This window comes from Pseudomonas sp. GW823-FHT01D03 (assembly GCF_058798255.1).
Window position 1 is genome coordinate 455804 of sequence record NZ_JBXAKK010000001.1, and the last position, 916373, is coordinate 1372176.

At 60.6% G+C, this 916373-nt stretch carries 784 protein-coding genes, 7 tRNA genes, 3 rRNA genes, 1 other RNA gene, 7 pseudogenes and 1 riboswitch (2 of these 803 running past the window's edge); of the genes and pseudogenes, 450 read left to right on the top strand and 352 right to left on the bottom strand.

The features are described 5' to 3' along the window. From hutI to AC1RBR_RS02025, 9 genes are all read left to right on the top strand, one after another. Positions 1 to 1145, top strand: the 3' portion of a protein-coding gene (gene hutI / locus AC1RBR_RS01985; RefSeq protein WP_492562736.1) for an imidazolonepropionase. The gene continues 61 nt to the left of window position 1, outside the view; the window shows 1145 of its 1206 coding nt (coding positions 62-1206); its start codon lies off the left edge, out of view; it ends in the stop codon at positions 1143 to 1145. Between the two features lie 10 nt (positions 1146 to 1155). Next, positions 1156 to 1959, top strand: a complete 804-nt coding sequence (gene hutG, locus AC1RBR_RS01990; protein WP_492562738.1) for an N-formylglutamate deformylase — start codon at positions 1156 to 1158, stop codon at positions 1957 to 1959. Between the two features lie 228 nt (positions 1960 to 2187). Then, positions 2188 to 3159, top strand: coding sequence for a prolyl aminopeptidase (gene pip / locus AC1RBR_RS01995; RefSeq protein WP_003220824.1), 972 nt, complete (start codon positions 2188 to 2190; stop codon positions 3157 to 3159). After that, complete coding sequence (gene dtd / locus AC1RBR_RS02000) at positions 3156 to 3593, top strand: D-aminoacyl-tRNA deacylase (RefSeq protein WP_003220826.1); 438 nt, start codon at positions 3156 to 3158, stop codon at positions 3591 to 3593. The genes pip and dtd overlap by 4 nt, the downstream gene beginning before the upstream one ends. A 307-nt stretch (positions 3594 to 3900) precedes the next feature. Further along, positions 3901 to 5685 carry a glucan biosynthesis protein G gene (locus tag AC1RBR_RS02005; protein ID WP_166496377.1) on the top strand — a complete coding sequence of 595 codons (1785 nt, stop codon included), beginning with the start codon at positions 3901 to 3903 and terminating at the stop codon, positions 5683 to 5685. After that, a complete protein-coding gene (gene mdoH / locus AC1RBR_RS02010) occupies positions 5678 to 8248 on the top strand; it encodes a glucans biosynthesis glucosyltransferase MdoH (protein WP_492562741.1) in 2571 nt (856 codons plus the stop codon). The genes AC1RBR_RS02005 and mdoH overlap by 8 nt, the downstream gene beginning before the upstream one ends. A gap of 357 nt (positions 8249 to 8605) precedes the next feature. Next, the gene (locus AC1RBR_RS02015) at positions 8606 to 9403 is read left to right on the top strand and encodes a transporter substrate-binding domain-containing protein (protein ID WP_085648005.1); all 798 of its coding nucleotides are present in this window, start codon (positions 8606 to 8608) and stop codon (positions 9401 to 9403) included. Between the two features lie 149 nt (positions 9404 to 9552). Next, the gene (locus AC1RBR_RS02020; RefSeq protein ID WP_007952431.1) at positions 9553 to 10512 is read left to right on the top strand and encodes an amino acid ABC transporter permease; all 960 of its coding nucleotides are present in this window, start codon (positions 9553 to 9555) and stop codon (positions 10510 to 10512) included. Next, complete coding sequence (locus tag AC1RBR_RS02025) at positions 10505 to 11239, top strand: amino acid ABC transporter ATP-binding protein (protein WP_095137988.1); 735 nt, start codon at positions 10505 to 10507, stop codon at positions 11237 to 11239. The genes AC1RBR_RS02020 and AC1RBR_RS02025 overlap by 8 nt, the downstream gene beginning before the upstream one ends. A 146-nt stretch (positions 11240 to 11385) precedes the next feature. Here the strand turns inward: AC1RBR_RS02025 and AC1RBR_RS02030 are convergent, their stop codons facing one another. The 11 genes and pseudogenes from AC1RBR_RS02030 to ubiE all read right to left on the bottom strand — a co-directional run bounded on the left by AC1RBR_RS02030 (position 11386) and on the right by ubiE (position 19607). Beyond that, positions 11386 to 12258, bottom strand: coding sequence for a methyl-accepting chemotaxis protein (locus AC1RBR_RS02030; RefSeq protein WP_371917875.1), 873 nt, complete (start codon positions 12256 to 12258; stop codon positions 11386 to 11388). Then, positions 12241 to 13302: pseudogene (locus tag AC1RBR_RS02035) on the bottom strand (methyl-accepting chemotaxis protein); the annotation flags it as partial. The gene AC1RBR_RS02030 and the pseudogene AC1RBR_RS02035, both read right to left, overlap by 18 nt. 229 nt (positions 13303 to 13531) lie before the next feature. Then, positions 13532 to 14239: a 16S rRNA (uracil(1498)-N(3))-methyltransferase gene (locus tag AC1RBR_RS02040; protein WP_492562744.1), complete on the bottom strand. Its 708-nt coding sequence runs from the start codon at positions 14237 to 14239 to the stop codon at positions 13532 to 13534. After that, positions 14236 to 15027 (bottom strand): twin-arginine translocase subunit TatC, encoded by a 792-nt coding sequence (tatC, locus tag AC1RBR_RS02045; protein WP_492562746.1) that lies wholly within the window; start codon positions 15025 to 15027, stop codon positions 14236 to 14238. The genes AC1RBR_RS02040 and tatC overlap by 4 nt, the downstream gene beginning before the upstream one ends. After that, the gene (tatB, locus tag AC1RBR_RS02050; RefSeq protein ID WP_492562748.1) at positions 15024 to 15488 is read right to left on the bottom strand and encodes a Sec-independent protein translocase protein TatB; all 465 of its coding nucleotides are present in this window, start codon (positions 15486 to 15488) and stop codon (positions 15024 to 15026) included. Before tatB ends, tatC begins: the two co-directional genes overlap by 4 nt. Before the next feature lie 10 nt (positions 15489 to 15498). Beyond that, entirely contained in the window at positions 15499 to 15780 is a 282-nt protein-coding gene (locus AC1RBR_RS02055; RefSeq protein WP_003220847.1) for a twin-arginine translocase TatA/TatE family subunit, read from the bottom strand. Between the two features lie 25 nt (positions 15781 to 15805). Further along, positions 15806 to 16138 (bottom strand): phosphoribosyl-ATP diphosphatase, encoded by a 333-nt coding sequence (locus AC1RBR_RS02060; protein WP_003220849.1) that lies wholly within the window; start codon positions 16136 to 16138, stop codon positions 15806 to 15808. Then, complete coding sequence (hisI, locus tag AC1RBR_RS02065; RefSeq protein ID WP_003220851.1) at positions 16131 to 16532, bottom strand: phosphoribosyl-AMP cyclohydrolase; 402 nt, start codon at positions 16530 to 16532, stop codon at positions 16131 to 16133. Before hisI ends, AC1RBR_RS02060 begins: the two co-directional genes overlap by 8 nt. Positions 16533 to 16612: 80 nt before the next feature. Continuing rightward, positions 16613 to 18217: a ubiquinone biosynthesis regulatory protein kinase UbiB gene (gene ubiB / locus AC1RBR_RS02070; RefSeq protein ID WP_095137993.1), complete on the bottom strand. Its 1605-nt coding sequence runs from the start codon at positions 18215 to 18217 to the stop codon at positions 16613 to 16615. After that, the gene (locus AC1RBR_RS02075; RefSeq protein ID WP_492562752.1) at positions 18214 to 18837 is read right to left on the bottom strand and encodes a ubiquinone biosynthesis accessory factor UbiJ; all 624 of its coding nucleotides are present in this window, start codon (positions 18835 to 18837) and stop codon (positions 18214 to 18216) included. The genes ubiB and AC1RBR_RS02075 overlap by 4 nt, the downstream gene beginning before the upstream one ends. Then, positions 18837 to 19607 carry a bifunctional demethylmenaquinone methyltransferase/2-methoxy-6-polyprenyl-1,4-benzoquinol methylase UbiE gene (gene ubiE / locus AC1RBR_RS02080; RefSeq protein WP_007961779.1) on the bottom strand — a complete coding sequence of 257 codons (771 nt, stop codon included), beginning with the start codon at positions 19605 to 19607 and terminating at the stop codon, positions 18837 to 18839. The genes AC1RBR_RS02075 and ubiE overlap by 1 nt, the downstream gene beginning before the upstream one ends. Before the next feature lie 154 nt (positions 19608 to 19761). Between ubiE and AC1RBR_RS02085 the strand changes: the two genes are divergently transcribed. From AC1RBR_RS02085 to AC1RBR_RS02095, 3 genes are all read left to right on the top strand, one after another. After that, positions 19762 to 20037, top strand: a complete 276-nt coding sequence (locus AC1RBR_RS02085; protein ID WP_003220859.1) for a polyhydroxyalkanoic acid system family protein — start codon at positions 19762 to 19764, stop codon at positions 20035 to 20037. Between the two features lie 231 nt (positions 20038 to 20268). Beyond that, complete coding sequence (locus AC1RBR_RS02090) at positions 20269 to 20691, top strand: phasin family protein (RefSeq protein WP_492562753.1); 423 nt, start codon at positions 20269 to 20271, stop codon at positions 20689 to 20691. Positions 20692 to 20701: 10 nt separating this feature from the next. Continuing rightward, the gene (locus AC1RBR_RS02095) at positions 20702 to 21622 is read left to right on the top strand and encodes a phasin family protein (protein ID WP_492562755.1); all 921 of its coding nucleotides are present in this window, start codon (positions 20702 to 20704) and stop codon (positions 21620 to 21622) included. Between the two features lie 199 nt (positions 21623 to 21821). On the opposite strand, the gene AC1RBR_RS02100 is transcribed toward AC1RBR_RS02095, so the two are convergent. From AC1RBR_RS02100 to AC1RBR_RS02145, 10 genes are all read right to left on the bottom strand, one after another. Further along, positions 21822 to 22442 carry a TetR/AcrR family transcriptional regulator gene (locus AC1RBR_RS02100; protein WP_095137997.1) on the bottom strand — a complete coding sequence of 207 codons (621 nt, stop codon included), beginning with the start codon at positions 22440 to 22442 and terminating at the stop codon, positions 21822 to 21824. 30 nt (positions 22443 to 22472) lie between these two features. Continuing rightward, positions 22473 to 24155, bottom strand: coding sequence for a class II poly(R)-hydroxyalkanoic acid synthase (gene phaC, locus AC1RBR_RS02105; RefSeq protein WP_095137998.1), 1683 nt, complete (start codon positions 24153 to 24155; stop codon positions 22473 to 22475). Between the two features lie 139 nt (positions 24156 to 24294). Then, complete coding sequence (phaZ, locus tag AC1RBR_RS02110) at positions 24295 to 25149, bottom strand: poly(3-hydroxyalkanoate) depolymerase (protein WP_027611303.1); 855 nt, start codon at positions 25147 to 25149, stop codon at positions 24295 to 24297. 224 nt (positions 25150 to 25373) lie between these two features. Continuing rightward, the gene (gene phaC / locus AC1RBR_RS02115; protein ID WP_253148774.1) at positions 25374 to 27053 is read right to left on the bottom strand and encodes a class II poly(R)-hydroxyalkanoic acid synthase; all 1680 of its coding nucleotides are present in this window, start codon (positions 27051 to 27053) and stop codon (positions 25374 to 25376) included. A gap of 257 nt (positions 27054 to 27310) precedes the next feature. Next, positions 27311 to 27688, bottom strand: coding sequence for a gamma-butyrobetaine hydroxylase family protein (locus AC1RBR_RS02120; RefSeq protein WP_115985314.1), 378 nt, complete (start codon positions 27686 to 27688; stop codon positions 27311 to 27313). A 153-nt stretch (positions 27689 to 27841) separates the two neighbouring features. Further along, on the bottom strand, positions 27842 to 29179 hold the full coding sequence (hslU, locus tag AC1RBR_RS02125) for an ATP-dependent protease ATPase subunit HslU (RefSeq protein ID WP_007968354.1): 1338 nt from the start codon (positions 29177 to 29179) through the stop codon (positions 27842 to 27844). A 55-nt stretch (positions 29180 to 29234) separates the two neighbouring features. After that, positions 29235 to 29765: an ATP-dependent protease subunit HslV gene (hslV, locus tag AC1RBR_RS02130; protein ID WP_007968352.1), complete on the bottom strand. Its 531-nt coding sequence runs from the start codon at positions 29763 to 29765 to the stop codon at positions 29235 to 29237. Positions 29766 to 30055: 290 nt separating this feature from the next. Continuing rightward, the gene (locus AC1RBR_RS02135) at positions 30056 to 30763 is read right to left on the bottom strand and encodes an SPOR domain-containing protein (RefSeq protein WP_095138001.1); all 708 of its coding nucleotides are present in this window, start codon (positions 30761 to 30763) and stop codon (positions 30056 to 30058) included. Between the two features lies 1 nt (position 30764). Beyond that, positions 30765 to 32501 carry an arginine--tRNA ligase gene (gene argS, locus AC1RBR_RS02140; protein WP_440973837.1) on the bottom strand — a complete coding sequence of 579 codons (1737 nt, stop codon included), beginning with the start codon at positions 32499 to 32501 and terminating at the stop codon, positions 30765 to 30767. A 261-nt stretch (positions 32502 to 32762) separates the two neighbouring features. Beyond that, complete coding sequence (locus AC1RBR_RS02145) at positions 32763 to 34982, bottom strand: primosomal protein N' (protein ID WP_492562758.1); 2220 nt, start codon at positions 34980 to 34982, stop codon at positions 32763 to 32765. A 285-nt stretch (positions 34983 to 35267) separates the two neighbouring features. Here AC1RBR_RS02145 and rpmE point away from each other — a divergent pair, with 285 nt between their 5' ends. The 3 genes from rpmE (at position 35268) to AC1RBR_RS02160 (ending at position 37759) form a co-directional block, all read left to right on the top strand. After that, positions 35268 to 35483: a 50S ribosomal protein L31 gene (gene rpmE, locus AC1RBR_RS02150; RefSeq protein ID WP_007968345.1), complete on the top strand. Its 216-nt coding sequence runs from the start codon at positions 35268 to 35270 to the stop codon at positions 35481 to 35483. A gap of 41 nt (positions 35484 to 35524) precedes the next feature. Next, positions 35525 to 36307 carry a thermonuclease family protein gene (locus AC1RBR_RS02155; RefSeq protein ID WP_480405300.1) on the top strand — a complete coding sequence of 261 codons (783 nt, stop codon included), beginning with the start codon at positions 35525 to 35527 and terminating at the stop codon, positions 36305 to 36307. A gap of 183 nt (positions 36308 to 36490) precedes the next feature. Next, positions 36491 to 37759 carry a malic enzyme-like NAD(P)-binding protein gene (locus tag AC1RBR_RS02160; RefSeq protein ID WP_003220889.1) on the top strand — a complete coding sequence of 423 codons (1269 nt, stop codon included), beginning with the start codon at positions 36491 to 36493 and terminating at the stop codon, positions 37757 to 37759. Between the two features lie 264 nt (positions 37760 to 38023). On the opposite strand, the gene AC1RBR_RS02165 is transcribed toward AC1RBR_RS02160, so the two are convergent. After that, positions 38024 to 40468, bottom strand: a complete 2445-nt coding sequence (locus tag AC1RBR_RS02165; RefSeq protein WP_371917876.1) for a penicillin-binding protein 1A — start codon at positions 40466 to 40468, stop codon at positions 38024 to 38026. Between the two features lie 219 nt (positions 40469 to 40687). On the opposite strand from AC1RBR_RS02165, the gene AC1RBR_RS02170 reads away from it, so the two are divergent. The 24 genes from AC1RBR_RS02170 (at position 40688) to AC1RBR_RS02285 (ending at position 68134) form a co-directional block, all read left to right on the top strand. Continuing rightward, positions 40688 to 41752: a pilus assembly protein PilM gene (locus AC1RBR_RS02170; protein WP_253149117.1), complete on the top strand. Its 1065-nt coding sequence runs from the start codon at positions 40688 to 40690 to the stop codon at positions 41750 to 41752. Continuing rightward, positions 41752 to 42318: a PilN domain-containing protein gene (locus AC1RBR_RS02175; RefSeq protein WP_095138006.1), complete on the top strand. Its 567-nt coding sequence runs from the start codon at positions 41752 to 41754 to the stop codon at positions 42316 to 42318. The genes AC1RBR_RS02170 and AC1RBR_RS02175 overlap by 1 nt, the downstream gene beginning before the upstream one ends. Then, positions 42315 to 42938, top strand: a complete 624-nt coding sequence (gene pilO, locus AC1RBR_RS02180; RefSeq protein WP_095138007.1) for a type 4a pilus biogenesis protein PilO — start codon at positions 42315 to 42317, stop codon at positions 42936 to 42938. Before AC1RBR_RS02175 ends, pilO begins: the two co-directional genes overlap by 4 nt. Next, positions 42935 to 43462, top strand: a complete 528-nt coding sequence (locus tag AC1RBR_RS02185) for a pilus assembly protein PilP (RefSeq protein ID WP_253149120.1) — start codon at positions 42935 to 42937, stop codon at positions 43460 to 43462. The genes pilO and AC1RBR_RS02185 overlap by 4 nt, the downstream gene beginning before the upstream one ends. Positions 43463 to 43475: 13 nt before the next feature. Next, positions 43476 to 45548, top strand: coding sequence for a type IV pilus secretin PilQ (locus AC1RBR_RS02190; RefSeq protein WP_115985321.1), 2073 nt, complete (start codon positions 43476 to 43478; stop codon positions 45546 to 45548). 4 nt (positions 45549 to 45552) lie between these two features. Continuing rightward, positions 45553 to 46071 (top strand): shikimate kinase AroK, encoded by a 519-nt coding sequence (gene aroK / locus AC1RBR_RS02195; protein WP_027611316.1) that lies wholly within the window; start codon positions 45553 to 45555, stop codon positions 46069 to 46071. Between the two features lie 151 nt (positions 46072 to 46222). Next, positions 46223 to 47323: a 3-dehydroquinate synthase gene (gene aroB / locus AC1RBR_RS02200; protein WP_492562761.1), complete on the top strand. Its 1101-nt coding sequence runs from the start codon at positions 46223 to 46225 to the stop codon at positions 47321 to 47323. 10 nt (positions 47324 to 47333) lie between these two features. Continuing rightward, entirely contained in the window at positions 47334 to 48923 is a 1590-nt protein-coding gene (locus AC1RBR_RS02205) for an AAA family ATPase (protein ID WP_492562763.1), read from the top strand. A gap of 349 nt (positions 48924 to 49272) precedes the next feature. Next, positions 49273 to 53718 carry a glutamate synthase large subunit gene (gltB, locus tag AC1RBR_RS02210; RefSeq protein ID WP_492562765.1) on the top strand — a complete coding sequence of 1482 codons (4446 nt, stop codon included), beginning with the start codon at positions 49273 to 49275 and terminating at the stop codon, positions 53716 to 53718. A 33-nt stretch (positions 53719 to 53751) separates the two neighbouring features. Further along, positions 53752 to 55170: an FAD-dependent oxidoreductase gene (locus tag AC1RBR_RS02215; protein ID WP_095138014.1), complete on the top strand. Its 1419-nt coding sequence runs from the start codon at positions 53752 to 53754 to the stop codon at positions 55168 to 55170. Between the two features lie 242 nt (positions 55171 to 55412). Beyond that, positions 55413 to 56480: a uroporphyrinogen decarboxylase gene (gene hemE, locus AC1RBR_RS02220; protein ID WP_007968321.1), complete on the top strand. Its 1068-nt coding sequence runs from the start codon at positions 55413 to 55415 to the stop codon at positions 56478 to 56480. A gap of 284 nt (positions 56481 to 56764) precedes the next feature. Next, on the top strand, positions 56765 to 58231 hold the full coding sequence (gene gbpA / locus AC1RBR_RS02225; RefSeq protein WP_492562766.1) for an N-acetylglucosamine-binding protein GbpA: 1467 nt from the start codon (positions 56765 to 56767) through the stop codon (positions 58229 to 58231). 75 nt (positions 58232 to 58306) lie between these two features. Beyond that, entirely contained in the window at positions 58307 to 58855 is a 549-nt protein-coding gene (locus AC1RBR_RS02230) for a cytochrome b (protein WP_492562767.1), read from the top strand. 25 nt (positions 58856 to 58880) lie between these two features. After that, complete coding sequence (locus AC1RBR_RS02235) at positions 58881 to 59369, top strand: type II secretion system protein N (protein ID WP_492562768.1); 489 nt, start codon at positions 58881 to 58883, stop codon at positions 59367 to 59369. An 8-nt stretch (positions 59370 to 59377) separates the two neighbouring features. Then, on the top strand, positions 59378 to 61270 hold the full coding sequence (gspD, locus tag AC1RBR_RS02240) for a type II secretion system secretin GspD (RefSeq protein WP_492562770.1): 1893 nt from the start codon (positions 59378 to 59380) through the stop codon (positions 61268 to 61270). After that, entirely contained in the window at positions 61267 to 62739 is a 1473-nt protein-coding gene (gene gspE / locus AC1RBR_RS02245; protein WP_492562772.1) for a type II secretion system ATPase GspE, read from the top strand. Before gspD ends, gspE begins: the two co-directional genes overlap by 4 nt. Before the next feature lie 3 nt (positions 62740 to 62742). Next, complete coding sequence (gene gspF / locus AC1RBR_RS02250; protein WP_166495949.1) at positions 62743 to 63951, top strand: type II secretion system inner membrane protein GspF; 1209 nt, start codon at positions 62743 to 62745, stop codon at positions 63949 to 63951. Positions 63952 to 63954: 3 nt separating this feature from the next. After that, positions 63955 to 64413 (top strand): type II secretion system major pseudopilin GspG, encoded by a 459-nt coding sequence (gene gspG, locus AC1RBR_RS02255; RefSeq protein WP_492562774.1) that lies wholly within the window; start codon positions 63955 to 63957, stop codon positions 64411 to 64413. After that, positions 64413 to 64880: a type II secretion system minor pseudopilin GspH gene (gene gspH / locus AC1RBR_RS02260; RefSeq protein ID WP_492562776.1), complete on the top strand. Its 468-nt coding sequence runs from the start codon at positions 64413 to 64415 to the stop codon at positions 64878 to 64880. Before gspG ends, gspH begins: the two co-directional genes overlap by 1 nt. Then, positions 64873 to 65256, top strand: a complete 384-nt coding sequence (gene gspI, locus AC1RBR_RS02265; protein ID WP_492562777.1) for a type II secretion system minor pseudopilin GspI — start codon at positions 64873 to 64875, stop codon at positions 65254 to 65256. The genes gspH and gspI overlap by 8 nt, the downstream gene beginning before the upstream one ends. Then, entirely contained in the window at positions 65249 to 65755 is a 507-nt protein-coding gene (gspJ, locus tag AC1RBR_RS02270; RefSeq protein WP_492562779.1) for a type II secretion system minor pseudopilin GspJ, read from the top strand. Before gspI ends, gspJ begins: the two co-directional genes overlap by 8 nt. Continuing rightward, positions 65752 to 66600, top strand: coding sequence for a type II secretion system minor pseudopilin (locus tag AC1RBR_RS02275; protein WP_492562780.1), 849 nt, complete (start codon positions 65752 to 65754; stop codon positions 66598 to 66600). The genes gspJ and AC1RBR_RS02275 overlap by 4 nt, the downstream gene beginning before the upstream one ends. After that, a complete protein-coding gene (gene gspL, locus AC1RBR_RS02280; RefSeq protein ID WP_492562782.1) occupies positions 66597 to 67691 on the top strand; it encodes a type II secretion system protein GspL in 1095 nt (364 codons plus the stop codon). The genes AC1RBR_RS02275 and gspL overlap by 4 nt, the downstream gene beginning before the upstream one ends. Beyond that, entirely contained in the window at positions 67688 to 68134 is a 447-nt protein-coding gene (locus AC1RBR_RS02285) for a type II secretion system protein M (RefSeq protein WP_492562783.1), read from the top strand. The genes gspL and AC1RBR_RS02285 overlap by 4 nt, the downstream gene beginning before the upstream one ends. On the opposite strand, the gene AC1RBR_RS02290 is transcribed toward AC1RBR_RS02285, so the two are convergent. Then, positions 68127 to 69341, bottom strand: a complete 1215-nt coding sequence (locus AC1RBR_RS02290) for an MFS transporter (protein WP_492567212.1) — start codon at positions 69339 to 69341, stop codon at positions 68127 to 68129. The two genes, AC1RBR_RS02285 and AC1RBR_RS02290, sit on opposite strands and share 8 nt — an antisense overlap. A 178-nt stretch (positions 69342 to 69519) precedes the next feature. Here AC1RBR_RS02290 and AC1RBR_RS02295 point away from each other — a divergent pair, with 178 nt between their 5' ends. Continuing rightward, the gene (locus AC1RBR_RS02295; RefSeq protein ID WP_095138029.1) at positions 69520 to 70422 is read left to right on the top strand and encodes a LysR family transcriptional regulator; all 903 of its coding nucleotides are present in this window, start codon (positions 69520 to 69522) and stop codon (positions 70420 to 70422) included. Between the two features lie 103 nt (positions 70423 to 70525). Here AC1RBR_RS02295 and AC1RBR_RS02300 read toward each other — a convergent pair whose 3' ends face one another. After that, entirely contained in the window at positions 70526 to 70963 is a 438-nt protein-coding gene (locus AC1RBR_RS02300; protein ID WP_414904296.1) for an excinuclease, read from the bottom strand. 208 nt (positions 70964 to 71171) lie between these two features. On the opposite strand from AC1RBR_RS02300, the gene AC1RBR_RS02305 reads away from it, so the two are divergent. Continuing rightward, a complete protein-coding gene (locus tag AC1RBR_RS02305) occupies positions 71172 to 71555 on the top strand; it encodes a type II toxin-antitoxin system PemK/MazF family toxin (protein WP_115985328.1) in 384 nt (127 codons plus the stop codon). A 213-nt stretch (positions 71556 to 71768) separates the two neighbouring features. Here the strand turns inward: AC1RBR_RS02305 and AC1RBR_RS02310 are convergent, their stop codons facing one another. From AC1RBR_RS02310 to AC1RBR_RS02410, 21 genes are all read right to left on the bottom strand, one after another. Continuing rightward, positions 71769 to 72572: a hypothetical protein gene (locus AC1RBR_RS02310; RefSeq protein ID WP_166495959.1), complete on the bottom strand. Its 804-nt coding sequence runs from the start codon at positions 72570 to 72572 to the stop codon at positions 71769 to 71771. Between the two features lie 25 nt (positions 72573 to 72597). Then, a complete protein-coding gene (locus tag AC1RBR_RS02315; protein WP_492562785.1) occupies positions 72598 to 73824 on the bottom strand; it encodes a beta-ketoacyl-ACP synthase in 1227 nt (408 codons plus the stop codon). Next, positions 73824 to 74552, bottom strand: coding sequence for a 3-oxoacyl-ACP reductase FabG (fabG, locus tag AC1RBR_RS02320; RefSeq protein ID WP_492562787.1), 729 nt, complete (start codon positions 74550 to 74552; stop codon positions 73824 to 73826). Before fabG ends, AC1RBR_RS02315 begins: the two co-directional genes overlap by 1 nt. Then, the gene (locus AC1RBR_RS02325) at positions 74545 to 75009 is read right to left on the bottom strand and encodes a hotdog family protein (RefSeq protein ID WP_492562789.1); all 465 of its coding nucleotides are present in this window, start codon (positions 75007 to 75009) and stop codon (positions 74545 to 74547) included. Before AC1RBR_RS02325 ends, fabG begins: the two co-directional genes overlap by 8 nt. After that, positions 75006 to 76202, bottom strand: coding sequence for a beta-ketoacyl-[acyl-carrier-protein] synthase family protein (locus AC1RBR_RS02330; protein ID WP_492562790.1), 1197 nt, complete (start codon positions 76200 to 76202; stop codon positions 75006 to 75008). The genes AC1RBR_RS02325 and AC1RBR_RS02330 overlap by 4 nt, the downstream gene beginning before the upstream one ends. Then, positions 76199 to 76789, bottom strand: coding sequence for a hypothetical protein (locus AC1RBR_RS02335; protein WP_492562791.1), 591 nt, complete (start codon positions 76787 to 76789; stop codon positions 76199 to 76201). Before AC1RBR_RS02335 ends, AC1RBR_RS02330 begins: the two co-directional genes overlap by 4 nt. Continuing rightward, on the bottom strand, positions 76789 to 77514 hold the full coding sequence (locus AC1RBR_RS02340) for a class I SAM-dependent methyltransferase (protein WP_492562792.1): 726 nt from the start codon (positions 77512 to 77514) through the stop codon (positions 76789 to 76791). The genes AC1RBR_RS02335 and AC1RBR_RS02340 overlap by 1 nt, the downstream gene beginning before the upstream one ends. Then, positions 77511 to 78758 (bottom strand): NAD(P)/FAD-dependent oxidoreductase, encoded by a 1248-nt coding sequence (locus tag AC1RBR_RS02345; RefSeq protein WP_492562793.1) that lies wholly within the window; start codon positions 78756 to 78758, stop codon positions 77511 to 77513. The genes AC1RBR_RS02340 and AC1RBR_RS02345 overlap by 4 nt, the downstream gene beginning before the upstream one ends. Then, positions 78745 to 79908 (bottom strand): cation:proton antiporter, encoded by a 1164-nt coding sequence (locus AC1RBR_RS02350; protein WP_492562794.1) that lies wholly within the window; start codon positions 79906 to 79908, stop codon positions 78745 to 78747. Before AC1RBR_RS02350 ends, AC1RBR_RS02345 begins: the two co-directional genes overlap by 14 nt. Continuing rightward, on the bottom strand, positions 79905 to 82244 hold the full coding sequence (locus AC1RBR_RS02355; RefSeq protein WP_492562795.1) for an MMPL family transporter: 2340 nt from the start codon (positions 82242 to 82244) through the stop codon (positions 79905 to 79907). The genes AC1RBR_RS02350 and AC1RBR_RS02355 overlap by 4 nt, the downstream gene beginning before the upstream one ends. Next, positions 82228 to 82830, bottom strand: a complete 603-nt coding sequence (locus tag AC1RBR_RS02360; protein ID WP_492562797.1) for an outer membrane lipoprotein carrier protein LolA — start codon at positions 82828 to 82830, stop codon at positions 82228 to 82230. The genes AC1RBR_RS02355 and AC1RBR_RS02360 overlap by 17 nt, the downstream gene beginning before the upstream one ends. Further along, positions 82827 to 83252 (bottom strand): acyl-CoA thioesterase, encoded by a 426-nt coding sequence (locus AC1RBR_RS02365; RefSeq protein WP_041074875.1) that lies wholly within the window; start codon positions 83250 to 83252, stop codon positions 82827 to 82829. Before AC1RBR_RS02365 ends, AC1RBR_RS02360 begins: the two co-directional genes overlap by 4 nt. Then, positions 83245 to 84789 carry an HAL/PAL/TAL family ammonia-lyase gene (locus AC1RBR_RS02370; protein ID WP_461675273.1) on the bottom strand — a complete coding sequence of 515 codons (1545 nt, stop codon included), beginning with the start codon at positions 84787 to 84789 and terminating at the stop codon, positions 83245 to 83247. The genes AC1RBR_RS02365 and AC1RBR_RS02370 overlap by 8 nt, the downstream gene beginning before the upstream one ends. Continuing rightward, a complete protein-coding gene (locus tag AC1RBR_RS02375; protein ID WP_115985341.1) occupies positions 84770 to 85717 on the bottom strand; it encodes an LpxL/LpxP family acyltransferase in 948 nt (315 codons plus the stop codon). The genes AC1RBR_RS02370 and AC1RBR_RS02375 overlap by 20 nt, the downstream gene beginning before the upstream one ends. Next, the gene (locus tag AC1RBR_RS02380; protein ID WP_492562801.1) at positions 85714 to 86448 is read right to left on the bottom strand and encodes a glycosyltransferase family 2 protein; all 735 of its coding nucleotides are present in this window, start codon (positions 86446 to 86448) and stop codon (positions 85714 to 85716) included. The genes AC1RBR_RS02375 and AC1RBR_RS02380 overlap by 4 nt, the downstream gene beginning before the upstream one ends. 128 nt (positions 86449 to 86576) lie before the next feature. Next, on the bottom strand, positions 86577 to 88256 hold the full coding sequence (locus AC1RBR_RS02385) for an ApeI family dehydratase (protein WP_492562803.1): 1680 nt from the start codon (positions 88254 to 88256) through the stop codon (positions 86577 to 86579). Next, positions 88253 to 88798: a COG4648 family protein gene (locus tag AC1RBR_RS02390; protein ID WP_492562804.1), complete on the bottom strand. Its 546-nt coding sequence runs from the start codon at positions 88796 to 88798 to the stop codon at positions 88253 to 88255. The genes AC1RBR_RS02385 and AC1RBR_RS02390 overlap by 4 nt, the downstream gene beginning before the upstream one ends. After that, positions 88795 to 89049 carry an acyl carrier protein gene (locus AC1RBR_RS02395; protein WP_003220947.1) on the bottom strand — a complete coding sequence of 85 codons (255 nt, stop codon included), beginning with the start codon at positions 89047 to 89049 and terminating at the stop codon, positions 88795 to 88797. The genes AC1RBR_RS02390 and AC1RBR_RS02395 overlap by 4 nt, the downstream gene beginning before the upstream one ends. A gap of 9 nt (positions 89050 to 89058) precedes the next feature. Continuing rightward, entirely contained in the window at positions 89059 to 89319 is a 261-nt protein-coding gene (locus AC1RBR_RS02400; protein ID WP_095138047.1) for a phosphopantetheine-binding protein, read from the bottom strand. Further along, the gene (locus AC1RBR_RS02405) at positions 89300 to 90109 is read right to left on the bottom strand and encodes a lysophospholipid acyltransferase family protein (protein WP_492562806.1); all 810 of its coding nucleotides are present in this window, start codon (positions 90107 to 90109) and stop codon (positions 89300 to 89302) included. The genes AC1RBR_RS02400 and AC1RBR_RS02405 overlap by 20 nt, the downstream gene beginning before the upstream one ends. Next, positions 90085 to 90804: a beta-ketoacyl synthase chain length factor gene (locus AC1RBR_RS02410; protein ID WP_166495974.1), complete on the bottom strand. Its 720-nt coding sequence runs from the start codon at positions 90802 to 90804 to the stop codon at positions 90085 to 90087. The genes AC1RBR_RS02405 and AC1RBR_RS02410 overlap by 25 nt, the downstream gene beginning before the upstream one ends. Before the next feature lie 360 nt (positions 90805 to 91164). Between AC1RBR_RS02410 and AC1RBR_RS02415 the strand changes: the two genes are divergently transcribed. Then, a complete protein-coding gene (locus AC1RBR_RS02415) occupies positions 91165 to 91935 on the top strand; it encodes a ParA family protein (protein ID WP_166495975.1) in 771 nt (256 codons plus the stop codon). 129 nt (positions 91936 to 92064) lie between these two features. Here AC1RBR_RS02415 and trxC read toward each other — a convergent pair whose 3' ends face one another. Next, on the bottom strand, positions 92065 to 92499 hold the full coding sequence (trxC, locus tag AC1RBR_RS02420; protein WP_492562809.1) for a thioredoxin TrxC: 435 nt from the start codon (positions 92497 to 92499) through the stop codon (positions 92065 to 92067). A 374-nt stretch (positions 92500 to 92873) separates the two neighbouring features. Here trxC and AC1RBR_RS02425 point away from each other — a divergent pair, with 374 nt between their 5' ends. Continuing rightward, positions 92874 to 93221 carry a helix-turn-helix domain-containing protein gene (locus AC1RBR_RS02425; protein ID WP_492567213.1) on the top strand — a complete coding sequence of 116 codons (348 nt, stop codon included), beginning with the start codon at positions 92874 to 92876 and terminating at the stop codon, positions 93219 to 93221. A 6-nt stretch (positions 93222 to 93227) separates the two neighbouring features. Here AC1RBR_RS02425 and selO read toward each other — a convergent pair whose 3' ends face one another. From selO to AC1RBR_RS02445, 4 genes are all read right to left on the bottom strand, one after another. After that, a complete protein-coding gene (gene selO, locus AC1RBR_RS02430; RefSeq protein WP_492562811.1) occupies positions 93228 to 94691 on the bottom strand; it encodes a protein adenylyltransferase SelO in 1464 nt (487 codons plus the stop codon). A gap of 48 nt (positions 94692 to 94739) precedes the next feature. Then, positions 94740 to 98093: a mechanosensitive channel MscK gene (mscK, locus tag AC1RBR_RS02435; protein ID WP_095138053.1), complete on the bottom strand. Its 3354-nt coding sequence runs from the start codon at positions 98091 to 98093 to the stop codon at positions 94740 to 94742. Between the two features lie 34 nt (positions 98094 to 98127). After that, the gene (locus AC1RBR_RS02440) at positions 98128 to 99870 is read right to left on the bottom strand and encodes a potassium/proton antiporter (RefSeq protein WP_095138054.1); all 1743 of its coding nucleotides are present in this window, start codon (positions 99868 to 99870) and stop codon (positions 98128 to 98130) included. 303 nt (positions 99871 to 100173) lie between these two features. Next, the gene (locus AC1RBR_RS02445) at positions 100174 to 101799 is read right to left on the bottom strand and encodes a methyl-accepting chemotaxis protein (protein ID WP_095138055.1); all 1626 of its coding nucleotides are present in this window, start codon (positions 101797 to 101799) and stop codon (positions 100174 to 100176) included. 278 nt (positions 101800 to 102077) lie between these two features. On the opposite strand from AC1RBR_RS02445, the gene AC1RBR_RS02450 reads away from it, so the two are divergent. The 4 genes and pseudogenes from AC1RBR_RS02450 to AC1RBR_RS02465 all read left to right on the top strand — a co-directional run bounded on the left by AC1RBR_RS02450 (position 102078) and on the right by AC1RBR_RS02465 (position 104644). Next, complete coding sequence (locus AC1RBR_RS02450) at positions 102078 to 102308, top strand: hypothetical protein (RefSeq protein WP_007967306.1); 231 nt, start codon at positions 102078 to 102080, stop codon at positions 102306 to 102308. Beyond that, positions 102305 to 102607 carry a cell division protein ZapA gene (locus AC1RBR_RS02455; RefSeq protein ID WP_095138056.1) on the top strand — a complete coding sequence of 101 codons (303 nt, stop codon included), beginning with the start codon at positions 102305 to 102307 and terminating at the stop codon, positions 102605 to 102607. Before AC1RBR_RS02450 ends, AC1RBR_RS02455 begins: the two co-directional genes overlap by 4 nt. 144 nt (positions 102608 to 102751) lie before the next feature. Then, positions 102752 to 103777 (top strand): annotated as a pseudogene (locus AC1RBR_RS02460) (cache domain-containing protein); the annotation flags it as partial. 135 nt (positions 103778 to 103912) lie between these two features. Beyond that, positions 103913 to 104644, top strand: coding sequence for a methyl-accepting chemotaxis protein (locus tag AC1RBR_RS02465; RefSeq protein WP_414891789.1), 732 nt, complete (start codon positions 103913 to 103915; stop codon positions 104642 to 104644). A 119-nt stretch (positions 104645 to 104763) separates the two neighbouring features. On the opposite strand, the gene AC1RBR_RS02470 is transcribed toward AC1RBR_RS02465, so the two are convergent. Both AC1RBR_RS02470 and putA read right to left on the bottom strand, forming a co-directional pair. Next, a complete protein-coding gene (locus AC1RBR_RS02470; RefSeq protein WP_492562814.1) occupies positions 104764 to 106566 on the bottom strand; it encodes an acyl-CoA dehydrogenase in 1803 nt (600 codons plus the stop codon). Positions 106567 to 106827: 261 nt separating this feature from the next. Beyond that, positions 106828 to 110781, bottom strand: coding sequence for a trifunctional transcriptional regulator/proline dehydrogenase/L-glutamate gamma-semialdehyde dehydrogenase (gene putA, locus AC1RBR_RS02475; protein WP_492562816.1), 3954 nt, complete (start codon positions 110779 to 110781; stop codon positions 106828 to 106830). 456 nt (positions 110782 to 111237) lie between these two features. On the opposite strand from putA, the gene putP reads away from it, so the two are divergent. The 4 genes from putP (at position 111238) to AC1RBR_RS02495 (ending at position 116432) form a co-directional block, all read left to right on the top strand. Further along, positions 111238 to 112722: a sodium/proline symporter PutP gene (gene putP / locus AC1RBR_RS02480; protein WP_095138060.1), complete on the top strand. Its 1485-nt coding sequence runs from the start codon at positions 111238 to 111240 to the stop codon at positions 112720 to 112722. 351 nt (positions 112723 to 113073) lie between these two features. Beyond that, positions 113074 to 115089, top strand: a complete 2016-nt coding sequence (locus AC1RBR_RS02485; protein WP_492562818.1) for a type VI secretion system Vgr family protein — start codon at positions 113074 to 113076, stop codon at positions 115087 to 115089. After that, positions 115079 to 115783: a DUF4123 domain-containing protein gene (locus tag AC1RBR_RS02490; RefSeq protein ID WP_492562819.1), complete on the top strand. Its 705-nt coding sequence runs from the start codon at positions 115079 to 115081 to the stop codon at positions 115781 to 115783. The genes AC1RBR_RS02485 and AC1RBR_RS02490 overlap by 11 nt, the downstream gene beginning before the upstream one ends. A 331-nt stretch (positions 115784 to 116114) precedes the next feature. Further along, positions 116115 to 116432: a hypothetical protein gene (locus tag AC1RBR_RS02495; RefSeq protein ID WP_492562821.1), complete on the top strand. Its 318-nt coding sequence runs from the start codon at positions 116115 to 116117 to the stop codon at positions 116430 to 116432. Between the two features lie 67 nt (positions 116433 to 116499). Here AC1RBR_RS02495 and AC1RBR_RS02500 read toward each other — a convergent pair whose 3' ends face one another. Genes AC1RBR_RS02500 through AC1RBR_RS02510 form a run of 3 tightly spaced genes read right to left on the bottom strand, consistent with a single transcriptional unit; the run spans position 116500 to position 118069 of the window. Then, entirely contained in the window at positions 116500 to 116916 is a 417-nt protein-coding gene (locus tag AC1RBR_RS02500) for a T6SS amidase immunity protein Tai4 family protein (protein ID WP_007967323.1), read from the bottom strand. Beyond that, the gene (locus AC1RBR_RS02505; RefSeq protein ID WP_007967325.1) at positions 116913 to 117485 is read right to left on the bottom strand and encodes a type VI secretion system amidase effector protein Tae4; all 573 of its coding nucleotides are present in this window, start codon (positions 117483 to 117485) and stop codon (positions 116913 to 116915) included. Before AC1RBR_RS02505 ends, AC1RBR_RS02500 begins: the two co-directional genes overlap by 4 nt. Continuing rightward, positions 117485 to 118069 (bottom strand): PAAR domain-containing protein, encoded by a 585-nt coding sequence (locus AC1RBR_RS02510; RefSeq protein WP_007967327.1) that lies wholly within the window; start codon positions 118067 to 118069, stop codon positions 117485 to 117487. The genes AC1RBR_RS02505 and AC1RBR_RS02510 overlap by 1 nt, the downstream gene beginning before the upstream one ends. Before the next feature lie 83 nt (positions 118070 to 118152). On the opposite strand from AC1RBR_RS02510, the gene AC1RBR_RS02515 reads away from it, so the two are divergent. Both AC1RBR_RS02515 and AC1RBR_RS02520 read left to right on the top strand, forming a co-directional pair. Continuing rightward, complete coding sequence (locus tag AC1RBR_RS02515) at positions 118153 to 118353, top strand: hypothetical protein (RefSeq protein WP_152546145.1); 201 nt, start codon at positions 118153 to 118155, stop codon at positions 118351 to 118353. Positions 118354 to 118666: 313 nt separating this feature from the next. Next, positions 118667 to 119506, top strand: a complete 840-nt coding sequence (locus tag AC1RBR_RS02520; protein ID WP_492562825.1) for a 23S rRNA (adenine(2030)-N(6))-methyltransferase RlmJ — start codon at positions 118667 to 118669, stop codon at positions 119504 to 119506. Between the two features lie 125 nt (positions 119507 to 119631). Here the strand turns inward: AC1RBR_RS02520 and msrA are convergent, their stop codons facing one another. The 5 genes from msrA to aceE form a co-directional block, all read right to left on the bottom strand. Then, entirely contained in the window at positions 119632 to 120297 is a 666-nt protein-coding gene (gene msrA / locus AC1RBR_RS02525; RefSeq protein WP_204894363.1) for a peptide-methionine (S)-S-oxide reductase MsrA, read from the bottom strand. Positions 120298 to 120502: 205 nt separating this feature from the next. Further along, positions 120503 to 123199 carry a putative bifunctional diguanylate cyclase/phosphodiesterase gene (locus AC1RBR_RS02530; protein ID WP_492562827.1) on the bottom strand — a complete coding sequence of 899 codons (2697 nt, stop codon included), beginning with the start codon at positions 123197 to 123199 and terminating at the stop codon, positions 120503 to 120505. 253 nt (positions 123200 to 123452) lie between these two features. After that, a complete protein-coding gene (locus AC1RBR_RS02535; RefSeq protein WP_492562828.1) occupies positions 123453 to 124850 on the bottom strand; it encodes an alkaline phosphatase D family protein in 1398 nt (465 codons plus the stop codon). 280 nt (positions 124851 to 125130) lie between these two features. Continuing rightward, positions 125131 to 127092, bottom strand: a complete 1962-nt coding sequence (aceF, locus tag AC1RBR_RS02540; protein ID WP_492562830.1) for a dihydrolipoyllysine-residue acetyltransferase — start codon at positions 127090 to 127092, stop codon at positions 125131 to 125133. 11 nt (positions 127093 to 127103) lie between these two features. Continuing rightward, a complete protein-coding gene (gene aceE / locus AC1RBR_RS02545) occupies positions 127104 to 129749 on the bottom strand; it encodes a pyruvate dehydrogenase (acetyl-transferring), homodimeric type (RefSeq protein ID WP_003220999.1) in 2646 nt (881 codons plus the stop codon). Positions 129750 to 130011: 262 nt separating this feature from the next. On the opposite strand from aceE, the gene AC1RBR_RS02550 reads away from it, so the two are divergent. The 16 genes from AC1RBR_RS02550 (at position 130012) to AC1RBR_RS02625 (ending at position 148342) form a co-directional block, all read left to right on the top strand. Beyond that, the gene (locus tag AC1RBR_RS02550) at positions 130012 to 130137 is read left to right on the top strand and encodes a hypothetical protein (protein ID WP_256198919.1); all 126 of its coding nucleotides are present in this window, start codon (positions 130012 to 130014) and stop codon (positions 130135 to 130137) included. Then, positions 130134 to 133073, top strand: coding sequence for a bifunctional [glutamate--ammonia ligase]-adenylyl-L-tyrosine phosphorylase/[glutamate--ammonia-ligase] adenylyltransferase (gene glnE / locus AC1RBR_RS02555; RefSeq protein ID WP_492562832.1), 2940 nt, complete (start codon positions 130134 to 130136; stop codon positions 133071 to 133073). Before AC1RBR_RS02550 ends, glnE begins: the two co-directional genes overlap by 4 nt. A gap of 327 nt (positions 133074 to 133400) precedes the next feature. After that, the gene (gene waaF, locus AC1RBR_RS02560) at positions 133401 to 134435 is read left to right on the top strand and encodes a lipopolysaccharide heptosyltransferase II (protein ID WP_047290935.1); all 1035 of its coding nucleotides are present in this window, start codon (positions 133401 to 133403) and stop codon (positions 134433 to 134435) included. A 1-nt stretch (position 134436) separates the two neighbouring features. After that, positions 134437 to 135498 (top strand): lipopolysaccharide heptosyltransferase I, encoded by a 1062-nt coding sequence (waaC, locus tag AC1RBR_RS02565; protein WP_492562833.1) that lies wholly within the window; start codon positions 134437 to 134439, stop codon positions 135496 to 135498. Next, positions 135498 to 136619, top strand: a complete 1122-nt coding sequence (locus AC1RBR_RS02570; RefSeq protein WP_135294812.1) for a glycosyltransferase family 4 protein — start codon at positions 135498 to 135500, stop codon at positions 136617 to 136619. The genes waaC and AC1RBR_RS02570 overlap by 1 nt, the downstream gene beginning before the upstream one ends. Then, the gene (gene rfaP, locus AC1RBR_RS02575; RefSeq protein WP_492562836.1) at positions 136620 to 137426 is read left to right on the top strand and encodes a lipopolysaccharide core heptose(I) kinase RfaP; all 807 of its coding nucleotides are present in this window, start codon (positions 136620 to 136622) and stop codon (positions 137424 to 137426) included. Next, entirely contained in the window at positions 137426 to 138160 is a 735-nt protein-coding gene (locus AC1RBR_RS02580; RefSeq protein WP_492562838.1) for a lipopolysaccharide kinase InaA family protein, read from the top strand. Before rfaP ends, AC1RBR_RS02580 begins: the two co-directional genes overlap by 1 nt. Beyond that, positions 138157 to 138909, top strand: a complete 753-nt coding sequence (locus tag AC1RBR_RS02585; protein WP_492562840.1) for a lipopolysaccharide kinase InaA family protein — start codon at positions 138157 to 138159, stop codon at positions 138907 to 138909. The genes AC1RBR_RS02580 and AC1RBR_RS02585 overlap by 4 nt, the downstream gene beginning before the upstream one ends. Then, complete coding sequence (locus AC1RBR_RS02590; protein WP_492562842.1) at positions 138909 to 140360, top strand: lipopolysaccharide kinase InaA family protein; 1452 nt, start codon at positions 138909 to 138911, stop codon at positions 140358 to 140360. Before AC1RBR_RS02585 ends, AC1RBR_RS02590 begins: the two co-directional genes overlap by 1 nt. Positions 140361 to 140572: 212 nt before the next feature. After that, on the top strand, positions 140573 to 140908 hold the full coding sequence (locus tag AC1RBR_RS02595; protein WP_492562844.1) for a YceK/YidQ family lipoprotein: 336 nt from the start codon (positions 140573 to 140575) through the stop codon (positions 140906 to 140908). A gap of 171 nt (positions 140909 to 141079) precedes the next feature. Then, a complete protein-coding gene (locus AC1RBR_RS02600) occupies positions 141080 to 142837 on the top strand; it encodes a carbamoyltransferase family protein (RefSeq protein WP_492562846.1) in 1758 nt (585 codons plus the stop codon). Next, positions 142821 to 143951: a glycosyltransferase gene (locus tag AC1RBR_RS02605; protein ID WP_492562848.1), complete on the top strand. Its 1131-nt coding sequence runs from the start codon at positions 142821 to 142823 to the stop codon at positions 143949 to 143951. The genes AC1RBR_RS02600 and AC1RBR_RS02605 overlap by 17 nt, the downstream gene beginning before the upstream one ends. After that, positions 143951 to 144847, top strand: a complete 897-nt coding sequence (locus AC1RBR_RS02610) for an antimicrobial resistance protein Mig-14 (RefSeq protein ID WP_492562849.1) — start codon at positions 143951 to 143953, stop codon at positions 144845 to 144847. Before AC1RBR_RS02605 ends, AC1RBR_RS02610 begins: the two co-directional genes overlap by 1 nt. Positions 144848 to 144855: 8 nt before the next feature. Continuing rightward, positions 144856 to 146292, top strand: coding sequence for a PIG-L family deacetylase (locus AC1RBR_RS02615; protein WP_492562851.1), 1437 nt, complete (start codon positions 144856 to 144858; stop codon positions 146290 to 146292). Further along, entirely contained in the window at positions 146289 to 147443 is a 1155-nt protein-coding gene (locus tag AC1RBR_RS02620; protein ID WP_492562853.1) for a glycosyltransferase family 4 protein, read from the top strand. The genes AC1RBR_RS02615 and AC1RBR_RS02620 overlap by 4 nt, the downstream gene beginning before the upstream one ends. Positions 147444 to 147457: 14 nt before the next feature. Further along, positions 147458 to 148342: a glycosyltransferase gene (locus tag AC1RBR_RS02625; RefSeq protein WP_492567214.1), complete on the top strand. Its 885-nt coding sequence runs from the start codon at positions 147458 to 147460 to the stop codon at positions 148340 to 148342. Between the two features lie 69 nt (positions 148343 to 148411). Here the strand turns inward: AC1RBR_RS02625 and AC1RBR_RS02630 are convergent, their stop codons facing one another. After that, a complete protein-coding gene (locus tag AC1RBR_RS02630; protein WP_492562854.1) occupies positions 148412 to 150277 on the bottom strand; it encodes an O-antigen ligase family protein in 1866 nt (621 codons plus the stop codon). 154 nt (positions 150278 to 150431) lie between these two features. Between AC1RBR_RS02630 and msbA the strand changes: the two genes are divergently transcribed. The 5 genes from msbA (at position 150432) to AC1RBR_RS02655 (ending at position 156613) form a co-directional block, all read left to right on the top strand. Then, positions 150432 to 152234 carry a lipid A export permease/ATP-binding protein MsbA gene (gene msbA / locus AC1RBR_RS02635; RefSeq protein WP_492562856.1) on the top strand — a complete coding sequence of 601 codons (1803 nt, stop codon included), beginning with the start codon at positions 150432 to 150434 and terminating at the stop codon, positions 152232 to 152234. 289 nt (positions 152235 to 152523) lie between these two features. Continuing rightward, positions 152524 to 153945 (top strand): bifunctional D-glycero-beta-D-manno-heptose-7-phosphate kinase/D-glycero-beta-D-manno-heptose 1-phosphate adenylyltransferase HldE, encoded by a 1422-nt coding sequence (hldE, locus tag AC1RBR_RS02640; protein WP_492562858.1) that lies wholly within the window; start codon positions 152524 to 152526, stop codon positions 153943 to 153945. Between the two features lie 127 nt (positions 153946 to 154072). Continuing rightward, complete coding sequence (locus tag AC1RBR_RS02645) at positions 154073 to 155047, top strand: glycosyltransferase (RefSeq protein WP_492562859.1); 975 nt, start codon at positions 154073 to 154075, stop codon at positions 155045 to 155047. Between the two features lie 3 nt (positions 155048 to 155050). Beyond that, a complete protein-coding gene (locus AC1RBR_RS02650; RefSeq protein WP_492567215.1) occupies positions 155051 to 155752 on the top strand; it encodes a hypothetical protein in 702 nt (233 codons plus the stop codon). Between the two features lie 60 nt (positions 155753 to 155812). Next, positions 155813 to 156613 carry a hypothetical protein gene (locus tag AC1RBR_RS02655; RefSeq protein ID WP_492562860.1) on the top strand — a complete coding sequence of 267 codons (801 nt, stop codon included), beginning with the start codon at positions 155813 to 155815 and terminating at the stop codon, positions 156611 to 156613. Between the two features lie 3 nt (positions 156614 to 156616). Here the strand turns inward: AC1RBR_RS02655 and AC1RBR_RS02660 are convergent, their stop codons facing one another. The 4 genes from AC1RBR_RS02660 to AC1RBR_RS02675 all read right to left on the bottom strand — a co-directional run bounded on the left by AC1RBR_RS02660 (position 156617) and on the right by AC1RBR_RS02675 (position 160136). Then, positions 156617 to 157582 (bottom strand): metal ABC transporter ATPase, encoded by a 966-nt coding sequence (locus AC1RBR_RS02660; RefSeq protein WP_492562862.1) that lies wholly within the window; start codon positions 157580 to 157582, stop codon positions 156617 to 156619. A 31-nt stretch (positions 157583 to 157613) separates the two neighbouring features. Continuing rightward, on the bottom strand, positions 157614 to 158426 hold the full coding sequence (locus AC1RBR_RS02665; protein ID WP_492562864.1) for an aldo/keto reductase: 813 nt from the start codon (positions 158424 to 158426) through the stop codon (positions 157614 to 157616). Then, positions 158423 to 159598, bottom strand: coding sequence for an NAD(P)/FAD-dependent oxidoreductase (locus tag AC1RBR_RS02670; protein WP_492562866.1), 1176 nt, complete (start codon positions 159596 to 159598; stop codon positions 158423 to 158425). Before AC1RBR_RS02670 ends, AC1RBR_RS02665 begins: the two co-directional genes overlap by 4 nt. Before the next feature lie 205 nt (positions 159599 to 159803). Next, complete coding sequence (locus AC1RBR_RS02675) at positions 159804 to 160136, bottom strand: DMT family transporter (protein WP_003221050.1); 333 nt, start codon at positions 160134 to 160136, stop codon at positions 159804 to 159806. Between the two features lie 102 nt (positions 160137 to 160238). Between AC1RBR_RS02675 and AC1RBR_RS02680 the strand changes: the two genes are divergently transcribed. Next, the gene (locus tag AC1RBR_RS02680; protein WP_096794744.1) at positions 160239 to 161141 is read left to right on the top strand and encodes a LysR family transcriptional regulator; all 903 of its coding nucleotides are present in this window, start codon (positions 160239 to 160241) and stop codon (positions 161139 to 161141) included. 11 nt (positions 161142 to 161152) lie between these two features. Then, positions 161153 to 162427, top strand: coding sequence for a lipid IV(A) 3-deoxy-D-manno-octulosonic acid transferase (gene waaA / locus AC1RBR_RS02685; RefSeq protein WP_492562868.1), 1275 nt, complete (start codon positions 161153 to 161155; stop codon positions 162425 to 162427). A 169-nt stretch (positions 162428 to 162596) separates the two neighbouring features. On the opposite strand, the gene AC1RBR_RS02690 is transcribed toward waaA, so the two are convergent. Continuing rightward, positions 162597 to 164030, bottom strand: a complete 1434-nt coding sequence (locus AC1RBR_RS02690; RefSeq protein ID WP_047600737.1) for a TolC family outer membrane protein — start codon at positions 164028 to 164030, stop codon at positions 162597 to 162599. Between the two features lie 205 nt (positions 164031 to 164235). After that, positions 164236 to 164341, top strand: a riboswitch (TPP riboswitch). Between the two features lie 146 nt (positions 164342 to 164487). Here AC1RBR_RS02690 and thiC point away from each other — a divergent pair. Next, entirely contained in the window at positions 164488 to 166377 is a 1890-nt protein-coding gene (gene thiC, locus AC1RBR_RS02695) for a phosphomethylpyrimidine synthase ThiC (RefSeq protein ID WP_096794747.1), read from the top strand. Positions 166378 to 166564: 187 nt separating this feature from the next. After that, positions 166565 to 167857 (top strand): putative hydroxymethylpyrimidine transporter CytX, encoded by a 1293-nt coding sequence (gene cytX, locus AC1RBR_RS02700; protein WP_492562871.1) that lies wholly within the window; start codon positions 166565 to 166567, stop codon positions 167855 to 167857. Here the strand turns inward: cytX and AC1RBR_RS02705 are convergent. Further along, positions 167826 to 168572, bottom strand: coding sequence for an RsiV family protein (locus tag AC1RBR_RS02705; RefSeq protein WP_492562872.1), 747 nt, complete (start codon positions 168570 to 168572; stop codon positions 167826 to 167828). The two genes, cytX and AC1RBR_RS02705, sit on opposite strands and share 32 nt — an antisense overlap. A gap of 228 nt (positions 168573 to 168800) precedes the next feature. Here AC1RBR_RS02705 and AC1RBR_RS02710 point away from each other — a divergent pair, with 228 nt between their 5' ends. From AC1RBR_RS02710 to AC1RBR_RS02750, 9 genes are all read left to right on the top strand, one after another. After that, positions 168801 to 169418 carry an NUDIX domain-containing protein gene (locus tag AC1RBR_RS02710; protein ID WP_492562873.1) on the top strand — a complete coding sequence of 206 codons (618 nt, stop codon included), beginning with the start codon at positions 168801 to 168803 and terminating at the stop codon, positions 169416 to 169418. Then, positions 169409 to 169861, top strand: coding sequence for a DUF1249 domain-containing protein (locus tag AC1RBR_RS02715; RefSeq protein WP_007967395.1), 453 nt, complete (start codon positions 169409 to 169411; stop codon positions 169859 to 169861). Before AC1RBR_RS02710 ends, AC1RBR_RS02715 begins: the two co-directional genes overlap by 10 nt. 99 nt (positions 169862 to 169960) lie before the next feature. Beyond that, a complete protein-coding gene (gene cpdA / locus AC1RBR_RS02720) occupies positions 169961 to 170776 on the top strand; it encodes a 3',5'-cyclic-AMP phosphodiesterase (RefSeq protein WP_492562874.1) in 816 nt (271 codons plus the stop codon). 169 nt (positions 170777 to 170945) lie between these two features. Beyond that, the gene (locus tag AC1RBR_RS02725; protein WP_095138099.1) at positions 170946 to 171554 is read left to right on the top strand and encodes a YqiA/YcfP family alpha/beta fold hydrolase; all 609 of its coding nucleotides are present in this window, start codon (positions 170946 to 170948) and stop codon (positions 171552 to 171554) included. Between the two features lie 42 nt (positions 171555 to 171596). Then, positions 171597 to 173504: a DNA topoisomerase IV subunit B gene (gene parE, locus AC1RBR_RS02730; protein ID WP_095138100.1), complete on the top strand. Its 1908-nt coding sequence runs from the start codon at positions 171597 to 171599 to the stop codon at positions 173502 to 173504. Beyond that, positions 173504 to 174493 carry an esterase-like activity of phytase family protein gene (locus tag AC1RBR_RS02735; protein WP_115985388.1) on the top strand — a complete coding sequence of 330 codons (990 nt, stop codon included), beginning with the start codon at positions 173504 to 173506 and terminating at the stop codon, positions 174491 to 174493. Before parE ends, AC1RBR_RS02735 begins: the two co-directional genes overlap by 1 nt. After that, a complete protein-coding gene (locus AC1RBR_RS02740) occupies positions 174490 to 175014 on the top strand; it encodes a TIGR02281 family clan AA aspartic protease (protein ID WP_166496009.1) in 525 nt (174 codons plus the stop codon). The genes AC1RBR_RS02735 and AC1RBR_RS02740 overlap by 4 nt, the downstream gene beginning before the upstream one ends. A 7-nt stretch (positions 175015 to 175021) precedes the next feature. Then, entirely contained in the window at positions 175022 to 177295 is a 2274-nt protein-coding gene (parC, locus tag AC1RBR_RS02745) for a DNA topoisomerase IV subunit A (protein WP_095138103.1), read from the top strand. A gap of 168 nt (positions 177296 to 177463) precedes the next feature. Further along, positions 177464 to 178174: a PqiC family protein gene (locus AC1RBR_RS02750; RefSeq protein ID WP_115985390.1), complete on the top strand. Its 711-nt coding sequence runs from the start codon at positions 177464 to 177466 to the stop codon at positions 178172 to 178174. A gap of 253 nt (positions 178175 to 178427) precedes the next feature. Here AC1RBR_RS02750 and AC1RBR_RS02755 read toward each other — a convergent pair whose 3' ends face one another. Then, positions 178428 to 179942 (bottom strand): AhpA/YtjB family protein, encoded by a 1515-nt coding sequence (locus AC1RBR_RS02755; RefSeq protein WP_492562875.1) that lies wholly within the window; start codon positions 179940 to 179942, stop codon positions 178428 to 178430. A gap of 134 nt (positions 179943 to 180076) precedes the next feature. On the opposite strand from AC1RBR_RS02755, the gene serB reads away from it, so the two are divergent. Next, positions 180077 to 181291 carry a phosphoserine phosphatase SerB gene (serB, locus tag AC1RBR_RS02760; RefSeq protein ID WP_007967407.1) on the top strand — a complete coding sequence of 405 codons (1215 nt, stop codon included), beginning with the start codon at positions 180077 to 180079 and terminating at the stop codon, positions 181289 to 181291. A gap of 135 nt (positions 181292 to 181426) precedes the next feature. Here serB and AC1RBR_RS02765 read toward each other — a convergent pair whose 3' ends face one another. After that, positions 181427 to 183181 carry a cyclic-di-GMP receptor FimW-related protein gene (locus AC1RBR_RS02765; protein WP_492562876.1) on the bottom strand — a complete coding sequence of 585 codons (1755 nt, stop codon included), beginning with the start codon at positions 183179 to 183181 and terminating at the stop codon, positions 181427 to 181429. Between the two features lie 220 nt (positions 183182 to 183401). On the opposite strand from AC1RBR_RS02765, the gene AC1RBR_RS02770 reads away from it, so the two are divergent. Next, positions 183402 to 183803 (top strand): lectin OAA family protein, encoded by a 402-nt coding sequence (locus tag AC1RBR_RS02770; RefSeq protein WP_492562878.1) that lies wholly within the window; start codon positions 183402 to 183404, stop codon positions 183801 to 183803. A 60-nt stretch (positions 183804 to 183863) separates the two neighbouring features. On the opposite strand, the gene asd is transcribed toward AC1RBR_RS02770, so the two are convergent. From asd to AC1RBR_RS02785, 3 genes are read right to left on the bottom strand one after another with little or no spacing between them, the layout of a single operon-like run. Next, positions 183864 to 184724: an archaetidylserine decarboxylase gene (gene asd, locus AC1RBR_RS02775; protein WP_492562880.1), complete on the bottom strand. Its 861-nt coding sequence runs from the start codon at positions 184722 to 184724 to the stop codon at positions 183864 to 183866. A 19-nt stretch (positions 184725 to 184743) separates the two neighbouring features. After that, positions 184744 to 185559: a thiosulfate sulfurtransferase gene (gene rhdA / locus AC1RBR_RS02780; protein WP_492562882.1), complete on the bottom strand. Its 816-nt coding sequence runs from the start codon at positions 185557 to 185559 to the stop codon at positions 184744 to 184746. 42 nt (positions 185560 to 185601) lie between these two features. Then, positions 185602 to 187140 carry an HDOD domain-containing protein gene (locus tag AC1RBR_RS02785; protein WP_492562884.1) on the bottom strand — a complete coding sequence of 513 codons (1539 nt, stop codon included), beginning with the start codon at positions 187138 to 187140 and terminating at the stop codon, positions 185602 to 185604. Between the two features lie 166 nt (positions 187141 to 187306). Here AC1RBR_RS02785 and motA point away from each other — a divergent pair, with 166 nt between their 5' ends. Next, positions 187307 to 188158, top strand: coding sequence for a flagellar motor stator protein MotA (motA, locus tag AC1RBR_RS02790; RefSeq protein WP_007952169.1), 852 nt, complete (start codon positions 187307 to 187309; stop codon positions 188156 to 188158). A gap of 3 nt (positions 188159 to 188161) precedes the next feature. Beyond that, the gene (gene motB / locus AC1RBR_RS02795) at positions 188162 to 189238 is read left to right on the top strand and encodes a flagellar motor protein MotB (RefSeq protein ID WP_492562886.1); all 1077 of its coding nucleotides are present in this window, start codon (positions 188162 to 188164) and stop codon (positions 189236 to 189238) included. Positions 189239 to 189290: 52 nt separating this feature from the next. On the opposite strand, the gene AC1RBR_RS02800 is transcribed toward motB, so the two are convergent. The 4 genes from AC1RBR_RS02800 to rsgA form a co-directional block, all read right to left on the bottom strand. Next, on the bottom strand, positions 189291 to 189776 hold the full coding sequence (locus AC1RBR_RS02800) for a toll/interleukin-1 receptor domain-containing protein (protein WP_095138111.1): 486 nt from the start codon (positions 189774 to 189776) through the stop codon (positions 189291 to 189293). Then, on the bottom strand, positions 189776 to 190735 hold the full coding sequence (locus AC1RBR_RS02805; RefSeq protein WP_492562887.1) for a caspase family protein: 960 nt from the start codon (positions 190733 to 190735) through the stop codon (positions 189776 to 189778). The genes AC1RBR_RS02800 and AC1RBR_RS02805 overlap by 1 nt, the downstream gene beginning before the upstream one ends. Positions 190736 to 190737: 2 nt before the next feature. After that, positions 190738 to 191145, bottom strand: coding sequence for a TIR domain-containing protein (locus AC1RBR_RS02810; protein WP_115985397.1), 408 nt, complete (start codon positions 191143 to 191145; stop codon positions 190738 to 190740). Positions 191146 to 191357: 212 nt separating this feature from the next. Then, complete coding sequence (gene rsgA / locus AC1RBR_RS02815) at positions 191358 to 192389, bottom strand: small ribosomal subunit biogenesis GTPase RsgA (protein WP_095138114.1); 1032 nt, start codon at positions 192387 to 192389, stop codon at positions 191358 to 191360. A 107-nt stretch (positions 192390 to 192496) separates the two neighbouring features. Here rsgA and orn point away from each other — a divergent pair, with 107 nt between their 5' ends. After that, the gene (gene orn, locus AC1RBR_RS02820) at positions 192497 to 193039 is read left to right on the top strand and encodes an oligoribonuclease (protein ID WP_003221098.1); all 543 of its coding nucleotides are present in this window, start codon (positions 192497 to 192499) and stop codon (positions 193037 to 193039) included. A gap of 204 nt (positions 193040 to 193243) precedes the next feature. Further along, positions 193244 to 193855, top strand: a complete 612-nt coding sequence (locus AC1RBR_RS02825; protein WP_492562889.1) for a trimeric intracellular cation channel family protein — start codon at positions 193244 to 193246, stop codon at positions 193853 to 193855. 94 nt (positions 193856 to 193949) lie between these two features. Here the strand turns inward: AC1RBR_RS02825 and queG are convergent, their stop codons facing one another. Further along, positions 193950 to 195011, bottom strand: a complete 1062-nt coding sequence (queG, locus tag AC1RBR_RS02830) for a tRNA epoxyqueuosine(34) reductase QueG (RefSeq protein WP_492562890.1) — start codon at positions 195009 to 195011, stop codon at positions 193950 to 193952. A 63-nt stretch (positions 195012 to 195074) separates the two neighbouring features. On the opposite strand from queG, the gene AC1RBR_RS02835 reads away from it, so the two are divergent. The 12 genes from AC1RBR_RS02835 (at position 195075) to AC1RBR_RS02890 (ending at position 210067) form a co-directional block, all read left to right on the top strand. Continuing rightward, positions 195075 to 196574, top strand: coding sequence for an NAD(P)H-hydrate dehydratase (locus AC1RBR_RS02835; protein WP_492562892.1), 1500 nt, complete (start codon positions 195075 to 195077; stop codon positions 196572 to 196574). Then, positions 196562 to 197032, top strand: a complete 471-nt coding sequence (gene tsaE / locus AC1RBR_RS02840) for a tRNA (adenosine(37)-N6)-threonylcarbamoyltransferase complex ATPase subunit type 1 TsaE (protein ID WP_007967425.1) — start codon at positions 196562 to 196564, stop codon at positions 197030 to 197032. Before AC1RBR_RS02835 ends, tsaE begins: the two co-directional genes overlap by 13 nt. A 51-nt stretch (positions 197033 to 197083) precedes the next feature. After that, positions 197084 to 198463 (top strand): N-acetylmuramoyl-L-alanine amidase, encoded by a 1380-nt coding sequence (locus AC1RBR_RS02845; RefSeq protein ID WP_371917878.1) that lies wholly within the window; start codon positions 197084 to 197086, stop codon positions 198461 to 198463. 5 nt (positions 198464 to 198468) lie between these two features. Next, the gene (gene mutL, locus AC1RBR_RS02850) at positions 198469 to 200367 is read left to right on the top strand and encodes a DNA mismatch repair endonuclease MutL (RefSeq protein ID WP_204894474.1); all 1899 of its coding nucleotides are present in this window, start codon (positions 198469 to 198471) and stop codon (positions 200365 to 200367) included. Beyond that, positions 200367 to 201338 carry a tRNA (adenosine(37)-N6)-dimethylallyltransferase MiaA gene (gene miaA / locus AC1RBR_RS02855; protein WP_492562894.1) on the top strand — a complete coding sequence of 324 codons (972 nt, stop codon included), beginning with the start codon at positions 200367 to 200369 and terminating at the stop codon, positions 201336 to 201338. Before mutL ends, miaA begins: the two co-directional genes overlap by 1 nt. Positions 201339 to 201432: 94 nt before the next feature. Continuing rightward, positions 201433 to 201693 carry an RNA chaperone Hfq gene (hfq, locus tag AC1RBR_RS02860; protein WP_003221112.1) on the top strand — a complete coding sequence of 87 codons (261 nt, stop codon included), beginning with the start codon at positions 201433 to 201435 and terminating at the stop codon, positions 201691 to 201693. A 12-nt stretch (positions 201694 to 201705) separates the two neighbouring features. Then, positions 201706 to 203007, top strand: coding sequence for a ribosome rescue GTPase HflX (gene hflX / locus AC1RBR_RS02865; protein WP_003221114.1), 1302 nt, complete (start codon positions 201706 to 201708; stop codon positions 203005 to 203007). A 96-nt stretch (positions 203008 to 203103) separates the two neighbouring features. Next, positions 203104 to 204279 carry an FtsH protease activity modulator HflK gene (hflK, locus tag AC1RBR_RS02870; RefSeq protein ID WP_103368237.1) on the top strand — a complete coding sequence of 392 codons (1176 nt, stop codon included), beginning with the start codon at positions 203104 to 203106 and terminating at the stop codon, positions 204277 to 204279. Next, complete coding sequence (gene hflC / locus AC1RBR_RS02875) at positions 204279 to 205148, top strand: protease modulator HflC (protein ID WP_047600702.1); 870 nt, start codon at positions 204279 to 204281, stop codon at positions 205146 to 205148. Before hflK ends, hflC begins: the two co-directional genes overlap by 1 nt. Positions 205149 to 205461: 313 nt before the next feature. Then, entirely contained in the window at positions 205462 to 206649 is a 1188-nt protein-coding gene (locus AC1RBR_RS02880) for an ATP phosphoribosyltransferase regulatory subunit (protein ID WP_492562895.1), read from the top strand. A gap of 54 nt (positions 206650 to 206703) precedes the next feature. After that, positions 206704 to 207993: an adenylosuccinate synthase gene (locus AC1RBR_RS02885; RefSeq protein ID WP_492562897.1), complete on the top strand. Its 1290-nt coding sequence runs from the start codon at positions 206704 to 206706 to the stop codon at positions 207991 to 207993. 139 nt (positions 207994 to 208132) lie between these two features. After that, positions 208133 to 210067 (top strand): methyl-accepting chemotaxis protein, encoded by a 1935-nt coding sequence (locus AC1RBR_RS02890; RefSeq protein WP_492562899.1) that lies wholly within the window; start codon positions 208133 to 208135, stop codon positions 210065 to 210067. 108 nt (positions 210068 to 210175) lie between these two features. Here AC1RBR_RS02890 and AC1RBR_RS02895 read toward each other — a convergent pair whose 3' ends face one another. The 4 genes from AC1RBR_RS02895 to AC1RBR_RS02910 all read right to left on the bottom strand — a co-directional run bounded on the left by AC1RBR_RS02895 (position 210176) and on the right by AC1RBR_RS02910 (position 213432). Continuing rightward, positions 210176 to 211741, bottom strand: a complete 1566-nt coding sequence (locus tag AC1RBR_RS02895; protein WP_492562901.1) for an ABC transporter permease — start codon at positions 211739 to 211741, stop codon at positions 210176 to 210178. Continuing rightward, positions 211741 to 212751, bottom strand: a complete 1011-nt coding sequence (locus AC1RBR_RS02900) for an extracellular solute-binding protein (RefSeq protein ID WP_492562903.1) — start codon at positions 212749 to 212751, stop codon at positions 211741 to 211743. The genes AC1RBR_RS02895 and AC1RBR_RS02900 overlap by 1 nt, the downstream gene beginning before the upstream one ends. Before the next feature lie 327 nt (positions 212752 to 213078). After that, positions 213079 to 213165: transfer RNA gene (locus AC1RBR_RS02905), tRNA-Leu, on the bottom strand. Between the two features lie 180 nt (positions 213166 to 213345). Continuing rightward, positions 213346 to 213432 (bottom strand) — tRNA-Leu (locus AC1RBR_RS02910). Positions 213433 to 213657: 225 nt separating this feature from the next. On the opposite strand from AC1RBR_RS02910, the gene rnr reads away from it, so the two are divergent. The 11 genes from rnr to AC1RBR_RS02965 all read left to right on the top strand — a co-directional run bounded on the left by rnr (position 213658) and on the right by AC1RBR_RS02965 (position 230529). Then, positions 213658 to 216288, top strand: a complete 2631-nt coding sequence (gene rnr / locus AC1RBR_RS02915; RefSeq protein WP_027611420.1) for a ribonuclease R — start codon at positions 213658 to 213660, stop codon at positions 216286 to 216288. Continuing rightward, positions 216285 to 217052, top strand: coding sequence for a 23S rRNA (guanosine(2251)-2'-O)-methyltransferase RlmB (rlmB, locus tag AC1RBR_RS02920; protein WP_007967448.1), 768 nt, complete (start codon positions 216285 to 216287; stop codon positions 217050 to 217052). The genes rnr and rlmB overlap by 4 nt, the downstream gene beginning before the upstream one ends. A 307-nt stretch (positions 217053 to 217359) precedes the next feature. After that, positions 217360 to 217782 (top strand): 30S ribosomal protein S6, encoded by a 423-nt coding sequence (rpsF, locus tag AC1RBR_RS02925; RefSeq protein ID WP_003221133.1) that lies wholly within the window; start codon positions 217360 to 217362, stop codon positions 217780 to 217782. Between the two features lie 28 nt (positions 217783 to 217810). Further along, positions 217811 to 218041 (top strand): 30S ribosomal protein S18, encoded by a 231-nt coding sequence (rpsR, locus tag AC1RBR_RS02930; protein ID WP_002551829.1) that lies wholly within the window; start codon positions 217811 to 217813, stop codon positions 218039 to 218041. Positions 218042 to 218077: 36 nt separating this feature from the next. After that, positions 218078 to 218971, top strand: coding sequence for a hypothetical protein (locus tag AC1RBR_RS02935; RefSeq protein WP_115985406.1), 894 nt, complete (start codon positions 218078 to 218080; stop codon positions 218969 to 218971). Between the two features lie 19 nt (positions 218972 to 218990). After that, positions 218991 to 219437 carry a 50S ribosomal protein L9 gene (rplI, locus tag AC1RBR_RS02940; RefSeq protein WP_003221136.1) on the top strand — a complete coding sequence of 149 codons (447 nt, stop codon included), beginning with the start codon at positions 218991 to 218993 and terminating at the stop codon, positions 219435 to 219437. Positions 219438 to 219557: 120 nt separating this feature from the next. Further along, positions 219558 to 220955, top strand: coding sequence for a replicative DNA helicase (dnaB, locus tag AC1RBR_RS02945; protein ID WP_003221138.1), 1398 nt, complete (start codon positions 219558 to 219560; stop codon positions 220953 to 220955). Between the two features lie 192 nt (positions 220956 to 221147). Then, a complete protein-coding gene (locus AC1RBR_RS02950; RefSeq protein WP_166496022.1) occupies positions 221148 to 223451 on the top strand; it encodes a YgiQ family radical SAM protein in 2304 nt (767 codons plus the stop codon). 337 nt (positions 223452 to 223788) lie between these two features. After that, positions 223789 to 227064 (top strand): transglutaminase family protein, encoded by a 3276-nt coding sequence (locus AC1RBR_RS02955; protein ID WP_492562906.1) that lies wholly within the window; start codon positions 223789 to 223791, stop codon positions 227062 to 227064. Between the two features lie 88 nt (positions 227065 to 227152). Continuing rightward, complete coding sequence (locus AC1RBR_RS02960; RefSeq protein ID WP_492562907.1) at positions 227153 to 229639, top strand: circularly permuted type 2 ATP-grasp protein; 2487 nt, start codon at positions 227153 to 227155, stop codon at positions 229637 to 229639. Beyond that, positions 229639 to 230529: a transglutaminase family protein gene (locus tag AC1RBR_RS02965; protein ID WP_492562909.1), complete on the top strand. Its 891-nt coding sequence runs from the start codon at positions 229639 to 229641 to the stop codon at positions 230527 to 230529. Before AC1RBR_RS02960 ends, AC1RBR_RS02965 begins: the two co-directional genes overlap by 1 nt. Positions 230530 to 230741: 212 nt before the next feature. Here the strand turns inward: AC1RBR_RS02965 and AC1RBR_RS02970 are convergent, their stop codons facing one another. After that, the gene (locus tag AC1RBR_RS02970; protein WP_095138129.1) at positions 230742 to 230927 is read right to left on the bottom strand and encodes a hypothetical protein; all 186 of its coding nucleotides are present in this window, start codon (positions 230925 to 230927) and stop codon (positions 230742 to 230744) included. A 68-nt stretch (positions 230928 to 230995) separates the two neighbouring features. Next, positions 230996 to 231583 (bottom strand): cytokinin riboside 5'-monophosphate phosphoribohydrolase, encoded by a 588-nt coding sequence (locus tag AC1RBR_RS02975; protein WP_095138130.1) that lies wholly within the window; start codon positions 231581 to 231583, stop codon positions 230996 to 230998. Positions 231584 to 231923: 340 nt separating this feature from the next. Between AC1RBR_RS02975 and azu the strand changes: the two genes are divergently transcribed. After that, complete coding sequence (azu, locus tag AC1RBR_RS02980) at positions 231924 to 232367, top strand: azurin (RefSeq protein WP_064388650.1); 444 nt, start codon at positions 231924 to 231926, stop codon at positions 232365 to 232367. A gap of 201 nt (positions 232368 to 232568) precedes the next feature. On the opposite strand, the gene nadE is transcribed toward azu, so the two are convergent. The 3 genes from nadE to AC1RBR_RS02995 form a co-directional block, all read right to left on the bottom strand. Beyond that, a complete protein-coding gene (gene nadE, locus AC1RBR_RS02985) occupies positions 232569 to 233396 on the bottom strand; it encodes an NAD(+) synthase (protein ID WP_095138132.1) in 828 nt (275 codons plus the stop codon). 4 nt (positions 233397 to 233400) lie between these two features. Then, positions 233401 to 234624 carry a nicotinate phosphoribosyltransferase gene (gene pncB / locus AC1RBR_RS02990; RefSeq protein ID WP_041065644.1) on the bottom strand — a complete coding sequence of 408 codons (1224 nt, stop codon included), beginning with the start codon at positions 234622 to 234624 and terminating at the stop codon, positions 233401 to 233403. A 214-nt stretch (positions 234625 to 234838) separates the two neighbouring features. Then, the gene (locus tag AC1RBR_RS02995) at positions 234839 to 235750 is read right to left on the bottom strand and encodes a LysR family transcriptional regulator (protein ID WP_492562914.1); all 912 of its coding nucleotides are present in this window, start codon (positions 235748 to 235750) and stop codon (positions 234839 to 234841) included. A gap of 165 nt (positions 235751 to 235915) precedes the next feature. Between AC1RBR_RS02995 and amaB the strand changes: the two genes are divergently transcribed. From amaB to AC1RBR_RS03040, 9 genes are all read left to right on the top strand, one after another. Continuing rightward, positions 235916 to 237406 (top strand): L-piperidine-6-carboxylate dehydrogenase, encoded by a 1491-nt coding sequence (amaB, locus tag AC1RBR_RS03000; protein WP_492562916.1) that lies wholly within the window; start codon positions 235916 to 235918, stop codon positions 237404 to 237406. A 154-nt stretch (positions 237407 to 237560) separates the two neighbouring features. Continuing rightward, positions 237561 to 238844 (top strand): L-pipecolate oxidase, encoded by a 1284-nt coding sequence (amaA, locus tag AC1RBR_RS03005; protein ID WP_492562918.1) that lies wholly within the window; start codon positions 237561 to 237563, stop codon positions 238842 to 238844. A gap of 368 nt (positions 238845 to 239212) precedes the next feature. After that, entirely contained in the window at positions 239213 to 240346 is a 1134-nt protein-coding gene (locus AC1RBR_RS03010) for an ABC transporter substrate-binding protein (protein ID WP_007915892.1), read from the top strand. A 238-nt stretch (positions 240347 to 240584) separates the two neighbouring features. Then, positions 240585 to 241499 (top strand): ABC transporter permease subunit, encoded by a 915-nt coding sequence (locus tag AC1RBR_RS03015; protein ID WP_007915894.1) that lies wholly within the window; start codon positions 240585 to 240587, stop codon positions 241497 to 241499. A 3-nt stretch (positions 241500 to 241502) separates the two neighbouring features. Further along, positions 241503 to 242804: a high-affinity branched-chain amino acid ABC transporter permease LivM gene (livM, locus tag AC1RBR_RS03020; RefSeq protein WP_095138138.1), complete on the top strand. Its 1302-nt coding sequence runs from the start codon at positions 241503 to 241505 to the stop codon at positions 242802 to 242804. After that, positions 242801 to 243673 (top strand): ABC transporter ATP-binding protein, encoded by an 873-nt coding sequence (locus AC1RBR_RS03025; protein WP_095138139.1) that lies wholly within the window; start codon positions 242801 to 242803, stop codon positions 243671 to 243673. Before livM ends, AC1RBR_RS03025 begins: the two co-directional genes overlap by 4 nt. Then, positions 243670 to 244386, top strand: coding sequence for an ABC transporter ATP-binding protein (locus tag AC1RBR_RS03030; protein ID WP_095138140.1), 717 nt, complete (start codon positions 243670 to 243672; stop codon positions 244384 to 244386). The genes AC1RBR_RS03025 and AC1RBR_RS03030 overlap by 4 nt, the downstream gene beginning before the upstream one ends. Before the next feature lie 850 nt (positions 244387 to 245236). Next, entirely contained in the window at positions 245237 to 246001 is a 765-nt protein-coding gene (locus AC1RBR_RS03035; RefSeq protein ID WP_115985420.1) for an SDR family oxidoreductase, read from the top strand. 199 nt (positions 246002 to 246200) lie between these two features. Next, on the top strand, positions 246201 to 247106 hold the full coding sequence (locus tag AC1RBR_RS03040; protein WP_027613537.1) for a cation diffusion facilitator family transporter: 906 nt from the start codon (positions 246201 to 246203) through the stop codon (positions 247104 to 247106). A gap of 130 nt (positions 247107 to 247236) precedes the next feature. On the opposite strand, the gene AC1RBR_RS03045 is transcribed toward AC1RBR_RS03040, so the two are convergent. From AC1RBR_RS03045 to AC1RBR_RS03075, 7 genes are all read right to left on the bottom strand, one after another. After that, positions 247237 to 248370, bottom strand: a complete 1134-nt coding sequence (locus tag AC1RBR_RS03045; RefSeq protein WP_492562924.1) for an AGE family epimerase/isomerase — start codon at positions 248368 to 248370, stop codon at positions 247237 to 247239. A gap of 181 nt (positions 248371 to 248551) precedes the next feature. Beyond that, positions 248552 to 249124 carry a HupE/UreJ family protein gene (locus AC1RBR_RS03050; RefSeq protein ID WP_492562925.1) on the bottom strand — a complete coding sequence of 191 codons (573 nt, stop codon included), beginning with the start codon at positions 249122 to 249124 and terminating at the stop codon, positions 248552 to 248554. Between the two features lie 27 nt (positions 249125 to 249151). Further along, entirely contained in the window at positions 249152 to 249766 is a 615-nt protein-coding gene (ureG, locus tag AC1RBR_RS03055; RefSeq protein ID WP_492562927.1) for an urease accessory protein UreG, read from the bottom strand. A gap of 11 nt (positions 249767 to 249777) precedes the next feature. Beyond that, positions 249778 to 250452 carry an urease accessory protein UreF gene (locus AC1RBR_RS03060; RefSeq protein ID WP_492562929.1) on the bottom strand — a complete coding sequence of 225 codons (675 nt, stop codon included), beginning with the start codon at positions 250450 to 250452 and terminating at the stop codon, positions 249778 to 249780. Next, on the bottom strand, positions 250449 to 250949 hold the full coding sequence (ureE, locus tag AC1RBR_RS03065; protein WP_003221180.1) for an urease accessory protein UreE: 501 nt from the start codon (positions 250947 to 250949) through the stop codon (positions 250449 to 250451). The genes AC1RBR_RS03060 and ureE overlap by 4 nt, the downstream gene beginning before the upstream one ends. A gap of 319 nt (positions 250950 to 251268) precedes the next feature. Beyond that, entirely contained in the window at positions 251269 to 251901 is a 633-nt protein-coding gene (locus tag AC1RBR_RS03070; protein WP_027613541.1) for a TetR family transcriptional regulator, read from the bottom strand. A gap of 174 nt (positions 251902 to 252075) precedes the next feature. Next, on the bottom strand, positions 252076 to 252624 hold the full coding sequence (locus AC1RBR_RS03075; RefSeq protein ID WP_204894405.1) for a hypothetical protein: 549 nt from the start codon (positions 252622 to 252624) through the stop codon (positions 252076 to 252078). Between the two features lie 385 nt (positions 252625 to 253009). On the opposite strand from AC1RBR_RS03075, the gene AC1RBR_RS03080 reads away from it, so the two are divergent. Continuing rightward, the gene (locus AC1RBR_RS03080) at positions 253010 to 255085 is read left to right on the top strand and encodes an AsmA family protein (protein WP_492562932.1); all 2076 of its coding nucleotides are present in this window, start codon (positions 253010 to 253012) and stop codon (positions 255083 to 255085) included. Positions 255086 to 255185: 100 nt separating this feature from the next. On the opposite strand, the gene AC1RBR_RS03085 is transcribed toward AC1RBR_RS03080, so the two are convergent. Further along, positions 255186 to 255716: a ferritin-like domain-containing protein gene (locus tag AC1RBR_RS03085; RefSeq protein WP_047600645.1), complete on the bottom strand. Its 531-nt coding sequence runs from the start codon at positions 255714 to 255716 to the stop codon at positions 255186 to 255188. Between the two features lie 100 nt (positions 255717 to 255816). Beyond that, on the bottom strand, positions 255817 to 256767 hold the full coding sequence (locus AC1RBR_RS03090; RefSeq protein ID WP_492562934.1) for a LysR substrate-binding domain-containing protein: 951 nt from the start codon (positions 256765 to 256767) through the stop codon (positions 255817 to 255819). Between the two features lie 108 nt (positions 256768 to 256875). Between AC1RBR_RS03090 and AC1RBR_RS03095 the strand changes: the two genes are divergently transcribed. The 3 genes from AC1RBR_RS03095 (at position 256876) to AC1RBR_RS03105 (ending at position 258802) form a co-directional block, all read left to right on the top strand. Further along, the gene (locus tag AC1RBR_RS03095; protein WP_027613546.1) at positions 256876 to 257514 is read left to right on the top strand and encodes an FMN-dependent NADH-azoreductase; all 639 of its coding nucleotides are present in this window, start codon (positions 256876 to 256878) and stop codon (positions 257512 to 257514) included. After that, the gene (locus tag AC1RBR_RS03100) at positions 257515 to 257820 is read left to right on the top strand and encodes a DMT family transporter (RefSeq protein ID WP_047600640.1); all 306 of its coding nucleotides are present in this window, start codon (positions 257515 to 257517) and stop codon (positions 257818 to 257820) included. It begins immediately after the preceding gene. Between the two features lie 91 nt (positions 257821 to 257911). Beyond that, on the top strand, positions 257912 to 258802 hold the full coding sequence (locus AC1RBR_RS03105) for an esterase/lipase family protein (protein WP_166496037.1): 891 nt from the start codon (positions 257912 to 257914) through the stop codon (positions 258800 to 258802). 114 nt (positions 258803 to 258916) lie between these two features. On the opposite strand, the gene AC1RBR_RS03110 is transcribed toward AC1RBR_RS03105, so the two are convergent. Next, on the bottom strand, positions 258917 to 259804 hold the full coding sequence (locus tag AC1RBR_RS03110) for a DMT family transporter (RefSeq protein WP_492562936.1): 888 nt from the start codon (positions 259802 to 259804) through the stop codon (positions 258917 to 258919). A gap of 97 nt (positions 259805 to 259901) precedes the next feature. Here AC1RBR_RS03110 and AC1RBR_RS03115 point away from each other — a divergent pair, with 97 nt between their 5' ends. The 3 genes from AC1RBR_RS03115 to AC1RBR_RS03125 all read left to right on the top strand — a co-directional run bounded on the left by AC1RBR_RS03115 (position 259902) and on the right by AC1RBR_RS03125 (position 262248). After that, entirely contained in the window at positions 259902 to 260696 is a 795-nt protein-coding gene (locus AC1RBR_RS03115) for an AraC family transcriptional regulator (RefSeq protein ID WP_492562938.1), read from the top strand. Between the two features lie 63 nt (positions 260697 to 260759). Continuing rightward, positions 260760 to 261065, top strand: coding sequence for a PsiF family protein (locus AC1RBR_RS03120; RefSeq protein ID WP_007966973.1), 306 nt, complete (start codon positions 260760 to 260762; stop codon positions 261063 to 261065). Positions 261066 to 261234: 169 nt separating this feature from the next. Continuing rightward, on the top strand, positions 261235 to 262248 hold the full coding sequence (locus AC1RBR_RS03125) for an AI-2E family transporter (RefSeq protein WP_115985434.1): 1014 nt from the start codon (positions 261235 to 261237) through the stop codon (positions 262246 to 262248). A gap of 126 nt (positions 262249 to 262374) precedes the next feature. Here AC1RBR_RS03125 and AC1RBR_RS03130 read toward each other — a convergent pair whose 3' ends face one another. Further along, on the bottom strand, positions 262375 to 263649 hold the full coding sequence (locus AC1RBR_RS03130; RefSeq protein ID WP_095138153.1) for an Hsp70 family protein: 1275 nt from the start codon (positions 263647 to 263649) through the stop codon (positions 262375 to 262377). Positions 263650 to 263940: 291 nt separating this feature from the next. Here AC1RBR_RS03130 and AC1RBR_RS03135 point away from each other — a divergent pair, with 291 nt between their 5' ends. Both AC1RBR_RS03135 and AC1RBR_RS03140 read left to right on the top strand, forming a co-directional pair. Further along, positions 263941 to 264888 (top strand): DnaJ C-terminal domain-containing protein, encoded by a 948-nt coding sequence (locus AC1RBR_RS03135; RefSeq protein WP_027613553.1) that lies wholly within the window; start codon positions 263941 to 263943, stop codon positions 264886 to 264888. A 23-nt stretch (positions 264889 to 264911) separates the two neighbouring features. Next, a complete protein-coding gene (locus AC1RBR_RS03140) occupies positions 264912 to 265217 on the top strand; it encodes a chaperone modulator CbpM (protein ID WP_027613554.1) in 306 nt (101 codons plus the stop codon). A 124-nt stretch (positions 265218 to 265341) separates the two neighbouring features. On the opposite strand, the gene AC1RBR_RS03145 is transcribed toward AC1RBR_RS03140, so the two are convergent. The 25 genes from AC1RBR_RS03145 to cbiE form a co-directional block, all read right to left on the bottom strand. Then, on the bottom strand, positions 265342 to 266469 hold the full coding sequence (locus AC1RBR_RS03145; RefSeq protein WP_492562942.1) for an ATP-binding protein: 1128 nt from the start codon (positions 266467 to 266469) through the stop codon (positions 265342 to 265344). 147 nt (positions 266470 to 266616) lie between these two features. Next, entirely contained in the window at positions 266617 to 268317 is a 1701-nt protein-coding gene (ureC, locus tag AC1RBR_RS03150) for an urease subunit alpha (RefSeq protein WP_166496042.1), read from the bottom strand. Between the two features lie 160 nt (positions 268318 to 268477). Further along, positions 268478 to 268783: an urease subunit beta gene (locus AC1RBR_RS03155; RefSeq protein ID WP_098966985.1), complete on the bottom strand. Its 306-nt coding sequence runs from the start codon at positions 268781 to 268783 to the stop codon at positions 268478 to 268480. Continuing rightward, entirely contained in the window at positions 268780 to 269316 is a 537-nt protein-coding gene (locus AC1RBR_RS03160; RefSeq protein WP_027613558.1) for a GNAT family N-acetyltransferase, read from the bottom strand. Before AC1RBR_RS03160 ends, AC1RBR_RS03155 begins: the two co-directional genes overlap by 4 nt. Before the next feature lie 6 nt (positions 269317 to 269322). After that, the gene (locus tag AC1RBR_RS03165; RefSeq protein WP_027613559.1) at positions 269323 to 269856 is read right to left on the bottom strand and encodes a GNAT family N-acetyltransferase; all 534 of its coding nucleotides are present in this window, start codon (positions 269854 to 269856) and stop codon (positions 269323 to 269325) included. A 9-nt stretch (positions 269857 to 269865) separates the two neighbouring features. Beyond that, positions 269866 to 270168 (bottom strand): urease subunit gamma, encoded by a 303-nt coding sequence (gene ureA / locus AC1RBR_RS03170; protein ID WP_007915951.1) that lies wholly within the window; start codon positions 270166 to 270168, stop codon positions 269866 to 269868. A gap of 147 nt (positions 270169 to 270315) precedes the next feature. Continuing rightward, positions 270316 to 271155, bottom strand: coding sequence for an urease accessory protein UreD (locus AC1RBR_RS03175; protein WP_492562944.1), 840 nt, complete (start codon positions 271153 to 271155; stop codon positions 270316 to 270318). A 30-nt stretch (positions 271156 to 271185) separates the two neighbouring features. Continuing rightward, positions 271186 to 271884: an urea ABC transporter ATP-binding subunit UrtE gene (gene urtE, locus AC1RBR_RS03180; protein WP_492562945.1), complete on the bottom strand. Its 699-nt coding sequence runs from the start codon at positions 271882 to 271884 to the stop codon at positions 271186 to 271188. Positions 271885 to 272017: 133 nt separating this feature from the next. Then, positions 272018 to 272887, bottom strand: coding sequence for an urea ABC transporter ATP-binding protein UrtD (gene urtD / locus AC1RBR_RS03185; RefSeq protein ID WP_095138158.1), 870 nt, complete (start codon positions 272885 to 272887; stop codon positions 272018 to 272020). After that, the gene (urtC, locus tag AC1RBR_RS03190; protein WP_492562946.1) at positions 272884 to 273963 is read right to left on the bottom strand and encodes an urea ABC transporter permease subunit UrtC; all 1080 of its coding nucleotides are present in this window, start codon (positions 273961 to 273963) and stop codon (positions 272884 to 272886) included. Before urtC ends, urtD begins: the two co-directional genes overlap by 4 nt. Further along, positions 273963 to 275465, bottom strand: coding sequence for an urea ABC transporter permease subunit UrtB (gene urtB / locus AC1RBR_RS03195; RefSeq protein WP_492562948.1), 1503 nt, complete (start codon positions 275463 to 275465; stop codon positions 273963 to 273965). The genes urtC and urtB overlap by 1 nt, the downstream gene beginning before the upstream one ends. Before the next feature lie 163 nt (positions 275466 to 275628). Then, positions 275629 to 276894 (bottom strand): urea ABC transporter substrate-binding protein, encoded by a 1266-nt coding sequence (gene urtA, locus AC1RBR_RS03200; protein WP_456018574.1) that lies wholly within the window; start codon positions 276892 to 276894, stop codon positions 275629 to 275631. 232 nt (positions 276895 to 277126) lie between these two features. Continuing rightward, complete coding sequence (locus tag AC1RBR_RS03205) at positions 277127 to 277549, bottom strand: hypothetical protein (RefSeq protein ID WP_492562949.1); 423 nt, start codon at positions 277547 to 277549, stop codon at positions 277127 to 277129. A gap of 215 nt (positions 277550 to 277764) precedes the next feature. Next, positions 277765 to 278775, bottom strand: coding sequence for a FecCD family ABC transporter permease (locus AC1RBR_RS03210; protein ID WP_492562951.1), 1011 nt, complete (start codon positions 278773 to 278775; stop codon positions 277765 to 277767). Next, positions 278772 to 279719: an ABC transporter substrate-binding protein gene (locus AC1RBR_RS03215; RefSeq protein ID WP_492562952.1), complete on the bottom strand. Its 948-nt coding sequence runs from the start codon at positions 279717 to 279719 to the stop codon at positions 278772 to 278774. The genes AC1RBR_RS03210 and AC1RBR_RS03215 overlap by 4 nt, the downstream gene beginning before the upstream one ends. Then, positions 279716 to 280504, bottom strand: coding sequence for an ABC transporter ATP-binding protein (locus AC1RBR_RS03220; RefSeq protein WP_492562954.1), 789 nt, complete (start codon positions 280502 to 280504; stop codon positions 279716 to 279718). The genes AC1RBR_RS03215 and AC1RBR_RS03220 overlap by 4 nt, the downstream gene beginning before the upstream one ends. Before the next feature lie 113 nt (positions 280505 to 280617). After that, positions 280618 to 282741, bottom strand: coding sequence for a TonB-dependent receptor (locus AC1RBR_RS03225; protein WP_492562955.1), 2124 nt, complete (start codon positions 282739 to 282741; stop codon positions 280618 to 280620). Positions 282742 to 282897: 156 nt separating this feature from the next. Continuing rightward, positions 282898 to 284271: a PepSY-associated TM helix domain-containing protein gene (locus tag AC1RBR_RS03230; protein ID WP_492562957.1), complete on the bottom strand. Its 1374-nt coding sequence runs from the start codon at positions 284269 to 284271 to the stop codon at positions 282898 to 282900. Positions 284272 to 284448: 177 nt separating this feature from the next. Further along, a complete protein-coding gene (locus tag AC1RBR_RS03235) occupies positions 284449 to 286569 on the bottom strand; it encodes a TonB-dependent copper receptor (protein WP_492562959.1) in 2121 nt (706 codons plus the stop codon). 85 nt (positions 286570 to 286654) lie between these two features. Beyond that, positions 286655 to 287101, bottom strand: a complete 447-nt coding sequence (locus AC1RBR_RS03240; protein WP_443531684.1) for a DUF2946 domain-containing protein — start codon at positions 287099 to 287101, stop codon at positions 286655 to 286657. A 21-nt stretch (positions 287102 to 287122) separates the two neighbouring features. Beyond that, on the bottom strand, positions 287123 to 287602 hold the full coding sequence (locus AC1RBR_RS03245) for a copper chaperone PCu(A)C (RefSeq protein ID WP_492562962.1): 480 nt from the start codon (positions 287600 to 287602) through the stop codon (positions 287123 to 287125). Positions 287603 to 287649: 47 nt separating this feature from the next. Then, complete coding sequence (locus AC1RBR_RS03250) at positions 287650 to 288048, bottom strand: DUF2946 domain-containing protein (RefSeq protein ID WP_492562964.1); 399 nt, start codon at positions 288046 to 288048, stop codon at positions 287650 to 287652. Positions 288049 to 288398: 350 nt separating this feature from the next. After that, positions 288399 to 289127, bottom strand: a complete 729-nt coding sequence (locus AC1RBR_RS03255; RefSeq protein WP_492562965.1) for a cobalt-precorrin-6A reductase — start codon at positions 289125 to 289127, stop codon at positions 288399 to 288401. Continuing rightward, positions 289124 to 290221, bottom strand: coding sequence for a cobalt-precorrin-5B (C(1))-methyltransferase (locus AC1RBR_RS03260; RefSeq protein WP_492562967.1), 1098 nt, complete (start codon positions 290219 to 290221; stop codon positions 289124 to 289126). Before AC1RBR_RS03260 ends, AC1RBR_RS03255 begins: the two co-directional genes overlap by 4 nt. Beyond that, positions 290214 to 291425 carry a precorrin-6y C5,15-methyltransferase (decarboxylating) subunit CbiE gene (cbiE, locus tag AC1RBR_RS03265; RefSeq protein WP_492562968.1) on the bottom strand — a complete coding sequence of 404 codons (1212 nt, stop codon included), beginning with the start codon at positions 291423 to 291425 and terminating at the stop codon, positions 290214 to 290216. Before cbiE ends, AC1RBR_RS03260 begins: the two co-directional genes overlap by 8 nt. Positions 291426 to 291658: 233 nt before the next feature. On the opposite strand from cbiE, the gene AC1RBR_RS03270 reads away from it, so the two are divergent. The 7 genes from AC1RBR_RS03270 (at position 291659) to AC1RBR_RS03300 (ending at position 311316) form a co-directional block, all read left to right on the top strand. Then, complete coding sequence (locus AC1RBR_RS03270; RefSeq protein ID WP_492562970.1) at positions 291659 to 292315, top strand: hypothetical protein; 657 nt, start codon at positions 291659 to 291661, stop codon at positions 292313 to 292315. Between the two features lie 119 nt (positions 292316 to 292434). Further along, on the top strand, positions 292435 to 293733 hold the full coding sequence (gene cobG, locus AC1RBR_RS03275; RefSeq protein WP_492562972.1) for a precorrin-3B synthase: 1299 nt from the start codon (positions 292435 to 292437) through the stop codon (positions 293731 to 293733). Beyond that, positions 293726 to 294352, top strand: coding sequence for a precorrin-8X methylmutase (locus tag AC1RBR_RS03280; RefSeq protein WP_492562974.1), 627 nt, complete (start codon positions 293726 to 293728; stop codon positions 294350 to 294352). The genes cobG and AC1RBR_RS03280 overlap by 8 nt, the downstream gene beginning before the upstream one ends. After that, the gene (locus AC1RBR_RS03285; protein ID WP_095138175.1) at positions 294349 to 295083 is read left to right on the top strand and encodes a precorrin-2 C(20)-methyltransferase; all 735 of its coding nucleotides are present in this window, start codon (positions 294349 to 294351) and stop codon (positions 295081 to 295083) included. Before AC1RBR_RS03280 ends, AC1RBR_RS03285 begins: the two co-directional genes overlap by 4 nt. Next, positions 295083 to 296783, top strand: a complete 1701-nt coding sequence (cobJ, locus tag AC1RBR_RS03290) for a precorrin-3B C(17)-methyltransferase (protein ID WP_492562975.1) — start codon at positions 295083 to 295085, stop codon at positions 296781 to 296783. The genes AC1RBR_RS03285 and cobJ overlap by 1 nt, the downstream gene beginning before the upstream one ends. Before the next feature lie 409 nt (positions 296784 to 297192). After that, the gene (locus AC1RBR_RS03295; protein ID WP_492562977.1) at positions 297193 to 304248 is read left to right on the top strand and encodes a TcdA/TcdB pore-forming domain-containing protein; all 7056 of its coding nucleotides are present in this window, start codon (positions 297193 to 297195) and stop codon (positions 304246 to 304248) included. Between the two features lie 111 nt (positions 304249 to 304359). After that, entirely contained in the window at positions 304360 to 311316 is a 6957-nt protein-coding gene (locus AC1RBR_RS03300) for a TcdA/TcdB pore-forming domain-containing protein (protein WP_492567216.1), read from the top strand. Between the two features lie 62 nt (positions 311317 to 311378). Here the strand turns inward: AC1RBR_RS03300 and AC1RBR_RS03305 are convergent, their stop codons facing one another. Then, positions 311379 to 311975 (bottom strand): MarC family protein, encoded by a 597-nt coding sequence (locus AC1RBR_RS03305; protein WP_027613585.1) that lies wholly within the window; start codon positions 311973 to 311975, stop codon positions 311379 to 311381. 258 nt (positions 311976 to 312233) lie between these two features. On the opposite strand from AC1RBR_RS03305, the gene AC1RBR_RS03310 reads away from it, so the two are divergent. Both AC1RBR_RS03310 and AC1RBR_RS03315 read left to right on the top strand, forming a co-directional pair. Next, on the top strand, positions 312234 to 313022 hold the full coding sequence (locus tag AC1RBR_RS03310) for a hypothetical protein (RefSeq protein WP_095138179.1): 789 nt from the start codon (positions 312234 to 312236) through the stop codon (positions 313020 to 313022). A 53-nt stretch (positions 313023 to 313075) separates the two neighbouring features. After that, positions 313076 to 313798, top strand: a complete 723-nt coding sequence (locus AC1RBR_RS03315) for a hypothetical protein (RefSeq protein WP_492562980.1) — start codon at positions 313076 to 313078, stop codon at positions 313796 to 313798. 30 nt (positions 313799 to 313828) lie between these two features. Here AC1RBR_RS03315 and AC1RBR_RS03320 read toward each other — a convergent pair whose 3' ends face one another. The 12 genes from AC1RBR_RS03320 to gcbA all read right to left on the bottom strand — a co-directional run bounded on the left by AC1RBR_RS03320 (position 313829) and on the right by gcbA (position 330082). Then, complete coding sequence (locus AC1RBR_RS03320; RefSeq protein WP_456018592.1) at positions 313829 to 316603, bottom strand: hybrid sensor histidine kinase/response regulator; 2775 nt, start codon at positions 316601 to 316603, stop codon at positions 313829 to 313831. 99 nt (positions 316604 to 316702) lie between these two features. Beyond that, the gene (gene purD / locus AC1RBR_RS03325) at positions 316703 to 317998 is read right to left on the bottom strand and encodes a phosphoribosylamine--glycine ligase (RefSeq protein WP_492562982.1); all 1296 of its coding nucleotides are present in this window, start codon (positions 317996 to 317998) and stop codon (positions 316703 to 316705) included. A 149-nt stretch (positions 317999 to 318147) separates the two neighbouring features. Further along, positions 318148 to 319755, bottom strand: a complete 1608-nt coding sequence (purH, locus tag AC1RBR_RS03330) for a bifunctional phosphoribosylaminoimidazolecarboxamide formyltransferase/IMP cyclohydrolase (protein WP_492562984.1) — start codon at positions 319753 to 319755, stop codon at positions 318148 to 318150. Positions 319756 to 319837: 82 nt separating this feature from the next. After that, complete coding sequence (gene fis, locus AC1RBR_RS03335) at positions 319838 to 320158, bottom strand: DNA-binding transcriptional regulator Fis (protein WP_003221275.1); 321 nt, start codon at positions 320156 to 320158, stop codon at positions 319838 to 319840. Continuing rightward, positions 320155 to 321165 (bottom strand): tRNA dihydrouridine synthase DusB, encoded by a 1011-nt coding sequence (gene dusB, locus AC1RBR_RS03340; RefSeq protein WP_007961945.1) that lies wholly within the window; start codon positions 321163 to 321165, stop codon positions 320155 to 320157. The genes fis and dusB overlap by 4 nt, the downstream gene beginning before the upstream one ends. Before the next feature lie 185 nt (positions 321166 to 321350). Then, on the bottom strand, positions 321351 to 322643 hold the full coding sequence (locus AC1RBR_RS03345) for a DUF3426 domain-containing protein (protein WP_095138184.1): 1293 nt from the start codon (positions 322641 to 322643) through the stop codon (positions 321351 to 321353). A 30-nt stretch (positions 322644 to 322673) separates the two neighbouring features. Continuing rightward, the gene (gene prmA / locus AC1RBR_RS03350) at positions 322674 to 323552 is read right to left on the bottom strand and encodes a 50S ribosomal protein L11 methyltransferase (protein ID WP_492562986.1); all 879 of its coding nucleotides are present in this window, start codon (positions 323550 to 323552) and stop codon (positions 322674 to 322676) included. 267 nt (positions 323553 to 323819) lie between these two features. Continuing rightward, positions 323820 to 325178: an acetyl-CoA carboxylase biotin carboxylase subunit gene (gene accC, locus AC1RBR_RS03355; protein WP_095138185.1), complete on the bottom strand. Its 1359-nt coding sequence runs from the start codon at positions 325176 to 325178 to the stop codon at positions 323820 to 323822. A 17-nt stretch (positions 325179 to 325195) separates the two neighbouring features. Beyond that, entirely contained in the window at positions 325196 to 325660 is a 465-nt protein-coding gene (gene accB / locus AC1RBR_RS03360; protein ID WP_024164417.1) for an acetyl-CoA carboxylase biotin carboxyl carrier protein, read from the bottom strand. A 48-nt stretch (positions 325661 to 325708) separates the two neighbouring features. Then, complete coding sequence (gene aroQ, locus AC1RBR_RS03365) at positions 325709 to 326161, bottom strand: type II 3-dehydroquinate dehydratase (protein WP_007914604.1); 453 nt, start codon at positions 326159 to 326161, stop codon at positions 325709 to 325711. A 252-nt stretch (positions 326162 to 326413) separates the two neighbouring features. After that, positions 326414 to 328360, bottom strand: a complete 1947-nt coding sequence (locus AC1RBR_RS03370; protein WP_492562990.1) for a methyl-accepting chemotaxis protein — start codon at positions 328358 to 328360, stop codon at positions 326414 to 326416. 51 nt (positions 328361 to 328411) lie between these two features. Beyond that, a complete protein-coding gene (gene gcbA / locus AC1RBR_RS03375) occupies positions 328412 to 330082 on the bottom strand; it encodes a diguanylate cyclase GcbA (protein WP_095138187.1) in 1671 nt (556 codons plus the stop codon). Positions 330083 to 330508: 426 nt separating this feature from the next. On the opposite strand from gcbA, the gene AC1RBR_RS03380 reads away from it, so the two are divergent. From AC1RBR_RS03380 to AC1RBR_RS03410, 7 genes are all read left to right on the top strand, one after another. After that, positions 330509 to 331576 carry a DUF2333 family protein gene (locus tag AC1RBR_RS03380; protein WP_204894436.1) on the top strand — a complete coding sequence of 356 codons (1068 nt, stop codon included), beginning with the start codon at positions 330509 to 330511 and terminating at the stop codon, positions 331574 to 331576. Between the two features lie 3 nt (positions 331577 to 331579). Continuing rightward, a complete protein-coding gene (locus tag AC1RBR_RS03385) occupies positions 331580 to 332137 on the top strand; it encodes an NUDIX hydrolase (protein ID WP_135294876.1) in 558 nt (185 codons plus the stop codon). Positions 332138 to 332325: 188 nt separating this feature from the next. Then, a complete protein-coding gene (locus tag AC1RBR_RS03390; protein WP_492562994.1) occupies positions 332326 to 332697 on the top strand; it encodes a translation initiation factor Sui1 in 372 nt (123 codons plus the stop codon). A gap of 216 nt (positions 332698 to 332913) precedes the next feature. Beyond that, positions 332914 to 334827 (top strand): arginine decarboxylase, encoded by a 1914-nt coding sequence (gene speA / locus AC1RBR_RS03395; RefSeq protein ID WP_095138189.1) that lies wholly within the window; start codon positions 332914 to 332916, stop codon positions 334825 to 334827. 230 nt (positions 334828 to 335057) lie between these two features. Next, on the top strand, positions 335058 to 336395 hold the full coding sequence (locus tag AC1RBR_RS03400; RefSeq protein ID WP_492562997.1) for a contractile injection system protein, VgrG/Pvc8 family: 1338 nt from the start codon (positions 335058 to 335060) through the stop codon (positions 336393 to 336395). After that, complete coding sequence (locus AC1RBR_RS03405; protein ID WP_115985472.1) at positions 336392 to 337186, top strand: DUF4123 domain-containing protein; 795 nt, start codon at positions 336392 to 336394, stop codon at positions 337184 to 337186. The genes AC1RBR_RS03400 and AC1RBR_RS03405 overlap by 4 nt, the downstream gene beginning before the upstream one ends. A 12-nt stretch (positions 337187 to 337198) precedes the next feature. After that, positions 337199 to 338074 (top strand): alpha/beta hydrolase, encoded by an 876-nt coding sequence (locus AC1RBR_RS03410; protein WP_492562999.1) that lies wholly within the window; start codon positions 337199 to 337201, stop codon positions 338072 to 338074. On the opposite strand, the gene AC1RBR_RS03415 is transcribed toward AC1RBR_RS03410, so the two are convergent. After that, on the bottom strand, positions 338068 to 339417 hold the full coding sequence (locus AC1RBR_RS03415; protein ID WP_492563000.1) for an MATE family efflux transporter: 1350 nt from the start codon (positions 339415 to 339417) through the stop codon (positions 338068 to 338070). The two genes, AC1RBR_RS03410 and AC1RBR_RS03415, sit on opposite strands and share 7 nt — an antisense overlap. A 151-nt stretch (positions 339418 to 339568) precedes the next feature. Beyond that, positions 339569 to 339862, bottom strand: a complete 294-nt coding sequence (locus tag AC1RBR_RS03420; RefSeq protein WP_007963021.1) for a hypothetical protein — start codon at positions 339860 to 339862, stop codon at positions 339569 to 339571. A gap of 160 nt (positions 339863 to 340022) precedes the next feature. On the opposite strand from AC1RBR_RS03420, the gene AC1RBR_RS03425 reads away from it, so the two are divergent. The 5 genes from AC1RBR_RS03425 to AC1RBR_RS03445 all read left to right on the top strand — a co-directional run bounded on the left by AC1RBR_RS03425 (position 340023) and on the right by AC1RBR_RS03445 (position 344581). After that, positions 340023 to 340325 (top strand): MazG-like family protein, encoded by a 303-nt coding sequence (locus AC1RBR_RS03425; RefSeq protein WP_007951009.1) that lies wholly within the window; start codon positions 340023 to 340025, stop codon positions 340323 to 340325. Continuing rightward, positions 340325 to 341074, top strand: coding sequence for a methyltransferase (locus tag AC1RBR_RS03430; RefSeq protein WP_492563002.1), 750 nt, complete (start codon positions 340325 to 340327; stop codon positions 341072 to 341074). Before AC1RBR_RS03425 ends, AC1RBR_RS03430 begins: the two co-directional genes overlap by 1 nt. A 12-nt stretch (positions 341075 to 341086) precedes the next feature. Beyond that, positions 341087 to 341719, top strand: coding sequence for a DUF4136 domain-containing protein (locus tag AC1RBR_RS03435; protein WP_492563003.1), 633 nt, complete (start codon positions 341087 to 341089; stop codon positions 341717 to 341719). A 51-nt stretch (positions 341720 to 341770) separates the two neighbouring features. After that, positions 341771 to 342328 carry a DUF4136 domain-containing protein gene (locus AC1RBR_RS03440; protein WP_204894444.1) on the top strand — a complete coding sequence of 186 codons (558 nt, stop codon included), beginning with the start codon at positions 341771 to 341773 and terminating at the stop codon, positions 342326 to 342328. Positions 342329 to 342583: 255 nt separating this feature from the next. Beyond that, positions 342584 to 344581, top strand: coding sequence for a pilus assembly protein TadG-related protein (locus AC1RBR_RS03445; RefSeq protein WP_492563005.1), 1998 nt, complete (start codon positions 342584 to 342586; stop codon positions 344579 to 344581). Here AC1RBR_RS03445 and AC1RBR_RS03450 read toward each other — a convergent pair. Then, positions 344578 to 347325, bottom strand: a complete 2748-nt coding sequence (locus tag AC1RBR_RS03450; RefSeq protein WP_492563007.1) for an ATP-binding protein — start codon at positions 347323 to 347325, stop codon at positions 344578 to 344580. The two genes, AC1RBR_RS03445 and AC1RBR_RS03450, sit on opposite strands and share 4 nt — an antisense overlap. Beyond that, complete coding sequence (locus AC1RBR_RS03455) at positions 347322 to 347765, bottom strand: TadE/TadG family type IV pilus assembly protein (protein ID WP_047600510.1); 444 nt, start codon at positions 347763 to 347765, stop codon at positions 347322 to 347324. The genes AC1RBR_RS03450 and AC1RBR_RS03455 overlap by 4 nt, the downstream gene beginning before the upstream one ends. 75 nt (positions 347766 to 347840) lie before the next feature. Between AC1RBR_RS03455 and AC1RBR_RS03460 the strand changes: the two genes are divergently transcribed. Both AC1RBR_RS03460 and AC1RBR_RS03465 read left to right on the top strand, forming a co-directional pair. Further along, positions 347841 to 348311, top strand: a complete 471-nt coding sequence (locus AC1RBR_RS03460) for an A24 family peptidase (protein WP_166496081.1) — start codon at positions 347841 to 347843, stop codon at positions 348309 to 348311. Positions 348312 to 348430: 119 nt separating this feature from the next. After that, on the top strand, positions 348431 to 349216 hold the full coding sequence (locus AC1RBR_RS03465) for a response regulator (RefSeq protein WP_492563010.1): 786 nt from the start codon (positions 348431 to 348433) through the stop codon (positions 349214 to 349216). A 60-nt stretch (positions 349217 to 349276) separates the two neighbouring features. On the opposite strand, the gene AC1RBR_RS03470 is transcribed toward AC1RBR_RS03465, so the two are convergent. The 3 genes from AC1RBR_RS03470 to AC1RBR_RS03480 all read right to left on the bottom strand — a co-directional run bounded on the left by AC1RBR_RS03470 (position 349277) and on the right by AC1RBR_RS03480 (position 350289). Next, positions 349277 to 349684 (bottom strand): response regulator, encoded by a 408-nt coding sequence (locus AC1RBR_RS03470; protein ID WP_492563011.1) that lies wholly within the window; start codon positions 349682 to 349684, stop codon positions 349277 to 349279. A 66-nt stretch (positions 349685 to 349750) separates the two neighbouring features. Continuing rightward, entirely contained in the window at positions 349751 to 349963 is a 213-nt protein-coding gene (locus tag AC1RBR_RS03475) for a Flp family type IVb pilin (protein ID WP_492563013.1), read from the bottom strand. A gap of 119 nt (positions 349964 to 350082) precedes the next feature. Further along, entirely contained in the window at positions 350083 to 350289 is a 207-nt protein-coding gene (locus AC1RBR_RS03480) for a Flp family type IVb pilin (RefSeq protein WP_492563014.1), read from the bottom strand. 336 nt (positions 350290 to 350625) lie between these two features. On the opposite strand from AC1RBR_RS03480, the gene cpaB reads away from it, so the two are divergent. The 9 genes from cpaB to AC1RBR_RS03525 all read left to right on the top strand — a co-directional run bounded on the left by cpaB (position 350626) and on the right by AC1RBR_RS03525 (position 360710). Next, positions 350626 to 351561 carry a Flp pilus assembly protein CpaB gene (cpaB, locus tag AC1RBR_RS03485; protein ID WP_492563015.1) on the top strand — a complete coding sequence of 312 codons (936 nt, stop codon included), beginning with the start codon at positions 350626 to 350628 and terminating at the stop codon, positions 351559 to 351561. Positions 351562 to 351581: 20 nt separating this feature from the next. Then, a complete protein-coding gene (locus AC1RBR_RS03490) occupies positions 351582 to 352805 on the top strand; it encodes a type II and III secretion system protein family protein (RefSeq protein ID WP_115985484.1) in 1224 nt (407 codons plus the stop codon). Continuing rightward, entirely contained in the window at positions 352802 to 353992 is a 1191-nt protein-coding gene (locus AC1RBR_RS03495) for a CpaE/TadZ family protein (RefSeq protein ID WP_095138206.1), read from the top strand. The genes AC1RBR_RS03490 and AC1RBR_RS03495 overlap by 4 nt, the downstream gene beginning before the upstream one ends. Beyond that, on the top strand, positions 353989 to 355257 hold the full coding sequence (locus tag AC1RBR_RS03500) for a TadA family conjugal transfer-associated ATPase (RefSeq protein ID WP_095138207.1): 1269 nt from the start codon (positions 353989 to 353991) through the stop codon (positions 355255 to 355257). The genes AC1RBR_RS03495 and AC1RBR_RS03500 overlap by 4 nt, the downstream gene beginning before the upstream one ends. An 18-nt stretch (positions 355258 to 355275) precedes the next feature. Continuing rightward, positions 355276 to 356160, top strand: coding sequence for a type II secretion system F family protein (locus AC1RBR_RS03505; protein WP_492563017.1), 885 nt, complete (start codon positions 355276 to 355278; stop codon positions 356158 to 356160). 1 nt (position 356161) lies between these two features. Continuing rightward, positions 356162 to 357046 carry a type II secretion system F family protein gene (locus AC1RBR_RS03510; RefSeq protein WP_492563018.1) on the top strand — a complete coding sequence of 295 codons (885 nt, stop codon included), beginning with the start codon at positions 356162 to 356164 and terminating at the stop codon, positions 357044 to 357046. Positions 357047 to 357068: 22 nt separating this feature from the next. Further along, positions 357069 to 357791, top strand: coding sequence for a tetratricopeptide repeat protein (locus AC1RBR_RS03515; RefSeq protein WP_095138210.1), 723 nt, complete (start codon positions 357069 to 357071; stop codon positions 357789 to 357791). Positions 357792 to 357808: 17 nt separating this feature from the next. Beyond that, complete coding sequence (locus AC1RBR_RS03520) at positions 357809 to 358081, top strand: DUF3613 domain-containing protein (protein ID WP_095138211.1); 273 nt, start codon at positions 357809 to 357811, stop codon at positions 358079 to 358081. A gap of 226 nt (positions 358082 to 358307) precedes the next feature. Beyond that, complete coding sequence (locus AC1RBR_RS03525; protein WP_492563019.1) at positions 358308 to 360710, top strand: autotransporter family protein; 2403 nt, start codon at positions 358308 to 358310, stop codon at positions 360708 to 360710. A gap of 223 nt (positions 360711 to 360933) precedes the next feature. Here the strand turns inward: AC1RBR_RS03525 and AC1RBR_RS03530 are convergent, their stop codons facing one another. The 4 genes from AC1RBR_RS03530 to AC1RBR_RS03545 all read right to left on the bottom strand — a co-directional run bounded on the left by AC1RBR_RS03530 (position 360934) and on the right by AC1RBR_RS03545 (position 366813). Continuing rightward, positions 360934 to 362604 carry a ShlB/FhaC/HecB family hemolysin secretion/activation protein gene (locus tag AC1RBR_RS03530; RefSeq protein WP_456018610.1) on the bottom strand — a complete coding sequence of 557 codons (1671 nt, stop codon included), beginning with the start codon at positions 362602 to 362604 and terminating at the stop codon, positions 360934 to 360936. Between the two features lie 134 nt (positions 362605 to 362738). Further along, positions 362739 to 364298: a collagen-like triple helix repeat-containing protein gene (locus tag AC1RBR_RS03535; protein ID WP_492563021.1), complete on the bottom strand. Its 1560-nt coding sequence runs from the start codon at positions 364296 to 364298 to the stop codon at positions 362739 to 362741. Positions 364299 to 364603: 305 nt separating this feature from the next. Next, positions 364604 to 365458 carry a MaoC family dehydratase gene (locus AC1RBR_RS03540; protein ID WP_481396407.1) on the bottom strand — a complete coding sequence of 285 codons (855 nt, stop codon included), beginning with the start codon at positions 365456 to 365458 and terminating at the stop codon, positions 364604 to 364606. A 2-nt stretch (positions 365459 to 365460) separates the two neighbouring features. Continuing rightward, positions 365461 to 366813, bottom strand: coding sequence for a 3-oxoacyl-ACP reductase (locus AC1RBR_RS03545; RefSeq protein ID WP_492563023.1), 1353 nt, complete (start codon positions 366811 to 366813; stop codon positions 365461 to 365463). A 284-nt stretch (positions 366814 to 367097) separates the two neighbouring features. Between AC1RBR_RS03545 and AC1RBR_RS03550 the strand changes: the two genes are divergently transcribed. From AC1RBR_RS03550 to AC1RBR_RS03560, 3 genes are all read left to right on the top strand, one after another. Next, on the top strand, positions 367098 to 368375 hold the full coding sequence (locus AC1RBR_RS03550) for an acetyl-CoA C-acetyltransferase (RefSeq protein WP_095138217.1): 1278 nt from the start codon (positions 367098 to 367100) through the stop codon (positions 368373 to 368375). A 324-nt stretch (positions 368376 to 368699) separates the two neighbouring features. Beyond that, on the top strand, positions 368700 to 369596 hold the full coding sequence (locus AC1RBR_RS03555; RefSeq protein ID WP_003221347.1) for a PA4780 family RIO1-like protein kinase: 897 nt from the start codon (positions 368700 to 368702) through the stop codon (positions 369594 to 369596). Between the two features lie 230 nt (positions 369597 to 369826). Further along, complete coding sequence (locus AC1RBR_RS03560) at positions 369827 to 371029, top strand: MFS transporter (protein WP_492563025.1); 1203 nt, start codon at positions 369827 to 369829, stop codon at positions 371027 to 371029. Here AC1RBR_RS03560 and cueR read toward each other — a convergent pair. From cueR to AC1RBR_RS03575, 3 genes are all read right to left on the bottom strand, one after another. After that, positions 370983 to 371396, bottom strand: coding sequence for a Cu(I)-responsive transcriptional regulator (cueR, locus tag AC1RBR_RS03565; RefSeq protein WP_047600471.1), 414 nt, complete (start codon positions 371394 to 371396; stop codon positions 370983 to 370985). The genes AC1RBR_RS03560 and cueR overlap by 47 nt on opposite strands. Beyond that, positions 371393 to 373786 (bottom strand): heavy metal translocating P-type ATPase, encoded by a 2394-nt coding sequence (locus tag AC1RBR_RS03570; RefSeq protein WP_492563026.1) that lies wholly within the window; start codon positions 373784 to 373786, stop codon positions 371393 to 371395. Before AC1RBR_RS03570 ends, cueR begins: the two co-directional genes overlap by 4 nt. Positions 373787 to 373981: 195 nt before the next feature. Next, positions 373982 to 374365: a hypothetical protein gene (locus AC1RBR_RS03575; protein WP_492563028.1), complete on the bottom strand. Its 384-nt coding sequence runs from the start codon at positions 374363 to 374365 to the stop codon at positions 373982 to 373984. 149 nt (positions 374366 to 374514) lie between these two features. Here AC1RBR_RS03575 and AC1RBR_RS03580 point away from each other — a divergent pair, with 149 nt between their 5' ends. Together AC1RBR_RS03580 and AC1RBR_RS03585 are read left to right on the top strand one after the other, a co-directional pair. Further along, entirely contained in the window at positions 374515 to 374715 is a 201-nt protein-coding gene (locus AC1RBR_RS03580) for a heavy-metal-associated domain-containing protein (RefSeq protein WP_115985501.1), read from the top strand. Between the two features lie 203 nt (positions 374716 to 374918). Next, positions 374919 to 376121: a multidrug effflux MFS transporter gene (locus AC1RBR_RS03585; RefSeq protein ID WP_095138222.1), complete on the top strand. Its 1203-nt coding sequence runs from the start codon at positions 374919 to 374921 to the stop codon at positions 376119 to 376121. 5 nt (positions 376122 to 376126) lie between these two features. Here the strand turns inward: AC1RBR_RS03585 and AC1RBR_RS03590 are convergent, their stop codons facing one another. The 3 genes from AC1RBR_RS03590 to AC1RBR_RS03600 form a co-directional block, all read right to left on the bottom strand. Further along, a complete protein-coding gene (locus tag AC1RBR_RS03590; protein ID WP_166496092.1) occupies positions 376127 to 376300 on the bottom strand; it encodes a hypothetical protein in 174 nt (57 codons plus the stop codon). Between the two features lie 153 nt (positions 376301 to 376453). Continuing rightward, a complete protein-coding gene (locus AC1RBR_RS03595; protein WP_492563030.1) occupies positions 376454 to 377467 on the bottom strand; it encodes a zinc-binding alcohol dehydrogenase family protein in 1014 nt (337 codons plus the stop codon). 32 nt (positions 377468 to 377499) lie between these two features. Further along, the gene (locus tag AC1RBR_RS03600; protein ID WP_492563031.1) at positions 377500 to 377793 is read right to left on the bottom strand and encodes a putative quinol monooxygenase; all 294 of its coding nucleotides are present in this window, start codon (positions 377791 to 377793) and stop codon (positions 377500 to 377502) included. A 118-nt stretch (positions 377794 to 377911) separates the two neighbouring features. On the opposite strand from AC1RBR_RS03600, the gene vimR reads away from it, so the two are divergent. The 3 genes from vimR (at position 377912) to AC1RBR_RS03615 (ending at position 381397) form a co-directional block, all read left to right on the top strand. Further along, positions 377912 to 378841: a transcription regulator VimR gene (vimR, locus tag AC1RBR_RS03605; RefSeq protein ID WP_115985503.1), complete on the top strand. Its 930-nt coding sequence runs from the start codon at positions 377912 to 377914 to the stop codon at positions 378839 to 378841. A 315-nt stretch (positions 378842 to 379156) separates the two neighbouring features. Further along, positions 379157 to 379888: an ArsR/SmtB family transcription factor gene (locus AC1RBR_RS03610; protein WP_166496094.1), complete on the top strand. Its 732-nt coding sequence runs from the start codon at positions 379157 to 379159 to the stop codon at positions 379886 to 379888. 126 nt (positions 379889 to 380014) lie between these two features. Then, on the top strand, positions 380015 to 381397 hold the full coding sequence (locus tag AC1RBR_RS03615; protein ID WP_456018622.1) for an MFS transporter: 1383 nt from the start codon (positions 380015 to 380017) through the stop codon (positions 381395 to 381397). A 120-nt stretch (positions 381398 to 381517) separates the two neighbouring features. Here AC1RBR_RS03615 and AC1RBR_RS03620 read toward each other — a convergent pair whose 3' ends face one another. The 3 genes from AC1RBR_RS03620 to AC1RBR_RS03630 all read right to left on the bottom strand — a co-directional run bounded on the left by AC1RBR_RS03620 (position 381518) and on the right by AC1RBR_RS03630 (position 384737). Further along, positions 381518 to 382471: an adenosine deaminase gene (locus tag AC1RBR_RS03620; RefSeq protein ID WP_003221371.1), complete on the bottom strand. Its 954-nt coding sequence runs from the start codon at positions 382469 to 382471 to the stop codon at positions 381518 to 381520. A gap of 82 nt (positions 382472 to 382553) precedes the next feature. Then, positions 382554 to 383519 carry an isopenicillin N synthase family dioxygenase gene (locus AC1RBR_RS03625; RefSeq protein ID WP_492563034.1) on the bottom strand — a complete coding sequence of 322 codons (966 nt, stop codon included), beginning with the start codon at positions 383517 to 383519 and terminating at the stop codon, positions 382554 to 382556. A gap of 144 nt (positions 383520 to 383663) precedes the next feature. After that, a complete protein-coding gene (locus tag AC1RBR_RS03630; RefSeq protein ID WP_166496097.1) occupies positions 383664 to 384737 on the bottom strand; it encodes a BMP family ABC transporter substrate-binding protein in 1074 nt (357 codons plus the stop codon). A gap of 287 nt (positions 384738 to 385024) precedes the next feature. Between AC1RBR_RS03630 and AC1RBR_RS03635 the strand changes: the two genes are divergently transcribed. Further along, complete coding sequence (locus AC1RBR_RS03635; RefSeq protein ID WP_492563036.1) at positions 385025 to 386116, top strand: calcium:cation antiporter; 1092 nt, start codon at positions 385025 to 385027, stop codon at positions 386114 to 386116. A 124-nt stretch (positions 386117 to 386240) separates the two neighbouring features. On the opposite strand, the gene AC1RBR_RS03640 is transcribed toward AC1RBR_RS03635, so the two are convergent. The 9 genes from AC1RBR_RS03640 to AC1RBR_RS03680 form a co-directional block, all read right to left on the bottom strand. After that, a complete protein-coding gene (locus AC1RBR_RS03640; RefSeq protein WP_492563038.1) occupies positions 386241 to 387599 on the bottom strand; it encodes an 8-oxoguanine deaminase in 1359 nt (452 codons plus the stop codon). Positions 387600 to 387858: 259 nt separating this feature from the next. After that, positions 387859 to 388545, bottom strand: coding sequence for an SDR family oxidoreductase (locus AC1RBR_RS03645; protein WP_095138233.1), 687 nt, complete (start codon positions 388543 to 388545; stop codon positions 387859 to 387861). A gap of 248 nt (positions 388546 to 388793) precedes the next feature. After that, positions 388794 to 389720 carry an ABC transporter permease gene (locus tag AC1RBR_RS03650; RefSeq protein WP_492563039.1) on the bottom strand — a complete coding sequence of 309 codons (927 nt, stop codon included), beginning with the start codon at positions 389718 to 389720 and terminating at the stop codon, positions 388794 to 388796. Continuing rightward, on the bottom strand, positions 389720 to 390826 hold the full coding sequence (locus tag AC1RBR_RS03655; protein WP_492563041.1) for an ABC transporter permease: 1107 nt from the start codon (positions 390824 to 390826) through the stop codon (positions 389720 to 389722). The genes AC1RBR_RS03650 and AC1RBR_RS03655 overlap by 1 nt, the downstream gene beginning before the upstream one ends. Positions 390827 to 390841: 15 nt before the next feature. Continuing rightward, on the bottom strand, positions 390842 to 392389 hold the full coding sequence (locus AC1RBR_RS03660; RefSeq protein ID WP_492563043.1) for an ABC transporter ATP-binding protein: 1548 nt from the start codon (positions 392387 to 392389) through the stop codon (positions 390842 to 390844). 605 nt (positions 392390 to 392994) lie between these two features. Then, positions 392995 to 393576, bottom strand: a complete 582-nt coding sequence (locus AC1RBR_RS03665; protein ID WP_096794857.1) for an IMPACT family protein — start codon at positions 393574 to 393576, stop codon at positions 392995 to 392997. Positions 393577 to 393583: 7 nt separating this feature from the next. Further along, entirely contained in the window at positions 393584 to 394234 is a 651-nt protein-coding gene (locus AC1RBR_RS03670) for a TetR/AcrR family transcriptional regulator (protein ID WP_492563046.1), read from the bottom strand. An 87-nt stretch (positions 394235 to 394321) separates the two neighbouring features. Continuing rightward, on the bottom strand, positions 394322 to 395710 hold the full coding sequence (locus AC1RBR_RS03675; RefSeq protein WP_492563048.1) for a uracil-xanthine permease family protein: 1389 nt from the start codon (positions 395708 to 395710) through the stop codon (positions 394322 to 394324). Positions 395711 to 395832: 122 nt separating this feature from the next. Continuing rightward, positions 395833 to 396753, bottom strand: a complete 921-nt coding sequence (locus tag AC1RBR_RS03680) for a LysR family transcriptional regulator (RefSeq protein WP_007968115.1) — start codon at positions 396751 to 396753, stop codon at positions 395833 to 395835. A gap of 138 nt (positions 396754 to 396891) precedes the next feature. Between AC1RBR_RS03680 and aptA the strand changes: the two genes are divergently transcribed. The 13 genes from aptA to yfiB all read left to right on the top strand — a co-directional run bounded on the left by aptA (position 396892) and on the right by yfiB (position 417444). Beyond that, on the top strand, positions 396892 to 398241 hold the full coding sequence (aptA, locus tag AC1RBR_RS03685; protein WP_456018628.1) for an omega-aminotransferase AptA: 1350 nt from the start codon (positions 396892 to 396894) through the stop codon (positions 398239 to 398241). A 76-nt stretch (positions 398242 to 398317) separates the two neighbouring features. Further along, complete coding sequence (locus AC1RBR_RS03690; protein WP_047600432.1) at positions 398318 to 399811, top strand: CoA-acylating methylmalonate-semialdehyde dehydrogenase; 1494 nt, start codon at positions 398318 to 398320, stop codon at positions 399809 to 399811. Positions 399812 to 400387: 576 nt separating this feature from the next. Next, positions 400388 to 401924: ribosomal RNA gene (locus AC1RBR_RS03695) — 16S ribosomal RNA — on the top strand. Positions 401925 to 402005: 81 nt separating this feature from the next. After that, positions 402006 to 402082, top strand: a tRNA-Ile gene (locus tag AC1RBR_RS03700). A gap of 29 nt (positions 402083 to 402111) precedes the next feature. Next, positions 402112 to 402187, top strand: a tRNA-Ala gene (locus AC1RBR_RS03705). Between the two features lie 247 nt (positions 402188 to 402434). Next, positions 402435 to 405326: ribosomal RNA gene (locus AC1RBR_RS03710) — 23S ribosomal RNA — on the top strand. Positions 405327 to 405479: 153 nt separating this feature from the next. After that, positions 405480 to 405595: ribosomal RNA gene (gene rrf / locus AC1RBR_RS03715) — 5S ribosomal RNA — on the top strand. Together the 16S, 23S and 5S rRNA genes with 2 tRNA genes alongside form the textbook arrangement of a ribosomal RNA operon. A gap of 154 nt (positions 405596 to 405749) precedes the next feature. Further along, entirely contained in the window at positions 405750 to 409202 is a 3453-nt protein-coding gene (recC, locus tag AC1RBR_RS03720) for an exodeoxyribonuclease V subunit gamma (RefSeq protein WP_492563049.1), read from the top strand. Further along, entirely contained in the window at positions 409199 to 412888 is a 3690-nt protein-coding gene (gene recB / locus AC1RBR_RS03725) for an exodeoxyribonuclease V subunit beta (protein WP_492563051.1), read from the top strand. Before recC ends, recB begins: the two co-directional genes overlap by 4 nt. Further along, positions 412885 to 414984: an exodeoxyribonuclease V subunit alpha gene (recD, locus tag AC1RBR_RS03730; protein ID WP_492563052.1), complete on the top strand. Its 2100-nt coding sequence runs from the start codon at positions 412885 to 412887 to the stop codon at positions 414982 to 414984. The genes recB and recD overlap by 4 nt, the downstream gene beginning before the upstream one ends. Positions 414985 to 415104: 120 nt before the next feature. Next, the gene (yfiR, locus tag AC1RBR_RS03735; protein WP_492563054.1) at positions 415105 to 415680 is read left to right on the top strand and encodes a regulatory sequestration protein YfiR; all 576 of its coding nucleotides are present in this window, start codon (positions 415105 to 415107) and stop codon (positions 415678 to 415680) included. Further along, positions 415677 to 416945, top strand: coding sequence for a diguanylate cyclase DgcN/YfiN (gene dgcN / locus AC1RBR_RS03740; RefSeq protein ID WP_492563055.1), 1269 nt, complete (start codon positions 415677 to 415679; stop codon positions 416943 to 416945). Before yfiR ends, dgcN begins: the two co-directional genes overlap by 4 nt. 4 nt (positions 416946 to 416949) lie before the next feature. After that, entirely contained in the window at positions 416950 to 417444 is a 495-nt protein-coding gene (gene yfiB, locus AC1RBR_RS03745; RefSeq protein WP_115987657.1) for an outer membrane lipoprotein YfiB, read from the top strand. Here the strand turns inward: yfiB and AC1RBR_RS03750 are convergent. Beyond that, positions 417441 to 418388 carry a LysR family transcriptional regulator gene (locus tag AC1RBR_RS03750; RefSeq protein ID WP_007962101.1) on the bottom strand — a complete coding sequence of 316 codons (948 nt, stop codon included), beginning with the start codon at positions 418386 to 418388 and terminating at the stop codon, positions 417441 to 417443. The two genes, yfiB and AC1RBR_RS03750, sit on opposite strands and share 4 nt — an antisense overlap. Before the next feature lie 150 nt (positions 418389 to 418538). Between AC1RBR_RS03750 and AC1RBR_RS03755 the strand changes: the two genes are divergently transcribed. Together AC1RBR_RS03755 and mmsB are read left to right on the top strand one after the other, a co-directional pair. Beyond that, complete coding sequence (locus AC1RBR_RS03755) at positions 418539 to 420065, top strand: CoA-acylating methylmalonate-semialdehyde dehydrogenase (RefSeq protein ID WP_027614149.1); 1527 nt, start codon at positions 418539 to 418541, stop codon at positions 420063 to 420065. 9 nt (positions 420066 to 420074) lie between these two features. After that, entirely contained in the window at positions 420075 to 420962 is an 888-nt protein-coding gene (gene mmsB / locus AC1RBR_RS03760; RefSeq protein WP_007962098.1) for a 3-hydroxyisobutyrate dehydrogenase, read from the top strand. Between the two features lie 260 nt (positions 420963 to 421222). On the opposite strand, the gene AC1RBR_RS03765 is transcribed toward mmsB, so the two are convergent. Together AC1RBR_RS03765 and AC1RBR_RS03770 are read right to left on the bottom strand one after the other, a co-directional pair. Next, positions 421223 to 421573 carry a cupin domain-containing protein gene (locus AC1RBR_RS03765; RefSeq protein WP_003221437.1) on the bottom strand — a complete coding sequence of 117 codons (351 nt, stop codon included), beginning with the start codon at positions 421571 to 421573 and terminating at the stop codon, positions 421223 to 421225. Positions 421574 to 421607: 34 nt separating this feature from the next. After that, positions 421608 to 422546 carry a LysR substrate-binding domain-containing protein gene (locus AC1RBR_RS03770; RefSeq protein ID WP_492563060.1) on the bottom strand — a complete coding sequence of 313 codons (939 nt, stop codon included), beginning with the start codon at positions 422544 to 422546 and terminating at the stop codon, positions 421608 to 421610. A 214-nt stretch (positions 422547 to 422760) separates the two neighbouring features. Between AC1RBR_RS03770 and AC1RBR_RS03775 the strand changes: the two genes are divergently transcribed. Then, entirely contained in the window at positions 422761 to 423525 is a 765-nt protein-coding gene (locus AC1RBR_RS03775) for a sulfite exporter TauE/SafE family protein (protein WP_492563062.1), read from the top strand. On the opposite strand, the gene AC1RBR_RS03780 is transcribed toward AC1RBR_RS03775, so the two are convergent. Further along, entirely contained in the window at positions 423515 to 423829 is a 315-nt protein-coding gene (locus AC1RBR_RS03780) for a putative quinol monooxygenase (protein ID WP_027614144.1), read from the bottom strand. The genes AC1RBR_RS03775 and AC1RBR_RS03780 overlap by 11 nt on opposite strands. Before the next feature lie 182 nt (positions 423830 to 424011). On the opposite strand from AC1RBR_RS03780, the gene mdaB reads away from it, so the two are divergent. The 7 genes from mdaB to AC1RBR_RS03815 all read left to right on the top strand — a co-directional run bounded on the left by mdaB (position 424012) and on the right by AC1RBR_RS03815 (position 431300). Next, on the top strand, positions 424012 to 424602 hold the full coding sequence (gene mdaB, locus AC1RBR_RS03785; RefSeq protein ID WP_166496110.1) for an NADPH:quinone oxidoreductase MdaB: 591 nt from the start codon (positions 424012 to 424014) through the stop codon (positions 424600 to 424602). A 173-nt stretch (positions 424603 to 424775) separates the two neighbouring features. Further along, positions 424776 to 425687, top strand: a complete 912-nt coding sequence (locus AC1RBR_RS03790; RefSeq protein ID WP_095139857.1) for a LysR family transcriptional regulator — start codon at positions 424776 to 424778, stop codon at positions 425685 to 425687. A gap of 103 nt (positions 425688 to 425790) precedes the next feature. Beyond that, positions 425791 to 426684, top strand: a complete 894-nt coding sequence (locus tag AC1RBR_RS03795) for an NAD-dependent epimerase/dehydratase family protein (protein ID WP_492563065.1) — start codon at positions 425791 to 425793, stop codon at positions 426682 to 426684. 366 nt (positions 426685 to 427050) lie between these two features. After that, on the top strand, positions 427051 to 428400 hold the full coding sequence (locus AC1RBR_RS03800; RefSeq protein WP_492563067.1) for a GntP family permease: 1350 nt from the start codon (positions 427051 to 427053) through the stop codon (positions 428398 to 428400). 13 nt (positions 428401 to 428413) lie between these two features. Next, on the top strand, positions 428414 to 429274 hold the full coding sequence (locus tag AC1RBR_RS03805; RefSeq protein ID WP_115987650.1) for a MurR/RpiR family transcriptional regulator: 861 nt from the start codon (positions 428414 to 428416) through the stop codon (positions 429272 to 429274). Position 429275: 1 nt separating this feature from the next. Beyond that, complete coding sequence (locus AC1RBR_RS03810; protein WP_492563069.1) at positions 429276 to 430733, top strand: N-acyl-D-amino-acid deacylase family protein; 1458 nt, start codon at positions 429276 to 429278, stop codon at positions 430731 to 430733. A gap of 198 nt (positions 430734 to 430931) precedes the next feature. After that, on the top strand, positions 430932 to 431300 hold the full coding sequence (locus AC1RBR_RS03815; RefSeq protein ID WP_095139854.1) for a glyoxalase superfamily protein: 369 nt from the start codon (positions 430932 to 430934) through the stop codon (positions 431298 to 431300). 61 nt (positions 431301 to 431361) lie between these two features. Here the strand turns inward: AC1RBR_RS03815 and AC1RBR_RS03820 are convergent, their stop codons facing one another. Beyond that, positions 431362 to 431727: a DUF6124 family protein gene (locus AC1RBR_RS03820; protein ID WP_027614134.1), complete on the bottom strand. Its 366-nt coding sequence runs from the start codon at positions 431725 to 431727 to the stop codon at positions 431362 to 431364. 515 nt (positions 431728 to 432242) lie between these two features. Beyond that, positions 432243 to 433259, bottom strand: a complete 1017-nt coding sequence (gene gliR, locus AC1RBR_RS03825; RefSeq protein ID WP_166496115.1) for an AraC family transcriptional regulator GliR — start codon at positions 433257 to 433259, stop codon at positions 432243 to 432245. A gap of 211 nt (positions 433260 to 433470) precedes the next feature. Here gliR and AC1RBR_RS03830 point away from each other — a divergent pair, with 211 nt between their 5' ends. The 8 genes from AC1RBR_RS03830 to AC1RBR_RS03865 all read left to right on the top strand — a co-directional run bounded on the left by AC1RBR_RS03830 (position 433471) and on the right by AC1RBR_RS03865 (position 444364). Next, the gene (locus AC1RBR_RS03830; protein WP_492563070.1) at positions 433471 to 435066 is read left to right on the top strand and encodes an FAD-binding oxidoreductase; all 1596 of its coding nucleotides are present in this window, start codon (positions 433471 to 433473) and stop codon (positions 435064 to 435066) included. A 5-nt stretch (positions 435067 to 435071) separates the two neighbouring features. Next, positions 435072 to 436667, top strand: a complete 1596-nt coding sequence (locus tag AC1RBR_RS03835; protein WP_492563071.1) for a glycerol-3-phosphate dehydrogenase/oxidase — start codon at positions 435072 to 435074, stop codon at positions 436665 to 436667. Positions 436668 to 436687: 20 nt separating this feature from the next. Then, positions 436688 to 438256, top strand: coding sequence for an FGGY-family carbohydrate kinase (locus AC1RBR_RS03840; RefSeq protein ID WP_481396436.1), 1569 nt, complete (start codon positions 436688 to 436690; stop codon positions 438254 to 438256). Positions 438257 to 438499: 243 nt separating this feature from the next. Continuing rightward, the gene (locus AC1RBR_RS03845) at positions 438500 to 439789 is read left to right on the top strand and encodes a phospholipase (protein WP_492563072.1); all 1290 of its coding nucleotides are present in this window, start codon (positions 438500 to 438502) and stop codon (positions 439787 to 439789) included. Between the two features lie 47 nt (positions 439790 to 439836). After that, positions 439837 to 441795 (top strand): DUF1302 domain-containing protein, encoded by a 1959-nt coding sequence (locus AC1RBR_RS03850; RefSeq protein ID WP_492563074.1) that lies wholly within the window; start codon positions 439837 to 439839, stop codon positions 441793 to 441795. A 149-nt stretch (positions 441796 to 441944) separates the two neighbouring features. Beyond that, positions 441945 to 443318 (top strand): DUF1329 domain-containing protein, encoded by a 1374-nt coding sequence (locus AC1RBR_RS03855; protein ID WP_492563076.1) that lies wholly within the window; start codon positions 441945 to 441947, stop codon positions 443316 to 443318. Positions 443319 to 443702: 384 nt separating this feature from the next. Then, on the top strand, positions 443703 to 443948 hold the full coding sequence (locus AC1RBR_RS03860) for a FitA-like ribbon-helix-helix domain-containing protein (RefSeq protein ID WP_253148891.1): 246 nt from the start codon (positions 443703 to 443705) through the stop codon (positions 443946 to 443948). After that, positions 443945 to 444364, top strand: coding sequence for a type II toxin-antitoxin system VapC family toxin (locus AC1RBR_RS03865; RefSeq protein WP_492563078.1), 420 nt, complete (start codon positions 443945 to 443947; stop codon positions 444362 to 444364). The genes AC1RBR_RS03860 and AC1RBR_RS03865 overlap by 4 nt, the downstream gene beginning before the upstream one ends. A gap of 166 nt (positions 444365 to 444530) precedes the next feature. Here AC1RBR_RS03865 and AC1RBR_RS03870 read toward each other — a convergent pair whose 3' ends face one another. Both AC1RBR_RS03870 and AC1RBR_RS03875 read right to left on the bottom strand, forming a co-directional pair. Further along, the gene (locus AC1RBR_RS03870) at positions 444531 to 445394 is read right to left on the bottom strand and encodes a methyl-accepting chemotaxis protein (protein WP_371260362.1); all 864 of its coding nucleotides are present in this window, start codon (positions 445392 to 445394) and stop codon (positions 444531 to 444533) included. A gap of 42 nt (positions 445395 to 445436) precedes the next feature. Then, a pseudogene (locus AC1RBR_RS03875) lies at positions 445437 to 446450 on the bottom strand (methyl-accepting chemotaxis protein); the annotation flags it as partial. 255 nt (positions 446451 to 446705) lie between these two features. Here AC1RBR_RS03875 and pmrG point away from each other — a divergent pair. Continuing rightward, positions 446706 to 447374 carry a lipopolysaccharide core heptose(II)-phosphate phosphatase PmrG gene (pmrG, locus tag AC1RBR_RS03880; protein ID WP_492563079.1) on the top strand — a complete coding sequence of 223 codons (669 nt, stop codon included), beginning with the start codon at positions 446706 to 446708 and terminating at the stop codon, positions 447372 to 447374. Positions 447375 to 447453: 79 nt separating this feature from the next. Here the strand turns inward: pmrG and AC1RBR_RS03885 are convergent, their stop codons facing one another. Both AC1RBR_RS03885 and rimJ read right to left on the bottom strand, forming a co-directional pair. Further along, positions 447454 to 448893, bottom strand: coding sequence for an ArnT family glycosyltransferase (locus AC1RBR_RS03885; RefSeq protein ID WP_492563081.1), 1440 nt, complete (start codon positions 448891 to 448893; stop codon positions 447454 to 447456). A gap of 69 nt (positions 448894 to 448962) precedes the next feature. After that, positions 448963 to 449550 carry a ribosomal protein S5-alanine N-acetyltransferase gene (rimJ, locus tag AC1RBR_RS03890; RefSeq protein WP_492563082.1) on the bottom strand — a complete coding sequence of 196 codons (588 nt, stop codon included), beginning with the start codon at positions 449548 to 449550 and terminating at the stop codon, positions 448963 to 448965. A gap of 144 nt (positions 449551 to 449694) precedes the next feature. On the opposite strand from rimJ, the gene AC1RBR_RS03895 reads away from it, so the two are divergent. Then, a complete protein-coding gene (locus tag AC1RBR_RS03895) occupies positions 449695 to 450267 on the top strand; it encodes a GNAT family N-acetyltransferase (RefSeq protein ID WP_492563084.1) in 573 nt (190 codons plus the stop codon). A 150-nt stretch (positions 450268 to 450417) separates the two neighbouring features. On the opposite strand, the gene AC1RBR_RS03900 is transcribed toward AC1RBR_RS03895, so the two are convergent. After that, positions 450418 to 451341, bottom strand: coding sequence for a hypothetical protein (locus AC1RBR_RS03900; protein ID WP_492563085.1), 924 nt, complete (start codon positions 451339 to 451341; stop codon positions 450418 to 450420). A gap of 217 nt (positions 451342 to 451558) precedes the next feature. Between AC1RBR_RS03900 and AC1RBR_RS03905 the strand changes: the two genes are divergently transcribed. From AC1RBR_RS03905 to AC1RBR_RS03930, 6 genes and pseudogenes are all read left to right on the top strand, one after another. Then, on the top strand, positions 451559 to 452623 hold the full coding sequence (locus tag AC1RBR_RS03905) for a DMT family transporter (RefSeq protein ID WP_492563086.1): 1065 nt from the start codon (positions 451559 to 451561) through the stop codon (positions 452621 to 452623). A 370-nt stretch (positions 452624 to 452993) separates the two neighbouring features. Further along, the gene (locus AC1RBR_RS03910; RefSeq protein ID WP_492563088.1) at positions 452994 to 454727 is read left to right on the top strand and encodes a class I SAM-dependent DNA methyltransferase; all 1734 of its coding nucleotides are present in this window, start codon (positions 452994 to 452996) and stop codon (positions 454725 to 454727) included. After that, on the top strand, positions 454717 to 456150 hold the full coding sequence (locus tag AC1RBR_RS03915; RefSeq protein WP_492563089.1) for a restriction endonuclease subunit S: 1434 nt from the start codon (positions 454717 to 454719) through the stop codon (positions 456148 to 456150). Before AC1RBR_RS03910 ends, AC1RBR_RS03915 begins: the two co-directional genes overlap by 11 nt. A 1-nt stretch (position 456151) precedes the next feature. Further along, complete coding sequence (locus tag AC1RBR_RS03920) at positions 456152 to 457090, top strand: COG2958 family protein (RefSeq protein WP_492563091.1); 939 nt, start codon at positions 456152 to 456154, stop codon at positions 457088 to 457090. After that, complete coding sequence (locus AC1RBR_RS03925; protein WP_492563093.1) at positions 457087 to 458139, top strand: PDDEXK nuclease domain-containing protein; 1053 nt, start codon at positions 457087 to 457089, stop codon at positions 458137 to 458139. The genes AC1RBR_RS03920 and AC1RBR_RS03925 overlap by 4 nt, the downstream gene beginning before the upstream one ends. Next, positions 458136 to 461258 (top strand): annotated as a pseudogene (locus tag AC1RBR_RS03930) (type I restriction endonuclease subunit R). Before AC1RBR_RS03925 ends, AC1RBR_RS03930 begins: the two are co-directional and overlap by 4 nt. 309 nt (positions 461259 to 461567) lie before the next feature. On the opposite strand, the gene ssrA reads toward AC1RBR_RS03930, so the two are convergent. The 7 genes from ssrA to AC1RBR_RS03965 form a co-directional block, all read right to left on the bottom strand. Continuing rightward, positions 461568 to 461957, bottom strand: a transfer-messenger RNA (tmRNA) gene (ssrA, locus tag AC1RBR_RS03935). A gap of 98 nt (positions 461958 to 462055) precedes the next feature. Next, the gene (locus tag AC1RBR_RS03940; protein ID WP_095139837.1) at positions 462056 to 462334 is read right to left on the bottom strand and encodes a PA2433 domain-containing protein; all 279 of its coding nucleotides are present in this window, start codon (positions 462332 to 462334) and stop codon (positions 462056 to 462058) included. 129 nt (positions 462335 to 462463) lie between these two features. After that, a complete protein-coding gene (locus tag AC1RBR_RS03945) occupies positions 462464 to 465274 on the bottom strand; it encodes an FAD-binding and (Fe-S)-binding domain-containing protein (RefSeq protein WP_492563095.1) in 2811 nt (936 codons plus the stop codon). Next, positions 465271 to 465942 carry a LutC/YkgG family protein gene (locus AC1RBR_RS03950; protein ID WP_456018657.1) on the bottom strand — a complete coding sequence of 224 codons (672 nt, stop codon included), beginning with the start codon at positions 465940 to 465942 and terminating at the stop codon, positions 465271 to 465273. Before AC1RBR_RS03950 ends, AC1RBR_RS03945 begins: the two co-directional genes overlap by 4 nt. Beyond that, on the bottom strand, positions 465942 to 467396 hold the full coding sequence (locus AC1RBR_RS03955) for a LutB/LldF family L-lactate oxidation iron-sulfur protein (protein ID WP_492563097.1): 1455 nt from the start codon (positions 467394 to 467396) through the stop codon (positions 465942 to 465944). Before AC1RBR_RS03955 ends, AC1RBR_RS03950 begins: the two co-directional genes overlap by 1 nt. Continuing rightward, positions 467393 to 468217, bottom strand: coding sequence for a (Fe-S)-binding protein (locus AC1RBR_RS03960; RefSeq protein WP_115987625.1), 825 nt, complete (start codon positions 468215 to 468217; stop codon positions 467393 to 467395). The genes AC1RBR_RS03955 and AC1RBR_RS03960 overlap by 4 nt, the downstream gene beginning before the upstream one ends. A 150-nt stretch (positions 468218 to 468367) precedes the next feature. Next, positions 468368 to 470062, bottom strand: a complete 1695-nt coding sequence (locus tag AC1RBR_RS03965) for a lactate permease LctP family transporter (RefSeq protein ID WP_492563099.1) — start codon at positions 470060 to 470062, stop codon at positions 468368 to 468370. Positions 470063 to 470323: 261 nt separating this feature from the next. On the opposite strand from AC1RBR_RS03965, the gene AC1RBR_RS03970 reads away from it, so the two are divergent. Beyond that, positions 470324 to 471091: a GntR family transcriptional regulator gene (locus AC1RBR_RS03970; RefSeq protein ID WP_095139831.1), complete on the top strand. Its 768-nt coding sequence runs from the start codon at positions 470324 to 470326 to the stop codon at positions 471089 to 471091. Positions 471092 to 471235: 144 nt separating this feature from the next. Here the strand turns inward: AC1RBR_RS03970 and smpB are convergent, their stop codons facing one another. Further along, positions 471236 to 471718, bottom strand: coding sequence for an SsrA-binding protein SmpB (smpB, locus tag AC1RBR_RS03975; RefSeq protein ID WP_003221505.1), 483 nt, complete (start codon positions 471716 to 471718; stop codon positions 471236 to 471238). A gap of 119 nt (positions 471719 to 471837) precedes the next feature. Here smpB and AC1RBR_RS03980 point away from each other — a divergent pair, with 119 nt between their 5' ends. Genes AC1RBR_RS03980 through AC1RBR_RS03990 form a run of 3 tightly spaced genes read left to right on the top strand, consistent with a single transcriptional unit; the run spans position 471838 to position 473990 of the window. Further along, positions 471838 to 473241: a sodium-dependent transporter gene (locus tag AC1RBR_RS03980; RefSeq protein WP_007961408.1), complete on the top strand. Its 1404-nt coding sequence runs from the start codon at positions 471838 to 471840 to the stop codon at positions 473239 to 473241. Between the two features lie 7 nt (positions 473242 to 473248). After that, on the top strand, positions 473249 to 473683 hold the full coding sequence (locus AC1RBR_RS03985; protein ID WP_003221509.1) for a type II toxin-antitoxin system RatA family toxin: 435 nt from the start codon (positions 473249 to 473251) through the stop codon (positions 473681 to 473683). Continuing rightward, the gene (locus AC1RBR_RS03990) at positions 473676 to 473990 is read left to right on the top strand and encodes an RnfH family protein (RefSeq protein WP_492563100.1); all 315 of its coding nucleotides are present in this window, start codon (positions 473676 to 473678) and stop codon (positions 473988 to 473990) included. Before AC1RBR_RS03985 ends, AC1RBR_RS03990 begins: the two co-directional genes overlap by 8 nt. Before the next feature lie 61 nt (positions 473991 to 474051). On the opposite strand, the gene AC1RBR_RS03995 is transcribed toward AC1RBR_RS03990, so the two are convergent. Next, positions 474052 to 474579, bottom strand: a complete 528-nt coding sequence (locus tag AC1RBR_RS03995; protein WP_095139828.1) for an outer membrane protein assembly factor BamE — start codon at positions 474577 to 474579, stop codon at positions 474052 to 474054. Positions 474580 to 474676: 97 nt separating this feature from the next. Here AC1RBR_RS03995 and fur point away from each other — a divergent pair, with 97 nt between their 5' ends. Beyond that, a complete protein-coding gene (fur, locus tag AC1RBR_RS04000) occupies positions 474677 to 475081 on the top strand; it encodes a ferric iron uptake transcriptional regulator (RefSeq protein WP_003221515.1) in 405 nt (134 codons plus the stop codon). 75 nt (positions 475082 to 475156) lie between these two features. Here the strand turns inward: fur and recN are convergent, their stop codons facing one another. Continuing rightward, a complete protein-coding gene (gene recN / locus AC1RBR_RS04005) occupies positions 475157 to 476830 on the bottom strand; it encodes a DNA repair protein RecN (RefSeq protein WP_492563101.1) in 1674 nt (557 codons plus the stop codon). A 240-nt stretch (positions 476831 to 477070) separates the two neighbouring features. Between recN and grpE the strand changes: the two genes are divergently transcribed. The 8 genes from grpE (at position 477071) to AC1RBR_RS04045 (ending at position 487543) form a co-directional block, all read left to right on the top strand. Then, entirely contained in the window at positions 477071 to 477637 is a 567-nt protein-coding gene (grpE, locus tag AC1RBR_RS04010; protein ID WP_007961425.1) for a nucleotide exchange factor GrpE, read from the top strand. Between the two features lie 102 nt (positions 477638 to 477739). Continuing rightward, a complete protein-coding gene (gene dnaK / locus AC1RBR_RS04015) occupies positions 477740 to 479656 on the top strand; it encodes a molecular chaperone DnaK (RefSeq protein ID WP_003221521.1) in 1917 nt (638 codons plus the stop codon). Positions 479657 to 479953: 297 nt separating this feature from the next. Then, a complete protein-coding gene (dnaJ, locus tag AC1RBR_RS04020; protein WP_003221522.1) occupies positions 479954 to 481078 on the top strand; it encodes a molecular chaperone DnaJ in 1125 nt (374 codons plus the stop codon). Between the two features lie 9 nt (positions 481079 to 481087). Next, entirely contained in the window at positions 481088 to 481894 is an 807-nt protein-coding gene (dapB, locus tag AC1RBR_RS04025; protein ID WP_095139826.1) for a 4-hydroxy-tetrahydrodipicolinate reductase, read from the top strand. Positions 481895 to 482152: 258 nt separating this feature from the next. Next, on the top strand, positions 482153 to 483289 hold the full coding sequence (carA, locus tag AC1RBR_RS04030) for a glutamine-hydrolyzing carbamoyl-phosphate synthase small subunit (RefSeq protein WP_492563103.1): 1137 nt from the start codon (positions 482153 to 482155) through the stop codon (positions 483287 to 483289). A gap of 126 nt (positions 483290 to 483415) precedes the next feature. Next, positions 483416 to 486637, top strand: coding sequence for a carbamoyl-phosphate synthase large subunit (gene carB, locus AC1RBR_RS04035; protein ID WP_086793704.1), 3222 nt, complete (start codon positions 483416 to 483418; stop codon positions 486635 to 486637). Next, positions 486634 to 487110, top strand: a complete 477-nt coding sequence (greA, locus tag AC1RBR_RS04040; RefSeq protein ID WP_003221530.1) for a transcription elongation factor GreA — start codon at positions 486634 to 486636, stop codon at positions 487108 to 487110. Before carB ends, greA begins: the two co-directional genes overlap by 4 nt. Positions 487111 to 487138: 28 nt before the next feature. Then, positions 487139 to 487543 carry an MFS transporter gene (locus tag AC1RBR_RS04045; RefSeq protein ID WP_095139824.1) on the top strand — a complete coding sequence of 135 codons (405 nt, stop codon included), beginning with the start codon at positions 487139 to 487141 and terminating at the stop codon, positions 487541 to 487543. 9 nt (positions 487544 to 487552) lie between these two features. Here AC1RBR_RS04045 and AC1RBR_RS04050 read toward each other — a convergent pair whose 3' ends face one another. Further along, complete coding sequence (locus tag AC1RBR_RS04050) at positions 487553 to 487861, bottom strand: YhbY family RNA-binding protein (protein ID WP_003221534.1); 309 nt, start codon at positions 487859 to 487861, stop codon at positions 487553 to 487555. A gap of 101 nt (positions 487862 to 487962) precedes the next feature. On the opposite strand from AC1RBR_RS04050, the gene rlmE reads away from it, so the two are divergent. The 17 genes from rlmE to AC1RBR_RS04135 all read left to right on the top strand — a co-directional run bounded on the left by rlmE (position 487963) and on the right by AC1RBR_RS04135 (position 504137). Beyond that, on the top strand, positions 487963 to 488592 hold the full coding sequence (gene rlmE, locus AC1RBR_RS04055) for a 23S rRNA (uridine(2552)-2'-O)-methyltransferase RlmE (RefSeq protein WP_492563106.1): 630 nt from the start codon (positions 487963 to 487965) through the stop codon (positions 488590 to 488592). A gap of 202 nt (positions 488593 to 488794) precedes the next feature. Beyond that, positions 488795 to 490702, top strand: coding sequence for an ATP-dependent zinc metalloprotease FtsH (gene ftsH / locus AC1RBR_RS04060; protein WP_045122149.1), 1908 nt, complete (start codon positions 488795 to 488797; stop codon positions 490700 to 490702). An 8-nt stretch (positions 490703 to 490710) separates the two neighbouring features. Beyond that, a complete protein-coding gene (gene folP, locus AC1RBR_RS04065) occupies positions 490711 to 491562 on the top strand; it encodes a dihydropteroate synthase (RefSeq protein WP_253148928.1) in 852 nt (283 codons plus the stop codon). Between the two features lie 16 nt (positions 491563 to 491578). After that, complete coding sequence (gene glmM / locus AC1RBR_RS04070; protein ID WP_115987614.1) at positions 491579 to 492916, top strand: phosphoglucosamine mutase; 1338 nt, start codon at positions 491579 to 491581, stop codon at positions 492914 to 492916. A gap of 65 nt (positions 492917 to 492981) precedes the next feature. Then, positions 492982 to 493737, top strand: a complete 756-nt coding sequence (tpiA, locus tag AC1RBR_RS04075; RefSeq protein WP_095139821.1) for a triose-phosphate isomerase — start codon at positions 492982 to 492984, stop codon at positions 493735 to 493737. Between the two features lie 4 nt (positions 493738 to 493741). After that, positions 493742 to 494128, top strand: coding sequence for a preprotein translocase subunit SecG (gene secG, locus AC1RBR_RS04080; RefSeq protein ID WP_027610782.1), 387 nt, complete (start codon positions 493742 to 493744; stop codon positions 494126 to 494128). A 22-nt stretch (positions 494129 to 494150) separates the two neighbouring features. Continuing rightward, positions 494151 to 494236, top strand: a tRNA-Leu gene (locus AC1RBR_RS04085). A 97-nt stretch (positions 494237 to 494333) separates the two neighbouring features. After that, a tRNA-Met gene (locus tag AC1RBR_RS04090) sits at positions 494334 to 494410 on the top strand. A gap of 138 nt (positions 494411 to 494548) precedes the next feature. Continuing rightward, complete coding sequence (gene rimP / locus AC1RBR_RS04095; RefSeq protein ID WP_007973115.1) at positions 494549 to 495007, top strand: ribosome maturation factor RimP; 459 nt, start codon at positions 494549 to 494551, stop codon at positions 495005 to 495007. 47 nt (positions 495008 to 495054) lie between these two features. Beyond that, complete coding sequence (gene nusA / locus AC1RBR_RS04100; RefSeq protein ID WP_003221546.1) at positions 495055 to 496536, top strand: transcription termination factor NusA; 1482 nt, start codon at positions 495055 to 495057, stop codon at positions 496534 to 496536. A gap of 27 nt (positions 496537 to 496563) precedes the next feature. After that, entirely contained in the window at positions 496564 to 499083 is a 2520-nt protein-coding gene (infB, locus tag AC1RBR_RS04105; RefSeq protein ID WP_492563109.1) for a translation initiation factor IF-2, read from the top strand. 160 nt (positions 499084 to 499243) lie between these two features. After that, positions 499244 to 499642 (top strand): 30S ribosome-binding factor RbfA, encoded by a 399-nt coding sequence (rbfA, locus tag AC1RBR_RS04110; protein ID WP_003221549.1) that lies wholly within the window; start codon positions 499244 to 499246, stop codon positions 499640 to 499642. 4 nt (positions 499643 to 499646) lie between these two features. Then, positions 499647 to 500564: a tRNA pseudouridine(55) synthase TruB gene (gene truB, locus AC1RBR_RS04115; protein WP_024011571.1), complete on the top strand. Its 918-nt coding sequence runs from the start codon at positions 499647 to 499649 to the stop codon at positions 500562 to 500564. A gap of 141 nt (positions 500565 to 500705) precedes the next feature. Further along, positions 500706 to 500975 (top strand): 30S ribosomal protein S15, encoded by a 270-nt coding sequence (rpsO, locus tag AC1RBR_RS04120; protein WP_003221553.1) that lies wholly within the window; start codon positions 500706 to 500708, stop codon positions 500973 to 500975. Between the two features lie 193 nt (positions 500976 to 501168). Beyond that, on the top strand, positions 501169 to 503274 hold the full coding sequence (gene pnp / locus AC1RBR_RS04125) for a polyribonucleotide nucleotidyltransferase (protein ID WP_492563112.1): 2106 nt from the start codon (positions 501169 to 501171) through the stop codon (positions 503272 to 503274). A gap of 258 nt (positions 503275 to 503532) precedes the next feature. Then, positions 503533 to 503608: transfer RNA gene (locus tag AC1RBR_RS04130), tRNA-Thr, on the top strand. A 229-nt stretch (positions 503609 to 503837) separates the two neighbouring features. Next, positions 503838 to 504137 carry a DUF6388 family protein gene (locus AC1RBR_RS04135; RefSeq protein WP_095139819.1) on the top strand — a complete coding sequence of 100 codons (300 nt, stop codon included), beginning with the start codon at positions 503838 to 503840 and terminating at the stop codon, positions 504135 to 504137. A gap of 51 nt (positions 504138 to 504188) precedes the next feature. Here the strand turns inward: AC1RBR_RS04135 and nadC are convergent, their stop codons facing one another. Then, positions 504189 to 505037 (bottom strand): carboxylating nicotinate-nucleotide diphosphorylase, encoded by an 849-nt coding sequence (nadC, locus tag AC1RBR_RS04140; RefSeq protein ID WP_095139818.1) that lies wholly within the window; start codon positions 505035 to 505037, stop codon positions 504189 to 504191. 370 nt (positions 505038 to 505407) lie between these two features. On the opposite strand from nadC, the gene AC1RBR_RS04145 reads away from it, so the two are divergent. The 4 genes from AC1RBR_RS04145 to AC1RBR_RS04160 all read left to right on the top strand — a co-directional run bounded on the left by AC1RBR_RS04145 (position 505408) and on the right by AC1RBR_RS04160 (position 511374). After that, positions 505408 to 507594 carry a DUF1631 domain-containing protein gene (locus AC1RBR_RS04145; RefSeq protein WP_492563114.1) on the top strand — a complete coding sequence of 729 codons (2187 nt, stop codon included), beginning with the start codon at positions 505408 to 505410 and terminating at the stop codon, positions 507592 to 507594. Between the two features lie 64 nt (positions 507595 to 507658). After that, positions 507659 to 508219 (top strand): 1,6-anhydro-N-acetylmuramyl-L-alanine amidase AmpD, encoded by a 561-nt coding sequence (gene ampD / locus AC1RBR_RS04150; RefSeq protein ID WP_330207673.1) that lies wholly within the window; start codon positions 507659 to 507661, stop codon positions 508217 to 508219. After that, the gene (gene ampE / locus AC1RBR_RS04155) at positions 508216 to 509055 is read left to right on the top strand and encodes a regulatory signaling modulator protein AmpE (protein WP_456018667.1); all 840 of its coding nucleotides are present in this window, start codon (positions 508216 to 508218) and stop codon (positions 509053 to 509055) included. Before ampD ends, ampE begins: the two co-directional genes overlap by 4 nt. A gap of 1614 nt (positions 509056 to 510669) precedes the next feature. Continuing rightward, a complete protein-coding gene (locus AC1RBR_RS04160) occupies positions 510670 to 511374 on the top strand; it encodes a methyl-accepting chemotaxis protein (protein ID WP_371917844.1) in 705 nt (234 codons plus the stop codon). Between the two features lie 117 nt (positions 511375 to 511491). Here AC1RBR_RS04160 and AC1RBR_RS04165 read toward each other — a convergent pair whose 3' ends face one another. After that, the gene (locus tag AC1RBR_RS04165) at positions 511492 to 512268 is read right to left on the bottom strand and encodes a TatD family hydrolase (protein ID WP_492563116.1); all 777 of its coding nucleotides are present in this window, start codon (positions 512266 to 512268) and stop codon (positions 511492 to 511494) included. Between the two features lie 3 nt (positions 512269 to 512271). Next, positions 512272 to 513267, bottom strand: a complete 996-nt coding sequence (gene cra, locus AC1RBR_RS04170) for a catabolite repressor/activator (protein WP_492563118.1) — start codon at positions 513265 to 513267, stop codon at positions 512272 to 512274. A gap of 306 nt (positions 513268 to 513573) precedes the next feature. Here cra and ptsP (AC1RBR_RS04175) point away from each other — a divergent pair, with 306 nt between their 5' ends. From ptsP (AC1RBR_RS04175) to AC1RBR_RS04190, 4 genes are all read left to right on the top strand, one after another. Then, a complete protein-coding gene (ptsP, locus tag AC1RBR_RS04175) occupies positions 513574 to 516435 on the top strand; it encodes a phosphoenolpyruvate--protein phosphotransferase (RefSeq protein WP_492563120.1) in 2862 nt (953 codons plus the stop codon). After that, positions 516435 to 517376, top strand: a complete 942-nt coding sequence (gene pfkB / locus AC1RBR_RS04180) for a 1-phosphofructokinase (protein ID WP_492563121.1) — start codon at positions 516435 to 516437, stop codon at positions 517374 to 517376. The genes ptsP (AC1RBR_RS04175) and pfkB overlap by 1 nt, the downstream gene beginning before the upstream one ends. Before the next feature lie 11 nt (positions 517377 to 517387). Next, the gene (locus tag AC1RBR_RS04185) at positions 517388 to 519121 is read left to right on the top strand and encodes a PTS fructose-like transporter subunit IIB (RefSeq protein ID WP_492563122.1); all 1734 of its coding nucleotides are present in this window, start codon (positions 517388 to 517390) and stop codon (positions 519119 to 519121) included. 173 nt (positions 519122 to 519294) lie between these two features. After that, positions 519295 to 520836, top strand: a complete 1542-nt coding sequence (locus AC1RBR_RS04190; protein WP_492563124.1) for an alkaline phosphatase D family protein — start codon at positions 519295 to 519297, stop codon at positions 520834 to 520836. A gap of 16 nt (positions 520837 to 520852) precedes the next feature. On the opposite strand, the gene AC1RBR_RS04195 is transcribed toward AC1RBR_RS04190, so the two are convergent. The 3 genes from AC1RBR_RS04195 to AC1RBR_RS04205 all read right to left on the bottom strand — a co-directional run bounded on the left by AC1RBR_RS04195 (position 520853) and on the right by AC1RBR_RS04205 (position 526585). After that, a complete protein-coding gene (locus tag AC1RBR_RS04195) occupies positions 520853 to 521254 on the bottom strand; it encodes an endonuclease domain-containing protein (RefSeq protein ID WP_492563126.1) in 402 nt (133 codons plus the stop codon). 238 nt (positions 521255 to 521492) lie between these two features. Continuing rightward, positions 521493 to 524021 carry a PepSY domain-containing protein gene (locus tag AC1RBR_RS04200; protein WP_492563128.1) on the bottom strand — a complete coding sequence of 843 codons (2529 nt, stop codon included), beginning with the start codon at positions 524019 to 524021 and terminating at the stop codon, positions 521493 to 521495. A gap of 236 nt (positions 524022 to 524257) precedes the next feature. Next, the gene (locus AC1RBR_RS04205) at positions 524258 to 526585 is read right to left on the bottom strand and encodes a TonB-dependent receptor (protein WP_492563129.1); all 2328 of its coding nucleotides are present in this window, start codon (positions 526583 to 526585) and stop codon (positions 524258 to 524260) included. A 207-nt stretch (positions 526586 to 526792) separates the two neighbouring features. Between AC1RBR_RS04205 and AC1RBR_RS04210 the strand changes: the two genes are divergently transcribed. Further along, positions 526793 to 527473 (top strand): Fe2+-dependent dioxygenase, encoded by a 681-nt coding sequence (locus AC1RBR_RS04210; RefSeq protein WP_095139806.1) that lies wholly within the window; start codon positions 526793 to 526795, stop codon positions 527471 to 527473. Then, complete coding sequence (locus AC1RBR_RS04215) at positions 527470 to 528228, top strand: tetratricopeptide repeat protein (protein ID WP_492563131.1); 759 nt, start codon at positions 527470 to 527472, stop codon at positions 528226 to 528228. The genes AC1RBR_RS04210 and AC1RBR_RS04215 overlap by 4 nt, the downstream gene beginning before the upstream one ends. Positions 528229 to 528389: 161 nt before the next feature. Here AC1RBR_RS04215 and AC1RBR_RS04220 read toward each other — a convergent pair whose 3' ends face one another. From AC1RBR_RS04220 to AC1RBR_RS04240, 5 genes are all read right to left on the bottom strand, one after another. Next, entirely contained in the window at positions 528390 to 529553 is a 1164-nt protein-coding gene (locus tag AC1RBR_RS04220) for a type III PLP-dependent enzyme (RefSeq protein ID WP_064585938.1), read from the bottom strand. 791 nt (positions 529554 to 530344) lie between these two features. Further along, positions 530345 to 531502, bottom strand: coding sequence for an osmoprotectant ABC transporter ATP-binding protein OsmV (locus AC1RBR_RS04225; protein ID WP_492563133.1), 1158 nt, complete (start codon positions 531500 to 531502; stop codon positions 530345 to 530347). Next, on the bottom strand, positions 531499 to 532152 hold the full coding sequence (locus AC1RBR_RS04230) for an ABC transporter permease (RefSeq protein ID WP_003221593.1): 654 nt from the start codon (positions 532150 to 532152) through the stop codon (positions 531499 to 531501). The genes AC1RBR_RS04225 and AC1RBR_RS04230 overlap by 4 nt, the downstream gene beginning before the upstream one ends. A 12-nt stretch (positions 532153 to 532164) precedes the next feature. Continuing rightward, positions 532165 to 533058 (bottom strand): glycine betaine ABC transporter substrate-binding protein, encoded by an 894-nt coding sequence (locus AC1RBR_RS04235; RefSeq protein WP_492563135.1) that lies wholly within the window; start codon positions 533056 to 533058, stop codon positions 532165 to 532167. Between the two features lie 21 nt (positions 533059 to 533079). Beyond that, positions 533080 to 533769, bottom strand: coding sequence for an ABC transporter permease (locus tag AC1RBR_RS04240; protein WP_177327464.1), 690 nt, complete (start codon positions 533767 to 533769; stop codon positions 533080 to 533082). Positions 533770 to 534129: 360 nt separating this feature from the next. Between AC1RBR_RS04240 and AC1RBR_RS04245 the strand changes: the two genes are divergently transcribed. From AC1RBR_RS04245 to AC1RBR_RS04255, 3 genes are all read left to right on the top strand, one after another. Beyond that, the gene (locus tag AC1RBR_RS04245; RefSeq protein ID WP_027610807.1) at positions 534130 to 535713 is read left to right on the top strand and encodes a peptide chain release factor 3; all 1584 of its coding nucleotides are present in this window, start codon (positions 534130 to 534132) and stop codon (positions 535711 to 535713) included. A 752-nt stretch (positions 535714 to 536465) separates the two neighbouring features. Then, a complete protein-coding gene (locus AC1RBR_RS04250; protein ID WP_225595758.1) occupies positions 536466 to 536768 on the top strand; it encodes a transposase in 303 nt (100 codons plus the stop codon). Beyond that, entirely contained in the window at positions 536765 to 537601 is an 837-nt protein-coding gene (locus AC1RBR_RS04255; protein WP_492563137.1) for an IS3 family transposase, read from the top strand. The genes AC1RBR_RS04250 and AC1RBR_RS04255 overlap by 4 nt, the downstream gene beginning before the upstream one ends. 913 nt (positions 537602 to 538514) lie before the next feature. Here AC1RBR_RS04255 and AC1RBR_RS04260 read toward each other — a convergent pair. Beyond that, positions 538515 to 538880, bottom strand: coding sequence for a nuclear transport factor 2 family protein (locus tag AC1RBR_RS04260; protein ID WP_492563139.1), 366 nt, complete (start codon positions 538878 to 538880; stop codon positions 538515 to 538517). A gap of 219 nt (positions 538881 to 539099) precedes the next feature. Here AC1RBR_RS04260 and AC1RBR_RS04265 point away from each other — a divergent pair, with 219 nt between their 5' ends. Beyond that, positions 539100 to 540284 (top strand): MFS transporter, encoded by a 1185-nt coding sequence (locus AC1RBR_RS04265; protein WP_492563141.1) that lies wholly within the window; start codon positions 539100 to 539102, stop codon positions 540282 to 540284. Between the two features lie 156 nt (positions 540285 to 540440). Further along, positions 540441 to 540689, top strand: a complete 249-nt coding sequence (locus AC1RBR_RS04270; protein ID WP_115986729.1) for a hypothetical protein — start codon at positions 540441 to 540443, stop codon at positions 540687 to 540689. Between the two features lie 198 nt (positions 540690 to 540887). Here the strand turns inward: AC1RBR_RS04270 and AC1RBR_RS04275 are convergent, their stop codons facing one another. From AC1RBR_RS04275 to AC1RBR_RS04315, 9 genes are all read right to left on the bottom strand, one after another. Beyond that, positions 540888 to 541868, bottom strand: a complete 981-nt coding sequence (locus AC1RBR_RS04275; protein WP_027610810.1) for a peptide ABC transporter ATP-binding protein — start codon at positions 541866 to 541868, stop codon at positions 540888 to 540890. Next, on the bottom strand, positions 541868 to 542836 hold the full coding sequence (locus AC1RBR_RS04280) for an ABC transporter ATP-binding protein (protein WP_095139462.1): 969 nt from the start codon (positions 542834 to 542836) through the stop codon (positions 541868 to 541870). The genes AC1RBR_RS04275 and AC1RBR_RS04280 overlap by 1 nt, the downstream gene beginning before the upstream one ends. A gap of 10 nt (positions 542837 to 542846) precedes the next feature. Next, entirely contained in the window at positions 542847 to 543773 is a 927-nt protein-coding gene (locus AC1RBR_RS04285) for an ABC transporter permease subunit (protein WP_027610812.1), read from the bottom strand. Positions 543774 to 543783: 10 nt separating this feature from the next. Then, positions 543784 to 544794 carry an ABC transporter permease subunit gene (locus tag AC1RBR_RS04290; RefSeq protein WP_007953665.1) on the bottom strand — a complete coding sequence of 337 codons (1011 nt, stop codon included), beginning with the start codon at positions 544792 to 544794 and terminating at the stop codon, positions 543784 to 543786. 73 nt (positions 544795 to 544867) lie between these two features. Then, positions 544868 to 546463: an ABC transporter substrate-binding protein gene (locus AC1RBR_RS04295; RefSeq protein WP_492563144.1), complete on the bottom strand. Its 1596-nt coding sequence runs from the start codon at positions 546461 to 546463 to the stop codon at positions 544868 to 544870. Positions 546464 to 546541: 78 nt separating this feature from the next. Beyond that, positions 546542 to 547960 (bottom strand): OprD family porin, encoded by a 1419-nt coding sequence (locus AC1RBR_RS04300; protein WP_492563145.1) that lies wholly within the window; start codon positions 547958 to 547960, stop codon positions 546542 to 546544. A 175-nt stretch (positions 547961 to 548135) separates the two neighbouring features. Further along, positions 548136 to 549734, bottom strand: coding sequence for an ABC transporter substrate-binding protein (locus AC1RBR_RS04305; protein ID WP_443532103.1), 1599 nt, complete (start codon positions 549732 to 549734; stop codon positions 548136 to 548138). 301 nt (positions 549735 to 550035) lie between these two features. Then, entirely contained in the window at positions 550036 to 551661 is a 1626-nt protein-coding gene (locus tag AC1RBR_RS04310; protein ID WP_095139467.1) for an ABC transporter substrate-binding protein, read from the bottom strand. Between the two features lie 260 nt (positions 551662 to 551921). Beyond that, a complete protein-coding gene (locus AC1RBR_RS04315; RefSeq protein ID WP_492563148.1) occupies positions 551922 to 553523 on the bottom strand; it encodes an ABC transporter substrate-binding protein in 1602 nt (533 codons plus the stop codon). Between the two features lie 878 nt (positions 553524 to 554401). Here AC1RBR_RS04315 and AC1RBR_RS04320 point away from each other — a divergent pair. Continuing rightward, positions 554402 to 554764 (top strand): DUF6124 family protein, encoded by a 363-nt coding sequence (locus AC1RBR_RS04320; RefSeq protein ID WP_346651058.1) that lies wholly within the window; start codon positions 554402 to 554404, stop codon positions 554762 to 554764. Positions 554765 to 554934: 170 nt separating this feature from the next. On the opposite strand, the gene AC1RBR_RS04325 is transcribed toward AC1RBR_RS04320, so the two are convergent. Then, positions 554935 to 555654, bottom strand: a complete 720-nt coding sequence (locus AC1RBR_RS04325) for an SIMPL domain-containing protein (protein WP_064585955.1) — start codon at positions 555652 to 555654, stop codon at positions 554935 to 554937. A 412-nt stretch (positions 555655 to 556066) separates the two neighbouring features. On the opposite strand from AC1RBR_RS04325, the gene AC1RBR_RS04330 reads away from it, so the two are divergent. Both AC1RBR_RS04330 and AC1RBR_RS04335 read left to right on the top strand, forming a co-directional pair. Continuing rightward, on the top strand, positions 556067 to 557329 hold the full coding sequence (locus tag AC1RBR_RS04330; RefSeq protein ID WP_027610820.1) for an ATP-binding protein: 1263 nt from the start codon (positions 556067 to 556069) through the stop codon (positions 557327 to 557329). Continuing rightward, entirely contained in the window at positions 557322 to 557882 is a 561-nt protein-coding gene (locus AC1RBR_RS04335; RefSeq protein WP_003221630.1) for a response regulator transcription factor, read from the top strand. The genes AC1RBR_RS04330 and AC1RBR_RS04335 overlap by 8 nt, the downstream gene beginning before the upstream one ends. Positions 557883 to 557952: 70 nt before the next feature. Here the strand turns inward: AC1RBR_RS04335 and AC1RBR_RS04340 are convergent, their stop codons facing one another. Further along, positions 557953 to 558279, bottom strand: a complete 327-nt coding sequence (locus AC1RBR_RS04340) for a hypothetical protein (protein WP_492563150.1) — start codon at positions 558277 to 558279, stop codon at positions 557953 to 557955. Between the two features lie 270 nt (positions 558280 to 558549). Between AC1RBR_RS04340 and AC1RBR_RS04345 the strand changes: the two genes are divergently transcribed. Both AC1RBR_RS04345 and AC1RBR_RS04350 read left to right on the top strand, forming a co-directional pair. After that, positions 558550 to 560277: an ABC transporter ATP-binding protein/permease gene (locus AC1RBR_RS04345; RefSeq protein WP_095139473.1), complete on the top strand. Its 1728-nt coding sequence runs from the start codon at positions 558550 to 558552 to the stop codon at positions 560275 to 560277. A 191-nt stretch (positions 560278 to 560468) separates the two neighbouring features. After that, positions 560469 to 561215 carry a FadR/GntR family transcriptional regulator gene (locus tag AC1RBR_RS04350; protein ID WP_177325602.1) on the top strand — a complete coding sequence of 249 codons (747 nt, stop codon included), beginning with the start codon at positions 560469 to 560471 and terminating at the stop codon, positions 561213 to 561215. A gap of 7 nt (positions 561216 to 561222) precedes the next feature. Here AC1RBR_RS04350 and AC1RBR_RS04355 read toward each other — a convergent pair whose 3' ends face one another. From AC1RBR_RS04355 to AC1RBR_RS04365, 3 genes are all read right to left on the bottom strand, one after another. Further along, entirely contained in the window at positions 561223 to 561585 is a 363-nt protein-coding gene (locus tag AC1RBR_RS04355; RefSeq protein ID WP_492563152.1) for a hypothetical protein, read from the bottom strand. Positions 561586 to 561799: 214 nt separating this feature from the next. Continuing rightward, complete coding sequence (locus AC1RBR_RS04360) at positions 561800 to 561988, bottom strand: hypothetical protein (protein ID WP_480404583.1); 189 nt, start codon at positions 561986 to 561988, stop codon at positions 561800 to 561802. A gap of 2 nt (positions 561989 to 561990) precedes the next feature. Beyond that, the gene (locus AC1RBR_RS04365) at positions 561991 to 563304 is read right to left on the bottom strand and encodes a phospholipase (protein WP_492563153.1); all 1314 of its coding nucleotides are present in this window, start codon (positions 563302 to 563304) and stop codon (positions 561991 to 561993) included. A 236-nt stretch (positions 563305 to 563540) separates the two neighbouring features. Between AC1RBR_RS04365 and kdgD the strand changes: the two genes are divergently transcribed. From kdgD to AC1RBR_RS04390, 5 genes are all read left to right on the top strand, one after another. After that, positions 563541 to 564452, top strand: a complete 912-nt coding sequence (gene kdgD / locus AC1RBR_RS04370; RefSeq protein ID WP_007981458.1) for a 5-dehydro-4-deoxyglucarate dehydratase — start codon at positions 563541 to 563543, stop codon at positions 564450 to 564452. Between the two features lie 60 nt (positions 564453 to 564512). Then, a complete protein-coding gene (locus AC1RBR_RS04375; RefSeq protein ID WP_095139477.1) occupies positions 564513 to 565958 on the top strand; it encodes an aldehyde dehydrogenase family protein in 1446 nt (481 codons plus the stop codon). A 172-nt stretch (positions 565959 to 566130) separates the two neighbouring features. After that, positions 566131 to 567492 carry an MFS transporter gene (locus tag AC1RBR_RS04380; RefSeq protein WP_492563155.1) on the top strand — a complete coding sequence of 454 codons (1362 nt, stop codon included), beginning with the start codon at positions 566131 to 566133 and terminating at the stop codon, positions 567490 to 567492. An 11-nt stretch (positions 567493 to 567503) separates the two neighbouring features. Further along, entirely contained in the window at positions 567504 to 569057 is a 1554-nt protein-coding gene (gene garD / locus AC1RBR_RS04385; protein WP_492563157.1) for a galactarate dehydratase, read from the top strand. A 259-nt stretch (positions 569058 to 569316) separates the two neighbouring features. After that, a complete protein-coding gene (locus tag AC1RBR_RS04390) occupies positions 569317 to 570258 on the top strand; it encodes an AEC family transporter (protein ID WP_095139480.1) in 942 nt (313 codons plus the stop codon). A gap of 136 nt (positions 570259 to 570394) precedes the next feature. Here AC1RBR_RS04390 and AC1RBR_RS04395 read toward each other — a convergent pair whose 3' ends face one another. From AC1RBR_RS04395 to gatC, 6 genes are all read right to left on the bottom strand, one after another. Beyond that, on the bottom strand, positions 570395 to 570775 hold the full coding sequence (locus AC1RBR_RS04395; RefSeq protein ID WP_016984177.1) for a carboxymuconolactone decarboxylase family protein: 381 nt from the start codon (positions 570773 to 570775) through the stop codon (positions 570395 to 570397). Next, complete coding sequence (locus AC1RBR_RS04400; RefSeq protein ID WP_492563160.1) at positions 570772 to 571833, bottom strand: calcium/sodium antiporter; 1062 nt, start codon at positions 571831 to 571833, stop codon at positions 570772 to 570774. The genes AC1RBR_RS04395 and AC1RBR_RS04400 overlap by 4 nt, the downstream gene beginning before the upstream one ends. 46 nt (positions 571834 to 571879) lie before the next feature. Then, the gene (locus AC1RBR_RS04405) at positions 571880 to 572251 is read right to left on the bottom strand and encodes a septal ring lytic transglycosylase RlpA family protein (protein WP_115986714.1); all 372 of its coding nucleotides are present in this window, start codon (positions 572249 to 572251) and stop codon (positions 571880 to 571882) included. Positions 572252 to 572442: 191 nt separating this feature from the next. Further along, the gene (gatB, locus tag AC1RBR_RS04410) at positions 572443 to 573888 is read right to left on the bottom strand and encodes an Asp-tRNA(Asn)/Glu-tRNA(Gln) amidotransferase subunit GatB (protein WP_007961565.1); all 1446 of its coding nucleotides are present in this window, start codon (positions 573886 to 573888) and stop codon (positions 572443 to 572445) included. Positions 573889 to 574034: 146 nt separating this feature from the next. Then, the gene (gatA, locus tag AC1RBR_RS04415) at positions 574035 to 575486 is read right to left on the bottom strand and encodes an Asp-tRNA(Asn)/Glu-tRNA(Gln) amidotransferase subunit GatA (protein ID WP_492563161.1); all 1452 of its coding nucleotides are present in this window, start codon (positions 575484 to 575486) and stop codon (positions 574035 to 574037) included. A 16-nt stretch (positions 575487 to 575502) separates the two neighbouring features. Beyond that, the gene (gene gatC / locus AC1RBR_RS04420) at positions 575503 to 575790 is read right to left on the bottom strand and encodes an Asp-tRNA(Asn)/Glu-tRNA(Gln) amidotransferase subunit GatC (RefSeq protein WP_003221657.1); all 288 of its coding nucleotides are present in this window, start codon (positions 575788 to 575790) and stop codon (positions 575503 to 575505) included. A gap of 211 nt (positions 575791 to 576001) precedes the next feature. Here gatC and mreB point away from each other — a divergent pair, with 211 nt between their 5' ends. From mreB to tldD, 8 genes are all read left to right on the top strand, one after another. Next, positions 576002 to 577039 carry a rod shape-determining protein MreB gene (gene mreB, locus AC1RBR_RS04425; protein WP_002555108.1) on the top strand — a complete coding sequence of 346 codons (1038 nt, stop codon included), beginning with the start codon at positions 576002 to 576004 and terminating at the stop codon, positions 577037 to 577039. Positions 577040 to 577180: 141 nt separating this feature from the next. Next, complete coding sequence (gene mreC / locus AC1RBR_RS04430) at positions 577181 to 578293, top strand: rod shape-determining protein MreC (protein ID WP_492567217.1); 1113 nt, start codon at positions 577181 to 577183, stop codon at positions 578291 to 578293. Next, positions 578293 to 578784 (top strand): rod shape-determining protein MreD, encoded by a 492-nt coding sequence (gene mreD, locus AC1RBR_RS04435; RefSeq protein WP_007961576.1) that lies wholly within the window; start codon positions 578293 to 578295, stop codon positions 578782 to 578784. Before mreC ends, mreD begins: the two co-directional genes overlap by 1 nt. 44 nt (positions 578785 to 578828) lie before the next feature. Beyond that, a complete protein-coding gene (locus AC1RBR_RS04440; RefSeq protein ID WP_492563162.1) occupies positions 578829 to 579425 on the top strand; it encodes a Maf family protein in 597 nt (198 codons plus the stop codon). A gap of 58 nt (positions 579426 to 579483) precedes the next feature. Continuing rightward, positions 579484 to 580941: a ribonuclease G gene (gene rng, locus AC1RBR_RS04445; RefSeq protein ID WP_007961585.1), complete on the top strand. Its 1458-nt coding sequence runs from the start codon at positions 579484 to 579486 to the stop codon at positions 580939 to 580941. A 75-nt stretch (positions 580942 to 581016) separates the two neighbouring features. Continuing rightward, entirely contained in the window at positions 581017 to 584820 is a 3804-nt protein-coding gene (locus tag AC1RBR_RS04450; protein WP_492563163.1) for a YhdP family protein, read from the top strand. A gap of 136 nt (positions 584821 to 584956) precedes the next feature. Then, positions 584957 to 585817 (top strand): carbon-nitrogen hydrolase family protein, encoded by an 861-nt coding sequence (locus AC1RBR_RS04455; protein WP_492563164.1) that lies wholly within the window; start codon positions 584957 to 584959, stop codon positions 585815 to 585817. Between the two features lie 4 nt (positions 585818 to 585821). Then, positions 585822 to 587264, top strand: a complete 1443-nt coding sequence (gene tldD, locus AC1RBR_RS04460) for a metalloprotease TldD (protein ID WP_007961588.1) — start codon at positions 585822 to 585824, stop codon at positions 587262 to 587264. Between the two features lie 51 nt (positions 587265 to 587315). Here the strand turns inward: tldD and yjgA are convergent, their stop codons facing one another. Further along, the gene (yjgA, locus tag AC1RBR_RS04465; RefSeq protein ID WP_492563165.1) at positions 587316 to 587840 is read right to left on the bottom strand and encodes a ribosome biogenesis factor YjgA; all 525 of its coding nucleotides are present in this window, start codon (positions 587838 to 587840) and stop codon (positions 587316 to 587318) included. Positions 587841 to 587948: 108 nt separating this feature from the next. Between yjgA and pmbA the strand changes: the two genes are divergently transcribed. The 6 genes from pmbA (at position 587949) to AC1RBR_RS04495 (ending at position 593280) form a co-directional block, all read left to right on the top strand. After that, positions 587949 to 589295, top strand: coding sequence for a metalloprotease PmbA (gene pmbA, locus AC1RBR_RS04470; RefSeq protein WP_027610838.1), 1347 nt, complete (start codon positions 587949 to 587951; stop codon positions 589293 to 589295). A gap of 215 nt (positions 589296 to 589510) precedes the next feature. Continuing rightward, the gene (locus AC1RBR_RS04475; protein WP_492563166.1) at positions 589511 to 589918 is read left to right on the top strand and encodes a FagA protein; all 408 of its coding nucleotides are present in this window, start codon (positions 589511 to 589513) and stop codon (positions 589916 to 589918) included. Further along, the gene (locus tag AC1RBR_RS04480; RefSeq protein ID WP_095139489.1) at positions 589899 to 591275 is read left to right on the top strand and encodes a class II fumarate hydratase; all 1377 of its coding nucleotides are present in this window, start codon (positions 589899 to 589901) and stop codon (positions 591273 to 591275) included. The genes AC1RBR_RS04475 and AC1RBR_RS04480 overlap by 20 nt, the downstream gene beginning before the upstream one ends. Positions 591276 to 591302: 27 nt before the next feature. Beyond that, positions 591303 to 591743 carry a DUF2753 family protein gene (locus AC1RBR_RS04485; RefSeq protein WP_492563167.1) on the top strand — a complete coding sequence of 147 codons (441 nt, stop codon included), beginning with the start codon at positions 591303 to 591305 and terminating at the stop codon, positions 591741 to 591743. A gap of 1 nt (position 591744) precedes the next feature. Continuing rightward, positions 591745 to 592356 carry a superoxide dismutase gene (locus tag AC1RBR_RS04490; RefSeq protein ID WP_367083116.1) on the top strand — a complete coding sequence of 204 codons (612 nt, stop codon included), beginning with the start codon at positions 591745 to 591747 and terminating at the stop codon, positions 592354 to 592356. A 30-nt stretch (positions 592357 to 592386) separates the two neighbouring features. Continuing rightward, positions 592387 to 593280, top strand: a complete 894-nt coding sequence (locus AC1RBR_RS04495) for a ZIP family metal transporter (RefSeq protein WP_492563168.1) — start codon at positions 592387 to 592389, stop codon at positions 593278 to 593280. 90 nt (positions 593281 to 593370) lie between these two features. Here AC1RBR_RS04495 and AC1RBR_RS04500 read toward each other — a convergent pair whose 3' ends face one another. From AC1RBR_RS04500 to AC1RBR_RS04545, 10 genes are all read right to left on the bottom strand, one after another. Further along, a complete protein-coding gene (locus AC1RBR_RS04500) occupies positions 593371 to 593646 on the bottom strand; it encodes an HPr family phosphocarrier protein (RefSeq protein WP_095139492.1) in 276 nt (91 codons plus the stop codon). A 15-nt stretch (positions 593647 to 593661) separates the two neighbouring features. Continuing rightward, on the bottom strand, positions 593662 to 594519 hold the full coding sequence (gene rapZ / locus AC1RBR_RS04505) for an RNase adapter RapZ (protein WP_095139493.1): 858 nt from the start codon (positions 594517 to 594519) through the stop codon (positions 593662 to 593664). Between the two features lie 2 nt (positions 594520 to 594521). Further along, positions 594522 to 594986, bottom strand: coding sequence for a PTS IIA-like nitrogen regulatory protein PtsN (gene ptsN / locus AC1RBR_RS04510; RefSeq protein WP_481396494.1), 465 nt, complete (start codon positions 594984 to 594986; stop codon positions 594522 to 594524). A 12-nt stretch (positions 594987 to 594998) separates the two neighbouring features. Next, positions 594999 to 595307, bottom strand: a complete 309-nt coding sequence (hpf, locus tag AC1RBR_RS04515; RefSeq protein ID WP_025109458.1) for a ribosome hibernation-promoting factor, HPF/YfiA family — start codon at positions 595305 to 595307, stop codon at positions 594999 to 595001. Between the two features lie 73 nt (positions 595308 to 595380). Beyond that, positions 595381 to 596874, bottom strand: coding sequence for an RNA polymerase factor sigma-54 (locus AC1RBR_RS04520; protein ID WP_027610846.1), 1494 nt, complete (start codon positions 596872 to 596874; stop codon positions 595381 to 595383). A gap of 187 nt (positions 596875 to 597061) precedes the next feature. Then, the gene (lptB, locus tag AC1RBR_RS04525; protein WP_003221693.1) at positions 597062 to 597787 is read right to left on the bottom strand and encodes an LPS export ABC transporter ATP-binding protein; all 726 of its coding nucleotides are present in this window, start codon (positions 597785 to 597787) and stop codon (positions 597062 to 597064) included. Beyond that, positions 597787 to 598332, bottom strand: coding sequence for a lipopolysaccharide transport periplasmic protein LptA (gene lptA, locus AC1RBR_RS04530; protein WP_095139496.1), 546 nt, complete (start codon positions 598330 to 598332; stop codon positions 597787 to 597789). The genes lptB and lptA overlap by 1 nt, the downstream gene beginning before the upstream one ends. Then, positions 598319 to 598891, bottom strand: coding sequence for an LPS export ABC transporter periplasmic protein LptC (lptC, locus tag AC1RBR_RS04535; protein ID WP_095139497.1), 573 nt, complete (start codon positions 598889 to 598891; stop codon positions 598319 to 598321). Before lptC ends, lptA begins: the two co-directional genes overlap by 14 nt. Before the next feature lie 8 nt (positions 598892 to 598899). Next, positions 598900 to 599424, bottom strand: a complete 525-nt coding sequence (locus tag AC1RBR_RS04540) for a KdsC family phosphatase (protein ID WP_007967216.1) — start codon at positions 599422 to 599424, stop codon at positions 598900 to 598902. Continuing rightward, positions 599424 to 600398 (bottom strand): KpsF/GutQ family sugar-phosphate isomerase, encoded by a 975-nt coding sequence (locus AC1RBR_RS04545; protein WP_492563169.1) that lies wholly within the window; start codon positions 600396 to 600398, stop codon positions 599424 to 599426. Before AC1RBR_RS04545 ends, AC1RBR_RS04540 begins: the two co-directional genes overlap by 1 nt. 275 nt (positions 600399 to 600673) lie before the next feature. Between AC1RBR_RS04545 and AC1RBR_RS04550 the strand changes: the two genes are divergently transcribed. The 10 genes from AC1RBR_RS04550 (at position 600674) to hisC (ending at position 608626) form a co-directional block, all read left to right on the top strand. Next, positions 600674 to 601483 carry an ATP-binding cassette domain-containing protein gene (locus tag AC1RBR_RS04550; RefSeq protein WP_095139498.1) on the top strand — a complete coding sequence of 270 codons (810 nt, stop codon included), beginning with the start codon at positions 600674 to 600676 and terminating at the stop codon, positions 601481 to 601483. Then, positions 601483 to 602280, top strand: a complete 798-nt coding sequence (mlaE, locus tag AC1RBR_RS04555; RefSeq protein WP_003221704.1) for a lipid asymmetry maintenance ABC transporter permease subunit MlaE — start codon at positions 601483 to 601485, stop codon at positions 602278 to 602280. Before AC1RBR_RS04550 ends, mlaE begins: the two co-directional genes overlap by 1 nt. Next, on the top strand, positions 602280 to 602747 hold the full coding sequence (gene mlaD / locus AC1RBR_RS04560) for an outer membrane lipid asymmetry maintenance protein MlaD (protein WP_007967220.1): 468 nt from the start codon (positions 602280 to 602282) through the stop codon (positions 602745 to 602747). Before mlaE ends, mlaD begins: the two co-directional genes overlap by 1 nt. 11 nt (positions 602748 to 602758) lie before the next feature. Next, the gene (locus AC1RBR_RS04565) at positions 602759 to 603412 is read left to right on the top strand and encodes an MlaC/ttg2D family ABC transporter substrate-binding protein (RefSeq protein WP_095139499.1); all 654 of its coding nucleotides are present in this window, start codon (positions 602759 to 602761) and stop codon (positions 603410 to 603412) included. Continuing rightward, a complete protein-coding gene (locus AC1RBR_RS04570) occupies positions 603409 to 603714 on the top strand; it encodes an STAS domain-containing protein (RefSeq protein ID WP_095139500.1) in 306 nt (101 codons plus the stop codon). The genes AC1RBR_RS04565 and AC1RBR_RS04570 overlap by 4 nt, the downstream gene beginning before the upstream one ends. Positions 603715 to 603830: 116 nt before the next feature. Beyond that, on the top strand, positions 603831 to 604070 hold the full coding sequence (locus AC1RBR_RS04575; protein ID WP_007953556.1) for a BolA family protein: 240 nt from the start codon (positions 603831 to 603833) through the stop codon (positions 604068 to 604070). A 22-nt stretch (positions 604071 to 604092) separates the two neighbouring features. Beyond that, positions 604093 to 605358, top strand: coding sequence for a UDP-N-acetylglucosamine 1-carboxyvinyltransferase (gene murA, locus AC1RBR_RS04580; protein ID WP_047291321.1), 1266 nt, complete (start codon positions 604093 to 604095; stop codon positions 605356 to 605358). 127 nt (positions 605359 to 605485) lie between these two features. Beyond that, positions 605486 to 606121 (top strand): ATP phosphoribosyltransferase, encoded by a 636-nt coding sequence (gene hisG / locus AC1RBR_RS04585; RefSeq protein WP_103369136.1) that lies wholly within the window; start codon positions 605486 to 605488, stop codon positions 606119 to 606121. A 124-nt stretch (positions 606122 to 606245) separates the two neighbouring features. Continuing rightward, positions 606246 to 607571, top strand: coding sequence for a histidinol dehydrogenase (gene hisD / locus AC1RBR_RS04590; RefSeq protein WP_115986700.1), 1326 nt, complete (start codon positions 606246 to 606248; stop codon positions 607569 to 607571). Positions 607572 to 607573: 2 nt separating this feature from the next. Further along, positions 607574 to 608626 carry a histidinol-phosphate transaminase gene (hisC, locus tag AC1RBR_RS04595; protein ID WP_492563173.1) on the top strand — a complete coding sequence of 351 codons (1053 nt, stop codon included), beginning with the start codon at positions 607574 to 607576 and terminating at the stop codon, positions 608624 to 608626. A gap of 113 nt (positions 608627 to 608739) precedes the next feature. On the opposite strand, the gene AC1RBR_RS04600 is transcribed toward hisC, so the two are convergent. The 3 genes from AC1RBR_RS04600 to algW all read right to left on the bottom strand — a co-directional run bounded on the left by AC1RBR_RS04600 (position 608740) and on the right by algW (position 612820). Then, complete coding sequence (locus AC1RBR_RS04600) at positions 608740 to 609459, bottom strand: DUF4198 domain-containing protein (RefSeq protein WP_492563174.1); 720 nt, start codon at positions 609457 to 609459, stop codon at positions 608740 to 608742. Between the two features lie 12 nt (positions 609460 to 609471). Beyond that, positions 609472 to 611577 (bottom strand): TonB-dependent siderophore receptor, encoded by a 2106-nt coding sequence (locus AC1RBR_RS04605; protein WP_492563176.1) that lies wholly within the window; start codon positions 611575 to 611577, stop codon positions 609472 to 609474. An 88-nt stretch (positions 611578 to 611665) separates the two neighbouring features. Beyond that, entirely contained in the window at positions 611666 to 612820 is a 1155-nt protein-coding gene (gene algW, locus AC1RBR_RS04610) for a Do family serine endopeptidase AlgW (protein ID WP_115986696.1), read from the bottom strand. A 103-nt stretch (positions 612821 to 612923) separates the two neighbouring features. On the opposite strand from algW, the gene AC1RBR_RS04615 reads away from it, so the two are divergent. The 3 genes from AC1RBR_RS04615 to cysN all read left to right on the top strand — a co-directional run bounded on the left by AC1RBR_RS04615 (position 612924) and on the right by cysN (position 616770). Continuing rightward, complete coding sequence (locus AC1RBR_RS04615) at positions 612924 to 613688, top strand: Nif3-like dinuclear metal center hexameric protein (protein ID WP_492563178.1); 765 nt, start codon at positions 612924 to 612926, stop codon at positions 613686 to 613688. Positions 613689 to 613944: 256 nt separating this feature from the next. Continuing rightward, on the top strand, positions 613945 to 614862 hold the full coding sequence (gene cysD / locus AC1RBR_RS04620; RefSeq protein ID WP_007912374.1) for a sulfate adenylyltransferase subunit CysD: 918 nt from the start codon (positions 613945 to 613947) through the stop codon (positions 614860 to 614862). A gap of 9 nt (positions 614863 to 614871) precedes the next feature. Continuing rightward, on the top strand, positions 614872 to 616770 hold the full coding sequence (gene cysN, locus AC1RBR_RS04625) for a sulfate adenylyltransferase subunit CysN (protein WP_098967229.1): 1899 nt from the start codon (positions 614872 to 614874) through the stop codon (positions 616768 to 616770). Positions 616771 to 617489: 719 nt separating this feature from the next. Here the strand turns inward: cysN and yihG are convergent. Genes yihG through AC1RBR_RS04640 form a run of 3 tightly spaced genes read right to left on the bottom strand, consistent with a single transcriptional unit; the run spans position 617490 to position 620882 of the window. Next, a complete protein-coding gene (gene yihG, locus AC1RBR_RS04630; protein ID WP_047597834.1) occupies positions 617490 to 618395 on the bottom strand; it encodes a 1-acylglycerol-3-phosphate O-acyltransferase, YihG family in 906 nt (301 codons plus the stop codon). Beyond that, positions 618396 to 620495, bottom strand: coding sequence for a phosphate acetyltransferase (pta, locus tag AC1RBR_RS04635; RefSeq protein ID WP_095139509.1), 2100 nt, complete (start codon positions 620493 to 620495; stop codon positions 618396 to 618398). A 60-nt stretch (positions 620496 to 620555) separates the two neighbouring features. Further along, complete coding sequence (locus tag AC1RBR_RS04640) at positions 620556 to 620882, bottom strand: DUF3565 domain-containing protein (protein ID WP_115986735.1); 327 nt, start codon at positions 620880 to 620882, stop codon at positions 620556 to 620558. On the opposite strand from AC1RBR_RS04640, the gene AC1RBR_RS04645 reads away from it, so the two are divergent. After that, positions 620851 to 621336, top strand: coding sequence for an FKBP-type peptidyl-prolyl cis-trans isomerase (locus tag AC1RBR_RS04645; RefSeq protein ID WP_064586001.1), 486 nt, complete (start codon positions 620851 to 620853; stop codon positions 621334 to 621336). The two genes, AC1RBR_RS04640 and AC1RBR_RS04645, sit on opposite strands and share 32 nt — an antisense overlap. 122 nt (positions 621337 to 621458) lie before the next feature. Beyond that, on the top strand, positions 621459 to 621941 hold the full coding sequence (locus tag AC1RBR_RS04650) for a glutathione peroxidase (protein WP_095139510.1): 483 nt from the start codon (positions 621459 to 621461) through the stop codon (positions 621939 to 621941). Here AC1RBR_RS04650 and AC1RBR_RS04655 read toward each other — a convergent pair. Next, positions 621914 to 622051: a hypothetical protein gene (locus AC1RBR_RS04655; RefSeq protein WP_492563184.1), complete on the bottom strand. Its 138-nt coding sequence runs from the start codon at positions 622049 to 622051 to the stop codon at positions 621914 to 621916. The genes AC1RBR_RS04650 and AC1RBR_RS04655 overlap by 28 nt on opposite strands. Positions 622052 to 622108: 57 nt before the next feature. Here AC1RBR_RS04655 and AC1RBR_RS04660 point away from each other — a divergent pair, with 57 nt between their 5' ends. Further along, positions 622109 to 623212, top strand: coding sequence for an NADH:flavin oxidoreductase (locus AC1RBR_RS04660; protein WP_492563185.1), 1104 nt, complete (start codon positions 622109 to 622111; stop codon positions 623210 to 623212). Positions 623213 to 623323: 111 nt separating this feature from the next. Here the strand turns inward: AC1RBR_RS04660 and AC1RBR_RS04665 are convergent, their stop codons facing one another. Next, positions 623324 to 624523 carry a glycosyltransferase family 4 protein gene (locus tag AC1RBR_RS04665; protein ID WP_492563186.1) on the bottom strand — a complete coding sequence of 400 codons (1200 nt, stop codon included), beginning with the start codon at positions 624521 to 624523 and terminating at the stop codon, positions 623324 to 623326. 40 nt (positions 624524 to 624563) lie between these two features. Then, positions 624564 to 625316, bottom strand: a complete 753-nt coding sequence (gene cysZ, locus AC1RBR_RS04670; protein ID WP_456018712.1) for a sulfate transporter CysZ — start codon at positions 625314 to 625316, stop codon at positions 624564 to 624566. 311 nt (positions 625317 to 625627) lie between these two features. Here cysZ and trxB point away from each other — a divergent pair, with 311 nt between their 5' ends. After that, positions 625628 to 626590: a thioredoxin-disulfide reductase gene (trxB, locus tag AC1RBR_RS04675; protein WP_003221727.1), complete on the top strand. Its 963-nt coding sequence runs from the start codon at positions 625628 to 625630 to the stop codon at positions 626588 to 626590. Positions 626591 to 626771: 181 nt separating this feature from the next. On the opposite strand, the gene AC1RBR_RS04680 is transcribed toward trxB, so the two are convergent. The 6 genes from AC1RBR_RS04680 to AC1RBR_RS04705 all read right to left on the bottom strand — a co-directional run bounded on the left by AC1RBR_RS04680 (position 626772) and on the right by AC1RBR_RS04705 (position 629880). Continuing rightward, entirely contained in the window at positions 626772 to 627110 is a 339-nt protein-coding gene (locus AC1RBR_RS04680; RefSeq protein ID WP_492563189.1) for a HopJ type III effector protein, read from the bottom strand. After that, positions 627103 to 627399, bottom strand: coding sequence for a DUF1244 domain-containing protein (locus AC1RBR_RS04685; protein ID WP_492563191.1), 297 nt, complete (start codon positions 627397 to 627399; stop codon positions 627103 to 627105). The genes AC1RBR_RS04680 and AC1RBR_RS04685 overlap by 8 nt, the downstream gene beginning before the upstream one ends. A gap of 68 nt (positions 627400 to 627467) precedes the next feature. Beyond that, complete coding sequence (gene folX / locus AC1RBR_RS04690; RefSeq protein ID WP_041073935.1) at positions 627468 to 627839, bottom strand: dihydroneopterin triphosphate 2'-epimerase; 372 nt, start codon at positions 627837 to 627839, stop codon at positions 627468 to 627470. Next, a complete protein-coding gene (folE, locus tag AC1RBR_RS04695) occupies positions 627840 to 628400 on the bottom strand; it encodes a GTP cyclohydrolase I FolE (RefSeq protein ID WP_492563193.1) in 561 nt (186 codons plus the stop codon). 21 nt (positions 628401 to 628421) lie between these two features. Beyond that, positions 628422 to 629132 carry a dihydromonapterin reductase gene (folM, locus tag AC1RBR_RS04700; RefSeq protein WP_492563195.1) on the bottom strand — a complete coding sequence of 237 codons (711 nt, stop codon included), beginning with the start codon at positions 629130 to 629132 and terminating at the stop codon, positions 628422 to 628424. A 178-nt stretch (positions 629133 to 629310) separates the two neighbouring features. Next, positions 629311 to 629880, bottom strand: coding sequence for an antibiotic biosynthesis monooxygenase (locus AC1RBR_RS04705; RefSeq protein ID WP_095139531.1), 570 nt, complete (start codon positions 629878 to 629880; stop codon positions 629311 to 629313). 212 nt (positions 629881 to 630092) lie between these two features. On the opposite strand from AC1RBR_RS04705, the gene AC1RBR_RS04710 reads away from it, so the two are divergent. Further along, positions 630093 to 631052: a MerR family transcriptional regulator gene (locus tag AC1RBR_RS04710; protein WP_492563196.1), complete on the top strand. Its 960-nt coding sequence runs from the start codon at positions 630093 to 630095 to the stop codon at positions 631050 to 631052. Positions 631053 to 631055: 3 nt separating this feature from the next. On the opposite strand, the gene AC1RBR_RS04715 is transcribed toward AC1RBR_RS04710, so the two are convergent. Continuing rightward, on the bottom strand, positions 631056 to 631661 hold the full coding sequence (locus AC1RBR_RS04715) for a hypothetical protein (RefSeq protein ID WP_027610872.1): 606 nt from the start codon (positions 631659 to 631661) through the stop codon (positions 631056 to 631058). Positions 631662 to 631716: 55 nt separating this feature from the next. Next, on the bottom strand, positions 631717 to 632193 hold the full coding sequence (locus tag AC1RBR_RS04720) for a PAS domain-containing protein (protein ID WP_095139534.1): 477 nt from the start codon (positions 632191 to 632193) through the stop codon (positions 631717 to 631719). A 153-nt stretch (positions 632194 to 632346) separates the two neighbouring features. Here AC1RBR_RS04720 and AC1RBR_RS04725 point away from each other — a divergent pair, with 153 nt between their 5' ends. Further along, positions 632347 to 632802 (top strand): flavodoxin, encoded by a 456-nt coding sequence (locus AC1RBR_RS04725; RefSeq protein ID WP_492563197.1) that lies wholly within the window; start codon positions 632347 to 632349, stop codon positions 632800 to 632802. Here AC1RBR_RS04725 and AC1RBR_RS04730 read toward each other — a convergent pair. Then, complete coding sequence (locus tag AC1RBR_RS04730; RefSeq protein ID WP_492563198.1) at positions 632792 to 633679, bottom strand: LysR family transcriptional regulator; 888 nt, start codon at positions 633677 to 633679, stop codon at positions 632792 to 632794. The two genes, AC1RBR_RS04725 and AC1RBR_RS04730, sit on opposite strands and share 11 nt — an antisense overlap. 94 nt (positions 633680 to 633773) lie before the next feature. Here AC1RBR_RS04730 and AC1RBR_RS04735 point away from each other — a divergent pair, with 94 nt between their 5' ends. The 6 genes from AC1RBR_RS04735 (at position 633774) to AC1RBR_RS04760 (ending at position 641852) form a co-directional block, all read left to right on the top strand. Further along, a complete protein-coding gene (locus AC1RBR_RS04735; RefSeq protein WP_115986674.1) occupies positions 633774 to 634160 on the top strand; it encodes a CidA/LrgA family protein in 387 nt (128 codons plus the stop codon). Beyond that, complete coding sequence (locus AC1RBR_RS04740) at positions 634150 to 634836, top strand: LrgB family protein (protein WP_095139538.1); 687 nt, start codon at positions 634150 to 634152, stop codon at positions 634834 to 634836. Before AC1RBR_RS04735 ends, AC1RBR_RS04740 begins: the two co-directional genes overlap by 11 nt. 131 nt (positions 634837 to 634967) lie before the next feature. Beyond that, positions 634968 to 635750, top strand: coding sequence for a class II aldolase/adducin family protein (locus AC1RBR_RS04745; protein WP_492563201.1), 783 nt, complete (start codon positions 634968 to 634970; stop codon positions 635748 to 635750). Beyond that, entirely contained in the window at positions 635750 to 636652 is a 903-nt protein-coding gene (locus tag AC1RBR_RS04750) for an alpha/beta fold hydrolase (RefSeq protein WP_492563203.1), read from the top strand. Before AC1RBR_RS04745 ends, AC1RBR_RS04750 begins: the two co-directional genes overlap by 1 nt. Before the next feature lie 201 nt (positions 636653 to 636853). Further along, positions 636854 to 637765 (top strand): SDR family oxidoreductase, encoded by a 912-nt coding sequence (locus AC1RBR_RS04755; protein ID WP_095139541.1) that lies wholly within the window; start codon positions 636854 to 636856, stop codon positions 637763 to 637765. Between the two features lie 604 nt (positions 637766 to 638369). After that, positions 638370 to 641852: a dermonecrotic toxin domain-containing protein gene (locus AC1RBR_RS04760; protein WP_492563205.1), complete on the top strand. Its 3483-nt coding sequence runs from the start codon at positions 638370 to 638372 to the stop codon at positions 641850 to 641852. Positions 641853 to 641883: 31 nt separating this feature from the next. On the opposite strand, the gene AC1RBR_RS04765 is transcribed toward AC1RBR_RS04760, so the two are convergent. After that, positions 641884 to 642669 (bottom strand): IclR family transcriptional regulator, encoded by a 786-nt coding sequence (locus AC1RBR_RS04765; protein WP_097090409.1) that lies wholly within the window; start codon positions 642667 to 642669, stop codon positions 641884 to 641886. Positions 642670 to 642834: 165 nt separating this feature from the next. On the opposite strand from AC1RBR_RS04765, the gene hmgA reads away from it, so the two are divergent. The 4 genes from hmgA to AC1RBR_RS04785 all read left to right on the top strand — a co-directional run bounded on the left by hmgA (position 642835) and on the right by AC1RBR_RS04785 (position 647625). After that, entirely contained in the window at positions 642835 to 644139 is a 1305-nt protein-coding gene (gene hmgA, locus AC1RBR_RS04770) for a homogentisate 1,2-dioxygenase (RefSeq protein ID WP_492563206.1), read from the top strand. A 3-nt stretch (positions 644140 to 644142) separates the two neighbouring features. Then, positions 644143 to 645447 carry a fumarylacetoacetase gene (fahA, locus tag AC1RBR_RS04775; RefSeq protein ID WP_492563208.1) on the top strand — a complete coding sequence of 435 codons (1305 nt, stop codon included), beginning with the start codon at positions 644143 to 644145 and terminating at the stop codon, positions 645445 to 645447. A gap of 12 nt (positions 645448 to 645459) precedes the next feature. Further along, positions 645460 to 646095 (top strand): maleylacetoacetate isomerase, encoded by a 636-nt coding sequence (maiA, locus tag AC1RBR_RS04780; protein WP_492563210.1) that lies wholly within the window; start codon positions 645460 to 645462, stop codon positions 646093 to 646095. A 159-nt stretch (positions 646096 to 646254) separates the two neighbouring features. Further along, a complete protein-coding gene (locus tag AC1RBR_RS04785; RefSeq protein WP_492563211.1) occupies positions 646255 to 647625 on the top strand; it encodes an MFS transporter in 1371 nt (456 codons plus the stop codon). Between the two features lie 185 nt (positions 647626 to 647810). On the opposite strand, the gene AC1RBR_RS04790 is transcribed toward AC1RBR_RS04785, so the two are convergent. Then, the gene (locus AC1RBR_RS04790) at positions 647811 to 648614 is read right to left on the bottom strand and encodes a SirB1 family protein (protein WP_492563213.1); all 804 of its coding nucleotides are present in this window, start codon (positions 648612 to 648614) and stop codon (positions 647811 to 647813) included. Between the two features lie 172 nt (positions 648615 to 648786). Between AC1RBR_RS04790 and AC1RBR_RS04795 the strand changes: the two genes are divergently transcribed. After that, on the top strand, positions 648787 to 649806 hold the full coding sequence (locus AC1RBR_RS04795) for a Glu/Leu/Phe/Val dehydrogenase family protein (protein ID WP_047597781.1): 1020 nt from the start codon (positions 648787 to 648789) through the stop codon (positions 649804 to 649806). 73 nt (positions 649807 to 649879) lie between these two features. Here the strand turns inward: AC1RBR_RS04795 and AC1RBR_RS04800 are convergent, their stop codons facing one another. The 6 genes and pseudogenes from AC1RBR_RS04800 to AC1RBR_RS04825 form a co-directional block, all read right to left on the bottom strand. After that, positions 649880 to 650851, bottom strand: a complete 972-nt coding sequence (locus tag AC1RBR_RS04800) for an IS110 family RNA-guided transposase (RefSeq protein ID WP_492563214.1) — start codon at positions 650849 to 650851, stop codon at positions 649880 to 649882. Positions 650852 to 651213: 362 nt separating this feature from the next. Next, positions 651214 to 651468 (bottom strand): annotated as a pseudogene (locus AC1RBR_RS04805) (YebG family protein); the annotation flags it as partial. Positions 651469 to 651656: 188 nt separating this feature from the next. After that, positions 651657 to 652427, bottom strand: coding sequence for an SDR family NAD(P)-dependent oxidoreductase (locus tag AC1RBR_RS04810; protein WP_492563216.1), 771 nt, complete (start codon positions 652425 to 652427; stop codon positions 651657 to 651659). A gap of 13 nt (positions 652428 to 652440) precedes the next feature. Next, positions 652441 to 653589 carry an oxidoreductase gene (locus AC1RBR_RS04815; protein WP_492563218.1) on the bottom strand — a complete coding sequence of 383 codons (1149 nt, stop codon included), beginning with the start codon at positions 653587 to 653589 and terminating at the stop codon, positions 652441 to 652443. Next, a complete protein-coding gene (locus tag AC1RBR_RS04820) occupies positions 653586 to 654830 on the bottom strand; it encodes an AfsA-related hotdog domain-containing protein (protein WP_492563220.1) in 1245 nt (414 codons plus the stop codon). The genes AC1RBR_RS04815 and AC1RBR_RS04820 overlap by 4 nt, the downstream gene beginning before the upstream one ends. A 147-nt stretch (positions 654831 to 654977) precedes the next feature. Beyond that, the gene (locus AC1RBR_RS04825; protein ID WP_095139554.1) at positions 654978 to 655532 is read right to left on the bottom strand and encodes an acyl-homoserine-lactone synthase; all 555 of its coding nucleotides are present in this window, start codon (positions 655530 to 655532) and stop codon (positions 654978 to 654980) included. A gap of 155 nt (positions 655533 to 655687) precedes the next feature. Here AC1RBR_RS04825 and AC1RBR_RS04830 point away from each other — a divergent pair, with 155 nt between their 5' ends. Next, positions 655688 to 656407 (top strand): autoinducer binding domain-containing protein, encoded by a 720-nt coding sequence (locus AC1RBR_RS04830; RefSeq protein WP_443532146.1) that lies wholly within the window; start codon positions 655688 to 655690, stop codon positions 656405 to 656407. Positions 656408 to 656732: 325 nt separating this feature from the next. After that, positions 656733 to 657233: a phosphate-starvation-inducible protein PsiE gene (locus AC1RBR_RS04835; RefSeq protein ID WP_095139556.1), complete on the top strand. Its 501-nt coding sequence runs from the start codon at positions 656733 to 656735 to the stop codon at positions 657231 to 657233. Here the strand turns inward: AC1RBR_RS04835 and AC1RBR_RS04840 are convergent. From AC1RBR_RS04840 to AC1RBR_RS04850, 3 genes are all read right to left on the bottom strand, one after another. Beyond that, entirely contained in the window at positions 657230 to 657547 is a 318-nt protein-coding gene (locus AC1RBR_RS04840; RefSeq protein WP_492563223.1) for a DUF3509 domain-containing protein, read from the bottom strand. The two genes, AC1RBR_RS04835 and AC1RBR_RS04840, sit on opposite strands and share 4 nt — an antisense overlap. A 304-nt stretch (positions 657548 to 657851) precedes the next feature. After that, complete coding sequence (locus AC1RBR_RS04845) at positions 657852 to 659153, bottom strand: HAAAP family serine/threonine permease (RefSeq protein WP_492563225.1); 1302 nt, start codon at positions 659151 to 659153, stop codon at positions 657852 to 657854. A gap of 86 nt (positions 659154 to 659239) precedes the next feature. Next, positions 659240 to 660616, bottom strand: a complete 1377-nt coding sequence (locus tag AC1RBR_RS04850; protein WP_492563226.1) for an L-serine ammonia-lyase — start codon at positions 660614 to 660616, stop codon at positions 659240 to 659242. 135 nt (positions 660617 to 660751) lie between these two features. On the opposite strand from AC1RBR_RS04850, the gene AC1RBR_RS04855 reads away from it, so the two are divergent. Both AC1RBR_RS04855 and AC1RBR_RS04860 read left to right on the top strand, forming a co-directional pair. Beyond that, a complete protein-coding gene (locus AC1RBR_RS04855) occupies positions 660752 to 661699 on the top strand; it encodes a LysR substrate-binding domain-containing protein (protein ID WP_007914183.1) in 948 nt (315 codons plus the stop codon). Positions 661700 to 661899: 200 nt separating this feature from the next. Next, positions 661900 to 662304: an HPF/RaiA family ribosome-associated protein gene (locus tag AC1RBR_RS04860; protein ID WP_027610895.1), complete on the top strand. Its 405-nt coding sequence runs from the start codon at positions 661900 to 661902 to the stop codon at positions 662302 to 662304. Positions 662305 to 662586: 282 nt separating this feature from the next. Here the strand turns inward: AC1RBR_RS04860 and fecA are convergent, their stop codons facing one another. The 3 genes from fecA to AC1RBR_RS04875 all read right to left on the bottom strand — a co-directional run bounded on the left by fecA (position 662587) and on the right by AC1RBR_RS04875 (position 666543). Continuing rightward, positions 662587 to 664917 (bottom strand): TonB-dependent Fe(3+) dicitrate receptor FecA, encoded by a 2331-nt coding sequence (fecA, locus tag AC1RBR_RS04865; RefSeq protein ID WP_492563229.1) that lies wholly within the window; start codon positions 664915 to 664917, stop codon positions 662587 to 662589. A gap of 208 nt (positions 664918 to 665125) precedes the next feature. After that, the gene (locus AC1RBR_RS04870) at positions 665126 to 666058 is read right to left on the bottom strand and encodes a DUF4880 domain-containing protein (RefSeq protein WP_492563230.1); all 933 of its coding nucleotides are present in this window, start codon (positions 666056 to 666058) and stop codon (positions 665126 to 665128) included. Continuing rightward, positions 666055 to 666543 (bottom strand): sigma-70 family RNA polymerase sigma factor, encoded by a 489-nt coding sequence (locus AC1RBR_RS04875; RefSeq protein WP_492563232.1) that lies wholly within the window; start codon positions 666541 to 666543, stop codon positions 666055 to 666057. Before AC1RBR_RS04875 ends, AC1RBR_RS04870 begins: the two co-directional genes overlap by 4 nt. A 178-nt stretch (positions 666544 to 666721) precedes the next feature. On the opposite strand from AC1RBR_RS04875, the gene AC1RBR_RS04880 reads away from it, so the two are divergent. The 6 genes from AC1RBR_RS04880 (at position 666722) to AC1RBR_RS04905 (ending at position 673131) form a co-directional block, all read left to right on the top strand. After that, positions 666722 to 667027 carry a DUF3649 domain-containing protein gene (locus AC1RBR_RS04880; protein ID WP_492563234.1) on the top strand — a complete coding sequence of 102 codons (306 nt, stop codon included), beginning with the start codon at positions 666722 to 666724 and terminating at the stop codon, positions 667025 to 667027. Beyond that, positions 667024 to 668607, top strand: a complete 1584-nt coding sequence (locus AC1RBR_RS04885; RefSeq protein WP_492563235.1) for a PepSY-associated TM helix domain-containing protein — start codon at positions 667024 to 667026, stop codon at positions 668605 to 668607. The genes AC1RBR_RS04880 and AC1RBR_RS04885 overlap by 4 nt, the downstream gene beginning before the upstream one ends. After that, the gene (locus AC1RBR_RS04890; protein ID WP_115986635.1) at positions 668607 to 668933 is read left to right on the top strand and encodes a DUF3325 domain-containing protein; all 327 of its coding nucleotides are present in this window, start codon (positions 668607 to 668609) and stop codon (positions 668931 to 668933) included. Before AC1RBR_RS04885 ends, AC1RBR_RS04890 begins: the two co-directional genes overlap by 1 nt. 1 nt (position 668934) lies before the next feature. Continuing rightward, positions 668935 to 669501, top strand: a complete 567-nt coding sequence (locus tag AC1RBR_RS04895; protein WP_003221797.1) for an RNA polymerase sigma factor — start codon at positions 668935 to 668937, stop codon at positions 669499 to 669501. Continuing rightward, positions 669498 to 670487, top strand: coding sequence for a FecR family protein (locus AC1RBR_RS04900; RefSeq protein ID WP_492563237.1), 990 nt, complete (start codon positions 669498 to 669500; stop codon positions 670485 to 670487). Before AC1RBR_RS04895 ends, AC1RBR_RS04900 begins: the two co-directional genes overlap by 4 nt. A gap of 214 nt (positions 670488 to 670701) precedes the next feature. Further along, on the top strand, positions 670702 to 673131 hold the full coding sequence (locus tag AC1RBR_RS04905) for a TonB-dependent siderophore receptor (protein WP_492563239.1): 2430 nt from the start codon (positions 670702 to 670704) through the stop codon (positions 673129 to 673131). 142 nt (positions 673132 to 673273) lie between these two features. Here AC1RBR_RS04905 and AC1RBR_RS04910 read toward each other — a convergent pair whose 3' ends face one another. Beyond that, entirely contained in the window at positions 673274 to 674149 is an 876-nt protein-coding gene (locus AC1RBR_RS04910) for a helix-turn-helix domain-containing protein (protein WP_492563241.1), read from the bottom strand. Positions 674150 to 674401: 252 nt separating this feature from the next. Here AC1RBR_RS04910 and AC1RBR_RS04915 point away from each other — a divergent pair, with 252 nt between their 5' ends. Then, positions 674402 to 675304 (top strand): DMT family transporter, encoded by a 903-nt coding sequence (locus tag AC1RBR_RS04915; RefSeq protein ID WP_492563243.1) that lies wholly within the window; start codon positions 674402 to 674404, stop codon positions 675302 to 675304. 19 nt (positions 675305 to 675323) lie between these two features. Here AC1RBR_RS04915 and AC1RBR_RS04920 read toward each other — a convergent pair whose 3' ends face one another. The 4 genes from AC1RBR_RS04920 to AC1RBR_RS04935 form a co-directional block, all read right to left on the bottom strand. Further along, complete coding sequence (locus AC1RBR_RS04920) at positions 675324 to 675833, bottom strand: DUF2165 family protein (protein ID WP_492563244.1); 510 nt, start codon at positions 675831 to 675833, stop codon at positions 675324 to 675326. A gap of 148 nt (positions 675834 to 675981) precedes the next feature. Beyond that, a complete protein-coding gene (locus AC1RBR_RS04925; RefSeq protein WP_492563246.1) occupies positions 675982 to 676956 on the bottom strand; it encodes a 2-hydroxyacid dehydrogenase in 975 nt (324 codons plus the stop codon). Positions 676957 to 677650: 694 nt separating this feature from the next. Continuing rightward, complete coding sequence (locus tag AC1RBR_RS04930; protein ID WP_492563248.1) at positions 677651 to 678025, bottom strand: DUF6124 family protein; 375 nt, start codon at positions 678023 to 678025, stop codon at positions 677651 to 677653. 382 nt (positions 678026 to 678407) lie between these two features. Then, a complete protein-coding gene (locus AC1RBR_RS04935; RefSeq protein WP_027610909.1) occupies positions 678408 to 679376 on the bottom strand; it encodes a LysR family transcriptional regulator in 969 nt (322 codons plus the stop codon). A 283-nt stretch (positions 679377 to 679659) separates the two neighbouring features. Here AC1RBR_RS04935 and AC1RBR_RS04940 point away from each other — a divergent pair, with 283 nt between their 5' ends. The 4 genes from AC1RBR_RS04940 to AC1RBR_RS04955 all read left to right on the top strand — a co-directional run bounded on the left by AC1RBR_RS04940 (position 679660) and on the right by AC1RBR_RS04955 (position 684587). Beyond that, positions 679660 to 681159, top strand: coding sequence for an efflux transporter outer membrane subunit (locus tag AC1RBR_RS04940; RefSeq protein ID WP_492563250.1), 1500 nt, complete (start codon positions 679660 to 679662; stop codon positions 681157 to 681159). A gap of 171 nt (positions 681160 to 681330) precedes the next feature. Beyond that, a complete protein-coding gene (locus AC1RBR_RS04945; protein ID WP_492563251.1) occupies positions 681331 to 683523 on the top strand; it encodes an FUSC family protein in 2193 nt (730 codons plus the stop codon). Then, the gene (locus tag AC1RBR_RS04950) at positions 683513 to 683713 is read left to right on the top strand and encodes a DUF1656 domain-containing protein (RefSeq protein WP_003221811.1); all 201 of its coding nucleotides are present in this window, start codon (positions 683513 to 683515) and stop codon (positions 683711 to 683713) included. Before AC1RBR_RS04945 ends, AC1RBR_RS04950 begins: the two co-directional genes overlap by 11 nt. 10 nt (positions 683714 to 683723) lie before the next feature. Continuing rightward, positions 683724 to 684587, top strand: coding sequence for an efflux RND transporter periplasmic adaptor subunit (locus tag AC1RBR_RS04955; RefSeq protein WP_041064862.1), 864 nt, complete (start codon positions 683724 to 683726; stop codon positions 684585 to 684587). Positions 684588 to 684734: 147 nt separating this feature from the next. On the opposite strand, the gene AC1RBR_RS04960 is transcribed toward AC1RBR_RS04955, so the two are convergent. Both AC1RBR_RS04960 and AC1RBR_RS04965 read right to left on the bottom strand, forming a co-directional pair. Further along, positions 684735 to 685133, bottom strand: coding sequence for a DUF4440 domain-containing protein (locus tag AC1RBR_RS04960; RefSeq protein WP_492563252.1), 399 nt, complete (start codon positions 685131 to 685133; stop codon positions 684735 to 684737). After that, positions 685130 to 686500, bottom strand: coding sequence for an MFS transporter (locus AC1RBR_RS04965; RefSeq protein ID WP_492563254.1), 1371 nt, complete (start codon positions 686498 to 686500; stop codon positions 685130 to 685132). Before AC1RBR_RS04965 ends, AC1RBR_RS04960 begins: the two co-directional genes overlap by 4 nt. Positions 686501 to 686609: 109 nt before the next feature. Between AC1RBR_RS04965 and AC1RBR_RS04970 the strand changes: the two genes are divergently transcribed. Further along, positions 686610 to 687491: a LysR family transcriptional regulator gene (locus tag AC1RBR_RS04970; RefSeq protein ID WP_492563255.1), complete on the top strand. Its 882-nt coding sequence runs from the start codon at positions 686610 to 686612 to the stop codon at positions 687489 to 687491. 100 nt (positions 687492 to 687591) lie between these two features. Here the strand turns inward: AC1RBR_RS04970 and AC1RBR_RS04975 are convergent. The 17 genes and pseudogenes from AC1RBR_RS04975 to yaaA form a co-directional block, all read right to left on the bottom strand. Continuing rightward, a pseudogene (locus AC1RBR_RS04975) lies at positions 687592 to 687779 on the bottom strand (SDR family oxidoreductase); the annotation flags it as partial. A gap of 61 nt (positions 687780 to 687840) precedes the next feature. Further along, positions 687841 to 688029 (bottom strand): annotated as a pseudogene (locus AC1RBR_RS04980) (SDR family oxidoreductase); the annotation flags it as partial. Between the two features lie 61 nt (positions 688030 to 688090). Then, entirely contained in the window at positions 688091 to 688915 is an 825-nt protein-coding gene (locus tag AC1RBR_RS04985; RefSeq protein ID WP_492563257.1) for an SDR family oxidoreductase, read from the bottom strand. 35 nt (positions 688916 to 688950) lie between these two features. Beyond that, positions 688951 to 689415 (bottom strand): multidrug transporter, encoded by a 465-nt coding sequence (locus AC1RBR_RS04990; protein WP_115986612.1) that lies wholly within the window; start codon positions 689413 to 689415, stop codon positions 688951 to 688953. A gap of 263 nt (positions 689416 to 689678) precedes the next feature. Next, complete coding sequence (locus AC1RBR_RS04995) at positions 689679 to 691130, bottom strand: mannose-1-phosphate guanylyltransferase/mannose-6-phosphate isomerase (RefSeq protein WP_095139581.1); 1452 nt, start codon at positions 691128 to 691130, stop codon at positions 689679 to 689681. Positions 691131 to 691346: 216 nt separating this feature from the next. After that, positions 691347 to 692003: an alginate O-acetyltransferase AlgF gene (locus AC1RBR_RS05000; protein WP_007914291.1), complete on the bottom strand. Its 657-nt coding sequence runs from the start codon at positions 692001 to 692003 to the stop codon at positions 691347 to 691349. A 15-nt stretch (positions 692004 to 692018) separates the two neighbouring features. Continuing rightward, positions 692019 to 693191: an alginate O-acetyltransferase gene (locus tag AC1RBR_RS05005; RefSeq protein ID WP_492563261.1), complete on the bottom strand. Its 1173-nt coding sequence runs from the start codon at positions 693189 to 693191 to the stop codon at positions 692019 to 692021. Between the two features lie 10 nt (positions 693192 to 693201). Beyond that, positions 693202 to 694767, bottom strand: a complete 1566-nt coding sequence (locus AC1RBR_RS05010; RefSeq protein WP_166496238.1) for an MBOAT family O-acyltransferase — start codon at positions 694765 to 694767, stop codon at positions 693202 to 693204. A gap of 194 nt (positions 694768 to 694961) precedes the next feature. Continuing rightward, the gene (locus tag AC1RBR_RS05015) at positions 694962 to 696086 is read right to left on the bottom strand and encodes a mannuronate-specific alginate lyase (protein WP_204894935.1); all 1125 of its coding nucleotides are present in this window, start codon (positions 696084 to 696086) and stop codon (positions 694962 to 694964) included. Between the two features lie 8 nt (positions 696087 to 696094). Next, positions 696095 to 697555: an alginate O-acetyltransferase gene (locus AC1RBR_RS05020; protein WP_492563264.1), complete on the bottom strand. Its 1461-nt coding sequence runs from the start codon at positions 697553 to 697555 to the stop codon at positions 696095 to 696097. A gap of 10 nt (positions 697556 to 697565) precedes the next feature. Continuing rightward, the gene (algG, locus tag AC1RBR_RS05025) at positions 697566 to 699137 is read right to left on the bottom strand and encodes a mannuronan 5-epimerase AlgG (protein WP_095139598.1); all 1572 of its coding nucleotides are present in this window, start codon (positions 699135 to 699137) and stop codon (positions 697566 to 697568) included. Between the two features lie 26 nt (positions 699138 to 699163). Then, positions 699164 to 700645, bottom strand: coding sequence for an alginate export family protein (locus tag AC1RBR_RS05030; RefSeq protein ID WP_115986605.1), 1482 nt, complete (start codon positions 700643 to 700645; stop codon positions 699164 to 699166). Further along, the gene (gene algK / locus AC1RBR_RS05035) at positions 700642 to 702147 is read right to left on the bottom strand and encodes an alginate biosynthesis TPR repeat lipoprotein AlgK (RefSeq protein WP_177440033.1); all 1506 of its coding nucleotides are present in this window, start codon (positions 702145 to 702147) and stop codon (positions 700642 to 700644) included. The genes AC1RBR_RS05030 and algK overlap by 4 nt, the downstream gene beginning before the upstream one ends. 15 nt (positions 702148 to 702162) lie before the next feature. Beyond that, positions 702163 to 703332, bottom strand: a complete 1170-nt coding sequence (locus AC1RBR_RS05040) for a PilZ domain-containing protein (RefSeq protein ID WP_492563266.1) — start codon at positions 703330 to 703332, stop codon at positions 702163 to 702165. Between the two features lie 35 nt (positions 703333 to 703367). Next, positions 703368 to 704849, bottom strand: coding sequence for a mannuronan synthase (alg8, locus tag AC1RBR_RS05045; protein ID WP_492563268.1), 1482 nt, complete (start codon positions 704847 to 704849; stop codon positions 703368 to 703370). A 97-nt stretch (positions 704850 to 704946) separates the two neighbouring features. Continuing rightward, a complete protein-coding gene (locus AC1RBR_RS05050; protein ID WP_095139591.1) occupies positions 704947 to 706263 on the bottom strand; it encodes a nucleotide sugar dehydrogenase in 1317 nt (438 codons plus the stop codon). An 810-nt stretch (positions 706264 to 707073) separates the two neighbouring features. Next, entirely contained in the window at positions 707074 to 707853 is a 780-nt protein-coding gene (yaaA, locus tag AC1RBR_RS05055) for a peroxide stress protein YaaA (RefSeq protein ID WP_115986598.1), read from the bottom strand. Between the two features lie 311 nt (positions 707854 to 708164). On the opposite strand from yaaA, the gene AC1RBR_RS05060 reads away from it, so the two are divergent. The 6 genes from AC1RBR_RS05060 (at position 708165) to AC1RBR_RS05085 (ending at position 713397) form a co-directional block, all read left to right on the top strand. Beyond that, complete coding sequence (locus AC1RBR_RS05060) at positions 708165 to 709241, top strand: polysaccharide deacetylase family protein (RefSeq protein ID WP_492567218.1); 1077 nt, start codon at positions 708165 to 708167, stop codon at positions 709239 to 709241. Positions 709242 to 709578: 337 nt separating this feature from the next. Next, positions 709579 to 710973, top strand: a complete 1395-nt coding sequence (locus tag AC1RBR_RS05065) for a PhoH family protein (RefSeq protein WP_095139594.1) — start codon at positions 709579 to 709581, stop codon at positions 710971 to 710973. A gap of 238 nt (positions 710974 to 711211) precedes the next feature. Beyond that, positions 711212 to 711685 (top strand): cyclic pyranopterin monophosphate synthase MoaC, encoded by a 474-nt coding sequence (gene moaC, locus AC1RBR_RS05070; RefSeq protein WP_492563270.1) that lies wholly within the window; start codon positions 711212 to 711214, stop codon positions 711683 to 711685. Next, a complete protein-coding gene (gene moaD, locus AC1RBR_RS05075) occupies positions 711682 to 711924 on the top strand; it encodes a molybdopterin converting factor subunit 1 (protein ID WP_166496244.1) in 243 nt (80 codons plus the stop codon). The genes moaC and moaD overlap by 4 nt, the downstream gene beginning before the upstream one ends. Positions 711925 to 711927: 3 nt before the next feature. Beyond that, positions 711928 to 712380 (top strand): molybdopterin synthase catalytic subunit MoaE, encoded by a 453-nt coding sequence (gene moaE, locus AC1RBR_RS05080; protein ID WP_054049707.1) that lies wholly within the window; start codon positions 711928 to 711930, stop codon positions 712378 to 712380. A gap of 240 nt (positions 712381 to 712620) precedes the next feature. After that, positions 712621 to 713397, top strand: coding sequence for an ABC transporter substrate-binding protein (locus AC1RBR_RS05085; protein ID WP_204894939.1), 777 nt, complete (start codon positions 712621 to 712623; stop codon positions 713395 to 713397). Between the two features lie 105 nt (positions 713398 to 713502). On the opposite strand, the gene AC1RBR_RS05090 is transcribed toward AC1RBR_RS05085, so the two are convergent. The 5 genes from AC1RBR_RS05090 to AC1RBR_RS05110 form a co-directional block, all read right to left on the bottom strand. Beyond that, on the bottom strand, positions 713503 to 714129 hold the full coding sequence (locus tag AC1RBR_RS05090) for a helix-turn-helix transcriptional regulator (RefSeq protein WP_095138253.1): 627 nt from the start codon (positions 714127 to 714129) through the stop codon (positions 713503 to 713505). A 92-nt stretch (positions 714130 to 714221) separates the two neighbouring features. Further along, positions 714222 to 715349, bottom strand: a complete 1128-nt coding sequence (locus tag AC1RBR_RS05095) for an NAD(P)/FAD-dependent oxidoreductase (RefSeq protein WP_492563274.1) — start codon at positions 715347 to 715349, stop codon at positions 714222 to 714224. Between the two features lie 151 nt (positions 715350 to 715500). After that, positions 715501 to 716445, bottom strand: a complete 945-nt coding sequence (locus tag AC1RBR_RS05100; protein WP_492563275.1) for an ornithine cyclodeaminase family protein — start codon at positions 716443 to 716445, stop codon at positions 715501 to 715503. Positions 716446 to 716581: 136 nt separating this feature from the next. Beyond that, entirely contained in the window at positions 716582 to 718054 is a 1473-nt protein-coding gene (gene rhlB, locus AC1RBR_RS05105; RefSeq protein WP_095138256.1) for an ATP-dependent RNA helicase RhlB, read from the bottom strand. A gap of 96 nt (positions 718055 to 718150) precedes the next feature. Then, positions 718151 to 718807 (bottom strand): alpha/beta hydrolase, encoded by a 657-nt coding sequence (locus AC1RBR_RS05110; protein ID WP_492563277.1) that lies wholly within the window; start codon positions 718805 to 718807, stop codon positions 718151 to 718153. Between the two features lie 468 nt (positions 718808 to 719275). Here AC1RBR_RS05110 and AC1RBR_RS05115 point away from each other — a divergent pair, with 468 nt between their 5' ends. The 4 genes from AC1RBR_RS05115 to AC1RBR_RS05130 all read left to right on the top strand — a co-directional run bounded on the left by AC1RBR_RS05115 (position 719276) and on the right by AC1RBR_RS05130 (position 723441). Further along, positions 719276 to 720307, top strand: a complete 1032-nt coding sequence (locus AC1RBR_RS05115; RefSeq protein WP_095050968.1) for an amino acid ABC transporter substrate-binding protein — start codon at positions 719276 to 719278, stop codon at positions 720305 to 720307. A 66-nt stretch (positions 720308 to 720373) separates the two neighbouring features. Next, positions 720374 to 721555, top strand: a complete 1182-nt coding sequence (locus AC1RBR_RS05120) for an amino acid ABC transporter permease (protein ID WP_492563278.1) — start codon at positions 720374 to 720376, stop codon at positions 721553 to 721555. 10 nt (positions 721556 to 721565) lie between these two features. Beyond that, a complete protein-coding gene (locus tag AC1RBR_RS05125) occupies positions 721566 to 722663 on the top strand; it encodes an amino acid ABC transporter permease (protein WP_007965184.1) in 1098 nt (365 codons plus the stop codon). Positions 722664 to 722676: 13 nt separating this feature from the next. Continuing rightward, on the top strand, positions 722677 to 723441 hold the full coding sequence (locus AC1RBR_RS05130; protein ID WP_003221897.1) for an amino acid ABC transporter ATP-binding protein: 765 nt from the start codon (positions 722677 to 722679) through the stop codon (positions 723439 to 723441). Between the two features lie 69 nt (positions 723442 to 723510). Here the strand turns inward: AC1RBR_RS05130 and AC1RBR_RS05135 are convergent, their stop codons facing one another. Beyond that, positions 723511 to 725136 carry a S8 family peptidase gene (locus tag AC1RBR_RS05135; RefSeq protein WP_492563280.1) on the bottom strand — a complete coding sequence of 542 codons (1626 nt, stop codon included), beginning with the start codon at positions 725134 to 725136 and terminating at the stop codon, positions 723511 to 723513. Between the two features lie 262 nt (positions 725137 to 725398). On the opposite strand from AC1RBR_RS05135, the gene AC1RBR_RS05140 reads away from it, so the two are divergent. The 5 genes from AC1RBR_RS05140 to AC1RBR_RS05160 all read left to right on the top strand — a co-directional run bounded on the left by AC1RBR_RS05140 (position 725399) and on the right by AC1RBR_RS05160 (position 729371). Next, positions 725399 to 726058 (top strand): FadR/GntR family transcriptional regulator, encoded by a 660-nt coding sequence (locus tag AC1RBR_RS05140; protein ID WP_492563281.1) that lies wholly within the window; start codon positions 725399 to 725401, stop codon positions 726056 to 726058. After that, positions 726048 to 727334, top strand: a complete 1287-nt coding sequence (locus AC1RBR_RS05145; RefSeq protein WP_492563283.1) for a CynX/NimT family MFS transporter — start codon at positions 726048 to 726050, stop codon at positions 727332 to 727334. Before AC1RBR_RS05140 ends, AC1RBR_RS05145 begins: the two co-directional genes overlap by 11 nt. A gap of 204 nt (positions 727335 to 727538) precedes the next feature. Beyond that, complete coding sequence (locus AC1RBR_RS05150) at positions 727539 to 728009, top strand: nuclear transport factor 2 family protein (protein WP_003221901.1); 471 nt, start codon at positions 727539 to 727541, stop codon at positions 728007 to 728009. Between the two features lie 39 nt (positions 728010 to 728048). Then, entirely contained in the window at positions 728049 to 728351 is a 303-nt protein-coding gene (locus AC1RBR_RS05155; RefSeq protein WP_492563285.1) for a GIY-YIG nuclease family protein, read from the top strand. A gap of 84 nt (positions 728352 to 728435) precedes the next feature. After that, positions 728436 to 729371 (top strand): glutathione S-transferase family protein, encoded by a 936-nt coding sequence (locus tag AC1RBR_RS05160; protein WP_492563287.1) that lies wholly within the window; start codon positions 728436 to 728438, stop codon positions 729369 to 729371. A 156-nt stretch (positions 729372 to 729527) separates the two neighbouring features. Here the strand turns inward: AC1RBR_RS05160 and AC1RBR_RS05165 are convergent, their stop codons facing one another. Beyond that, positions 729528 to 729878 carry a glutaredoxin family protein gene (locus AC1RBR_RS05165; RefSeq protein WP_492563289.1) on the bottom strand — a complete coding sequence of 117 codons (351 nt, stop codon included), beginning with the start codon at positions 729876 to 729878 and terminating at the stop codon, positions 729528 to 729530. Beyond that, the gene (yejK, locus tag AC1RBR_RS05170; RefSeq protein WP_095138266.1) at positions 729878 to 730882 is read right to left on the bottom strand and encodes a nucleoid-associated protein YejK; all 1005 of its coding nucleotides are present in this window, start codon (positions 730880 to 730882) and stop codon (positions 729878 to 729880) included. Before yejK ends, AC1RBR_RS05165 begins: the two co-directional genes overlap by 1 nt. 395 nt (positions 730883 to 731277) lie before the next feature. Here yejK and AC1RBR_RS05175 point away from each other — a divergent pair, with 395 nt between their 5' ends. After that, complete coding sequence (locus AC1RBR_RS05175) at positions 731278 to 731559, top strand: HU family DNA-binding protein (protein ID WP_003221909.1); 282 nt, start codon at positions 731278 to 731280, stop codon at positions 731557 to 731559. A gap of 186 nt (positions 731560 to 731745) precedes the next feature. On the opposite strand, the gene rlmF is transcribed toward AC1RBR_RS05175, so the two are convergent. From rlmF to AC1RBR_RS05200, 5 genes are all read right to left on the bottom strand, one after another. Next, positions 731746 to 732765 (bottom strand): 23S rRNA (adenine(1618)-N(6))-methyltransferase RlmF, encoded by a 1020-nt coding sequence (rlmF, locus tag AC1RBR_RS05180; protein ID WP_041064757.1) that lies wholly within the window; start codon positions 732763 to 732765, stop codon positions 731746 to 731748. Between the two features lie 233 nt (positions 732766 to 732998). After that, positions 732999 to 735845, bottom strand: a complete 2847-nt coding sequence (locus AC1RBR_RS05185; RefSeq protein ID WP_492563291.1) for a valine--tRNA ligase — start codon at positions 735843 to 735845, stop codon at positions 732999 to 733001. A 200-nt stretch (positions 735846 to 736045) separates the two neighbouring features. Next, positions 736046 to 736438: a DNA polymerase III subunit chi gene (locus tag AC1RBR_RS05190; protein WP_492563293.1), complete on the bottom strand. Its 393-nt coding sequence runs from the start codon at positions 736436 to 736438 to the stop codon at positions 736046 to 736048. An 8-nt stretch (positions 736439 to 736446) separates the two neighbouring features. Further along, entirely contained in the window at positions 736447 to 736875 is a 429-nt protein-coding gene (locus tag AC1RBR_RS05195; RefSeq protein WP_492563295.1) for a DNA polymerase III subunit chi, read from the bottom strand. Positions 736876 to 736935: 60 nt separating this feature from the next. Next, positions 736936 to 738426: a leucyl aminopeptidase gene (locus AC1RBR_RS05200; RefSeq protein ID WP_492563296.1), complete on the bottom strand. Its 1491-nt coding sequence runs from the start codon at positions 738424 to 738426 to the stop codon at positions 736936 to 736938. 308 nt (positions 738427 to 738734) lie between these two features. Between AC1RBR_RS05200 and lptF (AC1RBR_RS05205) the strand changes: the two genes are divergently transcribed. The 8 genes from lptF (AC1RBR_RS05205) to pdxJ all read left to right on the top strand — a co-directional run bounded on the left by lptF (AC1RBR_RS05205) (position 738735) and on the right by pdxJ (position 747174). Beyond that, positions 738735 to 739856 (top strand): LPS export ABC transporter permease LptF, encoded by a 1122-nt coding sequence (lptF, locus tag AC1RBR_RS05205; protein WP_115986568.1) that lies wholly within the window; start codon positions 738735 to 738737, stop codon positions 739854 to 739856. Continuing rightward, positions 739849 to 740910 carry an LPS export ABC transporter permease LptG gene (lptG, locus tag AC1RBR_RS05210; protein ID WP_166497861.1) on the top strand — a complete coding sequence of 354 codons (1062 nt, stop codon included), beginning with the start codon at positions 739849 to 739851 and terminating at the stop codon, positions 740908 to 740910. The genes lptF (AC1RBR_RS05205) and lptG overlap by 8 nt, the downstream gene beginning before the upstream one ends. Positions 740911 to 741082: 172 nt before the next feature. Further along, a complete protein-coding gene (lepA, locus tag AC1RBR_RS05215; RefSeq protein WP_003221926.1) occupies positions 741083 to 742879 on the top strand; it encodes a translation elongation factor 4 in 1797 nt (598 codons plus the stop codon). A gap of 9 nt (positions 742880 to 742888) precedes the next feature. After that, positions 742889 to 743743, top strand: coding sequence for a signal peptidase I (lepB, locus tag AC1RBR_RS05220; protein WP_095138273.1), 855 nt, complete (start codon positions 742889 to 742891; stop codon positions 743741 to 743743). Positions 743744 to 743926: 183 nt separating this feature from the next. Continuing rightward, positions 743927 to 744616, top strand: coding sequence for a ribonuclease III (gene rnc, locus AC1RBR_RS05225; protein WP_024011703.1), 690 nt, complete (start codon positions 743927 to 743929; stop codon positions 744614 to 744616). After that, complete coding sequence (gene era / locus AC1RBR_RS05230; RefSeq protein ID WP_003221935.1) at positions 744609 to 745511, top strand: GTPase Era; 903 nt, start codon at positions 744609 to 744611, stop codon at positions 745509 to 745511. The genes rnc and era overlap by 8 nt, the downstream gene beginning before the upstream one ends. A gap of 190 nt (positions 745512 to 745701) precedes the next feature. Continuing rightward, positions 745702 to 746391 (top strand): DNA repair protein RecO, encoded by a 690-nt coding sequence (gene recO, locus AC1RBR_RS05235; protein WP_492563299.1) that lies wholly within the window; start codon positions 745702 to 745704, stop codon positions 746389 to 746391. Between the two features lie 39 nt (positions 746392 to 746430). Continuing rightward, the gene (pdxJ, locus tag AC1RBR_RS05240) at positions 746431 to 747174 is read left to right on the top strand and encodes a pyridoxine 5'-phosphate synthase (RefSeq protein ID WP_492563300.1); all 744 of its coding nucleotides are present in this window, start codon (positions 746431 to 746433) and stop codon (positions 747172 to 747174) included. Between the two features lie 127 nt (positions 747175 to 747301). Here the strand turns inward: pdxJ and mltF are convergent, their stop codons facing one another. Further along, a complete protein-coding gene (gene mltF, locus AC1RBR_RS05245) occupies positions 747302 to 748762 on the bottom strand; it encodes a membrane-bound lytic murein transglycosylase MltF (RefSeq protein WP_095138274.1) in 1461 nt (486 codons plus the stop codon). 285 nt (positions 748763 to 749047) lie between these two features. On the opposite strand from mltF, the gene purL reads away from it, so the two are divergent. The 4 genes from purL (at position 749048) to AC1RBR_RS05265 (ending at position 755300) form a co-directional block, all read left to right on the top strand. Then, positions 749048 to 752944, top strand: a complete 3897-nt coding sequence (gene purL / locus AC1RBR_RS05250) for a phosphoribosylformylglycinamidine synthase (RefSeq protein ID WP_095138275.1) — start codon at positions 749048 to 749050, stop codon at positions 752942 to 752944. 5 nt (positions 752945 to 752949) lie between these two features. Next, positions 752950 to 753261 (top strand): YqfO family protein, encoded by a 312-nt coding sequence (locus AC1RBR_RS05255; protein ID WP_150370326.1) that lies wholly within the window; start codon positions 752950 to 752952, stop codon positions 753259 to 753261. A 1138-nt stretch (positions 753262 to 754399) separates the two neighbouring features. Next, complete coding sequence (locus AC1RBR_RS05260) at positions 754400 to 754762, top strand: DUF6124 family protein (protein WP_492563303.1); 363 nt, start codon at positions 754400 to 754402, stop codon at positions 754760 to 754762. A gap of 244 nt (positions 754763 to 755006) precedes the next feature. Continuing rightward, on the top strand, positions 755007 to 755300 hold the full coding sequence (locus tag AC1RBR_RS05265) for a hypothetical protein (RefSeq protein WP_460356170.1): 294 nt from the start codon (positions 755007 to 755009) through the stop codon (positions 755298 to 755300). 82 nt (positions 755301 to 755382) lie between these two features. Here AC1RBR_RS05265 and nagE read toward each other — a convergent pair whose 3' ends face one another. The 7 genes from nagE to AC1RBR_RS05300 all read right to left on the bottom strand — a co-directional run bounded on the left by nagE (position 755383) and on the right by AC1RBR_RS05300 (position 764127). Beyond that, the gene (gene nagE, locus AC1RBR_RS05270) at positions 755383 to 757098 is read right to left on the bottom strand and encodes an N-acetylglucosamine-specific PTS transporter subunit IIBC (RefSeq protein ID WP_492563306.1); all 1716 of its coding nucleotides are present in this window, start codon (positions 757096 to 757098) and stop codon (positions 755383 to 755385) included. A gap of 35 nt (positions 757099 to 757133) precedes the next feature. Beyond that, positions 757134 to 759647: a phosphoenolpyruvate--protein phosphotransferase gene (gene ptsP, locus AC1RBR_RS05275; protein ID WP_492563308.1), complete on the bottom strand. Its 2514-nt coding sequence runs from the start codon at positions 759645 to 759647 to the stop codon at positions 757134 to 757136. A 179-nt stretch (positions 759648 to 759826) separates the two neighbouring features. Further along, entirely contained in the window at positions 759827 to 760849 is a 1023-nt protein-coding gene (locus AC1RBR_RS05280; protein WP_166496651.1) for an SIS domain-containing protein, read from the bottom strand. Continuing rightward, positions 760830 to 761936, bottom strand: a complete 1107-nt coding sequence (gene nagA, locus AC1RBR_RS05285) for an N-acetylglucosamine-6-phosphate deacetylase (RefSeq protein ID WP_492563311.1) — start codon at positions 761934 to 761936, stop codon at positions 760830 to 760832. The genes AC1RBR_RS05280 and nagA overlap by 20 nt, the downstream gene beginning before the upstream one ends. A gap of 24 nt (positions 761937 to 761960) precedes the next feature. After that, positions 761961 to 762692, bottom strand: coding sequence for a GntR family transcriptional regulator (locus AC1RBR_RS05290; RefSeq protein WP_492563313.1), 732 nt, complete (start codon positions 762690 to 762692; stop codon positions 761961 to 761963). 283 nt (positions 762693 to 762975) lie between these two features. Then, the gene (locus tag AC1RBR_RS05295; protein ID WP_095138283.1) at positions 762976 to 763491 is read right to left on the bottom strand and encodes a L,D-transpeptidase family protein; all 516 of its coding nucleotides are present in this window, start codon (positions 763489 to 763491) and stop codon (positions 762976 to 762978) included. Positions 763492 to 763575: 84 nt separating this feature from the next. Continuing rightward, complete coding sequence (locus tag AC1RBR_RS05300; protein ID WP_492563314.1) at positions 763576 to 764127, bottom strand: NUDIX hydrolase; 552 nt, start codon at positions 764125 to 764127, stop codon at positions 763576 to 763578. Positions 764128 to 764273: 146 nt separating this feature from the next. On the opposite strand from AC1RBR_RS05300, the gene AC1RBR_RS05305 reads away from it, so the two are divergent. From AC1RBR_RS05305 to purT, 5 genes are all read left to right on the top strand, one after another. Next, positions 764274 to 764873 (top strand): CoA pyrophosphatase, encoded by a 600-nt coding sequence (locus tag AC1RBR_RS05305; protein ID WP_007967803.1) that lies wholly within the window; start codon positions 764274 to 764276, stop codon positions 764871 to 764873. Between the two features lie 44 nt (positions 764874 to 764917). Further along, a complete protein-coding gene (locus tag AC1RBR_RS05310) occupies positions 764918 to 765442 on the top strand; it encodes a gamma carbonic anhydrase family protein (protein WP_007954617.1) in 525 nt (174 codons plus the stop codon). After that, on the top strand, positions 765439 to 765654 hold the full coding sequence (locus AC1RBR_RS05315; RefSeq protein ID WP_095138285.1) for a DUF1289 domain-containing protein: 216 nt from the start codon (positions 765439 to 765441) through the stop codon (positions 765652 to 765654). The genes AC1RBR_RS05310 and AC1RBR_RS05315 overlap by 4 nt, the downstream gene beginning before the upstream one ends. A 156-nt stretch (positions 765655 to 765810) precedes the next feature. Further along, positions 765811 to 766278, top strand: coding sequence for a VUT family protein (locus tag AC1RBR_RS05320; RefSeq protein ID WP_095138286.1), 468 nt, complete (start codon positions 765811 to 765813; stop codon positions 766276 to 766278). Between the two features lie 99 nt (positions 766279 to 766377). Then, entirely contained in the window at positions 766378 to 767559 is a 1182-nt protein-coding gene (gene purT / locus AC1RBR_RS05325; RefSeq protein WP_492563319.1) for a formate-dependent phosphoribosylglycinamide formyltransferase, read from the top strand. A 93-nt stretch (positions 767560 to 767652) separates the two neighbouring features. Here the strand turns inward: purT and AC1RBR_RS05330 are convergent, their stop codons facing one another. The 3 genes from AC1RBR_RS05330 to AC1RBR_RS05340 all read right to left on the bottom strand — a co-directional run bounded on the left by AC1RBR_RS05330 (position 767653) and on the right by AC1RBR_RS05340 (position 771389). Continuing rightward, entirely contained in the window at positions 767653 to 768969 is a 1317-nt protein-coding gene (locus AC1RBR_RS05330) for an MFS transporter (protein ID WP_108591030.1), read from the bottom strand. Between the two features lie 362 nt (positions 768970 to 769331). Then, positions 769332 to 770564: a transporter associated domain-containing protein gene (locus AC1RBR_RS05335; RefSeq protein ID WP_492563322.1), complete on the bottom strand. Its 1233-nt coding sequence runs from the start codon at positions 770562 to 770564 to the stop codon at positions 769332 to 769334. A 12-nt stretch (positions 770565 to 770576) separates the two neighbouring features. Beyond that, entirely contained in the window at positions 770577 to 771389 is an 813-nt protein-coding gene (locus tag AC1RBR_RS05340) for a cytochrome C assembly family protein (protein WP_027610969.1), read from the bottom strand. A gap of 195 nt (positions 771390 to 771584) precedes the next feature. Between AC1RBR_RS05340 and ffh the strand changes: the two genes are divergently transcribed. The 6 genes from ffh (at position 771585) to AC1RBR_RS05370 (ending at position 775717) form a co-directional block, all read left to right on the top strand. Then, positions 771585 to 772961 carry a signal recognition particle protein gene (gene ffh / locus AC1RBR_RS05345; RefSeq protein WP_007967791.1) on the top strand — a complete coding sequence of 459 codons (1377 nt, stop codon included), beginning with the start codon at positions 771585 to 771587 and terminating at the stop codon, positions 772959 to 772961. A gap of 249 nt (positions 772962 to 773210) precedes the next feature. Continuing rightward, positions 773211 to 773462 carry a 30S ribosomal protein S16 gene (rpsP, locus tag AC1RBR_RS05350; RefSeq protein ID WP_003185073.1) on the top strand — a complete coding sequence of 84 codons (252 nt, stop codon included), beginning with the start codon at positions 773211 to 773213 and terminating at the stop codon, positions 773460 to 773462. A gap of 5 nt (positions 773463 to 773467) precedes the next feature. Beyond that, on the top strand, positions 773468 to 774004 hold the full coding sequence (rimM, locus tag AC1RBR_RS05355) for a ribosome maturation factor RimM (protein ID WP_336837461.1): 537 nt from the start codon (positions 773468 to 773470) through the stop codon (positions 774002 to 774004). A 3-nt stretch (positions 774005 to 774007) separates the two neighbouring features. Continuing rightward, the gene (trmD, locus tag AC1RBR_RS05360) at positions 774008 to 774760 is read left to right on the top strand and encodes a tRNA (guanosine(37)-N1)-methyltransferase TrmD (RefSeq protein WP_003221981.1); all 753 of its coding nucleotides are present in this window, start codon (positions 774008 to 774010) and stop codon (positions 774758 to 774760) included. Positions 774761 to 774805: 45 nt separating this feature from the next. Further along, entirely contained in the window at positions 774806 to 775156 is a 351-nt protein-coding gene (gene rplS, locus AC1RBR_RS05365) for a 50S ribosomal protein L19 (RefSeq protein WP_003175895.1), read from the top strand. Positions 775157 to 775303: 147 nt separating this feature from the next. After that, positions 775304 to 775717 carry an acyl-CoA thioesterase gene (locus AC1RBR_RS05370; RefSeq protein ID WP_007908981.1) on the top strand — a complete coding sequence of 138 codons (414 nt, stop codon included), beginning with the start codon at positions 775304 to 775306 and terminating at the stop codon, positions 775715 to 775717. A gap of 100 nt (positions 775718 to 775817) precedes the next feature. Here AC1RBR_RS05370 and AC1RBR_RS05375 read toward each other — a convergent pair whose 3' ends face one another. After that, a complete protein-coding gene (locus AC1RBR_RS05375; protein ID WP_492563325.1) occupies positions 775818 to 777626 on the bottom strand; it encodes a cation:proton antiporter in 1809 nt (602 codons plus the stop codon). Positions 777627 to 777734: 108 nt separating this feature from the next. On the opposite strand from AC1RBR_RS05375, the gene xerD reads away from it, so the two are divergent. The 7 genes from xerD (at position 777735) to AC1RBR_RS05410 (ending at position 785068) form a co-directional block, all read left to right on the top strand. Continuing rightward, entirely contained in the window at positions 777735 to 778631 is an 897-nt protein-coding gene (gene xerD / locus AC1RBR_RS05380; RefSeq protein ID WP_007967784.1) for a site-specific tyrosine recombinase XerD, read from the top strand. 298 nt (positions 778632 to 778929) lie between these two features. Beyond that, positions 778930 to 779661 (top strand): bifunctional protein-disulfide isomerase/oxidoreductase DsbC, encoded by a 732-nt coding sequence (dsbC, locus tag AC1RBR_RS05385; protein WP_095138292.1) that lies wholly within the window; start codon positions 778930 to 778932, stop codon positions 779659 to 779661. A gap of 131 nt (positions 779662 to 779792) precedes the next feature. After that, positions 779793 to 781097 (top strand): homoserine dehydrogenase, encoded by a 1305-nt coding sequence (locus AC1RBR_RS05390; protein ID WP_007908972.1) that lies wholly within the window; start codon positions 779793 to 779795, stop codon positions 781095 to 781097. Positions 781098 to 781206: 109 nt separating this feature from the next. Next, positions 781207 to 782616 carry a threonine synthase gene (thrC, locus tag AC1RBR_RS05395; protein ID WP_492563327.1) on the top strand — a complete coding sequence of 470 codons (1410 nt, stop codon included), beginning with the start codon at positions 781207 to 781209 and terminating at the stop codon, positions 782614 to 782616. Positions 782617 to 782735: 119 nt separating this feature from the next. Further along, on the top strand, positions 782736 to 784100 hold the full coding sequence (locus tag AC1RBR_RS05400) for a transporter substrate-binding domain-containing protein (RefSeq protein WP_492563329.1): 1365 nt from the start codon (positions 782736 to 782738) through the stop codon (positions 784098 to 784100). Between the two features lie 116 nt (positions 784101 to 784216). Beyond that, positions 784217 to 784624, top strand: a complete 408-nt coding sequence (locus tag AC1RBR_RS05405; RefSeq protein ID WP_492563331.1) for a response regulator — start codon at positions 784217 to 784219, stop codon at positions 784622 to 784624. 162 nt (positions 784625 to 784786) lie between these two features. Beyond that, positions 784787 to 785068 carry a DUF3509 domain-containing protein gene (locus AC1RBR_RS05410; protein WP_492563333.1) on the top strand — a complete coding sequence of 94 codons (282 nt, stop codon included), beginning with the start codon at positions 784787 to 784789 and terminating at the stop codon, positions 785066 to 785068. Between the two features lie 175 nt (positions 785069 to 785243). Here AC1RBR_RS05410 and AC1RBR_RS05415 read toward each other — a convergent pair whose 3' ends face one another. Both AC1RBR_RS05415 and AC1RBR_RS05420 read right to left on the bottom strand, forming a co-directional pair. Beyond that, positions 785244 to 786224: a TIGR02285 family protein gene (locus tag AC1RBR_RS05415; protein WP_492563335.1), complete on the bottom strand. Its 981-nt coding sequence runs from the start codon at positions 786222 to 786224 to the stop codon at positions 785244 to 785246. Then, positions 786151 to 787350 (bottom strand): CaiB/BaiF CoA transferase family protein, encoded by a 1200-nt coding sequence (locus tag AC1RBR_RS05420; RefSeq protein ID WP_492563337.1) that lies wholly within the window; start codon positions 787348 to 787350, stop codon positions 786151 to 786153. The genes AC1RBR_RS05415 and AC1RBR_RS05420 overlap by 74 nt, the downstream gene beginning before the upstream one ends. Before the next feature lie 146 nt (positions 787351 to 787496). Here AC1RBR_RS05420 and AC1RBR_RS05425 point away from each other — a divergent pair, with 146 nt between their 5' ends. From AC1RBR_RS05425 to AC1RBR_RS05440, 4 genes are all read left to right on the top strand, one after another. Further along, the gene (locus tag AC1RBR_RS05425; RefSeq protein ID WP_492563339.1) at positions 787497 to 788039 is read left to right on the top strand and encodes a YaeQ family protein; all 543 of its coding nucleotides are present in this window, start codon (positions 787497 to 787499) and stop codon (positions 788037 to 788039) included. 55 nt (positions 788040 to 788094) lie between these two features. Beyond that, a complete protein-coding gene (gene recJ / locus AC1RBR_RS05430; RefSeq protein ID WP_097086375.1) occupies positions 788095 to 789804 on the top strand; it encodes a single-stranded-DNA-specific exonuclease RecJ in 1710 nt (569 codons plus the stop codon). Positions 789805 to 790073: 269 nt separating this feature from the next. Then, positions 790074 to 791180: an NADH:flavin oxidoreductase/NADH oxidase gene (locus tag AC1RBR_RS05435; protein ID WP_492563340.1), complete on the top strand. Its 1107-nt coding sequence runs from the start codon at positions 790074 to 790076 to the stop codon at positions 791178 to 791180. Positions 791181 to 791263: 83 nt separating this feature from the next. Further along, positions 791264 to 791797 carry a GNAT family N-acetyltransferase gene (locus AC1RBR_RS05440; protein ID WP_492563342.1) on the top strand — a complete coding sequence of 178 codons (534 nt, stop codon included), beginning with the start codon at positions 791264 to 791266 and terminating at the stop codon, positions 791795 to 791797. A gap of 159 nt (positions 791798 to 791956) precedes the next feature. Here AC1RBR_RS05440 and AC1RBR_RS05445 read toward each other — a convergent pair whose 3' ends face one another. After that, positions 791957 to 793585, bottom strand: a complete 1629-nt coding sequence (locus AC1RBR_RS05445; RefSeq protein WP_492563344.1) for a glucan biosynthesis protein D — start codon at positions 793583 to 793585, stop codon at positions 791957 to 791959. A gap of 392 nt (positions 793586 to 793977) precedes the next feature. On the opposite strand from AC1RBR_RS05445, the gene AC1RBR_RS05450 reads away from it, so the two are divergent. Continuing rightward, on the top strand, positions 793978 to 794163 hold the full coding sequence (locus AC1RBR_RS05450) for a hypothetical protein (protein ID WP_003222012.1): 186 nt from the start codon (positions 793978 to 793980) through the stop codon (positions 794161 to 794163). A 376-nt stretch (positions 794164 to 794539) separates the two neighbouring features. Here AC1RBR_RS05450 and AC1RBR_RS05455 read toward each other — a convergent pair whose 3' ends face one another. Continuing rightward, positions 794540 to 795052, bottom strand: coding sequence for a BRO-N domain-containing protein (locus tag AC1RBR_RS05455; RefSeq protein ID WP_492563345.1), 513 nt, complete (start codon positions 795050 to 795052; stop codon positions 794540 to 794542). A gap of 346 nt (positions 795053 to 795398) precedes the next feature. On the opposite strand from AC1RBR_RS05455, the gene AC1RBR_RS05460 reads away from it, so the two are divergent. Both AC1RBR_RS05460 and AC1RBR_RS05465 read left to right on the top strand, forming a co-directional pair. Further along, on the top strand, positions 795399 to 795980 hold the full coding sequence (locus tag AC1RBR_RS05460; RefSeq protein WP_007967761.1) for a ComF family protein: 582 nt from the start codon (positions 795399 to 795401) through the stop codon (positions 795978 to 795980). Positions 795981 to 795985: 5 nt separating this feature from the next. Continuing rightward, complete coding sequence (locus AC1RBR_RS05465; protein WP_492563346.1) at positions 795986 to 796543, top strand: hypothetical protein; 558 nt, start codon at positions 795986 to 795988, stop codon at positions 796541 to 796543. Positions 796544 to 796601: 58 nt separating this feature from the next. Here the strand turns inward: AC1RBR_RS05465 and AC1RBR_RS05470 are convergent, their stop codons facing one another. The 8 genes from AC1RBR_RS05470 to AC1RBR_RS05505 all read right to left on the bottom strand — a co-directional run bounded on the left by AC1RBR_RS05470 (position 796602) and on the right by AC1RBR_RS05505 (position 806641). After that, positions 796602 to 798086 carry an APC family permease gene (locus tag AC1RBR_RS05470; RefSeq protein WP_492563347.1) on the bottom strand — a complete coding sequence of 495 codons (1485 nt, stop codon included), beginning with the start codon at positions 798084 to 798086 and terminating at the stop codon, positions 796602 to 796604. Positions 798087 to 798306: 220 nt separating this feature from the next. Further along, on the bottom strand, positions 798307 to 799731 hold the full coding sequence (locus AC1RBR_RS05475; RefSeq protein ID WP_492563349.1) for a gamma-aminobutyraldehyde dehydrogenase: 1425 nt from the start codon (positions 799729 to 799731) through the stop codon (positions 798307 to 798309). Positions 799732 to 799902: 171 nt separating this feature from the next. Further along, positions 799903 to 800712 (bottom strand): ABC transporter permease, encoded by an 810-nt coding sequence (locus AC1RBR_RS05480; RefSeq protein ID WP_492563351.1) that lies wholly within the window; start codon positions 800710 to 800712, stop codon positions 799903 to 799905. Beyond that, positions 800702 to 801637, bottom strand: a complete 936-nt coding sequence (locus tag AC1RBR_RS05485) for an ABC transporter permease (RefSeq protein ID WP_492563353.1) — start codon at positions 801635 to 801637, stop codon at positions 800702 to 800704. Before AC1RBR_RS05485 ends, AC1RBR_RS05480 begins: the two co-directional genes overlap by 11 nt. Before the next feature lies 1 nt (position 801638). Continuing rightward, a complete protein-coding gene (locus AC1RBR_RS05490; protein WP_492563354.1) occupies positions 801639 to 802676 on the bottom strand; it encodes an ABC transporter ATP-binding protein in 1038 nt (345 codons plus the stop codon). A gap of 225 nt (positions 802677 to 802901) precedes the next feature. After that, a complete protein-coding gene (ydcS, locus tag AC1RBR_RS05495; protein WP_481396571.1) occupies positions 802902 to 804053 on the bottom strand; it encodes a putative ABC transporter substrate-binding protein YdcS in 1152 nt (383 codons plus the stop codon). Positions 804054 to 804138: 85 nt separating this feature from the next. Then, complete coding sequence (locus tag AC1RBR_RS05500) at positions 804139 to 805596, bottom strand: gamma-aminobutyraldehyde dehydrogenase (protein WP_166496657.1); 1458 nt, start codon at positions 805594 to 805596, stop codon at positions 804139 to 804141. 130 nt (positions 805597 to 805726) lie between these two features. Further along, complete coding sequence (locus tag AC1RBR_RS05505; RefSeq protein ID WP_492563356.1) at positions 805727 to 806641, bottom strand: LysR family transcriptional regulator; 915 nt, start codon at positions 806639 to 806641, stop codon at positions 805727 to 805729. A gap of 177 nt (positions 806642 to 806818) precedes the next feature. Here AC1RBR_RS05505 and AC1RBR_RS05510 point away from each other — a divergent pair, with 177 nt between their 5' ends. Further along, entirely contained in the window at positions 806819 to 807541 is a 723-nt protein-coding gene (locus tag AC1RBR_RS05510; RefSeq protein ID WP_492563358.1) for a tellurite resistance TerB family protein, read from the top strand. A gap of 39 nt (positions 807542 to 807580) precedes the next feature. On the opposite strand, the gene AC1RBR_RS05515 is transcribed toward AC1RBR_RS05510, so the two are convergent. The 5 genes from AC1RBR_RS05515 to AC1RBR_RS05535 form a co-directional block, all read right to left on the bottom strand. Continuing rightward, complete coding sequence (locus tag AC1RBR_RS05515; RefSeq protein ID WP_492563360.1) at positions 807581 to 808771, bottom strand: DUF6708 domain-containing protein; 1191 nt, start codon at positions 808769 to 808771, stop codon at positions 807581 to 807583. Further along, on the bottom strand, positions 808764 to 812216 hold the full coding sequence (locus tag AC1RBR_RS05520; RefSeq protein WP_492563362.1) for a toxin VasX: 3453 nt from the start codon (positions 812214 to 812216) through the stop codon (positions 808764 to 808766). The genes AC1RBR_RS05515 and AC1RBR_RS05520 overlap by 8 nt, the downstream gene beginning before the upstream one ends. Then, a complete protein-coding gene (locus AC1RBR_RS05525) occupies positions 812213 to 813085 on the bottom strand; it encodes a DUF4123 domain-containing protein (RefSeq protein ID WP_492563363.1) in 873 nt (290 codons plus the stop codon). The genes AC1RBR_RS05520 and AC1RBR_RS05525 overlap by 4 nt, the downstream gene beginning before the upstream one ends. Beyond that, positions 813086 to 815134, bottom strand: coding sequence for a type VI secretion system Vgr family protein (locus AC1RBR_RS05530; RefSeq protein ID WP_492563364.1), 2049 nt, complete (start codon positions 815132 to 815134; stop codon positions 813086 to 813088). A 133-nt stretch (positions 815135 to 815267) separates the two neighbouring features. Then, positions 815268 to 815783 carry an Hcp family type VI secretion system effector gene (locus AC1RBR_RS05535; RefSeq protein WP_003226246.1) on the bottom strand — a complete coding sequence of 172 codons (516 nt, stop codon included), beginning with the start codon at positions 815781 to 815783 and terminating at the stop codon, positions 815268 to 815270. A 526-nt stretch (positions 815784 to 816309) separates the two neighbouring features. On the opposite strand from AC1RBR_RS05535, the gene AC1RBR_RS05540 reads away from it, so the two are divergent. From AC1RBR_RS05540 to AC1RBR_RS05605, 14 genes are all read left to right on the top strand, one after another. Then, the gene (locus AC1RBR_RS05540) at positions 816310 to 817932 is read left to right on the top strand and encodes a methyl-accepting chemotaxis protein (protein ID WP_095138313.1); all 1623 of its coding nucleotides are present in this window, start codon (positions 816310 to 816312) and stop codon (positions 817930 to 817932) included. Then, positions 817932 to 818450 (top strand): chemotaxis protein CheW, encoded by a 519-nt coding sequence (locus AC1RBR_RS05545; RefSeq protein ID WP_166496633.1) that lies wholly within the window; start codon positions 817932 to 817934, stop codon positions 818448 to 818450. Before AC1RBR_RS05540 ends, AC1RBR_RS05545 begins: the two co-directional genes overlap by 1 nt. After that, entirely contained in the window at positions 818447 to 819721 is a 1275-nt protein-coding gene (locus AC1RBR_RS05550) for a CheR family methyltransferase (protein WP_492563367.1), read from the top strand. The genes AC1RBR_RS05545 and AC1RBR_RS05550 overlap by 4 nt, the downstream gene beginning before the upstream one ends. Beyond that, positions 819718 to 820413 carry a chemotaxis protein CheW gene (locus AC1RBR_RS05555; RefSeq protein WP_456018788.1) on the top strand — a complete coding sequence of 232 codons (696 nt, stop codon included), beginning with the start codon at positions 819718 to 819720 and terminating at the stop codon, positions 820411 to 820413. The genes AC1RBR_RS05550 and AC1RBR_RS05555 overlap by 4 nt, the downstream gene beginning before the upstream one ends. Then, positions 820410 to 822704 (top strand): hybrid sensor histidine kinase/response regulator, encoded by a 2295-nt coding sequence (locus tag AC1RBR_RS05560; RefSeq protein WP_492563369.1) that lies wholly within the window; start codon positions 820410 to 820412, stop codon positions 822702 to 822704. Before AC1RBR_RS05555 ends, AC1RBR_RS05560 begins: the two co-directional genes overlap by 4 nt. Beyond that, positions 822701 to 823711, top strand: coding sequence for a chemotaxis response regulator protein-glutamate methylesterase (locus AC1RBR_RS05565; protein ID WP_095138318.1), 1011 nt, complete (start codon positions 822701 to 822703; stop codon positions 823709 to 823711). The genes AC1RBR_RS05560 and AC1RBR_RS05565 overlap by 4 nt, the downstream gene beginning before the upstream one ends. 48 nt (positions 823712 to 823759) lie before the next feature. Continuing rightward, a complete protein-coding gene (locus AC1RBR_RS05570) occupies positions 823760 to 824761 on the top strand; it encodes a diguanylate cyclase domain-containing protein (RefSeq protein WP_095138319.1) in 1002 nt (333 codons plus the stop codon). A 236-nt stretch (positions 824762 to 824997) separates the two neighbouring features. Then, positions 824998 to 826093 (top strand): peptide chain release factor 2 gene (gene prfB / locus AC1RBR_RS05575; protein ID WP_098967418.1). Its coding sequence is split into 2 segments (ribosomal slippage): positions 824998 to 825069 and positions 825071 to 826093, totalling 1095 coding nucleotides; the frame shifts between segments, so codons are not numbered across the junction. 112 nt (positions 826094 to 826205) lie between these two features. After that, on the top strand, positions 826206 to 827708 hold the full coding sequence (lysS, locus tag AC1RBR_RS05580) for a lysine--tRNA ligase (protein WP_095138320.1): 1503 nt from the start codon (positions 826206 to 826208) through the stop codon (positions 827706 to 827708). Positions 827709 to 827813: 105 nt separating this feature from the next. Beyond that, positions 827814 to 828527, top strand: a complete 714-nt coding sequence (locus AC1RBR_RS05585) for a TetR/AcrR family transcriptional regulator (RefSeq protein ID WP_096795806.1) — start codon at positions 827814 to 827816, stop codon at positions 828525 to 828527. A gap of 149 nt (positions 828528 to 828676) precedes the next feature. Further along, positions 828677 to 829234 carry a hypothetical protein gene (locus AC1RBR_RS05590; RefSeq protein WP_492563373.1) on the top strand — a complete coding sequence of 186 codons (558 nt, stop codon included), beginning with the start codon at positions 828677 to 828679 and terminating at the stop codon, positions 829232 to 829234. A gap of 24 nt (positions 829235 to 829258) precedes the next feature. Continuing rightward, positions 829259 to 830536 (top strand): flavohemoglobin expression-modulating QEGLA motif protein, encoded by a 1278-nt coding sequence (locus tag AC1RBR_RS05595; RefSeq protein ID WP_003222055.1) that lies wholly within the window; start codon positions 829259 to 829261, stop codon positions 830534 to 830536. A 151-nt stretch (positions 830537 to 830687) separates the two neighbouring features. Next, positions 830688 to 831593, top strand: a complete 906-nt coding sequence (locus tag AC1RBR_RS05600) for an alpha/beta hydrolase (protein WP_492563374.1) — start codon at positions 830688 to 830690, stop codon at positions 831591 to 831593. After that, the gene (locus AC1RBR_RS05605) at positions 831590 to 831919 is read left to right on the top strand and encodes a PA3694 family proteiin (protein WP_007964217.1); all 330 of its coding nucleotides are present in this window, start codon (positions 831590 to 831592) and stop codon (positions 831917 to 831919) included. The genes AC1RBR_RS05600 and AC1RBR_RS05605 overlap by 4 nt, the downstream gene beginning before the upstream one ends. Positions 831920 to 832057: 138 nt before the next feature. On the opposite strand, the gene lptF (AC1RBR_RS05610) is transcribed toward AC1RBR_RS05605, so the two are convergent. From lptF (AC1RBR_RS05610) to AC1RBR_RS05620, 3 genes are all read right to left on the bottom strand, one after another. Beyond that, a complete protein-coding gene (gene lptF / locus AC1RBR_RS05610) occupies positions 832058 to 832846 on the bottom strand; it encodes a lipotoxin F family OmpA-related lipoprotein LptF (protein ID WP_007964218.1) in 789 nt (262 codons plus the stop codon). Between the two features lie 56 nt (positions 832847 to 832902). Then, on the bottom strand, positions 832903 to 833307 hold the full coding sequence (locus AC1RBR_RS05615) for a DUF4398 domain-containing protein (RefSeq protein WP_481396578.1): 405 nt from the start codon (positions 833305 to 833307) through the stop codon (positions 832903 to 832905). A 366-nt stretch (positions 833308 to 833673) separates the two neighbouring features. Then, positions 833674 to 834018, bottom strand: a complete 345-nt coding sequence (locus AC1RBR_RS05620) for a hypothetical protein (RefSeq protein WP_003222064.1) — start codon at positions 834016 to 834018, stop codon at positions 833674 to 833676. 213 nt (positions 834019 to 834231) lie between these two features. Here AC1RBR_RS05620 and ppc point away from each other — a divergent pair, with 213 nt between their 5' ends. The 7 genes from ppc (at position 834232) to AC1RBR_RS05655 (ending at position 841560) form a co-directional block, all read left to right on the top strand. After that, on the top strand, positions 834232 to 836862 hold the full coding sequence (gene ppc / locus AC1RBR_RS05625; RefSeq protein WP_166496626.1) for a phosphoenolpyruvate carboxylase: 2631 nt from the start codon (positions 834232 to 834234) through the stop codon (positions 836860 to 836862). A 289-nt stretch (positions 836863 to 837151) separates the two neighbouring features. After that, complete coding sequence (adk, locus tag AC1RBR_RS05630) at positions 837152 to 837802, top strand: adenylate kinase (RefSeq protein ID WP_102900560.1); 651 nt, start codon at positions 837152 to 837154, stop codon at positions 837800 to 837802. Positions 837803 to 837895: 93 nt separating this feature from the next. Continuing rightward, positions 837896 to 838570, top strand: coding sequence for a tRNA (adenosine(37)-N6)-threonylcarbamoyltransferase complex dimerization subunit type 1 TsaB (gene tsaB, locus AC1RBR_RS05635; RefSeq protein WP_492563376.1), 675 nt, complete (start codon positions 837896 to 837898; stop codon positions 838568 to 838570). 256 nt (positions 838571 to 838826) lie between these two features. After that, positions 838827 to 839135: a hypothetical protein gene (locus tag AC1RBR_RS05640; protein ID WP_003222071.1), complete on the top strand. Its 309-nt coding sequence runs from the start codon at positions 838827 to 838829 to the stop codon at positions 839133 to 839135. Further along, positions 839135 to 839995 carry a DUF72 domain-containing protein gene (locus tag AC1RBR_RS05645; RefSeq protein WP_115986522.1) on the top strand — a complete coding sequence of 287 codons (861 nt, stop codon included), beginning with the start codon at positions 839135 to 839137 and terminating at the stop codon, positions 839993 to 839995. The genes AC1RBR_RS05640 and AC1RBR_RS05645 overlap by 1 nt, the downstream gene beginning before the upstream one ends. 33 nt (positions 839996 to 840028) lie before the next feature. Further along, positions 840029 to 840865: an isocitrate lyase/PEP mutase family protein gene (locus AC1RBR_RS05650; RefSeq protein ID WP_492563378.1), complete on the top strand. Its 837-nt coding sequence runs from the start codon at positions 840029 to 840031 to the stop codon at positions 840863 to 840865. 2 nt (positions 840866 to 840867) lie between these two features. Further along, complete coding sequence (locus tag AC1RBR_RS05655) at positions 840868 to 841560, top strand: extensin-like domain-containing protein (protein ID WP_492563379.1); 693 nt, start codon at positions 840868 to 840870, stop codon at positions 841558 to 841560. A gap of 4 nt (positions 841561 to 841564) precedes the next feature. Here AC1RBR_RS05655 and AC1RBR_RS05660 read toward each other — a convergent pair whose 3' ends face one another. Continuing rightward, positions 841565 to 842185 (bottom strand): hypothetical protein, encoded by a 621-nt coding sequence (locus AC1RBR_RS05660; protein WP_045122152.1) that lies wholly within the window; start codon positions 842183 to 842185, stop codon positions 841565 to 841567. Between the two features lie 93 nt (positions 842186 to 842278). Between AC1RBR_RS05660 and AC1RBR_RS05665 the strand changes: the two genes are divergently transcribed. After that, entirely contained in the window at positions 842279 to 843061 is a 783-nt protein-coding gene (locus AC1RBR_RS05665; protein WP_492563381.1) for a class I SAM-dependent methyltransferase, read from the top strand. Between the two features lie 104 nt (positions 843062 to 843165). Here the strand turns inward: AC1RBR_RS05665 and AC1RBR_RS05670 are convergent, their stop codons facing one another. Next, positions 843166 to 843801 carry a TetR/AcrR family transcriptional regulator gene (locus tag AC1RBR_RS05670; protein WP_223008220.1) on the bottom strand — a complete coding sequence of 212 codons (636 nt, stop codon included), beginning with the start codon at positions 843799 to 843801 and terminating at the stop codon, positions 843166 to 843168. Positions 843802 to 843895: 94 nt separating this feature from the next. Here AC1RBR_RS05670 and AC1RBR_RS05675 point away from each other — a divergent pair, with 94 nt between their 5' ends. The 3 genes from AC1RBR_RS05675 to AC1RBR_RS05685 all read left to right on the top strand — a co-directional run bounded on the left by AC1RBR_RS05675 (position 843896) and on the right by AC1RBR_RS05685 (position 849520). After that, on the top strand, positions 843896 to 844996 hold the full coding sequence (locus AC1RBR_RS05675) for an efflux RND transporter periplasmic adaptor subunit (RefSeq protein ID WP_027611010.1): 1101 nt from the start codon (positions 843896 to 843898) through the stop codon (positions 844994 to 844996). A 6-nt stretch (positions 844997 to 845002) separates the two neighbouring features. Continuing rightward, positions 845003 to 848071, top strand: a complete 3069-nt coding sequence (locus tag AC1RBR_RS05680; RefSeq protein WP_492563383.1) for an efflux RND transporter permease subunit — start codon at positions 845003 to 845005, stop codon at positions 848069 to 848071. A 1053-nt stretch (positions 848072 to 849124) separates the two neighbouring features. Beyond that, positions 849125 to 849520, top strand: coding sequence for a DUF6124 family protein (locus AC1RBR_RS05685; protein ID WP_027611012.1), 396 nt, complete (start codon positions 849125 to 849127; stop codon positions 849518 to 849520). Between the two features lie 63 nt (positions 849521 to 849583). On the opposite strand, the gene AC1RBR_RS05690 is transcribed toward AC1RBR_RS05685, so the two are convergent. The 4 genes from AC1RBR_RS05690 to plsB all read right to left on the bottom strand — a co-directional run bounded on the left by AC1RBR_RS05690 (position 849584) and on the right by plsB (position 854026). After that, on the bottom strand, positions 849584 to 850273 hold the full coding sequence (locus tag AC1RBR_RS05690; protein ID WP_492563385.1) for a DUF4197 domain-containing protein: 690 nt from the start codon (positions 850271 to 850273) through the stop codon (positions 849584 to 849586). Between the two features lie 21 nt (positions 850274 to 850294). Then, positions 850295 to 850693: a YbaY family lipoprotein gene (locus AC1RBR_RS05695; RefSeq protein WP_095138337.1), complete on the bottom strand. Its 399-nt coding sequence runs from the start codon at positions 850691 to 850693 to the stop codon at positions 850295 to 850297. Positions 850694 to 850743: 50 nt separating this feature from the next. Further along, a complete protein-coding gene (locus AC1RBR_RS05700; protein ID WP_492563387.1) occupies positions 850744 to 851430 on the bottom strand; it encodes a hypothetical protein in 687 nt (228 codons plus the stop codon). A 97-nt stretch (positions 851431 to 851527) separates the two neighbouring features. After that, a complete protein-coding gene (gene plsB, locus AC1RBR_RS05705) occupies positions 851528 to 854026 on the bottom strand; it encodes a glycerol-3-phosphate 1-O-acyltransferase PlsB (protein WP_095138339.1) in 2499 nt (832 codons plus the stop codon). A gap of 237 nt (positions 854027 to 854263) precedes the next feature. On the opposite strand from plsB, the gene AC1RBR_RS05710 reads away from it, so the two are divergent. Further along, on the top strand, positions 854264 to 854473 hold the full coding sequence (locus tag AC1RBR_RS05710; protein ID WP_003222087.1) for a cold-shock protein: 210 nt from the start codon (positions 854264 to 854266) through the stop codon (positions 854471 to 854473). A 154-nt stretch (positions 854474 to 854627) separates the two neighbouring features. Here the strand turns inward: AC1RBR_RS05710 and AC1RBR_RS05715 are convergent, their stop codons facing one another. From AC1RBR_RS05715 to AC1RBR_RS05730, 4 genes are all read right to left on the bottom strand, one after another. Further along, positions 854628 to 855005 carry a hypothetical protein gene (locus AC1RBR_RS05715; RefSeq protein ID WP_336837369.1) on the bottom strand — a complete coding sequence of 126 codons (378 nt, stop codon included), beginning with the start codon at positions 855003 to 855005 and terminating at the stop codon, positions 854628 to 854630. A 75-nt stretch (positions 855006 to 855080) separates the two neighbouring features. Next, positions 855081 to 855890 carry a putative RNA methyltransferase gene (locus tag AC1RBR_RS05720; protein ID WP_492563389.1) on the bottom strand — a complete coding sequence of 270 codons (810 nt, stop codon included), beginning with the start codon at positions 855888 to 855890 and terminating at the stop codon, positions 855081 to 855083. Next, positions 855890 to 857041, bottom strand: coding sequence for a succinyl-diaminopimelate desuccinylase (gene dapE / locus AC1RBR_RS05725; RefSeq protein WP_027611017.1), 1152 nt, complete (start codon positions 857039 to 857041; stop codon positions 855890 to 855892). The genes AC1RBR_RS05720 and dapE overlap by 1 nt, the downstream gene beginning before the upstream one ends. A 239-nt stretch (positions 857042 to 857280) precedes the next feature. Then, positions 857281 to 859872 carry a glycosyltransferase gene (locus AC1RBR_RS05730; RefSeq protein ID WP_095138343.1) on the bottom strand — a complete coding sequence of 864 codons (2592 nt, stop codon included), beginning with the start codon at positions 859870 to 859872 and terminating at the stop codon, positions 857281 to 857283. A gap of 381 nt (positions 859873 to 860253) precedes the next feature. On the opposite strand from AC1RBR_RS05730, the gene tcdA reads away from it, so the two are divergent. Next, positions 860254 to 861072, top strand: a complete 819-nt coding sequence (tcdA, locus tag AC1RBR_RS05735) for a tRNA cyclic N6-threonylcarbamoyladenosine(37) synthase TcdA (RefSeq protein WP_330206332.1) — start codon at positions 860254 to 860256, stop codon at positions 861070 to 861072. A 99-nt stretch (positions 861073 to 861171) separates the two neighbouring features. Here the strand turns inward: tcdA and AC1RBR_RS05740 are convergent, their stop codons facing one another. From AC1RBR_RS05740 to AC1RBR_RS05755, 4 genes are all read right to left on the bottom strand, one after another. After that, the gene (locus AC1RBR_RS05740; protein WP_492563394.1) at positions 861172 to 861576 is read right to left on the bottom strand and encodes a SufE family protein; all 405 of its coding nucleotides are present in this window, start codon (positions 861574 to 861576) and stop codon (positions 861172 to 861174) included. After that, positions 861573 to 862778: an aminotransferase class V-fold PLP-dependent enzyme gene (locus AC1RBR_RS05745; protein WP_492563395.1), complete on the bottom strand. Its 1206-nt coding sequence runs from the start codon at positions 862776 to 862778 to the stop codon at positions 861573 to 861575. The genes AC1RBR_RS05740 and AC1RBR_RS05745 overlap by 4 nt, the downstream gene beginning before the upstream one ends. 153 nt (positions 862779 to 862931) lie before the next feature. Beyond that, a complete protein-coding gene (gene dapD, locus AC1RBR_RS05750) occupies positions 862932 to 863966 on the bottom strand; it encodes a 2,3,4,5-tetrahydropyridine-2,6-dicarboxylate N-succinyltransferase (RefSeq protein WP_007954762.1) in 1035 nt (344 codons plus the stop codon). A gap of 32 nt (positions 863967 to 863998) precedes the next feature. Then, entirely contained in the window at positions 863999 to 864361 is a 363-nt protein-coding gene (locus tag AC1RBR_RS05755; protein ID WP_492563397.1) for an ArsC family reductase, read from the bottom strand. Positions 864362 to 864655: 294 nt separating this feature from the next. On the opposite strand from AC1RBR_RS05755, the gene AC1RBR_RS05760 reads away from it, so the two are divergent. After that, a complete protein-coding gene (locus AC1RBR_RS05760) occupies positions 864656 to 866287 on the top strand; it encodes a Na+/H+ antiporter (RefSeq protein WP_492563398.1) in 1632 nt (543 codons plus the stop codon). 21 nt (positions 866288 to 866308) lie between these two features. On the opposite strand, the gene AC1RBR_RS05765 is transcribed toward AC1RBR_RS05760, so the two are convergent. From AC1RBR_RS05765 to map, 5 genes are all read right to left on the bottom strand, one after another. Continuing rightward, on the bottom strand, positions 866309 to 866956 hold the full coding sequence (locus tag AC1RBR_RS05765) for a zinc metalloprotease (RefSeq protein ID WP_492563400.1): 648 nt from the start codon (positions 866954 to 866956) through the stop codon (positions 866309 to 866311). Between the two features lie 264 nt (positions 866957 to 867220). After that, a complete protein-coding gene (locus AC1RBR_RS05770) occupies positions 867221 to 867913 on the bottom strand; it encodes a M12 family metallopeptidase (protein ID WP_492563402.1) in 693 nt (230 codons plus the stop codon). Between the two features lie 164 nt (positions 867914 to 868077). Continuing rightward, positions 868078 to 869277, bottom strand: coding sequence for a succinyldiaminopimelate transaminase (dapC, locus tag AC1RBR_RS05775; RefSeq protein WP_492563404.1), 1200 nt, complete (start codon positions 869275 to 869277; stop codon positions 868078 to 868080). A gap of 121 nt (positions 869278 to 869398) precedes the next feature. Continuing rightward, a complete protein-coding gene (locus tag AC1RBR_RS05780; RefSeq protein ID WP_115986319.1) occupies positions 869399 to 872101 on the bottom strand; it encodes a [protein-PII] uridylyltransferase in 2703 nt (900 codons plus the stop codon). A gap of 41 nt (positions 872102 to 872142) precedes the next feature. Beyond that, complete coding sequence (map, locus tag AC1RBR_RS05785) at positions 872143 to 872925, bottom strand: type I methionyl aminopeptidase (RefSeq protein WP_007964271.1); 783 nt, start codon at positions 872923 to 872925, stop codon at positions 872143 to 872145. A 373-nt stretch (positions 872926 to 873298) separates the two neighbouring features. Here map and rpsB point away from each other — a divergent pair, with 373 nt between their 5' ends. From rpsB to ispD, 23 genes are all read left to right on the top strand, one after another. Next, positions 873299 to 874036 (top strand): 30S ribosomal protein S2, encoded by a 738-nt coding sequence (gene rpsB, locus AC1RBR_RS05790; protein WP_003222119.1) that lies wholly within the window; start codon positions 873299 to 873301, stop codon positions 874034 to 874036. Positions 874037 to 874239: 203 nt separating this feature from the next. Then, on the top strand, positions 874240 to 875103 hold the full coding sequence (gene tsf / locus AC1RBR_RS05795) for a translation elongation factor Ts (protein WP_095138352.1): 864 nt from the start codon (positions 874240 to 874242) through the stop codon (positions 875101 to 875103). 212 nt (positions 875104 to 875315) lie between these two features. Beyond that, positions 875316 to 876059, top strand: coding sequence for a UMP kinase (pyrH, locus tag AC1RBR_RS05800; RefSeq protein ID WP_003222124.1), 744 nt, complete (start codon positions 875316 to 875318; stop codon positions 876057 to 876059). Further along, positions 876056 to 876613, top strand: coding sequence for a ribosome recycling factor (gene frr / locus AC1RBR_RS05805; protein ID WP_047291868.1), 558 nt, complete (start codon positions 876056 to 876058; stop codon positions 876611 to 876613). The genes pyrH and frr overlap by 4 nt, the downstream gene beginning before the upstream one ends. Positions 876614 to 876627: 14 nt before the next feature. Beyond that, complete coding sequence (gene uppS, locus AC1RBR_RS05810) at positions 876628 to 877383, top strand: polyprenyl diphosphate synthase (RefSeq protein ID WP_003222128.1); 756 nt, start codon at positions 876628 to 876630, stop codon at positions 877381 to 877383. Beyond that, entirely contained in the window at positions 877383 to 878189 is an 807-nt protein-coding gene (locus AC1RBR_RS05815; protein ID WP_095138353.1) for a phosphatidate cytidylyltransferase, read from the top strand. The genes uppS and AC1RBR_RS05815 overlap by 1 nt, the downstream gene beginning before the upstream one ends. Continuing rightward, positions 878186 to 879376, top strand: a complete 1191-nt coding sequence (gene ispC, locus AC1RBR_RS05820; RefSeq protein ID WP_095138354.1) for a 1-deoxy-D-xylulose-5-phosphate reductoisomerase — start codon at positions 878186 to 878188, stop codon at positions 879374 to 879376. The genes AC1RBR_RS05815 and ispC overlap by 4 nt, the downstream gene beginning before the upstream one ends. Positions 879377 to 879430: 54 nt before the next feature. Next, entirely contained in the window at positions 879431 to 880783 is a 1353-nt protein-coding gene (rseP, locus tag AC1RBR_RS05825; protein WP_492563407.1) for a sigma E protease regulator RseP, read from the top strand. 74 nt (positions 880784 to 880857) lie between these two features. After that, the gene (bamA, locus tag AC1RBR_RS05830; protein WP_115986317.1) at positions 880858 to 883233 is read left to right on the top strand and encodes an outer membrane protein assembly factor BamA; all 2376 of its coding nucleotides are present in this window, start codon (positions 880858 to 880860) and stop codon (positions 883231 to 883233) included. Positions 883234 to 883278: 45 nt separating this feature from the next. Then, the gene (locus AC1RBR_RS05835) at positions 883279 to 883782 is read left to right on the top strand and encodes an OmpH/Skp family outer membrane protein (protein WP_003222140.1); all 504 of its coding nucleotides are present in this window, start codon (positions 883279 to 883281) and stop codon (positions 883780 to 883782) included. 3 nt (positions 883783 to 883785) lie between these two features. After that, the gene (gene lpxD / locus AC1RBR_RS05840; RefSeq protein WP_166496604.1) at positions 883786 to 884841 is read left to right on the top strand and encodes a UDP-3-O-(3-hydroxymyristoyl)glucosamine N-acyltransferase; all 1056 of its coding nucleotides are present in this window, start codon (positions 883786 to 883788) and stop codon (positions 884839 to 884841) included. Positions 884842 to 884947: 106 nt separating this feature from the next. Continuing rightward, positions 884948 to 885388, top strand: coding sequence for a 3-hydroxyacyl-ACP dehydratase FabZ (gene fabZ, locus AC1RBR_RS05845; protein ID WP_003222142.1), 441 nt, complete (start codon positions 884948 to 884950; stop codon positions 885386 to 885388). Next, complete coding sequence (gene lpxA / locus AC1RBR_RS05850) at positions 885385 to 886161, top strand: acyl-ACP--UDP-N-acetylglucosamine O-acyltransferase (protein ID WP_007964278.1); 777 nt, start codon at positions 885385 to 885387, stop codon at positions 886159 to 886161. Before fabZ ends, lpxA begins: the two co-directional genes overlap by 4 nt. Positions 886162 to 886163: 2 nt before the next feature. Further along, the gene (lpxB, locus tag AC1RBR_RS05855) at positions 886164 to 887294 is read left to right on the top strand and encodes a lipid-A-disaccharide synthase (RefSeq protein WP_443534707.1); all 1131 of its coding nucleotides are present in this window, start codon (positions 886164 to 886166) and stop codon (positions 887292 to 887294) included. Positions 887295 to 887302: 8 nt separating this feature from the next. Further along, the gene (rnhB, locus tag AC1RBR_RS05860; RefSeq protein WP_095138360.1) at positions 887303 to 887929 is read left to right on the top strand and encodes a ribonuclease HII; all 627 of its coding nucleotides are present in this window, start codon (positions 887303 to 887305) and stop codon (positions 887927 to 887929) included. A 76-nt stretch (positions 887930 to 888005) separates the two neighbouring features. Then, positions 888006 to 891527: a DNA polymerase III subunit alpha gene (gene dnaE, locus AC1RBR_RS05865; RefSeq protein ID WP_253149097.1), complete on the top strand. Its 3522-nt coding sequence runs from the start codon at positions 888006 to 888008 to the stop codon at positions 891525 to 891527. 139 nt (positions 891528 to 891666) lie between these two features. Beyond that, positions 891667 to 892614, top strand: a complete 948-nt coding sequence (locus AC1RBR_RS05870) for an acetyl-CoA carboxylase carboxyltransferase subunit alpha (RefSeq protein ID WP_064586192.1) — start codon at positions 891667 to 891669, stop codon at positions 892612 to 892614. A 145-nt stretch (positions 892615 to 892759) separates the two neighbouring features. Then, complete coding sequence (gene tilS, locus AC1RBR_RS05875) at positions 892760 to 894076, top strand: tRNA lysidine(34) synthetase TilS (protein ID WP_492563409.1); 1317 nt, start codon at positions 892760 to 892762, stop codon at positions 894074 to 894076. Between the two features lie 274 nt (positions 894077 to 894350). After that, on the top strand, positions 894351 to 895982 hold the full coding sequence (gene pyrG, locus AC1RBR_RS05880) for a CTP synthase (RefSeq protein WP_095138363.1): 1632 nt from the start codon (positions 894351 to 894353) through the stop codon (positions 895980 to 895982). Positions 895983 to 895986: 4 nt separating this feature from the next. Continuing rightward, entirely contained in the window at positions 895987 to 896832 is an 846-nt protein-coding gene (gene kdsA, locus AC1RBR_RS05885) for a 3-deoxy-8-phosphooctulonate synthase (RefSeq protein WP_098967470.1), read from the top strand. A 156-nt stretch (positions 896833 to 896988) separates the two neighbouring features. Then, positions 896989 to 898278, top strand: coding sequence for a phosphopyruvate hydratase (gene eno / locus AC1RBR_RS05890; protein ID WP_095138364.1), 1290 nt, complete (start codon positions 896989 to 896991; stop codon positions 898276 to 898278). A 171-nt stretch (positions 898279 to 898449) separates the two neighbouring features. Next, on the top strand, positions 898450 to 898728 hold the full coding sequence (ftsB, locus tag AC1RBR_RS05895) for a cell division protein FtsB (RefSeq protein WP_007964293.1): 279 nt from the start codon (positions 898450 to 898452) through the stop codon (positions 898726 to 898728). Continuing rightward, a complete protein-coding gene (gene ispD / locus AC1RBR_RS05900) occupies positions 898725 to 899432 on the top strand; it encodes a 2-C-methyl-D-erythritol 4-phosphate cytidylyltransferase (protein ID WP_095138365.1) in 708 nt (235 codons plus the stop codon). Before ftsB ends, ispD begins: the two co-directional genes overlap by 4 nt. A 143-nt stretch (positions 899433 to 899575) precedes the next feature. On the opposite strand, the gene AC1RBR_RS05905 is transcribed toward ispD, so the two are convergent. Further along, positions 899576 to 900472 (bottom strand): LysR family transcriptional regulator, encoded by an 897-nt coding sequence (locus AC1RBR_RS05905; RefSeq protein WP_095138366.1) that lies wholly within the window; start codon positions 900470 to 900472, stop codon positions 899576 to 899578. Positions 900473 to 900587: 115 nt separating this feature from the next. On the opposite strand from AC1RBR_RS05905, the gene AC1RBR_RS05910 reads away from it, so the two are divergent. The 8 genes from AC1RBR_RS05910 (at position 900588) to rpoS (ending at position 907804) form a co-directional block, all read left to right on the top strand. Continuing rightward, complete coding sequence (locus AC1RBR_RS05910; protein WP_492563412.1) at positions 900588 to 901700, top strand: S-(hydroxymethyl)glutathione dehydrogenase/class III alcohol dehydrogenase; 1113 nt, start codon at positions 900588 to 900590, stop codon at positions 901698 to 901700. 65 nt (positions 901701 to 901765) lie between these two features. After that, complete coding sequence (gene fghA, locus AC1RBR_RS05915) at positions 901766 to 902611, top strand: S-formylglutathione hydrolase (RefSeq protein WP_492563414.1); 846 nt, start codon at positions 901766 to 901768, stop codon at positions 902609 to 902611. A gap of 43 nt (positions 902612 to 902654) precedes the next feature. After that, entirely contained in the window at positions 902655 to 903128 is a 474-nt protein-coding gene (gene ispF, locus AC1RBR_RS05920) for a 2-C-methyl-D-erythritol 2,4-cyclodiphosphate synthase (RefSeq protein WP_492563416.1), read from the top strand. Then, positions 903125 to 904183, top strand: coding sequence for a tRNA pseudouridine(13) synthase TruD (truD, locus tag AC1RBR_RS05925; RefSeq protein ID WP_095138370.1), 1059 nt, complete (start codon positions 903125 to 903127; stop codon positions 904181 to 904183). The genes ispF and truD overlap by 4 nt, the downstream gene beginning before the upstream one ends. After that, the gene (gene surE, locus AC1RBR_RS05930) at positions 904171 to 904920 is read left to right on the top strand and encodes a 5'/3'-nucleotidase SurE (RefSeq protein ID WP_095138371.1); all 750 of its coding nucleotides are present in this window, start codon (positions 904171 to 904173) and stop codon (positions 904918 to 904920) included. The genes truD and surE overlap by 13 nt, the downstream gene beginning before the upstream one ends. A gap of 41 nt (positions 904921 to 904961) precedes the next feature. After that, positions 904962 to 905597: a protein-L-isoaspartate(D-aspartate) O-methyltransferase gene (locus AC1RBR_RS05935; protein WP_169841266.1), complete on the top strand. Its 636-nt coding sequence runs from the start codon at positions 904962 to 904964 to the stop codon at positions 905595 to 905597. 212 nt (positions 905598 to 905809) lie between these two features. Further along, the gene (locus AC1RBR_RS05940; RefSeq protein ID WP_115986308.1) at positions 905810 to 906691 is read left to right on the top strand and encodes a peptidoglycan DD-metalloendopeptidase family protein; all 882 of its coding nucleotides are present in this window, start codon (positions 905810 to 905812) and stop codon (positions 906689 to 906691) included. Between the two features lie 105 nt (positions 906692 to 906796). Beyond that, positions 906797 to 907804 carry an RNA polymerase sigma factor RpoS gene (gene rpoS, locus AC1RBR_RS05945; protein WP_095138373.1) on the top strand — a complete coding sequence of 336 codons (1008 nt, stop codon included), beginning with the start codon at positions 906797 to 906799 and terminating at the stop codon, positions 907802 to 907804. Between the two features lie 613 nt (positions 907805 to 908417). Here rpoS and fdxA read toward each other — a convergent pair. Together fdxA and mutS are read right to left on the bottom strand one after the other, a co-directional pair. Beyond that, complete coding sequence (fdxA, locus tag AC1RBR_RS05950; protein WP_003222178.1) at positions 908418 to 908741, bottom strand: ferredoxin FdxA; 324 nt, start codon at positions 908739 to 908741, stop codon at positions 908418 to 908420. A 163-nt stretch (positions 908742 to 908904) separates the two neighbouring features. Then, positions 908905 to 911487: a DNA mismatch repair protein MutS gene (mutS, locus tag AC1RBR_RS05955; RefSeq protein WP_027611048.1), complete on the bottom strand. Its 2583-nt coding sequence runs from the start codon at positions 911485 to 911487 to the stop codon at positions 908905 to 908907. A 200-nt stretch (positions 911488 to 911687) separates the two neighbouring features. Between mutS and AC1RBR_RS05960 the strand changes: the two genes are divergently transcribed. The 7 genes from AC1RBR_RS05960 to AC1RBR_RS05990 all read left to right on the top strand — a co-directional run. Continuing rightward, positions 911688 to 912431: a LexA family transcriptional regulator gene (locus tag AC1RBR_RS05960; RefSeq protein ID WP_202369560.1), complete on the top strand. Its 744-nt coding sequence runs from the start codon at positions 911688 to 911690 to the stop codon at positions 912429 to 912431. 525 nt (positions 912432 to 912956) lie between these two features. Continuing rightward, positions 912957 to 913298 (top strand): phage holin family protein, encoded by a 342-nt coding sequence (locus AC1RBR_RS05965; protein ID WP_095138376.1) that lies wholly within the window; start codon positions 912957 to 912959, stop codon positions 913296 to 913298. Positions 913299 to 913370: 72 nt separating this feature from the next. Continuing rightward, a complete protein-coding gene (locus tag AC1RBR_RS05970; RefSeq protein WP_285374796.1) occupies positions 913371 to 913892 on the top strand; it encodes a hypothetical protein in 522 nt (173 codons plus the stop codon). Between the two features lie 3 nt (positions 913893 to 913895). Then, a complete protein-coding gene (locus tag AC1RBR_RS05975) occupies positions 913896 to 914504 on the top strand; it encodes a phage baseplate assembly protein V (protein ID WP_492563421.1) in 609 nt (202 codons plus the stop codon). A 14-nt stretch (positions 914505 to 914518) separates the two neighbouring features. Further along, complete coding sequence (locus tag AC1RBR_RS05980) at positions 914519 to 914851, top strand: phage baseplate protein (RefSeq protein WP_492563423.1); 333 nt, start codon at positions 914519 to 914521, stop codon at positions 914849 to 914851. After that, positions 914848 to 915843, top strand: coding sequence for a baseplate J/gp47 family protein (locus AC1RBR_RS05985; protein ID WP_492563425.1), 996 nt, complete (start codon positions 914848 to 914850; stop codon positions 915841 to 915843). The genes AC1RBR_RS05980 and AC1RBR_RS05985 overlap by 4 nt, the downstream gene beginning before the upstream one ends. After that, positions 915840 to 916373, top strand: the 5' portion of a protein-coding gene (locus AC1RBR_RS05990) for a phage tail protein I (RefSeq protein WP_492563427.1). 102 nt of this gene lie beyond the right edge of the window; the window shows 534 of its 636 coding nt (coding positions 1-534); its start codon is at positions 915840 to 915842; its stop codon lies off the right edge, out of view. Before AC1RBR_RS05985 ends, AC1RBR_RS05990 begins: the two co-directional genes overlap by 4 nt.

Here is a 916373-nt window from a genome sequence, read left to right on the forward strand (position 1 = left end):
TCGAGGATGCGGCCATTGTGACGTCCGGTGCGCACATCGAGTGGATCGGTCCGCGCAATCTGCTGCCGTCCGGTGAATACCCGGCGGTCAATGATCTGCAAGGCGCGTGGGTGACCCCGGGCCTGATCGACTGCCACACCCACACGGTGTTCGGCGGCAACCGCAGCGGCGAATTCGAGAAGCGTCTGCAAGGTGTCAGCTACGCCGAGATCGCGGCGCAGGGCGGCGGCATTGCCAGCACTGTGCGCGCCACCCGTGAAGCGAGCGAAGATGAGCTGTTCGCCAGCGCCGCCAAGCGTCTGAAAAGCCTGATGCGCGACGGCGTGACCACGGTCGAGATGAAGTCCGGCTACGGTCTGGACCTGGCCAGCGAACGCAAGATCCTGCGGGTCATCCGTCGCCTGGCCAAGGCGCTGCCGATCAGCGTGCGCAGCACCTGCCTCGCCGCCCACGCGCTGCCGCCGGAGTACAAGGATCGCGCTGACGACTACATCGAGCACATCTGCGCCGAGATGCTCCCGGCATTGGCGGCCGAAGGGCTGGTGGATGCGGTGGATGCGTTCTGCGAGTACCTGGCGTTCTCGCCGGAGCAGGTCGAGCGGGTGTTCATCACCGCACAGAAACTCGGTCTGCCGGTGAAGCTGCACGCCGAGCAATTGTCGTCGCTGCACGGCTCCAGTCTGGCCGCGCGGTATCACGCGTTGTCCGCCGATCATCTGGAGTTCATGGACGAAGACGACGCCATCGCCATGGCCAAATCCGACACCGTCGCCGTGCTGCTGCCGGGGGCATTCTACTTCCTGCGCGAAACCCAGCTGCCGCCGATGGACGCCCTGCGCAAACACAAGGTCAAGATCGCCATCGCCAGCGACCTCAACCCCGGCACCTCGCCGGCGCTGTCGCTGCGCCTGATGCTGAACATGGCCTGCACCTGTTTCCGCATGACCCCGGAAGAAGCCCTGGCCGGCGCGACCATTCATGCCGCGCAAGCGTTGGGGATGGCTGACACCCACGGTTCGCTGGAAATCGGCAAGGTCGCGGATTTCGTCGCCTGGCACATCGATCGTCCGGCGGATCTGGCCTATTGGCTCGGTGGTGATCTGGACAAACGCGTCGTGCGTCACGGCGTCGAATCAAGTCTGTAGGAGAGCGGTTGTGGATAAGGTTCTGAGTTTCAAACAAGGTCGCGTACCGCTGCTGATCAGCATGCCGCATGCCGGCGTGCGCCTGACGCCTGCGGTCGAAGCCGGGCTGATCGCCGACGCGCAAAGCCTGCCGGACACCGACTGGCACATTCCGCAGCTCTATGATTTCGCCGAGGAGTTGGGCGCCAGCACGTTGGCCGCCGAATACTCGCGGTTCGTCATCGACCTCAACCGTCCGTCCGATGACAAGCCGTTGTATGCCGGCGCCACAACCGGGCTGTACCCGGCGACGCTGTTCGATGGCATTCCGTTGTTCCGCGAAGGGCTGGAGCCCTCCAAAGCGGAGCGCGCGACCTATCTGGAACAGATCTGGACGCCGTACCACCGCACCCTCCAACAAGAACTGGCGCGGCTGAAGGCCGAGTTCGGCTATGCGCTGCTGTTCGACGCGCACTCGATCCGCTCGATCATCCCGCACCTGTTCGACGGCAAACTGCCGGATTTCAACCTCGGCACCTTCAACGGCGCCAGTTGCGATCCACAACTGGCGACGCAACTGGATGCCATTTGCGCCCGTCACGGCAACTTCAGCCACGTGCTCAACGGACGCTTCAAGGGCGGCCATATCACCCGCCATTACGGCAACCCGGCCGAGAACATCCACGCCGTGCAACTGGAGCTGTGCCAGAGCACCTACATGGAAGAGTTCGTACCGTTCCGCTACCGCGCCGACCTGGCGGAGCCGACGCGGGTGGTGCTCAAGGAGCTGCTGCAGGGCTATCTGGCCTGGGCAGAGTCTCACTACTCCGCATAACCCACTGTGGGAGCGGGCTTGCTCGCGAAGGCGGCGCGTCAGGCAACATATGCGTTGAATGACATAGCGCTTTCGCGAGCAAGCCCGCTCCCACAGGTTTTGTATGCAGCAGAAAAATTGTGACTGCGTACGGGCATGCTCATTGACGTAAATCGGGTTTATGATGCCGGACGGCAGAATAATAGAAAGTCCCCCCAGGGATGACCTCGACCCCTTACGGAGCACGCAATGCAGACATTGTTTCCGCAGATCAAACCCCATGCCCGGCACGATCTGGCTGTCGATGACACCCACACGCTGTACGTCGACGAAAGCGGTTCGCCGGAAGGCTTGCCAGTGGTGTTCATCCACGGCGGCCCGGGTGCCGGTTGTGACGCGCAGAGCCGTCGCTATTTCGACCCGAACCTGTATCGCATTGTCACCTTCGACCAGCGCGGCTGCGGACGCTCCACCCCGCACGCCAGCCTGGAAAACAACACCACCTGGGATCTGGTCGCCGACCTCGAGCGTATCCGCAAGCACTTGGGCATCGACAAATGGGTGCTGTTTGGCGGTTCGTGGGGCTCGACCCTGGCGCTGGCCTACGCGCAAACCCACCCGGAGCGCGTACATGGTCTGATCCTGCGTGGGATCTTTCTCTGCCGTCCGCAGGAAATCGAGTGGTTCTATCAGGCTGGTGCCAGCCGTCTGTTTCCTGATTACTGGCAGGACTACATCGCGCCGATTCCGCTGGACGAGCGCGACGATCTGCTCAGCGCCTTCCACAAGCGTCTGGTCGGTAACGATCAGATCGCGCAGATGCACGCGGCCAAAGCCTGGTCGACGTGGGAAGGGCGCACCGCGACCCTGCGGCCGAACCCGCTGGTGGTCGACCGTTTCTCCGAGCCGCAGCGTGCCCTGTCGATCGCGCGGATCGAGTGTCACTACTTCACCAACAACGCGTTCCTTGAGCCGAATCAGTTGATACGCGACATGGGCAAGATTGCCCATCTGCCAGGGGTGATCATTCACGGTCGCTACGACGTGATCTGCCCGCTGGACAACGCCTGGGAACTGCATCAGGCCTGGCCGAACAGCGAGCTGCAGGTGATTCGCGACGCCGGTCACGCGGCCTCCGAGCCGGGCATCACCGATGCGCTGGTGCGGGCCGCAAGCAATATGGCCCGTCGCCTGCTCGACCTGCCGCCCGAAGAAGCATGAAGGGGCTGTTACAGCGCGTGCGCGGTGCACGGGTCGAAGTCGCGGGAGAGATAGTCGGCGCGGTGGATCAGGGTTTGCTGGTGCTGGTGGCGGTCGAACCCGACGACACCCGTACCAGCGCCGACAAACTTCTGCATAAGCTGCTTAACTATCGGGTATTCAGTGACGCTGAGGGCAAGATGAATCTGTCCTTGGCGGATGTGGGCGGCGGGTTGCTGCTGGTCTCTCAGTTCACCCTCGCTGCCGACACCAAGAGCGGGCTGCGCCCGAGTTTCTCGACCGCGGCCCCTCCGGCATTGGGCGAGGAATTGTTCGACTATCTATTAAGCAAAGCGAAACAGATGCATGGCACTGTGGCATCAGGTAGATTCGGCGCGGATATGCAGGTGCACCTGGTCAACGATGGCCCGGTAACCTTCCTGTTACAGACATGAAAGCGCTTGAAACATCTTTTCAAGGGCTTTTCGACTGAAAACAGGCGTTTTTCGCGATAAATACTTTGTTACCCCTGATGCGTTGTCACGCGGGCTACTAGATAATCGCGCGCTATGGGGATCAGCGTTCGCTGTTCCATTTTTGACTTAGGTAGAGACTTGTCTGGATCCGATTGGGGAATCATTTTGCCCCAGCGGAGTCGGAACAATGCTCGCCAACCTGGCATATAGATAGCTGGCCGTTGGTTTTTTGATCTGTTTTCGGCGAGGGTTGCTCGTGATTGTTAGTCCCTGTAATGCAGCAAAAATGTCTGCCAAACGCATGCGAAGTGCCCTGGTAGCGGGTTCGGCGCTCCTGTGCCTGCTCAGCGCCGGCCAGCTTTGGGCGTTCAATCTTGACGATGTATCAGCCAAGGCTAAAGAGCTGGCCGGGCAGAAGTTCGAAGCCCCGCGCAGCAACCTGCCGAACGAATTCCGCGACATGAAGTTCGCGGATTATCAGAAAATCCGCTTCCTCACCGAAAAGGCTGAGTGGGCTGATCAGAAGACGCCGTTCAAGCTGTCCTTCTATCACCAGGGCATGCACTTCGACACGCCGGTGAAAATCAACGAAATCACGGCGAACACCGTCGAAGAGATCAAATACGATCCGACCCGCTTCGATTTCGGCGACCTCAAGTTCGATCCGAAGGCCACTGAACAACTGGGCTACGCCGGTTTCCGTGTGCTGTACCCGATCAACAAGGCCGACAAGCAAGACGAAATCATGACCATGCTCGGCGCGAGCTACTTCCGCGTCGTCGGCAAGGGGCACACTTACGGTCTGTCGGCCCGTGGTCTGGCGATCGACACCGCACTGCCGTCGGGCGAAGAATTCCCGCGTTTCCGCGAGTTCTGGATTCAGCAGCCGAAGCCGGGCGACAAGCATCTGGTGATCTTCGCCCTGCTTGATTCGCCGCGCGCCACTGGTGCCTACCGCCTGATCCTGCGTCCGGGCAGCGACACCATTGTCGACGTCAAGGCGCAGATGTTCCTGCGTGACAAAGTCGGCAAACTGGGCATCGCGCCGTTGACCAGCATGTTCCTGTTCGGCGCCAACCAGCCGTCGAAAGTCCTCAACTACCGTCGTGAACTGCACGACTCCAGCGGTCTGTCGATCCATGCCGGCAACGGCGAGTGGATCTGGCGTCCGCTGAACAATCCGAAACACCTGGCCGTGAGCAACTTCAGCGTCGAGAACCCGCGTGGTTTCGGTCTGCTGCAGCGTGGTCGCGACTTCAGCCACTACGAAGACCTCGACGACCGTTACGACAAGCGCCCAAGCGCCTGGATCGAGCCGAAGGGCGAGTGGGGCAAGGGTACCGTTGATCTGGTAGAGATTCCGACCGCTGACGAAACCAACGACAACATCGTTGCGTTCTGGAGCCCGGAAACCATGCCGGAGCCAGGCAAGCCGCTGGACTTCGCCTACCGCCTGCACTGGACCATGGACGAAGCAGCGCTTCACGCCCCCGACAGCGCCTGGGTCAAGCAGACCCTGCGTTCGACCGGTGACGTCAAGCAGTCGAACCTGATCCGTCAGCCGGATGGCAGCGTCGCCTACCTGGTCGACTTCGAAGGCCCGTCGTTGGCGGCTCTGGCCCCGGATGCCGACGTGCGCAGTCAGGTCAGCGTTGGCGACAACGCCGAACTGGTCGAGAACAGCGTGCGTTACAACCCGGAAACCAAGGGCTGGCGCCTGACCCTGCGGATGAAGATCAAGGACGCGAGCAAGTCCACCGAGATGCGTGCCGCCCTGGTTCAGCCAGTGGTCACCGCTGATCTGGCCAAGTCTTCGGTACCGGCGTCGAATTCGTCGGTGGCCAAGGCGGACAAGGTCGCGGCCAAGCAGCAAGAGAAGATCGAGAAGGAAGCCAAGGCAGCCGAGGCCAAACAGGCCGACGCCAAGCCAGCCGCAGATGCCAAGGACAAGGCCAACAAAGACGCCAAGCAGCCAACCGCTGCCAACGCGGCCCCAGCCACACCGGAATCGGCACCGACTGAAGAAGTCCTGACCGAGACCTGGAGCTATCAGTTGCCTGCCGATGAGTAACTCTCAAGTACAGCCAGAGACTCTGTCCGAGTATCTGGCGCATCTGCCGATGACCGACGAGCAGCGCGCGGAACTCGCGGGCTGCCAGTCCTTCAGCGAACTGCACCAGCGCCTGTCGTCGCCGACGTTCGACGCGCCTGCCGAAGCCGCCCAGGCTTCGGTGGGCAAGCGCCTGACCCTGAGCACCGCCGAGGAGCTGGAAGAGGCGGAAATGCTGGTGCTCGACGCCAGCGGTCGGGTCAGCATGAAGGCGACGCCGCCCATCCGTCGGACCAAAGTCGTGCCGGAGCCATGGCGCACCAATATTCTGGTGCGTGGCTGGCGCCGCCTGACCGGGCGCACCAACCCGCCACAGCCGCCGAAAGATGCGAACGTGTTGCCGGCCGCGCGCTGGCGCACTGTCGGTTCGATCCGCCGCTACATTCTGTTGCTGCTGATGCTCGGCCAGACCATCGTCGCCGGCTGGTACATGAAAGGCATCATGCCGTACCAGGGCTGGTCGTTCGTCGATCTGGAAGAAGTCCTGCATCAACCGCTGCTGCAAACCGCCACGCAAGTGCTGCCGTATGCGCTGCAAACCAGCATTCTGATCATGTTCGGGATTCTGTTCTGCTGGGTGTCGGCCGGTTTCTGGACCGCGCTGATGGGCTTCCTCGAATTGCTCACCGGCCACGATAAATACCGGATCTCCGGTAAAAGTGCCGGCAACGAGCCGATTCCGAAAGACGCCCGCACCGCACTGGTGATGCCGATCTGCAACGAAGACGTGTCTCGGGTGTTCGCCGGTCTGCGCGCGACCTTCGAGTCGGTCGCCGCTACCGGTGACCTGGACCGTTTCGACTTCTTCGTCCTCAGCGACAGTAACGACACCGACATCTGCGTTGCCGAGCAGCAGGCCTGGCTGGACGTCTGCCGCGAAGCCAAGGGTTTCGGCAAGATCTTCTATCGCCGCCGTCGCCGTCGCGTCAAACGCAAGAGCGGCAACCTCGACGACTTCTGCCGTCGCTGGGGCGGTGACTACAAGTACATGGTCGTGCTCGACGCCGACTCGGTGATGAGCGGCGAGTGCCTGACCAGTCTGGTGCGCCTGATGGAGGCCACGCCGGACGCCGGTATCATCCAGACTGCGCCGCGCGCTTCGGGCATGGACACGCTGTATGCACGCATGCAGCAGTTCGCCACTCGCGTGTACGGTCCGCTGTTCACCGCCGGCCTGCACTTCTGGCAGCTGGGTGAATCCCACTACTGGGGTCACAACGCGATCATCCGCATGAAGCCGTTCATCGACCACTGCGCCCTGGCGCCGTTGCCGGGCAAGGGTGCGTTCTCCGGTGCGATTCTCTCTCACGACTTCGTTGAAGCTGCGCTGATGCGCCGTGCCGGCTGGGGCGTGTGGATTGCCTACGATCTGCCGGGCAGCTACGAAGAACTGCCGCCGAACCTGCTCGACGAGCTCAAGCGTGACCGTCGCTGGTGCCACGGCAACCTGATGAACTTCCGTCTGTTTCTGGTCAAAGGTATGCACCCGGTGCACCGCGCGGTGTTCCTCACCGGCGTGATGTCGTATCTGTCGGCGCCGTTGTGGTTCTTCTTCCTGGTGCTGTCGACCGCGCTGCTGGCGGTGAACACACTGATGGAGCCGCAGTACTTCCTGGAACCGCGTCAGCTCTATCCGCTGTGGCCACAATGGCACCCGGACAAGGCGATCGCGCTGTTCTCGACCACCATCGTGCTGCTGTTCCTGCCGAAGCTTTTGAGCATCATCCTGATCTGGGCCAAGGGCGCGAAAGAGTTCGGCGGCAAGTTCAAGGTGACCCTGTCGATGCTGCTGGAGATGCTGTTCTCCATGCTGCTGGCGCCGGTGCGGATGATTTTCCACACCCGTTTCGTCCTCGCCGCGTTCCTCGGCTGGGCCGCGACCTGGAACTCGCCGCAGCGTGACGACGACTCCACGCCATGGAGCGAGGCGGTCAAGCGCCACGGTCCGCAGACCCTGCTGGGCTTCTGCTGGGCACTGCTGGTGATCTGGCTGAACCCGAGCTTCCTGTGGTGGTTGGTGCCGATCGTCGGTTCGCTGATGCTGTCGATTCCGGTATCGGTGATTTCCAGCCGTGTCGGTCTGGGCCTCAAATCCCGTGACGAGAGCCTGTTCCTCATCCCCGAGGAATACAATCCGCCACAGGCGCTGCTGGCGACCGACCAGTACACCCACGAAAACCGCTGGCATGCACTGAACGACGGCTTCATCCGCGCCGTGGTCGATCCGCAGCAAAACGCCCTGGCGTGCTCGCTGGCGACCTCGCGTCACGGTCAGGCCGAGCCGATCGAATGGCTGCGCCAGGAACGTGTGCGTCACGCGATCAAGGTCGGCCCGGCCGGGCTGAACAACCATGATCGCCTGCAACTGCTGAGCGATCCGGTGGCTCTTGCCCGTCTGCACGAGCAGGTGTGGGCTGAAGGCCACGCCGAGTGGCTGGACGCATGGCGGGCTTCGGTGAAAGCCGATCCCCACGCGCCGCTGCTGCCGCTCAAGCCGGTGAGCTTGCAGGCGCAACCGGCCTGATGAAGAAACCCCGCGAAAGCGGGGTTTTTTTTGCCTGCCGAAAAGCCCCTCACCCTAGCCCTCTCCCGGAGGGAGAGGGGACTGAATGAGTTGTTCTCTCGAAATACATCGACCTGACAGATCTCGGTCGAACTCAGATTTGAAATTTACAGAGATCGGCTCCCTTTCCCCCTCGCCCCCCTTGGGGGAGAGGGTTGGGGTGAGGGGGTAAATCTTGAATGTTAAACAAATCGCCTATTAAACCTTGTGCAAAAAATCGAGTGCGTTAGCATCCGTCCCCGAATTGGCGCACCCGGACAATCTTGTCCATTTCTGTCGGTTTTCGCGCCGCAAACGCAATGTTTTGGGGACTTGAAGATGAAGAAGTATCTGTCGATGCTGCTGGTCGGCGTCACGGCACTGGTTGCAGTCAATGCGGCGCAGGCCGGCGCAATCGACGACGCGGTCAAGCGTGGCTCGTTGAAGGTCGGCATGGATCCGACCTACATGCCGTTCGAAATGACCAACAAGCGCGGCGAAATCATCGGTTTCGAAGTCGACATCCTCAAAGCCATGACCAAGGCCATGGGCGTCAAACTGGAGCTGGTCTCCACCGGCTATGACGGGATCATCCCGGCGCTGATGACCGACAAGTTCGACATGATCGGCAGCGGCATGACCCTGACCCAGGAACGCAACCTGCGCCTGAACTTCAGCGAACCGTTCATCGTGGTCGGCCAGACCCTGCTGATCCGCAAGGAGCTGGAAGGCACCGTCAAGTCCTACAAAGACCTGAATACCGCTGACTACCGCATCACCTCCAAGCTCGGCACCACCGGCGAGATGGTCGCCAAGAAGCTGATCTCCAAAGCCAAGTACCACGGCTACGACAACGAGCAGGAAGCCGTGCTCGATGTGGTCAACGGCAAGGCTGACGCTTTCATCTACGACGCGCCGTACAACGTCGTTGCAGTGAACAAGGTCGGCGCCGGCAAACTGGTGTTTCTCGACAAGCCGTTTACCTACGAGCCACTGGCCTTCGGTCTGAAGAAGGGTGACTACGACAGCATCAACTTCATCAACAACTTCCTGCACCAAATCCACGAAGACGGCACCTACGATCGCATCCATGACAAGTGGTTCAAGAGCACCGAGTGGCTCAAGGACATGGAATAAGCCCGGTCAGATAGACCGAGTCGCCCCATTCGCGAGCAAGCCCGCTCCCACATTGGAATGCGTTCCCTGTGGGAGCGGCGGTGCGACGATTCGACTTGCCCGCGAAGGCGGCCTCCCCGGCGACATAACTTTCGGATTTCGCTAAACCCATGAAACAGAAAAAAGCCCAATGGCCCTGGCACGTCCTGACCGTGCTGGTGCTGGTCGGCCTGGCCGGCGCGTTGTATTACGCCACGTCGCTGATGTCTTACGAATGGCGCTGGAACCGCGTGCCGCAGTACTTCGCCTATCAGGCTGAGGAAACCCAGCGCGCGACCGACATTTCCACCGTCAGCGAACTGGTGCGCAAGGGCGGCAGCGCGCAGGTCACCCTGCGCAACGATGCCGGTGACGAGCAGCACCTGACCGTCGACGAAAACAGCCTGCAATTCGCTCAGGGCGACGATGTGGCCGAAGGCGACGTCGTGGGCGTGACGCGGCATTGGGCGGCGGGTCCGCTGCTGTGGGGCCTGTGGACCACGCTTTGGCTGTCGGTGGTGTCCGGCGTGCTGGGTCTGCTGATCGGTCTGGCCACCGGGCTGTGCCGGCTGTCGAGCAACCCGACCCTGCGCGACCTGTCGACGATCTATGTCGAACTGGTGCGCGGTACGCCGCTGCTGGTGCAGATCTTCATTTTCTATTTCTTCATCGGCACGGTGATGAATCTGTCCCGGGAGTTCGCCGGGATCGCCGCGCTGTCGCTGTTCACCGGCGCCTACGTGGCGGAAATCATCCGTTCCGGCGTGCAGTCGATTGCCCGCGGCCAGAACGAAGCGGCGCGTTCGCTGGGTCTGAGTGCCGGCCAGTCGATGCGTCATGTGGTGCTGCCGCAGGCATTCAAGCGCGTGCTGCCGCCGCTGGCCGGGCAGTTCATCAGTCTGGTCAAAGACACTTCGCTGGTGTCGGTGATCGCCATCACCGAGCTGCTGAAAAGCGGCCGTGAAGTCATCACCACCTCGTTCTCGCCGTTCGAGATTCTATTCTGCGTTGCCGGCCTGTATCTGTTGATTAACCTGCCGCTGTCGAAAATCGCCAGCCGTCTTGAGCGGAGGCTCGCGCAAAGTGATTGAAGTCCGCGATCTGGTAAAAGTCTTCGACACCCGTGGTCAGGTAGTCCGGGCTGTGGATAACGTCACTACTACGGTGGCCAAGGGCGAAGTGCTGGTGGTGATCGGCCCGTCCGGCTCGGGTAAATCGACCTTTCTGCGTTGCCTCAATGGCCTGGAAGAATTCGACTCGGGCTCGGTGAGCATCGACGGCCTGCAACTGGCCGACCCGAAAACCGACGTCAACGCCTACCGCCGCGAAGTCGGCATGGTCTTCCAGCATTTCAACCTGTTCCCGCACATGACCGTGCTGGAAAACCTCTGTCTGGCGCAGAAAGTCGTGCGCAAGCGTGGGCAGAAGGAAAGTGAGGCCAAGGCCTTGGCGTTGCTGGAGAAGGTCGGTATTGCGCAGAAGGCTCGGGAATATCCATCACGCCTGTCCGGCGGCCAGCAACAGCGCGTGGCGATTGCCCGGGCGCTGGCGATGGACCCGAAAGTGATGCTGTTCGACGAACCGACTTCGGCCCTCGACCCGGAAATGGTCGGTGAAGTGCTGGATGTGATGAAGAACCTGGCCGTGGAAGGCATGACCATGGTCTGCGTCACCCACGAAATGGGCTTCGCCCGGGAAGTGGCGGATCGGGTGCTGTTCTTCGATCACGGCAAACTGCTGGAAGATGCCTCCCCGGCGGAGTTTTTTGATGCGCCGAAGGATCCGCGGGCGCAGGCCTTTCTGCGTCAGGTCCTTTAATTTCAGCGTCTGACCTACCGCTTTCGCGAGCAAGCCCGCTCCCACATTTGACCGCGTCCGCATGGACAACCAGGTCAACTGTGGGAGCGGGCTTGCTCGCGAATGCACCACCTCGGTTCAGAGCGAACCGAGGTTTTCGGATCACCTCAAACCTTGAACCGCCCCACCAGTGTCTGCAGATGCGTCCCCAACCGCGCCAGCTCAACACTCGACGCCGCCGTCTCTTCACTCGCTGCCGAGGTCTGATCCGACACATCCCGCACATTCAGCACGCTACGGTTGATCTCTTCAGCCACGGCGCTCTGCTGCTCGGCCGCTGCGGCAATCTGCTGGTTCATCGCCTGAATCGCCGACACGGTGCGGGTGATGCTTTCCAGCGAGCCACCGGCACGGCGGGTCAGTTCGACGCTGCTGTCGGTCAGGCTGCGGCTGTTGTCCATGATCGTTGCCACTTGCTGGGTGCCGGTTTGCAGGCCGACGATCAGCTCTTCGATCTCCTCGGTGGACTTCTGCGTGCGCTGGGCGAGGCTGCGCACTTCATCGGCAACCACCGCGAAACCACGCCCGGCTTCACCGGCACGCGCCGCTTCGATCGCGGCGTTGAGCGCCAGCAGGTTGGTTTGCTGGGCCACCGACTTGATCACGTCGAGCACGCTGCCGATCTTGTCGCTTTCGCGCTTGAGTTCGCCCATGGCTTCGGTCGAATGACCGACCTCAACTGCCAGACGCTCAATCTGCGCGATGGCTTCACCAACCACCTTGTCACCTTCGCGGGCCTGCTGGTCGGCGGCCACGGCGGCTTCGGAAGCCTCCTCGGCGTTGCGCGCGACTTCCTGCACGGTGGCGGCCATTTCGTTCATGGCGGTGGCGACCTGATCGGTCTCGATTTTCTGATTGTTGACCCCGGCGCTGGTCTGCTCGGTGACCGCCGACAGCTCTTCGGCGGCGCTGGCGATCTGCGTGACGCCGTCGCTGATGCCGCCGATCAACTCGCGCAAGCCTTGGGTCATGCTCTGCATCGAACGTTGCAACTGACCGAGTTCGTCGCGGCGCAGCGAGACCAGATTGTGGGTCAGGTCGCCAGCGGCCACTTGTTCGGCGACTTTCAGGGTCTGGTTCAGCGGAATGATGATCTGCCGGGTAATCGCCCAGGCGGCGAGCAAGCCGAACGCCAAGGCCAGCGCGGTGGCGATCAGTAGCAGGTTCTTGGCGCGTGCCGCGTCAGTGTCCCGAACCACTGTCTGCGATTCGGTGAGCTTCTTGCTGACCGCGATCAGAATGTCGCCCTGCGCCGCCATACTGGCGAGCGCTGCGGCGTTCTTCACCTGTGAATCACGGAATTGGCTGACTGCGGCGCGGTAGGCCTTGAGCGAGTCAGTGGCTTGTTGCAGGTTGGCAATGTGCTGTTCCGGCACTCGAGTCGGCAGGCTTTCGAGGTTTTTCAGGGCATTATCGATAGCCGTCAGCGCCGGTTGTTCGGCCTCGGCCTTACCGCTGTAGGTGTAACCGCGTACCTGATAGCGCGCTTGCTGCAGCAGTTTGCTCAGCTCAATCACGGCATTGAACTGCGCGACGCTGTCCCCTTGCAGCAGTGCATTTTCGACTTCGCTGACCTTGGCCACGGCATTGTCTGCGTTTGCACCCAGCTTGTTGCGCGCGTCCTCACGTTGCACGGTGGCCTGGGTCATTTCCCCAAACGCGCGCTTGTACGCGGCTACGGCCGCCAGTTGCTGGTCGACCATCGCTGCATCGGCGGGTTGTTCGATCATGCTGCGCGCCGATTGCAGGCCGCTTTCGAGTTTGGCCAGCAATTCATTGACGGCGCCCGGTCCCTGCTCGCCGCGACGCATGTCGTAGTCCATGCGCGCCAGGCGCAAGTCCTTGGTCAGCTCATTGAGACTGGAGATGAAGCCCAGTTTATCGCCACGGCTGATGATGCCGCTCATGCCGGTCCAGCCGGTAAAGGTAATCAGCAGGGTGAGCAACAGCACCAGGCCGAAACCGATGCCCAGCTTGCGTTTGACGCTGACGTTTCCAAGATTCTCGGCTAACCAACGGTACATGCGACGACTCCCCTCGGACCACTTGCTAATTGGACTTATGGGGACTGTATCGGCTGGATGATGGCAATCTGTAACCTGATTTGCCCGGGGCGCAGCGACATTGTGGCGAGGGAGCTTGCTCCCGCCCGGCGGCGCAGCCGTCGCAAAACTGGCAAACACATTTAATCTGAAGAAAGAGCAATGGCGACTTCGCGCCCAAGCGGGAGCAAGCTCCCTCGCCACAGTAGTTTTAGAACAGGCGGGCGAGCAGGGCGGTGACGGCGGTTTCGACGCGCAGGATGCGTTCGCCCAGTTGCACCGGTTGCAGACCGGACTTGCCCAGCAGCTCGATTTCGTAGGGAATCCAGCCACCTTCGGGGCCGATCGCCAGCGTCACCGGTTCGCTCAACGCGCGCGGGCACGGCGGGTAGTTGCCGGGATGGCCGACCAGACCGAGGGTGCCTTCGCTGATCGCTGGCAGACGATCTTCGACGAACGGTTTGAAGCGCTTCTCGATGATGACTTCCGGCAGCACGGTATCGCGGGCCTGTTCGAGGCCGAGAATCAGGTTCTCGCGAATCGCTTCCGGCTCGAGAAACGGCGTCTGCCAGAAACTCTTCTCGACCCGGTAGCTGTTGACCAGAATCACCTTCGACACGCCCATGGTCGCCACGGTCTGGAATACCCGTCGCAGCATCTTCGGACGCGGCAGGGCTAATACCAGCGTCAAGGGCAGCTTGGCCGGCGGTGACTGATCGAGGGTGACACGCAACTCGGCTTCACCGGCCTCAAGGCGCAGCAGCTCAGCCGAGCCCATCAAGCCATTGATCCGCCCCACGCGCAGGCTGTCACCGACTTCGGAACGATGAACTTCCTGCATGTGGGTCAGGCGCCGGTCACGCAGCACGACGCGGTCGGCCGCGATGAAGTCGGCCTCTTCGAGCAACAGCAGGTTCATGCCTGGGTCGCTGGTGGCTGGTCGTTGTGATCGTCGGCCGGCGTTTCGTCCGGACTTTCGCGTTTGCTGATCAGGCCGCCGAACAGAATGCCGATTTCAAACAGCATCCACATCGGTACCGCCAGCAGGGTCTGCGAGAAGATGTCCGGCGGGGTGAGGATCATGCCGACCACGAAGCAGCCGATGATCACGTACGGGCGGATTTTCTTCAGGTAGGCGACGTCGACCACGCCGATCCACACCAGCAGCACCACGGCCACCGGGATTTCGAACGCGACGCCAAAGGCGAAGAACAGCGTCATGACGAAATCGAGGTAGCTGGCGATGTCGGTCATCATTTCCACGCCGGCCGGGGTGGCGGCGGCGAAGAATTTGAAGATCAGCGGGAACACGAAGTAATAGGCGAACGCCATGCCGATGTAGAACAGGAGGATGCTCGACACCAGCAGCGGCACGGCGATGCGCTTCTCATGCTTGTACAGGCCCGGCGCGATGAAGCCCCAGATCTGATGCAGGATCACCGGGATCGCGAGGAACAGCGAGACCATCATCGTCAGCTTCAGCGGCGTCAGGAACGGCGACGACACATCAGTGGCGATCATCGTCGCGCCGACCGGCAGGTACTGGCGCAGCGGCGTCGAGACGAAGGTGTAGATCTGCTGGGTGAAGGCGAACAACCCGGCGAAGATGATGAAGATCGCCGCCACACAACGCAGCAGGCGGGTGCGCAACTCGGTGAGGTGCGAAACCAGCGGCATGTGCTGGTCGTTTTCGGGGAGATCGCTCATGGGGCTCGCGGCGGCAAAGTGGTGTCGTGAGGCGCAGGTGTGATCGGCGCGGCGTTTGGCGCAACGTGTTCAACCGAGGTTTCTACGGCTGTCGGTTCTGTCGGCGCTACAACGGCAGCAGGTGCAGGTGTCGGAGCAGGCGCGACGGGTGCAGGTGCTGTCGGCGCATGAATCGTCTGCTGACCCACATGTTCAACCGGCGTCGGCTCCTGCTGAACCGGGTTGAAAATCTTCCGCGCCTCCTGCTCCAGCGACAAGATGTGCTCGTTGTGCAGTTGCCGACGAATCTCGTCGGCACCGATTTCACGTTCAACTTCCTGTTTGATCGCGTTGAAGCTGCGCTTCAGCCGGCCGACCCACAGGCCGGCGGTGCGCGCAGCGCCCGGCAGACGCTCGGGGCCCAGCACCAGCAGGGCGACGAGGCCGACGAGCAGCAGTTCAGAGAAGCTGATACCAAACATTAGTCAGTGCTCACACGTCTTTGCGGATCGGCTCTTCGACTTTCTGCGCCTGCACGTCGATGGTGTGCGGCGGGTTGGCCTGAGCGGTGGCTTGCGGCTGCACCGGTGGTACCGGCTGCGCAGGCGTCACGGTCGGATCGGCGGCCGGCTTTTCGTCGTCGTTCATGGCTTTGCGGAAGCCCTTGATCGACTCGCCGACGTCGGTGCCGAGGTTTTTCAGTTTCTTGGTGCCGAACACCAGCACCACGACTACCAGAATGACGATCCAGTGTTTCCAGTCAAAAATGCCCATGTTGCTGTTCCTCTCTAAAAATTGTTCAGGCGGACGGACGCGAGGCTTTCTCGACGTGTCCGGACAGACCGAAGCGACGATCCAGTTCATCCAGCACGGCCTGCGGATGCTGCCCCAGTTGGGCAAGCATGACCATGCTGTGGAACCACAGGTCGGCGGTCTCGTAGATCACATCGCTGCAGTCACCGCTGATGGCGGCGTCCTTGGCGGCAATAATGGTTTCGACCGACTCTTCGCCGACTTTCTCCAGAATCTTGTTCAAACCCTTGTGATACAGACTGGCCACATAGGAGCTGTCGGCAGCGGCGCCCTTGCGCTCTTCAAGCACCTGAGCGAGGCGGGTCAGGGTGTCACTCATGTTTATGTCCTGCGGAATAAATGGCGTGCGGGTCTTTCAGAACCGGGTCGACCGTTTTCCAGTCGCCGTTTTCGTAGACGCGGTAAAAGCAGCTTTGACGGCCGGTATGGCAAGCGATGTCGCCGATCTGTTCGACCATCAGGATGATCACGTCGGCGTCACAGTCCAGGCGCATTTCATGCAGGGTCTGTACGTGGCCGGACTCTTCGCCCTTGCGCCACAGCTTGCCACGGGAACGTGACCAGTAGATTGCACGGTTTTCCGCGGCGGTCAGCTCGAGCGCTTCGCGGTTCATCCAGGCCATCATCAGCACGCGTCCGGTCTTGTGATCCTGGGCAATCGCCGGCACCAGGCCGTCAGCGTCCCACTTGATCTCGTCCAGCCAGTTTTTCATCTTCGACTCCGACAGCGAACCCGCACTTCAATAGTCAGGTTCAGGCGTTGAAACAGTGTGCCAGCCGATCAGCGAACTGGCTATCGGCGAACGACCAGATACAAGCCGACGGCCACCATGATGCCCGCCGGCCAATGCCCCAGTTCGTGCAGCGGGCCACCGGCGGCGAGGATCGTGCCGCCGGCCAGATGTGCGCTGCCAAGCAGGCGCAGAAACCAGTCGTCCTTGCGTTTGTGCCACGGTGGCGGCGGGTCGTAGGCGTGCGGTTGCGACATGCGTTCGAGCAGGTCGCGGGCCATGTTGGCCAGGTGCGGCAGCTGCTCGAACTGGCTCTGCACGTTGCCGAGCAAGGCTTTCGGGCTGACGCGTTCGCGCATCCAGCGCTCGAGGAACGGCTGCGCGGTGTTCCACAGATCCAGATCCGGGTACAGCTGACGGCCAAGGCCTTCGATGTTCAGCAGGGTCTTTTGCAGCAATACCAACTGCGGCTGGACTTCCATGTTGAAGCGCCGCGCAGTCTGGAACAGGCGCATCAGCACCTGGCCAAATGAAATATCTTTTAACGGTTTTTCGAAGATCGGTTCGCATACGGTGCGGATCGCCGCTTCGAATTCGTTGAGTTTGGTTTCCGCCGGCACCCAGCCCGAATCGATATGCAACTGCGCCACACGGCGGTAATCGCGCTTGAAGAAAGCGAACAGGTTGCGCGCCAGGTAGTCCTGGTCTTCCGGGGTCAGGCTGCCGACGATACCGCAGTCGATCGCGATGTACTGCGGGCTCCACGGGTTGACGGTGCTGACGAAGATGTTGCCCGGGTGCATGTCGGCGTGGAAGAAACTGTCGCGGAACACCTGGGTGAAGAAGATCTCCACACCGCGTTCGGCGAGCATTTTCATGTCGGTGCGCTGGTCGGCGAGGGTCGCCAGGTCCGTCACCTGAATCCCGTAGATACGCTCCATCACAAGCACTTTCGGCCGGCACCAGTCCCAATAGACTTGCGGCACGTAGAGCAGCGGCGAGCCTTCGAAGTTGCGCTTGAGCTGGCTGGCGTTGGCCGCCTCGCGCAGCAGGTCGAGCTCGTCGTAGATGGTTTTTTCGTAGTCCTGCACCACGTCGACCGGGTGCAGCAAACGCGCGTCGGCTGAGACCTTTTCGGCGGCGCGGGCGAGAACGAACAGCCACGCCAGATCCTGAGCGATCACCGGTTTCAGGCCCGGGCGGATCACCTTGACCACCACTTCTTCGCCGGTCTTCAGTTGTGCGGCGTGCACCTGTGCCACCGAGGCCGAGGCCAGCGGTTCGACGTCGAAACGGCTGAACACTTCGCTGATTTTCTTGCCCAGCTGTTCTTCGATCAGCTTGATCGACAGCTGCGAATCGAACGGCGGCACGCGGTCCTGCAGGAGCATCAGCTCATCGGCGATGTCTTCCGGCAGCAGGTCGCGGCGGGTCGAGAGAATCTGCCCGAACTTGATGAAGATCGGCCCCAGATCCTGCAACGCCAGACGCAGACGCGCACCACGGCTCAGCTCCAGCGGCTTGCGCGGCAACCAGCGCCACGGCAGCACGTAGCGCAGCGCCAGGAGGAACCAGGGCAGCGGCAGCTCGAACAGCAGATCATCGAGGCGGTAGCGGATCACGACGCGCTGGATGCGCAACAGACGGCGGACGGCAAGCAGCTTCATGCGTTATCGCTTGGGTCGAGGGATCGGGAAAGGCGCTCGAAACGCGCCTCGAGACGTTCCAGATCAAGTTTGATCCGGTCCAGTTCGCTGAATCGCGCTTCGGCTTCGCGCTGGCCGACGAGGGTGCGCAATTCTTCGGCGAGGTATTCGGCGAGATTCTGGTTGAGGCTGGCAAATCCTTGTTGATACCAGCGTGCACGACTGCGCATATGGCCACCGATCAGTTGCGTGGCGACCGGGCCGAGCCAGCGCGAGAGTTCGTACTCCCAGTCCAGCTCCAGGTCCTGCAGCACCCCGGCCAGTTCCAGCAGTACGCCGCTGTCACCGTCGAGCTCGACTTCCGGGGCATGCAGCACCGCGGTCTTGTCTTTGCTCACGGCCAGTTTCACCAGGCTCGACGCCGGGGCGCGCAGAGTGCAGTCGACGCCGGTTTCCCAGTGCGAGGCGAGCATCAGGCCCTCATCGCTGGGCAGGATGAACAGTTGCAGCGCCGGGCTGCGGCAATCGACGGCAATCACTTTGCCGGTCAGATGCGCCAGCCGCGGCAGCGCCGTGCTGTCGAGACGCAGCACCCGGTTGAGGCCGAGTTCGACGCTGGCGAGCAGCCCGGTAAGTAACATCAGGGCTTGATGCCGCGGTGCAGGGCGACGATGCCTGCGGTCATGTTGTGATAGGTCACGCGGTCGAAACCGGCGTCGACCATCATCGACTTCAGGGTTTCCTGATTCGGGTGCATGCGGATCGATTCGGCCAGGTAGCGATAGCTTTCCGAATCGTTGGTGATCAGCTTGCCCATCAGCGGCATGAAGGCGAACGAGTAAGCGTCGTAGGCTTTCGACATCAGTGCGTTGGTCGGCTTGGAGAATTCCAGCACCAGCAGACGGCCGCCGGGCTTGAGCACGCGCAGCATCGAGCGCAGGGCGTCTTCTTTGTGCGTCACGTTGCGCAGGCCGAAGGCGATGGTCACGCAGTCAAAGTGGTTGTCCGGGAACGGCAGTTTTTCCGCGTCCGCCTGAACGAATTCGACGTTGCCCGACACACCCAGATCCAGCAGGCGGTCACGGCCGACCTTGAGCATCGATTCGTTAATGTCGGCCAGTACCACTTGGCCGGTCGGGCCAACCAGGTGCGAGAATTTCTTGGTCAGGTCACCGGTGCCGCCGGCGATGTCGAGCACGCGGTTGCCTGCACGCACACCGGACAGTTCGATCGCGAAACGCTTCCACAGACGGTGCATGCCGCCCGACAGAAGGTCGTTCATCAGGTCGTACTTCGCGGCTACGGAGTGGAACACCTCAGCGACTTTTTCCGCTTTCTGGCTTTCCGGAACGTTTTTGAAGCCGAAGTGAGTGGTGGGTTCGGCATCGCTGCCTTTGCGCTGATCAGTCATATCGCTGTCACCAAAAGAGAATGCGCGACATTCTAATCCCCAAGCCATGCTTTGTCTTGGAATGGCTAAAGGTAAGATGGGCGACCTTCGGGACGATTTGCCGCAGACGCGGTCAAGATTTACCGTCACCTATTCATCAAGCAGGAGTCATTCGATGGCCAAAATCAGTGTTGAGCGTGCCCACAGCCTGGGCAAGGAAGCCGCCCGCGAGAAGGCCGACAAGCTGGCGCAGAAACTCTCCGATCAATATGGCCTGGAGCCGCAGTGGTCGGGCGACACCCTGAACCTCAAGCGCTCGGGCGTCAAAGGCGCGGTGCATGTGGCAGACGATTCGATCCGCGTTGACGTGGAACTGGGCATCATGATGTCGGCCATGAGCGGCATGATCAAAGCCGAGATCGAGAAGGCGCTGGACAAAGCGCTGGTCTGAAACACGATCCCCTGTAGGAGTGAGCCTGCTCGCGATAGCGGTCTGTCAGTCACTGGAATGTTGATTGACAGACCGCTATCGCGAGCAGGCTCACTCCTACATTTGTTCTGTGGCGCTCCCGCTGTTTATGTCAGTTGTTAGGGTGCCGTTTCTAATTTTTCTCCCTACTTTGTGCCTGAGCCCGACACATCTGCGGGCAGTTCCTCAAACCTTCTGCGCGTGAGGTGCACCATGGCCAAAGTCATTCTGAAGAAAAAAATCGACGCTTCGACTTCTGCTCTGAGCGACGTCAAATCCTATGCCCGCAAGATCTGGCTGGCAGGCCTGGGTGCCTACACCAAGGTCGGCCAAGAGGGTAGCGAGTACTTTCAAGAGTTGATCAAGGCTGGTCAAACTGTTGAAAAGAAAGGCAAAAAAGTCGTCACCGAAAAACTCGAAGCGGCCAACGCCGAGATCGATGAAGCCAGGGATGAAGTCAGCTCGTTCAAAGGTCGCGTCGAAGTTCAGCTCGACAAGGTCGAGAAGGCGTTCGACTCCCGTGTAGCAAGCGCCTTGAATCGTATCGGCATTCCGTCTAAACATGACGTTGAGACACTCTCTGCTAAGCTCGATGAGCTGACGGCATTGCTCGAACGCGTCGCGCGTAAATCTTAAGGAGAACGGGATGGCTGGTAAAAAGAACACCGATAAAGAAGGCAGCTCGTGGATTGGGAAAGTCGAAGACTACTCCCGCAAAATCTGGCTGGCTGGTTTAGGCGTGTACTCGAAGATCGACACTGACGGCAGCAAGCTCTTCGATACATTGGTCAAAGACGGCGAGAAAGCCGAGAAGCTCACCAAGTCTGCAGTCGGCAAGAAGGTCGATGCCGCCAAGGACTCTGCTTCTTCGGCCAAATCGCGCATCAGCGGCGTGAAAGATCGCGCACTGGGCAAGTGGGACGAGCTGGAAGGGGCTTTCGACAAGCGCCTGAACAGTGCGATTTCGCGCCTGGGTGTGCCTAGCCGCAATGAAGTCAAAGCGCTGCACAGCAAAGTCGAGACGCTGACCAAGCAGATCGAGAAACTCACTGGCGAGAAGGCGCGTCCGGTAGCGGCGAAAACCGCTGCGGCCAAACCAGCCGCTAAAACTGCAGCGGCAAAACCGGCGGCCAAAACTGCTGCCAAGCCATTGGTCAAAGCGGCTGCCAAACCGGTGGCGAAGGCTAAAACAGCCGTTAAATCCGTAGCGAAATCGGCTGCCGCCAAACCTGCTGCGAAAGCAGCGGCCAAGCCGGTTGCAGCCGCCAAGGCAGCTGCGAAGCCTGCCGCTAAAACCGCGGCGAAGCCAGCAGCCAAGCCAGCAGCGAAAACCGCTGCCGCCAAACCGGCTGCCAAGCCAGCGGCCAAACCGGCTGCGGCGAAAAAACCGGCAGTGAAAAAACCGGCCGCGCCGAAAGCCGCTGCGCCGAAGCCAGCTGCGCCCGCAGCAGCCAAGCCAGCCACCCCGGCAACCCCGGCCAGCGCGTCGAACTCGGCCGCTGCACCGACTCCGGTAGCTACCCCGACTGCTGCATCGACCCCGTCGACGCCAACCAGTCAGTCCTGATTTTTCAGGGCAAAACAAAACGCCCGGCCTGTGAAGGTCGGGCGTTTTTGTTTGTGCAGAGAATCGCTGGAACAACGCCATTCTCGTGTGGGAGCGGGCTTGCTCGCGAAGGCGGTGTGTCATTCAGCATTGATGTTGGCTGAGCCACCGCTTTCGCGAGCAAGCCCGCTCCCACAGGGGGGGGCAATGTGTAGCCCATTCAGTCGTGATCTTCGAGGTACTGCAATGCCATCCGTTCAGTAGCGACTTTCACCGGCGGCAGCAGATGCGGCGCCACCAGCATCATGATCTGGTACACCACCAGCTTGACCTCGCCTTCGCGATCGAGAATCCGTTGATAGTCCAGCGAGAACAGCAGGGTCATGGTGATCTGTTCCACCAGTTGCCCCAACGCCTGGGTGTCGCTGACCAGTTGCCCCGATGCCTTCAACCGCGCCAGCAAGGATGCCAGCGTGCGCTTGAGCGCGTTGAGCAGGTTGCGAATGCCCTTGGCCAGTTTCGGCAGGCGCCCGGCGAGGTTCGACAGGTCCTGGAACAGAAACCGGTACTGCGCCAGACGCTCGACGATCAGGTGCAGAAACAGCCAGTAATCCTCCGGCGCCAGTTCGGCATCCGATGGCGGATCAAGCAGCGGCGCCAGTTCGTTCTGGAAGCGCTCGAACAGGCCGAGAATCATCGGCTCCTTGCCGTGGAAGTGGTAGTAGAGGTTGCCGGGGCTGATCCCCATTTCGTTGGCAACTTCCATGGTGGAGACGTTGGGCTCACCCTTTTCGTTGAACAGTTGCAGGGCACATTCGAGAATCCGGTCGCGGGTTTTCATCCAGTCTTCTTAGAAAAGTTCGGTTAAGCGTCAGCGCACATGCACGTAGGTGCCGGGTGCTGCTTCCATCGGTGGATAGTTCGGATTGCCGAGGGTCATCAGGGTTTCGCGCTGGGCGCCGGAGCGCTGCTGAATCCACTCCAGCCACTGCGGCCACCAACTGCCGTCGACGCGCTTGGCGTCGTAATACCAGGCGCGCGGATCGCTGCTGAGCTTGCCGTTCTCCACGTAATTGGCTTTGGGGTTGCTCGGCGGGTTGAGGATGCTTTGCACGTGGCCGCTGTTGGACAGTACGAAGCGCCGCTCGCCGCCGAGCAGCAGGGTCGAGCGATACACTGCGTCCCACGGCGTGATGTGGTCGTTCATGCCGGCCACGCTGAAGCTGTCGACGGTGACTTTCTGCAGGTCGATTGGCGTACCGCAGACTTCCAGCCCGCCCGGGTGGGTCAGCGGATTGTGTTTGAAGAAGTCCAGCAGGTCGCCGTGGAACGCGGCGGGCAGGCGGGTGTTGTCGTTGTTCCAGTACAGAATGTCGAAGGCCGGCGGCTCTTTGCCGAGCAGGTAGTTATTGACGAAGTAGCTCCAGATCAAATCGTTGGGCCGCATCCAGGCAAACACCTTGGCCATGTCGCGACCGTCGAGCACGCCTCGCTGATAGGAGCGGCGTTTGGCCGCTTCGATGGTCTGTTCGTCGGCGAACAGGGTGGTCGGGGTTTCGATCTCGCTGTCGAGCAGGCTGACCAGATAGGTCGCACTGGAGATCCGTCGCAGTTGCCGTTTGGCCTGCAGATGACCCTGCAGCGCGGCGATGGTCAGGCCACCGGCGCAGGCACCCATCAGGTTGACCTCGCGCGCGCCGGTGATCGCCCGGCAGATATTCATCGCTTCTTCCACCGCCTCGACGTAGGTCGACAGGCCCCATTCGCGATGGCGTACGTCCGGGTTGCGCCAACTGATCATGAAGGTCTGCAGGCCGTTTTTCAGCGCGTACTGGACGAAGCTGTTCTGCGGGCTGAGGTCGAAAATGTAGTACTTGTTGATTTGCGGTGGCACCACCAGCAGCGGCTTGGCGTACTGTTTTTCGCTCATTGGCTTGTACTGGATCAGCTCCAGCATCTCGTTGCGAAACACCACCGCGCCGGTGGTGGTGGCAACGGTCTTGCCGACCTCGAACGCCTGCTTGGTAACCTGTCGCGGCAGGCCATCGTTGTGCAGCAGATCATCGAACAGATGGCTCAGGCCGCGTACCAGGCTCTGACCGCCGGAATTGAACAGTTCCTTCACCGCCAGCGGATTGAGCAAGGTGTTGGAGGGCGCGACGGCATCGTTGAGCAAGGTGAACGCGAAGTGCGCGCGGGCGCGGTCGTCCTCGCTCATGCTGCTTTCATCGATCCAGCTCTTGACCTGTTTCTGCCAGGCCAGATACGCCTGCAGGCTGCGCCGGTAGAACGGATTGAGGCTCCACGCCGGATCGGCGAACCGCGCGTCCTGCGGGTTGGTCGGGTGCAGGGTTTCACCGAGCAGCACGCGACCGAGCTGGCCACCGAGTTTCAAGGCGTGCTTCGCGCTGTGAATCGGGTTGCGCAGACCGTGGGCGGCGACGCTGCGCAAGGTCGAGAGCAGGTCCCGCCCACGCAGGCCGGTCATTGCACTTTGTGCATTGATGAACACGGCGGGACTGGGCACTACGCCCGTCGCAGGTTTGTCGCGCATGACTCAACACTCCTTCGTCTTCAGGTCAAAAACAAACTCACCGAACCAGAACACCATAGTCGCTGTTATGGGTTGCTGCCTGCGCGGCGTCCTGCCGCGCACGTTGTTCAAAACCCTGCATAAAGCCTGCCGCCGTGATTTATCCGCCCAGCGGGGTCGGATGCGGGTGCATCACGGCGCGCTGCCGCTCCTCCTCAAGGAATTTCATGATGATCGGCGCCACGGCTTCGGCGCGGGTGATCAGGAACAGATGACCGTCGTCGATGATGTGCAGTTGGGCGTTGGGAATCCGCCAGGCGAGCATGCGCATGTTGATCAGCGGGATCAGTGGATCGTCGTCGCCGGCCAGCACCAGGGTCGGCTGATGGATCTTGTGCAGCCAGTGAATGCTGGTCCAGCCGAGGCCGGCGAACAGCTGCCAGTAGTAACCGAGCTTGCCCGCCGAACGCACTTTCGCCGCATGGCTGGCAGCCAGGGTCGGGTCGCGGCGGAACGAGCCGCCGTAGATCAACGGCGCAATGCGGATCACGTGAGACGGCTGGATGTAGCGCCGGGGGCTGGCCATCATCCACAGCACTTTCGGCTTGCCCGGCACCATGAAGGCGCCGGCCGCAGTCGCCGCCAGCACCAGTTTCTTGCAGCGTTCGGGGTAGTCGTGGGCGAATTGCTGCGCCAGCGCACCGCCCCAGGACACGCCGATCACATTGACCTGACCGTAGTCGAGGTAATCGAGCATCCGCGCTGTCAGCTTCGCCAACCCGGGAAAGCGATACGGCCGGTTGGGCGTCGACGAGCCGCCGACACCGGGCACGTCGAAGGCGATCACTTCCAGATCCGGGTCCAGCGCCGCGACAAACGGAAACACCAGCTCCAGGTTGGCGCCGATGCCGTTGAAAATCAGCAAGGGCGTCAAATGAGGCTTGCCGGGGCGTACCGCGGTGCGGAGGGTCTGCCCATCCAGATCGACGGTACGGAAAATGAACGGTTGCGGCATGCTTCAGGCCCTATGGGTCAATCTCAATATCACCTCCAATCCCTTGTGGGAGCGGGCACTGTGGCGAGGGGATTTATCCCCGATCGACTGCGAAGCAGTCGCACACCCTCGAACGCGGAGAATCATAGTTGCCGCGATTGCAGGTTTTGGGGCCGCTGCGCGACCCATCGGGGATGAATCCCCTCACCACAAGCCCGCTCCCACAGGGGCATAAGGTGTGTCAGTTACCGCTCGTGAACGTAGGTGCCCGGCGAGGCCTCGCCTGCCGGATACGCCTTGTTGCCCAGTTTCAGTGGCGCCTTTTTCAGATTGCCCGAGCGTTCGGCCTGCCACGCCTGCCAGTACAGCCACCAGGAATCAGTGTGCTTGGTCGAGTTCTCTTGCCATTCGTCGGCATTGGCGGCCATGCCTTCGCTGGTCATGTAGCGCGATTTCGGGTTGCCCGGCGGGTTCAGGATGCTCTGGATGTGCCCGCTGCTCGACAGCACGAACTCGACCTTGCCACCAAACAGCTGCGCCGACTTGTAGCAGGACTTCCACGGGGTGATGTGGTCGTTGGTGCCGGCCAGCGAGAAGATATCGGCGGTGACCTGCTTGAGGTCGATCGGCGTGCCGCACACTTCCAGTGCATTGGGGCGGATCAGTGGGTTGTTTTTGAACATCTCGATCAGGTCGCCGTGGAACGCGGCCGGCAACCGGGTGGTGTCGTTGTTCCAGAACAGGATGTCGAACACCGGCGGCTCGTTACCGAGCAGGTAGTTGTTGACCCAGTAGTTCCAGATCAGGTCGTTGGGGCGCATCCACGCGAAGACCTTGGCCATGTCTTTTCCTTCGAGCACGCCGGCCTGATACGAATGGCGCTTGGCGGTCTCCAGCGTCTGTTCGTCGACGAACAGAGCGACGTCGCTGTCCAGGGTGGTGTCGAGCACGCTGACCAGCAGGGTCAGGGCGTTGACCTTGTTCTGTCCGAGGGCGGCGTAGTGGCCGAGCAGCGCAGTGCAGGTGATACCGCCGGAGCAGGCGCCGAGCATGTTCACGTCTTTGCTGCCGGTGATGGCTGTGACCACGTCGACCGCTTCCTTGAGCGCATCGATGTAGGTCGACAGGCCCCACTCGCGCTGGGCCTTGGTCGGGTTGCGCCAGCTGACGATGAAGGTCTGTACGTTATTGCGCAGGCAGAAGCGCGCCAGACTCTTGTCCGGGCTCAGGTCGAATACGTAGAACTTGTTGATCTGTGGCGGCACCACGAGCAATGGGCGTTCGTGTACCTGCTCGGTGATCGGCCTGTACTGGATCAGCTCCAGCACGTCGTTGCGAAACACCACTGCGCCTTCGGTCACGCCCAGGCTCTTGCCGACCTCGAACGCGCCCATGTTGACCTGGCTCGGCATGCCGCCGTTGTGCACCAGATCCTTGGCCAGATGCGAAAGGCCGTCTAGCAGGCTTTTGCCGCCGGTTTCGAAGAAGCGTTTGACCGCTGCCGGGTTGGCGGCGGTGTTGGTCGGGGCCATGGCTTCGGTCATCAGGTTGATCACGAAGTGGCCGCGCGCGATGTCTTTGGGTGACAGGCTGCTGTCGTCGATCCAGGAATGGAGCTCCTTGCGCCACGCCAGATAGGTTTGCAGATAACGTTTGTAGAGAGGGTTCTGGCTCCAGGCCGGATCCGCGAAGCGACGGTCATCGCTGGCCGGTTGCAGTTCGGATTTGCCGAACAGCACGTTCTTCAGTTCGAGACCGAAATGGGTCACGTGCTTGACGCTATGGATCGGTTGTCTGATGGCCTGGGTCAGCACCATTCGAGCAGAGGCCAGCAGATCCTTTCCGCGCAGCCCAACGACGGGATTAAGCCCCAGGGTGTTTTCCGAGGCTTGGTACTTCAGGTCATCGTTATTTTTGTTACTCATCTACGACGCTCCATTGTCCTGAGACGAGTACCCGGTTTCTGCTGTGCAGTTCCACAGCGAATGCCAGGTACTACTGCTCGGGTGACCGTTAATTCTGCATAGCTGCTTTACAGTCGTAGAGCACTGCAGGGAACTTGCCAGCTCCATTGGTTACCCGAGTTTAATTTTTTTCGCAAGCAGGCCGATCCTCGGCCACACAGCAGAGCATTCAAACAGATGAATTTAGAAAATGCCCTCTAAAGAGCAAGAGTCTCGGACTAGAGCATCAGCTTGACGATTGACTCGTCCGGATCGCGGGTTTTCCCGGCCGCTTTGAGCTCGGCCAGATAATCGGCCCAGAGTGCGTCATGACGTCGCCCCAGCTCGTAGAGATAATCCCAGGTGAACAAGCCGCTGTCGTGACCGTCGTCGAAGGTCAATTTCAGTGCGTACTGACCGGCCGGTTCCAGGCCGCTGAGGCCGACATTGAGCTTGCCGAATTGCAGGATCGGTTTGCCGTGGCCCTGGACCTCGGCGGAAGGGGAATGCACGCGCAGAAATTCGGCGGGCAGGGTGTACTCCTCGCCGGACGCGTATTTGAGCGTCAGGGTTTTCGAGGCTTTGTGCAGTTTGATGTCGGTGGGGATTGAGGTCATGGTCTGGCGTCCGTTGTGTGGGCGACCCTGATTCAAATGTGGGAGCGGGCTTGCTCGCGAATGCGGTGTGTCAGCCAACATGGGTGTCGACTGGCACGGCCTCTTCGCGAGCAAGCCCGCTCCCACAGGGTCCGCTACCGCTGTAAGTATGGCTTACAGGATATAACGGGACAGGTCTTCGTTCTGCGCCAATTCGCCCAGGTGGCTGTTGACGTATGCAGCGTCGATCAGGATCGGCTTGTCGTCATGCGCGCTGGCCAGGTCGCCGGCACTGAACGACACTTCTTCCAGCAGACGCTCAAGCAGCGTGTGCAGACGACGGGCACCGATGTTCTCGGTCTTCTCGTTGACCTGCCAGGCGATCTCCGCCAGACGCTTGATGCCTTCCGGCTGGAACTGGATGTTCAGGCCTTCGGTTTTCAGCAGCGCGCAATATTGCTCGGTGAGCGAAGCGTGCGGCTCGCTGAGGATGCGCTCGAAGTCTTCCGGGCTCAGCGCCTTGAGCTCGACACGGATCGGCAGACGGCCTTGCAGCTCAGGCACCAGATCGCTCGGCTTGCTCAGGTGGAACGCACCGGAGGCGATGAACAGGATGTGGTCGGTCTTGACCATGCCCAGCTTGGTGTTGACGGTGCAGCCCTCGATCAGCGGCAGCAGGTCGCGCTGTACGCCTTCACGGGAGACATCGGCGCCGCCGACATTACCGCGCTTGGCGACCTTGTCGATTTCGTCGATGAACACGATGCCGTGCTGCTCGACCGCTTCCAGGGCCTTGGCTTTCAGCTCTTCTTCGTTGACCAAGCGCCCGGCCTCTTCGTCGCGCACCAGTTTCAGCGCTTCTTTGACCTTGAGCTTGCGCGCTTTCTTCTTGCCCTTGCCCATGTTGGCGAACAGGTTCTGCAACTGGCTGGTCATCTCTTCCATGCCAGGTGGTGTAGCGATCTCGATGCCGGCCACTTCGGCGACTTCGATCTCGATTTCCTTGTCGTCCAGCTGACCTTCGCGCAGGCGTTTGCGGAACAACTGACGGGTGTTGGAATCGCTGCTCGGTGCCTCTTCATTGCTGAAGCCCATACGTGCCGGTGGCAGCAGTGCGTCGAGGATACGGTCCTCGGCAGCGTCTTCGGCACGGTGGCGCACGCGGGTCATTTCCTGCTCGCGGAGCATCTTGATCGCGGCGTCGGCCAGATCACGGATGATCGATTCGACGTCACGGCCAACGTAGCCGACTTCGGTGAATTTGGTCGCTTCGACCTTGATGAACGGCGCGTTGGCCAGTTTCGCCAGACGACGGGCGATCTCGGTTTTACCGACACCGGTCGGGCCGATCATCAGGATGTTTTTCGGGGTCACTTCAACACGCAGCTCTTCAGGCAGCTGCATGCGGCGCCAGCGGTTGCGCAGGGCAATCGCGACGGCGCGCTTGGCATCGTCCTGGCCGATGATATGGCGGTTGAGTTCGTGGACGATTTCGCGGGGAGTCATGGACATAGTAATTGACGGTCCTCAAGCAGAAACAAGCCGTGGCACTTAGGCCGCGTCAGGCTTATTCAGCGAGATCCTGCTCCTCAATGGTCTGGGTGTGGTTGGTGAATACACAGATGTCGCCGGCAATACCGAGGGCGGTTTCGACGATCTCACGGGCCGACAGGTCGGTCTTTTTCAACAGCGCGCTGGCCGCAGCTTGCGCGTAGGCGCCGCCGGAACCCATGGCGATCAGGCCGTCTTCGGGTTCGACCACGTCACCGTTGCCGGTGATGATCAGCGAGGCGTCCTTGTTGGCGACCGCGAGCATGGCTTCGAGGCGGCTCAGGGAGCGGTCGGTGCGCCATTCTTTGGCGAGTTCGACAGCGGCGCGGATCAGGTGGCCCTGATGTTTCTCAAGCTGGCCTTCGAAACGTTCGAACAGAGTGAAGGCGTCGGCGGTGGCACCGGCGAAACCGGCGATGACCTGGCCGTGGTACAGGCGACGCACCTTTTTGGCGTTGCCTTTCATCACGGTGTTGCCGAGAGAAACCTGGCCGTCGCCGCCCATGACGACTTTGCCGTGGCGGCGAACTGAAACGATGGTGGTCAAGGGAAGAGTCTCCACGCAGCGGGGCGAAAATGCCTTATGCCCATTCATATGGGGGTGCTGGAAAGGATTTCAACCGGGGGCGGAGAGAGGGGACGAGCGGTGATGAAGGGGTGGTGCAAACCTCTGTGGCGAGGGAGCTCGCTCCCGCTCGGCTGCGCAGCAGTCGTAAAACCTGCAGTCCCGGGCTGTCTGACGCACTGGATTCACAGGGTTTGGGGGCGCTTCGCACCCCAGCGGGAGCAAGCTCCCTCGCCACAAAGTCCGCCGAACGATTTACGTTCGGCGAGAGGTCAGCGGCTCTGGCGTTGTTGTAACAACAGGTTGCTGAAGCCGCTGCCGGCCAGTTGTTTCTGTGCGGTGGTCAGTTGCTCGCGATTACTGAACGGGCCGACCAATACGCGATACCAGGTTTCGTCCTTCACCGTGCCCGACTCAACCGAAACGGCCTGGCCCAGCAGGATGATCTGCGCCCGCACCTTATCCGCATCCGCCTCTTTGCGGAACGAACCGGCCTGGAGGAAGAACTTGGTCACCGGCGCCGCTTTCGCCACCGGTGGCGCGGGTGGCGGGGTAATGCCCGACAGCGCAGCCTGCGCCCGCGCGGTGTCGATTTTCGCCGCTTCCGCCGGTGTGACCGGCGTGGTCGGCACTTGTGGCGTCGGCAGGGTTTTCTCCGGCACGGCGTCCGGCGGCACGATCACTTCCGATTCCGGCAGTAGCGTGTAGAAGTCGTACTTCGGCTTCACCGGTTGCGTCGGGCTCGGCGGAGTCTTGTTGGCCTCGGCGATCTTCGACGCTTTCTGCTGTTGCGCCTGCTCGATTTTCTCGCGCTTGACCGTGTCGCTGCCCTTGCCCGGCTCCAGTTTCATCAAGAACACGATGAACGCACCGACCGTCAGGCCGATGGCCATCCACAGCCAGCCCGGGATCGGTTGCTTTGCAGGAGCTTGGTAACGGCTGGCGCCACGCTTGGGTGCAGGTTTTTTCTTGGCAGCCAACTTACATGCGCTCCAGAGTTTCCAGGCCCAGCAGCTCCAGGCCTTGCTTGAGAGTACGACCGGTCAGCGCGGCCAGACGCAGACGGCTCTGCATCTGGGCCGGCGTTTCGGCGGCGAGGATCGGGCAGTTCTCGTAGAAGCTGGAGAACAGACCGGCGACGTCATACAAATAGGTGCAGAGGATGTGCGGTGTGCCTTTTTCCGCGACGTTGTTCAGCACTTCGCCGAACTGCGCCAGCTTCGCCGCCAGCTCTTGCTCGTGCGCCGCTTCGAGGACGATCTGGCCGTCGACTTCGCTGAAGTCCTTGCCCAGTTTGCGGAACACACCGGCGACACGGGTGTAGGCGTACAGCAGGTATGGCGCGGTGTTGCCTTCGAAATTCAGCATCAGGTCGAAGTTGAAGCTGTAGTCGCTGGTGCGGTGCTTGGACAGGTCGGCGTATTTCACCGCACCGATGCCGACAACCTTGGCGATGTTGCGCAGTTCGTCTTCGGCCAGTGTCGGGTTCTTCTCTTTGACCAGGTTATAGGCACGTTCCTGCGCTTCGGTCAGCAGGTCGATCAGCTTCACGGTGCCGCCGTCACGGGTCTTGAATGGGCGGCCATCGGCGCCGTTCATGGTACCGAAGCCCATGTGCTCCATTTCCATCGGATGGGTCACGAAACCGGCCTTGCGCGCCACGGCGAACACTTGCTGGAAGTGCAGGGCCTGACGTTGGTCGACGAAGTACAGTGCGCGGTCAGCCTTCAGCTTGCCGCTGCGGTAGCGCACGGCCGCCAGGTCAGTGGTGGCGTACAGGTAACCGCCATCAGCCTTGACGATGATCACTGGCAGCGGATCGCCGTCGGCGTTCTTGAACTCGTCGAGGAACACGCACTGGGCGCCGTTGCTCTCGACCAGCATGCCGGCGGCCTTCAAGTCGTTGACCACGTTGATCAGGTCGTCGTTGTAGGCGCTTTCGCCCATCACGTCGGCCATGGTCAGTTTGACGTTGAGCAGTTCGTAGATCTTCTGGCAGTGCGACAGCGAGATGTCCTTGAACTTGGTCCACAGCGCCAGGCACTCGGCATCGCCGGCTTGCAGCTTGACCACCAGACCACGGGCGCGGTCGGCGAATTCTTCGGATTCGTCGAAACGCTGCTTGGCGGCGCGGTAGAAGTTTTCCAGGTCGGACAGCTCATCGCTGGTGATCGGGTTTTCCTGCAGATACGCCATCAACATGCCGAACTGGGTGCCCCAGTCGCCCACGTGGTTCTGGCGGATCACTTCGTCGCCGAGGAATTCGAGAACGCGGGCCACGCCGTCGCCGATGATGGTCGAGCGCAAGTGGCCGACGTGCATCTCTTTGGCCAGGTTCGGTGCCGACAGGTCGACCACGGTGCGCTGCGCCGGGCCGGCCTTGCGCACGCCAACGTGAGCGTCAGCCAAAGCGGCGTCGAGGCGCGAGGCGAGGGCCTGGGTGTTCTGGAAGAAATTGATGAAGCCTGGACCGGCGATTTCGGCCTTGGTGACGTTCTCGTCGGCCGGCAGTGCGGCGATGATTTTCTCTGCCAGATCGCGCGGCTTCATGCCCGCAGGCTTGGCCAGCATCATGGCGATGTTGCTGGCGAAGTCGCCGTGGGTCTTGTCACGGGCGTTCTCCACCTGAATCGCCGGCGACAGGCCTTCAGGCAACACACCTTCGTTGACGAGTTGGGTGAGGGCTTGTTGGATCAGCTGGCGAATGGTGTCTTTCATGGTCTTCTCTTTCGACCGCAAGCGCGGCGGCGCATCGATGCGCGGGTGGAAAAACTGGGCATTATCCGTTGCGAAGACGGGCTTGCCAACCTTAGCAGGCAGCTTATGGATATGTGGTGACAAATTACCCTGTGGCGAGGGAGCTTGCTCCCGCTCGGCTGCGCAGCAGTCGTAAATCGGCGGGCTCGGTTTGGCTGGTACTGCGGTTTTGGGGCCGCTTCGCGCCCCAGCGGGAGCAAGCTCCCTCGCCACAGGTCAGCGTCAATACAGATCCACGGGATCGACATCCAGCGACCAGCGCACCGCCCGCCCGCTCGGCATCTGCTCCAGCTCCAGCAACCAGTTGGCGAGCAACCGATGCAGCGGCGCCCGCGCTGCCGCCTGCACCAACAACTGTGCGCGATAGCGCCCGGCACGGCGCTCCATCGGCGCCGGCACCGGCCCGAGCAATTCGATGCCGCTCAGATTCTGCTCGACCAGCAAGCGCTCAGCCGCGCTGCATGCCTCATCGAGAAAACCTTCAGCCTGCCCCGGTTTGTGCGCTTCGGCACGCAACAGCGCCAAGTGTGAAAACGGCGGCAGTCCGGCGGCACGGCGCTCGCTCAAGGCCTGCTCGGCAAAGGCGAAGTAGCCCTGCTCGGTCAATTGCACCAACAAAGGATGGTCTGCCAGGTGGGTCTGGATGATCACTTTGCCCGGCTCTTCCGCCCGCCCGGCACGGCCGGCGACTTGTACGATCAATTGCGCCATCCGTTCGCTGGCGCGGAAGTCGCCGGAGAACAGGCCGCCGTCAGCATCCAGAATCGACACCAGTGTCACGCGCGGAAAATGGTGACCCTTGGCCAACATCTGGGTGCCGACCAGAATGCACGGCTGACCCTTCTGAATCGTTGCGAACAGTTGATTCATCGCGTCCTTGCGCGAGGTGCTGTCGCGGTCGACGCGCAGTACCGGGTAGTCCGGGAACAGAATCGCCAGGCGTTCTTCGGCGCGTTCGGTGCCGGCGCCCACCGGCCGCAGATCGACTTTGTTGCACTTGGGGCACTGGCGCGGCGTGCGCTCGACGTTGCTACAGTGGTGGCAGCGCAGTTCGCCGTAGCGCTGGTGCACGGTCATTCGCGCATCGCAGCGCGAGCACTCGGACATCCAGCCGCAATCGTGGCACAGCAACGTCGGCGCAAAGCCACGCCGGTTGAGGAATACCAGCACCTGCTGGCCCGCCGCGAGGGTCTGGCCGATGGCTTGTTGCATCGGCCCGGAAATGCCGCTGTCCAGCGGACGGCTTTTTACGTCCAGGCGCAGGAAGCGTGGCTGCTTGGCGCCACCGGCCCGCTCGTTGAGGCGCAGCAGGCCATAGCGACCGGTGTAAGCGTTGTGCAGGCTTTCCAGCGACGGCGTGGCGGAGCCGAGGACGATCGGGATGTTTTCCTGTCGCGCGCGCACCAGCGCCAGATCCCGGGCGTGGTAGCGCAGGCCTTCCTGCTGTTTATAGGAGCCGTCGTGCTCTTCGTCGATGATGATCAGCCCCGGGTTCTTCATCGGGGTGAACAGTGCCGAGCGGGTGCCGATAATAATGTCGGCCTCGCCGTCGCGGGCAGCGAGCCAGGCGTCGAGGCGCTCACGGTCGTTGACCGCCGAATGCAGCAGGGCGATGCGTGCGTTGAAGCGCTGCTCGAAACGCGCCAGGGTCTGCGGACCGAGGTTGATTTCGGGAATCAGCACCAGGGCCTGTTTGCCCGCCTCGAGGGTTTCGCGGATCAGTTGCAAATAGACTTCGGTCTTGCCGCTGCCCGTGACCCCGGCCAGCAGAAACGCGTGATAACTGTCGAACCCGGCGCGGATCGCTTCGTAAGCGGCGCGTTGTTCGGTGTTCAGCGGCAACTCCGGTTGCGCCAACCAGTGTTCATGGCGCACGCCGGGGGCGTGCCGGCGGATTTCCACTTGTACCAGGCCCTTGGCCAGCAGCAGGTCGAGGCTGTCCTTGCTCAGCATCAGCTTGCTCAACAACTGATGGGCCACGCCGTGCGGGTGCTGCGCCAGTGTTGCCAGTGCTTCACGCTGGCGCGGGGCGCGGGCGACGCGCGGATCATCGAGGCTGGCGCCGGGGGCGACTGACCAGAAGCGCTCCTGGCGCGCCTCGGCCAGTTCGCCCTGACGCAGCAGCACCGGCAGCGCCCAGCTCAAGGTGTCGCCGAGGCTGTGCTGGTAATACTGCGACGTCCACAGGCACAGCTTGAACAGTGCGGGCGGCAACGGCGGTTCGACATCGAGCAGGGCCAGCGCCGGTTTGAGTTTTTCCAGCGGCACGTCGCTGGTGTCGGTGATCTCGACCAGAATCCCGATCATTTCCCGTCGCCCGAACGGCACCCGCAGGCGCATGCCCGGCTGCAACTGGGCACGCAACACCCCGGCCGGCGCCCGATAGTCGAACAGGCGGCGCAGGGGCGAAGGCAGGGCGAGGCGCAGAATGGCGTCGGGCACGCGGGGAGTCTCTATCAACACGAAAGAAGGGCGAACGCAGATCAATTGTGGGAGCGGGCTTGCTCGCGAATGCGGTGTGTCAGGCACCGTAATATTGGCTGACACAGCGCATTCGCGAGCAAGCCCGCTCCCACAGGGAATCGCGCAATGGGCCGGGAGCCTAGCAGACGGTCGGTCTCAGGGACAGCTTGCGCGATTGACATTGTCTGGTAGAATCCGCGGCCTAATTACGTGCGGTATTCAACAATAGTGTTGGGTGGCGGCACGCTAGCTGAGGAAGACATCATGAAAGCTGATATCCACCCGAATTACCCAGAAGTTGCAGTAACCTGCAGCTGCGGCAACAAGTTCGAAACCCGTTCGACCTTCGGCAAAGCCCTGGCGATCGACGTTTGCAACGAGTGCCACCCGTTCTACACCGGTAAGCAGAAGACTCTGGACACCGGTGGCCGCGTTCAGAAGTTCGCCGACCGTTTCGGTGCCTTCGGCGCCAAGAAGTAAGATTGGTCATTCTGGAAAACTTCGACGGTTTCTCCAGGCTGATGAAAAAGGCGTCCCTTGTGGGCGCCTTTTTTGTGTCCGCGATTTGGCTGTCCGCTGCCCAGGCGTTTTGCCCCACGCCTGCCGGCCTGAGCAGCGTCAGCGTCCAGCGCGTGGTCGATGGCGACACGCTACGCCTGAGCGATGGGCGCAGTGTGCGGATGATCGGTCTCAACACGCCGGAGCTGGGCAAGCAGGGTCGCAGTGACGAACCCTTCGCCGTGGCGGCACGTAAACGCCTTGAAGCCTTGGTGGCGGACAGCGGTGGGCGGGTCGGTTTGCAACCCGGCCAGCAGGCCAAAGACCATTACGGTCGCACCCTCGCGCATGTCTACAGCACCAACGGCACCAATCTTGAAGCGCAAATGCTCGCCGACGGCCTTGGGTTTCAGGTAGCGGTGGCGCCGAATGTCGATCTTGTTGCCTGTCAGCAGGCGGCCGAACGCAGCGCCCGGCAGGCCGGTCGAGGCCTGTGGCGCCAGTCGCCTGTACTGAAAGCGGAGCAGATCCGCACTTCGGGTTTCGCCGTGGTCAGTGGGCGTGTGAGCAGGGTTCAGCGCAATCGCGGCGGAATCTGGATTGAGTTGGAGGACGCGGTTGTACTGCGCGTTGCACCCAATCTGGTCGGACAATTCGACAGCGCTCGGTTGCAGAAGCTGCAGGGCAGGCAGATCGAGGCTCGCGGCTGGGTCGTCGACCGTTCGCGGCGTGGCGGGCTGAAACCGGGGCAGCCGCGTTGGTTGCTGCCATTGACCGATCCGTCGATGCTGCAAAACACTCCCTGAAGAAAAATTGTAGACATTTTTTCTGTCGATTGTGAACAGTCAAGCCCTTGTGCGCCGTGGCTCTTGGCCCAAAGTCGTAGGACAGGGCGCTTGACAGGGGTGACCGCTCAGTCTTGTGGGGACTTTGCGAGGCGCGTATCCTCGCTGACCAGTCTGTCCAACAGTAAAAAGCGGAATGCCAAAATGTCTGATCTGAAAACTGCCGCTCTCGAATATCATGCCAATCCTCGTCCAGGGAAGCTGAGTGTCGAGCTCACCAAGGCCACTGCTACCGCCCGCGACCTGTCGCTGGCCTACAGCCCCGGCGTAGCTGAACCAGTGCGTGAGATCGCCCGCGATCCTGAACTGGCCTACAAATACACCGGCAAGGGCAACCTGGTTGCAGTCATTTCCGATGGCACCGCGATTCTGGGCCTGGGTAACCTCGGCCCACTGGCCTCCAAGCCAGTGATGGAAGGTAAAGGCGTACTGTTCAAGCGCTTCGCCGGCATCGACGTGTTCGACATCGAAGTCGATTCCGAAAGCCCGCAAGCCTTCATCGACACCGTAAAACGCATCTCCATCACCTTCGGTGGCATCAATCTGGAAGACATCAAGGCGCCTGAGTGCTTTGAGATCGAGCGTGCTCTGATCGAGCAGTGCGATATTCCGGTATTCCACGATGACCAGCACGGCACCGCGATCGTGACCGCTGCGGGCATGATCAACGCCCTGGAAATCGCCGGCAAAACCCTGCCGGAAGCCAAAATCGTCTGCCTCGGCGCCGGCGCTGCGGCCATCTCCTGCATGAAGTTGCTGGTGAGCATGGGCGCAAAAATCGAAAACATCTTCATGGTTGACCGTACCGGCGTGATCCACTCCGGCCGTGATGACCTGAACCAGTACAAAGCCGTGTTCGCTCACGCCACCGACAAGCGCAGCCTGGCTGACGCTCTGAAAGGCGCTGACGTGTTCGTCGGTCTGTCCGGCCCGAACCTGCTGAGCGCTGAAGGCCTGCTGTCGATGGCGGCCAACCCGATCGTCTTCGCCTGCTCGAACCCGGATCCGGAAATCTCCCCGGAACTGGCGCACGCCACCCGCAGCGACGTGATCATGGCCACCGGTCGTTCTGACTACCCGAACCAGGTCAACAACGTACTGGGCTTCCCGTTCATCTTCCGTGGTGCCCTGGACGTTCGCGCCAAGCGCATCAACGAGGAAATGAAAGTGGCTGCGGCCAACGCCCTGCGCGAACTGGCCAAACTGCCAGTGCCACAGGACGTGTGCGACGCCTACGGTGGTGCGCCGCTGGAATTCGGTCGTGAGTACATCATTCCGAAGCCAATGGACAAGCGCCTGATCACCCTGATCTCCGACGCTGTGGCCAAGGCCGCGATCGAGACCGGTGTGGCGACCCTGCCGTATCCGAAGAACTATCCGCTGAAAAGCGTGGATGACGTGTTCAACGGCTAAGCCTTTGTAGCGCCTCAACCGAAAGCCCCGGCTCGTAATGAGTCGGGGCTTTTTTATGTCTGACATTTTTATCGCGACAGGAATGGCGCCATCGCGAGCAGGCTCACTCCTACAGGGTTTGAGTTGTTCGCTCTATGTATGCCGCACCTTGGCCCCTGTAGGAGTGAGCCTGCTCGCGATGAGGCCAGTGGTCTCACCACAAAACCAACAGGCAATAAAAAGCCCCGCACTTCAATCGAAGGGGGGCTTTTTGCGGCGCATTGATCAGAACAGATCGATCGGCGCCTGCTCATCTGCCGGCAGCGGGCTGCCGGGTACGGCGCCGTTGCCCAGTTCGTTCACCGAGGGCGGCGTGTCTTCGGACTTGAACAGTTCGAAGTACGCGCCCGGCGTGCTCGGGGTGGCAGCACGACCGCTGATCGGATCCACCCGCAGGCTGAGAATACCTTCCGGCTCAGGCTGCACGTGCGGCGGCTTGTCCTTCAGTGCAGCCGACATGTAGTTCATCCAGATCGGCAGCGCCACGGTGCCACCAAACTCGCGGCGACCGAGGCTTTCCGGCTGGTCGAAGCCGGTCCACACGGTGGTCACGTAATCGGCGTTGTAACCGGAGAACCACGCATCCTTCGATTCGTTGGTGGTGCCGGTCTTGCCGGCGATGTCGCTGCGACCCATGGCCAGAGCGCGGCGACCGGTGCCGAGCTTGATCACGTCCTGCAGCATGCTGTTGAGGATGTACGTGGTGCGGCCATCGACGATCCGCTCGGCCACGGCCGGCGCTTGTGGCGCGGCGGCAGCGCCCGGTGCTTCACCCGGAACCGGAGCGGCGTTGACGGTGATCGGCTGAGACTCCGGCGCGGCAAGGCCATCGGTTGCCGAGCCACCCTGTGGCACGGTCGGCGGGTTGGCGACGAACAGCGTGTCACCGTTGCGGCTTTCGATCTTGTCGATGATGTACGGGGTGATCTTGTAGCCGCCGTTGGCGAAGGTGCTCCAGCCGGTAGCGATCTCCATCGGGGTCAGGGTCGCGGTGCCCAGCGCCAGCGACAGGTTCGGCGGCAGGTCCTGCTTGTTGAAGCCGAAACGGGTGATGTAGTCGATGGTCTTGCCCACACCCATCGCCTGCAGCAGGCGGATCGACACCAGGTTACGCGACTTGTACAGCGCCTCGCGCAGACGGATCGGGCCGAGGAAGGTGTTGGTGTCGTTCTTCGGCCGCCAGACTTTGTCCAGGTACTCGTCGACGAACACGATCGGCGCGTCGTTGACCAGGGTCGCGGCGGTGTAACCGCTGTCCAGCGCAGCGCTGTAGACGAACGGTTTGAAGCTCGAACCCGGCTGACGCTTGGCCTGCAGGGCGCGGTTGTAATTGCTCTGCTCGAAGGCGAAACCACCGACCAGCGAGCGAATCGCGCCGTTCTGCGGATCCAGCGATACCAGCGCGCCTTGCGCCTGCGGAATCTGACTGAATTTCAGCGAATTGTTCGGCTGACGCTGCACGCGAATCAGATCGCCGACCTGCGCCACATCCGACGGCTGGCGCGGTGCGGCGCCCATGCTATTGGTGTTGAGGAACGGCCGCGCCCATTTCATGGTGTCCCAGGCGACGTGTTCTTCGCCGGTACGGGTCAGCACCTGCAGGCCATTCTTGTCGACCTGGGTGACGATCGCCGGTTCCAGGCTGCTGATGGTGCGCTGTTTGGTCAGCTCGGTCGCCCATGCCTCGTGGGTCTTGCCCGGCAGGCGCGACTCGGGGCCACGGTAGCCGTGACGCTGGTCGTAAGTCATCAAGCCTTCGTGCAGCGCGGTGTTGGCCATTTCCTGCAGGTTGCTCGGCACCGTGGTGGTGACGCGGAAACCTTCGGTGTAAGCGTCGCTGCCATAGCGGCCGACCATTTCGGCACGGGCCATTTCGGCGATGTACGGCGCGTTCACTTCCGGGGTCGGCACGTGATAGCTGGCGTTCAGCGGCTCGTTGATCGCGGCGGTGTAGTCTGCCTCGGAAATCTTCCCGAGCTTGTACATGCGGCCGAGAATCCAGTCACGGCGTTCCTTGCTGCGCGCCGGATTGGCCAGCGGGTTGAAGCGCGACGGGGCTTTCGGCAGGCCGGCGATCATCGCCATCTGCGCCAGGCTGACGTCGCGGATCGACTTGCCGTAATACACCTGCGCCGCCGCCTCGATGCCGTAGGCGCGGTTACCCAGATAAATCTTGTTCACGTACAACTCGAGGATCTCGTCCTTGGTCAGCTGCCGTTCGATCTGCAGGGCCAGAAGAATCTCGGTGGTTTTGCGCGAGAAGCTGCGTTCGCTGGTCAGGAAGAAGTTCTTCGCCACCTGCATGGTGATGGTGCTGCCGCCGGACTGAATGTGCCCGCTTTTCACCAGTTGGGTAGCGGCACGCATCAGGCTGCTCGGATCAACGCCATAGTGGTTGGCGAAATTGTCGTCTTCAGCACTTAGTAACGCATTAATGAAATTGGGGGGAATGTCGGCGAAACGGATCGGAGTACGGCGCATTTCGCCAAATTCTGCGATCAACTTGTTGTCGCTGCTGTAGACCCGCAGGGGAATCTGCAACTGAATACTTCTCAGCGCCTCCACAGACGGCAAACCCGGACTAAGGTAAAGAAACGCGCCGCTGAGACCTAAAAGCAGTCCGCAGAAAACGGCGACGATGGACCAACCGAAAAATTTCAGCAGACGAATCAAGGCTTTTGGGCACCCAGGGCAAAGAATGAATGTGGCGACAGGGTTCCGGTTACACACAGAACGGCCCGCGCCGGCAGTAAAAAGCGGAAAAAAACGCTGGGCATTATAAGCACTTTTCTGCTGGGGGCGTCATTTGCGCTTCTGTCAAGACGGGGTGAAGGAACGCAATGCGTATTACAGAGTCCGTAACTCACGGAAAGTCATAGGGAATTGGTAGTGCTGGGACTCTTCAAGAAAAAGACCAATGCGTTGCTGGGGATCGACATCAGCTCCACTTCGGTGAAGCTGCTGGAACTGAGCCGTCAGGGCGACCGCTACCGGGTCGAGGCGTACGCGGTCGAACCGCTGCCGCCCAATGCCGTGGTCGAAAAGAACATCGCCGAACTCGAAGGCGTTGGCCAGGCCCTGAGTCGGGTGCTGGTCAAGGCGCGCACCGGGCTCAAGGGCGTGGCAGTTGCAGTGGCCGGCTCGGCGGTGATTACCAAAATCATCGAGATGGACGCCGGGCTTTCCGAAGACGAACTGGAAAACCAGCTCAGGCTCGAAGCCGACCAATACATTCCCTATCCACTGGACGAAGTCGCCATCGATTTCGAAGTCCAGGGTGTGTCGCCGCGCAACCCGGAGCGGGTCAACGTGCTGCTGGCCGCCTGTCGCAAGGAAAACGTTGAAGTGCGCGAAGCAGCGCTGGCGCTGGCCGGGCTGACCGCGCGGGTGGTCGATGTCGAAGCCTATGCGCTGGAGCGCTCGTTCGGCCTGCTTGCCACTCAGTTGGCGGCCTCGCAGGAACACCTGACCGTCGCCGTGGTGGACATCGGCGCGACCATGACCACCCTCAGCGTCCTGCACAACGGCCGCATCATCTATACCCGCGAGCAACTGTTCGGTGGCCGGCAACTGACCGAGGAGATCCAGCGCCGCTACGGCCTGACCGTCGAGCAGGCCGGGCTGGCGAAAAAGCAGGGTGGTCTGCCGGATGATTATGTCAGCGAGGTGTTGCAGCCGTTCCGTGACGCACTGGTGCAGCAGGTCTCGCGCTCGTTGCAGTTCTTCTTTGCCTCCGGGCAGTACAACGCCGTCGATCACATCCTGCTGGCCGGCGGCACGGCCTCGGTGCCGGGGCTGGATCGGCTGATCGAGCAGCGTCTGGGCACTCCGACCCAGGTCGCCAACCCGTTTTCCGACATGGCCTTGAGCAGCAAGGTCAACGCCGGGGCTCTGGCCAGTGACGCGCCGGCCCTGATGATTGCCTGCGGGCTCGCGCTCAGGAGTTTCGACTGATGGCGCGGATCAACCTTCTCCCCTGGCGTGAGGAGCGCCGTGAAGAGCGGCGCAAACGCTTTCTGCTGATCCTGATCGGGGTCTTCGTCGGCTCGGTGGGCGCGGTGTTCATCGCCGATCAGATCGTCAGCACCGCCATCGAGCGGCAGGCGGCGCGTAATGACTACATCGGTAAACAGATTGCCGTGGTCGATGAACGTATCAAGCAGATCAGCGAGCTCAAGGCGCGGCGCCAGCAACTGGTCGAGCGGATGCGCATCATCCAGGACTTGCAGGGCAACCGGCAGATCAGCGGACGGATCTTCGATCAACTGGCGCGCACGCTGCCGGACGGGGTGTATTTCACCAGCGTGAAACTGCTCGGCAAAACACTGTCGATCAGTGGCGCGGCGGAGTCGAACAATCGGGTCTCGGAGCTGATGCGCAATCTGGATGCCTCCGACTGGTTCGATGCGCCGAGCCTTAATGAAGTGAAAGCGACGACCGCCGGTCAGGTGGATCAGGCCAACGTCTTTCAGTTGACCGTGCGTCAGACCCAGCCTGCAGCTACGGAGGGCGACAAATGAAGCCGTCCGAATGGCTGCAAAGTCTGCGCAACATCGACTTCAATGATCTGGATACCAGCAATATCGGTTCCTGGCCGGCTGCGGTGAAAGCCATGGCGGGGGCGCTGCTGATGGTGCTGGTGTTGGCGTTTGGCTATAACTTTTTCATCAGTGACATGGAAAATCAGCTTGATGCCAAGCGTCAGGAAGAAGACACCTTGAAGGAGCAATTCGCCAGCAAGGCACGCATGGCTGCCAACCTGGAGCTGTACACCCAGCAGATGAAGGAGATGGAAAACACCTTCGGCGTGCTCCTGCGCCAATTGCCCAGCGACACCGAAGTCCCCGGGTTGCTGGAGGACATCACCCGCACCGGGTTGGGCAGTGGCCTCGAGTTCGAAGAAATCAAGCTGCTGTCGGAAGTCACCCAGCCGTTCTACATCGAGTTGCCGATCCAGATCACCGTCACCGGGGCTTACCACGACCTTGCGACCTTCGTCAGCGGCGTCGCCGGACTGCCACGGATCGTCACGTTGCACGATTTCGAACTGGCACCGGCCAACCCCGACGGCGGAACGAAATTGCGCATGAGCATCCTCGCCAAGACTTACCGCTATAACGACAAGGGGCTGGATAAATGACCCCGATCCGTTATATCGCCCTGTCGATGCTGTTGCTCGGCCTCAATGGTTGCGGCAGCAGTGACGGGTTCAGCGACCTCGATGCCTACATGAACGAAGTGCGTCTGCGGCCGGCCGGCCGGATCGAACCGACGCCGACGTTCCGTTCCTATCCCGCCTTTACCTACAGCGCGGCCAACCTGCGCAGCCCGTTCTCGCGCCAGGTTCGGGTCGATCTGGCCGGGCAGCAGCGCGGTTCGCGCAATGTCAAACCCGACCCCAACCGGGTCAAGCAATACCTCGAAGGTTTCAACATCGAGCAGTTTGAAATGGTCGGCACTATCTCCAATGCTTCCGGCTCGTTTGCTTTGCTGCGCGGGGCGGGTGCGGTGCATCGGTTGAAAGTCGGCGACTACCTGGGGCGTAACGACGGGCGCATTGTCGCCATCAGCGCCACTCAGGTCGATGTGGTCGAGATCGTGCCCGACGGCGAAGGCGCCTGGCTGGAACGTCCGCGCACCATTCCTTTGAAAGAGCACTCATAGTGGAAGTCGAACAATGAACAGGATTTTCTCCACCCTCGGTTTTTCGCTATGGATAGCGTTGCTTTCACCGATGGTTCAGGCGGCCAGCCTCAAGACGCTGGATGTCGCGGCGTTACCGGGTGACCGCATCGAGTTGAAGCTGTCGTTCGACAGCCCGCCACCGCAACCCAAGGGCTACACCACCGAATCGCCGGCGCGTATCGCCCTGGATCTGCCGGGTGTCGCCAGCCAACTGACGAGCAAGACTCGCGATCTGGGCAGTGGCAACGCGCGAACCGCAACGGTGGTCGAGGCCAACGACCGGACGCGCCTGATCATCAACCTGACGCAACTGACGCCCTATACCTCGCGGATCGAGGGCAACAATCTGTTCGTGGTGGTCGGGCAGGGCACCAAGCCTGCTGCGCCACGGCCCGCCGCTGTTGCGCCGCGACCGGTCGCAGCACCGGCGAAGGCTTACACCCCCGTCGCCAAAACCATTCGCGGCGTGGACTTCCAGCGCGGCACCGCGGGAGAGGGCAACGTCGTCATCGATCTGTCGGACCCGACCATCGCTCCGGACATCCAGGAGCATGACGGCAAGATCATCCTCAGTTTTGCCCGCACGCAGTTGCCCGACAGACTGCGAGTACGCCTCGACGTCAAGGACTTCGCCACCCCGGTGCAGTTCGTCAATGCCGCCGCCACGGGCGATCGTGCGGTGATCACCGTCGAACCCAGCGGCACGTTCGACTATTCCACCTATCAGACCGACAACAAACTGACCGTCAGCATTCGCCCGATGACCGTCGATGACCTGCAAAAGCGTAACGCCGACCGCAACAGCTACAGCGGCGAAAAGCTTTCGCTGAATTTCCAGGACATCGACGTGCGCTCGGTGCTGCAACTGATCGCCGATTTCACCAACCTCAATCTGGTGGCCAGCGATACGGTGCAGGGCGGGATCACCTTGCGCCTGCAGAATGTGCCATGGGACCAGGCGCTGGATCTGGTGCTGAAAACCAAAGGCCTGGACAAGCGCAAGATCGGCAATGTGTTGCTGGTGGCGCCGGCCGATGAAATTGCCGCTCGCGAGCGCCAGGAACTGGAGTCGCAGAAACAGATCGCCGAACTGGCGCCGCTGCGTCGCGAGCTGCTGCAAGTGAACTACGCCAAAGCCGCCGACATTGCCAAGCTGTTCCAGTCAGTGACCAGTGCCGAGGCGAAAATCGACGAGCGTGGCTCGATCACGGTCGATGAACGCACCAACAACATCATTGCCTACCAGACCCAGGATCGTCTCGATGAACTGCGGCGGATCGTGGCGCAACTGGATATTCCGGTGCGTCAGGTGATGATCGAGGCGCGGATCGTCGAAGCCAACGTCGATTACGACAAGAGTCTGGGTGTGCGCTGGGGTGGTTCGATCCAGAACAAAGGCAACTGGAACACCTCCGGGGTCAGTAACGGCACCTCGACCACCATTGGCACTCCGGGCAGCACCAGCACCAACTCGCCGTTCGTCGACATGGGTACGGTTGGTAACACCTCGGGGATCGGCATCGCCTTCATTACCGATAACGTGCTGCTCGATCTTGAGCTGACGGCGATGGAAAAAACCGGCAATGGCGAAATCGTTTCCCAGCCGAAGGTAGTCACCTCCGACAAGGAGACGGCGAAGATCCTCAAGGGCACGGAGATTCCGTATCAGGAAGCCAGTTCCAGCGGTGCGACGTCGGTGTCGTTCAAGGAGGCTTCGCTGTCGCTGGAAGTGACGCCGCAGATCACCCCCGACAACCGCATCATCATGGAGGTCAAGGTCACCAAGGACGAACCGGACTACCTGAACAAGGTGCAGGATGTACCGCCGATCAAGAAGAACGAAGTCAACGCCAAGGTGTTGGTGAACGACGGCGAGACCATCGTGATTGGGGGCGTTTTCTCAAATACTCAAAGCAAGGTCGTAGATAAGGTGCCATTTCTTGGCGATGTGCCGTATCTTGGCCGCCTTTTCCGGCGTGATGTGGTTTCGGAGAAAAAATCCGAGCTGCTGGTATTTCTCACTCCGCGTATCATGAATAACCAGGCGATTGCTGTGAGTCGTTGATTCTGTGCGAAATTTGATTCTTGTAGGACCGATGGGCGCTGGAAAAAGCACCATCGGCCGGTTGCTGGCCAAAGAGCTGCGCCTGCCGTTCAAAGATTCCGACAAGGAAATTGAACTGCGCACGGGCGCCAATATCCCGTGGATCTTCGACAAGGAAGGCGAGCCCGGCTTTCGTGACCGTGAGCAGGCAATGATCGCCGAGCTGTGCGCGTTCGACGGCGTGGTGCTGGCGACTGGCGGCGGCGCGGTGATGCGCGATGCCAACCGCAAGGCCCTGCACGCGGGCGGGCGGGTGGTGTATCTGCACGCCTCCGTCGAGCAGCAGGTCGGGCGTACGTCGCGCGATCGCAATCGTCCCTTGTTGCGCACCGCCGATCCGGCGAAAACCCTGCGTGATCTGCTCGAGATCCGCGATCCGCTCTATCGGGAGATCGCCGATCTGGTGGTGGAAACCGACGAGCGGCCACCGCGCATGGTGGTGCTCGACATTCTCGACCGTCTGGCACAGCTGCCACCCCGTTAAAGCGCCGCCGGAAATGCGCTATCCTCGGCGTCCTGTCACAGCCGCCGAGGTTGTGGCGGATGGCGTGCGAGCGGCGTCAGATTCGCTATAGGCCGCAGACAACCAATAATTCAGGGCAGGACGCCTGCTTCCATCTTCACTGTGGGGACACATGCAGACACTCAAGGTCGATCTGGGCGAGCGCAGCTACCCGATTCATATTGGCGAAGGTTTGTTGGATCAGCCTGAGTTGCTGGCGCCGCATATTCACGGGCGGCAAGTGGCAATCATCTCCAACGAGACCGTGGCGCCGCTCTATCTCGAACGTCTGACCCGCAGTCTTGCACAGTTCTCGGTGATCTCGGTGGTGCTGCCGGACGGCGAAGCCTTCAAAAACTGGGAAACCCTGCAACTGATCTTCGACGGTCTGCTGACCGCCCGTCATGATCGTCGCACCACCGTGATCGCCCTCGGCGGCGGAGTGATCGGTGACATGGCCGGTTTTGCTGCCGCTTGCTACCAACGCGGCGTCGACTTCATCCAGATTCCTACCACGCTGCTGTCCCAGGTCGATTCGTCGGTGGGCGGCAAGACCGGCATCAACCATCCGCTGGGCAAGAACATGGTCGGCGCGTTCTATCAGCCGAACGTGGTGCTGATCGATACCGCATCGCTGAAATCCCTGCCGGAGCGTGAACTGTCCGCCGGTCTGGCGGAGGTCATCAAGTACGGGCTGATCTGCGACGAACCGTTCCTGACCTGGCTCGAAGACAATGTCGACGCCCTGCGTGCGCTGGACCAGAAGGCCCTGACCTACGCCATCGAGCGTTCCTGCGCGGCCAAGGCTGCGGTGGTCGGTGCCGATGAGAAGGAAACCGGCGTGCGCGCCACGCTCAACCTCGGCCACACCTTCGGCCACGCCATCGAGACCCACATGGGCTATGGTGTCTGGTTGCATGGTGAGGCGGTCGCCGCTGGCACCGTGATGGCGCTGGAGATGTCCGCGCGTCTGGGCTGGATCAGCGAGCAGGAGCGTGATCGCGGCATTCGTCTGTTCCAGCGTGCCGGTCTGCCGGTGATTCCGCCGGAAGAAATGACCGAAGCGAATTTTCTCGAACATATGGCAATTGATAAAAAAGTGATCGACGGTCGTCTGCGCCTGGTGCTGCTGCGCCGGATGGGCGAAGCGGTGGTGACCGCCGATTATCCGAAAGAGGTTCTACAGGCCACGCTGGGAGCGGATTACCGCGCTCTGGCTCAGCTTAAAGGTTAATAAGATTCCGATGACTAGTTTGCATGCCGACGAGGCGTTCCTCGGCCATTTCCAGTTAAGTCACGACCCTTTCGCGCCACGGGTGCCGGGCTTCAAATTCTTCCCGGCCCAGCGCAAACCGGTGCTGGGTCAACTGCACCATCTGGCGCGTTACAGCCAGTTGCTGCTGGTGGTCACCGGCCCGCAAGGCAGTGGCAAGACCCTGCTGCGTCAGGCGCTGGTGGCCAGCACCAACAAGCAATCGGTGCAAAGCGTTGTCGTGTCGGCCCGTGGGGCTGGCGATGCCGCCGGTGTGCTGCGTCAGGTGGCTCAGGCACTGAACGTGGCTCAGGCCGAAGTTGGCGCGATTCTGGATCAGGTAGTGCAACTCGCGCTTACCGGCCAGGAAGTCTATCTGCTGGTGGATGATGCCGAGCAGCTCGACGAATCCGCCCTCGAGGCGCTGATGGCGCTGGGTGCCGGTGCGCCGGAAGGTCGTCCGCACGTGTTCCTGTTCGGTGAGTCGTCGCTGATCGCGCAACTGGAGGCCTTGCACCTCGAGGAAGAACGCTTCCACGTCATCGAACTGCAGCCTTACACCGAAGAAGAGACCCGCGAATATCTCGACCAACGGCTGGAAGGTGCGGGCCGGGGTGTCGAACTTTTCACCGCGGATCAGATCTCTGAGATTCACGAAAGCGCCGAGGGTTGGCCTGGCAACATCAACCAGGTCGCTCGCGATGCACTGATCGAAGTCATGATTGCCAGCCGCTCTGCGGTCAAGCGTCCAAGTATGGGGTTCAACATGCCGAAGAAACACGTATTGGCGATTTCCGCCGTCGTTGTGGTCGCGGTCGCCGCCGCCTGGCTGATGCCGGGTCGCAACAAGGCGCCAACCACCGGCGCACCTGCCAACGAACAGGCACAACTGCCATTGGGCCAAGGCGCCAATGGCGGCGCACCGAACGTCGAGTTCGCCGGCAATACCCAGCCGATGCCGCTGCCGCTGGTCGGCAACTCGCAGCCGGTGATGCGCGGCCCGTTGGCTGAAGCTGCGGGTGGCATCACTGAAGGTGACGACGGCGTGCCTGTCGAAGGCTCCAGTGCAACACCTCCGACCGTAACGACTTCCGCACCACCGGCAGGTGTTCCGGCCGGCCCGGCGCCAACCCCGGTTCCGGCACCCGCGGCCAAACCGACCCTGGCACCGACTCAGGTCGCCACCGCCAAGCCTGCTCCGGCAGCGCCAGCGGCCAAACCGGCTCCTGCCCCGGCCAAGCCTGTTGCCGCCGCCAAACCGGCCGAGAAGCCGGTTACCGTGGCCAAGGCTTCCGGTGGCAGCTGGTACGCCGGTCAGCCGACCAGCAACTACGTGGTGCAGATCCTCGGCACCAGCTCCGAAGCGACCGCGCAGAACTTCGTCAAAGAGCAGGGCGGCGAGTACCGTTATTTCAAGAAAGTCCTCAACGGCAAGCCTCTCTACGTGATCACCTATGGCAACTTCGCCAATCGTGATGCAGCCGTTTCTGCCATCAAGGCCTTGCCAGCGAAGGTTCAGGCTGGTAAACCTTGGCCTCGCACTGTCGCCAGCGTCCAACAGGAACTGGCAACAACTCGCTGAAGATTCGGCGGCCTTACCCAGGCCGCCTCTCCAAGCACCTCAAAATTTCTACAAGTGCGCGCTTCCTTCCAGGTCGCGTGCCTTGTGGTGTCTGCGTCACAGTAGTCTTTGAGTCGTTGCGGTCAAAATTAAAAAAGTTTTGACTAGCACAGCAGATCGCTTTAAACCTTTCACAAATGCGACATGAATTTGCGACATTTCGTCGTCAAATTTGTGAGCCTCTGTGTCGCTGTGTACAATGACCACCCTTTTGCCCCCGCAAAGCCGGCGTACGTTCGGCGCGGCAAGCAAGTGGTTGAATTGAAAAGAAATTTGCCTCGTAAAGAGGCAGCCTGGTGAGAAAGTGTCTATGAAAGCAGGTCTGTACCAACCAGATGAATTCAAGGATAACTGCGGTTTCGGCCTGATAGCCCATATGCAGGGCGAGCCCAGTCATACCCTTTTGCAAACGGCCATCGAGGCCCTGACCTGCATGACCCACCGCGGTGGGATTAATGCCGACGGCAAGACCGGTGACGGTTGCGGTCTGCTGATTCAAAAGCCTGACGCGTTCCTGCGGGCGATTGCCCAGGAAAACTTCAGCGTCGAACTGCCCAAGCAATATGCTGTGGGCATGGTCTTCTTCAACCAGGATCCGGCCAAGGCCGAAGCCGCTCGCGAGAACATGAACCGCGAGATCCTCGCTGAAGGCCTGCAACTGATCGGCTGGCGCAAAGTGCCGATCGACACCAGCGTCCTCGGCCGCCTGGCCCTTGAGCGCCTGCCGCAGATCGAGCAGGTGTACATCGGCGGTGAAGGCCTGAGCGATCAGGACATGGCGGTCAAGCTGTTCAGCGCCCGTCGTCGCTCGTCGGTGGCCAACGCCGCCGACACCGACCACTACATCTGCAGCTTTTCGCACAAGACCATCATCTATAAAGGCCTGATGATGCCGGCCGACCTGGCCGCGTTCTATCCGGACCTGGGTGACCAGCGCCTGCAAACCGCGATCTGCGTGTTCCACCAGCGCTTCTCCACCAACACCTTGCCGAAATGGCCGCTGGCCCAGCCATTCCGCTTCCTCGCCCACAACGGCGAGATCAACACCATTACCGGTAACCGTAACTGGGCGCAGGCCCGTCGGACCAAGTTCACCAACGATCTGATGGATCTGGAAGAGCTCGGCCCGCTGGTCAACCGTGTCGGTTCCGACTCCTCGAGCATGGACAACATGCTCGAACTGATGGTCACCGGTGGCATCGACCTGTTCCGTGGCGTGCGGATGATCATTCCGCCAGCGTGGCAGAACGTTGAAACCATGGACCCGGATCTGCGTGCGTTCTACGAGTACAACTCGATGCACATGGAGCCGTGGGACGGCCCGGCCGGCGTGGTAATGACCGATGGTCGTTACGCGGTGTGCCTGCTCGACCGTAACGGTCTGCGTCCGGCACGCTGGGTTACTACCACCAACGGTTTCATCACCGTTGCCTCGGAAATCGGCGTCTGGAACTACCAGCCAGAGGACGTGATTGCCAAGGGCCGTGTCGGCCCGGGCCAGATCCTCGCCGTGGACACCGAAACCGGGCAGATCCTCGACACCGACGCAATCGACAACCGTCTGAAGTCCCGTCATCCGTACAAGCAATGGCTGCGCAAGAACGCTCTGCGTATCCAGGCGACCATGGAAGACAACGACCACGGTTCGGCGTTCTACGACGTCGATCAGCTCAAGCAATACATGAAGATGTATCAGGTCACGTTCGAAGAGCGCGATCAGGTGCTGCGCCCGCTCGGTGAGCAGGGCTATGAAGCCGTGGGTTCGATGGGTGACGACACGCCGATGGCCGTGCTGTCGCAGCGTGTGCGCACGCCGTACGACTATTTCCGCCAGCAGTTTGCGCAGGTCACCAACCCGCCGATCGACCCGCTGCGTGAAGCGATCGTGATGTCGCTGGAAATCTGCCTCGGTGCCGAGCGCAACATCTTTCAGGAATCGCCGGAACACGCCTCGCGCGTGATCCTCAGCTCGCCAGTGATTTCGCCGGCCAAGTGGCGCTCGCTGATGAATCTCGACCGCCCGGGTTTCGAGCGGCAGATCATCGACCTCAACTACGACGAAAGCGTCGGCCTCGAAGCGGCGATCCGCAACGTTGCCGATCAGGCTGAAGAAGCCGTGCGTGCCGGTCGTACCCAGATCGTCCTCAGCGACCGCCATATCGCTCCGGGCAAACTGCCGATCCACGCTTCGCTGGCCACCGGTGCGGTGCACCACCGCCTGACCGAAAAAGGCCTGCGTTGCGATTCCAACATCCTCGTTGAAACCGCGACCGCACGCGATCCGCACCACTTTGCGGTGCTGATCGGTTTCGGCGCCTCGGCGGTCTATCCGTTCCTGGCTTACGAAGTGCTGGGTGACCTGATCCGTACCGGTGAAGTGCTGGGCGACCTCTACGAGGTGTTCAAGAACTACCGTAAGGGCATCACCAAAGGTCTGCTGAAAATCCTGTCGAAGATGGGCATCTCGACCATCGCTTCGTATCGCGGTGCGCAGCTGTTCGAAGCCATCGGCCTGTCCGAAGAGGTTTGCGAGCTGAGCTTCCGTGGCGTGCCGAGCCGCATCAAGGGTGCGCGTTTCGTCGACATCGAAGCCGAGCAGAAAGCGCTGGCCACCGAAGCCTGGAGTCCGCGCAAGCCGATCCAGCAGGGCGGTCTGCTGAAGTTCGTTCACGGTGGCGAATATCACGCCTACAACCCTGACGTGGTCAACACCCTGCAAGCCGCCGTACAGCAGGGCGACTACGCCAAGTTCAAGGAATACACCTCGCTAGTGGACAACCGTCCGGTGTCGATGATTCGCGACCTGTTCAAGGTCAAGACCCTCGACAAGCCGCTGGACATCAGTGAAATCGAGCCGCTGGAATCGGTGCTCAAGCGCTTCGACTCCGCCGGCATCTCGCTGGGCGCCTTGTCGCCGGAAGCGCACGAAGCCCTGGCCGAAGCCATGAACCGCCTCGGTGCGCGTTCCAACTCCGGCGAAGGTGGTGAAGACCCGGCGCGCTACGGCACCATCAAGAGTTCGAAAATCAAGCAGGTCGCCACTGGCCGTTTCGGCGTAACCCCGGAATACCTGGTCAACGCCGAAGTGCTGCAGATCAAGGTCGCCCAAGGCGCCAAGCCGGGCGAGGGCGGGCAACTGCCGGGCGGTAAGGTCAACGGGCTGATCGCCAAACTGCGTTATGCAGTGCCGGGCGTAACGCTGATTTCGCCACCGCCGCACCACGACATCTACTCGATCGAAGACTTGTCGCAACTGATCTTTGACCTGAAACAGGTCAACCCGAAGGCGCTGGTCTCGGTGAAACTCGTGGCTGAAGCGGGCGTCGGCACCATCGCTGCCGGTGTGGCCAAGGCCTATGCGGACTTGATCACCATCTCCGGCTACGACGGTGGCACCGGTGCTTCGCCGCTGACCTCGATCAAATACGCTGGTGCACCGTGGGAACTCGGCCTCGCTGAAACTCACCAGACCCTGCGCGGCAACGACCTGCGCGGCAAAGTCCGGGTGCAGACCGACGGCGGCCTGAAAACCGGCCTCGACGTGATCAAAGCGGCCATCCTCGGCGCCGAAAGCTTCGGCTTCGGTACCGCGCCGATGATCGCGCTGGGCTGCAAATACCTGCGCATCTGCCACCTGAACAACTGCGCCACCGGCGTTGCGACGCAGAACGAGAAGCTGCGCAAGGATCACTACATCGGTACCGTCGACATGGTGGTGAATTTCTTCACCTACGTCGCCGAAGAAACCCGTGAGTGGCTGGCCAAGCTCGGCGTGCGTTCCCTCGAAGAGCTGATCGGTCGTACCGATCTGCTGGAAATCCTCGAGGGCCAGACCGCCAAGCAACACCATCTGGATCTGACCCCGCTGCTGGGCAGCGATCACATCCCGGCGAACAAACCGCAATTCTGCGGCGTTGAGCGCAACCCGCCGTTCGACCAGGGCCTGCTGGCCGAGAAAATGGTCGACATGGCGACCTCGGCGATCAATGACCTCAGCGGCGCCGAGTTCGAACTGGACATCTGCAACTGCGACCGTTCGATCGGTGCGCGGATCTCCGGCGAAATCGCGCGCAAGCACGGCAATCAGGGCATGGCCAACGCGCCGATCACCTTCCGCTTCAAGGGGACGGCCGGTCAGAGCTTCGGCGTGTGGAACGCCGGCGGTCTGAACATGTACCTGGAAGGCGACGCCAACGACTACGTCGGCAAAGGCATGACCGGCGGCAAACTGGTCATCGTGCCGCCGAAAGGCAGCGTCTATCAGACTCAGAACAGCGCCATCATCGGCAACACCTGCCTGTACGGCGCCACCGGCGGCAAGCTGTTCGCCGCCGGCACCGCGGGCGAGCGCTTTGCCGTGCGTAACTCCGGTGCCCACACGGTTGTGGAAGGCACTGGCGATCACTGCTGCGAGTACATGACCGGTGGTTTCGTCTGCGTCTTGGGCAAGACCGGTTACAACTTCGGCTCTGGCATGACCGGTGGTTTCGCCTACGTGCTCGATCAGGACAACACCTTCGTTGACCGGGTCAACCACGAACTGGTGGAAATCCAGCGGATCAGCGGCGAGGCGATGGAGGCCTACCGCAGCCACCTGCAGAACGTGCTGAACGAGTACGTCAAGGAAACCGAGAGCGAGTGGGGTCGTGAGCTCGCCGAAAACCTTGATGACTACCTGCGTCGTTTCTGGCTGGTCAAGCCTAAGGCTGCCAACCTGAAATCGTTGCTTTCCAGCACTCGTGCCAACCCGCAGTGATATGCGCCTGAAGAGTTTGATGAGGTTTTAACAATGGCTGAACGTCTGAATAACGACTTCCAGTTCATCGATGTCGGGCGCAAGGATCCGAAGAAGAAACTGTTGCGTCAACGCAAGAAAGAGTTCGTCGAGATCTACGAACCGTTCAAACCCCAGCAGTCGGCCGATCAGGCCCACCGCTGCCTGGGTTGCGGCAACCCGTATTGCGAATGGAAGTGCCCGGTGCACAACTTCATTCCCAACTGGCTGAAGCTGGTGGCCGAGGGCAACATCCTCCAGGCCGCCGAGCTGTCGCACCAGACCAACACCCTGCCGGAAGTCTGCGGCCGGGTGTGCCCGCAGGATCGGCTGTGCGAGGGTGCCTGCACCCTCAACGACGGCTTCGGCGCGGTGACCATCGGTTCGGTCGAGAAGTACATCACCGATACCGCGTTCGCCATGGGCTGGCGCCCGGACATGTCCAAGGTCAAGCCGACCGGCAAGCGTGTCGCGATCATCGGTGCCGGCCCGGCGGGTCTGGGCTGTGCCGACGTGCTGGTGCGTGGCGGCGTGACCCCGGTGGTTTTCGACAAGAACCCGGAAATCGGCGGTCTGCTGACCTTCGGCATCCCCGAGTTCAAGCTTGAGAAGACCGTGCTGAGCAATCGTCGCGAAGTCTTCACCGGCATGGGTATCGAGTTCCGCCTCAATACCGAGGTCGGCAAGGACGTGACCATGGAGCACCTGCTCGCCGAATACGATGCGGTATTCATGGGTATGGGCACCTACACCTACATGAAGGGCGGTTTTGCCGGTGAGGATCTGCCGGGCGTTTATGACGCGCTGGACTTCCTGATTGCCAACGTCAACCGCAACCTGGGCTTTGAAAAGTCGCCGGAAGATTTCGTCGACATGAAAGGCAAGAAGGTCGTGGTGCTCGGCGGTGGCGACACGGCGATGGACTGCAACCGCACCTCGATCCGTCAGGGCGCCAAGTCAGTGACCTGCGCCTATCGTCGTGACGAAGCGAACATGCCCGGCTCGCGCAAAGAGGTGAAGAACGCCAAGGAAGAAGGCGTGAAATTCCTCTACAACCGCCAGCCGATCGCGATCGTCGGTGAAGACAAGGTCGAAGGCGTGAAGGTGGTCGAGACCCGTCTCGGCGAACCGGATGCCCGTGGCCGTCGCAGCCCCGAGCCGATCCCGGGTTCCGAAGAGATCATCCCGGCCGATGCCGTGGTCATCGCGTTCGGTTTCCGCCCGAGCCCGGCGCCGTGGTTCGAACAGTTCGAAATCCAGACCGACAGCCAGGGCCGCGTCGTCGCGCCTGAGCAAGGTCAGTACAAGCACCAGACCAGCAACCCGAAAATCTTCGCCGGTGGCGACATGGTGCGCGGTTCCGACCTGGTGGTGACGGCAATCTTCGAAGGCCGCAATGCCGCCGAAGGGATCCTCGATTACCTGGGCGTCTGATTACATTTCAGCCTGAAATGCGATCAGAAATGTGGGAGCGGGCTTGCTCGCGAAGGCTTTGTATCAGTCACCCGATGTATTGACTGACACACCGCTTTCGCGAGCAAGCCCGCTCCCACATTGGTTTCTGTGCGCTCAATACAACGCAACAAATTGACCCGATAGACAAAAGGCTGACCTGCATCCGTGCCTTTTGCGTCGCGCTCTGAGAAAATGCCCGCACTTTTTTTCCGGATGCCGACATGACTGCCCTGAAGAACGACCGTTTCCTCCGCGCCCTGCTCAAGCAACCCGTTGACGTCACCCCGGTGTGGATGATGCGCCAGGCCGGCCGCTACCTGCCGGAATACCGCGCCAGCCGTGCCCAGGCCGGTGATTTCATGAGCCTGTGCATGAATCCGGAATTCGCCTGCGAAGTCACCCTGCAGCCGCTCGACCGCTATCCGCAACTGGACGCGGCGATCCTGTTTTCCGACATCCTCACCATCCCCGATGCCATGGGCCAGGGCCTGTACTTCGAGACCGGTGAAGGTCCGCGCTTCAAGAAAGTCGTCAGCACCCTGGCCGACATCGAAGCGTTGCCGATCCCGGATCCACACAAAGACCTCGGCTACGTGATGGACGCGGTCAGCACCATCCGCCGCGAGCTGAACGGCCGTGTGCCGCTGATCGGCTTCTCCGGCAGCCCGTGGACTCTCGCCACTTACATGGTTGAAGGCGGCTCGTCGAAAGACTTCCGCAAGACCAAGGCGATGCTCTACGACAACCCGCAAGCCATGCACCTGCTGCTGGACAAGCTGGCGCAGTCGGTGACCTCGTACCTCAATGGCCAGATCCAGGCCGGCGCGCAAGCGGTGCAGATCTTCGATACCTGGGGCGGCAACCTGTCGGCGGCGGCGTATCAGGAGTTCTCCCTGGCCTACATGAAGAAAATCGTCAGCGGCCTGATCCGCGAGCACGACGGGCGCAAGGTGCCGGTGATCCTGTTCACCAAGAACGGCGGCCTGTGGCTGGAAAGCATCGCCGAGGCCGGTGCCGACGCACTGGGCCTGGACTGGACCTGCGACATCGGCAACGCTCGCGCCCGTGTCGGCGACAAGGTCGCGCTGCAAGGCAACATGGACCCGACCGTGCTCTACGCCAAACCTGAAGCGATCCGCACAGAAGTGGGCCGCATTCTGGCCAGCTACGGCAAGGGCAGTGGTCACGTGTTCAACCTGGGTCACGGCATCACCCCTGAGGTCGACCCGGAGCATGCCGGCGCGTTCCTGCGTGCGGTGCATGAGTTGTCGGCGCAGTACCACGAATAACTTCGCAACATTTGCATAAATAAGCCTGTTCCGTGTTATGCGGGACAGGCTTTTTTTATGCTGCTTCAAATTTTAATTAATCATTTCCTGTTGTAAGAATTCTTTCCTTAGTTGTCGGATTAATTATTGCGGAGACTATTCCTGCTGCACCCGACGATTACTCCTACATAGAACTTTTCTCTATCCACGTAAGGTTTCAGGCATGTGCTCGGCATGGCGCTGAGTGCTGTAATAGAGCCTGGCGTCGGGCCGGGCTCGCTTATTAAGATTTGCCTGGAATAACAATGAAAAAACCTACTTTTAAAAGAAGTGCGTCGACAACATATGCTTCTTCGTTGATGTTGTTATCGGCCCTGTTGGGTTCTTCGGGCGCAGCGGCCCACGGTTATGTGGAGTTTCCGCCATCGCGCGCTTTTCTCTGTCAGAAGGGGGTGAACACCGCTTGTGGTCAAGCTCAGTATGAGCCGCAAAGTGTCGGTGAAACCTTCAAGGGCTTTCCGGCAGGCGTCGGCGGCGCACCCGGGCAAGGCCCGATTGACGGCAAAATCGCCAGCGGCGGCCACGAGCTGTTTTCTCCCATGGACGTGCAGTCCGCCACCCGTTGGCAGCTCACCGAGCTCAAAGAGCGCACTCTGGATTTCCAGTGGCATTACAAAGCTCCGCACCCTGTAGAAAAACACCAATATTTCATCACCCGTAATGGCTGGAACCCGAATGAATCGCTCAAACGCGCTTCGTTCGAGAGCACGCCTTTTTGCCAGGTCGAGGGTGATTTCCAGCTCCCGGTTCCCGGCACCAAGCACCACTGCAGCATCCCCGAGGACAAAAACGGTCACCATGTAATCCTCGCAATCTGGAGCGTCGGCGATACCGCGGCGGCGTTCCACAGCGTCGCTGACGTGAACATCCTCGCAGAAGCCGTGCTGCCGGGTGGTTGGTCTGCCGTTGGCACCATTGCTGCTGCCACGCCGCTGCTGACCGGTGACAAGGTCAAGGCGCGCGCCTTCACCGCAGCGGGTGAAAGCGCGGCTTACAGCGTCGAAATCTCGATCGACAACGCTGAAGACGCCGAGCCGCAAAACTGGTCGTTCAAGCTCGCCCAGCAGATCAACCAGTCGCAGACCCTGATCCGCGCGGGTGTTCGCGATGAAAACGGCGACGTCGAAGCGATTCGTGGCACCAACACGCTGTACGCGCAAAAAGACAGCGGCGTCGTACGCTACGAAGTGCAACTGCTGATGAAAGAGGACACCGACGCGCGCATGGCGGTGACTTCGCAACAACCGGAATACGTGCTCGACAAAGGCCGAACCAAAGTCGATTTCAGCATGATGTCCAACCGCAAAATGAACGTTGAAGCCAACCTGTTCAACGACCAGAACAAGCTGGTTGGCACCACCACTGCTCAAGCCGACAGCGGTGTGACCTCGCTGGCCATGGACATTCGCAGCAACCCCGGCCCGCACACTCTGACCCTGGTGGGTACCACGCTGGATGGCCGCACCACCCGTCAGGACACCCAGCCGGTAAACGTCACGGGTGAAGGCGCGGGTGCCGATTACGACTTCCTGTTCCCTGAAGGACTGAGCGAATACACCGCCGGCACCAAGGTACTGCAAGCGAAAACCGATGAGGTGTTCGAGTGCAAACCGTTCCCGGCATCCGGCTATTGCAAGCAGTACACGCCTGAGGCGAATGCCTTTGAACCGGGCGTTGGCGAGCACTCGGATGTGGCGTGGAACAAGCTTTAAGGCCCGTTCTGCGTAATGGCGTCAGGCGGCCTGAAGGGGGCGTCTGACCGCTGGTGTTTTTCAGGGGCGATTCGAATGATGCTTCCAGTTTATTCCAAGCAACAAATGCTGCTGCATTGGGTGTCGGCAGCGGTGATCCTGTGGACGTTGGTCACCGGGTTCTATGTGGCCAACATTAACGTCGCCAATGACACCAAACAGTGGGTGGCCGGGGTCAATGTTTCGCTGACTACGCTGTTCATTCCAGTGTTTTGCTGGCGTCTGGTGTTGTTTGTCCGCCATCTGCGACATGAGCGCATGGCGCAGGTATCCCCGGGCAAAATGCTCGCCATGTTTGTCCATCGGCTGATCTATGTGCTGGTGGTGGTGGTGCTTTTGAGTGGCGTGTTGATGATGGATCGGCCGATCCCTGTATTCGGCCTGCTCGAGTTCCCTCAACCGCTGAACGATGTAGCGCTGACGGATGGCTTTTTCGTGCTGCACATCTGGGCCTGCGCCGGCCTGGCCGTACTGGTCGCCATGCATATCGGCGCGGTGATCCTGCACGAGCTGCGGGGTTATCGCGTGTTGCGGCGCATGTCGTGGCGTTCGCGCATTCGTCAGGCGTGCGGACGTTCGGGATGAGCAACCGGTGAGGATCTTTTCATCATTGAGCCTGTGGGCGCTGCCGGTCGCATGTGCCGTGTTTCTTGCGTGGCAGGAGTGGGCATTTCGCCACGCGCAACGTCTGCCGCCGCCGGTCGCTGTACCGCTGCCGGCTGCGCCCGTGCCCGGGCCGTTGAACACCACGGCGGTGGCGACGGTATTCGGCCTCGCAACGCTCACCGCACTTCAGCCAAGTGCCGAGTCGCTGACCCTGCAAGCGACGTTTGTCGCCGACAGTGGCCTGTCGAAAGCGTTGATCAGCACCGCTCAAGGGGCGCAGTTGTATCGGGTTGGCGACGACTTGCCGAGCGGCAGCGTGTTGCGTCGGGTTGAAGCGCAGCACGTGGTGTTATGGAACAAGGGCCGGGAGGAATTATTACCTTTCGCGCGCCCTGCCAGCGCATTCCTCACGCACTTGTCAGCGCCCGCCGAGGCAAAACCCGCTGAGATTTCCGCACGTTTTCTACGCCCGCTCGTCGGGCAGTCAGAGTGACCACATTGATGAACAGTTTGATTGGCGCGCAGGCCCTGCGCGTCTTGTTGGCTTGCGCCGTGCTGGCGACGCCGCTTCTCGGATACCCGGTGCACGCCGTGGAACAGCGCTGGCAGTTGGCGATGAATCAGGCCGAGTTGCGCGACATCGTCGAAGAAATCTCGGCGATCCTCGGCACCACCGTGGTGCTCGACCCGCGCGTGTCGGGCCGCGTCACCGTCATGTCCCGTCAGGCGCTGGATCGCGAAGGCGTACGGCGCTTGTTCTACTCGGTGCTGGACGCGCACAACTTCACCGTGATCGATGAGGGCGACCGCATCCTGATCACCCCGGTGGCTGACGTGAAAACCCGCGCCAGCCAATCTGCCGATACGCAAGCGACTCCGGCGCAATTCATTACCAGGGTCATTGAACTGAACACCAGCAGCGCTGCCGATCTGGCCGCGCTGCTCCGGCCATTGGTATCTGCCAACGGCTACTTCGGTCCGTCAGTGTCGGCCAACGCCCTGGTGATCACCGACACTCAGGCCAACGTTGAGCGCATCGCCCGCGTGGTGCGCCAACTCGACGCCGGGCAGCAAGATCAGCACGCCGTGGTGCCGCTGCGCTTCGCCCAGGCCAGTGATGTTGCCACCGTCATCGAGTCTTCTCTGGGCAAGCACAATGCCGACTCGCCGATTCAGGTGCTGGCCGATGTCAGAACCAATCGACTGATTGTCATTGGCCCCGTTGTCGTACGTCAGCGTCTGACCGAGCTGATTCGCCAGCTCGATGTTCCGGCCACCGCCAGTCTCGACACTGCGCGGGTGATTCGTTTGCGCCACAGCGATGCCAGGCAATTGGCAGAAGTGCTGGAGAGCATGGGCCAGAATCGCAAGCAGCCAGTGGCCCTCGGCAGCGGCAAGGACGCGGCCGTGGCGACGCCGTTCATGCTCAAGGCCGACGAGAGCCAGAATGCGTTGGTGCTGATTGCCGATCCGGCTCAGGTCAGAACCATTGAAAATATCGTTCGCGAGCTGGATCAGCCTCGCGCGCAAGTGCTGATCCACGCCGCCATCGTGGAAATTTCCGGCGATATCGCTGACGCCGTGGGCGTGCAGTGGGGCTTGAGCACCGGTGACGCCAAGGGCTTTATCAACTTTCCCGGTACCGACATTCCCATCGTCGGCGGGCTGACGTTCGACGAGAAAATATCGGCGCCCGACGGCGCGATTCTGCAATTGGGCAGCGACCGTTTCGGCGCGTTGATTTCGGCCCTGGCGAGCAATACGCGGAGCAATCTGCTGTCCACGCCGAGCCTGCTGACCCTGGACAATCAGCAAGCGGAAATCATCGTCGGGCAGAACGTGCCGTTCAAGACCGGTTCGTACTCCACCAACAGCAGCGGTGCAGAGAATCCTTTCACCACGGTCGAGCGCAAGGATGTCGGCATCAGCCTGAAGATCAAACCCTACATCAACGAAGGCTCGACCCTGCGCCTGGAAGTCGAGCAGGAAGTCTCGGACATCGCGCCCTCGGTGTCGGGGATTGATTCCTCGGATCTGATCACCAACAAACGTGCCCTGAAAAGCACGATTCTTGCGGACGACGGCGAGATCATTGTGATCGGTGGGCTGATCCGCGACAGCGTGCGCACGCAGAAAAGCGGTGTGCCGTTGCTGCGCGACATTCCCTATCTCGGCGCGTTGTTTCGCTGGAGCCGCGACACCCAGACCAAAAGCAATCTGATGGTGTTTCTGCGTCCGACCATCGTGCGCAGTCGCGAGGATCTCTCCGGCATCAGCCAGCAGCGTTACGACACCTTGCGTGATCTGAGCCAGCCCAAAGCCGGGGAGAGCAACTCGCTGTTGCTACCGGCCGAGGCGCGACATTTGTTTGAGCCGGCAACGGTGGCGCCATGAGTGCCGCGCTGGAAGTCCTGCCGTTCGGCTTCGCCCGGCGGTTTGGCGTGATGCTGCACGGCACGGGCACGCAAGCCCGTCTGCTCATTCGCGGCGACACGTCGCTGACGGCGCTCGCCGAAGTGCGCCGGTTGTGCGCCCGCGAGTTGTCGATCGAGGTGCTTGCGCCGGAGCTGTTCGCTGAGCGACTGGCCGCGACCTATCGTGAAGGCCAGAGCGCCGCGCAACAGGTCGCGCAAGGGCTGGACGATGAACTTGATCTGCTCAGCCTCGCCGAGCAAGTGCCGCAGACCGCAGACCTGCTGGAGCAACAAGGCGATGCACCGGTGATTCGCCTGATCAATGCGCTGCTCAGCGAAGCGGTGCGCGCGCAGGCCTCGGACGTGCATCTGGAAACCTTCGAGCAATACCTTTCGGTGCGTATGCGCGTCGACGGCCAGTTGCGCGAAATGCTCAGGCCAAGGCGCGAACTGGCAACGTTGCTGGTGTCGCGGATCAAGGTCATGGCGCGGCTGGATATCGCGGAAAAACGTGTGCCGCAGGATGGCCGGATTGCCCTGCGTCTGGCCGGCCACGAAGTCGATGTGCGGGTCTCGACGCTGCCGTCGGCGCACGGTGAACGCGTGGTGCTGCGCCTGCTCGACAAACAGGCCGGACGCCTGGAACTGCAAAGTCTGGGCATGCCGGATGACACCCTCGCCACGCTGCAACGACTGCTCGCCAGACCTCATGGCATTTTGTTGGTCACCGGGCCGACCGGCTCCGGCAAAACCACCAGCCTGTATGCCGCGTTGAGCAGCCTGAATGATCCGTCGCGCAACATTCTCACGGTCGAGGACCCGATTGAATATCACCTGCCGGGGATCGGCCAGATGCCGGTCAATCCGAAAGTCGAGATGACCTTTGCACGCGGTTTGCGCGCCATTCTGCGTCAGGATCCGGACGTGGTGATGGTCGGTGAAATCCGTGATCGCGAGACGGCGCAGATCGCCGTCCAGGCTTCGTTGACCGGACATCTGGTGTTGTCGACATTGCACACCAATCACGCCGTCGGCGCGGTGACGCGCCTGGTCGACATGGGCGTGGATGCGTATTTGCTGGCCTCGTCGCTGGTCGGTGTTCTCGCGCAACGCTTGTTGCGCACGCTGTGTGTGCACTGCAAGACAGCGTATGTCGCCGATGCGGCGACCTGCCAGCGGTTGGGGCTTGAGCCCTTGGCGGCGCCGCCACTGTTTCGTGCGCAGGGCTGTGAGCATTGTCAGCATGGCTATCGGGGACGCATTGGCATCTACGAATTGATCAGCATCACCGATGCGGTTGCCGCGCTGATTCATCAGGGAGCCAGTGAGCGCGAACTGACCGACGCCACGCGTAAGGAGTCGCGAAGTCTGTTTCAGGCTGCTCGACAACGGGTGCTCGATGGCGTCACCAGCGTCGATGAGTGGCTGCGCGTGACGCAGGAGGACTAGCCGATGCCGACCTTCGATTACCGCGCCGACAACGCTCAGGGTCATCGCTGCCGTGGCCAACTCGAAGCGGAGAATTCCCGGCATGCGCGACAGCAGTTGCGTGAGCGTGGGCTGTGGCCATTACAGCTCAAGGAACTGCGCGGCCATGGCGACGGCCACGGAGCATGGCGCGCCGGCCGCCTGAGCGCTGGCGATCTGGCACTGCTGACGCTGCAATTGTCGACGCTGGTGCAGGCCGGTCTGCCGCTGGAGGAAGCGCTGGAAGTGGTCGCCCGTCAAACCGCCAGGCGACGCGTGGCCGGACTGCTGTGGGCAGTGCGCGGACGAGTCATGGAAGGGCATGCGCTGGCCGTCGCGTTAGGCCGCTTTCCGGCGGCTTTTCCCGAGTTGTACCGGGCCACTGTGGCGGCGGGTGAACGCTCCGGTCATCTCGGGCATGTGCTTGAACAACTGGCCGCTTACACCCAGGCGCGGCAGGCATCGCGGCAAAGGATCCAGATGGCACTGATCTATCCGGCGATTCTGATGTTCGCGAGCGTGGTCATCGTCGCTTTTCTGCTGGGCTATGTGGTGCCGGACGTCGTGAAAATTTTCATCGACAGCGGCCAGCCGCTGCCATGGCTGACCCGCGCTCTGATCAGTCTCAGCGACGGTGTACGCCAGACTGGTCTGCTGTTTGTGGGCGGTGGTCTGGCGCTGCTTGGCAGCTGGCGCTGGAGTTTGCGTCAGCCCATCTGGCGGCTGCGCTGGCATGCGCTGGTGTTGAACATTCCGCTGATCGGCGCGTTGCTGCGTGCCATGGAAGCGGCGCGGTTTGCCAGCACGTTGGCGATTCTGGGCAAGAGCGCGGTGCCCTTGGTCGATGCGCTGGAAATCGCCGCTGCCGTCATCGGTAACCGGACCATTCGTGCACGCATGAGCGCGGTCGCGCGCGCGGTGCGCGAAGGCTCGACCCTGACCCGCAGCCTGGAACGTAGCGGCGATATCCCGCCGATGATGCTGCACATGATTGCCAGCGGTGAGCGCGCCGGTGAACTCGACGCGATGCTCGGCCGTGCCGCCGAACAACAGGAAGCCAGCCTCGCCGCACGCATCGCGTTGATGGTGAGTCTGTTCGAGCCGGCGATGCTGCTGGTGATGGGCACTGTGGTGTTGCTGATCGTCCTGGCCATCCTTCTTCCGATCCTCAGTCTCAACCAATTGGTGAATTGATCCATGGCTCTTCTGCACAGAAACACAGCGGCCGCGCAGCGCGGTTTCACCCTGATCGAAATCATGGTCGTGGTGGTCATCATCGGCATTCTCGGCGCGATCGTCGTGCCGCAATTCATGAGCCGGCCGGATCAGGCGAAGACCACCGCGGCGAAGATCGACATTCAGGCAATTGCCACGGCGCTGGAGATGTATCGGCTGGACAACGCGCGTTACCCCACCACGCAGCAGGGCCTGGAAGCGCTGGTTAAACGCCCGACCGGCACACCGGTGGCGCGCAACTGGAACCCTGCTGGTTACCTGAAAAGTCTGGCGCGTGATCCGTGGGGCACGCCGTATCAATACCTCAACCCTGGCACGCGCTCAGTGGGCGGCGGTTACGACTTGTATTCGCTGGGCTCCGATGGCGCCAGTGGCGGGGAAGGTCACGCCGCCGACATCGGCAACTGGACCGTCGACTGATGCGCCAGCGTTGCCGGGGTTTCACCTTGCTGGAATTGATGGTGGTCATGGTGCTGATCGGCATGCTGCTGGGCATGGTCAGCCTGGTCGGCGGGAATAATTCGGCGCAAGTGGCGCGACAGGAGGCGAGCCGGATTGCGCGGATGATCGAGCAGTTTCGCGAACGCGCGGTGCTTGAGGGACGGGAATTTGGCGTGGGTTTCAGCCTTGAGGGCTATCGCGTTCTGCAGCTCGACGCGCAAGGCTGGCAGCCGTTGACGGCCCTGCAGCAATGGCCGGCGGATCTGCATGCGCAGCTTGTGCTGGATGGTCTGCCGGTGCGTTTGCTGAACAGCGCACCGGCCCCGCAATTATTGATGCTCAGCAGTGATGAAATCAGCGCATTCAGCTTGTTGCTGGCAAGTCGCGAGCGGGTCTGGGCCGGTCTGGCGTCGGATGGCTTGAGTGAGGTAACGCTGGATGAATAAGCGAGCGATCGTCAGGCGGATGCAAGGTTTCACGTTGCTGGAAGTCATGGTGGCGCTGGCAATTTTTGCGGTGCTGGCGGCGTCCCTGTTATCGGCAAGCCGTTACGTGGTGCAGCAGAGCGGTGCGGCTGAGCAGCGGCTGTTTGCAGCATGGCTGGCGGATAACCGGCTCAGCGAACTGCGCCTGCAGAGCGCCTGGGTCAGCGGCCAACAGCAGCAGATCGTGCGCATGGATCGTCGTGACTGGCGCCTGCGCCAGCACTTGCGCGAAGTCGATACAGCGGGGCAGTTTTCGGTGGAGCTGGAAGTCAGTCTGGCCGACAGCGATCAGCCGCTCTATCGAACAATGTCTCGGTTGCACAGTCGTCATGACTGACCAACGCGGTTTCACCTTGCTGGAACTGATCATCGCGCTGGCGATTTTCGCCGTGCTTGGTCTTGCCAGTTGGGGCTTGTTTGACAGCGTGCTGCGCGTGCAGCAAGCGACGGCCGACCACGAGCGCGGGTTCAGAAGTCTGCAACGGGCGGTGGCGGCGATCGAGCGTGACCTGTTGCAGGTCACCGGGCAGCCCCTGGTCTTGAATGCCGGGCAGCTGCATGTGCAACGCAGCAACTGGCGCAATCCGCTGGATCAACCGCGTAGCGAACGCCAGGAACTGACCTATCGCCTGCACGACGGCGTGCTGTGGCGTGAAAGCCGCGCTGAGGGGGCGCTGACTGTCCAGCGGCAGAAACTGCTGGATGAGGTGATTGATCTGCGATGGCGAATGATCGAGGCCTCTGCGGGTACACCTTTGGCGCTGGAGCTGCAGGTGTCGACTCGGCGCTATGAGGCGATTCGCCGGGTGTGGTTGTTGCCGGGAGCCTTGTCATGAAGCGCCGGCAGCAAGGGCTGGCGCTGATCAGCGTGATGTTGGTATTGAGCCTGGCCTTGCTGATCACCACTGGCCTGTTGCGCAGCCACCGACTGTCTTTGCAGAGCAGCGCGCAGCAGCTGCAGACCCTGCACCTGCGCCAATTGGCAGAGGCCGGAGAAGCCTGGGCGCTGCGGCGTTTGCATCGGGCTGTGGTGAGTCAGCAAAGCCACGCCGAGATGCTTCGCGACTGGCCCCGAATCATTCCCGGACTCGATAGCGATCAGGCGCAGGTCGAGGTGCAAATCGAGGACCTGTCGGCGCGGTTCAATCTCAACGCATTGCTGCGCCAGGGCCAGATCGAGGTGGTGACGCTGGAGCGCTGGGCGAGGCTGCTCGAATTGCTGGAGCTGCCCGCGCTGCAACCGAGTCAGGTCGGCGCATTGTCCGAAGTGAGCCAGTTGCGTCTACTGCCGGGTTTTGATGCGACCACGCTGCGCCGCCTGGAACCGTGGGTAGCGCTGCTGCCCACGGATGCGACGCTGAATATCAACACCGCACCGGCGCTGTTGCTGCGCGTGCTGGAAATCGAGTCCGCCACCGCCGATGCGCTGGTTCGCCAGCGCTCGGCGCAGCCTTGGCTCGCTGTTCAAGCATTCGGCACCGATCCACTGATTGCCGATGCCGGGGTCAACACGCATGGCCTCGGTGTCGACAGCCGCTGGCACCGCCTGACTGTGCGCGTCGTGCAAGACCAGCAGGTGCTGACGCTGAGCACCGACGTCGAGTACATCGCTAAAACAGCCCGACTGACAGCCCTGCAACGCCGTTTACTTCCCTCCCGCGGCAACGAGATAACGCAATGAAAAACTGGCTTTACCCGACCGCCGAAGGGCTTGCGGACATGTCGTCCGACTGGCCTTGTTGTCTCTGGTCGCACACCGGCGAGCGGTTAACAATGCCGCTGCATCAAGCGGCCCAAGTGCTGCACGGGCAAAAAATCGACTTGTTACTGCCCATCGAATCCTGCAGTTGGTTGCGCAGTGAACCCTGGCCCGGCCGCCGTGCGCCCGCCGCGCAGGCCCTCGCGTTTGCAGTGGAAGAGCAGCTTGGCGAAGCGCTGGACAAGGTGCACTTGAGCGTCGGTCAAGCGGATGCCGAGCGACGTTATCCGCTGATCGTCATCGCTCGTGAGCGCTTGGCGGCGGTGTTGTCGCTGCTCACCGAAAATGGCCTGCAGGTGCGCTCGGTGTTCGTTGATGCCGATTTGCTGCCCACGGATCAGCCGATCGCTACCCGATGGTTCGGGCGATGGCTATTGGGTGGAGCGTTGCCGGCCCGGCTCGCGTTGACGGAGGAAGGTTTGCTGGCGCTGAAGAGTGTGTTGCCCGAGGACATGCTCTGGCGTGATGAGCCGGATGAACAGGCATGGCTGACGGAGGGTTTTCGTCAGGCGATCAACCTGCGACATGGCGAATTTGCTCCCCGAAACTCACCGCTGCCGTGGCGTGCCTTATCGGCGGTGGTGCTGATCCTGTTGTTGCTGGGCGCGGGCGCCAGTGAAACGCGGATACGTTTCCTCGATGGCGAAACACGGCGCCTGGCGCAGATCAATGACCAGCGCTTCAAAACGCTGTATCCACAACACGCGCAAATCGTTGGCCTGACCGCGCAGATCGAGGCGATTCAGAGTGTGCCTGCGCAGTCGCGCGATACCCGCATTGCAGCGCTGGTCAGGTTGGTCGAACAAGTGATTGGCGCCAGTCAGGTTGAGGTCAGGCGCATTGAATATGAGCAAGCCAATGGCTGGAAAGTGCAACTGACGGCAAACAGCTTTGCCGAGCTTGAGCGCCTGCGTGAGCGCGGTCGCCAGCAAGGTTTGACGATCAGGATCGATGGCGCCAGCAAGATGGTCGACCGGGTGACGGCAACGCTGACCTGGGAGGATGACGTATGAACACCGACGTTCACATCAAGCGATGGCGACGCCTCTCGCAGCGTGAGCGTGGCCTGCTTGTGCTGCTGATCGCCGGGCTGCTCGGCGGCGCGCTATTTTTTTGCTTCTGGCAACCGGCGATGCAACGGCTGGACGCGGCCGAGCATCGGTATCGCCAGCAACAGCATTTCGCCGTGCAGCTGGAGCGCGCTCAACCGCAGAGCCGATCGTTGTCCGATGCCAGGCAGCCGTTGTCCTTGCGGATCAGCGAGAGCCTCGTTACGGCAGGGCTTGAGGTGCAGCAGATGGACAGCGATAACGAGCAGATTCGCCTGACCCTCAGCGGCCAGCCCGAGCCACTGCTGCGCTGGCTGGACAGGCTTGAGCGGGACGACGTCTTGTTGCAGTCACTGACGCTGGAGCCGCGCGACACGCTGATCGAGGCGCGGCTGCAGCTCAGATAGTCGAGCCGGTCAGAGGTGGCAACTTCGCCAGTTTCAACGCCACCAGCAGTGCCACCAGCAACAGCGCACCAATGAACAGGCCAATCCCGTTCCAGCCTCCCAAGTGCCAGAACACCCCGCCCGCCGTCCCGGCGATGCTGGAGCCTGCGTAGTAGCTGAACAGGTACAGCGAAGACGCCTGGCCCTTGGCCTTGATAGCGCGCCGGCCGATCCAGCTGCTTGCCACCGAGTGCGCACCGAAGAAGCCGAAGGTGAAGATCAACATGCCGACGATCACCAGCAACAGCGGCGTGAACATAGTCAGTGCAAGGCCGGCGAACATCAGTGCGATGGTTGCCCACAGCACTTTGCGCCGCCCCAGTTTGTCCGCCAGCGAACCAATCTTCGCCGAGCTGTAGATGCCCGACAGGTACACCACCGACAGCAAACCGACGAACACCTGATCGAGGTTGTACGGCGCGGCGAGCAGACGATAGCCGATATAGTTGAACAGAGTGACGAAGGCGCCCATCAGCACGAACGCTTCAATAAACAGCAGCGGCAGGCCGGCGTCGCGAAAGTGCATGGTGAAGCCATCGAGCAGGCTGCGAGGGTGCAGCGAGCGTGAGCGGAAGTTGCGCGATTCGGGGAGGATTTTCCAGAACACCGCCGCCGCGACCAGTGCCAGGCCGCCGATCACCAGCATCGCCGTGTGCCAGCTGACAAAATCGATCAACACCCCGGTGATCAACCGCCCGCTCATCCCGCCAATCGCGTTGCCACCGATGTACAGGCCCATCGCCAGACCGATGTGCTGCGGATGGATTTCCTCGCTCAGGTAAGTCATCGCCACGGCCGCCAGGCCGCTCAGCGACAGCCCGATCAGCGCGCGCATGATCAGCACGCCCTGCCAGCTCGGCATCATCGAGCTGGCGATGGTGCACAGCGCGGCGGCGAACAACGCTGCGACCATCACCGGCTTGCGTCCGACCCGGTCGGAAATCGGCCCGGTGATCAGTAGTCCGATGGCGAGCATGCCGGTCGCCACCGACAGAATCAGGCTGCTCTGCGCCGCGTTGATTCCATACTCGTTGGACAGCAGCGGCATCATCGGTTGCACGCAATACAGCAGGGCAAAGGTCGCAAAGCCGCCGCTGAACAGCGCGAGCACCGTGCGCATGAACATCGGCGTGCCTTTTTCGATGTAGATCTCCTGCAGCTCGGCGATGACATCGTCCGCCGCGGCAGGCGGAACTTCATGGGCAAGAGGGGCGGCGGCGGTTTTCACATCAGACCTCGGAGAGCACGGCCAGGCAGGCAATGAAAAAATCATATAGCTGGCTAATGTTTCTATCCAATATATTGTTCGACCTGTTTGATAGCTTTAACGACCTAATGGGGTTTCCATGGAATTGCGTCATCTGCGCTACTTCATCGCCGTCGCCGAAGAACTGCATTTCGGCCGCGCCGCACAGGTGCTGGGTATTTCCCAGCCACCGCTGAGTCAGCAGATTCAGGCGCTGGAGCAAGAGGTCGGCGCGCGGTTGTTCGAACGCACCAATCGTCGGGTCGAGCTGAGTGAGGCTGGCCGATTGTTTCTGGAGGAGGCGCGACTGGTGCTGGCGCAGGTCGACAAAGCGGCGGACGTCGCCCGGCGTGCGCAACTCGGCGAACTGGGCGAATTGAAGATAGGCTTCACCTCGTCGGCGCCGTTCAACTCGACCATTCCCCAAGCGATTTTTTCTTTTCGCCAGCGCTTCCCGGCAGTGCACCTGAACCTGCGGGAGATGAGCAGCACCATGGTCGCGGATGCGCTGGTGGATCAGTCGATCGAAGTCGGGATCATGCGCCCGCTGGGCCTGCCGGATTCGCTGAGTGTGGTCGAGCTGATGCGTGAGCCGCTGGTGGCGGTGCTCGGCTCCAAACATCCGTTGGCGCAAGGCAGCGAGGAAGGCCTGTTCCTCTCGGCGCTGGCGCTGGAGCCGTTTGTGTTCTTTCCACGCAGCTACGGCAGCGGGCTGTATGCGCAACTACTCAGTCTGGCCCGCGATGCCGGGTTCAGCCCGCACTTCGCCCAAGAGGCCGGGGAAGCGATGACCATCATCGGACTGGTCGCAGCGGGGCTGGGGGTTTCGGTGTTGCCGGCGTCTTATCAGCGGATGCGCATTGACGGTGTGGTCTATCGACCACTGCTTGATCCGGAGGCGGTGTCGGCGGTGTGGCTGGTGCAGCGCAAGGATCAGAAATCGCCGATGGCCAAGGCATTTGTCGAACTGCTTACACGCAAGGTCGAACCTTCATCAGTGTGATGCCTGCCGGCCTCTTCGCGAGCAAGCCCGCTCCCACCCTGGAATACGTTCCCCTGTGGGAGCGGGCTTGCTCGCGAAGGCGCCCGCCCAAACACCACACCTCTCAGGGCAACCGCACCAGATCCCCCTTCAACGCCACCCGCGTCACAAACACTCCCGCACGGCACTCATAGGTATTCAAATCCTTGCGCACATGCTGGTCGTAATAACTGACGATGTTGACCACCGCATTCGCCCCGACCCGTTTGGCATCGGCCTGCAACTTGATCAGGTTCGACTGCAGCACCCACTCGCAGGAGTCGTGATCGCTCTTGTTGAAACCGTTGGTGCGCAAATCACTGACCACATCCCGGCGTAACAACTGCTGCGTGCCCTGCGGCCCGTTGCCGATCAGATAGAACTTCACACTGCCATCCAGCCGCCCGGCGCGAATCGCATCCGAGAGCACGGTTTCGAACGGCATGTACATCAGGTTGGTGGCGTGGCTGGCGCCGGGCAATAGCCCGAGGAGTGCGGCGGCGATCAGGGCTTTCACTTGCATGGTCATCTCCTTGACGGTGAAAGAGAACCGCGAGTGCTCGAACAACGGGCTCGCCGTTCTGGCTGGCGATGGTTGAGACCCGCAGGATGAGTGTAGTTGTCGTTCAGGTGATGAGAGGAGTCAGCCCTTTACATTTCTGGTAACGGAACTGCTTTAGGGAAAGTTGCGGTAAATGCGCAAAATCAGTTCTTTTTAGTGAGTGCCATGGATGCCACTTCTCTATCAGCCCAAGGAGGGCAGTGTTCTGATCTGTGATTTCAGAGGTTTTGAAGTACCGGAGATGGTCAAAATCAGGCCCGTGGTGGTGATACGCAAGCACCGATCCAACAGTTTGTTGGTGACTGTGGTGCCATTGAGTACAACTGCGCCGGATTGTGTGCTGGAGCATCATCTGGAGCTCGCCAGCCATCTTCAAGGTGCCAGTTCAACCTGCTGGGCAAAATGCGACATGGTAGCGACGGTCAGTCTTGCGCGACTGGACAGGATCAGAAGTAAAGACCGTCACGGAAAGCGTGTTTACCTGATTTCACATCTTGCAACAGACGAGTTTTACGCCATCAAGACTGCGGTTAGAAAGGCCTTGGGCGTGTAGTAGCCGTTGAGAGGGTGCATCGAAGCCAATTGCCATCCATTGCTGGTAATGACATTTCGGGCAATACTGCCGGCGTTCCCGAAAGGGGCTTGTGAGACTCTGAGGATCCTGGGCAACCAGCCATCACAGAGCCAGACAGGTGGAAGGGCGATGACAAGCCAACCTGTTTGTGAAAGGGCGCCGTAAGGCGCCCTTTGTCGTTTCTACTGTCAATCAATCGACGTGGGCCAAATCCCCACGCAACGCCACGCTCGACACCACCAGGCCCGCACGGCACTGGAATTTCTCGGTGTCTTTGTAGAGGTCGCGCTGGTCGACGCTGGCGATGTTGATCACGGCGTTGGCGTCGGCTTTTTTCGCGGCGTTCTGCAGGGTCGCGAGGGCCGATTGCAGGGCCCAGAAGCAGGCGTCGGTGTCGGATTTGTTCGAGCCGTTGGTTTTGCGGCTGCTGCTCACGGTGTCGAGTTTGCGCACCTGTTTTGGCAGGGTTTCGCCGGCCAGGTAGAACTTCACGCTGCCGTCCAGCAGGCCGGCGTCGGTGGCGCGTTTGACGCCCTCGCGAAAGCTCAGGTAGGTCGGTTCGTCGGCGCCTTGCTTGACGATGCCCAGGTCGTTGACGAACTCGATGTCCGGGTTGATCGACAGTTCCTTGAGCACGTTGTCGCGCAGGCGGTTGACCCAGCGGTTGTAGTTGCCGTGGATCTTGCCGTCCTTGGCGTCGAGGCCGTAGCTGCTGCGGTAGTCGATTTCAAACGAGGTCGGGCTGAACGGGATGTCGACTTCGGCGTGATGACGGCCGCGTACGGTAATCGCCGCTTTGATCATGCCCGGGCGCACCGACTGCACCACCCACTGGCGATCGTTGAGCGCGGTGACGATGGCGCGGCTCATCTGCGCCTGGGTGAAGCCGAGGTTGGGCGAGAACTCTTCCTTGGCGTTGTAAACCGGTTTGCTGGTGCAACCGCCGAGCACAAAGGCCAGGGCCAGCAGGGCGGCGATGCGGTGAAACTGAGTCATTCCCTTCACTCCAAACGTGTTGCGGTCAGTGCCAGCGGCGGAAAATCAACGAGGTGTTGACGCCACCAAAAGCGAAATTGTTGTTCATCACGTATTCGTGATGCATCTGGCGGAATTCGCCGCGCAGGTAATCGAGCTTGCCGCAGTGCGGATCGACCTCGTCGAGGTTGAGCGTGTGCACGTACAGGTCGCGATTGAGCATTTCAATGCTGAACCACGACTCCAGCGCGCCGCAGGCCCCCAGCGTGTGGCCGAGGAAACTCTTCTGCGAGCTGATCGGCATGTGTTCGCCGAACAGACTGCTGGTCGCCAGTGTTTCGGCAATGTCGCCCTGTTCTGTAGCGGTACCGTGACCATTGACGTAACCGATGGCATCCGGCGTCAGGCCGGCGTCTTCCAGCGCCAGTTCCATGGCGCGGCGCATGGTGACCTGCTCGGGGCGGGTAGTGTGCTGGCCGTCGGCGTTGCTGCCGAAACCGACGATCTCGGCGTGGATCCGCGCACCGCGAGCCAGCGCATGCTCCAGCTCTTCGAGCACCAGCATGCCGCCGCCTTCACCGATCACCAGACCGTCGCGGCCCTTGTCGTACGGGCGTGGGCTGGTCTGTGGCGCATCGTTTTTCAGGCTGGTGGCGTACAGCGCGTCGAAGACCATGGCTTCGGTCGGGCACAGCTCTTCGGCACCGCCGGCGAGCATCAGCGGCAGCCGTCCGAACTTGATCGCTTCATACGCGTAGCCGATACCCTGACTGCCGCTGGTGCAGGCGCTGGATGTCGGGATCAGCCTCCCGGTGAGGCCGAAGAAGATGCTGATGTTGGCCGCGGTGGTGTGCGGCATCATCCGCACGTAGGAGTTGGCGTTGAGACCCTCGGCCACCGAGTTGAGCAGCATGTTGCCGAACGCCTTGATCTCGTCGGTGCTGCCGGTGGACGAACCGCAGGCCACACCCATGCGTCCGTCCTTGATCGATTCGTCACCGAGCAGGCCGGCGTCCGCCAGTGCCTGTTCCGCCGCGCCCACCGCCAGCCGTGACACCCGGCCCATGCTGCGCAGTTGTTTGCGGGTCCAGTGCGCCGGCACGACAAAATCATCGATCGGCCCGGCCAGGCGGGTGTTGAGTTCGCTGAAGCGGTCCCACTCGTCCATCCGGCGGATGCCGCTGCGGTTGGCTGCGAAGTTGCTGGCGATGGTCTGCCAGTCGCTGCCCAGCGAGGTGATGCCGGCCATGCCGGTGACGACGACGCGCTTCATCAGCACAAGCCTCCGTTGACCGCCAGAACCTGGCGGGTGATGTACGAGGCTTCCGCCGACATCAGGAAATTCACCGCAGCGGCGACCTCTTCCGGGGTGCCCATGCGTTGTGCGGGGATCATTTTCATCAGCTCTTCCACCGGCACGTTTTCGTCGAGCATCGCCGTGTCGATCAGGCCCGGCGCGACGCAGTTAACCGTGATTTTGCGCTTGCCCAGTTCAATCGCCAACGCTTTCGCCGCACCGATCACCCCGGCCTTGGAGGCGCTGTAGTTGACCTGGCCACGGTTGCCGATCAGTCCCGACACCGAGGTGATGCAGACGATCCGCCCGGCGGCGCGACGACGGATCATCGGCATCATCACCGGGTGCAGGACGTTGTAGAAACCGTCGAGATTGGTGCGCAACACCACGTCCCAATCGTCATCGCTCAGCGCCGGAAAAGCGCCATCGCGGGTCAGGCCGGCGTTGAGTACCACGCCGTAATAGGCGCCGTGGTTTTCGACGTCGGCTTCGAGAATGGTTTTGCAGGCTTCGCGGTCGGCGACGTCGAATTGCAGGATGCGCGCGCTGCGGCCCAACGCTTCGACTTCGGCTTTCACAGCCTGGGCTTCAGCCACGCCGCTGCGGCAGTGCAGGACGATGTCATGCCCGGCCTGCGCCAGACGCAAGGCAATGGCGCGGCCGATGCCACGGCTGGAGCCGGTGACCAGTACGGATTCAGTCATCGTTCGACCCTCTGTTTTGTTCAAGGTATTGGCTGGGCTGCGGCGGGCGGAACACGTTCAAGCGTGCGCTGGCTTGTATGTCAGGCCCGTGGATGTGGCATTCGAAAACACCCATGCCGTTGTCGTCTTCCAGCGAACGGATGCCGTGGATGGTCAGTTCGCTGCCGGCCGGGAAGGCCTCGACGTTGCACTCGAATTTGCGCGTGCCGAGCAGGAACCCCAACTCCACCGGGTTGCCCTTCCGCCGTGCATGGCAACCGGCAAACGCGGCGACGCTTTGCGCCATCAGCTCAACGCCAACCCACGCTGGCAGGCTGCCGTCGGGCAGGCTGAACAAACCGTCGGGCTTGACCGTGAGGCGGGTGTGGATCTGCTCTTCGTCGAAACTGAGAATGCGGTCGAGCAGAATCATGTCGCCAGCGTGGGGCAGCAGTTCGGCGAGCGGCCAGTCGTTCATGGGGCGTCTCCGATAATCAGGCTGACGTTGTTGCCGCCGAAAGCAAACGAGTTGCTCATCAGGTAGCGGGGTGCAATGGACGACAGGCGTTCGCTCGCAGTCACCCACTTCAGCGCCGGCAAGTCGGGGTCGGGCCGGGCGTCCCAGACGTGTGGCGGCAAGGCGTGCTGCGGGTTGTCGGCGCTCAGGCTCAGCCAGCAGAACGCCGCTTCGAGGGCGCCGGCAGCGCCGAGGGTGTGGCCGGTCATCGGCTTGGTCGACGAGCAGGCCACGCCTTCAGGAAACAGCGTGGCAACCGCCAGACTTTCCATCGCATCGTTGTGCTGGGTCGCGGTGCCGTGCAGGTTCAGGTAGTTGATTTGACCGGCTTGCAGCTGCGCGCGGTGCAAGGCTTTCTGCATCGCTTGCAGGGCGCCGCGGCCGCTCGGTTCCGGCGCGGAAATGTGGTGCGCGTCGGAGCTGGCGCCGCTGCCGAGCAGGGCAATGGCCGGGCCGTCGCTGCGCTGCTTGCTCATTAGGAACAGCACCGCCGCTTCGCCGATGTTGATGCCGTTGCGGTTGGCCGAGAACGGATTGCAGCGCTCGTCGGACACCGCTTCCAGCGCGCTGAAACCGTTGAGCGTCAGTTTGCACAGGCTGTCGACCCCGCCGCACAGCACCGCGTCGCACAGGCCCAGATCAAGCAGACGCTGCGCGCTCATCAACGCCCGCGCACTGGACGTGCAGGCGGTGGAAATCACATAGGCCGGGCCGCTGAGTTGCAGCCAGTCGGCGAGAAAATTCGCCGGGGCGCCGAGTTCCTGTTGCCGATAGTCGTACTCGCCAGGGAACCGCTGCTCGCGAAGATAGTGCGCCAGCCCTCGGCTGGCCTCGTCGATCCCCGAGGTGCTGGTGCCGAGCACCACGCCGATGCGCGCGCGACCATAGGTCTGGATCGCCCGATCGATGTCCTCGCGAATCTGCAGCGCGGCTTCCAGCAACAGTTGATTGTTGCGGCTGCTCTGGTCGGCCAGTTCGGCCGGAATCGCCGCCAGCTCACCGTGCACCGCCGCCACCGGCAATTCATGCCCGGCCACCCAGCCGGACTCGCGGCGCATGCCCGAGCAGTCACCGGCAAACAGGTTGTGCGCGACCTGTTGCTTGTCGCGGCCCAGTGCGCAGATCACGCCGAGGGCATTGAGGTAGGCAGTCATGGCGTCGGTTCACCGAGGGGGGAAACCCGATAGTGCGGGCCTTGGGGCAGATTCAATTGGAAACTCAAAGGTTGTGCATAACGGACCGTCCAGCGCGGCGCCAGCGTGCGTTGCTCGCCCTGCTGCTGCGCGGCGGGATAATTGCGCGCCAGTTCGCTGGAGGGGGTCAGGGCGAACAGCAACGCGGCAAACAGCTCCCGGGCTTCCGGGTTGGGCGGCAGCAGCCCGTCGGCCTGCCAGCGACCGTCGATCAGTTGCTGACGCGCCTGGGGGATGCCCAGCGGATCCATCATCGACCAGCGAATGCCGGGGCCTTCGCGCTGGATCACCAACAGCCAGTCCTGACGCTGATCGGCTTGTTGGCGTTCGATGTGCAATTGCATCGGCAGCGGCAATGTCGGGTTGCCCGCTGGCAACGGCGCCTGGCTCGCGCAACCACTCAACAGGGCCGTTAGCAACAATACCAGCCACACCACAACCCCTGTGGGAGCGGGCTTGCTCGCGAAGGCGTCGGCACATCCGACATCAATGCAAGCTGATCCAGCGCTTTCGCGAGCAAGCCCGCTCCCACAGGTTAAGTGTTGCATCAGCAAGCCCCCGCCAATGGTTTTCGCGCAACGACATTCACCAAGGTTTCCTCACGCTCGCCAAACGGCTTCGGCCGGCGCAACCCGAACCGCTCCAGCAAGCCGAAATCCTTCGAACGACTCCACCACAAATACGGGTACGAGACATTGCGTTCTCCAAACTCGAAACCCTGCTGGCGAATCATCTCCAGGTATTGCGCCGCGCTCTTTTGCACATGCATCGGATGGCGGAACAGCCAACGGATCACCCAAGTATCAATGTAGGCCTCGGTGGACTCGGCGAACAGCAGATAACCGCCCGGCTTGAGCACGCGGTAGAACTCGGCGAGGGCTTTTTCCTGTTCGACCAGATGATGAAAGGTCTGGTGGCAGAACAGCAGGTCGACACTGGCATCGGCGACATTGAGCGTCGCGCAATCGCTACCGATCAGCTCCACATCGAAACCCTGGCGCGCCGCTTCTGCGGCGCTCAATTGCAGGCTGTGCGGATCGGCATCGACGCCGATCAGACGCTGTGGGGCGAAGGTCTGGCGCAGATGCCGAAACGATTTGCCCTGACCACAGCCGGCATCCAGCAGCACCGGATTGGCCGGCAGCGACTCGCTGAACAACCCGCGCAGGTCGTTGATCGCCACGCGCAACACATGGTGCTGCCAGGTGTGGCTGCGCAGGAACCAGAAACCGAAGCGGGTTTCCTCGACGTAGCTGTCGCTCAAGTAATTCATGGGGCGTCCTTTGCACAGAGTTCGGAAATCATCTTCAGCCGGCGGCGCGCTTCGCTGACGAACGGGTTGCGTTCATCCCAGGCGTAGCCGGCGAGGATCGAGCAGATCATTCGGCGTATGTCGGCCTGACTGTCTTGATAAAAAATCACGTCCTGGAAGGTGCCGGCGTACCAGCCTTCGACGTAGCAGCGGAAGGTATCGACCCCACGTTTGAGCGGCTCGGCGAACTCGCGCTGCCAGTCGACAGTTTCGCCCTGCAACTGCCGGTGCAGGACCGCGGCGGCCATGCTCGCCGAACGCATGGCGATGGTCACGCCCGAGGAGAACACCGGGTCGAGAAATTCCGCGGCGTTGCCGAGCAGGGCGAAGCCCGGGCCATGCAGGGTTTTTACATTGGCCGCATAACCACCGAGGGTGCGCGCCGGGGTGTCCCACACGGCGTTGTTCAACACACCGGAGAGGCTCGGGGTTTCGGCGATGAAACCACGCAGGCAGGCATCCAGATCGCTATCGCGACCCTTGAAGTGTTCGGCGGCAGCCACCACGCCCACCGAGCAGCGACCGTTGCTGAACGGGATCGTCCAGAACCAGATGTCGCGGTGCTCGGGGTGGGTGGTGACGAGGATCTTCTCGCGGTCGAAGGCCGGATTGTCGATGTGATCTTCAACGTGGGTGAACACCGCCTGGCGCACCGGGAAATTCGACGGCGCTTCCAGATCGAGCAAACGCGACAGCACGCGCCCGTAGCCGCTGGCGTCGAGCACGAAATCCGCTTCGACGCGGTACTCGCTGCCGTCTTCGCGCAGCACGTCGAGCTGCGGTTTGGCCCGGTCGAAATCGACGCGGACGATGGCGTCGCCGTAGCGGATTTCGGCACCCTGCAATTCGGCCTGATCGGCCAGCAGCTTGTCGAAATCGGCGCGCTGCACCTGGAACGTGGTGGGTTTACCTGCGGTGAAGGTGTCGCCGAAATCGAAGGCGCTGTAGCGTTCGCCCCAGGCGAACGCAGCACCGGTCTTGCGCTGGAAGCCGGCGGCGTTGACGGCATCGAGCATGCCGGCTTCTTCGACGAAGTCCAGGCAGTGACTCAGCAGGCTTTCACCAATGGAAAACCTCGGGAAGTGCTGGCGCTCGAGCACCAGCACATCGTGGCCCTTGCGCTTGAGCAGGGCGGCGGCGATGGCGCCGGACGGGCCGGCTCCGATGATCACTACCTGACGACGTTGCATTTCAACGGTTGGCACGTGAACTCCCGGGCGCAGTGGCGGTGGTTTTCAGGGGCACGCGGTACAGGCCGATCAGGGCCGGCAGCAGCGTCGCGATCAGGCCCATCAGCATCAGCGCGAAGTACAGCGCCGGGCTGATCAGCTGTTGTTGCAGCAACAGATTGAGAAAGACGATTTCGCTCAGGCCGCGAATGTTCAGCAGCACGCTTTCACGCCAGCGGCTGGCGCCTTCGAACGATGCACCGGCCCAGCCCAGACCCAGCCAGTTGCCGAGCAGTTTACTGGCAATCGGCAACAGCAGCAGCGCCGCCCATTGCACTGCGCCGAGGCTGGCGAGGGCACTGTGCACGTCGATCTGGACGATGCCGAAGGTGAGGATCAGCGGGATCGCGATCCACGTCTGCAAACGGCTCATCCACCGCGCGGGCAATGGCAGCACCAACGGCACTTTCAGCAAGGCCATGCACAGCAGATAGCCGATGCCGAAAATCAGCGCGTTGAGTTTGTAGTGCTCGGCCAGGACCAGCAGCGCAAAGAAGCCGAGGCTGTAGGTCAGTGGTCGGCGCACGCGCAGCAGATGCAACAGCACTGGCACGCAGGCCAGGCCGAGTGGTAGCAACAGGCTGCTCAGATGCAGACTGCCCTGAGCGAGGCCGAACAGCGTCCAGCAGGTCAGGTCGATGAGGATGGCGGTCTGCACCAGACGCCGGGTGGCGGCGGGCGGATAGTCTATGTGGCGCAGGTACAGGTACAGCACCGGGATCGCGGTGATCGCGAACACCAGCCCAATGGCCAGCGAGTTCAGCCACGGTTGCGCCGGTAGCAGCCAGTAGGCGGCGGCCAGACCGGAGGCAAATGGCACGGCAAAACTCGGCACGGCGATTTTCACGCTCTGGCGGTCCAGCCGCAGGTCGATCACATCACTGAGAATGTGCCCGAGCAACAGCGCGAAACTCAGGCTGTAGAGGTCTTTCAGCCACCCCGGTGCAATCAGTTGAGCACCGCTGAGCTGCCAGCCCGGTTCGATCCAGAAGTACATCAACAACGGCAAACCGAAGCTGGCCAGCAGCAACTGGCTGACGATCGGGATCAGGCCGAAATGCCGGCCGATACGGGTGGCCACCGCGAACAGCGCCAGGGCCATCAGCCAGAAACCGACGACCATCATGCTGCCGGCTCTGCGACGGCGGCGCGGTGGACGTGACGTCCGGCCCACGGCGCCAGAATGAAACTGAAAGCCAGCCCCAGGCTCACTGACAGGCCGAAATTGCTCACCGCCGGCGTGCTCGACACCGCCAGCAAACCGAACGACAGCCAGGTCGTCAGCGCCGCCAGCAAGGTGCCCAGCAGACTCACTGCCGCACCGCCGACCTGCTCACGCATGAGGATCGCGTAATCGACGCTGATCGCCGTTACCAGCAGCAGGCCGAACAGGCTGAACAGGGTCAGCGGCTGACCGAGCCAACCGAGGCTGGCCAGGCTGCACAGCGCCGCCAGCAGCGGCAGGGCGACGATGCGCAAGGCGCCGCCGAAGCCGAACGGCACGGTCAGCACCAGCACAATCAAAACGCAGGAGGCGAGTTTCAGTTCGGCGGCGCTGATCTGGGTCGCGGCGAATACATTGTTCAATTCACCGAGACGATCCACCAGCGTCACCCCCGGCAAATCCAGCGCCTGCACCCGCAGCAGTGACGGATTGTTCAGGCCTTGCAGGCTGGTCATCGCCGCCACGCCGTCAGCGGTCGGGCCGAGCCACAGCGTACGGTAAGGCTCGCCTAACGGCCCGGCCAGTGCGGCGTCGATGTCTTCGGCAGGCAGGTTCTGCAGCTGCTGCAACTCGGTTTGCAACGACGCGAGCGGTACGCCGAGGTCGAGCAATGGCTGCCAGTATTGCGGCAGTTTGCTCAGCGCTTCGCGAACCTGCTGTTGCTGGCTCGGCGGACTGAGCAGTTGGTCGAGGGCCAGATAGCCTTGCAGTTTGTCGAGGTTGACCAGTTGCTGCAGACGTTCGCTCAGTGCGGCCTGACGCTCCAGCAGTTGCTGCTGATTGGCGCCGCGCACGAGGAAGAACTGGCTGGTCGGCTGATAGCCGGTGATGCGTGCGATGGTCTGCGCTTCATCGGTCAGGCGTTGTGGTGCACCGACCCACTGGCGGATGTCGTTCTTGCTTTGCAGCTGCACCAGACCGCCGGCGCAGAAGGCGATCAGCAGCGCCAGCAGCACCGGGGTGCGCACGTGTTCGAGCAGCGTTTCGCGCAGTTGCACCAGACGCTCGGCCAGACGCAGCGGCCATTGCGCCGGTTGCAGTTCAACGTTTTTCAGCAGGGCCGGCAGCAGGCACACCGCCGACAGGTAAGCACCGAGCAGGCCGGCAGCGGAGAACACCGCGATTTGCGTCAGCGCCGGGAAGGGCGTCCAGGCCAGCGCCAGATAACCGATGGCGCTGGTGATCAGGCTCAGCGTCAGTCCGGAGAGGGTCAGGCGCAGCGCCGGCCAGCTGCGCCACGGCTTGAGGCTCCAGCTTTTCGACAGATAGTGCAGCGGATAATCCACCGCCACGCCGATCAGGCTGGAACCGAGCACCAGGGTCATCACGTGCATGTGGCCGAACAGCGCCACGCAGGCCACCGCGCCGAACAGCATGCCCACCAGCACCGGCACGAACGCCAGCAGCACCCGCCATCGGCGAAACGCCAGCAGCAGCAACAGCAGAATGCCGACCGTCGCGCCGCCGCCAACCCAGGTCATTTCGCGGGTGGCTTGCTGCTGACCGTTGGCGGCGTAGAGCAGACCGCTGGCGGCCAGCAGTTGTACGTCGGCTTTCGCCGCCTGCTCGCGACTGTGCTGCAGCAGATCAGCGACTTGCAGCGGCAGATTCATGTCGAAGGCATTGCCGGTGGTGCGCGCGCGCAGCAGCACCCAGCTTTTGCCGTCGGCATCGGCGACCAGTGCGCCGCTGCCGATGTCCAGTTGCACCGCGCCGTGTTTCGGCTGGCTGTTCTGGATCCGTCCGGTCAGGCCCAGCCAGTCGTCCTGGCTCGGCACCAGGGTGAACCCGTTGAACGGGTCGAACAGCGCCTGCACCCGTTGCTGAATGAACGCATCGGGATGCTCGGTCAGCAGTTGCCGGTCATCTGCCGAGAGCATCGCCAGTCGACCTTGCAGCAGTTGCGTACGCAGCGCCGGCAGATCCGCCTGCAGGTTCCACTGGACCTTTTCGAACAGACCGCTGGCCTGCCATTGCTCGCCCAGGGTCTGCGCCATGGCCACCGCTTGCTGGCGATCGGCGTGGCCGACCAGCACCAGCATTTCCCGATTAAGCGGCTCCTGCATGCGTTGTTCGGCGCGCAGTTCGAGGGCGTCAGGATTGGTTCCGGGCACCAGCTCCATGAGGTTGGCCGACAGCGGCGCACCGTCGCGCCACTGCCACCCGGCCAGCGCGACGACCGCCAGCAGCAGGATCAGGAACAGCCACGGCAGCCTGCGTTCACTCGGCAAAGTCATGTTGCTCCGCTTCGCTCAACGGTTGTCCGGCGCTGCTGTCTTTCATCCGCAGCACGGTGCTGTCGCCCTGGGTTTCCAGCAGTTCGATGGTCTGTACCAGCTCACCACCGTCGATATTGATCTGATTGAATACTTGCTTGAGCAGCACCGAGCGCGGGGTCAGGGTGAGTTTCCACTGCTGTGCATCGCCGCTCAGGGCCAGTTCGAAATCCCGTTGCAGACCGCTGCTGTCACCTTGCAGCACAGCGAGGAACAAGCGGTTCTGTTCGGCACCGGCGCTCTTGTTCGGCAGCAACTGCCAAGCGTTGCCGTCACGACGGGCGATGCCGTTGGCGGTGATGCGGTAATCCTGTTGCAGCGGGCTCTTGAGCAGCCAGAGCAAGCCGTGATTTTTCGCCAGCACGAAGCTGCCCTTGCTGATCAACGGCTGGGGCAGGGCGCGCAGGTGTTTTTCCTGGACGAACTGGCCGTGGATAACGTCCGGTTTCGCCAGTTGTTCGCTGAGCTGTTGCAGGTCGAAGGCGCTGGCCAGTGTCGACACGGCGAGCAGTGCCATCGCGCCAAGGCATTTGCAGAACAGGTTCATCGCAGCATCCTTTCCACCGCTTCGGTAAACACTTTGGGTGAGGCCAGTTGCATCTCGCGGCTGCTGATCTCGACCGCCACCTGCACCGAACTGGCGCGGGTCAGGCGTTCGCCGGTCTGCAGGTCGGTGATCAGATAATTGATCTTCAAGCGGTTCTCCCACTCCACCAGACTGGCGCGCACGTTCAAGCGCTGGCCGAACACCGCGCCCCGCACATAACGCAGTTGCAGGTCGATGATCGGCCACGCGTAACCCGACTCGGACATCTGCGTGTAGTTATGACCGATCTGATCGAGCAGCGCGCAGCGCGCCACTTCCAGGTATTTGACGTAGTGCCCGTGCCAGACCACGTGCATGGTATCGACGTCAAAAAACGGCACGAGGATTTCCGTGTCGGCGTGCAGGACTCCGGCGCTACGCATGCAGCCTCCAGTGTTGCTCGGCGATGCGTTGCAGACACAGGCGCAGTTCGCCTTCCAGTGCACGGTCTTCGATGACCGGCGGGAAGTCCTTGGCCAGCTCTTCGTGCATGGCGGCCAGCGAAGGTGGCAGCGCGCGTGCGTCTTCATCGCGACCGCGCAACCAGACGCCCTGATTGGCCGCGAGCAACGTGGCGGCGGCGACCTGTTCGGTCAGCTCCAGCACGCGGATCGCGTCACGGGCGGCGATGGTGCCCATGCTCACCTTGTCCTGGTTGTGGCACTCGGTGGAGCGCGAGAACACGCTGGCCGGCATGGTGTTTTTCAGCGCTTCGGCGGTCCAGGCACTGGTGCCGATCTGCACGGCCTTGAAGCCGTGGTTGATCATGGCGCGATCCGCCGGGGCGCCGGACAGGTTGCTCGGCAAGCCATGGTTGTAGCGCTCGTCGACCAGCAGCGCGAGCTGCCGGTCGAGCAGGTCGGCGACGTTGGCCACCAGATTTTTCAGGCTGTCCATGGCGAACGCAATGTGCCCGCCGTAGAAGTGCCCGCCGTGCAGCACGCGCTCGGCTTCGGCGTCGATGATCGGGTTGTCGTTGGCGCTGTTGAGTTCGGTCTCGATGAACGCACGCAGCCAGTTCAGGCTGTCCGCCAGCACCCCGAGCACGTGCGGGGCGCAGCGCAGCGAGTAGCGATCCTGCAGGCGATGCAGCGGCGCGGTCGGCGCGTCGATCGCCAGATCCTTGCGCAGCCATGCGGCGACTTGCATCTGCCCCGGATGCGGCTTGGCGGCGAACAGACGCTCGTCGAAGTGTTCCGGATTGCCTTGCAGCGCGACCACGTTGAGCGCGGTGATGCGCGTGGCCAGTTGCAACAGGTAATCGGCGCGGGCGTAAGCGAGGCACGCCAGGCCTGTCATCACCGCGGTGCCGTTCATCAAGGCCAGCGCTTCTTTCGGGCGCAGCACCAATGGCGTCCAGCCGAGTTCGCGATGCACGTCGGCAGCCTGGCGACGCTCGCCACGGAACAGCACTTCGCGCTCGCCGGACAGGGTCGCGGCGACGTAGGACAGCGGCGTCAGGTCGCCGCTGGCGCCCACCGAACCCTCTTCAGGGATCAGCGGCAAAATGTCGTGTTCAAGGAAGGCGTGCAGGCGCTCCAGCAGTTCGATTCGCACCCCGGACACGCCGTGGCACAGCGACTGCAAGCGCGCCGCCAGCACCGCGCGGGTGGCTTGGGCGTCGAGCAGTTTGCCGAGGCCGCAACCGTGGAAGGTGTAGAGATGACGCGGCAGTGCCTCGACGTGATGCAGCGGCACCGCGACCACGCAGGAATCGCCGTAACCGGTGGTCACGCCGTAGATCACGCCTTCCTTGTCCAGCAGCGAATCGAGGAACCGTGCGCCTTTGGCGATGCGCTCGCGGTAAGCGGCGTCGCTCTGCAACTGCACGGGCGCCTGACGGTTGGCCAGGGCCAGCACGTCTTCGATGCGCAAAGGGCGTTCGCCGAAGGTTACCGGCTCATGGGTTGGCGTCGTCATCGGTCTTCCAGAAAGGGTAAAAGTTGAACCATTGGTGCGGGGCTTCGAGGCAATAGTGACTCAGGCGCTGCGCGTAGCGGGTGGCCCACTGATGAATGACCTGCTCGCGCTCGCGGCGCGTCCACGTCACGCTGTCGGCGAACGGCTCGAGGGTCAGGCGATAGTGGCCGTCCGGTTGTTTCAGGCACATCAGCAGATTGACCGGGCATTTGAGCAAACCGGCCAGCAACCACGGGCCTTGCGGAAATGCTGCCGGGTGGCCGAGAAAATCCACGGTGACGCTGCGCCCGCCATGCAACGGCACGCGGTCGCCGGCAATCGCCAGCCATTCGCCGCGCTCCAGGCGTTCGTGCAGTTGCAGCATGATCACCGGATCCAGTTCGCTGACCTGAATCAGGCGCAGATTGGTCGCCCCGGCCTCGCCCAGCAAACGGTTGAACTGCTCGGCGTGCTTGGTGTGCACCAGCACATTCATGGTGACCTTTTCGCCGATCTCGGCCAGCGCCCGGCATACCTCAAGGTTGCCCAGGTGCGCGCCGACCAGCAGTTGCCCGCGACTGCCGCGCAACTGATTGCGCAGCAGTGCCGGGTCGATGATTTCGATCTGCTCGATGCGCAGCTTGCCGTTCCACACGTCGAGCTTGTCGAGTAGCGAATCGGCGAACGCCATGAACTGGCGGAACACCCGCCAGTAACTCGGTCGCAATTCGGCACGCTGGCTCCAGTCGGCCAACCGTTGCTGGTATTGCCAGGCACTGTTGCGCGCGGTACGGCCGAACAGGAAGAAGTACAGGACAATGCCGTACAGCAGCGGACTGAGCAGACGCCGGCCAAGCACCTTGGCGGCGAACGCGGTGAATTTCATCAGCAGGAAGCTGCCGCGTTCTTCGCGGTCGGCCCAGTGCTTCTTGTCGGTCTCGACACTCATGTGCGCCACCGGCGCCAGAGGATCAGCGGCAGGCGCAGCAGCATGCCGAAGAATAACCGGGTATGCATGCTGGAAATCAGCGCGTTGTCGTGCAGCAGACGGAAGTGCGAGACGCCGTCCAGCGGGTAATGCACGCTGGTCTGCAGCCAACGCATCGGCTGGTTGCGCCACGACAGGCGCACGAGGATGTCGGAGTCGAAATCCATGCGCTTGCCGACCCGCGCCGAGTCGATCACCGCCAGCGTCGGAGCCAGCGGATAGACGCGAAAGCCGCACATCGAATCGCGGATCTGCAGCGACAGTGTGTTGATCCAGACCATCACGTGGGTCAGATAACGCGCGTACAAGCGGCCCTTGGGCACGCTCTCGTCGAACAGCGGATAACCGCAGATCATGGCGTCCGGGTGGACGCGGGATTCCTCGACGAAACGCGCGACGTCGTGCAGGTCGTGCTGGCCGTCGGCGTCAACCTGCAAGGCATGGGTGAAACCCAGACGTGCCGCTTCGCGCAGGCCGGTCATCACCGCGCCGCCCTTGCCCTGATTGAGGGTCAGGCGCACCAGATGCACGTTATCGCGCCCGGCCAGCGCATCCAGCACCCTCGCGCAGGATGGCGTGCTGGCGTCGTCCACCAGAATGCACGGCAGGCCTTGGGCGAGCAGCGCGTCGACCACGGTGCCGATCGCGGTTTCATGGTTGTAGACCGGAATCACGGCGCAGGGGTTATGCATTGAACACATCCCCACTGTGGCGAGGGAGCTTGCTCCCGCTCGAGTGCGCAGCACTCGCTCGCAGTTTTGCGTAGACCGAGTTTGGGGCCGCTTCGCAGCCCAGCGGGAGCAAGCTCCCTCGCCACAGGTTAAGCATTGGCAGGCTCCAGGATGATTCGCCCGCTGGAGCAAGTCGCGGTGTCGTTACGGTAGGCGAAATACAATTTGCCGCGCTCGGGATCGAAACGCAGGTGCAGCTGGACTTCATCGCCCGGGCGCACCAGTTGCTGGAATTTCAGCACTTCCATGCCGGCGAATTTGCCAGACAGGTTCAGCAGATGTCGGCCAAGGTTCAGCGCCCATTCGACTTGCACCACGCCGGGCAGCACCGGGGCCTTGGGGAAGTGACCGCTGAAGTAGGCCAGGTCCGGTGGAACACTCAATTGCAGGCTCCACTCGCCGTCGGTTTCGACCTGCTCCAGCACTTCTGGAGCTTTCGGCCGTGGCGCCAGCAACAGCGCTTCGATGTCGGCCTGCGGCAGCTTGCCCTGGCTGTTCAGCGGCAGTTGCCGCACCAGACGCCAGCGCCGGGGCAAGGCCAGGGCTTCGCAATGCTGGCTCAGGTGCTTGCGCAGGGCTTCGGTCAGGCTGCGACGGCCCTGTTCACGCAAGGCAAACAGGCCGGCGTCGCTGAGCACCAGCAAGGCGCCAAGCACCGCACGGTTTTCTTGAACCACGCCCAGCCGCGCTTCGGCGACCCAGTCATGGGCGACCAGTGCCTGTTCGAGCATCGGCAGGGAGATGCGCTTCTCTTCGAGTTTGACGATCCGGTCCAGCCGCCCGAGCAGTTCGAAACGCCCGTCGGCGGCAATGCGCGCGGCATCGGCGGTGTGCTCGACATGCCCGGCTGGCAGGTAGGGCGAGGCGATCAGCAAGGCGCCGTCGCTGTCCTGACTCAGCTCAACCCCGGCGAAGGGCTGCCACAGACTGGCGCCCTGACGCCAGGCGATGCCGCCGGTTTCCGAGCTGCCGAGGATTTCGGTCGGCCACTGCTGCAAACGTTGCTGCAGGCTCTGCGCCGCGTCTGCCGGTAATGCACCGCCGGAGGAAAACACCCGGCGTACGGCGCTCAGGGCCGGCCAGTCGAGGTTGTCGCCCATGCGCTTGAGCAGCGCCGGGCTGCCGACCCAGGCGAAGGCCGGGTGTTCGCGGCTGGCGCGCTGCAGATCTTCCGGAAACGCCAGTTGCTTGCGCACGAACGGCCGGCCGGCACACAGCGGCCACAGTACCCGGAACAGCAAACCGTAGATGTGCTGAGTGGCGACGCTGCCGATGATCCAGGCTTCACCGAGATCTGCGCCCCACAGTTGCTCCAGCGCTTCGACCTCGTTGGCCAGTTGGTGCAGGGTCTTGTCGATACGCTTGGGCTCGCCGCTGGAGCCGGAGGTACACAGGCTCAGGCGGCACTGGTCGAGATCCAGTTCAGCGCCGGGCAGGGCCGGCTGCAGCAGATCGTTCAAGTGAACATCCGCGCTGTGATCGGTCAGCCATAGATCGACTTCATTCGACCAGCGCTGGCGGGTCTGCGCTTGCAGGTCAGCGGGCAGCAGGACGGCGACGCCAGCACGCCAGGCCCCGAGCAGGGCGATGGCGAGGTCGGCAGCATCTTCCAGATGCATCGCCATACGCTGCACGCCGCGTGCCTGCAGGCCGGCGGCAACGCTCAGCGCCTGTTCGCGCAGTTGCGTGTGGTCGAGGGCCGGGGCGGCGCTGATCGTGCGTTCCGGCAGGGCCTTGAGCAACAGTTGCTCAAGTTTTATCCAGTTCATTTACGGCCTCTTACCCGTTGTCGTATCAGCCATTCAATGGCAAACATCAGGCCGATCAATCCGTAGGAGATCAGGCCGGTGTACAACATCCACCAATGCAGCGGCGCCCACAGGGTCAGGAGCGCGGCGCACAAACCGTTGCAGAAGAAAAACACGCTCCAGGCCACCGTGACCTGGCGGGTGTAGCGGATCGCCTCGGGCGGCAATTGCGGCTCGCGCAATCGCGCCAGACGCTCGACCATCGGCGGCCCGTATTTCAGGCTCAGGCTGAACAGCACCAGCATGAAACCGCTGATCAGCACCGGATACCAGCGCAGTAACAGCGGACTGTCGAACAGCGCCAGCAGCAGGCAGAACCCGATCGCCACGCAGGCCATCCAGCGGCTGCCGGGCTTGCGTTCGCCGGTCAGTGCGCGCGCCAGCCACAGGCTGCCCAGCAGCAGTCCGAACTGCCACGGGGCGAAGTGCTCCATGCCGAAATACACCGCAAAGGGGTACAGCAGCCCCGCCAGCAGCAGGCCGAGGCCGATCAATCGGCTCATGCGGCCGGTTGAACCAGACGGTAGACCGCCTCGACCACGTCACCGACGGTGCGCACCGATTTGAATTCTTCGGCGGCGATTTTCTTGCCGGTCTGGCGTTTGATGTGATCGATCAGGTCGACCGCGTCGATGCTGTCGATCTCCAGATCCTGATACAGGTTGGATTCCAGGCTGATTCGCGCCGGATCCAGTTCGAACAGCTCGACCAAGGCATCGCGCAGGGTGTTGAAAATGTCGTCACGAGTTTGCATGGTCCGGTCTCAAGCTGCCTGTTTTGCCGTGACGAACGCCGCAAGGCTCGCCACGTTGGTGAAGTGGTTACGGGTGTCTTTGGCGTCGGCGTCGATCTTGATGCCGTACTTTTTCTGGATCGCCAGACCCAGTTCCAGTGCGTCGACGGAGTCCAGGCCGAGGCCTTCGCCGAACAGCGTCTGGTCGTCGCCGATGTCGTCGGCGCTGATGTCTTCGAGGCCCAGGGCGTCGATGATCAACAGTTTTATGTCACGGTGCAGATCGCTCATCTTCGGCGAGCTCCTTGATGAAGTAGGTGTGCAAATAGTCGTTGAGCTTGCGCGAGGCTTGCGGGGCGGGGCCTTGCGTGGCGAAAGTCTGTGGATCTATATCGGCCCCGACACGGAAACTGAAGTGCACGCGACGGCGGGGGATGCGATACCAGGGTTCGGCCTTGGTCAGGGTAGTCGGACTGACCTTGATGACCACTGGCGTAAGGATTTTCGCACCGCGCAGGGCAATCGCCGCGGCCCCCCGATGAAAGGCCGGTGCCTGCCCCGGCTGGGTGCGGGTGCCTTCGGGAAAGATGATCAGGGTCTGGCCGTTTTGCAGGGACTCGGCGGCGGCGTCGAGCATGTCCATGCTGCCGTCATTGCTGATGTATTCGGTGCGGCGCAGCGGGCCGCGGGTGAACGGGTTTTCCCACAGGCTTTTCTTCACCACGCAATTGGCCTGGCGCACCAGTCCGATCAGGAACACCACGTCGATCAGCGACGGGTGGTTGGCGATGATCATCTGCCCCGGGCGGCCGAGGCGTTCCGCGCCTTGAATGTCGTAAGTCAGCACGCCGGTGCGGGCCATGAACCGCACGAAAAACCAGAACAGCCGACTGACGGTCTGCCGCGCGCGCTGACGACGTTTCAGTGCATCCCCGGGCAGGCAGCCAAGCAGCGGAAAGACCAGCAGCCGCAGGCACAGCCCGCCGAGCCCGAACAGGGCGAAACTGGCGGCGGTGGCCAGCAGGCGCCAGTAATAGGCGTCGCGGTTCTTCTCGGTCACGGGTTGCGTTGCCAGGTCCATACACGATTTTTCCAGGCATGTTGGCAATGGGGTTGCTGGCCGAGCAGGGCGCGCAACAGATTCAGCGCGTGGGGCCAGTGCGCTTTGGACAGTGCTTGCGGGCCGCTGTTCAGGGTCAGCCGCCAGTCGGTACCGGGGGTGAGCAACAGACCCAGCGCATAAGGGAACGGCACGTCGTCGATCCACTGCGAATAGGCCTGTGGCGGCTGTTCTTCGGTGATGATCAGCAGCACCGCCGGCGCGCCCTCATCGAGCAGGGCGGCGGCTTCGAGGATGCCGTGTTCCAGGCCATCGCCTGCAGCCGCCAGGGCCGTCATTTCGCTGGTTTCGCCGCGCATGATCGACCACAGGCCGATGATCGCGTTGTGCACCGACAGGCTGAACTGGGTCGGCGACAACGGCTCGTCCTTGGCCAGGTCACTGAGGATCTCGAAGGTGCGCGGGGTTTCGCCGTGTCGTGAAACAAACACCAGCGGCAGGTTCTCCCGTCCGTCGGCCAGCGGCCAGCCGACACTGAACGCCATCCGCGCCAGACGGCTGAGACGTCGACGCTGCATGGCTGGCAGAAACGACACATCGGGCGCGACATCGCTGCTCGGGAGCACGACCGGTTGTCGGCTCCAGGCCTGCCACGCGTCCACGCTGTCGAGCCCCGGGGCCCACGCGCGCCATTGGGCGATGTTGAAGTTGATCACGGATGCTCATCCCGCCCCTGCGGGCTTTTATGACGCTTTGAGTCGCCAAGGCCGCGGCTGACTTGACGTGGCGCTTGGCGCCGGGTGGCGCGCATTATCCCGGTGCGACGAGTGTGTAGCAAATGTTGGTTACGTTTTGCGCAACGAAATGTACCGAGTGGTTCGTGGAAAAAATGTCACTTGGCCATTATCCGGATCGTGCGGGATTTGTCTGTCGGGCATATCAGCGCAATCGCGAGGTTTTTGCCCGCTGTGCCCGCTGATTTTTGCGCCTGACTCTGTAGTCCGCGTCGTTGAGGTAGCGAAGCGTGCGCACAGGCAACTACACTCGGTCATTCTTTGATACACGGAGGTTTTGTCATGCGGCGCGTGGTGTTCAATCAGAAAGGTGGCGTGGGCAAATCCAGCATTGCCTGCAATCTGGCGGCGGTGAGTGCCAGCGAGGGCTATCGCACGCTGTTGGTCGACCTCGACGCTCAGGCCAACTCCACTCAGTACCTGACGGGGCTCACCGGCGATGACATACCGATGGGCATTGCCGACTTCTTCAAGCAAACCTTGTCATCAGGACCGTTCTCGAAGAAAAACCAGGCCGACATCTACGAAACCCCGTTCGACAACCTGCATATCATCACCGCCACCGCTGAACTGGCCGATCTGCAGCCCAAGCTTGAGGCCAAGCACAAGATCAACAAGCTGCGAAAACTGCTCGATGAGCTGGATGGCGAATACGACCGGATTTATCTCGATACCCCGCCCGCACTGAACTTCTATGCGGTGTCGGCGTTGATCGCCGCCGATCGGGTGTTGATTCCCTTCGATTGCGACAGCTTCTCGCGACAGGCGCTGTACGGGCTGCTGGCGGAGATCGAAGAGTTGAAGGAAGACCACAACGAAGGTCTGGAAGTCGAAGGCATCGTGGTCAACCAGTTCCAGGCCCGGGCCAGCCTGCCGCAACAGATTCTCGATGAGTTGATTGCCGAGGGCTTGCCGGTGCTGCCGGTGTACCTGAACAGCTCGGTGCGCATGCGCGAGTCGCACCAGGCCAGCACCCCGCTGATCCACCTCGACCCACGGCACAAACTGACGCAGCAATTTGTCGAACTGCACAACCTGCTCGAAGATCACTGACCCCTGAGCTACTCAGATCCCCTGTAGGCCTTCGCCTGCTCGCGATGGCGTCCTCTCTGCGAGCATCTGAGTTGCCTGAAAAGAAGCCATCGCGAGCAGGCGAAGGCCTACAATTGAATTTGTGTTGGGTCAGATACCCTGGGTGCGCAGCCACGCCATCAACTGCGGCAACGGAAACGCCCCGCTCTGGCGCGCCACTTCCCGACCGTTCTTGAACAGAATCAGGCTCGGAATCGAACGAATCCCCAACTGCGCCGACAACTGCTGATTGGCCTCGCTGTCGAGCTTGGCCAACCGGCACTTGCCCGCCAACTGCGCCGCCGCCTGCTCGAACACCGGCGCAAACGACTTGCATGGCCCACACCAGTCCGCCCACACATCCACCAACAACGGCAGATCACCCTTGATCTGGCTGGCGTAATCGCCTTTCTTGAGTTCGAACGGCTTGCTCAACAGCACCTCGGATTTGCAGCGCCCGCACTTCGGCTGATCGCCCAAGCGTTCGGCGGGGATGCGGTTGAGGCCGTTGCAGGCGGGGCACGGGATAAGGAGTGGTTCAGACATGATGGGCTCTCGGGCAGGAAGTCTATAAGACTGATCTGGAGGCAAAGTCGCGATTATCAAGGAATCGGTCTGTAGGTCATTACCATCGTCACTTAAGCAAAGGACCTACGCGCGTCGGTGCTGAATCTGATTATCTGTATTTGATCCAATTGGTAATCTTGAGCAGACCTGAACCAAATAACGCTTGGACTCCCATCCCTATGGCCTTCACAACGGGTAAACGTCTTTCGCTCTCACAGCTTTTAGAAGGATCTGAGTCTGTTAAAGACTTAAATGTCCGCGCGATTTACTCGTTTGCCGGGGACTTTGTTGGTTTCGAGAATGTTTGGCTAGATTCCGGTGCTGACCAAAATCCGGATTTCTTTCCTCGTCCTCTGCGTCGGCCAGAAAATGAAGATGACTACGACGCCTTGGTTCAGGCCGTCGACGAGATCCTTGAGATAACCGGTGATGATGGCTCGCATCCGCTCGCGAGCCTGCTGGACATCATCAGTGACTGGATTGAGGAGTGGGATCGCACGCATCATCCGGTGCCTAAACCACCAGGTCATGAAGTGTTGGGATATTTAATGCGTGAACATGGTTTGACCCAGAGCGATTTGCCCGGGCTCGGTACTCAGTCAGTTGTCTCGGAAATCCTGAGCGGCAAGCGGCAGTTAAACTTGCGGCAGGTTCGCTGGCTGGCCGAGTTTTTCAAGCTTCCTGTAGACGTATTTGTCTAAGACGTCTCAGGAAGAACAACTGATCTCCAGATGCTTGCCCCACTCCGGCGGCCGTTCGGCATAACCTTCCATCCCCGGCTGCTCGTCGAACGGTTGGCTCAGCACCGCATGCAGCCGGCGCACCTCGGAGTAGTCGCCTTGTTCGGCGGCGTCGATGGCTTTTTGCGCGAGATAGTTGCGCAGGATGTACAGCGGATTGACCGCATGCATCCGCGCCCGGCGCTGTTCCTGATCGCTGTCGCCTTCACGGGCAACGCGCGCCACGTAGCGCTCGCCCCAGGCGTCGAAGCCTTTGATATCGATGAAGTCATCGCGCAATCGGGCGACAGCCTGTTCTGCTGACTCTTCGCCGAGATGGCGGAAGAACAGCGTGTAGTCGACGCCGCTGTTCTGCATCAGTTGCAGCAGATCCTCCAGCAGTTTCTGGTCGTCATCCTCGGCGGTGGTGAAGCCGAGGCGGCGGCGCATCAGGTCGAGGTAGTGCGCCTGGAACAGCGGCAGGTACAGGCCGAGGGTTTCGCGCAGGGCTTCGACGCTGATGAACGGCGTCAGGGCCTGGGCCAGAGCGCTGAGGTTCCACTGGCCGATCGGCACCTGGTTGCTGAACGAGTAGCGGCCCTGATCATCCGAGTGGTTGCAGATGAAGTTGGCGTCGAAATCGTCGAGGAAGGCGAACGGGCCGAAGTCGAAGGTGATGCCGAGGATCGACATGTTGTCGGTGTTCATCACCCCGTGACAGAAGCCATAGGCCTGCCACTTGGCGATCAGTTCGGCGTTGCGCTCGACGATCTCGCGGAACATCGCCAGATACGGCTCCGGCTGCTCCAGGCATTCGGGATAATGCATCGCCAGCACGTGCTCGCCGAGTTGCTTCTGCTGCTCGGGACGCTTGGTGTAGTAGAAATATTCGAAATGGCCGAAACGGATATGGCTTGGCGCCAGACGCAGCACCATCGCCGCGCGTTCCTGCTTTTCGCGCCACACCGGAGTGTCGGAGCCGATCACGCAGGCTGCCCGTGAAGACGGGATGTTCAGCGCGTGCAGTGCTTCGGAAGCGAGAAACTCACGGATCGACGAACGCAGCACCGCGCGGCCATCGCCCATGCGCGAAAACGGCGTCTGTCCGGCGCCCTTCAGATGCAGATCCCAGTGTTCGCCAGCGTTGTTGTAGACCTCGCCCAGCAACAGTCCGCGACCATCACCCAGTTGTGGCGTGTAGCCGCCGAACTGATGCCCGGAATAGACCATCGCTCGTGGTTCGGCATCGGCCCACAACTTGTGGCCGCCGAACAGTTCAGCAAATTCCTGAGTCTCAGCAGTTGCCGGATCAAGATCGAGCAAGGCCAGGGCCGCCGGGCTGGCGACGACCAGACGCGGGTTGTCGATCGGCTCGGGCAGCACATGGGCGGAGAACGCGTCGCCCAGGCGGGCGAAGCGATTGTCGAAGGTCAGTTCGTCGAGGGCTTTCAAGGGCCGGCTCCAGCAGAATGTCCGAGCATTCTGCTGGGATCAGACCGGTTAGTCGAGTTTGGCCGGCGGCGGCTCTTGCAGCGGTTTCTGATCGTCGGGGATCGGTACGATGGTTTTGGTCTCCGGCTCGATCGGCACCATCTTGTATTCCTGACCGTGGAGGTTCTTCAGGTACACCTCCATCTGGCGGAACGAAATGTTGATGTGCTGCTTCTTGAACTCGCGGTTGATGAAGCGGTTGACCTCATCGAGTACCGGGTTGCGGTCACCGAGGTCACGTACGTGCATGCGCAATTCGTGGTCGAGGGTGCTTTCGCCGAAGTTGAGGAAGTACACGTGCGGCTCGGGCTCCTTGAGCACGCGCGGGTTTTCCCGGGCGGCCTTGAGCAGCAGTTCCTTGACCAGATCCAGATCGGAGCCGTAATCCACGCCGAGTTTCAGCGTGACGCGGGTGATGGTGTCGGTCAGCGACCAGTTGATCAGTTGCCCGGTGATGAACGTCTTGTTCGGGACAATGATGTCCTTGCGGTCGAAATCGGTGATGGTCGTGGCGCGGATGCGGATCTTGCTGACCGTGCCCGACAGGTTGCCGATGGTGATGGTGTCGCCGATCCGCACCGGACGTTCGAACAGGATCATGATGCCGGAGATGAAGTTGGCGAAGATCTCCTGCATACCGAAACCGAGGCCGACCGACAGCGCCGCCACCAGCCACTGCAACTTGTCCCAGCTGACGCCGAGGGTCGACAGGGTCGAGACAAAACCGACGCCGGCGATCACATACGACAACAACGTCGTGGTCGCATAGGCACTGCCCTGCGCCAGGTTGAGTTTCGACAGCACGAACACTTCGAGCAGACCCGGCAGGTTGCGCGCCAGGGCGAAGGTGATGCCGATGATGATCAGCGCGCCGAGCATGTCGCCGATGCTGATCGGCACCATGCTCATGTTGGCGCCGGTGCCGCTGGTGTATTCGTAGAGGGTGATGTTGTCGAGGTACGAGAACACCGAAATCAAGTCGGCCCAGACCCAGTACAGCGCGGCGATGAAGCCGCCGAGCAGCGCCAGACGGATCAGGCGCAGCGACTGTTCGTTGACCTTTTCGATGTCCAGGGTTGGCTCCTCGATCACCGCTTCGCCGTCGCCGGCCTCTTTCGCGGCCTGACGTTTGGCCAGGGCGCGCTGGTAGGCCAGACGGCGTGCGGCGACCGCCAGACCACGGACGAACGTGGCTTCGATCACCAGCCAGAACATCAGCAGGTACAGGGTGTTGATCAATCGGTCGCTGAGTTTCAGTGCGGTGTAGTAGTAGCCGAAGCACACCGCGACGAACAGGGCGATCGGCAGCAGGGTGAACATCACACCGACGGCCTTGCGGAACAGCGAGGTGTTTTCGTGGGCCGGGCTGCTGATCAGCAGGCGGCTGAGCAGCCACGCCATCAGCGCGTAGCAGGTCAGCACCACCGGCATGCCGAGCACGTCGTCGGCCAGCGCTGCCGGTTGCAGCTCGGCGACGGCCACCACGGTCACCAGGGCCATCACCACCAGTCCGAGGCGACGGATCCAGCCCTGAAGGAACTCGACCTGCGGCTTGTCCCAACGGAAGTGCAACTCGGCCACACCGCCCGGCGAGAGAATCCGGTAAGCGGTGTAGAACACCAGCCACGCCTGGCCCATCTGCAGCAGCGCCGCGCCCATGTTGGCGTTCTGCCCGCGGGCGTCGATCTGCAAGGCCAGGCCGCACAGGCCCAGACCCAGCGCCACCGGCATTGCCAGCAAAATATTGATCAGAATCGCCTGCGGCGTATGCCACTGGCTGTCACGCTTGAAGTGCCCGATGTCCTGGTGAACCTTGTTCAGTCGCGCGTACAGTGCTTTGCGTCGCCACAGTAGAGCGCCGATCAACAGGGCCAGCGGCAGGAACAGCAACGGGCGCTGGGTCAGGCCGTCAGTCAGCTCGCTCAGGCTTGAGGCCAGCGGCAGGGTGTCGATCTGACGCTTGAGCCGCTCCGGCACGCCGCGAATCCATTCAGCGTCCAGCGGTTTGTTGCTGGGGATCCAGAACATCTGCTCGTCAAGGGTCGCACGCAGGCTCTGCGCGGTGCTCAGCAATTGTTTCTGGTTGAGTTGCAGGGTGATCGATTCGTTGAGCACCGCGCTCAGTTCGCGGTTCAGGCGCTCCAGCAGGTCGGCGCGGGTGTTGGCCAGTTCCATCAGGCTCTTGCGCAGTTGCGGGGTGACTTGTTCCGGCGGCTGGGTGGAGAGCAGGTTGTCGACGTAGGTCGCCGGATTGCTCAGGAGTTCGCGCTGCTGGCTGACTTCGAACTGATACAGGCGAATATCGGCGATCTGGTCCGCCAGATCGCGGTCGACCTTGAGTCGCGGCAGCGCCTGTTTCTGCTTATAGAGAATCTTCGACAGCAGCAGGCTGCCCTTGAGCACGTTGATCTGCTCGTCGAGGGCCGAATCGCTTTGGGTCAGGCTGTCGAGCTGCTGTTTGGTCTGCAGGTTCTGCTGAGTGACTTCGTTGAGGCGGTCGGTGCTTTTGAGCAGGTAGTCGGAGAGCTTGAGGTTGGCTGCACTTTCGGTGGCGAGCAGGCTGCTGCCGCCGGCCTTCTGCGCCTCGATCGACTGCTGAGTGACAGTTTCCTGAGATTGCGCCAGACGCTTCTGGTTGATCAGGGTCTGCAGTTCCTGGATCTCACGGTCGAGACGGTCGGACTTCTCCGAGAGCAGGTCGTGCTGACTGTTGCCCAGATCCTGCAACTGGCTGTTGCCCGCCAGTTCCTGACGGCGCAGCGGAATCAGTGAGTTCAACGCAGCGAGCTCGGCGTTCAACTGGTCGCGCTGCTCGGCGCTGACGGTCTTGCCCGCGTCCTTGCCGGATTTGAGGATGTTGTTGATCTGCTGGATGCGCGTCTGGCTGGCAGAGATTTCTGCCTGCGCACGCTCGGGGCGAGTCTGGGCGGTGATGATCAGGCTATTGGCATCGGCCAGGGCTTTTTGCAGGTCACTTTGCTGAGTCGAGCGATCAGTGAGGATCTGCTCCAGCTGCTGGATCGACTCTTTGCTGAAACGCTGCGCCACCGGCACCACTGCCGTGGCCTTGAGGCGTGACAGTTCGCGGGTATTCTCGATGGTCTGCCGAGGGGCGGAGGCCAGTTGCTGCTTGAGGTCGATCAGCTTCTGGTCGTAATCACGCCGGCTGTTGAGTTGATTGAGCGTGGTTTGCAGGACTGACTGCAGGGACTTCTTGTCGGCATCCGGCAGTTTGCTGTCGGCCAGCTTGTCCAGGCTGGCCTGCACGGCTTCGCTGGACGGCGGTTCGGCGGCGTAGAGCGGGCCGACGGAAAGACTCAGGCCCAGCAGGGCCGCGAAAAAGAAGGAGCGCAGGGTAGGCATAGAGACCGGTCAAGCAAGTGAGAGTGGACGCAGTTTAGAGGAAGAGACCGGGGCCCGGGCGACTTCCTTCGGGGAATCTGACGCCCACTTTGCCGATCTTGTTCCCGTCCATGACCGCGACCGTCCAGTGGGTGTTGTTCCACTCCACCTGGTCGCCAACGATCGGTGCACCCCCGACCTTTTGGGCAATGAACGCACCCAGGGTCATGTCCGGATCGATGCCTTCGGCCGGTAGGCCATACAGCGCGGCAACCGCTTTAAGCTGGGCGTCTCCTTCGAGCACGAAGTCGCCGAAGAAGCGCAGATCCAGACCGCGTTGCGGTGCCTGGCTGAACAGTTTTCCGAGGGCTGGCAAGTTGTGTTCATGGCCGATAACACACAGCAAATCATCGACTTCCAGCACCGTACTACCCGACGGATGGAGCAGTTGCTGGCCACGAAACAGGGCGGCGATGCGGGTGCCTTCGGGCATTTTCAGCTCGCGCAGGGGCGAACCGATGCACCATTTCTCGGCGCCGAGCTTGTAAACGAACAGCTCCCACTCGCTGGTGATGTGCACTTCCAGTGCCGAACGGGAAATCGGCGCCGGCTCGGGCGGTACCGTCACCTTCAACAGTTTGGCCACCCACGGCAGGCTCGTGCCCTGCACCAGCAGCGACACCAGCACAATGAAGAACGCGAGGTTGAAATACAGCTGCGCATTCGGCAGCCCGGCCATCAACGGGAACACCGCGAGAATGATCGGTACCGCGCCGCGCAGGCCGACCCAGGAAATAAATGCTTTCTCGCGACCGTGGAATGCCTTGAACGGCAGCAGGCCGACCAGCACTGACAGCGGCCGGGCGAACAGAATCATCCACAGCGCCAGACCCAGAGCGGGCAGGGCGATCGGCAGCAAATCGTGCGGGGTAACCAGCAACCCCAGCACGAGGAACATGCCGATCTGTGCCAGCCACGCCATGCCGTCGAGCATGTGCAGAATGCCGTGACGGCTGCGCACCGGGCGGTTGCCGATCACCAGACCGCACAGGTACACCGCGAGGAAGCCGCTGCCGTGCAGGGCGTTGGTCAGGGCGAACACCACCAGACCGCCGGCGATCACCAGAATCGGATACAGGCCGGTGGCGAGGTTGATCCGGTTGACCAGTTGCAGCATCAGCCAGCCACCGCCCAGACCGATCACGCCACCGATGCCGAATTCGCGGATCAGGTGGGTCAGCAGGCTCCAGTGCAGGCCGGTCTGGCCGCTGGCGAGCATGTCGATCAGGGTCACGGTGAGGAACACCGCCATCGGGTCGTTGCTGCCGGATTCGATTTCCAGGCTGGCGGTCACCCGTTCGTTGAGACCCTTGCCGCCGAGCAGCGAAAACACCGCAGCGGCGTCAGTGGAGCCGACGATGGCGCCGATCAGCAGGCCCTGAATCAGGTTCAGGTCGAACAACCATGCCGCGGCCATACCGGTCAGCCCGGTGGTGATCAACACCCCGACCGTGGCCAGCGACAACGCCGGCCACAGGGCCACGCGGAAACTCGAAACGCGAGTGCGCAAGCCACCGTCGAGGAGGATCACCGCCAGTGCAAGGTTGCCGACCAGATAGGCCGTCGGGTAGTTATCGAAAATGATCCCGCCGCCATCGACCCCGGCGGCCATGCCGACCGCAAGAATAATCACCAGAATCGGGATGCCGAGACGGGAAGAAAGTGAGCTGACAAGAATGCTTGCACCTACCAGCAACGCGCCGATCAAGAACAGGCTGTTGATGGTCGTCGCATTCAAAGGCAGTACTCCAGAAGCGTAAAGACGGGCACAAACTGACCATGCAGTCTGCGTGCCAGCGATTCTAACCTGTTGAAATGTGATGCTGTCAAAAAGCTTTTTACAGCGTGCTCACGCAGGAGGTGCGGCATGTGATGACTGTGGCGAGGGAGCTTGCTCCCGCTGGGGCGCGCAGCGCCCCCAAAAATCAGACGCAAAGGTTTTTTCAGAGCAGACGCAGTGGCTGGATTGCGCCTGCTGCGCAGCCGAGCGGGAGCAAGCTCCCTCGCCACAGAGATTTCATTTACTTCAAGGTAAATGTTGTTACAGGCTGAACCGCCCAACCATATTGTTCAGATCCAGCGCCAGGCGCGACAGCTCGTTGCTCGCCGCACTGGTCTGATTCGCGCCGGTAGCCGATTGCACCGACAGGTCGCGGATGTTCACCAGGTTGCGATCCACTTCGCGGGCCACTTGTGCCTGTTCTTCAGCGGCGCTGGCGATCACCAGATTGCGCTCGTTGATCTCGACGATCGCGGTATTGATGGTGTCCAGCGACATCCCGGCACCCCGGGCGATGTTCAGGGTCGATTCGGCGCGCTCGGTGCTGTTGCGCATCGAATCCACGGCGTGTTCGGTGCCGCTCTGGATGCTGCCGATCATGCGTTCGATTTCGCTGGTCGACTGCTGGGTGCGATGCGCCAGGGCACGCACTTCATCGGCGACCACGGCAAAACCACGCCCGGCTTCACCGGCACGCGCCGCTTCGATCGCTGCGTTCAGGGCCAGCAGGTTGGTCTGGTCCGCCAGACCACGAATCACGTCCAGCACCTTGCCGATGTCGCGGGATTCATTCGCCAGATCGCCGATCAGGGTCGCGGTGCTCTGCACGTCGGCGCTCATGCGTTCGATGGCGCTGACGGTTTCCTGCACCAGGTCGCGGCCGTCTCCGGCCGAGGTGGTGGCGTTCTTCGAGGCTTCCGAAGTGCTCACCGCATTGCGGGCGACTTCTTCCACGGCGCTGGTCATCTCGTTGACCGCGGTGGCGGCCTGTTCGATTTCGTTGTTCTGCTGGGTCAGGCCACGGGCGCTTTCGTCGGTGACGCTGTTCAGCTCTTCAGCCGCAGATGCAAGCTGGGTGGCCGAGCCGGAGATGCGCTGCAAGGTGTCGCGCAGCTTCGATTGCATCTTGGCCATTGCCGCGAGCAGGCGCCCGGCTTCGTCGCTACCGTCGACGTGGATCGGCTGGGTCAGGTTGCCCTCGGCAATGGTTTCCGCCGCGTCCAGTGCTTTGGAAATCGGCTTGGTGATGCTGACGGTCAGCAGCCAGGCGAACAGGAAGGTCAGGCCGGTGGCGATCACCAACAGGGTGACCACCAGATTGAACGCCGAGGAATACTGGTCGGCCGCTTCCTGATTGGTCTGGCTGATCTGCTCGCCGTTGATCTGCATCAGGCGGTTGAGCACGGTGTTCATCGCTTCGGAGTTGTTCAGCAACTCGGTGTTGAGCAGGTTGCGCAACTCGTCCACCTGATTGTTGCGCGACAAGCTCTTCATCCGGTCTTCGATCTGCCGGTACTGGCCGAGCAATTGCACGTATTGATCGTAGGCGGCGCGTTCTTCCGGGCTACCGATCAACGGCTCGTAGGCGGTCTGGGCGGCACGAATCTGCTGATTGCGCATGTCCAGCAACTCGACGGTCTTCTGCTGCACGTCCGGCTCGCGGTTGACCAGCAAGCGATACGACAGGACCCGCAGGCGCAAGGTCAGCTGGGTGAACTCGTCGAGGTTCTTGATGCTCGGCACGCTGCTGGACGTGATGTCCTCGGCAGCACCACGGATTTTGCTCATCTGGTTCAGGGCAAACACGCCGAGAATCAGCATCAGGCCGCCGATCAGGGCGAAGCCGGTGAACGCCCGGGGGGCGATATTCATATTGCGAAGGGACATGGCGCGGATACCAAAAAGGGCCGCATCCATGCGGGCTGAGACTGCTGTATGGATGACTTATCGGTCATACGACTAAAGTCTTGAGGCACTGTGCGTATTTGTCGCATATGGGCCTGGGCGACGAAGTGCAGGAACCAGATCGGCAGATCACAGTCTTTTAAACTCGCGAGAACGGTCGGCCGCCAGGAAAATCAAGGCCTTGCGCCGGTATAACCCTGGCATCCGCAGTGACTTTTCTTTATCGTACGCGCCCTTTGAAAAACGCTTGGAAGATCAAAATGTTGGAAGCATCCCTCAGCCAATTGGAACAGCTCGTCAGCGACCTGGTGCAACAGAACCAGACCCTTGCGCAAACCAACCAGACCCTGTCCACGGAACTGGCCCAGGCCAAGGATGAAAACGAAAGCCTGCAACTGAGCCTGATGGAACAGGAAGAGAAGCACGGCGCCACCGCAGCGCGGATCCAGGCTCTGGTTGATCGCGTCAACGCAGGCCCTGTCAGCGCATGAACCACGGCACCGCAGGGGTAAAAGTCATCTCCATTCTCGGGGAGGACTATTCGATCAAGGCACCGGCCGGGGAAGAACAGACCCTGCTGGATGCCGCACTGATGCTCAAGGCCGCACTGGCCGACACCAAACGCAAATACCCGACGCTGATCGGTGACCGCTTGCTGGTGCTGGCAGCGATGAACCTGTGCTCGCAGCAGATCGAAATGAAGAAGCAACATCAGGAAGAACTCGACCGTTACCAAGAGCAAGTCAGCGCCACGGTCGACACCATCGCCAAGACCATCAATCAGGGCTGATGGGGTTGCGCACAACCAAAGAATAGATTGTCGATCGGGTTGTATACAATCGGCACGGCTGTTGCATTGTTTCGGCCACTTATTCTTTGGGGGTGCTCCATGCAGTTGTGGCGACGCAGTATTCAATGGCAGCTGATTCTCAGCATGGGCACCGCTCTGCTGGTCAGCATCCTGATCGTGGTTGGCATTTATACCCTGGTGGTCAACCGCCTCGCCCAGAGCTATCTGGTCGAACAAGCGCTGCCGTCGAGCATTGAAGCGACGCGCAACGATATCGAACGCATCCTCGTCCAACCCCTCACCGCGGCCAAAGACATCGCCAGCAACAGCATGGTGCGCGACTGGCTGGCAGCGGGTGAAGACAGCAGCAAAACAGCGGTCTTCGCGCAGTATCTGGAAGGCATCCGCGCCGAACATAAAGCGTTCACCGCGTTGATCATCGGCACCGACTCCAATCACTACATTACCGAAAAGGGCCTGGATCGCACCCTCAGTCGGGCCAAACCGGCCGATGCCTGGTTCTACTCCTTTCTCGATAGCAATCAGCCGCGCACCCTGAACATCGACAACGATGGCGCCACCGGAGAATTGGCGCTGTTCATCGACTTGAAGGTCGAGCAGGCCGGCAAGGTGGTCGGCGTGGCCGGGTTGGGCCTGAGCATGAGAGAGCTGTCGGAGCTGATCCATAACTTCAGCTTTGGCGAGCGCGGCAAGGTCTATCTCGTGCGTTCCGACGGTTTGATCCAGGTTCATCCCGAGGCGCAGTTCAGCGGCAAGCGCACCCTCACGGAGCAGATCGGTGCGTCGGCGGCGCAAGCGGTCATGGGTCAGAAAGTCGCCAGCAACAGTTCCTTCCAGCGCGATGGCGAAGACTTCCTCGCCTTCAGCCTGCCGTTGCGTGATCTGGGCTGGACGCTGGTGGCCGAAGTGCCGCAATCGCAGATCTACGCCGAAGCCCGCAAGGCGATGTGGATGAGCGGCGGCATCGGTCTGGCGGTGGCACTGGTGTGCCTGGCGCTGGTGGTGTGGCTGGCCCAAGGGCTGGTGCGACCGATTCGTCAGGTAACAGCCGCGCTGGTAGCGATCGGTAGCGGCGGTGGAGATTTGACCCATCGGTTAGATTCCAGTCGCGCCGATGAGCTGGGCGATCTCGCGCGCGGCTTCAACCGTTTTCTCGACAGCCAGCGCGGGCTGATCGGCGAAGTCCTGACCACCAGCGAGCGTTTGCGCACGGCGGTCGGCCAAGTGGCGAAAGTGGTGGAAAACACCGCTGAACGCTCCGGGCGCCAGCAGGAAATGACCGACATGGTCGCCACGGCGGTGCATGAGATGGGCCTGACTGTGCAGGAAATCGCGCAGAACGCCGGCAACGCCGCGCTGGCTTCACAAACTGCTCGCGATGAAGCGCTGCAGGCGCGGGAAGTGGTCGGCGGCTCGATCCGCCATATTGAAAGCATGTCCGACGAGATTGGCGTGGCGGCGGGTGCGGTGGGTGAGCTGGCACAACAGGTGGCGTCGATCGACTCGGTGCTGGCGGTAATTCGCGGGGTGTCCGAGCAGACCAATCTGCTTGCGCTCAACGCGGCGATTGAAGCGGCGCGCGCCGGAGATATGGGGCGCGGGTTTGCGGTAGTGGCGGATGAAGTGCGCACCTTGGCGCGCAGAACCCAGGCCTCCACCGACGAGATTCAGCAAATGATCGGCAGCCTCAAGCAAGGCGCCGAGAATGCCGTGTCATCGATGCGTACCGGGCAGGCGGCGACCGGCACCGGGGTTGAGTCGAGCCAGCGTACGGGCGCGTCGCTGACCGCGATTACCGGGCAGGTCGAGCGCATCAGCGACATGAACCATCAGGTGGCGACCGCGACGGAAGAACAATCGGCGGTGACTGAAGAGATCAATCGCAACGTGCAGGGGATTTCCGATCTGGCCCGGGCGACGGCGGGGGAGGTGCGGGCGTGTCGCGAAGATTGTCAGATGTTGCAGCGGTTGGCGGATGATCTGGCGCGGCAGATGGGTGGATTCAAGCTGTCCTGAGAGATGTGTTGTTTGAACTGACGCTATCGCGAGCAGGCTCACTCCTACAGGGGAACGCATTCCAACTGTAGGAGTGAGCCTGCTCGCGATTGGATTTCAGCCGCGGCACACAAACCGGATCAGAACCACCCATCCTGCATCGCCAGGCACGTATCATCCCGCGCCTCCAGCAACGCCAGCTCATGGTGACAGCCTGGCACTTCCCACGTCAGGAAGTACCGCGCCGCCTGCAGCTTGCCCTTATAGAAGTCAGCATCCGCCGCATTGCCTTTGGCCAAACCTTCCTCAGCCCGAATCGCCTGCTCCAGCCAGCGCCAGCCAATCACCGTGTGCCCGAACACTTTCAGGTACAGCGCCGAATTCGCCAGGCTGCTGTTGATCTTGCCCTGCGCCAGATCGGTGAGCAGGCCGATGGTCACCGCTTGCAGGCGCGCCACCAGTTTCTCCAATGGCTCACGCAGTGCGGTCAACGATTCATACGCAGTCGCGCGCTCGGCGGTGTCGGCGATCAGACGGATCAGTTGCTTCAATCCGGCGCCGCCGTTCTGCGCCAGTTTGCGACCGAGCAAGTCCAGCGACTGAATACCGTGGGTGCCTTCATGGATCGGGTTCAGGCGGTTGTCGCGGTAATACTGCTCCACCGGGTATTCACGGGTGTAACCGTGGCCGCCGAGAATCTGGATCGCCAGTTCGTTGGCCTTCAGACAGAACTCCGACGGCCAGGATTTGACGATCGGCGTCAGCAAATCCAGCAACTCATGGGCCTGTTTGCGCTCGGCTTCGGTTTCCAGTGTTGTGGTGTCATCGAACAGCCGTGCCGCGTACAGACCGAGGTCAAAGGCCCCTTCGACGTAGGACTTTTGCGTCAGCAGCATGCGTCTGACATCGGCGTGCTGAATGATCGCCACTGGCGCCGTGCTCGGATCCTTGCTGTCCGGCACTCGGCCTTGCGGGCGTTCGCGGGCGTATTCCAGCGAGTACAGGTAGCCGGCGTAACCGAGCATCACCGCGCCCATACCGACGCCGATCCGCGCCTCGTTCATCATCTGGAACATGTAGCTCAAGCCATGGTGCGGCTTGCCCACCAAATAGCCGACACACTCGCCGTTATCGCCGAAGTTCAGTGCCGTGGAGGTGGTGCCGCGCCAGCCCATCTTGTGGAATAGCCCGGCCAGCAGCACATCGTTGCGCTGGCCGAGGCTGCCGTCGTCGTTGACCAGAAACTTCGGCACGATGAACAGCGAAATCCCTTTCACCCCTGGCGGCGCGTCCGGCAGTTTGGCCAAGACCATGTGCACGATGTTTTCCGACAGCGGGTGATCGCCGCCGGAAATGAAGATCTTGTTGCCCTTGAGCCGATAAGTGCCGTCGGACGCCGGCTCGGCGCGGGTACGGATATCCGACAGCGAGGAGCCGGCGTGGGGTTCGGTGAGGGCCATGGTGCCGAAGAAGCGCCCGTCGATCATTGGTTGCAGAAAGCGCTGTTTTTGCTCGTCGGTGCCAAAGCTTTCGATCAGGTTCGCCGCGCCCATGGTCAGGAACGGGTACGAGGTGGTCGCCGCGTTCGCCGCTTGAAAGTGCGCAAAGCACGCTTGCGACAGCAGCGTCGGCAGTTGCATGCCGCCCGCTTCGAAGCTGCGCGCGGCATTGAGGAAACCCGCCTCGAGGAACGCATCCACCGCCGGTTTCACTTCGGGAATCAGCATCGCCTGAGCGTTCTCGTAGCGCGGTTCATTCTCGTCGCCCTTGCGGTTGTGCGGTGCGAAGTATTTCTCGGCGATGCTGCGCGCAGTGCCGATGGCGGCGTCGAAGGTCTCGCGATTGTGCTCGGCAAAGCGCTCACGCCGGGTCAGGCCCTCGGCATCGAGGACTTCGTACAGCTCGAAAGCCAGATTGCGGGAACTGAGCAGCGTCTCGGACATGGCGGCCTACCTGAAAATTGGGGTTGGGCCGAGTCTAGGCTTGCTGATAAGGGCTGAATACGATGATTGATGGCGGTGATGTCATGGCCGAGCACCGACTTAACAAACACCCCAAAACAACTGTGGGAGCGGGCTTGCTCGCGAAAGCGGTGCATCAGTCACTGCAGATGTCGACTGACACTACGCCTTCGCGAGCAAGCCCGCTCCCACATTGGGATTTGATTGTCAGGCAACCATTGCGGTTGCCTGGCTCATCGGGTCTTAACCGATGGTCATCAAACTCGCGTTACCACCCGCCGCAGCAGTGTTAACGCTCAACGCCCGCTCGATCACCAGACGCTCCAGCGCAATGTTGGTCTCGCCCTGGGACAGGCCCTGAACGCCAACGATCGCACCGGCCCGCTTGGCAATCTGCTGGCAGACACCACGCAACTGGTCGGAATGGCCGTGATGCAGCACGGCATCAAACACCACTTCATCCTTGTGCCAGTCGGCAACCCGTTTGATCCGCGCCTGAACTTCCTTCGGCAGGCGTGCGAACAAGGCCTTGCTGATGTCGGACTCCGGCCATACCGCCGAACCGCCGACAGCCAGGACCGCCGCCAGTTGGGCCAACAGATCGCCTTCGACGTCCGCCAGGCACAGCACGTGTTCACGCGGCAGGATCGCGTAGCTGTTCTTTTCGCCGGTCGGGCCGGCCAGCACGCGGGTGATGCCACTTTGCGACTGCGCGGCGTACTGCACGCACAGGGTGCTCAGATCGGCGTATTTGTTGCTCTCGGCCCAGGCCTTGAAAGCGTTCAGCGGTTTGCTCATGGCATCACGCAGACGCACGTCCGGGGCGACGACCGCATCACCGCGAGCGAAGGATTGTTCGATCGCGTCAGTAGGACGGGTCGACAGCAAGCGGTACAGGTACAGCGGGCCACCGGCCTTCGGACCCGTACCGGACAGGCCTTCGCCACCGAATGGCTGCACGCCGACCACGGCACCGACGATGTTGCGGTTGACGTAGACGTTACCGGCGTTGACGTTGTCGATCACCTTGGCGATGGTCTCGTCGATGCGCGTATGCACGCCGAGGGTCAGGCCATAACCGGAGGCATTGATCTGGCCGATCAACTGATCGATCTCTTTGCGCTTGTAGCGCACCACGTGCAGCACCGGGCCGAAGATCTCGCGTTGCAGTTCGTCAAAGCTTTCCAGTTCAATCAGGGTCGGCATGACGAAGGTGCCGCGTTTGACTTCTTCGCTGTCAGCGATAGCCACCTGATAGACGCTGCGACCTTTATCGCGCATGGCCTGGATGTGCTTGTCGATACCGGCCTTGGCTTCGGCGTCGATCACCGGGCCGATGTCCACGGACAGGCGCTCAGGATTGCCGAGGCGGCTTTCAGCCATCGCGCCTTTGAGCATTTCGATGACACGGTCGGCGGAATCTTCCTGCAGGCACAGTACGCGCAGAGCCGAGCAACGCTGGCCGGCGCTGTCGAAGGCCGAGGACACTACGTCGATCACCACTTGTTCGGTCAGTGCCGAGGAGTCGACGATCATCGCGTTCTGCCCGCCGGTTTCGGCGATCAGTGGAATCGGACGGCCCTGGCTGTCGAGACGGCCAGCGATGTTGCGTTGCAGCAGGCGCGCGACTTCGGTGGAACCGGTGAACATCACGCCTTTGACGCGCTCATCACCGACCAGACCGGCACCGACGGTTTCACCGCGACCCGGCAGCAGTTGCAGCACACCTTCCGGAATCCCGGCTTCGAGCAGCAAACGTACGGCTTGCGCGGCAACCAGTGGGGTCTGCTCAGCCGGTTTGGCCAGCACCGGGTTACCGGCGGCCAGTGCGGCAGCGACCTGACCACTGAAGATTGCCAGCGGGAAGTTCCATGGGCTGATGCACACCACCGGGCCCAGTGGGCGGTGGGCGTCATTGCTGAAATCGTTGCGCGCCTGCACCGCGTAGTAACGCAGGAAGTCGACCGCTTCGCGCACTTCGGCAATGGCGTTGGCGAAGGTCTTGCCGGCTTCACGGGCCAGCAGGCCCATCAATGGCTGGATCTCGCCTTCCATCAGGTCGGCGGCACGCTCCAGAATCGCCGCGCGCTCGGCTGGCGGAGTGGCCTGCCAGATTGGCGCAGCATTCAGCGCGCACTGGATCGCGTTGTCGACGTCTTCGACGTTAGCTTCCTGCACGTGGCCGACCACATCGCGGTGATCCGCCGGGTTCAGCACCGGTGCTGGCGCTTCGTTGCTGGAAGCGCAACCGAGCATCGGCGCGGCTTTCCAGTGGTTGTGCGCGGTGGCGAGCAGCGCGCAGGACAACGAGGCCAGACGATGTTCGTTGGCCATGTCGATGCCGGCGGAGTTGGCGCGCTCGGCACCGTACAGATCACGCGGCAGCGGAATGCGTGGGTGCGGCAGGCCGAAACCACCTTCCACGGTTGCCATCTGCTCGATCTGCGCCACCGGATCGGCCACCAGCTCCTGAATCGAAATCGACTGGTCGGCGATGCGGTTGACGAACGAGGTGTTTGCGCCGTTTTCCAGCAGACGACGCACGAGGTACGCCAGCAGGGTTTCGTGGGTGCCGACCGGTGCGTACACGCGGCACGGACGGTTCAGCTTGCCTTCGGAAACTTTGCCGACAACCTGCTCGTAGAGCGGTTCACCCATGCCGTGCAGGCACTGGAATTCGTATTGGCCCGGGTAATAGTTCTGACCGGCAATGTGGTAAATCGCCGACAGGGTGTGGGCGTTGTGCGTGGCGAACTGCGGGTAGATGACTTCCGGCACCGACAGCAGTTTGCGCGCGCAGGCAATGTAGGAAACGTCGGTGTACACCTTGCGGGTGTAGACCGGATAGCCCTCCAGGCCTTCGACCTGGGCGCGCTTGATCTCGCTGTCCCAGTACGCGCCTTTCACCAGACGGATCATCAGGCGATGGCGGCTGCGGCGAGCCAGATCGATCACGTAGTCGATCACGTATGGGCAACGCTTCTGATAAGCCTGAATCACGAAACCGATGCCGTTCCAGCCGGTCAGTTGCGGTTCGAAGCACAGGCGCTCGAGCAGATCCAGCGACAGCTCCAGACGGTCGGCTTCTTCGGCGTCGATGTTCAGGCCGATGTCATATTGCTTGGCCAACAGGGTCAGCGACAGCAGGCGCGGGTACAGCTCGTCCATCACGCGCTCGTACTGCGCACGGCTATAACGCGGGTGCAGCGCCGAGAGCTTGATGGAAATGCCCGGGCCTTCATAAATCCCACGGCCGTGGGAGGCTTTGCCGATCGAGTGGATGGCTTGTTCGTACGACGCCAGGTACTTCTGCGCGTCGTGTTCGGTGAGTGCCGCTTCACCGAGCATGTCGTAGGAGTAGCGGAAGCCCTTGGCTTCGAACTTGCTCGCGTTGGCCAGTGCTTCGGCGATGGTTTCGCCGGTGACGAACTGCTCGCCCATCAGGCGCATGGCCATGTCGACGCCCTTGCGGATCATCGGCTCGCCGCTCTTGCCGATGATGCGGCTCAGCGACGAAGTCAGGCCGGCTTCGTTGTGCGTGGAAACGAGCTTGCCGGTCAGCAGCAGACCCCAGGTCGCGGCGTTGACGAACAGCGACGGGCTGTTGCCCAGGTGCGGCTGCCAGTTGCCGGTGCTGATCTTGTCGCGGATCAGCGCATCGCGAGTGCCTTTGTCCGGGATACGCAGCAGCGCTTCGGCCAGGCACATCAGTGCCACGCCTTCCTGGGACGACAGGGAAAATTCCTGCAGCAGGCCCTGAACAATGCCTGCACGACCGCCGGCACTTTTCTGGTTACGCAGTTTCTCCGCGATCGTCGCGGCGAGTTTATTGGTGGCTTCGGCCATCGGTGCCGGCAGGCGCGCCTGCTCGATCAGCATCGGCACCACTTCCGGCTCAGGGCGACGGTAAGCAGCGGTGATCGATGCGCGCAGTACCGATTGCGGCAGGATGCTTTCAGCGAATTCGAGGAAGCACTGGTGGGCGTGATCGGTATGGACTTCACCGGCATCGTCGGTGTCTTTGGCGGTCAAACCGTTCAGCTCGGTCAGGGTTGCACCACCCTCGAGTTTTTCCAGGTAATTGAAAATTGCCTGCTTGATCAGCCAGTGCGGTGTGCGATCAATCGAGGTCGCGGCAGCCTTCAGGCGCTCGCGGGTCGGGTCATCGAGTTTGACCCCAAGGGTGGTGGTAGCCATATTTTTATCCTCATGGTTGCCACAGTTGCGTGGCATCAGCTGGCGGCAAGATTAGCCGTGCGCTGAAAGAGGTGCAACCGGGTGCAACCCTTTTTTTGTCGGAAAAATAAACGCTTCGTCAGGAATTATTTTCTGGTACTGAAGTGCCGCTCCTGCCTGGTGCTTTTACTTCTAGCGGAGCGAGTTGACTGCGCTAAAAAGGAGCAAAAACGGCCTGTTTATCGGTATATCCGACTAGGTGCAACTTAATCGCCAGAAACTGGTTGCACCTTTTTTGGTTTGTTGCATAGCATTCGCGCCCAAGGTGCAACCGGGAATACCCGGTGCATCGGCTGGTGGCTTTCCTGGGGAAACATCAGTCCTAAATGCGCGGGATCCCGATTCGTCTGCCAAACGTCGTCGTTTGTGTGCGATAGATCACCGCTGCTACATAAAAACAAAGCCAGGGCGTACTTAATGAGCGTAAGCAATCCAACACTGATCACGTTCGTGATCTACATCGCAGCAATGGTGCTGATCGGCTTCATGGCCTATCGCTCCACCAACAACCTTTCTGACTACATTCTTGGCGGCCGCAGTCTTGGCAGCGTCGTCACGGCTCTGTCTGCCGGTGCTTCCGACATGAGCGGCTGGTTGTTGATGGGCCTGCCGGGTGCCATCTACATGTCCGGTCTGTCCGAAAGCTGGATCGCCATCGGCCTGATCGTCGGTGCCTACCTGAACTGGCTGTTCGTCGCCGGCCGTCTGCGCGTGCAGACCGAGCACAACGGTGATGCCCTGACCCTGCCGGACTACTTCTCCAGCCGTTTCGAAGACAAAAGCGGCCTGCTGCGTATCATCTCGGCGGTGGTGATTCTGGTGTTCTTCACCATCTACTGCGCTTCCGGCATCGTGGCTGGCGCCCGTCTGTTCGAAAGCACTTTCGGCATGTCCTACGAGACGGCGCTGTGGGCCGGTGCTGCGGCGACGATTGCCTACACCTTCGTCGGCGGTTTCCTCGCGGTGAGCTGGACTGACACCGTGCAAGCCACGCTGATGATCTTCGCCCTGCTGCTGACGCCGATCATCGTGCTGCTGGCCACCGGCGGCGTCGATACCACGTTCCTGGCCATCGAGGCGCAGGATCCGAGCAACTTCGACATGCTCAAGGGCACCACTTTCATCGGCATCATCTCGCTGATGGGCTGGGGTCTGGGTTACTTCGGTCAACCGCACATCCTCGCGCGTTTCATGGCCGCTGATTCGGTGAAGTCGATTGCCAACGCCCGTCGCATCTCCATGACCTGGATGATTCTGTGCCTGGGCGGCACCGTCGCTGTGGGCTTCTTCGGTATCGCCTACTTCTCGGCGCACCCGGAAGTCGCCGGTCCCGTGACCGAGAACCACGAGCGGGTGTTCATCGAGCTGGCGAAAATCCTCTTCAACCCATGGATTGCTGGCGTGCTGTTGTCGGCCATTCTGGCTGCTGTGATGAGCACCCTGAGCTGCCAGTTGCTGGTGTGCTCGAGCGCCCTGACCGAAGACTTCTACAAAACCTTCCTGCGCAAATCCGCCTCCCAGGTAGAACTGGTGTGGGTTGGCCGCGCGATGGTGTTGCTGGTGGCGCTGATCGCTATCGCCATGGCCGCCAATCCGGAAAACCGCGTACTGGGCCTGGTGTCCTACGCCTGGGCCGGTTTCGGTGCCGCGTTCGGCCCAGTGGTGCTGATCTCGGTGATCTGGAAAGACATGACCCGCAACGGCGCACTGGCCGGCATCCTGGTCGGCGCGATCACCGTAGTGGTCTGGAAGCATTTCGAACTGCTGGGTCTGTACGAAATCATCCCGGGCTTCATCTTCGCCAGTCTGGCCATCTACATCGTCAGCAAAATGGGCGAGCCAACCAAAGGTATGGTGCAGCGCTTCGAAGCGGCGGAAAAAGATTTCCACCTGAACAAGTGATGCATTGAGCTTCGGCTCACAAGAGAGCGGCCCGTTTCCTACTGGAGGCGGGCCGTTTTTTATGCCTGCAATACCCCTGACTCAGCATAGATCCCCTGTGGGAGCGGGCTTGCTCGCGAATGCGGTGGGTCAAATGAAATCAATGTCGACTGACACGGCCCTTTCGCGAGCAAGCCCGCTCCCACAGTTGTTCGGTGGTGAGTTTGAGAGGTTGTCTGTAGTCGCATGCTCCGATTTTCGAAGGCTTTTTCGCCAGAAAAAGTAGGGCAAATCTGATTTTCCCGTCACCCACCCAACACCCCTTGCCCCTCATGCAGAATCGCCCGCCCTCAATCTGCAGAGAGACATCGGATGTTCGCGCCTGCCAATCAACCGCGTTTCACGTTGACCCTAGAAGGCGCCCAAATTGATCTCAAAGTCCTTGAGTTCACGGGCAAGGAAGCCATCAGCCAACCCTTTCGTTTCGAGCTGGAACTGGTCAGTGAGCGACCGGATCTGGACCTCGAAAGCCTGCTGCACCGTCAGGCGTTTCTGAGATTCGATGCGGAAGGTTCCGGTGTTCATGGTCAGATTTATCAGGTCGGGCAGGGTGATTCCGGGAAGCGTCTGACGCGATATCACCTCAGTCTTGTCCCGCGTCTGACCTACCTCGCGCACCGAATCAATCAGCGGATCTTTCAGCATCAGACGGTTCCGCAGATTGTTGCAAGGATCCTCAAGGATCACGCGATCCTGCGCGATGCTTTCGAATTTCGCCTAAGCAGCGAGTACCCGGAGCGCGAGTACTGCGTGCAATACGCCGAAAGTGACCTCGCGTTTATCCAGCGCCTGTGCGCCGAAGTCGGCATTCATTACCACTTTCAGCACAGCCCGGAAGGTCACCTGTTGGTGTTCGGTGATGATCAGACGGTGTTCCCGAAACTGGCTCGACCGACGCTGTATCTGCCCGGCAGCGGCATGGCCGGTGGCGCGCCGGCGATCAATCGTTTCAATGTTCGCGTGGAGACCCGTACCAGCGTAGTGACCCGGCGCGATTACAACTTCATCAAGCCGCGTCTGCAGTTGCAAAGTCGAGTCGACGGTGAGCTGCGCCCGGTGCTCGAGGATTATCAATTCCCCGGCCAATTCAACGATCGTGAAACCGGCAAGCACCTCGCCCAAAGAGCGCTGGAGCGACATGTCGCCGATTACCGTCAGGCCGAGGGCGTCAGCGACGAATCCGCATTGGTTTGTGGACATTTCCTGCAACTGATCGACCATCCGCGTAGCGACTGGAACGACCTGTGGCTGCTGACCTCGGTCGAACACCACGGCCGACAGCCGCAAGTGCTGGAGGAGTCGGTGACCAGCGATGGGGAAGCATTCCAGGGTTACCGTAATACCTTTCTTGCCACGCCGTGGGATGTGTTCTTTCGCCCGGCGTTGGGACCGGAAAAACCGCGCATGCTCGGCTATCAACCTGCCGTGGTCACCGGGCCGCAAGACACGGAAATCCATTGCGACGAGTACGGTCGGGTCAAGGTGCAACTGGCCTGGGATCGCGATGGCGAGTTGAACGAGCATTCCAGTTGCTGGCTGCGCGTGGCCAGCGGTTGGGCCCATGACCGTTACGGCAGCGTGCTGATTCCACGGGTCGGCATGGAAGTGCTGGTCGGTTTCATCGACGCCGATGCCGACAAACCGCTGGTCATGGGTTGTCTGCCCAACGCCGCGACGCCGGTGCCGCTGGATCTGCCAGCGGACAAGACCCGCAGCATCTTCCGCAGCCAGAGCAGTCCCGGCGGTGGCGGCTACAACGAACTGCGCATCGAGGATAAAAAAGGAGCGGAGGAAATTTATCTGCGTGCCCAGCGAAATTGGACTCAGCATGTGTTGAACGACCAACAGGTGCAGGTCGACAACCAGCGCAGCATCGTTGTCACCGGCACCGCGCGACATGAGTTGAAGGCCGATGAGCAACGCACCACCCACGGTCAGCGGCAGACCGAAGTGAAGCAGGACGATCACTTGACCGTGGTCGGCGATCGGCATATCAGGGTGAGCAATCAGGCAACCAGCGCCAGCGCGCAAATCCACGTCAGTGCCGGGCAACAAGTGGTAATCGACGGCGGCGCGAGCGCGACGATTCAGGCCGGCGGGCAGTGGATCAACATTGGGCCGGGTGGAATTTTCAGCAGCGTGCCGATTGTCGTGGGCGGCGCGCCGATGGCAGCGATGAGTGCCGCGCCGGTGGTGCCGGGGTTGCCGGAGAAACTTGCCGCAGCGCCGGCGGCCATGCTCACCGCCGCACAAATCATGAGTTTCAAAGGCGATGCGCCGTTCTGCGAAGAGTGTGAGCGTTGCAAGGATGGTGTTTGTGCAGCCTGATTGCCTCATGCCGGCAGAGTGGCTGGCGCGTGAACCGCTGAAACCTTCGGAACAACTGTTCGCGATCTTCAGTAACGCCAGCGACGCCAGGCCTCCATTGGTCGCACCTAAGCCGATATGGGCGGAGACGATCTACGCCGAGTGGGACGCGGTGATGCCCTTCGTGGGAATTGTCGCTACCGACAGTGAGTTTCTCGATTGGGTGGCCTCTACCGAGTCTTGCGACTGGGGTTGGCTGGCGGTGTCTTCGGCGAGTCTGGAAGTGCTGGTCGAGCACTTTCGCAGCCTGACTCAGGTGCTGATGCCGGACGGCAAAGAGGTGTTTTTCCGCTTCTGGGATGGGCGGTTTGTGTTGCCGATCCTGCAGTCCGACGAAGTGCAATCGGCGCAGTTGATCCCGGTGATTTCGCGCGGTTTGATCAACGGACAGGCCGTGGAGATCGGGGGCAGGGCGCAGGTTTCGGGGCGGGTTTTTCCTTGGTGGAGGGTGCCTGAGTCGGTACTGGCTTCAGCAGGGGATGGAGTCCGGATCGGCAATGCGCTGCAGTGGCTGAGCGAGGAGCATCCGGCACTCTACGAGACGTTCCCGCAGACTGTGTTGCGCTGCAAGGTTCAGCAGTTTTTTCAGGTTTCAGCGTCGGAAGAATCGTCGCCATCGGTGCTGTTGGCGTATTTGCAGGACGAAGCAGAATGAAATTTCCGGGCGAAGGCTTCGGAAATTTCCCGCGAGTTGCGGCGGATTTCATGAACTGGTGGGCGGTGGGTTGCGGGGATAGTCTTTTCGTTGTCACTGCGAGAGTGGTGGCAGGGTGTAGGAACCCGAACTTCAAATGTGCATCAGTACCGTCGATTGGTTGCGACACTTAACCAGTGTCCACAACGCCTTTTATGGCGGCTGTGTGCGGGACACGTTTCGACGTGGCTGATTTGAAGTTCCTCAGTTCCTACTCCCGCGCATGGCTGCCACCCAAACCCGTAGGAAGGTCGATGTCAGTCTCTATTTAGAACTTCGAGAATGCTCAAATATGACGATGCTTAAACCCGATCCACCCTACGAAAAAGTTATCCCCCATCCCGATAATCGCTTCATGGCCCTGACCGGCAATTGCAGCGAAATGCCCACCCTGTTCATCGATACCCAAGTTCCCCTCGACATCCTCAGGGACGCCGCCAACCACCGCATCCGCGCCGTTATTCAAGTGCTGGAAAACATGTGCATGCGCGGCTCGGTCGAATGCGACTCGATCATCCTCAGCGACTTCGCCATGCTCTGCGCCATTCCGCTGCGTGACGGCTGCGATGTGCTGGATGTCATCGGCAAACGCTTGAGCGCGATGCCTTAACGTCACAATTATGAATAGATCCTTCCAGCCTCTATCGATGGAAGGATCACTAGCCTGCTGAGAAGAATTAGTTCTGCAGATACTGATCTTGTGACTTGATAAAGGCGTCGAATGCAGGGGAGTTGTAAATTTCAAGGCAAGAATAGAACACGATATTTTTTCCAGACTGCTTGCTGGTTGAAGAAGTCTTGGCGTAAGCATCCGCCACGTACTTCTCTGTTTCCACATAGGGATCATGGATGACTTCAAGTGTGTCTTCGTTCTGCAAAATCGCGTGTTGTCCCTTGCCCATTACGGAGTAAGCGCCAATAGCGAGGCCGAGATCCGATTTGATATCTGATTCACTCTTGAATTGATTTGATATGCAGTTGGCGAGGCCGTAATTCTTCAATGAAACTCTTGCGGTGGTTAGATCTGCTTCACTTGAGAAGGCATTTACAGATGCGCCAAGAATACCTACCGCAATGAATAGCTGGAATTTCATCCCTTTAGCTCCCAGAAATTGATTTTTTCGAGTTTTACGTCTGGCCGATCATAAGTGTGGCTATTCGGGCGATGGTAGTCGCTGTTGTCTCCGGTGGAGCTACCGTTCCACAAGGTCGCATGACCGGTCGCGTCGGTCCACCCGGTGATTTCCATAATAATCACGCCTTTCTTGCCATTGATGAAGTCAGCCTCACTGAGTTTCAATTCATGATCCGGAGCCCCCCAATTGTGTTTCAGGAAGGCAAGGAAATCTGCGACCTTCATGATGTACGGGAGTTGGTCTGCGCCGGCAAGGCGATAGATGGATTTGCTGGGAATGATCGTTCCTTTCGGGATTTTGTAGCCGCCATAGTTAAATCCTCTACTTATTCTAAGGGCGCAAGCGTTCGCGTAAGCATCAGGCTTTTCTGCTCTGGCCGCTTCGACATTACCTCCAACCAGTGCATAAACATCAATCGAGTTTTTGAGGCCGACCTCTGCGTAGGCGGTCCATAGGGTGCTGAACTTTGGTCTTTTGACAACTATGTTTGAGGTTACGCCACCGGCACTGATATTGAGCTGAGCCACTAGACTTCTCCTTCCATGTCGAAGAATTCACCTTGAAAAGCGTTTGGAATGATCGCTATGCCTTTTGCCCCCACCGTCCCGGTCAGTTTTTTTTCTGTCGTACCGCTGATCGTTACAGCCACGGTCTCTCCCGGTAAATAGCCGGAAGTTTTCACATGAATATTCAAGTCGCAATAGAAGCGCGATATCGAATCGACGGGTGTCTGGTTTTCTCCATACGAGAACGTTATGCGCTGGATGCTCTTCGGTTCAGGGATCAAAGGGACGATGGGAGAAAAGCTCGCAGCGCTATGTTCCCCGCCACCAAAGACAGAGGATTGAGCAAAGAGAACAGTGTTGGATTTTGGGGGGCAGCCACACGCGACATAGTCGCCCTCAAGTGCAACCAGGCCAGCCGGTAAAGTGATTGTTCGTGGGCCGACAGCTACGATGGGACCTTTGCCCGGAGGGCATACAGGACAACTTGCCATGTGGCCGATGGATGAAGTGCTCACCGCGTAATCAATGTTGATTCCAACGTTTCCTTCCAGAACCACACCACCAGTTGATGTAGGCGCGCCGATTCCGACCACTTTCCTTCCCATGTAAATTTCCCTCTTTACAGGTTTTCAGTGGAGCGGATATTCGCACTCCCTTCGCTCGTGAGACGACGGTTATCCTGAGGAAGATGTTTCTTTATGTTGCTCATAGAGTTGCGGGAGACCGCCCAAAACTACCGCAGGTGCTGGAAAACATGTGCATGCGCGGCTCGGTCGAATGCGACTCGATCATCCTCAGCGACTTCGCCATGCTCTGCGCCATTCCGCTGCGTGACGGCTGCGATGTGCTGGATGTCATCGGCAAACGCCTCGGCAACCCATCCCTGTAAGCCTGAGACAGTTTTTGTGGCGAGGGAGCTTGCTCCCGCTTGGCTGCGCAGCAGCCGTAACCAGATTGTCGCGGTGTCAGACGGAATCGGGATTTAGGTCTTGTAACGCTTCGCAACCCGGCGGGAGCAAGCTCCCTCGTCACAAAGGCAAGAGCAGAAGATCGCAGCCTTCGGCAGCTCCTACAGGGGGTACGCCAATTCTGTGTAGGAGCTGCCGCAGGCTGCGATCTTTGCTGTTGGAGGCCGCTCGGCCGCCAACCCCTGACTTGCCGGCCGGTAAAAGGTAAACTTCACGGCCCTCGCAGGAGCAGCCATGAATTATCGTCACGCCTTCCATGCCGGCAATCACGCCGATGTGTTCAAACACCTGACCTTGACCCGCCTCATCGCCCTGATTTCGCGCAAGGAGCAGCCGTTTGCCTATCTCGACACCCACGCCGGTATCGGTCTGTATGACCTGCAGGGCGATCAGGCCAACCGCACCGGCGAGTATCTGGAAGGCATCGCGCGCTTGTGGGATCAGCCGGATCTGCCGGCGCTGACTGCCGACTACATGAAGGTGCTGCACGAGATGAACCCGGATGGCCAGTTGCGCTACTACCCGGGTTCGCCGGAGTTGGCGCGGCGTCTGACCCGGCCGCAGGACCGGGTGATGCTCAACGAGAAACACCCGGAAGACGGCGTGCAGCTCAAAGAGAACATGGCCGGTGACCGTCGGGTCAAGGTGCATCTGGGCGAGGGCTGGCATGTGGCACGGGCGATGCTGCCGGTGCAGGAGAAACGCGCGGTGATGCTGATCGATCCGCCGTTCGAGCAGCTCGACGAGATGCAAAAGTGTGCGGCGTCGCTGAAAGAGGCGATTGGCCGGATGCGTCAAACCGTGGCGGCGATCTGGTACCCGGTGAAGGATCAGCGTGCGTTGCGGCGGTTTTATCAGGATCTGGCCGGTACCGGCGCGCCGAAGTTGCTGCGCGTAGAGTTGCTGGTGCATCCGCTGGATACGCCGAACAGCCTGAACGGCTCCGGGATGGCGATTGCCAATCCGCCGTGGGGGCTGGAGGAAGAATTGCGTGAGCTGTTGCCGTGGTTGGCCAAAAAGCTTGGGCAGACCCAGGGTGGGTGGCAGATGGATTGGTTGATCGCCGAGAGCTGATCAATTGGTTTAACGGTGTCTGATCGGACGCCTTCGCGGGCAAGCCCGCTCCCACAGGGTTCGCGCAGATTCTGGAATCGCGCACGACCTCGTGAGAGCGGGCTTGCCCGCGATGCTTTTAGGACTTAGTTACCCGCCAGGCTCGGAGGCATGCACACACCGGTGCCGCCAATCCCGCAATAACCTTCAGGATTTTTCGCCAGGTATTGCTGGTGGTACGCCTCAGCGAAGTACACGGTCGGCGCCTGTTCGATCTCGGTGCTGATTTCGCCCAGACCCGCCTTCGACAGTTCAGCCTGATACAGCGCTTTGCTCTTCAGCGCCGCGTCCAGTTGCTCTGGCGAGGTGGCGTAGATCACCGAACGGTACTGGGTGCCGATGTCGTTGCCTTGGCGCATGCCCTGAGTCGGGTTATGCAGTTCCCAGAACATCGCCAGCAGCTCTTCGTAGCTGACTTTGGCCTTGTCGTACACCACCAAAACCACTTCAGCGTGGCCGGTCAGGCCCGAGCAGACTTCTTCGTAGGTCGGGTTCGGCGTGTAGCCGCCGGCGTAGCCGACCACCGTGCTGACCACGCCTTCGCGCTGCCAGAAACGGCGTTCCGCACCCCAGAAGCAACCCAAGCCGAAGATCGCAAAGTCGACGTCCTGGAAAAACGGGCCGAGCAGCGGAGTTTCTTCGAAGACGAAATGCTTTTCAGGCAGGGTCATCGCAGTTTCGCGGCCGGGCAGAGCTTGATCTTTGGTCGGTAGCACGTTTTTGTTCACCAGAATTTCCGAGCGTAGAACCATGATCGTTCCTCTCAGTCAGGATGGGATGTAAAAAGTCAGACCGCCAGTGTGCCCAATGATGCCGGATTTCGCACTATTCAAATGTGGGAGCGGGCTTGCTCGCGAATGCGGTGTATCAGTCGATATCAACATTGCCTGACAAACCGCATTCGCGAGCAAGCCCGCTCCCACAAGGGGAATTCATCGACAGGGATATCTGTGGGGGCTAGAGGCAGAGCGGGCCACGCGGGTAGCGCTTGAGCGCCTGGATCAGCTCGGCGCCGGGGATCGGCCGGTCGAACAGGTAGCCTTGGCCGACGTCGCAGCGGTGGCGACGCAGGAACGCCAGTTGCTCGGCGGTCTCGATGCCTTCGGCCACGACTTTGAGTTTCAGGTTGTGGGCCATGGCGATCACCGCGGAGGTGATTTCCATGTCGTCCTGGTTGTCGGGGATTTCGTGGATGAAGCTGCGATCGATCTTGATGATGTCGATCGGGAATTTCTTCAGGTAGCTGAGTGACGAGTAACCGGTACCGAAGTCGTCCATGGCCAGGGTCAGGCCCAGGCGCTTGAGCTGGTCGAGCTGCAAGTGGGTGTCTTCGGTGGCTTCCAGCAGCAGGCCTTCGGTCAGCTCCAGTTCGAGCAGATTGGCCGGCAGCGCTTCTTCCTTGAGGATATTGGCGATCGAGGCGACCAGATCCGGGTCTGAGAACTGCTTCGGCGAGAGGTTGATCGCCACTTGCAGGTTGCCCATGCCCGCGGCGGTCAGCGCCTTGCTCATGCGGCAGGCCTGACGCGCGATCCACTTGCCGATCGGAATGATCAGGCCGGTCTCTTCGGCAACGCTGATGAACTGGTCCGGGCGAATCATCCCGCGCTCCGGGTGGTTCCAGCGCAGCAGCGCTTCCATGCCCAGCAGGCGACCGCTGCGCAGGCACAGCTTGGGCTGGTAGAACACGTCCAGCTCGTTCTGGGTCAGGGCGCGGCGCAGGTTGTTCTCGACGAACAACTTGTAACTGGCCTCGGCATTCAGTGCCTCGGTGAACACCTGGACCTGGTGTTTACCGTTGGCCTTGGCCTTGTGCAGCGCGAGGCCGGCGTTGCGCATCAGGGTCTGCGGATCGCGGCCATGCAGCGGCGCACAGGCCAGGCCCACGGAGCCGGTGACGCTGATCAGTTGGTTGTCGACGAACATCGGTTTGTCGAGGGTCGCCAGCAACTGGTTGGCGATCTGCTGGCCGGTGGCGAGGTCGGTGTCGTCGAGCAGCACCGCAAACTCGTTACTGGCGAAGCGCGCGAGGCTGCCACTCGGGCTGAGGCTGTTACGCAGGCGACGGGCGAGGCTGATCAACAACTTGTCACCGGTCTGGTGACCGAGGCTGTCGTTGATCCGCTTGAAGTTGTCGATGTCCACCAGCAGCAGGCTGATCGGCGTATCGCTATCGCGGGCGAAGCGCTCGTCCAGATTGCGGATAAACGCCGGGCGGTTGCCGAGGTTGGTCAGGTTGTCGGTGTACGCCAGGCGTTCGATGCGCTGCTGCGCCAGTTTGGTCTGGGTGATGTCTTCGTAGATGCCGATGTAGTGCGTCAGCTCACGGTTGTCGCCGTACACCTTGGAGATCGACAACTGGCCCCAGTACGGTTCGAGGTTCTTGCGCCGGCTCTTGAATTCGCCCTGCCAGCTGTTGCTCTTGGCCAGCGCCGAAGGCGCGTCGAACAGCAGCTCGCTGAGGTTCTCCAGCGCCGGCAGTTCCGACAGGCGCTGGCCGTGGACTTCCTCGGTGGAGTACTGGGTAATCGCGGTGAAGCTCGGGTTGACGTACTCGACCACGCCGTCGCAATTGACCAGCAGAAAGGCGTTGGCGCTTTGCTCGACCGCGCGCTGGAACAGGTGCAGGGCGCTGGTGGCGGTGCGGCGATTGTGGTTATTGATGACCTGGGCGAACTGGTCCGCCAGCTCACCGGCAAAGGCGATTTCATCGGACTGCCAGGCGCGGGTGACCCCAGTCTGCTCCAGACAGAGCACGCCGACCACCTGGCCGTCGACCCGGATGCTGGCGTCGAGCATCGCGTTGACGTCACGCGGGCGCAGGGCTTCGGCCATCTCGCGGGTGCGCGGGTCGCGCATCGCATTGTGCGCGTCGATGGCGCGGCTGCCGTGCAGCGCTTCCATGTAGTCGGGGAAACCGCTGATGTCGATCACCTCCGGCAGGATGTATTCCTGCGTCGCGCGGTGATACGCGGAAATCGGCACCAGCAGATTGCCTTCGAGGTTCCACAGGCTGGCGCAGTCGATTTCATAGATGTCGCAGGCGCAGCGGGTGATCAGTTCGGCGGCTTCCTGCAGCGAGTTGTGGCTGCTGTAGCGCTGGCGCGCGAGCAGCAGAATCAGATCCTGCTGGGCGCGTACGCGATCGAGGTGCTGCAGCTGTTCCTGCTGGGCACGTTGGTTGAGTTCGAGGGCGATCTGCAGGCGCGAGTTCTGCGTTTCGAGGTCGACCGAGGGCAGCGTTGGTGCCTCGTCGAACACATTATCGACCACCAGCAGATAACCGCGCAGCAAGTGCCGATTGTGCTGCTTATAGGCTTCGCCGAGTTCGAGGATGCTCAAGTCGCCAGCGGCGGTGTGCAGGGTGTAGCGCACCAGATAATGCGGGCTGTTGCACAGTTGTTGCTGAATATTGTCGTGCAGTTGATAACGCGCTTCGGGCTCCATCAGGCTGGCGTAGGGCGAGCCGACCAGAGCACACAGTTCAACGGCCGGCTGGCCGAACTGGCGTTCGCAATTGGGATCGAGAAACAGCATCGCCCAACTGGCTTCATTCAAGCGCTCGAAACGCAGCATGCCGAGCCGCGAGGGCACAGGCAACTGCGTCACTACCTCGGCCGCCATACGGCTGGCGGCATCGGGTTGGCTCTTCATGAAGGAACTCGCTTGGAAATATGCTGAACGCGCCGGGCTCTCGCCCTCTTGACTGTTGCCTGCGGCAAGGTTGCATCATTGCGGCACCGACTGACAAGAGAGATGAAGGCCAAGTGCTATAAGAATGTGTCGGCCGCATAGCGCATTTCTCCAGCCCCTCTTGGAAAAGAGCAAAAGATCGCAGCCTGCGGCAGCTCCTGCAGGCGATGCATACCAATGTAGGAGCTGCCGAAGGCTGCGATCTTTCAGGATCTCAACGTAATTTAAGGCTGATCGATTGCAGCTTCTTGCCATCCCGATCATGGTAACTGATCAAAATCTGATCAGTCTCGACCACCATATGCGCGAAGTTGTCTTCGCTGACCACTGCGCAGGTCAACTCGTGTTGATAGTCGCCCGCTGCAGTGCGCACCAGTGGCTGATCAAGAATGAACGTCGACGCCTTGGCATAGGGCAACAGTTTGCTGTTACACAACGGCGAGGAGACGATGGTATGGACTTCGAAGTCCGGGTCTTCGCTGTGGGTCAGGCGCGAGGTCAGCGAGCCGTGCACGTCGCCCGAGACGAATACGACATTCCTGATCTGTCGGGTGCGAATGGTTTCCAGCAGACGCAGGCGCTGCCCCGGGAAGGCTTTCCACGCATCGTCGCCGTGCAGTTTGCGATCCGGGTAGAACATCACGCTGGTGACCACGAATTTGACCCGTGCCTTGCTGGTGCTCAGCCAGGCGACCAAGGCCTGTTCCTGCTCGCTGTCCAGGATGCGTCGATCATCAGCAGCCAGGTTGCGCCGAGTGCGGCTATCAGTGACAAACCATTCAATATCACCATCGCTGAACTGATACCAGTAATGCGCCAGTTTCGAATGATCAATCTCGCCATCAACTGTTAGTTCATGCGCCGGGCTATGACTGGCTTGATACAACTCATACGCCGCCATTGCATTGCGATATAACTCATGATCGGACTTGCTGGCGTTCGCCGGCCAGTTATCTTCAATTTCGTGATCGTCGAGGATCATGTAAGTCGAAGTGCCGGACATCAGCTGCTGAATATTCGGTTGTGAGAACGCCGTGCGATATTTTTCGAGGATGTCCTTGTATTCGCGATCCGGGGCAATCAGGTTGAGGTCGTCGACATAGATCTGGTCTCCGGTCATCAGGGTGGCGCTGATCGGGGGTTCGGCGCCTTCGATCAACTGATTGATCGAGGCGAATATACGGTCGCCAAATTGGGGCAGGGAAGCAATGCCGGCGGTCATGCGCAGGTAGCGACAGGAGCCGATGATATAAGCCCGTGGCTGTGCGGCGTCGCTGGCGCGGGTGCGGAAGCGGTAGATCTCGCGCGGCCATTGCAAAGGCAATTCGGCGATGCTCTCGACGGTATGCACAGGGCTCATGGGGCTGAACCAGCCCGCCTGATATTCGTACTCGCAATGGCTCTCCAGGTCATTCAATGAAAAGACCTGGCAAAAATCGCGCAATGCACTTAAACGGGAAAAAAGGCTATTTGACCATTGTTTGCTGTCGCGCTTTCGATAACGCAGGCCGGCAAATACGCCGGCATTGTTTTGCGAGTCGCCGCGCATAAAAATGCGTGCGTGATTAGTTGTTACATGGCCAATAATCGGGCCGACAGTTGGTTTTAACATGTTCGAATCCATTCGAATTGATACTTGAATAACGGTCAGTGTTTAGCAAGTTATTCGTTTAACTTGTGTCGCCAAGGTTAGTTGTCGGCGGATAAAAAATATCGGCGCGAAGTGGACTGGGCTCGTGGCTTAAGTAGACCGAAGTTGTAGGAATAAGACCCTTGTAACTTTTCTTCGGACAAAAAAAAGCCCCGTCAAACTGACGGGGTTGAGGTACGAGCGTGTGGCGCTCGAAAACGTGGAACGCAACCGGCCCTCCGTTGCCGGAGGGCCGAATGCTTTACAGCAGGATGGTGCGGATGTCGCCCAGCAGGCTGCCCAGACGCTGGGTAAAGCGTGCAGCGGCGGCGCCGTTGATCACACGGTGATCGTAGGACAGCGACAGTGGCAGCATCAGTTTCGGCTGGAAGGCTTTGCCGTCCCAGACTGGCTGGATGGTTGCCTTGGAAACACCGAGGATCGCCACTTCCGGCGCGTTGACGATCGGCGTGAAGCCGGTGCCGCCAATGTGGCCGAGGCTGGAAATGGTGAAGCAGGCGCCTTGCATCTCGTCCGAAGAGAGCTTCTTGGTGCGGGCTTTTTCAGCCAGCGAAGCAGCTTCTGCGGCCAGTTGCAGCAGGCTCTTCTGGTCGACGTTCTTGATGACCGGTACCAGCAGGCCATCTGGAGTGTCGACCGCGAAACCGATGTTGACGTACTTCTTGCGAATGATCGCCTTGCCGCTTGGCGCCAGCGAACTGTTGAAGTCCGGCAGTTCCTTGAGCAGGTGCGCGCAGGTCTTGAGCAGCAGCGGCAGGATGGTCAGCTTGACGCCGGCCTTCTCCGCGACGGCTTTCTGTGCAACACGGAAGGCTTCCAGCTCGGTGATGTCCGCCGAGTCGAATTGCGTCACGTGCGGCACGTTCAGCCAGCTGCGGTGCAGGTTGGCAGCGCCGACCTGCATCAGGCGGGTCATCGGCACTTCTTCGATTTCACCGAAGCGGCTGAAGTCCACGACCGGAATCGGCGGGATGCCCGCGCCACCGGTTGCGCCAGCGGCAGCGGCCGGTACTTCCTTGGCCTTCTGCATCATGGCTTTGACGTAAACCTGCACGTCTTCTTTCAGAATGCGACCGTGCGGACCGCTGGCGCCGACAGCGCTCAGCTCGACGCCGAACTCACGGGCCAGTTGACGCACGGCAGGGCCGGCGTGAACTTTCGCGCCTGGCTTGGCCGGAGCAGCAACCGGAGCGGCAGCAGCAGGTGCAGCGGCAGCCGGAGCAGCAGCGGCTGGCGCCGGAGCGCTAGGAGCAGCGGCGGCAGCTGGAGCCGGGGCAGCAGGGGCCGCGCCTTTGACTTTCAGCTTGAGGATCAGGTCGCCGGTACCGACTTCGTCGTCCAGCTTGATCGAGACGCTTTCCACCACGCCAGCGGCAGGCGATGGGATTTCCATGCTTGCCTTGTCGGATTCCAGAGTGATCAGCGACTGGTCGGCTTCAACGCTGTCACCAGCCTTGACCAGGACTTCGATGATCTTGGCCTTGCCGGCCGAACCGATGTCCGGAACGTGGATGTCCTGAACGCTGTCAGCCACTGGAGCAGCCGGGGCTGCCGCAGGAGCAGGCGCAGCGGCAGCGGCCGGCGCGGCAGCCTGAGCCGGAGCGGCCGCAGCCGGGGCCGCAGCACCCGCCACTTCCAGATCCAGAATCAGGTCGCCAGTGCCGACTTCGTCGTTGAGCTTGACGCTGATGGCCTTGACCACGCCCGCGGCAGGCGACGGGATTTCCATGCTCGCCTTGTCGGATTCCAGGGTGATCAACGATTGATCAGCCTCGACGGTGTCGCCGACCTTGACCTGGATCTCGATGATCTGCGCCTTGCCCGACGAGCCGATGTCCGGCACGTGCACTTGCTGCACCGAAGCGGCAGCAGGGGCAGCGGCTGGCGCGGCAGCAGCAGGTGCGGCAGCCGGTTTGGCTTCAGCTTTTGCAGCCGGTGCAGCAGCAGGTGCAGGGGCCGCTTCAGCGGCGCCCTCGACTTCCAGCTCAAGCAGTTCGTCGCCTTCTTTCAGGCGGTCGCCCAGCTTCACTTTCAGGCTCTTGATGACGCCGGCTTTCGGGGCCGGCACTTCCATGCTGGCCTTGTCCGATTCCAGGGTCAGGATGCTCTGGTCGGCTTCGATACGGTCACCGACCTTCACAAACAGTTCAATTACTTCACCTTCACCGCTGCCGATGTCAGGTACGCGAATGAGTTCGCTCACAAAATGTCTCCTCAGCAGTCCAGTGGGTTGCGTTTTTCCGGGTCGATGCCGAACTTGACGATGGCCTCGGCCACGACTTTAGGTTCGATATCACCACGGTCAGCCAGTGCTTCCAGGGCTGCCAACACCACGAAATGACGGTCGACTTCGAAGAAATGACGCAGTTTCTTGCGGCTGTCGCTGCGGCCGAAACCGTCGGTGCCCAGGACTTTGAATTCCTTGGACGGTACCCACTGACGGATCTGCTCGGCGAACAGCTTCATGTAGTCGGTAGAGGCAATCACCGGACCTTTACGACCGCTCAGGCACTCTTCAACGTAGCTCTGCTTAGGCTTCTGGCCAGGCTTCAGACGGTTGCTGCGCTCTACGGCCAGGCCGTCGCGACGCAGTTCGTTGAAGCTGGTGACGCTCCATACGTCGGCGCCGATGTTGAACTCTTCACGCAGAATCTTCGCCGCTTCACGCACTTCACGCAGGATGGTGCCGGAGCCCATCAGCTGTACGTGATGCGCCGCATCGCGGGTGTCTTCTTCGAGCAGGTACATGCCTTTCTTGATGCCTTCTTCGGCACCGGCCGGCATGGCTGGCTGCTGGTACGACTCGTTCATCACGGTGATGTAGTAGAAGATGTCCTGTTGTTCTTCGGTCATCTTCTTCATGCCGTCCTGAATGATCACCGCCAGCTCGTAGCCGTAGGTCGGATCGTAGGTGCGGCAGTTCGGGATGGTCGCGGCCAGCAGGTGGCTGTGACCGTCTTCGTGCTGCAGGCCTTCACCGTTCAGGGTGGTACGGCCGGCGGTGCCGCCGATCAGGAAGCCACGGGTACGGCTGTCGCCAGCGGCCCAGGCCAGGTCACCGATACGCTGGAAGCCGAACATCGAGTAGAAGATGTAGAACGGCAGCATCGGCTGGTTGTGGCTGGAGTACGAAGTACCGGCAGCGATGAACGAACTCATGGCGCCTGCTTCGTTGATGCCTTCTTCAAGGATCTGACCTTTCTGGTCTTCCTTGTAGAACATCACCTGGTCTTTATCGACTGGCTCGTAGAGCTGGCCGACGGAGGAGTAGATGCCCAACTGACGGAACATGCCTTCCATACCGAAGGTACGGGCTTCGTCCGGGATGATCGGGACGATGCGCGGGCCGATTTCCTTGTCCTTGACCAGTTGCGCGAGGATTCGCACGAAAGCCATGGTGGTGGAAATTTCACGGTCGCCCGAACCATCGAGGATGGCTTTCAGGGTGTCCAGGTCCGGGGTCGGTACGCTGAAGCTCTGCGCGCGGCGCTGCGGTACGAAACCGCCCAGTGCGGCACGGCGCTCGCTCAGGTAGCGGGCTTCGGCGCTGTTTGGCTCTGGCTTGAAGAACGGCAGGTTCTCCAGCTCTTCGTCCTTGACCGGGATGTCGAAGCGGTCACGGAACAACTTCAGGCTGTCGACGTCGACTTTCTTGGTGTTGTGCGCAGTGTTTTTCGCTTCGCCGGCACCGGTGCCATAACCCTTGATGGTCTTGGCCAGGATGACGGTCGGTTGTTCTTTGTGGTTGACCGCTTCGTGGTACGCCGCATAGACCTTGTACGGGTCGTGGCCGCCACGGTTGAGTTTCCAGATCTCGTCGTCGGACAGATCGGCAACCATCGCCTTGAGTTCAGGCGTGTTGAAGAAGTGCTCGCGAACGAACGCGCCGTCTTTGGCTTTGTAGTTCTGGTACTCGCCGTCGATGACTTCGTCCATGCGACGTTGCAAGATGCCGTCGACGTCTTTGGCCAGCAGTGGGTCCCAGAAACGGCCCCAGATGACTTTGGTCACGTTCCACTGTGCACCGCGGAACACGCCTTCGAGTTCCTGGATGATCTTGCCGTTGCCGCGAACCGGGCCGTCGAGGCGCTGCAGGTTGCAGTTGATGACGAAGATCAGGTTGTCCAGCTTCTCGCGGCCGGCCAGGGAGATCGCGCCCAGGGATTCCGGCTCGTCGCACTCGCCGTCGCCCAGGAAGCACCAGACTTTCTGTTTGCCCGGCTGGATGAAACCGCGGTGTTCCAGGTACTTCATGAAGCGTGCCTGGTAGATCGCCTGGATCGGACCCAGACCCATGGATACGGTCGGGAACTGCCAGAAGTCAGGCATCAGCCAAGGGTGCGGGTAGGACGACAGGCCCTGACCGTCGACTTCCTGGCGGAAGTTGTTCATCTGGTCTTCGGTGATGCGGCCTTCCATGAATGCACGGGCGTAAACGCCTGGCGAGGTGTGGCCCTGGAAGTAGATCAGGTCGCCGCCGTGTTCGTCGGTCGGGGCCTGGAAGAAGTAGTTGAAGCCGATGTCATACAGGGTCGCGCTGGAAGCGAAGCTGGAGATGTGACCACCCAGGTCAGAATCTTTCAGGTTGGTACGCATTACCATGGCCATCGCGTTCCAGCGCACCAGCGAGCGAATGCGGCGTTCCATGAACAGGTCGCCAGGCATGCGTGCTTCGTGGGTTACCGGGATGGTGTTGCGGTAAGGCGTGGTGATGGCGTAAGGGAGCTGCGAACCGCTGCGGGTCGCCAGTTCACCCATACGGGTCATCAGATAGTGAGCACGGTCTTCGCCTTCTTTGTCGAGAACCGATTCCAGGGCGTCCAGCCATTCCTGGGTTTCGACGGGATCGAGGTCTTGCATGGCTTGCTCCAGGGCGGAAAGGCTTCCAGAATCGGTTGCCTGAGTTTGCGACTGGCCTTGTGGGCAGACGATTTAAAATTCTTGGATTGCCGACAGGTTGTTCCGGCGGCGTGTAGTTTTACTACAAATCTTTGAGCATTTCAGCCTTTCGCCTGTATAGACGAGTAGTAAAACTACAGAAGAAAGGCATGTGGCCTCCGACTGCGTTGTGAGAATAATCGTTAAGGTTGGTCGATTACCATCCGAAAAAGGTGAAAGTTTGATGCTGGATGCCAAAGAAGAAGAAATTTCAGCTATTTCTAACTTTTGTTCGACAGTCCTTCGCGTAGCGGGTTTTCATCAAACACTACAAGCGGCCATTTACACGCCGATCAAGGATAGACCATGACCCTGCCCGTGCTCGCTGAACTCCCCGCCATTCTCCTGCCGTTGGTCACTCGATCCGAGCAGTCGTTCCGTACGGCGGTCGCCGCGCTGGAAGACGATCAAGGCTTCTCTAACTGGAGCCCAGAGCGCTGGGCGCAATTCGCCCGCGTCAGTGCCGCCAGCGATTTCGTCATTGAACAGAGCGTTCGTGACCCTTTGATGTTGCTGTCGCTGGTGCAGTCCGGCGAACTCGACCGGCCGTTCGCACCGGGTGAATTGTGCGCGCAGATTGCCGCAGCCGTGAACACCGCGCAAAGCGAAGACGAACTCGGGCGCGTCCTGCGCCGCCAGCGCGCCCGGCATCAAGTGCGGATCATCTGGCGTGACCTCAACCGCCAGGCCGATCTGGTGCAGACCTGCCGCGACCTCTCCGACATGGCCGACGCCACCATCGATCAGGCTTACCGGTGGCTGTACAGCCGCCATTGCCAGCAGTTCGGCACACCGACCGGCCGGCGCAGTGGTCTGCCGCAGCAGATGGTCATCCTCGGCATGGGCAAGCTCGGCGCGGTCGAGTTGAACCTGTCGTCGGACATCGACCTGATCTTCGCCTACCCCGAGGGCGGCGAAACCGTCGGCGTGAAACGCGCGCTGGATAATCAGGAATTCTTCATTCGTCTCGGTCAGCGCCTGATCAAGGCCCTCGACCCGATGACGGTCGACGGCTTCGTGTTCCGCGTCGACATGCGCCTGCGTCCGTATGGTTCATCCGGCGCGCTGGTGCTGAGCTTCAATGCACTGGAGCAGTATTACCAGGATCAGGGCCGCGACTGGGAACGCTACGCGATGATCAAGGCGCGGGTGGTGGCCGGTGATCAAGCGGCGGGCGCACAGTTGCTCGACATGCTGCGGCCGTTCGTTTACCGCCGTTACCTGGACTTCTCGGCGATCGAAGCGCTGCGCACCATGAAGCAACTGATCCAGCAGGAAGTGCGGCGCAAGGGCATGGCCGACAACATCAAACTCGGCTCCGGCGGTATCCGCGAGGTCGAGTTCATCGCCCAGGCCTTCCAGTTGATCCACGGCGGGCGCGACCTCAGCCTGCAACAGCGTCCTTTATTAAAGGTGCTGAGCACGCTGGAAGGGCAGGGCTACCTGCCGCCGGCGGTGATCAGCGAGCTGCGCGAAGGTTACGAATTCCTGCGTTACACCGAACACGCGATCCAGGCGATTGCGGACCGCCAGACCCAGATGTTGCCGGACGGCGCTCAGGATCAGGCGCGCATCGCGTTCATGCTCGGCTTCGCCGATTGGCACGCCTTCCATGAAAAGCTGATGTTCTGGCGTGGCCGGGTGGCTTGGCACTTCGCGCAGGTGATCGCCGATCCCGATGAAGAAGAGGGCGCCGACTGCGAAGTGGTGGTGGGCGGTGAGTGGTTGCCGCTGTGGGAAGAAGAGCAGGACGAAGAGGCTGCTTGCCGGCAACTGGAAGAAGGCGGATTCAAGGACGCGACCAAAGCGCTGAAAGCGCTGGCCGGTTTGCGCGGCAGCCCGCAGTTGCGTGCGATGCAACGGCTGGGTCGCGAGCGTCTCGATGCGTTTATTCCGCGCCTGCTGGCTCAGGCGGTGGAGCATGACAACCCGGATCTGGTGCTGGAGCGGGTGCTGCCACTGGTCGAAGCGGTCGCCCGACGTTCGGCTTATTTGGTCCTGCTGACGGAAAACCCCGGCGCCCTGCGGCGCCTGCTGACGCTGTGTGCGGCCAGTCCGTGGATTGCCGAGCAGATCACCCGCTTCCCGTTGCTGCTCGACGAGTTGCTCAACGAAGGCCGGCTGTTCAAGCCGCCACTGGCCCCGGAGCTCGCCGCCGAATTGCGCGAGCGCCTGACGCGGATCCCCGAAGACGACCTCGAACAGCAGATGGAAGCCCTGCGCCACTTCAAACTGGCGCACCGCTTACGCGTCGCTGCCTCGGAAATCGCTGGCAGTCTGCCGTTGATGAAAGTCAGCGATTACCTGACCTGGCTCGCCGAAGCGATTCTCGAGCAAGTGCTGGCGCTGGCCTGGCGTCAGACGGTGGCCAAGTACGGCACGCCGCTGCGCACTGACGGCAGTTTGTGCGATCCCGGCTTCATCATTGTCGGTTATGGCAAAGTCGGCGGGCTGGAACTGGGGCATGGTTCGGACCTGGATCTGGTGTTCATCCATGACGGTGATCCGCAGGCGGAAACTGACGGGCCGAAGCCGATCGATGGCGCACAGTTCTTCACCCGGCTGGGGCAGCGGATCATTCACCTGCTGACGGCGCAGACCAACTCCGGTCAGCTGTACGAAGTGGATATGCGTTTGCGGCCGTCCGGCGCGTCGGGGCTGTTGGTCAGCTCGCTCGGGGCGTTTGAGCGCTATCAGGAAAACGAAGCTTGGACCTGGGAACATCAGGCCCTGGTGCGGGCGCGGGTGCTGGTCGGCAGTCAGGATGTCGGCCAGGCCTTCGAGAAAGTCCGCGCGCAGGTTTTGGGCAAGGCGCGGGATCTGGCCAAGCTGCAACAGGAAGTCAGCGAGATGCGCGCCAAGATGCGCGATAACCTCGGCAGCAAGAGCACGGCGGCCGGTACCGCGGCAAATGCCTTCGAGGCCACGGCGCCGTTCGACCTCAAGCAGGACGCCGGAGGTATCGTCGATATTGAATTTATGGTGCAATACGCGGCCCTGGCGTGGTCGCACAGCCACCCGCCATTGCTGCGCTGGACCGATAACATCCGCATTCTGGAAGAGCTGGAGCACGAACGGCTGATGCCTGCCGAAGATGCCAGCCTGCTGCGTGAGGCCTATAAAGCCTACCGCTCCGCCGCCCACCGGCAGGCCTTGCAGAAGGACGCCGGGGTGATTGCAGGCGACCAGTTTGTCGAGGAGCGCCGGCAGGTATTGCGGATCTGGCGTGAGTTGGGGCTAAGCTGAAACCGGATATTTGAAGCACCGAATACCTTGTGGGAGCGGGCTTGCTCGCGAAAGCGCAGTGTCAGTCACCATCGATGCAGGATGTGACGGCCCCTTCGCGAGCAAGCCCGCTCCCACATTGGATCTGCGTTGATTGCAGATTAAGGGCCGGATGCAAAACCCTGTGGGAGCGAGCCTGCTCGCGATAGCGGAGTATCAGACGACAATAATGTTGGATGTGAAGACCCTTTCGCGAGCAAGCGCGCTTCCACAGCAGATCTACAGTGTTTGTAGAATTCTCGAGGCGGGGAGGCGTAAATGCCTCCCCGGTTCGTTTATGGAAACCACATGAATATTCTGATCGTTGGGCCCAGTTGGGTCGGTGACATGGTGATGGCGCAGACACTGTTCCAGTGTCTCAAGCAGCGCCACCCGCAATGCGAAATCGACGTGCTGGCCCCCGAGTGGAGCCGGCCGATCCTTGAGCGCATGCCCGAAGTGCGCAAGGCCTTGAGCTTTCCGCTCGGCCATGGCGCGCTGGAACTGGCGACGCGCCGGCGAATCGGCAAGTCCCTGGCCGGTCAGTACGATCAGGCGATCTTGCTGCCGAACTCGTTGAAGTCGGCGCTGGTGCCGTTTTTCGCCGGCATCAAACAACGCACCGGCTGGCGTGGCGAATTCCGCTATGGCCTGCTCAATGACGTGCGCACGCTGGATAAAGAACGTTATCCGCTGATGATCGAGCGCTTCATGGCCCTGGCTTACGAGCCGAACGCCGAGCTGCCGAAACCTTATCCGCGTCCGAGCCTGCAAATCGATCCGGTGACCCGCGAAGCGGCGCTGGCCAAGTTCGGCCTGACCCTCGACCGCCCGGTGTTGGCCCTGTGCCCCGGCGCCGAGTTCGGCGAATCCAAGCGCTGGCCATCCGAGCACTACGCCAAGGTCGCCGAAGCGCGGATTCGCGAAGGCTGGCAGGTGTGGCTGTTCGGCTCGAAGAACGACCACGCGGTGGGCGAAGACATTCGCGCGCGGCTGATTCCCGGCCTGCGTGAAGAATCGGTCAACCTCAGCGGCGGCACCTCGCTGGCCGAGGCCATCGACCTGCTGTCCTGTGCCGACTCGGTGGTGTCCAACGACTCCGGCCTGATGCACGTCGCTGCTGCGCTGAACCGTCCGCTGGTGGCGGTCTACGGCTCGACATCGCCGGGCTTCACCCCGCCGCTGGCCGAGCACGTCGAAATCGTCCGGCTGGGGCTCGATTGCAGCCCTTGTTTCGATCGCACCTGCCGTTTCGGCCATTACAACTGCCTGCGCCAGCTGATGCCGGATGCGGTCAATGATGCCTTGCAGAAATTGCAGGGCTCCGTGGTCGAGGTTCATTAAGTTGCGGGTATTGCTGATCAAGACTTCATCGCTGGGCGACGTGATTCACGCGTTGCCGGCGCTGACCGACGCAGCCCGGGCCATCCCCGGGATCAAGTTCGATTGGGTGGTGGAAGAGGGCTTCGCCGAGATCCCGACCTGGCACCCGGCCGTCGGCAAGGTGATTCCGGTGGCGATCCGCCGTTGGCGCAAGAACCTCTGGCAGACGATCAAGAGCGGCGAGTGGAAGCGCTTCAAGCAAAGCGTGCGCGCCAGCCAATACGATCTGGTAATCGACGCTCAGGGCCTGCTGAAAAGCGCCTGGCTGACGCGCTACGTCAAAGCCCCGGTGGCCGGCCTCGACAAAGGCTCGGCGCGCGAGCCGATCGCTGCGCGATTCTATGACCGCAAACTGGCGGTGGCCCGTGGGCAACACGCCGTCGAACGGGTGCGTCAGCTGTTCGCCATCGCCCTCGGCTATGACCTGCCCAAAGGGTTGGGCGACTACGGCCTCAACGTCGAGCGTCTAGTCGAATTGCCGCGCAAGAGCGCCTTCGTGGTGTTCCTGCACGGCACCACGTGGGACACCAAACACTGGCCGGAAGCCTACTGGCGCGAGCTGACCGAGCGCGTCGGCTATCTGGGCGTCGGGGTAAAACTGCCGTGGGGCAACGCGCTGGAGAAGGCCCGTGCCGAACGCATTGCCGCCGGTTTCAAGCACGCCGAAGTGCTGCCGAAGCTGAATCTGGCCGGGGTCGGCAAAGTGCTGGCCGGCGCCCAGGCCTGCGTCGCGGTGGACACCGGTCTCGGTCACCTTGCGGCCGCGCTGGATGTGCCGACAATTTCGCTGTTCGGCCCGACCAACCCGGGCCTGACTGGCGCCTACGGCAAGGTGCAGATTCACATGGCCAGTGATTTCCCCTGCGCCCCTTGCCTGCAAAAGAAATGCACTTACCAACCGACCGCGCAGGATGCCCGTCAGTTTGACCTGAAACGCGAGCAGCCCCTGTGCTTCACGCGTGTGAATCCCGAGCGTGTCGCCAGCCGACTGAGCACGTTGTTAATGGCTGAGGAGCTGCGCTGATGCAATTGGCTTTTGTCCTGTACAAATATTTCCCGTTCGGTGGCTTGCAGCGCGACTTCATGCGCATCGCCCTCGAATGCCAGAAGCGCGGCCATCAGATCCGTGTCTATACGCTGATCTGGGAAGGCGACGTGCCGCCCGGTTTCGAAGTGCTGGTGGCGCCGGTCAAGGCGTTCTTCAATCATCGGCGCAACGAGAAACTCACGGCGTGGATGGAAGCGGATCTGGCCAAGCGTCCGGTGGACCGCTTGATCGGTTTCAACAAGATGCCGGGGCTGGACGTCTACTACGCCGCCGACGGCTGCTTCGAAGACAAGGCGCAGAACCTGCGCCATTCGCTGTACCGCCGCTGGGGCCGCTACCGCCACTTCGCCGAGTACGAGCGCGCGGTGTTCGCCAAAGACGCGAAAACCGAAGTGCTGATGATTTCCGAAGTGCAGCAGCCGCTGTTCATCAAGCACTACGACACGCCGCTGGAGCGCTTCCACCTGCTGCCACCGGGTATCGCCCAGGATCGTCGCCGGCCGGCGGATGCCGACCAGATTCGCGCCGGTTTCCGCGCCGAATTCAGCCTCAAGGACGACGAACTGCTGCTGGTGCAGATCGGTTCCGGGTTCAAGACCAAGGGCGTCGATCGCAGCCTCAAGGCGCTGGCTGCACTGCCCGCCGAGCTGAAGAAACGCACCCGGCTGTTTGTAATCGGCCAGGATGACCCCAAATTGTTCCAGATGCAGAGTACGACTTTGGGCCTGGGCGACAACGTGACGTTCCTCAAGGGTCGCAGCGATATCCCGCGCTTCCTGCTTGGCGCCGACCTGTTGATCCACCCGGCGTACAACGAAAACACCGGCACCGTATTGCTCGAAGCGCTGGTCGCCGGGTTGCCGGTGCTGGTCAGCGCGGTCTGCGGTTACGCCCATTACATTGCCGAGGCGGACGCCGGGCGAGTGCTGGACGAGCCGTTCGATCAGGCGCAACTGACGCAGTACCTGACTGACATGTTGAATGACGACGCTGCACGCGCGGCCTGGAGCCGCAATGGTCTGGCTTTCGCCGAGACGGCCGACCTCTACAGCATGCCGCAGCACGCGGCCGATGTGATTCTGGCGGAGCACGCTTAAATGAAGTTGATGCTGGCTGAACCGTTCAAGAGCCTTTGGGCCGGGCGCGACCCGTTCGCCGAAGTCGAAGGCTTGCAGGGCGAGGTCTACCGCGAGCTGGAAGCTCGACGCACGCTGCGCACGGAAGTCGACGGCAACGGCTTTTTCGTCAAGATCCACCGGGGCATCGGCTGGGGCGAGATCTTCAAGAATCTGCTGACCGCCAAGCTGCCGGTGCTTGGCGCAGGTCAGGAGTGGAAGGCGATCCAGCGTCTGCAGGAAGTCGGCGTGCCGACCATGACCGCCGTGGCTTACGGCGAGAAGGGCAGCAACCCGGCCGATCAGCATTCGTTCATCGTCACCGAAGAGCTGGCGCCGACCACCAGCCTCGAAGATTTCAGCATCGATTGGGTCAAGAATCCGCCGCAGCCAAAACTCAAGCGCGCGCTGATCGCTGAAGTGGCACGCATGACCGGCATGATGCACCGCGCCGGGGTCAACCACCGCGACTGCTACATCTGCCACTTTCTGTTGCACACCGACAAACCGATCACCCCGGAAGATTTCAAGCTCTCGGTGATCGACCTGCACCGCGCCCAGACCCGCCCCCGTATTACTCAACGCTGGCGCAACAAGGACCTGGCCGCGCTGTATTTTTCGGCGCTGGATATCGGCCTGACCCGTCGCGACAAGCTGCGTTTCCTCAAGGGCTATTTCCAGCAACCGCTGCGACAGATCCTGGCGGAAGAAGCGCCGCTGCTGAGCTGGCTCGAAGGCAAGGCCAACAAGCTTTATGCGCGCAAACAGCGTTACGGGGATGCGCTCTGATGGCGGGTTGGACGCTTGAACCGCAATACAGCGAACTGGCCGCAGATTTCGGCAGCCTCGAAGCGGTGTTTGCCCTGCAGGGCGAGCGCCTGACCCGTGATCCGCTGTCCGAAGTCATCCGCGTGCAGCGCAACGGCGTGAATTACTACGTCAAACGCTACGTCGGCGCCGGTAAAGGCTTGCGCCGTTACCTGGGCAAGCCCCGGGTAAAGATGGAGTGGCAGAACCTCAAACGCTTCGCCAAATGGGGTATTCCCACCGCCGAAGTGGTGGCCTGGGGCCTGGAGCGACGTGGCGCGGCCTATGCCCGTGGCGCGATGATCACCCGCGAGCTGCCGCGCACCGAAGACCTCTCGGCGCTGGCCGAACGCAACGATCCGAAACTCAAGGATCGCCTGTGGGTCGATGGCATCAGCCGCCAACTGGCCGGCTACACCCGAACCATGCACGATCACCGCTTTACCCATAACGATCTGAAGTGGCGCAATTTGCTGATCGACGATCAGGCGCAGCTGTTTCTGATCGACTGCCCGAACGGCGATTTCTGGCGCGGCTTCTGGCTCAAGTACCGGATCACCAAGGATCTGGCCTGTCTCGACAAGGTGGCCAAGTATCACCTGTCGAACACCCAGCGCCTGCGCTTCTACCTGCAATACCGCGGACGTGATCGGCTGAATGCCGCCGACAAGAAACGGATTCGCCACGTGGTGAGATTTTTCGAGGGACGCGAATGACTGATTTCCTGGCCGCTGAAGACCGGGCGTTGCTTGAGCGCCATGGCCTCGGCACTTTCGACGCGCTCTGGGCCAAACAGCTCGAAGCCGTGGACGAACCGAACACCGATGGCGGTGGCTGGAGCAGCGTGTTTCGCCTGGAGCTGGAAGGGCAGGCCTACTACCTCAAGCGCCAGAGCAACTACCTGACCCGCACCCTGCATGCGCCGTTCGGCGAGCCGAGTTTCGCCCGCGAGTTTCGCAATATCAGCCGCTACAACAAGTTGGGGATCCCGGCGCTGCAAGCGGCGTTCTTCGGTGAGCGCAAGGTCAAGGGCGAAGTCCGCGCGATCCTGCTGACCCGCGCGCTCGATGGCTGGGATGACCTCGATTCGCTGTTGCAACGCTGGGCGTCCCTGAGCGCGACGCAGCAATCGGCCATTCTCAAGGCCTGTGGCCAACTCGCGCGGCATCTGCACGGTGTGCGTCAGGTACACGGTTGTTTCTACCCCAAACACATCTTTTTGCAGGCCGACGGCGATGGCTATCGGGCGCAGTTGATTGATCTGGAAAAGACCCGTCCGCTGCTGTTTGGCATGCGTGATCGGGTCAAGGATCTGGAACCGCTGCTGCGTCGTGCCGTGCAGTGGGGGGCGGCGCAACAGCGTGAATTGCTCGCGGCGTATCTCGATCAAGGAGCGGACAGTTCGTTGGTGGACAGTTGGGTTTCGCGGCTGACCGCGCGCCGCAGCCACAAGGAGACCCGCTGATGCAGTTGTCCGACCTCAGGCACAGCGGACGTACGCCAAATCTGCCGCTGACGGTCACTCTCGCCGACGCGGCCGGTCCTGCGGATCTGCAGTTGCTCAGTCTACTGCGGGTGTTGCCGGGGCAGCGCTATGTCGGTGCAGGGGTGTGGCGCGGCCGGCCGGTGCTGGCCAAATTGCTGGTGGGCAGCAAGGCTGCACGGCATTTTCAGCGTGAGCTGACGGGCGTCAAACTGCTCGCCGAACAAGGCCTGACCACGCCACTGTTGCTGGCCGATGGCTTGCAGGACGGTGAGGGCGGCTGGCTGCTGTTCGAATTCCTCGAAGGTGCCGAAAGCCTCGGTGAGGCTTGGCAGAAAGTCGAATCGCTGCCAGTGCTGGCGGACGAGCAATCGGCGGTACTCGCCGAGGCGCTGGGCGCGATCGGTCAACTGCATGGCAAAGGCCTGTGGCAGGAAGATCTGCACCTGGACAACCTGCTGCGCCAGGGCGGTCAGCTGTACCTGATCGACGGTGCCGGGATTTGTGCCGAGACCGCTGGCCAGCCGTTGTCACGGCAGAAAGTGCTGGAAAACCTCGGGGTGTTTTTCGCCCAGTTGCCCAAGTCACTGGAACCGTTCACCGAAGAATTGCTGGTGTATTACCTGCTGAGCAACAGCGAGCACGCGTTGCCGCTGGAAGCGTTGCAGAAGCAGATCGCCAAGGTGCGCGCCTGGCGGCTGAAGGATTATCTGATCAAGGTGGGCCGCGAGTGCACATTGTTCAATGTGCAGCGCGGTGCGTTTGGTCTGCGGGCGATCCGTCGCGAGGAAGAAGCGGCGATGCTCCCGGTACTGGATCAGGCCGATGCGCTGCTCGATCAGGGCCATCTGTACAAGACTGGCGGCGCGGCGAGCGTCGGCAAGGTCGAGGTGGCCGGGCGTACGCTGGTGATCAAGCGCTACAACATCAAAGGCTTCGCGCATTGGCTCAAGCGTTTCTGGCGTCCGAGCCGCGCGTGGCACTCTTGGCGTGAAGGTAATCGTCTGGCATTCCTTGGCATCGCTACGCCGAAACCACTGGCAGTGCTGGAAAAGCGCTTTTTGTGGCTGCGCAGCCGCGCCTATCTGGTGACCGAGTTCCTGCCAGGGCCGGACATCATCGAGCGCTTTGCGCCATATGTGGAAAGCGGTGCGGCGCCGGAGTCCGAGTTGCAGGCGCTGGATCAACTGTTCGCACGGTTGATTGCCGAGCGCATCAGCCATGGCGACTTCAAGGGTCATAACCTGTTCTGGCAGGAAGATCGCTGGGCACTGATCGACCTGGATTCGATGTGTCAGCACAGCTCTGTCGGAAGTTTCGCACCGGCCTATGCGCGTGATCGGGCGCGGTTCATGCGCAACTGGCCCGAGAGCAGCGCGCTGCATCAGGTGATCGATCAGCGGTTGCCTAAGGACATCTCCAGCGCGGCCTGAGCGCCTTCGCCAGCAAGCTCACTCCCACATGGAAATGCATTCCCCTGTAGGAGTGAGCCTGCTCGCGATAGGGCTTTTTTGGCCCAAAAATCTCCCGTTGAGCAATAGCGGACAAACACCACTGACTTGTCCTACAGCTTCTCCAGAAGCCATGAACTGTGCCCGCTCCAGCCCCGATGCTAGCTTGCCCTGACCACTTCGGAGGGCAAGACTTGACCATCAAAAACGCCGTAACACTCAGCACCTGCGCATGGCTTTTATCCGGCTGCGGCACCGCCGCCTCGGTCCTGCAAATGGACGCTGACGTCGCCCGCGACATGCGCAAGCAAAAGACCTACTGCCAATCGATTCCACGGATCTACAGCGGGCTGGCATTCGACTTCTGCGTACTCAATGCCCCGCCTGACCCTACCGGAGTGCTGCTGCCATTCGTGCTGCTGGACCTGCCGTTGTCCGGGGTGCTGGATACGGTGGTGTTGCCGTATACGTTTTACCGCCAAGCCAGTGACGGCAATCTCGGTATCTATTGGCGCGCGGGCGGTTATTGAGTGTGAAAGCAAGGTTTCACCGGGCCGATTCACCAAGGGCAATTCGCACAGGGTCATTCCCGCCACGTTTACGCTATAATCCCGCCCTTTAGCTGTCTCTCGCCCGGTGCGAGGGCACATCAATTTTCAAGGCGCATCGCGCCTGAATGCAGACTAAAGAGGCTAGACCCTGTGGCATTGACGATTCTTGGCCTGTCCGGCGCCCTTAGCCATGACCCTTCAGCCGCCTTGTACATCGACGGCAAGCTGGTGGCGGCGGCTGAAGAAGAGCGCTTCGTCCGCGATAAGCATGCAAAGAACCGCATGCCCTACGAATCGGCGAAGTTCTGCCTGGAACAGGCGGGTATCAAGCCGTCCGACGTTGACGTGGTGGCGATTCCGTTCGCCCCGATCAGCCTGTTCGGCAAGGCCCGCTGGCACTATGCCAAGCGTTACTGGTACGCGCCGGACCGCGCCCTCGATGCGATCCTGATGGGCAACCGTCGCTACAAGCGCTATCGCAACAAGATCGTCTGGTGCCTGGAACAACTGGGTTTTGATCCGAAGAAGATCAAGATCGAGCCGGTCGAGCACCACCTGGCTCACGCCTCCAGCGCTTACCACTGCTCGGGTTTCAAAGAGAAAACCGCGATCCTCGGCATCGACGGCAAGGGCGAGTACGCCACGACCTTCTTCGGTTATGGCGAAAACGGCAAGATCCACAAGATCAAGGAATTCTTCGATCCGGACTCTCTCGGCGGCCTGTATGGCGCGATCACCGAGTTCCTCGGTTTCGAGATGCTCGACGGTGAGTTCAAGGTCATGGGCATGGCGCCGTACGGCGACGCCAGCAAATATGACTTCTCGCGTCTGGCCTCGTTCGAGAACGGCGAACTGGTGATCAACACCGACTACGCCAACGTGATCGGCCTGCGTCGCTATAAAGAGAAAGGCAAAGGCTTCTACTTCTCGCCGAAGCTGATCGAGTGGCTGGGGCCCAAGCGTGAAGGCGATATCGCCGACGAACCGTACATCCACTACGCCGCGAGCATGCAAGCGCTGTTCGAGAAACTGGCGTTGCAGATGATCGATTACTACCTGGGCGACGTGCTCAAGGAAACCGGCAAGCTGGCCTTCGCCGGTGGCTGCGCGTTGAACGTGAAGCTGAACCAGAAAATCATCGCCCGCGATGACATCAAGGAACTGTTCGTCCAGCCTGCGTCCGGCGATGCCGGCACCGCGGTCGGCGCAGCGGCCTATGTGTCCCACGCCCGTGGCGTGCCGGTCGAGAAGATGGAACACGTCTACCTCGGCCCGTCGTACAGCAACGAAGATGTGATCGCCGCGTGCGCCCGTCACGAGAACAAGCCGACCTGGCGCAAGCTCGACAACATGCCGGAGCAGATCGCCAAAATCATGGTCGATGGCAACCCGGTGGCCTGGTTCCAAGGCCGCATGGAGTTCGGTCCGCGTGCGTTGGGCGGTCGTTCGATCATCGGTTGCCCGAGCGTGGCCGGTGTGGCTGACCGCATCAACCACCAGATCAAGTTCCGCGAGCGCTGGAGGCCTTTCTGCCCGTCGATGCTCGACACCGTTGCGCCACAGATGATCAAGATCGATCACCCGGCGCCGTTCATGACCTTCACTTTCGAAGTGGCGGAAGAGTGGAAGACCCGCGTGCCGGAAGTCGTTCACGAAGACGGCACTTCCCGGGCTCAGGTGCTGAAGCGCGAATACAACCCGCGCTACTACGACATGATGAAGGCACTGGAAAACCTCACCGGCAACGGCGTGTCGCTGAACACCTCGCTGAACCGTCGTGGTGAACCGATGATCTGCTCGCCGGCCGACGCCCTGAACATGTTCTTCGGCTCTGATCTGCAGTACCTGATCATGGAAGACATTCTGGTGGTCAAAGAGGGCGCAAACGCTTATGACTCGCTCGGCTGAACGCCATGTGCTGCAGTTCTGTCACGGCTATGACGGGCCGTTCCTCGACTGCGCACGGCAGTACGCCAGCCTGTTCGCGGGCACCGGTTATCGAGTGACCACGGTCTTTCTGACCGGGGCCGCCGACAGCGAGGTGGCCGCAGCGTGTGCTTCCGATGAAGTGTTGTTCATGGAATACAGCTCCAAGGCCATTCGTGGCCTGAAGCTGGGCGCCATTGGCGATCTGCGCAAGATCGCCGCTTCACGCAATTTCAGTTTCTGCATCGCCCATCGCTTCAAGCCGATCTACATCGCCTTGCTCGGCACGTCGCTGCCGGTGATTGGCGTGCATCACGCGTTTGACGATTACAAACGCGGCACGCGCAAGCTGTTCGCGCACATTTTCCGCAAGCGTCTGAGCCTGCTCGGCGTCTCCGACGCGGTGCGCGACGACATGCGGCGCTGCCTGCCGAAATGGCCGTCGGCCCGCATTCAGACCTTGTACAACCGCATTGATGTGCCGGCCTTGCAGGCCAGTCAGGTGTCGGCCCGCGAAGCGCGCGAGACCCTCGGTCTGGCGGCGGATGCGTTCATTGTCGGCAACGTCGGACGGCTGCACCCGGACAAGGATCAGGCCACGTTGCTACACGGTTTCGCCGCGGCGTTGCCCGGTCTGCCGGGCAACAGTCAACTGGTGATTCTCGGCAAGGGCCGTCTGGAGCAGGATCTCAAGGAGTTGGCGCGCGAACTGGGTATCGGTGATCGCGTATTGTTTCTCGGTCAGGTGCCGGACGCGCGCAATTACTTCCGGGCTTTCGATGTGTTTGCCCTGAGCTCCGGTCACGAACCCTTCGGCATGGTGTTGCTCGAAGCCATGGCTGCTGGCGTGCCGTTGCTCGCCACGGCGAGTGCCGGGGCCAAGGAAGTGGTCGAGGGCGTGGGCATTCTGTTCCCGCTGGGTGATGCCGAACACCTTGCGCAAGGTCTGCAGCATTTGGCCGGTATGGATGATCAGCAGCGCCGGCAGTGCGTCGAGTTGATGCTCGACCGCCTGCGCGAGCGTTTCTCCGACCGTGCGGTGCGCGACACCTTCTGGCGTCTGCCGCAAGTTACCGATCTGGCACCGAGGGGCTGATGCTCAACCGATTTCAAGGCTGGCGCGAACGTGGCTGGTCGCCCGTTGACGCCTCCACCTATGCCACCGCCTGGCAGCGTTTTGGCGGCAGCGTCGCGACCCATCCTTTGGTCGTCGAGCGTCTGGCTGATCTGGCCGGCATCCCGGTGCGCTATCTGGCGTGGGAGCAGGACGGAGAAGTCAAAGCTGCGATCCCGACCTGGGGCCGCGACCTGGCCCTGTCCAAGGACGTGCTCAAGCGCAACGGCAAGAAAGGTCTGTTCGACCTCGGCAATGCCGAGCTGATCCTGCCGGCCGCCGTCGATGCCCAGGCACCGTTGCGCCATCGCGCACGCTATCTGTCGGCGCTCAATGAAAACCGCTTCAGCGGCCTCAAGTTGCAGACCGAACAACTGGCCATGGCCCGCACCCCCGAAGAGCTGTCGAAGAAGTTTCGCTACAACCAGCGCCGCGAACTGCGTCTGCTGGAAGAGGCGGGCGGTGTGGTGCGTGCGGTCAGCGAGTTCTCCAGCGCCGAACTGGCGGCGATCTACTGTGATCTGTTCCAGCGCCGCTGGGGCTTCCCGGCCACCGGTGCGGCGCGCATGGCCGAGGTCATCGAGCTGCTGCGCGAACTGCTGATTGGCTCGGTGATCTTCCTCAATGATGCGCCGATCGCCATTCAACTGGTGTACCGCGTCGAAGCGCCGGAGTGGATCAGCGTCGAATACATCAACGGTGGCGTCGATCCCGAGACCCGCGAATTCAGCCCCGGTAGCGTGTTGAGCTTTCTGAATACGCAAAGCGCCTGGGAACATGCGCGCGCCCTGAACAAGCCGCTGCGGTTTTCCTTCGGTCGTGCCGACCGTGAATACAAGGATCGCTGGTGCAATCCTGTGCCGGTGTTCACCGTATGAGTCAGCCCATGAGCCGCAAACAGCAACTGCTCAAGCGTCATCGGCGCAATAAACGCATTACCTTGCTGATCGCCCTGGTGGTGTTGATCGCGCTCGGTGTGCTGGTCGCGTGGTGGTTGCCACTGGTGCTCGCGGTGGTTGGCTGGATCGCCCACGAGGCGTGGTTTGCCGATCACCTGTTCTATTCGCCGAGAGACGATTACCAGTACAGCTTTCCGCCGTTCACACCGCAGCCGAAGGTGCATTTGAGCGGCGAGCAATTGCGTCTGGATGAAGGCGTGATGCTGGTCGACGAAGCGACGTTGATCCTCGCGATAAAGGTCAAAAGCACTTGGCTGGGACGTTTTCTCGATCCGCGCGTCGAGCTGGACGGCGGGGCGAATCCTGATGCGCAAACTTTCGAGCGCGGGGTCAATGGCCTGCGTTATCTGAATCTGAGCGGTCAGGCGCAAGCTTTGTCGCAAGGCCAGTTGCGCTTGCTCGGGCGCTTTTGCCGAGTCTTCGGCGAGCCGGTGCTGTGGGCATTGGAGCAACCGGACTACCGCCGTCAGCGGGTGATGGTGATTGCACCACACGCCGACGATGCCGAGTTGGCGGCGTATGGCTTTTACAGCCAGGCCGATGAAGCCTGGATCGTCACCCTGACCGCAGGTGAGATCGAAGCCGAACACTATCAACAGATGGGCATGAACAAGGTCGAGGCGGCGCGGCTCAAGGGCCGTCTGCGTGCCTGGGACAGCCTCGCCGTGCCGCGTTGGGCCGGTGTGCCGCAGGAACACTGCGTGCAACTCGGCTACTTCTGCCTGCAACTGGCGGCGATGCAGGCCGCACCGAATCAGGCAGTGGGGTCGCGCGAAGCGGACTTGAACGACACGCGACTGTTTCGTCAGCTGAATCCGTTCACTCTGCCGGGCGATGCCGACGGCGCGCCGACCTGGAACAACCTGCTGGCCGACCTGCGTGAAGTACTGCTGCGCGCGCGTCCGGAGGTGATCGTGCTGCCGCACCCGACCCTCGATCCGCACCCTGACCATATCTGCGCCCAGCAAGCGGTTTTGCAGGCGCTCCAGGGTCTCGACTGGCAGCCGACGTTGCTCGGTTATGCCAACCATTTGCATGACAACGACCGCTGGCCGATGGGCAACACCGGGCAGGGCATTGCCTTGCCGCCGGCCTTCGATTTGGCGGTGCCGATGCAGCCGCTGTGCCTGCCGCTGTCCATCGAGTTGCAGCGGGACAAGGCCATGGCGCTGGGCATGATGCATGACTTGCAGCCGCCGGCACCGTTCAAGCGTCGCCTGCGCCGGATTATCCAGCGCGTGCTCGCCGGGCGGGCCGCGTCGGTGTACGGCGAAAACGAATTTTTTCGAAAAGCGGTCAGGCGCCAGGAGTTGTTCTGGCTACTGAAGCAAGGTGAGACAGGCGTCCAGCGGGGAGAGTCATGAGTCAACGGTTCAAGGTGTTGCAGCTGCAACCCGACTACAACGTCAAAGCCCATGACTTTGCCGACCTCGCCGAGCAGATCGTCAAGGCGCTGCCGAGCGATCGCTATGAGATCACCGCGGCTTTCCTGCGCGGCAAACCGGGGCCGGGCGAGCCGGTGAGCCGGGCCGACCATTCGGTGTACTTCGAGTTTTCCGACAAGTCGCTCAAGGGCATGCGCCTGCGGGCGATGTGGCAGCTGTACAAGTTCTGCCGTCGGGAAAAGTTCGACGTGGTGATCTGCAACCGCTTCAAACCGGTGAACATGATGCTGGCGCTCAATCGCTGGCTGAAGGTGCCGCTGTGCATTGGCATCTCCCACGGTTTCGGCGAATACGACCGCTTTTACCGGCGTCGTCAGACCCAGCGTCTGATTGATCGGCACTGGCGCTTCGTCGGTGTGTCGCCGGCGGTCAAACAGTACCTGCTCGATTGCGATTGCGGCTTCACCGACCAGAACACCTACGCCATCACCAATGCCATCGACATCCAGCAGGCCGAAGGCTTGCAGCACAGCCGCGAAAAAGCTCGCGAGTTGTTGGGCCTCGATCCGAATGTGCGCTTGATCGGTGCGTTGGGGCGGCTGGTCTCGGTCAAGGGCCACACTTATCTGCTGCAAGCCTTTGCCGCGCTGAAAGACAAATATCCGAACAGTCAACTGGCAATCATCGGTGCCGGACGCCTGCAAGCGCCGTTGGCTGCCGAAATCGAGCAGTTGGGCCTGAGCGGCCGTGCGCACTTGCTGGGCTTCAAGGAAAACGCTCTGCAATACGTGCGTGCGTTCGACATCTGGACCATGCCATCGCTGGCCGAAGGCCTGGGCCTGGCGTTGCTCGAAGGCATGAGCGGACACCTGCCGGTGATCGCTTCGAACGTGCCGGCGATGTTGCCGCTGATCGAAGGTGCCGGTGGTCTGGCGATCACGCCCAAGGACGTGCCGAGTCTGGTCGCCGCGCTGGATAACTATCTCGCGCTGTCGGACGACGAACTCAAGGCCAAGGGTGAGCAGGCCTACCGCTATCTGCAGGAACAACACGACATCGAGGTGTTCCGTCAGGAATACCTGGAACTGATCGACTCTGGCCTGGAGCAGGCCCGCAAGGAGCAGCCGTGAGCGAAGAACAAGCCATGAGCGAAGCCAACGCTCTCGTCACCGTCATCATCGCCTCGTACAACCACGGCCCGTACATTGAGGAAAGCATCCTCAGCGTCCTCAATCAGAGCTACAAGAACATCGAGCTGCTGGTGGTCGATGACGGTTCGAAGGACGACAGCGTCGAGCGCATCAGCGCGTTGCAGGCGCAGTACGGTTTCGATTTTCGTGTGCAACAGAATCAGGGTCTGACCAATACCCTCAATGGCGCCATCGCCCGTGCAAAGGGCAGCCTGATTGTGCCGTTCGGCTCCGACGACATCATGTATCCGGAGCGGATCGCCATTCAGGTTGCACACATGGACGGCAAGCCCGAGGTCGGGATCTGTGCCGGCAATATCGAGCTGATGCACGCTGACGGTAGTCTTTATCCAGAGAAGCGTCAGCGTCGCGATGTGCCTTTTCGCCGCCTCGATTTCGATGACATGTTCCTGGAGCGCAAGCCGTATCCGCCGGCGCCGACGCTGATGATTCGACGCGAAGCGCTGGACAAGGTGGGGGGGTTCGATCCGACGATTCGTCTTGAAGACCTGTACATCGAGCTGAAGGTGACCCACGCCGGGTACTTCATCGACGGTTTGAATGTGGTGATGGCGCGCTACCGCAAGCACGCCACCAACTCGTACAAGAACAACCGCTTCATGACTGAAAACATCCTGCGCACCTACGCATTGTTCAGCGAGCATCCGCTGTACGACTTCGTGCGCTACCGGTTTCTCAGCTCGATGTTCCTCAAAGTCTCCAACCGCGATCGTCAATTCGCCAGAGAGCTGCTGGCGCAGATTCCGTTCAAGGCCTGGAACAAGAAAACCTGGCGTGGTCTGGCGCGGATGTACTTTTCCCCCCTGGAAAAAAGCTGAGCCCCGGCGCTCGCCATTGGCGAGCGGCTTAGATCGTGTTCGGCTGTTCGGAGTACGAACAGCCAGCGACTATTTCAGTGCAGGGGTCGCTGAGTCGCCGGCCAGTACTTGCCTGCGCAATTTATCCACAGCGGATGGCGATGCCGTCACGGCATAACCCGCCAGCAGCGCATCGAGGTGATCCTCGAACAACCAGCGTTTGTCCACGGTGTAGCGTTGCATGTGGCGTAAATTGCGCTGGCGTAGCGAGTCGCTCAAGGCGCTTGGGTAGACGTACAGGTCCGCCAGATCGATCAAGCCGAACTCTCCGTCCTCCAGAACCAGCACATTGCCCAGATGCAGGGAGCGGAAGTACACGCCCTTGTCATGCAGTTGTGCCATGAACCTGCCAAAACGTTCCACCAATGCCTGGCGAACGGCCGGAGCGGTGATGCTCTGCAGCACCTGGCGCAGGGTATGCCCCGGCAATGGTGCGTAGTGCACAGCGCTGCTGCGGTCCTCCAGTCGATACAGATTGAGTACCTGCGGGGTGGGAATCCCCCTCTGGCGCAACTGTTCGCTATTGACGGCGAAGCGTTCGGAGTACGGGTTGAAACTGCCTGAGGTGTACCAGCGCCGGCGTCGGAACAGCTTGAGAAAGGTACCGTCATTCAGGCGCAGGACCTTGGGCCCCAGGCCATCCTCTTCGATCACTTGGGCGTCCGCACCCAGTAGCTGAAGCTCGGTTGCCGAGAGTGTCTGCACGGGCAATGTCAGCAGGCGCCGCGCGCGCTGGTTGATGCTCAAGGCGGCGATCAGGGCCAGCGGGATCCACAGCAGGAACCAGTGTTCCTTGGGCCGCGAGATGATCCCGCCCCCTTCGGTCAGGCCGGCACCGATGCCGAACACCAGCCAGGTCGAAGCAAGGATCAACAGCGGCTGCACACGCTGACGCCAACTGCTCAGCAGCCCCCAGGCCAGAAAAAACAGCCAGGGCAGCAAGCCGAGGATGCCAACGTAATAAAGAACGCCCAGGACAAAACTGTGCGGTTCCTCAAAGTTCACCCCTATGCCTGGATCGACGCTCAGTTCGGCGCTGAAGCCATGACCTATCCACGGATGCTCGGCAATCATTTGCAGCACTTTTTGCCAGATTTCGAGCCGGAAGGAATCACCACGTTCCAGGATCATTTGTGAGAACGCGGTCACCACGCCAACACCGCTGACCAGCAGCGCCCCCAGCATGCACAGCGAGCGCTGATTCCAGCAGATGAAGCACAGCCACAACGTTGCCATGGTCAGGGCAACCAGCGGGGTTCGGGAGCCGGTGCCGATCACCGCCATGAGCATGATCGCCATCGCCGGGATGCTCAGCCACATTAACTGATGGCGCTTGCAGGTCATGGTCACCGCCAGCCAGTAAGTGCAGAAGAACCCGAACAAGTGCGAGCTGAGCAGCGGGTTATCGAACGCGCCGCCACCGATCAGGCGCATGCCCGGTGCATGCTCCCGGGCGAACGTGAACAGAAAAAAGATCGTGGCAATCAGTGCGACCAGTGCGGCGGCGAACATCAAGGGTTGCAGGATGTCGCTGCGATAGCGCACCAGCAGATAGCTCCCGGCAAACAGCATCAACGTGTGCAGCGGCGGTTTGATTTTGCCGCTGAAAGATTCGCCTTCGGGGCCCCAGACCACACTGAGCAGCGCCCAGGCGACGAATATGAGGACGGCAATAATAATGGGTTCGCGCAGCAGTTCCTTCAGCTCCCTTGGGCGCAGGCACAGCGCAAACAGCGCTGGAATGCTGAACAGGCCGTAATAGATTTTGTGCAGTGAGCTGCGTCCGGGCAAAAAGAACAATGCGCACAGGAGCAAAAGATAGCCAACTGGAAGAATCCAAAGGCAAATGAAATCGAAGATTCGATTGGAAGTACTGCTGAAGCTGCGAAGTTGCATGCTGTGAGATTCAATCCTGAAGTTGATCGACCATTCGAGTGATGGCTATTTGATGCTGAAAAAGATGCTTAACAATAACAGCCTTTCGCCGATTGCCAGAACCCAGAAGAAGCTGTGCTAAAGTCAGCGTCCTTTTTATTGACTTCCGCGTGATATGACCGACTCCAGTCCCGCCGCAAGCCCATCGAGCTTGAAAATCTACTTCCGCCTGCTCGGCTATGTCCGGCCGTACATCAGTCTGTTCCTGATCAGCATCGTCGGCTTTCTGATTTTCGCTTCGACTCAGCCAATGCTTGGCTACATCCTCAAGTACTTTGTCGATGGCCTGTCCAACCCTGAAGCGGTGCTGTTTCCCTCCGTGCCCTACCTGCGTGACCTGCAGCTGCTGCAGGCCGTACCGCTGTTGATCATCGTGATCGCCGCGTGGCAGGGGCTGGGCTCCTATCTGGGCAACTATTTCCTGGCCAAGGTTTCTCTCGGGCTGGTGCATGACTTGCGTGTGCAGTTGTTCAACAACCTGTTGGTGCTGCCTAACCGTTACTTCGACAAGCATAACTCCGGTCATCTGATTTCGCGTATCACCTTCAACGTGACGATGGTCACGGGGGCGGCAACAGATGCGATCAAGGTCGTAATCCGTGAAGGCATGACGGTGATCTTCCTGTTCGCCTCGCTGTTGTTCATGAACTGGAAGCTGACCCTGGTGATGGTGGCGATCCTGCCGCTCATCGCCTTGATGGTGCGCACCGCCAGCAAGAAATTCCGCAAACAGAGCAAGAAGATTCAACTGGCGATGGGTGACGTCACGCATGTGGCCTCGGAAACCATTCAGGGTTATCGCGTGGTTCGCAGCTTCGGCGGCGAGGCCTATGAAGAAAAGCGCTTCTTCGATGCCAGCCAGGGCAACACCGACAAGCAACTGCGCATGACTCGCACGGGTGCGATCTATACGCCGATGCTGCAACTGGTGATCTACACCGCCATGGCGGTGCTGATGTTCCTCGTGCTGTACCTGCGCGGTGACGCCTCGGCCGGTGACATGGTCGCCTACATTACCCTGGCGGGCCTGCTGCCCAAGCCGATCCGTCAATTGTCCGAAGTCAGCTCGACCATTCAGAAAGGCGTGGCCGGTGCCGAGAGCATTTTCGAGCAACTGGATGTCGAGCCGGAAGTCGATACCGGTACGGTCGAGCGCGATGCGGTGAGCGGTCGTCTGGACGTGCGCAACCTCAGCTTCACCTACCCTGGCACCGAACGCCAGGTGCTGGACGACATCAGCTTCTCGGTTCAGCCGGGGCAGATGGTTGCACTGGTCGGGCGTTCGGGCAGTGGCAAGTCGACGCTGGCCAACCTGATCCCGCGTTTCTATCACCACGACAAGGGCGAAATCCTCATCGACGATGTGGAAGTCGAACAGTACAAACTGCTCAACCTGCGTCGTCACATCGCTCAGGTGACCCAGCACGTGACCCTGTTCAGCGATACCGTGGCCAACAACATCGCTTATGGCGATCTGGCCGGTGCGCCGCGAGAGGACATCGAGAAAGCCGCACGTGATGCCTACGCGATGGACTTCATTTCGCAACTGCCGCAAGGTCTGGACACCCAGGTGGGCGAGAACGGCGTCCTGCTTTCCGGTGGTCAGCGTCAGCGTCTGGCGATTGCCCGTGCGTTGCTGAAGAACGCGCCACTGCTGATTCTCGACGAGGCCACCTCGGCACTCGACACCGAGTCCGAGCGGCACATTCAGGCCGCACTGGATCAGGTGATGAAGGGGCGTACCACGCTGGTGATCGCTCACCGTCTGTCGACCATCGAAAAGGCCGACCTGATTCTGGTCATGGATCAGGGGCGCATCGTCGAGCGCGGCACCCACGACGAGCTGCTGGCACAAAACGGTTATTACGCTCGCCTGAACGCCATGGGGCTCGACGCTCCGGCCGAAGATATCGCCTGAATCCACTGCAAATCCGGCGGGAGATCATAGTTCGGGGCTTTGCCCGGAATACTGGTCTCCCGTTTTATTTGGTATCGAGATCTTTATCTTCCTTGTCCAGGCCGGAATAAATTCCGCAGCCGCGCTGACTTGGGTTCCTCAAAGAACGTTGACGCTTGTCGAGGTGTGGCAGTGTTCAAAAGAGCCAGCAAGGTCTATTGCTGTTTCATACTATTGCAGCCTGCACACAAGCCTGCGCCAACCCTGTGTTAATATCGCGCCCCTGTTCATTTTGTATGTGGGTTGCTCCATGAAGTTGTCCATGCCGCGATTCGATCAAGCCCCAGTCTTGGTGGTCGGCGATGTCATGCTCGACCGTTACTGGCATGGTGGAACCTCACGGATTTCCCCTGAGGCACCGGTTCCGGTCGTAAAAGTCGAGCAAATCGAAGACCGCCCGGGCGGTGCTGCCAACGTTGCTTTGAACATTGCCGCGCTGGGTGCGCCGGCGTCGCTGGTCGGTGTGACCGGTGATGACGAAGCCGCCGACAGCCTGAGCAACAGTCTCAAGGGCGCGGGCGTGCGCGCACTGTTCCAGCGCATTGCGCATCAGCCGACCATCGTCAAACTGCGGGTCATGAGCCGGCACCAGCAGTTGCTGCGTATCGACTTCGAAGAACCGTTTGCCACCGATTCGCTGGCCCTGGCTTCGCAGGTCGACGATCTGCTCGAAGGCATCAAGGTGCTGGTGCTGTCGGACTACGGCAAAGGCGCGCTGAAGAACCATCAGGCTCTGATTCAGGCGGCCCGTGCCAAAGGCATTCCGGTGCTGGCCGATCCCAAGGGCAAGGATTTCTCGATCTACCGTGGCGCGAGTCTGATCACGCCGAACCTCAGCGAATTCGAAGCCATCGTTGGCGGTTGTGCCGATGAGCACGAGCTGGTGAGCAAGGGCGCAGCCCTGATGCACGACTTGGAGTTAGGTGCACTTCTGGTGACCCGTGGTGAGCACGGGATGACATTGTTGCGCCCTGATCATCCGGCGCTACACTTGCCGGCTCGCGCCCGTGAGGTGTTCGATGTGACCGGCGCTGGTGATACGGTGATTTCCACCCTGGCGGCGGCGATTGCTGCCGGTGAAGAGCTGCCGCACGCGGTGGCGCTGGCCAATCTGGCGGCGGGCATCGTGGTCGGCAAGCTCGGTACTGCGGCGATCAGCGCCCCGGAACTGCGCCGCGCAATCCAGCGTGAAGAAGGTTCGGAGCGTGGTGTTCTGGGTCTGGAGCAACTGGTGCTGGCAGTGGCCGATGCTCGTGCGCATAACGAGCGCATCGTCTTCACCAACGGCTGCTTCGACATTCTGCACGCCGGGCACGTGACCTACCTTGAGCAGGCGCGCGCCCAGGGTGACCGTCTGATCGTGGCGGTCAACGACGACGCCTCGGTCAGCCGCCTGAAAGGGCCGGGACGTCCGATCAACAGTGTCGACCGGCGCATGGCGGTACTCGCTGGTCTGGGCGCTGTGGACTGGGTTATCAGCTTCCCGGAAGGTACCCCGGAAAACCTGTTGCGCGAGGTCAAACCGGACGTACTGGTCAAGGGTGGGGATTACGGGATCGACCAAGTGGTCGGTGCCGACATCGTGAGCGCTTACGGCGGCACCGTAAAAGTACTCGGGCTGGTGGAAAACAGTTCGACCACGGCGATTGTCGAAAAGATTCGCAGTCGTTGATGTGAAGAGTCATGAGCGTTTTGAACCGTGCGGGAGCGCACGTTGTCATGGGGATTCATTCGTTCCATCAAAGCTGGGGCCAAATACCATTGCGCGCACCAGCTTTTGTCACCCGGTAATTTAATTTATGAAAGTCATGCTCCTGGTTATGGACGAGCAGCGAGTCATTCTGGATCGGTTGTACGAAATCGTGCGGCAGAACTGCGATGAATGCGTCGTCTACCGTCTGAGCAAGCAGCAGCAGATGAACCTGGGACCGTTCCTGGCATCTGTGGAGTATCAGACTTTCGATCGTGTTGTGATTTTCACGCGAGTCAAACGCGTCGTGCGTCAGTTGCGGGTGCTCAAATGCATTCCCGGCCTGATCTTCCTCGAACACGACGCGTATCAGAACTACATGCCCGAGAGTAAATACCGCGGCGTGTATTCACGGCTGTACAAGCGTCTTCCTGCGTGCCGGGCGTTGGTGTCCGGGGCGGTAGTCGCCCGCAAAATGCAGGCTGAAGGCATTGATACGGTGTTTGTATCCAAGGGCTATGACGAGCAGATGCTGCGTAACACCGGCACCGAGCGCGACATTCCACTGGGTTTTCTTGGCAGTCTGAAAAGCACCGAGTACGCACTGCGCAAAGCACTGCTGGAATCGCTTTCGCAGCGCACCGGGTTGCTGGTGACACGCACCAGTTCCGGCGCTGAATACCTGGAAACGCTCAATCGCATCAGGATCTTCGTCAGTGCCGACATCGGCATGAATGAGTTCATGATCAAGAACTTCGAGGCAATGGCGTGCGGTTGTGTGCTGCTGGCCTGGAGTCAGGGAGAAGAGGACCGTCTGCTGGGATTCGAGGACATGCACAACACGGTGTTCTATCGCAGCGAAGACGAGGCCGTGGAGAAGATCCGGCTTCTGCAAAGCAATCCGCAGCTCGCCGATCGCATTGCCCGCAATGGTCAGGCATTTGCCGAAGACCGCTACTCCTTTGCCCGTGTCGGGCGAACCCTCGCTGCCGAAATCCAGCGCGAAATGAGTCCGTGGCAACCACCCTCGGCATTTTCGCGGCTATGGGTCAAGTTACGCTATGGGATGAAGGTGCCGGGTTAAATGATGGAGCATCAAGCGCCACGAACCGTTGCGCCCATGGCGCTGGATGCGCTGCCAGGCGGCCATCAATCAGTGACTCAGGCATTGCCGCGCGCCTTGATCGACTGTCTGCGTCGAGCACCACGGGTGCTACTTATTGCCAACAACCCAGCCATCACCCAGGCCGACGTCGACCGATTGGCCATCAACGCCGATGATGTGGTGGTCAGTTTCAATACCTGCGTCAAAGCGTCTTTGCTCAACCCGCAGAGCGTCAACCTGTTTGTTCATGGTTTCAATGCGCCGGACGCCTACTTCTTCGGTCTCCCTCCCGGCCCGGAGGTGCAGCGGCTGATCGAGCAGGGTGGACGGTGTTTCACTCTGCTGGTGGGCGCCACCGGGGCGATGTGTCCGATCCCGGGCGTCGCCCTTTTCTGGGAGCGTATTCCGCTGCCGCCCTTGTGGAATTATCCGGTGGAGCGTCCAGGCGGCAAGCGCTTTGTAGGGCCGTCCACGGGATTCAATGCGCTGGTGCTGCTGGACTGGTTGCGCGGGCAGGGCGATTACAACTACCAGCTCATGACGCTCGGTTTCTCCAACGAAGCGGGCAAATTGTGGAGCGGCCATGCCTGGGACTATGAGCGGCAATGGCTGCTGCAATCAGACGTGATCACCGTGCCGCTGTTGCCGCGTCCCTGGTGGCAGCGGTGGTTCCGCCGTCGCTAAACAATGCGACATTCGCGGAGCGGGCTCGCGGTTGGTTTTACTTATAAAAGGTGTGGTCGAGTGTTGAACATTGCGGTGGCGTTTTTCGGGATTCCCAGGAACTCGGACATCTGTTTCCCTTCCATCGAGCAAAACGTTCTGGCGCAATTGCCAGTCGACTGCAATGTGCAGTGCTTCTACCATCTGTATCAGGTTGGCGAGGTCAGCAATGCAAGGTCCGGCGAGCAGGGTAAGCTTGCGGCTGACAACTATAGGCCTTTCGAGTCGATGAAGGGCGGCATCACCGCAACCGACGGCGTGCTGGAGCGCTGGGATTTCGAACGGGTAAAAGCCCTCGGCGACACTTGGAATGACGACTACGCCTCGCTGCGCAACCTGATTTATCAGCTCAATTCGTTGCACACCGTGACCACGATGATCGAATCGTTCAACCCGGATTTCGTGGTGTTCGTGCGCCCGGACAATTTCTTTCACACGCCGTTGCCGGCCTACGTGTTCAATCAGCCCGATGCCCGTCGACACAACGTCTACATACCGGACTGGCAGTGGTGGGGGGGGCTGAACGACCGCTTTGCCGTCTGTGGGCGCGACACTTACAGGGCATATGGCAAAAGAATCGAGCGCATCTTCGACTTCTGCAAGGAGACGGGCAGGAAGCTGCATTCCGAGCGCCTGCTCAAGTTTGCCATGCAGCGGGCAGATGCCAGGGTCTGCACGCTGCCGACCCAGGCTTCACGCGTGCGGATCAATGGTGCGTTTGCCGAGGAGTCGTTTTCGCCCAAGCGGGGCATGGGCAAACGCGAGAATCGCTACTTTCACTGGTTCGCCACGTTGCGCACGTTCATGGACCGTCGACGCTAATCGCTATTTGCTCTGGCGACGTTTAACCAGACCGACCAGCTTCAGTGCCTTGAGGCTCAATTGTCTGAGACTGGTGCGGGGGGCTTTCGGCGTCGCCAGCCCCTGCGCCACGAGCCAATCCTTCCAGCGAATCCGCTCGTCACGCACCAGCCAGCCATCCTGTCTGGCAAAACTTTCGGCCAGATACAGACCGCGCGTGCCCGCCGGAGACAGCTGACCTTTCTTCAAGGTATACAGCTCGGCCAGCGGTTCGCCGTCCTGCAGCGGCATCAGGTACAGATCGGGGCGCTTGCGGTCCAGTCGCGCCACCAGTTGATCACCCTCCAGCCGCTCATCGACATGAAACAGACTCAAGGATTTGGCTTCCTTGGGCACGTCCAGGCGCAAGTCGTAGATCAGTTGCAGCGATGCTGTCGGCAGATGCACGTAGGCCCGTGGTCGTTCGAGCAGTTGCAGATTGGCGCAGCGCACCGGTCGTGCCGAGCCGGACAGCGGCGTCAGGCGAAACGGCAGGGCCTCGCGATAGTGCAGCGCGGAGGAGTAGGGCGCCGGTAGCCAAGTGTCGTTGAAACGCCCGCCGAGCCAGCCTTCCGGGGTTTCCAGCAGACACTCTTCGGCGATTTCCTGAATCGCCGTGTGCAGCGGGATGTTCAGCTCATGAGCCGGCACATAACCGGAAATCAGCTTGAGCACCACATCGCCGCGATCCTGCCGGCGCTGGCGCACCAGCACCCAGTAATCGCGATTCTGCCAATGCAGCGTCAGGCGCACCGAGACCCCGAGGTTGGCCAACTCCACCGCGAAGCGCTCGGCATCCGCCACGCTCACCGGTTTACGCCGCTGCAAGGTCTGGGCGAAGTTCAGCGGCATGCCGACGCTCTGATAGGTCAGGCCTTCGGGCGTGGCCTCGACGAACAGCGGCAATGTCTTGAAGTTGCTCGGGTTCTTTCTGATGAGCGTGCGCGGCATGTCGGCTCCTGCTTAAGGCCGCGGGGCGGCGTCAGTGACCACGAAGGACCTGGGCAACGGTCGCAACGTTATGGACGAGGTGCAGCGGATTGATCGTCCCGACAATAGCACTGGCCACGCCGGGCTGCTGGAACAACAACTCGAAGCTGGCGCGCACCGGATCCACGCCCGGACTCAGGCATACGTGGCCGCTGGCCAGGGCTTTTTTCACCAGAATGGCTTTGCCGTGGGCAGCAGCATAGTCAATGACTGCCTTCTCGTTCTGTTCGTTCAGATTGTAGGTGACCATCGCGCAGTCCCCTTGCTCCAGCGCCTTGAGTCCACCTTCGACGGTTTTGCCGGAGAAGCCGAAACCGCGAATCTTGCCCTCGGCCTTGAGTGCAGCGAGGGTGGCGTAGACCTCCTCGTGTTCGAGGATCGCCAGGTCGTTGCCGTCGGAGTGCACCAGCACCAGGTCAATAAAATCGGTTTCAAGACGTTGCAGGCTGCGCTCCACCGACATCCGCGTGTGCGCCGCACTGAAGTCATGGCGCGACAGGCCGTCGGCAAACTCTTCACCGACCTTGCTGACGATCACCCAGTCTTGCCGCTGGCCGCGCAGCAGCGGGCCGAGGCGTTCTTCGCTGCGACCGTAGGCCGGGGCGGTGTCGATCAGGTTGATGCCCAATTCGCGTGCCTGCCTGAGCAGCATGCGCGCGGCATCGTCATCGGGAATCTGAAAACCGTTGGGGTATTTCACCCCTTGGTCGCGGCCCAGTTTGACCGTGCCCAGGCCCAGCGGCGAGACCGTCAGGCCGGTGCTGCCCAGTGGGCGGTGGAGGTCGTGCAGGTTCGCGATAGTCATGGCAGCAGTTGCTCCCAGGCTGGAACGCCCATCGGTGGTTTTGGCAACGCCGGCAAAGGTTCGGCGGCTTGTGGCTGAATGCCGTCGCGCTCCAGCGAGGTGATGACCCGGTCAGCAAAGTCTGGCGCCAGTGCGAGTTTGGTCGGCCAGCCCACCAACAAGCGCCCCTCTTCGGCGAGGAAGGCGTTGTCCGGGCGAGTCAGGCCGGTTTGCAGGGGTTCGGCGCGGTCGACGCGCAAGGTCGCCCATTGCGTGGTACTGAGGTCGATCCACGGCAACAGCTGTGCGATCTCCTTTTGCGCCGTGGCGATCTGTTCGGCAGGTTCGCGGGCCACGCCTTCGCTTTCGGCGATGTCACCGCCCATGTACCAGACCCACTGACCGTCGGCGGCCGGGTGCGTGGTCACGGTGATGCGCGGTTTGGTGCCGCCACCCAGGCAATGGGCGTACAACGGTTTGAGGCCCGGGCCTTTGGCGATGATCATGTGCAGCGGCCGGCGTTGCATCTGCGGATGGGTCAGGCCCAGGTCTTCCAGCAATCGGGCAGTGCCGGCGCCGGCACTGAGGACGATGCGCTGGGCGTGGATTTCACGACCGTCGACCTTCAGACCGACCAGCACACCGGCTTCCAGCAGCGGCTCGATGGTTTGCCCGGCGAGCAGACCGTCACCGGCCAGATCGGCCAAGCGCTGGATCAGGCTCGGCACGTCGACCACCAGTTCAGCCAAGCGGTAGACCTTGCCCTTGAAACGCTTGTCTTGCAGGGCCGGCGGCAGTTGATCGCCCTTGACCTGATCGACCCGGCCGCGCACGGCTTTGCTGGCGAAGAAACTGGTGAGGTTGCCGGCGAGGGTGCCGGGCGACCACAGGTAATGCGCTTCGGACAACAGGCGCACGCCGGACAGGTCCAGCTCACCGTTGCCGGCAAGCGCTTCACGCCAGCGGCGCGGCATGTCGGCGATGGCTTCCGAGGCGCCGGTCAGCGCGCCGTGCAACGCGTACTTGGCGCCGCCGTGGATGATGCCCTGGGACTTCACGCTCTGCCCGCCACCAAGGCTGGCACTTTCCACCAGCACGGTCGAAAAACCCTGGCGGCGCAGGCGCGCGTTCAGCCAGAGGCCGGCGACACCAGCGCCGACAATCAGAACGTCGGTGGAAATAACGGATGACATGCAACGACCTCAGTGTTCAAGACGAGGGCGCAGTATACAGACTCGGGAAAGAGCGGGATTTGTCGATGATCAACAGGGCAGATGCAAAACCAAATGTGGGAGCGGGCTTGCTCGCGAATGCGGTGTGTCAACAACATTTCTGTTAACTGACACACCGCATTCGCGAGCAAGCCCGCTCCCACAGGGGGAGTTGCGTTACTGCAAATCAGTGCCCGGCAGTCTTGGAGAACAGCTGGATGACCACCACACCGAGCACGATCAACGCCATCCCGAGCATCGCCGGCACATCCAGCTTCTGCCCATAAATGAACAGCGCCGCGACGCTGACCATGACGATGCCCATGCCCGCCCACACGGCGTAGGCGACTCCCACCGGCACAGTGCGCACCACCAGCGTCAGCATCCAGAACGCGATGCCGTAGCCGACGATGACCAGAATCAACGGCAGCGGGGTGCTCAGGCCTTTGACCGCTTTCATCGAAACGGTGGCAATCACTTCGGCGCAGATGGCGATAGCCAGAAAGGCGTAGGCGTTCATGTGTAGATCCTCATGTAAAACGTTGCTTGCTGAGGCGGCATTCTAGTCGCTCGCCAGATGGGGTAAAGTCATTACCTATCTGTTTTGAAGATGGGTTGCTGCATGAATACCCTGTGGAATCTGGAACAACTGCGCGCCTTCGTCAGCGTCGCCGAACAACGCTCGTTTTCTGCGGTGGCGCGTCAGCAGCGCAAGGCACAATCGGCGATCAGCAGTGCGATTGCCATGCTGGAAGACGATTTGGGCGTCAGCCTGTTCGAGCGTAGCAGTGGTCGTTCGCCCAGGCTCACCGAAGCGGGCGAAGCCCTGCTCGAAGAAGCCCGGGAAGTGCTGCGTCAGTGCGAGCGCCTCAATGGTCGGGCGATGGCGATGATGCGCGGTCAGGAAGCGCAGTTGCGCGTGGCTCAGGATGAAGCCATGCCGTATCAGGCACTGGTGGAAAGCTTCGATGCGCTGGCCGAGCAATTTCCCAGCCTCGAAGTGCAACTGACCAGCGCCGCTCAAGGTGAAGTCGCACGCAAACTGGTCGAGCGTCGCGCTGATCTGGGCCTGCTGTTCTATCACGACGAAATTCCCGAAGCGCTGGAGCGTCGGGTTCTGGGTCGGGTGGAAATGGTCACGGTCTGCGGCATCAATCATCCGCTGGCGACGCAGTCCTACGTCACCTGCCAGCAACTGGCGCAGCATCGGCAATTGTTGATGTCGACGCAGACCAGCGTCTACCCCGGCAACGAACCGGCCAGCCCGCAAGTCTGGCGCGCCGACAGTTTCTACGTGATGGCCGAATGGCTGGTGCGGGATCTCGGCTGGGCCTGGCTGCCCCGGCATGTGGTGCAGTACTCGGCCTATCAGGGGTTGATGGTCGAACTGGACAGCGAATGGACCCCGCCGGCGTTGGTGGTGGAACTGGTCTGGCGCCGGGATGAACCCCTCGGCCCGGCTGCACGCTGGCTGGCTGAACGTTTTGCCGTGCACTTGCGGGCGATTGGCGACAAAAGTCGATAAACTCCGCCGCCATGAATAGAACTCTCTACACCGCGCTGTTTTACCTGGGGCTGCCATTGGTGGCGATTCGGCTGTGGCTGCGCTCGCGCAAGGCCCCGGCGTATGCCAAGCGGATTGGCGAGCGCTTCTCCTACGGGATGCCACCACTGCAGCCCGGCGGGATCTGGGTGCACGCGGTGTCGGTGGGCGAAAGCATCGCCGCTGCGCCGATGATTCGCGCCTTGATGCAACGTTATCCACAGCTGCCGATCACCGTGACCTGCATGACCCCGACCGGATCAGAACGGATTCAGGCGCTGTTCGCCAACGAGCCGCGCATCCAGCATTGCTATCTGCCATACGACTTGCCGTGCGCAGCGGCGCGTTTTCTTGATCACGCCAAACCAAAACTGGCGGTGATCATGGAAACCGAGCTGTGGCCTAACCACATCCATCAGTGCGCCAAGCGCGGGATTCCGGTGGCGCTGGCCAACGGCCGGTTGTCCGAACGATCGGCCCGGGGCTATGGCCGCTTCAGCAAGCTGACCGCGCCGATGCTGGCGGAAATGAGTTTTTTCGCGGTGCAGACCGAGGCCGAAGCCCAACGCTTCCGCGATCTCGGTGCGCGCCCGCAGACGGTCGAGGTCACTGGCTCGATCAAGTTCGACCTGACCATCGATCCGCAACTGCTGCAACGCGCCCATGAGTTGCGCGGCCAATGGCAGGCGCTGGAGCGCCCGGTGTGGATCGCTGCCAGTACCCACGAAGGCGAAGACGAAGTGGTGCTCGACGCCCATCGTCGCCTGCTGGCGAACTACCCGAATGCGTTGCTGATCCTGGTGCCGCGCCATCCCGAACGCTTCAACTCGGTGTTCGAACTGTGCCAGCGTGAAGGCTTGGCCACTGTGCGCCGTTCCACCGGTGCCAACGTCGAGGCGGACACTTCAGTGCTGCTCGGCGACACCATGGGCGAGTTGCTGTTTCTCTATGCGCTGGCTGATAGCGCCTTTGTCGGTGGCAGCCTGGTGCCGAACGGCGGGCATAACCTGCTGGAGCCGGCGGCCCTGGCCAAACCGGTAATCAGCGGCCCGCACTTGTTCAACTTCCTCGACATTGCCGCGCAGTTGCGCGAGGCCGGGGCGCTGGCCGAAGTGGATGATGCCGAAGGGCTGGCGGTGGAAGTGCAGCGCCTGTTCGAATTGCCGCGCGATGCCCAGCGCATGGCCGAGGCCGGGCTGGCGGTGATGCGGCGTAATCAGGGTGCGCTGCAGCGGTTGCTGGATGGCTTGGGCCGGTTGATCAAATAGTCGCCTGGAACATTTATTGTGGCGAGGGGATTTATCCCCGATGGGGTGCGCAGCAGCCCCCAACCATTCACCTCGGTGATTCAGTCAGATCGGGCAAGCAGGGTTTACGACTGCTGCGCAGTCGAATCGGGGATAAATCCCCTCGCCACAGGGGATTTATTCAGATTGTTTACGGGCGCGCCTTGAGCTGCGCTTCGGCTGCTTTGGCCAGATCCGGCGGGAGGAAATCCTTGTCCGGGTTGTAATCGGCTTTCAAATAACGCCGCAGATCCTCCAGATCGCCCGGGTTCAACGTCCCCGCCGCCTGCTTCAGACGCAGGTTGTCGAGGATGTAATCGTAACGGGTGTTGTTGTAGTTGCGCACCGAGGTGTACAGCTGGCGCTGGGCGTCGAGCACGTCGACGATGTTGCGCGTCCCCACCTGATAACCGATTTCCGTGGCTTCCACTGCGCTCTGGTTGGAGATGATCGACTGGCGGCGCGCCTGTACCTGCTCGACATCGGTGTTCACCGCGCGGTGTAGGTTGCGGGTGTTTTCCACCACTTGCCGGCGCAGGGATTCGCGTTGTTGCTCGCTCTGATCCAGTTGCGCATAGGATTGGCGCACTTGCGAACTGGTCAGCCCGCCACTGTAGATCGGGATGTTCAGTTGCAGGCCCAGGGTGCTTTGCTCGACGTTGCCACTGTACGGCGTACCGAAGGCGTTCGGGTTGGCGAAACCGAGGGCGTCGTTGTCACCCTTTTCATATTTGGCCACGGCATCGAGGGTCGGCAGGTGACCGGCCTTGCGCTGTTTGAGGGTCTGTTCGGCGGAGCTGACCGCAAAGTTGCTCGCCAGCAGATTGAGGTTTTGCTTGCCCGCGGTTTCGACCCAGGCCTTGGCGTCGTTTGGCGCCGGCGGCAGGATTGGCAGCGTGTGGACGATACCCTGAATCGAGTTGTACTGACGGTTGGTCAGGGTGATCAGCGCTTCGAACGCATCGTCGACCTGACGCTGGGCGACGATGCGGTTGGCGCGCGCGGTGTCGTAACTGGCCTGCGATTGCAGGACGTCGGTCTTGTCCGACAGGCCGACATCGAAGCGTTCGTTGGACTGGTCGAGCTGACGCTTGAACGCGGCTTCTTCAGCCTTGGTCGAGGCCAGATTATCCTGGCTGCGCAGCACGTTGAAGTAGCTTTCGGCCGATTGCAGGATCAGGTTCTGCTCGGTGGCCGACAGTTGCAGCGCGGCTTGTTCGTTGACGTCCTTGGCGGCCTGATACTGGAACCAGCGGTCGGCGCGGAACAAGGGCTGGGCCAGGGTCGCCTGATAGGAATGCGCGCTGCGATTGGCAATGGCTGAAGGCTGGTCGATCGAGGTGCGCACATCCGCCACTTCGGCGCCGCCGGACAGGTTAGGCAGCAACCCCGCGCGGGCCTGCGGCACCACTTCTTTCTGGGCCCCGTACTGGGCGCGGGCGGCGGCCAGATCGGCGTTGTTGTCGACGGCTTCCTGATAGACGCTGACCAGATCGGTCTTGGTCGACAAGGGCGCTTCTGCTGCCCAGGCCATTGCGTTGGACGCACAAGACACGGCAAGAGCCAGTGAAAGTTTGCGCAGCATGAGGCGATCCCTAGCAAAAATATTACGGAAATAATGTGCGCGCCAAGGCTACGGCGCGGCCCCGGCAGCGTCAAGGCGCGCAGAGCACAGCGAGTGTAGTTGCGCAATCGTGCGGCAACAATCCTGCAAGTCCCGGTAATTGCGCCATTCATCATGGTGTTTGCCGCGGTGTTGGCGTTCTTTGCCGGTTGTGTCTAGACTGGCCGGGTTCTTGTCGGGGTGCCTTGCTATGAGGCTGAGATCGAATAATTTCGGATCCCGTTGAACCTGATCAGGTTAGCGCCTGCGTAGGGAACAAGATTTCTCGTCACCCGGCGAGTCCTCTTGTGCTTCGTCCGGGAAATTGTTCGACAATCGAACGCTCGACGACGATGCACAGCACCAGTCCTGGTGCGTCCGTGCCTTTCAGGTTCTGCTCCGACAATCCATTGCCTGGATGCTGTCTGGAGAGCCCGTGATGACTACAAAAGCAAAAAACGCGATCAACCTGAGTGACTCGGCCAAGGTCGATGAGCAGTCGGTTCAGCCGTTCACCCGTTCGCAAAAAGTCTACGTTCAGGGCTCGCGCCCGGACATCCGCGTGCCGATGCGCGAAATCACCCTCGATGTGACGCCGACCGATTTCGGCGGCGAAATCAACGCGCCGGTCACCGTCTATGACACCTCGGGCCCGTACACCGATCCGAACGTGGTGATCGACGTGCGCAAAGGTCTGGGCGACGTGCGTTCGGCGTGGATCGATGACCGTGGCGACACCGAGCGTTTGCCAGGCCTGAGTTCCAACTTCGGTCAGGAGCGCCTCGCCGACCCTGAACTGACCAAACTGCGTTTCGCTCACGTCAACAACCCGCGCCGGGCCAAGGCCGGGGCCAACGTCAGCCAGATGCACTACGCGCGCAAAGGCATCATCACCGCCGAGATGGAATACGTCGCCATCCGCGAAAACATGAAGCTGCAAGAGGCCCGCGCCGCTGGCCTGTTGACCCAGCAACACGCCGGCCACAGCTTCGGCGCGAGCATCCCGAAAGAAATCACCGCTGAATTCGTCCGCGAAGAAATCGCCCGTGGCCGCGCGATCATTCCGGCCAACATCAACCACGTCGAACTGGAACCGATGATCATCGGCCGTAACTTCCTGGTGAAGATCAACGGCAACATCGGCAACAGTGCTCTGGGTTCGTCCATCGAAGAAGAAGTGGCGAAACTGACCTGGGGCATTCGCTGGGGTTCGGACACCGTGATGGACCTGTCCACCGGCAAACACATTCACGAAACCCGCGAATGGATCATCCGCAACTCGCCGGTGCCGATCGGTACCGTGCCGATCTATCAGGCGCTGGAGAAGGTCAACGGCGTTGCTGAAGATCTGACCTGGGAGCTGTTCCGCGACACGTTGATCGAACAGGCCGAGCAGGGCGTCGATTACTTCACCATCCACGCCGGCGTGCTGTTGCGCTACGTGCCGCTGACCGCCAAGCGAGTGACCGGCATCGTTTCCCGCGGCGGTTCGATCATGGCCAAGTGGTGCCTGGCGCACCACAAAGAGAACTTCCTTTACACCCACTTCGACGAAATCTGCGAAATCATGAAGGCCTACGACGTCAGCTTCTCGCTGGGCGACGGCCTGCGTCCGGGCTCGATTGCCGACGCCAACGACGAAGCGCAGTTCGGCGAACTGGAAACCCTCGGCGAGCTGACCAAGATCGCCTGGAAGCACGACGTGCAGTGCATGATCGAAGGCCCGGGCCACGTGCCGATGCAGTTGATCAAAGAGAACATGGACAAGCAGCTGGAGTGCTGCGACGAGGCGCCGTTCTACACCCTCGGCCCGCTGACCACCGACATCGCTCCGGGTTACGACCACATCACCTCGGGCATCGGCGCGGCGATGATCGGCTGGTTCGGTTGCGCCATGCTCTGCTACGTGACGCCGAAGGAACACCTCGGCTTGCCGAACAAGGATGACGTGAAGACCGGGATCATCACCTACAAGATCGCGGCGCATGCGGCGGACTTGGCCAAAGGGCATCCGGGCGCGCAGATTCGCGACAACGCCTTGAGCAAGGCGCGTTTCGAGTTCCGTTGGGAAGACCAGTTCAACCTCGGTCTGGACCCGGACACCGCGCGTTCGTATCACGATGAAACCCTGCCGAAGGACTCGGCCAAGGTCGCGCACTTCTGTTCGATGTGCGGGCCGAAATTCTGCTCGATGAAGATCACTCAGGAAGTCCGCGAGTACGCGGCCAACCAGCGGATTGACGCGGTCGACGTGGACGTCGCCCAGGGTCTTGCGGAGCAGGCCGAGCGGTTCAAGAAGGAAGGCAGTCAGCTGTACAAGAAGGTTTGATCTGACCTGAAGTCTGCGGTGTCTGTGCTGGCCCCTTCGCGAGCAAGCCCGCTCCCACATTTGAATCCAGTTGTTCACGAAACTTGTGTTCACTGGCGATCCAGTGTGGGAGCGGGCTTGCTCGCGAAGGCGTCAGAACAGGCACCAAGGATCTCAATGACAAAAATACTCCTCCGAGATAACACCCTTGAGCATTCAACCCGGCACTTATTCCCCCGACCTCGCCGTACCCGCCGACAAGCGGGTGTTCGGCGGTCGCGATCTGTTTTCCCTGTGGTTTTCCCTCGGCATCGGCCTGATGGTATTGCAGACCGGTGCCTTGCTCGCGCCCGGTCTGGGCCTTTCAGGTTCACTGCTGGCGATCTTCCTCGGCACGCTGGTTGGCGTGCTGCTGCTGGCAGCGGTCGGCGTGATCGGCAGCGACACCGGCCTGTCGTCGATGGCCGCGCTCAAACTCAGCCTCGGCCACAAAGGCGCAAGCCTGCCGGCGTTGCTCAACCTGCTGCAACTGATCGGTTGGGGCTCGTTCGAAATCATCGTCATGCGCGACGCCGCCAGTCTGCTCGGCAGCCGTGCGTTCAGCGAAGGTTCGCTGTGGGCCAGTCCGATGCTCTGGACCTTGTGCTTCGGTGCGCTGGCGACTTTGCTCGCGGTCAGCGGGCCGCTGACGTTCGTGCGCCAAATCTTGCGCAAGTGGGGCATCTGGCTAATTCTGGCCGCGTGCATCTGGCTGACCTGGAATCTGTTCGCCAAGGCTGATCTGGCGGCACTCTGGGCGCGGGCCGGGGACGGTTCGATGCCGTTCGCCGTGGGCTTCGACATTGCCATCGCGATGCCGCTGTCGTGGCTGCCGCTGATCGCCGATTACTCGCGTTTCGGCAAGCGTGCGAAGAACGTGTTCGGCGGCACTGCGATCGGCTTCTTTATCGGTAACTTCTGGTTGATGAGTCTCGGCGTGGCCTACACCCTGGCGTTTGCGCCGAGCGGTGAAGTCAATGCGTTGCTGCTGGCACTGGCCGGGGCCGGTCTGGGCATTCCGCTGTTGCTGATTCTGTTGGATGAGTCGGAAAACGCTTTCGCCGATATTCATTCGGCGGCGGTATCGAGCGGAATTCTGTTGCGCTTGAAAGTCGAACATCTGGCCTTGGCCATCGGCGTGATCTGCACCCTGATCGCACTGCTGGCACCCTTGGCGCAGTACCAGAACTTCCTGTTGCTGATCGGTTCGGTGTTCGCGCCGCTGTTCGGCGTGGTGCTGGTGGATCACTTCATCCTGCGCAAGCGCAGTGCTCAGGTGGCGTCAGCCGCGTTGCGCTGGCCGGCGCTGCTGGCGTGGCTGGGCGGGATCAGCACCTACCACTTGCTGGCGAATCTGTACCCGGACGTCGGTGCGACCCTGCCGGCACTGGTGCTGGCAGGGCTGTTGCAGCTGGTACTGGGGCGAGCCTTCAGTTACGGCCCGGAAACAGCTCGGGTTTGACGATGCCGTTCAGACGCGGATAAGGGATCTTCAGTTCGACGTGGCCCAGTGCGTAAGGCGCAATGGTGCTCACGTCGTACTTGAGGATCACGCCACCGTAGGTCAGCGCCACGTTCGGGGTTTTGACGAACGGCCAGCTCTTCACGAAATCCGCTTCCTGATCGAGCTTGGTGCTGATCAGCCAGCTGTTGTGCGCCACTTGCGCCGCTTTCCAGAACGCTTCTTCCTGACCCGGCAGCAACATGTCCGACAGGTTCAGCACTTTATGCTGCTGGCGCGAATAGTTGATGAAACCGCGACCCGGGGTGCCATGGGCGCCGCCGGTGTCGAGGTAGCTCGACAGTTCGATGATCACCAAGCCGTCATGCTGCTCGCGTACCTTGGCCTGCAAATAGCTGCTGTTGCGCGGGCCGGCGTTGCGCAGGAATTGATCTCGGTAGGCGGCCAGGGTTGGCGCTACCGGCGCGTTCTGCTCGGTGCGGGTCATTTGCAGCAGACGTTTTTCGATGATGCCGTCCAGTGCAGGTTCTGCCGGGAAGTGCAGGGTGTCGATGTTCACCAGCGGGCAGTCCGGGTTGGAGCAGCCTGGTTTCAAAGTTTCCGACGCGTCGCGGGTGGTTTCCAGCGGCGTGCGGTAGTTGGGCTGGAACAGGTTGGCGCAGGCACCCAGGGTCAGGGCGATGGCGGCCACGGAGGCAATTTTGAAAAGCGACATGGGCGTCCTTTCTGAAACAGGGGAAGGCAAAAAGTTATCCGCTTCGACCCTCGCCGAAGCAGTCAGTTCGCCACTAAGCTAATTAGAGTGGGTTTCGCCGCCACCGTCCATCCCGCTGACGGTAAAGGGGCTGCATCAAACCGTTCGGGCGCGTTAGGATGGCGCGAAGTCGAGGTTGCCACTCACGCAAGGCAGCCTCGTAATGGAATTGCAGTAAAGAGGATGCTCATGACTGATTTTGCCAACGCCATTCCGACCGCCGTGGATATCGTGCGGCGCGAAAAATGCTACGAGGGCTTTTACAAGCTCGACCGTGTTCACCTGCGCCATGAATTGTTCGCCGGTGGCATGAGCCGCGAAATCAACCGTGAAGTCTTCGTCCGCCACGATGCCGTGTGCATGCTGCCGTACGATCCACAGCGCGACGAAGTGGTGCTGATCGAGCAGTTTCGCATCGGCGCCATGGGCAAGACCGACAACCCGTGGCTGGTCGAACTGGTCGCCGGTCTGATCGACAAGGATGAGCAACCGGAAGAAGTTGCTCACCGTGAGGCGCAGGAGGAAGCTGGACTGGACATCAAGGCCCTGTGGCCGATGACCAAATACTTTCCGTCGCCGGGCGGCAGCAACGAATTCGTGCATTTGTACCTGGGGCGTTGCAGCACCGAAGGCGTAGGCGGCCTGCATGGGCTGGAGGAAGAAGCAGAAGATATCCGCGTCACGGTCTGGGCCTTTGAAGATGCCTTGCAGGCCGTGCGTGACGGACGCATTGCCAACGCGGCGAGCATCATCGCCTTGCAATGGCTGGCGCTGAACCGCGCCGAAGTGAGGGGGTTATGGTCGTAAACAAGCTGCGCGATCGCTATCGAGTCGACCTCGCCGGGCTGCAAGCCGCCTGCGAGGCCAACTACGCGCGCCTGATGCGACTGGTGCCGGACATGCGCAACGACCCCGAGGCGCGGCGCATCGCCGTGACCCAGGGCGAGCAGATGCTCGGCGTGCTGGCCCTCGAAGTGCTGCAGACCTGTCCGTACACCACCACTTTGCAGGTGCGTCAGGAACACAGTTTGCCGTGGCTGCCGGTGCCACAACTGGAAGTGCAGGTCTACCACGATGCGCGGATGGCCGAAGTGATCAGCGCCGAGCATGCACGACGCTTTCGCGGCATCTATCCTTACCCGAACGCCGCGATGCATCAGCCGGATGAAAAGGCCCAACTCAATCTGTTCCTGGGGGAATGGCTGAGCCATTGTCTGGCCCTGGGGCACGAGTACGAAGTCGTACGCTAGTTGTGAACTGCGTCCGGTTCGCCGGTTTCCCCTTTGCGTCATCCCCCAGCATAATTGCGGCACTCAACCGATTCCGTGCTTTTGCCCTGGGAGAACGCCTTGCCGAGCGTATCCACATTGACCACCGCCGATCCGGCGTTGCTGGTGCAGTTATCCGACAGTCATCTGTTCGCCGAGGCGCACGGCACACTGCTGGGCATGAACACCCGCGAGAGCCTGCAAAAGGTCATCGAGTTGGTGCTGGGGCAGCAGCCGCAGATCGATCTGATGCTGGCCACTGGCGATATCTCTCAGGACGGCACGCTGGAGTCATATCAGCTGTTTCGCCAGATGAGCGCGCAGATCGATGCACCGGCGCGCTGGATTCCCGGCAATCACGATGAACCGCTGATCATGGCGGAGGCCACGGTGCAAAGCGCTCTGCTGGAGTCGGTGGTCGATATCGGCAACTGGCGCGTGACCCTGCTCGATTCGGCGGTGCCGGGTTCCGTGCCGGGGTATCTGCAGGACGATCAGTTGCAGTTGCTGGCGCGCTCATTGAGCGAAGCCCCGGAGCGCCATCATCTGGTGTGCTTCCACCATCATCCGGTGTCGATCGGATGCCCGTGGATGGAGCCGATCGGTTTGCGCAATCCCGAGGCCTTTTTCGACGTGCTGGACCGTTTCCCGCAGGCCCGCGCGGTGCTGTGGGGGCATGTGCATCAGGAAATCGACCGCGAACGCAATGGCGTGCGGCTGATGGCCTCGCCATCGACCTGCATTCAGTTCGAACCGGGCAGTCACGACTTCAAGGTCGGTGAGCAGGCGCCGGGTTATCGCTGGTTGCGGCTGCTGCCGGACGGGCGGCTGGAAACTGGCGTCGAGCGCGTTACCGACTTCCAATTCACCGTCGATTACGGCTCCAACGGTTACTGAAAACCGAGTCGCGCCCTTCGCGAGCAAGCCCGCTCCCACAAAGGATCTGTGCCGTTCGCAAATCCCTTGTGGGAGCGGGCTTGCTCGCGAAGGCGTCCCTACAAACACCCACGATCCCCCTGACTCCCTGTAAACTCCGCTATCTTTCGCCGACACCCAGGGAGCTCCAATGTCCGGTTCGATCCTCTATATCCACGGTTTCAACAGCGCGCCGGCCTCGAAAAAGGCCTGTCAGTTGGTCGAGGTGATGGAACGGCTGGGTTTGAGCGACCAGTTGCGTGTCCCGGCGCTGCATCACCACCCGCGTGAAGCCATCGGTCAGTTGCAGCAGGCGATTGCCGAGCTGGGCCGGCCGTTGCTGGTGGGAAGCTCACTCGGCGGCTACTATGCGACTCACCTGGCTGAGCGCCACGGCTTGAAAGCCCTGCTGGTCAACCCGGCGGTCAGCCCGCACCGGATGTTCGACGGCTACCTGGGCACGCAGCAAAACCTGTATACCAATGAGACCTGGGAACTGACCCACGACCATGTAACCGCCCTGGCCGAGCTGGAAGTGCCGGCGCCCGTGGATGCACAGCGTTATCAGGTGTGGTTGCAGACCGGCGATGAAACACTGGATTATCGCCTCGCCCAGCAGTATTACCGGGCCTGTGCCCTGCGCATTCAGGCCGGCGGCGACCATGGTTACCAGGGTTTTGCCGGGCAATTGCCGGCGTTGCTGAGTTTTGCCGGCATTGGCGCCGATTTGTATCAGGCAATCGATTTCACCGCACTGTGAAGTCTTGCCCTTTTTTCATTGAATCACTGACGACGAGACCCTATGGCCACTCCCAGCGCTAGCTCTTATAACGCCGACGCCATCGAAGTCCTCTCGGGCCTCGACCCGGTGCGCAAACGCCCCGGCATGTACACCGACACCAGTCGGCCGAACCACCTCGCCCAGGAAGTCATCGACAACAGTGTCGACGAAGCCCTGGCCGGCCACGCCAAATCGGTGCAGGTCATTCTGCACGCCGATCACTCGCTGGAAGTCAGCGACGACGGTCGCGGCATGCCGGTCGACATTCACCCGGAAGAGGGCGTGTCGGGTGTCGAGCTGATCCTCACCAAGCTGCATGCGGGCGGCAAGTTTTCCAACAAGAATTACCAGTTCTCCGGCGGTCTGCACGGGGTGGGTATTTCCGTGGTCAACGCCCTGTCGACCGAGGTCCGGGTGCGCGTGAAGCGTGACGGCAACGAATACCAGATGACCTTCAAGGATGGCTTCAAGGCCACCGAGCTGGAAATCGTCGGCACCGTCGGCAAGCGCAACACCGGCACCAGCGTGTACTTCGCGCCGGATCCGAAATACTTCGATTCACCGAAATTCTCCATCAGCCGCCTCAAGCACGTGCTCAAGGCCAAGGCTGTGCTGTGCCCGGGGCTGCTGGTCAGCTTCGAAGACAAAGGCACCGGCGAGAAAGTCGAATGGCATTACGAAGACGGTCTGCGCTCCTATCTGGTGGACGCAGTCAGCGAATTCGAACGCCTGCCGGACGAGCCGTTCTGCGGCAGCCTCGCCGGTAATAAAGAAGCGGTGGACTGGGCACTGCTGTGGTTGCCGGAAGGTGGCGACGCGGTGCAGGAAAGTTACGTCAACCTGATCCCGACGGCGCAGGGCGGTACCCACGTCAACGGTCTGCGTCAGGGCTTGCTCGATGCGATGCGCGAGTTCTGCGAATTCCGCAGCCTGCTGCCACGCGGCGTGAAGCTGGCGCCGGAAGACGTCTGGGAGCGCATCGCTTTCGTACTGTCGATGAAAATGCAGGAACCGCAATTCTCCGGTCAGACCAAAGAGCGTCTGTCGTCCCGTGAAGCGGCGGCGTTTGTCTCCGGGGTGGTCAAGGACGCCTTCAGCCTGTGGCTCAACGCCAACCCGGAAACCGGTCTGGCGCTGGCCGAACTGGCGATCAACAACGCCGGTCGCCGCTTGAAAGCGAGTAAAAAGGTCGAGCGTAAACGCGTTACCCAAGGCCCTGCGCTGCCGGGCAAACTGGCCGACTGCGCGGGTCAGGATCCGATGCGTTCCGAGCTGTTCCTGGTCGAAGGTGATTCCGCCGGCGGTTCCGCCAAGCAAGCGCGGGACAAGGAATTCCAGGCGATCCTGCCGTTGCGCGGCAAGATCCTCAACACCTGGGAAGTCGACGGCAGCGAAGTGCTCGCCAGCCAGGAAGTGCACAACATCGCCGTGGCCATCGGGGTCGATCCGGGTGCGGCAGACATGAGTCAGCTGCGCTACGGCAAAATCTGCATCCTCGCCGACGCCGACTCCGACGGTCTGCACATTGCGACCTTGCTCTGCGCGTTGTTCGTCCAGCATTTCCGCCCGCTGGTGGATGCCGGTCACGTCTACGTGGCGATGCCGCCGCTGTACCGCATCGACCTCGGCAAAGAGATTTACTACGCCCTCGACGAAGCGGAGCGCGACGGGATTCTTGATCGTCTGGTGGCCGAGAAGAAACGCGGCAAACCGCAGGTCACTCGATTCAAAGGTCTGGGTGAAATGAACCCGCCGCAGTTGCGTGAAACCACCATGGACCCGAACACCCGGCGTCTGGTGCAACTGACCCTGGGCGAGGATTTTGCCGAGACCTCGGAAATGATGGACATGCTGCTGGCGAAGAAACGCGCCGGCGACCGCAAGACCTGGCTCGAATCCAAAGGCAACCTCGCCGAGGTGCTGGCCTGATGCGGTTTGGCTGGGCCTTGGCGGGTGTGTTGCTGCTGAGTGCGATGAGTGTGTCGGCGGAGCCGTTGCAGGAATTGCGCGTGCTCTCCGAACACCCGGTCGTCGGCATGCGCGGCGGCAACCTGTCGGGGCTGGCCATGTGTGGCAGCGAGTTGTGGACGGTGTCGGATCGCGATGACGACCAGATCTATCGGCTCAATACCGCCGATCAGGTCTGGCAGGCCGAGGCTTTGCACATCGACGTGCCTCTGGTGCCGGAGACCGGTTTGCCGTGGGGATTACGCTCGCGCAATTGGGCCGCGTCGTTCGTGCGCGGTGGCGATCTGGATTTCGAGGGCATCAGCTGCGACAGCGCCGGCAATCGCTACATTGTCAGCGAGGGCCACGCGGCGGTCTTGCAGGTGCCCGTCAGCGGCCCGGTCAACTGGCTGAAGATTTCGCCGATGATGGTTCGCGAAGCGCGGGCCAGTGGCATGCTCCTGCATTTCAATGCGATCTTCGAAGGTCTGGCGATCAACCCGGCGGGTGATCAGATGTGGCTGGCCGGCGAACGGCAAAACCGGGGCTTGCTATTGATCAAGCGTCAGCAGACGGTGTGGGATTGCGACGGTCGTTGCGTGCTGCTCAGCGAAGGTGGCAAGGAGATGCAGCCGCCGCAGTTCCCGAAGGCCAGAGCGGTCGATCGCGACTTTTCCGACCTTTCGTTGTTCAACGGCAAATTGTTTACCCTTGAGCGCAACGCCTTCCAGATTTGTCGGCGCGATGCGCAGACCGCCAAGGTCGAGCGTTGCTGGTCGTACGCCGCTGAATTGTTGCAGGCCAACCGCCGTTACTCGCAGAACTTCGGGCTGGAAGAAGCGCTGATCGTTGACGCTGATGGTGCATGGGTCGGCGTCGACAATAATTTCGGCCCGCGGGCCGACGGTGAGGTTCGCCCGGTCGTTTGGCGCTTCGCCGCGCCTGAAGGTGGCTGGAGCGCCAAACCGTGAGTCAGCAACCGCCGGGCAAGCGCGCCGGCCGGGTGTTGATGATTCTGGCCTGGTGCGCGGGGCTGTTTCTGGCCACGCGGTTTTTCGGCCAGTGGGAAGAGCGTCAGCAGAATCCGAACGTGGTGGTCACGTCCGAGCAGCATGGCGGCGTGATCGAAGTAAGGCTGGCCGGCAACGCCCAAGGGCATTTTGTCGCCAGTGGCCAGATCAACGGTGAGCCGGTGGAGTTCATGCTCGACACCGGCGCGACCGATGTGGCGATCCCGGCGGATCTGGCCAAGCGGTTGAAACTGGAAGAAGGTTTCGGTGTGACCCTGAGCACGGCCAACGGCCTGAGCCAGGGCTACCGGACAAAGATCGACCGCCTGCAACTGGGCGACATCGTGCTGCGGGATGTCCGCGCACTGGTGGCGCCGGGGCTGCATGGCGATCAGGTGCTGCTCGGCATGAGTGCCCTGAACAAACTTGAATTCACCCAGCGCGGTGGCACCATGCTGCTGCGCCAGACAACGAACCGATGAGGCCCGCATGAGCGACTCCCTTGATCTCAGCCTGGACGGTGTAGAACGCCGCTCGCTGGCTGACTTCACCGAAAATGCCTACCTCAACTACTCCATGTACGTGATCATGGACCGTGCCCTGCCGCATATCGGCGACGGCCTGAAACCGGTACAGCGGCGTATCGTCTACGCCATGAGCGAGCTGGGGCTGGACGCCGATTCCAAGCACAAGAAATCGGCGCGTACCGTCGGTGACGTGCTCGGCAAGTTCCACCCGCACGGCGACTCGGCGTGTTACGAAGCGATGGTGCTGATGGCCCAGCCGTTCAGTTATCGCTACACGCTGGTCGACGGCCAGGGCAACTGGGGTGCGCCGGACGATCCGAAGTCCTTCGCCGCCATGCGTTACACCGAAGCACGTCTGTCGCGCTATTCCGAAGTGCTGCTCAGCGAGCTGGGCCAGGGCACGGCCGACTGGGGCCCGAATTTCGACGGTACCCTGCAGGAACCGCTGGTGTTGCCGGCACGTTTGCCGAACATCCTGCTCAACGGTACCACTGGCATTGCCGTGGGCATGGCCACCGACGTGCCGCCGCACAACCTGCGCGAAGTCGCCACTGCTTGCGTGCGTCTGCTCGATGAGCCGAAAGCCACGGTCGAACAGCTCTGCGAACACATTCAAGGCCCGGACTATCCGACCGAAGCGGAAATCATCACGCCGCGTGCCGACCTGCTGAAAATGTACGAAACCGGCAAGGGCTCGGTACGCATGCGCGCCGTGTACCACGTCGAGGACGGCGACATCATCGTCACCGCGCTGCCGCACCAGGTCTCCGGGGCCAAAGTGCTGGAGCAGATCGCTGCGCTGATGCAGGCCAAGCCGTCGAAAGCACCGCAGATCGCTGACCTGCGTGATGAATCCGACCACGAAAACCCGTGCCGCATCGTGATCATTCCGGTCAACAGCCGCGTCGATCACCAAGCGCTGATGCAGCACCTGTTCGCCAGCACCGAGCTGGAGTCGACCTACCGGGTCAACGTCAACATCATCGGTCTGGACGGCAAGCCGCAGCTGAAGAACCTGCGGGCATTGCTGGTCGAATGGCTGGAATTCCGCGTGCTGACCGTGCGTCGCCGCCTGCAATTCCGCCTCGACAAGGTCGAGCGTCGCCTGCACCTGTTGGACGGTTTGCTGATCGCTTACCTCAACCTGGATGAAGTGATCCACATCATCCGCACCGAGGAGCACCCGAAAGCCAAGCTGATCGAGCGTTTCGCCCTCAGCGAGATCCAGGCCGACTACATCCTCGACACCCGCCTGCGGCAGTTGGCGCGTCTGGAAGAGATGAAGCTGCGCGACGAGCAGGATGAACTGCTCAAGGAACAAGCCAAGCTCCAAGCCCTGCTGGGCAGCGAAGCCAAGCTGAAGAAGCTGGTGCGCACCGAGCTGCTCAAAGACGCTGAAACCTACGGCGATGACCGTCGTTCGCCAATCGTCGAGCGCGCTGAAGCGAAAGCGCTGACCGAACACGATCTGCTGCCGAACGAGAAAGTCACCGTCGTGCTGTCGGAAAAAGGCTGGATCCGTTCGGCCAAAGGTCATGACATCGATGCCACCGGCCTGTCGTACAAGGCTGGGGACGGCTTCAAGACCTCGGCGGCGGGGCGTTCCAACCAGTCTGCCGTGGTGATTGACTCCACGGGCCGCAGCTATTCGGTCGCCGCGCATACGTTGCCGTCGGCCCGTGGCCAGGGCGAGCCGCTGACCGGCCGTCTGACCCCGCCACCGGGCGCGACCTTCGAATGCGTGCTGATGCCGGAAGACGATGCGTTGTACGTGATCGCCTCCGATGCCGGTTACGGCTTCGTGGTCAAAGGCGAAGACCTGCAAGCCAAGAACAAGGCCGGTAAAGCCCTGTTGAGCTTGCCGAACAACGCCAAGGTGATCGCGCCGCGTCCAGTGGCCGATCGTGAGCAGAACTGGCTGGCTTCGGTCACGACCGAAGGTCGCCTGCTGATCTTCAAAATCAGCGATCTGCCACAATTAGGGAAGGGCAAAGGCAACAAGATCATCGGGATCTCCGGTGAACGCGTGGCCAGTCGCGAAGAATATGTCACGGACATCGCCGTGCTTCCGGAAGGCGCCACTCTGGTGCTGCAGGCCGGAAAACGGACCCTGTCGCTGAAAGCCGACGACCTCGAACACTACAAAGGTGAACGTGGCCGTCGTGGCAATAAGCTGCCAAGGGGCTTCCAGCGGGTCGATGCGCTGCTCGTCGAAAACCTCAATCAGGCGTCCTAGAGAGCTCGATCTACGATTTAACGCGTAGATCGACGCTTTGGCGCTGGAGTCGGAACGCATATTCACGGATGATATGGCCTTTCCAAGCGCCGGCGTGGCCGAGCGTTCTTCATATTTATTGAGTATTTTCACTGTGGTCAGCCTTGTGGCGGCCACCTGGACGGGATGATGACTGCTCTGCGCCCCCTTATTTTCCTGCTCGCCGGCGTTTTGGGCCTGGCGGGTTGCAGCGTTCACCAGCCGGTGTCGCTGTATCAGCTGGACAGCGGAAGTCCGGCTCAGCCTGCGCAAAGCACAGGCATGGCGGTTTTGTTGGGTCCGGTAGTCATTGCTGATTACCTGCAACGTGAAACTTTGCTGCAACGTCAACCGGACGGCAGCCTGCAAGCCTCGACCGACGGTCGCTGGGCGGGCAGCCTTTCGTCGGATATCGATCAATTGCTGATGCGTCAGGTGGCCGGTCATCTGGACAGCCAGCGTGTGGTATTGGCACCCGCCACTCTGGGGTTTGCCCCGGATGTGCAGGTATTGCTGACCATCACGCGTCTGGACTCCGGTGAGAAACAACCGGCGATCCTCGATGCGCAATGGCGTCTGATCGACCGTCGTGGGCAGGTGCGCGACAACCGCATCGTTCATCTGCAGGAGCTGCATGCCGGCACCACGGCTTCGCAGGTGCAGGCTCAAGGCATTCTGCTGCAGCGTCTGGCCGAGCAGTTGTCGGTGGCGCTCAAGCCACTGGCCAACCAGCCTCCAGTGGCCGAGGCACCGCGTAAGGCGGCGCCAAAACCGGCAGCGCCGGCCACGGAAGCCGAGAAGCAGCCGAAGATTCCGATGGCATCGCCGATTCGTACCGATATGGAAGTGTTCCGCTTCTGAGTGTGGTTTGAGTCAAAACAAAGCCCGCCTTGTGCGGGCTTTGTTGTGTCTGGGGGCTGGAGGACAGTTGTCGTCAGTGCTGATGCCTTCGCGAGCAAGCCCGCTCCCACATTTGATCAGCGGCGGGCACACACCCTGTGGGAGCGGGCTTGCTCGCGAAGGGGCCGGAACAGGCGCCATAAAAGATCGCAGGCAACAAAAAAGCCCGCAGACGATCGCTCGTCTGCGGGCTTCTGTGTTTCAGGCCTAAGGCTTACGCCCGGCGCTCATGCATCCGCGCCAGTTGTCGCTCAAGCATCGACGGATACGGCTCCATCAAGCGCTCGACACAGCAAGCGCCTTCCGGGCTGGCGATCGGACGGATCCGCGCACGCTGGCGAATCAGCGCGTCGTCACCGATCTTGCGCTCGACCAGCAGCAGGTTGCGGCTGTGTTGCGACAGGGCCAGTGCATCCTGAGCCGAATCGGTCAGCAGCAGGTCGATCTGGCTCAGGCCGAACAATTCGTCGCCCAGGGTCAGGCCCAGTTGCAATTGCAGGGTGATGCCGCTGTCGGCGACTTCGATCTGCAACTGATGGCCCAGCGCCCGCAGCAACTCGCCGCAGCAGATGGCGTTGGTCAGGTAGTCGTCACCGCTGTCTTCGGTGTGGAACAGCATCAGTGTGCTGCCATCGTTCAGGGTTTCGATTTCGCCCTGATACAGCGAAGCGGCCTGATCGAGACAATCGCGATAGCGCTCCAGCAACTCTTCCAGACGGGCCCGCGGCAGGCGACGCAGTTGCTCTTGCGAACCCAGCTGGATCGCCAGCACCGCACTGTGTTGCGGCACGCTCGGGTTCGCTTTACGCGGCACCGGAACAGCTTCGGTCAGCGACTCGTCGCGCAGATCGGCAAACGGGTCTTCGTCGTCATCATCGTCTTCAACCGTGCTGACCACGTGGCGCGGTGCCGGTTTTTGCGCGGCCATCGGGCGGGTTTCGTCAAAGCTCGGGTCACGCAGGTTGCGCACTTCGAACTCTGGCTCATCTTCGTCTTCGAACTCGGGTTCCGGCTCGGGCTCGGGTTCCGGTGCAGGCTCCGGGGCAAAGTTGGCGTGCAGCTGACGCGCCAGATCGCCGATTTCGTCCTGACGATCTATGCCCGGCGTGTGTTCGTCGATGCGCCGCAGCCAGACGCGCAATTGCAGCAACGGCGTCGACAGGTAGCGACCCATGCGCAGGCTCAAGGCCAGCGACAGCGCCAACAGAATCGCACTGAGAATGCCCATGCTTTGCAGGCTGATGGTCATCGGCTGCTGGAACTGATCCATGTCCAGGCTGATGCGCAGCTGCCCGGCGGTCACGTCCTGGAAGGTGATCTTGCTCTCGTACATGCCTTCGGCTTCGCCCAGCAGGCTGTGCTTGGGGCGCTGACCGGACTCGGCGAGGATGCGGTTATCCACGCTATAGATAGCCGCGTGGGCCACCAGCTTGTTCTTGGTCAGGTTGTTGAGCAGCACGTTGAGGCTGAGGATGTCGTTGGACACCAACAGTTCCGTGGCGGAAGTGGCGGTCTGCGTGGTCAGGCTTTCACCCAGCGCATCGGCCTGCTCGTGCATGGCCTGCTTGAACTGCAAGCCCATCACTCCGGCATAGATCACCAGGGCCAGAGCGACCAGGATCACGTTATGGCTGGCAATGCGCAATGCAATCGGTACACGGCGATGGCGCAGTGCACGGAAGATCAGCAGGAAGAAGTTATCGGTTTTAACTGGCGTGGGCCGGTTCACTGAGCTCGGCTCTTTTGTCCGTGAAGTTGACGCGCAGTATAGCGACAGGCCCTAGACCGGCAAAGCGCTCGCGGTGCCCGATGGTCACTGAAAGTGGGTAGAATGCGGTTTTTTTCCAGTTGCGGGGGTGCGCGTTGCGCGAAATCGTCCTGATTAACATCACGGGAGTCGACCGTCCGGGTCTGACTGCGGCCATTACCGGCGTTCTGGCACAAGGTGGTGTGAATATTCTCGACATCGGTCAGGCGGTGATCCACGACACCCTGTCGTTCGGCATCCTGGTGGAAATTCCCGATTCCGAGCAGGGCAAAGCCGTGCTCAAGGACATCCTGTTCAAGGGCTACGAGCTCGACCAGCAGGTGCGCTTCACCCCGGTGTCCGAAGAGGATTACCAGCAGTGGGTGGGCAATCAGGGCAAGAAACGCCACATCGTCACCCTGTTGACCCGCAAAGTGACCGCCGGCCAATTGCAGGCGGTCAGCTCGATCACTGCCAAATATGGCTTGAACATCGACCATATCGACCGTCTGTCGGGTCGCATGCCGCTGGACACTCCAGCCGACAAGGGCAAGGGCTGCATCGAGTTCTCCGTGCGTGGCGAAGCGGCGGATCCGCAGGCTCTGCGCGCCGAATTCCTCAGCGTCGCGCAGGAGCTGAACGTCGACATCGCCTTCCAGGAAGATTCGCTGTTCCGGCGCAACCGGCGTCTGGCGGTGTTCGACATGGACTCGACCCTGATCGAAGCCGAAGTCATCGACGAACTGGCGAAGGCTGCTGGTGTTGGCGAGCAAGTGTCGGCGATCACCGAGCGCGCGATGGCCGGCGAACTGGATTTCCGCGCCAGCTTCAAAGAGCGTCTGGCGTTGCTCAAAGGCCTGGATGTCAGCGTGCTGGACTCGATCGGCGCTTCGCTGCGCCTGACCGAAGGCGCCGAAACCCTGTTCGCCGAACTCAAGCGCCTGGGCTACAAGACCGCGATCCTGTCCGGCGGCTTCACGTACTTCGCCAAGCAGTTGCAGGCCAAACTCGGCATCGACTACGTGTTCGCCAACGAACTGGAAGTGGTCGATGGCAAGTGCACCGGCGTGGCGATCGAGCCGATTGTCGATGCGCAGCGCAAGGCTGACCTGTTGAAGGAGCTGGCGCACAAGGAAGGCTTGCGTCTGGAGCAGACCATCGCCGTGGGCGACGGCGCGAATGACCTGCCAATGCTGGCGATTGCCGGGCTGGGTGTGGCGTTCCGCGCCAAGCCGCTGGTCAAGCAGTCGGCCAAGCAGGCGATTTCCACCCTTGGGCTGGATGGCGTGTTGTATCTGCTGGGCTTCCGCGATCGCGACGGGCAGCTCTGAGCCTGAGACGGCCTCTGTGGCGAGGGAGCTTGCTCCCGCTGGGGCGCGAAGCGGCCCCGCTCTTTGACTCAAGAGAGTGGGACTGCTGCGCAGTCCAGCGGGAGCAAGCTCCCTCGCCACAGTTTCTTTAAAGCTTTAAAGCGACTTCCACAACGAATCAAAATCCTCCTCGCCCCCGCCATTCTGCGCGGCCTCCAGCGAGCGATAGGCAAATTGATTGAAGCTGTGGGTGCTTGCCACCCGTCGATCCAGCCCGGCGCGGTGTTCTTCGCCGTGGGTGTTGATCAGCACTTTATTGCCTTCCTGAAATGGCAGACGCGGTGCGAGCAAGGTCGCGGGCAAGTCGATGGCGCTGATCTCCGGTAGCAATAAGCCGCGCAAATAATGGCTGTGATCATCCCGCGCACGCACCAGTTGCAAGCCGCAGGGCTCGGCATGCGGCGCCACCAGCTCGATGCCCATTTGCGGCCCGCTGCCGCGTACCTGACGGATCCAGCGCACCACCGCAATGCTCCAGCCCTGACTCGCACTGTCCTGAATCCCGACCATCTCCCCGGCCTGCAACTCGGCGGGCACCTCACCCGGCCAGCCCAGGCAATAACCACCGGGGCTGTGGTTGATCACCGGCAAGGCGTAGGTCGGGTAGTGCGGTGTGTGGTCGGCTGTGTTTTCGTCTTCACCGAGATGGTCGTACTGGATTTCCTCGTAGGGTAGAAATTCATCTGCATTGCTTTGCGGTGCGGCGTCGAAGGCCTGGCTCCAGCTGTCTTTTTCGCCCTGGACCACCACGCGACTGAAATTGGCCGCGCGAGCACCGGGATGTTTGAGCAGTTCGCTGAAGCTGCGTTCGCCGCCCAGGTAAAAGTGCAGGGCGCTCATGCCCACGCACACGGTCAGGCTGCCCTGACCTGCGGTGCGCTGAAAACTGCGCTCGGCGGCCTGGCCCCAACTGGCGTGCAAATGTTGCAGGGTGTCGAGGCTCAGTCCTGCCGGGACTGGCAGCGGCGTCGACGTTTCTTGCTGCAGTAAATGCGCTTCGATCACGTTCACCAGCGGTTGCGGATCGAAGCCCAGCAATGCGCCCTGTTGTTCTTTGCGAAACATGCTGCGGTAGCGCGGTCCGGCATCCAGTTCGGCACTGATGGCGAACAATCCATCCTGCGGACTGCCGGGATGCAATTTGAGCAAGGCACTCCACGGTTCCAGCACTTCGGCCAGCCGGGCGATCTGGTTCTGCCGCAGTTGATTGCAACGGGCGCTGCCCAGCAGCAGGGCGGCGATGTAGGTCTGTTCCAGGCTCAGCTCGCTGCTCAGGCTCGCCAGATCGTCATGCACCCGACGCTGTTGCAACTGCAAGGCGCAAGCGCAGCGATACAGCTGATGCAGCTCGAACCACAGATGTTCCGGCGGCGGACTGTATAGCTGCGTCGCCCGCAGCAGTTGCCCCTTGAGCGCATGCGCGGCGCGTTGCAGGGCCTGACTGACCAGTGCCGCACGATCCTTGTGATACTTGGGGACAATGCGCAGAACGATCTGCTTGTAGCCGATAGCCAGATGACTTTGCAGCGCCTGACACAGGTTGCTGATCTTGCGCGAGCGGTCATCGAGCATGATTGCCTGATGCAGGAAGTGCCGCTCCAGATGCTGGCAAACGAAGTAAACCTCGGGGCGCAGCAGCTCCAGGAGTTGCAGGCGATTGTCGCTGGGGGTGAGCAGTTGGTTGAGTTCGCCCAGGCCTTGATACAACTGGCGGGCGGTTTCGCCGATGTTGGCCTTGGGCAGGCCGGCGATCCAGCGCTTGAGGTCGCGCGGGGCGGCTTCACAGAACGACAGGCGCGTTTGCGTCGGGATCGGGGCGCGCAGGGAGGGTTGGGGGCGTGACTCACTCATGCCGTGATTGGCTCCAGCGGCGAAATTGGCAACACCAGGAACTCTAGCAGTTGTGGTCTGTTTCGCCGGATGGCGTCAGGCTTTTTGACCGCTGGTCTGCTGGCCGGATGCCATTCAACAAGCCCTACTAGTCTCTCAGACGTGCGATCGGAAACGCACGGTTGCACGGCCTGCCGTCAACCTCGGGCAGGTCTCCCGAAACTTCAAGGAGATGAGGTTCATGTCTAAATATGCAGTGGCAAATCAATGGGGCGGTAGTTCGGCACCGTGGCATCCGGGTGGGACCTGGGTGCTGGGCGGGCGGGACAACCAGCAAGTCGTCGCCATCGAGATCAAGTCAAGCGATGGCGGCAAAAGCTTCTCCGGCACCATGACTTACGCCGGCGAAGGCCCGATTGGCTTCAAGGCGCAGCGCACCGGTCAGAATCAATACAACGTCGAGAACCAGTGGGGTGGCAATGATGCCCCATGGCATCCGGGCGGCAAGTGGGTGATCGGTGGACGGGACAATCAGAACGTAGTCGCGTTGAGCGTCACTTCCAGCGATGGAGGGAAAAACCTCAGTGGCACCAATACCTACGCCAACGAAGGGCCGATCGGCTTCCGTGGACAGATAGAGTAACGGCGCCTCCCAGGTCGTGTCCGCCCCTTCACAGACGTGTGAAAGGGCGGATCAGCCGGCTCAGGCCGTCGGCAGGGCCAGGGCCTGGCCCATTTGCACTGGCGAACCCGCCACCAGTTCTTCGGCCCACTTCACCTGATCCGGGCCAAACAGCACGATCGCTGTCGAACCCAGCTTGAAGCGACCCAGCTCCGCGCCTTTTTCCAGATGAATCGGCGCACGGGCGGCTTCGTCGTAGCGGAAGGTTTTCAGTTCGCGCTTCGGTGGGGTGACCAGGCCGGCCCACACGGTTTCGATCGAAGCGACGATCATTGCGCCGACCAGCACCACGGCCATCGGCCCGCGCTCGGTGTCGAAAATGCACGCCACACGCTCGTTGCGGGCGAACAGCTCCGGAACGTTTTCCGCGGTGGTCTGGTTGACCGAGAAGATCCGGCCCGGGATGTAGACCATCTCGCGCAGAGTGCCGGCCAGCGGCATGTGCACGCGGTGGTAGTCCTTTGGCGACAGGTAAATGGTGGCGAAGTCGCCGCCCATGAACGGCGCCGCGTTGGACGCATCACCGCCGAGCAGTTCCAGCACGCTGAAGCTGTGGCCCTTGGCCTGGAACACGCGACCGTGTTCGATCGGGCCGAGCTGGCTGACCGCACCGTCGGCCGGGCTGAGAATCGCGCCCGGCGTCTGGTCCAGTGGCCGCGCGCCGTCTTTCAAGGCGCGGGTGAAAAAGGCGTTGAAATGCTCGTAGGCGGTCAGGTCTTCGACCAGCGCTTGCGACATGTCCACCTGATAACGCTTGGCGAACCACTGGGTGAAGGCATTCTTGAACCAGCGCACGCGGCACTCGGCAACGCAGCCGGCCAGGCGCGACAGCAGGTGATGAGGCAGCAGGTACTGGCTGAGGATAAACAGACGCTCTTTCATTAGTTGTCCTTAAAAAACCTTAAATCTCGACAGGCGTATCAGGGTGGTTGCCCCACTCGCCCCAGGAACCGGCGTAGCCCTTGACCCGCGGATAACCGAGGGACTTGGCCACCAGATAAGTGAAGCCCGACCGGTGATGGGTCTGGCAGTGGGTAATGATTTCTTTGTCCTTGGTGATCCCGAGGTCTTCGAGGATCTGCGGCATGTCCGTGCGAATCCGCAATTGACGCTCTTTGTCCATGCCCGCGGTCCACTCGAAGTTCACCGCACCGGGGATGTGTCCACCCTTGGCGGCCAGCACTTTCTCACCGGAATATTCCAGCGGCCCGCGGGCGTCCCAGATCGCTAGATCGGCGGCGCGGAGACGACTTTGCAGGTATTCGCGGGTTGCCGTCGGCTCGTCGTGCAGGGTCAGCGCCACCGGGCTGCCCACTGCAGGCGGTACCTGGATCGACATCGGCATGCCCGCTTCCAGCCATGCCGGCAAACCGCCGTCGACATAGTGGTATTTGTCATGACTGATCACGTCGAGCAGCCAGATGAAACGCCCGGCCCAGCCACCACCCTCATCGTCGTAGACCACGTAAACCGCGTCCGGACGATGCCCCAGCTCACCGAACAACGCCTCCAGATCGGCTTTGGCCGGCAGCAGCCCCGGCGCCGGCGGCTGGCCGAGCTGGGTGCGCTTGGGGTCGACAAAGCGTGCGCCGGGAAGGTGACCTTCGGCATAACGGGCAGGGCTGGTCAGATCCACCAGAATCAGTTCAGGGGAATCGAGACGCGGGAGCAGGTCGCTCGGCTCGATGACGAGCGGCAAGCCAGAGAAGTCAGACATGTGAGGTCTCCAGAGCACAAAGGGGGGGATTGTAGCGCAGCCTCATCGGCCACGGCTGCTAAAGCTGTGCAGGGCTTTTTCGATGCACTGCGCGGTTTTGCCAAAGGCTTGCACGGTGATGTCGGCGAACGGTCCGCCGCCCTGGTCGGCGACGACGATCATGATCACCCGGCCGTTATTGACCAGCGAGCGCAGGAACAGATGCTCGCCACGGAACAGCGCACGCAGGCCCGGCGGCAACAATGCGGAAAACTGTGCGTTGTTCTCGGGGTTGATCCGCACCTGTGCCTGCTGCGCGAGCAACCGTTGCAGGACTTTGCTCTGACTGACGACAAAATTCAGTGCGGTGGCTTCCTTCGGCAGGCCGAAGGTCTGGTGCACCCGCAGATTCGATTGCGTGCGGTCGGCCATCAGAAGCATCACCCGGCGCATGCCGCTGGCGACCAGCGCATCACGGGCGGCGACGGTCAGGCTCATGGCATTGGTGAAGCGGCTCGGCTCGGCCAGCAGTTCGGCGCATTGCCGGCGCCACTGCGTCAGATCCTCGGCATTCGGTGCCGCCGCCGGCAGCATCCCGGCCGGCAAGCGATGGGTGCCCCATGGCCACAATAACGACACCGCCGGGTGCCACAGATCGGGCATGGCATGCTGGCGCGCACTGTTGGCGGCTTGCTGGTGCAACTGCTGCTGCACTTCGTCCATCGAGATTTGCAGATAAAGGCTGGTCAGGTACTGCCAGCGTTCGCTGTGCGGACTGTCCCAGGCCTGTTGCGCCGACAGCGCCAGACCGTTGGCCAGCAACACGGTGTTGGCCGGCTGGTTGAGCCAGCGGCGCAGGGTCGGATCGTCGTCGAGGCGATTCTGCTGGCGCAACGGATGTTCGCTGTCGCGGGCGATGCGCAGTACTTTCACCAGTTCGCGCTGTTCGCTGAGCAGCAGTTTATAGCCCTGCTGCACCCAGATCGGCAGGTGCCAGACCTGCACCAGCGCCTCGGCGATCTTCAGCAGGCGTACGCCAAACAGTTGCTTCTCGACCGTGCGCGCCGATTCGCCCTTGTGGATAACCCGCAACTCCCACTCTTCGAGCAACTCTGGAAACGTCAGCGCCAGCGGCCATAACGGCGACAGAAACAACAGGCTGCCCCAGTGAATGTCCTGCCACAGGCGTGCGAGGCGGCTGGCGAAAAAACCGTTGGCCTGTTGTGTCGCGTGCTGGCTGATCATCTGCAGTTGGCGCAACGCCTTGGGGATCTGCATCTGCGGTTCGACCGGCAGACGCGCGAGCAATTCTTCGGTACGCGCCAGGCCCAGACGGTTGATCGCCACCTCGAGATTTTCCGCCGGAGCGGCCATGGTGCCGTGGGTGTGACGATTTGCCTCACGGATGATGCTCAAGGCCAGCGCCGGGCTGTCCTGCATCAGGTCGGCGATATCGCGCAACGAGCTGCGGTTGTCGCGGATCGCCCGGCAAACCTTGTCGTGAGCCTCTTGCGGCACGGGCAGGCGCACGCCATCGAGCAGTTTGACCCAGCCCTCGAGCGTGGTCGGTTTTGCGTGTGGGACGTTCGTTTCATTAGCCATGTCTGGACGAGATCTTCACTGACTGTAGACGCGCCCGGCATGGGCTAAATTGGCTTTTCGCCTGAACTGGCTATAGTCTGGCGCAGTTTTGCCGATAAGTAGAAGAAGAGATTTTTTAACTTCCGAATATGACCTTGAACCCGACTTAAATAAGTACTTTCTACCTATGGCTAAAATTATCGGCATCATCGTCGTATTCGCGAGCGTGCTCGGCGGATACGTGCTCTCCCACGGCAAAATTGCCGCCCTGATCCAGCCCTTCGAGGTGATGATCATCGGTGGTGCGGCCCTCGGTGCATTCCTGCAGGCCAACCCCGGTTACATGACGATGCACGTGCTCAAGAAATCCCTGAGCATGTTCAGTTCGCGCTTCAGCCACACGTTCTATCTGGAAGTGCTCGGCCTGATCTACGAGATCCTCAACAAGAGCCGCCGCGAAGGCATGATGGCCATCGAAGGCGATATCGAAGACGCTGCCGCGAGCCCGATCTTCGCCAAGTACCCGGCCGTGCTCAAAGACGAGCGCATGACCGCGTTCATCTGCGATTACCTGCGCATCATGTCCTCCGGCAACATGGCTCCGCATGAGCTGGAAGGCCTGTTCGACATGGAACTCTACAGCCTTAAGGAAGACCTCGAGCACCCGTCCCATGCGGTGAACGGCATTGCCGACGCCATGCCCGGTTTCGGTATCGTTGCGGCGGTATTGGGTATCGTGGTGACCATGGCGTCGCTGGGTGAAGGCGATCAGAAATCCATCGGCCTGCACGTGGGTGCGGCACTGGTCGGTACCTTCTTCGGTATTCTCGCGGCCTACGGCTTCTTCGGGCCGTTGGCGCATTCCCTGGCGCACGATGCCAAGGAAGAACTGAACGTCTACGAAGCCATCAAGGCCTCGCTGGTAGCGTCGGCTTCCGGCATGCCGCCATCGCTGGCCGTGGAGTTCGGGCGCAAGGTTCTGTACCCGGCGCACCGTCCAAGCTTTGCCGAGCTGGAACAAGCCGTTCGCGGTCGCTAAGCCATGGAAAATAATCAGCCGATAATCATCAAGCGCGTCAAGCGCATAGCCGGTGGGCACCACGGCGGGGCGTGGAAAATCGCCTTCGCCGACTTCGCCACGGCGATGATGGCGTTCTTCCTGGTGTTGTGGCTGCTGTCCACCGCAACGCCTGAGCAGAAGATCGCCATCGCCGGTTACTTCAAGGATCCGGTCGGCTTCTCCGAAAGCGGCACGCCGTACATCATTGATCTGGGCGGCACGCCGACCCTGGCACCGGAAAACACCCTCAACCCTGAGGTGAAATCCCAGCCGCAACCGGACAAGGTCACGGTCGACACCGAGCAGGTCGAAGGCATGGCCGAACAGGTCGAGAAAGAACGCCTGGAGCTGTTGCTGCAAGAACTGCAGAACAAGGTCGACGAGAACCCGCAGTTGCAGAAGTTCAAGGATCAGATCCTGTTCGAGATCACCCCGAACGGCTTGCGCATCCAGATCATGGACGCGGAAAACCGGCCGATGTTCGACTCAGGTTCGGCACGTCTGAAGCCGTACTTCGAAGACATCCTGCTGGCCATGGCCGACACCATCAAAGCGGTGCCGAACAAGATCAGCATCAGCGGCCACACCGACGCCAAGCCGTATATCGGCACCGGCGATTTCGGCAACTGGGAGCTCTCGGCCAACCGTGCCAACGCTGCACGGCGTGCGCTGGTTGCCGGGAGCTATCCGGATTCGCAGGTGGCGCGGGTTGTCGGTTATGCCTCGTCGGCGCTGTTCGACAAGGAAAACCCGTTCAACCCGGTCAACCGCCGCATCGACATCGTGGTTCTGACCAAAAAGGCCCAGGCCGCCATCGAAGGCTCGCAAGGTGCCGACGCGGCCAAGCCCGCCGCCGAAGGTCAGAACGGCGCCGCTCCGGCGACGCCGGTCGATCCGAACGCGCTGCCGGCGGATCAGCAGCCGGTGCCGGCACACGAGTTGCGCGAACGCCTGAACCTGTTCGACGACGCCGCACCGAAACCGGCCGCGCCGGGGACTGCGGCGCCAGCGCCAACAGCTCCACCAACTGCTGCGCCGGCCCCCGCGCCGAAGCAGTGACCGACAAAAAAGCCGACAGTGATGTCGGCTTTTTTGTGGCTGTCGTGCGGCTTCAGAACCCGCGCCGAATCCGGTTTTTCAGTTGTTCATGGAACAGATCGGCGTTGCGCTTATAGGTGCCGCTGAAGGATTCGTTGCTCGAATCCAGCGTCATCGAGCGCTTGCTCGATACTTCTTCACGATAGGCATCGATGAAGAAATTCAGATCACTGGCTGTGCTCAGCTTCGGCCACTTGTCCAGATACTCCGGCAGTTGCGTCTGCCCGGTGCGGAACGAGCAGATCCGGCGGTTGCTGATGGTCGCTTCGCCGATTTCGAACGGCACCCACCACGACAGTGCGGTTTTCTCCGAAACCACCGCCAGCAGGTGCGTGCATTCGGTGATGTTGCGGGTGATCACCCCGGTGATGTCATCGGTGGTCTGCGACTCCGGGTCGAGCACGTCGAGGTAAGTCTTGATGTTGGCCTGCATCAATTGCGCATTGATCGCCATGGCCTGCGGGCGATCAATGTGGCGGTAGCTGATGAATACGGGCATCAGAAGTGTCCTTTTATGGCGAGTTCACGGTAATAGGCGCCGAGCGCCGTGAGGCGGCAGCCCGTGGAGTGAATGGCGGCGTAGTACATGTGTTCGGCGTCGACCGGTTCGATGAGGCTATGGCGATTGCACTTTTGCAGCTGGGCGAAAACCTCGCCGTGCTCCGGGTCGAACGTTGCTTCGGTGGGTTCGTAGCTGGGGGCAAGGCGGAACGTCGATTCAGCTTCGGCGAACCATTCCGGCAGTTTGCGCAGAATCTCCTTGGGGATCAGCGGCGAGACCTCGCGCAGGGAAATGAACTGCGAGACGTTGGTCTTGAACACCGGACGCTGCTCCCAGGCGTCGAGCGCATTGTCGACGAAGGAATACAAGCTGCCCGGTGTGATCTTGCCGAGAATGTTCGCCGCACCGCCGTGCAGGGCCTGCAACAGCAAGCCGGTGAAGACACCGTGTTGCGCGCCTTCCATGGCTGGCTCTTCCTTTTTGCAGGCGGTCAAAATGGTCATGCCTTCGCCGACCACGCTGCTTTCGCTGCGCAAGGCGCGCACTTCGCCGGCCGCGCCGCTCTGGCAGCAGTCGAGGATGATCACTTTGTTTTTGATTTTCGTGGCTTTGGCGGCCCAGTTGAGGATGTCGCTGATGCGGATGCCGTCCTTGGCGCTGCGATAGTCCTGCGGCAGGAGCATGCCTTCATCATTGTTGCTGTCGAAGCCGCCGTGCCCGGCGAAGTACAGCAATGCGACGTTGCAGTCGCCGCAGAACAGCTCGCGAATCTGGTCTTCGAGCTTGCCTCGGCCAAGGTTGTCTTCAGCGGAGGTCAGCACCACATTCTTGAAGTTGGGATCACCGTTGGCGTCGGTCTTCAGCACGGACGCCATGGCCATGGCGTCGTTGCAGCAACCGCTCAAGGGCGAAACGTAGTCGTAGTGGTTGATGCCGATAAACAGTCCCTTGCGCATGGTTACACCGCCGTGTGCTGACGGATCGCGCCGATGATGCTGTTGGTGTTCCATGCGCACTCGGCGTGCGCCGCCTCACGCACGACAGTGGAAATTCGCTCGGCGCCGAACGGCTTGATCGCGATGATCACTTTGCCCATGCGCTTGGCGATCTCGATTTCCTTGTTGATCCACTTGCTGTAGGTCGAATACATGCCCGCCATGATCAGCACCGCCGAGCACGGACGGATCTTGTTTTCGATGGCTTCTTCGAGCTGCTTGTCGGTCTGCGCGCCCATGATCGGGTTGTGCGGCGGCACGGAAAAATTCTTGAAACTGAAATCCGGTTTGGCGCCGAGCAGGCGTACCAGATTGTCGTGGGCGTGGGCGTAGTTCCACGAATGGCTGATGAACAGGTGATAGGTCTGCATGGGGTTCCTCGAAGGTCGCGAAGGTGCGAAGGAGGACCCCAATCTAGGCATCTGACGCGAGCCTACAAGGGTTGGGCGGTGAAAGAGAAATGTCCTGCAAACAGGTGCGAACGAGTCTGTCAGAAGAGTCTGACGTTTAACGGAATCGAGGATTTGTCAGGCGCGGTCCGACATCCGGCAGCCCTCGGGCGAGAGGCTGCCGGTGCAGATGTTTAGTAGCCGTTTTCCGGCAGGCTGGCGATGATCGAACGGTAGCTGTTCATCCGCTGCTGCTGCACGCGGCCGTCTTCCAGGGCCTTGAGCAGTGCGCAACCGGGTTCGCGATCGTGCTTGCAGTCGCGGAAGCGGCAGGTGCCGAGCAGGTCGTTGAACTCGATGAAACCGGCTTCGACGTCGGCGCGGCTGACGTGGCCCAGGCCGAACTCACGGATACCCGGGGAGTCGATCAGCTCGCCACCGCCAGGGAAGTGGAACAGGCGCGCGGTGGTCGTTGTGTGCGTGCCCTGACCGGACAGCTCGGACAGCGGGCCGACGCGGGTCTCGACTTCCGGCAGCAGGCTGTTGACCAGCGACGACTTGCCGACGCCGGACTGGCCGACGAACACGCTGATGCGCCCGTCGAGCTGCTTCTGCAACTGCTCCATGCCGTTGCCGTGATGCGCCGAGACTTCCAGCACCGGATAACCCAGCGTGCGGTACACCGCCAGCAGGGCATTGAGCGCCGGGGCGTTCTGCTCGTCGATCAGGTCGAACTTGTTCAGCAACAGCAACGGGCGGATGCCGGCGTGTTCGGCGGCGACCAGGTAGCGGTCGATCAGGTTGGCATGTGGCTCGGGCAGCGGTGCGAAGACGATGACGATCATGTCGACGTTGGCGGCGACCGGCTTGAGCTGGCCACGGCTGTCCGGGCGGCAGAGCTCGGTGTTGCGCGGCAGTTGCGCAACGATCACCCCGATGCCCTGGTTGCCGGCGCGCCAGACCACCCGATCACCGGTCACCAGCGCCGGCAGGTTGGCGCGCAGGTGGCAACGGAAAACCTGGCCGGCCTGTTCGCCGTCCACGGCCTCGACCTCGACCTGCACACCGAAGTGGGCGATCACCAGGCCGTGTTGCTCAGGGCCGAGGTCGCCGCCCTCGAGGGCTTCGACCGCCGAGGACTCGCGTTTGGCGGCGCGGGCGGCGCGCTCGCCCTGAATCTTTTCGATGCGCCAGTTTTGACGACGATTGAGTTGGCGTTTGGCCATGGGTGTTCCGTCTGAAGAATGCAGCGATTAGGTAAAACGGCCGCGAGTTTAGCACGCCCGGGCACCGGCCTAGGCTAAACTGCGCAGCATTGCCTAGGAGCCCGAATATGCAAAACCCGCAGAACCTGATCTGGATCGACCTGGAAATGACCGGTCTGGATCCGGAAAACGACGTCATCATCGAAATGGCCACCATCGTCACCGACAGTGACCTCAACACTCTGGCCGAAGGCCCGGTGATCGCCATTCACCACAGTGACGAAGTGCTCGCCCGAATGGACGAGTGGAACACCCGCACTCACGGCAACTCGGGTCTGACCCAGCGCGTGCGTGACAGTCGTATCAGCATGGCCGAGGCCGAGGCTGAAACCATCGCTTTTCTGGAGAAATGGGTGCCGAAGGGCAAGTCGCCGATCTGCGGCAACAGCATCTGCCAGGATCGCCGCTTCCTTTATACCCACATGAAGGCGCTGGAAAGCTACTTCCACTACCGCAACCTCGACGTGTCGACGCTCAAAGAGCTGGCTGCACGCTGGGCACCGGATGTGCGCGACAGCTTCAAGAAGGGCAGTACCCACCTGGCGCTGGACGACATCCGCGAGTCGATCGCCGAGCTGCAGCACTACCGCAAGCACTTCATCAAGTTCTGATTGAGGGGTGTCTGCCCTGACGTCTTCGCGAGCAAGCCCACTCCCACAATTTGGAATGCGTTCCCCCTGTGGGAGCGGGCTTGCTCGCGAAGAGGGCGTCAGAGTCCCGTAAGATTCAAGTCAGAAATGCAACCCGGAGTGCGCCCCCTTCTGGTGCGGCGCTGAAATGGCTAGACTGCGCGCCTTCCTGCCAGGACCGCCGCCATGTTGCTGATGCTCTATCTGATCGCCATTACCGCTGAAGCCATGACCGGCGCGCTGTCTGCCGGGCGGCGCGGCATGGACTGGTTCGGGGTGGTGTTGATTGCCTGCGTCACGGCATTGGGCGGCGGTTCGGTGCGCGATGTGCTGCTCGGGCACTATCCGCTGACGTGGGTAAAACACCCGGAATATCTGGTGCTGACCTCAGCCGCCGCGATGCTCACCGTGTTCACCGCCCGCTGGATGCGTCACCTGCGCTCACTGTTTCTGGTGCTCGATGCGGTCGGTCTGGTGGCGTTCACCCTGATCGGCTGCATGACCGCTCTGGAAATGGGCCACGGCATGCTGGTGGCCTCGGTCAGCGGCGTGATCACCGGAGTCTTCGGCGGCATCCTGCGCGACATCTTCTGCAACGACATCCCGCTGATCTTCCGCCGCGAACTGTACGCCAGCGTCTCGTTCGCCGCCGCGTGGTGCTACATGCTCTGCCTGTACATGAATGTGCCGAGCGAACAGGCGATCCTGATCACCTTGTTCGGCGGTTTTCTGTTGCGGTTGCTGGCCATCCGTTTCCACTGGGAAATGCCCAAGTTCGTCTACAACGACGAGCATTAATGCATTCCCTTGTAGGAGCTGCCGCAGGCTGCGATCCTTTGATCTTGTCTTTTAAAAATCAAAGTCAAAAGATCGCAGCCTGCGGCAGCTCCTACTATCGATCGTGCTGTTTCAGCGCCCACTCGACGTGTTCTCGGACTAGATCGGACGGGTAATCACGGCGCGCCTTCAAGGCCTCCAGCACTGGAATGCTCGACGGCGCGTTGCCCAGCCCGACTGCCAGATTGCGCAGCCAGCGCTCGTAACCGGCGCGGCGCAACGGCGAGCCTTCGGTGCTGCTGAGAAATTTGTCCTCGTCCCACAGAAACAGCTCCGCCAGTTCGGCGTTGTCCAGGTTGTGCCGTGGCTTGAAATCGCTTTCCCCGGATGGCTTGGCGAAGCGGTTCCATGGGCAGACGATCTGACAGTCGTCGCAGCCAAATACGCGGTTGCCGATCAGCGGGCGCAGGTCTTCGGGGATGGCGTTTTTCAGTTCGATGGTCAGGTACGAGATGCAGCGTCGGGCGTCCAGCACATACGGGCCGACGAAGGCGTTGGTCGGGCAGATATCCAGACACGCCGTGCAGCGCCCGCAATGTTCGGTGCTGTGCGGTTCGTCCACCGGCAGCGGCAGATCGACGAACAGTTCACTCAAGAAGAAATAGCTGCCGGCCTTGCGGTTCAGCACCAGCGTATTTTTACCGATCCAGCCCAGTCCGGCCTGCTCGGCGATGGCTTTTTCCAGCACCGGGGCGCTGTCGACGAAGGCACGGAAACCGAACGGGCCGATCTCCGACTGAATCCTGTCGGCCAATTGCTGCACACGTTTACGGATCAATTTGTGGTAATCGCGGCCCAAGGCATAACGCGAGACGTAAGCCTTCTCCGGTTGCGCGAGCATTTGCGCCATTTGCGTGTCGCCGGGCAGGTAGTCCATGCGCAGCGAAACCACGCGTAGCGTACCCGGAACCAGTTGCTCCGGATGCGAGCGTTTGCTGCCGTGAGCGCCCATGTAATCCATTTCGCCGTGGTAACCGGCGGCGAGCCAGCGCTCCAGGTGCTGTTCATGCTCGGCCAGGTCCAGACCGCTGATGCCGACTTGCTGGAAGCCCAGCTCGCGGCCCCAATCCTTGATCGATTGGGCGAGGGTGGGCAGATCTGTGGTGATGGCGGACATGAGGCGAGAGAAACCGGAGCTGAGGTGCGTATAATTCTGCCAGACATCGGAGCCCGAAAACGCATGCCGCACACGATAGATGAATTACCCGACGCGCTGTATGGCGCCGCACAGGTGCGAGCACTCGATGCGCGGCTGATCGCTGCGGGTACGCCGGGCTTCGAATTGATGCAGCGCGCCGCGCACGCGACCTGGCGCGCATTGGTGCGGCAATGGCCTGCGGCAAACCAGATGACCGTGCTTGCCGGGCATGGCAACAACGCCGGCGATGGTTTTCTGATCGCCGCGCTGGCGCATCGGGCCGGTTGGGCGGTGCGGGTGCTGGCCGTAGCTGATCCGCAACGCTTGCAGGGTGATGCGGCGCAGGCTTATGCGCAGGCCATCAGCGATGGCGTCGCCGTGCAGAGCTGGACTGCGCAAAGCGAGCTGCGCGGGGTGATTGTCGATGCCTTGCTCGGCACCGGGCTGGCCGGCGATGTACGTGAGCCGTATGCCGCTGCGATCAAGGCGATCAATGCCAGTGGCCTGCCGGTGGTGGCGGTGGATATTCCTTCCGGATTGTCTGCCGACACCGGGCATGTCCTCGGCGTTGCGGTTCGCGCCGACCTTACCGTGACCTTTATCGGCTTGAAGCTCGGCCTGTTCACCGGGGATGCGGCGGATCAGGTCGGGGCGTTGGTGTTTAACGATCTGCAAGCCGCCGCCGACATCTATCGTGACATTCCTGTCAGCGCTCTGCGTCTCACCACGGCTAATCTTCCACGACTGGCTCCGCGTGCGCCCGCTGCACACAAAGGGCGCTTCGGGCATTTGCTGCTGATCGGTGGCGATCAGGGCTTTGGCGGGGCGATTCTGCTCAGCAGCGAAAGTGCGCTGCGTAGCGGCGCAGGCATGGTGTCGCTGGCAACCCGTGCGGAACATGTTCCGGCAGCGCTGACGCGGATGCCGGAAGTCATGGCGCTCGGCACGTCGTCGGCCAATCAGTTGATGGGGCTGCTGGAAAAGGTCTCGGTACTGGTGGTAGGCCCGGGACTCGGGCAGGCGAGTTGGGGGCGGGCGCTGTTGTCCGCTGCCGCCAATGCGCCGCTGCCACAGGTATGGGACGCCGACGCGTTGAATCTGCTGGCGAGCGGTTCTGTCAGCCTGCCCAAGGATTGCGTGATCACCCCGCATCCGGGCGAAGCCGCGCGGCTGTTGGGCGTCAGTAACGCTGAGGTGCAGGCCGATCGCCCGGCCGCCGCGCGGGCGTTGAGCAAAAAATACTCGGCCGTCGTCGTGCTCAAAGGCGCCGGCAGCCTGATCGCCCATCCCGATGGGCGTCTGGCGCTGTGCCATCAGGGGCATCCGGCGATGGCCACTGCTGGCTTGGGTGATGTGCTCGCCGGGTTGACCGGGGCGCTGCTGGCGCAGGGTATGGACGGCTTCGATGCCGCGTGCCTGGCAGTCTGGCTGCACGCCAATGCCGGCGCGCAACAAGGTAAATTCGGCCGTGGACTGGCGGCCAGTGATCTGATTCCAGTCATTCGTCAGTTGTTGGAGGAGCATGCACCGTGTCTGAAGTAACCCTGTACCTGGCCGATGAACAGGCCATGAGCGACTTTGGCGCACGGATCGCCCGCGTGACCCAGGGCCATGGCCTGATTTTCCTGGAAGGCAACCTGGGCATGGGCAAAACCACCCTGTCGCGGGGCATCATTCGTGGCCTGGGGCATGTTGGCGCGGTAAAAAGTCCGACCTTCACCCTGGTCGAGCCCTACGAGATCGGCGACGTGCGCGCCTTCCACTTTGACCTGTATCGTCTGGTCGATCCGGAAGAGCTGGAGTTTCTCGGCATTCGCGACTATTTCGAAGACGACGCCCTGTGCCTGATCGAGTGGCCCGATAAAGGTGCAGGCTTTTTGCCAAAGCCTGACCTGACCATTACCATTAGCCCGCAAGACAGCGGGCGTTCGCTGAAAATTTTATCCCAGGGCTCGCGTGGCGAGGCCTGGTGTGCCGCTTTGGCATTGGAATCCAATTAAATGATGGGGTTAGGTATGCGCTTTCGCGCGTTGGTGGCTGCCGTTGGACTGATGTTGATGGCAGTAACCGTCAACGCTGTGGCCGAGACAAAGGTCAACAGCGTGCGCCTGTGGCGGGCGCCGGATAACACGCGACTGGTCTTCGACCTGAGCGGCCCGGTGCAGCACAGCGTCTTCACCCTGACCGCACCGGATCGGCTGGTGATCGACATCAATGGCGCCACCCTGGGGGCGCCGCTGAAGGTCTCGACCGCTAACACGCCGATCACCGCGATGCGCTCGGCCCAGCGTACGCCGACCGACCTGCGGGTGGTCATCGACCTGAAAAAAGCCGTCACTCCGAAAAGTTTCTCGCTGGCGCCGAACGCGCAATATGGTAACCGTCTGGTGGTCGACCTGTTCGACAACCCGGCCGATGCCGCGCCGCCGCCAGCCCCGACGCCATCCGTCGCCACCGTGCCGGCAGTGCCAGTAACGCCGTCGGAACCGGCGATCAAACTGCCACCGGCCCCGGCCGGCAAGCGCGACATCATTGTGGTGATCGACGCCGGTCACGGCGGCGAAGACCCGGGTGCGTCCGGCTCGCGCGGCCAGCGTGAGAAAGACGTGGTGCTGCAGATTGCCCGCGAGCTGCAGCGTCAGGTCAACGGCATGAAAGGCTTCCGCGCCGAGCTGACCCGTACCGGTGACTACTTCATCCCGTTGCGCGGCCGTACCGAAATTGCCCGCAAGAAGGGCGCCGACCTGTTCGTTTCGATCCACGCCGACGCTGCGCCGTCTGCGGCAGCCTTCGGTGCCTCGGTGTTTGCCCTGTCTGATCGCGGCGCGACGTCGGAGACCGCCCGTTGGCTGGCCGACAGCGAAAACCGTTCCGACCTGATCGGTGGTGCCGGCAACGTCAGCCTCGACGACAAGGATCGCATGCTCGCCGGCGTGCTCCTCGATCTGTCGATGACCGCGTCGCTGACTTCCAGCCTCAACGTCGGCCAGAAAGTCCTGACCAACATCGGTCGCGTGACCCCGCTGCACAAGCAGCGTGTGGAGCAGGCCGGGTTCATGGTTCTGAAGTCGCCGGACATCCCGTCGATTCTCGTCGAAACCGGATTTATCTCCAACGCCAACGAAGCGAACAAACTCTCGGCATCGAGCCACCAGCAGGCGCTGGCGCGTTCGATCAGCAGCGGCGTGCGCCAGTTCTTCCAGCAGAACCCGCCACCGGGCACCTACATTGCCTGGCTGCGTGATTCCGGCAAGATCGCCCAAGGGCCGCGTGACCACCGTGTCGGTCCGGGTGAAACGCTGGCGATGATCGGCGTGCGCTATCAGGTGTCGCCGGCCACGCTGCGTGCTGCCAACAACCTGAAAAGCGATGAGCTGAAAGTCGGTCAGCACTTGACCATTCCAGGCACCGAACTGGCGTCCAAAGAATGAACCAGGTGTTGAACGCTGCCCGCATCGAACTGCTCAGCCCACGGCTGGCGAACCAGATCGCCGCCGGCGAGGTGGTCGAGCGCCCGGCTTCGGTGATCAAGGAGTTGCTGGAAAACAGTCTCGACTCCGGTGCCAGGCGCATCGATGTCGATGTCGAGCAGGGCGGCGTCAAGCTGCTGCGGGTGCGTGACGACGGCAGCGGCATTTCCGCCGATGACCTGCCGCTGGCGCTGGCCCGTCACGCCACCAGCAAGATTCGCAATCTCGAAGACCTCGAGCAGGTGATGAGCCTGGGCTTCCGTGGTGAAGCACTGGCGTCGATCAGCTCCGTGGCGCGCCTGACCCTGACCTCGCGCACCCGCGACGCCGATCAGGCCTGGCAGGTCGAAACCGAAGGTCGCGACATGGCGCCTCGGGTGCAGCCGGCGGCGCATCCGGTCGGTACGTCGGTGGAAGTGCGCGACCTGTTCTTCAACACCCCGGCGCGGCGCAAGTTTCTCAAGACTGAAAAAACCGAATTCGATCACCTGCAAGAAGTGATCAAGCGCCTGGCGCTGGCGCGTTTCGACGTGGCCTTCCATCTGCGCCACAACGGCAAGACCATCCTCAGCCTGCACGAGGCCCACGATGATGCGGCCCGCGCCCGGCGTGTGGCGGCGATCTGCGGTTCGGGCTTCCTCGAACAGGCGCTGCCGATCGAGATCGAGCGCAATGGCCTGCACCTGTGGGGCTGGGTCGGGTTACCAACCTTCAACCGTAGCCAGGCGGACTTGCAGTATTTCTTCGTGAACGGCCGTGCGGTACGCGACAAGCTGGTGGCGCACGCGGTGCGTCAGGCTTATCGCGATGTGCTGTTCAACGGTCGTCATCCGACCTTTGCGCTGTTTTTCGAGGTCGATCCGGCGGCGGTGGACGTCAACGTGCACCCGACCAAGCACGAAGTGCGCTTCCGTGACGGGCGCATGGTGCATGACTTCCTTTACGGCACGTTGCACCGCGCGTTGGGCGATGTGCGCCCGGAAGATCAACTGGCCGGCTCCGTCACCACTGCCGTGGTGCGTCCAACCGGTATCGAGGCCGGTGAATTCGGCCCGCAGGGCGAAATGCGTCTGGCGGCCAACGCGCTGCTGGAGCAGCCGCAGGCGCAACCGGCGTTCAATACTTCGTCGGGCGCCAGCGCTGGCGGCGCTTATCAGTATCAGTACACGCCGCGTCCGCAGTCGGCTGTGCCGGCCGCCGAGGCTCAAGCCGCTTACCGCGAGTTCTTCGCACCGTTGCCGGAAGCGAATGCCAACGCGCTGCCAGCCGGCCAGGAAGACATTCCGCCGCTCGGTTACGCGCTGGCGCAACTCAAGGGCATCTACATTCTCTCCGAGAACGCTCAGGGGCTGGTGCTGGTGGACATGCATGCCGCGCACGAGCGGATCATGTACGAACGCCTGAAGATCGCCATGGCCAGCGAAGGTCTCAGCGGCCAGCCGCTGCTGGTGCCGGAGTCGCTGGCGGTCAGTCAGCGTGAGGCCGATTGCGCTGAAGAACACGCTGCATGGTTCCAGAAACTGGGCTTCGAGCTGCAGCGTCTGGGCCCAGAAACATTGGCAATCCGCCAGATTCCGGCGCTGCTCAAGCAGGCCGAGGCCAATCGGCTGGTGGGTGACGTGTTGTCGGACCTGATGGAATACGGCACCAGCGACCGGATTCAGGCGCACCTGAACGAACTGCTCGGGACTATGGCCTGCCACGGCGCGATCCGCGCCAACCGGCGTCTGGCCCTGCCAGAAATGAACGGTCTGCTGCGCGACATGGAAAACACCGAGCGCAGCGGTCAATGCAACCATGGCCGACCGACTTGGACCCAACTGGGCCTGGACGATCTGGACAAACTGTTCCTGCGCGGTCGTTGATGAGCCAGCTTCCTCCAGCGATTTTCCTGATGGGCCCGACCGCTGCGGGCAAGACCGACCTGGCCATCGAGCTGACCAAGGTGCTGCCGTGCGAGCTGATCAGCGTCGATTCGGCGCTGGTCTATCGCGGCATGGACATCGGCACCGCCAAGCCCTCCAAAGAACTGCTGGCCGAGTTTCCGCACCGGTTGATCGACATTCTCGATCCGGCTGAAGCCTATTCGGCTGCGGATTTCCGCCGCGATGCCCTGCAAGCCATGGCCGAGATCACCGCACGCGGAAAAATTCCGCTGCTGGTTGGCGGCACCATGCTCTATTACAAGGCGTTGGTTGATGGCCTGGCGGACATGCCGGCGGCGTATCCCGAGGTCCGTGCGCAGATCGAAGAAGAGGCTGCACGCCTTGGCTGGCAAGCCCTGCACGATCAGCTGGCGATCATCGATCCGGTCTCGGCGGCACGCATTCATCCGAACGATCCGCAGCGCCTGAGTCGGGCGCTGGAGGTTTATCGGGTCAGCGGTCAGAGCATGACTGCCCTGCGTCAGCAACAATCTGCGCAAAGTACTGAAGCAGCCGCTTCGGGACGGCAACAATTGCCCTATACTGTCGCGAACTTGGCCATTGCTCCGGCAAATCGCCAGGTACTGCACGAGCGCATTAAACAAAGATTCACAAATATGCTGGAACAGGGGTTCATCGACGAGGTCGTAGCCCTGCGTAAAAGAAGTGACCTGCATTCCGGGTTGCCGTCTATACGTGCGGTAGGCTACCGCCAAGTCTGGGACTACCTGGATGGCAAGCTGTCGTTAGCTGAAATGCAGGAACGCGGCATCATTGCCACGCGTCAATTGGCCAAGCGCCAGTTCACCTGGCTGCGCAGCTGGGAAGAACTGCACTGGCTGGACAGTCTTGATTGCGACAATCTGCCACGCGCCTTGAAATACCTTGGGACCATCTCCATATTGAGCTGAGTCCTTGCAATTGCCGTCTATCCTTGGGGGTGTGGCGGCCAAAGCCATCTGAATTACCTATTTTTATTATTGAATCCTTAAAGGAGTGCGGCACATGTCAAAAGGGCATTCGCTACAAGACCCTTACCTGAATACTTTACGTAAAGAGAAAGTTGGGGTTTCCATCTACCTGGTCAACGGGATCAAACTGCAAGGCACGATCGAGTCGTTCGACCAGTTCGTTATCCTGCTGAAGAACACCGTCAGCCAGATGGTTTACAAACACGCTATCTCGACAGTCGTGCCAGTACGTCCAATTCGTCTGCCTAGCGCAACCGAATCCGATGCAGGTGACGCTGAGCCAGGTAACGCCTGATAGGAGTCTCCTTTGTTCTTTGAGCGCCACGGTGGTGGTGAGCGAGTCATCCTCGTTCACTTGGAAGGTCAGGACCCTGAGGCGCGCGAAGATCCGCAGGAGTTTCAGGAATTGGCTAATTCGGCGGGCGCCGAGACCGTTGCGTTTTTTAACGTACCGCGTCATCGGCCAACCGCCAAATTCCTGATTGGCAGCGGCAAGGTCGAGGAATTACGCGACCTGGTCCATGCCGAAAAGGCCGATCTGGTGATTTTCAATCACATTCTCACGCCCAGTCAGGAGCGTAACCTCGAACGTGTTTTCGAGTGTCGCGTGATCGACCGTACCGGCCTGATTCTCGATATCTTCGCCCAGCGCGCCCGTACCCATGAAGGCAAGCTCCAGGTAGAACTGGCGCAGCTTGATCACATGAGCACCCGCCTGGTCCGCGGCTGGACTCACCTTGAGCGTCAGGGTGGCGGTATCGGCATGCGCGGCCCGGGTGAAACCCAGCTCGAAACCGACCGGCGTCTGCTGCGGGTTCGTCTGCGTCAGATCAAGGGTCGTCTGGAAAAAGTGCGCAGCCAGCGCGAGCAATCGCGTCGCGGCCGCTCTCGTGCAGATATCCCTACCGTGTCTCTGGTGGGCTATACCAACGCCGGCAAATCCACGCTGTTCAATAACGTGACCAAGTCCGAGGTTTACGCCGCCGACCAGTTGTTCGCCACGCTGGACCCGACCCTGCGCCGTCTGGAACTGGACGACCTGGGGCCGATCGTTCTGGCTGACACGGTAGGGTTCATTCGGCACTTGCCGCACAAGCTGGTCGAGGCATTTCGGTCTACGCTCGAAGAGTCGAGCAATTCCGACCTGCTGCTGCACGTGATCGATGCGGCCGAGCCGGATCGCATGTTGCAGATCGAGCAGGTGATGGTGGTACTGGGCGAGATCGGAGCCCAGGACTTGCCGATCCTCGAGGTATACAACAAACTCGATTTGCTTGAAGGCGTTGAGCCACAGATCCAGCGCGATGCCGATGGCAAGCCGCAACGGGTCTGGCTGTCAGCGCGTGATGGCACGGGGCTGGAATTGCTTGAGCAAGCCATTGCCGAATTGCTGGGCAGTGATTTGTTCGTGGGTACATTGCGCTTGCCGCAACGGTTCGCTCGACTGCGTGCGCAGTTCTTCGAACTCGGTGCGGTACAGAAAGAAGAGCATGACGAAGAAGGCATCTGCCTGCTGGCCGTTCGTTTGCCCCGGGTCGAGTTGAATCGACTGGTAAGCCGCGAAGGATTGCAGCCGATGGAATTCATCGAGCAACACACTTTGCAATAAAAGCCTGGCAAAGCGGTTGTGCCGCAACGGCAGGCATTCTGTAGCATTGGTCGGCGCGCCGTGGGTGCGTCTTTGCTTTATCAGATGGAGAGCGCTATGGCTTGGAATGAGCCGGGTGGCAACTCGAATAATCAGGATCCTTGGGGTGGCAAGCGCCGCAATAACGGCGACCGCAAGGGGCCACCGGATCTCGACGAGGCCTTCCGAAAGCTGCAGGAAAGCCTGAACGGGTTGTTCGGTGGTGGTAAGAAACGCGGTGGTGATGACGGCGGTGGTTCGGGCAGGAGTGGTGGCGGCTTCGGCGGTCTGCTCGGCATCGGCCTCGTCGTGCTGGCGGCTGTCTGGCTGTACAGCGCGGTCTATGTGGTCGACGAGCAGGAGCAAGCCGTGGTGCTGCGCTTCGGCAAGTACTACGAGACGGTCGGTCCCGGCCTGAACATCTATTTCCCGCCGATCGACAAGAAGTACATGGAGAACGTCACGCGTGAGCGTGCCTACACCAAGCAGGGCCAGATGCTGACCGAAGACGAGAACATCGTCGAAGTGCCGCTGACCGTGCAGTACAAGATCAGCAACCTGCAGGACTTCGTGCTGAACGTTGATCAGCCGGAAATCAGCCTGCAGCATGCGACCGACAGCGCCCTGCGCCATGTGGTGGGTTCAACCGCCATGGACCAGGTGCTGACCGAAGGTCGTGAACTGATGGCCAGCGAAATCAAGGAGCGTCTGCAACGTTTCCTCGATACCTATCGCACTGGTATCACCGTCACTCAGGTCAACGTACAGAGCGCAGCGGCACCGCGTGAAGTGCAGGAAGCCTTTGACGACGTGATCCGCGCCCGTGAAGACGAGCAGCGTTCGCGCAACCAGGCGGAAACCTACGCAAACGGCGTCGTGCCGGAAGCCCGTGGTCAGGCCCAGCGTATCCTCGAGGATGCCAACGGTTACCGCGACGAAACGGTCTCCCGCGCCAAGGGTGAGGCTGATCGCTTTACCAAACTGGTCGCCGAGTATCGCAAGGCGCCTGAAGTCACCCGCCAGCGTCTGTATCTGGACACCATGCAGGAAGTCTTCAGTAATACCAGCAAGGTACTCGTAACCGGCAACAAGGACGGCCAGAGCAACCTGCTTTACCTGCCGTTGGACAAAATGATCCAGAACAGTTCGGGCGGCAATGCACCGGTTACCGGTTCGGCCGCCGCCAGCAACAACACGGACGTCACGCCGCATGTCTCTGACGTGCCGCAGACACGTACAAGGGAGACCCGCTGATGAGCAATAAATCGCTGATCGCCCTGATCGTAGGCGTCGTCGTGGTACTGGTGGGCTGGAACTGCTTCTATATCGTGGCTCAGACCGAGCGTGCGGTGCTGCTGCAATTCGGTCGTGTGGTTCAGGCCGATGTTCAGCCGGGCCTGCATGTGAAAGTGCCTTACGTTAACCAGGTGCGTAAATTCGACGCACGTCTGATGACGCTGGATGCACCGACACAGCGCTTCCTGACCCTGGAAAAGAAAGCCGTGATGGTCGATGCCTACGCCAAGTGGCGGGTGAAAGATGCCGAGCGTTTCTACACCGCGACGTCCGGCCTCAAGCAGATCGCCGACGAGCGTCTGTCCCGTCGTCTGGAGTCCGGTCTGCGTGACCAGTTCGGCAAGCGCACCCTGCACGAAGTCGTGTCGGGTGAGCGTGATGCGCTGATGGCTGACATCACCGCATCGCTGAACAAGATGGCGGAAAAAGAGCTGGGGATCGAAGTGGTCGATGTCCGGGTCAAAACCATCGATCTGCCGAAAGAAGTGAACCGCAGCGTGTTCGAGCGTATGAGCACCGAGCGTGAGCGTGAAGCTCGCGAGCATCGCGCCAAGGGTAACGAGCTGGCTGAAGGCATCCGTGCCGACGCCGATCGTCAACGCCGCGTGCTGCTGGCTGAAGCCTATCGTGAATCCGAAGAGATTCGCGGTGACGGCGATGCCCAGGCCGCTGCGATCTACTCCAAGGCCTACGGTCAGGATCAGGAGTTCTACGGTTTCTACCGTAGCCTGCGTGCCTACCGTGAAAGCTTCGCGAACAAATCCGACGTCATGGTTCTCGACCCAAGCAGCGACTTCTTCCGTTACCTGGAAAAGTCCAAGCCTTGATACGACGTTGACCTGAATCATTCCGCCCGGCGGCTAAAACCTCGGGCGGGGTGATCCTTTGGGAAAACGTGTGTATGATGCGGCAGCCGGGAAATTCCCGGCTTTTTTGCGTCTGCACGTTTGATTGCTGTTTTTTGTTGCAGGCATCGGGTTGAATGGCCCGAGAGATTTTCGAGGAAAGTGATGGGCGAAGCCGGTAACAGGCCTTTCGCCGCGTCGTTCATGCGCGTGCGTTTTGAACGGATCGGTCATTTTCTGCTTCACTCAAGGCTCGCCCGCAGGCTGGCCGCCCGGATCAAAGGGGAATGGCGTAATGGCAACGGTAGACCGCTGGCTGCTGCCAGATGGCATCGAAGAAGTACTGCCACCGGAAGCGGCGCGCATTGAAGTCGCGCGTCGTCAGGTGTTGGATCTGTTCCAGAGCTGGGGTTACGAGTTTGTCGTGACTCCCCATATCGAGTACCTGGAATCCCTGCTGACCGGTGCGGGCCAGGACCTGGATCTGCGTACCTTCAAGGTCATCGACCCGCAGTCGGGTCGGCAGATGGGGTTCCGGGCCGACATCACGCCGCAAGTGGCGCGCATCGATGCGCACACCCTGCGTCGCGAAGGCCCGAGCCGCCTGTGCTACGCCGGCAGCGTGCTGCATGCCCAGCCGCGCGCACTGTCGTCCTCGCGCAGCCCGATTCAACTGGGTGCCGAGCTGTACGGCGATGCCAGCCCGAGCAGCGACGTGGAAGTCATCAGCCTGATGCTGGCCATGCTGCAACTGGCTGATGTGCCGGATGTGCACATGGACCTTGGCCATGTCGGCATCTACCGTGGTCTGGCGCGCGCCGCCGGTCTGTCCGGTGAAGTCGAGCAGCAGTTGTTCGATGCGTTGCAACGCAAGGCCATCGACGAGGTCATTACCTTGACCGAAGGCCTGCCGGCCGATCTGTCCGGCATGCTGCGGGCGCTGGTCGACCTGTGTGGCGGCCGTGAGGTGCTGACTGCCGCCCGTGAGCGCCTGGCCAGTGCGCCGGCGCCGGTGCTGGCGGCGCTGGAAGATTTGCTGGAGATCGCCGATCGTCTGGCGGCGCGTTTCCCGCAGTTGCCGCTGTACTTCGATCTGGGCGAGCTGCGCGGCTACCACTACCACACCGGTGTGGTGTTCGCGGTGTTTGTCCCGGGCGTGGGCCAGTCCATCGCTCAGGGCGGTCGCTACGACGACATCGGCGCGGATTTTGGGCGCGCGCGTCCGGCGACTGGTTTTTCCACCGATTTGAAAACCCTGGTGACCCTGGGGCGTGCTGAGATCGAGCTACCGTCTGGCGGTATCTGGATGCCTGACAGTACGGATGCGGCACTCTGGCAGCAGGTCTGCCAGTTGCGCAGTGAGGGTCAGCGTGTCGTTCAGGCATTGCCTGGACAACCTTTGGCCGCCGCCCGTGATGCGGACTGCGACCGGCAATTGATTCAGCAGAACGGGCTTTGGCAAGTATCGCCACTGGCTTCTTGAGTTTTCCTGCCGGCCATCGCCGGCACCAAGTTTGCGCGAATGAGGACAAGTGTTATGGGTAAGAATGTCGTAGTCCTGGGCACCCAATGGGGTGATGAGGGCAAAGGCAAGATCGTTGATCTGCTGACCGAACATGCTGCCGCCGTAGTGCGCTACCAAGGTGGCCACAACGCTGGCCACACCCTGGTGATCGACGGCGAGAAAACCGTCTTGCACCTGATCCCGTCGGGCGTGCTGCGCGAAGGCGTGCAGTGCCTGATCGGCAACGGTGTGGTGGTTGCACCTGACGCCCTGCTGCGTGAGATCACCAAGCTGGAAGAGAAAGGCGTACCGGTGCGCGAGCGCCTGCGTATCAGCCCGTCCTGCCCGCTGATCCTGTCCTTCCACGTGGCGCTGGACCAGGCCCGTGAAAAAGCCCGTGGCGAGCTGAAGATCGGTACTACCGGTCGCGGCATCGGCCCGGCTTACGAAGACAAGGTTGCACGTCGTGGCCTGCGCGTGGGCGATCTGCTGAACATGCCGCGTTTCGAAGACAAGCTGCGTGAGCTGGTGGATTACCACAACTTCATGCTGGTCGGTTACTACAAAGAGCCGGCCATCGAGTTCGAAAAGACCCTGGCCGAGTGCAAGGAATACGCCGAGCTGCTCAAGCCGCTGATGCTCGACGTGACTGCCGAGCTGCACGACCTGCGTCGCGCCGGCAAAGACATCATGTTCGAAGGTGCCCAGGGTTCGTTGCTCGACATCGACCACGGTACCTACCCGTACGTGACCAGTTCCAACACCACCGCCGGTGGCGTGGCGACCGGTTCGGGCGTTGGCCCGATGTTCCTCGACTACATCCTGGGCATCACCAAGGCTTACACCACTCGCGTCGGTTCGGGTCCATTCCCGACTGAGCTGTTCGACGAAGTGGGTGCGCACCTGGCCAAGCAAGGTCACGAGTTCGGCGCAACCACCGGCCGTGCCCGTCGTTGCGGCTGGTTCGACGCCGTTATCCTGCGTCGCGCTATCGATGTGAACAGCATCTCGGGCATCTGCCTGACCAAGCTGGACGTACTCGATGGCCTGGAAACCATCAACATCTGCATCGGTTACAAAGACGCGCAAGGCAACGCCGTGGCGCCGACCGACGCTGACAGCTACGTAGGCCTGCAGCCTGTGTACGAAGAAGTGCCGGGGTGGACCGAATCGACCGTGGGCGCCAAGTCCCTGGAAGAGCTGCCAGCTAACGCTCGTGCCTACATCAAGCGCGTTGAAGAGTTGATCGGTGCGCCGATCGACATTATTTCGACGGGCCCGGATCGCAACGAAACCATCGTTCTGCGCCATCCGTTCGCTTGATAAGTCGTTGATGTAAAAAACAAAGGCCCCTTAATCGGGGCCTTTGTCGTTTATGCCTGTTGGACGGCATGACCTTTGCTGTAAATCTTCCTACAAGAGTGCCATCAAATTAATGGCGTCAGAAGTAGAGGGATTCACAGTGTCGGCCGTTCTCTCACTGTTACAAAGCCGTTTGTTGCGGCCCGTGTTCGTTACCCTTGGTATCGCCCTTTTGGTGCAAGTGCTGGTGGCAGTCGCCCTGACACGAAGCACGGTCACGGCGCTGGAAGCCGATCTCGGCACTCGTCTGGGCGCTGACAGCCAAAAGCTCTCCGGCGAACTGGAGCAGGCCGGGCGTGAAGTCACCTCAAGCCTCGATAACCTTTCCTCCAGTACCCGGCAGCGTCTGACCGCCGGCCTGTCCGCGCGTCTGAAGGACGAGCAGGCGCAACTGCGTACGACACTGGAAAAAGATCTCAAGGACTCGGCCAATGACATGGCTCAGTTGCTCGCCTCGGTGGCGCCGCGTGCCATGTGGGACAGCGACGTGCCGACCCTGTCCGAATTTGCTCGTCGCGCCCAGCGCAATCCCAACGTGTTGTTCGTGGTTTACGACGATGCCACCGGGCAGCATCTGACGCGCTATCTCAACCGAGAAAACCCGATCAACAAGGCCTTGCTGGAAAAAGGCCAGGGCGAACGCGCGCTGGACAAGGTGCTGGACGCGGCGAAAAACGATCCGTCGGTCTACTACCTTGAAGCTTCGATCAATCCCAACGGCGTGGAAATCGGCAAAGTGCTGATGGGCGTTTCGACGGCGTCGGTGGAAACCGATCTGGCCGCGCTCGACCAGCGCTTCTCGGCGCTGATCGCCAGCAGTGATCAACTGGTCGGCGATAGCCTCAAGGGCGCTGCCGCCGACAGCGCGGCAGCGATGCAGGCGCGCCTGCAGTCGGCGCAATCTACCGCCGCCGAGATGAAGGCCAACACCACCGGCACCGTGCAGGACGCCGCCGCGACCTTGCGCTGGCGTATCGGCATGGGTCTGGCGCTGGTCGGTTGCGGCGTGCTGTTGTTGCTGGCGGTGGTGCTTGGGCATCGGGTGGTCAATCGCTTGAAGATGCTCAATGCGGCGATGGACGATCTGGCGGCAGGCGAGGGCGATCTGACCAAGCGCGTGCAGATCAACAGCAAGGACGAAATCGGCGACATGGCCTCGGCGGTCAATCGTTTTGTGGATAAGTTGCAGCCGATCGTGCGCGAGGCGGGCGACGTGGCCCAGCGTACCGGTGTGGAAATCGGCGCCATGACCCTGCGCAATGCCGGTGCCGACGCGGCGGCCGGCATGCAGCGTGATGAGGTGGCGGAAAGCCTGCGCGCGCTGTCGCAGATGGCTGACGAGGCGCAATCGGAAAGCCATGCCATGCAGGCGGCGTTGAAGCAGGTGGTGGATATTCGCCAGGCCACCGATGAAAACACTCGTACCTCGGCGAAAGTCGGCAGCCTGATCGAGGCGCTGGCCGGGCAGGTCGACACCGGGGCGAAAGTCATCGAGCGGCTGGCGCAACAAAGTGAACAGATTGAAGTGGTGCTGACGGTGATTCACGGCATCGCCGAGCAAACTAACCTGCTGGCCTTGAATGCGGCGATCGAAGCGGCGCGGGCCGGTGAGACCGGGCGCGGTTTTGCCGTGGTCGCGGACGAGGTGCGCGCCTTGGCGAGCAAGACGCAAAGCTCGACCGGCGACATTCAGGCGCACATCGTCGCGTTGCAGCAGGGCGCGCGTGAGGCGGTAGAAGCGATCGGTCAGGCGGGGCGTCAGGCCAGCGAAGGTTTGCTGGTGTTGCGCGACAGCGCACGGTTGCAGCAGTCGGTGCAGGCCTCAGTCGAGCAGGTGCATGCGGCGATCGGTCTGGCGACCCAGGCAGCGGCGCATCAGGCGCAGGGCGCGCAGGCAGTGCGCGGACGGGTCGAAACGATTCATGCCCAGGCCGAGAAAGCGGCGCAGGCGGTGGTGGAAACTACGGCCAGTGGCAAGGTGCTGGATGGTTTGGCGGCGCAGTTGAAAGCCAGCCTGGGGCAGTTCAGGGCTTGAGGTCGTCTGGCGGGCCTCTTCGCGAGCAAGCTCGCTCCCACATTCGATCGCATTCCTCTGGTGGGGCTCGGTCAAACTGTGGGAGCGGGCTTGCTCGCGAAGGCGACTTCAGCGGCTCAGATACATCCGCGTCGTCAGCAGATATACCGGCAACCCCGACACCACAATCAACAACGCCGCATAAGGCGCTGCCGCCGCGAACTCGACATTCGCGGTATGCGCCCAGACCTCGGTCGCCAGCGTGTTCAGCCCGGTCGGACTGAGCAGCAGTGTCGCCGTCAGTTCCTTCATCGCATCCAGAAACACCAGCGCAAACGCCGCACCCAGTGCCGGGAAAATGATCGGCAGGGTCACCCGGCAAAACGCTGTGAATGACGAGGCCCCCAACGTGCGTGCCGCTTCTTCCAGCTGCGGCGCAGCCTTGTTCAATGCCGTGCGAATCGGCGCCTGTGCCAATGGTAGAAACAGCAGCGCATAAGCGATCAGCAGCAATGCCGAGGTCTGGTACAGCGCCGGCACGTAGTGCAGGGCGAAATACACCAGCGTCAGCGCGATCACCAGGCCTGGCAGCGCATGCAGCAGATATGGCAGGCGTTCGGCCCAGATCGCCAGTTGGCCCTTGTAACGCACCACCAGCAGCCCGACCGGCACCGCCAGCAGCAAGCACAGCGCTGCGCCACCGAGCGACAAGGCCAGTGAGGACAGCAGGGCTTCGGTGATCGCCGCGACCGGGAAGGCTGCCGATGAGCCGACCGCCAGCCAGTACGCGAGCATGCCCAACGGGATCCCGCTGCCGATAATCGCCAGCAACAGGCAATACAACTGACCGGCAACCGCCCACGGCCCCAACCGCACTTGCTCGGCTCGACGCGCTGCACCCTGGCCGGTGCGCACATGGCGCCCTTTACCGCGCACCCGCAGCTCCAGCCACAACAGCATCAGACACAGCGCGAGCAGCACCGCCGAGAGCATCGCCGCGTTGGCGTTGCTGAATTCCAGTTCGAATTGCTGGTAGATCGCGGTGGTGAAAGTTTGCAGGCCGATGATCGACAATGCGCCGAACTCAACCAGCATATGCAGGGCAATCAGCAGCGAGCCGGCCAGCAGCGACGGCCAGAGCAGCGGCAGAGTGACGCGGAAAAACACGCCCCAGCGATTTTGCCCCAAGGTGCGAGCCGACTCTTCGAGGGACGGATCGAGGTTGCGCAGGGTCGCCGCGACCGGTAGAAAGATCAACGGATACTTCGACAGGCTCATCACCAGAATCGCCCCGCCGAGGCCTTCGAACTGCGCGCTCAGCGACACCCAGGTGAAGCTGCTGACAAACGCCGGCACGGCGAACGGCAGGCACAGAATCACGCCCCACAGGCGTCGGCCCGGCAGATTGCTGCGCTCCAGCAACCAGGCCAGTGACAGGCCGATCACGCCGCACGTCAGCGTCACCCCAACCATCAGCGCCAAAGTGTTGCGCAGCAAGCCGAACACGTACGGGCGCCACAACAAGTGCAGCGCCTCCGTCCACCCGGCTTGCCAGGCTTTCAGGCCGACGTAAGCCAGTGGCAACAGGCTCATGACCACCAGCAATAAAACCGGCAGCACCAGCCAGATCGACGGGCGCTTGCGTCGTGGCACGTAACCCCCGCGCGCGGCGGGGGCTGATAACGATGCGGCCATCAGTTCAGGCCAACTTCACGTTCCAGCTCCAGCGCTTCCTCGGCGTTGCCCAGATCGGCCGGGGTCACGTTCGGCGCTTGCAGTTCGCTGAACGGCTTGAGCCCGCGATCCGATTCCATACCGTTGTGCAGCGGGTATTCGGCGGTGGTCTGAGTGATCACGCGCTGGCCTTCCTCACTGGCCATGTAGGCAAGGAATTGCTGGGCTTCTTTTGGGTGTTTGCTGGACTTCAGCACGGCAGCGCTGGAAACCGTGATCAGTCCGCCAACGTCGCCACCGGTGAAGTAATGCAGTTTCGAGTCGAGCTTGCCTTTCTCGCGCTGCAGGGCGAACCAGTAGTAGTTGTTCACCAGCACGGTGGCGACTTCGCCGTTTTCCACGGCTTTGAGCGCGACCATGTTGTTGCTGTAGGTCTTGCCGAAAGCGCGCAGGCCGGTCAGCCATTCTTCGGCGGCGTCGCGACCGTGCATCTTGATGATCGCCACGGCCTGTTCCTGGAAGGCGCCACTGGTCGGGACGAAACCGACTTTGCCTTGCCACTTCGGATCGGAGAATTCCATCACCGACTTCGGCAGGTCTTTCTCATCGACCAGTTTCGGGTTGTAGGCAACCACGCGAACCCGCGCGGTGACACCGATCCAGGTGCCGTTGCCGGCGACGTATTGCTTAGGCAGCACGGCCAGCGTGGCGTCGTCAGTCTTGGCCAGCAGGCCTTGCTCGCCGAGGTTGTTCAGCGGAGGAGATTCTTCGGTGTAGATCACGTCGGCGGGGGAACGGTCGCCTTCTTCGATGACCTGGCTGGCGAGCTGGTTGCTGCTGCCCTTGCGTACGTTGACGTGAATGCCGGTCTTGGCCTCGAAAGCCTTGGCGATCGCATCGCCGACTTCTTTGTGTTGACCGTTATAGAGCGTCAGGGAAACCGCATCGGCTGCCTGGGTGAGGGGAGTGGCGAGTGCCAGGCCGAGCAGGGTGAAGGTCAAGCCGCGGCGCAGGGTATTTCGAAACATCATTCGCAGGGTTCCTCACTGTCGCATTGCAAAAACTTGCAACAATGATAAACGATATTGTTTCTCAAGTGCGCCTTGCGAGGAGGGCGGAGGTTTGCTAGAGCATGATCTGGTGATCATTTGTGGCGAGGGAGCTTGCTCCCGCTCGGCTGCGTAGCAGTCGTTAATCCTGAGAGAGGGCATGACTGATGTAAAAGCGAGGAATGCTGCGCATCCCAGCGGGAGCAAGCTCCCTCGCCACAGAGGCTTGCAGGTTTTAAAGGCCAGAAACGCAAAAACCCGCTTTCGCGGGTTTTTGGGAAACTCAACGTCGTAACCTTGAGTTTGAATTGGTGCCCAGAAGAAGACTCGAACTTCCACGACCGTAAGGTCACCAGCACCTGAAGCTGGCGTGTCTACCAATTTCACCATCTGGGCATTCATCGCAAGCGTTGCCGCTGTTGATGTGGCGCACTATACGGAGCGCTTTTTGATCTGTAAACCCCTGATTTAATTTTAATTAATCGGGTTTAACAAAACCTTTCCCCGGAATGCAAAAAACCCGCTTTCGCGGGTTTTGTGTGAGTCTTGAAACTGATCTAGTCTCAAACTCGAAATTGGTGCCCAGGAGAAGACTCGAACTTCCACGACCGTAAGGTCACCAGCACCTGAAGCTGGCGTGTCTACCAATTTCACCACCTGGGCATCTCGTCAACGTATGTACGTCGTCGATGGCGCGCACTATACGGAGCGCCTTTTTAACTGTAAACCCCTGTCAGCAAAAAAAATGATTTTTTTTACCAGCGGTGTTCAAAAGGGCTTTCAGGCGTCGATACAAGGCTCCAGAAGGGCCTTATAGAGTCGGAAATTTCCCGTTTGATGGCGCCTATGCCAAACTAACCCGCATATAGACAAGGTGAAAACTCTCTAATGGCCGATTGGCAGTCCCTCGATCCCGAGGCCGCTCGTGAAGCGGAAAAATATGAAAACCCTATTCCCAGCCGCGAACTGATCCTGGCGCATCTCGCCGATCGGGGGTCGCCTGCTGCCCGCGAGCAACTGGTCGAAGAGTTTGGTCTGACCACAGAAGACCAGATCGAAGCCCTGCGCCGCCGCCTGCGCGCCATGGAGCGCGACGCTCAATTGATCTACACCCGCCGTGGCACCTATGCGCCGGTGGACAAGCTCGACCTGATCCTCGGCCGCATCAGCGGTCACCGTGACGGTTTCGGCTTCCTGGTGCCGGACGACGGTAGCGATGACCTGTTCATGAGCCCGGCGCAGATGCGTCTGGTGTTCGATGGCGACCGTGCGCTGGCACGGGTGTCCGGTCTTGACCGTCGTGGCCGCCGTGAAGGCGTGATCGTCGAAGTGGTGTCCCGTGCCCACGAAACCATCGTCGGTCGCTACTTCGAAGAGGGCGGTATCGGTTTCGTTGTTGCCGACAATCCGAAGATCCAGCAGGAAGTGCTGGTTACGCCAGGCCGTAATGCCAACGCGCAGATCGGTCAGTTCGTCGAGGTGAAAATCACCCACTGGCCGACGCCGCGCTTCCAGCCGCAAGGCGATGTGGTCGAAGTGGTCGGCAACTACATGGCGCCGGGCATGGAAATCGATGTCGCGCTGCGTACCTACGACATTCCGCACGTCTGGCCTGAAGCGGTGCTCAAAGAAGCCGCCAAGCTCAAGCCGGAAGTCGAAGAGAAAGACAAAGAGAAGCGCGTCGACCTGCGCCATCTGCCGTTCGTCACCATCGACGGCGAAGATGCCCGCGACTTCGACGACGCGGTCTACTGCGAAGCCAAACCGGGCAAGCTGCGCCTGTTCTCCGGCGGCTGGAAGTTGTACGTGGCGATTGCCGACGTTTCCAGCTACGTGAAGATCGGTTCGGCGCTGGACAACGAAGCCCAGGTGCGCGGCAACTCGGTGTACTTCCCCGAGCGCGTGGTGCCGATGCTGCCGGAGCAGCTGTCCAACGGCCTGTGCTCGCTGAACCCGCACGTCGATCGTCTGGCCATGGTTTGCGAGATGACCATCTCCAAGTCCGGCGAAATGACCGACTACTGCTTCTATGAAGCGGTGATCCATTCCCACGCCCGTCTGACCTACAACAAGGTCAGCGCGATGCTGGAAACCCCGAAAGCCACCGAAGCGCGCAAGCTTCGCGGCGAATACACCGACGTGGTGCCGCACCTCAAGCAGCTCTATGCGCTGTACAAAGTGTTGCTGGCTGCTCGTCACGTGCGTGGCGCGATCGATTTCGAAACGCAGGAAACCCGGATCATCTTCGGTTCCGAGCGCAAGATTGCCGAAATTCGTCCGACTACTCGTAACGATGCGCACAAGCTGATCGAGGAATGCATGCTGGCGGCCAACGTGGCCACTGCCGAATTCCTCAAGAAGCACGAAATTCCTGCGCTGTACCGTGTCCACGATGGCCCGCCACCGGAACGTCTGGAAAAACTGCGCGCCTTCCTCGGCGAGCTCGGCCTGTCCCTGCACAAAGGCAAGGACGGCCCGTCGCCAAAGGACTATCAGGCTCTGTTGGCAAGCATCAAGGATCGTCCGGATTTCCATCTGATCCAGACCGTGATGCTGCGCTCCCTGAGCCAGGCGGTGTACAGCGCCCAGAACGAAGGCCACTTCGGCCTGAATTACGAAGCCTACACCCACTTCACCTCGCCGATCCGTCGTTACCCGGACCTGCTCACGCACCGCGCCATCCGCAGCGTGATCCATTCGAAACAGGACACCCCGCACGTTCGTCGTGCCGGGGCGATGACCATTCCGAAGGCACGCATCTATCCGTACGACGAAGCGGCGCTGGAGCAACTCGGCGAGCAGTGCTCGATGAGCGAGCGCCGTGCCGACGAAGCCACCCGCGACGTGGTGAACTGGCTCAAGTGCGAGTTCATGAAAGATCGTGTGGGCGAATCGTTCCCGGGCGTGATCACCGCCGTGACCGGTTTTGGTCTGTTCGTCGAACTGACCGATATCTACGTCGAAGGCCTGGTGCACGTCACCGCGCTGCCGGGCGATTACTACCACTTCGACCCTGTGCATCACCGCCTGGCGGGCGAGCGCACCGGTCGCAGCTTCCGTCTTGGCGATACCGTTGAAGTGCGCGTGATGCGCGTCGACCTCGACGAGCGCAAGATCGACTTCGAGATGGCAGAAAAAACCATCAGCGCACCGATCGGTCGCAAGAAACGTGGCGCCGATACCGCAGCACCTGCGAGCAAGGCTGTGGAAGACAAGGCTCCGGCGAAAACCGCCAGCCGTCGTCCGGCCAAGGAAAAAGCTGTCGAAGCCTATCGCCCGAGCGATGCCGTGGCGAAAAACGCCGAGCTGCGCAAAAGCCGTGAATTGAAGAAGGCCTTGCTGGCCGAAGCCAAAAGCGGTGGTAAAGCGGCGTCTGGGGGAAAGACCGGACGGTCGGCGCCTGAGAAGGCCGTCGGCGGCAAGCCAGCCAAACCGAGCAAACACCGTAAAGGCCCGCCGAAAGCGGGTTCGGCTCCAGCCAAAAGTGGCGGGTCGCGTAAACCGAAGGCGAAGTCATGAGTCAGTTGGAAAAAATCTACGGCGTTCACGCGGTAGAAGCGTTGCTGCGTCACCACCCTAAACGCGTCAAGCAGATCTGGCTGGCCGAAAGCCGCAACGATCCGCGCGTGCAGACCCTGATCGAGCTGGCCAACGAAAATCGTGTGCAGATCGGTCAGGCCGAGCGCCGCGAAATGGACGCCTGGGTTGAAGGCGTACACCAGGGCGTGGTGGCGGACGTCAGTCCGAGCCAGGTCTGGGGCGAGGCGATGCTCGACGAGCTGCTCGACCGTACCGAAGGCGCACCGCTGTTGCTGGTGCTCGACGGCGTGACCGACCCGCACAACCTCGGCGCCTGCCTGCGGTCGGCGGATGCTGCCGGCGCGCTGGCGGTGATTGTGCCCAAGGACAAGTCGGCTACCCTGACGCCGGTGGTGCGTAAAGTGGCCTGCGGCGCGGCGGAAGTGATTCCACTGGTGGCGGTGACCAACCTGGCGCGCACTCTGGAAAAGCTCCAGCAGCGCGGTCTGTGGGTTGTCGGCACGGCGGGTGAGGCCGAGGTCAGCATTTATGACCAGGACCTGACCGGCCCGACCATCCTGATCATGGGCGCCGAAGGCAAAGGCATGCGTCGCCTGACTCGCGAGCACTGCGACTATCTGGTGAACCTGCCGATGGCCGGCAGCGTCAGCAGCCTCAACGTGTCCGTGGCAACCGGTGTGTGCCTGTTCGAAGCGCAGCGTCAACGCGGTGCCAAGGCCAAGGCTGCTGCCAAGAAAGCCTGACCTGTTGCAAATCCCCTGTAGGAGTGAGCCTGCTCGCGATAGCGGAGTTACATTCAGCATCAAAGTTGAATGTTGCGCCCTCATCGCGAGCAGGCTCACTCCTACATTGTTTTGTGGTGTGGCCTGTATCCGGTGATTGTTCAAATAATCACCAATTGCCTTGCACCTGCGCAGTCCCTTCTCTACAATTGCGCCCCTTGCTGTGACGGCAGGCACGCATGTGCCCCGCGCCAGCAAGTCCATAAGTGTCATTCACTCCTTGTCTGACCGTTTTTGAGCGGCAGGCTACAACCCGTAAGGAGCATTCATGCGTCATTACGAAATCATCTTTCTGGTCCACCCTGACCAGAGCGAGCAAGTCGGCGGCATGGTTGAGCGTTACACCAAGCTGATCGAAGAAGACGGCGGCAAAATCCACCGTCTGGAAGACTGGGGCCGTCGTCAACTGGCCTACGCAATCAACAATGTTCACAAGGCTCACTACGTGATGCTGAACGTTGAGTGCACTGGCAAGGCCCTGGCCGAGCTGGAAGACAACTTCCGCTACAACGATGCTGTGATCCGTAACCTGGTCATCCGTCGCGACGAAGCCGTTACCGGCCAGTCCGAGATGCTCAAGGCTGAAGAAAACCGCAGTGAGCGCCGTGAGCGTCGCGACCGTCCTGAGCACTCCGACGCTGATGGCGTTGAGGGTGATGACAGCGACAACAGCGATAACGCTGACGAGTAATCCACGGACCTTTTAAGGAGCCTATCAAATGGCACGTTTCTTCCGTCGTCGTAAATTCTGCCGCTTCACCGCTGAAGACGTGAAAGAGATCGATTACAAAGATCTCAACACTCTGAAAGCCTACGTATCCGAGACCGGCAAAATCGTTCCAAGCCGCATCACCGGTACCAAAGCTCGTTATCAGCGTCAGCTGGCCACCGCTATCAAGCGCGCCCGCTTCCTGGCCCTGCTGGCCTACACCGACAGCCACGGCCGCTGAGACCGGGCAGTCGACAAGTAGCAAAGGATTGAATGCATGCGTGCCTTAGCTGAGTTCATCATGCGAGGCCGTATGCAGGCCACTCTCGTGGTGGCCGGATGTGCAACATTGCCGTTGTTGTATTGGTTGGGTGCTGCCGCCGGGAGCCTTGTGCTTCTGCGGCGCGGACTGACGGACGCCCTGGGTGTTCTGTCTCTCGGGCTGCTGCCGGCTTTGGTCTGGTGGCTGTATGCCGATGATCCACGGGCACTTCTGGTGCTGCTGGGGTCTTCGGGGCTTGCGTTGGTGTTGCGCGCAAGCGAGTCCTGGGTTCGAACGCTGCTGGTCAGCGTAGTGATTGGAGTGGTGTTTTCAGTGGTGCTCGGGGCGGCGTTTGCGGCCCAGATCGAGATGCTCGCGCAGGCCTTGATAAAGGTCATGCCGGCGCTTCTTGGTGAAACCTACAAGCAATTGTCGGTCGATGAGCAAGCGCGGTTCGCGTCCCTGATTGCACCGGTCCTGACCGGACTGATTGCGGCGTTGTTGCAGATCGTCAGCGTGCTGAGCCTGATTGTCGGGCGGCATTGGCAGGCGTTGTTGTACAACCCGGGTGGTTTTGGTCGCGAGTTTCGCGCCATCCGGATCCCGCTGGGGCCGGCGATGTTGCTGCTGGCGTTGATGCTTCTGGGCCCGAATCTCGGTGCACAGATGGCCATGTTGACGCCGTTGTGCAGTGTACCGCTGGTGTTCGCCGGACTCGCCCTGATTCACGGGCTGGTCGGGCAGAAGCGACTGGCCGGTTTCTGGCTGGTGGGGTTGTACGTGACACTGCTGCTGTTCATGCAGCTGATCTATCCGTTGCTCGTGGTTCTGGCCATTGTCGACAGCCTGATTGATTTTCGCGGTCGTCACGTGTCGAAAGACACCGATAACGCGAACGGTGAAGGTTAAAAGTTAAGAGGATTTCCACATGCAACTGATCCTTCTGGAAAAAATCGCCAACCTGGGCAACCTGGGCGACAAAGTAAACGTTAAGGCCGGTTACGGCCGTAACTACCTGCTGCCTTTCGGCAAGGCTACCGCTGCGACCGCTGCCAACCTGGCTGCGTTCGAAGAGCGTCGTGCCGAGCTGGAAAAAGCCGCCGCAGACCGTAAAGCATCGGCTGAAAGCCGTGCTGCCCAACTGGCCGAGCTGGAAGTGACCATCACTGCCACCGCTGGCGACGAAGGCAAGCTGTTCGGTTCGATCGGTACTCACGACATCGCTGACGCACTGACCGCCTCCGGCGTTGAAGTGCAGAAGAGCGAAGTTCGTCTGCCGAACGGCACCATCCGCAACGTGGGTGAATTCGACGTGGCTGTGCACCTGCACGCCGAAGTTGAAGCCACCGTACGCGTTGTCGTGGTAGCAGCTTAAGCAATACTTGTCGGCTGGCACCCTCGGGTGCTTGCCGGTAACATCGGGCACGATCCTGTTTACAGGTCGTGCCCTTTGTCTTTCTGGTACTCCCGTTTTCAAACCTGACTCCAAGTGGCCATGAACGAAATCACCGCTCCCGAGCAATACGATCTGCAAACCGCTGCCCTGAAGGTGCCGCCGCATTCCATCGAGGCCGAACAGGCCGTACTCGGTGGTTTGATGCTGGACAACAACGCCTGGGAACGTGTGCTTGATCAAGTCTCCGACGGCGATTTCTACCGACATGACCACCGTTTGATCTTCCGGGCGATCGCCAAACTGGCCGATCAGAACATGCCGATCGACGTCGTGACCCTGGCCGAGCAATTGGACAAGGAAGGTCAGACATCTCAGGTCGGCGGCCTCGGTTACCTAGGCGAACTGGCGAAAAACACGCCGTCCGTCGCCAACATCAAGGCCTATGCGCAGATTGTTCGCCAGCGGGCGACGTTGCGTCAGTTGATCGGTATCAGCACCGAAATTGCCGACGCCGCGTTCAACCCGGAAGGCCGTACAGCCGAAGAGATCCTCGACGAGGCCGAACGGCAGATCTTCCAGATCGCCGAGGCGCGGCCGAAGACCGGCGGCCCGGTGGGGGTCAACGAACTGTTGACCAAGGCCATCGATCGCATCGACACCCTGTTCAACACCGCCGACGCAATCACCGGTCTGTCCACCGGTTATACCGACCTGGACGAGAAGACCAGTGGCCTGCAGCCGTCCGACCTGATCATCGTCGCTGGCCGTCCGTCGATGGGTAAGACCACCTTCGCCATGAACCTGGTGGAAAACGCCGTATTGCGCAGCGACAAAGCGGTGCTGGTGTATTCCCTCGAGATGCCAGGTGAATCGCTGATCATGCGTATGCTTTCGTCCCTCGGTCGTATCGACCAGACCAAGGTGCGTTCCGGCCAGCTCGAAGACGACGACTGGCCGCGCCTGACCTCGGCGGTCAACCTGCTCAATGATCGCAAACTGTTCATCGACGATACCGCCGGCATCAGCCCGTCGGAAATGCGCGCGCGGACCCGACGTCTGGTGCGCGAGCACGGCGACATCGGCCTGATCATGATCGACTACCTGCAGTTGATGCAGATCCCGGGTTCCAGCGGTGATAACCGGACCAACGAGATTTCCGAAATCTCCCGATCCCTCAAAGCCCTGGCCAAGGAATTCAACTGCCCGGTGGTGGCGCTGTCGCAGCTCAACCGCTCCCTGGAACAACGTCCCAACAAGCGTCCGGTGAACTCCGACTTGCGGGAATCCGGAGCGATCGAGCAGGACGCCGACGTCATCATGTTCGTATACCGGGACGAGGTGTATCACCCGGAAACCGAACACAAGGGCATTGCCGAAATCATCATCGGCAAGCAGCGGAACGGCCCGATCGGCTTTATCCGCCTGGCCTTTATCGGTAAGTACACCCGCTTCGAAAACCTCGCGCCGGGCAGTTACAACTTCGACGACGACGAGTAAATTCTTCATCGTTTGATCTGACGCCTTCGCGAGCAAGCCCGCTCCCACACTTGGAATGCATTCAAATGTGGGAGCGGGCTTGCTCGCGAATGGGCGTGGCGCAATTTCCGACCACAGCCGTCGGAATTGGTCAAAATTTGTGCTATATTCCGCGCCCGCGAAATTCAATGAAAGCCAACACCGGTTATCGACATGCAAGCAGCCAAGCCGTTATTTGACTATCCAAAGTACTGGGCCGAATGTTTCGGGCCAGCGCCATTCCTGCCGATGAGCAGGGAGGAGATGGATCAGCTCGGCTGGGATTCCTGCGACATCATCATCGTCACCGGTGATGCCTACGTCGATCACCCGTCGTTCGGCATGGCGATCATCGGCCGGCTGCTGGAGTCCCAGGGCTTCCGCGTCGGGATCATTGCCCAGCCGAACTGGCAATCCAAAGACGACTTCATGAAGCTCGGCGAGCCGAACCTGTTCTTCGGCGTCGCGGCCGGCAACATGGACTCGATGATCAACCGCTACACCGCGGACAAGAAAATCCGTTCCGACGACGCCTACACCCCGGGTGGCATGGCGGGCAAACGTCCGGATCGCGCGAGCCTGGTCTACAGCCAGCGCTGCAAGGAAGCGTACAAACATGTGCCGATCGTCCTCGGCGGCATCGAAGCTTCCCTGCGTCGCATCGCCCACTACGACTACTGGCAGGATCGCGTGCGCAACTCGATCCTGATCGACGCCAGCGCCGACATTCTGCTGTACGGCAACGCCGAGCGCGCCATCGTCGAAGTCGCCCAGCGTCTGTCCTACGGGCACAAGATCGAAGACATCACCGACGTGCGCGGCACCGCGTTCATCCGCCGTGACACGCCGCAGGGCTGGTACGAAGTCGATTCCACGCGCATCGACCGTCCGGGCAAGATCGACAAGATCATCAACCCGTACGTCAACACCCAGGACACCCAGGCTTGCGCCATCGAGCAAGAGAAGGGCCCGGTAGATGATCCCGAGGAAGCCAAGGTCGTACAGATCCTGGCCAGCCCGCGCATGACCCGCGACAAGACCGTGATCCGCCTGCCGTCGATGGAAAAGGTGCGTAACGACCCGGTTCTGTACGCCCACGCCAACCGCGTGCTGCACCTGGAAACCAACCCGGGCAATGCCCGCGCGCTGGTGCAGAAACATGGCGAGATCGACGTTTGGTTCAACCCGCCGCCGATTCCGATGACCACTGAAGAAATGGACTACGTGTTCGGCATGCCTTACGCACGGGTTCCGCACCCGGCGTATGGCAAGGAGAAGATCCCGGCCTACGACATGATCCGCTTCTCGGTAAACATCATGCGTGGCTGCTTCGGCGGCTGCACTTTCTGCTCGATCACCGAGCACGAAGGCCGGATCATCCAGAACCGTTCCGAAGAGTCGATCATTCGCGAAATCGAAGAGATCCGCGACAAGGTTCCAGGCTTCACCGGCGTCATTTCCGACCTCGGCGGCCCGACCGCGAACATGTACCGCATCGCCTGCAAGAGCCCGGAAATCGAATCCGCGTGCCGCAAGCCGTCCTGCGTGTTCCCGGGCATCTGCCCGAACCTGAACACCGACCACTCGTCGCTGATTCAGCTGTACCGCAGCGCCCGTGCCTTGCCGGGTGTGAAGAAGATCCTGATCGCCTCCGGCCTGCGTTACGACCTCGCGGTCGAGTCGCCGGAGTACGTCAAAGAGCTGGTGACCCACCACGTCGGCGGTTACCTGAAGATCGCCCCGGAACACACCGAGGAAGGTCCGCTCAACCAGATGATGAAGCCGGGGATCGGTACCTACGACCGCTTCAAGCGGATGTTCGAGAAGTACACCAAGGAAGCAGGCAAAGAGCAGTACCTGATCCCGTACTTCATCGCCGCGCACCCGGGCACCACTGACGAAGACATGATGAACCTGGCGCTGTGGCTCAAGGGCAACGGTTTCCGTGCCGACCAGGTGCAGGCGTTCTATCCGTCGCCGATGGCCACCGCGACCGCGATGTACCACTCGGGCAAGAACCCGCTGCGCAAGGTCACCTACAAGAGCGACGGTGTGACCATCGTCAAGAGCGAAGAGCAGCGGCGTCTGCACAAGGCGTTCTTGCGTTATCACGATCCGAAAGGCTGGCCGATGCTGCGTGAAGCGCTGACCCGCATGGGCCGCGCCGACCTGATCGGGCCGGGCAAGAATCAGCTGATCCCGCTGCACCAGCCGGCTACCGACAGCTACCAGAGCGCCCGTCGCAAGAATTCGACGCCGGCCGGCAGCCATAAGGTCGCGAAAGAGAAGACCACCAAGATTCTCACCCAGCACACCGGCCTGCCGCCGCGTGCCAGCGACGGTGGCAATCCTTGGGACAAGCGTGAACAAGCCAAGGCTGCGGCGTTCGCCCGCAACCAGCAGGCGGCCAAGGAGCGCAAGGAAGCGGCCAAGGGCAAGGGGCCGAAGCCGGCTCGCAAGCCGGTCGTACCGCGCTAAGTCGCTTTTTGTTTCAACAGAACGCCAACCTTCGGGTTGGCGTTTTGCATTTCAGGGTTCAAGAAGTGTGCTGTAACGACTGGCCCTTTCGCGAGCAAGTCCGCTCCCACATTGGAATACGTACTCCCGTGGGAGCGGGCTTGCTCGCGAAGGCGTCATCTCAGGCGCCGCATCTACCACTGCCGCCACATTTAGGCGCAACTTCCTCGAACCATTTCCCCGCATCGCCCGATTTTGGTGCTGTACTGCCCTGAGCATTCCGGGAAAGCGCCCAAGCCCCTGCATGGCATAAGTCTTGCGCGCTTTCGAATACGCTTAGGCTCGCAGGAGGCACGCCGTGTCGATTCATGTCGCATTGCATCACGTCACGCATTACCGCTACGACCGCGCTGTCGAACTCGGCCCGCAGATCGTACGCCTGCGCCCGGCCGCCCACAGCCGCACGCGGATCCTCTCGTATGCGCTGAAGGTCTCGCCCGAGCAGCATTTCATCAACTGGCAGCAAGACCCGCAGGGCAACTACCTCGCGCGGCTGGTGTTCCCCGAGAAAACCGATGAGTTGCGCATCGAGGTCGATCTGCTGGCCGAGATGGTGGTGTTCAACCCCTTCGACTTCTTCCTCGAACCCTATGCCGAGAAAATCCCCTTCACTTACGCCGCAGATGAACGCAAGGAATTGGCGCCGTACCTCGAAACGCTGCCGCTGACGCCTGCATTTAAAGCCTATCTGGACGGAATCGACCGTACGCCGCTGCCCGCCGTGGATTTCCTGGTGATGCTCAACCAGCGTCTCAGCGAAGACATTCGCTACCTGATTCGCATGGAGCCGGGCGTGCAAACCCCGGAACACACCCTCGAACATGCCTCCGGCTCCTGCCGCGACTCGGCGTGGCTGCTGGTGCAACTGCTGCGCAACCTCGGGCTGGCCGCGCGGTTCGTCTCCGGCTACCTGATTCAACTCACCGCCGACGTGAAGAGCCTCGACGGCCCGTCCGGCACCGAGGTGGATTTCACCGACCTGCACGCCTGGTGCGAGGTGTACTTGCCGGGGGCCGGCTGGATCGGTCTGGATGCTACGTCCGGATTGTTCGCCGGCGAAGGGCATATCCCGCTGGCCTGTAGTCCCGATCCATCCTCGGCGGCGCCGATCAGTGGTCTGGTCGAACCGTGCGAATGCCAGTTCAGCCACGAAATGTCGGTGGAGCGGATCTGGGAAGCGCCACGGGTGACCAAGCCCTACACCGATGAGCAGTGGCTGTCGATTCAGGCGCTGGGGCGACAGATCGACGCCGATCTGCTCAAAGACGATGTGCGCCTGACCATGGGCGGCGAGCCGACCTTCGTCTCCATCGACGACCCCGATGGCGCCGAATGGAACACTGCCGCGCTGGGCCCGGACAAGCGCCGCCTCTCCGCCGAACTGTTCCAGCGCATGCGCCAGCACTATGCGCCGAAAGGTCTGGTGCATTTCGGTCAGGGCAAGTGGTACCCCGGCGAGCAATTGCCGCGCTGGTCGCTCAACTGCTATTGGCGCCGCGACGGCGTGCCGATCTGGCACAACAGCGCGCTGATCGCCGACGAGCAACAGGATTACGGCGCCAATGGCGAACTGGCCGGGCGCTTTCTGGCGAGTGTTGCCGAGCGCCTGAAACTGCCGGCACGTTTCGTGTTCCCGGCTTACGAGGATAATTTCTATTACCTCTGGCGTGAGGGCGCATTGCCGAGCAACGTCAGCGCTGAAGACTCGCGTCTGGAAGAACCGCTGGAGCGTGCGCGTCTGCGCAAAGTCTTCGCTCAGGGCCTGGATAAGGTTATCGGCCAGGTGCTGCCGCTGGCGCGTACCGCCAAGGGTGATCAATGGCAGAGCGGGCGCTGGTATCTGCGCGACGAGCATTGCCGACTGGTGCCGGGGGATTCGCCGCTGGGTTATCGCCTGCCGCTCGGCTCGCAGCCGTGGGTGAAGGCCGCCGAGTATCCGTTCATTCATCCCAACGATCCGAATCAGGACTTCCCCGAGCTGCCGGGCACCACCCAGCTCAACAGCCATGCCGAACCTGCCGCGGCCGCCGAACGTGCGCCGAGAGTCGACGAGTCCGCCGACTGGCTGACCCGCACCGCCTTCTGCGCCGAGGCCCGCGAAGGGCGTCTGTATCTGTTCATGCCGCCGCTGGAGCGGGTCGAGGACTATCTGGAACTGGTGGCGGCCATCGAAGCCACCGCCGAAGAGCTGCATTGCCCGGTGCTGCTGGAAGGTTACGAGCCGCCGAGTGATCCGCGCCTGAGCAACTTCCGCATTACCCCGGATCCGGGCGTGATTGAGGTCAACGTGCAGCCATCGGCGACCTGGGACGAGCTGGTCGAGCGCACCGAGTTTCTCTATGAACAGGCGCGGCAAACCCGCCTGACCACCGAAAAATTCATGATCGACGGGCGCCACACCGGCACCGGCGGCGGCAACCATTTCGTCCTCGGTGGCGCGACCCCGGCGGACTCACCGTTCCTGCGCCGCCCGGATCTGCTACGCAGCCTGATCAGCTACTGGCACAACCACCCGTCGCTGTCCTACCTGTTTTCCGGCCTGTTCATCGGCCCGACCTCGCAGGCGCCGCGGGTCGATGAAGCGCGCAACGACGCCTTGTACGAACTGGAAATCGCCTTCGCGCAAATGCCGGAACCGGGCGCAGAGTGCGCGCCGTGGCTGGTGGATCGCCTGCTGCGCAATCTGCTGATCGACGTTACCGGCAACACTCATCGCGCCGAGTTCTGTATCGACAAACTGTATTCGCCGGACGGTGCCACCGGGCGCCTCGGCCTGCTGGAGCTGCGCGCCTTCGAAATGCCGCCGCATGCGCGGATGAGCCTGGCTCAGCAGTTGTTGCTGCGCGCGCTGGTTGCGCGATTCTGGCGCGAGCCATATGCGCCGCCGAAACTGGCGCGCTGGGGCACCGAGCTGCACGATCGCTTTATGCTGCCGCACTTTATCGAGCAGGATTTCGCCGACGTCATCGTCGAACTGAACAACGCCGGTTATCCATTGCGCGCCGAGTGGTTCGCGGCGCATCTGGAGTTCCGTTTTCCCAAGGTCGGCGATTACGCGGTCAGCGGCATCGAGATGGAGCTGCGCCAGGCGCTGGAGCCTTGGCATGTGCTGGGCGAGGAGGGTACGGCTAGCGGCACGGTGCGATATGTCGATTCGTCGCTGGAGCGTTTGCAGATCAAGCTCAGCGGCCTGCCGCCGCAGCGTTATCTGCTGACTTGCAACGGCATTCCGCTGCCGCTGCAACCGACCGGGCGCATCGGTGAGTTCGTCGCGGGTGTGCGCTTTCGGGCCTGGCAACCAGCCAACTGCCTGCAACCGACCATTCCGGTGCATGCGCCGCTGGTGTTCGACCTGCTCGACACCTGGATGCAGCGTTCGCTGGGCGGTTGCCAGTACCACGTTGCACACCCGGGCGGACGCAATTACGAGACCTTGCCGGTCAATGCCAACGAAGCGGAGAGCCGGCGCATGGCGCGGTTTTTCCGCATCGGACATACGCCGGGGAAACTTCCGATACCGAACCTGACAATCTCCGACGAGTTGCCGATGACGCTCGATTTGCGACGTTTCTAAGTCCTGCACGACATGCGGATTTTTCGTATATCCGCATGTCATGTGCCTGCGTTAGTCTGACCGTTCCCTGCTGTCTGCCGAGCTTTCCATGCCTGACCTGCTAGACCGCTACCCGCGCACTGCGGGCACTTATCACGAACTGCTGAATGACAGCGGGGAAGTGCGCCCGCACTGGCGGCGGCTGTTCGATCAATTGCAGCGCAGCACCCCGGCGCAACTGGTGCAGCGGCAGGCGTTGCTGGCCCGGCAGATTCAGGAAAACGGCGTGACCTATAACGTCTATGCCGATCCCAAGGGCGCCGACCGCCCGTGGGAACTGGACCTGCTGCCGCACGTGATCGCTGCTGATGAGTGGCAGCAACTGTCGGCGGGGATTGCCCAGCGAGCACGCCTGCTCAACGCGGTACTGGCCGATCTGTATGGGCCGCAGCGGCTGATCAGTGAAGGGTTGTTACCGGCGGAGCTGGTGTTCGGCCACAACAATTTTCTCTGGCCCTGTCAGGGCATTGCTCCGCCTGAAGGGGCCTTTCTGCATCTGTACGCCATGGACCTGGCGCGCACGCCGGACGGCCGCTGGTGGGTCACGGCGGATCGTACCCAGGCACCCTCGGGCGCCGGTTATGCGCTGGAAAATCGCACCATCGTGTCGCGGGCGTTTCCCGAGTTGTACCGCGATCTGAAGGTGCAGCACCTGGCCGGCTTCTTCCGCACCCTGCAGGAAACCCTCGCGCGTCAGGCGCCGTGTGCTGACGACGCGCCGCTGGTGGTATTGCTGACGCCGGGGCGCTTCAACGAGAGCTACTTCGAACATCTTTATCTGGCACGCCAGCTCGGTTATCCGCTGGTCGAAGGCGGCGACCTCACCGTGCGCGATGCCACGGTGTACCTGAAAACCCTCAGTGGTCTGCGCCGGGTGCATGCAATCATGCGCCGCCTCGACGATGACTTCTGCGATCCGCTGGAGCTGCGAACCGATTCGGCACTCGGTGTGCCCGGCTTGCTGGAGGCGGTGCGTCAGGGCCGGGTGCTGGTGGCCAATGCCTTGGGCAGCGGCGTGCTGGAGTCGCCGGGATTGCTCGGATTTCTGCCGAAGATCAATCAGTACCTGTTCGGCGAAGAACTGCTGCTGCCGTCCATCGCTACATGGTGGTGCGGCGAGGCGCCGGTGCTGGCGCAGGCGCTGGAAAAGCTTCCGGAGCTGCTGATCAAACCGGCATTCCCCTCACAAAGCTTCGCGCCGGTATTCGGCCGCGATCTGAGCGAACAACAGCGCCAGGCGCTCGCCGAGCGCATGCAGGCGCGGCCATATGCCTATGTTGCGCAAGAACTGGCGCAGCTGTCCCAAGCGCCGATCTGGCAGGCCGAAGACGGCCAACTGCAACCGCGAGCGATCGGCATGCGCGTGTATGCGGTGGCCAGTGGTGACGGCTATCGCGTATTGCCCGGTGGACTGACCCGGGTTGCCGCCGAGGCCGATGCCGAAGTGGTGTCGATGCAGCGCGGTGGCGCGAGCAAGGACACCTGGGTGTTGGGCGAGCGTGCGCCGAGTGGCGAGCAATGGAAAACCCAGCGCAACGTCGGCGTACACGATCTGGTGCGCCGCGATCCTTATCTGCCCTCGCGGGTGGTGGAGAACCTGTTCTGGTTCGGCCGTTACTGCGAGCGTTGCGACGACAGTGCGCGACTGCTGCGGATCATGCTCGCGCGGTATGTCGATGGTGATGACCCGCAAGCCTTGCAGGCCGCCGTGGAGCTGGGCGAGCGGCTGATGTTGCTGCCGGAGGAGGGCGAGTTGCCGGAGCGACTGCTGGCGGCGCTGCTCGGCGAGGACTGGTCGTTCAGTCTGCGCTCCAACCTGCAGCGCTTGCAGTGGGCGGCCTCGCAGGTGCGCGGCAAGCTTTCACGGGAAAACTGGCAGGCGTTGGTCGAGTTGCAGCGCGAGGCAATGGAGCTGGACACCGAAGAGCCGGACTTCGGCGAGTTGCTGGATTTCCTCAACCGACTGGTGATGTCGCTGGCGGCGCTCTCGGGTTTCGCGCTTGACGACATGACCCGCGACGAAGGCTGGCGCTTCCTGATGATCGGCCGGCGCATCGAACGGTTGCAGTTTCTCAGCAGCAGTCTGGCGGCGTTTCTGCGCGGCGCCGGGGCGTTCGATCAGGCGGGGCTGGAATGGCTGCTGGAGCTGGGCAACAGCAGCATCACCTACCGTTCGCGGTATCTGGCGGTGGCGCAGTTGATTCCGGTGCTCGATCTGTTGCTGCTGGATGAGCAGAACCCGCATGCGGTGCTGTTTCAGTTGAAACTGGTGACCCGCACGCTCAAGCGATTGAATGATGATTTCGGCGTACCTCGCGAGGCCGGGTTGCCGCAGTTGGTCGAGCGTCTGGCGCGGTTCGATCTGGGTTGTCTGGAGAACCCGCTGTTCGGGGAGAACAGCGTGCGTGCCGCGCTTGATGGTCTGGCGGATCTGCTGCAGGAGATTGCCGAGGCCAGCGGTCAGGTGTCCGATCGGCTGGCGCTGCGCCACTTTGCCCATGTCGACGATGTCAGCCAGCGCACGGTGTCCGTCTGATGAGCGCGCACTACCAGATCTTCCACGACACCTGTTACCACTACGACAGCCCGGTTTCGCTGGCACAGCAATTGGCGCACCTGTGGCCGCGTGAGTGCACATGGCAGCGCTGCACCGAGCAGCAATTGCTGATCAGCCCGCAGCCGACCACGCGGCGGGATGAACTGGATGTGTTCGGCAATCCGCTGACCCGACTGGCCTTCGAGCGCCCGCATGACGAGTTGCAGGTCAACGCCCGGCTCACGGTTGAGGTGCTGGCGCGGCCGCTGGCGGACTTCAGTCTGTCCCCGGCGTGGGAGCAGACGCGCAACGCGCTGACCTACAGTAGTCTGCCGTTGTCCGCCGAAATGCTCGAGGCTTGTCGCTATCGGTTTCAGTCACCCTACGTGCATTTGAAGCGCAGCTTCGTCGAATTTTCCGAAAGCTGTTTTCCACCGGGCAAGCCTTTGCTGCTGGGCGTGCAGGCCTTGATGCAGAAAATTTTCAGCGAGTTCACTTTCGACGCCGAGGCCACGCAAGTGGCGACGCCGCTGGTGGAAGTGCTGGAGCGCCGACGCGGTGTGTGTCAGGACTTCGCGCATCTGATGCTCGCTTGCGTGCGCTCGCGAGGACTGGCAGCGCGCTACATCAGTGGCTATCTGCTGACCCAGCCGCCACCGGGACAGCCACGGCTGATCGGCGCCGATGCGTCGCATGCCTGGGTGTCGGTGTTCTGTCCGGTACTCGGGTGGGTGGATTTCGATCCAACCAACAATGTGCAGCCGGCGCTTGAGCACATCACCCTGGCGTGGGGCCGGGATTTTTCCGATGTGTCGCCGTTGCGCGGGGTGATTCTGGGGGGCGGGTCTCACGATCCGGAAGTGCGTGTCACGGTGATGCCATTGGAATAACACAACAACCCATGTGGGAGCGGGCTTGCTCGCGAAAGCGTCTTCACATTCAACGTTGATGTAACTGACACACCGCTTTCGCGAGCAAGCCCGCTCCCACAGGAAGTCGTATCGTGTTCGAAAAACGGGGAGGGCTGTGAGGGCCAGCGGCTGAGCCGCCAGCCCCGTCACAAATCCGCAGGGTCTGACTCGATCATCAAACCCGGTGGGGCTCAGGCGTCGGGCGCCTGGTCTTTCGGTGCATCAACATCAACATCGTCATCAGTCGCCACTTCCCCGTCAGGGTTCAGTGCCGCTTCTTCAGCCATTTGTTTCTTGCGCTGAAGCTTTTCCTCTTTCTTCTGCTCCTTTGCCAGGTCTCGTTGACGTTTGGCGAAGGAGTAATTGGGTTTGGCCATGGGCGATCCTCTGGGGTCGAAGGTGAGGTTGAGCGGCGCGTATTCTGCCCTGTATCGGTGTCCGGCGGTTAGCCGGGTTTTTGGTCGACCCACTTGGGCGTGACGGTCGGCTTCCACTGATCGAGGGCGTCGAGCAGGGTTTGTGGCGATTCGCTCACTTGCAGCATGTCACGATGCGGCGCGCGAACGAAGCCTTCGCCGACGATATGGTCGAGAAAAGCCGTGAGTTTGCTGTAGAAACCGTTCACTTCCAGCAGGCCCAGCGGCTTGCCGTGGTAGCCGAGCTGGCCCCAGGTCCAGACTTCGAACAGCTCTTCCAGCGTGCCGAGGCCGCCGGGCAATGCGATGAACGCATCGCTCAGCTCGGCCATGCGCGCCTTGCGCGCGTGCATGCCATCGACCACTTCGAGGCGCGTCAGGCTTTTGTGGCCGATTTCCTTGTCCATCAGACTTTGCGGAATGATCCCGATCACTTCGCCACCAGCAGCCAGTGCGGCGTCCGCCACCAGGCCCATCAGGCCCACGGCACCACCACCGTAAACCAGCGTCAGCTGGCGCTCGGCGAGGGCCCGGCCAAGGGCTTGGGCGGCTTCGGTGTAAGCCGGATCAGTGCCGGCGTTGGCACCGCAAAATACACAAACGGATTTGAGAGACATGCCTTCCTCCTGGTTCAATCCGTCACAGGGTAATGGCTGGCAGGCCTCGATCCAAGGGCTAGACTTCGCGTTCTGGCGATTCAAAGGTACCGCTGGCGCCACAGGCGTAGGCGGCGAGCAAACTGCACAACAGACCGTTAAAGAACATGATCGGCACTCCGTTTCAGTAGATGCGCCGATCATAGGCCCGGCCGGGGGATCTGGCCGGTAGATTGTTTCGATGAGTGTCATAGCCTGAAAGTTGTATACAATTTTTGACTCAAGTCATAGGAACTTGCGAAGATTTCAGGCAGTCTTTCCACCATTCGTGTTTTTGTTAACCCTGCCTTGGAGATTCACCATGTTTTCCAAAGTTGTTGCGGTATCCCTGCTGGCGCTGGCCAGCAGCCAATTGATGGCTGCCGAGTGCAAAACCACCGTTGATTCCACCGATCAGATGTCCTTCAACACCAAGGAAATCGTGATCGACAAGAGCTGCAAGACCTTCACTGTCGAACTGACCCACTCCGGCAACCTGCCGAAGAACGTCATGGGCCACAATCTGGTGATCAGCAAAGAAGCTGACATGCAGTCAATCGCCACCGCTGGCCTGGCCGCGGGCATCGACAAGAACTACCTGCCGGAAGGTGACGCGCGCATCATCGCTCACACCAAGATCATCGGCGCCAAAGAAACTGATTCGCTGACTTTTGACGTGGCCAAGATTGCAGATGGTGGCTACGGTTTCTTCTGCTCGTTCCCGGGCCACATCTCGATGATGAAAGGCACGATTACTGTTAAGTAATCAACGCACCGCATCATCGTTCTTCGCGGGCAAGCCTACTCCCACAGGGTTTGTGTCGGTCACACATTTTGTGAACAACCGGGACACTGTGGGAGCGGGCTTGCCCGCGAAGAGGCCATCAGCATCGACAGGTGAACTGGCCAAAGAAAAGCCCGCTGAGGATCACTCCTCAGCGGGCTTTTTCATTCAATCACCATGCAATCAAGGCGCAAACGGCATGACCCGTTTGTGATGAGTCTTGTTGTACGTATTGACGATGATGTCGAACGCTTCCTGACGCACCGGCTCGCCGTGCAGGAAGGCATCGATCTCGGCGTAGGTTACGCCGTGGGACGCTTCGTCCGGTTTGCCCGGCGACAGGTCTTCCAGATCCGCGGTCGGCACTTTTTCCACCAGCGATTCCGGCGCGCCGAAGCTGCGGGCGATCGCCCGGACCTGGTTTTTCACCAGACCGCTGAGCGGGGCCAGGTCGCAGGCGCCGTCCCCGAACTTGGTGAAGAAGCCCATCACCGCTTCCGCCGCGTGGTCGGTGCCGATCACCAGCCCGTGCGCCGCGCCGGCGATGGTGTACTGGGCGACCATGCGCATCCGCGCCTTGGTGTTGCCGAGCACGAAATCCACCGACACCGCGTGTTTGCCTTCGAACGCCGCCACTTCCCTGGCCAGTGATTTGACCGCCGGGCCGATGTTCACGGTGTGGCGTTCGTCCGGGGCGATGAAATCCACCGACGCTTGCGCATCGTGCTCATCGAACTGGGTTTCGTACGGCAGGCGCACGGCAATGAACTTGTAGGCGTCGTCGCCGGTGCGCTCGCGCAGTTCACGCATGGCGCGCTGGGCCAGGAGGCCGGCGGTCAGCGAGTCGACACCGCCGCTGATGCCCAGCACCAGGGTCTTGAGGCCGGAATTGACCAGGCAGTCCTGGATAAAGGTGATGCGCCGGGCGACTTCCGCTTCGAGGGCCTGATGCCCGGCGAATGGCGGTTGCACCTTGAGCTGTTCAGCAATCTCACGCTGTACGGCTTGCATGAATTCACTCCTTGCTAGATAGGCTGGAAACGGCAGGAACCTGGAACACATGTCGCAAATAGGCGACGAAATTCGGGTCTTTACAGTGAGTCTTGCCTGGCTCGTCGGAGATCTTCGCCACCGGCTGGCCGTTGCAGGCGGTCATTTTAAGCACGATGCTCATCGGTTCGACACCCGGAATGTCACAGGTCAGGTTGGTGCCGATGCCAAAGCTGACGTTGATCCGCCCGTGCAGCGCGCGGAAGATCTCCAGCGACTTGGGCAGGGTCAGACTGTCAGAGAACACCAGGGTCTTGCTCATCGGGTCGATGCCGAGCTTGTGGTAGTGGGCGATGCATTTTTCGCCCCACTGCACCGGATCCCCTGAATCGTGGCGCAGACCATCGAAGAGCTTGGCGAAGAACAGGTCGAAGTCGCCGAGAAACGCGTCGGTGGTGATGCAATCGGTGAGCGCAATCCCGAGCAGACCACGGTACTCGCGCACCCAGCAGTCGAGGGCGGCGATCTGGCTGTCGATCAGCCGTGGGCCGAGTTGCTGATGGGCCATGATCCATTCATGGGCCATGGTGCCAAGCGGCTTCATATCCAGCTCGCGGGACAGGTGCACGTTGCTGGTGCCGACGAAGCGCCCGGGGAAATCGTGCTTGAGCACGTTGACCACTTCTTCCTGCACGCGGTACGAAAAGCGCCGGCGGGTGCCGAAATCGGCGACCTGCAATTGCGCCAGTTCGTCGGCCGAGGCATTGGCGCTGAGCCAGTCGAACTTGCGATACAGCTGTTCCCGCGCCTGCACCAGCTCGATTTCCCGGTAGCGATAGCGGTTACGCACTTCGCTGACGATCGCCAGCAACGGTACTTCGTAGAGGATCACATGCAGCCACGGGCCGCGCAGCCGGATGAACAGTTCGCCGTTCTCGATACCGGTGTGCAGGTAGCGCAGATTGAAGCGGAACAGTCCGAGAAAGCGCAGGAAATCCGGTTTCAGGAAGGTGATGCGCTCGAGGAAACTCAACTGGTCGGCACTCAGGCTCAGCTCGGCCAGACGCTCGATCTGGTAGCGAATCTCGGCCAGATACGGCCGCAGATCTTCGCTGTTACGGCAACGAAACTCCCATTCGACTTCGACGTTGGGGTAGTTGTGCAGCACCGCCTGCATCATCGTCAGTTTGTAGAAGTCGGTGTCGAGCAGGTTCTGCACGATGCGATCGGCAAACACACTCTCGCTCATAAACGGGTTCTCCAGGTGCACCGCGCGGTTGCGCGGGATCAATCAATGACGCTAGTGGCGCATATCAGCGGTGAGGATTGCCAGCATTTTTTAAGAGCGTCGAGGTCACCTGTGGGAGCGGGCTTGCTCGCGAATGCGGCGTATCAGTCCCATTTGAATTGACTGACCCACCGCATTCGCGAGCAAGCCCGCTCCCACAGGGTTGTTGAAAACTCTATATCGGCGTCAGGTCCGGGCTGTCGATCTGCTCCAGCATCCACTTCACAAAATCCCGCACCTTCGGCACTTCCGCCGCATGTTCCGGGTAGGCCAGGTAATAGGCGTCGGAGCTGGGCATTGCATGCTGCCAGGGAATGACCAGTTTGCCGTCGGCCAATTCCTCTTCCACCAGAAACCGTGGCAGCAGCGCCACGCCGCAGCCGACCTGGGCAGCGCGGATGCACATATAAAAGGTTTCGAAACGCGGCCCGTGATAGCTGTGCTCGGTGTGGTAACCCTGACTGTCGAACCAGTCGTGCCAGGCCTGTGGGCGCGAGGCATTTTGCAGCAGCACCAGATCGGTCAGTTGCGTCGGGTCGGTGAAGGGCGTGTCCGGCAGGCTGCCGGGGGCACAGACCGGCACCAGCTCTTCGCCGAACAGCTTCAGGCATTCGGTGCCGGGCCTTGAACCCTGGCCAAAATAGAACGCCAGATCGCTGCGACCCTGCAGCAAGTCATCGGCCTCCTGCTCGTTGCACAAGTCGAGATGGATCGACGGATGGCGCAGACGCCAGCCCTTCAGACGCGGTACCAGCCAGCGCGCGCCGAAGGTCGAGGGTGTAGAAACGCGCAGGACTTCGGTCTCGCCGCCGTAGGAACGCAGGTAATGCGTGGACATTTCCACCTGAGTGAGGATTTTTCGGACTTCCGCCAGGTACAAATCCCCGGCCGGGGTCATCTGCAAACGCCGACGTACCCGGCGGAACAACAAGTGCTGCAACAATTCCTCAAGCTGCGCCACTTGCTTGCTGACAGCGCTCTGGGTCAGGTTCAGCTCCTCGGCGGCCCGGGTGAAGCTCAGGTGCCGGGTCACGGCCTCGAAGCACTGCAACGCGGTGATCGATGGCAAGTGGCGTTTATTCAGCATGGGTGGTCCCTTTTTCTTGTCTTTCTGTGCGCAGCATGAATAAACGGAATGATATCTCGCGTAAAGGTCGTTTGTTGCCTTGCCCTCGGGAAGCTACAACTAAAGGCCTGCCCGGTTGTGAACATTCGGCCGCACACATTCAGTTTTTCGCTTGAGGAGTGACTCATGGTTGCCGCATTGCTTGATCGTCTTGGTGTGAACCCGGCCCTGTACCAGAACGGCAAAGTGCCGGTGCATTCGCCCATCGACGGCAGCCGCATCGCCGCCGTGAACTGGGAAGGCCCGGCCGAAGTCGAGCAGCACATCAGTCGCGCAGATCATGCTTTCGAGCAGTGGCGCAAGGTGCCGGCCCCGCGTCGCGGCGAGCTGGTGCGTCAGTTCGGCGAAGTGCTGCGCCAGTACAAGGCTGACCTCGGCGAACTGGTGTCGTGGGAAGCGGGCAAGATCACTCAGGAAGGCCTCGGTGAAGTGCAGGAGATGATCGACATCTGCGACTTCGCCGTCGGCCTTTCGCGTCAGTTGTACGGCTTGACCATCGCCTCCGAGCGTCCGGGCCACCACATGCGGGAAACCTGGCATCCGCTGGGCGTGGTCGGCGTGATCAGTGCGTTCAACTTTCCGGTTGCGGTGTGGGCGTGGAACACCACGCTGGCGCTGGTCTGCGGCAACCCGGTGGTGTGGAAACCGTCGGAGAAAACCCCGCTGACCGCACTGGCCTGCCAGGCACTGTTCGACCGTGTGGTGAAGAATTTCACCGATGCGCCGGCGCACCTGTGCCAGGTGGTCATCGGTGGTCGCGATGCTGGCGAAGCGCTGGTGGATGACCCGCGTGTCGCGCTGATCAGCGCCACCGGCAGTACCCGCATGGGCCGCGAAGTGGCGCCGAAAGTCGCCGCACGTTTTGCCCGCAGCATTCTCGAACTGGGCGGCAACAACGCGATGATCCTCGGCCCGAGCGCCGATCTGGACATGGCCGTGCGCGCCATTCTGTTCAGCGCGGTCGGCACTGCCGGTCAGCGTTGCACCACCCTGCGGCGGCTGATTGCCCATGAGTCGGTGAAGGAGGAAATCGTCACTCGCCTCAAAGCCGCGTACGCCAAAGTGCGTATCGGCCATCCGCTGGAAGGCAATCTGGTCGGCCCGCTGATCGACAAACACAGCTTCGAAAACATGCAGGACGCGCTGGAGCAGGCGCTGAGCGAGGGCGGCCGGGTGTTCGGCGGCAAGCGTCAGCTCGAAGAGCAGTTCCCCAACGCCTACTACGTGTCGCCGGCCATCGTCGAAATGCCGGAACAGAGCGACGTGGTCTGCAGCGAAACCTTCGCCCCGATCCTCTACGTGGTCGGCTACAGCGACTTCCAGGAAGCGCTGCGCCTGAACAATGCGGTGCCGCAAGGCTTGTCGTCGTGCATCTTCACCACCGACGTGCGCGAGGCCGAGCAGTTCATGTCGGCGGTCGGCAGCGACTGCGGCATCGCCAACGTCAACATCGGCCCGAGCGGCGCGGAAATCGGCGGCGCGTTTGGTGGCGAGAAAGAAACCGGTGGCGGTCGTGAGTCGGGCTCCGACGCCTGGCGCGCGTACATGCGCCGCCAGACCAACACCGTGAACTACTCGCTGGAGTTGCCGCTGGCGCAGGGCATCACCTTCGACTGAGTTTGGAATGACGCAGATCCCCTGTGGGAGCGGGCTTGCTCGCGAAGTTGGTGGGTCAGTCGACACAGATGTTGGCTGAAACACCGCTTTCGCGAGCAAGCCCGCTCCCACAGGATCAGCAGTGTGTTTGGCAGGTTTCTGTTGGAGTCTGGCAATGCCGTTACGCGAAGAATGTCTGTGGGAAACACTCACGCCGCAGCGCCCGGATAACACCGCGCTGCGCGGCGAGGTCAAAGTCGATGTCTGCGTGATCGGCGCCGGGTTTACCGGGTTGTCGGCGGCGCTGCATCTGTTGGAAAAAGGCAAAAGCGTCTGCGTGCTCGAAGCGCACCGTGCCGGGCACGGCGGCTCCGGGCGCAACGTCGGGCTGGTCAACGCCGGCATGTGGATCCCGCCGGACGAGATCGAGGCCGGATTCGGCGAAGCGGTCGGCAGTCAGCTCAACCGCATGCTCGGGGCGGCGCCGGCGCTGGTGTTCAGCCTTGTGGATAAATACAACATCGATTGCCAGTTGCGCCGCGAAGGCACCCTGCACATGGCGCACAACGCCAAGGGTGAGGCGGACCTGCGCAGTCGCGAGCAACAGTGGAAGCGTCGCGGGGCGCCGGTCGAACTGCTCACCGGCAAGGCCTGCGAGCAAGCCACCGGCACCCAGAAGATCGCCGCCGCACTGCTCGACCGTCGCGCCGGTACGCTCAACCCGATGGCCTATGTCACCGGCCTGGCCAACGCGGTGAAGGGCCTGGGCGGGCAGATGTTCGATCACTCGCCAGTGTCCCGTCTTGAGCGCGTGGGCCAGCAATGGTCGGTGCAGACCGAGCACGGTTCGGTACTCGCCGAGCAAGTGGTGATCGCCTCCAACGCCTATACCGAAGGCGACTGGACCGAACTCAAGCGCAACTTCTTCCCCGGTTACTACTATCAGGTCGCGTCGGTGCCACTGACCGACGACGCCGCCCATGACATCCTCCCCGGCGGGCAGGGCTCGTGGGATACGCGCCAGGTGCTGAGCAGTATTCGCCGCGACAAGGACGGCCGGTTGTTGCTCGGCAGTCTGGGCAACGGCAATCAGAAACCGACGTGGTTCCTCAAGGCCTGGGCCGACCGCGTGCAGCAGCATTACTTCCCCCATCTGAAACCGGTGGAATGGGAATGCACCTGGACCGGGCGCATCGCCTTCACCCCCGATCACCTGATGCGCTTGTTCGAACCGGCGCCCGGCCTGGTGGCCGTCACCGGTTACAACGGTCGCGGCGTGACCACCGGCACTGTGGTCGGCAAAGCCTTCGCCGACTATCTGTGTAACGGCAATCCTCAAGCCCTGCCGATTCCCTTCGCACCGATGCAGCCCTTGGCCGGTGTCGGTTTGCGCAGCTGTCTGTACGAGGCCGGGTTCTCGCTGTATCACGCGGGCCAGTGCCTGCGCATCGTGATTTGAGTGTTGAAATATGTTGCGTAACGCGGCGCTTTTCGGAGTAACGACTAGCCTCTAATGGTGCGGGTTGTAGCAGTCCCGCACCAGCAGTGTGCAGTTCGGTGACGCGAGCTGTTACAGGCTGGTTGCACGTCGTTTGGTGCCGCGGTTGCAATGATGGCGCAAGCGGGTTGCGCCTCAGATTTAAAACGGTTTCACCTTCCGCGGTTTAGACGGTTGCACGCCCAATGAAAATGGGAACGAAACAGTCGAAATAACAAGAAAGCAGCGACTTTTTGAAGAATAAAAAACCGATGGCACGGCGCTTGCTCAGAGCATTCAGTGAAGTGAAGTCGCAGTGCCAACTAAAAAAAACCTTGGAGCACCACCTCATGTCCCAGACGTTTTACAAGAAAGGCTTTCTGGCCCTCGCAGTGGCTACTGCGTTGGGTGTTTCTGCGTTTGCTCAAGCTGATGTGAAAATCGGTGTAGCGGGTCCAATGACTGGCGCCAACGCGGCATTTGGCGAGCAGTACATGAAGGGTGCACAGGCAGCGGCGGACGCGGTCAACGCGGCAGGCGGCGTCAACGGCGAGAAGATCGTACTGGTCAAGGGCGATGATGCCTGCGAACCGAAGCAGGCGGTGACAGTCGCCAAGGACCTGACCAACCAGAAAGTCGCCGGCGTGGTCGGACACTTCTGCTCTTCCTCCACCATCCCCGCCTCGGAAATCTACGACGAAGCCGGGATCATCGCGATCACCCCGGGTTCCACCAACCCGCAGGTTACCGAGCGCGGCCTGAGCGCCATGTTCCGTATGTGCGGGCGTGACGACCAGCAAGGCATCGTGGCTGGCGACTACATCGTCGACGTGCTCAAGGGCAAGAAAGTCGTCGTACTGCATGACAAAGACACCTACGGCCAAGGGCTGGCGGATGCCACCAAGGCACAACTGGTCAAGCGCGGCGTAACGCCCGTGTTGTATGAAGGCCTGACCCGTGGCGAAAAAGACTTCAGCACCATCGTCACCAAGATCCGTGGCGCTGGCGCCGATGTCGTCTACTTCGGCGGCCTGCATCCGGAGGCCGGCCCGCTGGTTCGTCAATTGCGTGAACAAGGCCTGAAAGACGTCAAGTTCATGTCCGATGACGGCATCGTGACTGACGAACTGGTGACCACCGCCGGTGGCCCGCAATTCGTTGACGGCGTGCTGATGACTTTTGGCGCCGACCCACGCCTGCTGCCTGACAGCAAGACCGTGGTGGACGCGTTCCGCAAGGCCGGCACCGAGCCTGAAGGCTACACCCTGTACGCCTACGCTTCGGTACAAACCCTGGCTGCCGCGTTCAACGGTGCGAAGTCCAACAAGGGCGAAGAGGCTGCGGCCTGGCTGAAGAAAAATCCGGTGAAAACCGTGATGGGCGAAAAAACCTGGGACTCAAAGGGCGACCTGAAAGTCTCCGACTACGTGGTGTACCAGTGGGACAAGGACGGCAAATATCACCAGCTGGAAAAACAGAAGTAAGGGCTGACGCGATCATCCGAACGCCATGACCCCCTGTGGGAGCGGGCTTGCTCGCGAATGCGGGGTGTCAGTCGCCATCAACGGTAACTGATACACCGCATTCGCGAGCAAGCCCGCTCCCACAGGAGACGATGGTGTTCGGGGGGAACGTGTCTGCATTGCTCCGACGTAAATCTGTATTTTTCCTAGAAGAACCGCCCGCTTCGGTGGGCAGGTTCTCATTGCGTGAGATTGCGTTATGGATGGTATTTTCCTGCAGCAACTGGTCAACGGCCTGACCCTCGGGTCGGTCTATGGCCTGATCGCCATCGGCTACACAATGGTCTACGGCATCATCGGCATGATCAACTTCGCCCACGGCGAGGTTTACATGATTTCCGCGTACCTGGCGGCAATCAGTCTGGCTCTGCTGGCTTACTTCGGTATTGAATCCTTCCCGCTCCTGATGCTCGGCACACTGATTTTCACCATCGTGATCACAGCGGTGTATGGCTGGGTCATCGAGCGTGTCGCATACAAACCCCTGCGCAACTCCACCCGACTGGCACCGTTGATCAGCGCCATCGGCATTTCCCTGATCCTGCAAAACTACGCACAGATCGCCCAAGGCGCCAAACAACAGGGTGTGCCTACCCTGCTGACCGGGGCTTGGCGTGTTGAAGTCGGTACTGGCTTCGTGCAACTGACCTACACCAAAGTCTTCATTCTGGTGGCCGCATTCGTCGGTATGGGTCTGCTGACCTACGTGATCAAGTACACCAAGCTCGGCCGCATGTGCCGCGCCACCCAGCAAGACCGCAAGATGGCCTCGATCCTCGGGATCAACACCGACCGGGTGATTTCCTATGTGTTCATCATCGGTGCAGCCATGGCGGCTCTGGCCGGCGTGCTGATCACCATGAACTACGGCACGTTCGACTTCTATGCCGGCTTCATCATTGGCATCAAGGCATTCACCGCGGCGGTGCTCGGCGGCATCGGCTCTCTGCCTGGTGCGATGCTTGGCGGGATCATTCTCGGCATTTCCGAGTCGCTGTTCTCGGGCCTGGTCAACTCCGACTACAAAGACGTGTTCAGCTTCTCGCTGCTCGTACTTGTTCTGGTCTTCCGGCCTCAAGGCCTGTTGGGCCGTCCTCTTGTGTCGAAGGTGTAAGCGATGTCTTCAACCACTAAAACAACCATCGATATCAAAAAAAGTCTGGTTGAGGCGGTCCTGGCCGGCCTGATTGCCCTGATCGTATTCGGGCCGATTGTCGGCGTCGTCCTCGACGGTTACAGCTTCAACCTCGAATCGACCCGTGTGGCGTGGATCATCGGCATTGTCATGATTGGCCGGTTTGCCCTCAGCCTGTTCCTGCAAACCCCCAAAGGCCTGAAAATTCTCGACAGTTTCGAGAGCACCGGTTCCGGTGTGCATGTGCTGCCTGCCGATCACAAATCACGCCTGCGCTGGATCATTCCGCTGCTGATTGTGCTCGCCGTCATCGTGCCGTTTGTCTCCAACTCGTACCTGCTGGGCGTGGTCATCCTCGGGCTGATCTACGTGCTGCTGGGTCTGGGGTTGAACATCGTGGTCGGTCTGGCCGGTCTGCTCGATCTCGGTTATGTGGCGTTCTACGCCATCGGCGCCTACGGTCTGGCGCTGGGTTATCAATACCTCGGGCTGGGCTTCTGGACCGTGCTGCCACTGGCGGCGATCACTGCAGGGCTTGCCGGCTGCATCCTCGGTTTCCCGGTGCTGCGTCTGCACGGCGACTATCTGGCGATCGTGACCCTGGGCTTTGGTGAAATCATTCGCCTGGTCCTCAACAACTGGTTGTCGCTGACTGGCGGCCCGAATGGGATGCCGGCGCCGCTGCCGACCTTCTTCGGTCTGGAGTTCGGCAAGCGGGCCAAAGATGGCGGGGTGCCGTTTCACGAGTTCTTCGGCATCGCCTACAACCCGGACGTGAAGTATTACTTCATCTACGCGGTACTGTTCCTGGTGGTGTTGGCTGTGCTGTACATCAAGCATCGTCTGGTGAAGATGCCGGTGGGTCGCGCCTGGGAAGCGTTGCGCGAAGATGAAATCGCCTGCCGCTCGATGGGTCTGAACCACGTACTGGTCAAACTTTCGGCGTTCACCATCGGTGCATCGACCGCGGGCCTGGCCGGGGTGTTCTTCGCCACCTATCAAGGCTTCGTCAACCCGACCTCGTTCACCTTCTTCGAATCGGCACTGATCCTCGCCATCGTCGTACTCGGCGGCATGGGTTCAACCATCGGTGTGGTGATCGCTGCATTTGTGCTGACGGTTGCCCCGGAACTGCTGCGCGGCTTCGCTGAATACCGCGTCCTGCTGTTCGGCATCCTGATGGTGTTGATGATGATCTGGCGACCACGAGGGCTGATCCGCATCAGCCGTACCGGGGTCACTCCACGCAAAGGTGCCATTCACTATGAGAGGACTGCGCCATGAGTGAAGTCGTACTCTCTGTGGAAAAACTGATGATGCACTTCGGTGGCATCAAGGCCCTGAGCGATGTCAGCCTCAAGGTCAAACGCAACTCGATCTTCGCCCTGATCGGGCCGAACGGTGCCGGCAAGACCACGGTGTTCAACTGTCTGACCGGGTTCTACAAGGCCTCCGGCGGCAAGATCGAACTCAACGTGCGTGGCCAGCAGACCAACGTCATCCAGTTGCTGGGCGAGTCGTTCAAACCGACCGACTTCGTGTCGCCGAAAAGCTTTCTCAGTCGCCTGTACTACAAGATGTTCGGCGGCACCCACCTGGTGAACCGCGCCGGCCTGGCCCGGACGTTCCAGAACATTCGCCTGTTCAAGGAAATGTCGGTGCTGGAAAACCTGCTGGTGGCGCAGCACATGTGGGTCAACCGCAACATGCTCGCCGGCATCCTCAACACCAAGGGCTATCGCAAGGCCGAAAGCGATGCGCTGGACTGCGCGTTCTACTGGCTGGAAGTGGTCGATCTGGTGGACTGCGCCAACCGTCTGGCCGGTGAACTGTCCTACGGCCAGCAACGCCGTCTGGAGATCGCCCGGGCCATGTGCACGCGGCCGCAGATCATCTGTCTCGACGAACCGGCCGCCGGCCTCAACCCTCAGGAAACCGAAGCGCTCAGCGCGATGATCCGGCTGCTGCGCGACGAGCACGATCTGACCGTGGTGCTGATCGAACACGACATGGGCATGGTAATGAGTATTTCCGACCACATCGTGGTGCTGGATCACGGCGTGGTCATCGCCGAGGGCGGGCCCGACGCGATCCGCAACGATCCGAAAGTGATTGCCGCCTATCTGGGCGCCGATGAAGAGGAGCTGGTATGAGCCAACCGATCCTCGAACTCAAAGACCTGGACGTGTTCTACGGCCCGATCCAGGCCCTCAAAGGCGTGTCGCTGCAGATCAACGAAGGCGAGACCGTCAGCCTGATCGGCTCCAACGGCGCGGGTAAATCGACGCTGCTGATGTCGATCTTCGGCCAGCCACGGGCGGCGGGGGGGCAGATCCTCTATCAAGGCGTCGACATCACTCACAAGTCCTCGCACTACATTGCCTCCAACGGCATCGCGCAGTCGCCGGAAGGACGGCGGGTGTTCCCCGACATGACCGTCGAGGAAAACCTGCTGATGGGCACCATCCCGATTGGTGACAAGTACGCCAAGGAGGATATGCAGCGCATGTTCGAGCTGTTCCCGCGGCTCGAAGAGCGTCGTACTCAACGGGCGATGACCATGTCCGGCGGCGAGCAGCAAATGCTCGCTATCGCCCGCGCCCTGATGAGTCGGCCGAAGCTGTTGTTGCTCGATGAGCCGAGCCTGGGCCTGGCGCCAATCGTGGTGAAACAGATCTTCGCCACCCTGCGTGAACTGGCGAAAACCGGCATGACCATTTTCCTTGTCGAGCAGAACGCCAACCATGCGTTGAAGCTGTCGGATCGGGCGTACGTGATGGTCAACGGCGAGATTCGCCTGACCGGTACCGGTAAAGAGTTGTTGGTGAACGAGGAGGTGCGTAACGCCTATCTGGGCGGGCACTGATTCTGCTTGAGCTGTCCACAAAGCCCCGCGACGAAAGTCCCGGGGCTTTTTACATCCCAAGTCCAGCGCAAATCCCTTGTGGGAGCGGGCTTGCTCGCGAAGAGGGTGTGTCAGATAACGCCGTGTTTGATGACACATCCTCTTCGCGAGCAAGCCCGCTCCCACAGTTGATCTGTGCCAGATTTCAGAATTGTGGAAAACAAATTCCCATAGCTGTCAAAGCGCGACATATAGACGCTGCAAATGGCTGTTTTTCCACAGTTTTGACTTGTCCCCGTTTGCTGTGGAGCTGGCTGTGAATAACGTGGGAGTAGCTGGCTGAAGCCCTTGTGGAACGTGGCCTGCAGGCTGGTGATTGATTTTTGATCAGGTGTTTTTGCGGGAGCTGAAGACGCTGTTGTCAACCTTTTTCTATGCTGTGCTGTAGAGGCAATTTCATGTGAGCAAGCCTGTGGATAAGTCTGTGACTAAACTCTGGAAAGACTGCGCTGAGGGCCGTAATTACTGGCCTCGCGCAATCACTGCGCTGACCGACCGGTCGTGCAAAATGCCATCTCCGGCACAACAGCTGCTTCAGGGTCAAGCAAAAAACTTTCTATTTCCCGCGCAAAGCCTTGTGGGGCGCGGCTTTGCGCGTTTCCACTTGCCCCCGGAAACTGTGGAAGGGACTGTGGATAACGTGCGTGCACATGGCTACAGGCCACGCCACATAAGGTGTAGCGACGATTGATCGAATTTTGATCGGAAGATGTCCCGGTGCAGGTGTTGCTCGTGAATCCCGGGCCGGGCATGCTGGCTGCTGATTTTCTATTCCAATGGCTGCGCTGGCGGCCGACGCAAGGAGAACACGATGTCCAACACCCTGTTTATTACCGGCGCAACCTCCGGTTTTGGTGAAGCCTGTGCCCGTCGTTTTGCCGAGGCCGGCTGGAAACTGGTGTTGACCGGTCGTCGTGCAGAACGTCTCGACGCGCTGTGTGCCGAGCTGTCGAAACAGACCGAAGTGCATGGCCTGGTGCTCGACGTGCGTGACCGCAAGGCAATGGAAGAGGCGATTGCCAATCTGCCACCGTCGTTCGCCAAGCTGCGTGGCCTGATCAACAACGCCGGGCTGGCGCTGGGCGTCGATCCGGCACCCAAATGCGACCTCGACGACTGGGACACCATGGTCGATACCAACGTCAAAGGCCTGATGTACAGCACCCGTCTGCTGCTGCCGCGGTTGATCGCTCACGGCCGTGGCGCCAGCATCGTCAACCTCGGCTCCATCGCCGGCAACTACCCGTACCCGGGCAGCCACGTGTATGGCGCCACCAAGGCATTCGTTAAACAATTCTCGCTGAACCTGCGCTGCGACCTGCAGGGCACCGGCGTGCGCGTCAGCAACATCGAGCCAGGTCTGTGTGAAAGCGAGTTCTCGCTGGTGCGTTTTGCCGGTGACCAGGAACGCTACAACGCGACATACGCCGGTGCCGAGCCGATCCAGCCGCAGGACATCGCCGAGACCATCTTCTGGGTGCTCAACGCCCCGGCGCATATCAACATCAACAGCCTGGAGCTGATGCCGGTGAGCCAGACCTGGGCCGGGTTTGCGATCGAGCGTAACAAGGCGTAAGACCCTGTGGCGAGGGAGCTTGCTCCCGCTGGACTGCGCAGCAGGCCCGCTTTTTTTCAACTGAAGAGCGGGGGCGTTCCGCACCCCGGCGGGAGCAAGCTCCCTCGCCACAAAACCGGGCAAAACCGGCAATAAGGTAAACTCATCTCCGACAAACCCCACCGCACCCCGCGGTTCAAAGGTTTTTAGAGGAGGCTACGTGAGTAACCGAGGTGAGCAGTCACTGCTCAAACAATCGACCATCCTGATGTTCGCGGTGTCGATTGCCGGGATCGTTACCGGTTTTGTTTCAGGTTCGCAATCCATCCTTTTCGATGGTTTTTTCTCGCTGATCGCAACGTTCATCAAAGTACTGATGCTGATCACCGCCAGGCTGATCGCCAAAGAAAGTAATCACCGCTTCCAGTTCGGTTTCTGGCATCTGGAGCCGATGGTGCTGCTGATCGAAGGCAGCTTCCTGCTGTTGATCGCCATCTATGCGTTTCTCAACGGTGTATTCGGCATCATCAACGGTGGCCGCGAGATCGAGCTGGGACTGGTGATCATTTATGCGGCGGTGTTCACCGTCGTCGAATTCGCCTATTTCTTCTACGTGCGTCGGCGCAATCGCAAGCTCAAATCGAGCCTGATCCAGTTCGACAACATCAGCTGGCTGGTGGACGCGATGCTCTCGGTCGGCCTGTTGATCAGTTTTCTCGCCGCGTTGCTGCTCAAAGCCCAGGGCTTTGACGAGTGGGCGAAATTTGTCGACCCGCTGATCCTGATCGTGCTGGCGCTGACCATGCTGCCACCGGCGTTCAAGATCCTCGGCCCGGCGCTGCGTGATGTACTGGGTATTGCCCCGGACACCCTGGATGATCAGGTGCGTCAGGTAATGGAAGCGGCGAAGGTCGAGCATGGTTTCGATGATTATGTGACCTACGTGCAGAAGCACGGGCGGGCGCGGTTTATCGAGATTCATGTGGTGTTGCCGGCGGATTACCGGCTGCAGAGCGTGGGGCAGCTGGATGCCTTGCGTGAGGAAATTTCGGCGCAGCTCGGCGAGCCGGATGCGGCACGCTGGTTGACGATCAGCTTTACGGGCGACAAGAAGTGGATTGCCTGATCCAGAGCTGCTGAATCTCCTGTGGCGAGCGAGCTTGCTCGCGCTGGGCTGCGAAGCGGCCCCAGATTTTTGTGAGTGCTGCGCACTCAAGCGGGAGCAAGCTCCCTCGCCACAGGATAAGTTCAGTCCATCATTTCAGGTATTCAGCCAGCCCGCTGTAGCACGTCGCCAAGTGATAAGGCGTCGTCGAAGGCATGTCCTTGCGGCTGACCTCTCCCAGCTCATCCCGGCACTCATGCCACCCGCCCGCATGCAGAAACCGCTGCTGCAGCGCCTGCAATTGGCGTAGCACAGTGGCTTCGCTGTCCGGGCGCAAGGTCAGGGCGCGCAGGTATTCCGCCTGCGCCCAGATGCGCTGAGTCGAATCTTTCGGGCGACCGTCCAGCTCCAGAACGAGCATTGCCCGCACGGCGCCGGACGGCTGTTCAACGCCGAATTGCTCGGTGAAAGCAAAGGCTCGCTCCAGCGCCGCGTGCAGTTTCGAGCCGCGCAGCAGGGCTGAAGATTCAAGCAGGAAATACCATTCGAACTGATGCCCTGGCTCGTACCAGTTATCCACAGCCCCGAGCGGTTTCTCCATCAACACACCGTGCTGCGGATCGACGAACTGCTTGTGCATGGCTGTGCATAACTCGACCAGCGCTTGCTGCGTAGACGCGTCTTCACGCACCGCCAAGGTGGCGAGGAACGCTTCGGCCAGGTGCATCAGCGGGTTTTGCAGTGGCCCGGTTTGCAGGGTGATCCAGTCGCGGTCCAGGCACGCTTCGTACAAGCCATCGCCGGTGGCGAAGCGTCGGCCGATGACTTCCAGTGCGGCGTTGAGCGTGGATTCCACCAGCGGCTCGCGGGACTTGGCCCAGTAATGGGCGCAGGCGAACAGGATGAAGGCGTGGGTGTAGAGGTCCTTGCGCTGATCCAGCGGCTTGCCTTGCGCGTCGATGCTGTAGAACCAGCCACCGTGCTCGGCATCGTGGAAATGCCGTTGCAGCGAGCGGAACAGCGCGGCGGCGCGCAGCTCGGCGTTATCCACAACCCCGATCAGGCTGGAAAACAGGTACAGCTGCCGTGCGCAGGCCATCGCCCGATAGCGTTGCGGTGGCAACGGATGATGCGCCGCGTCGAGTGCCTCGTAGGGCAGCGCCATGTCGGCGTTCCAGCCCGGGCCTTGCCAGAGCGGCACGATCACGTTCAGAAAGTGCTGTTGCACGTTGCTGAACAGGGTGGTCAATTCGGGCAGGGAGGTGGAGCGGGAGGCATGGGGCATTGGCGGACGTCGTCACGGCTGGGGCGATTGCGCGACATGGTAGCAGAGCGGCGTCCTTTAGAGACGCGGTGTCTGTCAGACCGCTTTCGCGAGCAAGCCCGCTCCCACAGGTTTTGTGTACACCACAAATCCAGTGTGGGAGCGGGCTTGCTCGCGAAGAGGCCGGTTCAGGCGATAGAGATCAGCCTGCCAGCAACCATGCACCGGTCAGCGCCGAAGCAGCACCGGCCAGTCGAACCAGCGGCGCAGCAGCATGAGGCAACACGCGCACCAAGCCATAACCCGCCGCATGCAGCGCCGCCGTCGCCGCAACAAAACCGGCGGCATACGCCCAAGGGCTGCTCATGTCCGGCAGTTCCAGGCCATGCGCCACGCCATGGAACAACGCAAACAGTGCCGTTGCCGCCACCGCCATCACCAGCGGCGGACGCACGGCCAGTGCCACCGCCAGACCCAGCGCCAGCACCGAAGCGGCGATCCCGCTTTCCAGCGCCGGTAGCTCCAGCCCTTCAAAGCCGAGCATGCCGCCGATCAGCATGGTGCCGACGAATGTGCACGGTAGCGCCCAGCGCGCCGCGCCTTGTTGTTGCGCCGCCCACAGGCCGACCGCGACCATCGCCAGCAAGTGGTCGAGGCCACCGATCGGGTGGCTGATACCGGCGACCAGACCGCTGTCGCCGTGGCCCGGGTGGGCGAAGGCCAGGGCTGGGGTAAGCAGCAGCGCCACGGCGCCGAGAATACGTTTGAGTGTCATGGAGAAGCTTCCTTGTTGGTCAATAAGTCAGGCGGCGTTCAGCAGGCCCTGGCGTTCGATGAAGGCGATGATTTCTTCCAGGCCCAGGCCGGTTTTCTGGTTACTGAAGACGAATGGCTTGCCGTTGCGCATGCGTTTGGTATCGCTGTCCATCATCTCCAGCGAGGCGCCGACCAGCGGTGCCAGGTCGGTCTTGTTGATCACCAGCAGGTCGGACTTGCAGATCCCCGGCCCACCCTTGCGCGGCAACTTGTCACCGGCGGAGACGTCGATCACGTAGATGGTCAGGTCCGACAGCTCCGGGCTGAAAGTCGCCGACAGGTTGTCGCCGCCGGATTCCACCAGAATCAGGTCCAGCCCCGGAAAGCGCCGGTTCAATTGATCGACCGCTTCGAGGTTGATCGAGGCGTCCTCGCGGATTGCCGTGTGCGGGCAGCCACCGGTTTCCACGCCGATGATCCGCTCCGGGGCCAGCGCTTCGTTGCGCACCAGAAAGTCGGCGTCTTCGCGGGTGTAGATGTCGTTGGTGACGACGGCCAGGTTGTAGCGATCGCGCAATGCCAGGCACAGGGCCAGGGTCAATGCGGTCTTGCCGGAACCGACCGGGCCGCCGATACCGACGCGAAGGGGTTGTGTGTTCATGGTTTGTTCTCCTAAGAGCGAAACAGTCGGCTGTACTGGCGCTCATGCGCCATGCACGCCAGGGACAGGCCGAATGCGGCGCTGCCGATGTGTCCGGGATTGATGCGGGTGGCGTCCTGCTGCGCCTGTTGCAGCAGCGGCAGCAGTTCGCTGGTCAGACGCTGGGCGGCTTGCTGGCCCAGCGGCAGGGTTTTCATCAATACGGCGAGCTGGTTTTCCAGCCAGCTCCACAGCCACGCGGCGAGGGCGTCCTGCGGGTTGATGCCCCAGGCGCGCGCGGCGAGTGCCCAGCCGAGGGCCAGGTGCGGTTCAGCGCATTGCTCAAGAAAGCTGCGGGCCGGCGTGTCGAGTTCCGGAAGACCATTGAGCAATTGCTGCAGCGAGTAGCCCATCTGCCGGCTCTCCAGATGCAACTCACGGGTCTCGCGACTGGCGCGGTGGGTTTCGCAGAGGCGCAGCAACTCGGCCCAGTTTTCCTCGGCCGCGGCCTGACAATGGGCGAGCAGCAATGGCGCCTCGAAACGCGCGAGGTTGAGCAGCAACTGATCGCTGATCCAGCGGCGGGCGCTGTCCGGGCTGTTCACGCGGCCGTTATCCACCGCCATTTCCAGGCCTTGCGAATAGCTGTAGCCGCCAATCGGCAGTTGCGGACTGGCCAGGCGCAACAGCGCCCAGGCCGGATTCACAGGCGTACGCCGAACTGATGAAGTTTGGGCGCGTAATTGAAATCTTCGTCGCCATGCCGCGAATGATGATGGCCGCCGCCGTAGGCACCGTGTTCCGGCTGGAACGGCGCTTCAATCGCCTCGACCTGGGCGCCAAGCTGTTCGAGCATGGCTTTGAGCACGTAATCGTCGAGCAGACGCAGCCAGCCATCGCCGACTTGCAAGGCGACGTGGCGGTTACCGAGGTGATAGGCGGCGCGGGTCAGTTCGAAGGCATTGGCGCAGGTGACGTGCAGCAGTTGCTCGGGGCGGGCGCAAACGCGAACGATGCGCCCGTCCTCGGCCTGCAGGCATTCGCCGTCATATAACGGTGCCTGACCGCGCTCCAGAAACAACCCGACGTCTTCGCCATCGGCACTGAAACAGCGCAGGCGGCTCTTGCTCCGCGCTTCGAAGGTCAGGTGCAACTCGGCGGACCAGACAGGTTGAGGGTCGATTCTGCGATGAATCACCAGCATCGGAAAGCTTCCAGCAGTGGACTTGTAAGAGGGCTAGAGCAAGGGGCTTGCCAACCGGGCGAGATGTAGGAAATCCCTGTCGGAGCGTAGAGGATGTTTCAAGATGTTGCGGAATTTTGGAAGGTTTTGGTGCGTGAAGATTTTTACATGCACCAAATGTGAGCGACGGTGCATGACCAATGTGGGAGCGGGCTTGCTCGCGAAAGCGGTGCATCAGTCAACAATGAAGTGACTGACCCACCGCTTTCGTCGGATCGCCGCCCGGAGCAAGCCCGCTCCCACAGGGGATCAGTGTTGTGTCAGAGAAAGAGAGAGGGAATTACTCGGTACTGCCCAGCCCTTGCCAATGCTTGAGGCCGATAAAGATGAAGCGCAATTGCTGGGTGATCTTCGCCTGTGGCGTCAGATGCTCCGGCAGGGCTTCGGCAGGCGGGTCGATGATGTCCGGCAGGGTGGCGAATACCGATTTGACGATCAGGTCGGCAATCACGCTCAGACCGGCAGCGTCCAGATGCTGCAACTTGGGCATCAATGTCAGGTCGGCCGCGAGGTCGGCGCTGATGTTTTCGCGCAGACGGCCAATCGCCTGACGTACCGGTTGCGAACCGCCGTACTGCTCACGAGCGAGAAACAGGAATTGCGAACGGTTGGCGCTGACCACGTCGAGGAAGATCCGCACCGACGCATCGATGATGCCGCCCATGACGAATTCGTTGTGGCGCACCAGGCGGATGGTTTCGCGGAAGGTCTGGCCGACTTCACTGACCAGCACCAGACCCAGCTCGTCCATGTCGGCAAAGTGCCGGTAGAAACCGGTGGGCACGATACCGGCGGTCTTGGTCACTTCGCGCAGGCTCAGGCTGCCGAAACCTCGGCCGCTTTCCATCAAATGGCGGGCAGCGTCCATCAGGGCGTTGCGGGTCTGTTGTTTCTGTTCGGCGCGGGGCAGCATCGCAAAGGCGTTTTCTTGAGCGGGACAAGCGCCGCACTCTAGCAAATCGGCTTTGCTGGCGTCGAACGGCAGGGGGGGAAAGTCAGCGGAAAAAGGGATTTTGCAGATTGTCAGTGCTGAAAAAGTCAAAAGCCCAATCCGGTGATTGGGCTTTTTTTCCAGGCCGCCATGGGCTTAGCTCAAAGCGCTGTTGCGTTCGATCACACGGTCACCACCGCCTTCGGCAACGGCTTGGCCCAATGGGGTTTTATCGAAACCGTCTTCAGCCAGGGTCTGGCCTTGTGGAGTGCGGTCGCTGCCGTCGGAAGCCAGGGTTTGACCCTGTGGAGTGCGGTCGCTGCCATCGGAAGCCAGGGTCTGACCCTGTGGAGTACGGTCGCTGCCATCGGAAGCCAGGGTCTGACCTTGTGGAGTCTTGTCATAGCCGTCTTGCACCAGACCTTTCTCTTCCAGGCGATCACGGCCGCCTTCTGCTACAGCTTGACCTTGTGGAGTCTTGTCGTAGCCATCTTGTACCAGGCCTTTTTCTTCCAGACGATTACGGCCGTTTTCAGCCAGGGTCTGGCCTTGTGGAGTGCGGTCGCTGCCATCAGCAGCAACAGTCTGGCTGAACACCGAGTGGCTGGATTTCACTTGTGGGGTAGCCTGTTCGGCAGCGGGCAGGGCGAAAGCAGTGCTGGCTAGCATCGACAGGGTAAGGCTGAGCAGTAATTGGCGTTTCATGATGGGTTGCTCCTTGGGAGGGCGATAAAGTGGGTACGAAGCCAATGCTACTCTCGATAAGTCGATATAAAAGTTCATAAACGCAATGGTAATAATCAACAGAATTGATTGTTCTGCCGAGGCGCTCTAGCTCGGGCGTTTGCGGGCGGTGGTTTTGCACCGCGGTGGGTATTTTCGACTCACTTGCGCCTCGCAAATGTGCGGGTGGCGGTAACGCTGTTCGACCAATCAGTCAGCATTCGGGCGATTTTTTGCCACGGAATCCATATTTCGATTAAACCTGCGTACTGTTTGCCAGTCGTAGATTTCATGAGGGCCGCTTTGGCCCGCCGTTTCAGCTGTGCGTCGCGAAATCGGCGTGCGGTCGTCATCAGGAGTTTTGTGCATGACGCGCACCGGAAAAATCTTCAGTTGGACCTTCGCCATCCTCGTACTGTTGCTGGCGGTACTGGTTCTGATCATCGTGTTCTTCGACTGGAACCGGATCAAACCGCCGCTCAACGCCAAAGTCTCGGAAGAATTGCATCGACCGTTCGCCATCAATGGCAACCTTGCGGTGATCTGGCAGCGCGAGCCGGAGGAGGGCGGCTGGCGGGCTTGGGTGCCGTGGCCGCACGTGGTCGCCGAAGACCTGACGCTGGGTAATCCGGACTGGTCGAAGCAGCCGCAGATGGTCACGCTCAAACGCGTGGAGCTGCGCATCTCGCCGCTGGCCCTGCTGGCGCAACGGGTGACCATCCCGCGCATCGACCTGACCGAACCCAATGCGCAACTGCAACGCCTGGCTGATGGTCGCGCCAACTGGACCTTCAAGTTCGACCCGAAAGACCCGAATGCCGAACCGTCGAACTGGGTGGTGGACATCGGTGCGATCGGCTTCGACAAGGGCCATGTCACCCTAGATGACCAGACGCTGAAGACTAATCTCGACGTATTGATCGATCCGCTGGGCAAGCCGATTCCGTTCAGCGATATCGTCGGCGCCAAAGCCGCGAAGACCGCGCAGGATAAGGGCGCCGCGCCGCAGGACTATGCATTCGCACTGAAGGTCAAAGGCCAATACCACGGCCAGAACCTCACTGGCCAGGGCAAGATCGGCGGATTGCTGGCGTTGCAGGACGCGAACAAACCATTCCCGCTGCAGGCCCAGGCGAAGATCGGCGCCACCAGCATCGAACTCGCCGGCACCTTGACCGACCCGCTGAACCTCGGCGCCCTCGATCTGCGTCTGAAACTGGCCGGTGCCAGCCTCGGCAACCTTTATCCACTGACTGGCGTGACCCTGCCGGACACGCCGCCGTACGCTACCGACGGCCATCTGATTGCCAAGCTGCATGATGCGGGCGGGGCGAAGTTCACCTATGAACAGTTCAACGGCAAGATCGGCGGTAGTGATATTCACGGCGACCTGACCTACGCCGCCAGCCAGCCTCGGCCCAAGCTCAGCGGCGCGTTGCTGTCCAATCAACTGCTGTTCGCCGACCTCGCGCCGCTGATCGGCGCCGACTCCAATGACAAGCAAAAGGCTCGCGGCGGCGAGAGCAAGCAGCCGACCGACAAAGTGCTGCCGGTGGAAGAATTCAAGACCGACCGCTGGCGCGCGATGGATGCCGATGTCGAGTTCACCGGCAAGCGCATCGTCCACAGCGAGAAACTGCCGTTCACCGACCTTTATACCCACCTGAAACTCAACGACGGTGAACTCAGCCTCGAACCACTGCGCTTCGGCGTGGCCGGCGGCAATCTGGACGCGCAGATCCGTCTCAACGGTCGCACCGAACCTATGGAAGGCCGGGCCAAACTGACCGCGCGCGGCTTCAAGCTCAAGCAGTTGTTCCCGACCTTCGAACCGATGAAAACCAGCTTCGGCGAGCTCAATGGCGACGCTGACATCAGCGGTCGCGGCAACTCGGTGGCCAAGCTGCTCGGCGGCGCCAATGGCCAGTTGAAGATGCTGATCAACGACGGTGCCATCAGCCGTGAGCTGATGGAACTGGCGGGGCTCAACGTCGGCAACTATGTAGTCGGCAAAATCTTTGGCGACAAGGAAGTGAAGATCAACTGCGCGGCGGCGGACTTCGACATCAAGACCGGCCTGGCGACCACGCGGTTGTTTGTGTTCGATACCGAGAACGCGATCATTTACATCGACGGCACCGCGAACATGGCCACCGAGCAACTGGATCTGACCGTGACGCCGGAATCCAAGGGCTGGCGTCTGATTTCGCTGCGTTCACCGTTGTACGTGCGCGGCAAGTTCATCAAGCCGGATGCGGGCGTGAAGGCAGTGCCATTGATGCTGCGCGGCGCGGGGATGGTGGCGCTGGGCGTGATTGCTGCACCGGCTGCGGGGTTGTTGGCGCTGGTGGCGCCGAGTGGCGGGGAGCCGAACCAGTGTGCGCCTCTGCTTGAGCAGATGAAGTCGGGCAAGGCGCCGGTCACCGTCAAGCCAACAAAATGATCGGTGACTGACAGGGCCCCTTCGCGAGCAAGCCCGCTCCCACAGGTTTAGTGAAAAACCTGTGGGAGCGGGCTTGCTCGCGAAGGCGTTTTTGGAAGGCTTACAGGTCTTTCAGGATGTCGGCCATGTCATCGGCATGCTCTTCTTCCTGCGCCAGGATGTCTTCGAAGATGCGCCGGGTGGTCGGGTCTTTTTCGCCGATGTACTGAATGATCTCGCGGTAGCTGTCGATGGCGATCCGCTCGGCCACCAGGTCTTCGTAGACCATTTCCTTCAAGGTGTTCCCGGCCACATATTGGGCGTGGGACATTTTCGACAGCAGGTCCGGGTTGAACTCCGGCTCGCCGCCCAGTTGCACGATGCGCTCAGCCAGACGGTCGGCGTGTTGTGCTTCCTGGGTTGCGTGTTCGAGGAATTCGTCGGCGGCCACGTTGGCTTTCAGACCGTTGGCCATGAAGTAGTGACGCTTGTAGCGCAGCACGCAGACCAGTTCAGTGGCCAGCGATTCGTTGAGCAAGCGCAGCACCTCTTCACGGTTGGCGCTGTAGCTCTCGGTTACCGCGCCGTTCTCGACGTGTTGCCGTGCGCGTTCGCGCAGGGTTTGAACATCAGACAAATGCAGGTCGCTCATTTCAGTCTCCTGGAGGCTAATCCGATTGGCGTCACGTTCTGCGGACGTGATCGCTTACCCAGGTTGTGAGTCCTGCGCGATGCAAAAAGTTTTATCGGTTTTACGCCGAGCCCCCTGCAGGTGCTGCCGAAGGCTGCGATCTTGGCGTCAGGCCGGACAACATGGCCTCCTCCTGCAACCAGGCAAAAAACGCCCGTACCGGCGGATGCCGCTCCCGTCCCGGCACACACAGCGCGCTGTACCCGGCACCATCGACCTGCACCTGACCCTTGTATGGCACCAGCAACCCGCTGGCGACGCTTTGCGAGACCAGAATATTGCTCGCTAGCACCAGACCTTGCCCGGCAATCGCTGCTTGCAGGGCGTAATGCTCTTCGTCGTATTCGCGGATCGCCGGTTGCTGGTTCAACCAGTTTTCGCCTGAGTCAGCACACCACGCTTCCCAGCCGTGGGCATACAGCTTCGAGTTGTGCCAACGCACGCTGATCAGCGCCGGCGTGCGTCGGGCGGCCAGCGCCACTTGCTCCGGCGAGCCGTACACGCCAAAAGACTCATCGAACAGGCACACGCCGTAAAGATTGGGGTAGTCGTCGAGGCTGTAGCGCAACACCAGATCGACGCTGGCGTCCTGATGCAGGTCGATGACTTCGCAATGGGTATCAAGGCGTACGTTGATGTTCGGGTGTTGCGCATAGAACCGCCCGAGGCGCGGCACCAGCCACAGCGCGGCAAACGCGGCGGTGGTCGACAGTGTCAGGCTGCTGCCACTGCGTTGCGGACGCAGGGTGTCGACGCTTTGCGCGACTTCCAGCAGCGCGCCGTGCAGGCTGCGAAACAGCCGCTCGCCACCTTCGGTCAGGCGTACCTGACGTGGCAAACGTTCGAACAGCGCCACGCCAAGCCAGTCTTCCAGCGCGCGAATCTGATGAGAAATCGCCGTGGGCGTGACCGACAACTCTTCGGCGGCAGCCTTGAAACTCAGCAGCCGCGACGCGGATTCGAAGGCGCGCAGGGCGGTCAGCGGCAACGAGGCGAACATTGAGTGCTCCATGGATGAAATGGATTCATCCCGACTGATTTTTGCTCAGTTGAGACAGCAGCGGGTCGGCGCCAATCTGGTGCCACACAGCCACACAAGTCTAGTCCCAAGGAGATTCAGATGAGCAAAATTCTTGCGATCCATGCCAGCCCACGTGGTGATCGTTCACACTCACGGCGTTTGGCAGAAAGTTTTCTCAGCGCCTGGCAGGTGCGCCATCCACAGGCTCAGGTCACCCGCCGGGAAGTCGGGCGCGCACTGATCCCGCCAGTCAACGAAGCCTTTGTTGCCGCTGCGTTTCACCCTGAACCCGAAGCACGGCCGTTGTCGATGCAGGCCGATCTGGCGCTCAGCGATCAACTGGTCGGCGAGTTGTTCGAACACGATCTGCTGCTGATTTCCACGCCGATGTACAACTTCAGCGTGCCCAGCGGCCTCAAGGCCTGGGTCGATCAGATCGTACGGTTGGGCCTCACGTTCGACCACACCCTGGACAACGGCGTGGCCCAGTACACGCCGCTGCTGCAAGGCAAGAAAGCGCTGATCGTCACCAGTCGCGGCGGTTTCGGCTTCGGCCCCGGCGGCGAACTGGAAGCGTTGAACCATGCCGATCCGTGGTTGCGCACCGCGCTGGGCTTTATCGGCATCAACGACGTCAGCGTGGTCGCGGCCGAGGGCGAGGAGTCGGCCGAGCGCACCTTCGCCGTGTCAGTAGCCGAGGCCGAGCAGCGTTTGCTCGACCTCGCCCGGACATTCTAAGTGGCCTGGCTGTTCCTGCTGATCGCCGCCGGTTTCGAAGTGACGTTCGCCATGGGCATGAAGTACGCCGAAGGCTTCACTCGCTTGTGGCCGTCGCTGATCACGGTGGCGGCGGCGATTGGCGGGATCTACTTCCTGACGTTGGCGATGCGCGAGTTGCCGGTGAGCATCGCCTATCCGATCTGGACGGCGATCGGCTCGCTGGGCACGGTGTTTCTCGGTTTTGCCCTGCTCGGCGAGAGCCTGACCCTGGTCAAACTCCTGTCGGTGGGGCTGATTGTGGCGGGGGTGGTGGGCCTGAAGTAGGCTGATGGTGCAGTTGTCATCATCAGGGGGGAGGCTTGGCGGGCGTTTTGCACGTCTGGCATCCACTCAGCGACCACAAGGATGTTTGCCCATGTCACAAGGTTCGGCGACACGTTATCCACTGGTACTGGTGCCGGGCATGCTCGGGTTTATCCGGCTGGTGCTGTATCCGTATTGGTACGGGATCATCAAGGCGTTGCGCCGTGGCGGGGCGACGGTGATTGCGGTGCAGGTGTCGCCGCTCAATTCCACCGAGGTGCGCGGCGAGCAGTTGCTGGCGCGGATCGACGAGATTCTGCGCGAGACCGGCGCCGCCAGAGTCAATCTGTTCGGCCACAGCCAGGGTTCGCTGACCGCCCGTTATGCCGCTGCCAAACGGCCGGATCTGGTCGCCTCGGTGACCTCCGTGGCCGGGCCCAATCACGGTTCGGAACTGGCCGACTATCTGCAGAAACACTACCCGGCGAACAGTGCCAAGGGCCGCGTGCTTGAGGTGCTGTTGCGTTTTGTCGGCTGGCTGATGGCATTGCTGGAAACCGGCTATCACGGGCCGAAACTGCCGGTGGACATCCACGCTTCGCATCAATCGCTGACCAGCGAAGGCGTGGCGCTGTTCAATCAGCGTTATCCACAGGGCCTGCCCGAGACCTGGGGCGGGCAGGGGCCGGAAGAGGTCAATGGCGTGCGGTATTACTCGTGGTCGGGAACCTTGCAACCGGGCAAGACCGATCGCGGCGGCAACCTGTTCGACGGCACCAACCGCAGCTGCCGCTTGTTCGCGAAAACCTTCGTGCGCGAGCCAGGGCAGTGTGACGGGATGGTCGGGCGCTACAGCTCACACCTCGGCACGGTGATTGGCGACGACTATCCGCTGGATCACTTCGACATCGTCAATCAGTCGCTGGGGCTGGTGGGCAAAGGGGCGGATCCGGTGCGGTTGTTTGTCGAGCATGCGGCGCGACTAAAGGCTGCTGGGGTTTAACCTATTTTTGTGGCGAGGGAGCTTGCTCCCGCTGGACTGCGCAGCAGGCCCCGGCTTTTAAAAGGGGCCGCTTCGCGCCCCAGCGGGAGCAAGCTCCCTCGCCACAGGAATTTGTCAGGCAACGCTGAGTTTGCGGCCCAGCACGGTGGTCCAGCGCTCCGACAGAAGCACCCCACCCAACGTCAACACCCCACCCACCAGGTGATACATCGCCAGCTCTTCCTTCAACACCACCGCCGCAATCAGCGCGGTAATCAGCGGCAGCAGGTTAAAGAACAAGGTCGTGCGACTCGGCCCCAGACGCTGCACCGCCTGCATCCACGCCAGCGGCGCGAGCATCGAGGCCAGCAGGCACGCATACAGCACCAGCGGAATGTTCTGCGCGGTGAAGCCGGTTTTCGGCGAGGCGGCGTACAGCGGAAACAGCACCACAATCGCCACCAGCACCTGCAAATACAACAACACCAGCGGCGGCAGGCGCAGCTGCCATTTTTTCAGCAAGGTGCTGTAGATCGCGTAGGCCAGGGTGGCGATCAGCATCATCGCGTCACCCAGGTTTACCCCGTGTTGCAGCAAGGCGCCGAGGCTGCCGGACGACACCACCACCAGCACGCCGGCGAACGACAGCACTGCGCCGAACAAGGCGCCGGCGGTCAGGCGCTGGCCGAGGCTGATGATGGCCATGGCCAGCGACATCAGCGGCATCAATGACAGGATGATGCCCATGTTGGTCGCCGTGGTCAGGGTCGCGGCGAAGTAGGCGAGGCTTTGATACACCGCCATCCCGAGCACGCCGAGGATGAAGATCTTGCCCAGGTTCGGGCGGATCTGCGGCCAGTGCGCGATCACCGCTTTGAGCATGAACGGGGTGAACAACAGACCGGCGAGCAGCCAGCGGTAGAAACCGATCTCGGCGGGGAAGATCGCCCCGACTGCCAGTTTGTTGATCACGGTATTGCCGGCCCAGATGAAAATCGCCAGCAGGGGAAACGCGTATTGCATGGGGTTAAAACCAGAACGTTGATGAACGCTGATTATCCCCTGTCTGGATGCAGCCCTATACTGCGAACCGGACAACCTGCCTCTGCAACCGGACAGCATGAACAGCAAACACATCGATCTGCTGGATTTCAGCGAACTGCCGTCGGCGGTGTACTTCCGCTATGCCGACTTCAACGCCCATGAATACGCTGCGCCGCACCGTCATCCGTGGGGCACGCTGGAGTACGCGGCCCACGGTGTGCTGCACATGGACGTCGACGGCAACCGCTTCATGTCGCCGCCGCACTACGCGGTGTGGGTTCCGCCGCAGGTCGAGCACAGTTTCTACAGCCACCAACCGGTCAACTATCGCGCGGTGTGCCTCGATCCGCAGGTCTGCGCGGATCTGCCGGCGCGCGCCTGCACCCTGGCGATCAGCGACATCCTCAAGGCGATTCTCAAGGACTTCGCCGCCCGCGACGTGAAGATCCCCGAACTGGAGGCCGATCAGCGTCTGGCCCAGGTGCTGGTCGATCAACTGCAACAGGCGCCGGTGCATGAGTGCTATCTGCCGTATGCGAGCAATCCCGGGCTGCTGGCGATCCTCGACGCGTTGCAGGCTGAACCGGGGAACAACCAGCCACTGGCGCACTGGGCGGCGCAGGTGCACGTCAGCGAGCGTACGTTGGCCCGGCAGTTCGTGCGCGAGCTGGGGATGAGTTTCGGCGAATGGCGTCAGCGTCTGCGCTATCTGGCTGCCATCGAGGCCCTGGAAAGCACGAAGAGCGTGCAGGAAATCGCCTTCGATCTGGGTTACAGCGGCGGCTCGGCCTTCATCGCCATGTTTGCCCGGCAGGCCGGCTGCACGCCGGAACAGTATCGGCGTAGCCACCTGGAAGGCAGGAAGGTGTAACAAGATTTGGCTACACTTCAGCGCAGGCCGCCTCCATCGATGCGGCGACAAGGAGAAAACTCCATGAAGATGCTGCGTGTCCCGTTGTTGATGATCGGTCTGCTCCTGTGTTCCCAGGGTTTCGCCGCCACGGCGCAACAGAACAAAATGACCACCTGCAATGCCGACGCTACCGCCAAGAGCCTCAAGGGCGACGAGCGCAAGACTTTCATGAGCACCTGCCTCAAGGCAGCACCGGCCGCCAATGACGGCAAAGTGCTGACCCCGCAGCAGGAAAAAATGAAGACCTGCAACGCCGATGCGAAAACCAAGGCGCTGACCGGCGATGCGCGCAAGACCTTCATGAGTGATTGCCTGAAGAAAAAATAAGATCAAAAGATCGCAGCCTGCGGCAGCTCCTACATGAGACCGCGATCCTGTAGGAGCTGCCGCAGGCTGCGATCTTTTCGGCGCGACCAGGATGCTGGGCATCTACTCGCTTCGGCGCCGGAACGCTGGCAGACTGCCAATCCTTTTACGCCGTTCGTTTTGAGGCTGTATGCCAACGTTTTCTGAGCGTCATGTTGTGTTCTGGGTCAGTTGCATCATTATCTTTGGCGGTCTGTTGCTGGTGTTGCCGCTGCGTTTGTTGCCCAGCCTGCTGGCGGGTCTGCTGGTGTTCGAACTGGTCAACATGCTCACGCCGCAACTGCAACGGCTGATCGAAGGCCGGCGTGCGCGCTGGCTGGCAGTGGCGCTGCTCGGCACATTGGTGGTCAGTGCGCTGGCGCTGATCTTTGCCGGTGCCATCAGTTTCCTGCTGCACGAAGCGGAAAACCCCGGTGCCTCGCTCGACAAATTCATGGGCGTGGTCGATCGCGCGCGCGGCCAACTGCCGCCGTTCCTTGATGCCTACCTGCCGGCCAGTGCCGCAGAATTTCGCGTGGCTATCGGTCAATGGGCCAGCAAGCACCTGTCCGAGTTGCAACTGGTGGGCAAGGACGCGGCGCACATGTTTGTCACCCTGCTGATTGGCATGGTGCTCGGCGCGATTATCGCCTTGCAGCGCATTCCCGACGTGACCAAGCGCAAACCGCTGGCCGCGGCACTGTTTGACCGTCTGCATCTGCTGGTGCAAGCCTTTCGCAACATCGTCTTCGCGCAGATCAAGATTTCCCTGCTCAACACGATCTTTACCGGGATCTTTCTGGCGGTGATCCTGCCGATGTTCGGCATCAAGCTGCCGCTGACCAAGACCCTGATCGTCCTGACCTTTCTGCTCGGCCTGCTGCCGGTGATCGGCAACCTGATGTCGAACACGCTGATCACCATCGTCGGCCTGTCGCTGTCGATCTGGGTGGCGGTGGCGGCCCTGGGCTATCTGATCTTTATCCACAAACTCGAATACTTCCTCAACGCGCGCATTGTCGGCGGGCAGATCAGTGCCAAGTCGTGGGAGTTGCTGCTGGCGATGCTGGTGTTCGAAGCCGCGTTCGGCCTGCCGGGAGTGGTGGCGGGGCCGATTTATTACGCGTATCTGAAGAGTGAGTTGAAGCTGGGCGGGATGGTGTAGGGCGATCCATTGTGGCGAGGGAGCTTGCTCCCGCTGGGGCGCGAAGCGCCCCCGCTCTTTGAATCAAGAGCTTGGGCCTGCTGCGCAGTCCAGCGGGAGCAAGCTCCCTCGCCACAGGTTGTGTGATCAGGCCATAGTGCCGTAGCGCTTCATCGCCTCGATCGCCAGACCGCTGCCGATGCTGCCAAAGATATTCCCTTCCACATGTCGCGCATTCGGCAGCATCGCCGAAACACTGTTGCGCAGCGCCGGAATGCCGCTCGAACCGCCGGTGAAGAACACCGTATCGACCTGAGCCACCGACACGTTGGCATCGTTCAACAGCTGCGTAACGCTGCCGCGCACGCGTTCAAGCAAGGCGTCGATCGACGACTCGAACAGCGCGCGGCTCAGTTCCACGCTCAGGCCCGGCTCGATGCGGTCCAGCGGTACGTGGCGGCTGTCGGCGTGGGTCAGCTGGATCTTGGTTTCTTCGACTTCCATCGCCAGCCAGTGCCCGGCGCGCTGTTCGATCAGCTTGAACAGACGGTCGATGCCACCGGTGTCCTCGATGTCGTAGCGCATGCTGCCCAGCGCCAGAGTCGACTTTTGCGAGTACACCGAGTTGATGGTGTGCCAGGTCGCCAGGTTCATGTGGTGACTGGTCGGCATGTAGGCGCCGCTCTTCATCCGGCTGCCGTAGCCGAACAACGGCATCAGGCCTTGCAGGCTCAGCTGTTTATCGAAATCGGTACCGCCGATGTGCACGCCGCCGGTGGCGAGAATGTCGTCGTGACGGTTGTCCATGCCGCGACGCTCGGGCGACAGGCGCACCAGCGAGAAGTCCGAAGTACCACCGCCGATGTCGACGATCAGCACCAGCTCTTCTTTCTCGATGGTGGACTCGTAGTCGAATGCGGCGGCAATCGGTTCGTACTGGAACGACACGTCCTTGAAACCGAGCTTGCGTGCTACTTCGACCAGGGTGTCTTCGGCTTCCTGGTCAGCCAGCGGGTCGTCATCGACGAAAAACACCGGACGCCCCAGCACCACTTGTTCGAACTCGCGACCGGCGGCTGTTTCGGCGCGGCTCTTGAGCTGGCCGATGAACAGCCCCAACAGATCCTTGAACGGCATCGCCGTGCCGAGCACGCTGGTGTCGTGCTTGATCAGCTTGGAGCCGAGCAGGCTCTTGAGCGAGCGCATCAGGCGGCCTTCGTAGCCTTCCAGATACTCGTGCAGGGCCAGACGACCGTAAACCGGACGGCGCTCTTCGATGTTGAAGAAGACCACCGACGGCAGGGTGATCTTGTCGTCTTCCAGCGCGATCATCGTTTCCATGCCGGGGCGCAGCCAGCCGACGGTGGAGTTGGAGGTGCCGAAGTCGATACCGCAGGCACGGGCTGGAGAGGCGTTGTTCATGTCTTTCGGGTTCCGGTCAAAAAACGGCCGCGCAGTGTATGTCAGTGCGCGACAGATTCGAAGGCCGGTCATCTGCTATTTCGCGACTAAGCTTCTTGAAAGTCGCAGCTTCGCCCCAAACTTGCTGGCATGGGCCGGCAGACATACCGGCGGTCGCAAGAACCGTCGTCCACTGCCGATAAACTTCTGCTGCGCCACCCGGTCACAAAGTTGAGATCGGTCAACCCGGCACGCGCGAATGAGCGCATGCTGGCCTCGGCGCGAAATCGATAACGGATGGTGATTCCTTCGATGGACTTCAAAGACTATTACAAGATACTCGGCGTGGAGCCGACAGCGGACGACAAGGCGATCAAGGCTGCCTATCGCAAGCTGGCGCGCAAATACCACCCCGATGTCAGCAAGGAAAAAGACGCCGAGGCCAAGTTCAAGGACGCCTCCGAAGCCTATGAAGCGCTGAAAAGCGCCGACAAGCGCGCCGAATATGACGAACTGCGCCGTTATGGCCAGCACGGTCAGCCGTTCCAGGGCCCGCCGGGCTGGCAAAGCCGTGGCGGTTTTGGCGGCGGCGGTGGCGACACCGGCGACTTCTCGGACTTCTTCAGTTCGATCTTCGGCAATCGCGGCGCCGGTTTCGGTGGCGACGGTCGGCAACAACGCAGTGCAGGGCGCCGAGGGCAAGACGTGGAAATGGAACTGCCGGTCTTCCTTGAGGAGACGCTGTCGGACGAGTCGAAGAAGGTCAGCTTCCAGGTCCCGCAATACAACGCCAACGGTCAGCACGTCAGCAACACCAGCAAGAGCCTGAACGTGAAGATCCCGGCGGGCGTCACCGACGGCGAGCGCATCCGCCTCAAAGGGCAGGGCGCACCGGGCATCGGTGGCGGGGCCAATGGCGACCTGTACCTGACCATTCGCTTTGCGCCGCATCCGAAATTCGATGTCGAAGGCGAAAACCTGATCATCACCCTGCCATTGGCACCGTGGGAGCTGGCGCTGGGCGCTGAAGTGGCCGTGCCGACTCTGACCGGCAAGATCAACCTCAAGGTTCCGGCCGGCAGCCAGAATGGCCAGCGCATGCGCGCCAAGGGTCATGGCTTGAAAAACAAGGCCGGTGAGCGTGGTTATCTGTTCGTGCAGCTCAAGGCCGTGATGCCGAAAACCTCCGACGACGAGGTCAAGGCGCTGTGGCAGGAACTGGCGAAAAAAGCCGCGTTCAACCCACGAGAGAACTTCTGAATCCGACGACGGAGTAGCCCATCATGAGCAGCCCCCTGATCGTTCAACTGGACATGGCAGAATTCTGTGAGGCGGCCGATCTGTCGGACGTCTACGTGATCGAAATCGTCGAACACGGCATCCTCGAACCTCAGGGCGCGCAGCCCCGGGAATGGCGGTTCACCGACTACGAACTGAGCCTGGCCAAGCGCGCCGCGAAGTTGCGGCGCGAGCTTGAGCTGGAGTGGGAGGGCGTCGCGCTGGCGCTTGATCTGCTGGATGAAGTGAAGGAACTGCGAGCGGAGAATCGCATGCTGCGCCAGCGGTTGGGGCGTTTGGTGGTCGAATAGTTTTACCGTTGGTTCTGGAGTGTCTTTGCCGGCTCCTTCGCGAGCAAGCCCGCTGCCACAGGAGATCGCGATCTAAATGTGGGAGCGGGCTTGCTCGCGAAGAACGATAACGCGGTAAGCCTGCTTAAACCTTTCTCGGCAACACCACACTGAACAGCGTCCCGTCAGCCTCGCTTGAGCTGACGTCGATCGTCCCGCCATGGGCGGTCACCACTTCTTTGACGATGAACAAGCCCAACCCGAGGCTGGTCGACGGCTGCCCGAGTTCTTCGTCGGCGCTGCGCACCAGCGGGTCGAAAATCGTGCCGATCGCCTCTTCGGAAATCGGTGTGCCGTAGTTGTGCACCGACAGGCACACGCTATCGCCCTCGCCACGCAGATCGAGGGTCACGTCGCGCTGGTTGGCACCGTGCTGCAAGGCGTTGCCGATCAGGTTTTGCAGTAACTGGTCGATCCGTCCGGCATCCCACACGCCGCGGGTGTCACCGTGCACCGTGAGCCGGGGATCGGATTGCGGATGACCGGCGCAGGCTTCGGCAATCGCCGCTCGCGCCGCAACGGCCAGATCCATCGGTGCCGGCTCGATCGGCAAGCTACGGCCCAGGCGACTGCGCACCAGTTCCAGCAGATCGCTGACCATCGCCGCCATGTGCCGCGCACCGCGTTTGATGTGCAAGGCACATTCCAGCGCATCACCTTCAAGGCTGGCTTTGCGCAGCAACAGTTCGGTGGACATGCTCACCGCCTGCAGCGGCGCGCGCAGGTCATGGCCGAGGATGGCGAGGAAGATGTCCCGCGAGCGGTTGACCTGCTCGGCGTAAGCCGCGGTGGACTCGGCCAGGGCTTCGTCGATGGCTTCGTTGAAGCGGATCATGTCCTGGAAATAGGTCACGTCCGGCGACTCAAGGCTGTTGACCCACAGGCGGATCACGCAGGCGCGCAAATGGCGGAATTCGCTGGTCATTTGCACCAGGTCAAAACCGACGGTGTGGCGCAATTCGCCGTGGCTGGCGCCGGCCTCGTCCAGGCTCGGGGTCATTTCCGGGCCTTCGCCCTTGGCTTTGGCAGCTTGTTCGGCGGGGCTTTGCGGCTTGTTCATGTCGCGGGCGGCGGCCCGCAGAATCTCGCTGGCGTGATCGCGCAGCGCAGTGGAATCCAGATAGTCGGCGGCCGGCGTGATGGTCGCGGCGAACTGTTCCCACTCATCGACGATAGGGTCGATATTGGCCACGATGAACTCGGAAAGACGCATGGGCAGTTCCTGAAAATAGGCGGAGCGAATCGAATATTAGCCCCTTTGGCGGGAAATACACGACCGTTTGCACAGTGCTTTCCCACCACCACGAAAAAGGCCCCGGGACCGTGCGCAAGATACGGACCCGGGGCCTTTTGCCGTGCGTCAGAACAGGAAGTAGCGCTGCGCCATCGGCAGGGTCTCGGCCGGTTCACACCAGAGCAGCACGCCGTCGGCCTTGACCTGATAGGTCTGCGGGTCGACGTCGATGTTCGGCAGGTAATCGTTGTGGATCAGGTCGGTTTTCTGCACCTCGCGGCAGCCTTTGACCACGCCGATTTTCTTCTTCAATCCCAGTGCCTCGGGCAGCCCGGCCTCCTGCGCGGCCTGACTGATGAAGGTCAGACTGGTGGCGTGCAGCGAGCCGCCGTAACTGGCGAACATCGGGCGGTAGTGCACCGGTTGCGGGGTTGGAATCGACGCGTTGGCGTCGCCCATCAAACTGGCGGCGATGGCGCCGCCCTTGAGGATCAGCGTCGGTTTGACGCCGAAAAACGCCGGACGCCACAGCACCAGATCAGCCCATTTGCCGACCTCCACCGAACCCACTTCATGGCTGATGCCATGGGTGATCGCCGGGTTGATCGTGTACTTGGCGATGTAGCGCTTGGCGCGGAAGTTGTCGTTGCCTTCGCCGTCCTGCGGCAGCGGGCCGCGCTGCTTTTTCATCTTGTCGGCAGTCTGCCAGGTGCGCGTGATGACTTCGCCGACGCGGCCCATGGCCTGGCTGTCGGAGCTGATCATTGAAAACGCGCCGAGGTCGTGGAGGATGTCTTCGGCGGCGATGGTTTCGCGGCGGATGCGGCTTTCGGCGAACGCCACGTCTTCGGCGATGCTCGGGTCGAGGTGGTGGCAGACCATCAGCATATCGAGGTGTTCGTCGATGGTGTTGCGGGTGAATGGCCGGGTCGGGTTGGTCGAGCTCGGCAGCACATTAGGGAAACCGCAGGCCTTGATGATGTCCGGCGCATGGCCGCCGCCAGCACCTTCGGTGTGATAGGTGTGGATGGTGCGGCCCTTGAACGCGCCGAGGGTGGTTTCGACGAAACCGGACTCGTTGAGGGTGTCGGTGTGGATCGCCACCTGTACGTCGTACTGGTCAGCGACGCTCAGGCAGTTGTCGATGCTCGCCGGGGTGGTACCCCAGTCCTCGTGCAGCTTGAGACCGATAGCGCCGGCCTTGACCTGCTCGATCAGCGGCTCCGGCAGGCTGGCGTTGCCCTTGCCGGTGAGGCCGATGTTCATCGGGAATGCGTCAGCGGCCTGCAGCATCCGCGCCAGGTGCCACGGGCCAGAGGTGCAGGTGGTGGCGTTGGTGCCGGTGGCAGGCCCGGTGCCGCCGCCGATCATGGTGGTGACGCCGCTCATCAGCGCTTCTTCGATCTGCTGCGGGCAGATGAAGTGAATGTGCGTGTCGATGCCACCGGCGGTGAGGATCATGCCTTCACCAGCGATCACTTCGGTGCTGGCGCCGATGGCGATGGTCACGTTCGGCTGCACGTCCGGGTTACCGGCCTTGCCAATTGCGGCGATACGTCCGTCCTTGAGGCCGACGTCGGCTTTGACGATGCCCCAGTGGTCGATGATCAGCGCATTGGTGATCAGCGTGTCGACCACTTCGGCGGCGAGCAACTGGCTCTGGCCCTGGCCGTCGCGGATGACTTTGCCGCCGCCGAATTTCACTTCTTCGCCGTAGGTGGTGAAGTCCTTTTCGACTTCGATCCACAACTCGGTGTCCGCCAGGCGCACCTTGTCGCCGACGGTGGGGCCGAACATGTCGGCGTAGGCTTGTCTGGAAATCTTCATGTGTTCGCCTTGCAATTCAATGGTCTTTGAGGCTGTTCGCTGCGCTCACAGATTCGCGAGCAAGCCCGCTCCCACAATTGACCGCATTTCAACTGAAGGAACGCGGTCGAATGTGGGAGCGGGCTTGCTCGCGAAGGGGCCAGAGCAGACACCGCATTACTTAGAGATCACCCATGACCCGCCCGGCAAAGCCGAACACCCGGCGATGCCCGGCGTACTCCACCAGTTCGACCTCGCGACTCTGCCCCGGCTCGAAGCGCACCGCGGTGCCGGCCGGGATGTTCAGGCGCATGCCACGGCTGGCGGCGCGGTCGAAGGTCAGCGCGTCGTTGGTTTCGAAAAAGTGATAGTGCGAACCGACCTGAATCGGCCGGTCGCCGCTGTTGGCGACCTTCAGGCTAAGGGTGCGGCGGCCGACATTCAGTTCGATGTCGCCGGGCTGGATCTGGTACTGGCCGGGAATCATGGCCGGGCTCCTTGCAGAATCTTGTAGTAGAGGGCGGTCGGGCGATACGTGCCGTGCGGGTCGCAGGCGTAATCGGGAATTTCGCCGGCGCGGGTGTAACCCAGGGCCTTGTAGAAATCTTCGGCGGGCGAACCGGCCTCGGTGTCGAGGTAGAGCATGCCGCGCTTGTGCTTGGCCGCTTCGAGTTCCAGCGCATTCATCAATTGCTGACCGAGGCCGCGTCGACGCGCCTGTTCGCGCACCAGCAGCTTCTGCACTTCGGCGCGATTGAGGCCGTTGGCCTTCTGGCACAGGCCCAACTGCACGCTGGCCTGCACCTCTTCATCCTTGACCACCACCCAGAGCAACACACTGCCCTTGTTCACTTGTTGCTGCACTTCATCGAAATAGGCGCGGGCCTGCGCGGCATCGAGGTCGGCCATGAAACCGACGCTGGCGCCATAACCCACGGCGTCGAGCAGCAGATCAATCAGGCCCTGACGATAGTGCGCAAAACTTTCCGCATTGACGCGTCGCAGTTGGGCGGGGTTCATCGCGTGTCACTCCTTGTTGGCGACCGGCGGCTGGGCGCCAGGATTGAGGGTCAGTTGCATGAAGGTCAGATCGAGCCAGCGACCGAACTTGGTGCCGACTTGTGGCATTTGTCCGGTGATGCTGAAACCGGCGCGCTCATGCAGACGAATGGAAGCGGAATTGCCACTTTCGATGGCGGCGACCATCACGTGCTTGTCGCAGGCTTTGGCCCGCTCGATCAGCACACTCATCAATTGCGGGCCAAGGCCATTGCCGCGCTGGTCGCTGCGCACGTAGACCGAGTGCTCGACGGTATGGCGGAAACCGTCGAACGGCCGCCAGTCGCCAAAGGAAGCGTAGCCGAGCACAACGTTGTCGGCGTCGACGATCACCAGAATCGGGTAGGCCTGGGCCTGACGGGCGCTGAACCACGCCTGGCGGTTGCCGAGGTCGACCGCCGATTCGTTCCAGATCGCGGTAGTGTTGAGCACCGCGTCGTTGTAGATGTCGCGGATCGCCGGCAGGTCGGCGTGCAGCGCATCGCGAATGGTGTAGGTCATGGCGCGGCCTCAGACGATCGGTTGGTGGACGGTGACCAGTTTGGTGCCGTCGGGGAACGTCGCTTCGACCTGGATCTCCGGGATCATTTCCGGGATGCCTTCCATCACCTGCTCGCGGCTCAGCAGCGTGGTGCCGAAGTGCATCAGCTCGGCCACGGTCTGGCCGTCACGGGCGCCTTCGAGCAGCGCGGCGGAGATGTAGGCCATGGCTTCCGGGTAGTTGAGCTTCACACCTCGGGCCAGTCGGCGCTCGGCGACGAGGCCGGCGGTGAAGATCAGCAGCTTGTCTTTTTCGCGTGGGGTCAGGTCCATTGCGGGTATCCATCAGGGCAGATTGAAAAATGTGCATAAATCTCCTGTGGGAGCGGGCTTGCTCGCGAAAGCGGCAGGTCAGCCAGCATCTGTGTGAATGACACACCGCCTTCGCGAGCAAGCCCGCTCCCACAGTTGGATTGCATGTCAGGTGTTCCAGATTCGTGGGGGCTGGGCTTCGCGGCCTAGCAGAGCCGGGCGTAACAAACGCCATAAATCGATCAGCCAGGCACGGGCCAGCAGTGCTTCTGACGCCAGACACCGAGCCACCAACAGGCCGGGCAACTGGGTCAGATCACCGCGCACTGCATGCCCCAGCGAGCGGCAGCGCTCCAGCAACTCGGCATCAATTTCACCGGTGACCAGCAGCGTCGCAAACACCGGATTGCCATCCAGACCGATCGGCGAATCCAGCAAACCGTCATTGCCGGTGATCCGTTGACGTTCGTGCCACAGCAACCGGCCATCACGGCGGATATCCAGATGCGCTTGAAAGTGTCCAAGGTCGAAGCGCTCGCCACTGGCCGGTCGGCCCAGCGCCACCACGTCCCAGTAGAACAGCCGCGCATCGCCCTCAAGTTCGATCGAGGTGGTGAGTTCAGCCTGAGCGGCGCTGTAGACGATGGTTTCCTGCGGCAGCCATTCCAGCGTCGCACCGGCAGCGATTTTCAGATCGAGCTGCTGATACGCCGGCCCCGCTGCGCGATACCACTTGGCGGCGCCGGGGCTGGTGATCTGCGCCCAGGCGTCTGCTTCGACGCGGGCGCTGATGTTCAGTCGATCACCCCCGGCGATCCCGCCCGGCGGGTGGACGATGATGTGCTGGCAGACCTCGGGGCCTTCGGCATACAGGTGCTTTTGCACGCGCAGCGGGCCGAGATGCCGGCGCTGAACCGGGCGTGTGCAGTCGCCGAAGCGGGCGTAGGCCAGCTCCAGCTCGGCGTGCCAGCTCGGGGTAAACAGGGCAGTGGGATGCGGTAAGTTCATGGTTTGTAATTATCGTTAGGAAGCTACAGATTAAATTGTTACCAGACCTCGTACACCCTCGGCCTCCATATTTTCGCCGCGACCCTGCTGCACGATCTCGCCCCGGGACATCACCAGGTACTGATCGGCCAGCTCCGCAGCGAAATCGTAGAACTGCTCGACCAGCAAAATCGCCATGTCACCCCGCGCCGCAAGTTTCTTGATCACCGCGCCGATCTCCTTGATCACCGAGGGCTGAATGCCTTCGGTGGGCTCGTCGAGGATCAGCAATCGCGGACGACTGGCCAATGCGCGCCCGATAGCCAGCTGCTGTTGCTGACCGCCGGACAGGTCGCCGCCGCGGCGCTGCTTCATTTGTAGCAGCACCGGGAACAATTCGTAGATGAAACCTGGTACTTCTTTCGCTTCGCTGCCGGGAAACCGTGACAGGCCCATCAGCAGATTCTCCTCCACCGTGAGCCGGCCGAAGATTTCCCGGCCCTGTGGCACGTAAGCGATCCCGGCGTGTACACGCTGGTGCGGCTTGAGCGTGGTGATCGCTTTGCCTTCCCAGTTCACCGCGCCTTCCTTGGCCGGTAACAGGCCCATAAGGCATTTGAGCAGGGTGGTCTTGCCCACGCCGTTGCGCCCGAGCAGGCAAGTGACTTCACCGACCTTCACCTCAAAGCTGAGGCCGCGCAGGATGTGGCTACCGCCGTAGTACTGATGCAGCTTGTCGACTTGCAGCATTCTCAAAATCTCCTCAAATCCCTTGTAGGAGTGAGCCTGCTCGCGATAGCGGCGTATCAGTCAACGCCGGCTTATCTGATACACAGCTATCGCGAGCAGGCTCACTCCTACAGTTTGGAAAGGTGTTTGCAGCTCAGCGGCCGAGGTAAACCTCGATCACCCGCTCGTTGTCCTGCACCTGCTCCAGCGACCCTTCCGCCAGCACGCTGCCCTGATGCAGCACCGTCACGTGGTCGGCAATCGAGCCGACGAAGCCCATGTCGTGCTCCACCACCATCAGCGAATGCTTGCCGGCCAGCGACTTGAACAGCTCGGCGGTGAATTCGGTTTCGGCATCGGTCATGCCCGCCACCGGTTCGTCGAGCAGCAGCAATTGCGGGTCTTGCATCAGCAACATGCCGATCTCCAGAAACTGCTTCTGACCGTGGGACAGCAAGCCCGCCGCGCGATTGACCGAGGTGGTCAGGCGGATGGTTTCCAGCACGTCACTGATGCGATCCTTCTGCTCACCGCTCAGACGCGCGCGCAAACTGGCCCACACCGACTTGTCGGTCTTCTGCGCCAGCTCCAGATTTTCGAACACGCTCAGCGCTTCGAACACCGTCGGTTTCTGGAACTTGCGGCCGATCCCGGCCTGGGCGATCTGCACTTCGCTCATCTGCGTCAGGTCCAGGGTTTCGCCGAACCAGGCCTTGCCGTGGCTGGGGCGGGTCTTGCCGGTGATCACGTCCATCAGCGTGGTCTTGCCCGCGCCGTTGGGGCCGATGATGCAGCGCAGTTCGCCGACACCGATGTACAGGTTCAGATTGTTCAGCGCACGGAAGCCGTCGAAGCTGACGCTGATGTCTTCCAGGGTCAGGATCGTGCCGTGGCGGGTGTCGAGGCCCGGGCCGACGCGTTGGCCGAGGCCGATCGAGTCACGGCTGGTGCCTTCGTCCTTGTTCGGTTCCACGGGGAAAAACGCCGGTTCGAGCATGAATTCAGCACTCGCAGTGACTCTCATTGTTCACCTCGTTTCTTCAGCAGGCCGATCACGCCTTTGGGCAAATACAACGTCACGACGATGAACAGCGCGCCGAGGAAGAACAGCCAGTATTCAGGGAAGGCCACGGTGAACCAGCTCTTCATGCCATTGACCACACCGGCACCGAGCAACGGCCCGATCAGCGTGCCGCGACCGCCGAGGGCGACCCACACCGCCGCTTCGATCGAGTTGGTCGGCGACATTTCGCTGGGGTTGATGATCCCCACTTGCGGCACATACAAGGCCCCGGCCAGACCGCACAGCACCGCGCTCAAGACCCAGACGAACAGTTTGAAACCGCGCGGGTCGTAGCCGCAGAACATCAGGCGGTTTTCCGCGTCGCGCAGCGCCGTCAGCACCCGGCCGAACTTGCTCTGCGCCAGACGCCAGCCGATGAACAGGCTCGCCACCAGCAACAACAAGGTGGCCAGAAACAGCACCGCGCGAGTGCCCGGCTCAGTGATGCCGAAACCGAGAATCGTGCGGAAATTGGTGAAGCCGTTGTTACCGCCGAAGCCGGTCTCGTTGCGGAAAAACAGGAGCATCCCGGCGAACGTCAGGGCCTGGGTCATGATCGAGAAATACACACCCTTGATCCGCGAGCGGAAGGCGAAGAAGCCGAACACCAACGCCAGCAGACCCGGCGCCAGCACCACCAGGCACATCGACCAGATAAAACTGCTGGTGCCGCTCCAGTACCACGGCAGTTCGGTCCACGACAGAAAGGTCATGAACGCCGGCAAACCATCACCGGCGGCCTGACGCATCAGGTACATGCCCATCGCATAACCGCCGAGGGCGAAGAACAGACCGTGGCCCAGCGACAACAGCCCGGCGTAACCCCAGACCAGATCCAGCGCCAGGGCGACGATGGCGTAGCAGAGGATTTTGCCGACCAGCGTCAGCGTATACGCCGACACATGCAGCGCGCTGTCCGGCGACAGCAGCGAGAGCAGCGGCAGGGCGATCAGCAGCGCGAGGATTACCGCGCCGATGGCAAGGGTGACTTTCGGCCCGGCTTTTTGCGTGGCCGTGACAAGTAGAGGCTGGTTCATCAGTCGATCACCCGTCCTTTCAGTGCGAAGAGGCCTTGCGGACGTTTCTGGATGAACAGAATGATCAGCGCGAGGATCAGGATCTTGCCGAGTACCGCACCGATCTGCGGTTCGAGAATCTTGTTGGCGATGCCCAGCCCGAACGCAGCGAGCACGCTGCCGGCGAGTTGGCCGACGCCACCGAGCACCACCACCAGAAACGAGTCGATGATGTAGCTCTGACCCAGATCCGGGCCGACGTTGCCGATCTGGCTCAGGGCCACGCCACCGAGGCCGGCGATGCCCGAGCCGAGGCCGAAGGCGAGCATGTCGACGCGCCCGGTGGGCACGCCGCAGCAGGCAGCCATGTTGCGGTTCTGCGTCACCGCACGGACGTTGAGGCCGAGGCGGGTCTTGTTCAGCAGCAGCCAGGTCAGCACCACCACGAACAGGGCGAAGGCGATGATCACGATGCGGTTGTACGGCAGCACCAGATTCGGCAGCACTTGAATCCCGCCGGACAGCCACGCCGGGTTCGCCACTTCAACGTTCTGTGCGCCGAACAGCAGGCGCACCAACTGAATCAGCATCAGGCTGATGCCCCAAGTGGCGAGCAGGGTTTCCAGCGGTCGGCCGTAGAGATGACGAATCACCGTGCGTTCCAGCGCCATGCCGATCGCCGCCGTGACGAAGAACGCCACCGGCAGCGCGATCAGCGGGTAGAACTCGATGGCTTGCGGGGCGTAGCGCTGGAACAGCAACTGCACTACGTAGGTCGAGTAGGCGCCAAGCATCAGCATCTCGCCGTGGGCCATGTTGATCACCCCGAGCAGGCCGAAGGTGATCGCCAGACCGAGGGCCGCGAGCAGCAGGATCGAGCCGAGGGACATGCCGCTGAACGCCTGACCCAACACTTCGCCGATCAGCAGTTTGCGCTTGACCTGAGCCAGACTGGTTTCGGCGGCGGTGCGCACCCCGGCATCGCTTTCCACGCCGGGTTCGAGCAGGCCTTCGAGGCGCGTGCGGGCCAGCGGGTCGCCGGTTTCACCGAGCAGGCGCACGGCGGCCAGACGCACCGCCGGGTCGCTGTCCACCAGTTGCAGATTGGCCAGCGCCAGGCTCAGGGCGGCGTGGACGTTCTCGTCTTTTTCGCCAGCCAGTTGCTGGTCGAGGAATTTCAGCTGCGCGGGTTTCGCGCTTTTCTGCAATTGCTGCGCGGCAATCAGACGGATTTTGGCGTCGGCGGCGAGCAATTGGTGGCTGGCCAGAGCGGTGTCGATCAGACCTCGCAGGCGGTTGTTCAGGCGCAGGGTTTTCGGCTGGCCGTCGATGATCAATTCGCCTTGCTGCAGGGCGTTGATCAGCTCGGCACGCGCCGGCTCGGGCTGCGCGGCCCAGGCTTCCAGCAGTTTGGCCTGTTGCACGGGATTGGCGGCGACGAAGTCTTCGGCGTCGCCGGCAAAGGCAGTCATCGGCAACAGCAGTGCGATGGCGAGGATGAAGCGGTAAAGGGTAGTCGGCATAAAGAGTCGCCTTGCGCGGACTAATGGTGGGAGCGGGCTTGCTCGCGAAAGCGGTGTGTCAGCTTGCATCTAAGTTGAATGACGAACTGCTTTCGCGAGCAAGCCCGCTCCCACAGGGGGAGTATGTCGGACTGAAAGTCTTACCAGCCCGACACCCAATGGCTCAGTTGCTCTTCACCGCATAATCCGGCTTCTTGTCGTTGCCATCGATAAACGGACTCCACGGCTGCGCGCGGATCGGGCCTTCGGTCTGCCACACCACGTTGAACTGACCGTCGCTCTGGATCTCGCCGATCATCACCGGTTTGTGCAGGTGGTGGTTGGTCTTGTCCATGGTCAGCGTATAACCGGACGGCGCGGTGAAAGTCTGGCCGGCCAGCGCTTCGCGGACTTTGTCGACGTCGGTGGACTTGGCTTTTTCCGCTGCCTGCGCCCACATGTGGATGCCGACGTAAGTGGCTTCCATCGGGTCGTTGGTCACCGCTTTGTCGGCGCCCGGCAGGTTGTGTTTCTTCGCGTAGGCTTTCCAGTCAGCGACGAACTTCTTGTTCACCGGGTTCTCCACGGACTCGAAGTAGTTCCACGCCGCAAGGTTGCCCACCAGCGGTTTGGTGTCGATGCCGCGCAGCTCTTCTTCACCTACCGAGAACGCCACCACCGGTACGTCGGTAGCCTTCAGGCCCTGGTTGGCCAGCTCTTTGTAGAACGGCACGTTGGAGTCGCCGTTGACCGTGGAGATCACAGCAGTCTTGCCGCCGGCGGAGAATTTCTTGATGTTGGCGACGATGGTTTGATAGTCGCTGTGACCGAACGGGGTATAGACCTCTTCGATGTCCTTGTCGGCCACGCCTTTGGAATGCAGGAACGAGCGCAGGATCTTGTTGGTGGTGCGCGGGTAGACGTAGTCGGTGCCGAGCAGGAAGAAGCGCTTGGCGCTGCCGCCTTCTTCGCTCATCAGGTATTCAACGGCGGGGATCGCTTGCTGGTTCGGCGCGGCGCCGGTGTAGAACACGTTCGGCGACATCTCTTCGCCTTCGTATTGCACCGGGTAGAACAGCAGGCCGTTGAGTTCTTCGAACACCGGCAGCACCGATTTACGCGACACCGAGGTCCAGCAACCGAACACCACGGCGACCTTGTCCTGGGTCAGCAACTGCCGGCCTTTTTCGGCGAACAGCGGCCAGTTCGATGCCGGGTCGACCACCACCGGTTCGAGCATCTTGCCGTTCACCCCGCCCTTGGCGTTGATCTCGTCGATGGTCATCAGCGCCATGTCTTTGAGCGACGTTTCGGAGATCGCCATGGTCCCGGACAACGAGTGCAGAATCCCGACCTTGATGGTCTCGGCGGCCTGGACAGTCCAGGTCATGCCCATCGCGGCAATGGATGCCGTGAGTGTGAAAGCCTTGATCAAACTGCGACGCTTCATTGTGCGATCTCCATGAACGTTAAAGTTTTTTATGGTTGGCAGATGCGGACGACTGAAGGTGTGTTTTGCAAGGGCTGTGCCCGGTCGGGATCGGGCAGGAAAATGTCGTGTCAGAGCGGTTGCGCGATAGCGGCGCGCACCAGGAGAGGACAAGCGAGTGGCGGTGGTGCGAGGGCGTGCTTCATTGTGGTGCTGCCGCAGGGCGACAGCACTTTTCAGGGAGTGGGCCGAATCAGCCCTTGACGCAGTTTTCCATACCGTGACCGCCGCCCTCATATTCCGGGCCGTAGTAGTACTTGATAAAGGACGTCTTGCCGTCTGGAGCTGATTTCATCTTTGCAATGCCAACGCCGTAGTCCTTCAAGGCGGGATCGGTGTGCGCAAAGTAAATGGCCAGCGAGTCTGCATCGGCTGCGGCAAAACCGTTGTACAGAGACTTGTCGGCGAGGGTCAGGGTGAAGCGGTAAGCACCGTACTCACCGGTACTTTGCCCGACATTCAGTGACATATCGACAGTGCCTCTGAATTCGCCGATATGGCTGTCCATTCCCTTGCATTCGTACGTACCGCTGTAATCCGTGCCGGTGAAGGGGGGCGGGCTTGCCCATGCAGGCGCCGAGATAAATGCGATTGAGGCAAGAATCGTCTTGAGCAACGTGATTTTCCTTTCGTGTTCGGACAGGCGCAGGACTCGCCGAGCCTTGCGCAGCGGATGGCTGAGTGTTCAGCGACCGCGGAAGACTAGGGCGCGTGCTTCCGACGGACAACCTGAAAAACCTGTAGGAAAAATCTTGGTTTCTTGCCGGGCGGAGTAAACGTCACGTTGGTGATCCCGCGCTGGCGAAACCAGCCTCATGCCTTACAGGAGGCTCAACGGCGGCGCATCAGGCCGATGAAGAACAGGCCGCCGATGGCCGCGGTGGCAACGCCGATGGGCAGGTCTTCCGGCGCGATCAGAGTCCGCGCGGCGACATCGACCCACACCAGAAACAGGCTGCCGAGCAGCACACAGGCGGGCAGCAATCGGCGGTGTTCGGCGCCGACCAGACGCCGGGCAATGTGCGGCACCATCAGCCCGACAAAACCGATCGAGCCACTGATCGACACCAGCACTCCGGTCATCAACGAGGCGATCACAAACACCCGCAAACGCACCGCGCGGGCATTCAGGCCAAGGGTGACGGCGGTCTGTTCGCCTGCCATCAGTGCGTTCAACGGCCGGGCCATGCCCAGCAACAGTCCGAGGCCGAGCAACACGCTCAGGGCCGGTACCGCCAGCAGCTCCCAGCGCGCCAGGCCGAGACCGCCGAGCATCCAGAACATCACTGCCGAGCTGGCGCGATGGTCGCCCATGAACAGCAGCAGATTGGCGATCGCCATCATCACGAACGACACCGCCACGCCGCACAGCAGCAGGCGATCGCTGTCGAGCCGACCCTGACGGTTGGCAATCCCCAGTACCAGAAACATGCTCAGCAATGCACCGATGAACGCGGCAATCGGCAGGGTCAGCAGACCGACGATCTCTCCGATGTGCAGCACCACGATCACGGCGCCAAGTGTCGCGCCGGAAGTGACGCCGAGCAGGTGCGGATCGGCCAGTGGGTTACGCGTCACTGCTTGCAGCACCGCGCCAATCAACGCCAGCCCGGCACCGACCAACGCCCCGAGCAACATGCGCGGCACACGGATCAGCCAGACAATGTGTTCCTGCCCGGCGCTCCAGCTCACCTCGCCGAAACCCAAGGCCTTGTGCAGGAGAATCCGCCACACCACGTCCACCGGCACCCGCGCCGGGCCAAAGCCCAGCGACACCACGCACGACATCAGCAACACGGCGCCGAGGGCGATCAGCAACAAGGCGTAGCGACGGTCGATCATTCGCCGTGGAATCCTTTGGCCAGGGTTTCCACCGCCAGCACGTTATCGATCCCCGGCGTGGCCTGCACGTAAGGGATGACGATGAAGCGCTGGTTCTTGATCGCATCGACCGATTGCAGCGCCGGGTTCTTCAGCAGAAATTCGATCTTCTGTTCAGCGGTGATTTCGCTGTAGTCGACGATCACGATCACCTGCGGATTGCGTTCGACCACGGTCTCCCAGTTGACCCTCGTCCAGCTCGCGTCGACGTCGTCGAGAATGTTGCGCCCGCCTGCAGCATCAATCAGCGCCTGCGGCATGCCGAGACGCCCGGAAGTCATGGCGCGGTCTTCGCCGCTGTCGTAGAGAAACACGCGCGGCTTGTTGGCGGGCAGGTCTTTGCGGATCTCGGCGACCTGATTTTGCATGTCGGCGATCAGTGCGTTGGCGCGATCCTGCACGTCGAAAATTTTCCCGAGATTGCGCAGGTCGTTGTAGGTGTCATCCAGTGTCGCCGCCGGGCGCTTCATCACGAAGGCGCAGGACTCGGTCAGCTCATACACGTTGATGCCCAGCGGTTGCAGGGTCTGCGGGGTGAGGTCGCCGCCTACGCGCATGCCGTAATCCCAACCGGCGAAAAAGAAATCGACGTTGGCGTTGAGCAGGGTTTCCACCGAAGGATATTTCGCAGCCAGCTCCGGCAAGCCGTCGAGCAGCGACTGCATCGCGGGCGTCACCGACTTCCAGCCGCTGACGCCGCTATAACCGGCCATGCGCGATTTGAGGCCGAGGGCGAGCATCATCTGGGTCATGTTGATGTCGTGGCTGACCGCGTGCTTCGGCGCCTCGTTGAAGGTCACTTCACGGTTGCAGCTGTGGATGGTCAACGGGTATTTCGTGGCTTCGGCGAAAGCCTGGGCACTGCACAACAAAAGAGCGACACAAAGCAGGGAACGCACAGTCATGGTCGGGTTATCCAGGTGATTCGCGGGTAGCCGTGGAGGGGATGGGAGTCGATCAACGCCTCGACGCCGAACACGTCACGCAACAGCTCGGTGGTGAGCACTTCTTGCGGCGTGCCGCTGGCGACGATGCGCCCGTGATTGATCACGTACAGTCGGTCACAGAACGCGGCGGCCAGGTTCAGGTCGTGAATGCTGGCGAGGGTGCCGATCTGCAGACGTTTGACCAGTTGCAGCAGTTCGAGCTGATAACGCGGGTCGAGGTGGTTGGTCGGCTCGTCGAGGATCAGCAATTGCGGTTGCTGGGTCAGGGCGCGAGCGAGGATTACCCGCTGTTTTTCACCGCCGGAGAGTGTGGCGAACGCATGGTCTTCGAAGCCGTCGAGTCCGACTGATCTGAGCGCTTGCGTCGCCAGATTGCGATCTTCCAGCGTGTCGCCATCGAACAGGCCTTTGTGCGGTGTGCGGCCCATGGCGACCACTTCTTCGACGGTCAGGCCAAAGGCGTCGGGAAATTCCTGCAGGACCACGGCGATGCGTTTTGCGCACCAGCGCGAGGACTGTTTCCACACGTTGTGATGATCGAGTCTGACCTCACCGCTTTCCGGCTGACTGAAGCGATAGGCGCAGCGCAGCAGGCTGGTCTTGCCGCTGCCGTTGGGACCGATCAAACCGACAAACTCACCGGCGGCCACCTGCAACGAGGCGTCACGCAGCTGGAACTGGTGATGGCAGTGGCCGTGGCCCAGGGGTGTCCAGGCGAGGTTGGCGAGGGTCAGTGAGGTCATCTTCTACTCTGAAATATCGGGTGTTGCTGATGACGCCTTCGCGAGCAAGCCCGCTCCCACAGTGGATCGCATTTCAATGTGGGAGCGGGCTTGCTCGCGAAGGGGCCGGTGAATCAAAAGGTGTAATCGGCCGTGACGAAGAACGATCTCGGCTCGCCGAGAATCCACTGCTGGCCCTCATTGTATTGGCTTTGTGCGTACTGGCGGTCAAACAGATTGTTCACCTGCAAGCCCAGCGTGGTGTTGCGCAGAGCTTGCCACGACAGCGTTGCATCGACCACGGTGTAACTTGGCAGCTCGTTGCGGTTGGCCATGTCGGCGTAACGCGCATCGACGTAACGCACACCGGCACCGGCCTTCAGATCATCGCTGAGGTTTTTGTTCAGCCACAGATTGGCGGTTCGACGCGGTACATCCACCGGGCGATTGCCGTTGTACGACAGGGTTTGCCCGTTGACTACCTCGGAGAAGTCATCGTACTTGGCCTTCACAATCGCCGCGTTGGCCTGCAGTTGCCAGGCATGCGGCAATTGCAGATCAAGGCTGGCCTCCAGGCCATTGGATGATTGCTGGCCGACCTGCTGCTTGAGCGTCGGGTTGCCCGGATCGTCGGTCAACAGCTTCTTCTTGACGATGCGATAGGCCGCCAGGGTGAACTCGCCACGCTGATCCCAGAACAACTGTTTCAGGCCGACCTCGGTCTGGCGCGCGGTCGAGAGGTCGTATTGCTGCTGGCTCGGACTGAGGGATATCAGGCCGCCGATGCCGTCGGTGCTGGTCGCGACCTGAGCGTAGAGCGAAGTCTCGGGCGTCAGGGCGAACACCAGTCCGGCCTTCCAGTTGTTGCCGGTCAGAGTCTTGTCGCTCTGGCTGTCGTCGATCAGGTTGTTGCGATCCACGTGTACGTAATCGCGGCGCACGCCGGTCACCAGCGACCAGCGTTCGCTCAGTTGCGTGCGGTTTTCAGCGAACGCTGACATCTGCTTTGTGGTGCTGTCGAACTGGTCGCGGTACGGGTTGGCACTTTCGAAGTAGCCCGGTTGCGGGTGATACAGATCCAGCGCCTGACCGTTCGGCAGCACGTCGTTGAACGGCGAGTTGCTGTTGAGCTGGAAGCGGATGCGGTTGTAATCGACGCCGGTCACGGTCTGGCTGTCGAGGCCGAACAGCGAGTGCTTGAAGGTGAAGGTCTGGCGGTCGCCGACCTGCTCTTGCCTGTGGCCAATGCCGAAGTAGCCGCTGCGGCTGAGTTGCTGGCTGTCGCGGTCGAAGTTGTAGTTCTCGGCGTTCTGCCAGCGGCGCTGGGCCTTGAGGTAGTACAGCTCGTTGCTGGCGCTGACCGCGTCGTTGATCTGCCAATCGGTGGTCAGGCGCGTCCACTGATCGTTGTAGTGCTGCTGGTCGTCGCGCACGTTGTAGTTCTTGTTACGCAGGCTGTCCTTCAACTGGCCGTTGATCAGTGGCGTGCCGAAGTAATTCTGCGGACGCTGGTCGCCGTAGTCGTGGGCGAGGGTGAAGGCCAGGTCGTCAGTGGCCTGCCAGCGCAGCGCGGCGCTGATGAAGTCGCTGGAGGAGTCACCGCGATCGATCCAGCCGTTGCTTCGCAGACGATTGAGATTGAGGCGATAGCTCAGGGTGTCGCTCAGCGAGCCGCCGCTGTCGAACGCCTGCTGCTGACTGTCGTAGGAACCGTAGCCGAGGCGCAGGTGATTTTCTATTTCGCCCTCGAACGGCTTCTTCGGAATCACGTTGACCACCGCGCCGGTCGCGCCTTCGCCGTACAGCACCGAGGCGGGGCCGCGCAGCACGTCGACGCGCTGCACCGCCCAGGTGTCGACCGGAAAGGTCACGGTGCCCATGCCGGTGTACATGCGGTTGCCGTCATACAACTGCATCACCGAACTCTGCCCGGTAAAACCGCGTGCCTGCAACGAGGTACCGCCATCGCCCGGGGTGCCGGTGCGGCTGATGCCGGTGCTGCGCGACACCGCGTCCTGCACGCTGCGATCGCCACGGGCGCGAACCTGCTCGCCGCTGAGGCTTTCGACGCTGGCCGGGGTTTCCATGGCCGTCAGGTTCAGGCGCGAGCCGGCGGTGGTCGGCGTGGTCAGGCTGACGCTTTCTTCGTCAATCGCAGGCGCGGAGATGGTGCCGGTGGGCAGCGTCAGCGGTTGGCCATCGGCGTTGGCGTTGTTCAGGGCGAACAGGCAGAGGCTGGACAAGAGGTACTTGTTCATCGGGGCGGTGAATCACTTCTTCAAAAGAAAGCCCGCAACTTGTGGCTGCGGGCAGAGCGGCATATTTGTGTTACACAGTAACACTAAAGAATGCCGGAGTTTAAGCCCCGGCAGTTTAAAGATCTGTCTGAAACGCGCATCTCGCCTGCTTCACGATCAAGTTGAGGCAGATTCAGCTTGGCGGCCCAGACGCGACAACAGCAGGCGATCCAGCAGCCAGACCAGTACCAGCGAAGCGCCCACCAGCGGAAAGATCACGGCCAGCGCGAGCATGATCGCCACACCGGTTTTCCATTTCGGCAGGTCATGGCGCAGCGGCGGCACGCCGAACTTGCCTTGCGGCCGCCGCTTCCACCAGATCACCACGCCGCTGAGGGCGCTGAGCAGAATCATCAGGCAGATCAGCAGCACGACGATCTGGTTGAAGGTGCCGAACATCTTGCCTTCATGCAGCATCACGCCGATTTCCGTGGCCCGCGCCACTGCGCCGTACTGCTCGAAACGCACATCGGCGAGGACCTTGCCGGTGTACTGATCGACATGCAGGGTCGCATCGTTACGCGGGTCGTCGGCGAACACGGCAATGGTGAACACGCCGGTCGCGGTGGTTGGCAGAGTGATGCTGTAGCCGGGTTCGACCTTGCGCTCAATTGCGATGTTCTGCACGTCTTGCAAACTGATCGCGGGAGCGGCGGGGCCGTGTTGCATGCCGCCGTGGGCCATGTGCTCGGCATGGTCACCGGACATCGGCATCGGCGTGTTTTCCATTGCCCACGGCACGGTCTGGCGCGCGGCGTTGTTGAGGCTGCCGGCCTCGACGTCGGAGGTCGGCACGTTGTTCCACATCGCCGCCGGGAACACGTTCCATACCTGGGCGTACTGCTTGCCCCAGAAGCCGGTCCAGGTCATGCCGCTGAGCAGCATCACCAGCAGCAATGCCGCGCCCCAGAACCCGGTGACCGCGTGCAGATCACGCCACAATACCCGACCGCGACTGTTCAGGCGTGGCCACAGAATTCCGGCGGCCTGACCGCGCGGCCACCACAGAAACACCCCCGACACCACCAGCACCACGCCCCAACCGGCGGCGAGTTCGATCAGGCGATCACCGAGCGTGCCGATCATCAGTTCGCCGTGAATCGCGCGGGCGACGGCTTGCAGATTTTTCTTCGCATCCTGCTCGCCGAGAATGTCGCCGTGGTACGGATCGATGAATACGTTGAGTTCATGACCCTCATTCTTCACGACAAACTGAGCGCTGCGCTCGGCGTTGGCCGGCGGCAGGTATTGGCTGATCTGACCCTGTGGATAAGCGCTCTTGACCCGTTGCAGCAGATCATCGGCCGGCACCGTGTGATGCCCGGCGGGGACGTTGAGCAGGCTGCTGTACATCAGTGAATCGAGTTGCGGTTTGAACAGGTAGATGATGCCGGTCAGGGCCAGCATTACCATGAAGGGCGCGACGAATAGGCCGGCATAGAAATGCCAGCGCCACGCCAGGTTGTAGAAATTCGGTTTGGGCTTTTGCATCACGTTTGCTCCGCTTGGCTTGGATCTTTTAGTTGTTCTGTATGGGTAGCGTCACCGCTGCACTCCTGTGGGAGCGGGCTTGCTCGCGAAAGCGTCGTGTCAGGCGCCACCCGTGCCGGATGTGCCGCCGTCTTCGCGAGCAAGCCCGCTCCCACAGGGGCAGGGCGTGCCGCTCGGTTAGAAACTCATATCGACCTTGGTCCAGAGCGTGCGCCCCGGTTCATTGATCGCTTGCGGGTCGTTGGCCGGGTAGCCGAAACCGGCGTTACCGGCCAGGTTCAGGTGCTCGGCGTAAGCCTTGCCGAACAGGTTGTCGACGCCGGTGCTGACCTTCCAGTTGTTGTTGATCCGGTAGGCGCCGTTGAGCGAGAACACGCCAAAGCCGCCGCTCTTGTCGTAGTCCTTGCCGACCACGTTGCCCTTGTTCTGGTCGATGCGCTTTTGCGCCGCGACCACGCGCCACAGCGCCCCGGCGCTCCAGTTGTCTTCGCTGTAGGTCAGGCCGAAACGCGCATCCAGCGGCGGCATTTGCGGCAGGGCCTTGCCGTCGCTGCTGTTCTTGCCCCAGGCGTAAGCCAGGGTCGCATCGGCTTTCCAGTTATCGGTGAGTTTGTAAGCGGCACCGAGTTCGCCACCCATGATCCGTGCGTCGATGTTTTCCGCGCGCGAAGTACTCATGCCCATCATCGTTGGCGTGTAGTCGAACAGGATGTAGTCGCGCACCACACCGACGTAACCCGAGGCCCAGGCTTCGAGTTCGGCGGTCTTGTAGTTCACGCCGAAGTCGAACTGGGTGGTCTTCTCCGGTTTGACCGAGTCGAACGCATTCAGCGAACCGGCCGGGCCGGACTTCGGTGAAAACAGCTCCCAGTAATCCGGGAAGCGCTGCGCGTGACCGAGGCCGGCGTACAGTGTGGCCGGGCTGTCAGCAAGGTCATGCTCGTAACGCACGAAGCCGCTCGGCAAGGTGTCGGCGCGGGTCTGGTCGGCGGTCGGGTTGGGGCGGCTCATCATTCCGGAGCTAATGCGCTGCCGGTAATCCTTGGCCGAAGCACGGTCGACCCGGGCGCCGGTGATCAGCCGATCACGGTCGGCGGCGTACCAAGTCATTTCGCTGAACACGCCGTAGTTATGGAAATCGGCGTCCTTGGTGTAGGGCTGATCCTTGTAGGTGTCGATGCCCATGCCACTGCGCTGACGGTGTTCGTTGGTCTGCGCATCAAGGCCGGTGATCAACTGGATGTCGGCCCAGCGCCAGGTCGCCTTGATCCGCGCGCCGAGGGTGCGACGGTCGACGTTGGACGCCATGGGCCCGGCCATCATCCCGGTGCCGGATGGCGTGCGCAGGGTGTAGTTGTCCATCACGTGGTCGGCGTAGTTGTAGTAGACCTGTGCTTCGAGTTTCTCCAGCACGTCGGTGATGTTGGATTTTTCGAAGCGCAGGCCGAGGCTTTCGCGCAGGAACTGCGAACCGTCCATGCCGCGTCCGGCGTAGCGCGCTTCGCCATCGCCCTTGCCTGCGGTGAGTTCGATCAGGGTGTCGGCGTCCGGGGTCCAGCCGAGCGCGATGTCACCGTTCCACTTGTCGTAGCGCGACGGCACGCTGTCGTTGTTGCCGTCGCGATAGTCGTCGGAGTGCGCGGTGTTGCCGATCACTCGCACGTAGCCCAATGGCCCGCCGGCAGCGGCGTCGACAACTTTGTCGAAGCGTCCGTTGGAGCCGGCCAGCGCGCTGGCATTCACCCGCGTGCCGAGTTCGCCGAAGCTCTCCGGCTCACGGTCGAAGAGGATCGTGCCGGCCGATGCGCCCGGCCCCCAGAGTACGGTTTGCGGGCCCTTGATCACCGTGAGTTTGTCGTAGGTTTCCGGCGAGATGTACGAGGTCGGCGCGTCCATCCGCCCGGGGCAGGCGCCGAGCAGCATGCTGCCGTTGGTGAGAATGTTCAGGCGCGAACCGAACATCCCGCGCAGCACCGGATCACCGTTGGTGCCGCCGTTGCGCACCAGAGCGAAGCCGGGAATGGTCTTCAGATAATCGCCGCCATCGCTGGCCGGCACCGGTTGGCGCGGGTCCTTGGGGTTGGTGACGATAGTCAGCGGCGAGCTTGGAGCGATCGCGGTGATCACCGTCGGACTCAATTCTTGGTTGTACCCGGCGTGGTCATCGGCGAGCACCAGCGGGGACAGCAGGACACCGCAAAGGACGGCAGTAGCATGTGAGAAACGAATGCGCGATTCGTTCAAGGCAAAGGAAGCCTGGGCAGAACCCGAGCGTGGAACAGCAGAAAACCTGGACATGACAATTTCCATCAAACAGTCGTAAACGACACGGCCGGCAGCATGAAACTGTCTTCTCAACCGTGTGCAATCAAAGGTGCGGTGTTTACGCGTTGACGGGCGGTGCGCGGGTGCGGGCGCCGGGGAAGAAGGTCTGCCGGGCGTGGCCCAGACGTGGAGATGATGGGGTGAAGGTGTTGACGTGGGCGATGCTGAACGTGGCGAAAGTGCCGCCCCCGGTCAGCGCCGGGCAGTTGAACAGCAGGCTGCAATAACCGCACTTTTCCCACAGAGCGTGGTGCGAGGATTGCGGCGGGCAGTGTTCGGCAGCCGGTTGTGCGCCGTGCGCGGCATGATCCATGCCCGGCATGTCCATCGCCATGTCCATGGGCATCGGCATGGACGTCGAGGCGTGTTGATCCATCGGCATCGACTGAGAAATCAGCGGGCCGATGAAGATCATCAACATGGCGAACAGGGCGATCCAGCTACCGCGGGTCAGAGTCTGGCTCTGGCGATGCAGGCGGGACGCCCCGGCGCGTTGCGGGCGCACGGGCGTGGTCAGCCGGATCGGTTACTGGGCGTGATCGTGTGCCTGGGTGTCTTGCGGAGGTTTCTTCTGCACCGCGACTTCGACGGTCACGTCACCGGCCTTCTCGAAATGCAGGGTCAGCGGGAAGCGTTTGCCGTCGTTGAGCAGGCTGCGGTCTTTCGGGTTGAGCAGCATCACGTGATAGGCCATCGGCGCGAACGTGACCTTGCCACCGGCAGGAATCACCACGTCGGGCACCTGCTGCATCTTCATCAGATCGCCCTGCATCACGTGCTCATGCAGTTGCGCTTCGGCGGTGATCGGCGAGTCGACGCCGAGCAGGCGGTCGTCGGTCTTGCCGGGATTGCTGATCACGAAATAAGCCGCGACGGTCGGCGCGTTGGGCGGCAGCTCCTGCGACCACGGGTGAGCGATTTCCAGCTCGCCGGCCTTGTATTCGTGGGCATGGGCGAAGCAAGCAGGCAGCAACAGCGCAGCGATGACGAAGAGTTTGTTCAACATGGCAGTTCTCCAGAACGATGTGAAACGCAGGTCAATTGCGAGACAGATCAGACCAGAGGCGAGGCGCGGGGATTGAGGCTCGGCCATTGCTGGCGCGGTGTCGGTGTTTGCAACGAGGGCGGCGCCACGCTGCGATTGCTTTCGTAGCGGGCGAAATACAGCTGCGGCGTATGGCCCGGCAACGCCACCAGCGGCGCAGAACCCGAGCAGCACCAGCAATGCTGCATGTTGGAATGGCTGTCGTTGGACGGGGCTTTCTGCTCCGTGGTGCCGATGTTGATCGCCACCATCTTCGTCCCGCTGCCGGTGCAGAAACTGCTCCACAGCAATTGCTCGGCCGGTGAACTGGCCGCCTGCGCCATCGCCCCGGTCATCGGCATGGCGAGCATGTTGAACAGCACTGCGAAGCAGGCGATCCAGGCAAGTGCAAGCCGGTGTCGGTTCATGGGACAGATCCGTTGGGTGGGCAATCAGGCGCGGGCTATTTAGCCTGATCAGGGCCGATAAGTAAAAAGGCGTCGTGCGGTTTGGTGTCGCAGATCAATCAAAAGGAGTGTAGCGGTTGAAGTTCGCAGCGCCATACTCATTCGCCGATCCTGTAGGAGCTGACGAGTGGAACGAGGCTGCGATCTTTTGATCTGTCTTTTCAACGTTCAGCATACGAGCTCTCAGGGACGGCGCCTTCGCGAGCAAGCCCGCTCCCACAGGGTTTCTGGCATACACAGACTATGCGGTTGCCGCCGACCACTGTGGGAGCGGGCTTGCCCGCGAAGGCTTATTCGAGAGCTGCACTGGGTTAAAGCCGGATGAAGGCGGCAAGGGCAGCAAGGACTTCATCCGTTGTCAGAAACTCCCGATCAACCCCCGGCAACACCGGCCGCTTCAACACCATCACCGGCACTCGCAACTCCCGCGCCACTTCCAGTTTCGGCTCGGTCGCGGTGCTGCCGCTGTTCTTGCTGATCAACACATCGATCTGCCGGCGTTCAAACAGCGCGCGTTCTTCCTCAAGCAGAAACGGCCCACGGGCGCCGATCACTTCGCAGCGTTCGTTGCCGGGGTAGACGTCGAGGGCGCGCAGGGTCCAGAACTGGTTGGCAGGGATTTCGTCGAGGTGTTGCAGCGGTTCGCGGCCGAGGGTGAACAGCGGGCGGCAGAACGGTTTGAGGGCTTCGATCAGTTCAGCCCAGTCGCCGACTTCTCGCCAGTCATCGCCCGGTTGCGGCTGCCACGCGGGGCGGCGCAGGGCCCAGCAGGGAATGCCGGACAGTTGCGCGGCACTGGCGGCGTTGCGGCTGATTTGCGCGGCGTAAGGGTGGGTCGCATCGAACAACAGGTCGATGCCTTCAGCGCGAATGAATTGCGCCAGACCTTCGGCGCCGCCGTAGCCGCCGACGCGCACCTGACAGGTCAGGTCGGTAGGCACTCGGCCCACGCCGGCCAGACTGTAAATGTGTTCTGGCCCCAGCGTACGGGCGATGGCCAACGCCTCGGTGACGCCGCCGAGCAACAAGATCCGTTTCATGCAAAACCTCCGGCATGGCCGACGATGCCGCCCTGGCGATCAATTGCAAACACCTCGACCTGTACCTGTGCCGGTACCACGCTGCGGGCGAAATTCAGCGCGTGGCGACAGACCTCATCGCCGAGGGCGACGCCTGCCGCGCTGGCCATCGCCAAGGCCTGCTGACTGGTGTTCGCTTCACGAATGCTCTGCTGCAATGCCTGATCGGCACCCATCGCCGCCGCCCATTCAGCCAGTTGCGGCAGATCGATACTCGAATGCCGCGAGTGCAGATCCATGTGCCCGGCCGCCAGTTTGCTGATCTTGCCGAAGCCGCCGCACAGGCTGAGTTTATCCACCGGCACTTTGCGCAAATGCTTGAGCACCGCGCCGACAAAGTCACCCATTTCGATCAAGGCGATTTCCGGCAGGTCGTAGACCCGGCGCATGGTGTCTTCGCTGGCGTTGCCGGTGCACGCGGCAATGTGCAGATAGCCGTTGGTTTTGGCGACATCGATGCCCTGATGGATCGAGGCGATGTACGCCGCGCAGGAAAACGGCCGGACGATACCGCTGGTGCCGAGGATCGACAAACCACCGAGAATGCCCAGACGCGGATTCATGGTTTTCAACGCCAGCGCTTCACCGCCCTCGACGTTGACCGTGACCTCGAAGCCGCCGGCATAAGCGCTTTCGGTGGCGAGCAGCGTCAGGTGGTCGCTGATCATCTTGCGCGGTACCGGGTTGATCGCCGGTTCACCGACGCCGAGCACCAGCCCCGGTCGGGTCACGGTGCCGACACCTGCGCCCGCGACAAAGCGAATCCCCGGCTCGGCCAGCAGCCGCACGTGTGAATAGAGCAGCGCACCGTGAGTTACGTCCGGGTCGTCGCCGGCATCCTTGATCGTTCCGGCCTCGGCGCCGCCTTCGGTCAGCCGGCAGAACTCCAGGCGCATCTGCACCTGTTTGCCTTTGGGCAGGACGATCTGCACCGCATCCGCCGACGTACCGCCGAGCAGCAGGCGGGCGGCGGCGAGGCTGGTGGCAGTGGCGCAGCTGCCGGTGGTCAGACCGCTGCGCAGGGGCGCGGGTTGTTCGGCGGTTTCGTCACGCATCGAGGGGTTTGACCAGATCCAGCAGGGTAATCGGCAACGCCTGACGCCAGGTGTCGAACTCGCCCAGCGGTTGCGCCTGGGCAACGTGGATTCGGGTCAGTTCGCCGCCGTGGCGTTCGCGCCAGTGCATCAGGCTGATTTCACTTTGCAGGGTCACGGCGTTGGCGACCAGCCTGCCACCGGGTTTGAGTTGTTCCCAGCAGGTTTCAAACACGCCATCGCGGGTCACGCCGCCGCCGATGAAGATCGCGTCCGGGCGCTCCAGTCCGGCGAGGGCTTGCGGCGCACGGCCACGCACCAAGTGCAGACCGGGCACGCCCAACGCGTCGCGGTTGTGTTCGATCAAGGCCTGTCGGCCTTCGTCCGCCTCGATGGCGATGGCGCGGCAGCTCGGGTGCGCGCGCATCCATTCGATGCCGATCGAGCCGCAACCACCGCCGACATCCCACAGCAGTTCACCGGGAATCGGCGCGAGGCGGGCGAGGGTGATCGCGCGTACATCGCGTTTGGTCAGTTGCCCGTCGTGCTGGAATGCCGAGTCGGGCAGGCCGGCAAGACGCGACAGGCGCGGCGCCTGCGGATCGGCCCGGCATTCGATGGCGATCACATTCAGATCGGCAATCGCCGGGTCATTCCATTCATGGGCAGTACTGTCGATGCGCCGTTCGGCATCGCCACCCAGGTGCTCAAGTACAGTCAGGCGACTGCCGCCAAAACCGCGCTCGCGCAGCAGCGCCGCGACGGCCGCCGGACTTTGCCGGTCATTACTCAGCAACAACAGACGCACCCCGCTGAACAGCTGCGCATTGAGTGCCGCCAGTGGTCGCGCCACCAGCGATAGGGTGACCACCTCTTGAAGCGGCCAGCCGAGTCGGGCGGCGGCCAGCGAACAGGAGGAGGGCGCGGGCAGGATCAGCATCTCGATACTCGGCACGTGTCGCGCAAGGCTCGCGCCTACGCCGTAGAACATCGGATCACCACTGGCCAACACGCACACCGCTTCGCCGCGCTGCTCCAATACCGGCGCGAGGGAAAACGGACTCGGCCACAAATCGCGTTCGCCGCGAATGCACACCGGCAGCAAGTCCAGTTGCCGCTGGCCGCCGATGATCCGCGAGGCGCCCATCAGGGCCCGCCGGGCATTTTTGCCCAGGCCCTTGAAGCCGTCTTCACCGATTCCCACAACCGTCAGCCAGGGTGTCATGCCGTTCCTTAATTCCGAGTAGATCTTCACGGGCGGCATGATAACGCGGCTGCCGGCATCTGACGCGGGTCTGTCGTCGCGGCATGTCGAGAGCAACGCGGAAACTTAATGTCGAGTAATAGTGATTTTTTAAACTTCTGTTTTTGTTAGTTTGATTCAAGTCAGTTCTTTTTAATAAGTCTGGCGCAATGAAGCTATAAATTTAATACGTGCCAAGTTGGCAGGGGGGCGATATGGATATCAATTCAGCTACACGTTTAAGTCAGAATAATGCAGTTGCCGTTAATAATATGTTGTTCGTCGGGCTGGAGGGGCGTGCAGAGGCCGATAACAGATTTGTGAGGAACTGCATTTATCTCGCGCAGATTGCGGCGGACAGCCGTTGTGACAGCAGCCTTCAGCCTGCAGAGTGGTTCGATTACTTTGTCGGAGGCCTGTGGTCATGTGGCTGGAAACAGGAGGAGAAACCGGTGGTGCTGGTCCAGGAGGCGTTTTCCGGAAGTGTGCAGGAGGCGTGGCGGCGGTCGACAGCACCCTTGCTCGCGAGCGTTCAACTAGCGCAGGTTGAAGCCGGGCTGGCAGCGCTTGAAAAAGATGTAGCGCTACTGCAAAAGTTTACCGCCCTGAGTGGCAAGGCCTTCACCTCGCACATTGTACCGGTCAGTCAGAACGCCAACGGCGAGTTGGTTGTGGTGTTCAGCCAAATCCGCTTTTTCAAGTTGGTATTGAGTACCAACTACCTGTTCTGGCAGGTCCATCAACCGATGTCGCAACTGGACATCCGCGCCAGAAGAATGGTGATCAATCGCCGGGACATCGACAAAAACCGGGACGTTGTAGATCAGGCGATTCGCGAGAGTGTGGCTGACCTTGAAGAGGTCGAACTCTGAAAAGCCGCAGTTTCCGACCGGCAGGCATTTTCATGCGCTCGGGCAAAGCAGGCATAATGGCGACCTTTCGCCCACCACAGCGCTGCCAGCCAGCCGGTCATCCCTTGAACGAACGCTCTATGTCCACCGCTCTGCGCCCCTCGGCTTGTCCGGGGTTGCTGCGTATTGTCCAGGCGCTGGATGGCGGTATCTGCCGGATCAAGCTCAATGGCGGCTCGATCACCGCTGATCAGGCCGCCGCGGTGGCCGATGCCGCCGAGCGTTTTGCCAGTGGCGCGATCGAGGCGACCAACCGCGCCAATCTGCAGATTCGCGGCATCGGCGAGCAGTCAGCGGCATTGATCGACAGTTTGCTGACCGCCGGCCTGGGGCCGCAAACCGCAGCGGGCGACGATGTGCGCAACCTGATGCTCAGCCCGAGTGCCGGGATCGATCAGCAGTTGCTGTTCGATACCCGCCCTTTGGCCGAACAGATTCTGGCGACATTGCAGACGCATCCGCGTTTTCACGAATTGAGCGCCAAGTTCGCCGTGCAACTGGACGGCGCTGAGGCGTTGGCGATGCTCAAGCATCCGCATGATCTGTGGCTGTCGGCGTTCGAGCATGACGGTGAAATATTGTTGGCGTTCGGCCTGTCCGGCTGCCCGACCGATCATGCGGCCGGTGTTGTGACACTGGATAGCGGCCATGCGCTGGTGGTCGCGGTGCTGGAGTTGTTCCTTGATCTGGCACGACCGGAGCAGACGCGCATGCGCCATTTGCTCGATGAACTGCCGCTGCAGGCGTTTCTCGAACAGTTGCGCGAACGCGTGGCGATCAAAGCTGCTGTTGCTCGACAGCGCACGCCGCTGGCGGATGCTCTGCACATCGGTGTCCACCGGCAAAATGCTGACGACCGGGTATATGTCGGTGCGGTGCCGGCGCTTGGCCGTCTCGATCCGGCCATGCTGCGCGGTGCGGCTCGACTGGCCCGCGAGTTCGGGGATGGCAGCCTGCGTTTCACACCTTGGCAAAGTCTGCTGCTGCCGAACGTGAAGCCCGCCGACGCGGCGCGAGTCCTGCAACACCTGACGCAATTGCACTGGCTGACCGACGCCGGCGAGCCGCTGTCCCGACTGATTGCCTGCACCGGCTCCAGCGGCTGCGGCAAAGGCCTGGCCGATACCAAACATGATGCGCGGCTGCTGGCGACGCTGCTGCCACAGGCGCAGCACGTGCACCTGTCCGGTTGCCCGCGCTCTTGCGCGGCGGCCCATCGCGCAGCGGCGACATTGCTGGCGGTCAACCCCGGTCATTACGATCTCTATTTTCGCGATGCAGCGCTGCCGGGTTTCGGCACGCTGCACGCACGCAACCTTACTATTGAAGCGGCCGCGATCCTGCTCGACGCCCGCTCACGGAGCCCCCTTGATGCTTGATTACATCCGCGACGGTCAGGAGATCTATCGCAACTCCTTCGCGATCATTCGCAGCGAGGCCAATCTGGCGCGCATCCCGGCCGATCTGGAAAAACTCGCGGTGCGGGTGATCCACGCCTGCGGCATGGTCGAGGCCGTCGATGGTCTGCTGTTCTCCGAAGGTGCCGGCAAGGCCGGGCGCGATGCGCTGGCGGCCGGTGCGCCGATCCTGTGCGATGCGCGGATGGTCTCCGAAGGCGTGACCCGCGCCCGTCTGCCGGCCAACAATCAGGTGATCTGCACCTTGCGCGACGACAGCGTGCCGGATCTGGCCCGCGAGTTGGGCAACACCCGCTCGGCGGCGGCGCTGGAACTGTGGCGTCCGCACCTGGAAGGCAGCGTGGTGGTGATCGGCAACGCGCCGACCGCACTGTTTTACCTGCTGGAAATGCTCGACGCCGGCGCACCGAAACCGGCGCTGATCCTCGGCTTCCCGGTGGGCTTCGTCGGCGCCGCCGAATCGAAAGCGGCGCTGGCGGCTGACAGTCGCGGCGTACCGTTCGTGATCATGCAAGGCCGGCTCGGCGGCAGCGCCATGGCCGCAGCCGCAGTCAATGCCCTCGCCACGGAGATCGAATGATGCAGGCCAAAGGACGTCTGATCGGCCTCGGTGTGGGCCCCGGTGATCCGGAACTGATTACCGTCAAAGCCCTGCGTCTGCTGCGCGAGTCGCCAGTGGTGGCGTACTTTGTCGCCAAGGGCAAGAAGGGCAACGCGTTCGGCATCATCGAAGCGCACCTGCAGGACGCGCAGAATCTGTTGCCGCTGGTGTACCCGGTGACCACCGAAGTGCTGCCGGCGCCACTGTCCTATGAACAGGTGATCAGCGACTTCTACGATGAAGCCTCCGAGACAGTGGCTGCGCATCTGGACGCCGGCCGCGATGTGGCGGTGATCTGTGAAGGCGATCCATTCTTCTACGGCTCCTACATGTATCTGCATGACCGGTTGTCCACGCGCTATGAAGCCGAAGTGGTGCCGGGCGTGTGCTCGATGCTCGGCGGCGCCTCGGTGCTCGGTGCGCCGTTGGTGTATCGCAACCAGAGTCTGTCGGTGCTCTCCGGCGTCTTGCCGCACGAGGATCTGAAGCGGCGCCTGGCCGACGCCGATGCGGCGGTGATCATGAAGCTGGGGCGCAACTTTCCCAAAGTCCGTGCAGTACTTGAAGAGCTCGGTCTGGCCGAGCGGGCGCTGTACGTCGAACGCGCGACCATGGCCAATCAGAAGATCGTGCCGCTGGATCAGGTCGAGCCGATGTCCTCGCCGTACTTCTCGCTGATCATCGTCCCGGGCGAACGGTGGCAAGGTTGATGACGCCATCCACACCGGCCATTGTCATCCTCGGACAAGGCGCGCTCGCCACCGCACGGCGGATCCAGCAGTTGTATCCGACGGCGCAGATCCATGGCCTCGCCGGGCGCGTCGAAGGCGCCGACTGCAGTTATCAGGAATTCGGCGCGACCCTACGTGAGCTGTACCAGCGAGACACGCCGATCATCGCCCTGTGTGCGGCCGGCATTGTCATCCGCACCCTGGCGCCGTTGCTGCTGGAGAAGGGCGCTGAACCGGCGGTACTCGCTGTTGCCGAAGACGGCAGCGCTGTGGTGCCGCTGCTCGGCGGCCTCGGCGGAGTGAATGTCATGGCCCGGGAAATCGGTGCCGCATTGCAGGTCGCCGCGGCGATCACCACCAGTGGCGAATTGCGCTTTGGCACTTGTCTGCTCAATCCACCCAGCGGTTATGCGCTGGCTGATCTGGAGCTGGGCAAGCGTTTCGTTTCCGATCTGCTGGCCGGGCACAGCGTGCGCATCGAAGGCGCCGCGCCGTGGCTGGAGCAGGCGCAGTTGCCGCAAGACCCGCAGGCGCAGCGCTCGATTCATGTTGGCAGTGCCGAGCGTGCAGCGAGCGCCAATGAGCTGCTGATCTATCCACGCAGTGTGGCGGTGGCGGTGAGTGCGCAGTTGGATGATCTGCCGCATGCCGTGCGCGCCGCATTGCAGCAGGCCGGGGTTGCGCGGCAGTCGCTGGCCTGTCTGCTGGCGGCTGACACTGAAGTGGCGTCGGCCAGACTGCGTGAAGCCGCCCTCGAACTGGGAGTGCCGCTGCGCTTTGTCGCGGCGCAGAAAGACCTCGGCGAGTTGGCTCGTCAGGCACTGCCGCAGGCCGCGATCAGCAATGCCAACGGTCTGGCGATTGCGCGCGCCGAACAGCCGCTCGACGTCGCGCAGATCGGTCGTCAACGTGGGCGCCTGGCGGTGATCGGCCTTGGCCCCGGCGCTGCCGAGTTGATGGTGCCTGCGGTCAAGGCGGAACTGGCGCGGGCCACCGATGTGCTCGGCTACGAAACCTATGTGCGCATGGCCGGTCCGTTCCGCGATGATCAGGTGCAGCACTGCACCGACAATCGCGAAGAAATGCAGCGCGCCCGCCACGCCTTCCGGCTGGCGGCCGAGGGCCGTTCGGTGATCGTGGTCTCGTCCGGCGATCCCGGCGTGTTCGCCATGGCCGCGGCGGTGCTCGAAGCGTTGCACGAGTCGACCGATCCGGCCTGGCACAGTGTCGAGCTGGAAATCCTGCCAGGTGTATCCGCCTCGCTCGCCACGGCTGCGCAAGCGGGGGCGCCGCTGGGTCATGATTTCTGCGTGATGTCGCTGTCGGACAACCTCAAGCCGTGGTCGATCATTGAAAAGCGTCTGGATCTGGCGGCGGAGGCCGATCTGGCCCTGGCCTTCTATAACCCGATCTCCCGGGCGCGCCCGTGGCAATTGGGGCGTGCGCTGGAAATCGTCGCGCAGCATCGCACTGCGGCTACGCCTGTGGTGCTGGGGCGCGACATCGGTCGCCCGGGGCAAACCCTGCGCGTGACGACACTGGGGCAACTGACCACGGATCAGGTGGACATGCGCACCATGGTCCTGATCGGTTCCTCGACCACTTGCACCTTTGCCAAAGCGGACGGGGGCGAGTGGGTCTACACGCCGCGCTGGTACGGCGAAAAGCCGCAGTCCTGAGCCGTTGGCGAGGGAGCTTGCTGCCTCGCCAACCGCGATCTCCCGCACAGATTGTTTCCGGATCTGACCGCGTCATATTGTTCAACGCGACCTGTACGATCTGCTCCGCTTCTGTGTGAGAGCTTTCTCTTTGCTTACATTCTGTTCGATTTATCTTGAACACTTATAGACAGGCCTGAAATTGCAGTCTTGGTAATTTCGGGCTCTGCTCAGACTTGTTTGATTCATATATTGATTGTGGAAATAGCTTGTTGCCGTTACATGCGTTATCAGTTGCTTTTCAGTTGTTTGTTTTGACATGTATTGAAAGTTTTGAAGTTTGAGCTCCGATTCGCCAGAAGTTAGTTTGGCCGCTATGCAAGTGCCAGCGGGCACTTTCGTTATTGGTCAGGGCCAAGGAGCAACTTTCATGCAGGACCGAAGAACTCAAGACGCCAGCGGGTTTGTCAAATTCATCAAACTGTTCAAACAGGCGGATCTGGAACAGGCCATGTCGGCGCACAGGGGCAGTGAATCCTATCAGTCAGTGTGGCGTTATTACTTTGCCTGTATCGGCTTGCTCGATTCTCCACGACTGATCGAGCCTTTGGCACTGCTCAAGCAGTCGATCGGCCAGTTGATCGGTTCGCCACATATATACTCGCAACCCGATAGCCAGCCTGCACAGTTATCGCGCATCTATAACAGCATCCAGGCTTTCGAGGTCCGGTTGCAAAACAGCCTGGCGTACGCGAAGAGCCCCCCGACTGCCGTACCGAAGAATCTGCACTTTGTCTGGCTCGGTGGAGGACTGGGCGCGATCCAGCGTGACTATCTCAACATCTGGAAACAGGTGCTGAACGGGCAAGGTTACAGCCTCCATCTCTGGTACGACAGCGACGCGTTGTTGGCCTGGCAAACCAACAGGCTGATCGTCGAGGCGGCCAAGGCAGACGCCCTGCAACAGGGTGGCAGCGACAGTGTTTCCAAAGATCAGCTGGGCACGCTGTACGAAGAACGGGCCATCGTCCTTAAACAACAGATGTCCATGCATATCGATGCCGCACTGGAGCGGGGACTTTCAGCTGATGACGCACGCGTCGATCTGTTGGCCCGCGCCTATGGGCAGGACGCCGCGCAACTGGAGGCGCTGATCGAGCAAAACCGCCGCAGTCTGCTGGAGCTCGCAGGAGACGACCTGCAGTTGCGCGACTTGAACGCCCTGGATACTCCGCTGCAATTGCAGGATATCTACGAGCGCGAAATCCGGTTGCGCGGCAATCTGGCCGCTGCTTCCGATGTGGTGCGCGCCGAGGCCCTTTACGAAGAGGGCGGCGGATATGCCGATGTTGATAATCTGCCGCCACTGGTCAAGACCCTGGGAGGCGTTGATATCAGCGGATTTGACCCTCGGTCACGCGTTGGCGTTCTGCAACTGCTGCTCGATCACAATCGGCACTGGATGCCTGCACGCGAGGCTCTGCGCCACCAGTACACTGATTATCTGGCAAGTATTCCCGAACAACACCGCGCCGCGCTTGAGGCGTTTGCCCGACAACGACCGGCGCTGAATGAGGTGTTCCAGGCGCCGGCCGAGCTGCTCGTCCGCCCACAGGACTTGCGGGCAGTTGCTGTGCAGAGCTCGCTGAGCAATTCCTTCCTGATGGCCCATGCCCGATCGCCGATGCTCAAAAGCGTGATCGACCGGTTTCGCTTCAATTATGACTTCATCGCACTGACGGCTCGGCTGGCGGCCAAGCGCGGTGTTGCGCTGAGCAATTTTTACGGCATGTCGACGCTTGCGCGTGAGGTATTCGAGCAAAACTGCGGCTCTATTGACGCGTTGTCCTCGATCGAGCATGCAGCGGCGAACGAACTGATTCTGGCGGTCGCTGGATATTTCGAAGACGGTATCCTCCCGCAGAGCGAATGGACAATTTTTCTGACTGGTCCGGCCGCGATGCGCGCTGGCATGCGCGATTACGAACGGCACAACTTCGTCCCGCGCGAAGATGAAACAGTGCGCGTCGAGACTGCCATCGATCCGCTCTGGATGATCAACGACAAGACCGAGGAGGAGCAGGATCACTCGTGGAAAGACAACGCCAGCGATGATGAACAATGGGTTGTCGACGAACAGCAGCGTTGGCGGCAAGGACAGTTCAGTGTCCGCTACAGCGGTAATGTTGCTGCCCTGCTCAAACAGCAGACTGTGGTGTTCGAAGAGGGTTGGCCGCTCATCGAGGGACGCCCAGTGTTATTGACGGAGGTCTTGCAAGGGATGATCGACCGACTCGGTGCACCGTTTGTGGCGGCGATGAGGCAAGGTCATAACGGTCCGCTGGTTTTTCCCGAAGGGCCGGGTCTGGGGTTCGACGATCGTCAGGCCATCAAGGCCCAACCCGTCACTCTGCAAGCTCCGGCGTCGCTCAGCGATGCGCGGATTCAGGGGCTGGCGCTGGATGAGTTGCTAAGCGGCATTGCCGAGGGTGCGCTGCAGTTCTTCCAGATCAGTCCCTTGCAACGGGTAGTGTTGGGACAGATGCTCGGCATACGCTCACTGGATAACTCAAGCTTCACGCAACTTGCCCCCGAGCTCGACAACCTCGCCAACAGCGTTGCCGAGGTCGGAGCATCGGTGCGTTATGCGGCCATTGAACGCCATCTGTATCAGCATCGGGCGCCGCAGTTCATGGCCGGTCTCGCCAGCCATGTCGACCAGCCGATGGTCTCGTCGGACAGCGCGTTGACGTTGAAACGAGCCGCGCTGTCGCAGGCGCACACGCTGTTTCAATGGGGGCGTCATGTTGCCCATATCCAGACCATCGCCACCCGCGAGCATCGTGAACAGGTGATCCTGCGGCTGGGTCAGGTACTGGGGCAAATCGAGGCCAGTGACGTCAAACTGGTGCCACAGGATCTGTTGCTCCAGGGGGCGGGTGATCCCGGTGGCCGCTGTTACCCGCTGGCGCTGATCATGAGTGCTGCTCTGGAGCACGGCGTGGCGGCGTCGCGACGCTTGCGTGAGCGATTCTTCCTGGCCACTGCCGAGCCGCAGCAGCACGATTCAATGGTGTTTCTGGAGGCACTCGAAGAGTTGCGTGGCGTGCAATTGCACGACATCGGCAAGCCGCTGGGGCGCGTCGATCTGCAGCAGCTCGGCACCACGCTGGAAGCGTTCGCCAGCTCGCGCACGCTGATGCTCAACTCGGACAACCACGCCATGCTGGTGGCGAAAATCTTCAATGGTGGGCACGCCACCTATCATTTCTATGACCCCAATTTCGGCGTGTTCGAGTTCAGCCAGCCTGACCAGTTCCAACTGGCACTGACCGACCTTTTCCAGAAACAGGGCATGGCGAAATACTATGCGGCCTATGGCGACGACGCGCGCCCGACGTTTGATCTGATCGAGCTGCAGGGACAAAAGATAGCGGCGCTGGATCTGTCCGGCGGTTTGCGCGTCGGGCAATTGCTGGAATCCGACAATGTGCTGCCGGAGCATACACCGCGACCGATCCGTCGGCGCCTGAACAGTGCTCGCGGACATTCGCTGGTCAGCAATCCGCACCTGGGGCGCAGCCTGCGCGATCTGGACAGCCAGTGGTGGGGACAGCAGATTGCCCAGGCGACTGACGCTATACAGCACTTGCATGCTGCGGCAAAACCGCTGGTGCCGTTGTTCGAAACCCTGGAGATGACGCCCGCCGGCGAGTACCGGATCAACCTGGTCGATCCCACGCAGGCCGAGCATGTGGTGCAGGTGGTGAGCACCGATCATCGTCTGCTGCGCATCAGAAATTATCTGTCGGAGCAGTTTTCGGCACTGGGCACCCGAGCCTCGCCACAGATGGCAGAGGCGGGTGCCGTACACACGCTCAATACCGGCTTCACCATCCAGGCACTGATGAACGTCTTGCGTGGACGAGAGGGAGAAGACCGCACCTTGACCACCGCCGTGAGGTTGCACGCTTACGTCAATTACGCGCAGTTGGTGCATGGCAATGTCACGGATGTCGCCGGCCTGATCAGTCTGATCAAAACCGCACTCAATGAAGAGAAGATCATCGCCCGCACCTGTGCGCCGGTGGTTGGCGAGGCGCTGGGACATGTGGCCAACGAAGGTGTGGGCGCGGTGCTGGGGCTGGCCAATGTCGGCTTCGACATCTATCAATTGGCGACGGCGGACAGCGAGGTCGAGCGCGCGCAGTTCGGCACCCAGCTGGCCTTCGACTCCGCCAGTCTGGCGTTGACCGCCGGTGGTCTGGGAGCCGCCACGGCGGGTGCGGCAACAGCGGCAGCCGTGCTCGGTGGAGCCGGGGTGATTCTGGGCGGACTGGCCGTGGGTGTGGCGGCCCTGGCCCAGGGGTTCGCCAGGATCGCTGAGCAGGCGCAGGAGGTCGGGCTGTTCTTCGATGATCTGGAGCGGGCCTGTCGGGGTGTCGGTTATCGCTATGACGACGGGCTCGGGGCGTGGGTCGCTCATCCCTCGCTGGTCGTCCAGAGCCTGGACTTCAATCGTGCAATGCTGGTGCTCGACAGTCCGAAGGTGTATCGGCTGCGCGACCATTTCGGGGTGCCGGATTTCAATCCGGATGATCAACAAGCGCTCGATCTGCGGCGTGAACTGGGGCTTCCCGGCTACATCCACTTCGATCCGCCGACTACGCAACTGGTCGTCCTGCCGTGTACGCCGACCACGTACTACGGTTACGAATACAAGGCGCTGCCATTCTCGACGCTGCGTCACGACACGGGCTTCGATACCGCCCGCAAGCTGGAGAAGAAGGATGCGGCTGGCCAATGGCGGTTTCTGTTTTCGTTCTACTCCTTTCCCGTGCACTACATCATCAACCGTCTCGCACCGTCGTATCGGCCCACCGTGATCGAGGTGCGGCTGGATGCCCACGAACGTGCACTGGCGGTGCCAATGACGCCACCGGTCTGGCACGACAAGGTGTCGTACCGCATCGAAGGTGCGGGCGGCGCCTGTTCACTGATCCTCAATCGCGGGGTCAATGTCCAGTTGCAGTCTCCCAGCCTGCAGCAGTGCCGCTGGAATCTGGTAGCTGCCTGGGCCACCGAGAGGGATGTGCGGATCGACGTCGGCGGGGTTCTTTCTGTGGGCGGCGTGAAGGTGACGTTCAGCGGCAGAGGACGGCATGAGGTCATTCTGCAACTGACCGGGCGGCAATCGTTCAAGGTCAACCGCAGTGACGGACGACTGGACATTATCGAGCAGAGCGCGCCAGCCGGGGAGAATGAACAGTCAATCCTCACGCATTACCAGACGCTGGCCCGGGAGCATCGACTGGTGCTGCCTTACACGCCGGTTCATCACTTTCCGATTCCTTTCGAACCCCAGGGACAACCGCGCCACACCACGGCCTGGTACGACGCTGCCGAGGATCGCTTCCTGTACATCCGCAGTGAAGAGGTACTGGCTGCCGATGAAATGCTGCTGGCGGCGGTGGTCGGCGATTCTGCATTCTTCTATGAGGTGCACAACTACGATATCTGGCAGATCGATGCTGTCAGCGGTTTGCTCAAATGCCGCTACCGTCTGCTTGTCATGGAGGGGCAGTGCAGCGTTCGGCGTATTGAGGTCGATGCGCAGGGCGTGATTCATATCGAACAGCAATGGTTGGGGGCCGATCGGCATGCCACGCAATTCAATTACCTGATCCATGAGGGCCAACTGCAGCTGGTTGCGGTTACCCGAGAAGTGGACCGTGAGCTGGGCCACCGAGTGTTCGCCAGTCCGACCTTGACGCATTGGTCGGTGGTGCTTGGTCACTATTTCACGTTACCGCCGGTGCCCGAACGCGCAGGCGTCAGCACCGTCGACTGGCAACCGGCCGCCTACGTGTCGGTCTGCTGGGCGTTCGATCCGGGCAAACGTGACCTGGTCTGGATTCGCAGCCGTGACCTGTTGTGCATTCATCCGTTTGCCTTCGGGCATGACCGCGGCTGGGTCGATTCGATCAAACAGCTTGGTGATCTGCTGCTTCTGCCGGTCAACGATGAGCAGGAGCTGTTTTTCATCTACGACCGGCTGGCGCAAAAACTGTGCAAGGTGCAAAAGAGCGCGCCTGCTGGCAGCGAGCGCTGGCCGGCGCAATGGACGCATCAATGGCTGCAACCCGACGGGCTCAATGATGTGGTGCCGCTGCAGGACGGGTATCTGGCACTGACCGATGACGGTCTGTTCTTCAACCTGACCGCAGAGGGTGAAGTGCACCTGGGTGGCTTGAGTGAGCGCTGGCTCAGGGGGCGCGCACAGTGGTGGCAGGCACTCGAAACGCTGGCGACGACGTACCCGGTCAACAGTTTCGCCATTCTGGGTCTGCGCAGTGCCACCGGTGATCGCAGCCTGTGTGCCTGGTATGTGGATAACCGCTTGCTGCTGTGCGATCCGGGGCACGAACGGGAAATGCGTTTACTCGGGGTCACACCGGACAACCAGGCGGCCTGGCTGTTTGACGTCGCCAGCGGTGAGATCTGGAGTCAGCTGTTCTTCGACAGTCGGCAGCTCGAACCAGCGTTCGGCAGCGGCGCACAGTTAATGGCAAGCGAGCTGCTGCCGGCACCGCAGGCCGAGTGGGACGACTGGCGGTTCAGTGCCGTGCGCAATGACGGTTCCGGTCTGTGCGGGACATCGGTCGACGGCGTGTCACTCAAGCTGCGATATCAGGAAGCTGAAAAGATCATTGGCGTTGATCGTCACTGGGCAAGCGAGCATGCGGAACATATGCCGGAGTCTCTGCAGGCATTGCTGGAAACCGCCGGGCATGAGCCCTACATCGCCGTGGAGTCTGGCGCGGGCAACCTGCAATGGTACGACGTGGCGAATGCACAACTGATCCGGGTAGCGGGCCGGGATCTGCCGCACGATTGCGAATTGCTCGGCACCCGCCATCGGCACGTGTTGTTGCACGAGCGTCGGGCACACCGCGTGCACGTCTATCCCGGTCAGCAGAGCATCGGCCCTTTCGAATACGTGCGGCGCGACGCCGAGGTGTTGGTGGTCGAGGGGCAGAACAAGGTCGAAGACCTGTTGCCACTGATCGCTGATGACGTGAGCTGTCTGGTGTTGCGCCTGGGGCAGGGCGGCGTCACGTACCACCTGTCGAGGGCCTGCTGGTTGCGGCTGGACTCGGTGATTGTCGATTGTCGGCACCCACTGGGCGAGGTTCCGGCGATTCCCGGCAAGCTGGTCTGGGCGCTGGACGCACCGCAAAAACTGCAACTGTCGTTTGTCGACGAGCACTTGCTGATCGTCGACCCGGATCGCCAGCACAGCCTGATCCTGCGGGATGTGTGCTCGGCGGATCCGGCGATGCGCGGCGACGTCTTCCTCGGGTTCGAGGGCGGGCGTTCCTATGCGGTATCGAGCCTGGTGCACAGGCTGCGGGAAATCGTCGAAGCCGAGGACGCCGACGGCAGTGCAACGCTGGCGCAGTTGCTGGGAGCGGTGCCGGCCTGACGAAAGTCTTCGTTGGTTTTTTTTGAAGTTTGTTTTTTCTCTGTGTCGCGACGGCTCATGTCGTCGCGATGGGTTCGTTTGGCCAAAAAAAAGGAAATTGCATTGAGCATTATGGATGAAGTCACGATGGGCAGAGTGTTCGCCGATCTTGTTGCGCGTACAGAATTTGAGTCCGTCAGCGGTAGCCTGGGGGAGGCTCCTTTGCGCTACTACGACGGAGCTACGGCGGCTACCAGTCTTGCAGAACAATTGATAGCGATCAGATTGCTCAAGGACGCGATTGAATCAACACAGCTGGACGCCGCGGATGCTCAGGTCAATAAACTGCGCCTGAAACTGGGCGACTACGACCGCCGCTTGAGTGCGACTGTGAAGATGCTCTCCGCTGGCAAACCGATACCGCGCATCATGCATTTTGTCTGGGTCGGTGGCAGTGAGGTCGGGCCGAATCAGCGCGATTACATGAACATCTGGCGCAAGGTACTGGCGTCGCAGGGATATGCATTCAATCTCTGGTATGACAGTGACGCACTGCTGGCCTTTGAAATGAATCGGGTGATTCTTGACAGTGCCCGTGCGCACACGATGGAGGCATTAAAGGACAAAGAGGTAAAACCAACGGTGCTGTCGAGCATGATTGAGGACCGCGCCCGGGTACTCAAACAGCAGATGTTCGACTACCTGAATCAGCCACGCTGGGCCGGACGCGCAGACGAGGCCCGGATCGACCTGATGGTGCGGGGTTATGGCAAGGATCGTGCGACGCTCGAAGCCTTCCGCCAGAAATGTCTGGATTCGCATCAGGCCATGGTGGGTGAGGACTTGCGCCTGCGCGATGTTCGCCAGGAGTTTGCCAGTCATTTTCTGGCTGACGTCTACCAGCGCGAAGTCGCCATGCGCGGCAACTTTGCTGCTGCCAGTGATGTGGTGCGACTGCAGGCCGAGTTTCTCGAGGGCGGGCGTTACAGCGACATGGATTATTTGCCACCGCTGATCGAGAGGCCGGGCGGCGTGGACATCAGTGGTTTCAGCACAGACGCGAAGATCGGTGTCCTGCAGTTACTGCTCAACCATGACGATGCCTTGATGCCGGGGCGGGATCGGCAACGTTATGTCGACAGAACCGGGCATATTCCCGCCGAACATCTCGAGGCACTGAGCGCATTCGCCCGCAGCAGGCCGGGTGCCAAGCAGATTTTTGCTTCGCCACTGTCGACGTCTTTGCCCCAGGATGCCATCGGGCGTGGCGCGGCCTGGGGCGATCCGTCGGCGAGTGAAATGAATGCCTATGTTCTGGCTCACCCTGGCAGCGGCATGGTCAATGCGAGCATGCACTTGATCCGGACGAACTATGACTGCCTGTATGAGGTTGAGCGCCGCATGGGGCTCGCAGGCGTGACGCCATCAGATGTGGCGGCAGTCCTGGATATTACAGTCAAGGTCGTACTTGAAGCCCAGGCTGACGGGCGCTTGCCAAGTTCGTCTGGCTATTCCCCCGACCGACTCGTAAGGGCCATCGCCGGTTATTACCAGGACGGAATTCGTCTCGACGCCTTGGGCACTATCGACATGACCGGACCAGGTGCGCTTCAAAGCGGTGTAGTCGGCTATGTCGAAAGAGACATGCAGCATGAGCAACTGCCCACGATTCGCAAACACCTGAAGCAGGTCGAGGGCTTCAACGTCTTCACCGAAGAGGAAATGATCTCCGGTTGGGCCGTGAAAGGTACCCCCGAAGACTGGCTGGCAAAAGAACATGAGAAGTGGAATTCGGGCAAGATCAAGTCGCGCTACGCCGGTAATCTGGCCGACTTGCTGAAAGAGCGGACCCTCACGTTCAAACTTGGCTGGCCGGTCATAGAAGGAAAATCAGTGTTGCTGACTTCGGTCCTGCAGCAACTGCTGGATGATCTGGGTGAGCCGTTTGTACGGGCCATGAATGACCGCTTGACCGGTGATGTGACGTTCAACGTCCCCATCCGCCTCGATTTTGATGCTCGACAGCAGGTGCTGAACCAGACAGTCGACAAAGCTCCAACGTCCATGGGGGCCGAGTCACTGGGTAATCTCAACGAGGCCTTGGCGCGCATCGCGGCGGGCAAGTTGCCGCTGGATCAGTTGAGCCCGTTGCATCGGGTGATGTTCGGCGGCCTGTTCGGTGCCGCAACACTGGATCAGGTCGGGTTCGCAGACGCCTGGGCAACCACCGTCGCCTTTGCCGAAGATACGCGCGACCGTGGCCTGGTCGCGCGCTACGAGGTGATCGAACAGACACTGCTCAGTCGCGATCCTGCACCGGTCGAGGCACGAGTCAATGCATCTGAGCGCGAATCGCTCGGGCAGAACTCCAGGGTGCTGAAGGCGCAGGCATTTGCCGAACCGATCAGCGTGCGGCAATGGCGCGAGTACGTGAATCGGGTCGAAGTCGCCGCCGTGAATGAGCGACGGGCGTCGATCCTTGCGCGGGGTGCGGCAGTGCGCGAGGCGTTCTTCGAGGCGGGTGCGCATACAGCCAGACAATTGCCGCAGGATTTGTTGTTGCGCGGTGCGGGGGATCCGGGCCGACGCTGCTATCCACTGGCGCTGGTGATGGCCGCCGCGCTGGAGAAAGGCGCTTCCGCCGAGCGCGCGCTGATCGGCAAACTGGCGATTGCCAATCTCACTCCCGACGCACCGCAAGCCCATGCCCTGCTCAAGGTGCTGGACGAGTTGCGTGGCGTACCCATGGCGCGATTCGGCGAGAAGAGGCCGGCGGCGAACCTGGCCACTGTGATGCCGACGCTGGAAGCGAAAACCGCTGCCGGCAGCCTGTTGCTCAACACAGACAATCATTCGATGCTGGTGAGCAAGGTTGTAGCGCAAGGCGAGACATCCTATCGCTTCTACGATCCCAACTTCGGGCTGTATGCGTTCGCCCGGATCGAGGATCTGCAACAAGGCGTCCAGCGCTTCATGCAGGAGGAAGTGATTGCCAGGCTTTATGGTCTGGAACAGGGGGCTGCCAGCGTTTTCGAGGTCATCGAGCTCGACGGCGCAAGCATTGCCGGTAAATCGTTGCCTTCGGAAATTAGCGTTGAGCATTTGCTCAGCAGTGATCCGCTGGGTGGCGGGCGTGCCGTCGAACCCTGGAGTCAGCATGCCGCCTTGCGCGCGCGTTCCTTGTCAGAGAACGCGCGTCTGGGACAGGCGCTGAGCAGTGTGGACAGCCACAAGTGGGCGCGGACGATCGAAAGCGCGACCCTGCGGTTACAGGACCAGCATCAACTGTCTCGTGACTTCGTTCCGGTGTTCGACTCCCTGAAGAGCACTGCGCAAGGGCGCAGCGAAATCACTATGGTCAGTGCCAGTGATCCGCAGCGCACACGCACAGTGCAGACCGATGACACGCGCCTGCCAGGGATCAAGTCTTACCTGAGCGATACGTTTGAAGCGTTGTCCGGCAGACGCGCGGGGGCGCCAGTGATCGATCCGACGGATGTCGGTGCGGTGCACACGCTCAACGCCGGATTTGCCATTCAAGCCCTGCTGCTCGGCTTGCAGAGCGCAGAGTCCGGGATGGGGTCGACCGCGTTGACGTCGGCCGTACGTATCCACGGTTACCTGGCCTACGCGCAGATGGCTCACGGGCTGGTGGTCGACGCAGTACAACTGCTGAATCTGGTGCGTCATGCCTTTACCGACGGTTTGCGGGTGGCCAAAACCACCTCGTCGATAGTCAGTAATGCGCTGGGCAGCGTCTTGAACGAAGGTGTCGGCACCGTTTTGCAGCTGGCCAGCATCGGCTTCGACATTTATCTGTTGGTCAATGCCCAAAACGATATCCAGCGTGCGGTCTATGCCACGCAGCTGGCCTTCGATTCAGCTGGGCTGGCGCTGGGTGTTGGCGCTTTGGGCGCCGGTGTTGCCGGTGCGGGCACGGCGGCGGCCTTCCTTGGCGGCGCCGGGGTGATTCTGGGCGGGCTGGCGGTGGGCATCGGCGCCCTGGTCGAGGGGTTCAGCGCCAGGGCTGAACGTGGAAGACGGATCGGCCGGTATCTGAATGATGTGCATTCGGCCTATCGACCGCAAAGCCATTCGGTGCAAGGCGATACCTACATTGCCAATCCTTGTGCGGTCTATACCGGGCTTGATTTGCGCAAAGGGCTCATTACCTTCGGCGGCCACAAAATTTTCGCCGCGGAAGATTACTCCTTTCTGCATAAGCCGAGGATCGTCGGGGATCGCAGCAAGGCATTCAGCATTCGAGAGGCCCTCGACCTTCGCGACTCGATTTCCTTCGATACGGCGCCGGGCGTTGAAAGCGTCGTGCTGCCGAGTGTGCCGGAGTGCTTCCTGGGCTTCGTCCATGAAGGTCTGCCTTTTGCGACAACGCTCACAGAAAACATGGAAACGGCTTTGGCACTGGAAAAATACAAGCTGGCAGGCAAGCGGCAATTCTGGTTCAGCTTTTACCAGGCACCGACCGAGTACATCATGGAAAAAATGGTGCCCAACTACGAGGAAACCCGCGTCAGCGTTGCGATTGGCCCTGATCAGCGTTTTCTGCACGTCCCCCCATTGCCGCAGGAGGTGCACGGTTACCTTTGCTATGACATCGATGCCACTGGCGGGCACTGCTCGATCACCTTGACCGAGGGCGTCAAGTCGTTGCGGCTGCAGGTTTCCTCCGATGATCCAATGACGTGGTCATTGCGTGCCCCATGGGTGAGTGCGGCGGCGGTGAAGCTGGAACAGGATACTTTTCAGTTGGGCTCGATGCGGGTGGAGGTGCCCGCCAGGAGTGTCGTGTACCTGCAACTTGCGGAGGGCTTCTACCAGGTTGGCTGGGCAACGGGCGCGCTGCTCTTTGCTGAACTCGACGCGCTCAACGATGCCGACGGCCCGGCCACACGCAAGCATTTGCGCGAACTCTCCCGCGCCCGTCGTCTGGCCGATGGCCCGACGGTCATCCGCAACTATCACGATGCCCTGACTGGTGTTCGTACCACGGCCTGGTACGACCACACCGAAGATGCCATGCACCTGGTGCGCGGACTGGACCCACAGTATGCGGCGCAGATCTGCATCGGCCCGAAGACCGGCGAGGAGATGTTTTATTACTGCCCGGCGCAGGGAATCATCTGGCGTACGGATCTGCTCACCGGGCAGATCAAGCGCACTTACCGGGTGATGAAAATACATTCATCAAAAAATCCCTGCATTGTTTCGATTCAGGCGACGCCAGAGGGTTTGCTGCAGGTGGTCCAGCGCTTTGAAGACATGTGGAAAAGCTTCTACAAGCTGACTTACCTGCTCGGTGAAGACTACATCGCCCTTACTGCGATCTCCGATATGAATTCAGACCATCCGTGGATCATTCGCGAAGGACGCGACAATGTTTCGGATTTCCTCCGACGGCACGACTACCCATACCATGAGGTACTTGATGACCAGAGAGTGGAATTCTCACTGGGCGCAATGATTACGATCGACACCTTCGACGAGAATTTGCGCAAAGCCACCCGAGCCTGGGTGCGCAGTGAAGATGAGCGCGTCATTCGGCCTGTGCTGCGCAATACGGAAGGTACACCTGACTTTCTCGATTGGGTGCTGCTTGATCCGCTTCAATCAAGCGGCGATACAGTGTTGTTTCATCATCTGGGCCATCGCCTTGTTTATCGACAGCAGATCGGCGCAGTGGATCAGATGCCCGAGATGTTTGCGCAAAGTGTCTTGCACCTTGAGGTGCAGCATGTGCACCGCCAGGGCGGACAATACGTCCTCCTCACTGACGAAGGCATGCTGTTCCAGATGAGTGACGACGGCCAGACTCGGCTGGTGGGACTCAATCACGCATGGCTGTCGGCCCGCCAGCAGCGCACTGGGCAAGGGTTCAAGTGGTGGGAAACGGTCGGGACCAACATTCAGAACGGGTCCGCCGATGGCGTGGAAGTCGGGGGTATCAGCGACGCAACGGGCAAGACATCGCTGTATGTCATCTATCTGGATCAGCAATTTCTGATTGCCGACACGGCGGGCAAAGCCATGCGCGTGTTGAGGCTGACGTCAGATAAAAAAGCGGCGTGGATGATGGACTGGGCAACCGGTCGAATCTATCGTCAGCCCTTCATGGCACCTGAAAGCCTGGCGGCGGCCTTCGGTTCGGGGACACGTCTGCTGCAGGCGCACCTGCTGGCCCCGATGCAGCGAGTCATGCCGCGGGACACTTTTGCCTGGGCCGTGCCACATGGAGCCGGCCTGCACGTCCGCCGGCATGACCATGTGCTGTTCGACCTGGCCGATGGCGAGCCACCGCGTATCGTCGGTGTGGAAGTCGAATTCTTCAATGGCCTGGAGTCTCGTCAGGCGCGGGAGCAAAAGCTGGCGCGACTGCTTGCCGGTCAGCGTAGCGGTCCTTACCTCTTTGCGGGCAGGAGCGATAATCTTTGCAGCTGGTATGACGTCGCAGCCGGCCGTCTGCTCAGTGTCTCGGTGTCAGGACGTGAATGGCCACAATATCTGGGCGTGGCAAACGATCAGACCCTGGTGCTGCATAACCCTGTGACGGGCCGACTGTTCAGCAATGTCAGTGAAGACATTACCCCCATCGATACATGGATGACTGTGGAAGCGGTCAGCCGGATTGCAGATACGCTGGTTATCGACGGTATTGGCTCATCGGGCAGAATCGTAGCGATTCCGGATGGCGTCGATACGCTGGTACTCAAGTTTGCGAAATCTGCAGATTACCTTTCACTGGTCCGACAGACTTGGGATCGGCTTGATTGCCTGATTGTCGACGCCGAGGAAGCAGGCATTCATCTGGCGTTGACACTGGAGCCGATGCAGCGGTGGCTGGTCTCGATGTCCGACGGCCACTTGCTGCTGACGGATCCCGATTCGGGAAGCAGCATCATCTTGCGCAATGCCACGAGCCTTGATGCGGCACGGCAACAGCAGGTGACATTCGGGATTGCGTTACCTGACGAAATCTCGGTGACCGTTAGCCTGGAGGAGCTGATGAGTGCCATGGCCACGGAAGCCGTGCTGGAACTCGGCGCGCTGATCGGGCTGTCCATCGACCAGTAAGCCATCGCGAGTTGGCAGATCAGACCGGGCTGCGGAGATTGTCCTCCGCAGCCTTTTTTCGTTCAGGACACCAGGTAGCCCTTGATCCCGGTAAAGATGATTTGCGCCGCCAGTGCGCAAACGAAAAGGCCCATCAGCCGGCTGACGATCTGCAGGCCCTGATCGCCGAGCACCCGTTCGATGTGATTGGACAGATACAGCACCACGCCGACGGTGAAACTGGCCAGGGTGATGCTCATGATCGCGGTCAGTTTGTCGTCCCAGTGCGGCTGACTGACGCCCATCACCAGCAGCGCACCGATGGTGCCTGGGCCGACGGTCAGCGGGATGGTCAGCGGGACGATCGTCACGTCCTGTTGCACGTTATCACTCTGCACCACCGGCTTGCCCTGAGCCATGCCCAATGCCGAGATGAACAGCACGCTGCCGGCACCGATGCGGAATGCGTCCGCAGTGATCCCGAAGACATCGAAAATCACCCTCCCGAACAGGTACAGCAAGACGCTGGAGATCAAAGTGGCGATTGCCACTTTCCAGGCCAGGCGCCGCTGTTCCTTGCGCGAGTAGCCACGGGTCAGGCTGATGAAGCAGGACAACACGAAGAACGGGCTGTAGAGCACCAGCATCTTCAGGTAAACGCTGAATAACACGTGGAGCATGAGGGCGACTCGCATCCGGAGAGTGATGACGGCAAGTCTATCAGTCGGTTAGTTGCTTGTGTGTGCAGAAGATGCTGCGGGAGGCCTTCGGTTTTTTTGTTTTTTATTTTGATAGTTGTTTTGTGTGATGTTGTTAGTTGTGTCGTGTTGGCTGGATAAGATGTTACAGATTTGGGTTTGTAGTGATGGGTTTGTTTGTTTATTGTTTTCTTGCAAGTTCAAGAGGGACTTGCCTGATAAATAATAAGGACTTTTATTGTGCATAGCCAAATCGTTAATGAGCTTTATATCTCTTCCTGTATTAACGCGATTGAAGCCTGTGATGTGGGTGGTAAGCCGGTTATTCGCTCTCGCGGCCTGTTGGCTGTAGGGGACGAAATCGAGGCACCGTCGACAGGTTCTGTTGTCGGCGAAGCCACAATGGGTTTTTCTGGCAAACTTTCGGATCAGAACAAGTCGGATGCCCAAAACGCTCTTCTGTTCGCCACACGTGCAGCGAACAAGCTATACCCCGAAGAGCATCAGGGCCGAGAGTGGTATAAGCGGTTCCGTGAGGTGATGACCCTCGCTGGCTGGACGCCCATCGATCAGTACTACAATGACCTCAATGTCGAAGGCACGAGTGTGCGGATGGACAAGCTGGTACTGGAGATTCTGGGTTCCGTGCTGGCTAATGTTGCACTGCCAGGCCCAACCAGCGTTCTGATGCTGAAGGTAGCGGGTGATGCAATCTCGGCCCTGCAAAAACGGGACACTGCTGCGTTGACCGCTTATGAGCGAAATTTGCTGGACCACGGCGTGGGTGGCATCTCGACCGGAGCGTGTGTCGAACTCGACGGTGAGGCAATCATGGCGCTGGGCACGGTGCGTTTTCTGCGCAAGAACACCTCTACCAAAGTGATGTTCGTGGATGTCGATGTTCGTAATGTAAGTTTGTATCGAGCTCAAACTTTCTTTGCCAAAAATACCGACGTCGCCAACGCAGTGCGTGAGACGATCAAGAAAAAGCTGGTGGGTATCGATCAGATTGAAGATATTGATATCTGATAAATCGAAAAAAGCAGTCGAAGTTCGACTGCTTTTTTTTGGGGGGCGATTATATGAATTGCAAATATTCCGTTTTGATCGTTGCGGGTGCCGTTGTACTGATTCCTTCGGCAGACAAACCGGAACGCTATCAGGATTTAATAAACTCTCTGTTGTTGGCGCAACTGGCGGCCAACAAGAAACTTGAGAAAAATCCGGGTATTGGCTGGTATGACGTCTACATGGAATTTCTGGACAAATATTGGCTGCGACATTTCAGAGCACGGTTGGATCTGTCCGTCGCACAGGGTAACAGCGTGTCTATCGTTGACTGGGTGGTCGCTCCTGAGTTCGAGGATGCTGTGGAGCAATGTGGCGTTGCGAACGCAGTCATGCGTCGACTGGCAGAACTTTCCGCAAGCGAACCGGCAATAGGGCTGCTGCGGGGTTATATGCAGAAAAGCGCCAGCGATGTTTCGACGGATCAGTCAGATGTCGCCATGACTGTCCGGCTGTTGGCGGTCGAGGCGCACTCGCCGATGTCGATGAGCAGCGTCTACATCGAGTTTGAGACTGGACGACTTCTCGCTGACAACCCTTTGGCCGAGCTATTCCAGGCTGAGGATATTCGCGGCAGTGTTTGCAGGCGCTCTGCCAGTGCCAAGTTGTCCGAAGCGCTTTATGGGCCGGTTCGCTCAGCCATCGCCCTGAAAGTCCAGGACAGGCTTGAAGCGAACGTGGCGTTGTTGAGGCTGACTGAAGATGTTTCAGCCGAAGAGAACGGCGCAGCCGATTGAGTCACGCTGGAACTGGCGTGGTACACCTGCTTAAAAGGTCGACGCCGTACGGTTCTGCTGATCGCGCTGGGCTACCCAGTGTTCGATCAGCTCGCGCAGTTGCGACAGCTCCACCGGTTTGGCCATGTGGCCATCCATCCCGGCCTGGCGTGCGCGCTCCTTGTGTTCGGCGAGGATGTGCGCGGTCAGCGCGACGATCGGCGTGCGTATGCGCTGATTGCTGACTTCCCACGCGCGCAGTTGCTGGGTCGCCGAGAAACCGTCGAGGATCGGCATTTCGCAGTCCATCAGCACCAGATCGTAACGCTGGGCCTTCATCGCCTGCAGGGCCTCTTCGCCGTTGCTGGCGGTGTCCGGTTGCAGGTTGAGTTTACCGAGCATGCCGCGAATCACTTTGGTCGAAATCGTGTTGTCCTCAGCGACGAGGATGCGGAAGTCGCTCGGCACCTTGGCTGCCGTGGCCGGTGTGAGCACTTGCGGCTGGAACACCACCTGACCTTTATTGCGCTGGTTCAACTCGTCGGCCAGCGTGGTCTTGAGCGTATAGCCGGCCACCGGTTTGGCGAGGATGCGTTTGATCCCGGAGTTGCGCGCGATGATCTTGCTCGGCGCGTTGCTGATGCCGGTGAGCATGATCAACAGGATGTCGTGGTTCAGGCTCGGGTCTTCCTTGATCTTGGCCGCCAGTTGCATGCCGGTCATGCCGGGCATGTTCTGATCCAGCAGCACCACATCGAAATAGTCGCGCAGGTGCGCCTTGGTGCGCAGCAGCGCCAATGCTTCCTTGCCCGATGGCACGGCGCTGACGTTCAGGCCCCAGGCGCTGCATTGTTGCACCAGCACCTTGCGACAAGTGTCGTTGTCGTCCACCACCAGCACGCGTGCGCCTTGCAGCGGGCCGTCGAGGTCGGAGGTCGGGTGTTCGAGGCGATCCGGGTCCAGCGGCAGGGTCAGCCACAAGGTGCTGCCCTGATTGGCGCCGCTCTTGATCCCGAATTCACCGTTCATCAGGCGAATCAGTTGCCGCGCAATCACCAGCCCGAGGTTGCCACCCAGACGGTTGGCCGAGAGGAAGTGTTTGCTGTGCAGTTCGGCGTGCAGCAGTGCATCGCGTTCTTCCGCCTCCATCGGCTGGCCGCTGTCCTGTACGGCGATGCGCAGCCGTGGTTTGACGCTGCGCTCGTCGAGGGCGACGACGATCAGCACTTCGCCTTCGTCGGTTTTCTTCAAGGCGTTTTCCAGCAGGCTCAGCAGGGTCTGACGCAAGCGGGTCGGGTCGCCGCTGATCACGCGTGGCACTTGCGGCTGGATGAAGCTGATCAGCTCGACGTTCTGCTGTTCGGCCTTGGCGCGGTAGATGCTCAGGCAATCGTCGATCAGCGCGTTGAGGTCGAACTGCACGTCGTCCAGTTCGATCTGCCCGGATTCGAGCTTGGAGATGTCGAGGATCTCGTTGATCAGCGTCAGCAGTTCGTTGCCGGCACTGTGGATGGTTTGCACGTAATCGCGTTGCTTGACTGACAGCGGCGTGCCTAGCAGCAGTTCGGTCATGCCCAGCACGCCGTTCATCGGGGTGCGGATTTCGTGGCTGATCTTGGCGAGGAATTCGGCCTTGGCGTTGATCTCGGCATTGCTCGCGGCGAGGTCGCGGCTGATGCTGAAACGGCTTTCGGTGATGCTGCGCTGGCGTTCACCCAAGGCGATGCTCATCAGCAGGCCGCTGATGCAGATGAAGCCCATCAGGGTCATTATCAGGCCTTGCGGCGACACCAGGGTCAGCCCCAGCAACGCCGGCAGGATGATCAGCGTGCCGATGTTGAACACCACCATCCCGGCCACGAACAGTCGCGCCGGGCGATAACCTTTTTGCCAGTGATAGAAGCCGACCAGCAACATGCTCAGACCGGCCAGCGCCACCAGCGCGTAGGTGATGATGTTCAGCGGCAGAGTGTTGACGAACAACAGCAGCAGGCTGCAGATCACGATGAACAGAATGTCGCCCAGCAACAGTTTGTTCAGCGGGTGCGGGCCGAGCGGGGCGAAGAAGCGCAGGGCGAACATCAGCCCGGCCGGGGCGGTCAGCAGTAACGCCAGATAAGCGCCCGGGGTCTGGATCGCGTGCCAGTTCGGCAACCAGGGCCCTGCGAGGTTGAGCAGCAACAACAGGCTCAGGCCCAGCAGGCCTTCGCAGACCGCCAGCCACAGGCTGCTGCGTGAGCGCGAGTAGGCGTAGCGCACGAGGTTGTGCAGCAGCAGCATGCCGAGGCAGCCGAACAGCAGACCGAAGATCAGCGTCTGGTTCTGGTCGGCGGCACTCATCACCGCCGATTGCAGAGTGATGTGCGGGCGCAGCTGATGGTCGGAAACCATCCGCAGATAAACATCGAGGGACTTGTCGCTCTGCGGCAAGGGCAGCAGAAAATCGCTGCTCGGCAGCGGCCGTTCGACTTGTGGCTGCTGGGTGCCGGAAGTGCGTTGTTCGATCAGCTTGTCGCCGTCGAGCACGTAGAGACTGAGGTTGGACAGGTCGGGGGCAAAGATCCGCAGCACTTGTTCGTGCTTGCCCGGCGCCAGTTTGAAACGCAGCCACAGTGCGCCATCGGGCTCGGCCGCCGTGAGGCGATCAAGTTCGATGGGGCTGAATTGATTGGTGTAGCGAGCCGAGCGGATGTCGCTCAGTTGCAGATTGCCCTGATCGTCAAGTAATACCGACCAGCCACTGCCTTGCGCGGCCTGGGCCGGGAGCATGCAGAGCAAGGTCAGCATCGTGACGGTGAAACTTATGGCAATCCTGAGCCAGCGCACGGCGAAATCCCTTCGTAGGTTGATGCCAGAATATAACGATGCGCGGCGCCGGAACAGCCCGGCGAGAGACTGCATCCCGCGCCGGACGTGAAGGACAGCTTATTCCTGAGTTTCGCCACGTTCACGGGCAATGGCGCGGTAGCCAATGTCCTTGCGGTAGAAGCAGCCTTCCCAGTCGATGGCGGCGGCCAGCTTGTAGGCTTGCTGCTGCGCTTCGCTCACGCTGGCGCCCATGGCGGTGGCGCAGAGTACGCGACCACCGGCCGTTACCACGTTGCCATCCTTCAGCGCCGTACCGGCGTGGAAGACTTTGCCTTCCAGGCCTGCGGCTGCGTCCAGACCGTTGATCGCCGCACCCTTGGCGTAGTCGCCCGGGTAGCCGCCAGCGGCCAATACGATGCCGACGCTCGGACGCGAATCCCACTGTGCTTCAACCTTGTCCAGCGCTTGCGCCAGAGCGGCTTCGACCAGCAGCACCAGGCTCGACTGCAGACGCAGCATCACCGGTTGGGTTTCCGGGTCGCCGAAGCGGCAGTTGAATTCGATGACTTTCGGGTTGCCGGCCTTGTCGATCATCAGACCGGCGTACAGGAAACCAGTGTAGACGTTGCCTTCTTCGGCCATGCCGCGCACGGTCGGCCAGATCACCTGATCCATCACGCGCTGGTGCACGTCGGCGGTGACCACCGGGGCAGGGGAGTAGGCACCCATGCCGCCGGTGTTCGGGCCGCTGTCGCCGTCGCCAACACGTTTGTGGTCCTGGCTGGTGGCCATCGGCAGGACGTTCTTGCCGTCGACCATGACGATGAACGAGGCTTCTTCGCCGTCGAGGAATTCCTCGATCACCACGCGCGAACCGGCATCGCCGAACGCGTTGCCGGCGAGCATGTCGCGCACGGCGTCTTCGGCTTCGGCCAGGGTCATGGCAACGATCACGCCTTTACCGGCGGCCAGGCCATCGGCCTTGATCACGATCGGTGCACCTTTTTCACGCAGGTAAGCCAGGGCCGGCTCGATCTCGGTGAAATTCTGGTAGTCGGCGGTCGGGATCTTGTGGCGTGCGAGGAAATCCTTGGTGAAGGCTTTCGAGCCTTCCAGCTGCGCAGCGCCGGCGGTCGGGCCGAAGCAGTCCAGGCCACGGGAGCGGAACAGATCGACCACGCCAGCCACCAGCGGCACTTCCGGGCCGACGATGGTCAGGGAAACGTTTTTCTCGGCGAAGTCGGCCAGTTGCTCAAGGGCCAGCACGTCGATGGCGACGTTCTCGCACTTGGCTTCAATCGCGGTACCGGCGTTGCCCGGCGCGACGAAAACCTTCTGCACGCGCGGATCCTGAGCCACTTTCCAGGCCAGGGCGTGTTCACGGCCACCGCTGCCAATGATCAAAACATTCATTTCAAAAACCTCAAAAATCTGTCAGGCGCTGCTGGAGCGCTTTATGTGGGAGCGGGCTTGCTCGCGAAAGCGGTGTGTCAGGCAAAACGGCTGTTGCTGACAGATTGCATTCGCGAGCAAGCCCGCCCCCACATTTGGATCGAGTTGTATCAGTGACGGAAGTGGCGCATGCCGGTGAATACCATGGCGATACCGGCTTCGTCAGCGGCAGCGATCACTTCAGCGTCACGCATCGAGCCGCCTGGCTGGATCACCGCAGTGATACCGACCTTGGCTGCGTTGTCCAGACCATCGCGGAACGGGAAAAACGCGTCCGAGGCCATCACCGAACCGGCCACTTGCAGACCGGCGTGCTCAGCCTTGATCGCAGCGATACGTGCGGAGTTTACGCGGCTCATCTGGCCGGCGCCGACACCGATGGTCTGACGGTTCTTGGCGTAGACGATGGCGTTGGATTTAACGTACTTGGCGACTTTCCAGGCGAAGATCAGGTCGTTGATTTCCTGTTCGGTCGGTGCACGCTTGGTCACCACTTTCAGGTCGTCGGCGCCGATCATGCCGATGTCGCGGCTCTGCACCAGCAGGCCACCGTTGACGCGCTTGTAGTCCCAGGCCGCAGCGCGATCCGCCGACCACTCGCCACAGGCCAGCAGGCGCACGTTGGCTTTGGCGGCGACGATGGCGCGCGCCTCTTCGCTGACGCTTGGGGCAATGATCACTTCCACGAACTGACGCTCGACGATCGCCTTGGCGGTCTCGGCATCCAGTTCACGGTTGAAGGCGATGATGCCGCCGAAGGCCGACTCGGTGTCGGTGGCGTAGGCCAGTTCGTAGGCCTGACGGATACCGCCCTCGGCGTCCGGGCTCACCGCCACGCCGCACGGGTTGGCGTGCTTGACGATGACGCAGGCTGGCTTGACGAAGCTCTTCACGCACTCCAGCGCGGCGTCGGTGTCGGCCACGTTGTTGTACGACAGTTCTTTGCCTTGCAGTTGGGTCGCGGTGGCGATGCCCACTTCGGCAGGCTTGGCTTCCACGTAGAACGCCGCGCTCTGATGCGGGTTCTCGCCGTAGCGCATTTCCTGAGCCTTGATGAACTGGCTGTTGAAGGTGCGCGGGAATTCGCTGCGACCTTCAGTGCTCAGCACGTCGGCAGCCTGATTCACGGTGCCCATGTAGTTGGCGATCATGCCGTCGTAGGCGGCGGTGTGTTCGAACGCCTTGAGCATCAGGTCGAAACGCTGAGCGTAGGTCAGGCCACCGGCCTTGAGGTTTTGCAGAACGCTGGCGTAATCGCTGGCATTCACCACGATCGCCACGTCTTTATGGTTTTTCGCTGCCGAACGAACCATGGTCGGACCGCCGATATCGATGTTCTCGATCGCGGTCGGCAGGTCGCAGCCGGGCTTGTTGATGGTGGCTTCGAACGGGTACAGGTTGACCGCAACCAGATCGATCGGCTTGATGCCGTGCTCGTTCATGATCGCATCGTCGATACCGCGACGACCGAGGATCCCGCCGTGGATTTTCGGGTGCAGGGTTTTCACCCGACCGTCCATCATTTCCGCGAAGCCGGTGTAATCCGCGACTTCCACTGCGGCAACACCGTTGTCGCGCAGCAGCTTGAACGTCCCGCCGGTGGAGAGGATCTCGACGCCCAGAGCTTCAAGCTCCTTGGCGAATTCGAGGATCCCGGTCTTGTCGGAAACGCTGATCAAGGCGCGGCGGATCGGCAGGCGGGTAGTCTGGTCGGTCATCTCAATTTCCATCAAAAGCAAAGGAAGTCAGCAAAAAAGGCGACCGGTTTTACGCGGGCGCCTTTCTGGTTTGATTGAATGCTTACAGCAGATCGTACTGCTTGAGTTTCTTGCGCAGCGTGCCGCGGTTGAGTCCCAGCAGCTCACTGGCCTTGGTCTGGTTGCCCTTGACGTAGTTCATCACGCTTTCGAGCAGGGGAGCCTCGACTTCGGAGAGCACCAGGTTGTACACATCCGTGACGGACGCGCCCTCAAGGTGGGCGAAATAATTGTGCAGCGCCTTCTCGACACTCCCGCGAAGGGTCTGACCTTCTTCGCTCGGGGTATTGAGGTGCTGTTTCAAATTCACGTTGTCGCTCACGGGTGCTGTTCCACTCACTAAAGTCTCGGTCATCATCGTCATGCGGCCACCCCTTCTTCGTCCCCTGTCAGGCTCTTGTAACGCTCGGCGAAGAACTCCCGAACGTTGGCGCATTGTGTTTCCGTACCATCCAAACGATTGAAGTGGGCGCGAAACTCCCTGGCGCCCGGCAAGGTTGCGAGATACCAGCCCACATGCTTGCGGGCAATGCGCACGCCCATCACATCCCCATAGAAGGCGTGAAGTGCGGCCAGATGCTCCAGCAGGATGCGTTCCACTTCGCTCAGTTCCGGCGCCGGCAATTTCTCGCCGGTACGCAGGAAGTGTTCGATCTCGCGAAAAATCCATGGCCGCCCCTGGGCAGCCCGGCCTATCAGCAGGCCATCGGCACCGGTCGCGTCAAGCACGTAGCGGGCCTTTTCCGGCGAATCGATATCGCCATTGGCAAACACCGGGATCGACACCGCCTGCTTGATCGCGGCAATCGTGTCGTACTCGGCTTCACCGGTGTACAGATCGGCGCGAGTGCGGCCATGCACTGCCAGCGCGGTGATCCCGGCCTGCTCGGCGATCTTCGCCACGGTCAGGCCGTTCTTGTTGTCGCGATCCCATCCGGTGCGGATCTTCAGGGTCACCGGCACATCCACTGCAGCGACGACGGCCTGCAGGATCTCGGTAACCAGTGCTTCGTCTTTCAATAACGCGGAGCCGGCGGCCTTGTTGCAGACCTTTTTTGCCGGGCAACCCATGTTGATATCAATAATCTGTGCGCCCAGTTCGACGTTGGCCCGTGCCGCGTCCGCCAGCATCTGCGCATCGCCACCGGCAATCTGCACCGAGCGTGGCTCGGGATCGCCTTCGTGGATCATGCGCATGCGCGACTTGCGGGTGTTCCACAGGCTCATGTCACTGGTGACCATTTCCGAGACTACAAGCCCTGCGCCCAAACGCTTGCACAGCTGACGAAAGGGCTGGTCGGTGACGCCCGCCATCGGGGCGAGAATCAAACCGTTCTGCAATGTATATGGGCCGATGCGTACCGCCGACATAGGACTTCCCTGAAGTGGGGCCGGATCATGAGAGTTCGAAAAAGGGTTGGCATGATACCCGCTCTCGATGACTGGATAAAGGCTGAATTGAACAAAATCTGAACAGTTATTCTGTTATTACCAGCGGTTTGGTTGCCGTGGACAAAGTCAGAAAACTGCCGTCAAACCTGAAGCGATGAAGCGGTTCACTCGGGCGAGTGGAAACTCAGGCTGTAATTCACCGCTTTGGGGCCTGGATCGAGGATATCCAGCGCGATGTGGATCGGCGTCTGCGGCGGCATTTCCGCCAGGCCTTCGAGATCGCCATTGAGGTATTCGCCGGGTTTGAAGCGACGACTGGCGATCAGATGACCGTTGAGGTCGGCGAAACGCAGCTCCAGCAGCGGGAATGGCTGGGAGAACGTCGCGCGGTTGTAGATGATCGCATCCACCACCAGCGCCCCGCTGAACTCCGGATGGCTGCGCACCACCAGGTTGCTGCTCTTGACCTTGGCGATGTCGACCTTGGACGGCACCGTGCAGCCGATCTGCGGACAGAACTGCTGAAACCATGGGCGGTACTGATCCTGGCGGGCCAGCTCATCGAAATGATAGGCGATGTACTGACCGGCCAGACCGGCGGCGGCCAACAGCACCAGCAAGCCCCAGAGCAGGCGCCGGCCCCAGGGCGAGCGGCGTTTCTGCCAATCCAGTTGCAGCGGGTCGTCGGTCAGATCCTGCAGCACTTCGGCGCGCACGCCGGGTTCGGCACGTTCACGTTTTTTGCGCAGCGGTTCGACCGAGGGCAACTCGTCATCGTCCGGTTCGACGTTGGCCGACAGGCGTTCGCGGCGGGCATTCGGATCGATCGGGTCGTGCAGGCGCAGTTGCGGGATCGGCGGCTCGTCATCCAGGTCCACCGGCTCCAGCGACAACGAAGGCTCGGTGCGCGCGGTTTTTACCGGTTCAGGTTCGACGATCTCGGGTTCGACTTGATCTTCGGGCTCGGGCAGGCGTTCATCGTCGCGGGCGCTGAACAGGCTATCGCGCCACACCGTTTCATCGGCTTCAGGGCTGTCGCGCCGAGCGCTCAGGGATTCTTCGCGCTGACGACCGAATTCGGTGGTTGGCTGAATTTCCCGTTGTTCGAGGCGGGCGAGTTCTTCGTCCAGATCGAGGCTATCCAGGTCCAGCTCACTGGCGCTCCATTGCTTTTGGCTGATGGCGCGCGGCGCGGGCGGTTCGTCGTTGACGGGCGCTTCGACCACCGGCGGCGGCTCGCTGACCAGCGGCTGGGCCTGGGCTGGCTGGACGATGGCCGGCGCCACCGGCGTGACCGCTTCCTTGCCGGCGTGTTGTTCCAGCAGCTGTTTGGCGGCGTTGAACACTTGCAGGCAGGAGCCACAGCGAACCACTCCGCGGGCCACGCTCAATTGCGCATGGCTGACGCGGAAGCTGGTTTGGCAATGCGGGCACTGGGTGACGAAACTGTCGGTCATGCGGCGATCCGGTTTATGCAGGCGGTCATTCTAGCGCCGACGGCCGGTGATACGCACCCAGCCGTCGCGATTGGCGATCGGGTCCAGATCGAAGTCCTGCGCATAGGCGGCGGCGACTTCTTCACCTTGTTCGGCGAGGATGCCCGACAGCGCCAGACGACCGCCGGTTTTCACCAGGCCGGACAATTGCGGCACCAGGGAAACCAGCGGGCCGGCCAGAATGTTGGCGACCAGCACGTCGGCTTTGACCTGCGGCAAATCTTCCGGCAGGTACAGCGGGAACAGCTCGTCGGCAATATTGTTGCGCCCGGCGTTGTCGCGCGAGGCTTCCAACGCCTGCACGTCAATGTCGGTGCCGACCGCTTCTTTGGCGCCGAGCAGCAGGGCGGCGATCGCCAGAATCCCCGAGCCGCAGCCGAAGTCCAGCACGTTGCAGTCTTTCAGATCCTGACCGTCGAGCCATTCCAGGCACAGGGCGGTGGTCGGATGGGTGCCGGTGCCGAACGCCAGACCCGGGTCCAGCAGCAAATTGACTGCATCGGGCTCGGGGGCGGCGTGCCAGCTCGGCACGATCCACAGGCGCTGACCGAAACGCATTGGCTGGAAACCGTCCATCCAGCTGCGCTCCCAGTCCTGGTCTTCGATGACTTCACTGTGATGCTCGGGCAGCGGGCTGCCGGTCAGCAGTTCCAGATGGGCCAGCACCGGTGCAGGCTCGGTGCCGCCCTCGAACAGGGCCAGCAGGTGCGTGTGCGCCCACAGTGGAGTGGTGTTGAGTTCCGGCTCGAAGATCGGCTGATCTTCGGCGTCCATGAAGGTCACCGACACGGCGCCGACTTCAAGGAAAGCGTCTTCGTAGGTTTCGGCTTGTTCCGGGCTGATGGCGAGACGTACTTGCAGCCAAGGCATGGCGGGCACCTTTGAAAAAAATATGATTGCAGCCTAGCGGCCAGCGAGAAGCGCGCAAGTTTACGCGAGCGCAGGCGGTTTGTGGGAGAGACTTGAAACGCCATCCCTTGTAGGAGTGAGCCTGCTCGCGATGGCGATGGTGCTGTCGACACATATGCTGGATGTGCCGGCCTCATCGCGAGCAGGCTCACTCCTACAGGGTTTTATGAAACCTGTAGAAACAACAAAGCCGCCCGAAGGCGGCCTTGTCTGGTGCGGACTTGAAGCTTAGTGCTTGTCGCCAGCCAGCTTGTGCTCGAGGTAGTGAATGTTCACGCCCCCTTTGCAGAAGCCTTCGTCACGAACCAGATCACGGTGCAGCGGGATGTTGGTCTTGATCCCGTCAACCACGATCTCGTCCAGGGCATTACGCATGCGCGCCATGGCTTCGTCGCGGGTGGCGCCGTAAGTGATCAGCTTGCCGATCAGCGAGTCGTAGTTCGGCGGAACCGCATAACCGCTGTACAGGTGCGAATCGACGCGAACGCCGTTGCCGCCTGGGGCGTGGAAATGCTTGACCGTGCCCGGGCTCGGCATGAAGGTTTTCGGGTCTTCAGCGTTGATCCGGCACTCCAGCGAGTGACCGCGGATGACCACGTCATCCTGCGTGAACGACAGCTTGTTGCCAGCGGCGATGCTGAGCATCTCCTTGACGATGTCGATACCGGTGACCATTTCCGAAACCGGGTGCTCCACCTGAACACGGGTGTTCATTTCGATGAAGTAGAAACGACCGTTCTCGTACAGGAACTCGAACGTGCCGGCGCCACGGTAGCCGATGTCGATGCACGCCTTGACGCAGCGAGCCAGAACTTCCTGGCGTGCCTGCTCGTCGATGCCCGGTGCCGGTGCTTCTTCAAGCACCTTCTGGTGACGACGTTGCAGCGAGCAATCGCGGTCGCCCAGATGGATGGCGTGACCCTGGCCGTCGGACAGCACTTGCACTTCGACGTGACGCGGGTTGGTCAGGAATTTTTCCAGATAGACCATCGGGTTGCCGAACGCCGCGCCAGCTTCGGAGCGGGTCAGTTTCGCCGAGGCGATCAGGTCTTCTTCCTTGTGCACCACGCGCATGCCGCGACCACCGCCGCCGCCAGCGGCCTTGATGATCACCGGGTAGCCGACTTCACGACCGATGCGCAGCGCCGTTTCTTCGTCTTCCGGCAGTGGGCCGTCGGAACCTGGAACGGTTGGCACACCCGCTTCGATCATCGCGTGCTTGGCCGATACCTTGTCGCCCATCAGGCGAATGGTCTCGGCTTTCGGGCCGATGAAGGCGAAGCCGGAGTTCTCGACCTGCTCGGCAAAATCAGCGTTTTCCGCGAGGAAACCGTAGCCTGGGTGAATGGCGGTAGCGCCAGTCACTTCAGCGGCAGCGATGATGGCCGGGATGTGCAGGTAGGACTGAGCGGCAGAAGCCGGGCCGATGCAGACGGATTCGTCTGCCAGACCCAGGTGCATCAGCTCTTTGTCGGCCTTGGAGTAAACGGCGACGGTCTTGATGCCCATCTCTTTGCAGGCACGCAGAATCCGCAGGGCGATCTCACCGCGGTTAGCGATCAGAACTTTTTCCAACTTCGCAGTCATCAAAGGCTCTCCGCAGTTCAAACGATGGTGAACAGCGGTTGGTCGTACTCAACCGGCTGGCCGTCTTCGACGAGGATGGATTCGATCACACCGCTGGTTTCAGCTTCGATGTGGTTCATCATCTTCATGGCTTCGACGATGCACAGGGTGTCGCCTTTCTTCACGGTCTGGCCGACTTCAACGAAGGCTGGCGAGGTTGGCGAAGATTTACGGTAGAAGGTGCCTACCATTGGCGAGCGGGCCACGGTGCCGTTCAGCGCAGGAGCAGCAGCGGCAGCCGGAGCGGCAGCAGCCACTGGAGCGGCAGCGGCGGCAGGTGCAGCGGCCGGAGCCTGCATCGGCGCCGGAGCGTAGTACTGCTGAGCCGGGGTCTTGCTGTGACGGCTGATGCGTACGGACTCTTCGCCTTCCTTGATCTCGAGCTCGTCGATGCCGGACTCTTCCAGCAATTCGATCAGTTTCTTAACTTTACGGATATCCATGAATCATCAACTCCCAAGGGTCGGTCAGGGGCGTTTAACGCTTGTGGTTCAAGTCGTTGCCTGTGTTTCAAGCTGTTCTAGTGCGGCCTCCAGGGCCAGTCGGTAACCGCTGGCGCCAAGGCCGCAGATCACTCCCACCGCTACATCGGAGAAGTAAGAGTGATGGCGGAAAGGTTCGCGCTTGTGCACGTTGGACAAATGCACTTCGATGAATGGGATGCTCACTCCCAGCAGCGCGTCACGTAATGCGACGCTTGTGTGCGTAAAAGCTGCTGGATTGATCAGAATGAAATCGACGCCTTCACCGCGAGCGGCGTGGATGCGGTCGATCAATTCGTACTCGGCGTTGCTTTGCAGATACAGCAGATGATGGCCGGCTTCACGGGCGCGGCGCTCCAGATCCTGATTGATCTGCGCCAGGGTCGTTGAACCGTAAGTGCCGGGTTCACGGGTGCCGAGCAGGTTCAGGTTGGGGCCGTGCAGCACCAGTAGCGTCGCCATCTGCGTGTTCCTTGTTATGAATGAGCAGTCGTCAGAACCCGGCGACTATGCCGCAAAGGCTTTGTGACTGTCCAGTTCTCTGCAATAGCCAGCACGATGACCGATGTTTGCGCGAAATTTATGACTGAGTGATTTGATCCGGTCATTCCGCAAGATTTGCGGTGATATGAATGACGCTATCGCGAGCAGGCTCACTCCTACAGTTGAAATGCGTTCCCTTGTAGGAGTGAGCCTGCTCGCGATAGCGGTTTATCAGACGCGGAAGGCTTGCACGGCGGTATGCAGTTGCCCACCCAATACCAGCAGGTTCTCGCCCTGTTCGCGACCTTCGCCGATGCGCAGCAGGTTATCCCCGCCCAATTGATGGATCCGCTCGCTGTGATCACGAATCTCGCTAACCGCGCCGCTCTGCTGGGCGGTAATATCGGCGATGCGGATCGCCGTGTCGGAAATGGTCTGGATCGCGCCAACGATCTTGTCCAGCGCGCCGTCCGCCGCTTGTGCCTGACTGGCCGTGGCTTCGGCGTGTTCGACTTGCGCGCGCATGCCTTCGACCGATTGTCGGGCAGCAGTTTGCAGGCCGGCAATCAGCGTCTGGATCTCCGCCGTGGCGCCCGCCGTGCGTTGCGCCAGCGAGCGCACTTCTTCGGCCACCACAGCAAAACCACGGCCCATTTCCCCGGCCCGCGCCGCTTCGATGGCCGCGTTCAGCGCCAGCAGGTTGGTCTGGTCGGCGATCGAGCGGATCACCGTCAACACGCCGCCAATGGTCGCCGACTCTTCGGCCAGATGCTCGATCATCTGCGCGTTGCCTTGCACCTCGCCGACCAGCGCATGCAGGCCGGTGAGGCTCTGGCCGATCACGGCTTGTCCGTGCTCGACGGCAAGACCCGCATGGCGACTGGCATCGGCGGCCTGTCGCGCATCGCCAGCGACTTGCTGAATCGTCGCTTCAAGCTCACCCAGCGAATCGCGGATCAGCGCGGTGTCGCCGGCCTGATGCTCGGCGCCGGTGTGCAGGTCATTGCTCAGCTCGGCCAGGGTGCGGCTGCTGCCTGCGACCTGTTCGGCGTTGCCGCGAATCGTCCCGACCAGGTCCACCAGATACGCGCGCAAGCGGTTGAGCGAAGCCTCGATGTCATGCAGTTCGCGGTTGGTTTTGCCCAACTGAATGTCGCGACTGAAATCGCCTTCGGCCCAAGTCGATAGCGCTGGAGCAAGGTTGGTCAAAGTGCGCGACAGGCGCCGTTGCAGGGTGTCGATCAACAGCGCGATCAGCAGAATCAGGCCGATCATCACGCCTTGCATCAGGCGCACTTCGCCCTGGATCTGCCCGTGCTGGGCACGTACCACCGGCTCGAGTCCGGCGATGGCATGTTGCACGGCTGCGATTTTCAGGTGGGTCGCGGTGCTCAGGTCGGTGCGTTTCTGGATCTGCTCGCGGGTGCGTGCCAGCTCCGCCGGGTAACGACCGAGCAGGCTGTTGAGTTCGCGCTTGAGGCCGACCCCGGCGTCTTCGGCGGCGGCTTTTTCGGTGCTTTCGATGCCCATCATTGCGGCGAAATCATCACTGCCGGATTCGTTCTTGGCGACCACGCCGAGCAGGGGCAGGGCGTCGATGGCCTGAGCCTGGATGCGGATATTGTCGACTTCGCGCTCGACGTCGGCGGCCAATTCACTGCGGCCGCTGCTGACCAGTTTGTCGCGGGCCAGCGACAGCTTGCCCAAGTGTTGCGAGGCGACGAGCAGCGGCGTCAGGTAAGACGCGTTGCCATTGGCGTAGGTGCTGAGTTGATCGAGGCTGGCGCTCAGTTCGCGTTCGGCCTGCAACAGCAACGCCTGCGGATCACCGGCCAGTTTGCCGGCCGCGAGTAGGTCGGTTTTGCTGAATTCTTCGAGGCTCGACAGACTTGGTCGCAGGGTGTCGGCCAGTGCCGGCGGCAGTTCGCCGAGTTCCTTCTGCAAGCCGTCGATGGCCTGACTGGCACTGCTCAGGCGCAGGGCGTCGCCGCTGGCGAGGTAGTCCTCGACATTGCGCGCCACGTCATTCTGAAACTGCTGCGACAGACCGAGGTAGCGCTCCATCAACAGATACGGACGCTCCAGGGCTTTTTGCGACCACCACAGCGTCGCGCCGAGGGCCACGCAGACGGCGACCAGCAGCAGAGTGTTGAGATTGGTGAGCAACTTCAGGCGCATGACGGCTACCAACGGCAGGAATGGTAAGCGCCTGAATTTATTGCGGTTCTGTTACAGGGTTATGACCGAATCGGTGGATTCCGATGAAAAAGTGGCACTTTGCTTTGAGTCGCGCGCGGTCTGCACCCGATTGCGTCCGGCGCCTTTGGCGCGGTACAGCGCTTCGTCGGCCTGACTGGCCATCATCAGGCTGTCGGAGTCCTCGTGCATTTCCACTACGCCGGCGCTGAAGGTGCACCACAAATCGTGCGGCTGCGCCGGGTAGTGGATTTCGGCGAAGCGCTGGCGGATCTCGTCGAGCACTTTGTGCGCCGCTTCTATATCAGTGTCGGGCATGACGATGGCGAATTCTTCGCCGCCGTAACGGCCGATGAAATCGGTCTTGCGCAGGCGTTGCTTGAGGAACAGTGCCAGGCTCTTGATCACTCGGTCGCCCATCGGGTGGCCGTGGCTGTCGTTGACCCGTTTGAAGTGGTCGATGTCGAGCATGGCAAAGCTCAGCGGCTTGTTCTCGCGACGGGCGCGGAACGAGCAGTCTTCGAGCAATTGCAGGATGTGCGTGTGGTTGTACAGGCCGGTGAGGCTGTCGCGGACCATCCGCGCCTTGAGGTTGCGCGCACGGGCGGCGCGGTTGCGCACGGTGGTGATCAAATGTCGCGGCTTGATCGGTTTGGTCAGGAAGTCGTCGCCGCCCTCGCTCATGGCGTCGAGCTGTTTATCCAGATCGTCCTCGGCCGAAAGATAAATGATCGGCACACTGACGTAGCGGTCGTTGTGGCGGATGACCTTGGCCAGTTCGGTGCCGGTGCAGGCCGGCATGTACATGTCGAGGATGATCAGGTCCGGCTGGAAATCCGCCAGTTCGGCCATCGCCTGGATCGGTTCGATCAGGGTGCGGGTGACGATTCCGGCGCTGTTGAGCAGGCGCTCGGTGTGCAAGGCCTGGGCGCGAGAGTCGTCAATGATCAGCACTTTATAAGGTTCGTACTGGGCGACGCAGGTCAGGACTTCGATCTTCTCCAGCAGGCTCGACGCTTCGAGGGTGCCGGTGAGAAATTCCTGGCCGCCGGCGCGCACGGCGGCGAGGCGGGTCGGGGTGTCGGTTTCGTGCAGGCTGAAAAACAGCAGCGGCAGCGGTTCTTCCAGGCCGACCTGGGCTTCGGCAGCCAGTTGCAGGCCGACGCCGGGCCCGCTGAAGTCCACGTCCATGACGATCGCGGCGGGCAAGCGCTCAACCATCGAGGAACGAAACGCCGAGACACTGTCCAGCGCCTGCGCGGTCAGGCCGAAAAATTCCAGCTGCTTGGCCAGCCGCTCGGCGCGGTCGTGATCCTGCAACATGACGTAGATCGGTTTGCGCAGTGGCGGCAGGAAGGTCTGATCGAGTTGATCGCCATGGCGCAGACCGGTGCGCGACAGGCGCTGCATCAAGCGATTGAGATCGGTGATAAGGCCGCTGCTCAGGCGCCCACGATTGGCGTCCACCGCTTCCAGCGACTGACCGATATGACGTGCGAGTTGCGTATGCTCGGGCTGTTCGAAGCGCTCGGCAAAACGCAGCAGACGCAAATTGGCCTCGCTCAGTTCGGCGAGGTCGGCGGTGGACCACTCACTGCGTTGCAGGCGCTGCCATATCTCAAGAATCTGACGTGCCTGATGAATTACCCGCTGGGCAAAGTGGTGCTTGAGGCGCTCACGGCTGGGGTCTTCTGGCTCGGTCATATCCTGACTACTAGTTAGGGCGCATGCTGAGATCGACTGGTGGCTCTATGCTAGCACCTCTTTTCCCTTATATGAGTGTCGTGCGTCAATAATCTGCGGTGCTGCACAATTCAGTTTCTGACCGGGTGGTATCAGATTGAACCTGTTCGTCGGTGAGCCTCCCGTAAACCGGGCGTATGGCGCTGATCGACGGGTCAAAACACCTGTGTGTGCAACGCTGCGCTGCAGACAGGCGTCGATCTGCAATTGCCTGTTCCGGGGCGTCTTTGGTGATAGTGCATCAGGGAAACCCCTAGAGAGTTCGCGGGGCGATGCCGCGCGTTCCGTGGATTTTCTGCTTCTCTTCAATGGCGGGTGCCGGCCTTGGCACGTTGTTGTATGGTTGTGGTCGAACCGTTGAACCCAAGTGATTGAAAGGATATCGCCATGCTGGACTGGAAGAACCGCGCGGGCAGCGCGCCTGAACGTGCCGCTGAGCCGAAGTCGGCCACCCGCAGCTATGTGGGCGGGCTGTTGTTCAGCCGCGCGCTGGCCACGCTGATCGGCATTTATCTGCTGGTGACCATCGGCCTGGGCTGGTACTGGAGCCAGGAGCCGGCGCTGTTTCCGGTGGCGCAAAATGCCCAGGCGGCTGCCGAGAAAGAAGGCAAGCAAATGGTCGTCGGCTACACCACGGTCGAAACCCTCAAGACCGTTGCCGGTACGTTGCTGACCAAGCCGGGCGGCTACATTTCCAACGACCGTTTCCCGCCTGGCCTGTGGATGGACAACACGCCAAGCTGGGAATACGGCGTGCTGGTGCAGGTACGTGACCTGACCCGTGCCCTGCGTAAGGACTTCGCCCGTTCGCAGTCGCAGTCGGCCGAAGATGCCGATCTGGCCAAGGCCGAACCGCGTTTCAACTTCGACAACAAGAGCTGGATCCTGCCGTCGAGCGAATCGGAATATCAGGAAGGCATCAATTCCCTGAGCCGCTATCAGGCGCGTTTGTCTGATCCAACGCAGAAAAACGCCTTGTTCTACGCCCGCGCCGACAACCTCAACAACTGGCTGGGCGATGTCGGCACCCGTCTGGGTTCGCTGTCGCAACGTCTGTCCGCCAGTGTCGGCCGGGTCAAGCTCAACACCGCGCTGAAAACCGAAGTGCCGGCGGTTGGCGAAGTACCGCAGGTTGACGAGGAAGTCGTCGAAACCCCGTGGATGCAGATCGACAACGTGTTCTACGAAGCGCGTGGCCAGGCTTGGGCGTTGTCGCACCTGTTGCGCGCCATCGAAGTGGACTTCGCCGATGTGCTGGCGAAAAAGAACGCTACGGTCAGCGTGCGCCAGATCATCCGTGAGCTGGAAGCGTCGCAGGAGCCGGTCTGGAGTCCGATGATTCTCAATGGCAGCGGCTTCGGCGTGCTGGCCAACCACTCGCTGGTCATGGCCAACTACATTTCCCGGGCCAACGCCGCAGTGATCGATCTGCGCCAACTGCTCAATCAGGGTTGAGTCATGGTCGATAGCGCCAAAGAGGCGGCGCACCGCGCCGCCTCCGATGCCGAACAGATCGCCTGGGTCGACGAGCAGGACAATCTGCTCGGCGCCTTGGTGCGAGCCGATCTGCGTGAGCGTGGCCTGATCGGTCGCGGTACCTACATCATGCTGTTCAACTCTGCCGGCGAACTCTGCGTGCATCGGCGCACCTTGAGCAAGGCCATTTACCCCGGTTACTGGGACGTGGCTGCCGGCGGCATGGTGCAGGCCGATGAGACCTACGCCGAATCGGCCGCCCGCGAGCTGGAAGAGGAGTTGGGCGTGAGCGGGGTGGAACTGACCGCCCACGATCATTTCTTCTTCGAGGACACCGGCAATCGCCTGTGGTGCTCGGCGTTTTCCGCGGTGTGGGATGGCCCGCTGAAACTGCAGCCGGAAGAGGTCCTGGAAGCACGCTTTATTCCGGTCGATCAGGTAATGCTGGAAATCCAGCAAAAGCCTTACTGCCCGGACTCTCTGGCCGCGTTGAAGCGCTATCTGAAGGCGCAGCAGAGCGGCGTCGCAAAGAACACATAAATTGGCGCCGATTGGCTCTTAGCAATTGCGCTTTTTGCCGTTACACTGCGCGACCTTTTCAAGCTGCACCGACCTGCTTTTGTTCAAGCACGCGGTGCAGTAGCGCTGCCCCTGCCTGAGTGGGGCTTCGCGGTCGATGACCTTGCCCAAGGTCGCGATCAGTCTTTGTCCTCCCAAGAGGATTGCCGGTGGCCAAAAAAGCCGCATCCTTCGCCGCCCTTGGTGGCCTGGTATTTTCCACCGACGCAGGTCGTCATTGCCCGGAATGCAGTAAACCGGTGGACGCCTGTATCTGCAAACAAACCGTGATCCCGGCCGGGGACGGCATTGCCCGCGTGCGTCGCGAGAGCAAGGGCCGTGGCGGCAAGACGGTGACCACCATCACCGGCGTGCCACTGGCCGAAGACGCCCTCAAAGAGTTGGCGACAACGTTGAAGAAACGTTGCGGCACCGGCGGGGCGTTCAAGGACGGGATCATCGAAATCCAGGGCGATCATGTCGAGCTACTCTTGGCAGAGCTGATCAAACACGGTTTCAAAGCGAAGAAGTCCGGCGGCTAGCAGCCTCTGTGAAAACCACCCGCGGCTTGATCCGGTTCTGCATGTTCAGCGCCGGCGTCGTCTCCATGGTTTTCACAGAGCCTGTTCATACCGGTTTCTAAACTCCACGCAGTCAGTGCGGTCTACCGCCGCACTGACGAACCGTCATTTTCATTCTTTAGACTGCGCCGGCCTGCAATCAGGCGACGCACTATGACTTCTTTATAGGGGACTTCGATGTCCGTACGACGCACACGTAAAGACGATGGCAGCCAATGGACAGTTGCGGACAGCCGCAGTGTTTACGGGATTCGCCATTGGGGGGCCGGGTATTTCGCGATCAATGACGCCGGTCGCGTCGAAGTTCGTCCGAACGGCCCGAGCAGCTCGCCTATCGACCTGTTCGAACAAGTCGACCAATTGCGCAAGAGCGGCTTGTCCTTGCCGTTGCTGGTGCGTTTCCCCGACATCCTGCAAGACCGTGTCCGTCAACTGACCGGTGCTTTCGACTCGAACATCGAGCGCCTGGAATACCAGAGCAAGTACACCGCGCTGTACCCGATCAAGGTCAACCAGCAAGAAGCGGTGATCGAGAACATCATCGCCACCCAGAACGTTTCCATCGGTCTGGAAGCCGGCTCCAAGCCTGAGCTGCTGGCGGTGCTGGCGCTGGCGCCGAAGGGCGGCACTATCGTCTGCAACGGTTACAAGGACCGCGAGTTCATCCGTCTGGCGCTGATGGGCCAGAAACTCGGCCACAACGTGTTCATCGTGATCGAGAAAGAATCCGAAGTCGGCTTGGTGATCGAAGAAGCTGCCTCGCTGAAGGTCAAGCCACAGGTCGGCCTGCGCGTGCGTCTGTCGTCGCTGGCGTCGTCGAAGTGGGCGGACACCGGTGGCGAGAAATCCAAGTTCGGTCTGTCGGCGGCGCAACTGCTGTCGGTGGTCGAGCGCTTCCGCGCCGCCGGCCTCGATCAGGGTATTCGTCTGCTGCACTTCCACATGGGTTCGCAGATCGCCAACCTGGCTGACTACCAGCACGGCTTCAAGGAGGCGATCCGTTACTACGGCGAGTTGCGCAACCTGGGCCTGCCGGTCGATCACATCGACGTCGGCGGCGGTCTGGGTGTCGACTACGACGGTACCCACTCGCGCAATGCCAGTTCGATCAACTACGACATGGACGATTACGCCGGTGTCGTGGTCGGCATGCTCAAGGAATTCTGCGACGCGCAGAGCCTGCCGCATCCGCACATCTTCTCCGAAAGCGGCCGCTCGCTGACCGCGCACCACGCGATGCTGGTGGTGCAGGTGACCGACGTCGAGAAGCATAACGACGAAATCCCGCTGATCGAAAACAAGGAAAACCTGCCGGAAACCGTGCAGTGGCTGGTCGACTTGCTTGGCCCGACCGACATCGAAATGGTCACCGAGACCTACTGGCGCGCCACCCACTACATGAGCGACGTGGCCGCCCAGTATGCCGACGGCAAACTGACCCTGGCGGAAAAAGCCCTGGCCGAGCAGTGCTACTTTGCCGTGTGCCGTCGCCTGCACAACTCGTTGAAGGCACGTCAGCGTTCGCATCGCCAGGTGCTCGACGAACTGAACGACAAGCTGGCCGACAAGTACATCTGCAACTTCTCGGTATTCCAGAGCCTGCCGGATACCTGGGCGATCGATCAGGTACTGCCGATCATCCCGCTGCATCGTCTGGATGAAGAGCCACTGCGTCGCGCCGTGCTGCAAGACCTGACCTGCGACTCCGACGGCAAGATCAACCAGTACGTCGACGAGCAGAGCATCGAGACCAGCCTGCCGGTGCACGGTCTGAACGAAGGTGAAGACTATCTGCTGGGCGTGTTCCTGGTCGGCGCCTATCAGGAAATTCTTGGCGACATGCACAACCTGTTCGGTGACACCGACTCGGTGAACATCTACCAGAACGCCGATGGCAGCGTGTACCACGCCGGTATCGAGACCCACGACACCATCGAAGACATGCTGCGTTACGTGCATTTGTCGCCGGAAGAACTGATGACTCACTACCGCGACAAGTGCGCCAGTGCCCGCATCAGTGCCAGCGAACGCACGCAGTTCCTCGATGCCTTGCGTCTGGGTCTGACCCGTTCCTCTTACCTGTCTTCCTGAGTCAGGTCTGTTGCACCGGGTTGTCTGAAATTTTCCCTCAAGCTGTGGAAAATTCGGATGACCCGGTGGGACATTTCCCAAATCCCCTGCGAAATAATTGCCTGCCACAGCCGGAGAAGTGATCCGGTCTGCTTTTCGCGTAGGTCATTTCCTAAGTTGTACTTCAGCTCTCTACTCGGCCATGGCTCTCGGCGAGAATCCCCGGCCGCCCCTCCTGTAGAGATCCGCCCATGTTCGAATCAGTCAACGAGCCGTCGTTTCGTCTCGATGTAACGGGGCTGCCCGAGCCCTTCGAGGTGCTGGCCTTTACCGGAAGTGAGGGCATCAGCGAACCCTTCGCCTTTGATATCGATCTGTTGATCGATGACCCGCAACTGGACCTTGCCGGTCTGCTTTACCGCTCGGCGTTCCTGCAGTTCGGTCCCGGGCACAATGGCCTGAGCGGGCAATTGCAGAGTGTCGTCCAGCATGAGCACGATCAGGACACCCGCTTGTGTCGAGTGACACTGGGACCGAAGCTGAGTTATCTGGCGCTGCGTTTCAGTCAGCGGATTTTCAGCAGCCATTGCGTACCCAAGATTCTCGCGCAGGTGCTCAAGGAGCACGGCATCGTGGGCGCGCAACGGCGTTTTGATTTGCAGTGCGAATACCCGGTGCACACTTTTTGCACCCAGTACCGTGAGTCGGACCTGCAGTTCGTGCAGCGGCTGTGCGCGCAGGCGCGAATACACTATTACTTCGAACACCGGCCGGACGGACATTGTCTGGTCTTTGTCGATGATCCTGCGCGGTTTCCCGTGGCCGGCGCGGCATCTGTGGACGATGGCGCGAGCACCCCGGCGGTAAGACGCTGGCAGATGCAGGTGGACGCCAGCGATGTGGACGCGGGTTCGGCGCAGCCCGGCAAAGCTTATGGCCACAGCGATCTTCCGACCTTGCGCGCCGCACAGTGGCTGGCGTTGACCGCGCATCCGTTTGCCGAATGCGACCGCCGCTGGTTGCTGAGCCGGATCGAGCATCGTGCTGATCCCGCCAGCGAGCCGTCTTACAGCAACCGGATCGTCGCCGCCGCTCAGGCGCCACTGCCCGCACTGATGAGCACGTGTGCCAGGCCGCGCATGCACAGTCTGCAACGTGCGTGGGTGGTGACGGTCGATGAACCGCAGCCCGACGATCGGCGGCCGGTGGCGGTGCAGTTCGACTGGCTTTATCAGGGTGAAGGCGCTGCCGCCAGCCATTGTTGGCTGCCGCTCGCAGCAGCGTTGAGCGACGCCTCACTGACATCGTTGCGCGAAGGTGTTGAGGTGGTGGTGAGTTTTCATGAAGGCGATCCGGATCAGCCGGTGATCAGTGGCGTGCTGCAGGAACCGGCGGTGATCGAAGATTGCGAAGCGCCATTGGTGCTGCCGGACGTGCTGCCGAGCGCGGGCCTGGCGCAATGGCTCAAGTCTGCCGAACCGCTGTTGCTGTTGTGCCTGATGCCCGGCGGCGGCAGTTACAACCACTGCACGGCGTCGATCTGCAGTTGCCGACTGCTCGCGTCGCTGGATCAGGGCGGCGCCACTTGAGCGGCGTGGGGTTTGCCCCGCAGGCACAGTGGCTGTTGCTCGATGGCGCCGATGCGCAGCAGGCGCTGGCGACTCTGCGTCAGGGGTTCGCCAGCGTACGTTGCACGCGGCTGTTCGAGGGCACCGAGTTTCAGGCGGTAAGCGAGCACGGGCCGCTCCTGGTCGACCTGCATGAGAGCCCGGCACTGGCTGCGCTGTGCCACCGCGATCCGCAGACCTGGCGGGGGCTGTTGCTCGCCAGCGATGCCTCGTCGCCGATACTTCTGCGTCACTTGCGGCGGATGCTCAGCGTCTCGTTCGACCTCAATCACCGTGCCTTGCTCGGTTATTACAATCGGCAGACGGCAAGTTATTTCTTCGACGCCTGTGACGCCGCCGACTTGAGCCGCTGGCTCGGGCCGATTCGTCTGCTGCGCTGGTTCGGCGGCACCTGGGCCGACCTCGCCATCGGCAGTCAGGGCTGGCAGCAACTGCGCAACCCGCAGTGGGCGGTCGAGCCGCTGGGGATTGACGAAAGCCTCACCCATCGTCAGCGCGAACGTTTGCAAAGCTGCTTGCTGGAGCAACACATCTGGCGCTGGTGCCAATCAATGGGAACCGACTACGCACGCATGGCCTCCCATGTGCAGGAGGGGCTGAACCTGGGTTTCAGCGACCGCAGGGTGCTGGATGACTGGTTGTGGCTACGCTTGCAGCATCCGCGGGCGCAACTGCCCGGCGTGCCGGACGGACTGAGCCAGCAGGAACGCCTCGAACATGTGCGACAACACTGGCAGACAGATCAACCCTGAGGTGCGGCATCCATGGCAAACCCTCTGTGGCAACGGTTCGGCGCAATGCTCGGCGGGTTCCTGCTGCTGGTGCTGACCGGCTGCTCTCCAGTCAAGGTGCTGAATGCGCTGACCCCCGATGACACGTTTCACAGCACCACCGGCATCGCCTACGGCGATGATCCGCGACAGAAGCTCGACGTCTACGTGCCTCGCCAGCCGCTGAAGGATGCGCCGGTGGTGGTGTTCTTCTACGGCGGCAGCTGGAACAGCGGCGCTCGCGGCGATTACGCGTTTGTCGGCGAGGCGCTGGCATCGCGGGGAATTGTCGCGGTGCTGGCGGACTACCGGCTCTACCCGCAAGTGCGCTATCCGTTGTTTCTTGAAGACTCGGCGCGGGCGGTGGCCTGGACCCGGACGCATATCCGCGAGTTCTCCGGCAATCCGCAACGCCTGTACCTGATGGGCCACAGTTCCGGCGCTTACAACGCAGCGATGCTGGCGCTGGATCCTGGTCTGCTCAATGCGGTGGGCATGTCGCCCGAAGACCTCAGCGGCTGGATCGGTTTGGCCGGGCCGTATGATTTTCTGCCGATCGAGAATCCGCAGGTGCGTCCGGTGTTCTTCTGGCCCGACTCACCGCCGCAATCGCAGCCGATCAACCATGTCCGCAGCGGTGAACCCCCGGCGCTGCTGATTGCCGCGACCAAGGACAATCTGGTCAACCCGACGCGCAACACCGCAGGCCTGGCGCGCAAACTGCGTGAGGCGGGTGTGCCGGTGCAGGATCTGTACTACTCGCGCCCCAATCATGTGACGCTGGTGGCGAGCCTGTCGCGGCCTCTGCGGCGCCTGGCGCCGGTGCTCGATCAGGTCGTCGCGTTCGTCAGACACACGCCGGCTCAGTGAGCGCTACCGCTGAACCAGCCGTTGTTACGCCGCAGCCACAGGGCCAGTGCGCCGAGGGTCAGGCTGCGCAACACCATGAACAGCAGGAACGTTATCCACAGCCCATGATTGCCCAGCCCTTGCAGCGCCCAGGCGAACGGCAGCAGCAGGGCGACGGTCAGCAGCATGCCGTTGCGCATCTCCCGGGCGCGGGTGGCGCCGATGAACAGGCCGTCGAGCAAGTAGCTCCAGACCGCAATCAGCGGCAATACCGCCAGATAGGGCAGGTAGATGAACGCGGTGTCGCGCACGCTGTGGATGTCGGTTTGCATCTCGATGAACAGGTGTCCGCCCAACAGAAACAGTGCGGCAAAACCGAGGCTGGCCAGCAACGACCAGCCGCCGGCCACCACCAGCGAGCGACGCAGGGCGAGCCGGTCACGGGCACCAATGGCATGGCCGCACAAGGCTTCGACCGCATGCGCCAGACCGTCCAGTGCATGCGCAGTCAACAGCAAGCCGTTGAGCAGCAGGGCGTTGGCTGCCACCGTGGCATCGCCCAGTCGCGCGCCTTGCACGGTGATCAGGAAAAACACCGATTGCAGCGCCAGGCTGCGGATGAAGATGTCGCGGTTGACCGCCAGCAACGGACGCCAGCTCTGCCACACCCTCAAGGCCGCCCAGGCGATGCGCCCGGGATAGGCGCGCAAAGCGCCACGGGTCAGCCACAAGCCGAGCAGGGCGCCGCTCCACTCGGCAATCACCGAGGCCCGGGCCGAGCCGACCACACCCCATTCCAGACCAATCACGAACCACAGGTTGAGAGCGATGTTGATCAGGTTGGTGCTCAGCAGAATCGCCAGCGGCGCCCGGGCGTTCTGGGTACCGAGGAACCAGCCGACCAGGGCGTAACTGGCCAGCGCTGCCGGCAAACCGAATAGCCGGGTGTGGAAGAACTCACGGGTCAGTTGATCGAGTTCGGCTGACGGCTGCATGAAATGCAGGGCCACGCCGCTCAATGGCACACCGAGAGTGCCGAGCACGATTGCCAGTCCCAGTGCCAGCAGCAAACCCTGCAGCAGGATCTGCCGCAACGCCGCGCCATCGCTGCGCCCGGCGGCCTGCGCGGCAAACCCGGTGGTGCCCATGCGCAGAAAACCCATGGCCCAGGCGAGAAATGTGTAAAGGCTGGCGCCGACCGCCACCGCGCCCAACTGATGGGCATGGGGCAGGTGGCCGATGACGGTGCTGTCGACCAGCGCCACCAGCGGCACGGAAATATTGGAAAGAATCATCGGCGCGGCGAGCGCCCAGACCTTGCGGTGAGTCGGGCGGTCGCGCCAGTCGGCAATCAGGTTGGACATGCGGGCTCCTTGGGGGAGCGGGGATTGTAGCGATTCATGCGATCTATTGTGGGAACGGGCTTGCTCGCGAAGGCAGTGTGTCAGTCAAAACAGCTTTTACTGATCTGACGCTTTCGCGAGCAAGCCCGCTCCCACAGGGGAAGAGGGGGTGTCAGTGAATAATCCAGCTCAGCAACCACAACCCCAACAGCAGCCAGATGATCCCGGCAATGATCGACGCATTCATGAACGCGCGAATGGCCGACCACAGCAGCATCAGGCCGACGATCAGCGCGAGGATGCTGATGATCGAGGTGTCCATGCCCAGCGTCTTGGCCAGGCCATCGACAAAGTTGCCGCCAGCGTTGCTCAGAATGTTGAACAGGCCGCTGAGCCCATCGACGATGAAACGGATGATCGAACCGAGTGCCTGGCCGAGCCATTCGAAAAAGCTTTCTACCTGCATGTGTGCATCCTGATGAAAGAGCTGAGCCTTGGGCCACAACGCGGGTGGCCGAGTTCCCTGCAACTATAGAGGGTTTGCCTCAATCCTGTGTGGGAGCGAGCCATGGCCGCTTGCGTTCAGCCGACATCCCCCCGAAGCTATACGCCTTCAGGAGAGCCCGATGAACCTTGTTGAACTGACCGAACGCCTGCACGCCATTCGCGACCGCAATGACTGGCGGCAATTTCACAGCCCGAAAAACCTCGCCATGGCCGCCAGCGTCGAGATGTCCGAGTTGGTGGAGATTTTCCAGTGGCTGACCGAAGACCAGTCGCGCCAGTTGCCGGCGGACAAGCTGGCGCATGCCGGGCAGGAAGTCGGCGACATCGTCCTGTATCTGTTGCTGCTGTGCAGCGAGTTGGGGCTGGACATGAATGAAGTGGTGCGCAGCAAGCTCGCCGACAGCGAACGGCGGTTCAGCTGATGAGCGACCGACATTTCGATCAGTTGGCGACCCGTTTCGCCGAAAAAATCTACGGCGGCGCCAAAGGTGCGATTCGCCTCGCGGTGTTGCAGGCCGATCTTGCCGAAGCGTTGCCGGATCGACCGTTGCGCGTGCTGGACATCGGTGGCGGTCTGGGCCATATGTCGCTGTGGCTGGCCGAGCGTGGCCATGACGTGACCTTCACCGAGCCGGCCGAACCGATGCTCGAAGGTGCCCGCCAGCGCTTCGCCGAAGCCGGGCAGAGCGCGACGTTCATTCAGGCGCCGTGGCAGGAGCTGCTCGGTCAGCTCACCGAGCCCTACGATCTGGTGATCTGCCACGCGGTGCTCGAATGGCTGGCCGAGCCACACGCAATCCTGCCGGTGCTGCATCAACTGACCAAACCCGGTGGCTGGCTGTCGCTGGCGTTCTACAACCGTGATGCGCTGATTTATCGCAATCTGCTCAAAGGCCATTTCAAGAAAATGCGCAAAAACACCATGGCCGGTGAAAAGCAGAGCCTGACCCCGCAGCAACCGCTCGATCCGCGGGAACTGGCAACGCAACTCGCAGGCTTGTGGCAGGTCGAAAGCCAGAGCGGGATCCGGGTTTTCCACGACTACACGCCGGTGGAATTTCAGGCCCGCGCCGAACTGGTGGATTTGCTGGAGATGGAGCTCGCGCACCGTCGTCACCCAAGCTTCGCCGGGCTTGGGCGTTACTTGCACTGGATCTGCCGGCCGATCTGATCGGAGCGCAAAATGAAAGCACAATCGGGGTTACTGCTGATCTGTCTGGGGTTGGCCGCCTGCCAGGGCAGCAACCCCTACGTGGCGCAGTCGCGGCCTTTGCCGCCAGCGCCGCCGCAAGCGGCCAACACCTTTGATCGCAGCGCCTATCCGGCGCCACCGCGTGATTACGGGCGCTACCGCAGTTGGGCCTGGCTCAATGGGCAATTGCCGCCGGGCACCGCCTGGGCGGATTCGGCGCAGGTGGCTGAAGCGGTGAGCAACGCGCTGGATCAGCGCGGCTTGCGTCCGCTGCACGACAATCGCCCGGCCGACCTGTTCGTTACCGCCAACCTGCGTCTGGAAACCCGCTTGCGTCAGGTACGGGACGATTACGGTTACGGCTACGGCTACGGCTACGGCTACGGCGGATACAGTGGCTACGATCGCTACGGGCACGGTTACGGCATGTACAACAGCGTGCCGATTGTTCGCACCTATCAGGAGCAGGTCGTGGTGGTGCAGGTCAATCTGTTCGACGCCGGCACCGGTCAACCGGTGTGGAGCGCCAGCGCCGAAACGGCCAATCAGGGTAGCCAGCTCGTGCGCACCGACGCCATTCGCGAGGCTCTGGAAAAAGCCCTGTCGGCCTATCCGCCGAGCTAAACTCCTTGTGACAACGCTTCGCAGGTTCAGGCCTTCAACCGGAGAACAACCATGTTCCGTCGTCTCGCTCTACTGGCCATGGCCGCGCTGCTCAGTGCCTGCGCCTCCAACCAGGTCAATCACGACTTTGACGCCAGCCGCGACTTTGCCGCCTATCGCAGCTGGAGCTGGAAAGAACCGGCGCTGCAATATCGCCCGGATGATCCACGGATCAAGAGCGACCTGACCGAGCAACGCATCCGCCAGGCCGTCAGCGATCAACTTGATCAGCGCGGTTTGCGCCCTGCCGCTGCGGGCGCCAAGGGTGATTTGAGCGTGCAGACCTACCTGATCGTCGAGGATCGTCAGCAGCAAGTGACCACCAACTACGGCGGCGGTTGGGGCGGCCCGTGGAACGGTTACTGGGGCGCGCCTATGTACAACGAAACCCGCAACATCACCTACAAGGTGGCGACCATCCAGATCGACCTGCTCGATGGCAAGGACGGCAAACTGGTGTGGCGTGGCAGCGACGAGCAAATGCTCAGCAGCACGCCCAATCCACAGGATCGCAGCAACGCGGTGCGTGAAACCGTCAGCCGGATATTGGCCAACTATCCACCGCGCTAGTCCGCTGTAAAAAAAAAACGGGAGCCCAAGAGGCTCCCATTTTTTGCCCCACCAAAAATCCCCCTGTGGGAGCGAGCTTGCTCGCGAAGACGGCGTGTCAGCCACATCCCTGTTGAATGACACAGCGCATTCGCGAGCAGGCGAGGTCTGCAGGGTTTTGTGCAGCACCAAATGGCGCGTTGCCACTGGCGCCGTCTACACTCAACTCCACCATCGGAGGTAGCGCTCGGCAACGCGCCGGCAAAGGAGTGCGCCATGTCGCCTCGTTCGCAGTTCAACGGCCCGGCCCGGCAACACGGGGCGATCAGCTTGATGGCGGCTGCCACCCTCAGTCTGGCGCTGGTGTTGATGCTGTTGGTGGTCGACACCGGTCGGCTGTACATGGAGCAGCGCAAGTTGCAGCGAGTGGTCGACAGTGCGGCGCTGGAGGCGGTCAGCCGTGGCGGCAATTGTCAGTCAGGCCTCAGCGCGGCCACGTATGCCGGGCAAAGCGCAGTGCGCAATGGCTACACCGTCGATACCAACAACACTCTGACGACCACCTGCGGCAGCGTGCAGACCGCAGCCAGTGGGTTGCGCGCGTTCACCGCCGATGCAACCCGGTCGAGCGCAATCAAAGTGGACGCCAGCCGCACAGTCACCACCAGTTTTGCCGGTGGCGTGCAGGCCTTGTTCAGCGGTTCGGCGGTCAGCCTGAACACCACGCTCAACGCCTCGGCCGTCGCCGCGCAACCGACCCCGACGGTTGCGCAACTGAACATCCGCAGTACGCTGGCGAGCATCAATACTGCGCAATCGAACATTCTCAATCCGCTGTTTTCCGGGCTGCTCGGTGGCAACGTCAATCTCACGGCACTGGGTTGGGACGGTCTGCTCAATACCGACATAAACCTGCTCAGCTACCTCAATCAACTGGCAATCAACCTCAACGTCGCCGCCGGCAACTACACGCAACTGCTCAACACTCAGGCCACGGTCACCCAACTGATTCAGGCGGCCGCGACGGTGGTGCAGCTCAATGGTGCGACCGCCACGGTGATCACTGCGCTGGGGCAGTTGCAGGTCGCGGCGATCAACGCCGCACCGGTCAAACTCGGCGACATCCTGCAGTTGCAGACCGGCACCACGGCGGCGGGACTGGATGCCAACCTGCAACTGCTGCAACTGATTCAGGGCGTGGTGCAACTGGCCAACAGCAAAAGCGCGGTGGCCGCGACTTTGCCGATCAGCGTGCTGGGGCTGGCGAATGTCACGGTGCGGGTCAAGGTGATCGAGCCGCCGCAGTTCTCGGCGATTGGTGATCCGGCGCGGGCCAAGGCCAATCCGTTGGGGGCGGACCGGATTTATGTGCGCACGGCGCAGATTCGCACGATGCTCTCGGTGAATCTGCCGGTGTTGTCCGGGGTGACCGGGCTGGCCAATGCGGTGTTGGGGCTGGTCGGCACACTGACCCCGACCCTCAATGCGCTGCTGAGTCTGAATCTGGTCGACACGCTCAACTCCGTGCTCTGTCTGCTGGGCGCCGGTTGCGAGCAACTCGATCCGAAACTGCTGCCGAGCCCGCAAATCGATATCGCGCTGGATGCCGGCGGCGCGAAAAGTTATGTCACGGACTACAGCTGTCCGACCGGCACTACCGGCACCAAAAGCCTGACAGCCCACACCGTCACGTCGATTGCAGACCTCAAACTTGGCAAGATTGATCCGGCCAACGCCTTTTCATCGGCGGCCGAGCCTGTGGTCGCGCCTTTACCGCTGGTGGATCTGGGCATCGTGACCTGCCACAAGATTCTCGGCCTCGGCAGTTGCGACGCCGCGACCCGTGTTCAATACGGTGCCGGCGGCATCGCGATCAAACTCGATACCTCTGTCGCGCAAAATTCACAGGACCTTGTGTTTTCCAGTGGCACGCCGTTCGCGACTCCGCCCAACCTCAAATTGCCCTCCAGCGTGCAATCGGCGATCCCCACCAACAATATCGTCGGCAGCCTGAGCAACACGTTGGCTGGGATCAATTTGATCGTATACAGGCCGCAAGGTAGTAATCCGCTGGGCGCAATTGTGACTGGCGTCGCCTCATTGATCAGTGATGTCACCAATCGTCTGCTGCCTGTGGTGACCAACCTGGTAAGCCCATTGCTCGACCCCTTGCTCAACAATCTGCTGAAAAGCCTGGGCATCAACCTGATGGACGTCGACGTCGGCGCCAACATGACCTGCGGCCAGACCGGCAAGGCCTATCTGGTGATCTAGGCGTCCGGGGCAATCGGCAACTCGATGCAGAAACGTGCGCCCTCCAGCGAGTTGCGCACGCTCAAATGACCACCCATGTTTTCGATGATGCCGTAGCTCACCGACAGCCCCAGCCCGGTGCCGACGCCGACCGGTTTGGTGGTGAAGAACGGTTCGAAAATCCGCTCCAGCAAGCGCGGGTCGATGCCGCCGCCGTTGTCCTCGACCCACAGCCGCACCTTGTGCTCGTCGCGCTCGGCATAAATCGAGATCCATGGCTTGAACGATGAGTCTTTCTCGCGTTTGCCGAGCAGCGCATCGCGGGCGTTGACCATCAGGTTGATCAGCACCTGTTCCAGCTGATCGACATAGCCGCGCACCTGCACGCTGAAAGCGGTTTCGCTGATCCGCAGGTCGACGCCCTTGCCGCGCATGCCTTCAGCCAGCAGCGACAGCGTGCCTTCGATAGCCGATGCCGGGTTGAACAGTTGCTGCTCGATCTCCGAGCGGCGGCCGAACACGCGCATGTGATCGACCACTTTTGCCGCGCGCTGCACCTGGGCATCGATGCGGTTAAGTTTGTCGGTCAGGTAGTCGATCTGCACATCACCGTTACCCAGACGCTTGAGCACGTTGACGATGGCCATGCGCATCACGTTCAGCGGCTGATTGATTTCGTGGGCGAGGCCGGTAGCCATTTCGCCGAGGGTGGCCATTTTTGCGCTTTGTGTGAGTTGCTGCTGCGAGCGCCGCACCTCGGTGTTGTCGCGGCCCACGGCCTGCACCTCAAGCAGGCGCCCGTGTTCATCGAACACCCCGCGATCGGACCACACCCACCAGGCGTGCTCGCGCCCGGGTAACTGCAAACTGATTTCGGCGGTGCTCACCGGCAGCTCCGGCGTCAGCAGTGCCAGACGCTGGACGAAGGCGGCGCGTTGTTCGTCGGACATCCAGCTGCCCAGATCGACCCCCGGCAATTGCTCCGGGGTGCATTCCAGGTAGGTCGCCAGCGGCCGGTTGCCGAAGGTCAGAGTCAGATCCGGGCGATAACGGCAGATCATCGCCGGAGAGTCTTCCACCAGAATCCGGTAACGCTCTTCGCTGTGTCTGACCTGTTCGGCGGCGAGGGTCGCTTCGGTGACGTCCAGCCACAGCCCGACAGCTTCGACCGGCAGACCAAGGTCATTGCGCAGCAGCTTGGCTTCGTCGAGCAGCCAGTGGTAGTCGCCGCGTGCGTCGCGCAAGCGAAAACGTGCGCGCGCCGAGCCTTCGCGCAACAGTTGTCGGGTGCGGGCGAAATACAGCTCACGGTCTTCGGGGTGAATCAGTTGCACCCAGTCGGCGGTGCAGCCCTCCGCCGGCGTCAAGCCCAGCAGCGGCTGCAGGCTGGCGCTGAAAAAGTCCGGAAGCAACGCGCCCTCGACGTAGCGCTGCACATAAATCACCGCCGGCGAACTGGCGATCAGGTTATCCAGCCGCGCATGGGCGGCTTCGGCGCGTTGCTGCTGGTTCTGGATGTCGCTGATGTCGAGCATGAATCCCACCAGCCGCCGCTGTTCACCGCTGCCGGCGACCTGGCCCTGAACGCGATACCACAGAGGCGTTTGTCCGGGGCCGCTGCGGTGCAGGCGAACGCACAGGGTCAGGGGCTCGCCGTGCAATTGCAGGGCATGCAGACGACTGCGCAGTTCTTCGCGGTCGGCCGGATGAATCAGTGCCAGCCAGTCTTGCAGCGAGATGCGAGCACGATCCGCCGGCAACACATCGAGCAGCGTAGGCGCCAGCAGCATGTCGTCGCCAAGCATTTCCCACCAACCGGTGGCGAGCAGGGTCTGCAGCGATTCCAGGCGTTCGGTGTAGTGATGATGTTGCTGTTCTCGCAGGCGGCTGAGCAGCGGGCCGGCGAGGGCGCTGGTGAGTGCCATCCAGTCGCGGTCGCTGAGGTGCGGGGCGGCAACGTCCACGGTATAGAAGCCGCAGAGCAGCCACGCCACCACCCCGCGATCATCGCTGTAGGGCACGGCGAACCCGTCGGCGTTGCCGAACGTGGCCTCTACCCGCGCGTGTTCGTACAAGCCGTGATGGGCGCCAAGGCGCTGCGGCGCGCTGCCGTTGAGGCTGTCGAGCGGCGTGCCCAGACGCTGGCCGTCCTGCCACAGCATGGGCGAGTCGTGGGCGCGATATTGCTCGTAGATTTGCCAGCCCTGTGCCTGTTCGTCGAGCAGGGCGATGGCCAGACACGGGATATGCCAGCGCTGGGCGATGGCCTGCAATTGCTCGCTGACCACCCTCGGCAAACGCGTCAGGCTACAGACGCGCAGGTGTTCGCTGATCTGCCCGGCAAGTGCCTGGCAGGCTTCGCGGTGGCGCGCTTGCTGGCGCTCCAGCAGCAGGTCGCCGATGTCCATCAGTTGCAGCACCCAGCCCTCGGCCGAAGGCTGCACCCAACCGCGCAGGTGCAGGGTCTGATCGCTGAGGCCGGGAAAATCCAGATCGAGCATTTGCCCCTGCCAGTCCTGCGGGCGGCCTTCGATGGCCAGTGTGCTGTGCGCCAGCAAATAAGCCGACAGCGGCAACGGCGAGTTGTGGGGCGGTTGTTGTGCCAGTTGGTGACGCAACGGCCCGGCGATTTGCAACACGCAGCCGTCGTGATCCAGTTGCAGGTGCAAGCCCAGCGGCGGTGCCCCGAGATGATCGGGCAGTTCGTTGGCCGGCGGTGGCGCACGCTTGAGCAGGCGTCCGAACAGATTGTCGCCGCCGGTCAAAATTTCAGGCTCGACGAGGCGGTGAGGTTGGCGGGCAGGCTGGGCACCGCGCCCACCCCCGGCAGCACCAGAAACGGCATGATCTGGTTGAGCTTGCTGGTGGGGTAATTGACGCTGACCGTCAACGTGCCCTGAGCGGCGTCATAGACCGCTGAGGTGTCGACGCCGACCACCAGATTCAGGGTTGATGTCCACTGCAACTGATCGGCCAATACGGCGTTGGCAGTGCTCACCACCACCGAGGCATAGCCGGGGGTATTCGGATCCACCGCGACGCTGCGGCGCACCGCTTCGGACGTCGCCTCGTTGAAGCTCTGCATCAATAGAAACGGCAGGCTGTAACTGACCAGCGCGTAGAACACGGCGAAAAAAATCACGAATACCAAGGCGAATTCGATCGCCACTGCGCCTGCCTGTGATTTTGCGAAGCCGGTTTTCATGAGTGCGTCTACCCTGACTTTCACTGCGTAGTATCAGCATAGAATCAATCAGCAAAATCGGATGGATTTAACCGGATGCACAGTTTAGTTCTCCTGATCTGGCTCGCCCTGTGCGCCGCCCAGGATGCCCGGCAACGGCGCATCTCTAATGTGCTGACGTTCGGTGCGGGAGCGCTGGCGCTGATTCATCTGTGGGTGACCGGCACCACTTGGTTCGGGGCTGATGCGCAGCAGGGATGGTGGGCCGCAGCGATCGCCCTGGGGTTAACTGTTCCAGGATATTTCATGGGCCGGATGGGAGCGGGCGATGTGAAATTAATGACAGCCATGGGCCTTGCGACGAACGGTTTATTCATTCTGTGTGCGTTTATCGGCGCGGGTATTGCCAGTTTGCTCTGGCTGCTGATTGCGCCAAGAGTCTGGCTTCATATGAGTCAACGACTTAGAGAACATCTTCGATATATGGAGCCTGGAACGTCAAAAAAGCTGCCATTTGCACCGTTCGTGCTGCTGGGGGTACTGGCTTCGATTCATTGGATCCATTAGTCGCCAGGCGCCACTAGTCCTATGTACATAGTCGGAAAGTGCGTCTACTTTCAAATGAAGTCGTTACACAGCCAAAGTGCAGAAAAAGTCAGCTTTGGCCTCGAGCAATGGAGTGGTTCGTGAACAAGCTTACGTCGGCGGTAAAAGTGCTCGTGGTCGATGATCAACCCTTGATCGTCGAAGAATTGTGCGAGTTTCTCGAAAGCAGCGGCTACCGCTGTGTGCCGTGTGAATCCAGCATGCAGGCGATCGAACGGTTCAGCGAAGACGCGGAAATCGGCCTGGTGCTCAGTGATCTGCACATGCCGGACATGGATGGCATTCAGCTGGTGCAGGAACTGCAACGTATCTGCGGCAAACACCGGGTGTTCGAAGCGATCATGCTCACCGGTCGCGCCGACAAACAGGACGTGATCAAGGCGTTGCGCGCCGGGATTGCCGACTATTACCAGAAGCCGATCCAGCTCGATGAACTGCTCGAAGGCGTGAAGCGTCAGGAAGCGGCGCTGCACGAGCGGCACAAGAATGTGCAGTTGGGGCACCTGAACCAGAAGCTGCAATTTCTCTCGGAGTCCATCGACGATCTCTACCAGGATCTGGACAAGGTCCGACGCAATCCGGCGGCGGTGGTCAAAGACATGCTCGGCGGCGACAGCGCCGAAGCCGAGCAGGAGATTCCGGAGATCTTCAGTCAATTGTCGCCACGACAGCTGGATGTGGCGCGGCTGGTGGGCAAGGGGCAGACCAACTATCAGATCGCCTGCGAGTTGGGCATCACCGAAAACACCGTGAAACTGTATGTCTCGCAGGTCTTGCGCCTGACTCACATGCACAACCGTACGCAGTTGGCATTGGCGCTGTCGCCCAGTGCTTCGGCCGCCCGTCAGCGTGTAACCGCACACTGATCGCGATTGCCTGTCCCACGCGGACAGGCAGTCAATTCTGCCAAAAACACCTCGCCCGTATTACCCGGCCTGCGTCTTCGGTTTGGGGAACAGATTGTCCAGGGTTTCCAGCAGGCGCACGTGGTAGATCGGCTTGCGAAACAGATCCAGCACCTGCAGGCGCAGCATGTCGCTGACGTCCTCCATGTCGGCATGTCCGGAGGTCACGATCACTGGAAGATGCTGGCGTGAAGTGTGCTCGCGCAGGCGTTTGATCAATGACATGCCGGACTCCTCCGGCATGCGCAGATCGGTAATCACCAGGGCAATATCCGGAAAGCAGGTGAGGTGATGCAGGGCGAGTTTCACCGAGGTGGCGGTGTGGCAGACGAAGCCTTCGCCCTCCAGCAACTCGGCCAGCTCAAGCAACGCGTCCTCTTCGTCGTCAACCAGAAGCAACTGTTGGCGGGGGAGCGAGGAGGCAGTCATGGGCAGTCCCTGAAAAGCTGGAAGTGAGATCGAGTGTAGCGCGACATTCGCCGGACGCGACTCACATCAGGGGGTTTGCACCGGAGCGGTTTGTGCAGTGCCGCCGATGGGTACCAGCACACTGTTGAAAATCGCCAGCACCTGAGCGCCAACCGGCGTCACGAACACCACCACCACTACCGCCACCATGGCCACCACAATCGCGTACTCGATGGCCGAAGCGCCTTCCGTATTTGCCAGAAACGCCCGCGCACGCAGCAACAGATATTCAAGCACCATGAGCATTCTCCTTTGCGTCAGCCCTCGGCCGCACGCTGGAAATTCAATGGCCTCGTCAACGCCCGGGCGCGCGATTGCTCACCCGCGCGCGGGCATTGAAAGGGGACGAGAGGGGGGTATCAAGGCGTAGGTCGGACCTGAGCCGTTCCGCCAAGACTGGTCAGAACTGAATTGAAAATCGCCAGTACCTTGTTGCCGACAGGTGTCACGAACACCACGACAACCACGGCCACCATGGCCACCACGATTGCGTACTCGATTGCCGACGCCCCTTCCTCGCTTTTGAGAAAAAGACGGGCCTTGGCCAGCAGATATTCGAGAATCATACGTCCACTCCTTTGCGCCTCTGGCGCCGATCCAACGCTACAGCGGCATGCTTTCACCGTGCTATCAGAGCATTGTCAACAAACCCCCGGTCAACAACTGTAAGAACGGATTAATCACAAAGGATTAACCAGAACGTTAGTCGAGCCAAACCCTACAGTTAATTGGCCAGGACTCATACTTTAGTGAGTTATTTTGCTGTCAGAAATGGCGTTTTGGCTCGGATCAGCTAGCTTGGAAATAGCGAAATCGTTGCATGTTCATAGCTGCCTGATCGCGAAAAATTCTCTCGGCAGGAAGTACAGGCTGTCGGTGCAGTGAGGAAAGGGAGAGCCGTCATGAACAGTCGCGTCACCATGGGGCTTGCGGCAGTGTTGTTGCTTGGGGCAATCATCGTCGGTTACTGGGGCCTGGTCCTCAGTCGACAGCCGGCTCCCGTTGCCCCGGCGCCTGCCGCTTCAGCAGTGGTGGTGGAAAAAACCGTGGCCGCCGCCGAGGATCAGACCCGTCAGCCCGTGGTCGTGCTGTTGCACGATGTGCCGCCGTTCACCCCGTTGACCGCTGCCGATGTGGCCGTGGAAAAATTGCGCAGTGCGCCGGCCGGCAGCCTGACCAGTGTTGATCAGGTCGTGGGGCGTAAACCGTGGCGCCATTTGAGCGCCGGCACCTGGCTCAACGATGAAAGCTTCGAAGCCGGCGGAGCGCTGGCGCGGATGATCCGCAGTGACGAGCGCGCGCTCACCGTGGCCGTGGACGAAGTGATCGGCGCCGCCGGGCAACTGGTGCCCGGCGACTACGTTGATGTGCTGCTCTACCTGCGTCAGGACGCGAGCAATCTGCAGCAGTCGGCGCAGATCGTCGTGCCGGCCATGCGCGTGCTCGGCGTCGGTGAGCAATACGGCCTGACCAACGATGGGCAGCCCGCCAGCCCGGCCCTGAGCGCCGACGAAAAACTCAAACAGGATCAGCGCCGGATCGCCGCGCGCACCGTGGTGTTGGCCGTGCCTGAACAATTGCTCAGCCGGATGATGCTCGCCACTCAGGTCGGTACCCTGCGCCTGGCCGTGCGCAGCAGCGAGGAACAGCGTCTGGCCAAATACTGGGCCGGTGAAAAGCAGGCGCCGGCGCATCTGGACAACGCCAACAGCCAACTCTTCCAGTTCACCCAACTGGCCCTCGGTGCCGCGCCGAAAGCGCCGGCCGCTGGCGGCCACGGCGGTGCGCGGCCGATGGAAGTGATCCGCGGCAATCAGCTTTCCCAACAAGCCCCATGACTGAGCAAGGATCCACGTGCATGCAGAGTCGATTCAGGCCGCTATTAACACCTGTCGTCCGGGCCTTGATACTGATGGGACTGTCGATCAACGCCGCCGTCGCGGCCACCGGCAATTGCTCGGCACTCGGCCGTATGCCGCCGGTGATCGAGATTGGCGAAGGGTTCCAGCAGGATATCCAGTCACCCGTGGCGATCACCCGTGTGGCCATCGGCGACCCGAAGATCGCCGACGTGCATGACACCGGCAGCGCCTCGTTTCTACTCACCGGGGTGGCTCCCGGCGCCACCAGCCTGATGGTCTGGACCTCGTGCTCCAGTGAACCGCGGCAGAGCATGGTGTTCGTCAAGGGCAGTGCCACCGCCGCACTGACCAGCGCCAGCAGACTGCCTTCCGATGATCCGACGCTGCCCTCGCAAGTGCAGACCGACATTCGTTTCGTCGAAGTCAGCCGCACCAAACTCAAGGAAGCGACCGCTTCGCTGATCGGCACTCGGGGCAATTTCCTCTTCGGATCGCCCGGTACTTTGCCACCCATCGACGGCGTGCCGACGCCGAGACTGCCGGTGGATAACGGCCTGTTCAATTTCTCGTGGGTCGGCGGCAAGACCATGGCGATCATCAACGCCCTGGAAACCAGCGGTTTCGCCTACACCCTCGCGCGCCCCAGCCTGGTGGCGCTGAGCGGGCAAAGCGCAAGCTTTCTGGCCGGCGGTGAAATCCCGATTCCGGTGCCCAGTGCCGGCAGCGACACGGTGACTATCGAGTACAAGGAGTTCGGCATCCGCCTGACCCTGACGCCGACCGTGATCGACCGCAATCGCGTGGCACTGAAGGTCGCGCCGGAAGTCAGTGAACTGGATTACGCCAACGCCATCAGTATCGCCGGCACCCCGGTGCCGGCCCTTACCGTACGCCGTACCGACACCAGCATCTCGCTGGCCGACGGCGAAAGCTTTGTCATCAGTGGCTTGATTAGCACCAGCAACACCTCGCAAGTGAACAAGTTTCCGGGGCTGGGCGACATTCCGGTGCTCGGCGCCTTTTTCAAAGGTTCTCAGATCAGACGCGAAGAGCGTGAACTGTTGATGATCGTCACCCCGCATCTGGTGCAGCCACTGGCGGCGGACGCGCAACTGCCGTCGCTGCCGGGGGAAAAACTGCGCAACTACGACCCGAATTTCTACCGCATGTTCTTCCTCGAAAACGGCAACTTCGACAAGCGCAGTGGACTGTCCCAATGAACCAGAACCTGAGCCAGACCTTTCTCGCGATCACCCGTAACAGCACCGATCTGGAGTGGCTGCAAGGCGCACTCGCGCCGCTGGGTCAGGTGGTGAGCGCCGGGGCCGGGAGCCTGGATGAGTTGCTGGCGCTGGTCGACGTCACCTTCGCCAGTCTGGTGTTCGTCGGCCTCGATCGCGACCATGTGGTCGCGCAGAGTGCGTTGATCGAAGGCGCGCTGGAAGCCAAACCGATGCTTGCTATCGTCGCGCTCGGCGACGGCATGGACAATCAATTGGTGCTCAACGCCATGCGTGCCGGCGCCCGGGATTTCGTCGCCTACGGTTCGCGCGCCAGTGAAGTCGCCGGGCTGGTGCGGCGCTTGAACAAGCGCCTGCCACCGGTGGCGGCCAACACCCAACTTGGTGGCCTCACGGTGTTGTACGGCACGCAGAGCTATTGCGATGGCGCGCTGCTGGCCAACCATATGGCGCAGGTGGTGCAAAAGAGCGGACAGCAGACCCTGCTGTTGGATCTGGGCCTGCCGCGCGGCGACAGCCTGGCGCTGCTCGGGCTCGAGAGTTCGTTCCATTTCGGCGATGCCTTGCGTCACTTGCGCAGGCTCGACGCGACCCTGATCGACAGTGCCTTCACCAGCGCTGAAGCGGGGCTGCGGATTCTGGCGTATGCCAGCAGCGACGAGCCGCTGGAAAACACCAGCGCCGCCGAGCTGTACATGTTGCTCAGCGCCTTGCGCCAACACTTCCAGCACATCGTCGTGAACCTCACCGGGCAGTCCGACAGTGAAGCCTTGCGCACCTTTGTCAGCCACTGCGACAAGCTGATCTGGTACACCGATCAGAACGTGCTCAACTGCCGCCGCAACCTGGCCGTGCTCAATCTGTGGCGCGAGAAAGGCATGAAGCTCGACCACGCGCGTTTGCTGGTGGACGGCTACCTGGGCAGCGTTGCCCCGGATGCTGAAACCCTGGGCAAAACCTTCAACCTCGAAGTGATCGCGGTATTGGCCGCCAATGCCGAAGTGCGCCTGAACGCCAAGAACCAGGGCGTCAGCCTGTTCGAACTGGCCCCGCGGGAAAAACTCACGCAAAGCCTGCGTGCTCTCGGTGAGCGTCTGGCCAAGCGCTCCGAAGGACTGGCCAAACCCAAGGTCACCTGGTTCGACCGTTTGCGAGGCACCTCATGAGCGCGGAAAAACTGTTTGGCGCGGTGCAGCGCGGCGCGACCGGCAATACCGATCACGAAGGCCTGAAACTGGTCCTGCACCGCTACATCATCGACGCCATCGAAGAGTCGGGGAAAAACCTGCTGGAGGGCTCGCGCCAATTGCTGGCGCAGTTTGTCACCGACAAGGTTGCCGAATACATTGCCCGCCTGCACCTGGCGATTTCCCGTTACGAGATGGAGCGGCTGGCCGAAGAAATCGTCGATGAACTCACCGGTTTCGGCCCGCTGGAAGTGCTGCTGCGCGATCAGTCGGTGACCGAGATACTGGTCAACGGCCCGCACCGGGTGTTCATCGAACGCGATGGCGTGCTGCATCAGAGTGACCTGCGTTTTATCGACGCGCACCACGTCGAACGGGTCATGCAACGGATTCTCGCGCCACTCGGACGACGCCTCGATGAATCCTCGCCGATGGTCGATGCGCGTCTGCCGGACGGCAGCCGGGTCAACGCGATCATCCCGCCGATCGCGCTCGACGGCCCCTGCCTGTCGATTCGCAAGTTTCGCAAGGACATGCTCAAGAGCAGCGACCTGATGGCGATGCAGACCATCGATCTGGCGATTTTCGAGTTCCTCCAGGAGGCGGTAGGCAAGCGTTGCAACGTGCTGATCAGCGGCGGTACCGGCACCGGCAAGACCACGCTGCTGAACATCCTCAGCCAATTGATCAACCCCCACGAGCGTCTGGTGACCATCGAAGACGTCGCCGAATTGCAGCTTGGCCACCCGCACGTCGTGCGCCTGGAAACCCGTCCGCCGAACGCCGAGGGCCACGGCGAAGTCAAGGCCAGCGACCTGATCCGCAACGCCCTGCGCATGCGCCCCGACCGGATCATCCTCGGCGAGATTCGTGGGGTCGAAGTGGTCGATGTGCTGACCGCGATGAACACCGGTCACGACGGCTCGATGAGCACCGTGCACGCCAACAATGCGCAGGATGCGCTGCTGAGGTTGGAGACGCTGGTGGGGCTGACCGGTCGCTCGATCGCCGAGCGCACCTTGCGCCAGATGATCTGCGCCGCCCTCGACGTGATCATCCAGCTGACCCGCATGCCCGACGGCCGTCGCTGTGTCAGCGAGGTGGTGGAAGTGGTCGGCATCCGCGAAGACGTCTACGTCACCAACACCTTGTTTCGCCTTGATCGGCGTACCGGTTTCGGCTTCCTGCGCGAAGCGGTCAATCCGGCCGGCGACAAGTTGCGCCACGAGACCCACCTGGGCTGACCGCATGGGACTTGCATCATGATCGGACCGGCCATTCTCATCCTGCTTTGTCTGATTCTGCTCGGGCTGTCGATCTGGCTGTTCGTGCACGGAATCCACAAAACCGCTAACGAACGGGTGCTCAATCGCCTGGCGGCGGGGCAGCCACAACTGGTCGCGCAGAAGCCGACCTGGGTCGGGCTTGAACGGATGTTTCTGCGCGCCGGGCTTGGTCGTCCGACCGAACGTTTCGGGCTGTGGCTGAGCCTGTGGGGCGTGGCGATTGTCCTCGGTTATCTGCTGGCGGACTGGATCGGCTTGCTGGCGATGCTGCTGGCGCCGCCGCTGATTTTGCGTCTGTACATTTCCTGGCTGTACCAACGCCGGATCAAACGCATGATCGAGCAGTTGCCGCAGTTGCTCGACTACACCGTACGCAGCCTGAAGTCTGGGCGCACCTTGAGCGACGCGGTCATGGGCGGCATCGAATCGAGCGACGATCCGCTGAAAAAAGCCATGGGCCGGGTGCAGCGCAACGTGCAACTGGGCGTCAACCTGCCGGATGCGGTCAGCGATTTCGCCGAACTCTACGAGCAGGACGAACTGCGCATGTTTGCCCTCGGCCTCAAGGTCAACCATCGCTACGGCGGCAATGCCAGTGAGCTGCTGGAGAACCTGATCAAGCTGATCCGCGAGCGTGACCAGGGCGCCCGGCAACTGCGCGCGCTCACTGGCGAAACACGCATGACCGCGTGGGTGCTGGGTTCGCTGCCGGTGATTCTGGTGAGCTACTTCATGCTGACCAACCCCGGCTACATGCTCGGCATGTGGCACGACTCCGGTGGTCAAACCATGTTGATCATCGCCGTGGTGTTGCAAGTGACCGGTTGCCTGGCGCTGTGGCGCATGTTGCGGAGTATTTGAAATGGTCTATCTCGCCGCTCTGATGCTGCTGCTCGGTGCGTTGTTGCTGGTGGTCAATCACCTGCTGACCGAGCGCCGCCGGGTGCGCCAGGTCAACCAGCGGTTGCAGGGGCATCTGGTGCGCGAGAACCGTTTTGGTAGCTGGCTGCGGGCTCTGGGCAACAGCAGGTTCGGTCAGCGCTCGGTGAGCATCGACAGCGAAACCCAGACCCTGCTCAGTCGCCTCGGCTGGCGCCGTGCCAACGAGCGAGCGCTATTCGCCGCCTGCCAGATCGGCACGCCGCTACTGGCGCTGGGGTTGGCGATCTTTCTGCAGGAGGTGTTCTTCCCTCAAGCGGCCAACCGCTGGATCGTCCCGATGCTCGCCACCGGTGCCGGTTACCTGCTGCCCAAGCGGCTGCTGGCCTACGCCGCCGGACGCCGGCAGAAAACCATTGCGGTGGAAATCTCCACGTTCATTCCGCTGCTGCGCATCCTGTTCGAGTCAGGCATGGCAGTCGAACAAGCCTTGCGCGTGCTCAGCACCGAAGGGCAGAAACTGCTGCCGGAATTGACCCGCGAACTGCGCCTGATTCTGGCCCGGGTCGACTCGGGACTGGAGCTGGGACAGGAACTGAACAAGGCCTCGGTGATGCTCGCGGTCGATGAGTTCACCGACACCTGCGTGATTTTGCAGCAACTGATCCAGCAGGGTGGCGGGGCGATGAAATCACTGCTGGCGCTCAAACAATTACTCGACGACCGCCGCCTGACCCGGCTGCAGGAATACATCTCGAAGATGTCCGCGAAGATGTCGGTGGTGATGATGCTGTTTCTGTTTCCTGCCTTGCTGATCGTATTGGCCGGCCCGGGGTTCACTGCGATTACCCGGGCATTTGCAAGCTAACGTGGCTCATGGAGAGCGTTTGATGAAAGCATTGATTGTCCTGGCAAGTGTGTTGTTGCTCGGCGGTTGCGCCACTGACGGCCAGGCGCCGTGGTCGGCGATGCTCGCACCGAGCAGTTGCAGCAAACTCGATTCCGAACAGGAACTGGCGTTGAACCTGGCGGACGATCTGGCCAATGACGGCAAGCTGCACGCCAGCCTCGCCAACCTGCAAAGTCTGCCCGACAAACTGGTCGAGGTACGCCTGCGCAAGGCCAGGGTCTACCGCTTGCTCGGGCGCAACGAAGCCGAGCCGCTGTATCGCGGGCTACTCGGTACTTGCCTCACGGCCGACGCCGAACATGGTCTGGGCCAGATCTATGCCGCCCGTGGCGACAACGGTCAGGCCCAGGCGCACCTGCAGCGCGCGGTGCGTCTGGCGCCGACCAATGAAAAGATCCGCAACGACCTGGGCGTGGTCTACCTCAACCAGTTGCGTCTTGAAGACGCGCGCTTCGAATTCCTTACCGCGATTGAACTCAAGCAGAACGACCAGCTGGCCACACTGAATCTGGTGAGCTTGCTGCTGTACCAGAACAACTGGCAGCAAGCCGCCGAAATCGTCAGCCGCGCGCACCTGACGCCGGAGCAGTTCGCCGACGCCCAGGCCCGCGCGGAAAAACTCAAAGTGCCGGCCAAGGCCCCGGCGGCGGCCGGTAATCAGGTGGCGGTGGTGGCTGACCCACAACCGTCGGCGCTCAAGTGACACTCCGGGAGATGACCATGAATACCTTGCACAGCGTGTGCTGCCTGGCCCTGCTCAGCCTGCCGTTCGCCGCCCAGGCAATCGATGCCGGCCCGGCCTCGGCGCAGCAACAGGAAACCGAAGGCTGGCTGTTGCTGCAAAGCCGCAACCACGCCGCTTCGCCCAAACCGCAAACCGCCACCGCGGCAGAGCGGGAGCTGGCGCTGCAACGCTGGTTGAAGAAATACAGCTACGAGATTCCGGACTTATACGATCCGGATGCGGGCGGCAAGATCGAGAGCAAAAACTAGGTTGATCGCAAAGCTCAAGCGCGCAGGAGAATGCGGCCTGAGCGGATACTCGATGTATTGCCCTGAAAATTGACGTCATCACTTTGACTTTTGTGTGGTGTCAAAATGATGGCTCGTGTACATTCCCCGCGCCCGAACCAGGACGACCTGGCGGGACGGTAGGGATGCCTGAATCATGTAATGAACCCTGCTGAAACTGTTTCTCATGTTTTGAAGGGAATCTAGCGTGACTATCGTTTGCCTGCGCCGCTCTGTCCTGGCGCTTTCCATCTCCGCCGCCACTGTTTTGCACACCTCTATGGCTGTCGCCGCTGGCGCGAGCCTGAACCACGACCTGAGTGGCGGCCCGCTGACCAGTAATCTGCAGAACTGGGGGCTGATCACTCTGAGCGGTAACGGCAACATCGCGCCCGTTTCCCAGGTGAGTATGAACTACGGCGCACAACTCACTGGCGTGACGGCGGATCAACTGCGTAACACCGGCAATATCCGGATTGATGGTGCCAAGTTCGGAACCGGTATCAGTCTGTGGACCGCTGGAGTGGTGCCGAACAACATCGCCGGCGCGCTGATCAACGAAGGCTCTATTTCGGTTCATGGCCTGAGCGATGCAGGTACCTCCAGCGGTATTTCCGATATCGGCAGCACGCTGGGCAACTCATTCGTCAATAGCGGCAGCATCGATGTCAGCGGCGAGACCGCCAGTGGCCTGTTGCTGGTGCATACCAGCATGACCGGGCTGAGCAACCGAGGCACCATCAGCGCAAGCGGTACCGACGCATTGGGCGTATTGCTTGACGGCGCAACGCTGAGCCTGTCGGTCAACAACACAGGGACCATCCGTGCGACCGGCGCCAATGCCGAGGCATTGGTGTTCGAGGGGGTCAAGTTCAGCGGTCCGATTGGTGCCAATTCCACCGCGCTGTGGAACGGCGGAACCATCTCCGGTGAGGACATCGGTGTGCATGTCAGTGGCCAGGCCAATGGCGCCCTGCCTTTCGGCATTTATCAAATGAACGGGTTGATCGAGGGTGGCAAGGCGGCGATCCAGGTGGATGACGGCGCGAGCTATTTCTACTTCTATGGCGGCGCGGTGAAGGGTGATCTGCTCGGCCTGTCCGGGGTCAAGGTCGACGGTGACGCGATTTTCGATGGCTCGACCATCCGCTCCGGCTACGTCACCATCGAGGAGGGCACGCTGACCCTGATGAAACCGCACACCACCTTCATCGGCGACTTCGACATGGAAGAAGCCAACTCGGTACTGGAAATCTACCTGGGCAATGACACCAACCCGGCGCTGCCTGTGCTGAAAGTCACCGGCACCACCGATATCGCCCCGGGCGCGCAACTGCGTCTGCTGGCGCGCTCCAGTGATTTTCGCGTGAGCCCCGGTGGCACGCGTTACACCCTGATCAGCTCGGGGAATCTGGTCGGTGGCAACAACCTGACCGTGACCTCGACCTCCGCGCTGCTGGATGTGAAGAGTTTCGGTGTGGTCGGTAACGACATCACCAGCGTGGTGACGACCAAGTCGAGCGAGGTGCTGGCCGAGAACACCCTGGCAGTCGGCGGTAGTGATAACGCGGCGACGGCGGTCGGGCATGTGCCAGGACTGCTGGCACGCCTCGATGAACAGGATCCGGTGTTCCAGGCATTCGCCAACGCCAGCACCGATGCCGAACTGGCGCGCCTGAGTGAAGCCCTCAGCCCGGATGTCAGCCGTGGTGTACTGCACGCGGCGACCAACAGTCAGACGCTGGTCTCGGGCGTGATCAATGATCGCTCCAGTCGTGCACGCTCAGCCACCGGCGCCCCGGAAAAAGGCGTATGGCTGCAAGCCTTGAGCAGCGATGCCAATCAGGACGAGCGTCGCGGTGTGGCCGGTTATGACGCCGACAGCCACGGGATCGCGGTCGGTGCCGATGGTCAGTTGAATGCCGATACCACACTGGGTCTGGCCTACAGCTACCTCGATACCGATGTGAAATCCGATCTCGGCAACAAGACCAAAGTCACCGGGCATGCGCTGACGTTGTACAGCAACTGGGTGCATGACAACTGGTTCGTCGACTCGTCGCTGATGTACGGCTGGAACGACAACGAATCCAAACGTTATATCGCCGGCACTCAAGCCAAGGCTGATTACGACAGTGACGTATTCGGCGTGAGCGCTCTGGCCGGTTACAGCCTGCGGCTGATGCCTGATGTGGTGCTGGAACCCCAAGTCGGCGCGCGCTATGCCAATGTGGGCATGGATGCGTATCGCGAGAAGGGCAGCTCGGCGTCGCTGAATGTCGGCAGTCAGCGTTATGAAGTCGGTGAGATGGGCGTCGGTGCACGTCTGGCGGCGGCATTCGATGTCGGCAGCGGCAGCCTGGAACCGGAAGCGAAGCTGATGGCCTGGCATGACTTCATCGGTGACAAGGTCAGCACCACATCGGCATTCGTGCTGGGGGGCGAGTCTTCCGTCAGCCGCGGTACCACTCCGGTACGTGACAGCTATGAACTGGGCCTGGGCGCCAACTACCGTATGGGCGCCTGGAGCGTCGGCGGCTCCTACAACTATCTGACCTCCAGCGGTTTCGACGCCGACAGCTTCACCGCGAAGGTGCGTTACGCGTTCTGATCCGCATCGCGTAAAAATTGTGGGAGCGAGCTTGCTCGCGAAGGCTTAGTGTCAGTCGATAAAAATGCTGACTGATCCACCGCTTTCGCGAGCAAGCCCGCTCCCACAAGGATATGCGCTGCAATGTGAGAGCAAGCCCGCTCCCACAGGGATGTGCATTCCAATGTGGGAGCGGGCTTGCTCGCGAAAGCGGTCTGCCTGCTCAGTTGATTGATCTGACACCCTACAGTTGATAGCTGAAACTGATGCTGTAACGCGCCCGACGATTGAACGTATCCAGTGCTTCATCGGACATCGGCTTGGCAGCCTCCAATGCAATGTTGTAGTACTTGGCGTCGCCAAAGCGCAGCCCCACTGCTGCCGATGACAGGTCGCTGCTCTGCACCTGCAGCTTGTTGAACCAGGTTTTCGAACGGTCCAGCACCACATACGGTTGCAGGATGCGCACCCAGTTGCCGTCGCGATTGAAACTGTAGTTGACCTCGTAAGCCGCGCCCCAGCCTTTGTCGCCCGATGCCTGATCGTCAGGGTAACCACGGCCGAAATTCTGCCCGCCGAACACCGTACGCTCGCTGTCAGGCAGGGTGTCATCACTCCAGTACAGCGCGGCCGACAGCACGCCTTGCCAGTTGTCGAAGAACTTGTCGCTCTGCACGCCGGAAAGGCGCAGGCGCAGGAAGTTCAGGTCCAGCGCCGGGTTGTTGGAATGCGCGCCCATGCTGTCCAGACCTTGATACACGCCGCCGCTGAGAATCCGCAGCTGCCGCGCATCGCTCTTGCGCCAGTCACCTTCGAATGCGAGGGCACGCACGTTGGTGCGCTCTTCGATGCTGATCGGATAGCCGACCACGTCGTAGCGGTTCTTGTTATCCACTGCATACAGCCGCGCTCCCGCGTTAAGCAGCTCATTGGAGGCGGCAATAAACGGGTGGCTGATGCCGATGGAGTAACGATCGTCCTCCTTGTGCGGCTTGAGTTCGAAGCCGTCGCTGGTGAGCACATTGGTGCCCGGATCCGCGCGATAGCGTGAGGCAAACAGGCTCAGTTGCGTGCCTTCACTGTTGAGAAACTGGTTGTAGTCCACACGGTAGTAGCGCTCGTGATCGTCGCCCGGTGGAAACAGACCGCTCAGGGTCAGTTGCTCGCCCATCGCCGTTTGCGAATTACTGCTGACCCCCAGCAACGCCTGCGTACCGTTGCGGTTGTCTTCGGTGGTGCTCATGGTGCTGGTGAACGGTTTGCGGCTGGCCTGGGCCACCAGTGTTGTTGCACCGTCGGTGGTACCGGGCGGCGGCACTTGCGCCTGGATGGTCACCCCGGGGATGCGGGTCATCAGGGTGGTGTAGCGTTCGAAGGTCTTGCGGGTCAGCGGGCGTTCGGCCTGGATCTTGGCTGCCAGTTCGTCGAGCAGGCCTTTGACCCGGCCGACATCGCCCTGCACCTGCACATCGCGCACATAGCCTTCCACCAACACCACCCGGGCCACGCCATCGTCGAAACGCTGTTGCGGCAGGAAGGCATAGGACAGTAGATAGCCGTCCTTCTGGTAGCGCCGGGTGATGTCGCGTGTGGCTTCGATCAGGTCGGCGAGGCTGCTCTGGTGGCCGATCAGGGGTTTGTAGACTTCGGCCAGTTCGTTGAGCGGGTAGATCGTGCCGCCTTCGATCTGCACGGTTTTCAGGTTGATTTTGGTCTCCATCAACAGCGGCTGCGCCGTGGCCGCGCCGGGGTCGGGCACTTGCAGGGGCGTGGCGGCGGGGCGATAGGCATCCGCCGGCAGGTTCGGCACGGGCAGGTTACGCGTGGTTTCGTTGCTGTTGAGAAAGCTGGGCAGGGTGTCGGCGAGGGCGGCGGAACTGAGACTGAGGAACAGCAGGGATGCCATTACGCGCATAGGACACTCCATGGTCAGATCACAGCGCTGGGCTGAATTTTTCCTAAGAAAAAAGCGGAAGACTCGTGGGAATCTTCCGCCCTCAACCAAGCGTAGGCGCTGTAGGTGAGGCCGTCGAATCGGCCAGGTGCAATTTAGCGATTGTTACCTCCCAGGGCGCCGGTCAGACCACCGAGCACGCCGCCCAGACCTCCGGTTGCGGTGCCGCCGGTGCTGGTGCCACCGTTGAGCAGGCCACCGACCGCACCGACGGTAGCGCCGACGTTGTTGACCACTCCACCGACGGCGGTAGTGACGGGGTTGTTGGTGGCGGCAATGGTGTTGCCGATGCTGCTGACGGCTCCGCCAACCTGGCCGGTGAGACCGGCGACCGGCGCGCCCAGACCCGTTGCGGCGCCGACTTGTTGGGTAACGCTGGTGACCGCACTGGTGACCGGGTTAAGCCCGGCACCGACGGTGGCGCCGACCGTGGCCAGTGGCGAGGTGGTGGCGGTGATCGGCGTGCCCGAGCCACCGAGTACGGTGTTGAGCGAGGCGATGGTGTTGCCCAGTCCGCCAGCCGTGACGCCGCCGGCACTGACCACGCCGTTGGTGCTGCCGGCGTTCAGGCCGGAACCGACATTGACCACGGCGCCACCAACGGTTTGCAGCAGACCGGTACCGCCCAGGCCGCCACCCAGACCACCGCCGGTGCTGGTACCGTTATCCACCAGCCCGCCGGCTTTGCCGACGGCGGTGCCGACATTGGTCAAGGCGCCGCCAACAGTGTTGGTCAAGGCGTTGCCACTACCGGCACCGGTTACTTGACCACCCAGGCCTTTGACGGCACCGCCGACCTGGCCGATCACGCCATTGAGGGGAGCACCGAGGCCGGTCGCATCGCCTACTTTGTCGGTGGTGCTTTCAACCATCGCAATCACTGGCACCAGACCGTTGCCGACACTCTTGGTCACTGAACCGAGTGGGCCGGTGGTGGTAGCCAGGCTCAGGGTGTCGCCGAGCATGGTGACTTTCTCGCCGACGCCGTCGAGTACCGGGGCGACTTTGGTCACCACGCCGCCGACGACCGGAACGCTGCCGGTGGCGGTCGCCAGTTTGCCGCTCAGGTCCGAGACGCCGGTGCCGACATCTGAAACCACGCCGCCGACCGAGGCTGCGGTGACGCCCAGGCCATTGTCGACCGTGCCCAGTTTGCCGATGCCGTTGGCCACGCCATCACCCAAAGTGCTGACCACATTGCCAGCGGTGTTGGCCGCGCTTTGCACGACGCCACCGACCACCGGAACGGTGCTCAGCGAATCACCGATCTGACCGACGCCATCGCCGACACCGGCGACGGTGTTACCGACATCCTGCACCAGGGTGGTGGTCACCAGTGGTGTCGTGGTCGGGTTGGTCGGATTGGTTGGATTGGTTGGATCCGTAGGGTCTGTCGGATTGGTAGGATTGGTTGGGTTCGTCGGATTGGTCGGGTTGGTACCGCCAGTGCCACCGGTACCACCTGTGCCAGCGGTATCGGTGCCACCAGTACCGCCACTGCCACTAGTGTCGCCAGTGCCCGCCGCTGCGCCGTCTGGCGAAGAACTGCCAGAGCTGCTGTGATGGCCGCCACCGCCGCTGCTGCAGCCAGCCAGACCAAGAGAAAGGATCAATGCCAGAGCTGTTGCCGATTTGCACCACACTTGAGTTTTCATGATTGAGATTCCTTGCACCTGTAACAACATTCGTCGTTTTCGATGGCTCACCGATCTGTCGCCGGTGATGCCTCGTCCGTGGTGCCAATCTCGATCGCGCGGTGCTTTTCCACCATTCTCAAGTTGGTATTAACGCCTTTATATATAAGGCGCCGCGCCGTGCCTAAGCACTAATACCCAAGATATAGACGCATAAAAAAAGGCCTTGAAAATCAAGGCCTGGAGTTTTTCAGAGTGCGGCGCCAAGGCCGGAATAACTTAAGTGATATATACACAATTTACAGGCTTGCCTCCGGGGTACGGGGTCAGGCAACCGGTTGCCACTGACCGACCATGTGTTCCAGATCGCCGTTGCCGATCAGGCGCAACTCGCCGCTGGACCCCGGCGCACTCGCCAGCAATGAAACCTCACTGGGCAAGCGCACCGGTTTGCGAAAGTGCACGGCGATTTCAAGGTTGGCCTTGGGTAGATGATCCGCCAGTGCGGCGAGGGTTCGCGCCTTGTTCCACAACCCGTGAGCAATCGCCGTGGGGAAACCGAACAGTTTGGCGCTGGCAGCGCTCAGGTGAATCGGGTTGTAGTCACCCGAGACTTTGGCGTATTGCCGACCGATGTCGGCCGGGGCTTTCCATTGCGCCACTTGCGTCAACACCTGGGACGGTTCCCAGTGTTGCTCGACAGTTTCGCCGTCGAGTTTCACTCCGCGACAGAGCATCTGGCTTTCGGCTTCCCATAGCGGCCCGAGTTGATCATCCAGAGTGGTCAACACCTCGAAAGTCGCCCCTTTGGGATGTGGCTGCAGGTTGTGCACACGGACGCTGATTTGTGCACGGTTGATCCCGCCCATCGGCCGCAACACGCGAATGCGGTTGCTCAGGTGAATCAGCCCCAGCAACGGGAACGGAAACTCCTTGGCCGTGAGCAATTGCATCTGCAGGGCGAACGCGAGGATGTGTGGATAAGTCGGCGGCAGCAGACCGTCATCGGCAAAGCCGCAGACCTTGCGATAGGCCGCCAGTTTCTGCGGGTCGACATCGACCCAGCAACGCAAACCCGTTTCGGGCAGTCGGGTGCCGGTGATCTTGCGCCGCGTCGCGGCCCGCGTGTACAACCCGGGCAGGCTCGGTTCTCGGTCGAGGGTGTGCCATTCAATGCTCATGTCTACGCCCCCAGAACACTTTGGCCACAGACCCGCAGCGCCTGGCCGGTAAAAGCGCCGGTGCCCGGTTGCGCCAGCCACGCGACGGCTTCGGCGACGTCTTGCGGCAAACCGCCTTGGCCTAGCGAACTCATGCGCCGTCCGGCCTCACGCAGGCCGAACGGGATGTGCGCGGTCATCTGGGTTTCGATGAAGCCCGGAGCTACGGCGTTGATGCTGATACCGCGTTCGTGCAGCGTCGGCGCCCAGGCCTGAGCCAGGCCGATCAGTCCGGCCTTGCTCGCGGCGTAGTTGGTCTGTCCGCGATTGCCGGCGATGCCACTGATCGAGGCCAGCAGAATCACCCGCGCATTGTCGTGCAGGGTGCCACTGTCGAGCAGGGCCTTGGTCAGCACCTGCGGGGCATTGAGGTTGACCGCCAGCACCGCATCCCAGAATTCCGGGGTCATGTTGGCCAGGGTCTTGTCGCGGGTGATCCCGGCGTTGTGCACTAGAATGTCGAGGCCGTCCGGCAGCTGTTCGACCAGTTGCGCTGCGGCGTCGTCGGCGCAGATGTCGAGGGTGATCGCCCGGCCACCGAGGCGCGCGGCGAGGGCTTCCAGATCGGTCTTGGCCGGCGGCACATCGAGCAGAATCACCTCGGCGCCGTCGCGGGCCAGGGTTTCGGCGATTGATGCGCCGATCCCGCGTGCCGCGCCGGTGACCAGCGCCTTGCGTCCGGCCAATGGCCGGGTCCAGTCGCTGACGGGTGTAGTGCACGCGGTCAGGCGAATCACCTGTCCGGAGACAAAGGCACTTTTTGGTGAGAGGAAAAACCGCAACGGCCCCTCAAGCTGATCTTCGGCGCCCTCACCAACATAGATCAGTTGCAGCGTGCCGCCGCTGCGCAGCTCCTTGGCCAGTGAACGCGAAAAGCCTTCGAGTGCCCGTTGCGCGCTGGACGCAAACGGATCGCGCAGGGCCTCCGGGGCTCGGCCGAGAATCACCAGATGTGCGCTATGGTCGAGGTTTTTCATCAGTGGCTGGAAGAATTCGCGCAGCTGTTTGAGCTGGTCGGTGTGTTGCAGGTCGCTGGCATCGAACACCACGGCCTTGAGTTTCGGCCCGTGCCCGGGAATCCACGCGGTGGCCATTGAAGGTTCGGTGCCGTAGCTGTAGATCGCATCGGTCAGGCGGTTGGCGAACGCATTGACCCGTTCAGCCAGCGGCCCGCCACCGATCAGCAGCGCACCGTCTACCGGCCGCAGGCGTCCGGCCTGCCAGCGTTCCAGCCGCACCGGCGACGGCAGGCCCAAAGCCCCGACCAGACGGTGGCCGATGGATGAGTTGGCGAAGTCGATATAGCGGTCAGACATGGAACGCTCTCCAAAAGTTGGGGTTCAAAGTGTGGACTACCAACGGCAATCAATCGTTCGATCCACGCAATAAGGCCTACGCTAGAACAGCAGAGTAGTCGGCCGCTGATGGTTGTGTGGCCAAACACAAATTCAGTAACAACGCTGAACCTTGTAGGAGTGAGCCTGCTCGCGATAGGGATTTGTCAGATACAGACGTTTCGACTGACACGATGCCATCGCGAGCAGGCTCACTCCTACCAGGGGATTCCGGTGAATTCGACCATTTGGAAAAGGAGCTTTTCATGAGTCAGCTGCGCCGCGTCGCCATCATCGGTGGTAACCGTATTCCTTTCGCCCGTTCCAACGGGCCGTACGCCACTGCCAGCAATCAGGTGATGCTCACCGCTGCCCTTGAAGGCCTGATCGAACGTTACAACCTGCACGGTCTGCGCATCGGTGAAGTGGTGGCCGGTGCGGTGCTGAAATTTTCACGGGATATGAGTCTGACCCGCGAATGCGTGCTCGGCTCACGGCTGTCACCGGCCACCCCGGCCTATGACATCCAGCAAGCCTGCGGTACCGGGCTGGAAGCGGCGCTGTTGGTGGCGAACAAAATTGCCCTCGGCCAGATTGACTGCGGCATTGCCGGTGGTGTCGACACCACTTCGGACGCGCCGATCAGCGTCAGCGAAGGCCTGCGCAAAATTCTTCTGCAGGCCAACCGCGCCAAGACCACTGGCGACAAGCTGAAAACCTTTCTGCAACTGCGACCACGGCACCTGATCCCGGAACTCCCGGGCATCGGCGAGCCGCGCACCGGCCTGTCGATGGGGCAGCACTGTGAGCTGATGGCCCAGACCTGGAATATCCCTCGCGAAGAGCAGGATCAACTGGCGCTCGAAAGCCATCACAAACTCGCCGCCTCCTACAGCGAAGGCTGGCACAACGACCTGATGACACCGTTCCTCGGCCTGACCCGTGACAACAACCTGCGCCCGGACCTGACTCTGGAAAAACTCGCCACGCTAAAACCCGCTTTCGAAAAAAGCGCCAAGGGCACGCTGACGGCGGGCAACTCCACGCCGCTCACCGACGGGGCCGCAGTGGTGTTGCTGGCGAGTGAGGAATGGGCTAAGGAGCGTGGTCTGCCGATCCTCGCCTATCTGCGCGATGGCGAAGCGGCAGCGGTGGATTTCGTCAACGGCGCCGAAGGGTTGTTGATGGCGCCGGTGTATGCCGTGCCGCGCCTGTTGGCGCGCAACGGGCTGACCTTGCAGGACTTCGACTACTACGAAATTCACGAAGCATTCGCCGCGCAGGTGCTGTGCACGCTCAAGGCCTGGGAAGACCCGGAATATTGCAAGACGCGCTTGGGCTTGGACGCACCGCTGGGTTCGATCGACCGCAGCCGGTTGAATGTCAAAGGCAGCTCGCTGGCCGCGGGGCATCCGTTTGCCGCGACCGGCGGGCGGATTGTCGCCAACCTGGCGAAATTGCTGGATGCGGCAGGCAAGGGCAGGGGGCTGATCTCGATCTGTGCCGCTGGTGGCCAGGGTGTCACCGCGATCATCGAACGTTGAGCGCAATCCCCCTGTGGGAGCGGGCTTGCTCGCGAAGGTGCCGTGTCAGTTACTGTAATTTTGGCTGACATACCGCCTTCGCGAGCAAGCCCGCTCCCACAGGAGGGAAATGCATGCGATGTCAGATTCTGTCGCAAATGCCCTCGACGGCCGATAACTACAAGCAAGGCCGGCTCGGCTATGATCGGCAAAGCTCGATTATTTCGGCATAGTGTGTGCATCCACAGGGTTCACAGGTCGGCAACCCCTCCCCGTAGCGCGAGGATTGCCGTATAACGAGTGACATTCGCGTGTTTGGTAATAAAGGATCCACAATAAAAGCTGATGAAGACTCCAAAACGCATTGAACCCCTGATCGAAGACGGTCTGGTCGACGAAGTGCTGCGCCCACTCATGAGTGGTAAAGAAGCAGCTGTTTATGTGGTGCGCTGCGGTAACCAGTTACGTTGCGCGAAGGTTTACAAGGAGGCGAACAAACGCAGTTTCCGCCAGGCGGCCGAGTATCAGGAAGGCCGCAAGGTGCGTAACAGCCGGCAGGCCCGGGCGATGGCCAAGGGTTCGAAATTCGGTCGCAAAGAGACCGAAGACGCTTGGCAGAACGCCGAAGTCGCGGCGCTGTTCCGTCTGGCCGGTGCCGGTGTGCGAGTGCCCAAGCCATACGATTTTCTCGATGGCGTGCTGCTGATGGAGCTGGTGGCCGATGAGTACGGCGATGCCGCGCCGCGTCTGAACGACGTGGTGCTGGAGCCGGATCAGGCCCGTGAATATCACGCGTTCCTGATCTCGCAGATCGTGCTGATGTTGTGTACCGGTCTGGTGCACGGTGACCTCTCGGAGTTCAACGTGCTGCTGACCCCGACCGGCCCGGTGATCATCGACCTGCCGCAGGCGGTGGATGCGGCGGGCAACAACCATGCGTTCAGCATGCTCGAGCGCGATGTGGGCAACATGGCTTCGTACTTCGGGCGCTTTGCCCCGGAGCTGAAACAGACCCGCTACGCGAAAGAAATGTGGGCGCTGTACGAAGCCGGCACCTTGCACCCCAACAGCGTGCTGACCGGCGAGTTCGACGATCCGGAAGATCTGGCCGACGTTGGCGGTGTATTGCGCGAGATTGAAGCGGCGCGGCTCGACGAAGAGCGCAAGCAGGCGATCCGTGCGGCGGATGACGAGCCCAAAGGCAAGTCCGACGAACCGCCTCCGCCACCGTGGATGCAGTAAGCGCTTGAACAGAAACCCGGCTTCGGCCGGGTTTTTTGTGCCTGCCGCATTTCCAGAACCACCGCAGATCCCCTGTGGGAGCGGGCTTGCTCGCGAAGGGGCCGTATCAGCCGCCATCCTTGTTGGCTGACACACTGCCTTCGCGGGCAAGCCCGCTCCCACAGGGATTTGTGGTGTTCTTGAAATGTGTGTGGGAATCTTGTCAGCCCTCGCACACTCAAGGATTGAATGTGAACGCCCGCCTCATCATCACCGCCCGGCTGATCTCCGATTTCGGCGCCTTCCTCAACATGGTCGCGCTGGCGACTTACGTTTACCTGCTGAGCAACAGCGCCATGAGCGTCGGGATCTTTCTCGCCAGCCGGGTTGGCGGGGGGATCTTTGCCAGTCTGATCGGTACGCGTTTCTACCGGCGCTGGTATGGCCGGATGCCGCTGATTGCCTTCGATCTGCTGCGCGCGGCGCTGCTCGGTCTGCTGTTGATCCTGCCGGTGAGCCAGCAGGCGTTGCTGTTGCCGGTGATTGCCTTCGGTTTGGGCTTTGGCAACTCGATGTTCGCCATCGGCCTCAACAGCCAATTGCCGAGACTGATCGACCCGGCGCGGCTACTCAAAACCAATGCCTGGATCACCTCGGCGTCCTCGGCGGCGATGGTTGGCGGCAGTCTGGTCTCCGGTTTGCTGGTGGCGGCCTTCGGTTTCGAAACGGTATTCGCGCTCAACGCATTGACCTACTTGCTGGCGGCGTTATTGATTACGCCGTTGCGCTTCGCCGCTGCAGACGTCAGCGAACAATCGGCCAGCGAGCGCGGCGAATGGTCCGCCCTGAAACAAGGCCTGCGCAGTGCTCCGGTGGTTGCCGCGATGCTCGCCGTGACCATGGCCGATACCTTGGGCAGCGCCGCGCACAACGTCGGCTTTCCGATCATTTCCAAATTGCTCACACCCGATTCGGCCAGTACCACGCTGGGCCTGATGCTGGCGGTGTGGGCCAGCGGCAAACTGCTCGGCGCACGGATTGCCAGTCGCCTCAAAGGCACGGATAACCGTGATCTGGAGCGACGGTATTTCTTCGGTGTGGCGTTGATGTCCTGCGGCTTTATCCTGATGTTTCAGCAGCACAGCCTTTTCGGGCTGCTGCTGTTTTCCCTGCCCGCGGGGTTGGGTGACGGCGTTTCCGAAGTCGGCCTGATGTCGCGCCTGCAACGTGAACCGGAGCATTTGCGTCTGCCGATTTTCAGTTTCCTGACCTTGCTGCAAATGACCGGGTTCGGCGTCGGCATGCTGATTGCCGCGCCGTTTTACGGCTGGTGGACACCGGGTGCCGTGGTCATGCTGTTCCACGGCATCCCGCTCTGCACCTTGTTGGCCGTGAAGTTGCTGGCGCTCAAGCGCGGGCGGGTTGCGCGCAGCAGCCCGACGCCAGTTCCTTGAGGATCGGACAGTCGGGGCGATGGTCGCCATTACAGTGCTCGACCAGATCCTGCAGGGTGTCGCGCAATTCGCCGAGTTCGCGGATCTTCTGATTCAGCTCGTCGATGTGCTGACGGGCCAGCGCTTTCACATCGGCACTGGCGCGCTGGCGATCCTGCCACAGGGTCAGCAGCTTGCCGACTTCCTCCAGGGAAAACCCCAGATCCCGCGAACGCTTGATGAACGCCAGGGTGTGCAGATCATCGTCGCTGTAGATCCGGTAGCCGCTGTCAGTACGATGGGCAGCCTTGAGCAGGCCGATCGACTCGTAATAGCGGATCATCTTCGCGCTCAGGCCACTGTGCCGGGCCGCTTGGCCGATGTTCATCGGTGCTCCTCCAGATCCTTCGGTTTCCAGGTTTTCAACAGTAGCGCATTGCTCACCACGCTGACGCTCGACAGCGCCATCGCCGCACCGGCCAGCACCGGATTGAGGAAGCCGAACGCCGCCAGCGGAATGCCGATCAGGTTGTAGACGAAGGCCCAGAACAGGTTCTGGCGGATCTTCGCGTAGGTCTTGCGGCTGATTTCCAGTGCTGCCGGCACCAGCCGTGGATCGCCGCGCATTAGAGTGATGCCAGCCGCGTGCATGGCCACATCGGTGCCGCCGCCCATGGCGATGCCGATATCGGCAGCGGCCAGTGCGGGGGCGTCGTTGATGCCGTCGCCGACCATCGCCACCACGCCGGTCTTCTTCAGTTCGGCGACGGTCGCGGCTTTGTCGGCGGGGAGCACTTCGGCGTGGACATTGCTGATACCCAGAGCCTCGGCGACCACTTTTGCGCTGCCACGGTTGTCGCCAGTCAGCAGATGGCTGTGGATACCTCGGGCGGCCAGTTGCTGCACGGCTTGCAGTGCGCCGGGCTTGAGCGTGTCGCCGAAGGCGAACAAGCCGAGTACACGCGGTTCCGGGCTTTGCTCGATCAGCCACGACAGGGTTCGGCCTTGGCTTTCCCAAGCCTTGGCGAACTCGGCGAGATTGCCCGCGCTCAGGCCACTTTCCTCCAGCAAGCGCCGATTGCCCAGCGCCAGGCGCCGACCATCAAGCGTGCCAGCGATACCGCGTCCGGTCAGGGACTGACTGTCGCTGACATCCGGCACCGGCAGACTGCGCTCGGCAGCAGCGTCCAGCACGGCTTTGGCCAGCGGATGCTCGCTGCCGCGTTGCAGGGCGCCGGCCAGTGTCAGCAGGGTATTTTCATCGCCATCCAGCGCACTGAAATGGGCGATACGCGGGGTGCCGGAAGTCAGCGTGCCGGTCTTGTCGAAGACCACGTTGTCGACTTCATGGGCACGTTCCAGCGCTTCGGCATCCTTGATCAGAATCCCGTGACGCGCAGCCACGCCGGTGCCGGCCATGATTGCCGTCGGGGTAGCGAGGCCCAGGGCACACGGACAGGCGATCACCAGCACGGCGACGGCGTTGATCAACGCGGTTTCCATGGGTGCGCCATACAGCCACCAACCGATCAGGGTGCCGAGGGCGATCAGCAACACGGTGGGCACGAACACTTGGCTGACTTTATCCACCAGTTTCTGGATCGGCGCTTTCGCTGCCTGAGCGTCCTCGACCAGACGGATGATCCGCGCCAGCACGCTTTCTGCACCGAGGGCGGTGGTGCGCACCAGCAGCCGACCTTCACCGTTGATCGCACCGCCGGTGACTTTGTCGCCCGGCTGTTTTGGTACTGGCAGGCTTTCGCCGCTGATCAGCGCTTCGTCGGCGTGGCTCTGGCCTTCAAGCACTTCGCCGTCTACCGGGAAACGTTCACCGGGTTTGACCAAGACCTGATCGTTCAGACGCAGGGCGCTGATCGCCACGTTCTGCTCGCGACCGTCGATGACCTGAATCGCCCGTTCCGGGCGCAAGGCTTCGAGGGCGCGGATGGCGCTGGCGGTCTGACGCTTGGCGCGGCTTTCCAGATATTTGCCGAGCAGCACCAGGGCGATCACCACGGCTGAAGCTTCGAAATACAGATGCGGCATGCGCCCGGCGGCGGTGGCCCATTCGTACAGGCTCAAGCCATAACCGGCGCTGGTGCCGAGGGCCACCAGCAAGTCCATGTTACCGGCGCCGGCGCGCACGGCTTTCCACGCGGCCACGTAGAAACGTGCTCCGAAAATGAATTGCACCGGGGTGGCGAGGGCGAATTGCGCCCAGGCCGGAAGCATCCAGTGAATGCCGAACGGTTGCAGCAGCATTGGCAACACCAGCGGCAAGGCCAGGGCGATGGCGCAGATCAGCGCCCGGCGCTCATGTTGCAGGCGCTGTTGCTGTTTATCGGTGGCGGGGTGTTCGGCTTGCCAGACGCTGGCCGAGTAGCCGGCCTTGCTCACAGCATCGAGCAGCGACTGAATATCGACCTGACCGAGCCATTCGAGGTGCGCGCGTTCGTTGGCGAGGTTGACGCTGACGCTCTTCACCCCGGGGACCTTGTTCAGGGCGCGCTCGACGCGACCGACGCACGAGGCGCACGTCATGCCGTCGATGCTCAGTTCCACAGTCTGCTGCGGCACGCTGTAACCGGCGCGTTCAACCGCCTCCATCAACGCCGGCAAGCTGTCGCCGGGCGCCTGGACGCGGGCCTGTTCAGTGGCGAGATTGACGCTGACGGCACTGGCGCCGCTGACTTTGCGCAACGCCCGCTCGACACGTCCGGCGCAACTGGCGCAGGTCATGCCGGCAATCGGCAGATCGAAGGTGATGGAATCGGACATCGGTCTTACTCCCTGTAGAAGATGTCTACAAGGATCAACCTTGCCACGCGGGCAAGGTCAAGCGCCAATATTTGCCTGATCACAGATCAAAATGTGGGAGCGGGCTTGCTCGCGAAAGCGGTGTATCAGTCGGTATAAACGCTGAATGACACCCCGCATTCGCGAGCAAGCCCGCTCCCACAATTGGAGGTTTGCTTAGTATTCGAGGGCGGCAGGTCGCAGGTACAAGCCTTTCGCATTTGCCGCGATCCGGTACTTGAGCACATCGCCGGCCTTGAGCGAGATCTCCTGCGCGGGCGGCGCGAGCATGCCTGCCTGGCAACCCGGCGCCTGGCCAGGCAATTGCTTCAGACGAATGGAAAGCGTGCCGTGGGGCAGGTTGAACGAAGTGGTCTGTTCCTGAAGCAGGCGCCCAGCGAGTTGATCATTGACGTACACGCCAATCTCGCAGGGAGTTGGCACTTCCAGACGCTCGCGCGAGATGATCAGAACCGCATAGTCTTCGCCAGTCGCATTGGCCTGTGGCAGGGCGGCAAAGAGGCTGAGCAAGCCAAACAGGCTGAAAGCTGACCAGCGCATGGCTGAATCTCCTGAATTTGAGTCATTGATGCACGCAGCTTGGCTGAGCGCGACGCCGATTGCCAGCCCGGCAGGTTTCTGCAGAACTTGACCTTGCCATGGTGGCAAGCTCGACACTGCCGGCAACCTCACTCAAAGGAGTCAAATCCATGCAAGTGTTCAACGTTCAAGGCATGTCCTGCGGCCACTGTGTCAAAGCCATCACCAGCGCGGTGCAAGCGAAGGATCCGGCGGCCAGCGTGCGGGTCGATCTGGCCGCGAAAGAAGTCGGCGTCGAGAGTTCGCTCAGCCCCGAGCAGGTGATCGAGGTGATCAGCGAAGAGGGCTACCCGGTAAAACTCGCCGGGTGATCAAAAGCCAAAAGATCGCAGCCTGCGGCAGCTCCTACAGGGTATTGGTGCGACTCCGGTAGGAGCTGCCGATGGCTGCGATCTTTTGATCTTTGCTGTGCAGTTCGTCTGACTTTCTAATAGTTAGCGAGCTATCGGAATGTTCAAGGTGTCCCAGCGGCTAGACTGTCGGGCTGCCGACTTCTATCCCACCTGGATGCCTGATGAACTTCCGTACCATTCTGATTCTCGGTGCCTTGAGCGCCTTCGGTCCGCTGGCGATCGACTTTTATTTGCCGGCGTTCCCGTCGATGGCGCTGGCCTTTGGCACCGATGAAAAGCACGTCCAGCTGACCCTGGCAGCCTATTTCGCCGGTCTGTCGATCGGGCAGTTGCTGTATGGCCCGGTGGCCGACCGGTTTGGGCGGCGCCTGCCGCTGCTGGTCGGTGTCGGGCTGTTTACTCTGGCCTCGCTGGCCTGCGCCTACGCGCCGAATCTGGAATGGCTGATCGGCGCGCGCTTCGTTCAGGCGCTGGGCGGCTGCGCGGGGATGGTGATTTCCCGGGCGGTGGTCAGCGACAAGTGTGATGCGGTCGGTTCGGCGAAAGTCTTTTCGCAACTGATGCTGGTGATGGGCCTGGCGCCGATTCTTGCGCCGTTGCTCGGCGGTCTGTTGGTCAACACCACGGGCTGGCAGTCGATCTTCCTCGCACTGACGGGCTTCAGCGCACTGGCCGGCCTGGCTGTGGCGTTGGGGCTGCCGGAAAGTCTGCCGGCCCATGTGCCGCGCCAGCCATTGTCCGGTGCGTTGCGCCAATACGGCCGGTTGTTCGGCGACCGGGTGTTTCTCGGCCACGCCCTGACCGGCGGTATCGCGGTTGCCGGGATGTTTTCCTATATCGCCGGATCACCGTTCGTCTTCATCAAACTCTACGGCGTGCCGGCCGAGCATTTTGGCTGGCTGTTCGGCGCCAATGCGGCGGGTTTCATTCTGGTGGCCCAGGTCAATGCGCGGCTGTTGGCCAAGCGCGGTCCGGCGTTCCTGCTGGCGCGGGCGGTGTGGGTGTATCTGTTGGCCGGGGTTTCTTTGCTCGCGGTCAGCTCGCTGCACACCCAGGCATTGTGGCCGCTGTTGATTCCGTTGTTCGTGTGTATCGCCAGCCTCGGCTGCATCCTGCCCAACGCAGCGGCGTGTGCAATGAACGGCCAGGGTGCGCGTGCCGGTAGTGCGTCGGCACTGATGGGCTGCCTGCAGTTCAGCGTGGCGTCCGGCGCGGCTTCGCTGGTGGGCGTTCTGCACGATGGCAGCGCCATGCCGATGGCCATGGTCATCAGCCTGTGCGGGTTGCTGGTGGTGAGCGTCGCGATGTACACCCGGCATTTGCAGAATGCCCGGGCACTGGCGCAAGCACAGGCCGAAGCCTGACTGCATCAGCCAACGGCGCGTTGCTGTCCGGGGTCGGGAATCCGATGGGGCGCGTGCAGGCGCGCTTCGAGGGTACGGGTGAAGGCGAGCGCCTCGGCTTCACTGCGAAAGGTCACGGCGTGCTGGTCCAGACGAACCTGCCATTGGGACTTTGCCACTTCTTTTATCAGGATCTTCATTACTGACCTCCCTTGTGTAAAAGATGCATCGCAGAGGCTTCGAGTGTAGACCTGAATACGATCGGATTTGTGACAACGAGCGAGCATCTGACTGACGGCAAACAACAGCGCCAGCCCTTGAAAGGACTGGCGCCGATGACGACGTTCGGATTTTCAGAAACTTTCTAAAACAATTTTGCCCTTGGCCTTGCCGCTTTCCAGCAGCTCATGCGCACGTCGCAGGTTCGCCGCGTTGATCGTGCCGAAATGCTCGCCGACGGTGGTCTTCAGCGTCCCCGCATCAATCAGCTCGGCCACGCGGTTGAGCAGTTTGTGTTGCTCGATCATGTCCGGGGTTTCGAACAGCGAGCGTGTGTACATGAACTCCCAGTGCAGCGACAGGCTCTTGCGCTTGAGCTTGCTCACGTCCAGCGACTTCGGATCGTCGATCAGCGCGAGTTTGCCTTGCGGCGCCAGCGCCTCGACCAGTTGCTCCAGGTGCAGATCGGTCTGGGTCAGGCTGGCGACGTGGGTCACCTGATCAATGCCGGCGCGTTTCAGTTCTTCGCTCAACGGCTGGCTGTGGTCGATCACCAGGTCGGCGCCCAGATCGGTCACCCAGTCGCGAGTCTGTGCACGGGACGCGGTGCCGATGACCTTGAGCCCGGTCAACTGCCTGGCCAGTTGGGTGAGAATCGAACCAACGCCGCCGGCGGCACCGACGATCAGCAGGCTTTGACCTTCATCGGTCTTGCCCTCACGGATCTGCAGGCGTTCGAACAGCAGTTCCCACGCGGTGATCGCGGTCAGCGGCAGCGCGGCGGCTTCGGCAAAACCGAGGGATTTGGGCATGTGGCCAACAATGCGCTCGTCGACCACGTGCAGCTCGCTGTTGCCACCGGCACGGGCGATGGAGCCGGCGTAAAACACTTTATCGCCGACCTTGAACAGCGTCACTTCACTGCCGACAGCCTTGACCACACCGGCCACGTCCCAGCCCAGCACTTTTGCCGCGCCGTTTTCCGGCGCCGCGTTCTGCCGCACCTTGGTGTCGACCGGGTTGACCGAGATGGCTTTGACTTCCACCAGCAGGTCGCGCGGGCCGGCGACCGGCTCCGGCAGTTCGATGTCTTGCAGGGATTTTTCGTCGCTGATCGGCAGGGAGGCGTAATAGGCGATGGCTTTCATGACTTGCTCCGTAACGGTAATAGAAGAAGGGCTCAGGCGATGACGCCCAGGCGTTTCAATTGGAAGTGTTCGATGCAGTGGCCGGCTGCGGCCTGGAAGTTCTGAAAATGCGCGCTGGCGTTGTGCGCCGAAAGGATTTCCTCGCTGGCCCAGTGTTCGATCACATAAAAGGTCAGCGGATCGGCCAGGTCGCGGTGCAGGTCGTACTGGCCGCAGCCTGCCTCGGCGCGACTCGGCTCAACCAGTGCGCGCAAGGCGTTTTCGAGGGCGTCTTGCTGGCCGGGTTTGGCGATCAGCGTGGCGATGGCGGTGAATGCTTGGGACATGTTTGGCTCCAGTCGCTGGGTAAATTTGCTTGAACCCATCATTGGCTATTTATCGGCGCGATAAAACCGGCTAAAAGAGCAGGCTCTTTCAATATTATTTTGATAATTGGGGCTGGAAATGCTGCGTTTCGACGATTTGCAGTTGTTCGTTCGCGCGGCGGATCTGGGCAGTCTGTCTGCAGCGGCGCGGGTGATGGACATGTCTGCCGCTGTCGCCAGCGCGGCGCTCAAACGCATCGAACAGCAACTGGGCGTGCGCTTGCTGGCGCGCTCGACCCGCAGCCTGCGTCTGACCGCCGAGGGCGAAGGTTTTCTCGAATACGCGCGGGCCGCGTTGAGTTCGCTGGACGAAGGCCGGCGATTTCTCTCCAGCGCGCAGGATCAGGTCAGCGGCATCCTGCAGTTGTCGGCGCCTTCGGATTTCGGGCGCAACCTGTTGTTGCCATGGCTCGACGATTTTCAGCGCGAGCATCCGAAGCTGACCGTGCGCCTGTTACTCGGTGATCGCATCGCCGACCTGTTCCGACAGCCGGTGGACATCGCCCTGCGCTATGGCGAGCCGGAAGATTCGAGCCTGGTGGCGCTGCCCATCGCCCCGGACAATCGCCGCGTGCTCTGCGCGTCGCCGGCGTACCTGGCGCGCCACGGCGAACCGCGTCAGCTCGAACAACTGGCGCAGCACAACTGCCTGCTCTACATGCTCGGCAGCCGCGTGCACGACCATTGGAGTTTTCATGACGGCAAACGTGAAGTCGGCCTGACGGTCAGTGGCGATCGCTTCAGTGATGACGCCGACGTCGTGCGGTTGTGGGCGGTGGCGGGGGCGGGGATCGCCTACAAATCGTGGCTCGATGTCGGCGCGGATGTCCTCGCCGGACGCCTCAAAGTGTTGCTGCCGGAGCTGCTCTGTGAGCGTGCTCCGCTGAATCTGTTGTGCGCCCATCGCGCACAATTGAGTAAGCCGGTGAACCTTTTGAGGGAAATGCTCGCCAGCCGATGCGCCGAATTGAGTAGTCAATTTCCCCATTTCCCGAAAGTTGATCATTAGTCGCAGGCAATTAGCGAAATTTCACTCAGGAACTATCACCATTCGTGTCAGCCACGGCGCAGGAAGCAGCGTGCATCCCGCTTATACTAGCGACCGCCTCAAACCTGCACCGATAACTGGTCAGGACTGAATCCGGCCGGTTTTCCAGGGCCGGGCGAGCGCCGCACAAACGCCGCGGACACTCCATCGACGGGTGCCGCAGCACCGGCCTGGCTTGCTCCGGTTCATGGCGTTTTACCCGTCTTGGCCGATGACCCATTACTGGTCAAGATGTCTTCGAGCAGTAGACGATACGATTCAACAGGGAGTGAATACATGGAACATGCACCTTGCATCAGCCAGATCGCCACGCTGCTGGCCGACCCCAAGCGCAGTGCGATGATGTGGGCGTTGATGGATGGCTCGGCCCGCCAGACCGAAGAGCTGGCGCTGCTGGCAGGGTTGTCGCCATCCTCGGCCAGTGCGCATCTGGGGCGTTTGTCCGCCGGGGGGCTGTTGAAAGTCGAGGTCCGTGGGCGCAAGCGCTTTTTCCGCCTGGCAGCCCCGGAGATCGCGGCGGCCATCGAGGCCCTGGCCAGTGCCACGATCGCCAGCGCACCACGAGAAATTCCTCACGTATTCAAACGCTCGACGCCGAGCGTCAACCCCCGGACTGCGCCGTCTTCACTGCTGCGTGCACGCTTTTGCGATGACCATTTGGGGGGCACGCTGGCTGCCGATCTGTATCAGCGCCTGCTCGATGCCGGATGGCTCGAACAGATCGAGCAGCGGGTCGTGGTGACCCTCAAAGGCTCGACGCAACTGGCCAGCCGTGGGGTATTCATCCAGGCCCTCGCTCATCGCAAGGCTCAGGTGGCGTGTGCCTGTCCGGACTGGAGCGAGCGTCGCCCGCACCTGGGCGGTTCACTGGGCGCGGCGGTGCTGCAACTCTTCATGCAGTCCGGCTGGCTGGCATTGCCCAAGGACTCCCGAGCCTTGCAAGTGACCCCGGCCGGGCAGCGGGAAATTCACCGGTTCGCCAAGGAAACCGAGCTGGAATTGGCGTAGTAGAGCGGTCGCCGGCCGACACTTCGACGCTGGCGTCGCCTGTGACTGCGAACAGGTCGTATCCAGAAAAAGCGCTGAGGCGTTATCGCGCACACTCGATCCGCACACATTGCGGAGGGGATGGGCATGGATACGCGAAACTTCAGCGCGGCAGAACGCCTGGAACGGCTGCCGCTCAGCGGTTATCACCGGGTCATTTTCATCATCATTGCCTTGGCGTTCTTTTTCGACTCCATGGACCTGGCCATGATGACGTTCTTGCTCGGCTCGATCAAAACCGAGTTCGGCTTGAGCAGTGCACAGGCTGGCCTGCTCGCCAGTTCGAGTTTTTTCGGCATGGTGCTGGGGGCATCGCTGTCGGGCATGCTCGCCGACCGCTTCGGGCGCAAACCGGTGTTTCAGTGGAGCATCGTGCTGTGGGGCGTGGCCAGTTATCTGTGTTCGACCGCGCAAACGGTCGAGAGCCTGACGCTGTTCCGAATCCTGCTGGGGATCGGCATGGGCATGGAGTTTCCGATTGCACAATCGATGCTTTCCGAATTGATCCCGGCGCAACGGCGCGGGCGTTACATTGCATTGATGGACGGTTTCTGGCCACTGGGTTTCGTCGCCGCCGGGGTGCTGTCGTACTTCCTGCTGCCATTGATTGGCTGGCGCGACATTTTCCTGGTGTTGGCGGTGCCGGCGGTGTTTGTGCTGGCGATCCGGTTCTTTATCCCCGAATCACCGCGCTGGCTGGAGCAAGCCGGACGCCATGAGGCGGCGGACAAGGTCCTGAGCGCGATCGAGGCGCGCGTGCGCACCTCGCTCGGGGTCGCGACGCTGCCTGAGCCGGTGCGCCTGCCAAGAACAGTGACGCCGCCCGGCAATTTTTTCTCGGCCCTCAAGCAGATCTGGTCGCCGCAATATCGCCAGCGCACGACGATGATCTGGAGCCTGTGGTTTTTCGCCTTGCTCGGTTTCTACGGGCTGACATCGTGGCTCAGTGCGTTGTTGCAACAGTCGGGTTTTGCCGTGACCCAGTCGGTGTATTACACCGTGCTGATTTCTCTGGGCGGGATTCCCGGATTCCTGATGGCGGCGTGGCTGGTGGAGCGCTGGGGGCGCAAGCCGGTGTGCATCGTGACGTTGCTTGGCGGCGGGGTGATGGCGTTTCTCTACGGGCAGAGCGCGGTGTTCGGCGGCAACGTCGCGTTGCTGATCAGCTCGGGGCTGCTGATGCAGTTTTTCCTGTTCGGCATGTGGGCGGTGCTCTACACCTATACGCCGGAGTTGTACCCGACTTCGGCGCGCGCCACAGGCTCGGGCTTTGCCTCGGCGATTGGCCGTGTCGGCTCGTTGCTCGGGCCGTTGGTGACCGGGCTGGTGTTCCCGATTACCGGGCAGGGCGGGGTGTTTGCGCTGGGCGCGCTGTGCTTTGCGATTGCGGCGGGGGTGGTGTGGCTGTTCGGGATGGAGACGCGCGGTAAAACCCTGGAAGAGCTGACTGAAGCAGAGATCGCTGGCTGAACATAGATCCAATTGTAGGAGTGAGCCTGCTCGCGATAGCGGTGTGTCAGTTAAAAGATGTGTATCTGACACTCCGCTATCGCGAGCAGGCTCACTCCTACAGAGGTTATGCGGTGTTGCTTATGGTTTTACCAGACGCGCATCCAGGCTGTTCTGCGCCAGACGCTTGGCCTGATCCTGGGTCATGCCCAGGTGTTCATGCAGCGCATGGAAGTTCTCGGTGACGTAACCACCGAAGTACGCCGGGTCGTCGGAGTTGACGGTGACCTTCACCCCACGCTCAAGCATGTCGAGAATGTTGTGCTGCGACATGTGATCGAACACGCAGAGCTTGGTGTTCGACAGCGGGCACACGGTCAACGGAATCTGCTCGTCGATGATTCGCTGCATCAGGCGCTCGTCTTCGATGGCGCGTACGCCATGGTCGATGCGCTGGATTTTCAGCAGGTCGATGGCTTCCCAGATGTACTCCGGCGGGCCTTCTTCACCGGCGTGGGCAACAGTCAGGAAGCCTTCGTGACGGGCACGGTCGAACACGCGCTGGAACTTGCTTGGCGGGTGACCCATCTCCGAGCTGTCGAGACCGACGGCGACAAACGCATCACGGAACGGCAGCGCCTGATCGAGGGTTTTCTGTGCTTCGTCTTCGCTCAGATGACGCAGGAAGCTCAGGATCAGGCCGCTGGTGATGCCCAGTTGCTGCTCGCCATCCTTGAGTGCCGCGGCGATGCCGTTGAGCACCACTTCGAACGGGATGCCCCGGTCGGTGTGGGTCTGCGGGTCGAAGAACGGTTCGGTATGAATCACGTTCTGCGCTTTGCAGCGCAGCAGGTAGGCCCAGGTCAGGTCGTAGAAGTCCTGCGAAGTGCGCAGCACGTCGGCGCCCTGGTAATACAGGTCGAGAAATTCCTGCAAGTTGTTGAAGGCGTAAGCCTTGCGCAGGGTTTCGACATCGCTCCACGGCAGGGCGATCTTGTTGCGTTCGGCCAGGGCGAACAGCAACTCAGGCTCCAGCGAGCCTTCCAGATGCAGGTGCAGTTCGGCCTTGGGCAGGGCGTTGAGCCAATCGTACATATTCTTTTCTCATCAGGTGCAGATGGCGGCCATTCTACAGATGCGCGCCGAAACAATTGGCAAAACCTGACCAAGCGATCCATCACACCGCTTGCGGCTCGCGCCGATAAGCGTAGGTATCGGCGAAGCGCGACAGCAGGAATTCGGCACAGGTGGTGGTCGGATATTTCGCCGGATGCTGTGCGTCCTGGCAACCGGGAAGGCATTCGATGCGGGTGTCCGGGTGCGGCTCGGCGAAGAACGGCATCGAATAGCGATCCAACCCCAGCGGGCTGATCACCCGGTGCGGGGTCGAGCGATAACGGTCATTGCTCCAGCGCGCCATCATGTCACCGAGGTTGACCACGAAGGTGCCGTCAATCGGCGGCGCGTCGATCCATTCACCTTTGACGTTCTTTACTTGCAGGCCGCCGGCGCTGTCCTGGTAGAGCAGGGTGATGCAGCCGTAGTCGGTGTGCGCGCCGGCGCCTTGTTGGTCGGCGGAACTGGCGGTGTGGCGCGGTGGGTAGTGGATCATTCGCAAGACGCTGACCGGCTCAGTGAAACGGCTGTCGAAGAAATCCCGTTCGATGCCAAGCGCAATGGTCATGGCGCGAAGCAGGGTTTGCGCAAGGGCCTGCATGTCGAGGTAGTGCTGCTCCATCAGCGCCTCCCAGCCTGCTTGCGCCGGATGGCGATTCGGCCCGCGCAGCGGTTTTTCCGCGAGCACGTCGGGATGATCCGCCGGCAAGTGCAGGCCCATGTCGAAGGTTTCTTTCAGATCGCTGGGCTTGCTCGGATCGAGTTGCTCGGTGGCGATGGCGCCGTAGCCGCGATGATGGCGGGTCTGGGTTATGTCGATCTTGAGCTTTTCCGCTGCGGGCAGAGCAAAAAAACGTTGAGTCTGATCGAGCACGGCGTCGATGCGCTGCGCTGAAATCGGATGACCTTTGATGTAGAAAAAGCCCCATTCGCGGCAGGCCTGGTCGATCTGCGCGGCGACGGCGGGCCAGGCGTTTTGGTCGGTGGAATAGAGCGGGCTGATGTCGATGATCGGGAGCTGATCCATACACAATCCTTGAGAACACTGAAGATCCAAATGTGGGAGCGGGCTTGCTCGCGAAGGGGCCGTGTCAGTCGATACATGCGTTGGCTGATACACCGCTTTCGCGAGCAAGCCCGCTCCCACAGGGGAATGGTGGTGGGGCCGGAATTACTTCGGCATCTCGGCCTTCATCCCTTCCACGTAATAGTTCATCGACGCCAGTTCCGCATTCGTCGCACTCACGCCCGCCGGGATTTTCTCCACGCCGGCCTGATCCTTGATCGGCCCGGTGAACGGTTGCAGCGCACCGCTCTTGATGTCGGCAATGATCTGCTCGGCCTCGGCTTTCACCGGTGCCGGCACCAGGTCGCTGATCGGCAGTTCAACCGTGCCTTCCTTCAGCCCGCCCCAGTAATCCTGGGACTTCCAGTTGTGGTCGATCACGCTCTGGGTCGCCTGAATGTAGTGTGGCGCCCAGTCGTTGACGATCGAAGTCAGCACCGCTTTCGGGCCGAAGTGCGCCATGTCCGAGGCGTAACCCACGGCGTACACGCCACGCCGTTCGGCGGCCTGGATCGGCGCCGGGCTGTCGGTGTGCTGGAACACCACGTCCACACCCTGATCGATCAGCGCGTTGGCGGCGTCGGCTTCCTTGCCCGGGTCGAACCACGAGTTGACCCACACCACTTTGATCTCGGTGCCGGGGTTGTACTTGTTCAGCGCCAGCTGGATGGCGTTGATGTCGCGGATCACTTCCGGAATCGGGAACGAGGCGACGTAACCGATCTTCTTGGTCTTGGTCATCTTCGCTGCAAGGAAACCGCCGACATAACGACCCTCGTAGGTGCGCGCGAGATAGGTGCCGAGGTTCTTGTCCTGCTTGTAGCCGGTGGCGTGTTCAAAGGTCACCTTGGGAAACTGTTTGGCGACTTTCAGCGTCGGGTTCATGTAGCCGAAGGAGGTGGTGAAGATCAGGTCGTAGTTGTCCTTGGCCATGTTGCGGATCACCCGCTCGGCGTCGGCGCCCTCGGCAACGTTCTCGACGTAATTGGTGGTGATCTGCGGGCCGAATTTCTCCGCCAGCGCCTTGCGCCCCTGTTCATGCTGATACGTCCAGCCGTGGTCGCCAATCGGGCCGATGTAGACAAAACCGACCTTCAGCGGATCGGCAGCGCTGGCGCTCAGGCTGATCCCCAGACCGATGGCGGCGCACAGCAGTTTGTGCAGCGGACGTATTTGCATGAATTCGAACTCCATTTTGTTGTGTGTGGTCAGGGGCAATGCAAATTGCTGACCAACAGGACAACAAACTGGTTTGAAACCGTGTGATGGCCTTCGCGAGCAGGCTCACTCCTACAAAGGATCGCATTCCTCTGTAGGAGTGAGCCTGCTCGCGATAGGGCCTTCAAGGACAATAAAAGTGCACCTGCCAAAGGACCGCTATCAGTTGGTGCGCTAAGGTGTAACGAAACGTTAGCGCCGCGCCGCAGTCAGTAGCTCATTCGAACCTCTCGGCAAAAAGGCCCGCCATGCTCACGATCCTCAAGCAAGAAAGCTTTCTGCTACTGGCGGTGATTGCCGCGTGCGTCGCCTATCCGCTGGAACACTGGATGCTCCACAGCGGCCAGATCGTCGCGCTGATCTGCGGGCTGACATTGATCGCCTTCATCGTCGCTGCCTCGATGCGCGTTGCCCATCATGCTGAACTGCTCGCCGAAAAAGTCGGCGACCCCTACGGCACGATGATCCTGACCTTGGCAGCAGTGCTGGTGGAAGTGGTGATCCTGGCGATCATGATGAGCAACGAAGCGTCGGCCACGCTGGTGCGGGACACGATCTATTCGGCGGTGATGCTCGACATCAACGGTATCCTCGGCCTCGCCGCGTTGATGGGCGGACTCAAGCATGGCGAGCAGTCGTACAACGATGACTCGGCACGCAGCTACAGCGTGATGATCCTCACCGCCATGGGCGTGTCGATGGTGGTGCCGGAGTTTATTCCGGCGGCCAACTGGAAAATTTATTCAGCGTTCACCATCGGCGCGATGGTGGTGCTTTATGCGTTGTTCCTGCGGATGCAGGTCGGGCCGCACAGTTACTTTTTCAGCTACAGCTACCCGGACAAGCGCCGCAAGAAAGAACCGGTGGAAGATGAACCGAAACCGCTGAGCCTGGCGTGGTCGATTGGCATTCTGGTGTTTGGCGTGGTGGTGATCGGCGCCCTGGCCGAAGTGATGTCCAAGACCCTCGATCTGGGCCTGGAAGGCACGGGCGCGCCGCCGGTGATCACGGCGATTCTGGTGGCGGCGATTTCCGCAGCACCGGAGATTCTGACGGCGTTGCGTGCCGCGTTGGCCAACCGCATGCAGTCGGTGGTGAACATCGCGATGGGCGCGTCACTGTCGACGGTGATTCTGACGGTGCCGGTGATGGAAGCGATGGCGCTGTACACCGGTCAGCCGTTTCAGATGGCGATGACCCCGGTGCAGACGGTGATGATCTTCATCACGCTGATCGTCAGTGCGATCAACCTGAATGACGGCGAGACCAATGCCATCGAAGGCATGACCCACTTTGTGCTGTTTGCGACGTTTATCATGCTGTCGCTGCTCGGTCTTTAAGGATCTACACAAATCCAAATGTGGGAGCGGGCTTGCTCGCGAAAGCGGTGTGTCAGGCAGCTTGAAACTGCATGACACGACGCCTTCGCGAGCAAGCCCGCTCCCACAGGGTTTAGTGTTGGGCTCAGGTACCGGCGATCAACTGGCGCGCCGCCTGGCTGTGATCGGCGATCAGGCCCTTCAGATCCAGCCCTTCAACCTGGCCGTCCACCACCCGCCACTTGCCGCCAATCATCACTCGATCCGCACGATCGGCCCCGCACAACAGCAGCGCCGAAATCGGATCATGGCTGCCCGAGAAGCGCAGCTCATCGAGCTTGAACAACGCCAGATCCGCCTGCTTGCCCACCGCCAGCTCGCCAATGTCGGTGCGTCCCAACAGGCTCGCCGACCCCTTGGTCGCCCAACCGAGCACGCGTTCCGGGGTGATCTTTTCGGCGCCGTAACGCAGACGCTGGATGTACAACGCCTGCCGCGCTTCGAGAATCATGTTCGACGCGTCGTTGGAGGCCGAACCATCGACGCCCAGACCAAACAGCGCACCGGCATCGGTCAGATCGATGCTCGGGCAGATGCCGGAGGCCAGACGCATGTTCGAACTCGGGCAGTGGCAGATACCGGTGCCGGCCTGGCCGAGGCGGGCGATTTCGTCCGGGTTGAAGTGGATGCCATGGGCCAGCCAGGTGCGCGGGCCGAGCCAGCCGACGCTGTCCAGATAATCCACGGTGCGCAGGCCGAAACGCTGCAGGCAGAAATCCTCTTCGTCGAGGGTTTCCGCCAAGTGCGTGTGCAGACGCACGTCGAGTTTGGTCGCCAGTTCGGCGCTGGCCGACATGATTTCCGGGGTCACCGAGAACGGCGAGCACGGTGCCAGAGCGATCTGGATTTGCGCATCGTCGCCGCGCTCGTGGTACTCGTGAATCAGGCGCTGGCTGTCGTCAAGAATCACCTGACCTTCCTGCACGGTCTGTTGCGGCGGCAGGCCGCCGTCTTTCTCGCCGAGGCTCATCGAACCGCGGGTGAGCATGGCGCGCATGCCCAGTTCACGCACGGTGTCGACTTGCACGTCGATGGCGTTTTCCAGACCGTCCGGGAACAGGTAGTGGTGGTCGGCGGCGGTGGTGCAACCCGACAGCAGCAGTTCAGCCAAAGCCACTTTTGTCGCGAGGGCGAGTTTTTCCGGGGTCAGCCGCGCCCATACCGGGTACAGGGTTTTCAGCCACGGGAACAACGGCTGATTGACCACCGGCGCCCAGGCGCGAGTCAGGGTTTGATAGAAATGGTGATGGGTGTTGATCAGGCCCGGCAGGATCACATGCTCGCGGGCATCGAACACTTCATTGCATGGCGCCGACGGTTGCTGACCGGCTGCCAGCACTTCGACGATCACGCCGTCTTGCAGGACCAGACCGCCACGGGCATCGAGCGCGTTGGCCGTGAAAATGGCGAGGGGATTTTTTAACCAGGTACGGGTCGCAGGCATTGTGGCCGGCTCCTCTGAAAGTGGGGTTCAGGGTTGCCAGCTCAGTGTTGCCCTGTCTGCTGATCCAGGGTCGTCGCGATGGACGAGGTGCGGAGTTTCAAACAAATCGCCGGATCGGGCAAGCCTAACCCGACAGGACACCACCATCCCCTTGTAGGAGTGAGCCTGCTCGCGATAGCGGTCTTTCATTCAATATCATCGGTGACGGACACACTGCGATCGCGAGCAGGCTCACTCCTACAGGGAAGATCTGTGGTGCTTACCAGGGAATGGTTTCCCCCTTGTAGTTGATGAAGTGATGCCCGCCCTTGCCGGTGTACGCATTCACCTGATCAATCAGCCCACGGGTGCTGGTCTCTACATCCAGGTCAGCACCTTCACCACCCATATCCGTCTTCACCCAGCCCGGGTGCAGCGACAGTACGGTGAGTTTCTGCTCACCCAACTGGGTGACAAAACTGTTGGTCATCGAGTTCAGCGCGGCCTTGCTCGCCTTGTACAGCGCCAGCTCCGGGGCGTCGGGTACGGTGACGCTGCCCAGCCCGGAACTCATGAACGCCAGCACGCCGCTGCCGTCGCGGATCTGCCCGACGAAGCGTTGCGCCAGGTTGATCGGCGCCACGGCGTTGGTGAAAAACAGTTGCCCGACTTCGGCCAGTGTCGCGCCGCCCGGGGTTTGCACTTCAGGGCCTTTGACCCCGGCGTTGACGAAGAGCAGGTCGAAGGTCTCGCCCTTGAGCTGTTGGCTCAGGGCGATCACCGCCTGCTGGTCGTCCATGTCGAGTTTCTCGATCCGCACCTTGCCCAGCGCTTGCAACGCTTCAGCCTTTTGCGGATTACGCACGGTGGCGGTCACTTGCCAGCCGTCGGCCAGCAGGGTTTTCACCAGCCCGAGGCCCAAGCCACGGGAGGCGCCGATGATCAGTGCGTTTTTTGCCTGGGACATGACGGGGTTCCTTGAAGATTACGGTTCACGGATTCAATGGACACGCCTGACCCAGCCGTAGTTGCAACACTCGTCGCAACACATCGAGCCGGGTCTCAAAAGAGCTGTTGACCCCGGAGCATACTCCAGGCTTTAGCGCGGTTGCTTGTCAAATTCGCAGGCCGCTCAGCGGTGTTCGCAAATCAGGTACACAACACGGACACTGTGGGAGCGGGCTTGCTCGCGAAGAGGCCGGCAGGCTCATCGCTTTAATGCCCCGCCTGCCACGGCTGCCCCAACGACACCGGCGCATACAACCGAGTCCGAACGGCATCGCGCGACAACAGCACCAACACCACAATCGTCGCCACATACGGCAGCATCGCCAGCAGACTCGACGGAATCGCCAGCCCCAAGCCCTGCGCCACCAGATGCAGGATGCTGGCGAGGCCAAACAGATACGCCCCGAGCAACAACCGCCATACCCGCCAACTGGCAAACACCACCAGCGCCAGCGCGATCCAGCCGCGTCCGGCGGTCATGTTCTCGGCCCACATCGGTGTGTACGCCAACGACAGATACGCCCCCGCCAACCCGGCCATCGCCCCGCCAAACAGCACCGCCAGCGTGCGCACGGTCAGCACCGGCAGGCCCATCGCACTGGCCGCGTCCGGGTTCTCGCCAACGGCCAGAATGATCAACCCGACACGGCTCTTGATGATCACCCACGCCACCAGCGCAAACAGCGCGAATGACAGGTACACCAGCAAGTCCTGAGCAAACAGCATGCGCCCGATCAGCGGAATCTCACTCAAGTATGGAATCGCCAACGGCTCGAATCCGGCCAGTGGCTTGCCGACCCACGCTGCACCGACAAAGGTCGACAGGCCCACGCCGAAGATCGTCAGCGCCAGCCCGGTCGCTACCTGATTGGCATTGAACACCAGCGCCACCAGGGCAAACAGCGATGACAACAGCATCCCCGCGAGCATCGCCAGCAACACACCGAGCCACAGGTTGCCGCTGTTCAGCGCAACGATAAAACCGATCACCGCGCCAAACAGCATCATCCCTTCCTGGCCGAGGTTGAGCACGCCGCTCTTCTCGCAGATCAACTCACCCAGAGCCACCAACAACAGTGGCGTGCCGCAACGCACCATGGCGTAGAAAATATTGCTCAACAGATCGATATCCATCACAGCGCTCCGGCGGTTACGGCGGTGGTCGATGCGCGCCGTACCCAGCGCAGTTTCAGGCGTGGCCGATAAAGAATCAGCACGTCGCAGGCCAGCAGGAAAAACAGCATCATCCCCTGGAACAGTTGGGTAATCGCTTGGGGCAGATTCAGGGTCATTTGCGCGCTTTCACCGCCGATGTACAGCAGCGCCATCAGCAGGCTTGAGAACAGAATGCCAATCGGGTTCAACCGCCCGAGAAACGCCACGGTTATTGCTGCATAGCCATAGCCCGGCGAGACTTGCGGCACCAATTGGCCGATCGGCCCGGTCACTTCGCAGACCCCGGCCAGCCCGGCCAGGCCGCCGCTGATCAACAGCGCGAGCCAGATCAGGCGCTTCTCGCGAAAGCCGACGAACCCTGCGGCACGTTTATCCAGACCGAGCACTTTGATCTGGAAACCGACAAAGCTTTTCTGCAACAACACCCACACCGCAACCAGTGCGAGCAGGGCGAAATACACCCCGGCATGCACCCGGCCATCCTCCATCAGCAGCGGCAGGCGACTGGCGTCGCCGAACATCGCCGACTCGGGAAAGTTGTAGCCGGCCGGATCCTTCAGCGGCCCGTGCACGCAGAACAGCAACAGGTTCAGCGCGATGTAATTGAGCATGATGCTGGTGAGGATCTCGTTGGCGTTGAAGCGCGTGCGCAGCCATGCCGTCAGCCCGGCCCAAGCGGCGCCGGCAATGGTGCCGGTAAGCAGAATCAGCACCAGTGCCCAACGGCTCTGCAGGTCGATGATGTTCACCGCCAAGGCACTTCCGGCGAGTGCACCGAGGAGCAACTGACCTTCGGCGCCGATGTTCCAGATTCGCGCCTGATACGCCACCGCCAGGCCCAATGCGCAGAGCAGAATCGGCAGGGCTTTGACCAGCAGTTCGGAGACGCCATACAGATCGCTGACCGGTGCGATCAACAGCGTGTGCAAGGTTTGCAGCGGATCATGGCCGAGGGCGATGAACAGCAGCGAGCCGCAACCAAGTGTCAGCAGCGCCGCCAGCAACGGCGAGCACCACAGCATCAGGCGCGATTGCTGGCCACGGGGTTCGAGGGAAAGCAGCATGTTGGGGAAACTCCGTCAGGCCGTGGCCGATGAATGCGTGGGGTTGATGTGTCCGGCCATCCAGCCGCCGACATCGCTCAGCAGGGTGTCGGTGGTGTTCTGCAGCGGCGACAGACGCCCCGCGCACAGGGCGCCGAGGCGGTCGCTGATCTGGAATAGTTCGTCGAGGTCTTCGGAAATCACCAGGATCGCCGCGCCGGCATCGCGCAGGGCAATCAGCGCGCGGTGAATGGTCGCCGCCGCGCCAACGTCGACGCCCCAGGTCGGGTGCGCGGCGATCAGCAGTTTCGGTTGCTGGAGGATTTCCCGGCCAAGAATGAATTTCTGCAGATTGCCGCCGGAAAGGCTGCGCGCGGCAGCGTGAGTGCCCGGGGTTTTCACCCCGAAGCGCTGAATGATGGTTTGTGCGAGGGTTTCGACTTTGCCGCGCTGGATCAAGCCGTTGCTCACCAGCCCCTGTTGAAAAGCCGTGAGCAAGGCATTGTCGGCAAGGCTCAGTTCCGGCACCGCGCCGTGGCCCAGGCGTTCTGCCGGGACAAACGCCAGACCCAGTTGGCGCCGCGCATCCGGGCGCAAATCGGCGACCGCTTGCCCGGCGAAACGAATCGTTGTCGCGCCGTTGCGGGGCAGGGTTTGTTCACCGCTGAGCAGGGCGAGCAACTCATCCTGGCCATTGCCCGCGACCCCGGCGATACCGACGATTTCGCCGCTGCGTACTTGCAGGTTGATGTCGCTCAACGAGCAGCCGAAGGGATCGGGGTTGTGCCAGCTCAAGCCGTTGACCTGTAGAAAGTCCGTACCGCCACTGACTTTCTGGTATTCGCCGATCAACGCCGCCGCTTCGCCGACCATCATCTGCGCCAATTGCTGATCCGAGCATTCGGCCGGCAGGCAATGCCCGGCGACCCGTCCGCCGCGCAAGACCGTGGCGCTATGGCACAGTGCGCGCACCTCCGCGAGCTTGTGGCTGATAAACAGAATGCTGCAGCCCTCGGCGGCGAGACGGCGCAGGGTGATGAACAGTTCGTCCGCCTCTTGCGGCGTCAGCACCGACGTCGGCTCGTCGAGGATCAGCAGGCGAATGTCCTGCATCAGGCAGCGAATGATCTCCACCCGTTGCCGCTCGCCGATCGACAGGCTGTGGACAAGTCGCTCCGGCTCCAGCGCCATGCCGTAGCGGCGCGACACTTGGCGAATCTTCGGCTCCAGTTGTTTCGGCGTGCCGGCCTTGGCCCCCATGGCCAGAGCAATGTTCTGCGCGACGCTGAGGGTTTCGAACAGCGAGAAATGCTGGAACACCATGCCGATCCCCAACTGCCGGGCCTGCGCCGGGTTGCGGATGTTCACCCGCTGGCCCTCCCAGAGCATCTCGCCGGAATCGGCCTGGGTAACGCCGTAGATGATCTTCATCAGTGTGCTTTTGCCTGCGCCGTTCTCACCGAGCAGGGCGTGGATTTCTCCCGGCGCGATGCTCAGGTCGATGGCGTCATTGGCCAGACAACCGGGGTAGCGTTTGCTGATCTGGCGCAGTTGCAGGCGCGGCGTTGAATCTGGGCTTGGCATGACAGGCTCGACTGACTTGGAGTTGTGCCTGTGGATAAAGCAATTTCCTGGCCATTGAGTCAGGAACCTTGTCGGGCCTTGCGCGCCCACGGTTGCCGTAGAGCGTCGAAGGGGAGATGCTCGAGAAGTACGGCACCAATTGAGAGCAAAGCCGTTGATCAGGCTCCAGTTTTGCCCGTGGGCAACTGATCAAAAAACGAGCAAATGCGTGGGACCTATGCAGAACCTGCGGCTGCGCCAGCCATAAACGGGTTATCCACAGGTTGCTCCACAGTATTTGTGCGCAATTGGAAATCCTTGGCATAAGCGCTGAGGTGCTATCTCCCAATAGTGATAAACAGCGCTAACTATCTGTTTTTACGTGGGATTTATCTTTTTTTACACGCAGTGGACGAAAAGTGAGCAAATCGCGCAAAGCCACGTGACAGAAGGGTTACAGCCATATGTGCTCAGGTTATCCACAGTCGGGTGCACAGCAGGTGTGGGCAAGTTGCTGGAATAAAGAAATCCGTCGACGCCCTAAAAGATCGCAGCCTTCGGCAGCTCCTACCGGGAGAGCACATTTTCAATGTAGGAGCTGCGGCACGCTGCGATCTTTTGCTCTTCTAACGCTGCAGCACAATCCGCCCCCGACTCAAATCCGCCAACTGCGTTTGCAGCAACTCGATCTGCGCCTCACCCACCGCCAACTGCAACTCAACACCATTGGCGGTGAAGTTTTCTTCCACCACCAGACCACCCAGATCCGCCACCCGCAGCTTCACCAGCGCCAACTCGGCAAAGCCGCAGGCGCAACTGAGCGGTACCCGGCTGATCAACTCGACTTTCGCCGCCGCTTGCAGGCACTTGTTCGCGCCGCCGCCATAGGCCCTGGCCAAACCGCCGGTACCCAATTGAATGCCGCCATACCAGCGGATCACCAGCACCGCGACCTGATCGCAATCCTGCGCTTCGATGGCCGCCAGAATCGGCCGTCCGGCGGTGCCGCCGGGTTCGCCATCATCGTTGCTGCGGTATTGCGCACCGAGTTTCCATGCCCAGCAGTTGTGCGAGGCATTCAAGTCGCTGTGTTGTTCGAAGAACGCCTGCGCGTCGGCGGGGCTGCCGATCGGCGCGGCGAAGGTGATGAAGCGGCTCTTGCGAATCTCTTCGCGGTACTCGCAAAAACCGCTGAGGGTGAAAGGCATAAACGTCTTAAATAGTCGGGGTGAGGCCGCAGCCTTTGAGAGTGATGCGGATCAGGTTGTTGCCGGCGTCTTCCATGTCCTGCTTGGTCAGCTTGCTGCGACCGCTGACGCGACAGATCTGCGTGGCAAAGTCGGCGTAATGCTGGGTGCTGCCCCACAGCAGGAAAATCAGGTGCACCGGATCCACCGGATCCATCTTGCCGGCATCGATCCACGCCTGGAACACTGCTGCGCGGCCCTGGAACCAGGCGCGGTAGTCCTGGTTGAAATACTCGGTCAGGCATTCGCCACCGCTGATCACTTCCATCGCAAAGATCCGCGAGGCTTGCGGTTGGCGGCGGGAGAATTCCATCTTGGCGCGAATGTAGCGGGTCAGCGCTTCGGCCGGATCGTCCTCGGCGGTCAGGGTGTTGAAGGTGCTGTCCCACAGCTCGATGATGTTGCTCAGCACCGCCACGTACAACCCCAACTTGTTGGTGAAGTAGTAATGCAGGTTCGCCTTGGGCAACCCGGCATTCTGCGCAATGGTGTTCATGCTGGTGCCTTTGTAACCGTGACGGGCGAACTCGTCTTCGGCGGCTTTGAGGATGGTCTCTTCGTTCTTCTGACGAATGCGGCTGGCGGGTTTGCCGCCATGAGCGGGGACTTCAAAGGTCATAGGCACTTCCGGTTTGTCTGTGGGTGCAACCAGTTGCGTTGATAACGCACCCACAGGCATCCGACAAGTGCTGATGCAATAAAACCGTTACGCCTGTTCGATCTTGTTCAGCGCTGCGGCGGATTCGACGCTGGCGGTTTTCGCCTCCGGCAGTAGCAAGCAGAGGATGATCGCAGTCAGGCCGCCGCTGGTGATCGCCGAGTCGAACAGGTTCTGCACCAGTTTCGGCAACAGGTGCAGCAGGTTCGGCTGCGCGGCAATGCCCAGGCCGACGCCGAGCGAGGTGGCGATGATCAGCATGCTGCGTCGATCCAGCGGCGACTGTGCGAGGATCCGCACCCCGGCCGCCGCCACGCTGCCGAACATCACTAGGGTGGCGCCGCCAAGCACCGGTTTCGGGATCTGTTGCAGCACCGCGCCGAACATGGGGAACAGGCCGAGACAAAACAGAATCGCGCCGATGTACAGCCCGACATAGCGGCTGGCCACGCCGGTCAACTGGATTACGCCGTTGTTCTGCGCAAACGTGGTGTTGGGGAAGGCGCTGAAGGTGGCGGCGATCATGCAGCTGACGCCGTCACCGAGTACGCCGCCACGCAAACGACTTATATAGGAAGGGCCGCTGATTGGCTGGCGGGCGAGCATGCAATTGGCCGTGAGGTCGCCGACGGTTTCGATGGTGCTGATCAGATAAATCAGCGCGACCGGCAGGAAAGCTGTCCAGTCGAAGCTGAAACCAAACTTGAACGGTGCAGGAAGACTCACCAGCGGCAGGTCAGGCAATGCCTGCGGAACCAGTTTCCCGCTAAACCACGCGGCCAGACTGCCGAGCAGCAGTCCGATAATGATTGCCGACAGCCGCACCCACGGCGTGTTCGAGCGGTTGAGCAGGATGATCGTCAGCAACACGAACACCCCCAGCGCCAGATTGCCCGGGGCGCCGAAGTCCGGCGCATTGAATCCACCACCCAGATCGGTGATGCCGACCTTGATCAGGCTGATGCCGATCAGAGTGATGACGATCCCGGTCACCAGCGGCGTAACAACCCGGCGTAATTGACCGATGAAGCGGCTGAGGACGATCTGCACCACGGCGCCGAAAAAGCACACGCCGAAGATCATCGCCAGAATTTCTTCCGGGCTGCCGCCACGCTGCTTGACCAGAAACCCGGCCGACAGCACCGCGCCGAGGAAGGCGAAACTGGTGCCCTGCAAACAGATCATCCCGGCGCCGATGCCGAACGGCCGTCGCGCCTGAATAAAGGTGCCGACCCCGGAAACCATCAGCGCCATGCTGATCAGGTACGGCAAGTGTGCGGTCAGGCCGAGGGCCGAGCCGATCACCAGCGGCGGGGTGATGATGCCAACGAAACTGGCGAGCACGTGTTGCAGGGCGGCGAGGATCGCGGCGGGTGGTTTTGGGCGGTCGTCGAGGCCGTAGATCAGGTCGCTGGACGGTTCAGAATCTGGCTGCATGGCTTAAGGCTTCTTGTTGAAGGATCGGGGTTGATCCTGCTTTGCAAAAAGCTGTCCACTTGCTCAGGTTATTCAGTGATTTTGTGGTTGAAAACCTGATCTGTCGGGCCTTGCAGGATTTTTCAACGCGTCGCCGCCAGACTCTCCAGAAAACTTTCCAGCACCAAATGAGGGCGCCGCCCCTTGCGCGTGACCGATGCCAGACTCAAATCATAAAAACGTGTCGTCGATTTCAGCGCACGCAAGCGACCTTGCTGCACCCACAGGCTGGCGTAATGATCCGGCAGATAACCGATGTAACGCCCGGTCAAAATCAAAAACGCCATGCCCTCACGGTCGGACGCACTGGCGGTGCAATTGAGCGCCTGGTAATGCGCCTGAATCTCCGCCGGCAAACGAAAGGTCGGGGCAATCGCATCCTGGCTATTAAGGCGCTCGTCATCCAGCTGCTTGTCATCCACATAAAACAGCGGATGACCCACCGCGCAATAAAGCAGTGAGCGTTCGCTGTACAACGGCTGATATTCCAGCCCCGACAGTGCGCTGGCCTGCGGCACCACGCCGACATGCAGGCGACCGTCGAGCACGCCTTGTTCGACTTCGTTGGGAGCGATCATGCGAATCTGGATCTGCACGTCCGGCCCGCGTTCCTTCAACTGTGCGAGGGCGTGGGTGATGCGCATGTGGGGCAGGGTGACGAGGTTGTCGGTCAGGCCGATGATCAACTCGCCACGCAGGTGCTGGTGCAGTCCGTTGACCTCAGTGCGGAAACTTTCCAGCGCACTTAACAGTTGCAGCGCTGACTGATAAACCTCGCGGCCTTCTTCGGTCAGCGAGAACCCGGCGCGGCCGCGTTGGCACAAACGCAGGCCGAGGCGCTGTTCGAGATCGCTCATTTGCTGGCTGATCGCCGAGCGACCGATGCCGAGCACGGTTTCCGCCGCCGAGAAGCCGCCGCACTCCACCACGCTGCGGAAAATCCGCAGCAGGCGAATATCAAAATCACTGACCTGGGCCAGCGGATCGGGGCGGCGACTGCTCATGCTGTTGTTCTCATTGTTTAGCAGGCTTCTAACTGAAGGTTAGAAAAGTTGGATTTCACCGACTTTATCCGCGTGGCAATTTAGCTGCAACAACGCTTTTTATCTCCCTGATGCTTATGCCCTGCGAGGTTTTGCCCGATGAACATGCCTGAAAACGCGCCGTCGCCACTGGCCAGCCAACTGAAGCTGGACGCGCACTGGATGCCGTACACCGCCAACCGCAACTTCCAGCGCGACCCGCGTCTGATCGTTGGTGCCGAAGGCAGCTGGCTGTTCGATGACAAGGGCCGCAAGATCTACGATTCGCTGTCCGGTCTGTGGACTTGCGGCGCCGGGCACACCCGCAAGGAAATCCAGGAAGCGGTATCCAGACAACTGGGCACCCTCGATTACTCGCCAGGCTTTCAGTACGGTCATCCGCTGTCGTTCCAGTTGGCCGAGAAAATCACTGAGCTGACTCCGGGTAATCTGAACCACGTGTTTTTCACCGACTCCGGCTCCGAATGCGCCGACACTGCGGTGAAGATGGTTCGTGCCTACTGGCGTCTGAAAGGTCAGTCGACCAAGACCAAAATGATCGGCCGTGCCCGTGGTTATCACGGCGTGAACATCGCCGGCACCAGCCTTGGCGGCGTCAACGGCAACCGCAAGCTGTTCGGTCAGGCGATGATGGACGTCGATCACCTGCCGCACACTCTGCTGGCCAGCAACGCATTCTCCCGTGGCATGCCGGAGCAGGGCGGTATCGCTCTGGCCGATGAACTGCTGAAGTTGATCGAACTGCACGACGCGTCGAACATCGCGGCGGTGTTCGTTGAACCAATGGCCGGTTCCGCTGGCGTACTGGTTCCGCCGCAGGGTTATCTGAAGCGTCTGCGTGAGATCTGCGATCAGCACAATATCCTGCTGGTATTCGACGAAGTGATTACCGGTTTCGGCCGCACCGGTTCGATGTTCGGCGCCGAGAGCTTTGGCGTGACCCCGGATCTGATGTGCATCGCCAAACAAGTCACCAACGGCGCGATCCCGATGGGTGCGGTGATTGCCAGCTCCGAGATTTATCAGACCTTCATGAATCAGCCGACTCCGGAATACGCAGTGGAATTCCCCCACGGCTACACCTACTCGGCGCACCCGGTGGCGTGCGCCGCTGGCCTGGCGGCACTCGACCTGCTGCAAAAGGAAAACCTGGTGCAGAGCGTGGCCGAGGTAGCCCCGCATTTCGAAAATGCGCTGCACGGCCTGAAAGGTTCGAAGAACGTCATCGACATCCGTAACTACGGCCTGGCCGGTGCGATCCAGATCGCGGCCCGTGACGGCGACGCCATCGTGCGTCCGTTCGAAGCCGGTATGGCCCTGTGGAAAGCCGGGTTCTACGTGCGCTTCGGCGGCGACACCCTGCAGTTCGGCCCAACCTTCAACAGCAAGCCGCAAGACCTCGATCGTCTGTTCGACGCGGTTGGCGAAGTGCTGAACAAGCTCGACTGATTTTTCCTTCTATATATACCTGCGAATAACAGGCGCCCCGTGCGGGCGTCTGTACACAAGAATTCAGGAGTTTTCGATGAGCGTTATCCCGCATTTGATCAATGGCGAACTGGTGACCGAGAACGGTCGCGCGGTTGATGTGTTCAACCCGTCCACCGGTCAGGCGATCCACAAGCTGCCGCTGGCCACCCGCGAAACCATTCAACACGCGATCGACGCCGCCAAGGCTGCGTTCCCGGCATGGCGCAATACCCCTCCGGCCAAACGTGCCCAGGTGATGTTTCGCTTCAAGCAACTGCTGGAGCAGAACGAAGCGCGCATCTCGCAATTGATCAGCGAAGAACACGGTAAGACCCTCGAAGACGCCGCCGGTGAACTCAAGCGCGGTATCGAGAACGTCGAGTTTGCCTGCGCCGCCCCGGAAATCCTCAAGGGCGAATACAGCCGCAACGTCGGCCCGAACATTGACGCCTGGTCGGACTTCCAGCCACTGGGCGTGGTTGCCGGCATCACGCCTTTCAACTTCCCGGCGATGGTGCCACTGTGGATGTACCCGCTGGCGATCGTCTGCGGTAACTGCTTCATCCTCAAACCGTCCGAGCGTGACCCAAGCTCGACGCTGCTGATTGCTCAATTGCTGATCGAAGCCGGTCTGCCGAAAGGTGTATTGAGCGTGGTGCATGGCGACAAGACCGCAGTGGACGCGCTGATCGAAGCGCCGGAAGTCAAAGCCCTGAGCTTCGTTGGCTCGACGCCGATTGCCGAGTACATCTACGCCGAAGGTACCAAGCGCGGTAAACGCGTTCAGGCACTGGGCGGCGCGAAGAACCATGCGGTGCTGATGCCGGACGCGGATCTGGACAACGCGGTCAGCGCGCTGATGGGCGCGGCCTACGGTTCTTGCGGTGAGCGCTGCATGGCGATTTCGGTCGCGGTGTGTGTCGGCGATCAGGTAGCGGATGCGCTGGTGGCGAAACTGGTTCCACAGATCAAAGCGCTGAAAATCGGTGCCGGCACTTCGTGTGGTCTGGACATGGGACCACTGGTGACCGGTCAGGCGCGGGACAAGGTCAGTGGTTATGTCGACGACGGTGTGGCAGCGGGCGCGACCTTGGTCGTCGACGGTCGCGGCTTGAGCATTCCGGGGAACGAAGACGGCTTCTTCCTCGGCGGCTGCCTGTTCGACAACGTCACCCCTGAAATGCGCATCTATAAGGAGGAGATCTTCGGGCCGGTGTTGTGCGTGGTTCGCGTCAATAGCCTGGAAGAGGCAATGAAGCTGATCAACGATCACGAATACGGCAACGGCACCTGCATCTTCACTCGTGATGGTGAAGCGGCGCGGCTGTTCTGCGACGAGATCGAAGTCGGCATGGTCGGCGTCAACGTACCGCTGCCGGTGCCGGTGGCTTACCACAGCTTCGGCGGCTGGAAGCGCTCGCTGTTCGGCGACCTGCATGCTTATGGCCCGGATGGTGTGCGCTTCTATACCCGTCGCAAGGCCATCACTCAGCGCTGGCCGCAGCGTGCAAGCCATGAGGCTTCGCAGTTCGCTTTCCCTAGCTTGTAAATAGAAGAGCGGTGCGACGAAGGCCGACCCCTGTGGGTCGGCCTTCGTGTTTTCGGGGGTTTTTGACCGATGTGACAGAATTATGAAAATAGGTGTTGACGGCAGATTTCAGATGTCTATAATTCGCCCCACTTCCGGCGCAGTCGAAACGGAAAACTCCTTGAGATTCAATGAGTTACGTAGGTTTCGACAGCGAGTTGCTTCAGTTCATCGAAGCCAAAAGGAAGTTGAAAAAGAGGTGTTGACAGCAGCGTGTAACGCTGTAGAATTCGCCTCCCGCTGACGAGAGATCGGAAGCGCAAGTGGTTGAAGTTGTTGAAGAATTCTTCGAAAACTTCTGAAAATAATCACTTGACAGTAAATGAGGCTGCTGTAGAATGCGCGCCTCGGTTGAGACGAAAGATCTTAACCAACCGCTCTTTAACAACTGAATCAAGCAATTCGTGTGGGTGCTTGTGGAGTCAGACTGATAGTCAACAAGATTATCAGCATCACAAGTTACTCCGCGAGAAATCAAAGATGTAACCAACGATTGCTGAGCCAAGTTTAGGGTTTCTTAAAAACCCAAAGATGTTTGAACTGAAGAGTTTGATCATGGCTCAGATTGAACGCTGGCGGCAGGCCTAACACATGCAAGTCGAGCGGATGAAGGGAGCTTGCTCCTGGATTCAGCGGCGGACGGGTGAGTAATGCCTAGGAATCTGCCTGGTAGTGGGGGACAACGTTTCGAAAGGAACGCTAATACCGCATACGTCCTACGGGAGAAAGCAGGGGACCTTCGGGCCTTGCGCTATCAGATGAGCCTAGGTCGGATTAGCTAGTTGGTGAGGTAATGGCTCACCAAGGCGACGATCCGTAACTGGTCTGAGAGGATGATCAGTCACACTGGAACTGAGACACGGTCCAGACTCCTACGGGAGGCAGCAGTGGGGAATATTGGACAATGGGCGAAAGCCTGATCCAGCCATGCCGCGTGTGTGAAGAAGGTCTTCGGATTGTAAAGCACTTTAAGTTGGGAGGAAGGGTTGTAGATTAATACTCTGCAATTTTGACGTTACCGACAGAATAAGCACCGGCTAACTCTGTGCCAGCAGCCGCGGTAATACAGAGGGTGCAAGCGTTAATCGGAATTACTGGGCGTAAAGCGCGCGTAGGTGGTTTGTTAAGTTGGATGTGAAATCCCCGGGCTCAACCTGGGAACTGCATCCAAAACTGGCAAGCTAGAGTATGGTAGAGGGTGGTGGAATTTCCTGTGTAGCGGTGAAATGCGTAGATATAGGAAGGAACACCAGTGGCGAAGGCGACCACCTGGACTGATACTGACACTGAGGTGCGAAAGCGTGGGGAGCAAACAGGATTAGATACCCTGGTAGTCCACGCCGTAAACGATGTCAACTAGCCGTTGGGAGCCTTGAGCTCTTAGTGGCGCAGCTAACGCATTAAGTTGACCGCCTGGGGAGTACGGCCGCAAGGTTAAAACTCAAATGAATTGACGGGGGCCCGCACAAGCGGTGGAGCATGTGGTTTAATTCGAAGCAACGCGAAGAACCTTACCAGGCCTTGACATCCAATGAACTTTCCAGAGATGGATTGGTGCCTTCGGGAGCATTGAGACAGGTGCTGCATGGCTGTCGTCAGCTCGTGTCGTGAGATGTTGGGTTAAGTCCCGTAACGAGCGCAACCCTTGTCCTTAGTTACCAGCACGTAATGGTGGGCACTCTAAGGAGACTGCCGGTGACAAACCGGAGGAAGGTGGGGATGACGTCAAGTCATCATGGCCCTTACGGCCTGGGCTACACACGTGCTACAATGGTCGGTACAGAGGGTTGCCAAGCCGCGAGGTGGAGCTAATCCCACAAAACCGATCGTAGTCCGGATCGCAGTCTGCAACTCGACTGCGTGAAGTCGGAATCGCTAGTAATCGCGAATCAGAATGTCGCGGTGAATACGTTCCCGGGCCTTGTACACACCGCCCGTCACACCATGGGAGTGGGTTGCACCAGAAGTAGCTAGTCTAACCTTCGGGAGGACGGTTACCACGGTGTGATTCATGACTGGGGTGAAGTCGTAACAAGGTAGCCGTAGGGGAACCTGCGGCTGGATCACCTCCTTAATCGACGACATCAGCTGCTCCATAAGTTCCCACACGAATTGCTTGATTCATTGAAGAAGACGATAGAAGCAGCCCGAAATTGGGTCTGTAGCTCAGTTGGTTAGAGCGCACCCCTGATAAGGGTGAGGTCGGCAGTTCGAATCTGCCCAGACCCACCAATTTTTGTGTGGGAAACCTGTAGAAATACGGGGCCATAGCTCAGCTGGGAGAGCGCCTGCCTTGCACGCAGGAGGTCAGCGGTTCGATCCCGCTTGGCTCCACCACCACTGCTTCTGAAGTTTGAAAGCTTAGAAATGAGCATTCCATCGCTGTGATGGTGAATGCTGATTTCTAGTCTTTTGATTAGATCGTTCTTTAAAAATTTGGGTATGTGATAGAAAGATAGACTGAACGTTACTTTCACTGGTAACGGATCAGGCTAAGGTAAAATTTGTGAGTGACTCTTAAGAGTTTTGCGAATTTTCGGCGAATGTCGTCTTCACAGTATAACCAGATTGCTTGGGGTTATATGGTCAAGTGAAGAAGCGCATACGGTGGATGCCTTGGCAGTCAGAGGCGATGAAAGACGTGGTAGCCTGCGAAAAGCTTCGGGGAGTCGGCAAACAGACTTTGATCCGGAGATGTCTGAATGGGGGAACCCAGCCATCATAAGATGGTTATCTTGTACTGAATACATAGGTGCAAGAGGCGAACCAGGGGAACTGAAACATCTAAGTACCCTGAGGAAAAGAAATCAACCGAGATTCCCTTAGTAGTGGCGAGCGAACGGGGACTAGCCCTTAAGTGGCTTTGAGATTAGCGGAACGCTCTGGAAAGTGCGGCCATAGTGGGTGATAGCCCTGTACGCGAAAATCTCTTAGTCATGAAATCGAGTAGGACGGAGCACGAGAAACTTTGTCTGAATATGGGGGGACCATCCTCCAAGGCTAAATACTACTGACTGACCGATAGTGAACTAGTACCGTGAGGGAAAGGCGAAAAGAACCCCGGAGAGGGGAGTGAAATAGATCCTGAAACCGTATGCGTACAAGCAGTGGGAGCCCACTTTGTTGGGTGACTGCGTACCTTTTGTATAATGGGTCAGCGACTTATTTTCAGTGGCGAGCTTAACCGAATAGGGGAGGCGTAGCGAAAGCGAGTCTTAATAGGGCGTCTAGTCGCTGGGAATAGACCCGAAACCGGGCGATCTATCCATGGGCAGGTTGAAGGTTAGGTAACACTGACTGGAGGACCGAACCGACTACCGTTGAAAAGTTAGCGGATGACCTGTGGATCGGAGTGAAAGGCTAATCAAGCTCGGAGATAGCTGGTTCTCCTCGAAAGCTATTTAGGTAGCGCCTCATGTATCACTGTAGGGGGTAGAGCACTGTTTCGGCTAGGGGGTCATCCCGACTTACCAAACCGATGCAAACTCCGAATACCTACAAGTGCCGAGCATGGGAGACACACGGCGGGTGCTAACGTCCGTCGTGAAAAGGGAAACAACCCAGACCGTCAGCTAAGGTCCCAAAGTTATGGTTAAGTGGGAAACGATGTGGGAAGGCTTAGACAGCTAGGAGGTTGGCTTAGAAGCAGCCACCCTTTAAAGAAAGCGTAATAGCTCACTAGTCGAGTCGGCCTGCGCGGAAGATGTAACGGGGCTCAAACCATACACCGAAGCTACGGGTATCACGCAAGTGATGCGGTAGAGGAGCGTTCTGTAAGCCTGTGAAGGTGAGTTGAGAAGCTTGCTGGAGGTATCAGAAGTGCGAATGCTGACATGAGTAACGACAATGGGTGTGAAAAACACCCACGCCGAAAGACCAAGGTTTCCTGCGCAACGTTAATCGACGCAGGGTTAGTCGGTCCCTAAGGCGAGGCTGAAAAGCGTAGTCGATGGAAAACAGGTTAATATTCCTGTACTTCTGGTTATTGCGATGGAGGGACGGAGAAGGCTAGGCCAGCTTGGCGTTGGTTGTCCAAGTTTAAGGTGGTAGGCTGAGATCTTAGGTAAATCCGGGATCTTAAGGCCGAGAGCTGATGACGAGTTACCCTTTGGGTGACGAAGTGGTTGATGCCATGCTTCCAAGAAAAGCTTCTAAGCTTCAGATAACCAGGAACCGTACCCCAAACCGACACAGGTGGTTGGGTAGAGAATACCAAGGCGCTTGAGAGAACTCGGGTGAAGGAACTAGGCAAAATGGCACCGTAACTTCGGGAGAAGGTGCGCCGGTGAGGGTGAAGGACTTGCTCCGTAAGCTCATGCCGGTCGAAGATACCAGGCCGCTGCGACTGTTTATTAAAAACACAGCACTCTGCAAACACGAAAGTGGACGTATAGGGTGTGACGCCTGCCCGGTGCCGGAAGGTTAATTGATGGGGTTAGCTAACGCGAAGCTCTTGATCGAAGCCCCGGTAAACGGCGGCCGTAACTATAACGGTCCTAAGGTAGCGAAATTCCTTGTCGGGTAAGTTCCGACCTGCACGAATGGCGTAACGATGGCGGCGCTGTCTCCACCCGAGACTCAGTGAAATTGAAATCGCTGTGAAGATGCAGTGTATCCGCGGCTAGACGGAAAGACCCCGTGAACCTTTACTATAGCTTTGCACTGGACTTTGAATTTGCTTGTGTAGGATAGGTGGGAGGCTTTGAAGCGTGGACGCCAGTTCGCGTGGAGCCATCCTTGAAATACCACCCTGGCAACTTTGAGGTTCTAACTCAGGTCCGTTATCCGGATCGAGGACAGTGTATGGTGGGTAGTTTGACTGGGGCGGTCTCCTCCTAAAGAGTAACGGAGGAGTACGAAGGTGCGCTCAGACCGGTCGGAAATCGGTCGTAGAGTATAAAGGCAAAAGCGCGCTTGACTGCGAGACAGACACGTCGAGCAGGTACGAAAGTAGGTCTTAGTGATCCGGTGGTTCTGTATGGAAGGGCCATCGCTCAACGGATAAAAGGTACTCCGGGGATAACAGGCTGATACCGCCCAAGAGTTCATATCGACGGCGGTGTTTGGCACCTCGATGTCGGCTCATCACATCCTGGGGCTGAAGCCGGTCCCAAGGGTATGGCTGTTCGCCATTTAAAGTGGTACGCGAGCTGGGTTTAGAACGTCGTGAGACAGTTCGGTCCCTATCTGCCGTGGACGTTTGAGATTTGAGAGGGGCTGCTCCTAGTACGAGAGGACCGGAGTGGACGAACCTCTGGTGTTCCGGTTGTCACGCCAGTGGCATTGCCGGGTAGCTATGTTCGGGAAAGATAACCGCTGAAAGCATCTAAGCGGGAAACTTGCCTCAAGATGAGATCTCACTGGAACCTTGAGTTCCCTGAAGGGCCGTCGAAGACTACGACGTTGATAGGTTGGGTGTGTAAGCGCTGTGAGGCGTTGAGCTAACCAATACTAATTGCCCGTGAGGCTTGACCATATAACACCCAAGCAATCTGAATGCTCGAAAGAGACCAGATTGCGGTGTGTGAAGACGCAATGAACCGAAAGTTCGCGATGCTCACAAACACCTGTATCACATACCCGATTTGCTGAAGCGAGGCCAACAGGTCACGAGTCAGTACCCGAATTTCTTGACGACCATAGAGCGTTGGAACCACCTGATCCCATCCCGAACTCAGAAGTGAAACGATGCATCGCCGATGGTAGTGTGGGGTTTCCCCATGTGAGAGTAGGTCATCGTCAAGATTAAATTCCGAAACCCCAATTGCGAAAGCAGTTGGGGTTTTGTTTTGCCTGCAGGAAAGTTCCTACAGCATGCGGTAGGCCCTTCCGGCTGTCACAGCCTGCCGACAGTGCTAAGGTTCTGCCTTGGCTTTTGTACTTTTCCAAGGAAGCTTTTATGCCGGACGCCTCGTCCCTCAACGCTGCATTCATGGTGGTTCAGAGCAATAGCCTGGACGAGCTGCGCAGCCTGGTGGTCAGCATAATGCGGCGCTACCCATTGGCTCCCTTGGAGAATGAGATCGCTCTGGTTCAAAGCAACGGTATCGCCCAATGGCTCAAACTGGCTTTGGCAGAAGATCCTGAAGAGGACGATCTCGGTGGTTGCGGAATAGCCGCCGCCATCGATGTGCAGCTTCCAGGCAGTTTCATGTGGCAGCTCTACCGTATGGTCTTGGGCCGAGACGAAATCCCCGCCACATCCCTGCTCGACAAGGCTCCGCTGACCTGGCGGCTGATGCGCCTGTTGCCGCAAGTGATTGATCGCCCCCATTTCGAACCGCTACAACGCTTCCTCACCCATGACACCGACTTGCGCAAGCGCTACCAGTTGTCCGAGCGCCTGGCAGACCTGTTTGACCAATATCAGGTGTATCGGGCCGACTGGCTCGAGGATTGGGCCGAGGGCCGGCATCAGTTACGCAATGTTCGAGGCGAGATAAAGCCACTGGCTCCAGTCAGTTGCTGGCAGGCTGAACTGTGGCGTGCTCTTTTGGAAGATGTCGGTGAGCAAGGCATGGCCCAGAGCCGGGCCGGCGTTCATCAACGATTTATCGAGTGCATAAACTCCCTCGAACATGCACCAGCAGGACTACCCTCGCGGGTGATCGTGTTCGGTATATCCTCGTTGCCCGCCCAAGTGCTTGAAGCGTTGGCCGGACTTGCACGTTTCAGTCAGGTGCTGTTGTGTGTACACAACCCTTGCCGACACCACTGGGCCGATATCGTCGCCGACAAAGATCTGCTACGTCATCAATACAAGCGTCAGAGCCGCAAGAACGGCATGCCGGTCGTACTCGATCCTGAAACGTTGCACCAACATGCTCATCCGCTGCTCGCCGCCTGGGGCAAGCAAGGCCGCGACTATATCAACCTGCTCGACAGTTACGATGACCCCAACAGCTATCGTGCGGCGTTTCGTGACGGTCGCATTGATCTGTTCAGCGAAAATCAGCCACATAACCTGCTCAACCAACTTCAGGACGACATCCTCGAGTTGCGGCCACTCAATGAAACGCGTGAGCGCTGGCCCGCCGTTGACTTGACGCAGGATGGGTCGATCCGCTTCCACATAGCCCACAGTGCCCAGCGCGAAGTGGAAATCCTTCACGACCAGTTACTCGCACGCTTCAGCGCCAATCCGGATCTGCGCCCACGAGATGTAATTGTGATGGTGCCGGACATCGACAGCTATGCGCCGCATATCCGGGCGGTGTTCGGGCAACTGGATCGACAGGATCCACGCTTCATTCCATTTACCTTGGCAGACCAGGGCCAGCGGGGCCGCGATCCGTTGCTGATTGCTGTCGAGCACCTGCTGAAGCTGCCAGATAGTCGTTTCCCGGTGAGCGAGATCCTCGATCTGCTCGACGTCCCTGCGTTGCGCGCCCGATTTGGCGTGCAAGAGCGTGATTTGCCTACTTTGCATCGCTGGATCGAAGGAGCAGGCGTGCGCTGGGGAATGAACGCCGAGCAACGTGCGGGACTGGGTTTGCCGGATGAGCTTGAACAGAACAGCTGGCATTTCGGTCTGCGGCGAATGTTGCTGGGGTACGCAGTTGGCAGCTCCAGCGCCTGTGCCGGTATCGAACCCTACGATGAAATCGGTGGTCTGGATGCTGCATTGATCGGCCCGTTGGTTGCCCTGCTCGATGCATTGGAACTGGCTCATCACGAACTCACTCAAGTCGCTCAGCCCAAGGTGTGGGGGCAGCGTCTGCAAATCCTGATGCAGCTGTTTTTCAAGGCCAGTAACGAGCACGACGATTATCTGCTCACGCAACTTGAGGAGTTGCGCGAAACCTGGCTGCAGACCTGTGAATCCGTTGGGTTGGTCGATGAGTTGCCGCTGACGGTAGTTCGCGAAGCCTGGCTCGCGGGGCTGGATCAGGGGCGTCTGTCCCAGCGTTTTCTCGCCGGCGCAGTAAATTTTTGCACGCTGATGCCCATGCGGGCGATCCCGTTCAAGCTTGTCTGTTTGCTGGGGATGAACGATGGCGATTATCCCCGGGCGCAACCGCCACTGGACTTCGACCTCATGGGCAGTGACTACCGGCCAGGGGACCGTTCCCGGCGTGAAGACGATCGCTATCTGTTGCTCGAGGCGCTCCTGTCTGCGCGCGATCAGCTGTACATCAGTTGGGTCGGACGCAGCATTCGCGACAACAGTGAACGGCCTGCTTCAGTGCTGATCGGCCAGTTGCGCGATCACCTCGCCAGTGGCTGGCGGTCGCTCGATGAGCAACAGGATCTGTTGACCTCCATGACCGAGGAGCACCCCCTGCAACCGTTCAGTTCGCGCTATTTCCATGAAGGCGATCAACTATTCAGTTATGCCCGTGAATGGCAGGTTTTGCACCAGGTGCATGCGCCACAAGATGAGGCGGATCTACTCGCGCCCCATGTTCAGGAGGAGCCGCTGAGTCTGGCTCTTCTGCAGGATTTCTTGCGTAACCCGGTCCGGCACTTTTTCACGCAGCGCCTCAAAGTGTACTTCGAGGCCGCCGAGGCGCCCCTGGCTGACGAAGAACCGTTCGTGCTGGACGCATTGCAACGCTACACACTGAGCGACAGCCTGCTCGAAGCCGCACTCCGGCAGCCGGACAATATCAATCGGGCACTCGAAGATCAGGCGCGGCGTTTGCAAAACAGCGGATTGCTGCCCATGGCCGGCTTCGGCGAATGCCTGCAACGAGAGTTGATCGAGCCGTTACCGGACTTGCTGCAACGTTACCAACAACTTCTGGTGTTATGGCCGACACCATTGACCAGCGCGCTCCCCGTCAGTCTTGAGTTGCAGGGCGTGCGTGTTGAAGGCTGGCTCGCCGGTTTGCATCAACGCGCTGACGGTGGCGTGTTGTCGGTCACGACCATTCCCAACAGCATCGGCTCGATCAAAAGTCGAAAATGGCATCGGTTGATCAAGCCGTGGGTCAATCACCTGGTGGCCTGCGCCAGCGGACTTACCCTGACCACGGCACTGGTGGCGAGTGACGATACGCTGCTGCTTGAGCCGCTGGAGAAGGATCGAGCGGTTCGTTTTCTGGGTGATCTGCTGCTCGCCTGGCAGGCCGGTATGCGCCAGCCGTTGCCGATCGCGGTCAAGACAGCCTTCGCCTGGCTTGCGCAGACTGATCCGCTCAAGGCTGAGGCGGCTGCCAGAAAAGCCTACGAAGGCGACGGCCAGACCAGTGACGGTGAGCGCCGTGAAAGCCCTGCGCTGTCACGCCAATTCGCCGAGTTTGACGCATTGATTGCCGACGAAACATTCTCCGGTTGGTGCGACGCGTTGTATCGCCCCCTGTTTGAAGCGCCATGGCGCTCGTTGGCCAGCGAAGGGGCACGCGCATGAGTACCAAAACACCGCTGGCTCTGGCCTTCCCACTGCACGGCAGTCAACTCATCGAAGCCAGTGCCGGTACCGGCAAGACCTTTACCATTTCTGCCCTCTATCTGCGGCTGATCCTTGGCCACGGCGGCGAATCGAGCGGCTTCGGTCGTGAGCTGCTGCCCCCGCAGATTCTTGTGGTGACCTTCACCGATGCCGCCACCAAGGAACTGCGGGAAAGAATCCGTACGCGTCTGGCCGAGGCCGCACGGTTTTTCCGTGAAGAAACCCCGGCGCCGGATGGCTTGATTGCCGAGCTGCGCGAGCAGTTTGACCCGGCACAATGGCCCGGTTGCGCCAATCGCCTGGACATCGCCGCGCAATGGATGGATGAAGCGGCCGTCTCCACCATCCACAGTTGGTGCCAGCGCATGCTGCGCGAACACGCGTTCGACAGCGGCAGCCTGTTTACCCAGTCCCTGGAAACCGATCACAGCGATCTGCTCGGTGAAGTGCTGCGCGATTACTGGCGACTGTTCTGTTATCCGATGCAGGGCGACGCGCTGAACTGGGTTCGCGCTAACTGGGGTGGGCCGGCAGCGTTGTTGCCACGAGTGCGCGGCCTGTTTGGCAGCGAGCGCGACAGTGATGACGGCAAGGCCCCTGCAGAATTGATCGACGAGTGCCTGCAAGAACGGCGTGCCGCGTTGCTCGAGCTGAAAATGCCATGGCGTCAGTGGGCGGATGAGCTGCTGGTGATCTGCCACGAAGGCGTTGCGAGCAAAGCCGTCGACGGACGCAAGATGCAGGCGCGCTACTTCGAGCCCTGGTTCGAGAAACTCAAGGCGTGGGCCGAAGACGAGGCCATGGAGCAACTGGATATCGGCACCGGTTTCACCCGATTGACCCCTGACGGAATGGCCGAAGCCTGGAAGGGCCAGGCACCGAGTCATCCGGGTCTCGACGCGATGCCGGGGCTCAAGTCGAGCCTCGACGCGCTTCCCACCCCCGACGCCGCCGTACTGCAACATGCGGCGCGATGGGTGGGCGCGCGTTTTGAGGAAGAAAAGCGTCGTCGTGCGGAAATGGGTTTCGACGACATGCTGTTGCGCCTCGATGCGGCTTTGCAATCCGACAGCGGCGAGCGTCTTGCTGCGGTGATCCGCGAGCAGTTTCCGGTTGCTCTGATCGATGAGTTTCAGGACACCGACCCGGTGCAATACCGGATCTTCGAGAGCATCTACCGCATCGAGGACAACAGTCCGGAGACCGGTCTGTTTCTGATCGGCGACCCCAAGCAGGCGATTTACGCGTTCCGTGGCGCCGATATCTACACCTACCTGCGTGCGCGTCAGGCCACTACCGGCCGCCTGCATACGCTGGGCACCAACTTCCGCTCCAGCCATGGCATGGTCAACGCGGTCAATCACGTATTCGAGCGCGCCGAGTCCCGCGAGCAGGGACGCGGCGCGTTTTTGTTTCGGGAAAAAAACGGGGAAAACCCGGTGCCGTTCCAGCCTGTTGAGTCTCAGGGGCGCAAAGAGTGGCTGCAGATCGCCGGCCACGATGTCGCGGCACTGAATGTCTGGCATCTGTCGACGGATCAGCCGTTGTCGGGCGCAGTCTATCGCCAGCAGTTGGCCGCGGCCTGTGCCAGCGAAATCACTGCATTGCTCAATGGCGGGCAAACCGGTGCGGCGGGATTTGTCCGCGACGGAGAAGACTTCAGAAGCTTGCGGCCCTCTGACATTGCGATTCTGGTGCGCGACGGCAAAGAGGCCCAAGCCGTACGCGCAGAACTCGCGGCCCGTGGCGTGCGCAGCGTTTACCTGTCGGACAAGGACTCGGTGTTCGCCGCCCAGGAAGCGCATGATCTGCTGTCCTGGCTCAAGGCCTGCGCGGAGCCGGATGTCGAGCGCTCTCTGAAGGCTGCGCTGGCCTGCATCACCCTCAATCTGCCGTTGGCTGAACTGGAACGATTGAATCAGGACGAGTTGGTCTGGGAAGCCCGGGTCATGCAGTTTCGTGGTTATCGCGAACTGTGGCGCAAGCAAGGTGTGTTGCCGATGTTACGGCGTCTGCTGCACGACTTTCACCTGCCGCAAACGCTGATCGCGCGCAGTGATGGCGAGCGGGTACTGACCAACCTTTTGCACTTGTCGGAACTGATGCAGCAGGCTGCCGCTGAGCTTGATGGCGAGCAAGCGCTGATTCGTCATCTGGCCGAGCTTCTGGCGTTGTCCGGTCAGGCCGGCGAAGAGCAGATATTGCGTCTGGAGAGTGACGAGCAATTGGTCAAGGTCGTGACCATTCACAAATCCAAAGGGCTTGAGTATCCATTGGTATTCCTGCCGTTCATCTGTTCGGCAAAGCCGGTGGATGGCAGTCGCTTGCCGCTGCATTACCACGATGCCTCCGGCAAAGCCCAAGTGACGCTTAAGCCGACTGTCGAATTGATCGCCCTGGCGGATGACGAGCGTCTGGCCGAGGACCTGCGTCTGCTCTACGTCGCCCTGACTCGCGCGCAACATGCCTGCTGGCTGGGTGTCACGGACCTCAAACGCGGTAATAACAACAGTTCGGTGCTTCATCTTTCGGCGCTTGGCTATCTGCTGGGTGGCGGCGCAAGGCTGGATGAGTCAACCGGCCTGAGCCGTTGGCTGCAGGATTTGCAACAGAACTGCACGGCCATCAGCTTGGGTGAGTTGCCTCAAGCCACTCAGGAGATTTACCGGCCCGAGCGCAACGAAGCGATCCTCAGCGCTACATTGGTGCCCAAGCGCAAGGCCAGCGAAAACTGGTGGATTGCCTCCTACAGTGCTTTACGCATCAGTGACGTGTTGAGCGTGGGCAGCGATGAGGCGCCGGACAGCCCACAAGCGCAAAAACTGTTTGATGATGAACGTCTCGACCCGGATGCACCGCGCGAGATCGTGGCCGGCGGCGCCGATATTCATCGTTTTCCTCGCGGCCCGAACCCGGGCACCTTTCTCCATGGGCTGCTGGAATGGGCTGGAGACGAAGGTTTTGCCGTTCCTTTTGAAACGCTCAAGGATGCGATTGGCCGGCGCTGCAACCTGCGCGGTTGGGAGGGGTGGATCACTACGCTGAGTGACTGGCTGCAACACTTGCTCAAGTCGCCGCTGCCAGCAGGTGGCGGACAGCCTCCGGTGGTTCTCGAGCAACTCAGACAGTACCGCGTCGAGATGGAGTTCTGGTTCGCCAGCCACAAGGTCGATGTTCTCAAACTCGATGAGTGGGTGCGCCAGTACACCCACAACGGTGTGGCACGAGTAGCCGCCGAGCCAGTACAGCTCAACGGCATGTTCAAAGGCTTCATCGACCTGACCTTCGAACACGAGGGGCGCTACTACGTGGCCGACTACAAATCCAACTGGCTGGGTGTCGACGATGCGGCCTATACCGAGCAAGCCATGGAGCGCTCGATCCTCGACAACCGTTATGACCTGCAATACGTGTTGTATCTGCTGGCCTTGCATCGACAACTGAAGGCGCGGTTGCCTGACTACGATTACGATCGACATGTCGGTGGTGCGTTGTATGTGTTCCTGCGGGGGACCCGGGCAGACAGTCGCGGGGTGTATTTTGCGCGGCCGCCGCGCGAGCTGATCGAGCGCCTGGATCGCCTTTTCCAGGGCAAGCCTGAACCCAAGGCCGAGCCCGCATGGGAACAGGGAGTCCTGTTATGAGCCGTACCTTCGCCGATCTGCCATCGGCTATCGACAACCCGTCGAGCCTGGCGCCACTGACCAGTGCCTCGGATCTGCTGATCTTGCTTGATCGCTGGGTCGAGCGAGGCTGGCTTCGTTCGCTGGACAAGGCCTTTGTCGGTTTTCTGTACGAACTCGCGCCCCAGTCCGACCCACTGGTGTTGCTCGCTGCCGCACTGACCAGCCATCAACTGGGGCACGGGCATGTCTGCCTCGACCTGTTCGAAACCCTCAAGGCCCCGGATTTCGCCCTGTCTTTACCTCCCGAAGGTGATGTGCAAAGTGGTGTCTTGCTGCTGCCGTCGCAGTTGCTTGAAACGCTGGATGGCGCCCATTGGTGCAAGTCATTGGCGAGCAGCGCTCTGGTTGCCCTGGCTGCGGACAATAGCGAAGCGGCGCATCAGCGACCGTTGGTGCTGTCCGGCAAGCGTCTGTACCTGCGGCGCTACTGGGCCTATGAGCGGCGTATCGATGCGGCGTTACGCACACGTCTGGCGCAAGGCGAAACGCCGCCCGATGACCTGCCCCAGCGTCTCGATGAATTGTTCGGCGCCGCCATGCCAGGAGCAGTGATCGACTGGCAGAAACTCGCCTGCGCGCTTGCCACTCGGGGAGCCTTCAGCATCATCACGGGCGGTCCGGGAACCGGCAAAACCACCACGGTGGTGCGTCTGCTCGCGCTGCTCCAGGCGCCGGCGGTCGAGGCCGGTCAGCCGTTGCGCATTCGTCTGGCGGCGCCTACCGGCAAGGCCGCGGCGCGGTTGACCGAGTCCATCAGCCAGCAAGTGCAGTCGCTGAAAGTCACCGAAGACGTGCGCGAGAAAATCCCCTGCGACGTGACCACTGTCCATCGCCTGCTGGGTAGCCGTCCTGGCACACGACATTTCCGCCACCATGCCGGTAACCGCTTGCCGCTGGACGTGCTGGTGGTCGACGAAGCGTCGATGATCGACCTGGAAATGATGGCTAACCTGCTCGATGCGTTGCCGGCGCATGCGCGTCTGGTATTGCTCGGCGACAAGGATCAGCTCGCTTCGGTGGAGGCCGGTGCAGTGCTCGGCGATCTGTGCCGCGATGCCGAGGCAGGCTGGTACAACCCGCAGACCCGGCAGTGGCTGGAGTCGGTCAGTGGAGAGTCCTTGCAGGACAGTGACCTGCACGAGGACCGCGACGGCTCGCATCCGCTGGCTCAGCAACTGGTGATGCTGCGCCATTCCCGACGCTTCGGTGAAGGCAGCGGCATCGGTCAACTGGCGCGGCGAGTCAATCAGCAGTTGCCGGAGGAGGCGCGCCAGTTGCTGACGGCCGGTCACTACGATGACGTGTTTTACCTGCCGCTCAAGGGCGAACACGATCACACGTTCGAGCGGCTGCTGCTCGACGGTCATGGGGAGGGTCCGCAGGGTTATCGTCACTATCTGAATGTCCTGCGCCAACAACGCCCGCCAGCGGAAAGACCGCTGGAGCATCCGGACTGGATCAGCTGGGCGCGGGAGGTGTTGCAGGCATTCGACACCTTCCAGTTGTTGTGTGCCGTGCGCAAGGGGCCTTGGGGCGTTGAAGGGCTGAATCTGCGGATCACCGAAACGCTGGTCAAGGCACGCCTGATCGAGCATGACCAGCAATGGTACGAAGGCCGGCCGGTGCTGATGACCCGCAACGATTACGGCCTGGGTCTGATGAACGGCGATATTGGCATTGCCCTCAGGTTGCCCGAGCGCGAAGGCCCGGACGCCGGTAAACCGGTGTTGCGCGTGGCCTTTCCGCGTAACGACGGGCAGGGCGGTGTGCGTTTCGTGCTGCCGAGCCGGCTCAACGATGTGGAAACGGTGTACGCGATGACGGTGCACAAATCCCAGGGCTCGGAGTTCGCCCACACCGCGCTGATCCTGCCGGATGCCTTGAATCCGGTGTTGACCAAGGAATTGATCTATACCGGTATTACCCGGGCCAAACACTGGTTCACTTTGATCGAGCCCCGGGCTGGCGTGTTTGAAGAGGCGGTGCAGCGCAAGGTCAAGCGCCTGAGCGGATTGATGCTGGAACTGGAGGAAGGTAGCGAGGCTCGGGAATGAAATAACCCGATGTTCGGTACCGATTACTGACCAACTGGTCAGCAGCTGCTGTCTCGCTGGTGTTACTGCGCTGTGCTATCGTTGCGGCATCATTTCGGTACGATCCAAGAGAATCCCTGCATGAAGGTGGCTGTCTGGGCGACAGAGCGCGTGGTTCGCTGCAAGCACGTATTGCTAGTCGGTCTGCTCTGTTTGCTGACAGGCGTTGCCATGGCGCAGCCACAAACGCCGGTGGGCATGGCCGAGCAGCGTGCCCAGTCGGTGACGCAGGTTGTGCTGGGCATCCTCAGTTACGCGCGCTGGCCGGTGGAACCCGCACAATTGCATCTGTGCATCGTCGGCCCCACCGAATACACCGATGACCTGGTCAAAGGCACTACGCAAGCCACTGGTCGTCCGGTCGCTGTGCGCCGACTGCTGGCCGACAACCCGGCGATCGTCAGCGAATGCGATGCGGTGTACATCGGCAAACTCACCGCAGATGAACGCAGTCGGCTGTTCACATCATTGATCGGCCATCCGGTGCTGAGCATCAGCGAAGGGGGCGATCAGTGCACGGTCGGTAGCCTGTTCTGCCTGCGGGTCGGCGATCAGCAAGTATCCTTCGAGGTCAATCTCGACTCCGTCGCCCGCAGCGGTGTACGCATCCACCCGAGCGTACTGCAGTTGTCGCGCCGCAAACCGGCGGCACCATGAAGCTGTTTCGTTCCAGGAGCCGCCCCACACTGGGCTCGGTCATCGGCCGTGGCCATTTGATCGTCGCGCTGGTGGCCGTGACGATGGCTAGCGTGTCGCTGACCCTGCTGGGCGTTCTCGCACTGCGGGTGTACGCCGATCACAACCTGCACCTGATTGCACGTTCGATCAGCTACACCGTGGAAGCGGCGGTGGTGTTCAACGACAAGGACGCCGCCACCGAAGCGCTGGCCTTGATCGCGTCCACCGAAGAGGTGGCGGATGCCCAGGTGTTCGACACACAGGGGCAGTTGCTGGCGCGTTGGCAGCGGCCCGAAAACGGTCTGTTTTCCCAACTGGAAATGCAGGTCGCCCGGACCATCCTGGAAAAGCCGATCAGCCTGCCGATCGTGCATCAGGACCGTGAAATCGGGCGTATTCTGCTGGTCGGTCACGGCGGCAGTCTGATGCGCTTTTTGCTCAGCGGTCTGGCGGGGATCATTCTTTGCACCGCGATCAGTGCCTGGGTCGCGCTGTATCTGGCGCGCCGGCAGTTGCGCAGCATTACCGGCCCGCTTCGCAGCCTCGCGGCGGTGGCCCACGCCGCCCGCAGCGAGCGTGCGCTGGATCGCCGGGTTCCACCGGCGCAGATCGCCGAGCTCGACAACCTCGGCAACGACTTCAATGCCTTGCTCGACGAGCTCGAATCCTGGCAAACCCATCTGCAAAGCGAGAACGAAACCCTCGCCCATCAGGCCAGCCACGATAGCCTCACCGGTTTGCCCAACCGGGCGTTTTTCGAGGGCCGATTGGTTCGTGCGTTGCGCAACGCCGGCAAGCTCAATGAGCGGGTCGCGGTGATGTTTCTCGACAGTGATCGTTTCAAAGGCATCAATGACAACTTCGGTCACGCCGCTGGCGACGCGGTGCTGGTAGCGGTCGCCAATCGGATCCGCGCGCAACTGCGTGAAGACGATCTGGTGGCGCGGCTTGGCGGCGACGAGTTCGCCGTACTGCTCGCGCCGCTGCACAAGGTCGAAGACGCCGAGCGCATTGCCGACCAGATTCTCGCCAGCATGGACATGCCCATCGAGCTGCCGGGCGACACCAGTGTGGTGACGTCGCTCAGTATCGGCATTGCGGTTTTCCCCGATCATGGCGCCACGCCAGGTGCCTTGCTCAACGCCGCCGACGCCGCGATGTACCAGGCCAAGCGCCTGTCGCGTGGCGCTCAATTCACTGCCGGGTCGGAGAGCCCGGTCGTCAATCTGCAAACCAGGAGCTGATTCCGTGTTCACATTTCCCGCTCGATTGTTTTCCGCCTTACTGATGATCGCCGTACTGGCGCTGACCGGGTGCCAGACCGCACCGCAAAAAGGCCTGACCCCGGCGCAGATCGCCGTCCTCAAACAACAGGGCTTCGAGGCGACCGACGAGGGCTGGGAGTTTGGCTTGTCCGGCAAAGTGCTGTTTGGCAGCGATATCGAAAGCCTGAACAACCAGAGCACCGAAATCGTCGAACGCATCGGCAAGGCGCTCCTCGGTGTCGGTATCGAGCGGGTGCGGGTCGACGGACATACCGATGCCTCGGGCAAAGAAACCTACAACCAGCAACTGTCGCTGCGTCGGGCCAAAAGTGTGGCCAAAGTGCTGACCACCGTCGGCATGAAGGAAGAGAACATTCAGTTGCGCGGACTGGGCAGCAGCGAGCCTGTGGCGTCCAACAATACCCCGGCAGGACGCACCGAAAATCGCCGGGTGTCGATTGTGGTCAGCGCCGATTAATCGGCGAACCGCATCTCGCGGGTCTGCCCCATCAGCAGACCCTGATTACGCTCGGTCACCTCACGGATGTAATCCCACAACAGGGTGATCCGCTTCAATTTCCTGAGATCCTCCCGGCAATACATCCAGAACTGCCGGGTGATGTCGATTTCTTCGGGCAGCACTGGCAGCAGGCGCGGATCCTGCGCCGCGAGGAAGCACGGCAGAATCGCCAGTGAACGCCCTTGCTGCGCTGCGACGAATTGCGCGATCACGCTGGTGCTGCGCAGGTTTGCGCTGGCGCCGGGCAGCACGTTCGCCAGGTACAGCAGCTCCGAGCTGAACGCCAGGTCATCCACGTAACTGATGAATTGATGCTTGCCCAAATCGGCCGGGCGGCGGATCGGTGGGTGCTGGTCGAGATAGTCCTGGGTCGCGTACAGCTGCAAGCGGTAGTCGCAGAGTTTGCAGCACACATACGGGCCGTGTTCCGGGCGTTCCAGGGCAATGACGATGTCGGCTTCGCGTTTGGACAGGCTGATGAAGTGCGGCAGCGGCAGGATGTCCACCGAGATCGCCGGGTAGGCGTCGACGAAGTGGCTCAACTGCGGGGTGATGAAAAAGCTGCCGAAACCTTCGGTGCAGCCCATGCGTACATGCCCGGAAAGCGCCACACCAGAGCCCGAGACCTGCTCGCAGGCCATGTGCAACGTGCTTTCGATCGACTCGGCATAACCCAGCAGGCGCTGGCCTTCGGTGGTCAGCACAAAACCGCTGGTGCGTGATTTCTCGAACAGCAGCGTACCCAATGCCGCTTCCAGTGAACTGATGCGTCGCGACACGGTGGTGTAGTCGACGGCGAGCCGTTTGGCCGCGGTGCTGGCCTTGCGGGTGCGGGCGACTTCGAGGAAAAACTTCAGGTCGTCCCAGTTCAGCGACCCCAGGGAGGTGATGTTTTTTTGCATGATGGACGGGCTTATATGTGCGTTCTTATTAGAAGTTTGCACATCTATACTCCAAAAACAGTCCGACAACCAATTCGTGACACACGCCTCATCTCAAGGCGAACCCTTTCGCCTTGGCTCCTACGATAAAAACAAGTTTCGGAGACCAGCATGAACGCATCGCTTACGCCCAACGAAACCACGGTCCAGAAGGTCAAGCTGCTGATCGACGGCGAGTGGGTCGAATCGCAGACCACCGAGTGGCACGACATCGTCAACCCGGCGACCCAGCAAGTGCTGGCCAAGGTGCCGTTCGCCACCGCCGCTGAAGTTGATGCTGCCATCAGCGCCGCGCACCGCGCGTTCCAGACCTGGAAACTCACCCCGATCGGCGCGCGCATGCGCATCATGCTCAAGCTGCAGGCGCTGATCCGTGAGCACTCCAAACGCATCGCCGTGGTGCTGAGCGCCGAGCAGGGCAAAACCATTGCCGACGCCGAGGGCGACATTTTCCGTGGCCTGGAAGTGGTCGAACACGCCTGTTCCATCGGCACCCTGCAAATGGGCGAGTTCGCCGAAAACGTGGCCGGCGGCGTCGATACCTACACCCTGCGCCAGCCGATCGGCGTGTGTGCCGGCATCACCCCGTTCAACTTCCCGGCGATGATTCCGCTGTGGATGTTCCCGATGGCCATTGCCTGCGGCAACACCTTTGTGCTCAAGCCTTCGGAGCAGGATCCGCTGTCGACCATGCTGCTGGTGGAACTGGCGATCGAGGCGGGCGTTCCGGCAGGCGTGCTCAACGTCGTGCACGGTGGCAAGGACGTCGTCGATGGTCTGTGCACCCACAAGGACATCAAAGCGGTGTCGTTCGTCGGTTCGACCGCGGTCGGTACGCATGTCTACGACCTGGCTGGCAAGCACGGCAAACGCGTGCAATCGATGATGGGTGCGAAGAACCATGCCGTGGTGCTGCCGGACGCCAATCGCGAGCAAGCGCTGAATGCCTTGGTCGGCGCCGGTTTCGGTGCGGCAGGGCAACGCTGCATGGCCACCTCGGTGGTGGTGCTGGTTGGTGCGGCGAAGCAATGGCTGCCGGATCTGAAAGCGCTGGCGCAGAAACTCAAGGTCAACGCCGGCAGCGAGGCGGGCACCGATGTCGGCCCGGTGATCTCGAAGAAAGCCAAGGCGCGGATTCTCGAGCTGATCGAAAGCGGCATCAAGGAAGGCGCCAAGCTTGAGCTCGATGGTCGCGACATCAAGGTGCCGGGCTACGAGCAAGGCAACTTCGTCGGCCCGACCCTGTTCTCGGGCGTGACCACTGACATGCAAATCTACACCCAGGAAATCTTCGGCCCGGTGCTGGTGGTGCTGGAAGTCGACACCCTCGATCAGGCCATCGCGCTGGTCAACGCCAACCCGTTCGGCAACGGCACGGGCCTGTTCACCCAGAGCGGTGCGGCGGCGCGCAAATTCCAGACGGAAATCGACGTCGGCCAGGTCGGCATCAACATCCCGATTCCGGTGCCGGTGCCGTTCTTCAGCTTCACCGGTTCGCGCGGTTCGAAACTCGGCGACCTCGGCCCGTACGGCAAGCAAGTGGTGCAGTTCTACACCCAGACCAAAACGGTCACGGCGCGCTGGTTCGATGACGACAGCGTCAACGACGGCGTGAACACCACCATCAACCTGCGCTGAGGACTGGCCATGAAAATCGCATTTATCGGTCTGGGCAACATGGGCGCGCCGATGGCGCGCAACCTGATCAAGGCCGGCCATTCGCTGAATCTGGTGGACCTGAACAAGACGGTGCTGGCGGAGCTTGAGCAACTGGGCGGCACTATCCGCGCCTCGGCCCGTGAGGCCGCCGAAGACGCCGAGCTGGTGATCACCATGCTCCCGGCGGCGGTGCATGTGCGCAGCGTCTGGCTCGGTGAGGACGGTGTGCTGGCCGGTATCGGCAAAGGCGTGCCGGCGGTGGATTGCAGCACCATAGATCCGCAAACCGCCCGCGATGTGGCCGCCGCTGCTGCCAAACAAGGCGTGGCCATGGCTGATGCACCGGTCTCCGGCGGCACTGGCGGCGCGACCGCCGGCACGCTGACCTTCATGGTCGGCGCCACTCCGGAACTGTTCGCCACCCTGCAACCGGTGCTGGCGCAGATGGGCCGCAACATCGTGCATTGCGGCGAAGTCGGCACCGGGCAAATCGCCAAGATCTGCAACAACCTGCTGCTGGCGATCTCGATGGTCGGTGTCAGCGAAGCCATGGCGCTGGGGGATGCACTGGGGATCGACACCTCGGTGCTGGCCGGGATCATCAACAGTTCGACCGGGCGTTGCTGGAGTTCGGAAATGTACAACCCGTGGCCGGGCATCGTCGAAACGGCTCCGGCCTCGCGCGGTTATACCGGCGGGTTTGGTGCCGAACTGATGCTCAAGGATCTGGGGCTGGCAACCGAAGCGGCGCGTCAGGCGCACCAACCGGTGGTGCTCGGCGCGGTGGCGCAGCAGTTGTATCAGGCGATGAGCCAGCGCGGGGAGGGCGGCAAGGACTTCTCGGCGATTATCAACAGCTATCGCAAGCCGCAGTAAACAGGCATCAAATTGCGGGGGTGAGCTTCTGTGGCGAGGAGCTTGCTCCCGCCGGTCTGCGCAGCAGACCCAAATCCGGTCAATGCGGTTCTTCAGAAAAACCGCATTGACTGAAGTTACGACTGCTGCGCAGCCGAGCGGGAGCAAGCTCCCTCGCCACAGGTTTTATAGAAGGCAAAAAAGATCGCAGCCTTCGGCAGCTCCTACATGGGGAAATGTACACCCTGTAGGAGCTGCCGAAGGCTGCGATCTTTTGCTTGTCAGGCGAAGACGAAATATTTGCGCACGGTCTCGACCACTTCCCAGGTGCCTTTCATCCCCGGTTCAACCACGAAGATGTCGCCGGCACGCAGGTGGATCGGCGCCATGCCGTCCGGGGTGATGATGCAGTAGCCTTCCTGGAAGTGGCAGTACTCCCACTTCACATAATCGACCCGCCACTTGCCCGGGGTGCAGATCCAGGTGCCCATGATCTTGCTGCCGTCTTCGCTGGTGTAGGCGTTGAGGTTGACGGTGTGCGGGTCACCTTCGAGTTTTTCCCATTTGCAGGCGTCGAGTACCGGCAGCGGGTGGGTGTCGCGCAGAACGGTGATGGGGGCGGTCGCGGTCATGGGAACTCCGGGCAGAAGGATTTGAAGTAGAACCCTATAGCGCCTGCTCGCCGTTCAGTTGTCTGTGCTCGACATCGAGCTGCTCAGAAACGCGCGGATCGGTGAGCGCGTGTAACAACGCGCGGGCGTAATTCGGCAACGCGGTAAAGTCCCTGGCGCACAACATGAGCGTGCGGCGCGCCCACGTTTCGTTGAGCGCAACCCATTTGAATGACCGCAAGGCAGACCGCTCGACCACAGCCAGCGGCACAATTGCTAGCCCGACACCTCGGGCGACCATACGCATCGCTCCATCGAAACCGTCGGCGCGAATGCGGATCTGCATGCGTGAGCCACTGTGCAGCGCCTGTTCTTCCAGATACACCGCCAATGCACTGTCGTTGCGCAGTCCGACAAAGTCATGCTGCAGGGCGTCGCTGAAACGGACTGGCGCAGCGTCAGACAATGGGTGCCCGAAGGGCAGAATCAGCACCAGCGGATCGGCACGAAATGGCTGGGTCTGCAGGTCGGTGGTATCTACTGCGTCGGACACAATCCCGAGGTCCGCCGCCCCTTGGCGCAAGGCGTGAGTGATGCGCGTGCTGGGCAGTTCCTGCAGATCGATATCAAGATTGGGATGGCTGCACAGAAATTCCGCCAGCACCTCCGGCAGGTATTCAGTGATCGCGGTGGTGTTGCACAGCAGTCGCACCTGACCCTTCACGCCTTGGGCGTAATCCGCCAGATCCTGCTGCAGGCGTTCGGACTGCTGCAGGAGGATCCGCGCATGTTGTGCCAGCGCCTTGCCGGCGGGCGTCGGGCTCACCCCTCGGCGGCCGCGTTGCAGGAACTCGGTGCCTAGCGAGGCTTCCATGGCACGGATGCGCGCGCTGGCGGCGGCGAGCGAAAGATGACTGCGGGCGGCACCGGCGGTGATGTTGCCGGCGTCGAGGATGTGCAGGTAGAGGCGCAGGTCGGTGAGGTCGAAGTGCATGGGGCAGCCTGTGGTTTTTGTGATGTCTGGGCGGGCCTCTTCGCGAGCAAGCCCGCTCCCACAGTTTTGGATTCACCACTAGTTCACTGTGGGAGCGGGCTTGCTCGCGAAAGGGCCGTCAGCCGCAAAGCAATTAACAGCCTCTTGTACTGGCAGAGGCAGCCTCAGTATATGGCAGATTTTCAGCGCACCCGCCAAAGCGCACAGTAGCGCCATGAACGCACTCGCAGACTTCTATCAAAACCTCGGCCTGGCCCTGTCCCTGTTGGTCATCGCCACCTTCATCATGGCCGGCCTGGTCAAAGGCGTGATCGGCCTCGGTCTGCCCACCGTCGCCATGGGCCTGCTTGGTCTGGCTATGGCGCCGTCGCAGGCAGCCGCGTTGCTGATCATTCCGGCGACGCTGACCAATGTCTGGCAATTGGCGTTCGGCGGGCATTTGAAAGGGCTGCTCAAACGCCTGTGGCCGCTGCTGTTGATGATCTTCCTCGGCACCGCCGTCGGCACGTTGTCGATCGGCATGGCAGGCGGGCATTGGGTGGTGCGTGGGCTGGGCGCGGCGTTGCTGCTGTATGCGCTGAGCGGTTTGTTGCTGCCGACGCTGCAGGTCAATCCTCGGCAGGAACCGTGGCTCGGCCCGCTGTGCGGGCTAATCACCGGGGTCATCACTTCGGCCACCGGTGTGTTCGTGATTCCGGCGGTGCCGTACCTGCAGGCGCTGGGTTTGCAGCGCAATGAGCTGGTGCAGGCGCTGGGCCTGTCATTCACCGTCTCGACCCTGGCGCTGGCCGGCGGCCTGTTCTGGCGCGGCGCACTGGGCAGTGGCGAATTGAGTGCGTCGCTGCTGGTGCTGATCCCGGCGCTGCTGGGCATGGGGTTCGGCCAATGGCTGCGTCAGCGCATCAGTGCCGTGCTGTTCAAGCGGGTGTTCTTTATCGGACTGGGCGCACTCGGCGCCCATTTGCTGATCAGCGGCTAGCCGACGACGCGCTGAGCATGTCGATCCGACGGATATCGAAATCACGCTCCAGATACGTCATGCGGTTGTCGAAAAACTCGCGCATGTGCGGCAGGTTCGAATGCACGTCGAGGTGCGCCTGGCTTTCCCAGATCTCGTAAAAGATGAACAGCGTCGGGTCTTCCTTGTCGCGCAGCATGTGGTACTCGATGCAGCCGGGCTCGGCGCGGCTCGGTTCGACATAGGCGCGAAACAGCGCTTCGAAAGCCTCGGCTTTCTCAGGGCGGGTCTTGGCGTGCAGGATGAAACCGTGGCGTTCACTCATCAAAACAACTCCTCAAATGCAGATGGCCGGGAATGCTATTGCAACAATCGGCATTCGATTCGTGCTTTTTGATCAAATGTATTTTGCGCCGACGCGGCTTATTCCGCGCGAGATGGATGGTTAACCTGCCGCCATTCGTTTTCCCATCTTTCTCCAGCCCAATGGCTGTGCGAGGCGTTCTGATGAAAAAAGTGTTGTTGCTCAATGGTGGCAAGAAATTCGCCCACTCCGACGGTCGTTACAACGCGACCTTGCACGAAACCGCGCTGAGCGTACTGGATCGCGGCGGTCTGGATGTCAAAACCACGTTCATCGACGAGGGCTATGACGTCGCTGAAGAAGTGGCGAAATTCCTCTGGGCCGACGTGATCATTTATCAGATGCCGGGCTGGTGGATGGGCGCGCCGTGGACAGTGAAAAAGTACATCGACGAAGTCTTCACCGAAGGCCACGGCAGCCTCTATGCCAGCGATGGTCGTACCCGTTCCGACGCGTCGCAGAAGTACGGCAGCGGCGGCCTGATTCAGGGCAAGCAATACATGCTGTCGCTGACCTGGAACGCACCGCAGCAGGCGTTTGATGACCCGAGCGATTTCTTTGAAGCCAAGGGTGTGGATGCGGTGTATTTCCCGTTCCACAAGGCCAATGAGTTTTTGGGCATGACCGGGTTGCCGACGTTCCTGTGTGTGGACGTGATGAAGCGCCCGAACATCGAAAATGATGTGGCGCGGTATGAGCAGCATCTGAAACAGGTGTTTGGCCTCAAGGCTTGATGGATTTCAGGCTACTATCGAATGGCTTGGCCTAATCCTGTGGCGAGGGAGCTTGCTCCCGCTGGGCTGCGCAGCGGCCCTCGCTTTTACCTGAACCGCAGGGGAGCGCTTCGCACTCCAGCGGGAGCAAGCTCCCTCGCCACAATGAGTACGCATTCGATTAGAGAGTTTCCGTGAAAGCCAGATCCGATGAGTTGCAGATTTTCGTCTGCGTGATCGAGTGCGGTTCGATTTCCGCTGCTGCCGAGCAGGTCGGCCAGACCCCCTCGGCGGTCAGCCGCACACTGTCGCGGTTGGAAGCAAAGCTCGACACCACGCTGATCAACCGCACCACGCGGCGCATGGACCTGACCGAGGAGGGCAAGTATTTCTTCGAGCAGGCCAAGCTGATTCTTGATCAGATGGATGCGCTCGAAGAGCGACTGTCCTCACGCCAGCAGACCCCGTCCGGACGCCTGCGAATCAACGCCGCGTCACCCTTCATGCTGCACGCCATCGTGCCGTACATCGACGAATTCCGTGGCCTGTACCCGGACATCCAGCTCGAACTCAACAGCAATGACCTGATCATTGACCTGCTGGAACAAAGCACCGACGTCGCCATCCGCATCGGCACTCTTGCCGACTCGACGTTGCATGCGCGCTCGCTGGGTTGCAGTCCGCTAATGATCGTCGCCAGTCCGGCCTATCTGGAAAAGCACGGCGCGCCGCAGCAGGTCGCCGACTTGAGCGAACACACCCTGCTTGGCTTCACCCACAACGAAGGCCTCAATCAGTGGCCGCTGCGCTACGTGCATGGCGACCGTTGGCCGATCACTCCGGCGATCAGCGCTTCCAGCGGCGAGACCGTGCGCCATCTGGCGCTGGAAGGCCAGGGCATTGCCTGCCTGTCGCACTTCATGACCATCGACGACATCCGCGCCGGGCGCCTCAAGGTGTTGCTGGCGGAATTCAACAGCGGTTATCGCCAGCCAATCAACGCGGTGTACTACCGTAACTCGCAACTGGCGCTGCGCATCCAGTGCTTCCTCGACTTCATCCAGAGCAAACTCGCGGCGTACGCCAGTGCGGATTTCAGGGGCTGATTCGTGATCCCTGCGCAACAGTGATTTGGGCGGGGGCGGGTTTTTCCATCGGGGTGACCGGTCGATACTCGCTGCATCACTTATTCACGCAGGGAGTTTCTCCATGAACGTATTCATCACCGGCGCTGCCGGATTCATCGGCGGTTCCATCGCCACCGGCCTGGTTCAGGCCGGGCACCGTGTCACGGGCCTGGTGCGCAGCGCCGAACAGGCCGATGAGCTGAAAGCTTTGGACATCACCCCGGTGATCGGCACCCTCGAAGACAGCACATTGCTGGCTGAACAGGCCCGCGCCGCCGATGCGGTGATCAACGCCGCCAGCAGTGACCACCGCGGCGCGGTCGAGGCCTTGCTCGATGCCCTGCGCGGTTCGAACAAAGTATTCCTGCACACCAGCGGTTCGAGCATCGTCGGCGATGCCTCGGGCGGCAAGTCCAGCGACGTCATCTACTACGAAGACAACCTGCCGGAACCCACCGTCGACAAGGCTGCCCGTGTGGCCATCGACAACCTGATCCTCGCCGCCGCGCAGGACGGTGTGAACTCGGCGGTGATCTGCAACACGCTGATCTACGGCCACAGCCTGGGCGTCAATCGCGACAGCGTGCAGCTGCCGCGTCTGCTCAAACAAGCGCGCAAAAGTGGTGTGGTGCGACATGTCGGCACTGGCCAGAACATCTGGTCCAACGTGCACATCGAAGATGTCGTCGCCCTGTACCTGCTGGCGCTGACCAAAAACGTACCGGGCACTTTCTACTTCGTCGAAAGCGGTGAAGCGTCGTTCATCGACATGACCACTGCCATGGCTCAGGCCCTCAATCTTGGCCAGCCACAAGACTGGCCACTGCAAGACGCCGAAGCTGAATGGGGCTACGAAATGGCCAACTACGGCCTCGGCTCCAACAGCCGCGTACGCGGCAAACACGCCCGCGAACTGCTGGGCTGGGCGCCGAAGCGTACGTCGGTGGTGGACTGGATTCGTAACGAAATGGTGTGAGCCCGCGCCACACCGTGTGAAGCCATTCGCGAGCAAGCTCGCTCCCACAGGTTGACCGCATTCTTGCTGAAGGAATGCAATCAAACTGTAGGAGTGAGCCTGCTCGCGATAATGGCGTGTCAGTCAAACAATCATGTTTTGACACACCACTATCGCGAGCAGGCTCACTCCTACAGGGCTTTGGGTTTGCGCGAGAGCCATGTAAATCCCGCCCCGCGATTTTCATTAATCGCGACAAGACATACCCAGCAGCGACACGCCTTACCTTTCCACGAAAATTACTTTCATGGTGTTTGAAAACTCGATCTCGAAATGATTTATGAGTTTCACAACCCATTCGAACGTGACCCTTTCGAGGAGTACCGCATGACGCCTTCCTTCGGCTATTGGCTGCTGATCTATGCCGCCGTCGCCATCATCGCCTTGATCGTGCTGATCGCGCGTTACCGGCTCAATCCGTTCATTGTCATCACCCTGATTTCCATTGGTCTGGCGTTGGTGGCGGGGATGCCGCCGTCGGGCGTGGTGGGGGCGTATGAGGCCGGGGTGGGTAAGACGCTGGGGCATATTGCGCTGGTGGTGGCGCTGGGGACGATGCTTGGCAAGATGATGGCCGAGTCCGGCGGCGCGGAGCAGATGGCCCGCACTTTGATCGAGAAGTTCGGCGAGAAGAACGCGCACTGGGCGATGGTTTGCATCGCATTTCTGGTCGGCCTGCCGCTGTTCTTCGAAGTCGGTTTTGTATTGCTGGTACCCATCGCCTTTACCGTGGCGCGGCGAGTGGGCGTGTCGATTCTGATGGTCGGCTTGCCGATGGTCGCCGGTCTGTCGGTGGTGCATGCGCTGGTGCCGCCGCACCCGGCGGCGATGCTCGCGGTGCAGGCGTATCAGGCCTCGGTCGGGCAGACCTTGCTGTATGCGATTGCCATCGGTATTCCGACGGCAATCATCGCCGGGCCGCTGTACGCCAAATTCATCGTGCCGCGTATTCAACTGCCGGCGGATAACCCGCTGGAAAAACAATTTCTCGACCGCGAACCGCGCGACAAGCTGCCGGGTTTCGGCATCACCATGGCGACCATTCTGTTGCCGGTGGTGCTGATGCTGATCGGTGGCTGGGCCAATCTGATTTCCACGCCGGGCAATGGGTTCAACCAGTTTCTGTTGTTCATTGGTAACTCGGTGATTGCGCTGTTGCTGGCGACCTTGCTGAGTTTCTGGACGCTGGGCATCGCTCAGGGTTTCAATCGTGAATCGATCCTCAAATTCACCAACGAGTGCCTGGCACCGACCGCCAGTATCACCTTGCTGGTTGGCGCCGGCGGTGGTCTGAACCGGATTCTGGTGGACGCTGGGGTCACCGATCAGATCGTCGGTCTGGCCCACGAATTTCACCTGTCGCCGCTGATCATGGGCTGGCTGTTCGCCGCGTTGATGCGGGTGGCCACCGGCTCGGCCACCGTCGCGATGACCACCGCGTCCGGCGTGGTTGCGCCGGTAGCCATCGGCCTGGGTTATCCACACCCGGAATTGCTGGTGCTGGCGACCGGCGCCGGCTCGGTGATCTTTTCCCACGTCAATGACGGCGGCTTCTGGTTGATCAAGGAATACTTCAACATGTCGGTCGCGCAGACGTTCAAGACCTGGACCGTGCTTGAGACCCTGATCTCGCTGGTCGCTTTCGGTCTGACCGTCGGCCTTTCTTATCTGCTGTAACCGGAGCCCGCCCATGGACATCCTTTATCAGATCCGCGCCCGTCAGGACTCCTTCAGCGCGGGCGAGGGCCGCATCGCCCGGCTGATGCTCGACGATGTCGGTTTTGCCGCCTCCGCCAGCCTCGAAGAGCTGGCGCAACGGGCCGAGGTCAGCACCGCCACGCTGTCGCGTTTCGCCCGTACGGTGGGCTGCCGCGACCTGCGTGATCTGCGCCTGCAACTGGCTCAGGCCAGCGGCGTTGGCAGCCGTTTTCTCGACCCGGCGGGCACGCCCGAGCAGTCGGCGTTCTACGGGCAGATTGTCGGCGATATCGAAACCACGCTGCGCCAGCATCTGGCCGGGTTTGACGAATCACGCTTCGCCGACGCGGTAAAAATGCTCGGCCAGGCACGGATGATTCACGCGTTCGGCATGGGCGGTTGCTCGACCCTGTGCAGCGACGAATTGCAGGTGCGCCTGGTGCGCCTCGGCTACCCGATTGCGGTGTGTCACGACGCGGTGATGATGCGCGTCACCGCCGCCAGCCTGAACGCCGAGCAAGTGCTGATCGTCTGCTCGCTGACCGGCATCACCCCGGAGCTTTTGGAAACCGTCGAACTGGCGCGCAACTACGGCGCACGCATTCTGGCCATCACCCGCGCCGACTCGCCGCTGGCCGAATTGGCCGACATCGTCCTGCCGCTGCAAGGCGCAGAAACCTCGTTCATCTACAAACCGACGGCGGCGCGCTACGGCATGCTGCTCGCCATCGATGTGCTTGCGACCGAGCTGGCGCTGGCCAACCCTGAAGACAATCAAGAACGTCTGCGGCGGATCAAACTCGCCCTCGACGAATACCGTGGCGGCGACGATCACCTGCCGCTGGGAGACTGAGATGCTGTACGACACGCTGATCCGCAACGCTACCGTCATCGATGGCAGCAACACGCCCGGTTACCGCGCCGATGTGGCGATTCTCAACGGGCGCATCGAGCGTATCGGCGACCTGCGCGATGCCCGCGCCGCTGAAGGCATCGACGCCGCCGGCCGCGTGCTCGCCCCGGGTTTTATCGACGTGCACACCCACGACGACACGGTGGTCATCCGCCAGCCGCAGATGCTGCCCAAACTCAGCCAGGGCGTGACCACGGTGATTGTCGGCAACTGTGGGATCAGCGCCTCACCCGTGACGCTGAAAGGCAATCCGCCGGACCCGATGAACCTGCTCGGCAGCGCAGCGGCGTTCGTCTATCCACGTTTCAGCGATTACCGCGCCGCCGTCGAAGCGGCGAACACCACGTTGAACGTGGCCGCGTTGGTTGGCCACACCGCACTGCGCAGCAACCACCTCGACGACCTGTTGCGCACCGCCACGCCTGACGAAATCGCCGCCATGCGCGAGCAATTGCGTGAAAGCCTGGAGGCCGGCGCGCTCGGGTTATCCACAGGCCTGGCCTACGCCAGCGCCTACAACGCCTCCACCGACGAAGTGAAGCAACTGACCGAAGAACTGACGGCATTCGGCGCGGTGTACACCACCCACCTGCGCAGTGAATTCGAACCGGTGCTGGAGGCGATGGAAGAAGCGTTCAGCATCGGCCGTCACTCACAGTCCCCGGTAATCATTTCCCACCTCAAATGCGCCGGTGTCGGCAACTGGGGGCGCAGTCCGCAGTTGCTCGCATCGCTGGAGGCAGCGGCGAAAACCCAGCATGTGGGCTGTGACTGCTATCCCTACGCGGCGAGCTCTTCGACGCTGGATCTGAAGCAAGTCACCGATGCTCACCGCATCACCATCACCTGGTCGACGCCGCATCCTGAAGTCAGCGGCCGCGACCTGATCGACATCGCCGCCGAATGGAACGTGCCACTGCACGACGCCGCCAAACGCCTGCAACCGGCGGGCGCGGTGTACTACGGCATGGACGAGGCGGACGTCCGAAAAATCCTCGCGCATCCGCTGTCGATGGTCGGTTCTGACGGACTGCCGGAAGACCCGTTCCCGCATCCACGCCTGTGGGGCGCTTTCCCACGAGTGCTCGGACATTTCAGTCGTGATGTCGGACTGTTTCCGCTGCACACCGCCGTACACAAGATGACCGGTCTGTCGGCGGCGCGGTTTGGCTTGAAAGGGCGTGGCGAGATTCGTGAGGGCTATTGGGCGGATCTGGTGCTGTTCGATCCGGCGACGGTGCGCGATGTGGCGGATTTCCGTGAACCGCAACGGGCAGCGCAGGGCATTGACGGAGTCTGGGTCAATGGCGTGTTGAGTTATCGCGACGGGCAGGCGAATGGTCGCCGGGAAGGGCGGTTTCTGGCACGCGAAGGTGATCTGCGCGCAGGTTTTCGTTGATTGTGATGACGCCAAAAGATCGCAGCCTTCGGCAGCTCCTACAGGAGATCGCATTCCAATGTAAGGGCTGCCGAAGGCTGCGATCTTTTGATCTGCGTCTCATAGTGGCACTCTGAGATTAAAGAATGTCGAATCCAAGCCGAATTGCTGACATCCAGCCCAGCTAAACTCTTGGGCCAACCAGTCAGGGAGCACCCCATGAGCTTCGGCAAAACCACCCCGATCCTGCGGATCTTCGATGAAGCCAAGGCGTTGGAATTTTACGTCGACTTCCTCGGCTTCAAGATCGACTGGCAGCATCGTTTCGAAGCGAACTTCCCGCTGTATCTGCAGGTGTCGCGTGGCGAGTGCGTGCTGCACCTGTCCGAGCATCATGGCGACGCGACGCCGGGCTCGGCGTTGCGTATCGAGACCGATGAGCTGGAGGCGTTTCAGCAGCAACTGATGGCCAAGGAATATAAATTCTCGCACCCACAGATTCAGGCGATGCCTTGGGGCAGTCAGGACATGACGATTGCCGATCCGTTTGGTAATCGACTGGTGTTCACCAACGCGATCAGTGTCTGATTCGAGACAGGCAAAAAAGCCCGCTGCCATACCATCAAGGTCTGGCCGCGGGCTTTTTCGTTTATTCGGTCGGCACTAATTTATCCAGCACGCGATTGACGGCGATCTCCGCCACCATCACTACTTGCGCGATGCCTTGCAGGGTCTTGCGGTGCGAGCCTTCCAGCAGGCCGGCGAAGTCGTTGAGCATCACGGTGGCCGAGCCGAGGGATTCGCAGGCGTCGGCCAGCAACGGTTCGGTGCCGCTGGCCGGGTTGGCCATGTAGAGACGATTGGGCTGGTATGGGGTGGCCATGATGGCGGGCCTCGGTGGGCCGAGGTAGTGGTCGAGGGCGCGCTCGGCGGCTTCGTGGAATTTCCTTGATTCGGGGGATTCGTAGGGGGAGGCCGCGTCGGTGGGCGGCGGGTTGGGTGTTACTTTGAACATATGCCAGATCCTCATTGAGGGCTGGCCGCCGTTTCCCTACTAAAAGAAATGGAGGCAGCCGTACGCAGGTTAGTAGACCGGGGATCTGGGAAACCGGCGCGCCCGAGGGCGCCCTGCGCACAGCCACCATAACGTTCAGGCAAGACCTGACTGTCTGATGAGCGATACGCCCCAAAAACCTCGGGCTACTAAACCCGATCACTGGAAATCAGTGACGGACTCAAGTTACCGACGGCCTCCAAGGCGCACAAGCCGGCGGATTCTGGCTTAGCCGTAGGCAGTGGCGCAAGGATTTGTAGGCCGGTGAGCCGTAACACTGAGTGTCTTTAAACAGGCGTGCTGAAAAGTGTTTATTGCACTACAGGAGCGGAGGATTTGTCTGTCGGATTGAGGTGAGGCGACTGGCGCCTTCGCGAGCAAGCCCGCTCCCACAGTGGATCTTCAGTGAATGCAGATTTTGTGTATGACACAAATCCCCTGTGGGAGCGGGCTTGCTCGCGAAGAGGCCAGTCCCGTCAACCCCGATGCATCTGCCGAAACTCCCCCGGCGGCATCCCGCGCCTGCTCTTGAACGTACGATGAAACGACCTCGGCTCGGTAAACCCCAGATACTGCGCAATGTCCTGAATCGGCAAGGTGCTGTTGAGCAAATAATGCTCGGCCAGCTCCTGACGCAAATCATCCAGAATCTGCTGATACGACGTCCCCGCCTGATGCAACTGGCGCTGCAACGTGCGCACCGACACCGCCATTTGCTCGGCCACCTGTTCCTTGCGCGGCAAGCCTTCCTTGAGCAGCTGACGCAGGATGCTTTTGACCCGTTGTTCCAGCGACGCATCCTCCAGCGTCGCCATCAAGCCCATCGCGTGTTCTTCCAGGGTACGCAGCAACTGCGCATCGGCCTGGCGCAGCGGTAATTGCAGATACGCCAGCGGCACGATCAGCGCCGAATACGCTTGCTCGAACAGCACCGGGCAATCGAAAAACGCTTCGTACTGCGCCTGGGTAGCGTCTGGCGGGCACGGATGTTCCAGCCACACGGCGGCGGGCGACATCTGTGTGTCGGCGATCCAGCGGGCATATTGCAGCCACGAGCCAAGAACGTTTTCCACCAGATGCCGGCGAATCCGCGGACGCTCGTAGCGGCAAGTCCAGATCAGGTGTACATGACCGTCCTGCACTTCGGCACGGCTGACGCCCATGTCGCCCACCAGTTTTTCGAACGGCATGATCCGGCTCATGGCATCGCCCAGGGTCGCGCAGTTCATGGTGATGTAACCGAGCACGCTCCAGGAATTGGGCAGGACGAAATTGGCCGCGTTGAGACCAAACAGCGGATCGCCCGAGTGCTCGCAGAAATAATCGAGCAGGCGTTCATGGGTTTCGCCCGGCAGGCGCAGGCTGTTGTCGCTCAGTTGCTGCGCCTGCAATCCGGCTGCCGCCAGCGCCGGCTCGATGGCCATGCCCAGTTGCTCGGCATGGCGCACGTATTTGAGCAGCGGCGGAACCGAGGTGAAGCCGAGCGATTGCATGATCCGAATCCCTTGATCAAGGCCTGCATGAGCGAATGAATGCCTGAAAGGTAATTTGAAACCCCGACTAAAGTAAATGGCTGGCACTTGCGCGACGTTTGACTCAATTGGCTACTCGAACTGGCCGGATGCGACCGTGACACTTTTGGGCCGCTGACTAGTATGGAGGCCTGCCACATCACTGATCAGACTGTATAAGAAGGACACACGCATGCGACGCTGGAACGGCTGGGGAGAGGCAACAACGGTGGTCGAACTGCCGGCGCAGGGCGCGAGTTTTCTCCATGAACGACTGGGGGCCGGGCAGGTGTTGCCCGATGCCACGCTGGACGCGGCATTGGCGCGGGTGCCGCTCTCGCGGCTGGCGGCGCACACCTTGTACAGCGTCGATGCCCATGACCGTCTGCTGCACGCCCGGGGCCAGAGCCTGCCGGATTGGCTGGCGTTGCGCGAAGGCGCGCTGGGCAACTATCCCGATGCGGTGGCGTTTCCCGAAACTGCCGAACAGATCCGCCAATTGCTGGCGCTCGCCCATGAACAGGACTTGTGCCTGATTCCCTACGGCGGTGGCACCTCGGTGGCCGGGCACATCAATCCGCCGGATTCGGCTCGGCCGGTGGTGACCGTGTCGCTGGCGCGGATGAATCGTCTGATCGACCTCGACGAGCAGAGCCAACTGGCGACGTTCGGCCCCGGTGCCAGTGGCCCGCAAGTGGAAAGTCAGCTGCGCGCTCGCGGCTACACGCTAGGGCATTTCCCGCAGTCGTGGGAGTTGTCGACGCTGGGCGGTTGGGTCGCCAGTCGCTCCAGTGGTCAGCAGTCGTTGCGCTACGGGCGCATCGAGCAATTGTTCGCCGGCGGCACCCTGGAAACCTTTGCCGGGCCGTTGGAAATTCCGACCTTCCCAGCCTCGGCGGCGGGGCCTGATCTGCGCGAAGTGGTGCTCGGATGCGAAGGCCGTTTCGGGATCATTTCCGAAGTCAAAGTGCGGGTCAGTCCGCTGCCCGCCGATGAGCGTTTTTACGGAGTGTTCCTGCCCAGTTGGAGGAAGGCGCTGCAAGCGATCCGCCAATTGGCGCAGGCACGAGTGCCGCTGTCGATGCTGCGCCTGTCGAACGCGGTGGAGACCGAAACCCAACTGGCGCTGGCCGGGCATCCGCAGCAAATCGCCTGGCTGGAAAAGTATCTGAACCTGCGCGGCGCCGGCGAAGGCAAGTGCCTGCTGACCTTCGGCGTGACCGGCAACCGCCGGCAAAATGCGCTATCGCTGAGCCAGGCACGGCAGCATCTGAAAGCCTTCGGCGGTGTGTTTACCGGCACCTTGCTCGGCAAGAAGTGGGCGCAGAACCGCTTTCGTTTCCCCTACCTGCGCGAGAACCTGTGGAACGCCGGTTACGTGGTTGACACCCTGGAAACCGCCACCGACTGGAGCAACGTCGACAATCTGCTCAACCTGATCGAAAACAGCCTGCGCGATGCCTTGGCAGCGCAGGGTGAACGGGTGCATGTGTTCACCCATCTGTCCCACGTTTACGGCGAAGGCTCGAGCATCTACACCACTTACGTGTTTCGCCCGGCGGCGGATTATCCGGCGACGCTGGCGCGCTGGCAGGCACTCAAGCACGCGGCCAGCCAGACCATCGTCGACAACCACGGCACGATCAGCCACCAGCACGGGGTCGGCAAGGATCACGCGCCGTACCTGCCGCGCGAAAAAGGCGCGCTGGCGATGGATACCTTGCAGGCGCTGAGTAAACACTTCGATCCGGCCGGGCGCCTCAACCCCGGCACGCTGTTGCAGGAGTGACGGCCATGCACCCGGACTGGAACGCCGCGTGGCGCCAGCAAACCTTGCCGACATTGGCCGACGAAACGTGGGACCTGATCGTCATCGGCGGCGGCATCAGCGGTGCCGGCATCCTGCGCGAAGCGGCGCGGCGCGGTTGGCGTTGTCTGCTGCTGGAGCAACGGGATTTCGCCTGGGGCACCTCCAGCCGATCGTCGAAAATGGTCCACGGCGGTTTGCGTTACATCGCCAAGGGCCAATGGCGCCTGACCCGTGATTCGGTGCGCGAGCGCCAGCGCCTGCTCGACGAAGCGCCGGGGCTGGTGGAGCCGATGAGTTTCATGATGCCGCACTATCGCGGCGGCTTTCCCGGGCCGCGTGTGCTCGGTGGCTTGTTGTCGGTGTATGACGCGTTGGCCGGACGGCGCAGCCATCGTTTTCATGACGCGCAGCAACTGCGTTTTCTCGCGCCGGGGGTGAAGGAAACCCAGCTGCTCGGCGGCACCTGTTTTATCGATGCGCTGACCGATGATGCACGGCTGGTGATGCGCGTGTTGAGTGAAGCGCGGGCCGATGGCGCGGTGGTGCTTAACGGGGTGCGTGTCGAACATTTGCTGCGCGAAGACGGCCGGGTGTGCGGGGTTCAGGTTGAGGATTGCGAGGCGGGCGGGGCGCGGCAATTACGTTGCGGCGTGCTGGCGGTGGCCACCGGGGCTTGGGCTGAGCGCCTGCGTTTGCCCGAGGCACCGCGACAACTACGGCCATTGCGCGGCAGTCATCTGCTGCTGCCGGGCTGGCGTTTGCCGGTGGCGCAGGCCTTTACTTTTCTGCATGAGCGTGACCGGCGGCCAGTGTTCGTTTTTCCGTGGGAAGGGGCGACGGTGGTTGGCACCACCGACCTCGATCATCGCGAGAATCTGGATCAGAGCGCGAGCATCAGCGCCGACGAACTCGACTATCTGCTGGCGGCTTGCACGCAACAATTTCCAGGTGCCGAAGTGACGGCGAGCGATGTGCTGTCGACCTGGTCCGGCGTGCGTCCGGTGGTGGGCAGCGCGGCGGGTGTACAGCAAGGCAAGCCGTCGAATGAAACCCGTGAACATGTGCTGTGGCAGGTGCCGGGTTGCGTCACGTTAGCCGGCGGCAAACTGACGACATTTCGCCCGCAAGCCATCGAAGTGCTTAAGGCCTGTGCCGACATGCTTGGCCGCAGTTTCGAAGATCACGGCGCCGCCGTTTTTGCCGCCGTAGCGCCACTGCCGATTCCCGGACTCAGCCCGCAACAGTGGCGACGGCTGGCCGGACGCCACGGTCGCGACCTGCCGCGACTGGCGCAGTTGATCGCCGAGTTGGGCCACGAAACGGTCGGCAACACCGACACCTTGTGGGCCGAACTGGCCTTCGCCTGTGAGGCGGAAATGGTTCTGCACCTCGATGATCTGTTGCTGCGCCGCACCCGACTGGGCCTGTTGCTGGCGCGCGGTGGTGAAGCGCATTTCGCGGCCATCCGCCAACTCTGCCAGCCCCGCCTGGGCTGGGACGATGCACACTGGCAGCAAGAGCTGCAGCGTTACCGGGCATTGTGGCAACGCCATCACGGTCTGCCGGATGCCACGCCTTGATGCCCCTTGAAGAGAGCGCCATGGATAACCACTCGAACAAGCGCTACCTGCTGGCGATCGACAACGGCACCCAGAGCGTGCGCGCATTGCTCTTCGATTTGCAGGGCAATCTGCTCGGCAAAGGCAAGGTCGAGTTGCAGGCGTACTACTCGACGCAACCGGGCTGGGCCGAGCAGGACCCGGAATATTACTGGGCGAAACTCGGCGAGGCCTGCCAGCAGGTATGGGCGCAAACCGGGATTGATCGCTCGCAGATTGCCGGCGTCTCACTGACCACTCAGCGCGGCACGGTGATCAACGTCGATGCTCAGGGCAAGCCGCTGCGCCCGGCCATTCTGTGGCTCGATCAGCGTCAGAGCGAAGTCGAGGGCGGGATCAAGGGACCGTGGGGCTGGTTGTTCAAACTGGTCGGCGCGCAGGCTACCGTGGATTATTTTCGCGCGCAGGCCGAGGCCAACTGGATCGCCAGACACCAGCCTGAAGTGTGGGCGGCGACCGATAAGTTTCTGCTGCTCTCGGGGTTTCTCACTCATCGTCTGTGTGGACGCTTTGTCGACTCTGTCGGATGTTGCGTCGGCTATCTGCCGTTCGACTTCAAACGCCTGAAATGGGCCGCGCCCAGCGACTGGAAATGGCAGGCGCTGGCGGTGCGTCCGGAGCAATTGCCGACCTTGCACAAACCCGGCGAAACCCTCGGCTACATCAGCGCTGAGGCCAGCCGCCACACCGGGATTCCCGAGGGCTTGCCGCTGATTGCGGCGGGCGCCGACAAGGCCTGCGAAGTGGTCGGTGCCGGCGTGGTCGATACCAGCACCGTGTGCTTGTCCTACGGCACTACCGCGACGATCACCAGCACCCGTTCGCGCTATCTGGAAATCGTCCCGCTGATCCCGCCGTACCCCTCGGCGGTGCCGGATCAGTACAACTGCGAGGTGATGATTTATCGCGGTTACTGGATGGTCAGCTGGTTCAAAAACGAGTTCGGCCTGCGCGAGATGCAGCAGGCGAAAGAGCAGGGCATTGAACCCGAGCAACTGTTCGATGCGCTGGTCAACGCGGTACCGCCGGGGTCGATGGGGCTGATGCTGCAACCGTATTGGTCGCCGGGGATTCGTGAGCCGGGTGTCGAAGCCAAAGGCGCGATGATCGGCTTCGGCGACGTGCACACCCGCGCGCATATTTACCGGGCGATTCTCGAAGGGCTGGCGTATGCCTTGCGCCAGGGCCTGGAGAACATCGAGAGGCGTTCGAAGGTGTCGGTCAAGCGTCTGCGGGTGGCCGGTGGCGGTTCGCAGAGCGATGCGGCGATGCAGCTGACGGCGAATATTTTTGGCCTGCCGGCGGAGCGTCCGCATGTGTACGAAGCGTCCGGGCTGGGCGCGGCGATCTGTTGTGCGGTGGGGTTGGGCTTGCATGCGGATTTCCCCACGGCGATTGCCGCGATGACCCGCGTCGGGACGGTATTCACCCCGCAACCCGAGGCACAGCAGGTCTATGAGCGTTTGTACAAAGAGGTGTACCTGCGCATGTATCGCCAGCTCAAGCCGTTGTACCAGAGCATCCGCAAAATCACCGGTTACCCCGCTTGAAAGTACAGTGGTGATCTCCTGTGGGAGCGGGCTTGCTCGCGAAGGCGGTGTATCAGTCACTGCATGTGCAAACTGACACACCGCCTTCGCGAGCAAGCCCGCTCCCACAGGGGAACAGTGATGCTCTCGCTATTGTGCACATGGCGCTATCGGAGACTTTTTCTGGTGAGATCGGACAGTGTCAGCGCCGGAGGTGGTTGTTAGGCTCAACCCCCACAGCACCTCCAATAAGAATTAAAAGCAATGAAGCTGACCTTTCTCCTGTTGCAGCTTTGTGCAACGGCCCCGACGGCGTGGGGCTGGTCGAACCACACGGTGGGCAGCTATCTGGTGTTGCAGGAACTGCCGGTGCTGCGCGATGCGCCGCCGGTCGAGGTCGAGCCGCTGGAGCGTTTTCTCGCCGAGCAATATCCGGCCGTGGTCGCATTGCTGGAGCAACAGGAAAGCCTCGCCCGTGAACACTTCACCCAGTACCCGCCGCGCCCCGACAACCTGAAGCTGCCCGCCGTACCGGGTGACAATCTGCGCCACGATTTTCTCACTGCGTTGCGGCTCAATCCGCGCATTCATCTGGCGATGGTCATTCAGCCGCTGCCGGGTCAAGACCTACCCGAGCGTGAACATCTCAGCGCCGATCAGGTGATGGTCGAGCAGACGCTTTCGCCGTGGAATCGCCAGCGTTTCATCCGCGTGGCCGACGGCGAAAAAGTCGCGGCGCTGGCGGTATTGGCAAGCGCCGCCGACGAGCCGGATTACGGTCACGACATCAACCTGTTCAGCGACAACCCCGGCGAGGTCGGTGCGTTGTATGGCTTCGGCCCGCAGCCGTTTGGCGATGCGCGTTTTCAGTACAGCTCGCAGGCGCCGTTCCACATGGGCTTCTTCCATGAAAGCGCGGTGGTGTATGCCGCTGCCGGATTTCTTCAGCGCAGTTGGCCGGACTGGCGCGCTTATCAGTACCTGGGGCTGGCGCGTCTGGCGTTCGCCTCTGGCCATCCTTACTGGGGTTACCGGTTCCTTGGTTGGGGCGTGCACCACGTGCAGGACCTGACCCAGCCGTATCACGCCAAGCCGCTGCCCGGGGTCGAACTGCCCAGTCTGTTGTTGCTGGAAGGCAAGGCGCTGGCCGGTTTTGCCGACGATAAAAAAGCCTCGATCGAACGGGTCGCCACCCGCCATATGGAAATCGAGAAGTATCAATCGACCTGGCTGCGCCGCGTGCTACGTGCCGGTCAGGCGCACCCGATGCTCGCGGCCTACGCCGATGTCGCTCAAGACCAACAGTATCCGCCGTACTCGGTGGACTACTTGCGCGACGTGGTCAGCGCCGAGTCGGTCGAGGACTCGGCAGCGTTCGATGACGCCATCGGCCAATGGCTGGAGACGGCTCCGGTGACCAGCGATTTCAGCAGCGGCAATCAGTTGCAGCGCGAGACGTTCGAGCATCCGGCACTCAATCAGCAGCTGTTCAAATTGCTCGGGCATTTCGGCGCGCACAGCCGGATTTATGTCCGTGCGGGACTGGCACCGTAGCCATCGCGGCCACGCAAAAAACAATAAGAACAAGGAAGGAGGAACCCATGATCAACACTCGATTGCGTCTCACCGGCGTGGCACTTCCCGGTGTCGGCCTGGCAGGGCTGCTGCAACTCTGTGCGGTGGATGCGGTGCAGGCTGCCGAGTTCAGCGTGCTGGACAATCAGGTCAGCGGCTCGATCGACACGACGCTGTCCTATGGCCGTTTGTGGCGGGTGCAGGGTCGCGACAAGAACAACGATGACGTCAACACCAACGACGGCAATCGCAACTTCGACACCGGGCTGGTTTCCGAGGTGTACAAGATCACTTCGGAGCTTGAGGCCAACTACCAGAACTACGGAATGTTCCTGCGCGGCACGGCGTTCTACGACACCCAGTTGATGGACAAGCGCAACGACTACTACCGCAACAACAACCCGTCGCAGCCGAGCCAGAGCTATCCGCAGGACGACCGTTTCACCAGTCAGACTCGCGACATCGCCGGCAGCCGGATCGAGATGCTCGACGCCTATGTCTACGGCAACTGGGACGTGGCGCAGATGCCGGTGACCGCGCGGGTCGGGCGTCAGGTGTTCAATTGGGGCGAGGGGCTTTTCTATCGCGGCGGGATCAACACCACCAACCCGGTGGACGCCGCCAAATACCGTTTACCCGGCGCGGAGGTCAAGGAAGTGCTGATGCCGGTGGAGGCCTTGAGTTTCAACATCGGCCTCAGCGATTCGCTGACCCTGGAAAGTTTCTACCAGACCAACTGGAAAGAAACCCGCATCGACCCGGTCGGCACTTTCTACTCACAAACCGACCTGTTCGCCGATGGCGGCAACACCGGTTATAACAACTTCAGCGGCACCGCGCTTGATACGCCGGTGCCGGGCTTCGGCAACGTCATCGGCTTGTACAGCGCATTGGGTAACAACCCGTTGCTCAGTCCGGTTTTGCAGACCACTGGCCTGTACGCCAACGGCGTGACGCCGGCCTACGGCAATACGCTGAAAGTGGCGTCGGTCGGCAAGGACTACAACGCGCGCAACGATGGTCAGTTTGGCTTTGCATTTCGCTACATCGCCGAACAGCTCAACAGCACCGAGTTTGGTTTGTACCTGGTCAATTACCACGCCAAGGAGCCGACCATTGCTGCGGATCTGGGTGGCTACAAAGGCATCGACATGAGCGCACTGACCAACCTGCTGGCCGGCGTCGCGGGCGATCAGGCGGGTGCGCTTGCCAATGGTCTGGCCACTGCGGATGTGATGGGCAACATCCAGGCGCATCGACGCTACGCCGAAGACATTCGCATGTACGGTTTCAGCTTCAACACCACGCTGGGCGAGGCCTCGGTGTTCGGTGAAATCGCTTATCGGCCGAACCTGCCGATCGGCGTCGCGGCCACCAACGATCTGATCGGCGACCTGGCCAACGGTGCGGCTGTCGCGGTGACGGGCCAGTCGATCAACGTCGGCGGGCAGATGGTCAACCTCAACAGCGAGATCAACAACGCCGAGCGCGTGGAAGCGTTCAACACCTCGTTGGGCACTATTTACAACTTCGGCCCTACGGCTTCGTTCGATTCGCTGTTCGGCATCTTCGAACTGGCCTCCGAACATCTGCGCGGCAGCAGTCTGCAATACACGGCTTATGACGGGACGAACCGTTATTACGCCGGCACCGGTAACTATTCCTATGTCTCGGGCGGTGATCGTGACGATCAGGTCAACCGCGATTCCTACAGCTATACGGCGATGCTCAACGGCACCTGGAACGACGTGTACGCCGGGGTCAACGTCTCGCCTTACGTCGTCTACAAGGATGACTTCAAGGGCAACAGCTATCAGGCCGGCAACACCATCGAAGGTCGCAAGGCTTACACCCTGGGGATCAAGGCCAATTATCAGAACAAGCTCGAAGCCGAACTGCAGTACACCGAGTTCTATGGCGGGGGGCAGAACAACGGCATCCGCGACCGCGACAACGTCGGGTTCAACCTCAAGTATTTCCTTTAGGACTACACGCAGATCCATTGTGGGAGCGGGCTTGCTCGCGAATGCGCTGTGTCAGTCACCGTTATTTCGAATGACACACCGCCTTCGCGAGCAAGCCCGCTCCCACAGGGGAACTGCGGTGTCCTGCAGACCTCACACGGAGATCGATCATGTTTTACCCATCACGATTCAGCAAAACCATGTTGGCGCTGGTTCTGGGCCTCACCGCCGGCAGCGCCCTCGCCGCCATCACCCCACAACAAGCCGAACAACTGAAAACCACCCTCACGCCCCTGGGCGCCGAGCGTGCCGGCAACGCCGCCGGCACCATTCCGGCCTGGACCGGTGGCATCACCCAGGCGCCGGCCGGCTACAAACCGGGCCAACATCACCCGGATCCGTATGCGGCGGACAAGCCTTTGTTCACCATCACCAAGGCCAATCTCGACCAGTACAAGGCCCACCTCAGCCCCGGTCAGATCGCGTTGTTCAACAGCTATCCCGACACGTTCCAGATGCCGGTCTATCCGTCGCGTCGTTCAGGTTCGGCGCCGCAGTGGCTGTATGACAACACCTTGAAGAACGCGACCTCGGCCAAGCTACTGGAGGGCGGCAGCGGATTCGCCGATGCCTACGGCGGTGTACCGTTCCCGGTGCCCAAGGACGGCATCGAAGTGCTGTGGAACCACATCACTCGTTATCGCGGAATCTACGTGGTGCGTCGTGCTTCCGAAGCCCCGGTGCAGCGCAACGGCAGCTTTGCGCTGGTGACTTCGCAGCAGGAAGCGCTGTTCAATTTCTATCGTCCGGGCGGGCAGTATGCTGACCTGAAAAACATCCTGTTCTACTACCTCGCTTTCGTGAAAAGTCCGGCGCGACTGGCCGGGGGGGCGGCGCTGGTGCACGAGATGCTTGATCAACTCAAGGACCCGCGTCAGGCCTGGGTTTACGACGCCGGCCAACGCCGCGTGCGCCGTGCGCCGAACCTCGCCTACGACACGCCGATCGCCTCATCCGATGGCCTGCGCACCGCCGACGACACCGACCTGTTCAACGGCTCGCCGGATCGTTACGACTGGAAGCTCAAGGGCAAGCAGGAAATCTACATTCCCTACAACAACTACAAGGTTGGCAGCCCGGACGTGAAGTACGCGCAACTGCTGACCCCGGGCCACCTCAACCCGCAATTCACCCGCTATGAGCTGCACCGCGTGTGGGTGGTCGAAGGCAATCTCAAACCGGGCGCGCGGCATGTCTATTCCAAACGCGTGCTGTTCCTCGACGAGGACAGCTGGGGGGCGGCGCTGGTCGATCAATACGACGGGCGAGGGGAGTTGTGGCGGGTGTCGATGGCCTACCTGAAAAACTTCTACGACCTGCCCACCACCTGGAGCGCACTGGACGTATTCCACGACTTGCAGGCCCGCCGTTACTACGTGCAGAACCTCGACAACGAAGAAGCCTCCACCGTTGACTTCTCGCAACCGGTACCGGAAGACGCGTATTTCATGCCGTCGGCTTTGCGCCAACGCGGGACACGCTAGAGGCGTATCACAACCTCTGTAGGAGCTGCCGAAGGCTGCGATCTTTTGACTTTGATTTTAAAAAACCAAGATCAAAAGATCGCAGCCTGCGGCAGCTCCTACACAAGGCGGGTTGTCTGGGACATCAGGGTGATTGGGCTGACGCCATCGCGAGCAGGCTCACTCCTACAAGGGATTGGCGTTGTTCACATGATCCGTGATCAACGCCGTACCTGTAGGAGCGAGCCTGCTCGCGAATCGATCTTTCGTTCATCGCAGAGGTGAAGATCAAACGCGGAAGTGGCTGACCATCTGTTGCAGTGGCCGTTCGGAAGATTGCCCGGTGTGAGCCAGAACGGATGTGCTAGCCTGCAATCAATGATTTCATTGATTGCGGGAGGCATCATGGCCAGTATCACCATTCGAAACCTTGATGAGAAGCTCAAGGAACAGTTGCGTATCACCGCAGCACACAACGGACACTCCATGGAGGAAGAGGCGCGCCTGATTCTCGGTCGAGCCTTGGCAACAGTTGATCGCGCCGGCGGACTTGGAAGCCGGATACGCAACAGGTTCAGTGCAAACGGCGGAGTTGAACTTGAATTGCCAGAGCGCTCAGAGAAAGCCGCCGGGGTGGATTTCTCCGAATGATAGTGCTCGATACCAACCTGCTTTCAGAGTTCATGCGTATCGAACCTGAGGCCAAAGTGCTGGTCTGGGTTGATGCGCAGCCCGCCATGGATCTGGCCATCAGTGCGATAACGGTGGCTGAGATACTCCACGGCATCGCCCGACTTCCCTCAGGCAAACGCAAACAGAATCTTCAAGCCGATGCGATGGCTATGTTCGAGGAGGACTTCGCGGGACGCATTTTGCCGTTCGATGCGCATGCCGCTGTCGAGTACGCGGCACTCGTTGCAGAGTGCGAAGCAAAGGGGCGGACGGTGTCGATGGCTGATGCTCAGATAGCCGCAATCTGCCGGGCTCATGGCGCGGCAGTCGCCACGCGTAACGTGAAGGACTTTCAGTTCTCGGGAGTGGAGGTGATTAATCCGTGGGAGGTGTGAGCGGTGGGGCAGTGAGTATGGGCTTGGGCTGACTGGACTGACGCCATCGCGAGCAGGCTCACTCCTACAAGGGATTGGCGTTGTTCACATGATCCGTGATCAACGCCGTACCTGTAGGAGCGAGCCTGCTCGCGAATCGATCTTTCGTTCAGCGCAGAGGTGAAGATCAGACGCGGAAGTGGCTGACCATCTGCTGCAACTGGCCACCCAGGCGCGCCAGTTCCACGCTGGACGCTGCGGTTTCATCACTGGCCGCGGCGGTCTGTTCCGACACGTCGCGCACGTTGATGATGCTGCGGCTGATTTCTTCGGCCACGGCGCTTTGCTGTTCGGCCGCGGCGGCGATCTGCTGGTTCATCGACTGGATGTTCGACACCGTGCGGGTGATGTTTTCCAGGGAGTCGCCAGCCTTGCGGGTCAGGGCCACGCTGCTGTCGGTCAGGGCGCGGCTGTTGTTCATCACGGCGGCCACTTGCTGGGTACCGTTCTGCAGACCGGCGACCAGACCTTCGATTTCTTCGGTGGATTTCTGTGTACGCTGCGCCAGACCACGGACTTCGTCGGCGACCACGGCAAACCCACGGCCTGCTTCACCGGCACGCGCCGCTTCGATTGCGGCGTTGAGCGCCAGCAGGTTGGTCTGTTCGGCCACGGCCTTGATCACGTCCATGACGCTGCCGATCTTGTCGCTTTCCTGTTGCAGCACGCTCATGGCTTCGGTGGAGCGCACCACTTCACTGGCCAGACGCTCGATCTGCGCGATGGCTTCGTTGACCACCTTGTCGCCTTCACGGGCTTCGCCGTCAGCGGCGGCAGCGGCTTGCGAGGCTTCTTCGGCGTTGCGCGCGACTTCCTGCACAGTGGCGGTCATCTCGTGCATGGCGGTGGCCACCTGGTCGGTCTCGACCTTCTGGCTGTTCACGCCGGCGCTGGTCTGCTCGGTCACGGCCGACAGTTCTTCGGCGGCGCTGGCGATCTGGGTGACGCCGTCGCGGATGCCGCTGATCAGGTCGCGCAGGGTCACGCCCATGCGTGCGATGCCTTGTTGCAGCACGCCGAGTTCGTCGCGACGGGTGACCGTGACGTTCTGGGTCAGGTCGCCGCTGGCAATGCGCTCGACCACGGCCAGGGTTTCCTGCAATGGACGGGTGATCTGACGGGTGATGATCACCGCGGCAATCACACCAACCAACAGCGCCAGCAGGGTGCTGATCAGCTGGAAGGTACGGGCCTGGGCGCTTTCGATGTCGCGACGGTCGAGCTGGATCTGGTACAACTGCTCGCTGGTGTTGACGATCGCGGTGCCCTGATCGGTCATCTCTTTACGCGCCTGCACCGCTTCGCTGTTGGCGTTCTTGTAGGCCTGCAAGGCGCTGCGGTAGTTGCTCAGGGCGGTTTCCAGCTGACGCAGGGCGTCTTGCTGGGTGGCGGCGAAATGCACGTTCAGTTGCTTGAGGCTGGCGATCGCCGCGTCCAGTTGGCCGACGGCTTTCTGCTCGGTTTCGGCGTTGGTAGTGGCGGTGTAGCCGCGCACTTCATAGCGCGCCAGGATGAACGCTTCCTTGGCCTGGCTGATGGCCTGGAACTGCTCGAAGCGCTGCTCGCTCATGTCCATTTGCTGCACGCGCTTGCTGATCGTTTCGATCAGGTTGTAAGCGGTGTCGGCGTTAGTGCCCATCACGTCGCGGGCGCTATTGCCGGTGCGGTAGGCGTTGCGCATCTTGTTCAGCGACGTCTGGTATTCGGCGATGGTCGCGGCCTGCTGCTTGAGCAGCTTGACGTTTTCCGGACTCTTGAACTTGTTGATCAGCGCCTGTTGTTGCGCGGCGAAGCTTTCGAGGGTGGTTTGTACATTCTGCGCGGCGGTTTCGTCGCCGTTGGTCAGCATGTACTGCAGGCGGACTACGCGCAGCTTGGTCAGGCCGGCGTTGAGCTGGGTGATGTCGCTCATCCAGTTGCTGCGGTCAATCAGGCCGCCGAGGCTGGTCCAGCCCGTCAGGGCCAGCACGCAGGTCAGGGCCAGGACCAGGCCGAAGCCCAGGCCCAATTTCATGTTCACGCTGATGTTGCCGAACCAGCTATTCATCACAATTCCTCCAGGAACGTAGAGCTACTTGATCGTCGGTCAGGCTGGAAGATTGTTGTTTTTTTGAGCCAGCAAGGGTGTTAGCAGGTCTGTATCGGCCGCAAACACGAGAGCTGAAAGGTTTTTGTCCGACGGAATTTGTAACAAGGGCGCTTAAAGACTTTTTTCACATGCGTTTCACTCGTCACTTACGCTCGTCTCTCTACCCTCGCCGCATCAAATTGACTGTGATGGATGCCGACGAGGCGGCCCGATGTGGAATTGAGACTGAGTCTGTTCGGCGTCAAACGCACGATCTCCCTGAGCGGCCTGGCGCGCTATCGCGACAGCTGGGTGGTGCTCGGCGCGTCGCTGCTGGTGATTCCGCTGACCCTGTGGCTGCTCGCCCCGGCGGCGGTGCCGGACCTGGCCCATGGCAATGTGTCCGGCGACCGCGCGCTGGCGACCGGGTGGGCCAAGGGCGACATGATTGTGCTGGTGCGTCACGTCGAACGCTGCGATCACTCGCCGGCGCCGTGCCTGAGTGGCGACGACGGCATCACCGACCGCTCGCGCAGTGTTGCGGTCGGTGTCGGCGCACAGTTCGAGCATCTGGGCCTGAACAACGCCGATATCTATAACAGCCCGATGCTGCGCACCGTGCAGACCACCGGTTATATGTTCAACCGCGCGGCCAGCGAAGACTGGCTGATCAGTTGCAAGGGCCACATCCTGCAGGAAGCGCTGGCGCACAAGCTCCCGGGGCGCAACCTGATCCTGGTGACCCACAGCGAGTGCATGGCGGCGCTGGAAAAGGACTTGAATACACCGGTTTCTGACCCGGGCTACGGTTCCTCACTGTTTGTGTCTGTCGCAAACAAAGCGGATCCGCGGGTGCTTGGTTTCATCGAAGCCTCAGACTGGCATTCAGTGACCACCCGATGAACTGACGTTGCCTTCCCGTCAGCCCAAGTAAAAAACCCGCCAGTGACGGCGGGTTTTTTATTGTCTGGAGTGAGGGTCGTCAGTAGCCGACGAAGTAGTACGCCTGACGCCCGACCATCATGGTCTTGAGCACTTTGAGTGGTGCGGCGGGTTCGCTGTCTGCCGAGATCACCGCGACGTTCGAGGGCGAGGCGCTGAGGAAATCGTGCAGTTGTGCGTCGGTTTCCAGCCCCTTGAGCACGCTTTGGGTATAGAACACGCTGGCACCGCCGACCCGTTCATTGGCCTGAAACAGCGCGACCTGCTGACCGTTGGCCTGCAGGCTCTGAATATGTCGGGTCAATGGCAGGAACGACAACTTCTTGTCTGCGTTGGGCAGTGCCCACTGCGCGGCGCCGAGGTAGCTGGCGATCACCACCGTGAGCAGGCCAGCGGCAATCGCCTGACGATGACGGGCGACTTTTCCGATGAAACGGTCGGCGGTTTCACGCGCCTGTAAGCGCTCGAACAACACGCGCGCGTACTCAGCAGCGATCACCGCCGCGGCCGGGGTCATCGACATCAGGTACACCGTGCGTTTGCTTGAGGCCAGGGTCAGCATGATGAACTGCGCGACGATCCACAGGCTGAAAAACAGCAGATAGCGGTTGGCCTTCACTTCTTTACGGAAATGCCACAAGCCCAGGTACACCAGAATGTTCCACGGCAGGAACGCTTCCGGGAGTTTTGCGAGGTAATAATAGAACGGCTCGTAATGCCCGGCCTCGACGAACGAGCCGCTGAAGCGGCCGACGCTGTTGGTCAGCAGCACTTCAGCGACAGCGTGCGAGCCGCCGCGCTGGTAAAGCACGGCGAGCCAGATCAGCAACGGAATCAGGCCTACAACCGTTAGCAGGCCGGGACGCAGCCAGGCGCCGAGCTTCAGGCGTTTGTCGATCAGGTTGTCGGCCAGCAGGTAGGCGAAAATCACCACCCCGGGCATCGCCAGTCCAAGCACACCTTTGCTCAGGGTGGCGATGGCGATCCCGACGATAAACAGCAGCGAGTTACCCGCGCTCGGTGCGCGTTGCGCCTGAAAGAACGCCAGCAGCGCCGTGGTCACGCCGAGCGCCAGCAGCGCATCTTCGCCGACCCCGCGCACATTGCTCCAGTAACTGGCCATGGTCGCCAGCAGAATCCCCGCCGTCCACGCGACCGCTTTCGGCCGACCGAAACGGCGCAACATGCCGTACAGCAGCATCACGCTGAGCAACCCGGCCACCGCCGACGCCAGCCGCACCGCCCACGGCGAAACGCCGAACACGCGCATGGCGCCGGCGTCCAGCCACAGGCTCAGCGGGGGTTTTTCCAGAAACGCTTCGCCGAACAGACGTGGCGTCACCCAGTCATCGTCCAGATGCATCTCCATGGCGATCCCGGCAACGCGGGCCTCGGTGGAGCCTTGCAACTGGTGGTTACCCAAAGCGAAAAAAAACAGCAGGGCGGCGAGTAGAAACAGCGAAGTGGCAGCGCGCGGCATGGGTTTCTGGCAACCGGAAAGAGCAGGAGCCTTGAGCATACTTCGGCAATGCTTAACAAATTGTGAAACTCACGCCAGTTGTCGCGACCAGCGCTTCTCCGGCGTTTCGAACAACGGATTGACCAGCGCCGTCAGCACGTGATCCTGCCAGCGGCCGGCGATGTTCAGGTACGCCTTGGCGTAGCCCTCGCGCTCGAAACCCAGGCGCTCCAGCAAGCGCGCGCTGCGCTCGTTGCCGGGCATGTAATTGGCCATGATTCGGTGCAGGTTCTGCGTGTCGAACATGTAGTCGATGCCGGCCTCCAGGCCTTCCTGCATCAGGCCTTGGCCCTGATGCGCGTGGTCAATGTGATAACCCAGATAACAGGCCTGAAATGCGCCGCGAATGATCCCGCTGAAATTGCACGCGCCGATCATCTGTTGGCCGTCCGGCGTCAGCAGAGCGAAATGCATCGCCAGCCCGGCCTCGTAGGCACTGGCCTGAATTTCAAGGCGTCGACGAATCTGTTCGCTGGAAAAATATTCGGTGGTACGAATTGGTGACCAAGGGGCGAGGTGGCGCTGGTTGCGTGCATAGAAGTCACTTTCCAGCTCGGCCTGTTCCGGGGCGAGGATGGCGAGCGTCAGGCGTTGGCAGGGTAGGCTCAGCAGTGACATCGGGTGCTCCGGCGGGCAGGGTCGAGGGAGAGGATTGATCACGGGGCGGAAAAAAACAAACTGCGCTGGCGTCCTGTAAATTTCTTTGGTTGAGTGCACAGGGTGATATCGAGTGCGGCATTTCCGGGATTGGAGGAACAAGCAATGGAATTTGCATTGACGGTGAACGGGTTGGCACTGTGTGTTCGGGCACCGGATCCAGCGCTGGTCGCTCCGGTGCGCGAGGCGCTGAACGCCAGTTACCGCGAGCATGCGCCGTTTCTCGAGTGGGCGGTTGAACACACCAGTGAGGAGCGGGCGCTGTCGTCCATGCTGCAAGCGCGGGATGATTTCGCCAGCGAGACCGGTGAGCGGCGCTTATTCATCGTGACTGAAGACGGACAAGCCGTCGTTGGCTGCATCGGTCTGGTGCCGCGTCGACGCAAGCGCTATGTCGTCGGTTATTGGGCCAACAGCGCGTTTGCCGGCAAGGGCTACATGCGCGAAGTGCTGCTGCAACTTGTCAGGCGCCTGCCTGAGTTCTCCTTTTACCTGACCACATCGTCGGCCAACAGCCGCAGTCAGCGTCTGGCTGAAGCGGCGGGGTTTGCGCTGATCAGGGTTCACCCACAGGCGCGGCAATCGTCACAGCACGGCGTGCAGGACACTTGGGTGTATCGCTTCGGCAGCAAACTCCAGACAAAAAAAAGCCCGCGGGAGAGCGCGGGCGAACCGTAGTTTCTTGAATGAGCGAGCGGACTGTACCGCGTTGATCGAACGGGGGCAGTGAAGAAAAATTCATCTCGGTGGCGAGCGCTCTGCAACGGCTCAGGGCAAGTGATCCTTAGCGAAATCGGCTTCCGAGTCGGCCAGACGCGCCAGGTCATTTCAGAACTCCGTGACCTTGTCTTCGCGCAAAATCCACCCGGCTTCACCCGCCACCAACTTGTACTGAACCTGACGCATCTTCCCCGTACGCCCGGCGCCAGCGTCGGCACTGTCATACACCGGGAAACGTTGCACCAGTGAGTTTTCCACCACGGCAAACGAGTCCTCGCCTTGATAACCCTCGGCGGTTTTCGGGTTGTCGCTGACAGGAGGCAGGTAGATTGCGCTCAGGGATTTCTTGTTGTTGGCTGAATAGGCGATCAGCTCGCCCGACATGCCGCGCCCGGGCGAGCGGGTGAAAACGTAGAGTTCGGGGGAGCCGTCGTTATTGATGTCGGCGACTTCAGCGCGCACCACATCACCCGTGAGCGGCTGGCTGATGGCCGTGTTGTCGATCTCCAGCCCCTTGGGAGCGATGTGCAGCGTCGGTTTGCCATCGACCTGCTCGGTGCTGACATGAAAAGCGATGCCGTGTAATTCCAGCGTCTGATCGAATGGCTGTTGCCGGCTGATGGCATCGCCATTGACCAGCCTCAGCGACAGCTCGTAGTTGGCCACTTCATTACGCCGTGCGGCGTTGCGCATGAGGTAGACCTGAACCGTGTACTCGCCATCGCTGGGCAATGTGCCGAGGAAGTGATTGCCCATGATCGAGCCGTTGAACAGCGCGTAATCGGCACCCTTGGCGAGGATGTTGAAGTAAGCGGAGGTGTTGGACGGTTTGAAATCGACGGTCAGTATCTGGCCGGCCTTGGCGTTGAATGTGTACTGCGCGGTCTGGTCACCCTTGATCGACTGTTTACGCTGGACGCTGTCGGCGCTGGCAGTGAACGCGATCGGCTCGACGCGCACAATGGGGGCACCGGCCGCATGGACGGACAAGGAAATCAGCGCGGCCAGCGCGGCGGCAATCCAGCTCTTCATCTTCAACTCCATTGCATCTCGATGTTCGCAGCATAGAGCCTGCGTCGAGCGACCGCCCAGAGATTGCGCGGATTAAATGTTGCTGGATTTGAGCACGTGCCAGAGGAGGTGTTCCCTGACACGAATCAGCTGTTCACATAATTCTCACCTGAGTTTTGCGATGATCGTTGCCATGATAGGTGCCGGTATTCCATCGGCCCGAGCGAGTGTTTCCGGCATGAATATGAGCGTTCTCTACGCATTGATTGCGGCAGCGCTGTTTGGCGCCAGTACACCCCTCGCCAAACTGCTGGGGGTACAGATTTCGCCGATTCTGCTCGCCGGGTTGCTCTATCTCGGTAGCGGTCTGGGCTTGACCGTCCTGCGTTTTGCCCGCGATCGTGGCTGGAAACCCTCCGGGCTCGGAGCCGGTGAATGGCCATGGCTGCTCGGTGCCATCGGCTTTGGCGGAGTGCTGGCGCCAGTGGCGCTGATGTTCGGTCTGACCCGAACGTCCGGTGCGAGCGCGTCACTGATGCTCAACCTCGAATCAGTGCTCACGGCGCTGCTGGCGTGGGTGGTGTTCAAGGAAAATGCCGACCGACGAATCGTGATCGGCATGCTCGCCATCGTCGCCGGCGGTGTCGTGCTGTCCTGGCCGCAAGAGACCGTCTCGGCGCAAGACTGGAGCGGCCCGTTGGCCGTCGCTTTCGCCTGCTTTTGCTGGGCCATCGACAACAACCTCACCCGTAAAGTCTCGGCCTCAGACGCACTGTTCATCGCCGGCAGCAAAGGCCTCGTGGCCGGTCTAGTCAACTGCACACTGGCCCTGTTCATCGGCACCCAACTACCCGTCGCCACCTCGCTGGTGCCAATCATGCTGGTCGGCTTTCTCGGCTACGGCGTCAGCCTGGTAATGTTCGTCCTCGCCCTGCGCGGCCTCGGCAGCGCACGCACCGGCGCCTACTTCTCCACCGCACCGTTTCTCGGCGCAGGCGTCTCGATTCTGCTGCTAGGCGAGTCGATATCGCTGATGTTCCTGCTCGCAGCGGCGTTAATGGCCGTGGGGGTATGGATTCATCTGATGGAAAACCATGTTCATGAGCATCAGCACGAACTACTTGAGCATGATCATCGGCATACACACGATGAGCATCACCAGCATACGCATGGGTTTGAATGGGATGGGGTGGAGCCGCATAGCCATCTGCATGTGCATACGCCGATGCGGCATAGGCATGCGCATTTTCCGGATGTGCATCATCGGCATGGGCATGGGCATGGGCATTGGAAGCAGGAATGAAACGCCAGTTGCGACAAACCCCGCTTAAGGCGGGCTTGGTCGTCGAGAGTTGGAGCCGGGGTAAGTTAAATTGGCTCTGTAGGCCGTTGATTAGTAGAGTAAATATCAGATCGATTTTCTTGGTTGGAATACCAATTGAAATACCGTTTAGACCGTGGCGGGTTTTCTTGAGGCCTTGCAAGCTCGCTGAACTGACCCTATTCGGGGTAATCCCTGCCTTGCTAGGTGGTACGCGTTCTCTTGGTCGTTACAACTCAGACGAAAGGAGTGGTGACCCGTTATCATGCAGGCAATCTTCGCCTGAACCTCTGTGGTTGGGTTTTCAATTTTTACCACGCAATTCATCTGCGTCGAATGTAGGAAGTAGTCCATGACGGATCAAAAGGGTGCCGAACAGACCGCCAGCAGTCTTGCTGAAGAAGCGCTCAATCTGGCACGTGCTCGTTTTTCGTCCAGCGAAAGTCCTGTCACCCCCGAGCCTGAGTCGGTAAAGAAGAAGTCTGGGCGCAAGGCCACAGTCCCACAAACCAGCAATACTCTGCAGGATCTGCAAAAAACGCTGTGGGCCACTGCGGATAAGATGCGCGCCAACATGGATGCTGCTGAGTACAAGCACATCGTCCTCGGCTTGATCTTCCTCAAGTACATTTCTGACAGCTTTGCTGGGCGCCGCGCGGAGCTGGCTCGGCGCTTTGCCGATGCTGGCGACGACTACTATCTGGACAGTGACGATGCTGAACTACTGGCTCAAGAGCTGGAGGAACGCGACTACTACAAAGAAGTGAATGTGTTCTGGGTACCGGAAGAGGCGCGCTGGGAGTCAATACGTGCTGCCGCGAAACAGGTAGATATCGGCAAGCGTATTGATGAGGCCTTGTCTGCCATCGAGGCGGAAAACTCCAGCCTGAAAAACATCCTCGATAAGCGTTACGCTCGCGCCCAGCTACCTGACGGTAAACTCGGTGAGTTGGTCGACTTGATCTCTACTATTGGTTTCGATGGTGATGCCAACCAGGCTCGCGACCTGCTCGGCCAAGTCTATGAATACTTTCTCGGCCAATTCGCCAGTGCCGAAGGCAAGAAGGGCGGTCAGTTCTACACCCCAGCCAGCATCGTAAAAACCCTGGTGGCGGTACTCAACCCGCACCACGGCAAGGTCTACGACCCCTGCTGCGGTTCGGGCGGTATGTTCGTCCAGTCGGAAAAGTTTATCGAAGCCCACGGCGGTAAACTCGGCGACGTCTCCATCTACGGCCAAGAGTCCAACCCTACCACCTGGCGTCTGGCGGCGATGAACCTTGCTATTCGCGGTATCGACTTCAACCTTGGTCGTGAGCCGGCTGACACCTTCGTTCGCAACCAGCACACCGATCTTCGCGCTGACTTTGTCTTGGCTAACCCGCCGTTTAACATCAGCGACTGGTGGCACAAGACCCTCGAAGGAGATCCGCGCTGGGTTTATGGCACGCCGCCGCAAGGCAATGCCAACTATGCCTGGTTGCAACACATGCTGTTTCACCTCAAGTCCGGCGGCCGTGCCGGCATCGTTCTAGCTAATGGCTCGATGAGCTCTAGCCAGAACAGCGAAGGCGAGATTCGCAAGGCGATGGTTGAGGCCGATGTGGTGGAAGTGATGGTCGCGCTGCCTGGTCAGTTGTTCTTCAACACCCAAATCCCGGCTTGTCTGTGGTTTCTGACCAAACAAAAAGTTGCTCGTCCTGGCGAGGTGCTGTTTATCGACGCACGTCAACTCGGTACTAACGTCAGCCGGGTACAGATCGAACTGCTAGACAGTGATATTGAACTCATAGCTCAAACCGTGGCCAACTGGCGTGGCGAACCGTTGGATATTGGCGGAGACATTGCTGACTACGTCGACATTCCTGGCTTCTGCCGCAGCGTGGCTTTGGCAGAAATCGCCCAGAATAGTCATGTACTCACTCCCGGTCGCTATGTCGGTGCTGAAACGGTGGAGGACGATGACGAAGCTTTTACTGAAAAAATGCAGAACCTCACCACCTTGTTGGGCGAGCAGATGGCCAAGGGCGTGAAACTCGACCAGCTCATTCGGCAGAAACTGGGAGGTCTCGGTTATGACTTCTGAACGTAGAGCCAGCGATCTCGAAAGTCAGGTTTTTCGACAGGCTGCCGATCTAATATCGAAGCCTGTTCCCAAGGTATTCTCAGAGCTTATTGATCAAGGAGTACTCGAGATCGGTGATGGGTATCGAGCGAAGAACAATGAGCTGGGTGGCAATGGACTGATTTTTTTGCGAGCCGGGCACGTCAAAGATACTCATATTGATTTTGATGGTGTTGATCATTTTAAGGTGATTGATAAATCAAGATTCAAAGGTAAGGTGTCTCACCTTGGTGATGTTGTAGTCACGACAAAGGGAAATAGTACTGGACGTATTGCATTTGTTACTAGCGGGATGCCTGAGTTTGTTTATTCTCCACACCTGAGCTTCTGGCGATCTCGAGATGAGTCAGTGCTGTGTCAAGGTTTTTTACGCGCGTGGTCTCGTGGGGTAGAGTTCAACTTACAACTTCAGTCGATGTCCCGTTCGACTGATATGGCGCCATATTTAAGCCTTACCGATCAAAAGCGCCTCAAAATTACTCTTCCAGCAATTGAGCAACAGCGGTCAGTATCCGAGCTGCTTGATGCATTAGAAGATCGAATCACTCTGCTCCGCGAAGCCAACACCACCTTGGAAGCTATCGCCCAGGCGCTGTTCAAGTCCTGGTTTGTCGATTTCAATCCGGTGCGTGCCAACGCGGAAGGGATTGTGCCCGAAGGCATGGATGCAGGTACCGCGGCTCTGTTTCCCGACAATTTTGAAGAGTCCGAGCTGGGGTTGGTGCCGAGGGGATGGGAGGTTGTCAGTGTTGCTGATGTCGCAGAGGTGGTCAAAGGAAAATCATATTCAAGCAAAGACCTCGTGGGAACTCATCACACCGCACTTGTTACACTTAAGTCTTTTGCCCGTGGTGGGGGGTTTCGGCTAGACGGTTTTAAACCATACGTCGGGAATTACAAGTCTAGCCAAGTTGTTATGTCAGGAGATCTCATTGTTGCTTATACCGATGTTACTCAAGCTGCGGAGTTAATAGGTAAACCCGCAATCGTTGTTGGGGTTGAAGATTATCAGACTCTCGTTGCTTCACTTGATGTTGGAGTTGTTCGTCCAGATACAGCGAAAGTAAGTCGGCAGTATTTATATGGGCTGTTTCGTACAGAATCATTTCAGAACCATACCTTCGCCCACACGTCAGGTACGACAGTCTTGCATTTGGCAAAAGATGGTGTAGGTACTTATCAATTTGTTTGTCCGCCACATGCACTTGTGCACGAGTTTTCGTCGATAGCCGAAGCTCTTGCGGAGCGTGGTCAGAACAATATGGATCAAATGCGCGCCATCACCCAACTTCGCGACACCCTGCTGCCCCGTCTGATCTCCGGTCAGCCGCACCTGCCAGAAACCGAAGCTTCTATCAAAAATATGTTGTCGGAGGCTATCTGATTTGGCTCTGAACCTCCGGCAACGTGTCATCGAGCGCCTGCAAAGCCTGCCCGATACCCAGCAGACCGCCCGCGAACTGGCGCAATCGATATTCGAGCAGTTTCCTGAAGAATGCGCGATCAAGAAAGCTGGTAGTGCCAGCTACATTCAAACTGACAATGATCTGGTGCAGCAACTGGTGGCGGAGATTTCTGGTTCACGCCCGCGTTGGCAGCAGATGCACCCTCAACTGAAAACGACCGAAGGAAGGCCACGGCACTACTATTGGTCTGACATGGATGCCAACGCGGAGGTAGCGGCGGCTGAAGGGGTATCGCTTGTACCGTCAGACCTGCCTGAACCTTCGCCGTTGCGTGAACATGCACTCTATCCGTTTGTGGCGGAATACCTGCTGACTGACGAGCAGCGGGTGTACGCCATGCGGATTAACGAAAAACGCTCATCCAACCGTGCGGGCAGCGGTGGCAACGAATGGTTGCATCCGGATCTGGTAGGCCTAGAAGACCTGACTGCTGACTGGACACCAGATTTACGTGACTGCGTCCGCGTGTTGGGCGAGCGTCGTGCCCGTCTGTGGTCGTTCGAGGTCAAGCTGCTGCTCAATCGTTCCAATGCACGCAAGAGCTTCTTCCAAGCAGTATCCAACTCATCTTGGGCGCATTTAAGCTACTTGGTGGCAGCCACTGTGGAGGGGGACGGCACGCTCAAAGAGTTACGGATGCTCGCCTCGGCCCATGGTATAGGCGTGATACAGCTAGACGTAGAGAACCCTGCAGAAAGCCAAATTCTAATCCCTGCTCGCGAACGTCGCGAAATCGACTGGGATATGTGCAATCGACTGACTGAAGAGAATACGGACTTCGCCGAGTTCATCGGCCGTATACGTCGTTTTCACCAGACTGGTGAGGTGTCGGCCAAGGAGTGGGAGGCCAGTGAGTGACTAAAGAAACGATTTCCGCACTGCCCGAAGGCTACGCCGACTGGCTGACTCAGCTTAAAGCCGATATTGCTCAAGCGCGGCAACGTGCTGCACTGGCCGTCAACGCAGAGTTGGTGCAACTGTATCATCGGATCGGAACGGAAATCAGGCGACGTCAGCAGGTTAACGCTTGGGGCGCGAAAGTCATTGAGCGATTGGCGCGCGACCTTTCCGATGCCTTTCCCGATATCCGTGGTTTTTCCAGCCGTAACCTCAAGTACATGGCGTTTTTTGCTCAGCATTGTCCCAATGGTCTATTTGGGCAGCAGCCTGCTGCCCAATTGCCCTGGTTCCATGTGGTGACCCTGTTGACCAAGCTGGCCAGCCCTGCCGAGCGTGAGTGGTATGCGCAGCAAACCGTCTTGCTTGGTTGGTCACGCAGCACGCTGGAGCAAAATATCAAGAACCGCTTGCAGCAGCGTCAGGGCGCCGCAGTCACTAACTTTGTTGCACGTTTACCGGCTGCGGAGTCGGCGTTGGCTCACGAAACCCTGAAAGACCCCTACCTCTTCGACTTTCTTGGCTTGGGCGCCGATGCTCACGAGCGTGATATTGAAGATGGACTGATCCGCCATATCACTCGTTTCTTGCTGGAGCTAGGCGCAGGCTTTGCTTTCGTCGGCCGCCAGTTTCGCCTTGATGTGGGCGGTGATGAGTTCTTCATCGATTTGCTGTTCTATCACACCCGCCTCAAGTGTTATGTAGTGGTGGAGCTCAAGGCGACGGCTTTCAAGCCCGAACACGCTGGCCAGCTGAATTTTTATCTGGCAGCAGTGGATGCGCAGATCAAGGCCGAGGATGACAAACCCACCATCGGCCTGCTGCTGTGCAAACAGCAAAACCGCTTGGTGGCCGAATACGCTTTGTCGGGCATTGACAAACCCATCGGCGTTGCCGAATACCAATTGCTGCGTGACTTGCCCGAAACCCTAGGCCGAAATCTGCCGAGCATTGCCGAGATTGAGGCCGAATTGGCCGGTGATCTGAACACAGGAAGTGAGTTGGAATGACCGAAGACCAATTGGAGCAGGAGACCCTCGGCTGGCTGGCAGAGGTGGGGTATGCCCATTTGTATGGGCCGAATATCGCTCATGATGGCGAGCAACCTGAGCGTGAAAACTATCGCCAGGTGGTGCTTGCCGAGCGCCTGCGCAATGTCATGGCGAGGCTCAATCCAAAGGTCCCAGTAGCTGCGCGTGAAGATGCGCTAAAGCAGGTGCTAGAGTTGGGACTGCCGGTGCAGTTGTCGGCTAACCGCTTGTTCCATCGCCTGCTGGTCGGCGGTGTACCCGTGCAGTATCAAAAAGACGGTGAAACCCGAGGAGACTTCGTTCGCCTGATCGATTGGGCTGATGTGAAAGCCAATGACTGGGTGGCGGCTAATCAGTTCAGTATCCAGGGGCCGAAACACACTCGGCGTCCGGACATCATCTTGTTTGTTAACGGGCTGCCGTTGGTATAGCTCGAACTGAAAAACCCTGCAGATGTGAAGGCTGATCTGGGTAAAGCCTTTGATCAAATCCAGACCTATAAAGAGCAGATTCCGGACCTGTTCCAATACAACGAAGTCTTGGTGATTTCCGACGGTAGTGAAGCCCGCATGGGTTCATTGTCTGCGGATCTCGAGCGCTTCATGAACTGGCGGACCATCGACGGCCAGGATCTCGACCCATTGGGGCAATTCAACGAGCTGGAGACATTGGTACGCGGTGCTCTAGTACCAGAGATGTTGCTCGACTACTTGCGTTACTTCGTGTTGTTCGAAGACGACGGCCATCTGGTAAAAAAAACTGCCGGTTATCACCAATTCCACGCCGTTCGCGCCGCCATTCAACAGGTGGTAACGGCATCGCGTCCCGGCGGTAGTCATAAAGGCGGGGTGGTCTGGCATACGCAAGGTTCGGGCAAAAGCATCACCATGACGTGTTTTGCTGCGCGGGTGATGCAGGAAGCGGCAATGGAGAACCCAACCATTGTGGTGATCACTGATCGTAATGATCTGGATGGTCAGTTATTCGGGGTGTTCTCGTTGTCCCAGGAGTTGCTGCGTGAGCAACCAGTCCAGGTGGAATCGCGTGGTGACTTGCGTGCCAAGCTGGCCAACCGTCCTAGTGGCGGTATTGTGTTCGCGACCATCCAGAAATTTATGCCTGGAGTCGATGAAGACAGCTTCCCGGTATTGTCCTTGCGGCCAAACATTGTAGTTATCGCCGATGAAGCTCATCGCACTCAATATGGTTTTAACGCTGAGCTGAAAGTTCCTACTGGGCTTCAAGTTGCCGAGAGCAAAGCCCGTTATCAGGTTGGTTTTGCTCATCATTTGCGTAACGCGCTGCCGAACGCCACTTTTGTCGCTTTTACTGGTACCCCAGTATCCGGTGAGGACCGTGACACGCGCTCGGTTTTTGGTGAGTACATTCACGTCTATGACATGCAGCAGGCCACTGAAGATGGGGCGACCGTCGCCATCTATTATGAGTCGCGCTTGGCCAAACTGTCGCTGAAAGAGAGCGAGCTACCTACGATCGACGATCAGGTCGATGAGTTGGCAGAAGACGAAGAAGACGACCAGCAGTCGCGACTGAAAAGCCGATGGGCTGCGTTGGAAAAGGTCGTAGGGGCAGAGCCAAGGATTCGGAGCATTGCGTCGGATCTGATCACGCACTTTGAGGCGCGTAATCTGGGGTTGGTCAGTATGGAGCAGATGCCCGGCAAGGCCATGGTGGTCGCGATGAGTCGCGAGATCTGTGTGCACCTATACAACGAGATCATCGCTCGGCGTCCAGAGTGGCACGACGAGGATCCCGAGAAAGGTGCAATCAAGATCGTGATGACGGGCAGCGCATCGGATAAGGCTTTGCTGCGCCCGCATATCTATTCTGGGCAGGTCAAAAAGCGCTTGGAGAAGCGTTTCAAGGATCCGCTGGATCCCCTCAAGCTTGTGATTGTCCGCGACATGTGGCTGACCGGGTTTGATGCTCCTTGCGTTCATACCTTGTACGTGGATAAACCCATGAAGGGCCACAACCTGATGCAAGCTATTGCCCGGGTTAACCGGGTTTTCAACGACAAGCAGGGTGGCCTGGTGGTGGATTACATCGGCATTGCCAACGAACTGAAGGCCGCGCTCAAGGAGTACACCGGCAGCAAAGGCAAAGGCCGGCCGACGGTGGATGCATACGAAGCTTATTCGGTGTTAGAGGAGAAACTCGACGTTCTGCGCAGCCTGCTACATGGCTTCGATTACGGTGACTTCCTCACGGGCGGACACAAACTGCTGGCCGGCGCAGCTAACCATATCCTGGGAATGGAAGATGGAAAAAAGCGGTTTGCTGATAACGCGTTGGCCATGGGTAAGGCATTTACTTTGTGCTGCACGCTGGATGAGGCCAAAGCCGTTCGCGAAGAGGTGGCATTCTTTCAGGCTATTAAGGTCATTCTGATCAAGCGCGAAGTCAGTCAGCATAAAAAAACCGACGAAGAGCGCGAGTTAGCTATTCGACAAATCATCGGCAATGCAGTGGTCTCTGGTGATGTTGTAGATATTTTCGAGGCGGTGGGCCTAGAAAAACCTAACATCGGCTTGCTCGATGACGCGTTTCTCGCAGAGGTGCGCAACCTTCCAGAAAGAAACCTGGCAGTGGAGCTTCTGGAGCGATTGCTCGAAGGCGAAATCAAAAGCCGTTACAGCTCTAACCTGACTCAAGAGAAGAAATTCTCTGAGTTGTTGGGTAACGTCATCAAACGCTACCAGAACCGTTCCATTGAAACGGCGCAGGTCATTGAAGAACTGATTGAAATGGCCAAAAAATTCGCCCAGGCCAGCAAGCGCGGTGATGTACTTGGGCTGAACGATGATGAGTTAGCGTTTTACGATGCATTGGCGACTAATGAAGCTTCTGTGCGTGAGTTGGGTGATGAAATTCTGGCGAAAATTGCCCATGAGCTCACTGCCAGTCTGCGGGCCAATGTCAGTGTCGACTGGAGTAGCCGAGAAAGCGTTAGGGCTAAGCTGCGGATCCTGGTGCGGCGGATTTTGCGTAAATACAAGTATCCCCCGGATAAGGCTGAGGATGCGGCGCAGATGATTCTCGACCAAGCGTCGAAGCTGTGTGAAGGTTGGCTGTAATAGAAGCTAAGTCCTTAGCCGGTGGAAGTTAATGCAGCGTTGCTGTGTGTCGGTGTGTAGCTCTTGGCTTTGGGTTTATCGCTCTGATTTTCAGGTCTGAAAGGCATAAGGCTTGGGCGTCCATGGGTACTACAACGTTGTTCATTTATCCTGAATTTGCATCCACAGGCTTGGGATACGTGTTGGAACACATTTCAAAATGGATCTGCGTGAAGTGCCATCTATGAAGTTCGATGGCGCTGAAATCCTTGTATTTACTAGATTTCAGAAACAAAAAAAGACGTCCATGGACGTCTTTTTTGGTTGAGTTGGTGGAGCCGGGGGGATTTGAACCCCCGTCCGCCAGTGCTCCGCTGTCGGTACTACATGCGTAGCCGTGTCTATTAAGTTAACCCTCAGCGACCCGACGGGCAGGGTGCTTTGGGCGAGTTGTGTAAGTTTTAGCCGCTTCGTCCACAACGTACTGCACGGCGATTCTGTTCTATATGACAATCATTTCGGGTTTACAGACATCCCCTGATGATTGCTGGGCCCGAAGGCACCAGGAGTGCATGTCAGCTGCAATTAAGCAGCGAGAGCAGCACCGTATTGGTCGTCATTGGCAACTATAAGAAGTTGCAACAGTGGATTTACGACTTCTGTTACCAAGTCGGCATGCACCTAAAGTTTCGTCACCGGCGTCGAATCCTAATCGGCCCCGAACTCATTGCCTCGTACATCAGGTGAGGCAACAAGCCTGCGCAGTGTACGCCAATCAGACCCCAAGGCCAACCCGAAGGTTGGCTTTGGGGTTTTGATCAGTTGTTGGTACCGCTAGCTTTTTGCAGATCCAGTTTGGTTTTCGAGGTTTCTGCAACGCAGTCGTCGATTTTGCCTTGGGCTTTGAGCGCCTGGGCTTTGCTCAAACTGGTTTCAGCAATCTGGGTTTTTTCTGGCGACGCTGCCAGCTGAGCCTTGAGATTGTTGATCTCTTGGATATTGGCATCGCACAGGTCGGCAGGCTTGTCGGCGGCGAACGAGGTGGAGGCCATCATCGAGGCAGTAACGAACAGACCTAACAGTACAGAACGTTTCATGTGTATCTCCTTGAACTGAGGGATCCAGACTGCGCTGGCCGTCAGGACGGGCAACCGAGTGGAAGAAAAGCCCCGATTTTCGGGGTCTGTTCTGTGGACTACGGTCGCACGCAAGGGTTCTATTTTTCTTCAGCAGGCCTTGGCCCGGGTCACCCGATCCACCAGATAGACCAGTCCGTGATAGTCGATGCCGCCGTGTTGCGTCAGGCCGATCTCACAGGTGCGGCTGGTGGAAATACCTTCGCTGCAATGTTGCACCGCGTCCTTGAGCGTGCGCAGCGAATGGCTGTTCAGCTCCGGGGTGGTGAAGCCCTTGTCACCGGCAAACCCGCAACAATGAATGCCTTCCGGAATCACCACGGTTTTGCTGCATTTGCGCGCCAGATCGATCAGCGCCTGGCTCTCGCCCAGATGCTGCGTGCTGCAGGTCACGTGAACCGCAATCGGTGCCTCTTGCGGGGTGAACTCCAGTCGATCAAGAAGATGCGTACGGATGAAGCGCACCGGGTCGTACAGATCCAGGCGAACATTTCCCACGTCCTGCACCAGACGCAAGGTGCAGGGGCTGGTGTCGCAATAGATCGGATCGAGCCCGCCACGACTGGCATGGAGGAGGGCGCTGATCAACTCCTGACGCTTGTGTTCGGCCTGCTCGGCGTAGCCTTTGGAGGCAAACGGCTGACCGCAGCAGAGGTTGTCCTGATTGTCCGGGAACACCACTTGGTAACCGGCCTTTTCCAGCAAACCACGGGTTTTGTCGTACAGCGACATTTGCTCCTTGTCGCCGGCTGCCGGGCCCATTACCCGTGAGACGCAGGCCGCCAGATACACCACACGCGGGCGTTCGTCGGACACGCTCGGGCTGAAGCGCACGGCTTTCTCCGGTTGCGGCATCGCGCTGGTCCACAGCGGCACCTGGCCTTTGGACAAGCGCGTCAGGGTTGCCGACAGCTTCGCCAGACGCGGTGCGCCGAGCAGCATCCGTGCGCCGTTGGCCACGTGCAGGGTGAAGCGTGCGCCTTGCAGGGTCTTGGCGAAATTTCCTTCGATCCAGTCAGCGGTTTTCTGATGCGTGGCGTTACGGGCGCGGAGCTTTTTCACCAGATCGCCGGTATTGATGCCTACGGGGCAACGTTGAGCGCACAAGCCTGTCGCGGCACAGGTTTCGATGCCTTGGTATTCGTAGGCTTGTTCCAGCTCGGTGGTGTCAACGCCGGCACGCTTCTTCGCCTGAATGTCACGCCAGATGACGATGCGCTGGCGCGGGCTAAGGGTCAGGCCTTTCGACGGGCAGACCGGTTCGCAGAAGCCGCACTCGATGCATTTATCGACAATCTCGTCAGCCGCCGGCAGCGGCTTCAGGTGCTTAAGGTGGATCTGCGGATCTTCGCTGAGCACCACGTCCGGGTTGAGGATGCCGCTAGGGTCGAGCAGACGTTTAAGCTGCCACATCAACTGATAGGCATCGCTGCCCCATTCCAGCTCAACGAACGGCGCCATGTTGCGCCCGGTGCCGTGTTCAGCCTTGAGCGAACCGCCGAACTCCACCGCCACCAGTTGCGCCACGTCGACCATGAACGCCTGATAGCGTGCGACTTCTTCCGGACTGTTGAAGCCTTGGGTGAAGACGAAGTGCAGATTGCCTTCCAGTGCGTGTCCGAAAAGGATCGCTTCGTCGTAGGCATGTTTGTCGAACAGCTCGATCAGGCGATTGACGCCGATAGCCAGTTGTTCGACGGGGAAGGTCACGTCTTCGATGATCACCGTGGTGCCGGTTTTGCGCACCGCGCCGACGGCGGGGAAGGTGTCCTTGCGGATGGCCCAGAGCTTGGCGTTCTCGGCCGGATCTTCAGTGAAATCGACCTGTTTTTCCACCGGGAAACGGGTCAGCGAAGCCATGATCTGCGCCAGTTGTTCCTGCAGCAAAGTGGAAGAGGCGGCGCGGGATTCGATCAGCAGCGCGCAGGCATTATTCGACAGCTGCTGTACGAAATCCGGCATTCCTGGTTTGTCCTGCACCGAGCGCAGACTGCGCCGATCGAGCAACTCTACGGCAGACACCGGTTGGCTTTTCAGCACGGTGACCGCGTTGCAGCAGGTTTCCACATCCGGGAACACGATCAGCGCCGAGGCCTTGTTCGGGTGGTCGATCACCGTGTCGTAGGTCACCGCGCTGATGAAGCCGAGGGTACCTTCGGATCCGACGAGCAGGTGGCTCAGGATATCCACAGGATCGTCGAAATCCACCAGGGCGTTGAGTGACAGACCGGTGGTATTTTTCAGACGGTATTTGTGGCGAATTCTCGCAGCCAGTTCAGCGTTGGCGCGGGTCTCGCGGCCCAATGTCGCCAAGCGCTCCAGCAGATCGCCGTGGCTGACGCGGAAAGCGGCGACACTGGCGGCGTCTTCGGTGTCGAGACGGGTGCCGTCGGCGAGTACCAGGCGAATTCCGGCCAGTGTGTGATAGGTATTTTGCGCGGTGCCGCAGCACATCCCGCTGGCGTTGTTGGCGACGATGCCGCCGATCTTGCAGGCGTTGATCGACGCCGGGTCCGGGCCAATCTTGCGCCCGAACGGTGCCAGCCACGCGTTGGCTTGTGCGCCAATCACGCCCGGCTGCAGACGGATTTGCAGGCCTTGATCACGAATCTCGCGAGCGTTCCAGTTATCCCCCAGCACAATCAGCACCGAATCGCTGATCGCCTGCCCGGAAAGGCTGGTGCCGGCGGCGCGGAAGGTCACCGGGACTTGATCGCGCTGGGCCAGTTTCAGCAGCGCCACCACTTCGTCCTCGGACTCGACGCGGATCACCAGTTTGGGAATCAGCCGATAAAAACTGGCGTCGGTGCCGAAGGCTAAGGTCGACAGTGGATCGTCGAAACGGCGATCTGCTGGAATCAGTTGCTGCGCATCGCGCAGGAAATTCACCGGAAGCGTCATTGGTCCTCCAGGATCAGTACCACCAGATCTTTCGGGCCGTGAGCGCCGTAGGCCAGCACTTGCTCGATGTCGGCGGTTTTCGACGGGCCGGACACCAGCAGTGCGTTGGTCGGCATGCCTTGGGCCCACTCGAACTCCTGTTGCACCTGATAGAAGTTGTCGCGGATTTCACTGGCCTTGAGCAGGGCGAAATGCACCGGCGGCACCAGGCTCATCAGTCGCGGTTCTTCACGGGTGGGCCAGAGAATCAGGCTGCCGGTGGCGGCGATGGCACCGAGGGTGCCAGTAAGGCTGGCCGGGGTGTCGTTGAACAGCTCGGCTTTCCATTCTTCCATCGGCCGGTTGTAGGACTTCAGTGCCGGCAGATCAGGATTGGTCGCCCAGTGCTGTGTGATGCGCTGCCCGTGGGGTGTAGTCGGTGCGATCAGCAGGCTTGGCAGTTGGCGATCACCCAGCAATTGCGCGAGCAGCGCGGGCCAGTCTGCGCCGGTAGTCAGATGGATCTCGGTGTGCACCGCTTCCATCAGTTTGCGCAGTTGCGGGATACGTTGCTCGGCGCTGTAGGTGTAAGGCTGAGTCACCAGGTCGACATCGAAGTCGTCGGCAATCGGCGTGGTGCCGGTCAGACTTTTCCGTAGCTTGGCGAGGATATTTTGCTTGGCGCTCATCAGCGGTCTCCCTGTTTGCCCAGATGCTCGCGGGCCATGTCGTGCAGTGAGCGGGCGGCGGGTTTTGGTGCGCTGTGGTTTTGCGTCCACGGGCCGACGTTGCTCGGGGTCAGGGCGCGCAGGCGCGTGGCAAAGAAACCGAACAACCGATACAGCGTCGGCGAGCTGTTGAGTTTCGCCCAGGCGTTCCAGATGAGGCGCTCCTTGCGCGAATATTTGCTGCCCTGGCCGCGCATTACTTGATGCGGACTGTCCGGAGCTTTGACGTTTTCTTCGCGCAGGCGCCGCAGGATCGCAGGGATCGGAATTTTCACCGGGCACACTTCACCGCAGGCACCGCACAACGACGAAGCGCTCGGGTGATCCGGGACTTTCGTCAGACCGACCATGTGCGGCGTGATGATTTTGCCGATCGGTCCCGGGTACACCTCGCCATAGGTGTGACCACCGACGCGGGTGTAGACCGGGCAATGGTTCATGCAGGCACCGCAGCGGATGCAGTTGAGGGTCTGGCGCAGTTCGCTGTCGGCGAAGGCCTGGCTGCGACCGTTATCGAGCAGCACCAGATGTACTTCCTGCGGGCCGTCGAGTTCATGTTCCTTGCGCGGGCCGGAGATCATGTTGACGTAAGTGGTGATCGGAATGCCCAGCGCCGAGCGGGTCAGCAGCGACAACAGCGGCACCACGTCGCGCAGGTTTTCCACGACCTTTTCGATGCCGGTGACGGCGATGTGCACCGGCGGCACGGTGGTGGTCATGCGGCCGTTGCCTTCGTTTTCCACCAGCAGCAGGGTGCCGGTTTCGGCCACGGCGAAGTTGACGCCGGAAACGCCGATGTCCGCTTCGAAGAATTTCTGCCGCAGGACTCTGCGACCGATCTGAATGAGTTGGTCAACGTCCTTGGTGTACTCCACGCCAAGTTTGTCGTGGAACAAGGACGCGACCTGACCGGCATTCTTGTGGATCGCCGGCATAATGATGTGTGAAGGCTTCTCGTGGTCGAGCTGGACGATGTATTCCCCCATGTCGGACTCCAGGCATTCAACACCTTGAGCCTCGAGGAAATGGTTCATCTCCATCTCTTCGCTGACCATCGATTTGCCCTTGATCACTTGCCGCGCCTCGTGAGCGCGGATGATCGAAAGGACGATGCCATTGGCCTCGTCCACCGTTTCCGCCCAGTGCACTGTCACACCGTTGCGGGTCAGGTTCTGTTCCAGTTGCTCGAGCAGGTCGGGCAACTTGGAGAGCGCACGCGCCCTGATCGAGTTGCCCAGGGCGCGCAAGTGTTCTCTTTCGTGGGCATCGCTGAAAGCCGCTGCCCGTTTGGTCATCAATGAATCCATCGCAGTGCGGAAGTTGTTCCGTAGCTGCTGATCACCCAGGGCGTTGTGTGCCCGGGTGCGGAAATCTTCTTCTACGGCAACCGTAGGAATAATCGTCGAGGTGCTCATTGCGCACCTCCGGTTCGTTGCCACAGAAAGCTGGCGAGATGTTGCCCGCGCAGCGCTTCCTTTTGTTTCTCCAATGCGCCGTTGATGTTCATCAAACAGCCACAGTCGGCGCTCAACACCTTGTGCGCGCCGGAATCCTTCAACGCTTTGGTCTTGTCAGCCACCATCGCGCCGGAAATGTCTGGCATACGGACGCTGAATGTCCCGCCGAAGCCACAGCATTCGCTTTCATGGTCATGGTTGACCCGTTCCACGTTGCTCAACTGCGCCAACAACTCACGGCCGTGCAGGTGGGTGTTCATTTCGCGGCGTGCCGAACACGAGGTGTGCAGCGCGACTTTCACCGGCTCACCGCTGTCCTTGAGCTGCACCTTGCAGACGAACAGCAGAAACTCGGCCAGTTCATAGGTGCGGGCCGCGAGGGCCTGCACCTGTTTCAACGTTTGCGGCTCGTCCTTGAACAAGTCGGCGTAATGCTCGCGCAGCATGCCCGCGCAGGAACCCGACGGCACCACCACCGGATAATCCCCGGCAAACAGCGCCAGTTGCGAGCGCGCGACCGTCCGCGCCTGCTCGGTGTAACCCGAGGTGTAGGCCGGTTGTCCGCAGCAGCTCTGCCCTTGCGGGTACTCGACCTTGATCCCTTCGCGCTCCAGCAAGTGGATCGCGTCCATCCCCGCTTCGGGGTAGAACAGGTCGACTACGCAGGTGCCGAACAGATAGACCCGCGACGGCTTCTCGCTGGGGTACTGCCGAGGTTCGGGCAGTGGCGGTGCGACGCGAGTGGCGTTGGGCACAGCGTTGTAAAAAAGCTCGCTCATCAGGCGTGTCTCCGGGTGGGCCCGGTTATCCGTCTGTGGCGGCTGCTGAATATAAAGAGCCTTGCTTTCAGCAGCCTTACAGACCGGGTGGTGAATTGCTGACGCCGGAATCACCAGCCGGCGTCGGTTATTTCCGTTTTGTTTATAGGTTTAGTGCACCAGCATGCCGGTGAACCAGTAGGCCTGGGCCAGAGTGATCAGGCCGACAATCGTGGCAAAGAATAGGCTGTGCTTGAGGGTGAAGCGGAACAGATCCGATTCCTTGCCCACCAGCCCGGTCGCAGCACAGGCCACGGCAATCGATTGTGGCGAGATCATCTTGCCGGTCACGCCACCGCTGGTATTGGCGGCGACCAACAAGGTGTCATTGACGCCGATCTGGTGTGCGGTGGTCGCCTGCAGCGAACTGAACAGAGCGTTGGACGAGGTATCCGAGCCGGTGAGGAACACGCCCAGCCAGCCGAGGAACGGCGAGAAAAACGGGAACGCGGCGCCCGTACCGGCCAGCACCAGTGCCATGGTCGAAGACATGCCGGAATAGTTGGTGACGAAGGCGAAGGCCAGCACCATGCCGATCGACAGAATAGGCCAGCGCAGTTCGTAGAAGGTCTCTTTCAAAGTGGTCAGACCAGTTTTGAAGTTGATCTTCAATACCAGCATCGAGATCAGCGCGGAGAAGAAAATCGCGGTGCCGGTCGCGGAGATCGGGTCGAGTTTGAATACGGCCGGGATGGCGGTTGGGGTGGTGACGATCGGAGCAGTCTTGATCACCAATTGATCAAGGTGCGGGATCGCGAAGTTGAATACCCAGGCGTACATCGAACCGCCGGCGGCGAACATCGCTTTGAAGGGCTTAAGGGTCCAGATGGTCACCAGCACGGTGAGGATCAGGAATGGCGACCAGGCAATGAAAATTTCCCAGAGGCTGTAAGGCGACGCCACGGTGCTGCGTTTCTGGCCGAAACCTCCTGCGCTGGCGGTCACCACCGAGGCCGAAACGGCGCCGGCAATATGTTGACCGGCGGCGCGTTTTGGCTGCCAGACTTTGAGGAACAGGGTCAGGGAGATCAGGCTGGCCAGGGCCGAGGTGATGTCCGGCAGCTCCGGACCGATGAAGTTCGAGGTGAAGTACTGGGTCACGGCGAAGCTCAGGCCTGCAACCAGTGCTGCCGGCCAGGTTTCACGCACGCCGCGCAGGCCGTCCATCATGAACACCAGCCAGAACGGCACGAACAGCGACAGCAGTGGCAGTTGGCGACCGGTCATGGCGCCGATCTTGAACGCGTCGATACCGGTGACCTGGCCGGCCACGATGATCGGAATCCCCAAGGCGCCGAACGCCACCGGCGCGGTGTTGGCAATCAGGCACAGGCCGGCGGCATACAGCGGGTTGAAGCCGAGACCGACCAGCAGCGCGGCGGTAATCGCTACCGGCGCGCCGAAGCCGGCGGCACCTTCCAGAAACGCACCGAAGCAGAAACCGATCAGCAACACCTGCAGACGCTGGTCGTCGGTGATCGACAGCACCGAACTGCGAATGACCTCGAACTGACCACTCTTGACCGTCAGTTTGTAAAGGAACACCGCCGCGACAATGATCCAGGCAATCGGCCACAGACCGTAGGCAAAGCCGTATCCGGCCGCGGCGAAGGCCATGTCGACCGGCATGTGGAAGGCGAAAATCGCCACGGCAATCGACAGGGCCAGCGTGATGCTGCCGGCCACGTGACCCTTGAGGCGGAACACCGCCAGAGCCAGAAAGAAGAAAACGATGGGGATGACGGCCGCAAGAGCGGAGATGCCGAGACTGCCGAGCGGGGTATAGAGCTGTTGCCAGGTTTGCATATGGGGTGGCCCCTAATTGTTGTTGGTCAGGCACTGTCAGCGTTCTTGGTTAATTGGTAATACCAATTTACAATCGCTGTTGGCTAGGGTAAAAGCCTTGATGTCGGTGTGTCAATTTGTCGCCCTGAAACTTTTGTCGAATAAGCGGTGCAGAGGTCATCTGATCCGGTCGGGCGAATGTGCTCTGACAGGTGCCGGCGGGGCGCCGATAGGCCAGAATAGAGAGCCCGGCGAGCGGTCGGGATCGTGGAGAATTGAGTTATGGGGTTTGATCAGATTCGTCAGCGCCGTTTGTCTGACGATATTGTCGAGCGACTCGAGGGGATGATTCTCGAGGGCACGCTGAAGTCCGGCGAGCGGCTTCCGGCTGAGCGCGCCTTGGCCGAGCAGTTCGGCGTGTCGCGTCCGTCGTTGCGCGAAGCGATTCAGAAACTGGCGGCCAAGGGCTTGCTGGTCAGTCGCCAGGGCGGCGGCAACTATGTAGTGGAAACGCTCGGCTCGACCTTCAGTGATCCTCTGCTATTGCTGCTGGAGAGCAACCCCGAAGCGCAGCGCGACTTGCTGGAGTTTCGGCACACTCTGGAGGCATCGTGCGCCTATTACGCAGCATTGCGCGCTACGGACGTGGATCGTGAACGTCTGACCGCTGCGTTCAACGAGCTGCAGGATTGCTATACGCGGCATGACGAAGTGAGCCGGATGGAAGAGGGCGCGGCGGATGCGAAGTTTCATCTGGCGATCGCCGAAGCCAGCCACAACGCAGTGCTGCTGCACACCATTCGCGGGTTGTTCGATCTGCTCAAGCGCAACGTGGTGACCAACATCGGCGGCATGTACAAGCAGCGTACGGAAACCCGCGACATGCTGATCTCTCAGCACCGGGAGCTGTATCTGGCGATTATCGAGGGGCGTGCGGAGCAGGCTCGCGAGGTTTCCAGTCGGCACATTCTGTATGTGCAGGAGGTGCTGGAAGAGGTGCGGCAGGAAGTTCAGCGCATGGCTCGGGCGGAGCGGCGCAAGGGAATGTGACGGCAGTTTGATTGTGGCGAGGGAGCTTGCTCCCGCTCGCATGCGCAGCAGGCGCCCTCGGCTCTCGCCACTACCTGTAAAGCGAGGGCCGCTACGCGCCCCAGCGGGAGCAAGCTCCCTCGCCACAGCATCAGGCAGAAGAAATTACTCTTCCTTGCCCTTGTTGCGCACGGCGCGCTGCAATTCACGACCGGCGTCGCGTTCGCGCTCGGTGTCACGCTTGTCGTATTCCTTCTTGCCCTTGCCCAGAGCGATCTCGCACTTGACCATGTGCTTGCTCCAGTAGAAGGACAGGCACACGCAGGCGTAGCCTTTCTGTTGCACGGCAGCGGCGAGTTTTTCCAGCTCGCGCTTGTTCAACAGCAGTTTGCGGGTGCGGGTCGGATCGGCGATGACGTGGGTGCTGGCGGTCATCAACGGCGTGATGTGACTGCCGAGGAGCCAGGCTTCGCCATCCTTGAGCAGCACGTAACTGTCGACCAGTTGCAGCTTGCTTGCCCGCAGACTTTTTACTTCCCAGCCGGCCAGGACCAGACCAGCCTCGAAACGATGTTCGATGAAGTAATCGTGTCGCGCCTTTTTGTTCTGCGCGATGGTCCCTGTTGGGTGTTTCTTCTGTTTAGCCATAGGGGCGGCATTATATGGAGATAAACGGTCCTCGGCTACGGTGATGCTGCGTGCTTGAGCAGGTTGATTGAATCCCGGACAATGCGGCCTCTTTTTCTAACGCTTGGGCGTGATATTCAATGTCGACAGACAAGGTTTCTGTCCACGGCAGTTGGGCTAGCCGCTGGGTTTTCATATTCGCCGCGACCGGTTCGGCCGTGGGACTGGGCAGCATCTGGAAATTCCCCTACATGGTCGGGGTCTACGGTGGCGGCGCCTTCGTGCTGATGTTTTTGGCCTGTATCGCCCTGATCGGGATCCCGGTCATGCTGGCTGAAACCCTGATCGGCCGCCGCGCACGACAGAGTCCGGCGAACGCCCTGAAGGTGCTGGCGCTGGAAGCCGGGCATTCGGGCAAGTGGTCGTGGGGCGCATTTGCCGGGATGATCACGGCGTTGCTGATCCTGTCTTTCTATAGTGTGGTTGGCGGCTGGTCGCTGGATTACATCATCGACATGGGGCGTGGCGACTTCCAGGGCGCCACGGCGGAGCAGGTCGGCGCTTATTTCGGCAATGTGATCTCCGATCCCTGGCGCCTGACACTTTGGCACACAGTTTTCATGCTGTTGTCGGCCGTGGTGATCGCCAAAGGCGTGGTTGCCGGGCTTGAGCGCAGTCTGCGGATCATGATGCCGCTGCTGTTCGTGATGGTGCTGGTGTTGCTGGGTTACAGCATGACCACCGGGCATTTCATGGAGGGCGTGCATTTCATGTTCGATTTCCACCCGGAAAAAGTCCTCGATGGCTTGCTGCCCGCCATGGGCCATGCGTTTTTTTCCCTGAGCGTGGGCGTCGGCTCGATCATGATCTACGGCGCCTACATGACCAAGGAAGCCTCGTTGTCCGGCACCGTGGTCGGTGTGGCATTGCTCGACACCTTTGTTTCGCTGGTGGCCGGTCTGGCATTGTTTCCGATTGTGTTCGCCGGCGGTTTGAACCCTAGCGAAGGCCCCGGCCTGATGTTCGTCAGTCTGCCATTTGCCTTCGGTAACGTGGTTTTCGGCCAGTTGATGGGCGTGGTGTTCTTTGTCCTGGTGGCAATTGCCGCCTGGAGCTCGGCGATTTCCCTGCTCGAACCGATGGTTGCCTATCTGGTTGAGCGCACGAAAATCAGCCGTGGCTGGGTGACTTTCTGGCTGGCATTTATTTGCTGGTTCGTCGGTCTGGGTACGGTTTTCTCCTTCAATATCTGGAAGGAAGCCAAATTTTTCGTGAACGATGGCGGGCTGTTCCACCTCTACCAATGGGGTGCGGCGGGTGGTCTGGACTTCTTCGGCGTGATCGATTTCTTCACCTCGCGGATCATGTTGCCGCTCGGTGGCCTGTGCTTCGTGCTGTTTGCCGGTTGGGTGATGGGGCGTGAGGCGGTGCGTGACGAGTTGTCGATTCGTAACCCGGCGCTGTTTGCTCTGTCCTTGTTCTTGATGCGCTACGTGGCGCCTATCGGCATTCTTGTAGTGTTTGCCGCTCAGCTCTGGAAGTAACGCTTACATGACGACACATATTCAACGTTCGGCGTTGCTGCCATACCCGGCGCAATTCCTCTACGACCTGGTCAACGACGTCGCGCGTTACCCGGAATTCCTGCCGTGGTGCTCGTCCGCCGAGGTGCTGGAGAGCTCGCCCGAGCACATGCGCGCCAGCGTTGGTGTGGCCAAGGGCGGTCTGAGTCAGCACTTCGTCACGCGCAATACGCTGGTGCCGGGGCAGTCGATCGAGATGAACCTGGAAGAGGGGCCGTTCAACCAACTGCATGGCGTCTGGGTCTTCAAGGCCTTGAACGAGAAGGCCTGCAAGATCAGTCTTGATCTGTCTTTCGATTACGCCGGGCCGCTGGTGCGCGCGACACTCGGCCCGCTGTTCAATCAGGCGGCGAATACGCTGGTGGATGCGTTCTGCCAGCGTGCCAAGCAGATGCATGGTTGATCCGGTGATCGAGATTGAAGTGGTGTATGCCGCCGTGGATCGTCAAGTTCTGCGCACTTTGAGCGTTCCAGAAGGAACGACAGTGCGTGAGGCGGTGCTCAAGTCAGGTATCGGGGAAGAATTCCCTGAGCTGGATTTGAGCGAGTGTCCGTTGGGAATCTTCGGCAAGGTGGTGGCTGATCCACAGGTTCGCTTGATTCAGGCGGGGGATCGTATCGAGATTTACCGGCCTTTACTGGCGGATCCGAAAGAGGTTCGGCGCCTGCGGGCGGCCAAGGCTGCCGAAGCCAAGGCACGAAATCAGTAGGCTGAGCAAATCGCAGGCAATAAAAAACCCGGAAATTCCGGGTTTTTTATTGCCTCGCCCATTACTGCGGCGAGGTGTCCAGCGGCTCAGGCGTCGGAACCGGAACGGTTTCAACACCGTCCACGTCCTTCTGGATCTGATCCAGCAAGGAGCCTGGTTTGGCAGGTTCTTCCGGTTTCGGCTTCTCGGCGTTTTCAGCAGGGGCGGTCACGCTGGTGCCACTGTCCTTGCCGAGAATGGCTTCGTCACGGCTCACGCCCGGCATGAAGTCACCGGACAGGCTGACAAGCTGGTCGTTGGAGTTGAAGTTAACACTCACGCGTTCCTGTTGGCGTTCACCGCCACCAGGTTGCAGGCTGTACAGATAATCCCAGCGATCGGCATGGAACGTGTCGGTCAGCAGAGGGTTACCCATGATAAACCGTACTTGCCGACGGGTCATTCCCGGGCGTAACTGGTCTATCATGTCCTGCGTGACGACATTGCCCTGCTGGATGTCGATTTTGTAAACCCCGGGGAATGAACAACCGGCGAGTGCGAGCAGTCCCACAAAGGTGAAACTGGTTAGCAAGAGCTTGGTGTTTTGCATCGGTGGGCGACTTCCACTATCTTGGCTGGGACAACGTAAACGCCGATCATACCCGCATTAAGAGAAGCTGCGAAGCAGCATCGCGAGAAAGCTGACCATGGTTGAAAATAGCGAACTACGCAAAGCCGGCCTCAAAGTGACCCTGCCACGGGTCAAGATCCTGCAAATGCTCGACTCTACCGAGCAGCGTCACATGAGTGCCGAAGACGTCTACAAGGCGTTGATGGAAGCGGGCGAGGACGTCGGTCTGGCCACGGTTTACCGTGTTCTGACCCAGTTCGAAGCCGCTGGCCTCGTGGTCCGTCACAACTTCGACGGTGGCCACGCGGTATTCGAACTGGCCGACGGTGGCCACCACGACCATATGGTCAACGTGGAAACCGGTGAAGTCGTCGAATTCGTCAGTCCGGAAATCGAAAAGCTCCAGAAGGCAATCGCCGAAGAGCACGGTGTTGATCTGGTAGATCACAATCTGGTGCTGTACGTACGCAAGAAAAAGTAAGCATGTCGCGCGAATTTCAGGTTCGCGAAACGAACGAAGGCGCCCCAAGGGTCGCCTTCGTGCTTTCTGCTGTGTTTAAACTTTTGCGGTAACCACCATTTTTTTCGCGTGAGCCAAGGATTCTTTGGTCAGGTCGATGCCGCCCAGCATCCGCGCCACTTCTTCTATACGGTCGTTCTTGCTCAGTTTGGACACTGCAGTGTGAGTCGCCTGCTCGCCGCGCACCTTGTGCACGAACAAATGCTGATGCCCTTGCGCCGCCACTTGCGGCAAGTGCGTCACGGTCAACACCTGCCCGCGATCGCCAAGACGCCGCAACAACTGGCCGACGATTTCAGCAGTTGGCCCGCCGATGCCCACGTCCACTTCGTCGAACACCAGGGTTGGCACCCGTGAGGTCTGCGCGGTGATTACCTGAATCGCCAGGCTGATCCGCGACAGCTCGCCACCGGAGGCCACTTTGGTCAGCGCCTTCAGTGGTTGGCCGGGGTTGGCGCTGACCAGCAGTTCGACCTGTTCCAGGCCGTTGGGCAGCAGTTCGTCGCTGCTGTTGGCGCGCAATTCAATGGTGAAGCGCCCGCCCGGCATGCCCAGGCGCTGGATTTCCTGCTCTACGGCGCTGGCAAGGCTGCCGGCGGCCTGATGACGCAAATCGCTCAGCTCGCGGGCCTTCTCTTGATAATGGCGTGCGTAGGATGCCAGTTCTTCACCCAGGCGCTCGATGGATTCGTCGTTGGCATTGAGCGTTTCGATCTCATCCAGCAGTTTCTGCTGCATCTCGGCGACTTCGGTTGGCTGGATCCGGTGCTTGCGGGCCAGGGTGTAAATCGCGTCGAGGCGTTCTTCCAGATATTGCAGGCGCGCCGGATCGGCATCGAAGTTGTCGAGGAAGCGATTGAGTTCTCCCACGGCTTCTTCGACCTGGATCTGCGCGCTGGTCAGCAGGCTGCTGGCTTCGCCCAGTGCGCCAACCGAGTTGTTCACGCTCGACAGGCGATTGAGGCTGGCGGTCAGTGCGTTCAGTACGTTGCCGGAATCGCTTTCGCTGCACTGCTCGACCACCTGTCGGCAAATCCCGAGCAGGGTTTCGGCGTTGGTCAGGTTCTTGTGTTCCTGCTCCAGCTGTTCCAGCTCGTTTTCGCCGAGGCCGAGGTTTTCCAGTTCTTCGAGCTGGTAGCTGAGCAGTTGGTGGCGCGCGCGTTGTTCATCGCCAGAGTTGGAGAGGCGCTCCAGCTCCTGGCGGGTCTGACGCCAGCGCTGCGCGGCCAGTTGCACCTGACGGGCCAGATCGGTCGCGCCGGCGTATTCGTCGAGCAGGCGCCGGTGGGTATCGGTTTTCAGCAGCGACTGGTGTTCGTGCTGGCTGTGGATATCGATCAGCAGTTCGCCGAGAGCCTTGAGATCGCCGAGCGGGCAGGGCGTGCCATTGATGTAGCCGCGTGAACGGCCTTCAGCGGTGATCACCCGACGCAGGATGCATGGGCCGTCGTTTTCGAGATCGCGCTCGGCCAACCAGGCATGGGCTTCGGGAATGTCGACCAGGTCGAAGGTGGCCAGGATATCGGCCTTGTCGGCGCCCGGGCGGACCACGCCGCTGTCGGCGCGATCGCCGAGGGTCAGGCCCAAGGCGTCGAGCATGATCGACTTGCCGGCGCCGGTTTCCCCTGTGATCACGCTCATCCCGCGATCGAGTTCGAGATCGAGATGTTCGACGATGGCGTAGTTGTGTACGGACAGGTGCACCAGCATAAAGGCCGCTCCCAGGCTTTAGGTCTGGTTATTTATACAGTGTTTTGTTTCGGCCTGACAATGCCCTCGCTTAGCTCGATTCGCTTGATCCGATCAAATGCTTAGTCCGAGCGGGAATGACAATGCAGCACTTTTTTGTAGGGTTAATCATTGCAGGCCCTTGAAGCCTGATTTTGCGGCCCCATATATTGGGGCAGAAGCGCGAATACAGCTCGCGGACGTAATTGAAAGGAGAATTCTATGGCTGACGAACAGACAGTAGATACGCAAAATCCAGAAGCCAATCAGGCGCCCGAGACTTCGGGTGACGACCTGGCGACCCGTGTACAAGTGCTCGAAGAGCAGTTGGCCGCCGCGCAGGATCAGTCGCTGCGCGTAGCTGCCGATCTGCAGAACGTCCGCCGCCGTGCCGAGCAGGATGTCGAGAAGGCGCACAAATTTGCGCTGGAAAAATTCGCCGGTGACCTGCTGCCGATCGTCGACAGCCTGGAGCGCGGCCTCGAGCTGTCGAGCCCGGACGACGAAAGCATCCGTCCGATGCGCGAAGGTATCGAGCTGACCCTGAAAATGTTCCACGACACCCTCAAGCGTTATCAGCTTGAAGCGATCGATCCGCATGGCGAACCATTCAACGCCGTTCACCATCAGGCGATGGCCATGCAGGAAAGCGCCGACGTAGAACCGAACAGCGTTCTGAAGGTGTTCCAGAAAGGCTACCAGCTCAACGGTCGCCTGTTGCGTCCGGCCATGGTTGTGGTCAGCAAGGCGCCGGCGCCAATTTCGCCTTCGATTGACGAGAAGGCTTGAAATTAGCCGCAAGGCCCCCATTTAGAAGTCAAGCGTTTAAGTATTACCGCAGTTAGCCACCACTGCTGCGGCAACAAAATCCAAAGTTTCGGGAGAGTGAACATGGGCAAAATTATCGGTATCGACCTGGGGACTACCAACTCCTGCGTCTCCGTGCTGGAAAACGGCGTAGCCAAAGTTATCGAAAACGCCGAAGGCGCGCGTACCACGCCGTCGATCATCGCTTACGCCAACGATGGTGAAATCCTCGTTGGTCAGTCGGCCAAGCGTCAGGCAGTGACCAACCCGCACAACACCCTGTACGCGGTGAAGCGTCTGATCGGTCGCAAGTTCGACGAAGAAGTCGTACAGAAAGACATCAAGATGGTCCCGTACAAAATCGCCAAGGCTGACAACGGCGACGCCTGGGTTGAAGTGAACGGCCAGAAAATGGCGCCGCCACAAATCTCGGCTGAAATTCTGAAGAAGATGAAGAAGACCGCCGAAGACTACCTCGGCGAGCCTGTGACCGAAGCGGTGATCACCGTTCCGGCCTACTTCAACGACAGCCAGCGTCAGGCGACCAAAGACGCCGGCCGCATCGCCGGTCTGGACGTTAAACGTATCATCAACGAACCAACCGCAGCTGCTCTGGCTTACGGTATGGACAAGGCCAAGGGCGATCACACCGTGATCGTTTACGACCTGGGTGGCGGTACTTTCGACGTTTCCGTGATCGAGATCGCTGAAGTTGACGGCGAGCACCAGTTCGAAGTGCTGGCCACCAACGGTGACACCTTCCTCGGCGGTGAAGACTTCGACATTCGTCTGATCGACTACCTCGTCGACGAATTCAAGAAAGAAAGCGGCATGAACCTCAAAGGCGACCCGCTGGCCATGCAGCGCCTGAAAGAAGCCGCTGAGAAAGCCAAGATCGAGCTGTCGTCCGCTCAGTCGACCGACGTCAACCTGCCGTACATCACTGCAGACGCCACCGGTCCTAAGCACCTGAACGTGAAGATCTCGCGTGCCAAGCTCGAAGCACTGGTTGAAGACCTGGTTCAGCGCACCATCGAGCCTTGCCGCATCGCCATGAAAGACGCCGGTATCGACGTTGGCGCGATCAACGACGTGATTCTGGTCGGCGGTCAGACCCGTATGCCGCTGGTACAGAAGCTGGTGACCGATTTCTTCGGTAAAGAAGCACGTAAAGACGTGAACCCGGACGAAGCGGTTGCCATGGGTGCTGCGATTCAGGGCGCCGTTCTGGCCGGTGACGTGAAAGACGTTCTGCTGCTGGACGTCAGCCCGCTGACCCTGGGTATCGAAACCATGGGTGGCGTGATGACCGCGCTGATCGAGAAAAACACCACGATTCCTACCAAGAAATCGCAAGTGTTCTCGACTGCCGACGACAACCAGGGCGCCGTGACCATTCACGTTTTGCAAGGTGAGCGTAAGCAAGCTGCGCAGAACAAGTCGCTGGGCAAGTTCGACCTGGCCGACATTCCACCAGCTCCACGTGGCGTGCCGCAGATCGAAGTGACCTTCGACATCGACGCTAACGGCATCCTGCACGTTGGTGCGAAAGACAAGGCGACCGGTAAAGAGCAGAAGATCACCATCAAGGCCAACTCCGGTCTGTCGGATGAAGAAATCCAGAAGATGGTTCGCGATGCCGAGCTGAATGCCGAGGAAGACCGCAAGTTCGCTGAACTGGCTGAATCCCGTAACAAGGGTGACGCACTGGTTCACTCGACTCGCAAAATGGTTACCGAAGCGGGCGACAAGGTCAGCGCTGAAGAGAAGACCGCGATCGAAGCTGCCGTGGTTGCACTGGAAGCCGCTGTGAAAGGCGACGACAAGGCTGCCATCGAAGCGAAGATCGAAGAGCTGTCGAAAGTCTCGGCTCCGGTTGCTCAGAAGATGTACGCCGAACAGGCTCAGCCTGCTGAAGGCGCGGCGCCGCACGACGAGAAAGCTGAAAAGGCTGACGATGTTGTCGATGCCGAGTTCGAAGAAGTCAAAGACCACAAGTAAGTTGTTGGTCGGCCGGTTGACTGCCTTGCGGCGGTGACTGGTAGGATGTCGCCGCGCGGGAGCTTGCTCCCGCGTTGGCGTATCTGGAATACACGAATTTTTACAGCATGCGACAAGGTTCGCCTGCTGCTGGTATGGCCGGGAATGCTCCTGCTTTTCGTGCCGCAAGTACCAAATGAAACAAAGACCAGGATCGTTGAATTGACGTGAGTTGGGTCCGGGCCTGTATTGGGGCTCAACGAGTTTGGCCATCCTCAGGAGGGGTTTGCCGAACGTCCTCAAGAGTGCAAAAGACTTATGGCAAAGCGTGACTATTACGAAGTATTGGGTGTAGAGCGTGGTTCAAGCGATGCAGACCTGAAGAAGGCCTATCGTCGTCTGGCGATGAAGCATCACCCGGATCGTAATCCCGATGACAAAGCGTCGGAAGAACTGTTCAAAGAGGCCAACGAGGCCTACGAAGTATTGTCCGATTCGAGCAAGCGCGCGGCGTACGACCAGTACGGTCATGCTGGCGTCGACCCAAGCATGGGTGGCGGTGGCGCCGGTTTCGGCGGGCAGAATTTCTCGGACATCTTTGGCGATGTCTTCAGTGACTTCTTCGGTGGCGGTCGCGGCGGTTCCCGAGGCGGCGCCCAGCGTGGCAGCGATCTGCGCTACACCCTGGAGCTGAATCTGGAAGAAGCGGTGCGCGGCACTACCGTGAATATCCGCGTTCCGACACTGGTCAACTGCAAGCCATGCGACGGTTCCGGCGCGAAGAAGGGCTCGTCGCCATCGACCTGCCCGACCTGCGGCGGCATCGGTCAGGTGCGCATGCAGCAAGGCTTCTTCTCGGTTCAGCAGACCTGCCCGCGCTGCCATGGCCAAGGCAAGATCATTTCCGATCCGTGCGATTCCTGCCACGGCGACGGTCGTGTCGAAGAGTATAAAACGCTGTCGGTCAAAGTGCCGGCTGGCGTCGATACCGGCGACCGCATTCGTCTGTCTGGCGAGGGCGAGGCGGGCACCCAGGGCGGCCCGACTGGCGACCTGTACGTTGTGATCAACGTGCGCGAGCACGACATCTTCCAGCGCGATGGCAAACATCTGTTCTGCGAAGTGCCGATCAGCTTCGTTGATGCGGCGCTCGGCGGCGAGCTGGAAATCCCGACCCTCGACGGTCGCGTCAAACTGAAAATCCCTGAGGGCACCCAGACCGGCAAGCAGTTCCGTGTGCGCGGCAAAGGCGTGGCGCCGGTGCGTGGCGGTGGTGCGGGCGATCTGATGTGCCGTGTAGCGGTCGAGACCCCGGTCAATCTGAATCGTCGTCAGCGCGAATTGCTCGAAGAGTTCCGCAGCTCGCTGGCGGACGACAACAGCCACTCGCCGAAAACCACCGGTTGGTTCGACGGTGTGAAGCGCTTCTTCGGCGATCTGTAAGGAGTCGGCATGCGACGTATAGCTGTCATGGGCGCCGCCGGGCGCATGGGCAAGATTCTGGTCGAGGCCGTGCAACAGCGCGCGCCGCTGACCGGCCTGACCGCGGCGATCGTTCGTCCCGGCAGTACGCTGATCGGGGTGGACGCCGGTGAGCTGGCTTCGCTGGGTCGCATCGGTGTGCCGTTGTCCGGCAACCTCGAGTCGGTAGCTGAAGAGTTTGATGTGCTGATCGACTTCACCCTGCCGGAAGTCATGCTGAAAAACCTCGCGTTTTGCCGCAAGGCCGGCAAGGCCATGGTCATCGGCACCACCGGTCTCGACGCTGCGCAGAAGCAACTGCTGGCCGAGGCGGGCAAGGATATTCCGATCGTGTTCGCGGCGAACTTCAGCGTCGGGGTCAACCTGTCGCTGAAGCTGCTCGAAATGACTGCCCGGGTGCTGGGCGATGATGCCGACATCGAGATCATCGAAGCGCATCACCGGCACAAGATCGATGCGCCTTCGGGCACGGCGCTGCGCATGGGTGAAGTGATCGCTGATGCGTTGGATCGTGATCTGCAGAAGGTTGCGGTCTACGGCCGTGAAGGCCACACCGGTGCGCGCGAACGGGAAACCATCGGTTTCGCCACCGTTCGCGGTGGTGATGTGGTCGGCGATCACACCGTGCTGTTCGCCTGTGAGGGCGAGCGCCTGGAGATCACGCATAAGGCTTCCAGTCGCATGACATTCGCCAAGGGCGCAGTGCGTGCGGCGTTGTGGCTGGATGCTCGCGAGCCGGGTCTGTATGACATGCAGGATGTGCTCGAGCTGCATTGATTGACTGCTTTTACCCAGCGCAAACGCCCGGTTTGCGCTGGTTTTTCTACGCCGCGCGACGCCCTGTCGCATTCTCCGGCCTTTTAGGCTCTTTAGCGGTGGACCAAAAAAGCCTTTTTCTGTAAGCTACAGCTTTAGTGTGTCCACTAAAAGCGCGCAGAATAATTCAGTGAAGAAGCGGGGTGACGTGTCCATACGTCACTCCGCTTTTTTACAACCTGCGATTGCCCTTTCATGCGTTATTTACGGGAGGTCTTCTTGACTAAGCCAGCCATACTCGCCCTTGCTGATGGCAGCATTTTTCGCGGCGAAGCCATTGGAGCCGACGGTCAAACCGTTGGTGAGGTGGTGTTCAACACCGCAATGACCGGCTATCAGGAAATCCTTACCGATCCTTCCTACGCCCAACAGATCGTTACCCTGACTTACCCGCACATCGGCAACACCGGCACCACGCCGGAAGATGCCGAGTCCGACCGCGTATGGTCCGCTGGCCTGGTTATCCGTGACCTGCCGCTGGTAGCGAGCAACTGGCGTAACACGATGTCCCTGTCCGACTACCTGAAAGCCAACAACGTTGTGGCAATCGCTGGTATCGACACCCGTCGCCTGACCCGTATCCTGCGTGAAAAAGGCGCACAGAACGGCTGCATCATGGCCGGCGACAACATCTCCGAAGAAGCTGCAATCGCTGCCGCGCAAGGCTTCCCGGGCCTGAAGGGCATGGATCTGGCGAAAGTCGTCAGCACCAAGGAAAAGTACGAATGGCGCTCCACTGTCTGGGACTTGAAGACCGACGGTCACGCGACCATCGAAGCGTCCGAGCTGCCATATCACGTGGTTGCCTACGACTACGGCGTCAAACTGAACATTCTGCGCATGCTGGTCGAGCGCGGCTGCCGCGTCACCGTGGTGCCGGCGCAAACCCCGGCTGCCGACGTGCTGGCACTCAAGCCGGACGGCGTGTTCCTGTCCAACGGCCCTGGTGACCCGGAGCCATGCGACTATGCAATCAAGGCGATCAAGGAAGTGCTGGAAACCGAAATTCCGGTCTTCGGTATCTGCCTCGGTCACCAGCTGCTGGCTCTGGCCTCCGGCGCCAAGACCCTGAAAATGGGTCACGGCCACCACGGTGCCAACCACCCGGTACAGGATCTGGACACTGGCGTCGTAATGATCACCAGCCAGAACCACGGTTTCGCGGTTGACGAAGCGACCCTGCCGGCCAACGTGCGTGCGATCCACAAATCGCTGTTCGACGGCACCCTGCAAGGCATCGAGCGCACCGACAAGAGCGCGTTCAGCTTCCAGGGCCACCCTGAAGCGAGCCCGGGCCCGAACGATGTGGCGCCCCTGTTCGACCGCTTCATCAACGAGATGGCCAAGCGACGCTAAGCGTTCGCCTTGAGACTGTAGCGAGAAGCCCTCGAGGGCGGCCCCGACACCGGTGGCGCCCCTCAGGGCTTCAGAAATCGATCAAGACGGCTTGCCGACTGACCTGCGGATTTGAGTGACAAACCCATGCCAAAACGTACAGACATTAAAAGCATCCTGATTCTCGGCGCTGGCCCGATCGTTATCGGCCAGGCCTGCGAATTCGACTACTCCGGCGCCCAGGCCTGCAAAGCCCTGCGCGAAGAGGGTTACCGCGTCATCCTGGTGAACTCCAACCCGGCCACCATCATGACCGACCCGGACATGGCTGACGCCACGTACATCGAGCCGATCAAATGGCAGACTGTGGCCAAGATCATCGAAAAAGAGCGTCCGGATGCGGTGCTGCCAACCATGGGCGGCCAGACTGCACTGAACTGCGCCCTGGACCTGGAGCGCGAAGGCGTTCTGGAGAAATTCGGCGTGGAAATGATCGGCGCCAACGCCGACACCATCGACAAGGCTGAAGACCGCTCGCGTTTCGACAAGGCCATGAAATCCATCGGTCTGGAATGCCCGCGTTCCGGTATCGCCCACAGCATGGAAGAAGCCAACGCCGTCCTCGAGCGTCTGGGTTTCCCGTGCATCATCCGTCCGTCCTTCACCATGGGCGGCACCGGTGGCGGTATCGCGTACAATCGTGAAGAGTTCGAAGAAATCTGCGCCCGCGGTCTGGACCTGTCGCCGACCAAAGAGCTGCTGATCGACGAATCGCTGATCGGCTGGAAAGAATATGAGATGGAAGTTGTCCGCGACAAAAAGGACAACTGCATCATCGTCTGCTCGATCGAGAACTTCGACCCGATGGGCGTGCACACCGGTGACTCGATCACCGTGGCTCCGGCACAGACCCTGACCGACAAGGAATACCAGATCCTGCGGAACGCCTCGCTGGCGGTACTGCGCGAGATCGGCGTCGAGACCGGCGGTTCGAACGTGCAGTTCGGTATCTGCCCGGACACCGGCCGCATGGTCGTGATCGAGATGAACCCGCGTGTATCGCGTTCCTCGGCACTGGCTTCGAAAGCCACCGGTTTCCCGATCGCCAAAGTCGCGGCCAAGCTGGCTGTGGGCTACACCCTCGACGAACTGTCGAACGACATCACCGGCGGCAAGACCCCGGCGTCCTTCGAACCGTCGATCGACTACGTCGTGACCAAGCTGCCACGTTTCGCTTTCGAGAAATTCGCCAAGGCTGACGCACGCTTGACTACTCAGATGAAGTCGGTGGGTGAAGTCATGGCCATCGGCCGTACTTTCCAGGAATCCCTGCAGAAAGCCCTGCGCGGTCTGGAAGTCGGCGTTTGTGGTCTGGACGAGAAGCTCGATCTGAGCAACCCGGAAAGCATGAGCATCCTCAAGCGCGAACTGACCGTGCCGGGCGCCGAGCGTATCTGGTACGTGGCGGACGCGTTCCGTGCTGGTCTGACCGTCGAAGACATCTTCGGCATGAACATGATCGACCCGTGGTTCCTGGTGCAGATCGAAGATCTGATCAAGGAAGAAGAGAAGGTCAAGACCCTCGGTCTGTCCGCCATCGACCGCGACCTGATGTTCAAGCTCAAGCGCAAAGGCTTCTCCGATCAGCGTCTGGCCAAGCTGCTGGGTGTGACCGAGAAGAACCTGCGTACTCACCGTCAAAAACTGGAAGTGTTCCCGGTTTACAAGCGTGTTGACACCTGCGCTGCCGAGTTCGCCACCGACACCGCGTACCTCTACTCGACGTACGAGGAAGAGTGCGAAGCCGCGCCGTCCGGTCGCGACAAGATCATGATTCTGGGTGGCGGTCCGAACCGTATCGGCCAGGGCATCGAGTTCGACTACTGCTGCGTACACGCCGCCCTCGCACTGCGCGAAGACGGCTACGAAACCATCATGGTCAACTGCAACCCGGAAACCGTTTCCACCGACTACGACACTTCCGACCGTCTGTACTTCGAGCCGGTAACCCTGGAAGACGTACTGGAAATCTGCCGCGTCGAGAAGCCAAAAGGCGTGATCGTCCAGTACGGCGGCCAGACTCCGCTGAAACTGGCGCGTGCCCTGGAAGCCGCTGGCGTGCCGATCATCGGTACCAGCCCTGACGCCATCGACCGTGCCGAAGACCGTGAGCGCTTCCAGCAAATGGTTGAGCGCCTGAACCTGCGTCAGCCGCCAAACGCCACCGTGCGTAGCGAAGATGAAGCCGTTCGCGCTGCCGCGAAAATCGGTTATCCGCTGGTGGTGCGCCCGTCCTACGTACTGGGCGGCCGCGCGATGGAAATCGTGTACAAGGAAGACGAGCTCAAGCGTTACCTGCGTGACGCGGTGCAAGTGTCCAACGACAGCCCGGTGCTGCTCGACCACTTCCTCAACTGCGCCATCGAGATGGACGTGGATGCGGTCTGCGACGGCAAAGACGTGGTGATCGGCGCGATCATGCAGCACATCGAACAGGCGGGCGTTCACTCCGGTGACTCCGCATGCTCGCTGCCGCCGTACTCGCTGCCGGCGCACATCCAGGACGAGATGCGCGAACAGGTCAAGAAAATGGCTCTGGAGCTGGGCGTTGTCGGTCTGATGAACGTGCAACTGGCGCTGCAGGGCGAAGACATCTACGTCATCGAAGTCAACCCGCGCGCTTCCCGTACTGTACCGTTCGTGTCCAAGTGCATCGGTGTTTCCCTGGCAATGATCGCGGCTCGCGTGATGGCCGGTAAGACCCTGAAGGAAATCGGCTTCACCAAGGAAATCATCCCGAACTTCTACAGCGTGAAAGAGGCGGTGTTCCCGTTCGCCAAATTCCCTGGCGTTGACCCGATCCTCGGCCCAGAGATGAAGTCCACTGGTGAAGTGATGGGCGTCGGCGACACCTTCGGTGAAGCATTCGCCAAGGCCCAGATGGGCGCCAGCGAAGTGCTGCCGACCGGCGGTACCGCGTTCATCAGCGTGCGTGACGATGACAAGCCGCTGGTTGCAGGCGTGGCCCGTGATCTGATCAACTTGGGCTTCGAAGTGGTCGCCACTGCCGGTACTGCCAAGCTGATCGAAGCCGCAGGCCTGAAAGTGCGCCGTGTGAACAAGGTGACCGAGGGTCGTCCGCACGTGGTCGACATGATCAAGAATGACGAAGTCACCCTGATCATCAACACCACCGAAGGCCGTCAGTCGATCGCTGATTCCTACTCCATTCGTCGTAATGCCCTGCAGCACAAGATCTACTGCACCACCACCATCGCTGCGGGGGAAGCTATCTGTGAAGCGCTGAAGTTCGGTCCCGAGAAGACCGTGCGCCGCTTGCAGGATCTACACGCAGGATTGAAGGCATGATCAAATATCCAATGACCGTCCAGGGCGCGAAAGCCCTGGAAGAAGAACACGCTCATCTGACCAAGGTCGTTCGTCCGAAGCTCAGCCAGGACATTGGTACGGCCCGTGAGTTGGGTGACCTGAAGGAAAACGCTGAGTACCATGCCGCGCGCGAACAGCAAGGCATGGTCGAGGCGCGGATCCGTGACATCGAAGGCCGGATTCAGAATCAGGTCATCATCGACGTCACGACCATCCCGCACACCGGCAAAGTGATCTTCGGTACTACCGTCGAAATCGCCAACGTCGAGACTGATGAGAGCGTCACTTACCACATCGTGGGTGAGGATGAGGCTGACTTCAAACTCGGCAAGATTTCGGTCGGCTCGCCTTTGGCCCGTGCCTTGATCGGCAAGGAAGAGGGTGATGTGGTTGCCGTGAAAACGCCAAGCGGCGTTATCGAGTACGAGATTGTCGAAGTCCGTCACATCTGAAGGCAGGCGCCCGCTACGTGCGGGCGCCATGCTTTGGCAGCTGACCCAGATGTTGTGGGTCGGCGGCTTCTGGTTGATTCATCTTGGTTTGCGACCGGTGTTGGGCAAGATTGGCCTGGCACCGTTGCTGATCGATGAAGTTGCCGATGCATTCGAAGTGCCGGTGGCGGGTTTTGCCGCGGCATGCGTGATTTTTCAGGCTTTGGTGCTGGTACAGGCCGATGGCCTTGGCAGTTTATGGCGGGATTTTCGCGGGCAGGTGTTGCTGATGGCGTTGTATGCATGTGCGATGTTTGTCGCAGTGCGTGTCGGCTGGCCGCAAGCGCAGCGCTGGCAGGAATTCAGTTTTCTGGTGTTGGGCTTCTCCGGTGTGGTGCTGGTGTTGCAGCCGCTGCCGGGATGGAGTGGCAGGGTGCGCGAAGCACACCCCTGACCCCTTTCATCACTTGAAGCGATGAACGTTCGACAGCTGCTTGTTGACGCTGAAGTTCTTGCGATAAACCAGTGCCATCTTGCCGATGACCTGAACCAGGTCAGCCTTGCCGACCTTGCACAGCTCTGCAATGTGCGCCAGGCGCGACTCGCGATCGAGGATGTTGAGCTTGATTTTGATCAGCTCGTGATCCGCCAGGGCGCGTTCAAGTTCGGCTAATACACCTTCAGTCAGACCGTTGTCCGCCACCGTCAAAACCGGTTTCAGGTGGTGGCCAATGGATTTGTACTGTTTCTTCTGCTCTGGAGTGAGCGGCATAATCTGACCCTTTCGTCTGGATTCTGTAAAATGGCGGCCATTTTACCCGAGGGTTCGTGGATCCGCCCAATTAATCACGACCCTAATCATCGAGGTGCCCAATGGCGCGTTCCAAGACAAGCCTTGGTTGGCTGAAACGACATGTCAACGATCCTTATGTGAAGCAGGCGCAGAAGGATGGCTACCGCTCGCGTGCGAGTTACAAGCTTCTGGAGATCCAGGAGAAATACAAGCTGATCCGTTCCGGCATGAGCGTTGTCGACCTGGGCGCAGCGCCCGGCGGCTGGTCGCAGGTCACCAGTCGGTTGATTGGCGGTCAGGGGCGTCTGATCGCTTCGGACATTCTGGAAATGGACAGCATTCCGGACGTGACCTTCATCCAGGGTGACTTCACCGAGGATGAAGTGCTCGCGCGGATTCTTGAGGCTGTGGGTAATTCGCAGGTGGACCTTGTGATTTCCGATATGGCCCCCAATATGAGTGGTACGCCTGAAGTGGATATGCCGAAAGCCATGTTTCTTTGCGAACTGGCGCTTGATCTGGCGGAACGGATACTCAAGCCGGGTGGCAATTTCGTGATCAAGATCTTTCAGGGTGAAGGTTTCGATGTTTACCTGAAGGATGCTCGCAAGAAATTCGACAAGATCCAGATGATCAAGCCGGATTCTTCCCGTGGCAGCTCCCGCGAGCAATATATGCTGGCCTGGGGTTACCGCGGTGTTAACGAGTAAAACGAGGTTTTTTGGCGGGGCGATAGGTTTTTCGTATTTTGACCTGCGTGCATAAGCGAATATTGTGTAGAAAGTGTTTCACAAAGGGTTACAGACGGCGCCTGCCAGAGTTGTAGGTAATGTAGTAAGTTAGGCCGGTGAATATCATGCGAAGCGCGCGCCAGTAGCGGAGCTTGCTTCAGAGGGTAGTTAATTGAACGATATGGCAAAGAATCTGATCCTGTGGTTGATCATCGCGGCAGTCCTCGTGACGGTGATGAACAACTTCTCCAGCCCTAACGAGCCGCAGACCCTCAACTATTCCGACTTCATCCAGCAGGTCAAGGATGGCAAGGTCGAGCGCGTAGCTGTTGATGGCTATGTGATTACCGGCAAGCGCAACGATGGCGACAGCTTCAAGACCATTCGTCCGGCGATCCAGGACAACGGCCTGATCGGCGACCTGGTCGACAATCACGTTGTGGTTGAAGGCAAGCAGCCTGAACAGCAAAGCATCTGGACTCAGCTCCTGGTGGCCAGCTTCCCGATCCTGGTGATCATCGCGGTGTTCATGTTCTTCATGCGCCAGATGCAGGGCGGTGCCGGCGGCAAGGGCGGGCCAATGAGCTTCGGCAAGAGCAAGGCACGCCTGCTTTCCGAAGATCAGGTGAAAACCACCTTGGCTGACGTTGCCGGTTGCGACGAAGCCAAGGAAGAGGTCGGCGAACTGGTTGAGTTCCTGCGTGATCCGGGCAAGTTTCAGCGCCTGGGTGGTCGTATTCCTCGCGGCGTATTGATGGTCGGCCCTCCGGGTACCGGTAAAACCTTGCTGGCCAAGGCGATTGCTGGCGAAGCGAAGGTTCCGTTCTTCACTATTTCCGGTTCCGACTTCGTTGAAATGTTCGTGGGTGTTGGCGCAAGCCGCGTTCGCGACATGTTCGAGCAGGCCAAGAAGCATGCGCCGTGCATCATCTTCATCGACGAAATCGACGCCGTCGGTCGCCACCGTGGCGCCGGCATGGGCGGCGGTCACGACGAGCGTGAGCAGACTCTCAACCAGTTGCTGGTAGAGATGGATGGCTTTGAAATGAATGACGGCATCATCGTGATAGCCGCTACAAACCGTCCTGACGTACTCGACCCTGCGCTGCTGCGTCCGGGCCGTTTCGACCGCCAGGTTGTTGTAGGTTTGCCGGATATCCGTGGTCGCGAGCAGATCCTCAAGGTTCATATGCGCAAGGTGCCAATGGGTGACGATGTTGCTCCGGCCGTTATCGCACGTGGTACCCCGGGCTTCTCCGGTGCCGACTTGGCCAACCTGGTCAACGAAGCGTCGCTGTTCGCTGCACGTAGCGGCAAGCGCATCGTTGAAATGAAAGAGTTCGAACTGGCCAAGGACAAGATCATGATGGGCGCCGAGCGCAAATCCATGGTCATGTCCGAGAAAGAGAAGCAGAACACCGCTTATCACGAAGCGGGCCACGCCATCGTTGGTCGCGTCGTGCCTGAGCATGATCCGGTCTACAAGGTTTCGATCATTCCGCGTGGTCGTGCGCTGGGTGTGACCATGTTCCTGCCGGAAGAGGATCGCTACAGTCTTTCCAAGCGTGCGCTGATCAGTCAGATCTGCTCGCTGTACGGTGGCCGTATCGCCGAAGAAATGACCCTTGGTTTCGATGGTGTGACCACCGGTGCGTCCAACGACATCATGCGTGCCAGTCAGATTGCGCGGAACATGGTGACCAAGTGGGGCCTGTCGGAAAAACTCGGTCCGCTGATGTACGCGGAAGAAGAGGGCGAAGTGTTCCTCGGTCGCGGTGGTGGCGGTCAGGCCGCAAGCTTCTCCGGTGAGACAGCCAAGCTGATCGACTCCGAAGTGCGCAGCATCATTGATCAGTGCTACGGCACGGCCAAGCAGATCCTCACGGACAACCGTGACAAGCTCGATGCCATGGCTGATGCGCTGATGAAGTACGAAACCATCGATGCCGAGCAGATCGACGACATCATGGCGGGTCGTACGCCTCGTGAGCCGCGTGACTGGACTGGTGGCACGGGGACGCCTCCGCCGCCGGTGATTCAGGATGAGCGTCCGGAAACACCGATCGGCGGTCCGGCTGCTGACGTTTAAGGTTTGAAATGACTTCTGTACAGTCCCTGACCCGGTTGCCTTGCGGCAACCGGGTTCTTGATTTGGCCCGGACGCACGTCATGGGCATTCTCAATGTCACTCCCGATTCCTTTTCCGACGGCGGCCGGTACAACCAGCTCGACGTGGCCTTGCGTCACGCCGAAGCCATGGTGGCTGCTGGTGCGACGCTGATCGATGTCGGCGGTGAATCGACCCGGCCTGGCGCTCGAGCGGTTTCGCCGCTGGAGGAGCTGGAGCGCGTAGCTCCGATCGTGGAGCTGATCAATCGCGAGCTGGATGTGGTTATCTCGGTTGATACTTCGACACCTGCGGTGATGCGCGAAACGGCGCGCCTTGGTGCCGGGTTGATCAATGATGTGCGCTCGTTGCGCCGCGACGGCGCGCTGGATGCGGCTGCAGCGACCGGGTTGCCGGTCTGCCTGATGCACATGCTCGGCGAGCCGGGTGACATGCAGGACAATCCGCATTATCAGGACGTTACCCGGGAAGTGGGCGAGTTTCTGGCGGAGCGCATGGCTCAGTGTGCGGCGGCGGGTATTCCTGCCGAGCGAATCATTCTTGATCCCGGTTTCGGTTTCGCGAAAACTCTGCAGCACAACCTGAGTTTGTTCAAGCATATGCAAGCTCTGCATGTGCTGGGACGTCCGCTGTTGGTCGGCGTCTCGCGCAAAAGCATGATTGGCCAGGCTTTGAACCGCCCAGTCGGCGAGCGTCTGCATGGCGGTCTGGCTCTCGCGGCACTGGCGTCGATTAACGGAGCGCGTATATTGCGCGTCCATGATGTGGCGGAAACGGTAGATGTGGTGCGTATGCTCGCAGCCGTGGAATCAGCCGAATAAGAATGATGGAGCACTTATGAGCAAGAAATACTTTGGTACTGACGGTATTCGTGGTCGTGTCGGTGAATATCCGATCACTCCGGACTTCATGCTCAAGCTCGGCTGGGCGGCAGGTATGGCCTTTCGCAAGATGGGCGCCTGCAAGGTGCTGGTCGGCAAGGACACGCGCATCTCTGGCTACATGTTCGAATCGGCGCTTGAAGCAGGCCTGACCTCGGCTGGTGCGGACGTGATGCTGCTCGGTCCGATGCCGACGCCGGCGATTGCCTATCTGTCGCGCACGTTTCAGGCCGAGGCCGGGATCGTGATCAGTGCTTCACACAATCCGCATGACGATAACGGCATCAAATTCTTCTCCGGCAAGGGTACCAAGCTGCCTGATGAGCTGGAGCTGATGATCGAAGAATTGCTCGACGCCCCTATGACAGTGGTTGAGTCGAGCAAGATCGGCAAAGTTTCGCGCATTAACGACGCTTCCGGTCGTTACATCGAATTCTGCAAAAGCAGTGTGCCGACCGGTACCAGTTTTTCCGGTATGAAGATCGTGATCGACTGTGCACACGGTGCGACCTACAAGGTTGCTCCGAGTGTGTTCCGTGAGTTGGGTGCTGAAGTGGTTGTCCTGTCGGCCCAGCCTAATGGTCTGAATATCAATGACAACTGCGGTTCGACCCATATGGGGCAGCTGCAGGCCGCTGTTCTGGCGGAGCACGCTGATCTGGGTATCGCCTTTGACGGTGATGGTGATCGGGTGCTGATGGTCGATCACACGGGTGCCATCGTCGATGGCGACGAATTGCTGTTCATTATTGCCCGCGACCTGCACGAGCGTGGCAAGTTGCAGGGTGGTGTAGTCGGTACCCTGATGAGCAACCTCGGTCTGGAGCTCGCTCTGGCAGAGCTCTCGATTCCATTCATTCGTGCCAATGTCGGTGACCGTTATGTGATCGCCGAGCTGCTGGAGCGCAACTGGCTGGTAGGTGGTGAAAACTCGGGGCATATCGTCTGCTTCAATCATACCACCACCGGTGATGCGATCATTGCTGCGCTGCAGGTGCTGATGGCATTGAGAGCGCGCAATGAAGGTCTTGCGCAAACGCGTCAGGCTTTGCGTAAGTGTCCTCAGGTGTTGATCAACGTGCGTTTCGGCGGAGGCGAAAGCCCGCTGGAGCATCCTGCTGTCAAGGAAGCCAGTGCGCGTGTAACCCAGGCAATGGCCGGTCGTGGTCGGGTGCTTCTGCGCAAGTCCGGTACAGAGCCGTTGGTGCGTGTGATGGTCGAAGGCGAGGATGAAACTCAGGTTCGCAGCTACGCCGAAGAACTGGCAAAACTGGTAAGTGAAGTTTCTGCCTGATACGGCTTGCCAGCCATGATTGTGTTGGGTAACATCTGCGCCCACTTTGACCGACGAGGTACAGCATGCGTCGCCCTATGGTAGCTGGTAACTGGAAGATGCACGGTACCCGCGCCAGCGTCGCTGAGCTGATCAACGGCCTTCGTCATCTGGCCTTGCCAAGCGGTGTTGATGTCGCGGTATTCCCGCCTTGCTTGCATATCAATCAAGTGATTGATGGCTTGAAAGGTAAATCGATTTCGGTCGGTGCGCAGAATTCTGCGGTGGAATCCATGCAAGGTGCATTGACTGGTGAAATTGCACCGAGTCAGTTGGTGGATGCAGGTTGTTCCCTGGTACTTGTCGGGCACTCCGAACGCCGCCAGATAATGGGCGAGCGAGACGGGATGCTGAATCGCAAGTTCGCAGCGGCACAGGCATGTGGCTTGATTCCGGTGTTGTGTGTAGGGGAAACCCTCGAGCAGCGCGAAGCCGGAAAAACTCTTGAAGTTGTCGGGCGTCAGCTGGGCAGCATCATCGAGGAGCTGGGTGTAGGTGCCTTTGCCAAGGCAGTCATTGCTTACGAGCCTGTCTGGGCCATTGGTACCGGGCTGACTGCAACGCCGCAACAGGCTCAGGATGTGCACAAAGCCATTCGCGAGCAGTTGGCGGCAGAGAATTCTGAAGTCGCACGAGGTGTGCGGCTTCTATACGGCGGCAGCGTGAAGGCGGCCAATGCGGCCGAACTGTTCGGCATGCCGGATATCGATGGGGGGCTCATTGGTGGGGCTTCCCTGAATGCAGATGAGTTCGGTGCGATTTGTCGCGCCGCGGGAAACTGAAAAAATGCTGGAAACAGTCGTAGTCGTTTTTCATCTGCTGGGTGCATTGGGCGTAGTTGCTCTGGTTTTGCTGCAGCAGGGTAAAGGTGCGGACGCTGGCGCGTCTTTCGGAGCAGGTGCTTCAAATACTGTGTTCGGAAGCCAAGGTTCCTCTACCTTTCTTAGTAAGTTTACTGCTATACTTGCCGCCGGTTTCTTCATAACCAGCTTGGGGTTAGGTTACTTTGCTAAAGAGAAGGCTCATCAGCTGACTCAAGCAGGTTTGCCAGATCCAGCAGTGTTGGAAGTGCCTAAGCAGCAACAACCGGCTTCTGATGATGTCCCGGTGCTTCAAGAGCAAAAGTCGGCTACTCCAGCGACTGACGTACCTCCAGCTCAAGAGCAGAAGTAAGAAGGGTTTCAAACGTAGTTTTGCCGAGGTGGTGGAATTGGTAGACACGCAACCTTGAGGTGGTTGTGCCCATAGGGTGTAGGGGTTCGAGTCCCCTTCTCGGTACCAATTAGTCAGGAGAGCCCGCTGTTGCGGGCTTTCTTGCAGGTGGAAGGTTACATTGACCCTATAAGGGATCGGTCGTATACTTCCGCCCCAGCTTTGTCGCGGGGTGGAGCAGTCTGGTAGCTCGTCGGGCTCATAACCCGAAGGTCGTCGGTTCAAATCCGGCCCCCGCAACCAGTTTAAGGAGCCCCTTTTCAGGGGCTTTTTGTTAGCTGGACACTTTCTACGCCGATGTTCGACGGCGTTTCAAGGATGGGCGTTTCGCCCATTTTTTTATTTTGCAGCGCATGCATTTACATGCACGAGGGGGTTCAGGTGTCGAGCAAGCTAGAAGAGTTGCAGGCCTTGTTGGCCCCGGTGGTCGTGGCCCTAGGCTATGAATGCTGGGGTATCGAGTTTTCGGCTCAAGGTCGTCACTCGATGTTGCGTGTTTATATCGATAAAGAGGGTGGCGTGCTGGTGGACGATTGCGCCATTGTCAGCCGTCAGATCAGCGGTGTCCTGGATGTTGAAGATCCGATCTCCGTTGAGTACACCCTCGAAGTTTCCTCGCCAGGCATGGAACGCCCACTGTTCACTCTTGAGCAGTTTGCAAAATTTGCCGGTGAACAAGTGAAGATCAAGCTGCGCTCGCCTTTTGAAGGTCGACGCAACTTTCAGGGCCTTCTGCGCGGTGTAGAAGAACAGGATGTCGTGGTGCAGGTAGAAGACCATGAATTCCTGTTGCCGATCGATATGATCGACAAGGCCAACATTATTCCCAGTTTTGACTGAGACGCGGATCCCGCGGATCCAATGGCTTGCGAAAGGCGAGGCGTACGATGAGCAAAGAAGTACTGCTGGTTGTTGAGTCGGTATCCAATGAAAAGGGCGTACCGGCAAGCGTGATTTTTGAAGCGCTGGAGCTGGCTCTGGCCACTGCTACCAAAAAGCGTTTTGAAGACGAAGTTGACCTGCGTGTGGAAATTAACCGCCACACCGGTTCCTACGAGACTTTCCGTCGCTGGACAGTCGTCGAAGAGAATGATCTCGACGATCCTGCGATCGAAACCTGGCCAAGCAAGGTTGCCGAAACGCACCCGGGTGCCAAGGTCGGCGACGTCGTCGAAGAAAAGATCGAATCCATCGAGTTCGGCCGCATTGCTGCACAGACCGCCAAACAGGTCATTGTGCAGAAAGTGCGTGAAGCCGAGCGCGCTCAAGTGGTCGACGCCTATCGCGAGCGCCTGGGAGAAATCATCTCCGGCACCGTGAAGAAAGTCACCCGCGACAACGTGATCGTCGATCTGGGCAACAACGCCGAAGCGTTGCTGGCCCGTGAAGACATCATTTCTCGCGAAACCTTCCGTGTCGGTGTGCGTCTGCGTGCACTGCTCAAGGAAATCCGCACCGAGAACCGCGGCCCGCAGCTGATCCTGTCGCGTACCGCGCCGGAAATGCTGATCGAGTTGTTCCGCATCGAAGTGCCGGAAATCGCTGAAGGCCTGATCGAAGTCATGGCGGCGTCCCGTGATCCGGGTTCGCGTGCCAAGATCGCTGTCCGTTCCAAGGACAAACGCATCGACCCGCAGGGCGCGTGCATCGGTATGCGCGGTTCGCGCGTTCAGGCCGTGTCGGGCGAGTTGGGTGGCGAGCGTGTCGATATCGTCCTGTGGGACGATAACCCGGCGCAGTTCGTGATCAATGCCATGTCGCCGGCAGAAGTGGCGGCCATTATCGTTGACGAAGATGCCCATGCAATGGACATCGCCGTTGGCGCAGACAATCTGGCTCAGGCCATCGGTCGAGGTGGTCAGAACGTGCGTCTGGCGAGCCAGTTGACTGGCTGGACCCTGAACGTGATGACCGAATCGGACATCCAGGCTAAGCAGCAAGCAGAAACCGGCGACATCCTGCGCAACTTCATCGACGAGCTGGAAGTCGACGAAGAACTGGCTCAGGTGCTGGTAGATGAAGGCTTCACCAGCCTGGAAGAGATTGCCTACGTACCGTTGGAAGAAATGCTCAACATCGACGGCTTTGACGAAGATATCGTCAACGAGCTTCGCGCTCGTGCCAAGGATCGTTTGTTGACCAAAGCCATCGCTACTGAGGAAAAGCTGGCAGACGCCCATCCGGCCGAAGACCTGCTCTCGCTTGAGGGTATGGACAAGGATTTGGCGATGGAACTGGCGGTGCGCGGCGTAATTACCCGCGAAGACCTGGCCGAGCAGTCTATTGACGACCTGCTCGACATCGACGGCATTGACGATGATCGTGCCGGCAAGTTGATCATGGCCGCCCGAGCCCACTGGTTCGAGTAATTAGGCGCGGCCTGAGGAGAGAAGTGCATGACGCAAGTCACGGTGAAACAACTGGCCGATGAGGTCAAAACACCGGTAGAGCGCCTGTTGCAGCAGATGCGTGAGGCAGGTCTGCCGCACACCGCCGCCGAAGAAAATGTGACTGACAGTGAGAAGCAATCCCTGCTGACTCACTTGAAGAGCAGCCACAAGGCGAAAGTGGAAGAACCACGCAAGATCACGCTGCAGCGTAAAACCACCAGCACCCTGCGTGTGGCTGGTAGCAAGAGCATCAGCGTTGAAGTTCGCAAAAAGAAAGTTTTCGTACAGCGTAGCCCGGAAGAAATCGAAGCCGAGCGCAAGCGTGAACTGGAAGAGCGTCGCGCAGTAGAAAATGCTGCCCGTCAGAAGGCTGAAGAAGAAGCCAAGCAGCGCGCTGAAGAAGAAGCGCGTCGCCAGCCTGCTGCTGCACCGTCCGCTCCTGCCGAAGCTGTTGCAGCACCTGCGCCAGTCGCTGAACCTGCGCGCGACGCCGCGCCGGTTGCTGCTGCGCCAGCTGCCGACACTCGCAAGCGTGACGAACAGCGCCGTCCGGACAAACCACGTGCCGACGATAACAATCGTCGCGGCGGTGGTGGCGATGGCGAGCGCAAAAACGCTCCGCATCGCGCATCGGTCAAAGAAAAAGCGCCGGCTCCACGTGTGGCGCCACGCACTACCGACGAAGAAAGCGATGGCTTCCGTCGTGGTGGTCGTGGCAAGGCCAAGCTGAAGAAACGCAACGCTCACGGTTTCCAGAACCCTACCGGTCCTGTCGTGCGTGAAGTGAAGATCGGCGAGACCATTACTGTTGGCGATCTCGCTCAGCAGATGTCGGTCAAGGCTGCTGAAATCATCAAGTTCATGTTCAAACTGGGCACTCCAGCGACCATCAACCAGGTACTCGATCAGGAAACTGCTCAACTGGTAGCTGAAGAACTGGGCCACAAAGTGACCCTGGTCAGCGACACCGCCCTGGAAGATTCCCTGGCCGAGTCCCTGAAGTTTGAAGGTGAGGCAGTTTCCCGTGCGCCAGTCGTGACCGTAATGGGCCACGTTGACCACGGTAAGACTTCCCTGCTCGACTACATCCGTCGTGCCAAGGTGGCAGCGGGCGAAGCTGGCGGCATTACCCAGCACATCGGCGCCTACCACGTTGAAACCGACCGTGGCATGGTGACGTTCCTCGACACCCCGGGTCACGCTGCGTTTACCGCAATGCGTGCCCGTGGTGCCAAGGCGACCGACATCGTGATCCTGGTGGTTGCGGCGGACGACGGCGTGATGCCGCAAACCATCGAGGCTGTTCAGCACGCTCAGGCGGCTGGCGTTCCTCTGGTGGTTGCAGTGAACAAAATCGACAAGCCAGGTGCCGACCTCGATCGCATCCGTAGCGAACTGTCGGTTCACGGCGTGACTTCCGAAGAGTGGGGTGGCGACACTCCATTCGTACCGGTTTCGGCGAAAATGGGTACCGGCGTTGACGAACTGCTTGAAGCCGTTCTGCTGCAGGCCGAAGTGCTCGAACTGACTGCTACGCCATCGGCTCCTGGCCGTGGTGTTGTCGTTGAATCGCGTCTGGACAAGGGCCGTGGCCCGGTGGCCACCGTGCTGGTTCAGGACGGTACGCTGCGTCAAGGCGACATGGTGCTGGTCGGCTCGAACTATGGCCGCGTGCGCGCCATGCTCGACGAGAACGGCAAGCCGATCAAGGAAGCAGGTCCGGCCATTCCGGTCGAGATCCTGGGTCTTGACGGTACGCCGGACGCTGGCGACGAGATGAGCGTGGTTGCCGACGAGAAGAAAGCCCGTGAAGTGGCTCTGTTCCGTCAAGGCAAGTTCCGCGAAGTCAAACTGGCTCGCGCTCACGCCGGCAAGCTGGAAAACATCTTCGAAAACATGGGCCAGGAAGAGAAGAAGACGCTCAACATCGTCCTCAAATCCGACGTCCGTGGTTCGCTGGAAGCTTTGCAGGGCGCTCTGAACGGCCTGGGCAACGACGAAGTGCAAGTGCGCGTGGTCGGTGGCGGTGTCGGTGGTATCACCGAATCCGACGCTAACCTGGCACTGGCTTCCAACGCTGTACTGTTCGGCTTCAACGTGCGTGCCGATGCTGGCGCACGGAAGATCGTCGAGCAGGAAGGTCTGGACATGCGTTACTACAACGTGATCTACGACATCATCGAAGACGTCAAGAAAGCCCTGACCGGCATGCTCGGCAGCGATGTTCGCGAGAACATCCTGGGCGTGGCCGAAGTGCGCGACGTGTTCCGTTCGCCGAAGTTTGGCGCGATCGCCGGTTGCATGGTGATCGAAGGTGTTGTGTTCCGTAACCGTCCGATCCGTGTATTGCGTGAAGACATCGTTATCTTCGAAGGCGAGCTGGAATCCCTGCGCCGCTTCAAGGATGACGCTTCCGAAGTACGTGCCGGCATGGAATGCGGTATCGGCGTGAAGAGCTACAACGACGTCAAAGTCGGTGACAAGATCGAAGTCTTCGAGAAGGTTCAGGTTGCTCGCAGCCTCTGACTCGCGCACTTCAAGGGCCACGCCGAGCCGCCGCATGCAGATGCGCGCCACGGCGTCAGGACTCTAAACGCAACGCCCGGTCTGGCTTTTGTCAGGCCGGGCGTTTGCCGCTTTCAGACCTTGCGGGTTTCACCGTAGGGCAGTAACAGGTAACAAAATCATGGCAAAAGAATACAGCCGTACCCAACGTATCGGCGATCAGATGCAGCGTGAGCTGGCCCAGCTGATCCGTCGTGAAGTCAAAGATCCGCGCGTCGGCCTGGTCACCATTACTGCTGTGGAAGTCAGCCGTGACGTCGGTCACGCGAAGATCTTCATCACCGTGATGGGGCAGGACAACGCCGAAGACATCGCGCAAAGCATCAAGGTGCTCAACGCTGCCGCAGGTTTCCTGCGCATGCAACTGGCCCGTGAAATGAAGCTGCGCAGCGTGCCGCAATTGCACTTCCACTACGACGAAAGCGTCGTGCGTGGCGCGCACCTGTCGGCCCTGATCGAGCGCGCCGTGGCTGAGGACAATCAGCACCTGGCCGCTGCACCTGAAGACACCAAGGAGTAATTCGGTGGCTCAGGTCAAACGTATCCGTCGTAACGTCAGCGGTATCATCCTGCTCGACAAGCCGCTGGGGTTCACCTCCAACGCCGCGTTGCAGAAGGTTCGCTGGTTGCTCAACGCCGAGAAGGCCGGTCACACCGGCAGTCTCGACCCGTTGGCCACCGGTGTATTGCCGCTGTGCTTTGGCGAGGCAACGAAGTTTTCGCAATACCTGCTCGATTCCGACAAGGGTTACGAAACCCTCGCCCAACTGGGCAAGACCACTACCACGGCGGACGCCGAGGGTGAGGTTTTGCAGGAGCGTCCGGTGACCGTTGGTCGCGCCGATGTCGAGGCGGTTCTGCCGAAATTTCGTGGGCAAATCAGTCAGATACCGCCGATGTACTCGGCACTCAAGCGTGACGGGCAGCCGCTGTACAAGCTGGCCCGTGCAGGCGAAGTAGTGGAGCGCGAACCGCGTTCTGTTACTATTGCGCGCTTGGAATTGCTGGCCTTCGAAGGCGATACTGCGCGTCTTGCGGTGGATTGCAGCAAGGGCACCTATATTCGCACCCTGGTGGAGGATATCGGTGAGCAACTCGGTTGTGGTGCGTACGTCGCGGAACTGCGTCGTACCCAGGCCGGGCCTTTCACCCTGGCGCAGACCGTGACCCTCGAAGAGCTGGAAGCGGTACATGCCGAAGGCGGCAACGAAGCGGTCGACCGCTTCCTGATGCCATCGGACAGCGGTTTGCAGGATTGGCCGCTGCTGCACTTCTCCGAAGCGAGTGCGTTCTACTGGCTCAACGGCCAGCCGGTACGTGCCCCGGATGCTCCGAAGTTCGGCATGGTACGGGTACAGGATCACAATGGTCGCTTCATCGGTATCGGTGAAGTGAGCGAAGACGGGCGCATCGCGCCGCGTCGACTGATTCGGTCAGAATGACCGGAAACCGGTCTGTGTAACAGCAGGCCGGCGAGTGTGGCTGTTAACAGGCACGGTCACTACTCATTTATAGATACAGGGATTTGTCCCTGGCCTGTTGAAACTGTTTTTGAAACAGTTTCCTGATAAAAGGATTGCCTCATGGCTCTCGACGTTCAAGAAAAAGCTCAAATCGTTGCCGACTACCAGCAAGCTGTTGGTGATACTGGTTCGCCAGAAGTGCAAGTTGCACTGCTGACCGCCAACATCAACAAACTGCAAGGTCACTTCAAGGCCAACGGTAAAGACCACCACTCCCGTCGTGGTCTGATCCGCATGGTAAACCAGCGTCGCAAGCTGCTGGACTACCTGAAAGGCAAAGATCTGAGCCGTTACAGCGCTCTGATCGGCCGCCTGGGTCTGCGTCGCTAATCAGCGATTGCGCTATGAGGTTGGTTGTCTGTCAGGCATCAGCGGTTTTCCGCTGGTGGCTGGCCGGCTTCCAGCCTCAAGTTTTATCTGCACTACCGTTTTACCCGGACAGTCAGCGGGCCGATTCCCGACATTGCCCAAGAATTTCGCAAGAAACCAGTTCCCCCAAGAGCCACAAAGAAGGTAGGACACCGTGAACCCGGTAATCAAAAAATTCCAGTTCGGTCAGTCGACCGTTACCCTCGAGACTGGCCGTATCGCCCGTCAGGCCTCCGGCGCAGTATTGGTCACCGTTGACGACGACGTCAGCGTATTGGTGACCGTAGTCGGTGCCAAGCAAGCCGATCCAGGCAAGGGCTTCTTCCCTCTGTCCGTTCACTACCAGGAAAAAACTTACGCTGCCGGTAAGATCCCTGGCGGTTTCTTCAAGCGTGAAGGCCGTCCTTCCGAGAAAGAAACCCTGACTTCCCGACTGATCGACCGTCCGATCCGTCCGCTGTTCCCGGAAGGCTTCATGAACGAAGTGCAGGTTGTCTGCACCGTCGTTTCCACCAGCAAGAAGACCGATCCGGACATCGCTGCGATGATCGGTACCTCGGCTGCCCTGGCCATCTCGGGCATTCCTTTCGACGGCCCGATCGGCGCCGCCCGTGTAGCGTTCCACGAAAGCACCGGCTACCTGCTGAACCCGACCTACGAGCAGCAAGCTGCTTCGAGCCTGGACATGGTCGTTGCCGGTACTTCCGACGCCGTACTGATGGTTGAATCGGAAGCCAAAGAGCTGACCGAAGACCAGATGCTGGGCGCGGTACTGTTTGCTCACGACGAGTTCCAGGTGGTGATCAACGCCGTCAAAGAACTGGCCGCTGAAGCTGCCAAGCCAACCTGGACCTGGGCTCCTGCTCCAGAAGCCACCGAACTGCTGGGCGCGATCCGTGCCGAGTTCGGCGAAGCGATCTCCCAGGCTTACACCATCACCGTCAAGGCTGACCGCTACGCACGTCTGGGCGAGCTGAAAGACCAGGTCGTTGCCAAGCTGTCCGGCGAAGAAGGCCAGCCTTCGGCTGCTGACGTCAAAGCGGCTTTCGGCGAAATCGAATACCGCACCGTTCGCGAAAACATCGTTAACGGCAAACCACGTATCGACGGTCGCGACACCCGCACCGTACGTCCGCTGAACATCGAAGTCGGCGTTCTGCCGAAGACTCACGGTTCGGCGCTGTTTACCCGTGGCGAAACCCAGGCTCTGGTGGTTGCGACGCTGGGTACTGCCCGTGACGCACAGCTGCTGGACACCCTGGAAGGCGAGAAAAAAGACCCGTTCATGCTGCACTACAACTTCCCTCCGTTCTCGGTGGGCGAGTGTGGTCGCATGGGTGGCGCCGGTCGTCGTGAAGTCGGTCACGGCCGTCTGGCCCGTCGTTCGGTTTCGGCCATGCTGCCAGCCGCTGACGTGTTCCCGTACACCATCCGTGTAGTGTCGGAAATCACCGAATCCAACGGTTCGAGCTCGATGGCTTCCGTTTGCGGCGCTTCCCTGGCCCTGATGGACGCTGGTGTTCCAATGAAGGCGCCGGTTGCCGGTATCGCCATGGGTCTGGTTAAAGAAGGCGAGAAGTTCGCCGTTCTGACCGACATCCTCGGTGACGAAGACCACCTGGGCGACATGGACTTCAAAGTAGCCGGTACCGCCAAAGGCGTTACTGCGCTGCAGATGGACATCAAGATCAAGGGCATCACCGAAGAGATCATGGAAATCGCTCTGGGCCAAGCCCTGGAAGCGCGCCTGAACATCCTCGGCCAGATGAACCAGATCATTGGCCAGTCGCGTACCGAACTGTCGGCCAACGCTCCGACCATGATCGCGATGAAGATCGACACCGACAAGATCCGTGACGTTATCGGTAAAGGTGGCGCGACCATCCGTGCGATCTGCGAAGAAACCAAGGCTTCGATCGACATCGAAGACGACGGTTCGATCAAGATCTTTGGCGAAACCAAGGATGCCGCAGAAGCTGCTCGTCAGCGCGTTCTGAGCATCACTGCAGAAGCCGAGATCGGCAAGATCTACGTCGGCAAGGTTGAGCGCATCGTCGACTTCGGCGCATTCGTCAACATCCTGCCGGGCAAGGACGGTCTGGTACACATCTCGATGCTGAGCGACGCTCGCGTAGAGAAAGTCACCGACATCCTGAAAGAAGGCCAGGAAGTGGAAGTGCTGGTACTGGACGTGGACAACCGCGGCCGTATCAAGCTGTCCATCAAAGACGTGGCAGCGGCCAAGGCTTCGGGCGTTTAATCACCCCACAGCCTTAGCGCAATAAAAATGCCCCGCCGTGAAAACGGCGGGGCATTTTTTTGTCTGCCATAAACGCATTTGTGGCGAGGGAGCTTGCTCCCGCTCGGCTGCGCAGCAGTCGTAAAAAAACATCAGCCTCAGAAAGCCTGGGGTCGCTCCGCAACCCAGCGGGAGCAAACTCCCTCGCCACAAGTGATAATCAGCAGAAACACGCTCAAATTTGCCGCAGCCCGAGACCGGTGCTAGGTTTAGCCCACCGCCCGTGTAGCTCAGCCGGTAGAGCAGCGCACTCGTAACGCGAAGGTCGCAGGTTCGATTCCTGTCTCGGGCACCATCCCCTCGCGCAATCCCGCGATTTATGTCTCCTAGGTCAAAGTTTTTGTGCGAGAGATGTAAAGAGCCGTGTAATTCGTCATGCAAACGTCCTATATTCGGTGCCTGCATGAGCATCGCTTAGCAGTTTTCAGATGATCCCGAATGGTTCCGAAGGCCGGACAATCCGCGTTAGAGAGATCCTTGATGATCCAGATCCATCCTCCATTCTTACGATCAGCGAGAACGCCATGACCGAATTAACTCAAGAGCAACGTCACGCACTAGCGCTGGAAAAATACATTCAGGACGTCCCGGACCTGAAAGAAGAGATCAAGGACCTGAGTCCTGATGATCAGAAAGACCAGATCCAGTGGGCATTCGAGGACGAAGCCGAATCTCAGGGCTTGCAGCCGTGGGAGCTGACGCTCAAGTACACCAGCACCCCTGAAGAGTTTGAGGCCAAGCGCCTGGAGCTGCACAAAGAGGCGGCCGAAGTGTTGGGCGTCGAGTGGGACGAGTACTGCGAGATGAACAATCTGGTGGTCTGAAACAAAAACGCCAGCCTCAATCGGGCTGGCGTTTTTTATTGCGTGACGGCCTCAGAGGCTGAGGCGCATCGACAGGTCTACCGCTTTCACATCCTTGGTCATCGCACCGATCGAGATGTAATCCACTCCAGTCTCGGCGATCGGCAGCAGCGTGCTTTCGTTGATACCGCCGCTGGCCTCCAGTTTGGCCTTGCCGCCATTCAGGCGCACGGCTTCGCGCATGTCATCCAGGCTCAGTTCGTCGAGCATGATGATGTCGGCGCCGGCAGTCAGCGCTTCCTTCAGCTCTTCCAGACTTTCCACTTCGACTTCCACCGGTTTGCCCGGCGCGATCTTGTGCGCGGCAGCAATGGCTTGCGCGATGCCACCACTGGCGGCGATGTGGTTTTCCTTGATCAGGAACGCGTCGTAGAGGCCGATGCGGTGGTTGTGGCAACCGCCGCAGGTCACCGCGTATTTCTGCGCCAGACGCAGGCCCGGCAGGGTCTTGCGGGTATCCAGCAGCTTGACCTGGGTCTGCGCCACGAAGTCCGCCAGGTACTGCGCGCGCGTCGCCACGCCGGACAGCAGTTGCAGGAAGTTCAGCGCACTGCGTTCGCCAGTCAACAACGAACGGGCCGGGCCTTCCAGATGAAACAGCGGCTGATTGGGTTTGACCCGTTCGCCGTCCCGTACCTGCCAGTGCACCGCGACGCGTGGATCGAGCTGGCGAAACACCGTGTCGACCCACGCCGTGCCGCAGATAACCGCGTCGTCGCGAGTGATGATGGTGGCTTTGGCCAGACGTTCGGCCGGGATCAGTTGCGCGGTGATGTCGCCGCTGCCGACGTCTTCGAGCAACGCACGGCGCACGTTGGCTTCGATTTCGGCGGTCAAATCGGCGAGACGTAGATTCGGCATAACGGGCTCCACAAACTAAGTGCGCCGATTATAGGGGCATGGCAGGAGCCAACCCAAGGCGAGAACGCGCGTGCCTGACTGCAACTGGTCGATTTTCTGTGAGCAAAGCGCCGTTTTTCGTGGTCACTGGAAGGTGTCGCGGGCATAGGGGAAACCCTGACGGCTATAGCGCCGGGGACAAGTTTTGCAAGATAATCCGCCTTGCATTTGACGTCATGGCTTTGACGCCGATGTGGGAGCGGGCTTGCTCGCGAAAGCGGTTTTTCAGTGACAGTTTTGGCGAACGACACACCGCTTTCGCGAGCAAGCCCGCTCCCACAGGGAATTGCGCGGTAACTGCCCAGTGGAATCACCGTTTCAGGAGGCTTGGATGCACAACGACGGGAATGTAGTGCCTTTGCACAAGGCCGCTACCGATCAGGCGAATCACTCGCCGCTCGCCCGCCTGCCTGTGATTCTGCTTCAGGTTCGCGACAAGGCTGCCCAGCAACTGCGCCACGGTTTGCAGGAGTTGTTCGATAACGCCGACGACACCCTGTTCGAAATGGCCGACCGGGCGCGCAACGATGTCGAACAGAACATCTTTTTCGAAGCCATGCGCGATCTGCGCCTCAAGCGCAAAAACATCGAACGGGGTTTTCTCGAGCAATTCTTCGAAGCCTTTGTCGCGCTGATTCAATACGGCGCCGTACCTTCCACATTGCCCGGCGCGCTGATATTCGAGGATTCGGCACCGCGTACCGATGACATGGAGCGCAGCGTGGCAGTCGAAACCATGGTCGGCCGGGTGCTCAAGCGCGACGGCTTCGCTCTTGATCAGCTGACCGCACGCCTCAACGTGTTGCTGGGCAAGGATTTCGATAACCAGCACAACCCGCTCGGCCCGGCGATGCTCTGCGAGTTCTTTCTGCAGGCCGGACGTAACCTGGGCGTGGAGATCAAGGTCAAGCTGATCCTGCTCAAGCTGTTCGAACGCTATGTGCTGGCCGATACCGAGCAGTTGTATGCCGAAGCCAATCAATTGCTGGTCGCCACCGGCGTGTTGCCCGAGTTGAAACCCGCCCCCGCACGCCGCGCGATCGAGCGCGCGGCAGCAAGCATCAGCAGTGAAGAAAGTGACGAACCCGCGCCCGCCGACGAAAGCGTGCAGGAAGTTTTCGCCGCGTTGCAGGAACTGCTGCTGCACGTGCGCGGCAGCGTCGCGCCGACCCTGGAGTCGAGTGCGGCGGCGCAACCGATTAGCACCCGCGATCTACTGCGCCTGCTCTCGCACTTGCAGCAATACGTGCCGGCGCTGGCCGCACAGGACGATTTCGATCTGCGTAATCAGCTCGAGCAGTTGCTGACGCGGGTCAGCGTCAGAAGCGGCAAATCGCGCATCGTCGACGGCGCGGATGAAGACGTGATCAACCTGATCGCCATGGTCTTCGACTGCATCCTCGAGGACCGTAACCTGCCGGATTCGCTCAAGGCATTGATCGCTCGATTACAGATCCCGATGCTCAAGGTGGCGGTGCTCGACAAAAGTTTCTTCAGCCGCAGCAGCCACCCGGCGCGGCGGCTGCTCAATGAAATCGCCGATGCCGCCATGGGTTGGGGCGACTGCAATGGCGAAGCGCGCGACAGCCTGTATCTGCGCATCGAACAAGTGGTGCAGCGCCTGTTGAGCGACTTCGTCGACGACCCGGCGATTTTCTCCGAGCTGCTCGCCGATTTCCTGGCGTTCACCAGTGACGAGCGGCGGCGCAGCGAATTGCTCGAACAGCGTTTGCGCGATGCCGAAGAAGGACGGGCGAAAACCGAACTGGCCCGGCAACGAGTCGAGCAGGTGCTGAATCAGGCGTTGCTGGGTAAAGTCCTGCCGCCGTCGGTGGTGACGTTTGTGCGTGATGCTTGGAGCAAAGTGCTGCTGCTGACCTGCCTCAAACATGGCGACCACTGCGCTGAGTGGCAGGCCGATGTGCAGACCATGGAGCAATTGATCTGGAGCGTGCAGCGTCACGACGAGGCGGACGCCGGTTTGCAGTTGCTGGCGCTGGTGCCCGGTTTGCTCAAATCATTGCGTGATGGCCTGAGCAGTTCGGCTTTCGATCCGTTCGCCACCAGCGAATTTTTCAGCGAGCTGGAAGCGCTGCATGTGCGGGTGCTTGAACCCTCAACCGAGCACCCGCCGGCCGATGCGCCGGCGCTGGTGGAGGTGTCGCAGCACATTACCCTGCGCAGCGCTGATGAGGGCGCGATCGGCTTGAATGCCAGTGGCCTGGCGCATGACGACCCGGGGTTGCGTCAGTTGGAGCAACTGCGCCTGGGCAGTTGGGTCGCGTTCCAGGAAGACGACGAGCATAGCCTGCGCTGCAAGCTGGCCGCGATTATCGAAGCTACCGGCAAATACGTGTTTGTCGACCGTACCGGGATGAAAGTGCTGGAGCGCAGCCGCGTCGACCTGGCCCTTGAGTTTCGCCGTGGCGCGGTGCGGGCACTGGATGACACCTTGCTGTTCGACCGGGCGCTGGAGTCGGTGCTCGGCAATCTGCGGCGACTCAATCGCGGCAAGTGATCGCGCGCCGGGGGCCGATCACGGCATACTGGGCGCCAACACAGTCGGCGTTGAAGGAATCGGTATGCAGTTGGATCCCGCTAGCGGGTGGTGTCACGGGGTGCAGGTCTGCCCATCGCCCAACTTCAATGAACGCCCGGCGGGCGAAATTTCCCTGTTGGTGATCCACAACATCAGCCTGCCGCCGGCGCAGTTCGCCACGGGCAAGGTGCAGGAATTTTTCCAGAATCGTCTGGATGTCACCGAGCATCCCTATTTTGCAGGGATCGCCGACCTGCGCGTCTCGGCGCATTTTCTGATCGAACGTGACGGCAAGGTCACCCAGTTTGTCTCCTGTCTTGAGCGGGCGTGGCATGCGGGCGTGTCGATGTTCGAAGGCCGGGAAACCTGTAACGATTTTTCCGTGGGTATCGAGCTCGAAGGCACTGATGATCTGCCCTTTACCGATGCGCAGTATCAGGCGCTGATCACGTTGACGCGTCAGCTGCAAACAGCATTTCCGGCTATCACCGGCGCCCGTATCTGCGGGCACAGCGACATCGCACCCGGGCGCAAGACCGATCCTGGCCCGGCATTCGACTGGGCGCGTTACCGCGCAGCCCTGGCACAAGAGGAAGGACAATGAGTTTTCTGGTGTTACTGCTGGCGGTCTGGATCGAGAAATTCTCGGCCCTGCGCCATCGGGTTCAACGCGATGGCGGATGGATCCGCGAACTGCACAAACTCGAAAGCAGCCAACGGTTGTCGAATCGACCATGGCTGGTGCTGACGATTCTGGTATTGCTGCCGGTGGCACTGCTCGGCTTGTTGCTGCTGGTGCTGGAGCCCGTGGCGTACGGTTTGCTGGCCTTGCCGGTGCATTTGCTGGTGGTGATTTACGCTTTGGGGCGCGGTGATCTGCTCGGCGGCCTCGGGCCGTTTCGTGACGCCTGGCGTCGTGAAGACCTGCAAGCGGCCGCGCATGTGGCCAAGCGTGATCTGAACATCTGCGCCGACAGCGGCGAGCAGTTGCTGGACCGGGTTCAGGGTCACCTGTTGTGGCAGGCCTATCAGAGCTTCTTCGCGGTGATTTTCTGGTACTTCGTGCTCGGTCCGGTGGCGGCGCTGGCTTATCGCTTGCTGGCATTGGCTGAAGAAAACAGCCAGAACCCGGCGCTCGCCGAACGTGCCGGCCAGTTACGTCACGCTTTTGACTGGTTGCCGGTGCGCCTGCTGGCTGCCAGCCTTGCACTGGTCGGCAACTTCGTCGCGGTCAGCCGGGTGATGTTGCACGAACTGCTGAACTGGAACATCAGCGCCGCGCAACTGATCAACAAGGTCGGGCTGGCAGCCGCTGAGATCCCGCCGCCGGTGGTCGGCCCTGAGGGCATCAACACCCTCGATTGCCTGTGGGAACTGCTGCTGCGCGCGGCGGTGCTGTGGTATGCCGGGTTTGCCTTGTGGACAGTGCTGATCCACTGAACCCTCGGTGAAATTCATTGTGGCGAGGGAGCTTGCTCCCGCTGGGTGGCGAAGCCGCCCTCGCTGTTCATCATAAACGACGCATCCAAGCGATTTGCGTCTGCTGCGCAGCCGAGCGGGAGCAAGCTCCCTCGCCACAAGGTGAGCGATCTGCCCCAGATAGTCGTTAACCTTAAGTTACAAAACCTCCCGCCGATTTGAGCTATACAGAGACAGCGCCCGATAGTGGCTATCTGCTGTCGCCCTGCGCCTGCCAATAAAAACAAGAAAAACCAAGGGAGACTTCCAGTGAAGAGCTTGCTCTATCCCGCCGTCTCGCTGATGAACCGTCTGAGCTTCGGCATGAAGTTCAGCCTGATCAGCGTGCTGTTCCTGGTACCGATGCTGGTGACCAATTTCTATCTGGTGCGCGATTCCTATCGCGAGTTCCAGGGCACCCGGATCGAATTGCAGAGCCTCGATCTGCTGGGCAGCAGCCTGAGCCTGCGCCGGGATCTGGAGACGCTGAACAATCTGGTGCAGATCAACGTCACCCTCGGTCAGTCCGGCAAAGCCGACAACCTCGAAGCGCAGATCAGCAGCCTGGAGCAAACCGTGCTGGCGCGTCTGCAAGGTCTGCAGGCGATGACCGACGATGCCGAGCAGATCAAACTGTTCGACGGCAAACGCGATGAAATGATCAGCGCGTTCAAGGCCCAGCAGGCGGAAAGCTCCCTGCAAAGCAAAAGCGCGATGATCGGCAAGCTGCTCGGCAACGCGCAGATCTTCAGCCAGATCGTCACCAGTCAGGCCGGTCTGAGCCGCGACAACCAGAGCGACATCCGCCAGCTCAGCGAGCTGCTCACCCATATCACCCCGGCCGTGACTCAAACCTTGGGCGAGGGTCGGGCCATCGGTTCGTATTCGTTGGGGCAAGGCTTTCTCAACAGTTCGTCGAGCAGCCGTTTCGACGAGTTGCTGGCGCAGATCGAAAAGCTCCAGGCCGAATACGCGTTGAAATTGCAGGACGCCCTCGACTCCAGCAAAGCCGCGCGCGCCAGCCTCAGCGCGCCGGCCGACAGCAGCAAGGCTTCGCTCAAACAGACCAGCGAACTGTTTGAAGCGAAAGTCGTGATGGCCGAGACCCTCGATACCCCGTGGCAGGCGTTCTATGACCAGGTCACCGCGCTGATGGACACGACCTATCAACTCAACGACGCGACGCTGAAATTCCTCGATACCCAATTGCAGCAGCGCCTGGCGCAAAACCGCACGCACATGGTGTTGCAGGCGGTGGCGCTGGCGGTGGTGTTCGTGCTGATTTTCTATCTCTACGGTGGTTTCTACGCCTCGACCCGCACCACGCTCAAGCGCCTGGGCGCGATGATGGACAAGGTCGCGGCTGGCGATATGACGGTCAATTTCAAGGCCAACAGCCGCGATGAATTGGGTGAGCTGGGGGAGGTGTTCAACGGCACCGTGAGGAAAATCCACGACCTGATCGAGCGGGTCGGGCAGACCGTGGCTGAGGTCGAGCGCCAGGCCGGGCAGGTGGAAACCGTGTCTGCGCAAAGCAATCAGGCAGTGGCCGGGCAGCGCACGCAGATCGAGCAAGTGGCGACGGCGATGAACCAGATGTCGGCGACCTCGCTGGAAGTTGCACGCAGCGCGGCGGCAGCGGTGAGCAGCGCGCACAGCGTCAACGATGAAACCGTCAGCGGTCGCACACTGGTGGAGTCGCAGCAGGGCAGCATTGCCGCGCTGGCCAGTGAGATCGATCAATCGGTGCTGGTGATCAACCAGTTGGCCAGCGACAGCCAGTCGATCAGCCGCGTGCTGGAGGTGATCAAGAGCATTGCCGAGCAGACCAACCTGCTGGCGCTCAACGCTGCCATCGAAGCGGCTCGCGCCGGCGAGCAGGGCCGAGGATTTGCGGTGGTGGCGGATGAAGTGCGCACCTTGGCCAAACGCACCCAACAATCGACCGAAGAAATCGAGCAGATGATCGCCAGACTGCATGGCGGCGTCGGCGCGGCGGTGAAAGCCATGGGTGTCAGCCATCAGATGGCCAACGGCACGGTCGGGCAGTCGGAAAAGGTCCAGCAGGCGCTGGAAAACATCCTCGGCGCGGTAGGCATGATCGTCGACCAGAACCAGCAGATCGCTGCTGCCGTGGAGCAACAGACCGCCGTGGCCCATGACATCGACCAGAACATCGTCGAGATCAACCGCGCCGGCGAGCGCACGGCCCAAGGGGCGCACCAGACCGAAGACGCCAGCCGGGCACTGTCGGCGCAGGTGGTGGAACTCAAGCAACTGATCAGCGCGTTCCGCGTCTGACACCCGCAGATCGAAATGTGGGAGCGGGCTTGCTCGCGAAAGCGGTGTATCAGTCAACGACTAGGCCGACTGGCACGCCGCTTTCGCGAGCACGCCCGCTCCCACCGGGGTTATGGATTACCAGCCGAAGATTTCACAACTGTTGGCGGTACTGGCGGCAGCCAGTTGTTGTGGGCTGATATTCATCAGCTGGGCCAGCGCCTCGCAAATCGCCGGCAGGTGCGCGGGAGTGTTGCGCACACCTGGATACATCGCCGGCGCCATGTCCGGGGAATCGGTTTCGAGCACGATCGAATCCAGCGGCAGATCCGCCAGCACCCGATGCATGCGCAACGCCTGTGGCCAGGTCGGCGCACCACCCAGCCCCAGTTTGAAACCGAGCTTGATGTATTCGCGTGCTTCTTCGCGGCTACCGGCGAAGGCGTGGATGATCCCGGCGCGTTTGAGCTTGAAGCGTTTGAGCGTGGCGATCACCGCCGCGTGGCTGCGGCGGACGTGGATCAACGCCGGCAGTTCAAAATCTGCCGCCAGTTGCAGTTGCGCCTCGAACAGCGCCTGCTGGCGTTCGCGGTCGAGGGTCTCGATGAAGTAATCCAGACCGATCTCGCCCACTGCGCACAACTGTCGATGGCCGCGCAGCCGCGTCAGCCAGTCGCCGAGTGCGTGTAGATCTTCGGGTTGATGCTGATCGAGGTACACCGGATGCAGACCGAATGCCGCATACAGGTCGGCATCGCTCTGCACCAGCTCCCACACCCGTTGCCAATTGCCCTGATAAACCCCCAGCACCACCATCCGCCGCACCCCGAGGGCGCGGCTTTCGGCGAGCAAGGCTGAGCGATCGGCGTCGAAGTCGGGGAAGTCGAGGTGGGTGTGGCTGTCGATCAGCTCCACGGTTCAGTCCCGGTGAATGCGCTGCTTGAAGGTCCGCCCGATGGCCTGCACGCCAGGCTTGTATTGCGATTGCTCGACGGCGGCCAGCGCCAGTTCCAGGGCCTTGTCGGCGATCAACTGGTGCTGCTGGGCCATGGCGTTGACCGGCAGCGGCAGGAAGTCGAGCAACTGCGTGTCGCCGAAGGTGCCCAGACGCAGCGGGCGGGATTTGAGCGGGAAGTCATGCAGCGCATCGAACACGCCCTGCAACAGCACGTAGGACGTGGTCACCAGCGCATCCGGCAAATGCCCCAGACGTTGCAGGAGTTCTTCCATCAGTTGCTTGCCGCATTCGCGACTGAAGGACTCGGCGTGCTCGATCAGCACTTCGCCTTTGAAGTCGGCCAGTGCCTGCTTGAAGCCGGCCGCACGCTCCTGACTGATGCTCAGCTCCGGACGCGCGCCGAGCAGCACGATCTGTTTCGGCTGGGGATCGAGCAGGCTCTGGGTCAGGTGCAGACTGGCTTCACGATCGTCACTGATCACCGAGCAGAAGTGCTCGGGGTCCATGACCCGGTCGATGGCGATGATCGGCAAACCCTTGGCCTGCAACTGATGATAGCTGTCGTCACCGGTCGGCAGGCAACTGGCGACGATCAGCGCATCGCAGCGGCGCGCCTTGAACAGTTGCAGCAACTGGCGCTCGCTGTCTGGCGCATCGTCGGAGCTGGCGATCAGCAACTGATAACCCCGCGCCCGCGCGCCTTGCTCCAGCAGTTTGGCGATCCGCGCGTAACTGGGGTTTTCCAGATCCGGCAGAATAAAGCCCAACGTGCGGGTGTGCCGACTGCGCAACCCGGCCGCTTGTGGATTGGGGGTGAAGCCGTGCTGTTCGACGACCGCACGCACCCGCTCGACCGTGGCGTTGCTGATGCGTTGCTGTTCGGCCTTGCCGTTGATGACGTAGCTGGCGGTGGTCACGGACACTCCGGCCAACCGCGCGATATCACTGAGTTTCAACCCGGGATTTCCTTGTTTTTTCGAGCTTGCCGCCACATTTTCGCCAATCCTACCCGATTCGGGCAGACGACTATTGTCGCAGCGCATCCGACAAGTTGGACTTCAAGGATGAGACATTATCGAGTAACGTGCCGATCAATCTAGATTAAACGTTTCAGCAAGCGTATTTTCTACGTTTTAGACGCCTTTGGCCGGTTCTGCCGTGAAACCGCCAAAACTGCCGCTGAAAAGCAGGCTGACCAGCGCCTAAGCTGTGACCATTCAAAACAATATCCTGGCGCATCCATGTGCCAAAAAGGAGATCGCATGCTCGAGCTCACTATAGAGCAGATATCCATGGGCCAATCGGCTGTGGATAAACCCGCCGCCCTGCAATTACTCGCCAATCATCTGGTGGCCGATGGCCTGGTCGCCGATGGCTACCTCGCCGGCTTGCAGGCCCGGGAAGCCCAGGGCTCGACCTTTCTCGGCCAGGGTATCGCCATCCCCCACGGTACGCCCGAGACCCGCGATCAGGTATTCGCCACCGGCGTGCGCCTGATGCAGTTTCCCGAGGGTGTGGATTGGGGCGATGGCCAGATCGTTTATCTGGCGATCGGCATCGCCGCCAAATCCGACGAACACCTGCGCCTGCTGCAACTGCTGACCCGCGCCCTCGGCGAGACCGATCTGGGCCAGGCCCTGCGCCGCGCCAGCTCGCCGGAAGCGCTGCTGAAACTGCTGCAAGGCGCGCCACAGGAACTGGCGCTGGATGCGCAGATGATCGGCCTCGGCGTGTCGGCTGACGATTTCGAAGAACTGGTCTGGCGTGGTGCGCGTCTGCTGCGGCAGGCCGATTGCGTGAGCAACGGTTTTGCCGGTGTGCTGCAACAAGTCGAAGCGCTGCCGCTGGGTGATGGCCTGTGGTGGCTGCACAGCGAGCAAACCGTGAAGCGCCCGGGCCTGGCCTTCGTCACCCCGGACAAACCGATGCGTTACCTCGGCCAGCCGCTCAGCGGTCTGTTCTGTCTCGCCAGTCTGGGTGAGGCGCATCAGGCGCTGCTCGAACGTCTGTGCGCATTGCTGATCGAAGGGCGCGGCCATGAACTGGGCCGCGCCACCAGCAGTCGCAAAGTCCTCGAAGTGCTCGGTGGCGAACTGCCCGCCGACTGGCCGAGCGCGCGCATTGCCCTGGCCAACGCTCACGGTCTGCACGCACGTCCGGCGAAGATCCTTGCGCAACTGGCGAAGAGTTTTGACGGCGAAATCCGCGTGCGCATCGTCGACAGCGCGGACAGCGCCGTGTCGGTAAAAAGCCTGAGCAAACTGCTGAGCCTCGGCGCCCGTCGCGGTCAGGTGCTGGAGTTGATCGCCGAACCGGGCATCGCCGCCGATGCCTTGCCGGCGTTGCTGGCCGCTATCGAAGAAGGCCTCGGCGAAGAAGTCGAACCGCTGCCGGCCGTGAGCCAGCAACGCGAAGTCATCGCCGATATCGCCGAGGTGCTGATCGCCCCGGCGTCCGGCGCGCAGTTGCAGGCGATCCCGGCGGCACCGGGCATCGCCATTGGGCCTGCGCACATTCAGGTGCAGCAGGCGATCGATTACCCGTTGCGCGGCGAGTCCGCCGCCATTGAACGCGAGCGCCTCAAGCAAGCGCTGAGCGATGTGCGCAGTGACATCCAAGGCCTGATCGAACGCAGCAAGGCCAAGGCCATCCGCGAGATTTTCATCACCCACCAGGAAATGCTCGACGACCCGGAACTGACCGATGAAGTCGACACCCGCCTCAAGCAAGGTGAAAGCGCCGAAGCAGCGTGGATGGCGGTGATCGAAGCGGCGGCCAAACAACAGGAATCGCTGCAGGACGCGTTGCTCGCTGAGCGGGCGGCGGACCTGCGGGACATCGGGCGCCGGGTGCTGGCGCAACTTTGCGGTGTGCAAACGCCGAACGAGCCCGAGCAGCCGTACATTCTGGTGATGGACGAGGTCGGTCCGTCGGACGTCGCGCGACTCGATCCGGCGCGGGTAGCGGGGATTCTCACCGCTCGCGGCGGCGCCACCGCGCACAGTGCAATCGTCGCCCGTGCTCTCGGGATTCCAGCGTTGGTGGGGGCGGGCGCTGCGGTGTTGCTGTTGGAACCGGGCACGCCGTTGCTGCTCGACGGCCAGCGCGGTCGCCTGCACGTCGACGCCGATGCCGCGACCCTGCAACGTGCCGCCGAAGAACGCGACACCCGCGAGCAGCGCCTCAAGGCCGCCGCCGAACAACGTCATCAACCGGCGCACACCACTGACGGTCATGCCGTGGAAGTGTTCGCCAATATCGGTGAAAGCGTCGGGGTTACCGCTGCGGTCGAGCAGGGCGCCGAGGGCATCGGTCTGCTGCGCACCGAACTGATTTTCATGGCCCACCCGCAAGCGCCAGACGAAGCCACTCAAGAGGCCGAATACCGTCGCGTTCTCGACGGCCTCGCCGGGCGGCCGCTGGTGGTACGCACCCTCGATGTCGGTGGCGACAAACCGCTGCCGTACTGGCCGATCGCCAAGGAAGAAAACCCGTTCCTCGGCGTGCGCGGCATTCGCCTGACGTTGCAGCGCCCGCAGGTCATGGAAGCGCAGTTGCGCGCCTTGCTGCGTTCGGCGGACAACCGTCCGCTGCGGATCATGTTCCCGATGGTCGGCAGCGTCGAAGAGTGGCGTCAGGCCCGCGACATGACCGAGCGTCTGCGCCTGGAAATCCCGGTCGCTGACTTGCAACTGGGGATCATGATCGAAGTACCGTCCGCTGCATTGCTGGCGCCGGTGCTGGCCAAGGAAGTCGACTTCTTCAGTGTCGGCACCAACGATCTGACGCAATACACCCTGGCCATCGACCGTGGTCACCCGACCCTCTCGGCCCAGGCTGACGGCTTGCACCCGGCGGTGCTGCAACTGATCGACATCACCGTGCGCGCTGCGCATGCCCATGGCAAATGGGTCGGTGTCTGCGGCGAACTGGCGGCGGATCCGCTGGCGGTGCCGGTGCTGGTCGGCCTTGGCGTCGATGAGCTGAGCGTGTCCGGTCGCAGCATCGCCGAGGTCAAGGCGCGCATCCGCGAACTCAGCCTGACCCAGGCGCAAACCCTTGCTCAACAAGCCCTCACCGTGGGCAGCGCGAACGAAGTGCGTGCATTAGTGGAGGCCCTGTAATGGCCAAGATTCTCACCCTGACCCTCAACCCGGCGCTGGACCTCACGGTCGAGCTGTCACGCCTGGAGGCCGGTCAGGTCAACCGCAGCGACGAGATGCACACCCACGCTGCCGGCAAAGGCGTGAACGTCGCCCAGGTACTCGCAGACCTCGGGCATCAACTGACGGTCAGCGGCTTTCTCGGCGAAGACAATCTGCAAGCCTTCGAAACCCTGTTCGCCAAGCGCGGCTTTGTCGACGCGTTCCTCCGCGTGCCGGGGGAGACGCGCAGCAACATCAAGGTCGCCGAGCACGACGGGCGCATCACCGACATTAACGGCCCGGGGCCGGTGGTCGACGCGGCAGCGCAGCAGGCGTTGCTTGAGCGTCTGTTGCAGATCGCTCCGGGGCATGACGCGGTGGTGGTCGCCGGCAGTCTGCCGCGTGGCGTCAGCACGCAGTGGTTGCGCGAGTTGATCGAACGCCTGAACGGTCTCGGCCTGAAGGTCGCCCTCGACAGCAGTGGCGAAGCCTTGCGCGCGGCCATTGAAGCGCGCCCGTGGCTGATCAAGCCGAACACCGAAGAACTCGCCGATGCGCTCGATTGCGATGTGGTTTCGCACGCGGCCGAAGCGCAGGCAGCGGCGTGCCTGCACGCCAAGGGTATCGAGCACGTGGTGATTTCCCACGGCGCTGACGGTGTGAACTGGTTCAGTGTCGGCTCGGCGCTGCATGCCACGCCGCCCAAGGTCACGGTCGCCAGTACGGTGGGTGCCGGCGATTCGCTGCTGGCCGGCATGCTCCACGGTTTGCTCAGTGCCGATACTCCCGAGCAGACCCTGCGCACGGCCACGGCGATTGCTGCGATGGCGGTGACGCAGATCGGTTTCGGCATCAACGATGCGGCGCAACTAGCGCAGCTCGAACAGGGCGTACGCGTGCGTCCCCTGACAGAACAATAAGAGGGTTTGTCATGAAATTAGCCATTGTCACGGCCTGCCCGAACGGCATGGTCACCAGCGTGCTGTGCGCCCGCCTGCTCGATGCGGCGGCCCAACGGCAGGGCTGGAGCACCAGCGTCGAAGTGGTCGATGCGGCGCACCCGGAGCGCGAATTGTCGGCCGCCACCATTGAGGCGGCGGAGTGGGTGTTGCTGGTGGCCACCGGCGACATCGACATGACGCGTTTTGTCGGCAAGCGCGTGTTCCGCATCGCCCCGGCGCAAGCGCTGCAGGATGTCGAAGCGGTGCTGCGTCGCGGTGCCGAAGAGGCCGAAATTTACGTCGCCAGCGAAGCCGTCCCCGTTGCCACAGCGCAACGTGCGCCGCGCATTGTCGCGATCACCGCGTGCCCGACCGGCGTCGCCCACACCTTCATGGCCGCCGAGGCGTTGCAGCAGACGGCCAAGCGTCTGGGCTATGAACTGCACGTCGAAACCCAGGGTTCGGTCGGCGCGAAAACCCCGCTCAGCGCGACAGCGATTGCCGAGGCTGACGTGGTGTTGCTGGCGGCGGACATCGAAGTCGCCACCGAGCGTTTTGCCGGCAAGAAAATCTATCGCTGCGGCACCGGGATTGCCTTGAAGCAATCCGAAGCGACACTGAAAAAAGCTCTCGCCGAAGCTCAGGTTGAGAGCGCTGCGAGCGACGGCAAGGCGCCGGCCAAGCAAGAGAAGACCGGGGTCTACAAACACCTGCTGACCGGTGTCTCGTTCATGCTGCCGATGGTGGTGGCCGGTGGTCTGATGATCGCGCTGTCGTTCGTCTTCGGCATCACCGCGTTCAAGGAAGAAGGCACGCTGGCGGCAGCGCTGATGCAGATCGGCGGCGAAACCGCGTTCAAGCTGATGGTGCCGCTGCTCGCCGGTTACATCGCCTACTCGATCGCCGACCGCCCGGGCCTGGCGCCGGGGATGATTGGTGGCTTGCTCGCCAGTACGCTGGGGGCAGGGTTTATCGGCGGGATCGTCGCCGGTTTCATCGCCGGTTATGCGGCCAAGGCCATCAGTCGCTATGTCGCCTTGCCGCAGAGTCTTGAAGCGCTGAAACCGATTCTGATCATTCCGTTGTTCGCTAGCCTGATCACCGGTCTGGTGATGATTTACGTGGTCGGTAAACCGGTCGCCGGGATGCTCGCGGCGCTGACGCATTTTCTCGACAGCATGGGCACCACCAACGCGATTCTGCTCGGCGTGTTGCTCGGCGGCATGATGTGCGTCGACCTCGGCGGGCCGATCAACAAAGCCGCGTACGCGTTCTCGGTGGGTCTGCTGGCTTCGCAGAGTTATGCGCCGATGGCCGCGACCATGGCCGCCGGCATGGTGCCGCCAATCGGGCTGGGCATTGCCACGTTCATCGCCCGCCGCAAGTTCGCCCAGACCGAGCGCGAGGCCGGTAAAGCGGCGCTGGTGCTGGGGCTGTGTTTCATCTCCGAAGGGGCGATTCCGTTTGCCGCGAAAGACCCGCTGCGGGTGATTCCGGCGAGCATCGCCGGTGGTGCGTTGACCGGCGCGTTGTCGATGTACTTCGGCTGCAAACTGATGGCGCCGCACGGTGGCTTGTTTGTGCTGGCGATCCCGAATGCGATCAATCATGCGTTGCTGTATCTGCTGGCGATTGTCGCGGGGAGTCTGTTGACTGCTGTTGTCTATGCGACGGTCAAGCGCCCGGAAGCCGTTGAGTTGGCGCTGGAACCCGCCAAAGCCTGACACTGCAATACCCCTGTGGGAGCGGGCTTGCTCGCGAAGGCGTCATGTCAGTCCGATATTTCTTAAACTGACACACCGCTTTCGCGAGCAAGCCCGCTCCCACAGGGGGGATGTGTTGTCATGCCGGATTCATCATCCCGTGCTTAAGTTTTCCTTTTTCCAGGGAGAACAGCATGAGCGATTTCAATCCGGGACGTCGGCGGGTCATGCAGGTGGTCGGTGCCGGGCTGCTGATGCCGGGGCTGGCGCCGGCGGTGATCGCGTCGGTCAAGGATCGGCCGCAACTCACCGACGGCGTGCAGTCCGGCGACCTGCAAGGCGACCGCGCGATGATCTGGAGCCGCAGCGACCGTCCGGCGCGGATGGTGGTCGAGTGGGACACCCGCAGTCAGTTTCGTCACCCGCGCCGTGTAGTCTCGCCACTGGCCGATGCGCGCACTGACTTCACCGCCCGTGTCGAACTCACCGGTCTGCCCGCTGATCAGGCGATTTTCTATCGGGTGTATTTCAAGGACGCACAATCCGGCGTCGCCAGCGAACCGTGGCTCGGCCATTTGCGCAGCGCTCCGAAAGCGCGGCGCAACATCCGCTTCGTCTGGAGCGGCGACACCGTCGGCCAGGGCTTTGGCATCAACCCGGACATCGGCGGCATGCGCATCTACGAATCCATGCGCCTGCGCCTGCCGGACTTCTTTATCCACAGCGGCGACACCATCTACGCCGACGGCCCGGTGCCGGCGCAACTGACCACCGAGGGTGGGCGGATCTGGCGCAACCTCACCACTGAGGCCAAGAGCAAAGTCGCCCAGACCCTTGACGATTATCGCGGCAACTACCGCTACAACCTGATGGACGAAAACATCCGCCGCTTCAACGCCGAAGTACCGCAGATCTGGCAGTGGGACGACCACGAAGTGGTCAACAACTGGTCGCCGGGCAAGCAGCTCGACGAGCGTTATCAGGAAAAAGATATCCACACCCTGGTCGGCCGCGCGCGCAAGGCCTGGCTGGAGTATTCGCCGATGCGCCTGCAGGCGGCCGATGGCGGCGGGCGGATTTATCGCAAGCTCGGTTACGGGCCGATGCTCGATGTGTTCGTGCTCGACATGCGCAGTTATCGCGGCGCCAACGACGACAACCTTGGCGCGGCCAAACCGTTCCTCGGGCGTGAGCAACTGGACTGGCTCAAGCGTGGCTTGAAGCACTCCAAGGCGCAGTGGAAGGTGATCGCCGCCGACATGCCGATCGGCCTCGGCGTGCCCGACGGTGAAGTCAGCCCGGGCGTGGCGCGCTGGGAGGCCGTCGCCAACGGTGATCCCGGCCCGGCGCAGGGACGTGAGCTGGAAGTCGCCGAGTTGCTGGGTTTCCTGCGGGCGCAGCAGGTGCGCAATTTCGTGTTTCTGACGGCGGACGTGCATTACTGCGCAGCGCATCACTACCACCCGGATCGCGCGGCGTTTCAGGATTTCGAACCGTTCTGGGAATTTGTCGCCGGGCCGCTGAATGCCGGGAGTTTCGGCCCTAATCCACTGGACAAGACCTTCGGCCCGGAGGTGGTGTTCCAGAAGGCCCCGCCCACGCAGAATGCTTCACCTTTTGCCGGGTTTCAGTTCTTTGGTGAGGTGAACATCGAAGGGCAGAGCGGGGAGATGAGTGTGGTGTTGCGGGATTTGAATGGGGGGGCGGTTTTCGAGCAGAAATTGCAGCCAGTTTGAAGATCAAAAACAACCCTCACCCCGGCCCTCCCGAAACGTCGGACCGCTTGGAGGGTGAGGGCATTTTTCGCTTCGCGGCAATTCTTGTGATTTGCTCCAGTACATTTTCCATCTGCTGCATCACTTCAAGATTACTGAACCGCATAACTTCAATGCCCTGACGTTCCAGGAAAAGCGTCCGACGTTGATCGTGGATCAAGCCCGCTATTTCATAGTGTTGACCCCCATCCAGCTCAATCGCCAGTTTCAACTCTACGCAGTAAAAATCCAGGACATAGGGCAGACATGGAAACTGCCTGCGGAATTTCAGATTGGCGATTTGGCGTGAACGAAGTTTTTGCCAGAGTAATTGTTCGCAAACGGTTTGGTTGGCGCGTAAATGGCGGGCGAACTGAGCGAGAGTGAGGCGATTTTGCATGCTTCACGATCCTTGTGAAGTGGCTGGAAATCTCACTGTAGACGAGGACCCTCACCCCAGCCCTCTCCCGGAGGGAGAGGGAGCCTACGGAGTTGTATCGAGTTGTACATCGACCTGAAAGACCGAGTCGATTACGGATTCGGTACATCACCTTCAGGTCGGCGTATTTATCCGGCATCCCCCAATCAGTCCCCTCTCCCTCCGGGAGAGGGTTAGGGTGAGGGGCTCTTTGGCTGAGTCAGTACACGTCGCGGCGATAGCGGCCCTGTTCGATCAGGCGTTCGACTTCGGCGGTGCCAAGGATGTCGTTGAGTGCCTGATCCACGCCGGCGGCCATGCCCTGCAGGCTGCCGCAGATGTAGATCACTGCGCCGTCAGCCAGCCATTTTTTCAGCTCGTCAGCAGATTCGCGCAAGCGATCCTGCACGTAAATCTTTTGCGCCTGATCCCGCGAAAACGCCAGATCGAGTCGCGCCAGATCGCCATTGATCAACCACTCTTCCAGCTCTGCACGGCAAAGGAAGTCGTGCTGACGATTGCGCTCGCCGAACAGCAGCCAGTGACGCTGCTGACCGTCGGCGATGCGCGCCTTGAGCAGGCTGCGCAGCCCGGCGAGGCCGGTGCCGTTGCCCAGCAGAATCATCGGCACCGCTTCGTTCGGCAAGTGGAAGCCACTGTTGCGTCGCACGCGCAGGCTGATGCTGCCGCCCACGGGCGCATGCTCGGTCAGCCAGCCGGAGCCGATGCCCAGGCTGCCGTCGCTGTGTTGTTCCTGACGCACGATCAGTTCCAGCACGCCGTCGGCGGCAATCGAGGCGATCGAGTATTCGCGCATGGCCAGCGGCACCATCGCATCGACCAGCGCTTGCGCGTGCAGGCCGACCAGATGCGCGCGATGTTCGGGTAACTGGCGGCTGGCGAGGGCGATTTCCAGTGGTTCTTCGAGGCCGTTGACCTTCACCGTGGTTTCGCCACGAATGCCGAGGCCGTCGAGGAAATGTTCGATGGCCCACGGGCAGTTGCGCGGCAGCACTTCCACCAGATCCCCGGCCAACCAGCTGCTGGTGCTCGGCGCCTTCAGGCCCAACAGGTAAACCGGCGCGCCGCTGCTGTCGGGGTTCATCAGTTCGCGGCTGACCAGCGTCCAGTTGTCGTAGCTCGGCGCTTGCCAGGTGTCGACCGGCGCTTGCCCGGTCAACTGTCCGAGCTGGGTTTGCCAGTGACGCAGGGCGTAGGGGTCGCCGCTGTCGACTTCGACCGGGGCGAACAGGGTCTTGCCGCCGTGCTCGCCCAACCACTGATGCAGGCGTCGGGCGAAGCCACAGAAATTCTGGTACTGGCGGTCGCCGAGGCCCAGCACCGCATAGTTCAGGCCGTCGAAGCTGGCGGCGTTGCTCAGGACTTTGCGCTCGAAACCGCGCGCGCTGTCCGGTGCTTCGCCGTCGCCGAAGGTGCTGACCACGAACAGCGCGTTATTCGATTCACGCAGATCCTGCGCGCTGACGTTTGCCAGCGGCTGCACCTTCACCGGCAATCCGGCGGCCTGCAGTTGTCCGGCGGTCTGCCACGCCAGTTGTTCGGCAAAACCGCTCTGGCTGGCGAAACCGACCAGCCATGCCGGTGCGTCAGCGGCCGGTGCCTGAAGACCTTTGCGTGCGTCCTGAATCTGCTTTTTCTTGCGCCGGCGATCCAGATACAGCAGCCACCCGGTGATGAAAAACAGCGGCATGCACACGGCGGCGAGGGTGACGATGATCCGTCCGACGAGGCCGAAATAGCTGCCGACGTGCAGCGCGTAAATGCTGGTCAACAGCTGCGCCTTGATGCTCTTGTCGGCGTAGCGGTCGACACGTTTGACGATGCCCGTGGCCGGGTCGAGGGTGATCTGGTTCAGCGCGCGATCATGCGGTGAGCTGTCGAGCAGGTAGAACACGGTCGCCGGTTGCCCAGCCACTGGCGGCATGCGGATGTTGTAAGCCGACAGGCCCGGGCCGGCGGCGCTGTAGATGCTGCTCCACATCGCGGCGTAGTCGGCGGTCGGCGCCGGGCCTTCCGGTGCCGGCCCGCGACCACCGCGCACGCGCTCGTTTTGCGGCGCGTCGGAAAGCAGTCGGGTCAGGCCTTTGTTGTACCACTCGTACGACCAGGACAACCCGGTCAACGCCAGCAGCAGGTACACCAGCAGGCACCAGGTGCCGGCCACCGAGTGCAGATCCCAGTTGAAGCTGCGGCCCTTTTTCTTCCAGTCGAGGGTCAGCCACACGCGCCAGCTGTTCCACTGGCGTGGCCAGCGCAGGTACAGCCCGGAGAGGCAGAAGAACAGCAGGATCAGGGTGCAGGCGCCGGTGATGTTGCGCCCGGTGTCGCCCATGGCGAGAAAGCGGTGCAGTTGCAGCATCAGGCCGAAGAAGTCCTGACCCACGGCGTCGCCCATGAACTCGCCGGTGTATGGGTCGAAGTAGCGCATCTCGCCACGGCGTTCGCCTTTTGGCGGGGTGAAGTAGACGCGCGCGGCGTTGCCACTGTCGGTTTCGACCCAGAGCATCCCGACTTTCTTGCCGGAGTTCGCTTCGATGTGTTCCACCAGCTCGACTGGAGGCAGGACGCCAGCGACCTGTTTTTCCACTTGCAACACCGACGGGTTCAGCGCCCGCAGGATTTCGTCCTGGAACGAATAGGCGGCACCGGTAATGCCCATCAGGGCCAGCACCAGCCCGGCAGTGATGCCGAAAAACCAGTGCAACTGGAACAGGGTTTTCTTCAACACGTTGCTCGCCTTGTCCGTTCGAAAATTGTCATCACGGCGCGCATTATGCCGTGGGTTGTCGAGAGCTTCTTTGATTACGCACAAAGGCCCCGTTCAATCTAATGAACGGGGCCGGATCTGCTGATTGCATTAACTGTGGGAGGGGGCTTGCTCCCGAATGCGTCGTGTCAGTCGATATCTATTTCACTGACACATCGCCTTCGCGAGCAAGCCCGCTCCCACATTTACCGCATCAATCAGAAGTGGAAGTTGGTGCTCAACAGCGCCGTACGGCCCGCCGCCTGGTTGGCGAAGTGGGTCGAGAAGGCTTTGTCGTAGTAGGTTTCATTGGTCAGGTTCTGCACGTTGAGTTGCAGGTCGACGTTCTTGCTCAGCTTGTAGGCGGCCATCGCGTCGTAACGTACATAGGAATCGACCATCGTGGTGTTCGCTACGCTGCCGTAGACGTCGTCGACGTAGAACGCGCCGCCACCGAGGGTCAGCTTCGGTGTGACCTGATAAGTGGTCCACAGGCTGGCGCTGTTTTTCGGCGTGTTGGGCAACTCGTTACCGTTGTTGATTTTGTTGGCTGGCAGGTCACCGCCGTCCACCTGTTCGCTGTCCATGTAGGCGTAGCCGGCGAACACTTGCCACTTGTCGGTGATCTTGCCGCTGGCCGACAGCTCGATACCTTGCACGCGGGTCTTGCCGGCGTTCTCATAGGAGGTGGTGTCGACTTGCACGCGAGCGTTTTCTTTCTCGGTGCGGAACACGTCAGCGGTCAGCGACAGGCGATCGTTCAACAGATCCCACTTGGTGCCGATTTCGTAGTTCTTGGTGGTTTCCGGCTCCATGTCGCTCTTGAGCAGGTTGCCACTGCGATCCGGGGTGCCGCCCAGCGGGTTGCCTTCCTGGCCTTCACCGAGGGTGTTGCCCGGTGGCGTCGCGGAGGTCGCGTAGGAGGCGTAGATGCTTCCGTTCGGTGCCGGTTTGTAGACCACGCCGAACTGACCGGTGACGAATTCGCTGGTGTCATCACCCTTGGAGGTGGTGGTGCCGGCGTTGTTGTAGGTCTTGTAATCGGTGTCGAAGTGGTCGTAACGCAGGCCCATGTTCACCAGCCACTGCTCGGACAACTCCAGGGTGTCGAACGCATACAGCGCGTAAGTGTTGGCCTTGGTGTCGGTGCCGGCGTAGTTGCGCGAGATCGCGCCGTTCCACGGATCGTTCGGGTTCGGGTTCGACAGCGAGGTGCAGTTGTAGCCGCTCGATGCGCCGATCATCGACGGGGTGCAGTTGCTGCTTGCTGCCACATTAGTGGTGCGCGGCGTGGTGTCGGTGTTGACGTTGTACGAGGACTTCTGGCCTTCCTCGCGGGTGTATTCGACACCGGTGGAGAAGCTGTTCTTGAAACCGGCGACGTAGAAATTGCCGAACAGATCAGTCTGGTTGGTGGTGGTCTCGGTGTTGCTGACCCGCGTGTTGGCACGGCGCCAGACGCTGCCATTGTTGACGTTGCCCTTGCTGTCGTCCGGCTGAGTCAGGATGTAATCCTGCATGCTGGTGCCGTGGCGCAGGGTGTTCTTGATGGTCAGCGAGTCGCTCAGGTCATGCTCGATGGCGAAGGTCGCGGTGTCGGTGCGGCCCTTGCGGAAATCGCGATCCAGACCGTAGAAATTGCTGTGATCACCACCGGCGTACGGCTTGTCCGGGTTGGACTTGGTGCGTGCCGCCGAACCACCGGCCGGGATGGTGTAGGGAATGCCCGAGTCCGGGGTGTCGTTGCTTTCCAGATGGTAGTAGTCAAGGTTGACGCGGGTGTCGGTGCCCAGGCCAAACGCCAGGGATGGCGCGATACCCCAGCGATCGTAGTCGACCTTGTCGCGACCGGCGACATTGCTCTCGTGGCTCATCAGGTTCAGGCGGCCGGCAGCGGTGTCGCTGAACTGGTAGTTGCCGTCCAGGGTGTAACGCTGGGTCTGGTCAGAACCCCAGGTGAAGCCGCCGTCGAACGAATTGCCCAGGTGCGCTTTCTTGCTCACCAGGTTGATGCTGCCGCCGGCTGCGCCGCGACCGCCGATGGCCGAGTTCGGGCCCTTGCTGACTTCGATGTTTTCCACGGCGAAGATTTCGCGGCTCTGCGAACCGGTGTCGCGCACGCCGTCGAGGTAGGTGTCACCCTGGGCGTCGAAGCCACGAATGAACGGACGGTCACCCTGCGGGTTGCCACCTTCACCGGCACCGAAGGTGATGCCCGGCACGGTGCGCAGCGCGTCCTGCATGTTCAGGGCGCCGGTGTCTTTGAGCACTTGTTGCGGGATGACGGTGACCGAGCGCGGCGTGTCGACCAGCGGCGCGGTGTACTTGGGCGAGGAGGCTTTTTCGACCTGGTAGGACGTCGAGTCCTGCGCTTCGCCGGTGATGGCGGTGGCATCCAGGGCGATGGCACTGCCAGAGGCTTTGCTATCGGTCTTTTCCGCGGCGAAGACCATCTGGCCAGCAGAGCCGGCGGTGATGGCGACACCAATGGCCGACGCGAGCAGACGTGGTGAACTGACCGGCAATTGAACCTGTTGACGTGACATTTTTATTCCCCTCCCCAAGGATTTGAGGTCGCGGAATATAGGGTAAACAGGTATTCGTATCAATTGCGAAACATTGTTATTCGCGACGAATTTACATTCTTTACAATTTAACCTTACGGTTTTTGCCGATTCATCCGTCGTGCGGGTTTTACACAGCCAATAAGAATCAATAACATTGGCACCCCTTTACCATCAGGTACGATCACCATGCTGCTGCACATCCCCGGCCTGTTCGCCAAAGAAGAAGTGCAGCGCATCCGCGAGGCGCTGGAGCAGGCGGATTGGGCTGATGGCAAGATCACCGCCGGCTACCAGTCGGCCAAGGCCAAGCACAATCTGCAATTGCCTGAAGGCCATCCACTGGCCAAGGAAATCGGCGCAGCGATGCTCGAACGGCTGTGGAAAAATCCGCTGTTCATGTCTGCCGCGCTGCCGCACAAAGTATTCCCGCCGTTACTCAACTGCTACACGGCGGGCGGCAGTTTCGACTTTCACATCGACAACGCCGTGCGCCAGCCCAAAGGCAGCATCGAGCGGGTGCGCACCGATCTGTCGGCCACACTGTTTTTCAGCGAACCCGAGGATTACGACGGCGGCGAGCTGGAGATTCAGGACACCTTCGGCACGCAACGGGTGAAACTGCCCGCCGGCGACATGGTGCTCTATCCCGGAACCAGCCTGCACAAGGTCAACGCGGTCACGCGGGGTGCGCGTTATGCGTCGTTCTTCTGGACGCAAAGCCTGGTGCGCGAAGACAGTCAGCGCGCGTTGTTGTTCGAGATGGACGGGGCGATTCAGCAACTGACTCAAGACATGCCTGATCATCCTTCGCTGATCCGCCTCACCGGTACGTATCACAACCTGCTGCGGCGCTGGGTCGAGGTATGAGTTTCCTGCTGCGTCGCGAGGAAATCCTCAGCGGCGAACAACTTAGCGCCATGCTCGGCGAAAGTCCGGCCCGTGCCGCGCAAGCGATTTTGCTCGCGGCGGGTGAGGGCGAAGTTGAAGCGCAGGCGTTGCTTGGACAGATTCTTCTGGATGGACAGGGCATCGCGCAGGATCAGCCGCTGGCGCTGCGCTGGTTCGGCATCGCCGCCGGGCGCGGGCATTTGATGGCGCGCAACATGCTCGGGCGTTGTCATGAGCATGGCTGGGGGTGTTCGGCAGATGCGGCTATTGCCGCACAGCACTATCGGATCGCGGCGCAAGCCGGACTGGACTGGGCGATGTACAACCTCGCCAATCTGCTCGCCACCGGGCGGGGCGTGGCGGTGGATCATCAACAGGCGTTGGCGCTGTATCGGCGCGCGGCTGAATTCGGCCATGCGAAATCGATGAATCTGCTGGGGCGCTATCTGGAAGAAGGGCAGGTGTGCCCGGCGGATCCTGTGGCAGCGCGCGATTGGTATCGACGTTCGGCCGAGGCTGGGGATTTTCGTGGGCAGTTCAGTTTTGCTGCAGTTTTGGCGGACGAAGGGCGGATTGATGAGGCGGTCGATTGGCTTGAGAAAGCTTTGGCCGGCGGCAATCTGAATTTTCTGCGGGTGGCGAGTCAGGCACTGTTCAGTGCGACAGATCCCGGAATCCGGGGGATGGCATCCAGATATCAGCTTCGCGCCGATGAGTTAAGCCGCACTGCATAACCCCAGTGGGGGCGGGCTTGCTCGCGAAGGCGTTGTGTCAGTCATCATCATCCGCACTGGCCCACCGCATTCGCGAGCAAGCCCGCTCCCACAACGGATTGCATCGACATACAAAAAAGCCCATGACACGTCATGGGCTTTTTGCATTATGGCTTCAGCGCTTACACGTAAAACGATTTCAGCGGCGGGAAGCCATTGAACTCAACCGCGCTATAACTGGTGGTGTAAGCACCGGTCGACAGCCAGTACAGACGATCACCAATGGCCAGGTTCAGCGGCAGGCCATATTTGTAGTTCTCGTACATGATGTCGGCGCTGTCGCAGGTCGGGCCGGCGATGACCACTTCTTCCATCTCGCCTTTCTTCTCGGTCCAGATCGGGAACTTGATCGCTTCGTCCATGGTTTCGATCAGGCCGGAGAACTTGCCCACATCGGTATACACCCAACGCTCGACGGCGGTGCGGGATTTACGCGCAACCAGCACCACTTCGCTGACCAGAATACCGGCGTTGGCGATCAACGAACGGCCCGGCTCCAGAATGATTTCCGGCAGGTCATCACCGAAGTCTTCCTTCAGGAAGCGGATGATCTCTTCGGCGTAGGTTTCCAGGCTGTTGGTGCGGGTGATGTAGTTGGCCGGGAAGCCGCCGCCCATGTTGATCAGCTTCAGGTGAATGCCGTCTTCTTCTTTCAGACGCTCGAAGATCACTTTGACCTTGGCGATCGCTGCGTCCCAGACGCTGATGTCGCGCTGTTGCGAACCGACGTGGAACGAGATGCCGTACGGCACCAGGCCCAGGTCGCGGGCGAGGATCAGCAGGTCCATGGCCATGTCGGTCTGGCAGCCGAATTTGCGCGACAGCGGCCAGTCAGCGGTAGTCGAGCCTTCGGTCAGAATGCGCACATAGACTTTCGAACCCGGCGCGGCTTTGGCGATGTTGCGCAGGTCGGCTTCGGAGTCGGTGGCGAACAGGCGCACACCCTTCTCGTAGAAGTAGCGGATGTCCTTGGACTTTTTGATGGTGTTGCCGTAGCTGATCTGGTCCGGGCTGACGCCACGGCCCATGACTTTGTCCAGCTCATAGATGGAGGCGATGTCGAAGCTCGAACCTTTCTCTTTGAGCAGGTCGATGATCTCGACAGCCGGGTTGGCCTTGACCGCGTAGTAGACCTTGGCGAATTCGAAACCGGCGCGCAGGTCGTCATAGGCCTGGCTGATCATCGCGGTGTCGATCACCACGAACGGGGTTTCCTGTTTGTCGGCGAACGCCTTCATTTTCTGAAAGGTTTCGCGCGCGAAATAGTCTTCGACCTGGATCGACATGCTGGGAGCTCCTATGGGCAAACTCGTAAAAACAATGGGTGCAAATGAACGCCCTCCGTATCCCCACTTTGGTTCGCCTACTTCCCAAGGCAATGGCGCCGAAAGCAAAAAGGCCATTCAGATCGTTTGAGAGCTACTGCGCTTGGCAATACTGCGTTGGGAAGAGGCTCGGAATGCTCATTTACAACCAGTAAACTCCGCTTCCTCGCCTCTTCCCGCCTTGTCTTGCCTGCGCTCGCTACGCTCTCAAACGATCTGGGGTCGCTGCCCTTGGCCTTGCTGTCTCGTCGTCAGTACTTGAGCCGGATGGATCGTTTCCAGCATGGACGTTCGGCGCGAACTTTAGGGCGTGAGGGGCCTGAGATCAACTAAAAATGTCGCGTTTTTGCATGCTTCTGACGTGCGTCGCGAATATCACTCTTTGTAGCCGACCGAGATGACGGACAGATGTTCCCCGGGAATTTTCATGTGTTAAAAATACCTGCACGTTCGCCGCTTTTATCGGCTAATTATCGGGGAAGTGTGATCGGCGCAACATCGGCGACGTTGGCGGCGAGAGGAAGGTGTGAGGGGGATTTTGATAAGTGTGGCGGATGCTTTAGCAGTGCCAGAGCTCACCTCGGTGTTGATATTCTTTTCCAGTCTTTGAAAACACAAAAAAACTGTGGCGAGGGAGCTTGCTCCCGCTGGACTGCGAAGCAGTCCCCGCTTTTTTTAAAAGAGGGGCCGCTGCGCGACCCAGCGGGAGCAAGCTCCCTCGCCACAGGTTCGGTGTGCGACCTTTTTATCGATCAGGCGATTACAGCCTCAGCCGGCGAGACGATATTGGTCTTCATCCCGCGTGAACGACCTGAACTCAGGTAGGCCGCAATCGACTCCTGCGTTACTTCACCGAGGAACACCCGCTCGGCATCCATCACCGGCAGCCACGAACGATTGAACTCGTACATGCGCGACAACAGGATGCGCAGATGTTCGTCGTACGCCGCCGTGGCGTTGAACTCGCGCAGATACTGCCCGCAGGTGCCGGTCTGGCGGTGCAGGTCGCGACGACGCACGTAACCCAGCGCCTTGTTCTCGGCACAGGTGACCACCACATAGCGGCGGTCATGCTCGTCCATCAACTCCAGCGCATCGGCCACCGGGGTTTCCGGGCTGACCGACGGCGCATTGTCGGCGGCGTCTTCGGCTTTCACCAGCAATAGACGTTTGAGGGTGCTGTCCTGACCGACGAAATTGCTGACAAAGTCGTCCGCCGGGTGCGCGAGCAGCGTGTCCGGGTGATCGATCTGCAGCAGTTTACCGGCGCGGAAGATCGCGATCTTGTCGCCGAGTTTGATCGCCTCGTCGATGTCGTGGCTGACCATGATCACGGTCTTTTTCAGCGCCCGTTGCATCTCGAAGAACTCGTTCTGGATCATCTCGCGGTTGATCGGGTCGACCGCACCAAACGGCTCGTCCATCAGCAACAGCGGCGCATCCGCCGCCAGTGCGCGGATCACACCTATGCGCTGTTGCTGGCCGCCGGACAACTCGCGCGGATAGCGATGCAGATACTGCTTGGGTTCCAGCTTGATCATGCTCATCAGCTCGCGAGCGCGGTCGTGGCATTTCTGTTTGTCCCAGCCGAGCAGTTTCGGCACCACGACGATGTTCTCTTCGATGGTCATGTTCGGGAACAGGCCGATCTGCTGGATCACGTAACCGATGTTGCGGCGCAGTGTCACTTCGTCGAGGTCGGTGGTGTCTTCGCCGTTGATCAGGATCTTGCCCGAGGTCGGCTTGATCAGGCGGTTGATCATTTTCAGCGTGGTGCTTTTGCCGCAACCCGATGGCCCGAGGAACACACAGATTTCACCTTCATTGACGGTCAGGCTTACCGAGTCCACGGCTTTGACATCTTTGCCGTTGCTCTGGAAGGTCTTGCTGAGGTTTTGAAGTTCGATCATTTGAGGAGTCCTTTTGGAGTCAGCGTACGTTGCAGCCACTGCAGGAGAAGGTCGGCGAAGATCGCCAGAAGACTGACCAGCAGCGCGCCGACGATCAGCATCGACATGTCGCTGCGGCTGATGGAGGCGAGGATCAGCACGCCAAGGCCACCGGCGCCGATGGTCGCGGCGATGGTCATCACGCCGATGTTCATCACCACGGCGGTGCGCACCCCGGCGAGGATCACCGGCACAGCGATCGGCAACTCGACCATGCGCAGGCGCTGGCCGAAGGTCATGCCGATGCCGCGTGCGGCTTCACGAATGCCCGGCTCGACGCCGGTCAAGGCGAGGTAGGTGTTGCGCATGATCGGCAGCAGTGAATAAAGGAACACCGCGGTGATCGCCGGCATCGGCCCCAGGCCCTGGCCGAATTTGGAGTAGAACGGCAGCAGCAGGCCGAACAGGGCAATCGACGGCACGGTCAGCAGCACCGTTGCGCTGGCCTGCAAGGGGCCTGCGAGGCTCGGAAAACGCGTCATCAGAATGCCCAGCGGCACACCGATGAAAATCGCCAGCGTCACCGCAATGCCGACCAGAGTGATGTGCTGCCAGGTCAGGTGCATCACCTGCTGCCAGTCGAGGTGGGAAAAGGCGTTCAGAAATTCCATGACTTTTCCTCCTTAGTTGAGTGGGTGCTGGCGCAGGAAATCCGCGGCGACTTTCGATGGGCTTTCGTGATCGACATCGACCCGCGCGTTGAGCTGGCGCATGGTTTCGTCGTCGAACAGTTGCGCCAGCGGCTTGAGTTGCTCGGCCAGTTGCGGGTGCGCGTCCAGATACGCCTGACGTACCACCGGCGCAGCGGTGTAGTCGGGGAAGTAATGTTTGTCGTCTTCCAGCAGTTTCAGGCCGAACGCATTCAGGCGACCGTCGGTGGTGTAGACCAGACCGGCAAACACCTGGCCGTTGCGCAGCGCGGTGTAGACCAGCCCGGCGTCCATCTGGCGGATGTTCTTGCGGGTCAGGTTCATGTCGTAGAGCTTGACCATGCCGTCCAGACCGTCGGAGCGGTTGGCGAACTCGGTGTCCAGCGCCACCAGGTGATTGGTCTTGGCCTCATCGCGCAGCACCTTGTTCAGGTCACTGATGGTGTTGATCTGCGGATACTCCTCGGCGACTTTTTTCGGCAGGGCGAGGGCGTAGGTGTTGCTGAATTTCGACGGGGTCAGCCAGATAAGGCCTTTTTTCGCGTCGAGTTCTTTGACCCGGGCGTAGGACTGTTCGCTGTCGAGTTTTTCGGTGACATGGTTGTAGGCCACCAGCGACACGCCGGTGTATTCCCAGAGCATGTCCAGTTGTCCGCTTTCGTGAGCGCTACGGGCGAGGTTGCTGCCCAGACCACCAGTGATCTGCGCGTCGTAGCCTTTGCTGCGCAGGTATTGCGCGGTGATTTCCGCGAGCAGGGTCTGCTCGGTGAACACCCGGGCGCCGAGGCGAATGAGCGGTTTTTCCGCCGCCTGGGCAAATCCTGCGAACAGCATGATGCAGCATAAGATCAAGCTAAATCGTTTCATAAATATTCCTTCGCAAAAGCCTTAAGACGGGCGCAAACCGCGTTCCAGCCAGAGACGGCTGGCGAGGGTGACCACGCCATCGAGCAGCAGGGCCAGCAGCGCGGTGCACGCGGCGCCGAGCAGCAGTTGCGGCTGATTGTTCAGGGCGATGCCAGGGAAGATCAGGCTGCCGAGGCTGTTGGCGCCGATCAGGAAGGCCAGCGGCGCGGTGCCGACGTTGATCGCCAGTGCCACGCGCACACCACCGATGATGATCGGCACGGCGTTGGGCAGCTCGACTTTCCACAGCACTTGGCGCGGGGTCATGCCGATGCCGACGGCGGCTTCTTTGAGCGAGCCCTGGACGTTTTTCAGGCCTTCGTAGGTGTTGCGCACGATCGGCAACAGGGACGCGAGGAACAAAGCGAAGATCGCCGGGCCACTGCCGATGCCGAGAATCCCCAGGGCAATCGCCAGTACAGCCAGCGGTGGCACGGTGTTGCCGATATTGAAGATCTGCATGAAGCGTTCAGCGCGGCCGACCATGGTCGGGCGACTGAGGAAGATACCGGCGGGGATGCCCACGACCAGGGCGGCCAGCATTGAAGCGAGGACGAGAATCAGATGAGCTTGCAGGTAAAACAACAAATCGTCGCGGTAGTGTTCGATCGTGTTGATGCCGATCCAGTGAACCAGCAGGGCCAGGAGCGCGATAACCACCGCACCTCCCATCAGCCCTTTGCCATAGCGGATAGCCACAGGCGGACTCCTTTTCTTGTAGTCGGCGAACGCTCTCCCGTGTGGCATGCCAAGCCTTGGCTGCCGGGAAATAAACGTTCGCGAGAAGCAGCTCCTTCAGCACCGGCAACAAGCGGTCTGAAAGCGAGCCATGAGCGCAGCCTCGTCAGGCTAACTTGCTGATTTTTCAGCCCCTGACGAAATGTCGTAACAGGGGATGGACGTCTCCGGGCTTTAAAAGGTTCCCATCTGGGGCAGCATTTGGCCACCCTTAATGTGCTCAACGGTTCGGTTATTGCATCGACTTGGGCTATAATCGCGGCCCTTTTTTGAATCACCGCCAGGCGATTTCCCATGACCAACCAGGCCGCCGAAGTCGCGAAACGCCGCACTTTCGCCATTATTTCCCACCCCGATGCCGGTAAAACCACGATCACCGAAAAGCTCCTGTTGATGGGCAAGGCGATTGCGGTGGCCGGTACGGTGAAATCCCGTAAATCCGATCGCCATGCGACATCCGACTGGATGGAGATGGAGAAGCAGCGGGGTATTTCCATTACCACGTCGGTCATGCAGTTCCCGTATCGCGAACACATGATCAACCTGCTCGACACCCCGGGCCACGAAGACTTCTCCGAAGACACCTACCGCACCCTGACGGCGGTCGACTCGGCACTGATGGTTCTCGACGGCGGTAAAGGCGTCGAGCCACGCACCATCGCCCTGATGGATGTCTGCCGTCTGCGTGATACGCCGATCGTCAGCTTCATCAACAAACTCGACCGTGACATCCGCGACCCGATCGAACTGCTCGACGAAATCGAAGCCGTTCTGAAGATCAAGGCAGCGCCGATCACCTGGCCGATCGGTTGCTACCGCGACTTCAAGGGCGTGTACCACCTGGCCGACGACTACATCATTGTCTACACCGCCGGTCACGGTCACGAACGCACCGAAACCAAGATCATCGAGAAGCTCGACTCCGACGAGGCGCGCGCGCACTTGGGCGACGAGTACGATCGCTTCCTCGAACAGCTGGAACTGGTGCAGGGCGCCTGCCACGAGTTCAACCAGCAGGAGTTCCTCGACGGTCAACTGACCCCGGTGTTCTTCGGTACTGCATTGGGCAACTTCGGTGTCGACCACGTGCTCGACGCTGTAGTTGACTGGGCCCCGCGTCCGCTGGCCCGTGTCGCCAACGAGCGTACCGTCGAGCCGGTGGAAGAGAAGTTCTCGGGCTTCATCTTCAAGATCCAGGCGAACATGGACCCGAAGCACCGCGACCGCATCGCCTTCATGCGTATCTGCTCCGGCAAGTACGAGAAAGGCATGAAGATGCGCCACGTGCGTACCGGCAAGGACGTGCGCATCGGCGACGCCCTGACGTTCTTCTCCTCCGAGCGTGAGCAACTGGAAGAGGCGTACGCCGGCGACATCATCGGTCTGCACAACCACGGCACGATCCAGATCGGCGACACCTTCAGCGAAGGTGAAGTCCTCGGTTTCACCGGTATCCCGCACTTCGCCCCGGAACTGTTCCGTCGCGTGCGTCTGCGTGATCCGCTGAAGTCCAAGCAGTTGCGTCAGGGGCTGCAGCAGTTGGCTGAAGAGGGCGCGACCCAGGTGTTCTTCCCGGAGCGCAGCAACGACATCATTCTTGGCGCCGTGGGTGTGCTGCAGTTTGATGTGGTCGCCAGTCGTTTGAAGGAGGAATACAAGGTTGAGTGCTCTTATGAGCCGATCACTGTTTACTCGGCGCGCTGGATTGAATGCAGCGACAAGAAGAAACTTGAGGAGTTTTCCAACAAGGCTGTGGAGAACCTCGCACTGGATGGCGGTGGGCACCTGACCTATCTCGCTCCAACGCGGGTTAACCTGGCGTTGATGGAAGAGCGGTGGCCGGATGTGAAGTTCCGTGCGACGCGTGAGCATCATTAAGCGCTGAGCTGGGTTGTCTGGAGCCCCTGAGGTGTAGGCCTTGGGGGCTTTCTTTTGGGGCTTTGGTCTTGGCGGCCTTTGGGCCGACCAGGTTCCTGGTTTTTTTGGGTACATATCCGTTTTTTTGGTAACGGCTACTTAGGGTTTCGCCCTTACGGCGAGTCACCTTTTCCAAACGCCGAAAAGGTAACCCAAAAGGCTTGCTCCTACGTTCGGCCCACTCGCTGGGGCTCGGGGTTCCTTCGCTCCGGGACTGATCCGGGCGCAGCGCCTCCGGTTTGCTTCGCTGCACCTCCTCTCGCTGTGTTTGGCTGCGCCAAACGGTCGCTGCGCTCCCACCCCCGGATCAATCCCTCCGCTCAGCCTTCCGACGTCGCCCGTGGATCAAGATCAAGAGCGGTACTCGAGCTTGCGCTCATTGTTTTGAGTGGGGCGGCTGCGCCGCATGGGGCATACACAAATCAAAACTGTGGGAGCTGGCTTGCCAGCGATGGCGGCCTGATAGCCGACCAATTTCTACCTGAATACACCGGGTTCAACCTGTGGGAGCGGGCTTGCTCGCGAAAGCGGTTTCACAGCCGACCAATCTCCAATTGAACACAACCAATCCCACTGTAGGAGCCAGCCTGACAGCAGACCAATCTCTAACTGATTGCACCCATCCAATTGTGGGAGCGGGCTTGAACTGGCCTAATGATTTTGGACACCTCAATCGGGCGCTATGATGGCGCCCAAATCTGAGGTGTTTGGATATGCGTAAATCTTATTCAAGTGAGTTCAAACTCAAGGCTGCCAGCATGGTGCTGGACGAGGGGCAGTCGGTTCCCGAGGTCTGTGCCAGTTTGGATATTGGCCCTACGGCCTTACGCCGCTGGGTCGATCAGGTTCGCAAGGAACGCTTGGGCTCGACTCCGGTGGGAGCCAAGGCGATCACCGCGGATCAGCGAGAGATTCAGGAACTTAAAGCCTTGCTCAGGCAAAAAGATCGGGATATCGAAATCCTAAAAAAGGCCAGTGCTCTCCTGCTTTTGGACGCCAAAGATCACTCTCGTTGATCTGTGAGCTGGGCGAGCAGTACGGCGTTAACGATTGCTGTCGTGTGTTCGGGATAAACCGCAGTAGCTTTTACGCATGGCGTCAGCGCCAAGGCAAAGTGAGCCCTAAGCGAGAGCAGCTCAAGGCCATGCTGGTCAAGCACCACAAGGCGTCGAGAGAGTCTGCGGGCGCTCGTACCTTGGCTAAACAGCTGCAAGCCGGCGGGCATGATGTCGGGCGTTTCATGGCTCGCAGCTTGATGCGAGAAGCAGGCATTGTCAGCCGTCAACGCCGGCGCCATAAGTACAAGTCACCCGGCGTGGAAGCGTTGGTGGCACCGCATGTGCTCAAACGCAAGTTTGATGTTACGGCGGTCAATCAGGTGTGGTGTGGGGACGTGACGTACATCAAAGTCGGCAAGCGCTGGCTGTATTTCGCGGCGGTTCTGGACTTGTTCGCTCGCCGGATCGTGGGCTGGTCGTTTTCGATGATCTCCGATGCCACGCTGACCTGCGAAGCCCTGCGGATGGCGATTGAACTACGCGGTCGCCCAAAAGACGTACTGTTTCACTCCGACCAAGGTTGCCAGTACACCAGCCATAAATTCAGAAATGAACTGCTGGAACATGGGCTCCGGCAGAGCATGAGCCGTAAAGGCGAATGCTGGGACAACGCTGCGATGGAGCGTTTCTTTGGAAGTTTGAAATCAGAGTGGGTGCCAGAAGCAGGCTACGGATCGGAACACGAGGCCCGAGCGGATGTGCAGCGCTATATATCGCGCTACAACATCACCAGGCCACATAGCTACAACGACTATCGGTCACCAGTCGCCAAGGAGAAGTTGGCGGCGTGAAACCTTAATCAGTGTCCAAGATTACTTGACCAGTTCAGCTTGCTCGCGAAAGCGGTTTCACAGCCGACCAATCTCCAACTGAGCACAACCAATCCCACTGTAGGAGCCAGCCTGCTGGCGATGGCGGCCTGACAGCAGACCAATCTCTAACTGATTGCACCCAATCCAATTGTGGGAGCGGGCTTGCTCGCGAAAGCGGTTTCAAAGCCGACCAATCTCCAACTGAACACAACCAATCCCACTGTATGAACCAGCCTGCTGGCGATGGCGGCCTGACAGCAGACCAATCTCTAACTGATTGCACCCATCCAATTGTGGGAGCGGGCTTGCTCGCGAAAGCGGTTTCACAGCCGACCAATCTCCAACTGAGCACAACCGATCCCACTGTAGGAGCCAGCCTGCAGGCGATGGCGGCCTGACAGCCAACCAATCTTCAACTGATTGCACCCAATCCAATTGTGGGAGCGGGCTTGCTCGCGAAAGCGGTTTCAAAGCCGACCAATCTCCAACTGAACACAACCAATCCCACTGTATGAGCCAGCCTGCTGGCGATGGCGGCCTGACAGCAGACCAATCTCTAACTGATTGCACCCAATCCAATTGTGGGAGCGGGCTTGCTCGCGAAAGCGGTTTCACAGCCGACCAATCTCCAACTGAGCACAACCAATCCCACTGTAGGAGCCAGCCAGCCTGCTGGCGATGGCGGCCTGACAGCCAACCATTTTCTAACTGAGCGCACTCAATCGAACGAGCGAGCGACCGACCGAAGGCTACAAAGGGTTGTGGGGCGGTTCCTTTTTTGTGGCTGCGATGCTCTTGAGCGCGACAAGCTGCGTGCTGGCCATCAGGTCAATCAGTCTTATCACCTGATTGACGATGGCTAGGAGCTGTTGATCCCGGCCGTTGTGCCGGTTCACTGCGCCGGTAGCAGTGTTCCCTGGTGAAAGAACATCTGCCACTGCTCGGCCTGTTTGCGCCAGATCGAGCTACGCAGTGTGTTGACCGTGACACCTTGAGCCTTATCCACGTTCTGGCAGTGATAGGTCACCAGCACAATGTCGTCCGACAGATATCTACTGCTGAATTGACTGATGGTGCGCTGCGTAAAGGTCTGTAGTGGCAATTGCTCGATTACTTCTGCCTTTGACCATTTGTCGCCGCGAGCACCAATCTCGACAAAGTCGTCGGCGATCAAGCGCGATAGATCTTCGGCATTGCTTCGTACAGCTTGCGATAGCAGAGATTGCTCGAGGTCCAGCAGAGTTTTTGACAGGTCCATGGCAATAGCCTTTGTCCGATGGTTCAGCGATACATTACCCATGTTTTTGCGGCTGTGGCGATTCACCTCGGTGAATGGTGCGTTTGAGGAAATGTCCGTCAGTTGTCTGCTTCACGAGCGTAATCCGGCTCTGCTTTTACATTTCAAAACCTCCGCCCACACGACTTTCCAATTCAACCCGTCTACTGTTCAGCGAACCCTCGCCGCAGCGGACGTTACATGATCAAAGGACTGACTCAACTGATGCGTCTGAAAGGCTATTTCTCCCCAATGTCGTGGGTCCTTGCTGCTCTTTTATTCATCAATCGCCTCAGCGCCATGGTCAAACTCTTCATGGCGCTGTACCTGCGTCAGGAGTTGGGGCTGGCGATTGAAACCGTCGGCTGGTTGCTCTCGGCTTATGGCGCGGGGTTGCTGGTCGGTTCGATGCTTGGCGGTTGGCTCAGTGATCATGTGCGCACGGCGCGGCTGACGGCGGCGCTGTTTTTCGTGTCGGTGTGGGTGCTGATGCTGTTGGGGCTGGTGACGCAGGTGCCGTGGCTCGCCGGTTTGTTGTTGCTCAGCGGTGTGATCGACGGGGCGATTCGTACGTTGCATCAGCGGCTGATCATGGAATATTGCGAGGTGGCGCAGCGTTCTCGCGCGCAGGCCTTGAGCCGGGTGGCGCGTAATCTGGGTATGGCGGCTGCCGGGGTGGCGGGCGGGGTGCTGGCGCAGGCAGATTTCCGCTGGGTGTTTTTTGTCAGTGCGGCGATGACGATGCTGGCGCTGCTATGGTTCATGCGTACGACGTGGCAGCGGGCGGTGTTGGTGGTTGAGGACGAATCCGTCGATGGGTCAAGTGTGCCGTTTCGCGACAAGCCGTTCCTCTGGCTGCTTGCGGCGACGGCCGTGCTGGGCATCGCATTCGACACGGTCTACAGCACGCTGGGCAATTATCTGCGGGACTATTACCAACTGAGCACCACGGCGATCGGCTGGCAGTTCGGGCTCAATGCGTTGCTGGTGATCATGCTGCAGATTCCGTTGTCACACTGCGGCGAGCGTTGGGGCACGCGGCGGCAAATGCTCGCGGGGAGTTTGTTGCTGGCCGGGGGATTGGGCATGTTGCCGTTCGGATCCGGGCTGGCGTTCGTCTGCCTGTCGACGGTGATCTGGACCTTGGGCGAGGCGTTGTTCATGCCGCCGCTGAATGTGCTGACGATGCAATTTGCTCAGCGTGGCAAAAGCGGCCAGTACTTTGGTCTGTTCTTTATGAGCTGGAGCGCCAGTGCGTTGTTGTCGCCGGTGCTCAGCGGTCAGTTGTACGGCAGTTTCGGTGGCCATAGCGTCTGGCTGGCCAGCGCCGCACTGGTGTTGATGTCGATTCCCTTGACGTGGCAAGCGACCCGTCCGCTTAGTTGATCCCGCGATAGGTGTTATTCGAAACCTGTCTGTCTGCGAAGGGCATTTCTGCCCGCGCGTTAGCGTCCTATCTGGTGAAGCCGCCGGATCGGAACTAGATTTCACACAGCGCCAGTCAGGCACGCATGTCTCACCTGAAAATGGATGGAGTCAGCTATGAAAAGCAGGTTGCTACGGTTTTTATTGCTTTTGAAAGTGATGGTCATGCTGTCCCTCGGCACCGCGACGGCCTGGGCCGAGTGCGAGGATCACGATTCCCAGGCGTTTAACGGCCAGGTCGGACACAGCGGCTTGATGCTCGCCAAGTCGGAATCAGAGCCAGGCGATCAGGGGCAGGGTGGCAGTGCCGATGACGATGACTCGACCACTGATGAACCGGACGATGAAGGCGACAGCCAGACGTAGATCTTGGCCAAAAGAAAACCCCTTCTGCCTCGACTGATGCGCAATCGGGGGAGAAGGGGTCTGGTTAACGCTTTTAGCTACTCAAGTCCTTTGTGGGAGGGGGTTTGCTCCCGAAAGCGGTGAGTCAGTCACCATTGTCAGTGACTGTCATACCGTATTCGCGAGCAAGCCCGCTCCCACACTTTCGTCCGCCGTTAATCAGGCGGCGCCGTCGAGGAATTGCTCGGCGTAGTGGCAGGCCACCTGGCGATTATCCAATTCACGCAACAACGGCTCTTCAGTGCTGCAACGCTCGGTAGCGTACGGGCAACGCTTGTGGAACGCGCAGCCCGGTGGTGGGTTCAGCGGGTTGGGCAATTCGCCGACGATCTTGATTTTCGGCTTGTTCGGGTCCGGATGAATGGTCGGGGTCGCCGACAGCAGCGCCTGGGTATACGGGTGCAGCGGACGTTCGTAGATAGCGTCTTTCGGGCCCATTTCCACCGGGCGACCGAGGTACATCACCATCACATCATCGGCCACGTGTTGCACCACCGCCAGGTTGTGCGAGATGAACACGTAAGCGGTGTTGAATTCCTGCTGCAAGTCCATGAACAGGTTCAGCACCTGCGCCTGAATCGACACGTCCAGTGCCGAGGTAGGCTCATCCGCCACCAGTACTTTCGGTTGCAGCATCATCGCGCGAGCGAGGGCGATCCGCTGGCGCTGACCGCCGGAGAACATGTGCGGATAACGCTGGTAGTGCTCGGGACGCAAGCCGACCTGCTTCATCATCGCCTGGACTTTTTCGCGACGTTCGGCGGCGGACAGGTTGGTGTTGATCAGCAGCGGCTCGCCGAGCTGGTCACCGACTTTTTGCCGTGGGTTCAATGACGCGTACGGGCTCTGGAACACCATCTGCACGTCTTTGCGCAGTTGCTTGCGCTGAGCCTTGTCGGCGCCAGCCACTTCCTGCCCGGCGATTTTCAGCGAGCCGGACGACGGCTCTTCAATCAGGGTCAGGGCGCGGGCGAGGGTGGATTTGCCGCAGCCCGATTCGCCGACTACGGCGAGGGTCTTGCCGGCTTCCAGTTCGAACGACACACCGTTGAGGGCGCGCACGGTCGCGTGGCCCTTGAACAGGCCACGGGACACTTCGTAGTGACGGGTCAGGTCGCGGGCGGTAAGTACGACGGCCATTACGCCACCTCCTGGTTCAGCGGGAAGAAGCAGCGAGCGAGGCTGTTGCTTTTCGGATCAAGGGCCGGACGCTGCGCGCGGCAGCTGTCCTGCACGTACGGGCAGCGCGGCGACAGCAGGCAACCCTGCGGACGGTCGTAGCGGCCCGGGACGATGCCCGGCAGGGTCGACAGGCGTGAGGCGCCCTGGCTGTGTTCCGGAATCGCCTTGAGCAGCGCTTCGCTGTACGGGTGTGCCGGGATGTCGAACAGTTGCGGCACCTGACCGACTTCAACGGCTTGGCCGGCGTACATCACGCACACGCGCTGGGCTGTTTCGGCCACGACGGCGAGGTCGTGGGTGATCAGCACCAGGCCCATGTTCTGTTCTTTCTGCAACGCCAGCAGCAGATCCATGATCTGCGCCTGAATCGTCACGTCCAGTGCAGTGGTCGGTTCGTCGGCGATCAGCAGTTTCGGTTCGCCGGCAATCGCCATGGCGATCGCGACACGCTGGCTCATACCGCCGGACAGTTGATGCGGGTAGGCGTCCATACGGCTGGCGGCGCCCGGGATTTCAACTTTTTCAAGCAGCTCGATCGCACGTTTGCGCGCTTGCTTGCCGGACATTTTCAGGTGCAGACGCAGCACTTCTTCGATCTGGAAACCGACGGTGTAGCTCGGGTTGAGCGCGGTCATCGGGTCCTGGAACACCATCGACAGGTCTTTGCCGACGATTTGCCGACGCTGACGATTGCTCAGCTTGAGCATGTCTTTGCCGTCAAAGCTGAGCGAGTCGGCGGTGACGATGCCGGGATGCTCGATCAGGCCCATCAGCGCCATCATGGTCACGGATTTACCCGAACCCGATTCGCCAACGATGGCCAGGACTTCGCCTTTGTCGACTTTCAGGTCGAGGCCATCGACAACGGGTGTCGCGGTTTTGTCGCCGAAGCGAACGTTGAGATTCTTGATTTCTAGCAGTGACATGGGAATCTCCTCAGGCGGCGTTCTTGAGTTTCGGGTCCAGCGCATCGCGCAGACCGTCGCCCATCAAGTTGATTGCCAGCACGCTGAGCAAAATGGTCAAACCAGGCAGACTGACGACCCACCAGGCGCGTTCGATGTAATCGCGGGCCGAGGCCAGCATGGTGCCCCACTCAGGGGTTGGCGGTTGTACGCCAAGGCCGAGGAAGCCCAGCGCCGCAGCGTCGAGAATTGCCGAAGAGAAACTCAGGGTCGCCTGTACGATCAGCGGCGCCATGCAGTTTGGCAGCACGGTGATGAACATCAGACGTGGCAGACCGGCACCGGCCAGACGCGCGGCGGTCACGTAGTCGCGGTTCAGTTCGCCCATCACGGCGGCGCGAGTCAGACGCACGTAGGACGGCAGCGATACCACAGCGATAGCGATCACGGTGTTGATCAGGCCAGGGCCGAGGATGGCGACGATCGCCACCGCCAGCAGCAGCGATGGCAGGGCCAGCATGATGTCCATCAGACGCATGATGGTCGGGCCGATCATCTTCGGGAAGAAACCGGCGAACAGACCCAGCAGGATCCCCGGGATCAGCGACATCACCACCGACGACAGACCGATCAGCAGCGACAGGCGCGAACCCTGAATCAGCCGTGACAGCAGGTCACGCCCCAGTTCATCGGTGCCGAGCAGGAATTGCATCTGCCCGCCTTCGAGCCACGCCGGTGGCGTCAGCAGGAAGTCACGGTATTGCTCGCTCGGGTTATGCGGTGCGACCCACGGCGCGAAAATCGCGCAGAAGATGATCAGCAGCATGAACAGCAGGCCGGCAACCGCGCCCTTGTTTTTCGAGAAGGCTTGCCAGAATTCTTTGTACGGTGACGGGTACAGCAGGCTTTGATCCGCGCTTGGGGCGGAAGTGGCTACTGAGGATGTTGGAGTGCTCATGGTATGGACCTCAGCGCTGATGACGGATGCGTGGGTTGGCAAAGCCGTAGAGGATGTCCACTACGAAGTTGACCAGAATCACCAGGCAGGCGATTAACAGGATGCCGTTTTGCACAACCGGGTAGTCCCGGGCGCCGATGGCTTCGATCAGCCATTTACCGATGCCGGGCCAGGAGAAAATGGTTTCGGTCAGGACTGCACCGGCCAGCAGGGTGCCGACTTGCAGGCCGACCACGGTCAGGACCGGGATCAGCGCGTTGCGCAGACCGTGGACGAACACCACGCGCGACGGCGACAGGCCTTTGGCCTTGGCGGTGCGGATGTAGTCTTCACGCAGCACTTCGAGCATCGACGAACGGGTCATCCGCGCGATCACCGCCAGCGGAATGGTGCCAAGCACGATGGCCGGCAGGATCAGGTGATGCAGCGCATCGAGGAATGCGCCCATGTCATCGGCCAGCAGCGTGTCGATCAGCATGAAACCGGTGCGCGGCTCGATGTCGTAGAGCAGGTCGATCCGTCCGGACACCGGGGTCCAGCCCAGGCTCACCGAGAAGAACATGATCAGGATCAGGCCCCACCAGAAGATCGGCATTGAATACCCCGCCAGGGAGATGCCCATCACCCCGTGGTCGAACAGGGATCCTCGCTTGAGTGCCGCGATCACCCCGGCCAGAAGACCGAGGATGCCGGCGAACAGCAGGGCAGCCATGGACAGTTCCAGGGTCGCCGGGAAAAGGGAGGTGAACTCGGTCCATACGCTTTCACGCGTACGCAGGGATTCGCCGAGATCGCCGTGGGCCAGTTTGCCGATGTAGTCCAGGTACTGGGCATACAGCGGTTTGTTCAGACCTAGGCGTTCCATTGCCTGAGCGTGCATTTCGGGGTCGACCCGACGTTCGCCCATCATCACTTCCACGGGGTCGCCCGGAATCATGCGAATCAACGCGAAAGTCAGCAAGGTGATGCCGAAAAACGTGGGGATCAACAACCCCAGTCGGCGGGCAATAAAACTAAACATCTTGTGTGGTACCTCATCAGCCGGTTAGGCGTGCCCGGCGACCCTGGGATCAGGGTCGCCGGGAGTTTCTTATCTACTTCACCTGGGTAGTGGCGAAGTTATTAGTGGTGAGAGGGCTGATGTGATAACCCTCTACGTTGTTGCGCATTGCGGTAAACATACGGGTGTGGGCCATGCTGATCCACGGTTGGTCCTGATTAAACAGCACCTGGGCCTGTTCGTAGAGCCTGGCGCGTTCGGCCGGATCTACTTTAGCCCGTGCTTCGTCGAGCAGTGCCTGGAATTTCTCGTTGCACCAGCGCGCGTAGTTTTCGCCGTTCTTGGCCGCTTCGCAACTGAGCATAGGCGTCAGGAAGTTATCCGGGTCACCGTTGTCGCCCGCCCATCCGGCCGAGACCATGTCGTGCTCGCCGGCCTTGGCGCGCTTGAGCATTTCGCCCCATTCCATCACGCGGATGTCGATCTTGATCCCGACTTTCGCCAGGTCAGCCTGCATCATCTGCGCGCCGAGCATCGGGTTCGGGTTGGTCGGGCCGCCGCCGTTACGGGTAAACAGGGTAAACACGGTGCCTTCCGGAACCCCGGCTTCCTTGAGCAGGGCGCGGGCCTTGTCCAGATCGCGTGGCGGGTTCTTCAGGTCGTGGTTGTAGCCCAGCAGCGTCGGCGGGTACGGGTTGACCGCCACCGAGGCGTTGCCTTTGCCGAACAGCGCGTTGACGTAGGCTTCCTTGTCGAACGCGATGTCGATGGCCTTACGCACGCGCACGTCGCTGATGTATTTGTGCTGGGTGTTCATGGCGATGTACGAGACGGTCATCGCGTCCATCTCGTCGACTTTCAGGTTGCTGTCTTTCTTGATGCTCGGGATGTCATCCGGTTTCGGATACAGCGCGATCTGGCACTCGTTGGCCTTGAGCTTCTGCAGGCGCACGTTGTTGTCGGTGGCGATCGCCAGGATCAGCGCGTCGGCTGGTGCCTTGCCACGGAAGTAGTCCGGGTTGGCCTTGAAGCGCACCTGCGCATCTTTTGCATAGCGCTGGAAGATGAATGGGCCGGTGCCGACTGGTTTGTTGTTGAGGTCGCCGGTCTTGCCGGATTTGAGCAACTGGTCGGCGTATTCGGCCGGGTAGATCGAGGAGAACGCCATGGCGATGTCGGCCAGAAACGGCGCTTCGCGACGGGTCAGGGTGAACTTGACCGTGTTGTCGTCGACTTTTTCTACGCTTTTGAGCAGTTCCTTGAAGCCCATGCTTTCAAAGTACGGGAAGCCGACGCTCGACAGTTTGTGCCACGGGTGATTCGGGTCCAGCTGGCGCTGGAAGCTCCAGACCACGTCGTCGGCGTTCATGTCGCGGGTCGGCTTGAAGTATTCGGTGGTGTGAAACTTGACGCCTTTGCGCAGGTGGAACGTGTAGGTCAGGCCGTCTTCGCTGATGTCCCAGGATTCGGCCAGTGCCGGAATCACTTCGGTGGTGCCGGGCTTGAAGTCCGCCAGACGGTTGAAGATCGTTTCGGCCACCGCATCGGCAGTGACTGCAGTTGTGTACTGGACCATATCGAAGCCTTCCGGGCTGGCTTCGGTGCAGACCACCAAGGGTTTGGCCGAGACGCCGATGGCGGCGCTCAACAACGCGGCAGCAACGGCCGCACGTAGGGGAAGCATTTTCATCGATAACCCTCTGCAATCGGTTGAAGACAAAAAACCGAACGGCCGACTCATCATGAGTCAGCCGTCAGTTGGCAGTTTTTACAGAATGTTGAATGGAATCGTGGTCACGAGACGGAACTCGTTGATGCTGCCATCCAGCTGGTTTTCACTGGCACGGTGCGCGGTGTAGGTGGCACGGATGGCGGTAGCCTTGAGTGGTCCGCTCTGTACAGCGTACGCGGCGCCGATACCGTATTCGTAGTGGTTCTCGCCATCCATCGCCAGCACGCTGTCGTATGCGCCGCCTTTGTAGTGGGTGCCGTCGATACCCCAGCCGCGAGCGCTGTAGATATTGAACTTCAGGCCTGGCACGCCGTACTCGGCCATGTTCAGACCGTAAGCGACCTGAAACGACTTCTCGTTCGGACCGTTGAAGTCCGAGAGCAGGGAGTTGGCCAGGTAGATACCGTTGGTTTCGTGCAGGTAGTCGAAGTACTCGTTACCGTTAATTTCCTGGTACGAGAACGTCAGGCTGTGCGCCTGGTGAGTCAGGCCTAACGACAGCGAGTAGGTGTCGTTGTCGATTTCACCAAGCTTCTTTTTGCCTTCATCGACGGTTTTGTAGTAGTTCAGACCGGTGGTCAGGCTCAGGATCTGGCTATCGCCCAGTTCGTGGGTTGCGCCGAAATAGTACTGTTTCCACATGTCTTCAGCCTGAGTTGCCCACAGGCTGGTTTTCAAGCTGGCGAACGGCTGGTAGGAGATACCGGCGGTGTTGACGTGGTCGATTTCGATGATTTCGTCGGCGTATTCGGAGCGGAACTTGCGCTGGCTCTCTTCGGTACGCGGAGAGTTCTGATCAAACGTGGCGATATCGAAGGTCAGGTTTTCCAGTTCTTCACTGTGCAGGCTAACGCCCTGGAAGCTGGAAGGCAGGGGACGGTTGCCGATGACATCGACCATCGGGCTGCTGAAGTTCTGGCGGCCGGCGGTCAGGGTGGTGTTGGATACGCGTGCCTTGACGTTCGCCAGGCCCAGTTTGCTCCACTGGCCTTCAGCGTCGCCGCCGTTACGGGTCAAGGTACGGTTGTTGCCTGGACGCACAAGGCCGGCTTCCGGGGCTCCGCCATTGCCGGAGGCGAGGTTTTTGCGATCACGCTCCAGTGCGATGGCGTTGTACAACCCGACTTCGGTGCTGATACCGACGGTGCCCTCGGTGAACCCCGAGTTGTACTTGATGATCGTGCCCTGCACCCAGTTGATCCGGCGGTCAGTGGTTTGCAGAACGTCGTTGTGCTTGTAGCGGAACTTGGCGCCGCGCTTCAGCTCTTCATTGGCGTACCAGTTGCGGGTCGAGCCGGTGATCGACTGTCCTTCGACGAAGCCGGTCGCTTCAGCCTGGGCGCTCTTGGTGTTGACGGTCACCGGGGTGAACGCCTGGCTTTGGGTTTCCGCATAAGCCGTGGCGGTGATGCTGCTGATGGCCAGGGCCAGTATCGCGGTGCTGCTCAGTTTCATGGGTGAAGCTCCTTTACTTTCTTTTTATGCCGGCTTTTTTGGGTGGGCCGGTTATTGGTTTAGAACTCATTTCACACATCGCAAACGTTTGCAAAAGGCCGGATTGGCGAATTTCGGCAAAGCGCTTGCGTGAGGGGATAGACGGTCCCCTCAGCATTGCGGCTAATCGGTTGGGTTAATCGATACTGACGCCCGAGAACACATTGCGACCGAAAGGGCTAACCTTGAAGCCTTCAACCCTGGCGCTTAACGGCTGGTTGACCGTCGAGTGGGCGACAGGCGTGATCGGCACTTGCTGCTTGAGCAACTGCTGCGCCTGTTTGTAGAGCATGGTGCGCTGGTCGCGGTCGGTGACGACCTTGGCCTCCTTGATCAGCTTGTCGTAAGCCGGATCGCACCACATGGAATAGTTGTTGCCGCCAATGGCGTCGCAGCTGTACAGGGTGCCCAGCCAGTTGTCCGGATCCCCGTTGTCACCGGTCCAGCCGATCAGGCTGATGTCGTGCTCGCCATTCTTGGTGCGCTTGATGTACTCGCCCCATTCGTAGCTGACGATCTTCACTTTCAGACCGATTTTTGCCCAGTCCGCCTGGAGCATTTCGGCCATCAGTTTGGCGTTCGGGTTGTACGGACGCTGTACCGGCATCGCCCACAGGGTGATTTCGGTGCCTTCCTTGACGCCGGCAGCCTTGAGCAGCTCTTTGGCTTTTTCCGGGTTGTAGGCGGCGTCCTTGATGCTGTCGTCGTAGGACCACTGGGTCGGTGGCATGGCGTTGACCGCCAGTTGCCCGGCGCCTTGATAAACAGCGTTGAGAATCCCCTGTTTATTCACCGCCATGTCCAGCGCCTGACGTACTTCGAGCTGGTCGAAGGGCTTGTGGCGCACGTTGTAGGCGATGTAGCCGAGGTTGAAACCCGGCTTGGAAATCAGCTGCAGTTTCGGGTCGGCTTTCAGTGCTTCGACATCGGCAGGGCGCGGGTGCAGGGTGATCTGGCATTCGCCGGCCTTGAGCTTCTGCACGCGCACCGAGGCGTCGGTGTTGATCGCGAAGATCAGATTCTTCAGCTTGACCCGGCTCGGGTCCCAGTACTGTTCGTTGCCGGTGTAACGGATGTTCGAGTCTTTCTGATAGCTCTTGAACACGAACGGCCCGGTACCGACCGGCTTCTGGTTGATGTCGCTCGGCTTGCCTTCGGCCAGCAGCTTGTCGGCGTATTCGGCGGACAGGATGGCAGCGAAGCTCATGGCGATGTTCTGGATGAACGCGGCGTCGACGCTGTTGAGCGTGAATTCCACGGTCAGCGGCCCGGTCTTTTCGACCTTGGCGATGTTCTTGTTCAGACTCATCCCGTTGAAATACGGGAATTCGGTCGGATAAGCCTTACGGAATGGCTGTTGCGGATCGAGCATGCGGTTAAACGTGAACAGCACGTCGTCGGCGTTGAAATCGCGCGTCGGTTTGAAGTACGGCGTTGTGTGAAATTTCACACCTTCACGCAGGTGAAAGGTGTACTTGAGACCATCCTCGGAAATATCCCACTTGGTTGCCAGTCCCGGTACGACGTTGGTCGCGCCTTTTTCAAACTCGACCAGACGGTTGTACAGCGGCTCGGCGGCATCGTTATCGGTGGCCGTCGTGTATTGCGCGGTATCAAAACCCGCCGGGCTGCCTTCAGAGCAAAACACCAGGCTGTTGCTGGCGGCGTAACTGGCGGACGTGGCGGCCAACAGGCCGGCGCCCAGCAATGCGGAAAAAATCAAGGTATGGCGCATGACGCTCCCTCTTTTTGTAGTGTTGTTCAATGCACCGCGGTCCCGTCCAGGGACGTTGAGGTGGCATCGAGCTCAATCCAGCACGTACGGCAAGCCGGTGGCACACGCAGAAACTGGTCAGAACCCGACGGTAGGGGCCGTGGGTCTGGCAGTAAATGCGTAATTGCCTGAAAACTCGTAGGAAAAGTCGACACGTCCTATGCCACTGCAGTCATCCGCAGCGGAATTGGCTGTAGGCAAATTCCTGACTTCCCGGCAGCTAAAGCAAGGGCGACGTCATGAACGTCGCCCTTGCAATGGCTTAATTGCTGACGCTGACGCCGTAGAAGGAATTCAAGCCGAATGGGCTGATCTTGAAGTCCTGCACGTTGGCGCGCATGGGTTGATACACCGTCGAGTGAGCGATAGGTGTCATTGGGACTGCATCTTTGAGGACGTGTTGCGCCTGTTTGTACAGTTCGGTGCGCTTGCCCTGGTCGGTCGTGCGCTTGGCTTCCTTGACGAGGCCGTCGAACTTCTTGTCGCACCACTTGGAGAAGTTGTTGCCGCTGAGCGAGTCGCAGCCGAACAGCACGTTCAGCCAGTTGTCCGGGTCACCATTGTCACCGCTCCAGCCAATGATCATGGCTTGGTTCTCGCCACCTTTGGAGCGCTTGATGTACTCGCCCCATTCGTAGCTGGTGATCTTCACTTTCAAGCCGATCTTGGCCCAGTCGGACTGGAGCATTTCAGCCATCAGTTTGGCGTTCGGGTTGTACGGACGCTGCACCGGCATCGCCCACAGCACGATCTCGGTACCTTCCTTGACGCCGGCTTCCTTGAGCAGCTGTTTGGCTTTCTCAGGGTCGTACTTGGCGTCCTTGATGGTGGTGTCGTAGGACCACTGGGTCGGCGGCATGGCGTTGACGGCCAGCTGGCCGGCGCCCTGGTAAACCGAATCGATGATCTGCGGCTTGTTCACCGCCATGTCCAGCGCCTGACGCACGCGCAGGTCAGCCAATGGGTTCGCTTCGTTGCTGCCCTTGACCTTGTCCATCACGTTGTAGGCGATGTAGCCCAGGTTGAAACCGGCCTGGTCAGGCATCTTCAGGGTCTTGTCGGCCTTGAGCGCTGCGAGATCCGCCGGACGCGGGAACAGGGTGACCTGGCATTCGTTCTTTTTCAGTTTCTGGATACGCACCGACGGGTCGGTGGTGATGGCGAAGATCAGGTTGTCGATCTTCACGTCATCCGGCTTCCAGTAGTCCTTGTTGCCGGTGTAACGGATGTTCGAGTCTTTCTGGTAGCTCTTGAACACGAACGGGCCAGTGCCGATCGGCTTCTGGTTGATGTCGGCAGCCTTGCCGTCTTTCAGCAGTTGGGCAGCGTACTCGGCGGACTGGATCGAGGCGAAGCTCATGGCCATGTTCTGGATGAACGCGGCGTCAACTTCTTTCAGCGTGAACTTGACGGTGTGGTCGTCGACTTTATCGATCTTGGTGATGTTGGTGTCCATCCCCATGTCGGTGAAGTACGGGAATTCGGTCGGGTACGCCTTACGGAACGGGTCATCCTTGTTAATCATGCGATTGAAGGTGAACAGCACGTCGTCGGCGTTGAACTCACGAGTCGGCTTGAAATACGGGGTGGTGTGGAACTTGACGCCTTCACGCAGGTGGAAGGTGTAAGTCAGGCCGTCCGGGGAAATGTCCCAGCTGGTGGCCAGGCCCGGGATAACGGCGGTGCCGCCACGCTCGAACTGGCTCAGACGGTTGAACATGGTTTCGGCTGAGGCGTCGAAGTCGGTTCCGGTGGTGTACTGGCCTGGATCAAAACCGGCCGGGCTCCCTTCGGAGCAGAACACCAGGTTAGTCGCAGCGGATGCGAAAGGTGCGGAGGCTAACAAGCCTGCGCCGACTAAAAACGGAATGACCGCGTGTTTAAGCATGTTGGCCTCATGATTTGTTGTCATTTTTTAATAGTGAGGTACGACCTCGTGAGTCGTGCCTGCGGATACTTATGCAGGGGCCATACCCAATGCAAGATCCAGAGTGTGAGCGAGCGTTAAACGGTGGCACGTACGTACCTTAATGTCGCATCTGTGTAACTTTTGACGCATTTGACCGTTTGCGAGTGGTTTTTACGGTGCAAACGAAGCCCCAAAACGGTGCGCTGGTCACGTTGTGCGCGCCGCGTTGGGGCTCGGTGTTACTTATTTATACCCACGCCGTAGAAGGGGGTAAGACCGAACGGGCTGATTTTGAAGTCGGTCACTTCCTTGCGCAGCGGCTGGAACACCGTCGAGTTGGCAATCGGCGTGATCGGCACCTGCTGTTTAAGGATCAGTTGCGCCTGTTGATACAGTTTTACCCGTTGCGCCTTGTCGGTGGTCACTTTGGCCTGCTGCACCAGTTTGTCGTAGGCCGGGTCGCACCACTTGGCGTAGTTGCTGCCTTTCACCGCCGCGCAGCTGTAGAGCACGCCGAGCCAGTTGTCCGGGTCGCCGTTGTCACCGGTCCAACCATAGATCATCGCGTCGTGTTCGCCATTTTTCGCACGCTTGATGTACTCGCCCCATTCGTAGCTGACGATGTTGGCCTTGATGCCGATTTTCTCCCAATCCTGCTGGATCATCTGTGCCGACATGCGCGCATTCGGGTTTGAAGCGCGCTGCACCGTCATCGCCCAAAGGTTGATGGTTGTACCCGGTGCAACCCCTGCTTCTTTCAGTAGCACCCGGGCTTTGACCGGGTCGTAAGGGGCGTCTTTGATGGTCGGGTCATAGGACCATTGCGCAGGCGGCAGGGCGTTCTGCGCCAACTGGCCGGCACTCTGGTAAACGGCTTTGATGATCGCCGGTTTGTCGATGGCCATGTCCAGTGCCTGGCGGACCTTGAGCTGGTCCAGTGGCGGATGAGTGGTGTTGTAAGCGAGGAAGCCGAGGTTGAAACCGGCCTGCTTGAGCACGCGCAGGTTCGGGTCTTTCTCCATGACCTCGATGTCGGCCGGGCGCGGGTAGCCGCTGACCTGGCATTCGCCGGCCTTGAGTTTCTGCAGGCGTACGGCGGCGTCCGGGGTGATCGAGAAGATCAGGTTGTCGATCTTCACGTCTTCCGGTTTCCAGTAAGTCGGGTTGGCGGCGTAGCGGATCTGCGAGTCTTTCTGGTAGCGCTTGAATACAAACGGGCCGGTGCCCACCGGTTTCTGGTTGAGGTCGGCGGCTTTGCCTTCCTTCAACAGTTGCGCGGCGTATTCGGCCGATTGCACCGAGGCGAAGCTCATGGCGAGGTTTTGCACGAATGCGGCGTCGACGTTGTTGAGGTTGAAGCGCACGGTCTGGTCGTCGATTTTTTCCACCGATTTGATCGTGGTGTTCAGGCCCATGTCGGTGAAGTACGGGGATTCGGCGGGGTAGGCCTTGCGGAAGGTGTTGTTCGGGTCGAGCAGGCGCTGGAAGGTGAACAGTACGTCGTCGGCGTTGAAATCGCGGGTCGGGGTGAAGTATTCCGTTGTGTGGAATTTCACTCCTTGCCGTAGGTGGAACGTGTACTGGAGGCCGTCCGGGCTTACGTCCCAGTTGGTTGCCAGGCCGGGTTCGATGTCGGTGCCGCCGCGCTGGAATTGGGTGAGGCGGTTGAAGACGGTTTCGGCTGAGGCGTCGAAGTCGGTGCCGCTGGTGTATTGGCTGGGGTCGAAGCCTGACGGGCTGGCTTCGGAGCAGTAGACCAAGGTGGTGGCTGCGTTTGCGATCGGGGCTATGGCTGTCAGTGCGAGGGTGATTAGTAGTGGTTTCAGGGTGAATCTTTCCATGGAGTCCCCGGGATTTGGAGGTGGTTGTTTTTTCAGGTTAGCGGGGATTTGGGTGTGTTCGGAAATATCGTTTTTCCTGTTGGGGTGTCTATCTCGGTATATCTGGGCTGTGGGTACATATCCGTTGCTGCGGTAATGGCGGCTTGGGGTTCCGCCCTGACGGCGGGTCACTTTGGCAAAAGCCCCAAAGTAACCAAAGGGCTTTACCCTGACGTTCGGCCCTCGCCTAGGCTCGGGTTCCTTCGCTCCGGGATTCATCCGGGGGCAGCGCCTACGGTTTGCTTCGCTGCACCTCCTCTCGCTGTGTTTGGCTGCGCCAAACGGTCGCTGCGCTCCCACCCCCGGATAAATCCCTCCACTCAGCCTGCCGACGGGCCCTCAGATCAAAAGCGGTACTCGAGCTAACGCTCATCGCGTGAGTGGTGAAAAGCGGGTGCGGCGACTGGCTAGGTGATGGCGGCCTGACAGCCGACCGATCTCTAACTGCCTGCACGCCATCCACTGTGGGAGCGGGCTTGCTCGCGAAGAGGCCCGTCCAGTCACCCAATAACCTGGCTTGTTTAAAGTCGTTTCAAATAACCAGAACCTTCCCACAAGGTTTTCAGGTTGTCCCTCGGACGCCAGCTCTCTAGCCTTGAACTGTCGCTGAAAACTCAGCGATCGGGTGTGAGAACCCGCAGGAACTGTTAATCCACAATCAGTACCACCATAATTGCCGCCGGCATTTCTGCTGCTGCAATGTTCTATGGCGGCTGTGTGCGGGCGGGCTTCGGTCCGGCCGGGCTTGTTCCTACCGGTTTCTCACCCCGCACATTGCTGCCACCACTCCGCCGCGTGAGAAACGGCGAGTGAATGGCTATTGACCAGGAACGCTAACAATGTCCAAACCCGTCCCAGATCCACCGCTCGAACCCACAACCCCACTCGCCGAAGCCCTCCACGCTGAAGACCTCGCGAAAAACCGCGAAGCGATCAAGCGCGCCCTCGACTTCTACCTCAGCCCCGAAGCCACAAAACCGCGTCCACCCAGTTCGATGTTCCTCGTCCATCCGGGCATCGACACTGAAAGCCTGCTGGCCCACGCCTGTGAATCCTTGGCCTCGGCCAACACCATGGCCAGTGATTTCGCCGATCAGCTCAGTCGTCCGCAGCGTAATACGGCGCTGGCGATTCAGCAGATCATTATGCTGGCCGAGTTGGCGGTGAATCGGGCGCTGGATCGGGTGGATCCGCAGACCTGAGACCGCGTTATCGTTCATCGCGAGCAGGCTCACTCCTACAGGGGAACGCATTCCAAATTGTAGGAGTGAGCCTGCTCGCGATGGCGGCGGAACATTCACCACAAAATCCAGGCACAAAAAAACCGGCGATCATTCACTGATCGCCGGTTTCTCATTCAGCCCACATCAATTCACTGCATCAGCACTTCAATCGAGCCATCGGCGGTAAGGCTGACCTGGCTGGTGCCGGCTTCAACTTCCGGAGTGACCGGTGCCGAATCCGCCATGCCGGCGGCTTTCATCATCATCGGGGCGCGCATGTAGGGTTGTGGGTAGCCGTTGCTGTTGAGGTTCAGGTTGACGATTTTGTAGCCCTTGCCGCCCAGTGCATCGGTGGCCAGTTGCGCGCGGGCCTTGAAGGCGCTGACGGCTTCCTTGAGCAGTTGGTCTTCGCTGGCCTTGCGGGTCGGCTCGGCAATGGCGAAGTCCATGCCGCCCATTTTCAGGTCGGTCAGCAGCTCGCCGGTGAGTTTGGACAGCGCGGCGAAGTCGGCGCTTTCCAGGCGCAATTCGGCGCGTTCACGCCAGCCGGTGATTTTCTGGCCCTTGGTGTCGTAGATCGGGTAGCTGTTGCGGCTGCCCTGGCGCAGGGTGATGTCTTTGACTTGCTTGGCCTGGGCCAGTGCCTTGTTCATGGTGGTGCTGACGTCGGCGGCGAGTTTGGCCGGGTCGGTGTTTTGCGCTTCGGTATAGAGCGTCACGATCATCAGGTCGCGGGCCACTTCCTGGCTGACTTCGGCGCGCAGGGAGATCTGGTTGTAGTGCAACTCATCGGCGGCCAGCGCCGGAAGGCTGGCGACACTGCCGACGGTCAGGGCGAGAAGGGCGGCGCTGCGGCGAAAGGTGTGCATGAAGGCTCCTTGAATAATGCGCAGGTATTGGTTCGTCCCTGCGTGAAACCATCAGACTCTAGCTTCTGCGATCCGGTTCGCCCAGTTACAACTTCTATACAGATGTCATGTCTGCACTTATTCCATGAGCGAATGAGATTTTTGTGGCGAGGGAGCTTGCTCCCGCTCGGCTGCGCAGCAGTCGTAAAACCAGCAATTGCGGTCTTTCAGTCAGACTGCATTTGCCGGGATTGGGCCTGCTTCGCAGTCCAGCGGGAGCAAGCTCCCTCGCCACAGTCGACCTCGGACAGCCATGTGAGGTAGCCGATTTTTCTGGCAACGCCATGTGGTCATTTGCCGCACTTTCGCCTCTCAAAGGCGCGGCTTGGTTATACTCCGTGCGATCCGCCTGGAGCGCTCATCAGGAGAGCTCATGCTCGCCCCCGTACAACTGACTTCCGCCACTCGCCAGAACCTCTGGCGGCTGACTTTCATTCGCACCCTGGTGCTCGCCGCGCAGGCCGGCTCCGTTGGCCTGGCCTACTGGCTGCAACTGCTGCCGTTGCCGTGGGTGCAACTGGCGATGACCCTTGGCTGCTCGATTCTGCTGTGCGTGTTCACTGCCGTGCGACTGCGTACGTCGTGGCCGGTGACCGAACTCGAATATGCGCTGCAACTGGCCTGCGATCTGGTGATCCACAGTGCGTTGCTGTATTTCTCCGGCGGTTCGACCAACCCGTTCGTTTCCTATTACCTGGTGCCGCTGACCATCGCGGCGGTGACGCTGCCGTGGCGTTACTCGGTGATTCTGTCCGGTATCGCGCTGGCGCTGTACACCGTGATGCTCACGCGTTTCTACCCGCTGGAAACCCTGCCGGTGGCCCGCGAGAACCTGCAGATCTACGGCATGTGGCTGAGCTTCGCGCTGGCCGCTGCGGTGATCACGTTTTTCGCCGCGCGGATGGCGGAAGAGCTGCGTCGTCAGGAAGAATTGCGCGCGATTCGTCGCGAAGAAGGCTTGCGCGATCAGCAATTGCTCGCCGTCGCCACTCAGGCGGCCGGCGCAGCGCATGAACTTGGCACGCCGCTGGCGACCATGAGCGTATTGCTCAAGGAAATGCAGCAGGATCATCCCGACGCGATGCTGCAGGACGACCTCAAGGTGCTGCAGGACCAGGTCAAACTCTGTAAAGAAACCCTGCAGCAACTGGTGCGCGCCGCCGAAGCCAACCGCCGTATGGCGGTAGAGATGCAGGACGTCACCCAATGGCTCGACGAAGCGCTGAACCGCTGGCACCTGATGCGTCCGGAAGCCAGTTATCGCTTCCAGCGTCTCGGCCAGGGCACCGTGCCGCGCATGGCGCCGCCACCGGATCTGACCCAGGCGCTGCTCAACCTGCTGAACAACGCCGCCGACGCTTGCCCGGAAAATCTCCAGGTGACGCTGGACTGGGACGCGGAAACCGTGACCATCAGCATTCGTGACCACGGCGCCGGTGTGCCGCTGGCCATCGCCGAGCAGATCGGCAAACCGTTTTTTACCACCAAGGGCAAAGGTTTCGGCCTGGGCCTGTTTTTGAGCAAGGCCAGCGTGACACGCGCCGGCGGCTCAGTGAAACTCTATAGTCATGAGGAAGGCGGCACGCTCACCGAGCTGCGTCTGCCCCACGGCGCCCGAGGAGACCAACATGAGTGACGAAATCCAAGTCGAAGGCGAAGAACTGCCGCATTTGCTGCTGGTCGACGACGACGCGACCTTCACCCGAGTAATGGCCCGTGCCATGGCTCGTCGTGGCTTTCGCGTCAGCACCGCAGGTTCCGCCGAAGAAGGCCTGACCATCGCCCAGGCTGACCTGCCGGACTACGCCGCGCTGGACCTGAAAATGGACGGCGACTCCGGCCTGGTGCTGCTGCCCAAGCTGCTGGAGCTGGACCCGGAAATGCGCGTGGTGATCCTCACCGGTTATTCGAGCATTGCCACCGCGGTCGAAGCGATCAAGCGCGGCGCCTGCAACTACCTGTGCAAACCGGCCGACGCCGACGACGTACTGGCCGCGCTGCTCTCCGAGCACGCCGACCTCGACAGCCTGGTGCCGGAAAACCCGATGTCGGTTGACCGTCTGCAATGGGAGCACATCCAGCGCGTGCTGACCGAACACGAAGGCAACATCTCTGCGACTGCCCGCGCACTGGGCATGCACCGCCGCACCCTGCAGCGCAAACTGCAGAAGCGCCCGGTTCGTCGTTGAAAGGTTTGCTGGCCAAATGAGCTGGATTGAATGAAACAGGCGCTACCCTGCATTCGGGTAGCGCCTGGGTTCAAGCTACGACCGTGAAGAACATTTTTGGCGATGAGTATTTTTTTCCACCCAGAGTCGCTTCGCATTGCGCGTAGAGATCCTGCCTTAGCCAGCTTTCCACGGTAGCTTTTGATACCGGGAGAATGAGCTCGTTGTTTTTACTGCCTTTCTGCTCGGATTTCTTTTCGGAGGCATATCCGATCCAGGCAAGATGGATATCAACCTTGGGGTTATCGGAACTGAATTTGACTGTGATCCCCAAATCACTCACCTCACTGATAGACAGTTTGCCATTCCTGATCGAATCGCTGGTTGGAGCATTAAGCGGGTTTTCTACTTTGTTCATGACCAATTCCTTTCGTTGTCAGAGGGGTAACCTGCTCTCCTGATTCACAGCGAATTCCTTGCAGGAGGCCAGCCCAGTTGATCAGCCTGAATCGCCCCCCTCTACTGTCAACTCTGACAGTCCCGATGAACGGTACGTGCGCTCGCGGCGATACTGAACCCCCCATGAATCTGAACAATCCCTGAATGAGCCAGTCCCACTCTGGCGATAAAACGCACCGATCATCTATGATCGGTGCGTATCTGTTCTTTTCTTTATCGAGCCTTTTTCATGAATCAGAACGCTGAATATTCCGCGGTCAACGATGCTGTGCGCGGGCAGTTTTTTCGCAAGGTGTGGGCGATCATCACGCCTTACTGGCGCAGCGAAGAGAAGGGCAAGGCCTGGACGTTGCTGATTGCGGTGATCGCGCTCTCGCTGCTGAGCGTGGGCATCTCGGTGTGGTTCAACACCTGGTACAAGGATTTCTACAACGCCCTGCAAAAGAAGGATGAGGCGGCGTTCTGGCGCTTGATTCTGTATTTCTGCGGCATTGCAGCGGTGGCGATTGTCGGTGCCGTGTACCGGCTGTATCTGACCCAGATGCTGACGATTCGCTGGCGGGCGTGGCTCACCGAAAAGCATTTCTCCCGTTGGCTCGCCGACAAGAATTACTACCAGCTGGAGCAGGGCGGTTACACCGATAACCCGGATCAGCGGATTTCCGAAGACCTCAACAACTTCACTTCCAACACCCTTGAGTTGGGGATCGGCCTGCTGCGCAATATCGTCAGTCTGGTGTCGTTCTCGATCATTTTGTGGGGCGTGTCAGGCAGCATCGAAGTCTATGGCATCACCATTCCCGGCTACATGTTCTGGTGCGTGCTGGTCTACGCCGTCGTGGGCAGCTGGCTGACGCATTTGATCGGTCGTCGCCTGATCGGCCTGAACAATCAACAACAACGTTTCGAAGCCGACCTGCGTTTTTCCATGGTGCGGATTCGTGAAAATGCCGAGAGTATCGCGTTGTACAACGGCGAGCCGAACGAGAATCGCCGCTTGAGCAACCGTTTCGGCATGGTCTGGCATAACTTCTGGGACATCATGAAAGTGTCCAAGCGCCTGACATTTTTTACCGCCGGTTACAGCCAGGCGGCGATCATCTTCCCGTTTATCGTTGCGTCGCCGCGTTACCTCGCCGGCAAGATCGAACTCGGTGAGCTGATGCAGATCAGCTCGGCGTTCGGCAATGTTCAGGAGAGTTTCAGCTGGTTTATCAGCGCCTACCAGAGCCTCGCATCCTGGCGTGCCACCTGTGATCGTCTGCTGAGTTTCCGTCAGGCCATGACCGATAACGAACAGCGCCGCCCAGCCATCGATGTGCAGAATCAGGGCAGTGAATTGCAAGTGCACAACCTCGGTCTGGATCTGGCTGATGGTCGTCATCTGCTGACCAATGCCGACATGACAGTCGAGCCGGGTGAGCGTGTAATGCTCAGCGGCCGATCCGGCAGCGGCAAGTCGACATTGCTGCGAGCGATGGGACACCTGTGGCCAGCGGGGCACGGCAACATCCGGCTGCCGGCGGCGCGTTACCTGTTCCTGCCGCAGAAACCTTACCTGCCGATCGGCACCTTGCGCGAGGCCTTGAGTTATCCACAGCCGAGTGAGACCTACGCGCCTGAGCGTTATGCCGAAGTGCTGGAAATCTGCCGTCTGCCGCATCTGGTTGCGCGTCTGGACGAAGCCAATCACTGGCAGCGCATGCTGTCGCCGGGTGAACAGCAACGTCTTGCCTTCGCCCGCGCCATGCTTTACGCACCGCAATGGCTGTATATGGACGAAGCGACGTCGGCGATGGATGAAGAGGATGAGGCAACGTTGTATCAGGCGCTTATCGATCAGCTGCCGGGCCTGAGCATTGTCAGCGTTGGCCATCGCAGCAGCCTCAAGCGTTTCCACCCGCGGCATGTGCGGATCGACAGCGGGCATCTGGTGGAGCAGGCCGTGACCGCGTGATCACCACAACCCCCTGTGGGAGCGGGCTTGCTCGCGAAGGCGTCCCTTCAGTCGACAAATCGGTTGCCTGACACACCGCCTTCGCGAGCAAGCCCGCTCCCACATGGCGTAATGTGAGGCGGGATGTGATCGTACAACCCGCGTGCGCTATGATGCCTACCAAGCCGAATTTTCGAGACCAGACGTTGACCATGGAAAACCCGATCGACACTCCACGCCTCCCACGCAAGCGCCGCAGCCTGGCTCAGGAGCTGGTGACGGTGCTGACCGAGCAGATCCGCGACGGTCTGCTCAAGCGCGGCGACAAATTGCCCACCGAGTCGGCGATCATGCAGGAGCATGGCGTCAGCCGCACCGTGGTGCGCGAGGCGATCTCCCGCTTGCAGGCCGCAGGCCAGGTGGAAACCCGCCACGGCATCGGCACCTTCGTGCTCGACACGCCGAGCCCCAGCGGTTTCCGCATCGACCCGGCCACGGTCGTCACCCTGCGTGATGTGCTGGCGATTCTCGAATTGCGCATCAGCCTGGAAGTGGAGTCCGCCGGCCTCGCCGCGCAACGCCGCAGCCCCGAGCAACTGGCGACCATGCGTGCCGCCCTCGATGCGCTGAACGACAGCGTGGCCCACGCCAGCGATGCGGTAGCTTCGGACTTTGCCTTCCACCTGGAAATCGCCCTGTCCACCGGCAACCGCTATTTCACCGACATCATGACCCACCTTGGCACCAGCATCATTCCGCGTACGCGGCTGAATTCGGCGCGCCTGGCCCATGATGATCAGCAGCACTACATGAACCGCCTGAGCCGCGAGCACGAGGAAATCTACGATGCGATTGCCCGTCAGGATTCCGATGCGGCGCGAGCGGCAATGCGTCTGCACTTGACCAACAGCCGCGAAAGACTGCGCCAGGCCCATGAAGAGGCGCAGGCGCAGGGGTGAGGTTGAATCAGTGTTTAAGCTCGATTGACAGTGGCGTTGAAAGCTTTTGGTTGCCCGCACTTTCGAGGGAGTACTGCAATACGGCGTTCGTTCCAGCATTGAGCATTCTTTCAAACGTCGCTTTCGGGATTGACAATACAGTCGGCTTTCCGATGGTGGTATCAGTCAGTACGGTCTTTGTATCCCATTCCAGGAAGCCGTCCGAGTGACTCACTGTCAGTTTGATCGTGTCCCCAGAGACTGCGTTTGGAAGCACGGGCACTTCTCCATGGGCGGGATCAATCAGGTTATGAACGTAGAGCACCCCATTGATCGCTTCTTGAAGCGAAGGGGCCGGCAGCATTTTTACAGCGAAGCTTTTGTCTTTCATGTTCAAGATCCTTTTGGTCGTCCAGGCCGATATCGGCACGACCTGATTAATGTCTTGATCGCGAAAGCAAAGCACCTGTAAGAAATACCAGTCTCGACGAACGGTAAGCCGCTGATTCATGCAACGACACAGCGCTTTCGCGAGCAAGCCCGCTCCCACATTTGAAATGCATTCCAACGTGGGAGCGGGCTTGCTCGCGAAGGGGCCGGTGAGTTCAGCGCGGCAATATTGAGCGATCCACCCTCACTGCCAGTTGCGCTTTCCCCGGCCTGGCAGTAAACGCCACCAAACCGTCCTCATCCACAATCCCCCGCGCAATTGGCTTGCCATCCGCCAGCAACTCCAGCGGTGCACCTTGCAGCGACTGCCCCGACGCCAGTTCCAGTTTCAATGTGATCGTCATGCTCATTCTCCTTGGTTGACGTTGCCCGTCGGGTGGTAGTCCTTGAGCAGCAGGTAGGTGCTCCAGCCCCACCAGTCGTCGATGGTGGCGGTGTCGTTGAGGTTGTTCACGTCTTTGCGCCGCAGCACCTTGCCGCCCTCGACGCGGAACAGCGGCGAGAAGTTGCCGGAAAGATTCAGCACCGCCGTCAGATCCGGCAGCCGTTGCAGCGCGGCAAACGTCGAAGGGGCGGGCACGTTGCCGCTGAGGTAAGCGGCGAAGACTTCATCCGCCGAGGCCTGCACCGCCAGATTGACCTGGGTGCGGTTGTCCGCGTCGTTGACGTCGAAGTAGCGCTTGTCGCCGTAAGCGCGCCATTGATCGCCATGGGCGTTGCGCACTTTGAGGCCGAATTTGCTGTCTTCGTCGTGCATGAAACGGGTCACCAGCGAGCCGAGATCGCTCGGCGTGACCACCGCCGCCATCTCTTTGCGCGGTACCCGCAGGTGGCCGGCAGAGAACAGGTCGGTGAGGAAGTGGTCGGCAAACGCGTTCATCGCGTAGGCCCGTTCCAATTGTTGTTCATCGTGAGTGGCGCGGGCCGCGACCGCGGTTTGCAGGGCGGCGGTGTGGCCGGCGATGTAGGCCAGTCTGGCCCATTCGCCGAAGTGGTCGGCGTTGTTCGCCGCCAGTTTCAGATAACGCCCGAGCGGGAACAGCGCCGAGACAAAACTGCCGCCGCCGGTGAGTTTGTTCCACTCTTCGGACAACGTATCTCCGAGCGCGTCGTAGGCTTCGTGCGGTGCTTTGCCGTCCTTGATCGCCTGCTTAACCGCGTCGATCTCTTTTTGCATGACCGCGAGAATCTGCGTGGCCTCGGCGCGGGAGGCCGGCAGCACGGCGAGAGAATCGAATGCCGCGCTGAAGCGGTTCAGGCGATCAGCCGGGGTCGCGCCTTCGTTGATCGGTCGATCGACCACGCCGTAGAAATCTCCGGCCAGCGCCACCACCTGGCCATAGGTCAGCGCGAGGCCATTGGGCAGGTGCAGGGGCACGTTTTGCGCGCGAATCGGCTCGGCGTTTGCGTTGAAGCGCATCAGGGTGTTGTCGCCGATGGCCGTGTGTTCTCCGCCTTCGAAGCGCAGTGGCGGTCGAATGCTCAAGGCTTTGCCGGGGAGGGCGGTGGCCGGTTCGACATCGCTGTGGGCGTCGGCAATATGCAGCAGCAGATGCGGATTGTCAGCGTTGAAGTGGATGCCATTTACGGTGAAAAGATCATCGAATCGGGCGATGACCGGTGTGGGTCTTTCTTGGGGTTTTGCGTGCAGTCCGGACATTTCTGGCTCCTTGATATGTCGTCGGTGATTTATTTTTATCTGTATGAATATACAGTCAAAACGAGCCTAGCCCAGATTTTCCTACGTCAAGAACGAATCTTGTCCGACAAAAAGTGTGAGGCGACGATGAAATGCAGTTGACGGTTATCTTTTAAGTTGTACGATGACCTACAACTTCAGCGCTGGCTGAACCATAAAACTCACAAAAAAATGTTGCTACCCAGGGTGTTCGAAAAATGAATCCACAAGAACTGAAGTCCATCCTCTCCGCCGGTCTGCTGTCGTTCCCGGTCACCGATTTCAATGCACAGGGCGATTTCAACCGCGCTGGCTACATCAAACGTCTGGAATGGCTGGCCCCGTACGGCGCGTCGGCACTGTTCGCCGCCGGCGGCACCGGTGAGTTCTTCTCCCTGGCAGCCAGCGAATACTCGGAAATCATCAAGACGGCGGTCGATACCTGTGCCACCAGCGTGCCGATTCTGGCCGGTGTCGGCGGCTCGACCCGTCAGGCCATCGAGTACGCACAGGAAGCCGAGCGTCTGGGCGCCAAAGGCCTGTTGCTGCTGCCGCACTACCTGACCGAAGCCAGCCAGGACGGCGTCGCCGCCCACGTTGAAGCGGTGTGCAAATCGGTGAACATCGGTGTGGTGGTCTACAACCGCAACGTCTGCCGCCTGACCGCGCCACTGCTGGAACGTCTGGCCGAGCGCTGCCCGAACCTGATTGGCTACAAGGACGGTCTGGGCGATATCGAGCTGATGGTGTCGATCCGTCGCCGCCTCGGTGATCGCTTCAGCTATCTGGGTGGTCTGCCGACCGCCGAAGTCTACGCCGCTGCCTATAAGGCTTTGGGCGTGCCGGTCTACTCGTCGGCGGTGTTCAACTTCATCCCGAAAACCGCGATGGATTTCTACCACGCCATTGCTCGCGAAGATCACGCCACCGTCGGCAAGATCATCGACGACTTCTTCCTGCCGTACCTCGACATCCGCAACCGCAAGGCCGGTTATGCCGTGAGCATCGTCAAGGCAGGCGCCAAGATCGCCGGCTATGACGCAGGTCCGGTGCGGGCGCCGCTGACCGACCTGACCGGCGAAGAGTACGAAATGCTCGCCGCGCTGATCGACAAGCAAGGCGCGCAATAAACACCGACCCAAGAGGCCGCTGAGCAATCAGCGGCTTTTGCGTAGAGAGGAGAATTTTCTGTGGCTGCTTCCAAGCGTTACGACAACTACATCAACGGTGAATGGGTTGCCGGTGCCGATTACTCGGCCAACATCAACCCGTCCGAGTTGAGCGACACCATCGGCGACTACGCCAAGGCTGACCTGACTCAGGTTAACGCCGCTATCGATGCGGCCCGAGCCGCGTTCCCGGCGTGGTCGACGTCCGGCATTCAGGCCCGTCACGATGCGCTGGATAAGGTCGGCACGGAAATCCTCGCCCGTCGCGAAGAGCTCGGCACCCTGCTGGCCCGGGAAGAGGGCAAGACGCTGCCCGAAGCCATCGGCGAAGTGACCCGCGCCGGCAACATCTTCAAGTTTTTCGCCGGTGAATGCCTGCGTCTGTCCGGCGACTATGTGCCGTCGGTGCGCCCGGGCGTCAACGTCGAAGTGACTCGCGAAGCCCTCGGCGTGGTCGGTCTGATCACTCCGTGGAACTTCCCGATTGCGATTCCGGCGTGGAAGATCGCCCCGGCGTTGGCCTACGGCAACTGCGTGGTGCTGAAACCGGCGGATCTGGTGCCGGGCTGTGCCTGGGCGCTGGCGGAAATCATCTCCCGCGCAGGCTTCCCGGCCGGCGTGTTCAATCTGGTGATGGGCAGCGGCCGGGTGGTTGGCGAAGCGCTGGTCAACAGCCCGAAAGTCGATGGCATCAGCTTCACCGGTTCGGTGGGCGTGGGTCGGCAGATCGCCGTTAATTGCGTATCGCGCCAGGCCAAGGTGCAACTGGAAATGGGCGGCAAGAACCCGCAGATCATTCTCGACGACGCCGACCTCAAGCAAGCAGTCGAGCTGTCGGTGCAGAGCGCGTTCTACTCCACTGGCCAGCGTTGCACGGCGTCGAGCCGCTTGATCGTCACCGCCGGGATTCACGACAAGTTCGTCGAGGCCATGGCCGAGCGCATGCAGTCGATCAAGGTCGGCCACGCGCTGAAGTCCGGCACTGACATCGGTCCGGTGGTTTCCCAAGCGCAGCTTGAACAGGACATGAAGTACATCGACATCGGCCAGAGCGAAGGTGCGCGTCTGGTCAGCGGCGGTGGTCTGGTGACTTGCGACACCGAAGGTTACTTCCTCGCGCCAACGCTGTTTGCCGACAGCGAAGCGTCGATGCGCATCAGCCGTGAAGAGATCTTCGGCCCGGTGGCCAACGTCGTTCGCGTGGCCGATTACGAGGCGGCGCTGGCGATGGCCAACGACACCGAGTTCGGCTTGTCCGCCGGTATTGCCACCACGTCGCTGAAGTACGCCAACCACTTCAAGCGTCATTCGCAAGCCGGGATGGTGATGGTCAACCTGCCGACCGCCGGTGTCGATTACCACGTTCCGTTCGGTGGCCGTAAGGGTTCATCCTATGGCTCACGTGAGCAAGGGCGCTATGCACAAGAGTTCTACACGGTCGTGAAGACCAGCTACATCGGCTCCTGATACAGCAATACCCCTGTAGGAGCTGCCGAAGGCTCGGGCTGCGATCTTTGCTTTTGAAGATCAAAAGATCGTCCGATCGCGGCCCGAGCCTTCGGCAGCTCCTACAGGGAATAAATGCAAGACCAAAGAAGATTCACCCGCGCATAAAAATAATCAGTGGGAGTACATCTACATGCAATCGTCCAAGCCGACTCACGTCCGCTATTTGATCCTGCTCATGCTGTTTCTGGTGACCACGATCAACTACGCCGACCGCGCGACCATCGCGATCGCCGGTTCCAGCCTGCAAAAAGACCTCGGCATCGACGCGGTCACCCTCGGTTATATTTTCTCCGCTTTCGGTTGGGCCTATGTTGCCGGGCAGATTCCCGGGGGCTGGCTGCTTGATCGCTTCGGCTCGAAAAAAGTCTACGCCCTGAGCATTTTCACCTGGTCGCTGTTCACCGTGCTGCAAGGCTTTGTCGGTGAATTCGGCATGTCCACGGCGATCGTTGCGCTGTTCATGCTGCGTTTTCTGGTGGGGCTGGCCGAAGCGCCATCCTTCCCCGGCAACGCGCGCATTGTTGCCGCCTGGTTCCCGACCGCTGAACGCGGTACGGCTTCGGCAATCTTCAATTCGGCGCAATACTTCGCCACCGTGTTGTTCGCGCCGTTGATGGGCTGGATCGTGTATTCCTTCGGTTGGGAGCACGTGTTCATCGTCATGGGTATGCTCGGCATCGTGTTTTCGCTGGTCTGGCTGAAAGTCATCTATAGCCCGCGCGAACACCCTCGCATCAACGACGCCGAGTTCAAGCACATCGCCGACAACGGCGGTATGGTCGACATGGATCAGAAGGGCAAAAAATCCGACGGTCCGAAGTGGGATTACATCCGTCAGTTGCTGACCAACCGCATGATGCTCGGCGTGTATCTGGGCCAGTACTGCATCAACGGCATCACCTATTTTTTCCTGACCTGGTTCCCGGTGTACCTGGTGCAGGAACGCGGTATGACCATCCTCAAGGCCGGTTTCATAGCCTCGTTGCCGGCGATCTGCGGTTTCATCGGTGGTGTGCTTGGCGGGGTGATTTCCGATTACCTGCTGCGCAAAGGGCATTCGCTGACCTTTGCCCGCAAGGCACCGATCATCGCCGGTCTGCTGGTATCCAGCAGCATCGTCGCTTGCAACTATGTCGATGTTGAATGGATGGTGGTCGGCTTCATGGCCCTGGCATTCTTCGGCAAAGGCGTGGGCGCGTTGGGCTGGGCAGTGGTGTCCGACACTTCGCCAAAACAGATCGCCGGTCTGAGCGGTGGCCTGTTCAACACCTTTGGCAACATCGCCTCGATTACCACGCCGATCGTGATTGGCTACATCATCAGCTCCACCGGTTCGTTCAAGTGGGCGCTGGTGTTCGTCGGTGCCAACGCACTGGTTGCGGTGTTCAGCTACCTGGTGATCGTCGGCCCGATCAAACGTGTGGTGCTCAAAGAGCCGCCAACCAACGGTGGTTCTGAAATCACCGGCAAATTGTCTCAAGCGCATTCCTGAGGAGCGGCGTCATGCAGTTGATTGAACATTCCGACTCGCCGCGCTACATCCGCCTGCACGAGCGGGACAACGTAGTGATTGTGGTCAACGACCAGGGCGTACCGGCCGGCACCGAGTTCCCCGACGGTCTGGTGACCGTGGATTTTGTGCCGCAGAGTCACAAGGTCACCCTCGAGGATATTCCCGAGGGCGGCCAGGTGATTCGCTACGGCCAGACCATCGGCTACGCGTTGCAGCCGATTCCACGCGGCAGCTGGGTCAAGGAAGATCAACTGCGCATGCCCACCGCGCCGCCGCTGGACAGCCTGCCGCTGTCCACCGAAGTGCCGACCGCGCAGGCCCCGCTGGAAGGCTTCACGTTCGAGGGTTATCGCAACGCCGACGGCACCGTCGGCACGCGCAATATCCTCGGGATCACCACCACGGTGCAGTGCGTGACTGGTGTGCTCGATCACGCGGTGAAACGCATCAAGGACGAGTTGCTGCCGAAGTATCCGCACGTCGATGATGTGGTGGCGCTGACCCACAGCTACGGCTGCGGCGTGGCGATCACCGCCACCGACGCCTACATCCCGATCCGCACCGTGCGCAATCTGGCGCGCAACCCGAACCTGGGTGGCGAAGCGCTGGTGATCAGTCTGGGCTGCGAGAAATTGCAGGCCGGGCAGGTGATGCATGAGGACGATGCCTCGGTCGACTTGAGCGAGCCATGGCTGTATCGCCTGCAGGATTCCAGTCACGGTTTCACCGAGATGATCGAGCAGATCATGGCGCTGGCTGAAGTCCGGTTGAAGAAGCTCAACCAGCGCCGCCGCGAAACCGTGCCGGCCTCCGAACTGATCCTCGGCATGCAGTGCGGCGGCAGCGACGCGTTCTCCGGAATCACCGCCAACCCGGCGCTGGGTTATGCCTCGGACTTGCTGCTGCGCGCCGGGGCGACGGTGATGTTTTCCGAAGTCACCGAAGTGCGCGATGCGATTTATCTGCTGACTTCCCGTGCCGAAACCAAGACCGTGGCGCAGGAACTGGTGCGCGAGATGGATTGGTACGACCGTTATCTGGCCAAAGGTGAAGCGGATCGCAGTGCCAACACCACGCCGGGCAACAAGAAGGGCGGGTTGTCGAACATTGTCGAGAAGTCGCTGGGCTCGATCGTCAAATCCGGCAGCAGCGCGATCAATGGCGTGCTCGGCCCGGGCGAGCGTTTCAAGCAGAAGGGTTTGATTTTCTGCGCGACGCCTGCCAGTGATTTTGTCTGCGGCACCTTGCAGTTGGCTGCGGGGATGAACCTGCATGTGTTCACCACCGGGCGGGGTACGCCGTATGGTTTGGCGATGGCGCCGGTGGTCAAGGTTTCGACGCGTACGGAATTGGCGCAGCGCTGGCCGGACCTGATCGATATCGACGCCGGACGCATCGCAACCGGTCGCGCGTCGATCGAGGAATTGGGCTGGGAGTTGTTCCACTACTACCTGGATGTGGCGAGCGGCAAGCAACAGACCTGGGCGGAGAAGCACAAGCTGCATAACGACATTACGTTGTTCAATCCGGCGCCGATTACCTGATGGTTTGTGAGGCAAAAGCTACCCTCACCCCAACCCTCTCCCGGAGGGAGAGGGGGCCGATCCGGGAATATTCTAGTAATACACCGACCTGAAAGGAATCTACCGAATCCATAATCGACTCGGTCTCTCGGGTCGATGTATGACGCACCACACCTCAGTCAGTCCCCTCTCCCTCCGGGAGAGGGTTAGGGTGAGGGGCTTTTCAAGCTTTTGGCTTATCATTAAGCCCTGACGACGCTCACCCAAAGGCTCCCCCGGCATGCTGGCAATCTTCCTCGAAACCCTGAACATCACTGCACCGGTGTTCGCCATGCTGTTTCTCGGGGTGTTGCTCAAACGCATCGACTGGATCAACGACAACTTCATCCACACCGCTTCCTCGCTGGTGTTCAACGTCAGCATGCCGGCGCTGCTGTTTCTCGGGATTCTGCATGCGGATCTGCACGCCGCGCTGCAACCGGCGCTGCTGATCTACTTTGCGCTCGCCACGCTGGTGAGTTTTGCCCTGGCCTGGGGCTGGGCGATCATCAAGTGCCCGCGCGAAGATCGCGGCATCTACACCCAAGGCGCGTTTCGCGGCAACAACGGGGTGATTGGTCTGGCGCTGGCGGCGAGCATGTACGGTGACTACGGGATTTCCCTCGGGGCGATTCTCGCGGCGCTGGTGATCCTGTTCTACAACACCCTGTCGACCATCGTGCTGGCGGTGTACAGCCCGGTGATCAAGTCCGATCCGTGGAGCATCTGCAAAAGCGTGTTCAGCAACCCGCTGATCATCAGCGTGATTGCGGCGGCGCCGTTCGCGTATTTCCAGATCAGCCTGCCGGGCTGGCTGGAAACCTCCGGCCAGTATCTGGCGCAAACCACCTTGCCGCTGGCGCTGATCTGCATTGGCGGCACGCTGTCACTGGCGGCGCTGCGCAAGAGCGGCAGCATGGCGCTGAGTTCGAGTCTGGTGAAGATGATCGGCCTGCCGGTGCTGGCGACGCTCGGCGCATGGCTGTGGGGTTTTCGCGGGGCGGAGCTGGGGATTCTGTTTCTGTACTTCGGTAGCCCGACGGCGGCGGCCAGTTTCGTCATGGCCCGGGCAGCGCAGGGCAATCATGAGCTGGCGGCAGCGATCATTGTGCTGACCACGTTGATGGCGGCGGTGACCACCAATATCGGGATCTTTCTGTTGCAGTGGGGTGGGTGGATCTGACTGACAGATCTTCAGTGGCTGTAAGGGCCTCTTCGCGAGCGCGCCCGCTCCCACAGGTTTTTGTGTTGTTAATCAGATTTCAACAACACCAAAGAACCCTGTGGGAGCGGGCTTGCTTGCGAAGGCGTCAGTCCAGTCACTCAGGTTTCTGATAGGTATCGATCACTTCCTGCGCCGCACGAAACGCATCAATCGCCGCCGGCACACCGGCATACACTGCGCAATGCAGCAGCGCCTCGCGAATCTCATCCACCGTGCAGCCATTGTTCAGCGCACCACGCACATGGCCCTTCAGCTCTTGCGGGCACTTCAACGCGGTCAGCGCAGCAAGCGTGATCAGGCTGCGGGTTTTCAGCGGCAGACCCTCACGATTCCACACGCCACCCCAGGCATGTTCATTGACGAAATCCTGCAAGGGTTGAGTGAACTCGGTGGCGTTGCCCAAGGCGCGATCAACAAACGCATCGCCCATTACCTGGCGGCGGACTTCAACCCCCGACTTCTTCGATTCGGTCATGGCATATCCCTCTTGTGGTGTTGGCGGCGCCAGGCGCGGATCGACGTGAACAACAGAAACGTCAACAGCGTCGGCAGCACGTAGAACAGCATCAACTTTTCAAGCTTGCTGGCCAGTGGCATGCCGGTGGTAAACGACACTACGTGCAGCCCGTACGCCAAATACAAACCGAGCAACAGCAAACCTTCGGCACGGGTCACGCGGTAGCCGGAATAGAACACCGGCAGGCACAGCGCGGCGACGCCGAGCATCACCGGCAGGTCGAAATTCAGTGCGTTCGGCGACACCGACAGTGGCGTCGGTGCGATCAATGCGGTCAGGCCGAGTACCCCGAGTAGATTGAACAGGTTGGCGCCGATCACGTTGCCGACGGCAATATCCCGTTGTCCGCGCAGTGCGGCGATCAGCGAAGTGGCCAGTTCCGGCAGAGAGGTGCCGACAGCGACGACGGTCAGGCCAATGACGCGCTCGGAAAATCCAAGATCAGTTGCTACCACCACGGCAGCTCCGAGCAAAAGGTGCCCGGCAAATACCAGCATCGCTAAACCGACGACGATCATCAGAGAACTGCCGATCCACGACGTTTGGGGTGTTTCAACTCGCTCTGTATGCGGCCGCGTCGAGTGCCGTGACTGGCGCAACAATAAGCCGAGATACAGCGCTAATGCGGCCAACAACAGGATGCCGTCGAAACGCCCGATTTCTTCGTTCCACGCCAATACGAATACCAGCAGGCTGGCGCCGATCATCAATGGAATATCCAGGCGCACCAGTTGCCGCGAGACCCGCAGCGGAATGATCAGTGCCGACAGGCCGAGGGTCACGAGGATATTGAAGATGCTGCTGCCGACCACGCTGCCGACTGCGATGTCGGGGTTGTGCGCCAATGCGGCTTGCAGGCTGACGGCCATTTGTGGCGCACTGCTGCCGAGGGCGACGATGGTCAGGCCGATGATCAGCGGCCGTACATGCAGACGCGCCGCCAGGCGCACCGCCGCACGTACCATCAGTTCGGCACCGAAGATCAGCAGGCACAGACCCGCGAGCAGTTCGATCACGCTGATCAGGGGTAAATCGGCTAATCCGAAAATGGTCAGCGCTCCATCAGTCGAGGGCCTGCACGCGAACCCGTGCGGTGCCGCTGCGCAACATGCCGAGCTGTTCGGCGGCCTCGCGAGACACGTCGATCAGGCGCCCGCGTGTGTGCGGGCCGCGGTCATTGATACGGACCACGACGGACTCATCGTTTTTCAGGTTGGTAACCTTCACCCGGGTGCCAAAAGGTAGCTGGCGATGGGCGGCGGTCAGGGAATTCTGATTGAACGCTTCGCCGCTGGCTGTGCGTTTACCGTGGTGCTTGGCACCGTAATAAGAGGCGACGCCGGTCTGGTCGTAACCGTGCGGGTCGATGGTATCGGTGCTGGCGCAACCGGCGAGCAGAGAGAGCAGGGCGCAGGCGCCGAGCAGGCGTTTCATTCGAAAGCTTCCAGAATAATTGTGGCGAGGGAGCTTGCTCCCGCTCGGCCGCGAAGCGGTCGCAAAACCAGCAACCGCATTCTTTCTGAAAGAGTGCGGTTGCCAACTTGGGTCTGCTGCGCAAACCAGCGGGAGCAAGCTCCCTCGCCACAGGGGATCAGAGCCAGTAACAAATGCTGGCTCCATTGTGGTCAGCCTTCGAGCTTGCTTTTCAGCAGTTCGTTCACTTGCTGCGGGTTGGCCTTGCCTTTCGAAGCCTTCATGGCCTGACCGACGAAGAAGCCGAACATCTTGCCGCGTTTGGCTTCGTCTGCCGCACGGTATTGCTCGACCTGCTCGGCGTTGGCCGCGAGCATTTCGTCCAATACCGCGGAGATCGCGCCGCTGTCGGTCACTTGCTTCAGACCGCGCTTGTCGATGATCTCGTCCGCCGTGCCTTCGCCGTTGGCCATCGCTTCGAACACCACTTTGGCGATCTTGCCGGAGATGGTGTTGTCCTTGATGCGCTGCAGCATGCCGCCCAACAGTTCAGCGGAAACCGGCGACTCGTCGATGTCCAGGCCTTGCTTGTTGAGCAGGCTGCCCAACTCGACCATCACCCAGTTCGCCGCCAGTTTGGCGTCGCCGCCGATGGCTGCGACCTTCTCGAAGTAGTCCGCTTGCTCACGGCTGGTGGCCAGCACGTTGGCGTCGTAGGCCGACAGACCGAACTGGCTCTGGAAGCGCTCGCGTTTTTGCGGTGGCAGTTCCGGCAGGGTGGCGCGCACCTCGCCGAGGAACGACTCTTCGATGACCACCGGCAGCAGGTCCGGATCGGGGAAGTAACGGTAGTCGTTGGCTTCCTCTTTGGAACGCATCGGACGGGTCTCGTCCTTGTTCGGATCGTACAGACGGGTCTGCTGGATCACTTTGCCGCCGTCTTCGATCAGCTCGATCTGCCGCTGGATCTCGGAGTTGATCGCCTTCTCGATGAAGCGGAACGAGTTGACGTTCTTGATCTCGCAGCGGGTGCCGAACTCGACCTGGCCTTTCGGGCGAACCGAGACGTTGCAGTCGCAACGCAGCGAACCTTCGGCCATGTTGCCGTCGCAGATGCCCAGGTAACGCACCAGCGCGTGGATCGCCTTGACGTAAGCCACGGCTTCCTTGGCGCTGCGCATGTCCGGTTCGGAAACGATTTCCAGCAGCGGCGTGCCGGCACGGTTCAGGTCGATACCGGTGGCACCGTTGAATTCTTCGTGCAGGCTCTTGCCGGCGTCTTCTTCCAGGTGCGCGCGGGTGATGCCGACACGTTTGACCGTGCCGTCTTCCAGCGCGATGTCCAGGTGGCCCTTGCCGACAATCGGCAACTCCATCTGGCTGATCTGGTAGCCCTTGGGCAGATCCGGGTAGAAGTAGTTTTTACGGGCGAACACGTTGTGCTGACCGATCTCGGCGTCAATCGCCAGACCGAACATCACCGCCATGCGCACCGCTTCCTGGTTCAGCACCGGCAACACGCCGGGCATGCCCAGGTCGATCAGGCTGGCCTGGGTGTTCGGCTCGGAGCCGAACTGGGTGGAACTACCGGAAAAGATTTTCGACCGGGTAGTGAGCTGAGTGTGAATCTCCAGCCCGATCACGACTTCCCATTGCATGTGTGTCTCCTAGCCTTTTGCTGGGGATTTTGAAACGTTGCGAGCGAAGGTAAGGCAAGGCGAAAACTGGCGAGTAAGCGGAGTTGACTTTAGTCAATGAGCATTACGAGCCAGTTTTCAACGCAGCATTACCGAGCGCAGCAGTTTCAAAACCCCTGCGGGGTGCGGGTGTGCCAGTCAGTGTGTAACTGATACTGGTGGGCAACGTTGAGCAAACGGCCTTCCTGGAAATACGGCGCGAGCAACTGCACGCCTACCGGCAGACCGTCGACAAAACCGGCCGGCATCGACAGGCCCGGCAGGCCCGCGAGGTTGGCGGTGATGGTGTAGACGTCTTCCAGATAGGCAGCGACCGGGTCGCTGTTCTTGGCGCCGAGCTTCCAGGCCGGGTTCGGCGTGGTCGGGCCGAGAATGATGTCGACCTCATTAAAGGCCGCCATGAAGTCGTTTTTCACCAGACGACGGATCTTCTGCGCTTTCAGGTAGTAGGCGTCGTAGTAACCGGCGGACAGCGCGTAGGCACCGACCATGATTCGGCGCTGCACTTCAGGCCCGAAGCCTTCGCCACGGGAGCGCTTGTACAGGTCGATCAGGTTTTCCGGGTTCTCGCAGCGATGGCCGAAGCGCACGCCGTCGAAACGCGACAGGTTCGAGGAAGCTTCGGCCGGGGCGATCACGTAGTACGCAGGAATCGCGTGCTGCATGTTCGGCAGGCTGATTTCCTTGATCACCGCACCGAGCTTCTGCAGCTCCTGGATGCTGTTCTGGATCAGTTCGGCGATGCGCGGGTCGAGACCGGCACTGAAGTATTCCTTCGGCACGCCGATGCGCAGGCCTTGCAGCGAAGTGTTGAGGCTGGCGGAGTAATCCGGAACCGGCTCATCGATGCTGGTGGAGTCGTTCTGATCGAACCCGGCCATACCTTGCAACAAAATTGCGCAGTCTTCGGCCGTGCGCGCCAACGGGCCGCCCTGATCGAGGCTGGAGGCGTAAGCGATCATGCCCCAGCGCGAAACACGACCGTAGGTCGGCTTCAGGCCAGTGAGGTTGGTGAATGCAGCGGGCTGACGGATCGAACCACCGGTGTCGGTGGCGGTGGCCGCCGGCAACAGACGAGCGGCGACTGCCGCCGCCGAACCACCGGACGAACCGCCGGGCACGTGTTCCAGGTTCCACGGGTTTTTCACTGCGCCGTACCAGCTCGACTCGTTGGCCGAACCCATGGCGAATTCGTCCATGTTGGTCTTGCCCAGGGTCACGGCGCCGGCTGCGGCCAGTTTCGCAACCACGGTGGAGTCGTACGGCGCCTTGAAGTTGTCGAGCATCTTCGAGCCGCAGCTGGTGCGGATGCCCTGGGTGCAGAACAGGTCCTTGTGGGCGATCGGCGCACCGAGCAGGGCGCCGCTCTCACCGTTGGCCCGGCGCGCGTCGGCGGCTTTCGCCTGCTCGAGTGCCAGCTCTTCGGTGAGGCTGATGAAACTGTTGAGCTGCGGATCGAGCTGGGTAATACGCGCCAGCAGGACTTTGGTCAGCTCTTCGGAGGAAAACTTTTTATCGGCGAGACCGCGGGCGATCTCGGCCAGAGTCATTTGATGCATTGCAGGCTCTTTCCCTTTAGTCGATGACTTTCGGAACCAGATACAGGCCGTTTTCGACCGCTGGTGCGATGGACTGATAGGCCTCGCGGTGATTGGTCTCGGTCACGACGTCGGCGCGCAGGCGCTGACTGGCTTCCAGCGGGTGGGCCAAAGGCTCGATACCGTCGGTATCGACGGCCTGCATTTCGTCGACCAGCCCGAGAATGCTGTTGAGGGCGGAAGTAATGTGCGGAAGATCGGCATCATTCAGGCCAAGGCAGGCCAGATGTGCGATTTTTTCCACGTCGGAGCGTTCTAGCGCCATCGGGATTCTCCAGTGGAAAACAGAACGGACGGCGTCCGTGTGTTAGATTGTCGGAACACTACCGCACTTCTACGGTCATAAGGCCGCGATTGTGGGGCTTGGTGCACAGAAAAGCGGCCAATTTAACATATTGGCGCCTTGCCCAAAATCCCTGTCGTTGTTAGAGTTTGCCGCACTTTTTTACCCACGCGTTGCCTAGGGTCCCTTTCCCATGTTCAAGAAACTGCGTGGCATGTTTTCCAGCGATCTTTCCATTGACCTGGGCACTGCCAACACCCTTATTTACGTGCGCGAGCGCGGTATCGTCCTGAATGAGCCATCGGTTGTGGCCATTCGGACACACGGTAACCAGAAAAGTGTCGTCGCTGTCGGCACCGAAGCCAAGCGCATGCTCGGCCGTACGCCGGGCAACATTGCTGCCATTCGTCCGATGAAGGACGGCGTGATCGCTGACTTCAGCGTCTGCGAAAAGATGCTGCAATACTTTATCAACAAGGTTCACGAAAACAGCTTTCTGCAGCCCAGCCCTCGTGTGCTGATCTGCGTTCCATGCAAATCCACCCAGGTTGAGCGTCGTGCCATCCGTGAATCGGCCCTTGGTGCCGGTGCCCGTGAAGTGTTCCTGATCGAAGAGCCGATGGCGGCTGCGATCGGTGCCGGCCTGCCGGTTGAAGAAGCACGCGGTTCGATGGTCGTCGATATCGGTGGTGGTACCACTGAAATCGCGCTGATCTCCCTGAACGGTGTGGTCTATGCCGAATCCGTCCGCGTTGGCGGCGACCGTTTCGACGAAGCGATCATCACCTATGTGCGCCGCAACTACGGCAGCCTGATCGGTGAATCGACTGCCGAACGCATCAAGCAGGAAATCGGTACGGCCTACCCGGGCGGCGAAGTTCGCGAAGTCGACGTTCGCGGTCGCAACCTGGCCGAAGGCGTTCCACGTGCATTCACCCTGAACTCCAACGAAGTGCTGGAAGCTCTGCAAGAGTCCCTGGCTACCATCGTTCAGGCCGTGAAGAGCGCACTGGAGCAATCGCCGCCGGAACTGGCTTCCGACATCGCCGAGCGTGGCCTGGTGCTGACCGGTGGTGGCGCGCTGCTGCGTGATCTCGACAAGTTGCTGGCCCAGGAAACCGGTCTGCCGGTGATCGTTGCCGAAGACCCGCTGACCTGCGTTGCTCGCGGCGGTGGCCGTGCATTGGAAATGATGGACAAGCACACCATGGACCTGCTCTCCAGCGAGTAATCGCCGGTTTGCAATACGTGGGTGAGCGCACAGGCAGCACTTTGCAGTGCTGCCTGTTGGCGTTTATCTTCTGTCAGTCTTCATCCAGGCCGGTTTGATGCCGTATGAATAAACAGAACATTTGCCTGGGAGGAGCGGCTTATTAAACCGCTTTTCGCCAAAGGCCCTTCGTTGGGTGTGCGCCTGTTGGTGCTGGCCGTGCTGTCGGTCGCGCTGATGGTGGTCGATGCCCGCTTCGACCTGCTCAAACCCGCGCGCAAACAAGCGTCGCTGGTGTTGATGGACGCCTACTGGATCACCGACCTGCCCGGACGGCTGTGGGAAGGCATCGCCAGTCAGTTCGGCAGCCGCACCGAGCTTGTCGCCGAAAACGAAAAACTCAAGACCGAGAACCTGCTGTTGCAGGGCCGCATGCAGAAGCTTGCCGCCCTCACCGAGCAGAACGTGCGGCTGCGCGAGTTGCTCAATTCCTCCGCACTGGTCAACGAAAAGGTCGAAGTGGCCGAGTTGATCGGCATGGACCCCAATCCCTTCACCCATCGCATCATCATCAATAAAGGTGAGCGCGATGGCGTGGTGCTCGGTCAGCCGGTGCTCGATGCACGCGGCCTGATGGGCCAGGTGGTCGAGTTGATGCCATACACCTCCCGTGTACTGCTGCTGACCGACACCACTCACAGCATTCCTGTGCAGGTGAACCGTAACGGTCTGCGGGCGATTGCCAGCGGCACCGGCAACCCGGAACGTCTGGAACTGCGGCACGTTGCCGATACCGCTGACATCAAGGAAGGCGATCTGCTGGTCAGCTCCGGCCTCGGTCAGCGTTTCCCGGCCGGTTATCCGGTGGCGACGGTCAAGGAAGTCATCCACGATTCCGGCCAGCCGTTCGCGATTGTCCGTGCGGTGCCGACCGCTGCGTTGAACCGCAGCCGTTATCTGCTGCTGGTATTCAGCGACAACCGCACTGCCGAAGAACGCGCCAACGATGCGGCGCAGGCCCAAGAAAATCTTGATGCGCAGGGCGGCGGCCCGATGCTTCCGGCCACGGTGCCGAAAGTCGTCAACACACCGGCAGCGGCGGCAACGCCAGCTGCGCCGACCGCTCCAGCGCCAGCTGCTGCGGCCAGCACCACGCCGGCCAAACCTGCGGCCAAGCCCGCGGCGGCAAGCAAACCGCCGGCATCCCAGCCTGCTGCGCGTCCGGCGGCGAAACCGCCCGCCACTGCGCCAGCCAACACCGGGAGACAAGAATAATGGTCGGCGCCACCGCTTCGCGTAACGGCTGGATTGTCTGGCTGACGTTTGTCGTCGGCATCCTGCTCAGCGTTTCACCGCTGCCGATGTTCATGGAAATCCTGCGTCCACTCTGGCTGGCGTTGCTGCTGACCTTTTGGGCGTTGTACATGCCGCATACAGTCGGCATGGTCACCGCGTTCTGCCTGGGGCTGGCCGAAGACGTGCTGCAGGGCGATCTGCTTGGCCAGAATGCCTTGATCCTGACGCTGATCACCTTCCTCGTGCTGTCGTTGCAGCAGCGTCTGCGGATGTTCCCGATGTGGCAGCAATGCCTGGTGATCCTGGTGATCTTCGGCCTCGCTCAACTGGTTCAATTGTGGCTCAGCGCCTTGACCGGCAACCGTCAGCCAACCCTGGCGCTGGTACTGCCGGCACTGGTCAGTGCCTTGCTCTGGCCTTGGGTCAGCTTCGCTTTGCGTGGATTGCGCCGGCGCTACAAAATCAACTGATTCGGTCAGGCATGTGCCCGCACCTCGACAAGGGAGATGTCTTGATGAAGCCGCTTTACCTCGCCTCTGGTTCGCCGCGTCGGCGTGAATTGCTCACGCAGATCGGCGTGCCGTTCTCCGCCATCAGTGCGGACATCGATGAAACCCCGCTTCCCGAAGAATCGCCATCGGCCTATGTCGAACGCCTGGCGCGTGGCAAGGCCGAGGCCGGTCGACGCACGCTTGTGTCCGACGCGGCGTTTTGCGTTCTGGGCGCGGACACCGCCGTGGTGCTCGACGGCAAAATTCTTGGCAAACCGGTGGACGAAGCCGATGCATGCGCCATGCTGATGATGTTGTCCGGCAAGGAGCATGAAGTGCTGACCGCCATCGCCGTGCTCGAAGGCCAGCGTTGCGAGTCGCGCGTGGTGCGCAGTCTGGTGCGCTTCCGCCCGATCAGCCGCGAAGAGGCTGCGGCCTACTGGGCCAGCGGCGAACCCCGGGACAAGGCCGGCGGTTATGGCATTCAGGGCCTCGGCGCGGTGTTTGTCGCCGGCCTCAATGGCAGCTATTCGGCGGTGGTCGGGCTGCCGGTTTGCGAAACCGCAGAACTGTTGGGCCATTTCGGCATACCCTGTTGGCAAAACCTGAACGCGCAATGAGCGTCGTACGAATCAAGATGCGGCCATTATCGTGAACATGCCTGAACGAGACCCTGCCATGAGTGAAGAGATTCTGATCAACATCACGCCGATGGAATCGCGCGTGGCGGTGGTCGAAAACGGTGTGTTGCAAGAAGTCCACGTTGAGCGCACGCAGAAACGCGGGATCGTCGGCAACATCTATAAGGGCAAGATTGTCCGGGTGCTGCCGGGCATGCAGGCGGCATTCGTCGACATCGGTCTGGATCGCGCCGCGTTCATTCATGCCTCGGAAATTTCCCTGCGCGAAGGCCCGGCGGTAGAAAGCATCAGCGCGCTGGTGCACGAAGGGCAGAGCCTGGTGGTACAGGTGACCAAGGATCCGATCGGTTCCAAGGGCGCGCGCCTGACCACGCAGCTGTCGATTCCGTCGCGCTATCTGGTGTACATGCCGCGCACCGCCCACGTCGGCATTTCCCTGAAAATCGAAGACGAAGCCGAGCGCGAGCGTCTCAAACAGGTGGTCAGCGATTGTGTGGCCAAGGAAGGAATCAAAGAGGCCGGTGGCTTCATTCTGCGTACCGCCGCCGAAGGTGCCGGGGCCGATGAGATCCTCATGGACATCCGCTACCTGCGGCGCCTGTGGGATCAGATCAATGCGCAGATCCAGACCATCGGCGCACCGAGTGTGATTTATGAAGACCTCGGCCTGGCCTTGCGCACCTTGCGCGATCTGGTCAGTCCGAAGATCGAGAAAATCCGCATCGATTCCCGGGAAACGTTCCAGAAAACCACGCAGTTCGTCGCCGAACTGATGCCGGAAATCGCCGATCGTCTGGAACACTATCCGGGCGAACGGCCGATTTTCGACCTGTATGGCGTCGAAGACGAAATCCAGAAAGCCCTCGAGCGCAAAGTGCCGCTCAAGTCCGGCGGTTATCTGGTGGTCGACCCGGCGGAAGCCATGACCACCATCGACGTCAACACCGGCGCGTTTGTAGGCCATCGCAACCTTGAAGAAACCATCTTCAAAACCAACCTCGAAGCCGCCACCGCGATTGCCCGGCAGATGCGCCTGCGCAATCTGGGCGGGATCATCATCATCGACTTCATCGACATGGAAGATGAAGAGCACCAGCGCCAGGTTCTGCGTACCCTGGAAAAACAGCTCGAACGTGATCACGCCAAGACCAACATCATCGGCATCACCGAGTTGGGCCTGGTGCAGATGACCCGCAAGCGCACCCGCGAGAGCCTTGAGCAAGTGCTGTGCGAGCCGTGCAGCAGTTGCCAGGGCCGGGGCAAGCTGAAGACCCCGGAAACCATCTGTTACGAGATTTTCCGCGAGATTCTGCGTGAAGCCCGCGCCTATCAGGCCGAGGGGTATCGGGTACTGGCGAACCAGAAAGTAGTGGATCGGCTGCTCGACGAAGAGTCGGGTAATGTCGCCGAACTTGAAGGGTTCATCGGCCGCACCATCCGCTTTCAGGTCGAAACCATGTATTCCCAGGAACAATATGACGTGGTGCTGCTCTGAACCCCTGCAGCACATTTAATCCACAACGGCTGGCCTCAGCTTTTAGTAGTTTTTTTGCCATGGGAGCCAACTGACATGGAGCGTCTGACACGCATTTTGGCCACACTGACCCGCTGGGGGCTGGGCCTGTGCGCGTTGGTTCTGGTGTTGATGGCGTTGTACGTCAGCCTCGGTCGGGAACTGACGCCGCTGGTGGCGGAATACCGCACCGATATCGAAGACAAGGCCACCGCCGCACTCGGCATGCCGTTGCAGATCGGCGAACTGGAAGGCAACTGGAGCGGCTTCGCGCCGATTCTGCTGGCCCACGATGTGATGGTCGGTGACGGCGCCAATGCCTTGCGCCTGGATCGGGTGCGCGTGGTACCTGATCTCTGGGCCAGTCTGCTGGCGCGCGAAGTCCGCATCGCCCACCTGGAACTGAACGGCCTGAAGATCAGCGTCAAGGAAGCGCAGGATGGCACCTGGGCGCTGGAAGGCCTGCCGGTGCAGAACGACCAGCCGCTTGATCCCGAACAATTGTTCAAGCGCTCGCAGATGGTTCAGCAACTGTCGGTGCTCGACAGTCAGGTGACCGTGCAGCCGCTGGATCAGGCGCCGATGACCTTTACTTATGTTGGCCTCAATCTGAAAACCGGCAGCAGCCGTCAGCGTCTTGATGCTCGTCTGACCTTGCCCGATGGGCAACCGGTAGCGATGAGCCTGCGTACACGGATTCGCCCCTCTCAATTGCGCAACAGTTCGGTTGACGGTTATGTCAGCCTGCCGCAAAGCGACTGGTCGAAGTGGCTGCCGGAGCGTGTGACCCAACAGTGGAATTTTTCCAAGATCAAGGCGGGCGGCGAGCTGTGGGTGAACTGGAACGACGGCGCTCTGCAAAGCGCTGCTATCCGTTTGAACGCACCGCAGGTGACCGGCGCATATGCCGAGCGCAAGCCGATCAAAATCAGCAATCTGGCGCTCAACGGCTATTACCAACGGGATGACGAGGGCGCGATCGTTACTCTCGATTCGCTGGCGATGAACTTCGGCGAGAACCGCTGGGAATCCCGTGTGCAGCTCAAGCAGACGCTGGCCACCGATAAAACCGATGAGCTGTGGCACTTGCAGGCCGACCGCCTTGACCTGACACCGATCACGCCGCTGCTCAACGCGCTGGGGCCATTGCCCGAAAACGTTGCAACGGTCGTCGACCACCTGAAGGTGACGGGTGGACTGCGCAACGTGCTGCTGGATTTTCGTCCCAACGCCACCGACGGCTCGAAGTTCGGCTTCGCTGCCAACCTCGACAATGTCGGTTTCGATGCCTATCACGGTGCCCCGGCGGCGCGAAACGTCAGTGGCAGCCTCAGCGGCAACCTCGACGGCGGCGAGTTGCGCCTGGACAGCAAGGATTTCGTCCTGCACCTCGACCCGATCTTCGCCAAGCCATGGCAATACATTCAGGCCAATGCCCGACTGACGTGGAAGCTCGACAAAGAAGGTTTCACCCTGATCGCGCCTTACCTGAAAGTATTGGGCGAAGAGGGCAAGATTGCCGGCGACTTCCTGATCCGCCTGCACTTCGATCATAGCCAGGAAGACTACATGGACCTGCGCGTCGGGCTGGTCGATGGCGACGGTCGCTACACCGCCAAATACCTGCCCGAAGTCTTGAGCCCGGCCCTCGACGAGTGGCTGCGCACGGCGATCCTCAAGGGCGCCGTGGATCAGGGTTTCTTCCAGTACCAGGGTTCGCTGAGCAAAAACGCCAAGGACGTGGATCGCAGCATCAGCCTGTTCTTCAAGGTGCATGACGCCGAGCTGGCGTTCCAGCCGGGTTGGCCGCACGTGAGCAAGGTCAGCGGCGACGTGTTCATCGAAGACAGCGGCGTGCGCATCGTGGCCGAGAAGGGCCAGTTGCTCGACACCCAGGTCAGCAATGTTTTCGTCAATATTCCCCATGTGCCAGCCGGGCAACCTACCCACATGTTCCTCGACGGCGGGTTTGCCGGCGGGTTGGGCGACGGGCTGAAGATTCTGCAGACTGCGCCGATTGGCACTGGCGAAACCTTTGCCGGCTGGGAAGGCGAGGGCGATCTGCAGGGCAAGGTCAAACTCGACATTCCGCTGGAAAAGGGCGATCTGCCGAAGATCCTCGTTGACTTCAAGACCGCCAATGCGCGCTTGAAACTGGCTGAGCCGAAGCTGGAACTGAGTCAGCTCAAGGGCGATTTCCGCTTCGACAGCGCCAAGGGTTTGAGCGGGCAGAACATCGCCGCGAGGGCTTTCGACAAGCCCGTGACCGCACAGATTTTTGCCGATGGCAGCGCCAATAAAATCAAGACTCGGGTCGCGGCTTCCGGGCAGGTCGAAGTCAAGAAACTCACGGACTGGCTGGGCGTGACTCAGCCATTGCCGGTGTCCGGGACCCTTCCGTATCAGTTGCAGGTCAACCTCGACGGCACCGACAGTCAGCTCATCGTCAGTTCCAGCATGAAAGGCGTCGCGGTGGATCTGCCGGCGCCGTTCGGCATGTCGGCCGAGCAGGGTCGTGACACGGTGTTCCGTATGACGTTGCAGGGACCGGAGCGGCGTTACTGGGTCAACTACGATCAACTGGCGAGCTTCATCTTCGCCGCGCCGCCGAGCAATATCGCCGATGGTCGCGGTGAGCTGTTTTTAGGAACCGGCGACGCCGTACTGCCGAATGCCAAGGGCTTGCGCATTCGCGGTGTGCTGTCGGAGCTGGACGTCGCGCCGTGGCAGGATCTGCTCGGCAAATACGCTGGCAACGATCCGGGCGGCAGTGCCAAACAACTGCTCAACAGTGCCGACTTCAAGGTGGGCAAGCTCACCGCATTCGGCTCCACGCTGGATCAGGCTGCGGTCCAGGTCTATCGCAAGCCGTGGGCGTGGAATCTGGCACTCGATAGTCAGCAGGCCAAGGGTTCGGCCAGCCTGCCCGATGTCAAGGGCGCGCCGATCGCGGTCAATCTGCAATACGTGCGCTTGCCGGCGCCGGATCCGACGGTGCAGGCGGACGAGAATTCGCCTGATCCGCTGGTTTCGGTCGACCCGACGAAGATTCCCGCGCTGGATATCACCATCAATCAGTTGTTTCTGGGCCAGGATCTGGTTGGCGGCTGGTCGCTGAAGGTCCGCCCGACAGCCAAAGGCCTCGTCCTGAATAACCTCGACATGGGCCTCAAGGGCATCCTGTTGCAGGGCAATGGCGGCTGGGAAGGGGCGCCGGGTTCGACCAGCAGCTGGTTCAAGGGCCGGATCAGCGGCAAGAACCTCGCCGACGTGCTCAAGGGCTGGGGCTTTGCGCCGAGCGTGACCAGTGAAGAGTTCCACATGGACGTCGATGGCCGCTGGCCCGGTTCGCCGGCATGGCTGGCGACCAAGCGCTTCTCCGGCACGCTGGACGCCTCGCTCAATAAAGGTCAGTTCGTTGAAGTGGAGGGCGGCGCGCAGGCGTTGCGGGTGTTTGGCCTGCTCAACTTCAACTCCATCGGCCGTCGCCTGCGTCTGGACTTCTCCGATTTGTTCGGCAAGGGCTTGAGCTATGACCGGGTCAAGGGCCTGTTGGTGGCCAATAACGGCGTGTATGTCACCCGCGAGCCGATTCGTCTGACCGGTCCTTCGAGCAATCTTGAGCTGGACGGTACGCTGGATCTGGTCGGCGATCAGGTCGACGCCAAATTGCTGGTGACCTTGCCGGTGACCAACAACCTGCCGATTGCCGCGTTGATCGTCGGCGCGCCGGCGGTCGGCGGGGCGTTGTTCCTGATCGACAAGCTGATCGGCGACCGCGTGGCACGCTTCGCCAGCGTCAAGTACACCGTCAAAGGCCCGTGGAAAGAGCCGAAAATCACCTTCGACAAGCCTTTTTGAGTAGCATGAGGCTTCCCCCGTGTAGGAGCTGCCGCAGGCTGCGATCTTTTGATCTGGTTTTTAAAAGCAAAATCAAAAGATCGCAGCCTGCGGCAGCTCCTACAGTGATAAGTGGACTCCCTGTCAGGAAGCGGCCATGTCTTTAGCGGTGATTCAAATGGTCAGCCAGAGCGATGTGCTGGCCAATCTGGCTCAGGCTCGACGCCTGCTCGAACAGGCTGCGGCCAGCGGCGCGAAGCTGGCAGTGCTGCCGGAAAACTTCGCGGCCATGGGCCGTCGCGACATCGCCGATATCGGCCGCGCCGAAGCGCTCGGCGAAGGGCCGATCCTGCCATGGTTGAAACAGACCGCCCGCGACCTCAAGTTATGGATAGTGGCCGGCACGTTGCCGTTGCCACCGCTCGGGCAACCGGACGCCAAGTCGCATGCCTGTTCGCTGCTGGTCAACGATCAGGGTGAAACCGTGGCACGGTATGACAAGTTGCACCTGTTCGACGTCGATGTGGCGGACAATCGCGGGCGGTACCGTGAATCCGATGACTATGCTTATGGCAGTGGCGTGGTGGTCGCGGACACGCCGGTTGGCCGAGTTGGCCTGACCGTGTGCTACGACTTGCGCTTTCCGGAGCTGTACAGCGAATTGCGCGCTGCCGGGGCCGAGTTGATTACCGCCCCATCGGCCTTCACCGCAGTGACCGGTACGGCGCATTGGGACGTGCTGATTCGCGCCCGGGCCATCGAGACCCAGTGTTACGTATTGGCGGCAGCACAGGGCGGGACCCACCCGGGACCGCGTGAGACCTTCGGTCATGCGGCGATTATCGATCCGTGGGGCCGGGTGCTGGCGCATCAGGATCAAGGCGAAGCGGTGTTGCTGGCCGCACGCGACAGTGATGAACAAGCGTCTATCAGGGCGCGAATGCCGGTGACGAATCATCGGCGGTTTTTCTCGCAGGGCGCCCAGCGGCCTGCTTCAGAACATGAATTTAAGGCGTAAACCTATGAGCGAGTTGTTGTCCTCAGTCAGTGATCACCTGTTGGCGCCCGGCGGCGTGACCATCGAGAGCCTGCAAGGTGTGCTCGGCGATCTGGCCGGCCCGGGCATCGATGCTGCCGATCTGTATTTCCAGGGCCAGATCTCCGAGTCGTGGTCGCTGGAAGACGGTATCGTCAAGGAAGGCAGCTTCAACCTCGACCAGGGTGTTGGCGTGCGTGCGCAGTCCGGCGAGAAAACCGGTTTTGCCTACAGCAACGCGATCACCCTTGAAGCCCTTGGTGCGGCGGCGCGTGCTGCGCGTTCGATCTCCCGCGCCGGGCAGAACGGCACGGTGCAGGCGTTCAGCACTCAGGATGTCGCGCAGTTGTATGCGCCGGACAACCCGCTGGAAGTGCTGAGCCGCGCCGAGAAAGTCGAGCTGCTCAAGCGCATCGACGTCGCTACCCGCGCCCTCGATCCACGGATTCAGCAGGTCAGCGTGAGCATGGCCGGGGTCTGGGAACGGATTCTGGTGGCGTCCACCGACGGTGGCCTGGCCGCTGACGTGCGTCCGCTGGTGCGTTTCAACGTCAGCGTGATCGTCGAGCAGAATGGCCGTCGCGAACGCGGCGGACATGGCGGCGGCGGGCGAACCGACTATCGTTACTTCCTCGCCGAAGACCGCGCCATGGGCTACGCCCGTGAAGCGCTGCGTCAGGCACTGGTCAATTTGGAAGCGATTCCGGCACCGGCCGGCACCTTGCCTGTCGTCCTCGGTTCGGGCTGGTCCGGCGTGCTCCTGCACGAAGCGGTCGGTCATGGTCTGGAAGGCGATTTCAACCGCAAGGGCAGTTCGGCCTACAGCGGGCGCATGGGCGAAATGGTTGCCTCCAAGCTCTGCACCATTGTCGATGACGGCACGTTGAGCGGTCGTCGCGGCTCGCTAAGCGTCGACGACGAAGGCACCCCGACCGAATGCACCACGCTGATCGAGAACGGCGTGCTCAAGGGCTACATGCAGGACAAGCTCAACGCGCGCCTGATGGGTGTGGCTCGTACCGGCAACGGTCGTCGCGAGTCTTACGCGCATCTGCCGATGCCGCGCATGACCAACACCTACATGCTCGGCGGCGAGAGCGATCCGGCGGAAATCATCGCGTCGGTGAAGAAGGGCATCTACTGCGCCAACCTTGGCGGCGGTCAGGTCGACATCACCAGCGGCAAGTTCGTGTTCTCCACCAGTGAGGCGTACCTGATCGAGGACGGCAAGATCACCGCGCCGGTCAAGGGCGCGACGTTGATCGGCAACGGCCCCGAGGCGATGAGCCGGGTGTCGATGGTCGGTAACGATCTGGCGCTGGACAGCGGTGTGGGCACGTGTGGCAAGGACGGGCAGTCGGTGCCGGTGGGTGTCGGTCAGCCGACGCTGAAGATCGATGCGATTACCGTGGGTGGCACGGGCGCATAAAAAGAGGTGGAGCTGCGGGTGGCGCGCAGGGCGGCCACCCGATGGCGAGTATCAACGCAGACCGCGTTGGGTATCGTCCAGCTCACGGATGTACTTGAAGATCTTGCGGCTGGAAGCAGGAGGTTTGTTGTGTGCAACCTCGTGCTGAGCCTGACGGATCAGGGAACGCAGTTGCTGGCGATCGGCGTCCGGGTATTCGGCGACGAATTTCTCCAGCACGGCATCGTCACCGGCGATCAGGCGGTCACGCCAGCGTTCGAGGTTGTGGAAACGCTCGTTGTACTGACGGGTGGAGGCATCGAGTTGATCGAGCAGGACCAGAATCGCGTCAGTGTCCTGATCGCGCATCAGTTTGCCGATGAACTGCAGGTGCCGTTTACGCGCGATGTTCGCGGTGTGCTTCGGCGCATCGGCCAGGGCCCGGCGCAAAGCGTCGGTCAATGGCAGTTTTGCCTGCAAGTCGGGCTTGAGTGTTGTAAGGCGCTCGCCAAGGTCAACCAGAGCATGCAGCTCGCGTTTGACCTGAGATTTGCTTTTTTCTCCCGTATCGAGGGAGTCGTCGTAAGAATCAACCATGGTGGCAGTCCGCAAAGAAACGCCGCCATGATAACCAGTCGGGGGCCGCTTGTCCGGCCCGGTCGCTCGATGACCCCAGCCGAAAGCAGAATTTGAGTGGAGATGAGCATGAGTGCAGTTCAAAGCGTCGGCCCGCAAGCATTGCCGGCACTGCAGGAACAGGTCGAGCAGATCATCGCCGAAGCCAAGCGTCAGGGCGCCAGTGCCTGCGAAGTCGCGGTGTCGCTGGAGCAGGGTTTGTCGACGTCGGTGCGCCAGCGTGAGGTCGAGACGGTCGAATTCAATCGCGACCAGGGCTTTGGCATCACCTTGTATGTCGGCCAGCGCAAAGGCTCGGCCAGCACCTCCGCCACCGGGCCGGACGCGATTCGCGAAACCGTTGCCGCTGCACTGGCAATCGCCAAACATACCTCTGAAGACGAAGCCTCGGGCCTCGCCGATGCCGCGCTGATGGCCAGGGATGTGCAGGATTTCGACCTGTTCCACGAATGGGACATCACCCCGGAGCAGGCGATCGAGAAGGCGTTGCTTTGTGAAGCCGCCGCGTTCGATGCCGACGCACGGATCAAGAATGCTGACGGCACCACCCTCAGCACCCATCAGGGCTGCCGCGTGTATGGCAACAGCCACGGTTTCATCGGCGGTTACGCGTCAACCCGGCATAGCCTCAGTTGCGTGATGATCGCCGAAGCCGACGGCCAGATGCAGCGCGATTACTGGTATGACGTCAATCGTCAGGGCAGCCTGCTGGCGGATCCGGTGAGCATCGGCCAGCGTGCCGCGCAACGCGCCGCGAGTCGTCTGGGCGCGCGTCCGGTGCCAACCTGCGAAGTGCCGGTGCTGTTTTCCGCTGAACTAGCGGGAGGTTTGTTCGGCAGCTTCCTGTCGGCGGTGTCTGGCGGCAGTCTGTATCGCAAATCATCGTTCCTCGAAGGCACGCTGGGGCAGAAATTGTTTCCGGAATGGCTGACCATCGATGAGCGTCCGCATCTGATGCGCGCCATGGGCAGTGCGTCCTACGACGGCGATGGTCTGGCCACCTACGCCAAACCGTTCGTCGAGAAAGGCGAGCTGGTGTCGTACATCCTTGGCACGTACTCCGGGCGCAAACTCGGCATGCCGAGCACCGCCAACGCGGGTGGCGTGCATAACCTGTTCGTCACTCACGGTGATGAAGATCAGGCGGCGCTGTTGAAGCGCATGGGCCGTGGCTTGTTGGTTACCGAGTTGATGGGCCATGGCTTGAATATGGTCACTGGCGATTATTCGCGTGGTGCGGCGGGGTTCTGGGTCGAGAACGGCGAAATCCAGTTCGCGGTGCAGGAAGTGACCATCGCCGGCAACATGCGCGACATGTTCAAGCAGATCGTTGCAGTCGGTAATGATCTGGAGCTGCGCAGCAATATTCGCACGGGTTCGGTGTTGATCGAGCGGATGACTGTCGCGGGCAGCTAAGCCCCAATCGTCACCAAAAGGCGCGCCATCCACCCGGATGGCGCGCCTTTTTCATGTCCGCCCTGTAGGAGCTGCCGCAGGCTGCGATCTCTTGATCTTGTGTGTGAAAGCAAAATCAAAAGATCGCAGCCTGCGGCAGCTCCTACGAAGGTGCTCTTGTTTTGGTTCTCATTATCATCTAATAATGAATCTCATCTCCGAACGAGTCCCGGATCATGAGTTCTGCCTTGCACGACCAGCCATACCTCGAAAGCTGGCGCTGGATGAGTCGCCAGATCCGTTGCGCGATGGATCCCGATGAACCACGCCTGATCGAACATTACCTGGCCGAAGGCCGTTATCTGGCCTGCTGTACGGCGACTTCCCCGTGGACCATCGCTGAAACCTCCTTCCGTCTGCTGCTCGACACGGCCATCGACATCGCCTTGCCGTGGCACTGGCGCAGCCTGTGTCTCGATCAAGCCTGGCGCCCGTTGCGTGAAATGGAGCGCCTGTCGCTGTGCAACTGCCGGCTCCAGCGCTGGCAGCGCTACACCTGGCAACTGGCGACCTGCGAGTTGCAACCCTCGATTCCTCTCATTGAATTAGTCCAAGGATTTACCGATGACCAAGACTCGTATTGAGCGCGACAGCATGGGCGAACTGCAGGTGCCGGTGGACGCTCTCTACGGCGCGCAGACCCAGCGCGCAGTGGATAACTTCCCGATCAGCGGCAAGCCGATGCCAACTCAATTCATCCGTGCGCTGATCCTCGCCAAAGCCGCCGCCGCGCGGGCCAACGTCGAACTCAACCAGCTCAGCGCCGGCCAGGGCAAAGCCATCAGCGATGCCGCGCAAGGCCTGCTCGAAGGCGATTTCATGCAGCATTTTCCGGTGGATATCTTCCAGACCGGTTCCGGCACCAGTTCCAACATGAATGCCAACGAAGTGATCGCCAACCTCGCCAGCCGTCTGCTTGGCGAGCCGGTCAATCCGAACGATCACGTCAATTGCGGCCAGAGCAGCAACGACATCATTCCAACCACCATCCACGTCAGCGCGGCGTTGGCCCTGCATGAACAGTTGCTGCCAGCGCTGTTGCACCTGGTGCAGGTCATCGAAAACAAAGCCGAACAGGTGCACCACCACGTCAAAACCGGTCGCACCCATTTGATGGACGCAATGCCGGTGCGAATGAGCCAGGTGCTCAATGGCTGGGCGCAGCAGCTCAAGGCCAATATCGGTCATCTGCAGGATTTGCTGCCGAGCCTGCAATCGCTGGCGCAGGGCGGTACGGCGGTCGGCACCGGGATCAATGCTCATCCGGAATTCGCTGCGCGTTTCAGCCGCCAGTTGAGCCAACTGACGAATGTGCAATTCACTCCGGGCAAGGATCTGTTCGCGCTGATTGGCTCCCAGGACACCGCCGTCGCCGTCTCCGGCCAGCTCAAAGCCACCGCCGTGTCGCTGATGAAAATTGCCAACGACCTGCGCTGGATGAACTCTGGTCCGCTCGCCGGCCTTGGCGAGATCGAGCTGGAAGCCCTGCAACCGGGTTCGTCGATCATGCCGGGCAAGGTTAATCCGGTGATCCCGGAAGCCACCGCCATGGTCGCCGCACAAGTGATTGGCAACGATTCGGTGATCACCATCGCCGGCCAGTCGGGCAATTTCGAACTGAACGTGATGCTGCCAATCATCGCCCAGAACCTGCTGAGCAGTATCGAACTGCTGGCCAATGCCAGTCGTCTGCTCGGCGACAAGGCGATTGCCAGCTTCAAGGTCAACGAGTCGCGGCTCAAGGAAGCGCTGTCGCGCAACCCGATTCTGGTCACCGCGCTCAACCCGATCATCGGCTATCAGAAGGCCGCCGAAATCGCCAAGCAGGCTTACAGACAAGGGCGCCCGGTGATCGACGTCGCGCTGGAACATACCGATCTGTCCCGCAGCCAACTGGAAGAGTTGCTCAACCCCGAGAAACTCACCGCCGGCGGCGTGTAAACCCCGCAACCGCTTTGGAGGTTCACCATGGAGCACTGGAAACGCACGATCGAACGGGCCAATCGCTGCTTCATGCTCGGCGAGCTGATTGATGCCCGCGAGGCTTACCTGCAAGCCCTGGCGCTGGCGCAAGTATTATTCGAGCGCTGGGCAGATGCCGATGAAGCGGTGGCGGCCTGCGTCATCTCCCACCACAACCTGGCGGATCTGCATTTGCGCCTGCATCAGCCGGAGGAGAGCGCCGAGTATCTCTGCGCGATTCATCAGCGGTTGTTGCAGACCATGCAGGACGAGCGCCTGCGCCCGGCCCTGCGTGAAGCGGCGTTGCGCCAGAGCAGCAAGACCTACGTCGAACTGCTGAATTTCATCAGCGAACACGGCGAATACCCGCGCACCCAGCGCCTGCTGCACCCGGACACCGGCAATGCACGCCGCGCCTCAGTCTCACATCACCATGGAGTCCACTGAAATGGCTTTTACCTTGCCTGCCTTGCCGTACGCCTACGACGCCCTGGAACCGCACATCGATGCGCAAACCATGGAGATTCACTACACCAAGCACCACCAGACCTACATCAACAACCTCAATGCCGCCGTCGAAGGCACCGAGTACGCCGAATGGCCGGTGGAAAAACTGGTCGCCAGCGTTCAGCAGTTACCGGAAAAACTCCGCGCGGCCGTGATCAATCAGGGGGGCGGGCATGCCAACCATTCGTTGTTCTGGGAAGTCATGGTGCCCAACGGTGGCGGCAAGCCTGACGGCGCGCTGGCCAAGGCGATCGAGGAGCAACTGGGCGGTCTCGACAGCTTCAAGGAAGCCTTCACCAAAGCCGCACTGACCCGTTTCGGCAGTGGCTGGGCCTGGCTCAGCGTCACGCCCGAGAAGAAGCTGATCGTGGAAAGCAGCGGCAATCAGGATAGTCCGTTGATGAACGGCAACACGCCGATACTGGGTCTCGACGTCTGGGAACACGCCTACTACCTGCGTTATCAGAACCGTCGCCCGGAATACATCAATGCGTTCTACAACGTGATCAATTGGCCGGAAGTTGCTGCTCGCTATCAGGCTGCACTGGTTTAAGTCTTCTATAAAAACGATCCAGGGCTGACTATGGGCACTGAAACACTGGCGATTGGCGGTGGGCGCATGTTTCGTTACGCGGTCGGGTCGCTGTTGCTGCTGGCGGGCATGACGTTGCTGGCGGCGCACGGGCTGGAATGGCTCGATCTGCAGCCGAAGCTGTCGCGCGCCTTGCAGGGTGGCGCGATCTGCGCCCTCGGTACGGCGCTCGGCGCGGTGCCGGTGCTGGTGATCCGGCGCATGCCGCAGAGGCTCAGCGATACGCTACTGGGTTTCGGCGCCGGCGTGATGCTGGCGGCGACTGCTTTTTCGCTGATCGTGCCGGGCATTGCCGCCGCCGAAAGTCTGGGCCTGACACCGTGGGCTTCCAGCGGGCTGATCTGTTTCGGCATCATGCTCGGTGCGTTCGCTCTGTATCTGGTGGATCTGAAACTGTCCGGCGCCTCACCGGAAATGCTTGTCGGCACCTTGGAACACCCAGTGATTCCGCCGCGCATCTGGCTCTTCGTCTTCGCCATCATTGCCCACAACATCCCGGAAGGCATGGCGGTGGGTGTGTCGGCTGGCGGCGGCATGCCGGATGCCGACAGTCTGGCGATGGGCATCGCCTTGCAGGATGTGCCGGAGGGGTTGGTGATTGCGCTGGTGCTGGCCGGGGCGGGGATGTCGCGGGTCAAGGCGTTCTTGATCGGTGCGGCGTCAGGGCTGGTCGAGCCGGTGTTTGCACTGCTCTGTGCCTGGCTGGTCAGTCTGGCGGAGCTGTTATTGCCATTGGGGCTGGCGCTGGCGGCGGGGGCGATGTTGCTGGTGGTGACTCACGAGGTCATTCCGGAATCGCGCCGCCATGGTCATGACAAGCTGGCCAGTCTTGGCTTGCTGATCGGGTTTTGTCTGATGATGGTGATGGATACCGCATTGGGCTGAAAAAAGATCGCAGCCTTCGACAGCTCCTACAGGGATCTGGATTCCAGTGTAGGAGCTGTCGGAGGCTGCGATCTTTTGGTCTTTTGACGATCAACCACCCTCATCGAAGTAGTTGTTGATCAACGCCACCAGTGCATCCAGCGCTTCCTGTTCCTGATGGCCTTCGGTACTCAGATAGATTTTGGTGCCTTTGCCGGCAGCCAGCATCATCATCGCCATGATACTTTTACCGTCCACCGTGTTTTCCGGGGTGCGGCCTACTCTGATGGTGCAATCGGGAAACTGGCCCGCCACCCCGACGAACTTGGCCGACGCTCGGGCATGCAGACCCAATTTGTTGATGATTTCGATTTCACGAGCAGGCATCGCGGTGTGAATCCTTTAAGTGAGGTCGCGGTGGCGAACCTGGACGTTCTTCAGGGTTTTCTGCAGGGCCTGACCCAGACGTTCAGTCAGGTAAACGGAACGGTGATGCCCGCCGGTGCAGCCAATCGCAATGGTGACATAGGCGCGGTTACTCGCGGCAAAGCGTGGCAGCCATTTGTTCAAGTAGCCGAAGATGTCCTGGAACATCTCTTCAACCTCCGGTTGTGCAGCCAGGTACTCGGCGACAGGTGCGTCGAGACCCGATTGTGCACGCAGTTCCGGTTTCCAGTACGGATTGGGCAGGCAGCGCACGTCGAACACCAGATCCGCATCCACTGGCATGCCACGCTTGAAGCCGAACGACTCGACCAGAAACGCCGTGCCCGGCTCCGGCTGGTTCAGCAGTCGCAGCTTGATGGTGTCACGCAACTGGTACAGATTGAGATTGGTGGTGTTGACCTTGAGGTCGGCCAGATCGGCGATCGGGCCGAGCAGGGCGGTCTCATCGTTGATTGCCTCGGCCAGCGAGCGATCGGCATTGCTCAACGGATGGCGCCGGCGGGTTTCCGAAAAGCGCTTGAGCAGGGTTTCATCGTCGGCATCCAGATACAACACATCGCACTGGATGTGCCGGGCCCGGACTTCTTCAAGCAGTTCGGGGAAACGCGACAGGTGGCTCGGCAGATTGCGCGCATCAATCGACACGGCAACCAGCGGCTGGGTTAGCTCGGTGTGAATCAGCGCGCGTTCGGCGAGTTCCGGCAGCAGGCCGGCCGGCAGGTTGTCGATGCAGTAGTAGCCGTTGTCCTCAAGGACATCCAGGGCGGTGCTTTTACCCGAGCCGGAACGGCCACTGACGATGATCAAACGCATGATTAATGACCGTTCTGCTCGCTCAGGACGACCTGATACAAGGCTTCGTTGCTCGGTGCGCTGCGCAGTTTTTCGCGCACTTCCTTGCGATCGAGCATGCTGGCGATCTGGCGCAGTAATTCCAGGTGGGCATCGGTGGCCGCTTCCGGGACCAGCAGAACAAACAGCAGGTCGACCGGTGCGCCGTCGATGGCATCGAAATCGATGGGGGCATCAAGGTGCATGAGCGCGCTGATAGGCGATACGCAGCCTTTGAGACGACAGTGGGGAATGGCGATACCGTTGCCGAAACCGGTGGAACCGAGTTTCTCACGGGCTACCAGGCTCTCGAAAACATCCTGCATGGCCAGATCCGGCACTTCTTTATGGATGAGGTTGGCAATCTGTTCGAGGGCTTTCTTTTTACTGCCGCCCGGCACGTTCACCAGGGAACGGCCGGGGGTCAGGATACTTTCAAGTCGGATCATGGGTTGGGGGTGTTAACGACCGGTTGCGCCCTGAAGGAGGCTCTGGGTCTTTTCCTTATGCTTTTTGAGTTGGCGATCCAGCTTGTCGGTCAGTGAGTCGATCGCAGCGTACATGTCGGTATCTTCTGCGTTGGCGACCACTTCGCTGCCGGGTATATGCAAGGTGGCTTCGATTTTCTGCTTGAGCTTTTCGACACACATCGTGACCTGCACGTTGGTGATCTTGTCGAAATGGCGCTCCAATCGTTCGAGTTTCTCGTTGATGTAGGTGCGCAGAGGTTCGGTCACTTCCAGTTGGTGTCCACTGATGTTGACTTGCATACAGCTTCTCCTTCGTTGCCAGTGCATAAAGCGGCAGGCTGAAGAGCCTGCCACTGGAACGCTGTAACGTGGCTTACATCAACCGCTTGCGTTCGCTCGAAGGCGCGATCCCGAGGGATTCGCGGTACTTGGCGACGGTGCGGCGAGCCACCTGAATGCCTTGTGCCTCCAGTAAACCAGCGATCTTGCTGTCACTCAACGGCTTTTTCTGATTTTCCGCCGCAACCAGTTTTTTGATGATCGCGCGGATCGCCGTGGACGAGCATTCGCCGCCTTCGGAGGTGCTGACGTGGCTGGAGAAAAAGTATTTCAGTTCATAAATACCGCGCGGGGTATGCATGAATTTCTGCGTGGTGACCCGGGAAATCGTCGATTCGTGCATGCCGACCGCCTCGGCGATGTCATGCAGGACCAACGGCTTCATGGCTTCATCGCCGTATTCCAGGAAGCCGCGCTGATGCTCGACAATCTGGGTGGCCACTTTCATCAGGGTTTCGTTGCGGCTTTGCAGGCTTTTGATGAACCAGCGCGCCTCTTGGAGCTGATTGCGCATGAAGGTGTTGTCGGCACTGGTGTCGGCGCGACGGACGAAACCGGCGTACTGCGCGTTGACCCGCAGACGGGGCACCGACTCTTGGTTCAGCTCAACCAGCCAGCGCTCGTTGTCCTTGCGCACAATAACGTCGGGCACCACGTACTCGGCTTCGGTCGATTCGATCTGCGAGCCCGGGCGCGGATTGAGGCTCTGCACCAGTTCGATGACTTGGCGCAGTTCATCTTCCTTGAGCTTCATGCGCCGCATCAGCTGGCTGTAGTCGCGACTCCCCAGCAGATCAATGTAATCGCTGACCAGCCGTTTGGCTTCGTTGAGCCACGGGGTCTTGGCCGGGAGCTGACGCAGTTGCAGCAGCAGGCATTCGCCAAGGTTGCGCGCGCCGATGCCGGCGGGTTCAAACTGCTGGATGCGATGCAGAACGGCTTCGATCTCGTCCAGCTCGATGTCGAGCTCCGGATCAAAGGCGTCGAGAATTTCTTCGAGGGTTTCGTCGAGGTAGCCCTGATTGTTGATGCAATCGATCAGGGTCACGGCGATCAGGCGGTCGGTGTCGGACATCGGCGCCAGATTCAATTGCCACAGCAGATGGCTTTGCAGGCTTTCCCCGGCGGAGGTGCGGGTGGTGAAGTCCCACTCGTCGTCATCGCTGCTGGGCAGGCTGCTGGCGCTGGTCTGGTAGACATCTTCCCAGGCGGTATCAACGGGCAGTTCGTTAGGAATGCGCTCGTTCCATTCGCCATCTTCCAGGTTGTCCACCGTCGGGGCGGCTTCCTGATAGGACGGTTCCTGAATGTCGGTGTTGGGTTTTTGTTCGGCGTTGTCGGCCAAAGGATCGGTATTGTCGAAGTCGTCGCCTTCTTCCTGGCGTTCGAGCATCGGATTGGATTCCAGGGCCTCCTGGATTTCCTGTTGCAGGTCCAGGGTCGACAATTGGAGCAGGCGGATGGCCTGTTGCAGCTGCGGTGTCATCGTCAGCTGCTGGCCCATTCTCAAGACTAGCGATGGTTTCATGGCAGGGGCTTAACACCTTATTCGCCGGCGCGCATGCGCCATCCACTACAGGGCGCCGGAGCGCCAAACTTAAGCAAATTATATGCCTGAAACTGTCGTGTTTGCCTAGAGCGCTGTAACAATAAAAGCGTTTTAAATCCTGCTTGAATCGATACAGCGCCCGGGCGGCTCACCGGGCACTATTCGCTTAGAGGCGGAACTCGTGGCCCAGGTACACTTCCTTCACCAGATCGTTGGCGAGGATGGTCGCCGCATCGCCTTCCGCGATCAGTTGACCGTCGTTGACGATGTAGGCGGTCTCGCAGATATCCAGGGTCTCACGCACGTTGTGGTCGGTGATCAGGACACCGATGCCCTTGGCCTTGAGGTGGTGGATGATCTGCTTGATGTCGCCGACCGAGATCGGGTCGACACCGGCGAACGGTTCGTCGAGCAGGATGAATTTCGGTGCGGTCGCCAGGGCGCGGGCGATTTCCACCCGGCGGCGTTCACCACCGGACAGGCTCATGCCGAGGTTGTCGCGGATGTGGCTGATGTGGAACTCCTGCAACAGGCTTTCCAGTTCCTTGCGACGACCGGCCTTGTCGAGTTCCGCGCGGGTTTCGAGGATGGCCATGATGTTATCGGCCACCGACAGTTTGCGGAAAATCGACGCTTCCTGCGGCAGATAGCCGATACCGGCCTTGGCACGGCCGTGCATCGGCTGATGGCTGACGTCCAGATCATCGATCAGCACGCGACCCTGATCGGCCTGCACCAGGCCGACGATCATGTAGAAGCAGGTGGTCTTGCCCGCGCCGTTCGGGCCGAGCAGGCCAACGATCTGGCCGCTGTCGATCGACAGGCTGACGTCGCGCACAACCTGGCGGCTTTTATAGGCCTTGGCCAGGTGTTGAGCTTTCAGAGTTGCCATTACTGGGTTTTCTCGTCGGTTTTCTTCTTCGGCTGGATCACCATGTCGATACGCGGACGCGCTTCGGTGACTTTGCTACCGGTAGCGCGACCGGCACTGGCCAGCTTCTTCACCGTGTCATAGACGATTTTCTCGCCCTGAGTGGTGTTGTTGTCCTTGTCGACAACCTTGGCCTTGTCGATCAGCACGACGCGGTTTTGCGCGGCATGGTACTGAATCGTCACGCCCCAGCCCTGAACAGGCTTGGTGTCGCCCTGGGTTTGCAGCTGCTCGAAGTAGGCAAGGTTGCCGACCGAAGTCACCACGTCGATGTCACCGGTCGGGGTACGGGTGATGGTCACGGTATTGCCGGTCACCTTCATCGAACCCTGAGTGATGATCACGTCACCTTTATAGGTGGCGATGCCGTTCTTGTCGTCCAGCTGGGCGTCGTCGGCCTGAATGCGGATAGGTTGCTGCTGATCGTTCGGCAGAGCCCAGGCGCTCACGCTTCCCAGTGCTGCGCCCAGACTGAGCAAAATAGGGAGGGTTTTAACGAGCCTCATACTGTCCTCTTACGTTCGATAGCAGGTGTATCCTGCTTTCCTTCAAATACGCTTTCATTCCTACACCAGTCGATACACCGCCAGCGCCGTCGATTCTAACGGGTTGCTCGGTCTGCGCATATTGTTGCTGCGGGAACACCGTCATGCGAGTGGAGGTGACCAGCAGATCGCGGTTCTTTTCGTCGGTGCGCTTGATGCGCACGGAATCGATCAGTTCGACCTGCGTGCCGTCCGGGTTCACTTCGCCACGCTCACTGGTCACGTGCCACGGAAATTCGGTGCCGCGGTACATGTTCAGGTCGGGTTTGGTCACGAGTGTGATGTCCGTTGCCTTGACGTGCTCGGCCTTGTCGGAGGTCATCTCGTACTGCACTTTGCCGTCGGGCAAGTATTGCAGAGTGTGTGTGTTGGTGGCGTACCAGTCGATAGCGGTGTCTTCGACTTTGGCCACAGGCTTGTCGAGGAAGCGTTCCGGACTGATGTTCCAGTAGCCGACCGCCGCAAACATGGCGGCGATGCAGCCGAACAGCAGGAAGTTGCGAAATTTTTTGCTAAACATGGTTTGGCTCACAGGTACGCGGCGTTGGCCGCATCGAGGCGGCCCTGGGCGCGCAGGATCAATTCGCAGAATTCGCGGGCGGCACCTTCGCCGCCACGGGCCCGAGTGACGCCATGGGCGTGTTCGCGCACGAAATCGGCAGCATTGGCAACGGCCATGCCCAGACCTACGCGGCGGATCACCGGCAGGTCAGGCAAGTCGTCACCGAGGTAGGCGACCTGTTCATAGCTTAGGCCCAGTTGCGCCAGTAGACCGTCCAGAACCACCAATTTGTCTTCGCGGCCCTGAAACAGGTGCGGAATGCCGAGGTTCTTCGCCCGACGTTCAACCACCGGCGTCTTGCGGCCACTGATGATGGCGGTCTCGACACCGGCATTCATCAGCATCTTGATGCCTTGGCCGTCGAGGGTGTTGAAGGTCTTGAATTCGCTGCCGTCTTCGAGGAAGTACAGGCGCCCGTCGGTGAGGACGCCGTCGACGTCGAACACCGCCAGTTTGATCGCTTTGCCGCGCTGCAGTAGATCGGTTGTCATTACATCACTCCTGCACGCAGCAGATCGGAGAGGTTGAAGGCGCCGATCGGGCGATCTTCTTCGTCCACGACCACCAGTGCGTTGATTCGGTGGTCTTCCATGATTTTCAGGGCTTCAGCGGCGAGCATCTCTGGCCGTGCGGTCTTGCCGTGTGCGGTCATGACCTGGTCGATGGTGGCGCTGCGGATGTCGATGCTGCGGTCCAGCGTGCGACGCAAGTCACCGTCGGTGAAGATCCCGGCCAGTTTGCCATCGGCTTCGACAATCGCGGTCATGCCCAGACCCTTGCGGGTCATTTCCATGAGCGCGTCCTTGAGCAGGGTGCCGCGCTGCACTTGCGGCAGCTCTTGCCCGGCGTGCATGACATTTTCCACTTTCAGCAGCAGGCGTCGACCCAGAGCGCCGCCCGGGTGCGAAAAAGCAAAATCTTCGGCGGTGAAACCACGTGCTTCGAGCAGCGCCACGGCCAGGGCATCGCCCATGACCAGTGCGGCGGTGGTCGAGGAAGTCGGTGCCAGGTTCAGTGGGCAGGCTTCGTGTTCGACGTGAACGTTGAGATTGACTTCGGCGGCCTTGGCCAGCGGCGACTGCGGATTGCCGGTGAGGCTGATCAACTGGATGCCAAGGCGCTTGATCAATGGCAGCAGGGTGACGATTTCGTTGGTCGAGCCAGAGTTGGAGAGCGCGAGGATCACGTCGTCGCGGGTGATCATGCCCATGTCGCCATGGCTGGCTTCTGCCGGATGGACGAAAAATGCCGGGGTGCCGGTGCTGGCCATGGTCGCGGCAATCTTGTTGCCGACGTGCCCGGATTTGCCCATGCCGACCACGACCACACGGCCCTTGCTGGCCAGAATCATCTCGCAAGCGCGTACGAAATCGGCGTCGATATGGGGCAACAAGCCTTGTACGGCTTCCACTTCGAGGCGGATGGTGCGTTGTGCCGATTGAATCAGGTCGCTGGATTGGCTCATGTCAGAAATCGTATAGCCCGATGAAAAGGCGGCGATTATAGCGGTTATGTTGAAAAGCCTCACGCAAGTTCGTCGTGCTTTGTCATTCCTTGTCACCAAAACCCTGAAAAAGTGCCATCAGGCCTGTCATATCGTCGAACGCGGAGGGGCAGGGGCCTTGGGCGCTTGGCGTTTGCAGTGATATAGTTCGCCGCCAGTTCGGCCTGCCCGGGAGGTATGTGCTTTCTACGGAAAGCCAAGCGTCCGAGTGAGAGGCTGCATCGCAAGGAGTTTAGATGAGTGCCGATAACGCCTACGCGGTCGAGCTGAAGGGAGTCTCCTTCAAGCGCGGTGCGCGCAGCATTTTCAATAACGTCGATATTCGCATCCCGCGTGGCAAGGTTACCGGCATCATGGGGCCTTCCGGGTGTGGCAAGACCACCCTGCTGCGTTTGATGGGCGCGCAATTGCGTCCTGCCAGTGGGGAAGTCTGGGTCAACGGTCAGAACCTGCCGACGCTGTCGCGCAGTGATCTGTTCGATGCGCGCAAGCACATGGGCGTGCTGTTTCAGAGCGGCGCGCTGTTCACCGATCTCGATGTCTTCGAGAACGTGGCTTTCCCCCTGCGTGTTCATACCCAACTGCCGGATGAAATGATCCGCGACATCGTCCTGCTCAAGTTGCAGGCGGTCGGTCTGCGCGGTGCGATCGAGCTGATGCCTGACGAGCTGTCCGGCGGCATGAAGCGGCGGGTCGCCCTGGCTCGGGCGATTGCGCTCGATCCGCAGATTCTCATGTATGACGAGCCTTTCGTCGGTCAGGATCCGATCGCCATGGGCGTGCTGGTACGCCTGATCCGTCTGCTCAACGATGCGCTGGGCATCACCAGCATCGTGGTCTCCCATGATCTGGCCGAAACCGCGAGCATCGCTGACTACATCTATGTAGTGGGTGATGGTCAGGTGCTGGGGCAGGGCACGCCGGACGAATTGATGAATTCGGATGAACCGCGTATTCGCCAGTTCATGACCGGCAACCCCGATGGCCCGGTGCCGTATCATTTTCCAGCGACGGATTACCGCGCAGATCTTCTGGGGAAGCGCTGATGCGCAGAATTTCATTAATAGAACGCGTACGCCGCTTCGGCGAGGCGGCGATCGACGCCGTCGCGGTGTTTGGTCGCGCGACCCTGTTCCTGTTTCACGCCTTGCTCGGTCGCGGTGGCATCAGTGGCGGTTTCGGCCTGCTGGTCAAGCAACTGCACTCGGTTGGCGTGATGTCGCTGGTGATCATCGTCGTTTCCGGGATTTTCATCGGCATGGTGCTGGCACTGCAGGGCTTCAGTATTCTGTCGAGCTACGGTTCGGAGCAGGCCGTGGGGCAGATGGTGGCCCTGACGTTGCTGCGTGAACTGGGGCCGGTGGTGACGGCGCTGTTGTTTGCCGGGCGTGCCGGTTCGGCGCTGACCGCGGAAATCGGCAACATGAAATCCACCGAACAGCTTTCCAGCCTGGAAATGATCGGTGTCGATCCGCTCAAATACATTATTGCCCCGCGTCTGTGGGCCGGTTTCATTTCCCTGCCGGTGCTGGCGATGATTTTCAGCGTGGTGGGGATCTGGGGCGGTTCGTGGGTGGCTGTTGACTGGCTTGGCGTGTATGAAGGCTCCTACTGGGCGAACATGCAGAACAGCGTGAACTTCACCAGTGATGTGCTCAACGGCGTCATCAAAAGTATCGTTTTCGCCTTCGTCGTGACCTGGATCGCCGTATTCCAAGGCTATGACTGTGAGCCCACTTCCGAGGGCATCAGTCGCGCCACCACCAAGACCGTGGTATTCGCCTCGCTGGCGGTACTGGGTCTGGACTTTATTCTGACCGCTTTGATGTTTGGAGATTTCTGATGCAAAACCGCACCCTGGAAATCGGTGTCGGCCTGTTCCTGCTGGCAGGGATCCTGGCTTTGTTGCTATTGGCTCTGCGGGTCAGTGGGCTGTCTCCGACTTCGACCACCGACACCTATAAATTGTATGCCTACTTCGACAATATCGCCGGTTTGACGGTCAGAGCCAAAGTGACCATGGCCGGTGTGACCATCGGCAAGGTCACGGCAATCGATCTGGATCGCGACAGCTTTACCGGTCGGGTAACCCTGCAAGTGGACAAAAAGGTCGACAACCTGCCGACCGACTCCACAGCGTCTATCCTGACCGCTGGTCTGTTGGGCGAGAAGTACATCGGTATCAGTGTGGGCGGCGAAGACACCCGTCTGAAGGATGGTGGAACCATCCACGACACTCAGTCGTCTCTGGTACTGGAAGACCTGATCGGTAAATTCCTGCTCAATACCGTTAGCAAAGACGCCAAATGAGGAGCTTTTGAATGATCTCTACCTTGCGACGTGGCCTGTTGGTGTTGCTTGCGGCACTGCCACTGCTGGCGAATGCTGCACCTGGGCAGTCGGCACACGACCTGATTCAGGACACCACGAACCGGATGCTGGCCGATCTGTCGGCCAATAAAGAGAAGTACAAGCAGGATCCGCAGGATTTCTATGCCGCGCTGAACAGCATTGTTGGTCCGGTGGTGGATGCCGAGGGCATTTCCAAAAGCATCATGACCGTGAAGTATTCGCGCAAGGCCACGCCTGAGCAGATGCAGCGCTTTCAAGAGAACTTCAAGCGTGGACTGTTCCAGTTCTACGGCAACGCTTTGCTCGAGTACAACAACCAGGGCATCACCGTTGATCCGGCCAAGGATGAGTCAGGCGATCGCACCAGCGTCGGCATGACTGTCAAGGGCAGCAACGGCGCGATCTATCCTGTGCAGTACACGCTGGAGAAGATCAACGGCGAGTGGAAACTGCGCAACGTGATCATCAACGGCATCAACATCGGCAAGCTGTTCCGTGACCAGTTCGCCGACGCGATGCAGCGCAATGGCAACGACCTGGACAAGACCATCAATAATTGGGCTGGCGAAGTGGCCAAGGCCAAGGAAACCACCGAGAAAGCTGCCGAGAAGCCAGCGCAATGAATGAGGCGGCAGTTCGTATGAGTGACGTCGACGAGCTATTGCTCAGCGGAGTGCTGGACTATCGCACAGGTCCCGACCTGCGCAAGGAAGGCCAGAAGCTGATCAAGTCCAGCCAGGCGGCATCGCTGGTGATCGATTGCTCGGCAGTGAAGAAGTCCAGCAGCGTCGGCTTGTCCTTGCTGCTGTGCTTCATGCGCGATGCCCAGGCGGCCGGCAAGGCCGTCAGCATCCGCGCGATGCCGGAAGACATGCGCGAAATCGCTCAGGTCAGTGAACTGACCGAGTTGCTGGCGCACCCCTGAACCCGCATCGATAAACAAGCCCCCCGTCAGAGTCCTGCCAATGCGGGGTTCGCAGGCGCGGGGCTTTTTTGTATGATGTCCGACCCGTGCGCACAGGGCGCCGATTGAGGTTGAGCATGCAGGCCGTAGAAGTGAAGAGCTTCCTTGAAGGAAAGCTGCCAGGAACGCAGGTGGAAGTTGAAGGCGAAGGCTGCAACTTCCAGCTGAACGTGATTAGTGATGAACTGGCGGCGTTGAGCCCGGTCAAGCGTCAGCAAAGCATCTATGCCCATTTGAACCCTTGGATCGCCGATGGCAGCATCCACGCGGTCACTATGAAATTTTTCAGCAGCGCGGCCTGGGCCGAGCGCACCTGAGCCCTAGGGCGTCGAGATTCTTATGGATAAATTGATTATTACCGGTGGCGTTCGTCTTGATGGCGAAATCCGTATCTCCGGGGCGAAGAACTCCGCCCTGCCGATTCTGGCTGCCACCCTGCTGTGCGATGGCCCGGTGACCGTTGGCAACCTGCCGCACCTGCACGACATCACCACCATGATCGAGCTGTTCGGTCGCATGGGCATCGAGCCGGTGATCGACGAGAAACTCAGCGTCGAAATCGACCCGCGCACCATCAAGACCCTGATCGCGCCGTACGAGCTGGTGAAAACCATGCGTGCCTCGATCCTGGTACTGGGCCCGATGGTTGCGCGTTTCGGCGAAGCCGAAGTCGCCCTGCCTGGCGGTTGCGCCATCGGTTCGCGTCCGGTTGACCTGCACATCCGTGGCCTCGAAGCCATGGGCGCGGTGATCGACGTCGAAGGCGGCTACATCAAGGCCAAGGCGCCTGAAGGCGGCCTGCGCGGCGCAAGTTTCTTCTTCGATACCGTCAGTGTGACCGGTACCGAAAACATCATGATGGCGGCTGCCCTGGCCAAAGGCCGCAGCGTGCTGCAGAACGCTGCGCGCGAGCCAGAAGTGGTTGACCTGGCGAACTTCCTCAACGCCATGGGCGCCAAGGTTTCCGGCGCCGGTACCGACACCATCACCATCGATGGCGTCGAGCGTCTGGGTTCGTGCTTCTACAAAGTCATGCCTGACCGTATCGAGACCGGCACCTACCTGGTGGCCGCTGCGGTCACCGGTGGCCGTGTGAAGGTCAAGGACACCGACCCGACCATCCTCGAAGCCGTTCTGGAAAAGCTCCGTGAAGCCGGCGCTGAAGTCACCAGCGGTGACGACTGGATCGAGCTGAACATGCACGGCAAGCGCCCGAAAGCGGTCAACGTGCGCACAGCGCCGTACCCGGCGTTCCCGACCGACATGCAGGCGCAGTTCATTTCGCTCAACGCCATTGCCGAAGGCACCGGTGCAGTGATCGAGACGATCTTCGAAAACCGTTTCATGCACGTGTACGAACTGCACCGCATGGGCGCCAAGATCCAGGTCGAAGGCAACACTGCGATCGTTACCGGTACTGAAGTCCTGAAGGGCGCGCCAGTGATGGCCACCGACCTGCGTGCTTCGGCCAGTCTGGTGATCTCGGCACTGGTTGCTGAAGGCGACACCCTGATCGACCGCATCTACCACATAGACCGTGGTTACGAGTGCATCGAAGAAAAACTGCAGATGCTGGGCGCCAAGATCCGTCGCGTTCCGGGCTGATTGCTGCATGCGGGCACAGGGACGTGTCCACTGAATTTGTTTCGAGTCGAGCCGGTATCCGGCTCGATGTGTGTCCGGCGCCGATTGCGACCGGGCATGAGTACCTTGATAAGGACTGACGTTTCCCATGTTGACCATCGCACTGTCCAAGGGCCGCATCCTTGACGACACTCTGCCGCTTCTCGCTGAAGCGGGCATCGTGCCGACCGAGAATCCGGACAAGAGCCGCAAGCTGATCATCCCCACCACTCAGGATGACGTACGTCTGTTGATCGTGCGTGCCACCGACGTGCCGACCTACGTCGAGCATGGCGCGGCCGACCTTGGCGTCGCCGGTAAAGACGTGTTGATGGAATACACCGGCCAGGGCCTGTACGAGCCGCTGGATCTGCAGATTGCCCAGTGCAAGCTGATGACCGCCGGCAAGATCGGTGCGCCGGAACCCAAGGGCCGTCTGCGCGTGGCGACCAAGTTCGTCAATGTCGCCAAGCGTTACTACGCCGAACAGGGTCGTCAGGTCGATATCATCAAGCTCTACGGCTCGATGGAGCTGGCGCCGCTGATCGGTCTGGCCGACAAGATCATCGACGTGGTCGACACCGGCAACACCCTGCGCGCCAATGGCCTGGAACCTCAGGAACTGATCGCCATGATCAGCTCGCGCCTGGTGGTCAACAAGGCTTCGATGAAGATGCAACACGCCCGAATCCAGGCGTTGATCGATACCCTGCGCAACGCAGTGGAATCGCGACACCGCGGCTGATGTACCTGCGCGACCCCTGGTCGCGCCGTCTATCCGCCTCATAGCCAGAATTCTCAGGTGCCCAAGCGGATCGAATGATAGTTTCGGGCGCCTGAGTTTTTGCCATTCCTATGAGGCTCTCGCTATGACCGCACCGACTGCAATTCGCCGACTCAACGCTGCTGACCCGGATTTCGCGCATCATCTGGATCATCTGCTGAGCTGGGAAAGTGTGTCTGACGACTCGGTCAATCAGCGCGTGCTGGACATCATCAAGGCGGTGCGCGAGCGCGGCGACGCGGCGCTGGTCGAGTTCACCCAGAAGTTCGACGGCCTCGAAGTCGCCTCGATGGCTGACCTGATCCTGCCGCGCGAGCGCCTGGAACTGGCCCTGACTCGCATCACTGTGGCGCAGCGCGAAGCGCTGGAAAAAGCCGCGGCGCGGGTGCGCAGCTACCACGAAAAACAGAAACAGGACTCCTGGAGCTACACCGAAGCCGACGGCACCGTGCTCGGCCAGAAGGTCACACCATTGGATCGCGCCGGCCTGTATGTGCCGGGCGGCAAGGCGTCGTACCCGTCGTCGGTGCTGATGAACGCGATTCCGGCCAAGGTCGCCGGCGTGGCCGAAGTGGTCATGGTCGTGCCGACCCCGCGCGGTGAGCTCAATGAGCTGGTGCTGGCGGCGGCGTGCATTGCCGGTGTTGACCGAGTGTTCACCATCGGCGGCGCGCAAGCGGTTGCCGCGCTGGCTTACGGCACCGAAAGCGTGCCGCAGGTGGACAAGGTCGTCGGCCCGGGCAACATCTATGTCGCCACCGCCAAACGCCACGTGTTCGGTCAGGTCGGCATCGACATGATCGCCGGCCCGTCGGAAATCCTTGTGGTGTGTGACGGCCAGACCGATCCGGACTGGATCGCCATGGACCTGTTCTCCCAGGCCGAGCACGACGAAGACGCGCAGGCGATTCTGGTCAGCCCGGATGCCGAATTCCTCGACAAGGTCGCCGCCAGCATCGACAAACTGCTGCCGACCATGGACCGCGCAACCATCATCGAAACCTCGATCAATGGCCGTGGTGCGTTGATTCACGTGAAGGACATGGCGCAAGCCATCGAAGTCGCCAACCGCATCGCCCCGGAACACCTTGAGTTGTCGGTCGCCGATCCACAAGCCTGGCTGCCGCAGATCCGTCACGCCGGCGCGATCTTCATGGGCCGCCACACCTCCGAAGCGCTGGGCGATTACTGCGCCGGTCCGAACCACGTGCTACCGACCTCCGGCACTGCGCGGTTCTCCTCGCCGCTGGGTGTGTACGACTTCCAGAAACGTTCGTCGATCATCTTCTGCTCCGAGGCCGGTGCTTCCGAGCTGGGCAAGACCGCTTCGGTGCTGGCCCGTGGCGAATCGCTGAGCGCCCACGCGCGCAGCGCCGAATACCGCATCATTGACGACAAGCAGGGGAACTGAACATGAGTAAATTCTGGAGCCCGTTCGTCAAGGATCTGGTGCCGTATGTGCCGGGCGAACAGCCAAAGCTGACCAGACTGGTCAAGCTCAACACCAACGAAAACCCCTACGGCCCGTCGCCAAAAGCCCTGGCGGCGATGCAGGCCGAACTCAACGACAACCTGCGTCTGTACCCGGATCCGAACAGCGATCTGCTGAAAAATGCCGTCGCCAACTACTACGGCGTGCAGAGCAATCAGGTGTTCCTCGGCAACGGTTCGGACGAAGTGCTGGCGCACATCTTCCACGGTCTGTTGCAACACGAGCAGCCGCTGCTGTTCCCGGATATCAGCTACAGCTTCTATCCGGTGTATTGCGGTCTGTACGGCATTCAGTTCGATGCCGTGCCGCTGGACGCGCAGTTCCAGATCAACCCCGCGGACTACGCCAAACCGAATGGCGGGATCATTTTCCCCAATCCGAACGCACCGACCGGTTGCCTGTTGGCGCTGGAGGCGGTTGAGCAGATTCTCCAGGCCAGCCCGGATTCGGTGGTCGTGGTGGACGAGGCTTATATCGACTTCGGCGGCGAAACCGCGATCAGTCTGGTGGATCGTTATCCGAATCTGCTGGTGACCCAGACCCTGTCCAAGTCGCGCTCGCTGGCCGGCCTGCGCGTCGGTCTGGCGGTGGGGCACCCGGATCTGATCGAGGCGCTGGAGCGAATCAAGAACAGCTTCAACTCCTATCCGCTGGATCGCCTGGCGATTGTCGGCGCGGCGGCGGCGTTCGAGGATCGCGAGTACTTCGACAAGACCTGCCGTCTGGTAATCGAGAGCCGTGAATGGGTGATCGCGCAATTGCAGGCCAAAGGCTTTGAAGTGCTGCCGTCGGCGGCGAACTTTATCTTCGCCCGGCACCCGCAACACGATGCTGCGGGGCTGGCGGCCAAGCTGCGCGAGCAGGGCGTGATCGTGCGTCACTTCAAACAGGAGCGGATTGCCCAGTTCCTGCGGATTTCGATTGGTACGCCGGAGCAGAATCAGGCGCTGATCGACGGCCTGGGCGACCTCTAAACCGCCTTCGCGAGCAAGCCCGCTCCCACAATTAACCGCGTCTCTTCAGATGGAGCACGGTCATATGTGGGAGCGGGCTTGCTCGCGAATGGAGCGCCATCAATATCAATGTCCTACTCGTGATGCGGCTCACCGAGGAACGTCAGCGAGGTAAACAACCCGCGACTATCCACATCAGCACTGCCCTTCACCGGCACCTCCACCTGCGCGGCAATCACGTTCAACCCTTCATTACGCACCAGCACTTGCGCACGACCGTCCTTGTCAGTCTCGGTGCTCAAGGTATTCGGCGCACTGCGATAGTCACCGATCAACTTCACCCCCGCCGCCGGTTTGCCATCAAGCAACACCCGCACCGGCAATGATTGCCCCGGCCCGACCGTCAGCGGATCGACTTCCGGCAGAATCAGCAATTTGATCTGATCAAGCTTGGGCAACTTGGCCCCCGGCTGATAAATCGCCAGGCTGTACTTGAACGTCTCGGTGGCTTCGACAGCGCCCGGCACTTTGCTGCGCCCCTCATTGATCCATTTTTTGTCAGCGGTTTGCGACCACATACCGTTGTTCAACGCCACTGCCAGTACCGCCGGCGTTTTCAGAGGTTTCAGGCGAGCTTGATCAGGCAGGCGCTCAACGCTGACCGGAATCATTTTTCCGCCCGCGTCATAGGCCCAGGCACCGCTGATTTTCTGCGCCTTGAAGGCATTGTCTTCGGCGCCGTGGCCGTAGATCACTTCGATGTTGCCGCGCCGTTGTTCGGTCCACAGGCCGTGGGCCGAGGCCTGAGTGGCGAACAGGGCGGCGATGATCAGCAGGGTTTTGCCGTATTGCATGGTGACGTCCTTTTACAGGTTGAGTGTCAGGCTGACGGTGAAATTGCGCGGCTCGCCGGGGTTGACCCAGTAATTGCTGTAGGAGCGCTCGTAGTATTTTTCGTCGAAGAGGTTGTTCAGATTCAGACCAACCGTGACGTTGTCGCTGGCCTTGTAATGGGCCAGCAGATCGACGGTGTGATAGGCCGGCATTTCAAAATCACCGCCGGCTTCACCAGAGCGATCGCCGACGTAGGTGAACGCCGCGCCGACGTCCGAGCCGCGCAAATGGCCGTCCTGAAACTCGTAGACGCCGAGCAGGCTGCCACTGCGCTTGGCCACACCAAGGATGCGGCTGCCGGTCGGGATTGCCGCGTCGCCCTTGGTCACTTCAGCGTCGATGTAAGCGAAGGCACCAATCACCCGCACGGCATCGGTCACTTGCCCGGTCACTTGCCAGTCGAAACCGCGACTGCGCGCCTTGCCCATCGCGCGGCTGGTGTCGGTGCCCGGGTCGAGGGCGAGGACGTTCTCCTTGTCGATGTGGAAGAAAGCGAGGGTGCTGTTCAGGCGCTCGTCGAACAGTTCGTTCTTCATGCCGATTTCGTAACCGACACCTTCTTCGGGATCGAAGGATTTGCCGGAGGCGTCTAAGCCGTTATTCGGTTTGAACGAGGTCGAGGCGTTGGCGAACAGGCCGGTGTTCGGCGTCAACTGATAGAGCAGGCCGGCGCGTTGGGTGAGGGCGTCGTGAGTCTGCTGGCTTTTGGCATTGCGGGTGTGATCGTCGATGCGTTGATCAAAGTGCTCGAAGCGTGCGCCGATCATCCCGCGCAGTTTGTCGGTGAAGATGATTTGATCCTGCAGGTTCAGTGCGTGGCTTTCGACGTGTTCGAAGAAGTCATTACCCGAGCGTGGGCCGTTGGGTTTCGGTTGGCCGTAAATCGGCTTGTAGATGTCGATGGCGTAGGGACCGCCAGCGATAGTTGTGACGCGTTCGTTCTTGCGGAAGTTCTCGTATTCGGTGCCGATCAGCAGTTCGTGCTGCCATGGGCCGAGGTCGAACAGACCGCGCAGCTCCAATTGGCTGATGCTGTCGTGCCAGTTAGTGTCCCGTTCACGGTAACGTCGGTTGACCGTGTGACCATCGGCGTTCAGCGCACGACTTTCAGACGCGTCGCCCCACAGTTTGCCTTCCTTGTAGTGGCTGGCCAGACGCAGCTTCCAGCTGTCGTTAAGGTGATGTTCGAGGGAGGCCTGGAGCAGGTTGTTGTGGTTGTCGATGTTGCCGTCGTTCGGTTCACCGAGGAAGGTCGAGCGCGAAACGCCGCTCCATGTGTTGTTCGGCGCGACGATTCCTCGGTCGAACGTGGAGTTGTGCCGGACGATTTCGCTTTCCACCAACAACGAAGTGTCCGGGCTCAGTTGCCAACTGATCGAAGGTGCGACGAATACCCGCTGGCTGTCGACGTGATCACGGAAGCTGTGGTTGTCTTCGACCGCCAGGTTGATCCGTGAGAGCACATCACCCTGCTCGTCGAGCGGCGTGTTGACGTCCAGTGCCGTGCGATAACGATCCCAGCTGCCAGCGCTGGTCTGCAGAGTGGTGAACGCTTCGGGCTGCGGTTTTTTGGTGACGATGTTCACCGTGCCGCCCGGATCGCCTCGGCCATACAGGCTCGCGGCCGGGCCTTTGAGGACTTCGATGCGCTCCACGTTGGCGGCGTCCGGCGTGCTCGGATAGCCGCGATTGGCGCTGAAACCGTCCTTGTAGAACTCCGAGGTGGTGAAGCCGCGCACGCTGTATTCGTACAGCGTCAGGCCGCCAAAATTGTTCTGCTTCGACACGCCGCCGGCAAACTCCAGTGCGCGTTCGACACTGGTGCTGCCCAGATCCTTGAGCACGCTGGCCGGCACCACGCTGATCGCTTGGGGAATGTCGCGGATGGCGATATCGGTTTTGGTTGCGCTGGCGGAGCGCGTCGCGCGGTAGCCGCTGACCGGCCCGCTGGGGGATTCATAATCGGAAGTGACGCTGATGGCGTCGAGTTCGAGGGGTTGCGGATCTTCGGCGAAGACCGGATCGCCCAGCAGGCCGAGGGTCAGGCCAAGCAGTGAAGCCTTTTTTCGAGACGACATGTTATGTTGTTCCAATCGTTATATTGAAACAATATAACATGCCTATTGAGAGTGTCTTTCATTCGCGCACTTTGGCGCGAATAAAGTTTTACTCTTGTTCTTTCACCGGAGCCGGCGGCGGACGCAGGCCGATTTCTGCGGTCAACTTCAGCTCTTTGCCGTTGCGCATGACCTGAATCGTGACCTTGTCGGTCGGCTTGATCCGCGCCACCTGGTTCATGGACTTGCGGCCATCGCCGGCCGGTTCGCCGTCGATGCTCAGAATCACGTCACCCAGTTGCAGGCCGGCTTTCTGTGCCGGGCCATCGCGGAAGATCCCCGCCACGACAATCCCCGGACGCCCGGACAGGCCAAACGACTCGGCCAGTTCCTGGGTCAGCGGCTGCACTTCAATACCGAGCCAGCCACGAATCACCTGACCGTGCTCGATGATCGACTTCATCACTTCCATCGCCAGTTTGACCGGGATCGCAAAACCGATGCCCTGTGAGCCGCCGGACTTGGAGAAGATCGCCGTGTTGATACCGGTGAGGTTGCCGTTGGCATCGACCAGCGCGCCGCCGGAGTTGCCCGGGTTGATCGCCGCGTCGGTCTGGATGAAGTCTTCGTAGTTGTTCAGGCCCAACTGGTTACGCCCGGTGGCACTGATGATGCCCATGGTCACGGTCTGGCCGACGCCGAACGGGTTGCCGATGGCCAGCGCGACATCGCCGATGCGGATGCTGTCGGAGCGGCCGACGGTGATCGCCGGGAGGTTTTTCAGATCGATCTTCAGTACCGCGAGGTCGGTTTCCGGATCGCTGCCGATCACCCGGGCGAGGGTTTCGCGACCGTCCTTGAGCGCCACCACGATCTGATCAGCACCGGTGGTCACGTGGTTGTTGGTCAGAATGTAGCCTTCCGGGCTCATGATCACGCCGGAACCGAGGCTCGATTCCATACGCTTTTGCTTCGGCGAGTTGTCGCCGAAGAAACGCCGGAACTGCGGATCTTCAAACAGCGGGTGCGCCGGTTTGTTGATGACCTTGGTGGTGTAGAGGTTCACCACCGATGGCGCAGCGATGCTCACCGCATCGGCATAGGACACCGGCCCCTGCTGCACGCTGGTGGTTTGTGGGGCCTGTTGCAGGTTGACGTCGAGGCTCGGCAGCCCGACCCACTGCGGGTAACGCTGAATAATCAACAGAGCGATAAGCACACCGGCCAACAGCGGCCAGCCGAAAAAACGCAGCGCCTTGAGCATTAAGCACGTCCTGGAAAAGTTGCAGGCGGGGGCAGACCGCCCATAATGTCGCGCATTATACGAGGCCAAGCGCGCCTCTGAACGGGATTTTCAGGAGTCTTTCATGGCCGTCGCCCTCAGCACCCTCGTCGAAGAAGCCGACCGTTACCTCGGCAGTGCAAAAATTGCCGATTATTGCCCCAACGGCCTGCAGGTCGAAGGCCGTCCGCAAGTGATGCGCATCGTCAGTGGCGTCACTGCCAGTCAGGCGCTGCTCGACGCGGCGGTGGAGGCCGAGGCCGAGGCCGATCTGATACTGGTGCATCACGGCTATTTCTGGAAAGGCGAGAACCCGTGCATCACCGGCATGAAGCAGCGGCGCTTGAAGACTTTGCTCAAGCACGACATCAGTCTGCTCGCCTATCACTTGCCGCTGGATCTGCATCCGGAGGTTGGCAATAACGTGCAACTGGCGCGGCAACTGGACATTACCGTTGAAGGGCCACTGGATCCGGACAACCTCAAAATTGTCGGACTGGTTGGCTCGTTGAATGAGCCGATGACTGCGCGTGACTTCGCCCGCAAGGTTAAAGACGTCATGGGCCGCGAGCCGCTGCTGGTCGAGGGCAGTGGGATGATTCGTCGGGTCGGCTGGTGCACCGGTGGCGGGCAGGGCTATATCGATCAGGGTGTGGCGGCGGGTGTTGATCTGTTCCTTAGCGGTGAAGCCTCCGAGCAGACCTTCCACAGCGCGCGGGAAAACGACATCAGCTTCATCGCCGCCGGCCACCATGCCACCGAGCGCTACGGTGTGCAGGCACTGGGCGACTATCTGGCGAAGCGCTTCGCTCTCGAACACATCTTCATCGATTGTCCGAACCCGATCTAAGGCTAAACCTCATTTCAGTGTGGGAGCGGGCTTGCTCGCGAATGCGGTGGTTCAATCAGCAGCGATGTTGAATGACACACCGCTTTCGCGAGCAAGCCCGCTCCCACAGGAACAGCATTGCCCGGCCGAACTGGCAGGCATATTCATATGCCCTTTCGATCTAGTAGGCGTCCTGATTAGAAGAGGTCGCTGTGCTAGGATTCCCCGCTCGAACACGGCCCGCTGGCCGTTCATAAGAAAGCTTTCGTGAGTAGCCATGGTCGACAAACTGACGCATCTGAAACAGCTGGAGGCGGAAAGCATCCACATCATCCGCGAGGTGGCCGCCGAGTTCGACAACCCGGTGATGCTGTACTCCATCGGTAAAGACTCCGCCGTGATGCTGCACCTGGCACGCAAGGCGTTCTTCCCGGGCAAACTGCCGTTTCCGGTGATGCACGTCGACACTCGCTGGAAATTCCAGGAGATGTACAAGTTCCGCGACAAGATGGTCGAAGAGCTGGGCCTGGACCTGATCACCCACATCAACCCCGATGGCGTGGCGCAGAACATCAACCCGTTCACCCACGGCAGCGCCAAGCACACCGACATCATGAAGACCGAGGGCCTCAAGCAGGCGCTCGACAAGCATGGTTTCGACGCCGCGTTCGGCGGCGCCCGTCGCGATGAAGAGAAGTCCCGCGCCAAAGAGCGCGTGTACTCGTTCCGCGACAGCAAGCACCGCTGGGACCCGAAAAACCAACGCCCTGAGCTGTGGAACGTCTACAACGGCAAGGTCAACAAGGGCGAATCCATCCGTGTGTTCCCGTTGTCGAACTGGACCGAGCTGGACATCTGGCAGTACATCTACCTCGAAGGCATCCCGATCGTGCCGCTGTACTTCGCCGCCGAGCGTGAAGTGATCGAGAAGAACGGCACGCTGATCATGATCGACGACGAGCGTATCCTCGAACACCTGTCCGATGAGGACAAGGCACGCATCGTCAAAAAGAAAGTGCGTTTCCGTACCCTTGGCTGCTACCCGTTGACGGGCGCGGTGGAGTCCGAGGCCGAAAGCCTCACGGACATCATTCAGGAAATGCTCCTGACGCGAACTTCCGAGCGCCAGGGCCGGGTCATCGACCACGATGGCGCAGGCTCGATGGAAGACAAGAAACGTCAGGGTTATTTCTAAGGGGTTGTCATGTCGCACGCATCTGATTTGATCAGCGAGGACATCCTCGCCTACCTGGGCCAGCACGAACGTAAAGAGCTGCTGCGCTTTTTGACCTGCGGTAACGTCGATGACGGCAAGAGCACCCTGATCGGGCGCCTGCTGCACGACTCGAAGATGATCTACGAAGATCACCTGGAAGCCATCACCCGCGACTCGAAAAAAGTCGGCACCACCGGTGACGACATCGACCTGGCGTTGCTGGTCGACGGCCTGCAGGCCGAGCGTGAGCAGGGCATCACCATCGATGTCGCCTACCGCTATTTCTCCACCGCCAAACGCAAATTCATCATCGCCGACACCCCTGGCCATGAGCAGTACACCCGCAACATGGCCACCGGTGCGTCCACCTGTGACCTGGCGATCATCCTGGTCGACGCCCGTTACGGCGTGCAGACCCAGACCCGTCGCCACAGCTTCATCGCATCCTTGCTGGGCATCAAGCACATCGTCGTCGCCATCAACAAGATGGACTTGAAAGACTTCGATGAAGGCGTGTTCGAGTCGATCAAGGCTGATTACCTGAAGTTCGCCGAAGGCTTGAAGATGAAGCCGACCAGCATGCACTTCGTGCCGATGTCTGCTCTCAAGGGCGACAACGTGGTGAACAAGTCCGAGCGCTCGCCTTGGTACAAAGGTCAGTCGCTGATGGAAATTCTCGAGACCGTGGAAGTGGCGGGCGACCGCAACTTCACCGATCTGCGTTTCCCGGTGCAATACGTCAACCGTCCGAACCTGAACTTCCGCGGTTTCGCCGGCACGCTGGCCAGCGGCATCGTGCACAAGGGCGACGAAGTCGTGGTACTGCCGTCGGGCAAGAGCAGCCGCGTCAAATCCATCGTCACCTTCGAAGGTGAGCTGGAGCAGGCCGGCCCGGGTCAAGCGGTGACGCTGACCATGGAAGACGAGATCGACATCTCCCGTGGCGACCTGTTGGTGCATGCCGACAACGTGCCGCCGGTCACCGACAGCTTCGAAGCGATGCTGGTGTGGATGGCTGAAGAGCCGATGCTGCCGGGCAAGAAGTACGACATCAAACGCGCGACCAGTTACGTGCCGGGCTCGATTGCCAGCATCGTCAACAAGGTCGACGTGAACACCCTTGAAGAAGGCCCGGCGAGCGCGTTGCAGCTCAACGAAATCGGCAAGGTGAAGATCGCGCTCGACGCGCCGATCGCCCTCGACGGTTACGACAGCAACCGCACCACCGGCGCGTTCATCGTCATCGATCGTTTGACCAATGGCACCGTCGGCGCCGGCATGATCGTCGCTCAGCCGGTGGCTCACGGGACTGCTTCGCACCACGGCAAACTGGCTCACGTTGCCACTGAAGAACGTGCCCAGCGCTTTGGCCAGCAACCGGCCACCGTGCTGTTCAGCGGCCTGTCGGGCGCGGGCAAGAGCACGCTGGCGTATGCGGTCGAGCGCAAGTTGTTCGACATGGGCCGTGCGGTGTTTGTGCTGGATGGTCAGAACCTGCGTCACGACCTGAATAAAGGTTTGCCGCAGGATCGTGCCGGCCGCACCGAGAACTGGCGGCGTGCTGCGCATGTGGCGCGTCAGTTCAACGAGGCTGGTCTGTTGACCCTGGCTGCGTTTGTGGCGCCGAGCGCGGAAGGTCGCGAGCAGGCCAAGGATCTGATCGGCAAGGAGCGTCTGCTGACGGTTTATGTGCAGGCCTCGCCGGCGGTGTGTGCCGAGCGTGATCCGCAGGGCTTGTATGCTGCGGGTGGCGATAATATTCCGGGTGAGTCCTTCCCGTATGACGTGCCGCTGAATGCCGATCTGGTGATCGACACGCAGTCGCTGTCGCTGGAAGAGAGTGTCAAGCAGGTGCTGGATCTGCTGCGTAAGCGTGGCGCGATTTAAGTTTTAGCCGGAAATGAAGGCCCGCGGATGAGTGATCATCGGCGGGCTTTTTTATTGTGGGTCATTTGGTTTTCGGCGGTGGCGGCTTTTGGGCCGGCCATGCTCTTGGGGTTTTGGGTGTATATCCGTTGCTGCGGTAACGGCCTGCTAAGGTTCCGCCCTTACGGCGGGTCACTTTGGCAAAAGCCGGAGTGCCGGCCCAGCCCAAAGTAACCAAAGGGCTTTACCCTGACGTTCGGCCCTCGCCTAGGCTCGGGTTCCTTCGCTCCGGGATTCATCCGGGGGCAGCGCCTACGGTTTGCTTCGCTGCACCTCCTCTCGCTGTGTTTGGCTGCGCCAAACGGTCGCTGCGCTCCCACCCCCGGATAAATCCCTCCACTCAGCCTGCCGACGGGCCCTGAGATCAAAAGCTTTACTCGAGCTAACGCTCATCGTGTTGAGTGGGGCGGCTTCGCCGCAGGGGCAGCACGCAATCTGAACTGTAGGAGCCAGCCTGCTGGCGATGGCGGCCTACGAGCCGACCAATTTCAAACTGAACACCCCCAATCCCACTGTGGGAGCGGGCTTGCTCGCGAAGGCGGCCTGACACCCGACCAAGCTCTAACTGAATGCACTCCATCCAACTGTGGGAGTGAGCCTGCTCGCGATAGCGGTGTGTCATTCAACATGGGGAGTGGCTGATCCACCGCTATCGCGAGCAGGCTCACTCCTACAGGGGATTAGCGTTTGTCCGGGAATTCGCGGTGCATCTGTTCCAGCAGCGCATCTTTGTCCTGCCAGAGCTGATTGATCCAGCCCTGGAATTGCAGGCGATATTCGCCGTCCTGGTCGTAGTTCTTGCCGATGAAGGCCGGCGGGATTTTCAGTTCTTCAAAGTGCACCACCACGTCGCGCACGTTGCCGCACAGCAGATCCCAGAAACCCGGACGCCCGCCGGGGTAGTGAATGGTCACGTTGACGATCGACTCCAGTTGCTCACCCATCGCGTCCAGCACAAAGGCGATGCCACCCGCCTTGGGCTTGAGCAGGTATTTGAACGGCGACTGCTGCTGGGCGTGCTTGCCCTCGGTAAAGCGTGTGCCTTCGACGAAGTTGAAAATTCCCACCGGGTTGTTGCGGAATTTCGCGCAGGTCTTGCGCGTGGTCTCCAGGTCTTTGCCTTTCTTCTCTGGATGCTTTTCCAGATAGGCCTTGGAGTAGCGCTTCATGAACGGGAAGCCCAGCGCCCACCAGGCCAGACCGATCACCGGGACCCAGATCAGCTCCTGCTTGAGGAAGAATTTCAACGGCTGGATCCGGCGGTTGAGCACGTATTGCAGCACCAGAATGTCGACCCAGCTCTGGTGGTTGCTGGTGATCAGGTACGAGTGTTGGTAGTCCAGACCTTGCAGGCCGCTGATGTGCCAGCGGGTGCGGCGCACCAGGTTCATCCAGCCTTTGTTGTTGCTGATCCAGGCTTCGTGGGTGTGGCTCATCAGCCACAGTGAGGCGCGGCGGGCGAGGTCGAAGGGCAGCACTTTGATCAGCGCCACGCAGAACAGGAACGAGCACAGCAGAATCGTATTGAGCGCCAACAGCAGCGCGGCAATCACGCCGCGAATCGGGGCGGGCAGGAAGTCCAGCATTTACACATCCATAGGTCGGTTGGCGGCTTGAATCGCGGTCAGGGCGATGGTGTAGACGATGTCGTCGACCTGCGCGCCGCGCGGCAGGTCGTTCACCGGTTTGCGCAGGCCTTGCAGCATCGGGCCGAGGCTGACGCAGTCGGCGCTGCGCTGCACGGCTTTGTGGGTGGTGTTGCCGGTGTTCAGGTCGGGGAACACGAACACCGTGGCGCGACCGGCGACCTGGCTGTTCGGCGCCAGTTGCCGGGCAACGTCTGCGTTGGCAGCGGCGTCGTATTGCAGCGGGCCGTCGATCAGCAGCGAGTGCTGTTGCTCGTGGGCGAGCAGGGTGGCTTCGCGGACTTTCTCGACTTCTTCTCCCGTGGCGGATTCACCACTGGAATAGCTGATCATCGCCACGCGCGGGGTGATGCCGAACGCTGCAGCCGAGTCGGCGCTTTGCAGGGCGATCTCCGCCAGTTCGGCGGCGCTCGGGTGCGGGTTCATCACGCAGTCGCCATAGACCAGCACTTCTTCGGGGAACAGCATGAAGAACACCGACGACACCAGCGTGCAGCCCGGTGCGGTCTTGATCAGTTGCAGGGCCGGGCGGATGGTGTTGGCGGTGGTGTTGATCACACCGGAGACCAGGCCGTCGACCTCATCCAGCGCGAGCATCATGGTACCGATCACCACGGTGTCTTCCAGTTGCTGTTCAGCCATCGGCGCATTGAGGCTTTTGCTTTTGCGCAGGGCGACCATCGGCTCGATGTAGCGCTCGCGGATCAGGTCCGGATCGAGAATCTCCAGCCCCGGCGGCAACTCGATGCCTTGGGCACGGGCCACGGCTTCGACGTCCTCGGGTTTGGCCAGCAGCACGCAACGGGCGATGCCGCGCTCCTGGCAGATTGCCGCCGCTTGCACGGTGAGCGGTTCGCTGCCTTCGGGCAGGACGATGCGCTTGTTCGCCGACTGCGCCCGTTGTATCAGTTGATAGCGGAACACCGCTGGCGACAGGCGCATTTCCCGCGGGGTGCCGCAGCGCTGGTGCAGCCACTTGGCGTCGAGATGGCTGGCGACGAAATCGGTGATGATCTCCGCACGCTCGCGGTCATCAATGGGGATTTCCTTGTTCAGGCCATTGAGCAGGTTGGCGGTGTCGTAGGAGCCGGTGCTCACCGACAACACCGGCAGGCCGGCCTGCAACGCGCCTCGGCACAAATCCATGATGCGTGGATCGGGCAGGGTGTCGCTGGTCAGCAACAGCCCGGCCAGCGGTACGCCATTGAGTGCCGCGAGGCTGACCGCGAGGATGATGTCGTCGCGGTCGCCCGGGGTCACCACCAGCACGCCGGGCTTGAGCAGCTCGACGGTGTTGCGCATGGTCCGTGCGCAGATGATGATTTTGGTCATGCGCCGGGTTTCGTAATCGCCGGCGTTGAGCACCTGAGCACCCATCAGGTCGGCGACGTCGCGGGTACGCGGTGCATTGAGTTCGGGCTGAAACGGAATGCAGCCGAGCAGGCGGAAATCACCGCTGCGCAGTAATGGCGAATGCTCTTTGAGGCGCGTGGCGAAGGCGTCCATGCTCTCTTCGGTCTTGACCTTGTTGAGGATCACACCGAGGACTTTCGGGTCTTTCGGGCCACCGAACAATTGCGCCTGCAATTCGACGCGGCCGGAGAGCTCGGCGAGCACTTCGTTTTCCGGCGCGGAGACCAGAATCACCTCGGCATCCAGGCTCTTCGCCAGGTGCAAATTGACCCGCGCGGCGTAGCTGGCGCTGCGGGTCGGCACCATGCCTTCGACTACCAGCACGTCTTTGCCGATGGCAGCTTGCTGATACAAGGCGATGATTTCTTCGAGCAACTCATCGAGCTGACCGTCGCCGAGCATCCGCTCGACGTGGGCCAGGCCCAGCGGTTGCGGCGGTTTCAGGCCGTGGGTACGCGCCACCAGTTCGGTGGAGCGCTCAGGGCCGGTGTCGCCCGGGTGCGGCTGGGCAATCGGTTTGAAGAAGCCGACTTTCAGCCCGGCCCGCTCCAGGGTACGCACCAGCCCGAGGCTGATGGAGGTCAGACCCACGCCAAAATCGGTGGGCGCGATAAAAAAAGTTTGCATGCGGATTCTCTAAGGGTGCATGGCAATGGTGGCGATCTATACGTGACCGCCTACCGCAATTCAGTCGCCAAGGTTATCGCTAACCGAGCCTTGTGCGCACCAACCGCAGGCAAAGGGTTGGCCTATTTTTTCAATACGTTGCGCCGGGTCAAGGACCCAGACGCGCGATTGCCATGGCGGCTGATGGCGCAGGTGCTGGGTGTGGCCACAGGAAAGCTCGACGACCCAGTGACCGTCCTCGTCCTGATGGAAGCCGGCAATCGTCGAAACCCGTTTGTCCGGGTTGTGTTCGCTTTCGCGCGATTGCTTCGCTAAACTTGGCCTTTCTATATTCTTTTGCAAAAGGTCTCGCCCCATGCTGATCGCCGCCAATAAGGCTGTCTCCATCGACTATACCCTGACCAACGACGCTGGTGAGGTCATCGACAGCTCCGCCGGCGGCGCACCGCTGGTCTACCTGCAAGGCGCAGGCAACATCATCCCGGGCCTGGAAAAAGCTCTGGAAGGCAAAGCTGTTGGTGATGAGCTGGAAGTTTCCGTTGAGCCAGAAGACGCTTACGGCGAATACGCTGCCGAGCTGGTCAGCACCCTGAGCCGCAGCATGTTCGAAGGCGTTGACGAGCTGGAAGTCGGCATGCAGTTCCACGCTTCGGCGCCGGACGGCCAGATGCAGATCGTGACCATCCGTGACCTGGACGGCGACGACGTCACCGTCGACGGCAACCACCCACTGGCCGGTCAGCGCCTGAACTTCAAAGTGAAGGTCGTTGATATCCGTGACGCCAGCCAGGAAGAAGTCGCTCATGGCCACGTCCATGGCGAAGGTGGCCATCACCACTGATTTTCTGCGCTAAGCTTCGAGTACTGGAGAGGCGCCTGCGGGCGCCTTTTTAGTCCGCGGCTGTCCTTGGCGCTCTCGCCAAGTGGCTGTTTCGAGTAGAACACGGGAATCTGGAGTCCGTCATGAGTGCTTTTCACGACCTTAAGTTGACAGCCCTGGATGGTCAGGAGCTACCGCTGGCGCCTTTCAAGGGCCAAGTCGTGCTGGTGGTCAACGTCGCCTCCAAATGCGGCTTGACCCCACAGTACGCGGCACTGGAAAACCTCTATCAGCAATTCAAAGACAAAGGCTTCAGTGTGCTGGGCCTGCCGTGCAACCAGTTTGCCGGTCAGGAGCCAGGTACCGAACAGGAAATCCAGGAATTCTGCAGCCTGAACTATGGCGTGACGTTCCCGTTGTCGAGCAAGCTTGAAGTCAACGGCCATGATCGTCATCAGCTCTACCGCTTGCTGGCGGGCGAGGGCGCGGAGTTTCCCGGAGATATCACCTGGAACTTCGAGAAGTTTCTGCTCGGCAAGGACGGCCGGGTGCTGGCACGGTTCTCGCCGCGCACGGCGCCGGATGATCCAACGATCGTTCACGCGATTGAAAAAGCGCTGGGCTGAAACAGCAAAATCAAGAGATCGCCGCCTGCTGCAGCTCCTGCAGAGGACTGCTGACGCTGCGATTTTTTCGTTTCTAACCCTTGATCACCCAAATCAATAGTGCTGTTCAAGGCTTGTAACTCTCCATATTATCGCCGTCATAAAGCCATTCCCTTTGGAGCCTTCCAATGCCGGTGCAAGCCCTGTTCAAACCGTTCCACCTTGGTGCCCTCGAACTGCCGACCCGTGTGGTCATGGCGCCGATGACCCGCTCTTTTTCCCCGGGTGGCGTACCCAATTCGAAAGTGATCGAGTACTACCGTCGCCGCGCGGCGGCCGGTGTCGGTCTGATCATCACCGAAGGCACCACCGTCGGTCACATTGCCTCCAATGGCTACCCGAACGTGCCGCAGTTTTTCGGTGAAGCGCCGCTGGCTGGCTGGAAAAAAGTGGTCGACGCGGTGCATGCCGAGGGCGGCAAGATTGTTCCGCAACTGTGGCATGTCGGCAGCGTACGTCGTATCGGCACCGAACCGGACGCCAGCGTGCCGGGTTATGGCCCGACGGAAAAACTCAAGGACGGCCAGGTCGTGGTGCACGGCATGACCAAACAGGACATTCAGGAAGTGATCGCCGCGTTCGCCCAGGCCGCCAAAGATGCCAAAAGCATTGGCATGGACGGCGTGGAAATCCACGGCGCCCACGGTTACCTGATCGACCAGTTCTTCTGGGAGGGCAGCAATCAGCGCACCGACGAATACGGCGGCAGCCTGGCCAACCGCTCGCGTTTCGCCATCGAGTTGATTCAAGCGGTACGCGCGGCAGTCGGTGAAGGCTTCCCGATCATCTTCCGTTTCTCGCAGTGGAAGCAGCAGGATTACACCGCGCGTCTGGTGCAGACACCGGAGGCACTGGGCGAATTCCTCAAGCCGCTGTCCGACGCCGGCGTAGACATTTTCCACTGCTCGACACGGCGTTTCTGGGAGCCTGAGTTCGACGGTTCGGATCTGAACCTGGCAGGCTGGACGCGCAAGCTGACCGGCAAACCGACCATCACTGTAGGTAGCGTCGGCCTGGACGGCGAGTTCCTGCAATTCATGGTCAACACCGACAAGGTCGCGCAACCGGCGAGCCTGGAGAAACTGCTTGAGCGTTTGAACAACGACGAGTTCGATCTGGTCGCAGTGGGGCGTGCGCTGCTGGTGGATCCGGACTGGGCGCTGAAAGTCCGCGAAGGGCGTGAGCAGGACATTCTGCCGTTCAGCCGTGAGGCGTTGATGACGCTGGTTTAAGTAGCACCTTTGATGGCCCCTTCGCGAGCAAGCCCGCTCCCACATTTTGAATGCATTCCAAAATGTGGGAGCGGGCTTGCTCGCGAAGGGGGCATCAGAGTCGACGACTATCTAAGGCAATGTCTGCGCATTCGGCAACACCTGCTCCCGCAGACACGCCCCACGCAAGTGCTTTTCAAACTGCTCGATGATCGCCGCCCACCCCTGGCGACTGGCATGCTGGCGCGCATTCAGGCGCACGCAACGCAAGGTTTCATCCTCTTCCAGCAACCATGCCGCCGCGTCGCAGAACGCTTCTTCATCACCGGGCATCGCCAGCACGCCGTTGTAGCCGTGACGGATGTGCTGCGCTGCTGCTGCCTGATCGTACGCCACCACCCCCAGCCCTGAGGCCAATGCTTCAAGCACCACATTGCCGAACGTTTCGGTCAGGCTCGGGAACAGGAAAATATCGCCGGATGCATAGTGCGCCGCCAGCGCTTCGCCGCGTTGTGAACCACAGAAGATCGCTTCAGGCAGATCCTTTTCCAACGCAAGCCGTTGCGGCCCGTCGCCGACCACGATCAGCTTCAGCTTGCGCTGTGGATAAGTGCTGCGGAGTCTGTCGAAGCATCGCTTGAGCAAGCCCAGGTTTTTCTCCGGGGCCAGACGTCCCACGTGAACCACCGCGAGGTCCTGCTCGGACAGACCCCATTGTTCGCGCAAGCCGTTCAGGCGCTTGGCCGGGTGAAAGAGCTGACTGTCCACACCTCGCGACAGCAAGGCGAGGCGTTCGAATTGCCGGCGCTCCAGTTCCAGGCGCTGACTGACGCTCGGCACCAGGGTCATCGCCGAGCGATTGTGAAACCAGCGCAGATAATGGGTCAGCAAGCGCGTCAGCAAACTCAGCCCGTACTGGTTGGTGTACTGCTGGAAATTGGTGTGAAAACCGCTGACCACCGAGATCCCCAGGCGTCGTGCCGCACGCAACGCCGACAAGCCGAGCGGGCCTTCGGTGGCAATGTACAAAACGTCCGGGCGATGACGCTTCCAGCGCCGCAGCAGCTTGTGCATCGACGACTGCCCCCATTGCAGACCGGGATAACCCGGCAACGGCCAGCCCCGGCACAACAGCAAGGCATCGTCCTCGACCCGCTGCGGATCTCCCGCCTGGCGCGGTCGCACCAGTTCCACCTGATGCCCACGCGCGCGCAAGCCATCGCACAAGCGGCCAAGGGTATTGGCCACCCCGTTGATTTCCGGTGGGAAGGTTTCGCTGATCAGAGTGATATGCAGAGCTGTCGTCATGACCTCAGTGTCGGCTGAGGCCATGTCGTGCTTGTGACGTTCGGATGATGGATTTGTGACCGGCTCAGCCTTGCGTGACGAGATTCTCCGCACCGCGCTCACGCACCCAGAACAATGTCGCCCCGGCTACAGCGGCCGGCATCATCAGAATGTTCACCACCGGAATCAGCAGCGCCAGATAGACGATCCCGCCAAAACTCATGCTCTGCCAGCGTTTCTGCCGCAGCCAGGCAAGCATCTCGTTCCAGCCCAGTTTGTGGTTGTCCGCCGGGTAGTCGATGTACTGAATCGCCATCATCCACACGCCGAACAGCAGCCACAGTGGCGCGGCGACGATGTTCACCACCGGGATGAACGAGAGGATGAACAGGCCGATCGCCCGCGGCAGGAAGTAGCCCAGTTTGCGCATTTCCCGGGCGAGGGTGCGCGGGACCATTGCGATCAGTTCGCCCCAACTGAAGGCTGGAAAGTCGTCGGTGCCACGTACCACCACTTCGACTTTTTCCGCGAGGAAACCGTTGAACGGCGCAGCGATCACGTTGGCGAGCATCGTGAAGGTGAAGAACACCATCAACGCCACCAGCACCACGAACAGCGGCCAGAGGATGTAGCTGAGAAAACTCAACCAGTCGGGCAGCGACGGCATCAGACTGTCGACCCACAGGCTGAACTGATGGCCGGCCAGATAGATCAATCCGACGAACAGTACCAGGTTGATCGCCAGCGGCAGTAACACGAACAGACGCAGGCCGGGGCTGAGAACCAGTTTGAGGCCTTCGCGCAGGTATTGCGGGCCGGACAGAACAGGGGCGGGCATAAGGTGCTCCGAGCAAGGGAAAACGCGCCGACCTTACCGACTTTGCATCACCTGCGAAAGCGCGGTAGAGCGATCGACATTCACTGTAACAAAGACGTCGATCTGGTCGGAGTCTGCGTATAGAGACCACCTATGAGCTGGATTGTTAATCCGTATTTCCTTAATCTTGCCCCCCTCGATACGCTGCACCCAACTTTTTACAGGACTGTCGAGCTCATGCCTTCCCCAAGGTTATCCACAGTCCTTTTTTATTCCCGCCGGCAGTCCGGCGTTCCGCGCCAGTGTTTCGGCCCGGTCAACAGGAGCAGGTCATGTCTGAAGTCCGTCATTCGCGAGTGATTATTCTCGGTTCCGGCCCTGCCGGTTACAGCGCTGCGGTCTATGCCGCCCGTGCCAACCTCAAGCCACTGCTGATCACCGGCATGCAGGCTGGCGGTCAATTGACCACCACCACCGAAGTCGACAACTGGCCGGGCGACGTGCACGGTCTGACCGGTCCGGCGCTGATGGAGCGGATGCGCGAGCACGCCGAGCGTTTTGAAACCGAGATCGTTTTCGATCACATCAATGCCGTGGACTTCGCCGCCAAGCCGTACACCCTGACCGGCGACAGCGCGACCTACACCTGCGACGCCCTGATCATCGCCACCGGTGCCAGCGCTCGTTACCTGGGCCTGCCGTCGGAAGAAGCGTTCATGGGCAAAGGCGTTTCCGCCTGCGCGACCTGTGACGGTTTCTTCTACCGCAACAAGCCAGTGGCTGTGGTCGGTGGCGGCAACACCGCTGTTGAAGAGGCGCTGTATCTGGCCAACATCGCCAGCACCGTGACCCTGATCCACCGTCGCGAAACCTTCCGCGCCGAGAAGATCCTGATCGACAAGCTCAACGCCCGCGTGGCCGAAGGCAAGATCATCCTCAAGTTGAACGCCAACCTCGACGAAGTGCTGGGCGACAACATGGGCGTGACCGGTGCGCGCCTGAAGAACAACGATGGCAGCTTCGACGAAATCAAGGTCGACGGCGTATTCATCGCGATCGGCCACACTCCGAACACTTCGCTGTTCGAAGGCCAACTGACCCTGAAGGACGGTTACTTGGTTGTGCAGGGCGGCCGTGATGGCAACGCCACTGCAACCAGCGTCGAAGGTATCTTCGCTGCAGGCGACGTGGCTGATCACGTTTACCGTCAGGCCATCACCTCGGCCGGCGCCGGCTGCATGGCGGCACTGGACACCGAGCGTTATCTGGACGGTCTGCAGAACGCTTCGTTCTAAATCGCAGACACAAAAAACCGGCTTCGGCCGGTTTTTTTACGCCCGTATTTCCGCTACATCGCATAACCCTGTGGGAGCGGGCTTGCTCGCGAAAGCGGTGTGTCAGACAAAGAAAAGTCGCCTGACCTGACGCCTTCGCGAGCAAGCCCGCTCCCACAGGGGATGGCGTTGTCTATGGGAATCAGCGGCGGGTCAGCGGCTGTGCTTCGAACTTCACACCCGCCAGACCGTGCTTGATCAGCGCGCGGATGTTGCCGTGGTCGCTGCCTTCAGGTGTCGCCACCACCGAGCGATAATGCTCGCCGAATGCCAGCAGCGCTTCTTCATCGCTCAAGCCTTCCAGCAGTGCCAGACCCAACGTCTTGCACGAACCTTCGTTCTGCCCGGCGGCGTTTTCCACGCCACCGTTGTTGAACGCTTGCGGCTGGTAGTCATAACCGGCGGCGATGAAGACCAGGGTGTCGGCAAAAACGTGTTCGCCGCTCTTGAGGCTGGCGCGCAGGGTGTTCAGATCACTCATTGGGTTTTCCTTTGGCGAACGCGGCCTGTTGTTCGACGCTGGCTTCTTGCTGGTATTGGGCTTTCCATTCGGCATAAGGCATGCCGTAAACCACTTCACGGGCATCGTCGAGGCTGACCTCGATCTGCTGTTCATCGGCGGCAGCCTTGTACCACTTGGACAGGCAGTTGCGGCAGAATCCGGCGAGGTTCATCAGGTCGATGTTCTGCACGTCCTTGCGGCTGTCCAGGTGGGCGACCAGCCGGCGGAAGGCGGCGGCTTCGAGTTCGAGGCGTTGTTGCTCGGTCATGATGGGCTCTGTGCAGGCTATTCGTGGCGCGGATGATAAAAGTCTGGCGACCAATGCGCCAGACACGCTCAGCGGCTGGCGGCGAGGGTGATTGACACCGACTCGGCAAATCGCAGTGCATGCGGCTTGTCGACTTCGACTTCGGCGTACAGCACGGCGGTATTGCTCATCACCAGATCCAGCAGTTCCTGGGTCAGGCGTTCGAGCAGCGCAAAACGGTTGCCCTCGACATGGGCGATGATCGCCTTGGTGATGGTGCGGTAGTTCAGCGCGTGATCGATGTCGTTGTCGCGCACCGCTTCCTGCGCGGCGTACTGGATGGTCAGATTGATCAGCACATCCTGCTTGTTGAGGATCTCGTCCTCGTTGATCCCGATAAAGGTGCGCAGGCGCAGATCCTTGACCCGGATGCGCGCCATTCCCGGTTGAAGTTGTGACATTTACTTGCTCCGTCCAATCAATTGCAGGAACTCCTGACGGGTGTTGCTCGAGTCGCGAAAGGCGCCGAGCATGACCGAGGTGTTCATGGTCGAATTCTGTTTCTCGACACCGCGCATCATCATGCACATGTGCCGGGCCTCGATGACCACCGCGACGCCGGCGGAATCGGTGACCTGTTGCACCGCATCGGCAATCTGCCGGGTGAGGTTCTCCTGAATCTGCAGGCGCCGGGCGAACATGTCCACCAGCCGCGCGATCTTCGACAGCCCCAGCACCTTGCCTGTCGGAATATAAGCCACATGGGCCTTGCCGATGAAGGGCAGCAGGTGATGTTCGCACAACGAGTACAACTCGATGTCGGCGACGATGATCATCTCGTCGCTGTCGGAGGCAAACAGTGCGCCATTGACGATCTGATCCACACTCTGCGCGTAGCCGTGACACAGGTATTGCATGGCCTTGGCCGCGCGCACCGGGGTGTCGAGCAAGCCTTCGCGGTCGGGGTCTTCGCCGAGGCCGATGAGGATCTCGCGGTAATTCTCGGGCAGGGAACGGCTCATGGGAGATCCTCGCGCAGCAGCTTATTTGACGTGCCGTCCGCCGTTGACGGTCAGGGTCGTGCCGGTGACATAGGGGTTGTCGAGCAGATAGCGCAGGCTCTGGTAGATCACTTCGCTGCCGGGCTCGATGCCCAGCGCGGATTTGGCCAGCGCCTTGGCACGGTACGCCGCGTCGTCGTCGGGATTGAACAATAGCAGGGCCGGCGCGATGCCGTTGACCTTGATTGCCGGCGCATAGCGCGCGGCGAAGGACAGGGTCAGGCTGTCGAGCCCGGCCTTGCTGGCGCAATAACCGATGTGCTTGCTGCTGCCCTTGCGCGTGACATCGTCGCTGATGTGGATGATGTCGGCCAGGGTCGAGCGCTTGAGCAGGTCGGCGCAGTGCAGGTTGATCAGGTACGGCGCGAGCATGTGCACGTTGAGCATGCGCGAGAAGGCCTCGGCTTCACTGCCCGGGGTTTCCGCCAGCCATTCGGAGGCGTTGTGGACGATGGCGCGCAGGCAGTCGGTGTGGGTTTTCAGTTCATTGATGAAGGCGAGGATGGCGGCTTCGCTGGAGAAGTCCGCGAAAATCCCGATTGCGCCCAGATCCCGCAGGGTTTGCACGCCGGGACGTTCGCTGCGGTAAGTGAAGATGACCCGATGGCCGTCTTCAAGCAAACGCTGCGCGCAGTGCAGACCGACACGCTGGCCGGCACCGGTGATGAGGATCGGGGCGGAGGATATGGACATGAACGGCTCGCGTCGCGGTTGGAGCAAAAACTATAACAGCGACGCGGGTTGCCCACCTATCGCAAGACGGGTGTTGTGCTTTTGTGGGAGCCGGGCTTGCTCGCGAAGGCGGTGTGCCAGGCGCGGATGCATCAACTGACACGACGCTTCCCGAGCAAGCCTGCTCCCACGTGGGCTCTCAACGGTTTTGAGACACCGGTTCAACAGGCAGTCGAGGTGCTGGAACATTGTTCAGCCAACCCGCCAGCAACCGCGTCGACAACGGAATAAAGAAATACACCATCAACGGCGTCAGGCACGCCGTGCTGATCAATACCCGCGGCAGCAGGCTCATCTCGCCGAGCAGCGGCCCGAGGACAAAGTTGAACAGCAGCGACACCGGGAAGAATGCCAGCCAGATCGCCACGGCCTGTTTCCAGCGTGGAGGCCGTTGACCGGCAGCGCCGAACCAGCCTTCGATGCCGCTGACCCGATGCTCCTTGGGATGCTCGAACAGATCGCTGCCCCGCGCCAGCCACGCGGTACGCGAGACCGAGTGCTCCCAGGCGTGCAGGGTCTGCTCGTCGACGAAGCGGAAAATGATCTGGAATTCGTTGTCACCGGGTGGCGGAGCGAGCACGCCGGAACCCAGGTAACCGGGAAAGTCAGTGGCCAGTTGTTCGCCTTCGCGCAGCCAGGCAATCAGGTCCTGATAGCGACCATCGGCGACGCGACGCGCAACCATCAGCGTGACGGGGGAAGTAGACATTGTGTATCTCCATATTTCGAGTGCGGCGCTCCGGGTAGGAGGTTTCGCATTGCGCAAGCCGGGGTAGGGGCCTGCGCTTTTCAACAAGCAAGGATTATTCCCGATTTTGATGACAGTTTCAGAGACTTTCGTCTCTGTTTATTGGGTTGAACCGACAGAGGGCATCGGATGTAGAATGGGATCCAAATCCAACGAGCGGACAAATCTGCACCATGGCTGTTATCACGGACGCTAACCCTGCCTCGCAGGCCTCTGTCGCGCTTGAGCGCGAAGAGTTGTTCCCTATTCGGGAGGTGTCGCGGCTGACCGGCGTCAACCCGGTAACGCTGCGTGCATGGGAGCGCCGCTACGGTTTGATTCAGCCGACGCGCACCGAAAGCGGGCACCGGTTGTATTCGATGACCGAAATCGAGCGTGTACGCAGCATCGTCGACTGGATCGATCGCGGCGTGGCCGTGAGCAAGGTCGGCAAGATTCTCGCCAAGACCGAACCGCTGAAAGTGCTGGCCCATATCATTCCTGATGATCTGGTGCAGGCTGATTACGCGCAGTGGCAGCAACAGGTGCAGGCCGCGATCAGCGCGTTCGATGACCGTGCGCTGGATCAGGTCTACAACCAGATTTTCTCTTCATACGCGCTGCCGGTGGTGTTCCAGGACATCCTCATGCCGTTGTGGCTGCAGATACTGCAACGCCAGGATGCTTTCGGGCAGACCAGCGAGTGGCTGTTTTTCGACGGGTTCCTGCGTGCGCGGGTGCTGCAGCGTATCGTCGCGCTGCGCGGCACCCAGCCGCGCAAAGTGATTGTCAGCGCGCTCGCCGGTCAGTGTCGTGAACTCGAGCTACTGGTCGCCGCGTTGTTTCTCAGTGGCAATGATGCGGGCGTGCGGGTGCTGACCACCGGTCAGCCATTCGATGAATTGGCGCTGGTGTGCGAGCGGATCAAGCCGCAGGCGCTGGTGCTGTTTTCCAATCACGCCCCCACCGCGGATTTGCCGCGCCGTCTGAATCGACTGGCCTTGAGTCTCGACTGTCAGGTGATGCTCGCCGGCGACGCTGCCGATCTGGCGCAGGACAGTCTGGCCGGATCGTCGATCGGTTGTCTGGGCAATGAAGGGGCGACGATGCGTCAGCGCATGACGCAATTTCTCGCGGGTACGCTGGATACCTGAATATCAGGTGTGCAGGGCGGGGTGGGTCAGACGGTGTTGTTGCAGGATGAACTGGCGCAGGCGTTCGGTTTCATCGGCATCGGTCTGGCTCAGCTCGTAGGCGTAAAAACCGTGCTCGGTTTCGCGCTCGAAATTGCCGCGCAGGGAGATCCGCTCATAACCTGAAGGGCTGAACCACAGGGCGAAATGCTTGGGCGGTTTGGTCTTGTTGCGCATTTCCAGCAGCACGCCTTTGTGCGACACCTCGTGCACCCACATCATGCCTGGCTGCCCTTTGGCGTTTTCCAACGCGACCGGCTCTTCGAGAGTCAGGCGCCATGGGCGAATCATCGGCCCGTCTTCGTAAATGCTCGGCACGCCCAGGCGCAGGTGCAACGCGTGGAATTCGTCTTCCACCAGATGCAGCGGGAAGGTCATTTGCTGATTTTCGAAGTTGGCCTGGATGGTCACTTGCTCGTGAGCCGCCAGGCGCGTGAGCAGGTCACGGATCTGCGAACCACCATTGACCAGCAGGCTCGACGTCGCATCCCGCACATTGAGCTGCGGGTTGTGCTGCATGGTCTGGATGAAATCCAGCTCATCCTGGGTCAGGAGGGCGTCGCGTTGCATGGCCTGGCTCGAAAGATATAGTTACAAAGTCATTGGTGATTGTAGTTAATGACACTTAGTTCGCAGATTTGTTTGCGCCGTTCGTCGCTTTCAACGCTTTCAGCTCTGCTTGCAGTGCTGCAACCTCGGCCTCCAGCTGAATTACGCGTTGCTGCGCCTTGACCTGAACCGTGACGTCTTTCTGCACGCCAACGAAATAGGTCTGGCCGTCATCGGCGTTTTTTACCGTCGATAGCGACAGTTCATTCCAGAAAGGCGTGCCGTCCTTGCGATAGTTGCGCAATGTTTCGCGACACGCTCCACCGTTGCGCAGCACTTCGCGAATCCTTTCCAGGCTTGCCTGATCACGGTCACCGGATTGCAGAAAGCGGCAGTCCTGATAAAGAATTTCTTCGCTGCTGTAACCGGTCAGACGTTCGAAGGCCGGGTTCACATAGATCAGGATGTTGTCCTGCTCGCCTTCCTTCTCAGCGACGACGATTCCGTCGTTCGACGCGTTGATCACCATTTGCAGCAGACTGGCATTGATCATCTGTGAATCCTTTCAGCATTGTCGATGGCTCGCATTCTAGAAGATCAGCCGGCGCTGTCTATAGGCCATCAGTGCCCATTGAGAGCTGGTCGCAACTTCTCTGTCGGGACTGCTACTATCGCCGCTCTTTTTTTCAGCTTCAGGATCAGATTGATGAAAGTCGCCATCCTCTCCGGCTCGGTTTACGGCACGGCCGAAGAAGTCGCCCGTCACGCGCAGAACCTGCTGAAAGACGCCGGTTTTGAAACCTTCCACAACTCGCGCGCCAGCCTGGCGGACATTCAGGCGTTCGGCCCTGAAGCGTTCCTCGCGGTGACCTCGACCACCGGCATGGGCGAGTTGCCGGATAACCTGCAGCCGCTGTATTCGGCGATTCGCGACCAGTTGCCAGCCGCGTGGCGCGATTTGCCGGGGGCGGTGATCGGCTTGGGTGATGCCAGTTACGGCGATACGTTCTGCGGCGGTGGCGAGCTGATGCGTGAGTTGTTCGCCGAGCTGGGCGTGCGCGAAGTGCAGGAGATGCTGCGTCTGGACGCCAGCGAAAGTGTGACCCCGGAAACCGACGCCGAGCCATGGCTGGCGCAACTGATCGCCACCCTCAAGGGCTGATCGCGCGTTCGTGCAGCAAGGCCAGCCAGGCCTGGGCGGCTTTCGACAGATAGGCACCCCGGCGCCAGATGAACGCGATGTCCCAGCGCAGATACTCTGGCGCGCGCAAGGTCAGGCGCACCACGCCCGGACGCTCAAGAGCCCGGGCCACCACGCTGGGCAGCAACACCACGCCTTGCCCGGCGGCCACCAGCGCCACGAGAAAATCCGCTTGCCCACTGCGCCCGCCTTCTTTCGGGGTAAAGCCCAATTGCTGGCAGGCCTGCAGTAAACGGTCATTGAGCACGAAGCTGCGCTGATACAACAGGAACGGCGTGTCGGCCAGCTCCTCCAGGCCAATCTCGCCGCGTGCTGCCAATGGGTGATCCACCGGCAGCAACGCATCGAGTTTTTCATCGCAGAACGGCTGAAAATCGAACTGTGGATCTTTCGGCAACAGGCTGCCACCCAACTCCAGTTCGCCGCTGAGCACCGCCTGCTCGACATTACGGCTGCCACCCTCAAGCAATTGAATACTGATGTTCGGATAGCGCCGGCGATACTCGGCGAACAACCCGGCGAACAGCGCATCACTGCCCAGCAGCGGCAGACCGAGGCGCAATTCGCCGCGCGCCAGCTGGCTCAGATCATCCAGTTCGCTGAGCAATTCGTTGCGCAAACGCAGCATGCCCTCGGCGCGTTGCAGCACCACGCTGCCCGCGGCAGTCAGGCGCAGTTGCGAGCCCAGTCGTTCGAGCAACGGCGTGCCGAGGCTCTGCTCCAGTTGCGCGACTTGTTTGCTCACCGCCGACTGACTGATGTGCAGGGTTTTCGCTGCCTGTGTGAATCCGCCCTGATGCATGACTTCGACAAAACTGCGCAGCTGTTTGAATTCCATGATCCGATTCCGTTTTGGAATAGTGTCGAGTCTAACAATTCGCTTCTGGGATGGCAGGCCGCTTCGTAAAATAAGCCCCTGTAAGGAGCCCATCATGAACGCTGCATCCCTCAAGTATCTTTCCCGTCTCTGCGTCGAACTGGCCGTGTTGCTCGGTCTCTACCTGCTCGGCTGTCAGATCGCCGCGTGGCTGGCCTGGCCGATTCCCGGCGGAGTCATCGGCATGGCTCTGTTGCTGCTGGCGTTCGCGTTTGGCTGGGTCAAACCGGCGGCGCTGCAACTGGGTGCCGGATTGTTGATGGCCGAGATGCTGCTGTTCTTCATTCCGGCGCTGATGAGTCTGCTCGACTACGGCGCGCTGTTGCGCGATGACGGCTGGCGGATTTTGCTGGTGATCGGCGCCAGCACCCTGATGGTGATGCTGGTGACAGCCTTCACCGTGGAGCTGGCCGTGCGCCTGAGGCGGTCCCATGAAGCTTGAGCTGATGCCGATGTTCTGGCTCGCCTTCACCCTGTTGGCGTACCTGTTCAGTCGCTGGATTTACCGGCGCACCGGGCGTTACTTGCTGTCGCCGCTGATTCTGGTGCCGGCACTGCTGCTGGCGCTCGCCGTGCCGCTGCACACCGCCTATGCCGAATACGCCAGCAACACGCACTGGCTGATGCTGGTGCTCGGGCCGGTGACGGTGGCCTTCGCCGTGCCGATCTGGCAGCAGCGGCGTCTGCTGGTGCGGCACTGGTCGGCGCTGCTGCTGGGCATGCTCGCCGGCAGCGCGGCGTCGATCGCTACGTCGTTCGGTCTGGCCAGGGCGCTGGCGCTGGATAGCTCGGTGACGATGTCGCTGGTGCCGCGTTCGATTACCACGCCGTTCGCCATGCCACTGGCGCAGGATCTCGGTGGCGTGCCGGAACTGACTGCCGTGTTCGTGATGTTCACTGGTGTGTTCGGCGCGATGCTCGGCGGCGTATTGCTCAAGTGGTTGCCGTTGCGCAGTGCCCTGGCGCGCGGTGCTTTGTTCGGGGTTGGCGCGCACGGTGCAGGCGTCAGTCGGGCGCATGAAGTGGGCGGTGAGGAAGGCTCGGTGGCGGGGTTGGTGATGGTGCTGACCGGGCTGCTCAATCTGTTCGCCGCACCTTTGTTGGCGTCGTGGCTTTGACATGGATCCAAGGAGTTTGCCTGGCTGACCCGCTCAGTCATCAAGCTGGCTGGCAATGCAACTCCGCGATCCTCTGCGTCTGACTAGACTGCTCGTACGTGCAGAACAATAAGAACGCAGAGGTGCATACAGTGAGCGTAGCCCCCGTCCAATTGTCCCTTGATGTCAAAGACCAGGTCAGTGCTGCGGAGTGGCAGACCCGGGTCGATCTCGCCGCCTGTTATCGACTGGTAGCGTTGCATGGCTGGGACGACCTGATCTTCACCCATATTTCCGCCAAGGTGCCGGGCACCGAAGACTTCCTGATCAACCCGTTCGGGTTGATGTTCCATGAGATCACGGCATCCAGCCTGGTGAAAGTCGATCAGGCCGGCAACAAGCTCATGGACAGCCCCTACGAAATCAATCCCGCCGGTTACACCATCCACAGCGCCGTGCACGAAGTGCGGCACGATGTGGTTTGCGTGCTGCATACCCACACCGCATCCGGCGTAGCGGTGTCGGCGCAAAAGCAGGGCGTGTTGCCGATCAGCCAGCAGTCGCTGTTTGTGTTGTCGAGCCTGGCCTATCACGGCTACGAAGGCGTGGCGCTGAATCACGAAGAGAAGGCGCGCTTGCAGGCCGACCTGGGCGACAATAATTTCCTGATGCTGCATAACCACGGGTTGCTGACCTGCGGCGGCACCATCGCTGACACCTTTCTGATGATGTTCACCTTCCAGCGCGCCTGCGACATTCAGGTCATGGCGCAGACCGGCGCTGCTGAACTGATCGCCATCGAACCGCAGATCCTGGCGGGCGCCAAAGCGATGATCGCCGGCGTCACCAAAAGTGCTCAAGGCATGGGTGGCGCGCTGGCCTGGCCGGCGTTGCTGCGCAAACTCGATAAACAAGACCCCGGATATAAACTCTGATGCCTCTTGCCGAGATCCCTCTGTGTGTCTGGCGCAAACGCAGCCGGACGTTTGTCTTTCGCGGCCAGTCGATCCGTTACTGGACGGTGGGGCAGGGTGAGCCGTTGCTGCTGATCCACGGTTTCCCGACAGCCAGTTGGGACTGGCACTACCTGTGGCAGCCACTGGCCCAGCGTTATCGGGTGATCGCTTGTGACATGCTCGGTTTCGGTGACTCGGCCAAACCGTTGAATCACCGCTACAGCCTGCTGGAGCAGGCCGACCTGCAACAGGCGCTGCTGGCCCATCTTCAGATCGAGCAAGCGGTGCATGTGCTGGCCCACGATTACGGCGACAGCGTTGCCCAGGAACTGCTCGCCCGGCATTACGAACAGCGCATCGAGGTCGCCAGCTGTGTCTTTCTCAATGGCGGACTGTTCCCCGAAACCCATCGCCCGGTGCTGATGCAAAAGCTGCTGCTCAGCCCGCTGGGCTGGATGATCGGCCGGGCGTTCACCCGTGATGCACTGGTGAAAAGTTTCCGGCAGATCTTTGGCCCGCAGACCGGTCCCAGCGAAAGTGAACTGGACGATTTCTGGAGCCTGATCGAGACCCATCGCGGCCCGCGTATCCTGCACAAACTGATCGGCTACATCCCCGAGCGCCGTGTGCAGCGCGACCGTTGGCTGGCGGCCATGCAGCGCAGTGAAGTGCCGTTGCGGGTGATTGATGGCGAAGTCGACCCGATCTCCGGTGCGCACATGGTCGAGCGTTACCGCGAGCTGATTGCCGACGCCGATACGGTGCTACTGTCAGGTATCGGCCACTATCCGCAGATCGAAGCGCCGGTGCAGGTGCTCAAGCATTACCTGGCGTTTCGTGAGCGCCTGGAGTTGCCGCCGCGCAAGGTCGCATGCTCCTGAAAGATCAAAAGATCGCAGCCTGCGGCAGCTCCTACACCGATCTTCTGTAGGAGCTGCCGCAGGCTGCGATCTTTTGATCTTTTGACGCCCTCATCATCCCTCACCCTTATCGCGCACCATTCAGCCTCAGCCGTATTCGTTGTGACCCAAAGCCCTGTGCCTGACACTCGGACTCAATACTGGCCTGCTGGAGTTCCTGCGATGAATGAGTCCGTACGTTTCGAAGATAAAGTCGTGATCGTCACCGGTGCCGGCGGAGGCCTGGGTCGGGCGCACGCTCTGCTGTTCGCCCGGCACGGCGCCAGAGTGCTGGTCAACGACCTCGGCGGCTCGACCCAGGGCGAAGGTGCCAACGCCTCCGCCGCCGATCGTGTGGTGGCGGAAATTCGTGAAGCCGGCGGCATCGCCGAGGCTAACCATGACTCGGTCACCGACGGCGACAAACTGGTACAGAACGCCCTCGACGCCTTTGGCCGTGTCGACGTGGTGGTGAACAACGCCGGGATTCTGCGCGACAAGACCTTTCACAAGATGGACGACGCCGACTGGGATCTGGTCTATCGCGTCCACGTCGAGGGCGCCTATAAAGTGACCCGCGCCGCGTGGCCGCACTTGCGTGAGCAAAACTACGGCCGGGTGATCTTCACGGCATCGACCTCGGGGATCTACGGCAACTTCGGTCAGTCCAACTACGGCATGGCCAAACTCGGTCTCTACGGCTTGACCCGTACCCTGGCCATCGAAGGTCGCAAGAACAATATTCTGGTCAATGCCATCGCGCCTACCGGCGGCACGCGCATGACCGAAGGCCTGATCCCGCCGCAGGTGTTCGAACAGCTGAAACCGGAACTGGTCAGCCCGCTGGTGGTGTACCTGGCCAGTGAACAGTGCCAGGAAACGTCCGGCCTGTTTGAAGTCGGCGGCGGCTGGATGGGCAAGGTGCGCTGGGAACGCAGCCTCGGCGCCGGCTTCGATCCGCGCAGCGGTTTCTCCCCGGAGGATGTCGCGGCGCACTGGCAGCAGATCTGCGATTTTGAAGGCGCGGCGCATCCCAAGGACAACATTGAAGCGCTAAAGGAAATGATGGCGAATTTGCAGAAGTATTCGGTGTGATATCTGGCATGCCCGGCAAGCGATCGATGACTCCGGTATAAATCCCGCCCATAAAAAAGGCCGCTGCAAACGCAGCGGCCAAGGTAAGACGTTGGATCAAGGAGCTACAAATCAACGTCAGTGAACACCGGGGCGATCAATCGATGCATCGACTCATCTGAAATCGGTCAGCGATGGCGCGAGTTGCTCAGCAGCCAAGGCTTGGCGCTTTGCGGCGGGTGCCGTGAAAGCCCGCTCAGAATAAGCACTTGAGCTCAATGGAAAAATAGCGATTCCGGACATGCACTGTTACGGGGCGTGCAACAGTCTTGATTGCGCCACTTGAACCCTGCACGGACTGCGCAGAGCATTCGCAGCCTGACATATCTCGCTTTGAGGTTTTCTGGATGGTTGAGTTAGTTACTCTTTATAAAGCTTTGGTGCGGAATATATGTTTGTAAATTTGTCATGTTTGACAGGTGGTTTTTTTTATTTCGATTAATACCTTGTAATCTATATTTGTTGAAATGAACTGGCGCTTCTTGTTTGTTAAAAATAAAACTATCTTTCGCTATCGCAGTGATGCGGGGTTCCGCGCACTGAACTTGAAAGATAGGACTTGAATATGGATAAGTTATACAAAAGCTTGATGCGAGGTTCTGAAGGTGCGGAAGTAACGTGGAGGGCTGAGTGGGTAAAGGCTACCGCCGCGCAGGATAATTTGTTCGCTATTGTTGAGGCGATCCCGACAGTTCGGCAGATTGCTCGGCAGGCATTGCAGCAAGAATTGCAGCAGCGGCAGAAGAATATCGATATCGATAATGTTTATATAAACATCACCGATCAGTCCAATGAGATTGAACGTCGCCCTTCAGGGAAACTGTCTGAGGTATTGCTTCATTGTCTTGATAATAATGTGGTACCGAGCTATCTGGCTGGCGGCGGGGACGGCGTCTTTCACCTGCCCGATACCGTTGGCGAAGAGATGAGAGTCAAGGGCTTCAGTATTATCGAGGCTGAGGAGGCTATTACTTATACGCTGCGAAACATGGAGAGCAGTCTGCGTTTGGAGATAGGCAAGTATTGGGCCGCACCCGTAAAAGTCGCATCAACTGAAAAGACCGGACTGACAAATAAACAGGCCTTGCAGCAGGCTTATAACGTTTTGCTGACAGCGGAGCTTTCTTTAAAAGTCATGGCAGGATTTCTGGATCACGGCATGGCGACGCGCTATTGCTATTTGTTGAATCTGGAAAACGGCGCCGGCGCTTATAACGTTGTGGTGAGTCCTGAATCCGACTCTCGCACTTCGCTTGTTCCGGGGTTTGTGCTCGATAATGCGATGCGGGCGGATCCGGAAATGAAACTGCTCGATGAATCCACCGGCTATGTCATTCACACGCCTGGCAACGGCTTCGAATACTTCGCCAAAAATCTCGACTTGCACGCAACGTTGCTGACACGTGTATCAGCATCCGCTAGCAAAATCGCTTTCCCCAAAGCCACGCAGAGTGTGTCTGCCTATTGTGTCGACGCTTACTTGAAGGGACAACTCGATACGCTTGCAAGTCTGATGCGCGATCGCAAGGGCCAGACTCAAGCGTTCAGCCGGGTATTGCAGGACAATCAGGTGTTGTCGGTGATGCGTATTGACATCGGTCGTCGATTCGATCAAGTGCAGGCAGAACTCAAGCGGACCGAATGGCCACTCTGGCTGAAGAACGGTGGTAACGCTCTTCAGCAGCGTTACGTCGAGCTTGAGCGCTCGATGGAGAAATATCACTCTGACTACCGGGTGGTTTTCGACAGGTGTTTCTCGTTTAAAGATTATGTCTTGCGTTGTTTTTCCGAGTGGGCGATGAGCGCGTTGGGTGAGCAACTGGAAGCCGAGACTATAAAGGTGCGCAGCGTCCACAAGATGCAACTGGGGGGCCGCACCCTAGAGCAGGTCGATAACCGGACCCTGACGGAATTCATCATCTTCGGTCTGCATGACGAGGGGTATAAAGCCGAAATCAGCATCACCGGGCTGCCGTCCGGCAGCAGGCTGTCCGCTGCTGCACTTGAGCAATGGTTGAGCAACATCAACTTGCGCTCGCAGTTCGTATCCAGTCTTCCAACTGATCCATCGCCGGAGTTTGCACAGGCGTATCGCGACCACTTGCACAGCAACATCGAGTTCGCGCTTTTCGTTGCGCGCCATTCGGGCGTTTTCAGTGAAACCGAAGCGAAGGTCATTGAAAGGGCGTTGGCAGGTGACCTTTCGGTGTCTATTCGCGGATTGAAACTGAGCCTGCAGATTCCAGGGCCCGCCTTGAAAGGTGTGATGGTTTTTCGGGCACCGGAGACTCGGAACTATCTTGTTTATCTGATAACACCTGCAGGCAAATCCGTTTTCATGGCGTTCGCGGATGTACTCGCTCTGAACAAATGGTTTGAATCGGCCATGACCGCTGATCGTCAATACGCGGCGTCATTGATTCATCCGGACTATTTGCACGATGCCGGATCCTTGCGCGGTATCAGCCGTCACTCCACCCATTATCTGTACAAGCTGGATACCCAATACTCGGACCTTTTCCCCAATGGCACAGCGCCGTTGCTCAATGACGTCAATCTCGCTTTTCAGTCTGAACTGGCGTTACACAGGACCATTGCGCCTGCGCCTTACCGCTACCTCGGAATTGAGCCGCGCAAACGTTACGCTCGATTGAATACCGAACTGAAAGCGCTCTCCACCGTAGAGGCAAGGGACAATGCGTTCCCTTCTTTCGAACGCTTTACCCACGATGCGGTAAAGCAGAACCTTGAAAGTCTGTTGCGTTCGCGAGGACGAAATGTCGAGATCAATCCGGATCAGATTATTGTCCAGACTGACGATTTTCAGAAAAGCGTAACGGATCTGCTCATCGAAGGGCTGTCGTTTGAAGCTGCCAATCCGGCTTATCCGAGCAAGTATGACCCGAGGTATTTTTTGACGGACGGCCATCCGGCCATTGATCAACTGGATATTCGCGATCTGTCCTCGTTATCGAAAACATTCCGTCCTGGCGACAGATATACGGAAATGCTCAATACCGACTATCTGGACGGGAAACATCCTGGCTACGCATTCAAGCGCGCCGTTCACGCAAAAAAAGTTCGCTGTCAGATGCATTACGATCTGCTCTCCAACTACATTGATGGCAGGTTTGGCTCTGAAATCTTTATAGCGCTACAACGGGTTGTCGGCAGTTTGAAAGAGGATGTCTATCACTACCCGATCAATGATTCGTCCGCAGAAGGTGATGAAGGTCTTTACGAATTCAATATCGGGAAAACCGGCTTGACCAAGGCGGGGGATCGTACGGTTGCGGGTGTCTATATCCTGCGGATGAACATTCTCGACCAGTTCCACGACTGGTTATATACGCCCGATGCGCCAGATGGCGTTGCCTATCGACCCATCAACGATTTCATTCCATCGATTCGTTTCCAATACGGACCTATGCGCGATTACTACTTTGACCGGGTTGCAATCGTCGATCAAAAAGTAATCAATGACTATTTTGACGATCTTGCCGCAAGCGGGAAACCCCTGCCTCCGGTCAAGACGCAAGAACGTGCCAAGTTGAACAACCTCTTCACGTTCCATGATCGGAGAGTGCGTCGTGCATTGAGCGATATCGATGAGCGAACCACCAGTTTGAAGGAGGTTATCGCGGGACTGGTTTACGATGGCCTGATCAAAGTGGTGAATGTCATCAGTCTCGCCGTGCCGCCTATTGGCTCCGTGGCCGTTGCGGTGCAGATGATGAAAAGTGTCTACGACGGAGCACAGGCGCAACGGCGAGGTGACTACTCGGCGGCACTGGGATACGGCGCGGACGCGTTGATCGGACTATTTACCCTCGGCCAGGCCGCCACAGCCGGTGCGAGCGCAGAGGTGATCAAGCAGGTGACCAACGTTCAACGATCGTTTCTCGGTCTGGTCGATGATGCACGGTCGGCGGCGCAATTCGTCGCCGAGGCGGCGGGTCATAAAGCGGCAGATCAACAGTTGATCGATTTCTTCACTGAATTGATGAAGGATCGGGTAACCGGCATCAGCCAGACCATCGTGCGCTGATCCCCGGGCTGGCGCCTGGAGATCGCCTGACTCAACCGGCTTGCTCATACCCCATTCGCCAGCTCACGGCCCGCGACGCCGCCAGTAACCGCTGCGCCGCCGGGCCGTCTTCATCAGCGTGGAACAGTGAAGTCGGGCCGACGATGGTCAGCACCGCGGCGATCTGCCCGACTGCGTTGAACACCGGGGCTGACAACGCGTCCACACCTGGCATCAACAAGCCGTGCACATGATGCAGACCGCGTTCACGGATCTGCTCGCACAAACCGCTGTAGGCATTTTGATCGGCCAGTGGATGGCCGGCGACGGCGATTTCCTGCGCGCGCAACTCATCGGTTTCCCGATGCGGCAGAAAGGCACTGAACACCAGCCCGGTGGACGAGCTGAGCAACGGCAACACCGAACCCAGTTGCGTCACCACCGTCACCGCGCGCACCGCCGGTTCGATGTGCACCACGGTCGCGCCCTGATTGCCCCACACCGCCAGAAAACAGGTTTCGTTCAGTTCATCGCGCAACTCGGACAGGGGCAGGGCGGCGACTTTCAACACGTCCATACTGTTCAGGGCCGCCAGGCCGACACGCAGCGCTTCACGGCCGAGGCCGTAATGGTTGGTGGCGGCGTTCTGCTCGGCAAAACCACTGGCGATCAGTGCCTGAAGATAACGGTGTACCTTGCTCGCCGGCATCTGCACATGCTCTGCCAGACGTGACAGTGAGGTGGAGGGCGACAACTCGGCCAACGCCTTGAGGATGTCGGTGCCGACCTCGGCGGAGCGGACTTTCTGTTTGCCGTTGCTGTCGCTGGTTTTTTCCATGGTGCGGCCGGAATCCGAAAACGAATGGGCGTCTTTATAGCTTGACGCTGGATAGCGAGCAAATTACGTTATGCGTAATCGAATTACGACAATAACAACCCCGGCGTGCGCAAAGCTCTGAGCCAGAGCGATGGGCCACTGCCGACTCCCTGTTCAGGAGGCTCCATGAACCTCGATTCAAACGCGTCGGAGCTGGCGTACCAGTCCGGTTTCGGTAACGAGTTCAGTAGTGAAGCGTTGCCCGGCGCCTTGCCCATCGGCCAGAACTCCCCGCAAAAAGCCCCGTACGGCCTCTATACCGAATTGCTCTCCGGCACTGCGTTCACCATGACCCGCAGTGAAGCGCGGCGCACCTGGATGTACCGGATTCAGCCGTCAGCCAATCACCCGGCGTTCGTCAAACTGGAGCGGCAACTGGCCGGCGGCCCGTTGGGTGAAGTGACGCCCAATCGCCTGCGCTGGAATTCTCTGGATATCCCGGCCGAGCCGACTGATTTCATCGACGGTCTGGTCGGCATGGTGGCCAATTCGGCGGCGGAAAAACCAGCCGGCATCAGCATCTATAACTACACCGCCAACCGTTCGATGGAGCGGGTGTTTTACAACGCCGACGGCGAACTGCTGCTGGTGCCGCAACTGGGGCGGCTGCGCATTGCCACCGAACTCGGTGTGCTCGAAGTCGCGCCGCTGGAAATAGCCGTGCTGCCGCGCGGTCTGAAATTTCGCGTCGAACTGCTTGATCCGCAGGCGCGCGGTTACGTTGCCGAGAACCACGGCGCGCCGCTGCGCCTGCCGGACCTGGGGCCGATCGGCAGCAACGGTCTGGCCAATCCACGGGATTTCCTCGCGCCGGTCGCGTCTTACGAAAACCTGCAGCAGCCGACGACGCTGGTGCAGAAATTCCTCGGCCAGTTGTGGGGCACCGAGCTCGATCATTCGCCGCTGAACGTGGTGGCCTGGCACGGCAACAACGTGCCGTACAAATACGACTTGCGCCGTTTCAACACCATCGGCACCGTAAGCTTCGATCACCCGGATCCGTCGATCTTCACCGTGCTGACCTCGCCGACCAGCGTGCACGGGCTGGCCAACCTCGACTTCGTGATCTTCCCGCCGCGCTGGATGGTCGCCGAGAACACCTTCCGTCCGCCGTGGTTCCATCGCAACCTGATGAACGAATTCATGGGCCTGATCCACGGCGAATACGACGCCAAGGCTGAAGGCTTCGTGCCCGGCGGCGCGTCGCTGCACAGCTGCATGAGCGCCCACGGCCCGGATGGCGAAACCTGCACCAAAGCGATCAGCGCGGAACTCAAACCGGCGAAGATCGACAACACCATGGCCTTCATGTTCGAGACCAGTCAGGTGCTGCGCCCAAGCCGCTTCGCCCTCGACTGCCCGCAACTGCAATCAACTTACGACGCCTGCTGGGCCACGCTGCCCGCTACGTTCGACCCGACCCGGAGATAACCCATGACTCAGACTTCCATCACCCGCAGCTGGGTTGCTTCGGCCAACGGCCACGCGGATTTCCCGCTACAGAACCTGCCACTCGGTGTGTTCAGTACCGGCGGTTCGGCGCCGCGCGCGGGCGTGGCGATCGGTAAACATATTTTCGATCTGCAAGTGGCGCTCGAAGCCGGGCTGTTCGACGGCGCGGCACGCAGCGCGGTCGAAGCCACGCACGGCGGCCTGCTGAACGCGTTCTTCGACCTCGGTCGCGAAGCCCGCGTAGCCTTGCGCAGCCGCTTGCTGGAATTGTTCAGCGAGGGCAGCACTCATCGTGGCGCGATCGAAGCCCAGGGCGCGAAACTGCTGCCACTGGCTGCCGATTGCCAGATGCACCTGCCGGCGCGCATCAGCGATTACACCGACTTCTACGTGGGCATCGAGCACGCGCAGAACGTCGGCAAACTGTTCCGCCCGGACAACCCGCTGCTGCCGAACTACAAACACGTGCCGATCGGTTATCACGGTCGCGCCTCCACCGTGCGCGCTTCCGGCACCGACGTGCGCCGCCCGAAAGGCCAGACCCTGCCGGCCGGTGCGAGCGAGCCGACCTTCGGCCCTTGCGCCCGACTGGACTACGAGCTGGAACTGGGCATCTGGATCGGTCAGGGCAACGAAATGGGCGAGCCGATCGCCATCGGTGACGCCGCCGAACACATCGCCGGTTTCTGCCTGCTCAACGACTGGTCTGCCCGCGATATCCAGGCCTGGGAATACCAGCCGCTGGGGCCGTTTTTGTCCAAGAGCTTCATCACCAGTGTCTCGCCATGGGTGGTGACCGCCGAAGCGCTGGAGCCATTCCGCACGGCGCAACCTGCGCGCCCGGAAGGTGATCCGCAGCCGCTGCCATACCTCTTCGACAAGCGCGATCAGGATGGCGGCGCCTTCGACATCGAACTGGAAGTGCTGCTGCTTACCGAGGCCATGCGCGAGCAGAATCTGCCGGCCCATCGTCTGACCCTGAGCAACACTCGCTACATGTACTGGACCGTCGCACAAATGGTCGCGCACCACAGCGTCAACGGCTGCCAGTTGCAGGCCGGTGACCTGTTCGGTTCGGGCACCTTGTCCGGCCCGGAAAATGGTCAGTTCGGCAGCCTGCTGGAAATCACCGAGGGCGGTAAAAAGCCGATCGAACTGGCCTCCGGTGAAGTGCGCAAATTCCTCGAAGACGGCGACGAAATCATCCTGCGCGCGCGTTGTGCCCGTGACGGTTTTGCCTCGATCGGCTTCGGCGAATGCCGCGGCAAAGTGCTGGCGGCGCGCTGACAGGAGCGGATCATGGATCTCTACACCTATTACCGCTCGACATCGTCATACCGGGTGCGCATCGCCCTGGCGTTGAAGGGGCTCGACTACACCGCGTTGCCGGTCAACCTGATCGCGCCGTCCGGGGGCGAGCATCGCCAGGCGGCGTATCTGGCGATCAATCCGCAGGGTCGGGTGCCGGCCTTGCGCACCGATGACGGCGAGTTGCTGATTCAGTCGCCGGCGATCATCGAGTACCTGGAGGAGCGTTATCCACACCTGCCATTGCTGCCCGAAGACCTCGCCACCCGTGCTCATGTGCGCGGTGTGGCGGCGGTGATCGGCTGCGACGTGCATCCGCTGCACAACGTCAGCGTGCTCAATCGCCTGCGCCAGTTGGGCCACGAAGAGCCGCAGGTGGTGGAGTGGATCGCGCACTGGATCAGTCACGGGTTGGCGACTGTTGAGCAGTTGATCGGTGACAGCGGTTTCTGTTTCGGTGAGTGGCCGTGTGTGGCTGACGTGTATCTGATTCCGCAGTTGTATGCGGCCGAGCGCTTCGGTGTTTCGCTGGAGGCTTATCCGCGGATTTGTCGGGTGGCGGCGTTGGCGGCTGAGCATCCGGCGTTCATCAAGGCGCATCCGGCCAATCAGCCCGATACCCCTTAAAGCTTCACCTTGCCCCAATGTGGGAGTGGGCTTGCTCGCGAAAGCGGAGTGTCAGGTACCGGGATGCTGACTGATACACCGCTTTTGCGAGCAAGCCCGCTCCCACAGGGGAGATTCGTCCCCCCAAAAAAATCATAAAAACAAAACAGGTATCTTGCGATGCACAACCAGATTGCCAGCTTTCGCGCGGCACTCGACGCCCGTCCTGTGTCCCGCTATCAGTGGTTGCTCCTGATCCTGCTCGCCTTGTTGCTGGTCACCGACGGCTATGACGCTCAGGTGCTCGGTTACGTGGTGCCGGCCCTGGCCCAGGACTGGGGCCTGGAGAAAGCCGCGTTCGGGCCGGTTTTCAGCGCCAACCTGTTGGGCCTCACACTCGGCTCGCTCGCGGTGACGCCGCTGGCCGACCGCTTCGGCGTGCGGCGCATCCTGCTCGCTTGCGTGCTGATCTACGCCAGCCTGACAGTGCTGATGGTGTTCGCCGACTCGCTGAATACCCTGATGATCGCGCGCTTCATCTGCGGCATCGGCATGGGCGGGGCGATGCCCAGTGCCATGGCCTTGATGTCGGAATATTCACCGCCGCGTCTGCGCACCTTGATGGTGACGCTGGCCGCTTGTGGGTTTTCATTTGGTGGTGCAGCGGGTGGTTTTGTTGCTGCGGGCTTCATCGATCGCTTTGGCTGGCAGGCGGTGTTCCTCGCCGGTGGTGTCACGCCATTGCTGCTGTTCCCGTTCCTGTGGTGGATGCTGCCGGAATCGTTGCCGCGTCTGCTGCGCGATGCACCGCCCTATGTGCGCCTGCGCAAAGTCACCGCGCGAATGCTGCCGGACTGGCAACCGCCGGCCGCGTCCGTCGAACAGAACGAGCGCGAGCAGGGCAGCAAATTGACCGTGGTCGAGCTGTTCCGCAACGGTTATGCGCGACCGACCCTGCTGATCTGGGCAACGTTTTTTGTCAGCCTGATTCTGCTGTATTTCATGATCAGCTGGCTGCCGACGCTGTTGCTGGAAAGTGGTCTGAAACTCAACGAAGCCAACCTGGTGACCTCGATGTTCCTGTTCGCCGGCACCTTGGGCGCGGTGTGCATGGCCTGGTTCGCCGACCGTTTGAAACGCAAGGTGCGTCTGCTCTGCGCGGTGCTGGCCGGGGCGGCGCTGTGCACGATTCTGCTGGGTTTGAACCACGACAATCCACGCTATCTGGTGGCCTGCGTGTTTGCCGCCGGGTTCTGCATCATCGGTGGGCAACTGACGCTGAACGCCTTCGCCAGCAACTTCTACCCGGCGCACGTGCGGGCCACGGGCACTGGCTGGGCGCTGGGGGTAGGGCGCTTCGGTTCAATCCTCGGGCCGCTGTTCGGCAGCATGCTGCTGGCGATGCACATCCCGGTGGCGCAGATTTTCTTCTTCTGCGCGATTCCGGCGGTCATTGCGGCGCTGCTGATCATCCAGGTGCGCTCGCCCTCAGACACCCCACAATCCCCTGTGGGAGCGGGCTTGCTCGCGAAGAACGATAACGCGGTCTGACAGGAAAATCGGTGGCGCCTGCTTCGCGGGCAAGCCACGCTCCCACAAGGGATCGTTGTGATGCAGAAGGATGGGGCCACGCTGAACCCTGTGGGAGCGGGCTTGCTCGCGAAGGCGATCCAGGTTTCGATGCATTCATCGCTGACACGACGCTTCGCGAGCAGGCTCACTCCTACAAAAAGCGTTTAGTGCACGACGGAATTGGGCGGCAGGTGGCCGAGGCGTTCAGTCAGACGCAGGCGCTGGATCGGGTCGTCACTAAGCAGCAACGCATGTTCCAGATCGAAGCGCTCGGCGTTCGGGCAATCGAGTCGTTGATACAGGCTGGCGCGGGCCAGATAATCGGCGGCGCTGGCACCGCCCAGTTCCAGCACGCGTTCGGCATCGATCAGCGCGGCGATGTAATCCTCATGCGCCAGATGCAACTGACGCAGGTTGCGTGACAGGCGCTGGAGCATCTGCTGCGGGGTGGCGGTGGCCATATGATCGGCATTGAGTTTGAGGTGCGCGCCGTACTGACGCTGCAACAGCTCGCGACAATCATTGGGATACAGCCGCCGACCACCGCAGGGATCCAGCAGGTGATCAGCACCGGGCACCCGCAGCAGGAAATGCCCCGGGAAGTTCACCCCGACCAGCGGAATCTCCAGACCACGCGCCAGTTCCAGAGCAATCAAGGACAGGGTCAGCGGCTGGCCGCGACGGGTCTGCAACACTTTGTGCAACAACGCGACCTGCGGGCGCAACGGCAGAAAGTCATCCTGAGAGAAGCCCAGATCATTCATCCGCCGCAGCAACGGTTGCGCCAGTTCACTGACTGGCAGCATCGGCAAGCCGTAACTGACGCGCTGTTGCAGCTCCTGGAAGTCCTGTTGCAGCGCTTCGACATCCAGGCCTTTTTCGTGCTCGGCAGCCATCCACAGCGCCGCTTCGAACAGCGCGGGCGGTGAACGGTGCAGACACTCGAAAAAACGTTGGCGAGGGGTCATTGCAATCTCCGGGGAATGCCTCGTTTTAGCCCCGTCTGCGCCATTCGTCCAGTACCGGCCAGGTTATGCCGCAAAGTCGCCGTCGAAGCGGGCGCTTATTCCGGCGCGCTTCAGCAATTTTTGGGCGCAAGCCTATACTGGCGTCTACCAGAAGTGATTCGGGAGCCTGCCGATGTTCGCTCTCATGCAAAGCACTCGCCTGGAATCGCTGCACCTCAGCGTTGACCCGGTCACCGGGTTGAAGGCGGTCATTGCCATTCATAACAGTCGCCTCGGGCCTGCCCTGGGCGGTTGCCGTTATCTTGCCTATCCCAACGACGAATCCGCAGTCGAGGACGCCATTCGCCTCGCGCAGGGCATGAGCTACAAGGCTGCCTTGGCCGGGCTTGATCAAGGCGGCGGAGTGGCGGTGATCGTGCGCCCGGCGCATGTGGAAAACCGCGCGGCGTTGTTCGAAGCGTTTGGCCGCTGCATCGAGCAGCTCGACGGTCGCTACATCACCGCCATCGACAGCGGTACTTCGGTGGCGGACATGGATTGCATCGCCCAGCAGACCCAGCATGTCACCAGCACCACCTCGGCGGGCGACCCGGCGCCGCATGCGGCGATGGGCGTGTTTACCGGGATTCGCGCCACCGCCATGGCGCGTTTGGGCAGCGACAATCTCGAAGGCTTGCGCGTGGCGATTCAGGGCTTGGGCAATGTCGGTTATGCGCTGGCGGAACAACTGCATGCGGCGGGCGCCGAGTTGCTGGTCAGCGACATTGATCACGGCAAGGTTCAACTGGCGATGGAGCAGCTCAATGCGCATCCGATCGCCAACGATGCCTTGCTCAGCACACCCTGCGACATCCTTGCGCCGTGCGGGCTCGGTGGTGTGCTCAACAGCCACACGGTGACGCAACTGCGCTGTTCGGCGGTGGCTGGTTCGGCGAACAATCAACTGACGCATCTGGATGTGGCTGATCAACTGGAGCGACGCGGGATCCTGTATGCACCGGATTATGTGATCAACGCGGGTGGGTTGATCTACGTCTCGCTCAAGCATCGCGGCGAAGAGCTTGGGACGATTACTGCGCACCTGTCGAAGATTTCTTCGCGGCTGACCGAGGTGTTTGCCCATGCGCAGGCCGAGAAGCGCTCGCCGGCGCGGGTGGCGGATGAGTTGGCGGAGAAAGTCCTGTATCGCTGAAAAGCAAAAGATCGCAGCCTGCGGCAGCTCTTACATATGGAATGCGTATTCCCTGTAGATACCGTCTTGCCCCTTACCGGGCAAGTGCCAATTTCGGGTCAAATGGTTGGCCCGATTTGAGCACTCCGTAAACGAAGTGCAGCAACTTGCGCATGGCTGCACAGATGATCTGTTTGGGCGCCTTGCCATTGGCCTTCAAGCGTTCCTTCATGGCGATGATCGCCTCGTTGTGCTTCAGCGCTACCAGGCCTGGCATGTACAGACCCGCGCGGACGCGAGCCGATCCGATCCTGGAAATCACTGTTCTGCCTTTGAGCTTTCCCGAGTCCTGCAGCTTTGGGTTCAACCCCGCAGCAGCGACCAGTTTGCGAGGGTCGTCATATTTGCGCAGGTCGCCCAGTTCGGCCAGCAGCCGCTCAAGGGTTTTCTGCCCGATACCGTCGATGGTCACGATCAAGTCGCGCATCTGGCGCATGTCCGGATCATCGTCGATGTGTTTCTTGATCGCTTTGTGCGTTTCAGCGATCTCTTTTTCGATGTGGCGCAGAACGGAGTTGATCGAGTCTTTGACCTTTTCGTCGGACACATCCAGACGATTGAGCTCCATCTGTTCCATTTCCTGAAGATCATCCAGCCGACGCACCATCGCCTTCAGTTGGCGGTATTTCAGTGGCTCCGGTGCCCAAAGCTGAAGCTTTTCAGCCTTTTCCCGAGCAAAATCAGCGATCAGTTTGGCGTCGCTTTTATCGGTTTTGATCCGGCGTAACTCGCTGTCGGCGTAAGCATGGGTCGTGGCCGGATTGACGACACAGACCCGGTAACCCTTGCTGTAGACGAACTCGGCAAGTTCCAGGTGATAGATGCTGGTGGCTTCCATCACGATCAAGGCTGTAGGCTCGACCTGCTTGTTCAACCAAGCTTCAAATTCTTTGAAACCCTTCGAGTTATTAGGCAGCTTGGCCTTGGTTTTGTGCTTGCCGTTCGGCAAGTGCGTGGCGATATCAAAGGTATTTTTAGCGACATCGACACCGACGAAACTGGACATGACTGTCTCTCCATTGATCCGTTTTCGATCATCACTGCACTCTGTCCAACCTTGCGAATGCGAGCTCTCGCCAGAGACGGGCCCAAGATACCGTTCGAACTATATGAGTGAGTGTGGAGGGCTGGAGCACGATCTACATCACAGGCAAAAAGCCTAAGGAGCTGCACGGCTTCCAAGTCCCTCCCTCGATGATCAGTCGAGAACTATCGCTCCTGACGGAGCGATAGTCGAGATACAAGGAGCTGCCGCAGGCTGCGATCTTTTCGATTCAAACCTTGTTACTTGGCAGCTTTCGCCGCTTTAACCGGTTTGACCGGTGCTTCATCGGATTCTGCCGGCCCAGTCTCTTCAGCCACTGGCTCGGCCGGTGCATTGATCAGCTCCGACAGCGCATCAGGCTGGCTCTTGAAAGCTTTGGCGAATACATCGCGGTTCTTCGCCATATAGATCCCGACTTCTTCAACCTGCTGCTCGTTCAGCGACGGCACGGCTTTTTGCAACACCTCGGACAGCATCTCGGCCAGTTCGAGCATTTTGTCATGACGGTCAGCTTCGGCTTTATCCATGAACAAGCGCTCCAGATCTCGGCTGCTGCGGTATACCACTTCGACGGCCATTCACCACCTCACATGCCTTCACATTTGGTTGTCTTTGCGACTACTGTATCTATATACAGCGAAAAGGATAAGCGAATCCCTGCGCTTTGGGTAGCGGCTTTTCACTGTAGACCGGATTCGGCGGTTTTTCTGACCCTGGCCCTCAAACCAAACGACCCGCACACGGCGGGTCGTTGGTTTATTTGATTTCAGAACTTGCCGCTGGCGTAACCCCCATCGATGGGCATGATCACACCTGTGACGTAAGCGGATTGATCGCTGAGCAGCCAGAGCACCGCGTTGGCCACTTCGTCCGCCGTGCCGAAGCGTTTCATCGACGTCACGTTGATTTTGCGCTGGGTGTTTTCCGGTGCGGCTTTCAGGCGGGCCTCGTTGTTCATGCCGCCGAGGATCGGCCCGGGGGCGACCGCATTGACCCGAATGCAGCCGCCTTCTTCCAGCCGCGCGTTTTCGATCGACGCCACCTGGGTCATGCCGTTGATCGCCTGCTTGCTGGCGACATAGGCCACCTGGCCGCCAATCGGCACCACCCCGGCACAGGATGAGGTGTTGACGATCGCCCCGGTGCCGCGGTCGAGCATCAGTTGCAGTTCATGGCGCATGCAGTGGTAGGTGCCGTTGACGTTGATGTTCATCACCTTCATCCAGTCATCCGGGCACGATTGCGCGAGCGCCCCGTACTTGGCGGTCACGCCGGCATTGTTGAACGCGCAATCGAGGCGGCCGTAGGCCGAACGAATGGTCGCGAACGCCTGCTCGACCTGCTCCGGATCACCGACATCGCAGGCGATAAAGCAGCAGTGTTCACCCAGTCGATCGGCCAGCGCCGCACCTTTTTCTTCGTCCCGACCGAACACGATCACATCGGCGCCGGCCTTGATCAGGCGTTCGCTGACGGTTTCGCCAATGCCACTGGTGCCGCCGGTGACCAGGCAGACTTTTCCCAGAAAATCGTACATATGTCGCATCTCCTTATGCCAATGCGGGGCGTAAATATTTCGGGTTTACGCAGCAATACACCCGATCCAGTCGCGGATTGCTTTTGTCACTGAAGCACTGGCTGTCCCATCGGCATTTGTGGATGTCGGCGGAGCGGCCTTGCAGAGTTTTGTTGATCAGGTCGTTGTCGGCAAACAGCGCCCGCGACATACCCACCCAATCGCATACGCCGTCGGCGAGCAACTGCTCGGCCTTGTCCAGCCCATCGATGAAGCCGGCGTAACCCACCGGCACTGTCGACACCGACTTGATCGCTCGCACCCCGGCCTGCAGGTATTGGTCCATGGTCTCGGAATGCACGATCAACTGGCCGAAAGTCGCGCCCATGCACATCGAACATTCCAGCGCGGCAACGCCGGCCTGACAGAGGGCCTGCACGGTTTCCTTGAGGTCCGGATATTGCAGCCCTTCAGCACCCAGGCGGTCGTCGATGCCCAGACGAATGGTGACGATCAGTTGGCCCTGGGTGCGCTCGCGGATGGCCCTGACCACGTCGAGCAACAGCCGCGCGCGGTTCTCTTCGCTGCCGCCATATCGGTCGGTGCGCTTGTTGGTGTGCGGCGAGAGAAAACTGCTTAGCAGGTAGCCGTTGGACGCCTGCAACTGCACCAGTCGCGCGCCGTTGGTCCAGGCCAGCCAGGCGGAATGGGCGAACTGCTCGATCACCAGAGCGATGTCGCTTTCGTCCATGATCCGCACGCGGTAGTCCGGGTCGAGTTTCGACACGCGGGGGCAGGGCACGCCGCTCGGGGTCAGCACGGCAACGCCGGTGTGGGTGGTGGTGCCCTGACCGCCGTAATGCTGCAATTGCACACCCACCGGCGTGTTGACCTGTTCGGCCATGGCGAACATCGCCCTGAGCGATTCACCCTGATGCTCCTCGAACAGGCCGAGCCCGGTGCTCTGCAGGCGCGACTGCGGCGAGACCGTTGCGTTGCACAGAAACGCCATGGAGCAGCCGCCCTCCATGATGCCCTGATAGAACTCAATCATGGCGGGCGTCACGCACCCGCTGTGATCGGCCAGGTCCACGCCCATCGACGCGAAGAACAGCCGATTGCGCAACTCCAGTCCGCCGGCCAGCCGCAGAGGCTCCAGCACGTGGGGATAGCGCGGCATCATGCTTCCTTCCTTTGTTCGGGCATCGCCGAAGCTTGATCGAAGGTCATCCACAACGGTTGACCGAGGGCGGGCGCCGGAGCCGGGGCGGTTTCTTCGTGGGAGAAGTAAGCGAATTGTTTGAGCACTTCGCGCCACTTGAAGCGCAACGGCGAATCCAGCTCTGCCAGATGCAGTTTGAGCGAGCCGGCCTTTGTCGCGTCGCTGGCGTGCAGCGATTGCAACGGCAGGCTGATCATCCCTTCGTTTTCCAGGTACAGGTAGACGTGTCCGCGCTCGGAAGCCTCGAGCGGGCTGTCGCATTGCACTTGCAGGCCGGCCATCGACAGCAGCTCAAGGCGGGCGGACAGGTGACGACCTGAATCCAGGCGCACCAGCACTTCATGGCGGATGCCCTTGAGCGGACGGAACCAGCAGGCGGGGTCGATGTTGATATTCCGCATGCGCTTGAACACCGGCATCTTGATCACTTCGCCGTGCAGGCGAATGTCCGCCACCAGCTCGCCGCGCTGGAAGAATCGCGCACGCTTGTCGACCTTGCGCGCCCGTGGCTGGGCCATACCTTCGTAGTCGCCGACCAGCACATCCACCTGAAACGAAGACTCGGTGTAGCGGGGAAAACTCGACAGCAGATCAACGATGGAAATCGACACCTCGCCGCGGACATAACCGCTGTGCTCGTAGAACTGCGCGTACATGGCCTGGCGTGCCGCTTCGATCAGCATCAGGCCCGGCACGTGCTCGTGGTGCTTGCGGTAGAAAAAGTAATTGGCGGTGTCGTTGAAGAGGGTGAAATAGAGCAGCCCCTGCTGCGGACAGCCGTCCAGGGTTTTCAGGACATCATGCACCTGACGGCGCTGTGCGAGGCTCAGGCCGTTGCCGCAACCGGGCAGTCGAGCCAGTTTGGCCTCGGTGCTTTCCAGCACCCAGACGCCGCTGAGGATCAGATGGTCGGTGGCCTTTTCGTAATTCGTCAGCAGCTCCGGCAGGCAGTCCGACAGGCCCGCCTGTTCGAGTTCCTGCAGGTCGATGATGGTTGGCAGCGAGCGCAGCACCAGTCGCTCGCTGTCCAGCCGATAGGCCTGATTGACGATCTCCAGCTCCACTGGATCAAGGTTGGCCTGTTGCACGATGGCCGCAGGCAGCCAGGCCGGCAGGAAGTGGTGAGCGTCGTAAATCAGCACGTCGTCATCGTGGCCCTTGTGGACGATGTCTTTGGCAACTTTCCTGTGCATGTCGATCATGATCATCCCTCTGTGTTGAACGTTGGTTGTAAGGCAGTTGCTATCCATGGCGTGAAATCGACCCACACCGAAAGGTGCTGCTCGACGTGTGTCAGCAGCTTCAGTTGAGGTGTTTTTTGTTTTCTTGTTGACGAGTGTCGGGCAGGGTTACTGCACCGTGATGTAGCAGGCGCCAAGGGTTCGATTGTCCAGAACCTGCAGCGGCGCCAGCCATTTGTAGTCGATGCCGCCACGTCTGAGCAGGCGTCCGATGGCAACCGGGGACACCGACACCAGATGTGAAACGCCGCAGGCTCGGGCGTACTCCAGCGTGGCCATGAACAGGCCGACGGTGTTTTCGTCGGACATCACCTGTTCGTTTCTGCCGCCCTCGGCATCGAGGTCCAGTGAGGTGAAGCGCGACAGCTCCCAGATGTCATCGCCGCACGGTGCAGGCTTGTCGCCGAGCAACGAGGTGAACACTTCACTCAGCAGGTACGGCTGGGTGGTCGGCAGCAGGCGGGCGCATCCCTTTATGTTGCCGTCGTGTTCTTCGGCGACGATGTAGTGAGTGCCGCTGTGATCAAATTGGTCGAACTCGAAATCGTCCGGCGTGGATAACTGCCAGCCGAGGCGTTCGACGAACACCTGATAGCGATACTGGGCCAAGCGTTGACGCTTTATTGTCGTCAACTCGTCATAACGTCCTGACAAGTAATCCATCACAGATTCCGTTTAGTGATTGGTTGGGTGGCGATTAAAGTGCACACTGCGCTCGCATACTACCTGTCACCCTTGACAGCTAGCGGAAACATTTGGAAATATGCTAGGCATGTTGGCAAGAGGCCGACAGCAATAACTGTGGGAAAGGAATCTCTATGTCATATTGGCAGGCTGAACTGTTGGAAAACGCCATGTCTGCAACGGATGTCGAGTTGTTGTTCGACAGTATCAAGACCGTCGCCAGGCAGTTGGAGTTTGATTATGTGGCTTACGGGTCACGCCGGCTTTTCCCCATCACCAAGCCTTGTCTATTTCTCGCCAATAATTATTCGCCTGCCTGGCAAGCTGCCTATTCTGCCAATCGTTACCTGGACATCGATCCTTACGTCCAGCGCGCAATGCGTAGCGTGAAACCGGTGCTGTGGGACGCTGAACTCAAGGCTCAGACGCCCGAATTCTGGCTGGAAGCGCAGGCTCACGGGCTCTCGGAGGGCTGGGGGCAGACACTGCTCAACAGCGAAACTCAAGGGCTGGTGACCTTTGCCCGGGGCGGCGAGACGATCACCGCGCTGGAACTCGAAACCAAACAGGCGCAGCTGTCCTGGCTGGCCCAGATTACTCACCTGGGCCTGACGCGCCTGCAGATGCGCGGCGCCGATTCGGTGCTCCCGGTGCCGATAGAATTGTCGCAGAGGGAAAAGGAAATCCTGCAATGGACCGCTGACGGAAAGTCATCGGACGATGTTTCGGTGATCCTCGGCATCAGCAAAAGGACAGTAAACTTCCATATTAACCATTGCCTGAAGAAACTCGGTTGCCAAAACAAGATCGCCGCTGCAGTTAAAGCTTCGCTGATGGGGCTGCTGTGGAAATAATTATCCTGATAATTTACTGGATAACTAACTGGTGAATAACCGGAGTGTTTGTGCGCGAGTTCACAGATTTCCCCGATTAATAATATTTCATTTATAAGCTAATGCCTTTTCAAACGTAACGAATTCATCAAGAAACTTCAGTTATACCGTCACAAACATTCCTGTCGACGGTGCCTGTTCAACGGTGCGACCAAACGCCACGGCGCAGGTTTCAAGCCGTCTCGCCATGATGCGTGGCCTCGTTTCTGCATGGCGCATAGCGCATACGGAAAACCGTCACGTCCAACCGGCATCATCCGCTCGCATCGGGCTAAGGAACATCATCGTGAAAATCAACTGGGCCGAGAAACTGCGGCAAAACGTGCATCAACTGGCCGAGTCCCTGGGCAACCTGTTCGTCGAGACCTTCCATTACCTGGCGCTGTTCGCCATTGGTGCGGTGACCGCGTGGGCGGCGGTGATGGAATTTCTCGGCATGCTCGAAGAAGGCCACATCAAGATCGATGACATTCTGTTGCTGTTCATCTATCTGGAACTGGGGGCGATGGTCGGGATTTACTTCAAGACCAACCACATGCCGGTGCGCTTCCTGATCTACGTGGCGATCACTGCGCTGACCCGCCTGCTGATCTCCAATGTCTCGCACCACAATCCGCCGGACATGGGCATCATCTACCTGTGCGGCGGCATCCTGTTGCTGGCGTTGTCGATCCTAGTGGTGCGTTACGCCTCGTCGCAATTTCCGTCGGTGAAGATCGAAAAACCGCAACGCAAACTCGGCGCCGGCTCCGGTGAGCACCCCGAGATCGAGAAGGGCGAGCTTTAAAGGCCCATCGACGGCTGAGGCTGGCCGTTGCTCTGCTGCGGTGGCGGGGGCAGCCCGCCGCCGCTGGTCATTGCTTCGAGGATCGCCATGGCACTGTGGCCTTGCTCGATGGCAATACCGAACTGAATGCTTTGCACCAGCCGCTTGAGCCTTACCGGATCGTTGCGCTGTTCGGCGCTGATCATCCGTTTGGCGACGATCCGGCCGCTGTTGGACAGGGTCAGCATGATGCTGCCGTCCAGCCCCTGAATGCTCAGGTTGATCTGATAGTCCGGCGCGAAGGCATCGGTAATGATCTGAAAAGGGTTGTCCATGATGCGTCACCGCCTGATTGAACGTGCAGTTGTTGACCGGCCGTGATCGGGTTGGTTCGCAATACCTGATCATCGGCGATTCCGTGGCCTGTGTTGTTGCTTTATGTAGGAGCTGCCGCAGGCTGCGATCTTTTGATCTTCAATGTTTTGATTTCGGTCACGAAGATCAAAAGATCGCAGCCTCGTTGCACTCGTCAGCTCCTACATAGGTCATAGCAAGGGCTGTGCCGGGAAAATTGTTGGACAATGGATACGGCATAAAAAAGGCGAGCCCATGGCTCGCCTTTGTCATTTGTGGCCCGTTTCAGGGCAGAACCGAGTAGATGATCGCCGACAGTGCAATCAGACCGATCAGCACCACGAACACGTTCGACACCTGGCCCGAGTGCTGGCGCAAGGCTGGAACGCGGCGGATGGCGTACATCGGCATCAGGAACAAAAGGCAGGCAATCACCGGCCCGCCGAGGGTTTCGATCATGCCGAGGATGCTCGGGTTAAAGGTGGCCACGGCCCAGCAACTGAGGATCATGAACAGCGCAGTCGCACGGTTCAGCCAGCTCGCCGACATCACCTTGCCACGACCGCGCAGGCTCTTGACGATCATGCCCTGAAAGCCTTCGCTGGCCCCGATGTAGTGGCCGAGGAAGGATTTGGTGATCGCCACCAGCGCAATCAGCGGTGCGGCGTAAGCGATGACCGGGGTCTGGAAGTGGTTGGCCAGGTACGACAGGATCGAAATGTTCTGCGCCTTGGCCGCGGCCAGATCGGCCGGCGACAGCGCCAGCACGCAGCTGAAGCAGAAGAACATCACTGTCACCACCATCATGCCGTGGGCCATGGCGAGGATGCCGCTGCTCTTGCGTTCGGCCTCGGCGCCATAGCGCTGTTTCTGGTCGACCGCGAAGGCGGAGATGATCGGCGAGTGGTTGAACGAGAACACCATCACCGGGATCGCCAGCCACAAGGTCTTGAGGAACGTCGACAGCGGCATAGGCTCTTGAGCGCTGGCGAAGAACGCGCCGTTCCAGTTGGGGATCAGGCTCAGACCAAGCAACAGCAGCGCGGCGACGAACGGATAGACCAGCACGCTCATGGCTTTGACGATCACGTTCTGCCCGCAGCGCACGATTGCCATCAGGCCGAGGATCAGCGCCAGCGACAGAATTGCCCGAGGTGGCGGGGCGATGTGCAATTGGTGTTCGAGAAAGCTGCTCAAGGTGTTGGTCAGCGCAACGCTGTACACCAGCAGGATCGGGAAGATCGCGAAGAAATACAGCAGGGTGATCAGCTTGCCGGCACCGATGCCAAAGTGTTCTTCGACAACTTCGGTGATGTCGCCCGACCGCCCGGACAGCACGAAGCGGGTCAGGCCACGGTGGGCGAAGAAGGTCATCGGGAACGCCAGCAGCGCCAGTATCAGCAACGGCCAGAAACCGCCGACACCGGCATTGATCGGCAGGAACAAGGTGCCGGCACCGATGGCGGTGCCGTACAGGCCGAGCATCCAGGTGGTGTCGGATTTGCTCCAGCCCTTGTGGGCAATTTCGGTATTGCGTGTGCGATCTACAGCGGGATTTTCGGCAGCAGGTGTACGTACATCGGTCATCGTTTTTGCCTCGTTATTATTTTTGCTCGGGCTCACGGTTGGCAGGCCGCTGTCTGCGGCCTGCCGGGGCGGTCAGGGAACGCGCGTCAGCATTCCACCCAGCTCACGGCCAGGCCGCCCCGTGAAGTCTCTTTGTATTTGTCATGCATGTCGGCGCCGGTATCGCGCATGGTGCGGATCACCCGGTCGAGGGAAATAAAGTGTTTGCCGTCGCCGCGCAGGGCCATTTGCGTGGCGTTGATCGCCTTCACCGCAGCGATGGCATTGCGCTCGATGCACGGCACCTGGACCAGGCCGCCGACCGGGTCGCAGGTCAGGCCGAGGTTGTGTTCCAGACCGATTTCAGCGGCGTTTTCCAGTTGCTCCGGGGTGGCGCCGAGCACTTCAGCGAGGCCCGCCGCGGCCATGGCGCAGGCCGAACCGACTTCGCCCTGGCAGCCGACTTCGGCGCCGGAGATCGAGGCATTTTTCTTACACAGAATGCCGACGGCGGCGGCGCCCATGAAGAACGCGACCACGTCATCCTCGGACGCGTCCGGGTTGAATTTCATGTAGTAGTGCAGAACGGCGGGGATGATCCCGGCCGCGCCATTGGTCGGCGCGGTGACCATGCGCCTGCCGGCAGCGTTCTCCTCGTTGACCGCGAGGGCGAACAGGTTGACCCACTCCATCGCCGACAGCGTCGAACTGATCACGTTCGGCTTGCCGATTTCCAGCAGGCTGCGGTGCAGTTTCGCCGCGCGGCGCGGTACGTTCAGACCACCGGGCAGGATGCCTTCGTGGCGCAGGCCCTGCTCAACGCACTCGCGCATCACCGACCAGATGTGCAGCAAGCCGCTACGGATTTCAGCGTCGCTGCGCCAGGCCCGTTCGTTGGCCATCATCAGCTCCGACACGCGCAAGTTGTGCTGCTTGCACAGGCTCAGCAATTCGGCAGCGCTGGAAAAATCGTATGGCAACACCACGTCGCCGGCCGGTGCCACACCGGACTCCGCTTCCGCCGCTTCGATGATGAAACCGCCGCCAATCGAGTAGTACGTTTGCGTGATCAGCTCGGCGCTTTCGCCAAAGGCTGTCAGCGACATGGCGTTGGGATGGTAGGGCAGGCTTTCGTCCAGTAGCAGGAGATCGTGCTGCCAGTTGAAGGAAATTTCTCTGTGCCCGGCCAGCAGCAACAGGCCGCTTTCGCGCAGTTGCTGGATGCGTGGGTCGATGGTCGCCGGATCGATGCTGTCCGGCCATTCACCCATCAGGCCCATGACGGTGGCGCGGTCGGTGGCGTGGCCGACACCGGTGGCCGACAGCGAACCGTACAAACGGATTTCCACGCGGCGCACATCGTTGAGCAAGCGTTGATCGATCAGCGCCTGCGCGAAGGTCGCGGCGGCTCGCATCGGGCCAACGGTGTGGGAGCTGGACGGGCCGATGCCGACTTTGAATAGATCGAAAACACTGATAGCCATGCTAAACCCTTACAAGCAATGGAGTAGGAATCGCTGCCATTTTTTGTAGGACAAGCGCAATGTCGGCGATACTGCCTACCTCGGTCCTACGTGACCAACGAAACTTCCTAAGAAAGCCTTTAGCAGGACTAAACAATGAGTCGTCAATTGCACGCCCAGACCTACGTCTGGCTGCAGGTGTTTTCCTGTGCCGCGCGGCACCTGTCGTTCACCCGTTGCGCGGAAGAGCTGCATATCACCCCGGGGGCGGTCAGCCAGCAGATTCGCCAACTGGAAGAGCGCCTCGGTTTTCGCCTGTTCCATCGCCGGGCGCGGGGTGTCGAGTTGAGTGCGGAAGGCCAGCGGCTGGCCATCACGGTCAATGAGGCCTACGGCAGCATTGATGCTGAATTGCGTCGACTGGATGCCGGGATGATCAGCGGGATTCTGCGGGTGCGCTCGATTCCGTCGTTCCTCAGCAAATGGCTGACCCCGCGTTTGCCGCGTCTGCAACAGCGTTATCCGGATATCCAGTTGCGCCTGGTGGCCGAGGACAGCAGCGTGCCGTTGCACGAGGGCGACTTCGATCTGGCAATCGATCTGAATGACGGCAGCTACCCGGGGCTGTTATCCACAGCCTTGCTCGATGAGCAGATTTTCCCGGTGTGCGCGCCGAGTTTGTTGCGCGGACGCCCGCCGCTGCACGGGCCGGCGGATCTGGTGCATTTCCCGTTGTTGCACGACATCACCGCCTGGCGTGGCAGTTATGAATACGCGGAATGGGAGTTTTATCTCAACGCGATTGGCTTTGAAGGCGCCGACGTACGGCGTGGGCACACGTTCAATCGCAATCACCTGACCATCGAAGCGGCGATCGCCGGCATGGGCGTGGCGATTGCCCGGCGCACGTTGCTCAACGATGAGCTGGAGCGCGGAACGTTGATTGTGCCGTTCGGGCTGTCAGTGCCCAACCACAAACGCTACGTGCTGCTGTATGCGCCGGGGGCGTTGAGCCATCCGGGCGTGCGTGCGGTGCATGACTGGCTGGTGGAGGAGGCGGGGATTTTCCGCAGCTTGCACCCGTTGAACGACGGGCAATTGTGAGCAGATTTTGCAGGGTTGCGAGGCGACCCAACTCCCGACCTTACCAGTGACTTGCTCGGTTGTCCGGCTTTTTTTGCGAATGAATATTTATCTTTTTTCAGGGGTTGAAATGTTCGTCGGTCGGGCCGATTGTTGTAACCAGGAGGTCAGGAAATCCAACTCAAGGCCTCTGGCGAGCTAGCTGAAATAAGGGATGAACTATGCAAATCCAAGTCAACAGCGATAACCATATTCAAAGCAGTAAGCGACTGGAGGAGTGGGTACGTACAACTATTGAGAGCACGCTCGAACGTTATGAAGAAGACCTGACCCGTGTCGAAGTCCACCTGAGCGACGAGAACGGCGACAAACCAGGTCCCCATGACTTGCGCTGCCAACTGGAAGCGCGGCCAAAAGGCCATCAACCGATTTCCGTCACCCATAAAGCCGATTCGCTGGAACAGGCGATCGACGGTGCAGCCGAAAAACTGGAACACGCGCTGGAGCACCTGTTTGGCAAACTGCGCGGCAAACCCCGCGCCGCCATCGTGCCGTTCAGCAAGGCGAATGACGCACTGCTGGAAGAAGAGTTTCTCGAGAACGAACAGGCAGCGATCAACAGTTGATGCGCTGATTTTTCAAGCCACCCAATGAGAACGGGCCTGCGCAAGCAGGCCCGTTTTTGTTTGTGTCGTTTTTTGCGCAGGGCATCAGAAAGCGGCCCCTCACCCCAGCCCTCTCCCTCCGGGAGAGGGGGCCGACCGAGGTGTCTGACGTGAAACATCGACCTGAAAGACCGACTCGACTATGGATTCGGCAAAGCAGAATCAGGTCGGCGTACTTCGCAAGCATCCCGCAATCAGTCCCCTCTTCCTTGGGAGAGGGTTAGGGTGAGGGGGTTTTCAATCTCAGAACGCGAGGGAGGTTTGCACGTACACCGTGCGCGGTTCACCCACGTACTTGCCCTTGTTGTTGTCATCGAACGAGCGGGTGAAATACTGGGTGTTGAAGATGTTCTTCACCCCCACCGCCACGTTCAGATCCGACAATTGCGGGCCGAAGTCGTAACCGGCGCGGCTGCTGAACAGCATGTAGCCGGGGATCTTGCCGGTGCTGCCGTCGGCGCTTTCCCTGGAGGTGTTGGCGTTGTCGGCGAACTGGTCGCTCTGGAAGCTGCTGTCGACGTTGAGCTTCCACGGGCCTTCGGTATAACCAACGCCGATCGTGCCCTTGTGTTTTGAAGAGAATGGCACGCGATTGCCCTTGTTCGGCCCGTCTTCGCGGATGGTCGCGTCGACGTAGGCGTAAGTGGCGTACACATCGAAGCCGGCGAGTGCCGGGCTCAAGTCATCCAGCGCATAGTTGACGCTGGTCTCGATGCCTTGATGACGGGTCTCGCCACGGGCAATCACCGAATCGTTGGTCTGGTTGCTTTCGTACTGGTTGTCGAAGTTGATCAGAAATGCGCCAATCTCGGCGCGCAGGGCGCCGTTGTCATAACGGGTACCGAGTTCCCAGGTGCGGGCTTTCTCCGGTTTTACTTCGCCACTGCTGACGCGGTTGGGCATCTGGCTGTACTGCACGCTGCCAAACGAACCTTCGGTGTTGGCGTACAGATTCCAGCTGTCGCTCAGGTGATACAGCACGTTCAGCGCCGGCAGCGCGGTGTTGTAGTCGCCCTTGTATTTGACGTCGGTCAGGTTGTTGGTCTGCTGCGATTCGATCATCTCGTAGCGCACCCCCGGGGTGATGGTCCATTTGCCGATGTCGATGCGATCGTCGACGAAGAACGCATTGGCTTCGGTGCCACCGCGGGTGTCACGGTCGTTGCGGCTGTCGGTGGTCGGGTATTGGTTGCTGCTGATCGGCGTGCGATAGCGCAACTCGTGGCCGGCCTCGTTGATGTAGCGGTAACCGACGCCGACTTCATGGCTGGTCGGGCCGAGGTCGAAGCCCTGGGCGAAACGCGTTTCCAAGCCGCGCACCCAGTACTCGCGCGGTGACAGCGAGAGGAAACTGCCCTGATCCAGATAACCGCTGCGCAGGGTCTTGGTGAAGAAAGTGTTGGCGGTGAATTCGCGACGATCTTCCTGATAGCGATAGCCGAAGTTGAACATTGTGCGGCGACCCCAGAACTGGTCTTTCAGGCGCGTCGACTGATACGGATCGGCGTCGTAATCGGCGACGTTGAGACCACCGGGCATGTCGGCCTTGCCTTCGTAATACTGGGCCATGGCGTTGAAGCTGTTGGCGTCGTCGAGCTGGTATTTGCCCTTGAGGATCAGGTCGTCGATTTCGCTGTCGCTGTGTTCACGCCAATCGCCGCCACGGGTGCCAGAGTACAGCAGCGCGCCGCCCAGACCATTTTCGTTGGTGCCGCCGGCCAGCAGGTTGGCGCTGGTTTTGAAGCCGTCATGACTCGACGACGGGCTGGTCTCAGTCTGGAGGCCACCCTTGACCGTCGGCTCATCCGGGATGGCGCGGGTGACGAAGTTGACCACGCCACCGACGTTCTGCGGGCCGTAACGCACAGCGCCGCCGCCACGCACCACATCCACGGCATCCATGTTGCCCATGCTGATCGGCGCGAACGACAACTGCGGTTGACCGTAAGGTGCGAACGGCACGGGAATGCCGTCCATCAGTACCGTCGAGCGCGCAGCCAAGCGCGGATTGAGACCGCGAATGCCGAAGTTCAGCGCCATGTCGTGGCTGCCGGTGCCGTTGTTTTCCGGGGCGTTGACCCCGGGGATGCGGTTGAGCACGTCGCGCGCCTGAGTCGCACCCTGACGTTCGAAGTCTTCGCGGCGGATCACATCGCGGGCGCCCGGATGCTCGAACACGTTGACCTGCGCCGCGTCACCGAGCCAGTCACCGACGACTTTCGAGGTGTCCAGCTCCAGCGCGGTGTCGCCGACCGGTTGCAGGCTGAACGCATTGTTGCCTTCGGCGCGAGCTTGCAGGCCTGTGCCTTCGAGCAGTGCATCGAGGCCTTCTGCGGTGCTGTAACTGCCTTCCAGGCCACGGCTTTGCACGCCGCTGGTGATCTGCGAACCGAAGGAAATCAGCACGCCGGCTTCACGACCAAGCTGGTTGAGGGCGTTTTCCAGCGACGCCGGGGCGATGTGGTAAACCCTGGTTTCGGCGGCCATGGCCGGTAGAGCGCTGAAGCTCAGGCTGGCGCCCAGTACGAGGTTGCGCAGGCTGCGGGCCAGTGGCGTGAGGCGGGTCGGGTGCATGAAGGGTGATCCTGAGAAGGTTGAATCAAGGGGGGCTTTCCTTCTCTGTCACGCCAGATCTGAAAAACGGCTCACGGTTTACGAATATTTTTTGAATGACTGATTTTGTGGCAACGGAGCTTGCTCCCGTTGGGGCGCGAAGCGGCCCCTGTATTGAGGGCCTGCTGCGCAGGCCAGCGGGAGCAAGCTCCCTCGCCACAGTTTTGTTTTAAACCCGGGACTCGACACTCACCCAATAGCGGGTAAAGCGCCGCACTTTCACCGGCAGACTGATTTGCAGCAGATCAAGAATCCGCTCGCTGTCGTCCAGTGGATAAGTCCCGGAGATCAGCAAGTCGGCCACCTTCGCGTCGCAATGCAACTGGCCGCGACGGTAACGGGCGAGCTCTTCAAGGAAGTCGCCCAGGCGCATGTGCGCGGCAACCAGCATACCGTCGGCCCAGGCGCCGCTGTTGGCGTCCAGTGGCTGGGCTGCGCTGACCGAGGTGGCGCTGAAACTCAGCTGACGGGCAACGGGCAGCCACATCGGCGCGTGCCCGGGGCGGATCAATTCGACCTGGCCTTCGAACAGCGCCACCTGCGTGCGATCAGCAAATTGCCGGACGTTGAGCCGGGCAGCAGCGGTTCTCAACAGCCCTTGCGCCGTGCGCACTTCGAACGCTTGTGCGGTGCTCAGGAGGATCTCGCCTTCCAGCAAACGGATCAGCCGTTGCGTGCTGTCCACGTCCGCCGCACTCGCGGTGTTGAGCTGCAACTGGCTGCCCGCACCCAGCGTAACTTTGCGTCGCTCTCCCAGCGGACTGCGGTAATCGGCGAGCAGCGTCGGCAGCGGATTGTGCTCGCGCATCCCCCAGGTGACAGCAGAACCGGCACCGAGAAGCAGCAGCAATTTGAGCACCTGACGGCGGCTGGAAGACTTCGGCCCGTTCAACGCGGCATGGGCCAATGGCGACGCCACGCCGCGCAATCGCTGGTTGACCCGCTGCATGTGCTCCCACGCGCGACGATGTTCGCTGTGGGCGTCCAGCCATTGCTGCCAGGCTTGTTGCTGACGCGGGGAGAGCGTCCCCTGCTGCATTTCCATCAGCCAGTGCACGGCCTGTTCGGCCACTTGCGCGGAAAAATCCGGAGCGCGGTTCATAGGGCGAAGTAGCAGCGCAGGGCCGCTTTGTGCAGATGGCGTTTGACCGTGGCTAAGGAGATGCCCAGCTCGGCGGCGATTTGCGGATAAGTCAGGCCATCGACCTGCGCCAGCAAAAAGGCGCGCTTGACCAGACGCGGCAAGCCATCGAGCAACTGATCCAGTTCGATCAGGGTTTGCAGGATGATCGCTTTGTCTTCTTCCGATGGCGCAACCATTTCCGGCATCTGCGCCAGGGTGTCGAGGTAGGCGCGTTCCAGGTCCTGACGGCGGTAATGATTGAACAGCACGCGTTTGGCGAGGGTGGTGAGAAAGGCGCGCGGTTCGATGATTACTGCGGGCTCACGAGCGCTGAGCACGCGGATGAACGTGTCTTGCGCCAGATCCGCCGCGCTGTCCGGGCAGCCGAGCCTGCGCCGCAACCAGCCGGTGAGCCAGCTGTGGTGGTCGTGGTAGAGCGATTCGACAGGATGGGCGGACGGCAAGGGTATTACTCCGGGCGCATGATCGATGCGTTAGAGAACAAGAACTGTTCGCATTGTAGGGGCGGGCGAGGGTGTCCGGCAATCAGATGCTTTTGCGTATGAGAATATTTATCATTAATATTGCTCGCCTGTTGGTTCGGCTTGTCGGCCGGACGTTTTTTCGTTTCAGGGTCGAAACATGAAAGGCAAACTCGCCTCACTTCCCATGTCCTATCGTCTGGCCATTACCTCGCGGGTGCTGGCGGCGGTGTTCGGTGGCTATCTGGTCGCAGCGCTGGCCAGTGTCGCGCTGACGATGTGGTTGCCGTTGAGCCGCGCCGAAGCGGTGGTGACCGGCATGACCATTTCCTTTCTGGTCTATCTGGTCGCGGTGCTGTGGTGCTTCGCTTGCCGCACGGCGTGGTCGGCGTGGGTCGGTTTGCTGGTGCCGAGCGTGATTCTGGCGACGGTGTCCGGCGCCGCACGGGGCTTGGGCTTCGCATGAAAGAGGGCTTTCGCCAGTCGATGGCCTGGCTGCACACCTGGACGGGACTGGTGTTCGGCTGGCTGCTGTTTGCGATTTTCCTCACCGGGACGCTGGCCTATTTCAAGGATGAGATCAGCCACTGGATGCAGCCGGAAATTCCCGCGCGGCCCATCAATGCCGAAGCGAGCCTGAACCTGGCGCAAAGTTACCTGCAACAACACGCCGCCGGCGCCTCGCGCTGGCTGATCGACTTGCCCGACGCCCGCGATCCCGGCCTGACGGTGCGCTGGCAGCAGGCGCCGAACAAACCGGGCGAGCGCGGCAAGTTCGAATCCAGAACACTCGACGCGCAGACCGGCAGCGAAGTCCAGGCCCGCGAAAGCATGGGCGGCGAGTTCTTCTACCGCTTCCATTTTCAGCTGCAAATGCCTTATCCATGGGGCCGCTGGCTGGCGACGATGGCGGCGATGGTGATGTTCGTCGGGCTGATCACCGGCATCATCACCCACAAGAAAATCTTCAAGGACTTCTTCACCTTTCGTCCGCGCAAAGGCCAGCGTTCATGGCTCGACGGGCATAACGCGGTCGGCGTGCTGGTGCTGCCGTTCCACCTGATGATCACCTACAGCAGCCTGGTGATCTTCATGGCGATGGTCATGCCGGCGAGCATTCTGGCGTCCTATAACGGCGACGTGCGCGCCTTTTACGACGAAGTTTTTCCGGCATCGAAGACCCCTGAGCGAGCCAACCGGGCGGCGCCGCTGAGCCCGATGGCGCCACTGCTGGCCAAGGCCAGCGAGCAGTGGGCGGGAGGCAGCACCGCGCGGCTGACGGTGAACAACCCGGGGGACGCGAATGCCTCGGTGGTGCTGTCGCGCCGTGGCGACCGCGTCGTCCATGATTTCGGGCGCGCGGTGACGTTCAATGGCGTCACCGGCGAGCGCCTCGGCAGCACTCCGGAGCAGCCCGTGGCGATGGCCGTCGGCGGCACGTTCTACGGTTTGCACGTGGGCCACTTTGCAGGGGCGACATTGCGCTGGCTGTATTTCATTTGTGGTCTGGCGAGTACTGCGATGATCGGCACCGGGCTGGTGATCTGGCTTGGCAAGCGCCAGCTCAAACACGTCAAGAGCGGCGTGATGCCGTTCGAATTGCGCTTGGTGGAAGTGCTGAACATCGCCAGCATGGCCGGGCTGGTGGTAGCGGTGGCGGTGTTCTTTTTGGCCAATCGCCTGCTGCCGGCAGACCTGGCCGGGCGCGCCGATCAGGAAGTGAATGCGTTTTTTGTCGCCTGGGCCTTGAGCGTGGTGCATGCAGTGCTGCGCAAAGGGCGAAGGGCCTGGGTCGAACAGCTCGGGCTGGCTGCCGTGCTGTTTATCGCGGTGCCACTGATCAATCTGACCACACCGTGGAATCTCGGGGTAACGCTCGCGCAAGGTGACTGGACGCTGGCGGGTTTTGATCTGACGTGCCTGGGCGCGGGCCTGTTCCTCGGCTGGGCCGCATGGAAAATGCAGCGTGCCGGCAGCGCCGTCAGCGTGAAAAAAACACCCCGCGAAAAGCCTCGACCGATCGCGCTTGAGCAGGAGGTCAACTGATGTTGCTGGCGTTGTTGCTGTGCTACGCCGGGTTCAGTGCGTTGTGTCTGTCGATGCCTCGGCACCACGATGAACTGCTCGGCAACAAACCCTCGGCCCGACGCGCACGGGGTTTGAAGCTCGCCGGTTGGCTGTTGCTCGGGCTGTCGCTTTGGGCGGCAGTCGCTGCACACGGCTGGAGTTTCGGTCTGGTCGACTGGTTCGCGGTGCTCATGCTCAGCGCCTTGGCGTTGGTGCTGTTGCTGCCGTATTGCCCACGTCTGGCCCTCGCACTGGCCGGGTTGAGTCTGCTGGCCAGTCCGGTCGCCGCTTGGGCGCAGGGCTGACATGCTGATCGGTCATCCTCCGGAATCCCGCGACGACGAACCCCATGGCGCGCGTGCGCATTTTCTCCAGGTGTTCCTGTCACAGCGCTCGCAGATGGAAGCGCTGGTGAACCGGCGCGTCGGTTGCCGGGCCACGGCGGCGGATCTGGTGCAGGATCTGTTCCTGCGTTTCTGGCGGCGGCCGCTGGTGCAAGTTGAAGAACTCAGCACCTACCTTTTGCGCTGCGCCGGCAACATCGCCATCGACCACTTGCGCAGCGAGGGCACGCGCGTGCGGGTCAATGAGGGCTGGCAACCGGATGCGCCGGACAGCCACGGCAGCGAACCGCAAGCCGCGCTCGAAGCGGGCAATGATCTGCGCCATGTCGAGGCGGCGTTGCGTGCCTTGCCCGAGCGCACCCGGCAGATCTTTTTGCTCAATCGCATCCACGGCCGCAAATACGCAGACATCGCCAAGGCCATGGGCCTGTCCCAAAGCGCCGTGGAAAAACATATGATGCGCGCCCTCGAGGCCTGCAAGGCCAGCCTGCGCGAACCCGCGCCACGCCTGCCAGGGAAAGCACCGTGAAAGTCACCGACCGCGTCACCCCGACGCCTGCTCAGGAGCAGGCCGCGCTCGCTTGGCTGAGCCTGCTGCACGACCGCCCCAGCACCGGCGATCAACAGACCTTCAGCCAATGGCTGCGCGCCGACCCGGCCCACGCCGAGGCCTATGCCCAGGCGCAAGTGCTCTGGGAGTTGAGCGAAAGCCCGGCGCGCATCCTGGCCGATGAAGAGGCGTTGGCGTTGCAGGGCTACCTGAATGCGATGGATCGTCCGCGTCGTTTACCGCTGCTGCGTTGGTCGGGCGCGCTGGCGATGGCCGCGTGTCTGATGCTGATGATCAGCCTCGGCACGGGCTGGCAGCCGCAGCGCTGGATCGATGATCTGGGTGCCGATTACGTTTCGGCACCGGGCGAGATCCGCACCGTGACCCTGGCCGATCAATCGCAAGTCACGCTGGATGCCGACAGCGCCATCGCGGTGGATTTCAGTCAGGGCGAGCGGCATGTGCAACTGCGCCGTGGCGCCGGTTTTTTCAGTGTCACGCACACCGGCGAGCCCTTCGTGGTCGAGGCGGAGAAGGGCGAGGCGCGGGTGCTCGGCACGCAGTTCGAAGTGCGTCTGCAGCCCGGTGGTGCGCAAGTCACGGTGCTGTCCGGGCGCGTTGGCGTGACGGCGGGTCGCAACGCGCAACAGCAGATTCTGACCGCCGGCCAGCAAGTGGCTTACGGGCAGGGCAGTGCAGAAAAACTGCACGCGGTGGACAGCGAGGCGCAACTGGCCTGGCGTCAAGGCTGGCTGAATTACTACAAGGCGTCGCTGGCCGACGTGGTGGAGGATCTGCGGCGCTATTACCCAGGACGGATTGTTGTGCTCAACGATGAACTGGCAGCGCGCAAGGTCAGCGGCAGTTTTCCGAGCAAGGATCCGCAGGCGGTGCTCAGTTCCCTGCAAGGGGTGATGGGGTTTGAGCAGCATCAGGTGCTGGGGCATCTGATTATTTTGCGCTGAGCCTGCCGGCGCCATCGCGAGCAGGCTCACTCCTACATTTGGAATGCGTTCCCCCTGTGGGAGCGGGCTTGCTCGCGAAGGCGTCAGAACTACCGACACTGCTCTCGAAAAATATTTTCAAATGAGTGGTGAGGTAAACCACAGCCCCATCCGTGTAGTGACTGAAACTGCGAGCCATTCGCATCCGTTGCGGTTCTACACAGGTCATTGAGCAATGAAGTCCAGGGCAAAATCGGGTTCGGTCAAACAGTGGTTGGGGGTTTCGGCATTGAGTTTTTGCGCATTGGCGCTGTTGCCGATGAGCGTGGCGCTCGCCGCCGAAACCGTCAGCAGCCCGACGCAGAAGCAGTTCAATTTTTCCCTGAGCGCCAAACCGCTGCCCCAGGCCCTGAGCGATTTCAGCCGCGTCACCGGACAAAGCGTGGTCTACACCGATGAAGCGCCGTACGGCCTCAACGCCCCGGCGGTCAGTGGCCAGATGAGCGCCGAACAGGCGCTGCAACGCCTGCTCAGCGGCTCCGGCATGACCTTCCGCCGTACCGACAGCCACACCCTCGCGCTGGAACCGCAACCCAGCGCAGGCGCACTCAATCTCGGCGCGACCACCATCACTTCGATACGTGACGAATCGATGAGCTATCAGCCGCCGCAGACCAGTTCGGTGATGCGCTCCTCGGCTTCGCTGCAGGAAATCCCGCAGACCGTCAACGTGATCCCGGCCCAGGTCATTCGCGATCAGGCCCCGCGCAATCTCGACGATGCGTTGGCCAACGTCAGCGGCATCACCCAGGGCAACACCTTGGGCAGCACTCAGGACTCGGTGATGACCCGCGGCTTTGGCGACAACCGCAACGGCTCGATCATGCGCGACGGGATGCCGATCGTGCAGGGCCGTGGCATGAACGCGACGGTCGATCGCGTCGAAGTGCTCAAGGGCCCGGCCTCGTTGTTGTACGGCATTCAGGATCCGGGCGGCGTGGTCAACCTGGTCAGCAAGAAACCGGAACTGACCCAATACAATGCGCTGACCCTGCGTGGCTCGACTTACGGCGACGGCAAAAATGGCAGCGGCGGCACCTTCGACAGCACCGGTGCGCTGGGTGAATCCGGGCTGGCCTACCGGCTGGTGCTGGACCATGAAGACGAAGATTACTGGCGCAACTACGGCACCCATCGCGAGACGCTGATCGCGCCGTCTCTGGCCTGGTTCGGCGAGCGCACCAAGCTGTCGTTCGGCTACGAGCATCGCGAATTCCTCACCCCGTTCGACCGTGGCACGGTGATCGATCCGCGCACCAACCATCCGCTGGACATCTCGCGCAACGAGCGTCTGGACGAGCCGTTCAACGACATGGAAGGCCGCTCGGATCTGTACCATTTCGAGGCCGACCACGAACTCAACGACGACTGGAAGGCCCACTTCGGCTACAGCTGGAACCGCGAAACCTACGACGCCAGCCAAGTGCGCGTGACCGCCATCGACACCAAAAAAGGCACGCTGACCCGCAGCATGGACGGCACGCAAGGCGCGATCAGCACCGACCGCTTCACCACCGCCAGCCTTGAGGGCAAGGTCAACCTGTTGGGCATGCAACATGACCTGGTGTTCGGCGTCGACGACGAGTACCGCAAGATCTACCGCGCCGACCTGATCCGCCAGAAAAGCCTGAGCACCTTCAGCTATGTCAATCCGGTCTACGGCCGTGAAGTCGAAGGCACCACAGTCAGTCCGGCGGACAGTGCGCAGACCGATCTGCTGCGCAGTGATTCGGTGTTCCTGCAGGACTCCATCCACCTCAACGATCAGTGGATTCTGGTCGCCGGCGGGCGCTTCCAGGAGTACGACCAGTACGCCGGCAAAGGCGTGCCGTTCAAGGCCAACACCGACAGCAACGGGCAGAAATTCGTGCCTCGCGCGGGGCTGGTGTATCGCTACACCGACGAGTTGTCGTTCTACGGCAGCTACACCGAATCGTTCAAACCCAACTCGACCATCGCCCCGCTCAGCGGCAGCAGCACCGTGCTCGACGGCAGCATCGCGCCGGAAGAAGCCAAGTCGTGGGAACTGGGTGCGCGTCTGGATATGCCGGGGCGCATCACCGGCAATATCGCGCTGTTCGACATCAAGAAGCGCAACGTGCTGGTCTCCAATTCTGAAGGCCCGACCACCATTTACAGCGCGGCTGGCGAAGTGCGTTCCCGGGGTCTGGAACTGGACCTGACCGGCCAGTTGACTGATCGCTGGAGCCTGATCGGCGCCTATGCCTACACCGATGCCGAGGTCACCGAAGACCCGGACTACAAAGGCAATCGCTTGCAAAACGTGGCGAAGAACAGCGGCTCATTGTCGGCGGTGTATGACTTCGGCAGCGTGATTGGCGGCGATCAACTGCGAGTCGGTGCCGGGGCGCGCTATGTCGGCGAGCGGGCGGGTAACGCGGTGAATGATTTCGACCTGCCGAGCTACACCGTGGCCGATGCGTTTGCCACTTACGACACCAAACTAGAAGGGCAGAAGGTCAAGTTCCAGCTCAACGTGAAGAACCTGTTCGACCGCACCTACTACACCTCGGCGGCGAGCCGGTTCTTTGTGTCGATGGGCGATTCGCGGCAGATTTCGTTGTCGAGCACGCTGGAGTTCTGATCGGGGACCGCGTCATCGTTCTTCGCGAGCAAGCCCGCTCCCACATTGGATGGTGTTATTCACACAATCTGAGTTCACTCTGAACCCTGTGGGAGCGGGCTTGCTCGCGAAGCGGCCCGATCAGGCAATAAACATCTCGGATCTAACGCACAAACGCCTGCCGATATTCCCCTGGCGTCCCACCCAATACCTGCCGAAACCGGTTGGTGAAATGACTGGCACTGGTAAACCCGCACGCCAGTGCAATCTCCCCCAGCGGCAACGCCGTGCCACACAACAATTCCCGCGCCCGGTTCAAGCGCCGCGCCAGCACGTACTGATGCGGCGGCAGGCCGAAGCTCACGCGAAACATCCGCGCAAAGTGGTATTCCGACAGCGCACACAGCCCGGCCAGTTGCCCGAGGCTGATCGGCTCGGCCAACTGATTGTCGATGAACTCGACCAGTTGCCGCCGCTGATGGGGCGCCAGTCCGCCCTTGAGGCGCAAACCCTGACGGGCGCCGACCTGGCTGAGCAGGGTATGGCTGATCAATTCGTGGGCAATGCTGCTGGTCAGCAAGCGTTCGGCAGGTTCGTCCCAGTTCAGCGTCAGCAACTGGCGAAAGCGTCGGGCCTGCTGCGGATCTTCCAGAAAGGTCTGCTCGCGCAACTGCATCTCTCGCGGCTCGCGATCAAGCAAGGTGACACACCCCAACGCAAACTGCTCGGCACTGAAATACAGATGAGCGAGGCGGATATCGCCGTTGATCACCCAGCCGGATTCGTGATCCGTCGGCAAGATGCACAGCTTGTCCGGTCCGCCCTTGTGTCCCGGTTGGCCACGGCGAAAGGTACCCGTGCCACCGGCGATGTAGCAGGAAAGGGTGTGGTGGCTCGGCGCTTCGTATTCCCGGGCATCGTGGTGGTTGGTCCACAGGGCCGCAGACAAGCCGTCACCGAGCTCGGCGCTGTGCACCAGGCGTGCATTCGGCGAGCGGTTGAGGGCTTGGAAAACTTGCAGGGTATCGATAGCGGCCATATTCGTTTCTCTCCAACGCCTTGCATCCTACTCCGTAGCCTTCGCGCTGCCGACCTGCCGGGCGACAAAAGCGCAAGATTTTGCAAGCGCCCCGATCCTTGCTGCCCCACCCTGAATCGCGATTAAACGCAAACCTGTGGCGAGCGAGCTTGCTCCCGCCGGGCTGCGCAGCGGCCCCATCAGTGAGTCCTGTACCCATGCGCGAGCAAGCTCGCTCGCCACAGAGTGCCAGGTGTTCTCAGGAGTTTTGTCATGAACCTTTCGCTGTATCTGCTGACCGTGCTGATCTGGGGCACCACCTGGATTGCCCTGAAATGGCAACTGGGCGTGGTCGCGATCCCGGTGTCGATCGTTTATCGCTTCGGTCTCGCCGCGCTGGTGCTGTTCGTGTTGTTGCTGCTCAGTCGGCGGCTGCAACCGATGAATCGGCGCGGCCATCTGATCTGTGTGGCGCAGGGGCTGTGCCTGTTCTGCGTCAACTTCATGTGCTTTCTGACTGCCAGCCAGTGGATTCCCAGCGGGCTGGTGGCGGTGGTGTTTTCCACGGCCACTTTGTGGAATGCGCTCAATGCCCGGGTGTTCTTCGGTCAGCGCATCGCGCGCAATGTTTTGATGGGCGGGGCGCTCGGCCTGTTCGGTCTGGGAATGCTGTTCTGGCCGGAACTGGCCGGCCATCACGCCAGCCCCGAAACGTTGCTTGGTCTTGGCCTGGCGCTGTGCGGCACCTTGTGTTTTTCGGCGGGCAATATGCTGTCGAGCCTGCAGCAGAAGGCAGGCTTGAAACCCTTGACCACCAACGCCTGGGGCATGGCGTATGGTGCGGCGATGTTGTCGGCGTGGTGTCTGGTCAACGGCATTGCGTTCGACATGGAGTGGTCGCCACGTTACGTCGGGGCGTTATTGTATCTGGTGATCCCCGGCTCGGTGATCGGCTTCACCGCGTACCTGACGCTGGTCGGGCGTATGGGGCCGGAACGTGCGGCGTATTGCACCGTGCTGTTCCCGGTGGTGGCGCTGAACGTGTCGGCGTTTGCTGAAGGTTATCAGTGGACGGCACCGGCGTTGCTCGGGCTGGTGTTGGTGATGCTGGGTAATGTGTTGGTGTTTCGTAAGCCGAAAGCGCTGGTGGCGCCGGTGCGGGGGAAGTTGGTATGAAACAAACGATCGCTGAACATCAGCGCTCGACTTTCAAGGTGATGTAAATCATCACCGGGAGTATGAAGTCAATGATATGCCGGGCCCAGTCCTTGGCATTCCATGATTGTGAGGTGTCCATGTCAAACCATTCCACACCTACGGTTTGCAGGCACACGTAATAAATGAAGATTGCCGCCAGTATGCCCATGATCGAGAACTTTTTTGCCTCGTGGAATACCTCTGCAGACGCGTTGATGTGCCGATAGAGTTGATAGGTGCCTATCAGGCACAACGTCGTATACGTCACTTCCAGCGTGATGATGAACCAATAGATCCGGTGATGAATCATCGGTGAATCGATGGCTCGGTACTTTATGGACTCACTGGCGGTGGTGGTGTCCATGCTCAGGATATGAGCCACGTAGGTGTAGTTCGAGTCATAGTCGGTAAAGTTATGAATCATCACCAGCACACCAAAGAAGCTGATGTAAGCCATCAATATAACTTTGCTGTAGCGAATAACTTTGTCGGTCGTCAGGTTGGTCACGGGATTAGCTCTCCATAGCAGTGGTCGATCATTCGATTGCCAGGCAGAGCTTATAATGCTGTTGTTTAATTGGCTTTGTTGTTCAATTTCAAGTTGTGTAGGGCGGCAACTAACGGGCAAGTGCGGTTCTGCACTTGCCCGTCATTTTTTATCCGCGCCAGACTTGCGGATTGACCAGGTCCTGCGGACGTTCGCCGAGCAGCGCACTGCGCAGATTGGCCAGTGCACGATTGGCCATGGCTTCGCGGGTTTCATTCGTGGCGGAGCCGATGTGCGGCAATGTCACAGCATTTTTCAACTGGAACAGCGGCGATTCAGCCAGTGGTTCTTTCTCGTAGACGTCCAGACCGGCGCCACGGATGCGATTGTTCTGCAGCGCTTCGATCAGCGCCGGCTCGTCGACCACCGGGCCACGGGAGATGTTGACCAGAATCGCACCAGGCTTCATCAGCGCCAGTTCGCGGTGGCTGATCAGGTGTCGGGTCTTGTCGCTGAGCGGCACTACCAGGCAGACGAAGTCGGCTTCGGCCAGCAGTTGGTCAAGGCTGCGGAACTGCGCACCGAGTTGCTGTTCCAGTTCGGTCTTGCGGCTGTTGCCGCTGTAGAGGATTGGCATGTTGAAGCCGAAGTGGCCACGGCGGGCGACGGCGGCGCCGATGTTGCCCATGCCGACGATGCCCAGGGTTTTACCGTGGACGTCACAGCCGAACAACGGTGCGCCGACGCTGGCTTGCCATTGGCCGGCCTTGGTCCAGGCGTCGAGTTCGGCGACGCGGCGGGCACTGCTCATGATCAGGGCGAAGGCGAGGTCGGCGGTGCTTTCGGTGAGCACGTCCGGGGTGTTGGTGAGCATGATTCCGCGTTTGTTGAAGTAGTCGAGGTCGTAGTTGTCGTAGCCGACGGAGACGCTGGAGACCACTTCGAGTTTTGTGGCGGTTTCGAGTTGGGCTTTGCCGAGTTTGCGGCCTACGCCGATGAGGCCGTGAGCGTGGGGGAGGGCCTCGTTGAATTGGGCGTTGATGTCGCCGTTCTTGGGGTTGGGGACGATGACGTCGAACTCTTGTTGCAGGCGTTCGATCATGGGTGGGGTGATGCGGCTGAAGGCCAGGACTGTTTTTTTCATCGCTATGGGCTCGGCTTCTGGGCTTTATTGCCAAGCAAGCTAACATTTCTGTTTTGGGTTGTCTTGGCGGCCTCTGGGCCGACCATGCTTTGGGTTGATGGGGGACATATCCGTTGCTTCGGGTGCTGCTGCTGGCGGTTTCGCTCTTACAGCGACTCCCTTTGGCAAACGCCCCAAAGGAAGCAAAGGTCTTGGCCCCGGCGTACGGCCCTCGCCGTGGCTCGGGTTCCTTCGTTGCGGGGTTCATCCGGGGGCATCGCCTCCGGTTTGCTTCGCTGCACCTCCTCTCGATGTATGCGGCTTCGCCGCATGGCGCTACGCGCCTACCCCCGGATAAACCCCTCCTCTCAGCCTGCCGATGGGGCCGGCACGGCAAGATCAAGAGCTTTCGGCGAGCTGACACTCGGCCATTTGAGTGGTGAAAAGCATGCGGTCTGTCTGGACTGTTTTGCTTTTCCGTAGGAGTGAGCCTGCTCGCGAAGGCGGCCTGACAGCCGACCTGGATCTAACTGACTCACCCAATCCCACTGTAGGAGTGAGCCTGCTCGCGATGGCGGCCTAGTAGCCGACCAGTTTCCAACTGACTGACCCAATCCCCCTGTGGGAGCGGGCTTGCTCGCGAAAGCGGTGTGTCAGTCACCGAAAGTGTTGGAAGTGCTGACGCCTTCGCGTGCAAGCCCGCTCTCACAATGGCTCAGCTGTGTGCTGCAGATTGGCTCAATTCCACATTATCCAGCACCCGATTCACCGCCAGCTCGGCCAGCATGATGATTTGCTGAATCGCCAGAATCGTTCGACGCTGCGGGATGTCGATATATGCAGCGATGTCGCTGGTCATGAGGCTGGCTTGGGCCAGTGATTCGCAGGCGTGAACCAGCAGGCTTTCGTTGTCCATGTCGGGGGCGACCTGGAACATGCTGCTGGGTTTGTGGAATCTCACAGCGGCGGCGGAAGGTTTCAGGTAATGGTCGAGTGCACGCTCGGCGGCGTCGTGGAGCTTTTTTGAATCGAGGGATTCGTAGGGAGAGGTGCTTTCGGCTTGGGGCGGATTGGGTGTGGGTTTGATCATGGTGGAACTCCATTCGGGATGTGAAGTTCGCCACGTACTGCGACCAAGCAATAGGGTGGCGAACCGTACGCAGGTTGGTCGACCAGGGAATGGAAACCCGGCAGGGCCAGGGCCCTCCCACGCACAGCTCGCCATTAAGCAAGCTTGAAAAGTGCGCCATTCTAAACCCGGACGACCAAGTCCGGTCGTTGATTCGTCAACGACCTCCTGAGCCTATCCACCCAACTTCCGAGCCACAACCGTCAAAACCTGTCGGAAAACTCCCTTCAAATCACCGCTTTTGTAGGAGCTGCCGTAGGCTGCGATCTTTTGATTTTTAAACATCAAGGGCAAAAGACCGCAGCCTGCGGCAGCTCCTACAGTGAACACTGTGTGTTGAAAATCAGTTGGCGACGCGGGCTCCGGCGAGGCTCCCACTCAACTCATAAGCGGCCAGTTCCGCCTGATGCGCCGCCAATATCTCCGGCAGTGACCCGCGCAGATACTCGACCCAGGTCTTGATCTTCGCATCCAGGTACTGCCGCGACGGGTAGATCGCGTACAGGTTGAGTTCCTGCGAGCGGTAGTTCGGCATCATCCGTACCAGCGTGCCGTTGCGCAGGCCTTCGATGGCGGCGTAGACCGGCAGGACGCCGACACCCATGCCGCTGATGATCGCGGCTTTCATTGCGTCGGCGGAGTTCACCAGGAACGGCGAGCTGTTGATGGTGACCATTTCCTGGCCGTCCGGGCCGTTGAAGGCCCATTTTTCCAGGGGGATCACCGGGCTGACGAGGCGCAGGCAGGCGTGGTTCAGCAGGTCTGCGGGTTTTTGCGCGCAGCCGTTGGCTTTCACGTAGGCCGGGGAGGCGCAGACGATGCTGTAGGTGATGCCCAGGCGTTGCGAGACGAAGCCCGAGTCCGGCAGTTCGCTGGCCAGCACGATGGACACGTCGTAGCCCTCGTCGAGCAGGTCCGGCACGCGGTTAGCCATGGTCAGGTCGAAGGTCACGTCCGGGTGGGTCTTGCGGTAGCGGGCGATGGCGTCGATCACGAAGTGCTGGCCGATGCCGGTCATGGTGTGCACTTTCAGCTGGCCGGCGGGGCGGGCGTGGGCCTGGCTGGCCTCGGCTTCGGCTTCTTCGACATAGGCCAGGATCTGTTCGCAGCGCAGCAGGTAGCGCTTGCCGGCCTCGGTCAGGGCGATGCGCCGGGTCGTGCGATTGAGCAGGCGGGTTTGCAGGTGGGCTTCCAGGTTGGAGACCGCGCGCGAGACGTTGGCCGTGGTGGTGTCGAGTTGCACGGCGGCAGCGGTGAAGCTGCCGGCTTCGGCCACACAACTGAAGGCGCGCATGTTTTGCAATGTGTCCATGGGGTGCTCTCAAGGGAGATGGCAAATTGTGACACGAAGTTTCAGGGGCTGAGACCCCCGACCAAGGGATTATCTCGTTAACGGTAACAAAGATTCACAGGAATCCCAGCTTATCGCCACACAGGGCGTTCCATAGAATTGCGCCGTTCCCATGTAGGAGCTGCCGAAGGCTGCGATCTTTTGATTTTGTTTTAAGGGAATCAAGGTCGAAAGATCGCAGCCTTCGGCAGCTCCTACAGAGGGAACACGCCCCCGCCTTATCCTCTTTCAGGAATTCGCAGCTGTGCCGCGTCGCATCAACAGAGCGCTTTTGCCGCTCAGTGTTCTGGCTTTTACCCTGGGTCTCAGCGGCTGCATCTCAACGCAAGGAATTTCCCCGCATAGCAAGGCATTGGAAGCCGACGCACTGGCCACTGACGACGCGATTGCTCACGCCGCCAAAGACGCCAATTGGCCCACCGCACAATGGTGGCAAGCCTACGGCGATCCGCAACTCAATCACTGGATCGACCTCGCCGTGCAGGGCAGCCCGAGCATGGCCATGGCCGCGGCGCGGGTGCGTCAGGCCAAGGCGCTGGCCGGTGTCGCCGAGGCCGCCGAGTCGTTGCAGATCAATGGCGAGTCGACGCTCAAACGCCACAACTGGCCGACCGACCAGTTCTACGGCCCGGGCGAGTTGGCCAACACCACCACCTGGGACAACAACGCCGCGCTGGGTTTCAGCTACGCCCTCGACCTCTGGGGCCGGGAAAGCAATGCCAGCGAACGCGCGGTGGATCTGGCGCACATGAGCGCCGCCGAAGCGCGGCTGGCGCAGCTGGAATTGCAGAACAATATCGTGCGCGCCTACATCGAGCTGTCGCTGCATTACGCCCAGCGCGACATCGTCGCCGCGACCCTCAAGCAGCAACAGCAGATTTTGGATCTGGCGCAGAAGCGTCTGGACGGCGGCATCGGCACGCACTTTGAAGTCAGTCAGGCCGAAACGCCGTTGCCGGAGACCCATCGGCAACTGGATGCGCTGGACGAAGAAATCGCCCTGAGCCGTAACCAGATCGCCGCGCTGGCGGGCAAAGGCCCGGGCGCCGGGGCGCAGTTGCAGCGGCCGACTCTGGCGCTGGGTGCTGCGTTGAAACTGCCGTCGGCATTGCCTGCCGAATTGCTCGGTCAGCGCCCGGACGTGGTCGCCAGTCGCTGGCAAGTGGCAGCGCAGGCACGCGGCATCGATGTGGCGCACGCCGGGTTTTATCCCAACGTCGATCTGGTCGGCAGCCTCGGCTACATGGCCACCGGCGGCGGTGCGCTAGAGTTTTTGACCGGCAAGAAACTCAACTACAACGTCGGCCCGGCGATCTCATTGCCGATCTTCGACGGTGGACGTTTGCGCAGCGAATTGGGCGAAGCGTCCGCCGGGTATGACATCGCCGTGGCGCATTACAACCAGACGCTGGTCAATGCACTGAAGAACATCTCCGACCAGTTGATCCGCCGCGAGTCGATGGACAAACAGCAAGCCTTCGCCGCCGAGTCGGTGGCCACCGCGCAGAAGACCTACGACATCGCGATGATCGCCTATCAGCGCGGCCTCACCGATTACCTCAACGTGCTCAATGCGCAGACCTTGCTGTTCAAGCAACAGCAGGTGCAGCAGCAGGTGCAGGCGGCGCGCTTGAGTGCGCATGCCGAGCTGGTGACGGCGCTGGGTGGCGGCCTCGGGGCTGGCAATGATGTGCCCACTGCCGAGCAAACGGCAGCCCCGAAAACCCCGGCCCTCCTGCGGTGAACACAATCCCGACGGTATGCGCAAATCTGTGGCGAGGGAGCTTGCTCCCGCTGGGCTGCGCAGCAGCCCCAAAAATCTTGTGAGCGCTGCGCACTCAAGCGGGAGCAAGCTCCCTCGCCACAGGAATTGCGTGATCCACAGACTTTCTCTTCATTTATTGAGCAAGACCAAATGACTCCCTTGCCCGCACCTCTACGCTGGCTCTACTCCCTGGAATGGCGCCGCGGATTTTTCGACTGGGCGCGCAGTGATGGCGTGACCTGGGTGTATATCTTCAAGGTTTTGCTCGCTGCGTTCCTCACGCTGTGGCTGGCGATGCGCCTGGAACTGCCGCAGCCGCGCACGGCGATGATCACCGTATTCATCGTCATGCAGCCGCAGAGCGGTCAGGTGTTCGCCAAGAGTTTCTATCGCTTCCTTGGCACCCTGGCCGGGTCGGCGATGATGGTCACGCTGATCGCGCTGTTCGCGCAGAACACCGAGTTGTTCCTCGGTTCGCTGGCGATCTGGGTCGGCATCTGCTCGGCTGGAGCGGCGCGTTGCCGTAACTTCCGCGCCTACGGTTTTGTCCTCGCCGGCTACACCGCCGCGATGGTCGGGCTGCCGGCGCTGGCGCATCCGGACGGTGCGTTCATGGCCGCCGTCTGGCGGGTGCTGGAAATCTCGCTGGGGATTCTCTGTTCGACGGTGGTCAGCGCCGCAATCCTGCCGCAAACCGCCAGTGCGGCGATGCGCAACGCGCTGTATCAGCGCTTCGGCGTGTTCGCGTTGTTCGTCACCGATGGCCTGCGCGGGCGCAGCAAAGCCGACGCCTTCGAGACCAACAACGTGCGTTTCATCGCCGAAGCCGTGGGGCTGGAAGGGTTGCGCAGCGTCACCGTGTTCGAAGACCCGCACATGCGCCGGCGCAACGGTCGCCTCAGTCGCCTGAACAGCGAGTTCATGGGCATCACCACGCGCTTCAACGCCTTGCATCAGTTGCTGGAACGCTTGCGCGTGAATGACGAAGAACACGTGGTGGCCGCGATCAGACCGGGCCTGCAGGATCTGGCCGAAGTGCTCGACGGCTTCAGTGGTCGTGCCTTGAACAGTCCGGACGCCGCACGTCTGGTCACGGCACTTGCAAGCTACAAGGAGGGCCTGCCGGCGCGGGTGCGCAGCCTGCGTGCAGCCTTTCAGGAAACCGGTCCGAGTGAAGCCGAACAACTGGATTTTCACACCGCATACGAGCTGCTCTATCGCTTCGTCGACGACCTGCACAGTTATGCACAGACCCACGCCTCGCTGGCTGATCACAGTCACGAGCGTGAGCGCTGGGACGAGCCGTTCACCCCGCAAACCAACTGGTGGGCCGCTGCGGCTTCGGGGATTCGCGCCTCGTTCATCCTGATTGTGCTCGGTAGTTACTGGGTCGCCACGGCGTGGCCGAGCGGCGCGACCATGACCCTGATTGCCGCCGCCACCGTGGGACTGTCTGCCGCCACGCCCAACCCCAAACGCATGGCTTTTCAAATGGCCTGCGGGACTTTTCTCGGGGCGCTGATCGGCTTCGTCGAGATGTTTTTCATCTTCCCATGGATCGACGGTTTTCCCTTGCTGTGCGTGATGCTCGCGCCAGTCATCGTGCTCGGCTCGTTCCTCGCTTCGCGGCCGAAATATGCCGGGGTCGGCCTGGGTTTGTTGATCTTCTTCAGCACCGGTTCGGTGCCGGACAACCTGACCATTTACAACCCCTACAGCTTCATCAACGACTACATCGCCATGGTCATGGGCATGCTGGTCTGCGCCGCTGCCGGCGCGATCATTCTGCCGCCGAACAGCCGCTGGTTGTGGAAGCGCCTGGAGCAGGATCTGCGCGAGCAAGTGGTCTATGCGATCAGCGGCAAGCTCAAGGGTTTGGCGTCGAGTTTCGAAAGCCGTACCCGCGACCTGCTGCATCAGGCATACGGCCTCGCTGCTGGGCAGCCGACGGTGCAGAAGAACCTGCTGCGCTGGATGTTCGTGGTGCTCGAAGTCGGCCACGCGATCATCGAGTTGCGCAAGGAACAGGCGATCCTCCCGGTGCATCCGGCGTATGCCGAGTCGCAGCCATGGCGTCAGGCAATTCGCGTGATGGGGCGGGCGCTGGTGCGGCTGTTTCTGCAACCGAACCCGAGCAATCTTGAGCGCGCACTGGTGGCGGTCGATCACGCCATCAGCCGGGTCGCCGCGACTGACGAGCCATTCGCGCCGCACTTCGACACGTCCGCGTTACGCCGGGTGAAGAGCTATCTGCACTTCATCCGCACCTCGTTGCTCGACCCGCAATCACCACTCGCTGCCTATGCCGTTGCCAAGCCCGAAGGACTTGCCCATGCCTCGTGAAATCGCCTTCCACGGCGTGTACATGCCGACCATGACCCTGATGTTTTTTGTCGCTGCGGCGCTGGCCTGGGCACTGGACCGGTTCCTCTCGGGGTTCGACCTGTACCGCTTTTTCTGGCACCCGGCGCTGCTGCGTCTGAGTCTGTTTACCTGTCTGTTCGGCGCCATGGCGCTGACTGTCTACCGTTGAGAACGTTCTGATGAAAAAGTTTTTCAGCCTGCTCGCGACCCTGCTGGTGCTGGCCCTGGCACTGTGGATCGGCCGGACCCTGTGGGAGCACTACATGAACACCCCGTGGACCCGCGACGGTCGAGTGCGGGCGGACATCATCAACGTCGCGGCCGACGTCACCGGGGAAGTGATCGACGTACCGGTGCGCGACAACCAGTTGGTGAAGAAGGGCGATTTGCTGATGCAGATCGACCCCGAGCACTACCGCATCGCGGTCAAACAGGCGCAGTCGCTGGTCGCTTCGCGCAAGTCGACATGGGAAATGCGCAAGGTCAACGCGCATCGTCGCGCCGATCTCGACAATCTGGTGATCTCCAAGGAAAACCGCGACGACGCCAGCAACATCGCCGACGCCGCGCTGGCCGATTATCAACACGCACAAGCGCAGCTGGAAGCCGCCGAACTCAACCTCAAACGCACTGAAGTGCGCGCAGCGGTGGACGGCTATGTGACCAACCTCAACGTGCATCGCGGTGACTATGCACGCATCGGCGAAGCGAAAATGGCCGTGGTCGACATGAACTCGTTCTGGGTCTACGGCTTCTTCGAAGAGACCAAACTGCCGCACGTGCGCGTAGGCGATAAGGCCGACATGCAGTTGATGAGCGGCGAAGTGCTGAAGGGCCACGTGGAGAGCATTTCTCGCGGCATTTACGACCGCGACAACCCGGAAAGCCGCGAGTTGATCGCCGACGTGAACCCGACGTTCAACTGGGTGCGTCTGGCGCAGCGGGTGCCGGTGCGCATTCACATCGATGAAGTGCCGGAGGGCGTGTTGTTGGCGGCGGGGATTACTTGCACGGTGGTGGTGAAGCAAGACGCTGTCGAGTAACCCTGTGGCGAGGGAGCTTGCTCCCGCTGGGCTGCGCAGTAGCCCCAAAACCTGCTCGCCAGTGAGGCCAGGCGCACCGCGTAGACAGGTTTGGCGACTGCTACGCAGCCGAGCGGGAGCAAGCTCCCTCGCCACAATGGGATTCCATCAGCCTTGGAAAAACGTCTCCTGCAAATGCCGCCACAGCACCCGCCCGGCCTCGCTCTTTTCAAACACCACCGTCGAGCGGCGATCAGTGTGCAACCCGCTCGCATCGCTCTGCTGCTCGCGATAGCTCAGCGTCGCGCCATGCGCATGCAGGGCAATCCCGCGTAGCTCACTGAGTTCGATCCTGAACCCGGGCTTCTTCCCGGCTGCCGCTTGAAACAGCGCGCGCAAGGCTTCGATATCCAGCGCCCGGCCCAGCGGCGTGACCATGGAAAAATCCGCCGAGAACCGGCTCAGCAAAGGCTCCAGTTCGACTGAATCCTGCTCCACGGCAAACCAGCGTTCGATCACCAGATGGGCCTGGATCACTTCATCAAAATATTCGTTGTAGTCAATCATGTGGATTTTTCCTGAAGGGGAGGTGGGCTCAGCAGGGCGAGCACTTTGGAGGCGTCGAAACGCAGCACGGCGACCATTGGCAGCAATGTGAGCAGGGCCGCCGCGACAAAGCAGTATTTGAATCCGTTGCCGCCCAGTGCGCCCAACAGCGAACTGAGCAGCGCCGCGCCGAGGCAGAAACCGAGCTGGCGATTGATGTTCCACAAGGCACTGGAGTGGCCCATTTTTTCCGACGCGATGCCGACAAACGCCAGGCTCTGCGCGGTGACGCTGCACAGGCTGCCGCCCAGTCCCATCATGGCATAGGCAATGATCAGCGGCGTGGCGGCGGGCTGTTCGATGCGCATAAGCAGGACAATCCCCAGGCACTGCAAAAGCATCCCGGCGATCAGCAACGGTTTGGGGCCGATGCGGTTGAAACTGCGTTTGCCGAGCATGATCGCCACCCCCGATGCGGCCGCCCAGGACAGCATCAGCGCACCGGTCTGCGCTGCACCGAAACCGAGGTCGTGCAGGTACAACACGGCAATCATGTTGGTGCCGGTAAACACCCCGGGCACGAACAGGTAGATCAGCATCGCCAGGCGCAGTGACGGACTCTTGAGCAGTTGCAGGTCGAGCACCGCGTCGGGTTTGTGCCAGCCATCGCGCAGGTACAGCCATAAGGTCAGGACGCCGAGCAGCAAAACCCCGCCGGCGAGGTGACGGGTAGCGGCGGCGCTCGCCAGACTCACGGCAATCAGCAACTGGCTCAGGGCTGACACCGCCAGCAGCAGGCCACGCAGATCCAGTGTCGGGCGTTCCGTGCCGGGTTGATCCGCTTGCAACCACAGCATACCCAGGCCGAACGCGAGCAGCGCCAGCGGCATGTTCAGGTAGAAAATCCAGCGCCAGGACAACGCCTCGACGATCAGGCCGCCCGCCGCCGGCGACAGGGCTGGCACCATCAGCGCGACCATCAGCACCACGCCGGTCAGGTGCGCGCGTTGCGTCGCTGGATATTGCCGATAAGCCAGGGCCTGACCGATCGGCAGCAACAACCCACCGCCGAGCCCTTGCAGCAGGCGCCAGCCAATCAGGCTTTCAATCGACCCGGCCTGGGCCACCAGACCGGAAGCGACACCGAACAGCAACAACGAGCCAAGAATCAGCCGCCGCTCGCCCAGGCGTGCCGCCAGCCACACACTCAGCGGAATGATCAGCGTCAGGCCGAGCATGTAGGCGTTGGTGATCCACGCCAGTTGCGTCACCGAGGCCTGTAATTCCCGGGCGATGTCCGGGTAGGCAATGCTCGCGGCGAACATGTTCAGCAGGTCGAGGGCGAACCCGAACAGATACACCAGCGCGACTTTCGAGCGATAGGCCATGGCAGCTTCCCTGTGATGAGACGCGCAGGGTAGTGCGCTTCAGGCGTTAGGAAAACGCTGGTTTGCCTGCTAGTTTGTCAAAATAATTTTGACATGGAGTGCGCTGGATATGGTCAGCCTGGACCGTTTTGACACCTTCAAAGCTGTGGTCGAGGCCGGGTCGTTGACGGCGGCTGCCGATACCTTGGGCCAGACCCGTGCGGTGGTGAGCTTCAATCTCAAGCGCCTGGAAGAAGAACTGGGCGTCACCTTGCTCACGCGTAACACTCGGCAACTGGCCCTGACCGATGCCGGCGAGCGCTTCTATCGGCGCTGCCTGCGCACCCTCGACGAAGCGCGACTGGCGATCGAGGAGGCGCGCTCCGAGCATTCGCAACTCAAGGGCACGTTGCGCATCACCACCACCGTGGAATTTGCCCTGGCCCAGGTGGTGCCGGCGCTGGAGGTGTTTCGCCAGCAACAGCCGCAACTGAACATTCACTTGTCGACGTCCTCGACTCACGCCGATCTGATCTCCGAACGCTTCGATATGGCGATTCGTCTGGGGCGCATGCACGACTCCAATTTGCGCGCGGTGCGGTTGTCGACGTTCGAAGTGTTTGCGGTAGCGGCGCCGCAGCTGGTCGAGCGCTTTGCACCGGTTGCCACGCTGGCAACGCTGGAGTCGATGCCGACGCTGGGCCATGGCCGAGTCCCGGAATTGACCGTGACCGCTCCGGCCGGCAGTGAGCATGTCTACCAGCCAAAACCGGGGACCACCGCCATCGTCGCCGACAACTCGGCGACGCTCAGAGCATTTGCGCTGACCGGGCAAGGCGTGGCGATTTTGCCGCAGTGGTTGATTCAGGAGGATCTGCAGGCCGGGCGATTGGTGCGGTTGCTGGCCGATTACCGCTTTGCCCCGCAGGGTGTCTACGCGCTGTATCCGGATACCCGGCATCTGCCGCTGAAGGTACGGGCGTTTATTGATTTCATGAAGGGCTGGGGCTGAGTGTTGGCTGATCTGGCCCCTTCGCGAGCAAGCCCGCTCCCACATTTGGAATGCACTCTCCTGTGGGAGCGGGCTTGCTCGCGAAAGTGTCAACCCGGTCTCAGAGCTTCCCACGCAAGCCGAACCGCTTCATCAACGTCGACTCCAGCAACCCTTTGGGCAACAACGTCGCCAGCAACGGCAACGCGCGGCTGCCATTACCAATGCGGATCAATCTTGGCGGCGTGCCCTGCTGCACAGCCTTGAGCAACTCAGCGGCAAACTCACTGGCGGCGTCGGTTTGTCCTCCCACATTTGGAATGCATTCTCCTGTGGGAGCGGGCTTGCTCGCGAAAGCGTCAACCCGGTCTCAGAGCTTCCCACGCAAGCCGAACCGCTTCATCAATGTCGACTCCAGCAACCCCTTGGGCAACAACGTCGCCAGCAATGGTAACGCGCGGCTGCCATTACCAATGCGGATCAATCTTGGCGGCGTGCCTTGCTGCACAGCCTTGAGCAACTCAGCGGCAAACTCACTGGCCGGCGTCGGTTTGTCCTCCCACATTTGGAATGCATTCTCCTGTGGGAGCGGGCTTGCTCGCGAAAGCGTCAACCCGGTCTCAGAGCTTCCCTCGCAATCCGAACCGCTTCATCAATGTCGACTCCAGCAACCCCTTGGGCAACAACGTCGCCAGCAACGGCAACGCGCGGCTGCCATTACCAATGCGGATCAATCTTGGCGGCGTGCCTTGCTGCACAGCCTTGAGCAACTCAGCGGCAAACTCACTGGCCGGCGTCGGTTTGTCCTGCGATGCCTTGGCCCGCGCACGAATCCCCTCACGCAACGGAAACCACGGTGATTGCTCGTTGATCAGTTGCTCGGCTTCGTGCCCGGCATTCTTGGCAAAGCTCGACTGGATCGCCCCCGGTTGCACTTCCATCACGCGGATGCCGAACGGCGCCAGCTCCATGCGCAGCGCATCGCTCAGGGCATGCACCGCGGCTTTCGAGGCGCAGTAGGCGCCAGCGAACGGCGTGACCAGAACCCCTGAGACACTGCCGATGTTCACCACCAGCCCCTGGGTACGGCGCAGTACCGGAAACAGGGCGCGGGTAACGCCGACAATCGAGAACACATTGGTTTCGAACTGACGCTGCATGGCCGGCACGCCGCCGTCGAGCAGCGGCCCCATCGCGCCATAACCGGCGTTGTTGATCAGCACTTCGAGGCCGCCGTGTTGCTGGTTGATGCGCTCAGCGAGTTGTTCCAGCGCCACGCTGTCATTGACGTCCAGTGCGATAGCGCTGAACCCGGCAGTGGCGAGGGCCGCGACGTCTTCAGCCTTGCGCGCACTGGCCCAGACCTCGTAACCGGCGGCTTTGAACGCATCGGCGAGGGCGCGGCCAATGCCGCTGGAGCAACCGGTAATCAACGCAACGGGCATGGCGCATTCCTTGGGGAAAAAAGTAGGGGAGGGGATCAGTCGGAGAAACTGCCCTGCAAGTGCTCGGCACGAAACTCCAGGGTTTGTGGGCGATAACCGGGACGCAGCGGCGGCATCGGCAGGCAGTCTTCCCAGTCGCCACCGGCCTGCAGTTCGCCGGGGCCGCGATAGCGCGGGGCGGCGTACTGGTTGTCGGCCAGATTGACCGTGTCGCCCGGCGCGTAAGCTGCGATGCGCCAGCGCAGTTCGGTCAACGGCACATCGTTGCCGTTTTTCATTTTCAGTTGCAGCGGGCGATCCGCCGGGCATTGTTCCGGTGCATAGCTGATGCGCATTTCAAGGCGCGCCAGTTGCTTGATCTCGCGGTTGTCCAGCCACACCACCCACATGGCTACCAGGCCCAGACCAATAGCCGCGGCCACAGAGACCGGCACAGCCTTGGCGGGATAGCGCAGCAGCAGGATCAGCCAGGTGATGATCAGCAGGATGCCGATGAACATGTCGCACGACCTCGAGGAGAGAGAGGGTCATCCTACCTAAGCGTAGGTGAGGTTGGCGATGGGCAGGATGTCTATGGTGAATGTGAAGACGCCTTCGCGAGCAAGCCCGCTCCCACAGGGGGATGCATTTCAAGTGTGGGAGCGAGCCTGCTCGCGAAGAGGCCAGTACCGACACTGCAGATCGCGGATAAAAAAGCCCCCGCCCAACCCACTGCGGATAGGGGACGCAGCGGGCTGGACGGGGGCTTCTCATTGCCGGGTAATCACTGCGCGATGGTTTTCACCGACACGCCGCGTTCGATCGGGGTGGAGCGGCCGTAGATGTCTTCGAAGCGTTCGATATCGTCTTCACCCAGGTAGCTACCCGATTGCACTTCGATGATTTCCAGCGGGATCTTGCCCGGGTTGCGCAGACGATGCACCGAGGCGATCGGGATGTAGGTCGACTGGTTCTCGCAGAGCAGGAACACGTTGTCATCGCAGGTGACTTCGGCGGTGCCGCTGACCACGATCCAGTGTTCGGCGCGGTGGTGGTGCATCTGCAGCGACAGGCACGCGCCCGGCTTCACCGAGATGTGCTTGACCTGGAAGCGGCCGCCCATGTCCACCGAGTCGTAGGAACCCCACGGACGGTAAACCTCGCAGTGGTTCTGGGTTTCGCTGCGACCCTGCTCGTTGAGCGTGTTGACCATCTGCTTGACGCCCTGAACCTTGTCCTTGTGCGCGATCATCATCGCGTCTTTGGTTTCGACCACGACGATGTTTTCCAGACCGATCACCGACACCAGTTTGCCGTTGCCGTGGATCATGCAGTTCTTGCTGTCCTGGATGACCACGTCGCCTTTGCTGACGTTGCCGTTGGCGTCTTTCTCGTTGACTTCCCACAGCGACGACCAGCAACCGACATCGCTCCAGCCAGCGGTCAGCGGCACCACACAGGCGCGTTGGGTTTTTTCCATGACGGAGTAGTCGATGGAGTTGTCCGGGCAGCAGGCGAAGGTAGCTTCGTCCAGTGTGACGGTGTCGGCATCCTGCTGGCTGCGCTCGAGGGTCAGCAGGCAGGTGTCGTAGATGTCCGGATCGTGCTTTTTCAGCTCTTCGAGGAAGCGGCTGGCGCGGAACAGGAACATGCCGCTGTTCCAGTAGTAGCCGCCGGATTCAACGTACTCGGTGGCACGTTTGACGTCGGGTTTTTCGACGAAGTGCGAGACGCGGCTGACGCCTTCCGGCAGCAGCGAATCAGCGGTGGATTTAATGTAGCCGTAGCCGGTTTCCGGTTTGGTCGCCGGCACGCCGAACAGCACCATCTCGCCGTTCTCGGCGGCGACGGTGGCCAGGGCGAGGGCGCGTTGCAGGGCTTTCTGGTCTTCCAGCACGTGGTCGGCCGGCAGCACCAGCATCAGTTCGTCACGCCCTTCGTTGACCAGCATCATCGCGGTCAGCGCTACGGCTGGCGCGGTGTTGCGGCCGAACGGTTCCATCAGGATGCGCTGGCATTCGAGGTTACGGTTGGCCAACTGCTCGTTGACGATGAAGCGGTGATCCTTGTTGCAGACCACGATCGGCGTGTCCATGCCTTCGAACACCAGGCGTTCCAGGGTTTGCTGGAACAGCGTGTGTTCACCGGTCAGGGCCAGGAATTGTTTAGGGAATTGCTTACGCGAAAGCGGCCAAAGACGTGAACCGCTACCACCTGACAAGATCACCGGAATCATGCTGTTTACTCCATAAAAATCGATTGGTTAGAGGCACGAACGTTGTGTCGTTTCACTCTTGTTTTTGTCTCGTATCCGAACTGACAACCCGATCCCTTGTAGGAGTGAGCCTGCTCGCGATTGCGGTGGATCAATCAACACATTCTTTGAATGTGAAACCGATATCGCGAGCAGGCTCACTCCTACAATGGGAACTGCGTCAGTTCGGAAAATTTGTTAGCGAGTCGACACCGGGCGTTTCACCCAGACTGGCGATAGGCTGCTGCCGGAACCGGTGACGTACAGCACTGCGGCTTCACCACGCTCCAGGGCGACCGGTTTCACGTCGCCGACTTTCTTGTCACCTTCGTACAGCGCCAGGCTGACTTTCACCGGGTTGATTTCACGTTCGCCACGGCCCTTGGCGGCCACGTTCGGCACCACGTCGGTCTTGCCGTCGGCGGTCTTCAGGGTCAGCGGCTTGTCGCTGAGGTTCTGCACGCGCACCAGGGATTTCTGCTTGTTCTTGAACGGCGGCTCTTCGATCAGTTGCGGCGCGCCGGACGCGTTGTTCACCAGGGTGTAGTAGTGGTCACCGGCAAGTTTGACCGGCAGGGTCTGGCTGCCGACTTTGGCGCTGTAGTCGCCGCCTGGCATGAAGCTGAAGTCGCTGCTGGCCAGTGGCGCAACGTCGCTCAGGTTGGTGCTGCCGACGGTGGCGCTGACTTCGGCGTTGCTGGCGTTGTAGACCCGCACGAAGGTCGAGCCTTTCGGTGCGGTCGGGCCGTACAGGGCAGCGTCACCGCCGGCAAAGGCAGGGACGGACAGCACGCTGAGGCCAGCAACCAGGGCGAAGCTTTTAGCGAGACGACGAGGAGTAGTAGTGAAAGTCATGGTGTTACCTCTCTTTCAGTTTTGCGCCCGATCGGGCGTCTCGGATTTAGTGTTGATGGCTACGTTTTGTTGGCGAGCACCGGCTTGTTTGAGCTCTGCGACCCACTGCGGGTCGGCGTCGCCGATTTCGTTGTTCACAGGCAGATATCGTTCAGGAAACTCCCAGATCAGCACCTGTGGCGGGCTGTTCTTGAAGTCATCGCTTTTCAGGTAGCTGAGCATCGGCAGGATCGGGCCGTGGCCGTCCTCGGCGTAATTGACCACGTCGCTGTGCAGCGCTTGTTTCAGCGCACCGACGAAGTTCCAGTTGGGGTTGGCGCTGTAGCTGGTGCCGATCAGCGCGACCGGTACCTCGCTGCTGGCGAACAGCGCATCGTCACCGGCAGGTTGCTCGGCCGCCACGGTGTTGCGCTTTTGCAGCGGCTCTTGTGCCGGCATCAGGTTTTCGAACAGCGGATCCAGCGGCAGGAACAGACGCAGGTCGCCCTTGTGCGTGACCCTCTCCGCTGGCGTGGTGACAAAGCGCTGCGGCTCGCCGCTGAGCGGGAACTTGTCGGCGATGGTTTTCGCCAGGGTGTTGGCCGCGATCTCGGCGCCTTCAGGCGTCCAGTGGGTGTCGGTGCGCAGGAACACTTGCTGACCGTTCTGCTTGGCCTGTTGCAGCGGGCCGAGCAGGTCAGGGGCGAGGATCTTGTCTGCCGCGACACGGGCGTGGAAGTCCTGATAAAGGTTGGCGTGAATGCTCGCCGGTTTCACTTCACCCAGATGCTCCGGGTACAGACGAGCCTTGGCTGGCACGATCGCCATCACCAGTTTCACGCCTTTCTCTTTCAGAGTCTGACGCACGCCTTCGACCAGCGCGTAGTTGCCTTGCAGGTTCAGCTCTTCGTTGACGATCGGGTTGAATTCCTCGTCGCTGTACAGCCACTGATCGCGACCGAGCACGACGCCCGGACGACCTTCGTTGAACAGTTTGAAATCCAGCGCCGCCCAGAGGTTGGTGCCCAGACGCTTGATCGGAAACTGATCGTCGTAGTGGGTTTCCACGGCTTTGGTCCAGCGACCGTTAAGCACCGTCGCATCGGCGTTGGTGCTGAAGCCGAAGAAGCTGCGCACCGACCACAGACCGAGCACCAGCAGGGTCACCAGAAACAGCGCGATGTAGAAGATGCGTAATGAGCGGGTCATGTCAGATCCCTCAGAACTGGAAGTAAAGGAACGGCGAGAAGCTTTGCGCCGAGAGTTTGAGAATCGAGGCGATGAACAGCAGCAGGATCAGCCCGCGCATCACATAGCGCGACCAGTCCGCCGTCCAGTAAGCCGGTTGCACCTGGGCTTCGACGCCGACGGTGTAGCCAGGCTCATGGATGTTCGCCGGGTTTTCGCCAGGCGCGGCTTTGATCATTCCCGGGGTCGCGGTGGCAGGGCCGTTGGCCTCGACGTTGACTTCAGGTTTGCTCTTCACCGGAGGCTGGTTGGTGTACAGATCACGCAGGCCGAAGAACGCCAGGGTTGCGTACGCCACCACCAGGGTTGCCACTTGCAGACCGGTGAGGCTGGCGCGGTTGAGCTCCGACAGCGACCAGTCGCTGAAGCTGAACATCGCGCCGTACATGCGCCCGGCGACGTGCAGGTTTTCGGCACGGAAGATCACCCAACCCATCACCACCAGCAGGAAGGTCAACGCCCAGCGGATCGGGTTGAGGCTGCGTGGCGAGGTGTTGAGGCCGAGCATTTTTTCGATCGCCAGCCACATGCCGTGCCAGGCGCCCCAGACGATGTAAGTGATGTTCGCGCCGTGCCACAGACCACCCAGCAGCATGGTCAGGAACAGGTTGCGATAGGTCATCAGCGTGCCTTTACGGTTACCGCCGAGGGTGATGTACAGGTAGTCACGCAGCCAGGTCGACAGGCTGATGTGCCAGCGCCGCCAGAACTCGGTGATCGACTGGCTGATGTACGGCTGCTTGAAGTTTTCCATGAAGCGGAAACCCATCATCAGGCCCAGACCAATGGCCATGTCGCTGTAACCGGAGAAGTCGAAATACAGCTGCGCGGTGTACGCCAGCGCGCCAAGCCAGGCATCACCGGTAGTCGGGTTTTGCAGGGCGAAGCAGTGGTCGGCCACTACCGCGAGGGTGTCGGCGATGAAGACCTTCTTGATGAAACCCTGCATGAACCGCGTGCAACCTTCGGAGAACTTGTCGAGGGTGTGCGTGCGGTTGTTGAACTGGTCGGCGAGGTCGCGGAAGCGCAGGACCGGGCCGGCAATCAGGTGCGGGAAGATCGCCACGAACGCTGCGAAGTCGATCAGGTTGCGGGTGGCCGGGGTGTCGCCGCGATACACGTCGATGATGTAGCTGATCGACTCGAAGATGTAGAACGAGATACCGATCGGCAGCAGCACGTGGGTCAGGATGAATGGTTCCAGACCGAACGAGGTCATGATCGCGTTGATGCTGTCCACGCCAAAGTTGGCGTACTTGAAGTAGCCGAGGATGCACAGGTCGACCGCCACGCCGAGCAGCAGCCAGCGCTGTGCCGGTTTGGTGCGCACGCCGGCGGCACCGACTTTCAGGCCGATCCAGTAGTTCCACAGGGTGACGCCGGCGAACAGCGCCAGGAAGTCCACCCGCCACCACGCGTAGAACACGTAGCTGGCGATCAGCAGCAGCAGGTTGCGATAGCGTTGCCCGCTCAGGTAGTACAAGCCGAGAAAGATCGGCAAGAACAGAAACAGGAACACGTTGGATGAAAATACCATCCCGATCTCTCCATGTTTGAACCAACAGTCAAGGGCCAAAGCCCCCCCAAACCCCCCGTGAAAATTCAGGGGGCGACATCACTTCACTGTGGGAGCGGGCTTGCTCGCGAAGGCGGTGTGTCAGTCGACATCAGTTTTGAATGTCAGACCGCATTCGCGAGCAAGCCCGCTCCCACAGGGGATTGCATTCACTCTTACGAACCCTTGTTGCCCTTCTCATGCGACGGGTCGTAGACCTTGGTCAGGTCGCCGCCGAGGCGGAAGGTCTTGAACGGCTGCATGCCGTGCTTTTTCTCGATCACATCCGCCGGGCAGGTGTAGAGGGTGCAGAACGGTTCGAGCCAGGCGAATTTCATGTCTTCTTTCAGGTCGGTCATGTCCTGTTTTTTGCCGTTCTTTTCCTCGAACGCATCCGGGTCTTTCACCCCGGCCAGCACCCGGTCACCCAGACGCTTGAGCGCGCTGTTGTTTTCCTGACGCAGATCGACACCGTTGACCTGGGCGAAGCTGGCGATCATCGCCAGTGGCGGCAGGGCGTAGTTGTGATAGGCGAGGGCGCGTTGCTGGCGCTTGAGCTCGTTAGGCAGGAAGCCGTCGGCGTCGACCTGATTGACCCCGACCTTGTATTCCTTCACCGCCCAATCAAACAGGTCGCGACGGTTGGTGGCGACGGCGGTAGCCATCACCGACCACGCGGCCCAGTACGAGTGGTTGTTGGTTTTTTCCAGCGGCAGGTTATCCCAGTCGCTGACCACCTGATCGGCCATCTTGCTGAACCACGCTTCGATCTGCTGCGCTTCTTGCTGATGCGTGGCCAACGGATGCGAGTCGGAGAACTTCAGGCGAATGTACGAAGAGGCCATGCTGCCCAGCGCCCATTTGCGCATCGATTTGCCGGTGTGGTTGAAGTCTTTCGACATCAATGCATCGGCCTTGGCCCACGCGGTCAGCCAGTTCAGCGTGCAGTCGAGCTGCTCCGGGCGACCGTCGCGCATGAACTGCATCACCCGTTTGGCGGTGCCGCGCTCCAGCGTGGTGATGTCCTTGGTGGTGTCGCGGAAGGCTTTTTCCGACTGCACGTTCAGGGTCGCGCGGGCCTTGTCCGAGCCTTCGTATTTGCTGCGAAATTGCAGCGGCCCGGTGTACGGCGCCGGCATCGCGTCGCAGCCTTCGCTGTTGTCGCCGCTCTTGAATTTATCAACCGGCGCAAAGTAGCCCTGTGGCGGACGCAGTGGCGCGGCGGCCTGAGTGGCCCCGGCGAACATCGCCAGGGTCAGCAGGGATGGCGCAAGCAAGTGTTTGATCGTTCGATTTCGCATAGCAGACCTCATTGCCCGAGCTGAGCGGTTTGTGGCCCAGCGCCCGGGAATACGTTGCGTTTGCAGATTTTCGCTTCGACTTTTTGCGGCGCGGTACCCGCTTCCGGGCCTTGGACTTCGACTGCCAGCAGATTTTGCGAGGCCCAGTCTTCGTCCGTGCGCAGCTCAAAGGCGAAACGACCGTCGGTGTCGGAGGTTTCCGGTTTCTCGATCTTGATGTCCTCGTGGCGACCGTTCATGTACCAGAGGGTGGCTTGCAGGGTTTTCACCGAGGGGTCGGCGAAGCGGATGTCGACCTGATGGCTGCTGTTCTGCAGGTTCAGGTTCTTGCTGTTGACCAGCAGTTCCTGTTTGCCGCCAGGCTTGAGCGTGGTGCTGGCGGACATTTGCGCGTCTTTGCCTTCGCAGCCGTTGTCGAGCAGCGACATCATCTGGCGGTAGATGGTTTCCTGGTCGAGGCGGTACAGCGGCGAGAATTCCCAGATCAGAATCTTCGGCGGAGTTTTCTGGAATTCGTCGCTACCGAGGTACTGCAGCATCGAACCTTCCAGACCACCACCGGGGAAGGCGACGTTGAGAATGTCGGCGCCGATTGCCTCTTCGAGGAAGCCGGCGAAGTTGTAGTTCTTGCCGCTGTGCGAGGTGCCCACGAGGGTGATTTGCGGGTTGCCGGAATCACCGAACAGGTCGCCGTCACCGGCCTCGCCTTTCGGCTCGGTGGTGAACTGGTCCATGTACTGGATCGCGTAACTGGTGCCGCACAGTTGCCCGGCCATGTTGTGCAGGGTGCCGGTCTTGCCCATGCGCCCGGTGCGCTTGGTCTCGAATTCACGCTTGGGAATGTCGGCGAAGGCCGGGATCTGCTTGACCTTCTCGGCGACGATTTTCGCCGTGCGCTGAGCGCCGTATGGGGTCCAGTGCTGGTCGCCGCGGAAGTAGAAATCGTGGGCGGGCAGGGTGTCCGGCAGCGATTCGTTGGTCAGCGGCGACAGGTCCGGCACCACGTAACCCATCTGCGCGAAACGGCCGAGCATGGTTTTGTAGTTGCCCAGCGCTTTCTCGTAATCGAACGCGGCTTTTTCCTGCGGGTTGAGCTTGTTGCGGTTCACCAGGCCACGGGTCGGCTGGTAGACGATCACCAGTTCGACGCCTTTGGACTTGAACGCATCGTGCAGCTGTTGCAGGCGTTTGTAGCCGGCCGGGGTGGTGTTGAACTCGGTGCGCAGGTCTTCCTGGGTACGGAACAGCCAGTCGCCCTGCGCCTGCACCAGCGTGGTGAAGTTCTGCTGATAACGCGTGGTGTAGTTCTTCGCGTCATGGGCGGCCGGGCACAGGTTGCAGCACGGTTCGGCGCTGAATTTTGGCGGGGTGGCGCCCGCCGCTTCATCGGCGCGAGCACCATTGCTCGCCGCCAGAATGCCCACGGTCAGGGCCGACAGGCTGAGTAATTTGATCAAGTGTGGGTGCATAAAATTATCCTCAGTCCTGCATTTCGGTCTGGCGTTCGACAGGGTCGATCAGCACGGCTTTCTGCTGGCGTACCAGCAAGTCGAGAATTTCATCCTGGCGCTCGCCAAGGATGCCGTTGAAGCTGATGCCGCTGGATTTGGTCGGCGCCAGCATCGATACGCGATACAGCTCGACGCTCAACGGCGAATCGATCGACAGCGGGCCACTGCCGTTGGCCGCCAGTTCACCGCCAACCACGATCAGCGACACCTGGGCGTCGAACGGGTCGAGCTTGATGTCACGGTCGGTGTCGGTCAGGTCCTTGATGTGGCCGTAGACGCCGGTCAGACCGTTGGCCATGGCAACGTTTTCGTAGAGGCGGATGTTCACGCTGTTACGAATGCGAATGCCGTGGCGCTTGTTGCTGATGACTTTGTTGCCCCACAGCAGGTTGTCGGCGGACTCGTAAAGAGTGATGCCGTCCGTGTGGTTCTTGTAGATCTCGTTGTAGGCAATGATGTTGTTGACGCTGTTACGGTCGATCACCAGGCCCGAGAGGTGGTTGTCGTAGCTCTTGTTGTTGAAGATGAAGCTGTCGTTGACCTCACGGGAAATGATGATCCCGTGCTTCTTCTTCGTGCCGTACACAGTGTTCTCGGCAATGATCAGACCGTGGGAGCGGTCGTGCGGGTCGATGCCGTAGACGATGTTGTCCTTATAGGTGTTGCCCTTGACTACGAAGTCGCGGGTCTCGTAGCAGTAGAAGCCGTACCACATGTCGGAGAACTCGGAGCCGACGATCCAGCCGGTCGGCTCGGGACGCTTGAGCACCTTGGCCATGTTCGGCGTGTACTGGGAAATACTCACCCCGTACGACTTACTGTTGGCATAGCCGAAGCTGGCCATCTTGCTATTGACGATGTAGGTCTCGGTGCCGCCCCAGGCCAGCAGGAACGGACGGAATTCCTTCGGCGAACGGAAGGTTGCCGGGCCGTTTTCCTTCTCGCGCCAGCCGGTGACTTTGGTGTCACGCACGAACAGTTGGCCGTCGTTGACCAGGAACGAACCGGCCTCTTGCGACAGGCGCAGCTCTTGGGTCTGGCCGTCGATTTCGAGGATGCCTTTACGGCCGACCACGATCGGCAACTTCGCCAGGTACACGCCCGGCGAGGTTTCGCTGAAGTATTGCTTGGGCAGCTTTTGCGCCAGATCCTTGAGGTTCATGTAACCGTCGTCGACGAAGATCGCCTGCGGGATGCCGTGCTGACGCACCACCCATTCGGCCATCTTGTTGTCGCCGCCGATGAAGTCCTTCAGGGCGTCTTCCTGCATCATCCGGCGCACGCTGACTTTGCCTGCTTTGCTACGGACGATCTTCGCCGCAGCAGCCTCAGCGGTGTAGCCGGAAATGTCCGGCAGTTTCGGCGCGGCCAGGTTCAGCGCCTCGGTCGGCGCGCTGCTGACGGTGTAGGTCTTGGCTTGTTGCAGCTCTTTGGCGGTGGTCACCGGCTTGGCCGGTTCCACCGTGGCGAACGCGCCAGCGGAGGCCAGCAGCATGGCGCCGGCCAACAGGCTGAGCGAGCCTTTCCTTGCATGGTGCATGTCGGGCACTCCCTTGGCGGTTTGCATCAGAAGCGCCAGATCACGTCGATGAACGCGCGGTGCATGTACGAATCAACCTGGCTGCCATAGGCATCGCCCGGCTTGAACACACCGCCACGGAAGCGCACCAGTGCCGAAGGCTCGTCGATCGACTGGCTCAACGCCGCCGGCAACAGGCCTTGCTTGAAGTACTTGGTCACCACCAGATCCATTTCCTGACCCAGGTCCTTGTTGCCATCTTGCAGCGGCAGCGAGGTGCTGGAGAGGATCGCGCCAGTGACGTCGTCGGTGTTGTTTTCCACGGCGTTGATGCCGTTGCTGCCCACCGGCTTGTTGCCGTCCACGCGCCAGAACTTGTGGTAGATCAGGCTGGCGTCGTACTGGTCGTTGAGCATCCACGAACCGAACAGGGTGGCGGTCTGCATGTTGTTCATTTCGCCGCGGAAGGCTTCGCCGAAACGGTGCACGCGCGAACGGGTACCGGTGTAGTTGGAGCGGTTGCTTTCCAGACCGGTCTGTTCGTAATCGGCGCTGGCGCGGGCATACGCGGCGCCGACCTGCCATTGCGGATCGAGGCGCAGACGCACACCAATGTCGGTGGCCCAGCCATTCACATCATCGCTGCGCTTGGCTTGTGCCGGGCGCGAGCCATCGGCGTTCAGCGCGTTGACCGTGTCGCGGTCGCCGCTCATGCCGGTGATGCTGCCCCAGTAGTTGACGGTGTTGGTGTTGCGCCAGTTGTAGGCGTCGCTGTCGGCGGTCAGGCCGAGCCAGCTGATGTCGCCGTTCTCTTTTTTGTCCAGCGAATCACCGGCAACGCCCGGCTCTGGATAATCCAGTTTGCCGTCGTCGTGAGTGTGATGACCACGAATGCCGACCCAGTTGCCGGGTGTCCACTGGTAAGCGGCATCGGCGTAGGCGTGCAGGCGATCCTTGTCTTTCGGCGCCAGCTCTTTGAGGTCGGTGCGGTATTCGCTGAAGCGTTCGGCGACACCGACGTTGGCGCGCAACAGGGTGGTGTCGAAGGTCCAGTTCAGCGCTTCGATGTTGGTGTCGCGCCATTGGCCGTCGTCATTGCGCAGACGCTGGCGACCGAACTTGAGCATCTCGCCGGGGTACGGGGTCAGGCCGCTGTAGCCGACCCAGAACTCACGCATCGCCAGATAGTTTTTCTTGGTTTTGCGGTCGCTGTTGTCGGTGGTTTGTTCACCGTCGGACTGCTGCAGGGTGTCGGTCTCGATGATGTCGGTCGACGTCACGGCCTGGCCCATGGCGTAGGCACTCCACGCGCCGCTTTCGCCGTAGACCCACGGACGCAAGTCCAGGCCCACACCGTTGACGTCGCCGCCGCTGGCGGTGCCGAGGTCGCGGTCGTCTTCGGACTGGCCGGTGATTTTCACTTCCAGGCCGAAGTTCTTGGTTTCAGTCATCGCGGCCAGTGTCGGGCAAGACCAGATCAGCGCGAACGTGAGGCCAATGCCGGCCTTCACAAAGGGATTCAACTTCATAGGGATTCCTCGCCGTCTTCTTCTTGCAGGGCGTGCAGTTGCAGCGTGTTCTGGTTCAGGGCGCCACGGCTGGCCTGTTCCTGTTGCAGCAGGCGCTGGGCTTCGGCCAGACGCTCGGGCGGCAATTGCGCGGCCAGGGTGGTCGCCAGTTCATCGGCTTGCGGAGTGTTCTGCGCCTTGGCCAATTGGCTGAATACATAGGCGTTGAGCGGGTCGGGCTTGGTGCCCTTGCCTTGGGAAAACAGTTGGGCGATGGCGAAATCGGCGCTGTTCTGGCCGTTGCGCGCAGCGGTCAGCAGGTGGTCGAGGGCCTTCTGCGGGTAGACCTTGCCCAGGTAACCGCGGCGATAGATCTGGCCGAGGTAGTAGTCGGCGGCGACTTCGCGGCCGACGGCTTTCTGGAAGTGTTCTTCAGCAACTTTCGCGTCGGCCGGCACCAGTTTGCCTTCGTAGTAGAGCTTGCCCAGCAACAGTTCGGCGCGCGGCTGATCGGCGGCGCGGCCGTTGTCCAGGTACTTCATCATCTGATCGACGTCGCCCAGTTCCGGGAAGTCGTAGAGCAGCTGCGCGAGGGTCACCCACGATGCCGGATAGCCCGGGGCGATCGGTTCGAGCAGCGACTGCGCGGTCTTCTCGTCGGTCTTGCCCAGGGTCGAATCGGCCAGCACGCGGGCCACCGAATCGACGCGCTGCGCGCTGACCGTGCCACGGCTGTAACCGGCCTGCATCTGCTTGATCAGCTCGGCCTGTTGCTCTGGCTGGGAACGTTTCTGATAGACCGTGGCCAGTTCGACGTAGCAGATGTCGGTGGTGTTGAGCGCGGCTTTGCAGATCTTTTCCACGTCATCCAGATGCTGGTCGTAAGTGCCCTGGGTGCGATACAGCAGCACCTGCGCCAGACCGGCTTCCGGGTAGCCGGATTTGCGCCACTGATCGATCTGCTGCTGCGCGTTGATATTCGGGAAGCTGTGCGGGTATTGCAGGTACAGCATCGCCAGCGGGATCAACGTATTGCCTTCGCCATTGGCGGCGGCTTTTTTCAGCAGGCTTTCGGCTTCGTGGTGCTCGGCCTCGGTGGAACCCGGTTTGGCCACCAGCAGGCGACCGAGACGGGCCTGAGCGCGCGGCGAAACACTGGCGGCGGCACGGTAAGTCGCCTCGGCCTGTTTGATCTGCTCGGGGTCGCGGCTGTCGACCTGGATATCGGCGAGGCCGACTTGCGCCTCGCTGTAACCCAGATCAGCCAGTGCGCGGTAGTTCTGCGCGGCGGTGGCGGTGTCGCCACGCTTGAGCGCTTCGTTGGCCAGACGCTGGTCGGGCAGGCCGGCGCAACCGGCCAGACTGACTGCCAATGCAACTGCACACAGCGGACCCATGTGGGAGCGGGCTTGCTCGCGAAGGCGGTGTGTCAGCCCACACTGATTTTGAATGTTGAACCGCATTCGCGAGCAAGCCCGCTCCCACAAGGGCTGCGGCGTGTTCAAAAGAGTAGGAATCGTCACAGGCATGTCCTCGACTTAAAGACCGGCAGCCATGGCTTTGTCGATCAGCCAGTTCAGGTTCGGGCCACGGTCGCTGTTCACTTCCACCGGGCGCCCGGCGAAGCTGCTGTCCAGCGGCTCGTCCGGCTGGATCTGCACGCGGATGTCGGAGGACAGGTCGGCGCTTTTCAGGCTGGTGCTGCTGACGATCTTGCCGGTGCGGGTCTTGTCTTCGCCGGCGATCTGGAAGCTCACTGGCGTACCCGGGCGCACGTCGCCGAACTGGCGATAGGAGAAGCGTGCATCGACGGTGGCTTGTGTATTGCGCGGTACCAGGGTGAAGATCACGTCGCCCTTGCTCGCGTACTGACCGTCAGCCACCAGTTGCTGGGCCACGGTGCAATCGCACGGCGAGGTCAGGGTGCCGGTCATTTGCTTGCCGAACAGTTCTTCCACCTTGGCCGGTGACAGTTGATCTTCTTCCAGATGGCCCTTGAGCACATCGAGCATGCTGGTGCTGAAGGTCGCCAGCGGGGCGCCTTTGGCCGCGACGCCGTCGGACTTGACCAGACTCTGCACGGTGCCGTCACGCGGCATGGTGATGTTCATTCCCGGCACGCTGACCAGACCTGCCTGCGCATGGCTGACGAAGTACATGCCGTACACCGACTTGAACACGAAACCGAACGCGACCAGACCGATGGCGAAAATACCGGCGCTGAAAGTCACGGCTTTCAGACGCCCGAATGGGGTCATGCCGCTGCCACCGTCTTTGACCTTGCGCGCCTTGGTGAAGTTGTCGCGCTGCAGTGTCGCCAGCACTTCACCCATGCTGACGATGTCGCCGGCCAGGTGCGAAGTGATCAGGTGACGCAAGGTCGAGATGTCCTGCGGTTCCAGATTCTGGAACTGGCAACCGACGCGGCCGCTCTGGCGGTCGTAGGAGCGCACTTGCAGCTCGACGTCCATGGCCAGGCCGAGGTTGTCGATGACGAATTGCAGACGTGCCTTGTACACCTCGCCGATGGTCAGCGGCAGTTGCCCGGCGTTGAACGCCAGACCACCGGCAGACAGGTCGAGGACCCGCGCTTCGACCGGCGTCCGGTCCGGGCCGAAGAAACGCAGTTTGGCCGGGATTTTCACTCGGGCGTGCTGACGCTGGGCTTCGGATTCATGCACTACGTTGGCGTTGACGGCGGTATTCATAGGGGCGATTTCCTTGTTAATTCAATAGGGGCGGGTCAGACCATCATCAGCAGCAAGGCGACGAAAATGCTGCCGGCGGAGAAGGTCATGGTCCGAGACGACCAGGTGTTGAACCAACGTTGAAAGCTGGCGAGATCACGGGTCAGGGAAGTGGGTTGGCGCGTCCAGGATTGTTGGTCGAGGCGGAAGAACACGTAGATCTTCACCAGCGCACCGACGATCTGGTTGTAATACAGAATCACGGGATAGGCCGGGCCGATCCGGTGACCGGAGCACGACAGCAACAGGGTCAGAATCAGGCGGGTGATACCGATCCACAGCAGGTAGGCGAGGATGAACGCGCCGCCGTACTTGAAGCTGGCGATGATCGCCACGGTCAGACCGAGCAGCGAGGTCCACATCGACACGCGCTGATCGAACAGCACCACCGAGGTGAAGGCGCCAAGGCGTTTCACACCCAGGCCCAGCGCTCGCGAGTTCTGGCGCAGGTTGTTGCCGTACCAGCGGAACATCAGTTTGCGGCTGGCCTTGATGAAGCTCTTTTCCGGCGGATGCTCAACGGTGTTGATCGCGGCGTCCGGCACGTAGAAGGTGTCGTAACCCAGGCGCATCAGGCTGAACCAGCTCGACTTGTCGTCGCCGGTGAGAAACTTGAAACGGCCCAGGCGCCAGTGTTGCAGCGAGTCGCTTTCGACGTCGGCGATGAATTCCGGATCGGTCACCACCGTGGCGCGGAACACCGACATGCGCCCGGTCATGGTCAGCACGCGCTTGGACAGGGCCATCGAGCACATGTTGATGTGGCGCTGGGCGAAACGCAGCTTGTGCCATTCGCTCATGATGTAGCCGCCGCGCACTTCGCAGAACTCGTTAGTGGTCAGCCCGCCGACATTGCCGAACAGCTGGAACCACGGCACGGTCTTGCGCACGGTGCCTTCGCCGAGCACGGTGTCGCCGTCGATCACGGCCACCACGGCACGGTCGTCCGGCAGGTGACGGGAGATCGCGCGGAAACCATAAGCCAGGCCATCGCGTTTGCCGGTGCCGGGAATGCGCACGAAGTCGAGCTTCACCCGGTCTGGCGGATTCATCCGCGCCCACAGCGCTTTCACCAGCAGCTCATCGGACATTTCGACGATCGAGCAGACCACGGTGGTCGGCAGGTCGCAGTCGATGGCTTCGCGGATCACCGAGCTGTAGACCTGCGCGGTGGTCAGCGCGTCGATACGGAAACTGGTGACCATCAGAAACACATGCGACGGGTCCGCCGCTTTACCCAGCTTGCGCACTTTGCGGCGCAGGTGCGGGTAAACGATGTAGAGAAAAATCATGCCGCGCACAAAGTGCGTTGCGCCCATCGAGTAGCGCCAGATACCCACGGCGCCAATCAGGAAAATAAAGTCCTTCGACTCGGAGTCGAACGTGGACGCGGGCAGCATCAAGGCCAGGCCCAATAGCAGGCTCAGAAACAACAGCCAGCCGGCGGATTGCAGAAAGAAATGTTTGAGCTTGGTCATCGACGTCATCCAAGGTAAGAGAGGCTTCGAGCTGCAAGCTTCAAGCTGCAAGCGAAACGCTTTGCTTGCAGCTCGAGGCTTGTCGCTTGGCGCTGCTTTACCAGCAGATACCTTCAGTGCGAGTACCCGGGTTGGTCGCTTTGGCCATGAAGCCGACCAGGTCGATGACCTGTTTGCCCTGCGGTGCTTCCTGGGCGAGCGCGCGGAACTTCTCGTCGCGGTTGCCGAGGATGATCACGTCGGAGTTGTCGATCACCGAATCGAAGTCCGAGTTGAGCAAGGACGACACGTGCGGGATTTTCGACTCGATGTAGTCCTTGTTCGCGCCGTGAACGCGGGCGTACTCGACGTTGCTGTCGTAGATGCTCAGGTCGTAGCCCTTGCCGATCAGCATTTCGGCCAGTTCCACCAACGGACTTTCGCGCAGGTCGTCGGTACCGGCCTTGAAGCTCAGACCGAGCAGGGCGACTTTGCGTTTGTCGTGGCTTTCAACGATGTCGAAGGCGTTCTGCACTTGCGATTCGTTACTGCGCATCAGCGAGTTGAGCAGCGGTGCTTCGACGTCCAGCGAACCTGCGCGGTAGGTCAGGGCGCGTACGTCTTTGGGCAGGCACGAACCGCCGAAGGCGAAGCCCGGGCGCATGTAGTACTGGGACAGGTTGAGGGTCTTGTCCTGGCAGACCACGTCCATCACTTCACGGCCATCGACGCCGACCGCTTTGGCGATGTTGCCGATCTCGTTGGCGAAGGTCACTTTGGTCGCGTGCCAGACGTTGCAGGTGTACTTGATCATCTCGGCGACAGCGATGTCCTTGCGGATGATCGGTGCGTCGAGTTCTTCGTACAGCGATTGCAGAACGTCGCCCGAGGCCTTGTCGAACTCGCCGATGACGGTCATTGGTGGCAGGTCGTAGTCCTTGATCGCGGTGGATTCACGCAGGAATTCCGGGTTGACCGCGACGCCGAAATCGACACCGGCCTTCTTGCCCGAGCAGTCTTCAAGGATCGGGATCACCACGTTGGCGACGGTGCCCGGCAGCACGGTGCTGCGCACCACGATGGTGTGGCGGGTGGATTTTTCACGCAGCACGAAACCGATCTCGCGGCACACGGCCTCGATGTAGTTCAGTTCCAGATCGCCGTTCTTCTTGCTCGGCGTACCGACGCAGATCATCGACAGGTCGGTGTCACGAATCGCTTCGGCGAAGTTGGTCGTACCGCGCAGACGACCGGTCTCGATACCCTGAGCCAGAAGTTCGCCCAGACCCGGTTCAACAATCGGCGACTTGCCGGCGTTGATCATGTCGATCTTGTCTTTGGCAACATCGACGCCAACCACGTCATGGCCCCGTGCAGACAGGCAACCGGCACATACTGCGCCAACGTAACCCAAACCAAATATGCTGATGCGCATCGCAATTACCTCTGTGTTTTATCAAGCCGTTAGATGGCCGGAGTTAATGGTGTTCAGCGGTCATAGTGCACTCGAAAGTGCGGCAAACAGGCGCCACAATGCCGTGTGCAGGCATACTAAGTTCCGAGTGTCTAAATAAGTGCACTCAAGATGTGCGCAACTAGGCCTGGTTGTTATGACTTGCCCTGTTATGCAGCGGATCTTCTTGTCGGAAGACTCTTGTGCATGTTTTCAGTCCACCTGATGTCGGGCGAAAAGCCCGTAGATCAAGCGGTTGGGTGCTCAGGCGAGCACAATTACAGGGGCGCAGCCTTGGCCTTGTAGAGGATGTTTATGGTGCGTATCACCTATCCATCGTTAGTTGATCAGATGAGTGAACCATCTAGGCAAGTTGCTGTGACAACTTGGTTACATGGTTCTCCGCTCTGCGTAAGTTATCTCGTACAAACTCGGCGAGAATCGTTACCGGTGGTATGAGCTATGCATTTGGACATAGTTCCTACCCGCTCATCGCGAAAGCTGAAATTTTTTGAAATATTGCCAAAGATGGCACTGGTCTCAATTTGATAGCACTTTCGATTTGGGCCTTTATTAATCGGCGCGTAATCGAGCTCGATAGTTTTGTGCCACTACCGTAAAAAAATTTAGGTGCCACTACTGAAAAAAAGTGTGGGTGTCGAGTGAAACTAAAATTAGAAATGCCGGGGACGATTTTATGGCGCCAATAAATCGGCGAAATGTGGCGAGGAATTTTTGACGTCGTGCGAGCTGCACGACTCTTTATAGACAGAGTCGTGCAATGGGCATGCTTTATTCCGGAGCGTGGTCGCGCAGAAACACCAGATTGTCCGGTTTCGACTGCTCGGCGCTGAAGCGATAACCCTGCACATCGAATTGCTTGAGCAGGGCAGGATCGTTGATTTTTTCCTGAATCACGAAACGGCTCATCAGGCCACGGGCTTTCTTCGCATAGAAGCTGATGATCTTGTACTGGCCGTTCTTCAGGTCCTTGAACTCGGTGTTGATGATTCGCGCGTTCAGCGCGCTGCGTTTGACCGCCGAGAAGTACTCGTTGGACGCCAGGTTCAGCAGCACGTCGTCACCTTGCTCGGCCAGCGCTTCGTTGAGCCATTCACTGATTCGGGTACCCCAGAATGCGTACAGATCCTTGCCACGGGCGTTGGCCAGTTTGGTGCCCATTTCCAGGCGGTAAGGCTGCATCAAGTCTAGCGGACGCAGCAGGCCGTAGAGGCCGGAGAGCATGCGCAGGTGCTTTTGCGCGTAGTCGAACTGAGCTTCGCTGAACGATTGCGCATCGAGGCCGGTGTACACGTCCCCCTTGAACGCGAGCAGCGCCTGCTTGGCGTTTTCCGGGGTGAAGGCGGGCGTCCAGCTGCCGAAACGCGCGGCATTCAGGCCGCCGATCTTGTCGGACACGTGCATCAGTTCGCTGATCTGTGCCGGGCTCAGTTCGCGCAGTTGCTGGATCAGCTCCTGAGAATGATCGAGGTATTGCGGCTGGGTAAAGCGCTGGGTCGCCGGCGGTGTTTCGTAATCGAGAGTCTTGGCGGGGGAAATCACCATCAGCATGAAGTCGTCTCCTTTAATCGTGGGGGCGATTCTAGGGGGTTGGCCGGGTTGACTCCAGCTATGAGCGTGATAGGTGATCGATGGCCTGCCACGATCCCTGTAGGAGTGAGCCTGCTCGCGATAGCGGTAGATCAGTTACTGCAATGTTGAATGTCAGACCGCTATCGCGAGCAGGCTCACTCCTACAGGGGATTTGTGTTGGTACGGGAAGTTGGGTGGGATCAGCTATAGTGCCGCGCGGGTTTGGTTATGGAGACACCTCTTTGCGTATTGTTCTTTTATTCACTGCGTGGCTGTTGAGCTGCGGGGCCATGGCGGCGCCGGGCGATGTGGCGACGCTGGATCGCAGCACCTGGCCGGAGCAACTGAGCAGCCCGACGCTGTTCGACGTCGCCTCGCGCGCGGAAATCCTCATGTTCGCCCGGGGCCTGCTCGGTACCGAGGCGCTGGACGAGGCCGCGCTGGCCCAGCGCCTGGGGCTGCGCACGGTCAATGTCGACGCGATCAGCCGCCTGCGGCAGCGGCTCTGGGAACGGCTGTTGGCCAACTACAACTTCGCCCAGCAGAGCTGCGATCAGGATGCCTCGTTCTGCTTCCTCGTCGAGGACCTGCAAACCCTGCGCGAGCAGGCCGCCAAGTTCGTGGTCAGCGATGACAGCTATTACACCAGGTGGGCCGAGCCGAGCCGGTTGTTTCATTTGCAGTACCTGGACGAGCTGATGCGCAAGGCGGCGCTGTCGCCGCAGACCAGCAGCGAAGTCGATCGTTTTGGCGACTACGAGCGCAGCGGCGAAGAGATGCACGACCGGCTGTTTCTGCTGAGCTTCGACAGCGCCGCCAATCTGCAGCCGGACAACACCGACTGGATCGCCGACTACCTGCGCAAATCCAACCTCAGCGGCACGTTCTTCCTGTTGGGCAAGGATGTGCAGGCGCGACTGGCAGATCGCTCGGTGAGCAACCTGCAATCGGAGTTCTCGAAACAGTGCGTCGGCGTGCAGGGCTGGGAGTTCCGCTCCCACAGCTATTGGCAGGACTGGCAAGACTCGGTGCGCCGCAGCGCCGATCTGGTGAAGAACAAGTTGCCGGAAAACTACGTGCCACTGTTTCGTCCGCCCGAGGGGCAGCGCCGCATTGATGCCGGCAGCTTCTTGCGCAATCAGGGCCTGCAAGTGGCGCTGTGGGACATCGACGCCCAGGATGGCGCCGGCAAGCTCAAGGGCGCACAGAGCGCGCAGCGGGTGCTGACCCTGATGTTGTTGTGGCGGCACGGGGTGATCAATTTCAACATGAAACAGGATGCGGTGAAGACCGCGTTGCCGTGGCTGATCACGCAAACTGCGCAAAGTGGCATCGGCTTTGAGGACTGTCAGGACGGGTTTCGGTGACAAACGAAAAAAGCCCGGAAACATTGGGCTTGGGGCAATTTTTTTAGAGAATTCGATGCAGGCGGACTTCCGACTTTAGCGGGGTCTGGACGGTCCGCCAAGGGCTTTTCGTCACTCTGCAAAATAAACTTAAAAAAACCGTAAAAGTGCTTTTTTATGTCATGGGTTTTGGAGTATTACGAAGACAGACCGCCGAAACCTGCAACACAGGTGGCGTCTTCCAAGACTCCTTTTGTGTGCAGTTCATCCAGGCCTTCGTGGATGAATTCGGCAGTCACTTCGAGGCGCAGCACCGCCCAGGTATTGCGTCGAATGGCTCCCACAAAGGTGACCGAGTATGGATGATCACGGACGTAGCCCTTCTTCCAACCAGCCAATCCTTTATGTACTCGATACCAACGTATTGATTCACGATCCAAATGCCCTGCTGAATTTCGAAGAACACCACGTCGCGATCCCGATGACCGTGCTCGAAGAGCTGGACAAGCTCAAGAGCGGCCATCACAGCGTTGCTGCCGAATGCCGCCAGGCGATCCGGCTGATCGACAAGACCCTGGGCGATGCCTCCCCCGAGGACGTCGAACTGGGTGTGCCGATCCAGCGCGGCAAGGGCGGGCCAAAGGGCTTGCTGTCAATTCTGATGAGCAAACAGGCCGAGTCGAACCTGATTCTGCCCGAGCATCTGAACGACAACAAAATCATCAACCAGCTGATCGACCTGCACACCCGTGACCCGAAGAAGGCCGTGGTGCTGGTCACCAAAGACATCAACATGCGCCTCAAGGCGCGCGCCTGCGGGATCGCGGCCGAGGATTACAGCACCGACCAGTTGGTCGATGACGTGTCCCTGCTGCCCAACGGCTACCACAACATGACTGGCTCCTTCTGGGACCGCGTGAGCAAGGTCGAAACCCGTCAGGATCACGGCCGCACCTGGCATCAGGTGCAGTTGATCGATAACCTGCCGGCGGTGCACATCAACGAGTTCATCATTGACGAACAAGGCTTTGTCGGCTGGATCAAGGAAATTCAGGAAGACAAACTGCTGATCCTCGACCTGCATCAGGAACCGCTGCTGCATCAGGAAGCCTGGGGTCTCAAACCGCGGGATATCTACCAGAGCCTGGCGTTGTATGCGTTGCTGGATCCGGACATTCACCTGGTCAATCTGTCGGGTGCCGCCGGCTCCGGTAAAACCATCCTGGCGCTGGCCGCGGCGATCGAGCAGACCATGGTCAGCAAGCGCTATCGCCGGATCATTGCGACCCGTAGCGTGCAGGGCCTGGACCAGGAAATCGGCTTCCTGCCCGGCACCGAAGCGGAAAAAATGGAGCCTTGGCTGGGCGCCATCACCGACAACCTCGAAGCCTTGCACATGGATGACGAAAACACCCATGGCAGCGTCGATTACATCCTCAGCAAAGTGCCGTTGCAGTTCAAATCGCTCAACTACATTCGCGGTCGCAGCTTCCAGCAGAGCCTGATCCTGATCGACGAATGCCAGAACCTCACGCCGCACCAGATGAAAACCATCATCACCCGGGCCGGCGCCGGTTCCAAAGTGGTGTGCCTGGGCAACCTGGCACAGATCGACACCCCTTACCTGTCCGCGACCAGCTCCGGGCTGACCTACCTGACCGAACGCTTCAAGGATTTCCCCAACGGGGTGCACATCACCCTGCAAGGGGTGCCACGCTCAATTCTGGCCGAATACGCCGAATCGCATTTGTAACCCTTCCAACAAAACCGGGCGGCCTGACAGCCGCCCGGTTTTTATGGATGAACCCATCACCCAATGTGGGAGCGAGCTTGCTCGCGAATGCGGTGTGTCAGTCACCATCGATGTAGCCTGATGCACCGCCTTCGCGAGCAAGCCCGCTCCCACAGGGGACAGTGGTGAATTCATAATCAGTGATGCGGAAATTTGACCCACAGGTTTACAATCCCTGCTCCTGATCAGGAGTAATCCCGTGCTGACTCATCTCGATTCCCAAGGTCGCGCCAACATGGTCGACGTCACCGAAAAAGCCGTGACGTTCCGTGAGGCGACGGCCCAAGCGCTGGTGCGCATGCTCCCCGAAACCCTGCAGATGATCGTCAGCGGCGGCCATCCCAAGGGCGACGTGTTTGCCGTGGCGCGCATTGCCGGCATTCAGGCGGCGAAGAAAACCAGTGATCTGATCCCGCTGTGTCATCCGCTGATGCTGACCGGGGTCAAGGTCGAACTCAGCGCTGAGGGCGACGACAGCGTGCGCATCGTCGCCCGCTGCAAACTGTCCGGGCAGACCGGCGTGGAAATGGAAGCGCTGACCGCCGCCAGCGTCGCGGCGCTGACCATCTACGACATGTGCAAGGCGGTGGATCACGGCATGGTTATCGAAAGCGTGCGTCTGCTGGAGAAGGTCGGCGGCAAGAGCGGGCACTTTCAGGCGGAGCAGTCATGAAGCTGACGGTTAAATTCTTTGCTCGTTATCGTGAAGCGCTGGGCGTGGACTCGGTCGAGGTTGAAGGCGATTTCGCCACGGTCGACGCTGTACGTGCGCTGCTCGCGCAACGCGATGGCGCCGAAGTGCTGAGCGAACAGAACCTGATGTGCGCACGCAACGAAGACCTGTGCCAGCTCGACGAGCCGGTGAGCGATGGCGACGAAGTGGCGTTTTTCCCCACCGTGACCGGAGGCTGAGGCATGGCGATTCGGGTGCAGTCCACAGCGTTCGATCCCGGCGCTGAAGTCAACGCGATGCACGCGGCGAATGTCGGTGTCGGCGCGGTGGTGAGTTTTGTCGGTTACGTGCGCGACTTCAACGACGGGCTGGATGTGGCGGGGATGTTCCTCGAGCATTATCCGGGCATGACCGAAAAAGCCCTCGGCAAGATTGCCCTCGAAGCCGAGCAACGCTGGCCGCTACTGAAGCTGGAAGTGCTGCACCGCATCGGCGCGCTGGAGCCGGGCGAGCCGATCGTGTTTGTCGGCGCGGCCAGCGCCCATCGCCAGGCGGCGTTCGACGCCTGCGCTTTCGTCATGGATTACCTGAAAACCCGCGCGCCGTTCTGGAAGAAAGAAAACACCAGCGATGGTCCGCGTTGGGTAGAAGGGCGTGACAGTGATCATGCCGCTGCGGATCGCTGGAAAAAATAGTTTTTATAGCGCCTTCAAGTCCGTCTTCGCGAGCAAGCCCGCTCCCACAGGAGAACGCATTCCAATGTGGGAGCGGGCTTGCTCGCGAAGGCGTCATCCGCCACGCAAAAAATCCTGCCTCTTTCATCTGATTGACGGTTTGTACGTAAAAGTCCAGTATGGATTTACAAGTACAAAATTCCCGCTCCAGCTCTTTTCTTCTGTCTTGCCAAACCAACAACAACCCGCGAGAGAACGAACATGAAGAAACTCCCCCTGATCACCGGTCTGGCCCTGAGCCTGTTGGCGTGCACCAGCTCGTTTGCCGCCGAGAAGACCCTGCGTATCGGCATCGAGGCTGCGTATCCACCGTTCGCCTCGAAAACCGACAAGGGCGAAATCGTCGGTTTCGACTACGACATCGGCAATGCCCTGTGCGCGCAGATGAAGGTCAAGTGCGTGTGGGTCGAGGGTGAGTTCGATGGCCTGATCCCTTCGCTGAAAGTGAAGAAAATCGACATGGCGCTGTCGTCGATGACCATCAACGAAGACCGCAAGAAGTCGGTGGATTTCACCCACAAGTACTACTTCACCTCCTCGCGACTGGTGATGAAGGAAGGCGCTACGGTCGATGATCAATACGCGAGCCTCAAGGGCAAGACCATCGGCGTGCAGCGCGCCACCACCACCGACCGTTATGCCACCGAGGTGTTCGAACCCAAGGGCATCAACGTCAAGCGCTACGGCAATAACGAAGAAATCTACATGGACCTGGCGGCCGGGCGGCTCGATGCGATTTTCGCTGACACCATTCCGCTGAACGATTTCCTGTCGATGCCACGCGGCAAAGGCTATGCGTTTGTCGGGCCGGAGCTGAAGGATCCGAAGTACGTGGGCGAGGGCGCGGGGATTGCGGTGCGCAAGGGCAATACCGAACTGGTCAGCGAGTTGAATACGGCCATCGACGGGATTCGTGCGAGCGGCGAGTATCAGAAGATTTCCGAGAAGTACTTCAAGTCCGACATCTACGGCGACTGATAGTCCGCCTTCGGGAGCAAGCCCCCTCCCACAGGGGAACGCATTCAAATGTGGGAGGGGGCTTGCTCCCGAAAGGGCCGGATCAGGCAATACAGCTTATGGATCCTAGCCCTTCAATTCCTTCAAATGCTTGTACACCGTCGCCCGCCCCATGTTCAGCACATTGGCCACATAGTTCGAGGCGCTTTTGCCCTTGAACGCGCCTTCGGCGTGCAGCGCCAGCACCAGTTCGCGCTTGTGATCGCGGGTCAGCAGATTCAGGCTCAGCTGCCGCTCGCGCAGCCAGGCGTGGAGGAAGGTGTTGATGCGTTCCTGCCAGTCATCGCGAAACAGTGAATCCGGCTGCGGGATCAGTTTGCTCGGCGACAGGAACAGATCCAGCGCAGCCTTGGCATTCTCAAACAACGAAATATTCAGGTTGATGCACAGCACCGCCAGCGGCCGCTCTTCGCGGTCGCGCAGCACGGTGCTCAGGCTGCGGATCTTCTGGCCGTCCCAATTGAGCTTTTCGTACGGGCCGATGTTGCGCTCACTGACCTCCTCGCTGAGCATGTCTTCAAGCGATGAGTCGTCGCCGATCTCGCGCTTGGACAGGTTGTTGGCGATGTAGTCGACCTTCTGCGTGCGCAGGTCGTGCAGCACCACTTCGGCGTGGGGAAAGAACAGCGTGGCGATGGCGTCGGCGATGGCACGGAAGTTATCCAGGGCCGGATCGAATTCGGGGGCGGTCATGTTTGTGGAGCTCCAGGCAGCGTCAGCGTCCCCGTGCACGGGGGCGCTGCGAGTGTGCCGCAATCCGTTGGGCGCGTCATCCGCAGGGGCCGTCAGCGCAGGCGTGAAGGGGAGAGCATGGCGCTGCTCAGGCCGAACTGTTGCAGCGGCTCGGGAAGCGGTTGACCACGCACCAATGCCGCGCTGGCCTGGCCCATGGCCGGTGAAGTCTGAATGCCGTAACCACCCTGCGCTGCGACCCAGAACAGCCCCGGCACCTGCGGATCGAAACCACTGAGCAGATCACCGTCGGCGACAAAGCTGCGCAGTCCGGCCCAGGTGCGGGTCGGGCGGCGGATGGTCAAGGTCGTGGCCTCTTCGATCTGATAGATGCCCATGGCGATGTCCAGTTCTTCCGGTTGCACGTCATGCGGTTCGACCGGGTCGGCGTTGGCCGGCGAGCCGAGGAACATCCCGGCGTCGGGTTTCATGTAGAACGACTCATCAAGGCTGACCAGCATCGGCCAGTGATGAATGTCGACGCCCTCGGGGCCGGCGAAAATGAACGCCGTGCGGCGCTTGGGTTGCAGGCCCAGCGCTGGCGCGCCAGCCAGTGCGCCGATCTGGTCGGCCCAGGCGCCGGCGGCGTTGATGATGATCGGGGCGCTGAAGGTCTGACCGTTGGTTTGCACTTGCCATTGGCCGTCAGCGTCACGACTCAGGCCCAGCACTTCGCAATCGGTATGTACTTGGCCGTTGTTGCGGCGGATACCGCGCAGGTAGCCTTGATGCAAAGCGTCGGTGTCGATGTCACTGGCGGTCGGGTCGTAGATCGCGCCGTGGACTTTTTCCCGACGCAGGATCGGCAGACGGGCGCAGGCTTCGTCGGCGCTGAGCAGCTGCATCTCTGGCACTGTGGCTTTGGCGCTGAGGTACTGGTTGTGCAGTTCGGCGGCGTCACCGCTGAAATCCACGGTCATTTCGCCGCGCGGCGTCAGCAATGGATGCTCGCAGAAGCCGCTTGGCGGCTGGTCGAAAAACTCACGGCTGGCCAGCGTCAGCGCCCGCACCTGCGGCGTACCGTAGGCGGCGGTGTACAGCGCGGCAGAACGTCCGGTGGAGTGATAGGCCGGGTGCGATTCACGTTCGAGCACGATCACTTTGGCGTGGGGCGACAGCCAGAAACCGGTGGAAGCACCGGCAATCCCGCCGCCGATGATGATGAAGTCTGCCTGGCTCATGAAAGGTCTCCAGTTGCTCGCGATATTGGAAAATACGCTGATCCCCTGTGGGAGCGGGCTTGCTCGCGAAGGCGGTGTGTCATTCGGCAAATACGTCGCCAGATAAGGCCTCTTCGCGAGCAAGCCCGCTCCCACAATGGGATTTGTGGTGTTAGTGGGTTAAGAGATAAACCGCATTCGCCAGCGCGATGTCTTCCAGGCCCAGGCCAATAGACCGGAAAAATACGTGACGGTCGTAACCGGGGCGCGGCACTTTCTCGCTGAGCAGGTCGGCGAGGTCGCCGATGATCAAATCCTTGCTCCAGCCATGCTGCTCCGACGCGATCAACATTTCACCCGCCGAACCCGGTGTGGTCAGCCGATAGTCACAGAACACCTGCATATCGCCCAGGCTCTGCGGCGGCACCTCATGGGCGCGTGGCGCGTTGGTGCTGATCGAGGTGATCAGCGCCGGTTTGCTCAAGGTGGCCGGGTCGATGACCGGACCGGCGGCAGAGGTGCAGAGCATGATCACGTCCGCGTCTGTGAGGGCGACATCGCGGCTGTCGGCAATCTTCACCCCCGGGTAGATCTCTTTCAGCAGCGCCCGGGTTTCAGCGTCTTCAGACAGACTCGGCGAATACACGCTGATGCTCTGCCAGTCGCGCAAACCTTTCACGTAATGCAGATGCGCCTGAGCAACCTTGCCGCTGCCGATGATTGCCAGCCGCGAAGCATTCAGCGGGGCGAGGGCATCGACTGCAACGGCGGTGGTCGCGGCCGTGCGCGCGGTGGTCAGTTCACCGGCATCGCACAGCAACAACGGTTGGCCGGTTTTCATCGACATCAATAGTGTCCACGCCGTGACCAGCGGCCCTTGCTCGCGGACGATGTACGGCGAAGTCTTGACCCCGTACACGCCATCTTCGGCCAGCACCCCCAAATAGTTGATGAAGTCGCCGGCGCCCTGCGGGAACTCCACCAGTTGCTGCGACGGTTGCACAGCGTGGCCGGCGGCGAGGTCGCGAAACAGTTTGCGCAGGATCTGCGGCACGTCGATGCGTGCCAGCAGCTCGCGGGCCCGGGTGTGGTCGATCACGTAGGGTGTACTGGACATGTCAGGCTCCGCAGTCTGGATCTAAACTAGTTTGTCCATTATGGACTTTTAGTTGTCTATCGCAAGCGCCTGTTGAAAACGCCGGGCAAAAAAAAGCGCAGTCCGTTGCCGGCTGCGCTTTTTGTTTTCGGGGCGTTTACTGCGGCTGTGGACGCTTGCGCTCCACCGCGCGCAACAAGTGCGTCGGCGGTGTTTCACAGCTGATCTTGCGACCGAGTTTCTCTTCGATCGACGGCAACTGGTAGGAGTCGTCCTCGCCGGCGAAGCTGATCGATACGCCGTCAGCGCCTGCGCGACCGGTACGGCCGATGCGGTGCACGTAGTCGTCCGGGACTTCCGGCAGGGTGAAGTTGATCACGTGACTGATGCCGTCGATGTGGATGCCGCGACCGGCGACATCGGTGGCCACCAGCACGCGGATCTTGCCTTCGCGGAAGCCTTCGAGGGTCTTGATGCGCTTGTGCTGCGGCACATCGCCGGACAGTTGCGCGGCGTTGATGCCGTCGCGCACCAGGCGCTCTTCGATACGGCGCACTTCGTCCTTGCGGTTGGCGAAGACGATCACGCGTTCCCAGCCGTTATCGTTGACCAGGTTGTAGAGCAGTTTGTATTTGTCGGCCGCGGCCACCGCATAGATGTGCTGCTCGACGTTTTCGTTGGCCACATTGGTGATTTCGATTTCGACGATCGCCGGATCGGTGGTCCATTGCTTGGCCAGGTTCATCACGTCTTCGGTGAAGGTCGCGGAGAACAGCAGGGTCTGACGCTCGGACTTCGGCGGAGTCTGGCGAATGATCTGCCGCACTTGCGGGATGAAGCCCATGTCGAGCATGCGGTCGGCTTCGTCCAGCACCATCACTTCGACCATGTCCAGGTGCACGTCGCCGCGCTGGTTGAAGTCGAGCAGACGGCCCGGAGTGGCGACGAGGATGTCGCAGTGGCGTGCTTCGAGGTGCTTGAGCTGCTTGTCGAAGTCCATGCCGCCGACAAACGTCATCACGTTGAGGCCGGTGTACTTGGTCAGGTCAGCGGCGTCCTTGGCGATCTGCACCACCAGCTCGCGGGTCGGCGCGATGATCAGCGCACGGGGTTCGCCCATGTAGCGTTCTTTCGGCGGCGGAGTCTGCAGCAGCTGAGTGATGATCGAGATCAGGAACGCGGCGGTCTTGCCGGTACCGGTCTGCGCGCGACCGATGGCGTCTTTGCCGGCAAGGGTGAAACCCAGCACCTGCGCCTGGATCGGCGTGCAATACGGGAAGCCCAGGTCCTGGATGGCGTGCATCAGTTCCGGAGCGAGTTTGAAATCGTGAAAGCGGGTTTTGCCTTCCTGGGGTTCGACAACGAAATCTTCGAGTTTCCAGGGAATGACCGGTGCCTTGGGCTTCGGTTCGCGGCGCGGCCGGGGTGGTTTCGGCGCTTCGGCGCGGACCGGTTCGGCGGCGATAGCGGCTTGCGGCTCGGGCTGGGGTGTCGCTACCGGAGCCGGACGTTCAGCCTTGGGCGCATCGCTGCGAGGGCCGGGGGCGTGCGACGGCGCACTGGGGACTGGCGCGAGCTGCTCAGCCTCGCTTTTACCGAACATTTTCTTGAGTGCTTTGAGCACGGTCATCTCATCAATTGGTTAAGGAATGTACGCCGGCCAGTGTAATGCAAGAAACGGGCGCGGCGTAGTGGGATGATCAAAGGGGCGTTCGCGCTGAAACGATCAACGCAGGTGTTCGCCCAGCCAGACGCCGATGTCACGAATTTCTTCGGGTAACACTTCGTGCTCCATTGGGTATTCCTGCCATGTCACGGTGACACCATGGTGCTTCAGGTACTCATAAGCGCTGCGGCCCATGGAGTTTTGCACCACGTTATCGAACTGCCCGTGCAGGCACATCACCGGAATCCGCTGCTGACTGGCGGACAATTGCAAATCATCACTGAACGTCGGCGCATACGTCGACAACGCCAACACGCCACCCAACGGTCCCTGCCATTTCAAAAATGCAGTGTGCAAGACCACCGCGCCACCCTGGGAAAAACCGGCGAGGAAAATCCGCGAGGCGTCTATTCCGCTGGCGCGCTCGTTTCCGATCAATTCGATGATGCGATCGGCGGACGCTTCCAGCTCGTCACGATCAATCGCGCGGGCCGGGCTCATGGCTTTAATGTCGTACCAGCTCGGCATGGCATATCCGCCATTTATCGTCACTGGGCGAGTCGGCGCCTGCGGCAGCACGAAGCGCGTACTCAGAAGGCTTTCCTGCAGCGCTTCAGCCACCGGGAGGAAGTCGTAGCGGTCGGCGCCGAGGCCGTGCAGCCAGATCACGCAGGCGTCTGCGGGCTTAACAGGCTGAAGAATCAAGGGCTCGGTCATGTCTGCTCCAAATATGTGCGGGCGCTCTCATTGAGTGCGTGATTCGAGTGCGCGTCCGGTGGATCCGTTAAGAAGATGTCGCAAGGTTACAAGTTTTGCTATTGACCTGTCGCCGAATCGATTCGGCAAGCGGTGTGGTACGGGCTTTGCTATGGAAGGTTCTGTACGAAGCTTCCTACGCGTGGCGGTAACACTATCAGTGTACGACCCGCGACGGGATTGCAAAGAATCCGGTTATGGATGTTCGCCAATGGCCACTACGGGCTTAGCGAACGTGAAAGGGCTACAGCCCGTTCGGCCGATTGGTGAGAAGTGAGTTGTCCATGATGTGGATTTTCTCCTACTAGACTCATAGCGAAGGTCTTACGTCGGTTGACCCCAAAAAAAGCCAACACGGGTCAACAACGCCTCAAAAGGGTGCGGCAGGACTCAAGCTCCGACACAACAAGAGCAAAACTGGAGGTTTGAATGAAGATGTTGAAATCCACTCTGGCGATCGTGACTGCAGCAACAGTTCTCGGCGTCAGCGGGTTCGCTCAGGCGGGTGCAACCCTGGATGCCGTGCAGAAGAAAGGTTTCGTGCAGTGTGGCGTTAGCGACGGTTTGCCGGGCTTCTCGGTACCGGACGCAACCGGCAAGATCCTCGGGATCGACGCTGACGTCTGCCGCGCTGTGGCCGCTGCCGTGTTCGGCGACGCGACCAAGGTCAAATTCAGTCAGCTGAACGCCAAGGAGCGCTTCACCGCGCTGCAATCGGGCGAGATCGACATCCTGTCGCGCAACACCACCATGACCAGCTCCCGTGACGCGGGCATGGGCCTGAAATTCCCGGGCTTCATTACCTACTACGACGGCATCGGCTTCCTGGTGAACAACAAGCTGGGCGTGAAAAGTGCCAAAGAGCTGGACGGTGCAACCATCTGCATCCAGGCCGGTACCACCACCGAGCTGAACGTTTCCGACTACTTCCGCGGCAACGGTCTGAAATACACCCCGATCACTTTCGACACCTCCGATGAAAGCGCCAAGTCGCTGGAATCCGGTCGTTGCGACGTGCTGACCTCCGACAAGTCCCAGCTGTTCGCCCAGCGCTCCAAGCTGGCATCGCCGAAGGACTACGTGGTTCTGCCGGAAACCATTTCCAAAGAACCGCTGGGCCCGGTCGTGCGTAATGGCGACGACGAGTGGCTGGCCATCGTGCGCTGGGTTGGCTACGCGCTGCTCAACGCTGAAGAAGCCGGTATCACTTCGAAGAACGTCGAAGCCGAAGCCAAGTCGACCAAGAACCCGGACGTCGCCCGTATGCTCGGCGCTGACGGCGAGTACGGCAAAGACCTGAAACTGCCGAAAGACTGGGTTGTGCAGATCGTCAAACAAGTCGGCAACTACGGCGAAATCTTCGAGAAAAACCTCGGCAAGAGCACTCCGCTGGAAATCGACCGCGGCTTGAACGCCCTGTGGAACAACGGCGGCATTCAGTACGCACCACCAGTGCGCTAATGGTTCTATCGCCCGGCGGGCCAACCGCCGGGTGATGTTCTTGTTCCATTTTTTCCGGGGCACTTCATGCAAAATTCAATCGGCGCACCAAAGCAGAGGCTCAGCCTCAGCGATCCGCGAGTGCGTGCGTGGCTGTTTCAGATCATCACCGTCGTGGCGGTGGTCGCCATGGGCTGGTATCTGTTCGACAACACCCAGACCAACCTGCAGCACCGGGGCATCACCTCCGGTTTCGACTTTCTGGAGCGCAGTGCCGGGTTCGGCATCGCTCAACACCTGATCTCTTACACCGAAGCGGACAGCTACGCCCGGGTGTTCGTGATCGGCCTGCTCAATACCCTGTTGGTGACCTTCATCGGTGTGATCCTGGCGACTCTGCTGGGCTTCATCATCGGTGTGGCGCGGCTGTCGCCGAACTGGATCATCAGCAAACTGGCGACCGTGTATGTGGAAGTGTTCCGCAACATTCCGCCGCTGCTGCAGATCCTGTTCTGGTACTTCGCGGTGTTCCTGACCATGCCGGGACCGCGCAACAGCCACAACTTCGGCGACACCTTCTTCGTCAGCAGCCGTGGCCTGAACATGCCGGCCGCGCTGGCGGCTGATGGTTTCTGGGCGTTCGTGATCAGCGTCGTGGTGGCGATCGTCGGCATCGTGCTGATGACCCGCTGGGCCAACAAGCGCTTTGAAGAAACCGGCGTACCGTTCCACAAGTTCTGGACCGGTCTGGCGATTCTGCTGGTGATCCCGACCTTGTGCGCACTGATCTTCGGCGCTCCGCTGCACTGGGAGATGCCCGAGCTCAAAGGTTTCAACTTCGTCGGCGGCTGGGTATTGATCCCGGAACTGCTCGCGTTGACCCTCGCCCTGACCGTGTACACCGCAGCGTTCATTGCGGAAATCGTCCGTTCCGGGATCAAGTCGGTCAGCCATGGCCAGACCGAAGCGGCGCGTTCGCTCGGCCTGCGCAACGGCCCGACCCTGCGCAAGGTGATCATTCCGCAAGCCCTGCGGGTGATCATTCCGCCGCTGACCAGCCAATACCTGAACCTGGCGAAAAACTCGTCGCTGGCCGCCGGTATCGGTTACCCGGAAATGGTTTCGCTGTTCGCCGGCACCGTGCTCAACCAGACCGGTCAGGCGATCGAAGTCATTGCCATCACCATGAGCGTGTACCTGGCGATCAGTATCAGCATTTCCCTGCTGATGAACTGGTACAACAAGCGCATTGCGCTGATCGAGCGGTGAGGAAACGCGCATGACAACCCATACTTTCAAACCCGACATGCCACCGCCGGCCAAAGTCTTCGGCCCGATGGCATGGATACGCGCGAACATGTTTTCCAGCTGGCTCAACACCCTGCTGACCCTGTTTGCGTTCTATCTGATCTACCTGGTGGTACCACCGATCCTCAGCTGGGCGATTCTCGATGCCAACTGGGTCGGCACCACCCGCGCCGACTGCACCAAGGATGGCGCCTGCTGGGTGTTCATTCAGCAGCGTTTCGGCCAGTTCATGTACGGCTACTACCCGACCGGCCTGCGCTGGCGCGTCGACCTGACCGTGTGGCTGGCGGTGATTGGCGTAGCGCCACTGTTCATCTCGCGCTTCCCGCGTAAAGCGGTGTACGGCCTGAGCTTCCTGGTGATCTACCCGATCGTCGCCTGGTGCCTGCTGCACGGTGGCGTGTTCGGTCTCGACGCCGTGGCGACCAGCCAGTGGGGCGGTCTGATGCTGACCCTGGTCATCGCCACCGTGGGTATCGCCGGCGCCTTGCCGCTGGGGATCATTCTGGCGCTGGGCCGTCGCTCGAACATGCCGGCGATTCGTGTGGTCTGCGTGACCTTCATCGAGTTCTGGCGCGGCGTGCCGTTGATCACCGTGCTGTTCATGTCCTCGGTGATGCTGCCGCTGTTCCTGCCCGAAGGGATGAACTTCGACAAACTGCTGCGGGCGCTGATCGGGGTGATCCTGTTCCAGTCGGCCTACGTCGCCGAAGTGGTGCGCGGCGGTCTGCAAGCGATCCCCAAAGGTCAGTACGAAGCGGCAGCGGCGATGGGCCTCGGTTACTGGCGCGCCATGGGTCTGGTGATTCTGCCGCAAGCCCTGAAACTGGTGATTCCGGGCATCGTCAACACCTTCATTGCGCTGTTCAAGGACACCAGCCTGGTGATCATCATCGGCCTGTTCGACCTGCTCAACAGCGTCAAGCAAGCCGCTGCCGACCCGAAATGGCTGGGCATGGCCACCGAAGGCTACGTGTTCGCCGCCCTGGTGTTCTGGATTTTCTGTTTTGGTATGTCGCGCTATTCCATGCATCTGGAACGCAAGCTCGACACTGGCCACAAGCGTTAGGAGTTCTCTATAAATGAGCGAAGCAATCAAAAAGCCTGTCGGCCCTGAAGGCATTATCCAGATGCAGGGCGTGAACAAGTGGTACGGTCAGTTCCACGTGCTGAAAGACATCAACCTCAACGTCAAGCAGGGCGAGCGTATCGTCCTGTGTGGCCCGTCGGGTTCCGGCAAATCGACCACCATCCGCTGCCTCAACCGTCTGGAAGAACACCAGCAGGGCCGCATCGTTGTCGACGGCGTGGAGCTGACCAACGACCTCAAGCAGATCGAAGCGATCCGCCGCGAAGTCGGCATGGTGTTCCAGCACTTCAACCTGTTCCCGCACCTGACCATCCTGCAGAACTGCACGCTGGCGCCGATGTGGGTGCGCAAGATGCCCAAGCGCAAGGCCGAAGAAATCGCCATGCATTACCTGGAGCGCGTACGCATTCCGGAGCAGGCGCATAAATTCCCGGGGCAACTGTCCGGCGGTCAGCAACAGCGCGTGGCGATCGCTCGTGCGCTGTGCATGAAACCGAAAATCATGTTGTTCGATGAACCGACTTCAGCGCTCGATCCGGAGATGGTGAAGGAAGTACTCGACACCATGATCGGTCTGGCTGAAGACGGCATGACCATGCTTTGCGTGACCCACGAAATGGGCTTTGCCCGCACCGTGGCCAACCGTGTGATCTTCATGGACAAGGGCGAAATCGTCGAGCAGGCAGCGCCGAACGATTTCTTCGACAACCCGCAGAATGACCGTACCAAGCTGTTCCTGAGCCAGATTCTGCATTGATTGCCTGAGAAGCTCGCCTGACAAAAAGCCCTGTCGGTATGCCGACAGGGCTTTTTTCATGGGGGCGAATCAGCCCGCATTTGTTTTGCGTTCAAGTGCCAGGTGCACGGCACGCAGCGCGTTGAGTCGGCCGTGCCCGTAGTAGTGACTGTGGCCGTTTTCGTCGTACTGGCCGCGCGGCCCGTCATCGGGGTGGCCGATCTTGTCGCAGCAATCGGCAAGTATCTGGCGTACCGCAGAGCGATCAAGCTCGGGATTGACGCCGAGCAGCAGCGCAGCGATGCCAGCGGCGCCGGGGCAGGCGCTGGAGGTTCCGCTGAAGGTGTCGGTGTAGGCCGGCAATGTGGCGGCGGCAAACTTTGCGCTCAAATCAGTGGTGCGGATGCCCCGGGTCTGCGGGATCGAGGTTGCAGGCTTGAACTTCGGGTCGGGGTGTTGCTGATCTCCGCTGGGAAAGCAGCACCAGAGTGACTTGCCATAATCACTGTAGGCACTGCGCCGGTTCTGATCGTTGCAGGCACCTACCGCAATGACATGGGGGTGGCTGGAATAGCCATCGTTATCGGCGCACTCGTTACCGTTTCCCGCGCCAAAAAAGATCACACAGCCCTTGCCATTGCGGCCCTTGGTGGCGGCGTATTCGATGGCCAGCCGTGTGCTGGCGGCCAGGGGAAACACTTGCGTGTGACGCGGGTCCGCCGGGTCGGCCCAATGCCCTTCAGCCGGCCCCCAGCTGCAGGAAATGACGTCGGCTCCCTGATCGGCAGCCCAGAAAAAGGCGTCGGCCTCCGCGCGGGCTCCCAAGGGTTTGGTGAGTTTCAACGGCATCAGACTGGCTTTGGGGGCGACACCGCTGGCGCCGTCCCCACCATTGGCGCAAGCCACCCCGGCAGCGGCCGTACCGTGGCGTTCCAGGGCGTTCAGTGGGCGCGGGCCGCCTTTGGCGTTACGTCGGTCAAAGTTCTTTGCACCGACAACTTTGCCTTCTCCGGAAAATTCGGGATGGTCAATGTCAAACGCATCATCGATGACTGCGATGACGATGCCTTCGCCCTGCGCGAGCTCATGTGCGGCTTCGACGTTGGCGCTGGCATCGATTTCAATCTGATAGGTCACGGTAGTTTTCTTCAGGTGCCACTGATTGGCATGGATCGCCCGGCGTTGACCCTGGCGCAGCAGCTCCGGGTGGCAGTACTCGATCTCGTCGCGTTCCAGCCATTTACTCGTGAGGGTGCAGATCTCGATGCCATGGGTGGCGGGGTGATGCACAAAAAAGGCATTTTTTGCATACGGCACTTGTTGCTTGATCATCAGGCCCAGCTCTTCAAGCATGACCATGCACTCAGTGGCTTTCAGTGAGTCGATGAACTTCAAAAAGATATTTTCGGTATAGAGCACCGGCTCCTGAGTGATGGGATCCACCAGCACGCTGCCCGCGAAGCGCACGTCGGGCAATTCGCGTAACAGCGCCTTGCGTTGCGATGCGTCCGAGTGCTCAGGCAGTTTGAAAATCTGCACATCAGCGTCCTCGACATGCAGCAACAGCTCACAACCTTCCAGCGCTGCGTGAGCAGATTCGCAGCAAAGCGATTGGGCCAACTGCGTTCCCGCGTGGCTGCGGACTGCGAGCAATTGGCGATTTTTCTGCAGAACAAAAGAGTGGTCGTGCTGCTTGCCGAAATTGACTTCTACCATGAGCGTTGCATCTTCCTTTGGATAATAACGGGGCAATATGCCCTCGGATCAATTTCCAAAGTCTGCAGTCCAGCGTCTGCAAGTGATGTCGGCAGCATTCCTGCGGACTGTGGGAAATCACTTCGCCTGTCAGCTGTTTTTACAACTCGACAAGTAGGATTGAGGTCCCGGTTGTTCTTTCCCGCGTGGGGTTGTGTGGGACACCGCCGCTGACTAAGATGTCAGAAAATTCATCCTATGATTGGATGAAAGGGCGAATTCCATGACAGACATTTCACCTTTGATCAAGCGATCCCTGGTCGATCAGGCCTTGGATCAGTTGCGTCAGCGCATTACCGATGGCGTGTGGCAGGTCGGCGAACGGCTGCCGACCGAGCCTGAGTTGTGCGCCGAACTGGGCATCAGCCGCAACACCGTGCGCGAAGCCATGCGCGTGCTGGCGTTTTCCGGGTTGATCGACATCCGGCAGGGCGACGGCAGTTATCTGCGCGCGGTGGTCGATCCGATGGACACGCTCAAGGCGTTATCACGCTGCTCGCTGGAGCAGGCGCGCGAGACCCGGCACATCCTCGAAGTCGAAGCGATTGGCCTGGCCGCGTTGCGTCGCACCGATGAAGATCTGCTCGCCCTGCGCGAAGCACTCGGCACCAGCGGCAGCCACTACCACGGCGATCTCGACACTTACATTGCCTGCGATCTGGTGTTCCACCGCCGTCTGGTGGACGCCGCGCACAACCCGACCCTCAGCGAGTTGTATCGCTATTTCTCCAGCATCGTCGGCGCGCAATTGCGCCAGACGCTGAACATCGTCCCGCGCCGTCAGGAAGTATTCGACCTGCACATCGAGTTGCTCGATGCGGTCGAACAACGCGACCCGGAACGGGCCAAAGCCATATCGAGGCAGTTGATCAATGAACCTTGAAAGCGAGAAAAATCTCTCAACCCACAAGCGCACGGCAGAACTCGAAGAACTGCTGATCGACGCCGAGGCTGACGATGAACAAGTACAGCAAAGCCATCCGCTGGTACGCCGGCCGTGGCTGTTGCTGCTGGGGCTGATTCTGGTCGCACTGAACCTGCGCCCGGCGCTGTCGAGCATGGCGCCGCTGCTCAGCGAAGTGTCGAAAAGCCTTGGTCTGTCTGCGGCTCAGGCCGGTCTGCTGACCACGTTGCCGGTGTTGTGCCTGGGCTTGTTCGCGCCGCTGGCGCCGATTCTGGCGCGGCGTTTCGGCGCCGAACGGGTGGTGCTTGGCATCCTGCTGACTCTGGCTGGCGGGATCATAGTGCGCAGCAACTTCGGTGAGATCGGCCTGTTTGCAGGTAGCGTGCTTGGCGGTGCGAGCATCGGCATTATCGGCGTGCTGCTGCCGGGCATCGTCAAACGTGACTTCGCCAGACACGCCGGGACCATGACCGGCGTCTACACCATGGCCCTGTGCCTGGGCGCCGCGATGGCGGCGGGTTCGACCGTGCCGTTGAGCGAGCACTTCGACCACAGCTGGGCGCTGGGCCTGGGCTTCTGGGTGATTCCGGCGCTGGTTGCGGCGCTGTTCTGGCTGCCGCAAGTCGGGCAGAAACACGGCGCGCACAACGTCGCCTATCGGGTGAAAGGTCTGCTGCGCGATCCACTGGCGTGGCAAGTGACTTTGTACATGGGCCTGCAATCGTCGCTGGCGTACATCGTGTTCGGCTGGTTGCCGTCGATCCTGATCGGCCGAGGGCTGACCCCGACTCAGGCCGGCCTGGTGCTGTCCGGTTCGGTGATCATCCAGCTCGCCAGCTCCCTGGCCGCGCCGTGGCTTGCGACCCGGGGCAAGGATCAGCGCCTGGCGATCGTGGTGGTGATGGCGCTGACCCTCGGTGGTCTGTTTGGTTGCCTATATGCACCGATTGAAGGGCTGTGGGGCTGGGCGATTCTGCTGGGTCTGGGGCAGGGCGGTACGTTCAGCCTGGCGTTGACCTTGATCGTGCTGCGCTCGCGGGATTCGCATGTGGCGGCGAACCTGTCGAGCATGTCCCAGGGCTTCGGCTACACCCTGGCGTCGATGGGGCCGTTCGCGGTCGGCGTGGTGCATGACTGGACCGGCGGCTGGAATGCGGTGGGCTGGATCTTCGGCATCATTGGCACCGGTGCGATCATTGCCGGGCTGGGTGCGGGCCGGGCGCTGTACGTGCAAGTGCAAAGCGAAAAAATCTGACACGGTTCAACTTGTAGGAGTGAGCCTGCTCGCGATAACGGTGTGTCGGTCAACATTGCGCTGACTGATACACCGTTATCGCGAGCAGGCTCACTCCTACAGTGGTTCTGTGTGTTGCTGGTATTCGCTTTGCGAATGCCGATAGTGTTTCTTCGATTTGCAGCTTATCGTGCTGGCATTCTGTCCATTTCCCGGAGTTTGCCCATGAGTGAAGCCCACGCCGCCCTGATCACCCGCTTCTACCAGGCGTTCCAGCGCCTCGACGCCGAGGCCATGGCCGCCTGCTACACCGACGATGTGGTGTTCAGCGATCCGGCCTTCGGTGAACTGCGCGGGCGCGATGCTGGTGATATGTGGCGCATGCTCACCACTCGGGCCAAGGACTTCTCCCTGACCTTCGACAATGTCCGCGCCGACGAGCGCAGCGGCGGTGCGCACTGGGTGGCGACTTACCTGTTCAGCCAGACCGGCAACGTGGTGATCAACGATATCCAGGCGCGCTTCGTGTTCCGTGACGGCAAGATCTGCGAACACCACGATCACTTCGACCTGTGGCGCTGGTCGCGCCAGGCCTTGGGTTTCAAAGGTCTGCTGTTGGGCTGGACACCGCTGGTGCGCAACGCCGTCCGCGCGCAGGCGCTGAAAGGGCTGAAGGCATTTCAGGCCGGGCGCTGATAAGATCGCGGCCTGTTTCCTACACGTCCAGATCCCGAAGTGACCAGCCTCAGCGAAAAACCGGTTGAAGTCGTCGCGCCAGTGAGCAAGTCCTGGTTCGTCTACCTCGTGCGCGCGGCCAATGGCTCGCTGTACTGCGGGATCAGCGACGACCCGGTGCGCCGTTTCGCCAAGCATCAAAGCGGCAAGGGCGCACGCTTCTTTCTGTCCAGCCCGGCGACGGCGCTGGTCTACACCGAGCGTTGCCGCGACAAGAGCGACGCGCTGCGCCAGGAACGGCTGATCAAAAAGCTGCGCAAGAGCGCCAAGGAATGCCTGGTCGCGTCTTATCAATCTGACTGATCGGTTCCCATCAGGCAGATCTGTAGGCTGCTAATCAAATGCACGCTAAGCTGCGGACTCACTTTCTGTGCGGCGGAGCCGAGCATGTCCGAGTTGATTCTGCATCATTACCCGACCTCTCCATTTGCCGAAAAGGCTCGTCTGCTGTTGGGCTTCAAAGGCTTGTCGTGGCGTTCGGTGCACATTTCGCCAGTGATGCCCAAGCCGGATCTGACCGCGTTGACCGGTGGCTATCGCAAGACCCCGGTGTTGCAGATCGGCGCCGACATCTATTGCGACACATCGTTGATTGCCCGTCGTCTGGAGCAGGAAAAAGCCCTGCCAGCGTTTTTTCCGGAAGGCCAGGAAATGACCAGCGCCAGCTTCGCCGCATGGGCCGATTCGGTGGTGTTCCAGCACGCGGTCAGTCTGGTGTTCCAGCCGGAGTCGGTGGCCGTGCGTTTCGGCAAGTTGCCGCCGGAAGCGATCAAGGCGTTTATTGCTGACCGTGCCGGCCTGTTCAGCGGCGGCAGCGCCACGCGGCTGTCGGCCGAACAGGCCAAGCACCAATGGCCAACAATCATGGCGCGCCTGGAGCAGCAGTTGCAGCGCGAGCAGGGCGACTTCCTGTTCGGTGAGCCGTCGATTGCCGACTTCGCCCTGGCGCATCCGCTGTGGTTCCTCAAGGCGACGCACATCACTGCGCCGTTGGTCGATGAATATCCGGCCGTGACTGCCTGGCTGGGCCGTGTGTTGGGCTTTGGTCATGGTGCCGCGAGCGAAATGACTGCCGAGGAAGCGCTGCAAGTGGCGCGCAGTTCGACGCCGGAGGCACTGCCGGATGAGCAGTTTGTCGATCCGAACGGTTTCAAGGCCGGGCAGCAGGTGGCGATTGCCGCGACAGACTACGGGGTTGATCCGGTGGAGGGCGAGTTGCTATTTGCTGGCCGTGAAGAGCTGATCCTGCGCCGTGAAGACCCGCGTGGCGGCGTGGTGCACGTGCACTTCCCGCGTTTTGGTTTCCGTATCGAAGCCCGCTGATCAGCAAGCGGCCTTTGCTTGGGGCAATTGTGGTGAGGGGATTTATCCCCGATGGGGCGCGAAGCGCCCCCAAAAAACTGCACGCCCTACCAGGTAGATTTTGCGACGGCTTCGCCGCCGATCGGGGATAAATCCCCTCACCACAGAGGAGTTGTGTTATTTCAGGGCGGCGAGGATCTCGTCCGGGTCGAACCCGCGAATCAACGTGCCATTCACGTCGATCAGCGGAATCCCGCGCCCACCCAGTGCCTCATACGCCTTGCGCGCCTCGGCATCCTTCTCGATATCGAATTCCTTGAAAGAAATCCCCTTGCTGTCGAGAAAGCGCCTGGTCTGCTTGCAGTAGCCGCACCAGTCGGTGGAATACAGCACGACACGGGCCTGCGCCCGCGTCTGCTCCGAGACCATCTGCGACGGGTTGAACACCCGCTCGATCTTGCCCCAGTTCTGATAGATCACCACCACCAGCAGAACCAGCGCGACCTTCTTCAGCACATTGCCGAGCATCAGTTGCGGCGCTTGAGCTGATCGGTGAGCGAGGTTGGCAGGCCCTTGATGATCAAGGTGCCGGCCTCCTCGTCGTACTCGATCTTCGAGCCCAGCAGATGCGCTTCAAAGCTGATCGACAGGCCTTCGGCGCGGCCGGTGAAGCGGCGGAACTGGTTAAGGGTGCGTTTGTCCGCTGGAATCTCCGGCGACAGGCCGTAATCCTTATTGCGAATGTGATCGTAGAAGGCTTTCGGGCGCTCTTCGTCGATCAGCTCCGACAGCTCTTCCAGGCCCATCGGCTCGCCGAGCTTGGCCTGGCTGCTGGCGTAATCGACCAGGGTCTTGGTTTTCTCGCGGGCGGAGTCTTCCGGCAGGTCTTCGCTCTCGACGAAATCGCTGAAGGCCTTGAGCAGGGTGCGGGTTTCGCCCGGGCCATCGACGCCTTCCTGACAACCGATGAAATCGCGGAAATACTCCGAAACCTTCTTGCCGTTCTTGCCCTTGATGAACGAGATGTACTGCTTGGACTGCTTGTTGTTCTGCCACTCGGAGACGTTGATCCGCGCCGCCAGATGCAGCTGGCCGAGGTCCAGGTGACGCGACGGCGTCACGTCCAGCTCATCGGTCACCGCCACGCCTTCGCTGTGGTGCAGCAGGGCGATCGCCAGGTAGTCGGTCATGCCCTGCTGATAGTGAGCGAACAGCACGTGGCCGCCGACCGACAGGTTCGACTCTTCCATCAGCTTCTGCAGGTGTTCTACCGCAACCCTGCTGAACGCGGCGAAGTCTTTGCCACCGTCCATGTATTCCTTCAGCCAGCCGCTGAACGGGAACGCACCGGATTCCGGATGGAACAGGCCCCAGGCTTTGCCCTGTTTGGCGTTGTAGCTCTCGTTGAGGTCGGCGAGCATGTTCTCGATGGCCGCGGACTCAGCCAGTTCGGAGTCACGGGCGTGCAGAACTGCGGGCGTGCCGTCGGGTTTTTTGTCGATCAGGTGGACGATGCAATGACGGATCGGCATGGGCTTCTCGGCTGGTGGAAGGGAGGAGGGCAGGCTCCCCCGAAAAAGCGCCCAGTGTACCGCAACCACTGGTTTTGGCGCGGGGTGAAGGGCAAATCCAGGGCGGGTGGGTGCCCTTATGCAGTTTTTTACCGATTTAGAGCAATAAAGCTGACCAAATGGGTAGCTAGAGGCGGATATTTCCCCGTCTCTGTGCTAGTTTTGCCCGGTCTTACGCGAAGTCACTGCGTTAAGCGTGCAATCAGCATTTGTCAGGTCGAACCAAACCCTGATTTCGGCATCTATAACCCGACTCGTCGTGGTTATCGCCGAGGGTGCCAGATCCAGAAGATCGGGCTCGATGGCTGACACTGCACTCTGCAATCCATATGAATTTGATAGGGAAGGAACACTACATGGCTCTTACTAAAGACCAACTGATCGCCGACATCGCTGAAGCTATCGACGCGCCGAAAACCACCGCGCGTAACGCTCTGGACCAACTGGGCCAAATCGTTGCTGATCAGCTGGAAAATGGCGGCGAAATCACCTTGCCAGGTATCGGCAAGCTGAAAGTGACCGAGCGTCCTGCCCGCACTGGCCGTAACCCTTCGACTGGCGCTGCCATCGAAATCCCTGCCAAGAAAGTGATCAAGCTGGTTGTGGCCAAAGGCCTGACCGACGCTGTGAACAAGTAAGACGCAGCGATAAAAAAACCGTGCACCGGAGCGATCCGGGCACGGTTTTTTTGTGTCTGCGATTTGGCGATGCACCTCGAACCTTTGTAGGAGTGAGCCTGCTCGCGATAGCGGTGTGTCAGTCACCTTGATGTCGGCTGATACACCGCTTTCGCGAGCAAGCCCGCTCCCACAAGTAGCTCAGTGTCAGCGAACCCAGCGCTCGCGCCGCCAGATCTGCTGCTCGGATTTGGTCTGAAAGGTCCACGCCACAAAGCGGCTCTGTTTCTGCCCTTGCGACATCTCCACCACCTGGCTTTCCAGCACGCCGGCCTTTTTCAGGGCGGTTTCGATGGCAGGCAGGTTCGAGGCTTTCGACACCAGAGTGCTGAACCACAACACCTTGTGCTGGAAGTTCGCGCTTTCGGCGATCAGTTGGGTCACGAAACGCGCTTCACCGCCTTCACACCACAGCTCGGCGGACTGACCACCGAAGTTCAACACCGGCAGTTTGCGTTTCGGATCGGCCTTGCCCAGTGCGCGCCATTTGCGCTCGCTGCCCTTGGTCGCCTCTTCCATCGAGGCGTGGAACGGCGGGTTGCACATGGTCAGGTCAAAGCGCTCGCCCGGCTCCAGCAGGCCGATCAGGATGTGCTTGCGGTTTTCCTGCTGGCGCAGCTGGATCACCTTGTTCAGCCCGTTGGACTGGACGATGGCTCGGGCGGCAGCCACGGCGGTCGGGTCGATTTCCGAACCGAGGAAGTGCCAGCGGTATTCGCTGTTGCCGATCAGCGGATAAACGCAGTTGGCGCCCATGCCGATGTCCAGCACGTTGACGATCGCGCCGCGCGGCACCTTGCCGTCGTTCATGCTGGCCAGCAGGTCAGCGAGGAAGTGCACGTAATCGGCACGGCCCGGAACCGGTGGGCAGAGATAATCCGCCGGTATGTCCCAATGCTCGATGCCATAGAACGCCTTGAGCAGCGCCCGGTTGAACACGCGCACCGCGTCGGGGCTGGCGAAGTCGATGCTTTCCTTGCCGTACGGGTTGGTGATCACGAATTTCGCCAGTTCCGGCGTGGTCTTGATCAGCGCCGGGAAGTCGTAGCGACCCTGGTGGCGATTGCGCGGGTGCAGGCTGGCCTTTTCACGCGGCTCGACGGCTTTGGCCGGGGTCGCGGCATCAGGCTTCTTGCGCGCAGGTTTGGGTGTGCGGGGGGCGTTCATGGGTGTGATCGATTCGGGTATGGCTGAAAGTGGCGGGTATTGTCCCACATCTAAAGGCAACACCGTTCAAACTGTGGGAGCGGGCTTGCTCGCGAAGGCGGTTACACATCCGGCAGATTTGTCGGCTGACACACCGCTTTCGCGAGCAAGCCCGCTCCCACAGGGGATTTGTAGCGATTCTTGAATAAAAAAGGGAGGCCTTGGCGAGCCTCCCTCTTTCATTGCGGCTTGCCTTACAGGCTGGAAATCCGCGCGTGCTGCTCGGCCAGTTTGCCCAGGGCCTGTTCAGCCTCGGCCAGTTTGGCGCGTTCCTTCTCGATGACTTCGGCCGGGGCCTTGTCAACGAAACCGGCGTTGGACAGCTTGCCACCAACCCGCTGGACTTCGCCCTGCAGACGCAGGATTTCCTTGTCCAGACGTGCTAGTTCGGCGCCCTTGTCGATCAGGCCTGCCATCGGCACCAGCACTTCCATCTCGCCCACCAGTGCGGTGGCGGACAGCGGCGCTTCTTCGCCAACCGCGAGTACGGTGATCGATTCCAGACGCGCCAGTTTCTTCAGCAGCGCTTCGTTCTCGGTCAGGCGACGCTGATCTTCAGCGCTGACGTTCTTCAGGTAGATCGGCAGCGGTTTGCCCGGGCCGATGTTCATCTCGCCACGGATGTTGCGCGTGCCGAGCATCAGACCCTTGAGCCATTCGATGTCGTCCTCGGCGGCCGGATCGATGCGCTCCTCGTTGGCCACCGGCCAAGGCTGCAGCATGATCGTCTTGCCATGAATGCCGGCCAGCGGCGCGATGCGCTGCCAGATTTCTTCAGTGATGAACGGCATGAACGGGTGCGCCAGACGCAGCGCCACTTCCAGTACGCGTACCAGCGTGCGACGGGTGCCGCGCTGACGCTCGACCGGCGCGTTTTCGTCCCACAGCACAGGCTTGGACAGTTCCAGATACCAGTCGCAGTACTGGTTCCAGATGAACTCGTACAGCGCTTGCGCGGCGAGGTCGAAACGGAACTGATCCAGTTGACGGGTCACTTCGGCTTCGGTGCGCTGCAGCTGCGAGATGATCCAGCGATCCGCCAGCGACAGCTCATAGGCTTCGCCGTTCTGGCCGCAGTCTTCGCCTTTGTCCAGAACATAACGCGCGGCGTTCCAGATCTTGTTGCAGAAGTTGCGATAGCCTTCGACGCGGCCCATGTCGAACTTGATGTCGCGACCGGTGGACGCCAGCGAGCAGAAGGTGAAGCGCAGGGCGTCGGTGCCGTAGCTGGCGATGCCGTCGGCGAACTCGTCGCGGGTCTGCTTCTCGATCTTCTTCGCCAGTTTCGGCTGCATCATGCCGGAGGTGCGTTTCTGCACCAGGGCTTCCAGCTCGATACCGTCGATGATGTCCAGCGGGTCCAGGACGTTGCCCTTGGACTTGGACATTTTCTGGCCCTGGCCATCACGCACCAGACCGTGCACGTAAACGGTCTTGAACGGTACTTGCGGGGTGCCGTCCTCGTTCTTGATCAGGTGCATCGTCAGCATGATCATCCGGGCAACCCAGAAGAAAATGATGTCAAAACCGGTGACCAGCACGTCGGTGGAGTGGAATTTCTTCAGGAACTCGGTCTTTTCCGGCCAGCCCAGGGTGGAGAACGTCCACAGGCCCGAACTGAACCAGGTGTCGAGCACGTCGTTGTCCTGTTGCAGCGCAACGTCCGGGCCGAGGTTGTGCTTGGCACGCACTTCGGCTTCGTCGCGACCGACGTAGACCTTGCCCGACTCGTCGTACCAGGCCGGAATCCGGTGGCCCCACCACAGCTGACGGCTGATGCACCAGTCCTGGATGTCGCGCATCCACGAGAAGTACATGTTTTCGTACTGTTTTGGCACGAACTGGATACGGCCGTCTTCAACGGCTGCAATCGCCGGTTCAGCCAGAGGCTTGGTCGACACGTACCACTGGTCGGTCAGCCACGGCTCGATGACGGTACCGGAGCGGTCGCCTTTCGGCACTTTCAGGTTGTGATCGTCGACGCTGACCAGCAGGCCGGCGGCGTCGAACGCAGCGACGATCTGCTTGCGCGCTTCGAAACGCTCTAGACCGGCGTACTCGGCCGGGATCTTGCCGTCGATGCTGTCATTCAACGTGCCGTCGAGGTTGAACACCTGGGCTGCGGGCAGCACGTTGGCGTTCTTGTCGAAGATGTTCAGCAGCGGCAGGTTGTGGCGCTTGCCGACTTCGTAGTCGTTGAAATCGTGGGCCGGGGTGATCTTCACGCAGCCGGTGCCGAATTCTGGATCGCAGTAATCGTCGGCGATGATCGGGATGCGGCGGCCAACCAGTGGCAGCTCGACGAATTTGCCGATCAGGGCTTTGTAGCGCTCATCGTTCGGGTTAACCGCGACGGCGGAGTCGCCGAGCATGGTTTCCGGACGGGTGGTCGCGACGATCAGGAAATCGTTGCCTTCAGCGGTTTTCGCGCCGTCAGCCAGCGGGTACTTGAGGTTCCACAGGAACCCTTTCTCGTCGTGGTTTTCCACTTCGAGGTCGGAAATCGCCGTGTGCAGCTTGGTGTCCCAGTTGACCAGACGCTTGCCGCGGTAGATCAGGCCGTCTTCGTGCAGGCGTACGAAGGCTTCTTTAACCGCTTCCGAGAGACCGTCGTCCATGGTGAAGCGCTCGCGGCTCCAGTCCACGGACGAGCCGAGGCGGCGGATCTGGCGGCTGATGTTGCCGCCGGACTGATCCTTCCACTCCCAGACTTTCTCGAGGAATTTCTCGCGACCCAGGTCATGACGGTTCTGGCCGGTGGCTTCCAGTTGACGCTCCACCAGCATCTGCGTGGCGATACCGGCGTGGTCGGTGCCCGGCTGCCACAGGGTGTTGCGACCCTGCATGCGGCGGAAACGGATCAGGGCGTCCATGATCGCGTTGTTGAAACCGTGACCCATGTGCAGGCTGCCGGTGACGTTCGGCGGCGGGATCATGATGGTGTAGGAATCGCCCGCGCCTTGCGGTGCGAAATAGTTCTCGGACTCCCAGGTGTTGTACCAGGAAGTTTCAATGGCGTGCGGCTGGTAGGTCTTATCCATGCGCGGCGGGACCCTATTGGCATTTATTCAGGAAAAGCCGGGAAGTATAGCGGGGCATGGGGCCGAGGGCGAGCGGGGGAGGTAGTGCGCGGTTCAAATGTGGGAGCGGGCTTGCTCGCGAATTCGGTGTGTCAGCCAGCGATGATGGTGCCTGACATACCGCATTCGCGAGCAAGCCCGCTCCCACAGGTGATTTGTGGCTATTCGTATTGGCTCAAAAGCCGTTCCATCCGCGCCTCGAGGCGGCGTTTGATTTCGGTTTCGATGTGCGGCGCGAAGTCGTCGATCACGTCCTGCATGATCAATTGCGCAGCGGCGCGCAGTTCGCTGTCCAGGTGCAGCAGGGCGTCCGGGCCTTTATCCACAGGTGCAACAGCAGGTGCCGGGGCCGGAGCCGGCGCAGGTGGCGGTTCGATGGCGGGCGGCGTGGCGTCGACGGCCTCGAACAGCATCGGAATCTGTTCCTGTTCGCCGTCCTCGACCGTGTCGGTCAGCAGTGGCGGTTGCAGGTTGTCATCGCCGAGCAACTGGCGGATCGATTCAAGATCGTCCAGCAGGTGCGCAGGCTTTTGCAGCGGTTTTGGAGTGTCCATCGGCGTACTCAGAGTCGCTGTAAACGGTGGTCTTGCAGAGGATAGCCCTGTTCGCGGTAGAAACGGAAACTCTCCCGTGCCGCCGCGCGGATCGTCGGATCTTCCACCACCACTTCCGCCACGCGGGCGAATTTACTGGCGAAGGCCGGGACTTTCAGGTCGAGGTTGACCAGCAAGTCCTGATGCTCGCCGCAGTCAGTGCCCGTTCCCAGCACGATCAAACCTTCCGGTTCGCTTTCGGCAGGGCCGTGCGGCACGAAGGTTTCGCCCTTGAACGCCCAAAGACGCGCATCAAGATCCTCACGCTGAGCAGCATCGCTGCAATGCAGGTAGATGCGATGGCCCATGCGCCAGGCTTTCTCGGTGAGCTTGCAGGCAAAGTCCAGACGAGCCGAAGGATCGGCGCTGGGCAGGATGTAGAAGTCGACTTTGGTCATTGCGGTTCCTGAGCCTTGAACGGCGTCACCGCAAAGTGACGCCGCCCAGGTTCATCGGTTTCAGGCTTTGGCGCGGTCCAGCAGGTATTGGGTCAGCAGCGGCACCGGACGGCCGGTGGCGCCCTTGTCCTTGCCGCCGCTGGTCCATGCGGTGCCCGCGATGTCCAGGTGCGCCCAGTTCAGGTTCTTGGTGAAGCGCGACAGGAAGCACGCGGCGGTGATGGTGCCGGCCTTCGGCCCGCCAATGTTGGCGATGTCGGCGAACGGGCTGTCCAGTTGTTCCTGGTATTCGTCGAACAGCGGCAGCTGCCAGGCGCGGTCGTCTGCGGTTTTACCGGCGCTGAGCAGTTGCTCGATCAGTTCGTCGTTGTTGCCCAGCAGGCCGGAAGTGTGGGCGCCCAGTGCAACCACGCAGGCACCGGTCAGGGTGGCGATGTCGATCACCGCTTGCGGCTTGAAGCGCTCGGAGTAGGTCAGGGCGTCGCACAGCACCAGACGGCCTTCGGCGTCGGTGTTGAGGATTTCCACGGTCTGACCGCTCATGGTAGTGACGATGTCGCCCGGACGCGAGGCGTTGCCGCTCGGCATGTTTTCGGCGCAAGCGAGGATGCACACCAGGTTGATCGGCAGCTTCAGTTCAAGCACCGCACGCAGGGTACCGAACACGGAGGCCGCGCCGCCCATGTCGTACTTCATTTCGTCCATGCCGGCGCCAGGCTTGAGGCTGATGCCGCCGGTGTCGAAGGTGATGCCTTTGCCGACCAGCGCGTAAGGCTTCTCGGACTTCTTGCCACCGTTGTATTGCATGACGATCAGGCGCGGCGGCTGGGCGCTGCCCTGGCCGACGGCGTAGAACGAGCCCATGCCCAGGGATTTGATCTTCTTCTCGTCGAGGACTTCGACTTTCAGATCCTTGAACTCTTTGCCGAGGTTCTTCGCTTGCTCGCCAAGGAACGTCGGGTGGCAGATGTTCGGCGGCAGGTTGCCCAGGGTGCGGGTGAAGGCCATGCCGTTGGCGATCGCGGTGGCATGGTTCACGGCGCGCTGCACTTCAGCCTGAGCAGCCTTGATGGTCAGCAGGGTGATTTTTTTCAGGGCGCGCGGTTCGGCTTTCTGGCTCTTGAACTGGTCGAAGGTGTATTCGCCGTCCATCAGGGTTTCCGCCAGCAGGCGGGTCTTGCCGTAGCTGTCGCGGTTCTTGACGATGATTTCATCCAGGGCCAGCACGGCGTCGCTGCCGCCCAGACCTTTCAGGGTATTGAGAATGCCGGCAACGATTTTGCGGAACGGACGGTCGCCCAGTTCTTCATCCTTGCCCACGCCGACCAGCAGCACGCGCTCGGCTTTCAGGTTCGGCAGGCTGTGCAGCAGCAGGCTTTGACCGACCTTGCCGGCCAGATCGCCACGCTTGAGCACGGCGCTGATCGCGCCACCGCTCAGTTCGTCGAGCTGTCTGGCGGCCACGCCGAGTTTGCGGCCTTCGCCGACGGCAACCACCAGGGTGGCGGTTTTCAACGTTTCTGGGCTAACGCTTTTTACAACCAGTTCCATGTCCGGATCCCTGAATGAATGGTCAACACACAGGCGTTCGACGGTGTCCGCAGTCGCCTGCTTATAGATAGAAGAGACGCAGGCCAGTGCCTGCGACAAAGGCGGCAGTTTGAACCTCGCTCCCTGCGCCTGACAACCCTCGGCGGCACGATCTTCAACCGATTACACGCTTGGGTGAGTGTGCGCAGTGACAGGCGCCCTCAATCACAGGATAATGCCGCATCTTTTTTCGACGGCTCTGCCTTGCGGGCCGGTCGAGACGTTTGCTTGTTTGGCCGCCTTAGCCTGACAACCCTGGAGTGTCTGGTTTGATCGTCTTCCGTTATCTGTCCCGTGAAGTGATGTTGACCCTGAGCGCCGTCAGCGCCGTGCTGCTGGTCATCATCATGAGCGGTCGCTTCATCAAATACCTTGCCCAGGCCGCTGCGGGCCAACTCGATCCGGGATCGCTGTTCCTGATCATGGGTTACCGTCTGCCGGGTTTCATGCAGCTGATCCTGCCGTTGGGTCTGTTCCTCGGGATCCTGCTGGCTTACGGCCGGTTGTACCTCGAAAGCGAAATGACCGTGCTCTCGGCCACCGGCATGAGTCAGCAGCGTCTGCTGCGCATGACCCTGTTCCCGGCGACGCTGGTGGCACTGGTGGTGGCGTGGCTGAGCCTGAGCCTGGCCCCGCAAGGCGCCAACCAGTTCCAGCTGCTGCTGAACAAGCAGGACGCCCTGACCGAGTTCGATACCCTCGAACCTGGCCGTTTCCAGGCGTTGCGTGACGGGACGCGGGTGACCTACACCGAAAGCCTGACCGACGACCGCGTCAACCTCGGTGGCGTGTTCATCTCGCAGAAGAACCTAGGCTCCGATCAGAAGGACCGCGGGATTTCCGTGCTGGTGGCAGAGAAGGGCCGCCAGGAAGTTCACTCGGACGGCAACCGCTACCTGATCTTGCAGAATGGCTATCGCTATGACGGCAGCCCGGGTCAGGCCGATTACCGCGCGATCAAATACGACACCTATGGCGTATTGCTGCCAAAACCTGATGCCAGTGACGAAGTCACCGACCGTGACGCGATCCCGACTTCGACCCTGCTGGGTGCTGACGACGAGCGCTCCAGGGCCGAGCTGCAATGGCGGATTTCCCTGCCGTTGCTGGTGTTCATCGTGACCCTGATGGCGGTGCCGCTGTCGCGGGTCAATCCGCGTCAGGGCCGTTTCCTGAAGCTGCTGCCGGCGATTCTTCTTTATATGGCTTACCTGACCATCCTGATTGCTGCCCGCGGCGCCCTCGAAAAAGGCAAGATCCCGCCGGCTCTTGGCCTGTGGTGGGTGCACGGGATCTTCCTGGCCATCGGTCTCGGCCTGCTGTACTGGGAACCGATGCGCCTGAAGCTGGCCAGCCGTCGCAGCGCAGCGCTGGAGGTGGCCCGTGGTTAAACTCGACCGCTACATCGGCAGCAGTGTGTTCATGGCGATCATCGCCGTGCTGGCGATCATTCTGGGTCTGGCGACCCTGTTTGCCTTCATCGACGAGATGAGCGACGTCAGCGATACCTACACGCTGACCGATGTGCTGAGCTTCGTCCTGCTCACCGCTCCGCGTCGCCTGTATGAAATGTTGCCGATGGCCGCGCTGATCGGCTGCCTGATCGGCCTCGGCAGTCTGGCCAGCAGCAGCGAGCTGACGGTCATGCGCGCCGCTGGCGTGTCCATCGGGCGTATCGTCTGGGCCGTCATGAAACCGATGCTGGTGCTGATGCTGGCCGGCGTGCTGATCGGCGAATACGTGGCCCCGGCCACCGAAAGCATGGCCCAGGCCAATCGCTCGCTGGCGCAAGGCAGCGGCGACGCGCAGAGCGCCAAGCACGGCATGTGGCACCGTCAGGGCGAGGAGTTCATCCATATCAACGCCGTGCAACCCAACGGCCTGTTGTATGGCGTGACCCGCTATCACTTCGACAAAGAGCGCCACCTGCTCAGCTCCAGCTTCGCCAAACGTGCGGAATTCGACGGCAAGCGCTGGCTGCTCAGCGACGTGACCACCACGGTGTTCCACGAGCGCAGCACCGAGGTGCTGAATGCGCCGAGCGAGGAGTGGGACGTGTCGCTGAGCCCGCAATTGCTCAACACGGTGGTGATGGCGCCTGAGTCGCTGTCGATTTCCGGTCTGTGGGGCTACATCCACTATCTGGCAGATCAGGGGCTGAGCAACGGTCGCTACTGGCTGGCATTTTGGGTCAAGGTGTTGCAGCCGCTGGTCACCGCCGCGCTGGTGCTGATGGCGATCTCCTTTATCTTCGGCCCGTTGCGCTCGGTGACCCTTGGTCAGCGGGTGTTCACCGGTGTGCTGGTGGGCTTCACCTTCCGCATCGTCCAGGATCTGCTTGGCCCATCTAGCCTGGTATTCGGCTTCTCGCCGCTGTTCGCGGTGCTGGTGCCGGCCACGGTCTGTGCGCTGGCGGGTGTCTGGTTGCTGCGACGGGCCGGTTGATGGCCGCGTTGTTGCCAGTGCTTTAACCGCGAAAACGCCTCGGTCGACAGACCGGGGCGTTTTCGTATGCAATCCGGGTGACAGGCGAACGTGACGCTTGCGCCGTGTATCAGGTACAATTCCCGGCTATTTTTCGGCGGGCCAAGCCTGCAGCCTTTTTGAGTGTTGATCCGTGAGTGATTTGAGTCATATCCGCAATTTCTCCATCATCGCCCACATTGACCATGGCAAGTCGACGCTGGCTGACCGTTTCATCCAGATGTGCGGTGGCCTGGCCGAGCGTGAAATGGAAGCCCAGGTACTGGATTCCATGGATCTGGAGCGCGAACGCGGGATCACCATCAAGGCCCACAGCGTTACCCTCTATTACAAAGCCAAAGATGGCGTCACCTACCAGCTGAACTTCATTGACACCCCGGGCCACGTCGACTTCACCTACGAAGTCAGCCGTTCCCTGGCCGCGTGTGAAGGTGCGTTGCTGGTGGTCGATGCCGGTCAGGGTGTTGAAGCCCAGTCCGTGGCCAACTGCTACACCGCCATCGAGCAAGGCCTCGAGGTCATGCCGGTGCTGAACAAGATCGACCTGCCACAGGCCGAGCCGGACCGCGTCAAGGACGAGATCGAGAAGATCATCGGTATCGACGCCACCGACGCTGTCACCTGCAGCGCCAAGACCGGCCTGGGTGTCGACGAAGTGCTCGAGCGTCTGGTCGCGACCATTCCTGCGCCGACCGGCAACATCGAAGATCCGCTGCAAGCGCTGATCATCGACTCCTGGTTCGACAACTACCTGGGCGTTGTTTCCCTGGTGCGCGTGCGTCATGGCCGCGTGAAGAAGGGTGACAAGATCCTGGTGAAATCCACCGGCAAGATCCACCTGGTCGACAGCGTCGGTGTATTCAACCCGAAGCACACCGCTACCGCTGACCTCAAGGCTGGCGAAGTGGGCTTCATCATCGCCAGTATCAAGGACATTCACGGTGCACCGGTCGGTGACACCCTGACCCTGAGCTCGACCCCGGATGTCCCGGTTCTGCCCGGTTTCAAACGCATCCAGCCACAGGTTTATGCCGGTCTGTTCCCGGTCAGCTCCGACGACTTCGAGGACTTCCGCGAAGCGCTGCAGAAACTGACCCTGAACGACTCGTCGCTGCAGTACACCCCGGAAAGCTCCGACGCCCTGGGCTTCGGCTTCCGTTGCGGGTTCCTCGGCATGCTGCACATGGAGATCATCCAGGAGCGCCTCGAGCGCGAATACGACCTGGATCTGATCACCACCGCGCCAACGGTAATTTTCGAGCTGGTGCTGAAAACCGGTGAAACGATTTACGTCGACAACCCGTCCAAACTTCCGGATGTGTCGGCCATCGAAGACATGCGCGAGCCAATCGTGCGTGCCAACATCCTGGTTCCGCAGGAACACCTGGGCAACGTCATCACCCTGTGCATCGAGAAACGCGGTGTGCAGGTCGACATGCTGTTCCTCGGCAATCAGGTGCAGGTCACTTACGACCTGCCGATGAACGAAGTGGTCCTGGACTTCTTCGACCGTCTCAAATCCACCAGCCGTGGCTATGCTTCGCTGGATTACCATTTCGATCGTTACCAATCGGCTAATCTGGTGAAACTGGACGTGCTGATCAACGGTGACAAGGTCGATGCCCTGGCGTTGATCGTGCACCGTGACAATTCGCACTTCAAAGGTCGCCAGTTGACCGAGAAGATGAAGGAACTGATTCCTCGTCAGATGTTCGACGTGGCGATCCAGGCGGCCATTGGCGGTCAGATCGTTGCCCGGACAACCGTCAAGGCACTCAGAAAGAACGTATTGGCCAAATGCTACGGCGGTGACGTAAGCCGTAAGAAAAAGCTGCTTGAAAAGCAAAAGGCCGGTAAGAAACGCATGAAGCAGGTCGGCAACGTGGAAATTCCACAAGAAGCCTTCCTTGCCGTGCTCAGGTTGGAATAGTCAGGTCCTATGTCACTAAATTTCCCGCTGTTGCTGGTCATCGCCGTGTTCGTCTGCGGCCTGTTGGCGTTGCTCGATCTGCTGTTCCTGGCGCCGCGTCGGCGTGCTGCCATTGCCTCTTATCAAGGCAGTGTCAGCCAGCCCGAGCCCGTGGTGGTCGAGAAGCTGAACAAAGAGCCGTTGCTGGTTGAATATGGCAAGTCGTTCTTTCCGGTGCTGTTCATCGTGCTGGTGCTGCGTTCGTTCCTGGTGGAACCGTTCCAGATTCCATCCGGCTCGATGAAACCGACTCTGGACGTGGGCGACTTCATTCTGGTGAACAAGTTTTCTTACGGGATCCGCCTGCCGGTGATCGACAAGAAAATCATCGAAGTCGGTGATCCGCAGCGTGGCGATGTGATGGTGTTCCGCTACCCGAGTGACCCGAACGTCAACTACATCAAGCGTGTAGTCGGCCTGCCGGGCGACACGGTGCGTTACACCGCCGACAAGCGTCTGTTGGTCAATGGCGAGTCGATTGCCGAGCAACTGGTCGGCTCCGAGCCGGGCACGCTGGGCAGCGCGGAGCTCTACAAGGAAAAACTCGGCGCCGCCGAGCACCTGATCCGCAAGGAAATGAGCCGCTACCGCGCAACCCCGGACCGTACCTGGACCGTGCCGGCCGGCCATTACTTCATGATGGGCGACAACCGCGACAACTCCAACGACAGTCGCTACTGGGATGATCCGAACATTCCCAAGGATTTGCTGGGCATGGTTCCCGACCAGAATATCGTCGGCAAAGCCTTCGCTGTCTGGATGAGCTGGCCGGAACCGAAACTCAGCCACCTGCCGAATTTCTCGCGGGTTGGCCTGATCAAGTAATCAATCACGGCGCTGTTGACCACAGCGCCGAATGCATTTCTGGAGTCGACACAAATCGGCACCAGGGCATGAAGCCACGATATTCAGGACGTCATTTTTGAACACAGCGTTAATTGTCCCAGGCCTGCGCCGTACCCCGGCGATGGCAGTGGAATCCAGCCACGAACTCAGCGTGGGTAAACCGTGAGCGTTTCTCTAAGCCGTCTCGAGCGCCAGCTCGGTTACACCTTCAAGGATCAGGAGCTGATGCTGCTGGCCCTCACGCACCGCAGCTTTGCCGGGCGTAACAACGAACGCCTGGAATTCCTCGGCGATGCCATCCTCAACTTCGTCGCCGGCGAGGCGCTGTTCGATCGCTTCCCGCTGGCCCGCGAAGGCCAGTTGTCGCGTTTGCGCGCACGTCTGGTGAAGGGTGAGACACTGGCCGTGCTGGCCCGTGGTTTCGACCTGGGCGACTACCTGCGTCTGGGCTCGGGCGAACTGAAAAGCGGTGGCTTCCGTCGCGAATCGATTCTGGCCGATGCCCTCGAAGCGCTGATCGGCGCGATTTACCTCGACGCCGGCATGGACGTCGCCCGCGAACGCGTACTGGCCTGGCTGGCCGGTGAGTTCGAAGGCCTGACGCTGGTCGACACCAACAAGGATCCCAAGACCCGTCTGCAGGAACACCTGCAATCGCGCGGTTGCGAACTGCCACGCTACGAAGTGGTGGATATCCAGGGTGAACCGCACTGCCGTACCTTCTTCGTCGAGTGCGAAGTGGTCTTATTGAATGAAAAAAGCCGAGGTCAGGGTGTGAGCCGTCGTATTGCCGAACAGGTAGCGGCCGCCGCAGCACTGATTGCCCTGGGCGTGGAGAATGGCAATGACTGATACAAACGCAACTCGCTGTGGCTACGTTGCCATCGTCGGCCGTCCCAACGTCGGCAAGTCGACGTTGCTCAACCACATCCTCGGCCAGAAGCTCGCGATCACCTCGCGCAAGCCGCAGACCACCCGTCACAACATGCTCGGGATCAAGACCGAGGGTGACGTGCAGGCGATCTACGTCGACACCCCCGGCATGCACAAGGGTGGCGAAAAGGCTCTGAACCGTTACATGAACAAAACCGCTTCGGCAGCGTTGAAAGATGTCGACGTGGTGATCTTCGTGGTCGATCGCACCAAGTGGACCGAAGAAGATCAGATGGTCCTGGAGCGCGTGCAGTACGTGACCGGCCCGCTGATCGTCGCGCTGAACAAGACCGACCGCATCGAAGACAAAGCCGAGCTGATGCCGCACCTGTCGTGGTTGCAGGAACAGCTGCCGAACGCACAGATCATTCCGATTTCCGCGCAGCACGGGCACAACCTCGACGCGCTGGAAAAGGTCATCGCCGATCACCTGCCGGAGAACGATCACTTCTTCCCGGAGGACCAGATCACCGACCGCAGCAGCCGTTTCCTTGCCGCTGAACTGGTGCGCGAGAAAATCATGCGCCAGATGGGCGCCGAGCTGCCGTACCAGATCACCGTCGAGATCGAAGAGTTCAAGCAGCAGGGCAAGACTCTGCATATCCATGCGCTGATCCTCGTCGAACGTGACGGCCAGAAGAAGATCATCATTGGCGACAAGGGCGAGCGCATCAAGCGCATCGGCACCGAAGCGCGCAAGGACATGGAGCTGCTGTTCGACTCCAAGATCATGCTCAACCTGTGGGTCAAGGTGAAGGGCGGCTGGTCCGACGACGAGCGTGCACTGCGTTCGCTGGGTTACGGCGATCTGTAAACGTTAGTTGCACTGTGCGAGCGGGCTTCTGTGGCGAGGGAGCTTGCTCCCGCTCGGCTGCGAAGCAGTCGTGAAATCGGGCGCCTCGGTGTGCCTGACACACCAAATCGCTGATCTTGGGGCTGCTTCGCAACCCAGCGGGAGCAAGCTCCCTCGCCACAATTGATGATCTTCAGAGATCTTTCGGCTTATGTCGCAACCCCCACCTCCCGCCCAACTCGCCTACGTCCTGCATTCGCGCGCCTACCGCGAAACCAGCGCGCTGGTCGACTTCCTCACGCCGCAAGGGCGGCTGCGGGCGGTGTTGCGCAGTGCGCGGGGCAAGGCCGGGACACTGGCGCGGCCGTTCGTGCCGCTGGAAGTCGAGTTTCGTGGCAAGGGTGAACTGAAGAATGTCGGGCGCATGGAAAGTGCCGGCAACGCGACCTGGATGGTCGGCGAGGCGCTGTTCAGTGGCCTCTACCTCAATGAGCTGCTGATCCGCCTGTTACCCGCCGAAGACCCGCACCCGGCGGTGTTCGATCATTACGCCGCGACCTTGCTGGCCCTGGCCGAAGGTCGTCCGCTGGAGCCGTTGTTGCGCTCCTTCGAATGGCGCCTGCTGGACGATCTCGGTTACGGCTTCTCCCTGAGCACCGATATCCACAGCGAGCCGGTCGCGCCGGACGGTCTGTATCGTCTGCAAGTGGACGCCGGGCTTGAACGGGTGTTTCTGTTGCAGCCGGGCCTGTTCAACGGCACCGAACTGTTGGCCATGGCTGAAGCCGACTGGACCGCTCCCGGCGCACTGTCCGCCGCCAAGCGTCTGATGCGTCAGGCACTGGCCGTGCACTTGGGCGGCCGTCCCCTCGTCAGCCGCGAGCTATTTCGCAAGCCCTGATATGCTGTGCGCCGAATCTTTCCCTTCAGGAGCGCATCCGTGACCACCAGCAATCGCATTCTTCTTGGCGTGAACATCGACCACGTCGCCACCCTGCGTCAGGCCCGTGGCACACGCTACCCGGATCCGGTCAAGGCAGCGCTGGACGCGGAAGAGGCGGGCGCCGACGGCATCACCGTGCACCTGCGTGAAGACCGCCGGCACATTCAGGAGCGCGACGTGTTGCTGCTCAAGGATGTGCTGCAAACCCGCATGAACTTCGAAATGGGCGTCACTGAAGAAATGATGGCGTTCGCCGAGCGCATCCGTCCGGCGCACATCTGCCTGGTTCCGGAAACCCGTCAGGAACTGACCACTGAAGGCGGTCTGGATGTAGCGGGGCAGGAGGAGCGGATCAGGGCGGCGGTCGAGCGCCTGTCGAAGATCGGCAGCGAAGTGTCGTTGTTCATCGATGCCGACGAGCGTCAGATCGCTGCGTCGAAACGCGTTGGTGCGCCGGCCATCGAGCTGCACACCGGGCGTTACGCCGATGCCGAAACCCCGACCGAAGTTGCTGAACAATTGAAGCGTGTGGCGGACGGCGTGGCGTTCGGTCTGGCGCAGGGCCTGATCGTCAATGCCGGGCATGGCCTGCATTATCACAACGTCGAAGCCGTGGCGGCGATCAAGGGCATCAACGAATTGAACATCGGCCATGCGCTGGTGGCGCATGCGTTGTTCGTGGGCTTCAAGTCAGCTGTTTCCGAGATGAAAACGCTGATTCTGGCGGCCGCCAAGCACTAATCAACACCCCAGAACCAAATGTGGGAGCGGGCTTGCTCGCGAAGGCGGTGCATCAGTCAAAGAATATGTCGACTGACACACCGCCTTCGCGAGCAAGCCCGCTCCCACATTGGATTTATGCTGTTGGTTAGAGCGGGGCAGGCTCTTGAGCCGGTTTTGACTTGTCGATCCCCGGCACATGCAGATTGCCTTCGGCCACCTGATCGCCTTCAAGCTGCGGCTGGGTCACCCAGGTCAGGATGTCGTAGTAGCGACGGATGTTCGCCACGAAATGCACCGGCTCGCCGCCTCGGGCGTAGCCATAGCGGGTCTTGCTGTACCACTGCTTCTGCGACAGCCGCGGCAAAATCTTCTTCACATCGAGCCATTTGTCGGGGTTCAACCCTTCCTTGGCCGTCAGCTTGCGCGCGTCATCCAGGTGACCGCTGCCGACGTTGTACGCCGCCAGGGCAAACCAGGTGCGATCCGGCTCCTTGATCGAATCGTCGAGCTGATCCTTCATGTAGGCCAGGTACTTGGCGCCGCCCATGATGCTTTGCTTGGGATCGAGTCGGTTCGACACGCCCATCGCCTGAGCGGTGTTCTGGGTCAGCATCATCAAACCGCGCACGCCGGTTTTCGAAGTGACTGCCGGTTGCCACAGCGATTCCTGATAACCGATGGCCGCCAGCAGGCGCCAGTCGACTTTCTCTTTCTTGGCGTAGGTCTTGAAGTGCTGTTCGTATTTGGGCAGGCGCTGCTGCAAGTGCTGGGCGAAGGTGGTGGCGCCCATGTAGCCGAGGACATCGACATGGCCGTAATAACGGTCTTTCAGGCGCTGCAGGGTGCCGTTTTTCTGCACCTTGTCGAGGTAGGCGTTGATCTCGTTGAGCAGGCTGTTGTCTTCGCCAGCGGCCACCGCCCAGCTCTGGCTGCGCGCATCGCCGAGGTCGAAGGCCACGCGGATGTTGGTGAAGTACACCTGGTTCATCGCCACTTCGTTGGAGTCGACCAGTGTCAGGTCGATCTGGCCTTCATCGACCATGCGCAGCAGGTCGACCACCTCAACGGCGTCGGACTCTTCGTATTCGATGCCCGGAAACTTCTTTTTCAGCTCCGCCAGTTGCTCGGCGTGGGTGCTGCCCTTGAGCACCATGATCTTCTTGCCGACCAGATCACCTGGATCGGTAGGGCGCGACTGGCCGTTGCGGTAGATGATCTGCGGGGTGACTTCGAGGTAGGAGTGGGAGAACCGCACCTGCTTCTTGCGATCCTCGCTGCTGACCAGACCTGCCGCCGCCAGCACCGGGCCGTTCGGCTTGCCAATCTGGTTGAACAGGTCGTCGAGGTTGTCGGCGGTCTCGATCTTCAGCTCGACCCCCAAATCGTCGGCGAAGCGCTTCACCAGCTCGTATTCGAAGCCGGTTTCACCGCTGCGATCCTGAAAGTAGGTGGCGGGGCTGTTACGGGTAATCACCCGCAGCACACCATCCTCCTTTACGCGCTCGAGTGTGTTGGGTTTATCAACACAGCCACCGAGCATCAGGAAGAGTCCGGTTGCGATCAGCCATTTGGCGTACCGCGGACGCAAAGCCGTTGGGAAAAACATCTGCGCAGTATACGCAAACGGCTGCGGGCGCCATATCTCGACAGTGAGGGGCTTGTCTGCTAGACATCACAAAACTGCACGAAACCCCGCAGGAATGGGGGTGAACGGCATTTTGTGACAGAAAAAATAAGCGCTGCCCGAGCACCCTCGGAATTTGACTTCAAAGGCAGAAACACAGATTGATATCCGAGTGCAACCGTGCGTAGCGTTTCGGGTGATGTTGAGGGCGGTTTAGGCTAGAATGCACGGCCTCAAAGCACACCCCTTCCCGAGGCTGTCCCGAAGATGTTGATCCTGCGCGGCGCTCCTGCCCTTTCTGCCTTTCGCCACAGCAAACTCCTTGAGCAACTGAGCCAGAAGGTTCCAGCTGTCAGTGGCCTGTATGCTGAATTCGCTCACTTCGCCGAAGTCACCGGCGTCCTGACCGGCGACGAACAGCAGGTGCTTGCGCGCCTTCTGAAGTACGGCCCAAGCGTTCCGGTACAAGAGCCGACCGGTCGTCTGTTTCTGGTGTTGCCGCGTTTCGGCACCATCTCGCCATGGTCGAGCAAGGCCAGCGACATCGCCCGCAACTGCGGCCTGAGCAAGATCCAGCGCCTGGAACGCGGCATCGCGTTCTACGTGGCCGGCCAGTTCAGTGACGCCGAAGCCCAGCAAATCGCCGACGTGCTGCATGACCGCATGACCCAGATCGTTCTGGGCAATCTGGAACAGGCCGCCGGTCTGTTCAGCCACGCCGAGCCGAAGCCGCTGACCGCGATCGACATCCTTGGTGGCGGTCGCGCCGCGCTGGAAAAAGCCAACACCGAGCTGGGCCTGGCCCTGGCCGAAGACGAGATCGACTACCTGGTCAACGCCTTCAACGGTCTCAAGCGCAACCCGCACGACATCGAACTGATGATGTTCGCCCAGGCCAACTCCGAGCACTGCCGCCACAAGATCTTCAACGCCAGTTGGGATATTGATGGCGAGAGCCAGGAAAAAAGCCTGTTCGGCATGATCAAGAACACCTATCAGATGCACAACGAAGGCGTGCTGTCCGCTTATAAGGACAACGCTTCGGTGATCGTCGGCAACGTCGCCGGCCGCTTCTTCCCGGATCCGGAAACCCGCCAGTACGGCGCGGTGCAGGAGCCGGTGCACATTCTGATGAAGGTCGAAACCCACAACCACCCGACCGCAATCGCCCCGTTCCCGGGCGCATCCACTGGTTCCGGCGGCGAGATCCGCGACGAAGGTGCAACCGGTCGTGGCGCCAAGCCAAAGGCCGGCCTGACCGGTTTCACCGTGTCCAACCTGCAGATTCCGGGCTTCGAACAGCCGTGGGAAGTGCCGTACGGCAAGCCTGAGCGCATCGTTACCGCGCTGGACATCATGATCGAAGGCCCGCTGGGCGGCGCCGCGTTCAACAACGAATTCGGTCGTCCGGCCCTGACTGGCTACTTCCGTACCTTCGAACAATCGATCAGCACCCCGCATGGTGATGAAGTTCGCGGTTACCACAAGCCGATCATGCTCGCGGGCGGCATGGGCAACATCCGTGAAGAACACGTCAAGAAAGGCGAGATCCTCGTCGGTTCCAAGCTGATCGTGCTCGGCGGCCCGGCGATGCTGATCGGTCTGGGCGGCGGCGCCGCTTCCTCGATGGCCACCGGCACCAGCTCGGCGGATCTCGACTTCGCTTCCGTACAGCGTGAAAACCCTGAGATGGAGCGTCGCTGCCAGGAAGTCATCGACCGTTGCTGGCAACTGGGCGACAAGAACCCGATCAGCTTCATCCACGATGTGGGCGCGGGCGGTCTGTCCAATGCCTTCCCGGAACTGGTCAACGACGGCGACCGCGGGGGCCGTTTCGAACTGCGCAACATTCCAAATGACGAGCCGGGCATGGCCCCGCACGAAATCTGGTCCAACGAATCCCAGGAACGTTACGTTCTGGCGGTCGGCCCGGCCGACTTCGAGCGCTTCAAGGCGATCTGCGAACGTGAGCGCTGCCCGTTCGCCGTGGTCGGCGAAGCCACTGCCGAGCCACAGCTTACTGTCACGGATAGCCACTTCGGCAACAACCCGGTGGACATGCCGCTGGAAGTGTTGCTGGGCAAGGCGCCGCGCATGCACCGTTCGGTGGTTCGCGAAGCCGAGCTGGGCGACGATTTCGATCCGTCGAACCTCGACATCAGCGAATCCATCGAGCGCGTCTTGCATCACCCGGCCGTGGCGAGCAAAAGCTTCCTGATCACCATCGGCGACCGCACCATCACCGGCCTCGTGGCCCGTGACCAGATGGTTGGCCCATGGCAGGTTCCGGTGGCCGACGTAGCCGTCACCGCCACCAGTTTCGACGTCTACACCGGTGAAGCGATGGCCATGGGCGAGCGCACTCCGCTGGCGCTGCTGGACGCTCCGGCGTCGGGCCGCATGGCCATCGGCGAAACCCTGACCAACATTGCCGCTTCGCGCATCAACAAGATCTCCGACATCAAACTGTCGGCGAACTGGATGTCCGCTGCCGGCCACCCGGGCGAAGATGCGCGTCTGTACGACACCGTGAAAGCGGTCGGCATGGAACTGTGCCCTGAGCTGGGCATCACCATCCCGGTGGGCAAGGACTCGATGTCCATGGCCACCCGCTGGAACGACAACGGTGAAGAAAAAACCGTGACCTCGCCGATGTCGCTGATCGTGACCGGTTTCGCCCCAGTGGCTGACATCCGTCAGACCCTGACCCCGGAACTGCGCATGGACAAGGGCACCACTGACCTGATCCTGATCGACCTCGGTCGCGGTCAGAACCGCATGGGTGCCTCTATCCTTGCCCAGGTGCACGGCAAGCTCGGCAAGCAGGCTCCGGACGTCGACGACGCCGAAGACCTGAAAGCCTTCTTCGCGGTGATCCAGGGCCTCAACGCCGACGGTCACCTGTTGGCTTACCACGACCGTTCCGACGGTGGTCTGCTGACCTCCGTGGTTGAAATGGCCTTCGCCGGCCACTGCGGTCTGAGCCTGAACCTGGACAGCGTTGCCGAAAACTCGGCCGAAATTGCCGCGATCCTGTTCAACGAAGAACTGGGTGCGGTGATTCAGGTTCGTCAGGACGCCACGCCAGACATCCTCGCGCAGTTCAGCGCGGCCGGTCTGGGTGACTGCGTGTCGGTGATCGGTCAGCCGATCAACAATGGCCAGATCAACATCACCTTCAACGGTGACACGGTGTTCGAAGGTCAGCGTCGTCTGTTGCAACGTCAGTGGGCCGAGACCAGCTACCAGATCCAGCGTCTGCGTGACAACGCCGACTGCGCCGAGCAAGAGTTCGACGCGCTGCTGGAAGAAGACAACCCGGGCCTGAGCGTCAAGCTGAGCTACGACGTCAACCAGGACATCGCCGCGCCTTACATCAAGAAAGGCATTCGCCCACAGGTTGCCGTGCTGCGTGAGCAGGGCGTCAACGGTCAGGTGGAAATGGCCGCCGCGTTCGACCGCGCCGGTTTCAACGCGATCGACGTGCACATGAGCGACATTCTCGCTGGCCGCGTCGACCTGAACGAGTTCAAAGGCCTGGTGGCCTGCGGTGGCTTCTCCTACGGCGACGTGCTCGGCGCAGGTGAAGGCTGGGCTAAGTCGGCGCTGTTCAACAGCCGTGCCCGCGATGCGTTCCAGGGCTTCTTCGAACGTAACGACAGCTTCACCCTCGGCGTGTGCAACGGTTGCCAGATGATGTCCAACCTGCACGAGCTGATCCCGGGCAGCGAGTTCTGGCCGCACTTCGTGCGCAACCGCTCCGAGCAGTTCGAAGCGCGCGTGGCGATGGTGCAGATCCAGGAGTCGAACTCGATCTTCCTGCAGGGCATGGCCGGTTCGCGTATGCCGATCGCCATCGCTCACGGTGAAGGCCATGCCGAGTTCTCCAGCGAAGAAGCCTTGCTGGAAGCCGATCTGTCGGGTTGCGTGGCGATGCGTTTTGTCGACAACCACGGCAAGGTCACCGAAGCCTACCCGGCCAACCCGAACGGTTCGCCGCGCGGGATTACCGGTCTCACCAGCCGCGACGGTCGCGTGACGATCATGATGCCGCACCCGGAGCGTGTGTTCCGCGCGGTGCAGAACTCGTGGCGTTCGGAAGACTGGACCGAGGATGCTCCTTGGATGCGCATGTTCCGTAATGCTCGCGTCTGGGTGAACTAAGCGTCGTGTACAAGCTCGGTTTTTTTGTTCCTGACAGTCATGTCGAGGTGGTCAAGGACGCTGTATTCGCTGCCGGTGGTGGGCGAATCGGGGACTATGACCACTGTGCGTGGCAGGTGCTTGGGTCTGGTCAGTTTCGGCCTTTGCACGGCAGTCAGCCGTTCATTGGTGAGGCGGGGCAGGTTGAGCGGGTCGAGGAATGGAAGGTTGAGCTTGTGGTTTGTGACGCGTTGATTGGTGATGTGGTGGCTGCTCTCAAGTTGAGCCACCCTTACGAGACGCCGGCTTATGAGGTGTGGCGGCTGGAGGATTTCTGATCTTTTTGCCGCTGGAACGGGAAGCCCGCAGATGAGTGATTGTCTGCGGGTTTTTTGTTGGCTGCGATTTGCTTTTCTGTAGGAGTGAGCCTGCTCGCGATGGCGCCCTGACAGGCGACCATGTTCTGGCTGACTGAGTGAATATCCGTTTCTTCGGGTGCGGCGGCTGGCGGTTTCGCCCTTACGGCGAGTCACTTTTTACAAACGCCTAAAAAGTAACCCAAAACGCTTGCTCCTGCGTTCGGCCCGCTCGCTGAGGCTCGGGGTCCCTTCGCTCCGGTATTGATCCGGGCGCAGCGCCTCCGGTTTGCTTCGCTGCACCTCCTCTCGCTGTGTTTGGCTGCGCCAAACGGTCGCTGCGCTCCCACGCCCGGATCAATCCCTCCACTCAGCCTTCCGACGTCGCCCGTGGATCAAGATCAAGAGCTGCAGCCGAGCTTGCGCTCATCCTGTTGAGTGGGGCGGCTTCGCCGCATGGGTTGTGCGTTTGCTAAGTTGTAGGAGCCAGACTGCTGGCGATGGCGGACTGACAGCCGACCGATCTCTACCTGAATATACCGGGTTCAACCTGTGGGAGCGGGCTTGCTCGCGAAGGCGTCCTGATATCTCACTGATCCATTGCAGATGCCCACAACCCCTGTAGGAGCCTGGCTTGCCAGCGATGGCGACCTGACAGCCGACCAATCTCTAGCTGATGCAGTACTCACCTGTAGGAGCTGCCGAAGGCTGCGATCTTTTGATCTTGCCTTTGATTGTGGAAAGCCAAAGACAAAAGATCGCAGCCTTCGGCAGCTCCTACAGTGGGATGTTTTGTGTTTAAAGATGTGTGGAATCAGAAGAACCTTCCCACAAAGTTTTCAGGTTGTCCCTCGGACGCTCGATCTCTAGGCTTTGTCTGTCGCTGCCAATTCAGCGACCGGGCGTGAGATCCCCGGAATGCTTGCAACTAGCGCCAACACCACGATAATTGGCGCCAGCTCAATCTGCTGCCTGCTTTATGGCGGCTGTGTGCGGGCAGACTTCGGTCTGGCCGGTTGCCTGCTCCGGTGGATCTCACCCTGCACATAGCTGCCACCTCTTTGCCGCGTGAGATCCGGCGAACGATGGCATCTTCACACGCCGTAGCAGGAGTTGAATTTTGGACAAACTGATCCCCGACCCACCCCACAAAGTCACACTTCCACCCGCCGGCGCCATCCGGGTTGAAGACCTGACGAAAGACCGTGAAGCGATCAAGCGCGCTGTCGATTTCTACTTCACCCCGCAATCCGCTGAGGCGCATCAGCCCAGCACAATGTTCATGGTCAACCCAAGCATCGACACCGAAACCCTGCTAGCCCACGCCTACGAATCGTTGGCCTGCGCCAGTGCCATGGCCAGCAACTTCGCCAGCGAACTCAGCGGCCTGCAACGCAGCACCGCACTGGCGATCCAGCAAATCGTCATGCTCGCCGAACTGGCGGTAAATCGAGCGCTGGATCGAGTCGATCCGCAAACCTGATTCATCGGATGATCATTGCAAACCGGCTCGTCCCGTCGCGGATCTCATATCCTTTTTGGGGAATTGAGACCTCACGTGGGAGCGGGCCGTCGGCGATCAAGTTTTGGATTCAATGCTTAGGTTCGTCTTGATGATGACCAATCATCGGAAACCACCGCTTACCTGTAATTTCTGACAGTGGTGCGATTCGGCAAACTTCTGTCTGATGAGACTTCCATTCACAACAGGTAAGAAGGATTTTGCTATGTCTACTGAAAAAAACACTGTGCCGGTAATTACCTCCATGAAAGACAGCCAAGGCGAGGAGATTCCAAACGGCGGTACGACCTCCTCCACTGTTGTGCAGTCGAGCGGCTTGGCGTCTGCCGGCGATGAACTCCAGATTTTCGACGGTGCTACTTTGAAGGGGCGAGTTGTCGCTGACGCTGCAGGCACTTGGCACTTTATCTTGACGGCTTTGTCATTGGGGGTTCATTCGATCACGGCCAGAGGACGGGTCCTTCACTCCCAAGCACGTACGTTCACCGTCAAGGCTTAGTAAACACTTGATAAAAAGCCGCTGAGCTCCACAGCCCAGCGGCTTTCCGTTTATCAGTGAGGCTGTTGAGTTTCGCTGTGGGTTATACCTTGGCGCTGACCTCACTCCGGTTCACCAACGCCTCAATCGCTCCACTCAAACTCGCAGCTTTCTCGCCAATCAACAAATGCCAGACCCCACCCTCCAGCGGGCTGACACCCTGGCAACCCAGCTCTTTCAACTGAGCCTCGGACAACGCTTTACCATCGACCAGTTGCAGGCGAATGCGGGTCAGGGCGATGCAGTCCAGTTGCAGCACATTCTCGCTACCGCCCAATGCCGTCAGCCATTGTTGGGCTTCCGCTGCAGCGACCATTGCAGCTTTCGATTCCTCGACCACCACCGCAGGCGCAGCCACCAACGCACGCCCCAGCGTCGGCATGGCGAGGCGGATTTCGTCGGCGATGCTGTCGGCCAATGGCCCGACCACCACCTGCAAGCTGCCGCCCTTGCCCGGTCGTACCACGGCCATCGCACCCAGTGCCTTCAAGTCAGCATCGGATGCCTTGTTGCGATCGACCATTTCCAGGCGCAGACGAGTCGTGCAGGCGCCAACGGTGAGCAGGTTCTCGGCACCGCCCAAGGCTTTGATGTAAGCCGCAGCGCGCTCGTTCTCGGTGAGAACTGCCTTGTCAGCCGCCGCCACGTCCTCACGCCCCGGCGTCTTCAAATTGAAACGACGAATACAGAAATCAAACACCGCGTAATACACCACGGCGTACGCCAGCCCGACCGGAATCACCAGCCAGCCATTGGTCGAGCGTCCCCAACCCAGCACCATGTCGATGAAGCCGCCGGAGAAGGTAAAACCGAGGTGGATGTTCAGCGCATTGGTGATCGCCATCGACAGGCCGGTCAGCAGCGCATGCAGCAGATACAACAACGGCGCCAAAAACATGAAGGCGAATTCAATCGGTTCAGTCACCCCGGTCAAAAACGACGTCAAAGCCATCGACAGGAAGATCCCGCCCATGACCTTACGGCGCTCCGGCAGGGCGTTGCGGTACATCGCCAGGCACGCGGCGGGCAGGCCGAAGATCATCATCGGGAACATGCCGGTCATGAACTGGCCGCCCTTTGGATCGCCGGCGAAGTAGCGTGACAGGTCGCCGGTGACCAGTGCGCCGGTGGTCGGGTCGGTGAAGTTGCCGAACACGAACCACGCCATGTTGTTGAGGATGTGGTGCAGGCCGGTGACGATCAGCAAGCGGTTGAACACGCCAAACACGAACGCACCCATGCTGCCGCTTTCCATCATCAGAGTGCCGAAGCTGTTGATGCCGTGCTGGATCGGCGGCCAGATGTAGCCAAACACCACACCCAGCCCGACCGCTGCGAACCCGGTGACAATCGGCACGAACCGGCGGCCGCCGAAGAACGCCAGGTACTCCGGCAGCTTGATGTCCTTGAAGCGGTTGTACAGCGCGCCCGCCATCAGGCCACTGACGATACCGGCGAGCATGCCCATGTTGATGCTCGGGTCGAGCACCTTAAGCGTGGAGATCATCACCAGGTAACCGATCACTCCGGCCAGGCCTGCGGTGCCATTGTTGTCCTTGGCGAATCCGACGGCGATGCCGATGGCGAAGATCATCGCCAGGTTGGCGAAGATCACCTGGCCGGCATCGTGAATGATCGCGATGTTCAGCAGGTCGGTGTCACCCAGACGCAGCAACAGGCCGGCAATCGGCAGGATCGCGATCGGCAGCATCAGCGCGCGGCCGAGGCGTTGCAGGCCTTCAATGAAGAGTTGGTACATGGTGGTTCTCCCTGCTCTTTATAGAGAGCTTGTTGTTAGTGCAGAGGCCAATGCTGGTGGCAGGCGTGACGTACCGCAGCGGCGCTGTTGAGTTTCAACAGGTCGCGGCTGAGGCGTTGGCATTCGGCCTCGTGCAACTGGCGCACGCGATCCTTGATTTCACCGATCTGCACCGGGCTCACCGATAGTTCGGTCACGCCGAGGCCGATCAGCACCGGTGTCGCCAGCGGATCGGAGGCGAGGGCACCGCACACGCCGACCCAGCGTTTGTGCACCGCCGCGCCTGCGCAGGTCATGGCGATCAGCCGCAGCAGCGCCGGGTGCAGGGCATCGACGCGAGCGGCGAGGCCGGCGTGGTCGCGGTCCATGGCCAAGGTGTATTGCGACAGGTCGTTGGTGCCGATCGACAGGAAGTCGGCGTGTTCGGCCAGTTGCTCGGCCTGCAAGGCAGCGGCGGGGACTTCGATCATCACGCCGATTTCCGGGCGCTGAGTCACACCCAGTTCGATGCACAGCGCATCGACCCGTTGGCGGATGTGCAGCAGTTCGTCGACTTCGGTGACCATCGGCAACAGGATCCGGCAACGGCGCAGCGGGCTGACTTGCAGCAGTGCGCGCAATTGCTGATCGAGGATTTCCGGACGGGCCTGGGCCAGACGAATGCCACGCAAGCCCAAGACCGGGTTGGCTTCGGCGGGCAACGGCAGGTAGTCGAGTTGCTTGTCGCCGCCGACGTCGATGGTGCGGATGATCACCGAGTGCTCACCCATGGCATCGAGCACGGCTTGATAGGCGGCGCGCTGCTCTTCGACGTCCGGCGCGGTCTGCCGGTCGACGAACAGAAATTCGGTGCGCAGCAGGCCGACGCCATCGGCGCCGTTGGCAAAGGCGTCTGCCGCTTCATGGCTGGAGGCGACATTGGCGACCACTTCGATGGCCACGCCATTGCGGGTTTCAGCGGGCAGATGCGCCTTGGCCTGTTGTGCATCGCGGCGTTGCTGACGGTCGATTTGCGCTTGCTGCACTTCGGCCAGGCGTTCGGCGTTCGGCGTCAGTTCGAGGCGGCCACCATCGGCATCCAGCACCACCGACTGACCTTGTGCTTGATCGAGTAATGCGGCGCCCAGTGCAACCAGGCACGGCAGACCTTTGCCGCGCGCCAGAATCGCCACGTGCGAAGTCGCGCCACCCTCGGCCATGCACAACCCGGCGACACCTTGGGCGCTGAGTTGCAGCAGATCCGACGGCGTCAGTTCATGCGCAGCGACGATGGCGCCGGCCGGCACCTCGTAATGCCAGGCTTCGCCGAGCAGGGCGCGCAGGACGCGTTGCTTGAGGTCGCGCAGGTCGTTGGCGCGTTCGGCCAGCAGCGCGCTGCCGGTGTGTTGCAGTACTTCGCACTGCACGTCGATCGACTGACTCCAGGCGTGGGTCGCCGCCGTGCCTTGGTCGATGGAATGCTGCGCGGTGTCGAGCAGGGCCGGGTCTTCGAGCAGTGCCAGATGCGCGGCGAAGATCGCTTCTTCGTCGGTGCTCTTGTGCTTTTTTGCTTGGGCGAGAGTAGCGTTGATTTCGCCGCGAACCTGATTCAGCGCGGCTTCAAGTTTCTGCAGTTGCTCAAGCGGAGCATGATTGCCCGCATCTGCCGGCAGGCTGATCGCGTTCAGGCGAAACAGCGGCCCGCCGACCAGTCCTGGTGCGGCGCACACACCCTGTAGCACGCCAGCCTCGGCCGGACGTTTGCTCGGTGCGGCGTTGACCGGTGCAGCGGCGTGATGATCATCGGGCAGGGCGGTCGCCAAGGCATTGAGCAAGGCTTGCAGCGCGGCTTCGGCGTCCGGCCCCTGACAGCTGACCTGCACTTCATCCTGCTCGCCGATGGCCAGTCCCATCAAGCCGATCAGGCTGTTGCACGGCGCCGATTTACCGGCGAAGTGCAGCTGCGACTGGCTCTTGAAGCCTTGTGCGGTCTGGCGAATCAATGCGGCCGGGCGCGCATGCAGACCGCCGCGATGCGCCACCAGCACTTGTCCACGCACCTCAGGCCCGCGAGTTTCTTCAACATTCGCAGCCGCACCGTTGCGGGCAATGATGTGCAGCAACGGCTCGCCGACCTTCACCGCTTTGAGTGTGATCGGGCGCACCTGGAAATCCTGGCTGTTGGTCAGGATCAACAGGCTGACCAGGCTTTTGCACTGCTGGCCGACCTTGTCCAGGTCATAGCGCAATAACGGCTGGCCGTTGCTGACCCGCGTACCTTCCTTGACCAGCATCGAGAAGCCTTCACCGTTCAGTTCAACGGTGTCGAGGCCCAGATGCAGAAGGATTTCCGCGCCGTTGTCGGCGCGCACGGTCAGTGCGTGGCCAGTACGGGCGACGTGGATGATCTCTCCAGCGCAGGGCGAATACAGGGTGTCATTCAGCGGGTCGATGGCGATGCCGTCACCCATCGCGCCGCTGGCGAACACCGCGTCCGGGACTTTGGCGAGCGTGAGCACCGGGCCGCTGAGCGGGGCGCTGAGGGTCAGCTCTTTATTGTTGTTGTGCATGGCTCGGTCTCATCAGTAATTTCGCTTTCCCCTGTAGGAGCTGCCGAAGGCTGCGATCTTTTGATCTTGATTTAAAAAACAACATCAAAAGATCGCAGCCTGCGGCAGCTCCTACAGGGTTGTGCATCAATCAACGGTTTTCGCGTCCGCCGACAGGGTTGTGCATCGTTCAGCAGTGGTTAGTGCGTACGGGTCACTTTGCTCAGGTGGCGCGGCTGATCCGGATCCATGCCGCGGGCCACGGCCAGGCCGGCGGCCATCACGTAGAAGCTCTGGATCGCCAGGATCGGGTCGAGGGCCGGGTGTTCGGCGCGGCTCAGGGTCAGGTCGCGTTCGAGGATGTCGTCCGGCGCGGCCAGCAGCACACGGGCGCCGCGTTGACGCATCTCTGCCGCAAGGCTGATCAGACCGGCCTGTTCGGCACCGCGCGGGGCGAACACCAGCAACGGGTAATGCTCGTCGATCAGCGCCATCGGGCCGTGACGGACTTCGGCACTGCTGAACGCTTCGGCCTGAATCGCCGAGGTTTCCTTGAATTTCAGCGCGGCCTCTTGGGCGATGGCGAAACCGGCACCACGGCCGATGACCATCAGGCGTTCGCAATCTCGCAAGGCATCGATGGCTGCGCTCCAGTCCTGCTGCGCCGCGTCGCGCAGACCTTCGGGCAGGGCGTTGTGCGCTTCCAGCAGTTCACGGTCTTCTTTCCAGTGCGCGATCAACCGGGCGCTGGCGCTGAGGGTGGCGATGAAACTCTTGGTCGCGGCGACGCTGCTTTCGGTGCCGGCGAGCAGCGGCAGGCTGAATTCGCAGGCCGCTTCCAGTGGCGAATCGGCGGCGTTGACCATCGACACACTGAGGGCGCCACGCTTGCGCAACAGACGCAGACTGTTGACCAGATCCGGGCTCTGACCCGATTGCGAGAACGCGAACGCCACCTGACCGCTGACCTTCAGCGGCGCCTGTTGCATGGTCACCACCGACATCGGCAACGACGCCACCGGCACCCCCAGTTGCTGCATGGTCAGGTAGGCGAAGTAGCTCGCTGCATGGTCGGAGCTGCCGCGCGCAACGGTCATTGCCACTTGCGGCGGCTGACGGCGCAGGCGCCCGGCGATCTCGATCATCTGCGGGTCGAGCTGTTGCAATTGGGCTTGCACGGCCTCGAACGAGGACAGCGCCTCTTCAAGCATTTTTGAAGTCAATGTCTTCTCCTTCGACCATGACGGCGGTCAGTGTGAGTGAGCGATCCAGCCGCACGCAGTCGGCCCAGGCCCCCGGTTGCAGGCGCCCGCGTTCAGTGATGCCGAGGTAGTCGGCGGGAAATTGCGACAGACGCTGCGAGGCCTCGGCGATCGGCAATCCGATCTTCACCAGGTTGCGCAGGGCCTGATCCATGGTCAGGGTGCTGCCGGCCAGCGTGCCGTCGGGCAGGCGCACGCCGCCCAGGCATTTGGTCACGGTGTGGCTACCGAGCTTGTATTCACCGTCGGGCATGCCGGCGGCCGCGGTCGAATCGGTGACGCAATACAGGCACGGGATCGAACGCAGGGCCACGCGGATCGCACCGGGATGCACGTGCAGCAAGTCCGGGATCAGCTCGGCGAATTTGGCATGGGCCAACGCGGCGCCGACGATTCCCGGCTCGCGGTGATGCAGCGGGCTCATGGCGTTGTATAAATGGGTGAAACTGGTGGCGCCGGCATCCAGGGCGGCGACACCTTCCTCGTAGCTGCCGAGGGTGTGGCCGATTTGCATGCGGATGCCGCGGCTGCTCAGTTCACGAATCAACCCGTCGTGACCGGCGATTTCCGGGGCGATGGTGATCACCCGGATCGGCGCCAGCGCCAGATATTCCTCGACTTCGGCCATCAACGCGGTGTGGGCAAAGTTCGGTTGCGCGCCGAGTTTGCCGGGGTTGATGTACGGGCCTTCCAGATGCACACCAAGCACCCGGGCGGCACCTTGCGGACGCTGTTCGCAGAACTCGCCGACCTCTTTCAGCACGCTGGAGATCTCGGCACTCGGCGCGGTCATGGTGGTGGCCAGCAGCGAGGTGGTGCCGAAACGAACGTGGGTGCGGGTGATGGTTTCGAAGGCGCTGGCGCCTTCCATGATGTCTTTGCCACCGCCGCCGTGGACGTGCAGGTCGATGAAACCCGGCAGCAGGTAGGGCAGGTCATTGTCGGCCGGGTCGCAGGGCACGCCTTTGATCGACACGACTTTGCCGTGTTCGTGAATCAGCCGGCCGCGAACCCAGCCGCTGGCGGTGAGGATGTTGTCTTCGGACATTTCGGTTCTCGCTTATGGCCGCTCTTAACGACGCAGCTCTGCAACAAAGTCGTAGTAGTCGTTGCGGCAATAGGTGTCGGTGACTTCGATCGGCGTGTTGTCTTCCAGATAGCCGACCCGGGTCATCAGCAGCATGGCGGTGCCGGGGGCGATGCCGACCAGCGCGGCGAACTCGTCCGAGGCGTTGATTGCCTGAATGTGCTGCAGGGCGCGGACGATCGGTTTGCCGATGCCGTCGAGGTATTCGTAGAGCGAATCGCCGACCAATTGCGGCTTGGGCATGATCGAGGCGGGCAGGGTGCTCATCTCGATGGCCATCACCGTGTCGTCGGCCTTGCGCAGGCGTTTCATGCGCGCGACCTTGTCGTTCGGCGACAGGCTCAGGCGGATCAGTTCTTCATGAGTCGGCAGAGTGATTTCGCGCTCCAGCCACTGCGAGCTGGGGACGAAACCCTTGAGGCGGAGCATTTCGCTGAAGCCCGAGAGGCGTGACAGCGGTTGTTCCAGACGGGGGGTGATGAAGGTGCCGGAACCTTGCAGGCGGCGGATCAGACCTTGATCGAGCAGCACTTCCAGCGCCTTGCGCGCGGTGACCCGAGAGATCCCCAGTTGCTCGCTGAGGTTGCGCTCTGACGGCATTGCCTGCTCGGCCTTCCACTGCCCGGAATGGATCGCCGATTCCAGATTGCGCGCCAGCTGCAGGTACAGCGGCGTCGGCTGGGAGTCATCTGGGCGTAGGGTCTGGAGGTCGTTCATGTAGGTCATTTCCGACGCGAGTATAGGATTGTTGTGGCTCGCTTGTGGGGCGGAAATTAATACCACTTGAATACCATGTCAACGCGTCGAATCGGCCTGTCGCCCAATGAAATGGCGGGTTCTGAGTGGGTTGTCTTGAAGTGGTATTAGAGGTGGCCTGCAGAAAGCAAAAGATCGCAGCCTGCGGCAGCTCCTACAGTGGGAAGTGGTATCAACCCTGAAGGAGCTGCCGCAGGCTGCGATCTTTTGATTTATTTTTTTGTGGGTGACCGGTGGTCGCTGATTAAGGGCGAATCTCGATCATCGTACCGTCCGGCACCAGCCCCCAGACTTCACGCATGTCCATGTTGCGCATGGCGATGCAGCCGTCGGTCCAGTCCAGAGTGTGGAACAGGTCTTCCGGGGTTTCTTCCGAATCCGGGGTGCCGTGGATCATGATCATCCCGCCAGGCTCGACGCCTTCGCGGCGGGCACGGGCCGAATCGCTGATGTTCGGATAGGAGATGTGCATCGCCAGATTGAATTTTTCACTGACCTTGCGCCAGTCGATCCAATAGAAACCTTCGGGTGTGCGTTTGTCGCCTTCAATCAGTTTCGGACCTTTTTTCGCGCCCTTGCCCAGGGAGATGCGATAGGTCTTGATCGGCTTGCCGCCGGAGATCAACTGCAGTTGATGCGCCGACTTGAGCACCAGTATCTTTTCGATCAGCGGGGTATCCGACGGCGTCACGGTGGTCACGAAGGACGCTTGGGACACGGTGACGAACGACAGGCAAAACAGGGCAAGCAACCAGCGCATTGAAACGATTCCCCAAGGAGTGACGCAATGTTAAGTGTAGGAGCTGCCGAAGGCTGCGATCTTTTGATCTTTGGATTCTTTGAGTCAGCTAATGGCAGGCTGGACCAGCGGCGGAATAGATTCCGAACGAACCGGATACGCCTCGACCCGACGATCCGCGAAGAAGCATTCTAAGGTACGCCCCACGGTGCGGAAAGCCAGGTCGTCCCACGGGATGTCGGCTTCGTCGAATAGTTGCACTTCAAGGCTCTCGGGGCCGGCAGCAAAGTCCAGATCGGCCAGTTCGGCACGAAAGAACACGTGCACCTGACTGATGTGCGGCACATCGATCAAGGTATAGATGCTCAGGTTGCGTACCCGGGCGCAGGCTTCTTCGGCGGTTTCGCGGATCGCGGCCTGTTCGATGGTTTCGCCGTTTTCCATGAAACCGGCAGGCAGCGTCCAGTAACCGAGCCGTGGCTCGATGGCGCGGCGGCAGAGCAGCACCTTACTGCCCCAGGTCGCGACGCAACCGGCAACGATATTGGGGTTTTGATAGTGAATGGTCTGACAGCTGTCGCAGACAAATCGCAGCCGCGAGTCGCCTTCGGGAATGCGCTGGGTCACCGGGTTGCCGCACTGACTGCAAAATTTCATGCTGGGGTTCCTGAATGCTGCGCCTATCTTGGCGTGCAGCGGTGCCGGTCGGCAAGTTGTCGTTTCGCGACATGGCCCGGCGAGGGGCTTGGGCGGCTGCAATGATTGGTGCATGATGCAGGGTAAGGCACAGATCGAGAACACTCATGCTGGACGAGCTACTGCATAGGGTAAGCAACCACACACCGCGCACGCTGGAGACCGATAAACGTTTCCCCGAGGCCGCTGTTCTGGTGCCGATCACCCGCAGTGACGAACCCGAGCTGGTGCTGACCCTGCGCGCCAGCGGCCTCTCGACCCACGGCGGCGAAGTGGCTTTTCCCGGCGGACGCCGGGATCCGGAAGACCCCGACCTGATCTTCACCGCCCTGCGCGAAGCCGAGGAAGAAATCGGCCTGCCACCGGGGCTGGTCGAGGTGATCGGCCCGCTCAGCCCGCTGATCTCCCTGCATGGCATCAAGGTCACGCCGTATGTCGGGGTGATCCCGGACTTCGTCGAATACCAGGCCAACGATGCCGAGATCGCCGCAGTATTCAACGTGCCGCTGGAGTTCTTCCGCAAAGACCCGCGCGAACACACGCACCGTATCGATTACCAGGGCCGCAGCTGGTACGTGCCGAGTTATCGCTATGGCGAATTCAAGATCTGGGGTTTGACCGCTATCATGATCGTCGAACTGATCAATCTGCTCTATGACGAACAGATCAGCCTGCATCATCCGCCCAAAAGCTATATCAACACCTGAAGCCATCGCTCGAATGGCCCGTTCGTGAGCCTGAGGAAAACAAGATGAAATACCGCCTGGGCGACGCCCGCGTCGAAACCCATCCACAGAGCTGGGTCGCGCCCAATGCCGTGCTGGTGGGCAAGGTCAAGCTCGAAGAGGGCGCCAACGTCTGGTTCAACGCCGTGTTGCGCGGTGACAACGAACTGATCCTGATCGGCAAGAACAGTAACGTCCAGGACGGCACGGTGATGCACACCGACATGGGCTATCCGCTGACCATCGGCACGGGCGTGACCATCGGCCATAACGCCATGCTCCACGGTTGTACCGTGGGTGATTACAGCCTGATCGGCATCAACGCGGTGATTCTCAACGGCGCGAAAATCGGCAAGAACTGCATCATCGGCGCCAATTCGCTGATCGGTGAAGGCAAGGAAATTCCCGATGGCTCGCTGGTGATGGGCTCGCCGGGCAAGGTCGTGCGTGAGCTGACCGAGCCGCAGAAGAAGATGCTCGAAGCCAGCGCCGCGCACTATGTGCATAACTCGCAGCGCTATGCGCGTGATCTGGTCGAGCAGGAAGAATGAGTACTCCCGAAAGACCGGTTGCCTCGCCGTGCGTGAATATCTGCGCGCTGGACGAAGACGATATCTGTACCGGCTGCCAGCGCACGGTGGCTGAGATCACCCGCTGGGGGCGGATGACCAACGATGAGCGGCGGGTAGTGCTCGGGCTGTGTCACGAGCGGGCGAAGGCGAGTGGGTTGGTGTGGATGATTCCCGGAAAATCAGGCGCCTGACAGCCCGCCTTCGCGAGCAAGCCCGCTCCCACATTTGAAATGCATTCCCCTGTGGGAGCGGGCTTGCTCGCGAAGAGGCCAGAACAGTCGCCACTTCTTATTGGCCCCACACCAAGCCCTGAAGTAACCTGTGCGCCAATTTCTCAGGTCGCCACCATGATTTTCCTCATCGCCTACATCAGCAGTGTCGTGCTGATCAACTTCGCTTTTTCCACCGCGCCACACCTGGACATCATCTGGTCGGCCTGGGGCGGGTTGGTGTTCGTGTTGCGCGACATGGTGCAAACCCGATTCGGCCACGGTGCGTTGGTGGCGATGCTGGCGGCGCTGGTGCTGTCATACGTCACTTCTGATCCATCCATCGCCTTGGCCAGCGCCACAGCGTTCGCGGTGTCCGAGATCATCGACTGGCTGGTGTTCAGCGTCACCAAGCGGCCGTTGCGCGACCGCCTGTGGATCAGCTCGGCGCTGAGCATTCCTCTCGATACCTTCATCTTCTTCGGCATGATCGACCTGATGACGCCACCGGTGATCATCACCGCATTGGCCTCGAAGTTCGCCGGCGTCACTGCCGTCTGGCTGATCATGGCCTGGCGCGAGCGCAAACAGGCTGTCGCCAGCTGAGCCAAACCCTGCGGTTCATGTAAAATGCCGCGCTTTCTCCCCATGGAAAGCGCGGCTGGCGTTGCTTTCCTCGATGATCCGCTTCTTTGAGGACCTGAGATGACCCGTATCGGAACTCCATTGTCGCCGACCGCGACCCGCGTATTGCTGTGTGGCTGTGGTGAGTTGGGCAAGGAAGTGGTGATCGAGCTGCAACGCCTGGGCGTTGAAGTGATTGCCGTCGACCGTTACGCCAACGCGCCGGCCATGCAGGTGGCGCACCGCAGCCACGTGATCAACATGCTCGACGGCGCGGCGCTGCGTGCAGTCATCGAAGCCGAGAAGCCGCACTTCATCGTGCCGGAAATCGAAGCCATCGCCACCGCCACGCTGGTCGAACTGGAAGCCGAAGGCTTCACCGTGATCCCGACCGCCCGCGCCGCGCAACTGACCATGAACCGCGAAGGCATCCGCCGTCTGGCCGCTGAAGAGCTGGACCTGCCAACCTCGCCGTACCACTTTGCCGACACCTTCGAGGACTACAGCAAAGCCGTTCAGGATCTGGGCTTCCCGTGCGTGGTCAAGCCAGTCATGAGCTCGTCGGGCAAAGGCCAGAGCCTGCTGCGCAGCGCCGATGACGTGCAGAAAGCCTGGGATTACGCGCAAGAGGGCGGTCGCGCCGGCAAAGGTCGGGTGATCATCGAAGGCTTCATCGATTTCGACTACGAAATCACTCTGCTGACCGTGCGCCACATCGGCGGCACCACGTTCTGCGCACCGGTCGGTCACCGTCAGGAGAAGGGCGACTATCAGGAGTCCTGGCAGCCGCAGGCCATGAGCCCGATTGCCTTGGCTGAGTCCGAGCGCGTGGCCAAAGCCGTGACCGAGGCCTTGGGTGGTCGCGGGCTGTTCGGTGTCGAGCTGTTCATCAAGGGCGATCAGGTGTGGTTCAGCGAAGTCTCGCCGCGCCCGCATGACACCGGTCTGGTGACCCTGATTTCCCAGGACCTGTCGCAGTTCGCCCTGCACGCGCGCGCCATTCTCGGTCTGCCGGTGCCGCTGATCCGTCAGTTCGGCCCTTCGGCTTCGGCGGTGATTCTGGTAGAAGGGCAGTCGACCCAGACCGCGTTCGCCAATCTGGGCGCAGCGCTGAGCGAGCCGGACACGGCGTTGCGTCTGTTCGGCAAGCCTGAAGTCAATGGTCAGCGCCGGATGGGCGTGGCGTTGGCGCGGGATGAGTCGATTGAGGCAGCTCGTGCGAAAGCGACTCGTGCTGCTCAGGCTGTCGTGGTAGAGCGGTAAATCGAGGCGCGGCTTTCGCGAGCAAGCCCGCTCCCACAGGAAAATGCATTCCAATGTGGGAGCGGGCTTGCTCGCGAAGCTTTTGATCTCCTGTCAGGCAACCTGATTCAGATCGTTATTCCTCGTTTCCTTAAGGCACAGCACAGCAATCAGGCTGAGTACCGCTGCCGCCGACACATACCCGCCGACATAACTCAAACCACCCATCGCCACCAGTTTCTGCGCAAAGAACGGAGCCGCCGAGGCGCCGACGATGCCGCCGAGGTTGTAAGCGGCCGATGCGCCGGTATAGCGCACGTGCGTCGGAAACAGTTCCGGCAGCAGCGCACCCATCGGGGCAAACGTCACGCCCATCAAGAACAGCTCGATGCACAGGAACAGCGCCACGCCCCAGGTCGAACCCTGCGTCAGCAACGGCTCCATCAGGAACCCCGACAGAATCGCCAGCACACCGCCGACGATCAACACCGGTTTGCGCCCGTAACGGTCGCTGGCCCATGCTGACAACGGTGTTGCCGCGGCCATGAACAGCACGGCAAAGCACAACAGTCCAAGGAACGTCTCACGGCTGTAGCCGAGGGTGGATACGCCGTAGCTCAGGGAAAACACCGTCGAGATGTAAAACAGCGCGTAACACACCACCATCGCCGCCGCGCCGAGCAGGGTCGGCGCCCAGTACTGGCTGAACAGCTCGACCAGCGGCACCTTCACTCGTTCCTGACGAGCAATCGCGTTGGCGAACACCGGCGTTTCGTGAAGTTTCAAACGCACATACAGGCCAACCATCACCAGTGCCGCGCTGAGCAGAAATGGAATACGCCAGCCCCAACTGCGGAACTGTTCGTCATTGAGGGTCATGGCCAAGGTCAGGAATAACCCATTGGCCGCGAGAAAACCGATCGACGGGCCAAGCTGCGGGAACATGCCGAACCACGCCCGTTTGCCCTTGGGCGCATTCTCCGTTGCCAATAGCGCCGCGCCACCCCATTCACCACCCAAGCCCAGACCCTGACCGAAACGCAGCACGCACAACAGAATCGGGGCCCAGGCGCCAATGCTGTCGTAACCCGGCAGCACGCCAATCAGCGTGGTGCACACGCCCATCAGGAGTAGCGAGGCGACCAGTGTCGATTTGCGCCCGATGCGGTCACCGAAATGGCCGAACAGCGCCGAACCCAGCGGCCGGGCGAGGAAGGCGATGCCGAAGGTGAGAAACGCCGAGAGCATCTGCGCGGTGCCGGAAGTCTGCGGAAAGAACACCGGCCCGATCACCAGTGCAGCGGCGGTGGCGTAAACGTAGAAGTCGTAGAACTCGATGGCGGTGCCGATGAAACTCGCCGTTGCCACGCGGGTGGCGGAGTTGGTCGGCTGGGCAGGCGCGGTGGCGCTGTAAGCGGTACTGGTCGTCATGCGGTGATCCCTGACAGTCATGGCTCCGTTGGAGCGAATTATTATGGTTGAACACCCAGGGATGTGGGATGAGACGCGAGCGCTGTTTCGAGTAGGAACAGTCGTCGGGGTAGTGCGGAAAATGGCCGAAACCGCTTTAGTGCGGGGTAAGCACAGGGCTCGGCAGCGCTTGGGTAAGCGGCTCGATTATAGGAAGGGGGCTAACGAATGAACAAGAGCAAAGATCGCTGCTGTCGGGCTTTCTGTGGCGAGGGAGCTTGCTCCCGCTCGGGCGCGAAGCGGCCGCATGAATCTGTGGGTAAATCAAAAGCCAGGGCTGCTTCGCAACCCAGCGGGAGCAAGCTCCCTCGCCACAAAAGCGCTTAAACCTTGGCGGGCACAGCGCTCGTATGCCAGATCAACACCTTGCTAACCCGGTTGTCCTCGGTCTCGAGGATCTCCAGCCGATAACGCCCGATTTTCAGGCACACCGCGCTGTCCGGAATGGTCTCCAGCGCCTCGGTCACCAGGCCGTTGAGGGTTTTCGGACCGTCGCTCGGCAAGTGCCAGCCCAGGCATTTGTTCAACTCGCGGATCGACGCGGTGCCGTCGATCACCATGCGCCCGTCGGGCTGCGGATGGATGTGCGGGTTGTCGAGGCTGTGCTCGCTTTCGAATTCGCCAACGATCTCTTCGAGAATGTCTTCCAGGGTAACGATGCCCAGCACTTCGCCGTACTCGTCCACTACCATGCCCAGCCGGCGCTGCTGCTTGTGGAAGTTCAGCAGTTGCAGTTGCAGCGGCGTGCTTTCCGGAACGAAGTACGGCTCGTAGCTGGCCGCCAGCAGCGCTTCGCGGGTCAGTCGGCCATCGTTGAGCAGATGGCGGATCTGCCGGGTGTTGAGCACCGCTTCGACCTGGTTGATGTCGCTGTGGAACACCGGCAGGCGCGTGCGTTTGTTCTGGCGCAGTTGTTCGATGATCGCTTCGATCGAGTCGTCGAGGTTGATGCCGTCGACATCGCTGCGCGGCACCAGAATGTCGTTGACCGTGATGTTGTCCAGCGCGTGGATCCCGGAAACCGGGTGGGCGCGAGACGGGTGTTCCGGGTCGTCGTCAGGGCCTGCAGGTTCTTCGTCTTCACTTTGCTGCACCACCAGGGGTTTGCGCGCGAAGGGACGCAGCAGCAAACCGCTGATGCGGCTCAGCAGCCAGGCCAGCGGGTAAGGAATCTTCAGCGGAACCGCCAGCAGGGTATTGCCGAACGACAGCACCGCATCCGGGTAGCGCTGGGCCACGGTGCGCGGAAAGTAATCGGCAAACACCAGCAATACGGCGCCGGCGCCGAGGCAGGCGGCCCACGGGCCGTTCTCTTCGCAGAGGAAGATCGCCAGCAGTGTGGCAATGATTACCGCGAGGGCGCGGCACAGGGTGTTGCACAGGATCAGACTGTCGAGCGGGAAGCTCAGCTTCGCCAGCGGTTTATCGCTGGCGCGCGAGGCGGTGCGTTGCGCGAGCAAGTGCTGCTGCGCGATTTCGACGGCGGTAAACAGCCCCGACCATAAAATCAGCAGGACAAATACCGCGAGCATCGGCCCTATGGGCAAACCGTCCATTTATGCCGCCCGTCAGATGTGCAGGATGTATTCACGAACCAGCTTGCTGCCGAAATACGCCAACATCAGCAGGCAGAAACCGGCGAGGGTCCAGCGAATCGCCTTGTGGCCGCGCCAGCCGAGGCGATTACGGCCCCACAGCAGCACGCTGAACACGATCCAGGCCAGACACGCCAGCAAGGTTTTGTGCACCAGATGCTGGGCGAACAGGTTCTCGACGAACAGCCAACCGGAGATCAGCGACAGCGACAGCAGCGTCCAGCCGGCCCAGAGGAAGCCGAACAACAGGCTTTCCATGGTTTGCAGCGGCGGGAAGTTCTTGATCAGGCCAGACGGGTGCTTGTGCTTGAGCTGGTGATCCTGCACCAACAGCAGCAAGGCCTGGAACACCGCGATGGTGAACATGCCGTAGGCGAGGATCGACAGCAGGATGTGGGCGAGGATGCCCGGCTCTTCGTCGATGATCTGCACCGTGCCCGCCGGGGCGAACTGCGCCAGCAGCACCGTCGCCGCGCCGAGCGGGAACAGCAGCACCAGAAGGTTTTCCACCGGGATCCGCGAGCAGGCCAGCAGCGTCAGGGCGATGACGGCCGCGGCGATCAGGCTGGCGGCGCTGAAGAAGTCCAGGCCCAGGCCGATCGGCGTCAGCAGGTGAGTGAGCAGGCTGGCGCTGTGGGCGAGCACGGCGAGGATGCCGAGCGTAACCAGCAGGCGCTTGTTCGCCTTGGCGCCGGAGGCCAGGCGGGTGCCCTGATAAAGGGTCGCAGCGGCATAAAGAAGCGCGGCGGCGATGGTAGTCAGCAAACTGGGTGACAAGGGGAGCATAAATCCTGTTAGGCAGGCCCGAAAGGCGCTGAGTTTGGCATAGAACCGCCACACCACGAAAGTGCGAGGTGTCCGCCCGACGCAGTCTTCGCTATAATCCGCGACCTGCCCACGCCGCAGGCTCGCCGAGCACATGTTGAATCCGGTCTGGGCCGCCATTATCCCGGTCTACACAGGGCCTGAAAGGATCGCGCAATGTTTGAAAACTTAACCGACCGTCTCTCGCAGACGCTGCGCCATGTCACCGGCAAGGCGAAGCTGACTGAAGACAATATCAAAGACACCCTGCGCGAAGTGCGCATGGCGTTGCTCGAAGCCGACGTCGCCCTGCCGGTGGTCAAGGACTTCGTCAATTCGGTCAAGGAGCGCGCTGTCGGCACCGAGGTGTCGCGCAGCCTGACGCCGGGCCAGGCATTCGTGAAGATCGTCCAGGCCGAACTCGAAAGTCTGATGGGCGCGGCCAACGAAGACTTGAACCTGAGCGCCGTGCCGCCCGCCGTCATTCTGATGGCCGGTCTGCAGGGTGCCGGTAAAACCACCACCGCCGGCAAACTCGCGCGCTTCCTTAAAGAACGCAAGAAGAAGTCGGTGATGGTCGTGTCGGCGGACATTTACCGTCCGGCTGCTATCAAGCAGCTGGAAACCCTGGCCAACGACATCGGCGTGACGTTCTTCCCGTCCGACCTGAGCCAGAAGCCGGTCGACATCGCCAACGCGGCTATTAAAGAAGCAAAACTCAAATTCATCGACGTGGTCATCGTCGACACCGCCGGTCGTCTGCACATCGACGAAGAAATGATGGGCGAGATCAAGGCGCTGCACGCCGCGATCAACCCGGTGGAAACCCTGTTCGTGGTTGACGCCATGACCGGTCAGGACGCGGCCAACACGGCCAAGGCCTTCGGTGATGCGCTGCCGCTGACCGGTGTGATCCTGACCAAGGTCGACGGCGATGCCCGTGGCGGTGCCGCGCTGTCGGTACGCGCGATCACCGGCAAGCCGATCAAGTTCATCGGTATGGGCGAGAAGAGCGAAGCGCTCGATCCGTTCCACCCTGAGCGCATCGCTTCGCGGATCCTCGGCATGGGCGATGTGCTCAGCCTGATCGAACAGGCTGAGGCGACCCTCGACAAGGACAAGGCCGACAAACTGGCCAAGAAGCTGAAGAAGGGCAAGGGCTTCGACCTCGAAGACTTCCGCGATCAGCTGCAACAGATGAAAAACATGGGCGGCCTCGGCGGACTCATGGACAAACTGCCGAGCATCGGCGGCGTCAACCTGTCGCAAATGGGCAATGCCCAGAACGCGGCAGAGAAGCAGTTCAAACAGATGGAAGCCATCATCAACTCCATGACCCCGGCCGAGCGCCGCGACCCTGAGCTGATCAGTGGTTCGCGCAAACGCCGGATCGCCATGGGTTCCGGCACTCAGGTGCAGGACATCGGCCGCTTGATCAAGCAGCACAAGCAGATGCAGAAGATGATGAAGAAATTCACCGCCAAAGGCGGTATGGCGAAAATGATGCGCGGCATGGGCGGAATGTTGCCCGGCGGCGGCATGCCAAAAATGTAAAGATCTCGCCGGTCGTCGCACCGGCGCAGCCCCTGCAAGGACGCAGGATCAACAGCAAACCCGCACTCGGCGGGAGCTGACTGGCCGTTTTCATCGACGGCTCTATATGCAAATCCGCACGGCATGCCATAGGCGCCGGAAAAAGTCATTTGCAAAAGTCCGGATATTCCTTAGAATATGCGGCCTTTCGGGCACCCATGCCCGCTGTGCATTTAGATTTGCAGCACCGACTACAGGAACGATGTTCACATGCTAACAATCCGTCTTGCCCTTGGCGGCTCCAAAAAGCGCCCGTTTTACCACCTGACCGTAACCGACTCGCGTAACCCGCGTGACGGCTCCCACAAAGAACAGGTTGGCTTCTTCAACCCTGTTGCCCGTGGTCAGGAAATCCGTCTGTCCGTGAACCAAGAGCGCGTAGCCTACTGGCTGAGCGTTGGTGCACAGCCATCTGAGCGTGTTGCTCAGTTGCTGAAGGAATCTGCCAAGGCTGCAGCCTGAGCAGTATGAGCGCGACGCCAGAAAAAGCTGATGACCTGATCGTTGTCGGCAAGATTTTTTCGGTTCACGGCGTTCGCGGCGAGGTGAAGGTCTTTTCCTTTACCGATCCGATTGAAAACCTGTTGGACTACCGCAACTGGACGCTTCGGCGCGAAGGCGTGGTGAAACAGGTCGAGCTGGTCAGCGGCCGATCCACTCAAAAGGATCTGGTTGCCAAGCTCAAAGGCCTCGACGATCGCGATGAAGCCCGTCTTCTGAGCGGTTATGAGATTTGCATCTCGCGAAGCCTTTTGCCCAACCTGACAAGCGACGAGTACTACTGGTACCAGTTGCAGGGTCTGAGCGTCATCAACCAGGACGAGCAATTGTTCGGCAAGGTTGATCACCTGTTGGAGACCGGCGCGAACGATGTATTGGTGGTCAAGCCCTGCGCGGGCAGCCTGGATGATCGCGAGCGGTTGTTGCCCTATACAGAGCAATGCGTGCTGGCAATCGACCTGGATGCAGGCGTGATGCGGGTGGAATGGGACGCGGACTTCTAAGCAATGGCCAGCCTGCGCGTAGACGTCATTACGCTGTTCCCCGAGATGTTCTCGGCCATCAGTGAGTACGGCATTACCAGTCGTGCGGTCAAACAGGGGCTGTTGCAGCTGACCTGTTGGAATCCGCGGGATTACACGACGGATCGGCATCACACTGTGGACGATCGCCCGTTTGGCGGTGGTCCGGGCATGGTGATGAAGATCAAGCCCCTGGAAGATGCTCTGGTTCAGGCCAAGGCAGCAGCCGGGGAGGCGGCGAAGGTGATTTACCTGTCCCCCCAAGGCCGTCAACTGACTCAGTCGGCGGTACGCGAGTTGGCAAAATCGGATGCATTGATCCTGATTGCCGGCCGCTATGAAGGCATTGACGAGCGCTTTATTGAGGCTCATGTCGATGAAGAGTGGTCGATTGGTGACTATGTACTTTCTGGCGGCGAGCTGCCGGCCATGGTCATGATCGATGCGGTTACACGACTGCTGCCCGGAGCTTTAGGGCATGCGGATTCCGCTGAGGAAGATTCCTTTACGGATGGTCTGCTGGATTGCCCGCACTACACCCGACCTGAGGTGTATGCGGATCAGCGTGTTCCCGACGTGTTGCTAAGTGGCAATCACGCGCATATCCGGCGTTGGCGTTTACAGCAGTCCCTTGGTCGGACCTATGAACGACGCGCCGATCTTCTGGAAAGCCGCTCGCTTTCTGGAGAAGAGAAGAAGCTGCTCGAGGAATACATCCGCGAGCGGGACGATAGTTAACAACGTATCGATGGTAGATCAGTTGATTTACCTTAGGAGCACAGCATGACCAACAAAATCATCCTTGCACTCGAAGCAGAGCAGATGACCAAAGAAATCCCTACCTTTGCCCCAGGCGACACCATTGTCGTTCAGGTGAAAGTGAAGGAAGGCGATCGTTCCCGTCTGCAAGCGTTCGAAGGCGTTGTAATCGCCAAGCGTAACCGCGGCGTGAACAGTGCGTTCACCGTTCGTAAAATCTCCAACGGTGTTGGCGTAGAGCGTACTTTCCAGACCTACTCCCCGCAGATCGACAGCATGGCTGTTAAACGTCGCGGTGACGTACGTAAAGCCAAGCTGTACTACCTGCGCGACCTGTCGGGTAAAGCAGCTCGCATCAAGGAAAAACTGGCTTAAGTCCAGCTTCCGATGCAGAAAAAAGCAGCCTACGGGCTGCTTTTTTGTTGCCTGTAATAAACTGCCCTCACTATGTAGGAGCTGCCGAAGGCTGCGATCTTTTGATCTTGCTGTTTTCGGGAGCCCCCGATTTACGAGCAATAACCCATGACCACCCGTGACCAGGAAATCCAGCGCCGCACCGAACTCTCGGTGACCCGCGTGACCAAAGCCGTCTTCCCGCCGACCACCAACCACCACAACACCCTCTTCGGCGGCACCGCGCTGGCGTGGATGGACGAAGTGTCGTTCATCACTGCCACCCGCTTCTGCCGCCTGCCACTGGTGACTGTTTCAACCGACCGCATCGACTTCAATCACGCGATCCCGGCCGGCTCCATCGTCGAGCTGGTCGGTAAAGTGATCAAGGTCGGCAATACCAGCCTCAAGGTCGAGGTGGAAGTGTTTGTCGAGAGCATGAGTTGTGATGGCCGCGAGAAGGCGATTCATGGGCAGTTCAGCTTTGTCGCTATTGATGATGACAAGCGGCCGGTGCCGGTGCTGCCTGGGTTTGCAGCCTGATCCGAAACCGAGTCGCGGCCTTCGCGAGCAAGCCCGCTCCCACAGGTTTTGTGTTCACCCCGGACACTGTGGGAGCGGGCTTGCTCGCGAAGGCGTCAGCTCAGGCACCGCTGCTCTCAGGCTGAATCAACGCCAGCAACGTCCACCCGGATCCCGGTTTCAAAACGGTCTCCGGCGTCACCACATGCACCCAGCCGCTGTCATCGCGCATGAACAGCAGCGTCGCCCGATTGCCATGCAATGCCTGGTAATCCTCCCAACCGAACCCGTCCGTCAGCGTCGTGCTGTACAGTTCGGCGCCGTTACTGATCAGGCTGGCCAGCTTGGCGTAGGTCAGCGCCTCGCTCCCCAGCTGATTGCCGCGATGTTCCAGACTCGCCCGATGCTTGTCACTGCGACGACTTTCCTGACCGCTGGCCAGACCGAATAAACGCTGATGACCGAACTCGTGGCGAAAGCGCATCGCCGCCAGGGTGTTCAGTTCGCCCGACGGCGATAGCGCCAGCAGATGCCCCAGCCCCACCAGATCCAGATGCGCATCGGCATGCTGCGAAGCCGGGTTGCCAAAGTACGTCGGCAAACCTTCCATGCGCGCCGCACGAATATTCTCCCAGCTCGAATCGGTTAACAGCACGCGGCTGCCCAGTTGCTGCAACGATTTGCCCAACAGACGCGCCGGGCCGTTGGCGCCGACGATCAGGAAACCGCTCGGCGCCGGCTCAGCGACGTTCAGCAAGCGTGCCAGTGGTCGAGCGGTTGCACTTTGCAGCACCACGGTGCCGATGATCACCGCGAAAGTCAGCGGCACCAGCAGCAGCGCACCTTCGTGTCCGGCCTGATCCAGGCGAATCGCGAAAATCGCCGACACTGCCGCCGCCACGATCCCGCGCGGGGCGATCCAGCACAGCAAGGCGCGTTCACGCCAGCTCAGGCTGGAACCTGCGGTGCTCAACAGCACGTTCAACGGGCGCGCGATCAGTTGAATCACCAGCAGCAGAATCAGCACCAACGGCCCGAGGCCGATCAGCGCATTCAGGTCCAGCCGCGCCGCCAGCAGGATAAACAACCCAGAAATCAGCAGCACGCTGAGGTTTTCCTTGAAGTGCAGGATGTGCCGCACATCCACGCCCTTCATGTTTGCCAGCCACATGCCCATCAGCGTTACCGCGAGCAAGCCGGACTCGTGCATCACCTGATTGGACGCAATGAAAATCCCCAGCACCGCCGCCAGCGAGGCGAGGTTGTGCAGGTATTCGGGCAGCCACTGGCGACGGATGACGGTGCCTAGCACCCAGCCGCCGACCACCCCGAATACGCTGCCGCAGACAATCACGCCGCCGAAGGTCAGCAGACTCTGTTCGAGGCCGTTTCCTTCGGAGCGGGCAATGATGAAGCTGTAGACCACCACCGCGAGCAGGGCGCCAATCGGGTCGATGACAATGCCTTCCCAGCGCAGGATGTTGGCGATCGAGGCTTTCGGCCGCACCACCCGCAGCATCGGCACGATCACCGTCGGCCCGGTCACCAGCGTCAGGCTGCCGAACAGGATTGCCAACAACCAGTCGAAGCCGAGCAAGAAGTGCGTCGCGACGGCGATGACTATCCAGGTGACGAGCGCACCAAGGGTCACCAGCCGATGCACGACGCTGCCGATCTCGCGCCATTCCGACAGGTGCAGAGTCAGACTGCCCTCGAACAGGATCAGCGCTACCGCCAGCGACACCAGCGGCATCAGCAGCGGGCCGAACATTTCCTGCGGGTCGAGCCAGCCGAGCACCGGTCCGGCGAGAATCCCGGTCAGCAACAGAAACAGAATCGCCGGCAGCTTCAGGCGCCACGCCAGCCACTGGCAACCCAGCGCCGCGGCGCCGATCCCGCCAAATGCCAAGAGAATTTGCTGCTCGTTCATTGATGCTCCCTGTTCCTTGAATTAGCGGGCTATGAAAGACTAGCGGCCATTCCTACAGTTCACTCTACATTTGCGCACAGCCCCGGAGGTTGTGTGTCTTGAGCGCCCATGCCTGCCATCGACCATCCACTGATTGACCAATTCCTCGACGCCCTGTGGCTGGAAAAAGGCCTGTCCGATAACACTCGCGGCGCCTACCGCAGCGATCTGGCGCTGTTCAACGGCTGGCTGCAGGAGAAAAACCTCGAGCTGATCAATGCCGGTCGCGAGTTGATCCTCGATCACCTGTCCTGGCGCCTGGAGCAGAACTACAAACCGCGTTCCACCGCCAGATTTCTTTCCGGTGTGCGTGGCTTTTATCGCTATCTGCTGCGGGAAAAGCTGATTACGGTCGATCCGACCTTGCGCGTCGACATGCCGCAACTCGGTCGGCCGCTGCCCAAGTCGTTGTCGGAAGCCGACGTCGAAGCGCTGCTCAAGGCGCCGGATCTGAGCGAAGCCATCGGCCAGCGTGACCGCGCCATGCTTGAAGTGCTGTACGCCTGCGGTCTGCGGGTGACCGAGCTGGTGAGTCTGACGCTGGAGCAGGTCAACCTGCGTCAGGGCGTGTTGCGGGTGATGGGCAAGGGCAGCAAGGAGCGCCTGGTGCCGATGGGCGAGGAGGCGATTGTCTGGGTCGAGCGCTACATGCGCGATGGCCGCAGCGAGCTGCTCGGCGGACGGCCCAGCGATGTGCTGTTCCCCAGCCAGCGCGGCGAGCAGATGACCCGCCAGACTTTCTGGCACCGGATCAAGCATTGGGCCAAGGTCGCCGGGATCGGCAAGTCGCTGTCGCCGCACACCCTGCGCCATGCGTTTGCCACGCACCTGCTCAACCACGGCGCCGATCTGCGGGTGGTGCAGATGTTGCTGGGGCACAGCGACCTTTCCACTACGCAAATCTACACCCACGTCGCCCGCGCGCGGTTGCAGGATCTGCACGCCAAACATCACCCAAGAGGCTGATGCAAAGCCAGCTTTTTGTGGCGAGGGAGCTTGCTCCCGCTGGGGTGCGAAGCGCCCCCAAAATCTGTCAGTCGCATCGGTTGTGCAATATCTGCGACTGCTGCGCAGCCGAGCGGGAGCAAGCTCCCTCGCCACAGGGGAATTTGAGTCACCCTGCAGCGAGTGTCTGGTGTCAGGCGCATTCGGCCCTGCGAGCCTTATGTGGTAGGCTTTGCCGGTTTGCACGATGGACGGTTATGACCCGGTGTTCCGGCACGGGCGTTCTGACCGTTTCATTTGTCCGCCTTCAGGAGTTCTCATGCGTCTGACCCAGATTTTCGCCGCCGCAGCCATTGCGTTGGTCAGCACCTTTGCCGTCGCCGATGACGCGGCCGACAAAGCCATTCGTCAAAGCCTGGAAAAACTCGAACTCGAGGTTCCGGTAGAAAGCATCAGCACCAGCCCGTTGCCGGGCATGTATGAAGTCAAGCTCAAGGGCAGCCGCGTGCTGTACGCCAGCGCCGACGGCCAGTACATCGTTCAGGGCTATCTGTTTCAGCTCAAGGACGGCAAACCGGTCAACCTGACCGAGAAGACCGAACGCCTGGGCATCTCCAAGCTGGTCAACGCCATCCCGGTGGCCGAAACCGTGGTTTACCCAGCCGTGGGCGAGACCAAATCGCACATCACCGTGTTCACCGACACCACCTGCCCGTACTGCCACAAGCTGCACGCCGAAGTGCCCGAGCTGAACAAGCGCGGCATCGAAGTGCGTTACGTGGCGTTCCCGCGTCAGGGCCTCGGTTCGCCGGGTGACGAGCAACTGCAAGCCGTGTGGTGCTCGACCGACAAGAAAGCCGCCATGGACAAAATGGTCGATGGCAAGGAAATCAAGGCCGCCAAGTGCGCCAACCCGGTTTCCAAACAGTTCGCTTTGGGCCAGTCGATCGGCGTGAACGGCACACCGGCCATCGTTTTGGCCGACGGACAAGTCATTCCGGGCTACCAGCCGGCGCCACAAGTCGCCAAACTGGCACTGGGCGCCAAGTAATTCGCATCGTCACGGTCAGCCTTTGACGATCATGGTCCGGCGGTAACTTCGCCGGGCCATTAATAGAGAGCCGCGAACACGCGGTTGTTTTCCGGCCGACCTTGCGTCGGCCGTTTCATGGGGAGTTCACAGTGAATCCGGTCAAAGTAGGCATCTGTGGGTTAGGGACCGTCGGTGGCGGTACCTTCAACGTACTTCAGCGCAACGCCGAGGAAATTGCTCGTCGTGCCGGGCGTGGGATCGAAGTGGCACAAATTGCCATGCGCACGCCAAAGCCTCAGTTCCAGACGACCGGTATTGCGATTACCAACGATGTCTTCGAAGTGGCCACGAACCCTGAGATCGACATCGTCATAGAGCTGATGGGCGGCTACACCGTTGCCCGCGAGCTGGTACTCAAGGCCATCGAGAATGGCAAGCATGTGGTCACCGCGAACAAGGCACTGATTGCCGTTCACGGTAATGAGATTTTCGCCAAGGCACGCGAGAAAGGCGTGATCGTGGCATTCGAAGCGGCCGTGGCCGGTGGCATTCCGGTGATCAAGGCGATCCGTGAAGGCCTGTCCGCCAACCGCATCAACTGGGTCGCCGGGATCATCAACGGCACCGGTAACTTCATCCTCACCGAAATGCGCGAGAAGGGTCGCACCTTCGAAGACGTGCTGGCCGAGGCGCAAGCGCTGGGCTACGCCGAAGCCGATCCGACCTTCGACGTCGAAGGCATCGACGCGGCGCACAAGCTGACGATTCTGGCCTCCATCGCGTTCGGCATTCCGCTGCAATTCGACAAGGCTTATACCGAGGGCATCACCAAGCTGACCACCGCTGACGTGAACTACGCCGAAGCGCTGGGCTACCGGATCAAGCACCTCGGTGTGGCGCGCAGCACCGCTGCCGGCATCGAGCTGCGCGTACACCCGACGCTGATCCCGGCCGATCGCCTGATCGCCAATGTCAACGGCGTGATGAACGCCGTGATGGTCAACGGTGACGCCGCCGGTTCGACGCTGTTCTACGGCGCCGGTGCCGGCATGGAGCCGACCGCTTCGTCGGTGATCGCCGACCTGGTGGACGTAGTTCGCGCCATGACTTCCGATCCGGAAAACCGCGTGCCGCATCTGGCCTTCCAGCCAGACTCGCTGTCGGCGCACCCGATCCTGCCGATCGAAGCTTGCGAAAGCGCCTACTACCTGCGCATCCAGGCCAAGGACCATCCGGGCGTACTGGCTCAGGTGGCGAGCATCCTCTCGGAGCGCGGCATCAACATCGAGTCGATCATGCAGAAGGAAGTCGAGGAACACGACGGTCTGGTACCGATGATCCTGCTGACCCACCGCGTGGTCGAGCAGCGTATCAACGATGCAATCGCCGCCCTCGAAGCCCTGGCCGGTGTGAATGGTCCGGTTGTACGGATCCGCGTCGAGCACCTGAACTAAACAGAAGCAGCTGCAAGCGTCGAGCTGCAAGCGGCAAGAGAAAAGCGGTCTGGTTTTTACTTGCAGCTTGTAGCTCGTGGCTTGAAGCTCAAACCGAAGGTTTGCCCTTATGCGTTATATCAGTACCCGCGGCCAGGCACCGGCCCTGAATTTCGAAGACGTCCTGTTGGCCGGTCTGGCTACCGACGGCGGTCTGTACGTCCCGGAAAACCTGCCACGTTTCACCCAGGAAGAAATCGCTTCCTGGGCTGGCCTGCCGTACCACGAGCTGGCTTTCCGCGTCATGCGCCCGTTCGTGACCGGCAGCATTCCTGACGCTGATTTCAAGAAGATCCTCGAAGAAACCTACGGTGTGTTCTCGCACAGCGCCGTTGCGCCGCTGCGTCAGCTCAACGGCAACGAATGGGTGCTGGAGCTGTTCCACGGCCCGACCCTGGCGTTCAAGGACTTCGCCCTGCAACTGCTCGGTCGTCTACTCGATTACGTGCTGGAAAAGCGCGGTGAGCGCGTGGTCATCGTCGGCGCCACCTCCGGTGACACCGGTTCGGCCGCCATCGAAGGCTGCAAGCACTGCGAAAACGTCGACATCTTCATCCTGCACCCGCACAACCGTGTGTCCGAAGTGCAGCGTCGGCAGATGACCACCATTGTCGGCGAGAACATTCACAACATCGCCATCGAAGGCAACTTCGATGACTGCCAGGAAATGGTCAAGAACAGCTTCGCCGACCAGAGCTTCCTCAAGGGCACACGTCTGGTGGCGGTCAACTCGATCAACTGGGCGCGGATCATGGCCCAGATCGTCTACTACTTCCACGCAGCCCTGCAGCTGGGCGGCCCGGCGCGTTCGGTGGCGTTCTCGGTACCGACCGGCAACTTCGGCGACATCTTCGCCGGTTACCTGGCGCGCAACATGGGCCTGCCGATCAACCAGTTGATCGTCGCGACCAACCGCAACGACATCCTGCACCGCTTCATGAGCGGCAACCAGTACGTCAAGGAAACCCTGCACGCCACGCTGTCGCCGTCGATGGACATCATGGTTTCGTCGAACTTCGAACGTCTGCTGTTCGACCTGCACGGTCGCAACGGCGCGGCGATTGCCGGGCTGATGGATTCGTTCAAGCAGGGCGGTGGTTTCAGCGTCGAGCAAGAGCGCTGGACCGAAGCCCGCAAGCTGTTCGACTCGCTGGCCGTGGATGACGCGCAAACCTGCGAAACCATCGCCGAAGTCTACGCGCAGTGCGGCGAAGTGCTGGACCCGCACACCGCCATCGGCGTCAAGGCCGCGCGCGAATGCCGCCGCAGCCTGGACATCCCGATGGTGATCCTGGGCACCGCACATCCGGTGAAATTCCCGGATGCCGTGGAGAAAGCGGGTGTAGGAAAAGCTCTCGAACTGCCTGCACATCTTTCTGATTTGGTTGAGCGAAACGAGCGCTGCACCGTTCTGCCAAACGAGCTGAAAGCCGTACAGGCCTTTGTCAGCCAGCATGGCAACCGTGGCAAGCCGCTGTAAGCCGAAAAAGCTGTCACATTTTGAAGCCCGTCTCCTGACGGGCTTTTTTGTTTCTGCTGCCACACTGCTCAGGTTTTCGCCCATGAAGGACGGGTGAGTCGATCACGAAGGAAGTGGCAATGCTGTTTGAGAGAGGATGGAAATACACCCTGAAGCGGGTTTTTCTGTTGTGCCTGTTGGTTGGCTGGCGCGTGGGCGTTGCGGCGCATCTGGCGCATGATGAAGAGCAGTTGAACATCGGCACCGTTGTGCTGAGTGAAGCCGAGCAGCAATGGGTTCGCGATAACCCGACGGTGATCGTGGCGGCGGAGCAGTACCCGTTGTACCTGTTTCTGGATGAGCATGGTCATTGGAGCGGCTTGAACAACGATGTGCTCAAACGCATCAGTGCCATGACCGGGTTGCAATTCGTTTACCGGGAGTCGTTTTCCACCGCGCAGATGCTCGAGCGCCTGGAGACCGGCGCCGCAGACATGAGCACGACCCTGGCGATGAATGATGAGCGCCGTTTGAGTCTGGATTTCAGTCATGCCTTTGGCGGTGCCGGCTGGGTATTTGTCGGCCGCGCCGGCGAGCCTGGAGTGCAATCGCTGGAGCAGTTGGCCAAACGGGTGCTGGTATTGCCGGGGCGGCACGCGCTGGAGGGGGTGATCCGACGCGATTATCCGTCCATCGAATTACGTTCGGTGAAAACCTATGCCGAGGCACGGGCGCTGGTCGAAAGCGGTGAGGCCTATGCCACCATCGAAAATGAAATCGGTGCGCAGCTCTATCCCTCGGGCTTGCTGAAGGTTGGCGAGTTGCTGGAGGGAAAATGGGAGGCGGATCTTCTGGCCGTGCGCAAGGGCCAGCCGCAATTGCTGAGCATCCTGAACAAGGCGCTTGAAGCGTTCCCGGCCTCCGAACTCCGGGCCATTCGCCTGAACTGGCTGGGCGGCATCGGGCCGAAACCAGCCGCTGCGGGCTGGCAACACTGGTCCCGGCCGAGCTACTGGGGCGTGTTTGTGGTGGGGGCTTTTTTCGGGTTGTCGCTGTTATGGCATCGGCGCATGGCGGCGCTGATCAAACAGCATCGGGACGTGCAGAGCCAACTCGGCGATCAATTGGTTTTCCAGCGCGCGCTGATAGACGCCATGCCTGACCCGGTGTTCGTCCGCGACCTGGAAGGACGCCTGATCCTCTGCAACAAAAGCTACGAAGAGGCGTTGTCGATCCGCTTTGAACAGGTTCAGGGATGCCGACTGATCGACGTCGATGCCCTGCCGCGTGCCACCGCCGGCATGCTGCATGAGGAGTTCATGATTCAGCTGAGAACCCGCCGAACCCGTTTCAGCAGACGCCGCCTGCAATTCAAGCATGGCAATCGGGACATCTATCAATGGACGGTGCCGTTTTACAGTGCCAATGGGGAGTTGCGAGGCCTGCTCGGCGGGTGGACGGACATCACCCGGCATGATGCGGCAACGGGGGGACATCCGCATTGATATAGGGAAATTTCCTATATCACGCGCCTCCTTTTCCGATGGGGGACTGAAGGAGGCTGCCCTAAAGTGGACAGCAACTGCGGACGAGTCCGCGATTGCCGTTTCAGAGGTCGTCCATGCGCTCGCTCAAAGTACTGATTCTCGAACCCGATCCTTATCGAATGATGGCGTTGCACCAGATGCTCAATGCGTTCGGTATCTACAACGTACTCACGGCGCCATCGCTGGCCTCGGCACGTTGCTCGCTGGAGCGTCGCACCCGGGTCGACATTGCGATCTGCGATCCGCAGTTGAAAGGCGGGGAAGGCCTGGCGCTGATCCACCATCTGGCGGCCGAAGGGGAGGCCAATGCGCTCATTCTACTGGGGCGTGTAGCGCCGGGCTTGCTGAGCGATCTCGAAAGCCTGCTGCAAACACACGAGGTGACGCTGCTGGGGCGCCTGCAAACGCCGGTTTCGGCCGTGCTGATGCGCGGACTGCTGGACAGCTACCTGCAAGCGGCAGCCCATCCGGCGGGGGCTTGAGCCGACGGTTATGTTTCTGTCATCTTCACCGTGCATGCTCTGACAGACCGCTAACTGCTCCGGGAGCAGCGCGGTATTCAGAACTTTCTTCTCGGGCCGGTGGTCATTTATTGTGAACACGCCCCAGGCACAATGTTTTCGGACTATTGAGTGGAGATCGAGATGGAAAGTATCAGTCTATTGCTCGGTGAGGCTCTGAGCCCGTATCAGGTGACGTTGACTCCGTGTGGCGCCCATGGCGAATGCCTGGTAACGCTCAAGAACGGCAACGGCGCCCTCGTGGTGGAGCGCGAATTCAATCAGGCGCAGTTGACCGACAAACGCCTGCTGACCGATGTGGTCGATGGTTTGCACCGTGACGTCCTGATCGCCGAAGGGCGACTGGAGCCCTGTGTCATCGCGGCCTTGCGCAATGCGGCGCTGGATAAGCGTGCGGCGCTGTAAAGATGAAATATTTTTTGTGGGAACCTTCCTGCATCCCCGTCAGTCAGACCCCATAACAGCAGGATCAAGCATTGTGCTCCGGTGCTTGTCGCTTGCTGCTACGGGTCTTTAAGCAGACCGCGTTTAACCCCGAGTTGTCTCCCCACTGCTCGGGGTTTCTTTTTGCCCGCAGGTTTTATTGCGCGGTCTGTTGCTCGAAAAAAATCCGCGCCTGTTGCAGGTAATCCGTGCGCATTTCGGGGTCCAGCCAGTCGGCATACGACTGGCTCAGTTGCTCGTGGGGCAGGGTACGCAGCAGTTGGTTGATCTCACTGATTGCCTGACGGCCTTGGGGCGTATCGGAACATCCGACATAACCCGACAGATACTTGCCGGTGCCGCGAATCGGAAAGAACACCAGTTCGTCTTCGGCAATTTGCGCCTGATGCGCCTGATAGCGGATCTCCGGCCAGTAACCCAATACCACCTGCAGACGCCCCAGGCGCTGCATCGACAGCAGGCTGCTCAGAGCGTCGTTGCCGTAATGCGGCGTCAGCGCGCCATCGGGCGCCTGCTTGAGCAAAGTGTCGAGATACTCGCCGTAACTGCGCTCGGCGACGACTCCGATCTTGATCTCGCCATTGGCCAGAAATGCCGGCAGATCGACTTCGCCGTCGATCAGGTACGGCGCCAGTACGTCGCGATCCTTCTGACGCACCACCAGACCATTACTGACAGCACGAAACGCCGGGACAGAGAACGCGATCCATTGCGTGCGCTCCTTGCTCCAGATCAGCGAGGGATCGCAGGTGAAGGACGGCTCGTGCAGCATCTGCATGCCCCGGGCGCGATTGACCCGCATCAGCGTGTGTTCGTATTGCGGCATGCCGGCGATCAGCATCGGCATCAGTTGATCGATCACACCCTGGCCCTTTTTCGGGCCTTCGAAGATGGTCAGGGGCGGCAGATCGCGCAACAGCCAGACCAGCGTGGGTTTCGCTTGCACCCAGGCGGGCAGGGCGAGCAGAAACAACAGGCCGAACAGCCGCCACGTCCACCAGTGGTGAGCGCGGTTGGCGGCCGATGTCCGGTGATGTTTCAGGTTAGATAGCTCCGTCCGCGCGCAACCGGGCGATCTGCTGTTCGTCGTAGCCAAGATCGTGCAGTACCTGCGCATTGTGTTCACCGAGCTGCGGCCCGACCCATTCGGAAGTGCCCGGTGTCTCGGAGAGTTTCGGCACGATGCCCGGCATCTTGAAAGGCTTGCCGTCCGGCAGCTTCGCCTGCAGGAACATTTCCCGGGCGAGGTACTGCGGATCGCTGAACATGTCTTCGGCACTGAAGATCCGGCTGGCCGGCACTTCCGCCTGGTTGAGCAGGTCGAGCACGCTTTGCAGCGGCAACGAATTGGCCCAGCGGTCGATCACGCCATACAACTCGTCGCGGCGACTGTCGCGCCCGTCGTTGCTCGCCAGTGTCGGGTCGTTGGCCAGATCCTCGCGGCCGATGATCAGCATGAAGCGTTTGAAGATCGCGTCGCCATTGGCGCCAATCTGCACGTGCTTGCCGTCGGCACTGGTGTGGATCGATGACGGCGTGATGCCCTGCATGATGTTGCCGGTGCGCTCGCGGATGAAGCCGAACACGTCGAACTCCGGCACCATGCTTTCCATCATGGCGAAAATCGCCTCGTACAACGCCACATCGACCACTTGGCCGAGACCGCCGTTGACCTCGCGATGACGCAGCGCCATCAGCGCGCCGATGACGCCCCACAGCGCGGCAATCGAGTCACCGATGGAGATCCCGGTGCGCACCGGTGGCCGGTCTTCGAAGCCGGTGATGTAGCGCAAACCGCCCATGGACTCGCCGACCGCGCCGAAGCCCGGTTGATCTTTCATCGGCCCGGTCTGGCCGAAACCGGACAGACGCACCATCACCAGCTTCGGGTTCAGCGCATGCAGGGTTTCCCAGCTCAGCCCGAGTTTTTCCAGCACGCCGGGGCGAAAGTTTTCGATCAGGATGTCGGCTTCGCCCAGCAGTTTTTTCAGGATCGCCAGGCCTTCCGGATGCTTGAGGTTCAGGGTCAGCGACTTCTTGTTGCGTGCCTGAACGAACCACCACAGCGAGGTGCCTTCATACAATTTGCGCCACTTGCGCAGCGGATCACCGCCGTCGGGCGATTCGATCTTGATCACTTCGGCGCCGAACTCGCCGCAAATGCGCGAGGCAAACGGCCCGGCAATCAACGTACCCAATTCAATGACTTTCACACCGCTGAGCGGTTTGTTGGCGAACGGCATACTGAATCCTGTAGGACAAGGCTGAGCGGATACAGCGTTTTAACATAGCCGGCTGTCAGACGCCGCAGGTTGATCGCCATCAATTCGATGATTGCCTACGGCATCGGTTAGACTTGCCGACTTTCCTCGTATCAAGAAGCCCGTTCATGGCCCAGCCGTCTACCACATACAAATTCGAACTGAACCTCACCGACCTCGACCGCAGCATCTACGAGAGCGTCAAGCAGACCATCGCCCGTCACCCTTCGGAAACCGAAGAGCGCATGACCGTGCGGCTGCTGGCCTACGCCCTCTGGTACAACGAGCAGTTGTCGTTTGGCCGTGGTCTGTCGGACGTGGATGAACCTGCGCTGTGGGAAAAAAGCCTCGATGACCGCGTCCTGCACTGGATCGAAGTCGGCCAGCCGGACGCTGATCGCTTGACCTGGTGCTCGCGTCGCACCGAGCGCACCAGCCTGCTGGCCTATGGCAGCCTGCGCGTGTGGGAAACCAAAGTGATCCCGGCGATCAAGAACCTGAAAAATGTCAACATCGCCGCTGTGCCGCAGGAAGTGCTGGAAACCCTGGCCAAGGACATGCCGCGCGTCATCAAGTGGGACGTGATGATCAGCGAAGGCACGATCTTCGTCACCGACGACCGTGGTCAGCATGAAGTCCAGCTGGAATGGCTGGCCGGTGAACGCGGCTGATCCTGCGTTGTTCACTGATTAATCCCACGTATTCAAGAGAAGTTTCCGTTACCCCATGCGTATTGATCCTCGACCGTTGCCTGCCACGCTGCCGTTTCTCGGTGACCTGCCACCTTTGCTGACCCGTTTGTACGCGGCGCGGGGCGTGCAATCCGAGGCGGAGCTGGATAAAAGTCTGGCGCGGCTGATTCCGTTCCAGCAGCTCAAGGGCATCGAGGCGGCGGTGGATCTGCTGGTGACGGCGCTGGAGCAGCGTCAGCGGATTCTGATCGTCGGTGACTTCGACGCCGATGGCGCGACGGCCAGTACGGTCGGCGTGCTCGGCTTGCGTCTGCTGGGCGCGGCGCATGTCGATTATCTGGTGCCGAACCGCTTCGAATACGGCTATGGCCTGACCCCGGAAATCGTCGAAGTCGCCCTGACCCGCGAACCGCAGTTGTTGATCACTGTCGACAACGGCATCTCCAGCGTCGAAGGTGTGGCGGCGGCGAAAAAGGCCGGGCTCAAGGTGTTGATCACCGACCACCACTTGCCCGGCGATGAACTGCCGCTGGCCGATGCGCTGGTCAACCCGAACCAGCCCGGCTGCGAGTTTCCGAGCAAGGCGCTGGCCGGGGTCGGGGTGATTTTCTACGTGTTGATGGCCTTGCGCGCGCGCCTGCGCAGCCTCGGCTGGTACGAGAGCAAGCCGCAGCCGAACATCGGCGAACTGCTGGATCTGGTGGCGCTGGGCAGCGTTGCCGACGTGGTGCCGCTGGACGCCAACAACCGGATTCTGGTGCATCAGGGCCTTGAGCGGATTCGCGCCGGGCGTGCACGACCGGGGATCAAGGCGATTCTTGAAGTGGCCAAGCGTGACGCGGCGCGGATTACCTCCACCGACCTGGGTTTCATCGTCGGCCCGCGCCTGAATGCGGCGGGGCGCCTGGATGACATGAGCCTCGGGATCGAATGCCTGCTCACCGCCGACGCCAATCTGGCGCGGGAAATGGCCGCGCAACTGGATGGTATGAACCAGGATCGCAAATCCATCGAGCAGGGCATGCAGCGCGAGGCGCTGGCGCAGCTCAAGGACTTGCCGGTGGAATCGATGCCGTTTGGCCTGTGCCTGTTCGATCCCGAGTGGCATCAGGGGGTGATCGGCATTCTCGCCTCGCGGATGAAAGAACGTTATTTCCGTCCGACCATCGCCTTCGCCGACGCCGGTGACGGTTTGCTCAAGGGCTCGGGGCGTTCGGTGCAGGGTTTCCACATTCGCGATGCGTTGAGTGTGGTGGCCGCGCAGCATCCGAACCTGATTGCCAAGTACGGTGGCCACGCGATGGCGGCCGGCCTGACCTTGCCGCAAGAGAATTTTCCGCTGTTCGCCGAGGCTTTTGACGCTGAAGTGCGTCGGCAACTTCGCGAAGAAGACCTGACCGGGCGCATGCTCTCGGACGGCACGCTGGCGGTCGAGGAATTCCATCTGGAACTGGCTCGCGCCCTGCGCCATGCCGGGCCTTGGGGTCAGCACTTCCCGGAGCCGCTGTTCCATGGCGTGTTCCAGTTGGTCGAGCAGCGGGTGGTCGGCGAGCGGCACCTGAAAGTGGTGCTGAAGAGCGAGTGCGGGTCGGTGAAGCTGGATGGCATCGCTTTCGGCATTGACCGTGATGTCTGGCCGAACCCGACCATTCAGTGGGTCGAGCTGGCCTACAAGCTCGACGTCAACGAGTTCCGGGGCAACGAGACGGTGCAACTGATGATTGCCCACATCGAACCGCGCTGACGCCATTCGCGAGCAAGCCCGCTCCCACAGGTACAGTGTTGCCATTGTGGGAGCGGGCTTGCTCGCGAAGGCGCTCTTTCACACACAGAATTACTCTGAACCCTCCCTCATTCCCGGTTGTCGACTAGGCTCTAAGCACTGCTTGATTGGCCTTGTGACGTCTTGTCGAATGTTTTGCCCGCGGGGGCGGGTGCTGCACCTTTTTCCTGTCACTCGTCGACTTTTCAACCAGAACCCTGGAGCCTGCCCACTGATTTGAGAGGTGCCCCATGAGTCTGCTGCTCGAACCCTTTACCCTTCGCCAACTGACCCTGTCCAACCGCATCGCCGTGTCGCCGATGTGCCAGTATTCCAGCGTCGACGGTCTGGCCAACGACTGGCATCTGGTGCACCTGGGCAGCCGCGCGGTGGGCGGTGCCGGCCTGATTTTTACCGAGGCCACGGCGGTCACCGCCGACGGGCGAATCACCGCCGAAGACCTCGGTTTGTGGAACGACGAACAGATCGAACCGCTTCAACGCATCACCCGTTTCATTACGGCTCAGGGCGCGGTTGCTGGCATTCAACTGGCCCACGCCGGGCGCAAGGCCAGCACCCATCGGCCATGGATCGGCAAACACGGCAGCGTCAAACCGGAGGATGGCGGCTGGATCCCTGTCGGGCCGTCACCGATTGCCTTCGACCCGCAACACACGCAACCCAAGCAGCTGGATGAAGGGCAAATCGCCGAAGTCATCCAGGCGTTCGTTGCTGCGGCCAAACGTGCGTTGACCGCAGGTTTCAGCGTGGTCGAGGTACATGCTGCCCATGGTTATCTGCTGCATCAGTTTCTGTCGCCATTGAGCAACCAGCGCCGCGATCAGTACGGTGGTTCGTTCGAAAACCGTATTCGGCTGGTCTTGCAAGTCACCGAGGCCGTGCGCGAGGTCTGGCCGCAAGAGTTGCCGGTGTTTGTCCGGGTTTCGGCCACCGACTGGGTCGAAGACGGCTGGAACCCGGATGAAACCGTGGAGCTGGCGCGCCGCCTCAAAGCTTTGGGAGCGGATCTGATCGACGTCTCCTCCGGAGGTACAGCCGCGAATGCCGAGATTCCTGTGGGGCCGGGTTATCAGACGCGCTTCGCCGAACGCGTGCGCAAGGAGTCCGGCATCGCCACCGGCACTGTCGGCATGATTACCGAGCCGGCGCAGGCCGAGCACATTCTGCGCACCTGTCAGGCCGACATCATCTTCCTCGCCCGCGAGCTGTTGCGTGACCCGTACTGGCCGCTGCATGCCGACGATGATCTGGGTGGGCGCAAAGCGGTGTGGCCGGCGCAGTATCAGCGCGCGACCCATCGTGATCAGCCGATTCATGAGTCTGACCTGCGCGATTGATTTCAAACCGGCGCAACGTCTATAAAACCCGCCATTGAACCGGCGGGTTTTTTCTTGCCTGCCATTTGCCAAGGAAGTCGAGCATGTTGATCGAGCGAGAACTGACCGAACACGACTTGCCGCTGCTGGCGCAAATCGACCGCAGTGAGCTGGTCGAAGAATGTTATCGGCTGGAAAACGGTGAGCTGATTCTGTACCCGGTACATTTCGACATGCGTGGCTGGCCGGAAGGGGAAGCTGAGGAAAACGCGCTGGCGCTGGAGAAGTGCTTGCGGCGCGGTGGCTGGTTGTACGGGGTTTTCGATGGGCAGGCGCTGATCGCGGCGGTGGCTGTGGATAACCGGGTTATTCACAATCAGGGGCTGAGCATGCGTCAGCTGAAGTTTCTGCACATCAGCCTTGATTACCGCGGGCAAGGGCTGGGGGCGAAGTTGTTTGCGCTGGCTTGTAAGCAGGGGCGGCGATTCGGTACCCAGGCGTTATATGTTTCAGCGACTGAATCTCGCAACACTGTGGAGTTTTATCAGCGTCAGGGTTGCCGGTTGGTTGATCAGGCGGATCCAGAGTTGTTTGATCAAGAACCCAGAGACATTCATCTGTATTGCCCACTGACCTGACGCAGTTTCTTCAATATCCGATGTTGAATGTTCTGACGCATTCGCGAGCAAGCCCGCTCCCACCCTGGTTCTGTGTCGGTCGCAAACTGTGTGATCGACCGGGATCCAGTGTGGGAGCGGGCTTGCTCGCGAAGAGGCCGGAACAGACGCCTCAAATCATCAAGGATACTTGCGTTTGTCCGGTGCCGGCGGGAAGTACTGGTACAACCAGGTCTCGCTCAGCGTGCGGTCATTGGTGCGGATGAACAGGCGCAGTTCCACCGGCTCGACGCTGTCGCTGGTCGGGTACCAGTCGAACAGGATCCGGTAACCCTTGATGTCATCGAGCACCAGCACGCTGAAGTCTTGCACCTTGCCGTTGGAGCAAGTGACCACCGGTTCGATCCCGGTGCCCTGCGGCAGGCGATCCAGGCCGCCACCGGTGAAGTCCACGGCGAAGCGACGGGCCCAGACCGGCGGGTAATGCTCGCCTGGTGCCCAGCCTTCGACGAAACCACCCATGCCCGACCGGGTCGCATTTACCCGCGCCAGTGGCGTTCCAACCGGTGGCAGGGCGCTCCAGTAAAGCTTGTAGCCATAGTTCAGCGAGTCGCCGGCAACCACTGGTTTCTTCGGGGTCCAGAACGCGACGATGTTGTCGAGGGTTTCGCCGGTGGTAGGAATTTCCAGCAGATCAATCGAGCCTTCGCCCCACGCGGTGGTTGGTTCGACCCACAGGCTCGGGCGCTTGCTGTACCAGTCGACAGTGTCCTGATAGTTGGCGAATTCGTGGTCGGTCTGCACCAGACCGAAGCCCTTCGGATCCTTGTCGGCGAACGCGTTGAACTGCAGGGTCGCCGGATTGTTCAGCGGACGGCAGATCCACTCGCCGTTGCCGCGCCACATCGCCAGGCGATCGGAGTCGTGGATCTGCGGGTGAATGGTGTCGCACATGCGCCGTTCGTGGGTGCCGCAGCTGAACATGCTGGTCATCGGCGCGATGCCCAGTTGTTCGATGGCGGTACGCGCGTTGATGTGGGCGTCGATCTCCATCACTACGCGCTCGGCCTGGCAGTCGATGTCGAAGCGGTAGGCACCGGTGGCGCTCGGCGAGTCGAGCAGAGCGTAGACCACAAAACGGGTGGCGTTCTGCTCTGGAGTCTCGAACCAGAACTTGGTGAAGTCAGGGAATTCTTCGCGCTTTTTCGCATAGGTGTCGACGGCCAGACCGCGGGCGGATAGGCCATATTGGCCAGTGGCGTCCACCGCACGGAAATAACTGGCGCCAAGGAACGACACCACGTCATGGCGATCCAGCTCCGGCGCCTTGAACAGCTTGAAGCCGGCAAACCCCAGGTCGCCCTTGAGCTGCTGGGTGTCGACCGAGGTGTTCTCGTAGTTGAACAGTGTCGGACGGAAATGCACTTCACGGGCCGTGCGGGTCTTCGGATCGACGCTGTACATGCGCACCGGCTGGCGGAACCCCATGCCGACGTGGAAGAACTGCACGTCGAGCTGACCCTTGTTTTCCTTCCACAGCGAATGATCACCGTCGTAGCGGATCGCGTTGAAGTTCTGAGGGGTCATGGTCGCCAGAGTCGGCGGCAGCACCTGTTTGGTGTCCTGATAGGCCGAGCCGGCCAGTTGCTTGGCCTGACGCTTGAGCGCTTCGAAGTCGAAGGCCTGCGCTTCACCATCGGCGGCGCCACCATTGGCGGCCCAGGCACGGGCGGCCAGCAGGCCGGAAGCCGAGAGACCGGTGTAAGCCGCAATGGCCATCGACGCTTTGAGCAAATTCCTGCGGTGCATAAATACAACCTGTCGTGTGCAATCCCGCGCCGTTCCTGGCACGTGCTGGATCAGAAATAACGGTTCGGACAAGCCTTCGGCCAAACGCAACGGACTATTAACAGATGCCGGCTAGCTTAAACGGTTCGCTCGCCGAGCAAAATTCGTTGATACACAGTGACCGAGTGTCAATGAAACAAGACATGTCGGTTAAAAATCTGACAGGGCGTTCTGATTTATACGGCATATCTGCTTTTTTCGACTAATTACTCTAAAAACCGCTTTTCAGCGCCGATTTAATTTCTATTCTATGGGCATGACCGGTGTTGACCGGTAGGGCACACGGCGCTGCTGTAAGGGGCAGGGCGATGTGGTGGTTTAGCAATTCTTTGAAGTATTGAAGGACATCGTCCATGGCAAAAATACAAGGTATCGCCGAAATGCTCGGCATCTTCCCCTGCCTCGGCAGCGGCCGTAGAAGGCGTCGTTTGAGTTCTGAAGAGCTGAAGCTGGTGGAGCGTTATCGCGAGTTGTCGGAGAGTGACCGGATTGCGATGCGCTATCTGGTGGATGCGATGAGGAGCGTTTCGCGGTTTTAACGCGGGGATTGCGATCGTGAAAGCCATTTGGCTTTTACGGTCGCCAAGTCAATCAACTTGCCTGCGTCGGCATCAGCGATGCCGACTTTTATTGCTTCCTGGCGCATGGCTACGCTGATTTGCTTTAGGTAACACTCTGCGAAGAACTCATCGCTTGGGATAACTTCCAGAACGTGGGGCATTTCAGTGATTGGCAATCTCATCTGCAAAACAGCTCGTCTAGAGGTTTAAACGCTGGACCTGTGGCGAGGGAGCTTGCTCCCGCTGGACTGCGCAGCAGTCCCCTGCTTTTTGTAGACGGGCAGCTGCGCGACCCTGCGGGACGGTGCGACGATTCGACAAGCTCCCTCGCCACAGGTTTTTTATTGAATGGACTTCAGCTACACGTTCCCAAAACCGGATACGGTCGCTGTCCATGCATCAAATCCGGCACATCCCGCCATTTGACCCATGCCTGCTGTTGCCAGTGCAGCAACGGCACGGTAACGCCTGCCCAATGCATTGAGCTCAGGCTCGGGTGGTTTTCCAAAGAACTTGATTCGGTTTCGCGAAGCATCGGGATGACTTCATGGCTTAGCCATTGGCGCAGGTGTCGGTTTTCCGGGACGAAGTGATGGACGAGCAGGGCGAACAGGCCGGACTCGCTGACCATCGCGCAATCGACGATTTCGCCGTCCTTACGCAGGAGGACATTGCGACGCTGGTCGGGATCGAGTTTCAGCGTGAGGCGTTCGTTTAACGGGTAACCCATCAAGCGACCGAGATCTTGCACGCAGAACCAGGCTTCGTGGTCTTGCATGAAGGCGTGGAGGAAGCGGTTGTGGCGGGTGAAGGCGGTGGGGGTGAAGAAAGCGGAGCTTTCAGAAGGAATTTGTACGTGGTTAGGCATTTTTCGACTCCAATATTGAGAATAGAGCCGCCACTCAAATGAGTGCGGTCACGCCGTTTTGATATTTATTCCGGCTCCGACACCGGGCCGCTGATTTCGCCGCCGAGAGAAAGCCTATCGGCTAGCAACCTACGACGCCAAGTCGGTTCTATCGATACCTTCTGTAGGAAAGAGGATTTATCGCTGAGGGTCGTATCTGTAGGAAATGCCTGTTTTTGCATTGGCGCCAGCGAGACCGCCCCTCACCAGTGTTTTTTCCGTTATTTGTTTGAATCTTGCGCATCGTTGCAGATGCCGGCCCGTCGTTTCAGGGCTCAAAGGATTGTGACGAATAAAGGAGAATTCAATGAAGGTATCCCTCAAACAGATCAATGGACCTTGGGATCAAGGCTGGGTGCTGGACAAACACATGGTAAGTAGTACCTTTCTTGGCAACGATGATCGCGGGCATCCATGCTTCGATAACCAGCGCACCGAGATCGGCGAAGCGACCTACCAGCTCAAATACCAGAAGGATTGGACTCAGGTCGGCCCACTTGCCCAAGCGGTAGCGACAAATGTGTTCCCAAAACTGGATCAGGTCGGATTTGTAGTACCTATGCCTGCTTCAAATATTCGTCAGCGACAACCGGTAACCGAGGTTGCCCTGGCGTTGGGACAAATTACTGGACTGCCGGTTTTCTCTGATTTGCTTCGGAAAGCGGCCACTGGAAAATCGCTCAAGGATTTGCACTCCAAAGCAGACAAGGTTGCTGCGATTGGAGACAGTTTCAGCGTCAATGACGAAATCACCACGGATGGGCGCTGGAATGTTTTGGTTGTAGATGATCTGTTTGATAGCGGGGCGTCGATGGACGCGGCCTGCGCTGTTTTGCGTAAATATCCCAAGGTAGGGAAGATTTACGTAGCGGCGCTAACTTGGAAGTGAACTCAATGACGACTGTATTTATTGCTGGCTCTATCAACATCAAGAACCTTGATCCGAAGGTTAAAGAGCGCATCAATAATATCGTTGCGTCAGATTTTCAGGTGGTGGTTGGGGATGCAGGTGGCGCCGATACCTCCATTCAGGAGTACCTGCTGAGTCTCGAACGATCCAAAACCACGGTGTTCTGCAGCGGTTCTGCTCCTAGGAATAATCTTGGACAGTGGCCCGCCAGAACAGTCGACTCCAAGCATTCCAAGGGGTCGAGAGCCTTCTTCACCGAGAAAGACGTCGTCATGGCCGAAGCAGCTGACTACGGTTTGATGATCTGGGACGCAAAGAGCACCGGTACGCTCAGTAACGTCATTGAACTGTTGTCGAGAAAGAAGAAGTCGCTTGTTTTCGTTAACAAGGAAAAGGAATTCAAGGTGGTCGGAGACGTCAGTCAGCTCGAAGAATTGATTGCATTCATGTCCGATCACGCCAAGCAAAAAGCCAATGAAAAAATCAAACTGTTCGACCGTATTTCCCTGTTGAAGCACGATCAGGCGGAGCTTTCTTTTTGATGAGGTTTCACGGCTTACCTGAACCCCGGCACCTTGTCGGTGCCGGGATCAAACGCTCTTAGCGACTCACCTTCCAAGCATCCCCAGCCGGTGCCTTTCCATGGTCATACGGCTTGCCGATCCACATATAAACCAGCCCCAGTCCAATCACGATCGCCGTGCTCAGCACCATCGCATAGTTCACGTACCACGCCGCATCCGGCGTACGTGGCCAGGCCATGTTGATGATTGCGCCAACGCCGTACACCAGCGCGCCGATGTTCACCGGCCAGCCCCATGCGCCGAGGGTGAATTTGCCGCTGGGTTTCCAGCCTTTGCTGCGGGCGTAGAGGGCAGCGAGGACGATCATCTGGAACGCGAGGTAGATGCCGATGGCGGCGAAGCTGACGATGGTGGCCACGGCGTCTTGCAGGAAGAAGCCGAGGGCGATGATCAGGGCGGGCAGGACGCCGGACACGAACAGTGCGGCAACTGGCACCTGGGTTGTAGGAGAAATCTTTTTCAGCAGTCGGCTGCCGATGACCATTTCGTCGCGAGCGTAGGAATACAGCAGACGGCTCGCCGCGGCCTGTAGGCTGATGACGCAAGAAATGAAGGAAATCATCACCACGCCCATCACTACTTTCGAACCGACCGGGCCGAAGGCATTGTTGAGGATGGTGGTGACTGGATCTTTGTCGGTGCCGTTGATCACCGCTTGCATGTCCGGCACGGCGAGGATCAGCGCCAGGCAGGCGAACATTGCTGCGATGCCGCCGATGTAGATGGTCATGCGCATGGCCACCGGTATTTTTGCGCTCGGGTTCGGGGTTTCTTCGGCAACGTCGCCGCAGGCCTCGAAGCCGTAGTAGAGGAACATCCCCGCCAGCGAGGCGGTGAGGAACGCCGGCAGGTACGAGCCGTCAACGCTGATGTCGAAGGTGTTGAACAGCACGCTGATCGGTTGATGACGTTCGAAGATCAGCAGGTACACGCCAACGATCACCGCACCGATCAGTTCGCAGAGGAAGCCGAACATGGCGATGCGCGCCAGCACTTTGGTGCCGCTCAGATTGACCAGCGTGGCAAACAGGGTCAGCACCAGCGCGATGACAATGTTGGTGTTGTTGCTTGGCTCAAATCCGAGCATCGCCGCCAGATACGGGCCGGCACCGACAGCCACCGCAGCAATGGTCACGCACAGGGCGATGGAGTAGATCCAGCCGACCATCCACGCCCATTTCTTGCCGACCAGACGCCGCGCCCATGGATAAACGCCACCGGAAATCGGGAACTGCGAAACCACTTCGCCGAAGATCAGGCACACCAGCAGCTGGCCGCAACCGACCAGCAGGTAAGCCCAGAACATCGGCGGGCCACCAGCGGCGAGGCACAGACCGAACAGGGTATAAACCCCTACGACCGGTGACAGATAGGTGAAGCCCAGGGCGAAGTTTTCCCACAGGCTCATGCTGCGGTTGAAGTTCGAGGTGTAGCCGAGTTTGCGCAGTTGTTCGGCATCGCTGTCGGGGACGGCGGCCGAGAGTTCGGGTGAGGCACTCATGGGTGTTTGCTCCGTGAAATCGGCAGATTTCGGATGGCCGAAGCCGTGGCGGGGCTTTGCGGGCGCCGCCCGGGTCGGTAGTTATTGTTTTGGGATCCTGGTGGTGCGTAATGCCGGTTTTCTTCCTGAAACCGAGGTGACGCCTTCGCGAGCAAGCCCGCTCCCACCTTGGAATGCGTCCCCGTGTGGGAGCGGGCTTGCTCGCGAAGCTTTTAAAGGCTTAGTGCTTGAACATCACATGCCGAACCGTGGTGTAGTCCTCCAGCCCGTACATGGACATGTCCTTGCCGTAGCCGGACAATTTCTGACCGCCATGGGGCATTTCGCTGACGAGCATGAAGTGTGTGTTGACCCAGGTGCAGCCGTACTGCAATCGCGCGGACAAGCGATGCGCGCGTCCGACATCCGCCGTCCACACCGAGGACGCCAGGCCGTAGTCGGAATCGTTGGCCCACTCCAGCGCCTGCGCTTCATCGGTGAACTGGGTCACCGACACCACCGGCCCGAACACTTCACGGCGGACGATTTCGTCATCCTGTTGCGCGTCGGCCAGCACCGTCGGTTCGAAGAAGAAGCCGTCGCCTTCCACAGCCTTGCCACCCGTGATCAAGCGAATGTGCGACTGCGCCACGGCGCGTTCGACGAACGCGGCCACGCGGTCGCGATGTTGCGCGGTGATCAGCGGCCCCAACTCGGTCGACGGATCATCCTGCAAGCCGTACTTGATGCTGCTGACCGCCGCGCCGAGCTTCTCGACAAACTTGTCGTAAATGCCTTGCTGCGCGTAGATCCGGCACGCGGCGGTGCAGTCCTGCCCGGCGTTATAGAAGCCGAAGGTGCGGATGCCTTCGACGGCGGCATCGATGTCGGCGTCGTCGAAGATGATCACCGGCGCTTTGCCCCCCAGTTCCATGTGCATGCGTTTGACGCTGTCGGCGGTGCTGGAAATGATGTTCGAACCGGTGGCGATGGAGCCGGTCAGCGAGACCATGCGCACCTTCGGATGCGTGACCAACGGGCTGCCGACGGTAGGACCGCGACCGAACACCAGATTGAGTACGCCAGCCGGGAAGATTTCCGACGCCAGTTCGGCCAGACGCAACGCGGTCAGCGGGGTTTGTTCCGACGGCTTGAGCACAACGGTATTACCGGCAGCGAGGGCCGGGGCGATTTTCCAGGCGACCATCATCAGCGGGTAGTTCCACGGCGCGATGGAGGCGATCACGCCGACCGGATCACGACGGATCATCGAGGTGTGGCCGGGCAGGTATTCGCCACCGGCCGAACCGCTCATGCAACGGCTGGCACCGGCGAAGAAACGGAACACGTCGGCAATCGCCGGGATCTCGTCGTTCAGTGCGGCGCTGTAGGGTTTGCCGCAGTTGTCGGATTCGAGTTTCGCCAGTTCCTCGCCATGGGCTTCAATGGCGTCGGCGAGTTTGAGCAGCAACAGCGAACGGTCTTTCGGCGTGGTTTGCGACCACCCGGCGAAGGCGTTGTCGGCGGCGCGCACGGCGGCATCGACCTGGGCCTCGCTGGCTTCGTTGATTTCCACCAGTACGCTGCCGAGTGAAGGATTGAGCACCGGTTGCGCCGGGCCTTCGCCGTTGACCAGCTGGCCGTTGATCAAGAGTCTGGTTTGCATGTTGTTGTCCTCTTCGAAGCAATTGTTATTTTTCTGAAGAAACCGGGTTCCATTGTGGGAGCGGGCTTGCTCGCGAAAGCGGTGGGTCAGCCGACATCAATGCTGAATTTGATTGCCTCTTCGCGAGCAAGCCCGCTCCCACATTTCGATCCGGTTTCTTCAGTTATTCGATTATTTCCCGCCACTGCCCGCGACACTCTCGCCGCCGCGGGTCAGGTAATACGCGCCGAGAATCGGCAGCATGGTCACCAGCATCACCAGCATGGCGACGACGTTGGTCACCGGCACATCCCGTGGGCGGCTGAGCTGGTTGAGCAGCCACAGCGGCAACGTACGTTCGTGGCCAGCGGTGAATGTGGTGACGATGATTTCGTCGAACGACAGCGCAAACGCCAGCATGCCGCCCGCCAGCAACGCCGAGCCGAGGTTCGGCAGGATGATGTAGCGAAAGGTTTGCCAGCCGTCGGCGCCGAGGTCCATCGAGGCTTCGATCAGGCTGTGCGAGGTACGGCGCAGACGGGCGATGACATTGTTGTAGACGATCACCACACAGAAGGTCGCGTGGCCGACGATGATGGTGAACATCCCCGGCTCGATCCCCAGCGTCTTGAACGTCGCCAACAGTGCGATCCCGGTGATGATCCCCGGCAATGCGATCGGCAAAATCAGCATCAGTGAAATGCCTTGTTTGCCGAAGAAGTCGCGGCGGTACAACGCGGCTGAAGCCAGTGTGCCGAGCACCATCGCAATCAACGTGGCGATGGCTGCGATCTGCAATGAGAGCTTGATCGCCTCCAAAACATCCGGCCGCGAAAACGCCACGCTGAACCAGTGCAAGGTGAAGCCCTTGGGCGGAAAGCTGAACGCCGCTTCCTCTGTGTTGAAGGCGTAAAGAAAGATGATCAGGATCGGGAAGTGCAGGAACACCAACCCGCCCCAGGCGGCAATGCGCAGGCCCAGTGAAGCGCGCTCAGAGTGCATCGAAGGCCCCCAGACGTTTGACGATGGACAGATAAACCGCGATCAACACAATCGGCACCAAGGTGAACGCCGCCGCCATCGGCATGTTGCCGATCGCACCTTGCTGCGCGTACACCATGCTGCCAACGAAATAGCCCGGCGGTCCGACCAATTGCGGCACGATGAAATCGCCCAGGGTCAGCGAAAAGGTGAAGATCGAGCCGGCAGCAATTCCGGGAATCGACAGCGGCAGAATCACTTGCATGAAGGTCTGACGCGGCTTCGCGCCAAGGTCGGCAGACGCCTGCAACAGCGACGGCGGCAAGCGCTCCAGCGAGGCCTGAATCGGCAGGATCATGAACGGCAGCCAGATGTAGACAAACACCATGAACCGCCCCAGATGCGAGGTCGACAAGGTGCTGCCACCGACGCCGGGAATCCCCAGAATGAACTGCAACATCGGCTCCAGCCCCAGATGCTGGACGAACCATTGCGCCACACCGCCCTTGGCCAGCAGCAACGTCCAGGCGTAGGCCTTGACGATGTAACTGGCCCACATCGGCAGCATCACCGCGATGTAGAAAAACGCCTTGGTTTTGCCCGTGGTGTAGCGCGCCATGTAATAGGCAATCGGGAACGCGACGATGGCGCTGGCGATCGACACGACGATGGCCATGCTCAGCGTGCGCAGGATGATGTCGAAGTTCGACGGCTGAAACAGCGCGGCAAAATTCGCCAGCGTCAGGTCAGGTGTGACCGCCATGGTGAAGTCGTCGAAGGTGTAGAAACCCTGCCACAGCAGCACCAGCAGCGAGCCGAGATAGATCGCGCCGAACCACAGCAGTGGCGGTATCAGCAGCATCGACAAGTACAGGTTCGGCTTGCGATAGAGCAGGTTGGAAAAACGGCGCAAGGGCGGTGCTTGAGTCAGCGTGAGCGTGCTCATTTCACACCCCGCCGGCCACGGTGTCATGCAGGGGGACCATCGCTTCCCGCGCCCAGCGTGCGCTCAGGCGCTGGCCGGTCTGGTGTTGTGCGCTGCTGTCGATCCACTGATTGTTGGCGTGGCTGATGCTCAGGGTCTGGCCGTTTTCCAGCGTCAGTTCATAGCGCGTGGCGCTGCCCTGATACTGGATGTCATGGAGCAATCCGCTGACTTCGATTTCGTGGCTGGCGAGTGGGCCTTCGGCGAAACGCACGTGTTCCGGGCGAATCGAAAATGGCTTCGGATGGCCGCTGAGCTGGCGAGCCAGATCGCCGCGAATCACGTTCGAGGTACCGACGAATTCGGCGACGAAGGTGGTGGTGGGTTTCATGTACAGATTGCGCGGGGTGTCGACCTGCTCGATGCGGCCTTTGTTGAATACCGCGACACGGTCGGACATCGACAGCGCTTCGGTCTGGTCGTGGGTGACGAAGATAAAAGTGATGCCGAGTTGGCGTTGCAGCTTCTTCAGTTCGCTTTGCATCTGCTCGCGCAATTTCAAATCGAGCGCGCCCAACGGCTCATCAAGCAACAGCACCCGTGGGCGATTGACCAAAGCGCGGGCGAGGGCGACACGCTGGCGCTGACCGCCGGACAACTGCACCGGTTTGCGTGCGCCATAACCGCCGAGGGCGACCATGTCCAACGCCTCTTCGGCGCGCTTGTGGCGCTCGGTTTTGCTCACGCCTTTGACCTTCAAGCCGTAGGCGACGTTGTCCAGCACGTTCATGTGCGGGAACAGCGCGTAGTCCTGAAAGACGGTGTTCACATCACGTTGATACGGCGGCAGACCGGCGGCTTCCGCGCCGTGAATGCGGATCGAGCCGGCGCTCGGTTGTTCGAAACCGGCGATCAGGCGCAGGCAAGTGGTCTTGCCCGAGCCGGAAGGGCCGAGCATGGAAAAGAACTCGCCGTCCTGGATATCGATGGAAACCCGGTCAACGGCCTTCACCTCGCCGAACTGCCGGGAAACATTGGTGAACTGGACTGCAAGCGTCATGGTGCGGTGCTCCAAAAAGGCGTGGGCCGTCGCAGCGGCCCTCGCCTGGACTTCTGAAAAAGCTGAATCTTGTTGCTTTTGTGGCGAGGGAGCTTGCTCCCGCTGGAGTGCGCAGCACTCCCAAATTGGCCACATGCGATTTGACTGGCAGACCGCATTGCCAGGTCTTGGGGCGGCTTCGCCACCCAGCGGGAGCAAGCTCCCTCGCCACAGGTGAGCGGCGTGTCAGCGGCCGCCCATGATCGCAATGTAGTCCTGAGTCCAGCGGCTATAAGGCACAAACTTGCCCCCTTCAGCCTGCGGGGTTTTCCAGAAGGCGATCTTGTCGAACTGGTCGAAGCCATTGGTCTTGCAACCCTCGGCGCCGAGCAGTTCGCTCTCCTTGCACGCCGCCGGCACGGCTGGCAGCGAACCAAACCACGCCGCCACGTCCCCCTGGACTTTCGGCTGCAGCGACCAGTCCATCCACTTGTAAGCGCAGTTCGGGTGCTTGGCTTCGGCGTGCAGCATGGTGGTGTCGGCCCAACCGGTGGCGCCTTCTTTGGGGATGGTCGAAGCGATCGGCTGTTTCTCGTTGATCAGGCCGTTGACCTGATACGGCCAGGCACTCGACGCCACCACGCCTTCGTTCTTGAAGTCGCTCATTTGTACCGTGGTGTCATGCCAGTAGCGGTGGATCAGCGGTTGCTGCGCGCGCAACAGATCGAGCACGGCTTTGTACTGCGCTTCGGTGAGTTGATACGGATCACTGATCCCCAGCTCCGGCTTGGCGGTTTTCAGATACAACGCCGCGTCGGCGATGTAGATCGGGCCGTCATAGGCCTGCACGCGGCCCTTGTTCGGTTTGCCGTCGGGGAAATTCTGCGCGTCGAACAGTACGTTCCAGCTGGTCGGCGGCGTCTTGAACACGTTGGTGTTGTACATCAGCACGTTCGGGCCCCACTGATACGGGGTGCCGTAGGTCTGGTTGTTGACCACGTACCACGGCGCATCTTTCAGCCGTGGATCGAGGGTTTTCCAGTTCGGGATCAATGCGGTGTTGATCGGCTGCACGCGCTTGCCGACGATCAAGCGCAACGAGGCATCACCCGATGCGGTGACCAGATCGTAACCGCCCTTGGCCATCAGGCTGACCATCTCGTCGGAGGTGGCGGCAGTCTTCACGTTGACCTTGCAGCCGGTTTCCTTCTCGAATCCGCTCACCCAGTCGTAGGCCTTGTCGCTCTCGCCACGTTCGATGTAACCCGGCCAGGCGACAATATCCAGCTGACCTTCGCCGGCGCCGACCGCTTTCAGCGGCTCGGCAGCTTGCAGGCTGGCGCTGGCCAGCAGGGCTGTGGTGATTGCACTGAGCAGTGCGGTCTTGTGCACGAACATGGTTGAACCCTCTTCTTTAAATTATGGTCGGGGCAGTTGTGAACGCGGTGAAGCCATGCCGTTTTGCGGCTTGTTATTAGCGTAGTCAGAGATGCTGGCCGTGGCGGGCCATGATGTGCCGCACCACGCTGTAGTCCTGCAGCGAGTCACTGGACAAGTCTTTGCCGTATCCGGAGCGTTTCAACCCGCCGTGGGGCATTTCGCTGACCAGCATGAAATGGCTGTTGATCCAGGTGCAGCCGTACTGCAAGCGGGCGGCGACCTGCATTGCCTTGTCCAGATTCTGCGTCCACACCGACGAGGCGAGGCCGTATTCGGAGTCGTTGGCCCAGTCCACGGCTTGCGCGAGTTCGTCGAAGCGGGTCACGGTGACCACCGGGCCGAACACTTCGCGCTGGACGATTTCATCAGTCTGTTTGCAACCGGCCAGCAACGTCGGTTGGTAGAAGAACCCGGCGCCGGAATGCACCGCCGCGCCGGTCACCCGTTCGATGTGCGGCTGGCCGAGGGCACGTTCAACGAAACTGGCGACGCGATCGCGCTGGCGGGTGCTGATCAGCGGGCCGATCTCGTTGTCGGCATCGCGTTTGCCGGCGAAGCGCAGGCTGCTGACCGCCGCGCCGAGTTCGGCGACCAGTTTGTCGTGAATCCCGGCCTGCGCGTAGATCCGGCACGCGGCGGTGCAGTCCTGCCCGGCGTTGTAATAACCGTAGGTGCGCACGCCGTCGACCACCGCTTGAATGTCGGCATCATTGCAGACAATCACCGGGGCCTTGCCGCCGAGTTCCAGGTGTGTGCGTTTCAGGGTTTTCGCCGCGGCCTGGAGGATTTTCTGCCCGGTGACGATATCGCCGGTCAACGAGACCATGCGCACCTTGGCGTGGCCGACCAGATGGCTGCCGACGCCTTCACCGCCGCCGCAGATGATGTTGATCACCCCACGCGGCAGGATCTCGGCGAGTGCTGGCGCCAGTGCGAGGATCGACAGCGGCGTGTGTTCGGACGGCTTGAACACCAGGGTGTTGCCGGCGGCGAGGGCCGGGGCGATTTTCCACGCGGCCATCATGATCGGGTAGTTCCACGGCGCAATCGACGCCACCACGCCAATCGGATCGCGGCGCACCATACTGGTGTAACCCGGCAGGTACTCGCCGCTGAGCTGGCCGGTCTGGCAGCGCACGGCGCCGGCAAAGAAACGGAACACGTCAACGGTGGCGGTCAGATCGTCCTGCCGCGCCAGGTGCAGCGGCTTGCCGCAGTTCAGCGCTTCGAGGCGGGCGAGGTAGTCAGCGTGTTTTTCCACCGCGCTGGCGATTTCCAGCAGCAGGTTGGAACGTTGTTGGGGCGTGGTGCGCGACCATTCGGCAAAGGCGCGGTGGGCGGCGAGAATCGCCGTTTCGACCTGCTCGGTGCTGGCCTCGGCGATGTGGGTGAGGACTTCACCGGTGGCCGGGTTGAGGATCGGTTCGACAAAACCTTGCCCGGCGACCAGTTCGCCGTCGATCAGCAACGCGGTACACATCGGGGTCTGCACGCCAGCCATTTTCCGCGATCTCTTTTCTTGTGTGGTCATTGTGGCTCCCGTGCCCGGGAGCCGACCGTCTTATAGATGCAGCAAGACTAGTGCGCGGCTCCGAGGTCGACAAATTCTAAATACTGAAGGTGGCATTCGATTAAATAGATGGCTTGCGTCCGCCGTGGGGCTGTTCGCGGGCCACGGTCAGAAATGGATCGACCAGAGCCGGGCGCGCGGTCCCTCGGCGCCAGGCCAGGCCGACGTCGAGGGTCTGGTTGAGGTCGGCAATCGGCCGCGCTTCGATGATGTCGCCCTCCAGTGACCATGGGCGATAGGTCATGTCCGGCTGGATTGACACACCCAAACCCGCCGCCACCAGACTTCGCACGGCTTCGGTGGAAGCGGTGCGCAGAGTGATCTTCGGTTGCAGCCCGGCGCCGCGCCACAGCCTTTGGGCGTTGCGATCCATTTCATCAACATTCAGTTGAATCAGCGGTTCGCGAGCGACGTCGGCGAGGTTGATGCTGTCGTGTTCCAGCAGTGGATGCTGGGCCGGCAGCCACAGACGATGCGGCGAGTGAGTCAGCACTTCGGTCTGCAGGGCTTGGCGGTCTTCGAGGTTGGAGAGAATCAGCACGCCGACATCGATCTCGCCGCTGACCAGCAAATGCTCGATGTACGGCCGCTCATCCTCCATCACCCGAATCTCGACGTTGGGATAGGCGCGCTGGAACCGGGTCAGCAGATCGGCGAGGTAATAACCGGCGACCAGGCTGGTCACCCCGACGATCAACTGCCCGGCGACCTGATCGGTGCTCTGTTGCAGGCTGCGTTTGGCGTTATCCACGGTGGCCAGAATCAGATGCGCCTGCCGCAGGAATTGATGACCCTGATGCGTCAGGGTCATGCCCTTGGCGTGACGGCTGAACAGGCTGACGCCGATTTCCTCTTCCAGTTGCTGGATCGCCAGGGTCAGGGTCGACTGGGAAATGAACGCGGTTTGCGCGGCGGCGGAAATCGAGCCGGTCTCGGCCACCGCGATGAAGTGACGGATCTGACGCAGGGTCATCATGAGAAGGGTACCCGGTGGGCGGTTTTTATCGATTGGCCTGAGTGTATATCTATTTTCACGAAGGGCTGTTGCAGGCGAAGCAACATCTGGAAGCACTCTCGCGAGCAGGCGCGGGGCACTTTCGAACTAGGCTGAGGGCCTGATAGATCCGGATAACCCCTGTTTTGGAGGCGGAACATGAACACCCGTGGATTGCTCGATCAACTACTCAAATCCGGCCAGGATCTGTTGCAGAACAAGGCTGGCGGGGCGCCGAACAAACCGTCGGCTGGCGGGCTGGGCGGTTTGCTTGGTGGCTCTTCTGGTGGCAGTGGCCTCGGCGGTCTGCTGTCAGGTGCTGGCGGTGGCGCATTGGCGGCGGGCGCGATGGGCTTGCTGCTGGGTAACAAGAAAGTGCGCAAGGTCGGCGGCAAAGTTGCGATTTACGGCGGGCTCGCAGCGCTGGGTGTGCTGGCGTACAAGGCCTACGGCAACTACAACGCACAAAAAGGCACCGCACCGCAGAACGAACCGCAAACTCTGGATCGCCTGCCGCCGGCACAAGCCGAACAACACAGTCAGGCGATTCTAAAAGCGCTGGTCGCCGCCGCCAAAGCCGACGGCCATATCGATGATCGCGAGCGCCAGTTGATCGAAGGCGAATTCACCAAACTCGACAACGATCAGGAACTGCAACACTGGCTGCACGCCGAACTCAACAAACCCCTCGACCCGACCGATGTCGCCCGCGCCGCGAGTACTCCGGAGATGGCCGCCGAGATGTACATCGCCAGCGTGATGCTGGTGGATGAGGAGAGTTTTATGGAGAAGAGCTATCTGGATGAACTGGCGCGGCAGTTGAAGCTGGAGCCGGGGTTGAAGGTGGAGCTGGAGAAGCAGGTGCGCCTCGCGACAGTCTGATTTCGGTTGTTGCCTGCGTGCGCTGCTGGCGCGGTTGTCTCAGTGCAATCCAGCAGCCTTGCAGGCTTCGACGAACGTTGCGCCTTTCTTGTCCATGGCGGTCTTGACCATTTGATTGGCTTTTACCAATGCAGCGCTGGGCTTGGCCCATTGCTCAGGAGGCAACGGCTGAGACCATGCCTGCACTTGTTCCGGAAGCGTAGGCCGACCTTTGCGATGCGCCCATTCGGCAAGTAAGTAAGGCATTTTCCAGAAGCTCAGCACGCGCCAGATATACCAGCGGCGAAGCGGCCAACGGGATCGTTTGGAGTATCCATATTGCTCGCGCTGTTCAGGCGTCAGGTCGTCCCCGCCATCGTCCAGAGACCCCATCGCACGCGCATCTTCACGCTCTATTTCAAAGCTGTGCAGCCCTTCATACGGCCTTAGCCGATCCCCGGTCGGCACCAGCCCCAGCGCTTTAAGCATTGGATTCGGGACATCAACGAGTTGACCGTCTTCCATGTAATTGCGAATGGATGCCCACATTCCCAAGGCGTGTGCATCACTGGCCTGTTGCAGCAGCAGAAATTGCACTTTGTCCTGTTCGTCATCTTCCAGACCCATACCAAAAGTGTACTGCCGGGTGGCTCCGTAACTGGTGATGCCTTGCGTGTTGGAGACCCAGGCGACGACGCGTTCCCAAGGAGTGATCAATACACGATGGGTTTTGCTGTCGACGTAGCAGACTTCGCGGCGTTGACGATTGAAACGAACAGGGTAGGTTTTTGTTCCTTTGAACACGTCGGAGAGCATTCCGTATAAGTACGCGCCTATCGGAAGAAACAGAAGAAGCGACCCCGTCGCGAAGACCGGCAAGATACCTCTGAGTGTCTCAAAAAAACTCCGCTCAATGCCGGGAGGCTGGAAAACTACGAGCCAAGTTGAAATAAGTACAGGGACGACGAATGCCGTCCCCAGGATCATCCAGATTCCTGCTGCGAGTATTTTTCCTTGCTCTACCATCCCCCAATTGTTGCCACCCAACTCTAGATAGGTGTCGTTCATCTCCGAAAAATTACGGCGTGATGACTGAGGCTGACCGGTGTAAACGGGTAAAGGCGACAGGAACAGGGTCTCGCTTAAACTGCTGACGCGGATTTCCCCGGCGCAAGGTCTCCGGCTGCGGATGTCCGGTTCAGACTCGGCTGCATCATGACGATTTTTACGCGTGAATAGTGCCTTAAACATCGACAGTCGCCATGTCTTCTTTCCTTAAAAATATGAACTGAGTCTTGCCTGTTCCAGTCGGCATTGTGTCAACAGAATCGACTTTAAACGTGCCCAGCGTCGGGTCTTGCCTGTAAGGCGCACCAGTAATGTGCCAGTCGCTATTCCTGAAAATGGTCTGATGCATGATGTCGCGTTCGGTCTCCAATTGGTAACCGATGTTCAAAGCCAAGGCAAAGTCCTTGGTTTGCAAAAATTCGCTGATGGGCAAATGGAGTGTCAATGCTTCTTGTCCTTTGCTCGCCACAATGAAGCGAGTGACCCAAACGGCGGTAGCTTCTTTCCAGATCAGAGGAAATGGTCCCGGGCCAAGATGTCTGTTTTTGGTTTCACGGTATTGTTCGTAAACCTGTAATCGCAATTTACGGCTATCCATTTCCTGGGTGCAGACACCCGGCAATATCACTTTCAGGTAGGTCTGCCGGAGTTGCGGGCGGACCAACTCACAAGTTGGTTTCTGCACGACTTTCGCCAGTTCATTCCACTCGTCCTGAACGTTACGATTTTTGGTCTTAAGACCCCAGACACTGCTTTCCATCCATTTTTGTAAATCATCCAGATTGAAGTAATTGTAAAGGCTCTCGCCCACCAGTTGCAGCGCGGTGGCGATCAATCCGATTAGATTGGCGCGTACGCTGATCGCCAAAATACGTGGGCTGGCCTCAGCCCACGCCAGTGCGCGTAGCCCTGCTGGAGCTTTCATGATGTTAGTGGCTATGGCAGTCGTGTGTTTAGCTGCCCACGTATTGGTACCGACCAGTATTCCATCACCGGTAATTTGCAATGTAGTGGCTCCCAGGCTTTTGTAGTCGCCCTGCGTCAACGCTTTGCCCCATTGCAGTGAGTGTTTGCCCAAGTCAATTGCTGCCGCCGCGACGCCAAACGCATATGCCCCCAATCCCGCAATGCTGGTCCAGCGACCTAAACGGCTCATTGTGTTGAGCTTCCCGGCAGCACTCTCCATTTGTTCTATATGAGCCTGAAATACCGTTACAGATAAACCTTGAACAGACGCGAAACCCGCCGCTGACATCCCCACGAATGCCTCAAACGCTGCGAGCTTGTCAGCTAGAGTAGCGGTGCTTTTCGCATTCATTGACGTCATCGCTTCAATAAACTTTTGCCCTTGAATCACAAACAATACAAACGCGATTCCGTCTCCTTTGGATTTAAGAACTCCCTCCAGCGGTTTTTTGAGTGTTCCTGTTGCCCTGAAATCACGCACAGTTCGGCCCATCTCCGCACGTAACTGCGGGTCCAGACCCTCTATCACTGTGCCGATTTTCGCAGGACCATCGCCGCCGACAGTCAAGGCGTCACTCAGCTTTTCTTCTAGCGGTATCAACTCTTTTTTCAGTTGCTCGATGCGTTGGTTTAGAAGCTTTGCAGTGTTGGGCGCCGCAGAATCGGCAGCTTGTCGGGCCAACTCCCGATTGCGCTGTTTGTAAGTATCTTTTAATTGGCTGCGCAAGTTCAGCGCCTGTTCTCGAGCCTGAGTGAATGCCGCGAGCTCCGCCGATGTGGCTACGCGTAGCGTCAGCCCCCGACGGGAAAATTCACGCAACATTTGCAAGCGTGCCGGTGCGCCGATTTTGCGGATATAGCGGTTGGGGTCGATGTTTTGTCCGCGGCTGAATGCTGAACTTGTCTTGTCCAGTTCATCGGCAAGTTGCATCTCACGGGCCGGGTTATAGGCTCCGTCCAGCATGCTTTGCATGCCCTTGAACTGCGTGTCCAGTTTGGTGAAGTTGGGCAGGTGCTCGCTCATCAGGCTGTGGAACTGGTTGGTCAGCACATTGATGTTGGCGAGGTTTTCCTTGGCCGAGATCACGTTGATAGTGAAACTGCTCAAGTCCGCCAGTTTTTTTGAGAGATCGACTTGTGAGGCAAGGGTGAGGGTGTCGAGCCCCGGAACCGTTATGAGCAGGTTGGCTTCCATGTAGGCGGCCATTTTCGCAACGGCCGCTGGATCGGCGCACATCGCGGCCACGCAGACAAACTCGGTCTCCAGACGATGTTTGATCTGCGCATCGAGATTAAAGTCGTAGTACCAGGCCGCGCGGTGGAAGTAACCGCTCGTGAACATATTCAACCGGTCTTCCCGTATGTTGTTCAGGCGTCTGTGCCAGTGACTCAGCAGCATTTGCTGTTTTACGACAAAGGCCTCCATCTCTGCGCGATTGACCAAATCGTCAACGCCACGCTGACCAAGTTCCTTGCCGTGCATTGAGTAATAGCTTTGCAGGCTCAGTTTATTCAAGGTGTCCTGGTGTTTACGGTAGAGCGAGTACCCCATGGAGTCCCAAAGGTCGACGAGGGCGCGGGCATAAGGATCTTTATCAGCCACTTCTCGCCAATACGCTTCGGTACCGAAGATCCCGGGATTGCGGTTTTCTCGACGAACCCTCAGGTATTCATAAATCTGCGCTTGTTGTGCTTCGTTAGTGTCGTCTTTGAGTGCCTGGATATCCGGATCGGTTTTGCTCAACGCCTCCAGTCGGGGCCCGTTTACGTCATACAACGACTGGATATAGGAACCGGTGAGGTACTGTGCCTGGCACTGGTCATCTGAGCTCCATTGCTCGATCCAGTCGGCCACTTTCAACTGGGCACTGGCCAGATCACGCATGACGCCGATGTCGTCGCGCAGTACCAGAAACAAGTAATCATCCTTGTAAGCGCCTTGTACTTTGCTGGTCAGCGTTTCGAGGGCAGTGCTCTGGAATAATGGCTGATCTTCCCAGTGGTAGGCCTGTGTTTCTTCGGGGTTGACGCCTTCGGGGAGGGCGGATATCTGTGCCAGATCGACAACCCCCGATGAATCGCGCTCTGAGGCGTTTTCTGCTACTTCGGCGACCCATTTTTGCGCCTGCTGCTTGCTCAACAAATGCTCGCCACCCTTTTCCGGGCAGGCGCTTGCCAGTTCGAGCTGTTGCATCAAGCGCTTGCGCTCATCCTTGGAATTGAGCACTTGCGAGCATTTGAAGGCCGTCCACTGAATCTCGGAGTAGCTGGCGTACAAAGTGTGTTGGCGCGTGAACACCAGATACGGCTCACCGACCGAACTGGTTCGGGTGTCACCCGACACTTCCTGACTGTTCCACAGTAGTTTGGTGATCTGGCCTTTCTCGATGCGGTATTCGTGCAGGTAACCGGTAGTGCCATTGACGATGTACAGATAGCCGTCGCGCAGCAAGCGAATACCCAGCGGCTGGCTTTTGGTTTTGTACGGCATCGACAGCTCGGAAGCCGGATCAAGGTGCTGAACCAGACCGTAGCGCAGCGGCAGCAGTTGCACTTTCTTGTTCATCAGAGGGCATAGGCCCATCGGCACGCGAGTGTCCTTGGACGGCTTGGCCATCGCAGCAGTATTGGCACTGGGCTTTGGTATTTGATGAGCAGTCACGATAGGCTTCCTTGTCGATCGGCGGCACGGTATTCGGCCAGTTCTGCAGCGCGTTCCACGCGTTTGAGTGGTACTTCAGGCGTTGATTCCGTCAGTAGCTGAACGAGGTCGGGATGATCAGTGACCGGCTCACCGGCGAGGTAACCGAAGACGTTCGCGTAGAGAGTGATTTCCTGTTCGGAAGTGAAGCCCTTTTGATAGGCGTTATCCGCGAGCGCTTGAGCGTAAGGGCGTCGATCCTCTGGTGCAAACGTAGCCATGAAGTCCGCGAAGTAAGTATGAAGGTGCTCATTCAGACCTGAGACGAAGTTACGAAACTCGACTTCACCCAACGCGGTGAGTTCCTGATCCGTCAAGCGATAGGTATCGGGTTCAGTAGTGGCGGGTTGAGGGCGGGTGTGTTGCTGCCAGTTGATTTCAACACTGTCCGGCAGGCAGACATGGCTTATCGGGCCAAACCAGCGCGCGCTGCTGGTTTTTTCAGCCAGGCCAAATAGCTGATGCATCACCGCGGGGTCGGCGATCCGTGGCATGACTTCGATACCGCTCGGGTGTTCCACGCTGAGTAGATTGCGCCAATGTCTCCATAGATCATGAGCATCAGCGTCGCTAAAAAGCAGATAACCCCATTCCTTAGATGCATGTTCTTTGAAGTACGCCAAGAGCGGATCGCTGGCGCCCTTCAGCGCGATCAAATAGGGCGAAATATCTGCCAGGTCCTGCCAGCGAGTGGACTGGTACAGGCTGTAGGCCTGGTTGTCCCACTGAAACAATTGCTGCGCAAGGTTGGGAACACTGACGCCATCCAGCAGCAGAAAGGCTGGAGTTTTCCATGGCAGATCATTCGGGAGCGGCGGTAGCTCGATCATTTACTGTGCCTTCTTTTGCGCGGCCAGTTTGGCGGCTTCGCATACTGCACAAATCGGCTTCTTCTGCAGTAACGCCTGCCGCTGCGCAGGCACCAATACCTGCCCAGCCTTATCCGCATCCGCCTGCTTCAACGGCCCTGGCATCAGCGGGGCGGCGCCGGTGCCGCTGCCGGGGCTGCCGCCGGAGTTCATGTTGATCACCGGGCCGCTCATGGTCACGCCGCCGGCGTCGATCTTGATGAAGCTGCCGCCGCCGACCAGGGTCAGCTCGGCGCCGGCTTCGAGCACGACTTTCATGCCGCTGCTCAGGTGGATTTCCTGGCCAGCGTCGATGAACTGGCCGGTGCCGATCTTGATGTGCTGGTTCACGCCAACGGTCAGGTGGTCGTTGGCGCGGGCTTCGACTTTGCGGTCGGCGTAGACGGTGTGGTGTTCTTCGGCCTTGAATTCGGTGTAGCTGTTCTGCTCGACGGTGTCGTGGCGTTCGTTGCCGACGCGGATCTTCTGGTCGTGTTCGATGTTCTCATCCCAGTCGCGCTGGGCGTGGAGGAAGATCTGCTCCTGACCTTTCTTGTCTTCGATGCGCAGTTCGTTGTAGCCACCGCCACCCATCGAACTCAGGGTCTTGAAGGTGCTGCGAGTCTTGTTCGCCGGCAGATCGTACGGAACGGTGTTTTCCTTGTGGTACAGGCAGCCGCTGATCAGTGGTTGATCGGGGTCGCCTTCAAGGAAGGTGACCAGTACTTCCATGCCAATGCGCGGGATGGCGATGCCGCCGTACTGGGCGCCGGCCCAGGCGCTGGAGACGCGCAGCCAGCAACTGGTCTTGTCGTCAGCCTGGCCTTCGCGATCCCAGTGGAATTGCACTTTGACCCGACCGTACTGGTCGCAGTGGATCTCCTCACCTTTGGGGCCGGTGACCACGGCGCTCTGGCTGCCGAGGATGCGCGGTTTCGGGTGGCGCAGGGGCGGGCGGTTCGGCACGTCCCACGGGGTGGCCTGGAAGCGGTTGCGATAGCCCTGATGGAAGTCGTCCTTCAATGCAGTGGTGTCGCTGGTCACCGACTCTTCGAGCACTTGCGGCTGCTTGCCTTCGTGCAGGACTTCGGTCAGCAGCCACAGGTCATTCCATTTGGCTTTCGGGTGCTCGGTCAGGGCGAGGAAATGGCCGCTGACCAGCAGCGGCTGATCACTCTTGCCTTCGGCGAGCTGGAAGTCGCTGCGGTGGCGTTCGAGGGCGCGTTTGGCCAGGTGTTTGCCGCGCTCGCGGTCGATGAAACGGCCCGGGTAGTCGTAGTCTTCGAGATCGGGCAGGGCGTCGCCACGGTTTTCGCTTTCCAGCGTCAGGCGTGGTTTTTCGAAGTCGTAATCGCGGCGCGTGGTACGGCTGGTGCGGGTTTCCAGACGCAGGTCGAAGCGCTTGATCACCGGGTTGCTGGCGACCATGCCGGAATCTTGCTGGTAGGCCACTGGCTTGAGTTTCGGGAACACTGTCTGGTCATCGCCGAACACCAGCTTGTGCGCCGTGGCGCTGTGCTGGAAGTGGTAGTGAATACCTTCTTCCTCGCACAGGCGCTGGATGAAATGCAGATCCGATTCATCGTATTGCACGCAGTAGATGCGCTCGGGATAGATGGAACCTGTCTTGAATTCGTAGGCGTTGCTTTGAATGCCGTGCTCTTCGAGGACCATGCCGATGATTTTCGGCACCGTGAGGTTCTGGAAGATCCGCTGGTTGACGCGGTGCGCCAGGTACGACAGTTGCGGGCGCAGGGTCACCGAATAACGGGTCAGGCGTTTGCCCGAGTCACCTTGCGCGGCGCGGTAGATCTGGCCGTGGATGCCGCTGCCATCGGGCGACAACTGCAGAAAGGCCGGTTTGTGCAGCAGGGTTTCGAGGTCCAGCGACGGCTGCTCACTGACCAGCTCCACCTCAAAGACAAAAGGCTGGCTGATGGCTTCCCGGCCGGTCAGGGTGAATACCTGAAAATCGGCGGAGAGCCCTTCGATGGTCAGGGCAAAGTGGGTTTCATTGGCCGGCGCGAACATCCCTTGTTCCTCGTGCTGTACAGCGGCGCTCGTCGACGGCCGCAAAAAACGGCTCAACGTACGCGAAATTCTGGAGGGGCGTAAACAACATCGACCAGCAGGGCTGGTCGATGCTTGTAACGATCAGCCGTAATTAAACGACTGGAGCACGCCAGTCATCGGAACCCGAAGTACCGGATACTTCGTGGGTCCAGGTGATTTTGCGGTAGGTGAACTGCACTTCTTCCAGGTGGGTGAAGTGCGAGTTGCCTGGATCCTGGCAGTTGTGCATTTTGTTGTTGATGGCGACGATGATCGCGTCTTCCAGTTTGGTGGTGTAGTAGTGCTCTTGAGTACCTTGAGCAGAAGTACGGTACCACTGGATAACGATTTCGCTCATGCGCTCGCCGGAGGTCAGAGCAGCTTGCAGCAGAGGCGAAGCCTTGTCGTAGACCTTGGTGATGATCACTGGCTTGTGAACGCGCTGACCGGTTGGCTGACCGGATTGTGGGTCACGCGGGATGATCACGTCGTGGCTGAAAGCCTGAACCATGACCTGGTCTTCGTGGCCTTCCTGGTAGGTGTTGCCAACGGAGTCGGCGGTGAAGGCGCCGGCAGTGATCAGGCCTTGTTTTTCGCCGGTAACCGACATGTACGCTGGTGTTGCCATGGGGTGCTCTCCTTGCGGATAAATTTAGGGTGCCCGGGAGGCGAAATCGCCCGGTGGGTGCCTGACTGTTATCAAGGAGCGTGCCAGGTTTGCCAAAGTCTCCGTGATGCGGGGGTTAAACTGCTCTAAAGCTCATGTTTCAAGATGTTTCATGCCAAAATAAGGCGAAAAATGCGCAACTTCTTGCGCAGTGGTGTGCAAGAAGTTGCGCACTCGGCTACAGGCTCCGGCACATGGGCTCTGTAGCAATTCGAGTAGCGAAAAAACGCGATCAAGTGCGCAAGAAGTTGCGCATAAAGGCGTATTGCCATTACTTGGCGAGATGTCGAGGGCCGCAAATGACCGATCGAGCGCCCTTTTTGCCGTTCCATCTCTGGCACACCAGCCGGGATTGTCGGCCAGACCCACCCCAGAGCCTCCCCGCGAACCACGTCGGGCCGGCCCGAGGGTTAAAAAGCGTCTTATAAATGAAACACCGCCCTCGGCTATACTCCCCGCATTTCGACTTACGGCACGAGGAATCACTGTGAAGAACTGGACGTTGCGCCAACGCATTTTGGCGAGCTTTGCGGTGATTATCGCCATCATGTTGCTGATGGTGGTCGTTTCGTATTCGCGCCTGCTGAAGATCGAGGCCAGTGAAAACAGCGTGCGTGATGACGCGATTCCCGGCGTCTATTACAGCTCGATGATTCGCGGTGCGTGGGTCGACAGCTATCTGCAGACCCAGGAACTGCTTGGGCTCAAGGAAGGTCAGGGGATTTCCAGCGAGGACGCGGCAGACTACAAGGCGTTTGAGGCGCGCTTGCAGGAGCAGATGGCCAACTATCGCAAAACCATGGCCACTGACGAGGACCGTAGCGAATTCGCCGCGTTCGAGAAGTACCACGATGCCTACATCCAGATTCAGGATGCCGTGCTGGACCTGCATAAGCGCAACCTGGAAGCGGACGCGGTCAAGATGTTCACCGAGAAGCTGACCCCGGCCTGGTATTCCGGGCGCATGAAACTCAACGACATCATTGGCGAGAACAAGCGGGTCGCTGATCAGGCCATGGCCAACATCGACGAGGCGGTGGCGGCGGCCAAGGTCAGCATGTTCGTCTCGCTGTTGGTGGCCGTGCTCGCAGCCGGTGCCTGCGGTCTGCTGCTGATGCGCGCGATCATGGCGCCGATGAACCGCATCGTGAAGATCCTCGAAATCATGCGTACCGGCGACCTGAGCAGCCGCCTGAATCTGGACCGCAAGGACGAGTTCGGCGCGGTGGAAACCGGCTTCAACGACATGATGACCGAGCTGACTTCGCTGGTGTCCCAGGCCCAACGCTCCTCGGTGCAGGTGACCACTTCGGTGACCGAAATTGCCGCCACCTCCAAGCAGCAACAGGCCACCGCCACCGAAACTGCGGCCACCACCACCGAAATCGGCGCGACCTCGCGGGAGATTGCCGCGACTTCGCGGGATCTGGTGCGCACCATGACCGAAGTGTCCACCGCCGCCGATCAGGCCTCGGTGCTCGCCGGTTCCGGCCAGCAAGGCCTGGCGCGCATGGAAGACACCATGCACTCGGTGATGGGCGCGGCCGATCTGGTCAACGCCAAACTGGCGATCCTCAACGAGAAGGCCGGCAACATCAATCAGGTGGTGGTGACCATCGTCAAGGTCGCCGACCAGACCAACCTGCTGTCGCTCAACGCCGCCATCGAGGCCGAGAAGGCTGGCGAATACGGGCGCGGTTTTGCCGTGGTCGCCACCGAAGTGCGGCGTCTGGCGGATCAGACCGCCGTCGCCACTTACGACATCGAACAAATGGTCCGCGAGATCCAGTCGGCGGTGTCTGCCGGGGTGATGGGCATGGACAAGTTTTCCGAAGAAGTACGCCGGGGCATGGCCGAAGTGCAGCAGGTCGGCGAGCAGCTGTCGCAGATCATCCATCAGGTGCAGGCGCTGGCGCCGCGGGTGTTGATGGTCAACGAAGGCATGCAGGCCCAGGCCACTGGTGCCGAACAGATCAACCATGCGCTGGTGCAGTTGGGCGACGCCAGCAGCCAGACCGTCGAGTCGCTGCGTCAGGCCAGTTTCGCCATTGACGAACTGAGTCAGGTGGCCGTCGGGCTGCGCAGCGGCGTTTCGCGATTCAAAGTCTGATGAGCGAAATCACTGCCAAACGCAGCGCTGCGCCGGTGGCGAAACAGGCGTTGTTCCTGCTGTTTCGCATCGGCAGCGAGCGGTACGCCTTGCGCGCCACCGAGGTCGCGGAAGTGCTGCCGCGCCTGCCGTTGAAGCCGATTGCCCAAGCGCCGAACTGGGTTGCCGGGGTGTTTGCCTATCGCGGCACGGTGGTACCGGCGATCGACCTCAGCGCGTTGACCTTTGGTCAACCGGCCGAGGCGCGCACCAGCACCCGGCTGGTGCTGGTGCATTACCGTCCGGATGAACTGCAGCCGTCGCACTGGCTCGGGCTGATCCTTGAGCAGGCGACCGACACCTTGCGCTGCAACCCCGAGGATTTTCAGCCGTATGGTCTGGACAATCGCCAGGCACCGTACCTCGGCCCGGTGCGCGAAGATGCCCATGGGCTGGTGCAGTGGGTGCGGGTCAACGACCTGCTGGATGACGCGGTGCGCAGTCTGCTGTTCCCCGCGCCGCATGAGGCGCAGTCATGAGCAGCGATCAGCGTTTTTTCGATTTCCTCAAGGAACGCATCGGCCTGGATGTCACCTCGGTCGGGCCGGCGATCATCGAGCGCGCGGTGCGCCAACGCACCACCCTCTCGCAAGCGGCACACAGCGATGAATACTGGCAACTGCTGCAAGGTTCGCGGGACGAACAGCAGGCGCTGATCGAAGCGGTGATCGTTCCCGAAACGTGGTTTTTCCGTTATCCGGAATCCTTCGCCACCCTTGGCAAGCTGGCGCGCAAGCGGCTGGACGAATTGAACAACATGCGCGCGCTGCGCATTCTCAGCCTGCCGTGCTCCACCGGTGAAGAACCCTATTCGATTGCCATGGCCTTGCTTGATGCCGGCCTCAAACCGCACCAGTTCAAGGTCGACGGCATGGACGTCAGCCCGCTGTCGGTGGACAAGGCGCGACGGGCGCTGTACGGCAAGAACTCGTTTCGGGGGCAGGATCTGGATTTCCGCGAGCGTCATTTCACGGCCGAGCAGGACGGCCATCGAGTCAGCGATGCCGTACGCGAACAGGTGCGTCTACAGGCCGGCAATGTGCTGGACCCGACGCTGCTGGCGGGTGAGCCGCCGTTCGACTTCGTGTTCTGCCGCAACCTGTTGATCTATTTCGACCAGCCGACTCAGAAGCAGGTGTTTGAAGTGCTCAAGCGTCTGACTCACGTTGATGGCGTGCTGTTCATCGGCCCGGCCGAGGGCAGTCTGCTCGGGCGTCTGGGCATGCGCTCGATCGGCATCCCGCAGTCGTTTGCCTTCAGTCGACACAATGATCCGGTACCGGAACCGCTGTCGTTGCCGACCCCGACGCCATTGCCCGTGCGCCAACCGTTGCGCAGTCCGCCGCCGCCACTGCCGGTGCGCCCGCGTCCGTTTGCCAGCGTTGCACCGTTGCCTGTCAGCAGCAAAAGCGCCAACCCGGACGCGGCGACCTTGCTCGCCAACATCGCCGCGCTGGCCAACGAAGGCAAAAGCGCCGAGGCCCGTGCGGCGTGCGAGCAATACCTGCGCAGCCACGAACCGGTGGCGCAGGTGTTCTACTGGCTCGGCCTGCTCAGCGACGTGGCCGGCGCCGCGCTCGAAGCCCAGAGTCATTACCGCAAGGCCTTGTATCTTGAACCGCAACACCCCGAAGCGTTGATGCATCTGGCCGCGTTGCTGCAGGCCCAGGGTGACAGCGCCGGTGCCAGACGATTGCAGGAACGCGCCGCCCGCAGCGGCCGCACCGCCGACAGTGAGCGTAAACGATGATCCCGTCCGACACCTTGAACGTCACCCACGAAGACGCCCGGGCCATCGATGATTGCTGGAACCGTATCGGTATTCATGGCGACAAGTCGTGCCCGTTGCTGGCCGAGCATATTCATTGCCGCAACTGCGCGGTGTATTCCGCCGCTGCCACGCGCCTGCTCGACCGTTATGCGTTGCAGCAGGACGAGCGCGACCCGGTGGCCATCGCGGTCGAAACCGACGTCAAAACCCGTTCGTTGCTGATGTTTCGCCTCGGCGAAGAATGGCTGGGACTGGCCACCCGTAGCCTGGTGGAAGTGGCACCGCTGCAGGCAATTCACTCGCTGCCGCACCAGCGTTCGCGGGCCTTGCTCGGCGTGGCGAACGTGCGCGGGGCGTTGGTCGCGTGCCTGTCGCTGGTCGAGTTGCTCGATCTGGATGGCAACGCCGCACCGGCCACTGGCGCGCGGATCATGCCGCGCATGCTGATCATCGCCGCCCACGGCGGACCGGTGGTGGTGCCGGTGGACGAGGTCGACGGCATCCACGCCATTGACGAACGTATTCTCGACGCTGCCTCGCGTGCCGGCGCTGAACACCACAGCACGGCCAGCGCCAAATACACCCGTGGCGTCCTGCAATTCCGGGGCCGCAGCCTGCGTTGGCTGGATGAAGAACAGCTGCTGTCCGCCGTGACCCGGAGCCTCACATGACCCCCGAGCAAATGCGCGACGCCTCGCTGCTGGAGCTGTTCAGCCTGGAAGCCGAAGCCCAGACCCAGGTGCTCAGCAGCGGGCTGCTGGCGCTGGAGCGCAACCCGACTCAGGCCGACTATCTGGAGTCGTGCATGCGCGCGGCGCACTCGCTTAAGGGCGCGGCGCGGATCGTTGGCATCGACAGCGGTGTCAGCGTCGCCCACGTGATGGAAGATTGCCTGGTCAGCGCGCAGGAAGGGCGGCTGTTGCTGCGTCCCGAGCACATCGATGCGTTGTTGCAGGGCACCGATCTGTTGATGCGTATCGCCACGCCGGCCAATGCTCCGCAAGCGCCGGACATCGAAGCGTATGTGGCGTTGATGGGCCGCCTGCTCGACCCTTCTGCGGCGCCCGCAGTCGCGCCGCCGCCCATGGCCGAATTGCAGATGCAGGCGCCGCCGGCTGCACCAGCACCGATTGAAACCCCGGCGCCAGTGATCGAGACACCGCTGGAAGCCTCCGATCCGGCACCGCCCAAGAACAAGCGCACCACCGAAGGTGGCGAACGGGTGCTGCGGGTCACCGCCGAACGCCTGAACAGCCTGCTCGACCTGTCGAGTAAATCGCTGGTCGAAACCCAGCGCCTCAAGCCGCATCTGGCGACCATGCAGCGTCTCAAGCGCATGCAGAACAACGGCCTGCGGGCGCTGGAAAGCCTCAATGTGCACCTCAAGGAGCACGCGCTGAGCCTTGAGGCACAGGAAGCGCTTGAAGATGCGCGGCGCTTGCTGGCCGAGTCCCAGCAATTGCTCGCGGAAAAGAACGCCGAACTTGACGAGTTCGCCTGGCAAGCCAGCCAGCGCGCGCAAGTGCTCTACGACACCGCGCTGGCCTGCCGCATGCGCCCGTTCGCCGACGTGCTCACCGGTCAGGTGCGCATGGTTCGGGACCTGGGACGCAGCCTGGGCAAACAGGTAAGGCTGGAGATCGAAGGCGAGAAGACCCAGGTCGATCGCGACGTATTGGAAAAACTCGAAGCGCCGCTGACTCATCTGCTGCGCAACGCCGTCGATCACGGCATCGAAACCCCGGAACAACGCCTGCTCAAAGGCAAATCCGCAGAAGGCCTGATTCGCCTGCGGGCCTCGCATCAGGCGGGTTTGCTGGTGCTGGAACTGAGTGATGACGGCAATGGCGTCGATCTGGAAAAGGTCCGCCGCAGCATCGTCGAACGTCAGCTGTCGCCCGCCGAGACGGCGGCGCAGTTGAGCGAAGAAGAACTGCTGACGTTCCTGTTTCTGCCGGGCTTCAGCTTGCGCGACACGGTGACCGAAGTGTCCGGGCGTGGCGTTGGTCTCGATGCGGTGCAGCACATGGTGCGGCAACTGCGCGGCGCGGTGGTGCTGGAGCAGACGGCGGGCGAGGGCAGCCGCTTTCATCTGGAAGTGCCGCTGACCCTGTCGGTGGTGCGCAGTCTGGTGGTGGAAGTCGGCGAGGAGGCTTACGCGTTTCCGCTGGCGCATATCGAGCGCATGTGTGATCTGGAGCCACAGGACATCGTACAGATCGAGGGCCGTCAGCATTTCTGGCATGAAGGCCGACACGTCGGGCTGGTCGCGGCCAGTCAGTTGCTGAATCGTCCGGCCAGTCAGAGCAGCGGCGAAACCCTCAAGGTCGTGGTGATCCGCGAGCGTGACGCGATCTACGGGGTGGCGGTCGAGCGTTTTGTCGGCGAGCGCACGTTGGTGGTGCTGCCGCTGGACGAGCGGCTGGGCAAGGTTCAGGACATTTCCGCCGGGGCGCTGCTCGACGACGGTTCGGTCGTGCTGATCGTCGATGTCGAGGACATGCTGCGCTCGGTGGACAAGCTACTCAACACCGGGCGGCTGGAGCGTATTGCTCGCCATGGCAATCAGGCCGCCGAAGTGGCGCGCAAACGGATTCTGGTGGTCGATGACTCGCTGACCGTGCGCGAGTTGCAACGCAAGTTGCTGCTCAATCGCGGCTACGACGTGGCGGTGGCAGTGGACGGCATGGACGGCTGGAACGCGCTGCGTTCGGAGGACTTCGATTTGCTGATCACCGACATCGACATGCCGCGCATGGATGGCATCGAACTGGTCACCCTGTTGCGCCGCGACAACCGCCTGCAATCGCTGCCGGTGATGGTGGTCTCGTACAAGGATCGTGAAGAGGACCGGCGTCGTGGACTGGACGCTGGCGCCGACTATTATCTAGCCAAGGCCAGTTTTCATGACGACGCCCTGCTTGACGCAGTGGTTGAGCTCATTGGAGGAGCGCGGGCATGAAAATCGCAATCGTCAACGACATGCCCCTGGCGGTGGAGGCTTTGCGCCGTGCGCTGGCCTTCGAGCCGGCGCATCAGGTGGTCTGGGTCGCCAACAACGGCGCCGAGGCCGTGCGTCTGTGCGCCGAAAACACCCCGGATCTGATCCTGATGGATCTGATCATGCCGGTGATGGACGGCGTCGAGGCCACGCGACGGATCATGGCCGAGAGCCCGTGTGCCATCGTGATTGTCACGGTCGACCGCCAGCAGAACGTGCACCGGGTCTTCGAAGCCATGGGCCACGGCGCGCTGGACGTGGTCGATACCCCGGCCATTGGTGCGGGGAACGCGCAGGAAGCGGCGGCGCCGTTGCTGCGCAAGATCCTCAACATCGGCTGGCTGATCGGCGAGAAAACCCCGCGCTCGCGCCCGGTGCCGACGCCCCACCGCAGTTCGGCGTCGTGCAAGCGCCTGGTGGCGATCGGTTCGTCTGCCGGCGGGCCGGCAGCGCTGGAGGTGCTGCTCAAGGGCCTGCCACGCAATTTCTCGGCAGCCATCGTGCTGGTGCAGCACGTGGATCAGGTGTTTGCCGCGGGCATGGCCGAATGGCTGGCCAGCGCCAGCGGTCTCGACGTACGTCTGGCCCGCGAAGGCGAGCCACCGCAGGCCGGCGCGGTGCTGCTGGCCGGCACCAACCACCATATTCGCTTATTGAAAAACGGCACGCTGGCCTATACCGCCGAGCCGGTCAACGAAATCTACCGGCCTTCGATCGACGTGTTTTTCGAAAGTGTCGCCAGTTACTGGAACGGCGATGCCATCGGGGTTTTGTTGACCGGGATGGGACGCGACGGGGCGCAAGGGCTTAAGCTCATGCGCCAGCAGGGTTATCTGACCATCGCGCAGGACCAGCACAGCAGTGCGGTGTACGGCATGCCCAAGGCCGCAGCGGCGATCGATGCTGCCGTCGAAATCCGTCCACTGGAAAAGATCGCGCCACGGTTGCTGGAGGTTTTCCCCAAATGAACAGGCTATTCCGCAATCCTGGCCCCCGCAGTATTCAGGTGACCGCCCATGAATGATTTACAGATCGACGACATTAAAACCGACGAAAACGCCGCCATGGTGTTGTTGGTGGACGATCAGGCGATGATCGGCGAAGCCGTGCGCCGTGGGCTGTCGAATGAAGAGAACATCGACTTCCACTTCTGCTCCGATCCGCACCAGGCCATCGCCCAGGCGGTACGGATCAAACCGACGGTGATCCTGCAGGACCTGGTGATGCCCGGCCTCGACGGCCTGAGCCTGGTGCGCGAATACCGCAATCACCCGGCGACCAAGGACATCCCGATCATCGTGCTGTCGACCAAGGAAGACCCGCTGATCAAGAGCGCGGCGTTTTCCGCCGGGGCCAACGATTATCTGGTGAAACTGCCGGACACCATCGAGTTGGTGGCGCGCATCCGCTATCACTCGCGCTCCTACATGACCCTGCTGCAGCGGGATGCGGCGTACCGTGCGTTGCGTGTCAGCCAGCAGCAGTTGCTCGACACCAACCTGGTGCTGCAACGCCTGATGAACTCCGACGGCCTGACCGGGCTGTCCAACCGCCGGCACTTCGACGAGTACCTGGAGCTGGAATGGCGCCGCTCGCTGCGCGACCAGAGCCAGTTGTCGTTGCTGATGATCGATGTCGATTACTTCAAGTCCTACAACGACAGCTTCGGCCACGTCGAAGGCGACGAGGCGCTACGCAAGGTCGCCACGGCGATCCGCGACGCCAGCGCCCGGCCGTCGGACTTGCCGGCACGTTACGGCGGTGAAGAGTTCGCGCTGGTGCTGCCGAACACCTCGCCGGGCGGCGCGCGGCTGGTGGCGGAGAAACTGCGCCAGACCGTGGCGGCGCTGAAAATTCCGCACAACACCCCGAGCGACGGGGCGAGCCTGACTATCAGCATCGGCCTGGCGACCATGGTGCCGCAGGCGGGCAGTGATTGTCGGTTGCTGATTTCGGCAGCGGATCGCGGGTTGTACCTGGCGAAGAACAACGGGCGTAATCAGGTTGGCATCGAATAGGTCTCTCGAACCTGCAAATCCCCCTGTGGGAGCGGGCTTGCTCGCGAAGGCGGAGTATCACTCGACATCAATGCTTAATGACACACCGCCTTCGCGAGCAAGCCCGCTCCCACAGAGGATGCGCATCAGGCCATGTCAAGTGAATCGTCTTAACAGCCGCCAGACGGGCTGCCGTGACAGCCTGATTACGTTATACTCGCCGGCTTTCAAAAGTTCGCCAACGAGTGCTGCCCGTCATGGAAATCAACCCGATCCTGAACACCATCAAGGACCTGTCCGAGCGCTCCGAAACTATTCGGGGGTATCTTTGACTACGATCAAAAGCATGAGCGTCTGACTGAAGTCAATCGCGAGCTTGAAGATCCGAGTGTCTGGAACAAACCTGAATATGCCCAGGAACTGGGCCGCGAGCGCTCGGCGCTGGCGCAGATCGTCGACACCCTCGACGAACTGAACGCCGGTCTGGCCGATTGCCGCGACCTGCTGGACATGGCCGTCGAAGAAAACGACGAAGGCGCAGTGGGCGATGTCGTCGCCGAGCTGGCCCGTCTCGAGGAAAACCTCGCCAAGCTTGAATTCCGCCGCATGTTCAGCCACGAGATGGACCCGAACAACGCCTACCTGGACATCCAGGCCGGCTCCGGCGGCACCGAGGCCCAGGACTGGGCCAACATCCTGCTGCGCATGTACCTGCGCTGGGCGGACAAACGCGGTTTCGACGCAACCATCATGGAACTGTCGGCCGGTGAAGTCGCCGGTATCAAAGGTGCGACCGTGCACATCAAGGGCGAATACGCCTTTGGCTGGCTGCGCACCGAGATCGGCGTGCACCGTCTGGTGCGCAAGAGCCCGTTCGACTCCGGCAACCGTCGCCACACCTCGTTCTCTGCGGTTTTCGTCTCGCCAGAGATCGACGACAAGGTGGAAATCGAAATCAACCCGGCAGACCTGCGGATCGACACCTATCGTTCCTCCGGTGCCGGTGGTCAGCACGTAAACACCACCGACTCGGCCGTACGTATCACCCACGTACCGACCAACACCGTGGTCAGCTGCCAGAACGAGCGTTCCCAGCACGCCAACAAGGACACCGCCATGAAAATGCTGCGGGCCAAGTTGTACGAGCAGGAAATGCAGAAGCGCAACGCCGCTTCCCAGGCGCTGGAAGACACCAAGTCGGACATCGGCTGGGGTCACCAGATCCGTTCGTACGTGCTCGACGCCTCGCGGATCAAGGACCTGCGCACCAACATTGAACGCAGCGACTGCGACAAGGTGCTCGACGGCGACATCGACGAATACCTGGAAGCCAGCCTGAAATCGGGGCTGTAAAAGACGCACGCAGGGTCGCTGATGCAACGCGATCCCTGTAGGAGCCAGCCCTGCTGGCGATTCCCGGGCCGCCAGGCCCGGGGGCAACGAACCTGATGGAATATCTGAAGACATGAGCGACCAACAACTCGACCCGCAAGCCCTGCAACAGGAAGAAAACTCCCTGATCGCCCTGCGCAAGGAAAAGCTGGCTGCCGAGCGCGCCAAGGGCAACGCCTTCCCGAACGACTTCCGCCGCGAAAACTACTGCGAAGATCTGCAGAAGAAATACGCGGACAAGACCAAGGAAGAGCTGGCCGAGGCTGCAATTCCGGTCAAGGTTGCCGGTCGCATCATGCTCAACCGTGGCTCGTTCATGGTGATCCAGGACATGACCGGTCGCATCCAGGTCTACGTCAACCGTAAAACCCTGTCCGAAGACACCCTGGCCGCCGTCAAGACCTGGGACATGGGCGACATCATTGCCGCCGAAGGCACCCTGGCGCGTTCCGGCAAGGGCGACCTGTACGTCGAAATGACCAACGTGCGCCTGCTGACCAAGTCGCTGCGCCCGCTGCCGGACAAGCATCACGGCCTGACCGACACCGAACAGCGCTACCGTCAGCGTTACGTTGACCTGATCGTCAACGAAGACGTGCGCCAGACGTTCCGCGTGCGTTCGCAAGTGATCGCGCACATCCGCAGCTTCCTGATGAAGCGCGACTTTCTCGAAGTCGAAACGCCGATGCTGCAGACCATTCCTGGCGGCGCTGCGGCCAAGCCGTTCGAAACCCACCACAACGCGCTGGACATGGAAATGTTCCTGCGTATCGCGCCTGAGCTGTACCTCAAGCGTCTGGTGGTTGGCGGTTTCGAGAAAGTGTTCGAGATCAACCGTAACTTCCGTAACGAAGGCGTTTCGACCCGTCACAACCCTGAATTCACCATGTTGGAGTTCTACCAGGCTTACGCCGACTACGAAGACAACATGGACCTGACCGAAGAACTGTTCCGTGAACTGGCGCAACTGGTGCTGGGCAGCACCGACGTGCCGTACGGCGACAAGGTGTTCCATTTCGGCGAGCCGTTCGTGCGTCTGTCGGTATTCGACTCGATCCTCAAGTACAACCCTGAGCTGACGGCCGATGACCTGAACGACATCGACAAGGCCCGCGCCATCGCCAAGAAGGCCGGCGCCAAGGTGCTGGGCTTCGAAGGTCTGGGCAAGCTGCAGGTGATGATTTTCGAAGAGCTGGTCGAGCACAAGCTGGAGCAGCCGCACTTCATCACTCAGTACCCGTTCGAAGTGTCGCCGCTGGCCCGTCGTAATGACGAGAACCCGAACGTCACCGACCGTTTCGAGCTGTTCATCGGCGGCCGTGAAATCGCCAACGCCTACTCCGAGTTGAACGACGCGGAAGACCAGGCCGAGCGTTTCATGGCGCAGGTGGCCGACAAGGACGCCGGCGACGACGAAGCCATGCACTACGACGCCGACTTCGTGCGTGCGCTGGAGTACGGCATGCCGCCAACGGCCGGTGAAGGTATCGGCATCGACCGTCTGGTGATGTTGCTGACCAACTCGCCGTCGATCCGCGATGTGATCCTGTTCCCGCACATGCGACCGCAAGCGTAAACGTTTCAGTCAAAAAGCCGCCTAAAACAGGCGGCTTTTTATTGCCTGTCTGGTACAAATGTATCAGTTGGTTAATTTTGCAATAGCAGAGGAAGTCCAGTCGTGATGGTTGCAATCGCTCAAGAAGGTGCAGCGGGTATCGCCACTGCGGTCGCTGAAAGTGTTCAGTACCAGGGCCGCAAGGCCAGCCGACAGGGCAGTGAGCAGCGTCGACAGGACATTCTCGACGCGGCGATGCGCATTGTCGTGCGTGACGGCGTGCGTGCCGTGCGCCACCGGGCCGTGGCGGCCGAGGCCGGTGTGCCGCTGTCGGCTACCACTTATTACTTCAAGGATATCGATGACCTGCTCACCGATACCTTCGCCCAATACGTCGAACGCAGCGCGGCCTACATGGCCAAGCTGTGGATCAACAACGAAGGCCTGCTGCGCGAGATGGTCGTCAGTGGCGACGGCAGCCCCGAGTCGCGCTCGCAACTGGCGGACGACATCGCGCGGCTGATGGCTGACTATGTGCATCGGCAACTGGCCAATCGTCGCGAACATCTGATGGCCGAGCAGGCGTTCCGCCAGGAAGCGCTGCTCAACCCGCGGCTGGCGGATCTGGTGCGCTCGCATCAGCAGATTCTGCTGCAGGGCACCTGCCAGTTGTTCCAGGTGCTGGGCTCGCGTGAACCGCAGCAGGATGCCAAGGTGTTGACGGCGATTATCGGACGGATGGAATATCAGGGCCTGCTCAACGACGCCGAGCCTTTGGCCGAACAGGACATGCTCGGGATTCTGACGCGGTATATGCATCTGGTCCTCGCCTCGGTGTAACGCCAATCCCTGTGGGAGCGAGCCTGCTCGCGAATGCGGTCTGACATTCAACATCTTTGTTGCCTGACACACCGCTTTCGCGAGCAGGCTCGCTCCCACAGGTGAAAGTGGTGATCGTCAGGGCGGGATATGTTCATAGGGAGTATTGAATGAAAGCCTGGCGTGGCGTGCTGATCGCCTTGTCGTTCCTGCTGCTCAGTGGCTGTCTGGTGACCTTCAAGGATCCGCTGCCTGCCAGTGACCCGGCGCCCAGGGGCCTGCTGGGCACGTGGTCGAGCACCAATGCCTGGGGCGAGCCGATGAACCTCGAGCTGACCCGCATCGGCACTAATCGCTATCAGGCCGTTACCTGGTTCAAGGCCCGACCCCACGAGCGCGAGGCGTACCCGTTCACTGTGTCGCGCCATGGCAGTCGCTGGTACCTGTCGGCGAAAGTGCCGGCGCGTTACGGTGGTCAATACACCATCGCCGGTTTCGAACTCACCGACAAACACGAACTGGTGGTGTACAACCTCGACCTCGAACAGATCAATCAGGCGATCAAACAGCAAGCCCTCGACGGCCAGCCGTTCCAGACCGCCGACGACGGCGACGGCGTGCAGGTCGACAGTAGCCTCGACAAGGTCTTTGCTTACCTCGACGATCCGGCCAATTCCGATGTATTCGTCGAGGCCGCGCGCTATCAGCGCCAGGCCCGCGCCAAATAATTCAGTTTTCTACAGGAGTTTCGGGTGGACGATTACCAGCAGACGATACGCACGCTGTCCGATCGCATTGTGCTGGCGCAGACGCCGATCCGCGTGCTCGATGCGGTGAAGTGGGACGAGAACATCCGCAAGGGCTTTCTCAAGGCCAAGGGCAAGGAAATGCCCGCGGTGGATCGTGACTACTACCTCAATCGGCCGCTGTCCTTCGATTCGAGCAAGGTCAAACTGGAATTCCAGAATATCGAGCGCGACATCACCCGCCAGCTCGGCCAGTTCAACCCGGTCGGGCAGATCATGCGGCGCATGTGCAAGGAATACCGCATGGTGGTGCGCATGCTCGAAGCGCGCGGCACCGAGGATTTCGGCCTGATCTCCCAGGAACTCTACGGCGCCGCCTCCGATGCGTTCCACGCCGGTGACCCGACCCTGGCCGACCTCGGCCTGATGATGTCCGACTATCTGAACAACATTGATGGCCGTGGCGACCTGAAGGACGAACCGAAGATCCTCACCGCCAAGGATGCCGTGCACCTGCTGCAAACCCGTTTGAACAAGGTGTTTGGCGAGGCCGAGGAAACCATCCGCGTGTTCGAGTCCGACGGCATCGTCGCCGACGCGGCGGCAGGCGCCGACTACATCAAGATCCGCACCGACGCGCTGTTCAACGACCGCGACGTGCGTGCACTGGAAGTCCACGAAGGCCTGGTGCACGTCGGCACCACGCTCAATGGCTTGAACCAGCCGATCTGCACCTTCCTGTCCAAAGGCCCACCGTCGTCGACGGTGACCCAGGAAGGTCTGGCGATTCTGATGGAAATCATCACCTTCGCCTCCTACCCAAGCCGTCTGCGCAAACTGACCAACCGCACCCGCGCCATTCACATGGTCGAGGAGGGCGCGGACTTTTTGCAGGTGTTCGAGTTCTTTCGCGAGCAGGGCTTTGAAATGGCCGAAAGCTACGGCAACGCCAGCCGGGTGTTCCGTGGTTCGACCCCGACCGGTCTGCCATTCACCAAAGACTTGTCCTATCTCAAGGGCTTTATCATGGTTTACAACTACATTCAGTTGGCCGTGCGTAAAGGCAAGCTCGAGCAGGTGCCGCTGCTGTTCTGCGGCAAGACCACGCTGGAAGACATGCGCACCCTGCGTCAACTGGTCGATGAAGGTCTGGTGGTGCCGCCCAAATATCTGCCGGAACAGTTCCGCGACATGAACGCGCTGTCGGCGTGGATGTGCTTCTCCAACTTCCTCAATCACTTGAGCCTGGACCGGATCGAGGCGGATTACTCAAACATCCTCTGAACCACACACAAACCCCTTGTAGGAGTGAGCCTGCTCGCGATAGCGGTGTGTCAATCAACATAAATATCGACTGGCACACCGCTGTCGCGAGCAGGCTCACTCCTACAGTTTTTGACTGTATTCCAATTCGAATTCTGCGAGGTTTCACCGGATGAGAATCCTCGGCATCCTTTGCCTGCTCCTGACCCTCAGCGGTTGCAGTTCGCTGCTGTTTTACCCCGAACCGGGCCAGATCTTTACCCCGGAAAAAGCCAGGCTCGAATACCGCACCGTCACATTGGTCACGGCGGATGGCTTGAAGCTCAACGCCTGGTGGCTGCCGGCCAAACCCGGGGTCGAGGTCAAAGGCACAGTGCTGCACCTGCACGGCAACGGCGGTAATCTGCCGATGCACCTCGGCGGCAGCTGGTGGTTGCCGAAAAACGGCTATCAAGTGCTGTTGGTGGACTATCGCGGGTACGGCTTGTCCGAGGGCGAACCGAGTCTGCCGGCGATCTATCAGGACATCGACGCCGCGTTCGCCTGGCTCGACAAGGCGCCAGAGGTCAAAGGCAAACCGCTGATCCTGCTCGGCCAGAGCCTCGGCGGATCGATGGCCGTGCATTGGCTGGTGCAGCACCCCGAGCGGCAGAAACAGCTAAAGGCTTTCGTGCTCGACGGTGTGCCCGCCAGTTACCGCAGTGTCGGCCAGTACGCCCTCAGCACTTCATGGCTGACCTGGCCATTCCAGGTGCCACTGTCGTGGCTGGTGCCGGACAGTGACAGCGCGATCAACTCGATGCCGCAGCTCAAGGGCGTGCCGAAACTGATCTTTCACAGCATCGATGACCCATTGGTGCCAATGTCCAACGGCATCCGCCTGTATCAGGCTGCGCCGCCACCACGCGTGCTGCAGCTGACCCGCGGCGGTCACGTGCAGACCTTCGGCGACCCGGTCTGGCGGCAGGTGATGCTGCGTTATCTGGAAGATCCCGAACACTTCAACGGCCTGCGCCGCCTCGGCGAGATCCCGAATTATCCGCAACCTCCGAATTCTGAAGATGAGAGTCCGCAATGACTGAAGAACGTAACGCCATCCCGCTGATCATCACCGGTATCTGCAGCATCCTCGGCACGGTCGGGGCGCTGTGGTACTACGGCTACCTGCACTTCGCCAAACCCGAGGATGCGCTGCTGCTCAACGAGTTCACCATGCTCAAGACCGTGCCGGGCGAAGACTACAAAGTCTCGCTGGACCCGGCGCCGCAAGTGGCGCAGTGCATTGATGGCGTGCTGGTGCTGTTCGACACCGAGCAGAAAGGCCTGACCGGTGTGCTGATCAATGCGCAGAAAAAAGCGGTGCGCTGCATGGGCCAGGAAACCCCGCAGAAACTCGAACCATAAAAGCAAAAGATCGCAGCCTTCGGCAGCTCCTGCAGGAGAATGCATTCCAATGCAGGAGCTGCCGAAGGCTGCGATCTTTTGATCTTAAAAAGCCCCGCCTGATCACTCAGGCGGGGCTTTTGCGTTAGCGCGTGTTGCTTAGTTCGAGCTGACTGCCGAACGTGGCATCACTGGCTGGTTGTCGTTGGAAATGGTCACTTCCACACGACGGTTCATTGCACGACCCGAGACGCTGCTGTTATCGGCAACCGGGTATTCCTTGCCATAACCCTGAACCACGATGCGCGAAGGATCGACGCCCATCTTGATCAGAGCGACTTGTACCGAGGTGGCACGACGCTCGGACAGCGACTGGTTGTACGAAGCTGCGCCGGTGCTGTCGGTGTAACCCTCGACGATCACTTTGCGATCAGGGTTTTCCTGGAGGAATTGCGCCAGTTTGTTGATGTTCACCAGACCGCTGGATTTCAGGTCGGCCTTGTTGGTGGCGAACAGCACGTCACCGAAGGTCACCAGGGTACCGCGATCGGTCTGCTTGGCATTCAGGCTCTGCTGCAGTTGTTTGATCTGCTGATCACGAGCGTCCAGGCGCGCCTGAGCACGTTGCGCAGCAGCGTTTTTCAGGTTGTTCTCAGCGGTGCGCAGGGCGATGGTCTGCTTGGCCACTTCCACGCGCTGGTTGGTCAGGTAGGCCAGTTGGTCAACCTTGGCCGCGTCTTGCTTGTCCAGATAAGCCTTGTCGGCCTTGTCCAGGTAATCGCTGGCGTCCTTGGTTTCCAGGGCAGCGACTTTGCTTGCCTGTGGGTTGGCCTGCAGGCCGGCGTAGTTGGTGCGCGCCTGTTCCAGGTTAGGGTTAGGCGGGGTGGAGCAGGCAGCCAGGGCAACGCTTGCGGCCAGAAGAGCGGGGATCATCAGTTGCTTACGCATAATTTGTCGTCCTTTCTATCGATAAAAGTTTCAGCTTTGCGATTCGGGATGCGCGCTTACTGCACGGTGCGCTGACTTTCCTGACGCAGTTCCTGAACACCTTTCTGGGAATCCTTCACAGCCTGTTCGGCCTTGGCAGCCTGAGCCTTGCGTTCTGCTACGCGAGCGTCCCATTCGGCTTGCTCTGCAAGGGTACGAGCCTCTTCATACTTCTTGTCGTGCATGGCGATTTCGGCTTGCTTGAGCTTGTCCTGAGCCTGCTTCATTTCCACTGCTGCGAACTCGGTACCACCGGCGCTGACGGCGCTGTTGACGGCCGATTGAGTCACGGCGTACTGCTCGGTCGGCGGGTTACCGGCGCAACCGGCCAGAACAAAGCTGGTACCGATAGCCAGAGCAGCCAGTTTCAGACCGCGCAGGTGGGAGAACGAGGTTTGGGTCTTCATGGTCTTCAACTCCATTGTTTAACTCCTGATAAAACCGAAAATCCATCCTGGTCGAGGAGCCGCAAGCGTCATGTGAAAGCGCGTTTTTGAAACGCTCGTTCCAGGCGTGGTTACAGGTTCCGACCGGAGGCGTTTTTCAAAAGTTCAGAAAAGATGGCCTATCGCCAAAATTTTTTTTGACCGAACCGACAAGGCTCTGAGTCGGGAACTTTGGAGGCGGGGAGAGGTACGCGCGGGGGAAAACAGGCAATTTTCCAGATGAAAACACGACCCCTGTAGGAGTGAGCCTGCTCGCGATAGCGGTGTGTCAGTCAGCATCAATAGCTACTGACACACCGCTATCGCGAGCAGGCTCACTCCTACAGTTTGATCTTTGTTGTGTCAGTGCTTTTGCTTGCCGGCAGCGGCGGACAAATCCTGCAAATGCCGCCTCGAAAGCGCCAGAAACCGCGGCGTCGGCCCGACATCTTCATACAGCGGATCACCTTCTTCATCGGTGGCCACCACCGTCGAGCCTTTCACATACGGCAGACTCGCCTCGAACTCTTCGAGCGCGGCGCCAATCAGTTCGCCAAGCAGTTCTTCCGGGTGGCGTTTGGGATACATCTCGGCAATCGCCGCCAGTCGCGCAGCGGCCTCGACGTCCAGATGAATCGTGTAGCCGGTGTCGGTCAGGCGACCTTTGGCGTTTTCTTCCCAATGCTGGGCGAGTTCACGAATTTTCATGATGACCTCATTTCGCGCCTGCTCGTGGCAGGCCTGGGTGAGTGTCCGGCGGGGCCGGCGGCAAGCCGTTGTACGGCTTACTGTTGAGACTAGCTCCAAGCCCCAAGGTTTAAAGTCCCTTCGTCGTCTGCTTGTAAGAAGCGCCGTAGAGCGGCACTCTCTGGGCAAAGCATTCGTTTCTGCGCCGTCCCGATTACCGCTGGAGAACTGCTGATGACCGATATTGATGCACGCTTGCGCGAGGACGTTCACCTGCTCGGTGAGCTGTTAGGCAATACCATCCGTGACCAGTATGGCGAGGAGTTTCTCGACAAGATCGAGCAGATTCGCAAGGGCGCCAAGGCCGACCGCCGTGGCTCGATGGACGCCGAACTGAGCGCCAGCCTCAATCAGTTGAGCGAAGACGAACTGCTGCCGGTGGCGCGGGCGTTCAACCAGTTTCTCAACCTGGCAAACATCGCCGAGCAGTATCAGTTGATTCATCGCCGCGAAGAGTCGCAGCCAGCGCCGTTCGAGTCTCGCGTACTGCCGGAACTGCTAGCGCGCCTGCGTAACGAAGGCCACAGCGCGGAATCGCTGGCGCGGCAACTGGCGCGCCTGGAAATCGAACTGGTGCTGACCGCGCACCCGACCGAAGTGGCGCGGCGTACGCTGATCCAGAAGTACGACGCGATCGCCGCGCAACTGGCCGCGCAGGATCATCGCGACCTGACCAGCGCCGAGCGCGAACAGATTCAGAACACCCTGCAACGGCTGATCGCCGAAGCCTGGCACACCGAAGAAATCCGCCGCACCCGGCCGACCCCGGTCGATGAAGCCAAATGGGGTTTTGCGGTGATCGAGCATTCGCTGTGGCAGGCGATTCCCAACCATATGCGCAAGGCCGACAAGGCGCTGTATGAAGCGACGGGCCTGCGTTTGCCACTGGAGGCGGCGCCGATTCGCTTTGCCTCGTGGATGGGTGGCGACCGCGACGGCAACCCGAATGTCACGGCTGCAGTGACCCGCGAAGTACTGTTATTGGCGCGCTGGATGGCCGCCGACCTGTACCTGCGCGATGTCGATCATCTGGCCGCCGAACTGTCGATGCAGCAGGCCAGTGACGCGCTCAAGGCCAAGGCCGGCGACAGCGCCGAACCTTACCGGGCGGTGCTCAAGCAATTGCGCGAACGCCTGCGCGCCACGCGCAACTGGGCCCATGCGTCGCTGACTGCGACCACGCCGGCGCCGGCCGACGTGTTGCACAACAACCGCGATCTGCTCGATCCGCTGGAGCTGTGTTTCAACTCACTGCACGAATGTGGCATGGGCGTGATTGCCGACGGGCCGTTGCTCGATTGCCTGCGTCGGGCAGTGACCTTCGGCCTGTTCCTGGTGCGCCTCGATGTGCGCCAGGATTCGACGCGGCACAGCTCGGCGATGACCGAAATCACTGACTACCTCGGCCTCGGTCGCTACGAAGACTGGGACGAAGAACAGCGCATCAGCTTCCTCACCCGCGAATTGAGCAATCGCCGGCCACTGCTGCCGGCGCATTTCAAACCGTCCGCCGACACCGCTGAAGTGCTCGCCACTTGCAAGGAAATCGCTGCCGCACCGGGCGCCTCGCTGGGTTCCTACGTGATCTCGATGGCGGGCGCCGCCTCCGACGTGCTGGCGGTGCAACTGCTGCTCAAAGAGTCCGGTGTGCTGAGGCCGATGCGTGTGGTGCCGCTGTTCGAGACCCTTGCCGACCTCGACAACGCCGGGCCGGTGATGGAGCGTCTGTTGCTGCTGCCGGGCTACCGCGCGAGGCTGCAAGGCCCGCAGGAAGTGATGATCGGCTACTCCGACTCGGCCAAGGACGCCGGCACCACCGCTGCGGCCTGGGCGCAATATCGCGCGCAGGAGCGGCTGGTGGAGATCTGCCGCGAGCAGCAAGTCGAACTGCTGTTGTTCCACGGTCGCGGTGGCACCGTGGGCCGAGGCGGCGGTCCGGCGCATGCGGCGATTCTGTCGCAGCCGCCGGGGTCGGTAGCGGGGCGTTTCCGAACCACCGAGCAGGGCGAAATGATTCGATTCAAATTCGGCCTGCCGGACATCGCCGAGCAGAACCTCAATCTGTATCTGGCTGCCGTGCTCGAAGCGACGCTGTTGCCACCACCGCCACCGACGCCGGAATGGCGGCACCTGATGGATGAACTGGCCGCCGACGGCGTCGCTGCGTATCGCGCGGTGGTGCGGGAGAATCCGCAGTTCGTCGAGTACTTCCGCCAGTCCACACCGGAGCAGGAACTGGGACGCTTGCCCCTCGGCAGCCGCCCGGCCAAGCGCCGTGCCGGTGGGATCGAGAGCCTGCGGGCGATTCCGTGGATTTTCGGTTGGACCCAGACTCGTCTCATGCTACCGGCCTGGCTCGGCTGGGAAACCGCGTTGAGCAAGGCGCTGGAGCGCGGCGAGGGCGAGTTGCTCGGGCAGATGCGCGAACAGTGGCCGTTCTTCCGCACGCGTATCGACATGCTGGAAATGGTCCTGGCCAAGGCCGACGCCGACATCGCACTGTCTTACGATCAGCGGCTGGTCGAGCCGGAGCTGCTGCCGTTGGGCGCGCAGTTACGCGACCTATTGTCGCAGGCGTGCGCGGTGGTGCTTGGTCTGACCGGGCAGTCGCAACTGCTGGCACATAGCCCAGATACCCTGGAATTCATCCGTCTGCGCAACACTTACCTCGACCCGCTTCATCTATTGCAGGCCGAGCTGCTGGCCCGTTCACGGCAACAGAATGTCGAGCAGGGCAGCCCGGTGGAGCAGGCGCTGCTGGTGTCTGTGGCGGGGATTGCCGCCGGTTTGCGAAATACCGGCTAAGGTTTTTGCGGTGGTGTCAGGCGCCCGGGGCACAGGCCGGGTGCTGCTTTGTACACAGGCACAAAGTGCGGGCAGGCGACAGTTAATGATGGGGTTGCGACTTGGGTTACCGCGTCGCAAGGTCGCGGCGGGCGCGGGTTTCTCCGACTTTTGGCGTCTTGTGTGGGCGCAGCCTGCTGTGTATCTTGATCAGCCTTTGGCCGTTTGTGCGGCCACGACCCGTTTTTTAAGATTGGCCCAAAGAGGCGAATCCCGTTGTTTTCTATATAAAAAATTGAGGAGCACATCGATGCGCGTCATTCTGCTGGGAGCTCCCGGGGCCGGTAAAGGTACTCAGGCTAAGTTCATCACCGAGAAATTCGGCATTCCGCAAATCTCCACCGGCGACATGCTGCGTGCTGCGGTCAAGGCCGGCACTCCGCTGGGCGTTCAAGCCAAGAGCATCATGGATGCCGGCGGCTTGGTGTCGGATGACCTGATCATCGCGCTGGTGCAGGATCGCATCGCTCAACCGGATTGCGCCAACGGCTTTCTGTTCGACGGTTTCCCGCGCACCATTCCACAGGCCGAAGCGCTGGTAACTGCCGGTGTCGAGCTGGACGCCGTGGTTGAAATCGCGGTTGAAGACGAAGAAATCGTTCAGCGTATCGCCGGTCGTCGCGTTCACGAGGCCAGCGGCCGCGTTTACCACATCGTCTACAACCCGCCGAAAATCGCTGGCAAAGACGACATCACTGGCGAAGAGCTGGTGCAGCGCAAGGACGACACCGAAGAAACCGTGCGTCATCGCCTGTCGGTCTACCATTCGCAGACCAAGCCGCTGGTGGAGTTCTATCAGAGCCTGTCCGCCAAAAACGCTGGCAAGCCAAAGTACAGCCACATTCCGGGCGTTGGTTCGGTTGAAGCGATCACCGCCAAGGTGCTTGAAGCGCTGAGCTGAAAAAGCTGATTGGCTGCATCATCCACGGCCCGCTTGCGGGCCGTAGTTGTTTATACTGACGCACTTTTTCCCTCACCTGTTTTGGATACATCGATGAGCACCTTGCTGGCCCTGGACACCGCGACCGAAGCTTGCTCCGTTGCCTTGCTGCATGACGGCAAGGTCACGAGTCATTACGAGGTGATCCCGCGTCTGCACGCGCAGAAACTGCTGCCGATGATCCAGCAACTGCTGGCCGACGCCGGCACCACGCTGCAAGCGGTAGACGCCATCGCGTTCGGTCGCGGGCCGGGTGCGTTTACCGGGGTGCGGATTGCCATCGGCGTGGTGCAGGGGCTGGCGTTCGCGCTGGATCGTCCGGTGTTGCCGGTGTCGAACCTCGCCGTACTGGCGCAACGTGCGTATCGCGAACACGGCGTGAGCCAGGTCGCGGCGGCCATCGATGCGCGGATGGATGAAGTGTATTGGGGCTGCTACGGCGAGACGGCCGGTGAGATGCGTCTGGTTGGTGTCGAAGCGGTGCTGCCGCCGGAAGTCGCGGCGCTGCCGGCCGATGCCAGCGGCGAATGGTTCGGTGCCGGTACCGGTTGGGGTTACGGTGAGCGGATCGCGGTCAAACCGAGCGGTTCCGATGCCGGCATGCTGCCTCACGCCGAAGACCTGCTGACCCTGGCGCGGTTTGCCTGGGAACGCGGCGAGTCGATCCCGGCAGACGATGCACAACCGGTTTACCTGCGCGACAAAGTCGCCACCCCCAAGGCTCGCTGATTCACCACAAAACCTGTGGGAGCGGGCTTGCTCGCGAAGAGGCCATGTCAGTCTCTATCCAGGTGCCTGACACACCGCTTTCGCGAGCAAGCCCGCTCCCACAGGTTCGGTGTTCACTTAAAGTCACTGCCAATCGTCAGTTTCCAACTCCCCGTTTTAAACCTTTTGCGCTTTATGTGTTCTAGTTATCACTCGGCAGTTTGCTAAGTCGGTCAGGTGCCGCTAAATTGCCATCATTGATACCGAGCATGAAATTATGCGTATAGACGGCCTTTCCTCTCAGTCCTACCCGATCAAGCGCAAGCCTCGCAAAGGCAATGTGGCGCTGGATGAGTCCGTCGACGATATCGACGGCGAGCTGGAATTCCCGACTGAAGAGCAACTGGCCGCCCGCGCTGCCAAAGCCTCCGCACAACGCCTGGCCAATCTGCCTGCCCGTCAGCAAGACATGATTTATCACCGCGCCATGAGCAAAAGCGTAGCGATGGCCCTCGCCAGCTACCTGAGCACTGCCGGTTTTGTTGATTGGGATGCGGATGTGCTGGGCCTCGACCTGTACATCTGATGGATCTGCCTTACTACCTCGGTTGTCCGTCCTGGAGCGAAAACGCCTGGCGCGATTATCTGTACCCCGAAGACGCCAAGACCTCCGACTTCCTCGCTCTCTACTCCCAAGTGTTCAACGCCGTCGAAGGCAACACGACCTTCTACGCCAGCCCCTCGCCGGCCACCGTGCAGCGTTGGGCCGAGACCATGCCCGAACACTTTCGCTTCACCGCCAAGTTTCCCGGCGACATCAGCCACAGCGGTGATCTGCGTGATCAACTGACTGCCGCTGAAACTTTCGTAAACCTGCTCAGCCCGCTCGGTGAGCGCGTCTCGCCGCTGTGGCTGCAACTGTCGAAAAGCTTCACCCCGCATCGATTGCCGGAGCTGACCGCGTTCATCGACGCGCTGGATCGGCCACTGGCGGTGGAAGTGCGTCACGAACAGTTCTTCGCCAAGGGCGAGAGCGAACGCCTGCTCAATCGCCTGCTGCTCGACCGTGGCGTGGAGCGCATCTGCCTCGATCCACGGGCGCTGTTCAGTTGCCTGTCGACCGAGTCTTCGGTGATCCACGCGCAATCGAAAAAGCCGCGGGTGCCAACCCGTCCGGCGGCGTTCACCCAATTTCCGCAGGTGCGCTTCATCGGCCACCCGGAGCTGGAAGCCAACGATCCGTTTTTGGTGCCGTGGGTGGCGAAAATCGCCGAGTGGATCGAAGAGGGCCGCACGCCGTACATCTTTCTGCACACCGCCGACAACGTCATGGCGGCGAAGCTGGCGCAACGTTTTCACGCACAATTGATGCAACGTTTGCCTGGCCTGCCATCCCTGCCTGAGCTATACAGAGAACCCGCCGCCGAGCAACTTGGTCTGCTCTGAGGCGGTTTTTCATGCCTGCCCAGGAGCCTGCCGATGGACGCCCACGCCCTTCAAGAACAAACCCGAAAAGCCCAGGCCTTCAAGGCCCTGCATGAAGGTGCGGGGATTTTTGTGATTCCCAACCCGTGGGATGCCGGTTCGGCGAAGATGCTCGCCAGTCTGGGCTATCAGGCGTTGGCGACCACCAGCGCCGGTTACGCGTTTTCCCAGGGCAAGGCTGACGGCGCCCTGAGTCTCGATGACACTTTGGCCAACGTCCGGGCGATTGTCGCGGCCACGGATTTGCCGGTAGCGGTGGATCTGGAAAACGGTTTCGCCGATGACCCCGCCGAATGCGCGAAAAGCCTGTTGCGTGCCGCCGAGGCCGGCGCGGTGGGTGGTTCGATCGAGGACGCCACGGGCCGTGCCGACGCGCCGATCTATTGCTTTGAACACGCCGTCGCACGTATCGAAGCCGCCGTCGCTGCGGTGCACACGCTGCCATTTCCCTTCACCCTGACTGCCCGCGCGGAAAACTATCTGCACGGCAATCCCGATCTCAACGACACCATCCGGCGCCTGCAAGCCTTTGCCGAGGCGGGCGCCGACGTGTTGTATGCGCCGGGTTTGCGCAGCGCCGAAGAGGTGCTGGCGGTGGTGCGCGCGGTGGCACCAAAACCGGTCAATGTGCTGATGTCCGGCGGTTTGAAACTGACCGTGCAGGCGCTGGAAGAAATGGGTGTGCGGCGAATCAGTACCGGCTCGGCATTGGCGCTGGCGGCATTTGGCGAGTTCTTCCGCGCGGCTGAAGAGATCCAGCAGCGCGGGACGTTCGGCTTTACGTCGCAGTCGATGCCGTACGCCAAGGCCAATCAGTTTTTCAAAGGCTGAGCATGAGTCGCTGGATCGCGCTGTCGTTACTGCTGATCATCGCGGGTGCCGTGGTCGGCGTCTGGCGCGGCTGGCTCGACGTGCCGGCCGAGTGGAACCCGTGGGCGCCGCTGGACGTGAAGGCTGCGCCGAACTGGCTGACCGGTTTCAAGCTGATGCGCCTGCGCGGCAATCCCGAATTATGCGCACAAGTCCTGAGCAACTCGGGTCTGCGCGTCACCGCGCAAGCCGACAGCCCTGACGCCAAGTGCCCGCTGATCGGCACCGTGCGCGTGCAGGGCGGTGAGGTGGCGCTGAGCAGCAGCTTCCTCGCCAGTTGCCCGCTGGCGGTGGCTTACGCGATGTTTGAACGGCATAGCCTGCAACCCGCCGCGCAGTCTGTTTACGGGCAGAGGGTGGCGCGGCTTGATCACCTCGGCAGCTTTGCCTGTCGCAATGTCTATAACCGCGAGAGCGGGGCGCTCAGTCGGCATGCCAGTGCCGATGCGCTGGATATCAGCGGTTTTCGGCTGGCCGACGGGCGCAGCATCAGCGTGCTCAGGGACTGGCCGAAGCAAAATCAGGACGCGCAGTTTCTACGTCAGGTGCGCGATGGCGCCTGTGAGGCGTTCAGTGTGGTGTTGAGTCCGGATTACAACGCCGCCCACCGCAATCACTTTCATGTCGATGTCGGGCGCTGGAGCGTGTGTCGCTGAGGGATCAGGCGGCGAGGCGCAGGTTCTGCAAGACGATCGGGCGCGCCCAGCCGTTATCGAAGTCCAGCGCCTTCTGCTGCTCGACGATTTCTTCCGGCGGGAACGGCGGATAAGGTTTTTGCAGCAGGTCGAGGTCGAATTCGGCAATCGGCAGGTACAGCGGCTTCTTCTGCGGCGCCGGGCCAGGCTCTGGCACCGGCTGACCATTGTTGATCACGATCGGACGTACCCAGCTGCTGTCGAAATCCTGCTGCTCTTGCTGAGCCTTGAGTTCTTCTGGCGGGAACGGTGGGAACGGCTTGTCCAGCAGATCGGTTTCGAACTCGGCGATCGGCAGGAACAGCGGCTCCGGCGGACGCACTTCGGTGTCGACCACGTCGCACTGACGCTGCTCGACGATGTGCGCGTGCAGCTCGCTGCCCAGGGTCGGTTCTTCCGGGCTGTTGAGGTCAACCGGTGGAAAGGTGCCACAGGCCGGCACCACATCACTCGTTTGTTCGGCCATCGCCTGGGCAAAGAAATCCTGCCACAGGTGACTGACGCCGCCCAATGCTTGAGTGTTATGACGGCTGAAGTCGCCCTTGGGCGAAATGTAGCCAATCGATGTGGGAAGAATGCCTGACATTTTTTTCGGTTGACGCTCAGCTCTGGCAAAATGCGCGTTGATTGGTTTATCGGCCACTTTTTGCCGATCCTTAACTTTTTTGAGCGTGTTTTCATGATTGAGCAACCCGCGGCCTGCCGCATCCATGTCCAGGCCCTCGGCCCGACGTTTGAAGCGCAAGCCGAGCAGTGGGCCGAGCGTCTGGGCCTGCCGCTGCAGGTGGACGACGGCGAGTTCGCCTTGCAGGTCGGCGAGCAGGGTTTGCAGCTGCAACAGCTCGGCCCGGATGCGCCGGGGCCGGTGCGGGTGGACTTTGTCGAGGGGGGCGCGGCGCATCGGCGTCTGTACGGCGGCGGCAGCGGGCAGATGATCGCCAAGGCAGTTGGCATCGCCCAAGGTGTGCGCCCACGGGTGCTGGACGCCACGGCGGGGCTGGGCAAGGACGCGTTCGTGCTGGCCAGTCTGGGCTGCGAGATGAGCCTGATCGAGCGCCAGCCGTTGATCGGCGCGTTGCTGGAGGATGGTCTGGTGCGGGCGGCGGAAGATTTCGACGTGGCGCCGATTGTCGCGCGGATGAAGCTGCTCAAGGGCAATTCGATCGAGGTCATGCGCAACTGGGAGGGCGAGCCACCGCAGGTGATCTACCTAGACCCGATGTTCCCGCACCGCGAGAAGACCGCGCTGGTGAAGAAGGAAATGCGCCTGTTCCGGCCGCTGGTCGGGGATGATCCGGATGCGCCGGCACTGCTCGAAGCGGCGCTGGCCCTGGCGACACACCGGGTGGTGGTCAAGCGCCCGCGCAAGGCGCCGTGTATTGAAGGGCCGAAACCGAGTCATGCGCTGGATGGCAAATCCAGTCGGTATGACATCTACCCGAAGAAAGCGCTCAAGGCCTGAGACCGAGTCGCCCCCTTCGCGAGCAAGCCCGCTCCCACATTGGAATGCATTTCAAATGTGGGAGCGGGCTTGCTCGCGAAGAGGGCAGCCGCCACACCGCAAAATCAGGGCCGATACGCCCGCATGAACAACCCCACCACTTCCTGCACATGACTCTCTGAAGCTTCTTCGCTCAGCGGCTCACCGCAGCAATACAACAAGCGAAAATTCCCCGCGCCCTTGATCAGGCAGAAGAAATGCTCGGCCGCATTACGCGGCTGATCGATGCGCAGCGCGCCGGTTTCGTCGATGCGTTTCAGCAGCCGCTCCATGCCTTGCACCATGCGCTCGGGGCCGGCCTCGAAGAAGATCTGCGACAGCTTCGGATCCTGCGTGCCCAGCGCCATCATCAAGCGGTGCAGATTCACCGACTCGTCGCTGTTGATCAGCTGATGAAAGCCTCGGGCAATGTTCAGCAACACATTTTCCACGGGGATTCCGGCGGGCAATTCGAAGAACAGCGGCGGAAGTTGCTCCTCGCATTTGGCCATCACGGCGGAGGAGAACAGCGTCTCCTTGTCGTTGAAGTGGCTGTAAACCGTCAGTTTCGACACGCCAGCCTCGGCGGCGACCGCGTCCATGCTGGTGTTGGCGTAGCCGTGACTCAGAAACAGGGTTTTCGCCGCGTCGAGGATCGCCCGACGCTTGGCCGGATCCTTCGGACGGCCCGGGCCGTTTGGAGCTGCAAGATTGTTCGACATTCTTCGCTTTTAATACTGGACTGGTGAGTTTGCTATTAATACCATACCGGCCAGTATAAATATTCCAAGCACCATTAGCGAAAGGTCCGTCACCATGTTCCGCCATGCGTTGTCGTTTGCCGTGCCAGTCAGCCTGGCTGTTTTATTGTCCGCATGCGGTCAGGAAGAGGCGACGCAAGTCAGCGTTCGACCGGCCATGGTGGTGCAGCCAGAGCCTTCTGCGCAGGCGATGGAAAGTTATCCGGGCGAGGTTCGCGCCCGTTACGAACCGGATCTGGCGTTCCGCATTGGCGGTAAAGTCAGCCGACGACTGGTCGAAGAAGGCCAGCGCGTCAAGGCCGATCAGCCCCTGGCCGAGCTCGATCCGCAGGACGTGCGCCTGCAACTCGAAGCCACCCGCGCACAGGTCGCCGCCGCCGAAGCCAACCTGAATCTGGTGCGCGCCGAGCGTGACCGTTACAAGACGCTGATGGAGCGGCAGATGGTCAGCCGTTCCGCCTATGACAACGCGGAAAACCTCTACCGCTCCGGCGAAGCGCGCCTCAAGCAGATCAAGGCCGAATTCAACGTTTCGACCAACCAGGCCAGTTACGCCGTACTGCGCGCGCCGCAGGACGGCGTGGTGGCCAAGCGTTCGGTGGAAGTCGGACAAGTGGTTGCCGCCGGGCAAACCGTGTTCACCCTCGCCACCGATGGCGAGCGCGAAGTGTCGATCAGCCTGCCGGAGCAGAGCTTCGGGCGGTTCAAGGTCGGCCAGCCAGTGACCGTTGAACTGTGGACCCAGCAGAACCAGCGCTTCGCCGGGCAGATTCGTGAGCTGTCGCCGGCAGCCGATCCGAAATCCCGTACCTTCGCTGCGCGCATCTCGTTCACCAGCGGCAAAGTCCCAGCGGAGCTCGGCCAGAGCGCCCGGGTGTTTGTGCAATCGGCCGATGCCGTGCCGCTGTCGGTGCCGCTCTCGGCGCTGACCGCAGAAAATGGCGCAACCTACGTCTGGGTCGTCAACGCCAACAACACCTTGAAAAAGACTCCAGTGCGTATCGGCCCGTTTGGCGAGAAAAGCGTGCCGGTGCTCGAAGGCCTGAATGCCAGCGACTGGGTAGTCGCCGCCGGTGTTCACGTATTGCTCGAAGGCCAGCAGGTGCGTCCAGTGGATCGCTCCAACCGTGTGGTCAATCTGGCGGACAAGGAGTAAGTCCCGATGCGCTTCAACCTTTCCGAATGGGCGCTGCGTAATCGCCAGATCGTACTGTTTCTGATGCTTTTGCTGGCCATCGTCGGCGCCTTGTCCTACACCAAACTCGGCCAGAGCGAAGACCCGCCGTTCACCTTCAAGGCTATGGTCATCCAGACCCGTTGGCCGGGGGCGACCGCGCAGGAAGTCTCGCGTCAGGTCACCGAACGCATCGAAAAGAAACTCATGGAAACCGGCGAGTACGAGCGCATCGTGTCGTTCTCCCGCCCGGGCGAGTCGCAGGTCACCTTCATTGCCCGCGACTCGATGCACTCCAAGGAAATTCCCGACCTGTGGTATCAGGTGCGCAAGAAGGTCAGCGACATTCGCCAGACCTTGCCGCCGGGGATTCAGGGGCCATTTTTCAACGATGAATTCGGTACTACCTTCGGCAATATCTACGCGCTGACCGGCGACGGTTTCGACTACGCGGTGCTCAAGGATTACGCCGACCGCATCCAGATCCAGCTGCAACGGGTCAAAGATGTCGGCAAGGTCGATCTGCTCGGTTTGCAGGACGAGAAGATCTGGGTCGAGCTGTCCAACGTCAAACTCGCCACCCTTGGCTTGCCACTGGCGGCGGTGCAGCAGGCACTGGAAGAGCAGAACGCTGTGTCCACCGCCGGCTTCTTCGAGACCGGCAGCGAGCGTGTGCAATTGCGGGTTTCAGGGAATTTCCAGACGGTCGAGGAGATCAAGAACTTCCCGATCCGCGTCGGTGATCGGACGTTCCGCATCTCCGATGTCGCCGATGTGCATCGTGGTTTCAACGATCCACCGGCGCCGCGCATGCGTTTTATGGGTGAGGACGCCATCGGACTAGCGGTGGCGATGAAGGACGGCGGCGATATTCTGGTGCTGGGCAAAGCGCTGGAAGGCGAGTTCTCGCGTTTGCAGAAAAACCTCCCGGCCGGCATGCAACTGCGCAAGGTGTCCGACCAACCGGCGGCGGTGAAAACCGGGGTCGGCGAGTTCGTCCAGGTGCTGGTCGAGGCGCTGGCGATCGTGTTGCTGGTGAGCTTCTTCTCCCTCGGCGTGCGCACCGGCATGGTCGTTGCGCTGACCATTCCGCTGGTGCTGGCGATGACCTTCGCCTGCATGTATTACCTCGGGATCGGCCTGCACAAGATCTCCCTCGGCGCGCTGGTGCTGGCGCTGGGCTTGCTGGTGGACGACGCGATCATCGCCGTGGAAATGATGGCGATCAAAATGGAGCAGGGCTTCGACCGCATCAAGGCTGCGAGCTACGCCTGGACCAGCACCGCGTTCCCGATGCTTACCGGTACGCTGATCACCGCCGCAGGTTTTCTGCCGATTGCCACCGCGCAGTCCGGCACCGGCGAATACACCCGTTCGATCTTTCAGGTGGTGACCATCGCGTTGCTCGCCTCATGGGTGGCGGCAGTGATGTTTGTGCCGTATCTGGGGGAAAAACTCCTGCCGGATCTGGCAAAAATTCATGCGGCCAAACACGGTACGACCGACGGCCAGGCCGACCCTTATGGCACGCCGTTCTATCAACGGGTGCGACGTCTGGTGGAGTGGTGCGTGGCGCATCGAAAAACCGTGATTGTGCTGACCGTAGGTCTGTTCATCGCGTCGGTGATGCTGTTCCGTTTCGTGCCGCAGCAGTTCTTCCCGGCCTCCAATCGACTCGAACTGATGGTCGATCTGAAGTTGGCTGAAGGCGCGTCGCTGGCCAACACCACGGCCGAGGTCAAACGCCTGGAAGCGCTGCTCAAGGATCACGCCGGTATCGATAACTATGTGGCGTATGTCGGCACCGGCTCGCCGCGTTTTTACCTGCCGCTGGATCAACAACTGCCGGCAGCGAGCTTCGCCCAGTTTGTGGTATTGGCGAAAAACATCGAGGAGCGCGAGACTCTGCGCACCTGGTTGATCGAGACCCTTAACGAGCAATTCCCGGCCATGCGCTCGCGGGTCACGCGTCTGGAAAACGGCCCGCCGGTTGGCTATCCGGTGCAGTTCCGCGTCACCGGTGAACACATCGAGGAAGTCCGTGCGCTGGCGCGCAAAGTGGCGGCCAAGGTGCGCGAGAACCCGCACGTGGTCAATGTGCATCTGGATTGGGAAGAGCCGAGCAAAGTGGTGTACCTGAACATTGATCAGGATCGTGCGCGGGCGCTCGGTGTGAGCACGGCCAATCTGGCGAAATTCCTCCAGAGTTCACTGACGGGTTCGAGTGTCAGCCAGTATCGCGAGGACAACGAGTTGATCGAGATTCTGCTGCGCGGCACGGTGCATGAGCGTACCGAGTTGTCGTTGCTGCCGAGTCTGGCGGTGCCGACCGATAACGGTCGCAGTGTGGCGTTGTCGCAGATTGCCACGCTGGAATACGGGTTTGAGGAAGGGGTCATCTGGCACCGTAATCGTCTGCCAACCGTGACTGTGCGGGCGGACATTTATGGCAAGGAGCAACCGGCAACCCTGGTCAGGCAGATCGAGCCGACGCTGGATCCGATCCGTGCTGAATTGCCTGACGGGTATCTGCTGGATGTTGGCGGGACGGTGGAGGATTCGGAGCGTGGGCAGAAGTCGGTGAATGCCGGGGTGCCGATGTTCATTGTGGTGGTGCTGACGTTGCTGATGGTGCAACTGCGCAGTTTTTCGCGTACGGCGATGGTGTTTCTGACGGCGCCGCTGGGGTTGATCGGGGTGGTGTTGTTTCTGATGGTGTTCCGCCAGCCGTTCGGGTTTGTGGCGATGCTGGGGACGATTGCGCTGTCGGGGATGATCATGCGCAACTCGGTGATTCTGGTGGATCAGATCGAGCAGGATATTGCCTCTGGTCTCAAGCCTTGGCAGGCGATTATCGAGGCGACGGTGCGGCGGTTTCGGCCTATTGTCTTGACGGCTTTGGCGGCGGTTTTGGCGATGATTCCTTTGTCGCGCAGTGTGTTTTTCGGGCCGATGGCGGTGGCGATCATGGGGGGGTTGATTGTGGCTACGGCTTTGACGCTTTTGTTTTTGCCTGCTTTGTATGCGGCCTGGTTCCGAGTGCGTCGTGACGCTTGATGGTTTTGGACGTGGCGGCCTTTGGGCCGACCATGTTCTGGGTGTTCTTTGTGAATATCCGTTTCTTCGGGTGCTGCCGCTGGCGGTTTCGCTCTTACAGCGAGTCACTTTTGCAGACGCCCAAAAGTAACCAAAACGCTGGGCCCCGGCGTACGGCCCTCGCCTAGGCTCGGGTTCCTTCGTTGCGGGGTTCATCCGGGCGCATCGCCTCCGGTTTGCTTCGCTGCACCTCCTCTCGATGCATTTGGCTTCGCCAAACGGTCGCTGCGCTCCCACCCCCGGATAAACCCCTCCACTCAGCCTGCCGAAGGGGCCGGCACCGCAAGATCAAGAGCTGCAGCCGAGCTTGCGCTCATCCTGTTGAGTGGTGAAAAGCATGCGGTCGGCTTTTGCTTTTCTGTAGGAGTGAGCCTGCTCGCGGTGGCGGCCTGACAGCCGACCTGCCTGCACCCAATCCCACTGTAGGAGTGAGCCTGCTCGCGATGGCGGCCTAGTAGCCGACCAATCTGCAACTACCCACACCCAATCCAAAGGTGGGAGCGGGCTTGCTCGCGAAGGCGGCCTGACAGTCGACCAATCTCCAACTCCCTGCACCCAATCCCACTGTAGGAGTGAGCCTGCTCGCGATGGCGGCCTAGTAGCCGACCAATCTCCAACTGCCCACACCCAATCCAAATGTGGGAGCGGGCTTGCTCGCGAAGAGGCCCGTCCAGCCAGCCAACTTCTCTGGTCTGTTTAAAAATGTTCCAGATAACCAGAACCTTCCCACAAGGTTTTCAGGTTGCCCGTCGGAAGCGCGATCTCTAGCCTGAGTCTGTCGCTGCCAATTCAGCGACCGGGTCTGCAAGCCCGCCGATAGTTTGTTAGGTACTGATCAGCGCCCCTATAATCGTGGCGCTTTTTAGCGGCCATCGTTTTATGGTGGCTGTGTGCGGGATACCTTTGGGTATGCCGAGGGCCTAACAACTCGGTCTTGCAGACCCGTGCACAGCTGCCACCCATCATCTGCAAGTGATGGTGTGTAGCTCCACTTGAATAGTTAGGAGTTCCACCATGTTCAAACACACCCCCAATCCCCCAGAATCCGCACCCGAAACCACCCCCGAACGGCCAACCGACCCCGTCTCGCCCTACGCTTTCCTCGATTCGCGCAAGCTCCACGACGCAGCCCTGCGTGCGCTCGATCACTACCTCCTGCCCCAGCCTGAAAAACAGCCCAAGCCCGTGACTCAGCCGAGCACAATCTTCACTGTCCTCCCCGAAGTCGATTCCGAAACCCTGCTGGCCCATGCCTGTGAAACGCTGGCCTCGGCCAATGTCATGGCCAGTGAGCTGGCGTTTACCCTGAGCGGTCCGACGTGCAGTCAGCTTCTCGGTATTCAGCAGATGATTTCGCTCGCTGAGCTCTCGGTAAACCGCGTCCTCGATCAGGTCGATCCGCAAGGCTGACCCACAATAAAAAGCCCGCTGACCTTCACCGGTTCAGCGGGCTTTTGCGTGCAACGGCAAAAATTACAAGGTGCCGAACACCTTTTTCGCCAGACCCGTCGCTGCAGCAGCCGGATTCTTGCGAATGGTTTCTTCCTGTTTGCCGATCATTTCGAACAGGCCATTGAGCGCTTGTTCAGTGACGTAGTTTTCGACGTTGGCGCTCTTCGCATCCACTACGCCCAGGGTCGCGGCCTGGCCGGCGAAGGCGTTGTACTTTTGTGCTACGCCGACTTTGTCGGTGGCTTGTTTGACGATGGGCAGGAACTTGGCGCGGATCTGTTCGCGGCTGGTCTTGTCCAGGTATTGGGTGGCCGAGTCAGTGCCGCCGCTGAGGATGCCCTTGGCGTCGGCCACGGTCATTTTCTTCACGGCGTCGACGAGGATCGGTTGGGCCTGGGTCACGGCGCTTTCTGCGGCCTTGTTCATCGCGGTTTCGAGTTCGTCGACCTGGGCGCCCATGCCGAAGGCTTTCATCTTGCCGGCGACTTTGCCGAGTTTGCCCGGCAGTTCGATTTTCACATCCGGGTTGTTGTTGAAGCCGCCCGGGGTGCCGAGTTGTTTGACGGCAATTTGCGCGCCTTGGGTCAGGGCGTCCTTGAGGCCGCCGGCGGCGTCTTGTTGCGAGAGGTCGCTGAGCGACAGTGCCAGAGCGCTGGCAGAGATCATCAGGCCCGCGCACAGGCCGGCAAAGCGAAGGGTAGGGCGGAGCATGGCAGCTTCCTTGAAAGACAATTAGCGAATGGCGTCGACGCGGATTTTCAGCGGCTGCGGATCATTGCCGTCCAGTTGCACGGCGTGGTTTTCGGTGGTGATGAACATCAGCTCGCCGTTGACTTCGATGCGCGCGCTGACCGAGTAGCGGTGGCCGGGTTTGACCTGGGCCGGATCGTAACTCAAGTGGAACGGCAGCGGCACCTGGCCTTTGACCGGGCCTTTCTGTTCGTCGAGGACCACCGCCGGGGCGTCGGCCAGCGACACGTCCTGCAGGCTCACGCTCAAAGTCGCGCTCGGTGGCAGGGCGATACGTTGCAGGTAGAACACTTCGCCATCGAGGCCGACTTTGCCGGCGGGGGTATTCGACTGGCAGGCGCTCAACAGGGTGGCTGCGGCGAGAAGGGTGAGTTTTTTCATCGGGGCCTCTGAGACTTTTGCGCCGGAAGAATCCCGGCGCCGAAGGAAATCTAGCGGATTTTGACGCCAGCGTCAGTGAACAAACGTAAGGGTTTTTCCAGCCACTGCATCAATTTCTGAAACGACAGCGCGCTGGTACTGGGCACCGCGGGAACTAGCTCTACTTGTTCAGGCGAGATCACAAGACGTTGATGGTAGCGGTTTTCAATACCCGTCAGTGCATAGCGTTTACCGGGTATAACGCTGTCAGGATCATATTTCAGATAAAACCCGGAGACTGACTGTTCGTCCTGTTTGACACTTACCAGCTCAACATCGGGAGACTCTGCTTCATGCAGACTGATGGTGACCGCTTCTTCTGGCGCAACAATCTCGGCTTCTTGAGCCTCGACATATAGAAACCCGATCGGGCTCAGGTGCAGGGTTTGGCGATGGGGAGTGTTGTTGACAGTAACGAAGTAGTCCTGCTCGATCAGCAAGGGTATTTGGTCATGAAGGATCTGCACATTGACTTGATATCTGACGCCTACATCGCCGTAGTGATGAGGGAAGTCGAATTTCCAGCCGGCGTCGAAGATCGCAGCACGGTGCCAGTCCTTGATATTAATAGGCGATTGGGAATTGAATACTTTGACGCTGACAATGGTTTCATTGACACCATCGGCAGGCGCATGGAATTCGGGCGGTAGGCGGAAGTCCAGGATTACTGCGCAAGTTTCTTCGTTTAACAGGCTCATCTCGATATCCGTATCGTGATTGGTGGAGTGAGCCTATTAATCCATGAATCAACTAACGGGGCCATTGAAGTGTGCGCCCGTTAGTTGTCAGCAAGTTTCAGACTTGTGGTGTATCCGCTGTTTCGGCGGCATCTTCACTGCGATGCAAGGCCACTTGACGAATCGACAGGCGAATCTCCGCCGGCAACACGCGTTTGGCCGCGCCTTCGGCCAGTTCGCCGAGCAGTTCGTGGTAGCTCAGCTTGCCCGCTTCGTCGCGGCGCAGCACGTCGAGGTCGAGCAGGGTCTGGATGAAGTGGCGGAACAGGCTCTTGTCGAAGAACTCCGGGGCGTTCAAACCGTGGAGGATCGACAGGCGCTGGGCCATGACCGTGCACAGGTCTTCCAGTTCTTCGGCGCTGATGCTGTTCTGGCCGCTGTTGAGCAGCAGGGACACGGTCATATAGAAGCGCTGCAGGGTCTGCGCGATGCTTTTCGACAGCAGGGTCAGCAGCACAAAGTGCCGTGAACTTGGCGCCGGGCGCATATACACGTCCTTCTCGAAACGCAGCAGGCCTTGCTCGACGAAGGCTTCCAGCCATTGATCGACCACGCCGTCCAGTTCTTCCAGCGACCAGCGAATGAACAGCTCCGATTGCAAGTACGGATACAACGCGCGGGTGTAGCGCAGGATCTGTTCGCGACTCATGCGCGAGGTGCTCTGGAAGAAGCTCGCCAGCAGCGCCGGCAAGGCGAAAATGTGCAGCACGTTGTTGCGGTAGTAGGTCATCAGGACGGCGTTCTGCTCGTCCAGATAGAGAATCTTGCCCAGCGCATCGTTCTGCTCGGACAGCAGATCCATGTCCTTCACATGCTCGATCAGCGCGCGGCCATCGCCTTCCGGCAGGGTCGTGTGCGGCGAGTAAGGGACTTTGCGCAGCAGCGCCAGATACAGATCCAGCACTCGCGCCATGGCCCGATCATCCAGCGCCAGACGCGTAGTCGAGAGCAGCGCCAGCGCCACCAGATTGACCGGGTTGATTGCCGCCGCTTCGTTCAGGTGCTGCGCGACTTTCTCGCCGAGGCGATGGGTGGTTTCGTTGAGCCATGCCGGTTTGTACTGCGGGCCGAGTTCCTGCTGGCGCCAGTCTGGCTGCTCGCTGTCGAGGAACTCCGCGAGTTTGATCGGCTCGCCGAAGTTCACCGCGACCTGACCGAAGCGTTGCTTGAGCGCGCCAATGACTTTGAAAATGTCGAAGATCGACTCTTTCTTCTTGCTCGCGCCACGCAGTTCGCCGAGGTAGGTGCGACCTTCAAGAACGCGCTCATAGCCGATGTACACCGGCACGAAAACGATCGGCATCCGCGACGAACGCAGGAAGCTGCGCAGGGTGATCGCGAGCATGCCGGTCTTCGGTTGCAGCATGCGTCCGGTGCGCGAGCGGCCGCCCTCGACGAAGTATTCGACCGGGAAACCTTTGGTGAACAGGGTGTGCAGGTATTCGTTGAACACCGAGGTGTACAGCGGATTGCCCTTGAACGTGCGGCGCATGAAAAACGCGCCGCCACGGCGCAGCAGGCTGCCGATCACCGGCATGTTGAGGTTGATCCCGGCGGCAATGTGCGGCGGGGTCAGGCCGTTGCGGAACAGCAAGTACGAGAGCAGCAGGTAGTCGATGTGGCTGCGGTGGCACGGCACGTAGATCACTTCGTGACCCTGGGCGACCTTCTGCACGCCTTCAATGTGGTTGACCTTGATCCCGTCGTAGATCTTGTTCCAGAACCAGCTCAGCACCACTTCGAGGAAACGGATCGCGGTGTAGGTGTAGTCCGAGGCGATCTCGTTGCCGTAACGCAGGGCCTGGGCCTTGGCTTTTTCCGGGGAGATGTTCTCGCGCTCGGCTTCGTCGAGGATCGCTTGCTTGACCAAGGGCTGGTTGAGCAGGCCCTTGACCAGGTTACGGCGGTGGGAAATGTCCGGGCCGATGACGGCGGCTTTCAGATTGCGGAAGTGCACGCGCAGGATGCGCTGGGCCATGCGCACGGTGCGTTCGTGGCCCTTGTTGTGTTCGATCAGTTCGCGCAGGTGGATCGGCGCGGAGAACTGCACGCGAGTCTTGCGCCCCAGAACGATGATGCTCAGCAGCCGACGCAGGCGTCCGGTGACCGCCCAGCTGTCGGCGAACAGCAGCTTCCACGGACTGTTTTCACTGTCCGGCGACTGGCCCCAGAACACGCTGACCGGAATGATCTGCGCGTCTTCGGCGGCGTTCTGGGTCAGGGCGCTGACCAGGCGGGTCAGGGTCGGCGGTGCGCCGCGCTTGTCCTGACGACCGAGCCAGTCAGGGTCCGGCGTCAGATAGAAAAACGCCGCCGGTTCGATCAACGGCCCTACCGACACCGGCAGTACCGGACGCGGCAGACCGGCCTTGGTGCACTCGGTGTCGACCACCGCCAGATCGGTGAGCGAAGGGTTTTGCAGGACGTAGAACACCGGACGACTGCGGTCGAGGTTGAGGGTGAGCGACGACTGGTTGATCGTCTCGGAGCGAACCCAGAGGTACAACAGTCGGCGCAAGGTGCCAAACACTAGACGGCGGAACGGGGAACGGGTCATACGGCTTCTGCGTGAGTGAATAAAACCGAGCAGATGCTCGGGCGGTCGATAGTGTGCCGTATTGGACGAAAATCGGCAAAAAAGCGGCGAAGTAATCTCCTGTTGAGACTTTTTGCGCCTGTCATATACTCGGCAATCTGTCGCCGGGGCCCTTTATGGACGTCGGGCGCAGGCTGACGTTCCGCAAAGGCTTTCCTGCGAAAAGCCTGTTCAATAATAAAAAAGGAGTATGAACAGATGGCAACACGTGAAACCGGCAATGTGAAGTGGTTCAACGACGCCAAGGGCTACGGCTTCATTCAGCGCGACGACGGGGTGGACGTGTTCGTGCACTACCGCGCGATTCGCGGTGAAGGGCATCGGTCGCTGACTGAAGGTCAGCAGGTTGAGTATGCGGTGGTGACGGGGGAGAAGGGGTTACAGGCAGAAGACGTTGTAGGCCTGTAATACAACCCTTCAAAACACCCCAAAACCAAATGTGGGAGCGGGCTTGCTCGCGAATGCGTCGTGTCATTCAGCACATCTGGAGCTGATACACCGCATTCGTCGGAACGCCGCCCGGAGCAAGCCCGCTCCCACATGGGATATGTGTTGCCCGGGATTACGCGGTTTTCCAGGTGATCTCTTCTTCACCGTCGGCGCTGATGCGAATCCAGCGATCAGCCGTTTCCTCACCTTCTTCCTCGACCCACGTGCCCGGTGCGCAACGCACCTCGACGTTCAGCACAGCAAAGGCTGCACGGGCGCAGGCGATGTCGTCGTCCCAAGGGGTCGCGTCGCTTTCCAGGTACAGGCTGTTCCACTTGCCCACGGCTTTCGGCAGCCAGGTCACCGGGATGTTGCCGGCCTTGCACTTGTAGGTCTGGCCTTTCTGTACCCAGTCGCTGCACGGGCCCAGAGCCTCACCGAGCCAGGCGGAAATCGCCTTGTGGTCGACGTCGGCGTCTTTCAGGTAAATCTCGATGTCCGGTTGGCGCATGGATGTCCTCACTGCGGGTCTGAAAAATCCATTCGCGGATTTAGCCGGCCCCGGGCACTTGCCCGAGACCAAAAGTTATTGAAGAACGAAATAATCGTAGCGCATCGACACGGTGGTCACGAACGGCTCGGCCTGTTCGATCACGGCGGCGCGGCGTTCGGCACTGGCGCGCCAGCCGTGGGGCGTCATCGCCAACAGGTTGGCGCGATCCTCGGGCTTGTCCAGCGTCAGTTTGAATTCCAGGGTTTCGCTGTGCGCCAGCGCCATGCCTTCGGGCACTAATGCCAGATGCTTGTCGTCGGTGTATTCGCGCACTTCGTCGTACAGGCGTTCGCGCAGTTCCATCAGGTGGCCGCTGGTCGGGCCGACCTTCATCAGGCCGCCGCCGACGCTGAGCAGACGATTGGCCTCTTCCCAGTCCAGCGGACTGAAAACGCTGGCGAGAAACTGGCAACTGCCCGACGCCAACGGCACGCGGGCCATGCTGGCGATCAACCAGGTGATTGCCGGATTACGCTTGCAGGCGCGTTTCACGGCCTCGCGGGAGATGTCCAGCGCGTAGCCATCGGCATCCGGCAAGGCATCGGCAATCTGCGCGGTGTAGTAACCCTCACCGCAACCGATATCGACCCAGCGTGCCGGCGCATAACCCGCCGCCAGCTCGGCCAGACGCTTGGCCACTGGCGCGTAATGCCCGGCATTCAGGAAGTCGCGGCGCGCCTCGACCATCGCCTGATTGTCGCCAGGATCACGGCTGTTCTTGTGCTGCACCGGCAGCAGGTTCAGATAACCCTGCCGCGCACGGTCGAAGCGGTGGCCGGCGGGGCAGACCACACCGTTATCGACGCTGTTCAGCGGTTCACTGCAGATCGGACACGCGAGCATCAGGCGAGCAACTTGATCAGGGTCTGGTAGTAGATCTCGGTCAGCACGTCGAGATCGGCCGCCAGCACACGTTCGTTGACCTGGTGAATGGTTGCGTTGACCGGGCCCAGCTCAACCACTTGCGTGCCCATGGTCGCGATGAAACGGCCATCGGAGGTACCGCCGCTGGTCGACGCCTTGGTCTCGCGGCCGGTGATGTCCTTGATGCTCGACGACACCGCGTCGAGCAGCGCGCCCGGCTCGGTGAGGAACGGCAGGCCGGACAGCGCCCAGTCGATGTGCCAATCCAGATTGTGTTTGTCGAGGATGTCGGCCACGCGTTTCTGCAGGCCTTCGACGGTGGATTCGGTGGAGAAGCGGAAGTTGAACACCGCCACCAGATCACCCGGGATCACGTTGGTCGCGCCGGTGCCGGAGTTGAGGTTGGAAATCTGGAAACTGGTCGGCGGGAAGAAATCGTTGCCGTGGTCCCAGTGCTCGGCGGCCAGTTCAGCCAGCGCCGGAGCGGCGAGGTGGATCGGGTTCTTCGCCAGATGCGGGTAGGCCACGTGACCCTGCACGCCGCGCACGGTGAGCTTGGCGCCCAGCGAGCCACGACGGCCGTTTTTCACCACGTCACCGACCAGCGTGGTGCTCGACGGTTCGCCGACGATGCACCAGTCCAGACGTTCCTTGCGCGCCACCAGACGTTCAACCACCGCTTTGGTGCCGTGGTGCGCCGGGCCTTCTTCGTCGCTGGTGATGAGGAAGGCGACCTTGCCCTTGTGGTTCGGGTAGTCGGCGACGAAACGCTCGGCGGCCACGGTCATCGACGCCAGGCTGCCTTTCATGTCCGCTGCGCCGCGACCGCAGAGCATGCCGTGCTCATCGATCACCGCGTTGAACGGGTCGATCTGCCAGGCGGTCACCGGACCGGTCGGCACCACGTCGGTGTGGCCGGCGAAGCACAGCACCGGGCCGTCGTCGTTGCCGTGGGTGGCCCAGAAGTTATCCACGTCCTCGATGCGCATCGGCTCCAGGGTGAAACCGGCATCGCCCAGGCGCTGCATCATCTGCTTCTGGCAATCGGCGTCGACCGGCGTCACGGACGGACGGCGGATCAGGTCGATGGCGAGTTGAAGGGTCGGCGAAAGGTCGGCGTGGGCCGTCATGGAAAACTCCGGAGTCATGAATGTGGGCGCGGACTGACTGTAGGAGTGAGCCTGCTCGCGATTGCGGTGTGTCAGTCAACTTAAACATTGATTGTTACACCGCAATCGCGAGCAGGCTCACTCCTACAGGGGATAGTGTTCGGTCAGTCAGACCGTTATCACGCCAAGCCCCGCAAAATGGCGGTTATCTTAAAGCAAAACGGCGACCATTGGCCGCCGTTTAGTGGATCAAAGAGGAATTAGACGACAGGCGCCGGCTCAGGCGCAGCGGCCGGTTTCGGCAGCGACGAGAGGAACGCCATGATCAGCGCCGCGACGTACGGCAGCGACTGCACCAGCAGCATCGCCACCCAGAAGCGCATGTCGTTGCTCGGAATGCCCTGCACCAGGTAGATCCCCAGCGCCGCGCCCCACAACAGCAGCATGATGAACAACTCTTCCCGCGCTTCGGAAATCGCCACCCAGAAGCCATGGTTGTCGGCGTTTTTCGGCGTGCGGAAGAACGGAATGCTGCTGGTGAAGAAGCCGTACAGCACCGCTTTGGCGATGGTGTGCGACAACGCCAGCCCGGCCAGTGCCGCGCAGAACGCATCCTTGAGGTTCACGCCGACGGCGCGACGGTAGAGGAAGATGATCTTGCCGACCTTGAACACGAACAGTGCCAATGGCGGGATGGCGAAAATCAGCAGCGGCGGATCGACTCGTTGCGGCACGATGATCATCGCCGCCGACCACAACAACGCGCCGACGGTGAAGAAAATGTTCATGCCGTCCGCCACCCACGGCAACCAGCCCGCGAGGAAGTGGTAACGCTGGCCACGGGTCAGCTCGGTGTCCTTGCCGCGCAGCAGGCTGCGGGTGTGGCGCTTGATGATCTGGATTGCGCCGTAGGCCCAGCGGAAACGCTGCTTCTTGAAGTCGATGAAGGTGTCCGGCATCAGACCCTTGCCGTAACTGTCGTGGTAATACGCTGCCGACAGACCTTTCTCGAACACGCGCAGACCGAGTTCGGCGTCTTCACAGATGCACCAGTCGGCCCAGCCCAGCTCTTCCAGGACCGAACGCCGGGTCATGGTCATGGTGCCGTGCTGGATGATCGCGTCGCGGTCGTTGCGGGTGACCATGCCGATGTGGAAGAAGCCTTTGTATTCGGCGTAGCAGAGCTTCTTGAAGGTGCTTTCGTTCTGGTCGCGATAGTCCTGCGGCGACTGCACCACGGCGATTTTCGGGTCGGCGAAGTGCGGCACCATGTGCTTTAGCCAGTTCGGGTGCACGCAGTAGTCGGAGTCGATCACTGCGATCACTTCGGCGTCCTTGGCGGTATGCGGAATCAGGTAATTCAGCGCGCCGCCCTTGAACCCGGCCAGCGGTGATACGTGAAAGAACTTGAAGCGCGGGCCGAGGGTTGCGCAGTAGTCGCGCACCGGCTCCCAGACGGCCGGGTCTTTGGTGTTGTTGTCGATGATCAGGACTTCATAGTCCGGGTAATCGAGGGCGGCCAAGGCGTCGAGGGTCTGTTTGACCATGTCCGGCGGCTCGTTGTAGCAAGGCACGTGGATCGAGACTTTCGGCCGATAGTGCGAATCACCGATCACCGGCAGGAATTCCCGCCGACGCTTGTGAATCCACACCGCCTCGGCCAGTTCATGCGCCTCGGTAAGCAACACGATGAACACCCCCAGCGCACCCAGTGCCAGGAGGAAACCCACCGTCAGGCTGAACCACGTGCTGTATTGCTGGCTGTAGTCGTAACCGATCCACACCAGCACCGAACCGCAGAGAAACGCGATAAAGGTCAGGAAGGTCCGGCCACGCTGGCGCAAGGCCGAGCCGTCGATCATCAGCAGGGTCAGCGACAACAGCGCCAGGACCACCGAACCGATGGCCAGCACGCGCCATTGCGGAATCGCGACCACCGGGCCTTCGAAGTTGAATTTCTGCTGGCGCGCGGCGTTGAACACGCCCCAGTAGGCGCCCACCGAACCTTCGTCACTGGCCTTCCACGGCTGGTCGAACGCTTCGATCACGAAATAGTTGAAGCCCTGACGGTTGAGCTTATTGACCAGCGTACGCAGGTAGATCGCCTGATCCGCCGGCGACGCATCGGCGCCACCGCGCATGCGCCCGTTGCTCGGCCAGCCGACTTCGGACAGCAGCAACGGTTTTTTCGGGAACAGCTTTTTCAGGTCACGGGCGCGGTCGAAGACGAACTGCCCGGCCTTGTCGACCGGGATGAATTCCCAGTACGGCAGCACGTGCGCAGCGATCAAGTCGACGTGCTTGGCCAGTTCCGGGTGTTCTTCCCAGACGTGCCACTGCTCGGAGGTGGTCACCGGCACTTTCACCGCTGCGCGTACGCGATCCAGCAGCACGCTCAGTTGCTCGGCAGTGATTTCCTTGCGGAAGATCGCCTCGTTACCGACCACCACACGAACCACGCTGCGCGAGGTGTTGGCCAGTTCGATGGCGCGCTGGATTTCCCGCTCGTTGCGTTCCTGATCGGGGCTGATCCAGATCCCGAGGGTCACGCGCAGACCGAACTCTTCCGCCAGTTTCGGGATGTCCTGCAGCGAACCGTCGACCGAGTAGATGCGGATGTTGTCCGTCAGCTTGCTCATGATCTCCAGGTCGCGGCGCATTTCATCGTCAGTCGGATACTGATCCTTCTGCGGGAATTGGCCCTGCTGGAATGGCGAATAAGAGAAACCGGAGATCTGCTCCGGCCAGTTGGGCGCGGAGACCGGGCGGTTGATCAGCGCCCAGAAACCGGTGAACAGGGCGGCGATTGCCAGAACCACCACCAGGTTGAGACCAAATTTACGCGATGACATAGCTATTTCGGGTTCCAAAGGCTGTGGAACGGAGGATCGGTCGGCTATACGCCCGAGGGGCGCGCATCCTACACCGGCAGTTCGCAAGTCGTACATCGGACAGGGAAATGCCCGACGTTGGGCAGTCCAACCTGATTTAAGTTCTTTAGTTACAGCTTGTAAGAGAAAACTTTGTTGTTCAGTTATAGCAATTCCCCGTGGCGAGGGAGCTTGCTCCCGCTGGACTGCGAAGCAGGCCGCTTTCAAAGGGCCGCTTCGCGACCCGGCGGGAGCAAGCTCCCGCGCCACAAGGTTCGTGCAAACGGCTGCGTTCACCGTTCATAGCGTCAAAGATGCTCTTGGCCGCCGACGGCCCTATAATGCGCGCCGGTTTTTGGGGTAATGGTCATGAGTACAGAAGATCCGCGGTTTGCAGGCATCGCCCGTTTGTATGGCATCGAAGGCATGGAGCGCTTGCGCGCGGCCCATGTGGCGATCGTCGGCGTCGGTGGCGTCGGTTCCTGGGCGGCGGAAGCCATGGCCCGCTGTGGCGTCGGCGAGATTTCGCTGTTCGACCTCGACGACGTCTGCGTCAGCAACGCCAACCGCCAGTTGCACGCATTGGACAGCACAGTCGGCAAGCCCAAGGTCGAGGTGATGGCCGAGCGTCTGCGCGGGATCAACCCGGACTGCAAAGTGCATGCGGTGGCGGATTTCGTCACCCGCGACACCATGGCCGAGTACATCACGCCGAACATCGACTGCGTGATCGACTGCATCGACGCGGTCAACGCCAAGGCTGCACTGATCGCCTGGTGCAAACGCCGCAAGATCCAGATCATCACCACTGGCGGTGCCGGTGGGCAGATTGATCCGACGCTGATTCAGGTCTGCGACCTCAACCGCACGTTCAATGACCCGCTGGCCTCGAAAGTGCGCTCGACGTTGCGTCGTGATTATGGCTTTTCGCGCACCGTGACCCGCCATTACAGCGTGCCGTGCGTGTTCTCCACTGAACAGCTGCGCTATCCGAAACCGGACGGCAGCATCTGCTTGCAGAAGAGTTTTGTCGGCGATGGCGTGAAGCTCGACTGCGCCGGCGGGTTTGGCGCGGTGATGATGGTCACGGCGACGTTCGGCATGGTCGCGGCGACCAAGGCGGTGGACAAGATTGTGGCGGGTGTGCGCCGGCCGGCTGACCGAGTAAAACCTCAGGTTTGATGCCGGGGCTGAGGGCCTCTTCGCGAGCAAGCTCGCTCCCACAGGGGATTTGTGAACGCCACAGATCCCCTGTGGGAGCGGGCTTGCTCGCGAAGGCGATTAACCAGCCAATTCATTCATCCGCTGGAGCACGGCATTCAAGCCATTACTGCGCGAAGGCGACAACTGCCGCGACAGCCCCAGCTGATTGAACCAATCGGGCAGATCCACCTGCTGCAACTCGGCAGCGCTCAAGCCGTTGACCCGCAACAGCAGCAACGCCACCAACCCACGAATCATTCGTGCATCGCTGGCGGCGCTGAACTGCCAGTGGCCGTCCTGCAACTCACCCACCAGCCACACCTGACTTTCACAGCCATGCACGCGGTTGGCTTCGCATTTGTCCGCGTCATCCAGCGGCGACAGACGATCACCAACCTGCATCAGTAACCGCGCCCGTTGTTCCCAGCCGGCGGCATTCTCAAAGGTCTGTAGCGCTTCGGCGGCGGCAAGCGGCAGGCTCATCGCAACAACTCCAGGGCCTGATCCAGTGCCTCGAAGAAGCGTTCGAGATCTTCCGAATCGTTGTACAGCGCCAGCGACACGCGAATCGCGCCGGCCAGTTCGAAGCTTTTCAGCAACGGCATGGCGCAGTGATGTCCGGCGCGCACGGCAATACCTTGCTCGGTCAGCAGATGCGCCAGATCGGCGTTATGCACGCCCTCGACGAAAAAACTCGCCAGCGCCAATTGCGGCTTGCCCAGCAGACGAATGCCGTTGCGCGCGGCCAGGCCTTGCAGCAGGTAGGCGTGCAGCGCCGCTTCGTGGGCCGACACCGCGTCTTGATCCAGCCCGGCCAGATAATCGAGGGTCGCGCCGAGGCCGATCACGCTGGCGATCGGCGGCGTGCCCGCCTCGAAACCCAGCGGGGCAGGGCGGAAGCGTGAATCGTGATAATTGGCTTCGAGCACCATTTCGCCGCCGAACTGCCACGGCTGCAGTTGTTCAAGCGCCTTGTTGCGCCCGAACAGCACGCCGAGGCCATCGGGGCCGTACAGCTTGTGGCTGGAAAACACATAAAAGTCGCAACCCAGCGCCTGCACGTCGTGGCGACCGTGCACCACACCCTGGGCGCCATCGACCACGGTCAGCGCGTTGTGCGCCTTGGCCATCGCCAGCAGCGCCGGCAATGGTTGCCAGGCACCGAGCACGTTGGACAGCTGACTGACCGCCAGCAAGCGAGTGCGCGGGGTGATCAGACGCACGGCGGCGCCGAGGTCGATCACGCCGTCGGCGTCCAGCGGCAGGATCACCAGTTTCAGCTCGCGACGTTGTGCCAGTTGCTGCCATGGCAGCAGGTTGGCGTGATGCTCCAGGGCGCTGATGACAATTTCATCGCCTGGGTGGAAAAGATGTTCCAGGCCATAGGCCAGGAGATTCAGCGCACTGGTGGCGCCGTGGGTGAAGATGATCTGCCCGCTGTCACCGGCGTTCAGCCACTGGGCAACCTTGAGCCGACTGTCTTCGAACGCCTGCGTCGCGTGCGCGCCGGGCAGATGCTGCGCACGATGCACATTGGCCGCGCCGTTGGCGTAGTAATGCGTCAGTGCGTCGAGCAGGGCCTGGGGTTTTTGCGTGGTGGCGGCGTTGTCCAGATAGGTCTGGTCTTGCCGTTGCAGGGCGGCGATGGCCGGAAAATCGGCGCGCCACGGGGAGGGAATCATCACAGTTTTCAGCCCTGGTGAAGAGGGGCGGGATGTACGCCGAACCTTGTGGGAGCGGGCTTGCTCGCGAATGCGTCGTGTCATTCAGCACTGTTGTTGACTGACCGGACGCCTTCGCGAGCAAGCTCGCCCCCACAGGGGGGATCGTGTGGCTGCTTAGTTGTGAGCGTGCAGCGCTTCGTTCAGCTCGATCGCCGATTTGTGGGTCTTGCACTCCACGGCACCGGTTTCCGAGTTGCGACGGAACAGCAGGTCGGTCTGACCGGCCAGCTCGCGCGCCTTCACAACCTTGACCAGATTGTTGTGCTCGTCCAGCAGCGCGACTTTGGTGCCGGCGGTCACGTACAGGCCCGACTCGACGGTGTTGCGGTCGCCCAACGGGATACCGATACCGGCGTTGGCGCCGATCAGGCAGCCTTCGCCGACCTTGATCACGATGTTGCCGCCGCCCGACAGGGTGCCCATGGTCGAGCAGCCGCCGCCCAGGTCCGAACCCTTGCCGACGAATACGCCTGCGGAAACGCGGCCTTCGATCATGCCCGGGCCTTCGGTGCCGGCGTTGAAGTTGATGAAGCCTTCGTGCATTACGGTGGTGCCTTCGCCCACGTAGGCACCCAGACGCAGACGAGCAGCGTCAGCGATACGCACACCGGCCGGCACCACGTAGTCGGTCATTTTCGGGAACTTGTCCACCGAGAACACTTCCAGCAGCTCGCCACGCAGACGGGCTTCCAGTTGCAGTTCGGCCAGTTCGCTCAGGTCGATCGCGCCCTGGCTGGTCCAGGCAACGTTCGGCAGCAGCGGGAAGATCCCGGCCAGGCTTACGCCGTGTGGCTTGACCAGACGATGGGACAGCAGGTGCAGCTTGAGGTACGCCTCTGGCGTCGAGGTCAGTTGTGCGTCTTCGGCCAGCAGGGTGGCGACCAGCGGCTTGTGGCTTTCGGCCAGACGGGTCAGCAGTTTGCCTTGAACGGCGTCGATGCCTTTGACCGCTTCAGCCAGTTGCGCAGCCTGCGCGGTGGTGAACGTGATGGCCTGGTTGCCTTCGGTGTAGCCGAGGATCGGCGCAACAGCGGCGACCAGTTCCGCCGACGGGTTGAGCAGTGGCTGAGCGTAGAACACTTCCAGCCAGGCGCCTTGACGGTTTTGCGTGCCGACACCAAAGGCGATGCTGAACAGAGAGTTGGACATGTGAATACCTCTAGCAATAAGTGACGGGCTGCTTACTTGATTGCGGCCGCGTAGATGTCTGGCTTGAAGCCAATCAGGGTTCGGTCACCGAGATCAAGCACCGGGCGCTTGATCATCGAGGGTTGAGCGAGCATCAGTTCGATGGCTTTCGACTGGTCGAGATCGGCTTTACGTTCGTCGTCGAGTTTGCGAAAGGTCGTGCCTGCACGGTTCAACACCGTTTGCCAGCCGTGCTCGTCACACCATTGGGTCAGGTGCTCACGGTCGATACCGGCGGTTTTGTAGTCGTGAAAGTCGTAGCTGACAGCGTGTTCATCGAGCCAGGTGCGCGCTTTCTTCATGGTGTCGCAGGCTTTGATGCCGAAAAGGTGCAACGTTTTACTTGAAACAGTCAAGGAATCGCTCCCTTTACAGGTGCTGGAAAAAAATGGTGTCGGATTATGCCATGACCGAACGGTTTCGCGGCGGCTGAGGTCGATTTCCCACCGCAAAACCCTGTAGGAGTGAGCCTGCTCGCGATGGCGATTTACCTGCCACTGATAGTGTTGAATGTTAAACCGTTATCGCGAGCAGGCTCACTCCTACAAGGGATTTGCGACAGGGCGTGCGACATAGGTGCAACGGTCAGACGCATCCTAAGCGGCTAATATGGCAGTTCAACGCTGTCGATTGTCTGAGATTTCCGCTTTATGCAAACCGCTTATACCGTCCTGATCCTGCTGATGCTGGTCAGCGTCTCCCGGCTGGTCGGACGGGTCGTCCCGCTGCCGCTGCCCCTCGTGCAAATCGCCGCCGGTGCCTTGCTGGCCTGGCCGACACTGGGCCTGCACGTCGCGCTGGACCCCGAATTGTTCCTGTTTCTGTTCCTGCCGCCGCTGCTGTTTTCCGACGGTTGGCGCATGCCCAAGCGCGAGTTCTGGCATCTGCGCGGACCAATTCTGACGCTGGCGGTCGGTCTGGTGCTGTTCACCGTGGTCGGCGCCGGGTACTTCATTCACTGGCTGTTGCCGAGCATTCCGTTGCCGGTGGCCTTCGCGCTGGCCGCTGTGCTCTCGCCGACTGACGCCGTGGCGGTCTCGGCGATCTCGCAGAACCGCTTGCCGACACCGCTGATGCACATCCTGCAAGGCGAGGCGTTGATGAACGATGCCTCGGGTCTGGTGACGTTCAAGTTTGCCTTGGTAGCGGCGGTGACCGGGGTGTTTTCGCTGGCCAATGCGAGCCTGACTTTCGTGCTGGTGGCGGTCGGTGGATTAGCCGTCGGCGTCGCGCTGAGCTGGCTGGTCGGGCGCTTGCGCGCGTGGATGATCGCCCGTGGCTGGGACGATCCGGCCACCCACGTGGTGTTCATGTTGCTGCTGCCGTTCGCCGCCTATGTACTGGCCGAGCGACTGGGCGCATCGGGGATTCTTTCGGCCGTCGCGGCGGGGATGATGCAGAGCTGGCTTGATCTGTTGCCACGGCAGACCAGCACCCGGCTGCTCAATCGCAGCGTGTGGTCATTGCTCGAATTTGCCTTCAACGGTCTGATCTTTCTGCTGCTGGGCCTGCAATTGCCGGACATCATCAAAGCGGTGGTCAGCCACGAGCCTACGTTGTGGCCGACGCTGCTGTACCGTGGCCTCGACGTGGTGGCGATTTTTCTCGCGCTGGTGCTGTTGCGCTTTATCTGGGTACAAAGCATCTGGCGTTTGTCGGTACTGCTGCGAAGGCTGCGCGGCAAGGGCGACCTGACGCAAGTGCCGACCGCCCGATCCTGCTGGCTGCTGACCGTCGGTGGTGTGCGCGGGGCGGTGACGCTGGCCGGTGTGATGTCAGTGCCGATGTTGATGGGGGCCGAGGCGTTCCCCGAGCGTGATCTGCTGATCTTCATCGCCGCCGGGGTGATTCTGTTGTCGCTGATTTGTGCGTGTATCGCCTTGCCGTTGCTGCTGCGTGGCATCGAAAAAAGCCCGGACGACAAACGCCGTCAGGAAGTGCGCGATGCCTGGCGCAAGACCGCCGAGGCGGCGATCCATGCGCTGGAAACCGAAGAGGTCGGCCCGCAGGATGCTGCGCAGGCCGCGCTCTCGGCGGAACTCAAGGCACGGATCATGTCCGAGTATCGTCATCAGCTCGACGTGTTCAACGATTCCGCCGAAGCCCAGGCGCTGGCGTTCCAGATGGATCTGCTGGAACGCCGGTTGCGCTTGAAGGCGTTGCGGGCACAGCGCCTGGAGTTGTATAGCCTCAGCCGTCAGCACCAGATCGGTGATGATGTGTTGCGTGAGGTATTGGGTGAGCTGGATTTGAGTGAGGCGAATCTGGGGCAGGTCAAATAGCCCGACACGGACCTGATGCGCTCACTCACTCGCGGGGCAGGGATAAGCGTTCGCCATGAAGATTTTGTCCTTTTCGCTGAGATCCAGATTAATGAAGAGCTGGAAGTCACCGATGGTCCAGGACTGGCTGATGCGATAGTGCATGATCGACTTTGGATCGTATTCCGAATAAATGCTTTCGTCGGGATTGCCGCGGTCAAAGTACCAGTCGTGCAGGCGTTTGCGCGTCACGCTGGCCTGGTAGTCGTCTTCTTCCGGGTCGGCGGTGATTCCAAATTGTGCATAGATGGCTGGCTTGTCCCAGGGAATATCTGCCGTGGGATTGGTCTGTTCATGCTCCGCGCCCAGCATGTGCCCGAACTCATGCATGACATTGGCTGCGAAGTAACGTGCCTGACTGGGTGGATGGGGCCAGAGTGTCATGGTCGGCTCATCGGGATGTAGCAGAGCATCCGTGCCGATCAGGGAGGAAAACGTTCCTTCCTGACTCAGTATGCGGATGTCGCCCACTTCACCTTCGACGAAATCGAATTTCAAGTTGATGTGCGGCAACCAGTTGCTGGCCGCGGCAATGGTCGCGTCCTTGAATTCCTGCGTGCCGTTGAGGAAGGCGATGCGAAGAGTACTGCCGGGAGTCCAGAATTTTGCCGGATTGTTTTTAGCCCACATTTTTCTGAACCTCCGAAGTGCATTTGATGATGGTGGAGGTGCGTGTGGTTTCGGTCTTTTTGTTTGGCTGAAGCCGGGTTAAGTGCATAACTGAACATCCATGTTTTCATTTGTCATATTTAACTTCTCGGGTTGCTTGTTGTTCCCGGAAAGTCGCTTTGAATGAAGGATGCTAGTTGTTGCGCCTGAGCAGGTAAATTGGATATGTGTGCGATTTTATGACGGGTTACCGTGCCAACAGAACTGGCACGGTAAAGATGTGATTCAGCGTGGGTAAATCAATCGCATGAGCTGTTTGTCTTTCTCACTGATTTCGCGATTGATCGGATTTTCCCAATTGCCAAGCGTCAAACTGTTGGGAACCGGATGGTGCATGATGGATTTTCGATCGTATGGCAAGTAAAGCGCGTCGGCATCGTCAAAAGGCGTAAATATATTGTCGTCAACTTCGCCTCGCGACAGTGGATTCATCGGTCTGTTCTGGTAGTAGTTGTAAACATTTTCTTTGTTCCAGGGGATTTGCGCCTTGGGGTGCTGATGTTCGTGCATCGCGCCCAGTGCATGGCCGAACTCGTGAATGACGACCGTCTCGAAGTCTTCGTGTTCGGGGTCGATGCCAAGGTTCATGGTTGGCGTGTCAGGAAACATATCCAGTGCATCGGTACCCAGAAATGAACTGTTCACAACACCCTCGGTGGCGATTCGGATCTCACCCTCTACGCCTTCAACGAACTCAAACTTCAAACTGATATAAGGAAGCCATTTTCCGGCGGCGGCAATGATTTTATTTTTGTGTTCCGGAGTCGGGTTATCCATGAAAGCTATTTTCAGAGTGTGTCGGCTTGGCCAAAGTTTCGCGTAGTGCACCAAAGAGCGTTTTTTTCGGCTGTTGTTGAGGGCGCTGGATTTGAGTTCTTTAGCCGGTTTTTGCAGCGTGCAATATTGAAAGTTGTCCATGCTTTGTCTTGCTCCTTGATTTGTCTTTTTGGTTGTTTCGCGCATGCAAAAAAACCACTGCGCAAGATTAAGCTTCGGGCAGTGTCTGGAGTAGTTGTAAAGTGGTTTTAAATGTAACTTGAGGGGTATGTCCGTGCCAGATGACTGGCACGGATACTGAAAACTCAGTGTTGGCGGGTGATGAAGTCGCGGATCCGTTCTGCTGCTTCAACACATTCAGCTAAAGGCGCAACCAGTGCCATGCGCACGCGCCCGGCGCCCGGATTCACGCCGTCGACCTCGCGCGACAGATACGAGCCTGGCACCACGGTCACATGCTCCTGCTCGAACAGGTCGCGGCAGAATGCGGCATCGTCCCCGGCCACGTTCGGCCACAGATAGAAGCTGCCGTCCGGACGCTGCACGTCCATCACCGGGCTGAGGATTTCCAGCACTGCGTCGAACTTCTCGCGGTACAGCGCACGGTTGGCACGCACATGCACTTCGTCATTCCACGCCGCAACACTGGCCAGCTGGGTTTGCACCGGCATCGCGCAGCCGTGGTAGGTGCGGTACAGCAGGAAGCCTTTGAGGATGTCGGCATCACCAGCCACGAACCCGGAGCGCAGGCCCGGCAGGTTGGAGCGCTTGGACAGACTGTGGAACACCACGCAACGCTTGAAGTCCTTGCGGCCGAGTTCCACGCAGGCGCTGAGCAGGCCCGGCGGCGGGGTCTGTTCGTCGAAGTACAGTTCGCTGTAGCACTCGTCGGCGGCGATCACGAAATCGTATTCGTCGGCCAGGGCGATGAGTTTTTTCAGTACATCGACCGGGATCAGCGCGCCGGTCGGATTGCCTGGGGAGCACAGGAACAGGATCTGGCAGCGCTTCCAGATGTCCGGCGACACGGCGTCGAAATCCGGGTTGAAACCGTTTTCGTCCAGGCACGGCAGGTAGTGCGGCTTGGCCCCGGCGAGGAACGCGGCGCCTTCGTAGATCTGATAGAACGGGTTCGGGCTGACCACCAGTGCATCGTCGCCACGGTTGACCACGGTCTGGGTGAAAGCGAATAGCGCTTCGCGGGTACCGTTGACCGGCAATACATTGCGCGCCGGATCAATCCAGCCGCTCGGCACGCCGAAGCGACGTTCACACCAGCTGGCGATGGCTTCGCGCAGGGCCGGGATGCCGAGGGTGGTCGGATACACCGCCATCTGATCCAGATTGTTCGCCAGCGCTTCGGCGACAAAACCTGGCGAGCGATGTTTCGGCTCGCCGATCGACAGGGCGATCGGGCGTTTGTCCGGGTTCGGGGTCACGGTGCCGAGCAGGGCGCGGAGCTTTTCGAACGGATAGGGCTGGAGCTGGTTCAGAGCGTTGTTCATGGGGGCCTCGTTCAATGTGGGAGCGGGCTTGCTCGCGAAAGCGGTGTGTCAGTGAATGATGTGTCGCCTGACACACCGCTTTCGCGAGCAAGCCCGCTCCCACAGGGGGGGAGTTGCTGGATCAAATACTGATACGCGAAAGCTTGATATCCGGTTCCTGAATGACGCTCAGTTGCTCGACGATTGCATCCTGCAAACGGCTGCACAGCAGCGGGTCGGAGAGCGGCTGGTTGTGCGCGTCGGTGATGAAGAATACGTCTTCCACGCGTTCGCCCAGGGTCGCAATCTTGGCGTTCTGCAGCGACAGGTCGAACTCGAGGAAGATCCCGCCGATCCGTGCCAGCAGGCCCGGGCGGTCAGGCGCCGTCAATTCCAGCACCGTCACCGGACGCTGAGCGTCGTTGTGGATCGTTACCTGCGGCGCGAAGGCGAAGTGCTTGAGCTGGCGCGGCACCCGGCGCTGGATGATCGTCGGGTAGTCGTCGGGGTTACGCAGGGCTTCGGTTAGGCCGTCGCGTATCTGTTTGACCCGGGCCGGGTTGTCGCCGATCGAGTCGCCGTCGGTGTCGAGCACGATGTAGGTGTCGAGGGTGAACTGGCTGCTCGACGTGATGACCCGGGCGTCGTGAATGTTCAGGTTGAGCTGGTCCATCGCGGCCACGGTCACGGCGAAGAAGTCGTGCTGGTCCGGGGCGTAGATGAAGATCTGCGTGCCACCTTCGAACTCGCGCTGGGTGGTTTCCTTGATCAGCACCAGTGGACCGCCATCAGCCGGCTGCTGCAGGATCGCGTCACTGTGCCAGGCCACGTCGCCGGCGGTGTGACGCAGGAAATAGTCATCGCCCAACTGCGCCCACAACTGCTCGACGTCGTCCGGGTCAGTGCCGCCGCGCACCAGAATGTCCAGCGCCGCACTCTGGGTCTGGCGGATCTGCTCTTCGCGATCCACCGGGTTTTCCAGGCCACGGCGCAGAGCGCGTTTGGTCTCGGTGTAGAGCTGGCGCAAGAGGCTGGCGCGCCACGAATTCCACAGCGTCGGGTTGGTCGCGTTGATGTCGGCCACGGTCAGCACGTACAGGTAATCCAGCCGGGTCTCGTCGCCGACGGCCTGAGCGAAATCGTGGATCACCTGCGGATCGGACAAGTCCTTGCGCTGGGCGGTGGTCGACATCACCAGGTGGTTCTGCACCAGCCAGACGATCAGGCGGCTGTCCCAGAGGGGCAACTGATGGCGCTGGCAGAACGCTTCGGCATCGACTGCGCCGATGTCCGAATGATCGCCATGCCGGCCCTTGCCAATGTCGTGGTACAGACCGGCCATGTAAATCAGTTCGGGCTTGGGCAGTTTGGCCATGAGCTTGGCGGCCAGCGGGAATTTTTCCGACACCTGGGTGTACTGCAACTTACGCAGGTGTTTGATCAGGTTCAGCGTGTGCGCATCGACTGTATAAATGTGGAACAGGTCGTGCTGCATCTGCCCGACGATGAAACCGAACTCCGGCAGGTAGCGCCCGAGGATGCCGTAGCGGTTCATCCGGCGCAGGTTGCGGTGCACGCCGATCTTGCATTTGAACAGCTCGATGAACAGGCTGGTGTTGCGGATATCGTTGCGGAAGTTGTCGTCGATCAGGTGCCGGTTCTCGCGCAGCAGACGAATGGTGTCGGCGCGTACGCCTTTGATTTCCGGTTGCTGGGCCATCAGCACGAAGATCTCGAGCATGGCGAACGGCGTGCGACGGAACACGTTGTCGTTGCGCGCTTCGATATAGCCGTCGTGCAACTGGAAGCGCGAGTTGATTGGCTGCGGCGGCGCTTCGTCTTCCGGGGCGAGGATGACTTCCTCGAAGTGCTGGATGATCAGGTCGCTGAGCTGGGCGATGCTCATCACCACGCGGAAGTACTGCTGCATGAAGTTTTCGACGGCCTGTTTGGCGTCGTCGCCTTCAAAACCCAGCAGGCCGGCAATGGTTCGTTGATGATCGAACAGCAGGCGGTCCTCGGAGCGACCGGCGAGCATGTGCAGGGCATACCGGACTTTCCAGAGGAACTCCTGGGACGACGCCAACAGGGCGTTTTCGCTCTCGACCAGGAAACCTTCGCCAGCGAGAGCGCGCAGGTTCAGGGTGCCGTACTGACGACGGGCCACCCACAGAATGGTCTGGATATCCCGCAGGCCGCCAGGCGAGCCTTTGACGTTGGGTTCCAGGTTGTATTCGGTGTCGTTGTACTTGTGGTGACGGGCCTTTTGCTCGGCGCGTTTGGCCAGGAAAAACTCCTTGGCCGGCCACATGTGCGCGGTGCTGGTGACATCGAGCATGCGCTGGCGCAGACGCTCGGGGCCGCAGATGGTGCGGCTTTCCATCAGGTTGGTGACCACCGTCAGGTCGGCGCGGGCCTCTTCGGCGCATTCGTCGACCGAGCGTACGCTCTGACCGACTTCCAGGCCGATGTCCCACAGCAGCGTCAGAAAGCGCTCGATGGAATCGCGGAAGACTTCGTGATCGGCGCTGTCCAGCAGGATCAGCAGGTCGATGTCGGAATAGGGGTGCAACTCCCCCCGGCCGTAGCCTCCGACCGCGACCAGCGCGATATCGGCGTCTTCGCTCCAGTTGAACTGCTCCCAGGCCTTTTGCAGGATATTGTCGACGAACCACGCACGGTCTTCGATCAGCCGGCGGATGTCGCGGCCGCTGCGAAAACGCGTGTCGAGGACCTCGCGCGCCTGGCGGATCGCCTTCTTGAACGCCGCGATGGGACTCGCTTTCAGGGCCAGTTCAGCCTGGAACTGACCGCGGTCGAAGAGTTCGGGATCCACCTGCGGCATCGATTGGCTTTCCTTCTATAAGGCTGGGAGCGTTCTTGGGATCAGGCCGAGACGCGCGGGATAGTGTCGTCGGCGCGCAGGGTGAAGATCTCGTAGCCGGTGTCGGTCACCAGCAGGGTGTGTTCCCACTGCGCCGAGAGTTTGCGGTCCTTGGTGATCGCGGTCCAGCCGTCGCCCAGTACCTTGGTGTCGGCCTTGCCCTGGTTGATCATCGGCTCGATGGTGAAGGTCATGCCGGCCTTCAGTTCCATGCCGGTGCCGGCGCGACCGTAATGCAGGATCTGTGGCTCTTCGTGGAACACCTTGCCGATGCCGTGGCCACAGAACTCGCGAACCACCGAGAAACCGTTCTTTTCCGCGTGCTTCTGGATGATTTCACCGATGTCGCCGAGGCGGCAGCCAGGTTTGACGATTTCGATCGCCTTGTACATGCATTCCTGGGTGACCTGCGACAGGCGTTCGGCCCACACCGGCACTTCGCCGACGTGGAACATGCGGCTGGTGTCGCCGTGGTAGCCGTCTTTGATCACGGTGACGTCGATGTTCAGGGTGTCGCCATTCTTCAGCGGCTTGTCATTCGGGATGCCGTGGCAGACCACGTGGTTGATCGAGGTGCAGATCGACTTCGGGTAGCCCTTGTAGTTGAGCGGGGCAGGGATGGCTTGCTGCACGTTGACGATGTAGTCATGGCAGATCTGGTTCAGTTGATCGGTGGTCACGCCCGGTTTGACGTGTTCGGCAATCATTTCCAGCACATCGGCGGCCAGTTTGCCGGCGACACGCATGCCAGCGATGTCCTCGGGGGTTTTGAGGTTGACGGTCATACAGGCTCTCTCTGCGCTCGGCGGCGCTTGCTGATACGGATAGGGTGGCAGGTGTGCGTTTTGCGACCCTGAAAAACCCGATTCTAACAGACGAAAGGCGCAAATCCGCGCCTGCGTGCATCGTCTCTCTCTATACAATGGTGTGCCTGAAGGCGATTCCAAGGGGGCTGCGCCCATGTCCTTGGTGCGATTGCAGATTCCGGGTTCCGTTTCTGCGCACCCTGTGGTATAAAATGCGCCGCTTTCCGGGGATACCCCGAAAAGCTTAAATCCACACACGTGTCGACACGATGACCTGGGTGCTTTTGGCTTTATGCCACTGGTTGGTCATTGGGATACGTGGAGGCCAAACCCGACTTATTAAGGAACTATCATGTCCCAAGTCAACATGCGCGATATGCTGAAGGCCGGTGTGCACTTCGGTCACCAAACCCGTTACTGGAATCCGAAAATGGGTAAATACATTTTCGGCGCGCGTAACAAGATTCACATCATCAACCTTGAAAAAACCCTGCCAATGTTCAACGAAGCTCTGACTTTCGTAGAGCGTCTGGCCCAGGGCAAAAACAAGATTCTGTTCGTCGGCACCAAGCGTTCCGCTGGCAAGATCGTTGCTGAAGAAGCAGCACGTTGCGGTTCGCCGTACGTCGATCACCGCTGGTTGGGCGGCATGCTGACCAACTTCAAAACCATTCGTGCTTCCATCAAGCGTCTGCGTGACCTTGAAGTTCAAGCCGAAGACGGTACTTTCGCCAAGCTGACCAAGAAAGAAGCGCTGATGCGCTCCCGTGACCTGGAAAAGCTGGATCGCTCCCTGGGCGGCATCAAGGACATGGGCGGTCTGCCAGACGCACTGTTCGTGATCGACGTTGACCACGAGCGCATCGCGATCACCGAAGCCAACAAGCTGGGCATCCCGGTTATCGGCGTTGTCGATACCAACAGCAGCCCGGAAGGCGTTGACTACATCATCCCAGGCAACGATGACGCAATCCGCGCTATCCAGCTGTACATGGGTTCGATGGCTGACGCAGTGATCCGTGGTCGCAACAATGTTGCTGGCGGTACTGTTGAATTCGCAGCTGAAGAAACTCAGGCTGCAGCTGAGTAATCGACGCCCTGGCGTTGACTCAGTAAGCAAAAAGGGGGCTTGGCCCCCTTTTTGCCACCTCGAAAACCGTTTGTTGGCGCCCACTTGTGGCCGCGCATCTCCTGCATTTGTAACGTGCAGCAGCTACAAGGTGTTTCGGGAAGAATTGAACGCCCGTTCGATCGGGTGGAATGGTTGAAAACCTATCCAAGAGGAATTTGAAAATGGCAGCAATTACTGCAGCTTTGGTTAAAGAACTGCGCGAGCGTACCGGCGAAGGCATGATGGACTGCAAGAAAGCCTTGGAAAAGGCTGACGGCGACATCGAAAAAGCCATTGATGACATGCGTGCTTCGGGCGCGATCAAGGCTGCGAAAAAGGCTGGCAACGTTGCCGCTGAAGGCGCAATCGCAATCAAGGACGACGGTAAGGCTGCCGTTATCCTGGAAGTGAACTCGCAGACCGACTTCCTGGCTCTGCAAGACGACTTCAAAAACTTTGTTGCTGCCAGCGTAGAAAAAGCCTTCGCTGACAAACTGACCGACGCTGCTCCGCTGATCGCTGCTCAAGAAGCCGCTCGCGAAGCACTGGTTGCCAAAGTAGGCGAGAACGTCAACATCCGTCGTCTGGCCCGTATCGAAGGTGACGTTGTCGGTTCGTACCTGCACGGCAACAAGATCGGTGTGGTTGTGGCTCTGAAAGGCGGTGACGTCGAGCTGGCCAAAGACATCGCGATGCACGTTGCTGCAAGCAACCCTGAGTTCCTGCTGCCTTCGCAAGTTTCGGCTGAAGCGATCGAGCGTGAAAAAGCTGTGTTCCTGCAGCTGAACGAAGAGAAGATCAAAGGCAAGCCAGAAAACATTGTTGAGAACATGGTCAAAGGCCGTATCAGCAAGTTCCTGGCAGAAGCAAGCCTGGTTGAGCAGGCGTTCGTCAAGAACCCTGAAATCAAGGTTGGCGAGCTGGCCAAGAAAGGCGGCGCAGAAATCGTTTCCTTCACCTACTTCAAAGTAGGCGAAGGCATCGAGAAGCCGGTCGACAACTTCGCTGAAGAAGTTGCTGCCCAGCTGGCTGCCGCCAAGCAATAAGACGGTTTTTCAACTGTCGCCCGAAAGAGGCTGCCCGCTCACGCGCGCAGCCTCTTTTCAGATGGGGTTACCAATTTTTAATTGGTTTCCACTGGGAACTGACTTACAAAGCCAGGTTCCGATGGCGCTGAAGCAGCGCCAAGCTAGAGTGAACGGCAGCTGTAAAACAGCTTGCACAGAATTTTTTAAATACGCCGCAGGAGAGATTCGCAATGGCTCAGCAGGGCAGTGGTTATCAGGCTCGCTATAAACGCATTCTACTCAAGCTTAGCGGCGAGGCCCTGATGGGCTCGGAAGAGTTCGGGATCGATCCAAAAGTGCTGGATCGGATGGCGCTGGAAGTTGGCCAACTGGTCGGCATCGGCGTACAGGTCGGTCTGGTGATCGGCGGTGGCAACCTGTTCCGTGGTGAGGCCTTGAGCAAGGCTGGCATGGATCGGGTGACAGGCGACCACATGGGCATGCTGGCCACTGTGATGAACGCCTTGGCCATGCGCGATGCGCTGGAACGTGCCAATATCTCGGCCATCGTGATGTCGGCCATTTCCATGGTTGGCGTGACCGATCACTACGATCGCCGCAAAGCCATGCGCCACCTGAACTCCAAGGACGTGGTGATTTTCGCCGCCGGTACCGGCAATCCGTTCTTTACCACGGATTCGGCAGCCTGCCTGCGTGCCATCGAAATCGATGCCGACGTCGTGCTGAAAGCGACCAAGGTTGATGGCGTCTACACCGCAGACCCGTTCAAAGACCCGCATGCCGAGAAGTTCGATCATCTGACTTATGATGAAGTGCTGGATCGCAAGCTGGGTGTAATGGATCTGACAGCTATTTGCCTGTGCCGCGATCACAAGATGCCGCTGCGCGTATTCAACATGAACAAGCCCGGCGCCCTGCTGAACATTGTGCACGGCGGCGCTGAAGGGACTTTGATCGAGGAAGGCCAACAATGATCAACGAAATCAAGAAAGACGCCCAAGCGCGTATGCAGAAATCCCTGGAATCCCTGAACCACGCGTTCGGCCAGATTCGTACCGGCAAGGCTCACCCGAGCATTCTCGGCAGCGTCATGGTGCCTTACTACGGCACTGACACCCCGCTGAGCAGCGTCGCCAACGTCACCGTGAAAGATTCGCGTACCCTGCAAGTCGTGGCCTTCGAGCGCAACATGCTCGCTGCCGTCGACAAGGCGATCCAGAGCGCCGGTCTGAACCTCAATCCGACCAACCTGGGTGAGTTGCTTTTGATCCCGATGCCTGCCCTCACCGAGGAAACGCGCAAGGGCTTCACCAAGCAGGCCCGTAGCGCAGCGGAAGACGCGCGCGTTGCTGTGCGCAATATTCGTCGTGACGCATTGGGTGAGCTTAAAAAGCTGGTCAAGGACAAGGAAATCAGTGAAGACGAAGAGCGTCGTGCCATCGCTGATATCGATAAGCTGACCAAAGAATCCGAGGCCCAGATCACCAAGGCCACGGACGAGAAAGAAAAAGACCTGATGGCCGTATAAGGGTCGAGCTTTTAATGGACAAGACCAAGCAGTCTGCGCCGTCCGCGGTGCCGCGCCATGTCGCGATCATCATGGATGGCAATAATCGCTGGGCGAAAAAACGCTTTATGCCGGGTGTCGCCGGGCATAAGGCCGGCGTGGATGCTGTGCGGGCAGTGATCGAGGTGTGCGCCGAGGCCAAGGTCGAAGTGCTCACCCTGTTCGCCTTTTCCAGTGAGAACTGGCAGCGCCCGGCCGATGAAGTCAGTGCCTTGATGGATCTGTTCTTCAAGGCACTGCGTCGTGAGGCCAAGCGCCTCAACGACAACAACATCAGCTTGCGCATCATCGGCGATCGCTCGCGCTTTCATCCTGAGCTTCAGGCGGCGATGCGCGAGGCCGAGGCCATGACCGCTGGTGCCAACCGCTTCATCCTGCAGATCGCCGCCAACTACGGCGGTCAGTGGGATATTGCCCAGGCTGCGCAGCGGCTGGCGCGTGAAGTCCAGGCCGGGCATCTGCGTCCGGAAGACATCACCCCGGATCTGCTGCAAACCTGTCTGGCCACCGGTGATCTGCCGTTGCCGGACCTGTGCATCCGCACCGGTGGCGAGCACCGCATCAGCAACTTCCTGCTGTGGCAACTGGCGTATGCCGAGTTGTACTTCTCCGACCTGTTCTGGCCGGACTTCAAACACGAAGCCATGCGCACTGCGCTGGCCGATTTCGCTTCACGCCAGCGTCGCTTCGGTAAAACGAGCGAACAGGTTGAAGCTGGAGCCCGGGTTTAATGCTTAAACAACGAATCATCACTGCGCTGATCCTGCTGCCGATCGCCCTGTGCGGGTTTTTCCTGCTCGAAGGCTCCGGTTTCGCGCTGTTCATCGGTCTGGTCGTAAGTCTGGGCGCCTGGGAATGGGCGCGCCTGGCGGGCTTTACCGCACAGTCGTTCCGTGTCGGCTATGCCGCTGTCGTCGCGCTGATGCTGTTCGTCATGTACGTCCTGCCGGGCCTCGCCCCTTGGGTGTTGGGCGCTTCGGTGTTGTGGTGGGCGGTGGCTACGTATCTCGTGCTGACGTATCCGCGCTCGAGCGTGCACTGGTCCACGGCGGCCACCAAACTGGTGATCGGCTTGCTGATCCTGCTGCCAGCCTGGCAAGGGCTGGTGCAGATCAAACAGTACCCGTTGGGTAACTGGCTGATCATGGCGGTGATGGTATTGGTCTGGGGTGCCGACATCGGTGCCTATTTCTCCGGCCGTGCTTTCGGCAAGCGCAAGCTGGCGCCGCAAGTCAGTCCAGGCAAGAGTTGGGAAGGTGTTTACGGTGGCCTGGCGCTGAGTCTGGTGATCACTGCGATCGTCGGTCTGGTTCGCGACTGGACGGTGGCTGAACTGCTCAAGGGGCTGATCGGCGCTGCGTTGATCGTGTTCATCTCGGTGGTGGGCGACCTCACCGAAAGCATGTTCAAGCGCCAGTCCGGCATCAAGGACAGCAGCAACCTGCTGCCCGGCCATGGCGGCGTGCTTGATCGCATCGACAGCCTGACCGCTGCGATCCCGATTTTCGCTGTATTGCTGTGGATGGCTGCACCGTGAGCCGTCCTCAACAGATCACTGTTCTGGGGGCTACCGGTTCGATTGGCCTGAGCACCCTCGACGTTATCGCTCGGCATCCCGAGCGTTATCAGGTTTTCGCCCTGAGCGGTTTCACGCGCCTGAGCGAGTTGCTCGCCTTGTGCGTTCGCCATGTGCCGCAATTCGCGGTAGTGCCTGAAGTGGCGGCGGCGCGTGGTCTGCAGGACGACTTGCGGGCTGCCGGTCTGTCCACTCGCGTGTTGGTGGGGGAGGAGGGCCTGTGCCAGGTCGCTTCCGCGCCTGAAGTGGATGCCGTGATGGCGGCCATCGTCGGTGCGGCAGGCTTGCGCCCGACGCTGGCGGCGGTGGAAGCTGGCAAGAAAATCCTGCTGGCCAATAAAGAGGCGCTGGTGATGTCCGGCGCGCTGTTCATGCAGGCGGTGCACAAGAGCGGTTCGGTGCTGCTGCCGATCGACAGCGAGCACAACGCGATCTTCCAGTGCATGCCGCAGGATTTCGCCCGTGGGCTGGGCGCCGTCGGTGTAAGAAGGATTCTGCTCACGGCTTCGGGCGGGCCTTTCCGGCAGACGCCGTTGAGCGAGTTGGTGCATGTTTCGCCTGATCAGGCGTGTGCGCACCCGAACTGGTCGATGGGACGCAAGATCTCGGTGGACTCGGCCAGCATGATGAACAAGGGCCTGGAGTTGATCGAGGCTTGCTGGCTGTTCGACGCCAAGCCGTCGCAGGTGGAGGTGGTGATTCATCCGCAGAGTGTGATTCACTCGCTGGTCGACTATGTGGATGGCTCGGTATTGGCGCAGTTGGGCAACCCTGACATGCGCACGCCGATTGCCAACGCACTGGCCTGGCCGGAGCGGATCGACTCGGGTGTGGCGCCGCTGGATCTGTTTGCCATCGCGCGCCTGGATTTCGAGGCGCCGGACGAACAGCGCTTCCCTTGTCTGCGCCTGGCGCGACAGGCGGCGGAGGCCGGCAACAGCGCACCGGCCATGCTCAATGCGGCCAACGAAGTGGCGGTCGCGGCGTTTCTCGACGGGCGCGTGGGTTATCTGGAAATCGCGAGTATCATCGAGGACGTGTTGAATCTCGAGCCTGTGGTTGCACTGGAAGATCTGGACGCGGTGTTTACCGCAGACGCGAAAGCGCGGACTCTGGCCGGGCAGTGGCTGAGTCGTCACGACCGATAGCAGTTGCAGTACCATGGCGTCACGCGGCACTGAACAGGATTGCGGAGAAAGTAGATGAGCGCGCTCTATATGATTGCCGGCACCCTGATCGCTTTGGGTGTGCTGGTCACCTTTCACGAATTCGGCCACTTCTGGGTCGCGCGTCGCTGTGGCGTCAAGGTTCTGCGTTTTTCCGTGGGCTTCGGCATGCCCCTGTTGCGCTGGCACGACAAGCAGGGCACTGAATTTGTCGTCGCCGCGATTCCGCTGGGCGGCTACGTCAAAATGCTCGATGAGCGTGAAGGCGAGGTGCCGGCCGATCAGCTACATCAATCCTTCAATCGCAAATCGGTTCGTCAGCGCATCGCTATTGTCGCGGCGGGACCGATCGCCAACTTCCTGCTGGCCCTGGTGTTTTTCTGGGTGCTGGCCATGCTCGGCAGCGAGCAGATCCGTCCGGTCATCGGTGCCGTCGAGTCCGGCAGCATCGCGGCCAAGGCCGGTTTGAATGCCGGTCAGGAAATCGTCGCCATCGATGGTGAGCCGACGTCCGGTTGGGCCGCCGTCAATTTGCAACTGGTGCGTCGCCTCGGGGAAAGCGGCTTCCTGCAATTGCTCGTGCGCGAGCAGGGTTCTACCGCCGACACGCCGCGTGAGCTGACGCTCGATCAATGGCTCAAAGGTGCTGATGAGCCCGATCCGATTCGCTCGCTGGGTATTCGCCCGTGGCGCCCGGCCTTGCCGCCGGTGCTGGCCGAGCTCGATCCGAAAGGCCCGGCGCAAGCCGCTGGTCTGAAAACCGGTGACCGCCTGCTGGCGCTCGACGGCCAGGCGCTGAATGACTGGCAGCAGGTGGTCGACACTGTTCGTACGCGTCCTGATACCAAAATCATGCTGAAAATCGAGCGCGACGGTGCTCAAATCGAGGTCCCGGTGACCTTGGCAGCTCGCGGCGAAAGCAAGTCGCCAAGCGGTTATCTCGGGGCTGGTGTAAAAGCCGTAGACTGGCCGCCGGAAATGATCCGCGAGGTCAGTTATGGTCCGCTGGCCGCGATTGGCGAGGGTGCCCGGCGTACCTGGACCATGAGCGTGCTGACGCTGGACTCGTTGAAGAAAATGCTGTTTGGCGAGCTCTCGGTAAAAAACTTGAGTGGGCCGATAACCATTGCTAAAGTGGCGGGCGCTTCTGCCCAGTCGGGCGTTGCTGATTTCCTGAATTTCCTTGCTTATCTGAGTATTAGCCTGGGGGTTCTGAATTTGCTGCCCATTCCTGTACTGGATGGGGGGCATTTGTTGTTTTATCTGATTGAGTGGGTGCGTGGTCGCCCCTTGTCGGATCGGGTGCAAGGTTGGGGGGTGCAGATCGGTATCAGTTTAGTGGTCGGAGTGATGTTGCTTGCTCTGGTCAATGATCTGGGTCGACTGTAAAGCTTCGCTGAATTGCGAATCTGCCGCATTTTGCGGCAGTTTGTTTATTGCCAGTTGGAATAAGAAAGGACTTCATGAAACGTCTGCTGCTAACTGCGGTTCTCACCGTATTGATGATCGCCGAAGTTCACGCCGAGTCCTTCACTATCTCTGATATTCGCGTCAATGGCCTCCAGCGGGTCTCCGCGGGTAGCGTCTTTGGTGCCTTGCCGTTGAACGTCGGCGAGCAGGCGGATGATCGTCGCCTGGTGGAATCCACTCGTGCGTTGTTCAAAACCGGTTTCTTTCAAGATATCCAGCTGGGCCGCGAAGGCAACGTTCTGGTGATCACGGTCGTCGAACGTCCGTCGGTCGCCAGTATCGAGATCGAAGGCAACAAGGCGATCTCCACCGAAGACCTGATGAAGGGCCTCAAGCAGTCCGGTCTGTCCGAAGGTGAAATCTTCCAGCGCGCCACCCTCGAAGGTGTCCGTAACGAGCTGCAACGTCAGTACGTTGCCCAAGGCCGTTACTCGGCGACCGTCGACACCGAAGTGGTCTCGCAGCCGCGCAACCGCGTCGCGCTGAAAGTGAAGATCAACGAAGGCACCGTGGCGGCCATCCAGCACATCAACGTGGTGGGCAACACGGTCTTCCCTGATGACGATCTGATCGACCTGTTCGAGCTGAAAACCACCAACTGGCTGTCGTTCTTCAAGAACGACGACAAGTACGCCCGTGAAAAACTCTCCGGTGACCTGGAGCGCCTGCGTTCCTACTACCTGGACCGTGGCTACATCAACATGGATATCGCTTCGACCCAGGTGTCCATCACCCCGGACAAGAAGCACGTCTACATCACCGTCAACATCACCGAAGGCGAGAAGTACACCGTTCGTGACGTCAAGCTCAGCGGTGACCTGAAAGTGCCTGAAGACCAGGTCAAGTCGCTGTTGCTGGTGCAGAAAGGCCAGGTGTTCTCGCGCAAGCTGATGACCACCACCTCCGAACTGATCACCCGCCGTCTGGGTAACGAGGGTTACACCTTCGCCAACGTCAACGGCGTACCTCAGCCGCATGACGACGATCACACTGTGGATATCCTGTTCGCCGTTGATCCGGGCAAGCGTGCCTACGTCAACCGCATCAACTTCCGTGGCAACACCAAGTCCGAGGACGAAGTGCTGCGTCGTGAAATGCGTCAGATGGAAGGTGGCTGGGCTTCGACCTACCTGATCGACCAGTCCAAGACCCGTCTTGAACGTCTGGGCTTCTTCAAGGAAGTGAACGTTGAAACGCCGGCTGTACCGGGTGTCGACGACCAGGTTGACGTGAACTACGCCGTTGAAGAACAGGCTTCCGGTTCGATCACTGCCAGTGTCGGTTTCGCTCAGAGCGCCGGTCTGATCCTCGGTGGTTCGATCACCCAGAACAACTTCCTCGGTACCGGTAACCGTGTAAGCGTGGGCCTGACCCGCAGCGAATACCAGAGCCGCTACAACTTCGGCTACGTTGACCCGTACTGGACCGCCGATGGCGTGAGCCTGGGCTACAACGCGTTCTATCGCACCACCGACTACAAAGACCTCGACGTCGACGTAGCGAGCTATGCGGTAGACAGCCTGGGTGCCGGCGTAAACGTTGGCTACCCGATCAGCGAGACTTCGCGTCTGACCTTCGGTCTGTCCGCTCAGCAGGACAAGATCAAGACCGGTCAATACACCGTTGACGAGATTTTCGACTTCGTTAACAAGGAAGGCGACAACTATCTGAACTTCAAGGCTTCGGCCGGCTGGTCCGAGTCGACCCTGAACAAGGGTGTACTGCCTACCCGTGGCCGTTCGCAGAGCCTGACGCTGGAAACCACGATCCCGGGCAGCGACCTGTCGTTCTACAAGCTCGACTACCGTGGTCAGTTGTTCCAGCCGATCACCGAAAACTACACCCTGCGCCTGCACACCGAACTGGGTTATGGCGACGGTTATGGTTCGACCGACGGCTTGCCGTTCTATGAAAACTACTATGCTGGTGGCTTCAACTCGGTTCGAGGCTTCAAGGACAGTACGCTGGGTCCTCGCAGTACCCCGAGTCGTGGCACTAACCCGGGCACCTCGGTCGACCCGGATCAGGATCCGCTGCCGTTCGGTGGCAACGTATTGATCCAGGGCGGTGTCGAGGTTCTGTTCCCGCTGCCGTTCGTCAAGGATCAGCGCTCCCTCCGTACCTCGGTATTCTGGGATGTGGGTAACGTTTTCGATTCGCAATGCAAGGACACCACCAACGCGAATGGCTCTTCGTCGAACACCAAGTGCAACGACATCAGTCTGAGCAACATGGCCAGCTCCGTCGGTGTCGGCGTGACCTGGGTCACCGCACTGGGCCCGCTGAGCTTTGCACTGGCGATGCCGATCAAGAAACCGGATGAAGCTGAAACTCAAGTGTTCCAATTCTCCCTCGGCCAGACGTTCTAAGCGTCTGACCCAAGATAACGACAATGGATTTTGTAGGAGTGCATCGTGCGTAAGTTGACTCAATTGGTTCTCCTGGCCTCCGTACTGGTGGCAGGCCCGGCGTTCGCCGACATGAAAATCGCCGTTCTGAACTATCAGATGGCACTGCTGGAATCCGACGCAGCCAAGAAATACGCCGTGGATGCCGAGAAGAAGTTCGGTCCGCAACTGACCAAGCTCAAGACGCTGGAAAGCAGCGCCAAGGGCATTCAGGATCGCCTGATGGCCGGCGGCGACAAGATGCAGCAGGGCGAGCGTGAGCGTCTGGAGCTTGAATTCAAGCAAAAGGCCCGTGACTTCCAGTTCCAGTCCAAGGAGCTGAACGAAGCCAAGGCAGTTGCCGACCGCGAAATGCTCAAGCAACTGAAGCCGAAACTGGATAGCGCAGTGGAAGAAGTCATCAAGAAAGGTGGTTTTGACCTGGTGTTCGAGCGTGGCGCAGTGATCGATGTCAAACCTCAGTACGACATCACGCGCCAGGTTATCGAGCGCATGAATCAGCTGAAGTAACCCATGACCGTGACTATCAAGCTCGGCCAGTTGGCCGAGTTCCTCGGCGCCACCCTGCGTGGCGACCCCGAGAAGCAAATTACTGGGCTAGCCACCTTGCAGGAGGCTGGCCCAGCTCAGTTGAGCTTTCTGGCAAATCCTCAATATCGTAAATACCTGGCAAGTTCCCAGGCGGCTGCGCTATTGCTCAAGGAAGCCGATGCCGAGGGTTTTGCCGGCAACGCATTGGTGGTGCCGGATCCTTATCTGGCATACGCCCGCATCTCGCACCTGTTCGATCCCAAGCCAAAAGCCGCAGCGGGTGTTCATCCCACAGCGGTGATTGCGCCGGACGCGGTGGTTGATCCAAGCGCCAGCATTGGCCCGTTCGTGGTGATCGAGGCCGGTGTGCGCATCGGTGCACAGGTTACCCTGGGCGCCCATTGCGTCATCGGTGCCCGCAGTGAAATCGGCGAGGGCGGCTGGCTCGCTCCGCGAGTGACGCTGTATCACGACGTGCGCATCGGCAAGCGTGTAGTGATCCAGTCCGGTGCCGTGCTCGGCGGTGAAGGTTTCGGTTTTGCCAACGAGAAAGGTGTCTGGCAGAAGATCGCCCAGATCGGCGGCGTGACCATCGGCGACGATGTCGAGATCGGCGTGAACACCGCTATCGACCGTGGCGCGCTGGCAGATACCGTGATCGGCAACGGCGTGAAACTCGACAACCAGATCCAGATCGCGCACAACGTCCAGGTCGGTGATCACACTGCGATGGCGGCCTGTGTCGGTATCTCCGGCAGCACCAAGATCGGCAAGCATTGCATGCTCGCCGGTGGTGTCGGCCTGGTGGGGCACATCGATATTTGCGACAACGTTTTTCTGACCGGGATGACCATGGTGACCCACTCGATTACCGAGCCAGGTGCCTATTCTTCCGGCACAGCCATGCAACCGGCGGCCGAATGGCGCAAAAGCGCGGCCCGCATCCGTCAGCTCGATGACCTCGCGCGACGTTTGAAGCAGCTGGAAAAGCGCGTCGGGGAAGTGACCCCCGGCAGCAATGCTTCATCTGATGGCTGATACCATTTCCATATCAAGTGTGCACAGCCTCTAGACTGCCTCCTTGATTTGCTAGAGGAGTGCGCGTCAGTCGCGCTCCCAATCTTTACATAGGCTTCCCCCCGAAATGATGGACATCAACGAGATTCGCGAATACCTGCCTCACCGTTACCCGTTCCTGCTGGTGGACCGGGTGGTGGAACTGGACACTGAAGGCAAGCGCATTCGCGCCTACAAGAATGTCAGCATCAATGAGCCATTCTTCAACGGCCACTTCCCGGCGCACCCGATCATGCCGGGTGTACTGATCATCGAAGCGATGGCCCAGGCTGCCGGGATCCTCGGTTTCAAAATGCTCGACGTGAAACCGGCCGACGGCACCCTTTACTACTTCGTCGGTTCCGACAAGCTGCGTTTCCGTCAGCCGGTTCTGCCGGGTGACCAACTGATTCTTGAAGCAAAGTTCATCAGTTGCAAGCGCCAGATCTGGAAGTTCGAATGCCAGGCTTCGGTCGACGGCAAGCCGGTTTGCTCGGCTGAAATCATCTGTGCGGAACGCAAGCTATGAGTTTGATTGACCCTCGCGCAATCATCGATCCGTCGGCCGTTCTGGCTGACGGCGTCGAGGTCGGCCCGTGGTCGATCGTCGGCGCAGGTGTGGAAATCGGCGAGGGTACCGTGATCGGGCCGCACGTGGTCCTCAAAGGCCCGACCCGCATTGGCAAGCACAACCGCATCTACCAGTTTTCCTCGGTAGGTGAGGACACCCCTGACCTCAAGTACAAGGGTGAGGAAACCCGTCTGGTGATCGGTGATCACAACGTCATTCGCGAAGGCGTGACAATCCACCGTGGCACCGTGCAGGACCGTTCGGAAACCACGCTGGGCGATCACAACCTGATCATGGCCTACGCCCACATCGGGCATGACAGCGTCATCGGCAACCACTGCATTCTGGTCAACAACACCGCGTTGGCCGGGCATGTGCACGTTGACGATTGGGCGATCCTGTCCGGGTTCACCCTGGTGCACCAGTATTGCCACATTGGCGCCCACAGCTTTTCCGGCATGGGCACCGCCATCGGCAAGGACGTTCCGGCGTTCGTCACCGTATTCGGCAACCCGGCCGAAGCGCGCAGCATGAACTTCGAAGGCATGCGCCGCCGTGGCTTCAGCGAAGACGCGATTCACGCGCTGCGCCGCGCCTATAAAACCGTGTACCGCCAGGGCCTGACCGTGGAACAGGCGCTGGCCGAACTGGCCGAGCCTGCTGCGCAGTTCCCGGAAGTCGCGCTGTTCCGTGACTCGATCCAGTCGTCGACTCGCGGCATCACCCGCTGATCATGGCTAATCTGCGTATTGCGCTGGTGGCGGGCGAAGCTTCCGGTGACATTCTGGGCGCCGGTCTCATGCGCGCGGTCAAGGCGCAACATCCGGCAGTCGAGTTCATCGGCGTTGGTGGCCCGTTGATGCAGGCCGAAGGCCTGACATCTTATTTCCCCATGGAGCGTCTGTCGGTCATGGGGCTGGTGGAAGTCCTCGGGCGGCTGCGCGAGTTGCTCAAGCGCCGCAAGGAGCTGATCGCCACGTTGATTGCCGAGAAGCCGGACGTGTTCATCGGTATCGACGCTCCCGATTTCAACCTCAACATCGAACTCAAGCTGCGTCAGGCCGGGATCAAGACCGTGCACTACGTCAGCCCGTCGGTGTGGGCTTGGCGCCAGAAGCGTGTGCTGAAGATTCGCGAAGGCTGCGACCTGATGCTCACCCTGTTGCCGTTCGAAGCAAAATTCTACGAAGAGAAAGGCGTGCCAGTGCGGTTTGTCGGTCATACGCTGGCCGATACCATTCCGCTGCAGGCCGATCGCGCCGCAGCGCGTGCCGAGCTGGGCTTGCCCGACGGGCCGCTGGTGGCGTTGATGCCCGGCAGTCGCGGTGGCGAAGTCGGCCGTCTCGGTGCGCTGTTCCTTGATACGGCCGAACGTCTACGGGCCATGCACCCGGGGCTGCGCTTTGTGATTCCGTGCGCCAATGCCGAGCGTCGCGCTCAGCTCGAAGAGTTGCTGGTTGGCCGCGACTTGCCGGTAACCCTGCTCGACGGCAAGTCGCATCTGGCCCTGGCGGCGTGTAACGCGGTGCTGATCGCCTCCGGCACGGCGACGCTTGAAGCGTTGCTGTACAAGCGGCCAATGGTCGTCGCGTATCGCCTGGCGCCGCTGACGTTCTGGATTCTCAAGCGCATGGTCAAGAGCCCGTACGTGTCCTTGCCCAACCTGTTGGCTCAGCGTCTGCTGGTGCCAGAATTGTTGCAGGATGATGCGACGGTCGAGGCCTTGGCCCAGACCCTGTCGCCACTGATCGAAGGCGGCGAAGAGCAGACCCGTGGCTTCGACGAGATCCACCGCACCTTGCGCCTGGATGCTTCCAATCAGGCGGCGGATGCCGTCCTCAACCTGATCGGTCAGAAACAATGAGCAAGACGATGCAGATGGGTCTGGATTTTACCCTGGTCGCCGAAGTCGAAGAGCTGGTGGCCGGTGTCGACGAGGTCGGTCGCGGCCCGCTGTGCGGCGCCGTGGTGACGGCGGCGGTGATCCTCGATCCGAACCGGCCGATCCTCGGCCTCAACGACTCGAAGAAACTCACCGAAGCCAAGCGCGAGAAGCTCTACGACGAGATCATCGAGAAAGCCCTGAGCTGGTGCATCGCTCGCGCTGAAGTCGAAGAAATCGACGAGCTGAATATCCTGCACGCGACCATGCTCGCCATGCAGCGCGCGGTGGCCGGGCTGCATATTCAGCCGAAACTGGCGATGATCGACGGCAACCGCTGCCCGAAACTGCCGATGCGCGCCGAAGCGGTGGTGCAGGGTGACGGCAAGGTGCCGGCCATCGCGGCCGCGTCGATTCTGGCCAAGGTCAGCCGCGACCGTGAAATGGCGGCGTTCGAATTGATCTACCCGGGGTACGGCATCGGCGGTCATAAAGGCTACCCGACGCCCGTTCATCTGGAAGCGTTGGCACGGCTGGGACCGACGCCGATTCACCGGCGCTCATTTGCCCCGGTGCGTCAGGCTTACGAGGCGCTCGAGGGCCTGACGCAGGTTTAGGCGCAAGGCTGATGTTTTGTTCGAGGCCCGGTACAATCCGGGCCTTGTTGTCTCTATGTAACTGGACAGGATCACTATGCCGGCTTCATTCGTTCATCTACGCCTGCACACTGAATACTCCCTGGTCGACGGGCTGGTGCGGATCAAGCCACTGGTCAAGGCGCTGACCGGCATGAACATGCCGGCCGTGGCGGTCACCGATCAGAACAACATGTGTTCCCTGGTCAAATTCTATAAAAACGCCATGGGCGCCGGCATCAAGCCGATCTGCGGTGCCGACCTGTGGCTGTCGAACAAGGATCCGGACGGGCCATTGAGCCGGATCAGCCTGTTGGTGATGAATGCCAAGGGCTATCGCAACCTCACCGAGTTGATCTCGCGCGGCTTCATCGAGGGCCAGCGCAACGGCATGATCATCATCGAGCGTGAATGGGTCGCCGAGGCCAACGAAGGCCTGATCATGCTGTCCGCCGCCAAAGAAGGCGAGATCGGCATGGCCATGATCAGTGGCAACCCGGCCGAAGCCGAAACGTTGGCGCGTGAATGGATGGCGGTGTTCCCGGATCGTTTCTATCTGGAGATCCAGCGTACCAATCGCCCTAACGATGAAGAACAACTGCACGGTGCCGTGGCCCTGGCCGACAAGCTCGGCGCGCCGCTGGTCGCGACCAACGATGTGCGCTTCATCAAGCAGGAAGACTTCGCTGCCCACGAAACCCGCGTGTGCATCGGTGAGGGCCGCGCCCTCGACGATCCGCGGCGCTCGAAGAATTACAGCGATCAGCAGTACCTCAAAAGCGCCGAGGAAATGGCCGAGCTGTTCAGCGACATTCCCGACGCGATCGAAAACACCGTCGAGATCGCCAAACGCTGCAACATTGAAGTCAAGCTGGGCACGCACTTCCTGCCCAACTTCCCGATCCCCGATGGCATGACCATCGACGAATACTTCCGCAAAGTGTCCTTCGAAGGTCTCGAAGAACGCCTCGCGGTGCTGCTGCCCAAGGACACCACCGAAGACTACGAAGCCAAGCGTCAGGTCTACGTCGACCGCTTGAATTTCGAGCTGGATATCATCATCCAGATGGGCTTCCCCGGTTACTTCCTGATCGTGATGGACTTTATCCAGTGGGCCAAGAATAACGGCGTGCCGGTAGGTCCTGGCCGGGGGTCGGGTGCCGGCTCGCTGGTGGCTTACGTTCAGAAGATTACTGACCTTGATCCGCTGGAATACGACCTGCTGTTCGAACGTTTCCTTAACCCGGAACGGGTCTCGATGCCTGACTTCGACGTCGACTTCTGCATGGACGGTCGTGACCGGGTGATCGACTACGTGGCCGAGAAATACGGTCGCAACGCGGTGAGCCAGATCATCACTTTCGGTTCCATGGCCGCCAAGGCTGTGGTACGCGACGTGGCGCGGGTGCAGGGCAAGTCCTACGGCCTGGCGGATCGTCTGTCGAAGATGATTCCGTTCGAAGTCGGCATGACCCTGGAAAAAGCCTACGAGCAGGAAGAGATCCTGCGTGACTTCATCAAGGTCGATGAAGAAGCGGCGGAAATCTGGGAGATGGCGCGCAAGCTTGAGGGCGTGGTGCGTAACGTCGGCAAGCACGCCGGTGGTGTGGTAATCGCCCCGACCAAGCTGACTGACTTCTCGCCGATCTATTGCGACGAGGCCGGTGACGGTCTGGTAACCCAGTTCGACAAGGACGACGTGGAGGCCGCCGGTCTGGTGAAGTTCGACTTCCTCGGCCTGCGAACCCTGACGATCATCGACTGGGCGCTGAAAACCATCAACCGTGACCGCGCCAAGGTCGGTGAAGAACCGCTGGACATCGCGTTTATCCCGCTCGATGACAAACCGACCTACAGCCTGCTGCAGAAGGCCGAAACCACGGCAGTGTTCCAGCTTGAATCGCGCGGCATGAAAGAGCTGATCAAAAAGCTCAAGCCCGACTGCCTGGAAGACTTGATCGCACTGGTGGCGCTGTTCCGTCCGGGCCCGCTGCAGTCCGGCATGGTGGACGACTTCATCAACCGTAAGCACGGTCGCGCCGAGCTGGCGTACCCGCACTCGGACTATCAGTACGAAGGTCTCAAGCCGGTACTGGCGCCGACGTACGGCATCATTCTGTATCAGGAACAGGTGATGCAGATCGCCCAGGTCATGGCCGGTTACACCCTTGGTGGTGCGGACATGCTGCGGCGAGCCATGGGTAAAAAGAAACCCGAGGAAATGGCCAAGCAGCGCGGCGGTTTCATTGAAGGTTGCGCGACCAACAACATCGACGCCGACCTCGCCGGTAACATCTTTGACCTGGTGGAAAAATTCGCCGGTTACGGCTTCAACAAATCCCACTCCGCCGCCTATGGCCTGGTGTCGTACCAGACCGCCTGGCTGAAAGCTCACTACCCGGCACCGTTCATGGCCGCGGTACTCTCGGCGGATATGCACAACACCGACAAGGTCGTGACCTTGATCGAGGAAGTGCGCACCATGAAGCTGCGCCTCGACGCGCCGGACGTGAACACCTCGGAGTTCAAGTTTACGGTGAACGACGACGGCCGCATCGTGTACGGTCTCGGCGCGATCAAGGGTGTCGGCGAAGGCCCGGTGGAAGCGATTACCGAGGCGCGTCAGGACGGCCCGTTCAAGGATCTGTTCGACTTCTGCGCCCGGGTCGATCTCAAGCGCATCAACAAGCGCACGCTGGACGGTTTGATTCGCAGCGGCGCGCTGGATCGCCTCGGTCCGTACTTCCATGACGAGCAAAAGGCCTATCAGGCCAATATCGACCGCAACCGCGCGGTACTGCTGGCGGCGATGGAAGAGGCGATCAAGGCCGCCGAACAGACCGCACGCACCCACGACAGCGGCCACGCCGACCTGTTTGGCGGGCTGTTCGTCGAAGAAGATGCCGACGTTTACGCGACGCATCGCAAGGCCAAGGAGCTGACTCTCAAGGAACGCCTCAAGGGTGAAAAAGACACCTTGGGTCTGTACCTGACCGGTCACCCGATCGACGAGTATGAAGGCGAGATTCGCCGTTTCGCCCGGCAGCGCATCATCGATCTCAAACCGGCTCGGGATACCCAGACGGTCGCAGGGATGATCATTGCCCTGCGGGTGATGAAGAACAAGAAGGGCGACAAGATGGGCTTCATCACCCTCGACGACCGCTCGGGGCGGATCGAGGCGTCGCTGTTTGCTGATGCGTTCCACTCCGCGCAGTCACTGCTGCAGACCGACGCGATGGTGGTGGTCGAAGGCGAGGTCAGCAACGACGACTTCTCCGGCGGCCTGCGCTTGCGGGTCAAGCGGGTGATGAGCATGGAAGATGCACGGACCAATCTGGCCGAAAGCCTGCGCCTGAAGCTGCACACTCAGGATTTGAAAGGCGATCAGCTACGCTGGTTGGGTGAGCTGCTCAAGCGTCACCGTGGGGCGTGCCCGATCACCATGGAGTACACCAGCCCTGATGCGAAGACCTTGCTGCAGTTCGGCGAGACCTGGCGAATAGATCCGGCGGATGCCTTGATTCAAGCCCTGCGTGACCAGTTCGGGCGAGACAACGTCTTCCTCCAATACCGTTGACCGGCAAGTGCCATCATTGCGCTTGCCCGCAACCTGAATTTTTAATCTCGACCTCAGCGCGCCTCTCCCTTAAGGTAGGGCGCGAATAGACAACCGGCCGGCCCAAGCTCACTTGGGACACGACCCAAGACGGACGCCTATGAACCCGAATTTTCTAGATTTCGAACAGCCGATCGCCGACCTGCAAGCCAAGATCGAAGAGTTGCGCTTGGTCGGTAATGACAATTCGCTGAATATCGGCGATGAGATCTCCCGCCTGCAGGACAAGAGCCGCACGCTGACCGAAGACATCTTCGGCAAGCTGACCAGTTGGCAGATCGCACGCCTGGCGCGTCACCCGAAACGCCCGTACACCCTCGACTACATCGAGCACATCTTCACCGAGTTCGACGAACTGCACGGTGACCGTCACTTCTCTGACGACGCGGCCATTGTGGGCGGCGTGGCACGTCTGGAAGATCAGCCGGTGATGATCATCGGCCACCAGAAGGGCCGTGAAGTGCGCGAGAAGGTACGCCGCAACTTCGGCATGCCGCGTCCGGAAGGCTACCGCAAGGCCTGCCGTCTGATGGAGATGGCCGAGCGTTTCAAGATGCCGATCCTGACCTTCATCGACACCCCGGGTGCTTACCCGGGCATTGACGCTGAAGAGCGCAACCAGAGCGAAGCGATTGCCTGGAACCTGCGCGTGATGTCGCGTCTGAAGACCCCGATCATCGCCACCGTAATCGGTGAGGGTGGTTCCGGTGGTGCACTGGCCATCGGCGTCTGCGATCAACTGAACATGCTGCAATATTCGACCTACGCGGTGATCTCGCCGGAAGGTTGCGCTTCGATTCTGTGGAAAACCGCCGAAAAAGCACCGGACGCTGCAGAGGCGATGGGCATCACCGCCGAGCGCCTGAAAGGTCTGGGTATCGTTGACAAGGTGATCGGCGAGCCTCTGGGCGGCGCCCACCGTGATCCGGCTGCTGCCGCTGCGTCGATCCGTGCCGAACTGAGCTCGCAACTGGCGATGCTGAAGAAGTTCGACAATGAAGCGCTGCTCAAGCGTCGTTACGATCGTCTGATGAGCTACGGTCTCTGACAGATCTCGCAATACCCAATGTGGGAGCGGGCTTTCTCGCGAAAGCGGTATAACAGTCGACAGATGTGTTGATTGTTGAAACGCCTTCGCGAGCAAGCCCGCTCCCACATTTGATTTGGGCAAACAGTTAGATAGGGGTCAGTCCGTGAGTGATCTGCCGTCCCGGCTTCTGCTGAACCTTGCAGTCTGGCGCAATGCCAGGGCCTGGCGCGTGGCTTTCTCCGGTGGCCTGGACTCCACCGTCCTCCTGCATCTGCTTGCCCATCTCGCCAAAGACCATTCCCTGCCGACGCTCAGCGCCATCCATGTCCACCATGGCCTCCAGGCTGCGGCTGATGCGTGGCCGGCGCATTGTCAGTCGGTCTGCGACGCACTGGGCGTCCCGCTGCAAGTGATACGGGTGGCGGTGCAGCCCGGCGCCAGTCTGGAGCGGGCGGCGCGGGAGGCGCGTTATGCCGCGTTCACCTCGCTGACCGAGGCGGATGAGGTGCTGCTGACCGGGCAACACCGTGATGATCAGGCCGAAACCCTGCTGTTTCGCCTGATGCGCGGTGCCGGCGTGCGCGGACTTTCGGCGATGCCGACGCAGCGACCGTTGGGGCAGGGCACGCTGCGGCGGCCATTGCTCGACGTCACGCGCGCCGAGCTTGAAGCTTACGCCCGCGCCCACCAGTTGAGCTGGATCGAAGACCCGTCAAACCAGGATCGACAGTTCTCACGCAACTATCTACGCCATCAGGTGCTGCCGTTGCTCACCGCGCGCTGGCCGCAGGCGCAGGCGAGCATGGCCCGCAGCGCGGCGCACCTGCGTGAAGCGCAAGGCTTGCTCGATGAGCTGGCGCAGCTCGATCTCGCGCAAGCCGCCACGCCGAGCGAGTTTTCATGGCTGGGCCTGCCGTCGCTGGAGCTGGCGCCGCTGACGAGTCTGTCCGCCGCTCGTCAGCGCAATGCACTCAGCCACTGGCTCGAACCGCTGACCCGGCTGCCCGACACTGACCATTGGTCGGGTTGGGACAACCTGTGCGGCGCTGCCAACGATGCTTCGCCGATCTGGCGTCTGGCCGACGGTGAACTGCATCGCAGCGCCGGCCGGGTATGGTGGTTGAGCGGCGACTGGCTGCGGGCGCCAGCGGTCAGCGTTGACTGGCATGAGCCGTCGACGCCGCTACGCTTGGCGAATAACGGGCGTGTCATGTTCAGCGGGCAGACTCCCGTCGGTCCACTGCGCATTGGCTATCGGCAGGGCGGCGAAGTGATGCATCTGGCGGAGCGCGGCCATCGCGATCTCAAGCGCCTGCTCAATGAGCGCGTAGTGCCGGCCTTTGTCCGTGGCAGATTGCCGCTGCTGTTTCGCGGCGCAGAATTGCTCGCCGTGGCGAACCTGCCGGGCCTTGACGGGCATGGGACGGACGGCTGGAAATTGCATTGGCAGCCAACAGACGAAGATCAAGGTTTGAGATGAAAGGGGCATTCCGGTAGACTACGCTCCCTTCTTGATACAACTTCTGTGGATTCGCCTGAATTGCAGGAGTTGCCGATTACCAAGCAGTCTTTGCTGGGCGATTCCAAAAAATGTGTAGCGAGCAACGTACCGGTGTTTCATCTGCCGGTCTGTCCCAACGCGGCGGTTTTTTTGAAAGGTGCACTGTGATTAATGCAGGTGATCGGGGGCTTCGGCCTTCCTTCGCTTTCCCCGGCGGCTCGTACCGCTTTAACGCAGACTTCTAGGGTTTTTCATGACGCGCTACATATTCGTCACGGGCGGTGTTGTTTCTTCATTGGGGAAAGGCATTGCCTCGGCTTCATTGGCGGCCATCCTGGAGGCGCGGGGGCTTAAGGTCACCATGCTTAAGCTGGATCCGTACATCAACGTTGACCCGGGCACCATGAGCCCGTTCCAGCACGGTGAAGTGTTCGTCACCCACGACGGCGCCGAGACCGACCTGGACCTGGGCCACTACGAGCGGTTCATCCGCACGACCATGACCCAGAACAACAACTTCACCACTGGCCGTGTCTACGAGCACGTGCTGCGCAAAGAGCGCCGTGGTGACTACCTGGGTGCAACTATCCAGGTGATCCCGCACATCACCGACGAAATCAAGCGTCGCATCATCAAGGGTGCCGGTGACGCTGACGTGGCCATGGTCGAAATCGGTGGCACCGTGGGTGACATCGAGTCGCAACCGTTCCTCGAGGCCATCCGCCAGCTGCGTTTCGAAGTCGGCGCCAAGCGCGCGATGCTGATGCACCTGACCCTGGTGCCGTACATCGCCACTGCCGGCGAAACCAAGACCAAGCCAACCCAGCACTCGGTAAAAGAACTGCGTTCGATTGGTCTGCAGCCCGACGTACTGGTGTGCCGCTCCGATCACCCGATCGACGTTTCGTCGCGTCGCAAGATTGCGCAATTCACCAACGTTGAAGAACGTGCGGTGATCGCGCTGGAAGATGCCGACACCATCTACAAGATCCCGGGCATCCTGCATTCCCAGGGGCTGGATGATTTCGTTGTCGAGCGTTTTGGCCTGCAATGCGGCAGCGCTGACCTGTCCGAGTGGGACGCAGTGGTTGACGCCAAGCTGAACCCGGAACACGAAGTCACCATCGCGATGGTCGGCAAGTACATGGAGCTGCTGGACGCTTACAAATCGCTGATCGAAGCGATGAGCCACGCCGGCATCAGCAACCGTACCAAGGTCAACCTGCGCTACATCGATTCCGAAGACATCGAGAACCAGGGCACTGCACTGCTCGAAGGTGTCGACGCGATCCTCGTCCCGGGCGGCTTCGGTCTGCGCGGCGTGGAAGGCAAGATCACTGCCGTCCAGTACGCTCGTGAAAACAAGGTTCCATACCTGGGCATTTGCCTGGGCATGCAAGTGGCGGTCATCGAGTTCGCCCGTAACGTGCTTGGCTGGAAAGACGCCAACTCCACCGAGTTCGATCGTGCCAGCGGCCATCCGGTCGTGGGTCTGATCACCGAGTGGGAAGACGCCACCGGCGCCGTTGAAGTGCGTACCGAAGCGTCCGATCTGGGCGGCACCATGCGCCTCGGCGCTCAGGAATGCCTGCTCGAAGCCGGCTCCAAGGTGCACGATTGCTACGGCAAGGACGTGATCGTTGAGCGTCACCGTCACCGTTACGAAGTGAACAACAACCTGCTGCCACAAATCATCGAAGCCGGCCTGAAAATCTCCGGTCGCTCCGCTGATGCCGCGCTGGTTGAAGTGGTCGAAGCACCGGATCATCCATGGTTCGTCGCTTGCCAGTTCCACCCGGAGTTCACCTCGACGCCACGTGACGGTCACCCGCTGTTCAGCGGTTTCGTAAAAGCAGCGTTGGCTCAACACCAGAAGAAGGCGTAACCCGATGGCACAGAAGATCATTCGCGTTGGCAACATCGAAATCGCCAACGACAAACCCATGGTGCTGTTCGGCGGCATGAACGTGCTGGAAAGCCGTGACATGGCCATGCAGGTTTGCGAAGAGTACGTGAAGGTCACCGAGAAACTCGGTATCCCTTACGTGTTCAAGGCCAGCTTCGACAAGGCCAACCGGTCTTCTGTGACTTCGTATCGCGGCCCTGGCCTGGAAGAGGGCATGCGCATCTTCCAGGACATCAAACAGGCCTTCGGCGTGCCGATCATCACCGACGTCCACGAGCCTGACCAGGCCGCGGTCGTCGCTGAAGTCTGCGACATCATCCAGCTGCCGGCCTTCCTGTCGCGCCAGACCGATCTGGTCGTCGCGATGGCCAAGACCAACGCTGTGATCAACATCAAGAAAGCCCAGTTCCTCGCGCCTCAGGAAATGAAACACATCCTGAACAAGTGCGTGGAAGCGGGTAACGATCAATTGATCCTCTGCGAGCGTGGTTCGAGCTTCGGCTACAACAACCTCGTGGTCGATATGCTCGGCTTCGGCATCATGAAGCAGTTCGAGTACCCGGTATTCTTCGACGTGACCCACTCGCTGCAAATGCCTGGCGGTCGTTCCGACTCCGCCGGCGGGCGCCGTGCACAGGTCACCGATCTGGCCAAGGCGGGCATGAGCCAGTCGCTGGCCGGTCTGTTCCTCGAAGCGCACCCGGATCCGGACAACGCCAAATGCGACGGCCCTTGCGCCTTGCGTCTGGACAAACTGGAGCCATTCCTGGCCCAGCTCAAAGCTTTGGACGAACTGGTGAAGAGTTTTCCGACGGTAGAAACCGCGTAAAGCTCATTTCTCCGGTAAAGTACCGCACGATTTGTCGCACATGCCCTCGGGCATGTGCGTTGTCGTCTGCAAGCTGCCCGCTGCACACCACTTGCCGACGGTAAAAAGATTTCCTCTAGCTGCGTCGTTTTCGTCAACTTTGGAGTGTTTACAACAATGGCAAAAATCGTCGACATCAAAGGTCGTGAAGTTCTCGACTCCCGTGGCAATCCCACCGTGGAAGCGGACGTGCTTCTCGACAACGGCATCATCGGCAGCGCTTGCGCGCCGTCCGGTGCATCCACAGGCTCGCGTGAAGCGCTCGAGCTGCGTGATGGCGACAAGAGCCGTTACCTGGGCAAGGGCGTGCTCCAGGCAGTAAAAAATATCAACGGTCCGATCCGCGATCTGCTGCTGGGCACTGACCCAAGCGACCAGAAAGCCCTCGACCACGCGATGATCAAGCTCGACGGTACCGAAAACAAGGCAAAACTGGGCGCCAACGCCATCCTCGCCGTGTCCCTGGCTGCGGCCAAGGCGGCTGCACAGGACCAGGATCTGCCACTGTACGCACACATCGCCAACCTGAACGGCACCCCGGGTGTTTACTCGATGCCGGTTCCGATGATGAACATCATCAACGGTGGTGAGCACGCCGATAACAACGTCGACATCCAGGAATTCATGGTGCAGCCGGTTGGCGCCAAGACGTTCTCGGAAGGTCTGCGCATGGGCACCGAGATTTTCCATCACCTCAAAGCTGTGCTGAAGGCCCGTGGCCTGAGCACCGCCGTTGGCGACGAAGGCGGCTTCGCACCGAACCTGGCGTCCAACGAAGACGCGCTGAAAGTGATCTCCGAAGCCGTGGCCAACGCCGGTTACAAGCTGGGCACCGACGTGACCCTGGCGCTGGACTGCGCTGCCAGCGAATTCTACGAAGACGGCAAGTACAACCTGTCCGGCGAAGGCCAGGTGTTCACCGCTGAAGGTTTCGCCGATTATCTGAAAGGCCTGACCGAACGTTATCCGATCATCTCGATCGAAGACGGTCTGGATGAATCCGACTGGGCTGGCTGGAAGATCCTCACCGACAAGATCGGCGAGAAGACCCAACTGGTGGGCGACGACCTGTTCGTGACCAACACCAAGATCCTGAAAGAAGGCATCGATAAAAAGATCGCCAACTCCATCCTGATCAAGTTCAACCAGATCGGCACCCTGACCGAAACCCTGGAAGCCATCCAGATGGCCAAGGCTGCCGGTTACACCGCCGTGATCTCGCACCGTTCGGGCGAAACCGAAGATTCGACCATTGCCGACCTGGCTGTGGGCACCTCGGCTGGCCAGATCAAGACAGGTTCGCTGTGCCGTTCCGACCGCGTTTCCAAGTACAACCAACTGCTGCGTATCGAAGAGCAGTTGAATGGCAAAGCCAAGTACAACGGTCGCAGCGAGTTCCGCGGCTGAGTTGTAAATGGTAAAAAGACACCGGATTGTGTCGGAAAAGTCGTGACAGCGATGGATTTGCCACTAATCTGATGCCTTACATGCACAAGCCTGGATCTTCCAGGCTTCGTGCTATCAGACGTTTCAAAGTTTTCGCGTGGCTGTCTTTTTTCACTGGATACCTGATATTCGATGCGCAGTCCTTACTGGTTGTTTCTCGTTTTGCTCTTGCTGCTGGCCGGTCTGCAGTACCGCCTGTGGGTGGGCAATGGCAGTCTGGCGCAGGTCGCCGAGCTGAAGCAGCAGATTGCTGATCAGCACGCCGAGAACGAAGGCCTGCTGGAGCGCAATCGGGTGATGGACGCTGAAGTCAGCGAATTGAAAAAAGGCATGGAGACCGTTGAAGAGCGGGCTCGCCATGAGCTGGGCATGGTCAAGGACGGTGAAACCCTTTACCAGCTCGCGCAATGATCGATTCCCTGCCGGCCTTCTGGGCCGTGATTCCTGCCGCGGGCGTCGGTGCCCGAATGGCCGCGGACCGTCCCAAGCAATACCTGCAACTGGGCGGACGCACAATTCTCGAACACAGCCTCGGCTGTTTCCTTGATCACCCGAGCCTCAAGGGCCTGGTGGTCAGTCTGGCTGTTGATGATCCTTATTGGCCAAACCTGGCCTGCGCCAGCGACTCGCGGATTCAGCGGGTCGAGGGCGGCGCCGAGCGTTCCGGGTCGGTGCTCAACGCCTTGCTGCATCTGCATGCGCAAGGTGCTGATGACGATGACTGGGTGCTGGTACACGATGCGGCCCGACCTAACCTGAGCCGTGACGATCTCGACAAACTGCTGGCTGAACTGGCGGATGATGCCGTCGGCGGTCTGCTGGCCGTGCCGGCGCGCGACACCTTGAAGCGGGTCGACAAGCACGGTCGTGTGCTCGAGACCGTTGATCGCAGCGTGATCTGGCAAGCCTACACGCCGCAGATGTTCCGCCTCGGTGCGTTGCATCGGGCGTTGGCCGACAGTCTGGTGGCAGACGCGGTGATTACCGATGAAGCCTCGGCGATGGAGTGGGCCGGTCTGGCACCGCGCCTGATCGAAGGGCGGGCGGACAACCTCAAGGTGACCCGGCCGGAAGATCTGGAGTGGTTGCGCCAGCGTTGGGCCAATCGCCGCTGAGTGCTGTGTTGCCTGTTCTGCCGCCTTCGCGAGCAAGCTCGCTCCCACATTTGATTCGCGCCTGACACCCAATCTGCATCCACTGCGGATCCCCTGTGGGAGCGGGCTTGCTCGCGAAGGCGTCCGCACAGACAACCCATCACTCAGCTCCGATACTCCGGCCGCTCGGCCAACCCTTCCTTCAAAAAATCCACCAACTTGCGCACCTTCGGCGACAAATGCCGCTGCTGTGGATACAACGCCCACACCGCCGTGTTCGGCGGCTGATGCGCCTCCAGCAGCGAAATCAACGCGCCACTGTGCAAATGTTCGAGCACGTAATAGTCCGGCAACTGACACAGGCCGACCCCTTGCAGCGCCGCATCCAGCACTGCTTGCCCACTGTTGCAGCGCCAGTTTCCCTGTACGCGCTGGGAAAATTCCCGGCCGTTCTGTTCCAGTTGCCACAGATCCGAACTGCCGATCAGGCAATTGTGCCGACTCAGTTCCGACAAGCTGTGTGGGCGGCCATACCGTTCCACGTAGGAAGGCGACGCGCACAGATACATGCGCCGTGGTGCCAAACGCGTGGCGACCAGTCGTGAATCCTGCAGCCGGCCCAGACGGATCGCCAGATCCAGTCCCTCATGCACCAGATCGAGTTGACGGTTACTCAGCTCGATGTCGACGCGCAGTTGCGGGTATTGCCCCATGAACCGCGTCACCAGCGGCACGATAAACCGTTCGCCATAGGCCACGGCGCAGGTCATGCGCAGCATGCCTTTTGGTTCGCTGGTCAGGTCGCCGACCGCGCGCAGGGCTTCTTCGCGACCGTCCTGCAGACGCTGGCAATGCTGCAGAAAGGTCTGTCCGGCTTCGGTCAGGGTCACGCGACGGGTGCTGCGGTAGAGCAGGCGTGTCTGCAATCGATCCTCCAGCCGTACGATTTGTCGACTGATGTGTGAGGAAGAAACCCCAAGGCGCTCGGCCGCAGCGGTGAATTGGCTGCATTCGGCGACGGCGACGAACTCGTCGATACCTTCCCAACGGTTTTCGGACATCTGATTATCCCTGTACAGCAATAATATTTTGCATTTGTCCTGATTATTAATCAGTTGGCGCTGAACTACACTGCCGGTCTGGTTTTTTATTCAATGGATTCACTGGAGAGTCAGCATGATCAAGTCGCGCGCCGCCGTTGCCTTCGAGGCCAAGAAGCCGCTGGAAATCGTAGAAGTCGATGTCGCCATGCCCAAAGCCGGTGAAGTGTTGCTGCGCGTGGTGGCTTCCGGGGTTTGCCACACCGATGCCTACACCTTGTCCGGTGCGGATCCGGAAGGGATCTTCCCGTCGATCCTCGGCCACGAAGGTGGGGCGATCGTTGAAGCCATTGGCGAGGGCGTAACCTCGGTCGCCGTCGGTGACCACGTGATTCCGCTGTACACCCCGGAATGCGGCCAGTGCAAATTCTGCAAGTCGGGCAAGACCAACCTGTGTCAGGCGATTCGTGCTACTCAGGGCAAAGGTTTGATGCCGGACGGCACTTCGCGCTTTTCCTACAAGGGCCAAACGATTTTCCACTACATGGGTACTTCGACGTTCTCGGAATACACCGTACTGCCGGAAATCTCCGTGGCGAAAATCGCCAAGGATGCGCCGCTGGAAAAGGTCTGCCTGCTCGGTTGCGGCGTGACCACCGGTATCGGTGCAGTGCTCAACACCGCCAAGGTCAAGCCGGGTGACACCGTGGCGATCTTCGGTCTGGGCGGCATCGGCCTGTCAGCCGTGATTGGTGCAGTGAAGGCCAAGGCCGCACGCATCATCGCCATCGACATCAACCCGGCCAAGTTCGAAATCGCCAAACAGCTGGGCGCTACCGATTGCGTCAACCCGAAAGACTTCGATCGTCCGATCCAGGAAGTGATCGTCGACATGACCGATGGCGGCGTCGATTTCTCCTTCGAGTGCATTGGCAACGTGCAACTGATGCGCGCTGCGCTGGAGTGCTGCCACAAGGGCTGGGGCGAATCGGTAATCATCGGTGTTGCCGGTGCCGGCCAGGAAATTTCGACCCGTCCGTTCCAGTTGGTGACCGGTCGCGTCTGGCGCGGTTCGGCGTTCGGCGGTGTGCGTGGCCGTACCGAGCTGCCAAGCTACGTCGACATGGCGCAGACCGGCGAGATCCCGCTGGATACTTTCATCACCCACACCATGGGCCTGGAAGATATCAACAAGGCGTTTGACCTGATGCACGAAGGCAAGAGCATCCGTACCGTCATTCATTTCTGATCAATCGCGACGCCCCGGCTACAGACCTTGAAAGGGTGTAGCCGGGACCGCGTAGGAGTCTTTACATGAGTCTGGAAAACATCTCTTGTCAGAAAAGTTTCGGCGGCTGGCACAAGCGCTATCGCCACCGTTCCGACGTGCTTGGCTGCGACATGGTGTTCGCCGTGTACTTGCCGCCGCAAGCGGAGCAGGGCGGCAAGCTGCCGGTGCTGTACTGGCTGTCGGGTCTGACCTGCACCGACGAGAACTTCATGCAGAAGGCCGGGGCGATGCGCATGGCGGCCGAACTGGGCCTGATCATCGTCGCGCCGGACACCAGTCCGCGCGGCCCGGATGTGCCGGATGATCCTGATGGCGCCTGGGATTTTGGTCTCGGCGCCGGGTTCTACCTGAATGCCACGCAGGAACCATGGTCGCGCCACTATCGGATGCATGACTATGTCGTGCAGGAATTGCCTTCACTGGTTGAAGCGCATTTCCCGGCGTCAGACAAACGCAGCATCAGCGGCCACTCCATGGGCGGTCACGGTGCACTGGTCTGCGCGCTGCGCAACCCGGGGCGTTACCAGTCGGTGTCGGCGTTCTCGCCAATCAACAATCCGATGGATTGCCCGTGGGGGCAGAAAGCATTCTCCCGCTATCTGGGCGAAGATCGTTCCAAGTGGAAAGAATGGGATGCTTGCGCGCTGATCGCTGAAGCCGACGAAAAACTGCCGTTGCTGGTCGATCAGGGTGATCGCGATGACTTCCTCGCCACCCAGCTCAAACCCGAAGCCCTGCAACAAGCTGCAAAACAAGCGGGTCATCCGCTGACTCTGCGCCTGCAACCGGGCTACGACCACAGCTATTTCTTCATCTCAAGCTTCATTGACGACCACTTGCAGCATCACGCACAAGCCCTGCGCGGTTAATGCAGGTAGAATCACGCCCTGACAAAAATCGGGGCGTTTTTTTATGCGTATTGGCCACGGCTACGATGTTCACCGTTTCGCTGAAGGCGATTTCATTACTCTGGGCGGCGTGCGCATTGCACACGGCTTCGGGCTGCTCGCTCACTCCGACGGTGACGTCCTGCTGCACGCCTTGAGCGATGCCTTGCTCGGCGCGGCCGCGCTGGGTGATATCGGCAAACATTTTCCGGACACCGACCCGCAATTCAAGGGCGCCGACAGTCGCGCGCTGCTGCGGCATGTGGTCGTGCTGATCCACGGCAAGGGCTGGAAAGTCGGCAACGTCGACAACACCATCGTCGCTCAGGCACCGAAAATGGCCCCGCATATCGAAGCGATGCGCGCGTTGATCGCCGCCGATCTGCAAGTTGAACTGGATCAAGTGAACGTGAAAGCTACCACCACCGAAAAGCTAGGCTTTGTCGGTCGCGAAGAAGGCATCGCCGTGCATTCCGTTGCCTTGTTGCTGCGCGCATGAACGAACTGCAATTGCTTGGCCCGCGGGCCTATGGCGAACCGCTCGGCACTGCGGTTCTGAAAGCCATCGCCGAAGATTTCCAGGTCGATGAAGTGCTCGACATCCCGTTCAGCGGCGATGGTGAGCACCTGTGGATCTGGGTCGAAAAACGTGGCCTGAACACCGAAGAAGCAGCGCGGCGAATCGCCAAGGCAGCCGGCGTGCCGTTGCGCACCGTCAGTTATGCCGGGCTCAAGGATCGTCAGGCGCTAACCCGCCAGTGGTTCAGCGTGCAACTGCCGGGCAAGGCTGACCCGGATCTTTCGGCGGCGGAAAACGACACGCTGAAGATCCTCAAGACCACCCGGCACAAGCGCAAGCTGCAACGTGGCGCGCATTCGGCCAACGGCTTCACCTTGCGCCTGACTCAGTTTGCCGGCGACAAGGACGCGATCGAACAGCGTCTGCAGCTGATCGCCAAGCAAGGCATTCCCAATTATTTCGGCGCCCAGCGTTTCGGCCATGACGGCGGTAACGTCGTTGATGCGCGTGCCTGGGCGGCGCGCAAGGCGCTACCGGAGCAGCGCAATGTGCGCTCGCGGCTGCTATCGACGGCGCGCAGTTTTCTGTTCAATCAGGTACTGGCCGCTCGGGTTGCCGATGGCACCTGGCAGCAGGCACAGGTCGGCGATCTGCTGGCGTTCACCGACAGCCGCAGTTTCTTCCCGGCGGGCGTTGCCGAATGCAGCGATCCGCGCCTGGCGATTCTCGACCTGCACCCGACCGGCCCGCAGTGGGGCGAAGGTGACTCACCTGCCGCTGGCGCTGTCCACGATCTGGAGCAGGGGATTGCCGAGCGTGAGGCAGATCTGCGCGATTGGTTGATCAATGCCGGAATGAGCCACGAACGTCGCATCCTGCGGCTGCCCATTGGCGGGTTGTCGTGGCATTATCCCCAGCCTGACATTCTGCAACTGGAATTCGTCCTCCCGGCCGGATGCTTCGCCACCGTATTGGTGCGCGAACTCGTTGATCTGGTGCCGGTGGGGCAGACGGACAGCCCATGCGTATTCTGATTTCTAACGACGATGGGGTAACCGCACCCGGTCTCGCCGCGCTTTATGCTGCGCTGGCGGATTACACCGAGTGCGTGGTTATCGCCCCGGAGCAGGACAAAAGCGGCGCCAGCAGTTCGCTGACGCTCGACCGTCCGTTGCACCCGCAATACCTGGCCAACGGTTTCATCAGCCTCAACGGTACCCCGACCGACTGCGTGCACCTGGGCCTCAACGGCCTGCTGGAGCGCGAGCCGGACATGGTGGTTTCCGGGATCAACCTTGGTGCCAATCTGGGCGATGACGTGCTGTATTCCGGCACGGTGGCGGCTGCCCTCGAAGGGCGCTTTCTCGAGCGCCCTTCGTTCGCCTTCTCGCTGTGTTCGCGGCAAGTGGACAATCTGGCGACAGCAACACATTTCGCGCGCAAACTGGTCGAAGCCCACGCCGGGCTGGACCTGCCGCCGCGCACGGTGTTGAACGTGAACATTCCCAATCTGCCGATCGACCATATTCGCGGCATTCAGCTGACCCGTCTGGGCCATCGCGCCCGCGCGGCAGCGCCGATGAAAGTGGTCGACCCGCGTGGCAAGGCCGGCTACTGGATTGCCGCTGCCGGCGACGCCGAAGACGGCGGCCCGGGCACCGATTTTCATGCGGTGATGCAGGGTTATGTGTCGATCACGCCATTGCAGCTCGACCGCACCTTCAATGATGCCTTCAGAAGTCTCGATGGCTGGCTGGAGGGACTGCGCTGATGGCTCGTGAACACGAAGACAGGCTGCGCAGCGGCATCGGCATGACGTCGCAACGCACCCGTGAACGTCTGATCCAGCGTCTATATGAAGAAGGCCTGTCCAACGCCAAGGTGCTGGAAGTGATCCGCCGTACGCCGCGTCATCTGTTTGTCGATGAAGCGCTGGCGCATCGCGCCTATGAAGACACTGCGCTGCCGATCGGCCACAACCAGACCATCTCCCAGCCTTATATGGTGGCGCGCATGAGCGAACTGCTGCTGGAGGCGGGGCCGCTGGACAAGGTGCTGGAGATCGGTACCGGTTCGGGCTATCAGACCGCAGTGCTGTCGCAACTGGTTGAGCGGGTATTCTCGGTCGAGCGCATCAAGGTCTTGCAGGATCGGGCCAAGGAGCGCCTGGTCGAACTCAACCTGCGCAACGTGGTGTTCCGCTGGGGCGATGGCTGGGAAGGCTGGCCGGCGCTGGCGCCATACAACGGCATCATCGTCACCGCAGTCGCGACCGATGTACCGCAGGCCTTGCTCGATCAACTGGCACCGGGTGGGCGGATGGTGATTCCGGTCGGCTCGGGGGAAGTGCAGCAACTGATGCTGATCGTGCGCGAAGAACACGGCTTTTCCCGTCACGTTCTGGGGGCGGTGCGCTTCGTGCCGTTGCTCAATGGCCCGCTGGCCTGAGCATTTGTTTGCGGGCGCTGAATTCCTTGCGCTGGCCTGTGTCTTACACCGGCAGCGTTGGTTTAAACGCGACGAAATATCCACGGGCAAACGTGTGCGTGTCGCGTTTTCGCATCTTTAACGGTAAAGCCTGTTCAGCCCGTTATACTTGCGACACTACTTGCCGCGATTCGGCATTCCACATATTTCAGCCACCACAAAGGGAGCGGCGGGTGAGTCTCACAGTCATTGCGCAGCGTATGGGTAACACGAGCTTTCAGCGCCTGGTGACTGGCCTTGTATTGAGCACCTTGCTGGTCGGTTGCTCCAGCACCAAATCGGGCAATGTGCGGGTGGTCGATCGCAACAGTGCAGCGGCTCAGCGTCCTGCCGTCACGACCGGGCAGTATGTAGTCCGTCCGGGCGATACGCTGTTTTCCATCGCTTTTCGCTACGGCTGGGACTACAAAGCCCTCGCGGCCCGGAACAATATTCCTACGCCGTATACGATCCACCCGGGTCAGACAATTCGCTTCGACGGTCGCACCGGTTCAACGCCGACGGCGGTGGTGAGCAACAGCAGTTCCTCACCATCGTCTTCAAGCAAAACCACGGTAATCCGGCGTCAGGCGAATGGCACCACGACCACCACGGTGACCGGCTCCAAGGCAGGTTCTGCGGGGGCTGCACCGTCCGTCGCGAACAAATCGACCCCGGCTCCGATGCCTCCACCGGGCCCGGCCCCGACCGGCTGGGGATGGCCATCTAATGGCATTCTGATTGGAAAATTCTCTTCAAACGGTAGTTTGAATAAAGGAATTGATATCGCCGGAGATTTGGGACAGCCTGTTTTAGCTGCGTCTGATGGGACGGTGGTTTACGCCGGGAGTGGCTTAAGGGGCTACGGCGAATTAGTCATCATCAAACACAGCGAAACCTACGTCAGTGCCTACGGACATAACCGCAGGCTGTTGGTACGGGAGGGGCAGCAGGTCAAGGTCGGACAGACAATTGCCGAAATGGGGTCCACGGGTACAGACCGGGTGAAACTGCATTTTGAGATTCGCCGCCAAGGTAAACCTGTAGATCCGCTGCAGTTCCTGCCCAGACGTTGATTTGAGGCCAGCCTGTTCCGTCGCGTAGAGGGGACAGGCTCCAGCGCTGCCAAGGATAAAGGCGTCGCTTGAGCTTGGGGTCGAACTCACCAAAGGACTATAACAATGGCTCTCAGTAAAGAAGTGCCGGAGTTTGACATCGACGATGAGGTTCTCCTTATGGAGGCCGGCATCGATTCGGATTCGATGTCGAATGATGAAGGGGCTGCTCCACCTTCCGTTCGTTCCAGATCCAAACACTCCGCTTCACTTAAACAACACAAGTACATCGACTACACCCGGGCACTCGATGCCACGCAGCTGTATCTCAACGAAATCGGCTTTTCTCCACTGCTCTCCCCCGAGGAAGAAGTTCACTTTGCGCGTCTGTCGCAAAGTGGCGATCCGGCGGGGCGCAAGCGCATGATTGAAAGTAACCTGCGGCTGGTCGTGAAGATCGCCCGGCGTTATGTCAATCGGGGGCTGTCGCTGCTGGATCTGATCGAAGAGGGCAACCTCGGCCTGATCCGCGCAGTGGAAAAGTTCGATCCCGAGCGCGGCTTCCGCTTCTCGACCTACGCGACCTGGTGGATTCGTCAGACTATCGAGCGCGCGATCATGAATCAGACCCGGACCATCCGGCTGCCGATCCATGTGGTCAAGGAGCTCAACGTGTACCTGCGGGCCGCACGAGAGCTGACGCAAAAGCTCGATCACGAACCCTCACCCGAAGAAATCGCCAACCTGCTGGAAAAACCGGTGGGCGAGGTCAAGCGCATGCTCGGCCTGAACGAGCGGGTTTCTTCGGTCGACGTCTCGCTGGGTCCGGATTCGGATAAAACCCTGCTGGACACCCTGACGGATGACCGTCCGACCGATCCATGCGAACTGCTGCAGGACGACGACCTGTCGCAGAGCATCGATCAATGGCTCTCGGAACTGACCGACAAACAGCGCGAGGTGGTCGTACGCCGCTTCGGCCTGCGCGGCCATGAGAGCAGCACGCTGGAAGACGTAGGCCTGGAGATCGGCCTGACCCGGGAGCGGGTGCGGCAGATCCAGGTGGAGGGCCTCAAGCGCCTTCGCGAAATCCTTGAGAAGAATGGCCTGTCGAGCGAGTCGCTGTTCCAGTAAGCGCCTCTGACGCCCACCCATTAAAAGCCCCGACTGGTTCGGGGCTTTTTTATTGCTCGAATATTGGCTGAATACTGTCTGTGGCGAGGGAGCTTGCTCCCGCCGGGTTGCGCAGCAACCACAAAGATTCACGAGCGCTGCGCGCTCAAGCGAGAGCAAGCTCCCTCGCCACAACGTTCACTGCCGGACATACGGTTAGCATTTCCATCGTTTGTAGTCTCGCGGTGTAAGCCTTGGCTTACTCTTTCGTAAGCGTTCCCTATTTTTGCAGGACGGCAGACGTCGATTGCTCACGGCTGGCGTATTTAACTAGTTGATTAATAAGCTTATTTTGTAAGGTGAAGTGCTTATTACAGCGATTTTCAGCCCGCGAGGCCGATTGCTCCCGGCGGGGAACTCTTTAGTATCAGCACTGTGTCGACGGATAGACACGCCCTTCAAGGAAGAGGGGAACGGACATCGCAGGACGCGATTCATCAGGACGATGAAAAGGAATACAGGGAATAGGGAAAAAATGTGGGCGGGTCAAACCGCCCCTTTTTTTGCCTGTAGAAAAGTAAAATCCGAAAAAGCAAAAAGGCCCGCAAGGGGCCTTTTGGTAACGCGCGACAGATCAGCGTTCGAGGTCTTTGATCTTGCCTTTGACGCCATCCCACTCTTCGGCATCCGGCAGCGATTCTTTCTTCTCGGTGATGTTCGGCCAGATTTCAGCCAATTCAACGTTGAGTTGAATGAACTCCTGCATATCCTCTGGAACTTCGTCCTCAGAGAAAATGGCCACGGCCGGGCATTCCGGTTCGCACAGGGCGCAGTCGATGCACTCGTCCGGGTGAATTACCAGGAAGTTCGGGCCTTCGTAAAAGCAGTCCACCGGACAGACTTCTACGCAGTCGGTGTACTTGCACTTGATGCAGTTGTCGGTGACGACGAAGGTCATTTCTAATTTTCTCCTCAGGCGGCGGCAGCGTAGCCCCTTCACGGTTGGGGTCGCCAGGTTCGGGAGCGATGTCTGCCAGCCAGGCTATTAGCCGGCAGCATCCCAAACCGCGCGAGATTCTAACAGCTTGAAGCCGTTTGCGTTATATCCGGTTCTTCGCTGCTTAGATCCGGTTCTTAAGTGCATATAACAATTCGAGCGCTCGACGCGGGGTCAGGTCATCGAGATCCACTTTCGCCAACTCATCGAGCACTGGATGCGGCAGGCTGGCAAACATGTCGCTCTGCTGCGGAACGGCCGGCTTGCCTTTGACGGCAGGCTTGGGCGCTTCATGCGGCAATGCGGTGTCTTCCAATCGGCTCAGGTGCTCACGGGCACGCACGATCACTTCACTCGGCACGCCGGCCAGTTGTGCCACCGCCAGGCCGTAGCTCTGGCTGGCAGGCCCCGGCAACACGTGGTGCAGGAATACGATGCGCTCGTTGTGCTCGGTGGCATTCAGATGCACGTTAGCCACCAACGGCTCGGCTTCCGGCAGCACGGTCAGTTCGAAGTAGTGTGTGGCAAATAGAGTATAGGCACGCAGATGCGCCAGACGCTCGGCGGCGGCCCATGCCAGGGACAGACCATCGAAGGTGCTGGTGCCACGGCCGACTTCGTCCATCAGCACCAGGCTGCGTTCGGTGGCGTTGTGCAGGATGTTGGCGGTTTCGCTCATCTCGACCATGAAGGTCGACCGACCGCCGGCCAGGTCGTCGCTGGAGCCGATCCGGGTGAAGATCCGGTCCACCAGCGACAGTTCGCAACTGGCCGCCGGCACGAAGCTGCCGATATGCGCCAACAGTACGATCAACGCGGTCTGGCGCATGTAGGTGGATTTACCGCCCATGTTCGGGCCGGTGATTACCAGCATCCGGGTGTTGTCATCCAGGCTCAGGTCGTTGGCCACGAACGGCGTGGTCAGCACCTGCTCGACCACCGGGTGACGGCCCTGGGTGATACGCATGCATGGCTCGCTGACGAAGCGCGGGCAGTTCAGATCAAGGTTCAGCGCACGCTCGGCAAGGTTGCTCAGCACATCCAGCTCGGCCAATGCGCCGGCAGTGTCCTGCAGCGGTGGCAACTGGCTGATCAGATCTTCCAGCAGCGCCTCGTAGAGCATTTTCTCGCGGGCCAGGGCACGGCTCTTCGCCGACAGCGCCTTGTCTTCGAATTCTTTCAGCTCCGGTGTGATGAAGCGTTCGGCGCCCTTCAGGGTCTGGCGACGGATGTAGTCGGCCGGGGCGGATTCCGCCTGCTTGCTCGGCAGTTCGATGAAGTAGCCGTGAATGCGGTTGTAACCGACTTTCAGGTTGGCCAGACCGGTGCGGGCCTTTTCCCGGGCTTCCAGATCGATAAGGAACTGGCCGGCGTTTTCGCTCAGCGATTGCAACTCGTCGAGTTCGCTGTCGTAACCGGTTTTCAGCACGCCGCCGTCGCGGATCACCGCTGGCGGGTTGTCGATGATGGCTTTTTCCAGCAGCGCCGCCAGTTCCGGGTAGGTGCTGGTGGTGGTCGCCAGGCGTTGCAGGTGCGGCGCTTCGAGGTCGGTCATTGCCACTTGCAGTTGCGGCAGGGCACCAAGAGCATCGCGCAGGCGAGCGAGGTCACGGGGACGCGCGTTGCGCAGGCCGATCCGCGCGAGAATCCGCTCGATGTCGCCGATTTCCTTGAGCTGCGGCTGCAGCTTTTCGAAGCGGTAGCCGTCGAGCAGGCAAGTGATCGAGGTCTGCCGCGCCAGCAGCACGGTCAGATCGCGCAGCGGACGGTTCAGCCAGCGGGTCAGCAAACGGCTGCCCATTGCGGTCTGGCAGCGATCAACCACCGATTGCAGGGTGTTGTCGCGGCCGCCGGCCAGGTTGGTATCCAGTTCCAGGTTGCGGCGGCTCGCGCCGTCGAGCACCACGGTGTCGTCCAGACGCTCATGACGCAGGCTACGCAGATGGGGCAGGGCGGTGCGCTGGGTTTCCTTGGCGTAGGCCAGCAGGCAACCGGCGGCGCCGATGGCCAGGGTCAGGGTTTCGCAACCGAAGCCTTTCAGGTCTTGTGTGGAAAACTGCTGGCAGAGACTTTTCAGCGCTGAATCACGCTCGAAATCCCACGGCGCGCGACGACGCACACCACGGCGTTTTTCCGCCGGCAGGTCTTTCGGCCAATCGTCCGGGATCAGCAGCTCCACCGGGTTGACCCGCTCCAGCTCCGCCAGCAGGTTTTCCCAGCCCTTGATCTCGAGCACAGTGAAGTTGCCGCTGGTGATGTCCAGCACCGCCAGACCGAACAGACGCTCGTCGCCGAGTACTGCGGCAATCAGGTTGTCGCGGCGTTCATCGAGCAGCGCTTCGTCGCTGACCGTACCCGGGGTGATGATGCGCACCACCTGACGTTCCACCGGGCCCTTGCTGGTGGCCGGGTCGCCGACCTGCTCGCAGATCACCACCGACTCACCGAGCTTGACCAGTTTCGCCAGGTAACCTTCCGCCGCGTGGTAAGGAATCCCGCACATCGGGATCGCTTGCCCTGCCGACTGACCACGTGCGGTCAGGGTGATGTCGAGCAACTTGGCAGCCTTCTTCGCGTCTTCATAGAAGATCTCGTAGAAGTCGCCCATGCGATAGAACATCAGCTGATCCGGGTGCTGATTCTTCAGGCGCCAGTATTGCTGCATCATCGGGGTGTGGGAGGACAGGTCGGAGACGGCTTTATTCATCGGATTGTCAGGTAACTCGTTAAATGATGTAGGGCAAAAGCGAGGGCAACCGCCGGGCTTTTCCGCGATGGGCGCAAGGTTACCATGGGCGGTCGGCTCGACGCAGGCATGACGGCCGGCTGACACTTTCTGCGTTTAATTGTGATTTATGCATGATTTATGCAAATCAGCATTTGTCTTCGGAAAAAACTTCAAGCACTATGCGCGTTATGCAAAAACGCAACGTATCCTCCGTCTTAAGAGCACTGCTCGACCAGCACGGGATCTCCCCCACGGAGCTCCACCGTCGCACCGGCGTGCCTCAATCAACGCTCTCGCGGATTCTCAGCGGGAAGATCGTCGATCCTTCGGATAAACACATTTCGAAGATTGCCGAATACTTCAATGTAAGCACTGATCAATTGCGCGGCCGCGCAGACGTCGCGATTGCGACCGGTGGCGCGCGCGATGACGTGCATGCGGAACTCAAGGACATAAGCCTGTGGGACGACGATACCCCTGTCGATGACGACGAGGTGTCGGTGCCCTTTCTTCGCGAGGTTGAATTGGCTGCTGGATCAGGAAGATTCGTCATCGAAGAGAGCGAACGCTCTAGCCTGCGCTTCGGCAAACGCAGCCTGCGCCATAACGGTGTGCAGTTCGACCAAGCCAAATGCGTGACGGTGCGCGGTAACAGCATGATGCCGGTGTTGCGTGACGGCGCCACGGTCGGAGTCAATGCCGGCAAGTGCGGCATCGGCGACATCATTGATGGCGACCTGTACGCGATCAACCACAACGGTCAGTTGCGCGTGAAGCAGCTCTACCGCCTGCCGACCGGCATCCGTCTGCGCAGTTTCAACCGTGATGAACATCCGGACGAGGACTACAGCTTCCAGGACATGCAGGAAGAGCAGATCGTCATCCTCGGTCACGTCTTCTGGTGGGGCATGTACGCCCGATAGGCAATCCCCTCCACAGCAAACCCGTCTCATGACGGGTTTTTTTTCGTCTTAACAAAACCCTCGAACCCTTTATTTATGCGGGCTGCATGCAGCTGTGCATTTATTGCGCATAAATAAATGCATTTATGCATTGACTGTATATGCATCCATGCATATTCTTGCCACCAAGCCGCTCGACAAAGCGGCTGGCAACAACAGCTCTTTAGTTCCACAAGAACAGGCAGCGATGAACCGGCCTCAACGGTTCAGAGGGTTGGCAACTGACCCGGGTGTGCAGCGTAAAGCACCAGAAGCAGTTATCCGGCGGGCAGGGACCGCGGTCGGAAAAACAATTTGAATGGACTCGTACCGCGCCAGTAGCGCCGAAAAGTCAGCTTCCTTCTCGATTACAGGATTTGAAGGAAGGCGAAGGAGCGCATTACTGAAAAGCCCGGCGTAATTGCCGGGCTTTTTGGAATGCCTACCTGAAGAGACATCGCTTGAACCCAACACACAACACTCATCAACTGAACCAGGAGGCGTGACATGACAACCGAGCAACAAGCGTTGGCGGACATGCCGATCTGGCTGGTCATCCTCCTCGCTGTAGTGGGCGGGGTGTCCGGCGAAATGTGGCGCGCCGACAAGGAGGGCGCCCGCGGCTGGTCATTGCTGCGGCGTCTGGCCCTGCGCTCCGGCGCCTGCATGATCTGCGGCGTCTCGGCGATCATGCTGCTGTACGCCGCCGGGCTATCCATCTGGGCCGCCGGTGCCTTCGGTTGCCTGACCGCCATGGCCGGGGCCGACGTCGCCATCGGTCTGTACGAACGCTGGGCCGCCAAGCGCATCGGCGTCTGCGAAGTTCCCCCGCCGCGCGATCCCCAGTAACTCAACACTTTCCTGCCTCGCTGCAACTGATGCGGCGGGGCTGCGCGTGGACAATTGAAAAGGAGGTCATGCATGCCCGCACCGATCCAGCAGCCTTCGCAGCTGTTCACGGCGATGGCGACAACCTTGCGCAACAGCGCCGGCCTGAATCTGCAGGTCGGCAATCATGACGACTTCACGGCACCCGGCGCTCAGGCCTGGGCATTGATCGACTTCGACCGTAATGCACCCGGTGCACGTGCCGCTGACGGGCGAATTGCCCACGTCATGACGGTATCGCTGCAAGTCATTCCGGCACTTTCTGCGAGCGCATTTGCCGCCTGCGATCTGATCGCGGTGCTGAAAAACCTGATCACCGACAACCGTTGGAGCCTGCCCGGCGATCAATGCGATTTGCCGATGAACATTGATGGGCTGCCGTCAGTGCTCACACGCGCCGATCAGCAATACAAGGCTTGGACCCTGACTTTCACCCAGACCCTCTATCTCGGCCCGACCTTGCTCGACGACCCGCTCGGCACGCCGAAATTCGCCCGTACCTGGGAAGTCAGCGACATCGACGACCCCGACCAATACACCGCGCTGGAGGCCTGACCGATGTTCGACGCACTACTGCGCATGCAACTGGGGCCGATTATCGAGCGGCTGGCCGAGATGGAAGCGGAAATCGACGACCTGCACCGCCGCGCCGAGAGTTTCTGTCGCATCGGTGTCTGTCAGACCGTCGATGCCGCGAGCAACACCTGCCAGGTCAGCCACGGTGGACTGCTCACACCGGCGATCAAGTTTTTCAACCCGAGCGCCGGAGCGCAGAGCGAGTCACGAATTCCCAGCGTGGGCGAGCAGTGTCTGCTGCTCAACTACGGCAGCGGTGAAAGTGGCGCGCAAAGCGTGGCGTTGTTTGGTTTGAACAGTGACCGCTTTCCACCGACGGCGACGGTACCGACGCTGACGCGCCGGGTGCACGTTGATGGCAGTGAAAGCGGCTACGACGACGCCACACACATTCTGCACTGGCAGAACGGCCCGGCGGCTTTCACCGGTTCTCGCGAATCGCTTGCACTGAGCATCGGCCCGGCGCAACTGACGATGACGCCACAGCTGATCAGCCTGCAACTGGGCGCCGCCGGTCTGACCATCGACGCCTCGGGCGTGCACTTCAGCGGCCCGTTGGTGGATCACCAGGGCCGCGTCATCAGCCCCTGAATCAAGAGCTTCCCATGATCGGAATCGATAGAGACTCCGGGGCCACGGTCGACGACTGGCTGCAGTTCGTGCAGCGCGCGACCCGGGCCCTGACCACGCCGCTGGGCACCCGGCAAAAAAGGCCCCTTTATGGCTCGCTGATCCCCACGCTGCTGGGGCAGAACCTCGGTGATGACGTTCTGCTCTTGGCCCAGAGCCATGCGGCTCAGGCGTTCTACAACACGCAGAACGGGATCAGTGATTTTCAGCCGAGCGTGATCGTCGCCAGCCGTCACGGCGTCGGCCTGCTGCTGCGTTTCGCCGGCACCTGGAAAAACCGTCAACAGACATTCGAGGTCGTGACATGAGCATGTTGATCCCCGGCCAGAACCAATTGGCCGAACCGGCGCTGATCACTGTCGACGCTTTCGAAGACTTGCTCGCCGAGTTCAAGACCTTCGTCGTCGAATACGTCGGCGCCCGGGCGCCGGACAGCGCGGCGAAACTCAAGACCAGCCTGGAAAACGAGAGCGAATTGCTGACCCTGGCGCTTGAGGCTTTCTGCGTGCGCCTGCAAACCCACGAACGCAAATACAACGCCCGCATCAAGCAGATGCTGGCGTGGTGGGCGACTGGCAGCAACCTCGATGCACGGCTGGCGGACATGGGCCTGGAGCGCCAGTTACTCGATGCGGGTGACCCGGCAGCCTTCCCGCCAATATCACCGATTTATGAAAGCGACGACGACGCCCGGTTGCGTTACTACCTGGCGCCGCACGCCCCGGCAGCGGGCTCGCGAATGCAGTATCGCCGCGAGGTATTCACCCTCGGTGAACGGCCGACGGTGAAGGTCGAATCCAGCGATGGCGGTGTGGTGAACGTCACCTACACCTTCAACCCGGACGGCTTGGCGGCACAGGTCAAGGACGGCAATGGTCGCCGCACGGCGCCGGGCGAGGTGCAGGTCACGGTGCTGTCGCGAGACGGCGATGGCACTCCGTCTGCAGCGTTGCTGGATGGCGTGCGTCAGCACTTCGCCCGCCCTGATGTGCGGCCGGAAACCGACCTCGTCACGGTCAAGGCTGCCGACATTCACCGCTACAAGATTCGCGTGGTGGCGAAGATCAATTCCGGCCCCGATTCGGGCCTGACCCAAGTCGCCGCGCAGCAACAATTGCAGGCCTACGCCGACAGTTGCCATCGCCTCGAAGGGCGGGTCGATCCGAGCTGGATCGACTACACGCTGCACAGCGCTGGCGCCGTGCAACTGCAGATTCTTGAACCGCTGGCGCCGATCGTCACCACGGCGTTTCAGGCGCCGTACTGCACGGCGGTCGAGGTCGAGGTGCTGACGCTATGAGTGAGCCAATACAACGCCCGACCTTGTTGCCAGCCAACAGCTCGGCACTCGAACGTGGACTGGATCTGGGCTTTGGCGCACTGCTGGATCGCATCGCGCCGCCGTTCCCCGAACTGATGAATCCGAGCGAAACACCGGTGGCATTCCTGCCGTATCTGGCAGCGGATCGCGGTATCGCCGAATGGAGCACCAGCGCACCGGAAGCGGAAAAGCGCCTGACCGTCGAACTGGCCTGGCCCACCGCGCGCCAGGCCGGTACTCGCAAGGCGCTGGAAAACGCAGCCAAGGGTTTGCAACTGCGCCCCGAAGTCCGCGCCTGGTACGAACAGACGCCTCCCGGCGTGCCTTACAGCTTCAGCGTGCGCGCTTTCAGCGATCAACCTTACAGCGCAGAAATCGACGCCCGTCTCGACCGGCGTCTGGCCGATGCCAAGAGCGAACGGGACATTCTTTCGGTGACGGTTGGCTTGAGTGCGTTTGGCAGTCATTGCATCGCCGCTGCGACTTTCTGCGGTGAGCTGACCACGGTT

What these genes read in the sequence shown, in the direction of transcription:
- pip (WP_003220824.1), top strand. Translation starts at nt 2,188, where the DNA reads ATGCAGACATTGTTTCCGCAGATCAAACCCCATGCCCGGCACGATCTG.
- dtd (WP_003220826.1), top strand. Translation starts at nt 3,156, where the DNA reads ATGAAGGGGCTGTTACAGCGCGTGCGCGGTGCACGGGTCGAAGTCGCG.
- AC1RBR_RS02005 (WP_166496377.1), top strand. Translation starts at nt 3,901, where the DNA reads ATGTCTGCCAAACGCATGCGAAGTGCCCTGGTAGCGGGTTCGGCGCTC.
- mdoH (WP_492562741.1), top strand. Translation starts at nt 5,678, where the DNA reads ATGAGTAACTCTCAAGTACAGCCAGAGACTCTGTCCGAGTATCTGGCG.
- AC1RBR_RS02015 (WP_085648005.1), top strand. Translation starts at nt 8,606, where the DNA reads ATGAAGAAGTATCTGTCGATGCTGCTGGTCGGCGTCACGGCACTGGTT.
- AC1RBR_RS02020 (WP_007952431.1), top strand. Translation starts at nt 9,553, where the DNA reads ATGAAACAGAAAAAAGCCCAATGGCCCTGGCACGTCCTGACCGTGCTG.
- AC1RBR_RS02030 (WP_371917875.1), bottom strand. Translation starts at nt 12,258, where the DNA reads ATGCAGAGCATGACCCAAGGCTTGCGCGAGTTGATCGGCGGCATCAGC.
- AC1RBR_RS02040 (WP_492562744.1), bottom strand. Translation starts at nt 14,239, where the DNA reads ATGAACCTGCTGTTGCTCGAAGAGGCCGACTTCATCGCGGCCGACCGC.
- tatC (WP_492562746.1), bottom strand. Translation starts at nt 15,027, where the DNA reads ATGAGCGATCTCCCCGAAAACGACCAGCACATGCCGCTGGTTTCGCAC.
- tatB (WP_492562748.1), bottom strand. Translation starts at nt 15,488, where the DNA reads ATGTTTGGTATCAGCTTCTCTGAACTGCTGCTCGTCGGCCTCGTCGCC.
- AC1RBR_RS02055 (WP_003220847.1), bottom strand. Translation starts at nt 15,780, where the DNA reads ATGGGCATTTTTGACTGGAAACACTGGATCGTCATTCTGGTAGTCGTG.
- AC1RBR_RS02060 (WP_003220849.1), bottom strand. Translation starts at nt 16,138, where the DNA reads ATGAGTGACACCCTGACCCGCCTCGCTCAGGTGCTTGAAGAGCGCAAG.
- hisI (WP_003220851.1), bottom strand. Translation starts at nt 16,532, where the DNA reads ATGAAAAACTGGCTGGACGAGATCAAGTGGGACGCTGACGGCCTGGTG.
- ubiB (WP_095137993.1), bottom strand. Translation starts at nt 18,217, where the DNA reads ATGAAGCTGCTTGCCGTCCGCCGTCTGTTGCGCATCCAGCGCGTCGTG.
- AC1RBR_RS02075 (WP_492562752.1), bottom strand. Translation starts at nt 18,837, where the DNA reads ATGTTACTTACCGGGCTGCTCGCCAGCGTCGAACTCGGCCTCAACCGG.
- ubiE (WP_007961779.1), bottom strand. Translation starts at nt 19,607, where the DNA reads ATGACTGATCAGCGCAAAGGCAGCGATGCCGAACCCACCACTCACTTC.
- AC1RBR_RS02085 (WP_003220859.1), top strand. Translation starts at nt 19,762, where the DNA reads ATGGCCAAAATCAGTGTTGAGCGTGCCCACAGCCTGGGCAAGGAAGCC.
- AC1RBR_RS02090 (WP_492562753.1), top strand. Translation starts at nt 20,269, where the DNA reads ATGGCCAAAGTCATTCTGAAGAAAAAAATCGACGCTTCGACTTCTGCT.
- AC1RBR_RS02095 (WP_492562755.1), top strand. Translation starts at nt 20,702, where the DNA reads ATGGCTGGTAAAAAGAACACCGATAAAGAAGGCAGCTCGTGGATTGGG.
- AC1RBR_RS02100 (WP_095137997.1), bottom strand. Translation starts at nt 22,442, where the DNA reads ATGAAAACCCGCGACCGGATTCTCGAATGTGCCCTGCAACTGTTCAAC.
- phaC (WP_095137998.1), bottom strand. Translation starts at nt 24,155, where the DNA reads ATGCGCGACAAACCTGCGACGGGCGTAGTGCCCAGTCCCGCCGTGTTC.
- phaZ (WP_027611303.1), bottom strand. Translation starts at nt 25,149, where the DNA reads ATGCCGCAACCGTTCATTTTCCGTACCGTCGATCTGGATGGGCAGACC.
- phaC (WP_253148774.1), bottom strand. Translation starts at nt 27,053, where the DNA reads ATGAGTAACAAAAATAACGATGACCTGAAGTACCAAGCCTCGGAAAAC.
- AC1RBR_RS02120 (WP_115985314.1), bottom strand. Translation starts at nt 27,688, where the DNA reads ATGACCTCAATCCCCACCGACATCAAACTGCACAAAGCCTCGAAAACC.
- hslU (WP_007968354.1), bottom strand. Translation starts at nt 29,179, where the DNA reads ATGTCCATGACTCCCCGCGAAATCGTCCACGAACTCAACCGCCATATC.
- argS (WP_440973837.1), bottom strand. Translation starts at nt 32,501, where the DNA reads ATGAAAGACACCATTCGCCAGCTGATCCAACAAGCCCTCACCCAACTC.
- rpmE (WP_007968345.1), top strand. Translation starts at nt 35,268, where the DNA reads ATGAAAGCTGATATCCACCCGAATTACCCAGAAGTTGCAGTAACCTGC.
- AC1RBR_RS02155 (WP_480405300.1), top strand. Translation starts at nt 35,525, where the DNA reads ATGAAAAAGGCGTCCCTTGTGGGCGCCTTTTTTGTGTCCGCGATTTGG.
- AC1RBR_RS02160 (WP_003220889.1), top strand. Translation starts at nt 36,491, where the DNA reads ATGTCTGATCTGAAAACTGCCGCTCTCGAATATCATGCCAATCCTCGT.
- AC1RBR_RS02175 (WP_095138006.1), top strand. Translation starts at nt 41,752, where the DNA reads ATGGCGCGGATCAACCTTCTCCCCTGGCGTGAGGAGCGCCGTGAAGAG.
- pilO (WP_095138007.1), top strand. Translation starts at nt 42,315, where the DNA reads ATGAAGCCGTCCGAATGGCTGCAAAGTCTGCGCAACATCGACTTCAAT.
- AC1RBR_RS02185 (WP_253149120.1), top strand. Translation starts at nt 42,935, where the DNA reads ATGACCCCGATCCGTTATATCGCCCTGTCGATGCTGTTGCTCGGCCTC.
- AC1RBR_RS02190 (WP_115985321.1), top strand. Translation starts at nt 43,476, where the DNA reads ATGAACAGGATTTTCTCCACCCTCGGTTTTTCGCTATGGATAGCGTTG.
- aroB (WP_492562761.1), top strand. Translation starts at nt 46,223, where the DNA reads ATGCAGACACTCAAGGTCGATCTGGGCGAGCGCAGCTACCCGATTCAT.
- AC1RBR_RS02205 (WP_492562763.1), top strand. Translation starts at nt 47,334, where the DNA reads ATGACTAGTTTGCATGCCGACGAGGCGTTCCTCGGCCATTTCCAGTTA.
- gltB (WP_492562765.1), top strand. Translation starts at nt 49,273, where the DNA reads ATGAAAGCAGGTCTGTACCAACCAGATGAATTCAAGGATAACTGCGGT.
- AC1RBR_RS02215 (WP_095138014.1), top strand. Translation starts at nt 53,752, where the DNA reads ATGGCTGAACGTCTGAATAACGACTTCCAGTTCATCGATGTCGGGCGC.
- hemE (WP_007968321.1), top strand. Translation starts at nt 55,413, where the DNA reads ATGACTGCCCTGAAGAACGACCGTTTCCTCCGCGCCCTGCTCAAGCAA.
- gbpA (WP_492562766.1), top strand. Translation starts at nt 56,765, where the DNA reads ATGAAAAAACCTACTTTTAAAAGAAGTGCGTCGACAACATATGCTTCT.
- AC1RBR_RS02230 (WP_492562767.1), top strand. Translation starts at nt 58,307, where the DNA reads ATGATGCTTCCAGTTTATTCCAAGCAACAAATGCTGCTGCATTGGGTG.
- gspD (WP_492562770.1), top strand. Translation starts at nt 59,378, where the DNA reads ATGAACAGTTTGATTGGCGCGCAGGCCCTGCGCGTCTTGTTGGCTTGC.
- gspE (WP_492562772.1), top strand. Translation starts at nt 61,267, where the DNA reads ATGAGTGCCGCGCTGGAAGTCCTGCCGTTCGGCTTCGCCCGGCGGTTT.
- gspF (WP_166495949.1), top strand. Translation starts at nt 62,743, where the DNA reads ATGCCGACCTTCGATTACCGCGCCGACAACGCTCAGGGTCATCGCTGC.
- gspG (WP_492562774.1), top strand. Translation starts at nt 63,955, where the DNA reads ATGGCTCTTCTGCACAGAAACACAGCGGCCGCGCAGCGCGGTTTCACC.
- gspH (WP_492562776.1), top strand. Translation starts at nt 64,413, where the DNA reads ATGCGCCAGCGTTGCCGGGGTTTCACCTTGCTGGAATTGATGGTGGTC.
- gspI (WP_492562777.1), top strand. Translation starts at nt 64,873, where the DNA reads ATGAATAAGCGAGCGATCGTCAGGCGGATGCAAGGTTTCACGTTGCTG.
- gspJ (WP_492562779.1), top strand. Translation starts at nt 65,249, where the DNA reads ATGACTGACCAACGCGGTTTCACCTTGCTGGAACTGATCATCGCGCTG.
- AC1RBR_RS02275 (WP_492562780.1), top strand. Translation starts at nt 65,752, where the DNA reads ATGAAGCGCCGGCAGCAAGGGCTGGCGCTGATCAGCGTGATGTTGGTA.
- gspL (WP_492562782.1), top strand. Translation starts at nt 66,597, where the DNA reads ATGAAAAACTGGCTTTACCCGACCGCCGAAGGGCTTGCGGACATGTCG.
- AC1RBR_RS02285 (WP_492562783.1), top strand. Translation starts at nt 67,688, where the DNA reads ATGAACACCGACGTTCACATCAAGCGATGGCGACGCCTCTCGCAGCGT.
- AC1RBR_RS02295 (WP_095138029.1), top strand. Translation starts at nt 69,520, where the DNA reads ATGGAATTGCGTCATCTGCGCTACTTCATCGCCGTCGCCGAAGAACTG.
- AC1RBR_RS02300 (WP_414904296.1), bottom strand. Translation starts at nt 70,963, where the DNA reads ATGCAAGTGAAAGCCCTGATCGCCGCCGCACTCCTCGGGCTATTGCCC.
- AC1RBR_RS02305 (WP_115985328.1), top strand. Translation starts at nt 71,172, where the DNA reads ATGCCACTTCTCTATCAGCCCAAGGAGGGCAGTGTTCTGATCTGTGAT.
- AC1RBR_RS02310 (WP_166495959.1), bottom strand. Translation starts at nt 72,572, where the DNA reads ATGACTCAGTTTCACCGCATCGCCGCCCTGCTGGCCCTGGCCTTTGTG.
- AC1RBR_RS02315 (WP_492562785.1), bottom strand. Translation starts at nt 73,824, where the DNA reads ATGAAGCGCGTCGTCGTCACCGGCATGGCCGGCATCACCTCGCTGGGC.
- fabG (WP_492562787.1), bottom strand. Translation starts at nt 74,552, where the DNA reads ATGACTGAATCCGTACTGGTCACCGGCTCCAGCCGTGGCATCGGCCGC.
- AC1RBR_RS02325 (WP_492562789.1), bottom strand. Translation starts at nt 75,009, where the DNA reads ATGAACGACTGGCCGCTCGCCGAACTGCTGCCCCACGCTGGCGACATG.
- AC1RBR_RS02330 (WP_492562790.1), bottom strand. Translation starts at nt 76,202, where the DNA reads ATGACTGCCTACCTCAATGCCCTCGGCGTGATCTGCGCACTGGGCCGC.
- AC1RBR_RS02335 (WP_492562791.1), bottom strand. Translation starts at nt 76,789, where the DNA reads ATGCAACACTTAACCTGTGGGAGCGGGCTTGCTCGCGAAAGCGCTGGA.
- AC1RBR_RS02340 (WP_492562792.1), bottom strand. Translation starts at nt 77,514, where the DNA reads ATGAATTACTTGAGCGACAGCTACGTCGAGGAAACCCGCTTCGGTTTC.
- AC1RBR_RS02350 (WP_492562794.1), bottom strand. Translation starts at nt 79,908, where the DNA reads ATGATGGTCGTCGGTTTCTGGCTGATGGCCCTGGCGCTGTTCGCGGTG.
- AC1RBR_RS02355 (WP_492562795.1), bottom strand. Translation starts at nt 82,244, where the DNA reads ATGACTTTGCCGAGTGAACGCAGGCTGCCGTGGCTGTTCCTGATCCTG.
- AC1RBR_RS02360 (WP_492562797.1), bottom strand. Translation starts at nt 82,830, where the DNA reads ATGAACCTGTTCTGCAAATGCCTTGGCGCGATGGCACTGCTCGCCGTG.
- AC1RBR_RS02365 (WP_041074875.1), bottom strand. Translation starts at nt 83,252, where the DNA reads ATGCGTAGCGCCGGAGTCCTGCACGCCGACACGGAAATCCTCGTGCCG.
- AC1RBR_RS02370 (WP_461675273.1), bottom strand. Translation starts at nt 84,789, where the DNA reads ATGACGACGCCAACCCATGAGCCGGTAACCTTCGGCGAACGCCCTTTG.
- AC1RBR_RS02375 (WP_115985341.1), bottom strand. Translation starts at nt 85,717, where the DNA reads ATGAGTGTCGAGACCGACAAGAAGCACTGGGCCGACCGCGAAGAACGC.
- AC1RBR_RS02380 (WP_492562801.1), bottom strand. Translation starts at nt 86,448, where the DNA reads ATGCATAACCCCTGCGCCGTGATTCCGGTCTACAACCATGAAACCGCG.
- AC1RBR_RS02385 (WP_492562803.1), bottom strand. Translation starts at nt 88,256, where the DNA reads ATGAACTGGATAAAACTTGAGCAACTGTTGCTCAAGGCCCTGCCGGAA.
- AC1RBR_RS02390 (WP_492562804.1), bottom strand. Translation starts at nt 88,798, where the DNA reads ATGAGCCGATTGATCGGCCTCGGCCTGCTGCTGGCGGGGCTGCTGTAC.
- AC1RBR_RS02395 (WP_003220947.1), bottom strand. Translation starts at nt 89,049, where the DNA reads ATGCAAACTCGTGACGACATTTTCAACACCCTGCGCGATGCCTTGGTC.
- AC1RBR_RS02400 (WP_095138047.1), bottom strand. Translation starts at nt 89,319, where the DNA reads ATGAGCGATCTGCACCGTGACATAAAACTGTTGATCATCGACGCCCTG.
- AC1RBR_RS02405 (WP_492562806.1), bottom strand. Translation starts at nt 90,109, where the DNA reads ATGGACCTGGCAACGCAACCCGTGACCGAGAAGAACCGCGACGCCTAT.
- AC1RBR_RS02415 (WP_166495975.1), top strand. Translation starts at nt 91,165, where the DNA reads ATGCGGCGCGTGGTGTTCAATCAGAAAGGTGGCGTGGGCAAATCCAGC.
- trxC (WP_492562809.1), bottom strand. Translation starts at nt 92,499, where the DNA reads ATGTCTGAACCACTCCTTATCCCGTGCCCCGCCTGCAACGGCCTCAAC.
- mscK (WP_095138053.1), bottom strand. Translation starts at nt 98,093, where the DNA reads ATGCCTACCCTGCGCTCCTTCTTTTTCGCGGCCCTGCTGGGCCTGAGT.
- AC1RBR_RS02445 (WP_095138055.1), bottom strand. Translation starts at nt 101,799, where the DNA reads ATGTCCCTTCGCAATATGAATATCGCCCCCCGGGCGTTCACCGGCTTC.
- AC1RBR_RS02450 (WP_007967306.1), top strand. Translation starts at nt 102,078, where the DNA reads ATGTTGGAAGCATCCCTCAGCCAATTGGAACAGCTCGTCAGCGACCTG.
- AC1RBR_RS02455 (WP_095138056.1), top strand. Translation starts at nt 102,305, where the DNA reads ATGAACCACGGCACCGCAGGGGTAAAAGTCATCTCCATTCTCGGGGAG.
- AC1RBR_RS02465 (WP_414891789.1), top strand. Translation starts at nt 103,913, where the DNA reads ATGGTCGCCACGGCGGTGCATGAGATGGGCCTGACTGTGCAGGAAATC.
- AC1RBR_RS02470 (WP_492562814.1), bottom strand. Translation starts at nt 106,566, where the DNA reads ATGTCCGAGACGCTGCTCAGTTCCCGCAATCTGGCTTTCGAGCTGTAC.
- putA (WP_492562816.1), bottom strand. Translation starts at nt 110,781, where the DNA reads ATGGCTACCACCACCCTTGGGGTCAAACTCGATGACCCGACCCGCGAG.
- putP (WP_095138060.1), top strand. Translation starts at nt 111,238, where the DNA reads ATGAGCGTAAGCAATCCAACACTGATCACGTTCGTGATCTACATCGCA.
- AC1RBR_RS02485 (WP_492562818.1), top strand. Translation starts at nt 113,074, where the DNA reads ATGTTCGCGCCTGCCAATCAACCGCGTTTCACGTTGACCCTAGAAGGC.
- AC1RBR_RS02495 (WP_492562821.1), top strand. Translation starts at nt 116,115, where the DNA reads ATGACGATGCTTAAACCCGATCCACCCTACGAAAAAGTTATCCCCCAT.
- AC1RBR_RS02500 (WP_007967323.1), bottom strand. Translation starts at nt 116,916, where the DNA reads ATGAAATTCCAGCTATTCATTGCGGTAGGTATTCTTGGCGCATCTGTA.
- AC1RBR_RS02510 (WP_007967327.1), bottom strand. Translation starts at nt 118,069, where the DNA reads ATGGGAAGGAAAGTGGTCGGAATCGGCGCGCCTACATCAACTGGTGGT.
- AC1RBR_RS02515 (WP_152546145.1), top strand. Translation starts at nt 118,153, where the DNA reads ATGTTTCTTTATGTTGCTCATAGAGTTGCGGGAGACCGCCCAAAACTA.
- AC1RBR_RS02520 (WP_492562825.1), top strand. Translation starts at nt 118,667, where the DNA reads ATGAATTATCGTCACGCCTTCCATGCCGGCAATCACGCCGATGTGTTC.
- msrA (WP_204894363.1), bottom strand. Translation starts at nt 120,297, where the DNA reads ATGGTTCTACGCTCGGAAATTCTGGTGAACAAAAACGTGCTACCGACC.
- AC1RBR_RS02530 (WP_492562827.1), bottom strand. Translation starts at nt 123,199, where the DNA reads ATGAAGAGCCAACCCGATGCCGCCAGCCGTATGGCGGCCGAGGTAGTG.
- AC1RBR_RS02535 (WP_492562828.1), bottom strand. Translation starts at nt 124,850, where the DNA reads ATGTTAAAACCAACTGTCGGCCCGATTATTGGCCATGTAACAACTAAT.
- aceE (WP_003220999.1), bottom strand. Translation starts at nt 129,749, where the DNA reads ATGCAAGACCTCGATCCCGTCGAAACCCAGGAATGGCTGGACGCCCTG.
- AC1RBR_RS02550 (WP_256198919.1), top strand. Translation starts at nt 130,012, where the DNA reads ATGCTGGATGCCAAAGAAGAAGAAATTTCAGCTATTTCTAACTTTTGT.
- glnE (WP_492562832.1), top strand. Translation starts at nt 130,134, where the DNA reads ATGACCCTGCCCGTGCTCGCTGAACTCCCCGCCATTCTCCTGCCGTTG.
- waaF (WP_047290935.1), top strand. Translation starts at nt 133,401, where the DNA reads ATGAATATTCTGATCGTTGGGCCCAGTTGGGTCGGTGACATGGTGATG.
- AC1RBR_RS02570 (WP_135294812.1), top strand. Translation starts at nt 135,498, where the DNA reads ATGCAATTGGCTTTTGTCCTGTACAAATATTTCCCGTTCGGTGGCTTG.
- rfaP (WP_492562836.1), top strand. Translation starts at nt 136,620, where the DNA reads ATGAAGTTGATGCTGGCTGAACCGTTCAAGAGCCTTTGGGCCGGGCGC.
- AC1RBR_RS02580 (WP_492562838.1), top strand. Translation starts at nt 137,426, where the DNA reads ATGGCGGGTTGGACGCTTGAACCGCAATACAGCGAACTGGCCGCAGAT.
- AC1RBR_RS02585 (WP_492562840.1), top strand. Translation starts at nt 138,157, where the DNA reads ATGACTGATTTCCTGGCCGCTGAAGACCGGGCGTTGCTTGAGCGCCAT.
- AC1RBR_RS02590 (WP_492562842.1), top strand. Translation starts at nt 138,909, where the DNA reads ATGCAGTTGTCCGACCTCAGGCACAGCGGACGTACGCCAAATCTGCCG.
- AC1RBR_RS02605 (WP_492562848.1), top strand. Translation starts at nt 142,821, where the DNA reads ATGACTCGCTCGGCTGAACGCCATGTGCTGCAGTTCTGTCACGGCTAT.
- AC1RBR_RS02610 (WP_492562849.1), top strand. Translation starts at nt 143,951, where the DNA reads ATGCTCAACCGATTTCAAGGCTGGCGCGAACGTGGCTGGTCGCCCGTT.
- AC1RBR_RS02615 (WP_492562851.1), top strand. Translation starts at nt 144,856, where the DNA reads ATGAGCCGCAAACAGCAACTGCTCAAGCGTCATCGGCGCAATAAACGC.
- AC1RBR_RS02620 (WP_492562853.1), top strand. Translation starts at nt 146,289, where the DNA reads ATGAGTCAACGGTTCAAGGTGTTGCAGCTGCAACCCGACTACAACGTC.
- AC1RBR_RS02625 (WP_492567214.1), top strand. Translation starts at nt 147,458, where the DNA reads ATGAGCGAAGCCAACGCTCTCGTCACCGTCATCATCGCCTCGTACAAC.
- AC1RBR_RS02630 (WP_492562854.1), bottom strand. Translation starts at nt 150,277, where the DNA reads ATGCAACTTCGCAGCTTCAGCAGTACTTCCAATCGAATCTTCGATTTC.
- msbA (WP_492562856.1), top strand. Translation starts at nt 150,432, where the DNA reads ATGACCGACTCCAGTCCCGCCGCAAGCCCATCGAGCTTGAAAATCTAC.
- hldE (WP_492562858.1), top strand. Translation starts at nt 152,524, where the DNA reads ATGAAGTTGTCCATGCCGCGATTCGATCAAGCCCCAGTCTTGGTGGTC.
- AC1RBR_RS02645 (WP_492562859.1), top strand. Translation starts at nt 154,073, where the DNA reads ATGAAAGTCATGCTCCTGGTTATGGACGAGCAGCGAGTCATTCTGGAT.
- AC1RBR_RS02650 (WP_492567215.1), top strand. Translation starts at nt 155,051, where the DNA reads ATGGAGCATCAAGCGCCACGAACCGTTGCGCCCATGGCGCTGGATGCG.
- AC1RBR_RS02660 (WP_492562862.1), bottom strand. Translation starts at nt 157,582, where the DNA reads ATGCCGCGCACGCTCATCAGAAAGAACCCGAGCAACTTCAAGACATTG.
- AC1RBR_RS02665 (WP_492562864.1), bottom strand. Translation starts at nt 158,426, where the DNA reads ATGACTATCGCGAACCTGCACGACCTCCACCGCCCACTGGGCAGCACC.
- AC1RBR_RS02670 (WP_492562866.1), bottom strand. Translation starts at nt 159,598, where the DNA reads ATGTCATCCGTTATTTCCACCGACGTTCTGATTGTCGGCGCTGGTGTC.
- AC1RBR_RS02675 (WP_003221050.1), bottom strand. Translation starts at nt 160,136, where the DNA reads ATGAACGCCTACGCCTTTCTGGCTATCGCCATCTGCGCCGAAGTGATT.
- AC1RBR_RS02680 (WP_096794744.1), top strand. Translation starts at nt 160,239, where the DNA reads ATGAATACCCTGTGGAATCTGGAACAACTGCGCGCCTTCGTCAGCGTC.
- waaA (WP_492562868.1), top strand. Translation starts at nt 161,153, where the DNA reads ATGAATAGAACTCTCTACACCGCGCTGTTTTACCTGGGGCTGCCATTG.
- AC1RBR_RS02690 (WP_047600737.1), bottom strand. Translation starts at nt 164,030, where the DNA reads ATGCTGCGCAAACTTTCACTGGCTCTTGCCGTGTCTTGTGCGTCCAAC.
- thiC (WP_096794747.1), top strand. Translation starts at nt 164,488, where the DNA reads ATGACTACAAAAGCAAAAAACGCGATCAACCTGAGTGACTCGGCCAAG.
- AC1RBR_RS02705 (WP_492562872.1), bottom strand. Translation starts at nt 168,572, where the DNA reads ATGTCGCTTTTCAAAATTGCCTCCGTGGCCGCCATCGCCCTGACCCTG.
- AC1RBR_RS02710 (WP_492562873.1), top strand. Translation starts at nt 168,801, where the DNA reads ATGACTGATTTTGCCAACGCCATTCCGACCGCCGTGGATATCGTGCGG.
- AC1RBR_RS02715 (WP_007967395.1), top strand. Translation starts at nt 169,409, where the DNA reads ATGGTCGTAAACAAGCTGCGCGATCGCTATCGAGTCGACCTCGCCGGG.
- AC1RBR_RS02725 (WP_095138099.1), top strand. Translation starts at nt 170,946, where the DNA reads ATGTCCGGTTCGATCCTCTATATCCACGGTTTCAACAGCGCGCCGGCC.
- parE (WP_095138100.1), top strand. Translation starts at nt 171,597, where the DNA reads ATGGCCACTCCCAGCGCTAGCTCTTATAACGCCGACGCCATCGAAGTC.
- AC1RBR_RS02735 (WP_115985388.1), top strand. Translation starts at nt 173,504, where the DNA reads ATGCGGTTTGGCTGGGCCTTGGCGGGTGTGTTGCTGCTGAGTGCGATG.
- parC (WP_095138103.1), top strand. Translation starts at nt 175,022, where the DNA reads ATGAGCGACTCCCTTGATCTCAGCCTGGACGGTGTAGAACGCCGCTCG.
- AC1RBR_RS02750 (WP_115985390.1), top strand. Translation starts at nt 177,464, where the DNA reads ATGACTGCTCTGCGCCCCCTTATTTTCCTGCTCGCCGGCGTTTTGGGC.
- AC1RBR_RS02765 (WP_492562876.1), bottom strand. Translation starts at nt 183,181, where the DNA reads ATGAGTGAGTCACGCCCCCAACCCTCCCTGCGCGCCCCGATCCCGACG.
- AC1RBR_RS02770 (WP_492562878.1), top strand. Translation starts at nt 183,402, where the DNA reads ATGTCTAAATATGCAGTGGCAAATCAATGGGGCGGTAGTTCGGCACCG.
- asd (WP_492562880.1), bottom strand. Translation starts at nt 184,724, where the DNA reads ATGAAAGAGCGTCTGTTTATCCTCAGCCAGTACCTGCTGCCTCATCAC.
- rhdA (WP_492562882.1), bottom strand. Translation starts at nt 185,559, where the DNA reads ATGTCTGACTTCTCTGGCTTGCCGCTCGTCATCGAGCCGAGCGACCTG.
- AC1RBR_RS02785 (WP_492562884.1), bottom strand. Translation starts at nt 187,140, where the DNA reads ATGGCTAATGAAACGAACGTCCCACACGCAAAACCGACCACGCTCGAG.
- motA (WP_007952169.1), top strand. Translation starts at nt 187,307, where the DNA reads ATGGCTAAAATTATCGGCATCATCGTCGTATTCGCGAGCGTGCTCGGC.
- motB (WP_492562886.1), top strand. Translation starts at nt 188,162, where the DNA reads ATGGAAAATAATCAGCCGATAATCATCAAGCGCGTCAAGCGCATAGCC.
- AC1RBR_RS02800 (WP_095138111.1), bottom strand. Translation starts at nt 189,776, where the DNA reads ATGCCCGTATTCATCAGCTACCGCCACATTGATCGCCCGCAGGCCATG.
- AC1RBR_RS02805 (WP_492562887.1), bottom strand. Translation starts at nt 190,735, where the DNA reads ATGCGCAAGGGACTGTTTATCGGCATCAACCACTACGACTACGTTTCG.
- AC1RBR_RS02810 (WP_115985397.1), bottom strand. Translation starts at nt 191,145, where the DNA reads ATGCAGACCTATCACCTGTTCATCAGCCATTCGTGGAACTACGCCCAC.
- rsgA (WP_095138114.1), bottom strand. Translation starts at nt 192,389, where the DNA reads ATGGCCAAACGCCAACTCAATCGTCGTCAAAACTGGCGCATCGAAAAG.
- orn (WP_003221098.1), top strand. Translation starts at nt 192,497, where the DNA reads ATGCAAAACCCGCAGAACCTGATCTGGATCGACCTGGAAATGACCGGT.
- AC1RBR_RS02825 (WP_492562889.1), top strand. Translation starts at nt 193,244, where the DNA reads ATGTTGCTGATGCTCTATCTGATCGCCATTACCGCTGAAGCCATGACC.
- queG (WP_492562890.1), bottom strand. Translation starts at nt 195,011, where the DNA reads ATGTCCGCCATCACCACAGATCTGCCCACCCTCGCCCAATCGATCAAG.
- AC1RBR_RS02835 (WP_492562892.1), top strand. Translation starts at nt 195,075, where the DNA reads ATGCCGCACACGATAGATGAATTACCCGACGCGCTGTATGGCGCCGCA.
- AC1RBR_RS02845 (WP_371917878.1), top strand. Translation starts at nt 197,084, where the DNA reads ATGTTGATGGCAGTAACCGTCAACGCTGTGGCCGAGACAAAGGTCAAC.
- miaA (WP_492562894.1), top strand. Translation starts at nt 200,367, where the DNA reads ATGAGCCAGCTTCCTCCAGCGATTTTCCTGATGGGCCCGACCGCTGCG.
- hfq (WP_003221112.1), top strand. Translation starts at nt 201,433, where the DNA reads ATGTCAAAAGGGCATTCGCTACAAGACCCTTACCTGAATACTTTACGT.
- hflK (WP_103368237.1), top strand. Translation starts at nt 203,104, where the DNA reads ATGGCTTGGAATGAGCCGGGTGGCAACTCGAATAATCAGGATCCTTGG.
- hflC (WP_047600702.1), top strand. Translation starts at nt 204,279, where the DNA reads ATGAGCAATAAATCGCTGATCGCCCTGATCGTAGGCGTCGTCGTGGTA.
- AC1RBR_RS02880 (WP_492562895.1), top strand. Translation starts at nt 205,462, where the DNA reads ATGGCAACGGTAGACCGCTGGCTGCTGCCAGATGGCATCGAAGAAGTA.
- AC1RBR_RS02885 (WP_492562897.1), top strand. Translation starts at nt 206,704, where the DNA reads ATGGGTAAGAATGTCGTAGTCCTGGGCACCCAATGGGGTGATGAGGGC.
- AC1RBR_RS02895 (WP_492562901.1), bottom strand. Translation starts at nt 211,741, where the DNA reads ATGGCCGCATCGTTATCAGCCCCCGCCGCGCGCGGGGGTTACGTGCCA.
- AC1RBR_RS02900 (WP_492562903.1), bottom strand. Translation starts at nt 212,751, where the DNA reads ATGATGTTTCGAAATACCCTGCGCCGCGGCTTGACCTTCACCCTGCTC.
- rnr (WP_027611420.1), top strand. Translation starts at nt 213,658, where the DNA reads ATGGCCGATTGGCAGTCCCTCGATCCCGAGGCCGCTCGTGAAGCGGAA.
- rlmB (WP_007967448.1), top strand. Translation starts at nt 216,285, where the DNA reads ATGAGTCAGTTGGAAAAAATCTACGGCGTTCACGCGGTAGAAGCGTTG.
- rpsF (WP_003221133.1), top strand. Translation starts at nt 217,360, where the DNA reads ATGCGTCATTACGAAATCATCTTTCTGGTCCACCCTGACCAGAGCGAG.
- rpsR (WP_002551829.1), top strand. Translation starts at nt 217,811, where the DNA reads ATGGCACGTTTCTTCCGTCGTCGTAAATTCTGCCGCTTCACCGCTGAA.
- AC1RBR_RS02935 (WP_115985406.1), top strand. Translation starts at nt 218,078, where the DNA reads ATGCGTGCCTTAGCTGAGTTCATCATGCGAGGCCGTATGCAGGCCACT.
- rplI (WP_003221136.1), top strand. Translation starts at nt 218,991, where the DNA reads ATGCAACTGATCCTTCTGGAAAAAATCGCCAACCTGGGCAACCTGGGC.
- dnaB (WP_003221138.1), top strand. Translation starts at nt 219,558, where the DNA reads ATGAACGAAATCACCGCTCCCGAGCAATACGATCTGCAAACCGCTGCC.
- AC1RBR_RS02950 (WP_166496022.1), top strand. Translation starts at nt 221,148, where the DNA reads ATGCAAGCAGCCAAGCCGTTATTTGACTATCCAAAGTACTGGGCCGAA.
- AC1RBR_RS02960 (WP_492562907.1), top strand. Translation starts at nt 227,153, where the DNA reads ATGCCTGACCTGCTAGACCGCTACCCGCGCACTGCGGGCACTTATCAC.
- AC1RBR_RS02965 (WP_492562909.1), top strand. Translation starts at nt 229,639, where the DNA reads ATGAGCGCGCACTACCAGATCTTCCACGACACCTGTTACCACTACGAC.
- AC1RBR_RS02970 (WP_095138129.1), bottom strand. Translation starts at nt 230,927, where the DNA reads ATGGCCAAACCCAATTACTCCTTCGCCAAACGTCAACGAGACCTGGCA.
- AC1RBR_RS02975 (WP_095138130.1), bottom strand. Translation starts at nt 231,583, where the DNA reads ATGTCTCTCAAATCCGTTTGTGTATTTTGCGGTGCCAACGCCGGCACT.
- azu (WP_064388650.1), top strand. Translation starts at nt 231,924, where the DNA reads ATGTTTTCCAAAGTTGTTGCGGTATCCCTGCTGGCGCTGGCCAGCAGC.
- nadE (WP_095138132.1), bottom strand. Translation starts at nt 233,396, where the DNA reads ATGCAAGCCGTACAGCGTGAGATTGCTGAACAGCTCAAGGTGCAACCG.
- pncB (WP_041065644.1), bottom strand. Translation starts at nt 234,624, where the DNA reads ATGAGCGAGAGTGTGTTTGCCGATCGCATCGTGCAGAACCTGCTCGAC.
- AC1RBR_RS02995 (WP_492562914.1), bottom strand. Translation starts at nt 235,750, where the DNA reads ATGCTGAATAAACGCCACTTGCCATCGATCACCGCGTTGCAGTGCTTC.
- amaB (WP_492562916.1), top strand. Translation starts at nt 235,916, where the DNA reads ATGGTTGCCGCATTGCTTGATCGTCTTGGTGTGAACCCGGCCCTGTAC.
- amaA (WP_492562918.1), top strand. Translation starts at nt 237,561, where the DNA reads ATGCCGTTACGCGAAGAATGTCTGTGGGAAACACTCACGCCGCAGCGC.
- AC1RBR_RS03010 (WP_007915892.1), top strand. Translation starts at nt 239,213, where the DNA reads ATGTCCCAGACGTTTTACAAGAAAGGCTTTCTGGCCCTCGCAGTGGCT.
- AC1RBR_RS03015 (WP_007915894.1), top strand. Translation starts at nt 240,585, where the DNA reads ATGGATGGTATTTTCCTGCAGCAACTGGTCAACGGCCTGACCCTCGGG.
- livM (WP_095138138.1), top strand. Translation starts at nt 241,503, where the DNA reads ATGTCTTCAACCACTAAAACAACCATCGATATCAAAAAAAGTCTGGTT.
- AC1RBR_RS03025 (WP_095138139.1), top strand. Translation starts at nt 242,801, where the DNA reads ATGAGTGAAGTCGTACTCTCTGTGGAAAAACTGATGATGCACTTCGGT.
- AC1RBR_RS03030 (WP_095138140.1), top strand. Translation starts at nt 243,670, where the DNA reads ATGAGCCAACCGATCCTCGAACTCAAAGACCTGGACGTGTTCTACGGC.
- AC1RBR_RS03035 (WP_115985420.1), top strand. Translation starts at nt 245,237, where the DNA reads ATGTCCAACACCCTGTTTATTACCGGCGCAACCTCCGGTTTTGGTGAA.
- AC1RBR_RS03045 (WP_492562924.1), bottom strand. Translation starts at nt 248,370, where the DNA reads ATGCCCCATGCCTCCCGCTCCACCTCCCTGCCCGAATTGACCACCCTG.
- AC1RBR_RS03050 (WP_492562925.1), bottom strand. Translation starts at nt 249,124, where the DNA reads ATGACACTCAAACGTATTCTCGGCGCCGTGGCGCTGCTGCTTACCCCA.
- ureG (WP_492562927.1), bottom strand. Translation starts at nt 249,766, where the DNA reads ATGAACACACAACCCCTTCGCGTCGGTATCGGCGGCCCGGTCGGTTCC.
- ureE (WP_003221180.1), bottom strand. Translation starts at nt 250,949, where the DNA reads ATGCTGGTGATTCATCGCAGAATCGACCCTCAACCTGTCTGGTCCGCC.
- AC1RBR_RS03070 (WP_027613541.1), bottom strand. Translation starts at nt 251,901, where the DNA reads ATGCTGCCCCGCGCCGAACAGAAACAACAGACCCGCAACGCCCTGATG.
- AC1RBR_RS03075 (WP_204894405.1), bottom strand. Translation starts at nt 252,624, where the DNA reads ATGAAACGCCAATTACTGCTCAGCCTTACCCTGTCGATGCTAGCCAGC.
- AC1RBR_RS03080 (WP_492562932.1), top strand. Translation starts at nt 253,010, where the DNA reads ATGACGCGCACCGGAAAAATCTTCAGTTGGACCTTCGCCATCCTCGTA.
- AC1RBR_RS03085 (WP_047600645.1), bottom strand. Translation starts at nt 255,716, where the DNA reads ATGAGCGACCTGCATTTGTCTGATGTTCAAACCCTGCGCGAACGCGCA.
- AC1RBR_RS03090 (WP_492562934.1), bottom strand. Translation starts at nt 256,767, where the DNA reads ATGGAGCACTCAATGTTCGCCTCGTTGCCGCTGACCGCCCTGCGCGCC.
- AC1RBR_RS03095 (WP_027613546.1), top strand. Translation starts at nt 256,876, where the DNA reads ATGAGCAAAATTCTTGCGATCCATGCCAGCCCACGTGGTGATCGTTCA.
- AC1RBR_RS03105 (WP_166496037.1), top strand. Translation starts at nt 257,912, where the DNA reads ATGTCACAAGGTTCGGCGACACGTTATCCACTGGTACTGGTGCCGGGC.
- AC1RBR_RS03110 (WP_492562936.1), bottom strand. Translation starts at nt 259,804, where the DNA reads ATGCAATACGCGTTTCCCCTGCTGGCGATTTTCATCTGGGCCGGCAAT.
- AC1RBR_RS03115 (WP_492562938.1), top strand. Translation starts at nt 259,902, where the DNA reads ATGAACAGCAAACACATCGATCTGCTGGATTTCAGCGAACTGCCGTCG.
- AC1RBR_RS03120 (WP_007966973.1), top strand. Translation starts at nt 260,760, where the DNA reads ATGAAGATGCTGCGTGTCCCGTTGTTGATGATCGGTCTGCTCCTGTGT.
- AC1RBR_RS03125 (WP_115985434.1), top strand. Translation starts at nt 261,235, where the DNA reads ATGCCAACGTTTTCTGAGCGTCATGTTGTGTTCTGGGTCAGTTGCATC.
- AC1RBR_RS03130 (WP_095138153.1), bottom strand. Translation starts at nt 263,649, where the DNA reads ATGAACAACGCCTCTCCAGCCCGTGCCTGCGGTATCGACTTCGGCACC.
- AC1RBR_RS03135 (WP_027613553.1), top strand. Translation starts at nt 263,941, where the DNA reads ATGGACTTCAAAGACTATTACAAGATACTCGGCGTGGAGCCGACAGCG.
- AC1RBR_RS03140 (WP_027613554.1), top strand. Translation starts at nt 264,912, where the DNA reads ATGAGCAGCCCCCTGATCGTTCAACTGGACATGGCAGAATTCTGTGAG.
- AC1RBR_RS03145 (WP_492562942.1), bottom strand. Translation starts at nt 266,469, where the DNA reads ATGCGTCTTTCCGAGTTCATCGTGGCCAATATCGACCCTATCGTCGAT.
- ureC (WP_166496042.1), bottom strand. Translation starts at nt 268,317, where the DNA reads ATGAAGATTTCCAGACAAGCCTACGCCGACATGTTCGGCCCCACCGTC.
- AC1RBR_RS03155 (WP_098966985.1), bottom strand. Translation starts at nt 268,783, where the DNA reads ATGATTCCCGGCCAGTACCAGATCCAGCCCGGCGACATCGAACTGAAT.
- AC1RBR_RS03160 (WP_027613558.1), bottom strand. Translation starts at nt 269,316, where the DNA reads ATGAACCCCGCCCAACTGCGACGCGTCAATGCGGAAAGTTTTGCGCAC.
- AC1RBR_RS03165 (WP_027613559.1), bottom strand. Translation starts at nt 269,856, where the DNA reads ATGACCTACACCATTCGCGATGCGCTGCACGCCGACCTGCCGGCGATC.
- ureA (WP_007915951.1), bottom strand. Translation starts at nt 270,168, where the DNA reads ATGGACCTGACCCCACGCGAAAAAGACAAGCTGCTGATCTTCACCGCC.
- AC1RBR_RS03175 (WP_492562944.1), bottom strand. Translation starts at nt 271,155, where the DNA reads ATGAACTTACCGCATCCCACTGCCCTGTTTACCCCGAGCTGGCACGCC.
- urtE (WP_492562945.1), bottom strand. Translation starts at nt 271,884, where the DNA reads ATGCTGCAAGTCGACAAGCTGCATCAGTACTACGGCGGTAGCCACATC.
- urtD (WP_095138158.1), bottom strand. Translation starts at nt 272,887, where the DNA reads ATGAGAGTCACTGCGAGTGCTGAATTCATGCTCGAACCGGCGTTTTTC.
- urtC (WP_492562946.1), bottom strand. Translation starts at nt 273,963, where the DNA reads ATGAACCAGCCTCTACTTGTCACGGCCACGCAAAAAGCCGGGCCGAAA.
- urtB (WP_492562948.1), bottom strand. Translation starts at nt 275,465, where the DNA reads ATGCCGACTACCCTTTACCGCTTCATCCTCGCCATCGCACTGCTGTTG.
- urtA (WP_456018574.1), bottom strand. Translation starts at nt 276,894, where the DNA reads ATGAAGCGTCGCAGTTTGATCAAGGCTTTCACACTCACGGCATCCATT.
- AC1RBR_RS03210 (WP_492562951.1), bottom strand. Translation starts at nt 278,775, where the DNA reads ATGATCGACCGTCGCTACGCCTTGTTGCTGATCGCCCTCGGCGCCGTG.
- AC1RBR_RS03215 (WP_492562952.1), bottom strand. Translation starts at nt 279,719, where the DNA reads ATGACTGTGCGTTCCCTGCTTTGTGTCGCTCTTTTGTTGTGCAGTGCC.
- AC1RBR_RS03220 (WP_492562954.1), bottom strand. Translation starts at nt 280,504, where the DNA reads ATGACCTCACTGACCCTCGCCAACCTCGCCTGGACACCCCTGGGCCAC.
- AC1RBR_RS03225 (WP_492562955.1), bottom strand. Translation starts at nt 282,741, where the DNA reads ATGAACAAGTACCTCTTGTCCAGCCTCTGCCTGTTCGCCCTGAACAAC.
- AC1RBR_RS03230 (WP_492562957.1), bottom strand. Translation starts at nt 284,271, where the DNA reads ATGCAAAAGCCCAAACCGAATTTCTACAACCTGGCGTGGCGCTGGCAT.
- AC1RBR_RS03235 (WP_492562959.1), bottom strand. Translation starts at nt 286,569, where the DNA reads ATGTCCAGGTTTTCTGCTGTTCCACGCTCGGGTTCTGCCCAGGCTTCC.
- AC1RBR_RS03245 (WP_492562962.1), bottom strand. Translation starts at nt 287,602, where the DNA reads ATGTTGAACAAACTCTTCGTCATCGCTGCGCTGTTGCTGCCTGCTTGC.
- AC1RBR_RS03250 (WP_492562964.1), bottom strand. Translation starts at nt 288,048, where the DNA reads ATGAACCGACACCGGCTTGCACTTGCCTGGATCGCCTGCTTCGCAGTG.
- AC1RBR_RS03255 (WP_492562965.1), bottom strand. Translation starts at nt 289,127, where the DNA reads ATGAAACGGATCTTGTTGCTCGGCGGCGTCACCGAGGCGTTGGCCATC.
- AC1RBR_RS03260 (WP_492562967.1), bottom strand. Translation starts at nt 290,221, where the DNA reads ATGCGTGACGAAACCGCCGAACAACCCGCGCCCCTGCGCAGCGGTCTG.
- cbiE (WP_492562968.1), bottom strand. Translation starts at nt 291,425, where the DNA reads ATGACACCCTGGCTGACGGTTGTGGGAATCGGTGAAGACGGCTTCAAG.
- AC1RBR_RS03270 (WP_492562970.1), top strand. Translation starts at nt 291,659, where the DNA reads ATGGATATCAATTCAGCTACACGTTTAAGTCAGAATAATGCAGTTGCC.
- cobG (WP_492562972.1), top strand. Translation starts at nt 292,435, where the DNA reads ATGTCCACCGCTCTGCGCCCCTCGGCTTGTCCGGGGTTGCTGCGTATT.
- AC1RBR_RS03280 (WP_492562974.1), top strand. Translation starts at nt 293,726, where the DNA reads ATGCTTGATTACATCCGCGACGGTCAGGAGATCTATCGCAACTCCTTC.
- AC1RBR_RS03285 (WP_095138175.1), top strand. Translation starts at nt 294,349, where the DNA reads ATGATGCAGGCCAAAGGACGTCTGATCGGCCTCGGTGTGGGCCCCGGT.
- cobJ (WP_492562975.1), top strand. Translation starts at nt 295,083, where the DNA reads ATGACGCCATCCACACCGGCCATTGTCATCCTCGGACAAGGCGCGCTC.
- AC1RBR_RS03295 (WP_492562977.1), top strand. Translation starts at nt 297,193, where the DNA reads ATGCAGGACCGAAGAACTCAAGACGCCAGCGGGTTTGTCAAATTCATC.
- AC1RBR_RS03300 (WP_492567216.1), top strand. Translation starts at nt 304,360, where the DNA reads ATGGATGAAGTCACGATGGGCAGAGTGTTCGCCGATCTTGTTGCGCGT.
- AC1RBR_RS03305 (WP_027613585.1), bottom strand. Translation starts at nt 311,975, where the DNA reads ATGCTCCACGTGTTATTCAGCGTTTACCTGAAGATGCTGGTGCTCTAC.
- AC1RBR_RS03315 (WP_492562980.1), top strand. Translation starts at nt 313,076, where the DNA reads ATGAATTGCAAATATTCCGTTTTGATCGTTGCGGGTGCCGTTGTACTG.
- purD (WP_492562982.1), bottom strand. Translation starts at nt 317,998, where the DNA reads ATGAATGTTTTGATCATTGGCAGCGGTGGCCGTGAACACGCCCTGGCC.
- purH (WP_492562984.1), bottom strand. Translation starts at nt 319,755, where the DNA reads ATGACCGACCAGACTACCCGCCTGCCGATCCGCCGCGCCTTGATCAGC.
- fis (WP_003221275.1), bottom strand. Translation starts at nt 320,158, where the DNA reads ATGACGATGATGACCGAGACTTTAGTGAGTGGAACAGCACCCGTGAGC.
- dusB (WP_007961945.1), bottom strand. Translation starts at nt 321,165, where the DNA reads ATGTCGGCGGTACGCATCGGCCCATATACATTGCAGAACGGTTTGATT.
- AC1RBR_RS03345 (WP_095138184.1), bottom strand. Translation starts at nt 322,643, where the DNA reads ATGACCGACAGTTTCGTCACCCAGTGCCCGCATTGCCAAACCAGCTTC.
- prmA (WP_492562986.1), bottom strand. Translation starts at nt 323,552, where the DNA reads ATGCCTTGGCTGCAAGTACGTCTCGCCATCAGCCCGGAACAAGCCGAA.
- accC (WP_095138185.1), bottom strand. Translation starts at nt 325,178, where the DNA reads ATGACTGCGAAGTTGGAAAAAGTTCTGATCGCTAACCGCGGTGAGATC.
- accB (WP_024164417.1), bottom strand. Translation starts at nt 325,660, where the DNA reads ATGGATATCCGTAAAGTTAAGAAACTGATCGAATTGCTGGAAGAGTCC.
- aroQ (WP_007914604.1), bottom strand. Translation starts at nt 326,161, where the DNA reads ATGGCGACGCTACTGGTGCTGCACGGCCCCAACCTGAACCTGCTCGGC.
- AC1RBR_RS03370 (WP_492562990.1), bottom strand. Translation starts at nt 328,360, where the DNA reads ATGCGCCTGAAGTTGCTCACCAATCTCAACACTCTGCTGCTGGTCGCC.
- gcbA (WP_095138187.1), bottom strand. Translation starts at nt 330,082, where the DNA reads ATGACCGAGCCAGAAGACCCCAGCCGTGAGCGCCTCAAGCACCACTTT.
- AC1RBR_RS03380 (WP_204894436.1), top strand. Translation starts at nt 330,509, where the DNA reads ATGCTGGACTGGAAGAACCGCGCGGGCAGCGCGCCTGAACGTGCCGCT.
- AC1RBR_RS03385 (WP_135294876.1), top strand. Translation starts at nt 331,580, where the DNA reads ATGGTCGATAGCGCCAAAGAGGCGGCGCACCGCGCCGCCTCCGATGCC.
- speA (WP_095138189.1), top strand. Translation starts at nt 332,914, where the DNA reads ATGTCCGTACGACGCACACGTAAAGACGATGGCAGCCAATGGACAGTT.
- AC1RBR_RS03400 (WP_492562997.1), top strand. Translation starts at nt 335,058, where the DNA reads ATGTTCGAATCAGTCAACGAGCCGTCGTTTCGTCTCGATGTAACGGGG.
- AC1RBR_RS03410 (WP_492562999.1), top strand. Translation starts at nt 337,199, where the DNA reads ATGGCAAACCCTCTGTGGCAACGGTTCGGCGCAATGCTCGGCGGGTTC.
- AC1RBR_RS03415 (WP_492563000.1), bottom strand. Translation starts at nt 339,417, where the DNA reads ATGTCCAACCTGATTGCCGACTGGCGCGACCGCCCGACTCACCGCAAG.
- AC1RBR_RS03420 (WP_007963021.1), bottom strand. Translation starts at nt 339,862, where the DNA reads ATGCAGGTAGAAAGCTTTTTCGAATGGCTCGGCCAGGCACTCGGTTCG.
- AC1RBR_RS03425 (WP_007951009.1), top strand. Translation starts at nt 340,023, where the DNA reads ATGAACCTTGTTGAACTGACCGAACGCCTGCACGCCATTCGCGACCGC.
- AC1RBR_RS03430 (WP_492563002.1), top strand. Translation starts at nt 340,325, where the DNA reads ATGAGCGACCGACATTTCGATCAGTTGGCGACCCGTTTCGCCGAAAAA.
- AC1RBR_RS03435 (WP_492563003.1), top strand. Translation starts at nt 341,087, where the DNA reads ATGAAAGCACAATCGGGGTTACTGCTGATCTGTCTGGGGTTGGCCGCC.
- AC1RBR_RS03440 (WP_204894444.1), top strand. Translation starts at nt 341,771, where the DNA reads ATGTTCCGTCGTCTCGCTCTACTGGCCATGGCCGCGCTGCTCAGTGCC.
- AC1RBR_RS03445 (WP_492563005.1), top strand. Translation starts at nt 342,584, where the DNA reads ATGTCGCCTCGTTCGCAGTTCAACGGCCCGGCCCGGCAACACGGGGCG.
- AC1RBR_RS03455 (WP_047600510.1), bottom strand. Translation starts at nt 347,765, where the DNA reads ATGAAAACCGGCTTCGCAAAATCACAGGCAGGCGCAGTGGCGATCGAA.
- AC1RBR_RS03460 (WP_166496081.1), top strand. Translation starts at nt 347,841, where the DNA reads ATGCACAGTTTAGTTCTCCTGATCTGGCTCGCCCTGTGCGCCGCCCAG.
- AC1RBR_RS03470 (WP_492563011.1), bottom strand. Translation starts at nt 349,684, where the DNA reads ATGACTGCCTCCTCGCTCCCCCGCCAACAGTTGCTTCTGGTTGACGAC.
- AC1RBR_RS03475 (WP_492563013.1), bottom strand. Translation starts at nt 349,963, where the DNA reads ATGGTGCTTGAATATCTGTTGCTGCGTGCGCGGGCGTTTCTGGCAAAT.
- AC1RBR_RS03480 (WP_492563014.1), bottom strand. Translation starts at nt 350,289, where the DNA reads ATGATTCTCGAATATCTGCTGGCCAAGGCCCGTCTTTTTCTCAAAAGC.
- cpaB (WP_492563015.1), top strand. Translation starts at nt 350,626, where the DNA reads ATGAACAGTCGCGTCACCATGGGGCTTGCGGCAGTGTTGTTGCTTGGG.
- AC1RBR_RS03490 (WP_115985484.1), top strand. Translation starts at nt 351,582, where the DNA reads ATGCAGAGTCGATTCAGGCCGCTATTAACACCTGTCGTCCGGGCCTTG.
- AC1RBR_RS03495 (WP_095138206.1), top strand. Translation starts at nt 352,802, where the DNA reads ATGAACCAGAACCTGAGCCAGACCTTTCTCGCGATCACCCGTAACAGC.
- AC1RBR_RS03500 (WP_095138207.1), top strand. Translation starts at nt 353,989, where the DNA reads ATGAGCGCGGAAAAACTGTTTGGCGCGGTGCAGCGCGGCGCGACCGGC.
- AC1RBR_RS03505 (WP_492563017.1), top strand. Translation starts at nt 355,276, where the DNA reads ATGATCGGACCGGCCATTCTCATCCTGCTTTGTCTGATTCTGCTCGGG.
- AC1RBR_RS03510 (WP_492563018.1), top strand. Translation starts at nt 356,162, where the DNA reads ATGGTCTATCTCGCCGCTCTGATGCTGCTGCTCGGTGCGTTGTTGCTG.
- AC1RBR_RS03515 (WP_095138210.1), top strand. Translation starts at nt 357,069, where the DNA reads ATGAAAGCATTGATTGTCCTGGCAAGTGTGTTGTTGCTCGGCGGTTGC.
- AC1RBR_RS03520 (WP_095138211.1), top strand. Translation starts at nt 357,809, where the DNA reads ATGAATACCTTGCACAGCGTGTGCTGCCTGGCCCTGCTCAGCCTGCCG.
- AC1RBR_RS03530 (WP_456018610.1), bottom strand. Translation starts at nt 362,604, where the DNA reads ATGCGCGTAATGGCATCCCTGCTGTTCCTCAGTCTCAGTTCCGCCGCC.
- AC1RBR_RS03535 (WP_492563021.1), bottom strand. Translation starts at nt 364,298, where the DNA reads ATGAAAACTCAAGTGTGGTGCAAATCGGCAACAGCTCTGGCATTGATC.
- AC1RBR_RS03540 (WP_481396407.1), bottom strand. Translation starts at nt 365,458, where the DNA reads ATGAGCATTGAATGGCACACCCTCGACCGAGAACCGAGCCTGCCCGGG.
- AC1RBR_RS03545 (WP_492563023.1), bottom strand. Translation starts at nt 366,813, where the DNA reads ATGTCTGACCGCTATATCGACTTCGCCAACTCATCCATCGGCCACCGT.
- AC1RBR_RS03550 (WP_095138217.1), top strand. Translation starts at nt 367,098, where the DNA reads ATGAGTCAGCTGCGCCGCGTCGCCATCATCGGTGGTAACCGTATTCCT.
- AC1RBR_RS03555 (WP_003221347.1), top strand. Translation starts at nt 368,700, where the DNA reads ATGAAGACTCCAAAACGCATTGAACCCCTGATCGAAGACGGTCTGGTC.
- cueR (WP_047600471.1), bottom strand. Translation starts at nt 371,396, where the DNA reads ATGAACATCGGCCAAGCGGCCCGGCACAGTGGCCTGAGCGCGAAGATG.
- AC1RBR_RS03570 (WP_492563026.1), bottom strand. Translation starts at nt 373,786, where the DNA reads ATGTCCGATTCCATCACCTTCGATCTGCCGATTGCCGGCATGACCTGC.
- AC1RBR_RS03575 (WP_492563028.1), bottom strand. Translation starts at nt 374,365, where the DNA reads ATGCGCTGGTCAGCTTTCAGCCTGTTTGGCTTGCTCAGCCTCTTTGCC.
- AC1RBR_RS03580 (WP_115985501.1), top strand. Translation starts at nt 374,515, where the DNA reads ATGCAAGTGTTCAACGTTCAAGGCATGTCCTGCGGCCACTGTGTCAAA.
- AC1RBR_RS03585 (WP_095138222.1), top strand. Translation starts at nt 374,919, where the DNA reads ATGAACTTCCGTACCATTCTGATTCTCGGTGCCTTGAGCGCCTTCGGT.
- AC1RBR_RS03590 (WP_166496092.1), bottom strand. Translation starts at nt 376,300, where the DNA reads ATGAAGATCCTGATAAAAGAAGTGGCAAAGTCCCAATGGCAGGTTCGT.
- AC1RBR_RS03595 (WP_492563030.1), bottom strand. Translation starts at nt 377,467, where the DNA reads ATGAAAGCCATCGCCTATTACGCCTCCCTGCCGATCAGCGACGAAAAA.
- AC1RBR_RS03600 (WP_492563031.1), bottom strand. Translation starts at nt 377,793, where the DNA reads ATGTCCCAAGCATTCACCGCCATCGCCACGCTGATCGCCAAACCCGGC.
- vimR (WP_115985503.1), top strand. Translation starts at nt 377,912, where the DNA reads ATGCTGCGTTTCGACGATTTGCAGTTGTTCGTTCGCGCGGCGGATCTG.
- AC1RBR_RS03610 (WP_166496094.1), top strand. Translation starts at nt 379,157, where the DNA reads ATGGAACATGCACCTTGCATCAGCCAGATCGCCACGCTGCTGGCCGAC.
- AC1RBR_RS03615 (WP_456018622.1), top strand. Translation starts at nt 380,015, where the DNA reads ATGGATACGCGAAACTTCAGCGCGGCAGAACGCCTGGAACGGCTGCCG.
- AC1RBR_RS03620 (WP_003221371.1), bottom strand. Translation starts at nt 382,471, where the DNA reads ATGTACGATTGGCTCAACGCCCTGCCCAAGGCCGAACTGCACCTGCAT.
- AC1RBR_RS03625 (WP_492563034.1), bottom strand. Translation starts at nt 383,519, where the DNA reads ATGGATCAGCTCCCGATCATCGACATCAGCCCGCTCTATTCCACCGAC.
- AC1RBR_RS03630 (WP_166496097.1), bottom strand. Translation starts at nt 384,737, where the DNA reads ATGCAAATACGTCCGCTGCACAAACTGCTGTGCGCCGCCATCGGTCTG.
- AC1RBR_RS03635 (WP_492563036.1), top strand. Translation starts at nt 385,025, where the DNA reads ATGCTCACGATCCTCAAGCAAGAAAGCTTTCTGCTACTGGCGGTGATT.
- AC1RBR_RS03640 (WP_492563038.1), bottom strand. Translation starts at nt 387,599, where the DNA reads ATGCCTGCGACCCGTACCTGGTTAAAAAATCCCCTCGCCATTTTCACG.
- AC1RBR_RS03645 (WP_095138233.1), bottom strand. Translation starts at nt 388,545, where the DNA reads ATGTCCCAGGCAAAAAACGCACTGATCATCGGCGCCTCCCGTGGCTTG.
- AC1RBR_RS03650 (WP_492563039.1), bottom strand. Translation starts at nt 389,720, where the DNA reads ATGGATATCGATCTGTTGAGCAATATTTTCTACGCCATGGTGCGTTGC.
- AC1RBR_RS03655 (WP_492563041.1), bottom strand. Translation starts at nt 390,826, where the DNA reads ATGCTGCTTTCCCTCGAACCCCGTGGCCAGCAATCGCGCCTGATGCTG.
- AC1RBR_RS03660 (WP_492563043.1), bottom strand. Translation starts at nt 392,389, where the DNA reads ATGCCAAGCCCAGATTCAACGCCGCGCCTGCAACTGCGCCAGATCAGC.
- AC1RBR_RS03665 (WP_096794857.1), bottom strand. Translation starts at nt 393,576, where the DNA reads ATGCCTTTCACCCTCAGCGGTTTTTGCGAGTACCGCGAAGAGATTCGC.
- AC1RBR_RS03670 (WP_492563046.1), bottom strand. Translation starts at nt 394,234, where the DNA reads ATGACCTTTGAAGTCCCCGCTCATGGCGGCAAACCCGCCAGCCGCATT.
- AC1RBR_RS03675 (WP_492563048.1), bottom strand. Translation starts at nt 395,710, where the DNA reads ATGCAGCCAGATTCTGAACCGTCCAGCGACCTGATCTACGGCCTCGAC.
- AC1RBR_RS03680 (WP_007968115.1), bottom strand. Translation starts at nt 396,753, where the DNA reads ATGAGCAGTCGCCGCCCCGATCCGCTGGCCCAGGTCAGTGATTTTGAT.
- aptA (WP_456018628.1), top strand. Translation starts at nt 396,892, where the DNA reads ATGAACATGCCTGAAAACGCGCCGTCGCCACTGGCCAGCCAACTGAAG.
- AC1RBR_RS03690 (WP_047600432.1), top strand. Translation starts at nt 398,318, where the DNA reads ATGAGCGTTATCCCGCATTTGATCAATGGCGAACTGGTGACCGAGAAC.
- recC (WP_492563049.1), top strand. Translation starts at nt 405,750, where the DNA reads ATGCCGGACGCCTCGTCCCTCAACGCTGCATTCATGGTGGTTCAGAGC.
- recB (WP_492563051.1), top strand. Translation starts at nt 409,199, where the DNA reads ATGAGTACCAAAACACCGCTGGCTCTGGCCTTCCCACTGCACGGCAGT.
- recD (WP_492563052.1), top strand. Translation starts at nt 412,885, where the DNA reads ATGAGCCGTACCTTCGCCGATCTGCCATCGGCTATCGACAACCCGTCG.
- yfiR (WP_492563054.1), top strand. Translation starts at nt 415,105, where the DNA reads ATGAAGGTGGCTGTCTGGGCGACAGAGCGCGTGGTTCGCTGCAAGCAC.
- dgcN (WP_492563055.1), top strand. Translation starts at nt 415,677, where the DNA reads ATGAAGCTGTTTCGTTCCAGGAGCCGCCCCACACTGGGCTCGGTCATC.
- AC1RBR_RS03750 (WP_007962101.1), bottom strand. Translation starts at nt 418,388, where the DNA reads ATGCAAAAAAACATCACCTCCCTGGGGTCGCTGAACTGGGACGACCTG.
- AC1RBR_RS03755 (WP_027614149.1), top strand. Translation starts at nt 418,539, where the DNA reads ATGAACGCATCGCTTACGCCCAACGAAACCACGGTCCAGAAGGTCAAG.
- mmsB (WP_007962098.1), top strand. Translation starts at nt 420,075, where the DNA reads ATGAAAATCGCATTTATCGGTCTGGGCAACATGGGCGCGCCGATGGCG.
- AC1RBR_RS03765 (WP_003221437.1), bottom strand. Translation starts at nt 421,573, where the DNA reads ATGACCGCGACCGCCCCCATCACCGTTCTGCGCGACACCCACCCGCTG.
- AC1RBR_RS03770 (WP_492563060.1), bottom strand. Translation starts at nt 422,546, where the DNA reads ATGCACTTCGACCTCACCGACCTGCGCCTCTACCTGCACATCCTCGAC.
- AC1RBR_RS03775 (WP_492563062.1), top strand. Translation starts at nt 422,761, where the DNA reads ATGAACGCACTCGCAGACTTCTATCAAAACCTCGGCCTGGCCCTGTCC.
- AC1RBR_RS03780 (WP_027614144.1), bottom strand. Translation starts at nt 423,829, where the DNA reads ATGAGTGAACGCCACGGTTTCATCCTGCACGCCAAGACCCGCCCTGAG.
- mdaB (WP_166496110.1), top strand. Translation starts at nt 424,012, where the DNA reads ATGAAAAAAGTGTTGTTGCTCAATGGTGGCAAGAAATTCGCCCACTCC.
- AC1RBR_RS03795 (WP_492563065.1), top strand. Translation starts at nt 425,791, where the DNA reads ATGAACGTATTCATCACCGGCGCTGCCGGATTCATCGGCGGTTCCATC.
- AC1RBR_RS03800 (WP_492563067.1), top strand. Translation starts at nt 427,051, where the DNA reads ATGACGCCTTCCTTCGGCTATTGGCTGCTGATCTATGCCGCCGTCGCC.
- AC1RBR_RS03805 (WP_115987650.1), top strand. Translation starts at nt 428,414, where the DNA reads ATGGACATCCTTTATCAGATCCGCGCCCGTCAGGACTCCTTCAGCGCG.
- AC1RBR_RS03810 (WP_492563069.1), top strand. Translation starts at nt 429,276, where the DNA reads ATGCTGTACGACACGCTGATCCGCAACGCTACCGTCATCGATGGCAGC.
- AC1RBR_RS03815 (WP_095139854.1), top strand. Translation starts at nt 430,932, where the DNA reads ATGAGCTTCGGCAAAACCACCCCGATCCTGCGGATCTTCGATGAAGCC.
- AC1RBR_RS03820 (WP_027614134.1), bottom strand. Translation starts at nt 431,727, where the DNA reads ATGTTCAAAGTAACACCCAACCCGCCGCCCACCGACGCGGCCTCCCCC.
- gliR (WP_166496115.1), bottom strand. Translation starts at nt 433,259, where the DNA reads ATGCAATCGCTCGGCTTCACCTCGGTTCCGCCGCTGCTCAAATACGTG.
- AC1RBR_RS03830 (WP_492563070.1), top strand. Translation starts at nt 433,471, where the DNA reads ATGCGACGCTGGAACGGCTGGGGAGAGGCAACAACGGTGGTCGAACTG.
- AC1RBR_RS03835 (WP_492563071.1), top strand. Translation starts at nt 435,072, where the DNA reads ATGCACCCGGACTGGAACGCCGCGTGGCGCCAGCAAACCTTGCCGACA.
- AC1RBR_RS03840 (WP_481396436.1), top strand. Translation starts at nt 436,688, where the DNA reads ATGGATAACCACTCGAACAAGCGCTACCTGCTGGCGATCGACAACGGC.
- AC1RBR_RS03845 (WP_492563072.1), top strand. Translation starts at nt 438,500, where the DNA reads ATGAAGCTGACCTTTCTCCTGTTGCAGCTTTGTGCAACGGCCCCGACG.
- AC1RBR_RS03850 (WP_492563074.1), top strand. Translation starts at nt 439,837, where the DNA reads ATGATCAACACTCGATTGCGTCTCACCGGCGTGGCACTTCCCGGTGTC.
- AC1RBR_RS03855 (WP_492563076.1), top strand. Translation starts at nt 441,945, where the DNA reads ATGTTTTACCCATCACGATTCAGCAAAACCATGTTGGCGCTGGTTCTG.
- AC1RBR_RS03860 (WP_253148891.1), top strand. Translation starts at nt 443,703, where the DNA reads ATGGCCAGTATCACCATTCGAAACCTTGATGAGAAGCTCAAGGAACAG.
- AC1RBR_RS03865 (WP_492563078.1), top strand. Translation starts at nt 443,945, where the DNA reads ATGATAGTGCTCGATACCAACCTGCTTTCAGAGTTCATGCGTATCGAA.
- AC1RBR_RS03870 (WP_371260362.1), bottom strand. Translation starts at nt 445,394, where the DNA reads ATGGGCGTGACCCTGCGCGACCTGATCAGCGGCATCCGCGACGGCGTC.
- AC1RBR_RS03885 (WP_492563081.1), bottom strand. Translation starts at nt 448,893, where the DNA reads ATGCCGCGCGCTGCCACTTCGCTGTTTCTACTCGCCGCCCTGCTGTTT.
- rimJ (WP_492563082.1), bottom strand. Translation starts at nt 449,550, where the DNA reads ATGTCACTGCTGAGCCTACCCTGCCAACGCCTGACGCTCGCCATCCTC.
- AC1RBR_RS03895 (WP_492563084.1), top strand. Translation starts at nt 449,695, where the DNA reads ATGGAATTTGCATTGACGGTGAACGGGTTGGCACTGTGTGTTCGGGCA.
- AC1RBR_RS03900 (WP_492563085.1), bottom strand. Translation starts at nt 451,341, where the DNA reads ATGAAGAGCTGGATTGCCGCCGCGCTGGCCGCGCTGATTTCCTTGTCC.
- AC1RBR_RS03905 (WP_492563086.1), top strand. Translation starts at nt 451,559, where the DNA reads ATGAATATGAGCGTTCTCTACGCATTGATTGCGGCAGCGCTGTTTGGC.
- AC1RBR_RS03910 (WP_492563088.1), top strand. Translation starts at nt 452,994, where the DNA reads ATGACGGATCAAAAGGGTGCCGAACAGACCGCCAGCAGTCTTGCTGAA.
- AC1RBR_RS03915 (WP_492563089.1), top strand. Translation starts at nt 454,717, where the DNA reads ATGACTTCTGAACGTAGAGCCAGCGATCTCGAAAGTCAGGTTTTTCGA.
- AC1RBR_RS03940 (WP_095139837.1), bottom strand. Translation starts at nt 462,334, where the DNA reads ATGAAACGTTCTGTACTGTTAGGTCTGTTCGTTACTGCCTCGATGATG.
- AC1RBR_RS03945 (WP_492563095.1), bottom strand. Translation starts at nt 465,274, where the DNA reads ATGACGCTTCCGGTGAATTTCCTGCGCGATGCGCAGCAACTGATTCCA.
- AC1RBR_RS03950 (WP_456018657.1), bottom strand. Translation starts at nt 465,942, where the DNA reads ATGAGCGCCAAGCAAAATATCCTCGCCAAGCTACGGAAAAGTCTGACC.
- AC1RBR_RS03955 (WP_492563097.1), bottom strand. Translation starts at nt 467,396, where the DNA reads ATGAGCACCTCGACGATTATTCCTACGGTTGCCGTAGAAGAAGATTTC.
- AC1RBR_RS03960 (WP_115987625.1), bottom strand. Translation starts at nt 468,217, where the DNA reads ATGAGCGAGCTTTTTTACAACGCTGTGCCCAACGCCACTCGCGTCGCA.
- AC1RBR_RS03965 (WP_492563099.1), bottom strand. Translation starts at nt 470,062, where the DNA reads ATGCAAACCTGGCAACAGCTCTATACCCCGCTCGGCAGTCTCGGCATC.
- AC1RBR_RS03970 (WP_095139831.1), top strand. Translation starts at nt 470,324, where the DNA reads ATGGGGTTTGATCAGATTCGTCAGCGCCGTTTGTCTGACGATATTGTC.
- smpB (WP_003221505.1), bottom strand. Translation starts at nt 471,718, where the DNA reads ATGGCTAAACAGAAGAAACACCCAACAGGGACCATCGCGCAGAACAAA.
- AC1RBR_RS03980 (WP_007961408.1), top strand. Translation starts at nt 471,838, where the DNA reads ATGTCGACAGACAAGGTTTCTGTCCACGGCAGTTGGGCTAGCCGCTGG.
- AC1RBR_RS03985 (WP_003221509.1), top strand. Translation starts at nt 473,249, where the DNA reads ATGACGACACATATTCAACGTTCGGCGTTGCTGCCATACCCGGCGCAA.
- AC1RBR_RS03990 (WP_492563100.1), top strand. Translation starts at nt 473,676, where the DNA reads ATGGTTGATCCGGTGATCGAGATTGAAGTGGTGTATGCCGCCGTGGAT.
- AC1RBR_RS03995 (WP_095139828.1), bottom strand. Translation starts at nt 474,579, where the DNA reads ATGCAAAACACCAAGCTCTTGCTAACCAGTTTCACCTTTGTGGGACTG.
- fur (WP_003221515.1), top strand. Translation starts at nt 474,677, where the DNA reads ATGGTTGAAAATAGCGAACTACGCAAAGCCGGCCTCAAAGTGACCCTG.
- recN (WP_492563101.1), bottom strand. Translation starts at nt 476,830, where the DNA reads ATGCTGGTGCACCTGTCCGTACACAACTACGCCATCGTCGAACATCTC.
- grpE (WP_007961425.1), top strand. Translation starts at nt 477,071, where the DNA reads ATGGCTGACGAACAGACAGTAGATACGCAAAATCCAGAAGCCAATCAG.
- dnaK (WP_003221521.1), top strand. Translation starts at nt 477,740, where the DNA reads ATGGGCAAAATTATCGGTATCGACCTGGGGACTACCAACTCCTGCGTC.
- dnaJ (WP_003221522.1), top strand. Translation starts at nt 479,954, where the DNA reads ATGGCAAAGCGTGACTATTACGAAGTATTGGGTGTAGAGCGTGGTTCA.
- dapB (WP_095139826.1), top strand. Translation starts at nt 481,088, where the DNA reads ATGCGACGTATAGCTGTCATGGGCGCCGCCGGGCGCATGGGCAAGATT.
- carB (WP_086793704.1), top strand. Translation starts at nt 483,416, where the DNA reads ATGCCAAAACGTACAGACATTAAAAGCATCCTGATTCTCGGCGCTGGC.
- greA (WP_003221530.1), top strand. Translation starts at nt 486,634, where the DNA reads ATGATCAAATATCCAATGACCGTCCAGGGCGCGAAAGCCCTGGAAGAA.
- AC1RBR_RS04045 (WP_095139824.1), top strand. Translation starts at nt 487,139, where the DNA reads ATGCTTTGGCAGCTGACCCAGATGTTGTGGGTCGGCGGCTTCTGGTTG.
- AC1RBR_RS04050 (WP_003221534.1), bottom strand. Translation starts at nt 487,861, where the DNA reads ATGCCGCTCACTCCAGAGCAGAAGAAACAGTACAAATCCATTGGCCAC.
- rlmE (WP_492563106.1), top strand. Translation starts at nt 487,963, where the DNA reads ATGGCGCGTTCCAAGACAAGCCTTGGTTGGCTGAAACGACATGTCAAC.
- ftsH (WP_045122149.1), top strand. Translation starts at nt 488,795, where the DNA reads ATGGCAAAGAATCTGATCCTGTGGTTGATCATCGCGGCAGTCCTCGTG.
- folP (WP_253148928.1), top strand. Translation starts at nt 490,711, where the DNA reads ATGACTTCTGTACAGTCCCTGACCCGGTTGCCTTGCGGCAACCGGGTT.
- glmM (WP_115987614.1), top strand. Translation starts at nt 491,579, where the DNA reads ATGAGCAAGAAATACTTTGGTACTGACGGTATTCGTGGTCGTGTCGGT.
- tpiA (WP_095139821.1), top strand. Translation starts at nt 492,982, where the DNA reads ATGCGTCGCCCTATGGTAGCTGGTAACTGGAAGATGCACGGTACCCGC.
- secG (WP_027610782.1), top strand. Translation starts at nt 493,742, where the DNA reads ATGCTGGAAACAGTCGTAGTCGTTTTTCATCTGCTGGGTGCATTGGGC.
- nusA (WP_003221546.1), top strand. Translation starts at nt 495,055, where the DNA reads ATGAGCAAAGAAGTACTGCTGGTTGTTGAGTCGGTATCCAATGAAAAG.
- infB (WP_492563109.1), top strand. Translation starts at nt 496,564, where the DNA reads ATGACGCAAGTCACGGTGAAACAACTGGCCGATGAGGTCAAAACACCG.
- rbfA (WP_003221549.1), top strand. Translation starts at nt 499,244, where the DNA reads ATGGCAAAAGAATACAGCCGTACCCAACGTATCGGCGATCAGATGCAG.
- rpsO (WP_003221553.1), top strand. Translation starts at nt 500,706, where the DNA reads ATGGCTCTCGACGTTCAAGAAAAAGCTCAAATCGTTGCCGACTACCAG.
- AC1RBR_RS04135 (WP_095139819.1), top strand. Translation starts at nt 503,838, where the DNA reads ATGACCGAATTAACTCAAGAGCAACGTCACGCACTAGCGCTGGAAAAA.
- nadC (WP_095139818.1), bottom strand. Translation starts at nt 505,037, where the DNA reads ATGCCGAATCTACGTCTCGCCGATTTGACCGCCGAAATCGAAGCCAAC.
- AC1RBR_RS04145 (WP_492563114.1), top strand. Translation starts at nt 505,408, where the DNA reads ATGCACAACGACGGGAATGTAGTGCCTTTGCACAAGGCCGCTACCGAT.
- ampD (WP_330207673.1), top strand. Translation starts at nt 507,659, where the DNA reads ATGCAGTTGGATCCCGCTAGCGGGTGGTGTCACGGGGTGCAGGTCTGC.
- ampE (WP_456018667.1), top strand. Translation starts at nt 508,216, where the DNA reads ATGAGTTTTCTGGTGTTACTGCTGGCGGTCTGGATCGAGAAATTCTCG.
- AC1RBR_RS04160 (WP_371917844.1), top strand. Translation starts at nt 510,670, where the DNA reads ATGTCGGCGACCTCGCTGGAAGTTGCACGCAGCGCGGCGGCAGCGGTG.
- ptsP (WP_492563120.1), top strand. Translation starts at nt 513,574, where the DNA reads ATGCTCGAGCTCACTATAGAGCAGATATCCATGGGCCAATCGGCTGTG.
- pfkB (WP_492563121.1), top strand. Translation starts at nt 516,435, where the DNA reads ATGGCCAAGATTCTCACCCTGACCCTCAACCCGGCGCTGGACCTCACG.
- AC1RBR_RS04185 (WP_492563122.1), top strand. Translation starts at nt 517,388, where the DNA reads ATGAAATTAGCCATTGTCACGGCCTGCCCGAACGGCATGGTCACCAGC.
- AC1RBR_RS04190 (WP_492563124.1), top strand. Translation starts at nt 519,295, where the DNA reads ATGAGCGATTTCAATCCGGGACGTCGGCGGGTCATGCAGGTGGTCGGT.
- AC1RBR_RS04195 (WP_492563126.1), bottom strand. Translation starts at nt 521,254, where the DNA reads ATGCAAAATCGCCTCACTCTCGCTCAGTTCGCCCGCCATTTACGCGCC.
- AC1RBR_RS04205 (WP_492563129.1), bottom strand. Translation starts at nt 526,585, where the DNA reads ATGTCACGTCAACAGGTTCAATTGCCGGTCAGTTCACCACGTCTGCTC.
- AC1RBR_RS04210 (WP_095139806.1), top strand. Translation starts at nt 526,793, where the DNA reads ATGCTGCTGCACATCCCCGGCCTGTTCGCCAAAGAAGAAGTGCAGCGC.
- AC1RBR_RS04215 (WP_492563131.1), top strand. Translation starts at nt 527,470, where the DNA reads ATGAGTTTCCTGCTGCGTCGCGAGGAAATCCTCAGCGGCGAACAACTT.
- AC1RBR_RS04220 (WP_064585938.1), bottom strand. Translation starts at nt 529,553, where the DNA reads ATGTCGATCCAGGTCGAAGACTATTTCGCGCGCGAAACCTTTCAGAAA.
- AC1RBR_RS04225 (WP_492563133.1), bottom strand. Translation starts at nt 531,502, where the DNA reads ATGATCGAACTTCAAAACCTCAGCAAGACCTTCCAGAGCAACGGCAAA.
- AC1RBR_RS04230 (WP_003221593.1), bottom strand. Translation starts at nt 532,152, where the DNA reads ATGGAATTTCTGAACGCCTTTTCCCACCTCGACTGGCAGCAGGTGATG.
- AC1RBR_RS04235 (WP_492563135.1), bottom strand. Translation starts at nt 533,058, where the DNA reads ATGAAACGATTTAGCTTGATCTTATGCTGCATCATGCTGTTCGCAGGA.
- AC1RBR_RS04240 (WP_177327464.1), bottom strand. Translation starts at nt 533,769, where the DNA reads ATGGGAGGTGCGGTGGTTATCGCGCTCCTGGCCCTGCTGGTTCACTGG.
- AC1RBR_RS04245 (WP_027610807.1), top strand. Translation starts at nt 534,130, where the DNA reads ATGACCAACCAGGCCGCCGAAGTCGCGAAACGCCGCACTTTCGCCATT.
- AC1RBR_RS04250 (WP_225595758.1), top strand. Translation starts at nt 536,466, where the DNA reads ATGCGTAAATCTTATTCAAGTGAGTTCAAACTCAAGGCTGCCAGCATG.
- AC1RBR_RS04260 (WP_492563139.1), bottom strand. Translation starts at nt 538,880, where the DNA reads ATGGACCTGTCAAAAACTCTGCTGGACCTCGAGCAATCTCTGCTATCG.
- AC1RBR_RS04265 (WP_492563141.1), top strand. Translation starts at nt 539,100, where the DNA reads ATGATCAAAGGACTGACTCAACTGATGCGTCTGAAAGGCTATTTCTCC.
- AC1RBR_RS04270 (WP_115986729.1), top strand. Translation starts at nt 540,441, where the DNA reads ATGAAAAGCAGGTTGCTACGGTTTTTATTGCTTTTGAAAGTGATGGTC.
- AC1RBR_RS04275 (WP_027610810.1), bottom strand. Translation starts at nt 541,868, where the DNA reads ATGGCCGTCGTACTTACCGCCCGCGACCTGACCCGTCACTACGAAGTG.
- AC1RBR_RS04280 (WP_095139462.1), bottom strand. Translation starts at nt 542,836, where the DNA reads ATGTCACTGCTAGAAATCAAGAATCTCAACGTTCGCTTCGGCGACAAA.
- AC1RBR_RS04285 (WP_027610812.1), bottom strand. Translation starts at nt 543,773, where the DNA reads ATGAGCACTCCAACATCCTCAGTAGCCACTTCCGCCCCAAGCGCGGAT.
- AC1RBR_RS04290 (WP_007953665.1), bottom strand. Translation starts at nt 544,794, where the DNA reads ATGTTTAGTTTTATTGCCCGCCGACTGGGGTTGTTGATCCCCACGTTT.
- AC1RBR_RS04295 (WP_492563144.1), bottom strand. Translation starts at nt 546,463, where the DNA reads ATGAAAATGCTTCCCCTACGTGCGGCCGTTGCTGCCGCGTTGTTGAGC.
- AC1RBR_RS04300 (WP_492563145.1), bottom strand. Translation starts at nt 547,960, where the DNA reads ATGAAACTGAGCAGCACCGCGATACTGGCCCTGGCCATCAGCAGCATC.
- AC1RBR_RS04305 (WP_443532103.1), bottom strand. Translation starts at nt 549,734, where the DNA reads ATGCGCCATACCTTGATTTTTTCCGCATTGCTGGGCGCCGGCCTGTTG.
- AC1RBR_RS04310 (WP_095139467.1), bottom strand. Translation starts at nt 551,661, where the DNA reads ATGCTTAAACACGCGGTCATTCCGTTTTTAGTCGGCGCAGGCTTGTTA.
- AC1RBR_RS04315 (WP_492563148.1), bottom strand. Translation starts at nt 553,523, where the DNA reads ATGGAAAGATTCACCCTGAAACCACTACTAATCACCCTCGCACTGACA.
- AC1RBR_RS04320 (WP_346651058.1), top strand. Translation starts at nt 554,402, where the DNA reads ATGTCCAAACCCGTCCCAGATCCACCGCTCGAACCCACAACCCCACTC.
- AC1RBR_RS04325 (WP_064585955.1), bottom strand. Translation starts at nt 555,654, where the DNA reads ATGCACACCTTTCGCCGCAGCGCCGCCCTTCTCGCCCTGACCGTCGGC.
- AC1RBR_RS04330 (WP_027610820.1), top strand. Translation starts at nt 556,067, where the DNA reads ATGCTCGCCCCCGTACAACTGACTTCCGCCACTCGCCAGAACCTCTGG.
- AC1RBR_RS04335 (WP_003221630.1), top strand. Translation starts at nt 557,322, where the DNA reads ATGAGTGACGAAATCCAAGTCGAAGGCGAAGAACTGCCGCATTTGCTG.
- AC1RBR_RS04340 (WP_492563150.1), bottom strand. Translation starts at nt 558,279, where the DNA reads ATGAACAAAGTAGAAAACCCGCTTAATGCTCCAACCAGCGATTCGATC.
- AC1RBR_RS04345 (WP_095139473.1), top strand. Translation starts at nt 558,550, where the DNA reads ATGAATCAGAACGCTGAATATTCCGCGGTCAACGATGCTGTGCGCGGG.
- AC1RBR_RS04350 (WP_177325602.1), top strand. Translation starts at nt 560,469, where the DNA reads ATGGAAAACCCGATCGACACTCCACGCCTCCCACGCAAGCGCCGCAGC.
- AC1RBR_RS04355 (WP_492563152.1), bottom strand. Translation starts at nt 561,585, where the DNA reads ATGAAAGACAAAAGCTTCGCTGTAAAAATGCTGCCGGCCCCTTCGCTT.
- AC1RBR_RS04360 (WP_480404583.1), bottom strand. Translation starts at nt 561,988, where the DNA reads ATGACGATCACATTGAAACTGGAACTGGCGTCGGGGCAGTCGCTGCAA.
- AC1RBR_RS04365 (WP_492563153.1), bottom strand. Translation starts at nt 563,304, where the DNA reads ATGTCCGGACTGCACGCAAAACCCCAAGAAAGACCCACACCGGTCATC.
- kdgD (WP_007981458.1), top strand. Translation starts at nt 563,541, where the DNA reads ATGAATCCACAAGAACTGAAGTCCATCCTCTCCGCCGGTCTGCTGTCG.
- AC1RBR_RS04380 (WP_492563155.1), top strand. Translation starts at nt 566,131, where the DNA reads ATGCAATCGTCCAAGCCGACTCACGTCCGCTATTTGATCCTGCTCATG.
- garD (WP_492563157.1), top strand. Translation starts at nt 567,504, where the DNA reads ATGCAGTTGATTGAACATTCCGACTCGCCGCGCTACATCCGCCTGCAC.
- AC1RBR_RS04390 (WP_095139480.1), top strand. Translation starts at nt 569,317, where the DNA reads ATGCTGGCAATCTTCCTCGAAACCCTGAACATCACTGCACCGGTGTTC.
- AC1RBR_RS04395 (WP_016984177.1), bottom strand. Translation starts at nt 570,775, where the DNA reads ATGACCGAATCGAAGAAGTCGGGGGTTGAAGTCCGCCGCCAGGTAATG.
- AC1RBR_RS04405 (WP_115986714.1), bottom strand. Translation starts at nt 572,251, where the DNA reads ATGAAACGCCTGCTCGGCGCCTGCGCCCTGCTCTCTCTGCTCGCCGGT.
- gatB (WP_007961565.1), bottom strand. Translation starts at nt 573,888, where the DNA reads ATGCAATGGGAAGTCGTGATCGGGCTGGAGATTCACACTCAGCTCACT.
- gatA (WP_492563161.1), bottom strand. Translation starts at nt 575,486, where the DNA reads ATGCATCAAATGACTCTGGCCGAGATCGCCCGCGGTCTCGCCGATAAA.
- gatC (WP_003221657.1), bottom strand. Translation starts at nt 575,790, where the DNA reads ATGGCGCTAGAACGCTCCGACGTGGAAAAAATCGCACATCTGGCCTGC.
- mreB (WP_002555108.1), top strand. Translation starts at nt 576,002, where the DNA reads ATGTTCAAGAAACTGCGTGGCATGTTTTCCAGCGATCTTTCCATTGAC.
- mreD (WP_007961576.1), top strand. Translation starts at nt 578,293, where the DNA reads ATGGTCGGCGCCACCGCTTCGCGTAACGGCTGGATTGTCTGGCTGACG.
- AC1RBR_RS04440 (WP_492563162.1), top strand. Translation starts at nt 578,829, where the DNA reads ATGAAGCCGCTTTACCTCGCCTCTGGTTCGCCGCGTCGGCGTGAATTG.
- rng (WP_007961585.1), top strand. Translation starts at nt 579,484, where the DNA reads ATGAGTGAAGAGATTCTGATCAACATCACGCCGATGGAATCGCGCGTG.
- AC1RBR_RS04450 (WP_492563163.1), top strand. Translation starts at nt 581,017, where the DNA reads ATGGAGCGTCTGACACGCATTTTGGCCACACTGACCCGCTGGGGGCTG.
- AC1RBR_RS04455 (WP_492563164.1), top strand. Translation starts at nt 584,957, where the DNA reads ATGTCTTTAGCGGTGATTCAAATGGTCAGCCAGAGCGATGTGCTGGCC.
- tldD (WP_007961588.1), top strand. Translation starts at nt 585,822, where the DNA reads ATGAGCGAGTTGTTGTCCTCAGTCAGTGATCACCTGTTGGCGCCCGGC.
- yjgA (WP_492563165.1), bottom strand. Translation starts at nt 587,840, where the DNA reads ATGGTTGATTCTTACGACGACTCCCTCGATACGGGAGAAAAAAGCAAA.
- pmbA (WP_027610838.1), top strand. Translation starts at nt 587,949, where the DNA reads ATGAGTGCAGTTCAAAGCGTCGGCCCGCAAGCATTGCCGGCACTGCAG.
- AC1RBR_RS04475 (WP_492563166.1), top strand. Translation starts at nt 589,511, where the DNA reads ATGAGTTCTGCCTTGCACGACCAGCCATACCTCGAAAGCTGGCGCTGG.
- AC1RBR_RS04480 (WP_095139489.1), top strand. Translation starts at nt 589,899, where the DNA reads ATGACCAAGACTCGTATTGAGCGCGACAGCATGGGCGAACTGCAGGTG.
- AC1RBR_RS04485 (WP_492563167.1), top strand. Translation starts at nt 591,303, where the DNA reads ATGGAGCACTGGAAACGCACGATCGAACGGGCCAATCGCTGCTTCATG.
- AC1RBR_RS04490 (WP_367083116.1), top strand. Translation starts at nt 591,745, where the DNA reads ATGGCTTTTACCTTGCCTGCCTTGCCGTACGCCTACGACGCCCTGGAA.
- AC1RBR_RS04495 (WP_492563168.1), top strand. Translation starts at nt 592,387, where the DNA reads ATGGGCACTGAAACACTGGCGATTGGCGGTGGGCGCATGTTTCGTTAC.
- AC1RBR_RS04500 (WP_095139492.1), bottom strand. Translation starts at nt 593,646, where the DNA reads ATGCCTGCTCGTGAAATCGAAATCATCAACAAATTGGGTCTGCATGCC.
- rapZ (WP_095139493.1), bottom strand. Translation starts at nt 594,519, where the DNA reads ATGCGTTTGATCATCGTCAGTGGCCGTTCCGGCTCGGGTAAAAGCACC.
- ptsN (WP_481396494.1), bottom strand. Translation starts at nt 594,986, where the DNA reads ATGATCCGACTTGAAAGTATCCTGACCCCCGGCCGTTCCCTGGTGAAC.
- hpf (WP_025109458.1), bottom strand. Translation starts at nt 595,307, where the DNA reads ATGCAAGTCAACATCAGTGGACACCAACTGGAAGTGACCGAACCTCTG.
- AC1RBR_RS04520 (WP_027610846.1), bottom strand. Translation starts at nt 596,874, where the DNA reads ATGAAACCATCGCTAGTCTTGAGAATGGGCCAGCAGCTGACGATGACA.
- lptB (WP_003221693.1), bottom strand. Translation starts at nt 597,787, where the DNA reads ATGGCAACTCTGAAAGCTCAACACCTGGCCAAGGCCTATAAAAGCCGC.
- lptA (WP_095139496.1), bottom strand. Translation starts at nt 598,332, where the DNA reads ATGAGGCTCGTTAAAACCCTCCCTATTTTGCTCAGTCTGGGCGCAGCA.
- lptC (WP_095139497.1), bottom strand. Translation starts at nt 598,891, where the DNA reads ATGTTTAGCAAAAAATTTCGCAACTTCCTGCTGTTCGGCTGCATCGCC.
- AC1RBR_RS04540 (WP_007967216.1), bottom strand. Translation starts at nt 599,424, where the DNA reads ATGACAACCGATCTACTGCAGCGCGGCAAAGCGATCAAACTGGCGGTG.
- AC1RBR_RS04545 (WP_492563169.1), bottom strand. Translation starts at nt 600,398, where the DNA reads ATGAGCCAATCCAGCGACCTGATTCAATCGGCACAACGCACCATCCGC.
- AC1RBR_RS04550 (WP_095139498.1), top strand. Translation starts at nt 600,674, where the DNA reads ATGAGTGCCGATAACGCCTACGCGGTCGAGCTGAAGGGAGTCTCCTTC.
- mlaE (WP_003221704.1), top strand. Translation starts at nt 601,483, where the DNA reads ATGCGCAGAATTTCATTAATAGAACGCGTACGCCGCTTCGGCGAGGCG.
- mlaD (WP_007967220.1), top strand. Translation starts at nt 602,280, where the DNA reads ATGCAAAACCGCACCCTGGAAATCGGTGTCGGCCTGTTCCTGCTGGCA.
- AC1RBR_RS04565 (WP_095139499.1), top strand. Translation starts at nt 602,759, where the DNA reads ATGATCTCTACCTTGCGACGTGGCCTGTTGGTGTTGCTTGCGGCACTG.
- AC1RBR_RS04570 (WP_095139500.1), top strand. Translation starts at nt 603,409, where the DNA reads ATGAATGAGGCGGCAGTTCGTATGAGTGACGTCGACGAGCTATTGCTC.
- AC1RBR_RS04575 (WP_007953556.1), top strand. Translation starts at nt 603,831, where the DNA reads ATGCAGGCCGTAGAAGTGAAGAGCTTCCTTGAAGGAAAGCTGCCAGGA.
- murA (WP_047291321.1), top strand. Translation starts at nt 604,093, where the DNA reads ATGGATAAATTGATTATTACCGGTGGCGTTCGTCTTGATGGCGAAATC.
- hisG (WP_103369136.1), top strand. Translation starts at nt 605,486, where the DNA reads ATGTTGACCATCGCACTGTCCAAGGGCCGCATCCTTGACGACACTCTG.
- hisD (WP_115986700.1), top strand. Translation starts at nt 606,246, where the DNA reads ATGACCGCACCGACTGCAATTCGCCGACTCAACGCTGCTGACCCGGAT.
- hisC (WP_492563173.1), top strand. Translation starts at nt 607,574, where the DNA reads ATGAGTAAATTCTGGAGCCCGTTCGTCAAGGATCTGGTGCCGTATGTG.
- AC1RBR_RS04600 (WP_492563174.1), bottom strand. Translation starts at nt 609,459, where the DNA reads ATGCAATACGGCAAAACCCTGCTGATCATCGCCGCCCTGTTCGCCACT.
- AC1RBR_RS04605 (WP_492563176.1), bottom strand. Translation starts at nt 611,577, where the DNA reads ATGTCGTCTCGAAAAAAGGCTTCACTGCTTGGCCTGACCCTCGGCCTG.
- algW (WP_115986696.1), bottom strand. Translation starts at nt 612,820, where the DNA reads ATGCTCAAGGCGCTGCGTTTTTTCGGCTGGCCGCTGTTGGCCGGTGTG.
- AC1RBR_RS04615 (WP_492563178.1), top strand. Translation starts at nt 612,924, where the DNA reads ATGGCCGTCGCCCTCAGCACCCTCGTCGAAGAAGCCGACCGTTACCTC.
- cysD (WP_007912374.1), top strand. Translation starts at nt 613,945, where the DNA reads ATGGTCGACAAACTGACGCATCTGAAACAGCTGGAGGCGGAAAGCATC.
- cysN (WP_098967229.1), top strand. Translation starts at nt 614,872, where the DNA reads ATGTCGCACGCATCTGATTTGATCAGCGAGGACATCCTCGCCTACCTG.
- yihG (WP_047597834.1), bottom strand. Translation starts at nt 618,395, where the DNA reads ATGCTGGACTTCCTGCCCGCCCCGATTCGCGGCGTGATTGCCGCGCTG.
- pta (WP_095139509.1), bottom strand. Translation starts at nt 620,495, where the DNA reads ATGCAAACTTTTTTTATCGCGCCCACCGATTTTGGCGTGGGTCTGACC.
- AC1RBR_RS04645 (WP_064586001.1), top strand. Translation starts at nt 620,851, where the DNA reads ATGCTGATCGCCGCCAATAAGGCTGTCTCCATCGACTATACCCTGACC.
- AC1RBR_RS04640 (WP_115986735.1), bottom strand. Translation starts at nt 620,882, where the DNA reads ATGGAGACAGCCTTATTGGCGGCGATCAGCATGGGGCGAGACCTTTTG.
- AC1RBR_RS04650 (WP_095139510.1), top strand. Translation starts at nt 621,459, where the DNA reads ATGAGTGCTTTTCACGACCTTAAGTTGACAGCCCTGGATGGTCAGGAG.
- AC1RBR_RS04660 (WP_492563185.1), top strand. Translation starts at nt 622,109, where the DNA reads ATGCCGGTGCAAGCCCTGTTCAAACCGTTCCACCTTGGTGCCCTCGAA.
- AC1RBR_RS04665 (WP_492563186.1), bottom strand. Translation starts at nt 624,523, where the DNA reads ATGGCCTCAGCCGACACTGAGGTCATGACGACAGCTCTGCATATCACT.
- cysZ (WP_456018712.1), bottom strand. Translation starts at nt 625,316, where the DNA reads ATGCCCGCCCCTGTTCTGTCCGGCCCGCAATACCTGCGCGAAGGCCTC.
- trxB (WP_003221727.1), top strand. Translation starts at nt 625,628, where the DNA reads ATGTCTGAAGTCCGTCATTCGCGAGTGATTATTCTCGGTTCCGGCCCT.
- AC1RBR_RS04680 (WP_492563189.1), bottom strand. Translation starts at nt 627,110, where the DNA reads ATGAGTGATCTGAACACCCTGCGCGCCAGCCTCAAGAGCGGCGAACAC.
- AC1RBR_RS04685 (WP_492563191.1), bottom strand. Translation starts at nt 627,399, where the DNA reads ATGACCGAGCAACAACGCCTCGAACTCGAAGCCGCCGCCTTCCGCCGG.
- folX (WP_041073935.1), bottom strand. Translation starts at nt 627,839, where the DNA reads ATGTCACAACTTCAACCGGGAATGGCGCGCATCCGGGTCAAGGATCTG.
- folE (WP_492563193.1), bottom strand. Translation starts at nt 628,400, where the DNA reads ATGAGCCGTTCCCTGCCCGAGAATTACCGCGAGATCCTCATCGGCCTC.
- folM (WP_492563195.1), bottom strand. Translation starts at nt 629,132, where the DNA reads ATGTCCATATCCTCCGCCCCGATCCTCATCACCGGTGCCGGCCAGCGT.
- AC1RBR_RS04705 (WP_095139531.1), bottom strand. Translation starts at nt 629,880, where the DNA reads ATGTCTACTTCCCCCGTCACGCTGATGGTTGCGCGTCGCGTCGCCGAT.
- AC1RBR_RS04710 (WP_492563196.1), top strand. Translation starts at nt 630,093, where the DNA reads ATGGCTGTTATCACGGACGCTAACCCTGCCTCGCAGGCCTCTGTCGCG.
- AC1RBR_RS04715 (WP_027610872.1), bottom strand. Translation starts at nt 631,661, where the DNA reads ATGCAACGCGACGCCCTCCTGACCCAGGATGAGCTGGATTTCATCCAG.
- AC1RBR_RS04720 (WP_095139534.1), bottom strand. Translation starts at nt 632,193, where the DNA reads ATGATCAATGCCAGTCTGCTGCAAATGGTGATCAACGCGTCGAACGAC.
- AC1RBR_RS04725 (WP_492563197.1), top strand. Translation starts at nt 632,347, where the DNA reads ATGAAAGTCGCCATCCTCTCCGGCTCGGTTTACGGCACGGCCGAAGAA.
- AC1RBR_RS04730 (WP_492563198.1), bottom strand. Translation starts at nt 633,679, where the DNA reads ATGGAATTCAAACAGCTGCGCAGTTTTGTCGAAGTCATGCATCAGGGC.
- AC1RBR_RS04735 (WP_115986674.1), top strand. Translation starts at nt 633,774, where the DNA reads ATGAACGCTGCATCCCTCAAGTATCTTTCCCGTCTCTGCGTCGAACTG.
- AC1RBR_RS04740 (WP_095139538.1), top strand. Translation starts at nt 634,150, where the DNA reads ATGAAGCTTGAGCTGATGCCGATGTTCTGGCTCGCCTTCACCCTGTTG.
- AC1RBR_RS04750 (WP_492563203.1), top strand. Translation starts at nt 635,750, where the DNA reads ATGCCTCTTGCCGAGATCCCTCTGTGTGTCTGGCGCAAACGCAGCCGG.
- AC1RBR_RS04755 (WP_095139541.1), top strand. Translation starts at nt 636,854, where the DNA reads ATGAATGAGTCCGTACGTTTCGAAGATAAAGTCGTGATCGTCACCGGT.
- AC1RBR_RS04760 (WP_492563205.1), top strand. Translation starts at nt 638,370, where the DNA reads ATGGATAAGTTATACAAAAGCTTGATGCGAGGTTCTGAAGGTGCGGAA.
- AC1RBR_RS04765 (WP_097090409.1), bottom strand. Translation starts at nt 642,669, where the DNA reads ATGGAAAAAACCAGCGACAGCAACGGCAAACAGAAAGTCCGCTCCGCC.
- hmgA (WP_492563206.1), top strand. Translation starts at nt 642,835, where the DNA reads ATGAACCTCGATTCAAACGCGTCGGAGCTGGCGTACCAGTCCGGTTTC.
- fahA (WP_492563208.1), top strand. Translation starts at nt 644,143, where the DNA reads ATGACTCAGACTTCCATCACCCGCAGCTGGGTTGCTTCGGCCAACGGC.
- maiA (WP_492563210.1), top strand. Translation starts at nt 645,460, where the DNA reads ATGGATCTCTACACCTATTACCGCTCGACATCGTCATACCGGGTGCGC.
- AC1RBR_RS04785 (WP_492563211.1), top strand. Translation starts at nt 646,255, where the DNA reads ATGCACAACCAGATTGCCAGCTTTCGCGCGGCACTCGACGCCCGTCCT.
- AC1RBR_RS04790 (WP_492563213.1), bottom strand. Translation starts at nt 648,614, where the DNA reads ATGACCCCTCGCCAACGTTTTTTCGAGTGTCTGCACCGTTCACCGCCC.
- AC1RBR_RS04795 (WP_047597781.1), top strand. Translation starts at nt 648,787, where the DNA reads ATGTTCGCTCTCATGCAAAGCACTCGCCTGGAATCGCTGCACCTCAGC.
- AC1RBR_RS04800 (WP_492563214.1), bottom strand. Translation starts at nt 650,851, where the DNA reads ATGTCCAGTTTCGTCGGTGTCGATGTCGCTAAAAATACCTTTGATATC.
- AC1RBR_RS04810 (WP_492563216.1), bottom strand. Translation starts at nt 652,427, where the DNA reads ATGTACGATTTTCTGGGAAAAGTCTGCCTGGTCACCGGCGGCACCAGT.
- AC1RBR_RS04815 (WP_492563218.1), bottom strand. Translation starts at nt 653,589, where the DNA reads ATGATGCCGCGCTATCCCCACGTGCTGGAGCCTCTGCGGCTGGCCGGC.
- AC1RBR_RS04820 (WP_492563220.1), bottom strand. Translation starts at nt 654,830, where the DNA reads ATGATCGACATGCACAGGAAAGTTGCCAAAGACATCGTCCACAAGGGC.
- AC1RBR_RS04825 (WP_095139554.1), bottom strand. Translation starts at nt 655,532, where the DNA reads ATGGATTACTTGTCAGGACGTTATGACGAGTTGACGACAATAAAGCGT.
- AC1RBR_RS04830 (WP_443532146.1), top strand. Translation starts at nt 655,688, where the DNA reads ATGTCATATTGGCAGGCTGAACTGTTGGAAAACGCCATGTCTGCAACG.
- AC1RBR_RS04840 (WP_492563223.1), bottom strand. Translation starts at nt 657,547, where the DNA reads ATGGACAACCCTTTTCAGATCATTACCGATGCCTTCGCGCCGGACTAT.
- AC1RBR_RS04845 (WP_492563225.1), bottom strand. Translation starts at nt 659,153, where the DNA reads ATGACCGATGTACGTACACCTGCTGCCGAAAATCCCGCTGTAGATCGC.
- AC1RBR_RS04850 (WP_492563226.1), bottom strand. Translation starts at nt 660,616, where the DNA reads ATGGCTATCAGTGTTTTCGATCTATTCAAAGTCGGCATCGGCCCGTCC.
- AC1RBR_RS04855 (WP_007914183.1), top strand. Translation starts at nt 660,752, where the DNA reads ATGAGTCGTCAATTGCACGCCCAGACCTACGTCTGGCTGCAGGTGTTT.
- AC1RBR_RS04860 (WP_027610895.1), top strand. Translation starts at nt 661,900, where the DNA reads ATGCAAATCCAAGTCAACAGCGATAACCATATTCAAAGCAGTAAGCGA.
- fecA (WP_492563229.1), bottom strand. Translation starts at nt 664,917, where the DNA reads ATGCACCCGACCCGCCTCACGCCACTGGCCCGCAGCCTGCGCAACCTC.
- AC1RBR_RS04870 (WP_492563230.1), bottom strand. Translation starts at nt 666,058, where the DNA reads ATGAACCGCGCTCCGGATTTTTCCGCGCAAGTGGCCGAACAGGCCGTG.
- AC1RBR_RS04880 (WP_492563234.1), top strand. Translation starts at nt 666,722, where the DNA reads ATGAAAGGCAAACTCGCCTCACTTCCCATGTCCTATCGTCTGGCCATT.
- AC1RBR_RS04885 (WP_492563235.1), top strand. Translation starts at nt 667,024, where the DNA reads ATGAAAGAGGGCTTTCGCCAGTCGATGGCCTGGCTGCACACCTGGACG.
- AC1RBR_RS04890 (WP_115986635.1), top strand. Translation starts at nt 668,607, where the DNA reads ATGTTGCTGGCGTTGTTGCTGTGCTACGCCGGGTTCAGTGCGTTGTGT.
- AC1RBR_RS04895 (WP_003221797.1), top strand. Translation starts at nt 668,935, where the DNA reads ATGCTGATCGGTCATCCTCCGGAATCCCGCGACGACGAACCCCATGGC.
- AC1RBR_RS04905 (WP_492563239.1), top strand. Translation starts at nt 670,702, where the DNA reads ATGAAGTCCAGGGCAAAATCGGGTTCGGTCAAACAGTGGTTGGGGGTT.
- AC1RBR_RS04910 (WP_492563241.1), bottom strand. Translation starts at nt 674,149, where the DNA reads ATGGCCGCTATCGATACCCTGCAAGTTTTCCAAGCCCTCAACCGCTCG.
- AC1RBR_RS04915 (WP_492563243.1), top strand. Translation starts at nt 674,402, where the DNA reads ATGAACCTTTCGCTGTATCTGCTGACCGTGCTGATCTGGGGCACCACC.
- AC1RBR_RS04925 (WP_492563246.1), bottom strand. Translation starts at nt 676,956, where the DNA reads ATGAAAAAAACAGTCCTGGCCTTCAGCCGCATCACCCCACCCATGATC.
- AC1RBR_RS04930 (WP_492563248.1), bottom strand. Translation starts at nt 678,025, where the DNA reads ATGATCAAACCCACACCCAATCCGCCCCAAGCCGAAAGCACCTCTCCC.
- AC1RBR_RS04935 (WP_027610909.1), bottom strand. Translation starts at nt 679,376, where the DNA reads ATGGACACATTGCAAAACATGCGCGCCTTCAGTTGTGTGGCCGAAGCC.
- AC1RBR_RS04945 (WP_492563251.1), top strand. Translation starts at nt 681,331, where the DNA reads ATGACTCCCTTGCCCGCACCTCTACGCTGGCTCTACTCCCTGGAATGG.
- AC1RBR_RS04950 (WP_003221811.1), top strand. Translation starts at nt 683,513, where the DNA reads ATGCCTCGTGAAATCGCCTTCCACGGCGTGTACATGCCGACCATGACC.
- AC1RBR_RS04955 (WP_041064862.1), top strand. Translation starts at nt 683,724, where the DNA reads ATGAAAAAGTTTTTCAGCCTGCTCGCGACCCTGCTGGTGCTGGCCCTG.
- AC1RBR_RS04960 (WP_492563252.1), bottom strand. Translation starts at nt 685,133, where the DNA reads ATGATTGACTACAACGAATATTTTGATGAAGTGATCCAGGCCCATCTG.
- AC1RBR_RS04965 (WP_492563254.1), bottom strand. Translation starts at nt 686,500, where the DNA reads ATGGCCTATCGCTCGAAAGTCGCGCTGGTGTATCTGTTCGGGTTCGCC.
- AC1RBR_RS04970 (WP_492563255.1), top strand. Translation starts at nt 686,610, where the DNA reads ATGGTCAGCCTGGACCGTTTTGACACCTTCAAAGCTGTGGTCGAGGCC.
- AC1RBR_RS04985 (WP_492563257.1), bottom strand. Translation starts at nt 688,915, where the DNA reads ATGCCCGTTGCGTTGATTACCGGTTGCTCCAGCGGCATTGGCCGCGCC.
- AC1RBR_RS04990 (WP_115986612.1), bottom strand. Translation starts at nt 689,415, where the DNA reads ATGTTCATCGGCATCCTGCTGATCATCACCTGGCTGATCCTGCTGCTG.
- AC1RBR_RS04995 (WP_095139581.1), bottom strand. Translation starts at nt 691,130, where the DNA reads ATGATTCCGGTGATCTTGTCAGGTGGTAGCGGTTCACGTCTTTGGCCG.
- AC1RBR_RS05000 (WP_007914291.1), bottom strand. Translation starts at nt 692,003, where the DNA reads ATGACTTTCACTACTACTCCTCGTCGTCTCGCTAAAAGCTTCGCCCTG.
- AC1RBR_RS05005 (WP_492563261.1), bottom strand. Translation starts at nt 693,191, where the DNA reads ATGACCCGCTCATTACGCATCTTCTACATCGCGCTGTTTCTGGTGACC.
- AC1RBR_RS05010 (WP_166496238.1), bottom strand. Translation starts at nt 694,767, where the DNA reads ATGGTATTTTCATCCAACGTGTTCCTGTTTCTGTTCTTGCCGATCTTT.
- AC1RBR_RS05015 (WP_204894935.1), bottom strand. Translation starts at nt 696,086, where the DNA reads ATGCGAAATCGAACGATCAAACACTTGCTTGCGCCATCCCTGCTGACC.
- AC1RBR_RS05020 (WP_492563264.1), bottom strand. Translation starts at nt 697,555, where the DNA reads ATGCACCCACACTTGATCAAATTACTCAGCCTGTCGGCCCTGACCGTG.
- algG (WP_095139598.1), bottom strand. Translation starts at nt 699,137, where the DNA reads ATGCACCATGCAAGGAAAGGCTCGCTCAGCCTGTTGGCCGGCGCCATG.
- AC1RBR_RS05030 (WP_115986605.1), bottom strand. Translation starts at nt 700,645, where the DNA reads ATGAAGTTGAATCCCTTTGTGAAGGCCGGCATTGGCCTCACGTTCGCG.
- AC1RBR_RS05040 (WP_492563266.1), bottom strand. Translation starts at nt 703,332, where the DNA reads ATGAATACCGCCGTCAACGCCAACGTAGTGCATGAATCCGAAGCCCAG.
- alg8 (WP_492563268.1), bottom strand. Translation starts at nt 704,849, where the DNA reads ATGACCAAGCTCAAACATTTCTTTCTGCAATCCGCCGGCTGGCTGTTG.
- AC1RBR_RS05050 (WP_095139591.1), bottom strand. Translation starts at nt 706,263, where the DNA reads ATGCGCATCAGCATATTTGGTTTGGGTTACGTTGGCGCAGTATGTGCC.
- yaaA (WP_115986598.1), bottom strand. Translation starts at nt 707,853, where the DNA reads ATGCTGATGGTGATTTCCCCCGCCAAGACTCTCGATTACGAAACACCG.
- AC1RBR_RS05060 (WP_492567218.1), top strand. Translation starts at nt 708,165, where the DNA reads ATGGCGGCGCCGGGCGATGTGGCGACGCTGGATCGCAGCACCTGGCCG.
- AC1RBR_RS05065 (WP_095139594.1), top strand. Translation starts at nt 709,579, where the DNA reads ATGGATGATCACGGACGTAGCCCTTCTTCCAACCAGCCAATCCTTTAT.
- moaD (WP_166496244.1), top strand. Translation starts at nt 711,682, where the DNA reads ATGAAGCTGACGGTTAAATTCTTTGCTCGTTATCGTGAAGCGCTGGGC.
- moaE (WP_054049707.1), top strand. Translation starts at nt 711,928, where the DNA reads ATGGCGATTCGGGTGCAGTCCACAGCGTTCGATCCCGGCGCTGAAGTC.
- AC1RBR_RS05085 (WP_204894939.1), top strand. Translation starts at nt 712,621, where the DNA reads ATGAAGAAACTCCCCCTGATCACCGGTCTGGCCCTGAGCCTGTTGGCG.
- AC1RBR_RS05090 (WP_095138253.1), bottom strand. Translation starts at nt 714,129, where the DNA reads ATGACCGCCCCCGAATTCGATCCGGCCCTGGATAACTTCCGTGCCATC.
- AC1RBR_RS05095 (WP_492563274.1), bottom strand. Translation starts at nt 715,349, where the DNA reads ATGAGCCAGGCAGACTTCATCATCATCGGCGGCGGGATTGCCGGTGCT.
- AC1RBR_RS05100 (WP_492563275.1), bottom strand. Translation starts at nt 716,445, where the DNA reads ATGTCCAGTACACCCTACGTGATCGACCACACCCGGGCCCGCGAGCTG.
- rhlB (WP_095138256.1), bottom strand. Translation starts at nt 718,054, where the DNA reads ATGACCGTGCTCAAAGCACTCAAGAAAATGTTCGGTAAAAGCGAGGCT.
- AC1RBR_RS05110 (WP_492563277.1), bottom strand. Translation starts at nt 718,807, where the DNA reads ATGACCGAGCCCTTGATTCTTCAGCCTGTTAAGCCCGCAGACGCCTGC.
- AC1RBR_RS05115 (WP_095050968.1), top strand. Translation starts at nt 719,276, where the DNA reads ATGAAGATGTTGAAATCCACTCTGGCGATCGTGACTGCAGCAACAGTT.
- AC1RBR_RS05120 (WP_492563278.1), top strand. Translation starts at nt 720,374, where the DNA reads ATGCAAAATTCAATCGGCGCACCAAAGCAGAGGCTCAGCCTCAGCGAT.
- AC1RBR_RS05125 (WP_007965184.1), top strand. Translation starts at nt 721,566, where the DNA reads ATGACAACCCATACTTTCAAACCCGACATGCCACCGCCGGCCAAAGTC.
- AC1RBR_RS05130 (WP_003221897.1), top strand. Translation starts at nt 722,677, where the DNA reads ATGAGCGAAGCAATCAAAAAGCCTGTCGGCCCTGAAGGCATTATCCAG.
- AC1RBR_RS05135 (WP_492563280.1), bottom strand. Translation starts at nt 725,136, where the DNA reads ATGGTAGAAGTCAATTTCGGCAAGCAGCACGACCACTCTTTTGTTCTG.
- AC1RBR_RS05140 (WP_492563281.1), top strand. Translation starts at nt 725,399, where the DNA reads ATGACAGACATTTCACCTTTGATCAAGCGATCCCTGGTCGATCAGGCC.
- AC1RBR_RS05145 (WP_492563283.1), top strand. Translation starts at nt 726,048, where the DNA reads ATGAACCTTGAAAGCGAGAAAAATCTCTCAACCCACAAGCGCACGGCA.
- AC1RBR_RS05150 (WP_003221901.1), top strand. Translation starts at nt 727,539, where the DNA reads ATGAGTGAAGCCCACGCCGCCCTGATCACCCGCTTCTACCAGGCGTTC.
- AC1RBR_RS05160 (WP_492563287.1), top strand. Translation starts at nt 728,436, where the DNA reads ATGTCCGAGTTGATTCTGCATCATTACCCGACCTCTCCATTTGCCGAA.
- AC1RBR_RS05165 (WP_492563289.1), bottom strand. Translation starts at nt 729,878, where the DNA reads ATGCTCGGCAATGTGCTGAAGAAGGTCGCGCTGGTTCTGCTGGTGGTG.
- yejK (WP_095138266.1), bottom strand. Translation starts at nt 730,882, where the DNA reads ATGCCGATCCGTCATTGCATCGTCCACCTGATCGACAAAAAACCCGAC.
- AC1RBR_RS05175 (WP_003221909.1), top strand. Translation starts at nt 731,278, where the DNA reads ATGGCTCTTACTAAAGACCAACTGATCGCCGACATCGCTGAAGCTATC.
- rlmF (WP_041064757.1), bottom strand. Translation starts at nt 732,765, where the DNA reads ATGAACGCCCCCCGCACACCCAAACCTGCGCGCAAGAAGCCTGATGCC.
- AC1RBR_RS05185 (WP_492563291.1), bottom strand. Translation starts at nt 735,845, where the DNA reads ATGGATAAGACCTACCAGCCGCACGCCATTGAAACTTCCTGGTACAAC.
- AC1RBR_RS05190 (WP_492563293.1), bottom strand. Translation starts at nt 736,438, where the DNA reads ATGGACACTCCAAAACCGCTGCAAAAGCCTGCGCACCTGCTGGACGAT.
- AC1RBR_RS05195 (WP_492563295.1), bottom strand. Translation starts at nt 736,875, where the DNA reads ATGACCAAAGTCGACTTCTACATCCTGCCCAGCGCCGATCCTTCGGCT.
- AC1RBR_RS05200 (WP_492563296.1), bottom strand. Translation starts at nt 738,426, where the DNA reads ATGGAACTGGTTGTAAAAAGCGTTAGCCCAGAAACGTTGAAAACCGCC.
- lepB (WP_095138273.1), top strand. Translation starts at nt 742,889, where the DNA reads ATGTCACTAAATTTCCCGCTGTTGCTGGTCATCGCCGTGTTCGTCTGC.
- era (WP_003221935.1), top strand. Translation starts at nt 744,609, where the DNA reads ATGACTGATACAAACGCAACTCGCTGTGGCTACGTTGCCATCGTCGGC.
- recO (WP_492563299.1), top strand. Translation starts at nt 745,702, where the DNA reads ATGTCGCAACCCCCACCTCCCGCCCAACTCGCCTACGTCCTGCATTCG.
- mltF (WP_095138274.1), bottom strand. Translation starts at nt 748,762, where the DNA reads ATGTTTTTCCCAACGGCTTTGCGTCCGCGGTACGCCAAATGGCTGATC.
- purL (WP_095138275.1), top strand. Translation starts at nt 749,048, where the DNA reads ATGTTGATCCTGCGCGGCGCTCCTGCCCTTTCTGCCTTTCGCCACAGC.
- AC1RBR_RS05265 (WP_460356170.1), top strand. Translation starts at nt 755,007, where the DNA reads ATGTCTACTGAAAAAAACACTGTGCCGGTAATTACCTCCATGAAAGAC.
- nagE (WP_492563306.1), bottom strand. Translation starts at nt 757,098, where the DNA reads ATGTACCAACTCTTCATTGAAGGCCTGCAACGCCTCGGCCGCGCGCTG.
- ptsP (WP_492563308.1), bottom strand. Translation starts at nt 759,647, where the DNA reads ATGCACAACAACAATAAAGAGCTGACCCTCAGCGCCCCGCTCAGCGGC.
- nagA (WP_492563311.1), bottom strand. Translation starts at nt 761,936, where the DNA reads ATGTCCGAAGACAACATCCTCACCGCCAGCGGCTGGGTTCGCGGCCGG.
- AC1RBR_RS05290 (WP_492563313.1), bottom strand. Translation starts at nt 762,692, where the DNA reads ATGAACGACCTCCAGACCCTACGCCCAGATGACTCCCAGCCGACGCCG.
- AC1RBR_RS05295 (WP_095138283.1), bottom strand. Translation starts at nt 763,491, where the DNA reads ATGCGCTGGTTGCTTGCCCTGTTTTGCCTGTCGTTCGTCACCGTGTCC.
- AC1RBR_RS05300 (WP_492563314.1), bottom strand. Translation starts at nt 764,127, where the DNA reads ATGAAATTTTGCAGTCAGTGCGGCAACCCGGTGACCCAGCGCATTCCC.
- AC1RBR_RS05305 (WP_007967803.1), top strand. Translation starts at nt 764,274, where the DNA reads ATGCTGGACGAGCTACTGCATAGGGTAAGCAACCACACACCGCGCACG.
- AC1RBR_RS05310 (WP_007954617.1), top strand. Translation starts at nt 764,918, where the DNA reads ATGAAATACCGCCTGGGCGACGCCCGCGTCGAAACCCATCCACAGAGC.
- AC1RBR_RS05315 (WP_095138285.1), top strand. Translation starts at nt 765,439, where the DNA reads ATGAGTACTCCCGAAAGACCGGTTGCCTCGCCGTGCGTGAATATCTGC.
- AC1RBR_RS05320 (WP_095138286.1), top strand. Translation starts at nt 765,811, where the DNA reads ATGATTTTCCTCATCGCCTACATCAGCAGTGTCGTGCTGATCAACTTC.
- purT (WP_492563319.1), top strand. Translation starts at nt 766,378, where the DNA reads ATGACCCGTATCGGAACTCCATTGTCGCCGACCGCGACCCGCGTATTG.
- AC1RBR_RS05330 (WP_108591030.1), bottom strand. Translation starts at nt 768,969, where the DNA reads ATGACGACCAGTACCGCTTACAGCGCCACCGCGCCTGCCCAGCCGACC.
- AC1RBR_RS05335 (WP_492563322.1), bottom strand. Translation starts at nt 770,564, where the DNA reads ATGGACGGTTTGCCCATAGGGCCGATGCTCGCGGTATTTGTCCTGCTG.
- AC1RBR_RS05340 (WP_027610969.1), bottom strand. Translation starts at nt 771,389, where the DNA reads ATGCTCCCCTTGTCACCCAGTTTGCTGACTACCATCGCCGCCGCGCTT.
- ffh (WP_007967791.1), top strand. Translation starts at nt 771,585, where the DNA reads ATGTTTGAAAACTTAACCGACCGTCTCTCGCAGACGCTGCGCCATGTC.
- rpsP (WP_003185073.1), top strand. Translation starts at nt 773,211, where the DNA reads ATGCTAACAATCCGTCTTGCCCTTGGCGGCTCCAAAAAGCGCCCGTTT.
- rimM (WP_336837461.1), top strand. Translation starts at nt 773,468, where the DNA reads ATGAGCGCGACGCCAGAAAAAGCTGATGACCTGATCGTTGTCGGCAAG.
- trmD (WP_003221981.1), top strand. Translation starts at nt 774,008, where the DNA reads ATGGCCAGCCTGCGCGTAGACGTCATTACGCTGTTCCCCGAGATGTTC.
- rplS (WP_003175895.1), top strand. Translation starts at nt 774,806, where the DNA reads ATGACCAACAAAATCATCCTTGCACTCGAAGCAGAGCAGATGACCAAA.
- AC1RBR_RS05370 (WP_007908981.1), top strand. Translation starts at nt 775,304, where the DNA reads ATGACCACCCGTGACCAGGAAATCCAGCGCCGCACCGAACTCTCGGTG.
- AC1RBR_RS05375 (WP_492563325.1), bottom strand. Translation starts at nt 777,626, where the DNA reads ATGAACGAGCAGCAAATTCTCTTGGCATTTGGCGGGATCGGCGCCGCG.
- xerD (WP_007967784.1), top strand. Translation starts at nt 777,735, where the DNA reads ATGCCTGCCATCGACCATCCACTGATTGACCAATTCCTCGACGCCCTG.
- dsbC (WP_095138292.1), top strand. Translation starts at nt 778,930, where the DNA reads ATGCGTCTGACCCAGATTTTCGCCGCCGCAGCCATTGCGTTGGTCAGC.
- thrC (WP_492563327.1), top strand. Translation starts at nt 781,207, where the DNA reads ATGCGTTATATCAGTACCCGCGGCCAGGCACCGGCCCTGAATTTCGAA.
- AC1RBR_RS05400 (WP_492563329.1), top strand. Translation starts at nt 782,736, where the DNA reads ATGCTGTTTGAGAGAGGATGGAAATACACCCTGAAGCGGGTTTTTCTG.
- AC1RBR_RS05405 (WP_492563331.1), top strand. Translation starts at nt 784,217, where the DNA reads ATGCGCTCGCTCAAAGTACTGATTCTCGAACCCGATCCTTATCGAATG.
- AC1RBR_RS05410 (WP_492563333.1), top strand. Translation starts at nt 784,787, where the DNA reads ATGGAAAGTATCAGTCTATTGCTCGGTGAGGCTCTGAGCCCGTATCAG.
- AC1RBR_RS05415 (WP_492563335.1), bottom strand. Translation starts at nt 786,224, where the DNA reads ATGCGCAGGTACTGCACGATCTTGGCTACGACGAACAGCAGATCGCCC.
- AC1RBR_RS05420 (WP_492563337.1), bottom strand. Translation starts at nt 787,350, where the DNA reads ATGCCGTTCGCCAACAAACCGCTCAGCGGTGTGAAAGTCATTGAATTG.
- AC1RBR_RS05425 (WP_492563339.1), top strand. Translation starts at nt 787,497, where the DNA reads ATGGCCCAGCCGTCTACCACATACAAATTCGAACTGAACCTCACCGAC.
- recJ (WP_097086375.1), top strand. Translation starts at nt 788,095, where the DNA reads ATGCGTATTGATCCTCGACCGTTGCCTGCCACGCTGCCGTTTCTCGGT.
- AC1RBR_RS05435 (WP_492563340.1), top strand. Translation starts at nt 790,074, where the DNA reads ATGAGTCTGCTGCTCGAACCCTTTACCCTTCGCCAACTGACCCTGTCC.
- AC1RBR_RS05440 (WP_492563342.1), top strand. Translation starts at nt 791,264, where the DNA reads ATGTTGATCGAGCGAGAACTGACCGAACACGACTTGCCGCTGCTGGCG.
- AC1RBR_RS05445 (WP_492563344.1), bottom strand. Translation starts at nt 793,585, where the DNA reads ATGCACCGCAGGAATTTGCTCAAAGCGTCGATGGCCATTGCGGCTTAC.
- AC1RBR_RS05450 (WP_003222012.1), top strand. Translation starts at nt 793,978, where the DNA reads ATGGCAAAAATACAAGGTATCGCCGAAATGCTCGGCATCTTCCCCTGC.
- AC1RBR_RS05455 (WP_492563345.1), bottom strand. Translation starts at nt 795,052, where the DNA reads ATGCCTAACCACGTACAAATTCCTTCTGAAAGCTCCGCTTTCTTCACC.
- AC1RBR_RS05460 (WP_007967761.1), top strand. Translation starts at nt 795,399, where the DNA reads ATGAAGGTATCCCTCAAACAGATCAATGGACCTTGGGATCAAGGCTGG.
- AC1RBR_RS05465 (WP_492563346.1), top strand. Translation starts at nt 795,986, where the DNA reads ATGACGACTGTATTTATTGCTGGCTCTATCAACATCAAGAACCTTGAT.
- AC1RBR_RS05470 (WP_492563347.1), bottom strand. Translation starts at nt 798,086, where the DNA reads ATGAGTGCCTCACCCGAACTCTCGGCCGCCGTCCCCGACAGCGATGCC.
- AC1RBR_RS05475 (WP_492563349.1), bottom strand. Translation starts at nt 799,731, where the DNA reads ATGCAAACCAGACTCTTGATCAACGGCCAGCTGGTCAACGGCGAAGGC.
- AC1RBR_RS05480 (WP_492563351.1), bottom strand. Translation starts at nt 800,712, where the DNA reads ATGCACTCTGAGCGCGCTTCACTGGGCCTGCGCATTGCCGCCTGGGGC.
- AC1RBR_RS05485 (WP_492563353.1), bottom strand. Translation starts at nt 801,637, where the DNA reads ATGAGCACGCTCACGCTGACTCAAGCACCGCCCTTGCGCCGTTTTTCC.
- AC1RBR_RS05490 (WP_492563354.1), bottom strand. Translation starts at nt 802,676, where the DNA reads ATGACGCTTGCAGTCCAGTTCACCAATGTTTCCCGGCAGTTCGGCGAG.
- ydcS (WP_481396571.1), bottom strand. Translation starts at nt 804,053, where the DNA reads ATGTTCGTGCACAAGACCGCACTGCTCAGTGCAATCACCACAGCCCTG.
- AC1RBR_RS05500 (WP_166496657.1), bottom strand. Translation starts at nt 805,596, where the DNA reads ATGGCTGGCGTGCAGACCCCGATGTGTACCGCGTTGCTGATCGACGGC.
- AC1RBR_RS05505 (WP_492563356.1), bottom strand. Translation starts at nt 806,641, where the DNA reads ATGATGACCCTGCGTCAGATCCGTCACTTCATCGCGGTGGCCGAGACC.
- AC1RBR_RS05510 (WP_492563358.1), top strand. Translation starts at nt 806,819, where the DNA reads ATGAACACCCGTGGATTGCTCGATCAACTACTCAAATCCGGCCAGGAT.
- AC1RBR_RS05515 (WP_492563360.1), bottom strand. Translation starts at nt 808,771, where the DNA reads ATGTTTAAGGCACTATTCACGCGTAAAAATCGTCATGATGCAGCCGAG.
- AC1RBR_RS05525 (WP_492563363.1), bottom strand. Translation starts at nt 813,085, where the DNA reads ATGATCGAGCTACCGCCGCTCCCGAATGATCTGCCATGGAAAACTCCA.
- AC1RBR_RS05530 (WP_492563364.1), bottom strand. Translation starts at nt 815,134, where the DNA reads ATGTTCGCGCCGGCCAATGAAACCCACTTTGCCCTGACCATCGAAGGG.
- AC1RBR_RS05535 (WP_003226246.1), bottom strand. Translation starts at nt 815,783, where the DNA reads ATGGCAACACCAGCGTACATGTCGGTTACCGGCGAAAAACAAGGCCTG.
- AC1RBR_RS05545 (WP_166496633.1), top strand. Translation starts at nt 817,932, where the DNA reads ATGAGCGAAATCACTGCCAAACGCAGCGCTGCGCCGGTGGCGAAACAG.
- AC1RBR_RS05550 (WP_492563367.1), top strand. Translation starts at nt 818,447, where the DNA reads ATGAGCAGCGATCAGCGTTTTTTCGATTTCCTCAAGGAACGCATCGGC.
- AC1RBR_RS05555 (WP_456018788.1), top strand. Translation starts at nt 819,718, where the DNA reads ATGATCCCGTCCGACACCTTGAACGTCACCCACGAAGACGCCCGGGCC.
- AC1RBR_RS05560 (WP_492563369.1), top strand. Translation starts at nt 820,410, where the DNA reads ATGACCCCCGAGCAAATGCGCGACGCCTCGCTGCTGGAGCTGTTCAGC.
- AC1RBR_RS05565 (WP_095138318.1), top strand. Translation starts at nt 822,701, where the DNA reads ATGAAAATCGCAATCGTCAACGACATGCCCCTGGCGGTGGAGGCTTTG.
- AC1RBR_RS05570 (WP_095138319.1), top strand. Translation starts at nt 823,760, where the DNA reads ATGAATGATTTACAGATCGACGACATTAAAACCGACGAAAACGCCGCC.
- lysS (WP_095138320.1), top strand. Translation starts at nt 826,206, where the DNA reads ATGAGCGACCAACAACTCGACCCGCAAGCCCTGCAACAGGAAGAAAAC.
- AC1RBR_RS05585 (WP_096795806.1), top strand. Translation starts at nt 827,814, where the DNA reads ATGGTTGCAATCGCTCAAGAAGGTGCAGCGGGTATCGCCACTGCGGTC.
- AC1RBR_RS05590 (WP_492563373.1), top strand. Translation starts at nt 828,677, where the DNA reads ATGAAAGCCTGGCGTGGCGTGCTGATCGCCTTGTCGTTCCTGCTGCTC.
- AC1RBR_RS05600 (WP_492563374.1), top strand. Translation starts at nt 830,688, where the DNA reads ATGAGAATCCTCGGCATCCTTTGCCTGCTCCTGACCCTCAGCGGTTGC.
- AC1RBR_RS05605 (WP_007964217.1), top strand. Translation starts at nt 831,590, where the DNA reads ATGACTGAAGAACGTAACGCCATCCCGCTGATCATCACCGGTATCTGC.
- lptF (WP_007964218.1), bottom strand. Translation starts at nt 832,846, where the DNA reads ATGCGTAAGCAACTGATGATCCCCGCTCTTCTGGCCGCAAGCGTTGCC.
- AC1RBR_RS05615 (WP_481396578.1), bottom strand. Translation starts at nt 833,307, where the DNA reads ATGGAGTTGAAGACCATGAAGACCCAAACCTCGTTCTCCCACCTGCGC.
- AC1RBR_RS05620 (WP_003222064.1), bottom strand. Translation starts at nt 834,018, where the DNA reads ATGAAAATTCGTGAACTCGCCCAGCATTGGGAAGAAAACGCCAAAGGT.
- ppc (WP_166496626.1), top strand. Translation starts at nt 834,232, where the DNA reads ATGACCGATATTGATGCACGCTTGCGCGAGGACGTTCACCTGCTCGGT.
- adk (WP_102900560.1), top strand. Translation starts at nt 837,152, where the DNA reads ATGCGCGTCATTCTGCTGGGAGCTCCCGGGGCCGGTAAAGGTACTCAG.
- tsaB (WP_492563376.1), top strand. Translation starts at nt 837,896, where the DNA reads ATGAGCACCTTGCTGGCCCTGGACACCGCGACCGAAGCTTGCTCCGTT.
- AC1RBR_RS05640 (WP_003222071.1), top strand. Translation starts at nt 838,827, where the DNA reads ATGCGTATAGACGGCCTTTCCTCTCAGTCCTACCCGATCAAGCGCAAG.
- AC1RBR_RS05645 (WP_115986522.1), top strand. Translation starts at nt 839,135, where the DNA reads ATGGATCTGCCTTACTACCTCGGTTGTCCGTCCTGGAGCGAAAACGCC.
- AC1RBR_RS05650 (WP_492563378.1), top strand. Translation starts at nt 840,029, where the DNA reads ATGGACGCCCACGCCCTTCAAGAACAAACCCGAAAAGCCCAGGCCTTC.
- AC1RBR_RS05655 (WP_492563379.1), top strand. Translation starts at nt 840,868, where the DNA reads ATGAGTCGCTGGATCGCGCTGTCGTTACTGCTGATCATCGCGGGTGCC.
- AC1RBR_RS05660 (WP_045122152.1), bottom strand. Translation starts at nt 842,185, where the DNA reads ATGTCAGGCATTCTTCCCACATCGATTGGCTACATTTCGCCCAAGGGC.
- AC1RBR_RS05665 (WP_492563381.1), top strand. Translation starts at nt 842,279, where the DNA reads ATGATTGAGCAACCCGCGGCCTGCCGCATCCATGTCCAGGCCCTCGGC.
- AC1RBR_RS05670 (WP_223008220.1), bottom strand. Translation starts at nt 843,801, where the DNA reads ATGTCGAACAATCTTGCAGCTCCAAACGGCCCGGGCCGTCCGAAGGAT.
- AC1RBR_RS05675 (WP_027611010.1), top strand. Translation starts at nt 843,896, where the DNA reads ATGTTCCGCCATGCGTTGTCGTTTGCCGTGCCAGTCAGCCTGGCTGTT.
- AC1RBR_RS05680 (WP_492563383.1), top strand. Translation starts at nt 845,003, where the DNA reads ATGCGCTTCAACCTTTCCGAATGGGCGCTGCGTAATCGCCAGATCGTA.
- AC1RBR_RS05685 (WP_027611012.1), top strand. Translation starts at nt 849,125, where the DNA reads ATGTTCAAACACACCCCCAATCCCCCAGAATCCGCACCCGAAACCACC.
- AC1RBR_RS05690 (WP_492563385.1), bottom strand. Translation starts at nt 850,273, where the DNA reads ATGCTCCGCCCTACCCTTCGCTTTGCCGGCCTGTGCGCGGGCCTGATG.
- AC1RBR_RS05695 (WP_095138337.1), bottom strand. Translation starts at nt 850,693, where the DNA reads ATGAAAAAACTCACCCTTCTCGCCGCAGCCACCCTGTTGAGCGCCTGC.
- AC1RBR_RS05700 (WP_492563387.1), bottom strand. Translation starts at nt 851,430, where the DNA reads ATGAGCCTGTTAAACGAAGAAACTTGCGCAGTAATCCTGGACTTCCGC.
- plsB (WP_095138339.1), bottom strand. Translation starts at nt 854,026, where the DNA reads ATGACCCGTTCCCCGTTCCGCCGTCTAGTGTTTGGCACCTTGCGCCGA.
- AC1RBR_RS05710 (WP_003222087.1), top strand. Translation starts at nt 854,264, where the DNA reads ATGGCAACACGTGAAACCGGCAATGTGAAGTGGTTCAACGACGCCAAG.
- AC1RBR_RS05715 (WP_336837369.1), bottom strand. Translation starts at nt 855,005, where the DNA reads ATGCGCCAACCGGACATCGAGATTTACCTGAAAGACGCCGACGTCGAC.
- AC1RBR_RS05720 (WP_492563389.1), bottom strand. Translation starts at nt 855,890, where the DNA reads ATGCTCGCGTGTCCGATCTGCAGTGAACCGCTGAACAGCGTCGATAAC.
- dapE (WP_027611017.1), bottom strand. Translation starts at nt 857,041, where the DNA reads ATGACGGCCCACGCCGACCTTTCGCCGACCCTTCAACTCGCCATCGAC.
- AC1RBR_RS05730 (WP_095138343.1), bottom strand. Translation starts at nt 859,872, where the DNA reads ATGTCATCGCGTAAATTTGGTCTCAACCTGGTGGTGGTTCTGGCAATC.
- tcdA (WP_330206332.1), top strand. Translation starts at nt 860,254, where the DNA reads ATGGTCATGAGTACAGAAGATCCGCGGTTTGCAGGCATCGCCCGTTTG.
- AC1RBR_RS05740 (WP_492563394.1), bottom strand. Translation starts at nt 861,576, where the DNA reads ATGAGCCTGCCGCTTGCCGCCGCCGAAGCGCTACAGACCTTTGAGAAT.
- dapD (WP_007954762.1), bottom strand. Translation starts at nt 863,966, where the DNA reads ATGTCCAACTCTCTGTTCAGCATCGCCTTTGGTGTCGGCACGCAAAAC.
- AC1RBR_RS05760 (WP_492563398.1), top strand. Translation starts at nt 864,656, where the DNA reads ATGCAAACCGCTTATACCGTCCTGATCCTGCTGATGCTGGTCAGCGTC.
- AC1RBR_RS05765 (WP_492563400.1), bottom strand. Translation starts at nt 866,956, where the DNA reads ATGTGGGCTAAAAACAATCCGGCAAAATTCTGGACTCCCGGCAGTACT.
- AC1RBR_RS05770 (WP_492563402.1), bottom strand. Translation starts at nt 867,913, where the DNA reads ATGGACAACTTTCAATATTGCACGCTGCAAAAACCGGCTAAAGAACTC.
- dapC (WP_492563404.1), bottom strand. Translation starts at nt 869,277, where the DNA reads ATGAACAACGCTCTGAACCAGCTCCAGCCCTATCCGTTCGAAAAGCTC.
- AC1RBR_RS05780 (WP_115986319.1), bottom strand. Translation starts at nt 872,101, where the DNA reads ATGCCGCAGGTGGATCCCGAACTCTTCGACCGCGGTCAGTTCCAGGCT.
- map (WP_007964271.1), bottom strand. Translation starts at nt 872,925, where the DNA reads ATGACCGTCAACCTCAAAACCCCCGAGGACATCGCTGGCATGCGTGTC.
- rpsB (WP_003222119.1), top strand. Translation starts at nt 873,299, where the DNA reads ATGTCCCAAGTCAACATGCGCGATATGCTGAAGGCCGGTGTGCACTTC.
- tsf (WP_095138352.1), top strand. Translation starts at nt 874,240, where the DNA reads ATGGCAGCAATTACTGCAGCTTTGGTTAAAGAACTGCGCGAGCGTACC.
- pyrH (WP_003222124.1), top strand. Translation starts at nt 875,316, where the DNA reads ATGGCTCAGCAGGGCAGTGGTTATCAGGCTCGCTATAAACGCATTCTA.
- frr (WP_047291868.1), top strand. Translation starts at nt 876,056, where the DNA reads ATGATCAACGAAATCAAGAAAGACGCCCAAGCGCGTATGCAGAAATCC.
- uppS (WP_003222128.1), top strand. Translation starts at nt 876,628, where the DNA reads ATGGACAAGACCAAGCAGTCTGCGCCGTCCGCGGTGCCGCGCCATGTC.
- AC1RBR_RS05815 (WP_095138353.1), top strand. Translation starts at nt 877,383, where the DNA reads ATGCTTAAACAACGAATCATCACTGCGCTGATCCTGCTGCCGATCGCC.
- rseP (WP_492563407.1), top strand. Translation starts at nt 879,431, where the DNA reads ATGAGCGCGCTCTATATGATTGCCGGCACCCTGATCGCTTTGGGTGTG.
- bamA (WP_115986317.1), top strand. Translation starts at nt 880,858, where the DNA reads ATGAAACGTCTGCTGCTAACTGCGGTTCTCACCGTATTGATGATCGCC.
- lpxD (WP_166496604.1), top strand. Translation starts at nt 883,786, where the DNA reads ATGACCGTGACTATCAAGCTCGGCCAGTTGGCCGAGTTCCTCGGCGCC.
- fabZ (WP_003222142.1), top strand. Translation starts at nt 884,948, where the DNA reads ATGATGGACATCAACGAGATTCGCGAATACCTGCCTCACCGTTACCCG.
- lpxA (WP_007964278.1), top strand. Translation starts at nt 885,385, where the DNA reads ATGAGTTTGATTGACCCTCGCGCAATCATCGATCCGTCGGCCGTTCTG.
- lpxB (WP_443534707.1), top strand. Translation starts at nt 886,164, where the DNA reads ATGGCTAATCTGCGTATTGCGCTGGTGGCGGGCGAAGCTTCCGGTGAC.
- rnhB (WP_095138360.1), top strand. Translation starts at nt 887,303, where the DNA reads ATGCAGATGGGTCTGGATTTTACCCTGGTCGCCGAAGTCGAAGAGCTG.
- dnaE (WP_253149097.1), top strand. Translation starts at nt 888,006, where the DNA reads ATGCCGGCTTCATTCGTTCATCTACGCCTGCACACTGAATACTCCCTG.
- AC1RBR_RS05870 (WP_064586192.1), top strand. Translation starts at nt 891,667, where the DNA reads ATGAACCCGAATTTTCTAGATTTCGAACAGCCGATCGCCGACCTGCAA.
- pyrG (WP_095138363.1), top strand. Translation starts at nt 894,351, where the DNA reads ATGACGCGCTACATATTCGTCACGGGCGGTGTTGTTTCTTCATTGGGG.
- kdsA (WP_098967470.1), top strand. Translation starts at nt 895,987, where the DNA reads ATGGCACAGAAGATCATTCGCGTTGGCAACATCGAAATCGCCAACGAC.
- eno (WP_095138364.1), top strand. Translation starts at nt 896,989, where the DNA reads ATGGCAAAAATCGTCGACATCAAAGGTCGTGAAGTTCTCGACTCCCGT.
- ftsB (WP_007964293.1), top strand. Translation starts at nt 898,450, where the DNA reads ATGCGCAGTCCTTACTGGTTGTTTCTCGTTTTGCTCTTGCTGCTGGCC.
- ispD (WP_095138365.1), top strand. Translation starts at nt 898,725, where the DNA reads ATGATCGATTCCCTGCCGGCCTTCTGGGCCGTGATTCCTGCCGCGGGC.
- AC1RBR_RS05905 (WP_095138366.1), bottom strand. Translation starts at nt 900,472, where the DNA reads ATGTCCGAAAACCGTTGGGAAGGTATCGACGAGTTCGTCGCCGTCGCC.
- AC1RBR_RS05910 (WP_492563412.1), top strand. Translation starts at nt 900,588, where the DNA reads ATGATCAAGTCGCGCGCCGCCGTTGCCTTCGAGGCCAAGAAGCCGCTG.
- fghA (WP_492563414.1), top strand. Translation starts at nt 901,766, where the DNA reads ATGAGTCTGGAAAACATCTCTTGTCAGAAAAGTTTCGGCGGCTGGCAC.
- ispF (WP_492563416.1), top strand. Translation starts at nt 902,655, where the DNA reads ATGCGTATTGGCCACGGCTACGATGTTCACCGTTTCGCTGAAGGCGAT.
- truD (WP_095138370.1), top strand. Translation starts at nt 903,125, where the DNA reads ATGAACGAACTGCAATTGCTTGGCCCGCGGGCCTATGGCGAACCGCTC.
- surE (WP_095138371.1), top strand. Translation starts at nt 904,171, where the DNA reads ATGCGTATTCTGATTTCTAACGACGATGGGGTAACCGCACCCGGTCTC.
- AC1RBR_RS05935 (WP_169841266.1), top strand. Translation starts at nt 904,962, where the DNA reads ATGACGTCGCAACGCACCCGTGAACGTCTGATCCAGCGTCTATATGAA.
- rpoS (WP_095138373.1), top strand. Translation starts at nt 906,797, where the DNA reads ATGGCTCTCAGTAAAGAAGTGCCGGAGTTTGACATCGACGATGAGGTT.
- fdxA (WP_003222178.1), bottom strand. Translation starts at nt 908,741, where the DNA reads ATGACCTTCGTCGTCACCGACAACTGCATCAAGTGCAAGTACACCGAC.
- mutS (WP_027611048.1), bottom strand. Translation starts at nt 911,487, where the DNA reads ATGAATAAAGCCGTCTCCGACCTGTCCTCCCACACCCCGATGATGCAG.
- AC1RBR_RS05960 (WP_202369560.1), top strand. Translation starts at nt 911,688, where the DNA reads ATGCGCGTTATGCAAAAACGCAACGTATCCTCCGTCTTAAGAGCACTG.
- AC1RBR_RS05965 (WP_095138376.1), top strand. Translation starts at nt 912,957, where the DNA reads ATGACAACCGAGCAACAAGCGTTGGCGGACATGCCGATCTGGCTGGTC.
- AC1RBR_RS05970 (WP_285374796.1), top strand. Translation starts at nt 913,371, where the DNA reads ATGCCCGCACCGATCCAGCAGCCTTCGCAGCTGTTCACGGCGATGGCG.
- AC1RBR_RS05975 (WP_492563421.1), top strand. Translation starts at nt 913,896, where the DNA reads ATGTTCGACGCACTACTGCGCATGCAACTGGGGCCGATTATCGAGCGG.
- AC1RBR_RS05980 (WP_492563423.1), top strand. Translation starts at nt 914,519, where the DNA reads ATGATCGGAATCGATAGAGACTCCGGGGCCACGGTCGACGACTGGCTG.
- AC1RBR_RS05985 (WP_492563425.1), top strand. Translation starts at nt 914,848, where the DNA reads ATGAGCATGTTGATCCCCGGCCAGAACCAATTGGCCGAACCGGCGCTG.